At 66.3% G+C, this 884,728-nt stretch carries 932 protein-coding genes, 16 tRNA genes, 1 other RNA gene and 4 pseudogenes (2 of these 953 cut by a window edge); 485 read left to right on the top strand and 468 right to left on the bottom strand.

The window, feature by feature from the left end:
- Together uvrA and C5B90_RS05755 are read left to right on the top strand one after the other, a co-directional pair.
- Positions 1-859 carry the end of an excinuclease ABC subunit UvrA gene (uvrA, locus tag C5B90_RS05760; RefSeq protein ID WP_115879803.1) on the top strand. Its footprint begins 2,090 nt before the window's first position, so 859 of the gene's 2,949 nt are visible here — the last part of the coding sequence; the start codon falls outside the window, past its left edge; its stop codon occupies positions 857-859.
- 126 nt (positions 860-985) lie between these two features.
- Positions 986-1,408 carry a hypothetical protein gene (locus tag C5B90_RS05755; RefSeq protein WP_115879801.1) on the top strand — a complete coding sequence of 141 codons (423 nt, stop codon included), beginning with the start codon at positions 986-988 and terminating at the stop codon, positions 1,406-1,408.
- A 20-nt stretch (positions 1,409-1,428) separates the two neighbouring features.
- Here C5B90_RS05755 and C5B90_RS05750 read toward each other — a convergent pair whose 3' ends face one another.
- Positions 1,429-3,381 (bottom strand): COG1361 S-layer family protein, encoded by a 1,953-nt coding sequence (locus tag C5B90_RS05750; protein ID WP_115879799.1) that lies wholly within the window; start codon positions 3,379-3,381, stop codon positions 1,429-1,431.
- 134 nt (positions 3,382-3,515) lie between these two features.
- Between C5B90_RS05750 and C5B90_RS05745 the strand changes: the two genes are divergently transcribed.
- The 4 genes from C5B90_RS05745 (at position 3,516) to C5B90_RS05730 (ending at position 7,597) form a co-directional block, all read left to right on the top strand.
- Complete coding sequence (locus C5B90_RS05745) at positions 3,516-4,526, top strand: ABC transporter ATP-binding protein (protein WP_115879797.1); 1,011 nt, start codon at positions 3,516-3,518, stop codon at positions 4,524-4,526.
- Positions 4,519-5,322 (top strand): ABC transporter permease subunit, encoded by an 804-nt coding sequence (locus C5B90_RS05740; protein ID WP_115879795.1) that lies wholly within the window; start codon positions 4,519-4,521, stop codon positions 5,320-5,322. Before C5B90_RS05745 ends, C5B90_RS05740 begins: the two co-directional genes overlap by 8 nt.
- A gap of 109 nt (positions 5,323-5,431) precedes the next feature.
- Positions 5,432-6,439: a hypothetical protein gene (locus C5B90_RS05735; RefSeq protein WP_115879793.1), complete on the top strand. Its 1,008-nt coding sequence runs from the start codon at positions 5,432-5,434 to the stop codon at positions 6,437-6,439.
- A 75-nt stretch (positions 6,440-6,514) separates the two neighbouring features.
- Positions 6,515-7,597, top strand: a complete 1,083-nt coding sequence (locus tag C5B90_RS05730; RefSeq protein ID WP_115879791.1) for a geranylgeranyl reductase family protein — start codon at positions 6,515-6,517, stop codon at positions 7,595-7,597.
- 22 nt (positions 7,598-7,619) lie between these two features.
- Here the strand turns inward: C5B90_RS05730 and C5B90_RS05725 are convergent, their stop codons facing one another.
- On the bottom strand, positions 7,620-8,717 hold the full coding sequence (locus tag C5B90_RS05725; RefSeq protein WP_115879789.1) for an aminomethyltransferase family protein: 1,098 nt from the start codon (positions 8,715-8,717) through the stop codon (positions 7,620-7,622).
- Between the two features lie 140 nt (positions 8,718-8,857).
- Positions 8,858-9,157: a DUF6432 family protein gene (locus C5B90_RS05720; protein WP_004044525.1), complete on the bottom strand. Its 300-nt coding sequence runs from the start codon at positions 9,155-9,157 to the stop codon at positions 8,858-8,860.
- Positions 9,158-9,261: 104 nt separating this feature from the next.
- Between C5B90_RS05720 and C5B90_RS05715 the strand changes: the two genes are divergently transcribed.
- The 7 genes from C5B90_RS05715 (at position 9,262) to C5B90_RS05685 (ending at position 15,622) form a co-directional block, all read left to right on the top strand.
- Complete coding sequence (locus C5B90_RS05715) at positions 9,262-10,284, top strand: hypothetical protein (protein ID WP_115879787.1); 1,023 nt, start codon at positions 9,262-9,264, stop codon at positions 10,282-10,284.
- A 70-nt stretch (positions 10,285-10,354) separates the two neighbouring features.
- On the top strand, positions 10,355-10,735 hold the full coding sequence (locus tag C5B90_RS05710) for a DUF5611 family protein (protein WP_004969086.1): 381 nt from the start codon (positions 10,355-10,357) through the stop codon (positions 10,733-10,735).
- A 192-nt stretch (positions 10,736-10,927) separates the two neighbouring features.
- Positions 10,928-11,386, top strand: coding sequence for a universal stress protein (locus C5B90_RS05705; protein ID WP_115879785.1), 459 nt, complete (start codon positions 10,928-10,930; stop codon positions 11,384-11,386).
- Positions 11,387-11,476: 90 nt separating this feature from the next.
- Entirely contained in the window at positions 11,477-12,154 is a 678-nt protein-coding gene (locus tag C5B90_RS05700; RefSeq protein ID WP_115879783.1) for a TIGR00266 family protein, read from the top strand.
- Between the two features lie 85 nt (positions 12,155-12,239).
- Positions 12,240-13,208, top strand: a complete 969-nt coding sequence (locus tag C5B90_RS05695; protein WP_058826702.1) for an ROK family protein — start codon at positions 12,240-12,242, stop codon at positions 13,206-13,208.
- Positions 13,209-13,665: 457 nt separating this feature from the next.
- Entirely contained in the window at positions 13,666-15,141 is a 1,476-nt protein-coding gene (locus C5B90_RS05690; RefSeq protein WP_115879781.1) for an LVIVD repeat-containing protein, read from the top strand.
- 148 nt (positions 15,142-15,289) lie between these two features.
- The gene (locus C5B90_RS05685) at positions 15,290-15,622 is read left to right on the top strand and encodes a NifU family protein (RefSeq protein ID WP_004058105.1); all 333 of its coding nucleotides are present in this window, start codon (positions 15,290-15,292) and stop codon (positions 15,620-15,622) included.
- A gap of 224 nt (positions 15,623-15,846) precedes the next feature.
- Here the strand turns inward: C5B90_RS05685 and C5B90_RS05680 are convergent, their stop codons facing one another.
- Together C5B90_RS05680 and C5B90_RS05675 are read right to left on the bottom strand one after the other, a co-directional pair.
- On the bottom strand, positions 15,847-17,253 hold the full coding sequence (locus tag C5B90_RS05680; RefSeq protein ID WP_115879779.1) for a DUF402 domain-containing protein: 1,407 nt from the start codon (positions 17,251-17,253) through the stop codon (positions 15,847-15,849).
- Positions 17,250-17,624 carry a hypothetical protein gene (locus C5B90_RS05675; RefSeq protein WP_115879777.1) on the bottom strand — a complete coding sequence of 125 codons (375 nt, stop codon included), beginning with the start codon at positions 17,622-17,624 and terminating at the stop codon, positions 17,250-17,252. The genes C5B90_RS05680 and C5B90_RS05675 overlap by 4 nt, the downstream gene beginning before the upstream one ends.
- 162 nt (positions 17,625-17,786) lie before the next feature.
- Between C5B90_RS05675 and C5B90_RS05670 the strand changes: the two genes are divergently transcribed.
- Positions 17,787-18,824, top strand: coding sequence for a PrsW family intramembrane metalloprotease (locus C5B90_RS05670; protein ID WP_115879775.1), 1,038 nt, complete (start codon positions 17,787-17,789; stop codon positions 18,822-18,824).
- 48 nt (positions 18,825-18,872) lie between these two features.
- Here the strand turns inward: C5B90_RS05670 and C5B90_RS05665 are convergent, their stop codons facing one another.
- A complete protein-coding gene (locus tag C5B90_RS05665) occupies positions 18,873-19,484 on the bottom strand; it encodes a riboflavin synthase (protein ID WP_115879773.1) in 612 nt (203 codons plus the stop codon).
- A 108-nt stretch (positions 19,485-19,592) separates the two neighbouring features.
- Between C5B90_RS05665 and C5B90_RS05660 the strand changes: the two genes are divergently transcribed.
- Complete coding sequence (locus C5B90_RS05660) at positions 19,593-20,330, top strand: DUF502 domain-containing protein (RefSeq protein WP_115879771.1); 738 nt, start codon at positions 19,593-19,595, stop codon at positions 20,328-20,330.
- A 15-nt stretch (positions 20,331-20,345) separates the two neighbouring features.
- On the opposite strand, the gene C5B90_RS05655 is transcribed toward C5B90_RS05660, so the two are convergent.
- On the bottom strand, positions 20,346-22,172 hold the full coding sequence (locus C5B90_RS05655) for an SLC13 family permease (RefSeq protein ID WP_115879769.1): 1,827 nt from the start codon (positions 22,170-22,172) through the stop codon (positions 20,346-20,348).
- A gap of 151 nt (positions 22,173-22,323) precedes the next feature.
- On the opposite strand from C5B90_RS05655, the gene C5B90_RS05650 reads away from it, so the two are divergent.
- Positions 22,324-22,566, top strand: a complete 243-nt coding sequence (locus C5B90_RS05650; RefSeq protein ID WP_115879767.1) for a hypothetical protein — start codon at positions 22,324-22,326, stop codon at positions 22,564-22,566.
- Here the strand turns inward: C5B90_RS05650 and C5B90_RS05645 are convergent, their stop codons facing one another.
- From C5B90_RS05645 to C5B90_RS05630, 5 genes are all read right to left on the bottom strand, one after another.
- Entirely contained in the window at positions 22,567-23,745 is a 1,179-nt protein-coding gene (locus C5B90_RS05645; RefSeq protein WP_115879765.1) for a M24 family metallopeptidase, read from the bottom strand.
- Positions 23,746-23,751: 6 nt separating this feature from the next.
- Complete coding sequence (locus tag C5B90_RS05640) at positions 23,752-25,602, bottom strand: UvrD-helicase domain-containing protein (RefSeq protein ID WP_115879763.1); 1,851 nt, start codon at positions 25,600-25,602, stop codon at positions 23,752-23,754.
- Positions 25,603-25,760: 158 nt separating this feature from the next.
- The gene (locus C5B90_RS21255) at positions 25,761-25,937 is read right to left on the bottom strand and encodes an HVO_0416 family zinc finger protein (RefSeq protein WP_004973500.1); all 177 of its coding nucleotides are present in this window, start codon (positions 25,935-25,937) and stop codon (positions 25,761-25,763) included.
- A gap of 91 nt (positions 25,938-26,028) precedes the next feature.
- Positions 26,029-27,543 (bottom strand): carboxypeptidase M32, encoded by a 1,515-nt coding sequence (locus C5B90_RS05635; RefSeq protein WP_115879761.1) that lies wholly within the window; start codon positions 27,541-27,543, stop codon positions 26,029-26,031.
- Positions 27,544-27,849: 306 nt separating this feature from the next.
- A complete protein-coding gene (locus tag C5B90_RS05630) occupies positions 27,850-28,944 on the bottom strand; it encodes a M20 family metallopeptidase (protein WP_115879759.1) in 1,095 nt (364 codons plus the stop codon).
- 32 nt (positions 28,945-28,976) lie between these two features.
- Here C5B90_RS05630 and C5B90_RS21195 point away from each other — a divergent pair, with 32 nt between their 5' ends.
- Positions 28,977-29,105: a hypothetical protein gene (locus C5B90_RS21195; protein WP_255566822.1), complete on the top strand. Its 129-nt coding sequence runs from the start codon at positions 28,977-28,979 to the stop codon at positions 29,103-29,105.
- A gap of 117 nt (positions 29,106-29,222) precedes the next feature.
- Positions 29,223-31,103: a PINc/VapC family ATPase gene (locus C5B90_RS05625; protein WP_115879757.1), complete on the top strand. Its 1,881-nt coding sequence runs from the start codon at positions 29,223-29,225 to the stop codon at positions 31,101-31,103.
- Positions 31,104-31,217: 114 nt separating this feature from the next.
- Here C5B90_RS05625 and C5B90_RS05620 read toward each other — a convergent pair whose 3' ends face one another.
- On the bottom strand, positions 31,218-31,511 hold the full coding sequence (locus C5B90_RS05620) for a helix-turn-helix domain-containing protein (protein WP_004044502.1): 294 nt from the start codon (positions 31,509-31,511) through the stop codon (positions 31,218-31,220).
- 124 nt (positions 31,512-31,635) lie between these two features.
- On the opposite strand from C5B90_RS05620, the gene C5B90_RS05615 reads away from it, so the two are divergent.
- The 4 genes from C5B90_RS05615 to C5B90_RS05600 all read left to right on the top strand — a co-directional run bounded on the left by C5B90_RS05615 (position 31,636) and on the right by C5B90_RS05600 (position 35,372).
- Positions 31,636-31,950 (top strand): hypothetical protein, encoded by a 315-nt coding sequence (locus C5B90_RS05615; protein ID WP_115879755.1) that lies wholly within the window; start codon positions 31,636-31,638, stop codon positions 31,948-31,950.
- 2 nt (positions 31,951-31,952) lie between these two features.
- On the top strand, positions 31,953-33,767 hold the full coding sequence (locus C5B90_RS05610; RefSeq protein ID WP_115879753.1) for a ribosome biogenesis/translation initiation ATPase RLI: 1,815 nt from the start codon (positions 31,953-31,955) through the stop codon (positions 33,765-33,767).
- 132 nt (positions 33,768-33,899) lie between these two features.
- Entirely contained in the window at positions 33,900-34,835 is a 936-nt protein-coding gene (locus C5B90_RS05605) for a VOC family protein (protein WP_115879751.1), read from the top strand.
- Positions 34,836-34,889: 54 nt separating this feature from the next.
- Entirely contained in the window at positions 34,890-35,372 is a 483-nt protein-coding gene (locus C5B90_RS05600) for a YbhB/YbcL family Raf kinase inhibitor-like protein (protein ID WP_115879749.1), read from the top strand.
- Between the two features lie 25 nt (positions 35,373-35,397).
- On the opposite strand, the gene rtcA is transcribed toward C5B90_RS05600, so the two are convergent.
- From rtcA to C5B90_RS05585, 3 genes are all read right to left on the bottom strand, one after another.
- A complete protein-coding gene (rtcA, locus tag C5B90_RS05595; RefSeq protein ID WP_115879747.1) occupies positions 35,398-36,477 on the bottom strand; it encodes an RNA 3'-terminal phosphate cyclase in 1,080 nt (359 codons plus the stop codon).
- Positions 36,478-36,927: a universal stress protein gene (locus tag C5B90_RS05590; protein WP_115879745.1), complete on the bottom strand. Its 450-nt coding sequence runs from the start codon at positions 36,925-36,927 to the stop codon at positions 36,478-36,480. It abuts the gene before it with no gap.
- A gap of 73 nt (positions 36,928-37,000) precedes the next feature.
- Positions 37,001-37,522: an archaemetzincin family Zn-dependent metalloprotease gene (locus C5B90_RS05585; protein ID WP_004969113.1), complete on the bottom strand. Its 522-nt coding sequence runs from the start codon at positions 37,520-37,522 to the stop codon at positions 37,001-37,003.
- A 39-nt stretch (positions 37,523-37,561) separates the two neighbouring features.
- Between C5B90_RS05585 and C5B90_RS05580 the strand changes: the two genes are divergently transcribed.
- The 4 genes from C5B90_RS05580 (at position 37,562) to npdG (ending at position 39,911) form a co-directional block, all read left to right on the top strand.
- A complete protein-coding gene (locus tag C5B90_RS05580; protein ID WP_115879743.1) occupies positions 37,562-37,993 on the top strand; it encodes a UPF0146 family protein in 432 nt (143 codons plus the stop codon).
- Between the two features lie 52 nt (positions 37,994-38,045).
- Entirely contained in the window at positions 38,046-38,900 is an 855-nt protein-coding gene (locus C5B90_RS05575) for a TIGR01548 family HAD-type hydrolase (RefSeq protein WP_115879741.1), read from the top strand.
- Between the two features lie 49 nt (positions 38,901-38,949).
- Positions 38,950-39,165, top strand: coding sequence for a hypothetical protein (locus C5B90_RS05570; RefSeq protein WP_008577104.1), 216 nt, complete (start codon positions 38,950-38,952; stop codon positions 39,163-39,165).
- Between the two features lie 77 nt (positions 39,166-39,242).
- Positions 39,243-39,911 carry an NADPH-dependent F420 reductase gene (gene npdG, locus C5B90_RS05565; RefSeq protein ID WP_115879739.1) on the top strand — a complete coding sequence of 223 codons (669 nt, stop codon included), beginning with the start codon at positions 39,243-39,245 and terminating at the stop codon, positions 39,909-39,911.
- A gap of 30 nt (positions 39,912-39,941) precedes the next feature.
- Here the strand turns inward: npdG and C5B90_RS05560 are convergent, their stop codons facing one another.
- The 4 genes from C5B90_RS05560 to C5B90_RS05545 form a co-directional block, all read right to left on the bottom strand.
- On the bottom strand, positions 39,942-41,195 hold the full coding sequence (locus C5B90_RS05560; RefSeq protein ID WP_115879737.1) for an MFS transporter: 1,254 nt from the start codon (positions 41,193-41,195) through the stop codon (positions 39,942-39,944).
- Positions 41,196-41,427: 232 nt separating this feature from the next.
- Positions 41,428-41,730, bottom strand: a complete 303-nt coding sequence (gene hisE, locus C5B90_RS05555) for a phosphoribosyl-ATP diphosphatase (RefSeq protein WP_115879735.1) — start codon at positions 41,728-41,730, stop codon at positions 41,428-41,430.
- 78 nt (positions 41,731-41,808) lie between these two features.
- A complete protein-coding gene (gene pdxT, locus C5B90_RS05550) occupies positions 41,809-42,417 on the bottom strand; it encodes a pyridoxal 5'-phosphate synthase glutaminase subunit PdxT (protein ID WP_115879733.1) in 609 nt (202 codons plus the stop codon).
- A gap of 55 nt (positions 42,418-42,472) precedes the next feature.
- On the bottom strand, positions 42,473-42,637 hold the full coding sequence (locus tag C5B90_RS05545; RefSeq protein ID WP_115879731.1) for a preprotein translocase subunit Sec61beta: 165 nt from the start codon (positions 42,635-42,637) through the stop codon (positions 42,473-42,475).
- A 205-nt stretch (positions 42,638-42,842) separates the two neighbouring features.
- Between C5B90_RS05545 and trxA (C5B90_RS05540) the strand changes: the two genes are divergently transcribed.
- Both trxA (C5B90_RS05540) and C5B90_RS05535 read left to right on the top strand, forming a co-directional pair.
- Entirely contained in the window at positions 42,843-43,124 is a 282-nt protein-coding gene (trxA, locus tag C5B90_RS05540; protein WP_394295171.1) for a thioredoxin, read from the top strand.
- A gap of 113 nt (positions 43,125-43,237) precedes the next feature.
- The gene (locus C5B90_RS05535) at positions 43,238-43,384 is read left to right on the top strand and encodes a 50S ribosomal protein L40e (RefSeq protein WP_004044485.1); all 147 of its coding nucleotides are present in this window, start codon (positions 43,238-43,240) and stop codon (positions 43,382-43,384) included.
- Positions 43,385-43,401: 17 nt separating this feature from the next.
- On the opposite strand, the gene C5B90_RS05530 is transcribed toward C5B90_RS05535, so the two are convergent.
- Positions 43,402-43,773, bottom strand: a complete 372-nt coding sequence (locus C5B90_RS05530; protein WP_115879729.1) for a hypothetical protein — start codon at positions 43,771-43,773, stop codon at positions 43,402-43,404.
- A gap of 1 nt (position 43,774) precedes the next feature.
- On the bottom strand, positions 43,775-44,401 hold the full coding sequence (locus C5B90_RS05525; RefSeq protein ID WP_115879727.1) for an MBL fold metallo-hydrolase: 627 nt from the start codon (positions 44,399-44,401) through the stop codon (positions 43,775-43,777).
- A gap of 131 nt (positions 44,402-44,532) precedes the next feature.
- Between C5B90_RS05525 and C5B90_RS05520 the strand changes: the two genes are divergently transcribed.
- The 3 genes from C5B90_RS05520 to C5B90_RS05510 are packed head-to-tail and all read left to right on the top strand — an operon-like array spanning position 44,533 to position 45,932.
- Positions 44,533-44,703 (top strand): DUF5786 family protein, encoded by a 171-nt coding sequence (locus C5B90_RS05520; protein WP_004044482.1) that lies wholly within the window; start codon positions 44,533-44,535, stop codon positions 44,701-44,703.
- The gene (locus C5B90_RS05515) at positions 44,700-45,311 is read left to right on the top strand and encodes a DUF99 family protein (protein ID WP_115879726.1); all 612 of its coding nucleotides are present in this window, start codon (positions 44,700-44,702) and stop codon (positions 45,309-45,311) included. The genes C5B90_RS05520 and C5B90_RS05515 overlap by 4 nt, the downstream gene beginning before the upstream one ends.
- A 24-nt stretch (positions 45,312-45,335) precedes the next feature.
- Positions 45,336-45,932 carry a uracil-DNA glycosylase family protein gene (locus tag C5B90_RS05510; RefSeq protein WP_115879724.1) on the top strand — a complete coding sequence of 199 codons (597 nt, stop codon included), beginning with the start codon at positions 45,336-45,338 and terminating at the stop codon, positions 45,930-45,932.
- Positions 45,933-45,962: 30 nt separating this feature from the next.
- Here the strand turns inward: C5B90_RS05510 and C5B90_RS05505 are convergent, their stop codons facing one another.
- From C5B90_RS05505 to phnD, 4 genes are all read right to left on the bottom strand, one after another.
- Positions 45,963-46,754, bottom strand: coding sequence for a DUF6498-containing protein (locus C5B90_RS05505; protein ID WP_115879722.1), 792 nt, complete (start codon positions 46,752-46,754; stop codon positions 45,963-45,965).
- Between the two features lie 66 nt (positions 46,755-46,820).
- Positions 46,821-47,837 (bottom strand): phosphonate ABC transporter, permease protein PhnE, encoded by a 1,017-nt coding sequence (gene phnE, locus C5B90_RS05500; protein ID WP_233511898.1) that lies wholly within the window; start codon positions 47,835-47,837, stop codon positions 46,821-46,823.
- Positions 47,834-48,589 (bottom strand): phosphonate ABC transporter ATP-binding protein, encoded by a 756-nt coding sequence (locus C5B90_RS05495; RefSeq protein WP_115879720.1) that lies wholly within the window; start codon positions 48,587-48,589, stop codon positions 47,834-47,836. The genes phnE and C5B90_RS05495 overlap by 4 nt, the downstream gene beginning before the upstream one ends.
- A gap of 85 nt (positions 48,590-48,674) precedes the next feature.
- Positions 48,675-49,640 carry a phosphate/phosphite/phosphonate ABC transporter substrate-binding protein gene (phnD, locus tag C5B90_RS05490; protein ID WP_115879718.1) on the bottom strand — a complete coding sequence of 322 codons (966 nt, stop codon included), beginning with the start codon at positions 49,638-49,640 and terminating at the stop codon, positions 48,675-48,677.
- A gap of 211 nt (positions 49,641-49,851) precedes the next feature.
- Between phnD and hisH the strand changes: the two genes are divergently transcribed.
- The 6 genes from hisH to C5B90_RS05460 all read left to right on the top strand — a co-directional run bounded on the left by hisH (position 49,852) and on the right by C5B90_RS05460 (position 56,133).
- Positions 49,852-50,511, top strand: coding sequence for an imidazole glycerol phosphate synthase subunit HisH (gene hisH, locus C5B90_RS05485; protein ID WP_115879716.1), 660 nt, complete (start codon positions 49,852-49,854; stop codon positions 50,509-50,511).
- A 54-nt stretch (positions 50,512-50,565) separates the two neighbouring features.
- A complete protein-coding gene (gene pheA / locus C5B90_RS05480; protein WP_115879714.1) occupies positions 50,566-51,417 on the top strand; it encodes a prephenate dehydratase in 852 nt (283 codons plus the stop codon).
- Positions 51,418-51,530: 113 nt separating this feature from the next.
- Complete coding sequence (gene hsp14 / locus C5B90_RS05475; protein ID WP_115879712.1) at positions 51,531-51,941, top strand: archaeal heat shock protein Hsp14; 411 nt, start codon at positions 51,531-51,533, stop codon at positions 51,939-51,941.
- 116 nt (positions 51,942-52,057) lie between these two features.
- Complete coding sequence (gene hsp14, locus C5B90_RS05470; RefSeq protein ID WP_115879710.1) at positions 52,058-52,501, top strand: archaeal heat shock protein Hsp14; 444 nt, start codon at positions 52,058-52,060, stop codon at positions 52,499-52,501.
- Between the two features lie 210 nt (positions 52,502-52,711).
- A complete protein-coding gene (leuS, locus tag C5B90_RS05465) occupies positions 52,712-55,588 on the top strand; it encodes a leucine--tRNA ligase (RefSeq protein WP_115879708.1) in 2,877 nt (958 codons plus the stop codon).
- Positions 55,589-55,914: 326 nt separating this feature from the next.
- Positions 55,915-56,133 (top strand): hypothetical protein, encoded by a 219-nt coding sequence (locus tag C5B90_RS05460; RefSeq protein WP_115879706.1) that lies wholly within the window; start codon positions 55,915-55,917, stop codon positions 56,131-56,133.
- A 60-nt stretch (positions 56,134-56,193) separates the two neighbouring features.
- Here C5B90_RS05460 and C5B90_RS05455 read toward each other — a convergent pair whose 3' ends face one another.
- The 10 genes from C5B90_RS05455 to C5B90_RS05410 all read right to left on the bottom strand — a co-directional run bounded on the left by C5B90_RS05455 (position 56,194) and on the right by C5B90_RS05410 (position 63,882).
- On the bottom strand, positions 56,194-57,189 hold the full coding sequence (locus tag C5B90_RS05455; protein WP_115879704.1) for an ornithine cyclodeaminase family protein: 996 nt from the start codon (positions 57,187-57,189) through the stop codon (positions 56,194-56,196).
- 313 nt (positions 57,190-57,502) lie between these two features.
- The gene (gene thsB, locus C5B90_RS05450) at positions 57,503-59,146 is read right to left on the bottom strand and encodes a thermosome subunit beta (RefSeq protein WP_115880594.1); all 1,644 of its coding nucleotides are present in this window, start codon (positions 59,144-59,146) and stop codon (positions 57,503-57,505) included.
- A 214-nt stretch (positions 59,147-59,360) separates the two neighbouring features.
- Entirely contained in the window at positions 59,361-59,753 is a 393-nt protein-coding gene (locus C5B90_RS05445) for a hypothetical protein (protein WP_115879702.1), read from the bottom strand.
- A gap of 54 nt (positions 59,754-59,807) precedes the next feature.
- Positions 59,808-59,990: a hypothetical protein gene (locus tag C5B90_RS05440; RefSeq protein ID WP_058568683.1), complete on the bottom strand. Its 183-nt coding sequence runs from the start codon at positions 59,988-59,990 to the stop codon at positions 59,808-59,810.
- Between the two features lie 447 nt (positions 59,991-60,437).
- A tRNA-Ser gene (locus C5B90_RS05435) sits at positions 60,438-60,518 on the bottom strand.
- A 29-nt stretch (positions 60,519-60,547) separates the two neighbouring features.
- The gene (locus tag C5B90_RS05430; RefSeq protein ID WP_008577134.1) at positions 60,548-60,754 is read right to left on the bottom strand and encodes a hypothetical protein; all 207 of its coding nucleotides are present in this window, start codon (positions 60,752-60,754) and stop codon (positions 60,548-60,550) included.
- A gap of 1 nt (position 60,755) precedes the next feature.
- Complete coding sequence (locus tag C5B90_RS05425) at positions 60,756-61,142, bottom strand: RidA family protein (protein ID WP_115879700.1); 387 nt, start codon at positions 61,140-61,142, stop codon at positions 60,756-60,758.
- An 84-nt stretch (positions 61,143-61,226) separates the two neighbouring features.
- Positions 61,227-61,433: a hypothetical protein gene (locus C5B90_RS05420; RefSeq protein ID WP_058826656.1), complete on the bottom strand. Its 207-nt coding sequence runs from the start codon at positions 61,431-61,433 to the stop codon at positions 61,227-61,229.
- A gap of 33 nt (positions 61,434-61,466) precedes the next feature.
- Positions 61,467-62,465 carry a cytochrome d ubiquinol oxidase subunit II gene (locus C5B90_RS05415; protein WP_115879698.1) on the bottom strand — a complete coding sequence of 333 codons (999 nt, stop codon included), beginning with the start codon at positions 62,463-62,465 and terminating at the stop codon, positions 61,467-61,469.
- Positions 62,458-63,882 carry a cytochrome ubiquinol oxidase subunit I gene (locus C5B90_RS05410; RefSeq protein WP_115879696.1) on the bottom strand — a complete coding sequence of 475 codons (1,425 nt, stop codon included), beginning with the start codon at positions 63,880-63,882 and terminating at the stop codon, positions 62,458-62,460. The genes C5B90_RS05415 and C5B90_RS05410 overlap by 8 nt, the downstream gene beginning before the upstream one ends.
- A 300-nt stretch (positions 63,883-64,182) precedes the next feature.
- On the opposite strand from C5B90_RS05410, the gene C5B90_RS05405 reads away from it, so the two are divergent.
- Positions 64,183-64,389 (top strand): hypothetical protein, encoded by a 207-nt coding sequence (locus tag C5B90_RS05405; protein ID WP_115879694.1) that lies wholly within the window; start codon positions 64,183-64,185, stop codon positions 64,387-64,389.
- Positions 64,390-64,434: 45 nt separating this feature from the next.
- Here C5B90_RS05405 and ilvA read toward each other — a convergent pair whose 3' ends face one another.
- Positions 64,435-65,646 carry a threonine ammonia-lyase gene (gene ilvA / locus C5B90_RS05400; protein WP_115879692.1) on the bottom strand — a complete coding sequence of 404 codons (1,212 nt, stop codon included), beginning with the start codon at positions 65,644-65,646 and terminating at the stop codon, positions 64,435-64,437.
- Between the two features lie 356 nt (positions 65,647-66,002).
- Here ilvA and C5B90_RS05395 point away from each other — a divergent pair, with 356 nt between their 5' ends.
- Positions 66,003-67,394, top strand: coding sequence for an MATE family efflux transporter (locus tag C5B90_RS05395; RefSeq protein ID WP_115879690.1), 1,392 nt, complete (start codon positions 66,003-66,005; stop codon positions 67,392-67,394).
- An 84-nt stretch (positions 67,395-67,478) separates the two neighbouring features.
- On the opposite strand, the gene citZ is transcribed toward C5B90_RS05395, so the two are convergent.
- The gene (citZ, locus tag C5B90_RS05390; protein ID WP_115879688.1) at positions 67,479-68,618 is read right to left on the bottom strand and encodes a citrate synthase; all 1,140 of its coding nucleotides are present in this window, start codon (positions 68,616-68,618) and stop codon (positions 67,479-67,481) included.
- A 297-nt stretch (positions 68,619-68,915) separates the two neighbouring features.
- Here citZ and C5B90_RS05385 point away from each other — a divergent pair, with 297 nt between their 5' ends.
- The gene (locus C5B90_RS05385; RefSeq protein ID WP_115879686.1) at positions 68,916-70,124 is read left to right on the top strand and encodes a potassium channel family protein; all 1,209 of its coding nucleotides are present in this window, start codon (positions 68,916-68,918) and stop codon (positions 70,122-70,124) included.
- A 32-nt stretch (positions 70,125-70,156) separates the two neighbouring features.
- Here C5B90_RS05385 and C5B90_RS05380 read toward each other — a convergent pair whose 3' ends face one another.
- Entirely contained in the window at positions 70,157-70,474 is a 318-nt protein-coding gene (locus C5B90_RS05380) for a hypothetical protein (protein ID WP_004973404.1), read from the bottom strand.
- A gap of 69 nt (positions 70,475-70,543) precedes the next feature.
- On the opposite strand from C5B90_RS05380, the gene C5B90_RS05375 reads away from it, so the two are divergent.
- Both C5B90_RS05375 and C5B90_RS05370 read left to right on the top strand, forming a co-directional pair.
- The gene (locus C5B90_RS05375; RefSeq protein ID WP_115879684.1) at positions 70,544-71,500 is read left to right on the top strand and encodes a succinylglutamate desuccinylase/aspartoacylase family protein; all 957 of its coding nucleotides are present in this window, start codon (positions 70,544-70,546) and stop codon (positions 71,498-71,500) included.
- A 66-nt stretch (positions 71,501-71,566) separates the two neighbouring features.
- Positions 71,567-72,670 (top strand): pyridoxal-phosphate dependent enzyme, encoded by a 1,104-nt coding sequence (locus tag C5B90_RS05370; RefSeq protein WP_115879682.1) that lies wholly within the window; start codon positions 71,567-71,569, stop codon positions 72,668-72,670.
- Positions 72,671-72,702: 32 nt separating this feature from the next.
- Here C5B90_RS05370 and C5B90_RS05365 read toward each other — a convergent pair whose 3' ends face one another.
- The 6 genes from C5B90_RS05365 to C5B90_RS05340 form a co-directional block, all read right to left on the bottom strand.
- Positions 72,703-73,995 carry a hypothetical protein gene (locus tag C5B90_RS05365; protein WP_115879680.1) on the bottom strand — a complete coding sequence of 431 codons (1,293 nt, stop codon included), beginning with the start codon at positions 73,993-73,995 and terminating at the stop codon, positions 72,703-72,705.
- Positions 73,996-74,137: 142 nt separating this feature from the next.
- The gene (locus C5B90_RS05360; protein ID WP_115879678.1) at positions 74,138-74,413 is read right to left on the bottom strand and encodes a DUF2892 domain-containing protein; all 276 of its coding nucleotides are present in this window, start codon (positions 74,411-74,413) and stop codon (positions 74,138-74,140) included.
- A 119-nt stretch (positions 74,414-74,532) separates the two neighbouring features.
- The gene (locus tag C5B90_RS05355; RefSeq protein ID WP_115879676.1) at positions 74,533-75,267 is read right to left on the bottom strand and encodes a protein-L-isoaspartate O-methyltransferase; all 735 of its coding nucleotides are present in this window, start codon (positions 75,265-75,267) and stop codon (positions 74,533-74,535) included.
- A gap of 21 nt (positions 75,268-75,288) precedes the next feature.
- Positions 75,289-76,227, bottom strand: a complete 939-nt coding sequence (locus C5B90_RS05350; RefSeq protein WP_115879674.1) for a bifunctional 2-polyprenyl-6-hydroxyphenol methylase/3-demethylubiquinol 3-O-methyltransferase UbiG — start codon at positions 76,225-76,227, stop codon at positions 75,289-75,291.
- A gap of 94 nt (positions 76,228-76,321) precedes the next feature.
- Positions 76,322-76,978 carry an HVO_0476 family zinc finger protein gene (locus tag C5B90_RS05345; protein ID WP_089779448.1) on the bottom strand — a complete coding sequence of 219 codons (657 nt, stop codon included), beginning with the start codon at positions 76,976-76,978 and terminating at the stop codon, positions 76,322-76,324.
- A 130-nt stretch (positions 76,979-77,108) separates the two neighbouring features.
- Positions 77,109-78,068, bottom strand: a complete 960-nt coding sequence (locus C5B90_RS05340) for an aminopeptidase (protein ID WP_115879672.1) — start codon at positions 78,066-78,068, stop codon at positions 77,109-77,111.
- 189 nt (positions 78,069-78,257) lie between these two features.
- Here C5B90_RS05340 and C5B90_RS05335 point away from each other — a divergent pair, with 189 nt between their 5' ends.
- Entirely contained in the window at positions 78,258-79,325 is a 1,068-nt protein-coding gene (locus C5B90_RS05335) for a type II glyceraldehyde-3-phosphate dehydrogenase (protein WP_115879670.1), read from the top strand.
- A 75-nt stretch (positions 79,326-79,400) separates the two neighbouring features.
- Here C5B90_RS05335 and C5B90_RS05330 read toward each other — a convergent pair whose 3' ends face one another.
- The gene (locus C5B90_RS05330; RefSeq protein ID WP_115879668.1) at positions 79,401-79,889 is read right to left on the bottom strand and encodes a metallophosphoesterase; all 489 of its coding nucleotides are present in this window, start codon (positions 79,887-79,889) and stop codon (positions 79,401-79,403) included.
- Between the two features lie 106 nt (positions 79,890-79,995).
- Between C5B90_RS05330 and C5B90_RS05325 the strand changes: the two genes are divergently transcribed.
- A complete protein-coding gene (locus C5B90_RS05325) occupies positions 79,996-80,295 on the top strand; it encodes a hypothetical protein (protein ID WP_115879666.1) in 300 nt (99 codons plus the stop codon).
- An 8-nt stretch (positions 80,296-80,303) separates the two neighbouring features.
- Here C5B90_RS05325 and C5B90_RS05320 read toward each other — a convergent pair whose 3' ends face one another.
- Both C5B90_RS05320 and gap read right to left on the bottom strand, forming a co-directional pair.
- On the bottom strand, positions 80,304-81,509 hold the full coding sequence (locus tag C5B90_RS05320; RefSeq protein WP_115879664.1) for a phosphoglycerate kinase: 1,206 nt from the start codon (positions 81,507-81,509) through the stop codon (positions 80,304-80,306).
- A 75-nt stretch (positions 81,510-81,584) separates the two neighbouring features.
- Positions 81,585-82,637 carry a type I glyceraldehyde-3-phosphate dehydrogenase gene (gene gap, locus C5B90_RS05315; protein WP_115879662.1) on the bottom strand — a complete coding sequence of 351 codons (1,053 nt, stop codon included), beginning with the start codon at positions 82,635-82,637 and terminating at the stop codon, positions 81,585-81,587.
- Between the two features lie 267 nt (positions 82,638-82,904).
- On the opposite strand from gap, the gene C5B90_RS05310 reads away from it, so the two are divergent.
- Positions 82,905-83,267 carry an Hsp20/alpha crystallin family protein gene (locus C5B90_RS05310; protein ID WP_004970480.1) on the top strand — a complete coding sequence of 121 codons (363 nt, stop codon included), beginning with the start codon at positions 82,905-82,907 and terminating at the stop codon, positions 83,265-83,267.
- A gap of 24 nt (positions 83,268-83,291) precedes the next feature.
- On the opposite strand, the gene C5B90_RS05305 is transcribed toward C5B90_RS05310, so the two are convergent.
- Together C5B90_RS05305 and C5B90_RS05300 are read right to left on the bottom strand one after the other, a co-directional pair.
- Positions 83,292-84,164 (bottom strand): RimK family alpha-L-glutamate ligase, encoded by an 873-nt coding sequence (locus C5B90_RS05305; protein ID WP_115879660.1) that lies wholly within the window; start codon positions 84,162-84,164, stop codon positions 83,292-83,294.
- Between the two features lie 85 nt (positions 84,165-84,249).
- Positions 84,250-84,780, bottom strand: a complete 531-nt coding sequence (locus C5B90_RS05300; protein WP_008091717.1) for a 50S ribosomal protein L16 — start codon at positions 84,778-84,780, stop codon at positions 84,250-84,252.
- Positions 84,781-84,986: 206 nt separating this feature from the next.
- On the opposite strand from C5B90_RS05300, the gene C5B90_RS05295 reads away from it, so the two are divergent.
- Positions 84,987-85,637 carry a type 1 glutamine amidotransferase gene (locus tag C5B90_RS05295; protein ID WP_115879658.1) on the top strand — a complete coding sequence of 217 codons (651 nt, stop codon included), beginning with the start codon at positions 84,987-84,989 and terminating at the stop codon, positions 85,635-85,637.
- Here the strand turns inward: C5B90_RS05295 and nucS are convergent, their stop codons facing one another.
- Positions 85,638-86,450, bottom strand: a complete 813-nt coding sequence (gene nucS, locus C5B90_RS05290; protein ID WP_115880592.1) for an endonuclease NucS — start codon at positions 86,448-86,450, stop codon at positions 85,638-85,640. It lies immediately after the preceding gene.
- Positions 86,451-86,594: 144 nt separating this feature from the next.
- Here nucS and C5B90_RS05285 point away from each other — a divergent pair, with 144 nt between their 5' ends.
- From C5B90_RS05285 to C5B90_RS05250, 9 genes are all read left to right on the top strand, one after another.
- Positions 86,595-87,050, top strand: a complete 456-nt coding sequence (locus C5B90_RS05285; RefSeq protein WP_115879656.1) for a pyridoxamine 5'-phosphate oxidase family protein — start codon at positions 86,595-86,597, stop codon at positions 87,048-87,050.
- 82 nt (positions 87,051-87,132) lie between these two features.
- Entirely contained in the window at positions 87,133-87,990 is an 858-nt protein-coding gene (locus C5B90_RS05280; RefSeq protein ID WP_115879654.1) for a DUF5995 family protein, read from the top strand.
- Positions 87,991-88,046: 56 nt separating this feature from the next.
- Complete coding sequence (locus tag C5B90_RS05275; RefSeq protein ID WP_115879652.1) at positions 88,047-88,445, top strand: helix-turn-helix domain-containing protein; 399 nt, start codon at positions 88,047-88,049, stop codon at positions 88,443-88,445.
- 70 nt (positions 88,446-88,515) lie between these two features.
- A complete protein-coding gene (locus C5B90_RS05270; protein WP_115879651.1) occupies positions 88,516-88,677 on the top strand; it encodes a zinc ribbon domain-containing protein in 162 nt (53 codons plus the stop codon).
- Between the two features lie 112 nt (positions 88,678-88,789).
- Complete coding sequence (locus C5B90_RS20760; protein ID WP_172795765.1) at positions 88,790-88,936, top strand: hypothetical protein; 147 nt, start codon at positions 88,790-88,792, stop codon at positions 88,934-88,936.
- Positions 88,937-89,056: 120 nt separating this feature from the next.
- Positions 89,057-89,518, top strand: a complete 462-nt coding sequence (locus tag C5B90_RS05265) for a pyridoxamine 5'-phosphate oxidase family protein (RefSeq protein ID WP_115879649.1) — start codon at positions 89,057-89,059, stop codon at positions 89,516-89,518.
- 87 nt (positions 89,519-89,605) lie between these two features.
- Positions 89,606-90,253 (top strand): helix-turn-helix domain-containing protein, encoded by a 648-nt coding sequence (locus tag C5B90_RS05260; protein WP_115879647.1) that lies wholly within the window; start codon positions 89,606-89,608, stop codon positions 90,251-90,253.
- A gap of 93 nt (positions 90,254-90,346) precedes the next feature.
- A complete protein-coding gene (locus C5B90_RS05255; RefSeq protein WP_115879645.1) occupies positions 90,347-90,739 on the top strand; it encodes a helix-turn-helix domain-containing protein in 393 nt (130 codons plus the stop codon).
- 102 nt (positions 90,740-90,841) lie between these two features.
- Complete coding sequence (locus C5B90_RS05250) at positions 90,842-91,651, top strand: hypothetical protein (protein ID WP_115879643.1); 810 nt, start codon at positions 90,842-90,844, stop codon at positions 91,649-91,651.
- A 323-nt stretch (positions 91,652-91,974) separates the two neighbouring features.
- Here the strand turns inward: C5B90_RS05250 and C5B90_RS05245 are convergent.
- The 7 genes from C5B90_RS05245 to C5B90_RS05215 all read right to left on the bottom strand — a co-directional run bounded on the left by C5B90_RS05245 (position 91,975) and on the right by C5B90_RS05215 (position 95,089).
- Positions 91,975-92,048 (bottom strand) — tRNA-Phe (locus C5B90_RS05245).
- A gap of 49 nt (positions 92,049-92,097) precedes the next feature.
- Positions 92,098-92,823 carry a DUF2270 domain-containing protein gene (locus C5B90_RS05240; protein ID WP_115879641.1) on the bottom strand — a complete coding sequence of 242 codons (726 nt, stop codon included), beginning with the start codon at positions 92,821-92,823 and terminating at the stop codon, positions 92,098-92,100.
- A gap of 181 nt (positions 92,824-93,004) precedes the next feature.
- Positions 93,005-93,199 (bottom strand): cold-shock protein, encoded by a 195-nt coding sequence (locus C5B90_RS05235; RefSeq protein WP_004057909.1) that lies wholly within the window; start codon positions 93,197-93,199, stop codon positions 93,005-93,007.
- A gap of 159 nt (positions 93,200-93,358) precedes the next feature.
- Entirely contained in the window at positions 93,359-93,553 is a 195-nt protein-coding gene (locus C5B90_RS05230) for a cold-shock protein (protein WP_004057907.1), read from the bottom strand.
- A 289-nt stretch (positions 93,554-93,842) separates the two neighbouring features.
- Positions 93,843-93,916 (bottom strand) — tRNA-Phe (locus C5B90_RS05225).
- A gap of 61 nt (positions 93,917-93,977) precedes the next feature.
- Entirely contained in the window at positions 93,978-94,646 is a 669-nt protein-coding gene (locus C5B90_RS05220; protein WP_115879639.1) for a hypothetical protein, read from the bottom strand.
- 44 nt (positions 94,647-94,690) lie between these two features.
- A complete protein-coding gene (locus C5B90_RS05215; RefSeq protein WP_115879637.1) occupies positions 94,691-95,089 on the bottom strand; it encodes a VanZ family protein in 399 nt (132 codons plus the stop codon).
- A gap of 103 nt (positions 95,090-95,192) precedes the next feature.
- Between C5B90_RS05215 and C5B90_RS05210 the strand changes: the two genes are divergently transcribed.
- A complete protein-coding gene (locus C5B90_RS05210) occupies positions 95,193-95,396 on the top strand; it encodes a hypothetical protein (RefSeq protein WP_115879635.1) in 204 nt (67 codons plus the stop codon).
- Between the two features lie 217 nt (positions 95,397-95,613).
- On the opposite strand, the gene C5B90_RS05205 is transcribed toward C5B90_RS05210, so the two are convergent.
- The 3 genes from C5B90_RS05205 to C5B90_RS05195 all read right to left on the bottom strand — a co-directional run bounded on the left by C5B90_RS05205 (position 95,614) and on the right by C5B90_RS05195 (position 97,673).
- Positions 95,614-96,348, bottom strand: a complete 735-nt coding sequence (locus C5B90_RS05205) for a hypothetical protein (protein ID WP_115879633.1) — start codon at positions 96,346-96,348, stop codon at positions 95,614-95,616.
- 56 nt (positions 96,349-96,404) lie between these two features.
- Positions 96,405-97,373, bottom strand: coding sequence for a hypothetical protein (locus tag C5B90_RS05200; RefSeq protein WP_148708196.1), 969 nt, complete (start codon positions 97,371-97,373; stop codon positions 96,405-96,407).
- A 226-nt stretch (positions 97,374-97,599) separates the two neighbouring features.
- Positions 97,600-97,673 (bottom strand) — tRNA-Val (locus C5B90_RS05195).
- A 93-nt stretch (positions 97,674-97,766) separates the two neighbouring features.
- On the opposite strand from C5B90_RS05195, the gene C5B90_RS05190 reads away from it, so the two are divergent.
- From C5B90_RS05190 to C5B90_RS05170, 5 genes are all read left to right on the top strand, one after another.
- Positions 97,767-98,264, top strand: a complete 498-nt coding sequence (locus tag C5B90_RS05190) for a DUF192 domain-containing protein (RefSeq protein WP_115879629.1) — start codon at positions 97,767-97,769, stop codon at positions 98,262-98,264.
- A 40-nt stretch (positions 98,265-98,304) separates the two neighbouring features.
- A complete protein-coding gene (locus C5B90_RS05185) occupies positions 98,305-98,574 on the top strand; it encodes a hypothetical protein (RefSeq protein ID WP_115879627.1) in 270 nt (89 codons plus the stop codon).
- 158 nt (positions 98,575-98,732) lie between these two features.
- Complete coding sequence (locus tag C5B90_RS05180) at positions 98,733-99,617, top strand: NosD domain-containing protein (protein WP_115879625.1); 885 nt, start codon at positions 98,733-98,735, stop codon at positions 99,615-99,617.
- A 125-nt stretch (positions 99,618-99,742) separates the two neighbouring features.
- Positions 99,743-101,620 carry an ABC transporter ATP-binding protein gene (locus C5B90_RS05175; RefSeq protein WP_394337535.1) on the top strand — a complete coding sequence of 626 codons (1,878 nt, stop codon included), beginning with the start codon at positions 99,743-99,745 and terminating at the stop codon, positions 101,618-101,620.
- Positions 101,621-101,663: 43 nt separating this feature from the next.
- Entirely contained in the window at positions 101,664-102,386 is a 723-nt protein-coding gene (locus C5B90_RS05170) for a creatininase family protein (RefSeq protein ID WP_115879621.1), read from the top strand.
- A gap of 76 nt (positions 102,387-102,462) precedes the next feature.
- Here the strand turns inward: C5B90_RS05170 and C5B90_RS05165 are convergent, their stop codons facing one another.
- From C5B90_RS05165 to C5B90_RS05155, 3 genes are all read right to left on the bottom strand, one after another.
- Positions 102,463-102,909, bottom strand: a complete 447-nt coding sequence (locus C5B90_RS05165) for a DUF5790 family protein (RefSeq protein WP_115879619.1) — start codon at positions 102,907-102,909, stop codon at positions 102,463-102,465.
- 88 nt (positions 102,910-102,997) lie between these two features.
- Positions 102,998-103,477, bottom strand: a complete 480-nt coding sequence (locus tag C5B90_RS05160) for an NUDIX domain-containing protein (protein ID WP_115879617.1) — start codon at positions 103,475-103,477, stop codon at positions 102,998-103,000.
- On the bottom strand, positions 103,474-103,815 hold the full coding sequence (locus C5B90_RS05155; protein ID WP_115879615.1) for a dihydroneopterin aldolase family protein: 342 nt from the start codon (positions 103,813-103,815) through the stop codon (positions 103,474-103,476). The genes C5B90_RS05160 and C5B90_RS05155 overlap by 4 nt, the downstream gene beginning before the upstream one ends.
- Before the next feature lie 101 nt (positions 103,816-103,916).
- On the opposite strand from C5B90_RS05155, the gene azf reads away from it, so the two are divergent.
- Both azf and C5B90_RS20755 read left to right on the top strand, forming a co-directional pair.
- A complete protein-coding gene (gene azf, locus C5B90_RS05150) occupies positions 103,917-104,705 on the top strand; it encodes an NAD-dependent glucose-6-phosphate dehydrogenase (RefSeq protein ID WP_115879613.1) in 789 nt (262 codons plus the stop codon).
- A gap of 139 nt (positions 104,706-104,844) precedes the next feature.
- Positions 104,845-105,246: a hypothetical protein gene (locus tag C5B90_RS20755; protein WP_199517442.1), complete on the top strand. Its 402-nt coding sequence runs from the start codon at positions 104,845-104,847 to the stop codon at positions 105,244-105,246.
- A gap of 76 nt (positions 105,247-105,322) precedes the next feature.
- Here C5B90_RS20755 and C5B90_RS05140 read toward each other — a convergent pair whose 3' ends face one another.
- Positions 105,323-105,934 carry a DUF309 domain-containing protein gene (locus tag C5B90_RS05140; RefSeq protein ID WP_115879611.1) on the bottom strand — a complete coding sequence of 204 codons (612 nt, stop codon included), beginning with the start codon at positions 105,932-105,934 and terminating at the stop codon, positions 105,323-105,325.
- A gap of 144 nt (positions 105,935-106,078) precedes the next feature.
- On the opposite strand from C5B90_RS05140, the gene C5B90_RS05135 reads away from it, so the two are divergent.
- Both C5B90_RS05135 and C5B90_RS05130 read left to right on the top strand, forming a co-directional pair.
- On the top strand, positions 106,079-106,303 hold the full coding sequence (locus C5B90_RS05135; RefSeq protein WP_084816536.1) for a hypothetical protein: 225 nt from the start codon (positions 106,079-106,081) through the stop codon (positions 106,301-106,303).
- 175 nt (positions 106,304-106,478) lie between these two features.
- Complete coding sequence (locus C5B90_RS05130; RefSeq protein WP_115879609.1) at positions 106,479-107,171, top strand: rhamnogalacturonan acetylesterase; 693 nt, start codon at positions 106,479-106,481, stop codon at positions 107,169-107,171.
- A 167-nt stretch (positions 107,172-107,338) separates the two neighbouring features.
- Here C5B90_RS05130 and C5B90_RS05125 read toward each other — a convergent pair.
- Positions 107,339-107,411, bottom strand: a tRNA-Arg gene (locus tag C5B90_RS05125).
- Positions 107,412-107,641: 230 nt separating this feature from the next.
- On the opposite strand from C5B90_RS05125, the gene C5B90_RS05120 reads away from it, so the two are divergent.
- Together C5B90_RS05120 and C5B90_RS05115 are read left to right on the top strand one after the other, a co-directional pair.
- Entirely contained in the window at positions 107,642-108,136 is a 495-nt protein-coding gene (locus C5B90_RS05120; RefSeq protein ID WP_115879607.1) for a hypothetical protein, read from the top strand.
- Between the two features lie 187 nt (positions 108,137-108,323).
- Positions 108,324-109,805: a single-stranded DNA binding protein gene (locus C5B90_RS05115; RefSeq protein ID WP_115879605.1), complete on the top strand. Its 1,482-nt coding sequence runs from the start codon at positions 108,324-108,326 to the stop codon at positions 109,803-109,805.
- Positions 109,806-109,852: 47 nt separating this feature from the next.
- Here C5B90_RS05115 and C5B90_RS05110 read toward each other — a convergent pair whose 3' ends face one another.
- Positions 109,853-111,127: an RNA-guided endonuclease TnpB family protein gene (locus tag C5B90_RS05110; RefSeq protein ID WP_115879603.1), complete on the bottom strand. Its 1,275-nt coding sequence runs from the start codon at positions 111,125-111,127 to the stop codon at positions 109,853-109,855.
- The gene (gene tnpA / locus C5B90_RS05105) at positions 111,124-111,504 is read right to left on the bottom strand and encodes an IS200/IS605-like element ISHla16 family transposase (protein ID WP_115879602.1); all 381 of its coding nucleotides are present in this window, start codon (positions 111,502-111,504) and stop codon (positions 111,124-111,126) included. The genes C5B90_RS05110 and tnpA overlap by 4 nt, the downstream gene beginning before the upstream one ends.
- A 408-nt stretch (positions 111,505-111,912) precedes the next feature.
- On the opposite strand from tnpA, the gene C5B90_RS05100 reads away from it, so the two are divergent.
- Both C5B90_RS05100 and C5B90_RS05095 read left to right on the top strand, forming a co-directional pair.
- Positions 111,913-112,344 (top strand): histone, encoded by a 432-nt coding sequence (locus C5B90_RS05100; RefSeq protein WP_115879600.1) that lies wholly within the window; start codon positions 111,913-111,915, stop codon positions 112,342-112,344.
- Positions 112,344-113,357 carry a histone deacetylase gene (locus C5B90_RS05095; protein ID WP_115879598.1) on the top strand — a complete coding sequence of 338 codons (1,014 nt, stop codon included), beginning with the start codon at positions 112,344-112,346 and terminating at the stop codon, positions 113,355-113,357. Before C5B90_RS05100 ends, C5B90_RS05095 begins: the two co-directional genes overlap by 1 nt.
- Here C5B90_RS05095 and cca read toward each other — a convergent pair.
- On the bottom strand, positions 113,336-114,721 hold the full coding sequence (gene cca, locus C5B90_RS05090) for a CCA tRNA nucleotidyltransferase (RefSeq protein ID WP_115879596.1): 1,386 nt from the start codon (positions 114,719-114,721) through the stop codon (positions 113,336-113,338). The two genes, C5B90_RS05095 and cca, sit on opposite strands and share 22 nt — an antisense overlap.
- A 136-nt stretch (positions 114,722-114,857) precedes the next feature.
- Between cca and C5B90_RS05085 the strand changes: the two genes are divergently transcribed.
- The 3 genes from C5B90_RS05085 to dpsA all read left to right on the top strand — a co-directional run bounded on the left by C5B90_RS05085 (position 114,858) and on the right by dpsA (position 116,127).
- Positions 114,858-114,930, top strand: a tRNA-Asn gene (locus C5B90_RS05085).
- A gap of 97 nt (positions 114,931-115,027) precedes the next feature.
- Positions 115,028-115,102: transfer RNA gene (locus C5B90_RS05080), tRNA-Ile, on the top strand.
- Between the two features lie 494 nt (positions 115,103-115,596).
- Complete coding sequence (dpsA, locus tag C5B90_RS05075; protein ID WP_004065235.1) at positions 115,597-116,127, top strand: DNA starvation/stationary phase protection protein DpsA; 531 nt, start codon at positions 115,597-115,599, stop codon at positions 116,125-116,127.
- Positions 116,128-116,255: 128 nt separating this feature from the next.
- Here the strand turns inward: dpsA and C5B90_RS20750 are convergent, their stop codons facing one another.
- The 8 genes from C5B90_RS20750 to C5B90_RS05040 all read right to left on the bottom strand — a co-directional run bounded on the left by C5B90_RS20750 (position 116,256) and on the right by C5B90_RS05040 (position 122,461).
- Positions 116,256-116,423 carry a hypothetical protein gene (locus C5B90_RS20750; protein WP_199517441.1) on the bottom strand — a complete coding sequence of 56 codons (168 nt, stop codon included), beginning with the start codon at positions 116,421-116,423 and terminating at the stop codon, positions 116,256-116,258.
- A 108-nt stretch (positions 116,424-116,531) separates the two neighbouring features.
- On the bottom strand, positions 116,532-116,966 hold the full coding sequence (locus tag C5B90_RS05070) for a metal-dependent transcriptional regulator (protein WP_115879594.1): 435 nt from the start codon (positions 116,964-116,966) through the stop codon (positions 116,532-116,534).
- Entirely contained in the window at positions 116,963-117,775 is an 813-nt protein-coding gene (locus tag C5B90_RS05065; protein WP_115879592.1) for a hypothetical protein, read from the bottom strand. The genes C5B90_RS05070 and C5B90_RS05065 overlap by 4 nt, the downstream gene beginning before the upstream one ends.
- A 156-nt stretch (positions 117,776-117,931) precedes the next feature.
- On the bottom strand, positions 117,932-118,381 hold the full coding sequence (locus C5B90_RS05060; protein WP_115879590.1) for a DUF6069 family protein: 450 nt from the start codon (positions 118,379-118,381) through the stop codon (positions 117,932-117,934).
- Positions 118,382-118,526: 145 nt separating this feature from the next.
- Positions 118,527-121,340 carry an aconitate hydratase gene (locus C5B90_RS05055; protein WP_115879588.1) on the bottom strand — a complete coding sequence of 938 codons (2,814 nt, stop codon included), beginning with the start codon at positions 121,338-121,340 and terminating at the stop codon, positions 118,527-118,529.
- Between the two features lie 118 nt (positions 121,341-121,458).
- Positions 121,459-121,641, bottom strand: coding sequence for a hypothetical protein (locus C5B90_RS05050; protein ID WP_058826602.1), 183 nt, complete (start codon positions 121,639-121,641; stop codon positions 121,459-121,461).
- Between the two features lie 10 nt (positions 121,642-121,651).
- Positions 121,652-122,071: a hypothetical protein gene (locus C5B90_RS05045; RefSeq protein WP_115880588.1), complete on the bottom strand. Its 420-nt coding sequence runs from the start codon at positions 122,069-122,071 to the stop codon at positions 121,652-121,654.
- A 129-nt stretch (positions 122,072-122,200) separates the two neighbouring features.
- A complete protein-coding gene (locus C5B90_RS05040) occupies positions 122,201-122,461 on the bottom strand; it encodes a glutaredoxin family protein (protein ID WP_115879586.1) in 261 nt (86 codons plus the stop codon).
- Between the two features lie 339 nt (positions 122,462-122,800).
- Here C5B90_RS05040 and C5B90_RS05035 point away from each other — a divergent pair, with 339 nt between their 5' ends.
- Positions 122,801-123,298: an ArsR family transcriptional regulator gene (locus C5B90_RS05035; protein WP_115879584.1), complete on the top strand. Its 498-nt coding sequence runs from the start codon at positions 122,801-122,803 to the stop codon at positions 123,296-123,298.
- Positions 123,299-123,625: 327 nt separating this feature from the next.
- Here C5B90_RS05035 and C5B90_RS05030 read toward each other — a convergent pair whose 3' ends face one another.
- The 5 genes from C5B90_RS05030 to mutS form a co-directional block, all read right to left on the bottom strand.
- The gene (locus C5B90_RS05030; protein ID WP_115879582.1) at positions 123,626-124,270 is read right to left on the bottom strand and encodes a DUF6663 family protein; all 645 of its coding nucleotides are present in this window, start codon (positions 124,268-124,270) and stop codon (positions 123,626-123,628) included.
- 51 nt (positions 124,271-124,321) lie between these two features.
- Positions 124,322-125,278: a bifunctional 2-dehydro-3-deoxygluconokinase/2-dehydro-3-deoxygalactonokinase gene (gene kdgK1 / locus C5B90_RS05025; RefSeq protein WP_115879580.1), complete on the bottom strand. Its 957-nt coding sequence runs from the start codon at positions 125,276-125,278 to the stop codon at positions 124,322-124,324.
- 86 nt (positions 125,279-125,364) lie between these two features.
- On the bottom strand, positions 125,365-125,667 hold the full coding sequence (locus tag C5B90_RS05020; RefSeq protein ID WP_115879578.1) for a hypothetical protein: 303 nt from the start codon (positions 125,665-125,667) through the stop codon (positions 125,365-125,367).
- A 110-nt stretch (positions 125,668-125,777) separates the two neighbouring features.
- Positions 125,778-127,997: a DNA mismatch repair endonuclease MutL gene (gene mutL / locus C5B90_RS05015; RefSeq protein WP_115879576.1), complete on the bottom strand. Its 2,220-nt coding sequence runs from the start codon at positions 127,995-127,997 to the stop codon at positions 125,778-125,780.
- On the bottom strand, positions 127,994-130,753 hold the full coding sequence (gene mutS, locus C5B90_RS05010; protein WP_115879574.1) for a DNA mismatch repair protein MutS: 2,760 nt from the start codon (positions 130,751-130,753) through the stop codon (positions 127,994-127,996). The genes mutL and mutS overlap by 4 nt, the downstream gene beginning before the upstream one ends.
- A gap of 283 nt (positions 130,754-131,036) precedes the next feature.
- On the opposite strand from mutS, the gene C5B90_RS05005 reads away from it, so the two are divergent.
- The 4 genes from C5B90_RS05005 (at position 131,037) to C5B90_RS04990 (ending at position 137,073) form a co-directional block, all read left to right on the top strand.
- Positions 131,037-132,215, top strand: a complete 1,179-nt coding sequence (locus tag C5B90_RS05005; protein WP_394337534.1) for an ABC transporter substrate-binding protein — start codon at positions 131,037-131,039, stop codon at positions 132,213-132,215.
- Entirely contained in the window at positions 132,212-134,686 is a 2,475-nt protein-coding gene (locus C5B90_RS05000; RefSeq protein ID WP_115879570.1) for a methyl-accepting chemotaxis protein, read from the top strand. The genes C5B90_RS05005 and C5B90_RS05000 overlap by 4 nt, the downstream gene beginning before the upstream one ends.
- 199 nt (positions 134,687-134,885) lie before the next feature.
- The gene (locus tag C5B90_RS04995; protein WP_115879568.1) at positions 134,886-136,544 is read left to right on the top strand and encodes a methyl-accepting chemotaxis protein; all 1,659 of its coding nucleotides are present in this window, start codon (positions 134,886-134,888) and stop codon (positions 136,542-136,544) included.
- 148 nt (positions 136,545-136,692) lie between these two features.
- A complete protein-coding gene (locus tag C5B90_RS04990; RefSeq protein ID WP_115879566.1) occupies positions 136,693-137,073 on the top strand; it encodes a cupin domain-containing protein in 381 nt (126 codons plus the stop codon).
- A gap of 30 nt (positions 137,074-137,103) precedes the next feature.
- On the opposite strand, the gene moeB is transcribed toward C5B90_RS04990, so the two are convergent.
- A complete protein-coding gene (moeB, locus tag C5B90_RS04985; protein ID WP_115879564.1) occupies positions 137,104-137,916 on the bottom strand; it encodes a molybdopterin-synthase adenylyltransferase MoeB in 813 nt (270 codons plus the stop codon).
- Positions 137,917-138,050: 134 nt separating this feature from the next.
- Here moeB and C5B90_RS04980 point away from each other — a divergent pair, with 134 nt between their 5' ends.
- Positions 138,051-138,407, top strand: coding sequence for a rhodanese-like domain-containing protein (locus C5B90_RS04980; protein ID WP_058568597.1), 357 nt, complete (start codon positions 138,051-138,053; stop codon positions 138,405-138,407).
- A gap of 39 nt (positions 138,408-138,446) precedes the next feature.
- Positions 138,447-139,022 (top strand): hypothetical protein, encoded by a 576-nt coding sequence (locus C5B90_RS04975; protein WP_115879562.1) that lies wholly within the window; start codon positions 138,447-138,449, stop codon positions 139,020-139,022.
- 30 nt (positions 139,023-139,052) lie between these two features.
- On the opposite strand, the gene C5B90_RS04970 is transcribed toward C5B90_RS04975, so the two are convergent.
- The 4 genes from C5B90_RS04970 to C5B90_RS04955 all read right to left on the bottom strand — a co-directional run bounded on the left by C5B90_RS04970 (position 139,053) and on the right by C5B90_RS04955 (position 143,178).
- On the bottom strand, positions 139,053-139,643 hold the full coding sequence (locus C5B90_RS04970) for a 50S ribosomal protein L15e (RefSeq protein ID WP_115879561.1): 591 nt from the start codon (positions 139,641-139,643) through the stop codon (positions 139,053-139,055).
- Positions 139,644-139,871: 228 nt separating this feature from the next.
- The gene (locus tag C5B90_RS04965) at positions 139,872-140,948 is read right to left on the bottom strand and encodes a sugar ABC transporter permease (RefSeq protein ID WP_115879559.1); all 1,077 of its coding nucleotides are present in this window, start codon (positions 140,946-140,948) and stop codon (positions 139,872-139,874) included.
- A complete protein-coding gene (locus C5B90_RS04960) occupies positions 140,945-141,880 on the bottom strand; it encodes a carbohydrate ABC transporter permease (protein ID WP_004044370.1) in 936 nt (311 codons plus the stop codon). The genes C5B90_RS04965 and C5B90_RS04960 overlap by 4 nt, the downstream gene beginning before the upstream one ends.
- Before the next feature lie 5 nt (positions 141,881-141,885).
- Positions 141,886-143,178, bottom strand: a complete 1,293-nt coding sequence (locus C5B90_RS04955) for a substrate-binding domain-containing protein (protein ID WP_115879557.1) — start codon at positions 143,176-143,178, stop codon at positions 141,886-141,888.
- 230 nt (positions 143,179-143,408) lie between these two features.
- On the opposite strand from C5B90_RS04955, the gene C5B90_RS04950 reads away from it, so the two are divergent.
- A complete protein-coding gene (locus tag C5B90_RS04950; protein WP_115879555.1) occupies positions 143,409-144,542 on the top strand; it encodes an ABC transporter ATP-binding protein in 1,134 nt (377 codons plus the stop codon).
- Positions 144,543-144,611: 69 nt separating this feature from the next.
- Here C5B90_RS04950 and C5B90_RS04945 read toward each other — a convergent pair whose 3' ends face one another.
- Entirely contained in the window at positions 144,612-146,618 is a 2,007-nt protein-coding gene (locus C5B90_RS04945; protein WP_115879553.1) for a glucan 1,4-alpha-glucosidase, read from the bottom strand.
- Positions 146,619-146,722: 104 nt separating this feature from the next.
- On the opposite strand from C5B90_RS04945, the gene C5B90_RS04940 reads away from it, so the two are divergent.
- From C5B90_RS04940 to C5B90_RS04930, 3 genes are all read left to right on the top strand, one after another.
- Complete coding sequence (locus C5B90_RS04940; RefSeq protein ID WP_115879550.1) at positions 146,723-148,927, top strand: alpha-amylase family glycosyl hydrolase; 2,205 nt, start codon at positions 146,723-146,725, stop codon at positions 148,925-148,927.
- Between the two features lie 5 nt (positions 148,928-148,932).
- Entirely contained in the window at positions 148,933-150,003 is a 1,071-nt protein-coding gene (locus tag C5B90_RS04935; protein WP_199517439.1) for a TrmB family transcriptional regulator sugar-binding domain-containing protein, read from the top strand.
- A 150-nt stretch (positions 150,004-150,153) separates the two neighbouring features.
- Positions 150,154-151,011 carry a cyclopropane-fatty-acyl-phospholipid synthase family protein gene (locus tag C5B90_RS04930; RefSeq protein ID WP_115879548.1) on the top strand — a complete coding sequence of 286 codons (858 nt, stop codon included), beginning with the start codon at positions 150,154-150,156 and terminating at the stop codon, positions 151,009-151,011.
- A gap of 45 nt (positions 151,012-151,056) precedes the next feature.
- On the opposite strand, the gene C5B90_RS04925 is transcribed toward C5B90_RS04930, so the two are convergent.
- Positions 151,057-152,313, bottom strand: coding sequence for an MFS transporter (locus C5B90_RS04925; RefSeq protein ID WP_115879546.1), 1,257 nt, complete (start codon positions 152,311-152,313; stop codon positions 151,057-151,059).
- A gap of 226 nt (positions 152,314-152,539) precedes the next feature.
- Between C5B90_RS04925 and C5B90_RS04920 the strand changes: the two genes are divergently transcribed.
- Positions 152,540-153,373, top strand: a complete 834-nt coding sequence (locus tag C5B90_RS04920; RefSeq protein WP_115879544.1) for a YihY/virulence factor BrkB family protein — start codon at positions 152,540-152,542, stop codon at positions 153,371-153,373.
- A 36-nt stretch (positions 153,374-153,409) separates the two neighbouring features.
- Here C5B90_RS04920 and C5B90_RS04915 read toward each other — a convergent pair whose 3' ends face one another.
- Positions 153,410-153,613, bottom strand: a complete 204-nt coding sequence (locus C5B90_RS04915) for a DUF1328 domain-containing protein (protein WP_042661916.1) — start codon at positions 153,611-153,613, stop codon at positions 153,410-153,412.
- 525 nt (positions 153,614-154,138) lie between these two features.
- On the opposite strand from C5B90_RS04915, the gene C5B90_RS04910 reads away from it, so the two are divergent.
- Entirely contained in the window at positions 154,139-154,807 is a 669-nt protein-coding gene (locus C5B90_RS04910) for a helix-turn-helix domain-containing protein (RefSeq protein WP_115879542.1), read from the top strand.
- A gap of 144 nt (positions 154,808-154,951) precedes the next feature.
- Here C5B90_RS04910 and C5B90_RS04905 read toward each other — a convergent pair whose 3' ends face one another.
- From C5B90_RS04905 to C5B90_RS04895, 3 genes are all read right to left on the bottom strand, one after another.
- Complete coding sequence (locus C5B90_RS04905) at positions 154,952-155,860, bottom strand: serine/threonine-protein kinase RIO2 (protein ID WP_115879540.1); 909 nt, start codon at positions 155,858-155,860, stop codon at positions 154,952-154,954.
- Between the two features lie 536 nt (positions 155,861-156,396).
- Positions 156,397-157,452: a sensor histidine kinase KdpD gene (locus C5B90_RS04900; RefSeq protein ID WP_115879538.1), complete on the bottom strand. Its 1,056-nt coding sequence runs from the start codon at positions 157,450-157,452 to the stop codon at positions 156,397-156,399.
- Positions 157,453-157,500: 48 nt separating this feature from the next.
- A complete protein-coding gene (locus tag C5B90_RS04895; RefSeq protein ID WP_115879536.1) occupies positions 157,501-158,151 on the bottom strand; it encodes a VOC family protein in 651 nt (216 codons plus the stop codon).
- A gap of 182 nt (positions 158,152-158,333) precedes the next feature.
- Between C5B90_RS04895 and C5B90_RS04890 the strand changes: the two genes are divergently transcribed.
- Entirely contained in the window at positions 158,334-159,155 is an 822-nt protein-coding gene (locus tag C5B90_RS04890) for a biotin/lipoate A/B protein ligase family protein (RefSeq protein WP_115879534.1), read from the top strand.
- Positions 159,156-159,240: 85 nt separating this feature from the next.
- Here C5B90_RS04890 and C5B90_RS04885 read toward each other — a convergent pair whose 3' ends face one another.
- Positions 159,241-159,765: a redoxin domain-containing protein gene (locus C5B90_RS04885; RefSeq protein ID WP_058568579.1), complete on the bottom strand. Its 525-nt coding sequence runs from the start codon at positions 159,763-159,765 to the stop codon at positions 159,241-159,243.
- Between the two features lie 95 nt (positions 159,766-159,860).
- On the opposite strand from C5B90_RS04885, the gene C5B90_RS04880 reads away from it, so the two are divergent.
- Positions 159,861-160,742 carry a deoxyribonuclease IV gene (locus C5B90_RS04880; protein WP_115880584.1) on the top strand — a complete coding sequence of 294 codons (882 nt, stop codon included), beginning with the start codon at positions 159,861-159,863 and terminating at the stop codon, positions 160,740-160,742.
- Positions 160,743-160,845: 103 nt separating this feature from the next.
- Positions 160,846-161,643, top strand: coding sequence for a methyltransferase domain-containing protein (locus tag C5B90_RS04875; protein WP_342764718.1), 798 nt, complete (start codon positions 160,846-160,848; stop codon positions 161,641-161,643).
- Between the two features lie 63 nt (positions 161,644-161,706).
- Here C5B90_RS04875 and C5B90_RS04870 read toward each other — a convergent pair whose 3' ends face one another.
- Positions 161,707-162,345: an NAD(P)-dependent oxidoreductase gene (locus tag C5B90_RS04870; protein ID WP_115879530.1), complete on the bottom strand. Its 639-nt coding sequence runs from the start codon at positions 162,343-162,345 to the stop codon at positions 161,707-161,709.
- 145 nt (positions 162,346-162,490) lie between these two features.
- On the opposite strand from C5B90_RS04870, the gene C5B90_RS04865 reads away from it, so the two are divergent.
- The gene (locus C5B90_RS04865; RefSeq protein ID WP_115879528.1) at positions 162,491-162,838 is read left to right on the top strand and encodes a helix-turn-helix domain-containing protein; all 348 of its coding nucleotides are present in this window, start codon (positions 162,491-162,493) and stop codon (positions 162,836-162,838) included.
- An 18-nt stretch (positions 162,839-162,856) separates the two neighbouring features.
- Here C5B90_RS04865 and C5B90_RS04860 read toward each other — a convergent pair whose 3' ends face one another.
- On the bottom strand, positions 162,857-163,072 hold the full coding sequence (locus C5B90_RS04860; RefSeq protein WP_115879526.1) for a zinc ribbon domain-containing protein: 216 nt from the start codon (positions 163,070-163,072) through the stop codon (positions 162,857-162,859).
- A gap of 75 nt (positions 163,073-163,147) precedes the next feature.
- Between C5B90_RS04860 and C5B90_RS04855 the strand changes: the two genes are divergently transcribed.
- Positions 163,148-163,411 carry a hypothetical protein gene (locus tag C5B90_RS04855; protein ID WP_115879524.1) on the top strand — a complete coding sequence of 88 codons (264 nt, stop codon included), beginning with the start codon at positions 163,148-163,150 and terminating at the stop codon, positions 163,409-163,411.
- Positions 163,412-163,436: 25 nt separating this feature from the next.
- On the opposite strand, the gene C5B90_RS04850 is transcribed toward C5B90_RS04855, so the two are convergent.
- Entirely contained in the window at positions 163,437-164,084 is a 648-nt protein-coding gene (locus tag C5B90_RS04850) for a hypothetical protein (protein ID WP_058826392.1), read from the bottom strand.
- 125 nt (positions 164,085-164,209) lie between these two features.
- On the opposite strand from C5B90_RS04850, the gene C5B90_RS04845 reads away from it, so the two are divergent.
- Positions 164,210-165,175 (top strand): TIGR00269 family protein, encoded by a 966-nt coding sequence (locus C5B90_RS04845; protein WP_058568574.1) that lies wholly within the window; start codon positions 164,210-164,212, stop codon positions 165,173-165,175.
- A 169-nt stretch (positions 165,176-165,344) separates the two neighbouring features.
- On the opposite strand, the gene ftsZ (C5B90_RS04840) is transcribed toward C5B90_RS04845, so the two are convergent.
- The 3 genes from ftsZ (C5B90_RS04840) to C5B90_RS04830 all read right to left on the bottom strand — a co-directional run bounded on the left by ftsZ (C5B90_RS04840) (position 165,345) and on the right by C5B90_RS04830 (position 167,553).
- Positions 165,345-166,556, bottom strand: a complete 1,212-nt coding sequence (gene ftsZ, locus C5B90_RS04840; RefSeq protein ID WP_115879522.1) for a cell division protein FtsZ — start codon at positions 166,554-166,556, stop codon at positions 165,345-165,347.
- Between the two features lie 2 nt (positions 166,557-166,558).
- Complete coding sequence (locus C5B90_RS04835; protein WP_004973176.1) at positions 166,559-166,744, bottom strand: ribbon-helix-helix domain-containing protein; 186 nt, start codon at positions 166,742-166,744, stop codon at positions 166,559-166,561.
- 212 nt (positions 166,745-166,956) lie between these two features.
- Positions 166,957-167,553 (bottom strand): zinc ribbon domain-containing protein, encoded by a 597-nt coding sequence (locus C5B90_RS04830; RefSeq protein WP_115879520.1) that lies wholly within the window; start codon positions 167,551-167,553, stop codon positions 166,957-166,959.
- Between the two features lie 112 nt (positions 167,554-167,665).
- Between C5B90_RS04830 and C5B90_RS04825 the strand changes: the two genes are divergently transcribed.
- Positions 167,666-167,739, top strand: a tRNA-Tyr gene (locus C5B90_RS04825).
- Between the two features lie 338 nt (positions 167,740-168,077).
- Entirely contained in the window at positions 168,078-169,061 is a 984-nt protein-coding gene (locus C5B90_RS04820) for an aldo/keto reductase (RefSeq protein ID WP_115879518.1), read from the top strand.
- Positions 169,062-169,097: 36 nt separating this feature from the next.
- Here C5B90_RS04820 and C5B90_RS04815 read toward each other — a convergent pair whose 3' ends face one another.
- Positions 169,098-169,580, bottom strand: coding sequence for a peroxiredoxin (locus C5B90_RS04815; protein WP_058568569.1), 483 nt, complete (start codon positions 169,578-169,580; stop codon positions 169,098-169,100).
- Positions 169,581-169,661: 81 nt separating this feature from the next.
- Positions 169,662-170,942 (bottom strand): RNA-guided endonuclease TnpB family protein, encoded by a 1,281-nt coding sequence (locus C5B90_RS04810; protein WP_115879516.1) that lies wholly within the window; start codon positions 170,940-170,942, stop codon positions 169,662-169,664.
- 263 nt (positions 170,943-171,205) lie between these two features.
- Here C5B90_RS04810 and C5B90_RS04805 point away from each other — a divergent pair, with 263 nt between their 5' ends.
- The 13 genes from C5B90_RS04805 to C5B90_RS04745 all read left to right on the top strand — a co-directional run bounded on the left by C5B90_RS04805 (position 171,206) and on the right by C5B90_RS04745 (position 181,853).
- Positions 171,206-171,919 carry a hypothetical protein gene (locus C5B90_RS04805; RefSeq protein ID WP_233511894.1) on the top strand — a complete coding sequence of 238 codons (714 nt, stop codon included), beginning with the start codon at positions 171,206-171,208 and terminating at the stop codon, positions 171,917-171,919.
- Positions 171,920-172,003: 84 nt separating this feature from the next.
- A complete protein-coding gene (locus C5B90_RS04800; protein WP_115879514.1) occupies positions 172,004-172,639 on the top strand; it encodes an HAD family hydrolase in 636 nt (211 codons plus the stop codon).
- On the top strand, positions 172,630-173,538 hold the full coding sequence (locus C5B90_RS04795) for a CobD/CbiB family cobalamin biosynthesis protein (RefSeq protein ID WP_115879512.1): 909 nt from the start codon (positions 172,630-172,632) through the stop codon (positions 173,536-173,538). The genes C5B90_RS04800 and C5B90_RS04795 overlap by 10 nt, the downstream gene beginning before the upstream one ends.
- Positions 173,529-174,293, top strand: coding sequence for an adenosylcobinamide-GDP ribazoletransferase (gene cobS, locus C5B90_RS04790; RefSeq protein WP_115879510.1), 765 nt, complete (start codon positions 173,529-173,531; stop codon positions 174,291-174,293). Before C5B90_RS04795 ends, cobS begins: the two co-directional genes overlap by 10 nt.
- Positions 174,293-174,892 carry an NTP transferase domain-containing protein gene (locus C5B90_RS04785; protein WP_115879508.1) on the top strand — a complete coding sequence of 200 codons (600 nt, stop codon included), beginning with the start codon at positions 174,293-174,295 and terminating at the stop codon, positions 174,890-174,892. The genes cobS and C5B90_RS04785 overlap by 1 nt, the downstream gene beginning before the upstream one ends.
- Positions 174,883-175,935 (top strand): nicotinate-nucleotide--dimethylbenzimidazole phosphoribosyltransferase, encoded by a 1,053-nt coding sequence (locus C5B90_RS04780; protein WP_115879506.1) that lies wholly within the window; start codon positions 174,883-174,885, stop codon positions 175,933-175,935. Before C5B90_RS04785 ends, C5B90_RS04780 begins: the two co-directional genes overlap by 10 nt.
- Positions 175,925-176,947, top strand: coding sequence for a threonine-phosphate decarboxylase CobD (cobD, locus tag C5B90_RS04775; RefSeq protein WP_115879504.1), 1,023 nt, complete (start codon positions 175,925-175,927; stop codon positions 176,945-176,947). The genes C5B90_RS04780 and cobD overlap by 11 nt, the downstream gene beginning before the upstream one ends.
- Positions 176,940-177,674 (top strand): adenosylcobinamide amidohydrolase, encoded by a 735-nt coding sequence (locus C5B90_RS04770; protein ID WP_115879502.1) that lies wholly within the window; start codon positions 176,940-176,942, stop codon positions 177,672-177,674. The genes cobD and C5B90_RS04770 overlap by 8 nt, the downstream gene beginning before the upstream one ends.
- Before the next feature lie 99 nt (positions 177,675-177,773).
- The gene (locus C5B90_RS04765) at positions 177,774-178,787 is read left to right on the top strand and encodes a histidinol-phosphate transaminase (RefSeq protein ID WP_115879500.1); all 1,014 of its coding nucleotides are present in this window, start codon (positions 177,774-177,776) and stop codon (positions 178,785-178,787) included.
- A gap of 352 nt (positions 178,788-179,139) precedes the next feature.
- Positions 179,140-179,913: a P-loop NTPase gene (locus tag C5B90_RS04760; RefSeq protein WP_058828432.1), complete on the top strand. Its 774-nt coding sequence runs from the start codon at positions 179,140-179,142 to the stop codon at positions 179,911-179,913.
- A complete protein-coding gene (locus C5B90_RS04755; protein ID WP_115879498.1) occupies positions 179,910-180,494 on the top strand; it encodes a hypothetical protein in 585 nt (194 codons plus the stop codon). Before C5B90_RS04760 ends, C5B90_RS04755 begins: the two co-directional genes overlap by 4 nt.
- A 64-nt stretch (positions 180,495-180,558) precedes the next feature.
- The gene (locus tag C5B90_RS04750; RefSeq protein ID WP_058568557.1) at positions 180,559-181,014 is read left to right on the top strand and encodes an OsmC family protein; all 456 of its coding nucleotides are present in this window, start codon (positions 180,559-180,561) and stop codon (positions 181,012-181,014) included.
- A 107-nt stretch (positions 181,015-181,121) separates the two neighbouring features.
- Positions 181,122-181,853 carry a hypothetical protein gene (locus C5B90_RS04745; RefSeq protein ID WP_115879496.1) on the top strand — a complete coding sequence of 244 codons (732 nt, stop codon included), beginning with the start codon at positions 181,122-181,124 and terminating at the stop codon, positions 181,851-181,853.
- Positions 181,854-182,088: 235 nt separating this feature from the next.
- On the opposite strand, the gene C5B90_RS04740 is transcribed toward C5B90_RS04745, so the two are convergent.
- Positions 182,089-182,535: an ester cyclase gene (locus tag C5B90_RS04740; protein WP_115879495.1), complete on the bottom strand. Its 447-nt coding sequence runs from the start codon at positions 182,533-182,535 to the stop codon at positions 182,089-182,091.
- Between the two features lie 572 nt (positions 182,536-183,107).
- Here C5B90_RS04740 and C5B90_RS04735 point away from each other — a divergent pair.
- Both C5B90_RS04735 and C5B90_RS04730 read left to right on the top strand, forming a co-directional pair.
- Positions 183,108-183,641 carry an amino acid-binding protein gene (locus tag C5B90_RS04735; RefSeq protein WP_115879493.1) on the top strand — a complete coding sequence of 178 codons (534 nt, stop codon included), beginning with the start codon at positions 183,108-183,110 and terminating at the stop codon, positions 183,639-183,641.
- The gene (locus C5B90_RS04730; RefSeq protein ID WP_115879492.1) at positions 183,638-184,588 is read left to right on the top strand and encodes a homoserine dehydrogenase; all 951 of its coding nucleotides are present in this window, start codon (positions 183,638-183,640) and stop codon (positions 184,586-184,588) included. Before C5B90_RS04735 ends, C5B90_RS04730 begins: the two co-directional genes overlap by 4 nt.
- 76 nt (positions 184,589-184,664) lie before the next feature.
- Here the strand turns inward: C5B90_RS04730 and C5B90_RS04725 are convergent, their stop codons facing one another.
- Both C5B90_RS04725 and C5B90_RS04720 read right to left on the bottom strand, forming a co-directional pair.
- A complete protein-coding gene (locus C5B90_RS04725; RefSeq protein WP_115880580.1) occupies positions 184,665-185,339 on the bottom strand; it encodes a type I 3-dehydroquinate dehydratase in 675 nt (224 codons plus the stop codon).
- Between the two features lie 586 nt (positions 185,340-185,925).
- A complete protein-coding gene (locus C5B90_RS04720) occupies positions 185,926-186,594 on the bottom strand; it encodes a type I 3-dehydroquinate dehydratase (protein ID WP_199517438.1) in 669 nt (222 codons plus the stop codon).
- A 331-nt stretch (positions 186,595-186,925) separates the two neighbouring features.
- Between C5B90_RS04720 and C5B90_RS04715 the strand changes: the two genes are divergently transcribed.
- Entirely contained in the window at positions 186,926-187,822 is an 897-nt protein-coding gene (locus C5B90_RS04715; protein WP_115879491.1) for an NAD(P)-dependent oxidoreductase, read from the top strand.
- A 60-nt stretch (positions 187,823-187,882) separates the two neighbouring features.
- On the opposite strand, the gene C5B90_RS04710 is transcribed toward C5B90_RS04715, so the two are convergent.
- The 3 genes from C5B90_RS04710 to C5B90_RS04700 all read right to left on the bottom strand — a co-directional run bounded on the left by C5B90_RS04710 (position 187,883) and on the right by C5B90_RS04700 (position 190,757).
- Positions 187,883-188,656, bottom strand: a complete 774-nt coding sequence (locus C5B90_RS04710) for an IclR family transcriptional regulator (protein WP_115879490.1) — start codon at positions 188,654-188,656, stop codon at positions 187,883-187,885.
- Positions 188,657-188,876: 220 nt separating this feature from the next.
- On the bottom strand, positions 188,877-189,566 hold the full coding sequence (locus tag C5B90_RS04705) for a 4-carboxy-4-hydroxy-2-oxoadipate aldolase/oxaloacetate decarboxylase (protein ID WP_115879489.1): 690 nt from the start codon (positions 189,564-189,566) through the stop codon (positions 188,877-188,879).
- Between the two features lie 180 nt (positions 189,567-189,746).
- The gene (locus C5B90_RS04700; protein WP_058568547.1) at positions 189,747-190,757 is read right to left on the bottom strand and encodes a tripartite tricarboxylate transporter substrate binding protein; all 1,011 of its coding nucleotides are present in this window, start codon (positions 190,755-190,757) and stop codon (positions 189,747-189,749) included.
- Positions 190,758-191,004: 247 nt separating this feature from the next.
- Between C5B90_RS04700 and C5B90_RS04695 the strand changes: the two genes are divergently transcribed.
- Complete coding sequence (locus tag C5B90_RS04695) at positions 191,005-192,048, top strand: zinc-binding dehydrogenase (RefSeq protein WP_115879488.1); 1,044 nt, start codon at positions 191,005-191,007, stop codon at positions 192,046-192,048.
- Positions 192,049-192,293: 245 nt separating this feature from the next.
- Here the strand turns inward: C5B90_RS04695 and C5B90_RS04690 are convergent, their stop codons facing one another.
- Positions 192,294-192,941, bottom strand: a complete 648-nt coding sequence (locus C5B90_RS04690; protein ID WP_115879487.1) for an MBL fold metallo-hydrolase — start codon at positions 192,939-192,941, stop codon at positions 192,294-192,296.
- Between the two features lie 292 nt (positions 192,942-193,233).
- On the opposite strand from C5B90_RS04690, the gene C5B90_RS04685 reads away from it, so the two are divergent.
- The 4 genes from C5B90_RS04685 (at position 193,234) to C5B90_RS04670 (ending at position 196,888) form a co-directional block, all read left to right on the top strand.
- Positions 193,234-193,749, top strand: a complete 516-nt coding sequence (locus C5B90_RS04685; RefSeq protein WP_058568544.1) for a tripartite tricarboxylate transporter TctB family protein — start codon at positions 193,234-193,236, stop codon at positions 193,747-193,749.
- On the top strand, positions 193,749-195,230 hold the full coding sequence (locus tag C5B90_RS04680) for a tripartite tricarboxylate transporter permease (protein ID WP_115879486.1): 1,482 nt from the start codon (positions 193,749-193,751) through the stop codon (positions 195,228-195,230). Before C5B90_RS04685 ends, C5B90_RS04680 begins: the two co-directional genes overlap by 1 nt.
- 454 nt (positions 195,231-195,684) lie before the next feature.
- A complete protein-coding gene (locus tag C5B90_RS04675; protein ID WP_115879485.1) occupies positions 195,685-196,116 on the top strand; it encodes a universal stress protein in 432 nt (143 codons plus the stop codon).
- A 124-nt stretch (positions 196,117-196,240) separates the two neighbouring features.
- The gene (locus tag C5B90_RS04670) at positions 196,241-196,888 is read left to right on the top strand and encodes an MBL fold metallo-hydrolase (RefSeq protein ID WP_199517437.1); all 648 of its coding nucleotides are present in this window, start codon (positions 196,241-196,243) and stop codon (positions 196,886-196,888) included.
- Between the two features lie 418 nt (positions 196,889-197,306).
- Here the strand turns inward: C5B90_RS04670 and C5B90_RS04665 are convergent, their stop codons facing one another.
- The 3 genes from C5B90_RS04665 to C5B90_RS04655 are packed head-to-tail and all read right to left on the bottom strand — an operon-like array spanning position 197,307 to position 201,918.
- Complete coding sequence (locus tag C5B90_RS04665; RefSeq protein WP_115879484.1) at positions 197,307-199,958, bottom strand: hypothetical protein; 2,652 nt, start codon at positions 199,956-199,958, stop codon at positions 197,307-197,309.
- A gap of 46 nt (positions 199,959-200,004) precedes the next feature.
- Complete coding sequence (locus C5B90_RS04660; protein ID WP_115879482.1) at positions 200,005-201,156, bottom strand: hypothetical protein; 1,152 nt, start codon at positions 201,154-201,156, stop codon at positions 200,005-200,007.
- An 18-nt stretch (positions 201,157-201,174) separates the two neighbouring features.
- Positions 201,175-201,918, bottom strand: a complete 744-nt coding sequence (locus C5B90_RS04655) for a hypothetical protein (RefSeq protein ID WP_233511890.1) — start codon at positions 201,916-201,918, stop codon at positions 201,175-201,177.
- Between the two features lie 357 nt (positions 201,919-202,275).
- On the opposite strand from C5B90_RS04655, the gene C5B90_RS04650 reads away from it, so the two are divergent.
- Positions 202,276-203,628 (top strand): SIS domain-containing protein, encoded by a 1,353-nt coding sequence (locus C5B90_RS04650; RefSeq protein WP_115879478.1) that lies wholly within the window; start codon positions 202,276-202,278, stop codon positions 203,626-203,628.
- Position 203,629: 1 nt separating this feature from the next.
- Positions 203,630-204,274, top strand: a complete 645-nt coding sequence (locus tag C5B90_RS04645; RefSeq protein ID WP_115879476.1) for a trans-aconitate 2-methyltransferase — start codon at positions 203,630-203,632, stop codon at positions 204,272-204,274.
- Positions 204,275-204,292: 18 nt separating this feature from the next.
- Here the strand turns inward: C5B90_RS04645 and C5B90_RS04640 are convergent, their stop codons facing one another.
- The 9 genes from C5B90_RS04640 to C5B90_RS04600 form a co-directional block, all read right to left on the bottom strand.
- Complete coding sequence (locus C5B90_RS04640) at positions 204,293-204,844, bottom strand: hypothetical protein (RefSeq protein WP_115879474.1); 552 nt, start codon at positions 204,842-204,844, stop codon at positions 204,293-204,295.
- Positions 204,841-205,314 carry a hypothetical protein gene (locus C5B90_RS04635; RefSeq protein ID WP_115879472.1) on the bottom strand — a complete coding sequence of 158 codons (474 nt, stop codon included), beginning with the start codon at positions 205,312-205,314 and terminating at the stop codon, positions 204,841-204,843. The genes C5B90_RS04640 and C5B90_RS04635 overlap by 4 nt, the downstream gene beginning before the upstream one ends.
- Positions 205,307-206,014, bottom strand: coding sequence for a hypothetical protein (locus C5B90_RS04630; protein ID WP_115879470.1), 708 nt, complete (start codon positions 206,012-206,014; stop codon positions 205,307-205,309). The genes C5B90_RS04635 and C5B90_RS04630 overlap by 8 nt, the downstream gene beginning before the upstream one ends.
- Positions 206,007-206,567, bottom strand: coding sequence for a hypothetical protein (locus C5B90_RS04625; protein WP_115879468.1), 561 nt, complete (start codon positions 206,565-206,567; stop codon positions 206,007-206,009). The genes C5B90_RS04630 and C5B90_RS04625 overlap by 8 nt, the downstream gene beginning before the upstream one ends.
- Positions 206,560-207,273, bottom strand: coding sequence for a hypothetical protein (locus tag C5B90_RS04620; protein WP_115879466.1), 714 nt, complete (start codon positions 207,271-207,273; stop codon positions 206,560-206,562). Before C5B90_RS04620 ends, C5B90_RS04625 begins: the two co-directional genes overlap by 8 nt.
- Positions 207,270-209,189, bottom strand: coding sequence for a type II secretion system F family protein (locus C5B90_RS04615; RefSeq protein WP_115879464.1), 1,920 nt, complete (start codon positions 209,187-209,189; stop codon positions 207,270-207,272). Before C5B90_RS04615 ends, C5B90_RS04620 begins: the two co-directional genes overlap by 4 nt.
- Positions 209,186-211,540 (bottom strand): type II/IV secretion system ATPase subunit, encoded by a 2,355-nt coding sequence (locus C5B90_RS04610; protein WP_115879462.1) that lies wholly within the window; start codon positions 211,538-211,540, stop codon positions 209,186-209,188. The genes C5B90_RS04615 and C5B90_RS04610 overlap by 4 nt, the downstream gene beginning before the upstream one ends.
- A 221-nt stretch (positions 211,541-211,761) precedes the next feature.
- Positions 211,762-213,438, bottom strand: coding sequence for a histidine kinase N-terminal 7TM domain-containing protein (locus tag C5B90_RS04605; protein ID WP_394337533.1), 1,677 nt, complete (start codon positions 213,436-213,438; stop codon positions 211,762-211,764).
- 196 nt (positions 213,439-213,634) lie between these two features.
- Positions 213,635-214,528: a UbiA family prenyltransferase gene (locus C5B90_RS04600; protein ID WP_115879458.1), complete on the bottom strand. Its 894-nt coding sequence runs from the start codon at positions 214,526-214,528 to the stop codon at positions 213,635-213,637.
- A 132-nt stretch (positions 214,529-214,660) separates the two neighbouring features.
- On the opposite strand from C5B90_RS04600, the gene C5B90_RS04595 reads away from it, so the two are divergent.
- Together C5B90_RS04595 and C5B90_RS04590 are read left to right on the top strand one after the other, a co-directional pair.
- Complete coding sequence (locus C5B90_RS04595; protein WP_394337527.1) at positions 214,661-215,146, top strand: pterin cluster protein; 486 nt, start codon at positions 214,661-214,663, stop codon at positions 215,144-215,146.
- A 105-nt stretch (positions 215,147-215,251) separates the two neighbouring features.
- Entirely contained in the window at positions 215,252-215,728 is a 477-nt protein-coding gene (locus C5B90_RS04590; RefSeq protein WP_115879456.1) for a zinc ribbon domain-containing protein, read from the top strand.
- A gap of 235 nt (positions 215,729-215,963) precedes the next feature.
- On the opposite strand, the gene C5B90_RS04585 is transcribed toward C5B90_RS04590, so the two are convergent.
- Positions 215,964-216,599, bottom strand: a complete 636-nt coding sequence (locus C5B90_RS04585) for an NAD(P)-dependent oxidoreductase (RefSeq protein ID WP_058568519.1) — start codon at positions 216,597-216,599, stop codon at positions 215,964-215,966.
- A gap of 373 nt (positions 216,600-216,972) precedes the next feature.
- Entirely contained in the window at positions 216,973-217,770 is a 798-nt protein-coding gene (locus tag C5B90_RS04580) for a DUF4386 domain-containing protein (RefSeq protein ID WP_058568518.1), read from the bottom strand.
- A gap of 243 nt (positions 217,771-218,013) precedes the next feature.
- Between C5B90_RS04580 and C5B90_RS04575 the strand changes: the two genes are divergently transcribed.
- The 3 genes from C5B90_RS04575 (at position 218,014) to C5B90_RS04565 (ending at position 220,648) form a co-directional block, all read left to right on the top strand.
- Positions 218,014-218,592: a cupin domain-containing protein gene (locus tag C5B90_RS04575; protein WP_158547211.1), complete on the top strand. Its 579-nt coding sequence runs from the start codon at positions 218,014-218,016 to the stop codon at positions 218,590-218,592.
- A gap of 161 nt (positions 218,593-218,753) precedes the next feature.
- On the top strand, positions 218,754-219,488 hold the full coding sequence (locus C5B90_RS04570) for a DUF4386 family protein (protein ID WP_115879452.1): 735 nt from the start codon (positions 218,754-218,756) through the stop codon (positions 219,486-219,488).
- 143 nt (positions 219,489-219,631) lie between these two features.
- A complete protein-coding gene (locus C5B90_RS04565) occupies positions 219,632-220,648 on the top strand; it encodes an NAD(P)-dependent alcohol dehydrogenase (protein WP_115879450.1) in 1,017 nt (338 codons plus the stop codon).
- 249 nt (positions 220,649-220,897) lie between these two features.
- On the opposite strand, the gene C5B90_RS04560 is transcribed toward C5B90_RS04565, so the two are convergent.
- The gene (locus tag C5B90_RS04560; RefSeq protein ID WP_115879448.1) at positions 220,898-221,416 is read right to left on the bottom strand and encodes a hypothetical protein; all 519 of its coding nucleotides are present in this window, start codon (positions 221,414-221,416) and stop codon (positions 220,898-220,900) included.
- A 586-nt stretch (positions 221,417-222,002) separates the two neighbouring features.
- On the opposite strand from C5B90_RS04560, the gene C5B90_RS04555 reads away from it, so the two are divergent.
- Complete coding sequence (locus tag C5B90_RS04555) at positions 222,003-223,223, top strand: DUF6498-containing protein (protein ID WP_115879446.1); 1,221 nt, start codon at positions 222,003-222,005, stop codon at positions 223,221-223,223.
- Between the two features lie 162 nt (positions 223,224-223,385).
- Here C5B90_RS04555 and C5B90_RS04550 read toward each other — a convergent pair whose 3' ends face one another.
- From C5B90_RS04550 to C5B90_RS04540, 3 genes are all read right to left on the bottom strand, one after another.
- Positions 223,386-223,697, bottom strand: a complete 312-nt coding sequence (locus C5B90_RS04550) for a YdhR family protein (protein WP_058568510.1) — start codon at positions 223,695-223,697, stop codon at positions 223,386-223,388.
- 138 nt (positions 223,698-223,835) lie between these two features.
- Positions 223,836-224,660 (bottom strand): winged helix-turn-helix domain-containing protein, encoded by an 825-nt coding sequence (locus tag C5B90_RS04545; protein ID WP_148708195.1) that lies wholly within the window; start codon positions 224,658-224,660, stop codon positions 223,836-223,838.
- A gap of 234 nt (positions 224,661-224,894) precedes the next feature.
- A complete protein-coding gene (locus tag C5B90_RS04540) occupies positions 224,895-225,200 on the bottom strand; it encodes a hypothetical protein (protein WP_148708194.1) in 306 nt (101 codons plus the stop codon).
- Between the two features lie 340 nt (positions 225,201-225,540).
- Between C5B90_RS04540 and C5B90_RS04535 the strand changes: the two genes are divergently transcribed.
- The 3 genes from C5B90_RS04535 to C5B90_RS04525 all read left to right on the top strand — a co-directional run bounded on the left by C5B90_RS04535 (position 225,541) and on the right by C5B90_RS04525 (position 229,114).
- Positions 225,541-225,762 carry a hypothetical protein gene (locus tag C5B90_RS04535; protein WP_115879440.1) on the top strand — a complete coding sequence of 74 codons (222 nt, stop codon included), beginning with the start codon at positions 225,541-225,543 and terminating at the stop codon, positions 225,760-225,762.
- Positions 225,763-225,821: 59 nt separating this feature from the next.
- Positions 225,822-227,228, top strand: a complete 1,407-nt coding sequence (locus C5B90_RS04530) for an FAD-binding oxidoreductase (RefSeq protein ID WP_115879438.1) — start codon at positions 225,822-225,824, stop codon at positions 227,226-227,228.
- 188 nt (positions 227,229-227,416) lie between these two features.
- The gene (locus C5B90_RS04525) at positions 227,417-229,114 is read left to right on the top strand and encodes a histidine kinase N-terminal 7TM domain-containing protein (protein ID WP_233511888.1); all 1,698 of its coding nucleotides are present in this window, start codon (positions 227,417-227,419) and stop codon (positions 229,112-229,114) included.
- A gap of 90 nt (positions 229,115-229,204) precedes the next feature.
- Here the strand turns inward: C5B90_RS04525 and C5B90_RS04520 are convergent, their stop codons facing one another.
- On the bottom strand, positions 229,205-229,714 hold the full coding sequence (locus tag C5B90_RS04520; protein ID WP_115879436.1) for a hypothetical protein: 510 nt from the start codon (positions 229,712-229,714) through the stop codon (positions 229,205-229,207).
- Between the two features lie 167 nt (positions 229,715-229,881).
- On the opposite strand from C5B90_RS04520, the gene C5B90_RS04515 reads away from it, so the two are divergent.
- From C5B90_RS04515 to C5B90_RS04495, 5 genes are all read left to right on the top strand, one after another.
- Positions 229,882-232,584, top strand: a complete 2,703-nt coding sequence (locus C5B90_RS04515; RefSeq protein WP_115879434.1) for an ABC transporter ATP-binding protein — start codon at positions 229,882-229,884, stop codon at positions 232,582-232,584.
- 148 nt (positions 232,585-232,732) lie between these two features.
- Entirely contained in the window at positions 232,733-234,457 is a 1,725-nt protein-coding gene (locus C5B90_RS04510; protein WP_115879432.1) for an ABC transporter substrate-binding protein, read from the top strand.
- 22 nt (positions 234,458-234,479) lie between these two features.
- Complete coding sequence (locus C5B90_RS04505) at positions 234,480-235,499, top strand: ABC transporter permease (protein WP_115879430.1); 1,020 nt, start codon at positions 234,480-234,482, stop codon at positions 235,497-235,499.
- Positions 235,496-236,431: an ABC transporter permease gene (locus C5B90_RS04500; protein WP_115879428.1), complete on the top strand. Its 936-nt coding sequence runs from the start codon at positions 235,496-235,498 to the stop codon at positions 236,429-236,431. The genes C5B90_RS04505 and C5B90_RS04500 overlap by 4 nt, the downstream gene beginning before the upstream one ends.
- A gap of 6 nt (positions 236,432-236,437) precedes the next feature.
- On the top strand, positions 236,438-236,827 hold the full coding sequence (locus C5B90_RS04495) for a hypothetical protein (RefSeq protein ID WP_115879426.1): 390 nt from the start codon (positions 236,438-236,440) through the stop codon (positions 236,825-236,827).
- 23 nt (positions 236,828-236,850) lie between these two features.
- Here the strand turns inward: C5B90_RS04495 and C5B90_RS04490 are convergent, their stop codons facing one another.
- The 3 genes from C5B90_RS04490 to C5B90_RS04480 all read right to left on the bottom strand — a co-directional run bounded on the left by C5B90_RS04490 (position 236,851) and on the right by C5B90_RS04480 (position 242,340).
- The gene (locus C5B90_RS04490) at positions 236,851-239,460 is read right to left on the bottom strand and encodes a PAS domain S-box protein (protein WP_115879424.1); all 2,610 of its coding nucleotides are present in this window, start codon (positions 239,458-239,460) and stop codon (positions 236,851-236,853) included.
- Positions 239,457-240,911: an ATPase domain-containing protein gene (locus C5B90_RS04485; protein ID WP_199517436.1), complete on the bottom strand. Its 1,455-nt coding sequence runs from the start codon at positions 240,909-240,911 to the stop codon at positions 239,457-239,459. The genes C5B90_RS04490 and C5B90_RS04485 overlap by 4 nt, the downstream gene beginning before the upstream one ends.
- A gap of 202 nt (positions 240,912-241,113) precedes the next feature.
- Entirely contained in the window at positions 241,114-242,340 is a 1,227-nt protein-coding gene (locus C5B90_RS04480) for an orc1/cdc6 family replication initiation protein (RefSeq protein WP_115879422.1), read from the bottom strand.
- 722 nt (positions 242,341-243,062) lie between these two features.
- Between C5B90_RS04480 and C5B90_RS04475 the strand changes: the two genes are divergently transcribed.
- The 5 genes from C5B90_RS04475 to C5B90_RS04455 all read left to right on the top strand — a co-directional run bounded on the left by C5B90_RS04475 (position 243,063) and on the right by C5B90_RS04455 (position 247,761).
- Positions 243,063-244,022: a DUF4129 domain-containing protein gene (locus C5B90_RS04475; protein ID WP_115879420.1), complete on the top strand. Its 960-nt coding sequence runs from the start codon at positions 243,063-243,065 to the stop codon at positions 244,020-244,022.
- Positions 244,019-244,591: a hypothetical protein gene (locus C5B90_RS04470; protein WP_115879418.1), complete on the top strand. Its 573-nt coding sequence runs from the start codon at positions 244,019-244,021 to the stop codon at positions 244,589-244,591. Before C5B90_RS04475 ends, C5B90_RS04470 begins: the two co-directional genes overlap by 4 nt.
- Positions 244,588-245,856, top strand: a complete 1,269-nt coding sequence (locus C5B90_RS04465) for a DUF58 domain-containing protein (RefSeq protein ID WP_115879416.1) — start codon at positions 244,588-244,590, stop codon at positions 245,854-245,856. The genes C5B90_RS04470 and C5B90_RS04465 overlap by 4 nt, the downstream gene beginning before the upstream one ends.
- Positions 245,844-246,350: a hypothetical protein gene (locus C5B90_RS04460; RefSeq protein WP_115879414.1), complete on the top strand. Its 507-nt coding sequence runs from the start codon at positions 245,844-245,846 to the stop codon at positions 246,348-246,350. The genes C5B90_RS04465 and C5B90_RS04460 overlap by 13 nt, the downstream gene beginning before the upstream one ends.
- 172 nt (positions 246,351-246,522) lie before the next feature.
- Positions 246,523-247,761 (top strand): RNA-guided endonuclease TnpB family protein, encoded by a 1,239-nt coding sequence (locus tag C5B90_RS04455; protein WP_115879412.1) that lies wholly within the window; start codon positions 246,523-246,525, stop codon positions 247,759-247,761.
- Between the two features lie 45 nt (positions 247,762-247,806).
- On the opposite strand, the gene C5B90_RS04450 is transcribed toward C5B90_RS04455, so the two are convergent.
- On the bottom strand, positions 247,807-248,757 hold the full coding sequence (locus C5B90_RS04450) for a MoxR family ATPase (protein WP_115879410.1): 951 nt from the start codon (positions 248,755-248,757) through the stop codon (positions 247,807-247,809).
- Between the two features lie 198 nt (positions 248,758-248,955).
- On the opposite strand from C5B90_RS04450, the gene C5B90_RS04445 reads away from it, so the two are divergent.
- Positions 248,956-249,040: transfer RNA gene (locus tag C5B90_RS04445), tRNA-Ser, on the top strand.
- 401 nt (positions 249,041-249,441) lie between these two features.
- On the opposite strand, the gene bluB is transcribed toward C5B90_RS04445, so the two are convergent.
- The gene (bluB, locus tag C5B90_RS04440) at positions 249,442-250,098 is read right to left on the bottom strand and encodes a 5,6-dimethylbenzimidazole synthase (protein ID WP_115879408.1); all 657 of its coding nucleotides are present in this window, start codon (positions 250,096-250,098) and stop codon (positions 249,442-249,444) included.
- Between the two features lie 104 nt (positions 250,099-250,202).
- On the opposite strand from bluB, the gene C5B90_RS20745 reads away from it, so the two are divergent.
- Together C5B90_RS20745 and C5B90_RS04435 are read left to right on the top strand one after the other, a co-directional pair.
- Positions 250,203-250,364, top strand: a complete 162-nt coding sequence (locus C5B90_RS20745; protein ID WP_199180647.1) for a hypothetical protein — start codon at positions 250,203-250,205, stop codon at positions 250,362-250,364.
- Between the two features lie 103 nt (positions 250,365-250,467).
- Complete coding sequence (locus tag C5B90_RS04435) at positions 250,468-250,647, top strand: hypothetical protein (protein ID WP_049968110.1); 180 nt, start codon at positions 250,468-250,470, stop codon at positions 250,645-250,647.
- Positions 250,648-250,740: 93 nt separating this feature from the next.
- On the opposite strand, the gene C5B90_RS04430 is transcribed toward C5B90_RS04435, so the two are convergent.
- Together C5B90_RS04430 and C5B90_RS04425 are read right to left on the bottom strand one after the other, a co-directional pair.
- Positions 250,741-252,279: a (R)-citramalate synthase gene (locus C5B90_RS04430; protein ID WP_115879406.1), complete on the bottom strand. Its 1,539-nt coding sequence runs from the start codon at positions 252,277-252,279 to the stop codon at positions 250,741-250,743.
- 250 nt (positions 252,280-252,529) lie between these two features.
- A complete protein-coding gene (locus C5B90_RS04425) occupies positions 252,530-252,877 on the bottom strand; it encodes a DUF192 domain-containing protein (protein WP_115879404.1) in 348 nt (115 codons plus the stop codon).
- Between the two features lie 101 nt (positions 252,878-252,978).
- Here C5B90_RS04425 and C5B90_RS04420 point away from each other — a divergent pair, with 101 nt between their 5' ends.
- The 3 genes from C5B90_RS04420 (at position 252,979) to C5B90_RS04410 (ending at position 256,338) form a co-directional block, all read left to right on the top strand.
- The gene (locus C5B90_RS04420; RefSeq protein WP_115879402.1) at positions 252,979-253,533 is read left to right on the top strand and encodes a hypothetical protein; all 555 of its coding nucleotides are present in this window, start codon (positions 252,979-252,981) and stop codon (positions 253,531-253,533) included.
- A gap of 159 nt (positions 253,534-253,692) precedes the next feature.
- Positions 253,693-254,244 carry a GMP synthase subunit A gene (locus tag C5B90_RS04415; RefSeq protein ID WP_115879400.1) on the top strand — a complete coding sequence of 184 codons (552 nt, stop codon included), beginning with the start codon at positions 253,693-253,695 and terminating at the stop codon, positions 254,242-254,244.
- 180 nt (positions 254,245-254,424) lie between these two features.
- Positions 254,425-256,338 (top strand): DUF2070 family protein, encoded by a 1,914-nt coding sequence (locus C5B90_RS04410; RefSeq protein ID WP_115879398.1) that lies wholly within the window; start codon positions 254,425-254,427, stop codon positions 256,336-256,338.
- Between the two features lie 115 nt (positions 256,339-256,453).
- Here C5B90_RS04410 and C5B90_RS04405 read toward each other — a convergent pair whose 3' ends face one another.
- The 6 genes from C5B90_RS04405 to C5B90_RS04380 form a co-directional block, all read right to left on the bottom strand.
- Positions 256,454-256,660, bottom strand: coding sequence for an HVO_0649 family zinc finger protein (locus tag C5B90_RS04405; RefSeq protein ID WP_049904953.1), 207 nt, complete (start codon positions 256,658-256,660; stop codon positions 256,454-256,456).
- A gap of 183 nt (positions 256,661-256,843) precedes the next feature.
- Positions 256,844-257,098 carry a DUF3194 domain-containing protein gene (locus C5B90_RS04400; RefSeq protein WP_004972953.1) on the bottom strand — a complete coding sequence of 85 codons (255 nt, stop codon included), beginning with the start codon at positions 257,096-257,098 and terminating at the stop codon, positions 256,844-256,846.
- A complete protein-coding gene (locus C5B90_RS04395; protein ID WP_004972952.1) occupies positions 257,099-257,482 on the bottom strand; it encodes a prefoldin subunit beta in 384 nt (127 codons plus the stop codon). It lies immediately after the preceding gene.
- A 43-nt stretch (positions 257,483-257,525) separates the two neighbouring features.
- Positions 257,526-257,795 (bottom strand): KEOPS complex subunit Pcc1, encoded by a 270-nt coding sequence (locus C5B90_RS04390; protein ID WP_115879396.1) that lies wholly within the window; start codon positions 257,793-257,795, stop codon positions 257,526-257,528.
- 1 nt (position 257,796) lies between these two features.
- Entirely contained in the window at positions 257,797-257,931 is a 135-nt protein-coding gene (locus C5B90_RS04385; protein WP_004044283.1) for a DNA-directed RNA polymerase subunit P, read from the bottom strand.
- A 33-nt stretch (positions 257,932-257,964) separates the two neighbouring features.
- Positions 257,965-258,234 carry a hypothetical protein gene (locus C5B90_RS04380; protein ID WP_004972948.1) on the bottom strand — a complete coding sequence of 90 codons (270 nt, stop codon included), beginning with the start codon at positions 258,232-258,234 and terminating at the stop codon, positions 257,965-257,967.
- A 102-nt stretch (positions 258,235-258,336) separates the two neighbouring features.
- Between C5B90_RS04380 and C5B90_RS04375 the strand changes: the two genes are divergently transcribed.
- Positions 258,337-259,371 (top strand): NAD-dependent epimerase/dehydratase family protein, encoded by a 1,035-nt coding sequence (locus C5B90_RS04375; RefSeq protein ID WP_233511884.1) that lies wholly within the window; start codon positions 258,337-258,339, stop codon positions 259,369-259,371.
- A 78-nt stretch (positions 259,372-259,449) separates the two neighbouring features.
- Positions 259,450-260,748 carry an RNA-guided endonuclease TnpB family protein gene (locus C5B90_RS04370; protein ID WP_115879394.1) on the top strand — a complete coding sequence of 433 codons (1,299 nt, stop codon included), beginning with the start codon at positions 259,450-259,452 and terminating at the stop codon, positions 260,746-260,748.
- A gap of 79 nt (positions 260,749-260,827) precedes the next feature.
- Here C5B90_RS04370 and C5B90_RS04365 read toward each other — a convergent pair whose 3' ends face one another.
- Entirely contained in the window at positions 260,828-261,556 is a 729-nt protein-coding gene (locus tag C5B90_RS04365) for a DUF2103 domain-containing protein (protein WP_115879392.1), read from the bottom strand.
- Positions 261,557-261,682: 126 nt separating this feature from the next.
- On the opposite strand from C5B90_RS04365, the gene C5B90_RS04360 reads away from it, so the two are divergent.
- Positions 261,683-262,495: a hypothetical protein gene (locus C5B90_RS04360; RefSeq protein WP_115879390.1), complete on the top strand. Its 813-nt coding sequence runs from the start codon at positions 261,683-261,685 to the stop codon at positions 262,493-262,495.
- A 21-nt stretch (positions 262,496-262,516) separates the two neighbouring features.
- Here C5B90_RS04360 and truD read toward each other — a convergent pair whose 3' ends face one another.
- Together truD and pth2 are read right to left on the bottom strand one after the other, a co-directional pair.
- On the bottom strand, positions 262,517-263,899 hold the full coding sequence (gene truD, locus C5B90_RS04355) for a tRNA pseudouridine(13) synthase TruD (RefSeq protein ID WP_115879388.1): 1,383 nt from the start codon (positions 263,897-263,899) through the stop codon (positions 262,517-262,519).
- Positions 263,899-264,237: a peptidyl-tRNA hydrolase Pth2 gene (gene pth2, locus C5B90_RS04350; protein ID WP_115879386.1), complete on the bottom strand. Its 339-nt coding sequence runs from the start codon at positions 264,235-264,237 to the stop codon at positions 263,899-263,901. The genes truD and pth2 overlap by 1 nt, the downstream gene beginning before the upstream one ends.
- Positions 264,238-264,332: 95 nt before the next feature.
- Here pth2 and C5B90_RS04345 point away from each other — a divergent pair, with 95 nt between their 5' ends.
- From C5B90_RS04345 to C5B90_RS04325, 5 genes are all read left to right on the top strand, one after another.
- Positions 264,333-265,073, top strand: a complete 741-nt coding sequence (locus C5B90_RS04345) for a Yip1 family protein (RefSeq protein WP_115879384.1) — start codon at positions 264,333-264,335, stop codon at positions 265,071-265,073.
- Between the two features lie 118 nt (positions 265,074-265,191).
- Positions 265,192-265,779 (top strand): dCTP deaminase, encoded by a 588-nt coding sequence (gene dcd / locus C5B90_RS04340; protein WP_115879382.1) that lies wholly within the window; start codon positions 265,192-265,194, stop codon positions 265,777-265,779.
- Positions 265,776-266,675: a thiamine-phosphate synthase family protein gene (locus tag C5B90_RS04335; RefSeq protein WP_115879380.1), complete on the top strand. Its 900-nt coding sequence runs from the start codon at positions 265,776-265,778 to the stop codon at positions 266,673-266,675. Before dcd ends, C5B90_RS04335 begins: the two co-directional genes overlap by 4 nt.
- A gap of 12 nt (positions 266,676-266,687) precedes the next feature.
- Positions 266,688-267,407 (top strand): class I SAM-dependent methyltransferase, encoded by a 720-nt coding sequence (locus C5B90_RS04330; protein ID WP_115879378.1) that lies wholly within the window; start codon positions 266,688-266,690, stop codon positions 267,405-267,407.
- A 66-nt stretch (positions 267,408-267,473) separates the two neighbouring features.
- Positions 267,474-267,938: a hypothetical protein gene (locus tag C5B90_RS04325; protein WP_115879376.1), complete on the top strand. Its 465-nt coding sequence runs from the start codon at positions 267,474-267,476 to the stop codon at positions 267,936-267,938.
- A gap of 78 nt (positions 267,939-268,016) precedes the next feature.
- Here C5B90_RS04325 and C5B90_RS04320 read toward each other — a convergent pair whose 3' ends face one another.
- A complete protein-coding gene (locus tag C5B90_RS04320; RefSeq protein ID WP_004065032.1) occupies positions 268,017-268,940 on the bottom strand; it encodes a sulfide-dependent adenosine diphosphate thiazole synthase in 924 nt (307 codons plus the stop codon).
- Positions 268,941-269,107: 167 nt separating this feature from the next.
- Between C5B90_RS04320 and C5B90_RS04315 the strand changes: the two genes are divergently transcribed.
- Positions 269,108-270,088, top strand: coding sequence for a glutathione S-transferase family protein (locus C5B90_RS04315; protein ID WP_115879374.1), 981 nt, complete (start codon positions 269,108-269,110; stop codon positions 270,086-270,088).
- Between the two features lie 110 nt (positions 270,089-270,198).
- Positions 270,199-271,272 (top strand): molybdopterin-dependent oxidoreductase, encoded by a 1,074-nt coding sequence (locus tag C5B90_RS04310; RefSeq protein ID WP_115879372.1) that lies wholly within the window; start codon positions 270,199-270,201, stop codon positions 271,270-271,272.
- Between the two features lie 6 nt (positions 271,273-271,278).
- Here the strand turns inward: C5B90_RS04310 and C5B90_RS20740 are convergent, their stop codons facing one another.
- The 6 genes from C5B90_RS20740 to aspS all read right to left on the bottom strand — a co-directional run bounded on the left by C5B90_RS20740 (position 271,279) and on the right by aspS (position 275,904).
- Positions 271,279-271,428, bottom strand: a complete 150-nt coding sequence (locus C5B90_RS20740; RefSeq protein ID WP_199517435.1) for a hypothetical protein — start codon at positions 271,426-271,428, stop codon at positions 271,279-271,281.
- A gap of 57 nt (positions 271,429-271,485) precedes the next feature.
- On the bottom strand, positions 271,486-271,986 hold the full coding sequence (locus C5B90_RS04305) for a hypothetical protein (protein ID WP_233511883.1): 501 nt from the start codon (positions 271,984-271,986) through the stop codon (positions 271,486-271,488).
- A 60-nt stretch (positions 271,987-272,046) separates the two neighbouring features.
- Positions 272,047-272,802: a 4-phosphopantoate--beta-alanine ligase gene (locus C5B90_RS04300; RefSeq protein ID WP_115879370.1), complete on the bottom strand. Its 756-nt coding sequence runs from the start codon at positions 272,800-272,802 to the stop codon at positions 272,047-272,049.
- A 102-nt stretch (positions 272,803-272,904) separates the two neighbouring features.
- Positions 272,905-273,738 (bottom strand): pantoate kinase, encoded by an 834-nt coding sequence (locus C5B90_RS04295; protein ID WP_115879368.1) that lies wholly within the window; start codon positions 273,736-273,738, stop codon positions 272,905-272,907.
- Positions 273,739-273,792: 54 nt separating this feature from the next.
- A complete protein-coding gene (locus C5B90_RS04290) occupies positions 273,793-274,245 on the bottom strand; it encodes an SHOCT domain-containing protein (protein ID WP_115879366.1) in 453 nt (150 codons plus the stop codon).
- A gap of 354 nt (positions 274,246-274,599) precedes the next feature.
- Positions 274,600-275,904, bottom strand: coding sequence for an aspartate--tRNA(Asn) ligase (gene aspS, locus C5B90_RS04285; RefSeq protein WP_115879364.1), 1,305 nt, complete (start codon positions 275,902-275,904; stop codon positions 274,600-274,602).
- A gap of 158 nt (positions 275,905-276,062) precedes the next feature.
- Between aspS and C5B90_RS04280 the strand changes: the two genes are divergently transcribed.
- Positions 276,063-276,647, top strand: a complete 585-nt coding sequence (locus tag C5B90_RS04280) for a cupin domain-containing protein (RefSeq protein WP_115879362.1) — start codon at positions 276,063-276,065, stop codon at positions 276,645-276,647.
- Between the two features lie 75 nt (positions 276,648-276,722).
- A complete protein-coding gene (locus tag C5B90_RS04275) occupies positions 276,723-277,481 on the top strand; it encodes a DUF4013 domain-containing protein (protein WP_115879360.1) in 759 nt (252 codons plus the stop codon).
- A 23-nt stretch (positions 277,482-277,504) separates the two neighbouring features.
- On the opposite strand, the gene C5B90_RS04270 is transcribed toward C5B90_RS04275, so the two are convergent.
- Positions 277,505-278,227 (bottom strand): phosphoglycerol geranylgeranyltransferase, encoded by a 723-nt coding sequence (locus tag C5B90_RS04270; RefSeq protein WP_115879358.1) that lies wholly within the window; start codon positions 278,225-278,227, stop codon positions 277,505-277,507.
- A gap of 105 nt (positions 278,228-278,332) precedes the next feature.
- On the opposite strand from C5B90_RS04270, the gene C5B90_RS04265 reads away from it, so the two are divergent.
- The gene (locus tag C5B90_RS04265; protein WP_115879356.1) at positions 278,333-279,337 is read left to right on the top strand and encodes a restriction endonuclease; all 1,005 of its coding nucleotides are present in this window, start codon (positions 278,333-278,335) and stop codon (positions 279,335-279,337) included.
- Here C5B90_RS04265 and C5B90_RS04260 read toward each other — a convergent pair.
- Positions 279,334-281,856, bottom strand: a complete 2,523-nt coding sequence (locus tag C5B90_RS04260) for a DNA topoisomerase I (RefSeq protein ID WP_115879354.1) — start codon at positions 281,854-281,856, stop codon at positions 279,334-279,336. The genes C5B90_RS04265 and C5B90_RS04260 overlap by 4 nt on opposite strands.
- 243 nt (positions 281,857-282,099) lie before the next feature.
- Here C5B90_RS04260 and C5B90_RS04255 point away from each other — a divergent pair, with 243 nt between their 5' ends.
- The 3 genes from C5B90_RS04255 (at position 282,100) to C5B90_RS20255 (ending at position 284,402) form a co-directional block, all read left to right on the top strand.
- Complete coding sequence (locus C5B90_RS04255; protein WP_342764711.1) at positions 282,100-283,527, top strand: MATE family efflux transporter; 1,428 nt, start codon at positions 282,100-282,102, stop codon at positions 283,525-283,527.
- A gap of 83 nt (positions 283,528-283,610) precedes the next feature.
- Entirely contained in the window at positions 283,611-283,790 is a 180-nt protein-coding gene (locus C5B90_RS04250; protein WP_115879352.1) for a hypothetical protein, read from the top strand.
- A gap of 204 nt (positions 283,791-283,994) precedes the next feature.
- Entirely contained in the window at positions 283,995-284,402 is a 408-nt protein-coding gene (locus C5B90_RS20255; protein WP_148708193.1) for a hypothetical protein, read from the top strand.
- Positions 284,403-284,448: 46 nt separating this feature from the next.
- On the opposite strand, the gene gatB is transcribed toward C5B90_RS20255, so the two are convergent.
- Positions 284,449-285,939 (bottom strand): Asp-tRNA(Asn)/Glu-tRNA(Gln) amidotransferase subunit GatB, encoded by a 1,491-nt coding sequence (gene gatB / locus C5B90_RS04245; protein WP_115879350.1) that lies wholly within the window; start codon positions 285,937-285,939, stop codon positions 284,449-284,451.
- Between the two features lie 176 nt (positions 285,940-286,115).
- On the opposite strand from gatB, the gene C5B90_RS04240 reads away from it, so the two are divergent.
- From C5B90_RS04240 to C5B90_RS04210, 7 genes are all read left to right on the top strand, one after another.
- A complete protein-coding gene (locus C5B90_RS04240; protein WP_115879348.1) occupies positions 286,116-287,000 on the top strand; it encodes a DUF3100 domain-containing protein in 885 nt (294 codons plus the stop codon).
- Position 287,001: 1 nt separating this feature from the next.
- Positions 287,002-287,466: a hypothetical protein gene (locus C5B90_RS04235; RefSeq protein ID WP_058827273.1), complete on the top strand. Its 465-nt coding sequence runs from the start codon at positions 287,002-287,004 to the stop codon at positions 287,464-287,466.
- A gap of 46 nt (positions 287,467-287,512) precedes the next feature.
- Entirely contained in the window at positions 287,513-288,850 is a 1,338-nt protein-coding gene (locus tag C5B90_RS04230) for an amidohydrolase (protein ID WP_115879346.1), read from the top strand.
- Positions 288,851-288,955: 105 nt separating this feature from the next.
- Complete coding sequence (locus tag C5B90_RS04225; protein ID WP_115879344.1) at positions 288,956-289,264, top strand: chromosome segregation protein SMC; 309 nt, start codon at positions 288,956-288,958, stop codon at positions 289,262-289,264.
- 84 nt (positions 289,265-289,348) lie between these two features.
- Positions 289,349-293,038, top strand: coding sequence for a chromosome segregation protein SMC (gene smc, locus C5B90_RS04220; protein ID WP_115879342.1), 3,690 nt, complete (start codon positions 289,349-289,351; stop codon positions 293,036-293,038).
- On the top strand, positions 293,031-294,179 hold the full coding sequence (locus C5B90_RS04215) for a segregation/condensation protein A (protein ID WP_115879340.1): 1,149 nt from the start codon (positions 293,031-293,033) through the stop codon (positions 294,177-294,179). Before smc ends, C5B90_RS04215 begins: the two co-directional genes overlap by 8 nt.
- Positions 294,180-294,211: 32 nt before the next feature.
- Complete coding sequence (locus tag C5B90_RS04210) at positions 294,212-294,688, top strand: hypothetical protein (RefSeq protein ID WP_115879338.1); 477 nt, start codon at positions 294,212-294,214, stop codon at positions 294,686-294,688.
- Positions 294,689-294,694: 6 nt separating this feature from the next.
- On the opposite strand, the gene mtnP is transcribed toward C5B90_RS04210, so the two are convergent.
- Both mtnP and C5B90_RS04200 read right to left on the bottom strand, forming a co-directional pair.
- Complete coding sequence (mtnP, locus tag C5B90_RS04205) at positions 294,695-295,555, bottom strand: S-methyl-5'-thioadenosine phosphorylase (RefSeq protein ID WP_115879336.1); 861 nt, start codon at positions 295,553-295,555, stop codon at positions 294,695-294,697.
- Positions 295,556-295,600: 45 nt separating this feature from the next.
- Positions 295,601-296,596, bottom strand: coding sequence for an AEC family transporter (locus C5B90_RS04200; protein WP_115879334.1), 996 nt, complete (start codon positions 296,594-296,596; stop codon positions 295,601-295,603).
- Positions 296,597-296,830: 234 nt separating this feature from the next.
- Here C5B90_RS04200 and C5B90_RS04195 point away from each other — a divergent pair, with 234 nt between their 5' ends.
- Entirely contained in the window at positions 296,831-297,070 is a 240-nt protein-coding gene (locus C5B90_RS04195) for a hypothetical protein (RefSeq protein ID WP_115879332.1), read from the top strand.
- 190 nt (positions 297,071-297,260) lie between these two features.
- Here the strand turns inward: C5B90_RS04195 and C5B90_RS04190 are convergent, their stop codons facing one another.
- A complete protein-coding gene (locus C5B90_RS04190) occupies positions 297,261-297,974 on the bottom strand; it encodes a phosphoribosyltransferase (RefSeq protein WP_004044241.1) in 714 nt (237 codons plus the stop codon).
- A 210-nt stretch (positions 297,975-298,184) separates the two neighbouring features.
- Between C5B90_RS04190 and C5B90_RS20735 the strand changes: the two genes are divergently transcribed.
- Positions 298,185-298,355 carry a hypothetical protein gene (locus tag C5B90_RS20735; protein WP_004044240.1) on the top strand — a complete coding sequence of 57 codons (171 nt, stop codon included), beginning with the start codon at positions 298,185-298,187 and terminating at the stop codon, positions 298,353-298,355.
- Positions 298,356-298,462: 107 nt separating this feature from the next.
- Positions 298,463-299,362: a PhzF family phenazine biosynthesis protein gene (locus tag C5B90_RS04185; protein ID WP_115879330.1), complete on the top strand. Its 900-nt coding sequence runs from the start codon at positions 298,463-298,465 to the stop codon at positions 299,360-299,362.
- Positions 299,363-299,407: 45 nt separating this feature from the next.
- On the opposite strand, the gene C5B90_RS04180 is transcribed toward C5B90_RS04185, so the two are convergent.
- From C5B90_RS04180 to C5B90_RS04160, 5 genes are read right to left on the bottom strand one after another with little or no spacing between them, the layout of a single operon-like run.
- Complete coding sequence (locus C5B90_RS04180; RefSeq protein WP_115879328.1) at positions 299,408-300,175, bottom strand: proteasome assembly chaperone family protein; 768 nt, start codon at positions 300,173-300,175, stop codon at positions 299,408-299,410.
- A gap of 57 nt (positions 300,176-300,232) precedes the next feature.
- Positions 300,233-300,424, bottom strand: coding sequence for an RNA-protein complex protein Nop10 (locus C5B90_RS04175; protein ID WP_058568455.1), 192 nt, complete (start codon positions 300,422-300,424; stop codon positions 300,233-300,235).
- A 4-nt stretch (positions 300,425-300,428) separates the two neighbouring features.
- Positions 300,429-301,229: a translation initiation factor IF-2 subunit alpha gene (locus C5B90_RS04170; protein ID WP_115879326.1), complete on the bottom strand. Its 801-nt coding sequence runs from the start codon at positions 301,227-301,229 to the stop codon at positions 300,429-300,431.
- A gap of 18 nt (positions 301,230-301,247) precedes the next feature.
- On the bottom strand, positions 301,248-301,442 hold the full coding sequence (locus C5B90_RS04165) for a 30S ribosomal protein S27e (protein ID WP_004044235.1): 195 nt from the start codon (positions 301,440-301,442) through the stop codon (positions 301,248-301,250).
- Between the two features lie 3 nt (positions 301,443-301,445).
- Positions 301,446-301,727 carry a 50S ribosomal protein L44e gene (locus C5B90_RS04160; RefSeq protein WP_004972860.1) on the bottom strand — a complete coding sequence of 94 codons (282 nt, stop codon included), beginning with the start codon at positions 301,725-301,727 and terminating at the stop codon, positions 301,446-301,448.
- A gap of 200 nt (positions 301,728-301,927) precedes the next feature.
- Here C5B90_RS04160 and C5B90_RS04155 point away from each other — a divergent pair, with 200 nt between their 5' ends.
- On the top strand, positions 301,928-302,188 hold the full coding sequence (locus C5B90_RS04155) for an HAH_0734 family protein (RefSeq protein WP_058568453.1): 261 nt from the start codon (positions 301,928-301,930) through the stop codon (positions 302,186-302,188).
- On the opposite strand, the gene C5B90_RS04150 is transcribed toward C5B90_RS04155, so the two are convergent.
- Positions 302,185-304,548 (bottom strand): DUF2298 domain-containing protein, encoded by a 2,364-nt coding sequence (locus C5B90_RS04150; protein ID WP_115879324.1) that lies wholly within the window; start codon positions 304,546-304,548, stop codon positions 302,185-302,187. The two genes, C5B90_RS04155 and C5B90_RS04150, sit on opposite strands and share 4 nt — an antisense overlap.
- Positions 304,549-304,644: 96 nt before the next feature.
- Between C5B90_RS04150 and C5B90_RS04145 the strand changes: the two genes are divergently transcribed.
- The 3 genes from C5B90_RS04145 to C5B90_RS04135 all read left to right on the top strand — a co-directional run bounded on the left by C5B90_RS04145 (position 304,645) and on the right by C5B90_RS04135 (position 306,025).
- Positions 304,645-305,430 carry a glycosyltransferase gene (locus C5B90_RS04145; RefSeq protein WP_115879322.1) on the top strand — a complete coding sequence of 262 codons (786 nt, stop codon included), beginning with the start codon at positions 304,645-304,647 and terminating at the stop codon, positions 305,428-305,430.
- Positions 305,423-305,890, top strand: coding sequence for a GtrA family protein (locus C5B90_RS04140; RefSeq protein ID WP_115879320.1), 468 nt, complete (start codon positions 305,423-305,425; stop codon positions 305,888-305,890). The genes C5B90_RS04145 and C5B90_RS04140 overlap by 8 nt, the downstream gene beginning before the upstream one ends.
- Positions 305,891-305,950: 60 nt before the next feature.
- A tRNA-Met gene (locus tag C5B90_RS04135) sits at positions 305,951-306,025 on the top strand.
- A gap of 188 nt (positions 306,026-306,213) precedes the next feature.
- On the opposite strand, the gene C5B90_RS20500 is transcribed toward C5B90_RS04135, so the two are convergent.
- Positions 306,214-306,711, bottom strand: a complete 498-nt coding sequence (locus C5B90_RS20500) for a hypothetical protein (RefSeq protein ID WP_158547210.1) — start codon at positions 306,709-306,711, stop codon at positions 306,214-306,216.
- Positions 306,712-306,818: 107 nt separating this feature from the next.
- Between C5B90_RS20500 and C5B90_RS04125 the strand changes: the two genes are divergently transcribed.
- On the top strand, positions 306,819-307,244 hold the full coding sequence (locus C5B90_RS04125) for a Rieske 2Fe-2S domain-containing protein (protein ID WP_115879316.1): 426 nt from the start codon (positions 306,819-306,821) through the stop codon (positions 307,242-307,244).
- A gap of 21 nt (positions 307,245-307,265) precedes the next feature.
- Here C5B90_RS04125 and C5B90_RS04120 read toward each other — a convergent pair whose 3' ends face one another.
- The 5 genes from C5B90_RS04120 to C5B90_RS04100 all read right to left on the bottom strand — a co-directional run bounded on the left by C5B90_RS04120 (position 307,266) and on the right by C5B90_RS04100 (position 312,157).
- Positions 307,266-308,234, bottom strand: a complete 969-nt coding sequence (locus tag C5B90_RS04120) for an aminotransferase class IV (protein ID WP_115879314.1) — start codon at positions 308,232-308,234, stop codon at positions 307,266-307,268.
- Positions 308,231-308,941: an aminodeoxychorismate/anthranilate synthase component II gene (locus C5B90_RS04115; RefSeq protein WP_115879312.1), complete on the bottom strand. Its 711-nt coding sequence runs from the start codon at positions 308,939-308,941 to the stop codon at positions 308,231-308,233. The genes C5B90_RS04120 and C5B90_RS04115 overlap by 4 nt, the downstream gene beginning before the upstream one ends.
- On the bottom strand, positions 308,938-310,452 hold the full coding sequence (pabB, locus tag C5B90_RS04110; protein WP_115879310.1) for an aminodeoxychorismate synthase, component I: 1,515 nt from the start codon (positions 310,450-310,452) through the stop codon (positions 308,938-308,940). The genes C5B90_RS04115 and pabB overlap by 4 nt, the downstream gene beginning before the upstream one ends.
- A gap of 110 nt (positions 310,453-310,562) precedes the next feature.
- Positions 310,563-311,303, bottom strand: a complete 741-nt coding sequence (locus C5B90_RS04105; RefSeq protein WP_115879308.1) for a helix-hairpin-helix domain-containing protein — start codon at positions 311,301-311,303, stop codon at positions 310,563-310,565.
- Between the two features lie 44 nt (positions 311,304-311,347).
- Positions 311,348-312,157: a shikimate dehydrogenase gene (locus tag C5B90_RS04100; RefSeq protein ID WP_115879306.1), complete on the bottom strand. Its 810-nt coding sequence runs from the start codon at positions 312,155-312,157 to the stop codon at positions 311,348-311,350.
- Between the two features lie 170 nt (positions 312,158-312,327).
- Here C5B90_RS04100 and C5B90_RS04095 point away from each other — a divergent pair, with 170 nt between their 5' ends.
- The 6 genes from C5B90_RS04095 to C5B90_RS04070 all read left to right on the top strand — a co-directional run bounded on the left by C5B90_RS04095 (position 312,328) and on the right by C5B90_RS04070 (position 317,247).
- Complete coding sequence (locus C5B90_RS04095; RefSeq protein ID WP_115879304.1) at positions 312,328-313,299, top strand: calcium/sodium antiporter; 972 nt, start codon at positions 312,328-312,330, stop codon at positions 313,297-313,299.
- A 93-nt stretch (positions 313,300-313,392) separates the two neighbouring features.
- Positions 313,393-313,719 (top strand): hypothetical protein, encoded by a 327-nt coding sequence (locus C5B90_RS21015; RefSeq protein ID WP_233511881.1) that lies wholly within the window; start codon positions 313,393-313,395, stop codon positions 313,717-313,719.
- Positions 313,720-313,776: 57 nt separating this feature from the next.
- A complete protein-coding gene (locus C5B90_RS04085) occupies positions 313,777-315,096 on the top strand; it encodes a D-aminoacyl-tRNA deacylase (protein WP_115879302.1) in 1,320 nt (439 codons plus the stop codon).
- A 158-nt stretch (positions 315,097-315,254) separates the two neighbouring features.
- Positions 315,255-316,394, top strand: a complete 1,140-nt coding sequence (gene ftsZ, locus C5B90_RS04080; RefSeq protein WP_115879300.1) for a cell division protein FtsZ — start codon at positions 315,255-315,257, stop codon at positions 316,392-316,394.
- A 225-nt stretch (positions 316,395-316,619) separates the two neighbouring features.
- Positions 316,620-316,793: a protein translocase SEC61 complex subunit gamma gene (locus tag C5B90_RS04075; RefSeq protein WP_004044219.1), complete on the top strand. Its 174-nt coding sequence runs from the start codon at positions 316,620-316,622 to the stop codon at positions 316,791-316,793.
- A gap of 1 nt (position 316,794) precedes the next feature.
- Entirely contained in the window at positions 316,795-317,247 is a 453-nt protein-coding gene (locus C5B90_RS04070) for a transcription elongation factor Spt5 (protein WP_004044218.1), read from the top strand.
- A gap of 187 nt (positions 317,248-317,434) precedes the next feature.
- Here the strand turns inward: C5B90_RS04070 and C5B90_RS04065 are convergent, their stop codons facing one another.
- Positions 317,435-317,737 carry a hypothetical protein gene (locus C5B90_RS04065; RefSeq protein WP_049905009.1) on the bottom strand — a complete coding sequence of 101 codons (303 nt, stop codon included), beginning with the start codon at positions 317,735-317,737 and terminating at the stop codon, positions 317,435-317,437.
- 98 nt (positions 317,738-317,835) lie between these two features.
- Between C5B90_RS04065 and C5B90_RS04060 the strand changes: the two genes are divergently transcribed.
- On the top strand, positions 317,836-318,600 hold the full coding sequence (locus C5B90_RS04060) for a PHP-associated domain-containing protein (RefSeq protein ID WP_199517434.1): 765 nt from the start codon (positions 317,836-317,838) through the stop codon (positions 318,598-318,600).
- 63 nt (positions 318,601-318,663) lie between these two features.
- On the opposite strand, the gene C5B90_RS04055 is transcribed toward C5B90_RS04060, so the two are convergent.
- Positions 318,664-319,188, bottom strand: coding sequence for a metal-dependent hydrolase (locus C5B90_RS04055; RefSeq protein ID WP_115879298.1), 525 nt, complete (start codon positions 319,186-319,188; stop codon positions 318,664-318,666).
- Positions 319,189-319,258: 70 nt separating this feature from the next.
- A complete protein-coding gene (locus tag C5B90_RS04050) occupies positions 319,259-319,783 on the bottom strand; it encodes a CinA family protein (RefSeq protein WP_115879296.1) in 525 nt (174 codons plus the stop codon).
- Positions 319,784-319,933: 150 nt separating this feature from the next.
- Here C5B90_RS04050 and C5B90_RS04045 point away from each other — a divergent pair, with 150 nt between their 5' ends.
- A complete protein-coding gene (locus C5B90_RS04045; RefSeq protein ID WP_115879294.1) occupies positions 319,934-321,157 on the top strand; it encodes a TRC40/GET3/ArsA family transport-energizing ATPase in 1,224 nt (407 codons plus the stop codon).
- A gap of 67 nt (positions 321,158-321,224) precedes the next feature.
- Here the strand turns inward: C5B90_RS04045 and C5B90_RS04040 are convergent, their stop codons facing one another.
- The 4 genes and pseudogenes from C5B90_RS04040 to C5B90_RS04025 form a co-directional block, all read right to left on the bottom strand.
- Positions 321,225-322,070: an SDR family oxidoreductase gene (locus C5B90_RS04040; RefSeq protein WP_115879292.1), complete on the bottom strand. Its 846-nt coding sequence runs from the start codon at positions 322,068-322,070 to the stop codon at positions 321,225-321,227.
- Positions 322,071-322,078: 8 nt separating this feature from the next.
- Positions 322,079-322,702 (bottom strand): annotated as a pseudogene (locus C5B90_RS04035) (endonuclease V); the annotation flags it as partial.
- 1 nt (position 322,703) lies between these two features.
- Entirely contained in the window at positions 322,704-323,603 is a 900-nt protein-coding gene (locus C5B90_RS04030; protein WP_115879290.1) for a rhomboid family intramembrane serine protease, read from the bottom strand.
- A gap of 524 nt (positions 323,604-324,127) precedes the next feature.
- Entirely contained in the window at positions 324,128-324,661 is a 534-nt protein-coding gene (locus C5B90_RS04025; protein WP_004972805.1) for an inorganic diphosphatase, read from the bottom strand.
- 335 nt (positions 324,662-324,996) lie between these two features.
- Between C5B90_RS04025 and C5B90_RS04020 the strand changes: the two genes are divergently transcribed.
- Positions 324,997-325,356 carry a PadR family transcriptional regulator gene (locus C5B90_RS04020; protein ID WP_004970086.1) on the top strand — a complete coding sequence of 120 codons (360 nt, stop codon included), beginning with the start codon at positions 324,997-324,999 and terminating at the stop codon, positions 325,354-325,356.
- A gap of 35 nt (positions 325,357-325,391) precedes the next feature.
- Here C5B90_RS04020 and C5B90_RS04015 read toward each other — a convergent pair whose 3' ends face one another.
- Positions 325,392-325,952 carry a rnhA operon protein gene (locus tag C5B90_RS04015; protein WP_115879288.1) on the bottom strand — a complete coding sequence of 187 codons (561 nt, stop codon included), beginning with the start codon at positions 325,950-325,952 and terminating at the stop codon, positions 325,392-325,394.
- The gene (gene rnhA, locus C5B90_RS04010) at positions 325,945-326,538 is read right to left on the bottom strand and encodes a ribonuclease HI (RefSeq protein WP_115879286.1); all 594 of its coding nucleotides are present in this window, start codon (positions 326,536-326,538) and stop codon (positions 325,945-325,947) included. Before rnhA ends, C5B90_RS04015 begins: the two co-directional genes overlap by 8 nt.
- A gap of 118 nt (positions 326,539-326,656) precedes the next feature.
- On the opposite strand from rnhA, the gene C5B90_RS04005 reads away from it, so the two are divergent.
- The 3 genes from C5B90_RS04005 to C5B90_RS20730 all read left to right on the top strand — a co-directional run bounded on the left by C5B90_RS04005 (position 326,657) and on the right by C5B90_RS20730 (position 329,193).
- Positions 326,657-327,637, top strand: coding sequence for a transcription initiation factor IIB family protein (locus C5B90_RS04005; protein ID WP_013035638.1), 981 nt, complete (start codon positions 326,657-326,659; stop codon positions 327,635-327,637).
- Between the two features lie 84 nt (positions 327,638-327,721).
- Positions 327,722-328,984: a DNA repair protein NreA gene (gene nreA / locus C5B90_RS04000; RefSeq protein ID WP_115879284.1), complete on the top strand. Its 1,263-nt coding sequence runs from the start codon at positions 327,722-327,724 to the stop codon at positions 328,982-328,984.
- A 35-nt stretch (positions 328,985-329,019) separates the two neighbouring features.
- Positions 329,020-329,193 carry a hypothetical protein gene (locus C5B90_RS20730; protein WP_004972794.1) on the top strand — a complete coding sequence of 58 codons (174 nt, stop codon included), beginning with the start codon at positions 329,020-329,022 and terminating at the stop codon, positions 329,191-329,193.
- A 33-nt stretch (positions 329,194-329,226) separates the two neighbouring features.
- Here C5B90_RS20730 and C5B90_RS03995 read toward each other — a convergent pair whose 3' ends face one another.
- Genes C5B90_RS03995 through C5B90_RS03980 form a run of 4 tightly spaced genes read right to left on the bottom strand, consistent with a single transcriptional unit; the run spans position 329,227 to position 331,338 of the window.
- A complete protein-coding gene (locus tag C5B90_RS03995; protein WP_004972792.1) occupies positions 329,227-329,682 on the bottom strand; it encodes a DUF302 domain-containing protein in 456 nt (151 codons plus the stop codon).
- A gap of 50 nt (positions 329,683-329,732) precedes the next feature.
- Positions 329,733-330,386, bottom strand: a complete 654-nt coding sequence (locus C5B90_RS03990) for a GrpB family protein (RefSeq protein ID WP_115879282.1) — start codon at positions 330,384-330,386, stop codon at positions 329,733-329,735.
- Positions 330,383-331,054, bottom strand: a complete 672-nt coding sequence (locus C5B90_RS03985) for a type II CAAX prenyl endopeptidase Rce1 family protein (protein ID WP_115879280.1) — start codon at positions 331,052-331,054, stop codon at positions 330,383-330,385. Before C5B90_RS03985 ends, C5B90_RS03990 begins: the two co-directional genes overlap by 4 nt.
- A 2-nt stretch (positions 331,055-331,056) precedes the next feature.
- Positions 331,057-331,338: a DUF5789 family protein gene (locus tag C5B90_RS03980; RefSeq protein WP_004972783.1), complete on the bottom strand. Its 282-nt coding sequence runs from the start codon at positions 331,336-331,338 to the stop codon at positions 331,057-331,059.
- A gap of 171 nt (positions 331,339-331,509) precedes the next feature.
- Between C5B90_RS03980 and C5B90_RS03975 the strand changes: the two genes are divergently transcribed.
- Positions 331,510-332,490 carry a ribonuclease BN gene (locus C5B90_RS03975; RefSeq protein ID WP_115879278.1) on the top strand — a complete coding sequence of 327 codons (981 nt, stop codon included), beginning with the start codon at positions 331,510-331,512 and terminating at the stop codon, positions 332,488-332,490.
- Positions 332,491-332,531: 41 nt separating this feature from the next.
- Here C5B90_RS03975 and C5B90_RS03970 read toward each other — a convergent pair whose 3' ends face one another.
- Genes C5B90_RS03970 through C5B90_RS03960 form a run of 3 tightly spaced genes read right to left on the bottom strand, consistent with a single transcriptional unit; the run spans position 332,532 to position 335,276 of the window.
- On the bottom strand, positions 332,532-333,095 hold the full coding sequence (locus tag C5B90_RS03970) for a Mut7-C RNAse domain-containing protein (protein WP_115879276.1): 564 nt from the start codon (positions 333,093-333,095) through the stop codon (positions 332,532-332,534).
- A complete protein-coding gene (gene polX, locus C5B90_RS03965; protein ID WP_115879274.1) occupies positions 333,088-334,839 on the bottom strand; it encodes a DNA polymerase/3'-5' exonuclease PolX in 1,752 nt (583 codons plus the stop codon). The genes C5B90_RS03970 and polX overlap by 8 nt, the downstream gene beginning before the upstream one ends.
- Entirely contained in the window at positions 334,836-335,276 is a 441-nt protein-coding gene (locus tag C5B90_RS03960) for a DUF5788 family protein (RefSeq protein WP_115879272.1), read from the bottom strand. The genes polX and C5B90_RS03960 overlap by 4 nt, the downstream gene beginning before the upstream one ends.
- Positions 335,277-335,420: 144 nt before the next feature.
- Between C5B90_RS03960 and C5B90_RS03955 the strand changes: the two genes are divergently transcribed.
- Positions 335,421-336,275, top strand: coding sequence for a hypothetical protein (locus C5B90_RS03955; RefSeq protein WP_115879270.1), 855 nt, complete (start codon positions 335,421-335,423; stop codon positions 336,273-336,275).
- Between the two features lie 205 nt (positions 336,276-336,480).
- Positions 336,481-337,830, top strand: a complete 1,350-nt coding sequence (locus tag C5B90_RS03950; RefSeq protein ID WP_115879268.1) for an alkaline phosphatase family protein — start codon at positions 336,481-336,483, stop codon at positions 337,828-337,830.
- Positions 337,831-337,944: 114 nt separating this feature from the next.
- Here the strand turns inward: C5B90_RS03950 and C5B90_RS03945 are convergent, their stop codons facing one another.
- Together C5B90_RS03945 and C5B90_RS03940 are read right to left on the bottom strand one after the other, a co-directional pair.
- Positions 337,945-339,048 (bottom strand): glutamate-cysteine ligase family protein, encoded by a 1,104-nt coding sequence (locus C5B90_RS03945; protein WP_115879266.1) that lies wholly within the window; start codon positions 339,046-339,048, stop codon positions 337,945-337,947.
- Positions 339,049-339,250: 202 nt separating this feature from the next.
- The gene (locus tag C5B90_RS03940; RefSeq protein ID WP_115879264.1) at positions 339,251-340,333 is read right to left on the bottom strand and encodes a tubulin/FtsZ family protein; all 1,083 of its coding nucleotides are present in this window, start codon (positions 340,331-340,333) and stop codon (positions 339,251-339,253) included.
- Between the two features lie 123 nt (positions 340,334-340,456).
- Between C5B90_RS03940 and C5B90_RS03935 the strand changes: the two genes are divergently transcribed.
- From C5B90_RS03935 to C5B90_RS03880, 12 genes are all read left to right on the top strand, one after another.
- Positions 340,457-341,089: a hypothetical protein gene (locus C5B90_RS03935; protein WP_115879262.1), complete on the top strand. Its 633-nt coding sequence runs from the start codon at positions 340,457-340,459 to the stop codon at positions 341,087-341,089.
- Positions 341,086-341,547, top strand: a complete 462-nt coding sequence (locus tag C5B90_RS03930) for a hypothetical protein (protein ID WP_115879260.1) — start codon at positions 341,086-341,088, stop codon at positions 341,545-341,547. The genes C5B90_RS03935 and C5B90_RS03930 overlap by 4 nt, the downstream gene beginning before the upstream one ends.
- A gap of 32 nt (positions 341,548-341,579) precedes the next feature.
- Positions 341,580-343,562: a type II/IV secretion system ATPase subunit gene (locus tag C5B90_RS03925; protein ID WP_115879258.1), complete on the top strand. Its 1,983-nt coding sequence runs from the start codon at positions 341,580-341,582 to the stop codon at positions 343,560-343,562.
- Positions 343,556-345,325, top strand: a complete 1,770-nt coding sequence (locus tag C5B90_RS03920; RefSeq protein WP_115879256.1) for a pilus assembly protein — start codon at positions 343,556-343,558, stop codon at positions 345,323-345,325. The genes C5B90_RS03925 and C5B90_RS03920 overlap by 7 nt, the downstream gene beginning before the upstream one ends.
- Before the next feature lie 90 nt (positions 345,326-345,415).
- On the top strand, positions 345,416-345,886 hold the full coding sequence (locus tag C5B90_RS03915; protein WP_115879254.1) for a hypothetical protein: 471 nt from the start codon (positions 345,416-345,418) through the stop codon (positions 345,884-345,886).
- Positions 345,864-346,256 (top strand): hypothetical protein, encoded by a 393-nt coding sequence (locus tag C5B90_RS03910; protein ID WP_115879252.1) that lies wholly within the window; start codon positions 345,864-345,866, stop codon positions 346,254-346,256. The genes C5B90_RS03915 and C5B90_RS03910 overlap by 23 nt, the downstream gene beginning before the upstream one ends.
- On the top strand, positions 346,253-347,134 hold the full coding sequence (locus C5B90_RS03905) for a hypothetical protein (RefSeq protein ID WP_115879250.1): 882 nt from the start codon (positions 346,253-346,255) through the stop codon (positions 347,132-347,134). Before C5B90_RS03910 ends, C5B90_RS03905 begins: the two co-directional genes overlap by 4 nt.
- Positions 347,122-350,187, top strand: coding sequence for a hypothetical protein (locus tag C5B90_RS03900; protein ID WP_115879248.1), 3,066 nt, complete (start codon positions 347,122-347,124; stop codon positions 350,185-350,187). Before C5B90_RS03905 ends, C5B90_RS03900 begins: the two co-directional genes overlap by 13 nt.
- A gap of 58 nt (positions 350,188-350,245) precedes the next feature.
- Positions 350,246-350,665, top strand: a complete 420-nt coding sequence (locus tag C5B90_RS03895) for a DUF5791 family protein (RefSeq protein WP_058827984.1) — start codon at positions 350,246-350,248, stop codon at positions 350,663-350,665.
- Positions 350,662-351,558, top strand: a complete 897-nt coding sequence (locus C5B90_RS03890; protein WP_115879246.1) for an SDR family oxidoreductase — start codon at positions 350,662-350,664, stop codon at positions 351,556-351,558. Before C5B90_RS03895 ends, C5B90_RS03890 begins: the two co-directional genes overlap by 4 nt.
- Before the next feature lie 101 nt (positions 351,559-351,659).
- A complete protein-coding gene (locus C5B90_RS03885; RefSeq protein ID WP_115879244.1) occupies positions 351,660-352,844 on the top strand; it encodes a bifunctional oligoribonuclease/PAP phosphatase NrnA in 1,185 nt (394 codons plus the stop codon).
- A 66-nt stretch (positions 352,845-352,910) separates the two neighbouring features.
- Positions 352,911-353,999 (top strand): aldo/keto reductase, encoded by a 1,089-nt coding sequence (locus tag C5B90_RS03880; RefSeq protein ID WP_115879242.1) that lies wholly within the window; start codon positions 352,911-352,913, stop codon positions 353,997-353,999.
- Positions 354,000-354,044: 45 nt separating this feature from the next.
- Here the strand turns inward: C5B90_RS03880 and C5B90_RS20725 are convergent, their stop codons facing one another.
- Positions 354,045-354,215, bottom strand: coding sequence for an HVO_0758 family zinc finger protein (locus tag C5B90_RS20725; protein ID WP_004972738.1), 171 nt, complete (start codon positions 354,213-354,215; stop codon positions 354,045-354,047).
- A gap of 158 nt (positions 354,216-354,373) precedes the next feature.
- On the opposite strand from C5B90_RS20725, the gene C5B90_RS03875 reads away from it, so the two are divergent.
- The 4 genes from C5B90_RS03875 to C5B90_RS03860 all read left to right on the top strand — a co-directional run bounded on the left by C5B90_RS03875 (position 354,374) and on the right by C5B90_RS03860 (position 357,835).
- Complete coding sequence (locus C5B90_RS03875; RefSeq protein ID WP_115879240.1) at positions 354,374-355,534, top strand: MFS transporter; 1,161 nt, start codon at positions 354,374-354,376, stop codon at positions 355,532-355,534.
- Positions 355,535-355,617: 83 nt separating this feature from the next.
- Complete coding sequence (locus C5B90_RS03870; protein WP_115879238.1) at positions 355,618-356,724, top strand: glycosyl transferase family 2; 1,107 nt, start codon at positions 355,618-355,620, stop codon at positions 356,722-356,724.
- Positions 356,721-357,209, top strand: coding sequence for a hypothetical protein (locus C5B90_RS03865; protein WP_115879236.1), 489 nt, complete (start codon positions 356,721-356,723; stop codon positions 357,207-357,209). Before C5B90_RS03870 ends, C5B90_RS03865 begins: the two co-directional genes overlap by 4 nt.
- Positions 357,210-357,238: 29 nt before the next feature.
- The gene (locus C5B90_RS03860; RefSeq protein WP_115879234.1) at positions 357,239-357,835 is read left to right on the top strand and encodes a CoA pyrophosphatase; all 597 of its coding nucleotides are present in this window, start codon (positions 357,239-357,241) and stop codon (positions 357,833-357,835) included.
- A gap of 100 nt (positions 357,836-357,935) precedes the next feature.
- On the opposite strand, the gene C5B90_RS03855 is transcribed toward C5B90_RS03860, so the two are convergent.
- The gene (locus C5B90_RS03855) at positions 357,936-358,424 is read right to left on the bottom strand and encodes a DoxX family protein (RefSeq protein ID WP_115880562.1); all 489 of its coding nucleotides are present in this window, start codon (positions 358,422-358,424) and stop codon (positions 357,936-357,938) included.
- A 429-nt stretch (positions 358,425-358,853) separates the two neighbouring features.
- On the opposite strand from C5B90_RS03855, the gene C5B90_RS03850 reads away from it, so the two are divergent.
- Positions 358,854-359,636, top strand: a complete 783-nt coding sequence (locus tag C5B90_RS03850; RefSeq protein ID WP_115879232.1) for a luciferase — start codon at positions 358,854-358,856, stop codon at positions 359,634-359,636.
- 253 nt (positions 359,637-359,889) lie between these two features.
- Positions 359,890-361,056, top strand: coding sequence for an FAD-binding oxidoreductase (locus C5B90_RS03845; RefSeq protein WP_115879230.1), 1,167 nt, complete (start codon positions 359,890-359,892; stop codon positions 361,054-361,056).
- Between the two features lie 45 nt (positions 361,057-361,101).
- On the opposite strand, the gene C5B90_RS03840 is transcribed toward C5B90_RS03845, so the two are convergent.
- Positions 361,102-361,599 (bottom strand): Hsp20/alpha crystallin family protein, encoded by a 498-nt coding sequence (locus C5B90_RS03840; protein ID WP_115879228.1) that lies wholly within the window; start codon positions 361,597-361,599, stop codon positions 361,102-361,104.
- Positions 361,596-361,754 carry a hypothetical protein gene (locus tag C5B90_RS20720; protein WP_004044170.1) on the bottom strand — a complete coding sequence of 53 codons (159 nt, stop codon included), beginning with the start codon at positions 361,752-361,754 and terminating at the stop codon, positions 361,596-361,598. The genes C5B90_RS03840 and C5B90_RS20720 overlap by 4 nt, the downstream gene beginning before the upstream one ends.
- A gap of 121 nt (positions 361,755-361,875) precedes the next feature.
- On the opposite strand from C5B90_RS20720, the gene C5B90_RS03835 reads away from it, so the two are divergent.
- On the top strand, positions 361,876-363,573 hold the full coding sequence (locus C5B90_RS03835; protein WP_058565792.1) for a radical SAM protein: 1,698 nt from the start codon (positions 361,876-361,878) through the stop codon (positions 363,571-363,573).
- Between the two features lie 174 nt (positions 363,574-363,747).
- Here C5B90_RS03835 and C5B90_RS03830 read toward each other — a convergent pair whose 3' ends face one another.
- The 4 genes from C5B90_RS03830 to C5B90_RS03815 all read right to left on the bottom strand — a co-directional run bounded on the left by C5B90_RS03830 (position 363,748) and on the right by C5B90_RS03815 (position 366,157).
- Positions 363,748-364,152 carry a TRAM domain-containing protein gene (locus tag C5B90_RS03830; RefSeq protein ID WP_004044168.1) on the bottom strand — a complete coding sequence of 135 codons (405 nt, stop codon included), beginning with the start codon at positions 364,150-364,152 and terminating at the stop codon, positions 363,748-363,750.
- 65 nt (positions 364,153-364,217) lie between these two features.
- A complete protein-coding gene (locus C5B90_RS03825; RefSeq protein WP_115879226.1) occupies positions 364,218-364,913 on the bottom strand; it encodes a YkgJ family cysteine cluster protein in 696 nt (231 codons plus the stop codon).
- Between the two features lie 75 nt (positions 364,914-364,988).
- Positions 364,989-365,771 (bottom strand): MBL fold metallo-hydrolase, encoded by a 783-nt coding sequence (locus tag C5B90_RS03820; RefSeq protein WP_115879224.1) that lies wholly within the window; start codon positions 365,769-365,771, stop codon positions 364,989-364,991.
- 113 nt (positions 365,772-365,884) lie between these two features.
- Positions 365,885-366,157 carry a winged helix-turn-helix domain-containing protein gene (locus tag C5B90_RS03815; protein ID WP_004972706.1) on the bottom strand — a complete coding sequence of 91 codons (273 nt, stop codon included), beginning with the start codon at positions 366,155-366,157 and terminating at the stop codon, positions 365,885-365,887.
- Between the two features lie 397 nt (positions 366,158-366,554).
- On the opposite strand from C5B90_RS03815, the gene C5B90_RS03810 reads away from it, so the two are divergent.
- Both C5B90_RS03810 and C5B90_RS03805 read left to right on the top strand, forming a co-directional pair.
- Positions 366,555-367,310: a class I SAM-dependent methyltransferase gene (locus tag C5B90_RS03810; RefSeq protein WP_199517433.1), complete on the top strand. Its 756-nt coding sequence runs from the start codon at positions 366,555-366,557 to the stop codon at positions 367,308-367,310.
- Between the two features lie 70 nt (positions 367,311-367,380).
- The gene (locus C5B90_RS03805; protein WP_115879220.1) at positions 367,381-368,283 is read left to right on the top strand and encodes a glycosyltransferase family 2 protein; all 903 of its coding nucleotides are present in this window, start codon (positions 367,381-367,383) and stop codon (positions 368,281-368,283) included.
- 6 nt (positions 368,284-368,289) lie between these two features.
- Here the strand turns inward: C5B90_RS03805 and C5B90_RS03800 are convergent, their stop codons facing one another.
- Positions 368,290-369,114 (bottom strand): amidohydrolase family protein, encoded by an 825-nt coding sequence (locus C5B90_RS03800; RefSeq protein ID WP_058565797.1) that lies wholly within the window; start codon positions 369,112-369,114, stop codon positions 368,290-368,292.
- A gap of 174 nt (positions 369,115-369,288) precedes the next feature.
- Between C5B90_RS03800 and C5B90_RS03795 the strand changes: the two genes are divergently transcribed.
- From C5B90_RS03795 to C5B90_RS03780, 4 genes are all read left to right on the top strand, one after another.
- Entirely contained in the window at positions 369,289-369,939 is a 651-nt protein-coding gene (locus C5B90_RS03795) for a helix-turn-helix domain-containing protein (protein ID WP_115879218.1), read from the top strand.
- A 54-nt stretch (positions 369,940-369,993) separates the two neighbouring features.
- Complete coding sequence (locus C5B90_RS03790) at positions 369,994-370,275, top strand: HalOD1 output domain-containing protein (RefSeq protein WP_115879216.1); 282 nt, start codon at positions 369,994-369,996, stop codon at positions 370,273-370,275.
- 285 nt (positions 370,276-370,560) lie between these two features.
- Entirely contained in the window at positions 370,561-372,123 is a 1,563-nt protein-coding gene (gene thsA / locus C5B90_RS03785) for a thermosome subunit alpha (RefSeq protein ID WP_115879214.1), read from the top strand.
- 179 nt (positions 372,124-372,302) lie between these two features.
- Positions 372,303-372,482 carry a hypothetical protein gene (locus tag C5B90_RS03780; RefSeq protein ID WP_115879212.1) on the top strand — a complete coding sequence of 60 codons (180 nt, stop codon included), beginning with the start codon at positions 372,303-372,305 and terminating at the stop codon, positions 372,480-372,482.
- A 29-nt stretch (positions 372,483-372,511) separates the two neighbouring features.
- Here the strand turns inward: C5B90_RS03780 and C5B90_RS03775 are convergent, their stop codons facing one another.
- From C5B90_RS03775 to C5B90_RS03765, 3 genes are all read right to left on the bottom strand, one after another.
- Complete coding sequence (locus tag C5B90_RS03775) at positions 372,512-373,099, bottom strand: trimeric intracellular cation channel family protein (protein WP_115880560.1); 588 nt, start codon at positions 373,097-373,099, stop codon at positions 372,512-372,514.
- 113 nt (positions 373,100-373,212) lie between these two features.
- Positions 373,213-374,001, bottom strand: a complete 789-nt coding sequence (locus tag C5B90_RS03770) for an S-adenosyl-l-methionine hydroxide adenosyltransferase family protein (RefSeq protein WP_115879210.1) — start codon at positions 373,999-374,001, stop codon at positions 373,213-373,215.
- A gap of 1 nt (position 374,002) precedes the next feature.
- Positions 374,003-374,554 (bottom strand): nicotinamide-nucleotide adenylyltransferase, encoded by a 552-nt coding sequence (locus tag C5B90_RS03765; RefSeq protein ID WP_115879208.1) that lies wholly within the window; start codon positions 374,552-374,554, stop codon positions 374,003-374,005.
- Positions 374,555-374,723: 169 nt separating this feature from the next.
- On the opposite strand from C5B90_RS03765, the gene lonB reads away from it, so the two are divergent.
- From lonB to C5B90_RS03750, 3 genes are all read left to right on the top strand, one after another.
- Positions 374,724-376,808 carry an ATP-dependent protease LonB gene (lonB, locus tag C5B90_RS03760; RefSeq protein ID WP_115879206.1) on the top strand — a complete coding sequence of 695 codons (2,085 nt, stop codon included), beginning with the start codon at positions 374,724-374,726 and terminating at the stop codon, positions 376,806-376,808.
- A 6-nt stretch (positions 376,809-376,814) separates the two neighbouring features.
- Positions 376,815-377,855, top strand: a complete 1,041-nt coding sequence (locus C5B90_RS03755; protein ID WP_115879204.1) for a CPBP family intramembrane glutamic endopeptidase — start codon at positions 376,815-376,817, stop codon at positions 377,853-377,855.
- A gap of 96 nt (positions 377,856-377,951) precedes the next feature.
- Positions 377,952-378,290, top strand: a complete 339-nt coding sequence (locus C5B90_RS03750; RefSeq protein WP_115879202.1) for a hypothetical protein — start codon at positions 377,952-377,954, stop codon at positions 378,288-378,290.
- Between the two features lie 50 nt (positions 378,291-378,340).
- Here the strand turns inward: C5B90_RS03750 and C5B90_RS03745 are convergent, their stop codons facing one another.
- Positions 378,341-378,796, bottom strand: a complete 456-nt coding sequence (locus C5B90_RS03745; RefSeq protein WP_058565807.1) for an MGMT family protein — start codon at positions 378,794-378,796, stop codon at positions 378,341-378,343.
- Positions 378,797-378,950: 154 nt separating this feature from the next.
- Between C5B90_RS03745 and trpC the strand changes: the two genes are divergently transcribed.
- From trpC to C5B90_RS03715, 6 genes are all read left to right on the top strand, one after another.
- Complete coding sequence (gene trpC, locus C5B90_RS03740; protein WP_115879200.1) at positions 378,951-379,709, top strand: indole-3-glycerol phosphate synthase; 759 nt, start codon at positions 378,951-378,953, stop codon at positions 379,707-379,709.
- On the top strand, positions 379,706-380,974 hold the full coding sequence (gene trpB / locus C5B90_RS03735; RefSeq protein ID WP_115879198.1) for a tryptophan synthase subunit beta: 1,269 nt from the start codon (positions 379,706-379,708) through the stop codon (positions 380,972-380,974). The genes trpC and trpB overlap by 4 nt, the downstream gene beginning before the upstream one ends.
- The gene (gene trpA / locus C5B90_RS03730; protein ID WP_115880559.1) at positions 380,974-381,852 is read left to right on the top strand and encodes a tryptophan synthase subunit alpha; all 879 of its coding nucleotides are present in this window, start codon (positions 380,974-380,976) and stop codon (positions 381,850-381,852) included. Before trpB ends, trpA begins: the two co-directional genes overlap by 1 nt.
- A gap of 24 nt (positions 381,853-381,876) precedes the next feature.
- Positions 381,877-382,677: a 2-amino-3,7-dideoxy-D-threo-hept-6-ulosonate synthase gene (locus C5B90_RS03725; RefSeq protein ID WP_115879196.1), complete on the top strand. Its 801-nt coding sequence runs from the start codon at positions 381,877-381,879 to the stop codon at positions 382,675-382,677.
- Positions 382,678-382,776: 99 nt separating this feature from the next.
- Complete coding sequence (locus tag C5B90_RS03720; protein ID WP_115879194.1) at positions 382,777-383,187, top strand: methylated-DNA--[protein]-cysteine S-methyltransferase; 411 nt, start codon at positions 382,777-382,779, stop codon at positions 383,185-383,187.
- Positions 383,188-383,998: 811 nt separating this feature from the next.
- On the top strand, positions 383,999-385,177 hold the full coding sequence (locus C5B90_RS03715) for a 3-dehydroquinate synthase II (protein ID WP_115880557.1): 1,179 nt from the start codon (positions 383,999-384,001) through the stop codon (positions 385,175-385,177).
- A 45-nt stretch (positions 385,178-385,222) separates the two neighbouring features.
- Here C5B90_RS03715 and C5B90_RS03710 read toward each other — a convergent pair whose 3' ends face one another.
- The 3 genes from C5B90_RS03710 to C5B90_RS03700 all read right to left on the bottom strand — a co-directional run bounded on the left by C5B90_RS03710 (position 385,223) and on the right by C5B90_RS03700 (position 388,035).
- Positions 385,223-385,618, bottom strand: coding sequence for a zinc ribbon domain-containing protein (locus C5B90_RS03710; RefSeq protein ID WP_115879192.1), 396 nt, complete (start codon positions 385,616-385,618; stop codon positions 385,223-385,225).
- A 115-nt stretch (positions 385,619-385,733) separates the two neighbouring features.
- The gene (locus C5B90_RS03705; protein WP_115879190.1) at positions 385,734-386,828 is read right to left on the bottom strand and encodes a site-specific DNA-methyltransferase; all 1,095 of its coding nucleotides are present in this window, start codon (positions 386,826-386,828) and stop codon (positions 385,734-385,736) included.
- Positions 386,829-387,027: 199 nt separating this feature from the next.
- The gene (locus C5B90_RS03700) at positions 387,028-388,035 is read right to left on the bottom strand and encodes a transcription initiation factor IIB family protein (protein ID WP_004044141.1); all 1,008 of its coding nucleotides are present in this window, start codon (positions 388,033-388,035) and stop codon (positions 387,028-387,030) included.
- Positions 388,036-388,299: 264 nt separating this feature from the next.
- Here C5B90_RS03700 and C5B90_RS03695 point away from each other — a divergent pair, with 264 nt between their 5' ends.
- On the top strand, positions 388,300-389,100 hold the full coding sequence (locus C5B90_RS03695; protein ID WP_115879188.1) for a helical backbone metal receptor: 801 nt from the start codon (positions 388,300-388,302) through the stop codon (positions 389,098-389,100).
- 20 nt (positions 389,101-389,120) lie between these two features.
- Positions 389,121-389,642: an inosine/xanthosine triphosphatase gene (yjjX, locus tag C5B90_RS03690; RefSeq protein ID WP_115879186.1), complete on the top strand. Its 522-nt coding sequence runs from the start codon at positions 389,121-389,123 to the stop codon at positions 389,640-389,642.
- A gap of 33 nt (positions 389,643-389,675) precedes the next feature.
- On the opposite strand, the gene aglD is transcribed toward yjjX, so the two are convergent.
- Positions 389,676-391,550: a flippase domain-containing glycosyltransferase AglD gene (gene aglD, locus C5B90_RS03685; RefSeq protein WP_115879184.1), complete on the bottom strand. Its 1,875-nt coding sequence runs from the start codon at positions 391,548-391,550 to the stop codon at positions 389,676-389,678.
- A 330-nt stretch (positions 391,551-391,880) separates the two neighbouring features.
- Here aglD and C5B90_RS03680 point away from each other — a divergent pair, with 330 nt between their 5' ends.
- Positions 391,881-392,150: a hypothetical protein gene (locus C5B90_RS03680; protein WP_004972643.1), complete on the top strand. Its 270-nt coding sequence runs from the start codon at positions 391,881-391,883 to the stop codon at positions 392,148-392,150.
- 243 nt (positions 392,151-392,393) lie between these two features.
- On the opposite strand, the gene C5B90_RS03675 is transcribed toward C5B90_RS03680, so the two are convergent.
- The 10 genes from C5B90_RS03675 to metG all read right to left on the bottom strand — a co-directional run bounded on the left by C5B90_RS03675 (position 392,394) and on the right by metG (position 403,349).
- Complete coding sequence (locus C5B90_RS03675; protein ID WP_115879182.1) at positions 392,394-393,017, bottom strand: MarR family transcriptional regulator; 624 nt, start codon at positions 393,015-393,017, stop codon at positions 392,394-392,396.
- An 82-nt stretch (positions 393,018-393,099) separates the two neighbouring features.
- Positions 393,100-394,377 (bottom strand): SPFH domain-containing protein, encoded by a 1,278-nt coding sequence (locus C5B90_RS03670; protein ID WP_115879180.1) that lies wholly within the window; start codon positions 394,375-394,377, stop codon positions 393,100-393,102.
- 112 nt (positions 394,378-394,489) lie between these two features.
- Positions 394,490-395,092, bottom strand: a complete 603-nt coding sequence (locus C5B90_RS03665; RefSeq protein WP_115879178.1) for an NfeD family protein — start codon at positions 395,090-395,092, stop codon at positions 394,490-394,492.
- A gap of 102 nt (positions 395,093-395,194) precedes the next feature.
- Complete coding sequence (locus C5B90_RS03660) at positions 395,195-396,340, bottom strand: restriction endonuclease (RefSeq protein ID WP_115879176.1); 1,146 nt, start codon at positions 396,338-396,340, stop codon at positions 395,195-395,197.
- An 84-nt stretch (positions 396,341-396,424) separates the two neighbouring features.
- Positions 396,425-398,179 (bottom strand): hypothetical protein, encoded by a 1,755-nt coding sequence (locus tag C5B90_RS03655; protein WP_115879174.1) that lies wholly within the window; start codon positions 398,177-398,179, stop codon positions 396,425-396,427.
- A gap of 139 nt (positions 398,180-398,318) precedes the next feature.
- Positions 398,319-398,555, bottom strand: coding sequence for a hypothetical protein (locus tag C5B90_RS03650; RefSeq protein WP_058828025.1), 237 nt, complete (start codon positions 398,553-398,555; stop codon positions 398,319-398,321).
- Positions 398,556-398,596: 41 nt separating this feature from the next.
- Positions 398,597-400,357, bottom strand: coding sequence for a pyruvate kinase (gene pyk / locus C5B90_RS03645; protein WP_115879172.1), 1,761 nt, complete (start codon positions 400,355-400,357; stop codon positions 398,597-398,599).
- Between the two features lie 114 nt (positions 400,358-400,471).
- Positions 400,472-400,759: a hypothetical protein gene (locus C5B90_RS03640; RefSeq protein WP_115879170.1), complete on the bottom strand. Its 288-nt coding sequence runs from the start codon at positions 400,757-400,759 to the stop codon at positions 400,472-400,474.
- A 71-nt stretch (positions 400,760-400,830) separates the two neighbouring features.
- Positions 400,831-401,136 carry a hypothetical protein gene (locus C5B90_RS03635; protein WP_115879168.1) on the bottom strand — a complete coding sequence of 102 codons (306 nt, stop codon included), beginning with the start codon at positions 401,134-401,136 and terminating at the stop codon, positions 400,831-400,833.
- A gap of 128 nt (positions 401,137-401,264) precedes the next feature.
- Positions 401,265-403,349, bottom strand: coding sequence for a methionine--tRNA ligase (gene metG / locus C5B90_RS03630; RefSeq protein ID WP_115879166.1), 2,085 nt, complete (start codon positions 403,347-403,349; stop codon positions 401,265-401,267).
- Between the two features lie 337 nt (positions 403,350-403,686).
- Between metG and C5B90_RS03625 the strand changes: the two genes are divergently transcribed.
- Positions 403,687-404,040 (top strand): hypothetical protein, encoded by a 354-nt coding sequence (locus C5B90_RS03625; protein ID WP_115879164.1) that lies wholly within the window; start codon positions 403,687-403,689, stop codon positions 404,038-404,040.
- An 18-nt stretch (positions 404,041-404,058) separates the two neighbouring features.
- Here C5B90_RS03625 and C5B90_RS03620 read toward each other — a convergent pair whose 3' ends face one another.
- From C5B90_RS03620 to C5B90_RS03605, 4 genes are all read right to left on the bottom strand, one after another.
- Complete coding sequence (locus C5B90_RS03620) at positions 404,059-404,625, bottom strand: YqaA family protein (RefSeq protein WP_058565828.1); 567 nt, start codon at positions 404,623-404,625, stop codon at positions 404,059-404,061.
- Between the two features lie 49 nt (positions 404,626-404,674).
- On the bottom strand, positions 404,675-405,748 hold the full coding sequence (gene mfnA, locus C5B90_RS03615) for a tyrosine decarboxylase MfnA (RefSeq protein WP_115879162.1): 1,074 nt from the start codon (positions 405,746-405,748) through the stop codon (positions 404,675-404,677).
- A 126-nt stretch (positions 405,749-405,874) separates the two neighbouring features.
- Entirely contained in the window at positions 405,875-408,151 is a 2,277-nt protein-coding gene (gene ppsA, locus C5B90_RS03610) for a phosphoenolpyruvate synthase (RefSeq protein ID WP_115879160.1), read from the bottom strand.
- 117 nt (positions 408,152-408,268) lie between these two features.
- Positions 408,269-408,517: a hypothetical protein gene (locus tag C5B90_RS03605; RefSeq protein ID WP_115879158.1), complete on the bottom strand. Its 249-nt coding sequence runs from the start codon at positions 408,515-408,517 to the stop codon at positions 408,269-408,271.
- A 77-nt stretch (positions 408,518-408,594) separates the two neighbouring features.
- Here C5B90_RS03605 and C5B90_RS03600 point away from each other — a divergent pair, with 77 nt between their 5' ends.
- On the top strand, positions 408,595-409,194 hold the full coding sequence (locus tag C5B90_RS03600) for a J domain-containing protein (RefSeq protein WP_115879156.1): 600 nt from the start codon (positions 408,595-408,597) through the stop codon (positions 409,192-409,194).
- Between the two features lie 39 nt (positions 409,195-409,233).
- Here the strand turns inward: C5B90_RS03600 and C5B90_RS03595 are convergent, their stop codons facing one another.
- Positions 409,234-410,013, bottom strand: a complete 780-nt coding sequence (locus C5B90_RS03595) for a MarR family transcriptional regulator (protein WP_115879154.1) — start codon at positions 410,011-410,013, stop codon at positions 409,234-409,236.
- Between the two features lie 141 nt (positions 410,014-410,154).
- On the opposite strand from C5B90_RS03595, the gene C5B90_RS03590 reads away from it, so the two are divergent.
- Positions 410,155-410,847: a metallophosphoesterase gene (locus tag C5B90_RS03590; RefSeq protein WP_115879152.1), complete on the top strand. Its 693-nt coding sequence runs from the start codon at positions 410,155-410,157 to the stop codon at positions 410,845-410,847.
- 45 nt (positions 410,848-410,892) lie between these two features.
- On the opposite strand, the gene C5B90_RS03585 is transcribed toward C5B90_RS03590, so the two are convergent.
- On the bottom strand, positions 410,893-412,170 hold the full coding sequence (locus C5B90_RS03585) for an NAD(P)/FAD-dependent oxidoreductase (RefSeq protein ID WP_115879150.1): 1,278 nt from the start codon (positions 412,168-412,170) through the stop codon (positions 410,893-410,895).
- Between the two features lie 94 nt (positions 412,171-412,264).
- Here C5B90_RS03585 and C5B90_RS03580 point away from each other — a divergent pair, with 94 nt between their 5' ends.
- From C5B90_RS03580 to C5B90_RS03565, 4 genes are all read left to right on the top strand, one after another.
- The gene (locus C5B90_RS03580) at positions 412,265-413,434 is read left to right on the top strand and encodes a threonine synthase (protein WP_115879148.1); all 1,170 of its coding nucleotides are present in this window, start codon (positions 412,265-412,267) and stop codon (positions 413,432-413,434) included.
- 85 nt (positions 413,435-413,519) lie between these two features.
- The gene (locus C5B90_RS03575; protein ID WP_049913377.1) at positions 413,520-414,215 is read left to right on the top strand and encodes a metal-dependent transcriptional regulator; all 696 of its coding nucleotides are present in this window, start codon (positions 413,520-413,522) and stop codon (positions 414,213-414,215) included.
- Positions 414,212-414,913 (top strand): TMEM165/GDT1 family protein, encoded by a 702-nt coding sequence (locus tag C5B90_RS03570; RefSeq protein WP_115879146.1) that lies wholly within the window; start codon positions 414,212-414,214, stop codon positions 414,911-414,913. The genes C5B90_RS03575 and C5B90_RS03570 overlap by 4 nt, the downstream gene beginning before the upstream one ends.
- 126 nt (positions 414,914-415,039) lie before the next feature.
- Positions 415,040-415,687 carry a LysE family translocator gene (locus C5B90_RS03565; RefSeq protein ID WP_115880555.1) on the top strand — a complete coding sequence of 216 codons (648 nt, stop codon included), beginning with the start codon at positions 415,040-415,042 and terminating at the stop codon, positions 415,685-415,687.
- 28 nt (positions 415,688-415,715) lie between these two features.
- On the opposite strand, the gene C5B90_RS03560 is transcribed toward C5B90_RS03565, so the two are convergent.
- Positions 415,716-416,588, bottom strand: coding sequence for an alpha/beta hydrolase (locus tag C5B90_RS03560; RefSeq protein WP_115879144.1), 873 nt, complete (start codon positions 416,586-416,588; stop codon positions 415,716-415,718).
- A gap of 201 nt (positions 416,589-416,789) precedes the next feature.
- Between C5B90_RS03560 and C5B90_RS03555 the strand changes: the two genes are divergently transcribed.
- The 3 genes from C5B90_RS03555 to C5B90_RS03545 all read left to right on the top strand — a co-directional run bounded on the left by C5B90_RS03555 (position 416,790) and on the right by C5B90_RS03545 (position 419,912).
- Positions 416,790-417,836 (top strand): NAD(P)-dependent glycerol-1-phosphate dehydrogenase, encoded by a 1,047-nt coding sequence (locus tag C5B90_RS03555; RefSeq protein ID WP_115879142.1) that lies wholly within the window; start codon positions 416,790-416,792, stop codon positions 417,834-417,836.
- Positions 417,837-418,106: 270 nt separating this feature from the next.
- Positions 418,107-418,748 (top strand): DUF420 domain-containing protein, encoded by a 642-nt coding sequence (locus tag C5B90_RS03550; RefSeq protein WP_115879140.1) that lies wholly within the window; start codon positions 418,107-418,109, stop codon positions 418,746-418,748.
- Positions 418,749-418,853: 105 nt separating this feature from the next.
- Positions 418,854-419,912: a glycosyltransferase family 4 protein gene (locus C5B90_RS03545; RefSeq protein WP_115879138.1), complete on the top strand. Its 1,059-nt coding sequence runs from the start codon at positions 418,854-418,856 to the stop codon at positions 419,910-419,912.
- A 91-nt stretch (positions 419,913-420,003) separates the two neighbouring features.
- On the opposite strand, the gene C5B90_RS03540 is transcribed toward C5B90_RS03545, so the two are convergent.
- Together C5B90_RS03540 and C5B90_RS03535 are read right to left on the bottom strand one after the other, a co-directional pair.
- Positions 420,004-420,627: a halocyanin domain-containing protein gene (locus C5B90_RS03540; protein WP_115879136.1), complete on the bottom strand. Its 624-nt coding sequence runs from the start codon at positions 420,625-420,627 to the stop codon at positions 420,004-420,006.
- Positions 420,628-420,771: 144 nt separating this feature from the next.
- Positions 420,772-421,818 carry a M42 family metallopeptidase gene (locus tag C5B90_RS03535; protein ID WP_115879134.1) on the bottom strand — a complete coding sequence of 349 codons (1,047 nt, stop codon included), beginning with the start codon at positions 421,816-421,818 and terminating at the stop codon, positions 420,772-420,774.
- A 152-nt stretch (positions 421,819-421,970) separates the two neighbouring features.
- Here C5B90_RS03535 and C5B90_RS03530 point away from each other — a divergent pair, with 152 nt between their 5' ends.
- The 7 genes from C5B90_RS03530 (at position 421,971) to C5B90_RS20715 (ending at position 427,629) form a co-directional block, all read left to right on the top strand.
- Positions 421,971-422,228, top strand: a complete 258-nt coding sequence (locus C5B90_RS03530) for an MTH865 family protein (RefSeq protein ID WP_058565845.1) — start codon at positions 421,971-421,973, stop codon at positions 422,226-422,228.
- Positions 422,229-422,241: 13 nt separating this feature from the next.
- Positions 422,242-422,964: a hypothetical protein gene (locus tag C5B90_RS03525; RefSeq protein ID WP_115879132.1), complete on the top strand. Its 723-nt coding sequence runs from the start codon at positions 422,242-422,244 to the stop codon at positions 422,962-422,964.
- A gap of 39 nt (positions 422,965-423,003) precedes the next feature.
- Positions 423,004-424,830 (top strand): S9 family peptidase, encoded by a 1,827-nt coding sequence (locus C5B90_RS03520; protein WP_115879130.1) that lies wholly within the window; start codon positions 423,004-423,006, stop codon positions 424,828-424,830.
- A gap of 58 nt (positions 424,831-424,888) precedes the next feature.
- Entirely contained in the window at positions 424,889-425,308 is a 420-nt protein-coding gene (locus C5B90_RS03515) for a cobalamin B12-binding domain-containing protein (RefSeq protein ID WP_115879128.1), read from the top strand.
- Positions 425,309-425,310: 2 nt separating this feature from the next.
- Positions 425,311-426,396, top strand: coding sequence for a methylmalonyl Co-A mutase-associated GTPase MeaB (meaB, locus tag C5B90_RS03510; RefSeq protein ID WP_115879126.1), 1,086 nt, complete (start codon positions 425,311-425,313; stop codon positions 426,394-426,396).
- 121 nt (positions 426,397-426,517) lie between these two features.
- Positions 426,518-427,444, top strand: coding sequence for an alpha/beta fold hydrolase (locus tag C5B90_RS03505; protein ID WP_115879124.1), 927 nt, complete (start codon positions 426,518-426,520; stop codon positions 427,442-427,444).
- Between the two features lie 41 nt (positions 427,445-427,485).
- A complete protein-coding gene (locus tag C5B90_RS20715; protein WP_199517432.1) occupies positions 427,486-427,629 on the top strand; it encodes a hypothetical protein in 144 nt (47 codons plus the stop codon).
- Between the two features lie 18 nt (positions 427,630-427,647).
- On the opposite strand, the gene C5B90_RS03500 is transcribed toward C5B90_RS20715, so the two are convergent.
- Both C5B90_RS03500 and C5B90_RS03495 read right to left on the bottom strand, forming a co-directional pair.
- Positions 427,648-428,028, bottom strand: coding sequence for a Zn-ribbon domain-containing OB-fold protein (locus C5B90_RS03500; RefSeq protein ID WP_115879122.1), 381 nt, complete (start codon positions 428,026-428,028; stop codon positions 427,648-427,650).
- Complete coding sequence (locus C5B90_RS03495) at positions 428,025-429,191, bottom strand: thiolase domain-containing protein (protein WP_115880553.1); 1,167 nt, start codon at positions 429,189-429,191, stop codon at positions 428,025-428,027. The genes C5B90_RS03500 and C5B90_RS03495 overlap by 4 nt, the downstream gene beginning before the upstream one ends.
- A gap of 201 nt (positions 429,192-429,392) precedes the next feature.
- Here C5B90_RS03495 and C5B90_RS03490 point away from each other — a divergent pair, with 201 nt between their 5' ends.
- Positions 429,393-430,700, top strand: coding sequence for a M28 family peptidase (locus C5B90_RS03490; protein ID WP_115879120.1), 1,308 nt, complete (start codon positions 429,393-429,395; stop codon positions 430,698-430,700).
- Between the two features lie 144 nt (positions 430,701-430,844).
- The gene (locus tag C5B90_RS03485) at positions 430,845-431,576 is read left to right on the top strand and encodes an NAD(+)/NADH kinase (RefSeq protein WP_115879118.1); all 732 of its coding nucleotides are present in this window, start codon (positions 430,845-430,847) and stop codon (positions 431,574-431,576) included.
- A 116-nt stretch (positions 431,577-431,692) separates the two neighbouring features.
- On the opposite strand, the gene C5B90_RS03480 is transcribed toward C5B90_RS03485, so the two are convergent.
- From C5B90_RS03480 to C5B90_RS03445, 8 genes are all read right to left on the bottom strand, one after another.
- Complete coding sequence (locus C5B90_RS03480) at positions 431,693-432,136, bottom strand: hypothetical protein (protein ID WP_058828057.1); 444 nt, start codon at positions 432,134-432,136, stop codon at positions 431,693-431,695.
- Positions 432,137-432,273: 137 nt separating this feature from the next.
- Positions 432,274-432,555 carry a hypothetical protein gene (locus tag C5B90_RS03475; RefSeq protein WP_004972591.1) on the bottom strand — a complete coding sequence of 94 codons (282 nt, stop codon included), beginning with the start codon at positions 432,553-432,555 and terminating at the stop codon, positions 432,274-432,276.
- Positions 432,548-432,937: a hypothetical protein gene (locus C5B90_RS03470; RefSeq protein WP_115879116.1), complete on the bottom strand. Its 390-nt coding sequence runs from the start codon at positions 432,935-432,937 to the stop codon at positions 432,548-432,550. The genes C5B90_RS03475 and C5B90_RS03470 overlap by 8 nt, the downstream gene beginning before the upstream one ends.
- Before the next feature lie 39 nt (positions 432,938-432,976).
- Positions 432,977-433,741 carry a cytochrome bc complex cytochrome b subunit gene (locus tag C5B90_RS03465; RefSeq protein WP_058828059.1) on the bottom strand — a complete coding sequence of 255 codons (765 nt, stop codon included), beginning with the start codon at positions 433,739-433,741 and terminating at the stop codon, positions 432,977-432,979.
- 10 nt (positions 433,742-433,751) lie between these two features.
- On the bottom strand, positions 433,752-434,546 hold the full coding sequence (locus C5B90_RS03460; RefSeq protein ID WP_004972586.1) for a cytochrome bc complex cytochrome b subunit: 795 nt from the start codon (positions 434,544-434,546) through the stop codon (positions 433,752-433,754).
- A gap of 3 nt (positions 434,547-434,549) precedes the next feature.
- Positions 434,550-434,939: a hypothetical protein gene (locus C5B90_RS03455; protein ID WP_004971171.1), complete on the bottom strand. Its 390-nt coding sequence runs from the start codon at positions 434,937-434,939 to the stop codon at positions 434,550-434,552.
- Positions 434,939-435,577 carry a halocyanin domain-containing protein gene (locus C5B90_RS03450; protein WP_115879114.1) on the bottom strand — a complete coding sequence of 213 codons (639 nt, stop codon included), beginning with the start codon at positions 435,575-435,577 and terminating at the stop codon, positions 434,939-434,941. Before C5B90_RS03450 ends, C5B90_RS03455 begins: the two co-directional genes overlap by 1 nt.
- An 86-nt stretch (positions 435,578-435,663) precedes the next feature.
- Positions 435,664-436,494 (bottom strand): hypothetical protein, encoded by an 831-nt coding sequence (locus C5B90_RS03445; RefSeq protein ID WP_115879112.1) that lies wholly within the window; start codon positions 436,492-436,494, stop codon positions 435,664-435,666.
- Between the two features lie 240 nt (positions 436,495-436,734).
- Between C5B90_RS03445 and C5B90_RS03440 the strand changes: the two genes are divergently transcribed.
- Entirely contained in the window at positions 436,735-437,217 is a 483-nt protein-coding gene (locus C5B90_RS03440) for a hypothetical protein (RefSeq protein WP_115879110.1), read from the top strand.
- A gap of 4 nt (positions 437,218-437,221) precedes the next feature.
- Here C5B90_RS03440 and nth (C5B90_RS03435) read toward each other — a convergent pair whose 3' ends face one another.
- The gene (nth, locus tag C5B90_RS03435) at positions 437,222-437,905 is read right to left on the bottom strand and encodes an endonuclease III (protein WP_115879108.1); all 684 of its coding nucleotides are present in this window, start codon (positions 437,903-437,905) and stop codon (positions 437,222-437,224) included.
- 144 nt (positions 437,906-438,049) lie between these two features.
- Between nth (C5B90_RS03435) and C5B90_RS03430 the strand changes: the two genes are divergently transcribed.
- Both C5B90_RS03430 and C5B90_RS21190 read left to right on the top strand, forming a co-directional pair.
- Positions 438,050-438,802: a DUF998 domain-containing protein gene (locus tag C5B90_RS03430; protein ID WP_115879106.1), complete on the top strand. Its 753-nt coding sequence runs from the start codon at positions 438,050-438,052 to the stop codon at positions 438,800-438,802.
- Between the two features lie 62 nt (positions 438,803-438,864).
- Entirely contained in the window at positions 438,865-438,999 is a 135-nt protein-coding gene (locus C5B90_RS21190; RefSeq protein ID WP_004972580.1) for a hypothetical protein, read from the top strand.
- A gap of 77 nt (positions 439,000-439,076) precedes the next feature.
- Here C5B90_RS21190 and C5B90_RS03425 read toward each other — a convergent pair whose 3' ends face one another.
- Entirely contained in the window at positions 439,077-440,294 is a 1,218-nt protein-coding gene (locus tag C5B90_RS03425; RefSeq protein WP_004971162.1) for a proteasome-activating nucleotidase, read from the bottom strand.
- Between the two features lie 171 nt (positions 440,295-440,465).
- Between C5B90_RS03425 and C5B90_RS03420 the strand changes: the two genes are divergently transcribed.
- Genes C5B90_RS03420 through rad50 form a run of 4 tightly spaced genes read left to right on the top strand, consistent with a single transcriptional unit; the run spans position 440,466 to position 445,154 of the window.
- Positions 440,466-440,735 carry a helix-turn-helix domain-containing protein gene (locus C5B90_RS03420; RefSeq protein ID WP_004972579.1) on the top strand — a complete coding sequence of 90 codons (270 nt, stop codon included), beginning with the start codon at positions 440,466-440,468 and terminating at the stop codon, positions 440,733-440,735.
- Between the two features lie 26 nt (positions 440,736-440,761).
- Entirely contained in the window at positions 440,762-441,166 is a 405-nt protein-coding gene (locus C5B90_RS03415; RefSeq protein ID WP_115879104.1) for a hypothetical protein, read from the top strand.
- A complete protein-coding gene (gene mre11, locus C5B90_RS03410) occupies positions 441,163-442,476 on the top strand; it encodes a DNA double-strand break repair protein Mre11 (protein WP_115879102.1) in 1,314 nt (437 codons plus the stop codon). The genes C5B90_RS03415 and mre11 overlap by 4 nt, the downstream gene beginning before the upstream one ends.
- Complete coding sequence (rad50, locus tag C5B90_RS03405) at positions 442,473-445,154, top strand: DNA double-strand break repair ATPase Rad50 (protein WP_115879100.1); 2,682 nt, start codon at positions 442,473-442,475, stop codon at positions 445,152-445,154. The genes mre11 and rad50 overlap by 4 nt, the downstream gene beginning before the upstream one ends.
- A gap of 25 nt (positions 445,155-445,179) precedes the next feature.
- On the opposite strand, the gene C5B90_RS03400 is transcribed toward rad50, so the two are convergent.
- From C5B90_RS03400 to C5B90_RS03390, 3 genes are read right to left on the bottom strand one after another with little or no spacing between them, the layout of a single operon-like run.
- Positions 445,180-445,608, bottom strand: a complete 429-nt coding sequence (locus C5B90_RS03400; RefSeq protein WP_115879098.1) for a hypothetical protein — start codon at positions 445,606-445,608, stop codon at positions 445,180-445,182.
- 27 nt (positions 445,609-445,635) lie between these two features.
- Positions 445,636-446,226, bottom strand: coding sequence for a hypothetical protein (locus C5B90_RS03395; RefSeq protein WP_115879096.1), 591 nt, complete (start codon positions 446,224-446,226; stop codon positions 445,636-445,638).
- Positions 446,227-446,274: 48 nt separating this feature from the next.
- Positions 446,275-446,460 (bottom strand): hypothetical protein, encoded by a 186-nt coding sequence (locus C5B90_RS03390; RefSeq protein ID WP_004972572.1) that lies wholly within the window; start codon positions 446,458-446,460, stop codon positions 446,275-446,277.
- 105 nt (positions 446,461-446,565) lie between these two features.
- Here C5B90_RS03390 and C5B90_RS03385 point away from each other — a divergent pair, with 105 nt between their 5' ends.
- The 8 genes from C5B90_RS03385 to C5B90_RS03350 all read left to right on the top strand — a co-directional run bounded on the left by C5B90_RS03385 (position 446,566) and on the right by C5B90_RS03350 (position 456,374).
- Positions 446,566-450,573 (top strand): DNA polymerase domain-containing protein, encoded by a 4,008-nt coding sequence (locus C5B90_RS03385; RefSeq protein ID WP_115879094.1) that lies wholly within the window; start codon positions 446,566-446,568, stop codon positions 450,571-450,573.
- Between the two features lie 218 nt (positions 450,574-450,791).
- On the top strand, positions 450,792-451,697 hold the full coding sequence (locus C5B90_RS03380) for an ABC transporter ATP-binding protein (RefSeq protein WP_008092342.1): 906 nt from the start codon (positions 450,792-450,794) through the stop codon (positions 451,695-451,697).
- Positions 451,698-451,709: 12 nt separating this feature from the next.
- Positions 451,710-453,140 carry a Fe-S cluster assembly protein SufB gene (sufB, locus tag C5B90_RS03375; protein ID WP_004044077.1) on the top strand — a complete coding sequence of 477 codons (1,431 nt, stop codon included), beginning with the start codon at positions 451,710-451,712 and terminating at the stop codon, positions 453,138-453,140.
- 3 nt (positions 453,141-453,143) lie between these two features.
- Positions 453,144-454,352: a Fe-S cluster assembly protein SufD gene (gene sufD, locus C5B90_RS03370; protein WP_115879092.1), complete on the top strand. Its 1,209-nt coding sequence runs from the start codon at positions 453,144-453,146 to the stop codon at positions 454,350-454,352.
- Between the two features lie 148 nt (positions 454,353-454,500).
- A complete protein-coding gene (locus C5B90_RS03365; RefSeq protein WP_115880551.1) occupies positions 454,501-454,992 on the top strand; it encodes a ferritin-like domain-containing protein in 492 nt (163 codons plus the stop codon).
- Between the two features lie 4 nt (positions 454,993-454,996).
- Positions 454,997-455,449 carry a metal-dependent transcriptional regulator gene (locus C5B90_RS03360; RefSeq protein WP_004972567.1) on the top strand — a complete coding sequence of 151 codons (453 nt, stop codon included), beginning with the start codon at positions 454,997-454,999 and terminating at the stop codon, positions 455,447-455,449.
- A gap of 57 nt (positions 455,450-455,506) precedes the next feature.
- A complete protein-coding gene (locus C5B90_RS03355; protein ID WP_115879090.1) occupies positions 455,507-456,235 on the top strand; it encodes an HNH endonuclease in 729 nt (242 codons plus the stop codon).
- Between the two features lie 35 nt (positions 456,236-456,270).
- Positions 456,271-456,374, top strand: a tRNA-Gln gene (locus C5B90_RS03350).
- Positions 456,375-456,551: 177 nt separating this feature from the next.
- On the opposite strand, the gene C5B90_RS03345 is transcribed toward C5B90_RS03350, so the two are convergent.
- On the bottom strand, positions 456,552-457,127 hold the full coding sequence (locus C5B90_RS03345) for a hypothetical protein (protein ID WP_233511879.1): 576 nt from the start codon (positions 457,125-457,127) through the stop codon (positions 456,552-456,554).
- A 479-nt stretch (positions 457,128-457,606) separates the two neighbouring features.
- Here C5B90_RS03345 and C5B90_RS03340 point away from each other — a divergent pair, with 479 nt between their 5' ends.
- The gene (locus C5B90_RS03340) at positions 457,607-458,254 is read left to right on the top strand and encodes a hypothetical protein (protein ID WP_115879088.1); all 648 of its coding nucleotides are present in this window, start codon (positions 457,607-457,609) and stop codon (positions 458,252-458,254) included.
- A 227-nt stretch (positions 458,255-458,481) separates the two neighbouring features.
- On the top strand, positions 458,482-459,258 hold the full coding sequence (locus C5B90_RS03335) for an FkbM family methyltransferase (RefSeq protein WP_115879086.1): 777 nt from the start codon (positions 458,482-458,484) through the stop codon (positions 459,256-459,258).
- Between the two features lie 39 nt (positions 459,259-459,297).
- Here the strand turns inward: C5B90_RS03335 and C5B90_RS03330 are convergent, their stop codons facing one another.
- Positions 459,298-459,984: an alanyl-tRNA editing protein gene (locus tag C5B90_RS03330; RefSeq protein WP_115879084.1), complete on the bottom strand. Its 687-nt coding sequence runs from the start codon at positions 459,982-459,984 to the stop codon at positions 459,298-459,300.
- A gap of 195 nt (positions 459,985-460,179) precedes the next feature.
- On the opposite strand from C5B90_RS03330, the gene C5B90_RS03325 reads away from it, so the two are divergent.
- Entirely contained in the window at positions 460,180-460,869 is a 690-nt protein-coding gene (locus C5B90_RS03325; RefSeq protein WP_058565875.1) for an HD domain-containing protein, read from the top strand.
- Between the two features lie 12 nt (positions 460,870-460,881).
- Here C5B90_RS03325 and C5B90_RS03320 read toward each other — a convergent pair whose 3' ends face one another.
- The 5 genes from C5B90_RS03320 to proS form a co-directional block, all read right to left on the bottom strand.
- On the bottom strand, positions 460,882-461,871 hold the full coding sequence (locus C5B90_RS03320) for an NAD-dependent epimerase/dehydratase family protein (protein ID WP_115879082.1): 990 nt from the start codon (positions 461,869-461,871) through the stop codon (positions 460,882-460,884).
- Positions 461,872-461,952: 81 nt separating this feature from the next.
- Positions 461,953-462,264 carry a nucleoside triphosphate pyrophosphohydrolase gene (locus tag C5B90_RS03315; protein ID WP_115879080.1) on the bottom strand — a complete coding sequence of 104 codons (312 nt, stop codon included), beginning with the start codon at positions 462,262-462,264 and terminating at the stop codon, positions 461,953-461,955.
- Positions 462,265-462,332: 68 nt separating this feature from the next.
- Complete coding sequence (locus C5B90_RS03310) at positions 462,333-464,087, bottom strand: PQQ-binding-like beta-propeller repeat protein (protein ID WP_115880547.1); 1,755 nt, start codon at positions 464,085-464,087, stop codon at positions 462,333-462,335.
- Between the two features lie 139 nt (positions 464,088-464,226).
- Positions 464,227-468,762, bottom strand: a complete 4,536-nt coding sequence (gltB, locus tag C5B90_RS03305) for a glutamate synthase large subunit (RefSeq protein WP_115879078.1) — start codon at positions 468,760-468,762, stop codon at positions 464,227-464,229.
- Between the two features lie 160 nt (positions 468,763-468,922).
- Entirely contained in the window at positions 468,923-470,389 is a 1,467-nt protein-coding gene (proS, locus tag C5B90_RS03300; RefSeq protein ID WP_115879076.1) for a proline--tRNA ligase, read from the bottom strand.
- Positions 470,390-470,552: 163 nt separating this feature from the next.
- Here proS and C5B90_RS03295 point away from each other — a divergent pair, with 163 nt between their 5' ends.
- A complete protein-coding gene (locus tag C5B90_RS03295; protein ID WP_115879074.1) occupies positions 470,553-471,050 on the top strand; it encodes an HTH domain-containing protein in 498 nt (165 codons plus the stop codon).
- Between the two features lie 42 nt (positions 471,051-471,092).
- On the opposite strand, the gene C5B90_RS03290 is transcribed toward C5B90_RS03295, so the two are convergent.
- Positions 471,093-471,572, bottom strand: coding sequence for a hypothetical protein (locus C5B90_RS03290; RefSeq protein WP_115879072.1), 480 nt, complete (start codon positions 471,570-471,572; stop codon positions 471,093-471,095).
- A gap of 248 nt (positions 471,573-471,820) precedes the next feature.
- On the opposite strand from C5B90_RS03290, the gene C5B90_RS03285 reads away from it, so the two are divergent.
- The 3 genes from C5B90_RS03285 (at position 471,821) to C5B90_RS03275 (ending at position 474,791) form a co-directional block, all read left to right on the top strand.
- Positions 471,821-473,743 (top strand): beta-CASP ribonuclease aCPSF1, encoded by a 1,923-nt coding sequence (locus C5B90_RS03285; protein ID WP_115879070.1) that lies wholly within the window; start codon positions 471,821-471,823, stop codon positions 473,741-473,743.
- Positions 473,744-473,855: 112 nt separating this feature from the next.
- Positions 473,856-474,239: a methylglyoxal synthase gene (locus C5B90_RS03280; RefSeq protein ID WP_004972550.1), complete on the top strand. Its 384-nt coding sequence runs from the start codon at positions 473,856-473,858 to the stop codon at positions 474,237-474,239.
- 120 nt (positions 474,240-474,359) lie between these two features.
- Entirely contained in the window at positions 474,360-474,791 is a 432-nt protein-coding gene (locus tag C5B90_RS03275) for a hypothetical protein (RefSeq protein ID WP_115879068.1), read from the top strand.
- Here the strand turns inward: C5B90_RS03275 and nth (C5B90_RS03270) are convergent, their stop codons facing one another.
- Both nth (C5B90_RS03270) and C5B90_RS03265 read right to left on the bottom strand, forming a co-directional pair.
- Complete coding sequence (gene nth / locus C5B90_RS03270; protein ID WP_115879066.1) at positions 474,792-475,598, bottom strand: endonuclease III; 807 nt, start codon at positions 475,596-475,598, stop codon at positions 474,792-474,794.
- A gap of 69 nt (positions 475,599-475,667) precedes the next feature.
- Entirely contained in the window at positions 475,668-476,093 is a 426-nt protein-coding gene (locus C5B90_RS03265; protein WP_115880545.1) for a DUF371 domain-containing protein, read from the bottom strand.
- A 299-nt stretch (positions 476,094-476,392) separates the two neighbouring features.
- Between C5B90_RS03265 and C5B90_RS03260 the strand changes: the two genes are divergently transcribed.
- The 3 genes from C5B90_RS03260 to C5B90_RS03250 all read left to right on the top strand — a co-directional run bounded on the left by C5B90_RS03260 (position 476,393) and on the right by C5B90_RS03250 (position 479,588).
- Complete coding sequence (locus C5B90_RS03260; RefSeq protein WP_004972546.1) at positions 476,393-477,316, top strand: coiled-coil protein; 924 nt, start codon at positions 476,393-476,395, stop codon at positions 477,314-477,316.
- Between the two features lie 90 nt (positions 477,317-477,406).
- Positions 477,407-478,408, top strand: a complete 1,002-nt coding sequence (gene sppA, locus C5B90_RS03255) for a signal peptide peptidase SppA (protein ID WP_115879064.1) — start codon at positions 477,407-477,409, stop codon at positions 478,406-478,408.
- Positions 478,409-478,451: 43 nt separating this feature from the next.
- Entirely contained in the window at positions 478,452-479,588 is a 1,137-nt protein-coding gene (locus tag C5B90_RS03250; protein WP_115879062.1) for a DUF373 family protein, read from the top strand.
- Between the two features lie 35 nt (positions 479,589-479,623).
- Here C5B90_RS03250 and C5B90_RS03245 read toward each other — a convergent pair whose 3' ends face one another.
- Together C5B90_RS03245 and C5B90_RS03240 are read right to left on the bottom strand one after the other, a co-directional pair.
- Positions 479,624-479,815: a hypothetical protein gene (locus C5B90_RS03245; RefSeq protein WP_115879060.1), complete on the bottom strand. Its 192-nt coding sequence runs from the start codon at positions 479,813-479,815 to the stop codon at positions 479,624-479,626.
- Positions 479,816-479,903: 88 nt separating this feature from the next.
- Positions 479,904-480,686: an aldo/keto reductase gene (locus C5B90_RS03240; protein ID WP_115880543.1), complete on the bottom strand. Its 783-nt coding sequence runs from the start codon at positions 480,684-480,686 to the stop codon at positions 479,904-479,906.
- A 236-nt stretch (positions 480,687-480,922) separates the two neighbouring features.
- Here C5B90_RS03240 and C5B90_RS03235 point away from each other — a divergent pair, with 236 nt between their 5' ends.
- On the top strand, positions 480,923-481,120 hold the full coding sequence (locus C5B90_RS03235; protein WP_115879058.1) for a hypothetical protein: 198 nt from the start codon (positions 480,923-480,925) through the stop codon (positions 481,118-481,120).
- 104 nt (positions 481,121-481,224) lie between these two features.
- Positions 481,225-481,935, top strand: coding sequence for a DUF6517 family protein (locus tag C5B90_RS03230; RefSeq protein WP_115879056.1), 711 nt, complete (start codon positions 481,225-481,227; stop codon positions 481,933-481,935).
- 36 nt (positions 481,936-481,971) lie between these two features.
- Here the strand turns inward: C5B90_RS03230 and C5B90_RS03225 are convergent, their stop codons facing one another.
- Positions 481,972-482,835: a 2-oxoacid:ferredoxin oxidoreductase subunit beta gene (locus C5B90_RS03225; protein WP_115879054.1), complete on the bottom strand. Its 864-nt coding sequence runs from the start codon at positions 482,833-482,835 to the stop codon at positions 481,972-481,974.
- Positions 482,832-484,592, bottom strand: coding sequence for a 2-oxoacid:acceptor oxidoreductase subunit alpha (locus tag C5B90_RS03220; RefSeq protein ID WP_004972538.1), 1,761 nt, complete (start codon positions 484,590-484,592; stop codon positions 482,832-482,834). Before C5B90_RS03220 ends, C5B90_RS03225 begins: the two co-directional genes overlap by 4 nt.
- A gap of 306 nt (positions 484,593-484,898) precedes the next feature.
- Between C5B90_RS03220 and C5B90_RS03215 the strand changes: the two genes are divergently transcribed.
- Positions 484,899-485,543: an FAD-dependent oxidoreductase gene (locus C5B90_RS03215; RefSeq protein ID WP_115879052.1), complete on the top strand. Its 645-nt coding sequence runs from the start codon at positions 484,899-484,901 to the stop codon at positions 485,541-485,543.
- A 51-nt stretch (positions 485,544-485,594) separates the two neighbouring features.
- Here the strand turns inward: C5B90_RS03215 and C5B90_RS03210 are convergent, their stop codons facing one another.
- The 3 genes from C5B90_RS03210 to C5B90_RS03200 are packed head-to-tail and all read right to left on the bottom strand — an operon-like array spanning position 485,595 to position 489,137.
- Positions 485,595-486,416, bottom strand: a complete 822-nt coding sequence (locus C5B90_RS03210) for an ABC transporter permease (RefSeq protein ID WP_115879050.1) — start codon at positions 486,414-486,416, stop codon at positions 485,595-485,597.
- Complete coding sequence (locus C5B90_RS03205; RefSeq protein ID WP_115879048.1) at positions 486,413-487,219, bottom strand: ABC transporter ATP-binding protein; 807 nt, start codon at positions 487,217-487,219, stop codon at positions 486,413-486,415. The genes C5B90_RS03210 and C5B90_RS03205 overlap by 4 nt, the downstream gene beginning before the upstream one ends.
- Positions 487,212-489,137 (bottom strand): NosD domain-containing protein, encoded by a 1,926-nt coding sequence (locus C5B90_RS03200; protein WP_115879046.1) that lies wholly within the window; start codon positions 489,135-489,137, stop codon positions 487,212-487,214. Before C5B90_RS03200 ends, C5B90_RS03205 begins: the two co-directional genes overlap by 8 nt.
- Before the next feature lie 223 nt (positions 489,138-489,360).
- On the opposite strand from C5B90_RS03200, the gene C5B90_RS03195 reads away from it, so the two are divergent.
- Positions 489,361-491,061, top strand: coding sequence for a methylmalonyl-CoA mutase (locus tag C5B90_RS03195; protein WP_115879044.1), 1,701 nt, complete (start codon positions 489,361-489,363; stop codon positions 491,059-491,061).
- A 185-nt stretch (positions 491,062-491,246) separates the two neighbouring features.
- The gene (gene acs, locus C5B90_RS03190; RefSeq protein WP_115879042.1) at positions 491,247-493,235 is read left to right on the top strand and encodes an acetate--CoA ligase; all 1,989 of its coding nucleotides are present in this window, start codon (positions 491,247-491,249) and stop codon (positions 493,233-493,235) included.
- 29 nt (positions 493,236-493,264) lie between these two features.
- Here acs and C5B90_RS03185 read toward each other — a convergent pair whose 3' ends face one another.
- Entirely contained in the window at positions 493,265-493,510 is a 246-nt protein-coding gene (locus C5B90_RS03185) for a hypothetical protein (RefSeq protein ID WP_004972531.1), read from the bottom strand.
- 176 nt (positions 493,511-493,686) lie between these two features.
- Here C5B90_RS03185 and C5B90_RS03180 point away from each other — a divergent pair, with 176 nt between their 5' ends.
- On the top strand, positions 493,687-495,309 hold the full coding sequence (locus C5B90_RS03180; protein ID WP_115879040.1) for a long-chain-fatty-acid--CoA ligase: 1,623 nt from the start codon (positions 493,687-493,689) through the stop codon (positions 495,307-495,309).
- Between the two features lie 90 nt (positions 495,310-495,399).
- Here the strand turns inward: C5B90_RS03180 and C5B90_RS03175 are convergent, their stop codons facing one another.
- On the bottom strand, positions 495,400-495,963 hold the full coding sequence (locus C5B90_RS03175; RefSeq protein WP_115879038.1) for a Tat pathway signal protein: 564 nt from the start codon (positions 495,961-495,963) through the stop codon (positions 495,400-495,402).
- Positions 495,964-496,510: 547 nt separating this feature from the next.
- On the opposite strand from C5B90_RS03175, the gene C5B90_RS03170 reads away from it, so the two are divergent.
- The 6 genes from C5B90_RS03170 (at position 496,511) to C5B90_RS03145 (ending at position 502,258) form a co-directional block, all read left to right on the top strand.
- Positions 496,511-497,809, top strand: coding sequence for a substrate-binding protein (locus C5B90_RS03170; protein WP_233511928.1), 1,299 nt, complete (start codon positions 496,511-496,513; stop codon positions 497,807-497,809).
- A 124-nt stretch (positions 497,810-497,933) separates the two neighbouring features.
- Complete coding sequence (locus C5B90_RS03165) at positions 497,934-498,902, top strand: branched-chain amino acid ABC transporter permease (RefSeq protein WP_115879036.1); 969 nt, start codon at positions 497,934-497,936, stop codon at positions 498,900-498,902.
- Complete coding sequence (locus C5B90_RS03160; protein WP_115879034.1) at positions 498,899-500,080, top strand: branched-chain amino acid ABC transporter permease; 1,182 nt, start codon at positions 498,899-498,901, stop codon at positions 500,078-500,080. Before C5B90_RS03165 ends, C5B90_RS03160 begins: the two co-directional genes overlap by 4 nt.
- Positions 500,077-500,835: an ABC transporter ATP-binding protein gene (locus C5B90_RS03155; protein ID WP_008092404.1), complete on the top strand. Its 759-nt coding sequence runs from the start codon at positions 500,077-500,079 to the stop codon at positions 500,833-500,835. Before C5B90_RS03160 ends, C5B90_RS03155 begins: the two co-directional genes overlap by 4 nt.
- Positions 500,832-501,575: an ABC transporter ATP-binding protein gene (locus C5B90_RS03150; RefSeq protein WP_115879032.1), complete on the top strand. Its 744-nt coding sequence runs from the start codon at positions 500,832-500,834 to the stop codon at positions 501,573-501,575. Before C5B90_RS03155 ends, C5B90_RS03150 begins: the two co-directional genes overlap by 4 nt.
- 2 nt (positions 501,576-501,577) lie before the next feature.
- On the top strand, positions 501,578-502,258 hold the full coding sequence (locus C5B90_RS03145) for a co-chaperone YbbN (protein ID WP_115879030.1): 681 nt from the start codon (positions 501,578-501,580) through the stop codon (positions 502,256-502,258).
- Here the strand turns inward: C5B90_RS03145 and C5B90_RS03140 are convergent.
- The 6 genes from C5B90_RS03140 to C5B90_RS03115 all read right to left on the bottom strand — a co-directional run bounded on the left by C5B90_RS03140 (position 502,255) and on the right by C5B90_RS03115 (position 506,334).
- Positions 502,255-502,659 carry a universal stress protein gene (locus tag C5B90_RS03140; protein WP_004972522.1) on the bottom strand — a complete coding sequence of 135 codons (405 nt, stop codon included), beginning with the start codon at positions 502,657-502,659 and terminating at the stop codon, positions 502,255-502,257. The two genes, C5B90_RS03145 and C5B90_RS03140, sit on opposite strands and share 4 nt — an antisense overlap.
- A gap of 53 nt (positions 502,660-502,712) precedes the next feature.
- Positions 502,713-502,967, bottom strand: coding sequence for a cox cluster protein (locus C5B90_RS03135; protein WP_115879028.1), 255 nt, complete (start codon positions 502,965-502,967; stop codon positions 502,713-502,715).
- Between the two features lie 433 nt (positions 502,968-503,400).
- Entirely contained in the window at positions 503,401-505,158 is a 1,758-nt protein-coding gene (locus tag C5B90_RS03130) for a cbb3-type cytochrome c oxidase subunit I (protein ID WP_042666078.1), read from the bottom strand.
- 98 nt (positions 505,159-505,256) lie between these two features.
- Positions 505,257-505,616, bottom strand: a complete 360-nt coding sequence (locus C5B90_RS03125) for a DUF6684 family protein (RefSeq protein WP_115879026.1) — start codon at positions 505,614-505,616, stop codon at positions 505,257-505,259.
- A gap of 103 nt (positions 505,617-505,719) precedes the next feature.
- A complete protein-coding gene (locus C5B90_RS03120) occupies positions 505,720-506,085 on the bottom strand; it encodes a cox cluster protein (protein WP_115879025.1) in 366 nt (121 codons plus the stop codon).
- Positions 506,086-506,130: 45 nt separating this feature from the next.
- Positions 506,131-506,334, bottom strand: a complete 204-nt coding sequence (locus C5B90_RS03115; protein WP_008092415.1) for a hypothetical protein — start codon at positions 506,332-506,334, stop codon at positions 506,131-506,133.
- A 157-nt stretch (positions 506,335-506,491) separates the two neighbouring features.
- On the opposite strand from C5B90_RS03115, the gene C5B90_RS03110 reads away from it, so the two are divergent.
- On the top strand, positions 506,492-507,601 hold the full coding sequence (locus C5B90_RS03110; RefSeq protein WP_042666065.1) for a GTP-binding protein: 1,110 nt from the start codon (positions 506,492-506,494) through the stop codon (positions 507,599-507,601).
- Positions 507,598-508,077: a TIGR04206 family protein gene (locus tag C5B90_RS03105; protein ID WP_115879023.1), complete on the top strand. Its 480-nt coding sequence runs from the start codon at positions 507,598-507,600 to the stop codon at positions 508,075-508,077. Before C5B90_RS03110 ends, C5B90_RS03105 begins: the two co-directional genes overlap by 4 nt.
- A 59-nt stretch (positions 508,078-508,136) precedes the next feature.
- Here C5B90_RS03105 and C5B90_RS03100 read toward each other — a convergent pair whose 3' ends face one another.
- Complete coding sequence (locus C5B90_RS03100) at positions 508,137-509,579, bottom strand: MATE family efflux transporter (protein WP_115879021.1); 1,443 nt, start codon at positions 509,577-509,579, stop codon at positions 508,137-508,139.
- A gap of 135 nt (positions 509,580-509,714) precedes the next feature.
- Between C5B90_RS03100 and C5B90_RS03095 the strand changes: the two genes are divergently transcribed.
- The 3 genes from C5B90_RS03095 to artA all read left to right on the top strand — a co-directional run bounded on the left by C5B90_RS03095 (position 509,715) and on the right by artA (position 514,369).
- Positions 509,715-510,494, top strand: a complete 780-nt coding sequence (locus C5B90_RS03095; protein ID WP_115879019.1) for a VOC family protein — start codon at positions 509,715-509,717, stop codon at positions 510,492-510,494.
- A 225-nt stretch (positions 510,495-510,719) separates the two neighbouring features.
- A complete protein-coding gene (locus C5B90_RS03090) occupies positions 510,720-513,287 on the top strand; it encodes an ArtA-dependent S-layer glycoprotein (protein WP_115879017.1) in 2,568 nt (855 codons plus the stop codon).
- A 161-nt stretch (positions 513,288-513,448) separates the two neighbouring features.
- Positions 513,449-514,369: an archaeosortase A gene (gene artA, locus C5B90_RS03085; protein WP_115879015.1), complete on the top strand. Its 921-nt coding sequence runs from the start codon at positions 513,449-513,451 to the stop codon at positions 514,367-514,369.
- Positions 514,370-514,390: 21 nt separating this feature from the next.
- On the opposite strand, the gene dph5 is transcribed toward artA, so the two are convergent.
- Positions 514,391-515,200 (bottom strand): diphthine synthase, encoded by an 810-nt coding sequence (gene dph5, locus C5B90_RS03080; protein WP_115879013.1) that lies wholly within the window; start codon positions 515,198-515,200, stop codon positions 514,391-514,393.
- A 150-nt stretch (positions 515,201-515,350) separates the two neighbouring features.
- Here dph5 and C5B90_RS03075 point away from each other — a divergent pair, with 150 nt between their 5' ends.
- The 4 genes from C5B90_RS03075 to C5B90_RS03055 all read left to right on the top strand — a co-directional run bounded on the left by C5B90_RS03075 (position 515,351) and on the right by C5B90_RS03055 (position 519,205).
- The gene (locus C5B90_RS03075; protein WP_084816375.1) at positions 515,351-515,893 is read left to right on the top strand and encodes a DoxX family protein; all 543 of its coding nucleotides are present in this window, start codon (positions 515,351-515,353) and stop codon (positions 515,891-515,893) included.
- 83 nt (positions 515,894-515,976) lie between these two features.
- The gene (locus C5B90_RS03070) at positions 515,977-516,186 is read left to right on the top strand and encodes a hypothetical protein (RefSeq protein ID WP_115879011.1); all 210 of its coding nucleotides are present in this window, start codon (positions 515,977-515,979) and stop codon (positions 516,184-516,186) included.
- Between the two features lie 292 nt (positions 516,187-516,478).
- Complete coding sequence (locus C5B90_RS03065) at positions 516,479-516,916, top strand: Rieske 2Fe-2S domain-containing protein (protein WP_115879010.1); 438 nt, start codon at positions 516,479-516,481, stop codon at positions 516,914-516,916.
- Positions 516,917-517,897: 981 nt separating this feature from the next.
- Positions 517,898-519,205, top strand: a complete 1,308-nt coding sequence (locus C5B90_RS03055; protein ID WP_115879009.1) for a tyrosine-type recombinase/integrase — start codon at positions 517,898-517,900, stop codon at positions 519,203-519,205.
- Here the strand turns inward: C5B90_RS03055 and C5B90_RS03050 are convergent.
- Genes C5B90_RS03050 through C5B90_RS03035 form a run of 4 tightly spaced genes read right to left on the bottom strand, consistent with a single transcriptional unit; the run spans position 519,163 to position 520,113 of the window.
- On the bottom strand, positions 519,163-519,324 hold the full coding sequence (locus C5B90_RS03050; RefSeq protein ID WP_042663211.1) for a hypothetical protein: 162 nt from the start codon (positions 519,322-519,324) through the stop codon (positions 519,163-519,165). The two genes, C5B90_RS03055 and C5B90_RS03050, sit on opposite strands and share 43 nt — an antisense overlap.
- A complete protein-coding gene (locus C5B90_RS03045) occupies positions 519,321-519,590 on the bottom strand; it encodes a hypothetical protein (protein WP_115879008.1) in 270 nt (89 codons plus the stop codon). The genes C5B90_RS03050 and C5B90_RS03045 overlap by 4 nt, the downstream gene beginning before the upstream one ends.
- Positions 519,587-519,919, bottom strand: a complete 333-nt coding sequence (locus tag C5B90_RS03040) for a hypothetical protein (protein ID WP_049968214.1) — start codon at positions 519,917-519,919, stop codon at positions 519,587-519,589. The genes C5B90_RS03045 and C5B90_RS03040 overlap by 4 nt, the downstream gene beginning before the upstream one ends.
- On the bottom strand, positions 519,916-520,113 hold the full coding sequence (locus C5B90_RS03035; protein WP_115879007.1) for a hypothetical protein: 198 nt from the start codon (positions 520,111-520,113) through the stop codon (positions 519,916-519,918). Before C5B90_RS03035 ends, C5B90_RS03040 begins: the two co-directional genes overlap by 4 nt.
- 218 nt (positions 520,114-520,331) lie before the next feature.
- Between C5B90_RS03035 and C5B90_RS03030 the strand changes: the two genes are divergently transcribed.
- Positions 520,332-520,595: a MarR family transcriptional regulator gene (locus C5B90_RS03030; protein WP_199517431.1), complete on the top strand. Its 264-nt coding sequence runs from the start codon at positions 520,332-520,334 to the stop codon at positions 520,593-520,595.
- A gap of 187 nt (positions 520,596-520,782) precedes the next feature.
- On the top strand, positions 520,783-523,593 hold the full coding sequence (locus C5B90_RS20250; protein ID WP_148708192.1) for a TrlF family AAA-like ATPase: 2,811 nt from the start codon (positions 520,783-520,785) through the stop codon (positions 523,591-523,593).
- Positions 523,594-523,716: 123 nt separating this feature from the next.
- Here C5B90_RS20250 and C5B90_RS03025 read toward each other — a convergent pair whose 3' ends face one another.
- Together C5B90_RS03025 and C5B90_RS03020 are read right to left on the bottom strand one after the other, a co-directional pair.
- Positions 523,717-524,844, bottom strand: a complete 1,128-nt coding sequence (locus tag C5B90_RS03025) for a hypothetical protein (protein ID WP_115879004.1) — start codon at positions 524,842-524,844, stop codon at positions 523,717-523,719.
- Position 524,845: 1 nt separating this feature from the next.
- Positions 524,846-525,943 carry a hypothetical protein gene (locus C5B90_RS03020; protein ID WP_115879002.1) on the bottom strand — a complete coding sequence of 366 codons (1,098 nt, stop codon included), beginning with the start codon at positions 525,941-525,943 and terminating at the stop codon, positions 524,846-524,848.
- 198 nt (positions 525,944-526,141) lie between these two features.
- Between C5B90_RS03020 and C5B90_RS03015 the strand changes: the two genes are divergently transcribed.
- Together C5B90_RS03015 and C5B90_RS21010 are read left to right on the top strand one after the other, a co-directional pair.
- Entirely contained in the window at positions 526,142-526,492 is a 351-nt protein-coding gene (locus C5B90_RS03015; protein WP_115879000.1) for a hypothetical protein, read from the top strand.
- A 28-nt stretch (positions 526,493-526,520) separates the two neighbouring features.
- Positions 526,521-526,784: a PhiH1 repressor gene (locus C5B90_RS21010; RefSeq protein ID WP_115878999.1), complete on the top strand. Its 264-nt coding sequence runs from the start codon at positions 526,521-526,523 to the stop codon at positions 526,782-526,784.
- A gap of 155 nt (positions 526,785-526,939) precedes the next feature.
- Here C5B90_RS21010 and C5B90_RS03005 read toward each other — a convergent pair whose 3' ends face one another.
- Complete coding sequence (locus C5B90_RS03005) at positions 526,940-528,190, bottom strand: DNA cytosine methyltransferase (RefSeq protein WP_115878997.1); 1,251 nt, start codon at positions 528,188-528,190, stop codon at positions 526,940-526,942.
- A 148-nt stretch (positions 528,191-528,338) separates the two neighbouring features.
- Between C5B90_RS03005 and C5B90_RS20245 the strand changes: the two genes are divergently transcribed.
- The 4 genes from C5B90_RS20245 to C5B90_RS02995 all read left to right on the top strand — a co-directional run bounded on the left by C5B90_RS20245 (position 528,339) and on the right by C5B90_RS02995 (position 533,144).
- Positions 528,339-529,367, top strand: coding sequence for an HD domain-containing protein (locus C5B90_RS20245; RefSeq protein ID WP_148708191.1), 1,029 nt, complete (start codon positions 528,339-528,341; stop codon positions 529,365-529,367).
- Positions 529,367-531,157, top strand: coding sequence for a hypothetical protein (locus C5B90_RS20240; RefSeq protein ID WP_148708190.1), 1,791 nt, complete (start codon positions 529,367-529,369; stop codon positions 531,155-531,157). The genes C5B90_RS20245 and C5B90_RS20240 overlap by 1 nt, the downstream gene beginning before the upstream one ends.
- Positions 531,157-532,131: a hypothetical protein gene (locus C5B90_RS20235; protein ID WP_148708189.1), complete on the top strand. Its 975-nt coding sequence runs from the start codon at positions 531,157-531,159 to the stop codon at positions 532,129-532,131. The genes C5B90_RS20240 and C5B90_RS20235 overlap by 1 nt, the downstream gene beginning before the upstream one ends.
- A 257-nt stretch (positions 532,132-532,388) precedes the next feature.
- Complete coding sequence (locus C5B90_RS02995) at positions 532,389-533,144, top strand: PD-(D/E)XK nuclease family protein (protein ID WP_115878993.1); 756 nt, start codon at positions 532,389-532,391, stop codon at positions 533,142-533,144.
- Positions 533,145-533,189: 45 nt separating this feature from the next.
- Here the strand turns inward: C5B90_RS02995 and C5B90_RS20230 are convergent, their stop codons facing one another.
- Positions 533,190-533,372 carry an AbrB/MazE/SpoVT family DNA-binding domain-containing protein gene (locus C5B90_RS20230; RefSeq protein ID WP_148708188.1) on the bottom strand — a complete coding sequence of 61 codons (183 nt, stop codon included), beginning with the start codon at positions 533,370-533,372 and terminating at the stop codon, positions 533,190-533,192.
- A 174-nt stretch (positions 533,373-533,546) separates the two neighbouring features.
- Between C5B90_RS20230 and dcm the strand changes: the two genes are divergently transcribed.
- The gene (dcm, locus tag C5B90_RS02990) at positions 533,547-534,998 is read left to right on the top strand and encodes a DNA (cytosine-5-)-methyltransferase (protein ID WP_115878991.1); all 1,452 of its coding nucleotides are present in this window, start codon (positions 533,547-533,549) and stop codon (positions 534,996-534,998) included.
- A 7-nt stretch (positions 534,999-535,005) separates the two neighbouring features.
- Here the strand turns inward: dcm and C5B90_RS02985 are convergent, their stop codons facing one another.
- Positions 535,006-536,115: a restriction endonuclease, SacI family gene (locus tag C5B90_RS02985; RefSeq protein ID WP_115878989.1), complete on the bottom strand. Its 1,110-nt coding sequence runs from the start codon at positions 536,113-536,115 to the stop codon at positions 535,006-535,008.
- 165 nt (positions 536,116-536,280) lie between these two features.
- Between C5B90_RS02985 and C5B90_RS02980 the strand changes: the two genes are divergently transcribed.
- The gene (locus tag C5B90_RS02980) at positions 536,281-536,916 is read left to right on the top strand and encodes a hypothetical protein (protein WP_115878987.1); all 636 of its coding nucleotides are present in this window, start codon (positions 536,281-536,283) and stop codon (positions 536,914-536,916) included.
- Positions 536,917-536,971: 55 nt separating this feature from the next.
- Here C5B90_RS02980 and C5B90_RS02975 read toward each other — a convergent pair whose 3' ends face one another.
- From C5B90_RS02975 to C5B90_RS02960, 4 genes are all read right to left on the bottom strand, one after another.
- On the bottom strand, positions 536,972-537,322 hold the full coding sequence (locus C5B90_RS02975; protein ID WP_115878985.1) for a hypothetical protein: 351 nt from the start codon (positions 537,320-537,322) through the stop codon (positions 536,972-536,974).
- Between the two features lie 151 nt (positions 537,323-537,473).
- Complete coding sequence (locus tag C5B90_RS02970; protein ID WP_115878983.1) at positions 537,474-538,463, bottom strand: Cdc6/Cdc18 family protein; 990 nt, start codon at positions 538,461-538,463, stop codon at positions 537,474-537,476.
- Between the two features lie 851 nt (positions 538,464-539,314).
- The gene (locus C5B90_RS02965; RefSeq protein WP_115878981.1) at positions 539,315-539,614 is read right to left on the bottom strand and encodes a type II toxin-antitoxin system RelE/ParE family toxin; all 300 of its coding nucleotides are present in this window, start codon (positions 539,612-539,614) and stop codon (positions 539,315-539,317) included.
- Complete coding sequence (locus tag C5B90_RS02960; RefSeq protein WP_115878979.1) at positions 539,607-539,801, bottom strand: hypothetical protein; 195 nt, start codon at positions 539,799-539,801, stop codon at positions 539,607-539,609. Before C5B90_RS02960 ends, C5B90_RS02965 begins: the two co-directional genes overlap by 8 nt.
- 188 nt (positions 539,802-539,989) lie before the next feature.
- Here C5B90_RS02960 and C5B90_RS02955 point away from each other — a divergent pair, with 188 nt between their 5' ends.
- The 4 genes from C5B90_RS02955 (at position 539,990) to C5B90_RS02935 (ending at position 542,194) form a co-directional block, all read left to right on the top strand.
- The gene (locus C5B90_RS02955; RefSeq protein WP_115878977.1) at positions 539,990-540,328 is read left to right on the top strand and encodes a DUF6516 family protein; all 339 of its coding nucleotides are present in this window, start codon (positions 539,990-539,992) and stop codon (positions 540,326-540,328) included.
- Between the two features lie 21 nt (positions 540,329-540,349).
- Positions 540,350-540,799, top strand: coding sequence for a hypothetical protein (locus C5B90_RS02950; RefSeq protein ID WP_394337526.1), 450 nt, complete (start codon positions 540,350-540,352; stop codon positions 540,797-540,799).
- Between the two features lie 437 nt (positions 540,800-541,236).
- On the top strand, positions 541,237-541,647 hold the full coding sequence (locus C5B90_RS02940) for a hypothetical protein (RefSeq protein ID WP_115878973.1): 411 nt from the start codon (positions 541,237-541,239) through the stop codon (positions 541,645-541,647).
- Positions 541,648-541,747: 100 nt separating this feature from the next.
- Positions 541,748-542,194, top strand: a complete 447-nt coding sequence (locus C5B90_RS02935) for a hypothetical protein (RefSeq protein WP_115878971.1) — start codon at positions 541,748-541,750, stop codon at positions 542,192-542,194.
- A gap of 164 nt (positions 542,195-542,358) precedes the next feature.
- Here the strand turns inward: C5B90_RS02935 and C5B90_RS02930 are convergent, their stop codons facing one another.
- Positions 542,359-542,589: a hypothetical protein gene (locus tag C5B90_RS02930; RefSeq protein ID WP_004972454.1), complete on the bottom strand. Its 231-nt coding sequence runs from the start codon at positions 542,587-542,589 to the stop codon at positions 542,359-542,361.
- Positions 542,590-542,758: 169 nt separating this feature from the next.
- Between C5B90_RS02930 and C5B90_RS20495 the strand changes: the two genes are divergently transcribed.
- The 14 genes from C5B90_RS20495 (at position 542,759) to C5B90_RS02865 (ending at position 556,047) form a co-directional block, all read left to right on the top strand.
- Entirely contained in the window at positions 542,759-542,902 is a 144-nt protein-coding gene (locus C5B90_RS20495) for a hypothetical protein (protein WP_158547209.1), read from the top strand.
- Positions 542,895-543,290, top strand: a complete 396-nt coding sequence (locus C5B90_RS02925; RefSeq protein ID WP_115878969.1) for a hypothetical protein — start codon at positions 542,895-542,897, stop codon at positions 543,288-543,290. Before C5B90_RS20495 ends, C5B90_RS02925 begins: the two co-directional genes overlap by 8 nt.
- Positions 543,277-544,770, top strand: a complete 1,494-nt coding sequence (locus tag C5B90_RS02920) for a hypothetical protein (RefSeq protein WP_115878967.1) — start codon at positions 543,277-543,279, stop codon at positions 544,768-544,770. Before C5B90_RS02925 ends, C5B90_RS02920 begins: the two co-directional genes overlap by 14 nt.
- Positions 544,771-544,773: 3 nt before the next feature.
- On the top strand, positions 544,774-545,271 hold the full coding sequence (locus C5B90_RS02915; protein ID WP_052367908.1) for a hypothetical protein: 498 nt from the start codon (positions 544,774-544,776) through the stop codon (positions 545,269-545,271).
- Between the two features lie 63 nt (positions 545,272-545,334).
- Positions 545,335-545,691, top strand: coding sequence for a hypothetical protein (locus C5B90_RS02910; RefSeq protein WP_115878965.1), 357 nt, complete (start codon positions 545,335-545,337; stop codon positions 545,689-545,691).
- Positions 545,688-546,215: a hypothetical protein gene (locus tag C5B90_RS02905; RefSeq protein WP_199517429.1), complete on the top strand. Its 528-nt coding sequence runs from the start codon at positions 545,688-545,690 to the stop codon at positions 546,213-546,215. The genes C5B90_RS02910 and C5B90_RS02905 overlap by 4 nt, the downstream gene beginning before the upstream one ends.
- Positions 546,212-546,487 (top strand): hypothetical protein, encoded by a 276-nt coding sequence (locus C5B90_RS02900; RefSeq protein ID WP_115828036.1) that lies wholly within the window; start codon positions 546,212-546,214, stop codon positions 546,485-546,487. The genes C5B90_RS02905 and C5B90_RS02900 overlap by 4 nt, the downstream gene beginning before the upstream one ends.
- 54 nt (positions 546,488-546,541) lie before the next feature.
- Entirely contained in the window at positions 546,542-546,964 is a 423-nt protein-coding gene (locus C5B90_RS02895) for a hypothetical protein (RefSeq protein ID WP_115878963.1), read from the top strand.
- A gap of 12 nt (positions 546,965-546,976) precedes the next feature.
- Positions 546,977-548,761: a hypothetical protein gene (locus C5B90_RS02890; protein ID WP_115878961.1), complete on the top strand. Its 1,785-nt coding sequence runs from the start codon at positions 546,977-546,979 to the stop codon at positions 548,759-548,761.
- Positions 548,754-549,533, top strand: a complete 780-nt coding sequence (locus C5B90_RS02885) for a hypothetical protein (protein ID WP_115880538.1) — start codon at positions 548,754-548,756, stop codon at positions 549,531-549,533. Before C5B90_RS02890 ends, C5B90_RS02885 begins: the two co-directional genes overlap by 8 nt.
- A gap of 109 nt (positions 549,534-549,642) precedes the next feature.
- Positions 549,643-551,061 carry a hypothetical protein gene (locus C5B90_RS02880; RefSeq protein ID WP_115880537.1) on the top strand — a complete coding sequence of 473 codons (1,419 nt, stop codon included), beginning with the start codon at positions 549,643-549,645 and terminating at the stop codon, positions 551,059-551,061.
- Positions 551,058-553,823 (top strand): hypothetical protein, encoded by a 2,766-nt coding sequence (locus C5B90_RS02875; protein ID WP_233511877.1) that lies wholly within the window; start codon positions 551,058-551,060, stop codon positions 553,821-553,823. The genes C5B90_RS02880 and C5B90_RS02875 overlap by 4 nt, the downstream gene beginning before the upstream one ends.
- Positions 553,820-554,134, top strand: coding sequence for a hypothetical protein (locus C5B90_RS02870; protein WP_115878959.1), 315 nt, complete (start codon positions 553,820-553,822; stop codon positions 554,132-554,134). Before C5B90_RS02875 ends, C5B90_RS02870 begins: the two co-directional genes overlap by 4 nt.
- A complete protein-coding gene (locus C5B90_RS02865) occupies positions 554,131-556,047 on the top strand; it encodes a minichromosome maintenance protein MCM (RefSeq protein WP_115878957.1) in 1,917 nt (638 codons plus the stop codon). The genes C5B90_RS02870 and C5B90_RS02865 overlap by 4 nt, the downstream gene beginning before the upstream one ends.
- Positions 556,048-556,197: 150 nt before the next feature.
- On the opposite strand, the gene C5B90_RS20225 is transcribed toward C5B90_RS02865, so the two are convergent.
- On the bottom strand, positions 556,198-556,530 hold the full coding sequence (locus C5B90_RS20225; RefSeq protein ID WP_148708187.1) for a hypothetical protein: 333 nt from the start codon (positions 556,528-556,530) through the stop codon (positions 556,198-556,200).
- Positions 556,531-556,730: 200 nt separating this feature from the next.
- Between C5B90_RS20225 and C5B90_RS02860 the strand changes: the two genes are divergently transcribed.
- Positions 556,731-557,036, top strand: a complete 306-nt coding sequence (locus tag C5B90_RS02860) for a DUF6516 family protein (protein ID WP_115878955.1) — start codon at positions 556,731-556,733, stop codon at positions 557,034-557,036.
- A 24-nt stretch (positions 557,037-557,060) separates the two neighbouring features.
- On the top strand, positions 557,061-557,465 hold the full coding sequence (locus C5B90_RS02855; protein ID WP_115878953.1) for a transcriptional regulator: 405 nt from the start codon (positions 557,061-557,063) through the stop codon (positions 557,463-557,465).
- Positions 557,466-557,506: 41 nt separating this feature from the next.
- Here the strand turns inward: C5B90_RS02855 and C5B90_RS02850 are convergent, their stop codons facing one another.
- Positions 557,507-558,025, bottom strand: coding sequence for a hypothetical protein (locus tag C5B90_RS02850; RefSeq protein WP_115878951.1), 519 nt, complete (start codon positions 558,023-558,025; stop codon positions 557,507-557,509).
- 204 nt (positions 558,026-558,229) lie between these two features.
- Here C5B90_RS02850 and C5B90_RS02845 point away from each other — a divergent pair, with 204 nt between their 5' ends.
- Positions 558,230-559,339 carry a hypothetical protein gene (locus tag C5B90_RS02845; RefSeq protein ID WP_115878949.1) on the top strand — a complete coding sequence of 370 codons (1,110 nt, stop codon included), beginning with the start codon at positions 558,230-558,232 and terminating at the stop codon, positions 559,337-559,339.
- A 797-nt stretch (positions 559,340-560,136) separates the two neighbouring features.
- On the opposite strand, the gene C5B90_RS02840 is transcribed toward C5B90_RS02845, so the two are convergent.
- From C5B90_RS02840 to C5B90_RS02825, 4 genes are all read right to left on the bottom strand, one after another.
- On the bottom strand, positions 560,137-562,242 hold the full coding sequence (locus C5B90_RS02840) for an AsnC family protein (protein ID WP_115878947.1): 2,106 nt from the start codon (positions 562,240-562,242) through the stop codon (positions 560,137-560,139).
- A 163-nt stretch (positions 562,243-562,405) separates the two neighbouring features.
- Positions 562,406-562,478 (bottom strand) — tRNA-Thr (locus C5B90_RS02835).
- Between the two features lie 92 nt (positions 562,479-562,570).
- Positions 562,571-563,557 (bottom strand): class I SAM-dependent methyltransferase family protein, encoded by a 987-nt coding sequence (locus tag C5B90_RS02830; RefSeq protein WP_115878945.1) that lies wholly within the window; start codon positions 563,555-563,557, stop codon positions 562,571-562,573.
- Between the two features lie 355 nt (positions 563,558-563,912).
- Positions 563,913-564,383: an HTH domain-containing protein gene (locus tag C5B90_RS02825; protein WP_115878944.1), complete on the bottom strand. Its 471-nt coding sequence runs from the start codon at positions 564,381-564,383 to the stop codon at positions 563,913-563,915.
- Positions 564,384-564,584: 201 nt separating this feature from the next.
- Between C5B90_RS02825 and C5B90_RS02820 the strand changes: the two genes are divergently transcribed.
- Positions 564,585-565,013 (top strand): universal stress protein, encoded by a 429-nt coding sequence (locus C5B90_RS02820; RefSeq protein ID WP_115878942.1) that lies wholly within the window; start codon positions 564,585-564,587, stop codon positions 565,011-565,013.
- A gap of 41 nt (positions 565,014-565,054) precedes the next feature.
- Here the strand turns inward: C5B90_RS02820 and C5B90_RS02815 are convergent, their stop codons facing one another.
- Entirely contained in the window at positions 565,055-565,495 is a 441-nt protein-coding gene (locus C5B90_RS02815; RefSeq protein ID WP_115880535.1) for a universal stress protein, read from the bottom strand.
- A 78-nt stretch (positions 565,496-565,573) separates the two neighbouring features.
- Between C5B90_RS02815 and C5B90_RS02810 the strand changes: the two genes are divergently transcribed.
- A complete protein-coding gene (locus C5B90_RS02810; RefSeq protein ID WP_115878940.1) occupies positions 565,574-566,290 on the top strand; it encodes a TVP38/TMEM64 family protein in 717 nt (238 codons plus the stop codon).
- On the opposite strand, the gene C5B90_RS02805 is transcribed toward C5B90_RS02810, so the two are convergent.
- Positions 566,265-569,120 (bottom strand): cation-transporting P-type ATPase, encoded by a 2,856-nt coding sequence (locus tag C5B90_RS02805; RefSeq protein WP_115878938.1) that lies wholly within the window; start codon positions 569,118-569,120, stop codon positions 566,265-566,267. The two genes, C5B90_RS02810 and C5B90_RS02805, sit on opposite strands and share 26 nt — an antisense overlap.
- A gap of 83 nt (positions 569,121-569,203) precedes the next feature.
- On the opposite strand from C5B90_RS02805, the gene fdhF reads away from it, so the two are divergent.
- Positions 569,204-571,258 carry a formate dehydrogenase subunit alpha gene (gene fdhF, locus C5B90_RS02800; protein WP_115878936.1) on the top strand — a complete coding sequence of 685 codons (2,055 nt, stop codon included), beginning with the start codon at positions 569,204-569,206 and terminating at the stop codon, positions 571,256-571,258.
- Complete coding sequence (yqeC, locus tag C5B90_RS02795; RefSeq protein ID WP_115878934.1) at positions 571,251-571,997, top strand: selenium cofactor biosynthesis protein YqeC; 747 nt, start codon at positions 571,251-571,253, stop codon at positions 571,995-571,997. The genes fdhF and yqeC overlap by 8 nt, the downstream gene beginning before the upstream one ends.
- A 31-nt stretch (positions 571,998-572,028) precedes the next feature.
- Here the strand turns inward: yqeC and C5B90_RS02790 are convergent, their stop codons facing one another.
- The 6 genes from C5B90_RS02790 to C5B90_RS02765 all read right to left on the bottom strand — a co-directional run bounded on the left by C5B90_RS02790 (position 572,029) and on the right by C5B90_RS02765 (position 576,902).
- On the bottom strand, positions 572,029-572,469 hold the full coding sequence (locus C5B90_RS02790; RefSeq protein ID WP_115878932.1) for a pyridoxamine 5'-phosphate oxidase family protein: 441 nt from the start codon (positions 572,467-572,469) through the stop codon (positions 572,029-572,031).
- A 69-nt stretch (positions 572,470-572,538) separates the two neighbouring features.
- Positions 572,539-573,015 carry a universal stress protein gene (locus tag C5B90_RS02785; RefSeq protein WP_115878930.1) on the bottom strand — a complete coding sequence of 159 codons (477 nt, stop codon included), beginning with the start codon at positions 573,013-573,015 and terminating at the stop codon, positions 572,539-572,541.
- A 29-nt stretch (positions 573,016-573,044) separates the two neighbouring features.
- Complete coding sequence (locus C5B90_RS02780) at positions 573,045-573,365, bottom strand: hypothetical protein (RefSeq protein ID WP_115878928.1); 321 nt, start codon at positions 573,363-573,365, stop codon at positions 573,045-573,047.
- Between the two features lie 66 nt (positions 573,366-573,431).
- Positions 573,432-575,885: a heavy metal translocating P-type ATPase gene (locus C5B90_RS02775; protein ID WP_115878926.1), complete on the bottom strand. Its 2,454-nt coding sequence runs from the start codon at positions 575,883-575,885 to the stop codon at positions 573,432-573,434.
- A 2-nt stretch (positions 575,886-575,887) separates the two neighbouring features.
- Positions 575,888-576,682 carry a sulfite exporter TauE/SafE family protein gene (locus C5B90_RS02770; RefSeq protein WP_115878924.1) on the bottom strand — a complete coding sequence of 265 codons (795 nt, stop codon included), beginning with the start codon at positions 576,680-576,682 and terminating at the stop codon, positions 575,888-575,890.
- Position 576,683: 1 nt separating this feature from the next.
- Positions 576,684-576,902 carry a hypothetical protein gene (locus tag C5B90_RS02765; protein ID WP_115878922.1) on the bottom strand — a complete coding sequence of 73 codons (219 nt, stop codon included), beginning with the start codon at positions 576,900-576,902 and terminating at the stop codon, positions 576,684-576,686.
- A gap of 165 nt (positions 576,903-577,067) precedes the next feature.
- Between C5B90_RS02765 and C5B90_RS02760 the strand changes: the two genes are divergently transcribed.
- The 6 genes from C5B90_RS02760 (at position 577,068) to C5B90_RS02735 (ending at position 580,770) form a co-directional block, all read left to right on the top strand.
- Positions 577,068-577,295 carry a hypothetical protein gene (locus tag C5B90_RS02760; protein ID WP_115880534.1) on the top strand — a complete coding sequence of 76 codons (228 nt, stop codon included), beginning with the start codon at positions 577,068-577,070 and terminating at the stop codon, positions 577,293-577,295.
- On the top strand, positions 577,296-577,835 hold the full coding sequence (locus C5B90_RS02755; protein ID WP_115878920.1) for a cytochrome c oxidase subunit II: 540 nt from the start codon (positions 577,296-577,298) through the stop codon (positions 577,833-577,835).
- Positions 577,835-579,604 carry a b(o/a)3-type cytochrome-c oxidase subunit 1 gene (locus C5B90_RS02750; RefSeq protein WP_115878918.1) on the top strand — a complete coding sequence of 590 codons (1,770 nt, stop codon included), beginning with the start codon at positions 577,835-577,837 and terminating at the stop codon, positions 579,602-579,604. The genes C5B90_RS02755 and C5B90_RS02750 overlap by 1 nt, the downstream gene beginning before the upstream one ends.
- Positions 579,601-579,795 carry a hypothetical protein gene (locus C5B90_RS02745; RefSeq protein ID WP_004971074.1) on the top strand — a complete coding sequence of 65 codons (195 nt, stop codon included), beginning with the start codon at positions 579,601-579,603 and terminating at the stop codon, positions 579,793-579,795. The genes C5B90_RS02750 and C5B90_RS02745 overlap by 4 nt, the downstream gene beginning before the upstream one ends.
- A gap of 184 nt (positions 579,796-579,979) precedes the next feature.
- Positions 579,980-580,201: a hypothetical protein gene (locus tag C5B90_RS02740; RefSeq protein WP_115878916.1), complete on the top strand. Its 222-nt coding sequence runs from the start codon at positions 579,980-579,982 to the stop codon at positions 580,199-580,201.
- Positions 580,202-580,338: 137 nt separating this feature from the next.
- Positions 580,339-580,770: a universal stress protein gene (locus tag C5B90_RS02735; RefSeq protein ID WP_115878915.1), complete on the top strand. Its 432-nt coding sequence runs from the start codon at positions 580,339-580,341 to the stop codon at positions 580,768-580,770.
- 34 nt (positions 580,771-580,804) lie between these two features.
- Here C5B90_RS02735 and C5B90_RS02730 read toward each other — a convergent pair whose 3' ends face one another.
- Positions 580,805-581,206: a hypothetical protein gene (locus tag C5B90_RS02730; protein WP_008092446.1), complete on the bottom strand. Its 402-nt coding sequence runs from the start codon at positions 581,204-581,206 to the stop codon at positions 580,805-580,807.
- A gap of 58 nt (positions 581,207-581,264) precedes the next feature.
- Complete coding sequence (locus C5B90_RS02725; RefSeq protein WP_115878913.1) at positions 581,265-582,314, bottom strand: S1C family serine protease; 1,050 nt, start codon at positions 582,312-582,314, stop codon at positions 581,265-581,267.
- A gap of 204 nt (positions 582,315-582,518) precedes the next feature.
- Here C5B90_RS02725 and C5B90_RS02720 point away from each other — a divergent pair, with 204 nt between their 5' ends.
- Positions 582,519-583,178, top strand: coding sequence for a bifunctional 4-hydroxy-2-oxoglutarate aldolase/2-dehydro-3-deoxy-phosphogluconate aldolase (locus C5B90_RS02720; RefSeq protein ID WP_115878911.1), 660 nt, complete (start codon positions 582,519-582,521; stop codon positions 583,176-583,178).
- Positions 583,179-584,177: 999 nt separating this feature from the next.
- On the opposite strand, the gene C5B90_RS02715 is transcribed toward C5B90_RS02720, so the two are convergent.
- From C5B90_RS02715 to C5B90_RS02690, 7 genes are all read right to left on the bottom strand, one after another.
- Positions 584,178-584,873 carry a carbonic anhydrase gene (locus C5B90_RS02715; protein ID WP_115878909.1) on the bottom strand — a complete coding sequence of 232 codons (696 nt, stop codon included), beginning with the start codon at positions 584,871-584,873 and terminating at the stop codon, positions 584,178-584,180.
- Positions 584,874-584,947: 74 nt separating this feature from the next.
- Positions 584,948-586,789: a PH domain-containing protein gene (locus C5B90_RS02710; RefSeq protein WP_115878907.1), complete on the bottom strand. Its 1,842-nt coding sequence runs from the start codon at positions 586,787-586,789 to the stop codon at positions 584,948-584,950.
- Positions 586,786-587,250 carry a PH domain-containing protein gene (locus C5B90_RS02705; RefSeq protein ID WP_115878905.1) on the bottom strand — a complete coding sequence of 155 codons (465 nt, stop codon included), beginning with the start codon at positions 587,248-587,250 and terminating at the stop codon, positions 586,786-586,788. The genes C5B90_RS02710 and C5B90_RS02705 overlap by 4 nt, the downstream gene beginning before the upstream one ends.
- 81 nt (positions 587,251-587,331) lie before the next feature.
- Positions 587,332-588,108, bottom strand: a complete 777-nt coding sequence (locus tag C5B90_RS02700) for a hypothetical protein (RefSeq protein ID WP_115878903.1) — start codon at positions 588,106-588,108, stop codon at positions 587,332-587,334.
- Positions 588,099-589,136, bottom strand: a complete 1,038-nt coding sequence (locus tag C5B90_RS02695; RefSeq protein WP_115878901.1) for a metallophosphoesterase — start codon at positions 589,134-589,136, stop codon at positions 588,099-588,101. The genes C5B90_RS02700 and C5B90_RS02695 overlap by 10 nt, the downstream gene beginning before the upstream one ends.
- On the bottom strand, positions 589,133-589,258 hold the full coding sequence (locus C5B90_RS21185) for a hypothetical protein (protein WP_004043988.1): 126 nt from the start codon (positions 589,256-589,258) through the stop codon (positions 589,133-589,135). The genes C5B90_RS02695 and C5B90_RS21185 overlap by 4 nt, the downstream gene beginning before the upstream one ends.
- A gap of 106 nt (positions 589,259-589,364) precedes the next feature.
- Positions 589,365-589,811: a transporter gene (locus C5B90_RS02690; RefSeq protein ID WP_115878899.1), complete on the bottom strand. Its 447-nt coding sequence runs from the start codon at positions 589,809-589,811 to the stop codon at positions 589,365-589,367.
- Between the two features lie 130 nt (positions 589,812-589,941).
- Between C5B90_RS02690 and C5B90_RS02685 the strand changes: the two genes are divergently transcribed.
- Positions 589,942-592,125 (top strand): S9 family peptidase, encoded by a 2,184-nt coding sequence (locus tag C5B90_RS02685; protein WP_115878898.1) that lies wholly within the window; start codon positions 589,942-589,944, stop codon positions 592,123-592,125.
- Between the two features lie 36 nt (positions 592,126-592,161).
- On the opposite strand, the gene C5B90_RS02680 is transcribed toward C5B90_RS02685, so the two are convergent.
- Positions 592,162-592,848 (bottom strand): YqjF family protein, encoded by a 687-nt coding sequence (locus tag C5B90_RS02680; RefSeq protein WP_115878896.1) that lies wholly within the window; start codon positions 592,846-592,848, stop codon positions 592,162-592,164.
- A 119-nt stretch (positions 592,849-592,967) separates the two neighbouring features.
- Between C5B90_RS02680 and C5B90_RS02675 the strand changes: the two genes are divergently transcribed.
- From C5B90_RS02675 to C5B90_RS02665, 3 genes are read left to right on the top strand one after another with little or no spacing between them, the layout of a single operon-like run.
- Entirely contained in the window at positions 592,968-593,813 is an 846-nt protein-coding gene (locus C5B90_RS02675; protein WP_115878894.1) for an aldo/keto reductase, read from the top strand.
- 1 nt (position 593,814) lies between these two features.
- Positions 593,815-594,333 carry a macro domain-containing protein gene (locus C5B90_RS02670; RefSeq protein WP_115878892.1) on the top strand — a complete coding sequence of 173 codons (519 nt, stop codon included), beginning with the start codon at positions 593,815-593,817 and terminating at the stop codon, positions 594,331-594,333.
- A 2-nt stretch (positions 594,334-594,335) separates the two neighbouring features.
- Positions 594,336-594,539 carry a hypothetical protein gene (locus C5B90_RS02665; protein WP_115878891.1) on the top strand — a complete coding sequence of 68 codons (204 nt, stop codon included), beginning with the start codon at positions 594,336-594,338 and terminating at the stop codon, positions 594,537-594,539.
- Positions 594,540-594,578: 39 nt separating this feature from the next.
- On the opposite strand, the gene C5B90_RS02660 is transcribed toward C5B90_RS02665, so the two are convergent.
- A complete protein-coding gene (locus C5B90_RS02660) occupies positions 594,579-595,607 on the bottom strand; it encodes a succinylglutamate desuccinylase/aspartoacylase family protein (protein ID WP_058565951.1) in 1,029 nt (342 codons plus the stop codon).
- 125 nt (positions 595,608-595,732) lie between these two features.
- Between C5B90_RS02660 and C5B90_RS20490 the strand changes: the two genes are divergently transcribed.
- The 7 genes from C5B90_RS20490 (at position 595,733) to C5B90_RS02630 (ending at position 601,190) form a co-directional block, all read left to right on the top strand.
- Positions 595,733-595,885: a hypothetical protein gene (locus C5B90_RS20490; RefSeq protein ID WP_158547208.1), complete on the top strand. Its 153-nt coding sequence runs from the start codon at positions 595,733-595,735 to the stop codon at positions 595,883-595,885.
- A 64-nt stretch (positions 595,886-595,949) separates the two neighbouring features.
- Positions 595,950-597,296, top strand: coding sequence for an NADH:flavin oxidoreductase (locus C5B90_RS02655; RefSeq protein WP_115878889.1), 1,347 nt, complete (start codon positions 595,950-595,952; stop codon positions 597,294-597,296).
- 27 nt (positions 597,297-597,323) lie between these two features.
- Positions 597,324-597,698 carry a helix-turn-helix domain-containing protein gene (locus C5B90_RS02650; protein ID WP_004971053.1) on the top strand — a complete coding sequence of 125 codons (375 nt, stop codon included), beginning with the start codon at positions 597,324-597,326 and terminating at the stop codon, positions 597,696-597,698.
- Positions 597,698-597,991, top strand: a complete 294-nt coding sequence (locus C5B90_RS02645) for a hypothetical protein (protein WP_115878887.1) — start codon at positions 597,698-597,700, stop codon at positions 597,989-597,991. Before C5B90_RS02650 ends, C5B90_RS02645 begins: the two co-directional genes overlap by 1 nt.
- Positions 597,992-598,222: 231 nt before the next feature.
- On the top strand, positions 598,223-598,648 hold the full coding sequence (gene trxA / locus C5B90_RS02640; RefSeq protein ID WP_115878885.1) for a thioredoxin: 426 nt from the start codon (positions 598,223-598,225) through the stop codon (positions 598,646-598,648).
- Positions 598,649-598,708: 60 nt separating this feature from the next.
- Positions 598,709-600,187 (top strand): AMP phosphorylase, encoded by a 1,479-nt coding sequence (locus C5B90_RS02635; RefSeq protein WP_115878883.1) that lies wholly within the window; start codon positions 598,709-598,711, stop codon positions 600,185-600,187.
- 49 nt (positions 600,188-600,236) lie between these two features.
- Positions 600,237-601,190, top strand: a complete 954-nt coding sequence (locus C5B90_RS02630) for a ribose 1,5-bisphosphate isomerase (protein WP_115878881.1) — start codon at positions 600,237-600,239, stop codon at positions 601,188-601,190.
- Here the strand turns inward: C5B90_RS02630 and C5B90_RS02625 are convergent, their stop codons facing one another.
- The gene (locus C5B90_RS02625; protein WP_115878879.1) at positions 601,191-601,853 is read right to left on the bottom strand and encodes a helix-turn-helix domain-containing protein; all 663 of its coding nucleotides are present in this window, start codon (positions 601,851-601,853) and stop codon (positions 601,191-601,193) included. It lies immediately after the preceding gene.
- A gap of 97 nt (positions 601,854-601,950) precedes the next feature.
- Between C5B90_RS02625 and C5B90_RS02620 the strand changes: the two genes are divergently transcribed.
- Positions 601,951-603,645, top strand: a complete 1,695-nt coding sequence (locus C5B90_RS02620) for an NADH-quinone oxidoreductase subunit D (protein WP_115878877.1) — start codon at positions 601,951-601,953, stop codon at positions 603,643-603,645.
- Between the two features lie 46 nt (positions 603,646-603,691).
- Here C5B90_RS02620 and C5B90_RS21295 read toward each other — a convergent pair whose 3' ends face one another.
- From C5B90_RS21295 to C5B90_RS02605, 4 genes and pseudogenes are all read right to left on the bottom strand, one after another.
- The gene (locus tag C5B90_RS21295; protein ID WP_394337532.1) at positions 603,692-604,789 is read right to left on the bottom strand and encodes a methyl-accepting chemotaxis protein; all 1,098 of its coding nucleotides are present in this window, start codon (positions 604,787-604,789) and stop codon (positions 603,692-603,694) included.
- A gap of 111 nt (positions 604,790-604,900) precedes the next feature.
- Positions 604,901-606,295, bottom strand: a pseudogene (locus tag C5B90_RS21290) (cache domain-containing protein); the annotation flags it as partial.
- Positions 606,296-606,910: 615 nt separating this feature from the next.
- A complete protein-coding gene (gene rbcL, locus C5B90_RS02610) occupies positions 606,911-608,155 on the bottom strand; it encodes a type III ribulose-bisphosphate carboxylase (RefSeq protein ID WP_115878875.1) in 1,245 nt (414 codons plus the stop codon).
- Positions 608,156-608,284: 129 nt separating this feature from the next.
- Positions 608,285-610,204, bottom strand: coding sequence for a DEAD/DEAH box helicase (locus C5B90_RS02605; protein ID WP_115878873.1), 1,920 nt, complete (start codon positions 610,202-610,204; stop codon positions 608,285-608,287).
- Between the two features lie 157 nt (positions 610,205-610,361).
- On the opposite strand from C5B90_RS02605, the gene C5B90_RS02600 reads away from it, so the two are divergent.
- Genes C5B90_RS02600 through C5B90_RS02590 form a run of 3 tightly spaced genes read left to right on the top strand, consistent with a single transcriptional unit; the run spans position 610,362 to position 613,621 of the window.
- Positions 610,362-611,807 (top strand): CARDB domain-containing protein, encoded by a 1,446-nt coding sequence (locus C5B90_RS02600; protein WP_115878871.1) that lies wholly within the window; start codon positions 610,362-610,364, stop codon positions 611,805-611,807.
- Between the two features lie 6 nt (positions 611,808-611,813).
- Positions 611,814-612,479, top strand: coding sequence for an ABC transporter ATP-binding protein (locus tag C5B90_RS02595; protein ID WP_115878869.1), 666 nt, complete (start codon positions 611,814-611,816; stop codon positions 612,477-612,479).
- Positions 612,476-613,621: an ABC transporter permease gene (locus C5B90_RS02590; RefSeq protein WP_115878867.1), complete on the top strand. Its 1,146-nt coding sequence runs from the start codon at positions 612,476-612,478 to the stop codon at positions 613,619-613,621. The genes C5B90_RS02595 and C5B90_RS02590 overlap by 4 nt, the downstream gene beginning before the upstream one ends.
- 89 nt (positions 613,622-613,710) lie before the next feature.
- On the opposite strand, the gene C5B90_RS02585 is transcribed toward C5B90_RS02590, so the two are convergent.
- The 3 genes from C5B90_RS02585 to ribH form a co-directional block, all read right to left on the bottom strand.
- Positions 613,711-614,301 carry a type IV pilin gene (locus tag C5B90_RS02585; protein ID WP_115880530.1) on the bottom strand — a complete coding sequence of 197 codons (591 nt, stop codon included), beginning with the start codon at positions 614,299-614,301 and terminating at the stop codon, positions 613,711-613,713.
- 213 nt (positions 614,302-614,514) lie between these two features.
- Positions 614,515-615,669, bottom strand: a complete 1,155-nt coding sequence (locus tag C5B90_RS02580; RefSeq protein ID WP_115878865.1) for a pyridoxal phosphate-dependent aminotransferase — start codon at positions 615,667-615,669, stop codon at positions 614,515-614,517.
- Positions 615,666-616,070 carry a 6,7-dimethyl-8-ribityllumazine synthase gene (gene ribH, locus C5B90_RS02575; RefSeq protein WP_115878863.1) on the bottom strand — a complete coding sequence of 135 codons (405 nt, stop codon included), beginning with the start codon at positions 616,068-616,070 and terminating at the stop codon, positions 615,666-615,668. Before ribH ends, C5B90_RS02580 begins: the two co-directional genes overlap by 4 nt.
- A gap of 108 nt (positions 616,071-616,178) precedes the next feature.
- Here ribH and C5B90_RS02570 point away from each other — a divergent pair, with 108 nt between their 5' ends.
- The 14 genes from C5B90_RS02570 (at position 616,179) to C5B90_RS02505 (ending at position 630,441) form a co-directional block, all read left to right on the top strand.
- Positions 616,179-617,927 carry a flippase activity-associated protein Agl23 gene (locus tag C5B90_RS02570; protein WP_115878861.1) on the top strand — a complete coding sequence of 583 codons (1,749 nt, stop codon included), beginning with the start codon at positions 616,179-616,181 and terminating at the stop codon, positions 617,925-617,927.
- A gap of 158 nt (positions 617,928-618,085) precedes the next feature.
- Positions 618,086-619,234 carry a 5-(carboxyamino)imidazole ribonucleotide synthase gene (locus C5B90_RS02565; protein WP_115878859.1) on the top strand — a complete coding sequence of 383 codons (1,149 nt, stop codon included), beginning with the start codon at positions 618,086-618,088 and terminating at the stop codon, positions 619,232-619,234.
- A 6-nt stretch (positions 619,235-619,240) separates the two neighbouring features.
- Entirely contained in the window at positions 619,241-619,852 is a 612-nt protein-coding gene (gene purE / locus C5B90_RS02560; protein ID WP_049968279.1) for a 5-(carboxyamino)imidazole ribonucleotide mutase, read from the top strand.
- A 189-nt stretch (positions 619,853-620,041) separates the two neighbouring features.
- On the top strand, positions 620,042-620,458 hold the full coding sequence (locus C5B90_RS02555; protein WP_058566654.1) for an NADH-quinone oxidoreductase subunit A: 417 nt from the start codon (positions 620,042-620,044) through the stop codon (positions 620,456-620,458).
- Positions 620,455-621,156, top strand: a complete 702-nt coding sequence (locus C5B90_RS02550) for an NADH-quinone oxidoreductase subunit B (protein WP_008321368.1) — start codon at positions 620,455-620,457, stop codon at positions 621,154-621,156. Before C5B90_RS02555 ends, C5B90_RS02550 begins: the two co-directional genes overlap by 4 nt.
- Complete coding sequence (locus tag C5B90_RS02545; RefSeq protein ID WP_058828168.1) at positions 621,153-622,826, top strand: NADH-quinone oxidoreductase subunit D; 1,674 nt, start codon at positions 621,153-621,155, stop codon at positions 622,824-622,826. The genes C5B90_RS02550 and C5B90_RS02545 overlap by 4 nt, the downstream gene beginning before the upstream one ends.
- The gene (locus C5B90_RS02540) at positions 622,826-623,875 is read left to right on the top strand and encodes a complex I subunit 1 family protein (protein ID WP_115878857.1); all 1,050 of its coding nucleotides are present in this window, start codon (positions 622,826-622,828) and stop codon (positions 623,873-623,875) included. The genes C5B90_RS02545 and C5B90_RS02540 overlap by 1 nt, the downstream gene beginning before the upstream one ends.
- A complete protein-coding gene (locus C5B90_RS02535; RefSeq protein WP_042666382.1) occupies positions 623,872-624,333 on the top strand; it encodes an NADH-quinone oxidoreductase subunit I in 462 nt (153 codons plus the stop codon). The genes C5B90_RS02540 and C5B90_RS02535 overlap by 4 nt, the downstream gene beginning before the upstream one ends.
- A gap of 105 nt (positions 624,334-624,438) precedes the next feature.
- Positions 624,439-624,699, top strand: a complete 261-nt coding sequence (locus tag C5B90_RS02530) for an NADH-quinone oxidoreductase subunit J (RefSeq protein ID WP_004971032.1) — start codon at positions 624,439-624,441, stop codon at positions 624,697-624,699.
- Positions 624,696-625,067, top strand: a complete 372-nt coding sequence (locus C5B90_RS02525) for an NADH-quinone oxidoreductase subunit J (protein WP_058566657.1) — start codon at positions 624,696-624,698, stop codon at positions 625,065-625,067. The genes C5B90_RS02530 and C5B90_RS02525 overlap by 4 nt, the downstream gene beginning before the upstream one ends.
- Positions 625,067-625,369, top strand: a complete 303-nt coding sequence (nuoK, locus tag C5B90_RS02520) for an NADH-quinone oxidoreductase subunit NuoK (protein WP_058566658.1) — start codon at positions 625,067-625,069, stop codon at positions 625,367-625,369. Before C5B90_RS02525 ends, nuoK begins: the two co-directional genes overlap by 1 nt.
- Before the next feature lie 3 nt (positions 625,370-625,372).
- Positions 625,373-627,394: an NADH-quinone oxidoreductase subunit L gene (gene nuoL / locus C5B90_RS02515; protein WP_115878855.1), complete on the top strand. Its 2,022-nt coding sequence runs from the start codon at positions 625,373-625,375 to the stop codon at positions 627,392-627,394.
- Positions 627,391-628,920 carry a NuoM family protein gene (locus tag C5B90_RS02510; protein WP_058566660.1) on the top strand — a complete coding sequence of 510 codons (1,530 nt, stop codon included), beginning with the start codon at positions 627,391-627,393 and terminating at the stop codon, positions 628,918-628,920. The genes nuoL and C5B90_RS02510 overlap by 4 nt, the downstream gene beginning before the upstream one ends.
- The gene (locus C5B90_RS02505; protein ID WP_115878853.1) at positions 628,921-630,441 is read left to right on the top strand and encodes an NADH-quinone oxidoreductase subunit N; all 1,521 of its coding nucleotides are present in this window, start codon (positions 628,921-628,923) and stop codon (positions 630,439-630,441) included.
- A 33-nt stretch (positions 630,442-630,474) separates the two neighbouring features.
- Here C5B90_RS02505 and C5B90_RS02500 read toward each other — a convergent pair whose 3' ends face one another.
- On the bottom strand, positions 630,475-630,855 hold the full coding sequence (locus tag C5B90_RS02500) for a hypothetical protein (RefSeq protein ID WP_008092512.1): 381 nt from the start codon (positions 630,853-630,855) through the stop codon (positions 630,475-630,477).
- Positions 630,856-630,944: 89 nt separating this feature from the next.
- Between C5B90_RS02500 and C5B90_RS02495 the strand changes: the two genes are divergently transcribed.
- Together C5B90_RS02495 and C5B90_RS02490 are read left to right on the top strand one after the other, a co-directional pair.
- Positions 630,945-632,402: a DHH family phosphoesterase gene (locus C5B90_RS02495; protein ID WP_115878851.1), complete on the top strand. Its 1,458-nt coding sequence runs from the start codon at positions 630,945-630,947 to the stop codon at positions 632,400-632,402.
- A gap of 43 nt (positions 632,403-632,445) precedes the next feature.
- Positions 632,446-633,228, top strand: a complete 783-nt coding sequence (locus C5B90_RS02490) for a CBS domain-containing protein (protein WP_115878849.1) — start codon at positions 632,446-632,448, stop codon at positions 633,226-633,228.
- A gap of 1 nt (position 633,229) precedes the next feature.
- Here the strand turns inward: C5B90_RS02490 and C5B90_RS02485 are convergent, their stop codons facing one another.
- Together C5B90_RS02485 and C5B90_RS20705 are read right to left on the bottom strand one after the other, a co-directional pair.
- On the bottom strand, positions 633,230-633,457 hold the full coding sequence (locus C5B90_RS02485; RefSeq protein WP_115878847.1) for a hypothetical protein: 228 nt from the start codon (positions 633,455-633,457) through the stop codon (positions 633,230-633,232).
- Between the two features lie 30 nt (positions 633,458-633,487).
- Positions 633,488-633,658 (bottom strand): hypothetical protein, encoded by a 171-nt coding sequence (locus tag C5B90_RS20705; protein ID WP_172795814.1) that lies wholly within the window; start codon positions 633,656-633,658, stop codon positions 633,488-633,490.
- Between the two features lie 100 nt (positions 633,659-633,758).
- Between C5B90_RS20705 and C5B90_RS02480 the strand changes: the two genes are divergently transcribed.
- Entirely contained in the window at positions 633,759-635,066 is a 1,308-nt protein-coding gene (locus C5B90_RS02480) for an MFS transporter (RefSeq protein ID WP_115878845.1), read from the top strand.
- Positions 635,067-635,104: 38 nt separating this feature from the next.
- Here C5B90_RS02480 and C5B90_RS02475 read toward each other — a convergent pair whose 3' ends face one another.
- Together C5B90_RS02475 and C5B90_RS02470 are read right to left on the bottom strand one after the other, a co-directional pair.
- Complete coding sequence (locus tag C5B90_RS02475) at positions 635,105-636,142, bottom strand: hypothetical protein (protein WP_115878843.1); 1,038 nt, start codon at positions 636,140-636,142, stop codon at positions 635,105-635,107.
- A gap of 102 nt (positions 636,143-636,244) precedes the next feature.
- Complete coding sequence (locus C5B90_RS02470) at positions 636,245-637,576, bottom strand: S8 family serine peptidase (protein ID WP_115878841.1); 1,332 nt, start codon at positions 637,574-637,576, stop codon at positions 636,245-636,247.
- A gap of 131 nt (positions 637,577-637,707) precedes the next feature.
- Between C5B90_RS02470 and C5B90_RS02465 the strand changes: the two are divergent.
- The 3 genes and pseudogenes from C5B90_RS02465 to C5B90_RS02455 form a co-directional block, all read left to right on the top strand.
- Positions 637,708-638,211 (top strand): annotated as a pseudogene (locus tag C5B90_RS02465) (CNNM domain-containing protein); the annotation flags it as partial.
- A gap of 164 nt (positions 638,212-638,375) precedes the next feature.
- Positions 638,376-639,482: a Xaa-Pro peptidase family protein gene (locus tag C5B90_RS02460; protein ID WP_115878839.1), complete on the top strand. Its 1,107-nt coding sequence runs from the start codon at positions 638,376-638,378 to the stop codon at positions 639,480-639,482.
- A gap of 39 nt (positions 639,483-639,521) precedes the next feature.
- A complete protein-coding gene (locus tag C5B90_RS02455) occupies positions 639,522-639,710 on the top strand; it encodes a hypothetical protein (RefSeq protein ID WP_115878837.1) in 189 nt (62 codons plus the stop codon).
- Positions 639,711-639,761: 51 nt separating this feature from the next.
- Here C5B90_RS02455 and C5B90_RS02450 read toward each other — a convergent pair whose 3' ends face one another.
- Positions 639,762-640,865, bottom strand: coding sequence for a phosphotransacetylase family protein (locus tag C5B90_RS02450; RefSeq protein ID WP_115878835.1), 1,104 nt, complete (start codon positions 640,863-640,865; stop codon positions 639,762-639,764).
- A gap of 26 nt (positions 640,866-640,891) precedes the next feature.
- Entirely contained in the window at positions 640,892-642,985 is a 2,094-nt protein-coding gene (locus tag C5B90_RS02445) for an acetate--CoA ligase family protein (protein WP_115878833.1), read from the bottom strand.
- A gap of 207 nt (positions 642,986-643,192) precedes the next feature.
- Between C5B90_RS02445 and C5B90_RS02440 the strand changes: the two genes are divergently transcribed.
- The 3 genes from C5B90_RS02440 to C5B90_RS02430 all read left to right on the top strand — a co-directional run bounded on the left by C5B90_RS02440 (position 643,193) and on the right by C5B90_RS02430 (position 645,465).
- Positions 643,193-643,459: a hypothetical protein gene (locus C5B90_RS02440; protein WP_115878831.1), complete on the top strand. Its 267-nt coding sequence runs from the start codon at positions 643,193-643,195 to the stop codon at positions 643,457-643,459.
- Between the two features lie 203 nt (positions 643,460-643,662).
- Positions 643,663-644,415, top strand: a complete 753-nt coding sequence (locus C5B90_RS02435) for a hypothetical protein (protein WP_115878829.1) — start codon at positions 643,663-643,665, stop codon at positions 644,413-644,415.
- Positions 644,416-644,667: 252 nt separating this feature from the next.
- The gene (locus C5B90_RS02430) at positions 644,668-645,465 is read left to right on the top strand and encodes a ZIP family metal transporter (RefSeq protein ID WP_115878827.1); all 798 of its coding nucleotides are present in this window, start codon (positions 644,668-644,670) and stop codon (positions 645,463-645,465) included.
- 95 nt (positions 645,466-645,560) lie between these two features.
- Here C5B90_RS02430 and C5B90_RS02425 read toward each other — a convergent pair whose 3' ends face one another.
- From C5B90_RS02425 to C5B90_RS02415, 3 genes are all read right to left on the bottom strand, one after another.
- A complete protein-coding gene (locus C5B90_RS02425) occupies positions 645,561-645,845 on the bottom strand; it encodes a hypothetical protein (protein WP_008092543.1) in 285 nt (94 codons plus the stop codon).
- A 102-nt stretch (positions 645,846-645,947) separates the two neighbouring features.
- Positions 645,948-646,703, bottom strand: a complete 756-nt coding sequence (locus tag C5B90_RS02420; RefSeq protein ID WP_115878825.1) for an ABC transporter permease — start codon at positions 646,701-646,703, stop codon at positions 645,948-645,950.
- The gene (locus tag C5B90_RS02415; protein ID WP_115878823.1) at positions 646,700-647,647 is read right to left on the bottom strand and encodes an ABC transporter ATP-binding protein; all 948 of its coding nucleotides are present in this window, start codon (positions 647,645-647,647) and stop codon (positions 646,700-646,702) included. Before C5B90_RS02415 ends, C5B90_RS02420 begins: the two co-directional genes overlap by 4 nt.
- A gap of 138 nt (positions 647,648-647,785) precedes the next feature.
- On the opposite strand from C5B90_RS02415, the gene C5B90_RS02410 reads away from it, so the two are divergent.
- Positions 647,786-649,186 carry a sorbosone dehydrogenase family protein gene (locus C5B90_RS02410; RefSeq protein ID WP_115878821.1) on the top strand — a complete coding sequence of 467 codons (1,401 nt, stop codon included), beginning with the start codon at positions 647,786-647,788 and terminating at the stop codon, positions 649,184-649,186.
- Between the two features lie 45 nt (positions 649,187-649,231).
- On the opposite strand, the gene C5B90_RS02405 is transcribed toward C5B90_RS02410, so the two are convergent.
- Positions 649,232-650,230, bottom strand: a complete 999-nt coding sequence (locus tag C5B90_RS02405) for a Gfo/Idh/MocA family protein (RefSeq protein ID WP_115878819.1) — start codon at positions 650,228-650,230, stop codon at positions 649,232-649,234.
- A 79-nt stretch (positions 650,231-650,309) separates the two neighbouring features.
- On the opposite strand from C5B90_RS02405, the gene C5B90_RS02400 reads away from it, so the two are divergent.
- Complete coding sequence (locus C5B90_RS02400) at positions 650,310-650,573, top strand: hypothetical protein (RefSeq protein WP_233511866.1); 264 nt, start codon at positions 650,310-650,312, stop codon at positions 650,571-650,573.
- Between the two features lie 52 nt (positions 650,574-650,625).
- A complete protein-coding gene (locus C5B90_RS02395) occupies positions 650,626-651,648 on the top strand; it encodes an aldo/keto reductase (RefSeq protein ID WP_115878815.1) in 1,023 nt (340 codons plus the stop codon).
- Between the two features lie 52 nt (positions 651,649-651,700).
- On the opposite strand, the gene C5B90_RS02390 is transcribed toward C5B90_RS02395, so the two are convergent.
- From C5B90_RS02390 to C5B90_RS02375, 4 genes are all read right to left on the bottom strand, one after another.
- Positions 651,701-652,105 (bottom strand): metal-dependent hydrolase, encoded by a 405-nt coding sequence (locus tag C5B90_RS02390; protein WP_115878813.1) that lies wholly within the window; start codon positions 652,103-652,105, stop codon positions 651,701-651,703.
- 12 nt (positions 652,106-652,117) lie between these two features.
- Positions 652,118-652,351 carry a SelT/SelW/SelH family protein gene (locus tag C5B90_RS02385; RefSeq protein WP_115878811.1) on the bottom strand — a complete coding sequence of 78 codons (234 nt, stop codon included), beginning with the start codon at positions 652,349-652,351 and terminating at the stop codon, positions 652,118-652,120.
- 65 nt (positions 652,352-652,416) lie between these two features.
- Positions 652,417-653,079: a hypothetical protein gene (locus C5B90_RS02380; RefSeq protein WP_115878809.1), complete on the bottom strand. Its 663-nt coding sequence runs from the start codon at positions 653,077-653,079 to the stop codon at positions 652,417-652,419.
- Between the two features lie 22 nt (positions 653,080-653,101).
- Positions 653,102-654,508 carry a heme o synthase gene (locus C5B90_RS02375; protein WP_115880528.1) on the bottom strand — a complete coding sequence of 469 codons (1,407 nt, stop codon included), beginning with the start codon at positions 654,506-654,508 and terminating at the stop codon, positions 653,102-653,104.
- Positions 654,509-654,670: 162 nt separating this feature from the next.
- Here C5B90_RS02375 and coxB point away from each other — a divergent pair, with 162 nt between their 5' ends.
- Entirely contained in the window at positions 654,671-655,429 is a 759-nt protein-coding gene (coxB, locus tag C5B90_RS02370) for a cytochrome c oxidase subunit II (protein ID WP_115878807.1), read from the top strand.
- 120 nt (positions 655,430-655,549) lie between these two features.
- On the opposite strand, the gene C5B90_RS02365 is transcribed toward coxB, so the two are convergent.
- Both C5B90_RS02365 and C5B90_RS02360 read right to left on the bottom strand, forming a co-directional pair.
- A complete protein-coding gene (locus C5B90_RS02365) occupies positions 655,550-655,978 on the bottom strand; it encodes an adenylyltransferase/cytidyltransferase family protein (protein WP_115878805.1) in 429 nt (142 codons plus the stop codon).
- Complete coding sequence (locus tag C5B90_RS02360) at positions 655,975-656,460, bottom strand: Mov34/MPN/PAD-1 family protein (protein ID WP_058566687.1); 486 nt, start codon at positions 656,458-656,460, stop codon at positions 655,975-655,977. Before C5B90_RS02360 ends, C5B90_RS02365 begins: the two co-directional genes overlap by 4 nt.
- 102 nt (positions 656,461-656,562) lie before the next feature.
- On the opposite strand from C5B90_RS02360, the gene C5B90_RS02355 reads away from it, so the two are divergent.
- Positions 656,563-657,417 carry a fructosamine kinase family protein gene (locus tag C5B90_RS02355; protein WP_115878803.1) on the top strand — a complete coding sequence of 285 codons (855 nt, stop codon included), beginning with the start codon at positions 656,563-656,565 and terminating at the stop codon, positions 657,415-657,417.
- A gap of 105 nt (positions 657,418-657,522) precedes the next feature.
- Positions 657,523-659,424 (top strand): DHH family phosphoesterase, encoded by a 1,902-nt coding sequence (locus C5B90_RS02350; RefSeq protein ID WP_115878801.1) that lies wholly within the window; start codon positions 657,523-657,525, stop codon positions 659,422-659,424.
- Positions 659,425-659,451: 27 nt separating this feature from the next.
- Here the strand turns inward: C5B90_RS02350 and C5B90_RS02345 are convergent, their stop codons facing one another.
- Positions 659,452-661,143: a phosphatidylserine/phosphatidylglycerophosphate/cardiolipin synthase family protein gene (locus tag C5B90_RS02345; RefSeq protein WP_115878799.1), complete on the bottom strand. Its 1,692-nt coding sequence runs from the start codon at positions 661,141-661,143 to the stop codon at positions 659,452-659,454.
- A gap of 131 nt (positions 661,144-661,274) precedes the next feature.
- On the bottom strand, positions 661,275-662,534 hold the full coding sequence (locus tag C5B90_RS02340; protein ID WP_115878797.1) for a HEAT repeat domain-containing protein: 1,260 nt from the start codon (positions 662,532-662,534) through the stop codon (positions 661,275-661,277).
- 115 nt (positions 662,535-662,649) lie between these two features.
- On the opposite strand from C5B90_RS02340, the gene C5B90_RS02335 reads away from it, so the two are divergent.
- The 3 genes from C5B90_RS02335 to C5B90_RS02325 all read left to right on the top strand — a co-directional run bounded on the left by C5B90_RS02335 (position 662,650) and on the right by C5B90_RS02325 (position 665,447).
- Complete coding sequence (locus C5B90_RS02335; protein ID WP_115878795.1) at positions 662,650-663,414, top strand: carbon-nitrogen hydrolase family protein; 765 nt, start codon at positions 662,650-662,652, stop codon at positions 663,412-663,414.
- A 63-nt stretch (positions 663,415-663,477) separates the two neighbouring features.
- Positions 663,478-664,566 carry an NADH:flavin oxidoreductase/NADH oxidase gene (locus tag C5B90_RS02330; RefSeq protein WP_058566693.1) on the top strand — a complete coding sequence of 363 codons (1,089 nt, stop codon included), beginning with the start codon at positions 663,478-663,480 and terminating at the stop codon, positions 664,564-664,566.
- A gap of 71 nt (positions 664,567-664,637) precedes the next feature.
- Positions 664,638-665,447, top strand: coding sequence for a hypothetical protein (locus C5B90_RS02325; RefSeq protein WP_115878793.1), 810 nt, complete (start codon positions 664,638-664,640; stop codon positions 665,445-665,447).
- A gap of 30 nt (positions 665,448-665,477) precedes the next feature.
- Here the strand turns inward: C5B90_RS02325 and C5B90_RS02320 are convergent, their stop codons facing one another.
- Genes C5B90_RS02320 through C5B90_RS02310 form a run of 3 tightly spaced genes read right to left on the bottom strand, consistent with a single transcriptional unit; the run spans position 665,478 to position 667,514 of the window.
- A complete protein-coding gene (locus C5B90_RS02320; RefSeq protein WP_115878791.1) occupies positions 665,478-665,945 on the bottom strand; it encodes a hypothetical protein in 468 nt (155 codons plus the stop codon).
- A gap of 40 nt (positions 665,946-665,985) precedes the next feature.
- Positions 665,986-666,363: an OB-fold domain-containing protein gene (locus C5B90_RS02315; RefSeq protein ID WP_115878789.1), complete on the bottom strand. Its 378-nt coding sequence runs from the start codon at positions 666,361-666,363 to the stop codon at positions 665,986-665,988.
- On the bottom strand, positions 666,363-667,514 hold the full coding sequence (locus tag C5B90_RS02310) for a thiolase family protein (protein ID WP_115878787.1): 1,152 nt from the start codon (positions 667,512-667,514) through the stop codon (positions 666,363-666,365). Before C5B90_RS02310 ends, C5B90_RS02315 begins: the two co-directional genes overlap by 1 nt.
- Positions 667,515-667,607: 93 nt before the next feature.
- Between C5B90_RS02310 and C5B90_RS02305 the strand changes: the two genes are divergently transcribed.
- Both C5B90_RS02305 and ffs read left to right on the top strand, forming a co-directional pair.
- A complete protein-coding gene (locus C5B90_RS02305) occupies positions 667,608-668,021 on the top strand; it encodes a hypothetical protein (RefSeq protein WP_058828209.1) in 414 nt (137 codons plus the stop codon).
- Positions 668,022-668,169: 148 nt separating this feature from the next.
- An RNA gene (ffs, locus tag C5B90_RS02300) (signal recognition particle sRNA) lies at positions 668,170-668,481 on the top strand.
- Positions 668,482-668,659: 178 nt separating this feature from the next.
- On the opposite strand, the gene C5B90_RS02295 is transcribed toward ffs, so the two are convergent.
- The 9 genes from C5B90_RS02295 to C5B90_RS02255 form a co-directional block, all read right to left on the bottom strand.
- Positions 668,660-668,929 (bottom strand): twin-arginine translocase TatA/TatE family subunit, encoded by a 270-nt coding sequence (locus C5B90_RS02295; RefSeq protein WP_115878785.1) that lies wholly within the window; start codon positions 668,927-668,929, stop codon positions 668,660-668,662.
- A gap of 158 nt (positions 668,930-669,087) precedes the next feature.
- Positions 669,088-669,158: transfer RNA gene (locus C5B90_RS02290), tRNA-Gly, on the bottom strand.
- Positions 669,159-669,335: 177 nt separating this feature from the next.
- Entirely contained in the window at positions 669,336-670,535 is a 1,200-nt protein-coding gene (locus tag C5B90_RS02285; protein WP_115878783.1) for a DUF4382 domain-containing protein, read from the bottom strand.
- Positions 670,536-670,657: 122 nt separating this feature from the next.
- Positions 670,658-671,686: an NAD(P)/FAD-dependent oxidoreductase gene (locus C5B90_RS02280; RefSeq protein WP_115878781.1), complete on the bottom strand. Its 1,029-nt coding sequence runs from the start codon at positions 671,684-671,686 to the stop codon at positions 670,658-670,660.
- A gap of 118 nt (positions 671,687-671,804) precedes the next feature.
- Positions 671,805-672,473: a class I SAM-dependent methyltransferase gene (locus C5B90_RS02275; RefSeq protein ID WP_115878779.1), complete on the bottom strand. Its 669-nt coding sequence runs from the start codon at positions 672,471-672,473 to the stop codon at positions 671,805-671,807.
- An 87-nt stretch (positions 672,474-672,560) separates the two neighbouring features.
- Positions 672,561-674,687, bottom strand: a complete 2,127-nt coding sequence (locus C5B90_RS02270) for a type II secretion system F family protein (protein ID WP_115878777.1) — start codon at positions 674,685-674,687, stop codon at positions 672,561-672,563.
- A gap of 1 nt (position 674,688) precedes the next feature.
- Positions 674,689-676,383: a type II/IV secretion system ATPase subunit gene (locus tag C5B90_RS02265; RefSeq protein ID WP_115878775.1), complete on the bottom strand. Its 1,695-nt coding sequence runs from the start codon at positions 676,381-676,383 to the stop codon at positions 674,689-674,691.
- A 102-nt stretch (positions 676,384-676,485) separates the two neighbouring features.
- Positions 676,486-676,983: a hypothetical protein gene (locus tag C5B90_RS02260; protein WP_115878773.1), complete on the bottom strand. Its 498-nt coding sequence runs from the start codon at positions 676,981-676,983 to the stop codon at positions 676,486-676,488.
- 111 nt (positions 676,984-677,094) lie between these two features.
- Complete coding sequence (locus C5B90_RS02255; RefSeq protein ID WP_115878771.1) at positions 677,095-677,463, bottom strand: cupin domain-containing protein; 369 nt, start codon at positions 677,461-677,463, stop codon at positions 677,095-677,097.
- A gap of 150 nt (positions 677,464-677,613) precedes the next feature.
- Here C5B90_RS02255 and C5B90_RS02250 point away from each other — a divergent pair, with 150 nt between their 5' ends.
- Both C5B90_RS02250 and C5B90_RS02245 read left to right on the top strand, forming a co-directional pair.
- Positions 677,614-678,087: a DUF5793 family protein gene (locus C5B90_RS02250; RefSeq protein WP_115878769.1), complete on the top strand. Its 474-nt coding sequence runs from the start codon at positions 677,614-677,616 to the stop codon at positions 678,085-678,087.
- A 122-nt stretch (positions 678,088-678,209) separates the two neighbouring features.
- Positions 678,210-678,836, top strand: coding sequence for a uracil-DNA glycosylase family protein (locus tag C5B90_RS02245; RefSeq protein ID WP_115878767.1), 627 nt, complete (start codon positions 678,210-678,212; stop codon positions 678,834-678,836).
- A gap of 409 nt (positions 678,837-679,245) precedes the next feature.
- Here the strand turns inward: C5B90_RS02245 and C5B90_RS02240 are convergent, their stop codons facing one another.
- Positions 679,246-679,920: an MBL fold metallo-hydrolase gene (locus tag C5B90_RS02240; RefSeq protein ID WP_115878765.1), complete on the bottom strand. Its 675-nt coding sequence runs from the start codon at positions 679,918-679,920 to the stop codon at positions 679,246-679,248.
- Positions 679,921-680,024: 104 nt separating this feature from the next.
- Positions 680,025-681,170, bottom strand: coding sequence for a J domain-containing protein (locus C5B90_RS02235; protein ID WP_115878763.1), 1,146 nt, complete (start codon positions 681,168-681,170; stop codon positions 680,025-680,027).
- A 166-nt stretch (positions 681,171-681,336) separates the two neighbouring features.
- Between C5B90_RS02235 and C5B90_RS02230 the strand changes: the two genes are divergently transcribed.
- Together C5B90_RS02230 and C5B90_RS02225 are read left to right on the top strand one after the other, a co-directional pair.
- The gene (locus tag C5B90_RS02230; RefSeq protein ID WP_115878761.1) at positions 681,337-682,329 is read left to right on the top strand and encodes an MBL fold metallo-hydrolase; all 993 of its coding nucleotides are present in this window, start codon (positions 681,337-681,339) and stop codon (positions 682,327-682,329) included.
- Positions 682,330-682,355: 26 nt separating this feature from the next.
- Positions 682,356-682,646 (top strand): DNA-directed RNA polymerase subunit L, encoded by a 291-nt coding sequence (locus C5B90_RS02225; RefSeq protein ID WP_004970976.1) that lies wholly within the window; start codon positions 682,356-682,358, stop codon positions 682,644-682,646.
- Between the two features lie 51 nt (positions 682,647-682,697).
- Here C5B90_RS02225 and C5B90_RS02220 read toward each other — a convergent pair whose 3' ends face one another.
- A complete protein-coding gene (locus C5B90_RS02220; protein ID WP_115878759.1) occupies positions 682,698-683,258 on the bottom strand; it encodes a DUF1684 domain-containing protein in 561 nt (186 codons plus the stop codon).
- Between the two features lie 144 nt (positions 683,259-683,402).
- Positions 683,403-684,215, bottom strand: a complete 813-nt coding sequence (gene hisF / locus C5B90_RS02215; RefSeq protein ID WP_115878757.1) for an imidazole glycerol phosphate synthase subunit HisF — start codon at positions 684,213-684,215, stop codon at positions 683,403-683,405.
- Between the two features lie 105 nt (positions 684,216-684,320).
- On the opposite strand from hisF, the gene C5B90_RS02210 reads away from it, so the two are divergent.
- From C5B90_RS02210 to C5B90_RS02205, 4 genes are all read left to right on the top strand, one after another.
- The gene (locus tag C5B90_RS02210) at positions 684,321-684,944 is read left to right on the top strand and encodes a hypothetical protein (protein ID WP_115878755.1); all 624 of its coding nucleotides are present in this window, start codon (positions 684,321-684,323) and stop codon (positions 684,942-684,944) included.
- A 70-nt stretch (positions 684,945-685,014) separates the two neighbouring features.
- On the top strand, positions 685,015-685,170 hold the full coding sequence (locus C5B90_RS20700) for a hypothetical protein (RefSeq protein ID WP_199517428.1): 156 nt from the start codon (positions 685,015-685,017) through the stop codon (positions 685,168-685,170).
- Between the two features lie 152 nt (positions 685,171-685,322).
- Positions 685,323-685,496: a hypothetical protein gene (locus C5B90_RS20695; protein ID WP_172795723.1), complete on the top strand. Its 174-nt coding sequence runs from the start codon at positions 685,323-685,325 to the stop codon at positions 685,494-685,496.
- An 85-nt stretch (positions 685,497-685,581) separates the two neighbouring features.
- Positions 685,582-686,553, top strand: coding sequence for an NADPH:quinone oxidoreductase family protein (locus C5B90_RS02205; RefSeq protein WP_115878753.1), 972 nt, complete (start codon positions 685,582-685,584; stop codon positions 686,551-686,553).
- A gap of 45 nt (positions 686,554-686,598) precedes the next feature.
- Here the strand turns inward: C5B90_RS02205 and purL are convergent, their stop codons facing one another.
- Entirely contained in the window at positions 686,599-688,707 is a 2,109-nt protein-coding gene (purL, locus tag C5B90_RS02200; RefSeq protein WP_115878751.1) for a phosphoribosylformylglycinamidine synthase subunit PurL, read from the bottom strand.
- 96 nt (positions 688,708-688,803) lie between these two features.
- On the bottom strand, positions 688,804-689,238 hold the full coding sequence (locus C5B90_RS02195; protein WP_115878749.1) for a CBS domain-containing protein: 435 nt from the start codon (positions 689,236-689,238) through the stop codon (positions 688,804-688,806).
- A 266-nt stretch (positions 689,239-689,504) separates the two neighbouring features.
- Between C5B90_RS02195 and C5B90_RS02190 the strand changes: the two genes are divergently transcribed.
- On the top strand, positions 689,505-690,188 hold the full coding sequence (locus C5B90_RS02190; protein ID WP_004977563.1) for a PHP domain-containing protein: 684 nt from the start codon (positions 689,505-689,507) through the stop codon (positions 690,186-690,188).
- Positions 690,188-691,279: an asparagine synthase C-terminal domain-containing protein gene (locus tag C5B90_RS02185; RefSeq protein WP_115878747.1), complete on the top strand. Its 1,092-nt coding sequence runs from the start codon at positions 690,188-690,190 to the stop codon at positions 691,277-691,279. The genes C5B90_RS02190 and C5B90_RS02185 overlap by 1 nt, the downstream gene beginning before the upstream one ends.
- Positions 691,280-691,319: 40 nt before the next feature.
- On the opposite strand, the gene C5B90_RS02180 is transcribed toward C5B90_RS02185, so the two are convergent.
- Positions 691,320-691,799, bottom strand: a complete 480-nt coding sequence (locus C5B90_RS02180) for an NUDIX hydrolase (RefSeq protein ID WP_115878745.1) — start codon at positions 691,797-691,799, stop codon at positions 691,320-691,322.
- A gap of 121 nt (positions 691,800-691,920) precedes the next feature.
- A complete protein-coding gene (locus C5B90_RS02175) occupies positions 691,921-692,877 on the bottom strand; it encodes a transcription initiation factor IIB family protein (RefSeq protein ID WP_199517453.1) in 957 nt (318 codons plus the stop codon).
- Between the two features lie 262 nt (positions 692,878-693,139).
- Between C5B90_RS02175 and gatC the strand changes: the two genes are divergently transcribed.
- The 5 genes from gatC to C5B90_RS02150 all read left to right on the top strand — a co-directional run bounded on the left by gatC (position 693,140) and on the right by C5B90_RS02150 (position 699,578).
- On the top strand, positions 693,140-693,418 hold the full coding sequence (gene gatC, locus C5B90_RS02170; RefSeq protein WP_004977559.1) for an Asp-tRNA(Asn)/Glu-tRNA(Gln) amidotransferase subunit GatC: 279 nt from the start codon (positions 693,140-693,142) through the stop codon (positions 693,416-693,418).
- A complete protein-coding gene (gene gatA, locus C5B90_RS02165; protein ID WP_115878742.1) occupies positions 693,419-694,690 on the top strand; it encodes an Asp-tRNA(Asn)/Glu-tRNA(Gln) amidotransferase subunit GatA in 1,272 nt (423 codons plus the stop codon). It begins immediately after the preceding gene.
- 60 nt (positions 694,691-694,750) lie between these two features.
- Complete coding sequence (locus C5B90_RS02160) at positions 694,751-697,057, top strand: hypothetical protein (RefSeq protein ID WP_115878740.1); 2,307 nt, start codon at positions 694,751-694,753, stop codon at positions 697,055-697,057.
- Positions 697,058-697,236: 179 nt separating this feature from the next.
- A complete protein-coding gene (locus tag C5B90_RS02155) occupies positions 697,237-697,917 on the top strand; it encodes a TrkA family potassium uptake protein (RefSeq protein WP_115878738.1) in 681 nt (226 codons plus the stop codon).
- Positions 697,917-699,578, top strand: a complete 1,662-nt coding sequence (locus C5B90_RS02150) for a TrkH family potassium uptake protein (protein WP_115878736.1) — start codon at positions 697,917-697,919, stop codon at positions 699,576-699,578. The genes C5B90_RS02155 and C5B90_RS02150 overlap by 1 nt, the downstream gene beginning before the upstream one ends.
- 28 nt (positions 699,579-699,606) lie before the next feature.
- Here C5B90_RS02150 and C5B90_RS02145 read toward each other — a convergent pair whose 3' ends face one another.
- From C5B90_RS02145 to C5B90_RS02135, 3 genes are all read right to left on the bottom strand, one after another.
- The gene (locus C5B90_RS02145; protein ID WP_115878734.1) at positions 699,607-701,211 is read right to left on the bottom strand and encodes a TrkH family potassium uptake protein; all 1,605 of its coding nucleotides are present in this window, start codon (positions 701,209-701,211) and stop codon (positions 699,607-699,609) included.
- 120 nt (positions 701,212-701,331) lie between these two features.
- Entirely contained in the window at positions 701,332-702,669 is a 1,338-nt protein-coding gene (gene trkA, locus C5B90_RS02140) for a Trk system potassium transporter TrkA (RefSeq protein ID WP_115878732.1), read from the bottom strand.
- Between the two features lie 85 nt (positions 702,670-702,754).
- Positions 702,755-703,291, bottom strand: a complete 537-nt coding sequence (locus C5B90_RS02135; protein WP_115878730.1) for a type II toxin-antitoxin system RatA family toxin — start codon at positions 703,289-703,291, stop codon at positions 702,755-702,757.
- 118 nt (positions 703,292-703,409) lie between these two features.
- Between C5B90_RS02135 and C5B90_RS02130 the strand changes: the two genes are divergently transcribed.
- From C5B90_RS02130 to coaBC, 3 genes are all read left to right on the top strand, one after another.
- A complete protein-coding gene (locus tag C5B90_RS02130; protein WP_115878728.1) occupies positions 703,410-704,372 on the top strand; it encodes a hypothetical protein in 963 nt (320 codons plus the stop codon).
- Between the two features lie 83 nt (positions 704,373-704,455).
- Complete coding sequence (locus C5B90_RS02125; RefSeq protein WP_115878726.1) at positions 704,456-705,235, top strand: FAD-dependent oxidoreductase; 780 nt, start codon at positions 704,456-704,458, stop codon at positions 705,233-705,235.
- A gap of 87 nt (positions 705,236-705,322) precedes the next feature.
- Positions 705,323-706,480: a bifunctional phosphopantothenoylcysteine decarboxylase/phosphopantothenate--cysteine ligase CoaBC gene (gene coaBC, locus C5B90_RS02120; RefSeq protein ID WP_115878724.1), complete on the top strand. Its 1,158-nt coding sequence runs from the start codon at positions 705,323-705,325 to the stop codon at positions 706,478-706,480.
- 24 nt (positions 706,481-706,504) lie between these two features.
- Here coaBC and C5B90_RS02115 read toward each other — a convergent pair whose 3' ends face one another.
- From C5B90_RS02115 to C5B90_RS02060, 12 genes are all read right to left on the bottom strand, one after another.
- On the bottom strand, positions 706,505-708,247 hold the full coding sequence (locus C5B90_RS02115; protein WP_115878722.1) for a Na(+)/H(+) antiporter subunit D: 1,743 nt from the start codon (positions 708,245-708,247) through the stop codon (positions 706,505-706,507).
- On the bottom strand, positions 708,247-709,968 hold the full coding sequence (locus tag C5B90_RS02110) for a cation:proton antiporter (RefSeq protein ID WP_115878720.1): 1,722 nt from the start codon (positions 709,966-709,968) through the stop codon (positions 708,247-708,249). Before C5B90_RS02110 ends, C5B90_RS02115 begins: the two co-directional genes overlap by 1 nt.
- Positions 709,969-711,453: a monovalent cation/H+ antiporter subunit D family protein gene (locus C5B90_RS02105; RefSeq protein WP_115878718.1), complete on the bottom strand. Its 1,485-nt coding sequence runs from the start codon at positions 711,451-711,453 to the stop codon at positions 709,969-709,971.
- Positions 711,446-711,805 carry a cation:proton antiporter subunit C gene (locus C5B90_RS02100; protein ID WP_042662265.1) on the bottom strand — a complete coding sequence of 120 codons (360 nt, stop codon included), beginning with the start codon at positions 711,803-711,805 and terminating at the stop codon, positions 711,446-711,448. Before C5B90_RS02100 ends, C5B90_RS02105 begins: the two co-directional genes overlap by 8 nt.
- On the bottom strand, positions 711,802-712,266 hold the full coding sequence (locus C5B90_RS02095) for an MnhB domain-containing protein (protein WP_042662264.1): 465 nt from the start codon (positions 712,264-712,266) through the stop codon (positions 711,802-711,804). The genes C5B90_RS02100 and C5B90_RS02095 overlap by 4 nt, the downstream gene beginning before the upstream one ends.
- Positions 712,263-712,799: a DUF4040 domain-containing protein gene (locus C5B90_RS02090; protein ID WP_199517427.1), complete on the bottom strand. Its 537-nt coding sequence runs from the start codon at positions 712,797-712,799 to the stop codon at positions 712,263-712,265. The genes C5B90_RS02095 and C5B90_RS02090 overlap by 4 nt, the downstream gene beginning before the upstream one ends.
- Positions 712,800-712,801: 2 nt before the next feature.
- Positions 712,802-713,119 carry a monovalent cation/H(+) antiporter subunit G gene (gene mnhG, locus C5B90_RS02085; protein ID WP_004977541.1) on the bottom strand — a complete coding sequence of 106 codons (318 nt, stop codon included), beginning with the start codon at positions 713,117-713,119 and terminating at the stop codon, positions 712,802-712,804.
- Between the two features lies 1 nt (position 713,120).
- Entirely contained in the window at positions 713,121-713,411 is a 291-nt protein-coding gene (locus C5B90_RS02080) for a cation:proton antiporter (RefSeq protein ID WP_058567152.1), read from the bottom strand.
- The gene (locus C5B90_RS02075) at positions 713,411-714,505 is read right to left on the bottom strand and encodes a monovalent cation/H+ antiporter subunit E (protein ID WP_115878714.1); all 1,095 of its coding nucleotides are present in this window, start codon (positions 714,503-714,505) and stop codon (positions 713,411-713,413) included. The genes C5B90_RS02080 and C5B90_RS02075 overlap by 1 nt, the downstream gene beginning before the upstream one ends.
- A gap of 168 nt (positions 714,506-714,673) precedes the next feature.
- Positions 714,674-715,153, bottom strand: a complete 480-nt coding sequence (locus C5B90_RS02070) for an Lrp/AsnC family transcriptional regulator (RefSeq protein WP_115878712.1) — start codon at positions 715,151-715,153, stop codon at positions 714,674-714,676.
- Between the two features lie 89 nt (positions 715,154-715,242).
- Positions 715,243-717,444 carry a universal stress protein gene (locus tag C5B90_RS02065; protein ID WP_115878710.1) on the bottom strand — a complete coding sequence of 734 codons (2,202 nt, stop codon included), beginning with the start codon at positions 717,442-717,444 and terminating at the stop codon, positions 715,243-715,245.
- A gap of 3 nt (positions 717,445-717,447) precedes the next feature.
- Positions 717,448-717,876, bottom strand: a complete 429-nt coding sequence (locus tag C5B90_RS02060; RefSeq protein ID WP_058828919.1) for an NAD-binding protein — start codon at positions 717,874-717,876, stop codon at positions 717,448-717,450.
- Between the two features lie 538 nt (positions 717,877-718,414).
- Between C5B90_RS02060 and C5B90_RS02055 the strand changes: the two genes are divergently transcribed.
- The 4 genes from C5B90_RS02055 to C5B90_RS02040 all read left to right on the top strand — a co-directional run bounded on the left by C5B90_RS02055 (position 718,415) and on the right by C5B90_RS02040 (position 721,244).
- The gene (locus C5B90_RS02055) at positions 718,415-718,816 is read left to right on the top strand and encodes a hypothetical protein (RefSeq protein ID WP_115878708.1); all 402 of its coding nucleotides are present in this window, start codon (positions 718,415-718,417) and stop codon (positions 718,814-718,816) included.
- Between the two features lie 160 nt (positions 718,817-718,976).
- Positions 718,977-719,543, top strand: coding sequence for a hypoxanthine/guanine phosphoribosyltransferase (gene hpt, locus C5B90_RS02050; RefSeq protein ID WP_115878706.1), 567 nt, complete (start codon positions 718,977-718,979; stop codon positions 719,541-719,543).
- A gap of 102 nt (positions 719,544-719,645) precedes the next feature.
- A complete protein-coding gene (locus tag C5B90_RS02045) occupies positions 719,646-720,329 on the top strand; it encodes a type 1 glutamine amidotransferase domain-containing protein (RefSeq protein WP_115878704.1) in 684 nt (227 codons plus the stop codon).
- Positions 720,330-720,398: 69 nt separating this feature from the next.
- Complete coding sequence (locus C5B90_RS02040) at positions 720,399-721,244, top strand: HNH endonuclease (protein ID WP_115878702.1); 846 nt, start codon at positions 720,399-720,401, stop codon at positions 721,242-721,244.
- Between the two features lie 5 nt (positions 721,245-721,249).
- Here the strand turns inward: C5B90_RS02040 and C5B90_RS02035 are convergent, their stop codons facing one another.
- A complete protein-coding gene (locus tag C5B90_RS02035; RefSeq protein WP_115878700.1) occupies positions 721,250-721,549 on the bottom strand; it encodes a transcriptional regulator in 300 nt (99 codons plus the stop codon).
- 114 nt (positions 721,550-721,663) lie between these two features.
- Here C5B90_RS02035 and C5B90_RS02030 point away from each other — a divergent pair, with 114 nt between their 5' ends.
- Complete coding sequence (locus tag C5B90_RS02030) at positions 721,664-722,632, top strand: sugar phosphate nucleotidyltransferase (RefSeq protein ID WP_115878698.1); 969 nt, start codon at positions 721,664-721,666, stop codon at positions 722,630-722,632.
- 33 nt (positions 722,633-722,665) lie between these two features.
- On the opposite strand, the gene C5B90_RS02025 is transcribed toward C5B90_RS02030, so the two are convergent.
- The 8 genes from C5B90_RS02025 to purB all read right to left on the bottom strand — a co-directional run bounded on the left by C5B90_RS02025 (position 722,666) and on the right by purB (position 730,226).
- Complete coding sequence (locus tag C5B90_RS02025) at positions 722,666-723,376, bottom strand: diphthine--ammonia ligase (protein WP_115878696.1); 711 nt, start codon at positions 723,374-723,376, stop codon at positions 722,666-722,668.
- Positions 723,377-723,453: 77 nt separating this feature from the next.
- Positions 723,454-724,407 carry a phosphoadenosine phosphosulfate reductase family protein gene (locus C5B90_RS02020; protein ID WP_115878694.1) on the bottom strand — a complete coding sequence of 318 codons (954 nt, stop codon included), beginning with the start codon at positions 724,405-724,407 and terminating at the stop codon, positions 723,454-723,456.
- A 123-nt stretch (positions 724,408-724,530) separates the two neighbouring features.
- Entirely contained in the window at positions 724,531-725,508 is a 978-nt protein-coding gene (locus C5B90_RS02015; RefSeq protein WP_008092707.1) for a phosphoadenosine phosphosulfate reductase family protein, read from the bottom strand.
- A 137-nt stretch (positions 725,509-725,645) separates the two neighbouring features.
- Positions 725,646-726,212, bottom strand: a complete 567-nt coding sequence (locus C5B90_RS02010; RefSeq protein ID WP_004043858.1) for a hypothetical protein — start codon at positions 726,210-726,212, stop codon at positions 725,646-725,648.
- Between the two features lie 166 nt (positions 726,213-726,378).
- Positions 726,379-726,723, bottom strand: a complete 345-nt coding sequence (locus C5B90_RS02005; RefSeq protein ID WP_058567163.1) for a glutaredoxin — start codon at positions 726,721-726,723, stop codon at positions 726,379-726,381.
- An 84-nt stretch (positions 726,724-726,807) separates the two neighbouring features.
- Entirely contained in the window at positions 726,808-727,440 is a 633-nt protein-coding gene (gene gfcR / locus C5B90_RS02000; RefSeq protein WP_115878692.1) for a transcriptional regulator GfcR, read from the bottom strand.
- Positions 727,437-728,510, bottom strand: a complete 1,074-nt coding sequence (locus tag C5B90_RS01995; protein ID WP_115878690.1) for a glucose 1-dehydrogenase — start codon at positions 728,508-728,510, stop codon at positions 727,437-727,439. The genes gfcR and C5B90_RS01995 overlap by 4 nt, the downstream gene beginning before the upstream one ends.
- 324 nt (positions 728,511-728,834) lie before the next feature.
- Entirely contained in the window at positions 728,835-730,226 is a 1,392-nt protein-coding gene (gene purB / locus C5B90_RS01990; RefSeq protein ID WP_115878688.1) for an adenylosuccinate lyase, read from the bottom strand.
- 189 nt (positions 730,227-730,415) lie between these two features.
- Here purB and purH point away from each other — a divergent pair, with 189 nt between their 5' ends.
- The 5 genes from purH to C5B90_RS01965 all read left to right on the top strand — a co-directional run bounded on the left by purH (position 730,416) and on the right by C5B90_RS01965 (position 736,530).
- Entirely contained in the window at positions 730,416-731,993 is a 1,578-nt protein-coding gene (purH, locus tag C5B90_RS01985) for a bifunctional phosphoribosylaminoimidazolecarboxamide formyltransferase/IMP cyclohydrolase (RefSeq protein ID WP_115878686.1), read from the top strand.
- A 258-nt stretch (positions 731,994-732,251) separates the two neighbouring features.
- Positions 732,252-732,677, top strand: a complete 426-nt coding sequence (locus C5B90_RS01980; protein WP_115878684.1) for a universal stress protein — start codon at positions 732,252-732,254, stop codon at positions 732,675-732,677.
- Between the two features lie 126 nt (positions 732,678-732,803).
- The gene (gene folP, locus C5B90_RS01975; RefSeq protein WP_115878682.1) at positions 732,804-735,332 is read left to right on the top strand and encodes a dihydropteroate synthase; all 2,529 of its coding nucleotides are present in this window, start codon (positions 732,804-732,806) and stop codon (positions 735,330-735,332) included.
- Positions 735,333-735,398: 66 nt separating this feature from the next.
- Positions 735,399-736,151 (top strand): NRDE family protein, encoded by a 753-nt coding sequence (locus C5B90_RS01970; protein ID WP_115878681.1) that lies wholly within the window; start codon positions 735,399-735,401, stop codon positions 736,149-736,151.
- Between the two features lie 25 nt (positions 736,152-736,176).
- Entirely contained in the window at positions 736,177-736,530 is a 354-nt protein-coding gene (locus C5B90_RS01965; RefSeq protein WP_058567171.1) for a transcription factor, read from the top strand.
- 199 nt (positions 736,531-736,729) lie between these two features.
- Here C5B90_RS01965 and psmA read toward each other — a convergent pair whose 3' ends face one another.
- The 11 genes from psmA to dapA form a co-directional block, all read right to left on the bottom strand.
- Positions 736,730-737,491: an archaeal proteasome endopeptidase complex subunit alpha gene (gene psmA, locus C5B90_RS01960; RefSeq protein WP_115878679.1), complete on the bottom strand. Its 762-nt coding sequence runs from the start codon at positions 737,489-737,491 to the stop codon at positions 736,730-736,732.
- A 6-nt stretch (positions 737,492-737,497) separates the two neighbouring features.
- On the bottom strand, positions 737,498-737,977 hold the full coding sequence (locus C5B90_RS01955; RefSeq protein ID WP_115878677.1) for an Rpp14/Pop5 family protein: 480 nt from the start codon (positions 737,975-737,977) through the stop codon (positions 737,498-737,500).
- A gap of 9 nt (positions 737,978-737,986) precedes the next feature.
- Positions 737,987-738,613, bottom strand: a complete 627-nt coding sequence (locus tag C5B90_RS01950) for a class I SAM-dependent methyltransferase (protein ID WP_115878675.1) — start codon at positions 738,611-738,613, stop codon at positions 737,987-737,989.
- Positions 738,597-739,292: an RNase P subunit p30 family protein gene (locus C5B90_RS01945; RefSeq protein WP_115878673.1), complete on the bottom strand. Its 696-nt coding sequence runs from the start codon at positions 739,290-739,292 to the stop codon at positions 738,597-738,599. The genes C5B90_RS01950 and C5B90_RS01945 overlap by 17 nt, the downstream gene beginning before the upstream one ends.
- An 84-nt stretch (positions 739,293-739,376) precedes the next feature.
- Positions 739,377-739,940 (bottom strand): BGTF surface domain-containing protein, encoded by a 564-nt coding sequence (locus tag C5B90_RS01940; RefSeq protein ID WP_115878671.1) that lies wholly within the window; start codon positions 739,938-739,940, stop codon positions 739,377-739,379.
- A gap of 50 nt (positions 739,941-739,990) precedes the next feature.
- Positions 739,991-741,088, bottom strand: a complete 1,098-nt coding sequence (locus C5B90_RS01935) for a M20 family metallopeptidase (protein ID WP_115878669.1) — start codon at positions 741,086-741,088, stop codon at positions 739,991-739,993.
- On the bottom strand, positions 741,085-741,951 hold the full coding sequence (gene dapF, locus C5B90_RS01930; protein ID WP_115878667.1) for a diaminopimelate epimerase: 867 nt from the start codon (positions 741,949-741,951) through the stop codon (positions 741,085-741,087). The genes C5B90_RS01935 and dapF overlap by 4 nt, the downstream gene beginning before the upstream one ends.
- 20 nt (positions 741,952-741,971) lie before the next feature.
- A complete protein-coding gene (gene lysA / locus C5B90_RS01925) occupies positions 741,972-743,219 on the bottom strand; it encodes a diaminopimelate decarboxylase (protein WP_115878665.1) in 1,248 nt (415 codons plus the stop codon).
- A complete protein-coding gene (locus tag C5B90_RS01920; protein ID WP_058567180.1) occupies positions 743,216-744,058 on the bottom strand; it encodes a 2,3,4,5-tetrahydropyridine-2,6-dicarboxylate N-succinyltransferase in 843 nt (280 codons plus the stop codon). The genes lysA and C5B90_RS01920 overlap by 4 nt, the downstream gene beginning before the upstream one ends.
- The gene (gene dapB, locus C5B90_RS01915) at positions 744,055-744,816 is read right to left on the bottom strand and encodes a 4-hydroxy-tetrahydrodipicolinate reductase (protein WP_115878663.1); all 762 of its coding nucleotides are present in this window, start codon (positions 744,814-744,816) and stop codon (positions 744,055-744,057) included. The genes C5B90_RS01920 and dapB overlap by 4 nt, the downstream gene beginning before the upstream one ends.
- Complete coding sequence (gene dapA, locus C5B90_RS01910) at positions 744,813-745,730, bottom strand: 4-hydroxy-tetrahydrodipicolinate synthase (protein WP_115878661.1); 918 nt, start codon at positions 745,728-745,730, stop codon at positions 744,813-744,815. Before dapA ends, dapB begins: the two co-directional genes overlap by 4 nt.
- A 391-nt stretch (positions 745,731-746,121) precedes the next feature.
- Here dapA and C5B90_RS01905 point away from each other — a divergent pair, with 391 nt between their 5' ends.
- Positions 746,122-746,619, top strand: a complete 498-nt coding sequence (locus C5B90_RS01905; RefSeq protein ID WP_058828893.1) for an NYN domain-containing protein — start codon at positions 746,122-746,124, stop codon at positions 746,617-746,619.
- 9 nt (positions 746,620-746,628) lie between these two features.
- On the opposite strand, the gene C5B90_RS01900 is transcribed toward C5B90_RS01905, so the two are convergent.
- Both C5B90_RS01900 and C5B90_RS20485 read right to left on the bottom strand, forming a co-directional pair.
- Positions 746,629-747,540, bottom strand: coding sequence for a hypothetical protein (locus C5B90_RS01900; RefSeq protein WP_115878659.1), 912 nt, complete (start codon positions 747,538-747,540; stop codon positions 746,629-746,631).
- Positions 747,541-747,628: 88 nt separating this feature from the next.
- Positions 747,629-747,796, bottom strand: coding sequence for a hypothetical protein (locus C5B90_RS20485; protein WP_008092747.1), 168 nt, complete (start codon positions 747,794-747,796; stop codon positions 747,629-747,631).
- Positions 747,797-747,915: 119 nt separating this feature from the next.
- On the opposite strand from C5B90_RS20485, the gene C5B90_RS01895 reads away from it, so the two are divergent.
- The gene (locus tag C5B90_RS01895) at positions 747,916-748,395 is read left to right on the top strand and encodes a PUA domain-containing protein (RefSeq protein WP_115878657.1); all 480 of its coding nucleotides are present in this window, start codon (positions 747,916-747,918) and stop codon (positions 748,393-748,395) included.
- A 419-nt stretch (positions 748,396-748,814) separates the two neighbouring features.
- Complete coding sequence (locus tag C5B90_RS20220; RefSeq protein ID WP_148708186.1) at positions 748,815-749,120, top strand: hypothetical protein; 306 nt, start codon at positions 748,815-748,817, stop codon at positions 749,118-749,120.
- A gap of 103 nt (positions 749,121-749,223) precedes the next feature.
- Here the strand turns inward: C5B90_RS20220 and C5B90_RS01890 are convergent, their stop codons facing one another.
- From C5B90_RS01890 to C5B90_RS01875, 4 genes are all read right to left on the bottom strand, one after another.
- Positions 749,224-750,243 carry a presenilin family intramembrane aspartyl protease PSH gene (locus C5B90_RS01890; RefSeq protein ID WP_115878655.1) on the bottom strand — a complete coding sequence of 340 codons (1,020 nt, stop codon included), beginning with the start codon at positions 750,241-750,243 and terminating at the stop codon, positions 749,224-749,226.
- 48 nt (positions 750,244-750,291) lie between these two features.
- Positions 750,292-750,516, bottom strand: coding sequence for an H/ACA ribonucleoprotein complex subunit GAR1 (locus tag C5B90_RS01885; RefSeq protein WP_115878653.1), 225 nt, complete (start codon positions 750,514-750,516; stop codon positions 750,292-750,294).
- Positions 750,516-750,794, bottom strand: coding sequence for a signal recognition particle subunit SRP19 (gene srp19 / locus C5B90_RS01880; protein ID WP_115878651.1), 279 nt, complete (start codon positions 750,792-750,794; stop codon positions 750,516-750,518). Before srp19 ends, C5B90_RS01885 begins: the two co-directional genes overlap by 1 nt.
- A 95-nt stretch (positions 750,795-750,889) precedes the next feature.
- Positions 750,890-752,026: a PGF-CTERM-anchored ABC transporter substrate-binding protein gene (locus C5B90_RS01875; protein WP_115878649.1), complete on the bottom strand. Its 1,137-nt coding sequence runs from the start codon at positions 752,024-752,026 to the stop codon at positions 750,890-750,892.
- A gap of 60 nt (positions 752,027-752,086) precedes the next feature.
- On the opposite strand from C5B90_RS01875, the gene btuC reads away from it, so the two are divergent.
- From btuC to C5B90_RS01855, 4 genes are all read left to right on the top strand, one after another.
- A complete protein-coding gene (gene btuC / locus C5B90_RS01870) occupies positions 752,087-753,181 on the top strand; it encodes a vitamin B12 ABC transporter permease BtuC (protein WP_115878647.1) in 1,095 nt (364 codons plus the stop codon).
- Positions 753,178-754,611 carry an ATP-binding cassette domain-containing protein gene (locus C5B90_RS01865; RefSeq protein ID WP_115878645.1) on the top strand — a complete coding sequence of 478 codons (1,434 nt, stop codon included), beginning with the start codon at positions 753,178-753,180 and terminating at the stop codon, positions 754,609-754,611. Before btuC ends, C5B90_RS01865 begins: the two co-directional genes overlap by 4 nt.
- Before the next feature lie 83 nt (positions 754,612-754,694).
- Entirely contained in the window at positions 754,695-755,864 is a 1,170-nt protein-coding gene (cetZ3, locus tag C5B90_RS01860) for a tubulin-like protein CetZ3 (RefSeq protein WP_115878643.1), read from the top strand.
- A gap of 98 nt (positions 755,865-755,962) precedes the next feature.
- A complete protein-coding gene (locus C5B90_RS01855) occupies positions 755,963-756,661 on the top strand; it encodes an RNA ligase partner protein (RefSeq protein ID WP_115878642.1) in 699 nt (232 codons plus the stop codon).
- A gap of 20 nt (positions 756,662-756,681) precedes the next feature.
- Here C5B90_RS01855 and C5B90_RS01850 read toward each other — a convergent pair whose 3' ends face one another.
- Together C5B90_RS01850 and C5B90_RS01845 are read right to left on the bottom strand one after the other, a co-directional pair.
- On the bottom strand, positions 756,682-756,882 hold the full coding sequence (locus tag C5B90_RS01850) for a hypothetical protein (protein ID WP_115878641.1): 201 nt from the start codon (positions 756,880-756,882) through the stop codon (positions 756,682-756,684).
- Entirely contained in the window at positions 756,882-757,229 is a 348-nt protein-coding gene (locus tag C5B90_RS01845; RefSeq protein ID WP_115878640.1) for a helix-turn-helix domain-containing protein, read from the bottom strand. The genes C5B90_RS01850 and C5B90_RS01845 overlap by 1 nt, the downstream gene beginning before the upstream one ends.
- A gap of 183 nt (positions 757,230-757,412) precedes the next feature.
- On the opposite strand from C5B90_RS01845, the gene C5B90_RS01840 reads away from it, so the two are divergent.
- On the top strand, positions 757,413-758,054 hold the full coding sequence (locus tag C5B90_RS01840) for a helix-turn-helix domain-containing protein (RefSeq protein ID WP_115878639.1): 642 nt from the start codon (positions 757,413-757,415) through the stop codon (positions 758,052-758,054).
- Positions 758,055-758,148: 94 nt separating this feature from the next.
- Positions 758,149-758,283: a hypothetical protein gene (locus C5B90_RS21180; protein WP_008092767.1), complete on the top strand. Its 135-nt coding sequence runs from the start codon at positions 758,149-758,151 to the stop codon at positions 758,281-758,283.
- An 83-nt stretch (positions 758,284-758,366) separates the two neighbouring features.
- Here C5B90_RS21180 and C5B90_RS01835 read toward each other — a convergent pair whose 3' ends face one another.
- Positions 758,367-758,888, bottom strand: coding sequence for a halocyanin domain-containing protein (locus C5B90_RS01835; protein WP_115878638.1), 522 nt, complete (start codon positions 758,886-758,888; stop codon positions 758,367-758,369).
- Between the two features lie 73 nt (positions 758,889-758,961).
- Here C5B90_RS01835 and C5B90_RS01830 point away from each other — a divergent pair, with 73 nt between their 5' ends.
- The 3 genes from C5B90_RS01830 to C5B90_RS01820 all read left to right on the top strand — a co-directional run bounded on the left by C5B90_RS01830 (position 758,962) and on the right by C5B90_RS01820 (position 760,777).
- On the top strand, positions 758,962-759,306 hold the full coding sequence (locus C5B90_RS01830) for an Htur_1727 family rSAM-partnered candidate RiPP (RefSeq protein ID WP_394337525.1): 345 nt from the start codon (positions 758,962-758,964) through the stop codon (positions 759,304-759,306).
- A complete protein-coding gene (locus C5B90_RS01825) occupies positions 759,303-760,511 on the top strand; it encodes a TIGR04347 family pseudo-SAM/SPASM protein (RefSeq protein ID WP_115878637.1) in 1,209 nt (402 codons plus the stop codon). Before C5B90_RS01830 ends, C5B90_RS01825 begins: the two co-directional genes overlap by 4 nt.
- An 80-nt stretch (positions 760,512-760,591) precedes the next feature.
- Positions 760,592-760,777 (top strand): hypothetical protein, encoded by a 186-nt coding sequence (locus C5B90_RS01820; RefSeq protein WP_115878636.1) that lies wholly within the window; start codon positions 760,592-760,594, stop codon positions 760,775-760,777.
- 61 nt (positions 760,778-760,838) lie between these two features.
- Here the strand turns inward: C5B90_RS01820 and C5B90_RS01815 are convergent, their stop codons facing one another.
- Positions 760,839-761,888: an NAD(P)/FAD-dependent oxidoreductase gene (locus C5B90_RS01815; RefSeq protein WP_115878635.1), complete on the bottom strand. Its 1,050-nt coding sequence runs from the start codon at positions 761,886-761,888 to the stop codon at positions 760,839-760,841.
- Positions 761,889-762,029: 141 nt separating this feature from the next.
- Here C5B90_RS01815 and C5B90_RS01810 point away from each other — a divergent pair, with 141 nt between their 5' ends.
- Both C5B90_RS01810 and C5B90_RS01805 read left to right on the top strand, forming a co-directional pair.
- Positions 762,030-762,314, top strand: a complete 285-nt coding sequence (locus tag C5B90_RS01810) for a DUF357 domain-containing protein (RefSeq protein ID WP_115878633.1) — start codon at positions 762,030-762,032, stop codon at positions 762,312-762,314.
- Between the two features lie 66 nt (positions 762,315-762,380).
- Positions 762,381-762,866, top strand: a complete 486-nt coding sequence (locus tag C5B90_RS01805) for a hypothetical protein (RefSeq protein WP_115878631.1) — start codon at positions 762,381-762,383, stop codon at positions 762,864-762,866.
- Here the strand turns inward: C5B90_RS01805 and cysS are convergent, their stop codons facing one another.
- The 3 genes from cysS to C5B90_RS01790 all read right to left on the bottom strand — a co-directional run bounded on the left by cysS (position 762,867) and on the right by C5B90_RS01790 (position 766,840).
- Positions 762,867-764,357: a cysteine--tRNA ligase gene (gene cysS / locus C5B90_RS01800; protein ID WP_115878629.1), complete on the bottom strand. Its 1,491-nt coding sequence runs from the start codon at positions 764,355-764,357 to the stop codon at positions 762,867-762,869. It lies immediately after the preceding gene.
- Between the two features lie 128 nt (positions 764,358-764,485).
- Positions 764,486-766,279, bottom strand: coding sequence for a globin-coupled sensor protein (locus C5B90_RS01795; RefSeq protein WP_115878627.1), 1,794 nt, complete (start codon positions 766,277-766,279; stop codon positions 764,486-764,488).
- 66 nt (positions 766,280-766,345) lie between these two features.
- The gene (locus C5B90_RS01790) at positions 766,346-766,840 is read right to left on the bottom strand and encodes a hypothetical protein (protein WP_115878625.1); all 495 of its coding nucleotides are present in this window, start codon (positions 766,838-766,840) and stop codon (positions 766,346-766,348) included.
- 190 nt (positions 766,841-767,030) lie between these two features.
- Between C5B90_RS01790 and C5B90_RS01785 the strand changes: the two genes are divergently transcribed.
- Both C5B90_RS01785 and C5B90_RS01780 read left to right on the top strand, forming a co-directional pair.
- Entirely contained in the window at positions 767,031-767,909 is an 879-nt protein-coding gene (locus C5B90_RS01785) for a CbiX/SirB N-terminal domain-containing protein (RefSeq protein WP_115878623.1), read from the top strand.
- Entirely contained in the window at positions 767,909-769,081 is a 1,173-nt protein-coding gene (locus C5B90_RS01780; RefSeq protein WP_115878621.1) for a DR2241 family protein, read from the top strand. Before C5B90_RS01785 ends, C5B90_RS01780 begins: the two co-directional genes overlap by 1 nt.
- Before the next feature lie 40 nt (positions 769,082-769,121).
- Here C5B90_RS01780 and C5B90_RS01775 read toward each other — a convergent pair whose 3' ends face one another.
- From C5B90_RS01775 to C5B90_RS01765, 3 genes are all read right to left on the bottom strand, one after another.
- Entirely contained in the window at positions 769,122-769,703 is a 582-nt protein-coding gene (locus C5B90_RS01775; protein WP_115878619.1) for a hypothetical protein, read from the bottom strand.
- Positions 769,704-769,765: 62 nt separating this feature from the next.
- Positions 769,766-769,951, bottom strand: a complete 186-nt coding sequence (locus tag C5B90_RS01770; protein ID WP_049905248.1) for a methytransferase partner Trm112 — start codon at positions 769,949-769,951, stop codon at positions 769,766-769,768.
- A gap of 108 nt (positions 769,952-770,059) precedes the next feature.
- Complete coding sequence (locus C5B90_RS01765) at positions 770,060-771,391, bottom strand: adenylosuccinate synthase (protein ID WP_115878617.1); 1,332 nt, start codon at positions 771,389-771,391, stop codon at positions 770,060-770,062.
- A 232-nt stretch (positions 771,392-771,623) separates the two neighbouring features.
- On the opposite strand from C5B90_RS01765, the gene C5B90_RS01760 reads away from it, so the two are divergent.
- On the top strand, positions 771,624-771,929 hold the full coding sequence (locus C5B90_RS01760) for a hypothetical protein (RefSeq protein ID WP_004043804.1): 306 nt from the start codon (positions 771,624-771,626) through the stop codon (positions 771,927-771,929).
- A gap of 281 nt (positions 771,930-772,210) precedes the next feature.
- On the opposite strand, the gene C5B90_RS01755 is transcribed toward C5B90_RS01760, so the two are convergent.
- The gene (locus C5B90_RS01755) at positions 772,211-774,409 is read right to left on the bottom strand and encodes a hypothetical protein (protein ID WP_115878615.1); all 2,199 of its coding nucleotides are present in this window, start codon (positions 774,407-774,409) and stop codon (positions 772,211-772,213) included.
- Positions 774,410-774,612: 203 nt separating this feature from the next.
- Between C5B90_RS01755 and C5B90_RS01750 the strand changes: the two genes are divergently transcribed.
- Positions 774,613-775,518, top strand: a complete 906-nt coding sequence (locus C5B90_RS01750) for an SAM-dependent methyltransferase (RefSeq protein ID WP_115878613.1) — start codon at positions 774,613-774,615, stop codon at positions 775,516-775,518.
- On the opposite strand, the gene C5B90_RS01745 is transcribed toward C5B90_RS01750, so the two are convergent.
- Positions 775,519-776,346 carry a CDP-alcohol phosphatidyltransferase family protein gene (locus C5B90_RS01745; protein ID WP_115878611.1) on the bottom strand — a complete coding sequence of 276 codons (828 nt, stop codon included), beginning with the start codon at positions 776,344-776,346 and terminating at the stop codon, positions 775,519-775,521.
- Between the two features lie 166 nt (positions 776,347-776,512).
- Positions 776,513-776,866, bottom strand: coding sequence for a hypothetical protein (locus C5B90_RS01740; RefSeq protein ID WP_115878609.1), 354 nt, complete (start codon positions 776,864-776,866; stop codon positions 776,513-776,515).
- A gap of 53 nt (positions 776,867-776,919) precedes the next feature.
- Between C5B90_RS01740 and C5B90_RS01735 the strand changes: the two genes are divergently transcribed.
- Positions 776,920-778,578 (top strand): TrkA family potassium uptake protein, encoded by a 1,659-nt coding sequence (locus tag C5B90_RS01735; RefSeq protein ID WP_115878607.1) that lies wholly within the window; start codon positions 776,920-776,922, stop codon positions 778,576-778,578.
- A 246-nt stretch (positions 778,579-778,824) separates the two neighbouring features.
- Here the strand turns inward: C5B90_RS01735 and C5B90_RS01730 are convergent, their stop codons facing one another.
- Positions 778,825-779,673 (bottom strand): heme-copper oxidase subunit III, encoded by an 849-nt coding sequence (locus tag C5B90_RS01730; protein ID WP_058567216.1) that lies wholly within the window; start codon positions 779,671-779,673, stop codon positions 778,825-778,827.
- 220 nt (positions 779,674-779,893) lie between these two features.
- Positions 779,894-780,970: a phytoene/squalene synthase family protein gene (locus C5B90_RS01725; protein WP_115878605.1), complete on the bottom strand. Its 1,077-nt coding sequence runs from the start codon at positions 780,968-780,970 to the stop codon at positions 779,894-779,896.
- A gap of 117 nt (positions 780,971-781,087) precedes the next feature.
- On the opposite strand from C5B90_RS01725, the gene C5B90_RS01720 reads away from it, so the two are divergent.
- Complete coding sequence (locus C5B90_RS01720; RefSeq protein WP_058567218.1) at positions 781,088-782,230, top strand: acyl-CoA dehydrogenase; 1,143 nt, start codon at positions 781,088-781,090, stop codon at positions 782,228-782,230.
- 3 nt (positions 782,231-782,233) lie between these two features.
- Here C5B90_RS01720 and C5B90_RS01715 read toward each other — a convergent pair whose 3' ends face one another.
- On the bottom strand, positions 782,234-782,557 hold the full coding sequence (locus C5B90_RS01715) for a DNA-binding protein (RefSeq protein ID WP_115878603.1): 324 nt from the start codon (positions 782,555-782,557) through the stop codon (positions 782,234-782,236).
- 124 nt (positions 782,558-782,681) lie between these two features.
- Here C5B90_RS01715 and C5B90_RS01710 point away from each other — a divergent pair, with 124 nt between their 5' ends.
- On the top strand, positions 782,682-782,957 hold the full coding sequence (locus tag C5B90_RS01710; protein ID WP_115878601.1) for a hypothetical protein: 276 nt from the start codon (positions 782,682-782,684) through the stop codon (positions 782,955-782,957).
- 40 nt (positions 782,958-782,997) lie between these two features.
- Here the strand turns inward: C5B90_RS01710 and C5B90_RS01705 are convergent, their stop codons facing one another.
- Complete coding sequence (locus tag C5B90_RS01705) at positions 782,998-783,669, bottom strand: protein sorting system archaetidylserine synthase (protein ID WP_115878599.1); 672 nt, start codon at positions 783,667-783,669, stop codon at positions 782,998-783,000.
- A gap of 166 nt (positions 783,670-783,835) precedes the next feature.
- Here C5B90_RS01705 and C5B90_RS01700 point away from each other — a divergent pair, with 166 nt between their 5' ends.
- On the top strand, positions 783,836-784,282 hold the full coding sequence (locus C5B90_RS01700; RefSeq protein WP_115878597.1) for a plastocyanin/azurin family copper-binding protein: 447 nt from the start codon (positions 783,836-783,838) through the stop codon (positions 784,280-784,282).
- 120 nt (positions 784,283-784,402) lie between these two features.
- Here the strand turns inward: C5B90_RS01700 and C5B90_RS01695 are convergent, their stop codons facing one another.
- From C5B90_RS01695 to C5B90_RS01680, 4 genes are read right to left on the bottom strand one after another with little or no spacing between them, the layout of a single operon-like run.
- Entirely contained in the window at positions 784,403-785,065 is a 663-nt protein-coding gene (locus tag C5B90_RS01695; RefSeq protein WP_058567224.1) for a 30S ribosomal protein S3ae, read from the bottom strand.
- Positions 785,058-785,300, bottom strand: coding sequence for a KEOPS complex subunit Pcc1 (locus C5B90_RS01690; RefSeq protein WP_115878595.1), 243 nt, complete (start codon positions 785,298-785,300; stop codon positions 785,058-785,060). The genes C5B90_RS01695 and C5B90_RS01690 overlap by 8 nt, the downstream gene beginning before the upstream one ends.
- A complete protein-coding gene (locus tag C5B90_RS01685) occupies positions 785,297-786,418 on the bottom strand; it encodes an exonuclease (RefSeq protein WP_115878593.1) in 1,122 nt (373 codons plus the stop codon). Before C5B90_RS01685 ends, C5B90_RS01690 begins: the two co-directional genes overlap by 4 nt.
- Before the next feature lie 4 nt (positions 786,419-786,422).
- A complete protein-coding gene (locus C5B90_RS01680) occupies positions 786,423-786,890 on the bottom strand; it encodes a 30S ribosomal protein S15 (protein WP_115878591.1) in 468 nt (155 codons plus the stop codon).
- Positions 786,891-787,123: 233 nt separating this feature from the next.
- Here C5B90_RS01680 and C5B90_RS01675 point away from each other — a divergent pair.
- From C5B90_RS01675 to C5B90_RS01660, 4 genes are all read left to right on the top strand, one after another.
- Positions 787,124-787,195 (top strand) — tRNA-Ala (locus C5B90_RS01675).
- Between the two features lie 437 nt (positions 787,196-787,632).
- Positions 787,633-788,508: an ion transporter gene (locus tag C5B90_RS01670; protein WP_115878589.1), complete on the top strand. Its 876-nt coding sequence runs from the start codon at positions 787,633-787,635 to the stop codon at positions 788,506-788,508.
- A gap of 170 nt (positions 788,509-788,678) precedes the next feature.
- Positions 788,679-789,329, top strand: a complete 651-nt coding sequence (locus C5B90_RS01665) for a hypothetical protein (RefSeq protein WP_115878587.1) — start codon at positions 788,679-788,681, stop codon at positions 789,327-789,329.
- A gap of 115 nt (positions 789,330-789,444) precedes the next feature.
- A tRNA-Ala gene (locus tag C5B90_RS01660) sits at positions 789,445-789,516 on the top strand.
- 332 nt (positions 789,517-789,848) lie between these two features.
- On the opposite strand, the gene C5B90_RS01655 is transcribed toward C5B90_RS01660, so the two are convergent.
- A complete protein-coding gene (locus C5B90_RS01655) occupies positions 789,849-790,061 on the bottom strand; it encodes a hypothetical protein (protein ID WP_115878585.1) in 213 nt (70 codons plus the stop codon).
- A 131-nt stretch (positions 790,062-790,192) separates the two neighbouring features.
- Here C5B90_RS01655 and C5B90_RS01650 point away from each other — a divergent pair, with 131 nt between their 5' ends.
- Positions 790,193-790,828 carry a VRR-NUC domain-containing protein gene (locus C5B90_RS01650; RefSeq protein ID WP_158547207.1) on the top strand — a complete coding sequence of 212 codons (636 nt, stop codon included), beginning with the start codon at positions 790,193-790,195 and terminating at the stop codon, positions 790,826-790,828.
- Positions 790,829-791,300: 472 nt separating this feature from the next.
- Complete coding sequence (locus C5B90_RS01640) at positions 791,301-792,812, top strand: hypothetical protein (protein ID WP_115878581.1); 1,512 nt, start codon at positions 791,301-791,303, stop codon at positions 792,810-792,812.
- A 45-nt stretch (positions 792,813-792,857) separates the two neighbouring features.
- Here C5B90_RS01640 and C5B90_RS01635 read toward each other — a convergent pair whose 3' ends face one another.
- From C5B90_RS01635 to C5B90_RS01595, 9 genes are all read right to left on the bottom strand, one after another.
- Positions 792,858-793,634, bottom strand: coding sequence for a hypothetical protein (locus C5B90_RS01635; protein WP_115878579.1), 777 nt, complete (start codon positions 793,632-793,634; stop codon positions 792,858-792,860).
- On the bottom strand, positions 793,631-794,134 hold the full coding sequence (locus C5B90_RS01630; protein ID WP_115878577.1) for a hypothetical protein: 504 nt from the start codon (positions 794,132-794,134) through the stop codon (positions 793,631-793,633). The genes C5B90_RS01635 and C5B90_RS01630 overlap by 4 nt, the downstream gene beginning before the upstream one ends.
- Positions 794,131-795,123 carry a hypothetical protein gene (locus C5B90_RS01625; RefSeq protein ID WP_115878575.1) on the bottom strand — a complete coding sequence of 331 codons (993 nt, stop codon included), beginning with the start codon at positions 795,121-795,123 and terminating at the stop codon, positions 794,131-794,133. Before C5B90_RS01625 ends, C5B90_RS01630 begins: the two co-directional genes overlap by 4 nt.
- Positions 795,111-795,746, bottom strand: a complete 636-nt coding sequence (locus tag C5B90_RS01620) for a hypothetical protein (RefSeq protein ID WP_115878573.1) — start codon at positions 795,744-795,746, stop codon at positions 795,111-795,113. The genes C5B90_RS01625 and C5B90_RS01620 overlap by 13 nt, the downstream gene beginning before the upstream one ends.
- Positions 795,740-796,249 carry a hypothetical protein gene (locus tag C5B90_RS01615; RefSeq protein WP_115878571.1) on the bottom strand — a complete coding sequence of 170 codons (510 nt, stop codon included), beginning with the start codon at positions 796,247-796,249 and terminating at the stop codon, positions 795,740-795,742. Before C5B90_RS01615 ends, C5B90_RS01620 begins: the two co-directional genes overlap by 7 nt.
- Positions 796,249-798,291, bottom strand: a complete 2,043-nt coding sequence (locus tag C5B90_RS01610) for a type II secretion system F family protein (RefSeq protein WP_115878569.1) — start codon at positions 798,289-798,291, stop codon at positions 796,249-796,251. The genes C5B90_RS01615 and C5B90_RS01610 overlap by 1 nt, the downstream gene beginning before the upstream one ends.
- Positions 798,292-801,621: an ATPase, T2SS/T4P/T4SS family gene (locus C5B90_RS01605; RefSeq protein ID WP_115878567.1), complete on the bottom strand. Its 3,330-nt coding sequence runs from the start codon at positions 801,619-801,621 to the stop codon at positions 798,292-798,294.
- Positions 801,622-802,404: 783 nt separating this feature from the next.
- A tRNA-Arg gene (locus C5B90_RS01600) sits at positions 802,405-802,477 on the bottom strand.
- Between the two features lie 78 nt (positions 802,478-802,555).
- The gene (locus C5B90_RS01595) at positions 802,556-802,834 is read right to left on the bottom strand and encodes a twin-arginine translocase TatA/TatE family subunit (RefSeq protein WP_115878565.1); all 279 of its coding nucleotides are present in this window, start codon (positions 802,832-802,834) and stop codon (positions 802,556-802,558) included.
- Positions 802,835-803,095: 261 nt separating this feature from the next.
- On the opposite strand from C5B90_RS01595, the gene C5B90_RS01590 reads away from it, so the two are divergent.
- Together C5B90_RS01590 and C5B90_RS01585 are read left to right on the top strand one after the other, a co-directional pair.
- Entirely contained in the window at positions 803,096-803,596 is a 501-nt protein-coding gene (locus tag C5B90_RS01590; protein WP_042666666.1) for a redoxin domain-containing protein, read from the top strand.
- A gap of 81 nt (positions 803,597-803,677) precedes the next feature.
- Entirely contained in the window at positions 803,678-804,490 is an 813-nt protein-coding gene (locus C5B90_RS01585) for an HD domain-containing protein (RefSeq protein ID WP_115878563.1), read from the top strand.
- A gap of 84 nt (positions 804,491-804,574) precedes the next feature.
- Here C5B90_RS01585 and C5B90_RS01580 read toward each other — a convergent pair whose 3' ends face one another.
- The 3 genes from C5B90_RS01580 to C5B90_RS01570 all read right to left on the bottom strand — a co-directional run bounded on the left by C5B90_RS01580 (position 804,575) and on the right by C5B90_RS01570 (position 806,115).
- The gene (locus C5B90_RS01580) at positions 804,575-805,483 is read right to left on the bottom strand and encodes a mechanosensitive ion channel family protein (protein WP_115878561.1); all 909 of its coding nucleotides are present in this window, start codon (positions 805,481-805,483) and stop codon (positions 804,575-804,577) included.
- On the bottom strand, positions 805,480-805,728 hold the full coding sequence (locus C5B90_RS01575) for a YhbY family RNA-binding protein (protein WP_004977417.1): 249 nt from the start codon (positions 805,726-805,728) through the stop codon (positions 805,480-805,482). Before C5B90_RS01575 ends, C5B90_RS01580 begins: the two co-directional genes overlap by 4 nt.
- 111 nt (positions 805,729-805,839) lie before the next feature.
- A complete protein-coding gene (locus tag C5B90_RS01570) occupies positions 805,840-806,115 on the bottom strand; it encodes a ribonuclease P protein component 4 (RefSeq protein WP_115878559.1) in 276 nt (91 codons plus the stop codon).
- Between the two features lie 95 nt (positions 806,116-806,210).
- Between C5B90_RS01570 and C5B90_RS01565 the strand changes: the two genes are divergently transcribed.
- On the top strand, positions 806,211-807,272 hold the full coding sequence (locus tag C5B90_RS01565) for a glycosyltransferase family 4 protein (protein ID WP_115878557.1): 1,062 nt from the start codon (positions 806,211-806,213) through the stop codon (positions 807,270-807,272).
- Positions 807,273-807,398: 126 nt separating this feature from the next.
- Positions 807,399-808,505 carry a glycosyltransferase family 4 protein gene (locus tag C5B90_RS01560; RefSeq protein WP_115878555.1) on the top strand — a complete coding sequence of 369 codons (1,107 nt, stop codon included), beginning with the start codon at positions 807,399-807,401 and terminating at the stop codon, positions 808,503-808,505.
- Positions 808,506-808,533: 28 nt separating this feature from the next.
- On the opposite strand, the gene C5B90_RS01555 is transcribed toward C5B90_RS01560, so the two are convergent.
- The 3 genes from C5B90_RS01555 to C5B90_RS01545 all read right to left on the bottom strand — a co-directional run bounded on the left by C5B90_RS01555 (position 808,534) and on the right by C5B90_RS01545 (position 810,879).
- Positions 808,534-808,965 carry a hypothetical protein gene (locus tag C5B90_RS01555; protein ID WP_115878553.1) on the bottom strand — a complete coding sequence of 144 codons (432 nt, stop codon included), beginning with the start codon at positions 808,963-808,965 and terminating at the stop codon, positions 808,534-808,536.
- 57 nt (positions 808,966-809,022) lie between these two features.
- Entirely contained in the window at positions 809,023-809,769 is a 747-nt protein-coding gene (locus C5B90_RS01550) for a DUF2797 domain-containing protein (protein WP_115878551.1), read from the bottom strand.
- A 162-nt stretch (positions 809,770-809,931) separates the two neighbouring features.
- Entirely contained in the window at positions 809,932-810,879 is a 948-nt protein-coding gene (locus tag C5B90_RS01545; protein WP_115878549.1) for an NAD-dependent epimerase/dehydratase family protein, read from the bottom strand.
- A 141-nt stretch (positions 810,880-811,020) separates the two neighbouring features.
- Here C5B90_RS01545 and C5B90_RS01540 point away from each other — a divergent pair, with 141 nt between their 5' ends.
- The 6 genes from C5B90_RS01540 (at position 811,021) to C5B90_RS01515 (ending at position 815,772) form a co-directional block, all read left to right on the top strand.
- Entirely contained in the window at positions 811,021-811,563 is a 543-nt protein-coding gene (locus tag C5B90_RS01540; RefSeq protein ID WP_115878547.1) for a tRNA (cytidine(56)-2'-O)-methyltransferase, read from the top strand.
- An 85-nt stretch (positions 811,564-811,648) separates the two neighbouring features.
- On the top strand, positions 811,649-812,179 hold the full coding sequence (locus C5B90_RS01535) for a transcription factor TFIIE subunit alpha (protein ID WP_004977409.1): 531 nt from the start codon (positions 811,649-811,651) through the stop codon (positions 812,177-812,179).
- Positions 812,180-812,857, top strand: coding sequence for a DUF2110 family protein (locus tag C5B90_RS01530; RefSeq protein ID WP_115878545.1), 678 nt, complete (start codon positions 812,180-812,182; stop codon positions 812,855-812,857).
- Positions 812,858-812,861: 4 nt separating this feature from the next.
- Positions 812,862-813,617, top strand: coding sequence for a DUF5803 family protein (locus C5B90_RS01525; RefSeq protein WP_115878543.1), 756 nt, complete (start codon positions 812,862-812,864; stop codon positions 813,615-813,617).
- A 91-nt stretch (positions 813,618-813,708) separates the two neighbouring features.
- Positions 813,709-814,401 carry a molybdopterin-binding protein gene (locus tag C5B90_RS01520; RefSeq protein ID WP_115878541.1) on the top strand — a complete coding sequence of 231 codons (693 nt, stop codon included), beginning with the start codon at positions 813,709-813,711 and terminating at the stop codon, positions 814,399-814,401.
- A gap of 306 nt (positions 814,402-814,707) precedes the next feature.
- Complete coding sequence (locus C5B90_RS01515) at positions 814,708-815,772, top strand: ATP-NAD kinase family protein (protein WP_115878539.1); 1,065 nt, start codon at positions 814,708-814,710, stop codon at positions 815,770-815,772.
- A 78-nt stretch (positions 815,773-815,850) separates the two neighbouring features.
- Here the strand turns inward: C5B90_RS01515 and C5B90_RS01510 are convergent, their stop codons facing one another.
- The gene (locus tag C5B90_RS01510; RefSeq protein ID WP_115878537.1) at positions 815,851-816,225 is read right to left on the bottom strand and encodes a carboxymuconolactone decarboxylase family protein; all 375 of its coding nucleotides are present in this window, start codon (positions 816,223-816,225) and stop codon (positions 815,851-815,853) included.
- Positions 816,226-816,541: 316 nt separating this feature from the next.
- On the opposite strand from C5B90_RS01510, the gene C5B90_RS01505 reads away from it, so the two are divergent.
- A complete protein-coding gene (locus tag C5B90_RS01505) occupies positions 816,542-817,573 on the top strand; it encodes a phosphate uptake regulator PhoU (protein ID WP_004970831.1) in 1,032 nt (343 codons plus the stop codon).
- A 48-nt stretch (positions 817,574-817,621) separates the two neighbouring features.
- Here the strand turns inward: C5B90_RS01505 and C5B90_RS01500 are convergent, their stop codons facing one another.
- The gene (locus C5B90_RS01500) at positions 817,622-818,065 is read right to left on the bottom strand and encodes a hypothetical protein (RefSeq protein WP_082256464.1); all 444 of its coding nucleotides are present in this window, start codon (positions 818,063-818,065) and stop codon (positions 817,622-817,624) included.
- Positions 818,066-818,249: 184 nt separating this feature from the next.
- Positions 818,250-819,419 (bottom strand): LEA type 2 family protein, encoded by a 1,170-nt coding sequence (locus tag C5B90_RS01495; protein WP_115878535.1) that lies wholly within the window; start codon positions 819,417-819,419, stop codon positions 818,250-818,252.
- Between the two features lie 154 nt (positions 819,420-819,573).
- On the opposite strand from C5B90_RS01495, the gene C5B90_RS01490 reads away from it, so the two are divergent.
- The 4 genes from C5B90_RS01490 (at position 819,574) to C5B90_RS01475 (ending at position 821,264) form a co-directional block, all read left to right on the top strand.
- Positions 819,574-819,756 (top strand): hypothetical protein, encoded by a 183-nt coding sequence (locus tag C5B90_RS01490; protein WP_004043756.1) that lies wholly within the window; start codon positions 819,574-819,576, stop codon positions 819,754-819,756.
- A 61-nt stretch (positions 819,757-819,817) separates the two neighbouring features.
- Positions 819,818-820,042 carry a hypothetical protein gene (locus C5B90_RS01485; protein ID WP_004043755.1) on the top strand — a complete coding sequence of 75 codons (225 nt, stop codon included), beginning with the start codon at positions 819,818-819,820 and terminating at the stop codon, positions 820,040-820,042.
- Between the two features lie 43 nt (positions 820,043-820,085).
- A complete protein-coding gene (locus C5B90_RS01480; RefSeq protein ID WP_115878533.1) occupies positions 820,086-820,517 on the top strand; it encodes an SRPBCC family protein in 432 nt (143 codons plus the stop codon).
- Positions 820,518-820,946: 429 nt separating this feature from the next.
- Positions 820,947-821,264, top strand: a complete 318-nt coding sequence (locus tag C5B90_RS01475; protein ID WP_115878531.1) for a hypothetical protein — start codon at positions 820,947-820,949, stop codon at positions 821,262-821,264.
- A 53-nt stretch (positions 821,265-821,317) separates the two neighbouring features.
- Here the strand turns inward: C5B90_RS01475 and C5B90_RS01470 are convergent, their stop codons facing one another.
- Positions 821,318-822,844 carry an aldehyde dehydrogenase family protein gene (locus tag C5B90_RS01470; RefSeq protein ID WP_115878529.1) on the bottom strand — a complete coding sequence of 509 codons (1,527 nt, stop codon included), beginning with the start codon at positions 822,842-822,844 and terminating at the stop codon, positions 821,318-821,320.
- Positions 822,845-822,976: 132 nt separating this feature from the next.
- On the opposite strand from C5B90_RS01470, the gene C5B90_RS01465 reads away from it, so the two are divergent.
- A complete protein-coding gene (locus C5B90_RS01465; protein ID WP_115878527.1) occupies positions 822,977-823,696 on the top strand; it encodes a helix-turn-helix domain-containing protein in 720 nt (239 codons plus the stop codon).
- 25 nt (positions 823,697-823,721) lie between these two features.
- Here C5B90_RS01465 and C5B90_RS01460 read toward each other — a convergent pair whose 3' ends face one another.
- The gene (locus C5B90_RS01460; RefSeq protein ID WP_115878525.1) at positions 823,722-824,561 is read right to left on the bottom strand and encodes a proline dehydrogenase family protein; all 840 of its coding nucleotides are present in this window, start codon (positions 824,559-824,561) and stop codon (positions 823,722-823,724) included.
- Between the two features lie 180 nt (positions 824,562-824,741).
- Between C5B90_RS01460 and C5B90_RS01455 the strand changes: the two genes are divergently transcribed.
- The 6 genes from C5B90_RS01455 (at position 824,742) to C5B90_RS01430 (ending at position 830,400) form a co-directional block, all read left to right on the top strand.
- Entirely contained in the window at positions 824,742-826,052 is a 1,311-nt protein-coding gene (locus C5B90_RS01455; RefSeq protein WP_199517451.1) for an ABC transporter substrate-binding protein, read from the top strand.
- Positions 826,053-826,104: 52 nt separating this feature from the next.
- Positions 826,105-827,046: a branched-chain amino acid ABC transporter permease gene (locus tag C5B90_RS01450; RefSeq protein WP_115878520.1), complete on the top strand. Its 942-nt coding sequence runs from the start codon at positions 826,105-826,107 to the stop codon at positions 827,044-827,046.
- Positions 827,043-828,167 (top strand): branched-chain amino acid ABC transporter permease, encoded by a 1,125-nt coding sequence (locus C5B90_RS01445; protein WP_115878517.1) that lies wholly within the window; start codon positions 827,043-827,045, stop codon positions 828,165-828,167. The genes C5B90_RS01450 and C5B90_RS01445 overlap by 4 nt, the downstream gene beginning before the upstream one ends.
- The gene (locus C5B90_RS01440; protein WP_115878515.1) at positions 828,164-828,970 is read left to right on the top strand and encodes an ABC transporter ATP-binding protein; all 807 of its coding nucleotides are present in this window, start codon (positions 828,164-828,166) and stop codon (positions 828,968-828,970) included. Before C5B90_RS01445 ends, C5B90_RS01440 begins: the two co-directional genes overlap by 4 nt.
- Positions 828,967-829,704, top strand: coding sequence for an ABC transporter ATP-binding protein (locus C5B90_RS01435; RefSeq protein ID WP_115878513.1), 738 nt, complete (start codon positions 828,967-828,969; stop codon positions 829,702-829,704). The genes C5B90_RS01440 and C5B90_RS01435 overlap by 4 nt, the downstream gene beginning before the upstream one ends.
- 144 nt (positions 829,705-829,848) lie before the next feature.
- Positions 829,849-830,400: a plastocyanin/azurin family copper-binding protein gene (locus C5B90_RS01430; protein WP_115878511.1), complete on the top strand. Its 552-nt coding sequence runs from the start codon at positions 829,849-829,851 to the stop codon at positions 830,398-830,400.
- 33 nt (positions 830,401-830,433) lie between these two features.
- On the opposite strand, the gene C5B90_RS01425 is transcribed toward C5B90_RS01430, so the two are convergent.
- The gene (locus C5B90_RS01425) at positions 830,434-831,231 is read right to left on the bottom strand and encodes an RIO1 family regulatory kinase/ATPase (RefSeq protein WP_115878508.1); all 798 of its coding nucleotides are present in this window, start codon (positions 831,229-831,231) and stop codon (positions 830,434-830,436) included.
- 39 nt (positions 831,232-831,270) lie between these two features.
- Positions 831,271-831,708, bottom strand: a complete 438-nt coding sequence (locus tag C5B90_RS01420; RefSeq protein ID WP_115878505.1) for a universal stress protein — start codon at positions 831,706-831,708, stop codon at positions 831,271-831,273.
- Between the two features lie 179 nt (positions 831,709-831,887).
- Here C5B90_RS01420 and C5B90_RS01415 point away from each other — a divergent pair, with 179 nt between their 5' ends.
- Positions 831,888-833,030: an acyl-CoA dehydrogenase family protein gene (locus C5B90_RS01415; RefSeq protein ID WP_115878502.1), complete on the top strand. Its 1,143-nt coding sequence runs from the start codon at positions 831,888-831,890 to the stop codon at positions 833,028-833,030.
- Between the two features lie 24 nt (positions 833,031-833,054).
- Here the strand turns inward: C5B90_RS01415 and C5B90_RS01410 are convergent, their stop codons facing one another.
- A complete protein-coding gene (locus tag C5B90_RS01410) occupies positions 833,055-833,510 on the bottom strand; it encodes a FlaD/FlaE family flagellar protein (RefSeq protein ID WP_115878499.1) in 456 nt (151 codons plus the stop codon).
- Between the two features lie 326 nt (positions 833,511-833,836).
- On the opposite strand from C5B90_RS01410, the gene C5B90_RS01405 reads away from it, so the two are divergent.
- Positions 833,837-835,963: a histidine kinase N-terminal 7TM domain-containing protein gene (locus tag C5B90_RS01405; RefSeq protein ID WP_115878497.1), complete on the top strand. Its 2,127-nt coding sequence runs from the start codon at positions 833,837-833,839 to the stop codon at positions 835,961-835,963.
- A gap of 66 nt (positions 835,964-836,029) precedes the next feature.
- On the opposite strand, the gene C5B90_RS01400 is transcribed toward C5B90_RS01405, so the two are convergent.
- The 6 genes from C5B90_RS01400 to C5B90_RS01375 form a co-directional block, all read right to left on the bottom strand.
- Complete coding sequence (locus tag C5B90_RS01400; protein ID WP_115878495.1) at positions 836,030-837,121, bottom strand: hypothetical protein; 1,092 nt, start codon at positions 837,119-837,121, stop codon at positions 836,030-836,032.
- 105 nt (positions 837,122-837,226) lie between these two features.
- A complete protein-coding gene (locus tag C5B90_RS01395; protein WP_115878493.1) occupies positions 837,227-837,772 on the bottom strand; it encodes a FlaD/FlaE family flagellar protein in 546 nt (181 codons plus the stop codon).
- A 288-nt stretch (positions 837,773-838,060) separates the two neighbouring features.
- Entirely contained in the window at positions 838,061-838,570 is a 510-nt protein-coding gene (locus tag C5B90_RS01390) for a chemotaxis protein CheD (RefSeq protein WP_115878490.1), read from the bottom strand.
- A 24-nt stretch (positions 838,571-838,594) separates the two neighbouring features.
- On the bottom strand, positions 838,595-839,782 hold the full coding sequence (locus C5B90_RS01385; RefSeq protein ID WP_115878488.1) for a chemotaxis protein CheC: 1,188 nt from the start codon (positions 839,780-839,782) through the stop codon (positions 838,595-838,597).
- Entirely contained in the window at positions 839,779-840,147 is a 369-nt protein-coding gene (gene cheY, locus C5B90_RS01380; RefSeq protein WP_004043735.1) for a chemotaxis protein CheY, read from the bottom strand. Before cheY ends, C5B90_RS01385 begins: the two co-directional genes overlap by 4 nt.
- Before the next feature lie 150 nt (positions 840,148-840,297).
- Positions 840,298-840,963 (bottom strand): hypothetical protein, encoded by a 666-nt coding sequence (locus C5B90_RS01375; RefSeq protein ID WP_115878486.1) that lies wholly within the window; start codon positions 840,961-840,963, stop codon positions 840,298-840,300.
- Positions 840,964-841,095: 132 nt separating this feature from the next.
- On the opposite strand from C5B90_RS01375, the gene C5B90_RS01370 reads away from it, so the two are divergent.
- The 3 genes from C5B90_RS01370 to flgA2 all read left to right on the top strand — a co-directional run bounded on the left by C5B90_RS01370 (position 841,096) and on the right by flgA2 (position 842,945).
- Entirely contained in the window at positions 841,096-841,434 is a 339-nt protein-coding gene (locus C5B90_RS01370; RefSeq protein ID WP_115878484.1) for a helix-turn-helix domain-containing protein, read from the top strand.
- 214 nt (positions 841,435-841,648) lie between these two features.
- Positions 841,649-842,290, top strand: a complete 642-nt coding sequence (gene flgA1 / locus C5B90_RS01365) for a flagellin A1 (protein ID WP_115878482.1) — start codon at positions 841,649-841,651, stop codon at positions 842,288-842,290.
- A 10-nt stretch (positions 842,291-842,300) separates the two neighbouring features.
- Entirely contained in the window at positions 842,301-842,945 is a 645-nt protein-coding gene (flgA2, locus tag C5B90_RS01360) for a flagellin A2 (protein WP_115878480.1), read from the top strand.
- 361 nt (positions 842,946-843,306) lie between these two features.
- Here flgA2 and C5B90_RS01355 read toward each other — a convergent pair whose 3' ends face one another.
- Positions 843,307-844,047: an ATPase domain-containing protein gene (locus C5B90_RS01355; RefSeq protein ID WP_004977361.1), complete on the bottom strand. Its 741-nt coding sequence runs from the start codon at positions 844,045-844,047 to the stop codon at positions 843,307-843,309.
- Positions 844,048-844,356: 309 nt separating this feature from the next.
- Between C5B90_RS01355 and C5B90_RS01350 the strand changes: the two genes are divergently transcribed.
- The 8 genes from C5B90_RS01350 (at position 844,357) to C5B90_RS01315 (ending at position 852,396) form a co-directional block, all read left to right on the top strand.
- Positions 844,357-845,820: a flagella accessory protein C gene (locus tag C5B90_RS01350; RefSeq protein WP_199517426.1), complete on the top strand. Its 1,464-nt coding sequence runs from the start codon at positions 844,357-844,359 to the stop codon at positions 845,818-845,820.
- On the top strand, positions 845,804-846,241 hold the full coding sequence (locus tag C5B90_RS01345) for a fla cluster protein FlaF (RefSeq protein ID WP_115878478.1): 438 nt from the start codon (positions 845,804-845,806) through the stop codon (positions 846,239-846,241). Before C5B90_RS01350 ends, C5B90_RS01345 begins: the two co-directional genes overlap by 17 nt.
- Complete coding sequence (locus C5B90_RS01340) at positions 846,242-846,691, top strand: CARDB domain-containing protein (RefSeq protein ID WP_050458939.1); 450 nt, start codon at positions 846,242-846,244, stop codon at positions 846,689-846,691.
- Positions 846,688-847,437, top strand: coding sequence for an ATPase domain-containing protein (locus C5B90_RS01335; protein WP_004970800.1), 750 nt, complete (start codon positions 846,688-846,690; stop codon positions 847,435-847,437). Before C5B90_RS01340 ends, C5B90_RS01335 begins: the two co-directional genes overlap by 4 nt.
- Complete coding sequence (locus tag C5B90_RS01330) at positions 847,438-849,102, top strand: type II/IV secretion system ATPase subunit (protein ID WP_115878475.1); 1,665 nt, start codon at positions 847,438-847,440, stop codon at positions 849,100-849,102. It begins immediately after the preceding gene.
- 4 nt (positions 849,103-849,106) lie between these two features.
- Positions 849,107-850,849, top strand: a complete 1,743-nt coding sequence (gene flaJ, locus C5B90_RS01325) for an archaellar assembly protein FlaJ (RefSeq protein ID WP_115878473.1) — start codon at positions 849,107-849,109, stop codon at positions 850,847-850,849.
- A gap of 95 nt (positions 850,850-850,944) precedes the next feature.
- Positions 850,945-851,958: a CheF family chemotaxis protein gene (locus tag C5B90_RS01320; RefSeq protein WP_199517450.1), complete on the top strand. Its 1,014-nt coding sequence runs from the start codon at positions 850,945-850,947 to the stop codon at positions 851,956-851,958.
- A gap of 75 nt (positions 851,959-852,033) precedes the next feature.
- On the top strand, positions 852,034-852,396 hold the full coding sequence (locus C5B90_RS01315; RefSeq protein WP_115878468.1) for a hypothetical protein: 363 nt from the start codon (positions 852,034-852,036) through the stop codon (positions 852,394-852,396).
- Positions 852,397-852,453: 57 nt separating this feature from the next.
- Here the strand turns inward: C5B90_RS01315 and C5B90_RS01310 are convergent, their stop codons facing one another.
- From C5B90_RS01310 to C5B90_RS01295, 4 genes are read right to left on the bottom strand one after another with little or no spacing between them, the layout of a single operon-like run.
- Positions 852,454-853,320, bottom strand: a complete 867-nt coding sequence (locus C5B90_RS01310) for a CheF family chemotaxis protein (protein WP_115878465.1) — start codon at positions 853,318-853,320, stop codon at positions 852,454-852,456.
- Positions 853,321-853,323: 3 nt separating this feature from the next.
- Positions 853,324-854,166 carry a protein-glutamate O-methyltransferase CheR gene (locus tag C5B90_RS01305; protein ID WP_115878462.1) on the bottom strand — a complete coding sequence of 281 codons (843 nt, stop codon included), beginning with the start codon at positions 854,164-854,166 and terminating at the stop codon, positions 853,324-853,326.
- On the bottom strand, positions 854,166-856,373 hold the full coding sequence (locus tag C5B90_RS01300) for a chemotaxis protein CheA (protein ID WP_115878460.1): 2,208 nt from the start codon (positions 856,371-856,373) through the stop codon (positions 854,166-854,168). Before C5B90_RS01300 ends, C5B90_RS01305 begins: the two co-directional genes overlap by 1 nt.
- 2 nt (positions 856,374-856,375) lie before the next feature.
- Positions 856,376-857,476, bottom strand: a complete 1,101-nt coding sequence (locus C5B90_RS01295) for a chemotaxis response regulator protein-glutamate methylesterase (RefSeq protein WP_199517425.1) — start codon at positions 857,474-857,476, stop codon at positions 856,376-856,378.
- A gap of 249 nt (positions 857,477-857,725) precedes the next feature.
- On the opposite strand from C5B90_RS01295, the gene C5B90_RS01290 reads away from it, so the two are divergent.
- Positions 857,726-858,199 carry a chemotaxis protein CheW gene (locus tag C5B90_RS01290; protein ID WP_058567302.1) on the top strand — a complete coding sequence of 158 codons (474 nt, stop codon included), beginning with the start codon at positions 857,726-857,728 and terminating at the stop codon, positions 858,197-858,199.
- Positions 858,200-858,238: 39 nt separating this feature from the next.
- Here C5B90_RS01290 and C5B90_RS01285 read toward each other — a convergent pair whose 3' ends face one another.
- Positions 858,239-859,588 (bottom strand): MFS transporter, encoded by a 1,350-nt coding sequence (locus C5B90_RS01285; RefSeq protein WP_115878456.1) that lies wholly within the window; start codon positions 859,586-859,588, stop codon positions 858,239-858,241.
- Between the two features lie 127 nt (positions 859,589-859,715).
- On the opposite strand from C5B90_RS01285, the gene C5B90_RS01280 reads away from it, so the two are divergent.
- Complete coding sequence (locus C5B90_RS01280; protein WP_115878454.1) at positions 859,716-861,308, top strand: uracil-xanthine permease family protein; 1,593 nt, start codon at positions 859,716-859,718, stop codon at positions 861,306-861,308.
- A gap of 62 nt (positions 861,309-861,370) precedes the next feature.
- Positions 861,371-861,484 (top strand): annotated as a pseudogene (locus tag C5B90_RS21285) (plastocyanin/azurin family copper-binding protein); the annotation flags it as partial.
- Between the two features lie 21 nt (positions 861,485-861,505).
- On the opposite strand, the gene C5B90_RS20690 reads toward C5B90_RS21285, so the two are convergent.
- Together C5B90_RS20690 and C5B90_RS01270 are read right to left on the bottom strand one after the other, a co-directional pair.
- On the bottom strand, positions 861,506-861,643 hold the full coding sequence (locus C5B90_RS20690) for a hypothetical protein (protein WP_167344120.1): 138 nt from the start codon (positions 861,641-861,643) through the stop codon (positions 861,506-861,508).
- 80 nt (positions 861,644-861,723) lie between these two features.
- Positions 861,724-862,944 carry a mechanosensitive ion channel family protein gene (locus C5B90_RS01270; RefSeq protein WP_115878451.1) on the bottom strand — a complete coding sequence of 407 codons (1,221 nt, stop codon included), beginning with the start codon at positions 862,942-862,944 and terminating at the stop codon, positions 861,724-861,726.
- Between the two features lie 96 nt (positions 862,945-863,040).
- Here C5B90_RS01270 and C5B90_RS01265 point away from each other — a divergent pair, with 96 nt between their 5' ends.
- The 3 genes from C5B90_RS01265 to C5B90_RS01255 all read left to right on the top strand — a co-directional run bounded on the left by C5B90_RS01265 (position 863,041) and on the right by C5B90_RS01255 (position 864,473).
- Positions 863,041-863,535: a metal-dependent hydrolase gene (locus C5B90_RS01265; protein WP_058567293.1), complete on the top strand. Its 495-nt coding sequence runs from the start codon at positions 863,041-863,043 to the stop codon at positions 863,533-863,535.
- Between the two features lie 77 nt (positions 863,536-863,612).
- On the top strand, positions 863,613-864,194 hold the full coding sequence (locus C5B90_RS01260; protein ID WP_115878448.1) for a peroxidase-related enzyme: 582 nt from the start codon (positions 863,613-863,615) through the stop codon (positions 864,192-864,194).
- An 84-nt stretch (positions 864,195-864,278) separates the two neighbouring features.
- On the top strand, positions 864,279-864,473 hold the full coding sequence (locus C5B90_RS01255) for a cold-shock protein (RefSeq protein ID WP_058567303.1): 195 nt from the start codon (positions 864,279-864,281) through the stop codon (positions 864,471-864,473).
- Positions 864,474-864,601: 128 nt separating this feature from the next.
- Here C5B90_RS01255 and C5B90_RS01250 read toward each other — a convergent pair whose 3' ends face one another.
- The 4 genes from C5B90_RS01250 to C5B90_RS01235 all read right to left on the bottom strand — a co-directional run bounded on the left by C5B90_RS01250 (position 864,602) and on the right by C5B90_RS01235 (position 869,804).
- A complete protein-coding gene (locus C5B90_RS01250; protein WP_115878446.1) occupies positions 864,602-866,098 on the bottom strand; it encodes a cryptochrome/photolyase family protein in 1,497 nt (498 codons plus the stop codon).
- 49 nt (positions 866,099-866,147) lie between these two features.
- Positions 866,148-866,942, bottom strand: a complete 795-nt coding sequence (locus C5B90_RS01245; protein ID WP_115878444.1) for a creatininase family protein — start codon at positions 866,940-866,942, stop codon at positions 866,148-866,150.
- Between the two features lie 69 nt (positions 866,943-867,011).
- Positions 867,012-868,619, bottom strand: a complete 1,608-nt coding sequence (locus C5B90_RS01240) for an acyl-CoA synthetase (protein WP_115878441.1) — start codon at positions 868,617-868,619, stop codon at positions 867,012-867,014.
- Positions 868,620-868,682: 63 nt separating this feature from the next.
- Positions 868,683-869,804 carry a polymer-forming cytoskeletal protein gene (locus C5B90_RS01235; RefSeq protein ID WP_115878439.1) on the bottom strand — a complete coding sequence of 374 codons (1,122 nt, stop codon included), beginning with the start codon at positions 869,802-869,804 and terminating at the stop codon, positions 868,683-868,685.
- Positions 869,805-870,022: 218 nt separating this feature from the next.
- On the opposite strand from C5B90_RS01235, the gene C5B90_RS01230 reads away from it, so the two are divergent.
- Both C5B90_RS01230 and C5B90_RS01225 read left to right on the top strand, forming a co-directional pair.
- The gene (locus tag C5B90_RS01230) at positions 870,023-870,997 is read left to right on the top strand and encodes an aldo/keto reductase (protein WP_115878437.1); all 975 of its coding nucleotides are present in this window, start codon (positions 870,023-870,025) and stop codon (positions 870,995-870,997) included.
- A gap of 43 nt (positions 870,998-871,040) precedes the next feature.
- Positions 871,041-871,535: a hypothetical protein gene (locus C5B90_RS01225; protein WP_115878435.1), complete on the top strand. Its 495-nt coding sequence runs from the start codon at positions 871,041-871,043 to the stop codon at positions 871,533-871,535.
- Here C5B90_RS01225 and C5B90_RS01220 read toward each other — a convergent pair.
- Genes C5B90_RS01220 through C5B90_RS01210 form a run of 3 tightly spaced genes read right to left on the bottom strand, consistent with a single transcriptional unit; the run spans position 871,511 to position 874,523 of the window.
- Positions 871,511-872,728, bottom strand: a complete 1,218-nt coding sequence (locus C5B90_RS01220; protein WP_115878433.1) for an MFS transporter — start codon at positions 872,726-872,728, stop codon at positions 871,511-871,513. The two genes, C5B90_RS01225 and C5B90_RS01220, sit on opposite strands and share 25 nt — an antisense overlap.
- A gap of 56 nt (positions 872,729-872,784) precedes the next feature.
- Positions 872,785-873,855 carry an iron transporter gene (locus C5B90_RS01215; RefSeq protein ID WP_115878431.1) on the bottom strand — a complete coding sequence of 357 codons (1,071 nt, stop codon included), beginning with the start codon at positions 873,853-873,855 and terminating at the stop codon, positions 872,785-872,787.
- Entirely contained in the window at positions 873,852-874,523 is a 672-nt protein-coding gene (locus C5B90_RS01210) for an SCO family protein (protein ID WP_115878429.1), read from the bottom strand. Before C5B90_RS01210 ends, C5B90_RS01215 begins: the two co-directional genes overlap by 4 nt.
- 145 nt (positions 874,524-874,668) lie before the next feature.
- Between C5B90_RS01210 and C5B90_RS01205 the strand changes: the two genes are divergently transcribed.
- The gene (locus C5B90_RS01205; protein ID WP_115878427.1) at positions 874,669-875,967 is read left to right on the top strand and encodes a twin-arginine translocation signal domain-containing protein; all 1,299 of its coding nucleotides are present in this window, start codon (positions 874,669-874,671) and stop codon (positions 875,965-875,967) included.
- Positions 875,968-876,009: 42 nt separating this feature from the next.
- On the opposite strand, the gene C5B90_RS01200 is transcribed toward C5B90_RS01205, so the two are convergent.
- From C5B90_RS01200 to C5B90_RS01190, 3 genes are all read right to left on the bottom strand, one after another.
- Entirely contained in the window at positions 876,010-876,702 is a 693-nt protein-coding gene (locus tag C5B90_RS01200; RefSeq protein WP_115878425.1) for a cytochrome c biogenesis CcdA family protein, read from the bottom strand.
- On the bottom strand, positions 876,702-877,280 hold the full coding sequence (locus tag C5B90_RS01195) for a TlpA disulfide reductase family protein (RefSeq protein WP_115878423.1): 579 nt from the start codon (positions 877,278-877,280) through the stop codon (positions 876,702-876,704). The genes C5B90_RS01200 and C5B90_RS01195 overlap by 1 nt, the downstream gene beginning before the upstream one ends.
- A 133-nt stretch (positions 877,281-877,413) precedes the next feature.
- Positions 877,414-878,097: a DsbA family protein gene (locus C5B90_RS01190; RefSeq protein ID WP_115878421.1), complete on the bottom strand. Its 684-nt coding sequence runs from the start codon at positions 878,095-878,097 to the stop codon at positions 877,414-877,416.
- A gap of 193 nt (positions 878,098-878,290) precedes the next feature.
- On the opposite strand from C5B90_RS01190, the gene C5B90_RS01185 reads away from it, so the two are divergent.
- Positions 878,291-878,686: a 2Fe-2S iron-sulfur cluster-binding protein gene (locus tag C5B90_RS01185; protein ID WP_115878419.1), complete on the top strand. Its 396-nt coding sequence runs from the start codon at positions 878,291-878,293 to the stop codon at positions 878,684-878,686.
- A 12-nt stretch (positions 878,687-878,698) separates the two neighbouring features.
- Here C5B90_RS01185 and C5B90_RS01180 read toward each other — a convergent pair whose 3' ends face one another.
- Positions 878,699-879,277, bottom strand: coding sequence for an NUDIX hydrolase (locus tag C5B90_RS01180; RefSeq protein WP_115880523.1), 579 nt, complete (start codon positions 879,275-879,277; stop codon positions 878,699-878,701).
- A 161-nt stretch (positions 879,278-879,438) separates the two neighbouring features.
- Here C5B90_RS01180 and C5B90_RS01175 point away from each other — a divergent pair, with 161 nt between their 5' ends.
- Both C5B90_RS01175 and C5B90_RS01170 read left to right on the top strand, forming a co-directional pair.
- A complete protein-coding gene (locus tag C5B90_RS01175) occupies positions 879,439-879,648 on the top strand; it encodes a hypothetical protein (protein ID WP_058567317.1) in 210 nt (69 codons plus the stop codon).
- A gap of 36 nt (positions 879,649-879,684) precedes the next feature.
- Positions 879,685-880,113: an RNA-binding protein gene (locus C5B90_RS01170; RefSeq protein ID WP_058567318.1), complete on the top strand. Its 429-nt coding sequence runs from the start codon at positions 879,685-879,687 to the stop codon at positions 880,111-880,113.
- A gap of 42 nt (positions 880,114-880,155) precedes the next feature.
- On the opposite strand, the gene C5B90_RS01165 is transcribed toward C5B90_RS01170, so the two are convergent.
- Both C5B90_RS01165 and C5B90_RS01160 read right to left on the bottom strand, forming a co-directional pair.
- The gene (locus C5B90_RS01165; protein WP_115878417.1) at positions 880,156-880,719 is read right to left on the bottom strand and encodes a thioredoxin family protein; all 564 of its coding nucleotides are present in this window, start codon (positions 880,717-880,719) and stop codon (positions 880,156-880,158) included.
- A gap of 82 nt (positions 880,720-880,801) precedes the next feature.
- Complete coding sequence (locus tag C5B90_RS01160; protein WP_058827118.1) at positions 880,802-881,227, bottom strand: EamA family transporter; 426 nt, start codon at positions 881,225-881,227, stop codon at positions 880,802-880,804.
- A gap of 196 nt (positions 881,228-881,423) precedes the next feature.
- On the opposite strand from C5B90_RS01160, the gene C5B90_RS01155 reads away from it, so the two are divergent.
- Positions 881,424-881,621, top strand: coding sequence for a hypothetical protein (locus tag C5B90_RS01155; protein ID WP_004063678.1), 198 nt, complete (start codon positions 881,424-881,426; stop codon positions 881,619-881,621).
- Between the two features lie 36 nt (positions 881,622-881,657).
- Here the strand turns inward: C5B90_RS01155 and C5B90_RS01150 are convergent, their stop codons facing one another.
- The gene (locus C5B90_RS01150) at positions 881,658-882,104 is read right to left on the bottom strand and encodes an ester cyclase (protein ID WP_115878415.1); all 447 of its coding nucleotides are present in this window, start codon (positions 882,102-882,104) and stop codon (positions 881,658-881,660) included.
- Between the two features lie 148 nt (positions 882,105-882,252).
- On the opposite strand from C5B90_RS01150, the gene C5B90_RS20685 reads away from it, so the two are divergent.
- A complete protein-coding gene (locus C5B90_RS20685) occupies positions 882,253-882,405 on the top strand; it encodes a hypothetical protein (protein ID WP_199517424.1) in 153 nt (50 codons plus the stop codon).
- 42 nt (positions 882,406-882,447) lie between these two features.
- Here the strand turns inward: C5B90_RS20685 and C5B90_RS01145 are convergent, their stop codons facing one another.
- The 3 genes from C5B90_RS01145 to C5B90_RS01135 all read right to left on the bottom strand — a co-directional run.
- A complete protein-coding gene (locus C5B90_RS01145) occupies positions 882,448-883,686 on the bottom strand; it encodes an MFS transporter (RefSeq protein WP_115878413.1) in 1,239 nt (412 codons plus the stop codon).
- Positions 883,687-883,752: 66 nt separating this feature from the next.
- Positions 883,753-884,643 (bottom strand): DUF58 domain-containing protein, encoded by an 891-nt coding sequence (locus tag C5B90_RS01140; protein ID WP_115878411.1) that lies wholly within the window; start codon positions 884,641-884,643, stop codon positions 883,753-883,755.
- A 7-nt stretch (positions 884,644-884,650) separates the two neighbouring features.
- Positions 884,651-884,728, bottom strand: the end of a protein-coding gene (locus C5B90_RS01135) for a MoxR family ATPase (RefSeq protein ID WP_115878409.1). Its footprint extends 945 nt past the window's final position; only the last 78 of its 1,023 coding nucleotides appear in the window; its start codon lies beyond the right edge, outside the window; it ends in the stop codon at positions 884,651-884,653.

Below are 884,728 nucleotides of genomic sequence, written 5' to 3'. Positions count from 1 at the left end.
GGGCTACGACGAAATCGAGACGGTGCGGCTCATCGACCAGTCGCCCATCGGCCGCACCCCGCGGTCGAACCCGGCGACGTACACCGGCGTCTTCGACTACGTCCGCGAGCTGTTCGCCGAGACGAAGCTCTCGAAACAGCGCGGCTACGAGAAGGGCCGATTCTCCTTCAACGTCAAGGGCGGCCGCTGTGAGGCCTGCAAGGGACAGGGCAACGTCAAAATCGAGATGAACTTCCTCTCGGACGTGTACGTGCCCTGCGAGGAGTGTAACGGCGCGCGCTACAACGCCGAGACGCTCGACGTGACGTACAAGGACAAGACCATCGCCGACGTGCTCGACATGGAAGTCGACGAGGCGCTCGACTTTTTCGAGGCGAACTCGCAGATTCGCCGCCGCCTCCAACTGCTCCACGACGTGGGCCTCGGCTACATGCAACTCGGCCAGCCGTCGACCACGCTCTCCGGCGGCGAGGCCCAGCGCGTCAAACTCGCCGAGGAACTCGGCAAGAAGCAGACCGGCGACACGCTCTACCTGCTCGACGAGCCGACGACCGGCCTCCACAAGGAAGACGAGCGAAAGCTCATCGAGGTGCTCCAGCGCCTCGTCGACAACGGCAACACCGTCCTCGTGGTCGAACACGAACTCGACCTCGTGAAGAACGCCGACCACATCGTCGACCTCGGCCCCGAGGGCGGCGCGGGCGGCGGAACTATCGTCGCCAGCGGCACGCCCGAGGAGATCGCCGAGAACCCCGACTCCCACACGGGCCGGTACCTCCGCGACTACCTCCCCGACGTGGACGAGGAGGGCCCGCGCTCGGACCGCCGCAAGCCCGCGAAAGTGGCGAACGACGACTGAGCCGGCCGTCGCCGTGGAGTTCCGTTTTCGACGTCCGTTTCGCGCCGACGGTCGCTCGCAGGCGGCTGTCTTTCGACAATCGAACTACTCTGGGAAAGACATTTCTTATCGTTTCACGTCAGAATCATGTGTATGTCACGCATACTCAAAACGTCGGGATTCCTCGGGCTCGCGACGATGATGGTGGTGGGGCTGTACCAGTACACGCTGCTGGAATCGGGAGGCGTGCCGTCGTGGCTGGTGGGCGGGCACGCGCACTTGGGCGTGCTCTCGATTCTCGCGGTCGTGATGGGGTTCGCGGTTGACGCGTTCGCGCTGACGGGGCGGCTCCGGGCCGCGGTGAGTGGACTGTTCGTCGTCGGCCAGTGGCTGTTGCCGCTCACTATCTGGATCGGCGTCGGGTTCGGACTCATGTTCCTGATTCCGACGACGTTCCTGTGGGGAGTCTGTCTCATCGTCTCCATGCTCATCATGGCGTGGCAGGCGTGGGTGAGCGAGCCGACGACGCCCGGCGAGATGCCCGGTCCCGCGTCGCCGGCTGACGACTGAGCGCGCGCCGACTGTTTTTTTCAGCGCCGACGGTACCACCAGTAGCCGACGCCCGCGAGCGCGAGGACCACGACGAGCGCCGGGAAGAGGGGGAACGTCGTCGCCGGTTCGACCACCTCGACGGCGACCCGCTGGGTGCCCGTCGAGAGCTGTCGGCCGGCGTCGTCCTCGTAGCTCACCTCGACGCCGACGACCTGCGTCTTCGGGACGGCGTCGCCGCTCACTTCGAGGTCGAACACGACGAGGCGCGTCTCGCCGGCGTCGAGTCGCGGGACGAACGCGACGGCGTCCTCGCTCGAAAGCGGCTCCTCGGCGACGAGTCTGACCGTCACGTCGGTCTGCGGCGTCGACTCGGTGTTCGTCACCGCGAGGACGAGTCGGCCGGTCGAGTCCACCTCGAACGTCGCGTTCCGCGGTTCGACCGCGACGGCGGGGTCGCCGGTGCTCACCGCCGCGAGCACGTCGGTCCGGTCGGCCGCGCGCAGTTCGTCGCCCGGCGGCCGGTACTCGACCACGAACGGGAGCCGACGCGTCCCCGGTGTCGTGCCCGCGGCGAGACCGATGGCGTACTCGAACTCAGCGGCCTCGCCGGGCGCGAGCGTGCCGACGGTCACGTCGAGGTCCGTCGGCGTCAGCGCCGGGTCGTCGGTTTCGAGGCGGAGCACCACGTCTCGAGCCTCGGCCCCGCCGACGTTCTCGACGGTGCCGACGACGCGGCCGACGCCGCCGACTCTGAGCGTGCTCTCTTCGACCGTCACGGCGAACGCCGGCCCAGCGCCGGGGTCGAGGCCGGCGACGAGCGACTGGGTCTTCCGGTCGCCGTTGGGGTTGCGGAACGAGACGGCCACGTCGAGCGAGTAGGGTCGATCGAGGGCGTCGTCGGCGACGCGGGCGCGGAAGCTCACGCGCCTCGTCTCGCCGGGTTCCCACGCGCCGACGTAGGCCTCCGCGGCAGGCGCGCCGGCCCCGAAGGTCACCTCGGAGTCGGCCGACGTCACGCCGACGGTCGTCGCCGCGGCGGTCGCGTCGCCGACGTTCACGAGTTCGAGCGTCAGGGTGCCGGTGTCGCCGACGGCGACCGCGGCGTCCACGTCCGCGAGTTCGAAGTCGGCCCCGCGGGTCGGTCGCACCCCGGCGACGACCGTCCGCGAGGTCCGCGCTTGGCCGTCTTCGTCGCGGTAGCTCACGGTCAACTCGACCGAGTAGTTGCGGACGATGGCGTCGTCGGCGACGCGGGCGCGGAAGGTCGCGCGCTCTGTCGCGCCCGCCTCCCACTCGCCGACGAAGGTCTCGGCGGAGGCGACGCCGCTCCCGAACGTTATCTCCGGGTCGGTCGAGGTGACGGTCACGGTCGCGTCCGTAGCCCCGACGGGGCCGACGTTCTCGATGTCGATTGCGAGGGTCCCGCTGTCGCCGACCGCGAGGGCGGCGTCGACCGCCCGGACCGCGAACGCGGGCCGGCGCTCCACGACGACTTCGAGCGTCCGCGTGATGGTCCGGCTCCGGTGGGTCGTCCGGACCGTCTCGCCGTCCACGTACACCGAGGCGGTGTAGTCGTAGGTGAACTCGACGGGGACCTCGTAGGTGTCGGGTCGCGCGCCCTCGGCGACGCGGAGGCGGAGCGACGCCGGCCCGGAGACGCCCTCGGGGACGGTTCCGACGGGGACCTCGCCGCTGACGACGGTGATGGGGCCGTTCGACTCGCCGCGGATGGTCAGCGCGCGCGCCGTCTGGACGAGCGCCTCGTACTCCTCGGGGCCGTCGTCGGTGACCGTCCCGCTGTTGACGACAAACACCTCGACTGCGGTCTCGGTGCCGGCGACGAGTCGGTTCTCTGGCGCGATAATCGAGAGGTCAGGGCTCCCGGTCACCCGACTGGCGGCCGCGGCGCTCCCGGTTGCGCCAGCGAGGGCGGAGAGGACCAGTAGCGTGGCGAGGAGCGCCGCGCTCGCCCGCCGGAAACGACGAGTCATGGTGAGAGAGACCGGCGGGTGGCCCCGCTTCAGTCGCTCTAGATACGTGGCATGTAAGCTTAACAACACGCTCGGCTCTCAGTCGGTGGTAACGTCACGCAAGGGATACGTTCGGCGCGCGCCTAGGTGTGGGTATGTCCGTCCCCGCCATCGACATCGACGGTCTGACCAAGTTCTACGGGGACGTTCGCGGCGTCGAGGAGCTGTCGCTTTCGGTCTCGGAGGGCGAACTGTTCGGCTTCCTGGGCCCCAACGGCGCGGGGAAATCCACGACGATTCGCCTCCTCCTCGGCCTGCTCAAACCGACCGACGGCACGGCGAGCGTCCTCGGCGTGCCGGTGGACGACCGCGCGGCCTTCCTCGACGTACTCGCCCGCGTCGGCCACATCCCCGGCGACCCGCGGTTCTACGACGACGTGACCGGCCGCAAGACCCTCGACTACTTTGCCGGGCTCTCCGGCGACGACCGCCGCGACGAACTCCTCGACCGCTTTCCGGTGCCGCTCGACCGGCCGGTCCGGGCCTACTCGCGGGGTAATCGGCAGAAACTCGCCATCGTACAGGCGTTCATGCACGACCCGCGGGTGGTCGTGATGGACGAACCGACCTCGGGGTTGGACCCCCTCGTCCAACAGGAGTTCTACGAGTTCCTCCGCGAGGAGCGCGACCGCGGGGTGACGGTGTTCTTCTCGACGCACATCCTCGGCGAGGTCCGCGAGGTCTGCGACCGCGTCGCCATCATCCGAGATGGTCGCCTCGTCGTCGTCGAGGACATCGACGACCTGCTCGCCCGAAGCGGCAAGGTCGTCACGGTCCAGTCGCCGGACGCCATCGACCTCGCCGACTTCGACTTCCCGGAGACCATCGACGCCCGCATCGAACCGGACGGCTCGCTCCGACTCGTCACCTCGGGCAACTACGACGCCCTCGTGGACGCGCTCGAAGGCTATCGTATCGACGACCTCGAAGTCCGCGAGACGGCCATCGAGGACGTTTTCATGCACTTCTACGACGAGGACGACGGCGAGGGCGCAGAAGACGGTGTTGCCGCCGGCGACAGCGCCGTCACCGACGACGAGCCGGGCGAGGCCGAGGACACCGCGGAGCCGTCGTCCGCCGATGCCGAGGAGTCCGCGGATGCGTGAAATCGACATCGCGGCCTTCGAGTTCGCCCGGCGTCGGCGCGGTCTCGCCATCGTCAGCGCGCTTCTCGTGGCGACGGCGGGGCTCACCATCGCCGTCTTCCCGTCGTTCGGTGAGTCCGACATCGACTTCGCCGAACTGCTGGAGTCGTACCCCGTGGAGTTTCAGGCGGCCTTCGTCGGGAGTGTCACCGACATCTCCTCGCTCGAGGGCTACCTCGTGGTCGAACTCTACCAACTCGTCTGGCTCCTCATCGTCGGGAGCTACTTCGCCTACGCCGCGGGGTCGCTCGTCGCCGGCGAGGTCGACCGCCAGTCGGTCGAACTCGTCCTCGTCCGGCCCGTCTCACGCACCCGGTTCGTCGTCGGCAAGTTCCTCGCGATGCTCCCTGCGGTCGCCGTCGTGGACCTCGCGCTCCTCGCGGCCGTCGTCGTCGGCGCGGGCCTCATCGACGAGGTGATTCACCTCACTCGTCTCCTCGCGGTCCACGCCGTCGGTGGTCTCTACCTCGTGGCCTGCGTCGCCGTCGGCCTCCTCGCGTCGGCGTTTTTCGGGCGCGTCCGCCGGGCGCAGGGCGCAGCCATCGGCGTCGTCTTCGGGACGTTCCTCCTCGACTCCCTGACAATCGACACCGACTACGAGTTCCTCGGGGCCCTGTCGCTCACGCGCTATCTCGACCCCGGCGAACTCCTCGTCGCCGGCGACATTGACTGGGGCGGCATCGCCGTCCTCGTCGCCGTGACGTGCGTCCTCGTCGTCCTCGCGGCCGAGGTGTTCGAGCGGCGGGACCTGTCGTAGCCGCCGTCTCTCGTCGCCGTCCTCGCCGGTGCGGGCGGGCCGCCCGCCCGCCCATTCGGTCCACCACCCGCGCGAGTCGCTTTTTCACCGCTGAGCGCCTACGTCTCCCATGCATCTCTACGCCGCCGCCAACGGCGCGGTTCTCGCGGTCTCGGGGTCGCCGGACGACTCGACCGCACGACGGCGCCTCGGCGAGCACCGAATCGAATGCGTCGCGGCCGACCCGCGCGCGCCGGACCGGGCGTTCTGCGGAACCTTCGACGCCGGCGTCTTCCGAACGACCGACGGCGGGGCGTCGTGGCACGCGGTTGGCACCGACGTGCTCCCCGAATCGGTGACGAGCCTCGCCGTCTCCCCGGCCGACCCCGAGGTGGTCTACGCCGGCACCGAACCCTCGGCCGTCTTCCGCTCCCGCGACGGCGGCGATACGTGGGCCGAACTCACGCCGCTTTCGGACCTCGATTCGGCGTCGTCGTGGGCGTTCCCGCCCCGCCCGCACACCCACCACGTCCGCTGGATAGAGCCGGACCCGACCGACCCCGACCGGCTGTTCGTCGCGGTCGAAGCCGGGGCGTTCGTCCGCTCGCTCGACGGCGGCGACACGTGGCAAGACCGCGTGCCGTCGAGCAAGCGAGACACGCACTCGATGGCGACGCACCCCGACCGACCGGGCCGCGTCTGGGTCGCCGCGGGCGACGGCTACGCCGAGACCGACGACGCGGGCGAGACGTGGACGACGCCGACCGAGGGGCTCGGCCACGGCTACTGTTGGAGCGTCGTCGTCGACCCCGCGGACCCGGACTCGGTGCTCCTGACGGCCGCCTCCGGGCCGATGCGCGCCCACCGAGTCGAGTCGGCGGCGGCGTACCTCTACCGCCGGCGGGGCTCGCCGGGCGACGGCGACGACTCGTGGGAGCGCCTCGCCGAGACCGGACTGCCGACCGGACCGGGCGCGACGCGCGCGGTTCTGGCCGCCGGACGAACCGGCGGCGAGTGCTACGCCGCGAACGACCGCGGCCTCTACCGAACGGCCGACTTCGGCGACTCGTGGGACCGAATCGAGGTCCCGTGGGATGGGACGCGGCGAACCGCGGCGGGACTGGCGGTCGTCGAGTAGTCGGGCGTTTTTCGGTCGGTTCGCGCCGTCGCCCGAAGCGAGAAGATTCATGGGTCGGCGCGGCAACGCCCAACCATGTACGATTTCGCCGTCGTCGGCGTCGGTCCCGCCGGCGCGCGGTTCGCCCGCCGCGCGGCCGACGCGGGCTACGACGTGCTCGCGCTGGAGAAAGGCGAGGTCGGGACGCCCCTCGCGTGCTCCGGCCACGTCAGCACCGACATCTGGGAGTACGTCCCCGACGAGGCGCGCGACCGCCTGTTTCAGAACCGCATCTACGGGGCGAACTTCCGCGTCGGCGGCCCGAACTCGAAGGCCTACCCGTTCTACAAGCAAAGCGAGGTCTCGAACGTCATCGACCGCGTCGAACTCGACCGCACCCTCGCCGACTGCGCCCGCGACGCCGGTGCCGACGTGCGCGAGAGACACACCGTCACCGCCGTCGAGGAACTCGACGACCGGGTCCGACTGACCGCCAGCGTGGCCGGCGAGGCCGGCACCGTCCAGTTCGAGTCGAAGATGGTCGCCGGATGTGACGGTCCGACTTCGCGGGTCCGCCGAGCGCTCGACCTCCCCGAACCGTCGGAGACGCTCCACGGCGTCCTCGCGTTCGACCCCGACCCGGACGACGGCGACTTCGTGGACGTGCACCTCACGGTCCCGCGCTTTTTCGCGTGGCGCATCCCCCGCGGTGACGCCGGCGTCGAGTACGGCCTCGCGGCCCCACCGGGCGCTGAGGTCAACGAGATGTTCGACGCGCTCACGAACACCTACGACGTCGAGACAGAGCACTTCTGTTCGGGAGCTATCCCCATCGGCCCGCCGGACCGGACGACGACCCGCCGGGCGTTCCTCATCGGCGACGCGGCCGCGCAGACTAAGCCCTTCACCGGCGGCGGTATCCTCTACGGGATGACCGCGGCCGACATCGCCGCGTCGACCATCGACCCCGACGACCCAGAGACGCTGTCGGCCTACGAGGACGCGTGGCGCGACGAACTCTCACGAGAGATTCGGCTGGGCCACCTCGTGCGCCGGTGTTACTCCTTCCCCGAGTGGCTCCAGCGGGTCGGCCTCCGGTCGCTGTCTGGCGAAATCGGCGTCCACATGGACAAGCCGAGTTCGTTCTTCTCGCGCGAACACCTGAAGAAACTGTTCTGAGAACTGACCCCGGACGCCCCGCTCAGTTCTCGCCCGGATACGTCGGAATCCGCGCCGACACCGCGCTCCCCTCGACGAACGGGAGCGACTCGCGGGTCGCACCGACGCGGTCGCCGTCGACGACAACTTCGAGGGCGTCGGCGTCGAGGCCGTAGTCCACGAGCGCGAAGCCGATGGGCGATTCGAGCATTGGGCTCTCGACGGCGCGGGTGACGGTGCCGACCGGCTCGCCGTCCGCCGAGACCTCGGCACCCGAGTCGGGGAGGTCGTCGGCGCGGAAGCCCACGAGTCGGCGCGAGGGCTGCCCGCGATTTTCTATCTTCGAGACGAGTTCCTGACCGACGAAACAGCCCTTGTCGAAGTCGAGCGCGTTGCGGACGCCGACGACGTTCGGGACGTTGCCGCGGAGTTCCGACTCGAAGAGCGGCGTGCCCGCCTCGGCGGTGAGGCTGTCCCACGTCTGGTAGCCGACGGGGACGGAGGGGTTGCCGTAGAACAGGAGCGCGTCGAGCACGTCTTCTGCGTCCTTCGCGCGGCAGATGACGTCGTAGCCCTCCTCGCCGGTCGGGTTGTCGGAGGCGACGACCGTGACGCCGAGTTCGCCGCCGATGGAGCCGCGGACGAAGGAGAGTTCGGGCTCCGGTGCGCCCGCCCCCGAGAGGATGCTCGCCACCTTCTCGGTCGACTGCGGGCCGTGGACGCCGAAGACGCCGAACTCGTCGGAGGCGTCGCGGATTTTCACGCGCTGGAGGAACGTCTTCGAACGCCACTCCTCGACGAGCGGTTCCGCGCGGTCACGCGGAGTGAAAATCAGCAGTCGCTCGCCCGCGTTGTAGACGTACATCTCCGTCTCGATGCGGCCGTCGGGGTCTAACAGCAGGGCGTAGACGCCCTCTCCGTCCTCGTCGGGGACGGTGTTGGTCACCGCGTTATCGACGTAGTCGACCCGGTCTTCGCCCTCGACGACGACCACGCCGTAGCCGTGTTCGATGACGCCGACGCCGTTTCTGACGGCGCGGTGGGTCCGCTCGGGGCGGCCGTAGTGGCTCACGACCTCGATTCCGCCGCGCGTCTCGAACGTCGCACCGTGTGCCTCGTGGATGTCGGCGACGAGTGTCATTACACCCCGTTTCGCCTTCGGCGCGTAAAACCCTCCCACTCCCGGACGACTCGCCCGGCTTTCGGCGCGGGGCCGACCCGGCGTCGGTCACCGACCGATGGACAGGTAGTCAAAACAGCCTGTGCTCCGCGTCGCCGCGTTCAGAGTCCGAACCGCTCGCGGAGTCTCTCGAACAGCGATGCGTCCTCTTCGACGGCTTCGCTCGGGTCCGGAACGACGCGCTCGTCGGCGTGGATGAGTACCCCCGTGTCGGCCTCCTCGACCACGATGAGGCTCTCGTCTTTCAGCGCCGACAGCGCCTCCTCGATGGTGTCGATGTCGGCGTCCACGGCGGCACGGAGTTCGAACACCGTCATTCCCTCGTCGTGGCGGTCGACGAGCGCGTCGAGCACCGCGACCTCGATGTCGCGGCGGTTCCGGAACTCCCGCCTCGCTCTCATAGCGGGTACATCGTTCGCCTCCTGTTTACTTGTACCGCCCGTCTGACGGGCGTCCGACAGGCAGGGGGTACCTTTTTGTTTCCGAACCCCGGAATCCTCGCGTAATGGGACTTACTTGCCGTCTTCTCGGGCACTCCTACGGAGACCCCGAGACGGAACGGGAGCGCGAGGAACGCGGCGACGAGGTGGTCGTCTCGATTCGGGAGATACAGGTCTGTTCGCGGTGCGGACACGAACAGGTAATCAGCGAGAACAAGGAGGTCACGGCCATCCGAACGCCCGAGGAGGTCGGGATGACGGAGGGCGAAGTCGAGACCGCGGCCGCGGGCTTCGAACCGGCGAACCCGAAGCCCGGCGTCTCCGACGCCGAGGACGCCGCCATCGAGACGGCTCCGGACGCGGAGACGCAGGCCGAGGTCGACGCCGCAGCCACCGACGCTGCTGCGGACGTCGACGCGGGCGCGGACCCGGACCCAGACCCGGACCCCGCGGCGCAACAGTCGGCCGAGACCGCGAACGCCGCCGACGCCCAACCCGCAGGCGGGCCGGACACGGCCGACGACGCCGGGAGCGTCGACGCCCCGCCGGTGACCGACGACGGCATCATCCTCGACGACGACGAGGAGCAGTCGGCCACCCGCGACCGGACGCAGTGGCCCGACGAGGTCGACGAGGTCGAGACCGACGACCCGACGCCGCCGGCCGACGGCGACGACGCGGAGTTCATCGACGCGGACGCCGAGGCGGGCGTCGAGGCCGACGCGGCGGAGTCGGAACAGCCCCGAGAGCGAGAACGCGGCGCGTGGCCCGACGCGCCGGGCGACGACGAGGGATGGAACGCCCAGCCCGACGACGGCGAACCCGTCTCCGTCTCGTTCGGCGGCGGCCTAGCCCCGGAGGGCAACAGCTCGCCAAGCCAGCAGTCGAACGGTCAGTACGTCGAGGCGGAGGAAGACGACTTCGTCCGCGCCGACGAGTCGAACGTCGGCAACGAGGCCCCCGACGACGCCGTCGAGTACTACTGTCCGAACTGCGGGCACGCCCGCGGCGCGTCCTCGTCGTCGATGCGGGCCGGCGACATCTGCCCCGAGTGTAAAAAGGGCTACATCGCCGAGCGGGAATCCTGACCGCGGCACGCCCTCGCAGGCGTCGCAGAGTCGCGAAACAGGTAAACCATCCCCTGTCGAAAAGGCGTCCATGAAGGAGTACAAGATGCGTCGTGGGGAGACGCTCGAAGAGCGAATTCCGGACATGAAAGCGACGGTCGAGGACTACTTCGGCCCCATCACCGGCACCGAGGAGTTCAAAGGAAGCGACCTCTACGTCGTCGGCGAACCCAAGAACCCCGTGTTCACCCGCATCGTCGCCGGCGCGGTCAAGTACAGCGGCAAGAAGGACAAGCTCGCGGTCAACTTCGAGGAGGCCGACCCGGCCGACCTCGCTCCCGAGGACCTCGAAGCCGCGGGCGAGGCCGTCAGCGCGAAGAACGACTTCCTCCTCGAGGCGACGGGCCGCGACGCGAAGTCCCGCCGCGACTCGATGAAGCGCGCGGTCGAAGACGACGCGCCCGACGTCTGAGCCGTCCGACGCGGTTCGATTTTCTCGCGCACCCACTCGTCGAGCGGCCGCACCGCCGGCGAAACGTACATAGTGCTAGCACGTGACGCTCCGGCTGACAGCGACTTCGCCAGCCACGAACACGAATTTTTATTTCGAATGTGAGTAAAAACTCCCGGCACGGTTAAGTGATACCGGGACGAACGGGCTGGTATGGCTATCGAAACTATCCTGCTCGCGGTCGGCGCGGGCGACGCCGAGCGCATCGACAGACTCGCCGAGGAGACGATCGACGTGGCCGGACCGACCGGCGCGACGGTCGTCATCGGACACGTCTTCACGAGAGACGAGTACGACGAGGCCCTCGACAACCTCGACTTCGACATCACGGCAGAGGAGGTCTCCGCGGACGACGTGGCCCGACGACACGCCATCGTCCGCGAGCTCACGCGGCGCTTCGACGAGGCGGACATCGACTACGTCGTCCACGGCCGAGTCGGCCACCACGGCGAGAAACTCGTCGAACTCGCGGGCGAGGTCGACGCCGACCGCCTCGTCGTCGGCGGTCGAAAGCGCTCGCCGACCGGCAAGGCCGTCTTCGGGAGCGTCGCACAGGAGGTCATGCTCGAATCGTCGTGTCCCGTGACGTTCGTCCGCGCGGACACCAAGTGACGACCTGCAGGCGGCGCGACTGACGGAGTGGACTGTCGGGGAACCGACTTCGCAGGCAACTACATATCTTAGCGCACCGTCATCTCTCGCATGGACCACTCCATCGATTACCGCCCGTCGTTCGCCCTCCTTACCGTCTCGCTCGACGAGGGCGAGTCGCTCCGGTCGGAGGCCGGCGCGATGGTCAGCTACTCCGACGGCATCGACATCGAGACGAACGCGAAAGGCGGCCTCTTCGGGTCGCTCAAACGGAGCGTCCTCGGCGGCGAGTCGTTCTTCCAGAACACGTTCAGCGCCCGACAGGCGGGCGAGGTCTCTTTCGCGCCCCCGCTCCCGGGCGACATCGTCCACCACGCCCTCGAAGACGAGACCCTGTACGTGCAGTCCGGGTCGTACATCGCCTCGGACCCCGCGCTCGACCTCGACACCTCTTTCGGCGGCGCGAAGACCTTCTTCGGGAGCGAGGGGCTGTTCCTGCTCAAACTGACCGGCACCGGCGACAGTTTCCTGTCGAGCTACGGGGCCATCCACGAGGTCGAACTCGGCGAGGGCGAGCGTTACACGGTCGACACCGGCCACATCGTCGCCTTCGACGAGACGACGAGCTTCTCGGTCGAGCGCGTCGGCGGCCTGAAGTCCACCCTGTTCAGCGGCGAGGGGCTCGTCTGTACGTTCACCGGACCGGGAACCGTCTGGATACAGTCGCGCAGCATGGACTCGTTCCTCTCGTGGCTCATCCCCAAACTCCCGACCAACAACTCCGCGTAGGCCGCGGCCACCGACTTACATCGCGGCGAGTAAATCTACCGAGAATCCCGCTTAGTTAAGTGGAGGGCGCATCGCTATGGGAACGATGGCGTACTACGTGGGCGTCGACCTGGGGGCGACGAACGTCCGTTCCGTGGTGGGCGACGACGATGGAACTATCCTCGGAGAGGCCCGTGATAACACTCCGCGCGGCCCGACCGGAATCGCGATTACCGAGGCGGTCCTCGGCGTCGTCCGCGAGGCGTGTGCCGAGGCGGGTATCGACCCGAGCGACGCGGTCGCGGCCGGCATCGGTGCTATCGGCCCGCTCGACTTGGCCGAGGGCGCGGTCGAGAACCCGGCGAACCTGCCGGACACCATCGACCGAATCCCGCTGACCGGTCCCCTCTCGGTGCTCTTGGAGACGGACGAGGTGTACCTGCACAACGACACGAACGCCGGGGTTATCGGCGAGCGGTTCCACTCCGACCGCAACCCCGACGACATGGTGTACCTCACCATCTCCTCGGGTATCGGTGCGGGCGTCTGTGTCGACGGGCACGTCCTCGCCGGGTGGGACGGTAACGCCGGCGAGGTCGGCCACCTGACGCTCGACCCGAACGGCTTCATGACGTGCGGATGCGGCCACAACGGTCACTGGGAGGGCTACTGCTCGGGCAACAACATCCCGAAGTACGCCCGCGAACTCCACGAGGAAGACCCCGTGGAAACCGCGCTTCCCGTCTCTGACCCCGATTTCTCCGCGGTCGACGTGTTCGAACACGCCGGCGAGGACGAGTTCGCCGACCACATCATCAACCAACTGGGCCACTGGAACGCGATGGGCGTCGCCAACATCGTCCACGCGTACGCGCCGCTTATCATCTACGTCGGCGGCGCGGTCGCGCTCAACAATCCGGACCTCGTGTTAGAGCCCATCCGCGAGCAGATGAGCGAGATGGTCATGTCGAACATCCCCGAGATTCAACTGACGACGCTCGGCGACGAAGTCGTGGTCGAGGGGGCGTTGGCGAGCGCGATGACCGGTGGCACCGGTGACCGCTCGCGGCTGTGAGGCCGCGAGGATTCACGGGTTTCGGCGCAGGTGGCACCGGTGACCGGTCTCGACTGTAACGCGGCGCTTCGTCTCTCCGCCGTCGAGTTATCTCGATTGATACTCGGTGGCGCAGTCTTATAACCCCTGTCCGGGAACACGGTGATGTGCACCCGACGACGCCGAATCATTCGGCGCGCCGGTCGGCGCCTTCCCGTTCTCGTCGAACCGCACGGTGCACGGGCGTTCCACCGGAAGCCTAGAACGGGACTGGTCGACAACCCCCACCACCATCGTCGACCGATCGACGCCGATGGGGTATCCACACCCACCCACCCACCCATCCCCATCGACGTCGCTTCAGTTCTCACGCAACCCAGTGCAGACTGAGCGGTCCCCGCTTTCCTCCGGTCCTCAGGCCTTCCCCTTACCCAAGGACCTCCGTCCGATTTTTCTCCTCGGCGCGCTCAGACTCACCGTGGACCGCCGCCAGTTCCTCCGCACCGTCGGCGCGAGCGCGGTCGCCGCCTCCGTCGCCTCCGTCGCCGGTTCCCGCCCCGTCACCGCCCATCCCGGCCCCTTCGAGCCGCTGGGTCGCATCGATATCGACGGCGCGAAAGAGGCCGTGGTATCCGCCGACGGCGAGACCGTCTTCGTCGCCGCGACCAGCGGCTACGCCGTCGTCGATATCTCCGCACCCGACCGCCCGGAACTCATCGCCGAGCGCCGCGACCCGCTTTCCGACCGCGAAGACGGCCCCCTCCGCGGACTCTACGACGCGAAACTCGACGGCGACACGCTTCTGGTCGTCGGCCCGGCCAACCCGATTCCGGGTGCGCCGGCGGGCGTCCTCGTCGTCGACGTGTCCGAGCCCGCGACCCCCGAGGAAATCGCCTTCCACGAGACGGACTTTCCCATCCACAACTGCTTCGCCGCCGACGGCCGGGCGTACCTCACCGCCAACGACGGCGACCGGAACCCACTCGTCGTTCTCGACACCGACACCGGCGACGAACTCGGCCGCTGGTCGGTCGTCGACGCCGACGACCGCTGGGCCGACGTGCCCGCCTCGGTCCGGTCCGTCCACGATGTGTGGGTCCGCGAGGGCGTCGCGCACGTCGCCCTCTGGGACGCCGGGACGTGGCTCGTCGACCTCTCGGACCCCGAGTCGCCGTCGGTCCTCGGGTCTGTCTCGCCTGGCGACCCCGAAGCGCTGTCGGGGCTGACCGCCCGCGGTCGCCGCCGCGAGGGGCGGACGCCGCCCGGCAACCACCACTACGTCGCCACCGACGACTCCGGTGACCTCCTCGGCGTCGGTATCGAGTCATGGGCTGTCGAGGTCGACCGCGACGACGAGACGACCGAACTCGTCGGCGGGCCGAGCGGCGTCGAACTCTGGGACGTCTCGGACCCGGCGACGCCGACGAGGCTCTCGACCATCGACCCGCCGGCCAGTCCGGACCCGACGGTCGGCGGCGTCTGGACCACGGCGCACAACTTCGACTTCCGCGACGACAGGCTCTACACCTCGTGGTACCGCGGCGGCGTCAAGCGCCACGACGTGTCGGACCCGACCGACCCCGTCGAACTCGCGTGGTGGCGCGACCCCGAGCGCGCGAGTTTCTGGACCGCGCAGTACGCCTACCCATTCGCCGACGAGGGCGTCTTCGTCGCGTCGAGTTGGGGCGTCGGCGACGCGTCGCCCGCGCTCTACACGTTCCCCGACCACGCCGGCGACCAGCGCGACCCGCCGCCCCTCGGCCCGGACACGACCACCGAGTCGCTCGTCAACACGCCGACGCCGACCGGAAACGAGACAGCTGCGCCCACGTCCGACACCGAATCTACGACGTCGACTTCGGCGACCGACGCGCCGGGCTTCGGACTCGGCGTCGGCGCGGCGGCCCTCGGCGTCGCCGGTTGGCTGGCCCGTCGTCGCGGGCGGCGCGACTGAGGGCGAACGACTCCAATGGGCCGGCTCGCCGACTCGCGTCGCTCTCGCGTCGAATCTATCACGAACGACCGAGACAGCCTTTCTCTCGCCGGCCGGCGCGTTGGGAGAACCGTTTCATTCTAATCCGTGGGGTTCGAAGCATCGGGGTATGAGCGACGAGTCGGAGAGCCTCAAAGAGCGCGTCGAGACGTGGATGGTCGGTCAGATGCCGATTATCCAGATGCACGGCGGCAACAGCGTCGTGCGCAAGGCCGATGCGGAATCGGGGGAAGTCGTCGTCGAACTCGGGGGCGCGTGCGCCGGGTGCGGCATCTCGAACATCACCGCCCAGAACATCCAGTCGGACCTCATCATGACGTTCGACGAGATTACCGACGTGCAGGTCAAGGTCCCCAGTTCCGGCGACCACGGCAGCAGCACCGTCGAGGGCGGCCGCGGCGGCGAACTGCAGTACGGCGACGAGGGACCGGGTCACTTCTAACCCACCTTTTTTCACGGGGTCCTCGGCAACTTCGTTGCCTCGAACCCCGCCAAAAAATCTGGACCAAAAAAGGCGGCTACTCCCTCCGGTCGTAGCCGTACGGTTCCCTCCAACACTTGCACCCTTTCCGCGGTTCTCAGTACGTATTTTCGACGACTCCCGCCACCACGACGTCTGAGTCCTCCCCGGCAACGACGACTGACCGTCTTCCGGAGTTGCGACGCCTACCCCGACAGCGCCGACTCCAGACTCGACGCCACCGACCGCGCTTTTTCGGCCAACTCCTCGGAGATGTGGCCGGCCTCGACGGCTTCGTCGAGTTCGTCGTCGTCGACCCGTTCGACCGTCCCGTCGGCGTGTTTCACCACGTCCACGTGGAGGTCGATATATCGAATCTGGTCGGGGAAGCACTCGACGGGCGTGCAGATGTTGACGTAGGTCCCTTTGACCGTGCCTTCGGAGTCGCGGTACACCGTCGGGTACCACCAGCGCCCCTCGCGGAACTTCGTGACCGCCACGTCGCCGGACTCGCGGTCGACGCCGAGGGCGTCGTAGGTGCCGCCGCCGCTCATGCCGCGTCGGAGTTCGACGGTCCCCTCGGAATCGTGCTCTGTCACCTCGCCGGAGCCGAGCGTGATGAGTCGGCCGTCGGGCTTTCCGTGGCCGATTTCCACGTCGTCGCCTTCGAGCGGGCCGAACTGCGCGGTCACCACGCCGAAGGGGAACTCGCCGTCGCCGACCGACTCGCAGAGCGCCTCCGCGAGGTCGACGCCGGCAGAGGCCTTCGGCGAGGCGGCCTTCGTCCGGTGGTGGCCGGGCATCGTCGTCTCGACGGCGCGGCGCTGAGCGTCGAGTTCGAAGCGCGTCTCGCGGCCGAACCAGACCCACGTCGTCGCGGTGGGTACCGCGACCGCTCGCGGGGCGTCGACGGGTTCGGAGAGCGCGTCGTCGAGTTCCGCGGCCACCTCGGCCGCCCGGTCGAGCGCGTCGTTCAGGGCGCTCATGTCGGCATCGACGGCGTCGCGGTGCCAGCGGATGCCCCAGCCCTCGGGCGGGTCGCCGCCGAGGAGGTCGGTCATGCCGGCCAGTTCGCGGGCGGCGGCCTCGTCTCGGGTGTCGACACGGACGCCCTCGGAATCCGGTTCGAGGGTCGCCAGCCCCGCGACGGCGCGGACGTCGCCGGTCAGTTCGGCGCGGCGGGAGGCCCACGGCGGGGCCGACTCGGCGACCTGCACGCGGACTTCGTCGCCGACTTCCACGCGGCCGTCGATATCGCCGTACGAGAGGTAGCCCTCGGTCTCGCCGAGGTCGCAGACCGCGCCGCCGCCGAGGGTGTCGGTCACGCGGACGTCGAACACCGCACCGGTCGGCGCGGGGTCGTCCCACGCGAAGGTGTCGATGCCGAGGTCGGTGAGTCGCTCGGTGGCCGTTGCGACCGCCTCGGGCGTGCCAGTCGCGCCGACGCCCTGTCGGTTCCGGGTCGTCTCGACCGACACGTCGTGGTCTAGGGAGTCGAACTCGGCGTCGAAGCGCTCCCGAATCGGGCCGGACGCCTGCACCACGTCGTGGCCGTCGTCGAGGAAGACGCTCGTGAGCGCGGTGGCGTAGATGCCGCGGACGCGGACCCTCATAGCTCGTCGGCGTCGCGGGCGAAGGTGACACGAGCGTCGACCGTCGGGCCGAGCGTCAGTTCGACTTTCTCCTCCGAGAGCACGCGGCCGCCCTCGATGGGGACGCCCCACGAGTCGAACTTGAGGTAGCCGCGGAGGTCCGCGCCGTGGGTGTAGAGGTCGACGTGGTCCACGACGTGTTCCTGCACGTCGCTCGCGCTGTGGGCCATCTCCATGTCGGAGTAGACGGTGCCGCCGTCGCCGAAGAACGCGGCGATGGCGTCTGCGTCCGATTCGACTGCGTCGCTCACGAGGTCCGACGCGGCCCGGAGGTCGTCGGTGTCGAGGCCGACCTCGCGGAGCGCCGCCTGTTCGCGGGGGTCGAAGTGCATACCCGCCCTTCGGAGCGGAGGCATTAACGTCGTACGGTCGGCCGTCGGTCGCTATCCCGACCAGTCGGTCGTCGGCCGCCCGACTGTCGGCTGTTCAGCCGGCCGGTCGCGGGATGTCGTGGCCGAAGCTATTACCAGATGCGATACCCTTTATGCCACGTGATGGACCAGCAGGACCCAGTCGAGCAGGCGTCCGACGGCTCGGACGACCTCTACGACATCGCCACGTGGGAGGAACGAACCTCGGTTGACGGGCTCGCGGTCGCGCTCTACCGGGTGCTGGTCGCGTCGACCCGCGCGGTGGTCGTCCTCGCCGCGTTGCTCATCCTCGTCGGTATCGGCGGCCTCTCGGCGCTCACCGACCCGCAGGTCGGCGCGCTCACGTTGCTCTCGGCGCTCCCGGCGCTCGCGCTCGCCGGCTACGTCTACTACTCCGACGTGACCCAAAACGAGCCGCTGTCGATGCTCGTGGTGACGTTCCTCCTCGGCGTCCTCACGGCCACCTTCGCCGCGATTCTCAACTCGCTTCTGAGCAACGTCGGCCAGACCATCGCGGCCGAGTTCCAGCTGTCTATCGGCTTCCTCGGCAGTATCGTGTTCTACTTCCTCGTGGTCGGTCCGGTCGAAGAGACCGTCAAGCTCCTCGCAGTCAGGCTGTACGCCTACTCCCACGACAGTTTCAACGCCGTCATCGACGGCGCGGTCTACGGCGCCATGGCCGGTCTCGGCTTCGCCACCATCGAAAACGCTCTGTACATCACCCGCAACCTCACCTCGTCGGGACTCGACGTTGGGGCCGACGGCGTCGGCATCATCGCCGCCGGCGGGACGATTACGGCGGTCCGCGCGCTCGCCGGGCCGGGTCACGTCATCTACTCGGCCATCGCCGGCTACTACCTCGGTCTCGCCAAGTTCAACAAGGAGAACGCCGGGCCCATCGTCATCAAGGGCCTCATCCTCGCGGCGCTCGTCCACGCGACGTACAACTCGACGGTCGGTCTCGGCTCGTCTGTCATCGCGGGAATAACCGGCCTCGGCGGTCTCGTGGCCTTCCTCGTCTACGTCATCATCTACGACGGGGTCTTCGGGCTCTACCTCATTGGGAAGCTCCGCCGCTACAGCCAGGCCTACCACAGCGCCCACGCGCCCGGGCCGAGCGCGGCGTCGTTCAGCTCGGAGCAGACCGAGTTCGAGGACTGAGTCGGCGACGGCAGAAAAGCGAACCGAGACGAACCCCAGCGTCCTCTTTTACTCGGCGACCAACCGCTCGGCGTAACCGTCGAGCATCGATTCGACGTACTTCGCCACCACGTCGACCTCGACGTGAATCGGGTCGCCGACCGCCTTTTCGGAGAGCGTCGTCAGGTCGTAGGTCGTCGGAATGATAGCCACGGCGAAGGTGTCCTCGCGGCGGTCCGCCACAGTGAGGCTGATGCCGTCGAGACAGACCGATCCCTTCTGGACGACGTAGTTCGCCAGCGACTCGGGGAGGTCGAACTCGAAGAACCAGTCGTCGCCGACGCGCTCGACGTTCGTGACAGTCGTCGTGCCGTCGACGTGGCCTTGGACGATGTGGCCGTCGAAGCGGTCGTCGGCCGCGAGGGCGCGTTCGAGGTTGACGCGGTCGCCTTCGACCACGTCGCCGAGGTAGGTCTTCTCGACGGTCTCCGCCGCGAGAAACACCTCGAACCAGTCGTCGCCGAACGCCTCGACGGTCAGGCAGACGCCCGAGACCGCGATTGACTGGCCGTGGTGGAGGTCGTCGAACGCAAGGTCGGTGCGGATGCGGAGGCGGCGACCACCGTCGGTGTCGGTCACGTCGACGATTTCGCCCGGCCCCTCCACGATTCCCGTGAACATACCCGCGCTTCGGACGGGCGAACTTAATGCCTATCGTTTCCGTTTTTCATCACGTTTTCGTGACACTCTCGCCCATACAATTTTACCGTCGTCGTCCGGAGTGTCGGTATGGACGTTCTGGCCCGACTGCGGAGCAGTTTCGTCACCGGTCTCATTCTCGTCACTCCGCTGGCCGTGACCGTGTTCGTCCTCCAGTTCGCGTTCAATCGCATCACCGCCGCGCTTCGCCCGGTCGTCCGCGAGGTGACGCCCTTCCTCGCCGGGGCGCTCAACTACTCCGGCGACATCGTGTTCATCTCGCAGGTGCTGTCGGCGCTCATCATCGCCGTGGCCATCTCGCTTCTCGGCTACCTCGCGTCGATAAGTCTCGGCCAGCGGCTCTTCGGGAGCTTCGAGCGCGGCGTTCGACTTCTGCCGCTCGTCCGCACTATCTACTTCGGCGTCCGGCAAGTCTCCGAATCGCTCACCGAACCCACCGCCGGCTACGACCGCGTGGTGTTGGTCGAGTACCCACGGGAGGGCCTGTTCTCCGTCGGTTTCGTCACCAACGAGGCACCGCCGTCGGTGTCGGCGGTGTCCGACGACGACCTGTTTACCGTGTTCGTCCCGAACAGTCCGAACCCGACCGCCGGGGCGCTCATCATGGTCTCGCCCGAGGAGATTCGCGAACTCGACATGCCGGTCCGCCGCGGCCTCCGTCTGCTCGTCACCACGGGGCTGAGCGTCGACGACCCCGAGACGCTCCCCTCGGGGCCGGCGGCCTACGACCCGTCGAACGGCGACGGCGTCCGGTCGGAGTCGGAGCAGCGACGGAGCGCGGGCGAGACGCAAAAGCGAGCCGAGTGAGTCGCCACGGCGGCCTCACAGCCCCCAGATGAGGGCGATACCCGCGGTCGTGACGACCGTGAGTAACAGTTGGAGCGGCGCGCCGACGCGGAGGTAGTCGGTAAAGCGGTAGCCGCCGGGCCCGTACACCATCAGATTCGTCTGGTAGCCGATGGGCGTCATGAACGCCGTGCTCCCGCCGAAGGTGACCGCGAGAGCGAAGGCGAAGGGGTCGGCACCGAGGCCGAACGCGGTGTCGATGGCGACCGGCAACAGGAGAACGACGCTCGCGACCGGTGTGATGACGTTCGCCAACAGCCCCGTGAGCAGGTAGAACGCGGCGACCACGGCGACGACCGGGAGGTACACCGCCGCGACGCCGACGAGGTCCGAGAGGAGTGCGACGCCGCCGGTCAGTTGGAGCGCCCGCCCCAGTGGGATGACGCCCGCGAGCAGGAAGATGACGTTCCAGCTCACCGCGTCGTAGGCGTCGCTCGCGGACAGACAGCCGAGCGAGACCATCGCGGCGACACCACCGAGCGCGGCGATGGCGATGGGGACGACGCCGAGCGCGGCCAGTCCGATGACCGCCGCGATGACGGCGAACGCGCGGAACGCCGTGGGCGACAGCCCGCCGTTGTCCTCGATGAACTCGTCTGCGACCTCGCTCGTCACGACGAAGTCGCCGCTGTCGCGGAGGTACCGGGCCGTCTCGTTCGTCGTCTGGAGGAGCAGCGAGTCGCCGACGCGGAGGTCGACGTCCCGGAAGTGCTCGCGGATGAGGTCGCCGCCGCGCCGCCGGACCGCGAGCACGGTCGCGTCGTACCGCTCGCGGAGCCGCGCCCCACCGATAGTCTCGCCGACGAGGCCGGACTCGCGGGGGACGACGAGTTCGACGAGCGCCACGCGGTCGGGGCGGTCGAGTTCGGCGTCGGTGACCGACGCGCGCGGGAGGAACCGCAGGTCCGCGAGGTCGCAAAAGCGCCGAATCGTCGCCGGGTCGCCCCGGATGGTCAGGATGTCCCGCGCCTCGACCTCGCGGTCGGAGTCGGCGGCGATGAAGTGTTCGCCGCCGCGGAGCACGTCGAGGATGTCCACGTGGAGGTCGCGGTAGGTGTCGTCGGAAATCTCGCCCGCGGGGATGCCGACGAGCGGCGACCGCGAGGGGACGAGCACGCGGGCGAGAAACGGCTCGACGCCGTAGTTCCCGGTTCGGTTCCCGGGTTCGATTCGCTCGGGCAGGAGTCGCGGCGCGACCGTCAGCAGGTAGCCCGCGCCGACGACGAACACGACCGCCCCGAGCGGCGTGAACGTGAACATCGAAAACGGCGGCAGTCCGGTGGCCTCGGCGTAGGCCTCGCTGGCGACGAGGTTCGTCGCCGTCCCGACGAGCGTGAGCGTGCCGCCGAGCATCGAGGCGTACGAGAGGGGAATGAGGAGCTTCGACGGCGAGACGTTCGCCTGGTCCGCGAGGTCGGAAACCATCGGAATGAACACCGCGACGACCGGCGTGTTGTTGACGACGCCCGCGATGGGGCCGGTGAGTCCGACGACCGCCCCGAGCAGTCGGCTCTCGCTCCCGTTCGTAAACGAGGCGACCGCGTCACCGAGGACGCGAATCGCGCCGGTCTGTCGAACCCCCTCGCTGAGGGCGTACATCGAGAGGATGGTAATCGTCGCGGCGCTCGAAAACCCCGACAGCCCCGTCTGGAGGTCGACCCGCGTCCACGGTTCGAGGACGACGAGCGCGACGATGACGCCGATGGCCGTCACGTCCGGCGGGGCCGCCTCAGTCACGAACAGCGCCATCGTGACGACGACGAGAGCGAAGACGACGAGCATCCCGGACGTGACGGCGACCATGCGGGCAGTCGATTCGGAGGCGGCTTAATGCTACCCCGCGTGACTGTCGGTCGCATCGACGGGTCGGTGGCTTCCGGCGAGCGGACGACCACGAGTCGCACCCGCTTGTCGGTCGCGACGCTTTTACTCGCTCGTGGTGTAGCCACGGGCGATGCGACTCGGAATCCTGGAGATGGTTGGTCTCGGTGCGACCCTCATCTTCGCCATCCCCGTCGGCGTCTTCGGACTCACGCTCCTCGGCGACGGGCGGACCGTCTTCGGCGGCGCGATGCTTCTCCTCGCGGTGCTCATGGTCGCGCTCCCGAAGTTCCTCACCATGCCACAGGACATCCCCTCGCTCGCGGCCGAGAAAGTCATCGGCGGCGTCGCAAAAGAGCCGGACGAAGACGAATAGCTACCAGCGACTCGGGTCGAGACCGGTCGGCGCGTCGCCGAGCAGTCGCGGCCCGTCTTCGCCGACGACCAGCACGTCGGTCAGTTCCACTCGCCCGTGGTCCGCGTGCGTGACCGCGGCGCGGACCCGCAGGACGTTGCCGGCGACGAGTTCTCGGTCGCCGTCGAGCGGCGGGTCCTCGCGGGCCGCGAGGCCGATGCCGCCGCCCACGTCTCTCGTCACCTCGTCGGCCATCGAGAAGCCGAACGCGGCGGTCTCCGCCCGGAGTTCGCTCCCGAGGAAGCCGGCGTCGTCGCCGGGGTCCGCTTCGACCAGACTGACCTTTCTGGCGGCGTCGCAGGCGACGTGCGCCCGGCGCTCCCACCCGCCGTCGGGGTCGACGACGAACGTGCGAGCCAGTGAACCGCGGTAGCCCACCGGCCCGCGCGGGCCGACCGAGACGACGATGGGTTCGCCCGGCCGGAGTTCGACCGGTTCGCCCCCGTCGCCTCGGGTTCCGGCGCGAACCGTCGTCGCGCCCGCAGAGTCGACGCCCTCGGCCGCGAGCGTCGCGTTCACCTGTCGGCGGAGTCGCTCGGTGGACAGCGGCGCACCGTCCCAAGAGAGGACGGGTTCGCCGTCGCTGCCGTCATCGTCGTCGCCCTCGCCGCCGTTCCCCTCACGGCCGCTGTCGGCGTCGCTGGCTTCCTCCACCGTCGCCGCCGACAGTATCGCGGCCGCGCGACCGATACCGCGGCTCGCGGCGCGCTGGGCGGCCTCGATGGCGTCGCGCTCGGCGTCGTCTTTCACCGCGCGGGCGTCTGCGACCGCCGGGGTCGACGCGAGGTCGTAGCCCGCCGCTTCGAGGTGGAGCGCGGCGTCGTGCGGAATCGTCCGCGGCGCGAGGACGGTCCCTTCGGAAGCGCCGAGTTCCGCGAGGACGGCCGCGGCGGCCTTCCCCGGGGGTCTGTCGTCGACGCGGACCGACGCGACCGGGAGCGACGGCGGTTCGACGGTCGAGGGGACTCGGAGATGTGTCTCGCCGGCGACGCGGACGAACACGAGGTCGCAGTCGAAGCCGCGGCCCGTGAGGTAGCGACTCGTCGGGTCGGAGCCGCGGGAGACGGCGACGAAGCCGACGGCGTCTCGCTCGTCGACGGCAGCGTCGATAGCGTCGCCGCCGCGAGGTCTCCCTCGCACGGGACGTTACGCCTCGGGTTCGGGCGCGGGCGGTTCCTGCGCGTCGTCGACGAGTTCCTGCGCAGGCTCCTCGCGAATCTCGTTGTGGAGGAGGACGCTGATGGGGAGCGTCGGTGCGCCGGTGACGAGGTTCTCGAGGACGATGAGGCGCTCGCGGGCGCGGGACATCCCGACGTAGAAGACGCGGCGCTCGTTGTCGGTGATGAGCGGGACGGGACTCGTCGTCGCGGTGAACTCCTCGATGCCGCGGGCTTCGAGCTCCTCGTCGGAGACGGAGGCGGCCATCTGCTCGACGACCTTCTCGGTCAGGTCGGTCGCCATGAACACGTGGTCGGCCTCGCGACCCTTCGCGGAGTGGATGGTGCCGACGCGGACGCGACTGGGGTCCATCCCCTCGTAGTCGCCGCCGAAGTACGCGTTGACGGACTTGCGCTGGAAGCTCGTTACCTTGCGGACCATGTCGCTCGCGGACGCGCTGTCGGGGGCGAACGGCGCGAAGTTCTTGATTTCCTTCGGCGTGAACTCGATGTTCGTGATGTCGTCGACGCCGACTTCCTCCTGTCTGTCGTCGATGGCGTCGAAGAGGTCGTCGCGGTCGTTCGTGCCGAACGCGGAGTCTTGGAGCATGTCCGCGAGGCGGCGCGCCTCCAGCCCGTTGACGGGTTCTTCGGCGTCCAGCGCCTCGACCGCGCGGACGTACTGCGTGAGCCGGTCGGTCCACATGCGCTGGTCGGTCAGCGTCGAGAAGGGGATGCCCGACGGGAGGAACTCGTCGATGAACTGGAACATCTGGTATCGCGCGCGGAACAGCACCATCACGGTGCCCTCGTCTTTCTCGACGGTGTAGCGGACGTTCCGGGCGAGTTCGAGCATCGACGGGCTCTCGACGGCCTCGACCGCGCCGCCTTCCTTGCGCGGCTTGAGGTCCTTCTCCTGTCGCTTGTCGATGTGGCGAATCTCCCGGTTGACGACGTTGAGGACGTTCGACGGGAGCCGGTAGGAGTTCGGCAGAATCTCGTCGTTGTCGCGTTCGGCGTCGAGGAGGAGGTTCGGGTCCGCGCCCTGCCACGCGTAGACGACCTGGTCGTCGTCGCCGGCGATGAGGACGCCCCGCATGTGGGGCTTCCACTCCTCGTACACGTCGTACTGGAGGGTCGTGATGTCCTGGAACTCGTCGATGACGAGGTAGTCGACGTTGGGGACGAGGGCGCGCTGCTTGACGCGTTCGAGCATGTCAGCGAATCCGACGAGCCCGTTTTCGCCCTTGTAGGCGCGCCACGCGCGGATGGCCTCGGGGATGTCGATGCGGTCGTCGTCGGACGGCCACGTCGGCGTGTACTTGTTTCCTTCCTGCGCGTTCGGGTCGACTTCCGGCGGGAGGCGGACCTCCTCGACGTTCCACTGGAACGGCACGTCGTACCAGTCGGACACGTCGCGGCGGGTGCGCTGGAGCCACTGGCTCGTGGCGATGACCTTGTTCCCGATGGTGGTCGAGCGGGCGGTCCGACGGCCCGCGCCGCCGTACTCGTCTTCGAACTCGATGCCGTAGTCCTCGCAGAACTCCTGTTTGTCGTTCTCGCCGACCACGTCGTTCCGCGAGAGGCTCAGCAGTTCGTACGCCTTCGCGTGCATCGTCGAGACGTTCCCCTTCAGCGACCGCGGGTTGATGTCGAGTCGCTCCGCGAGCCGGTCGCGGACCTCGGCCGCCGCGGCTCGGGTGTAAGAGACAACGAGAATGTCGCGGATGGTGACGCCGTCTTGTTCGAGAATCTCCTCGACCTTGTCGAGCAAGGCCGTGGTCTTCCCGCTTCCCGGGCCGCCGAACAGCCGGGTGACGGTCACGTCGGATTCGCTCATTGTGCACGTTCACGGCCTTATCGGTGATAAGCGACGTGCTTCGGACGAGGGCGAACGCGCCCGGAGCAGTCGTACTCGCCGGGCGTTCGCGGACGGCTCACCGAACGGGTGAGAAACCGTCGAGAACAGGTGCTTGTGGCTTGGTCAGTTCGGACGCGTCAGGCCTCCGGCACCCACCCGCAGACGGAGCAGGTTGCCGCGCCCATGTCGTGCAGGGCCCCGCAGTCGGGACACTGCAGCTTGTTATAGGATCGGTCCCAGCGTACCGGTTCTGTCTCGTGACCGCGGTCGGTCAAGAACTGGTCGAACAAGTCGTCACTGGGTGCTGAGGCCATACGTGGTATGATATGACATACCCCTATTTAGTTCCTGCGACGACTCCGAATAGTCGAAAATCGGATGACTGCGGCGGACTGTCAGCCTCGCTTACAGGTCGTACAGCGCCCCGTATTTCGACTCGACGTAGTCGAGGAACGCGTCGGCGGCGAAGTCTTCACCGGTGGCTCGCTTCACGAGGTCGTTGGTCTCGTAGCGCCGGCCGTGTTGGTGGATGTTCTCGCGGAGCCACTCGCGGAGGTCGCCGAACTCGCCGTCGGCCAGTTTCCCGTCGAGGTCGTCGATGTCCGCCTCGGCGGCCGCGAACAGTTGGGCGGCCATGATGGAGCCGAGCGAGTACGTCGGGAAGTAGCCGAAGTTGCCGTACGCCCAGTGGATGTCCTGCAGACAGCCCTCGGAGTCGGTGTCCGGCCGGATGCCGAGGTACTCCTCGTACTTGTCGTTCCACGCCTCGGGCACGTCCTCGACGGCGAGGTCGCCGGCGATGAGTTCGCGTTCGAGTTCGAACCGGATGACGATGTGCAGGTGGTAGGTCAGTTCGTCCGCCTCGACGCGGATGAGGTTGTCGTCGTACACCTGATTGGCCGCCTCGTAGGCCTCCTCGACCGTCGCGTCGACCTCGGGGAACCGGTCTTCGAGCGTCGGCAGGAAGTGCTGCCAGAAGGCGCGCGAGCGCCCGACGTGGTTCTCCCAGAGCCGCGACTGCGACTCGTGGACCGAGAGGTTGCGGTTCTCGCCGAGCGGCGTCGCGTAGTGCTCGTCCGGCAGGCCGAGCGTGTACAGCGCGTGGCCGAACTCGTGGACGGTCGAGAACAGCGACCCGAGCACGTCGGAGTCGTCGTAGCGGGTCGTCACGCGGGCGTCGAACTGCGTCCCTGACGAGAACGGGTGCGGCGCGGTGTCGAGGCGGCCGCGCTCCCACGGGTAGCCGAGCGTCGAAAGCGCGTCGCGGACGAGCGCCTCCTGGTCGTCCTCGGGGAACTCGCCCTCGAAGGCGTCCACCGCGAGGTCCGTGTCGGACTCGCGGATGTCCTCTATCATCGGGACAAGCACCTCGCGCACTTCGGCGAGAATCTCCTCGGCCTGTTCGAGGGGGAGACACGGCTCGTAGTCCTCGAACAGCACCTCGTAGGGGTCGCGGTCGGGGTCGATGTGCTCGGCGTACTGCCGCTTCAGTTCGACGTGCTTCTCCAGATGCGGCGCGAATTTCTCGAAGTCGTCTTCGGCCTTCGCCTGCTTCCACGCCGGGATAGCCTCCGACGACGCCGCGGAAATCTTCTCGACGAGGTCGTTCGGCACGCGGGCCGCCCGCTCGTAGTCGCGGCGGAGTTCGCGCAGCACGTCGGCCTGCTCGTCGGTCGGGTCGTCGGCCTCGGCCGCGTCGAGGAGGTCGCCGAACTCGTCGTCGGTCAGGAGTTCGTGGCTCAACGCGGAGAGCGCGGACATCTGCTGGGAGCGCGCGGGTGTCCCCTCGTCGGGCATCATGACCTGCTGGTCCCACGAGAGGATGCCGCCGGCGTTCTCGACGTTGGCGATTCGCTTGTACTTCTGGAGGAGTCGGTCGTACGCCGACTCCGAGTCGGATTCCGCGGAGGACTGTGCCATGGTACGAACGGTGGTCTCGGAGGCGTATTAAATCGCAGGAGCCGGTTATTCGTGGTGGGCTTTTGATATACGGTTGTACCCAGTCGCTCTGCTGACGCCGATGAGGTCGCGACCGGCACCAGCGATGTCGAAGCCGCGACCGACGACACCGCGAAAGCCCCCGCGAGCGACGGCTCCCGCGGCGACGCGCGCTCCTCGGCCTCCGGCCTGCGGTGCTCACGCCGCCGGGGTTCGCCCTCGCTCGCGGCCCCTTTCAGTCCCGCCCGGTGGGTGTTCGGGCGTCGTCGCAGTCGGGGTTGGCGACTCTCACCAGCCGTCCACGAGCGCGCGGTACGTCTCGTAACACCGCGCCAGCACGTCGAGCGACACGCTCTCGTCTTTCGTGTGCGCCTCGCCGGGTTCCGAGGGGCCGTAGACGACGCAGGTCGTGCCCGCCTGCGCCAACCACCCCGCGTCGGTCGCGTGGGGTTTCGTCGTCTGCTCTGGGTCCGCGTCCCCGCGGGCCTCGTGGACCGACTGGGCGACGTCGAGGACGCGCTCGGCGAAGTCGGCGTCGTCGCACGCCATCGGCGGGAGGTCCTGTTCGACGACCCACTCGACGCCCTCGATGTTCTCCGTCAGCGCGAGGTCGGCGAAGCCGCCGGGGACGGTCCGCTCGTCGACGGTCACCTCGCAGCGGTCGGGGATGACGTTCCACGCGCTCCCGCCGTCGATTTCGGTGACGGCGATGCTCCCCGAGACTGGATGGCCGAGAACCTCGGCGTCCGGAACCGAGAGGCCGCGGACCACGTCCACGGCGTCGGTCGCGCGGTAGACGGCGTTCTCGCCGCGCTCGGGTTCGCTGGCATGGCAGGCGGTCCCCGACGCGACGAGGGTGCTCGCCCGGCGGCCCCGGTGGGCGACGACCACGTCCGTCCGGTCCGGCCCGGTGTAGTTCGTCGAGCCCTCGGCGACGACGGCGTAATCGAGTTCGAATCCGTCGTCGAGGGCCGCGCGGACGCCCTCCCCGCCGATTTCCTCGCCGACGAACGAGGCGAAGACGACCTCGGACTCGGCGTCTGCGGCTGCGTCGCGGAAGGCGAGCATCGACGCGGCGACGGCCCCTTTCATGTCCGCCGCCCCGCGGCCGTAGAGTCGGCCGTCGCGGGTCTCGACCACGTAGTCGCCGCCGTCGGTCGTCTGCCGGTCGGCCGGTGGGACCACGTCGTGGTGGCCGACGAGCGCGAGCGACTCGCCGACGCCGGGGTTGGCACGGGCGACGACGTTCCCCGCGTCGTCCCTAGTCACGTCGGCGTCGGTCTCCTCGCGGAGCCACGATTCGATGCGGTCGCCGACGGCGGTCTCGTCCTCGTGGCTCGGCACCGACACGAGGGCCGCCGTGAGGTCGCGGAGTTCGTCCATGCCGGCCCGTCGGCGGGTCGCCTCAAAAGCGTGTGGCGTCCGGCAGTCCGCGCGCGGACCAGACCGAGGTGCTGTCCTCGCGGGCGGCCGACCTTGACGGACTCGTCGGGTCGTTCGAGGTCGTCGATGGGAAGCGACCCGTCGTGCCGAGCGACGACTGAGTCGAGGTCGCAGGACGCGGGGCGCGGAACGCGGGCCGCGGTACCACCCGACGCCCCGCCGGCGGTGTCACCGCTTTTATCTACAACCTTATCCGTCACCCGCCCAAACTCACGCGCATGAAGATAGTGCCGGACACGAGCGCGGTCATCGACGGTCGCGTGTCCGAGCGAGTCGACGACGGCACCTACGAGGGTGCCGACGTACTCGTCCCCGAGGCGGTCGTCAGCGAACTCGAATCGCAGGCCAACGACGGCCGTGACACGGGCTGGGAGGGCCTCTCCGAACTCCAGCGCCTCGCCGAGTTCGCCGACGACGGCGTCATCGACCTCAAGTACGTCGGCCGTCGCCCGAGTTCGGGCGAGACGAAAGGTGCCGGCGAGGGCGATATCGACGCGCTCATCCGCGACATCGCCACCGAGCGGTCGGCGACGCTCCTGACGAGCGACGTGGTGCAGGCCGAAGTGGCGCGAGCGAAGGGCGTCTCGGTCGAGTACGTCGAGGCCGCGGTCCGCGGCTCCGGCGGGCTCATCATCGAGCGCTTCTTCGACGACCAGACGATGTCGGTCCACCTCAAGACCGACACCCGCCCGAAGGCCAAACGCGGCGCGGTCGGCGAGATGCACTACCAGCCCATCGCCGACGAACCGACCGACGAGGCGACGATGAAAGAGTGGGCCGACGACATCATCAACTCCGCCCGCGCCGCCACCGACGGCTTCGTCGAACTCTCCGAACCGGGCATGGACATCGTCCAGTTCCGCGACTACCGCATCGCGGTCGCCCGCCCGCCGTTCGCCGACGGCATCGAAATCACCGCCGTCCGGCCCATCGTCAAGACCGAACTCGACGACTACGAGTTCGCCGACGAACTCCGCGACCGACTCGCCGAGCGCCAGCGCGGCGTCCTCATCGCCGGGTCGCCCGGCGCGGGGAAGTCCACGTTCGCGCAGGCGGTCGCCGAGTTCCTCAACGACAGCGACTACGCGGTCAAGACGATGGAGAAGCCACGCGACCTGCAGGTTGGCCCCGACATCACCCAGTACACCGCCCTCGGCGGCGACATGGCGAAGACGGCCGACTCCCTGCTGCTCGTGCGCCCGGACTACACCATCTACGACGAAGTCAGAAAGACCGAGGACTTCTCGGTGTTCTCCGACATGCGTCTGGCGGGCGTCGGCATGGTCGGCGTCGTCCACGCCACCCGCGCCATCGACGCGCTCCAGCGCCTCGTCGGTCGGGTCGAACTCGGCATGATTCCGCAGGTCGTCGACACCGTCGTCTACATCGAAGATGGCGAGGTCCACACGGTGTACGACGTGCGGACCGAGGTGAAGGTCCCCGAGGGCCTCTTCGCGGAGGACCTCGCCCGCCCGGTCATCCAGATTCGGGACTTCGAGACCGGCACGCCGAAGTACGAGATTTACACGTTCAACCGGCAGGTCGTCACTGTCCCGCTCGGCGAGGGCGGAGAAGAGAAAGAAAGCGGCGTCTCCCGGCTTGCGAAACAGGAGATCGAACGCGAGATTCGCTCCATCGCCCGCGGCCACGTCGACGTCGACCTGAAGGGCCAGAACCGCGCGGTCGTCTACGTCGAGGAAGACGACATCTCCTACGTCATCGGGAAAGGCGGCGGCCGCATCTCGGACGTCGAAGACCGCCTCGGCATCGACATCGACGTGCGGACCCACGACGAGAAGCCCTCGTCGTCGGGACAGCACGCGGGCGCGAACGCCGGCGGACAGTCCGGCGCGTCCGGTTCCGGCGGCGGGGCCGGTGAGGGCGTCGTCGTGACGCCCGAGGTCACCTCGCGGCACGTCATCGTCCGGATGGACGGCCACGTCGGCGAGACCGTTGAGGTCCGTGCGGACGACGAATACCTGTTCACGGCGACGGTCGGCCGCGGCGGCGACATTCAGGTCTCGCGCGGCAGCGCCATCGCTGAGGAACTGGAGAACGCTATCGATAGAAAACAGCAGATTACGGTCGTTCCGGCCTAGGAGAACGGCCGAATCGTCGTTTTCGTCGGTCGGGTCTCGACCGGGTCGACACGTCGCAACTGGTCTCTTCCGACACCGACTGCGAAGCGTGCGGTGGTTCCGCGGCGGTTCTGATTACTCGGCGCAGCAGGCCTTTTCCTTGCCGCCGTCGGCTTTGGCCTGCGCCTGCTGCGGCGCGAGATCGGTCAACTGATAGAGGTTCTGTCGGGCGTCGGCGAAGTAAACGTCCTCGTCGACGATACCGATTCCCTCCAGTCGTTCGAGCGCGTAGCGAACGGTTCGCGCCGAGAGCATCGACTCTTCGACGATGCCTTTCTGGGTGAGCGGACCGTTGTATTCGAGCACTTTGAAAACAAGCTTCGCACTCGGTGGGAGGTCGTCGAGACTCTCCTCTTCTGTTCCAGCCATCGTTACGAATCGAAACGCGCTACCAGCATAAACCTTGTTGGCCCGCGACCGGCCGACAACGCTTTATCCGCGCGGCGGCGGCAGGAACGAACGCCTTTTGACGCCGGATGTCGCAGGGAAACACATGGCCACGGAAACGCAGACCGGTCTCTCCAGTCATATTCGAGGAGTGACGGTCACGACACTCGCCTGCCTCGCTGGCATCGCCGCCGCGGTGCTCTCCGGGGCTGTGGTGGGGACGAGTCCCGAGGCCGCGACCAATCAGTTGGCCGTGGGTATCCTCGGGGCGTCCGTCCTCGTTCAGTTCCCGGTGCTTCGCGCCGTCGGCGTCGACGTCAACGGGTTCGGCGCGAAGGACTACATCTACGTGGTGTTCATGACCTTCGCGCTCTGGTTCATCACGTTCGCCATCCTCCTGACTTCGGGTGTTCAGATATAACGATGGCCGACGATAGTATCGCCGTCGTCGACTTAGACCGGTGTTCTCCCGACCGCTGTAGCTACGAGTGCTCGAACTTCTGTCCGCCGAACCGGACGGGCAAAGAGTGCATCACGCTCCGCGGCGAGGACGCCGAACAGGGCGGTCCCGACCAGGTGCGTATCTCCGAGGAAATCTGCCTCGGCGAGACCTGCGGCATCTGCGTCGAGAAGTGCCCCTTCGATGCAATCGAAATCATCAACCTCCCCTCGGAACTCAACGAGGACCCGACCCACCGCTACGGCGAGAACGCCTTCTCGCTGTACGGGCTTCCGGTCCCCGAGTCCGGCTCGGTCACGGGTATCCTCGGACCGAACGGTATCGGGAAGACCACGGCCGTCCGCGCCCTCGCGGGCGAGATGGTCCCTAACCTCGGCAACTACGACGAGGAGCCGACGTGGGAGTCCGTCCTCGACCGCTTCCGCGGGACCGAACTCCAGAACTACGTCGAGCGGGTCCGGGACGGCGAGGTTTCCATCGCGCGCAAGCCGCAGTACGTCGACCAGATTCCCAAGCAGTTCGACGGTTCTGCCCGCGACCTCTTGGAGGCGACCGACGAGCGCGGCGCGCTCGACTCCTACATCGACCGCCTCGACATCGGTCCCGTCGTCGACAACGACATCGAGACGCTCTCCGGCGGCGAACTCCAGCGGGTCGCCCTCGCGGCGACGCTCGCCCGCGACCGCGACTTCTACTTCCTCGACGAGATTTCGCCGTACCTCGACATCGGCCAGCGCGTCACCGCCGCGCGGCTCATCCGCGAACTCGCGGAGGAAGAAGACCGCGCGGTGCTCGTGGTCGAACACGACCTCGCAATCCTCGACCTGCTCGCCGACACGCTCCACGTCGCCTACGGTGAGCCCGGGGCGTACGGTGTCATCACCGACCCCAAGTCGGTCCGAAACGGCATCAACGAGTATCTGAAAGGGTACCTCTCGAACGAGAACATGCGCATCCGTCCGGAGGCTATCACCTTCGAGGAACACGCGCCGCGCGAGACGACGAAGGCCGAACCCCTCGTCGAGTACCCCGAACTCGCCAAGTCCTACGGCGACGGCGAGTTCTCGCTCGACGTGGAGTCCGGCACCATCTACAACGGCGAAGTGCTCGGCATCGTCGGCCCCAACGGTATCGGGAAGTCGACGCTCGCACAGCTCTTCACGGGCGACCTGACACCCGACCTGGGCGAGCTCGACTTCGCGCTCGACATCTCGTACAAGCCGCAGTACATCGAAATCGACCAGCCGATGCGGGTCGACGCGTTCCTCTCGTCTATCACCGACCAGTTCGGTTCGTCGTACTGGAACACCGAAATCGCGAACCCGCTCCAGCTCAACCGCATCATGGAGCGCAACCTCACCGACCTCTCCGGTGGCGAGCGCCAGCGCGTCGCCATCGCAGCGTGCCTCTCGCAGGACGCCGACCTCTACCTGCTCGACGAGCCGTCGGCCCACCTCGACGTGGAACAGCGCGTGCAGGCCACCTCGGCCATCCGCCGCTACGCCGAGAACCACGACGCGACGGTCATGGTCATCGACCACGACATCTACATGATGGACCTGCTCGCGGACCGCCTGATGGTGTTCGACGGCGAGCCGTCCATCGAGGGCCACGCCTCGAAACCGCAGGAGATGCGCGACGGCATGAACGACTTCCTGTCGGACCTCGACATCACGTTCCGCCGCGACGAGCGCACCCAGCGCCCGCGCATCAACAAGCCCGACTCGCAACTCGACCGCGAGCAGAAGCGCGCCGGCGAGTACTACTACGCCGAATAGCGACTCGGTCGCCCGCGTTTCCACCCCTCCGTTTCTCCGTTCTTCGCTCCCACACCTCCGGTTACACGCCGCGCCGCGAGTGACTCCGATGTTACTACGTGCGTTTTCACGGTCACGCTCGAAGACGGAGGTATGACGAACGATTCCCCATCCGACGGTTCGCTCACGGACGACACCCACCTCGGTCGGGTCGCGCTCCGCGTCGGCTCGCTCGACCGCGTGGTCCCGTTCTACCGCGACGTGGTCGGTCTCGAAGTCGAGCGCGAACGCGACGGCTCGCGGGCGGTTCTCTCGGCCGGTGAGACTCCCATCGTCGTCCTCGACGAAGCCCCCGACGCCCCGGAGCGCGGCCGCCGCGAAGCCGGGTTGTTCCACCTCGCGGTTCGCGTGCCCGACCGGGGCGCGCTCGGCGACGTGCTCTCCCGCGCCCGAACCCGCGCCAGCGACGCCGGCGCGACCCTCTCCGGCGCGTCCGACCACCTCGTCAGCGAGGCGCTGTACTTCCGCGACCCGGAGGGCAACGGCGTCGAGGTCTACCACGACCGCCCGCGCGAGGAGTGGCCGTGGACCGACGACCGCCGGGTGTCGATGGACACGCTCCCGCTGGACCTCGGGTCGCTCGCCGACGACGCCGACGGCGGGGACCGCGCGCCCGACGGCACCGACCTCGGCCACGTCCACCTCGAAGTCACGAACGTCCCCCGTTCGCGGGACTTCTACGTCGATGCGCTCGGCATGCGCGTCCGCGACGAGGGTTACCCCAACGCGTCGTTCGTCGCCGCCGGCGAGTACCACCACCACGTCGGCCTGAACAGTTGGAACAACCGGAGCGCCCCGGCCGGCGAGAGCCGCGGCATCGAATGGTTCGAAATCGTCGTCCCCGACGCCGAGACGCTCGACGCGGTCCGCGAGTCGCTCGTCGCTGCCGGCCACGAGTTCGACGAGGTCGAATCCGGCGACGGTAACGCGGCCGACGCGACTGACGCGGCCGCCGCGGCCACCACGACCGAGTCGCTCGCCCTCTCCGACCCCGACGGAATCGGCGTTCGCGTCGTTCGCGGACGCTGACGCGTCGGTTTCCCCGAACGAATCGTTTTGTCGCTGGTCGCCTAACGGGACGGTATGATATCGAGCGATTCGAGCGAGCGCCGTCGCGGGCTCACCCTCCAGAGCCCGGCGTTCGACGACGGAAGCCCGATACCCCGCACGCACGGCTACGCGACCGAAAACGAGAGCCCGCCGCTCCGAATCGGCGGCGTTCCCCCGGGAACCGTCTCGCTCGCGCTCGTGATGGACGACCCCGACGCGGTGAAGCCCGCGGGCAGGGTGTGGGACCACTGGCTCGTCTGGAACATCGACCCCGAGACCGACGCCATCGAGGCGGGTGAGACGCCGCCGGGCGCGGTCGAGGGAACTAACAGCTACGGCGAACCGGGCTACGGCGGCCCGAACCCACCGGACGGTGAGCACGCCTACCGCTTCCTGCTGTACGCGCTCGATGCACCGCTGGACCTCGACGCGGGCGCGACGAAGGCCGACCTGAAGCGCGCCATCGCGGGACACGTCATCGCCGAGACGCAGTTAATCGGGACCTACGCGCCCTGAGCCGGTCGTTCCGCGAACTCGGGCGTCACCGACCGCCGTCGGACTCGACGACTGCGCCCGACCCCGCGCCGCTATCACCGTCGCTGTCGTCGCCCGCCCGAAGCGTCACGTCGTAGCCGAAGGCCCGAATCACGTCGAGGTTCGTCCGCACGTGGTCCGTGACGGCGGGAATCCGCACGCGACCCCCGGCGAGGGCGACCCAGACGAGCAGTTGGTCGGCCATATGGCGGTCCACGGGCGCGTCGCCGCGGAGCCAGTCGAGGAACGACGCGGCCGCCCGCGACCCGACTGCTTCGGCCGGCGTGCCGCGCTCGCCGTAGGCGTCGAAGCCGGCGACGAGCGACGCGGAGCCGTCGCCGCCTCTCTCGTCCTCTCCGCCCCGCGCGACGACGACCACGACCGACCCGGGCGAGTCGCTTTCGACCGACGAGACCGAGGCGTGAACGGGGAGTTCGACGCCGGCCTCGGCGAGCGCGTCGCGGACGCCCTCGACCTGTCGCTCGGCCACCGCGGCGTCCGCGAGCGACTCGCTCGCGACCGAGTAGACCCGGAGTTCGTCGGGTTCCGTGCGGCGGGACAGCGCCAGCGGCGTCGGCTCGGCCGGCTTGATGCGGAGCGAAAGCCTGCCGCCCCCGGCCGGGTAGAAGCCGCGGCGAGGCACCGAGACACCGAAGTCGACGCCGAACGCCGAACACAGCGGGCGCTTCGCGTACCGGAGGTAGTCCGCCGGCGGCGACCACCGAACGTCGGTGCCGCCGGTGACGGCGAGCGAAAGCGGGTCGTCGAGAGCGACGGCCGCCGGAAGCACCGTCTCGCAGACGAGCGTCGCGCTCCCGGCGGTGCCGACGGCAACCTCGACCGAGTCGGTTCGGATGTTGCGGGGGGAAAAGCGGAGCCTCGATGACCCGACTTCCCCGCCCTCGACCTCGGCGTTCGAGACGGCGGCGGCGACGGAGACGCAGGCGACGTGCTGGGCCTTCAGCCCGGGCGTCGAGCGATTTCCGCGGACGTTCGTCATCTCGAACGGCTCGCCGGTGACGAGCGAGAGCGCGAGGGCGGTTCGCAGGGGTTGACCGCCGCCGTCGTGGCCGTCGAGTCGGCGCATTCAGCGAACGACGGTGACGGGGCAGGACGCCCGTTCGACCAGTTCCTTGGCGACGCTGCCGACCAGTCCCTCGTAGCGCTTCGAGAGGCCGCGGTGGCCGACGAAGATGCCCTCGGCGTCCGCCTCGTCGGCGTAGGTCGGAATCGCCTCGACGGGGTCGCCGTAGAGGAGTTCCGTGGTCGCTTCGACGCCCGCGTCGGCGGCGCGTTCGGCGGCCGCTTGCAGGACGTGTTCGGCGCGCGATTCCGCGTCTTCGAGGCTCTCGGCGACGATTCGGTCGCCGGTTCTGGCGACGCCCGCGACGGGCTCCTCGCCGCCTTCGACGAGGACCTGCGGTTCGACCGCGTGGACGATGGTGACCGTCGCACCCAGCGGTTCGAGCATCGTGAGCGCGTGGTCGAGCGCTCTGTCGGCGGCCGCAGAGCCGTCTACTGCAACGACGAAGTTCATACCTGAATACAGGTGCCGAGACGAGAAAAAGGGTGAGACGAGACAGACCGAACCGAGACTCGCGCTCGGAGAACTAGTGAACGAGCCGACTGCAGGTGCCGCAGAGGTTCTCTTCTTTCACGTCCACCTCGCGGACCGTCGGCGAGAAGGACATGACGCACTTGTTGTTGTCGCAGTGTTCGAGGCCGAGGGTGTGGCCGATCTCGTGGACGACCTCCTTGCGAACGCGGTCTGACAGCACCTCGTCGGCGGGCTTGTTCGTGATGCCGCCGTCGGTTGAGGTCTGGAGTCGGTAGGTGGAGATGACGGAGCCGTTGCCGTTGAGGTACGCGAGGCCGAAGACGTAGTTTCGGCGGCGGTAGTAGAGGTCCTTCTCCGTGATGCCGATGTTCTTCTCGCCGCGGCCGATGCGACTCGCCAGTTCGATGAACTGCTCGGCCCGGTACTGGTTTCGGCTCCGGTCGAACGCGCCCTCGGGTATCGCCTGATTCGAGTGCACGGTCACGTCGCAGTCGTAGACGGAGCGGAGTCCGGCGGATGCCTCCCGCTTGACGGCCGCAGAAATATCCCCGATAGGCACGATATCGACGAGCATGCGAGGGATTAAGCGGGGACGCTTCATAAATATCCCGACGTGAAAAAATCGCTGCGCGACGCGCTCGTCGCACGGTTGTCGGGGTACGACCGCGCGGTCGAAGTCGGCGTCGGTCGGGAGTCGTCGGTGGCGGCTGCCCTCGCCGACCGCGGGGTCGACGTGGTCGCCGTCGACGTGCACGACTTTCCCGTCCCCGACGGCGTCTCCTTCGTCCGCGACGACGTGTTCGCCCGCGCCGACGCCTCCGACCTCGGCCCCTACGCCGACGCCGGCGTCGTCTACGCCCTGAACGTCCCCGTCGAACTCCACCGGCCCACCGCGGAGGTCGCCCGCCGCGCCGACGCCGACTTCCTGTTCACCACGCTCGGCTACGACGAGCCCTCGATTCCGGTCGCCCGCGAGTCGCTTCCGGGCGATACCCTGTACGTCGCCGAGCGCGGACGGCGGGGCCAGCGCGTCGGGCGGGACTAGCCCGCTCGGGCCCAAGAGTAAGGCACTTGCCCGCTCGCCGCGCGGTTCCGGTATGCACGCGGACGCTGTCGTCCTCGATATCGACGGAGTGCTCGTCGACGTCGCCGACTCCTACCGGCGCGCCATCGTCGAATCCGTGGACCGACACTACGGCACGACCATCTCCCGCGACGAGGTCCAACTGTTCAAGGACGCCGGCGGCTTCAACAACGACTGGGAACTGACGTACGCGGCGGCGCTGTACGTCCTCGCCGCCCGCGAAATCGACCTGTCGGTCGCCGAGTTCACCGACGAAATCGAGTCCCGCGGCGGCGGCCTCGACGCCGCCGAGGCGACCGTCGAAGCCCTGCTCTCCGACCCGAGCGTCGTCTTCGACGAGTGGGACCCCGAGGCGCTCCGCGAGACGTTTCAGGCGCTCTACCTCGGAAGCGACTTTTACGGCGACCTCGAAGGCGGCGAGCCACCGTTCGAGGCCGCCGGCTACATCCACGACGAACCCGTGCTCCTCCGCCCGGAGACGCTCGACGCCCTCGGCGACCGCGAACTCGGCGTCGTCACCGGCCGCCCCAGCGCCGAGGCCGACATCGCGCTCGACCGGGTCGCTCTCGACGTGGCTGACGACCACCGGTTCACGATGGACGACTGGGAGGAGGGCAAGCCCCACCCCGCCGCGCTCGTGACCGTCGCGGAGCGCCTCGGAGCCGACTCGGTCGTCTTCGTCGGCGACACCCTCGACGACGTGAAGACGGCGCTGAACGCCGACGCCGCGGACCCCGACCGCGTCTACTACGGCGTGGGCGTTCTCTCCGGCGGCCTGACCGGCGACGACGGCCGACAGAAGTTCTCCGAAATCGGCGCGGCCGCCGTCGTCGAGGACGTGAACGAAGTTCCGGACCTGCTCGACTGATGGTTCAGACGCAGACTCCGACTCCCGTTTCGCCGCCGGAGGGCCGCTGATGGGACACCTCCGTGCCTTCGTCGTCACGCTGCTCGCGCTCGACGCGCTCGTGGTCGTCGTCGGGACGTACCTCCTCCCGCCGGACCCGTTCACGCAGTTGTTCCTCGTCGGGCCGCTCCTGCTTTTGGCCCCGGTGGTCGCGTGGTGGCTCGTCTACCGCGACGGCTTCGAACGGGTGCAGGCGCTCTTCGAGTCCGACGACGAACGTCCGTAGCTCCTCCCGCTCTCGAACACAGGCAGAACCGACCGGTCGCACAACCCTTTAGGTCGGCTCGGTCCGGAGGTGTGAGTATGCGAATCGCACTCCTCGGTGGGACCGGCGACATCGGCGAGGGCCTCGCCCTCCGCTGGGCCTACCACACCGACCACGAGGTCATCATCGGGTCGCGCGACCCCGACAAGGCCCGCGCGAAGGCCGACGAGTACGAGACCGAACTCTCCAGCCGCGGCCGCGACGTGAAGGTAAACGGCTTCACGAACGAGATGGCAGCCGACCGCGCCTCCGTGGTCGTCCTCGCCGTGCCGCCGTACCACGTCTCCGACACCGTCGAGGCCGTCGCCGACTCCCTGTCCGAGGGCGACGTGCTCGTCACGCCCGCGGCGGGCATCAAGCGCGACGACGACGGCTTCCACTACCACCCGCCGAAGGCGGGGAGCGTGACGGCGCTCGTCGCCGACGCGGCCCCCGACGACGTGCCGGTCGTCGGCGCGTTCCACAACCTCGCGGCCGGCCGACTGGCCGACCTCGACGCCGACCTCGGCATCGACACGCTCCTCGTCGCCGACGACGAGGACGCCAAGGAGACAGTGCGCTTGCTCGCCGAGGGCATCGACGGCCTCCGCGCCCTCGACGGCGGTGGCCTCGCCAACGCCCCCGAAATCGAGGCGGTGACGCCGCTTCTCATCAACGTCGCACAGAACAACGACGGCCTGCACGACCTCGGCATCGAGTTCAAGTAGCGCCGTTCGACCCGCACCCGACGCGATTTCTCACGACAGTTCCGACCGCGGTACCGTCGCAGCCTCCCCGTAGAGCGTCCGCGCCACGAGTAGTCCGACGACGACGACGAGCGCGACGCAGGCGAGGTACTCGACGCGGAAGCCGACCACCTCGGCCAGCGGGACGGCCACGAGCGGGCCGAGCGTCGACCCCGAATCGCCGAAGACGTTGTAGACGCCGCCGAGTTTGCCCACGTCGTCGGCCGGGCTGAGGTCGCCGAGATAGGCCAACAGCGGCGGGTTCGACCCGCCGACGCCGATGCCGATGAGCGCCACGCCCGCGAGCGTCGAGGGGAGCGTCGGTACGAGCGCCAACAGCGCGAACCCGGACGCGAGGACGCCCAGCGCGGGGAGGGTCAGCGCCGCGCGGTTCGACAGACGGTCGGAGTACCGCCCGACGACGAGCGTCGTGACGCTCGACGCGACGACGCCGACGGCCATCACGACGCCGCTGACGCCAGCCCCAGAGAGGCCGCCGAGCGAGATGTCGTTCGCCGTCGCGTACAGCACGGCCGTCGAGAGGAGGACGCCCGCGAACAGGAACCGGACGGCGAAGTTGACGGTACCGACGGTGAAGATGCGGATGTCCGAGCGCACCAGTCGCGGCACGTCGCGGAGCGAACTCGCCGCCGTCACGTCGGTCTGCACGTCCGGGAGGACGGAGACGGCGACGAGGGCGGCGAACAGCCCCGCGCACCCCGCGACGGCGAACGCGGTGGCGTAGCCGAACGCGTCGGTGACGAGGCCGCCGACCACGAGACCCGCGGGGAAGCCGAGGCTCTGCCCGCCGCGCATGTAGCCGACCCACTTCCCGCGGTTTTCGGCCGAGGTGACGTGCGTGATGGTGCTGAACGCGCCGACGAAGACGAACGCCGAGCCGACGCCCCAGCAGGCCCGCGACAGGAGGAAGATAGTCGCGCTGTCGAGCGGAATCGGCCCGGGATTCAGCCCGAGGACGTAGCCGAACGGCGACAGCCCCTGCACGACGAACCCGGCTATCATCGGCCGGCGCGTCCCCATCCGGTCGAGTATCTGTCCGGCGGGCGTGTTCACGACCAGTCGGGTGAACCGGTTCGCCGAGAGGATGAGGCCGACCACGAACGGCGTGATGCCGAGGATTGGGCCGAGCGTCGGGAGCGTCGGGAAGGCGACGCCCGCGCCGACGCCACCGAAGAAGACGCCGGCGATGAGGCTCCCGGCGACGAACTCGACTGACGGCTCGTCGCCGCCGAATAGCCGACTCACGCGGCCGACCCTCGAGAGGTGGACTCGGCGTGGTGGTTCGTGGAGTGCGTGGAGTGCGTGAGGTGCGAGGAAGCGGGCTGGCGAACGCGGGTTCGGAGGGCGTGCATCGAGAGGGTGCGCTATCGTGGGTGCACGCTCTTGGTGCTTTGCAATCGGGCCGTCTCGTCCGGGAACTGCGGGCGGCGAGCGGCGGCGGTCGAACGTCGTGGTCGCGGGAATCGCCGCGACCGTCTCAGAAGCGGGCTTTCAGCTCTTCGCGCAGGTCGTCGAGCGAGGCGTCCTTCATCGACAGCAGGACGAGCAGGTGGTAGACGAGGTCGGCGCTCTCGTAGAGCAGTTCCTCGTCGTCGTCGTCTTTGGCCGCGAGGATGGTCTCTGTCATCTCCTCGCCGAGCTTTTCGAGGACGTAGTTCTCGCCTTTCTCGTGAGTGAAAAGCGTCGTCGTGTAGGAGTCCTCGGGGAGTTCCGCCTTGCGCGACTCGATGGTCGCAAAGAGTTCGTCTAAGACCTCCTCGGTCGGGGTGTCGGCGTCCATGGTCGCACGACGGGCGGGCGCGGAAAAAGACCCTCTGGTTCCGGCGGGCGGCCGCCACTCCGCCAGTTAGCCGACCGCTTAGGCGTCGACTTCGACCGCGAGTTCGTCGAAGAACGCGAGGTCGTGGATGCGGCTATCGGGCGTCAGTTCGGGGTGGAACGAGGTACCGACGACGGGGCCGTCGCGGACGGCGACCGGGTTGCCGTCCCACTCGGCGAGCACCTCCACGCCCTCGCCGACCTCGTCGATGAGGGGCGCGCGGATGAACACCGCGGGGAACGGCGAGTCGAGGCCGGCCACGTCCAGCGGGGCCTCGAAGCTGTCGACCTGTCGGCCGAAGGCGTTGCGGTCGACCGTCACGTCGAGGAGGTCGAGCGTGGTCACGCGGTCGTCCTTGGCGTCGCGGGAGGCGACGATGAGGCCGGCGCAGGTGGCGAGGACGGGTTTGCCGGCGTCGACGTGGGCGCGAATCTCGTCGGCGATGCCCTCGCGTTCGAGAAGCCGGGAGATGGTCGTGGACTCGCCGCCCGGCATGAGTAACACGTCGCAGTCGGGGACGAGGCCGTCGCTTCGAATCTCGACGATTTCGGCGTCGACGCCGTGGGCCGCGGCGGCCCGCTCGACGGCGTCGGCGTGCTCGGACACGTCGCCCTGTACGGCGACGACGCCGGCGCGTAGCGTAGTCATGGAGGGGTCTCGGGAAGCCGCGGACAAAAAGCGTCCGTTCGGCGGTCGGCGCGGTTCAGATCGCGAGCGCGTTCAGCACCAGAATACCGATGCCGAACAGCGCTCCCGTGGCGACGACGGTCTTGGGGTCGACTCGAATCGCGTTGCGGTCCTCCGCGTCGAAGTAGCGGACGAGGCCCGCGCTCGACATCAGACCGCCGCTGTTCTGGCCCTTGCTCATGTTCCACCGTCCGTGCGTCCGCCGCGTAAACGTTTCGGCTCGCGCTCGAAACGTGCCCCGGCGCGGGCCGAAAAACGCGCTCATCGAACGAGCCCGCTCGCGGCCGTCTCGGGGACCGACGGGTCGGAATCCGTTTTGGATGATCGGAAGCACAACCGGAGAGCCGCGGCACCATGAGTAATCCTTATGCGCGGGGGCAGGCAAGTTGCGTCGGGATACGATGACTGTTCGACTCTTGGACTTCTACGCGGACTGGTGCGGCCCTTGTAAGACGCAGGACCCGATTCTCGACGACCTCGAGGGCGACTACGAGAACGTCGAGTTCGTCAAGGTCGACGTCGACGAGGAACAGGACGTTGCCAACCAGTATCAGGTTCGCTCGCTCCCGACGCTCATCGTCGAGAACGACGACGGCATCGTCGACCGTTTCGTTGGCGTCACCCAGCGCGACGACATCGAATCGGCGCTGAGCCAGGCCGGCGCGTAGGCGCGCCGCGGACCGCCGCGTTTTCCGACCCATCCAGATGGCCGCCGAGAGCGCCGCGAGCGCCGGCGGTGTGTCTCGCAAGCGTTATACGACCGGCGGGGGGACTCGTATGCATGGCTAGTGACGCTGCGACGAAGCGGACGCTCGAGAAGCAGATCTGCATGCGGTGCAACGCGCGCAACCCCCAGAAGGCAAAGCAGTGCCGCAAATGCGGCTACAAGCACCTTCGACCCAAGTCGAAGGAACGCCGCGCCGCGTAAGCCCGCACGCTTCTCTCTTAGGCGTCTCGCCGATACAGTTCGACCAGCACCGCGAGCAGCGCGAGCTGGACGAGTTTGTCCACGACGCCGCCGATTCCAAAGATATTCGGCCAGTTCAGCGCGACGTAGAGGACCACCTGTCCGGCGGTGAAGGGGATGCCGAGCAACACCACCCGCGAGCGGAGGCGCTCGTCGCCGCGCAGGATGCCCACGATGCCGGCCGCGAAGCCCGCGGCGGCCCCGATGAACGCGATGCCGAGTGGGTCGGCGAGGTTCGCGGCCAGCGCACCCGCGCCGAGCGCGAGGTGAATCAGCCCCGTCACGGCCGCCAGACCGACGCCGACGTAGTGTAGTCGCGTCAGGCCGCGCTCCGTTCTCTGGGTCGCCATCTCAGGCCTCCGGATACTTCGGCTCGTGGCGCTCCGCGCGCTCGATGGCGCGTTCGAGCGCATCGCGGACGGTGTCACCGCCGGCCTCGTTCTCGAAGGGGTCGCCGTGGCCGGCGTACAGCGCCTCGACCGTCGAGGGCAGGCGGTCGAGGAGCGTGTGCAGGCTGCTGATGAGGCGCTCGCGGGACTGGCCCGGCATGTCGGTGCGGCCGAAACTGCCGTCGTCGAACGCGCCGTCGTTGTAGACGAACACGTCGCCGGAGAACAGCGACCGCCCGCTCACGAGCGAGACGTGGTCGTCGGCGTGACCCGGCGTGTAGACGACCTCGAACGACTCGTCGCCCATCTCCACGTGGTCGCCGTCTTCGAGTTCGTGGGTCCGAAGCGGGTGGTCGGCGTAGGCGTACACGTCCGGGTCGAACCGCTCGACCACCGCGTCGAGTTCGCCCACGTGGTCCGAGTGCTGGTGGGTGACGACCACCGCGTCGAGGTCGTCTGTGTGTTCTGCGACGACCGACTCGACGCCGGGCATCGTCCCGGCGTCGACGAGGACGGTTCGCGCGCCGAGGACGAGGTAGGCGTTGCAGGTGAAGGTCTCGGCGTCGGCGGTGACTGGGATGACTTCCATACCTCCGCGTACGCGCCCGAACGGAAAAAGTCGGACGGGCGAGACGTTCCCCGCGACACCGAAACTCGCCCCCAAACGTCGAACTCGTGCGACAAATCCTTTTTGGGGCTCGGTCCTGTACGTATGAGTGTATGGGATTTGGGAGCTACGACGAGTCCGAACAAGGAGACCAGAACGTCGACTTCGACGAGGAAGACGGCGTCACGACGAGTGAGGAGAAACACGAGGGCGAAGTCGATTTCGAAATCGGCGCGTCCAACGACGAACTCCTCGACCGGCTCCAGGAGATTAAAGACGAGTGAAGCCGGGGTCTCGCGCCCTCGGGGTCGCGGAATCTTCCCCCGGGGCGGCGCGCGCACCCACAGACGACGCTGACGACGCTCATTTTTCGACAGACCCGTCTCCGGAGAGCGTCCTCTGCGGCGCGGTCGTCCGCGCCGACCGGGTCGTCGACGGCCTCGCCTTCGAGACGTGCACCGTCGGCGGCGACGACGCGACCGACGCCATCGCTTCGCTGTACGCCTCGCTCGGCCGCGAGGACGTGCGCTACCTGCTCGTCTCCGGTATCGCCCCGGCGTGGTTCAACCTCGTCGATATCGAACGCCTCGCGGCGGACCTCGACCGCCCGGTGCTCTCGGTCTCCTTCGAGGAGAGCGAGGGGCTCGAACCCGCGCTCGCCGAGCAGTTCTCGGGCGCGGCGCTCGACCGACGACTCGCCACGTACCGCGCGGCCCCGTCCCGCCGACCGCTCGATGTGAACGGCGAGTCGGTGTTCGTCCGGGCCGCGGGCTGTGACGACGACGAGGCCGCGCGGGTCGTCCGCGGCTTTACCCCGACCGGCGGCCGCCCCGAGCCGATTCGCGTGGCCCGGATGGCGGCCCGCGCCGCGCGACGCTTCGCCGGGGATTAAGCCGTCCCCGCCCTCGAACCGAGTATGGAACACATGGAGGGCCTCTGCGTGACGGGCTGTGAGCGATGCCCCGAACTCGTCGATTCGCGGAGTCGCATCGTCAACGGGGTCGGTCCCGACGACGCCGACCTGCTCTTCCTCGGCGAAGCGCCGGGCGCGAAGGAAGACGAGGGGGGCGAGCCGTTCGTGGGTCGCTCCGGCTCCGTGCTGGACGACGCGCTCCGCGAGGCCGGCCTCGCCCGCGCCGACGTTCGAATCACCAACTGCGTGCGGTGCCGACCGCCGGACAACCGCGACCCGACGAGCGACGAACTGTCGAACTGCCGGGGCTACCTCGCCCGCGAACTCGAACTCGTCGACCCCGAGCTAATCGTCACGCTCGGGAAAGTGCCCTCACAGCACCTGCTCGAACGTGGCGTCGCCATCACGAACGAGTCCGGGTCGGTCGTGGACGCCCGCGTCGGCGACGCCTCCTACCGCGTCCTCCTGTCGGTTCACCCCGCGGCGACGCTCTACGACCGGAGCCAGCGCGAGGGCTTCTTCGAGACTATCGCGCGCGCCGCCGACCTCTCGGGACTTGCCGACTCCTCGGACGGACAGGCCAGTCTCGGCGACTTCTGAGGTCGCGAGAGCACCCGTTCACCCCGACGTTCAGGCCGATGCGTCGTTGACCTCGATTCGCTCGCTGACTGGTTCTTCGGGCTGTTTCGCCCGCTTTTTCGCTCGGGCATGCTCCCTGAGGTGCGCGCCCGCATCGAGCGCGGTTTTGACGACAACCATGACGACGAGCGCCGCGGCGGGCGCGCCCGAGGCGGCGACGAGGAACGCGCCGAGGATGATAGTCAGGTGGAGGACGATGACCCGCCGGTACGGTTCGGACATCTGCGCGCCGGGCGAGACGCTCCGGTACTCCTCGCGGCCGACGAAGTTGGCGGCGAACGACCCGCCGTGGCTGAGGACCGTGGCGCCTGCCGCGAGGAGGACCGCGCCGAGCGGGACGCCGCCGACCGCGCCGGCCCCGACTGCGAAGGCGTCGAACGACCAGACGAACACGCCGTGGACGACCCAGAAAATCCCGTAGTGCATGGCGAAAAAGCCCGCGATGGGGACGTTCGAGGGGTAGAGGTGAAAGCCGTCGCGGGGGTCGTCGGGCGGCGAGAGGTCCACCTGCCGACCGTTGATGGTGGCGTTGATGCTCGACCCGCCGTCGCCGCGGCCGCTGGCGGCGAGAATCTTGGGGACGTTCTGGAGGCCGACGACGCCGCTTTCGAGCCAGTAGGCGACGAGGAGCGCCTTCAGGCTCCAGTCGAACCAGACGACGCCGACGAGCGGGACGAGGTTCGCGACCACGAGCGCGGCGAGGGCGACGGGCGAGGCGGCGAGACGCGACCCCGAGGAGGCGGAGTGCGGCGGCGAGGGAACGGAACGCGGCGACGACGGCATGGGCTACCGGTGAGACGTTGCGGACCGATAAAAACCGTACCGCGGGAGCGACCGTCGATTTCGAGCTTACTCCCAGATGGAGCGAGCCATCCGCTGGGGGAACTCGATGATGAGTTTGAGGACGCTCATGCTCTCTTCTTCCTCGCCGCGGATGTACGAGCGCACGCGCTGGCTCACGAACTCGACGGAGACGACGAGCACGAAGATGACGAGGATGGTCGCCATCATGTTCGTGTACTTGAACAGGCTCCGCTGGGTCTGCAGGACGTAGCCGATACCGCCGCCGCCGATGAGCCCCATGGTGACGGCGATGCGCGTGTTGATTTCGAGGATGTACATCGTCCACGCGATGAACGGTGTGAACACCTGCGAGAGCATCCCGAAGACGACCGTCTGTCGGCGGTTCGCGCCGGTCGATTCGATGGCCTCTATTGGGCCGTCTTCGACCTCTTCGAGCGCGTCGGTAAACAGGCGGCCGAGGTTGCCCATCGTGTCGGTCCCGATGGCGAGCGTCGCCGTGAACGGCGAGACGCCGCCGAGCGGGATGTAGATGAGCGCCCAGACGAGCGCCGGGATGGCGCGGATGACGCTCATCGTGCCGCGGAAGATGAAGTTGAACGGGTAGGGCGTCACGCGCTCGGAGCCGAGGACGCCGAGGAGGAGCGCACCGGGGATGCCGAGGACGGTCCCGGCGAAGCCCATCGCCAGCGTGACGATGGCCGCGCCGAACAGGTCGCGCTCCTGGATGAACTGCCAGTAGGAGCCGAAATCGACGAACGGGAGGCCGAACAGCGTCGTCCGCGGGAAGAAGTCCCCGAGGGCGTTCTGGAACTCCGGCCAGTAGTAGAGGATTTCGGCGACGGAGAAGCCGACCTCCGAGAGCGCCTCGAAGAAGAAAAAGCCGAAGACGACCGAGATGGCGAACGCCATCCCCCACTTGATTCGCTTCGTGAGGGTAATGTCCCGGAGCGCGCGGTTGAGCGACCCCGACTGGGCTTCGGCACCGCCGTCGGTTCGGGCGTCGCGGTGTCGGTCCTCGCCGCTTCGCGCGCCGTCGTCCGAGGTCGAGTCGCCGCCGCTCATGCGCTCACCTCGGTCCCCTCGCGGATGTCCGCGGTCTGGACGTCGCCGTAGATGCGGTCGATGACGTCGACCGTCAGGTCCTCGCGGTAGCCGTCGAAGACGAGTTCCCCGTCACGGAGCGCGAGGAACCGCTCCCCGAACTCGCGGGCGAGGTTCACCTGGTGGAGGCTCGCGAGCGTCGAGAGGTCGCGCTCCGCGGCCGCGCTTCGGATGTAGCCCATCACCGTCTCGGCGCTGGCGGGGTCGAGGCTGGCGACGGGTTCGTCGGCCAAAAGCAGACTCGGGCCCTGCACGAGCGCGCGGGCGATACCAACGCGCTGTTGCTGGCCGCCGCTCATGCTTCGAGTCCGCTGGTTCGCCTGGTCGAGTAATCCGACGGTCTCCAGCGCGCGGAGCGCCTCGTACTTGTCTTCCTCCGCGTGCCAGCCGACGAGGCTACGGAAGAACGAGGTCCGGTTGAGCGCGCCGGTCAGCGCGTTGCCGTAGGCGCTGAGCTGACCCAGCACGTAGTGTTGCTGGAAAATCATGGCCACGTCGTCGCGCGGGCCTTTGACCGGTTCGCCGTCGATTCGAATCTCGCCGGACGTTGGTTTCGTCAGGCCGTTCAGACAGCGAAGGAGCGTGGACTTCCCCGCCCCCGACTGCCCGAGGAGCACGGCGAACTCGCCGTCCTCGATGGTGAAAGAGACGTCGTCCAACGCCCGGACGTCGCCGAACGCTTTCGTGAGGTTACGTACTTCGATGGTACTCATGGTGTGTGGGCGGACTTCCCGCGTCTACGGTTCGTGGGCGCGGCACCGCCAAAATGATACTGCAATGGTATTGTTTGTGAGCCGATTACTGTCCGAGGGAGATTCCGAGCGTGTCGATGACGTTCTGAATCGGCTGGTAGTCATCGACGGTGCCCGGTTCGACGCCGGTGAACCAGAGCTGTTGGTCGTCGCCGAGGTCCTCGTTGATGAGGTCGTCCTGCGTGACGCTCGTGAGCGCGTCCGTCATCGACGACTTCAGGCCGGATTCCAGTTCGGAGCGCACGATTATCGGCGCGCGCGGGATGGGGTCGGAGGCCGCGAGCAGTTGGAGTTCGGGCTCCGCGGTCCCGAGGTCGCCGTCGTTCTCGGCGGAGGTGTCGAGGAACCGCTGGGGGAACTGGTCTTTCGGGACGTGCGGCGCGGTCGAGAACGCGCCCGTGCCGGCGGCGACGACCTCGTCGCGGTTGACGAGCGTCTCGCGGGCGGTCGCGTGGTCGGACCACTGGCCGGTGAAGTCGACGGGCTCGCCGTCGGGGGCGTTGCCCGTGTCGAGACCGGCCTGGTTCAGCATGTACAGCGGGAACAGCGACCCGCTCGTCGAGAGGCGGTCGGCGAACGCGATGGTCTCGCCTTCGAGGTCGGTGAGTTCCTCGATACCGCTGTCTGGCGTCGTCGTCATAATCGAGAAGTACTTCGCGGCGCCGTAGGCCACGCGGATGCCCATGACCTCGGTGACGCCCTCGTTGCCGCCCTGGATGGCGATGGTCGGCGACGAGTCGGCGAGGTCGGCCTGCCCGGATTTGAACGCCTGGTACACCGCGGCGTAGTCCGCGGCGACCGACGACTCGACGGTCACGTCCGTCTCGGATTCGAGGTACTCGAACAGCGGCTGATACTGCTGTTGAATGTCGACGTCCGATTCGGACGGCGTAAGGAGGAAGTTGACCGAATCCGACCCACCCGTGACACTACCGATACACCCGCTCAACCCCGAAAGACCGACCGCGCCGAGCGCGCCAGTCTTCTTGAGGAAACTCCGTCGGGAAGACATGTGATTCGTCAGAACACTCAGACACACTAAGGTTAAATCTTCCTATTCTTTCTCCCTATACATACATAGATATAAAGTCATATTGCGTACTCTGTGAGTAAACATAGAACAGTCGGGTGATTTTGTGATATCGCGGAGTCGCTCCCGGGTCGCCGGGGCGACCGTCGCCGCGACGGAAACTCACTTGCCTCCCGGCCTCGCACGTGTACGCATGAGCACGACACAACCGCCCGAGGAGACCCTCGCCGACGTGGTGATGGTGGACTACGGGCTCGGAAACCTCCGGAGCGCCATGCGCGGGCTCGAACGCGCCGGGGCGAACGTCGTCGTCTCCGACGACCCGGCCGACTTCGACGACGCCGACGGCATCGTCCTCCCCGGCGTCGGCGCGTTCTCCGAGGGCATGGAGAACGCCGGCCCGTTCCGCGAACCACTCGCTGAGGCCGCCGCCGACGGGACGCCCATCTTCGGTATCTGTCTCGGGATGCAGATGCTGCTTACCTCCTCCGAGGAGGCCGACCACGCGGGCGAGGGCGAGGTCGAAGGTCTCGACTTCATCCCCGGCCGCAACGTCCGCTTCGACGAGGGACAGAAGGTCCCGCACATGGGCTGGAACGAACTCAACGTCCAACGCGACCACCCGCTCGTCGAGGGCGTCGACGGCGAGTACGCCTACTTCGTCCACTCCTACTACGCCGACCCCGACGACGAGGACGCGGTCGTCGCCTCGACCGACTACGGCGTGGCGTTCCCCGCGGTCGTCGCCAACGAGGAGGGCACCGTCTTCGGCACGCAGTTCCACCCCGAGAAGTCCGGCGAGACCGGGCTGACCATCCTCCGCAACTTCGTCGAGTTCTGCGCGGAGCGATAGGCCGAATCTGCCTGCCCCGACGGTCTTTTGTCGCCGCTTCGTGAAGGGGTGTCCATGCAGGCAGTCACGCTCGGCCCGGCGGGCACGTACTCCCATCGCGCCGCCCGCGCGGTCGCCGACGACGTCGCCTTCCGAGAATCGGTCACCTCTATCGTCCAAGCGGTCGCCGACGGGTCGTTCGAGCGCGGCGTCGTTCCCATCGAAAACAGCATCGAAGGGAGCGTCACCGAGAGCCTCGACGCCGTGGCGAACTCGGACGTGAGCGTCGTCCAAGAAATCGTCACGCCCATCCGCCACGCGCTGTTGGCCCAGAGCGCGAACTTCGACGTCGTCGCTAGCCACTCGCAGGCGCTCGCGCAGTGCCGGTCGTACCTCGACGAGAACTACCCCGACGTGACGCTCGAAGCCGTCGCCAGCACGGCCCGCGGCGTCGAGCGTGCCCGCGCCGACCCGACGGTCGCGGGCATCGGCCACCCGGACAACGCTTCCGCGTCACACGCGGAAGGCAGTCAGACGGAGTCTGACGCGCCTGCCGACGACCTCGAAATCATCGCCGAGGACATCCAAGACCAGTCGTCGAACGCGACGCGGTTCCTCGTCATCGGGCCCGAGTCCGCCCGCTCGGACGCCGGCGGCAAGAGTTCGCTCGTCGTCTACCCGAACGCGAACTACCCCGGTCTCCTCTTGGAACTGCTCGAAGCGTTCGCCGAACGCGACATCAACCTCTCGCGCATCGAGTCGCGCCCGAGCGGGAACCGCCTCGGCGACTACCTGTTCCACATCGACGCCGACGCCGGCCTCTACGAAGAGCGGATGCAGGAGGCGCTCGAAGAGGTCGAGGGCATCGCCCGCAACGGCTGGGTTCGCGTCCTCGGGTCGTACGACACGCGGCACGTGCTGTACTGACGCGATTCCGACGCCGAGACGCCCACCCGCGTCCCGTCACATCCACCCGGACGCTCTCGAAATGTGGGTCTGGGCACATCTTTCTTTGCCGTCGGCGACGTATCTAGGCGCGTATGCAGCGAAATCCATTCGACGAGATAGAAGACCTGTTCGACCGGATGGGCCGGTCGTTCGAGGAGTCCGGTATCGGCCGGTTCCAAGACATCTCCCTCGATGTCGTCGATGCCGACGAGGCAATCGAGGTCGTCGCCGACCTCCCCGGTTTCGAGAAGGACGACCTCGACGTGAGCGTCAGCGGGCGGCGACTCACCATCGCGGCCGACCACGAGGAGTCGAGCGAGGTCGACGACGACCAGTACGTCCGCCGCGAGCAGAGCCAGCGGTCGGTCTCCCGGACGATTACGCTCCCCACCGAGGTCGTGCGCGACGAGGTGGCCGCGTCGTACCGAAACGGCGTCCTGACCGTGACACTCCCGAAGGCCGAACCCGCGGGCGACGACTCGACGCAAATCGACATCGAGTGACGCGGCTCATCTTTTGAATCTCGGTGCGTCGGTCGCTGTGGCGTGAGAATTGCTATCTGCGTTCCAGCAACGATTATCTCCTCAGACGGCGTCCATATGCCTCGGTGAAAACACACATGATGCGACGTACCAACCCCTTCGACGACTTCGAGGAACTGTTCGAGCGAATGTCCCGCCAGTTCGACGAGATGGGACGACAGTTCGACCGCTCGGGCATGATGGCGCAGGTCCGCCACGAGATGGCTATCGACGTCACCGACCACGACGGCGAAATCGTCGTCACGGTCGACCTCCCGGGCTACGAGAAGGAGGACATCTCCCTGTCGGTCGCCAACCGCACGCTGACCGTCGAGGCGACGCGCGAGATGTCCGACGAGCAGGCCGACGGCGAGTATCTCCGCCGCGAGCGCCGCCACGAGTCCGCCCGCCGCACGATTCGTCTCCCCGAGACGGTCGACGAGGACGGCGCGTCCGCCAGCTACCACAACGGCGTGCTGATGGTCACTCTCCCCAAGCGCGACGTCGAACCCGACGACTCCCGCCGCATCGACATCGACTGAGCGGTCGTCGTCGCTCGCACGCGTCTCTGACTCGCCGCCCGGATGGTCCCCTCGTGATGGGTGTTCCCCGTTTTCGTTTCTCCGTCTTCGTTTTGCGTCTCGATTCTCTCGTTTGTCCCGTGCCATCGTGAGGCAATATCTGCCGCAATCAGACAGCCGCGCAAGTCGAGTATAGGAGTTATTTTAGGCCGGGGTGCCACTACCACGGATATGGACTACGACCCGCAGGAACTCGAAGCGCGTTGGCGGGAGCGCTGGTCCGAGACCGGCCGATACGAGGCCGACCCGGACGCAGACGCCGACGACGCGACGTTCGTGACGGTGCCTTATCCGTACCCCAGCGGCGGGATGCACATCGGGCACGCGCGGACGTACACCGTTCCCGACGTGTACGCTCGCTACCGACGACAGCAGGGCGACAACGTCCTGTTTCCCATCGCGTGGCACGTCACCGGCACGCCGATTATCGGCGCGGTCGAGCGCCTGAAAAACCGCGAGGAGAAACAGCTCTCGGTTCTGACCGACACCTACAACGTCCCCGAGGACACGCTCTCGGACCTCGAATCGCCCATGGGCTGGGCGCGGTACTTCATCGAGGAACACTACAAGAAGGGGATGCAGTCGCTCGGCCTGTCGGTGGACTGGCGGCGCGAGTTCACCACGAACAACGAGCGCTACTCGAAGTTCGTCGAGTGGCAGTACCGGACGCTCCGCGAGCGCGGGCGACTGGAGAAGGGCCTCCACCCCGTCAAGTTCTGTACGAACGAGGAACAGCCGGTCACGACCCACGACCTGCTCGAAGGCGAGAACGCCGAGTTCCAAGAGTACACGCTGGTCCGCTTCGGCTGGGAGCGAGACGGCGGCGACGTGGTCGTCCCGATGGCGACCCTGCGCCCCGAGACGGTCCACGGCGTGACCAACGCCTACATCGACCCCGAGGCGACCTACGTGGTCGCCCAAGTCGACGGCGAGACGTGGTTCGTCTCCGAGTACGCGGCCGACAAACTCGAATATCAGGCCCGCGACGTGGAGGTTCTCGAAACCGTCGAGGGTGCCGAACTCGTCGGCCAGACCGTCGAAAACCCCGTCACCGGCGACGACGTGCTCGTCCTGCCGGCCGATTTCGTCGACGCCGACAACGCGACGGGCGTCGTCATGTCCGTCCCGGCCCACAGCCCCGACGACTACGTGGCGCTTCAGGAGGCCAAGGCCGACACCGACTACCTCGAATCGTTCGGCATCGACCCCGCCGACGTGGCCGACATCGAGCCGATTCCGATTCTCGACATCGACTCCGATGACGACACGTACGGCGAGATTCCCGCGAAGTCGGCCGTCGAGAACCGCGGCATCGAGTCCTCGGACGACCCCGCGCTCGAAAAGGCGACGAAGGACCTCTACAACAAGGAGTTCCACGCGGGTCGGCTCAAGGAGTTCTACGGCGACTACGCCGGCGGCCTCGTCGAGGAGGTCCGCGACGACTTCAAGGCCGACGGCATCGAGGCCGGCCAGTTCGACGTGATGCAGGAGTTCTCCGAGGAGGTCGTCTGCCGCTGCGGCGGCGACGTCGTCGTCGCGGAACAGGACACGTGGTTCCTCTCGTACGACGACGAGGACTGGAAACAGCTCGCCCACGACGTGGCCGACGGGCTGGACGCCATCCCCGAGAACACCCGCGACGAGTACCACCACACCATCGACTGGCTCAACGGGTGGCCGTGTATCCGCAACTACGGCCTCGGCACCCGCCTGCCGTGGGACGACCAGTTCGTCATCGAGCCCCTCTCGGACTCGACTATCTACATGGCGTACTACACCATCGCCCACCGCCTGCAGGAGATTCCGACCGAGGAACTCACGCAGGACTTCTTCGACGCGCTGTTCTACGGCCCCGAGACCGTAGAGGACGCGCCGGAGAAGGCGCTCGACCTCCGCGAGGAGTGGGACTACTGGTACCCTGTCGACTACCGGTTCTCCGGCAACGACCTCATCACGAACCACCTGACGTTCTACCAGTTCCACCACGGCGAACTGTTCGACGAGCCGCAGTGGCCGCAAGGCATCGTCATCATGGGCATGGGTCTGCTCGAGGGCCAGAAGATGTCGTCGTCGAAGGGTCACGTCGTCCTCCCCGGCGAGGCCATCGGCGAGTACGGCGCGGACACCGTCCGCTTCTTCCTGCTCAACTCCGCCGAACCGTGGCAGGACTACGACTGGCGCGACGACCTCGTCGGCTCGGTCCACGACCAACTGGAACGCTTCTGGAACCGCGCACAGGAGATTATCGCCGACCCCGGTCCGGACGAGCAGCCCGAACTGGAGACGGTCGACCGCTGGCTCCTGTCGAAACTGCAGGACACCGTCCGCGACGTGACGACCGCGATGGACGAATCCGAGACGCGCTCGGCCAGTCAGGCGGCGTTCTACAACTTCGAGGAGTCGCTTCGGTGGTACCGCCGCCGGACCGACCTCGACCGCCCGGCCGCGAAGTGGACGCTCCGGACGGTCCTCGAGACGCGCCTGCGCCTGCTCGCGCCGTTCATCCCGTTCATGACGAACGAACTGCACGAGCAGTTGACCGGTACGCCCGCCGAGGACGCGCCATGGCCCGAACCGGACGCCGAGTTCGAAGACGAGTCGGTCGAACTCGAAGAGCGACAGGTCGAGCGCCTGACCGAGGACGTGCGCGACATCATCGACGTGACCGACTCCGACCCCGATACCATCCGGGTCTACGTCGCCGCCGACTGGAAGCGCGACGTGTTCGAGACGGTCGTCGAAAACGGTGACAACGTCGGCGCAATCATGGGGCAGGTCATGCAGGACCCCGACCTGCGCGAGAAGGGCAACGACGTGAACGACCTCGTGCAGGACCTCGTCGACCAGACCCGCGGGCGCGACGAATCGACGCTCCGCGCGCAACTCGAACTGGACGAGGCCGGCACCTACGAGCGCGCTGCCGACTTCCTCGCCCGCGAGTTCGACGCCGAGGTCGAGGTGTTCGCCGAGGACGACCCCGACATCGTCGACCCCGCCGACCGCGCCTCGAAGGCGATTCCGTTCCGCCCCGCGGTCCACCTCGAATAGCCGGGCGCGCCGCGACACGACCGGATTCTATTTTCAGCGCTGATACGCAGCCGGATTCACTGCGAAAGAACACCTATTGGACCGGTTATTCGGGCTCTCCCCTAGATTTACGATATCACATGAGATAATTAACACATGCTGTGCAAGGCATGCGAAGTCGAGATGTATCGCGTAGACGACGAAAAGCGGACCGACCTCGAAGACAGGCGGACCTACGAGTGCCCCGACTGCGGCGCGACCGAAGAGCGGGCGAAGTACCGGCATTGGTGAGGTCGGCCCCTCAGTCCGTCGTTCGACTTATCGTCTCGTCGAACTAACACTATCGCATGAGCGAAGACGACTCGCTGAGCCTCGCACAGAAGGCCTACCACACCGTCACGCCGGGGTCCCGAATGCGCCCCGACAGCGAGATGGACTCCATCGGGTGGACGATGCTTCTCATCCTAGTCGTCCTGTTGGTGCCGTTTCTGCCCTTCATCGCCATCGTCTACGTCCTCTCGAAGGTGTTCGGCTACCTCAACGCGCAGCGCGGCCCGAACCCGTAGCTCGGGGCGTCGGACCGCAAAAGAGAACGGTGAATGCCAGTCGCGTCGCGTCTGACGACCTTACTCGGCGAGCCCGAGGAGGTCGAACGCGTAGCCGTTGTCGTTTTCGAACGCGTGTTCGTAGGCGACGTGGGCCGCCGCGACGTCCTGAATCGCCAGTCCCGTGGAGTCGAAGACGCTGATGCCGTCGGCGTCGGTGCGGCCGTCGAGGTTGCCGAGGACGATGTCGCCGATTGCGCCGTGGATGTCGTCGTCGGTGAGGACGCCCTGATTGTACGGGACGTTGATTTCGCCGGAGTGGGTGGTCTGAGCGTGGTCGTCGATGACGAGTTTAGCGTCCAAGAGCACGTCGTCGGCGAGTTCGTGTTTGCCCTCGGCGTCGGCACCCATCGCGTTGATGTGGGTGTGGTCGCCGACCGCGTCGCGCGGGACGATGGGCGACTCGACGGGCGTCACGGTCGACAGCACGTCACAGCTGGCGGCCTCCTCGATGGAGCCGGCGCGGATGTCGAACTCGTCTTCGAAGGCGTCGATGAAGTCGGCGACGCGCTCCTCGTCGAGGTCGGAGATGACGACTTCCTCGATGTCGCGGACCTCGCTGATGGCGCGGAGTTGCGTGTACGACTGGACGCCTGCGCCGACGATACCCATCGAGGAGGCGTCCTCCACGGCGAGGTAGTCGGTGGCGACGGCCGCGGCCGCGCCGGTGCGGAGCATCGTGAGTTCCGTCCCGTCGAGGAGCGCCAGCGGGAAGGCGTTCTCGGGGTCGGAGTAGATCATCGTGCCCATGACGGTGGGCAGGTCGTACTTGTCGCCGTTGTCGGGGTGGACGTTGACCCACTTGATGCCCGCGGCGTCCCAGTCGCCCGCGTCGAGGTAGGCGGGCATCGACCGGAAGTCGCCGTTGTACTGCGGCAGGTCGATGTAGGACTTCGGCGGCATCTGGGCGTCGCCGGACTCGTAGGCGGCGAAGGCGTCCTCGATGGCCGAGATGAGCTCCGGCATCTGGACGTTCTCGTGAACGTCGTCCTTGTTCAACAGCAGCGTCTTGCGCATGGGGACACGTTGCCGTACCTGCTACTTAGTTCGTTCCATTTCTAAACACAACTGCAAGTGTATCTTAGAAAGTGAGAGAATTATCCAACTTCTAAGCAGTCGGTGGCGCAACGTGGTCGGCGCTCGCCCGCCCGTCGGGGAGCGGTGCAATGACGCTCGTCGGATGCTCGTCGGTTGGTCTCCGCCGCGTACCGTCGTTCGGACGGTCCAGCCGCTGCTCATCGGAGGTTGACAGCTGTCTTCGTCAAAAAGTGAGAGATTCGTCGCGCGGTGCAGGCGTCGGGGGATGGGGTGTGAAGTCGTTAGCCGATCTTCACATCGCGCCGCCCATACCGCCCATGCCGCCCATGCCACCCATGCCGCCGGGTGCGCCGCCCTCGTCGTCACCGTCGCCGCCGGTGGAGAGGTCACCGGCCGCGATGATGTCGTCTATCTTGAGGACGAGGTTGGCGGCTTCGGAGGCGGAGGCGACAGCCTGCTCTTTCGCGTGGGCCGTCTCGACGACGCCAGCCTCGAAGGCGTCTTCGACCTCGCCGGTGAAGACGTTCAGACCGGCGCGGACCTGACCTTCTTCGTGGGCCGCGCGGAGGTCGACGAGCGTGTCGATGGAGTCGAGACCGGCGTTCTCGGCGAGGACGCGCGGAACGAGTTCGAGCGCGTCGGCGAACGCCTCGACGGCGAGCTGCTCGCGCCCGGAGACGGAGTCGGCGTAGTTGCGGAGGCGCGAGGCGAGTTCGACCTCGATAGCGCCGCCGCCGGCGAGCACGCGACCGTCGGCGACCGTGGACGCGACGACGTCGAGGGCGTCCTGGACGCCGCGTTCGAGTTCGTCGACGACGTGGTCGGTGGAGCCGCGGAGCAGGAGCGTGACGCCGTGGACGTCGTCGCCGATGCCCTCGACGTAGAACAGCTCGTCGGCCTCGTCGCGGCGGACGGAGGCGCGACCGAGGTCGGCGGCCTCGATGGAGTCGAGGTCGGAGACGACCGCCGCACCGGTGATGTTCTTGAGGAAGCGGATGTCGGACTTCTTCGTCCGGCGGACCGCGAGGATGCCCTGCTTTGCGAGGTAGTGCTGAGCGAGGTCGTCGATGCCCTTCTGGCAGAAGACCACGTCAGCGCCGGAGTCGACGATCTGGTCGACCTTCGCCTTCAGCTGGGCTTCCTCTTGGTCGAGGAACTTCTGGAGCTGGTCGGGGCTCTCGATGGAGACGTTCGTGTCGATGTCGGTCTCCTCGACCTCGACGGGCTCGTTGAGCAGCAGCACGTCGGCCTCGTCGAACTGGACCGGCATGTCGTCGTGGACGGGGTCCTTGTCGATGACGGCACCGGTGAGGAGCTCGGACTCGGACGCGGAGCGGCCGGTCTGCGTCTCGATGGAGATGTTCTCGAGGTCGACGACGTGGGAGCCATCGTTGGCTTCGACGGTGACCTGACGGACGGCGCGGACGATGAGGTCCGCGAGCAGCTCCTTGTTGAGCTCGGAGCTCTTGCCCGTCATGGAGGTCTCGGCGACCTTCTTCAGGAGTTCCTCGTCGTCGGGGTCGACGCGCTCTGCGATGTCGTCGATTTCCTCGCGCGCCTTCTCGGAGGCGAGGTTGAAGCCGCGGATGATGGCCGTCGGGTGGATGTCCTGTTCGAGGAGGTCCTCGGCGTTCTTGAGGAGTTCACCCGCGATGGCGACCGCCGTCGTCGTTCCGTCGCCGGCCTCGTCCTCCTGCGTCTCGGCGACTTCGACGATCATCTCGGCCGTCGGGTTGTCGATGTCCATCTCTTTGAGGATGGTGACGCCGTCGTTCGTGATGGTGACGTCGCCCATCGAGTCGACGAGCATCTTGTCCATCCCTTTCGGGCCGAGTGTGGAACGTACCGCCTCGGCGACTGCTCGTGCGGCGCGGATGTTGTACGCCTGCGCGTCGCGGTCCTTGACGCGCTGTGCATCCTCGCCCATGATGATCATCGGCTGACCCTGCTGCATTCGCTGGCTCATGACAGGCCTTGATTGTTTGTGATTCTATAAAAAAGCTTCGCCGACGAATCGAGCGCTGAACTCCGCTCGTTCGCCGCGTTATGCCGGTAACCGCGCGACAGATGCGTCCTCTCGGGTGTTCGAGGATTTTTTGTGGTACGTCATTTCACACCACAATCTTGTCCCGGCCGAGCCTCTTTATACGCTACTCTTCGACCGGCTCTTTCCAGTGGACCGTCACCGTTCCGACGGCGAACGCGTCGTCGCCCTCGTCGTCGCGGACGACTCGGATGGTGTTCGAGCCCTCGACGAGGCTCGCGCCGGTCACGGTGTCGACCCAGTACTGCCAGCCGTCGCCCGGCGGGATGTCGAACCCCGAAAGCGAGTCGCCGTTGATTCGAATCTCGTGGCCGTACTCGCCCACGTCGAACGCCTGGATACCGAGGTACGGCTCTCGCGGGTCGTCGGTCGGGACGTCGAACTCGAACGTCGCCGTCTCGTCTCCGGCGTCGTCCGCCCAGTCGAGGTCGAGCGCCTCTCCTTCGGGGTGGAGGTGCGACCCGATAAACACGGTCGCGTAGTTCGCGCGGTGTTGCACGCTCACACGTTCTGTTGCGCCCGATAAAAATTCGCGTGGTCGGCGGTCGCGCCGTCAGTCGTCTTCGGGGAGTTCGTCCGCGAGGAACTCGCCGCCGGTGTCGTCGTTCGCGGCGTCGAGCGGGGGCTCGTCGTCGTCTTCATCTAACACCGATAACTCGCGTTCGTACAGCCGCTCGGTGAGTTGGGTCCGCTTGTTGAGGCCCTTCTTCTCGCGGCCGGTCTTGGTGTCAGGCATTGTCAATCGTGGTATCGTATCCCATGGAGATGAATGTTTTGTCCGAACAGTTGATACGGTCGCTTCTGTGGCGATGCCCGTAGGTTGGGTCTGTGGTGGTTCCTCGGGTCGCGTCGAACTGGGGGTGCCCTGTCAGTTTCGACGTAAGTGGTCCTTGGCGAGCGGGGTGATAGACTCCGGCGACGGTTCTCGCCGTCCGGCGATTGAGGGAGAAGCTATCTGCACTGGGCGCGAAGGCAAGGGATTCGAGTCGGTGTGCTCGGTTCGGGTCGGGGTCGCAGATGTTGCTTTTCAGAGAAGCGCCAGGAGAGGGATTTGAACCTCAGTCACTCTGCTCACTCTGTTCGCTTCGCTCTCTGGTTCAAACCCCTCTCAGAAACGCTTCACGAAAACCGCTATCCGCGATGCGCCGAGACGCATCGCTCGGAGTAGTAGTTTCCAGAGGAGCGCCAGGAGAGGGATTTGAACCCCCGATCCCAGAGGGAACACGCTTTCCAGGCGTGCGCCTTACCGCTCGGCCATCCTGGCTTACAACGCAACGTTCCCGCCTGGATAATTTAAGCCCTTCCTTTCCGTTCGAGTCGTGGTTCGATGACGTATGTCACGGACGCGACGGCGACGCCGGACGCGACCGCCACCGCGGCGACCGCCCCGAACGACGCGTCGATACCGAGTCCGAGGAGGACTGCGCCCTGCGCGAGGACGCCCACGAGGAGGAGGCTCGCTGCGCCCCACGCGAGCGCGGACCGGACGCGGCGGGCCACGTTACTCCTCGTCGACGACGGCGACGGCCTCGATTTCGACGCCGACGCCCTTCGGCAGGTTGCCGACCTCGACCGCCGAGCGGGCCGGCGGCTCCTCGTCGAAGTAGGTCGCGTACGTCTCGTTCATCTCGTCGAAGTCGTCGATGTCGGCGAGGAACACGGTCGTCTTCAGCACGTCGGTCGCGTCCGCGCCGGCCTCCTCGAGGATGGCCATCACGTTGTCGAGCGACTGCGTCGTCTGCGTCGCGATGTCCTCGTCGTCGAGGAGTTCGCCGTCCGGCGTCAGCGGAATCTGCCCCGCCGTGTAGAGCAGCGAACCGTTGGTCGTCGCCTGACTGTACGCACCGACCGCGGCCGGCGCTTCGTCGGTTTCGATGACGCGCTTCATACGCGGTGGATTTCGCCACGACGTGATAAAATAGGGTGGAACGACCGGGTCCGAGGTGAGGCTTCCCCGCCGTGGTCCGTCGGGTTACACCGACTTCCCGGAGAGGCTGATGCCGGTCGTGAGGACGCCCGAGGCGAACAACAGCCCCATCCCGAGCGCGGTGACCACGTCGCCGTCTCGGAGCGCGAACCCCGCGACGGCGACGCTGACGACGACCAATCCGAGGCCGAGGAGGGTCAGCGGTTTGGTGAGCGATTCGGCGGTGGGTTTGGTGTTGGGGAGCGTAGCCATGGGTGGATTGGTTGGTAGGGGGATTGCAGTCGGTCAGGAGTACGATTCGCCGGTCTCGATGGGCCCGCTGAACGTCGAGTAGAGGATGCCGAAGTAGGTGAACACGAGCGGCAGGAGGAGCGCCGACGCGACGCTCATGATGTTCAGCGGGAGCACGGAGATGATGGCGTCCGCGACGGTCAGTCCGGTCGCGGGGTCGGCCAACGGGAACATGAGCGTCGCCACGAGCGCGACGAACGCGAACACGAGGACCGGCACGGCCCCGAACGCGAGCGTGTAGCGCCCGTCGCGGAGCGCGAGCAGATAGCCCGCGGCGGCGACGAGACTGACGACGACGAGCGCCAGCGGCACCGGCGCGAAAACGCCGAGGTCGGGGCGGACGGCGACGAGGTAGGCGAGCGTGACGACGACGAGCGCGAGGTAGGTCGCTATCGCCCGCGAGCCGTAGTCGGCCACGTCGCGCTGGAGGCTCCCGCGAGTCTTCATGGCGAGGAAGCCGACGCCGGCGACGACGGTGAGCGCGACGACGGCGAGGCCGACGACGACGCCGGGCAGCGACAGGAGCGACTCGATGCCGAGGAGCCAGTGGGCGGCGAACACGCCGAGCAAAAAGGGCGCGCTCACGCTGCCGACGACGAACGCCCGCCCCCACCACGTCTGCCACGCCTCGTCGTGGCGCTGTTCGTACATCTCGGGAGCGAGTCCGCGGAGGATGAGCGCCCCGAGGATGGCGAACATGAGCAGGTAGTGGCGGCTGAAGAGGTTCGCGTACACGGCCGGGAACGCGGCGAACAGCGCGCCGCCGAAGACGACGAGCCACACCTCGTTGCCGTCCCAGAAAGGCCCGATGGCGGCCAAAAGCGTCTCGCGTTCCTCGTCGTCGTCGCGGGTCGCGAAGATGGCCCCGACGCCGAAGTCGAAGCCGTCGAGGAACAGGAACATCCCGAGGATGAAGAAGACGAGCCCGAACCACAGCTCCTGCAGCGGCAGGCCGAAAAGCGGGTCGGTGGCAAACGCGCCGTAATCAGTCATCGCCGGTCACCCCCGCGGGCGAGGCGGCCTCCGCGCCCGCCTCCGTGTCGTCGATGCTCGGCGGCCCCTCGCGGATGATGCGACGAATCACGTAGGTGTAGAGCGCGAGCAGGCCGGTGTACACGACGGCGAAGCCGACGAGCGTGAGCGTCGCCTCGAAGCCGGTGAGTCCCGGCGAGACGCCCTCACTCGTCCTGAGGACGCCTTGGATGACCCACGGTTGTCGGCCCACTTCGGTGACAATCCAGCCGACCTCGACGGCGAAGATGCCGAGGAGCGACGACCCGACGAACGCCTTGTGCAACAGGTCGTCGTCGTACAGGTCGTCGGTCCACCAGCGATAGGCCGCCCAGAAGGCCAACAGGATGAACCAGAACCCCGCGGCGACCATGAGCCGGAACGACCAGAAGACGATGGCGACCGGCGGGGCCTCCGTGTCGAACTCGTTCAGGCCGGTGATTTCGGCTTGGGGGTCACCCCCGCTCGCCAGCCACGACGCCCCGCCGGGAATCCCGATGCCGAGCAGTTCCTTGGCGCGCGGGTCGGTGATGTGTTCGAGGCTCGTCGGGATGGCGAACATGTACTCGGGGACGTAGCTGTCGGTCTCCCAGACTGCCTCCATGGCGGCGAACTTCTGCGGCTGGGTCTCGTAGACGTGCCGGCCGTAGGCGTCGCCGTGAATCGCCTGAAACGGCGCGGTCACGAGCAGGACGACGAGCGCGATTTTGAGCGTCTTCCGCCAGAAGCGGGCGTCCTCGCGCTCGTCGTCGGCGTCGATGCCGCGCTGCCAGACGTGGTACGCCGCGACGCCGGCCATGAACAGCGCGACTGACAGCACCGCGGCGTTCTGCATGTGGACGAACATCCACGGGAACCGCGGGTTGGCGTACGCCGCGATGGGGTCGACGAGCAGGACGACGAGTTGGCCGCCTTCGCGCGCGAGTTCGTACCCCCGCGGCGTCTGCATCCACGAGTTAGCGACGAGAATCCACACCGCCGAGAGCCACGTGCCGAGGCCGACGGCGACGGCCGAAACCATGTAGAGCGCGTCGGAGACCTTCTCGCGGCCGAAGACGAACACCCCGAGGAACGTCGCTTCGAGCATGAACGCCATCATCCCCTCGGTGGCCAGCGGGCCGCCGAACAGTTCGCCGGCCGCCGTCGAGAACGCCGCGAAGTTCGTCCCGAACTCGAATTCGAGGACGATGCCGGTCACGGTGCCGACGACGAACGAGACGGCGAAAATCTTCGTCCAGAACCGCCTGAGCTGTTCGTACACCGGGTCGTCGGTGCGGATGTCCTTCCACGTGAAGTAGATGAGGAAGGGCGCGAGGCCCATGCTCATCACGGGGAAGATGATGTGGACGATGGTCGTGAGCGCGAACTGCAACCGACTGGCGATGACTGGGTCGAGCATGGTTGGGGTGCGGGGTCGCTGACGACGGGGCGAACCGGGAAGCGGGAGGCGGGGAGTCCCCTCTTAAAGGCCTTCGTATTGGGGGAGAGTCAATCCCTGCATGCTTCCCACGAACTGAAAACCATCGCAGACGGTGTCTTCTGCCCGAATTCGACATAATAGTCCGGGTAAAAAGGCGAGCGTTCGTCGGGGACAGAAACGCGCCCACACTCCCGCAACACGCCCGTCTCGGGTGAACTCCGGCCGCCGACGCGCCGACCCGACCGACGGGCATATGCCGGAACAGTTCGGATTTAGAACATGACCTTCCTGTGGCAGGCTGTCCACGTCGGGATTGTGGGTCTCGGCGTCACGTACCTCGTTTTCCCCGCGCGAGTCCACGCGTTCGGGTTCGAGTTCCTCCGGCGCTCGTCCTCGGAGGAGTCCAACGAGTCCGACGCCCCTGTCTGGGTCTACCGTGGTATCGGGGCGCTCCTCGTGTTTATCGGTGTCTCTGGACTCGCCTGAGCAGTCGGACTCGAACCCAATTCCCGACCGCCTCCGGCGACGCGGTCAGTCGAGGACTTCCACGTCGTAGCCCGCGTCGCGGAGCTCCCCGAGGAGCGAATCGACGTGGTCGGGCCCGCGCATTTCGAGGTCGATTTCGACTTCCGTCGCGTTCAGCGCGATTTTCCGAGAGGTGCGGTCGTGCCTGACGGCGTAGATGTTCGCCTTCTCCACGGCGATGATTTCGATGAGCTGTTCGAGCGAGCCGGGGCGGTCCTTCAGTTCGGTCCGAATCTTGAGATACCGACCCGTTTCGACGAGCCCGCGCATCACCACGGTCGTCAGCGTGTTCATGTCGATGTTGCCGCCGCACAGCGCGGGGACGACGACCTCGCCTTCCTCGTAGTCGAACTTCTGGAAGACCAGCGCCGCGAGCGCGACGGCCCCCGCGCCCTCGACCAGCGTCTTCGAGCGTTCGAGCAGGTAGGTCAGCGCCACGGCGATTTCCTCGTCGGAGACGGTGACGACCTCGTCGACGCGCTCGCGGATGACCTCGAAGGGCTTGTCGCCGATTCTGCGGACGGCGATGCCGTCGGCGATGGTGTCCACCTCGTCGATGGTCTGAATCGACCCTTTGTTCAGCGAGTCCGCGGCGCTGGAGGCCTGTTCCGCCTGCACGCCGATGACGCGGGCGTCGGGGAACTGCTCTTTGATGGCCGTCGAGATGCCGGAGATGAGGCCGCCGCCGCCGATGGGGACGACCACGGTGTCGAGGTCGGGGCAGTCCTCAGCGATTTCGAGACCGATAGTTCCCTGTCCGGCCATGACGTACTCGTCGTCGAAGGCGTGGACGTAGGTCCGGCCCTCGTCCGCCTCGATTTCGTGGGCCTTCGCCTGCGCGTCGTCGTAGTCGTTGCCGTAGAGGACCACGTCGCCCCCGTAGCGCTCGGTGGCTTTTACCTTCGAAATCGGCGCGTACTCCGGCATGACGATTTTCGAATTCACGCCCGCTCGCGACGCCGCGAGCGCGACGCCCTGCGCGTGGTTGCCGGCGCTCGCGGTCACGACGCCGGCGTCTTTCTCCTCGTCGGAGAGCGTGGTGATGCGGTTCGTCGCCCCGCGAATCTTGAACGACCCCGTGCGCTGGGAGTTCTCCAGTTTCAGGTACACCTCTGCACCCGTCATCTCCGAGAAGGTGTGCGAGTACTCCAGCGGTGTCCATCGGGCGACCGCTTCGACGCGCTCGCGGGCGGCGCGTACGTCGTCAAGCGTGAGCATGGTCGGAAATCACCCGTGTCTGTGTTTAATCGTTCGGGAACTCCTCCGTATCAGGGCCGTGATGTCAACCCTCATGGTCGTCGGTTGAGAACTCGGATTCGACTCAGTCAACGCGCGTCGTCGCCGTCGCTCGCCGGTCGGGAAAGGGGAAAGGGGGAATGCACGCGTGTGACGTGCAACTGTCTTTCTCGTCCCCGTGCATATAAACGTCCCCCACCCGGAGTGAAAGTGAAACCGCACGACTGCGGCGACCCATCGATCGCGTATGACACTCGTCATTCGCGCGTCGCATCGAGCGTGCCCGACGGGACCGCCGCTTCCGGTACCGTCAACTGCGCGAGGTCCGTGGCCTCGGCATGAACCTCGGTCGCCTCCGGCGAGTCTGGAAGCGCATCTTCTCGCTCGCGTGGCCGGTGATGGCCGAGCAGACCGCACAGACGGCGATGCGGACCGTGGACGTGGCCGTCACCGCCGCGCTCTCTCCCGCCGCGGTCGTCGCTATCGGCCTCGCCGACCTCTACGCCCGGTTCCCGCTTCGCATCGGCCTCGGCCTCGGCGGCGGCGCAATCGCGCTCTCCAGTCAGGACACGGGAAGCGGCGCGGACGCCAACCGGAGCGAGGCAATCTCGACCGCGCTCCTCCTCGCGTTCCTCGCGGGCATCCCGTTCCTGATTTTCGGGTTCACGCTGGGCGAGGCGGCCATCGGCGCGTTCCCCGCGAGCGACCGGGCCGTGGAACTGGGCACGACGTACCTCGCGGTCATCTTCGCCACCTCGCCCGCGCGACTGGTCTCGCTCGTCGGTTCGCGGTCGCTTCAGGGCGTCGGCGACACCCGGACGCCGATGCTGGTCAACGTCTTCGCCAACGTCGTCAACATCGGGCTGTCGGTCGGTCTCGGCTTCGGCCTCGTCGGTCTGCCGGCGCTCGGCGTGCTGGGCGTGGGCCTCGCCACCTCGACCGCCAACGTCCTCTCGGCGGGGCTGCTTCTGGTCGCGCTCGCCCGCCCCGCGTCGCCGACCTCGCTGGTCCGCCCCCGCGACCGAACGGTCGCCAGCCAACTCGTGCGTATCGCCACCCCGCGGGTCGGCGAGGGCATCGCCGCCGAACTCGCGGAGTTCCCGTTCAACGCGCTGCTCCTCGGCTTCGGCGACGCCGTCAACGCCGGCTTCCAAATCGGCCGTCGGGTCTACCAGCAGGTCGCAAGCCCGCTGGCGCGTGGCTACAACGTCGCCGCCAGCGTCCTCGTCGGGCAGGCGCTCGGAGCGGGCGACAGCGAGACCGCGCGGTATCAGGGCGGCGCGGTGGCGCTCCTGTCGGTCGTTACGGTCGGCGGCATCGGGCTCTTCCTCGCGGCGTTCACCGAACCCATCGTCGCCCTCGTCGGCTCCGGCGGCGGCGCGGACCTCGAATGGGCCGTGAAATTCGCCGTCGCCTACGGCCTCGCCGCGCCGGGACTGGCGCTCTTCGTCGGGCTCTCCGGGTCGCTGCAGGGCGCTGGTGCGACGCGAATCCCCTTCGTCGCCCGGCTGACAGGGGTGTTCGGTTTCTTCGTCGGCGCGTCCTACCTGCTCGTCGAGGTGTTCGGCTACGGCCCGCTCGGCGCGCGAATCGGCATCGTCCTGTCGTTCACCTGGATGGGGCTGTTCGCGCTGGTCGCGTTCTACTACGCCGACTGGGCGGGTCACGCGGACGCGCTCATGGTCGAACGCGGGAGCGTCGGCGTCGACGACGTGGGCGAAGACGACTGAGCGGGGAACGCGGGAGCGGTCGGGAGACGACGCGTCGCTCCGGCGGGTCGTCGGGACGGAAAAAAGTCGCGTACGACTCGTCGCCTATCGCTCGTCGACCGACGGGAAGTCGAGGTCCTTCTCGCCGGTGTAGCGGGCGCGCGGGCGGATGAGGCGGTTGTCCTCGTACTGTTCGAGGACGTGCGCAATCCAGCCGCCGACGCGCGAGACGGCGAAGATGGGGGTGTAGAGGTCGATGGGGATGCCCATCTGGTAGTACGTCGAGGCGGAGTAGAAGTCCACGTTCGGCGCGAGACCCTTCTCCTCGCCGATGTACTCCTCGATGGCGACCGACATCTCGTACCACTTCATGTCGCCGGCAGCCTCGCCGAGCGCCTCGGACTTCGCGCCGAGAATCTTCGCACGGGGGTCCTTCACGTTGTAGACGCGGTGGCCGAACCCGGCGACGCGCTCGCCGCGGTCGAGGGCGTCTTCGACCCACTCGGTCGGGTCCATGTCGCTGTCGTCGACGTCCTTCAGCATCCGCATGACGTTCGCGTTCGCGCCGCCGTGGAGCGACCCCGAGAGCGTGCCGATAGCGGACGTGACCGCGCTGTAGAGGTCAGAGAGCGTCGAGGACGTGACCATCGCGGAGAACGTCGAGGCGTTCACACCGTGGTCAGCGTGCAGCACGAGCGCCATGTCGAACGTCTCGGCGAGCACCTCGTTCGGCTCCTCACCGTTGAGCATGTAGAGGAAGTTTGCCGCGTGATTCAGGCTCTCGTCGGGTTCGACGTAGTCGTCGCCGCGACGGAAGCGAGCGTAGGCCGCGAGCACCGACGGCATCTTCGCCGTGATGCGCTTTGCCTTCTCGAGGTTGACTTCGCGGTCGGTCACGTCCTCGAAGTCAGCGTTTTCGTCGTACGCCGACATCGACGAGACGAGCGTTCGGAGCGCCGCCATCGGCGACTCGTCCTGCTCGGCGAGTTCGCGTGTCACGTCGAGAACGCCGTCGTCGAGGCCTCGGTGGGCCGCGAGTTCGTCGGAGAACGCGTCTAGTTCCTCGCGCGTCGGAAGCTCTCCGTGCCACAGAAGGTAGAGTACCTCCTCGTAGCTTGCGTCCCGTGCGAGGTCTTCGATATCGTACCCGCAGTAAACGAGTTGTCCCGCGTCGCCGTCGATGAAACTGAGCTTCGATTCGGTGACCAGCACACCTTCCAGCCCCCGCTTCAGTTCGCCTGACATACCCAGAACGTTGCCTACCATATCAAAAAAGCGTTATCGTTTTCACTCATATGTTATCGACCGCCATACACATACAACGGCAGCCCTGTCTGTCGATTTCGTGGGTAGTCGGTGTCTAAAATAGTGTTCGACAATCGTCGTTGTTTTCGGTGCCCTTATACGGGGCTCACCGAAGGGGGTCGCGCGCGGTTCGGGCGACCCGCGAAGTCATATGCCCCGGCGACGTAGCTCTCTCGAACCACGGTGGCACCACTACTCCTGGCAAGCCTTTTGCCGTCCCGTCGTGAAGGCGGGCGCATGAATCCGGAGGACATCGAGTACGAGCCTGTCAGCGTCAAGGCCGTCCTCGCCGAGATGAAAGACACAGCGGAGTTACTCATCGACCTCTCGTACTCTGCCGTCCTCCACGCGAACGACGACCTCGCGGCCGAGGTCCTCGACCTCGAAGAGCGGATGGACATCCTCCAACTGCAGGCGCGAATGAGCCTGATGATGGCGGCCCGGAGCCCCGAAGACGCGGAGGAACTCGCGCCCGTCCTCGGCGTCGTCGGCGCGGCCGAGAAGATTTCGGACGCCGCGGGCGACATCGCCAAGGTCGTCATCGAGGACATCGGCCTCCCGGACGCCATCCGCGCGGCGCTCCCCGAGGCGGTCGAGACGACGATTCGGTGCGAACTCACCGACGAGTCGCCGTACGCGGGTCGCACACTCGGCGACATCAACATGGAGACCGAGACGGGCGTCCGCGTCGTCGCCATCCACCGCGCCGGCGAGTGGGTGACGAACCCCGACCACGAGACGACGCTCCGCGCCGGCGACGTGCTCCTCCTCCGCGGCCGCGATGACGGCCTCCAGACCGTCCACGAGGCCGCCACTGGCCTCCGGTACGACCCGCCGGACGTCCCCGAGCCGACCATCGAGGACCTCGAACGCGCCGTCGACTCCATCGTCCTGATGAAGGACATGAGCGAACTCGCCGTCGACCTCGCCTACGGCGCGGTGCTGTTCGACAGCGAGGGCGTCGCCGAGGAGGTCGAGGAACTCGAAGCCGAGGTGGACGCGCTCAAGTCCCGGTTCGAGGCGTGGACGCTCCGCGCGGCGAGCCGGGTCGAAGACCCCGTCTCGCTCCGCGGACTCGTCCAACTCGCGGGCGCGACGGAGATGATTTCCGACGCCGCGCTCGAAATCGCCGAGGGCGTCCTCCGCGGCATCGACGCCCACCCGGTCGTCGCCGCCGCGGTCAAGGAGTCCGACGAGGTCATCATCCGACTGCGGGTCGCCCCCGCAAGCGACCTCGCGGAGGCGACCCTCGGCGACCGGCGCGTCAAGTCCGAGACGGGGATGCGCGTCATTGCGGTCCGCCGGGCGGGCGGCCGCGAGTGGGTCGTCTCGCCGGGGTCGGAAACGCGGCTCCACGGCGGCGACCTCATCATCGCCAAGGGCACCCGCGCCGGGGCGGAGCGACTGGGCGAACTCGTCGGCGACGAGCGCGAGTTCGACGAGTAGGCGAGCCGACCGCCGGAACGGAGCGGAGCGTTTTACAGCGTTTTACTCAGTCGATACGCCGAGACGAGCGTGAGCACTGTCGCGACGAGCAGCGCCGTCGCGGAGGCGAGGACGAACGCGAGGATGAGGAACCAGCCCTCGGGCCCGAGTATCGGATACTCGCGGGTGCCGGCGAACGGGCCGAACAGTTCGAGGACCCGAAAGAGATAGGCGACGACGGCCAACGCGAGGCCGACGGCCGCCCCGATAGCGGCGTTTCGTGGCACGTCCAGCGCCTGTACCAGTCCCCCCGTCGGCGGCCGTTCGGGAACGTCGTCTGTCACGGTCGCCGGTAGCGGCCGCGAGACCATAGCGGCAACGCTTTCCTCGGGGGTCAGCGGACCGAACCCCTAAAGGGAGGCCGGTCCGAGGTTGGCGATATGATTACCTTGGGAACGGCGAGTGCGGCCCCCGGGGAGATGGACGTGGGCCGTCTCGAAGTCGGCGAGTCCCGCGACGGCGGGAGCGTCGGCCTGCCCGTCGCCGTCATCAACGGCGCGTCGTCGGGCAAGACACTCTACATGCAGGCGGCCTCGGACGGAGACGAACTCAACGGCGTCGGCGTCATCCAGCGGGTCGTCCCGCAGCTCGACCCCGCGGAGATTTCCGGCACGATTCTCATCGTCGGCATCGTCAACTACCACGCCTTTCAGGTCGCACAGCACCGCAATCCGATAGACGACACGAAGATGAACCGGGCGTACCCCGGCGACGAGCGGGGCACCTCCTCGGAGCGCATCGCGGCCGCGACGTTTGCCGCCGCCCGCGACGCCGACCTCATCGTCGACCTCCATCAGGGCTCGACGAGCCGGATGATAGACGAGGTCCGCGTCCGCTGCGGTCGCCACCACCGGATGCACGCGAAGTGCCTCCGACTCGCCAAGACGTTCGGCTGCGGCTACGTCCTCGACCAGAAGGGCCCCGACGGCCAACTCGCCCGCGCCGGCCCCGACGCCGGGATTCCGACCATCGACCCCGAACTCGGCGGTTGTGTCGGCTGGGACGAAGAGAGCATCGAGAAGGGCGTCCGCGGCGTCTACAACGTCCTCCGCGGGTACGACTTCCTCGACGGCGACGTGGAGCTCGAAGCCCAGACCCGCGCTCGCGGCTTCGACCAGTACGGCTCGCCGGTCGGTGGCCTCGTCCGGTTCAAGCGCGACCTCGGCGAGCGCGTCTCCGCCGGCGACGTGGTGTTCGAGGTGACGGACGTGTTCGGGAAGCTCAAAGCCCGCGTCACCGCCGACCACGACGGCATCTTCTGGCGGGCGCGCCGCCTCCCGCAGGTCGCCTCCGGTGAGTACGTCTGTTCCGTCGGCATCGACCTCGACACGTACTGACCCTGACTCACTTCACCCGCACCACCTCACCCCACACCCACCCACCACTCACCCACCTCATTTCCCATGACGACATCACACGACCTCCCCGCTCGGCTCCGACTCGCGTGCGACGCCTGCGACGAGACGTACGACGCGTGGCGCTGGCGCTGCACCTGCGGCGAGCCGCTGGACTTCGCGGCCGACCCGACGCCGTCTGCGGCCACCCCCGACGACGCCAACCTCGACTACCGCGACGGCCTCTGGGCGTTCGACGAGTTCCTGCCGACCGAGCCGCACGCGACCCTCGGCGAGGGGATGACGCCCCTCGTCGACGCGGCGGAGTGGGAGGCCTCGTTCAAACTGGAGTACGTCTTCCCCTCCGGTTCGTTCAAGGACCGCGGCGCGACGACGATGCTGTCTCTCGCGTCCGAACTCGGCGTCGAGCGCGTCGTCGAGGACTCCTCGGGCAACGCGGGGGCCGCCGTCGCGACCTACGCCGCCCGCGCCGGCATCGACGCCGAAATCTACGTGCCCGCGTCGGTCAAGCCCTCGAAGGTCCGCGCCATCGAGCGCGCCGGGGCCAAGCCGGTCCGCATCGAGGGCTCCAGACAGGACGTGACCGACGCCTGCGTCGAGGCCGTCGAGGCCGACGACGCGTGGTACGCGAGCCACGCGTGGAACCCCGCGTTCTTCGCGGGCACGGCCACCGTCGCCTACGAAATCGCCGCCCAGCGCGACTGGTCGGTGCCCGACGCGGTCGTCACGCCGCTCGGCCACGGGACGCTCTTCCTCGGCGCGTACCGCGGCTTCCGCGCGCTCTACGAGGCGGGCTGGACCGACCGAATGCCCGAACTGTACGGCGCGCAGGCCGCCGGCTACTCGCCCATCGCCGACGCCCGCCACCACACGCCCGACGAGACCAACGACGTGGCCGACGGCATCCAGATTCTCGACCCCGTCCGCGAGGCCGAGATTCACGAGGCGCTCGACGACACCGGCGGCGACGCCATCGCCTTGTCGGCCGACGCGGTCGAAGACGAACTCGACAGGCTCCACCGCCACGGCTTCTACACGGAGCCGACCTGCGCCGTCGCGCCCGCGGCGCTCCGCGAACTGCGGCTCTCGGGCGTCCTCGACCGCGACGCCGACGTGGTCGTGCCGCTCACCGGAAGCGGACTCAAATCGTGAATCAGCTCAGAACACAGCTAACATAGCGTCGCTCACGACCGAAGCCAGTCGAACAGCGACCATCCGCGACCCGCTTTTTCGTCTCTTTCCCCGGCCTCGCCGTCGCGTCCCCGGGCTTCGAGGTCGCGTCGCCGCTCGCGCTCCGCGTCGAGTTCGTCGCGGAGTTGCTGGTTCTCGTCGACAGCGTCGTCGAGCCGCGCCCGGAGCTCGCTGAAGCGGTCGAACGCTTCGCGCTCGCCAATCGGCGACGCGGCCGTCGGCGGCGGTCCCCGCGGTTCACTCCCCGAGTCATCGGGCTGCCCGTCGAGCGCGCCGTCGGACCGGCTGTCTCCCCGTCGGTTCTCGTCCGTGGGCGTCGTCGCGGGCCGAACCGCGCTCGACCAGCCGGACGGGTCGTAGAACTCGCTCGTCTCTCGAATTGCGCGGTGGACCGTCTTCGCGCCGTAGGTCGACCCGTCCGCGTGCGCCACCTCGTCCCACTTCGGCCGAAAGAGCTCGCAGTCTCGAAACAGGCGGCACATCTGGCGCGCGTCGCCGGCCGTCCAGAATGCGAGAATCGAACACAGCGCCGCGTCCGCGTCGTCGTGGTTGTCGTAGCCGCTCGTGTCTCCCCGCCACAGATGGGTGAACTTCACGCCGTTCACCGCGGTCGAAGCGCGGTCGATAACCTCGCCGTCAGCGAGGGCGTTGCCCGGGCCGCTCACCTCGTCGAGGCGCGCGTCGACGGGCACACCGGACGAATCCGGAGCCACCGAGTCGACCGTCGGGGCCGGCGACGGCTCCGGGCCGGCTTCGAAGTAGGCGCCGTGAATCGCCGCGAGCACGTCGCTCCGCTCGGCAATCGCCGCGGACGTGCCCTCGAGCCGGTCGCCGGTCGCGAGGAAAAAGCCCGCGCCGTCCGAGAGTTCGAGGTTCTCAGTTCGGTCGCTTCCCGACGGAAGCGTCCCGCGGACGAGGATTCGATACCCCGTCCCCGAGGGATTCACCTGCGTGTGAGAGTCGAGGCGGTCGACGAGTTCCCACGCCCAGCGCTCGGTCGCGCCGGTCTCGCTGTCGCGGCACTCGCCGATGTCGACGACGACGAACGGGTCGTCGTCGGTGAAAACGTACCCCACCCCGTCGGCGGGGCCGTCCCGCGCGTACGCGAGCGCTTCGTCGAACGTCGTCCACGTCGAAGCGTCGGTCACCGACGCGAGCCCGCCGGTCGCGTCCTTCAGAACCGTCGTTTCGGAACCATTACGGGTCCGTGTTCGCCACCCGACCCAGTTGGCCCGTTCGAGGAGGTCGTCCGGGAGCTGTTCCCGCGTCGGGAGTGGTGGCGTCATCGCTACTCCTGGTCTCGGGAGGGGCGAGAAAGGTGTTTCCCGCGAGCTATCTATTTTGATAATCAAACGAAATACGAAGCGTCCGCTCGCACGGTTCAGTCCACGGAACGCGGGCTGCCGTCCACAGCTCACTCGAAAATGATTATTGCGCGCGGGGCTTGCCCGCGGATTCGGTCTCGGTCGTCTTCGCGCCCTTGTAGGTGTTGAAGCCCAGCAGGTCGTTCAGCGGGCACTTCTGGGTGATTGCCGTGGTCGCGAGGACCGCTCCGACGAGGAGCGCCGCGACCGCGACGACGAGTCCGAGGGTTCCGGCCGCGATGGTCAGGAAGCCCGCGAGGGTCGCCGCCCCGACGATGATGAGCACCGGTCCGAGGACGGCACGCGCGATACGGTCGTAGCCGCCGACGTTCTTCTCCATGGTTGATTCACCGTTGCTAACTACGCGCTCGGCGGCTAAATCGTGAGCCGGCGGTTCTCGGCCCCGGAGAAACGTGACTGTCACGCCGGCCGCTACGTCGAGGACTCGGCCCTACTCGGCTACCCGCGACCGCCCCAGTCTATCCAGTCTTGTTCCCAGCCGTGGCCGGCGTGCCAGCCCCGGCCCTCGTACTCGGGGTCCTCGCGTCGCGTCCGGTTTCTGACGATGCTCCCCGTCTGCTCGCCGTCCACGAGCAGCGGTTTGAACGACAGCGGGCCGAACGACTCGGCCACCTCGCCGTCCTCGATGGCGACGAGCGTCTGCTCGCCGACCCCTTTCGGCATGACGAGTCGGCCGCCGTCGGCGAGTTGCGCGAGGAGTCGCGCGGGCGGGCGAACCGCCGAGGCCTCGACGAGGATGCGGTCGAACGGCGCGTAGTCGGCCAGCCCCTCCGCGCCGTCGCGGCAGTCCACGAGGACGCCGCCGTAGCCGGCGCGCTGGAGGTTCTCGCGCGCCTCGTAGACGAGCGAGCGCGTGATGTCGACCGCGTGGACGCGGGCGTCACCGACGATTTCGGCGAGGACCGCGGCGGTGTAGCCGACGCCCGCGCCGACGACGAGCACCTCGTCGTCCGGTTGGGGGTCGAGCGCGGAGAGCAGGCGCGCGACTGTCGTCGGCGCGAGGATGGTCGTGTTCGTGTCGCGGTGCTCCGTCGGGCGGTTCTGATACGGCGAGTCGGTGACGAACTCGTGTCGCGGGACGCTGCGCATGGCGATGGAGACGGCCTCCGGGAGCGACTCCAGCGAGTGCTCCAAGCCGTCGACCATGTCGTCGCGCAGCACCGAGTTGTCCATAGCCGAACTCGGAGGTCGGTCCTAATCAACCGCACGCTCGCCGACGACTGCCTGCAGGTCGGTCCCCGGCACGTTTCGGACCGTACAGCCGCCGAATCCGGCCGATTCGACCCACGAGCGAACCGTCGACTCGTCGTAGAGGTCACCGCGACCGGTGGCGAGCGCGTCCACCGCTCGCCCGGCCGTCGCGTCGGTCGAACACCGGCCGTGGAGACTATCGACGAACACCGCCGACCCGCCGGGTTCGAGGGCGTCGTGCGCGCCCGAGACGAGCGCTCGCGCGTCGGCCGGGTCGCGCCCGGTGAAGGCGTCGCCGGCGAAGACGAGGCCGAACCCCGCTACCGGCGGGTCGGTCGGGTCGCCAGCGACGAGGTCCACGCCGGCGCGGGAGAGGAGCGGTCGGACGGCTTCGACGGTCTCGGCGTCGTCGACGAGCGTCACGTCGCAACCGCGGGCGACGAACTCGCGGGCGAAGACGCCCGACGCGCCGCCGAGGTCGAGGACGTGCGTCGCGTCGGGTGCCTCGCGAACCGCGGCGGTCACGCAGGCCCGGACGACCGATTCTTCGGTGGCGTCGTGCGCGCCGAGTCGGTTCCGAAGCCAGTCGTCCGGGAACGCGGGCGACTCCTCGGAAGCCATCGTCTCCGGGAGGTCGGCGTAGAGCGAAAAGCGGTCGAGCGCGTGCGGGAGGCGACCGATGGAGCGCACGTCGCGCTTGGCGAGGAAGCCGAGCGCGCGGTTAGTTATCTCGTACTCGTCGCCGACGCGCTTGATGAACCCCATCGCGGCCAGCGCCTCGACCGTGATGCGGGCGGCTCGGGGCTCGATGTCGGCGGTCTCGGCCACGGCCTCGGCGGTGCCGGCGCTCGTCGTGAGCGCGTCGATGACGCCGCTCTCGCGGGCGGCCCACAGGAGCGCGAGCGATTCGACCGACGACTGCGACCGGTCGCGGGTAGGCATGGTCGCACCGACGAGTCGGGAACAAAAAGGTCGTGCGTTGGGCGGGCGGAACGGCTCGTCGGCGGGGCGGAGTGCTTCGGCGTCGGATTCGCCCTTACCAGGCCGACCACGCGGTCGAGGTCTGGTCGCGGGCGTAGACGCGCTTTGCGTCCTTCGCGTACACCATGTCGCCGGGGTGGTCGAGTTTGCCGTGGCGGTACTCGGGGGCGTCCGAGCGGACGACGAGGCCTTCGATTTCGACCTCCTCGTCGCCGAACGCCTCGGTCTCGCCGACGACGAACTCGTAGTCGCCGGGGACGTTGACGGTGACGCTGCGGGTGTCCTCGCGCTTGCCGTCCTTCGGGTGGATGGTGACGTTGACCGCGACGTTGTCGACGACGCGGGTCCAGACGGTCTTCACGTCCGCGACCTCGGCCTCGTCGGCGCGCTGTTCGGGGCCGACTTCGATGCCCGTGATGCGCACGAGCTGAATCGCCTCGGGCGTGTCGACGATGAACTCGTCGCCGACCTCGATGGTCGTGCCGACCGGCACGGGCACTTCGGTCGAGACGGAGTCGCCGTCCTGCGAGACGACGACGTTCATCTCGGTTTCGTCAGGAATCTCGACTTTCTCTTTGTGGACGTGGCCGCATTCAGTACACCGGACGGTCGAGTGACCGCCGGGCTTCAGCACCTCGTGGACGGTGGGTTCGTCGGGCGAACACGTCGGACAGGAGAGGGGGACGCGCTCGCCGGCGTCGGGTAGGCTCATACGGGTCGCTAGCCCATCAGGCCGTAAAAAGCCGCCTTTCTCCGTTTCGGCGTGGGAGTCGGTGGCAGGACGCTCGTTCGGCGAACCGAGCGACCCGCCGCGGGCGCGGTGTGCGCCCGCTCAGGGGTGCTCAGGGCTGCGGCAGGTCGACTTCCTCGCCGTCGGCGTACACCGTCGGCTCGCGGATGATACCGTCGAGGTGGAGCGGCGCGTCGGTGTCGCCGCCGATGCCGGCGTCGTCGCCGATGGCGATGTGGACCGTGCCCGCGGCCTTCTCGTCGAGCAGGACGGAGCCGACGAGGTCGGTCACGCCGACGTTGGTGCCGATGCCGATTTCGGCGAGGTTGTAGGCGTCTCGCCCGACTTCCTCCGCCGCGGCCTCGACCTGCTCGCGGATGTCGTCGTCGGAAATATCCGTGACGTAGCCGTCTTCGACCTCGAAGCGGAGTTCCTGTCCCTCGTCGAGGAGGCCGTGGGGCATCATCGTCCCGTCGACGACGTAGGTGCCCGTCGCGGACGCGGGGCTGAGGAAAATTTCGCCCGCGGGGAGGTTCGAAAACGAGCCGGCCTCAGCGATTGCGCCGGTGTCGGCGAGCCACTCGCGGTCACCGCGGACGAACGTGATGTCCGTGCCCGTCTCGGTCGTGACGCGGAGTTCGTCGGCGTCGCCGACGGCGTCGAGCATCGCCGCGCTGTGGTCGTAGATGGCGTCGTAGTCGGCATCGAGGCCGGTGACGAACACCTCCTCGGTGATTCCGGGGAGGGTCGCGCCGCGAGCGCCGGCGTCGCAGGCGTCACCGCGGGCGCGGGTGTGGCTCAGGCTCTTCGTCGTCGGCGCGAGGAAGGCGTCGCAGGCCTGCATGGCGGCGGCGACCGGCGCGGGCGGCTCCTCGCCGTGTTGGTTCCCCGGCGGGTAGCGGACGATAGTCGCGTCGTCGGTCACCTCGCTGGCGACCTCGTAGAGCGCCTCGCCGATGCGCTCGCGCTTGTCGTCGGTGACGACGACGAGCGACTCGTCGGGCTGGAGGTCGAGACACTGGCGGACCGCCGTCTCGCTGGCGGCGCGGAGGTCGGCGTCGGATTCGGGCATGGGGGAACCTGCGCCGGCGGCGCTGTTAGGCGTTCCCATCTGCCCCCTCGCGTTCGGTTCCCGCCCCGCCGCCCCGAATCGGCGGTTTCACTCGCCTCGGAGGTAATCGAGGGACTCACTCGCCCGAGAGTTAATTTCTAAGTATTAACCATCGAAATAACTATAGTCGGGCCCGGTCGTTTGTCACCCATGATACGAGTGGGTGTCAACGGCTACGGCACAATCGGAAAGCGCGTCGCCGACGCGGTCAACGCGCAGCCCGACATGGAACTCATCGGCGTGGCCAAGACCCAGCCCAACTTCGAAGCGCACACCGCGGGCGAACGCGGCTACCCGATGTACGCCGCGATTCCCGAACGCTCGCCGCTGTTCTCCGAGGCCGGTGTCGACCTCGCCGGCGAGGTGGACGAACTGGTTGCCAAGGCGGACGTCATCGTCGACTGCACGCCGTCGGGTATCGGCGCGGAGAACCGCGAACTGTACGAGACGCACCACACGCCCGCTATCTTCCAAGGCGGCGAGGACGCCGACGTGGCGGATGTGAGCTTCAACGCGCGGGCCAACTTCGACGCCGCCCGCGACGCCGACTACGTCCGCGTCGTCTCCTGTAACACGACCGGCCTCTCGCGCATCATCGCGCCGCTCGAAGCCGAGTACGGCGTCGAGAAGGTCCGGGCGACGCTCGTCCGCCGCGGCGGCGACCCCGGTCAGAACTCTCGCGGGCCGATAAACGACATCCTGCCGAACCCGATCAAGATTCCTTCTCACCACGGCCCCGACGTGAAGACCATCTTCCCCGACCTCGAAATCGACACGCTCGGGCTGAAGGTCCCGGCGACGCTGATGCACGTCCACGCGCTCAACGTCACGCTCGAAGACGACGTGACCGGCGCGCACGTCCGGCAACTGCTCGAAGGCGAGAACCGCGTCTACGTCATCCCGGAGGGGATGGGCATCGACGGCGCGGGTAAGCTCATGGACTTCGCGCTCGACGCGGGCCGCCCGCGCGGCGACATGTGGGAGAACTGCGTGTGGGGCGAGTCCATCGGCGTCAACGGCCGGGACCTCTACCTGTTCCAGGCCATCCACCAGCAGTCCGACGTGATTCCCGAGAACGTCGACGCCATCCGCGCGATGTTTGACGTCGAAGACCAGCAGACGAGCATGGAACTCACGGACCAGACGCTCGGTATCGGTATCTCCGGTAGCCCGTCCGGATTCGCTGAGCAGGCGCGCGCGGAGTTCGCCGACGACTAGTCGCGAATCGTTTGCTCAGTTCGGTGCAGTTCGGTTCGGTGCGGCCGCGGCTTTTCACCCCACTCGATTCCGCTCTCAGAGCGACCGCGACGCCACGTTCCCCGTGTCGAGGTCGACGGTTGCGACGTGGAACTCGTCGTCAGCGCCGGGAATCGGCAGGCCGCCGGGGTTGATGTGCGTCGTCTTTCCGCGGTGTTCGACCACCCGTTCGTGGGTGTGGCCGCGCAGGACGAAGTCGTACGTCCCCGAGTCGACGAGGGCATCGACCAGTCCGGCCTCAGTGCCGTGGTAGACCGCTATCTCTTGGCCGTCGAGCGTCAGATGTGCGAAGTCGTCGTGATAGGTGCCGAACGAGTCCACCGCCTCGCGGAGCGCCCACTCGCCGTCGTTGTTGCCGCGGACGGCGTGGAAGTCGAAGTCCGCGTCGAACGGCGCGGCCGAGAAGGGCGCGACGATGTCGCCGCAGTGGACGACCGCGTCAACGCCCTCCGATTCGAAGTGCGAGACCGCGGCTTCGACGTAGTCGAGGTTGTCGTGCGTGTCGGAGACGACGCCGAGTTTCATGCGCGTCGGTTCGGCGGCGTCGGCTATCAACGTTGGGTGACACTTTTATTCAAGGGCTCGGTGTCGCCGGTATGTCTCACTTCGCCATCGACTCGGAGGCCGGGGTATGAGCGGCGACCCAAACCGCGACGGTGACGACACCCGCGACGACGAGCCGACAGATGCGGCTGAATCGGCTGTTCTCGTCCTCGAAACTAGTGACCGACAAACTGTCTTCGGCGGCGCGGTGCTCGTCGGGGGTGCGTCGTACAGCGCATCCCACACACTCGCGGTCCGCGCCGCTGGTTCGTTCCCGGCAGGCGGGGCTCTCACCGCGGTCTTGACGCTCGTCGTCTTCGCAGCCGGCGTGGTCTTCCTCGTCGAGGGTGCCGCCGGTATCGTCGCAGAAAAGAACGCGGATTCCTGAGCGCGGCTTCAGTTCTGCTTCAGCGCCTCGACGCCGGCGAGCGGCGCGCCGGTCAGCGCGCGGATGTACGCGCCGCCGGCGATGGAGACGTGGCCGAAGTCGCCTTCGTCCATGCCGTACATCTCGATGGCGCGGGAGGTGTCGCCGCCGCCGACGACGGAGAAGCAGTCGGTCTCGGCGATGGCGCGGAGGATGCCGGTCGTGCCGACCGCGAAGCGCTCGTCTTCGAACAGGCCGAGCGCGCCCTTCACGAAGACGGCCTCGGAGTCGCGGATGATGGGGTCGTACTCGTCGACCGTCATCGAACCCACGTCGAGGTACGCGCGGTCCTTCTCCGTGATGTTGGCGACCGCGATTTCGCCGCGGTCGTCGGTCTGGTTCTCGTAGGCGAGGTCGACGGCGAGCTTAATCTGGTCGCCGCGCTCGTCGAGCAGCGACTCGATGGTCTCGCGGTTTTCCTCCCACTGGTCGTCGAAGAAGTCCATGCCCTCGAGGTCGAAGCCCACGTCGTTGCCGGCGGCGCGGAGGAACAGTTCGCCGGCGATGCCGCCGAGGAGGAACTGGTCGACCTTGTCGCCGAGGTTGTTCATAACGTCGATGACGTCGGTGGCTTTCGTCCCGCCGACGACCATCGTCACCTGCCCGTCGAACTCGCGGGTGGCGATGGAGGAGTTGGCCTCGTACTCGGTCTGCATCACGCGGCCCGCGTAGGCGGGGAGCACGAGCGGGAAGCCGACCAAGGAGGCGTGCGAGCGGTGGGCCGCCGAGTAGGCGTCGTTGACGTAGGCGTCGACGTGCTCGGCGAGCGACTGGACGAACTCGGTGTCGGCTTTGACCTCGGGGTCCTCCTCGGGGAGTTCCTCGTCGCACATCCGCGTGTTTTCGAGGAGGAGCACCTCGCCCGCTTCGAGCGCGTCGATGGCGGCGATGGCCTCGTCGCCGTAGGTGTCAGCGACGAACCCTACGTCGCGGTCGATGTGGCTCGCGAGGATGTCCGCGTGCTGTTCGAGCGAGACGAAGTCGTCGCCGCCGGGACGGCCCTGATGGGCCATGAGGACGACGCGATGGCCGGCCTCGGCGAGTTCGCGGACGGTCTCCGCGTGGCGGTCGAACCGTCGGTTGTCTTGGACGTCGCCGTCTTCGACCGGCGAGTTGAGGTCGAGTCGGACGAGTACGCGTTGCTCCGGGTCGAGGTCGTCGAGGGTCTTGAACATCGGGTGGAAGAACGTGGAGGGATTACTTAGTGGTGGGTAGCTCGCGCTGCAACCGCGGGCGATTCGTGGGGGCGTCTACTGGTGAGTGACGAAGTGGGCGACGTCGAGCATCCGGTTGGAGAAGCCGAACTCGTTGTCGTACCACGTCAGAATCTTGTAGAGGCCGCCGTCGTTGACCTGGTTCGTCGTGTTGAGGTCGACGGTGCTGGAGAACGGCAGGCCGAGGATGTCACGCGAGGTGACCTCGTCGTCGGTGTAGCCGAGGACGCCCGCGAGCGGGCCGGAGTCGGCCGCGGCGCGGAAGGCGTCGTTGATCTCCTCGACGGAGGGCTTGTCCTCGAGGCGGACGACGAGCTCGGTAAGCGAGCCGTTCGGCACGGGGACGCGAATCGCCATGCCGTCGAGCTTGCCGTCGAGCTGGGGCAGAATCTCGGTGGCCGCCTGCGCCGCGCCGGTCGTCGTCGGGACGATGTTCTCGGCGGCGGCGCGCCCGCGGCGCTGCTTCGCGTGGGGGCTGTCGATGAGGTTCTGGCTGCCCGTGTAGGCGTGGACGGTCGTCAGGAGACCGTTCTCGATGCCGAACTCCTCGTCGAGCACCTTCGCGACCGGCGTGACGGAGTTGGTCGTACAGGAGGCGTTCGAGACGATGTCCTCGCCGTCGTACTCGTCGTGGTTGACGCCGTAGACGATCTGCTTGACCGGCTCGTCGCCCTTCGGCGGCGCGGAGATGACGACCTTCTCCGCGCCCGCTTCGAGGTGTGCGGAGGCGTCTTCCTTCGTGCGGAAGATGCCCGTACATTCGAGCGCCACGTCCACGTCGAGTTCGCCCCACGGAAGCTCCGCGGGGGACTGGACGTTGTAGAGGCCCACCGAGGTGCCGCCGATGGACAGCGAGTCGCCGTCGCGCTCGACGCCGTCGAGTCGGCCCATGACGGAGTCGTACTTCGCGAGGTACGCCATGTCGTCGAAGTCCATGACGTCGTTGATGGCGACCAGTTCGACCTTCGGGTTGTCGAGGACGGCACGGAAGATGTTCCGGCCGATGCGGCCGAAGCCGTTGAGTGCCACCCGCACCACGTCCGATTCATCCACGTTCTCGCCCGCGCTGAGGTAGGATTTTTCACTCATGTTCGAGTAGTATCCATATCAATATCCCAGTTGCAGCAGTATATCTGTTTCGGTAAATCCGACTGAATCGAACGTTACCTTTCATTCGCAATCAACATTACTACAGAAACAATCACTATCGGTCACACACGAACGGGAATTGACACGCCCACACGGAGACGCGCCGTCCGTCCGTAGACGGTCGCTCGCGGCCGAATACTGGCGATTCGCTGCCAGGTGACTGTCACAGGCAGAAACGTTTTATCCTCCGATTTCATAGCGGCCCCCATGGTCAGAGACGACCGCGACGACCCGTTCGACAACATCTTCGACGAAATCGAACGGATGATGAACGACATGACCGGAGGCGACGCCGGATTCGCCTCCGAGACCCACATCGACGTGTACGATGAGGGTTCTACACTCCGACTCGTCGCGGACCTCCCGGGCGTCGACAAAGACGCCATCGACCTCAAGTGCGACGGTGAGACGCTGACTATCAGCGCCGCCGGTGACCGCCGCGAGTACGACGAACGCATCCGCCTCCCGGCCCGCGTCGACGAGCACTCCGCATCGGCCACCTTCAACAACGGCGTCCTGCAGGTCACGTTCGACCGCGCTGAGGACTCCGCCGCAATCGACGTTGAGTAACGACTCGACTTCGCCGCGGCCTGCTCAGGACTTCTTTGCGACCCGCTCGACGAGCGCCGCCAGTCGGTCGAAAAAGCCGTCGTCGTACTTCGCGTCGTCGTCGATGGTCGGCCGGGCGTTCGTCTCCGAGACGACGACCCGCCCGTCGGATTCGAGCAGGTCCACCCCGAGATAGCGAATGCCCAACTCGTCGGCGACCGACTCGGCGAGGTCGTGGTGTCGCTTCGGGAGGTCCACACCGACCGCCTCCGCGCCGCGGTGGACGTTGTGCTTCCAGCGCCCGCCGTCGCGCGCGTCGTCCGTCAGTCGGCGCTCCACCGCGCCGACAACCTCGCCGTCGAGCACCATCGCCCGGTAGTCGCGGGCGTCCGGCAGCCACTCCTGAATCAGGAACGACTTGTCGCCGGTCGCCCGGAAGTCGTGGACGAGGCCCAGTACGTCCGCGTGCCCCGAAAGCGAGTCCGGGTCGTGAGCCTTGGCGATGCCGACGCCCCGCGTCGTGGAGTTCGGCTTGACGACGACCGGATAGTCGAGCCCCGCCGATTCGACGGCGTCGAGGAGGTCGGACTCGTCGGCCGGGTTCGAAACGCAGACGGTCCGCGGGACCGGCAGGCCGGCGCGTTCGAGCGCCGCGATGACGCCCGCCTTGTTCCGCGAGGTGAGCACGTCCTCGCGCGTGTTCACCCACGGGAGGTCGTGTCTGGCGGTGACGACGCCGCCCTCCATCGGACGCGAGGGGTAGACGAAGCCGACATCGAACGACTCGGCCGGCGGCGTCGAGAGGTCGAGCGCGAACTCCTTGGCGCGGAGGTGCCCCACGTCGATGCCGCGGTCGCCGAGCGGGCCGCGCATTCGCTCGAACGTCTCGCTGGAGGTGGTGACCGCCAACCGAAGCATACGCTACGAGGCGGGGTCCCGGGGGAAAAATGGTGGGTTCGAGGCGAGGCGCGTTCCGAGCACGCGCCGGCGCGAGGTCGCGAACTTACGCGACGAGCAGCTCTTCGCCGCGCTCGACGACGATGCGGCACGGCGGCGACATCTTGTTGTACGCGCGGCGGAAGGCGTCCTTCGCGGTCGCGGCGTCCTCGACGTCGCAGTAGATGGTGAACACGGTCTCGCCCTTGGGGATGCGAGCGGCGGTCCCGACGACCTTCCCGAACGACTGGCGCATCCCGTCGGAGACACGGTCTGCACCCGCACCGGTCGCCTGCTTGTTCTCGCGGATGACGTGGTGCGGGAACTTGCGCAGAATCATCTTGTACTGCTTTTCGCCCGCGTGCTTGAGCATGAGGCGGTTGGCAGACAGACGCGCGGACTCGAGCGAACCGTGGCGAATCTGCACTTCCTCTTCGACCTTCAGGCTGATCTGGACGGGGTAGTCCTCGGGGTCGGCCTGCAGGTCGCCCATGTTGTGCTGTGCGATCTTCGAACCGGGGATACCCGTGATGTACTCGCGTCGGGTGTACGCCGGGTTCGTAATCTCCCGGTACATAGAGGCGGGTTTGTCTGACATGGTTACTTGTGAAACCGAAGGGTCAGGCGGGCTAAAAACGCTTCGAAGCTTCATTCGCCCGCCGCGGTCGTGTCAGGGGCTCGCACGTCGGTTCGCCACGATGGGCCACCGAACCGTATCCGAGTCGTGCCGGTCCCCGGTGGCGGGCGAGTCGACGCCTCGGCCGGGAGACACGCTTATGCGCCGCCGTCGCCACGATTCGGACCATGTTGCTCGTCTGCGACTGCATGCCTGCGGACGGCCCCGCGTACTTCACCGACGCGCTCGCCGACCTCGCCCTCGACGGCCGCGAGGGGACCGTTCACTCGCTCCCCGACGACGGCCTCCCGACGCTCTCGAACGTCGATGCCGTCGTGCTCACCGGGAGCACCGCGGGCGTCTACGAGGCCGACGAGCGGCCGTGGCTCGACGACGCGCGTCTGCTCGCCCGCGACCTCGTCGCTCGCGAACTACCCACGTTCGGCGTCTGTTTCGGCCACCAACTCGTCAACGACGCCCTCGGCGGTACCGTCGAAGCCGGCGACCAGCGCCGCGGTATCGCCGACGTCGACCTCGGCGACGACTTACTGTTCGATGGCGTTTCCGAGCGCATTCCGATGGTCCACGGCGACTACGTCGTCGCCCCCGGCGACCGCATGGAGACCGTCGCCTCCGCGGACTACTACGACCACCTCGCGACGCGCCACGAGGACGCGCCCGTCTGGACGGTCCAGTACCACCCCGAGTTCACGGCCGCCCTCCTCGACCGCATCGCCGACGACTTCGGCTGGCCCGACGACGACGCCGACCGCGACTTCGACGACGTGACGGCCGCTCAAACCGTCGAGAACTTCGTCGCCGCCGCCGGCCTGGACTGATTAGGCGTCGTCGCCGTCGCCGTCGTTTGCTTCCTCACCCGCTTCGGCTTCTCCGTCCCCGTTCTCACTCTCGTCTTCCTCGACCGGCGGTTCGCCCGTCTCGGGGTCGAGCGCGACGAACTCCAGCCCCTCGCGGTCGAGCATGTCTGCCGCTCGCTCTGTCACCGAGGGGGCGACGAGGACGCCGCGAATCGGCTCGTCGTCGCCGAACTCCCGGTGGAGCGCGTCGACGTACCGTCGGAGTTGACTCGCCGCCGAGGGGCCGACGCGCCGGCGCTTCAACTCCACGACGACCGGGACGCCGTCGGCGTCCTCGCCGAAGATGTCGATAGCGCCCGCGTCGCTCTGTCGCTCGGTTTCCAGCGGCTCAAAGCCCGCTTCGAGGATGTCGGGGTCCGAGAGGATGTGCTGTCGCAGGTCCTCCTCGCTGCCGACGAGTTCGAGGTCGCTCCGGTCGTTGACGGCGTAGGCCGAACACTGCTCGACGCGCTCGAAGTGCACGTCGAGTCGCTCGTCGGGACTCGTGCGCGTGCTTCGGACCCGAAGCCGGCCGTCCCGCACGCTCGCGGAGTGGGTACACCCCGGCGGCTGCCAGTTGACGGGCGTCCGCTTCTCGTCGGTGTGGACCAGAATCGAGCCGTCCGGCTTCAGGACGACGAGCCGGTCGCCGGGGCCGAGTTCGCTCGTCGCGCGGCCGTCGTAATCGACCGTGCACCGTCCGAATATCGTCACCATGTCGCCGCGCTCGAAGGCGGCTTCGAGGTGGACGAGGGCGTCGCGGTGCGTCGGCCGGTGGAGTGTGTTCACCGTCATCCGGGTGTCGTCACGCGGTTCGTCGCCGCCGGGGATAAGCCCCGCGTCGCGCGTCGAAGCCGACGGCCGTGGGTCGAGCGTCGACAGCCGCCGGTCGCTCCGATTCGCTGACAGGCTTATGTCGTCTCCGTGCGTACATTTCCCATGGACCCCGACTTCGCCCAACACAACCGAATCGAGATGCCGTCGGAGGAGATAGACCGCCTGCTCCGCGAGGAGGGCGTCGGCGTCCTCTCGCTCGCCGACGACGGCGTCGCCTACGGGATTCCCCTCTCGTTCGGCTACGACGCCGAGCGGGAGCGGCTCTACTTCGTCTTCCTCCGTCCCGGCGAGTCCTCGAAGAAGACCGAGTTCGCCGAGCGGACCGCTCGCGCGAGCTTCGCCGTCTGGAACGCCCCGTCGCGGGACGAGTGGGAGAGCGTCGTCGTCGACGGCGAACTCCGTCGGGTCGACGACGGCGACTGGGACCGCGTCTGCGACGTACTCGAAGACAACGCGTGGTATCCGACCCTGTTCTCGGAGACGGAACCGATGCAGGACATTCTCGGCTGGGAGCTTCGTATCGACTCCCGGTCCGGTCTCCAGCGCCGGCGCGCGTGAGCGCTCTACGGACGGTTCTCGGTCGTGGGCGCGTGCGCGCCGGTATCGTTATCGAAGCCGAGACCGTCTGAGAATTCAGCTCATGCGACGGACGACGTTCGAGGAGGGGAGAAAGCTCGCGGCCGCGGTGCGGACGCCGAACCCGTCGCTCGCCGGCGTCGTCCGCGACGCGAGCGATGAGATTCTCGACCTCGTCGACGCGCCGTTCCGCGATGTCGCCGACGCCCACGACCGCCTGTCGGCGCTCGAATCGCTCCTGTACGAGCGCGGCGACCGCCGCGCCGCCTTTCTGACCATCTACGTCCGCGTGACCGCCGAGGTCGACCGCGGCCTCGGCGGCGACGAGTTCACCGACCCCGAGTGGGTCGCCGACTACCTCGTCACCTTCGCGGACCACTACCGTCGGGCGTTCCGCGCCTTCGAGCGCGGCGACCACGACGACGTGCCCGACCCGTGGCAGCTCTCGTTCGAGACGGCGCTCGCCGGAGAGTCGCTCGTGGTGCAGGACGTGCTGCTCGGCGTCAACGCCCACGTGAACTACGACCTCGCGCTGGCGCTCCACGAGGTCGGCATCGACCCCGACCGCCCCGCGAAGTACGACGACCACCGCCGCATCAACCGGGTCCTCCGCCGCCTCGTCGACGAGGAACAGGACCTCATCGCCGAGCGGTACGCCGACGGCGTCGCCGACATCGACGAGTCGCTGGGTCGGCTGGACGAGGCGTTGTCGTTTTTCACGCTCCGCGAGGGGCGGCGGAACGCGTGGCGCGGCGCGGTCGCGCTGACCGACGGGCGGTTCCGCCCGGTCGAGCGCGTCGTCTACTGGTACCTGCGGAGCCTCACGATGGGTGCGGGTCACTTCATTCTCGCGCCGAGTTCGAACCCCGCGGTGCGTCGCAGACTGGCGCAACTCGAAGCCGGTGACGGGTCGAGTACTTAAACCACCCCGGATAGCGCGGGCGGAGATACCTCCCGTTGTCTGCTGTCTATAGATGTATGAACACGTCATCTGTCTCCCCCGTCGAACAGTCGTTGACCCGAAACTCGCGCCGCAGCCACGTCCTCTCTGACCCATCGAGCGCCCTCTCGGCGCTCAGCGACGGCGACAGCCGGCGAATCCTCGCCGCCTGCGACGCGACCCCGCGGACCGCACAGGAGTGCGCCGAACTCTGTGACGTGCCGCTGTCGACGGTCTACCGGAAGCTCGACCTGCTCACCGAGGCGTCGCTCCTCGACGAGCGACTCCGCATCCAGACCGCGACGCACCACCCGCGGGAGTTCGCGACCAACTTCGACACGCTCTCGTTTTCGTTCGACGACGCCGGCGTGTCGCTCGCGTTCCGGCAGGTCGCCACCGACGGCGGCGAAGACGGCGAGGAGGGTCGGTCGCGATGACCGCGACTCGCGTCGTCGGGCGGCGGACGGAGCGAACCGAGACGGCGCTCGCCTCGCCGGAGGTGGACTGATGAGCGCGACGCCCACGACGGACGACTACGAGTTCACGTGTCCACACTGCGGCGAGGGCTTCGCCGTCAACGGTGGGATGCGCTCGGCGGTCCTCGAACGCGGCTGTCCCATCTGCGGGAGCCCCGCCTCGGCCGAGGCGTTCGCTCCATGTTCCGCGTGAATCGCACTTTTTGGTCGCGCCTGCGCCCGGTCGAGGCGGTCGTCCAGCCGCGCCCCCGGCGTTCGAAAAACAGTAGGCTACATATACGTGTGCCACGCGTACTACGAACCACATGAGCGACAGCGCGGACTACACATTCGTCTGCCCGGAGTGTGCGGAGTCCATGCTGGTCAACGACTCCATGCGCGACGCCCTCCTCGAAAACGGCTGTGTCATCTGCAGCGCCGCGCTCACGACCGACGACTTCTCGACGACCTGAGCGCGCGCCCCCGCGACCGAGTCGCGACCGAGTCCGCCGATATCACCCGACTCGACTCTCTCGGGCGTCGCCGAGAAGTAACAGTAATTACGTCGGCCGCGAGTCTGGTGGTACGAACCGATGTCTCTGGACCAACAGACCGAACTCTCGCCCGACGAGATACGCGAGGTCCTGTCCCGTCACGAGACGGGCGTCCTCTCGCTCGCGAAGGCGGACGAACCATACGCGATTCCCATCTCCTACGGCTACGACGGCGAGAGCGGTCGGTTCTATCTCCGACTCGTCTCCACGCCCGAAAGCGAAAAACGGCAGTTCCTCACGTCGTCGCCGCGGGCCCGGCTCGTCGTCCACGAGTCCAACGACGGGAGCTATCGGAGCATCATCGCCGAGGGGACGCTCGAACGCGTCGACCCCGACGAGTTGACCGTCGAACGCATCGTCCAGTACGGCAAGGCCAAGCGACCGCTGTTCGAAATCTGGGGCGAGACGAAGCGCGACCTCGACATCCAACTGTTCGAACTCGACCCCGAGACACTGGGCGGTCGGGCGGTCGAACTGGACGCCGCGGAGTCCGACGAGTAATGTCCGCGGTCGTCGCCTCCGGGGCGGCCCCCGTCGCGGCGGTTGCTGCGTCCCCCGGCGAACACCGACGCGCCCACGCGTAACACGATGCCCGCCGGTATCCGAGCCACGGTCGAGTTCGACTCGCCGTCGGTCTGTCCCGTCGCTTCGGTCGCCCACTCGACGGACTCCGTCGTCGACTCCGTCTCGACCAGCGTCGTCTCCACCCCCGGCGACGTCAGCGTCTCTGAGTTCGTCGTCGAGGCCGACGACCCGCCGGAGGCGTCCACGCTCGAACCCATCTTCTCCTACGGCTCGAAGCACCTCTATCGCTACACCCACGACGGGAGCGCCGGCTGCCCGTGCGAGTGCCTCGGCGAGTTCAGCTGTCCGGTCGACCGCTACTTCGCCCAGCGCGGCAGTCTGACGCTCGTCTTCCACGCCGCCGACTACGAGCAGTTACAGACCGTCATCGGCGAACTGCGCGACCGCTTCCCCGGCCTCGACATCAAGCGCCTCGTGCGCTCGCCCACCGGCGACGCCCCCGGCGACAGCGTCTTCGTCGACCGCGGGAAGCTCACCACCCGCCAACTCGAAGTCCTCCAGACCGCCTACGGCATGGGCTACTTCGAGCGCCCGCGCGGGGCCAACGCCACCGAGGTCGCGGCCGAACTCGACATCAACCAATCGACGTTCTCGGAACACCTCGCCGCCGCCCTGACGAAACTGCTCGGTGACGTGCTCGAAGAGGGATAGCGACCCCGTCGCCCTCCGCGTCTTCGGGAGTATATAAACGTCCCACGCTATCGTGGTTGTCCGTTGGTCCCGGTTCGCCGACTCTACAGAAGTATGAGTCAGGCTTCGTTCCCCTTCGCTACCCGCTCTCCGTCCGCCTCGTCCGAACCCCGCGTCGTCGACGACCACGCCGCGGTCGACGCGCTCTTCTCGCTTCTCGAAGACGACGACTGCCGACGCATCCTCGACGCGACCGACGGCGTCGCTCGCTCGGCGAGCGAACTCTCGGAGGCGTGCGACCTCCCGCTTTCGACGACGTACCGAAAGCTCGACCCGCTCGTGGACGCCGGTCTCCTCTCGAAGCGCCTGCGCGTTTCCCGGTCCGGCAGCCACACCGCAGAGTACGAACGCACCGTCGACGACGTGACCGTCTCCGTCACCCCGTCGGGCGTCGAGGTCCGCGTCTCGCACCGCGACGTGGCGGAGTCGGCGTCGGTGACGGCCTGAACGCTCCGCTCTCGGTTTTCATTTGTCAGTTTCGACGCCGTTCGCGCCGATATGACGCGATTTGCTGTGCCTACTTAAGATTCTACTCGTCGTACGGTTGTCGTGTATTCCAACCGCATTCCAGTCCTGATTGTCGCGGTCCTCGTGCTCCTCGCCGGGTGTACTGGCGGCGCTGACGTCGCGCCGGCCGCCCAGACTGACGACACCGACGACCCCACCGACGGCGGTGACAGCACGGCGGCCGACGAGCCGACCGACGGCGACGACTTCGAGTTGAGCGACCCCGAGCGCCTCCTCCGCGACGCCGGGAGCTTCACCGTCAGTTGGTCGTACACCGGCGTCGACGCGAACGGCGTCGAGACCGAAGTCACCCGCGAGTTCTACGCCGACCTCGAAGCCGAGCAGTCGTACAGTCGCACGACATCGATGGCCGACGGCCAGTCCGACGCGGGCGGCGTCGAGCAGTACGTCTCCGACGGCGTGACGTACGTCCGCGTCGGCGGGGACGACGAGGCCACCTACACCTCGTACGAGGGTTCGACGGAGGTTCTCGCCACCGCCATCGCGCTCTCGCAGGCCCGCGCGTACGGTGCTGACGACGACCTGACGTTCGCCGGCACCGAGACGTTCGACGGGGTGTCCGTCGAGCGCTACGAACTGTCGGCCGCGAACGAGGCCCTGATTCTGGCCGGGTCGGCCGCGGCGCAGGGCGAGCCCGGGAACCTGGAGGTCACGAGCTTCGAGTACGCCGTTCTCGTCGATGAAGACGGCCTCTCGCGCCACGAATCGTGGGCGTTCTCGGGGCGGATGGACGACGGGACCGAGGTGACCGGGTCGTGGGAGTACTCGCTCACGGGCGTCGGCTCGACGACCGTCGACGAACCCGCGTGGCTCGACGAGGCGCGGGCGTAGGCGGGGTGACGGTTTCGTTTTTGTCGCGGATTTGAACCCAGCCTGAGAACGGTTGCCTCCCGGATTTGAACCCAGCCTGAGAACGGTTGCCTCCCGGATTTGAACCTCACTCGCAAATCGAAGATTTGCTCGCTGGTTCAGAATCCGGTCGGGTCGCATTTTCACTGCTCACGACTCGGTCGCTACGCTCCCTCGGTAGTTCGCAGGAAAATGCCGCCTCCCGGATTTGAACCGAAAGAAGACTCACCCCGTTCGACTTCTTGGGTTCAAATCAGTCCGGCGTCGTTTCTTCGATTCTTCGCGTCGCTCAGAATCTCAGAATATGCCGCCTCCCGGATTTGAACCGGGGACAGCTCGATCTTCAGTCGAGTGCTCTCCCAGTCTGAGCTAAGGCGGCGCGATTCGACAGACGCGCAGGAGCGAAAAAACCATTTCGAATTGCGACGCTACGAGCCGCCGTAGTCCGACTCCTCCCATCCCGTCACGTCGCTCGGGATGAGTTCGCCGTTGACGTGCCACTCGCGCGGGCGGAACGAGATACCGAGCAGGGTCGCGTAAAACCCGGCGACGACGGCGACGACGATGTTTCCGGGAACGCCGCCGACGCCGGCGCTCCCGACGAGCGTCGTCCCGTCCGTATAGGCCGTGAGCTGGATGACCCACGCGACGAGCATCACGATGAACAGCGGCAGGTACACCCGGCGGAGCCGGTGGGCAAGCGCCTCCTCGAAGGGGATTTTCATGTTCGGCGTGCGGTAGTCCTCGCCGAGTTTCTTCCGCCAGTCCTCGTCGAGGACGCCGCCGTCCGGGTCGAGCGCGTACGCCCAGACGTTCTGTTGAATCATCCGGACCCGAGAGCGCCAGATGTCGTACGCACGGAAGCGCCGGGCCTCGATACAGAGGAAGATGCTCAGCGTCACCACCCCGAGAAGGATGATGTAGTGTGGATGCGTTTGTGCGGAAAACGACCACGTCAGAATCCCGGCCATCAGCGTAATCGCCCAGTTGCTGGTCCGGTCGAGTCGCTCCCGCCACGACTTCATCCGGTGTATTTCCCCACGGTAAAGGTGGGCAAACGACGAACCTGGGCCCATCGTCTCGTCGAAGACTCCCGCGCCGATATGGGTGTCGTCCATTCCTGCGGGAGGTTCAAGCTCCCCGTCGTCGGACATTGTTGTTCGTTTGATGCACTACTACGAGAGGATAAGAGCCTTCTGGGTTCGACAGGTTCGTGACTCCGGTCGGGACTGCGTCTACTCGTGGTGGTGGGTCCTACAGCGCAGCCTCACGGCTCAGGGTGCGTAAAAAAACGCTCAGAAATCGATTCGTCTGTTACTGAATTCGGAAACCGAATTACAGGCGCGTGACGTTCGTCGCGCGCGGGCCCTTGGGGGCCTGTTCGATGTCGAACTCCACTTCCTGACCCTCTTCGAGGTCCGGACCGCCAACATCTTCCATGTGGAAGAACACGTCGTCGTCCGCGTCGTCAGTAGAGATGAAACCGTAGCCGCCAGTGTCGTTGAAGAAGTCGACCTTACCTTTCGCCATTGCGACTGTACAACGACCCTGCGGACGGATAACCTTTCCGCATGCGCAGGTGTCGTTCGGTCTGGTCCATCGTCACCGCCGAGCGCTGCCGCTCGCGGTCGTGAAAAACGGAGGAAAGTTCGTCAGTTTGTGAATGTACTGCGGTGAACGGAAGCCTGCTTAGAGGCGGGTGACGTTCGTCGCGCGCGGGCCCTTGGGGGCCTGCTCGATGTCGAATTCGATTTCCTGACCCTCTTCGAGGTCCGGACCGCCAACATCTTCCATGTGGAAGAACACGTCGTCGTCCGCGTCGTCAGTAGAGATGAAACCGTAACCGCCAGTGTCGTTGAAGAAGTCGACCTTACCTTTCGCCATTGCCTTTGAATCCAGCGACCTCATGCGGATAAGTCTTCTGAAGCACGCCTCGGCTTCCCGTCGTGCGGTATAGACGGCTCTCCGGGTGTGAGACGCCCGGATTCCGCACCGTTCGTCTTGCGTCGTTGAGAATTCGGATGCCGCCGACCGAAGGTGACTCTTGGGTCCTGCCTCCCGGATTTGAACCTCACTCGCAAATCGAAGATTTGCTCGCTGGTTCAGAATCCGGTCGGGTCGCAGTTACAGTACCTGCCACGCTCGCTTCGCTCGGTGGTCAGGTACAGAGAAATGCCGCCTCCCGGATTTGAACCGGGGACAGCTCGATCTTCAGTCGAGTGCTCTCCCAGTCTGAGCTAAGGCGGCTCGCACTCTTCCGAAGCCGGACCGCATCAAAAAGACTTTCGAATCGCCCGTCGGCGCTGGGTCAGCGGTGCCGGCCGCCCGTCGCGCTCGCCCGCGCCCGCTCCGCCCGGGACCGAATCTCCTTGAGCATCTTCCGTTCCATGGCGAACTGGACCGGCTCGACGACCAACCGATTCACCGCGCGCTCGCGGAGCGTCTCCGACCGCCCGCGGAATCTGATGACCAGCCGCGTCGCGCCGGGAGCAACCTCGTGCAGCGCGAAGGTCCACGTCGCCGGACTCTCTCCAGTCTCCCAGCCCGGCGCGCTCAACACGAGGCTTCGCTCGGGTTCGACCAGCGCGACGCGGAACGACGGCGCACCCGAACCCGGCGGGCCGAGTCGTATCTCGTCGCCCACGTCGAGTCGTTGGTGTTGCGGGAGGATTCGGTCTGCGTTGTGAATTTGCAGGCCGAACAGGTTTTCCAGTCGCTCGTAGCTGTAGAAGCCGCCGCGGTCCTGCCCCAACTGGACGAGCCACGGCCAGACCGCCCGCGCGGGGGCCGCAATCGTAATCGCCCGCGTCGAGGTGACGTCCGCGTCGCCGACGAAGTCGTCGCCGGGAAGCCAGCCCGTCGCCTCGTCGTCGGTCGTCCCCCAGCGCCTGTGCCACGGTCGAACCGCGAGGAGGTACGTCCCGACGACGCCGATTCCCGCGAGACCGAGCGCCCGGATGAGTCGTCTCATGCCCATTGCCTTCACCGTTCGTTCGCCCTTCGCGAGGGGGTGAGATAACCCTACCCCCGAGCGTCTGCGACCCGAACGGCCGCGACCCAGACGACCCCACCGAGGACCGCGCCAGCGAGGTTCGCCCCCGCGTCGGCGACGCCGAACGACCGGTACGGCAGCACCGCCTGCACGACTTCGATACCTGCGCCGAACGCGCCGGCGGTGACGACGGCCGCCACGACCTCTCTGCGCCCCTCCGCACGCACCGCGGACGCGAAGGTGAATCCGAGACCGGCGTACCCGACCGCGTGGACCCACTTGTCGAGGCCGACGAGTCCGAGCGGACCCATCGGTGCGAGGCTCCCCGGCGGCGTCGGAACGACCGACGCCGCGAGGACGACGAGTGCGTATCCGAGGGCGACGGCCGCCCGTCGGGGACTTTCGCGGAGTCGCGCGACCGGGTTCACTACTCGGTGATGGGTCCGTCGTCGGCTAAAAGGGTTCGCGTCCTCGTGGCCCCGAACGCGACCACACGGAATAAATAGCAGGTGGAAGACATTTTCCACGACCGTGTCACTACTCCCCCGCTGGTTCACGTCGAAGTCCTTCGCAGCACAGCTCGTCATCCTCGCGTTAGTGTTCGACCCGCTCGGGTTCGTCGGCGGCTACCTCCTCGCCCCGTCGCTGGGTGTCGAACCGTTCGTCGGCGGCGCCTTCGGCCTCGTCGCCGCCAGCGTCCCGATGTCGCTGTTCGTGATGCAACAGAGCATGTGAGTCGGCTCGGGCGGGTTCGAACTACCGACCCTAACCTATTATACCGCCACAAAATGGCGTTCGCGGGTCATAAACAGATCTCTGTTCTTTGTTCAATCAAAAAAAAAAAGGAATAAAAACAATATTAATCAATAACTCTCTTCAGATGTATCTTGAAAGTAGGAAAAGACACATAATAGAAAGTACAATTCTGTCCCCTCCGTATACAGGGTCGATCTTATTGAAGTAGAGACACAAATTCGTCCAGTTCATCTAATACTTTGAGTTCTGTACTACTGCCCAAATCATCGAAGATTGACCCGACCAAATCTACATTCTTCCATTTCGACTCAATTACGAGAATATCACAGTTCGTAATAATGGCGTGTGTGATAATTTCCATATCTGCTATATCGGTATATTTGAGATTCTCATTGGGATCCATTTTCTCAATTCTCTTTGCTTGAACCACCTTAGAAACAACTTCAGCATCACCTCTCTCGTCGTAACTGAATGTTCCTGTACCAGATTCAAGATCAAATAGAAGTGCCTTCACATACTCTTCCCCGTACTCGTCGCTAACTGACTTCAGATACTGCATCGCTTCTTTGTATTCTTCATGACCCTCCCAATCCGAAATCCGAAATAGGTACTTCAGTGTTTTCACATCCCCAAAATCTTGTGTGTCAGAGACCGCACGGCTCTTCTCCTCAGTTTTTGGAATTAGTGATAGAGGACTTGTCGAAGTGCTGTATGAATTTCCTGTGTAGTCCTGTGGAGGGATATAAGCCGATACAACCGAGGGTATCATCTCGGAAAGTTCGTCTTGATCACTATACTTAATTAGGTCAATAAAATTCCCGTAGCTGAACAGAACCTCTATATCGTTCTCGTAGACTGCCTGAGCGAACTCATCAAATAAATCCTGGCGGTGGTCTTTGAAGCTAATCCAATAGTTTGTGTCGAGAATCACTTTGATAGACTTTGTCACCTCGTTAGAAATCAGTTGTTTTTCAATTCACATATTCCCTACTGTTCTTGCTTGTTGAGGAATTCTCCAATCAACTTCTCCGACGCCATCTGGAAACAAAGTAAGGCATAAAGAGCCTCCTCCTCGGCAATTTCGTAGTCATTGGGATGAGAGACCTCGTTTCGCAGCCACCATAGAGGCGAAATGGTCTTGCCAATGAATGACGGAAGCCCCTCTTCGGTTTTGTCAAGCTTATTCAGCCTACCAGTCATGTTACTTGATACAGTTTCTTCGTCGTAAATCTCGAAGGCAAGTATCTCGATTAGTTTCTCCGCTGCCCGACCGAGGTCTCGTATGCTGTCTCCGTATTCTTCGTCCTCAAACTCCCGAACGGCCTTCTGGTAGTCACAGAAGAGGTCTGATTCGGAACTGACAACTTCGCTAAGGAGACTTTCGACTCGATATCGGTTGAACAGCGGTTCGAAACCTGGATTCTCTGAGTCCTCAATGCCCGGTTCAAAGTCTGGATGTAGAGAAATGATCTTGTCGAAGAAATTTAGCAGCTTCTTAGCGTTTTTTTGGTCTTTGCCATCATCGTTACTCTCCTCGTAGGTGAATATGTACGGTAACAAATTACCAGACTGCATGAACTCAATGCGATCCTCGTTGACCTCGATGGTCATTTCCTCTAACCCCCTCTTCTCATTGGCTGGCTTACCCCAAGGCGTGATTGACGAGACCCCATCTTCAACTTCGATAGTCATTGCACGTCTGTCGATAACCTCTTCAGAGAAGCAGTCTGCGAGGAAATCACGTATAGCGACTACTTTTGACCAGTCATCGAAAGTAACCTCAAGATAGGACGTTTCATAGTTTGTTCCGACTGGGTCGCAGTGGAAAGTGACGGTATTTGCATCGAAGATGCTTCCCCCTCGAAAATATGCAGTGATACGGAGAGATACCTCAAATTTGTAATCTCCAGTTCCTTCAGTAGATTTGAGAAGGACTTCTGCTTCGTCTTGATGCATTAGAGCTGTATTGACTTTCTTCTCGGAAATATCCCTCAGTCCTAGCAGGGAAGATTATAGGAAAATGTTCCAACTTCTCGACTCACTTCGTTCGTCGCAGAAACATGGGCTCGGGCGGATTCGAACCACGCCGACTTCGCTCGGCTTCGCCTCGCTCGTCGTCAGGTTAGAATCGCCCTCGCGGAACAGATTTGTGACTCACCGTTCGGTTCGTCACAAAATCTGATGGGCTCGGGCGGATTCGAACCACCGACCTCAGCCTTGTAAAGGCCGCGTCATAACCAACTAGACCACGAGCCCTGCAACTCAATCGAACCGGTTCGCGCTCATAACGGTTTTCGTTTCGACCGGTCCCCGGAACCCTTAGACCCGCGGCGACCGTCACGTCTGGCAATGACCTCTCGCGCGCGAACCGCGCTGCTCGTCGTCGCGGTCGTCGTCGCAGTCGCGAGCGTCGCGTACCTCTCCAACCCCGCGGTCGTCCCCGGTTCGACCGACGACTACGAACGGACCACGCTCACCGTCGTCGACGACGAGACCGGCGAGACGCTGGCGACAGTCAACGCCCGCGTCGCCGACACCCGTGCCAAGCGCTTTACCGGCCTGAGCGACACCGAGTCGCTCGCCGAAAACGAGGGGATGTGGTTCGTCCACGACTCCTCGGGCACCTACGCCTACGTGATGCGCGACATGGACTTCCCGCTGGACATCGTCTTCGTCGCCGAAAACGGCACCATAACGCGCATCCACCACGCCGAACTCGACCCCGAGGGAACGAGCGAGTCCGACCTCACCCGCTACCGTGGAACCGGGAAGTACGTCCTCGAACTCCCCTACGGCTACACGAACGAAACCGGCATCGACGCGGGAGACCGGGTCGAAGTCGAATAGAAGCGAAACGCCCGAGGGGCCGGCGACCGTTGGCCCCAGTATGACAGCACACGTCGCGGCGCTCTCAGAACTCGAAGGCTGGCGCGCCGAGGAGTTCGCCGCGCGGGTCCACTACCGCGGGGCGGACGACGCCTACAGTATCGAGTACTACGAGCCGTCGGACTGCGTCCTCTACTGGAAGGTGAAAGGAGACGGCGAAGTCGCGGTCCCCGTCGGCCGCGACACGGTTCCCGACCCGCTTCGCGAGCGCGTCCGGCAGGACCTCGTCGAGGCCGGCATCGACCCCGACGTCGAAGAGCGAGTCGTCTGAGCGCCCCGGACGCACCCAACCCAGCCCGGCCCGACCCGGCCCGCCCCGGCACGGCCCCGCCAGTCGGAGTTGCTGTACGTCACGAATACTGATACGTAGATGGTATGCATCTCACAATATCTGTATTTGTGCCGACGTGTTGTAGTTGAGGAGGTGTCATGTCGACTCGACTCACGAGGAGAAGGGCGCTTCGCGGACTGTGCCTCGCCGCGCTGCCGGCGCTCGCGCCGGGCGTGTTGCAACTGAGAACCGACGAGGTGGTGCTTTCGGGATGCGCGAGCGTCACCGAACCGGGGAACTACGTCCTCGACGGCAACCTCGACTGTCTGGAGATTCTCGCCGACGACGTTCGCATCGACGGCCGGGGATACGCGGTCGTCGGCGAGACGACGATTTCGGGCAGTCGCGTCTCGATAACCGACATCGTGCTGACGAAGGGCGGCCGAGTCACCGGTTCGAACCGGGTGACGATAGCGGACTCGCAAGTCGTTGGCCATCCGGACGATTGGAGGCCACAGTTCGTTGTCGCGGACTCCTCACGCTGTGCGGTGACGAACACGAGTTTCTTCACGCCGAGCGTCCAGGGTGTGATTCTCGACCGGGTTGAACGAACCCGATTCGAGTCGTGTACGCTCGTTAGTCCGGTCGTGCTCACGCTCACGGATTCGCACCGAAACGAGTTCGTCGACTGCGAGTTCAAAACCGACACCATCCAGGTCTTGCTGTACGGGAGTACCCAAAACAGCTTCCAACGGAACCTAGTCGACGGAGAGGGTCCCGGGTTCAATCTCCGCGACAGCCACCGAAACCGCTTCGTCGAGAACGAGGTCGATATCATCATCGCCGGCTTCGAACTCGTCGGAAGCGACCGTAACGCGATTCACAGGAACGTCGTGACGACCGGCCTCTTGGCCCACGGCGTCACGCTGGAGGACTCTCACCGCAATCGACTCATCCAGAACGACCTCTGTGAGGTCAGCCAACAGCCGGTCGTCGAATCCGGCGGTTCGACCGGGAACACGGTCCGGAACGCCCGGTGTTAATCTACCGGCGGGCCGCTCCCCCACCCGAGTACTTTACTGCGAGCGCCCCCTGAACCGTTGTCGTGCCCCCTGATATCGACGATGACGACCCGTTCGAGGACCAACGAGCGCGGGTCGACAACCCGATGCGGCGGTTGTTCGCAGAGTACGGCCGCGAGAACACCTTCGAGTTCGTCGTGGGTGTCCTCGCGAGCGTCGCCGCCCGCGTGCTCGACCTCATGCCGCCCGTTATCCTCGGCCTCGCCATCGACGCCATCATCCGGCAGGACAAGTCGTTCGCGGCCGGCTTCCCCCTCCTCCCCGAGGCGTGGATAGCCCCGTACGTCCCCGCGGCCAGAGACGGTCAGTTCTTCTTCGCGGTCGGCATCATCGTGTTCAGTTTCACCGCCGGCGCGCTGTTCCACTGGCTCCGCAACTGGGGCTGGAACGCCTACGCCCAGCAGATTCAACACGACGTTCGGACCGACACCTACGACCGGATGCAACTGCTCAACATGGACTTCTTCGCCGACAAGCAGACCGGCGAGATGATGTCCATCCTCTCGAACGACGTGAACCGCCTCGAACGGTTCCTCAACGATGGGATGAACTCGTTTTTCCGCCTCTCCGTGATGGTCGTCGCCATCGCGGTCGTCCTCCTGTCGTACAACTGGCAACTCGCGCTCGTCGCCCTGTTGCCGGTGCCGCTCATCGCGCTGTTCACGTGGAAGTTCGTCGATATCATCCAGCCGAAGTACGCCGACGTGCGCTCGTCGGTCGGCAAACTCAACTCTCGACTCGAGAACAACCTCGGCGGCATCCAAGTCATCAAGACGTTCAACGCCGAGCCTCACGAGTCCGACCGCGTCGACGGCGTCTCGATGGACTACTTCGACGCCAACTGGGACGCCATCAACACCCGTATCAAGTTCTTCCCCGCGCTCCGCATCCTCGCGGGCATCGGCTTCACCCTCACCTTCGTCGTCGGCGGCCTGTGGGTCATCAACGGACAGGGCCCCGGTCCCTTCACCGGCGACCTCGCGGTCGGCGAATTCGTCACGTTCATCCTGCTCACCCAGCAGTTCGTCTGGCCGCTGGCCCAGTTCGGGCAGATTATCAACATGTACCAGCGCGCCCACGCCTCCAGCGCCCGCATCTTCGGCCTGATGGACGAGCCCGCGCGACTGGCTGAACAGCCCGACGCGCCCGACCTCACCGTCTCCGAGGGCCGCGTCGAGTACGACGACGTGACCTTCGGCTACGGCGACGGCGAGACCATCGTCGAGGACATCTCCTTCGAGGTCGACGGCGGCGAGACGCTCGCGCTCGTCGGCCCCACTGGGGCGGGCAAATCGACGATTCTCAAGCTCCTGATGCGCATGTACGACCCCGACGAGGGGAGCGTCGGCATCGACGGCCAAGACGTGCGCGACGTGACCATCTCCAGCCTCCGGGAGTCCATCGCCTACGTCAGCCAAGAGACGTTCCTGTTCTACGGGACCGTCCGCGACAACATCACCTACGGGACGTTCGACGCCGACGACGAGGCGGTCGTCGCGGCCGCGAAAGCTGCCGAGGCCCACGAGTTCATCTCGAACCTCCCCGACGGCTACGACACCAAGGTCGGCGAGCGCGGCGTGAAGCTCTCTGGCGGCCAGCGCCAGCGCGTCTCCATCGCCCGCGCCATCCTGAAAGACCCGGACATCCTCGTCCTCGACGAGGCGACCTCGGACGTGGACACCGAGACCGAGATGCTCATCCAGCGCTCGCTGGACGAACTCACGGCCGACCGGACGACGTTCAGCATCGCCCACCGCCTGTCGACCATCAAGGACGCAGAACAGATTCTCGTCCTCGAAGACGGCCGCATCGTCGAGCGCGGCACTCACGACGACCTCCTGTCGGAAGACGGCCTCTACGCCCACCTCTGGGGGGTTCAGGCCGGCGAAATCGACCAACTCCCCGACGAGTTCGTCGAGCGCGCCGCCCGTCGGCAGGCCGAGGTCGACGCCGGCGACGACTGAGGCTTCGCGTACCACTAAGGAGGGGGACGACACTTCTTTTCGCATGCGACTCTCCGAAGCCACCTGGACCGAGGTCGCTGACCTCGACGGCGACCTCGCGCTCCTCCCGGTCGGAAGCACGGAACAGCACGGCCCGCACGCGCCGCTCGGAACCGACGCGCTCAACGCCGAATCGGTCGCCGAGGCGGGTGCCGAGGCGTTCGACGGCGAGGTCGTCGTCGGCCCGACCATCCCGGTCGGCGTCGCCGAGGAACACCGCGCCTTCGACGGCACGCTCTGGGTCTCGCCGGATACCTTCCGCGCGTACGTCCGCGAGACCATCGAATCGCTCGCTCACCACGGCTTCGACCGGGTCGTCGTCGTCAACGGCCACGGCGGTAACATCGACGCGCTCGCGGAGCTCTGCCGGCGCGTCTCGCGGACGGGCGACGTCTACGCGGTCGCGTTCACGTGGTTCGACGCCGTCGGCGACCACTCCTCGGACATGGGCCACGGCGGCCCGCTAGAAACCGCGCTTCTCCGCCATACCTACCCAGAACTGGTCCGCGAGGACCGAATCGACGAGGCCCGCGCGGGCGGTGCCGACCGCTGGGGCGAGTGGGTCTCGGGCGTCAACCTCGCGCACGACTCCGACGAGTTCACCGGCAACGGCGTCGTCGGCGACCCCGCCGAGGGTGACGCCGAACGCGGCGCGGAACTGGAATCGCTCGCGGCCGACTCGCTCGCGTCGCTCCTCGATGCGGTCGAGCGCCGGCAACTCGACTAAACGGTCTGCGGACGCGGACCGGCGGTCAGTTTGCGGTCTGCGGACGCGGACCGGCGGTCAGTTTGCGGTCTGCGGATTACTCCTCTTCTTCGTCTTCCTCGTCCGCGTCGGCCGCTTCCGCCGCCTCCGCCGCCTCCGCGGCGTCGGTGAGTGCGCCGCGAAGCTGCGGCATCGTGTTGGTGAGTTCCCCGACGAGTTCGTGGGCCTCCTCGACCATCTCGATGAGGTCCTGAAGCTCCTCGATTGCCGCTTCGAGGTCCTCGGGGTCGTCGAACGCCTCGGCGCGCTGGCCGATGACGTACCACTTCTTGGCCTGTCGGACGTGTTCGGCCGCGCCCTCGACGTCGAGCGAGGAGCGGAGCCCATTGAGAACGCCGAGGACGTTGTCGGCCTCCGCGTCCCACACGTCGTCCGGGTCGGGCAGCGCCGACCGGGCCTCGTCGAGGTGCTCCTCGACGTCGGCGCGCATCTCCGCCGCCGCCTCTCCGAACAGGTCGTCGTCGCCGAGCGTGCTTTGACTCATGCTCTCACGTTCGGCGCGTGGGGGTTTAAAAACGACCCCGAAAGTGAAAGTGAAATCGAACGACTCCGCGGTCGTCGCGGGCGGATTCTCAGTCCACGTCGCCGAGGTAGACCGCGTCGTTTCCGTCGCCCATCTCGCCGGAGTCGCCATCGCTGAGTCGGTCGCCGAGCCGGTCGCCGAGCGGGCCGGGGAAGAACCGGACTCCGCCGAGTTCGTCGAGGGAGAGCCACCGTACGCCCGCCTGAACAGAATCCCGAGCTGTCGGTTCGTCCGGCTCGTCGCTCACCCGCTCGCACCAGAAGAAGTGGTCCACTTGATGGTCGTCGCCGCTGCCTTCGTAGTGTGTCGATGGCACGAACTCCCTGACGTACGCGAGCGACCCGACGGTGACCTCGTATCCGGTCTCCTCGTACACTTCCCGGCGGACCGTCTCCGTGAGCAACTCACCGCGCTGCTGGCCGCCGCCGGGCGCGACGTACCAGTCCTCGCCGTCGGTGCGGTACCGAATCGTCAGGAGTTCGCCGTCGCGGACGACGAGTCCGCGGGCGGCGCTTCGCGGCCGAGTCATTCGACCGACACGAGCTTCATCAGCGGGTAGCCGTCTTCCATATCCATGCGCGTCCGGACGCGCACGCCCTCGTAGTCGATTTCCATCTCGACTTCCATGAACCGCCCCGTGAGTTCCGTGTAGTCGGCGGCCGAATCGGCGAGTTCGGCGTCCAGCGCATCGTCGAGGATGTGCACAGAGACCGACTCGCAGTATGGTTGGTTCTCGATGGCCTCGGCCATGGCCCGTTCGAGGCTCCGGGCGCTGTCGGGCGAGACCGGCGTGCCGGCGAACTGGTGGTAGAGCGTCCCGAACTTGATGCCCGCCTCGAAGCAGGCCGTCTGCGGGTCTGTGACCATACCCGGAACTCCGTCGCCCTCGGGTAAAGTTCGGCGGTTTGAGGGGTCTCGTGAGCGCGAACCGGTCCTTACTTAGCCTCTCTTGTTAGAACTTACACCGAATGGACCAGCCGGTTTTGCTGACGGGGGCTGGCGGGCGCGTCGGTCAGGCGATACTAGGGCACATCGGCGACGCCTACGACTGGCGGCTACTGGACCGCGAGCCACTCTCCGACGAGAAGATTCCAGACTCGGTCGACTCCACGGACGTGTACGTCGCCGACGTCACCGACGAGGCCGCCGTGCGAAACGCCATGGACGGCGTCGAGGCCGTCATCCACCTCGCGGGCGACCCGCGTCCCGAAGCGCCGTGGGACAGCGTCCTGCGGAACAACATCGACGGCACCCAACAGATGTTCGACGCCGCCGTCGATACGGGCGTCGAGAAGTTCGCGTTCGCCTCCTCGAACCACGCCGTCGGGGCGTACGAGACGATGGACCGGACGCCCGACATGTACCGCCCGCACCACGAGTTCCGACTCGACGGGACGGAACTGCCGCGCCCGAGTAACCTCTACGGCGTGAGCAAGGCCGCCGGCGAGACGCTCGGTCGGTACTACCACGACCACCACGACATCTCGGTCGTGAACGTCCGAATCGGCAATCTCACTCAGCACCATCCGCCGAAGGAGTACGAGCGCGGACAGGCGATGTGGCTGTCGTACCGCGACTGCGCGCACCTCTTCGAGTGCTGTATCGAGGCCGACTACGACTACGAAATCGTCTACGGCATCTCCGACAACGACCGCAAGTACTACTCTATCGACCGCGCCCGCGCGGTGCTCGGTTACGACCCGCAGGACAACTCCGCCGAGTTCACCTTCGAGGGCGAACCGCTGGACGAGGCCTGATTTCGGCGTCGGCACCTCGATTTTCGGCCCCGTTGAACTCTGGTTCTTCAGATGAATCGCCGTGTGGTACAGACAGTCAGTAGACGTACGAACACCTTCCCACCGAAACTGTAATGAGAAATGTAGCTCAATTAACAGTATGGCTAACCGTTGGCTCCTCTTGGGATACGGCCTGCTCTTTACGGGGGTCGCAATCGGTGCCGTCTCCCAAGGCGAGGTCTTCATAGCCGCCATCGCAGTTAGTCAGACCGTCTTCGGTCTCGGTGGCTTCTGGTGGAGCACGACTCACGACAGGGCCGTGCGTTGGAGCACTCCCAGAGACGGTGCGTTACTACTGGCGAAGATCGCCTTTGCGTTAGTCGGAGCAATTGCTGTGACTGCCCTCGTAACGATACTGCTCCCGTTTGGTGACTACAGTCCACGAACCATAGGGCGAGTCATTCAGGTTGGCGTATTCTATGCTTCGTGGGCGCTTTTGATATTTAAACTCGTATTTGGCGAGTATATCCCTCGGAAGGCATTCGAAAATAGCGGGGCGTAGTTTCGTTACGTGTGGACGTTCGGGAGTACCGAAGACAGCACGTCCGCTGCGGAGTTCGAAACGCCCAGCGCCGCTTTCACTCGAACAGGTCGCTCACGTCGTCTTCGCGCCGTCGCCGTCGGCTGACGTGCTCGCTCAACCGCTGAAACACCAGCCCGCGCTGTGCCTCGTTGCGAACGAAGTCGAACACCATCGCCGTGAACTGCGTCTGCGCCCCGTCGGCGACCTCCTCGCGGGCGTACCCGACCGCGTCGGCGACGACTGACTCGTCGTAGCCGTCCAGTTCTTCCGCGAGCGTCTCGGCCGCGACGACGACCGCATCGAAATCGAGGTCGTCGTACGTGACGACCCGCTCGTCGAGTCGGAGCGCCAGCGGGTCGTTGGCGACGGCGGGGTCGTCTTCGAGGCGCGCGAGAAACGCCCGGACCTCGGCGATGTCGACGCCGCGGTAGTCGTCTGCGAGGCCGTCGAGGTACTCCTGCGCGCTTCGGGCGAGGCCGACCGCGCCCGATTCGTTGCCATCGCGGGCGTGGTGTACTGCCGCGGTGAACTGGATGAGCCCGTGGAGGAACCGCTCGTCGTCGCCCCCGCGTTCGAGCGAGAGCCACTTCGTCTCCCACGCGCCGTGGGCCGCTCGGTACGCGCCCGCGTTGTAGATGGCGACGCCTGCGCGAAGCGAATCGTCCATGCGAACCGTTCGCCGTCCACGAGTAAAGATTCCGCGAAGACCGGGCTCTCCGGCCGTAGGCCTTGCATACTTATGCCTCTCGGGAACATATGTGGTATGATAGCATATGAATGCCCTCGAAACCCTCGTCCGAGGTGTCGAACGATGACCCAGTCCCCGGTTTGTATCCGCTGCGGTGAGCAGTATCTGTTCACACGGGCGTACAAAGGCAACTACTGTCGGGACTGCCACGGGTCGTGGGCCGCGAAGCCCCGGTCCGAGGAGACGCCTCGTCCCCGTCCACAGCGGTCGCGCACGACCTCGTCGGTCCGCCGCCGCGAGGACGACGAGCGGTCGCCAAGCCTCGAACCGCCCTACGACGAGGCGTAAACTCGCTTTTCGCGGTCAGGACTGCCGAGAGCGTTCGGCGTTCCGTGATTTCTCCGACCTCGCGATTCGCATTTTGACGCCGGTAGGCTCCCGTTAGCGACGGTTAGGCGCTGATTTTCCCCGTCAATTGACCCGACCGGTGGCTCTATACGCCGCCCGGACGAGCGCTACCGAAATGTCGTCCGAGTCGATTACCGTCCATCTCGTCGGGGACTCCACCATGGCCGATAAGGAGGCGAACGAGCGCCCCGAAACCGGCTGGGGAATGCCCTTCGCCGACCGCTTCGACGACGCCGTCGCAGTGGCGAATCACGCCCGAAACGGCCGGAGCACTCGCACGTTTCTGGAGGAGGGCCGCTGGCGTCCCGTCGTCCGCCAGTTGACCGAGACCGACTACGTGTTCGTCCAGTTCGGCCACAACGACGAGGTGCCGTCGAAAGAACAGCACACGACCGAGGCGGCGTTCGTCGATAACCTCGGGAAGTTCGTCAGCGAGACGCGCGAGCAAGGGGCGACACCCGTGTTGCTCACGTCTATCGCGCGCCGTCACTTCGACGACGACGGCGTCCCGAAAGACACCCACCGCGAGTACGCCGACCTGACGAGAACCGTCGCGCGCGACCGCGACGTCCCGTTTATCGACATGGACGAGCGAACACGGTCGATCTTGGCGGAACTCGGCCCCGAAGCGTCGACGGCGCTCTACAACCATCTGGAGCCGGGCGAACATCCGAACTATCCGGACGGAATCGTCGACGACACGCACTTCAGCGAGCACGGAGCGCGCCGCATGGCCGACTTAGTGCTCGACGGGGTCGAAGAACTGGACCTCGGACTGGCCGCCCACGTCGAGTCTGACGAGCGCTGAACCCGCTCGTAGCGAAGTCGCTCGCCGTTCAGGCTTCCGTAGAGAATATGAACCGACCCCAGAGAACAGACGGCTCTCGAAGGTCAGTTCCAAAGAGAAACGTCCTGACGGAGTTTCAACGAGGAACGGACTCCTCGCTTCGCTCGTCGTGTAGTTCTAGAGAGAAACGTCCTGACGGAGATTTGAACTCCGGTCCCTGGCTCCGCAAGCCAGGAGGATAGTCCACTACCCTATCAGGACTGTCTTGCTGCATTCTTCGGTACTCGACGGTTACTTAAGACGGTTACGATGTGAACTCCCAGTGAACCGCGGGACCACAGCACGAGGCGGGCGTCGAACGCCGGGCACGCGGCACCGACCCAGCGCTACCGAACTGTCGTCTCTCGCGCTGATTTCCGCCGCCTCTGCCGCCTCGACGACCGCGTGTGCCGCACGCAAGGACTTTTTCGCCGGCGAGCCTATCCCCGTGCGTGAATCGACGCGCGCTCCTCCTCGGAACCGCCGGACTGTGCGCCTCGCTCGCGGGGTGCGCGAGCGGCGACAACGCGGCCAAGCAGTCGACCGCGAGCACCGAGACCGCGTCGCCGACGCCGATGGAGACACCCCGCCGTCCGCGACTCGTCGGGCGGACGCTCACGCCCGTCCGCGCCGACGCCTGTCCGGCCGATGGGGCGCTCGCGACCGAGACCGAGACCGGGTTCTCGGTCGTCGGCTGTGTCTCGGGAGCGACCGAGTGTACTATCGCCCGACTCGCGCGGGCCGACTACGACGCGGAGTCGGATACGGCCACGCTCGTCGTCGAGGCCGTCGAGCGGGCCGACACGAAGAACTGCGCCGAATCGGCGGTCGTTCGCGGCTACGAGGCGACGCTCCGGTTCGAAAGCGGCCTCCCCGGCCAGGCGGTCGTCGTCCACGACGACGCCGACGGTCGTCGTGAGGTCGCCCGCATCGACGCGGACGCCTGACGGTCCGAAGATTCAAATCCGAGGCCGCGGCCACCCTCGCTATGTCGCTCGATTTGCGCGGTCGGTCCGGTGGTCCAATCCGGAGGAAAACAACGCTTAAGCGCCGCCCTTCCCTGTTCGTCCATAGTATGAGTACGACGTTTGGTCTGCCGCGACGCGCGCGCTTCGTTCCGGGAGGTGACGCCTGATGGGCGTCATTCGGGAGGTCTACGACGACCTCGACACCGATGTCGAGTTCGAGAAGTTCGAGGCGGCAGTCAACGACAAGGTCGAACAGATGGGCGGCCTCGCCGACGAGGAGACGGCGGCGATGCTCATCGCCCACGAACTGCGCGACGAGGAGGTCAACGGCATCGCCGACATCGAACCCGGCATGGAGGACGTGAAGTTCCTCGCTAAGGTCGTCAGCATCGGCGAGGTTCGGACGTTCGAACGCGACGGCGAGGACGAAGACGGGCAGGTCGTCAACATCGAGGTGGCCGACGAGACCGGCCGCATCCGCGTCTCGCTGTGGGACGAGATGGCCGCCGGCGCGAAGGAGAACCTCGAAGTCGGCACCGTCCTCCGCATCGGCGGTCGTCCGAAAGACGGCTACAACGGCGTCGAAGTCAGCGCGAGCAAGGTCGAAGAGGACCTCGACGCCGAGGTCGACGTGCAGGTGCTCGACACATACCGCGTCGAGGACCTCGCACTCGGCCTCTCGGACGTGAACCTCGAAGGCAAGATTCTGGACACCGGCACCATCCGGACGTTCGACCGCGACGACGGCACCGAGGGCCGCGTCTCGAACCTCTCGGTCGGTGACCCGACCGGTCGCATCCGCGTCACGCTCTGGGACGAGCGGGCGGACCTCGCCGAGGAACTCGAAACCGGCCAGTCTGTCGAAGTCGTCGACGGCTACGTCCGCGAGCGCGACGGCTCGCTCGAACTCCACGTCGGTTCCCGTGGCGCGGTCGAAGTCATCGACGAGGACATCGAGTACGTCCCCGAGACGACCGATATCGAGTCGCTCGAACTCGGCCAGACGGTGGACATCGCCGGCGGCGTCATCGAGGCCGACGGCAAGCGCACCTTCGACCGCGACGACGGCTCCGAGGGACAGGTCCGCAACATCCGTGTCAAGGACGGCACCGGCGACATCCGGGTCGCCCTCTGGGGCGAGAAGGCCGACGCCGACGTCGACCTCGCGGACTACGTCGTCATCACCGACGTGGAGATAAAAGACGGCTGGCAGGAGGACCTCGAAGCCTCCGCAGGCTGGCGGTCGTCGGTCACCGTGATGGACGAAGCCCCCGAGGGCGCGGCCGGGACCGATGCCGGCGATTCGGCACCCAGTCCGCCGAGCGACCAAGGTCTCGGCGCGTTCTCCGGCGGCGGGTCGTCCGGCGGTTCGTCCGAGTCGTCCGGTTCGTCCGACGACACGTCCGCCGCGAACGGCGGGTCCTCGTCGGACGCGACAGCGACCGAGTCCGCCGGCGAGTCGGTCGAGTTCACCGGGACGGTCGTGCAGGCCGGGACCCCGGTCATCCTCGACGACGGCACGCAGACCAAGACCGTCGACACCGACGCCGACCTCGGCCTCGGCGACGAGGTGACGGTCTCCGGCACGGAGACCGACGGCCGCATCAGCGCCGAGACGGTCGAAGTTCACACCGGCGCACAGCGTTGACATCCTCCCCGCGCTAAAGCGTGAGGATTCCTCCGTTGGGGGTTCGGCTACCGACCCACGGAGGCAACTTGCGGGTTCGTGCGCACTTCTTTGGGACTTTCGTGAGGGTATGGTTCCCCCGACCAGTCGTGGTCGTCCCACTCGAATCGCACGGGCCGTGCCATCGGCCTGAGTTCGCAATTGCTGTTTTCCCGAAGGAACGTCTCTGACGCCGTGAGGTCGGCGTGCCCCTCGAAGCCACATGGACACGTCAGCGTATCCTCGTGGCGAACCGTCTTCTCGTGGTCGCCACACTCGGGACACGTCTGACTCGTCCACGCTTCCGACTCGGCTTCGAGGCTGATGCCGTACTCCTCACAGACGCACGCGAGACGGTGGATGAACTTCTTGAACGCCCAGAAGTTGTGCGTCTTCTCGTTCACCCTGACCGACCAGTGCGTTTTCAGCACGTCTGTCAGGTCGCCCACGTACACCGTCGCCACGCCCTCGTCGTACAGCCGTTCAACGAGGTCGAGCACCAGCGCGTTCTGTGCATGGTCACGACGCTTCGTCCGCTGTCGGTACAGCCGTCGAATCCGCTTCGAGGAGTAGCGACCCTCTCGAAGTTTTGACTGGAGGCGGGCGATTTCGTCTGTCGTCTCGCGGAACCGTCCGAACAACTCACGACCGTCGTAGAGGTACTGGTTCCCAGTAGTCGTGGAACACGCGACGAGATTGTTCGCTCCAACGTCGAGGGCGGCTTCTTCCGAAGCCAGTGGTGAATCCAGTCGAGAATCAGGTACGGTGACTGGTTGAAAAGCCCTGAACGTGTCGCTAACCTCGTCGTACTCAAGTTCCAGACGACCCTGTTTGCCGTCCCACTTCGGGTTGCCTCGGACTTCGAGGCGGAGTCGTTCGTGGTAGCCGAGTCCGTATTCGTCTTTCAGTTCTTGCCCGACAGGGATTTCGAGACGGCTACGTTTCCCCCACTCAATCGTGTACTGGTTGCATCGGATGTAGGTACGGAGTTCGCGTCCGTCCTCCTCGTTGCCCCAGTACGACGGTGGGTTGGCGTACTCGCCTTTCTCCTTGAGGGCGAAGAACGACCGCCACGCTTCGCTGTTCTTGCGCGTGACCTGTTGGACAGTCGCGCTTCCGATGACACCGTTGTAGCGTCCTCGGTACTCGGAAGTGTCCCACACGTCGCCGTCACCGAAGTAGTTCTGACGACGTTCGTAGGTCAGTTCGTTCCACAGAGAAGCGGATGCATCGAGTAGCCGTAGGAGGCACTCTTTGTCGTTCTCGGTCTGTGGCACGACCTTGAAGGTGTTGACGCGCTTCATGCGTCGTCACCCTCCTGTTCAGCGATGTAGCGTTCGACAGCGCCTTTCGATGCGCTCCCCGCCGTACCGACGTAGTACGAACGAGTCCACTTCACGCGGTCGTCGTACCGCTGGTTGTACTTGCGGGCGGAGATGCCCTTCACCCAGTTGACGATGAGCGACGGGGCGTTCTTCGGTGGACTCCCGATGAACAGGTGTACGTGGTCGGGCATGACCTCGGACTCGGCCAGTTCGAGGCCCTTGTCCTCACATATTTCCGCGAAGATGGATTCGAGACGTTCCTTCGTCTTCCCCGTCAGGTGCGAACGCCGATATTTCGGCACGAACACTATGTGGTAGTAGAGTTCGTATTTCGCGTGACGGGTACTCTTCACCATCTATGCATACTATCATGAGCGGGCGGCTTAAAGATTGCGTTGGAACCCCGTCTATGCCATCGTCGGCGGTTGAATACTGTTGGTCGGCTTCATCCCCGTCGCCAGATGTAATCTGGCGGGCAACCAGAACGCACCGCGTTCTGGTGACGCCCTGAAGGGCGAGGCTTTCGCCTCGAATTTTCCGTAACGACGACGAAACGACAGCGCGGCAAAGCACCGAAGCGCCGAAGCGACGGTCGGTCGCCCATCGCCCCGTCGTCGTCGGGCTATCGAACCCGACTCATCGTTCGTCCGGGTTTTCGGGGCTCTCAGAGCGAAATCCAACCGCTCGGGAGCGCTGCGTGCGATAAAATACAGAAGGGGCCGCGACGGAAAGGATTATACGCCGCACGGACCCGATATGTGGGTATGAGTGTCGAGCTACCGTTCGCCCCGGTAGACGCGATTATCCGGCAGAACGCAGGTGAGTTGCGAGTGAGCGCGGGCGCCGCCGAGGCGCTCGCCCGCCGGATTCAGGACCACGGCGCAGAACTCGCGATAGACGCCGCCGACCGGGCGACGGCGGACGGTCGTAAGACGTTGATGGCCGAGGACTTCGGCGTCCAGCAGGTCGTCGGCCGCGACGAACTCCTCCTCCCTATCGCCCCCATCGACCGCATCGCTCGCCTCCGAATCGACGACCGCTACCGCGTCGCGATGGACGCTCGAATCGCCCTGGCCGATATCCTCGAGGACTACGCCGTCAACGTGGCGGGCGCCGCCGTCAAACTCGCCCACCACGCCGACCGGCGGACGGTCCAATCCGAGGACATCGAGACCTACTTCTCCCTCTTCGAATAATGCAATTCGGCTACAGCGAAACGTGTCTCGACCACGACACCGGGCCGCGACACCCCGAGACGGCTGACCGCCTCCGCGCGATACGACGCGGGTTGGCGAAGCGCCACGGCGTCGAGTACATCGATGCGCCCCCCGCCGAGAAATCCACCGTCGCGGCCGTCCACGAAGACGGCTACGTCGACGAGTTCCACGACTTCTGTCGCGACGGCGGCGGTAACTGGGACCCCGACACCGTCGCCGTCGAGGCGTCGTGGGACGCCGCGCTCACCTCCGCCGGCCTCGCGGAGTGGGCCGCCCGCGCCGCGCTCGACGGCGACGACGGCCGCGACACGCCGTTCTCGCTCGGTCGCCCGCCGGGCCACCACGCCGTCGAGGACGACGCCATGGGCTTTTGCTTCTTCAACAACGCCGCCGTCGCCGCGCAGGCGGTCATCGACGACGGCCTCGCCGAGCGCGTCGCCATCTTCGACTGGGACGTCCACCACGGCAACGGCACGCAGGACATCTTCTACGACCGCGGCGACGTGTTCTACACGTCCATCCACGAGGACGGCCTCTACCCCGGCACGGGCGAGGTCGAAGAGGCCGGCGAGGGCGACGGCGAGGGGACCACTCTCAACGTCCCGCTCCACGCCGGCGCGGGCGACGCCGACTACGTCTACTCGTTCGACGAGGCGGTCGCCCCCGCAGTCGAGCGGTTCGACCCCGACCTGTTCATCGTGAGCGCCGGCTTCGACGCCCACCGCCACGACCCCATCTCGCGGATGCGCGTCTCGACCGAGGGCTACGCGATGCTCACCGAGTGCGTCCAGGACCTCTGTGAGGCGACCGACGCCGCCATCGCCTTCGTCCTCGAAGGCGGCTACGGCCTCGACACGCTCTCCGAGGGCGTCGCGACCGTCCACGAGACGTTCGACGGCCGCATCGCGATGGAACCCGACGAAGACCCCGACGAGAAGAACGTCGAACTAGTCGACGAGGTGCGCGCCGCTCACGGTCTCGGCGCGAAGTAGCGACCCAACTCGGCGCCGAACGACTCGGCGAGCGCAGCCACGTCGTCGCCGACGAGCACGTCGTAGCCGTCCGTTTTGAGCGTCGATTCCACGTGTTTTCCGAGCGCCACGTCGAACAGCGCGTCGCTTTCGAGGAAGCCGGTCGCCGAGGTGAACTCCCGTTCGCGCTCGACCACGTAGCGGTCGCCGTCGAGGAACGGTCCGTAGTGGTCGTCGCCGTCCTCGTACGCGCCGTAGAACCCCTCGGCGTGCTGGCGGACGTGGACCGGCGGCCCCTCGTGGCGCTCGACCGCAGGACGCTCGGCCACCGAGAGTTCGGCGAAGAGGACCGCCTCGCCCTGGCCCTCGCCGTCGGTATCGGTGTCGGCGAACGTCGCGCGCCGGAACACGTCGAAGCCGCGTCTATCGAGGCCGTCGGCGACGCCGGTCAGCGACTTTCTCAGTTGCGGGTAGAGCTGGTCGTCCACGAGGTCCGGGCAGTCGAAGACAACGGCGACGGTCGTGGTCCCGCGTCGGTCGAGGTGGCTCCGAACGCCGTCGGCGTCGAGCGCCGGTGGGTCAGGCCGGAAAAAGAGCGATTCGCGCGGGTCAGCGAGCAGGTCGCGAGCGTAGTGCTGGAGGCGGGCGACGTTCTCAGCCGAGCAGACCGCGGCGACGTTCCGCTCGGGGTCGGTCGGGTCGATTACGACGAGCGGGTCCGAAAAGCTCCGTGTCCCGTGGTCCTCCGGGTCGAACTCGACCTGCGGACTCCAGTCGGCGGCCGCCCGGAGCAACGATTCGAAGCCGCCGTGTTCGACGACGAGGAGTTCGGCGAGATAGCCCGAGAAGCCCTCGGTTCGGAGGTCGCTCCCGTACGCACCGATACCCTTCAGAAATCGCTTGAAGACGCGCACGTCGGCCGCGAGGTCGTCGTCGAGGCGCTCGGTCAGGTAGGCGTTGTGAAACGGCGTCCGGTCGACCGCCGAGCGGATGTCCGAGGCGGTGGGCACGTCGTAACAGGGGACGAGGTCCACGTCGAATCCGTCGTAGTCGCCTTTCACGTAGGGGTGTTCGGCGTACTCCTCGTGGCCGTCGGGGAGGACGGCGTGGCCGACTTCGAGGCCGTACGTCTCGAGCTCCTCGCGGTCGAGGTCGGCGGGAAAGCGCACGAACAGGTCGATGTCGCGGTCGCCCGAGAGCCACGTGCCGCGGGCGGTGCTGCCAACTTGGAGCGCGTCGGCCTCCACCGGCAGGTCCGCGAGGGCGTCGTGGACACGGGATTCGAGGGCCGCCGCGGCCGCCGCGAGCGCCCGACGCTCTGCCTCGTCGGGGTCGATACGCTCGCGGACCGCGGCGACGACCGCGTCGAGGTCCGAGTTCGTCATGCCCGCTGATTTCCCGCGGGCGGGCGAAAGCGTGACGGTGCTCCCCCGACCGCGTCAGGCGGTGGCACCCGCCAGCCGTCGGTTAAAAACGAAAGCCCTATCAAGAAACATCGAATACGAGAGAGTGCAGACGAAAGCCGCCGTAGCTCAGTTGGTAGAGCACCTCGCTGTTAACGAGGTTGTCCCAGGTTCGAGTCCTGGCGGTGGCGCTTCTCCGTTTCTCACGCTGACGAGCGTCTCGTCTCCGATTCGTTGGCGACGGCTTCTGATAAGACATAAGAGGGACGACGGGAAAGAATCGACCGAGGGCCCTTAGCTCAGTCTGGTCAGAGCGCTCGGCTCATAACCGGGTGGTCATGGGTTCGAACCCCATAGGGCCCATACGTTCTTCATACGGACCCGAGCCTACAGCGCATCGTCTGATTCTGTACGATATCGCCTCTGTCCCGACCGTTCGCAACACGAGTGTTCTGCTCGGTAGATGTGAGTCGAACAACTCTCTTGACGGAGTCCGCCGCCACCCAGTCTGTAGAGCCGACGGCAGCGGCCGGGCGACTACCTGCGAACCCTGTTCTGACCGCGCTCCAGCGCCGCCCGTCTTTGACCGGAGTAACGACCCGGTAGTGATCCGCGTAAATCGACACTTACGAGACGTCGCACCAATCGCTCAAAAATACATAACGGATATGGTATATAATGGCTATCTCTCGCCGACGAGTAGATTCGTCGCTCCACGACGTGTGTCCTTCTCACACGCATCATTCAGCGTTTTAGAAGCAATCTAGCTAATTTAGCAAACGATGTTTTAGGCCACACGAAAAATTGTTTGTTCTCGGATAAGTATTAAGTGGCCTCAGCCCCAACTACTGATTGTAATGAGCACGCAGAAGTCTGTCCTCAAGGAAGCAGGTAGCGTCGGCGACAACCCGGTCCGTCTCGACACTGAGAAGGCCGAACAGATAATCGAAGCGCTGAACACCGACCTCGCGGACGCCTACGTCCTCTACCACCAGCTCCACAAGCACCACTGGAACGTCGAAGGTGCCGAACACCTCCGCATCCACGAGTTCCTCCAGGAGGCCTACGAGGAAGTCGAGGAGGCCGCGGACGAAATCGCAGAGCGCCTCCAGTCCATCGGCGGCGTCCCCCACGCCAGCATGCCGGCGCTGAGCGAGGCGGCGACCGTCGAGCCCGAGGACGAGGACGTCTACGACATCCGCACGTCGCTCTCGAACGACCTCGAGATGTACGGCGACATCATCGAGAGCTACCGCGAACACATCGAACTCGCCGCGGGTCTCGGCGACCACGCGACGGCGCACATGCTCCGCGAGCAACTCATCGAAATCGAAGAACACGCCCACGTCATCGACCACTACCTCGAAGACGACACGCTCGTCCAGTAAGCACCGCCGCCGACGCGTCGGAGGACGACGCCCCCGTTCCGACGTTCGACGCTTTTTGCCGAGCTGCCAGCGCCGTTCAGCGACGGTGCTCGTCAGGTCCACACTCCGCGCAACCGGTTCGAACGGAGTTACTGCGTCACGTCGACGGTCACGTCGCTCGAAATCCAGCCGTCGCTGTTGCCCGACTCCATGAACACCGATTTCCCCGGACCGCCCTTGCAGACGGATATCTCGGGGGAATTGGGTCGGTCCGGTTCCGACGCGGATTCAGCGTTCGACTGCGTACCAGCGGCCATTACGAGGGTTTAGGGAAACCTAAAACAAAAAGGGTGCGGTTCCGCGGCGGTATTTGCGTGCTATTTGTTGACAATCATCAGTGCCGGGGCGAATTTACTGCGACGCGTTCAACTCGTGGGGCTTTCGGGAGAGAGTTGCGACGCCGATTCGGTCGCCTCGGTCGCTTCGCCGCGGTTGTCGCCCCCGCGGAGCAGCGTCGCCGCGAGCCGTTCGGCAACCGTCGGGCTGACGTTTCCGACCAGTTGCATCGCCTCGTGCTCGTGGTCGTCGACGCCGAGCACGTCCCGACAGAACCGCGAGAGAATGCGGTAGGTGTCGTAGAGTTCTCCGGCCGTGTCGCGCCCTTCGTCAGTGAGCGTCGCGCCCTCGTAGGGCTCGTAGCGAACGAGCCCCTTCGCGTCGAGGTTCTGGAGGCGCTCCGTCGCCGCGGGCGGTGAGCGGTCGAGCGCGTCGGCGACGTAGCCCGGCGAAATCGGCGTCTCCTCGCCGTCCTCCCGCTCGGCGATGTACAGCGTGAGGAGGTACTGCGGCGCGCCGATCATACGCGGCGGACGAGGTGGTCGCGAACAGTCCGCTGACAATCCACGCAGACGCCCACCACGCGGGCCGCGGCCGTCAAGACCGGATAGTCGGTCGCGCGGTCCTCGTAGAGATACTCAGCGAGAAACCGGTGGTCGATTTCGACCGACGCGGTGTGGCGAGTCGCCCCGCCGAGATGCCGCTGTCGCTCGTGGACCACCCGGTCACACGCCTCCCGGTGGTCAGCGAGCGTCTCGTGACGCCGCCGGAGAGCGTCGAACCCCAGTTTCGAAAGCGGCGTCGCGTCCGCCCGCCCCAGCCAGTTCTCGCACTCGTCCAGCACGGCGAGCGTCGCTCGGAGTGACCGTTCCTCGGCGTCGAGCGCCCGGCACATCCCGTCGAGGCCTCGTTGCCGGTCCGTCGCCGCCGACACGACCGCCTCCTTGACCGCCGGTGTGAAGCGGCTCCCGGCGTCCGGGGAGAGCGCCGTCGCGACTTCCGGGCCGAACTCCTCGCGAATCGTCACCGCGAGCGGCTCGGACTCGTTCACGTCGGAGACGCTGTGCGGCCGTATCGTCTCCGCGAACAGCTCGCGCACCTGCCGTCGCCCCGTGCCAGTGCCGGCGTCTCGTCGCGTCGTCGTCGGGACTGGCGCGGTCCCGCACGCGGTCGCTCGGGCCGTCCCTGCCGGCGGGCGGTTCGACTGTGCGGCGAGCTTTCGAACGCGCCGTTCGAACCGCTCGACTGCCCGCCGCTTCGCCAGCACCTGTTCGCGCTCGCGTTCGACGCGGTCCAGCGCGTCCCTGATGCCCGCGGTGCGCTCAGTGTTCATCTCAGTCTCCCTGTGAGGGTGCCGTCGCCGCGGTTGCCTCGGAATCCGCTCTGGTCATACCATTTAGGCCAACCTAAAACAACATAGTGTCTTCGGTTTTTAGGCCATCCTAAATGGAAGTGACACGGGCGTTCCCACGCATCGAACGTTAGTCGGTCACTCGTCGGTCCCGTCCGGGCGTTTCCCCTCCGGAACGCCCCAGCCGAGTTCGGTGAGCGACGCCACACAGACCGCCGCGACCACGACGTGCATCAGCATCAGTACGAGGACGCCCGGTACCGTCGCTCCGGGGTCGACGTACAGGAGTCCGAGGTCGGGTGCGAAGGACGCCACGAGCACCGCGACGGCGACCCTGAAGAACGTCCGGTCCGCGTCCGCGACGCGGCCCGCGAGCAGCCCGTAGACGAACGTCGCCGCGACCGCACCGGCGGCCGAGAGGAACACGACCGGCGGGTACGAAAGCGGTGCGAACGGTTCGACGAGGCCCGTTTCGAGGACGAGCGTCAAGAGGAGCGCGTTCGCGACGGTTGCGACCGCCGCGGTCGCCGCTCCGCGACGCATGAGGTCCGTCCACGTCGGGCGGACTGCGGGTGTCACAGTTGCCATGTCATCACATAGCACTCCGTGGCTGATGAATTTACGCGTCTTCGGTGGTTCGTGATTCTCGGTGAGTCCGACGTGTGGGTCGGCGGCGGCCGGCCGCCGGTCCGACTCAGTTCTCCAACTCAGTTCCCCGACGCAGCGCCCTGACTCAGTTCTCGGTCAGGAGCCGACGGAGCACGTAGTGGAGGATACCGCCGTTTTCGACGTACGTCACCGCGGCGGGCGTGCCGACCTGCGCGGTCACGTCGAACTCGATTTCGGTCCCGTCGTCCTTCGTGGCGACTACGGTCAGTTCGTCGTTGACTTCGAGGCCGTCGTCGAGGCCGCGGATGTCGAACTGCTCGGAGCCGTCGAGGCCGAGCGACTCCCACGAGTCGCCGTCTTCGAACTGGAGCGGGAGGACGCCCATGCCGACGAGGTTGTCGCGGTAGATGCGCTCGTAGCTCTCGGCGATGGTCGCGCGGACGCCGAGGAGGTCCGTGCCCTTGGCCGCCCAGTCGCGGCTCGAACCGGTCCCGAACTCGACGCCCGAGAGGACGACGAGCGGGGTCTCCTCCTCGCGGTAGCGCTGGCTGGCCTCGAAGACGGTCGTCTCCTCGCCCGTCGGGTGGTGAATCGTGTAGCCGCCCTCCACGTCGTCGAGCATCTGGTTTTCGATGCGGACGTTGGCGAACGTCCCGCGCATCATTACCTCGTGGTTGCCGCGGCGGGAGCCGTAGGTGTTGAAGTCCACGGGGTCGACGCCGTGGTCCATGAGCCACTGGCCGGCCGGCAGCTTCGACCCGAACGGCCCGGCGGGGCTGATGTGGTCGGTCGTCACCGTGTCGCCGAGCGTCAGGAGACAGCGGGCGTCCTCGATGTCGGAGACGCCGGGTTTCTCCAGCGGGAAGTCCGTGAAGAACGGCGGCTCGCGGATGTAGGTCGACTCGTCGTCCCAGTCGTACACGTCGCCGGTCGGCGCTTCGAGCGCCTCCCAGCGCTCGTCGCCCTCGAACACCTCGGCGTACTTCTCGCGGAACATCGACGGGTCGACGCTGTCGTGGATGGTCTCCCGAATCTCGTCGGCGTCCGGCCAGATGTCGGCGAGGTAGACGGCGTTGCCGTCGTCGTCGGTGCCGAGCGGGTCGGTTTCGAGGTCGATGTCCATCCGCCCGGCGAGGCCGTAGGCGACGACGAGCGGCGGGCTGGCGAGGTAGTTCGCGCGAATCTTCGGGTGGATGCGCGCCTCGAAGTTGCGGTTGCCGCTGAGGACGCTCGTGGTCCACAGCCCGTGTTCGTCGATGGCGTTCTCGATGGGTTCCGGGAGCGGCCCGGCGTTGCCGATACAGGTGGTACAGCCGTAGCCGACCACGTCGTAGCCGAGCGCTTCGAGGTGCGGGAGCAGGTCGGCCTTCTTCAGGTACTCCGTGACGACGCGGCTCCCCGGCGCGAGGCTCGTCTTGACGTACTCGGGCACGTCGAGGCCCTTCTCCAACGCGTTGCGTGCGAGGAGGCCCGCGGCGACCATGACAGACGGGTTCGAGGTGTTCGTACAGGACGTGATGGCGCTGACGACGACGCTCCCGTGGCCGATTTCGACCGTCTCGCCGCCGAGTTCGACTTCGACGCGCTTCGTCAACTCGCCGAGGTCGGGTTCCTCGGGTGCCGCCTCGGGCGTCTCCGTCAGCGCCCCGCCGTCACCCGCGAGTTCGCCGTCGGGGTCGCCCCCTCCCTCACCGAGCCAACGGACGATGGCCTCCTCGTCCACGTCGTCGACGGCGTCTTCGAACTCGCCGTAGAGGAGTTCGCGGAAGTGCGTCTTCATGTCGCCCATGCCGACGCGGTCCTGCGGGCGCTTCGGCCCGGCGAGGCTCGGCTCGACGGTGGAGAGGTCGACGTCGACCGTCTCCGTGTACTCGGGGTGTTGCTCGCCGAAGAGGCCCTGTGATTCGAGGTACTCGCGGACGAGTTCGATGTGTTCGGGTTCGCGGCCCGTGAGTTCGAGGTAGTCCAGCGTCGCCTCGTCGACCGGGAAGACGCTGATGGTCGACCCCTGTTCGGGGGCCATGTTGGAGATGGTCGCCCGGTCGGGGACCGAGAGGTTCCCCACGCCGGGGCCGAAGAACTCGACGAACCGGTCGACGACGCCGACCTCGCGGAGCTGTTCGGTGACGTGCAACACGAGGTCGGTCGCGGTCGCGCCCTCGGGGAGTTCGCCTTCGAGTTTGACGCCGACGACCTCGGGGAGCTTCATCGTGATGGGCTGGCCGAGCATCGCCGCCTCGGCCTCGATACCGCCGACGCCCCAGCCGACGACGCCGATACCACCTATCATCGGCGTGTGGCTGTCGGTGCCGACGAGCGTGTCGGGGAGGAGCCAGCGGTCGCCGCGCCACTCGCGGTCGTGGACGACGCGCCCGAGGTGTTCGAGGTTCACCTGGTGGACGATGCCCGTGCCCGGCGGGACGACACTGAAGTTGTCGAAGGCGTTCTGCGCCCACTTGAGCGCCTTGTAGCGCTCGGCGTTGCGCTCGTACTCCAACTCGACGTTCTTCTCGTAGGCGTCGGGCGAGCCGAAGAAGTCCACCTGCACGCTGTGGTCGATAACGAGGTCACAGGGGACCTCGGGTTCGACGATTTTCGGGTCCTTGCCGGCGCGGTCGGCGGCCGACCGGAGCGCCGCGAGGTCGACGACCGCGGGCACGCCAGTCAGGTCCTGCAACACGACGCGAGACGGCGTGAACGGGACTTCGACGTTCGGCACGTCCGGCTCCCACGAGGCGGCGTTCCGCACGTCGTCTTCGGTGACGATGTCGCCGTCGACGTTTCGCAGCACCGACTCCAGGAGGATGCGGATGCTCACCGGCAGTCGGTCGAGTTCGCAGAGGCCCTGTTCTTCTAAGACGGTCAGGTCCGCCATCTTGTACGTGGTTCCGTCGTGTTCGAACTCACGGACGGCGTCCAGCGTATCTACATCACTCATAGTCGACCGTTAGGGTCTCCGCGGGCTTGAATACGGGACTCGTTCTCACGCCGTCGGAATCGGGGCGAACGGTACTCCAGAGCGGCGATGGCCGGGTCCTCAAGGTCTGTCACCCGGCTTACGGGGGTCTGGGGCGGGACTTCCCCAGTTCGCCCGCAACGATGACGCCGCCGTGTTCGAGAAGCGAGTACGAACAGTCCCAGCAGCAGTACCGCAGGTCGTGGCCGCGGGCGACGACCACGTCGGCGCGCTCGCCGCAGCGATAACAGGTCCGGTGGTCCGCCGGGTGGATGACGCGCATCGGCCGCTGACTACTCCTCGGGGACGCCCGCGACCCCGACGAACTCGTTGACCTCGTCTTGGACGTACCGGCGGACGCGCTCGCAGTAGTCCCACAGGAGGTCGTTGAACTGCTCGCGCTCCGGTTCGGTCAGGCTCTCACCGCCCCGCGACCACGACGACGGAATCTCCGGGTGACGAGTGCAGACGACCGAAATCGGGTGATTCTTCGGGTGCCCCATGACGACGGCGTACTCGTCCGTCCCCCAGAGCCCGTCGCCGCCGTCGCCCGCGAGTTCCGCGTCCACCTCGTCGAGAAGCTGCCGCTCCTCGGTGGTGACAGCGGCGTCGTCGCCGGCGAACAGCTCGCGGTAGGCTCGGTCGCGGGCCGTGTAGGTCCACCCGTCGAGTCGCTCGCGCGCCTGTCGGAGGAGTCGTCTGTCAGCTTCCATGAGTATCCAAAGGGGCGCCGAGGCCATAGGCGTACGCCCGCCCTCGAAGCGCGCGACACCGGCGTCGTCCGCATCGTCCGTGTCGTCCACATCGTCCGAGCCGAGACCGACGACCCCGAGTGACGGCACTCATTCCCGCGCCGCGGTCAGTTTCTCTCTGAGTCGGTCGGCGTCAACCCGGAACTTGAACGCCGGTCGGTCGTCCACGTAGACGTAGGGGACCCGCTCTCCGTACCGCTCGCGGAGTTCCTCGTCGGTGTCGACGTTCACGAGCTCGATATCGACCGGAACGTCCGTCTCGTCTGCGACCTCGCGGACGGTCGCCTCCGCCTCGTCGCAGAGGTGGCACTCCGTGCGCGTGTAGATGATGACGGGGACGGGGTCGCTCATCGCCCGATGTCGTCGCTGCGACCTGTTGAGTCTTCTCGTCGGGCCCGTTCCGTGTGGCATCTGTTCCGAGCAGTCACCTCTCGACGACTGTGTAATCCACGGAGATGCGTGCTATAAACTCGTGTCTCCACCCCACGACCTTTCGGTTCGCATCGGGGGCAGAACATGTCATTGATGTATCTTTTGGCCGATGAACTGTCGAAACCGATCGGCCATTCGGTCGGTAGAAGGAGATAACGGGCTGGTTTTCGGCCGATACTCGTTATTCCGGATGGCGATACCGGAGGCGAACTGTTGATATAGGAGAAGCGACCAGTCACAAATCGATCGAATCCTCGTATGGCGACAACATCCGAACCCGGACTCTCCGAGACGCGAATCCACGAGGTACTGAGTAACGACCGCCGTCGGATGGCCATCGAGTTCCTCCAAGACGGCGACCTGACCCTCCGCGAGCTCTCGGAGCGCATCGCGGAAGCGGAGACCGGGGAGTCGCCGCCGCCGCGGAACATCCGCCAGAGCGCCTACGTCTCGCTGCAACAGACCCACATCCCCAAACTCGCCGAACTGGACATCGTGAACTACGACGACGAGTCGAAGGTCGTCTCGCTGGCCGAAGCGGGCGACGTGACGGTCTACATGGAGGTCGTCCCGGAGGGCGAACTCTCGTGGAGCGAGTACTACGCCGCGCTCGCCGCGCTCGGTATCGTCCTCATGATAGCCGTCGTCGTCGGCGTCCCCGTCATCTCGGGTGTCGGCGCGCCCGGCCTCGCCACGCTCGTCTTCACCGCTCTCGGCGGCTCCGCGGTCTACCAGCGCTGGACCCAAGAGAACTGACGCGCCCTGTCGCCGCGCTTTTCTGCCGAGTTGCTCGGACTCGACCGGACGCTCTCCCGTCGGCGACGAATGTCGGCGGTGACATTTAGTCCACTCCACCACTACTCGGCGTATGCGCGACCCGTCCGACCCGAACGGACCGCCGGCGGTTTGCGACGAGTGCGGTGCGAGACACTCGTTTCGGCGGCGGTACGTCACCGGCGGTGGCTGGCGGGCCGTCTATCGGTGTTCTGAATGCGGCTCTCGCGCGCCGATCGACGGCGACGCCGACGAGTGAGCTGCGCGGAGCCGCCGTCACCGCCGGCGCGAACGGCCCGCTGAGACGCGTCAGCAGTAGGTGTCGCGCATCGTTCGCGCGAACAGCCCGTCTCGGTCGAGCGCGATGGCGACGAGGACGAACTCCTCGTCGAGGGGGCGCAGAACGAACACCTCGCGGGGCGCGTCGGTGACGTTGGCCTCGTCGTCGAGGCGGTCTAAAAGTGGGTCAACGGGGACGACGCCGTCGCCGAACTCGTCGAACAGGTCGCGCGCGCCGGGCTGTTTCGCGAAAACGTAGAGCACGGCGTTCGGGTCGCCGTCGGTGCCGTAGGTAACGCGCGAGCCGATGGCTTCGCCGTCGCCGGTCGCCTGCCACGTCTCGCGGGCGGCCTCGAACAGTCCCGTGGCGGCACCGACGAACCGGAAGCGGGTCCGGTCGCGGACCGACACGTCCGCAAAGCGCGGGTCGCCGTCGTCCCACGTCAGCGTCGCCTCGATTTCGTTGCCGGGTTCGAGCGCCGAGACGCGCTCTGCGAGGTCGCCGTCGTAGCCGGTCCGTGGCACGTAGGTCGGCGAGTAGGCGTCGTCGGCGTCGGTCTCGACGGCCGGGTCGGTCCAGTCGACGCGCTCCTCGGGGAGTTCGAGCAAGAGGAGTTCGTCTCCGTCGCGCGGACTGCGATAGACCCGAAACCGGCCGGTCGTCGTGACCTCCATATCGGCGGCTACTGGACGGACGGAAATACGCCTGCCGGTCGCCCGGCGGCCCTACCGGGAGATGCCGTCTCCCTCGTCGGCGACGACGCGCTCGACGTCCTCGGGGTTGACGACCGCGATGTCGCCGTCGACGGTCCGCTTGAGCGACGCCGTCGCCGACGCCCACTGCAGCGACTCGGCCACGCTCCCGCCGTCGAGGTGCTTGGCGAGGTAGCCGCCGACGAAAGCGTCGCCGGTCCCGATGGCGTCGCGGGTCTCCGCCTCGTAGACGCCCTGTTCGGACACCGCTCCGCCGGAGACGGCGAGCGACCCCTCCTCGCCGCGGGTGACCACGACGGTCTCGATGTCGTAGTCCTCGGCGAGGCCGCGAGCGACCGACTCGGCGTCGCCGTCGCGCCCGAGAACGGTCGCCGCGTCGCGCTCGGCGGCGAACAGCAGGTCGATGGAACCGAGCAGGTCGCGGTAGACTTCGGCCGCCTCGTCGGGCGACCAGAGCTTCGTCCGGTAGTTCAGGTCGAACGCGGTCGTCGTCCCGGCGTCCTGCGCCGCTTCGAGCACGTCGGCCGTGGTCTCGCGGAGCGTCTCGGAGAGCGCGGGCGTGATGCCGCTCGTGAAACACACCTCGGCGTCGCGGACGGCGTCGAGGTCGGTCTCGCTCGTCTCCAGCGTCGTCACGGCCGCGTCGGCGCGGTCGTAGACGACGTTTGTCGGGCGCGGCGACGCCCCGTGTTCGAGGTAGTAGACGCCCTGTCGGGAGTCGTCGGCCCAGACGACGCCGTCGGTGTCGACGCCGTGGCTCCGGAGTTCGCCGACGATTCGCCGGCCGAGCGGCGAGTCCGGGAGCTTCGAGAACCACGCGGCGTCTCGGCCGAGTCGGGTGGCGGCGACGGCGACGTTCGACTCCGCGCCGCCCGCCTGCAGTTCGAGTTCGCGGGCGGTCTCGAGTCGCTCGCCACGCGGCGGCGACAGCCGAAGCATCGTCTCGCCGAAGGTCACGAGTGCTGTCATGGACGGCCGTTCGCGGGCGCGATATAAACGTCCGGCGTTGCCGTCGAATGACACGCCTGCGGTCGATTCGGTCGCCCTGCGCCTGCTCACGTGGCCGTCAACCGCCGGACGAGGTAGATGAACGCGATTGGGATGCTCAGAAACGGAATCGCCACGAGGTAGTAGACGGGCGAGGGAACCCAGTCGCTCTCGCGGGCGAGATCCAGTCGGTCGGCGTGGAGTGCCAGCGGGCCGACGACCACGGCGGCCGCCGTCCCGTAGAGGCGAATCGCCTGCCCGGCCGCGTCGGCCCACGGCGGCACGCTCGGACCCGTCGCCGCCGTGAAGAGATACGAGACGACGAGCACCAGCGGCCCGAAGCAGATGCCCAGAAAGACCAGCGGGTTCATCGCCTCCACCGTCTCGGTGCCCCGACTTGAATCCTCGCCGATGCTATCGGTTCCGAGAATCGGCGGTCGGGTCGCGGATAGCGGCGGGTAACGCGACTGACTCGCGCCGGCTACTCCTCGCGTCGCCGCCCGCCGTGGCCGGGGTAGTCGCGCTCGAAGCGCGAGGCGATTTCGTCGCGGTCGAACTCGACGATGACCGGGCGACCGTGGGGGCAGGCGTAGGGGTTCTCGCAGTCGTCGAGCGCCGCGAGCAGGTCGAGCACGGAGCCCTCTCGGAGCGACGTGTTGCCCGTAATCGAGGGGTAACACGCGAGGTCAGACAGCAGTTCGTCGGCGACGGCGTCGACGGTCTTCCGGCCGCCGTCGGCCTCCTCGCGGACGAACGCCGTCAGCGCGTCGCGGAGCAGACCGGGGTCGAGCGCGGCGTCGAACACCGCCGGCACGGTCCGCACCGAGACGGTCCGCTCGCCGGTCCGCCCGGCGTGGAAGCCCACCTGTGCCAGCGCCTCGCGGTACTCCTCGAACAGCGCCGCCTCCCGCGCGGTGAGTTCGAGTTCGACCGGTTCGGCCAGCGCCTGCGTCGGCGTGTCGCCTTCGACTTCGCCCTTCAGGCGCTCGTAGTTCACGCGCTCGTCGGCGGCGTGCTGGTCGACGAGGACCAGCCCCTCGCCGGTCTCGGCGACGATGTAGGTGTCCGCGAGTTGTCCGATGATTCGCATCGACGGGAGCGAGTCGAACTCGGGCGAGAGGTCAGCCTCTTCTCCCGAGAGGTCGCGCTGGGTCGTCGGCGCGGCGATGCGCGAGGGCCGACTTCGGGGCCCGTTGTCGTCCGCCTCCGACTCGGCCGACGACGCCTCGGCCCGGGCAGACTCCGATTCGCCCCCGTCGTCGGTCGCCAGCGACGACTGCTCCGTCGTCTCCGGCCCTGGCGCGAGGTCGTACTCGCGAGGCGGCGTCGGCGGTGTCGATGCCGGCGTCTCGGTCAGGCTGGACGAGTCCGCGGTTGTCTCGGCGGTCGAACCGGGCGAGTCGTCGTCGCCAACCGGATTCTCGGCGTCGATGCCCGCCTCGCGTTCAGTTGCAGGCGTGGTGTCCGGGTCGGTGTCGTCGGCGGTGGCGGCGTCCGGGTTCGCCCGAGTTCCCGACTCGCGGGCTTCCCGTGCCGACTGTACGTCCCGTACGGACGGGGAGTTGGTGTCACCAGATTCGCCGTCCGGCTCCGTTTCCCGGATTTCGTGAGGGTCCAGTTGTGCCGCGTCGTCACCGTCTGGTGACTCGGGTTCGATGGCCGCCTCGTCGGCTTTCGACCGGCCTCGCGGGGCCGACGACCGGACGAGGCCGTCGCTCAAGAGGGCGTCTTCGACCGCGTCGGTCACCTCGCGCTTGACGCCGGTTTCGTCGTCCCAGCGGACCTCCATCTTCCGCGGGTGGACGTTCACGTCCACGGCGTCGGGCGCGACTTCGACGAACAGCACTGCGAAGGGGTAGCGGTCGGCGTCGAGTTGGCCGCCGTAGGCGTCGAGGACGGCCTCGCGGAGCACGCGGTCCGTGACGTAGCGGTCGTTGACGAACGTCGAGAGGTAGTCGCGGGTGCTCCGGGTCGTCTCGGGGTGGCTCACGAGACCCGAGACGGAGACGCTGGGGGCGTCGTGGTCTACGGGAACCATCGACTCCGCGACCTCGCGGCCGTACACCGAGAGCACGGTCGATTGCAGGTCGCCGCGGCCCTCGGTGGCGAACACCTCGCGGTCGTCGTGTTCGAGCGAGACGGCCACGTCCGGGTTGGCGAGCGCGTAGTGCGTGACGACCGCGTTGACGTGGTCGAACTCGGTCGCCGTCGTCTTGAGGAACTTCCGGCGGGCGGGCGTGTTGTAGAACAGGTCGTCGACCTCGACGACGGTCCCCTCGGGACAGCCGGCGGGTCGAATCGACTCGACCTCGCCGCCCTCGTATTGCAACTCGGTTCCCACGTCGCCGCCGCGGGGCTTCGACCGGATGGTCAGCCGCGACACCGCGCCGATGGTGTGGAGCGCCTCGCCGCGGAAGCCGAGGGTGCCGACGCCGGCTTCGAGGTCCTCGATGTCGCCGATTTTGCTCGTCGTGTGCTCGCGGACGGCGAGCTCGAGGTCTTCCTCGCTCATGCCGACGCCGTCGTCGCGGATGCGGACGCCTTCCACGCCGCCGGCGTCGACGGCCACGGAGATGCGCGTCGCGTCCGCGTCGAGGCTGTTTTCGAACAGCTCCTTGACGACCGAGGCCGGTCGCTCGACCACCTCGCCGGCGGCGATGCGCTGGATGGTCTTCTCGTCGAGCTGTTTGATGTCGCTCATTCGTCGTCACCGCCGTCCAGTTTCGACTGCCACGCCTGCACCTTCGCCATCAGGTCCAGCGGCGACGTGTCGTTCACGTCGGTCGCCCGGAGTTCGTCGAGGACGGCTTCGGTCTCCGGGTCCAGCGCGGGTTCGGACTCGGCCTCGGTCTCTGTCCCGACATCGCCCGCCTCGGAACTCGATTCCACGGCCGCGGCCGCGTCCACCGACCCGTTGCCAGTCGCGCCGTTCGCGGGCGCACCGGTGCCCGCCGAACCGCCAGCGGAGCCACCGGAACCGCTGCCCTCGGCGACTTTCATCTGTCCGCTTCCCACGTCGAAGACGGCCTGTACGGGCTCCGAGGTTCCGGACCCCTTCGCCTCGATTGCCTTCTCCTCGCGGAGTCGGTCCAGTACGTCGGCGGCGCGGTCGACCACCGGGCGCGGAACCCCCGCCAAATCGGCGACGTGAATCCCGTAGCTCCGGTCGGTCGGACCGTCGACGACGGTTCTGAGGAACGTCACGTCGCCGTCGCGCTCGTCGGCGGCGACGTGGACGTTGGCGACGCGGTCGAGGTGGTCCGCGAGGCTCGTCAGTTCGTGGTAGTGCGTGGCGAACAGCGTCTTCGCGCGCACCTCGTTGTGGAGGTACTCGGTGGCCGCCCACGCGATTGAGATGCCGTCGTAGGTCGCGGTCCCGCGGCCCACCTCGTCGAGGATGACGAGCGAGTCCTCGGTCGCCGAGTGGAGGATGTTCGAGAGTTCCTGCATCTCGACCATGAACGTCGAGCGACCCTGCGCGAGTTCGTCCAGCGCGCCGACGCGGGTGTAGATGCCGTCGACGACGCCGACGGTCGCCGAGCGAGCGGGGACGAAACTCCCCACCTGCGCGAGGAGCGTGATGAGCGCCGCCTGTCGCATGTACGTCGATTTCCCGGACATGTTCGGCCCGGTGACGATGAGAAAGCCGCGCTCGTCGTCCATGCGGAGGTCGTTCGGGACGAAGTCGGTCGTCGTCTCCACGACCGGGTGGCGACCGGCCTCGATGTCGAGCGCTCCGGCCTCGGTGAGTTCGGGGCGCGTCCACCCGTTGCCGGCGGCGTGGGTCGCAAGCGACGCCAGCGCGTCCACCTCGGCGATGGTTCGGCCCACGTCCTGCAGGAGTTCGGCGTGCCGGGCGACCCGCTCGCGGAGGTCCTCGAACAGTTCGTATTCGAGGTCGCCGCGGGCCTCCTCGAGCCGGAGAATCTCGCGTTCTTTCTCCTCTAACTCCTCGGTGACGAAGCGCTTGGAGTTCTTGAGCGTCTTTATCTGCCGGTAGTGGTCGGGCACTTGGTCGGCGACCGACTTGCCGACTTGGATGTAGTAGCCGTCGGTCTTGTTGCGGTCGACGGTGACGTGCGAGAGGCCGTGGTCCCGCTTCTCGCGGTCGGCGAGCGTGTCGAGCCACGACTTCGCCGACTCGTGGCGCTCGATGAGATCGTCGAGTTCGTCGTCGTAGCCCGTCTGGAACAGGCCGCCCTGCGTGACCGTCTTCGGCGGGTCCTCGGCGAGCGCGTCGGCGAGGTCGGCTCGGAGGTCGGCCGCGGCGTCTCGGTCGGGCCGCGAGACGACTTCCGCGAGCGGGGAGTCCGCGAGTTCGGTCCCCTCGATGGCGTCGGCGAGCGCGGGGAGCACCGAGAGCGTGTCCCGGACCGACAGCAGGTCGGACGCGCCGGCGCTCCCGGACGCCGACCGGGAGGCGAGTCGTTCGAGGTCGTACGCCCCGTCGAGCACCTCTCGGACGCGCTCGCGGGCGAGGGCGGCCGACGCGAGCGACTGCACCGCGTCGAGTCGGCGGGCGAGTTCGTCGCGGTCGCGTCGCGGCCGGGTCAGCCACTCGCGGAGGAGTCGGCCACCGGGGGAGGTGACGGTGTGGTCTATCGTGTCGAACAGCGACCCCGAGCGGTCGCCGTGCATCGTCTCGATGAGTTCGAGGTTGCGCTGGGTGGTCGCGTCGAGTTCGAGCAGGTCCGAGGGGTGGTAGACCTGCAGGCGCGTCATCGACCGGAGGACGCCCGCGCCCGTCTCCTCGACGTAGGCGAGGACGCCGCCGGCGGCGCGGGTCGCGAGGTCGGAGTCGAGGCCGACGCTATCGACCGTTGACGCGCCGAACTGCTCGCGGACGGCGTGGCGGGCGCGACCCGGCGCGAACGCCTCGGTGGAGAAAAGCGAGAAGGAGGCGTCGGTGGCCTCGCGCAGCCGTGAGAGCGTCTCGTCGTCGCTCCGCAGGTCCGGGCCGGGGAGGACTTCGACGGGGGCGAAGCGGTAGAGTTCGGCCGCGGCGTCGTCGACGGTTGCGGCCTCGGTGACGAGGAACTGGCCGGTCGTGATGTCGGCGAACGCGAGGCCGACGCCGTCGCCGTCGGTCACGACGGCCGCGAGGAACTGCGCGTCGGCGCGGGACGTTTCGAGGAGCGTCCCCGGGGTGACGACGCGCTTGATTTCGCGGCGGAGGTCGCCGGACTCGGTCTCGTACTGGTCGGCGACGGCGACCCGGTAGCCGCGCTCGACGAGCGCCTTGAGGTACGGCGTCAGGTCGTTCAGCGGCACGCCCGCCATCGGATACGACGACCCGTGCGAGGACTTCTGGGAGACCTTGAGGTCGAGTTCGCGGCCGACCGTCTCGGCGTCGTCGGCGAAGAACTCGTAGAAGTCGCCGCACTGCATGGCGAGCAGGTCGGCGTCGGTCTCCTCTTTCAAGGAGAGGAACTGTCCGACGATTCCCTGAGTAGTCATGTCCGCACGTGGGTGGGCCGGCGGATAAAACGCTACGATGCCCCGGCCGGCGGGCTACGCGTGACCCGAGCCAAACCCGCCCACCGCGACGACCCAGTTGTATGTCGAATGGTAGCACATCCATATTTCGTGTTCGATGTTGGACAATCTTCCCAAAAATACAGCGTATGATAATCGGCGGCCCAAAATTATATGGGGGAGTTGTCTCGGGCAATCTGTGACAGCAAGGTACGACAGACGAACGTTTCTTCGCACCGCCGCCGGCGCGGTGGGGCTCGGCTCGCTGTCCGGGTGCGTGGGGACGTTCGGAACGGAGTCCGGGGAGCCCGTTCGATTCGGGGCGATGTTGCCCGTCAGCGGGTCGCTGGAGCAGGTGGGAACGCACGGCAAGCGCGCCGCCGAGCAGGCGGTCGAGGACATCAACTGGGCGGGCGGCGTGCTCGGGCGACCGGTCGAACTGACCACGGTGGACACGGAGGGGTCCGCGTCGGTCGCGACCGACGGCTACGCCTCGCTGGCCGACGCGGGCGTCGTCGGCTTCGTCGGCGGCCTCGTCAGCGACGTGTCGCTCGCGCTCGCTCCGAAGGCGGCCGACGACGCCGTCATGGAGATGTCTCCGGCGAGCACGAACCCGCGCCTCTCGGACGCCGGGCAGGCCGACGGTCGGAAGTTCTTCGGCCGGACCGTTCCGAGCGACAGCCTACAGGCGACCGCGATGGCGAAGATTCTCGACGCGCCGCAGTACGCCGACGCCGACCGAGTCGCCGTACTCACCGTCGACGGGGCCTTCGGCTCCGACCTCGGCACCGCGCTCGGCGACCAACTCGACGCGGAGGTCGTCACCGAGGTCAGCTACGACCCGGCCGCAGACGACTTCGGCGGCGTCGTCGACGAGGTGTTCGCCGACTCGCCCGACGCGGTCGGCTTCGTCAGCGTCCCCGGACAGGAGGGAGGCGTCCTCGACGCCTACGGCGCGTCCGACTACGAGGCCCCGTGGGTCTTCTCGGCGGGCCTCTTCGACGGCGAGATTCCATCCTATTACGAGGGCTTCTACAGCGCCTCGCTGTCGTCGGTTCGGACTGACGGCTACTTCCACCTCTCCCAGCGACTCTCCGACATCGCGCCGCTGCAACCCTATGCGGCGAACGCCTACGACGCCCTGTTCCTCATGGCGACCGCGGCGGAGTACGCCGGCGAGGCCACCGGGCCGGCCATCGCAGACGCCCTGCAGGCCGTCTCGGGCGGGACCGGCCACACCGTCTCAGTCGGCGAGTTCGACCGGGTACGGACCCTCGTCGACGCCGGCCGCGAACTGAACTATCAGGGCGCGTCGAGCGGGGTCGACCTCACGGAGGCGCTCGAACCGCTGAGTTCGTACCTCGTCGAGCGCGTCCACAACGGCTCGGTCGAGCAGGTCGAACTCCTCCAGCGCCAGTTCTTCGAGTCCGGGGGCGACCAATGAACTCGTTTTCACGGCTGACGAGCCTCCTCGAACGGGCGCTTCCGAACGTGATTCGCCGGCGCTACGCGGCGAAGTTCGGGGTCGTGCTCCTCCTCATCGCGCTCGTCATGGGCGGCGCGGGCGCGTACATCCACTTCGACACCAAATCCGTCGTCGAGTCGCAGACCGAGTCGCAGATTCGCGGCGCGGCGGCGACGGAGGCGAAGTCGGTCTCCGACTGGGTGACCTCGAAGGAATCCACCGTCTCGTTCCTCGCCGAGTCGCTGGCGGACCAACCGGCTGGCACGCCGCCTGCCGACCACCAGCGGTGGCTCGAAGGGAAGCTCATCCAACTCTCCGGCGACGTCCGTTCGCTTCACTACGTGGACGCCGACACCGGCGCGGTCGTCGCGAGCACGACCGACAGCGCGACCGGGCAGTCGCTCGACTCGCTGTCCGCGCCGTGGGCGGACGACGCCGCGGCGCTGGCGTCGGGGCAGTCCGTGACCGTCACCGAGCCGTACGAGTCCGGCGGCGAGCCGGTCGTCGCGTTCGCCGCGCCCGTCTCCGGAGCCAACGGCGCAATCGTCCTGACGGCGTCGCTCGCAGCGGGTTCCCACCAGTTCGAATCGCCCTACGCGACCGGCGACACCAAGGTCGTCACCGAGTCCGGGACCATCCTCTTCGACAACCGGAAGGCGTCCATTCTCGACCAGTACGCGGCCGCCGACGGCTCGTCCATCGAGGCCATCGACGCCGCGCTGTCCGGGCAGACTGGCTACGAGGTCGTCTCCGCCCGCACGGGCATGGAGTCCGGCGAGTACGCGATGGCGTACGCGCCCATCACCGGCACCGACTGGGTGCTCACCTACCACGTCCCGGCCGACCGGGCGTTCGCGCTCCAGTCGCAGGTGACGACGAACGTGATGCTCCTCGTCGCGTTCGGCGTCGGCGCGCTGTTCCTCGTCGGCGCGACCATGGGCCGCGGCACCGCGCGGTCCCTCTCGGTCGTCGCCCGCAACGCCGCCGACATCGCTAACGGCGAGGTCGACGGCGACCTCCCGAACACCGCCCGCATCGACGAGATGGGCCGGCTGTACGACTCCTTCGAGTCGATGCAGTCGTACCTGACGACCGTCGCCGGGCAGGCCGAGGCGCTCGCGGACAAGCGCTTCGACGACCCCGTCCTCGACGAGGACATCCCGGGGTCGTTCGGCGAGTCGATGGGCCAGACGCACACGGAACTCGAAGCCCTCATCACCGAACTCGAAGCGAAGGCGGCCGAGTTCAGCGAGACGATGGCGGACGCCGCCGACGGCGACCTCACGCGCCGGATGTCCGAGGACGCCGACAACGACGCGATGAACGAGATGGCGCGGTCGTTCAACGATATGGCCGACGAACTCGAAGCGACCGTCGCGGAGGTCGTCGAGTTCGCCGAGACCGTCGCCGCGGCCAGTCAGGAGGTCACCGCGAGTTCCCAAGAGATAGAGCGCGCGAGCCGGCAGGTCAGCGAATCCACGCAGGTCATGGCCGAGGGCGCGCACGAACAGCGCGAGAACCTCCAGCAGACGACGAGCGAGACGAGCAACCTCTCTGCGACCATCGAGGAGGTCGCCTCCTCGGCGAGCGAACTCGAACGCACGGCCCAACACACCCTCGAAGCGAGCGAGGACGGCCACGAGGCGGCCGCCAACGCCATCGACACCATCGAGACCGTCGAGACGCAGACCCGCCGGACGGTCGACCGCATCGAGGACCTCGAAGGCGACATGGCCGAAATCGGCGACATCGTCGAACTCATCACCGACATCGCGGAGCAGACGAACATCCTCGCGCTCAACGCGAACATCGAGGCCGCCCGCGCCGGCGAGGCCGGCGAGGGCTTCTCGGTCGTCGCCAACGAGGTCAAGGAACTCGCCGGCGAGACCAAGGCCTCCGCCGAGGAAATCGAGGCGACTATCGAGGAGGTCCAAGCGAAGTCCGCGGCGTCCGTCTCCGAGATGCGCGAGACGCGCGACGCCGTCGACTCCGGCGTCGACGCGGTCCAGACCGCCCGCGACTCGCTGGACACCATCGTCGAGAACGTCCGCGAGACGACCGACGGCGTCGACGAAATCAGCCGGACCACCGACGAACAGGCCGCCTCGACCGAGGAGGTCGCGTCGATGATGGACCGTGTGTCCGATATCAGCGACGAGACCGCCGAGCGCGCCGAGTCGGTCGCCGCCGCGGCCGAAGAACAGACCGCCTCGCTCAGCGAGGTCTCGGACGGCGCGGACCGTCTCGCAACCCAGTCCGAGCGGCTGATGTCGCTCGTCTCCGAGTTCACCGTCGACCACGACGCTGCGGACCGCGACAGCGCGTTCGCCGACTCCGACGCCGCGTCGACCGTCGAACTCGACGCCCCGGCGACCGACGGCGGCCGCGACGGCGACGGACTCGACGTGGACGGCCGTTCCGACCGCACCGACGACGGCCGTTCCGACTGACTCGTCTCCCGATTCGGCCCTTCCATCCCCGGTTTCGGCCCTCACCGGTCCCCCTTCGGCTCTCCCACCCGACGACCGCGTTTCTCGACCGTTCGTGTTCCACATCCGCTCGCCGAAGATACCGATTCAGTACCACCCAATATCAGATATGATAGCTTAGAGCGTAGCGTTATACCGGCAATCCGCGTGGGGTGGACGTATGGACCTGCTTTCGCGACTCGCGGCGCTGGTCCCGGGGGTCGGGGCTCGGACGCGGACCGACGGTGGCGCACAGGCGGACGAACGAGGGACGGTCGCGCTGGCGGCGGAGCGACTGGACACGGGTGCTCTGCTCGACGGCGTGGGGATGCCGGTGTTCGTCCTCGACGCCGACAACCGAATCATCGCGTGGAACGACCCGATTTCGAAGCTCACGGGCGTCCCCGCGTCGGAGGCGCTCGGGTCGGAACACGTGAGTGAACTGTTCTATCCGGACGGTCGGCGGGCGAAGACGCTCGCCGACAAAGTGCTCGACGACCCGCGGAGCGCCGACGTGGTTCACGGACTCGACGTGGTTGACGAGGCCCGCCGACTCTACCGCGACACCAGCACGATGACGGACCGACACGGCGCGGACCGTCACATCGCCTTCACCGCCCAACCGCTGTTCGAGGGCGACGAACTGGTCGGCGTCGTCGAGGCGGTCCACGACCGGACCGATGCCGTGGAGAAACAGCGGGCGTCCGAGGCGCTCGTCGAGGAAGTCTCGACCACTATCGGGAGCCTCACCGCCGGCGACCTCTCGGCTCGCGCGTCCTTCGCGGACGACCGGGACGTCCTCAACGACGAGACGCTGGCGGTCGTCTCGGACCTCAACGAGATGGCGACCCGGTTCGACCGCCTCGCCAGCGAGGTGGACGCCACGACCGCCGACCTCGGCGGCGCGATTCAGCGGGCCGCGACCGCCGCGACCGACATCGAGTCGCAGGTCACGGAGCAGGCGGACCTCCTCTCGACGGGCGCAGAGGAGATGCAAGACCTCTCGGCCAGCATGGAGGAGATAGCGGCCACCTCCGACGAGGTCGCCTCGGCAGCGAATCAGGCCCGCGCGGCCGCCGAAAACGGGCAGGAGGCCGGCCAGAGCATCCGGAGCGCGACCGACCAGGTCATCGACATCTCCGACGAACTGCTCGACAGCGTGACCGAACTCCAACAGCGCATGGTCGTCATCGAGGAGGTCGTCGAGGTCATCGCGGAGGTCGCAGACCGGACGAACCTGCTCGCGCTCAACGCGAACATCGAGGCCGCCCGCGCGGGCGAGGCCGGCGAGGGCTTCTCGGTCGTCGCCGACGAGGTCAAACAGCTCGCGAACCAGACCCACGAGCACACCGAAGAAATCGCGGACAGCATCGACGAGATTCAGGAACAGGCCGACGAGACGGTGCTGGCCTCCGAGCAGTCACACGAGCAAATTCAGGTCGCCTCCGGCGAAATCGAGGACGTGCTCGCCTCGCTCTCCGAAATCGCGGACGCCGCGGACTCCGCGGCCAACGGCGTCACCGAGGTCGCCCGCGCGACCGACTCGCAGGCGACGAACATCGAGGAAGTCACGACGACGATTCAGGTGGCCCAAGAGCACGCGACGGCCGCCGAGGCGTCGACGACCGACATCACCGACGCGACGGCCGACCAGACGGTCGCGCTCGACGCGCTCGCCGACCGGGTGGACGCCCTCGTCGGCGGCGACGCGACGGCGGTCGAAGAACTGGACGCGATGGACTTCGACGACGCGGTTGACGACGCGGACGCCGACTCGATTCGCGCGGCGACCGACGGCGGGTCGGACGACGAGTTCGGCGGGTTCCAGTTCGACCGGTAGCGCGTCTCCCCCCAAGACGACGGCGCTGTTGGAATCCCGACTACTGCTAGTTTGCTGAGACCTGCTGAATACAGCGTTCGAACCCACTGGTGGCGCTCTCGAGAGAGCGATTATCTCGTTGCCAGTCGTAGGTAGACGGGGTACCGGCATGGAAGCAGTTACAGTCGTTACACGAGCCAGTTTGGGAGAACCAGACGACTCCACCGACGTTTCACGACAAGCGATATTCGAAACCGAGGATACCGTCGTGATTCAGTCGCGGGTCGCCGGTGGAATCACAACCGGGTGGCATCACAACGGTGACCGCCACGTCTACGGGTACGTCGTGGCAGGTCACGCCGTTCTGGAGTACGGACCGGTTGGTCAGGAATCGGTCGAACTCGACGCAGGTGACTTCGTCTACGTCCCGCCGCACACGATCAGGCGAGTGGTGAATCCGACTACTGAGGACTGGATTATCGCCATTAGCTTCGTCGGCTCCGGGCCGCCTGCCGTATCCGTTGCTGGCCCCCAGTCAGGCGTCGAATAGCAGCAACGCTCTGCTGACTCCGCTCGCTCCTCAGTCGAGGCTGATTGCACAGCTTTCGACGTAGTCGATGTCCTCGATGGAGTCGACGCCGCCCTCGCCGCAGACGGGGCAGTCCGGGTTCTTCCGGTACGGGACCGTCTCGAACGTCATGTCCATGGCGTCGTAAAACAGGAGCCGCGCGTCGAGCACCTCGCCTTCATCGAGGAGGAGCTTCATCGCTTCCGTCGCCTGAATACAGCCGACCGTGCCGGGGAGGACGCCGAGGACGCCGGTCGTCGCGCAGTCGGGGACCGTCCCCGGTTCGGGCGCTTCGGGGAACAGACATCGGTAACACGGCCCCTCGGGGACGAGCGTCGTCGCCTGCCCCTCGAACTTGTATATCGCGCCGTGGACCAGCGGGATTCCCTCGAAGCGACAGACGTCGTTGAGCAGGTAGCGCGTCGGGAAGTTGTCCGAGGCGTCGACCACCACGTCCGCGCCCGCGACGACCTCGCGGACGTTTGATTTGTCCACGCGGGTCTCGACCGGTTCGACGGATACGTCGGGGTTGAGGCCGCGGACAAACGCGGCGGCGCTCTCGGCTTTCGGCGTCCCCACGTCGTCGTCGCGGTGGACGACCTGCCGCTGGAGGTTACTCCGTTCGACCACGTCGTCGTCGACGACGACGAGTTCGCCGACGCCGACCGCCGCGAGGTACTGGATGGCCGGCGCGCCCAACCCGCCCGCGCCGACGACGACGACCCGCGCCGAGAGCAGTCGCTCTTGGCCCTCCGGGCCGACCTCGTCCATGATGATGTGCCGCGAGTAGCGGTCCAACTGGGTGGCGTCGAGTGAGAGCGTCATATCCCGAGGTTGGCGTCGCCCCCGAATAAAGCCGCGGCACGGGCGGGGCCGTTCCCCGAAGCCCGGACTGCCCGCGCTGCCGACGACATCGCCGGAAGCGACGCGCCTTTGACGCTCCGCCCGTCACGTCGGGTATGGTCGCCGAGACGACGCCCGACGAACTACGCGAGAAACTGGCCGACGACGACGATGACCTCGCCGTCGTCGATATCCGAGACCCCTCGTCGTACACGTCCGGCCACATCCCTGGGTCGGAGAACCTCCCGGCGGCGACGCTCGGCCCCGAGGTGTTCGACCGCGAGTGGCCCGCCGAGGTGGTCGTCTCGTGTTACGTCGGCAAGAGTTCGAAACAGGTCGCCTCGGTGCTGGACAGCAACGTCGACGCCGACGTGTCCAGCCTCCGGGGCGGCTTCGACGCGTGGGACGGCGCGGTCGAAGACGGCACCGAGAGCGAGGGCGAAGCGGACCTCGGTCCCACGTCGCCGTTCTGAGCACCCACGTTTTTCTGACAGCGAAGTGACGTTCCAGGTATGACCCTCCCGACTGGACTGCTCCCGGTCTTCGTCTTCGTCGTAACCGCCGGCATCGCGACACTTGTGACGCTCGGCGCGCACCTCTCGTGGCGTCGTGGGTCGCAGCCGTTCAGCGCAGGTCTTCGACGCTCACTTTTGGGCGTGAGCCTGCTGTACCTCGTCGGAACGGCAATCGTCTGGGCAGTCGCGGGCGGTGGCTCGTTGTGGGGTGTTGCGGCCGCACTCGTCGCCTCAGGTGTCGTTGCGTTCGTCGTGCTGTGGACCGCCCCACTCCTCCTCGGTCAGTATCTCGTTCGTCGCCTGCGAGGTGTCGATTCGGAGACGGCGTTGCGTCAGGTGACGTACGGATGGTTGGTCGCAATGCTGGCCGTGTTCGGGCTCTTCGTCGCACCCGGTGGACCAACGGGCGGCCATCTGCTTCATCTCGACGGCGTAACGACCTGTCTCGCCGGATTCTGTGGGCTCAGCATCTCCCTTCTCGTGGTCGTCGCTCTCGAACTCGTCGTCGCTGTCGTGGGGCCTGGGCTCGTCGGCTTCGTACTCACGAGACAGCAGTCGCTCAGCGGTCGATAAAGAGAGAAGATCGGCGCGGTGCGCGGGGCGTTACTTGCCGCGGCCGTTGCCGGAGCGGATGGAGGGACGGATGTGCTCCGTACCCTTGCCGCGGTTCTGGAGACCGCGGTTCTTCTTGCCCGCGTTGGTGAGACCGCGGAAGGCGCGGCCGTCGTGGGTGTTGTCGCAGATCCAGTTGAGGTCGTCGTCGTTCTGGATGGCCGGGTGCTCGGGGTCGATGAGGATGACTTCCTGCCACTTCTGGGAGCCGTCCTGTCCGACGCCGTAGGAGTTCAGCACGCGCAGGTTGGGGTGCTTGCGCGAGGCGCGTTCCTCCGCGATGCGCGGGATGGACTTCCGGCGACCGATGCGGTTGACGCCCTGGCGCTTCGTGCGGCGGCCGGCCTTGTGGCGCTGTTTGCGCGCGCCGCCCTTGCGGACGGAGACGCGGACCACGACGATGCCCTGCTTGGCCTTGTAGCCGAGCTCACGGGCCTTGTCGAGGCGGGTGGGGCGCTCGATGCGCTCGATAGCGCCCTGGTTGCGCCACTCCTGTTTTCGCTGCCACTGGAGTTCGGCCAGCTTGCCTTCCTTCGGGGTCTTCCACGCTTCCTTGATGTGGGAATAGAAGCTTCGTGCCATTGTATATCACCGCGGGCGCTTGCGATTCAGTCCGTCGGGGAATCCCCCTGAGACCACATTTCGTCCCGTGCGTGACGGGTGCCCTCTGGCGTGCCCGCATTGCCAGCGAGTTGGCGGAACTACCGGCAGGGGAGGGTTAAGGACTTCGGATTCTCACGGCGCGCGTGCTACCGACTCACGTGGTGAGGCGGCCGAAAAAGACGGTATCGAGGGTGCGCCCGACGCGGCTCAGCCTTCCATCCCACCGAACGACAGGCCACCTTCGATGTAGCGCTGTGCGAACAGGTAGATGAGCATGATGGGTGCGGCGAACGTCAGCGCGAACGCCGAGAACCGGGCCCACGGGATGGAGTACCGCCCGACGAGCGAGTACAGCCCGACGGGCAGGGTGTAGTTGTCCGTCGAAAGCAGCGTCTGGGCGACGACGAACTCGGTCCACCCGGTGAGGAAGGTGAAGATGAACACCGTCGCCAGTCCCGCCTTCGACAGCGGCAGGATGATTTCGGTGACGATTTTCCACGACGGCGCGCCGTCCATCATCGCGGCCTCCTCGTAGGAGACGGGAATCCCGTCCATGTACGTCTTCAGGAGCCACGTGTTGAACGGGACCGCGGTGGCGGCGTAGTACGCCGACAGCGCGAGTTTGCTGTCGTTGAAGCCGAACTGGACGAACAGGGCGTACAGCGCGATGAGGAGCGCGACGCCCAGCCCGCCGCCGATTTGGGTGAACAGCACGTAGCCGTACAGCACCTTCGAGCGGCCGATGAACTGCCGGCGCGACAGCGCGTACGCGCTGGGGACGATGAGACACATCGCGAGCAGCACCGTCGGAATCGCCACGGTGAGGCTGTTCGCGAAGAACCGCTTGAACTCGGAGGTCTCCGTGACCCCGTACTGCGACACGTCGAGGAACGCCAGTTCGGGCGTCTGGAGGAACACCTCGTAGCCGCCGAGGCCGAGGCTGATGCGGTAGCTCGGGACGATGAGGTCGCCGATGACCCACAGGAACGGCTCGATGGTCGGGTCGGCCGGCCACAGGCGAATCCCGCTCGACGAGTACAGCGACGCGCCGGTGCCCGAGAAGGCCCCGACGGCGACCCAGTACAGCGGGAACAACAGGAGCGCGACGACGACCGTGGCACCGAGGGTGATGCCGGCGGTCTTCAGCACCGTCGCGGGGCTGACGCGCCCCTCGCGGATGCCTTCGAGGGTGTACTTGGCGTCCTTGACCGACTCGACGGGAGCCATCGCGGCGGCCCGCGCGTCGTCGGCGAGTTCGGACGCGATGTCTGAGATGACGCTCATGCGTCGTCCACCCCGTCGGCGAGCTGTCCTTTCTTGACGTTTAGCATCATGAAGACGCCGATGACGGCCACGGCGACGAGCATGATAGCCGCGCCCTCACCGTACTTCTGGAAGCGGAACGCCTCACGGTAGCCGTAGACGATGAGGAGTTCGTTCGTCCGCGACGGCCCGCCCTGATTGAACACGTACGGGATGAGGAACTGCTGGAACGACGCCGCGGCCGTGAGAATCGAGGCGAACAACACGGGGCGCTTGATAGAGGGAAGCGTCACGTGCAGGAAGCGGGCGAAGAAGCCCGCGCCGTCTATCATCGCCGCCTCGTGGAGTTCCTCGGAGACGTCCTGCAGGGCGCTCACGGTAATGATGACCATGAACGGGTACGCCAGCCACGCCTCGGTGACGTTGTAGGCGAGGAAGGCCATCCACCGCTCGGAGAGCCAGGCGATGGAGTCGAGGCCGGCCATCCGGAGGAACTGGTTGGCGAGGCCGAACTCGGCCGAACTGAAGATACCGCGCCAGATGGTGATGGTGAAGATGCCCGGCAGGCCGAGCGGGATGATGATGAGCGCGCGCATGAACCGCTTGCCGCGGACGCGCTCGCCCGTCACCACGAGCCCGATGCCGAGGCCGACGAGCACCTTGAGCGCGACCGACGTAGCGACGAACAGCCACGTCACGCCCATCGAGTTCCAGAACTGGCCGTCCGAGAGGACCGTCACGTAGTTGGCGAGGCCGACCCACTGCTCTTTGCCCTGGAACAGCGTGGCCGGCTCCGCGTTGGTGAACGAGAGATACACCAGGTACAGGACGGGAAACAGCATGAACGCGAGGAAGACGAACAGCCCCGGCAGTACCAACAGCAAGGGCAAGTCGTCCTTGCTCACCACCGGGCTGTCCGCGACGCGCTCGACGGCGCTGTCGACGACGCTCATCGTCCTTACTCCCAGTTAGACCGGATGCTCTCTTCGGCCTTCGTGAACGCGGGTTCGAGCTCCGCGTCGCCGTTTTTCACGCTGTTGAAGGCGTCTTCGAGCGGCCCCCACACGTCGCCCATGTTCGGGTGGGTCGGGATGGGGGTGCCGAGCGAGACGGACTCCGAGAAGCCCTGGACGGCCTCGGGGAGGTCGCTGCTCGAAGCGAGTTCCTTGTGGACCGGAATGTAGCCGAACTCCTCGGCGTTCGCCGAGAGCACGTCGGTGTTCGTGGTGTACCACTCGGCGAACGCGCGGGACGCCGCCGCCGTCGCCTCGTCGCCCTCCAGCGTCGAGGTGAAGTAGAGCTGCTTGACCGTCGTGTACGGCTTGGGCTCGGCGTCACCCTCGGGCGAGGGGAGCCGGGTGATTCCGGCGTCGATGTCGTTGGAGCGAACGTCGCCGAGGAACCACGGCCCGTTGATGGCGAACGGCGCGTTACCTTCGAGGAAGACCGCCGCCTGCGGGTCGTAGCCCGTGTCCTTCGGCTGGTACGGGACGAAGCTGTCGAGGATGAATTGGAACCCTTCGAGCGTCGCCTCGTTCGACAGGCCGAGTTCGACGTTCGACTCGTCGAAGTAGTAGCCACCGAAGGCGTGAGCCCACGCGCTCATGAAGTAGGCGTTCAGCGGGTAGCTGAGGCCGTACATCCCGTTTTCGGGGTCGTGGTACTCCTCCATGATGGCCGTCATGTCGGCGATGGTCTCGGGCGCTTCGTCCACCATCTCCTTGTTGTAGATGAGGCCGACGGTCTCGGCCGCGTAGGGGAGCGCGACGGTCGCGCCGTCGAACTGGACCGCCTCCTGTGCGGGGCGGGTGTAGACCGAGAGGTCAACGTCCAGCTGGTCGCTCTGGTCCGAGAGGAAGCCGTTCTGGTAGTACTCGCCGGTCCAGTCGTGGGCCCAGTCGAACATGCCCGCGCCCTGTCCGGCCGGGATGGCGGAGGTCGTCTTCTTCCGGAGGTCGGCGATTTCGGCGGGCTTCGCCGTATGTGCCGTCTCCGAGGTGAACGTCTCGGCGTTGGCTTCGAGCGCCTTCTTCTCGGCTTCCGCGCGCTGGTGCCAGAGCGTGAACGTCCCGCTCGGGCCCGCGGACTCGGTCTCCCCTCCCGCGGTGGTCTCCTCGCCACCGTCGTCGCCCTCCGCACCGCTCTGTTCGGGCGTCTGCGTCGAATCGGTCTCCGACACGCCCACGCACCCTGCGAGTGCGCCGACGGCCGTCGTGCCTGCCAGTTGCTTCAGGATTGTGCGGCGGTTCATTGGCATAACGAATCTATGATGAACTATGTGTTCATATATTTAATAGTTCGGAATGACGCCCGCATTCGCGGAGAAAATTGCCAATTTGGTGCCCCGGTACGATTCCCTAGTCTCCCGAAAGATTGGCTGCAGATGCCAAAATCAGGCTTCTAAAATTCAATACGAACTATTGCATCACAAATTCAGAAAATAGGAAAACGATTATGGACGATGGGAACAGACGGTGAGTAATGGCACGTCTCACGCTCGAAGCGCTTCGCAAGGAGTACGACCGGGGTCGCGTCGTCGCCGTCGAGGACCTCGCACTCGACGTCGAGGACGGCGAGTTCATCACCGTCGTCGGCCCGTCTGGCTGCGGGAAGTCGACGACGCTCCGCATGGTCGCGGGGCTCGAATCGCCCTCCGGCGGCACGATTCGAATCGGCGACGAGGACGTCACGGACCAGCACGCCCGCAAGCGCGACGTGGCGATGGTGTTCCAGAACTACGCGCTGTACCCGCACAAGACCGTCATGCAGAACATGGCGTTCGGCCTGCGGATGAGCACCGACCTCTCGAAGGACGAGCGCCGCGAGCGCGTCCGCGAGACGGCGGCGATGATGGGCATCGAGGACCTCCTCGACGACAAGCCCGACGAGCTTTCCGGCGGGCAGAAACAGCGCGTCGCGCTCGGCCGCGCCATCGTCCGCGAACCCGACGTGTTCCTGTTCGACGAGCCGCTTTCGAACCTCGACGCGAAGCTCCGCACCACGATGCGGACCGAGATTCAGCGCCTCCAGAACGAACTCGGTATCACCTCGCTGTACGTCACGCACGACCAGGAGGAGGCGATGACGATGGGTGACAAAATCGTCATCCTCAACGACGGGAAACTCCAGCAGGTCGGCCGCCCGAAAGACGTGTACGAGAACCCCGCCAACGAGTTCGTCGGCGGCTTCGTCGGCTCTCCCTCGATGAACTTCCTCGACGTGTCGGTCGAACGCGAGGGTGACCGCCTCGTCCTCGTCGGCGACGGAGCGTTCTCCTACCGTCTGTCCGAGTCGTTCTCGGCGACGCTCCGCGAGGACACCGACGCGACAGAGCTCCGCATCGGCGTCCGCCCGGAGGACGTGGTGACGGCCTCGTCCGGCGAGAACGTCGTCGATTCGACGGTCGGCGTCGTCGAACCCATCGGCTCGGACAACTACCTCCACCTCGACATCGGCCCCGACTTCATCGCCCGCGTCGACTCGGACATCGAACCCGAGACGGGCGAGACGGTCGGCGTCACCTTCGACGAGTCGGACCTCCACGTCTTCCACCCGCGGACCGGCGAGTCGCTCCTCTACCGCGAGTCCAAGCGACGCGCGGCCCCGACGCAGTAACCGTGAAGAAGTAGTTCGCTGTTTTCTCGCGGCGGCCTCTCGTTGTTCGACAGCCCCGTCGCCGCCGACTTACTCCCCGTCGAAGGCGTCGTCGGCGTCGAGCGTCGCCAGCGTCGCCAGCCGGAGCGCGTGCGGCCAGCCGAGCGGCGTCGCGCTGTCGGGCGTGCCGTCGTCGAAGAACTGCTCCGCGAGGTAACCTTCGTCGGTGCACAGCGGGCCGTCGGGGAGGACGAGGTCGAGGAGTTCTCGACCCTCGTCGGCGAACGTCCCCGCCCGGTCGTCGTCGTGTTCGGCCAGCAGGGCGGCGAGTTCGACGCCGGCGTTCGCGCCCCACGCGGTCGAGACGGTCCAAATCTTCTCCGAGGACTGCTCGCGCATCCGCCAGTCGTCGCCCTCGAAGCGGACGAGTCCCTTCACGTCGCTGTCGTCGGGGTCGTGCCAGAGGCCGTCGAAGACGGACTCGACGTGGCGGACGAGTCGGTCGAGTCGGTCGTCGTCGACGGATTCGAGGCGGTCGTAGGTCCGGTGGGCCGACGCGAGCGCGAGCGCGGCGGAGTCGTAGCGGTCGTCGAGTTCGCCGTCGGCGACGCGGAGCGCGTAACAGCCGCGACCCTCGCTCCAGAGGTGGTCGATACCCTCGTACACCTCGCGGGCACGCTCCGCGGCCCGGTCGGTCAGTGCCGAATCGAGGTCGGACAGCGCGAGCGCGGCGTAGGCTTCGAGGAACGTCGCCGCGGTGTGGCTGAACCGGCCGGTCATGTTCTCCCACGCGTTCTGGCAGTCGATAGGGAGGCCGTCGTCGCCGAGGGTGTCGTCGAGGCTGTCGAGGGCGCGCGCGAGCGTCTCCTCGATGTCGTCGCGGAGGTCGTCGTCGGCACAGCGGTCGTGGTAGGCCGCGAGGAAGGCGATGACACTCCCCGTCTGGTCGGCCTGATAGTCCGCGTCGTCACCCGATTCGAGACGGGCGTTCGCCCAGCCGGGGGCGAGCGAGCCGTCGAAGGGCCAGACGCGGTGTGGCCACGAGCCGTCCTCGCGCTGGGTGCGGCAGTAGGCGCGGGCGCTCCGCTCGTGCCACGCGTCGAGGCCGAGGTCGAGTCGCTCGTCGGACTCGAAGAGGAATTTCGAGATTTCGGCGTCGTCGCGGAACCACGTGTAGCCGTAGCCGCCGGAATAGGCGTAGTAGGGGTCGAAGTCGGGGCCGGCGATTCGGAGGCCGAGCCCCCCCGAAAGCAGCGAGAGCACGCGGATGTCGGCGCGCATCGCGGCCGATTCGCGGTGGTCGGGCACCGCGCCTTCGACCTCCGTCGCGGCGCGCTCGCGGAGGTCGTCGAGGTCGCGGGCGACGAGGTCGCGGACGGTTTCGAGCGCGTCCTCGCGGCCGGTCTCGGTGTCGTCGGTGAGCAGGTGGCCGACCGCGGCCGCGCCCGACTCGAACGGGACCGTCCCGACGACCGCGCCGCTCAGTTGGCCCTCCTCGTAGCAGTCGTCGGTGCGGGGACGCGGCAGTTCGACCTCGCCCTCCGAGAGCAGTTCGTCGAAGCCCTCGGGCACGCGTCCCTCGACGTGCTCGAACGCCGGCGACGACGCGAGGAAGTCGTGTTCCTCGGCGTGGTACGCTTCCACCGCGTCGCCGTGGGTCAGTTGCCCGACGAGCGTGTCGCGGCCGTCCGGCTGGAAGTGGACGAAGGCGACGAGTTCCACGTCGGCGTCGGTCTCGAACCGGCTGACGTGGCCGTCGCCGACCGCGAGGTCGTACTGCGTCACGTCGCCGTGGGGCGTCTCGTGGTCGGTGACGACGAGCGCGCCGTCGCCCGTGTACGACTGGCTCGCGCCCTCGTCGAACCAGTAGACGCCGGCCTCGTCGCCGACGGGGCGGATGCCGAATCGGGAGCGCTCGACCCCCCAGAGCCCGGACAGCGGGTAGCCGAAGTCGCGGAGCGAGCCGTCGGTCTCGACGTGGACTAACCGGCTTCCGAGGCCCGAAAACAGGCCGCTCGTCGTCCGTCGCTCGCCCGGAAACCGAGTCGGGTGGTCTGCGTGCCGCTTGTAGTCGGCCAGCGCGTCGCGTAGTTGCATTGCTGAGTCGTGGGACCCCCGCAGATAATAATCTTGGTGTAATGTTCCTTCAAACTTTCATGCGGTTTCGAAACGGTAAGGGCCCCCCTCCCCGGAGAGGTGGTATGCATCACCCCGGTCCGCCGCGAGTCACGACGGTCGGCCGCCCCGTCGAACTCGCCCCGAGAGCCCCCGAACGGGACGCAACGTACCGCTGGCGCGTTCTCGACGCCCCCGCGGAGAGCGCCGTGACGGTCGGCTCGGGCCCGGTCGTCCACCTCGAACCCGACGCTCCCGGCACGTACCATCTCGAACTCGACGCGCCCGACGGCCGCCACGAACAGACCGTTCGCGCCTTCCCCGACGACCGCCGCCCGGCGACGATGGCGGTCCCCGCGGCCGACCTCGAACCCACGTCGCCGGACGAAGTCGCCGTCATCGGCCCGTTCAACGACCGTCTCGTCGGCCGCGACCGACCGCGCCGCGTCGGCGACGACTACGTCCTCGACGTGGACCTCCCGCCGGGCACGCACCCGTTCGGGTTCGCCCCGCACGACGACCTCGCGGAGCAGGTCCGCGGCGACGTCGAAGTCCCCGGACCGGGCCGCCCGCGGGTTCGACTCGACGGGCGAGTCGAGCAGGAGAACAGCGACGAACTCGTCGTGGTCGCTGACGCGGACACCGCACCCGACGCCGGGGAGGCGACGCTCGCCGTCGAGTTCCTGTTCGACGGCCGCGACGCGCTCGAACCGGGCGACTGCGAGGTCGGCGGCGACAGCCTGCGCGTCCCGGTCGAAACGCTCCGTGGGCTCGACTCGCCGGTTCGGGTCCACGCCGTCGCGGTCCAAACCACGGCCGGGTCGGGTGAGTCGAGTGAGTCGGGCGAGCCGTCCGTCCGGCACTCGATTCTCGACACGCTGGTCGTGGAATCCGAGGACGCGGGCGACGAACCCGGTTCCGGCCTCGCGGGCCTCGCCGTTTCGCGCCCCGGCGACGCGCCCGAGTGGGCGCACCACGCGACCGTCTACGAGGTGTTCGTCCGGTCGTTCGTCGGTGAGACGCCCGACCCGACGTTCGACGAACTCGCCCGGCGGGTTCCCTACCTCGAATCCCTCGGCGTCGACTGCCTGTGGCTCACGCCGATACTGGAGAGCTACACGACCCACGGCTACCACGTCACCGACTACTTCGAGACCGCGTCGGACCTCGGTACGCGCGAGGATTTCGAGGCGCTCGTCGACCGATGCCACGACGCCGGCATCCGCGTCGTCTTCGACCTCGTCATCAACCACACGTCGCGGGACCACCCGGCCTTCCAGTTCCACTCCACCGGCGTCCCCGGCTACGAGGACCACTACGCCCGCGTTCCAGAGCGCGAGGACCCATCCGACGTGGACTGGGGCGGACCCGGCGCGGCGGAACACTACTTCAACTGGACGCGCATCCCGAACCTCAACTACGACTCGCCGGCGGTCCGGTCGTGGATGCTCGACGTGGTCACCGAGTGGGCGACAGTCGTCGATGGCTTCCGGTGCGACGTGGCGTGGGGCGTCCCCCACGGCTTCTGGAAGGAGGTCCGCGAGCGGGTGAAGGCCGACGACCCCGAGTTCCTGCTCCTCGACGAGACCATCCCGCGAGACCCTGCGTACCACGAAAACGAGTTCGACGCCCACTACGACACGACGCTGTACGGGGCGCTCCGCGAGGTCGGCGCTGGCGAGAAGCCGGCGACCGCCGTCCTCGACGCCGTCGCCGACGCCCGCTGGCACGGCTTCCCCGACGACGCCGTGCAACTCCGGTACATCGAGAACCACGACGAGGAGCGCTACCGGAGCGACGTCGGCGACGACGCGCTTCGGGCGGCCGCGGCCGCGACGTTCACGCTCCCCGGCGCGCCGATGATATACTACGGGCAGGAGACCGGCGTCGCGGATCAGCGCGGGACGATGCGCTGGCACGACGCCGACGCCGACCTCGTGGATTTCCACCGGCGGCTCTCCCGCCTCCGCGACGCGCACGAGGTGCTCCGCGTCGGCGACGTCGAACCCGTCTCTGCCAGCGTTGCCCCCGCCGGAGACGGCGGCGTCGAGTCCGACCGCGTAGTCGCGTTCGCCCGCGACGACGGCACCGACCGACTCGTCGTCGTCCTGAACTTCGACGGGAAGCCGACGACCGTCGAACTCGGCGCGGAGACGGCGGAGACCGACCTGCTGACGGGCGAGCGAGTCGGCGCTGGTGACGCGAGCGGCGCGGCCGCGGGCGATGAGGGCGTCCGCGTCACCGTCGCCGACGCGGTCGTACTTCGCGCCGTCGGCGATTCGAGCCATTAAGTATCATGGTCGATGACAGTCCGACCATGGACGACCGGGAACTCGCCGACCTCCTGGAGCAGTTCGGGCTCTCAGAGAAGGTCGTCGACACGTATCTGACGCTTCTCGAACTCGGGGAGGCGAAGGCGAGCCAGATCGCCGACGCGGCGGGCGTCTCTAAGCGCTACGTCTACAGCGTGAGCAAGGAACTGGAATCGCGCGGCTTCGTGGAAGTCAACGACCACGTCGTGCCGACCACGATTCGGCCGCTGCCACCGATGGAGGTCATCGAATCGCTCTCCGAGAGCGTCGAGTCCATGCGCCCCGCGCTGGAGGAGCGCTACACGGCCACCGCCCGCGACCAGGAGCGATTCGAGGTCATCAAGTCCCGCGTGACGGTTCTCAAGCGCATCGCCGAACTCGTCGGCCGCGCCGAGTCCGAAATCACGCTGTCGCTCCCTTACGATGTGCTCGACGAGGTGGAAGACGAACTCCGCGCGGCCCGCGAGCGCGGCGTGCTCGTCTCGCTCGTCGTCAGCGGCGTCGAACCGCACGACGACCTCGAACTCGACGGCGTGGCCTCGCTGGTGCGCGTCTGGCACGAACTCATGCCCACGATGCTCACCGTCGATTCGCGGACGGGCCTCATCTCCCCCGGCGAGATGGTCGCCCGGTCGAACTCCGAGTCGCAGGCCATCGTCTTCGCCCAACCGCACCTCGGCCCGGTCATCGTCGGCTCCTTCTTCGGAAACTACTGGCCGATGGCCGCCGAGGCGTACACGACAGACCCCGACCCGCTCCCGGCGATGTACCACAACTTCCGCCACGCCGTCCTGCAGGCCGCCCTCTGCGAGCGCGCGGGTATCGACCTCGACGTGACCGTCACCGGACGGATGGTCCACACTGACGGCCCGACCGAACTTCACGGCCGCGTGGTGGACATCCGGCAGGGCCTCCTCGAACCCGCGAACAACTCCTTCCCGGTCGAGAACGCCTTCGTCGTCGAGACGGACGAGGGGACTTACAGCATCGGCGGGCAAGGCGCGTTCGTCGAGGACTTCGAGGCCGACGCGGTGGAGTTCACGGCGGCCGAGTAGGCCCGCACGTTCGGCCGGTCTTTCGCGTGCTTCACTGACCGACGTTCCGAACAGAGACATGTCTGAAAACAATTAGTTCAAAATTTCAATACTGTCTATTGAGTTGAACATATCGTAACATTTAGTAAATAGTCATAATATGGCAGATTTATGCCACAATCAGTTGACACGAACAAGGCAGTCAGCCAGTACTACTCGACCGTCCACGAACTGTATCAGGAGTCGATGGACGAGTACGACCACCGGTCTATTCACTACGGATACTTCGACGCCAAGCACACGAGTCGCGATTCGGCGGTCGAGAACATGACGAGAGTGCTCGCCGAAACGGTCGATATCGACGCCGACGACCGGGTTCTCCACTGCGGTTGCGGCATCGGCGGCCCGGCCACGTGGATCGCGAAACATCGCGGTGCGGAGGTGGTCGGGCTCAACATCACCGAAAGCCAACTCGAACACGCCCGGTCGCTCGCGGAGACGCGGGGCGTCTCTGACCACGCTGAGTTTCGGTATGACGACTTCACCGCGATGGAAACGGTCGACGACAATGCGTTCGATGTCGTCTGGGGGCTCGAAGCCATCTGCTACGCCGAGAATAAACGGGACTTCTTGGAAGAGGCGTACCGCGTCCTCGACGACGACGGTCGAATCGTCGTCGCCGACGGGTATCGGAGCGAACGTGACCTTCGCGAACGGGACGAACAGCTCATGCGTAAGTGGCTCGACGGGTGGAAGGTCCCAGATCTCGCTCACGTCGACGACTTCCGGGCGCACATGGAGGATATCGGATTTGAGGAGGTCACTGCAGACAATATCGACGAGCACGTCCTCCCGTTTTCGAGGGGCACGTTCATGTCGAGTTTTCCGCGGTACGTGCTCGTGAAACTCCGCGAACAGTTGGGTCGCGGAACCCCGACGGAGGTAGCTCACGTCATCGCCTGCCACTATCAATACCGGACGCTGCGTCAGGGCCTCTGGTCGTACAACATCGTCCACGGTAACGTCTGAGCGAGCGGCCGTGCGGACTTCGCTGTCTCTCACTTCGATGGTGGATTAGACGGTGTCGGCCGAGTTGGCCGGTTTCTTGACTTGCGTGACGACGAGGCCGAGCGCCACGAGCGCTAACACGCTCCCGACGAAGAAGGGGAGCTGATACGAGATGTCGCCGAGTACTCCCCCAACGAGCGGGCCGCACGCCCGCCCGAGCCCGTACGTCGTGGTGATAATCGCGAGCCAACTGCCCGACTCGCCCGCGTTCGCGAGGTCCCCCGCGAACGCCAGTGACGGTGAGAACGCGATCGCAAGCGCGCCCCCCTGCAGGAACCTCGCGGCGACCATCAGCACCGGTGAGGTGATGTACGCCTGAACGAACACGGCAGGGGTGAGCGCCGCCGCGCCCGCGAGAATAAACACACGCCGTCCGAAGCGGTCACTCGCTTTTCCAGCGGGAATCAAAAGGACGATGACCGCGATCATGAGCGCCGCGTACTCCGCGCTGAACATCGCTTGACTCTGGCCGAGTCGCTGATTGACCAGCCGTTGAATCGGAACGAACAGGTCGACGGTGACAGAGAGTAGGAACGTAGTCGCACCAAGCGCAAAAATCGGGTGGAACAACTGCTGGTTTCCGAACACGCGCAGCGAGAGCGAACTCCGCTCTCTCGACATCTGTTCGTCCGGCTCGGGAACGAAAAGAGCGACGAGCAGGATGCTCACCGCCACTACCGACCCAGCAACGACGAACGCGAGCGCGAATCGAGACACCGAAATCGCTCCATCGGAGAGCGGGACGGCGTACGGCCCACCGGAGAGGATGCCGCCCGCGACGAGCGGGCCGACGACGTACCCGGAGAGCCGAACCGCGTTGAACAGGCCGATGTCGCCGCCGCGGTCGCCCGCCTTGGTGAACTCGTTGACGATAGCCATTGACGCCGGGAGCGAGAGCGCAGCACCGAGTCCCTGGACCGCCCGGAGTAGGACGATACCGGGGAACCCACCGACGAACGGATAGAGGAAGTCGGCACCGCCGATTAGCGCTAATCCGAGTGCGACGAACCCCTTCCGGTAGGCGAACCAGTCGGAGAGCCGACCGGCGTACCGTTGGGTTCCGGCGCTTACGAGTGCGTACGTCGAGACGCTGACGCCGACGAGAGTTGCTTCAGTAAACCCGAATTCGAAGATATTGAACGATAGTGAGACGAATCCACTCGTCAGATATGCCGGTATCAAGACGACGAGGATGCCGTTTCCGATGGTGTCGGCAAACCGCGCGAGTGCGAGGACGAGGATTCGCCTGTCGATGACACCCATAAATGGCAACCAGTTGACTAGTATTTAAATTATTCCTTTCTCTGTCGCGGTCTATGGAAGTTTCAAGGCTAAAACCTCGCCCTTTAGGGCGGGGAGGATGTCAAACAGCGGCCGAGTAGCCGTCTCGAGCCCGTCCCTGTTCCTCCCGGACCGTCGCATCGCCGGCCGCGTGGGACGTTCGCAGGCCCGCCACCGAACTATTACGTGGGCCTCTCGTTGGACGCCCATGGACCGCGACGGAGCCCGTCGTCTCGCCGCGCGGACGCTCGCCGTCATCCGCGAGAAGAACGTCACGGTGACGGCCGCGAGTCTCGCGTACTACGCGTTCAACTCGCTCGTCCCGCTGACGCTCCTGCTTTTCGTCCTCGTCACGATGTCCGGTCGGGTCGAAGCCCTGCTCCCCACGTTCGAACTCCTCGTCGGCGTCGACCTCTCGCAGTTCGAATCGACGCTCAGAGCGGTGAGCGGGCAGTCAGCCGGGCGATTACGCGCCGCGGTGCTCGCCCTCGGCATCTTCCTCTGGAGTTCGTTCCGACTGTTTCGCGGGATGGACAGCGTCTTCAGCGAGGTGTACGGCACGCGGAAAGAGGTCTCCGCACTCAGGCGATTTCTCAACAGCGCCCTCGTCATGGTGACGGTCGCGGTCGGTGTCGGCGTCATCGCCGCCGCCGGTCTCATCGTCTCCTTCCGCGTGACACACCTGCTGTGGTCGGTCGTCGCGCCGGTTCTCCTGTGGGCGTTGCTCACCGTGCTTTTCGTTCCGATGTACGCCCTGTTTCCGGGCGTCGACGTCTCCCCGCTCGAACCGGTTCCGGGGGCCGCGCTCGCGGCGCTCGGGTGGACGGCGTCGCTGCAGGCGCTCCGCCTCTACTTCGGGGTCTCGCAGAGCATCGAACTCTACGGTGCCGCGGGCGGAGTCTTGCTCATCCTGACGTGGCTGTACGTCGGTTCGCTGGCTTTGCTCGTCGGCGTCGTCGTCAACGCAGTGCTGGCAAACCGGGTCGATGCCGACGCCGACTGGTATCCCGGTGACGAGGCGACGGGTGACGAGCGAGGTTGACCGTGGTGCGTCGCCGCGAAAAAGCGTTCAGCGTCCTTACAGGAGGAACGTGACGATGGCCAGCACGAGGAAGATGACGACGAGGATACGTGCGACTTTCATCGAGAGCCCCGCGATTCCGCGGAAGCCGGCGAGCCCGGCGACCAGTGCCAAGACGAGGAACACGACCGCGTAGTAGAGGAACCCGCCGCCACCCTGCAGCGGCGTGAGCGCGGCGACTCCGAGCCCCGAGAGCGTCATCGTCCGGCGGTGGGCCACGTGCCCCCGCGTTTCACCTCCCGGACGTGTGCGACGGGTTTCGGCGGCTTCGGAGCGCAAGCGTCTCCGGTCTCATCGGCGTGAACTGTGTCTCTCATCGCGGTCGTGATTGCCTCTCACACACAATGAGGCCGGTCCCTGCATTGGCAAGGTTCGGTCCATCGTGAGGCGCTCTTCGCCGACCCGCCCCCGACTTAGCGACGGTTCACCGCTTCGGCGGCGAGTTGCGCCACGAATCCGGCGCTGCTCCACCGGAGCGAGAACGCTCCGGCAGCCATCAATAGCACTCCTCGTTTGGTTCGCCCCTTTGCTAGCGCTCTGGTTCCCGCGACGACCGAGGTTACCGCGCTCAGCGTTCTCGTCCACTTCGAGTCCAGCAGTTGGCGTCCAATCACGTTCTGAACGTGTCTCCGAAGCAGTGTAACTGGCGGGCTTGCGTGTGCCCCGGGCCACCCGCCGGGCGATGGCCCCCGCAGACAAATGTACCACGCTCGCCTACCCATCGCCATGGCAACTATCGTACGGGGAGCGATTCCGTCCGACGAATTCGCGTTAGGCCACACGCTCTCCGCGCTTCCGGGCGTCGAAATCGAGTGCGAGCGTATCATCGAGAGCGGCGAACACACCGTGATGCCCCTCGTGTGGATTCGTCACGCCGACCGCTCGGACATCGACGACGCCCTGCGAGAAGACCCGTCAGTCGACGAAGTCACCTGTCTCTCGGAGTTCGACGACGAATTCCTCTACCGGATGGCGTGGGTCGACCACGTTCACCTGCTCTTGCAGATGATAACGAACTCTCACGCGACGGTTCTCGACGCGTACGGCTGGGGCGACGAGTGGCAGTTCCGCATACTCTACCCGGCTCGCGACGACTTCGCGCGGACGCACGACTTCGCGGCGGAACACGGGCTGAGGTTCGAAATCGAGTCGATTCGAGAGATGGACGCCGAACCGGCCGGACGGTACGGTCTCACCGAAAGCCAGTTCGAGGCGCTGGCGACGGCGGCGCGGGAGGGGTACTTCGAAGTGCCCCGGCAAATCTCACTCTCGGAACTGGCCGACAAGATGGGCGTCTCGCATCAGTCGCTCTCCGAGCGAATCAGGCGGGGAACAGATGCGCTCATCGAAGACTCTCTGCTCATCGGGTCGGTCCCGGAGGACTTCCGAGACTGAGACGCCGGATCCGGAATTTCATATCGCAGTATGTGGTTTATTTCTCCCATCGAGCGGTCTCCCAGCGAACGAGACCGGTCGCTGACGCTCGTCACAGGTGAAAAGCGGGGTCGCTAAAAGCCGGCGTCGCCGAGCGAGCGGCCGTCAGGCGTGGGTGGTGACGCTCTCGAACTCGTTTTCGGCGATGGCGGCCGCCAGCGCGTCGATGTCAACCTCGTCGGGCATCTCGGCGGGGTACTTGCGGCGGAAGTAGCCGACGATGTTCTTCGCGTCGCGCGCGAGGAGTTCGCGGGCGTTGTCGTGGTCGGTCGGGACGGCCTGCGGCCAGTCGAACACTGTGATGCCGCGCTCGCCGACCGCGACGTTGTACTCGGACATGTCGGCGTGGACGTAGCCGGCCTCGTAGGCGTCGGCCATCTCGGAGAGAATCAGGTCGAGGACGCCCGTGACCTGTTCGGATTCGAGTTTCGCCTTGGCGAGTTCGACGCCGTCGAGTTTCGCCATGATGATGGCGTGGCGGTTGTGGTCGACCGGGCGCGGCACCGACACCTGCGGAAAGAGGGTTTCGAGCGCCTCGTACTCGCGTTCGGCCGCCTTGCGGGCGGTGTAGAGCCACGAGACGTGGTGGTTCTCGGAGGTGTAGTCGCGCTCGCGGCGCACCTCGCGGAAGTTGGTGTACCCCTCGCGGTGGAACTTGAGCGCGAGTGGCTTGAACGACTGCACCTCGAACACGTCGCTTTCCTTGCCGACGCCGAGGGGTGCGCCGAACCCTTGGATGGTGTCTCGCTGGGCGAACGTCCGGAGGGCGAGCGCGTCGTACCCCTCGACCGTGAGCTTGTACCCCTCGTACTGGATGGTCTTGCGCTCGATGAGCTCGCGGGTCATACAGCGGTCGATGCGGTAGTCGACCTCCTCGGCGGTCAGCCCCGAGTTCTTCGGGAGCTTCTCTCGGTTGACCCACTCGCTGAAGCGCATGCCCTGCTCGACGCCCGAGAGGAGGTAGAAGTCCTCGGGCTCGAGTTCGGCCATGACGCCGGCGACGTTCCGTACCATGCACGTCCGTCCGTCGGCGAGGCGTAAAAGGCCCGCGAGTCGGCGAACGTCGCCGCGATAAATCACATGCGACGATACGAAATCAGGGGTGTGACGACTCATCCACAGTTTCGGCGGGGGAGTCTGGAAGATAGGTGTCTCGTGGCAGGGCTACGGAGAGGTGCGACGCATCGAGGATGTATCTTGCATCTTTTCGAGAGTTAGTCTCCAAACACAACGTTGAGAGTAGCGAATATCATCCCAGCAGTAATACCGTACAAAAGCCCTCTGGAGAGAGGCTGATTCAATACGAATGAGTAGATTAGCCCTCCTACAACGCCGGATGCGACTAAGTATATAAAAATGCAGTCGGGTGTGAATCAACCCGCGAATCAGTACTGTTGCTTGACTCCGGGCCCGCCATATGACAACTATCAGACACGCAATAATAAAAATACATAAAACTCGTTGACTGACTTGCACATCCACTAAGCGGCTGATTCAAACAGTAAAACCGAGCAAATAGCTCTCGTATCAGCCGTCTTCGAGGCGTGGGCTCAGGCCGTCTCGAGGTGGAACTCGACGACCGCGCCCTCGCCGTCGTCGGTCGGGGGAAGGCGGAGTTCGCCGCCATAGGCCTCGACAATCCACTTCGAGAGCCAGAGGCCAAGGCCGTTGCCGTGGGCGAGGTCGCTCTCTTCGACGTTCTGCTCGATGAGTTCGCGCTGGTGGTCGGGGATGCCGGGCCCGTCGTCCGCGATTCGCACGACGACCTCGCCGCCGACGCGCTCGTACCCGAGTTCGATTGTGGGGGCGGGGCCGGCGTATTCGAGGGCGTTGTCGACGATTTCGCGGAACGCGATTTTCAGCTTCGTCCCGCCGACGACCGTCACTGGACCGTCGCCGCTGACGGTGATGGTCGCCTCCGGGTTGTCCGCCGAGTGGTCGTCGACGAGCGGTTCGAGGAGCGCGCGGAGGTCGACCGTCTCGCCTTCGGGTTCGCTGTCGACGAGTTGGGTGACAGTCTTGACCTGGTCGCTCATCGTGCCGAGGTCGTCGCCGGTCGCTTTCAGGCGCTCGCCGATGTGGACGGTCTCGTCGTCGCCGCCGTCGGTGGCGAGTTGGTCGCCCCAGCCGAGGAGCAACTGCGCGGTGTGCCGGAGGTTGTGGCGGACGAGTCGGTTGATGACCGCCGACCGCTTGTACTGCTCCGATAGCTCGCGGGTCCGAATCCGGCGCACGTCGTTGAGGCCGATGAGGACGTGTGCGACGGCGCTCACGCCGACGACCACGGCCGCACTGAAAAGCGGCTCGCTGACCATCCCGCCCGCGGCCTGCTGGTAGCTTCCGATGAGCGCGAGGACGAACACGGTGACGACGACGCCGAGGAGGTTCCAGCCGGCGACGCGGGCGATGTGGGTGGTCTTGAGGTCGCTTCGGTAGACGACGGGGCCGACGGCGACGAAGAGCACCGAGATGAGCAGACCGAACCCCGCGGCGACGAGGCCGGCGAGGTCGGCCGCGACCGAGGGGACGCTGTTTGAGACGATGGCGAACAGGGCCACTCCGGTGAGACTGAGAGACCCCGCACTAACGAGACGAGAGACGTTCACAGTTCGTTGACTCTCGTAGAAGTAATAACGCTTCTTTGAAACGAGTTGTCACTCAACGTTGACGCGGTACGGAAGCCCCTCGGGGTCGAAGACGCCGTCGGCGTCGCACTGCGCCGACACCGGACCGACGGTCGCCTCGCTGTCGGTCGGATACCACGGGCGGCCGACCGGCGAGACGACGAAGCGGGCGTCTCGGTCGCCGACGAACACGAGGTCGCCGCCCTCGAACGACTCCAGCGGCTCGATGCCGAGCGCCTCGGTCAGCGACGCCACGAACGACTCCACGTCGGGGACAGCCATCCCGACCTCGGTCGCGCCGCGGAGGTCCGTCGCCGGGTCGAACTCGCCCGCGGCGTCGCCGTCGTAGCAGACGTACTCGATGACGTTGCCCTCGGGGTCCTCGAAGTAGACTGAGTCGCAGCCGAGGAAGTCGAACCGGACGCTCGGCCCCTCGTCGGTGTCGAGTACGTCAACGCTCGCGTGGTCGTCCAGCCACGCGACCACGGAGTCGACCGCGGCGGAGACGGTAAAGGCGAGGTGGCCGGGGTCGGTGTCGCCGAGTTCGAACCACAGGGTCGTCTCCCCGGCGGTCGCCGAGCGTTGTGACCCGGTAACCGGCGCGAACCCGAGCGTCTCGACGTAGAACTCACACAGCGAGATGGGGTCGGTCGCGGCGAGGGCGACGCGGTTGAACTTCATGGGTTCACGTCACCGCGACGCGGTTTAACGGAATCGCTCGCGTCGGCGTCTCGGTTGGCGTCTCGGCCGCCGGTCGGTCGGCGGTCGGTCGCCGGTCTGGTTCCCGTCGCGACGAGGCCCGACGGCCCGCGGCGGCGGCCGAGCGTCGAAATCACTTTCTCCCGGATGGACGAAGCCGACGTATGGACGATTCGCAGGGATCGATTGCCGACCGCGAGTGGCGGGTGATTCGCGAGGAGGTCCGACCGGGACCGATGCAGATGGCGCTCGACGAGGTCGCGGGCGAGACGGCCGCCGCGGGCGGCCCCCGGACCGTTCGGGTCTACTCGTGGGAGCCGAGTTGCCTCTCGCTGGGCTACGGACAGGACCCCGAGACAGTCGATTGGGACTACTGCGACCGCGAGGGAATCGACGTGACCCGCCGACAGACGGGGGGCGGCGGCATCTACCACGACCGCCACGGCGACGTGGCCTACTCCATCGCCGCGCCGAAATCGGAGCTGCCGGGCGACCTCATGGACTGCTACCACCTGCTGTGCGAGCCGATTCTCGATGCGATTCGCGCGGTTGGTGTGGACGTGGACTTCGTCGACGACGACGTGCCCGTCATCTGGCACCCCGCCTGCTACCTGCGGGCGCTCCACCCCGCTCACGACATGGTCGCCGCGGGCCGGAAAGTCGCGGGCAACGCCCAGTACCGCCGCCGCGACGGCGTCGTCCAGCACGGGTCGCTCACCTACTCGGTGGACGCCGAGACCCACCTCGGCGTCTTCGACGGTCACGACGTGACGCCCGAGGCGTTCCGCGAGCGCGTCGTCGGTATCGACGAACTCGCAGACGCCTCCCGCGAGGAGTTCGTCGCGGCGCTGACCGAGTCGCTCTCGGGATTCGTCGACGCCGACGAGGGGTCGTGGACCGACGACGAACTCGACCGGGCGCGCGCGAAGGTCGACGAGAAGTACCGCGCGGACGACTGGGTGCGCCGCCGTCCGGGGTCGCGGTGAGCGGTCGAGAACTGGGCGACTGAGAACAGAGCGGCCGAACACGGGCGGTCGAGACCGTGCGCCGAGTCGCGCGGCCGTCCCCGACTCAGAAGCCGAACGTCTCCGGTTCGTCGAGGTCGAGGGCTTCTGTGACGCCCTCGTAGACCTCCGTCAGGGGCGGCACGTCGCGGGTGGGGTCGAGCCAGTGGTCGCCCAGCCAGCGGTAGCGGACGGTCAGGTTCTCGTCGATGAGGAAACACGAGCGCCGCGAGCGCTTCGAGACGCCGAAGGTCCGGTAGACGACGTCGAACGCCGCGGCGAGTTCGAGGTCGGTATCGGCGTACAGCGGGAACAGCAGGTCGTACCGGTCGATAAAGCGGCGGTGCATCCCGACGCCCGACTTGCTCGACCCGACGACGCGGACCGCGTTCCCGCTCGTGAACCAGTCGAAGTCGCGGAGCGCGCACCACTCTTCGGTGCAGTCGGGGCTGAAGTCGGCGGTGTAGAAACAGAGGAGGACGGGCTTGTCGGCGACGAGGTCCGAGAGGCTGCGTTCGCTCACGTCCCCGTCGGGCGCGACGAGCGTCTGCGTCACCTCGGGTGCCGTCGTCCCGACGGAAAGTCCGGTCATGTGACGTGATTCGCCGCGTGAACGATAGCCGTTCTGTCTTCGTCCGGCCCGGCGACTCCGAAGTCCCTTTGTTCGGGTACGTCGTCGGACTCTGCATGCAAGTCGGCGCACACGTCTCGATGTCGAGTTCGAAGGTCTCCTCCGACGAGGAGACGCCACCGCACGGTAACGTCGCCAACGCCGTCTTCCGGCAGGTCGCCTTCGGCGGCAACTGCGGGCAGATTTTCACCACCTCGCCGCAGGTGTGGCGCGACCCCGACATCTCCGACGAGGAGGCCGAACTGTTCCGCGAGGAGACCACCGACAAACTGGCGGGCCCGTGGGTCATCCACTCGTCGTACCTCGTCAACCTCTGTACGCCCAAAGACGGCCTCCGGCAGAAGTCGCTGGACTCGATGCAGACGGAGGTCGACATGGCCGACAAACTCGGCATCGAGTACGTGAACGTCCACCTCGGGGCCCACACCGGCGCGGGCGAACAGCAGGGCCTCGACAACGCCGTCTCCGTCCTCGACGACCTCGATATCCCGGACGGCGTCACCGTCCTCATCGAGTCCGACGCGGGGTCGGGCACGAAGATGGGCGACGACTTCGCTCACCTCGGCTACGTTCTCGAAGAGTCCGAACAGGACCTCGACGTCTGTCTCGACACCGCCCACGCGTTCGCCGCGGGCTACGACCTCTCGACGGCCGCGGGCGTCGACGAGACGTTCGAGGAACTCGACGCCGAGGTCGGCCTGGGGCACCTCAAGTGCGTACACCTCAACGACTCGAAACACGAGTGCGGGACGAACAAGGACGAACACGCCCTCATCGGCGAGGGCCTCATCGGCGAGGAGGGCATGCGCGCGTTCATCAACCACGACGCCATCGTCGACAACGACGTGCCACTCGTCTTGGAGACGCCCACCGAGGACGGCAAGGGCTTCGCGTGGAACATCGACCGCGTCCGCGAACTCCGCGCCGACGCGGAGTAAGACGCCGACCGGGAGTCGGGACCCAGCACCCGTCGCTGAGCCCCCGTATCGACTGAATCGACTGTTTCGACTGTTTTTTGGGTCGCCGCACCCGACACCGCGTGTGCGACGTTTCTCGGAATCGTATCTCCGGCGGACGCGAGAAGGCATGTGGGACGACTCTCGCGCGGCCCTCGCCGACCTCGACCTCGACGGTCGGGTCCGCATCCTCGACGTGGGCTGTGGGACCGGCGAGTTCACGCGCGTCCTCGCGGAGGCCTCGGACGCCCGCGTCGTCGGCGTCGACGCCGACACCGACCTACTTTCGGTCGCCGCCGACCGCGCCGGCATCGAGACGGTCGCCGGCGACGCGACTCGGCTTCCCTTCGCCGCCGACAGCTTCGATTTGGTCGTCTGTCAGGCGCTCCTCGTGAACCTCCCCGACCCGACGGCCGCGCTCTCCGAGTTCGCCCGCGTCTCGTCGGACCTCGTGGCGACGGTCGAACCCGACAACGCCGCCGTCGGCGTCGACTCGACTGTCGAGTCCGAGGCCGCGCTCGACCGCCGCGTCAGAGACGCGTTCCGCGACGGCGTGGCGACCGACGTGGCGCTCGGCGACCGCGTCCGCGGGCTGTTCGACGACGCCGGCCTGTCGGTCGTGGGGACCCGCCGGTACCACCATCGAAAACTGACTGAACCGCCGTACGACGAACACGACGTTCGGAGCGCGGCCAAGAAGGCGACCGGCGAGGGGTTGGACCGCCACGAGGCGGACCTCCGCCGGGGACTCGACGACGACTCCTACGAGTCCGTCCGCCGGGAGTGGCGCGAGATGGGCCGCGAGGTCGTCCAGCAGATTCGAAACGAGGAGTACCGCCGGGCCGAGGTCGTCCCGTTCGACGTGACGACGGGTCAGGTGTAGTCGGGGCCGCTCGACGGACCGAACCGATGGCCGACTCAACGGTCGAAAAACGAGGCTGTCTGTTTAGTAGCCGACCGCGAGCTGTTCGTGGACGGCGTCGCCGTGCTCCAGTTCGTCAGCGAACGCGATTGCGAAATCCTCCATGGAGATGCGGCTCTCGCCGTCCTCGTCGGCGACGAGTTCGCCGAGCGCGGTCCGGAACTCGCCGGTCCGCTCGCCGGGTTCGATGAGCGCCGCGGGGGCGACGTAGGTCCACTGCAGGTCGTCGGCGTCTTCGAGCAGGCCGTACGCCTCGATGGCGGCGCTGGCGACCGGCTTCCACTCGTCGGGGAACTCCGGCGAGTCGATGAGTCGCGTGTCGGGGCCGACGTTCAGGATGCCCGCGCCGCCGGTCCAGACGAGGCGGTCGACCGAGGCGCGGCGCATCCCGTCGACCACGGCGTCGAGCATCTCGACGAGGACTTCGGGCGACTCGTCGTCGCTCGGGCCGAGCGCGGAGGCGACCGCGTCGTGGCCCGCGGCGAGTCGCGCGAGTTGGTCGGCGTCGGTCGCGTCGCCGGCGACCGCCGAGAAGTCGGGGTCGTCGATGCTGTCGATTTCGCCGCTTCGGGAGACGCCGGTGACCGCGTGCCCGCGATTCAGGAGTTCGTTGGCGATTCGCGTACCGATTCGGCCGCTCGCACCGAGGAGGAGTACGTTCATGATGAGATGGTGTGGGTGGTGGTGGTGTTCGTGAGTCGTGTTCGCCGTCCGATTCGCCGCGACGATGCGGTCACATCGTCATACTTGGTCAAAGGGGGTGAGTTTAATATACCTAAGCGAACCTCGGTGTGAGTAGGTCACGTCGATGTCACCGCACCAGAATCTCGAAACGAAGTACGAACAGTGTCCGGTCATCAAGACGCTCGAAGAAATCGGCTCGCGGTGGCGGATGACGGTCATCCACGTGCTGCGGGAGGGCGACCTCCGATTCAACGAACTCAAGCGCGCGAGCGGCGCGAACTCCCAGACGCTCTCGCGCGTGCTGGACGACCTCCAAGAGTTGGGATACGTCGAGCGGGAGGTCGAAGACGGCAGTCCAATCGCGGTGTACTACTCGCTCACCCAGAAGGGCGAGGAACTGCTTCCGGCGTTCGACGACATCTCCGAGTGGGGCGAAAAATGGATGTCCGAGGACGGCGGTGTGGAGTCGTAGACGGCGGAACGCGGGCGCTCAGCCGAGGAACAGGTCGACGAAGTTGCCGTTCGACTGGCCGCGGTAGAGTTCCGAGTAGCCGCAGTTCGCACACGAGACGACGGTGAACTGACGGTTCTGGATGTCGAACATCTTCGAGAGGCCGCTTCCCGTGGTTGCGATGGAGTCGATTTCGGTCTCGGAGTGGCCGCACTTCGGACAGCCGTCGCGGTCGGCACTTGGTGGAGGGCTCATGTTGAGTAGTTGAACTACTCCCGTGAAAAAACCACCCCCAAAACGATTTCCTGCCTCCCGCCCGCGAGTACGCACATGTCCGCCGGTGGTCTCGTGTTCTTCCTCTTCGCCCTCCTCAGCATCGGTGCCGCAATCGCCCTCTACGCCGGGATTCAAGCCGAGACGCGCGACCCGCCGACGATGAGTCGCGAGGAGGCGGAGCGTCGCGCCCGCGACGAGGGGATGCGCTACAACGAACAACACGGTCGGGGAACCGACCGCCGCCCGAACGAGAACGACCGGAGTGAGGGCGCTGGCTGGGGCACCGACCGCGACCGCGACGACGCCCGCAACTGGTAGCGTCGCCTTCGACTCGGTTCCGGCCTCAGACCACGTCGCCGCGGACCGACGTACCGGTCTGTTCGGCTCGGTAGGCTCGCATCGCTTCGACGGCCGTCTCGGCCTCGTCGCCCTCCAGTCCGAGCATCTCCAGCGCGCCCGAGAGCGTGGGAAAGGCGAACTCGCTGTTTCGGAGTTTCGACATCGCGTCCGGCGAGCGCTGGCCGTCGGCGTAGAGGCAGACGCCGCGGGGGTCGAGAATCTGCTCGTAGGCCTCGCGGGCGACCGCGCCCTTCAGCCGCTGGGTGACGTTGTCCTCGAAGGAGGCGTTGCACACTTCGAGGTGGACCGGTTCGTCGTCGTCGGGGAGCAGGTGGGCGGCGAGACACTTCTCGGGGGCCGCGTAGCCGTTGGCGTTGGCTCGCAGCAGGTCGGGATGTTCGCGCGCCCACTCGGCGCGGACGCTCTTGCCGACGCCCTTCACGCCGTGGGACTGCTCGAACGTCTCGGCCGCGTCGGGGTCGCCGCGGAGGAGGATGTCTTTCGTCACGTACACGTCGAGTCGGTCGAGGGGGTCGAGGCCGAGCGCCACGTCGCCGTAGACCCACACCTCGCGGACCGGGACGGGGAGCGTCTCGGACTCGACGGCGTCGACGACGGCGTCGACTCGGTCGAGGGCGGCGTCTCTGTCCATCGACTGTCCGTGGGGTTCGGAGGGTCAAACCGGTTGCGACCGCGTCCGACGGAGACGCCGGTCGAGCGAGCGACGCCCGCCCCGAGGCGAAACCCGTATCCCTCCCGCCGGGCAAGCGACCGGCAATGGAGTGCGACAAGTGCGGCCGCGACGCGGTGATGCACGCGGCCTACTCCGGGGCCCACCTCTGCGAAGACCACTTTTGCGCCTCGGTCGAGAAACGCGTGCGCCGCCGCATTCGCGAGGACAACATGCTCCCCCGCGACGCCAGCCCGGAGAACCCTCAGACGTGGGTTATCGGACTCTCCGGCGGCAAGGACAGCGTCGTCCTCACACACATCCTCGACGACACGTTCGGGCGCGACCCGCGCATCGAACTCGTCGCCCTCACTATCCACGAGGGCATCGAGGGCTACCGCGACAAGTCCGTCGACGCCTGCGTCGAACTCGCCGACGACCTCGACATCCACCACGAACTGGTCACCTACGAGGACGAGTTCGGCGTCCAGATGGACGACGTGGTCGAGAAAGACCCCGAGAACATGGCCGCCTGCGCCTACTGCGGCGTGTTCCGCCGCGACCTGCTCGAACGCTTCGCCGACGAGCTCGGGGCGGACAAACTGCTCACGGGCCACAATCTCGACGACGAGGCGCAGACGGCGCTCATGAACTTCTTCGAGGGCGACCTCAAGCAGGTCGCAAAGCACTTCGACGCCAGCATCGGCGACTTCGAGAAGCGCCGCGACGCCGGCGAGTTCATCCCGCGGGCCAAGCCGCTGCGCGACGTGCCGGAAAAGGAAGTCGCGCTCTACGCCCACCTGAAGGACCTCCCGGCGCACATCACCGAGTGCCCCCACTCCTCGGAGGCCTACCGCGGCGAGATTCAGCAGTTGCTGTTGAAACTCGAAGAGAACCACCCCGGCACCCGCCACTCCATCATGGCGGGCTACGAGGAGTTGGCCGAACTGACCGCCCGCGAGTACCGCGGCGAGGGCCGCGTCGACCTCAACGACTGCGAGCGCTGCGGGTCGAAGACCGCCGGCGACGTCTGTCGGAAGTGCCGGCTCATCGAGTCGATTGAAGCCGTCTGAGCGGTACGGAACTCGTTTTTCGTCGTGTCTTACGGGTCAGACAGCGCCGGGTGCGGTCACACCGACCGAGCCGGCGGCGACGCTCACGGTCGGAGAACCACGTCAGCGAAAAAGAACCCACGACTGCGCCCGACGGGCGCGGCGGCGTCCGTGTGGGTCAGACAGGGCGTTACCGGATGACGTCGAGACCGTTGTTCTTCTCGACTTCGTCGCGGCCGCCGTCGGACCACGTGCCACTCTGCGCCGTCTGGGCTCGTTCCGAGCTATCGAACTCCGAGCTTGAACCCGACTGCTGTTGTTGCTGCGTCTCGCGCGACTGGATGCTCTGACGCGACTTGTCGGCCTGCTTCTGCGTCGTCGGGCCGAGGACCTGCGCGGACTGGACGCCCGTCATGATGGCCATGACGCGGACTTTCCCCTTGTACTCGTCCTGAATGCGAGCGCCCCAGATGACGTTCGCGGCGGCTTCCAGTCGTTCGGTGATGTTGCTCGCGATTCCCTCGGCCTCCTTCAGCGTGAGGTCGGGGCCGCCCGTGATGTGGACGAGTCCGCCGGACGCACCGCGGTAGTCCACGTCGAGAAGCGGGTGGTTCATCGCGTCGTTGACCACTTCTTGGGTCTTGTTCTTGTCTTGCGTCTCGCCGACGAGCATCACCGCGACGCCGCCCTGGTTCATGATAGTCGACATGTCGGCGTAGTCGAGGTTGATGAGCGACGGTTGGGTAATCGTCTCCGAGATGCCCTTGACGGTCTCGGCGATGATCTGGTCCATGACCGAGAACGCCTTGCCGATGGGCAGGTTCGGGACGTAATCGAGGAGGCGGTTGTTGTCCAGCACGATGATGGAGTCGGCCTCGTTGCGGAGGTTTTCGAGTCCCTCCTCGGCCTTGACCGTGCGGGCGCGCTCGACGTTGAACGGAGTCGAGACCATACCCACGACGATTGCGCCCTGCTCCTTTGCGATCTTCGCGACGACGGGGGCCGCACCGGTCCCGGTGCCACCGCCCATCCCCGCGGTGACGAACACGAGGTCGGCATCGCCGAGCACGTCTTTGATCGTGCCCTGTGCCATCTCGGTCGCACGTTCACCCATCGACGGGTCACCACCGGCACCGAGACCCTGCGTCAGGGACTTCCCGACGAGGATTTTCGTGTCCGCTTCGATCATCTTCAGGTGCTGCTTGTCGGTGTTGATGGCGACCGTGTCGGCCCCCTCGACACCGATGTTGTACAGGCGGTTGATGGTGTTGTTGCCAGCACCACCGGCGCCGACGATGACGATTCGCGGGTCACCGAACTGGTCGTCGCTGTCTTCGAGCGACGACTGCGTCTTGCGCTCGGCCTCGTCCCGTTCCATCGCCTCGCGAACGATATCCTGCATAGTTACACCTTTGCCCAGCCGCGCTTGCTGGTAGATTCGCGCTGTCGCTTGTCAGTAGTCTGTTCGTTGAGCATATCGCGAACGGCGGAACGGATGGCTTCGGATCGGTTCGGGAACTCTCCCGTCTCGACCATCCGCTCGACCTCCTCGATTTGCTGCTTCGGAATTCGTAGTGTCACACGCTCCATGTTTACATTCCCCCGGTAAGACGGCGCGCCGCACTCGTGTGCGAGTGTCTTACACCCGAAAACCGACGGACGACGCCGGGATACGGGCCGCCGTCGGGTGGCTGTAAGACAACCGTCTTACGCGATAATCACCACAGAGGGATAGAATATAAATGTAACGGCGATTGTAAGACAGGAGCTGAATATCCCGTATAGGGGGCTTTAATCGCCGGTTATGATTGTTCCAAGACGTCAGCCGCAGGCGTCCGACGACCGCAGTCGGGGCAGAACGCCCAATCAGAGCGGAGTTCGTCGCCGCATTCGCAGAACACGCGATGGGAGGTTTTCTCTCCGCAGTTCGGGCAGTACACGTGGTCTGAACCCACGGATTCGCCACATTGGCCACAGTTCATCTCGGGAGTGCCTGCCTCCGGAGCGTCCAGTTCGCCCCGTGTCTTACGAACCGCATTCGAACCCGATTCCTGGTCTACTCCCGCGTTTACGCTGGATTCGTCGCTCGAACCATCGACGTTGATGTTGACGTTCAGCTCGGAGGGCGTCGGACGCCCGGACTCGCGGGCCGCCACCGCTTCCTCGACGAGCGACGGGAGTCGTTCGTCGAGTCGCTCGTCGACGAGTTCCTCGACCCGTGCCGAGAGCGCGCCGTCGAGGCCGTCGGTGTCGGACATGTCGTCGTCCGCGGCGTCGTCACGTTCCAGTTCGTCGAGGTACTGGCGGAGCGCCTCGCGCATCACCTCGCTCTTCGAGGTGTCGAGGCGGTCCAAGCGCTCGACGAGGGCGTCGTCGGCGCGGAACGTGATTTTACTCATTACTCCGGGATTATCTCGGCGGCATATCAATGTTCGCACGTGTCTGACACACAGCACACGCGGCGGCGAGAATGATAATGGTTAAACGCATCGACCGGATAGCAATCGGTGACCGCTCTTAGCTCAGCCTGGCAGAGCAGCCGACTGTAGATCGGCTTGTCCCCCGTTCAAATCGGGGAGAGCGGATTTTGCTTGCAAAATCCGGTCGAGCCGGTTTGAGCAGGTCAGTCGCAGCGCGTGAACGAAGTGAACGCGTCGTCTGACTGGGTTCAAATCGGGGAGAGCGGACTGAACTTCAACACCCGCGAGCGCAGCGAGCGGTGTTGAATGTGAAGGACTCCTCGACCCGATTTGAGCAGCGAGCAACGCGAAGCGTTGCGAGTGAGTTCAAATCGGGGAGGGCGGACCGTCATCGATTCTGACCTGTAGCGTCCCCGTTCCGTCTCTCCGAACCTTCACGAACAACCAGTGTATATCTCGCCGGGACCCCGTCATTTACCCCCGTCTGTTCGAAACCGGACGCTATGGATTCTCGACCGCTCGGTACGACTGGATTCGACGTTTCAGAAGTCGCGCTGGGAACGTGGCAACTCGGCGGTAGCTGGGGCCCGGTGACCGACGAGGAGGCGTACGACGCCATCGAGACGGCGCTCGACGCGGGCATCGACTTCCTCGACACCGCCGACGTGTACGGTGACGGCGACAGCGAACGGCGAATCGGCGATGTGCTCGCCGACCGCGACGACGACGTCACCGTCGCCACCAAGGCGGGGCGACGACTCGACCCGCACGAGGCGGACGGCTACAACCGCGAGAATCTCGAACGGTTCGTGGACCGAAGCCGGGACAACCTCGGCGTGGACTCGCTGGACCTCGTTCAACTTCACTGCCCGCCGCGAGACGTGTACTACCAGCCCGAGGTGTTCGACGCCCTTTCGGACCTCCGCGACACCGGGAAGATAGACCACTACGGCGTGAGCGTCGAGAAGGTCGAAGACGCCCTCAAGGCCATCGAGTACGACGGCGTTGAGACGGTACAGATAATCTTCAATCCGCTCCGACAGCGGCCCGCGGAGCAGTTCTTCCGGGAGGCGAAGCGCCGGAACGTCGGCGTCATCGTCCGCGTCCCGCTCGCGTCGGGCCTACTCACGGGCGCGCTCTCCGAAGATGCCGAGTTCGGCGAGGACGACCACCGGAACTACAACCGAAACGGTGAGGCGTTCGACGTGGGCGAGACGTTCGCCGGAATCCCGTTCGAAGACGGCCTCGCCGCCGCGGACGAAATACAGGAGGTCGTCCCCGAGGAAGTCTCGCTCGCGCAGTTCACGCTCCGCTGGATTCTCTCGTTCGACGCCGTGAGCACCATCATCCCGGGGTCGAAGACGCCGGCGCACATCCGCGACAACGTCGCCGCGGCGTCGCTCCCGCCGCTGTCGGCAGCCCAGTTCAAGCGCGTCGAAGAAGCGTACGACGCGTACGCGCGCGAGCACGTTCACCATCGCTGGTGAGCGGACCCAGTAGCGATACCGGGCTGTGACCCCCGATTAGCTCTCGAAGACGTCCTCGTAGTCGTTGCGGATGAAGTACCGAACCCAATTTCCGTAGGTCCGGTCGGCCGGGTGGTCAGCGACTTGTTCGTACTGGACGATACCGTCTTCGTCGATGACGTAGGTGCCGGCGATACCAGTCACGCCGTGGCTGGTCTTTTCAGTCCCGCTGTACTGTTCAGCGACCTCGCCCTCCGGGTCGGCGGCTAATTGGAAGTCGAAGTCGAACCGGTCGCGCATCTCGACCACGTCGCCGAGGTCGCTTGTGACAATCGGGACCACGTCCACGCCGTCGTTGAACCAGAGGTCGTAGGCGACCTGGTCGAACGTCTGCAGTTGTTCGGCGCAGAACGAACACCACGTCCCGCGGTTGATGAGGACGACGGTCGGCCCGGTCTCCAGCGTCTCGGAGAGAGTGACGTCGTCGCCGGCGGTGCGTTCGAGCGTGAAGTCGGGTGCTTCGGTTCCCTGTAGGCTCATGCCTCGAAGCGAGGGACTGGCCTTGACATCCTCCCCGCGCTGAAGTGCGAGGATTCCCCACCGCAGTTGGGATATTGTGGTTTACGACGTGACCTGTTCTTGAGGTGCGAACGCACCAGTTTCCTTGTCAAACAAGAACGTCGAAGGCTGTGCCAACCAGCCGTTACTCCTATTCACCGAAAGACTCGGTGAACTCGGAGATACTTTCTGTCGAATGTTCTCAGCACCGTTTACATCCGCGTTCGCCACCACACCGCAGTCATCACACACGTACAACCCACGCTCAACACGGTTCGAGTTACGTTTACGACCACAGCATGAACACGACTTCGACGTATCTCGCTCAGACACTCGTTCGACCGTGATGCCCTCCATCTTGGCCTTGTATTCAACGAGGTCGATGAAGCGGTCAAACGCCCACGAGTGCAGGTCAAGGTTGCCGTGCTTACCCCAGTTCTTCGACTCACCGTTCCCCTCATCTTCTCGAATGCCAGAGAGGTCGCCCACCACAATCGTTCCAACTTCTTCGTCCACACATCGCTGGACGATGTGTTTGGAGAGAGTGTGGAAGTAGTGGGTGCGGCGAGCCGACTTCTTCTGATTCAACCGTGTCGCTTGCACAGATTCAGAGTCGTCACAGCGAGCGATCCGTTTACTGAAGTAGTAGTCGTCCTGCTTCAGACAGTTGAGTGGATACAGTTCGCTGTGACTGCCTTCGTAGGCGAGTGTGGCGAAGTTGTTGATGCCGAGGTCAACACCCACCGTTTTCTCACCGTGTGCTTCAGCAACCTCTATTTCGACCTTGCACACGAAGTGTAGCTCCCACTCGTCACCAGTCCAAACCGCTCGAACCTGTTGAACGCTTTCAACGGTAGAGAGGTCAACGTCAGGGCGAGTCTGGTACTCGCAGAGGATGAAGTCCGACCAATACTCTTTGAGATTCGACCCTTTCGAGAGTCGGACTCGTTCGTACTTAGTGTCGAGTTTGAAGCCAGCGGCTTTGAACGTGACCGTGCTTCGCGGGTGTTCGTCGCCGTGTTTGCGGTACTTCGGTGGGTTCGCTTTCGTGTCTCCGTTGCGTCGTTTGCCGTACCAGCCGGTGAACGCTTCAGCGAGTTCTTGCAGGACTCGCTGACTTGACTGAGAATGCAGGTCATCGTAGCGTTCGTGCGACTTCAGGTACGAGGTGAGTTCGTTGTGACCGGGAATGTGACCTATTTCTGTCCACACTCGGTCGCAAACCCACCGTCCGACGTTCCAGAGTTTCGAGGCTGAGAACCCGAGCGAATCGAGGTCGTCAGACACCTGTTGCTGGTTCCTGATGGAAGCAGTATAGGTGCGGGTGACAACCTGTTTCGCCATACGTAACCTATGTCGAGAATATTACTTGAAGGTATGGATTCATCCCCGCCCTAAAGGGCGGGGCTTTCTCCTTGACCCTCCGTAACTATGCGTGGCGTGGTTGGACGACTGGAGTACACCACCACCCGGAACTGAAGTCGGCGGTGCCGTTGAACTCCTCACCCGGCGATATCGTTCGTCTGCACCTGCAGTTCGACAGCGGCGGGCGTCTCTGACGCCCTCCCGCAGAAGATACTTATCCGCCAACACGTTCGGACCCAGTAGTGCCCTCCCGCAAGATGCTCCTCCTCGCAGTCGCTGTTGGAGTCGCGATCATCGGCGGGTCTGCTGCGCTCGATGCGACGACTCCCGACAGGACGTACACCTACGAGGTGAGAGAACTGTCCGCCTCTCCGGAGGGTGCCGCAGCGGTAGTCGTGGACGACACCACGGTCGACCCGGCGGGGCCGTCGGCGGTGTTCATCGCCAGCGACGGACCCGGTGACCGACCGGAACGGACGGCACTCCGTGAGGCGGCAAACGGGTCCCGAACGAAAGCGGCGTTCCCCGGGTCGCTCGTCGACCACCGGTATGCCGTCGTCGGGACTGGCGGTACCATCTCAGACGTGAGTGAGGTCTACCGCCTCCACGAATATGAGGAAGACGGGACAGTACGGGTCACCGCCGAGCGAGTCACACTACACGCGTTCTACGACGAACTCGCGGTTTCCGCCGCCACCCCTCGATTACGCGAACTCGTTCGAACGGGGGAACTCACGACACACGAACGCCTGACCGCCGTTCTCATCGAACACGACGGGCGGTACTACCACGTGACCCAACCCCCGCTGTCAACCCGATACGCGGGCGTGGGCACTAACCTCCACGACGTGGGGTACCTGCTCGGGAGTGGGATTGCGCTCCTCGCGGGGGGATGGTACGTCCTCGAACGCTGGGGGCGGTACGTCTGGGGCGACGGCCCCGAGGTCCGTCGCTGACGGCCAGCGAGAGACTCGATGGGTCACCACAGCCGAATCCCCCGCTTCGCTATATTCAAGTACAGTTTCGCCAATGAAATTCTAGTGGCAGTCACGTTCGACCTCTTCGGCACGCTCGTCGACGCCGAGTACCCGTCAGACCCCGGTGCGGCGGTCGCAGACGCGCTCCGCGAGTACGGCGTCGCCGTCCCCGACGACTGGGATGACGCCTACCGCGAGGTCCACATCGACGCGCCCGAGGGCGCGGAAGTCCCGCTTCCGGCCCACGTCGCCGCGGCGCTTCGCTCTCGGGGCGTCGCCTCCCCGGACAACGCCGCCCGCCGCGCGGTCATCACGGCGTTCGACCCCGAGGTGACCACTCGTCCCGGCGCGGTCGAAGCGGTCGCTGCTGCCCGCGAGGCCGGCCCGGTCGGCCTCCTCTCGAACTGTTCCGTTCCCGAACTCGTCGCGCGGACGCTCATCCGGTCGGACCTCGACCGGCGCGGCTTCGACGACATCACGACGAGCGTCGCCTGCGGGTGGCGGAAACCCCACCAACAGGCCTTCGAGGCGGCGGCCCGCGGCCTCGGCGTCGATGCGGCCGAACTGGTCCACGTCGGCGACGACCCGGACTCCGATGGCGGCATCGAGGCGGTCGGCGGCCGATTCGTGAACCTGCGGGAGACGACGCTCGAATCGGTCGCGGCGAGACTGCGCGCCGGGGAGGACCCGTGTCCGTGACCGCCGCGGCCGCCGTCGTCGCCGCCGCGGCGCTCGACCGGGGCTTCGCCGAACCCCCGGCGCGCATCCACCCGGTCGCGCTGTTCGGACGACTCGTCTCCCCCGTCGACCGCGAGTGGGCCCGTCCGACGCTCGTCGGCGCGCTCGCGGCCGTCGCGCTCCCGGCGTTCGCCGCGGGCGTCGCCGCGGGTGCGACGTGGGCTGCGACGCTCGTTTCGCCGTGGCTCGGCGCGGCCGTCGCCGCGCTCGCGCTGTTTTCGACCACGAGCCTTCGGATGCTCCTCGATGCGGCCGAGACGGTCGTCTCGGCGACCGCGGACGAATCCGACCTCGACGCCGCCCGGTACGAACTCCGGGCGCTGGCCGGGCGCGACCCGTCGTCGCTCTCGGCGGCCGACATCCGGAGCGCCGCCGTCGAGAGCGCCGCGGAGAATCTCGCCGACGGCCTCGTCGCCCCGTTGCTCGCGTTTACGCTCCTCGCGCCCGTCTCGCTCCCGTTCGCGGTCGGCGCGGCCGCATGGGTCAAAGGCGTCAACACGCTCGACTCGATGCTCGGCTACCGACACAAGCCGGTCGGTCGCGTGCCGGCCCGCCTCGACGACGCGGTGATGTGGCTCCCGGCGCGCGTCTCGGCCGTCTTACTGGCCGTCGTCGCCGGCGCGCCGGCCACGGTGACGCGGGCCGGCGAGTTGGCACGGCGGCCGTCGTCGCCCAACTCGGGATGGCCGATGGCGACGCTCGCGGTCCTCCTTGAGACGCGACTGGAAAAGCCCGGTCACTACCTGCTCGACGGCGGTCCCGAGGCTCCCGACGCGGCGACCGCCGCGCGGGGCGTCCGACTCGTCTCGCGGGCGGGCCTCGCCGCGTTCGCCGTCGCGGGGGTGGTCGCGTGGTTCTGACCGCCCTCCGCGGCGCGCTCGGCTTCCTCACCCGCCTCCCCGTCGGCGGCGACGAGTCGAACTGGGACGCTTTCAGGCGCGCGCCCGTGACGTTCCCGCTCGTCGGCTACGTCGTCGGCGCGCTGGCCGCGCTCCCGCTGTTACTCCCCCTGCCGATTCCGACCGCGGCCGCGCTGTACCTCGTGACGCTGTATCTCGTGACGGGCGTCACCCACGCCGACGGCCTCGCGGACCTCGGCGACGCCGCGGTCGTTCACGGCGATGCCGACCGGCGGCTGTCGGTCCTGAAGGACTCACAGACCGGCGTCGGCGGCCTGCTCGCGTTCGGGCTGACGTTCGTCGTCCTCGCGCTCGGCGCGTTCGGCCTCGCGGGCGCGGGTGGTCGCGTCGGCCTCACGGCCGCCGTCGCAATCGCGCTCGCCGCCGAGGTCGGCGCGAAAGCCGGCATGGCGACGTTGGTCTGTCTCGGCGCGCCCGCCCACGAGGGACTCGGCTCGGCGCTCGTCGGCGAGAACAGCCCGTCGGGGCTCCTCGCCGTCGCCGTGGCCTGTCTCCCGGTCGTCGCGCTCGCGCCGGTCACGGGCGGCCCCGCGGTCGTCGCCGCGCTCTGCTGCGGGCCGGTCGTCGCGCTCCTCGTCCGCTCGTGGGGTCGGGCCCGACTCGGCGGCGTCTCGGGCGACCTGCTGGGCGCGACGAACGAACTGGCCCGCGCCGCGGCCGTCCACGTGGGGGTGGTGACGTGGACGCTCTCGTGATGTGCGGCGGCCGCGGCACCCGCCTCGACGCGCCGGTCGAAAAGCCGCTCGTGGACATCTGCGGGCGGCCCATGCTCGACCGAGTCGCCGCGGCGCTCCGCGATTCGAGCGTCGAGCGCGTCCGCGCGGTCACCTCGCCGCACACGCCGAACACCCGCGACCGCGCCGCCGACCTCGGCCTCGACCCCATCGAGGCTCCCGGCGACGGCTACGTCTCCGACCTCGGATTCGCGCTTGACCGCGTCTCCCGGCCGGTCGTCACCGTCGTCGCCGACCTGCCGCTCGTGGCTCCCGAACACGTCGATGCGGTCGTTTCGGCCGCAGACGGCGGGGCCGCCACCGCGTGCGTCCCCGTCGAACTGAAGTGGGACCTCGGAGCCAGCGTCGACGACGCGCTCGTCTTCGACCACGAGGGGACCGCCGTCTGCCCGACCGGACTGGGCGTCGTCGGTCCCGCGGACGCTGAGGCGGGAACCCATACTGACACCGACACCGACACCGACACTCACCCGACTATGTACCTCTCCACCGACTCCAGACTCGCACTCAACGTGAACCGCCCGACAGACATCGCGCTCGCGGAGGACCGATGCGAGTAGTCCTCGTCGCCGGCACGACCGAGACGGCGAAGATTCCCGGCATCAGCGCCGCCGGCGCGGACCCCTCGCTCGTCGGTCACACGCCGAGCGCCGACGCCGAAATCATCGAGTACGGCGAGCCCGTCCGCTCGCCGGTGACGCCGGTCAGTCCGACGGGCTGTCCGACGCCTGCGGCCGTCACCCGCGCCGTCAAGCAACTCACCGGCTTCGACGTGCTCACCGTGGACGCCGGCCTCGCGAAGCCGAGCGCCGCGCCGACCATCGACGTGGGCGCGCGACCCGGCCGCGACATCCGCGAGAGCGAACCGGTCCCGACCGCCCCCGGTGCGTTCGAGGCGGCCCGGCGGATGGGCCTCGCGCTCCCCGAGGACGAACTCGTCATCGGCGAGACCGTCCCCGGCGGGACGACCACGGCGCTCGCGGTGTTCCGCGCGCTCGGCGAGGAGTTCCCCGTCTCGTCGTCGCTGCCGGACAACCCGACGAGCCTGAAAGAGGAGGTCGTCGCCGAGGCGTTCGAAGCCAGCGACGTCGAACCCGGCTTCGCGGCCCACAAGCCCCGGCGCGCCGCCCGTTATCTCGGCGACCCGGTGCTTCCGGTCGTGGCCGGACTCACCGTCGGCGCGCTCGAAAACGGCATCGACGTGACGCTCGGCGGCGGAACCCAACTGCTCGCGGCCGCCGCGCTCGCCCGCCACGCCGGCGCGAACGGCGACCTGACGCTCGCCACCACCTCGTATCTCGCCGACGACGTGCCCGAACTGGCCGACGCCGCAGACGCGCTCGACGTGGACCTGACGGTCACTGACCCCGGCTTCGAGACGCACCCGCTGGACCGCTACGACGCGGGCGAGGCCAAGGAGGGTGCGGGTATGGGCGGCGCGCTCATGCTCGCCGACCGAATGGGTGTCCTCGACGACGTGGAGGCGGCCACGCTCGACGTGCTCTCGACGTTGGACCCCGACGCGGTCGAGACCGGGACCGCGACGGCCGACGCTGCCGGGGCCGACACCGAGGCTGACGCCGACATCGACGATGGACCCTGAATCCGTCCGGACGGGGAGCCGCGTCCCTCACGGCGGGACGACCGACCCGACCGTCCTCGACTTCAGCGCGAACACGAACCCCGAGCGTCCCGACGGCGTCGAGGCGGTGTACCGCGAGGCGTTCGACGCCTCGACCCGCTACCCCGACGACGACTACGCTGACTTCCGGGGAGCCGCCGGCGACTACGTCGGCTGTGTCCCTGCAGCGGTCGTGCCGACCGCGGGCGGTCTCGAAGCCCTGCGACTCGCGTTCGAGGTGACGCTCTCACCCGGCGACACCGCGCTCGTCCCTCAACCAAGTTTTGGAGAGTACGACCGTGAAATTCGCCTGCAGGGCGCGGAGCCGGTTCCCGTCGCCCACGACGCGATACTCGATGCCGACCCCGCGGACCACGCGGTCGCAGTCGTCTGCACGCCGAACAACCCGACGGGCGAACTCGCGCCCGCCGACGACCTCCGGGCGTTCGCGGCGCGCTGCCGCGAGGTCGACACGGTCCTCGTCGTCGACGAGGCGTTCCTCGATTTCACCGACGAACCGAGCCTCGCGGGCGAATCCGGCGTCGTCGTCGCTCGCTCGCTGACGAAGATGTTCGGCCTGCCGGGCATCCGCGCCGGCTTCGCCGTCGCCACCGGCGACCTCGGCGACCGACTCGCCGTGGCCCGGCGGGCGTGGTCGCTCTCCACGCCCGCGGCCGCCGTCGGCACGTACTGCATGGACGACGCCGAGTTCGTCTCGCGCACGCGAGAGCGCGTCGCGGACGAGCGCGAGCGACTCCGCGAGACGCTGTCCGAGGCCTTCGACGTGTACCCGTCGGACGCGCCGTTTTTCCTCCTCGACGTCGGCGACCGCGACGTGGACGCGGTGGTCGAGACCGCCCGCGACCACGGGGTCGCCATCCGGGACGCGACGACGTTTCCGACGCTCGACTCGCACGTCCGCGTCGCGGTGAAACGCCCCGACGAGAACGACGAACTGCTCCGGGCGCTCGCCGCCGTCGCCACCGATGTTTGAGGCGACGCGCCGCGACGGCGTCTGTCGGCTGATTCGTCCGGACACGCGCTGGCTCTCGACGGGCTACGCCGGCGGCGAGTCGCAGGCCGATGCCGCGTTCAACGTCACCGTCCCCGAGGGCTGGCCCGAGACGGACCTCGACGCGTACGTCGAGCGGCGGCTCTCGGCGGCCGAGTTCGATGAGCGCGGGCCGACACTCCTGACGGGCGTGGGGCAGGAACACGCCCGACGCGCCCGGTTCGGCCCGGTCGAGGTGGTCGCCACCGCGGGCGTGTCGAACCCGGCGGAGCTCCCGATAGACGGCGAGTCGATGGGGAAGTGCGACGAGTCAGACACGTCTGACGCGGCAGTCGTCGGCGACGCCGAGCGAGACGGCTCGGTCGGCACGGTCAACGTTTTCGTCGGGACGACCCGGTCGCTGGAGCCGGGTGCGCTTGCGAACCTCGTCGCCGTGGCCGTCGAGGCGAAGGCGGCGACGCTCCTCGCGCGTTGCGGCGCGCCGGGGACGACGACCGACGCGGTCGTCGCCGCGTGCGACCCCACCGGCGACTCGGTGACGTTCTCGGGGAGCGCGACCGAAGTCGGCAACGCGGCGCGGGTCTGCGTCCGCGACGCGGTGCTCGCGAGCATCGATTCGCGGTACGACGCCGACCCGATTCCGCGGGGCGTCGACGAGGCGAGCTACGGCGTCGTCGCCGACGACCGCGCGACCGTCTCTTCGATTTGAGAACCGCCGGCGAAACGCCTTCTTGGCCGAGAAATCAACGGTGGTAGATAAATGGTCCCCGCAGAAGCCTTGATTATGGTTGGTGGCTAGCACGTTGGTATGGACCCCGGTTCCGTTTCCGACGTCGACCACGTGACCCACGGCGGGACCGCCGACCACTCCCTCGTCGATTTCAGCACCGGCTCGAACCCGGAACGCCCGCCCGGAATCGCCGGCGTCTACGAATCGGCGCTTTCCACGTCACAGCGGTACTCGTTGGACGACTACTCGCGGTTCCGCGTCGCCGCCGCGGAGTTCGTGGGTTGTCACCCCGAGGATGTCGTCCCCGCCGCAGGCGTCATCGAGGCGATGCGGCTCGCCGTCGGGGTAACCGTCTCGCCGGGCGACAGCGTGGCGCTCCCGGCCCCCTGCTGTGGCGAGTACGCCCGCGAGATCCGGCTCCAAGGCGGCGAGCCGGTCCACGTTCCCCACGACCGCCTGCTCGAAACCGTCGACCCCGCCGAGCATGCGGCGGTGATTCTCAGCTACCCAGCGAACCCGCTCGGGACGGCCTACCCGCGAGACGAGCTTCGGGCGTTCATCGACGACTGCCGCCGGGCTGACACGCCCGTCATCGTCGACGAGTCGTACCTCGGCTTCACGCGCCTCCCGAGCACGGCCGGCCTCGACGGCGTCATCGCCCTCCACTCGGTGACGAACGTCTTCGGCGTCCCCTCGCTCCGCGCGGGCTTCGCGGCCGCGACGGGCGACCTCGGCGACCGGCTCTCGCGAGCGCGCTGTACGTGGGTGCTGTCGGCCCCCGCGGTAGAAGTCGCGACGTTCTGTCTCAAACAGGACGACTTCCTCGAAGCGACGCGCGACCGGGTCGAACGGGAGCGCCCGCGGATAATCGCGGGGCTGGACCGACTCGGCTACGACCCGCACCCGGCCGATAGTACGCTCGTCTTGTTCCGCGCCGACGACGTCGACCGCGTCCTCCACGAGACCCGACGCCGCGGCTTCGCCGTCCGCGACGCTCGCGACTACCAGCGGCTCGACTCGCACGTCAGAATCAACGTCCGCCGCCCGGACGAGAACGACCGCCTGCTCGACGCGCTCGCCGAAGCGGACTGAGCCGCCACGGTCGCGTCTCGCTTTCGACGCATCGAAGCGGCCGCCAGTGGGTCTCGGGCCCACTTTCTCCCCGCCGGAGCCGCGAAACGCGCTCACCATCGCGTCCCGAACCGCGCCGAGTCACCGATTCAGATAGACGATGAACGCGATGGTGAGGAGGGTCGCGTACACCGCGAACGTCGAGCCATCGACTGCGAAAGCGAACGATTGGATGACAATTCGGAACATCAGTGGTCGTTTCACACCATGATGCCCTCACTATTAATGCTTGTTACTGTTTGACACGACATTCGTCGGCGCGCGTCCACAGCCGTTCCGAACACTTATGCGAAATCACCGGGCACGTGGGGGCATGGTCGAGGCGTTCGCCGTCGCCAGCGGGAAGGGCGGCACGGGGAAGACGACGAGTACGCTCGCGCTGGGGATGGCGCTCGCCGAGGACTACGACGTGACCGTCATCGACGCGGACACGGGCATGGCGAACCTGCTGTTCCACGCCGGGTTGGACGACGCCGACGTGACGCTCCACGACTTACTCGTCGACGAGCGCGACGCTGCCGTGTCCGACGCGGTGTACGAGCGGTTCGGCATGTCGGTCGTCCCCTGCGGGACGAGTCTCGCGGCGTTCGAGGCTGCAGACCCTGGTCGCCTCCGCGACGTGGTTGCCGAACTCGCCGCCGACACGGACGTGCTCCTCCTCGATTCGCCCGCCGCGCTCGGCTCGAAGAGCGCGGTGCTTCCGGTCGTCCTCGCGGACCGCATCGTCGTCGTCCTCCAGCCCACCGTGCCGTCGCTGTCCGACGGGCTGAAAGTCCAGGAGTACGCCCACTCGTACGGCACCGACACGGCGGGCGTGGTGTTCAACCGCGTGCAACCCGACGAGAACGTCGACCGAATCGCCGAGCAGGCCGGCCGCTACTTCGGCGGGCAGACGCTCGCTTCAGTCCCCGAGAGCGACGCGGTCCGGGCGGCCCGCCGCGAGGGCAAACCCCTCCTCGCGCACGCCCCCGACGACCCGGCCGCCGACGCCTTCCGCGAGGCGGCCGCCCGACTCGACGTGCGCGACGGCGACGGCCGCGACGTGGCGGAGCGGTTCAAAAGCGCCGTCGTCCCCGAGCGGATATGAGAATCCCACGGGGCGAACTCCGCCGGTCGCGCGTCGTCGACGACGCCGCGGCGGTCCTTCGGGCGGTACTCGATGAGGAACTGACCGGCTACGTCGTCTTCGAGCCGCAGGACGCGCTCCTCCTCGGCGAGACCACCCGCGGCGTCGTCACGTTCGAAGACGGGATCCCCGTCCTCGCCTACGACACGGAGCGCGAGGTCGGCGGCCGCGACGGGTTGGAGGGATTCGCGGTCACCGGTCCGACCCGCGCCGCGGTCCACGCCGTCGACGCCGCGGCCCTCGCGGACGCCCACGAGGTCGAGGCGTTCCGTATCCCGCCGGGCGAGCCGGCCCGCGTCCTCGCCGGCGACGAGCGGTTGGCCGAACAGACCGTCGACGCCGCCCCCGCCGCCCGTCGCGAAGAGGGCCGCGACCAGAGCGCAGTCGAAGCGTTCCTCGCCGACGCCGACGCAATCGAGGAGATTCGGTCCGAGGCCCGCGAGGAGGCCCGCGCGAGGGCGTCGGAGTGGGGACTCGACGACGTGCTGGCGGACGATGCGGGCGATTCGGCCGCGATAGAACCCGGGACAGACAGCCGCTAACACGCTTCCCGAGGGCTGAGAACCGTCTTCTGTGGCTATCGTCCCGGCGCGTCTCTCTTTAGGCATGTCCGCCGAGAAATCCCAGACCCTGACCTTCGCCGTCGCCGCGGAAGCCGCATCGCCCACCGAGACCCGCGTCTCCACCCGTGGCTTCGAGTTCGTCGTCGACGAGCCCGAATCGCTCGGTGGAGCGAACGCCGGTCCGAACCCCGTCGAGTACCTCCTCGGCGCGCTCGCCGGCTGTCTGAACGTCACGGCCCACGTGGTCGCCCGCGAGATGGACCTCGACGTACGGGACCTCGAGATCTCCATCGAGGGCGATCTGAACCCCGCGAAGTTCATGGGCAAGGGCGACGACGCCCGCGCCGGCTACGAGGAGGTTCGCGTCGCGGTCACCGCCGACGTCGACGCCGACGCCGAGACCATCGGCGCGTGGCTCTCCGCGGTCGAATCGCGCTGTCCGGTCAGCGACAACCTGAGCAACGCGACGCCGCTCGCGCTCTCGTTCGACCGCCGGTAGGTGCCGCCCTCGCGTCGCCGTCGCCGCCGCGGGAATCGCCCGTCGACCGCGCCGTCTTCCGTTCGCAACGGGGATAGAGCCAAACCGCCGTCACCCGTAGTTCTCCTGTGACTGTTCTGCGCCTCCTTCGACTCCGTCGACCGGCCGACTTCGCAGACTGGTACCGAATCGGTGCCGAGTACGTTCACGACGTAGCCGCGGGCATGGGCCTCCGCGTCGGCGACTTCGAGTCGCGGGTGGTCCGCGCGACAGACGCCATGCGCGCGGGACGGACCGACCTGCCCCCGGACCTCGCCCGTTCGGTCGCCGCCGACCTGCTGGCCGACGCGGTGTTCTGCGACCCGTTCTGTCAGTGGATGCCGCTGTGGTACGAACTCGGCCTCGCGGGGCCCTGCGCCTACGTGGACGTCCGACTTCGGCGGGTCGCCGAGCGCTACGCCGACGACCTCCCGCACCTGTCGGTGCCGCGGTTCTCCCGCCCGGAAGACGTGTACGTCGACGGGCGACCGGCGACGGCGTACGTCGACGGCTTCGCCGAGCGGTTCGTCCTCGCCGACGCGATTCTCCATCTGGAGTGGTTCACCTACGTCGCCCGGGAGTCGGGCATCTTCGTCCCCCCGCTGTTGGTCGAGCGGACCCGCGAGCAGACCGTCGCCTACTACACCGGCCGGCGGACCGAACTCGACCCCGACGTCCGGACGTTCCAGCGACTGCTGTTTTCGGACGACGAGTGGGTCCGACGCATCGCCGACGTGTACGACATCGACAGCGTCCTGTTCGACTACTGGGCGCGAATCCTCGCACAGGAGCGCCGCCGACTCTCGAAGTTCGACGGGTGACTCGTCAGCCGCCGCCGGGTGGACTGTGTCCACACGTCGCATATGACACTTGAAAAATGTTTTAACAGATGACGTTGTAGCGTCTACTGCAGGTAGATACCTGCACTTGGGTTGCGTATACAGGGGAGGTTTTTCCCCAGTGTCCGTGGAGTGCGGGCGGGTGCCCGGTCGCCCGTGCTTCCTTCTCAGTTGCCGAGCGGCGCGTCCGTCGCGCAAAAAGTATCGTTCTCGTTAGTTACGCCTCAGGTAGTTCCACCGCACCGAGTTGCGTGAGCATGCCGAGCATGTCCGGTTGGACCCACCGCTCGGCTATCATGTCGTCTTCGATGCGGGTGAACACCATGTTGCCGACCTCGACGGTCTTCCCGGTCGGTTCGATGCCCATGAACGTGCCGTCGTGCGTCCCGCGGAGCGTGACGCGCATCGCGACCGTGTCACCCTCCGTAATCGCGTCTTCGACCGTCGCCGAGAAGTCGCTGAACGAGTCTCGAATGCCCGAAATCTGCGCTTTGAGTTCGTCGCGTCCGCGGACCTCTCCGAGCGGGCTGTGGTCGAGGACGTCCTCGGCACAAATCTCGTCGATGAGGCCGATGTTCCCCTCGCCCGCGACTTCCTCCGGGAAGCGTCGAGCGATTCGCTCGTTCCCCGTCGGCGTCGGTGTCGGTGTGCTTGCTGATGCCATTCTGTGTTCTCTCCTCTCCGCCGCACCCGTCCGCGGACGGCCGCGCGTTCGCTCGCCGACCGCGGCGGATACAGCTATATCTACGCTGTGTGGTCTGTTAACTATTGTTTGTTAGAACCGTGTAGTTCGGGCGATTAGATATGTTCATATAATACACAAGCAATATTGTGTAGATCATGTATGATGATCGGGCAGAATATATGACACAGGTATAGTTTGAAATAATACTATATGTATTGTGATTGGGCTGGTATCCCATGTATATCTGATTTTCATCGAATTCTGGCCTGGGGCTAGTTCGTGACCAGTGGTCCTCTGTCAGAGAGTATTGTGTAATATCTAACTTTCTCTTCGGTCCCAATCGCCGCTTCGGCGCGGTAATCTTTGTAGCGAACCTGAGCACATTTCGGGTCGACGCGCGTACGGCGAACCCTCAGCGATGACTCTCTCACAGCAGGCGGGACGACGGCCGCGTCCGCGGTCAGTGTCCGAGCCGTTCGAACGCAATACGTATATGGGTGTGCTCGCTCGACTCCCGACAATGAACGACACGTTGGTACGGTGTTGTACGGATGAGTGAGGTGCACAACGACGTCCAAGCGTACACGCTCCGTCTCGAACTCGTCGACGAACCCGGCGAACTCCTGCGCTCGCTCCAGCCCATCGCCGAACATGGGGGGAATCTCCTCTCGATTTTCCACGAGCGCGGTAACGTCACCCCGCGCGGTTACATCCCGGTGGAGGTCGATATTGAGGCGACTCCCGACCGCTTCGACAACATCGTCGAGGGGCTGAGCGACGCCGGCATCAACGTCATTCAGGCCGGAACCGAGCGCTACAGCGAGCGCCTCACCATCATCCTCTCGGGACACCTCATCGAGACGGACCTCTCCGACACGCTGACGCAGATCGAGGCGACGCGGAACGCGACCGTCACCGACATCTCGCTGTCCGCGCCCGCCGGCTCCATCAACGTCTCCAGCGCCCGCTTCCAGTTGGCGGCCGCGTCGGGGGCGACTGAAGAAGTCCTCGCCGCGATGCGTGAAATCGCCGACGAGAAAGACCTGCAGTTCGTCGAGCCGCTGACCGTGGGGGGTCGCGCGTGAGACTGTGTGTTCTCGGCGCCGGTGCGGTCGGGAGTGCCGTCGTCGAACTCGCCGCGGAACACGGCCACACCGTGACCGCGTTCGCGGACTCCGAGAGCGCCGCCGTCGACGCCGACGGCCTCGACGCCGACGCGGTGCTCGCGAAGAAGCAGGAAGACGGCGTGGTCGGCGAGGCGGACCCCGGGGCGGTGTTCGACGCCGACTACGACGTGTTGGTGGAGGCGACGCCGACGACGCTTGGCAACGCCGAACCCGGCTTTTCGCACGTCGAGCGCGCGCTGGCCGACGACCGCCACGTCGTGCTCGCGAACAAGGGTCCGGTCGCCGAGCGCTACGCAGACGTGCGGGCGCTCGAAGCCGAGAGCGAGGGGACGGTCCGCTTCGGCGCGACCGTCGGCGGTGCACTTCCTATCCTCTCGACCATCGAGGACGTGGGCCCGTCGCGGGTGTCGGCGGTCTACGGTGTGTTGAACGGGACGGCCAACTTCGTCCTCTCGCGGATGGCCGCCGAGGGCCTCGACTACGAGCATGTCCTCGCGGAGGCACAGGACCTCGGCGTCGCCGAGGCCGACCCTACCTTCGATGTCGACGGCACGGACACGGCACTCAAGGGTGTCATCGTCGCCAACGTCCTCTCCGACGGTGAGACGGAGTTCACGCTCGATGACGCCGACGTCGAGGGGATTCAGGAGCTCTCGGGGAGCATGCTCAACTTGGCACAGGAAGACGGCCAGACGATTCGACTCATCGTCGAAGTCGTGGACGGCGCGGTCCGCGTCGGCCCGCGACTGGTACCTGAAAACGGGGCTGTCGCCCCGTCAGGGACCGAAAACGCCGTTCAGATCGAAGCCGACTACTGCGGTCGACTGGGTATTACCGGCCAAGGGGCCGGCGGTCCCGAGACGGCGAGCGCGGTGCTGACGGATGTCGAACGACTTGCCGACTGACGCCGGGCGACGAGTCCGCGGCGAAAAGAGATGAAACGAGTCTGTTGACGGCGGACAGTCGCCAGTTTTTCCGGCGTCAGTCCGAGAGCGTCAGTTCCTTCGGCACCGACACTTCGTTCCGGAGCGTGTCGATGACCTGCCCGTCGACGCGCTCGTTTTTCGTGAGTTCGATGAGCGAGGCGAGCTTTTCGAGCGGAATCTGCCCCGGCGCGTAGTCGTTGTCGTCCGCGAGCAGGGGCGCGTAGCCGAGCTTCGACCCGTAGAGATGGCCGATGACCCGCGTGTGGCTCCCGATTTCGCCCATGGAGATACCGGCAACGTCGATGCCGCGGTTAGTCGCGTCGTTGACGGCCTCGAGGAGGGTGAGCGTGTCACCTTGGTTCTGGGGGAAGACTGCCACCTTCGCGATGTCGCCGAACTCCGCGCACTGTTCGATGATGGCGTCGAGGACCTCGCGGTCGGGCGTCTCGTCGAAGTCGTGGTGCGAGATGATGAGTTGGACGTCGTTCTCGCGGAACTCGTGAGCCAGCCACTCCTTGGCGCGTACGGTCTCGAGTTCGATGTCCACGAACTCCACAGCGTCGTACCGAGATGCGGAAAACAGGTCGTCCAGTCGTCCGGTGTCGCTTGCCTTTCCCCCGAACCAGCGAGCGCGATTGGTCGCAATTATCGGGAGTTCGCCGTCGTACGCGGCGAGTTGTTCGAGCGGGTCGTCCGCCTTGTCCATTCGGAATTCGATGAGGTCTGCCACCCCTCGTGCGTCTACCTCTCGTGTGAGGTCGTTTGTTGTCGCCGCCAGCGCAGACTCGTCAAGTTTCATGTGAACGCCTATCACTCCGCCGCGTATAAATGTTAGCTGTCGGCGCAAGAGTTCTCACCTCCTCGTAGGCGGTGAGAGACGCCGTTTTCGGCGGATTCTCTGGAATGTTCATCCAGAATAATCGGCGTGAGCCGACGCTCTGTCGGCGCGGTTTTGAATGCCTTCGAGACATCTTCGGTGTTCGTCGCTCATCGTCGGCTATTCGCTGTTGTCCCGAGTCGGGACCGCGGAGACAGTCGTCGGTGCTAGGTACGAGGGCGTGCCTGCGCTCGGGACTGCCCGCTCAGTTGCGCAGCGCCAGTGATAGCTGGACTACGCGCGGTCGAGAGCGCGAGTCATACTGAATACATATAAGAAAATTTTGTATACGTTAATTCTGTCATTATCTGCATATTCTGGTCCGGCACCTTCGAAGCGCTCGCCCTCTGCAGTCCCGGATGTCGCGGACTGTTTTCCGGGCAGGCCGGTAATTTCAGTGCGTGTCCGTGTCCACATGTTCGACACCGAGAGTACGGCCTCAGCGCGCGGAAGCGACCCAATCGAGAAGGTTCGATAGCTTTCTGAGGTCGATGTCGTTCGGGCCGCGCTCGTTACTGACAACGGGCGCGTAGGCGATGGACGCACCGTAAAAGACGCCGATAACGCGAGTGTGTCGGCCGATATCACCCAATGCGTATCCGGTGACTCGCACTCCCCCCTCGGAGGCGGCGTTGAACGACTGCAACAGCGAGAGCGAGTCCGTTTTCTCCTCGGCGAACACGACGACTTTCGCCACATCACCGTATTCATTACATTCTGATATAATTTGGTTCAGTTCTGACTTCTGAGGAGTCTTGTGGCCGTCGTAGTGAGAGACTATCAGTTCGACGTCGTGTCCGTGCAGTTCGTCCCGAAGCCACTCGCACTCGCGAATCGTCCGAAGTTCCACGTCGACCATCTCGACGGCGTCGAACGCGGCGGCGGTCGCGAGCGTCTCCAGTCGCTCGGACTCACCGGCGGTGCCGCCGGCCCACTCCGGCCGGTTCGAGACGATGAGCGGGACCGTCCCGTCGTACTCGTCGAGCGCGTCGAGCGGGCGGTCCGCCCCGTCCATCCGGAACTCAACGAAGTCCGCGATGCCTTCCGCGGCCGTCGCTTCGGTCAGCGTCTCGGTCACTCCGGCCAACGAGTATGCGTCCGCACCCATGTGGCTTGATACCAAATACTCGTATAAAAATAGTTCCCTCGGCGGGCGCGTCGCGACGGCTCCTGTCATCGCCGTGAAACCCCAACCACAGTCGCTGACACCGCCGTTTCTATAATGTTGTAAGGACGTGAGAGCCGCGAAATCTCGGGGGACAACGCTGTTTGTCCGCGATAGATTACAAGCTTAATTCTGTAATTATCATGGTCTTACAGCCCAAATTCGTTTCAACAATGTCGAAATATGTGCGGTCAGCGCGTCGCTCGTTCGGCTGGGCTGAACTTACCGCCGCCACCAAGATTTAAACCGAGGAGTTCCGTATCTCTCAGTAACGATGGTTACGCAGCAAGTCCTAGTCACGGGTCCGTTCGGTGAGGCGGGCGAAGCGATTCTCAACCACCTTGCGGACCGAGACGAGTACGAGTTTACGTATCTCGACCGGACCGAACACCCGGAGTACGAGACGTTCGTCGCAGATATCGCGGATTACGAGGCGATTCGCCCGGCGTTCGACGGGCAGGACGCCGTTATCCACCTCGCCGCGCAGTCCGACGCGGGCGCGGCCTTCGAGGACATCGTCGAGCCGAACATCATGGGCACGTACAACGTCCTCAAGGCGATGGAGGACGCCGGCGTCGAGAAGCTCATCTACGCCTCCTCCCAGCGCGTGGTTGGGCTGTACGAGGAGGACCTCGCGCCCGACCTCTACGAGGAGGACTATCCCAGCAAGTACGACCCGCTTCGGCTCACCCACGAGACGCTCCCGAAGCCCGACGGCTACTACGGTGCCTCGAAGGTGTTCGGCGAGCACATCTGCCGGACGCACGCCCGCCGCGACGGCGCGCCGAACCAGGTCTACTCGATTCGCATCTCCAGCGTGCGGACCGAGCGCTACGACCACCCCTACGGCGACGCGGAGCGCGGCGTCGACCGCGGTGACGAGCACAAAGTCGAGGAGGGCGAGGTGTGGGACCAGTCCCAGACCGGGTCGTGGGAGCGCGGGAGCACCGAGTACGAGGAGATGGTCAAGCGACTCAAGGCGACGTGGACCTCCCAGCGGGACTTCGCGCACCTGCTCGAATGCTGTCTCGAAGACGAGTCGGTCACCTACGACACGTTCTACGCGGTGAGCGGCAACAAGGCCCGCTGGTTCGACATCGACCACGCGAAGGCGGTCCTCGACTACGAACCGGCCGACGACGGCTCCGAGTGGGACAGCCCGCCCGAGTGAGACGACGGCAGACCGTCACCGGGAGCGACGGCCACATCCGGCGGCGGCGAGACCGCCCGCTCAGTACTGCTTGATTTTCAGCTCGATGATGTTCTTCTTGTTCAGGAGCGCTGGGCCGAGTTCCTCCTCGATGCGCCCCGGCTCGATGCGGCTCATCGGGCCGCTGATGCTTATCGCGCCGACGGCGTCGTCCGGCTCCGACGTGATTGCGGTCCCGACGGCGCAGACGCCGGGGTAATGTTCGCCGCGGTTGATGGAGTAGCCACGGTCGCGAACCACTTCGAGGTCCTCGTGGAGCGCCTCGCGGTCGGTGATGGTGTCGTCGGTCAGCGCCGGGAGGCCGCGGCGGTCGATGATTCGGTCGACCTCGTCCCGCGAGTGCTCCGCGAGCATCGCCTTCCCCGTCGCCGTCGAGTGGAGGTAGAGGTGGTCGCCGAGCGGCGCGTCGTCGTCGATGGACTCCGGGCTCTGGGCCTTGTAGAGTTGGACGGCGAACCCGTTTTGCTCGACCGTCACGTTGGTGTGCTCGCCGGTCTGTTCTTTCAGTTCGTCGAGTTCCGGCTTGGCGACCCGGTACAGCGCCATCCCGTCGCGCATCGACCCGCCCATCTCGAGGAACCGGAGGCTACAGCGGTACTCACTTCCGACCTTGACGACGTAGTCGGTGTCCACGAGCGTCGCCAAGTGGATGTGCGCCGTGCTGACCGGCATCTCCATGTCCTCGGCGGTCTCCGACAGCGTCGCGCCGTCGACTTCGCGGAGGTACCGAATGATGTCGAACGCCTGTTCGACGCTCTGTATCCGCCGCGAGCCCGACCCGGTGGAGTTCGTCATGATTCGACAATGGGCCACCGCGTGCCTAATAGCACCGATTCGTTTCAACGATGTTGGATTTCGAGGTGGCAAACGCCTCGGCTACCCGCGTCACGGGTCGAGGCGTCGCTCGCCACGGGTCGGATGCTCGCAAAAAACGCGGGTCGCCGGGTGGCATGCCAGTCGATATGCGGACTTCGCGGGTCAGTCGCGGTCGCTGTCCGCCGCGTCTTCGGTGACGTTACTGAATCGAGTCTTCGGGACCGACGATGGTCAGGTTCTCGAACAGTTCGTCGTAGCCGTTGAGTTCGTAGAGGTACTCGCCGTCCAGTACTTCCTCGCGGACGGAGTCCTCGGCGCTGAGCTTCTCGTGGGCGCGTTCGAGGACCTCCTCGGCTCCCTCGCGGGGGATGACCGCCAGGCCGTCGTCGTCGCCGATGACGATGTCGCCGGGGTCGACGCTGACGCCGCCGACGGAGACGGTGACGTTGATGGAGCCGGGGTCCTGCTTGAGCGGCCCCTGCGGGTTGACGCCGCGGCCGTACACCGGGAACTCCATCTCGGCGATTTCCCGACTGTCGCGGTACGCGCCGTCGATGACCAGTCCGGCGAGGCCGTTCGCCTGACAGGAGGTACACATCAGTTCGCCGACGTGGCCCGTGTCGGTGTAGCCGTCGCAGTCGATGATGAGCACGTCGCCGGGCTCGGTCATCGTGATTGCCTTGTGGATGATGAGGTTGTCGCCGGGCGCGGCCTTCACCGTGACCGCGGTCCCGGCCATCTCGACGCCGTCGTAGGCGGGACGGAGGCCGGCGTCCATGGTCAGTCCGATGTTGCCGGTCACGTCGGAGACGATGGTGCTCGGAATCTCCTCGAACGCCTCGACGAGTTCGTGGTCCGGTCGCTCTACGTCGGGCTCTATCGTGTGCATACCCGACCCGATGCGGACGATTCACGTTAAACTATCGGTCGGTCGAACGCTTGCGGTCCGCGCTCCGAGTCGAAACTACTGGCGCTCGCGGTGGCACGGGAACCAACGAAAGGGAGAAGGGCGCAGGTACGTGTCGAGTAGGGTGCCTCAGTCGCGGGGGAGTCGGGATTCGAGTGCGGCTTACTGCTCTTCGATGCCGAGTTCGTCGACGAGGTTGCCGTAGAACTCGTACTGCTGGTCGAGGAAGTCCTGGAGCTCGTCGGGGCCGCGTTCGACGCGGATGAAGTTGTTGTTCTCCATGAACTCCACGAACGAGTCGTCCTCGTAGACGGCGCTGTACACGTCGGCGAGCTGTTGCTTCAGTTCGTCGTCGATGCCGGCGGGCGCGAAGTGCGCGAGCCACGAGCCGATGGAGATGTCGAGGCCCTGATCTTGGAGCGTCGGCGTGTTCGGGAGCGCCTCGACCTGCTGGTCGAACGCCACGCCGAGGGCGGTCAGGCCGCCGTCTTGGACCTGCGGGGCGACCTCGGCCGCGCCGACCGCGGTACAGTCGACCTCGCCGTTCACGACGGCCGTCATGGCCGGCGCGGCACCCTCGTAGGAGATGTGTTCGACGTTGACGCCGGCCTCGCTGGCGATGCCGGCGGCCGCCATGTGCCACGACGAGCCGAAGCCGGAGTTCGCCATCTGCAGGGTGTTGTCCTGCCCGTAGGTAATCCACTCTTCGAGCGTGGAGAACTCAGCGTCCTCGCTGACGACGAGCGCCGCGGGGAACTCGGTGTACTGCATGATGGGCGTGATGTCGTCGGGGCTGAGGTCGGCGATACCGAGGTGTTCGAACAGCGCGATTTCCGGGGCCGTACAGCCGATGGTGTGGCCGTCGGGTTCGGCGTTGGCCGCCGCGTTCATCCCGACCGAGCCGGAGCCGCCGGTCTGGTTGCTGACGTTCCACGAGACATCGGTGTGGTTCTCGGCCGCGTCGGCGACCGCGCGACTGGTTCGGTCGGCCCCGCCCCCGGCCGACCACGGGGAGATGACTTCGACCGGCCGAGAGGGCCACTCCTGTTCGCCGGAGAGACTGCCGAGACAGCCGGCAGAGAGCGCCACTCCGCCGACGCCGGCGGCCTTGATAAAGTTCCGTCTGTTCAGCGCGCTGCGTCCACTCCGATTGCTAATGGTATCGTCTCCCATTGTACCCGAATGTTTGAACAATCCATACAATAAGCATTGTGGTCCCTCCGAATATGGCGCGAAGGCCGCGGGTTCGGCGTGGTCGCTCGTTCCGCGCGGCCGCGAGGGTCGTTCGCCGTCTCGGTCGAATCAACTGTGGAACGTCGGGTCGGACGAACAGATTCGCGCGCGAGCGCGACTGGTCGCCGCCCGCAAGCTTCTCCCCCAAGAGCGTAGATTTATACCCCGGCGGTATTCAAGGAGATATATGCGCGGGTTAGCCAAAACGAGCCGAGAGCCCGGAGCTATGGAACTCGTCGACGTCGAGACACCCGAGCCGGCGTCGAACGAGGTCCTCATCGAAATCGACTACGCCGGGCTCTGCGGGAGCGACGCGGGAATCTACAAGTTCAAATCCGCCTTCGAGCGGATGAACATGCCGACCATCATCGGCCACGAGTACACCGGCCGCGTGGTCGAACGCGGCGACGACGCCACCCGATTTTCCGTCGGTGAGCGCGTGGTCGAACGACCGATTCGCGGCTGCGGCGAGTGCTTCCAGTGCCAAATCGGCGAGGAGAGCATCTGCCAGGACGCGGAACTGACCGGTATCGACCACGACGGCGCGTACGCCGGCTACATCGCCGTCCCGGAGTCGGCGCTCCAGTCGGTACCGTCGAACGTCGACCCGAAGCACGCGGCGCTCGTCGAACCGACGGCGATTTGCACGCGCGCGGTTCTCCGGAACTCCCGCGTCGAAGCGGGCGACCGCGTGCTCGTCGCCGGCCCCGGGCCCATCGGATTGCTCTGCGCGCAGGTGGCCGCCTCGCAGGGCGCGGAGGTCGTCGTCGCGGGCGTCGGTCGGGACACGAACTACCGACTGCCGCTCGCGGAGAAACTCGGCTACCCCGCACTCAACATCGAGGAAGACGACCTGACCGGCATCCAGCGCGAGCTGACCGGCGGCGTCGGCTTCGACGTGGTCTTCGACACGACCGGCCACCCGTCGGGACTACCGATGGCCGTCGAGCAGGTCCGCAAGGGCGGCCAAATCGTTCTCGTCGGCCAGACCGGCGAGACCACGATGGAGTTCACGCCGCTCGTCCGCGCCGAAATCGACCTCCAGTGTACCTACGGTGCGACCTTCGAGGACTTCGAGCGGGCGTTCCGTCTCATCGGCACGGGCGACGTCGACCACGCCACGTTCCTCGACGACCGCTTCCAGCTCACCGAGTCCGAAGACGCCTTCGAGGCGTTCCTCGCCGGCGAGACCTGCAAGCCGGTGTTCGACGTTTCGGTCCTTCGAGACTGACGCGACCAGTTCCGTCTCGTTCGCAGCCGACTCTCCTCAGCGATTCATCTCTCGACCGCGGTTTTTCTCAGACGCAGGTCGCTCACCGCCTCGCTCGTCTGTCACGTCACTCGTTCGTGTCTCGGTCGGACGCCGTTTACGGCGCGGCCGCTCGGGGTCGACGGTCGGAAAAGCATGCCGCGGAGTGGGCTATCGAGGACTATGACGCCGTCGGCGTCGCTCGGTACGACGGGTCAGCGTCGGGGTCACTCCGGCCGGGGGTCCCACTCGCGCTCGACGAGGAAGTCGTCGAGTTTGCCCTTGGGGTCCTCGAAGACGTGCGAGCCGTGGAAGACGAGCAGCGTCTCGAAGTCGTACTGGAGCAGGTCGTAGAGGTTGATCTCTGCGGCCTTGTGGTCGTCGTTGAACAGCGCCGGCGGTGGGAGGAGGTAGCCGGCCGGGAGGCCCGCGCGGTCGGCCCCGTCGAGGGCGTCCCCGGAGATGAGAATCCCGCGGTCTTCGAGCAGGAGCGCCGAAGTCGCCTTCGTGTGGCCCGGTACCTCGATGACGCGGATGTTCCCGTCGAGCACGTCGCCGTCGGTGAACGCCACGTCCGGTTCGTAGTCGATGGCCTCGTGGAGCTTCGACTCGTTGGCCGACGCGAGGAGTTCGGGGTCGAACGCTTCCATCACCGACGGGAGGCCGCCGTGGTGGCCGTGGTCGCCGTGGGTGATGATGACGCGGTCGACGCCGCCGTACTCCCGCTCCAGAATCTCGACGAGTTCGTCGCCGTCCTCGTCGAAGCCGGTGTCCACGAGCGTCGTCTTGCCCGCCGGCGCGTCCTTCAACACGAGCACCCGGACGTGTTCGAACTGAATCTGGTCGATACCCTCGGTGACGTTGCTAACACTCATTCCGGTGGAACGGTAGTTCGCAACGCTGGTTAATTCTATCGATGGCCGCGAACCCCGGCGTTGTCGTCCGCGGACATGTCGCATCGCCGACCCCATCGACCGGCGACCGAATCGCGGTCCGTTGTGCGGTCGCCCACTCTCGACGGCTCGCTGCGGGCGCCGGTGGACGATAGTCTCGGTCGTATTTCGCTTCGTGTCGAAATCGTGACTTTCAGCCCCGAACGGGCGCGTAAATACCAATATGTTTATTACATACGATTGCTTGGTATCATACCACGAGGCAGAAGAAATAATGGTAATTCAGAAAGTCGGGGCCGTGCTTGATAGAATCGGCTTGGAGAGTGTTCGTTCAAGTCCGCTGTCAGTCTTCTTCATCCTGTTTTCGGCCGTCGTCATCTTCTTCGCGAGCCAGTTCCCCTCGGGTGACGGCGTCGGGCCGTCGTTCTTCCCGATTGCGGTGTCGCTCGGCATCATCTTCTTCGCCGGTATCGACGTGCTGACGGGGTCCGAGACGGAACTCGAAATCTCGGAGTTCGACTTCAGACCCGCGGCCGTCGTCACGGCGTTCCTCGTCGGATACGTCCTGCTGATGCCGCTTTTAGGGTTCCTCGTGTCGACCATGCTGTTCATGCCGGTCGTCCTCTACTACTCGGACATCCGCTCGAAGTTGCTCGTCGCGGCGCTGTCGATTGGGTTCCCCGTCGCGCTGTTCTACATCTTCGGCCGGATTTTCCTCGTGCGCCTGCCTGAGGGCGTCATCCCGGTGTCGCGGCTGCTGCCACAGCTCCCGCTGGTGGTGACCTTCTGATGGTCGTCGAGTACATCTCCCAGGCGCTCGTCAACCTCGCCGACCCGTTCGTCCTCCTGCTGATGGTCGGGGGTATCTTCCTCGGCATCCTCATGGGGTCGATTCCGGGGATGACCGCGACGATGACCATCGCGGTCCTGCTGTCGTTCACCTTCACGATGGAGCCGAGTCAGGGGATGATTCTCCTGTTAGGTATCTACGGTGGCGCGGTCTACGCCGGGTCGATTCCGGCGATTCTCATCCGCACGCCGGGCACCCCGTCGGCGGCGGCGACCATCTTCGACGGCCACCCGCTCTCCCAGAAGGGCGAGGCCGGTCGCGCGATTCGCGTGAGCACCATCGCGTCGTTCGTCGGCGGCATCATCAGCGTCCTCGCGCTGATGTTCTTCTCGCCGGTCATCGCCGACGCCGCCCTCCGGTTCCGGTCGCCGGAGTTCTTCGCACTCGCCTTCTTCGGGTTGACAATCATCGCCAGCGTGAGCGGCGACTCGCTCACGAAGGGGATGGTCTCGGGCCTGCTCGGGATGCTCGTCGCGACGGTCGGTATCGACCCCGTGACCGGCTTCCACCGCTTTACGTTCGACATCCCCGAACTGCTCACGGGCGTCGAGTTCATCGCCGTCATGATCGGCCTCTTCGGCATCGCCGAGGGGCTTCGCAAGTACTCTCAGGGCATCAACAGCGGGAACGACCGCGTCGACCAGGAGATATCCGGCGTGTTCCCCTCGCTTTCTGACCTGCGGTCCATCGCACCGGTCAGCGTCGGTTCGGGCGTTCTCGGGTCGTTCATCGGCGCGATTCCCGGCGCTGGCGGCGACATCGCCGCGTTCATCACGTACAACGAGGCCACCCGCTGGCTCAAAGACAGCGTCCCATCGTTCGGTGAGGGGAACATCCGCGGCGTCGCGGCCGCCGAATCCGGGAACAACGCGAGTACCGGCGGCGCATTGATTCCGACGCTGACGCTCGGTATCCCGGGCGACTCCGTCTCCGCTATCCTCATCGGCGCGCTGTTGGTCCACGACGTGAACCCCGGGCCGGGCCTGTACCAAGAAGAGCCGGTGTTGCTGTACACCATCTTCGTCGGGTTCCTCCTCATCTACGTGTTCATCCTCATCTTCGGCATGCTCGGCGCGAACTACTGGGCGCGCCTCATCAACATCCCGAAGTCCCACATCTGGCCCGTCATCCTCGTGCTGTGTGTCATCGGAGCCATCGCCCTCCGCGGTAACGTCTTCGACGCGTGGATCATGCTCGGCGCGGGCGTGTTGGGCTACGTGATGCGGCTCCGGGGGTACCCGCTGGCACCCATGGTTCTCGGGCTCATCCTCGCCCCCATCGCGGAGGAGAACCTCCGCCGGTCGCTCGTCCTCTCGGGCGGCTCGCCGACTATCTTCCTCACGAGCCCCATCGCCCTCGTCATCATCCTGCTCGGCCTGGGCGCGATTGCGCTGCCCGCCGTCCGCTCGATTCGCGCGTAGCACCGCGTTCAGACCTCGTCCGATTTTCTTTTCTCGCGGCACGCGCGTTCCGTCGAGCGCCGTCTCGCGTCGCCGACTGTCCACGAACCGCGCTGCGCTCCCGTCGCCTCGCTGAGCCCCTGCCGCGGCTGGCAGGGTTTCGGCCCGCTCGCTTCCGCATCTCTCTGTCGTACCTTCGTCGAGAGCGGAGCGTACCGCTCGACTCGCCCTCAGTTTTGAGGATGTTGAAATACAGGGGTATTTTTCTCCCGTCTGGCATCGGAATTACAGCAGTACAACTGTAACGAAACTCGCCGATTCCGACCCGTATTACGACATCGTTGAACTCAGATACTGCTCGCCGGGCGAACCCGTGGGCGGAGGACGACCGTCGGGACCGCGAGCCGCGTCGACGCGGTTGCTCCGAACGAGATTCGGCGAAACGATATTATATCTCTCCGTGGTACACGCTGGTATGGTCGTTGTTGCAGCAGTCGACCGGTCAGGTCGCTCATCACACGTTGTCGCGGAAGCCGCATCGCTGGCGGCGGCGTTCGACGAACCGGTCCACGTCGTCCACGCGTTGACTCGCTCGGAGTTCGTCGACCTCGGGCTGACGAGCGCACAGGCCGAGGAGCCGAAGGACATGGCGGAGATTCGGTCGGCCGCCGCCGAGATGGCCGAAGACGCCGTGCCGGAACTGTCCGTCCCGTACGAGACGGTGGGCCTCGTCGGCAACCCGGCCGAGGAAGTCACCGAGTACGCCGACGAACAGGACGCGAGCTACATCGTGGTGAGTCCGCGACGGCGCTCGCGCACCGGGAAGATGCTGTTCGGGAGCGTCGCCCAGTCCATTCTCCTGAACGCGTCGTGTCCGGTCGTCTCGACGCTCGCCGCCGAGGAATAGCCGTCTACCGGCGACGTCACCCACCGGGCGGCCGTCGCGCAGTACCGTTTCGGGGCACCCGTTATCCGTCCCTGAGAACGCGCGACCCCCTTTTTACCGCGACTCGCCGTAGCCTCGACTGCTCATGACAGTAACAGCAGTCGCAGACGGCGTGTACACGATACAGTTCGACCACGTCCGCGTGTTCGTCCTCGAAGACCGGCCGACTGGCACGACCACGCTGGTCGACGCGGCGTTCCCCGACGACGGCGACGAGCTGGTATCCGTGCTGGACTCGGAGTTCGGCGGCGTCGACCGTCTCATCATCACCCACGGCGACGAGGGTCACTTCGGCGGAACGCCCGCGGTGTTGGACGCGTTCGACCCCGAACTTCTCGTCCCCGGCGGGGCGAAGGGGTTCTACGACGCGCTCGACGTCGAGGCCGACCGGCACTTCCGCCACAACGAGATACTCGACGGCGGGATTCGAATCGTGCAGGTCCCCGGTCACACGGTCGCGAACAGCGGCCTCCTCTTGGAAGACGAGGGCGTCTTCATCGCCGGCGACGTACTGGAGGGCTCGGACCGCCGCGGCCTCCCACCGGGATTCTTCGTCCCGCCCGCGGCGCAGTTCAACGACCTGAGCCACGAGGAGGCCGAGCGGAACCTCATTAAACTGTTCGACTACGACATCGAACGGGTCCTCGTGAGCCACGGCACGCACGTCGACGAGGATCCGCTCGGGAAGTTGGACGACTGGCTCATCGACCGCGAGTGGACGCTGTCGTACTGAGCGAGTTCGGGTTGAACAGGTCAGCGGTGCGTCCGGTCGGCGCACGCTCGGCCACACAGCGCCGACCGTGTTCACAACCCAAAACTCACAGAACTATTTGATGTATTGGTATCCGATACTTTTGGGTATCTACGATGGCGGTCCTGTTTGGTTACGCTGTCAGATACGCACCAATATCTACTCTGTAGTGTCTATCACGCCGATATTCTTGGTACAATCTATTTTCGAATTAGTGTTGCGAGTGCAGAGTGGATATTCGTACAATTTGGCCTATTTCTCCCGATGCAACGGTTACAAAGACGGTTTCTTGTCGTCAGATGGGGGGTTTGCCTGTGCCGGCTAAAAAATCTCCGATATAATATGATTTGATAAAAACATCAAAATTAGTATATTTTTTCTCTTGCCCCTCGGCAAGCGACTACTGACCCATGTTCTGATGGAGTCGAATCCGCTTCGGCTCGTTCCGTCCCGAGAACGCGCGGATTCGCACGAGGTGGTCGTTGGACTGGCGGCGGACCTCGCGCCCGTCGTCCGTGATGGTCCACTCCTCCGGTCCCTCGCCTTCGGTCACGCCGACAATGAACGAGGTGTTGCGGGTGTTCCGCCAGACTTTCCGAACGAACCGCTTGTCCGCGCCGCTCTGGAGCGGTTGCCCGCTCACCGGGTGGGAGTGTGCGCCGCCGGCCAGGCGGTGGTCGATGTCCTTGTGGAGGCTGGCCAGTCGCCGGAGGTGCGAGAAGAACTCCGAGGTAAACGAGATGGAGTCCGTGCGACTCCGGAGGAAGTCCGGATGGTCGATGGCGTGGTGGTGTCTAATCAGCCCCTGCTCGTCCGCGTACACCGTCGAGTAGACCTCTCGGCCCGGCGTCGCCGTGGCCTGAAACGTCAGTTCGTTCAGCACGTGTTCGGTCACGTCGACGACCGAGGGGTCGCTCGACGCGGGCGCGTCACCGAACGGGACGATTCCCGCACCGGCGTCGACATCGTCCGCGGGTGTCTCCGGGGTCGCCGCCGGCGACGCTGACGACCCCTCGGGCCGCGTCGCCGACGGCTCCGACGAGGGCGATTTCGAACCGTCACCGCTCGGCGAACTGTCGGCTTCGTCGCCCGAAGTCGTCCCCGCCGGGACCGGAAACTCCGCCGGGAGCGCCGTCTCGGACTCCGGTGCGGTCCGCGACGCCTCGTCATCGGACGGCACTCGGCCGCTCGGCGCTCCGTCCGACGAGGAGCGATTCGGTCCGCGCTCAGGGGCGGCCGGCCGGCTCTCGGGCGTCGCTTCCGCGGAGTTCGACGCGGGAGGCGATTCGTCCGACTCGGAAGGCGGCTGAGTCGACTTCCCCGAAGGCTCCGGGCGCGTACTCGCCGGCGCATTCGAATCGTCCGACGCCGCGTTTCCGTTCGGCGGCGCGTCGTCTCCCGCGCCGGGAGCGTCGTCAGCACCGCCCGCACCGTCGCCGCCGTCGGCTTCGGCTCCACGAGCGTCGCTCTCACCCTCCGCGTCGGGCTGGTCGTCGGTGGAACCGGCACCCGAACTACCAGCGCCCGGACTCGACTCGTCTTTTTCCGGGGTCGAATCGGCTCCCCGATTCGTCCGGGTCGGTCCGTCTTGGTCGGGCGTCGGGCCGGTCGTCGAGTCATCTGATTCCGCACCAGCCTGCGGTGCCTCCTCGTCGGGCGCATCCCCTCCAGTTGGCGGCGACGACTGCGACGAACGGGGCCGGGTGGACCCGCCCGACGCGCGGCCGCCGTCCGGTGTGGTCTGTGGGGTCGTCTCGTCGTAGGGCGTCGCCCCGTCGTCCGCACCGGGCGACTGCGGAGGGTCCTCACCCGACGACTCGGGCGGGGTGGTGGGCGTCGACTCGTCAGCGGGGGCCGAACTTCTCGTCGGTGTCGAACCGCCTCTCCCGGTCGGTCGTCCGTCGGCGTCGTCAGTCGATGCGTCACCGGACGGAGGGCTCCCCGGAGAGTCGTCGGACGACGCGGTCACGTGGTCGGGGAGGTCGACCGCCGACGCGAACACGAACCCCGCGACGTGAATCGCGGGGCGGTCCCACTCGACGACCTCGATGACCGGCGCGTAGTCGGACAGCACTGACCGGACGGGGCCGGTCCACTCGGAGGGTGCCGACGCGGCGATGAAGTCGGGTTCGGTCCGGGCCATCGGGTGCCGTGGCTCGCCCTTGTGTCCGCGGAGCGCCTTCAGGGTCCCTTGGCTCTCGCGTTCGGTCCCGGGTCGGTCCGACGCCGGGAGCGTCACGGTGCGGACGGAACCGACGCCGGAAATCCCGTCAGTCCGAATCAGCGCCGGGAGGTACCGGAGCACGTCCGAGAGGACGGCCTCGTGGTCCGGGGTGACCACGAGCAGTAGCTCGTACGTCCGGCCGAGTCGCTCGACGGTCGTCTCGTTGTTCGCGGTCCCGACGAGAACGGGACTCACGTCCCGACAATGAACGCCGAGTTCCTGCGGGATGCCTTCGAGCGTCGACGCCAGCGGGCGCTTGATGGGCGAGACGACGCCGAACGCGTCCGGGAGCGGCCGCGAGTCCGACGCACGCATGAGGTGGTCGACGATGACGGACACGTCTCGCTCGTCGGATAGGCGGCTCACTGAAATCGACGGCGGGTCGTTCGTGTCGCTCGCGTCGTCCGCGTCCGAGAGGTCCGAGCCGTCCGGGTTCGTCTCGGCGTTCGCGTCGTCCGCGTCGTCCGCCCCATCGAGCGAAGGCGCGCCCTCGGGCTGGCGGTCCGGTGGTTCGTCTCGGGTCGCCCTAAACGGGACCACCCTCCGAACGGCCCGTCGGAGCGCCCGCAGGCGCGGGCGGAATGCGGGCACCAGCCCGAAGAGACCGAGGTTCGGAGCGATGGCCGCCTCGACCGATTCCGGAGCGACGACCGCGACCACGCCCAGTCCGAGGAGCACGGCGGCCGTCACGCCGAGTGCGACCCAAAGGAGGCAGCGGCGTCGGCTGGTGCTGGAGTCGTTGTCGCTCGATTCGTCGGCTCGCTCGTGGTCGTCGGCGGCGGGTTCGACGACTGCGCTCAGTTCTACGAGTTGAATATCGTCTGTCATGGTCGGTGAAAACGCGCGTTCGTGGGTCGTCTGCGGGCGGTACGGCTTACTGCTCCGGGAGCGCCGGCTCGATGTGGTCGGCAAAGAAGCGCTCCCATCGGTCGACGGGGTCGCTCACGCCGAACTTCGCCGTGTGCGACTCCCACACCTGCCGGAGCGGCGACGATTCGTCGTGGATTTCCGCGTCGACGTACGCCGCGCCGGCCCGGCGGACGTGAGTGTGTATCCACCCCGCGTCGAGCGGCCAGAAGCCGACGACGTGGGCGTTGGACACGTCCGCGTGAATCGTCCGGAGGTTGTGGTGCTGGCCGAGGGTGACGCCGTGGGGCAAAACGACCATCAGGTCCGGTTCGGCCAGCGTCGGCACGGTCGCATCGGGCTCGATGTCCCCGTTTTCAATCGCCCACGGGGCCCACTGCTCGGCCGACAGCCACGGCGTGAGGCTGTTGGCCGCCCGCTGAATCGCGGGGTTGAGGTCCATCTCGGCGCGGCCGCCGATGGGGACCGTCGTCATCGCGGCGCTCCAGTAGCCGAACGACCGGTTCGCCACGTCGGTGTGGGTCGTCGCCGCGAGGAACTTCGCCAGTTCCGGCGGCACGTCGTCCATCCCGACCGCCTGCGACCGGTGGTCGATGAGTATCGCCGGCGCGTCCATGACCGCGACGCCGAGGCCGGCCAACAGCGCGTTCTGCGGGTTCTTGTACAGTCCGTCCGCGGTCTTGTGCGAGGGAACGACCACGTCGACCGTCTCCTCGAAGACGAGGCCGACGTCGACGAACTTGTAGGCCGGAAAGCCGGTCCCGAGCGACGACGGGACCAGCGCGTGGTCCGCGTCGTACGACAGCCTGAGCAGTTCGCGCTCGACTTCCGGGGCGAGCATCGGCGTGACGTCCTCGATGCGAAGCGGATTGCGCCCGAGTCGGACGTCCTGGACGAACCGCGTCGGAATCGACGTTCCGAGCATCTCCTCGGCGCGGGAAATCCACTCGCGCCGCACCACGTCCGCGAGCGTGTTCGGCGGGAAGAACACGCCCACGCTGTTCTCGTCGTGGTCGTCGCTGTCGGCGCTCGGTCGGTCCGCCGCCGCGTTCGCCTCGACCGCGCCGCCGCCCGCACCGTCGGTGATGACCGCGTCGTCGTTCGACTCGTCGGTGCCGCTCCACGGAACCGCGCTGCGTACGTATTTGGATATGTTCATGTGTGGCTCCGTGAGTAGTTATCTGAGGCCGGACCCCTCGACCTCGCGGTCGCCTTTTTTGCGTTTCGTCTCCGGTTCGGACTGTCCGCGACGGCCGAGGGCGAAGCCGATGACGGTCGTCACCGCGCCGAGAGCGACGACAACTCCGCCCGCGAACCACGTCGGCGACAGCAGGTTCGCCAGTCGGACCGCGCCCATCGAGGGAAGCGACGACTCGACGTCGCTGTTCAGCTGTCGCGCCGCCCGGTAGCGCTTCCGGTGGTCCGAGAGCGTCTCCGGGGTCTGGGCGCGCAACTCGGCGGCGCGCTCCGTGAACTCGGCGGTGTCGGCCGTCGCGTAGCCCTTCGCTTCGCGCTTTTCGATGAAGCCGACCGTCGCGTTGAGGTTCCGCGCGGTCCCGTCGGCGTAGGCGCGGGCGAGGGCCGCGGTCGCCTGCTTCTCCGCGACCGACCAGTGGTCGGCCGCGGTGTCGTAGTTCGCTCGCGTGTAGCTCAGGTTCCCCGTCTCGATGCGGTTCTGGACCGTCTGGAGCGTGCTCGCCTCGACCGAGACCATCGGTCGGTCGTCGAGGCGGCGGAGCTCCGCGAGTCTGTCCTTCGCCGCCTCACGGGCGTCGAGCGCCTCGTCCGCGCTCACCGAAGCGGTCGGGGGACCGGACAGTGCCGCCGGGCCGGTGTCGGCCGTGACGACTGGGACGGCGACCGCGAACAGCGAAAGCACGACGAGCGCCGCGAGGGTGGCGCGGACGACCACCGTCGTCACGGATGGCCGCCGCTCCGTCTCTTCGGACGCGGGGGAGGGACACCCGTGCCCGCGCCGTGAACTCATGTCTGATTTCAGAGTGTTCGAATTCGATTCCGTCGATTTGCTGGGATGGGTTGAGTCGTTGGTCATCGTAATATGTTGTGTGTTGGTCTTGTGGGGGCTCTCGTGACAGTCTTGATTTTGTCTTCTCGTCACACAATTTGATTGTATGACTGTAAACAAATATCTTGCGTGTGACATAATTGGCGCTATTTTGTACCCTGCGTATACAGTTTATATGCGTATACAGTAGTGCAAAATCGTATGACATACACGATGACAAGAACTATCTCACCGTTTGACATACCGGCGGTCATGACGAAAGACGAGATACTCCAGGCCCGCGTCTCGAAGCGGGTCAAGCAACAGGTGGACGAGATCGCCCAGCAGAAGAACAAGAAAACGTCCGAATACGTGCGGTCGGTCATCAAGGCGAACCTCACCGACGACAGCGCGTCGGTCAACATCCCGAAGCTGTTCGAAGACGACCTCCGTTCGATTGCGCGCGACACGGGCGAGCGGACGGGCGTGTACGAGGCCATCGAGGCACAGGTCTGGGAGACGATCGCCGACGACGCCTTCCGACAGGAGGTTCGGCGGCCGGTGTTCGACGCCGACGGCGTCGTCACCATCGCCGGGCAGGGGTCCTCGACGTCGGTCGGCTACTGGCTCGCCGACCGTCTCCGCGACCGCGGCATCCGGTCGCAGGTCCGCAGCGGCGTCGAAGCCATCCAGATGCACTCGTCGGCCGACGACACTATCCTCGCCATCTCGCGGAGCGGGAAGACTGATTCTATACTCGACCTCTGTTCGAACCAGCAGGCGACCGTCGTCGCCGTGACCGACCCGGACAGCCCGCTCGCGGAGCGCGCCGACCACGTCGTCCCGCTTCCGAGCGTCGAAGAGCGAATCGACATCTACGCGACCAAAAGTCTCGTTGCCCAGCTCGCCGTCCTGCAGGTCGTCTTCCTCGACGACTACGTCGACATCCAGCGGTTTCAGGCGCGGTTTCGCGCGCTCGACGAGTTCGTCGACGGCCAGTTCAAACAGGGCGACGACGCCGCCGGCCTCTCCGGCCAAAGCGATATTCTCGCGGCCATCGAAGAACTCCAGCGGCACAACGACCTCCAGAGCGACCCGATATTCGGGACGCTCGGATCACAGCGCGGCCTCGGCAACGAGGCGCAACTCAAGCTCACGGAGTTCCTCCACGTCCACGCCGAGTCGACGCACCTCCAGAACATCGTCCACCGACTGGTCAACGTCCTCCACGGCGGTTCGAGCTACCTCGTGACGGCGATTCCGCAACAGGGCTCCGCGACGTACCGCGAGTGGAACGACGTGCTGTTCGGCGACGAAACCTCCGTCTGGAACGTCCTCCAGTCCGCGGACTTCGACCAGAAGGTCCCGCTCATCGCGTTCACGCTGAACGGTGGACCCGCAGAGCAGGCCGTCCGCGAGCGCTCGCTGTACGGTCGGAACGGCCTCGTCCGACTCGACGCCTACGCCGTCGAACCGGAGGCGCGGGACCTCATCCTCTTCGCGGCGATTCAGCTGTTCGCGTACGGGGTGCTGTGTAAACTCTGGCTCCAGGACCCGGCACTCCAGTCCCGGGTCATCCAGAGCATTTACAATCCGGCCGAGAGCACCGATGAGGAGGTGAACTAACGTGCCGAACGACGGCTGGAACGCCGACTACTTCGACGACGAGTTCGACGAGCCGGACCCGTGGGATTTCGGTTCTTCGACGTACGAGCAGCGCAAGTACCGCCGCCAGAACCGCGTCATCGAGAGCCACGTCGGCTCGCCGGAGTCGATTCTGGAGATTGGCTGCGCCGAGGGCGTGCACTCGGAACTCCTCTTAGAACGCTTCCCCGACGCGGAACTCCACGGCATCGACATCTCCGAGGCCGCCGTCGAGCGCGCTCGGGAGCGGACCGATAGCGACCGGGCGACGTTTTCCGCCGGCGAGGCGAGCGCGTATCTCGACTCCCTCGATGAGCAGTTCGACGCCATCGTCTGGAGCGAGACCATCTACTATCTCGGGGACACGATGAGCGTCCCAGAGTTCCACCGTTTTCTCGACGTGGTCGCGGGCCTGCTTTCCCCCGACGGCGTGCTCTGTATGGCGAACATCGTCGGCCAAGACGAGGGGCCGGAAGCGCCGCTCACCGAGGTGCCGATTCTGGACGCCTACAAGACGCTCCTCGCCGCCCGATTGGACCGGGTCCACGAGGCGCGCTACACCGAGCACAAATCGGAAGACGACGCCGAACACACCTACGAAGTCCTCGGCTACGTACCGAGCGCGTAACTGCCTTTTCGACCGCTTTCAGTTTGGGCGCACGGCGACCGTCAGGGCCGTCCGCGAGCGCGGCGTCGCGATTCGAACGTCGACGAGGACGGCGACGACGGCCGTCTCTCCCGCGCGCTCTTGAACGACGACGCCGTCGTCGACGACGCAGGGACCGAACTCCCGGTACGGGCCGTCGGGACAGTTCCTGAGCGCCCACCCGGCGGCCGCGGAGTCGTTCGTCCTCAGCGCGACGCCGCCCCCGCCGGCGTGCGCGCGCTCGACGCTCGCCAGCGCGGGGTCGAGTCGCGAGCGGAAATCCTCGACTGCAGCGTCTCTCGCCGCCCAGTCGTACCGGCCCGCGACGCCGGCGGCCGCCATTTCGACTCCGCTATCGGTCGTCTCAACGACGTCGTCCAGCGGCGGTGGCTCGGTGGTTTCGACCACGCCGGCGAAGCCGAGTTGCGCGTGGACGACGAGGAGCGCGAGCAGGGCTACGGCGACGACCGCACCGGAGACGAGCACCAGTTGCCCTCGGTCGTCGTTCGGTGTGCCGACCCAGCCGTCCGGGTCGGCGGCGGACCGACTCACGGGTACCACACCTCTACCATCGCGGTACAGCGCGGGACCGTGGCGGTCGCACTCCCGACTCGTGCGGTCTCCGGCGGCGGCCGACCGACCGAACCGACGTCGGTTCGGAGCGAGACGAACGCCCCGTTCGGGAGCCCCGCCGAAGCGACCTCGTGAAGCCGCGCCGCTCGGGTGTCGAAGTCGCCCGACGAAGCGCAGGCCGATCCGAGGAGTGTTCCCGTCGCGCCCGCCGGCACGGACGCCACCAGCGACGCGGCGTCCGTCGCCTGTCGCTCCAGCGAGTCCGACTCGGAAGCCGGCGTGGGTGGCACGAGTGCGAACCCCGCTGCGACGGCGAGGACGAGTAGGGTCGCGATGGCCGCCTCGACAACTGTCAGCGAGAGCTGTGCTCGGTCTCCCGTCCGGTCGGAGGCGTCGTCTGTACGGCGACGGCTCAACCGCCGCGAACGCTCGCCGTGAGGCTCACGCATCGACGGTCACCTCGATTCGCACGACCGTCGAATCAAACGCGGTTGCCGACGCGTCGACGCTCCCGGACGAGTCAGACTCGGCGGTTTCGACTCGAATCACTGGGCTCGCGCGAGACGACACCTCGACGACGCGTTCCCCCTCGATTCCGGTTGGTCGGTGGAGGACGACCCTGTCGCCGACCCGAACCGTCTGAACCGTCGTGTTCGACCCGGGATTCACCTCGAGTCGGACGCGGTTCGTCCGCCCGTCGAGCGTCGTGGTGGTCTCCTCCGAGAGATCAATGGTCCCACCGACGGTCCGTCGACTGACGGCGAGCGCACCACGGCTGACCGTGTGGCCGCCCGACAGGTCGCCCCGCTCGGCTATCGTCCGGTCATCGACCCGGACGCGGAACGCGACGCCACGGAGAGACGGAACGGCGGCGGCGAGTTCGGTGGCGTTCGTGTCGTTCGCGAGCGCCATGTCGATTGCCCCGGCCGCGCTCCCATCGTCGGACGAGACCAACGGGGATTCCGTGACCAGCGCGTCGGCGGCGCGCTCGGCGCGGTGCTGTTCGAGCGACTCGCCGGCCGCGTCCGCGAGGGCCCGGTCGGCGGCGACGACGGCCCCGACCGTGACCGCGGTCACGAGTACGAGCGCCACCGCAAGTCCGGCGAGCGTCGTCTGGGCGCGCGCTGTGGGCCGGTTACGGTCACCCATCGGTACCTCCCGACACGGGTTCGTTCGCGAGTTCCAGCGTCGCGCCGTCGTCCTCGACGACGACGCGGACGACGCAGTCGTTTCCGCTGTCCCACGCGCCCGAGACGGTCACCGATTCGGGAAGCGTGACTGGAACCTGCCGGTCGAACGCGTCGTTCGGGTGGTCGAGGACCAGTGCCGGGGCGGTCGCGTTCGAGTCGCCCCCGAACGTAGCGTTCGGGACGTACGCGACCCGATAGGCACTCCCGCGAATCGCGCGGGGGAGGTCCACGTCGGCCCGTCTGGACCCGCGGACCGCCGACTCGGGGACGACGGCGTTCGATTCGACCTGTTCAGTCGCCGTCGCGAGCGTTCGGTCGGTGAGTTCGTGACCGACCGCGGCGCGGTGGTCGGGGACGACGCCGCCGAACAGCACAGTGGTCAAGAGCCCGATGAACAGCACGGCGATGGCGGCTTCGAGCGCTTTCCCGACGACGGGGACCACGGCACGGTCGGCGGTGCGGCGGGCAAGCTCGGTCGGTGACGGGGTCGACCGGCGGGGCGCGTCAGCCACGGTCGACCACCACGGCAAGGTCGTATCGAGCGACGGTGAGCGTCCGGTCGCCGGAGACGACGGCGACGACGCTCTCGGTGCCGTCGCCGTCGAAGTCGGCTCGGCTCGTCTCGAACCCGCGGCCCTCGAACGCGCGTTCCCACGCGTCCGGGGTCGCTGTCTCGACGGCGACGGTGTACTCGTCGCTCGGCAGGTCGGACACGGCTCGCGTCGTTCGCGTTCGGAGCGCCGCACCTCCGCCGAGACCGCCGCCGTCTGTGGCCTCGGCAGTCAGAACGGGCACCGTGAGAAATGCTGCGTCGCCGGCGAACGACAGCGGGACGGGCGTGACCAGCGAGGCCGCGTCGCCGGTTCCGCGGACGACCGCGCCGCCGACGAACGCCACGCGTTGGCCGCCGAGGTCGGCGACGTAGCCGTCGGCGTCGTAGGTTCTGTTGGTCCCCGTCTCGGGGATGACTCGGACTGTCCTGTTCACCCGCGAGAGGTCGCCGTCCGTGACGCGAACCGGGTAGCTGTCGTTTGCGCCGGCGACGACGCCGTCTCGGAGCGACGACAGCCCGTCCGCGGCGGCGTCGGCGTCCGCGGTGGCGATTTGGGCGTCCACGAGCCCGCCGACGCTGGCGGTCAGGAGGCCGATGGCGACCACGCCGATGCCGAGCAGGAGCGCGACGCCGACCACGTTCGCTTGGCCGCGGGTCGCGGTCATATCAGTCCCACCCCGGCGTAGACGAGATAACACGCGATGACGAGCGCGCCGGAGTGGAGCAACGCCTCGTAGCGCCCGCGGCTGGCCGTCCCGGAGAACCACCCTGACGCGAGCATCGTCGCCTGCGTGACGACGTACATCCGGTAGCGGTCGCGTTCGAGGTCCACCGCGCCGGCGTTGATGGCGAACGACCCGCCGGTCGAGAGCGTCGAGAGCTGGGCGAAGCCGTCGAAGACGTGGACGTTGACGGCGACGGTGATGCCGATGACGAGGAGCGCGGTCGTCCAGCCGACCGCGACGTAGACGAGCAGTCCCGACCGGAGCGCGCGCTTTTCGTGGTAGAGGCGGCCGATTTCGGTCTGGAGCGTGTCGAAGACGGTCCCCGTGTCGCTGCCGCCGTCGAGCGCGCCGACGACGAGGCCGATGGTCTGTTCGGCCATCGGCGTCCCGACGCGGTCGACGAACCGCGCCAACGCGGCCGTTCGGAGGTTCACGTCGGTGCCGGAGCTCGGCGCGGTGAACCGGAGGTTGAGCGCCAAGTCGGCCACGTCCGAATCGAGCGGCCCGAGGTCCACGTCGCGGCCGACGCGCTCGACCGCGTCCCCGAAGGGTCGACCGAGGCTGACGTGCCCCGAGACGGCGTGGACGAAGTCCTTCAACTCGCGGTCCTTCGCGTCGTCGAGGCGGGCGCGGCGGACGCCGACGAGTCCGACCGGGGCCGCGTAGGCGACGTAGCCGACGAGCGCGACGCCGACGGCGTCAGCGCCGGCGAGGGCCGCGATGCCGGCCACGACAAGCCCCGGAAAGACGAAGACGACGGCCGCGCTGGCCGGGTTCGACAGCGCCGAGTCGAGGACGCGGAACGCACCGGTCGGCCGGCCGTACTCGACCGATTGGTCCGGCGGCCGGAGTCCGGCGACGAGCACGCTCGCGCCGAGACCGACGCCGAGGATGAACGCGGCGCTCGCGTAGACGACGATACCGCGCGTGGTCGTCTGCCCGAGCGGCGTGACGACCGGCGCGGAGAGGCCGGGCGCGATGACGCTCATCACCGTGAGGACGATGACGAGCAGCGACGGCAGGACGAGGAGGACGATGAACAGTTCGGCGAGCAGTTCGAGGAAGCCCTCGGCGCGCTCGCGGGCGCGGTCCTGCCGGTGGCCGAGCATCCGGCTCTCCATCCGCAGGTAGTTCCGGAGCGCGTCGTCGCCCTGTCCGGCGTGCTCGCGGAACTTCAGGAGGAACGGCGCGAGCATCCCTTCGGAGGGCGTGTCGCGGGCGACGCGACGCAGGCCCTCGTTCACGTTGCCGGTCAGCGAGGCGGTGTTGAGGACGCCACGGAAGGCGACGGCCGTCTCGCCGTAGGCGTCGGTCTCGGCGACGCGCCGGAGCATTTCGCGGGGGCCGTCGCTCCCCGACGAGAGGACGTGCAGGTAGCGGACCGCGCCGGGCAGGGTTCGCTCGATGTTCTCCCGGCGGGCGGTCGCTCGCCAGCCGAGGTACCGCCCGGCGACGGCGAGAACGACGCGTCGCGTCGCTACTGCCGCCCCGAGCGCGAATACCCCGGCTACGGGGAGTCGGGGAACGACGGGTATCGGGACGTGTTCGAAAAACGGGAGCACCGCGCGGAGGACGGAGAGTGCGGCATCTATCGCCGAGTCGGGAACCGCGAGGAAGACGAGCATCGTCGGGAACGCGACGAACAGTCCGACCGCCCACGCGAGGCCGTAGGCGCGAGCGAGGTAGAGGTCGAAGCTCATCCGCATGTCGGTGCCGCGGTAGCGGCGGCGGTCCCGGTCGTGCCGGGCGGCGTCGACGTGCCGGGCGAACAGCGCGTACAGCGCCCTGTCGAGGACCGAAAGCGAGCGGACGCGGCTGACCCGCCGCTCTTCGAGTCCGGCGTCGAAACCGGTCACGGGTCGGCCTCGCCGTCAGCGTCGGAGTCGACGTCCCGCGTGTCGTCGGCGTTGGCTCCGCCGTCGGCGGTCCGCTCGGCCATCCGCCGGCGGACGCGCTCGACCGTCGCGGCTTCGTCGGTTCGGAGGTCCGAGAGGAAGCCGAACAACCGGTCCACGTCAGTCACCTGCTCGCGGACGAGGTACTCGACGTAGCGGTGCTTCCGGTGGAACTCGCGCTCGACGGCCTCCACGTCGCGGTCTGTGGCCTCGGCGATGCGGTGGAACAATCGGATGCCGGCGCGTCGGCGGTCGTCGCCCAACTGCGGGTGCTCGTACGAGAGGTCGAACGAGCCGTCGGGCGTCCGCCGGCCGACCGTGTTCCAGTGGAGCGTCCGCCCGTCTTTCTCGACGACGCCGCGGCGACCCCACGTCTCGTCGTACTCCGACTCGGGGACGAGTTCGACCACCTCGGAGACGTACCGCTCGCCGTCGACCTTGTGCGGGAAGACGACGAGGTCGAGTTCGCGGAGGAGGTACGGCGGGAGACCCTGTTCGATGACACGGTTGACGAGCGTCTCGATGTCGGCGGCGTGAGTCGTGCCGATGACGCCGTGGCCGGTGTTGAGCGTCTCGGCGAACGTGGCGAACGACTCGGGCGTGTTGATTTCGGCGATGACCTCCACGTCGGGGTTGAGGTAGTTCGCCTCGGTCATCAGGTCGGCCATCGAGACGCGCTTGAACTCGGACTCGTGGTCGCGCGTCGTCAGCGAGACGCCCGTCTCGTGGGGGAGGTGGACCTCGCGGGAGCCCTCGTCGATGCTGATTGGTCGGTGGTCATAGGGGACGAACGGCATGCACGCGTTCATCAACGTCGTTTTTCCGACCCCGGTCGACCCGGAAAAGAGCACGACGCGATGGTGCTCGTAACAGAGCCACAGCAGGGTGACGAGTTCGGTCGAGACCGAGCCGCTTTCGACGAGGTCGACCGGCGTGAGCACGTCGCCGGTCTGTTTCCGAATCGAGACGTGCGGGCCACCCTCGGAGATGACGGGGAGGGCGACGGCGCAGCGAATCGTCTCGTCGGTGTCGGCCGACGCGGGGTCGCCACCGACCGCGCCGGGTCGGAGGTTCACCTTCGCGCTCGGGTTCGAGGCGTTCAGTTCCACGCCGTCGGCGGCGGCGAGTTGAGTGACGACGTTCGTGAACTCGGTCTCGTCTTCGAAGACGAGGTTCGTCGGCACCCGCAGGCCGCCGTGGCCGGTCACGTCCGCCCGCGGAATGACTTTGACCCGTTCGCCGACGCGGTTGGCCTCTACGTCTTCGAGGTTCGGGTCGCGGATGGGAACGGTGAGGACGCCCTCGCCGACGTAGTCGCGGAGGACGTAGTAGACGAGGTCGTCGAGGCGGTCCTCGGCGAATCGGCGGTCGACCGGCGGGAGCGCGAGACCGTACTCCGAGAGCGCCGCACGGACGCGGAATCGCGTCGCGTCGACCCATGCGCGGGTGTTGCGGGCGGTGAGCCGCCGCGAGAGGAACTCGCGGGCGCGGTCACGAACGAAGTCGATGCGGTCGGCGACCACGTCGTCGACGTTCGCTTCCCAGATTCGCTCCTTGCACTCCTCGATGAGTTCGGCGTCGCCGGGGACGAGGTCAGGTTCGAGGACGGCGTACTTCGTGGCGAAGTGGTCGTCGCCGAGGAGTCGGTCGCGGTAGACCACCACGTCCACGTCGTAGCCTGCGAAGGGGACAGTGTAGTGGTCGACCCGCTCGGCGGCGATGCGGTCGGCGAACGTCACGTCGGAGTCGAACGTCGTTGTCGCCGGCGCGAAGTCCTCGGTGTGGACGACCAGCCGCTCGGAGCCATCGCCGCGGCCGGCGTCGACGACCTCGATGCGCTCGTCGAGCGCCAGCGGCGTGACTTCGCCGAGGAGCCGCAGCTCGGACAGCGCGTGGTGTTCGACGCGTCTGCGGGCGGTCGGCGTCAGGTCGAGCAGGCGGTCGAAGATGCGGCGGTACTTCGGCGAGAGGCCGGTCTCCGCGCGAGCGGCAGCGCCCTCGCGGGTGAGCGGCCGCCGGCGGACGACGGTCGAGAAGTGGTCGCGGACGGTCGCCAACGCATCGACTTCACGCGCGCCGAGCGTCGGCTCTCGGACCGCGTAGTCGAAGCCGTGGTCGGCGTCGCTGATAGTGACGACGGTGTCGGAGGCGACCTCGTACTGCGACCGGACGGTCGGCGCGTACCACGCCTTCGGGTCGTCAGGGGGAACGGGCGCTGGGACCGCGCCCGCCGCCGCGGGAGCCGAGGCGGCACCGAATTCGAGGGTGGGAGTGGGCTGCTCCGACCCGTTGTTATCGCCTTGGGTAGGCATACACCGTGGTTTGCCGAGTATTCATATTTAAGAATTTACTGCAGCAGGTTGCTGATGAAAAACCGAAACGAAACCGCCAAACACACCGTTAAACGGCTCTATACTCCGGGATGAGCAAGTCACCCATCACGTTACTAGTTACGATATTGAACAATGTTTGGGTACGTGGTTATCAAAAATGGAACCGAAAGGATTCGGTCGCAGTTCTCTGAACCCCCTCCCTACTCCTCCTGCAATGCCGGAATCCGAAGCACCACTTCGGTCCCGCCCTCGTCGTGGGCGTCGAACGTGACCGTCCCGCCGAGTTGGTCGACACCCCACTTGACCAGCCAGAGACCGAGGCCGCTCGCGTGTCGGAGTTGCGTCTCGCCGTGGGCGTTGATAGCGGCGAGTTCGCTCGACCTGATACCGGGGCCGTTGTCCTCGATTCGAATCGCGAGTTCGTCGCCCTCGTGGGTCGTCGTCACCGTGACGACCGGCGTCGCTGCTGGGTCGTGTTGGACGCTGTTTTCGACGAGTTCGCGGACGATGGGTTCGAGCGTGGGGGCACAGACGAAGTCGTGGTCGGGAAGGTCGTGGACTCGGACGTTCGCGTGGGCGAACTCGGTTCGGATGGCGTCCGCGGCGGCCCGTATCTGGACGGCTGCGGGGAGGAGACGGATGTCGCCGTTGCCGTCGCCGTCGCCCCCACGGGTCGCGCCGAGTTTGCGCGCCTTCTGGCTGATGTTGACGAGCGTCGACGCGTGGTCGTGGAGGGTTTGGGCGTGGCCCCGCGCGTCGTCGAGTTCGCCGGCGTCGATGTCGTCCAAGACGAGGTTCGCGTAGCCTTCGAGGAGGTTCGCCTCGGTCCGGAGGTTGTGTCGAAGGACGCGGTTCATCACCTCGAGTTGCTGGAGGTTCAGTCGGCGGTCGGTCACGTCGCGGAAGACGAGCGCGTGGCCGATATCGCGGCCGTGGTGGTCGGTAAAGGCGTTCGTCCGGAGTTCGAAGTACCGGTGTCCCGACCCGAGCCTGACGGTGAGGTGGTCCGTGTCCCGCTCGTCGGGCGAGAACTCCTCGATAACGTCGCTGACGGGGTTGCCTTTGAGTTCCGCGGCAGGGTCGCCGAGGATTCGCTTGGCCGCCTGGTTCGCGTCGGTGATGCGCCACTTCGTGTCGGTGACGATGACCGCGTCGGTCATCGTCTCGACCACGCGTTCGCGGGCAACCCACCGGGGGACCGGCCGGGCTTCGAGGAGTTCGTACCGGCTGACGGCGACGGTACACGCGAGGCCGGCGAACGCGAACGCCGCGGGGGTCATGTCGATTGCCGCGCCGTACAGTTCGAGAAACGTAGTGGCGACGTTTCCGAGTACGGGCATCAGCGTCCCGAGGATGAGTGCGGTGGCTTGGAGTCGGTAGATGTTCGGCATGTCGAGTGCCGTCCTGAAGATGACGACCGCGCCGGCGAGCCACAGCAGGTAGCTGTACCCCAACACGACCCAATACAGCGGCCCCCACTCGGTCTGGAGGACGGTGATCGTCCGACCGATGGCGGGGACGACGCTGACCGAACTCCACATCAAGTGGTGTGCGGGGTTGGTCCAGACGGCGACGAGGCCGGCTAGCGGGAGCACAGAGAGCGCGAGGAGCGACGCCGGTGCGGTGTAGCGGTCTCGACCGGCGTAGGAAAACGAAAAGAGAAACCACGCGAGCGGGGCCGCGAGGACGCCGACCCACTGGAGGTTCGCGAGCGTGAGTTTGAGCGTCACGTCTTCGACGAGGAGTTCGAAGAGGTAGCCCACCGACCACCAGCCGCTGGCAAGTGCGAGCACAGCGAGTCCGGTTGCCCCGGGCATCGCCCGCCGCCGCCACGCGAATAGGGCGACGTAGCCACTTACCGCCCCTGTAATCACCATCAATCCGATGATAATAAACACGAGGGGGGTCGGCTGTGTGAGGAGTTGGATGCCAAGCGTTCTCCCGAACACCTGCTGTGCAACAACCCCTCCCTCGGTGCTCAGAAACACTACCGTCACAATTCCACAGCGAGTGACAAAAACATAGTTGTAGTTATAGTGACACACCGGTGCGGGGAGCCACGACTCCGTTATGTCACGCGAGCGCCCCGCCGGTTCCGACAACCGAAGCGACGACCGCGACGCCGACGGCCATCAGCACGCCCTCGCCGTCGCGGAGCGTACAGAGTCGCTCGACCGACCGGGAGGACCCGGTGAGCGCGTAGGTAATCCACGTCGAATAGGCGACCGAAGGAAGGAGCGCGACCGGAGCCCACGCAGGGATGACGCCGACCCACGCCGCACCCGAGACGAGGCCGAGCGAGACGAGTTCTAGCCCGTAGAGGCTCAGTTGCGTGCGGCGGACGCCGACGACCGTCGGCAGGGTCTCGACGCCGTTTCGCGCGTCGCCGGTGACGTCGCGGACGTTGTGGACTTCGACCGAGATGGCCGACCGGAGGAAGAACCAGCCCGCCGCGACGGCCGCGCCGGCGGCGTACTCGGGCACCGTCGCGGCGACCGCGAGCGGGACGAAGCCGACGAGGACCGCCCACGCGAGCGAGACCGACGCCGTGTTGACGAGGAAGATGTCTTTGAGCCGGTCGACGGAGGGGAGCGGGACGAGCGGGGCGCTGTAGAACACCGCGATGACGCCCGGAAACAGCGTCAGTCCGAGGCCGTAGACGCCGCCGTGGCGGACGGCGAGCCAGAGCGCGCCGACGACCGCGAGCGCTGAGAAGGCGGTGTACAGCCGCTGGTGGGACGCCACGAAGGCGGTCCGCTCCGCGTAGTTTTCCGCGTCGGCGTCGAGGTCCGCGAGCTTATCGAAGTTGTAGATGCCGACGGTGATGAGGAAGCCGACGACGAGAGCGGCGTTCGGCGTGATTCCGGCGAGCACGGACGCGACGAACACCTCGGCGATGGTCGATGCGCCGAGGAAGACTGAACTGTGGACAACCGCACCGTACAGGCGAGGTGTAATGATTCGCATTGCACCTTCGTGTCGTGGCGCAAGTGGATTAGTTGTGCGCCAGACAACATTTTGTTCCGGTTATCCGGTTTCCGGCTGCGGTCGAACGTGTTCGGGGCCTCGCTCATTCGGCGTCGGCGCCTAGCGGGACGTATGGAGACACGGACAGCCGAGCGGACGGAGCGGAGAGAGACGGACGCGGCGGGAACGACAGAGGACGCGACAGAAGGGGCCTCGGAGACGGCGGAGACGGCAGACCCGACAGCGACCCCGGAGACGACAGCGACGACGGTCGAGGTCAACCTGACCGGACACGTCAGGTCGGCCGTGGGCACTCATCGAATGGAGTTCACCTTCGCGGGCGAGACGCTCCGAGCGTTCCTTGAGGCGTTCTTCGAGGCGTACGACGTGCGCGACCTTGTCATCGCGGAGCGCGAGGCGGACGCGACGACGCGGGGGTGGGCGCGAGTGGAACAACCCCCGGGCACGTGGCGGAAGAACCCGGAAGGGGAGCAGACGCGCCCCTACGCTCGCGTCCTCGTCAACGGCGTGTTCAACGAGAACCTCGACGGCTTCGACACGCGACTCGAAGACGGCGACCGCGTCGCGCTCATGAAGCCGTTTCTGTACTGTGTGTGAGTGGGGCGTCTGCGTGGGGTGTCTCATCGTGCGTGGTCACGGTCACGAATTCTTCCGCTGTCCGACCGCCGCAGGACTAACGTCCCCCGCCGACAGATAGCCGCTATGTCATCGCCCTCCACGGACGACTCGATTCGCGAACGCGGCCCGGACGAGGCGTTCTGCCGCGATTGCGGCGCGGTCATCGACGCGCGCGCCGAAATCTGCCCCGAATGCGGGGTCCGCCAGCGCGACCCGCCGAAGTCGTCGGTCGATTCGGCGCTCGACGACCTGTTCGAAGGCGGCAATCCCTTCGTCGCGGCGGTGCTGTCGGCGATTTTTCCCGGCCTCGGACAACTGTACAACCGCGAGCTCGAACGCGGCCTCGTCTTCGCGGTCGGCTTCATCGTCGCCTCCGTCTCGGTGATGGTCATCATCGGCTTCCTCCTCGCGCCCGCCGTGTGGCTCTACGCGGTGTACGACGCCTACACGCGGGCCGAACTCCGGGCCGAGGAGCTACGGCGGGAGGCCGACCGGGAACGCGAGACGGAGATTTCGGTCAGCGAGGAGCAGGACGACGAGCACGAGGAACGCGAGGAATAGACGCGAAGGTTCTGGAAAACCGAGTTCGATGGGTTTTGTCGTTTCACGGGTGGCCGCTCTGGAGTCCTCGGTAACCGAGACTAACCAGACAACGTGGCTCTGTTGAATTCATCTGGTGCTGATAGTTTTCTGAAGGTGTGCTGAATACAGGGCGCAAGTCGGTCACACGGCGTGCTCGTTTTCGATGGAACGCACGGAGTGGCCAGTTTCGGGACAGGAGATACTTCCCCCTCGATTACACGGTCACGACTGCCACTCCTTGCTGGAGGAACTGTCCGGAGTCGAGTTCCTCGACGATGAATTCGGCCAAGTCGTCCCTCGTCGTCGTACTACTCTCCGGGTCACTGTACCCGACCGTCGCCCGATAGTTTCCGGAGCCCGTGTCGTCGCTCAACCCGGACGGTCGAACAATCGTCCAGTCGAGGTCGGTCTCCACGACGATGTCCTCCATACGCTTCATATCCGCGTACACCCGTCGCAACAGGACGCGTTTGATGAGTAACTCGTAGAAGACGGCGTTGTTCGAATCCCAGCCCGGATACGTGCCCCCAGACGAGATGGCGATGAGCCGTGAAACGTCGTGTTCGGTCATCGCCTGAATGATGTTCGTGATGCCATCAGAGTACAACGAGACACGGCCGAGAACAGACTCCTTGCCGATCGTGGAGACGACCGCGTCCGAACCCTGTAGTGTGTCGGCGAAGGAATCGTAGTTCGTGACGTCGCCCTGCTCCACGGTGAGTCGGTCGTGGTTCACGTCGAGTTTCGAAGGCGTCCGCACGACCGCCGTCACGTGGTGGCCATCGTCGAGTGATCGGCGGACGACTCGCCGTCCGGTTCGGCCCGTTGCTCCGAAGACTGCAATGTTCATACGCCGTGGTCGGGCTCATCGTAGAAAGCGAGACGGGGTTCGGTTGACCCCGCTAGTGAGGACGCCGACCTATTGCACTCGTGGTTTGCCACCCAATTACCAGAATCCAATCGAGAGGGTTGCTGCATACACCCTCTGTATCGGTCACGCCGGTACTGACAGTTGATTAGTAACTCATAACGATGGTGCTGAACAGAGGGCGCGAGTCAGTCAGTCGAGGTGACAGAATCAGTAGCGTATAGTGATGGATGCATTCATCGGTCGATTGTGACGAATGACCTCTCTCGTACTGTACGCCTCAACGGATCGAACCCGGTGAACGAGACTCCTGCGTTACGGCCTGGTATCTCTCTTTCTGCGGTCAGCTCCGGTCTCAGCTCATCACGGACGCCGACTCCTCGTCCACGCCGTCTTCGGCCGAACTGATTCGACGGCCGTAGACGAGCAGCCAGAGGATCAGTAACACCTCGCCCACGAACGTGAACACAGCGAGTTCGAAGGTGTAGCCAGCAAACAGCACCCGTCCGAAACTATCCACCACGTAGCCGATGCCAGCGAGAGCGAGGAGCATCCCTAACACCTTCGGCACGTAGCCCGAGGGGTACGACTGGACAGCCGCAGACTTGTACAGCAGATACCCGACCAACACCAGATGGAGACCGACCAGAATCAGTGCGCCGTCCCAGATGTTGTAGAACGCCTCGATGCTCAGTAGTGCTTGCGTGGACTGTTGCTCCGTGGTGAACCCAGTCCCGGTCGCACCCAGAATCTGCGGGACACTCATGAGCTGACTGATCGCGACGACGAAGATGCCAGCGAAGACGGCTCTGAGCCACCCAGAGAGGAGTGCGATGCCAGCGTGTACCGGCTTGAATACTGTGTACAACGCCCATGCGACGGTCAAATCGAGTATGGCGACTGCGAAGAGGCTCGCGATGCCGAGTCGGAACGTGCCCTCGGCACCCAAGATAGCGGTCGCCGTTCGAGTCGCGTCCCCCGGCGTGACGAGCCCGTCCAACACCACGAAATTAGCGAACACAGCGAGGGGAGTCATCAGCAAGAGAGCGAGTCCAGCGATCACGCTCGCTCGCCCGACGGACGTCTCGGTTGTGGACGGTCGATGATACTCGACGCTCCGCTCCTGATCTGGGGTAACAGCTGCTCCAGCCATTCGTCTCTGGAGGTCTCGCACCAGCATAACGGTGCCCTAGCGCGTCCGAAGACGTCCGCTACCCGAAACGAACCCACGTCACGAGCGGTGTGAACGGCTCCCCTCGGACCGAAGACGGTGGTGCGATACAGCCCGGCCGGCCGTTGCCGTACCGAACAGATGAGAGCGGGGGACAGCCCCCGGGTTCCGGTGTCGGCCGGAGCCGGCGGAACGCTTAGCATCATCTACGTCGTACCGAACGGAATGGACTCACGGTCGGACGAGCACCTGCTGACGGGATCGGGGCGCTCCACGAGAACCGGCCCGGCTGGCTACCCGAATACGATCGAAGACCCGTCGACAGGGGCGTCCATCACGTTCCTCGAACACGGTGCCGACGAACAGGGCGCGTATTTGCTGATGGACGGCGTTCTTCCGCCGGGAACCGACAGCGGGCCCGCACGGCTCCACCCACGGGCGGAGGCACACTCGGAGGTGCTGTCGGGTCGAGCCGAGGTGATCGTTCGCGGTGAACCACACACCCTGCTCGCCGGTGAAGCGCTGACCATCGCCCCCGGAGCGCCCCACAGCATCCGAAACGACGGTGCTGATAACCTTGTCGTCCGGACGACGCTCCGTCCGCCCGGGGAGTTCGAAGCCGCCATTCGGGCACTCTACGAGGCCGGCGCAGGGAGGCAACCGGATCTGTTCGCGGTGGCGGCAGTTCTCTCTCACTACCGAGCGGACGTGCGTCTCGCAGGACTCCCGTGGGTGATTCAGCGACCGCTCCTGCGTGTGTTCGCTGGCCTCGCGACGATGCTCGGTCGGAGTCCACTCTCGTAGCCCCCGCCCGATCACGGGCCACCGACGGTGGCGCGTGCGCTCACCCACGGTCGATTACGACGGGTGGCTCCGCACTACCTCGAGGGCGTCTGGCTGGTGGGGAGGGTCGTACTCGACACGGCTATCTCCGCTGGCGGTAATATCACTACGGCAGATAACGTATGGCAGCAACGACCGGTCAAGCAGTAGAGGAAATCGAGCAGTCGCCCACGGCGGGCCGCTGGAACTATCTGACAGTCGGCGGCCTCGCCGCGCTGATTGAGGCGGCCATCTACGTGGCCGGAATCGCGTACTTCCTCGTCATCCTTGACTTCGCGAGCGTTAGCGGGGCGCTCCAGCAGGTCGAGTTGTTCGCCGCGAACGAGACGAGTCTGTCCGCGATGTACCTGCTCATCTACGTGGTCTTCGGCATCGTGCTGGTGGCACTCGTTCTGGCGCTCCACGAGCGACTCGCGGCCGATGCACCGATGCTGATGCGAGCGACGACGGCCTTTGGGCTCATCTGGGCGGGTCTCGTCATCGCCAGCGGGATGGTCGCCACCCTCGCGACGGGCGTCGTCGTCGACCTCTACAGTGCCGACCCGACGCAGGCGACGACGGTCTGGCTGGCACTCAGCCCGGTTATCGATGGGCTGGGCGGCGGCAACGAGATCGTCGGCGGCCTCTGGACACTTCTCGTGAGCGTAGTCGCGCTTCGAACGCGAGCACTCCACAGGCTGGTGAATTACTTCGGGCTCGTGGTTGGGAGTGCAGGCATCCTCTCGGCGATTCCAGCATTCGGCGAGATCGGCGGGGGCATCTTTGGGCTCACCCAGATTGTCTGGTTCCTCGCGCTCGGAATCCTCCTGTTACGCGCAGGTCGCCGCGAGGCGTCCGCGTATCTTCGTGAGGAGTAACTCGACCGACGGCGTGTGCGAGACGGCCACGGACGGATGGCTGAATACCCCCTCCGTGTCCAGCAGGCACCTCCCGAACGAATCCGACTGTTCGGCAAGCGTACTCTCACTTTACGCTCTCTGACGTCGTATGCTCCCTCGCGATGACACCGAGTGTCGAGGAACAGTCAGTCAAGAGTCGCACGCAGATGCGGGCCGTCGCGGCCAAGACGTACGGGTCGGCGGATATCCTCCGCGTCGAGGAGGTTCCAACGCCGATACCCGAGGACGACGAGGTGCTCGTTCGGATTCATGCCACAGTCGTCGGCCCGCCGGACTCGGCCGCTCGGGAAGGGCGTCCGTTCCTCATTCGGTTCTTCAATGGTCTCAGACGGCCCACAGCGGTACCGGGTGACGTGTTCGCTGGCCAGATCGTGGCGGTTGGTCGGGACGTCATGCAGTTCGCTCCCGGCGACGACGTGTTCGGAACCGCCGCTCCTGGGAGCGGCGCACACGCCGAGTATCTGTGTCTCCCTGCAGACGGGGCCGTAGCCGTCATGCCGTCGGAACTCACCTACAGCGAGGCCGCGGCCGTCTGTGACGGTGGGCTGACGGCGATGGCGTTCCTCGAAGACCACGCGCACCTGCAGGCGGGCGAGTCCATCCTGGTCAACGGGGCGTCCGGCTCCGTCGGGACGGCTGCCGTGCAGATCGCGAGCGCGCTCGGCGCGACGGTCACCGGCGTCTGCAGTACCGCGAACGTCGAGCTGGTGCGATCACTCGGCGCCGAGACGGTGGTCGACTACAAAACCACCGACTTCGCGGCGACCGACACGACGTACGACGTCATCTTCGACGCCGTCGGCAAGCGACCGTACTCGACGTGCAAGGAGTCGCTCGCCCCCGGTGGGCGCTACCTCACGACCGTCCTCTCGACGCGAATCCTGCTGCAGATGCTGTCGACTCGGCTGATCGGTGACAAGCGAGCGAGCTTCGCAGCCACCGGGCTGGGGGCTGCGGAGACGAAGCGCGAACACCTCCATACACTCCGTGAACTCGTCGAATCAGGAGCGTTCCGCCCGGTGATCGACCGAGCGTACGCACTGGACGACATCGCCGACGCGCACCGCTACGTCGATACCGGGCACAAGGTGGGGAGCGTACTCGTCACGGTGGAGTAAACCCCCCCGCTGTAGGCACTCGTGGCGGACTAAACGACGGTGGGGGCCCGAGAACGGTGTTCCATGCCTCTGGATAGGAAGGAGTATCGATTGGTGCCAGTTGCTATTCGTGCCGATCACAGCGCGCAAGTCGGTCACCCGTCAGTCGTCGTCTGTCGGTGGAACGCGGTGATTGACACGTCTACCTACCAACCTGCCATTTCAACTGCGTCGGGCGTGAAGACAAGCCGAGACGATGAGTGTGGAAAGCTACGAGTTGGACCTCTCGACGTCGATGTCGGCGACTGCGAGTGCGGGGACCGTTCGCTGGCTTCCCTGTACGGGTTGATAGGTCTCTGTACCGAGGACGCGTCCCCAGAGGGTTATCTCGTCCCCTCGATGAACGGTGTCGCCGACCCAAGATGCGTAGAGAAGGTTGTGCCACGAGTCGCCGGTAGCGACCAAGAAGTAGTAGTTATCTTCTCGGTCCAACTTCGTCACCTGTCCGACTGTCCCCATGTAGTGGACTGCTTCTCTAGTGTATGAATCGATGTTCTCGAGGAGGTGATTGTAGGCGGGCGATGAAGCGTTGTTCCGGACGTCAGCGATTCCGTCGTCGGTGAAATCTCGGAGGCGGAGGTCAACGTTCGTCGAGTTCTCCGACGTCGGGCCGTAGTACTCGCCTGCGGTCGTCGTCGTCGTGGGAGAGTTCTCTTGGCTACCTATGCAACCGGCGAAAAGGCCTGCCACACCAAGGCCGATGGTCGCAAGGTAGTCACGTCGCTTCATACTGTGTTTACGTTAGAGCGCAAAAATAAACCCACACCCGAAGTTCGACCTCGTGAGTTACCATGCGTTGTCGGTCAGTTTAACTCTCATTCAGTGCGAAAAAGAGCGACGGCTTGCCCAATCCATCCTCTCTATTCAGCACACCGGTTCTGACAGCCTCTGGGTAATTCGTTGAGACCGTGCTGAATAGAGCGCGCGTATCTATCGCACCTTCTGTATCAGTATCCTCGCTACGAGAACTATCGCTAATCCGATTAACAGCCAGAATACGACCGATGCAGCGATTCCAAGTCCACCGGGTGATGTGGGAAATGGGGAGGGCATACCAAGTAATAGGGCACTCAATTGATAAATTCACACTCTGTATATGTCACGCGCCTTCTGTCAATTTACATATATACATTTCAACTGAGTCGACAACGTGTATTTCGCTGCGGTTGCAGTTGTCCAGAACACCGTTCAACTGCACTCACTTCGGTGCGTTGCGAACAGCTTGAATAACCCATCTCGGAACGGGTGGCCCGTTCGACGACCCGAGACATATCCCATAATGAATTAATCAACCGCTGACAATTTTTCGGGAACGATGGAGCATAGACGCCGGACGGGGCGACGCACGGTGGTCGGACTGGTGGTGGCCAACGCGCTTCCGCTCGTCGGAATGCTCCTGTTCGACTGGCGTCTCGTCACCCTCCTCGTCGTCTACTGGGTGGAGATGACCGGTGGAGCGCTCCGGCAACTGCTGGAGGCAACCTTCGCGGGCCAGCGCGGTGCCGCAGCGGACTGGGCAGCAGTCGATTCGCGGTGGGGGTGGCGGTCGCCGTTCCGCTCGCTCCGAGAAAAGCGTGGAAGTGTCCAACTCCACGCGTCACTCCCACCGCTCTATCCGCGGTCGTTTCCGCGTGTGTTCGGACTCGGGCGGGTGGTCGTCGGCCTCTCGCTCGTCAGCGGTGGTGGACTCTGGTTCGCGACCCTCGGGAGTGGCATATTCGTCGAGAGCCTCCTCGTGGCGGGCGCGACGACGCTTGTCCGTGAGGGAACGACACTCGCGGACCATCTCCGCTCGCGCGACTACCGCGAACTCGTCCCCCAGTCGCTCCTCACCCCGCGAACCACTCTCGGTGTCGTCGTCCTCGCGGGACTCGTCGTCTGGGGTGTCGCACTCGTCCCGTCAGCGACCGAGCACACGGGGGTGCTCTTCGTGTTCGTCTACCTCGCTCGCGTCGGGTTCGACGTGTACAGCGTGGTCGGGCCCCGCGACCGATTCGACCCGCGTGATCCGAGTGAGGCTGCGTTCGAGACCGCGGACGACGATGTTCAGGACCCACTCACCATCCCAGCGAGCGACCCGAGCGATGTGTTCCACACGAACCGCGGTGCGGTGTGGGCTAGCGCGGTTCTCGATGGGGTCCTTGGAATGCTGAACCCTCGACGCTTCGCTGCGGCAGCCATCGCGGCCTTCCTCGGGTACGTCGTCGCCGGGGCGACGTGGGCAGTCGTCGGTGCGAGCGCGGTCGTGATGGGCATCGTCGCACACACACTCGTGGAGCGGGACCTTCGCTGGGGGCACCTGGAGTATCGGGTGTCCGAGAATCACGTCGTCTGTTACGACTGCCTCTTAGACAGGCCGCAGTGGTGTGTCGAACGCAGACTGATCACGGATGTGACGGAACGGTCCCGACTGGTCGAACGCTTGTTGGGCGTCTCCTCGGTTTCACTAACACAGCGCGGCGACGGTCAGGCTCGGACACTCCGCTGTCTTGACACCGCTGACGCGCCGGGTTCACGAGCGACGTGGAAGCCGTAGGCCGATTCGGACGGCTTCGACGCGACAACGCGCACCGAGAACTCCGATTCGCGAGTACACGAGAGCCCTTGGAACCGACGGCGGCCACGGTGGATTCGAGTTCGGCGGGCGGGGTGGACTCGCAACGCCACGTTCTGTGTTGAGTCGCCTCTCGTAGTCGAGTCACGCGGGGTCTGGCAGTCCGTCGGCCTCGCGGAGTGGGAACAGGAGGTGGGCTTTCGTGACCGCTGGCTCGCCCGTCACCGCGTAGGCCGCTCCGACGCCGGCGCTGAGGTCCGATTCGAAATACGCGTCGCGGGACTGCGCCGAATCGAAGATGAAACACGCGCCGTACCGGTCGTTCTCTCGGTCGTGCACGAAGTACTTCTGTACGAGTCCGGGCACCTCCCGGAACTTTTGTGCCCGCTGGCGCATGGTCTCCTCGATTGCGTCGTGGTCGAGTTCGGATTCGAACGTGGCGAAGACGATTTCCATGGTGCTTCGACCGGTCTATTCGGTGCGAACAGTTGTCATGATTCCTGCTGAGCGGTACTCACTAGGTGAAATCCTCGACTGCGACTCGCGTTTCGCTGCGGGACAATCGAGACCGCTGGTCGCGAGCGGTCGGTGCGCTCAGCCGCAGACCTGGGCGAGCACGTCTTCTAGCGGTGCCGTGAGGTATTCAGCGGTCAACAGGGTCGCGTCGGCCCGATAGCTCTCGAACACGTCGGTCACCCACTCGAGGAACACGTCGTCGTCCGATTCGATCATGCCAATCGAGACATCGACGTCGTTCCGCACGACGAGACACCCGACCCCGTCGTGGACCATCACGGGATGTGAAATCGCTCCCTCGTACACGTAGATGTCTGTGCGGTCCGAGGCGACGATTGCCTCGAACTCGTCCGCGAAGTCCGAGGCCAGCGCGGACTCGAAGACGACCGGGGCGAACACCGCTTCGAACGTCTGCGTGCCGTGGACGATGGATTTGTGTCTGCCCTCGATACACGGGTCGGGAAAGAAGTCGGTGAGACTGCGCGCGTCCTCGGAAACTCGTTCGAGTTCGCGGACGCGAGAGACCACGGCGAACGGATTGTACTGTGTTGCGCGGGTGACGGTCGCGTCGGCCAGTTGCTCGACGCCGATACCGATCTCGTCGAGCGGCACGTACGGGAGGAGTTCGTTCAGTTCGTGTGCGACCGCCATGTCGCCATAGAATCGCGAGAACGACGATGCGACGAACCTGCCGAGCGCTGTCAGCGAGTAGTGGGTGCCGTCCCGTACGAGCCAGCCGCGAACCTCGAACGCCTGTACGATTCGCCCGATGGTGGCCGACGAAGCGCCGGTCGCCTCCCGCAACTCCGCTCTGGAGCACCGGCTATCGTCAAGCATCCGAATCACTACCGGGCGGTGCTGCGAGTCAGCGAGATACCTGATGTCGTCGAGTGCTCCACCCATGGTACATAGTGGCACGCTTCGGCCATAGCTGTTCTCTTTGGTCGAGCGTACAGTCGTGAACTCCTTCGAATGTTGGTGTTCGTGGTTCTGGTGAAAATCTCAGTCGATACTAGGACTCGGTGTGCGTGCTGAATACAGGCGCGAATCTTCCATCGAGAAACACGCAGTGATGAGCGTGGTGTTCACCGCCACGAGAACCGAGCACACTGTGACCGCGTCATCCTCGAATTTAGATCATCTCTTCGTTTTAACGACTGAGATCTCTCCTTTGGGCGTGTTGATGTCGATGGAGCTGCGTGCGCTATCCGAGACGGTCCCTGGAAGTTGCGTGGTGATCGTGATCGTCACGCTGACTTCCGGCATGACCATGTCACGATCTTCTCCGAGGATAATTTCTCCAGTCACGTCCGTCGAGCGTTCACTACCCCGGTCGCCTGATTGACCGGGCGTTGCGATGACCGTCTTGGTCTCACCGTCCGCTTCGGTGGTGCCGGGTGGCGTTGCGCTTACCGGGGCAGCGGTACTGGCGAGGAGTACCACACAAACTACGATAATCGTTAAGACGAACCGACTGTATCTCTTCATCTCTCCACTACAACCACTGTGTGAGATTATTAACTAGTATGTATCCGGCACGGACCGAGGCCCCGTTAACTGTGTACCGTGGAATTCCCTCGGCTTCGGACATCATGCTGCATGCACCCTCTGAGTGTTGCACGCAGTTTCTGTCAGGTTTAGAGCGTTTCAACAGAGCCGAGTTCGTGGTTCTCATCGTCGTCGAACTGTCGGTGGTTCGTCCTCACTAGGTGAACACTACACACTAGCTGTCGTTTCCGCAGGAAGCATCATCACGTGGGTTGCGCGCGTCTGTAGACCTGTTATGGGTGACAAAAACTACCTGCACGTGTGCCAGCACTGTGGTGTCGTCCACGCGACCGCGTCGCCGACGGCCCCCAAGGCGTGTATCGTCTGCGAGGCGCTCACGTTCAGCCCGTCCGAACTGAACGCGCTCCTCCGAGAGAGACGCGCCATCGAATCAGAACTGACCGAGGCTGACGGCGAGCAGGCGACGCGGACCTCGCCACTCGTCAGCACGTCTTGAACCAACTCCTGTTTTGCTGAGGAACGCATATTCGGACTGACAACGTCTGAACACACGGTATGGACCGACCTCACCCAGCGGTGGACGCCGCCGCCATCCGCGACCTCGACGCTCGTCTCCACGGCGATGCACTCGGTCCAGCAGACGGCGGCTACCGAGAGTCGCGCACGGTCTGGAACGCGATGGTCAACCGGCACCCCGCGGTCGTCGTCCGGCCGGTGAACACGAACGACGTCGTCGTTGCCGTCGAGTTCGCTCGCCGGCGCGACCTAGCAATTGCGGTCCAGAGCGGCGGCCACAATGTCGCCGGGAACGGCGTCTGTGACGGCGGACTGCTGCTCGACTGCTCGTTGCTGACGGCGGTCGAGGTGGATGTGGAGACCAAGACTGCCCGAGTCGAACCCGGCGTCACCGTCGGGGAGTTCGACCGCGCGGCTCAGGCCCACGGCCTCGCCACGCCGAGTGGCATCGTCTCGACCACGGGGGTCGCCGGGCTGACCCTCGGTGGCGGGTGGGGATGGCTCAGCCGTTCGTACGGACTCGCCATCGATAACCTCCGGGCGGTCGAAGTCGTCACGGCCGACGGCGAGGTCCGTCACGCGAGCGACGACGAACACGCGGACCTCTTCTGGGGACTCCGTGGTGGCGGCGGCAACTTCGGGGTCGTGACCGCCTTCGAGTTCGCCCTTCACGAGGTCGGGCCGATGGTCCTCGCGGGGGTGCTGGTCTATCCGTTCGAAGCCGCCGGCGACCTCTTGCGATTCCATCGGGAGTTCACGGCCTCGGCCCCCGAGGAACTCTGCTGTTACGCCTCGGTCAGGACCGCGCCGTCCGCGTCGTTCGTCCCGGCGGACATCCGTGGCGAGCGAATCGTCACCGCCTACCTGTGCTATGCGGGCCCCATCGAGGACGGCGAACGGGCGATTCGGCCGCTCCGGGAGTTTCGAGAGCCGCTTGTCGACCTCGTCGAGCCGCGCCGATACACGGCGTTTCAGGGACTCTTCGACGACGTGTACCCGCCGGGCTACCGGAACTACTGGAAGTCTCAGTTCGTCGGCGAAGCCGGACTCTCCGACGAGGCCATCGAGACGCTCATCGAGTACGCGAACGCGGTGACATCGCCGTACACGTCCATCGTCATCGAACACTTGGGGGGCGCGATTTCACGCCTCGACGCGGACGCGTCCGCGTACCCCCACCGTGACGCGGGCTACTCGTTCAACATCTTCACGCGGTGGGCGGACGCTGCCGAGGACGACGAACACATCGCGTGGACGCGGGCGTTCTTCGCGGCGATGGCCCCCCATCTCTCCGATGGCGTCTACGTGAACTTCCTCAGTCGCGAGGAGAACGAGCGCGTTCGCGCCGCCTTCGGAGACAACTACGACCGGTTGGTCGAACTGAAACGCCGGTACGACCCGGAGAACCTGTTCCGGGTGAATCAGAATATCGCGCCACAGGCCTGACGGCGACCGATTCCAACGGCGCGAGAGACAGGTATCACGCAACGGATAATTCAAGACGATTGGGAACGTACGCTTTCCTGACGATACGACGGAGACGCTCCCTGTGGGAGCGTCGCACGGAAGCCGCCGATAATCGAATCGAATCGAATCGAAGCTGCAGATACGTTCGCCGCAATGGGTCTCTCACGATGATTTCGCCGAGTACCGCCTCTCTGCTAGAGGCATGTATCGGCTGTCTGTGTCTCGTCGTCGCGGGACTTTCGTGGCAGTACCGGGACCGACCCGCCGGAACGCCGCTTTTCATGATGGGCGTGACTGCGGCTATCTGGGCGTTCGCAACCGCGACGGCGTCGTTTGTCGCGGCCCCGAACATCACGTGGGCCGCGCAGTTCGTCGTCTACGGCGTCGCCGCGCTCGCAACGGTCGCGTGGTTCTACGCCGTCGTCGAGTACACGGGCCACACGTGGTGGAAGACGACTCGCGTCCGAGCGGTCGTCTTCGGACTGGTGTTGTTCGAGTGGGTAAGTATCGTGACGAACCCGCTCCACCAGTGGTACATCAGCGCCGAGTCGAGCGTCTCTGCGCTCGGCTTACTCGAGCCGACACCGGGGCTGCTGCTGTACGTTCATGCGGCCTGGAAGCTCGGCCTGGTCGTCGTCGGCCTGCACTTCGCGTACCGGCAGGCTGCGACTCGACGGCGGGTCGTCAAAACCCAGTCGCGCGTCCTCTTTCTTGCCGGGGTCCTGCCGGTCGGAACGGCGCTGCTAGAGTTATTCGACGTCGTCACGATTCCCGGATTCGATTTCGGCGTCACCGGTATCGCCGTCGGCGCGGGACTCAGCCTCTGGGCACTCTTCGAGGCCGACTTTCTCGACTTCGTTCCGATCGCCCGCGAGACGCTGCTCGAGAACATGAACGACGCGGTCCTCGCAATCGATATGGACGCTCGGGTCGTCGATTTCAATCGGCAAGCAAAGCTCCTCTTCGACATCCCCTGCGATGCCATCGGGTCGACCGTCGAGACGGTCTTTTCGTCGTATCCCGCCCTGTCGCTGCCAGATCTCTACGAGACGAGGGCTCCGGTCGAGATTGCCGCGGACATCGACGGTCAACTGCGCTACTACGAACTCGACGTGTCTCAAATCCTCCCGCGTGGGGCGCCGCCGACCAGTATTGAAAACGCCGCCGAACAGCAGATTGGGCACCTCTTCGTCTTCCGTGACGTCACCGACCGGAAACGACGGGAACACGACATCGAGGCACAGAATCAGCGGTTAAAGCAGTTTGCGTCGGTCGTCAGCCACGACCTCCGAAACCCACTCAACGTCGCACAGGGGTGGCTCGCCGTCGAGCGAGACGCCCGCGATACTGACTCGCTCGCGACTGTGGCTCGCGCCCACGACCGGATGGAGGCGCTTATCGAGGAACTGTTGTTGCTCGCTCGGGCCGGCAGAGAGATTGACGAGACCGAGTCGTTCGAGTTAGCGACGCTCGCGTTCGACGCGTGGAGCAGTATCGATGCGGCACACTCGACGCTCGTCGTGAACACCGACCAACGACTCGACGTCGACCGAAGCCGATTCCTGGAACTCCTCGAGAACGTGTTTCGCAATGCTGTCGAACACGGGGGAACGGGCGTCCAGATTACCGTCGGCGACCTCCCGGACCACCGTGGTTTTTACGTCGCCGATACTGGCCGCGGGATACCCGTCGAACAGCGAGAACAGGTCTTCGAGAACGGGTACTCGACAAACCGAGAGGGAACTGGGTTAGGACTGGCAATCGTCGCTGAGGTTGCGAGTGCACACGGATGGGAGACGCTCGTCACCGAGAGCGACGCGGGTGGCGCGCGGTTCGAGTTCGTCATCGCATCGGGACACGACTGACGGTGGGGGCGGCGTCGGGTCCTGTTCGAGACTCGGTACAGTTCAGTTCAGTCTGCATCCAGCGGTGTTCGGTAGTCGGCGACGCGACGATTACGCGAACTCGTCAGAGAGGTCGACGTCCCAGTCCGGCGGGAGCAGCGGGTCGGGGTCCTCGTGGACGAACTCGACGCCCTTGTCGGGGTTCAGCGGGTGGACCTTCGTCCGCATCGTCTCGCCGGCGTCGAGGAGCGAGAACATGCGTTCGGACTCCGCGAGGCGGTAGTACAGCGGGAGGCAGACGGCGACTTCGTCGTCGGTGGCGCGGACGACGAGCGCGAGGTAGACGAGGCCGCCGGTGACCGCGCGGAACGCCTCGTACTCGTCGAACGTCGCGCCCTCGACGGCGGCTTCGAGGTCGGGATAGACGTCGTCGCCGACGACCACGTCGAGGCCCACGTGTTCGACCACTTCGTCGCCCGTCCCGGGGACGGGAACCACGTCACCCGGCAGGGCGACGACGACCGTCCAGTCTCGCTCCCGATAGTCGTCAGCGAGCGCCTCGCACTCTTCGACCACGGTCTCCCACGTGCCCGACTCGTCCGAGAGCGGATGTTCTTCCATGCGGCATGGTGTCGGAGTCCGCTACCTAAACTTTGGCTTCTCCCGCCGCCGTCGCCCGCTTTCGCGCGTCACGCGGGCGACCGCAGGCGAGTCAGCATTATGACCGCCATCTATCAATTGGCAAAAATTGAAAAGGTATTTCACGCCATGCAGGTCATTCCCATTCAATGAGGAATCTACTCTCTCTTTCGGACCTCCGCACCCAGTTCTCGACCGGCCGGGGTCAAGTCAAGGCCGTCGACGGCCTCGACCTCACGGTCGGCGAGGGCGAGACGGTCGGGCTGGTCGGTGAGTCCGGGTCCGGAAAGAGTGTGACGGCGTTGTCGGCGATGGGACTCGTCGACGACCCCGGCGAAATCGTCTCCGGGTCGGTCGAACTCGAAAGCGCCCGGCTCGCAGACGAGTTCCGCGAGGAGTACAACAACCCCGCCTTCGTCGACGGCGACGTGGTCAATCTCGTCGACGCCCCCGAGGAGGCGCTGCGGGCCGTCCGCGGGCGCGAACTCGGGATGATTTTCCAGGACCCGATGACCTCGCTGAACCCCTCGCTGACGGTCGGCGAGCAGGTCGCAGAGAGCCTTCGGCTCCACCAGTACGGCGGCCGCCGCAAGGACTCGTGGTTCAACGCGGTCCGCGAACTGCTCCCCCGCATCAGCCGCGACATCGACGACGAAATCGTCGAGCGGACCATCGAGGTGCTCGAATCGGTCGGCATCCCCGAACCCGGCGCGCGGGTCGACGAGTACCCCCACGAGTTCTCCGGCGGGATGCGCCAGCGCGTCCTTATCGCCATCGCGCTCGCCTGCCAGCCGCGCGTGCTCGTCGCCGACGAGCCGACCACCGCGCTCGACGTGACCATTCAGGCGCAGATTCTCGACCTCATCGACGACCTCCAAGAGGACCTCGGCATGTCGGTGCTCATGATTACCCACGACCTCGGCGTCGTCGCGGAGACGTGCGACCGGGTCGCGGTCATGTACGCCGGCGAAATCGTCGAGGAGGGGCCGGTCGAGGAAATCTTCCACAACCCCTCGCACCCCTACACGTACACGCTCCTCGAATCGCTCCCGAGCGAGGAAAAAGAGCGCCTGACGCCCATCGAGGGCAACGTGCCGGACCTCATCGACATGCCCGCAGGGTGCCATTTCGCGCCCCGGTGTCCGTGGGCCCAGCCGGAGTGTTCCTCGGGCGAGATACCGTACAAGCAACACGGCGGCGACGAGGTGGACCACCGCTCGAAGTGCGTCCTCGACGACTTCGACACCGACGAGTACGGCGGGGACGCCATCGAGGCCTCGACGGGCACCGAGCCCTCCGACACGCCGCTGCTCGAAGTCGACGGCATGCAGAAATACTACGAACAGGCCGACGGCATCCTCGACCGCTTCCTCGGGGCGGACGACCGGAGCGTGAAGGCGGTCGACGGCATCGACTTCACCGTCTACGAGGGCGAGACGCTCGGCTTGGTCGGCGAGTCGGGCTGTGGGAAGTCCACGGCCGGGCGGAGCCTCCTGCATCTGACGCCGCCGACCGGCGGGCGCGTCGTCTTCTCGGGGACGGACCTCTCGGGGCTCGACAGCGACGAACTCCGCGCGATGCGCCGCGACATGCAGATGATTTTCCAGGACCCGCTGTCGTCGCTCGACCCGCGGATGACCGTCGGCCAGACCATCCGCGAGCCGCTCGACGTCCACGACCTCCCCGAATCCGACCCAGACGTGCGCGGCGAGGCCGACGTCACCGTGACCGGCATCGACGCCGAGCGCGTCTCGGTCACCGCGAGCGACGAAATCGACGCCATCGTCGGCTCCTCGAACGGCGTCGCCACCGCCACCGTGACCGTCACGGTCGCCGACGGCGAGGTCGACGTGGCCGTCGAAGAGCGGCTCCGCGCCGAGGTCGAAGTCGAGCGCGAGGGCGATGTCGTCTCGGGCGTCACCGTCCGCGTCACGCCGGGCGACTCCACCAGCGAGCGCCGGCGTCGCCGGGTCCACCAACTGCTCGACGCGGTCGGCCTCGAAGTCGGCCAGTACGACCGCTACCCGCACGAACTCTCGGGCGGCCAGCGCCAGCGCGTCGGCATCGCCCGGGCGCTCGCGGTCGACCCGGACTTCATCGTCGCCGACGAACCCGTCTCGGCGCTCGACGTGTCCGTGCAGGCGCAGATTCTCAACCTGCTCGAAGACCTCCAGGAGCGCTTCGGGCTGACGTACCTGTTTATCGCCCACGACCTCTCCGTGGTTCGCCACATTTCGGACCGCGTGGCCGTGATGTATCTCGGCGAAATCGTCGAGGTCGCCGAAACGGACGAACTGTTCGACGACCCGCGACACCCCTACACGCAGGCGTTGCTGTCGGCGATTCCGGAGCCCGACCCGGCCGCCGAGACCGACGACCGCATCATCCTCGAAGGCGACGTGCCGAGCCCCATCAACCCGCCGTCGGGCTGTCACTTCCGGACGCGGTGTCCGCAGGTCATCCCCCCGGACGACCTCGACATCGAGCAGGCGGCCTACCGCGAGGTGATGGACCTCCGCCAGCGCGTCGAGCGCGAGTCGCTGGACGTCGAGACCGCCCGCGACGCGGCGCTGGACGCGGGCGACCCGAGCGCCGAAGCCACGGTGAGCGCCGATGGCGGCACCGCCGACGCGAACGCCGTCGTGGACGAGCTCCGCGAGTCGCACCTGTCGCACACGCTGTCGCCCGAACTCCGGGGCGTCGTCGACCGCGCGCTCGAACGCGTCGTCGCCGACGACTGGGACGAAGCGAGCGAGATACTCCGCGAGCGATTCGAGAGCGTCTGCGAGCGCGACGCCCCCAAACTGGGCGAGCAGACGCACCCCGCGGCGTGTCACCTCGTAGACGAATAGACGGCGTGTCGGGGGCTATACGGCCTCTCGTCACCGGTCCGACGTTTTTTGATTGTCCCGTATTTTTACCGGAACAGGTCGGCGGTGTCTCTCGTTCCTGTTCTCATCGCTTCGTTATTTTTATAGGGGGCCATTGATAGGTACACGTATGTCACAAGATGGCAATGGACTTTCGCGTCGTCGGTTCCTGACGGCTGCAGGGACCGCTGCGGCGACGGCCGGACTCGCAGGTTGTTCCGGCGGCGGTGGCGAGGAAACCACGACCGACTCCGGCGAGACGACCGGCGACGGCGAGACGGACCAGACCCAGACGGAGACCGAAGACGACGGGTCGACGTCGACCCTCCGCTACGGTCGCGGCAGTCACTCGCCGACGCTCGACTTCCAGAACAGCACGAGCGGCGAGGTCGCGAAGGTGACCGAACAGCTCTACGACACGCTCATCAACTTCGAGCCGGGCCAGTCGACGCTGACGCAGGGACTCGCCACCGAGTACTCCCTGGAGGGCCAGTCGGCCTCCATCACGCTCCGCGAGGGCGTGATGTTCCACAACGGCGAGGAGTTCACGGCGGAGGACTTCGTGGCGACGTATCGCCGCTTCGTCGACAGCGACTACGAGTACTACGCCGGCGACGACTACGTCTCGGCGTACGGGCCGTTCACCCTCGGCTCGTGGATCGACGAGATTCAGGTCGACGGCGACTACTCGATGACGATTCAGCTGACCCAGTCGTACGCGCCGTTCCTGCGTAACCTGGCGATGTTCGCGGCGTCGGTGCACTCGCTCGCCGCCATCGAGGAATACGGCACGGAACTCAGTTCGAACCCCGTCGGCACGGGTCCGTTCCAGCTGAGCAACCTCGACGACGCGAACGAGCTCATCCGCCTCGAAGCCAACTCCGAGTACTGGGGCGAGGGGCCGAACGTGGACGAGGTCGTCTTCGTCACTATCGGACAGAACTCGACGCGCGCCCAGTCGCTCGCATCGGGCGAACTCGACATCATCGACGGACTCGGCGCGCAGTCGTCCGTCCAGATCGAAAACGCTAGCAACGCGAACCTCGTCCGAACCGAGGGTATCAACATCGGCTACATGGCGTTCAACATGGCGAGCCGCGAGGAGTTCCGCGACCGCCGCGTCCGGCAGGCCGTCAGCCACGCTATCAACACCGAAGCCATCGTCAACGAGATTTACTCGGGCTTCGCGACGCAGGCGAGCCAGCCGCTCCCGCCGAACGTCCTCGGTCACAACGACGACATCGACCCGTACCCGTACGACCCCGAGGAGGCCCAGCGCCTCCTCGAAGAGGCCGGCTACGGTGACGGCTTCTCGTTCGAACTGGCGACGTTCCAGAACCCCCGCGGCTACAACCCGTCGCCGATTCAGACCGCCGAGACCGTCGCGTCCAACCTCGGCGACGTCGGCATCGAAGTCGACATCAACCAGCAGTCGTTCGGGCCGTTCCTCGAATACACTGCCCAGGGCCGCCACGACGCGTGTTTCCTCGGCTGGTACACCGACAACGCCGACCCGGACAACTTCATGTACGTCCTCCTGCACCCGCAGGTAGAGGAAGGCGAACTCACGGAGGGACAGGACTGGGTCAGCTTCGACGCCGAAGGCTACAACACCAGTAACCGCTCGGCGTGGGCGAACCGCGAGTACATGGACCTCGTCGAGCAGGGCCAGAGCACCTACGACGAGGCCGAGCGCGAGTCGCTGTACAACGAGGCGAACCAGATTGCACACGACGAAGCCCCGTGGGTCTACCTCGACTACGCGGACGAGCTTCGCGGCGTCTCCAACCGCGTCAGCGGGTTCCAGATCGCTGCCATCAGCGGTCCGTACCTCAACCTGGTCAGCCTGAACTGAGGCACTGACCGCTCCGACTTTCATGATTTCCACACGATTCGTACTCAAGCGGCTGCTGTTGCTCGTCCCCGTGTTGGTGGGAGTGGCGTCGCTCGTCTTTTCCATCCTGCACCTCTCGCCGGGCGACCCGGCGCTCACCATCGCGGGCGAGCGCGCCAGCGAGGAGTTCGTCCGACAGGTCGAAGAGAGTCTCGGCCTGAACGACCCCATCTGGGTGCAGTACGGGCGGTTCCTCGCCGACGCTGCGCAGTTCCAGTTCGGCGAGTCCTTTATCATCCAGCGGAACACCGCGGTCCGCGAGGTGCTCGCCAACAAGCTGCCGGTCACGCTCGAACTCGCCATCTACGGCCAGCTCATCGGCATCTCGCTGGGCATTCCGCTCGGCATTCTGAGCGCCGTCAAGCAGGACAGCATCACGGACCACCTGACCCGCATCGGCGCGCTCGCCGGCATCAGCGTGCCCATCTTCTGGAGCGGCCCGCTTCTCATCCTGCTGTTCGCGCAGGTGCTCGGGTGGCTCCCGACGAGCGGTCGTATCTCGGTCCTCTACAACGTCGAGGCCATCCGGGTGACGGGGCTCGTCACGGTCGACACCCTCATCGCGGGCAACTGGGAGATGTTCGTCTCCGCAGTCCGCCACATGATTCTCCCGGCGTCGGTCATCGGCGTCTACTCGATGGCGCTCATCTCTCGGATGATGCGCTCGTCGATGCTGGAGGTCATCCGGCAGGACTACATGCGAACCGCCCGCGCGAAGGGCCAAGGCTCGAAGATTACGGTCCTGAAACACGGCTTCCGCAACGCGATGATTCCCGTCATCACGGTCATCGGCATCCAGTTCGGTGGCCTGCTCGGCGGCGCAGTACTCACGGAGACGGTGTTCGCTATCGGCGGCATCGGGACGCTCTTGGTCGAGGCCATCAAGGTCGGCGACTACCCCATCGTCCAGGGGACGGTCCTGACCTTCGCGTTCCTGTTCACGCTGGTCAACCTCGGCGTCGACATCACCTACTCCATCCTTGACCCGCGGATCGAACAATGAGCACGGAAACCACGACCACGAACGAGACGGCGACCGACGTCGACCAGCGCGGGCTCATCGACCGCCTGACTGCGTCGCCGTTCGTCTCCCGACTGCTGTCGAACCGCCTCGCGCTCGCCGGTATCGCCATCATCGTCGCGATGGTGGTCATCGCGCTGTACGCGCGGCTGTTCTTGGACCTCGAGGTCATCACGCAGTCGCAACTCGGGACGAACCCGAACCGCGCCGCGCCGAGTCTCGACTTCCCGTTCGGCACCGACGGACAGGCCCGGAGTCTCCTGCCGCGGGTGGCCTACGGCGCGTGGTACGCGATGCTGTTCGGCACCGTCACGGTCGCCGCCTCGACCGTCCTCGGCGTCGGCCTCGGCATCGTCGCGGCCTACTACGGCGACGTGACCGACAACGTCATCATGCGGACGATGGACGTGCTGCTCGCGTTCCCGTCGCTCCTCTTGGCGCTGGCGCTCGTCGCCATCTTCCCCGACGACCTCGGGCTGTGGCGGGCGGTCGCCGCGCTGACGCTCGTCTACACGCCGCGGTTCGCCCGCGTCGTCCGCGGGGCCGCGCTGACCGTGCTCGAAAACGAGTACATCGACGCGACGGTCGCACTCGGCGCGGCCGACCCGCGCGTGCTGATTCGGCACGTCCTGCCGAACTGCCTCGCGCCCATCACGGTCCAGAGCACGCTCAACTTCGGGCTGGCCATCATCGACCTCGCGGCGCTGTCGTTCCTCGGCTTCGGTGCCGCGGCCGGGACGCCCTCGTGGGGCCTCATGCTCTCGAACGGCGTGAGTCAGGGCCTGCTCACGGGCGTCTGGTGGTGGTCGTTCTTCCCCGGGTTCTTCCTCGCGCTCACCGTGCTGGGGTTCAACCTCCTCGGCGACGGCATGCGCGACGCGCTCGACCCGCGGATGCGCGAAGCGGTCGACTGAGAGACCGTGTCAGCGCCACCGGAGCCGGGGGACACGGACGCGCCCCCCGCGCTTGAACGGGCGGCCGTTCGCCTTCGCCTCGTCGGCGCCGCGGCCCTCGCGGGCGCGCTCATCGCCGCCGTCTGGCTGGCCGCCACGCTGGTCGTCGGTGACTTCGCGGGGAGCGTCGAGACGACGTTCGCGCTCGGCTCGCTCGCGTTCGGGTTCGGCCTCCTCGGCTGGTCCGGGGCGGTCGCGCTCGGCCGTGGTATCGAGTCGATGCAGACGCACCTCGACACCGGAACGGGGTGGACAGAAAGAGACGCTCGCCGGGCGATGGCCCGGATTCTCGGGTTCGGCCTCGGCGTGATGCTCGGGGCGACAACGGTCGGTTTGGCCGTCTCGGTCGTCATCTGAGTCGGCCGCGCGAAGCCCCGGACTCACGCTTTCGGCAGTCGAAGCTCGATGACCGTCCCGTTGGGTTCGTTGTCCACGATATCCATCGAGCCGTTGCTGTTCGTCACCGTCCAGCGGACGAACCAGAGTCCGAGCCCGTTCGTGTGCTGGAGCGGTGACTCCCGCCCGCTCATGAGCGATTCGCGTTCGAGCGGCGGGATTCCCGGCCCGTTGTCGGCGACGCGGATAACCACCTGTTCCGGGCTGGCGTCGGCGGCGACGGAGAGTTCGATTTCGACCTCGTCCCCGCCGTAGACGACGGCGTTGTCGACGAGTTCGTTCACCGCGAGTTCGAACGTCGAGTGCGCCCACGCGTACGCGCTCTCCGGCGCGCCGACGGAGATGGTTGCCGCGGGGTAGCTGAGCCGCGCCCCCTCGACCACGTTGCGAACGCAGTCGGCGATGTTCTGGGGTTGCACCCGCTCTGTCACGTCGGGGTCGAGCGCAGCGCTGAACTTCCGGGCCGTCTCGGCGAGCGAGAGCAGTTCGCTCGTCGCCCGTTCGATGGCCGCCGCCGACTCGCGCACGCCGTCGTCGTCGGTCCCCTCGAGAACCATTTCCGCGTGCGCCTGCGCGATGTTCATCTTGTTCCGGAGGTTGTGTCGGATGACGCGGTCGAGGACGGACAGCCGACGCTCGTGTTCGTGGAGGTCGGTCACGTCGCGGCTGACACAGACGATACCGTCGAACTCGTCTTCGGAGGACTTCGCCGCGATAGTCGTCTGAAACTGCCGCTCGGTACCGTTTCGGTCGGCGACGACTGTCTCGATGGTCTCTTCGGCGCTGTCGCCCGCGAGAAGCGACGCGATGGACTCTAACAGCGCTTGCGAGTGGCGCTCACCGAACACCGTCGAGACGTGTTCGCCGACGAGGTCGTCGGAGTCGCGGCCCAGCAGGTCGGCGGTCGCGCTGTTCGCGAGGACGAACCGGAGGTTGTCGTCCAGCGTGTAAATCGGGTCCCCGGTCGTCTCGACGATTCGCTCGTATCGTTCTAGCTCTCTCGACCGGGCCTTTCGATCGGTGATGTCTTGGACGGTTCCGCGGAAGACGGGGGCGTCGGTCTCCTGCGTCGCGACGCCGCGAACGTTCACCCAGCGCATCTCGCCGCCAGCCATCTCGAGTCGACATTCGACTGACTGTTCTTCGCCGGTCTCGACGAGTCGCTCGAACGCCGCGCGGACCAGGGGCTCGTCTTCGGGGTGGTAGAACGAAAACGCCTCCGAGAGGTCGAAAACCGTTCCTGAGTCGACGCCGAGAAGCTCCGCGAGCCCGCTCGTAAACAGTACCGCATCGTTCTGGGTGTCGACCTCCCACGCGCCGACTGAGGCGATTTTCTGGCTTTGGTCGAACAGGTCGAGCAATCGCTCGCGCTCACGTTCCTGTTGCTTCTGTGCTGTCACGTCCTCGATGGCGGTAATCACGCCGACGTGCTCCCCGTCGCTTCCAGTCAGCGGGGCGGCATTGACGACGACCCACCGCCGTTCCTCGGGAACACCGATACCGTGTTCGAAGTTCGTGACAGTCTCGCCGGTCTCTCTCACCCGGTCGAAGGGGAGGTCGTCGCGGTCGAGCGGCTCCCCGCGCGCGTCGACGAGGTCCCACTCGGGTGCGTCGTACGGCTGGCCGAGCACGACCGACCGCCGCAGGCCGAGCACTTCTTGGGCCACCTCGTTGGCGCGCACGATAACCCCGTCGTCGTTGAGGACCGCGATGCCGACCGGGCTCGTCTCGAAGAGCTGTTTGAGCGTCTGTGTCTCGTGGACGAGTTGGTTCTTGAGCGCGTGGCGGACGGTCGCGTCGGTCTGGAACCCGACGAAGTGGGTGAGGTCGCCGTCTTCGTACACCGGCGATATCTTCAGTTCGTTCCAGAAGGGCGTCCCGTCTTTCCGGTAGTTCGTGAGGCTGACGGCGGCGTTCTCGCCGGCCTCGATGGCCCCGTGGAGCGTCTCGACAGGTTTGGATTCGGTTTCGTCTCCCTGCAGGAACCGACAGTTCCGCCCGATGACCTCCGAGCGGTCGTAGCCAGTCATCTCCTCGAAGGCGTCGTTGACGTAGGTGAGCGGTTGGTCGTCGTCGGCCTCGGTGATGGTGATGCCGACGGTCGCGCTGTCCATCGCACTACGGTACAGCGCGAGTTGGAGCGACTGCCGTCGGGTCTGGAGGAGCGAGTCGACCCGCGACCGGATGACCGCACTCGGCGCGGGTACTGAGAGCACGTCGTCCGGAACGTCGTCGAGTCGTCGCGCGGCGACGGCCTGTTCGTCCTGTGCGACCGTCAACAACACCGGGACGAAGCGGTCGCCGGCGTCGGCTTTGCGCTCTGCGAGCGCGTCGGCGACCGTCGAATAGGTCGCCATATCGACGATACAGAGGTCGAACTCCGGGAGCGAGATGTCGTTTCCATCTCCGCCGTCTCCGTCTTCACGTTCGCCCTCGCGGCCGCGTTCCCAGACGATGATCTCGTACGCATCGAGGAGCTCAGCCAGTAGCTCGCGGTCGCGAGTACTGCGGACCGCGAGGAGTATCCGTTCATCCCCGGACGCGTCTCCCGCGGAACGTGTGTCGTTCCGCGACGCGTCTTCGCTCACGGTCACTCATCCTCGTTCCACGTCGGCGTCCCCGTGAGAATGCCTCGGAGTTCGTCGAGTGGTTCGCCGACGACGATGCCGTCGCTCCCGATTTCGAACGACCGAAGCGTCGGCTCGAAGGAACCAGACCGCTTTTTCAGGACGCCGACGGCCTTGCGAATCTCGCCGCGCACCTCGATGTACCGGATAAACAGGATGTTGTCCGCGAGGTAGCTCACGTGGGTATCGGAGGCGTTGAACGCGCCGGTGACCTGCTGTACCTCCTCGGTCAGCACGACGGTGACGCCCATATTCTTGAGATACCGCGCCAGCGCGTGGAGTTCGCGGCGGATGTCGCTTCGCTCGTCGGTGAGGCTGAGTTGGTAGCCCGCCGTCCCGTCTATCATCACGAACTCCGTGTCGTTCGCCTCGACCTCGGCGCGGACTCGGTGGGCGAACTCGTCGGTCGAAATCGAGAGCGGTTCGACGGCGTCGATTCGGAGGTACCCCGACTCGACGAGGTCGTCTATCGGAATACCGATGGACTCGGAGCGGTGCCGGAAGCTCGCTTTGCTCTCTTCGAAGAGGTAGACCGCGGCGCGCTCGCCGCGTTCGGCGGTCGCCCGCGCGAACGCGGACCCGGTGGTCGATTTCCCGACGCCGCTCGGGCCGCTGATGAGCGTGATGCTCCCCCGTTCGATGCCGCCGCCGAGCAGGGTGTCGAGGTCGTCGATGCCGGACGAGAGCGGTTCGATGGGGAACTCGCGGTGGTGCGACCCGGGGACGAGCCGCGGGAAGACGCGGATGCCGCGGCCGCCGCCGATTCGCATCGCGTGCGGTCCCGTCTGGGAGTCCGACCCGCGGAACTTCTCGACGCGAACTGACCGCCCCTCTTCAGACCGCAGGAGCGACAGCGACCCGTCACAGAGGTAGGCGAGCGTCTCTTCGGTGTCGTCGCTCGACGGCTGGCTCGTGAACATCGTCGTCGCCCCGGACTGCTTGAGGTAGCTCAGGAGCGACGAGACGAGCCGACGAAACTGGTATTTGTCCGACGAGAGCCGGCCGAGTTGGCTCAGCGGGTCGATGACCACCCTGTCGGGGTCGCGTTCCTCGATTGCCTCTTTCAGTTCGGTCGTCGTCGGTTTCCCTTCGACCTCGCTCGGCGGCAGTATCGTGTACGCCTCGTCGTCGAGGAACGCCTCGGGCGACGGGCTCAGGTCGAGAATCGGCACCGCGTCCAGGTCGAATCCGAGCGTCTCGGCGTTCGCTCTGAGGTCGGCCGCCGACTCCTCGAAGGAGACGAAAAGCACGTCTTCGCCGCGCTCGACTCCAGCCGACAGGAAGTGGTAGCCGACGATGGTCTTTCCCACTCCCGACGCTCCACGGACCATGTACGTCCGGTTCGGAACCAGCCCGCCGTCCAGCACCGTGTCGAGCCCGGAGATTCCCGTAGAGAGCCGTCGCGAGAAATCCGTCATGATACCCACATCTCTCTGCCACACTAAGAAACCACCTCAGGTTTTGCGTGCCACGCCGCAGAACAGCACGCCCCAGCGAACCGTCTCGGGGCGAGTGTCGGGGCGGTCGCTCGACGTGTCTGCGTTCGGTCTGTGAGACGATAATCGCGACTCTCGGTGGAAAACTGCCGGCCGGTGGGTGAGTCGCGTCTGTCGGGTGGATTCAGGCCGCCTCGGCCTGCGTTGCAGTCTTCCGAATCTCGTCGAGGACGGAGTCGAGCGAGAGCACGTCCGAGAGCGCTTCCATCGCGCTGGCGAAGGGGACGTCGAGGGCGTAGCTGTAGTAGTTCCCGCGCGAGCCGGTGCGGTTCTCCTCGGCAGAGAGGATGCCGAGCATCCGGAGGTCAGAGAGGTGGTTGTGGACCGACCGTTGGGCGAGCGGGTCGATGCCGGCGGAGTTGCACAGCCGGAGATACTCCTGGTACAGGTCGCGCATCCGACACGGTGTCTCGTCGTGGGCGGCCTTCGAGACGACCGCGAGGAGCGCGAAGTGGCCGTTCTCGGTGAGTTCGCGCATCCCCTCGACGACGCGCTCCTGTTCGAGTTTCTGCCGGGCGATGTCGACGTGGTCGAGCGTGATTCGCTCGTCGTCTTTGTTCTCGGCGTGTTCGCCCGCCAACCGGAGGAGGTCGAGCGCCTGTCTCGCGCTCCCGCTGTCGCGGGCGGCGAGTGCCGCACAGAGATTGAGCACGCCCTCCTCGCAGGCGTCCTCTGCGATGGCGACCTCAGCGCGCGATTCGAGGATGTTCTGGAGTTCGGGCGCTTGGTACGGCGGAAAGTGGAGTTCGCGCTCGCAGAGGGTGTCCTGTACGCGCGGGTCGAGTTGGTCGTGGAACTTGAAGTCGTTCGAGATGCCGATGAGGCCGACCTTGGCGTCTTCGAGTTTGCCGTTCGAGCGCGCCCGCGGGAGTTCGTAGAGGAGTTCGTCGCGGTCGCCGATGGAGTCCACCTCGTCGAGGACGATAAGGACCGTCCCACCTACGTCGTCCAACTCCTGAAACAGTTTCTTGAAGACGGTCTGTTGGGGGTAGCCGGTCGAGCTAATCTCCGCACCCGGCGGTCGAAGCTCGTTGACGAGTTCGACCGCAACCTGGTACGAGGAGTTGAGCGTCTTGCAGTTGATGGAGATGACGCTGAGGTTCACGTCGTCGTACTGCGAGACGTCTTCGAGGAGCATCTCGAGGAGGAACTCGGTGACCGCGGTCTTTCCCACGCCGGTGTTTCCGTACAGGAAGACGTTGTTCGGCTCCCAGCCGTCGACGACCGGTTGGAGCGCGTCCATGTACTCCGAAATCTCGTCGTCGCGCTCCTCGATGCGCTCGGGCTTGTAGGACTCCCCGAGGGCGTCCTTGTTGGTGAAGACGTTTTGTTTTCGCTCGAACCGGCGCATTAGCGTCGGTCCGTTGTAGCGTCCCCTTATTTAAAACCCCGATTTCATCTGATTCATGTGAATTGTGGCGGCGGTGTCGTTGGGGTCGGACCGCGTGTTCGGGTCAGAATCGTCGCCTTCTATGCGGTCCATGGTACCATATGTCGTGGTTCGTGTGAACTCGTTTGAACAGACACACACCACTTTTGCAAGTGAATGAGAGTACACGAGAGTGACTAGTAGAACAACAGAGCACGGTTTCAACTAAAGCGATGACATGTTCTGGTGCTCACGATGCGAGTCTCGGTGGAGCGTGTCTGCTGTGAACGACGCGTAACCGGACTGAAACGCCCCAAATCACCTGCAACGGTGGTGGGTGGTGAGGGGTGAGTCCCGTTCGCGGTTCACTTGCATCGGTGCTCTCCCCACGCGGCCGTCGGTGCCACCCCCTTCGCAGCGTCGCCGCGCTTCACGTGCAATGGTGGTGTCTGTGTGTCTTCGCGCCCCCTCATTCTCGCCACCGATTCACTTGCAAACATGGTGTGTGAGTGTCGTGCCTCGGCTTTCGTCTACCGTACCCGCGGGTGGTTCACTTGCACGGGTGGTCTGTCCGGACGGACATCCGGCACGGGAGGCGCGGCCACCGTTCGGTCCGAACGGATGCCGAGACGGCGTCGTTCACGCGCCCGACGACCGCTTCGTCCCTCGAAATGTCTTTACCCCGGATACTGTTACCTACCATCGTGGACCGTTCCGCCCTCCGCGCACTCGCGCTCGCCCTCCTCGCGGTCGTCGCCCTCTCGGTCGTCGCCGCCACAATCGACTCGACCGTCGTCAGTAGCGGCGGCCCGGTCGGGTTCGGTGGCGGTGAGACCGGCGGCGCAGTCGCTGGTGACACAGACGAGACCGGCGTCCGACCGACCGGTGATTCGTCCGGCAGTCTCAGTATTCCGACGCCGTGTCTCCCGTGGTTGCTCTCGCCCGAAATCCTCGCCGGGGTCGCTCTCGTCTTCGTCCTCCTCGGCGCGTACGCCTACCGTGAGACCGGTTCCCTGCTGCCGCCCCTCGCCATCTACGTGGCGGTCGGGCCGCCGGTCGTCCTGCTTTTCGCCCTCCTCACGGCGTGTCGCCGCGAGTTCTCGTTTTCGTCTCGCGCCGCGGCCGCCGCGCGCAACGTGTCGTTTCTCCCCGCCGGCGGCGGCGGTAGCCTCGGCGACGGGGGCGCAGCACAGGCCGTCTCGCCGCCGACGCTCGTGTTCGGCCTCCTGCTCGCGGCCGCGCTCGTCGTCGCGGTCTTCCTGCTCGTCACCGGGACCGGCGACCCCCCCGAGCCCGACGACGAAATCGACCCGGCTGACGAGGATGAAGGACCGAACGTCGCCGCCGTGGGTCGCGCCGCCGGGGCCGCGGCTCAGCGCATCGAAGACGGCGACGCCGACGTGGAAAACGAAGTGTTCCGCGCGTGGGGTGAGATGACCGCCCTCCTCGACGTGCCGAACCGCCGCTCCGCGACGCCCGCCGAGTTCGCCGACTCGGCCGTCGACGCCGGTATGGACCGCGACGACGTGGGCGACCTGACGACGCTGTTCGAGGAAGTCCGCTACGGCGGCTTCGAGGCGACGCCGGAGCGCGAGCGGCGCGCGGTCGACGCGCTCAGAAACATCGAAGCCACCTACGCCGACGCGAGGGGGGACGACCGATGACGCTCGCGCGTCGGCTGTTCTTGCTCGTCGGCGTCGTCGCCACGGCCGCGGGCTTCGCGGTCGTTGCCGGCGTCTCGCTCGGCCTCGAACTGACGGACATCTTCCTCGGTCTCGTCGCGGCGCTCGCGGCGCTCCAGGGACTTCGGTACGTCCAGCGTCGCCGCGACACCTCGATGAGCACCACGGTCACCGGCGACCCAGAAGCGCGAGTCGCGGTCCCGATACCCGGCTCGGACTTCGACGACGACCTCGTGTCGGCGGCGGGTCGAAGCACCCGCTGGGCCGCCCGCAAGCGAGTCGTCGACCGACTCGAAGCGCGGGCGAAACAGGCACTCGTCGCCCGCGGCGGCCGCGCCCCCGAGGAAGCGGCCGCGCTCCTCGACACCGGCGGCTGGACCGACGACCCGGTCGCCGCGCGCTTTCTCGGCGCGTCCGTCTCGCTTCCGCTCCGACAGCGCGTCCGGCTCTTCCTGTCGGGACAGTCGTCGCTCACCGACCGCGCCGAGCGGACCATCGCCGCGATAGAGCGAATCGGCACCGGCGACGGCTCCACGGGTGAGCGCCGATGAGCCGCGGGTTCGACACCGAACGCTGGACCGGTCTCGACGGCCTCGTCCTCGTCGCGGCCGCGGTCGGCGTGTTCACTCGCGAACCGTCGCTCCTCCTCGCGGCCGGCCTCGGCGTCGTCGTGCTCGGCTACGTCCGGGTCGCGGCGATTCCCGAGGTGTCGCTTCGCGTCGAGCGCGACCTCTCGGACGCGACGCCCGACCCCGACGACGAGGTCGAAGTCACGCTCCGCGTCACTAACGAGGGGTCGCGGACGTTGTTCGACCTCCGGGTCGTCGACGGCGTGCCGCCGGCACTTGGTGTCGCCGACGGCCCCGCCCGACTGGGGACAGCGCTCCGACCGGGGGCGACCGCGACGGCGACGTACACGGTCACGGCCGTCCGCGGCGAGCACGCGTGGGACGAGACAGTCGTCGTCGTCCGCGACCCGAGCGGGGCCGTCGAGTCCCGAGAGACGGTCGACGCCGAGACGACGCTCCGGTGTGAGCCGGAACTCGCCGCGACTGCGGACCTGCCGCTTCGTGGCCTCACCTCGAAGTACGCCGGGCGCGTCGAGACCGACGTGCCGGGGTCGGGTCTGGAGTTCGCCTCCATCCGCGAGTACCGCCACGGTGACCCGATTCGGCGCATCGACTGGAACCGCCGCGCCCGCACGGGCGAACTCGCCACGGTAGAGTTCAGAGAAGAGCGCGCGGCGTCCGTCGTCCTCGTCGTCGACACCCGCCCGGAGGCGCACGTCGCCCCCGACGACGAGGCGGAGACCGCGGTCGAGCGCTCCGTGGACGCCGCGAGCGTCGCCTTCTCGGCGCTCCTCGACAGCGGTGACAGCGTCGGCGTCGCGGCGTTCGGGCCCGATGAGTGCTGGCTCGCCCCCTCGTCGGGCGCCGACCACCGCGCCCGCGCTCGGCGACTGTTCGCGACCCACCCGGCGTTCGCGCCGACGCCGCCGGACGGGGCCTTCTTCCCCTCTGTGGCCGTCCGGCGACTCCGGCGTCGCCTCGCCAGCGACGCGCAGGTCATCTTCTGTTCGCCGCTCGTGGACGACTACGGCGTCTCGGTCGCCCGTCGGTTGGAGGCCTACGGCCACGCCGTGACGGTCGTCTCGCCGGACCCGACGACGACGTCGACCGTCGGCGCGCGACTCGCGCGCATCGAGCGCGACCTGCGACTCCGCGAACTTCGGCGGAGCGGCGTCCGCGTCCTCGACTGGGGTGACGAACCCCTCGGCGTCGCGCTCGCGCGGGCCGAAGCGGGGTGGTCGCGGTGAGCGAAATCACCCACAAGCCGACCCGGACGGGGACCGCGATGGCGCTGTCGGTCGCCGGGCTCACGACGTTCACACTCGGCTTCACCACGTCGACCGCGGCGGTCGGCGGTCTCGTCGCGACGGTCGCGCTCGCCGCCGGGCTGTTCCGGGGCTCGCGGCGCATCGTCGACGCCGCGGGCGGGCTGTTTTTCCTCTCGCTCCTCTTCGCGGGCGCGAGCGGGGCCGGGACGGAGGCGCTTCTCCTCGCCACGCTCGGGTCGATACTCGCGTGGGACCTCGCGGAGAACGCACGCTCCGTCGGCGAACACCTCGGCCGCGAGACCGACACGCTCCGGCTCGAACTCGTCCACGCGGCGGCGACGCTCGTCGTGCTCGCGGTCGGCGCAGCGGTCGTCTACGGCGCGGACCGGGCGGCCGCCGGCGGCCAGCCCATCACGGCCGTCGTCTTACTGTTGGTCGGCGTCGTCGCGCTCGTGACGGTCGTCACGCGCTGAGCGGCGTGTCCGCCTCACAAACACCTACTCATAATGAACGCAAGGCGGAAACCCGCGCCTTTAGGCGCGGGAGGAAGCCGACAACTCGGACACAAACCACGTTCGATAGCAGTCCGACTCCCCCACGCCAACTGAAATATTATAAATACAGATCTCTACATATGAAGTACAGATGGTGGACGACTCAAGCACTCGAACTGTACCCATCAAACTCGATGTGGATGAGAGTGCCGCTGAACTTCTCCACCAGACAACCGACCACTTCCTCGACGCCGCCAACTACGTCGTAGACGTAGCGTGGGAACCAGACTGGAAAATCACCAGCAAGCAGAAACTCCACGACCTCACGTACTACGAAGTTCGAGACGACTCACCGCTCCCGGCCAACCTCGTGCAATCCGCACGAAACCGCGCCGCAGAAGCCGTCAAAGGCTGTGTCGAACGCTGGAAGGGTGGAAAGAAAGCCTCGAAACCACACTTCGCGTCGCGGTTCGCCAGCTACGACGCCCGAACCGTCACGGTCAACGACGACCACGCCACACTCGCCACCATCGACGGACGAGTCACCGCAGAGTTCGTCCTACCAGACGAACAGCGTGACACGCCTCACTCAGCGTACCTGTTCAACGGCGACTACGACGTGAAGGGGGCCACACTCCACTACGACACGGTTGAGGACTGTTTCTACCTCCACATGCGGACAAAGCCCGCCGTGGAGAACGATGATACCGAACAAGGCGATACCAAGCACGTCTCCGTCCTTGGTGTTGACCTCGGCATCACAAACATCGCAACCACCTCAACCGGCAAGTTCTGGAGCGGCGGCGAACTCAATCACTGGCACCGAGAGTACGAGAAGCGACGGGGCGACCTGCAACAGACCGGGACTCGGTGGGCACACGAGAACGTTCAGCGAGTCGGTCGAAAGCAGACTGGGAGGTTCGAACAGATGTTTCACACCATCTCGAACGAACTCGTGGAAGAAGCGTTGGAGAACGGTTGTACGCATATCGTGTTCGAGCAACTCAAAGGAATCCGCGAACGCCTGCCTTACGCGAAGGCGGTTCACAAATGGGCGTTCCACCGCTTGTTCGAGTACGTCACGTACAAAGCCGAGTCAGAAGGACTAGTGGTGAAGCAGATTAATCCGGCGTACACGAGTCAACGTTGCTCGAAGTGCGGGTTCACCCACGAGGATAATCGTCCACACAACAACGGGCAGGATGAGTTCGGTTGCCTGAAGTGCGGGTACGATGTTCACGCAGATTACAACGCGGCGAAGAATATCGGCCTGAAGTATCTCCGCGACCAGCAAAAGTCTGGTCGTGGAGGCGCACCCGTAGGCGTGCGCTTGAACAGTGGGATGTTGAACGTGAATGGCGAGTATTCGCCTACTGCTCTCAGCGGTTAGAACGGGAGTCCACGCTGAATGCCACGCCCTTCAGGGCGTGGTAGCTTACTCTAGCGTCGGCACGGTCACCCGGCCGAGCACGTCATCGACGACATCCGATTTCTGCACGTCTTCGACCCGCGCGTCCGGCGTCAAAACGAGGCGGTGTGCGAGCACCGACTGCGCGACGCGTTTCACGTCGTCGGGCGTGACGAACTCGCGGCCCTCGATGACGGCGCGGGCGCGGGTCGCCTCGAACAGCCGTTGGGTTCCGCGGGGGGAGACGCCGATGCGGACCCGGCGGTCGGTTCGGGTCTCTCGCGCGAGCTTCGCCATGTATTCGAGCAGGTCGTCCTCAACGCGGACCGACTCGGGCGCGCGGCGGATGGCGGCGACCGTGTCGCGGTCGAGGACGCGCTCGACGCTCGGGCTCTGTTCGCTCCGGCCGGCGCGCCGGTGGAGGAGTTCGACCTCACCGTCGAGGTCGGGGTAGCCGATGGCCGATTTCACGACGAATCGGTCGACCTGCGCCTCGGGGAGGGTGAACGTCCCCTCTTGCTCGACGGGGTTCTGCGTGGCGATGACGAAGAACGGTTTCGGAAGCTGGTGGGTCTCGCCGTCGACGGTCACCTGCCCCTCTTCCATTGCTTCGAGGAGGGCGGCCTGCGTCTTCGGCGGCGCGCGGTTGATTTCGTCGGCGAGGACGACGTTCGCGAAGATGGGCCCCGGAGAGAACTCGAAGGTCCGCTCGCGTTCGTCGTAGATGTTCGTCCCGGTCACGTCGGCGGGAAGCAGGTCCGGGGTGAACTGTACGCGGGAAAACGACAGTCCGAGCGCGGTGGCGACGCTCCGCGCGGTGAGTGTCTTTCCGGTTCCCGGGACGTCTTCGAGGAGGACGTGGCCGCGGGCGAGGACGCCCGTCAGGACGGTTTCGAGGAAGGCTCGGTCGGCGATGACGGCCTCCGAGATGGCGTCGAGAACCTCGGTGCACGTCTCGCTGGCCGTGTCGATGTCCATACACCACCCGGGTCTGCGTGCGACTTATTCCCATTGGTCGGTGGCGCTCTGGTCGGTCGCTCGTCGGTCGTCGACTCCGCCCGTCCCGCCCGGACGCAGTTGGGCCACAGACTCGCCGACTGCGTCCGTGTGACTCCTCGCCGCGGCCCTCGGAAATCGAAACGGATTAAACTATCCGCGAGAGAGACAACGATGGAAGCCGAGGTAGCCTAGCCCGGCCAAGGCGGTAGATTCGAAATCTACTGTCCATTCGGACACGTGAGTTCAAATCTCACCCTCGGCGCTTCTCGCGGCCACAACATTCTGAGCGGCGCGTCTCGTCGCGCCGCGACTGCGTGGTGTGCCTGCGACGGCCTAGGGTTACATTTCGTCACCCAACCCCACTCTGACAGATTTCTGACCGATAGAATTGTTATATTTCCACCACGAACCCGGGCATGGAACACTCACTCGAACAGCGGCTCAACGCACTCGGCGTGGTACTATTCGGTGTCATCGCCGTCCAAGGCTTTTCGCTCGGAGGGCCCGCTGGTGCAGTCGCGGCGCTGCTCGTCGGAGGAGTCGTCGGCTATACCGTGCTATTGTTCTCTGCACCGTCTCGGAGTGATTTTCGTCGATAGCTGACGATGCCCGTGGGGTTCGGAGGCGCGGGACGAACGCCTTCCCGAGTTCAAACGTTGTTCTTCAAACCGACCCTGACTCCCACCGTCCCCAGTGAACGAGTTCGCTCGTCTCGATGCGCTCGCGCCAGCCCTCCCGCTGAAGCACCGGCTCCTCGGGAAAGCCATCTTCGGGATAGCCGACGCAGAGATACGCAATCGGCTCGACGTGGTGCGGGATCTCGAGTACTTCGCGGACCTCGTGCGGGTAGAGAAACGACACCCAGCCGACGCCGACGCCCTCGGCCCGTGCGGCCAGCCAGAGGTTCTGCACGGCGAGACACGTCGAGTAGGCGTCCATCGCCTGCATCGTGTTGCGTCCGAGGACGTGCGGCGCGCCGCGTGTCGGGTCGCACGTGACGCAGATGTTCACCGGGGCGTCGGTGATACCTTCCAACTTCAGCCGACCGAACTCCGATTTTCGGGGCTCTCGATAGCCCTCGCGGGCCGCCGCAATCGCCCGCTCCGCGATGGACGCGACGGCCGTCTTCGTCTCGTCGTCCTCGACGACCACGAAGTCCCACGGTTGCGAGAAGCCGACGCTCGGGGCGTGGTGCGCGGCGTCGAGCAGCCGCGCCAGCGTCTCCTCGGACACCGGGTCGTCGCCGAACCGCCTGATGTCCCGCCGCGCGTATATCGACTTGTACACGCCCGCCCGCTCGCGCTCGGTGAATGCAACCATCGATTCGATAGTCCAGACTGGCTTGCAAATCGGTTCTGATTCGCCCGACGGCTCACACTTTGCCAACCAAAATAGTTACTAATCAGACACGAATGATGGGCCGTATGGACGCCACACTCGAACACAGACTCGAAGTCATCATCGCCCTCCTGTTCCTGTTGCTCACCATCGAGGTCTACCGACTTGCCGGCTACTTCGGCGTCGTGTTCGTCATCGTGGCCACACTCATCACCTTCGGACTGGGCTCGAAGCCGAGTTCGACCTGAGTCACGCTCTCCCCCGCGTGAGCGCCTCCCCCGCGCAGTCCCTCGATTTCACTTTCACTCTACTAGGATGCGATACATATCCCCTGCCCGCGTCAGCGCAAGTATGAGTGCGAACGTAGCAAGCGCGGACACGGGCGAACGGGACGGGACGCGACGCATCGACGTGACGACGGTCCGGACCGGCCGCGTCGCCGACTTCGCGGAGACGGAACTCGGCGACGCCGCTATCGGGTTCGAGCGCCGGGGCGGCTGGACCTACCTCGTCGCCAAAGACACGCAGTAGGTCGGAGTCGACTGCGGTCTCGGAGCGAAATCGGTCGTCCGCGAGAAGGGAAGCGGGAGCGGGAGCGAACGCGGACGCGACAGGGTCGTTTTCTCAGTCGTCAGCCGACGCGGGCGTCGGCGACGTGTGATTCGGCGCGAGCAGTCGGTCCAGCGCGTTCACCATCGCCTGGACGCTCGCCCGCGTGATGTCGGCGTGCGACGCCGCGACGGTGACGCTTCGGTCGCCGAGCGACATCGTCACCTCGACGGTCACGACGGCGTCGGTGCCGCCGGTGATGGCGTCGACGTGGTACTCGTCGAGTTGGGCGTCGGCGTCGGGGCCGAGCGCCTCGCGGACGGCTTTCACCGCGGCGTCGACCGGACCGGACCCGGTGCCGGAGGCGACGCGTTCTTCGCCCTCGACGCGGAGGCGGACGCTCGCGGTCGGGGTGCCGCCCCCGGAGGCGGCCGTGAGGTCGAGCAGTTCGACCTGTCGGGCGCGCTCGCGGCCCTGGACGTCTTCTGCGAACGCGAGGAGGTCGGCGTCGGTGACGCGCTTGCCGCGGTCGCCGAGTTCCTTCACGCGCTCGACGACGGCCGCGACTTCCTCGTCGGTGGCGTCGACGCCGTGTTCGTCGAGTGCGGCCTTGACACCGGCGCGGCCGGCGTGCTTTCCGAGGACGAGGCGGCGCTCGCGGCCGACCGTCTCCGGCGGGTACGGCTCGTACATCGCGTCGTCCTTGAGCGTCCCGTCGGTGTGGATGCCGCTCTCGTGAGTGAAGGCGTTCTGGCCGACGACCGCCTTGTTCGGCGGGAGCGAGACGCCCGTGGCCTGTGCGACCTTCTGGGCGAGCGCGTACAGTTCGTCGAGCTTCACCGACTCCACGTCGTAGCAGTGGTCGAGCGCGATGGCGACCTCTTCGAGCGCGACGTTGCCGGCGCGCTCGCCGATGCCGTTGACCGTGGTGTGGACGAGGTCCGCGCCCGCGGCGAGGCTGGCGTGAACGTTCGCCATCGCGAGGCCGAGGTCGTCGTGGGTGTGCGTCGAGGTCGGCCCGAGTTCGGCGAGTCGGGAGACGACTTCGTAGGTGTGTTCGGGGCTCGTGTGGCCGACCGTGTCGGCGAAACAGAAGCGGTCGGCACCGGCGTCGTGGCTGGCGCGGGCGAGCGATTCGAGGAACTCCGGGGCGGCCCGCGAGCCGTCCTCGCCGATGACCTCGACCCAGAGGCCGTGGTCCTTTGCGTAGGCGACGAGTTCGTCGGTGGTCTCGACGACGCCCTCGCGGGTCGTCCCGACTTTCGACTCGACGTGTCGGTCGCTTGCCGGGACGACGAGCGTGATGCCGTCCACGTCGCAGTCGAGCGCGAGGTCGACGTCGTTCTTGACGCCGCGGGCGAAACTCGTCACCGTCGCGTCGAGGCCGAGCGACGTGACGCGCTTTATGGTCTCGCGCTCGCCGGGGCCGGTGCAGGCACTCCCGGCTTCGATGTAATCGACCTCCGCGCGGTCGAGCGCCTGGGCGATGTCGGCTTTCTGGGCCGGCGTCAGCGAGACGCCGGGGGCCTGCTCGCCGTCGCGGAGCGTGGTGTCTAAGAGCTGTACTGAATCAGAAGTGCGTAGCTCGGGGGTCTTCCCGAATCGTTCGTTCACGGTAGAATCGTGTCCTTGTAGGTTAGAACCGTCGAATTTCACAGCCAGCCGTCTCGCGACGACTTACTCTATCCTCCGTCGGTGTGGTAGGTCCCGACATAGTAGTTGAACACATATGTCGTCGAGTGTATAAAAGAGATGGTTCCGACAGAAATTGGCGTCTCGGCGGGGGTGTCGTTGGAAGCGCGTTCACTTGGCGGTGGGGGTCGTCAGCGGTGTCGGCGTCGCAGTCGGTCGGTTGCGCCGGCGTCTACTCCGAGAGTTCGACCAAGTCGCCGGGGTCCACGTCGTCGGCCGCGCCCGCGGGGAGTTCGATGATGGTGTCGGCCATGCCGAAGCCGATGCCCGTCCACGCCGACAGCCGCTTTTTCTTCGTCACCTCGTCGCCGACGAGCCAGAGCGCGTCGATATCGAACGGGACGAACACCATGTGGAGGCTGTGGCGGTCGGCGTCGTCGAACTGGAACACGAGGGCGTAGTCGTCCGGGACGGAGCCGCGGAACATCAGCCCGCGCGCCTGCGAGAGAAACGAGTCGGCCGTCTCGACGTTCGACGCGAGCGTCGATTGGGAACCGTTCTGTCGGTGAACGAGTCTCACGACCCGGCTTCGGCGGCGGGCGTGATGAATCCACCGCCGAGACGGCGGGCCGTCCGCCGTCGAGAGCAACGTTTAGGCCCGCCCCGCCCTGAACGCGCTCCATGGAGCGGACGCCGACAGGCACGCCCGTGGGTGTCGACGACCCCTACGACCACGCCGGCCGCTGCGACCACCTCACGAGCGACGGCGCGTGCCGCCTCGCCCGCGAGTACGCCGACCGCGACCCGGCGTTCGCCCGCGAGCGCGCCCGAGCGGACTACGAGTGCGTCGCGGCCGCGGAGGGCTGTGACTTCCGCGACTGCCCGCACTACGCCTCGACGACGAACGGCCGCGAGTGCGTCCGCTGCGGCCTCGAAGAGGTCCGGATGGCCCACGATTCGGCCGCCCGCCCACTGCTCGAAGAACACCACCTCTCGTACGGGGGCCGCGGCGGTGATGGTGACGGTGACGGTGATGGCGACGGCGACAAACCCTCACACGAAATCACGGTCGCGCTGTGTCGGTGGTGTCACACGAAGGTCCACAAGTCGTTCGCCCGCATCGACGACGACGCCTCGCCCGCCGTCGAGGCACTCGCCGAACGGGAGGGCCGCCGGACGAAGGAACTCGACGAACTCGGGTTTCAGACGGCGCGGGACCGCGCCGGCGACGAGTGAATCGCGGAAGCCGACGAGTGACAAGCGGCGACGAACCCATCCACACACCGAAGCGACCGCCCCCGGCCAAACCGCCCCGATGTGCCAGTTCGATGCACGGATACGCGTATCTCGACCATTCTTCGATTGACTTTTAGGCACGGTGGTCCAATCCGGGACATGACCCGCATCGTCGTCATCGACAACCACGGGCAGTTCACCCACCTCGAACGGCGCGCGCTCCGCGACCTCGGCGTCGACACCGAACTCGTCGACAACGACACCGACCCCGCGGACATCGACGCGGACGGCATCGTCCTCTCCGGCGGCCCCGACATGGACCGCATCGGCCGCAGTCCCGACTACCTCGACCTCGACGTGCCCGTCTTGGGCATCTGTCTCGGCATGCAGATTCTCGCCGAAGAGCTCGACGGCCGCGTCGGCTCCGGCGACTACGGCGGCTACGCCGACGTGGACGTGGAAATCCTCGACGAGGACGACCCGCTCATCGGCTCGCTCGCCCCCGAGACCCGCGTCTGGGCCAGCCACGCCGACGAGGTCAAGGAAGTCCCCGAGGGCTTCACCCACACCGCCACGAGCGACGTGTGTACCATCGAGGCCATGAGCGACGCCGACCGCGACCTCTACGGCGTCCAGTGGCACCCCGAGGTCGCCCACACCGCCGAGGGGGAGGAAGTCTTCGAGAACTTCATCGACATCTGCGAGCAGTAATCGACGACTACGAGCGGTCGGTCGCCTCCGACCGCGACCGCGTTCTCCGCGGCGACGCGTCTCTTTCTCTCCGTCGCCGCGGGGAAAAACCGCAATCCGGCGACACGACGCGGTCTCTCACGGTCGTTTCTCGGAAGCAAGCCGAGACATTTACCGGCCTCCGTTCTGTCTGTTCGGAAAATGACCTCCACCCAGAGCGACCTCGCTGGGCTCTCGCGGTTCATCTTCCGCGCGCCCAGTTGGTACACGAGTCTCGGGTTCGCCCTGCTCGTCGCCGCGATGGCGGGTATCGGTGCGTTCGACTCCGGGGACATCGCCGGCTCGTGGCGGGGCATCTTCTTCCTCGGGAGAGACGCTTGGGAAGGCATCTTCTTCATCGGGATTCCGACCGTCGTCGCGGCGTTCGGAACCACCGGCGTCGACCGGTTCGTCGGCGGGAAGCTGACGCACAACCGCTCGTCGCTCCTCGCGCTCGCCGGCGAGGTGATTATCGTGACGTTCCTCACCGGGGCCGCCATCGTCTCCGTCTTCACGGGCCTCGGCCAGACGTTCATCTTCGACGCGCTCGTGGTCGCCCTCGCGTCGGTGTTCGCCTTCCGCCTGCTCATCGTGATGGCCGTCTCACGGTCGTCGCTGCTCATCGCGGCGGTCCCGGCGAGCATCCAGACGCTCACGTCCGCCGCGCTCCTGTTCGTCTACAGCGGGACGCTCCGCTTCTTCGAGGTCGGCGGCCCCATCCTCGACGCCTATCTGATGCCCTATCTCGCCCGCCCCGACCGGGCCCCGCCGGAGCTGTCGGCCATCGCGCTGAGTCACTTCCAACTCCTCGCTATCACCTGCGTGATGTACGCGCTCGGCGTCTACGTCTTCCTCCGCATCGTCGACCGCCCGTGGCGGCGGAGCCTCGGCGTGTCCGTCCTCGACTTCATCCGCGGCTTCATCGGCCACATCGCCGAGGGGACCCGCGAGCTGGAGGACTTCTTCGAACAGCTTGGCCAGGAGGCCATCGTCCCCGTCACCGTGCTCTCGTTCGAGCGCGAGGACGGCACCGAGAAGGCCCGGTTCGTCCTGCCGATGATTCACCCCGGGCCGATGGGCGAAATCGGTGGCGGCAACTTCCCCGAACGCGTCGCCCGCCGGGCCGAGGGTCTCGCGTTCCCCCCGCACGCCACCGCCGGCCACGACTTCAACCTCGTCACCGAACGCGAGGTCGACGTGGTCCTCGACGCGGCCGACGACGCCTACGAGCGCATCGAGTACAGCCCGGACGTGACAGAAAGCGTCCGCGTGCAGTCCGGCGACGCGAAGATGCTCGGCCAGCGCTTCGGCGACGACGCGCTCCTCGTGTCGACGTACGCCCCGCAGTTCGCCGACGACGTCGAGTACGCGGTCGGCCTCTCGGCGTCCGCCGAGGCCCGAACCACGGGTCTGCGGGACGTACTCCTCGTCGACGCCCACAACTGCAACAACGGGCTCCAGGGTGCCGACCTCGGCCACGTCACACCGGGGAGCAAGCGCTCGTTCGACATGATTACCGCCGCCGGCCTCGCGGGCGAGGAACTCTCCGCGTCGTCGCACGCCTCGCTCACCTTGGGGACGGCGTTCGACCCGACCGACTGGACGCCGCGGGAGGGAATCGGCCCGCTGGGCATCCGCGTGGCCACGACGAACGTCGGCGACCAGACGACCGCGTACGTCCTCATCGACGGGAACAACATGGAACCCGGCCTGCGCGACCGCATCGTCGAGGGGCTCACGACCGGGCCGAACGCGAAAGCCGACGTGGCCGAGGTGATGACGACCGACACGCACATCGTCAACACCGTCGAGGCGGAAAATCAGGTCGGCGCGGCCATCGACCCCGACGAACTCCGCGAGACCATCGACCGCCTCGTCGACGAGGCGCTCGCGGACGCCGAACCCGTCGTCGCCGGCATGGCGACCGAGCGCGCCGAGGTGACGATTTTCGGCAACGACCGCACCGAGACGCTCGCCAGCCACGCTAACGTCGTCGTCTCGATGGGCGGGGCGCTCGCGCTCGCGCTCATCCTCGCGGCGATGGCTGTCAGTCTGCTCGTGTTCTTCCTCGCGTGAACCGCCTCGGGGTCAAGCCCCGAGGCACTCGGCCTCCTCCGCCTGTAGACGAGACGGCCTGCCGGCCGCGTCGCCACTCACGATTCTTTTCGAGCGACGAGCAACCTCCGTCGCACTACTTCAGCGAGAGCGTCCGCGTCTCGATAGCGCCGCAACTCGGGCAGACCCGTCGGTAGAACACGCTCGACCCGGTCGTCTTGGCGGACCATTCACCGTCGCTGTCGGTGAAGCCGCATTTCGAACAGGTGAGGTCGGCCTCGCTGTATCGCTCTCGCAACCGGTCCAGTGCGGTCGTCCCTCTCGGCGTCCTTCTGATTGACATAAGATAACATACACCACTATCCTGTTTAATTGTGTCGTATGGCACAATACCTAAGCGAAGTGATACTTGCGGAATCCAAAAATCACCGCCCGAATCCCGCACGTTCGGCCCGCGCCTCGACCGGCACAGCGCCGCCGCTCACCGGGAGAAACCGAGTGCGGGGGGTGCCCGCGAGAACGTCCCTTACTCTTCGTCGGCGGCCGCGAACAGTTCGTCCACGGCCTCCTGCGCCGTCAGCGCCGCCTCCTCGGCGACGGCTTCCGCGTCGTCGGCGTCGTCGGGCGCGTTGACGTACACGTCCACGTCGAGGACGCCGTCTTCGAACGTCACGGTGACGTCGAAGTCCTTGACGCGAGACTGCTTGAAGCGGGCGAAGATGAGGCCCTCAGCCGCCTCCGCGGCGGTCTGGACCACTTCTTCGTCCGTCGGCTGTGGCATTTACGCGCCGCCGGGGCCCATCGGACCCGCGCCGCCCGCGCCGCCCTGGAGCATCTGCTGGAGCTCTTCCTGCAGGCTCTCGAACTTCTCCTGCACGCGCGTCTCCTGCTTCGTGAGCTGTTCGACGCGCACTTCGAGGCTCTCGACCTTCTCTTCGAGGTCGTCCTTGGCCGCTTCGTAGTCGGTCTCGATGAGGAGTTCGCCGACTTCGCGGTACATCTTGGAGTCAGCGTCGATTTCCTCGAGCGTGGTGAGCGCCGTCTGTGCTTCGTTGAGCGCGGTCTCGGAGGACTGCTTCTGCTCGGAGACGTTCTGGGCGGTCTCCTGAAGGTTCTGCAGTTCTTCGAGCTTCTCTTGGGCTTCCGGCGGCAGACTTCCCTGCATACCCGAACCGACGGGACGCCGGCCCTAAAACACCCGCGGTCTCCTACGCGGACCCGGACAGTGGCTCGCCGGCGTCCGCGACGCGCTCTGTGGTCTCGACGAGGCGTATCCACGAGTTCACGCCCGCGCGGAGCGCGACGAGGTCGTCGGCCTCGACGGTGACCACGACGGTCCGCCCCTCGCGGCCGACGCGGGCACCGGACCGGGCGTCGTCTATCTCGCCTTCCTCGACGGCGACGCTCCGCTCGACGACGCGTGCGCGCCGCTCGTCAGAATAGTCGAATTCGAGCGAAGCGCTGTGCGCTGGACGCACGCTACTCGACGGCGACTTCTTTGACGTTGGGGGACCGCTCCTTCAGCAGGACGCGGTGCCCGCAGTACGGACAGCGGACGCCACCGAACTCGTCCAGTTCGACATCGCGCTTGCACCGGGAACACTTGTAGCTCATTGTGAGATGTGAAGAGTCGAGGCTACTTGGGCGTTATTCGTCCTCGCCGGTGAGCGCGGCGCGGATGGAGCGGCGGACCTGCTTGCCTGCGGGGGTCTGCGGGCGGTAGGTACCGCCGGTGAAGACCTCACCGGTCTCTTCGTTCTTCCAGATGCCGGTTCCGACGCGGGTGACGTCGTCGCCGTCGACTTTGGAGTTGCGCATCTCTGCTTCGATTTCCTTGACACGGCGTCGAGCGACGCGGCCGTACCGCGCGCCGAAGCGCCCGGAACTACCGACGGATCGAGCCTTCTTGTCGGCCATAGTACCGCGAACTACCTCGCCGGTATGGATAAACCCTACGAGTCGTCTCGGCATGTGACGGGCCTAGACACCGCTTTGTCGCCGGCGTGCGTACGGGAGACCATGACACAACACGTGGTGGTCGGTGCCGGCCCGGTCGGACTCGCGGTGATGGAACAGCTCAGGGAGCGCGGGGCGGACGTGGTCGCGGTGACGCGCCACGAACCAGAGTTCCTCCCCGAGGGCGTCGAGAGCCGCCTCGCCGACGTGCTCTACCCTGACCGCGCCGTCGCCGCCTTCGCGGACGCCGATGTCATCTATCACTGTGCCAAACCGCCGTACGACGACTGGCCCGAACTGTTTCCCGACCTCACCCGCGGCATCGTCGCGGGAGCCGAAGCCGCCGGCGCGCGCCTCGTCGTCGCCGAGGACCTCTACATGTACGGCCCGGTGCAGGTCCGCCTCACCGAGGACCTCCCCTATGCCGCCACCGGCCCGAAGGGCCAGACCAGAGCCGAGTGCGCCGACATCGTCCTCGACGCCCACGAGGCGGGCCGCATCGAGGCCACCATCGGCCGCGCCAGCGACTTCTTCGGCCCGCGCGTCCGCGAGTCGGCCGTCGGCGAGCAGGTGTTCGGCGCCGCCGTCGCCGGCAAGCGCGCGAAGGTGTTCGGCGACCCGCGACTCGCCCACACCTACACCTACGTCCCCGACTTCGCGCGGGCGCTCGTCCTCCTCGGCGAACGCGACGAGGCCCTCGGCGAGGTCTGGCACGTCCCGAACCCCGAGACGGTCTCGACGCGCCGCTTTGTCGACCTCGTCTACGAGGCCGCCGACGTCGACCCGGGCTTTCCGCACATCATCGCTGCGCCGGGGCTCGCGCTGACCCTCGGCGGCTACCTGAGCGCGCCGCTGAAGGGACTCTCGGAGATGCGCTACGCCTTCGAGGAACCGTACGTCGTCCGCGACACGAAGTTCCGCGAGACGTTCGGCGACGCCGTCGAACCGACCCCCCTTCGAGACGCCATCGCCGAGACGGTCGCGTGGTACGAAACGCAACGGGAAGAAGCCGAGGCCGAAGCCGAGCCGATTCACAGAGATGCAAGGAGGAAGCCCACGGCTTCAGCCGTGGGAGGAATCCGACAAGGCTCGAAATAAACCACGAGCGATAGCAATCCGACTCCCCCATGCCAATCATATGATTTATAAAGAACTCACCTAATATGTGAATTCACGATGGAGGTGATTCGCACCGTCAAAGTCAAACTCGACGTACCCAACGAGCGATGCGACGACCTCCATCAGACCAAAACTCAGTTCCTTCACTGTGCGAACACCACCGCAGAGTGGGCGTGGAGATACCCGAACGACTACTGTGTGACCTCGAAACAGAACGCCGAGAACGCCCTCTACGAACGACTTCGCAACGAGACGGAGTTGACTGCAAATCTCGTACAGAAAGGGATTCGACGCGCTATCGAGGCCACAAAAAGCGGTGTCGCCCGACTCAAGAAAGGTGACAACACCAGTCAACCGCACTTTGATGCGTGGAGCGTCGTCTACGACAAACGCTCTGCGACATTCCACCGCGACCACGTTTCGCTCTCGACAGTAAACGGCCGCGTTGAGTGCGACTACGTGATTCCCAGCGAAATTGAGGGAACGCCGATTGGCGAGTATCTGCTGAACGAGGACTACGAGTTCCGGATGTCAACGTTGCAGTACGACCGCTCTACGTCGGAGTTCTATCTCCACGCACGGATGCGCCGAACCACAGACGAGCAAGAGCAGTCCACGACTTCTTCTGAAGACGCCAAGCACAGAACAGTCCTTGGCGTTGACCTGAACGTGGACGGTTCGCTCGCCGTGACTTCCACAGGCGCATTCATCGGGAATGCAGACGAGATGAATCATCGACGCCGAGAGTTCGAGAAGACTCGCGGCTCGATGCAACAGACGGGAACGCGGTCGGCACACTTGTCGATTCAGTCGATGAACGACCGCGAACACCGCTGGATGCAGGACGAACTACATCGAGCGTCGAACCAGATTTTCGAAGAAGCTCACGACCACGGCTGTACGCACATCGCGTTCGAGAATCTGACCGATATTCGCAAACGGATGGCTGGTGCGAAGCGATTCCACGCATGGGCGTTCCGACGCCTCTCCCAGTACGTTGAGTACAAGGCGGAGATGTTCGGGATCAAGGTTGAGCAGGTGAGCCCTGCGTACACGAGTCAACGGTGTTCGTCGTGCGGGTTTACGCACGAATCGAATCGGCGGACGAAGCATCAGTTCGTGTGTCAGAAGTGCGAGTACGAACTGAACGCGGACTACAACGCGAGTAAGAACATCGCTCGGAAACTACTCAAGAGACTCCACTCGGGGCAGACGTCTTCGAGTGGAGGCGCACCCTGTCAGTGTGCGCTTGCGTCAGGGACGCTGAACCTGAATGGCGATTTCCACGCCTCCGTCGACTCGACGGCAGAAGGGGAGTCCACTGACAAGCCCACGACTTCAGTCGTGGGTTACTGACATCGAGACGGTCCCGGAGGGCGCGACCGAGTCGGCCTGAGCCGTCCCGTCCCCGGTTCCGTGCTGCGTGTTCTCCGTCTTACTTCGTCTCTTGTAACTCGTCTTCTCGCAGCGCCTCGTTCAGGTCGTCGCGGACGCGCTCGCCCGTCTCGCGGTTCATCGCCGTCGTGACGATGCGGTTTTCTTGGACGCTCGACCCGTCTCGCAGGAGGAGTCTGACGTTGCCGTTGTCGTCGGCGCGGGTGACCTTCGCTCGGAGGCCCGTCCGCGACCCGGTGCCGCCGGCGTCGATGGGTCCGGGAATGACCTTCTTGACGTGCGGGTGGCCGGCGACGACGCCGATTGCCCGGCGACCCCGTCGCCCCCCGATGAGCGTGCTGTGGCTCCCGCCCAACTTCTCCGCAGGCGGAATATCGACGACCTCCAGCGTCCGCTCGCCGCGGGTGTCGAGGACGCGCTGGACGGGGTCGTCGTCGGAGACGCGATAGAACTCGTGGTGGAGTTGGGCGCGCGTCTCGCGGAGCGGGGCGCGCTCGCCCGCGGCGTACACGGTCTCGGGTCGCTTGCGCCGAATCTCGTCGGCGACGAGGCCGGCGAAGTTGCGGAGTTGGACGACCTTCGTCTCGTCGTCCGACTCGGGAATCGTCGTGACCGTCGTCTCGCCGAGCACGTCCTCCTCGTCGAGGAACGTCAGCGTCGCGCGGTCGGCCTCGAAGACGGCCACGACGGCGTCGCAGTTGGCGGTGTTGCAGGTGAGACAGTAGTCTCCCGGCTTCTCTAACGGATTTCCACACCGCCGACAGTGCATATCGACGTGTCGGTCGTGCGCGTACAAAAGGCCGTTTATGCGGCTCGGAGCGGACGCGCCGCGACTCCCGGCGCACGACTCGCTTGGCGAAACATATTCGTCCCCGTGTCCGAGAGTCCACTTCGTATGCGCCGCCGCGCCCTTCTCGCGTCGCTGTCGCCGCTCGCGCTCGCCGGCCTCGTCGGACTGGTCGCGCTCGCGCTCGACCCCGAGACGACCGTCCGCCTCGCCACGCAACTGGGCCAGTCGGCGCTCGATACGGGTCGCGCCGTCGCCTCGTACCTCCGCCGGGCCGCGCCCCTCTCGACGGCGCTGTTCGCCGCCCTCGCGTGGGTCGCCGCCGGGAGCTTCCGCGCCTTCGTCGCCCACCGCAACCCCTCGGACACGCGGACGACCGCCGAACTCGCGTTCGCGCTCGTCACCTCCGCGACCGTCCCGCTCGTCGTCGTCTTCGCCCGCGACAGACCCCTCGTCGTCGCCGGCGTGGGCGTCGCGCTCCTCGCCGCCGCCGGAGCCGTCTTCGCCGGCCGTTCGAACGCCGAGGGCGTCGTCACCGGGTCGCTGTCCGCGATGGCACCGGTCGCCCTCGGCGGCGTCGTCGCGTGGCTCGTCGCCGGTCCCTCGGTCGCCCGGACCGCGACGCTGGCGCTCCCGCTGGCCGTCGGCTACGCGCTCGGCGTCGCCAGCGCCCGCGGTCGGTTCCGCCTCGGCGCGGTGGTCTCGGCGCTCGCGTTCGCCGTCCCCGCGTGGGCGTACTTCCCACCGGCCGCTGAGGCCGCCGGCTTCCAGTTGGGAACCGTCGGCCTCGCGCTCGGGTTCGCAGTCGCCGCGACGCTCTTTTCGCTTCCCTTCGCGGCTATCGGCTACGCGACCACGCGCACCGTGGACGCGAAGCGCCGAGTGGATACGACATCCGCCGCGAGCGCCGCAAAACAGTGAGTTTGCGTCTCGGTTCGGTTTTCAGAGGTCGAGCGGACCGGCCTTCAGGTACTCGCGCATCACGGCCGTCGCGTACGAGCCGTGGGGGAGCGCGAAGTCGAAGACGAGGTCGTCGCCAGCCCCGTCAGCGCCGTCGGCGTCGCCGCTCTCGCGGTCCACGTCGAGGTCGGTGCGGACGAGAATCGCCCGGCGCGTTCCGGTCGACTGGAAGTTGCCGGGGAGGTCGAAGTCGCCCGGTTCGAGGTCGAGGTCGTCGAGGACGGCGCGCTCGATGTCGCCCTGTTCGCCCTCGGCGAGTTCGGTGTCGGTGCCGACGAGCGGGGCCGTGACGAACGCGCGACCGCGTTCGATGTGTCGGCCCATGACCTCCACTCTGCGGCCCGTGGCGGTCTGGAGCCGGCTCACGTCGGGGAGTTCCAACCCCTCGGGCGCGTCGCGGTCGGCGAAGCAGACCACGTCGCCCTCGACGGGTTCGTCGAACGGGAGGCCGCGGTCGAGGCGCTCCGAGAGCATCCGGTTGAACGCGTAGGATTGGGCGGCGTTGACGAACAGGCGCTGGATGTTCGACGGGACCGATTCGAGCGCGTTGCGCCAGTCCTCGTCGGTCTCAGCGCCGTCTTCGGCGAGGCGGTGGAGCATGCCGCGCTCGTAGCCGAGGTAGCCCGGAATCCGGTCGAGCGCGCGGTGCCAGTCGGGGTCGGCCGACGCGGCTTCCTCGTCGACGACGGCGCGGCCCTCCTGTGTCTCCTCGGGTTCGTCCTCGGTCGGCCCGCCGCAGTACGCCAACACGGCCTCGCGCCACTCGCCGCGGACGACGTGCAGGCCGACTTTGTGGGTGATGGGGCGGATGCTGCCGAACCGCTGGTGGCCAAAGAAGTTCGGGACGCCCACGCGGCCCTCGCGGCCGCCGAACTCGGCGAGTGCGTCGGTGACGGCCGCGGCGTTGTCGGGGTTCTCGGGGTCGCGGACGCGGATGCGGAAGCCGTTGCCCGCGAGGTCGCCGAAGTTCAGCGTGCGGCCGAGGCGGCCGACGACCTCGATGTCGGCGTTCGGAATCTCGGGCACGTCGTCGGCGTCGCCGCCGTTGACGGTGAACAGTTGGGTGGTTACGGCGTGTTTGTCCTTCGTGCCGGCCCACGAGACGCGCTCTCTGCTCGCGTCGAGTTCGTCCGAGAGCCGGCCCGCGAAGTCGTTGGTGTCCCAGCTGCGGAGGGTGACGCGGAGGACGAGGTTCGGGAAGTCGCCGGTCGGGGCGTCCGGCGGGCGGACGTTCAGCGAGTCGAGTTCGAGTTCGCGCACGCGGAAGTCCTCGGGGGCGACGCGAAGGCGGCCGCCGACGCCGTCGGCGTCGCTCACGTAGCTGTCGATGCCGACCGCGCGCTCCAGCGGGTGTGCCTCGCGCATCAGTACAGCGAGAGGTCGCCGGTCACGCGGTCGATTTCGTCGTCCTCGGCGGGGCCGACGGCGAGCGCCGTCACCGTGCCGGGGTCGAGTTGCGTGTGTCCCGCGTCGCGGATGATGGCGTGGGGGATGCCCGCCCGCTCGGCCTTGTCGGCGAGTTTGAACAGTTCCGACTCGCCGTTGGCCTTGAGGACGACCTTCTTCTGTCCGCCGCCCTTCCAGCGCTTCCGGGTCTGCGAGTCGGTGTCCTCGTAGGCGGACAGCGAGGCGTGGGCGACCTGCGCGGCGAGCTTTCCCCGGCCCATGCCGAGGTCGGCGCGTGCGACGATGGCCTGTTTCATGCCCGCTACTCCCCGCCGACGCGGTAAATGTCCTCCCATCGCGGGCGTCGCGTGCGGGCAGAAGACATTTCACCGACATCTCCGTGGTTCGACCGATGGCAGGTCCCCGAACGCCCCTCCTCAAGCCGCGCGAGTACTTCGCGTCGCGGCCGCGACCGCTCGACACCGGGCGGGCGCTCGCCGTCGTCGCGCTCGTGACGCTCGTCGTCGCGGCCGCCACCGGCGGCATCCTCGTCACGTTCACCCAACAGCTCGACCAGCAGGTCAGTGTCGATAACCCCGAACACGCCCCCGACTGGATGTGCGAAAACTACGAAGAGGGCGGCCCGTTCGCCGACATGGACGCGCCGGCGGGCTGTGATCCCTCGGTCCCTGAACAGATCGACAAACGCCTCGGCGACCTCGTCTGGCAGGAAATCTCGTGGGTTCCGTGGGCGATGCTCGTCGGCGTGCCGCTGTTCTGGCTCTTCGAGGGAGCGATGCTCCATCTCGGCACGTCGCTCGTCGGCGGCGAGGGCGGCTTCGCGGAGTCCCTGACGGTCGCCGCGTGGGGGATGGTCCCGAGCGCGGCCCGCGCCGTCGCGCTCGCCGGCTACCTCGCCTACGTCCTCCCGCGAATCGACCTCCCGTCGACGCCCGAGGCCGCGGTCACCGCGATGCAGTCCGCGCTGTCCGGCTTCGGCCTCATCACCGGGGTCGTCGTGGTTATCACGGTCGCGTGGGCGACGTACGTCCGGACCTACGGGATGGCCCGCGCCCGCGACCTTGACGTCGAATCGGCCGCGGTCGTCACCGTCGGCCTGAGCCTCGTCGGTCTCCTGTTCGAACTCCTCTGAGCCGCGACGTGTGGGTGCGTCGCTCCGTTGAGTCGGGGGCGCTGTCGCCCCGCCTCGGTGGGGTGGTGTCTCCCGTCGAAAGGTGGATTTACTTGTCCGCGACGCGCTCCCTTCGAGTATGATACTTTCCGACTCGGACATCCTCGCTCGCCTCGCCGAGGGTGACCTCGTGGTCGACCCGATAGACGACGTGGACATGCAGGTCCAGCCCGCGAGCGTCGACCTCCGTCTCGGCACCGAATTCTTAGAGTTCCAGCGCACGAACATCTCCTGTATCCACCCGAACCGAGAGCACGAAGTCTCCGAGTACGTCCGCGAGACGCACGTCCCGGAGGGCGACGACTTCATCCTCCACCCCGGCGACTTCGTCCTCGGCACGACCAAAGAGCGCGTGGAGATTCCGGACGACCTGCTGGCGACCGTCGAGGGCCGGTCCTCGCTCGGCCGCCTCGCGGTCGTCATCCACGCCACCGCGGGCATCGTCGACCCCGGCTACGAGGGGCAAATCACGCTTGAACTGTCGAATCTCGGTACTGCGCCGGTCGCGCTCACTCCCGGCATGCGCATCTCACAGCTCGTGTTCACGGAGATGAAATCGCCCGCTGACCGCCCCTACGGGGTCGAACGCGGCTCGAAGTATCAGGGCCAGCGCGGGCCGCAGGCGTCGCGGCTCAGCTCCGACCCCGAGTTCGGTGGTGACGAATGAAATTCATCGAAGAAATCGTCGTGGACGCGTTCCTCCCGACGTTCCGCGCGCTCCTCGCGGAGGACCTCCGCGACCGTGGGTTCACCCAGTCGGAGGTCGCCGAGGCGCTCGGCATCAGCCAGAGTGCCGTCTCGAAGTACGCCCACGGCGAGGTCACCACGAACGAGCGGGTCGCCACCGACCCTCGCGTCGTCGACCTCGTCTCCCGCGTCGGCGACGGCCTCGCAACCGGCGATATGACGCCCGTGCAGGCGCTCGTCGAGACCGAAGTCCTCATCCGCCAACTCGAAGAGGGCGACCTGCTGTCCGACCTCCACGAAGAGGAGATGCCCGCACTCGCCTCCCACGACGGCTTCCGGAGCATCCACGACCCCGAGGGTCGCCTCCGAACCGTCGAGCAGGTCCGCTCGTCGGTCCGCCGCGGCCTCCGCATGCTCACGAACACCTCCGGCTTCGCGGGGCTCATCCCGAACGTCGGCTCCAACCTCGTTGAGTCGCTGCCGGACGCCGACAGCGTGGACGACATCGCCGCAATCCCCGGCCGTATCTTCGACGTGAAGGGGCAGGCGACCGTCCCCGGCGAACCCGAGTTCGGCGTCAGCGGCCACGTCGCGGGCGTCCTGCTTTCGGCCCGCGCCGCCGGTGCCGACGTGAACGCCGCGCTCAACATCGTCTACGACGCGGGCGTCATCGAGGACCTCGAAGCCGCGGGCTACGAGTGCATCGAGTTCGACCCGGACGCGCCGACCGACCCGGTCCGCGAACTCCTCACCGCCCGCGACCTGCCGGAGACGTTCGTCGTCTACCAGAGCGGCGGTTACGGCATCGAGCCAATCACGTACATCCTCGGTCCCGACGCGCCCGCCGTCGCCGACGTGGTCCGCGTCCTGCTCTGAGGTTCTCCACCCATGACAGCCGAACAGTCCAACTCTCGCTCTCGTTCTCGTTCTCACTCGCCGTCGTCGGTCGCCCAGTCGTTCTACACCCGCTGGGCGACGCTGTACGACGCGCTCGCCCGCCGCGCGCCCGGCGTCGGGAGCGTCAGAACCGAAGCCGCCGACGCGCTCGCGCTCGCCCCGGGCGAGACGGTCGTCGAGATGGGGTGCGGAACGGGCGCGAACCTCCCGTACCTCGCGGAGCGCGTCGGTCCCGAGGGAACCGTCGTCGGCGTCGATTTCTCACCCGGCGTCCTCGACGTGGCTCGCGAGCGGACCCGTGAGTACCCGAACGTCCACCTCGTCCGCGCCGACGCGACCCGGCCGCCGGTCGCGCCCGAACTCGAAGAATCGCCGGACGCCGTCCTCGCCACCTTCGTCTCGGGGATGTTCGACGACCCCGCGGCCGTGGTCTCGTCGTGGGCCGACCTCGTCGGCCCCGGCGGGCGACTCTGTCTCGTGGACCTCGCGGAGACGACCGACCGGCGCTGGCGACCGCTCAACCCGGTGTTTCGGGCGCTCGTCCGTGTCACCGCGCCGCCGGGGTCGCGCACGATGCGCGCGTCACCGACCCGGATGCTGAACCGGCGACTCGTCGCGGCCCACCGGGCGCTCGAATCGCGGTGTCGAGTGACCCACGAGACGACCCACGCCCTCGGCTTCGCGCGGGTTCGTGCGGGCGTCGTGGAGTAACGGCCGTCGCCGCGTGACTCGATTAGCCGACAGAAACGATATGTCGAACCCGTGTCAACCGACGGTATGGCCTCGTTCCTCGCGGCGCTTCTCGGCGCGCCCTTCAACGCGTTTCACCTCTTGTTCTTGGGGCTCGTCGGCTACTGGGTGTCTCTCGACGCCGCAGAGCGGGGGAGTAACGCGAGTCCCCTGTGGGCGCTCGGCTGTGTCGTCTTCCAGCCGCTCGTCGCCGGGTATCTGCTCTACCGGAGCCGAATCGGCGGGCGGCCCGAACCGGCGGGCCTTCAGGAGCGACTGGTCGGAACCTTCGTCATCAGTCACTTCGTCGCGGCACAGCTCTGGTTCGCGCTGCGACTCCTCGACGTACTCGCGTCAGTGACGTACCCGCCGGTCGTCGAGTTGCAGTACTATCTCACGTTGCTCGCCGTCGGTGTCCTCCCCGGTTCCCTGCTCGTGTGGAACCGCGGATGGGCGCGAATCCGGCGAGCGCTCGGCTGGGTTCACGAGCAGGAACGTGGGGGAGTCCAGTAACGGAAAACGGGTCGGGAGCGACCCAGAACAAGTGTCAGAGGCGTCGGGGGAACCGACAATCGGACCGCCGGGAAGCGGTCAGTCGTCGGCCGGAGCGGGCCCGGAGATGCTCACTTCGGGCGCGTCGCGGCCGAGTTCGTCGAGACAGGACTGCGCCGCCTGCCGACCGGACAGCAGCATGGCACCGAACGTCGGCCCCATGCGCGGCAGGTGGTGGGCGGTGGCGACAGCCATGCCGGAGGCGACGACGCCGGGGTGGACGACGCCCGTCGCGTCGACGATGCTGTCTTCGCTCTCGGAGACCCACATGGAGTCGTGGCCGGGCGAGTCGTGGCCGGGCGCGCCGTACTCGCCGTCGGCGGTTTTGTCCATGCCCGTGTTGTGTTCCTTGGCGTGTTCGATGCCGTTCACGTCGAGGACGCCGCGCTCGGAGAGCTTCGAGAGGACGACCGCGTCGTGGCCCGTCGCGTCGAGGACGAGGTCAGACTCGACCGCGATGGGGTCGACGCAGGTGAGTTCGCGCGGGAGCGCGTGGACCGGCGTCCAGTTCATGACGATGCCGCCGACGCGGTCGTCCTCGCGGAGGACGACGTCGGTGAACTCCGTCATGTTCTGGATTTTCGCGCCGGCGTCGCAGGCGGCCTTGATGAGCGCGGAACAGGCGTGCGGGCCGTCGGCGACGTACAGCCCCTCGGCCTCGTCGCTTTCCTCGTAGGGGACGCCGAGTTCGTCGAGGACGCGCTGGGCCGGGTCACGGACGGTTACCTTGTTCATGAGGAAGCCGCCGAGCCAGAAGCCTCCGCCGAGGTAGTTGTTCTTCTCCACGATGGTCACGTCGACGCCGCGCTCGGCGAGTTCCTTGGCCGCGACGAGACCGGAGGGTCCGCCGCCGACGACGATGACCTCTGTATCGGTGCGCTCGCGGAACTCTTCCATCCACGAGTCGGAAATCGCGCGTGTGACCTGTGCTTCCGTCGCGTCGGTGAATCCGTCAAACGACATATCACCTAGTGATACCACCTAGTAGTAAAACCTGTTGGTCGGCGGACTTTCCCGTCTGTCAGCCACCACCGGCCCGGCTCGCGGGCCGGTTACACCGATGTCGCCTCCCTACTTTTGGTGTTCACGTCCTAACGGACGGACATGCGAGCACTCCAGGTCGTGGTAGCATGAACATGCTCTACGAAGGCGAGTGGCGAACCGACAAGTTCGTCGCCAACAACGAGGACGGCGAGTTCGAACGCCAGACGACCAACTTCCGCAACTGGGTCGGCGAGGACGAGCGGTTCCCGGTCGAGGCCGGGCGGTACCACCTCTACATCTGCCGGGCGTGTCCGTGGGCACACCGCACCGCGATGACGCGCGCGCTGAAGGGCCTCGAAGACGCGATTTCGCTGTCGCTCGTCGAACCAGTCCGAATCGACGACGGTTGGGAGTTCTCCGAGGACCTCCCGGACCCGCTGTACGGCGAGGAGTTCCTCCGCGACGTCTACCTCCGCGCCGACGACGAGTTCACCGGGCGCGTCACCGTCCCCGTGCTGTGGGACAAAGAGCGCGAGACCATCGTCAACAACGAGTCCCGCGAGATAATGCGGATGCTCGACGAGGCGTTCGACCCCATCGCCGACAACGACGTGGACCTCAACCCCGACGGCTACGAGGAGGAGGTCGACCGCCTCATCGACGAGATTTACGAGCCGGTCAACAACGGTGTCTACCGCGCCGGATTCGCGACGACCCAAGAAGCCTACGAGGAGGCCGTCGAGGAACTGTTCGACGCGCTGGACCACTGGGACGAGGTCCTCGACGACCAGCGGTTCCTCGCCGGCGACGTGCTCACCGAGGCGGATATCGCGATGTTCGCGACGCTGATTCGCTTCGACCACGTCTACCACACGCACTTCAAGTGCAACAAGAAGGCTATCCACGAGTACGACAACCTCTGGAACTACACGAAGGAGTTCTACCAACTCCCCGGCATCGAGAAGACGGTCAACATGGACCACATCGTCCGGCACTACTTCGTCAGTCACGGCGACATCAATCCCAAGCGCATCTACGGCGTCGGCCCCGACCTCGACTTCGAGGCGGAACACGACCGCGACCGCCTCCCGGCGGACCTCCCCGCGGCACTGACGGCCGACGACTGAGCCGACTCCGCTCTCCTCGCGTTTCCGTCCCCGTTCCCCTCTCCGTTCCCGTCTCCGTTCTCGCCGCCTCCCTCGACACCCTATTCCCGCTCGAAACGCTATCATTTCTCATGGCAAGCCGCGCGACTCGCGCGCTCCGGCGGTTCGAACCGCCGCCGCGGGCGGTCGACTGGTCCATCTTCGCGCTCGTCGTCTTCGAGACGCTCTCGGGCGTGCTGAGCCTCGGAGCCGGCCATCCGGCCAACGGCCTCCTGTTCGTCGCCCACGGCGTCGCCGGCCTCTCGCTCGTCGTTCTCGTCGGCTTCAAACTCTATCGGGTCCGCCGCCGCGTCCTCGACTCGCGGCTCCGCGACCGCCACACCGCGCTCTCGGTCCTCCTCGCGGTCGTCGCGCTCGCGGCTCTCGGCACCGGCGTCGCGTGGGTGCTCGGCGTCGAGGTCCGAATCGCCTTCTGGACGCTTCTCAACGTCCACATCGGCTTCGGCCTGCTCGTGCTGCCGATTCTTCTCGTCCACCTCCGGGCGCGCTTTCGCCCGCCCCGCACGGTCGACTTCGCGGAGCGACGCCGGGCGCTCCAGTACGGCGCGATACTCGTCTTCGGCGCGGCGACCTACCGGGCGACCGAGACGGTCGGGGCGCTCCGCGGCGTCAGCCGACGATTCACTGGGTCGCGGCCGCTCCCACCCGGCGAGGGCAACGACGCCTTTCCGGTGACGAGTTGGGTCGCCGACGACCCCGACCCCGTCGACCCCGACTCGTGGTCGCTTTCGGTCACGGGTCTGGTAGACCGTCCGCTCGAGCTCGACCGGGCCGACCTCGCGCCCGACGAGACGCGGTCGGTCCTCTTGGACTGCACGAGCGGGTGGTACATCGAGCAGAACTGGACCGGCGTCAGACTCGGCGACGCGCTCGATACCGCCGGTGTTCACTCGTCGGCACGGTGGGTGACGGTCCGGTCGGTGACGGGGTTTCGGTGGTCGTTTCCTATCGCGGAGGCCCGCGAGATGCTCCTTGCGACCCACGTCGGCGGCGAACCGCTTTCCCACGGCCACGGCGCGCCGCTCCGACTGGTCGCGCCGAACCGCCGCGGCTTCCAGTGGGTCAAATGGGTTGATTCGGTCGAGGTTCGCCGGCGACGCGACCCGGCGCAGTGGCTCGCGGTGCTGGTGAGCGGGTTCGGATAGCTGCGCTCACCAGGGGAGAATCCACAGCACGTCGACGAGGCGGTCCAGAATCGTCTTTTCTCTCTCGTGGTTATCGTCCGCCGTGTCGTCGGTCGACGCGTCCTGTACGTCCGGTGTCCGGACTTCGTCGGGCGCGCTCGAATCGGAAGAGGGCATACTGGTCGCCATGCCTGTCAACGTGGAAATACTTTCTGTGGGCAGGGTCGCTGGTCATCACTCATCGCGGAATCCCGCGAGATGCTGTTCGCGTCCCGCGTCGGTGAACGCTCGCACAGTCGCGGCGCGTTCGCCGTGAGTTCCCCACGCGACGACGCCGGCACCGAGGAACAGGAGGCCGCCGGCGACGAGTAAGAACGGCTCCGCCCCGAGGACAAGTCGCGTCGTCCCGTCGAACGTCTGGACCGTGGTGTAGAGTCCCGGCTCCCGGACGTAGTGGGACACGGCGACGAGCGAATAGCCGATTTCGACCCCACCGACTGCTACGGGGAGGGCCGCGGCGTACTTCCACCGGAGTGCGGCCAGCGTCCCGACGACGCCGACGCCCCCAAGCCGTGCCAGCAGGTACTCCTCGTGGTTGAGTCGGCCGCCCCATCCCGTCGTTATCGACCCGTCGTATCCGGGTGCGACGTGGAGCAGCTCCTGATAGATTCCGGCGACGACGGCTCCGAAACCGACGACCGCCATCACGACTGCGAGCGTTCGTTGACGGTTCATATCGACACGTCTCGTGTCGCTCAGAAATAACTTTGCGACCGGTCGGGTCTCGCCGACCCCTCAGTCGTCGCTTCCGCTTCGAATCGCCCGCTCGGCGGCGTCGAGGGCGGCGTCGGCGTCGAAGTCGACGACGATGGCTTCCAGTTCCTCGCGCGTCGCGCCGGCGTCCCGCAGGTCGCGGGCGTGAGCCGTGATGTTCGGCACGGCGCGCACGATGTTGTCCACGATGGGGACCGTGGCGACCTGCGCCGACCGCGACATCGGGTTGAGGTCGACGACGATTTCGACTTTGTCCATCGCGCCGAGCGCCTCGGCCCGGTCGCCGTCCTCCAGCGGGACGACGACCACGTCGGCGCTCCCGATGCCGTCGGCGTCGACTTTCGCGCGCTCGTGGTCGATGCCCGGAATCCGCCCGTCGGCGGTGAGTCCCTTCACCTCGTCCGCGCCGTGTTCCCGAAGGTGGTCCACGATGGCCCGCATGCGCTCGTCGGTGCGGTTGAACAGGTTCACCTCGATGTCGGCGTCGACGGCCGCGGCGAGTTCGACGATTTCGCCGGGGCAGAGCGCCGCGACGTTCCCGTTGACAGAGATGACCGGCTGGTCCGCCAGCAGGAGGTGCGCCGCGGCCGCCCGCGCCGCCTCGTCCGCGCTCGGAATCGTCCGCTCGCCGAGGAGGTAGTCGAACGCCTCGCCGCGCCCCTGCGCGATGAGTCCCTGCCGGCTCGTGATACCCTTCTCGACGCCCTCCTCGATGCGGTGGCGGGTGAGAAGCGACTGGTATCTCGGGTGGCTCTCGGGAATCTCGATGTCGCTCATTGGTGGTGGGTCGTCGCCGCGGCAGTAACACGTTTTCTCATCGCGACGGCCGGGAGCCTGTGCCTGAAGCGCACCGCCCGGCCTACGAGGGTCTCGCGGCCGTCACTCGCTCCGAAGCGTCGCGCCGGCGGGGTGGACGCGACAGCGCTCTGGGTCGTAACCGGCGTCAGACAGCCCCGACCCGACCGCGAACACCGTCTCGCCGAGCATCGCCATCGAGCTGTCGCCGCCGGCCGCGCGCACGTCGTCGATGGCGGCCTCGACCCGGTCGGTCAGGAGGCCGGCGTCGCGGGCGAACCGACGCGACTCGGCGACGAATCGGTCGAGCGTCGGCTCTGCGCGGAGCGCTTCGAGGGCCGTCTCTCCGGCGGCCGTGAGTGCGGTCGTATCCCCCGACAGCACGTCGGCCGTCGAGAGGCCGCCGAACGCGACGTACTCGATTGTCGGGCGCGCTGGGATGCCGTCCATCCGGCCGTGAGCCGGCGCGCCGGGTTCGACCCGGACGGGCATCCCGCCGCGGGCCTGCGCGACCACGTCGCCGAGGCCGGTCCCCGCGCGGACCTCGGCCACGTGAGCGAGGGTGACGAGTTCGTTCTCCGACCGGCCGCAGGAAAAGACCGCGTTCGCCGCGAGCGCCGTCCCGAGCGCCATCGCGCCCGAGACGCCGAACCCTGCCCCGAGCGGGAGGTCACTTTCCGCGTCGACGGCGGCCGTCACGTCCAGCGACCGAAGCACGTCCGCGACGGGCGGCATCTCGACCGCCTCGCCGTCGAGACTGACGGTGGTCTCCGGTGCCGGTTCGACCGTCACGGTGACGCCGTGCGAGAGCGTCAGTCCCGCGCCGCGAGAGCCGGCGACTGCCGGGTCGTCGGCGGGGTGGGCGCTGAAAAACCCAGTCACGTGACCGGGCACGAACGCCGTCGCGTCGTCGCTCATCGGTCTTTCTACGACGGGGGTCGGTTAACGGTGTTGCGTTTCGTCGCGTCCGCGTCAGTCGCGGTCGAACGCCGCCTCTCGCTCCGCCTCGCCTGCGTTGCTCTCGCGTCGCCGCGCAGCGGTCGACTTCCGGGCGTCCGTAACCGTCTCCGTCTCTAACAGCCGCTCGACTTTCGCCTCGAACTCCTCCTCGGAGAGTTCGCCGGTCGCGTAGCGCCGCCGGAGCGTTTCGAGCGCGTCTTCGGTCTCGGTCGTCATCGACTCGTTCGCGTCGTCGCCGCGGCGGGACTCGTAGATGCGGACGAGGGCGAGCGCGGCGGGGAGCACGCCCGCGAAGCCGACCGGGAAGACGATCCAGAACCACGACACCCCGAGCGCGAGCAGGCCGAAGCCGACCAGAAAGATGAGCGCCATGACGACACCGGCGACCAACTCTTCGAGTGCCGAGTCCTCGTCGTCGGCCGCGTCTTCGACGGCGTCGTCGACGATTCGGTCCGCGTTGGTCATCGGTCTCCCCCGCGACGACGGCGTTCGTGCATGGTGCTCTAACGTGTCCGGGAGATAACGACTGTTTCGCAAAAATGAGGCGCGTCGGTGGTGCGCCGTCGCCTCTGGCGACAGGCGCTGGCGGGCTGACGAGACTCGCGTGCGCTCGTCTCGTTGGCTCGCCAGGTCTTCGCCCTTACGGGCTCAGACGCTGGCGATCACGCGGGAACTCGGTCGCAACGCTTCGCGTTGCTCCCTGCTCCCGCGCTCGTGTTGCGCCGTCGCCTAAGGCGACAGGCGCTGCCGGTCGCGCGGGAACACCGTCGGACTCACGTCGTTCGTCCGACGAGCACCCACTCGCAGAAACGCCTTCGTCTACGGACTCAGGCGTTGTCTGTCTCGTGGGAACAGAACAGCTTCTCGGATGTTCTCCAGTCCGAGCATCGTCATGATGAGCCGCTCGCCGCCGAGTCCGAAGCCGGCGTGCGGGGGCATGCCGTACTTGAACATCTTCGTGTAGTACTCGAACGCGTCGGGGTCGAGACCCTGCTGTTCGAAGCCGGCGACGAGGTGGTCGAAGCGGTGTTCACGCTGACCGCCCGAGACGAGTTCCATGTTCGGGTGCATCATGTCGAAGCCCGTCGAGAGCGTCTCGTCGTCGTCGTGGTCCTTGATGTAGAACGGCTTGATTTCGCTGGGCCAGTCGGTGATGAAGTAGTGCTCGCCGACGTCCTCGCCGAGCGCCTTCTCGCCCTCGGTGGGGAGGTCGTCGCCCCAGACGAGCTGCTCGTCGAGCTTGCCCGTCGCGTTGATGCGCTGGATGGCCTCCTCGTAGGTGAGTCGCGGGAACTCGCCGGACGGCGCTTCGAACTCGTCTTCGAGACCGAGCGCTTCGAGCTCGTCCTGACAGTTCTCCTCGACGGCCTCGTAGGCGGCCGTGACGACGGCCTCGCACACGTCCATCGCTTCCGTGTGGTCGATGAACGCCGACTCGAAGTCGATGGAGGTCGCCTCGTTGAGGTGGCGGGGCGTGTTGTGCTCTTCGGCGCGGAAGATGGGGCCGACCTCGAAGACGCGCTCCAGACCGGAGCCGACCATCAGCTGCTTGAACAGCTGGGGCGACTGGTTCATGAACGCTTCCTTGCCGAAGTAGGTGATGGGGAAGAGCTCGGTGCCGCCTTCGGTACCCGTGGCGACGATTTTCGGCGTGTTGATCTCGGTGGCGCGGAGGTCGCGGAACTGCTCGCGGACGGCGCGCTGGACCTCGGCGCGAATCTCGAAGATGGCCTTCACTTCGTCCTTGCGGAGGTCGAGCGTGCGGTTGTCGAGACGCGTCGAAAGCTCGGCGTCGACCTTGCCGGAGGGGTCGAGCGGGAGCTGCGCCTCGGCCTCGGCGATGACGTCGAGGCTCTCGGGCGTGACTTCGACGCCCGTCGGCGCTCGGGGCTCTTCCGCGACCTCGCCGGTCACGGAGATGACGCTCTCGCGGTGGACGCCGAGACCCGTCTCGACGAGGTCGTCGTCCATCTCGTCCTTCTCGAACTTGACCTGAATCTTGCCGGAGGTGTCCCGGAGAATCAGAAACGCGATGCCGCCGAGGTCACGGACTTCGTGGACCCAGCCGGCGACGGTGACCGTGTCACCGGGTTCGGCGTCGGCCGTGTACGTTCGGTTTCGCATACGACGTGGTTCCCGACCGTTCGTCTTAAACATCGTGTCTTCGCCTCGCTCGGACGCGTTCGAGTGTCGAATCCACCGAGATACGGGACGATACGGGCCACTCGTTGACAGGGTCTGTGGTACCGTGGTACTTAGTTCGCGGCACGTGTCCCCTCGGTATGGCTCCCGACTCACCGGACGGGCCGGCGGACGAACCGAGAACCGATGCCGACGCCGCCTCGGCGTCCGGTCCGGCACCGGAGGCCACCCGGACCGCCGACCTTGACTGGTCCGAAAGCGCGCGCGGCGACCGCTTCGCGTTCCGCCGGAAGCGGCTCGCGGACCGCGGCGGCGGCCGCGACCTCGGCTGTTCGCTCTACGAAGTCCCACCCGGGAAGCGGCCGTGGCCGACGCACTACCACGAAGGCAACGAGGAGGCGCTGTACGTGCTCTCCGGAACGGGTGCGCTCCGGACGCGCGAGGGCGCGGCCGACCTCGACCTCGAACCGGACACCTACGTCGCGCTCCCCGCCGGGGCCGACTACGTCAGGCAAATCGAGAACGACGGGGACGAACCGCTCCGGTACCTCGCGCTCTCGACGATGAACCACCCCGACGTGACGGTCTACCCTGACTCGGACAAAATCGGCGTGTTCTGCGGCGCGCCACCGGGCGGCGACAAGCACGCCCGGACGCTCCACGGCTACTATCCGCGAGACGCCGAAGTCGGCTACTGGGACGGTGAGCCCACCGACGAGGCGTGACGTACCTCTCGCTTCGACTGCGACGCACCCGTCGCTGAGATTTATATACGAACCCGCGGCCACCTCGCCTCGGACATGGACGTTTCAGACCTCGAAGCCGCCTTCGCTCTCCCGTTCGCTGAAGACTCACCGCTCGACACCGCCGTCACCGGCGTCCTCGCGACGCTCGCGTCGCTCGCCACGCCGCTCGCGGGTATTCTGCTTTCGGGCTACGTCGTCCGCCTCGTTCGCGCCGGCGACCACGAGGCGACCGCGCTCCCGTCGTTCGACGACCTCACCGGCATGGCCGCCGACGGTGCCCGCCTCTCGGCTGCGCTCGTCGCGCTCCAACTCCCCGCGGTCGGCCTCGTGACCGTCGCCTTCCCGGGATCTGGGCCCTCGCTTGCGATGTTTACGTATGCGACCAATCCAGCGATGCTCGGGCTTCTCGGTCTCTCCCCGATCGACACCGCCACGCTCGCCGCGGCCGGGCTCGCCGCGCTGGCGGGCTCGTATCTCTCGGTGGCCGTGACGGCCGCCCTCGCCCGCGAGCGGTCGCTCGTGGCGGCAGTTCCAGTCACACGCGACCTCGCGCTCGACCGCTCGTTCGTCAGCGTCGCTTCGGCCGTCGCGCTCGTCGGCTTCGTCGCGCGCCTGCTCGTCGCCCTCTGCGCCGCGGTGCCGGTCGCCGGGACCGCGCTCGCCGCGACCGCGTCGTTCTGCTTTCTCGTCGTGGCCGCGACGCTCCTCGGGCGCGGCGCGCCGGACGCCACGGCGCTCGGCGCGGGCGTGACTCGGGAGTCGCGCGCTGGCGACGCAAACTCGGGGTCGGCCGAGTCGATGGAGTCGGCGTAGAAGCGAAACCGCGCCCGTGGGGATTACTCGGCGACGAGTTCGGCCGTCGCGTCCTTCGCGCCCTCGACCGTCTCGCGCACCGCGTCGACGCCCTTGTCGTGCAGGAGGTTGCCGACGACGACCGCGTCCGCGTGCTGGCCCATCTCGTAAGCCGATTCGTAGTCGTGGATGCCGCCGCCGTAGAACAGCGTCGCATCGTCGAGCGCGTCGTGCGCCGCGCCGACCTTCTCGGGGTCGCCGTAGGTGCCCGAGTACTCGACGTAGATGATTTTCTGGCCGAACATCTTCTCGGCGACGCGGGCGAACGAGGCCACGTCCTCGGCGGACTGGTCGGTGTCGGCGTCGGTGTACTCGGCGACTGACGACTCGGGGTTCAACACGATGTACGCCTCGGTGTGGGTGCGGTCCCAGTCGAGGCCGTCTTCGATTCGGACCCACTCCTTGTGCGCGCCGGTGATCCAAAACGAGTCGCTCGCGTTGAACACCGTCGGGATGAGGTAACCGTCCAGCGCGTCGTCGTCGATGACGACGCCGGGGTTCGACGGCTCCTGATAGATTGGCACGTCGTACTTCGAGGTGGCCTCGATGACGCGTTCCATCTTCTCTTCTGTGATGTCGAGCGTGCCGCCGATTTCGAGGGCGTCGGTGCCCGTCTCACACACGTCTTCGAACGTCTCGCCGTCGACGAGGTCCTTGTCTGGGTCGATTTTGGTGATGTGATCCCAGTCTTCCCACGGATAGCTCATTGGTCGCTCTTTGCTTGAGGGGGCGTAAAAAGCGTGCGGATGGAATGGGTCACACGCATAGTCGGGAGTGAATTTTAACCCACCTGTCACCAAATCCGGTGTACGATGGACGCAACCGCCGCGACCGAATACGTCGAACACAGAGCGATGTCCCTGTCCGCGGCGGAGTTCGAACTACTCTGCGAGTCGGTGCTCACGGAGTCGCTTCCCCCGGCGCGGTTCTCGGTAACCGCTTTTCGACAGGACGGCGGCATCGACATCGACGGTCGCGTCAGTAATCCGCTTCTGGACGTTTCGCTCGGCGTTCAGGCGAAGCAGTACGACCCGAGCAACACAGTCGGTTCGCCCGCAATACAGCGATTTCAGGGCGCGCTAGCCGATACGGGATGCGACACCGGGACGGTCATCACGACGAGTTCGTTCACCGACCCGGCCGTCGAAAGCGCCGAACGGGCAGGTATCCACTTGGTGAACGGTTCCGCGCTGTTCGAGTCGATGGTCGACCTCCGCGTCGGCGTTCGGCGAGGCGGCGGACAGCTCGAACCCGACGAGGGTTTCTGGAACCTGTTCGGAGAGACCGACGAGACGGGCACGGTTCCGTCGAAACGAATTCCGCTCGCCAACTCGTTCGAAACCCTCGACGCTGTTCTCTCGGCTATCGGCGACACCCGCGGAACCAAAGACGACATTGTCTCGTCTGCGGACGTATCGCCCCGCCACGCGGACCTGTACGCGATTGCGGGCTGGATTCTCGGGTTCGTTCATCAAGAGTGGCCCGACGAGGAGACCCACAGACAGCGCCGCTGGTCACTCACCCGAAGCGGCGCTCGGTACATCGCCTATCGAACAGCGGGCCTCGACGACGAGGCCGAACCCCTCCTTCTCGACGGGATTCGAAATGCACAGATAATCGAACGACTCGCACACCCGCTCTCGGAGTCGGGGTCGTTCGGGCACAGCGATCTCGTTGACTTCGTCGCATCTGAGTCGGAGCTATCGCGGAGTAGCGCGAAACGTCGGGCGAGTTCAGTCGGCGTTTGGCTCGCCCGGCTCCCCGAAGTCTCGGTCGAAAACGGCCGGGGAAAACGATACGTTTGGAACGGGGACTAATCCGCCGCAGTCTGCCACTTCCGAACCGTATCCGCACCCACACCTTCGACTTTCGCCGCGATGTCGTCGGGTTCGGACGCCTTCAGCGTCTTCACGTCCTCGATACCGGCGTCTTTCAGCTTCTCGGCGGTCTTCGCGCCGATGCCGCTGATGCTCTCTAAGTCGGAACCGCCCTCGCCGTTCTGCTGGGCTTGGTACTCGCGGTAGTTGCAGATGGGACAGCCGAGTTCCCACGGCTCGCGGTCGCCCTCGTAGGTAATCCGGAGTTCGGGGAGGTCGTGTTCATCGCAGGACTCGTCTGTCACCTCGATGTCGCCGCGACGGGGCAGCGGCAGCGAGTAGTCGCAGTCGGGGTAGCGGGTACAGCCGACGAGTCGGGAGCCGGAGCGGAGGCGCTTGATGGCGAGTTCGCCGTCGTGTTCCTCACCGCACTCGGGACACGTCCCGATGACGAGGTCGTCTTCCTCGTCGGCCTCCTCGGCCTTACAGAGCGGACAGCCGTGGACGAACGTCTTGCGCCCGGCGAGCATCTTGATGTGGTGGAGGTCGTGGTCCTCGCAGGACTCTTCCATGATGAGCGGCTTGCCCGTCGAGGGAAGCGGGAGCGTGTGGGTGCAGTCGGGGTAGGAGTCACAGCCGATGAAGTACGAGCCGCGGCGGCTCTTTCTGACGACGAGGTCGCCGCCGCAGTCGGGGCAGGTGCCGACCGTCTTGTCGGCCTTCAGCGAGTCCTGGAGCTGCTTGCCGAGTTCCTCGCGGGACTCCATCAGTCCCTCGAACACGTCTTGGAGCATCTCCTTGGACTCCTCGGTCACGTCTTCGAGGGTGGCCTCGCCGCGGGCGATAGCCAGCATGTCGGATTCGAGTTGCGAGGTCATCTCCTCGCTGACGATGAGCTTCGCGAAGTCCTCGGAGGCCTCCACGACCGCCCGTGCGAGGCGGGTCGGCCGCGGCGGGTCGCTCTCGATGTAGCCGCGGTCGTAGAGCTTCTGAATCACGTCGTGGCGGGTCGCCTTCGTCCCGATACCCATCTGTTCCATCGTCTCGATGAGTCGCGACTGGCCGTAGCGCCGCGGGGGCTGGGTCTGCTTGGCGTCGAGGTGCGTGTCGGACAGCACGAGCGACTCGCCTTCCTCGACGTCCGGCACGAACGACTCGCTGGAGTTGAAGTACGGGTAGACGTCGTGGTAGCCGGCTTCGAGCAGGCGCTTGCCGTTGGCTTTCAGCGAGAGCCCCTCGACCTCGGCGACGACGCGGAGGTGCTCCCAGACGGCGTCCTCGGCGACGGTGGCGAAGAAGCGCCGGACGACGAGTTCGTACACGTCCCACTCGTCTTCGGTGAGGTCGGACGCCGAGGGGAGTTCGCCGGTCGGGTGAATCGGCGGGTGGTCGGTCGTCTCGTTGTCGCCCTCGGTTGGCTCGATTTCCTCCTGTTCGAGGAGGGATTCGGCGTCCTCCTTGAACCGGCGGTCGCCCTCGAACGCGCCGAGCAGTTCGCGCGGGTCGAGGTCGTCGGGGTACACCGTGTTGTCGGTCCGCGGGTAGGTGATGTAGCCGGCGGTGTAGAGGTCCTCGGCGATGCTCATCGCCCGCTGGGCGGAGTAGCCGATAGAGCCGGCGGCGCGGATGAACTGCGTGGTGTTGAACGGCGCGGGCGGCGTGTCGGTCCGCGTGCGGCGGTTGACCGACGCGACTTCCGCGGCCTCGACGCCGAGGAGCGTCTGATAGGCTTCCTCCGCGTCCTCCTCGTTCCAGACGCGTTCGGCTTCGGTGCCGTCGTCGTCGAGGTAGAAGTACTGCGCCTCGAAGGACTCAGCGTCACCGTCGGCGTCTTTCGTCAGCTTGGAGAACAGCTCCCAGTAGTCCTCGGGGTCGAACGCCTCGATTTCGCGCTCGCGGTCGACGATGAGCTTCAGCGTCGGCCCCTGCACGCGGCCGACCGAGATGAAGTCGTTGCCGAGTTGGCGGGCCGAAAGCGAGAGGAACCGCGTGAGTGCGGCCCCCCAGACGAGGTCGATAATCTGTCTGGCCTCGCCCGCGGCGGCGAGGTCGAAGTCGAGGTCGTCGGGGTTCTCGAACGCCTCCGTCACCTCGCGCTTCGTGATAGAGGAAAACCGCACGCGGTCGACGGGCACGTCCTCGTTCACGTCGCGGACGAGTTCGTACGCCTCCTTCCCGATGAGTTCGCCCTCGCGGTCGTAGTCGGTCGCGATGGTGACGTTCCCCGCGCGGCGGGCGAGTCGGCGAAGCGCGGCGACGATGTTCTCCTGCGTGGGGTGTTTCTCGACGGGCGCGCCGATGAGTTCGACCGGCTCCACGTCGCGCCAGTCGTTGTACTCCGGCGGGAAGTCCACGCCGACGACGTGGCCCGACAGGCCGATACAGCGCTTGCCGCCCCACTTGTAGACGTTCACGCCGTTCATTCGCTCCGCGGAGGCGGTCTCGCCGCTCAGGATGTCGGCGATGCGCCTCGCGGCGTTGTCCTTCTCCGTGATGATGAGTTCCGGACCCCTGCTCATTGAGCGGCGATATGATGGGGGTTGTCCTAAACCTTTCGTGCCGAATTCGGAGCGTAGCGGCCTCAACGCGCGCGGATACGAGCGTGCGGGTGAGCGCGCCCCGCGCGCGAAGGTGTGTATCTGCCGACGCGTCCGCCACACGCCGCGTCTCCCGCCAGATTTCACCGACTCGCCTTGTCGACTCGACGCGACGAGCGACCGCGACACCAGAAGCGATAACCTCCACGCGCCGAAGCTGAGACCGTGTCGGGTGATTCGCGAATCGACATGACCGAGGGGAGAATCGCCCCCAAACTGCTCTCCCTCTCGTGGCCGCTCGTCGCCGGAAACCTCCTCCAGACGCTGTACAACCTCGCGGACGTGTTCTGGGTCGGCCGCGTCGGCGCGGACGCCGTCGCCGCCGTCTCGCTCATGTTCCCGACGAGTTGGATGTTCGTCTCGACCGCGATGGGCATCACCGCCGCGACCATCGCCCTCGTCTCGCAGCACGTCGGCGCGGGCGACGACCGCGAGGCCGACCGCGTCGTCGGCCAGACGGTGCTTCTCACCCTCGCCGTCTCGGTCGTCCTCGCCGTCGCCGGCTTCACGTTCAGATATCCGCTTTTGGAACTCATCGGCGCGGAGGGTGCCGTCTTCACCGAGGCGCTCGCCTACATCGAGGTCATCTTCCTCTCGCTGCCGCTCACGTTCCTGTTTTTCGCGTTTCGGGCGGCGCTCCAGGGCGCGGGCGACACGAAGACCGCGATGTGGCTCATGGTCGCCTCCGCCGGCCTCAACGTCGTTCTCGACCCGATTCTCATCATCGGTTGGGGGCCAATCGCGGGGATGGGAACCCGCGGCGCGGCGATTGCGACGCTCATCGCCCGCCTGTTCGCGACGGCCGCGGGCGTCTACATCCTCCTGCGCGGCGACTGGGGCGTCAAGCTCCGACTCGCCGACCTCCGGCCCGACCCGGAACGCCTCAGAAAGCTGGTCGATATCGGCTACCCGGCCACCCTCGACGGCTGGGCGCGGAGCTTTTCGGCGGTCGTGATGGCCGCGTTCGTCGCTCGGTTCGGCCCGACGCCGACCGCGGCCTACGGCATCGGCGTCCGCCTCATGTCCGTCTCGTGGACCGTCTCCGGCGCGGTCGGGCAGGCGACGGCGACCGGCGTCGGCCAGAACCTCGGCGCGCGGACGCCCGACCGGGCCGCCTCGGTCGCGTGGACCGCGATGGCGGGGACGATGGGGCTACTCTTCGCCGCCGCGGGTCTCGTCATAGCCTTCCCGGCCGAGGCGATGCGTCTCTTTATCGACGAACAGCCGGTCATCGACGCGGGTGTGACGTTCCTCCGCATCGTCGCCCCGTCGTGGGCGTTCTTCGGCGGCGTGATGGTGATTCAGGGGGCGTTCCGCGGCGCGGGCGTCACGAAGGCCGCGATGGCGCTGTCGTTCCTCTCGCGGTGGATTTTCCGCGTGCCGGTCGCCCTCGCGGTCGCGTTCGCGTGGACCGTCTCCCTCCCGGTCGTCGGCCCCGTCTCGGGACTCGCGTGGGGCGTCGAAGGCCTCTGGTGGGCCTACGTCGCTGGCGCGGTCGCCTCGTTCGCGGTCGCAGTCGTCTGGTTCCGACTCGGCACGTGGCGCGAGGGCGTCATCGACCGCGGGGCGACGCCGGCGGCGGGTGACGACTGATTCTCCCGTGGCGGGAGGTGCGGCACTCTCGCCACGATAGCTGTGTCGAAGGTATCATTTCTGTCCGCGTTGAATATGCTATCATGTCTCATACTCCTGAGTTGCCGGATCGATTCGTCTGCGATGGCTGTCACGCGGTCTACGCTGGCACAGTGACGAGAGAAAGCGGGTCGTACCACTACAGCGCCCCCGACGAGTGCGCTGCCTGCGGAACGACCGAGTTCATCCAGTTCGAGCAGTACGTCCGGCGCAGGACGCAGTAATTCGTCTGTAGTAGGGGGGGCTCCAGATGCGGCCGTGAGTCGCTGGCTGGTCTACTCGTCGCACTCGACATCAGCGGGCTATCCCACCTGCGGTACGGGAAGCCCCGTCGTTTACGACGGGGAGGATGTCACTAGTCTTGGTCCGGTTAGAGCGTCCAATCACTGAAGATTTATAATCAAATAAAATTGTCACTAGAGCATTCGATGTCCCCGAAAACTAATCGAAGAACGTTCATCGGTACTAGCGCTGCCATCAGTTCTATTCTGCTGGCCGGATGTAATGCCAGAGTACCGCATATTGGATTTAGCAATGATGTTAGAAGTAACATCGACTTGATTGGCCGCAAAGTTCCAGAAGCCCCTGATGGCGCGAAAGTCACCCCACTGTCCGATTCTAGGATTCCAGAAGAGTCGTTGATTCGAGAGGCAGTCAAATCAGCGATAGAGGAGTCACCAGCCTATATCCGGGTGAATAAAAAAGAAAAGAAAGCACTTCAATCGACACTCGACTCGCTACCAAAGCATACTAACAGCAACAACCTAGCACAAAACGGGTGGTATATGGAGCATCAAAGCTCGGTCGTCCATGTTTCTATTCAAGTGTTAGACTAATCTGGAGCACGCGACACGAGAGCACGAAAAGGATTCGTGCGTTTTCTTACTCGTCTAACTTCTCGCGGAGCAACTGGTTCACGGTGCCGGGGTCGGCGCTCCCCTTGGACTTCTGCATGACCTGCCCGACGAGGAAGTTCAGCGCGCCGCCCTCGCCGTTGTGGTAGTCCTCGACGGCGTCGGGGTTCTCGTCGATGGCTTCCTGCACGAAGCCGCCGATTTCGTCGTCGTCGGCCTTGCCGAGGCCTTCTTCGTCGACGATGGTGTCGGGGTCCTTGCCCTCGTCGAGCATCTCGCGGAGGACGATTTCCTCGGCGTTCTTCGTCGTCACCTCGTCGGCGTCGACGAGTTCGACGAGCCGCGTGAACTCGTCGAGGCGGTCCGACACGTCCGTGATGTGCATGTCGCGGTAGTTGAGTTCGCCGAGTAGGTTGTCGGCGACCCACGTCGCGGCGAGGTCGGCGTCGAACTCGGCGGCGACGTCCTCGAAGAAGTCCGCGACCTCCTTGGTCGAGGTAAGCTTCGAGGCGGACTCCTCGTCGATGCCGTACTCGGTGTGGAAGCGCTCGCGGCGGGCGTCGGGGAGTTCCGGAATCGGAATCTCTTCTTTCCAGTGGGCGACTTGGAGCGGCGGGAGGTCGGCCTCGCGGAAGTAGCGGTAGTCCTTTTCTTCTTCCTTCGAGCGCATCGAGACGGTGATGCCGCGGGACTCGTCCCAGTGGCGCGTCTCCTGTTCGACGGCGCGGCCGCGCTTGATGGCGTTCTTCTGGCGGGTGACCTCGTAGGCCAGCGCCTTCTCTGCGCCCTTGTGGCTGGAGATGTTCTTGACCTCGGTGCGGTTGGCCGCTTCGAGCGCCTCGTCGGAAATCGCGCCGTCGTCGTCGACCTCGTCGGCGGGGACGAGCGAGATGTTGGCGTCGATGCGGAGCGAGCCGTCGCGGGTGGCGTCGAACACGCCGAGGTATTCGAGCACCTCTTCGAGCTTCGCGAGGAACGCGCGGGTCTCCTGCGGGCTCCGGAAGTCGGGCTCGGTGACGATTTCGACCAGCGGCGTGCCGGCGCGGTTGTAGTTGACGAGCGTGTAGTCCGCCGTGTCGATGCTGCCGCCTTTGTGCTGGAGGCTGCCGGGGTCCTCTTCGAGGTGGGCGCGCGTGATGCCGATGTCGCGGCGGGTGCCCTCGACGGACACTTCCAGCGTCCCGTCGGCGCAGATGGGCGCGTCGTACTGGGTGATCTGGAAGTTCTTGGGCAGGTCGGGGTAGTAGTAGTTCTTCCGGTGGAAGCGGGTGTCCTCGGCGATATCGGCGTTCAGCGCCTTGCCGATTTTGACCGCCGACTCCACCGCCGCCTCGTTGAGCACCGGGAGCGCGCCCGGCAGCCCGAGACAGACGGGGCACACGCGGGTGTTCGGCTCCTCGTCCTCGGCAGGCTCGGTCGAACAGCTACAGAAAATCTTCGTGGCCGTCTCGAGTTGAACGTGGACCTCCAACCCGATGACGACCGCGAGTTCGCGCTGTTCGAGCGCTTGCGCAGTCATTGGGCGCGCTTCGACGGCGGTGGGCTAAAGACTAACGGGACCGCTCGCAGCGAACCCCGTCTGTGGGTCGCCGACGCCGACGCCGACACCGACCCCTGCCGCAACCGACAGACAATCACTAACGAGGTTTTATATGCTGGCGTTTCATCTCCACGATTCGCAGAATCTGTTCACATATGACAAACGATACTACCTCGGATAGATGGGCACCGATTCGCACCGGCGGCCGACTCTCGGCACACCTCCGGACGCACCTGACGGTTCTTCTCATCGTCGTCGTCGCGGAACTTATCGGCACGATAACGTTCCCGCTCGGGCCGGGACAGGTCGTGCTCCTGCCGCTCCTGTACGCCGTCGTCCTCGGCCTCGTCCTCAGTTACAGCGTCCTCGGGTCGCTCCTCGAACCGCTCCGGCGGGTCGTCGACGAGGACGTGAGCCGCATCGCTTCGCCGCTTCTCGTCATCGCGCTGATGCCGCTCGGCGTCAAGTACGGAACGCTCGTCGCGCCGTCGTTCTACGACCTCGTGGCGGCCGGGCCGGCGTTCGTCCTGCAGGAGTTCGGTAACCTCGGCACGATTCTCGTCGCGCTCCCGCTCGCCCTGCTTTTGGGCCTCAAGCGTGAGTCCATCGGGGCCGCTGTCAGCATCGCCCGCGAACCGACTCTCGGTGTCATCACCGACAAGTACGGCATCGAGTCACCTGAGGGCCGCGGTGTCCTCGGAACCTACATGACGGGGACGGTCCTCGGAACCGTCTTCTTCGGTCTGCTCGGCGGTTTCGCCCCCGCGACGGGACTCCACCCGCTGGCGCTCTCGATGGCCTGCGGCATGGGCTCTGCGAGTATGATGACTGCCTGTTCCACGTCGCTGGCGGCGGCCGTCGGCGGCGCGGGCGTCGCCGAGGACCAGATTCTGAGCTTCGCCGCGACGAGCAATCTCTTGACCGGCATCACGGGGCTCTACATGGTCATCCTCGTCGGCCTCCCGGTCATCACGCGCCTCTACGCGGTCCTCGCACCCGTACTCGGCCGCGGTACCGCCGCGGCCGATGGAGGTGAGTGAGATGTCGATGTCGACCCCGGAGTTCTCCGTCGAGTCGCTGAAGATGCTACTCGTGGTGGCGTTCCTGACGCTGACGGCGAACCTCCTCGCCACCGGCACCGGCTTCCTCGCCGCGCTCCCCGGCATGGCGCTCATCGTCCTCATCGGCCTCGTCGCTCTGCTTATGGGCCGACTGATTCCGCTCGACCTACCGGCGTTCGCCTACGCGATGATTCTCGCGTTCGCCCTGGCGCTCCCGTTTTCGCCGGTCCAAGCGCCGTTTCTGGCTGCTGTCGGGAAGGTCGACTTCCTCGCGACGACGACGCCGATTCTCGCCTACGCGGGACTCTCTATCGGCCTCCAGACCGGGAAGATGAAGGAAGTCAGCTGGAAGCTCGTCCTCGTGGCGGTGTTCGTCTTCTTCGGGACGTTCTTCGGCTCCGCGCTCATCTCGCAGGCCGTGCTCTCCGCACAGGGGATTATCTGATGACGACCGCCACCGACGACCGCTCCGCCCGCAGGAGTGAGACGCGATGACCGACGACGACCGCGTCGCGGCTCTCAAAGCCCGCGTCTGCGACGCTATCGACGACCGCGCCGACGAGATTATCGCCTTCGCGAAGGACGTGCAGGCCGAACCGGAACTCGGCTACAAGGAGGTCAAGACGACCGAGAAGGTCGTCTCGCTCTTCGAGGACCTCGACCTCGACGTGGAGACGGGACTGGCGATTACCGGCGCACGCGCTCGCGCTGGCTCCGGCGACTTCGTCGCGGCCGTCCTCGGCGAACTCGACGCGCTCGTCAACCCGGACCACCCGCTTGCGGACCCCGAGACAGGCGCGGTCCACGCCTGCGGTCACAACGCCCAACTCGCACACCTCGTCGGGACCGCCTTCGGCCTCGTCGGCAGCGGCGTCGTCGACGACCTCGACGGCGCGGTCGAGTTCGTCGCCGTCCCGGCCGAGGAGTATCTCGACCTCGACTACCGCCGCGAACTGCTCGAAGCGGGTGATATCGAGTTCTTCGGCGGCAAACAGGAGCTCATCCGCCGTGGCTACGTCGACGACTGGGACGCCGCCGCGATGATGCACGCCGGCAGCGACACGCCCGAACGGACGATTACGAGCGACTTCTCGACCAACGGCTTCGTCGGCAAGTTCGTCACCTATCGCGGGACCGAAGCACACGCCGGCGCGGCCCCCGAAGAGGGCGTCAACGCGCTCAACGCCGCGATGCTCGGGATGAACGCGGTCCACGCCCAGCGCGAGCGCTTCCGCGACGAGGACCACGTCCGCGTCCATCCCATCATCACCCGCGGCGGCGACGGCGTCAACGTCGTTCCCGCCGAGGTGACGATGGAGTCGTACGTCCGCGCGGCGTCCATCGAAGCTGTCTCAGAAGCAAACGAGTCGGTTAACCGGGCGCTCGCGTCCGGCGCGATGGGCGTCGGCGGCGACGTGGAAATCGAGGACTATCCCGGGTACATGCCGCTTCGGACCGACGAGACGATGGTCGCGTTCTACGACGAGAACGCCCGCGACATCGTCGGTCCCGACGCGGTCACGGCGGGGACGCCGCACCTCTCGGGGTCGACGGACATGGGCGACATCACACAACTCGTCCCCGGCATCCACCCGTGGACCGGCGGCTTCGAGGGCGCGGTCCACGCCCGGGACTTCCGGGTCGTCGACGAGGAGATGGCCTACGTCATCCCAGCGAAACTCACCGCCTGCACGCTAGTCGACCTGCTCACCGACTCCGAGGCGATGGCCGAGGTCCGCGCGGCGAAAGCCGAAAAGCGCAGTCGCGAGGAGTACCTCGACGCGGTCCGGTCGCTCCGGACCACGACGACCGAGTCGTACCGGGACTGAGCGGGCGACGGCGAGCGTGCGAGGGCGGGGTCGCCCGCACACGTATCACATTTTCGGTGATTGTCTGACGCACATTTATGTCTCACGCGCGGGGCTATGTTACCCATGAGTAACCGGGTGGAGGAACTCGAATCCAAAGTCGCAGAACTGCAGGCCGCCGTGAACGGGCTCACCGAGGAACTCGTCGAGACCAAAGAACGGCTTCGCCAGCTCGAAGACGCCAACGACGTGGACGTTCCCTCGCGGGCCGCGACCCGTCGCGGCGACTGGGAGACCGAAGACGAGTCCGCCGCGGAGGCCGCCGAAGCCGACGAGGCGTCGTCGGCCGACGGCGATGAGACTAAACCGGACGAGGCCGACGAGACTGACGAAGGCGACGGCGAGACCCCCGACGACGACATCATCGTCGCGTAATCGGGCGCGCCGTCCGACGCGAGCGCGCCCCGTGTTCATGCGGCGCGCTCCACCTGCGGGCGTCGCCCGCGTGAACACCAACCCATGCACATCAAAGAGCTCGTCCTTGACGGTTTCAAGAGCTTCGGGCGGCCGACTCGCATCCCGTTCTACGAGGATTTCACGGTCGTTACGGGCCCGAACGGTTCCGGCAAATCGAACATCATCGACGGCGTCCTCTTCGCGCTCGGCCTCGCCCGCACCCGCGGGATTCGCGCCGAGAAGCTGACGGACCTCATCTACAACCCCGGTCACGCCGACGGGAGTGACGAGGCCGCGAAACAGCCGAAAGAGGCGAGCGTCACGGTCGTCCTCGACAACTCCGAGGGGACGCTCGACCGCTCGCAGGTCGTCAACGCCGCCGGCACCGACAAGGTCGGCGACGTCGAGGAGATAACCATCAAGCGCCGCGTCAAGGAGACGCCGGACAACTACTACTCGTACTACTACCTCAACGAGCGCTCGGTCAACCTCTCGGACATCAAGGACCTGCTCGCGCAGGCGGGCATCACCCCCGAGGGCTACAACGTCGTCATGCAGGGCGACGTGACCGAGATTATCAACATGACGCCCTACCAGCGGCGGGGCATCATCGACGAAATCGCGGGCGTCGCCGAGTTCGACGAGAAGAAAGACGCCGCCTTCGAGGAGTTAGAGGCGGTCGAAGAGCGCGTCGACGAGGCGGACCTCCGCATCGAGGAAAAAGAGACGCGCCTCGACCAACTCGCCGACGAGCGCGAGACCGCGCTCACCTACAAGGGACTCCGCGAGGAGAAAGAGGAGTACGAGGGCTACCTGAAGGCCGCGGAACTCGAAGACAAGCGCGACGACCTCTCGCGGACCGAATCGCGCATCGAGTCCACCGAGGCCGACCTCGAAGACCTACAGGCCGAACTCGACGAGCGACAGGGGAAAGTCACCCGGCTCGAAGAAGACCTCGAAGACCTCACCCACGAGATAGAGCGCAAGGGCGAGGACGAACAGCTCCGCATCAAGTCGGAGATGGAGGAGATAAAGGGCGACATCTCCCGGCTCGAAAACGCCATCGAGGCGGCCGAGGAAAAGCGCGACGACGCCGAGGCCGAGCGCCGGAAGGCGTTCATCGACATCGACCGCAAGCAAGAGCAGATCGACGACCTCGAAGACGACATCCGCGAGGTCAAAGTCGAGAAGGCGTCGGTCAAAAGCGACATCCAGTCCAAGCGGGTCGAACTCTCCGAGGTACAGTCCGAAATCGACTCGGTCGACACCGAGTTCGACGAACTGAAATCGGAACTCGCGGAGCGAAAGGAGACGCTCGACGACCTCAAAGACGAGAAGAACGACCGCCAGCGCGCCAAGGACCGCCTGCTGGACGACGCGCGCCGCCGCTCGAACCAGATTTCGGAGACCCGAGACGAACTCGAACGCGCCCGCGAGCGCATCCCCGAACTGAAGGCGACCGTCTCCGACCTGCACAGCGAACTCGACACCGCCGAGAAGAACAAGGCGAAGATAGACGGCGTCATCGAGGACCTGCAGGCCGAGAAGGCCGACCTGAACGACGAACTCTCGGAGGTCACGGACGAACTCCAGACCAAGCAGTCGGAGTACGCCCGCCTCGAAGCCCGCGCCGGCAAAGACGGCGACAACTCGTGGCCACGGGCCGTCACGACCATTCTCAACGCTGGTATCTCCGGCGTCCACGGCGCGGTCGGCCAACTCGGCTCCGTCGACGGCGAGTACGCGAAAGCCTGTGAGACAGCCGCCGGCGGCCGCCTCGCCAACGTCGTCGTCGACGACGACGGCGTGGGGTCGTCCTGTATCGACCACCTGAAGTCCCGCAACGCGGGCCGCGCGACGTTCCTGCCCATCACGAAGATGGACAATCGGAGCCTGCCGCGCAAGCCCAACGCCCCTGGCGTCGTGGACTTCGCGCGCAACCTCGTCGACTACGATTCGCAGTACGAGTCGATTTTCTCGTACGTCCTCGGGTCGACGCTCGTCGTCGAGGACATGGAGACCGCCCGGGACCTGATGGGCGACTACCGTATGGTCACCCTCGACGGCGACCTCGTGGAGCGCTCCGGCGCGATGACCGGCGGCTCCGGCGGCGGCTCTCGCTACTCCTTTTCGAAGTCCGGCGAGGGCAAACTCGACCGCCTCGCGAAGGAGATTACGAAGCTCGAAGACCGCCGTCGCTCGCTCAACGAGGAGATTCGGGACATCGACGACGACCTCGACGACGCCCGCGGGCGGGCTTCCGACGCCGCCGACCGCGTCCGGACCATCGAGCGCGAAATCGAGGACGCAGAGGAGGACATCGAGGACGCCGAAGCCGAAATCGACCGCCTCGACGACCGCCTCGACGAACTCCAGTCCGAACGCGAGTCGGTGGACGAACAGATGTCCGACCTCGACGACGAAATCGCCGACCTCGACGACGAAATCGAGACGGTCGAGGCCGCCATCGAGGACATCGAGGCCGAACTCGCGGACTCCGAGATTCCAGAGCTCACCGCCCGCGCCGACGATATTCGCGCGGACATCGACGACCTCGAAGACCGGATGTCGACGCTCGACGGCCGGCTCAACGAGATTCAACTCGAAAAGCAGTACGCGGAAGACGCGGTCGACGACCTCCACGACACGGTCGAGGCCGCCCAGAACCGCAAAGCCGAGGCTCGGAAGTCCATCTCCGAGGCGGAGTCGAAAATCGAGGAGCGCGAGGACGACCTCGAGGCCAAGCGCGAGGCGGTCGCCGAACTCGAAGAGGAACTGGTCGACCTCAAGGAGGACCGCACGGAGCTACAGGGCGACCTCCGCGAGGCCCGGAGCGCCCGCGACGAGAAGAAAGACCGCGTGAGCGCGGTCGAATCGAAGCTCGAAAGCATGCGGTCGGCCGCCGAGCGCCTCGAGTGGGAGATAGACGAGCTCGAATCGCAGGTCGGCGACTACGACCCCGACGAGATTCCCGACCACGATACGGTCGAGTCCGAAATCGAGCGGCTCACCGAGGAGATGGAGGAACTCGAACCGGTCAACATGCTCGCTATCGACGAGTACGACGACGTGAAAGCCGACCTCGAAGCCCTCCAGGAGCGCCGCGACGTGCTGGTCGAAGAGCGCGACGCCATCGCCGACCGCATCGACCAGTACGAGTCCCAGAAGAAGGCGACGTTCATGGAGTCGTTCGACGCCATCGCCGAGAACTTCACCGACATCTTCGAGCGCCTGTCGAACGGCACGGGCCACCTCCAGTTGGAGAACCCCGAAGACCCCTTCGAGGAGGGCCTGACGATGAAGGCCCAACCGGGCGACAAGCCCATCCAGCGCCTCGACGCCATGTCCGGCGGCGAGAAGTCGCTGACGGCGCTCGCGTTTATCTTCGCCATCCAGCGCCACAATCCCGCGCCGTTCTACGCGCTCGACGAGGTCGACGCCTTCCTCGACGCCGCGAACGCCGAGCGCGTCGGCCAGATGGTCGACGACCTCGCGGGCGACGCCCAGTTCGTCGTCGTCTCGCACCGCTCCGCGCTCCTCGAACGCGCCGAGCGCGCCATCGGCGTGACGATGCAGGGCGACAACGTCAGCGCCGTCACGGGTATCCAGTTCGGCGGCGACGGCGAGGCTGGAAGCGACGCGGACGGACCGGACGGAGACGACGGCGGAAGCGGCGACGGCGACGACGCAGACGGTGGTGACGGCGGCGGAGCCGACGCGGACGTGGAAGCGGAGGTTCCGGCGGATGACTGACGACATCCCCGAACTGAACCTCTCTCGCGGGCGCGGCGAGCGCGACGCGAGCGAGGACGATGACGACGCGGTCTTCTCGTTCGCCACCGACACCGCCGCGTCCGACTCCGACGACTCTCCCGCCCCCGCCGAACCCGACGCGATGGACGAGGTCCTCCCGGAAGACGTCTCGGAGACCGACGACGACGAGGTCGAACCGGTCGAACTCCTCGTCCAACTCGCCAAGGAGGGGACTATCGACCCGTGGGACATCGACATCGTGGAGGTCACCGACGCCTTCCTGAACCGCCTCGACGCGATGGACCTCCGGACGACCGGGCGGGCGCTGTTCTACGCGAGCGTCCTCCTGCGCATGAAGTCCGACGAACTCCTCGCGCCGGACGAACCCGACGAGGAGGAACTCGAACCGTGGGAACTCGCCTTACAGGGCGGTGGCGATGAGGGCCATCCGGGCGACGACGGCGACGGCCCGCCCGGCTTCGACCCCATCGACGCGCTGGAAGACGAGATGGACCGGCGGCTCGAACGCAAGCACGCCCGCGGGTCGCCGGAGACGCTGGACGAACTCGTCCGCGAACTCCGTGAGGTCGAACGCGGGTCGTGGTGGAAGCGCCGGCGCGAGTACGACACCTCCGAGTCGCCGCGCGGCTTCTCCCGCGGGACGCAGACGCTCGACTACCACACGCCCGGCGAGATGCGCGGCGCGGGCGAGCCCACGGAGGACGACGTGACGGGAACCGCCCACAACGAGGACATCGAGGCGGTCGTCGAGGCCGTCGGCGACGTGCTCGCCACCCACTACGAGAAGGGCCGCGACGAGGTGCTGTTCGCCGAGATACGCGACGTGGCCGACACCGTGATGACGACCTACCTCGCGCTCCTGTTTCTGTCCCACCGGAGCACGGTCTACCTCAAGCAGGACGACCTGTTCGGCGACCTCTGGATTCGGAACCCCGAGGTGTTCGACGCCGACCCCGGCGCGGGGTCAGAAGTGGACGCGGACGCCGAGGATGCCGACGGCGCGGCCGCCGAGACGGAGACGGGCGACCGCGGTTCCGCCGCCGCCGCCGACGACGCCGACGACGCTGACGCCGACAGCGACGACCCCGAACTCGAAGCCGAGGCCATCGCGGACGACTAGCTATTTTATCGGTCCCGTCGTCAGTCTCGGACGTGCCCCACCCGACCCTGCTCTCCAGCACGCTCCGACGACTGACGGTCGCGGTCTCGCTCGTCACGTCGACGCTGTTCGCGGCGCTCACGGCGGCGATTCTGTTTCCCCAGTCGGCAATCTGGACGTGGGCGCTGCTGTTTTTCGTCCCCATCTTCTGGCTGCATTGCTACTTCCCCGGCTACGTCTCGTACAGTCCGACCTCGTTCGGCCGCGTCCGCGAGGTGGTCACGTCGGCGCGGGCGGTCCGCGAGTGCGTCGTCTGCGGCGAGGCGGACGACAGCGGCGTCGCCCGGGAGTTCAGCACGCAACTCGTCGTCGCGGGCATCCCGATTTCGACGACCGACAGCGGGGAAAACGAGTACTGTGCGCGCTGTCACGCGGTCGAGTTCTCGCCGGACGACGAAGCGGTGCGTGGCGAACGCGAGGTGGCGGAGCCGGAACGCGACTCGCCAGAATCCACAGAACTGAACGGTTGAGCCGGCTTAGTCGACGTACTGGTCGATGAGCGGCGCGAGCTTTGCTTTCGTCTCGGCGGGGATGGCCTCGTCGGGCGTGTTGATGGTCCCTTCGAGCGCAGTGTGGCTGTCGGTCTCGTGGCCGTCGGGAATCTTGCGGATGGCGGCCTCGACGGTCTCCTTGATTGCCTCCTCGTTGGCGGCGGCGTTCTTCAGCACTTCGTCGAGCGTGACTTCGCTGTCTTCCTTCCAGACGTCGTAGTCGGTGACGCCGGTGATGGTCGCGTAGGCCATCTCGGCCTCCCGGGCGAGTTTGGCCTCGGGGATGGTCGTCATGCCGATGACGTCCCAGCCCTGCGCGCGGTAGTGTTCGCTTTCGGCCTTCGTGGAGTACGAGGGGCCCTCGATGCAGACGTAGGTGCCGCCCTCCTGGACCTGCGCGTCGGTCGCCTCTTCGGCGGCCTCGGCGAGGATGGAGACGAGTTCCTCGTCGTACGGCATCGCGAAGGGCTGGTGGACGACGATGCCCTCGTCGAAGAACGTCAGGGGACGGTGTTTCGTGCGGTCGTAAATCTGGTCGGGGACGACGAGCGTCTGCGGCGGCAGGTCCTCTTTGAGGCTGCCGACGGCGTTGCTGGCGAGGACGTGGGTGACGCCGAGTTGCTTCAGCGCGAAGATGTTCGCGCGGTAGGGGAGCGTCGTCGGCGAGTGCTGGTGGTCCGGGCCGTGTCGCGGGAGGAAGACGACCTCGCGGCCGGTGTCGCCGAACTCGCCGACGATGGGCGTCGTTGAGGGTTCGCCGAACGGCGTCTCGACGGGTTCCTCGCGGGTGTTCTCCAGCGGGAGCGCCTCGTAGATACCGCTGCCACCGATGAATCCGATTTTCATACTCGGAGGTGGAGGAGGGCGCACAAAATCGTGGCGAAACGGGGGCTACACCACGAAGCCGTGGTCCAAGAGGTAGATGAGCACCGAGAGCGCGGGCACGCTGAGGAGCGTCGTCGCGAAGACGGCCGCGGAGACGAACTCGGCGAGCGAGGTGGCAGAGCCGGTTCCGGTGGCGTCGCCGAACTCCGCGACGAGGATGAGCGGCGTGACGGCCGCGGGCATCGCGGATTCGAGGACGAACGTCCGCGCGACCGTCGGGTCGCCGAAGCCGGCGACGAGCGCGACGCCGACCGCGACCGCGGGCGCGACGACTATCTTGAGCGCGGCGACGACGCCGACTTCCGAGAGCGTGGAGCCGAGGTCGGCCCCCGCGAGTTGGATGCCGAGGATGAGAAGCATCATCGGAATCGACGAGTCGCCGACGAGCCGCAACGTCTCCATCGCGGGGACGCCCGTCGGCGGGACGACACCAAGCCACCGAGCGGCGAGCGCGGCGACGACGGCGTACACGAGCGGGATGCGGACGATACGTTCGAGGCCGACGCGCCACCCCGGCGCGCCGTCGTCGCGGTCGCCCCCGCGACCGGCGATGTACACGCCTAACGTGTAGATGAGGACGCTCTGGACGGCGAGGTAGACGACGGCCGTCGAGCGGCCGGTGTCGCCGAAGGCGAACGAACTGACGGGGATGCCGTAGTTCCCGGAGTTCGGAAAGGCGGCGACGAGGACGAGCGCCCCGAGGAGGGGTTCGGAGACGCCGGCGAGTCGGGCGACGCCGCCCGCGACGAGGAGCATGGCGACGTGGTAGACGACGACGCCGGCGGTGATGGTCGCCAGCGTCTCGCCGGCGAGTTCGGTCGTCGCGAGGCTGTAGAACACGAGCACCGGCGCGAGGACGTACACCGTGACCGTGTTGAGTGGCTCGGGGTCAACGTCGCGGACGCGGCCGAGGGCGAAGCCGACCGCGCCGATAGCGAGAATCGGCAGAAGCGCGGTGACGAAGATAGAAAACAGCGACATGCGCGTGCCGAAGCGCGTCACGCAAACGAACGTTTCGCTTCGGGCGAGTCCGGAAGGAGGTCGAGTATGAGCAGAGAGAATGACTCTGTTGAAATTCTCAAAACCTGATAGATGTCGTGTGCTGAATAGAGAGGGCGTATGCAGCAGAGTGATGACCCAATACAGGGCAGATATCAACGGAACCGACAGCTATCACAGACCCCGCCACGTTTCTCTAGGAACAATCGTTATCTTTCGACCGGAACTAAGTGCACCATGGGCAAGTACGAGGCCGTGTTCGAGATCGATTCGAAGACAGACGCGCACGCCGTTGAACTACTGATGGAGCGTCTGTACAACTCACTCCGGGAGGAGTCACGGACACTTCGCAAGGGGTCGAGTGACTCGACAGAGATGTTAGAACAGTTCGAGACGATTCGGAACGCCACGCGAAGGCCAACGCCCGGTAGATTGATTCTGCGGTACGAATCTCGGGACGAAGAATTCGAAGGGTGAGCGGGCGGAGCAGTTCTGGCTATCTGCAGCACACGCGCGTTGTATTCAGCACGCCCTCAGCAATCTATCAGCGGCTGCGGATCCCAACAGAGCCAGAGAGATGCAACCGACTGTCGAAGCAGTCAAACGGGACCGAAGGTTCGAACAAGTCGAAGCAGTCAACGAATCGGGCGAACCGAGTGCGCCGCGTTCAGGCCCCGACGCCGTCGTTTTCGAGGAGTCGCCACGCGCCGTCGCCGGTGGACTCGACGTAGCCGCGGCGCTCCATCTCGGACATGACTTCCGGCATCCGGTCGGGTTGGGCGATTTCCATCTCGATGCGGTCCACGTCGTGGAACTCCGCGAGGTAGTGGCGGATGTCTTCGAGTTCGAAGGTGTCGTCGTCGGCTTTCGCCATGACGCCCGAGGTGAGGTCGATCATGTCCTCGATGAAGTTCCACGGGTAGACGACCCACGCCCACTCTTCGAGGCGCTCGCCGACGTAGTCGGGTTCGAACTCGCTGGTCTGGAGGAGTTGGAGCGTCGCGGTCCGGACCTCGCCCGCGTTGCGCTCGTTGACGTACTCGTGTGCGCGCTTGATGGAGCCGCCGGTGTCGGCGATGTCGTCGATGATGAGCACGTCCTTGCCCTCGACGCTGCCTTCCGGCATCGGGTAGCGGACCTCCGGCTCGTTCGATTTCTGGGCCGTCCCGACGTAGTGTTCCATCTTCAGGCTCGTCAGGTCGTCCAGCCCGAGGAAGTCACAGATGCACCGGCCGGCGAACCAGCCGCCGCGGGCCAACGCGACGATGACGTCGGGTTCGAACTCGGATGTTTTGACCTCGTCCGAAACGTCGCGGCAGAGGCCGTAGATGTACTCCCAGTTCGTGATAGTACAGTTAAACTCGTCGGGGAGGTCGCCCATATATTCCGTTCACCGTGCGTACTGCCGCGCCTGACGCCCTTTAATTTGTACGACTCGCCCCGCCCGTGTGTCGGCGTGTCAAAACCGCTCGAACCGACGTTATGGGACGACTAACCGGGAAACCCGTCGTTCAGGCGGACACTAACGCATGTTAACAAGGGGCATAGTTATGTCGAGTGCCGGAGTATGCGGATTTGTAGGTGAAACAGAATGCACACGTGTGGTAACTGTGGTGAGTTCGTCTCCCGAGACTTCGTCCGCGTCTTCGGCAACGACATGGACGAGGTCGTCGGGTGTCCAGCCTGTATGAACATGCGCGAAGTGATGCAGGGCGACGGCGCAGCTCAAACGAGCGGCCGCGTCCGGTGGACCCGCGCGTGAATCGGCCGCTATCGACCGACCCGCGCTCGTCTCCTTCTCTCCAACTTCTCGGGTAATCCGGCCGCCGACCCGCTGGTTTGATACATCGCCGTGTAGTGCGCCTTTCCATGGATAGCCGACGCGCCCTCCTCGTCGACGCTTTCACGACCGAACCGCTGTCCGGCAACGCGGCCGGGGTCGTCCCCGACGCCGACGGCCTCGACGCGGCGCAGATGCGCGCCGTCGCCGCCGAACTCGGTGCGAGCGAGACGGCGTTCGTCTGCTCGTCGGCCGCCGCGGACCGCCGCATCCGCTATTTCACGCCGCAACAGGAAGTCAACCTTTGCGGCCACGCGACTATCGCGGCTCACGCCCATCTCGCGGCCGAACGCGAACTCGAACCGGGCACGCACACGCTGGAGACGAACGTCGGCACCCTCGACATCGAAATCAGCGACCTCGGCGAGGTGTGGATGACGCAGGACGCGCCGACGGTGCGCCCGCTCGAAGTCGACTACGACCGCCTCGCGGCGGCACTCGGCGTCGATGACGCCGCGCTCCGCGACGTGGGCGCGGACCTCCCCGTCGCGGTCGCCTCCACGGGGCTTCCCTTCCTCGTCGTCCCGGTCAACTTCCTCGAACACCTCTCGGGTGCGGACCCTGACGACGCCGCCATCGCCGACCTCGCCGCCGAACACGACGCCGCGGGCGTCTACGCCTTCACCTTCGACGCCATCGACGGCGATTCCACGCTCCATGCGCGGTGTTTCGCGCCCGGTATCGGCATCTCCGAGGACCCCGCGACCGGCACCGCCGCCGGTGCCTGCGGCGCGTACCTCCGGCAGGTCGGCGCGTTCGACTCCATGCCGGACGAACTCCGCTTCGAACAGGGTCACTTCGTGGACCGGCCGGGAACCGTCCGCGTGCGAGTCGGCGCGGAGATACGCGTCGGCGGCCGCGCGGTGCAGTCGCTCGACGGCGAAATCGTCGTCCCGGAGTTCGCAGACGACGACATCATCGAAGCCTGAACGCCCGGTCTGAAAACGAGTCGGTCCGCGACGGCCGGGGCGGCCTCAGCCGATGTACCGGAGGTCGTCGTCGCTGGCGATGGTTCCCTGCTGTTGCTGTTGCATCTCCTGAATCTTCGCGGCGACTTCCTTCATCTCCTCGGCGCGCTCTTCGAGCGACTCGAAGTCGACGCTGAACTCGAGGAGGTCCTGCAGAACCTCGATGACGACCTGCGCGCTCTGCGGGTCGACGAGGTAGCCGCTCGTCTCGCCCATCAGGCACGTCGCGTCGAGCCCGCGGCGACTGCCGAGGCCGAGGAGGAGTCCCGAGACGCCGACGACGCCGCCGGCGGGTTCGTCTTCGCGGAACTCGACGCCCGCTTCTTCGAGTTCGTCGAGGCGCGATTCGTCGGCGACGGCCCCGAGGACCGACGGCTCGTCGACGAGCTCGCCGGTCGGGACGCCGCCCAGCGCGAACAGTCGCTCGACGCCGAACTCCTCGGCCACGTCGAGGAAGGCGTCGGTGAGGTGGTAGTGGCCCTCGTTGGACTGTGCCTGATGGTCGCCCGTCAGCAAGAGCAGGTCCGGCCCCTCTCCGGGCGTCTCGACGGCGTGAATCGCGGCGTGGGTCAACTCGGCGACGCCCTCGTCGATGCTCACCTGCGGCGGGAACACGTCGGCGTAGACGCGGCGGACCAGCGTGGCCTCCTCGAACTCCTCCAGCAGGTGCTCGACGGCGAGTTTGCCGACGTTCCCGACGCCCGGCAGCCCCTCGATGAGGACTGGGTCGGTGAGGTCGACCTCCTCGACAGCCTCGATTTCGATGTCGTCCATGCACGTAGTGGTGGCCGCGCCGGTTAAGAGAGCGTCGGTAGCCGAAGACGCAGACAGCTACTCCGACTCCTCGGCGAGACGGCGCTTCCGCGCGCGGCGGTACTCGCCGTAGGGGTCTTCGGGATTGTACGGGGCGGGCGCGCTGTTCTCGGTGGGTGCGCCGCACTCCGGACAGGTCTCAGAAAGTGAGTACACCGGGCGGTCGTGGCGGTCGCGCCACGCGCTGCACACCCGGATGTCAGATTTCATGCGATTACTCTTCGTCGCCGCTGCGTTCGCGGTGGTACTCCGCGGTTCCGCCCGCGGCCTCGATGACCTCGCGGGCCCGAGCGACGCTCGATTCGAGCTCCGTCTCGGCGGTCTTGTAGTCGGGCGCTTTGACCTTGACGCGGTACTCGGGCGCGCCGACGTACGTGACCGACAGTTCGATTTCGTCGCCGATTTCGCCGTCGCCTTCGGCGGCCTTCAGGGCCTCCTTTACGTCGTCGACGCCGTCGCCCGCGGGCGAGCGCAGGTCGACGTAGCCGGTGACGTTGACGTAGGGCACCGACACGTTCTGACGCGCGGTGTCGACGATGGCTTCGAGTTCGTCGTCGTCGAGTTCGACGTCTTCGAGCGCTTCGAGACCGTGAATCGCGGCTTGCTCGAAGCCGTCGTAGAGCGATTCGAACTCGGCGAGCAGGGCGTTAGCGATGGACTGGTAACGGTCGTCGGCGATGTCCTCGCCGAACGCCAGCGCCATCCACTTGTCGGCCTTCTGCTCGTTTTTCCACTCCTGAATCTTCTCTTTGCGCTGGTGCTCGTTGACGTCCTTGATCGAGAGGTCGATCTGCTGGGAACTCTCGTTGACTTCGAGCACTTTAGCGACGACTGTCTGTCCCTCGCGGACGTGGTCGCGAACGTTCTTGATCCATCCGCTGGCGACCTCGCTGATGTGGCAGAGGCCGCGCTTGTCTTCGTACTCTTCGAGGTCGACGAAGACGCCGAAGTCCGCGATGTCGTCTACCTTTCCGACGACGAGTTCGCCGGGGTCAGGCCATCCGCTGTACTTCATACGAGGTCCTCCAGGGAGTTACGCCTCAAGTTCGTCGCTGTCGCGACGCTCGACCGTCTCGACGACCTCGCCGTGGAACTCGGCGTTGCCGCCGGTCGGCGTGGCGAGGGTCGTCCCGCAGACGGCGCAGTTGACGACCGAGGAGGCCTTTCCGAAGACGACCTGTTCGTTCTCGCAGTCGCTGCACGCGACCTTGTAGAAGTTTCCTGCCATGATTTACTCCTGGAACTCCAGGCGACCGGCGCGCCAGCCCTCGCGCATGTGGGCCTTGCCACAGTCGGAGCAGATGTACTTCAGGTGGGTCTTCTTCGTCGGCTTGTCGCCACCGGGCACCTTGGAGAACTTACCGGCGTTACCGATGGTGGCCTTGCCGCGTCGCGTCTGACGGGCGTTCCACTTCATGCCGGTCGGGCGTCCCTTCCGGACCTTCTCCACTTCGTGCTCGTGGTGACCCTTGCAGTTCGGGCAGTACGTGTTGAAACGGCGTGGCATCTGCATAGATATCGACCTTGTGCTGGGTTTTGGTGTGGCCCGTTAAAACCCGTTTGGTTCGACGCGGCCCCTGAACTCGCCGCAACCGGGCGTTCGCCGTGTCACATGTGGGCAGCCCACGGTGACTGCAGCGTCCGCGGTTCCCCCGCCGCAGCCGCACGCCCGAAGCCGAAGCGATTAAGCGGTGACTGTGCCAATCCCGGCACATGAAGAAGCTCATCATCCACGGCGACCCCGGCGTCCGCCGCGACGGCGTCATCGAGTACGACGGCGAGGAGTACGTCCTGTTCTCCGTCGACCGACAGGGCGACTGGCACGGCCCCGACCGCGTCCAGCTGTGGTGCACCGTCGGCACCGAAGACGAGCGCGAGGCGTTCGAAAAGCGCGAGTTCGTCCCGCACTGGCTCGACACCGAGGGTGTCGACGCCGAGGCCGTCGAGGTCGTTCGCGAGCGCGGCGCGGCCTAAGGTAGTCTCGCTTCTTCTACCTCGTAGACCACGACCGACCCCGACCGGTGGACCGGCGTCAGCCACGCCACGTCCGTCTCTATCTCCTCGTAGCGAGCGCGCTCGCCCGGGCCGACCCACACGTACTGCACGTCGTACTGCTCGATGAGCCGCGCTCGCGTCGACTCGTTGCCGACGTACATCGCGTCCACGTCGCGCACGCGGTCGTAGTACGCGTCGGGGCCGCGGTAGCCGACCTCGTGCGCCCAGCCGGCGACCGTCGGCACGCCCGTCAGGCTCGACTCCGGATTCCCGCGCCAGCCGTACATGACGGTCTCGCGCTCGTCGCTCACGGTCGCGGACCACGTCGTCCCCGGCGCGGTGAGCATCGTCGGGTTGCCCTCGACGGTCTCGTCGAGCCACGTGATTGCGGCCGACTCGTTTTCGTGCCACCACTCCGCGAAGGCCGTCGCGTCCAGCGTCTCCTCCTGGCGGGGCGTGTTCGCGTGGTCGGCGACGGCCAGTCCGCCGTACACCGAGGTGGAGGCGACGAGGAGGACGACGAAGGCGACGCCGACGGCGCTGACCGCGCCCCCGCGGACGCTGAGGTCGACCCTCGGAAGCGACACGTCGCTCGCGGCGACCGCGTTGCCGACGAAGCCGGCTAACACGGCCCCCATCGCGCTCCCCCAGAGCACCCAGACCTGCATGTACGTCTTGAACACCGTGTTCATCCGACCGGGGCCGGCCTGCTCGTTCACGTAGATGAGTTCGACGAGCGTCACGAGACCCGCGCCGGCGACGACGAGCACCGTCTCGAATCGCGGGTCGTCGGCGAACCGGAGGAGCACCCAGCCGACGGCGACGAGGGGGGCGACGAGCGCGAGCGCGGCGAACGAGTGGACGGCCGCGACGACGGTCAGCGCTGCGAAGCTCCCGAGAAGCACGACCCACTCGCGCCCGCCGAGGCCGTCCTGCGCCCCGAGGCGGCGGACGTAGTAGCCCGCGAACGCCGCGAGGAACGCCCCGTGGACGAGCGCCAGCGCGCCGAACCCGCTTCGCTGGTCGGGCGCGAGAATCTCGACCGTCCGGGAACTTCCCCCGCCCGCGACCGCGCCGAGGAGGAACGGGCTGGCGAGGACGGCGGCGACGACGCCGGCGAGTCCGACGGCCGCAACCGTGCCACCGAGGCGAGCTAACTCGCCGGCGACTGGGTTGTCGCCGACGACCGAGCGAACGCGCGCTCGGCCCGGGAACAGCGTCCACGGGCGCGCGGGTGCGAAGACCATCCCGAGGAACAGCACGCCGAACACCGACGGGAAACTCCACGTGTCGATGACGACTTGGAGCGCGCCGACGAGCGTCGTCGCGGCGACGAGGAGTCTGCGCTCCCCGACCGCGTCTTCGGGCGTCCGGAAGTACGCGAAGGCGAGGCCGGCCGCGAGAAGCAGAAACGGCGTGCCCATCATGTGGGCGTGGAGGTCGCCGTTGAGCCACGCGAAAAGTGGGAACTCGTTGATGGTGCCCGGAATCACGCGGCTCGCGCTCCAGTACGAGAAGTTCGAGGTCCCGGCGAGCACCTGCTCGACGGTGTACTGCGACCGCTCGGCGACGGCCTGCGCGACGGGTCGGCGCACCCCCTCGGGGAGCGCGGCGAGGGCGAACCGCCCCGCGGTGACGAGGTTGCTGGCGAAGCCGACGAAGAACGCCGAGAGCAGGCCGCCGATTCGACCGTTCGCGCCCGAGGCGGCCGCGACACCGCGTCCGAGTTCGAACGCCGCGGTGACGAGGACCCCGAAGAAGCCGGCGAGCGCGAGGTTGTAGGCGAACGACGGGTCGGTGGCGCTGAGCCGCGCGAGGAGAATCGACACGAGGTGGCCGCCGTAGTAGTAGCGGACCGGTTCGCCGGCGAACCACATGTCCTCCGGCGGGAGGACCGACGCGCGAGCGAGCGACTGGAGGAGGCCGAAGTCGAGGAACTTCTCGCCGCCGCCGGCGTGGACCGAGGGGTCCAACGCCCGGAGCGAGACCGCGAACAGGAAGGCGACGAGGAACACCGCGGCCGCGTCGGCGACGGCGCGCCGGTCGATGTCGAGGCCGGGCGCGAGTCGGAGGTCGCCGCCGCGGAGTGCATCGAGGTCGAGCCCCGCGACCGCTGATGCGACGAGGAGCGTCCCGACGCCGGCGACGAGGGCGACGGGGCCGAACGAGAGGTGGCCGACGTAGTAGGCGGGGAGGGTCAAGACGACGAGCGAGACGGGGAGGGCGAGTCCGGCACCGCGACCGGGAAGGCGTCGGAACAGGCGGGTCGCGAGGGGAAGGCCGACCGCCCAGAGGGTCGCGAACAGCAGCAACCACCGGACAACGAGGGCGTACTCCATCTGTCCGATGACTGCGCCGCGGGTGCAATACGTTTTGTGATGGCCGGTGCGCACCAGAGCGGTTCGCTTTTTACCCCATTGAGTGAATGGTCGTGCATGTCGCAGTCTGTCGGGATGGTGGTCCCCGCCTATCGGCCCGACCCCGAGCGTCTGGTCCCCTACGTCCACGCTCTCGTCGAGGAACTGGACCCCGAGGTGGTCCGGGTCGAACTCGACGCACCGCGGCCCGAGACGCTCGACGCCCTCGCTGCCCTCCCCGATGTCGCTCACGTGAACCCGGTCGACGCCCGCCGCGGCAAGGGCGCGGCCATCACCGCCGGGTTCGAGTCGCTCCGCACGGACATCCTCGCGTTCGCCGACGCCGACGGGAGCACCCCGGCCGCGTCGATGGCCGACGTCGTCGCCGCCGTCCACGACGGCTCCGACCTCGCCGTGGGGTCGCGCCGCCACCCGAACGCGACCGTCGCCTCCCACCAGACGGTCGCCCGGCGCTACCTCGGCGACGGCTTCGCGTGGCTGGCTCGCCACCTGACCGAAGTCCCGCTGTACGACTACCAGTGCGGCGCGAAGGCCATCACCGCCGCGGCGTGGAACGACGTTCGGACCCACCTGTACGAGCCGGGGTTCGCGTGGGACATCGAACTCATCGCCGTCTCGGGCGCGTTCGGCCACCGTGTGGCCGAGGTGCCGGTCGTCTGGGAAGACCAGCCCAACTCGACTGTTTCGCCGGTCGATACGACGCTCAAGATGGCCCGCGGGCTGCTCCGGTCGCGCCACCGCGCCCGGACGATTCGCGAGGACCGCCTCCACGAACTCATCGACGCTCGGAACGACGAGCGGACCCTCGTCGAGCAGTTCTCGGCGGAGGTCACGGATGACTGACCGGGTCTCGGCGCTCGTCTCCGGCACCCGCTTCGGCAAGTTCGCCTCCGTGGGTGCGGTCGGCGCGGTGTTCGACCTCTCCCTGAGCAGTCTCCTCATCGTCTTTTTCGGCGTCGCCAACGAACTCGCGAAGCTCGCCGGCGCGGAGCTCGCAATCATCATCATGTTCGTCATCAACGACCGCTGGACGTTCGCGGGCGCGGGCTCGGACCTCCTCACCGCGAAGGTCCGGCGCTTCGTGAAGTCGAACCTCGTGCGGAGCGGCGGCCTGCTCGTGCAGGTGCTCGTCGTCCGGGCGCTCGGCGAGGTGCCGCTGTCGATTCCGGTCGCCGGTATCGACCTCTGGGAACTCATCCCCCTCCCCCTCGCTATCGGCGCGTCGATGCTCCTGAACTACGTCGCCGAGAGCCTGTTCACGTGGCGCATCGCGGCCCGTTCGAGTCAGCGCGACTCACGGTGAAAATTGACACACAGCGGCCGAAACAGAAGTCTTAACAATAGCAGACTCGTTTGTTGATTCAGCGGGATGGGATAGCCAGGAGATTCCGCCGGGCTCATAACCCGGAGATCGGTAGTTCAAATCTACCTCCCGCTATGGTTTTGCTGACCTCAACTCCTGAGCGCCGAGGCTCGGCTCGGCGCGACCCACGAGGTCGGCCACATAGCACAGTAGAGTTGAACCGGGGAGCGTCAGCGACCGGGGTTCAACTCTACCTCCCGCTATTCTCCTGAAAACGACACCCCAAGCGGCGCGTCTCGAACGTTATACTTCGCCGACAAAATTTATTCAGTTGTCTCCAGTACCACCTGTATCGACCCTGCCGCTTTGCACCACCCATGCCCTCTCTGACACGTCTCACCCCATTCCCTCGGATTTTCGCCGTCGAGGTCGTCCTCGCCGTCGTGTTTCTCGCCATAGGGGTGGTTCCGTTTGCCCTGTTCTCGGAGACGGGGCTCTCCGCACCTCCCGGAGTCGGGTGGCTGTGGGGGCCTGCCCTGTTCTCGCTCATTGCGCTCTGGGTTCTTCTCGTCGCGCACGCTCTCGGCGACGGATGGCATCTGCTTCGGCGTCGAAAAATCGACGCGCTGGACGACCGAGAGAGTCTCGTCAACGGCGTCTTTCGGACGGTCGAAACGCTCTCCGCACTCGCGGCACCAGTCGTTCCGTTCGTCCTCGTAGACCGCTCGTCGGATGCCCCGCTGCCACCGGGGGCAGCCGTGGCAATCGTCCTGTTCATTGCTGCGCCGCTGTGTGTGGCCGCCGTGACTGTTCTCCTGCATGCTGGGTGGTTGCTGTGGGTCGGTGGTGACTCGTCGCGCGGTTTAGACACGGGACCGTACTGACCGCTTTCGAAGGAGATTTTCGACCCCGACCCAACGAGAGCACAATGAGCGACCTCGAACGAATCTGCGCGGTGGGCGACGTGCCCGACGACACGACCTTTCTCTTTCGGGTCCGCGCGGCCGACGACGCCGACGCCGAGGAACGCGAGGCCATCCTCGTCCGCACCGACGACGGCATCCAAGGCTGGCTGAACTACTGTATGCACCTGACGCACATCAAACTCGACAAGGGCTCCGGCGCGCCGATGCGCAACGGCGAGGTCATCTGCCAGAACCACGGCGCGTATTTCGAGGCCGACACGGGCTACTGCAACTACGGCCCCTGCGAGGGCGCGGTGCTCGACGACCTCGAACTCACGGTCGACGGCGACCACGTCTTCCTCTCAGACGACGAGTTCGACTACGTCGGACAGGGCGCAATCGAGACCGACCCTGTCGACCGGAGTTCAAGTTCGAACGTCGAGTTCTGACGGCGGGCGCGGCGGAGCGACTCAGTTCTCGTCGCTGTCGTCGTTGTGACCGTTGTCGCCGTCGTCGTCGCCGTAGTGGCGTCGCTCCACGTAGTCGTCGTAGAGCCGCGAGAGCAGTTTCGTCACCGGTCCATCGCCAACTTGGATGCCGTCGACCGTCTCGACCGGCCGGAGTTCCCACGTCGAGTTCGTGAGGAACGCCTCGTTCGCGCCGCGCACGTCGTCCGGCGTGAAGCGCCGTTCCCGAATCGGGATGCCCTCCTGCCGGGCGAGGTCGAGGACGACGCGGCGGGTGATGCCCGGGAGGACCGGGCCGTCGAGACCCGGCGTGCAGAGCGCGTCGTCCTCGACGAAAAAGAGGTTGCTCGTCGCGCCCTCGGTGACGTAGCCGTCGGCGTCGAGCATGAGCGCCTCGTCCGCGCCGGTGACGCGGAGTTCGACGCGGGCGAGGATGCCGTTGAGGTAGTTGTGCGTCTTCGCCCGCGCGGGAAGCGACCGGTCGGGGATGCGCCGGGTCTTGACCGTCTGGACCGACGCGGGGCCGTCCCACACGGGGTCGGAGCCGCGGCCGCCGCGGGCGAGCGGTTCCACGATGACGACGACGCGGGGGTCGACCTCCTCGGCCGGCGTGAGGCGGCCGCCCTGACTGCCGCGGGTGACCGAGAGCCTGACGTACGCCTCGTCGAGGTCGTTCGCCGCCAGCGTCTCGTCGATTCGCGCGCGGAGGTCGTCGTCTGACAGCCCGTGGCCCATCCCGAGCGCGTCGCACGTCTCGGCGAGCCGGTCGGCGTGGGCGTCCCAGTGGAACACCTCGCCGCCGTAGGCGCGGAGGGTTTCGAAGGCCGCGTCGCCGTAGAGAAAGCCGCGGTCCGTGATCGGAATCGACGCCGACTCGGCGGGGGCGAGTTCGCCGTCGACGTGGTAGCGAAGCGACCGACTGTCGTCGCCGCCGCCGCCGTCACCGCCGCCGTTGTCGCTGTCGTCGCTCATCGCTCGCCCTCCCAGGCGTCGGCCACCGGACCGTCGCCCGCGGCGAGCGCGACGAAGTTGCGGACGATGTCTTTCCCCGAGTCGGTGAGGATGCTCTCGGGGTGGAACTGCACGCCGACGTGGGGCTTCTCACGGTGGCGAACGCCCATCACGACCGATGGTTCGTCTCCCTCGTCAGTATCGGAACCGCCGGTTTCGGACCCCGCTGCGACCGTGTGGGCGGTCACCACCAACTCGGATGGCACGTCGTCGTGCTCGACCGCGAGTGAGTGGTAGCGCCCGACTTCGATTCGCTCGGGCAGCCCCGAGAAGACACCCGCGCCGTCGTGTTCGACGAGTGACGGCTTTCCGTGGACGACGTGGGGCGCGTGGCCGACGCGACTCCCGAGGGCGGCACAGAGCGACTGGTGGCCGAGACAGACGCCGAGCGTCGGGTAGTCGAGGTCGCGGAAGACCGAGACTGAGACGCCAGCCTGCGCGGGGGTTCCGGGGCCGGGCGAGACGACGATGCCGTCCGGGTCGATGTCGCGCACGTCGTCGGCCGAGAGCGCGTCGTTGCGGTAGACGAGCACGTCGTCTGAGGCGTCTGAATCGCTTCCGTCCGCGCTCTCGTCTCCACCCCGCGCCTCGGCGACCGCCTCGCCGACGTACTGCACGAGGTTGTAGGCGAACGAGTCGTAGTTGTCGATGACGAGGATGCGCGTCATCGCTCCGCCCCCACGGTCATGTCCGCGCGCTCGCCGAGTGCCTCGTCGATGGCGGTGATGAGCGCCCGCGCCTTCGCCAGCGTCTCGTCGTACTCGCTGTCGGGGTCGGAGTCGTGGACGATGCCCGCTCCCACGCGGAGATGGTACTCGTCTTCGAAGCGGACGAGCGTCCGGATGATGATGTTCAGCACCGCGCGGTCGTCGAAGCCGACGGCGAACATGCTCCCGGTGTAGGGGCCGCGCCGGGTGGCTTCGAGTTCGTCGATTATCTCCATCGTCCGGGGCTTCGGCGCGCCTGTGATGGTCCCGCCGGGGAACACCGCGGCGATGGCGTCGGCGAGGCTGGTCCCCTCGCGCCGGGTTCCCTCGACCAGCGAGACGAGATGCATCACCTCCGAGTAGCGGTCTACCCGACGGTACTCCGTCACCTCGACCGACCCGTACTCGGAGACCTTTCCGAGGTCGTTGCGTTCGAGGTCGACGAGCATCGCGTGTTCGGCGCGCTCCTTCTCGTCGGTCGTCAGGTCGGCCTCCAGCGCGTCGTCCTCCTCGGGCGTCGCCCCTCGCGGGCGGGTGCCGGCGATGGGTTCGGTGACGAGGCGGTCGCCCTCGACGCGCAAGAGGAGTTCGGGACTGGCGCTCACGAGGTCGACGCCGGGGAGTTCGAGCAGGCCCGAGTACGGCGCGGGGTTGACCTGTCGGAGCGCGGCGTAGGCGTCCACCGGGTGGACCGCGGCGGGCGCGACGAGTCGCTGCGAGAGGTTCGCCTGAAACGTGTCGCCGTCGCGGACGTACCCCTTCGCGGCGCGGACGCGGTCGGCGAACGCCTCACGGCCGCAGGCGCTCTCGAACGTCGCCTCATCGGCTTCGACGGGCGCGGGGACCGGCACGGGGTCGCCTTCGACCGCTTCGGTGGCGAGGTCGGTCGCCCGCGTTCGCGCCTCGTCGTAGACGGCGTCGAGGTCGGCGTCGTCGTCGACGACGGGACAGCAGGTGACGCGGAGCGTCGTCTCGCAGTCGTCGGGTCGGGGCTCCTCCCACGACGCCACGAGGTCGTACAGGCCGAGTTGCAGGTGCGGGAGCCCCCGGTCGTCGGTCGTGTGCTCGGGGAGCGATTCGAGTTCGCGGGCCGCGTCGTACGAGAGCCACCCGAACAGGCCGCAGGGGTACGGCACGTCGCAGTCGCCGCGGACGAGCGTCTCCGAGTCGACGAGCGACTCGAGCGCGGCGAGGCTCGGCGCGGTGTCGACGCCGGGGTCGCCCCAGTCGTCGTCGGTCGGGTCGTCGACGGTCAGGCGCTCGGCGGGGGAGACGCCGAAGGCACCCCAACCGGGTTGCCCGCCGGTCGTCTCGTAGAAGAAGCCGCCGGTGTTCCGGCGGGCGCGTCGATAGGCGTCGAAGGGGTCCGAGACGGCGACGCGGGCCTCGACGGGGACGCGCGCGCCGGCGGGTTCGACCGCGGCGGTCGCGCGAAAGTCGTCGCGGTCGGTGACGACGGTCGGTGCGGTCATTACCCACACCAGTCCGCCCGTCGGGTAAACGGTTTCGCGACGTGTCTGCGAGGTAGCGTGAGCGACCGTCGGGTAAAAAAATCGTCTCGGTCGCCCGGAACGCGAGTCGGTTACGCGTCGCCGGCGCGGTCGATCCAGCGCTGGACGCGCTTCGGCGACACGTCGATTTTGTCGCCGACCTCGTCGGCGTCGGCCGCTGCGAGGTCCGCGATGCTCTCGATGCCGATCTCCGAGAGGCGCTCGGCGTACGCCGGGCCGATGCCACGAATCGTGTCCACGGTCGGCGCGTCGGGGTCGGCGGCCGACTCGTCGGCCGGTTCGTCGTCTGCAGCTTCCTCGTCGTCCGCTTCGTCTTCGGCCTCGGCTTCCTCGTCTCCTTCGTCGACCGCTTCTTCGTCCGATTCCTCGGTGCCGGCTTCGTCGGAGCCGGCGGATTCAGACTCGTCTTGGTCTTCGAGTTCGCCGTCGGCTTCGACCTCGGACTCGGACTCAGGCTCCGCTTCGGCGTCTTCGTCCTCCGGTTCGGCTTCCTCGATGGCGTCGGCCGCCACCTCGGCGTCGTCGCGGGCGTCCTCGTCGTCTACTTGGGGCTCCGCGTCGGCTTCGTCTTCGACCGCTGATTCGACCGCGTCGTCGGTCTCTTCGTCCGCCGTCTCGTCCGCCGATTCCGTCTCTTCGACCGGTTCCTTCACCGCGGCCTCGGTCTCGATGTCCGGTTCCTCGCGCTCGGTTCTGGTGTCGCGTTCGACTGTAACGGTCGCCGTGTCGTCACGTCCCTCCTTCGAGGAAGACGACGAGTCGCCACCAACGAGGGATTTCCAGAGCGACGAAATAGTGTCAAGCAAGCCCATGTTACCTTCTCCTATGCAATCCCGTTATTTAAAAACCAGCGGCCTCAGTCGCTCTCGAGGTGGCTCCGGAGCGCGGCGTTCATCGCCTCGACCGGTGCGTCGCGGCCGGTCCACCGTTCGAACGCCTCGACGCCCTGCAGGAGGAGCATCCACGCGCCGTCGATGGTGACCGCGCCTGCCGCGGCCGCCTCGCGAAGGAGTCGCGTTTCCAGCGGCGTGTACACCGCGTCGAGCACCGCGAGGTCGCCGTGGAGGTACTCCGCGGGGACGGGCGTCTCGTCGGGCGACTCCATCCCGACGCTCGTCGCGTTGACGAGGGCGTCCGCCTCCCGAATCCGGTCGAGCGTGTCCAGTCCGCCGCCGGTCGCGCCGGGGACGGCCTCGGCGAGTTCGACTGCCGTCTCGGCGGTCCGGTTGGCGACGTGGACCGACGCGCCGGCGTCGGCGAGGGCGAACGCGGCGGCCCGCCCCGCCCCGCCGGCACCGACGACCACGGCTGCGTTTCCGTCGAGGCCGACGCCGTGGCGCTCGAATGACCGGGTGACGCCCGCCGCGTCGGTGTTGTACCCTTTCGGCGTCTTCCCGCCGAAATCGACCGTGTTGACCGCGCCGATGCGCTCTGCGAGCGGGTCGGGGTCGACCAGTTCGAGCACGTCCTGTTTGAACGGGATGGTGACGTTCAGCCCCGAGACGCCGAGGGCATCCGCGCCCTTGACGGCCGCCGCGATGTCTTCGCGGGCGGGTTCGAACGTGACGTACCGGGCGTCGAGACCGGTTTCCTCGTAGGCCGCCTCGTGCATCGGCGGCGACAGCGAGTGGCCGACCGGGTTGCCGACGAGACCGTAGACTTGCATGGGCGGGAGGTGACCTGCCGACGATATAACTCGCCCGCCCGCGTCGGATTCCGCCGGGACTCGATGACCTGCGAGGCGCGGATTTCCCCCGTTCACTCTCCCGTGATAGATTGTCGCGGACCCACGGTGTACCGGCGCGCTTTTAGTCCCCCGTTGGTCTACTCCCGCGTATGTCGGCACTCGCAACCCTGCTTTCCTTCGATACCGCGCTCCTCGTGGCGGGTATCGTCGCGCTCTACCTCGGGGCCGAGGCGCTCGTCGAGGGCGCGTCTCGACTCGCCATCGGCCTCGGTCTCCGGGCGGCCATCGTCGGTGTGACCATCGTCGCGTTCGCGACGACCACCCCCGAACTCTTCGTCGCGGTCCTGAGTGGACTTGGCTACAGCGCCGACCTCGGCCTCGGCGCTATCGTCGGCTCCAACATCGCCAACATCGGCCTCGTCCTCGGTATCTCGGCGCTCATCCAGCCGATGGGCGTCTCGACCACGACGCTCCGGCGACACGTCCCGTTCATGATCGCCGCGGCGGTCGCGCTCGTCGCCCTCGGGATGGATGGGAACCTCAGCGCCGTCGACGGTGGCATCCTCCTGCTCATCCTCGTCGCGTTCACGGGCTATCTGCTCTACCGCGCACGGTCGGCGACGGCCGACGCCATCGGCACGGACGAACTCGACATCGAGGACGAAGACGAGGTGTCGGCGCAGTTCAAGGACGTGCTCTACCTCGGTCTCGGCCTGCTCCTCCTGTTCATCGGCTCGAACTGGCTCATTCAGGGCGGAAAGGGCCTGCTGGAGGCGTACGGCTTCAGCACTCGATTCATCGGGTTGACCGTCCTCGCGTTCGGTACTTCCCTGCCGGAACTCGCGGCGTCCGTCATCAGCGCGGTCCGCGGCGAGTCGGAGTTCAGCATCGGCAACGTCGTCGGCTCCAACATCTACAACGTCGTCGCCGTCCTCGGCATCCTCGCCATCATGGTCCCCGTGAACGTCCCCGCGAGCACCATCTCCTTGGACTTCCCGGCGCTCCTCGTGTTCACATTCGGTGTCATCGCGCTGATGCTCCGCAACCGCAACGTGTCCCGTCTCGACGGCGGCATCCTCGTCGTCGGCTATCTCGTGTTCTTCTGGCTCATCCTTCCCTAACGCCCCGCCGGGCGACTCGTCCGCACCTCGCTCCCGTTTCGGGAGATTGTGAAACACAAGAGCAACCGCTTCGGCTCCGCTCTTGTAGCCACGATGGTCGGACAACGACTCAGTCATCCGCTGACCGCGGTGTTCGGGGCCGCGCTCCTGACGGTCCCGTGGCTGGGCCTCCACACGGTGTTCGGCGTTGACCTCACGACCGGCGTCACCGTCGCCCTCTGCGGTATCGCCGTTATCGGGGCCTCGTTCCTCCTCGCGTGGGGCGCGGAGACCGCCGAGGCCGACGTGCCGCGGGTGTTCGCGCTCGGCATCCTCATCACGTTCTCCATCAGCCTCCGCGAGGCGGTCGCCAAGCTCTCCGTCCGGCGCGTCCGCGGCGACTACGGTGCGAACGAGGTCCCGGCCGCGGTCGAAGACTGACCGGCTCCCCTCGCCGCTTCCGACGCCCTTTTCGTCGACCTCGGCGACCCTCGTATCGTGATTGGAATCGTCGTCAGCCGCGCCGACAGCGCATCGGTTCACATCGGCGAGCATCTGCTCGAACTCGCCGATTGGGACGAACGAACCGACGGGGACCGACCCGACGCCGACGGCGGCGGCACCGTCTTCTCCCGCGACGGCTTCGAACTCCGCGAGTTCGACGACCTGCACATCGACCTCGACGACCCCGCCGAGGCGTTCGACGCCGACCTCGACCTCCTCGTCGTCGTCTCCCGACACGCCGGCGAGACCGGCGCGCTCCTGACCGCGCACTTCACCGGGAACTTCGGACCCGCCGACTACGGCGGCGAGCCGGGGCGGTTCGCCCGCGCGTGCCCCAACGCCCAGCGCGCCGTCGTCGAGGCGCTCCGCGAGCGCGCGCCGGACGACTACGAAGTCGGCATCGAGGCGACCCATCACGGCCCGACCGAGCCGACGGTCCCCTCGATGTTCGTCGAACTCGGGAGCGACGAGGAACAGTGGGGAGACCCCGATGGGGCCCGCGCCGTCGCGGCGGCCGTCCTCGACATCGAGGGCGTCGCGCCCGACGCGGACCGCCAGCTCGTCGGCTTCGGCGGCGGCCACTACGCCCCGCGGTTCGAGCGCGTCCTCCGCGAGACCGACTGGCGCGTCGGCCACATCGCCGCCGACTGGCAGCTCAAGGCGATGGGCGCGCCCGAGAACAACCGCGACGTGCTCCGCCGGGCGTTCGAGGCCTCGGCGGCCGACCTCGCGCTCGTCGACGGCGACCGCGACGACCTCGCGGCCGCCCTCGAAGCCGAGGGGTTCCGGGTCGTCTCCGAGACGTGGGTCCGCGAGACCACCGGCGTCCCCCTCGACCGCGTCACCGCCCTCGAAGCCGACATCACCGCGGTCGACGAGGGTCTCCGCTTCGGCGCTCGAATCGACGCCGACGACTACGCGGTCGTCTCGCTCCCCGACGGCCTGCTCGGCGAGGCGCAGGGCATCGACCTCGACGCCGCGCTCGACGCGGTCCGCGAGACGACCGTCGCCTTCCACACGACTGAGGGCGGGGCGCGCGCGGTGGGTCGCGCCGCCGTCGCGGGCGACGGCTACGACGAACTCGTGTCGCGGCTCTGTGACGTACTCCGCGAGAAATACGACAGCGTCGTCCGCGACGACGGGGCGGTCACGGCGACGACGCGCGCCTTCGACCCCGCCGCGGCACGCGAGTTCGGCGTCCCAGAAGGACCGGCGTTCGGCAAGCTCTCGGCCGGGCAGTCGGTCGAGATTGACGGCGAAACCGTCGCGCCCGAAGACGTCTCGAAAGAGCGACTGGTCGAGTTCGTCGTGTGACCGCCGGCGAACCGTAGTTGACTGATTTCGGCCCGTGAGCCGTCCTGTGCCGCGGGCTCACATGTCACGTTTCGGCACGAATCGGCGGCTCGTCGGACAGATGTCTGACGGAAGGGGGAAAGATAATTAGTCGTCCTCCGTAAACCGTCTCCATAAATATGGACTCTATCGTCGGCGACGCAATTGACGAGGCCGAGGCCGAGGACATGGGGGATGAGTCGGTTCAGGTCGACGACTCGACCAACATCAACCGGTCCGGGACGATGACTGACGACGAACTGAAAGCGGTTCTCAAAGACCTCCAGACCAACATCACGGTGGTCGGGTGCGGCGGTGCCGGCGGGAACACCGTCAACCGGATGCACGAGGAGGGAATCAAGGGGGCGAAGCTCGTCGCCGCCAACACCGACGTGCAACACCTCGTGGAAATCGGGGCCGACACGAAGATTCTCATGGGCGAGCAGAAGACCCAGGGCCGCGGCGCGGGGTCGCTCCCGCAGGTCGGCGAGGAGGCTGCCCTCGAATCCCAAGAGGAGATTTACGACGCCATCGAGGGCTCCGACATGGTGTTCGTCACCGCCGGTCTCGGCGGCGGCACCGGCACCGGCTCGGCTCCCGTCGTCGCCAAGGCGGCCCGCGAGTCGGGCGCGCTCACCATCGCTATCGTCACGACGCCCTTTACGGCCGAAGGCGAGGTGCGACGGACGAACGCCGAAGCCGGTCTCGAACGCCTCCGCGACGTTTCTGACACGGTTATCGTCGTTCCGAACGACCGCCTGCTCGACGCCGTGGGGAAGCTCCCGGTCCGCCAGGCGTTCAAGGTCTCCGACGAGGTGCTGATGCGCTCGGTCAAGGGCATCACCGAACTCATCACCAAGCCCGGTCTCGTCAACCTCGACTTCGCCGACGTGAAGACGGTCATGGAGCGCGGCGGCGTCGCCATGATCGGTCTCGGCGAGTCCGACTCCGAGTCCAAGGCCCAAGAGTCCGTCAAGTCCGCCCTCCGCTCGCCGCTCCTCGACGTGGACATCTCCGGCGCGAACTCCGCGCTGGTCAACGTCACCGGTGGCTCCGACATGAGCATCGAGGAGGCCGAGGGCGTCGTCGAGGAGATTTACGACCGCATCGACCCCGACGCGCGCATCATCTGGGGGACCTCCGTCGACGACGAACTCGAAGGCATGATGCGGACGATGATCGTCGTCACCGGTGTCGAGTCGCCCCAAATCTACGGCCGCAACGGCGAGGTACAGGCGGAGGCCGAAGGCCGCCTCGAAGACATCGACTACGTCGAGTAGTCGTCGCCACCACCGTCGTCGGCCACGCGGACTCGTTTACTTTCCGCGGTTCCGACGCCCGCCGGCATCGTGTGTCCGTGTCCGCGACCCCGACTGCTGGACCCGCAGAGCGGCCGAACCGTCCGAATCAGCCGTTCTTACCGGCTCGCGGGCACGTTCTCGGCGCGCTCGGCTCGTCGGTGCATCAATAGATAGAAAAAGCCCGACGACTTAGGCCCCAGCAACATGGACGTTAAGTACGACCTGAACAGCTACGTTCGCGTGTTGAAACTCGCGAGCACCCCGTCCTGGCAGGAGTTCTCCCAAATCTCCAAAATCGCCGGTGCGGGTATCTTCCTCGTCGGACTGCTCGGCTTCATCATCTTCGCGGTCATGAGCTTCCTCCCCGGAGGGGTCTGAGATGCCCATCTTCGCCGTAAAGACCACCGCTCGTCAGGAGCAAACGGTCGCGGACATGATTGCGACGAAGGAGTTCGAACAGATTCACGCCGTCCTCGCGCCCGACTCGCTCACGAGTTACGTGATGGTCGAGGCCGACGACGACGGTATCGTCACGCGCGTCCTCGAGGAGATTCCGCACGCCCGCGGCCTCGTCGAGAGCGGCGGCGCGGTCGGTACCTCCAGCATGGCCGAAGTCGAACACTTCCTCTCGCCGACGCCGGACGTGGAGGGTATCGCGGAGGGCGACATCGTCGAACTCATCGCCGGCCCGTTCAAAGGCGAGAAGGCGCGCGTCCAGCGCATCGACGAGACGAAAGACCAGGTCACCGTCGAACTGTACGAGGCGACGGTCCCGATTCCGGTCACCGTCCGCGGGGACCAGATTCGCGTCCTCGACTCCGAAGAGCGGTAAGCGTCCGCCCCGACGAGGGCTCTCTTCTCTCTCAGTTTTGGCTCGACTCACCGCACACGACGAGCGCCGCGTCCCCTAGCGACATCCACCCACCCGGTGACTCCCATGTCCCCCGACAGTCACCGACGAGGCCGTCTCGCGCGACCGTGTCGCGTCCCACCGCGACCAGCCTGACTCTCCGACTCGTCTACAGTGCGCCCTGCTCGCGGAGCGTCTCGACGACGCTGTTGAGGTCGGCGTCCGCCTCGACGGCGTCCTTTACGTCCTCGCGGATGCGGACCGCGGAGGAGTCGGCGTCGTACGCGCGGACGAACTCGGCGCGGGTGTGCTCGTCGAAGGCGTGTCGAATCGCGAAGTAGCCCTCGGGAACGATAGTCCCGCACACCTTGCACTCGTGGCGCTCGTGTTCCACCGTCTGGTGGATGACCGCGCTTTCCGCGTCTTCGAACCGACCGTCACACCCTTCGATTCCGCACTTCCACCGGGACATGTTCCCACCGACGGACGTGAGCGACAAAACCGTTTCTTCGACCGCCCGCCGTTCGACAAATAGCAACCACTAACTGATGGCTGACCCGACCGTACCGTGTGAGCGCGACCACGACGACGCGGGTCGATATGCACGTGAAGATTCTCGACGAGCGGGTCGTCTCGCGCGCGAAAGCCCGCGGTGTCGACGTGCTCGTCTACGCGCCGCATTTCGTCCGCCTGCCCGACATCCGCGCCCGCGCGGAGCGATTCTCCGACGACGACCTGCTCGTCGTCCCCGCCCGCGAGGTGTTCACGGGGTCGTGGCGCGACCGGAAACACGTCCTTGTGGTCGGTCTCTCCGACCCCGTTCCCGACTTCATCACCCTCGATGGGGCCTTCGCGGAGTTCGACCGACAGGACGCGGCGACGCTCGTCCCGCACCCCGAGTTCCTGACGGTGAGTCTCACCGCCGAGGACGTGGCCGCCCACCGCGACGACATCGACGCCGTCGAGACGTACAACACGAAGACCCTGCCGCGGGACAACCGCCGCGGGCGTGATATCGCCCGCGAGACGGGACTGCCGGGGTTCGCGTCGTCCTACGCGCACCTCCACGGCACCGTCGGCGAGGCGTGGACCGAGTTCGACCGCGACATCGACTCCGAGGCCGACCTCGTCGCCGCGCTCCGCGAGGGGGCGGAGCGCCGGGTCGTCCGCCGGACTGGTGTCTCCCACGCGCTTCGCGGCGCGGCCGAGTTCGCCCACCTCGGCTACGAGAACTCGTGGGGGAAAGTCGACCGACTCCTGCTTTCGGGGATGGAGCCGACGCACCCGAGTCACATCGCCTACGACGGCCAGTTCGACGACGTGAGCGTCTACTGAGTTTCGCGGAGCGGAGTTCTGTTGAGCGCGCCAGAACCCGCCAGCGTCGCGGCCGCCCCGCCCTCAGACCACCGCGGTGAACGACGCCGCGGCGTCCGCGAGAGACACGTCGAGCGAAAAGAGGTAGTAGTGGACGCCCGCGAGGACGCCGAGTTCGGCGACCGTGACGACGACGGTCACCGCGTCGGCGTGTTTCGAACTCGTCGCCACGCCGGTCGGCAGGTCGTACTCCTGCGGCGACAGCGGGTAGAACAGCGCGATGCCGCGCTTCGAGCCGACCATGTCGAGGACGTAGTGGGTGGCGACGCCGATCCAGACGAAGTGGAGGTTGCCGAAGACGAGCGGGAACGCGAGGAATATCCCCAACACCGGGAGGTTGTGGAGCGTCTTGCGGTGCTTGCCGAAAGCGGTGTCAACGTCGGGGAACAGCGCCCCGAGGACGACGGGCAGCGACAACTGGCCGATTTTCTGGGCGAGGAGGAGCGCCGAATCCATCGTCGGTTCGAACGACCGCGGGTCCACGGTGAGGATGACGCCGAGCCCAAGCGCCAACAGGATGGCGTTGAGCACGTGTCCCTTCTTGTTCATGGATGCAGACTGGTCTGGCGGGATACAAAGCTTTCCCACGGAACCGACCGACGGCGGCCGTGCGGCCGGCTCAGTCGGTCGTGACGGTCTCGATTTCCTCGCGGAGGAGCGCCAGCGCCCCGCGCGCAATCTGTTCTTTGACCTGCGTCCGCGACCCGTCGTACTCGAAGCGCTCGACGCGGGCGTAGGAGTCACCGGACCCCCACGGCGCGGCGAAGGCGACGCCGACGAAGACGGTACCAACCGGCTTACCGGGCAGGCCGCCATCCGGCCCGGCGATGCCCGTCGTCGCCAGTCCCCACGTCGCGTCGGCCACGTCGCGGACGCCGGCGGCCATCTCGTGGGCAACTGGTTCGGAGACGGCTCCGTGTTCGTCGAGCGACTCCCGTGAGACCGCCAGTTCGTGGCGCTTGGCGTCGTAGGAGTAGGTGACGAGCGAGCGGTCGAAGTAGTCGCTGGAGCCGGGCACGTCGGTCAGGAGCGACCCGATGAGGCCGCCGGTGCAGGACTCCGCGACGGCGACGGTGTGGCCCGCCTCGCGGAGGGTGTCGCCGACGCGGACTTCCTCGGGCGGGTCGGATGCGAACTCGCGCATACGACCGACGACGGACGGTTGGGACAAAAGCGGACGGGGAGGCCACCTGCGGAGTTGGTGCCGCGGGCGGGACCCGACGTGACCGGGCAAAAGTCCTCCGGCGGTTCCGAGACCGAGAAGTACACAAAGCCCCGCGGTGTCGGGTCCGACATGGACATCGACGTTGAGCCGACGGAGCGACCCGACGCCGACGAAGACGACGACGCTGGCGACGACGGGCCGGCCGAAATCGAGGTGGAAGTCACCGACCCGGACGAGGTCACGTCGACCGACACCGAGGACCTCCCCGAGGGAATCGACGCGCCCGATTACGTCCTCTACGGCGGCAAGGGCGGCGTCGGAAAGACCACGATGGCCGCGGCGACGGCGCTCGCCAGCGCGGCCGACGGCACCGCGACGCTCGTCGTCTCCACGGACCCAGCGCACTCTCTTTCCGACACGCTCGGCGTGCCGGTCCCCGACAAGCCGACTCGGATTCGGGAGGAGATTCCCCTCTACGCGGCCGAAATCGACCCCGACGCGGTCATGGAAGGGCCGTTCGCCGGCGGCGACGGCTCGGGCGAGGAGTACGACGACGAGACCGACTTCGAGACCGGCGAGTACGACGACGACAACCCCTTCGCCGGCGACGACTCGGACTCCCCGTTCGGCGGCGGAATGGGCGGCGGAATGGGCGGCTTCGAGGACCTCCTCGGCGGCGACGGGCCGATGGGGATGGGCGGGCCGATGCCCGGCGCGGACGAGGCCGCGGCGATGCAGCAGCTCCTCGAATACATGGACGACCCGCGGTTCGACCGCGTCGTCATCGACACCGCCCCCACGGGCCACACGCTCCGCCTGCTCGAACTCCCCGAACTGATGGACTCCATGCTCGGCCGCATCGCCCGCATGCGCCAGCGCTTTTCCGGCATGATGGACAACCTCAAGGGGATGTTCGGCGGCGGCCCCGACGACCCGCAGGCCGGGATGGCGGACCTCGACGACCTCCGCGAGCGCATCGAGCGCCTGCGCGCGGTCCTCCGGGACCCGACGCGGACCGACTTCCGCGTCGTCATGATTCCCGAGGAGATGAGCGTCGTGGAGTCCAAGCGACTCGTCTCGCGGCTCGACGAGTTCGGCATCCCCGTCCAGACGCTCGTCGTCAACCGCGTGATGGAGTCCGTCGAGGACGTGGCGAACGTGGACCCCAAGTGGATAGAGTCGCCGGACCTGGAGAACTGCGGCTTCTGTCAGCGCCGCTGGCAGGTCCAGCAGGACGCGCTCCGGTCGGCGACGAACCTCTTCCGCGGCCGCGACGTGAAGCGGGTGCCGCTGCTCGCAGAACAGGTACAGGGCGAAGACGCCCTTCGAGTCGTCGCGACCTGTCTCGACTGACGCCGAGCGGCGTCGAGCAGGTCGTCAGCGCGGGCCGTCGGCGCAGGCCGACCGCGACGGGTCGGCTTCAGGGAAGTTTGCGGGCGAAGCCGTAGAGCGCGTCGCGCCACGCGTCGGGCAGGAAGCGCGCGAGGACGCCGACGCGGGCGACGGTTCCGGGTTGGTAGCGCGCCCGCGGCTTGGTCGAACTCGCGGCGTTGACGATGTCTTCTGCGACCCGCTCGGGCGGAATCGCGCCGGGACCGCTGCTGCCGAGCGCCTGCGAGTCGTCGAACAGTTTGTAGAGTTTCTCGTACGCGCCGGAGCGGTCGAGGCCGTCGGCGTCCTCGCCGTTGCCGTTGACCTCGTCGTCGACGCGGTTCGAAAACTGCGTCTCGACCGGACCGGGTTCGACGAGGACGGCGTCGATGCCGTACTCCTCGACCTCGGTGCGGAGCGCGTCGGTCATCGCTTCGAGTGCGAACTTCGAGCCGGCGTAGATTCCCGTACCGGGGAAGGCGACGCGGCCGACGACGCTGGAGACGTTGACGATGGTGCCGTCGCCCTGCGAGCGCATGTGGGGCAACACGGCTCGGATGAGTCGGTGCGGGCCGTAGACGTTCACGTCGAACTGGGCGTGGACCTGCTCGGTCGGCACGTCCTCGACGGGGCCCATCTGGCCGTAGCCGGCGTTGTTGACGAGGCAGTCGATGCGGCCCTGCTCGTCGGCGATGCGGTCGACCACGCGGTCGACGTCCCCCTGGTCGGTCACGTCGAGCGTCGCGATGTTCGCGCCGCGTTCCCCCAGCGTCTCGATATCGGCCGGGTTCCGGGCGGTGGCGTAGACCTCCCACTCCTCGTCGAGGAAGTCGAGCGCCGTCGCGCGCCCGATTCCCGAGGAGCAACCGGTGATGAGGACCGTCTTTTGATGCACGTCGGTATCGTCTCCGGGCCGGCGGGGTGGCCGCCGACGGGGTCGACCGAGTCGTCGGCGCGAATCGGCGTTCGCCAGCCCTCCGGTCGGCCGTCCACGTCTTCGTCCGGCGTCCCGCAGAGGAGAGATTTGGCGACGCCGATGCTCGGCGTGTCGCAGACGACGCCGAGGTGAGTGGCAAGACCGGCCTGCCGGAAGTGGATGCGGCCGGAGCCGTCGAAGACGAGCAGGTCGGGGTCGCAGTCGAGTTCGGCGAGCGCGTCGAGGATGGGGCCGCCCTCGCGGAACGAGAGCAGGCCGGGGATGTACGGCAGGTCGAGGTCCGAGACGGCGTGGACGCGCTCGACCACCTCGCCGCCGTGGAGGACGACGACGGCGCTCAGCGCGCGGTCGTCCAGAAACGACTGGTCGATACCGGCGACGAGCGGCGGCGAGTCGGTGTCACCGCCGGTTGCTGTCGCGTTCGTGAGCGTCTCGTTTTCTCGTTCCGGCGAGTCGAGCGAGACGCGCGCCGGGTCGAACGGGAGGTCGTCCTCGAAGACGGCGGCCTCGGCGACGCGGCGCTGGAGCGACTCCATCTCGTCGCGGGAGAGCCCGGGGCGCGGCGCGAGGTCGGGGCGGGCCGGTCGCATCTCAGAACCGACCGCGACCGGGGCCGCCGGGACCGCCGGGACCGCGCCCGCCGAGTGAGAGCTGCGAGGGGACCTTCCGCTGGCCCTTCACCCGCTGGCCGTAGGCGAGGCCGATGACGAGGCCGATGAGGTGCGCGAAGTGGGCGATGCCGTCGGCGCTCTGACTGACGAAGAAGAACACCGAGATGCCGGCGAACCCGAGGGTGAACAGCCACAGGGGCACGGGGATGATGAAGTACAGGTAGATTTTGAGCCCCGGATTGAGGACGGTTAGGACGCCGAGGACAGCCATGATGGCCCCGCTCGCGCCGACGACGGCGCTCACGCTTCCCGGCGACAGGAGCATCGACGAGCCGACCTGCGCCAGTCCGGCGAGCATCCCGCTGACGAGGAACAGCGCCGCGAACTTCCGCGACCCGACGTAGCGCTCCACCAGCGGGCCGAAGAAGAACAACACGATGGAGTTGCCGACGATGTGGTAGAAGCCGCCGTGGGCGAATACCGAGGTGACCCACGTCCAGACGTACTCGGGGTGAATGCTCGTGAGGTAAAAGGCGCTGATCGAGAGGTTGGGCAGTCCGAGGAACTGCTCCAAGACGAGTTGGGCGAAGAACGTGAGCCACATCAGCGCGAGGAACAGGTAGGTGACGTTCCCGCGGAAGTAGCCGAGCACGCCGCCAGCGCCCGTGAGTGAACTCAGCAGCCCGCCGCCGCGGCCGCCCTTGTTGTTCACCGAGTCGTCGAAAGAGCTGTCGAAGACGCCAGCGGGGTCGTCCCAGTCGGAGAGCCCCGCGCAGTCGTGGTTCTCGGGGAGGCGGTGTTCGGAACAGAACGTCCCGCCACACCGTGAACAGCGGTACGGCAGACTCTCGTCTTTGCCGCACACGTCGCAGATAGGCATTACCAACGCCTTACAGCGGCGAGATAAAAAGGGGTTCCCTCATGGATGCGGCATGTGAACACAGGGCGCAAACGCGAAGACGACGGCGTGGTATCTCGCGCTTCATTCGGCCGGTTCTTGTCCGTCCAGAAGTCGGTGCGGGGCTGTCGTCGGTTCGACGGCGCTGTCGCTCTCGGCGGTCGTCGCGCGAGAAATCCGGAATTACGCGTCTTCCGAGGACGCTTCCTCGGCGTCTTCGTCCGCCTCGTCGGCGGGCGTGAAGTTCGTGGGGACGACGGTCGGGTGCTGGAGCCCGAGACGGGGTTGCTTGGCTGCCATACTCGTCTCGACGTACCCGACACAGGGACTAAAGATTACCCATGCGCATAATTCATCGGTCGATGCGCCGGCGATAACTGTCGGGTATCCGAGTCGCCGAAGCCGGTCGGTTTCCGGTTCGGATAGTTCCCGGAAGTCGTCGCTGACCGCGGCGGCGGCGCTCTCGATCGACGGGTGGCGTCGAAAAAAACGCGCGGTGGAGTCGCTTACGCGAAGTTCTCTTCGTAGAGGTCCATCGCGTGCTCGATGGCGTCCTTGGCGGCCTGCTTGTCCTCCCAGCCCAGCGTCTCGACTTCCTTGCCGGCCTCGAGGTTCTTGTAGGTCGCGAAGAACTCGTCAATCTCGTCGAGCGTCTGCTGCGGGATGTCTTCGAGGTCCTCGATGTGGTCGTAGCGGGGGTCCTCGATGGGGACGGCGATGACCTTGTCGTCCTGCTCGCCGTCGTCGTCCATCTTCATGAGCGCGACCGGGCGTGCCTCGATGACACAGCCGGGGAACGTCTGGTCCTCGACGAGGACGAGCACGTCGAAGGGGTCCTCGTCGTCGTAGTACGTCTGCGGAATGAAGCCGTAGTCCGACGGGTAGTGGACGTTGGAGTGGAGCACGCGGTCGAGGACGACGCCGGGGATGTCCTTGTCGTACTCGTACTTGTTGCGCTCGCCTTTGAGACACTCGACAACTGCGTAGATTTCGTCCGGCGCGTCGGGGCCGGTCTCCATGTCTTCCCAGAGGTTCACCATACCGAACCCATCCTCGATGCGGGCAAAAGTCCTTTCGGGATTGGTCTCGTCTGGCTGTCATCCGGGTTCCGTCGGCCGCTTCGAACCCCTCCACATGTAGAGGTATTCCCCACAGAATCCCACGACGCTACTCCTATGCGTTTGAGATATTCCCCGGGTATGCCCGCTCGGCAACTCTGTGTCGTCTCCCGTTTGTCGCCGTGGCCCGACTCTGTGCAATACCCGGCACTCGTGTGCGCTCCGCCCCAATTTCTTTGAATAATGGGTCTCCATACGACGGCGAAACAGACTGCTCGTTGACAAAGTTTAAATAGGAAGGTGACATTTCCATATGCATGTCAGAGGCACAAACAATTGGCAACAAATCCGGTGCGGCTCGGGACCTCACCGCGTTCCAACAGAACATCCTCGTCATTCTCGCCGAGGAGCCGATGTACGGCCTGGCTATCAAGCGTCACCTCGAATCGTACTACGACACCGAGGTCAACCACGGGCGTCTGTACCCCAACCTCGACGACCTCGTCGAGATGGGTCTGGTGGAAAAGAGCGAACTCGACAAGCGGACGAACCAGTACGAACTGACCGACGACGGCCTCCAGGCGGTCCTCGACCGCTTCGACTGGATGCTCTCGAAGTTCGTCACCGACGACGAGCGCGCCGAGATGGTCTCGGAGCTCGTCGAAGGCAAGCTGTAATCGGCTGAACACACCGCACGAACCGCGGGGTTCGCTCAGTTGTATTCGGGCACTTCGGCGTCTGCGGCGTCGAAGAGCAACTCGAGCGACTCCGGCAACAACGACTGCTGTTCAGCGGTCGGCCACGCGTTGCGTGGATAATATTCTTCGACGAACTCGCGCACTTCGGGAGCACCGGCTGTCTCGATTCGCCGAACGTAGTGATTTCCGAGGAAGTCCGCGAACGCCCGCGCATTCGCCGCGTGGTCCGCGCCGTGTTCCTCGGCGACGGTCGCGACGCACGCCGCGTTGTGCTCTTCGACCGCGCTCCACTCGTGGTCCTCGCCGGTCCCCGACAGCGGCCGCTCGATTCCGCGGTCCACGTCCTCTATCTCCGTCGGGTCGACGATTCCGTCGTCGTCGACCCACTCGTCGGGGTGGAGCGCTAACACGTCGTCTTCCTCGCGGTGTCGCGCGCGGAACTCGTACTCGCCGACGAGGTCGTCGCGGACGGACCGGTACGTCGCGGCCTCGTCGGGGTCCACGGCGTCGCGGGCCAGTCGCGTCAGCCGTTCGGCCTCGGCGAGCACGTCTTCGGGGAGTTCTGACTCAGGCATGGTCGAGGGCCTCGTTGGCTAGGGAGTCGGCGCGGTCGTTTATCTCTCGCGGTACGTGCTCCAGCGACCAGCGGTCGAACGCCGACAGCAGCTCTCGAGCCTTCACGCGGCGCTCTTTGAGACCGGGGTCGTTCGTGTTCCACTCGCCGCGGACCTGCTTGACGACCAGTTGGGAGTCGCCGCGCACGTCGACCTCGTCGTAACCGTACTCCTCGGCGACCGACAGCGCCTCCACGAGCGCCTCGTACTCCGCGCGGTTGTTGGTCGTCTCGCCGATTCGCTTCGAGCCCTCGGCGACGATACCGTTGCTGGTCACGATAGCCCACCCGATGGCCGCGGGGCCGGGGTTCCCGCGGCTCGCGCCGTCGAAGTAGACGTGCGCGCGGCCGCCTTTCGGCTGGATGAGCGCGAGCAGGTCCGTCGGCCGCGACCCCTGTACGACGACTTTCCCGTCGTAGGCGACGGCGCTGGCGTCGCCGCGTTCGGCGCGCCACCGCTCGTGGTCGGTGTTTCCGGGCGAGACGGACACGCCCGCGGCTTCGAGTCGTCCTCGGGCTTCATCGGGGTCGCACTCGACGGTCGGCATACCGTCATCTCACCGGTGATTCGGTAAAGGCGCTCCGTTCGTCGCTGAGAGCGCAGCGACACTCCGACGAACCCCGGCAAAGGTTGAAGTGCAAGGAAATAGACAATATATAAATGCGATGAAACGGCCTACCCGCCAGCGGGAGCGTGAGCACGACCGGACTCGATGGGGAGACGAGTCACAGGACGACGAGACATCTGAAGAGGAGTTGGACCTCGACAACCTCGACCCCGAGGAAGTCGTTCGGACCGGCGACGGCGAGTTGATTCACGAAGAGACCGGCATCATCATCGAAGAAGAGCGCATCGACCCCGGCCCGGAGTGGCGGGCGTTCAACCACTCCGAGCGGCAGTCGAAGTCTCGCGTGGGCGCGCCGACCACGCAGACGATGCACGACAAGGGGCTGACGACGACCATCGACTGGAAGGACAAAGACGCCTACGGCCGCTCTATCTCCTCCAAGAAGCGGTCGCAGATGCACCGCCTGCGCAAGTGGCAAGAGCGCATTCGGACGAAGGACGCCGGCGAGCGCAACCTGCAGTTCGCGCTCAGCGAAATCGACCGCATGGCGTCGGCGCTCGGCGTCCCGCGGTCGGTCCGCGAAGTCGCCTCGGTCATCTACCGCCGGGCGCTCAGCGAGGACCTGATTCGCGGGCGCTCCATCGAGGGCGTCGCCACCTCGGCGCTCTACGCCGCCTGTCGGAAGGAGGGAATTCCGCGCTCGCTCGAAGAGATCTCCGAGGTGTCGCGCGTCGAGCGAAAGGAGATCGGGCGCACGTACCGCTACATCTCGCAGGAACTCGGCCTGGAGATGCGGCCGGTAGACCCCAAGAAGTACGTCCCGCGCTTTTCGTCCGAACTCGACCTCTCGAAGGAGGTCCAGTCGAAGGCGAACGAGATTATCGAGACGACCGCGGAACAGGGGCTTCTCTCCGGGAAGTCGCCGACCGGCTTCGCGGCCGCCGCAATCTACGCCGCGTCGCTTCTCTGCAACGAGAAGAAGACCCAACGCGAGGTCGCCGAGGTCGCGCAGGTGACGGAAGTCACCATCCGGAACCGCTACCAAGAGCAGATCGAAGCGATGGGCATCCACACCTGAGCCCCGCCCGCGCGATTCGCATCTCTTTCTGACCCCGGTCGCGTCGCCGAAGGTTCATACCCGCGGGCGACCCACATCCGGTGAATGCGGCTCGACGAGTACATGGACATCGAGCGGGACGAGCGCGCCGAGCGGCGGCGACTCGCCGAGGAGAAGTCCTACGGCATCCTCGACCACCTCGAGACGTTCCAAGACCGGTTCGAGGAGACAGTGCAGGGAGACTCGCTGTACGGCGGCGTCTCCCCGTCTATCTTCGTCGGCCGGTCGAACTACCCGAACGTCTCGACGGGCATTCTCTCGCCGGTCGGCCACGACGAGGACGCCGCCTCGTTCGAGACGAGCGCCGCGTGGTACGACGAGGGCGTGAGCATCGACGACGTGTTCCAGCGGCGCACTTCGCTTCTGAACTCAAATCGCGGGACGAAGGTGACGAACGTCGCCGACTCGTGGGACGGCTTCCTCGGGACGCAACGCGAGGTCGCCATCGCCGACCGCCCCGTGACGGTCGAAATCGGCCTCGACGGGAAGCCGTCGCTCGACCTCGACGCCAGCGCCGACGACGTGGCGACCCCCGTCGGCCCGCGGGCCCGCGCCCGGTCGGCCGACCTCGCGGAGAACCCGCACGTCCCCAAACTGGTCAAAAAGACGCTCGAAGACGACGACTGGAACGCCGAGGGCGCGATGACGTATCTCTACCGCCGCGGCTTCGACGTGTACGACATCAACACCATCCTCTCTGCGGGCGCGCTCGGCCAGACCGAACAGCGCCGACTCGTCCCGACGCGGTGGTCCATCACCGCCGTCGACGACACGCTCGGCCAGTATCTCCGCGGACAGGTCAAGCACGCCGACAGCATCGACGGCGTCGAAATCTACCGCAACGAGTTCATCGGCAACGCCTTCTGGGTCATCCTCGCGCCGGGGCGGTGGGAGTTCGAACTGATAGAGCTGAAAGCGCCGGGGAGCGTCTGGAACCCCGACCCCGAGGCGGGGATGTACCTCGCGGCCGACCGCGAGGGCTACGAGGGCCGGTCCGGCTACGTGAACGAGACGGCCGGCGCGTACCACGCCTCCCGACTCGGCGTCCTCGAACACCTCCAAGAGCGCGGCCGACAGGCGAAGGCGCTCGTCATCAGACACGTCTCCGACGACTACTGGGGACCCGTCGGTGTCTGGCAGATTCGCGAGTCCATCCGCCACGCCTTTGAGGGCGAGATGGCCGACGCTGAGACGTTCGGCGACGCCGTCCGCGACGTGACGGAGTACCTCCCCGTCTCGCTCGCGGACCTCCGGCGGAAGTCCACGATGGCCGCGGGCCTCCAGACCGACATCTTCGACTTCGCCTGAGCAACTATTTTGACAGTCGGATAATACGTTCCCGCATGGTCCCGTTACAGGTCCCCGGCGGTCCCGAACTGCTCATCATCATCCTCATCTACGGCATCTTCGCGCTCCTCCCCGTGGTCGCGGCGCTCGTCGCGCTCTACCTGCTGTACAAGATTCGCGGCGACGTCAAGCGCATCGCGGACGCGGTGGACGCGCGAGACGGGTTGTAAGTCGAGACGGCTGCGTCCGCTCGGTGGCCTCGATTATGCCTCGGCCGCGTCGAGGTTGGCGAGCGCCTGTTCGACGAGTTCGCCCGTGTCGGCGATGATGTCGGCCATCTCGTCGTTGTCGGGCGCGATGCCGATGAGTCGGGCGACGCGCATGATGCTCAGGTGGTAGACGACCTGCTTGCCCGGTTCTTCCTCCCAGATGACCACGTTGCACGGGAAGAGCCCGCCCATCTTCTTGTCGGTGGCGTCGAGCGCGCGGTCCGCCATGTTCGGGTTACACGCGCCGAGGACGTAGTAGGGGTCGCGGCCGGCGTCGACCTTCTCGTTGAGCATCTCGGAGGGCGAAAATTCGGTGGCAACACCGAACCCGGCGTCGGTGAACGCCTCGCGGACGCGCTCGATTGCCGCCTCGTGTTCCATCTCGAGGACGACGCGTTCCTCGCCGATGTCTTCCGGTTTGATGGCGCTGGGGTCGATTGGGAGTGCCATGACCCACCCTTGACTCCCCGGCGGGGAAAAGCTATGGTAGTGTGCTCGACCTACACGAGCGAGTCGCCGACTTCCCACGACGCGGCGTCGTCGAGCACGGATTCGACGAACGACGCCTTCGCGTTCGTGTACTGACTCCGCTCGTCCGAATGCGCCGCGGCGAGTCTGCGCTTGCGTCGCTCGTACTCGGCCGCGAGGTCGTCGTCCGCGCGGAGGGCGTCGCGGAAGGCGACCTGCTCGCGGTGGCAGTCGCTCCCGACCTCGGTCAGAGAGAGGTAGTGGGTTCGGCGTTCGGGCGGGCCGCGGACGAAAAACCGGCGGTCTGGAACGTCGTCGTCGGGTCGTTCCTCGTAGCCCGCGGCTTCGAGCGCCCGCGCGACGCCGCCGGCGTCATTGAGGTCGGAGACGAGGACGAGCAGGTCGACGATAGGTTTCGCGGCCAGTCCCGGAACCGCGGTGCTCCCGACGTGTTCGAACCGGACGCCGTCGGCGTTACCACCACTACTGCCGGCGTCGCCACCACTACTGCCGGCGTCGTCGCTGTCGAGTCGCGGTCGTAGGCGCTCGACCTCGCGCTCGTATGCCTCGCGCCAGCGCGGGTCGTGCGCGTCGAGTTCGACGGTGCCGCGGGCGAGGCCGAGCGACGGATACGGCTCGTCGTCCTCGGCCGCGGACCCGTCCTTGCGGTCGTCGCCGTCGCTCATAGCGGAATCGGGAGCCACTGGAGCGCCGAAGCGACCTGCTCGGGCGGGAACAGCGGCGGATGGAGCACGAGCCAGTCCAAGAGGATGAGCCCGCCGCCGTGGGCGACGATGGAGGGGAGAATCGAGTCGCTCTCGTAGTCGACGAGGCCGAACAGCACGTCCGTCGGGGCCGACAGGAGAATCTCTATCGGGGGTTTGCCGACGTGGTGAAACGCGTAGAGCACCGGGCTGATGAGGGCGCTCTTCCGACCGATTTCGCGGACGCCGACGCAGAGCAGGCCGCGGTAGTACGTCTCGGCCGCGACGACGACGAGCAACTGCTGAGCGGCGTGCGGGAGGAAGTCCGCGAGGGCGGTCGAGGTGTGCCACATCGGGTAGTACGTCCGAATCGACGGCAGGCTCGACCCGACGAGGTAGAAGGGGAGGACGAACAGCGCGAGGAGAACCGTGTTGCGGAGCGCCGCCCGGTCGACGTTCCAGCCGAGGTTGCGACCGTGGGCGAGCGCGAGCGCTCCGGGTACGAGGATGAACAGGAGGGCGTCGTGGACCACGCGGTAGGTGAGGTCGCCGGCGGGAAGCGGCCAGAGACTCCACGCGGCCCCGACGACGCCCCCGACGATGAGGGCGCGGTAGAGCCACGGGAGGCGGGCGAGCCGGCGGCGCAACACCGTTATTCCGTCTGGACCGGGTCGCGGCCGACGATGTCGAGCACGTCGTCGACGAAGGTCTGTCGCGTCTCGAAGTAGGTTTCGTCGGCCTCGGCGAGCACGTCTTCGAGGCTCTGGGGACCGTCGGGCGTGCGGATGACCGCGTCGCCTTCTTTGTTCAGGATGCTGCTCTTTTCTTGCGGCCACGTCAGTCGGGAGGCGACGCGCGCGAGCGGCGCACCTTCGACGGACGCGCCCGTACCGAGTTCGACGGCGGGTGCCTCGTCTGCTTCCTCGTCAGCCATGCGCGAGGGTTAACCACCGCGCATGATAATCCCTTCGAGATTCGCATGCGACGATGACGGGCCGGCGACGCGTCCGGCGGGTGATATGGGGATATCGATAGCCCGCGACGTGTCGAGAAACAGATAATCGTCTGACGCATCGTTTTAGGGGCTGCTTTCGTAGTCGGGGCCATGACCAGTCTTTCGGAGGCGTACCACGGCGGCCGGGGCGGGCCGAGTCTCCGACGGCTGTCCCTGGGCTTCGGGGGGTTCCTCCTCGGCGTGTTGCTCGTCGTCGCGGGCATCGTCGTCGCGACGACCGACGTGTACACGTCCGGCGGGGCGACCCTCGGCGAAGCGCGCGAACTCGGGGGCATCCTCGGAGGCATCGGCGTCCCCGCCGTCTTCCTCGGCGTCCTCGCGGTCCTCCCCGCGAGCCGTCGAACCCGCGCCGCGTCGCTCATCGGAGCGAGCATCGCCGTTCTCGGCGTTGCGCTCTTCTCGCACGCCTACCCGTGTCAGTGGACCGGCGCGACCTGCGGGGCCGGCCTTCCCGACCTCACCCTCGAAACCGTCGGCGTCTACTTCTTCGGCACGGTCACGACGTTTTGGTGTCTGTTCGTCGGCGTCGCCAACTTCAAGACGCGGAACGACCCCGGCGGCACGGCCACGGTTCAGGTGACGAAGAAGGGCGAAACCCGCGTCGTCGAAGTCGAGAAATCCGGCGGCGGCCTCGGCGGAATCGGTTTCCTCGGCGGTACGCCCGACGGCGACGTGCAGACGCAGACGAACCAGTCGCCCGCCGGACCCGACCCGAACGCCGGCGCGACCGACGGCGGCGCGTCGACGCAGGACATCACCCCGCTCGACGTCGAACCCTCGGCCTCGGCGTCGTCGGACGGGTCGAACACTGCCGACACCGCGGCGACGGGTCGCTCCGGCGTCGACACCGTTCAGTCGAGCGATTCCGCGCGCTCACCGGCGGGCGCGGCCGACCACCCCGCCGCCGACCGCCCGGCGAACGCCATGGTCGGCGACCGCTACTGCGGCAACTGCACGTACTTCGAGTACGTCCGCACCTCGGATGGACTCAAGCCCTACTGCGCGGCCCACGACGAGATGATGCAGGACATGGAAGCCTGCGACGAGTGGTTCCCGCGCCGCCGCGAGTAGTCCCGCCAGCGAACCGGCAACCGCCGGCGCACCGCCGACCGTTACTGTTCTCCGCCGTTCAATCTCGCTTCCACGTCGCGCCAGTGGCTCCCGCGCCAGAACACCTGTCCGCAGTCGCGGCACCGCCACAGCACCGTCGCCGTCGGGTTGGGCGCGTAGTCGGGAACTGGCTCGTCGCGGCCGACCGCCTCGACGGGGCCGTTACAGACGCCACAGCGCGACGGCTCCTCGTCCAGCGAGACCGCGAAGCCGACCGATTCGAGTTCGCGGAGTTGCTCGATTGGCTCCCGCTCGGCGAGGAGGACGCTCCGCGAGGCTCGCTCGGCCAGTCGCACGTCGCGGGTGAGAAGAACGCGCCTCTCGGCGTCCGCTCGTGCGAGTAGGCTGTCGTCGCCGGGGTCGGTTCGGGGGTCGCGGTTACCTTCAGAATCACCCGCCTCGTCCTCGCTGTCGAGCGCATACTCGGCGTCGTAGCCGCACATCCGCAGGTAGGTGGCGAGTTTGCCGAGCATCACGTCCAAGAGGAGTGCCGTGTCGCCGGGAGCAGCGCGGTCGACGCCCGAGGCGACCGTGCCGGGGTGGTCGGCTCCGACGTCGTCAGCCACGGAGGAAATCGGACAGTTCCTCGACCGACCGCGCGTTCAGCACGTCCGCGGTTTCGACCCAGCCGCGGCGGGCCGTGTGGACCCCGTAGCGGGCGTGGTCGAGTTCGGCTGGTCGGTGGGCGTCGGTGTCGATGGCGACCGTCGCGCCCGCCTCGACGGCGATTTTGAGCGCCTCGCCGTTCAGGTCGAGACGGTACGGGCTGGCGTTGAGTTCGAGCGCGACGCCGTTTTCGACGGCGGCCTCTGCGAGTCGCTCGTAGTCGAGGGGGAGGCCGGGCCGTTGGTTGATGAGCCGACCGGTCGGGTGGCCGAGGATGTTCACTGCGGGGTGTTCCATCGCGGTGACGAGTCGCTCGGTGGCCGTCTCGCGGTCCTGGTCGAGCGCGCTGTGGGGCGAGGCGACCACCACGTCGAGTTGGTCGAGCACGTCGTCGGCGACGGAGATGCCGCCTTCGGCGTCGATGTTGGCCTCGACGCCGGTGAACACCGCGATGTCCGCGTCTTCGGCGACGTCGCGGACCTCGTCTAACTGGTCGAGCAGGTCGTCGTCCTCGACGCCGACGCCGCCGACCATGCCGGGGCCGGTGGCGTGGTCGGTGACGGCGTGGTAGTCGTAGCCGCGCTCCGCGGCGGCCGCGACCATCTCGGCGATAGTGTTGTCGCCGTCGGACCAGTCGGTGTGGGTGTGGAGGTCGCCGCGGAGGTCGCCCTCCGCGAGGAGGTCCGGCAGGTCGCCCTCGGCGGCACGCTCGATTTCGCCGGTGTCCTCACGCATCTCCGGTGGGACGAGTGGGAGGTCGAGCGCGGCGTACATCGACTCCTCGGTGTCGCCGGCGACGCGCGTGCCGGCCCGCGGGCCGTCGTCGGGGTCGTCCACGTCCGAGACGTCGAACATCCCGTACTCGTTCATCTTGAGGCCGCGGTCGATGGCGATGTTGCGGAGGTGGACGTTGTGGTCCTTGCTCCCGGTGAAGTACTGGAGCGCCGCGCCGTACTCCGCGGGGGCGACGACGCGGAGGTCGACCCGCATCCCGTTCACCCGGACGCTCGCCTTCTGCTCGCCCGCCTCGATGGTGTCGCCGACGAGGTCCCACGCGAGGAAGCGGTCGATGACGGCTTCGGCGTCGGCGCTCTCGGCGAGCACGTCGATGTCGCCGACCGTCTCGCGCCACCGCCGCATCGACCCCGCGGGTTCGACCCGGCCGACGGCGTCGTGGTCGCCGAGGTACGCGAGCAGGTCGTCGGCGACGGGGCGCGCCTTTCCGAGCAGTTCGCGGCCGGTCGCCTCGCGGGCGAACTCGATGCCGTCGAGGATGTTCGCCTCCGTCTTCGCGCCGAACCCCTTGACCTCCTGAATCTTCCCCTCGCGGGCGGCCGCTTCGAGGTCGTCGAGGTCGGCGACGCCGAGCGCCTCGTACAGTTTGCCGACCGTCTTCGGGCCGACGCCCTCCACGCTCGTCAGGCCGGCCATATCCACCGGCAACTCCTCGCGGAGTTCCTCTAACTCCTCGATGCGGCCGGTCTCGAAGTACTCGACGATTTTCGAGGCGATGGCGTCGCCGACGCGGTCGATTTCCTGGACCGCGTCCTCGCCCGCCTCGGCGAGTTCCTCGACGGGCTTCGGGTGCTCGCGGACGTTCTCGGCGGCGCGGCGGTAGCTCGATGGCTTGTAGGCCACGTCTTTCGCCGCCAGCAAGTCGGCGAACTCCTCCAGCAGGCTCGCTATCTCGTCGTTTCGGCTCATCGGCCCCCTCGCTTGCCCTTGCCGCCGTCGCGGCCCAGTGCCTTCTTCAGGAAGTTCATCCAGCGCTTCTGGTCCGCGGCGTTCTGGAGATTTTCTTCCTGTTCGAGGTCGACCGGCCGAAGCTGTTCGAGGGCGTTCAGCGCCCGGTCGATGCCGACGATGTCCTCGGCCAATCGCCGCCCCTCGTCGTAGCTCACCTCGTTGTCCTCGATTCGCTGGAGCCGTTCGAGGCGCTCGCGGCGGAGGTTCCGCTTCGCTTGGTCGACGCGCTCGCGCTCTCCCGACGGGATGGTGTCGCGGCGCTTTATCTCGAAGACGAACTCCCTGAGGTCTATCTCCTCGCCTTGGACCTCGATGCGGTCGGGAATCTGCGTGCCGACGGTCGCACCCTCCCGATTGACGCGCTCCAAGAGCTGTTTACGCTCGAACTCCTTCACGTCCGTTCGTTGTCCCGCGCGGCACTTCGCTCCTTCGCCCGATGCGGCTCGACTCTCTCGACCCGCTGAGCGTCCTGCCGAGAAACAGGTCCGAAACCCTCGAATAACGGTTATTCTCTCAGCCGTCGTACTCTCTTCCGAACCATGTCAATTGACACCAAGACACATAGTAGTACCGACGCTCCGGACGCCACCGGCGACTCGCCGGCCGCGTTCGGTCAGGCCCGGCTGTACGCGTTCTACTTGCTCGCGGTCGTGACGCTAGGGATGGCGGCCGTCTTCGTCAGCGAACTCCTCTCGTTCGCCATCGTCGGGTGGGGCGCGGGCGGCGACGTGCTCGCCGAGCACCGCCTGCACCTGATGGTCATCGCGGCGAACGTCTGGATAATCATCCTCGGCGTCGCGAGCCAACTGTACCGCCCGCTGAAGCGCGTCGCGCTCATGCAGGTCGCCTTCGTGGTGACGACGCTCGTGCTCGTCGGCACTATCGTCGGCGGCGGGCCGGTCGAGGAGGTCGTCCCCTTCTTCGTGCTCACCGGGCTCATGGTGCTGTTCCACCCCTCGGGCCGCGATATCGTCTCGGTCGGCGACGACTACAGTCCGGCACTCCTCGGCCTCGTCGCGGTCGCGGCGCTCCCGGTGCTCGCGTTCGCGGTCAACCAGTTCGGCCTGCAGGCGACCGGTGACATTCACGCTGTCGCCGGTCACTACATGGAGATGGCGGTGATGGCAATCGGGCTGTTACTGCTCGGCCTCGTCGCGGCCGCAGGTTCACCCGGTCACCGCTTCGTCGCGTGGCTGACTGGCGGCCTCGCCATCTACTTCGGCGCGGTCTCGCTCGCCTTCCCGACGCAGGTGTCCAGCGTGGGGATGCTGTGGGCAATCGCGCTCGTCGCGTGGGGGCTGGCGTTCGTCGTCGCGAGCGAGCTTCGGGTCAGCGGTCGGACCGCTGTCGCTCAGGAGCGCCCGTTCTCGATGCCCGGGCAACCGCGGGCCTAGGGCGCGTGGACGGTCCCGCACGTTCGCCGCCGGCCGGGGAGATAGCCTGATTCGCGCCTGACACGTCGTTGGCGGTGTCAGCGTCCCGCTCTCGCCCGGAGAGATTCGCCGCTTTCTCCGACAACGGCCCCGTATTCGTCGTCTCTCGTCGCAAACTCCGGCGGAGAGACGAACCTTCTTATGGTTCTCTTGGATACCGTGAGGTATGGGTTTGTTCGACCGACTCCGCGGCAAAGACCACCCCCGCGTCGCCTTCATCGGCATCGACGGGGTTCCGTTCACTCTCCTCTCTGAGCATCCCGACGAGTTCCCCAACTTCGCGGCGCTGGCCGACGCGGGCTCGGCGGGCGACATCGACAGCATCGTCCCGCCCGAGTCCTCGGCGTGTTGGCCGGCGCTCACGACCGGCGTCAACCCCGGCGAGACCGGCGTCTACGGCTTCCAGGACCGTGAGGTCGGCTCCTACGACACGTACGTCCCGATGGGGCGCGACGTGCAGGCCACCCGCGTCTGGGACCGCGTCACCGACGCCGGCCGCAAGGCCACCGTCATGAACGTCCCCGTGACGTTCCCGCCCCAGCGCAACGTCCAGCGCATGGTCTCGGGCTTCCTCTCGCCCGGCGTCGACAAGGCCGCCTACCCCGACGACTTCCGCGACGCGCTCTCCGAGATGAACTACAAAATCGACGTGAACGCGAAACTCGGCCACGACGACGACAAGACCGCGTTCATGGAGGACGCTCGCAAGACGCTCGACCGGCGCTACGAGGCGTTCGAGCGCTACATCGACCAGGACGACTGGGACCTCTTTTTCGGCGTCTTCATGACGACCGACCGCGTCAACCACTTCCTGTTCAAGGACTACGAGCGCGACGGGAAGAACAAGGACGCCTTCATGGAGTTCTACCGCACCGTCGACGACTATCTCGGTCGCATCCGCGACGCCCTCCCCGAGGACGTGACGCTCATCGTCGCGTCCGACCACGGCTTCACCTCGCTCGACTACGAGGTCCACTGCAACACGTGGCTCGAGGAGAACGGCTGGCTCTCCTACGAGGACGACGACCACGACTCGCTTTCGGACATAGACAAGGACTCGAAGGCGTACTCGCTCATTCCCGGTCGGTTCTTCATCAACCTCGAAGGGCGCGAGCCTCGCGGGTCGGTCCCGCAGTCGGAGTACGAGGCCGTCCGCGACGAACTCAAGGCCGAACTCGAAGCGCTCGAAGGCCCCGACGGCAACAAGGTCGCAGACCGCGTCGTCGTCAAGGAAGACGCCTTCCGCGGCGACCACGACGACATCGCCCCCGACCTCGTCGTCATCCCGAACCACGGCTTCGACCTGAAGTCCGGCTTCAAGGGTCACGACGACGTGTTCGGCGTCGGCCCCCGCAACGGGATGCACTCGTTCGACAACGCGACGCTCTACGTCGACGACCCCGGTGCGGTCATCGAGGACGCCGACCTCTACGACATCGCGCCGACCATCCTCGACCTCATGGACGTCGAGTACAGTCGCACCGAACTCGACGGCGCGAGCCTCATCCAGCAGTAAGCGACCGCTTCGGCGTCTGATTCCCTTTTTTACGGGGCACGTCTGACCGACCTCTCTTGTCTCGAGCGCTCGCTCTCGCGGTCCCCCTAAGAGCCGCTCGTGGCGGCTCGCGACTTACTGCCGGACTGCGCTCCGCACGTCTCGTTCCAGTCGGTCGGCGTGGGTCAGCCGCATCTCTCGCGCCTCGGCGGGCGTGACCGTCTCGCGGCCGTCTATCTCGTGTGACACCGGGCTGTACGCGTCCACGTCGAAGCCCATCCGGTCGAGGTACGACCGCACTGCCTCGGAGTCGAGTCCGTCTTCGATGGCGGCGTTGACGTACCGGAGCACCGCGTCGAACTCGGGGAGGACGACCTGGTCGTCCGTCACGCGTCCCCTGTCACCCTCGATTCTGAGTTCCGCGTCGTCGAGGCGGTTCACCACGTCTGCGATGTTGTTCGCCAGCCTGAGAACGTCGCTCGGGAGCGCGCAGTCGGGCGAGCGCCACTCGACCGTGCCGAACTCGGCTCTGAGCTGTACCGGCGTCCAGATTGCGCTCTCGGGGTCGAAGTTCGCCTCGATGGTCGCCCGGTCGACGCCCTCCTCCTCGGCACGCACGAGGAACTCCTCGAACCGGCGTTCGAGGCGGCGCGACCACTCCCGCGTGTCGTCGGCGTAGCGCCACAGCCGACCCTGGTGCGGCACGTCGTCGTAGGTCATCCGGCGGTACAGCTTCGACCGCGCGCCCGCCGCCAACCGCTTCCCGTCGTAGTACGGCGAGGAGTTCACCAACGCCAGCGCGGGGTCCAGCGCCACGAGCGCGTTGTACTGGTCGATTTCGCGGCCGGGGCGCTGTTCGACGTGGACGTGCGTCCCCACGCAGTGTCGCGCGTACTGGAAGTCAGACCCGATGACGCGGTTCTGGATGCGGGTCCGGTCGCTCTGGCGCTCCGTCACCTCCTCCGCACTCACCGGCGTGGCGAGCGGGACGAGTCGCTTCCCGACTTCTTCGGCCCGCGAGAGAACGTCGCCGAGTCGTTCGTACAGTTCCGCGCGCAACTCGGCCGCCGAGTCGCACGGCGACGTCTTCACCTCCAACACGGGCTCGACGAACTCCCGTTCGGCCCCCGGCGAGGCGTCGAGCAGGTCGCCCGGGTCGCTGAACGACCCGTCGTCCTCGACGACCCAGTACTCGACTTCGATACTTCGCCGGAGCGGGCCGACCGTCGACTCAGACATAGTGTCCTCGGCGTCGCGCCGAGTCGGCCATCGCACTCATCGTTTCGTTCCACCCACAAACCATTGTTAACACATAGCACGGGTTGGCGGCATGACGGAAAAATCATTCGCAGAACGAACTCCATTTCCACATCTGGTGGACGAACGTCTCGAAAATCTGGATTTGGTGGCCGGTAGCCGCGTCAGTGGCGGCCGGTCGCTATCACAGCAGGTCGTCGAGGTCGTCGTTGTGCCACATCTCTTTGGGGTCCTCTCGTTTCTCGGTCTTGGCCTGGTCGATGGCCTCGCGGGCGCGTTCCATGAACGACTCGACCCGCTCGGAGCGCTCGACGCCGCCGAGGAGGACGAGCGACGCGAGGCGGCCGCTCTCCAGCGGGAAGTCGCCGCCGCGGACCTGCAGACTGCCGGTCTCCTCTTCGACCCAGCGACGCGCTCGCTCGACGCCCTTCCGTGGGATGGTGTCCGGTTCCCCGGCGATGATGACGAGCGCGGAGTCCGCGTCGCTCGCATCGGGCAGGCTCGTCCCCGTCAGGACGGCGCGGCGGGTCGTGCTCATGACGGTGTTGATGTTGTCTTCGGCGTCGGGAGATGCCTCGGCGCTCGCGTAGCCGAGCGCGGCGATACCGCCGGAGCGGAGGGTGTTGATGACCTCGGAGGTGTCGACGACGCTCTCGCCGACGCCCTCGGTCGCCTCACCGGCCGCCAACAGCAGACCGACGCGTCGAGCGATTGCCTCGTTGATGGCGTCGTAGCCCTCGCTCATCGACTCGCCGGAGGAGCGAAACGCGTCGTTGTCGACGAGGAGGACGGCGTCGGACTCGCGGGCGAGGGTCTTGAGCGAGCGGCCGGCGTTCACCTGATACATCGCTCCCTCGTCTTTTCCGGGCAGGATTCCGAGGACGTACACCGGCACGTCGTAGACGCGGCGAAGCGCCTTCGCGAGGACGGGCGCGCCGCCGGAACCCGAGCCGCCGCCGAGCCCAGCGACGACGAAAATCGATTCCGCTTCGGCCGTGACGCGGCCGTCGAGCGCGGACATGACCTCGGTCTGGTCCGCCTCCATGACCTCGGCACCGAGCTCGTTGTCGCCGCCGACGCCGTGACCGTTGACGCGGTCTTGGCCGATGAGCACGGTCTCGACCGGAAGCGGCTGGAGGTCCGCTTTCGCGGTGTTCACCGCGACGGCGTCGAGTACCGCGCCGAACCCCATCTGTCGGTCGAACGACTGGAGAGCGGTGGTGAGCTTCCCACCCGCTTGCCCCACACCAATCAGGACGGTTTTCATACCACAATCCACTCCGTCGCCCATCTTGAACGTTCCCCACGGACGAACTGTTCGACCGCTCGGGTCGTGGTCGGCTCCGACCGCGCCGGAGCTTTATATCAGATGACGGGACCAGACCGCCCCATGACGACCGACCCAGTCCACTTCGACGCTGACGGTGACACAGACACCGGAACGCCCGCTGCCCGCGGACCGGTCGCGGCGGACCACACCGCCGACCGCACTGCCGACCTCGCCGCGCGGCTCGACGCGGTCGAGCGAACCATCACCGACGGCGACGCCGACTTCTCGTCGCTGGAGGACCTCGCGTCCGTCGAGCGTCGGGTCTCCGAACTCGAATCAGCGGTCGAGTCGCTCACCGAGCGCCTCGACGAGGTGGATGCCGCGACGCAGGCGATGCGCGGCTACCTCGGCGGCGTCCGCGCGGTCAACGAGGACGTCGAGCGCCGGGCGAACGCCGCGCTCGCCAAGGCCGAGTCGCTCGAAGCGGAACTTGTCGACGAGACGGCGTCTCCCGCGCCGCCGCAGTCGGCCGACGCGCTTGCCTCGGAGGCGGCGTCACTCCCCCAACAAACCACGGGCGCGTACGACGATTCTCCCCGACGTGACGAGACGACCGAGACCGCCGTCCACGCCGGTCGCGATTCTCACGTCGCTCGCGACTCCCGCGCCGGCGACTCCCGGAACGACGCCACCGGTTCCCGCGCCGACTCCGCCGACCGCGGACTGGCCGCCCGCCTCCGCGACGCGCTGTGATTCGCGTCGTTCTGACGTGTCTCCTCGCGGTCGCCATCGCCGGCGTCGTCTTCCCGGCGGCCGACGCGGCGCGAGCGGACGCGACGACCGTGACAATCGGTTCGATGGCCGACGACATCGCACACGCCGCGACGGCGCTCGCGACCGCGGAAGACCCGCCACCGGCGGGTGTCGCGGGCGCTCGGCGGCACGTCGTCCTCGACGTTCCGACCGGGTCGTGGCGCGCGGCCGGCGTCTCCGAACTCGCGGTTCGCGGCGGCGACGGCGTCGAGCTATCGGCGGACATCGCCGCCGGGCCGACCGTCGTCCGTCGCGTCGGCGGGCCGCGGATTCGCGTCGTCGGCGACCGACTCGTGCTCGGGCCGGGCGAACACCGCCTCAGACTGACGCTCGAAGCCGACGCGGGCGGTTCTGTCGTCGTCCTCGCCCCCGCGACGGCCGACCCGCCGGCGGCGTAGGTTCAAATACCCGGACGGGGCCACGCCCTCGTATGCCCCTCGACTCCTCTTCCATCGGCTCCCTCTCCGAAACCGTCGCTGCGGCGCTCCCGGACGCGCTCGGTGACCGACTCGCCGACGCGACCGGCGTTCGGGTCGCGCCCCGCGATTCGACCGACGAGTGCAGCTGTGTGACCGCGTTCTCGACGCCAACCGACCGCCCCGACGACGAGACCGTGACGCTCGCGGTCGACGCCGGGAACTGCCCGCACCGCGGGTCGCTCTCTACCGCGCCCGCCTGTCGCGCGACGGTTGTCGAGGCGCTCGAAACCCGCGACGCCGACCGTCTCGTCGTCCGCGCCGACGGGCTGGAACGCCGGTACGACGACGCCGCGACCGGTCTGCTCGTCGCTGCCGGCCGGTTCGCAGAGCGCGTCCGCTTCCGCGACGAACGCCTCGCCGACCGCGCCCGCGAGGACCCGCTCGGGGCCGCCCACGAGGCGACGGGTCGCGCGGGACCGGTTCGCCGCGCGGCCGTCGAAACCGGTCTCGCGGAGGGCGCGTCTCGAAGCGCCGACTACGGCGACGCGCTCCGGGCGGTCGTCGGCCCGACGCTCGCGCGCTCCCGCGTTGACCCCCGCCCGCCGGCCGACGGGCGACTCCTCGGAACGACCGACCTCGACACCGGCGCGGTCGCCCGCCGGTACGAGTGCCCGCGCGGCCCCGTCTACCACCTCACGCCGCCCGAATCGACACTCGACCAGCGCGCCGCGCGCACGCTCGAAGCCGCCCACGACCAACTCGCCCGCGGCGCTGTCGATGCCGGCCCGCGCGCGCCGGGCCGCGCCGTCCGACTCGCCGCCGACCCGGACGATCCGGTCGAGACGCTCGCGGCGATTCTGGCGAAGCACACCGCGGGTCACGGCGTTCTCGACGACCTGTTTTCGGACCCCGCGGTCTCGGACGTGTACGTCTCGACGCCCGCCGACGAGAACCCGATTCGCGTCGTCGCCGACGGCGTCTCGATGCCGACAAACGTCCGCCTCGCGCCCGGCGGCGCGGAGTCGCTCGCCTCCCGCCTGCGTCGCGTGAGCGGCGCGTCGTTCTCCCGCGCCGACCCGACACTCGACACCGTGGTTGAGGCCGGCGGCGCGAGCGTCCGGGTCGCGGGCGTGACCGCGCCCGCCAGCGACGGTCTCGGGTTCGCGTTCCGCCGCCACGACGAGACGCCGCTGACGCTCCCCGCGCTCGTCGCCAACGGGACGCTGTCGTCCGACGCCGCGGCGCTCTGCTCGCTCGCGGTCGAGCGCGGTGCGTCGGTCCTCGTCGCCGGCTCCCGCGGGGCCGGCAAGACGACGTTCCTCGGGTCGCTCCTGTGGGAACTCCCGCGCGACGTTCGCACGGTACTCATCGAGGACACGCCGGAGCTTCCGGCGTCGAGCCTGCTGGACGCCGACCGCGACGTGCAGACGCTCCGAACCGACACGACCGGCGGCCCCGAACCGACGCCGCAGGCGGCGCTCCACGCGGCGCTCCGGCTTGGCGACGGCGCGCTCGCGCTCGGTGAAGTCCGGGGCGAGGAGGCCGCTGTCCTCTACGAGGCGATGCGCGTCGGCGCGAACGCCAACGCGGTCCTCGGAACGATTCACGGCGACGGGGCCGCCGACGTGCGCGAGCGCGTCGTCTCCGACCTCGGCGTCCCGGCGTCGTCGTTCGCCGCCACCGACCTCGTCGTCACCTGCGAACACGCGGACGCACACCGCGTCGCCCGCGTCGAGGAGGTCCGCCCCGTCGGCGACGACGCGGCGTTCGAGACGCTGTTCGAACACGACGGTCGCGCCCTCGAACCCACGGGGTCGGTCGCCCGCGGCGACAGTCTCGCGGTCGAATCCGTGGCCCGCCCCGGCGAGTCGTACGCGGACGTGCTCGACGCGCTCGACGCCCGCGCCACCCATCTCGATTCGCTCGCCGCGACGGAACGAACCACGCCAGATGACCTCGCCGCAGCCCGCGCGGAGCGTGGTTCGGGATGCTGAACCCGGACACCGCCACGAGCGCGAGCGCGGACTCCGGTGCGAATCACTTGCTTCACTCGACCGCGACGACGCTCGCGCGGCTTTCGCCCGACTCCATCGACGCCGACCCAAGCGACGAGCTCTGCCGGTCGCTCGCGTTTCTCGACGCGGACCTCGCCCCCGAGACGGTCGTCGCCGCGGGCTACGGCTCGTCGCTTCCCGCCGGCCTGCTCGGTGGACTCGTCGCCCTCCTCGCTCGGCTTCCGACCGTGACGGTCGTCTTCGTCGCGCTCGCGGCCGCGCTCGGTGCGGCCCACGCGGTTCACACACTTCCGGTCTGGCTGGCGACGCTCCGCCGGACGCGGGCGCTCGGAAACGCGCCGGAACTCGTCGGTCGCATCGCGCTCCGGATGCGCGTCGAACCCTCGGTCGAGCGGGCCAGCGCGTTCGCCGCACACGGCGACGACGACCCGCTTTCGGCCTCGCTCGCCGCACACGTCGACCGCGCCCGCGGGACGCCGACCGCGGGGCTCTCCGAGTTCGCCGACGCGTGGCGCGCGTGGTTCCCGGCGCTCGACCGCTCGACTGCGCTCCTACAGACTGCCGCGGACGTTCCCGCCGGCGAGCGCGACCGGGCGCTCGACCGGGCCCACGAGGTCGTCCGCGAGGGGACCCGTGACCGCCTCGCCGACTTCGTCGGCTCTGTCCGCGGGCCGGTGACGGCGGTCTACGCCTTTGGCGTCCTGCTCCCGCTCGCGCTGGTCGGCGCGCTCCCGGCCGCCCGCGTCGCCGGCGTCGGCGTCACCGCCGCAGACGTCGCCTTCGTCTACGACGTGGCGCTTCCCGCCTGTCTCCTCGCCGCGGTCGGGTGGGTGCTCGTCCGCCGGCCGGTCGCGTTCGCGCCGCTCTCGGTCGACGCGTCTCACCCCGCGGTCGACGACCACCGCCACGTCGGCATCGTCGGTGGCGCAGTCGCTGGAATCGCCGGCTTCGTCGCCGCCGACGCGCTCGTCGCGCCGTGGCTCGCGCCGCTCGCCGCCGTCGGCCTCGGAACCGGGACCGCGCTGTTCGTCGCAGCCCGCCCGGTCGTGGCGCTCAGAGCCCGCGTCCGCGCGGTCGAAGACGGCCTCTCAGACGCGCTCTATCTCGTCGGCCGCGCCGTCGGCGAGGGCGAGGCCGTCGAATCTGCGCTCGCCCGCGCGGCGACCTCGGTCCCGGGCGAAACCGGCGACCTGCTCGAAGAGGCCGTCGGCGTCCAGCGTCGCCTCCGCGTGGGTGTCGTCGAGTCGTTCCGCGGTGAGTACGGCGTCCTCGAATCGACGCCGAGCCCCCGTGTCGCGGGCGTGGCGACGCTTCTCGGACTCGCCGCCAGCGAGGGTCGACCCGCCGGCCGCGCAATCGTCTCGATGGCCGACCAGCTCTCGGCGCTCTCCCGACTCGACGCCGAGGCCCGCCGCGAACTCGCGTCCGTCACGGAGACGCTGTCGAACACGGCCGCCGTCTTCGGGCCGCTCGTCGCCGGCGCAACCGTCGCGCTCGCCGACGGGATGGCCCCCGCGAAGACGCTCGACCAGACGGCTGTCGCCGCGCCGCTTTCGACCGCCGACCTCGGGCTGGCCGTCGGCGCGTACGTCCTCCTCTCGGCGGTCATCCTGACGACGCTCTCGGTCGGCGTCGAACACGGCCTCGACCGCCATCTCGTGGCCTCTCGCGTCGGCCGGGCGCTCGTGTCGGCGACGACGACGTTCGCGCTCGCGTTCGCCGCCGCGGGAACGCTCGTCTAAGTCGCGGCGCTCGCGACGTTCGCCACCGGCTCCGCTCCCGTCGCCGTTCCGTGCTGAGGTTTATATACTCGAACGGGACCACCCCGGTCTATGCTCGACGCACCGCTCGATACGCTCTACACGTGGGCCGCGCTCTCGCTGGCCGCGACCGTCCTCGTCGGGACGGTCGCCGGCCTCCCGACGACGCCCGCGCCCGACGCCTCGGGAGTCACCGACGCCGTCGATACCGTGGCCGTCGCCGAGTACGACGCGACCGCCGAACACGACCTCGATGCCGACGCCATCCGCCTCGGCCCGCACCGACTCGGCCTCCGAAACGACGGCGGCGCGGCACACGCCACGTTCGCCTTCGGCCCGGTGACGCCGGCGACGCCCGACTCCCGACTCGGGTCGGTCGCCGCCGGCGCGTCCCCGAGCGCCGTCTTCGACTCGCCCGCCGCGTTCGCCGCCGCGGCTGAGACCGCACGCGACCGGAACGCCTCGTGGCGGCCCGCCAGCGAACCGCTCGTCGTCCGCCACATCAGTTGGGAGGGAACGGATGTCACCATCGTCTCGGCGTAGGGCACAGACCTCGCCCGTCGCCGCACTCACCGCGTTATTCGTCGTCTGCGCGGCGATTTCGGGCTACGCGACAGTCCTCGACGACTCGCTGCCGACCACCGACCGAGACCTCGCACCGGCGACGCTGTCGAACGTCGAATCCACCCTCACCGACGACTCGGGCGTCGTCGCCGTCTCGCGGCTCTCGGACGCGCTCGACGCCTGTCCCGACGGGTTCTCGTGTCGCGTTGTCGTCGCGGTCGACGGCGACCGCCGAGCCGTCGGCCCTGACGCGCCAACCGAGGCAGACGCCGATTCGACCCGCGTCAGCGTCCGCGTCGAACCCGGTCGCGTCGGATTCGGAACGCTCCGGGTCGAGGTGTGGCGATGACCGACCTCGTCTTCGACGTGACGGTGTGCCTGCTGCTCGTGAGTGCGAGCATCGGCCTCGTCGTCACCGCGGACGCCGGCGCGAGTACAAGCGCCGACCACGCCGCTATCGACGCCGACGGGGTCGCCTCGTCGCTGGCGACGAGCACCGCCACGGTCAACTACTCGCTCGCCCCCGGTGTCGAGGCCGCGGACCCGTCGCTCCTCGATGCCGACGGCGTCGACCCTCGCGAACTCGACCGGACCGCTCACGGTAGTCTCGCGGGTCTCCTCGCCCGCGCGACGCTCGGTGCGACCACCATCGACGGCGTTCGCCTGACCCGCGCCCGCGACGATTTCCGGACGCGGACCGCCGCTCGCGTCGCCTCCGAACTCCCGACTCGCGGCATCTCCGTCGCCGCCGTGTGGACGCCGTTCCTCGGTGCGCCGGTCCGCGCGACTGATGACCTCGGGCCCGAGTCGCCGTCGTCGGCGACGGTCCACTCCGCGACGCTTGACGTGCCCAGCGGGTTCCCCGCGGCGCGAAACGACGCTGTCGCCGCCAGCGACGACGGCTTCGACGCCGTCGCTCGTGTCGTCGCAAATCGAACCGTCTCGGGGCTGTTCCCGCCCGCGCTCGCTCGCCTCGCGCTCCGCGGCGACGAACCGGTTTCGACGCTGATGACCCACCGGTACGAGCGGGCTGGGGTGCTGGTGAACGCCTCCGTCGCGCCCGAAGTCGCCCGCGAGGAGACCCGCGCCGCCAACGCCGACCTCGCGGCGGCGCTGGCCCCGCGCTTCGCCGACGCGATGCGCGCCCGGTACGACACCCCGCGAGCCGCCGCCGAGGCCGTCTCGGTCGGACGCGTCACTATCGTCGTCAGGACGTGGTCGGCGTGAGGCTCGCAGACGACAACCGCGGTCGGGTTCCATTCGCCCTGCTCGGTGTGTTGCTCCTCGTCGGGAGCGCGACGTTCTCCGGCGCGCTCGCGGGTCACGACCCCGTGGCCGACCGCCGGGTCGACGACGCGATGGACCGCGCGACCGCACAGGCCGACGCCGCCGTTCGCGCGGCCGTCGGCGACGCGGCGCGCGAGGCCGCGGCGAACCCCGTCACCTCGCCCGCGAACACGACCGTCGGACGACTGCTCTCCGAGGAGCGCCCCTTCCGCGACTATCTCAGGCTCCGCATCGCTCTCGCCGCGACGGAGCGGCTTCGGGCCGTCTCCGTCGCCCGCGGCGATGTGAACGCGACCGCGACTCTGCCGCGGCCGACCAACGAGTCGACCCTCCGCGACGCGATGGACCGCGTCTCTATCTCGGGCCGCGAGAACGGAACTGTCCTCGTCGCGACCGTCGAGAACGTCTCGGTCGAAGTCGTTCGCGGCGGTCGCACCGTCGCCACCGAGTCCGTCACCGCGACGGTCGGCGTCCGAACGCCCGTCCTCGCGCTCCACGACCGAACCGAGGCCTTCGAGCACCGTCTCGACGCGAACGCGCTGGACGGCGGGACGCTCGACGCGACGGTGACGACCGCGCTGTGGGCGTCGGCGTGGACTCGCGGCTGGAGCCAGTACGCCGGCGCGCCCGTGGACAACGTCGTCTCGAACGACCACGCCGCGCTGGCGACGAACGCCGGCGTCCTGCTCGCCGAACAGCAGGCGTTCGGGGCGACTGACGCCGACGCCCGCGGGGCGACCGGTCGCGCCGCCGTCCACGCCGGTGCCCAGAGCCTGCTCTCGCAGACCGGCGTCCCCGCCGCGCCCGAACTGGCGAGCGCGCTCCCCGCACCCAATCCGTCTGCCGAGTCAGCCGCGAGCGAGGTTCCGACGAACCGGACCATCAACGCCTCCGTCGGCTCCGCGGCCGACCACGCGCTGGTCGGCCTTCTCGACGGCCACGGCGACGCGCCCGCTTACGACGACGTGGTCGCGGACGCGCACCGGGCCGCAGTCGCAGTCGAAGCCGACGCGACCGTCGTCGATCACACGGACGACCCGCCGGTCGACCTCGGCCGTGAGTGGGAACTCGTCGGTACGACGACCGAGGCGTCGTCGTCGGTCGAGACGGTGGCGACGCGAACGCCGGCGCTCGAAGCCGACACAATCGTCGTCGCCGCCGGCTCCCGCGTCGTGACGACGAGCGAGACGACCACCCGAACGTGGCGGCGGGGCAACGAGACGTTCCGCACCGACGAGACAACGGAGACGAAGACGCGCGTCGACCTCGTGGCCGTCGTCGACCCGGCCGACCTGTCCACTCCTGCGCAACCCATCGACCCGGCGGTCGAACCCGGCGGCGCGCTCGACGGCGAGAACTTCGCCGCGGCCGCCGAGCGTGCCGAGGACGCGGTTGCGACCCACGGCGGGTTCGACGGCCTCGCCCGCGACGTCGCCGACGGCGATGCGCCCGACCCACGACTGACGACCGCACCATCGGCTCCCGGCCTCGACAACTGGATTCGTGCTGACCTCGTCGCGCTCGCCGACCGCGTGAAAAACCGGAGCGTGACGCTGTCTGCCCGGCGGGTTGCCGCGGGCGAGGCGAACCTCGCCGCGGAACTCGCGTCCGACCTGCGCGCCGACCGCCGAGAGCTCGTCGGCGCACCGGCCGCCTACGACGGCGTCTCCGACCGAGCACGCGTCGCGGTCCGCGCCGCGTATCTCGACCGCGTGCTGGCGGCGCTCGACCGCCGGGCGAACCGGAGCGCGGCGGCGACCGGCGCGGCCGACGACGCGAGCACGGACGCAGCTATCGGGTCGCTCTCGAAGGCGGTCCGTGCCGAGGCGGTCGCCCGCGCGGCGCTCGGTGAGACCCGAGCGAACGGCGAGAACGGAACTGGCAACGAGACCGGTGTCCGATTCGTCCCCGACGCTGACCCCATGTACCTCTCGCTCGGCGGTCTCTCGGGGTCCGCGATGCCGACCGTCTCGCGCGGCGGCACCTACCACCCGCTCGTCGCCCGCAACACCAACCTGTTCACGCTCCCCTACGGCGACGCCGCAGACACTGTCCTCGAACCGGTGTTCGGCGCGAACCGCCGCGTCCCGCTCCGCGTCGCGGCCCGCGCGCTCCTCGCCGCCGATTCGACGCTCGCGGCGACGAACGGGACGAACGAGACGCTCGCCGACCGGCGCGACAGGCTCGAAACCGCGGTCGACCGGTCGACCGTACCCGCCGAAGAGGCCGCTGAGGACGAGCTGCGCGCGCACACCGACCACTCGATGACGGAGCGCCAGCGGATTCTGGAGCGCGCGCTCGGCGAGTGGGACGACCCAGCCCACCGGGCGCTGGCGGTCACGAACGGCTCTGCGGCCCGCGCAATCGCCGTTGAGGCCGCCGGAACGGGAACCGTCGAGGCCGACCTCCTCGAACGCCGCCTCGACGAGGCGTTCCGAACCGTCCGCCAGGACCGCTCGACGACGGTCTCACAACGACTCACGAACCGGACCGTCGAGACGACGCGGACCGCCCGTCAGCAGGCCGTCACCGACATGGCGACCGACGCGGCGATGAGCGCCACCGAGAAGGCGGTCACCGACCGCGTGAACGACACGCTCGACTCCCGCTTCGATACGTCGTTCAAGCGTGTCCCCGCCGGGATGCCGGTCGCGCCCGTCCCGGGGTACTGGTACGCGACGGTCAACGTCTGGGACGTGTCGGTCGCCGGCGAGTTCGCGCAGTTCCGGGTCCACGCCCGCGGCGACACGGAGTCACTGACGTACGCCCGCGACGGGTCGCCCGTCGCCCTCGACTGGGACGACGACGGCGTCGCGGAGACGGTCGGCCGCGGCGACCGCGTCGCGTTCGACGTGGAGACGGCAATCGTCGTCGCGGTACCCCCGTCGGGCGTCGGCGTCGGCGACATCGACGGCGACGCAGACGAGCGTTCCGAGGGCTGGGCGGGCGGTCCGGGTTGCACCGTTGCGGCGAACTGCCATGCGGACGGGTAGCCGCCAATACGACCCGAGTGGCAACCGTTTTGCCGCCGGAACGCCCAATCCGCGGTATATGTTGTACGACGCCGCCGCGAAGCCCGGAACCCTCTCGGCCGACGAGTTGCGCACCGCCTACGAGGACGAGATTCGCCGCGCAGTCGACGCCGCCGGGTCGGAGACGGCCGCCGAGGCCGCCGGCGTCTCGGAAGCCGCGCTCTCGAACGGCGTGTTGGACCTCACGCTCGAACAGGCCGCCGCGGTTCTCGAACTTGCCGACGGCAACCCCGACGCCGACGCCATCGTCTGGGAGTTCCGCGACCACCTCCTCATGGGCATGACGAGCGGCATCCTCGACGTGGATACGCTCGCGTCCGAGGTCGACCTCGACCTCTCCGGACAGGAGATTCAGCAGGCCATCGAGGGTCGCACCGCCGCCACGCTGAACGAACTGGCGGCCATCCACCACGTCATCGCCGTCCGAAACGAGCGATGAGAGTCGCCATCCTCGGCTGTGGCTACGTCGGCCTCGAACTCGCTCGCACGCTCGTTGCCGACGACCACGACGTGTGGGGTGTCCGCCGCTCCGACGACGGCCTCGCCGCCATCGAAGCGACCGGTGCGGAGGCGGTCCGCGCCGACGTGACGGACGCCGACTCGCTGGCGTCGGTCCCCGACGTGGACCACATCGTCTTCGCCGCGAGTTCCGGCGGCCGCGGGGCCGACGCCGCCCGGACCGTCTTCGTCGAGGGCCTCCGAACGGCAATCGACCACTTCGCCGCCCGCGACTCGCCGCCCGAGCGCCTCGTCTACACGTCGAGCACGGGCGTCTACGGCGATCACGGCGGCGACTTCGTCGACGAGTCGACGCCGCTCGACCCGACGACCGACAAGACGCGTGTCCTCGCAGAGGCCGAGCGCGTCGCCCGCGAGCACGCCGCCGAGCGGGGAATCGAGGGGACCGTCACCCGGTTCGCCGGGCTCTACGGTCCCGACCGCTACCGACTCGACCGCTACCTGACCGGCCCGGTCACGGCGGGCTACCTCAACATGGTCCACCGAGACGACGCCGCGGGCGTCGTCGCGTACCTCCTCGAAACCGACCGCGCCCGCGACGACACCGTCCTCGTCGTCGACGACGAACCAGTCTCGAAACACGAGTTCGCGGATTGGCTGGCTGACGAGTGCGGCGTCCCGCGCCCCAAAAAGCGGACGAAGGAAGAACGCCTCGACGCGGGCGACCTCTCGGAGGCTGCCCGCCGTCGCATCCTGACGAGCAAGCGCTGTTCGAACGACTCCCTCCGCGAACTCGGCTATTCGTTCGCGTATCCGACGTATCGCGAGGGCTACCGGGCGGCAATCGACGCCTACCGGGCCGGCGACGACTGAGCGTATTCGGTGGACGACAGGTTCGAACCTCCGAAATTCTGTCAATCTGGACAACTCGATTAGGGGGAATATTCATACGGTAGGCCCCGGTCGTGTTGTGTATGTTCGGTCCGGTGGGGCAGTTCGACACGGGTGCTATCTTCGAGTCTATCGACTCGTTCGTGCGCGCGCACCCCGAAATCGCGGCGGCGCTCGTCGTCGCGCTCGGCGCCCTCTCGCTCGTCGTCTACGCCGCGATTCGCTTCAAGCGGCCGATGGGCACGCGCTTCGCCGAGGCGCTGGAGGACGTCGACGAGGTTGCCGTCCTCATGCACCCGAACCCGGACCCCGACGCCATGGCCGCGGCGATCGGCGTGGCCTGTCTCGCAGAACAGGTCGGGACCACACCGACAATCCAGTTCGCCGGCCAGATTCGACACCAGGAAAACCGCGCGTTTCGTACCGTTCTCGACCTCGACTTAGACCCCATCGACCACGTGAGCGACCTCGCCGCCGAGGCGGTCGTCCTCGTGGACCACAACGCGCCCCGTGGCTTTGCGGGGGCAGAGGGCGTCCTTCCCTACGCCGTCGTCGACCACCACCCCGGCGACGGGACCGGTGAGATGTTCACGGACGTGCGCACCGACTACGGCGCGTGTTCGAGCATCATCGCCGAGTACTTCCGCGACGTGGGCGCGAAACCCGTCCCGCCGGACATGCACGCCAGCGAGGTGAACGCCTCGTACACCGTCCCGTCACAGGTCGCGACGGGCCTCGTCTACGGGATTCTCACGGACACCAAACACCTCACTGCGGGCTGTTCGGCCGCCGACTTCGACGCCGCCGGCTTCCTCTTCCCCGGCGTCAACGAGGACCACCTCGACCGCATCGCCAACCCCGAGGTCTCCCGCGAGGTACTGGAGGCGAAGGCGCGGGCTATCGCCGGCCGCGACGTGCGCGGTCCCTTCGCTGTCGCCGACATCGGCACCATCTCGAACGTCGACGCCATCCCGCAGGCGGCCGACGAACTCATTCAACTCGAGGGCGTCACCGCGGCGGTCGTCTGCGGCGAGCGCGAGAGCAACGTCTACCTCTCTGGTCGCTCCCGCGACGACCGAGTCCACATGGGGCGGACGCTGGAGGCCGCACTCGACCACTACCGCGGGGCGAGCGCCGGCGGCCACGCCCGGATGGGCGGCGGCCAGATAATCCGCCCCGACGCGGTCACCGACGGCGGCAACGGCGAGTCCATCGCCCGCGACGAACTCCTCGAACACGTTTTCGAGGCGCTGTCGGGCGATATCTGACTCGCCGGCGGCCGTCTCCGAACCCGGACCGGTGGCCCTTAACCGTCGGCCGCCGTAGCGCCGACCATGGCTACAGGACGGGCGACGTGGGCCTACCGCGACCGGTTCGGTGACAGTTTCGGCCGCACCTTCTACCGCCGGTTCGGCCCCGGCGTCGTCTCCAGTATCGGCATCGGGACCTACCTCGGCGAGCCGACCGATGCGGTCGACGACCGCTACCGCGAGTCGCTCGTCTCTGCGCTCGAACACGGCGTCAACCTCGTCGACACGGCGTCGAACTACCGTCACGGCCGCGCCGAGCGGGTCGTCGGCGACGCGGTCCGCGGGGCCGACGTCGACCGCGACGCCGTCGTCGTCGCCTCGAAGGCCGGGTTCGTCCCCTTCGACCGCGAGCGCCCCGACGACCCCGGCGCGTACGTCCGCGAGACGGTCCTCGACGCCGGCCTCGCCGACGCCGACGAACTCGCCCACGGCAGTCACACCATCGCGCCCGCCTTCGTCGACGAGATGGTCGACCGCTCGCTCGACCTGACGGGACTGGACCACATCGACTGCTACTACCTCCACAACCCCGGGACGCAACTGGCAATCGCCGACCGCGAGACGGTGTACGACCGAATCGAGGCGGCCTTCGAGGTGCTCGAACGGCGGGTCGCCGCCGACGACATCGGTCGCTACGGCGTCGCAACGTGGGAAGCATTCCGGGTCGCGCCCGACCACGACGCGTACCTGTCGCTCCCCGAACTCGTCCATCGGGCCGAGCGCGCGGCAGAAACCGTCGGCAACGACGAACACTCGCTCGAAGCGATTCAGCTCCCGTTCAACGTCGTGATGGCCGACGCGTTCACCGTCGAGGCCCACGACACCGAGGGCGAGGCGATGAGCGCGCTCTGGTACGCCCACGAACACGGCCTGCACGCCTTCACGAGCGCCAGCCTCGCGCAGGGCGACCTCGCGGCGGAGATTCCGGCGTCGGTGAACTCGGTGCTCGCCGGCGACACGGCGGCCCAGCGGGCGCTCAACTTCTCGCGGAGCGCGCCCGGCGTGACCGCGGCGCTCGTCGGCGCGTCGTCGGTAGCACACGTCGCGGAGAACATCGCGGCCGGCACGTTCGACCCCCTCGGGGCGCGGACGTTCGATTCGGTGTTCGAGTGAGCGGACGCCGGTTCCACCCGAGCGCCCGCAGTCGGTCGCTTTGTCTTATCTGAGCTCTTTCCACTCGCGCCCGCAGTCGGCGCAGATGCGGAGGGAAAACACCTCGTCCGGGTCGTTTTTCTTCTTCAGCGACTCGCCGCACTCGGAACAGGTCAGTCGTCCGTAGGTATCCTTCTCCAACTCCCCGTCTCGAAGCCCCTTCCGCGTTGTCTTCATAAGCGTTCGTTTGTGCAACGAACATAAAAACCCGACGACGAACCCCGTTTTCGCCCCGCACGACGCGCCGCCACCCCCGCTCAGTCGAAAGTGTTGTCACCTCGCGGCGCGCGCTTTCGTCCGTGTCACGTGGCCGCCTCTTCGGAACCCTCTGCGGGATGGTGCTGCTCGTCAACCTCGCGCGAGTCGTCTTCGCACCGCTTCTCGGGGAGTTCATCACGTTCTTCGAGGTCGACCGCGCCACCGTCGGCATCGTCGCCACCCTCGTCTGGCTCGGGAGCGCCGCTCTCCGCGTCCCGACCGGCTGGCTGCTCACCCGCGTTCCGAGACACCGGGTGGTGCTCGGGACCGGCGTCATCCTCGTCATCGCCTCGGGCGTGACCGCCAGCGCGACCACCGTCGAGACGCTGATGATTGGCGCGGTCTCGATGGGCCTCGCCTCGGGCGCGTACTTCGTCGCCGCCAACCCGCTCGTGAGCGAGCTGTTCCCCGACCGCGTCGGCCGCGCGATGGGAATCCACGGCACCGCCAGCCAACTCGCGGCCGTCGGCGTCGCCCCCTTCGTCACGCTCGTCCTCGCAGTCGGGGCCGACCTCGTCCCCCGGCTCCCGTTCGTTTCCGCGGCGTGGCAACTCGTCTTCGTCTGCGTCGGCCTCGCGGCCGCCGCCGTGACGCTCGCGCTGTTCTTCACGGCCCGCTCGACGGACCTTCCCGACGCGGGCGCGGCCGACCGCGACCTCCTCGGCGCAGCCCGGTCCGAGTGGCGCGTCATCCTCACCGGCATCGTCATCCTCGGCTTCACCGGCTTCGTCTGGCAGGGCCTGTTCAACTTCTACGAACTGTACATGGTGTCGAAGGGGCTGCCAGCGACGACGGCGCGAAACATGCTGACGGTCATCTTCGGCGCGGGCGTGCCGGCGTTCTTCCTCTCGGGGCGGCTCGCCGACAAACTGCCGCGCATCCCGTACATCCTCGGCGTGCTCGTCTCCTTCGTCGTCTCGGTGTTCGTCTTGACCGTGACGACGAGCCTCGTCGGCCTCCTCGTCGTCACCGCGGTCGTCGGCTACGTCATCCACAGCCTCTTTCCGGCGCTCGACGCCTACCTGCTCGACACGCTCCCCGACGAGAGCCGCGGGAGCGCCTACTCGGTGTACTCGTTCGGCATGATGATATTCCAGGCCAGCGGGTCGGGCGTGGTCGGCACCCTGACCGACTTCGGCTACGCGTTCGACGAGGTGTTCTTCTGGTTCTCCATCGGGCTGGCGGTCGTCGTCACGGGCCTCATCGCCTTCCAGCGCGCCGGGCGCATCCCGAACTGAGCGGACTGGCGGCGGTCGAACGAACCCGGCAGACAACTCGGCTCTCGCCGCACTTTTGCTCGCCCGGTTCTACGACCGACACGATGGAGTACGTACAAGAGCGGGTCACGACGCTCCACGACCTCTCCGGGCCGGTCCCCGACGCCCCGACCGACCGCGCCGCCGTGGTCGTGCCGATGACGGAGCGGGAGTACGCCGGCCTCGCCGCCGAGCGGGTGCTCTCGACGCTGGAGTCGCTCTCGCCCGCGCGGGTCGTCGTCCCCCTCCGCGCGCCCGCCGACCGGGTCGCCCCGTTCGCCGACTGGCTCGACGAGTACGACCTGCCGCTCGACGTGCTGTGGTGCGACGGTCCCCGCGTCGCCGACCTGCTGGACTCCCACGACCTTGACGGCGAGCGCGGCAAGGGCCGCGACGTGTGGCTCGCGCTCGGCTGCGCCGCCCGCGAGGAGTACGTCGTCGTCCACGACGCGGACACGAAGACCTACGACGAGCGCTACGTCCCGCGGCTCCTGTTCCCGCTCGCGCACGGCCACGACTTCTCGAAGGGCTACTACGCCCGCGTCGAGGAGGGGCGGCTCTACGGCCGGCTGTTCAGGCTGTTTTACGCCCCGCTCGTCCGCGCGCTCGAAGCCGAGACGGACGCCCCCATCGTTCGATACCTCGACTCGTTCCGGTACGCCCTCGCCGGGGAGTTCGCGGCCACGTCCGACCTCGCGTTGCAGATGCGGTCGCCGCGGAAGTGGGGCCTCGAAGTCGGCACCCTCGGCGACGCCTTCGCCCACGCCGGCTTCGACCGGAGCGCGCAGGTCGACCTCGGCGAGTACGAACACGACCACCGCTCCGTGAGCGGGCCGACCGGCCTCTCGGACATGAGCGAGTCCGTCGGGCGGACGCTCCTCAGAGCGGTCGTGGAACACGGCGGAAGCGTCGAGTTCGACACGCTCGCCGACCGCTACCGCGAGGCCGGGAACAGACTGGTCGAGCAGTACGCGGCCGACGCGGCGTTCAACGGCTTCGACTACGACCGGGGAGACGAGCGCGAGCAGGTCGCCACCTACGCCGAGGCCATCTCGAAGCCCGGCGAGGACACGCGGCTCCCGGCGTGGCGGGACACCTCGCTGTCGCCCGACGCGGTGCTTTCCGCCGCGAGCGACGACCTCGACGACGTGCGGGAGTCTGCGGGCCGATGAGCGAGGCGACCTACGACGACCTCGCGGGCGTCGTCGACCTCTTCGGCGCGCTCACCCGCGAGGAACTGGAGACCGCGCTGGACGAACTCGCGTTCAAGCAGGGCCGCGAGACAGACGGTGACGCCCTCTCGGGCGCGATTTCCGACGCGGTCGACGCCTACTACCTCGTCCCCTACGAGGACGACGAGACGGACGCGGAACTCCTGACGGTCGGGCCGATGGCGTTTCCGACGCTCCCCGACCGGGCGGAGGACCTCCCGCACATCCTCGACTACCCGACCCGCGAGGTGCCGCGGGGCGAGTTGGCGACGCAGGTCGAGTCGCGTCTCCGGGCGGCGGCCGCGAGTGCAGTGCAGACGGGCGACGACGACGAAATCGAGCGTCTGCTGGACGTGACGTACGACCTCGAAGCGTGGGCCGACACCGACGTGGGGTCGATTCGCGAGCGCCTCGACGCCGCGCTGGACGCGGAGGGGCAGGCCTAAGTCTCGGCATCTCTTTACGAATCGTGACGATGGACCTCGCGGGCGTCACCCGACACGAACCGGTGACCGTCGACGCGGGCCGGCGGGCGGCCGTCATCGCCCCCGTCGTGTTCCGCGACGAGCGGCCGCACATCCTGTTTACCAAGCGCGCCGACCATCTCGGCGAGCATCCCGGCCAGATGAGTTTCCCCGGCGGCGGGCGCGAACCCAGCGACGCCGACCTGCGGGCGACCGCGCTCCGCGAGGCCAACGAGGAAATCGGCCTTCGAGCCGATGAGACCACGTTTCACGGCCGACTCGACGATATTCTCACCGTGACCGACTACGCCGTCTCGCCGTTCGTCGCCACGGTGCCCGACCGCGAGTACGAACCCGACCAGCGCGAGGTGGCCGAAATCGCGGTGCTCGCGGTCGACGACCTGACCGACCGCGCGAACTACGAGTCGGAGCGCCGCGACCACCCGCAGTACGGCGAGATTCGGCTCCACTTCTTCCACGTCGACGGCTACACCGTCTGGGGCGCGACCGGGCGGATGCTCGTGCAACTGCTCGAACTCACGACCGACTGGCGCGTCCCCGAGGAGGTCGACCGCGTGGTCGACCCCGACGCCGACTACCCGGTGTAGCGCGCCCACTCGCGGTGTCTGAGTCAGTTCCGAAAAACAAGACCGCGTCAGCGTGTCGTCGTCCCCACGGCAACTCCCTTTCTGCCCCCCGAGTACCCCCTCAGCCGAGGAGGTACTTGAGCGCGGGGCGCTGGCGGACGAACTCCATCTTCTCGATGATGGCGTCGAGGCCGAGGATGCGGCCCGCGGCGAGGGTGCCGACGATGACGAACATCATCAGCCCGAACAGGTCGCCGTTGACGAGACCGTGGCCCCAGTCGGCGTTCCCCAGGTAGAAGAACACCATCAGGACGCCGCCGAAGAAGGCGGCGAGCCGGACGAGTGCACCCACGATGAGTCCGAGGCCGATGAGGAACTCGCCCCACGGAACCATGATGTTCGTGAGGTCGAGGAGCCACGGGGTCGCAGCGGCCCACGCGAAGAAGCCCTGCAGCGGCGAGGTAGCGGGGGCGTTCGCGAGGTAGCCGCCGGCGTTGAACGCCTCACCGGTTATCTTCCCCCAGCCCGCGTGGAGGAACCAGTAACCGGTGATGAGGCGGGTCAACACGAGCACGTAGCCCGTGACGCCCTGCGAGTAGTCGAAGTCCATTCTGTTCCCCAGCATCTCGATTTGTGCGTTAGCGGGCATCTCGGTTCACCTTACATCTGAATCGTCGGCCGCGAACCCCATATAACGGCGACGCGATTTCCGAATCTATAGAACTGGGAATCACCGAAAACGGGCGTCTGAGACTGTCACGATTCATTTTCGACTACTAATCGGAGTCTAGAATTGCCTCCTGAATACAATCGTGTTGGTACGGCGGTGAACACGGCGGGATTTCACGGCGAGGCACGTCGTCGCACGGTTCGATACGGCTCGCCGCCGCTTCGAAACGAGGTATATAAACGTCGCCGGGAGAGCCAGCATCGCCGTCACCGACAGGGTTTTGCCCTCCTCCGCGCTATCCGTTCTCACATGGTCGCACAGACGATGGATCGCGTTCCGCGACGGTACTGAAATTTCTGTGGTGATAGTATGTTGACCGCCGAGCGTGCGGTCTCGAAAGCCGGTCTGGACGCAGTCGCACTCAAACCCGCCGAGTGCGACGTGCGCGAGGCGCTGTCGGTCCCGCTCGACATCGTGGCTATCGACTACGAGGGCCGCGAGCGACTCCCCGACGAGGACGTGCTGCACGAACTCGCGGCCGAGAAAGAGGTTCGACTGACCACGCCGGTCCGAGCCGACGGCTTCGACCCCCTCGGCGACGACTCGCTGTACGAGTGGCTCCCCGACGGGATTCGGCAGGTGCTCGTGGCCGGTCACGGCGCGTATCTGACTGACGACGAGGCGGGCCGCGCGGTCGCCCCCCGGCTCCGCGCCGCCCGAGAGCGCGCGCCCGACGCGTGGGTCGGCACCGAGGGCATCGAGCGAATCGCTCTCGCCGCCGGCGGCACGCAGTACGAACTCCTCTCGCGGTCGACCCGCAGGGACGTTCGGGCGCTCCGGGCGGCCGGCTTCGACGGCGAGGTCGCGCTCTACGCCCCGACCGCCCTCACCGACGACGACGATGAGATTCTCGACGCCGTCGGCGCGTACGTCTCCCGCCGCCGCCCCGTCGCTCGCGCGCTCCCCGACGACGCCGCGACCGACGCCTCGGCCGAGGGTCGCGCCCGCGAGGTGCTCCTGAAGGCCGCGCGTGACTACGCCCTCATCGGCTCCGTGACCGACGTGCGTCGTCGAATCGACGACCTCCGCGACGCCGGCATCGACCTCGTGGTCGGGTACCCCGCCCGCGGCGTCGACGAGTTCGCCGAGTAGTCTGGCGCGCCGCCCGCGCTCGTCCCGTCTCCGAACCGAGCACCGGAGGCCTTTTACGCGGTCGCCGGAGAGGACAGGTGACGGCACGGTCGGGTGGCTCCTTTCGGACCCACGTGGTTTCCACGTGGGCCACGGCCGGCTGACCTACCCCGTCTCTCTACAATCCTGAGCGACCGCGTTGCGCAGTTATCGGCCACTTACTCACGACCGGTGAGCAACCGCCATTCAAGTCGCTCGCCGACCCAGACGGGGTATGAACGAATCAGCGCGCGTCGCCGTCGTCGGCGCGGGCGCGGTCGGCCTGACGACCGCCTTCGACCTCGCCGAGCGCGGGGCGCGAGTCACGCTGTTCGAACGCGGCGCGCCCGGTAGCGGGTCGACGGGCCGCGCCGCAGGCATCTGCTACGACGCCTACGCGGAGGACATCGACGTAGCCATCGCCGAGAGCGCGATGGCTCGGTTCCGGTGTCTCTCGGGCGAGGGCGAGTTCGTCTTCCACGAGACGCCGTACGTCTTTCTCGCGCGCGAGGGTGACGACGCGGCCGCCGCGGCGCTCGAAGAATCGGTCGAGCGAATGCGCGTCCACGACCGCGCGGTGTCGCTCGTCGGAGCCGACGAACTGGCCGACCGGTTCTCGATTCGGACCGACGACGTGCTCCTCGCGGGCGTCGCCGAGAACGCCGGCTGGGCCGACCCGGCGGCCTACGCGGACCTGTTCGTCGAGAAGTGCGAGTCCGCGGGCGTCGAGTTCCGCGTCGGCGACGCGGTGACACTCAGAACCGACCCGCCGGGCGTCGCCGTCGACGACGTGGTGACCGCTCGCTTCGACGCCGTCGTCGTCGCGGCCGGCGTCCACTCGCGCCGCCTGCTCGCCGACGCGGGCCACCCAATCGCGCTCAAACCCTACCGGGCGCAGGCGCTCGTCGCCGACTGCGACTACCGTGGGCCGACCGTCTACGACGCGACCGACGAGTCGTACCTGCGGCCGCATCCCGCGGGCGTCCTCGCGGGCGACGGCGTCGAGCCGGTCGAACCCGACCCCGACGACTGGGACCCGACCGCGGACGACTGGTTCGTCGCCGACGCCCTCGACGCGGTTCGACACCGGACGACGGTCGGCGACGCGGGCGAGTCGGAGTTCCCGGATGCAACTGACCCGGAACTCGACCGCGCGTGGGCCGGTCTCTGCGGGGCGACCCCGGACCGAAACCCGCTCGTCGGCGCAGTCGCCGAGGGCGTCTACGTCGCCGCCGGCTGGCACGGTCACGGCTTCATGTGGTCGCCGGCAATCGGTGAGCGACTCGCAGAGGCCGTGCTCGGTGACGGTCAGGCGTTGATTCCGGACGCGTTCGACCCCCAGCGCTTCGACGGCGACGAGGAGTTCGCGGTGGTCGAAGGGATGACGCTCGACGGCGACTAGCGCGAAAAGAAGGTTCAAAGAGGGCGTCGCGCCCGAAACCGCGCGTCAGGCGTCTTGGTCGTCCACATCGCCGAAGTCGTCGGCTTCGTCGGCGGCCTCGGATTCGGACTCAGTGTCGGCCTCGCCCTCGTCTTCTTCTTCGGTCACGGCGATGTCGCTCGCGCGCTCGTCCTTGGGAATCCGAATCTGGAGCGTGCCGTTCTTGCCGACCGTGGCGGTTCCCTCGGCGGCTTCGACCGAGGCGTCGGAGGGGATGGTCGCCTTCCCCGAGAGCGTGAGACCGCGGCCGGGGAAGCGCATCTCGTAGCCCTCGTGGAAGTCTCGGAAGCGGTCGATGCGAATCTCGACTTCGCCGTCGAGGAAGCGGACCTGCACGTCCTCGGCGCGAGCGCCGGGCGCGTCGAAGACGACGAGGTAGGCGTCCTCGGATTCGAGCAGGTCGTGGGCGAGGGGCTTGCGCTCCTGCATCTGGCTGACGCCGCGACCGACTCGTTCGAGGACGGCGTTTGCCGCCGACTCGCCGTACTTCCGCAGGTCGCTCATAGCTGTATCTCCTCCAGGGCGCGGGACTCGCCGCAGTACGGACAGGAGAAGTCCGCCACCGTCACGTCGTCGGGCATGTCGTAGGTGTAGTGCAGCTCGAACATGTCGAGTTCGCAGTCCTCGTTGGCGCACTTGACTTCGAGGGTCGCGGGCATGGCCGTCAGTTACGCTCCCACGCTCATAAACGCGCGGGAGGCGGAAGCGCCCCCACGACGCGGCGCGGGGCCACGACCGCCGACCGGTTGCGTTTTCCGCGTCGAACCCGAACCGCGACCGATGACTGACCCCGCCGACCTCACCGTGACTATCGTCGACGGATACGTCGACGAGCCGGCGCACTTCGGCGTGCCGCCGTACATCTCGACGTATCCGAGGTTCACCGCGGGTGCGGTGGTCGACGCGGGCGTCCCCGAGTCCAACGTCGTCTACCACACCATCGACGAACTCCGCGAGGACAGACAGAAGTGGCGCGACGTGGCCGACGCCGACCTCATGATTTACATCGGCGGCATGACCGTCCCCGGCAAGTACGTCGGCGGGACGCCCGCCGAACCCGACGAGGTGCGCGAACTCGCGTGGGTCGCCGAGGGAACCGCCCTGATGGGCGGGCCGATTCGCTTCGGCGTCGGCGACGAGAACGCCGGCGGCCAGGACATGGAGCGCAAGAACCTCGACTACGACTTCGTCGCCAAGGGCGACATCGAGGCGGCCGCCTACGACCTCGTCGACTCCGGGCTCGAAGGCTTCGGCAACCGCATGCGCGACAACGAGGAACTCGACCGCTGGGCCGCCATGGGCGCGTTCGTGGTCGAACAGCACCCGAACCACCCCGACCACCTCATCTGCGAGATGGAGACCTCTCGGGGCTGTGCCTACCGCTGTTCGTTCTGTACCGAACCGCTGTACGGCAACCCCGCGTTCCGCACCGCCGACTCCGTCGTCAAGGAGGTCGAGAACCTCTACAACCGCGGCGCGCGACACTTCCGGCTCGGCCGGCAGGCCGACATCCTCGCGTTCGGCGGCGACGGCGAGGCTCCGAACCCCGACGCGCTCCGCCGGCTCTACGGCGGCATCCGAGAGGTCGCGCCGGACCTCGGCACGCTCCACCTCGACAACGTCAACCCCATCACCATCGTCGGCTGGCCCGAGAAATCCCGCGAGGCGCTCCGCATCATCGCCGAGCACAACACGGCCGGCGACACCGCGGCGTTCGGCCTCGAATCCGCCGACCCGCTGGTCCAAGAGGAGAACAACCTCAACGTCTCCGCAGACGAGTGTTTCGAGGCGGTCAAAATCGTCAACGAGGTCGCCGGCTGGCGGCCCGGTGACGACCCCGCGGACGCGCCGACCCACGGTTCGGACGCCGCGAACCGACTGCCGAAGCTCCTCCCCGGCATCAACCTCCTCCACGGGCTGAAAGGCGAGCGCGAGGAGACGTTCGAGCACAACAAGCAGTTCCTCCAGCGCGTCTACGACGAGGGCCTCATGGTCCGCCGCATCAACATCCGGCAGGTGATGGCGTTCGACGGCACCGACATGTCCGACACGGGTGCCGACATCGCCCGCGACCACAAACAGCTGTTCAAGACGTACAAAAAGGAGGTCCGCGAGGAAATCGACCGGCCGATGCTCCGCCGGGTCGCGCCCGCGGGGACGGTCCTCCCGAACGTCCATCTCGAATACCACCAGGACGGCCGGACGTTCGGTCGCCAACTCGGCACCTACCCGCTTTTGGTCGGGATTCCGGGCGAGCGCGAACTCGGGAAGACAATCGACGTGGCAGTCGTCGACCACGGCTACCGCTCCGTCACCGGGGTTCCCTACCCGCTTGACTTCAACGAGGCGTCGATGGACGAACTCACCGCCATCCCCGGCATCGGTCGCTCGACCGCTGGCGACATCGTGGTGAACCGTCCCTACGCCGACGCGGCCGACGTGGGCGTCGACGCCGACGTGACGAAGTACGTTCAGTAGTCGTCTCAGAGCTCAGAAACTCATTCTTCACGTGCAACCGCGCACTCCCTAGGCGTCCGGAATACCTCTCTGTTCACTCGCAAGCGTGGTGCGTGATTCACTTGCAGTCGTGGTCTGTCGGCGGCGGGAGACACGTCCCGGCGAGGCGAACCGCGTCGAACGAAAAGAGCGCCGTCAGAAGTCGTCTTCGACGACTTCGCCGACGGCGAAGTTAGACTTGACTTCGGTGATTTCGACCTTCACGCGCTCGCCGACTTCGGTGCCGGGGACGATGATGACGTAGCCGCGTTCGACGCGGGCGATACCGTCGCCCTGCTTGCCGATGTCCTCGATTTCGACGTAGCGGAGTTCACCGGCTTCGACGGGCGGTTGCGGCTCGTTCGTGGGCGTCGGTCCGGCGTTCGGTTCGGACTCGGCGGGTTCGTTCGACTCGCGGGAGATGAGCGCGACGCGGTACGTCTCGCCGGGTTCGACGGTCCCGGTCTCGACTTCGCGGCGCGGAATTTCGACGACGTAGCGGTCGTCCTCGGTGCGAACGTCAGCATTGAACAGACACAGGAGTTTATCTGAGATTTCCACCGTAAGACCTCCAATATGTGGTCAGGCCGGAGTGTTAAAGATGTACCGCAGTCACCGGGATTCGACTACTGAACCCGCGTCCCGTCGGGCCGTTTCGCGCCCTCCGAGTCGTGGACGACAACCTCGCCCGGACCGGTCTCGACCGGTTCGTAGGCCTCGGTGACGCCCCGCGCCTCGCGTAGCTCTCGAATCGCCCGCTCTTTCAGCGCCCGCGCCAGTTCCTCCGCGTCCTCCCGGGAGATGTCCCGGCCGAGGCCCTCGCACTCGTGCGCGCGGACGACGCCCTCCTCGTCGACGGCCTCGCCCATCGGCTGGCTCGTGCCGCCGAGGGCGACGCTGAACGGGTAGGTCTCGCAGATGAGCGGGCGGTCCTCGTGAACCTGACAAGCGCCCTGTCCCGACTCGTCTTCTTCGTAGAACCGACAGTCCCCGCAGGCGCTCGTCTGGAGCGCCCACTCGAATGTCTCGCCCTCGGGGCCGTCGTCGCCCTCGGCGAGGCCGTAGGGCATCGGACGGGCCACGTCCCGCCACTCCATCGGGGTTCCCGACTCGCCTTCTGAATCGTCCCCGCTGGCGTCCTGCAAGGCGCGCACCTCGTCTGGGAAGACAGTCGCGGTGTGCGGCTCGGGGCCGTCGTCGCCCTCGTAGCCCTTACAGCAGGCCCCACAGCGTGTGCACTCGAAGCCGATGGACTCGATGGCGTCGGCGAGTTCCGACACGTCGAGGTCGCGGGCGCGGTCCAGCTCGGCGTCGAGGTCCATACCCGCGATGCGGGCGCGAGCCCAAAGAGGGGCGCGGTTTTTCGCGGGGGAGCGGACTCCGAATCGACGCGCACCCTATCGCGGTTCGACTCGCTCAGCCTCGGAGTCCCAGCGGACCCGACGCTCCGCGGCGAGCTTCTCGATGTGCGCGACGACTGTCGCGCGGGCGAGGTCGCGCACGGCGGAGACGTCCTTGTCGTAGGCGGCGTCGGTCACATCGTCCGGCGTCGTGTTCCCGGCGCGCACCGCGTCGAGGACGCCCCGCTCGCGGTCGCTTCGGTGCGCGACGAGTCGCGCGAGCGTCGCCCGCGGGTCCGTGATTTCGGGGCCGTGACCCGGAAGTAGTCGCTCGGGACCGCGCGCGTGGAGTCGTCTGAGCGCGACGAGGTAGGCGCGAACGTCGCCCTCGGGCGCGCCCACGACGACGCTCCCCTCGGCGACCGCGAGGTCGCCGCAGAGCACGTCCTCGCCGGCGACGAAGCTCACGTGGTCGCGGGCGTGCCCCGGCGTGTCCAGCACCTCGACGCCCGCGCCGACGGGGACGGTCGTCCCCTCCGCGAACGTCTGGTCCGGTTCGATTCCGGTCGCGGCCGAGAAGGCGCGCTCGCGGCCGCGACGACACCAGACCGTTGCGCCGGTCTCGCGGGCGTAGGCGGCCACCGCGCCGACGTGGTCCGCATGGGTGTGGGTAACCGCGATGTGGTCGACGCCCTCGCGCGCGACGAGTACGTCGAGGTCGTCGGTGCGGGCCGCGGGGTCCACGAGCAACGTGTCGCCGCCGTCGGCGACGAGATAGGCGTTCGTCGCGCCGGTCGGCGCGCGGGTGGCGACGGGGACGGAGACGCGCGTGACGTGCATGGCGGCGGCTACGCTCGCCGGCGGGTTAGGTGGTTCGAGAGAAGTGGTGGCTTGGTCTGCGGGAGTGCGCCCCCGCGGGCGGTGGTCTGTCGCGCTATCGGTGGACCGCGCGCTTACGTGTTGAGGAAGTAGACCTGCTTTCGCGCGTCCTTGAAGGAGTAACGCGAGCCGACGAGGTCAGACTCTTCGAGACGGTTGAGCGCGTAGCGGACGGTGCGGTCCGGCAGCAGCGACTCCTCCGCGAGCTGGCCCTGCGAGAGGGGCGCGTCGCTTTCGAGGACTTTTGCGACGAGCTTCGCGCTCGGGGGAAGCTCGCGGAGGCGCTCTCGGAACTCGGATTCCGAGAGCAGGTCTTCAGTATCTGGCTCTGCAGTGGTGGTGCTCATACCCGTCACAGTCGGTTGCTCCGTGTTAAGGGTTAGCTACAAGTGTGTGAAAAGAATCCAGACACATAATACACATATTAATATCGTGCGTTTGTTGGAAAATCGCCCGCGAGTAGGCGTCTCACTCCACGTTTCGCATCGTATCGACCGATGGAGTGCCGAGTCGATAGCTCCCGAGCGGCGCGTGGCACTCCGGACAGTGGACGACGAGCCACCCTTCGCTGACGTGCCGTGTTAACTCATCTGCCTCGCAGGTCACGCCACAGTTTCTGCATGTTGGCATATACCATGCTACGTGCTCAGTCAAGGAAAGTCTCTCTCTCGCCGCCCGCCGAACCCCGCTTCCGCACCGCGTATCCAGTACCGTTTTAGGCTCCCCCCCGCGAGTATGCGTAGCGTGAAAGGAAAGGAGTGGTACCAGGCCGACGAGGTCGCCCAGGAGTACGACTCAAAGCGGTTCTCCAAGGGCGGTCGCCTCATCGACCGGCGAGAGAAGGAGGCGGTCCTCGCGGCGCTCGGCCCCGTCGAGGATAAGAACGTCCTCGAAATCGCCTGCGGGACCGGCCGGTTCACCGTGATGCTCGCCCAGGAGGGGGCGAACGTCGTCGGACTGGACATCTCGCGGGCGATGATGGTACAGGGGCGGGAGAAGGCCCGTAGAGCGGGCGTCGCCGACCGCATCGAGTTCCTCCGCGGCGACGCCGCGCGGCTGCCCTTCCCGGACGACCACTTCGACGCGGTGTTCGCGATGCGGTTTTTCCACCTCGCGGACACCCCGGCGAAGTTCTTAGCCGAGATGGCCCGCGTCTCGAAAGAGCAGGTGTTCTTCGACACCTTCAACGACGGGAGCCTCCGGGTGGCCTACAACTGGCTGCTCCCGATGGGGTCGCGGCTCTACTCGGAAGGCGACGTGCGGCGGCTGCTCGGCGACGCCGGGCTCGACCTCGCCGGCGCGAAACACGACTTCGTCATCCCGTTCGGCTTCTACCGGAAGGTCCCCAACGGCATCGCACAGCCGTTCCGTTCGCTGGACCTCGCCGTCGGCGACTCGCCGGTCGGCGACGACCTCGCGTCCGTGTCGTACTGGAGTGCGCGGGTCGAGTCCGCCGACGAGCAGTCCCGCGCGGCGACTCGGGCGAGCGACGCCGAGTGAGCCGTTCTCACGGCAGATTTTAACACGATTCTCGATTCACATTTAAGTACGTCCACCGCAACTGTCGGGTATGGATCTCTCGGTTGTGCTCCCGACGCTCAACGGTCGGGACCGGCTCGCCACCAGCCTCGATGCGCTGGCCGAGCACGCCCCCGACGCGGAAGTCGTCGTCGTCAACGGCCCCTCCGCCGACGGCACGACCGGGATGGTGAGAGAGCGCGACGACGTGGACGTGCTGGTCGAAATCTCCGACCGCAACCTCAACGTCGCTCGCAACGCCGGCCTCGAAGTCGCCAGCGGCGACGTGGTGGCGCTCCTCCGATACGACCTCTCCGTCGAATCGTCGTGGCTGTCGGCGCTCGAAGACGGCATCGCCGACGCCGACGTGGTCACCGGACCGATGCACCAGACGCTCCGCAACGGCATGACGACCGAGTCCCTCGAACGGAACGCCATCGGCGGCCGCACGGTGACGTACTTCAACGGCGGCAACGTCGCGTTCCGCCGCGAGGCAATCGACGCCCTCGACGGCTTCGACGAGTACCTCCAGACGGGCGGCGCGCGCGACGCGGCCCATCGCCTCGCCGGCTTCGACCGCTCCGTCGCGTGGGCACCCGAGATGTGCGTCCGCCGCGAGTTCGAGGCCGACGGCGGCATCTCCGAGCGCGACTGGGGCTGGAAGTACCGTTCGCTCACCTATCGACTCGTGAAGAACTACGGGGTCAGACCGGGGACAGTCAAGCGGACAGCGAAACACGCGATTTCGGACGGCGTCGACGCCGCTCTCGGCGTCGTGAAAGGCGACGTGACGCCCTCGGGGTGGGCGGGAACCGGCCGCGACGTGGTCGGCGGCATCGCCACGGGCGTCTCCGACGGGTTGGTCGCCCGCGCCCGCGACCGAACCAGAGCGCGCAATCCCCACGGCCAGTCGAAGCGCGCCGACCGCGCCGTCGCCCGATACGACTGGCGCTGACTCGTTTTACCGCTCTCCGGGAGCGAGCGCCTCGATGACCCGCGCCGCGTTCTTCGAAAACGCCTTCGCCAGCGCGTCCTCCGACACGTCGAGCGTCAGAATCTCCATGACGCCCACGTTCGGGTGGGTCTCCGGTGCGCCGCTACCGAACAGCACGCGGTCCGGGTGTTCGAGGAGCGCGCGTTCGAGCACGCTCCGATAGCGGACGAAACTCGTGTCGAGGTAGAGGTCGTCGTGGTCGTCGAGGAGGTCGATGGCCTCGTCCATCAGCCCGCGGTCGAGCGGAAAGCCGCCGAAGCTCGACAGGATGACCGGGAACCGGCCGAGGAGCGACTCGGCGACCGCGCTCGGCTCGAACACCTGTCCGCCTTCGACGAAGACGGGAAGCCCGACGTCCTCCAGCATGGCGAGCGTCTCGTCGTCCGGGAGCCCGTCGACCGCCGGCGCGAGCGAGAACCCGTGGAAGCGGTCGTCGTAGGCGTACTGCTCGATGTCGTCGGGGTCGGCGTGGTGGTCCGCCCGCGACGACGTGAGGTTCCGGAGCCGCGCGGAGGCCCGACCGCTCGGGTCGCGCGGGCCGTTGATGCGGGCGAACGCCAGGAACGGCCGGTCGACGCTCATCCGCGCGACCGCGTTGTTCGGGCGGAGGTAGCTCCCCTCGACCCGCTGTGCGCCCGGCGAGACGACGGCGCGGACGACGCCCGCCTGATGCAGTTCGCGCTCCAGCCGCTCGGGGCTTATCTCCCGCCCGCGCGCCGCGACCGACTGTTCGTCGGGGTCGAGGCGGGCGTTCACGTCCACGACCCTGAACCCGTGTTCCAACTCCAGCATTGTCGAGTCACTCACCGGTGTCCGCCAAATAGGTTGCAGAATCCGCCGTAGTCGTTTCATCGAGGGCACAGTACTGACCCGTTCGTTCAGCGACGCGTGACGGTCATTCCTTCACGACGGTAGGGAGAGACGCTGAAACGCAGCTTTTTGGCCTATTCCACCTATCGTCCACGCGTGTGCCTCATCGTCGAGGTCGTCGCCCCGCTGTCCGCGCTCCCGTTCGGTCCCGCGGCCGAGGAACACGACATCGAACTGGAGCTGGAACGGTCCGTCCCGACCGCCTTGCAGGCGGCGTCGTTCGTCTGGGTCCGCGGTCCCGACGCGGGGGCGTTCGGAGAGGTGGCGCGGTCGCTTCCGAGCATCGACGACCTCACGCTCGTCGAATCTGTCTCGGACCGGGCGCTCTACGGCGTCTCGTGGGACGCCTCTGAGGCTCCGATTTTCGACGCGTTAGTGTCCAGAGACGCGGTTCTCTTAGAGTGTCTCTCGACCGGTAACTCGTGGTGGCTCAAGCTCCGCGTCTCCTCGCACCGCGTGCTGACCGACCTCAGACGCGAGTGGGCGGCCCACGGCATCGACACCGAGTTCGACCGCATCACGTCGGTCGCGGCCGAGGAAGCGCCAGCGAGCGAGGGGCTGACCGACACGCAACTCGAAGCCCTGCTTCTCGCGCTCGAACGCGGCTACTTCGACGAACGCCGGGACACGTCTCTGGACGAACTCGGCACGGAACTCGGCATCTCGCGGCAGGCGGTCGCCGCCCGCCTCAAACGCGCATACCGGACGCTCGCAGAGCGGATTCGGGACGAGCGACCCCCACAATAACGGGTTACATAGTCAACCCACACCAATAGGTACTCCACTACCCATTCGGTCTGTATGGACGACCCGCTCGAAGATGGAGCCGGGTCCGTGGTAACCACCTCCGTCGAACGGTACGACGAGGTTGCGGTCGCCATCGCTTCGGCGGTCGCGACGGCCACGGAACTCAGCCCACTCGAACTCCCGCCGCTCTCGGAAATCGGCGTTGACCCCGAAGCTCTCGACGTTCTCTTTCACCCTTCTCACGACCCGTCTCGACGGTTCTCGTTCCGGTACGCGGGCCACCTCGTCTCGCTGTTCGGAGACGGAACGCTCACCGTCGACTCGCTCGACGACTAGCGACGCGTCCGAATCGAGCGCCGTCCGAGCGCGTCGTCGCCCGAGTCCGGTCGTCCAACGGTCTCGTCGTCCAGCCGCCGCCATCGTCCGCACACCGCCCACTCCAGCGTGACCTCGTGCTCCCGAACGCGCCCTCGTTCAGCCGGCGATTCGAACTACGGTCGCCTCGCTCTCGAATCCGAAAACCGTCGCCCTGTCGTGCGATTTCGTAGCTCACTCTCGCCGAAACGTATTTATAGAACTGCAATCGTTGATAGCGGTTGAGGTTTCAACATGGCTTCACGAATGCAGCAACCGTTATACATTCTCGCAGAGGGGACGAACCGAACGCACGGCCGCTCCGCGCAGGACTCCAACATCCGCGCCGGAAAGGCGGTCGCCGAAGCCGTACGGACCACACTCGGGCCGCGCGGCATGGACAAGATGCTCGTCGACTCCTCGGGCGAGGTCGTCATCACGAACGACGGTGCGACCATCCTCGAGAAGATGGACATCGAGCACCCCGCCGCGCAGATGATCGTCGAAGTCTCCCAGACCCAAGAGGAGGAAGTCGGCGACGGCACGACCACCGCGGCCGTCCTCACCGGCGAACTCCTCGCGCACGCCGAGGACCTCCTCGACGACGACCTCCACCCGACGGTTATCGTCGAGGGCTACACCGAGGCCGCCCGCATCGCCCAAGAAGCCATCGACGACATGGTCCTCGACGTGACGCTCGACGACGACCTGCTCCGCAAGGTCGCCGAATCCTCCATGACCGGCAAGGGCACCGGCGACGTGACCGCCGACGTGCTCGCCAAACACGTCGTCAAGGCGGTCCAGATGGTCCACGGTGACGGCGACGGGGCCTTCCACCGCGACGACGTTCGTGTGCTCACCCGCACGGGCGCGTCCTCCTCGGCGACCGAACTCGTCGAGGGCGTCGTCCTCGACAAGGAACCCGTCAACGAGAACATGCCTCGGGCCGTCTCCGACGCGACCGTCGCGGTCCTCGACATGAAACTCGACGTTCGCAAGGGCGAGGTCGACACCGAGTACAACATCACCTCCGTCGACCAGCTCACCGCGGCCATCGACGCCGAGGACAAGGAACTCCGCGGCTACGCGGCGGCCCTCAAGGACGCCGGCGTCGACGTGGTGTTCTGCACCAAGTCCATCGACGACCGCGTCGCGGGCTACCTCGCCGACGCGGGCATCCTCGCGTTCAAGAGCGTGAAGAAGTCCGACGCCCGTGCTCTCGCCCGCGCGACCGGCGCGAAGCGCCTCGGCTCGCTGTCCGACCTCGACGAGTCCGACCTCGGTCACGTCGACTCCGTGAGCATCCGCACCTTCGGCGACGACGACCTCGCGTTCGTCGAGGGCGGCTCGGCGGCGAAGGCCGTCACGCTGTTCCTCCGCGGCGGCACCGAACACGTCGTCGACGAACTCGAACGCGCCATCCAAGACGCGGTCGACGTGGTCGTCGCCGCCATCGACAAGGGCGGTGTCGTCCCCGGCGCGGGCGCGACCGAAATCGCCATCGCCGACCGCATCCGCTCCGAGGCCGCCGGCATCGAGGGCCGCAAGCAACTGGCCGTCGAGGCCTACGCCGACGCCGTCGAGGCGCTCCCGCGCACCCTCGCCGAGAACACCGGGATGGACCCCATCGACGCGCTCGTCGACCTCCGCGCCCGCTACGAAAACGAGGGCATCGCCGGCATCATCTCCTCGGGCCGCAGCGGCGAAATCGGCGACCCCGTCGAACTCGGCGTCATCGACCCCGTCGCGGTCAAGCGCGAAGCCATCGAGTCCGCGACCGAGGCCGCGACGATGATCGTCCGCATCGACGACGTCATCGCCGCCAAGTAACCGAACCGCCCGCAGAACACTCTCCCCCACCCACCGGCGGTGCGTTCCGCCGCCGGGCCACTTCGTGTCGCTTTTTCCGTCTTTCCGCTCTCGTATGGTTGCTCCCAAGCCGCGCCGCTGAGCGAGAATCTATCAACTGGTCGCTATGTTCTCCCGTCGCGAGCGTCGAGCTGCACTCCATGTCCGACGAAGTCGGGCTTCCGGAAGCCGTGTCGATGGCGATTGGTGGAATGGTCGGCGGGGGTATCTTCGCCGTGCTCGCCGTGGTCGTCGTCGGCGTCGAGGTGCTCTACTTCGAGCGCGACACCATCGCGGACGAGGTCCAGTCCGCGGAGCGGCGCGTGGAAAACGAACTGTAACTCCGGCGCGCGGCCTCGGGAGTCTCCACTTAGACCCGCGGGAGTCGCCAGTCGTAGCGGAGCGCGAGCAACCGCACCGAGAAGACGAGCGCGGCGCACAGTCCCGAAGGGACGCCGGTCGGCGCGCCGGCCGCGCGGGCGGCGAGGAAGCCGAGACCCCCGACGACGGCGGGCGTCGCGTAGAAGTCGTCGCGGAGGACGACCGGCACGCGCCCGATGAGGATGTCGGCGATGGAGCCGCCACCGACGGCCGTGATGGTCGCGAGGACGACGATGCCGAACGACGTGACGCCGGCGTCGACGCCGACGAGCGCGCCGGTCGCCGCGAACGCCGACAGCCCGACCGCGTCGGAGGTCAGGAACGCCGGATGGTCGCGCACGCGCCCCTCTATCGAGTGGATGAGGACGATTGCGAGGCCGACGCCGACGAGCGCGACGCTCATGTCCCACGTCCCCGCGAGCGAGGCCGGTAGCCGGTCGACGAGCACGTCGCGGGTCGTCCCGCCGCCGAGGGCGGTCACGACGCCGAGGACGGAGACGCCGAACACGTCGAGACCGGCTTCGGCGGCCTTGAGCGCCCCGGCGACCGCGAACGCGAGGAGACCGACGACGTTCATCACCGCGAAGGGGTCGATTTCGGGGACGACGACGGAGGCGGGGGCGACGGCGGCGGAACTGGGAACAGGGATGGCGGCGGAACTGAGAGCGAGGGCGGAGACGAGAACGCTCATCAGTCGACCCGGAGTTCCACGCGGTCGCCGGGCGCGAGACCGAACGCCTCGTCGCCGCGGCCGTGGTTCACGTCACACTCGACGTTGCCGTGACTGCCGACAGTGACCAGTTTCTCGCCGCGCGGGACGGCCTCGAAGGTGCGACCGACCGGGACTGACTCACCGTTGACCGAGATGGCCTCGCCCGCCGCGTCGCGGACGAACTCGCCCGGGACGTTGGTGATGCAGTTGCCGAAGTCGTCGACGACGAGTACCTCGCCGGTCGCCTCGCGGCCGTCGGCCGAGACGGTCGCCTCGGGGAGACGACACTCGGCGAGCGAGTCGAGCGCAATCGGTTCGAAGCGGTCGACCGACCCGAGCGCCGACGCGCCTGCGACGTGAGCGTCGGCGGCCGCGGGCGCGAACACGTCCCGTCCGTGGAAGGTCGTGGACTCGGGGTTCGGAACGTCGATTTCGTAGGCCTCGACGGGCGCGTCGTCGGCGAGTTCGGCGGCGACGCGTCGCGCCGGCGGGCGGAGAACGCCGTTGTCGGGTCCGACGAAGACGTGGTCGCCGACGCGGAGGACGACCGCGCGCCGGTCGGTGCCGACGCCGGGGTCGACCACGACGAGGTGGACCGCCGGCGGGAAGTACGGAAGCGTCTCGCGGAGCCAGAATGCGGCCGCGCGAACGTCCTGTCGCGGGAGGTCGTGGGCCACGTCCACGAGTCGCGCGTCGGTCCGCGAGAGGACGACGCCTTTCATCGCGGCGGGGTACGCCAGTCCGAAGTCGGACGCGAGGGTAATCATCTCAACAGGGGTTCGGGTCGCGGTCCTCGTCGTCACCGAAGCGCTCCGAGCCGTCGGTGGCCGTGACGCGCTGGAGGCGCTCGATGCCGTCGATTTCGCGGACCACGTCGGCCACCTCGTCGGGGACGAGCGACTCCCAGTCGCGGTCTTCTATCATGCGCTGGCGGACCTCCGTGCCCTCCAGCACCTCGCGGTTGAACATGGGCGACTGGTGGACCTCGACGCCCGCCTCTTTGAACAGTTGGATGACGAGCGGGTTGTTGGAGTACGCCACCTCGAACGCGGGGGACATCGACTGGACGTGGCTGACCCACACTGAGTTGCGGTCGAGGTCCTCGATGGGGACCGCGTAGGTCGTGATGTCGAAGTCGGAGACGGCCTTGTTGACCATCATGATTCGCTCGCCCGCGGTGAACGGGTTCCGCGGCGAGTGCGAGTCGCCCGCGGACCCGATACCGAGGACGAGTTCGTCGACTTCGGTGGCAATCTCTTCGACCATTCGGTGGTGGCCGTTGTGGTACGGCTGGAATCGGCCGATGTAGAACCCCCGCATGCGTCGGGCGTTAGTCCGGATTACTTATAAATACGCCGAGTTACGAGAATTCCGGTATTCCGGTGGTAGGGCCGTCGAAACGCGAGGTTACGGCAAGGTACGCCGGATGCACCCGGGGAGAAAGTATATCAGTCGCAGGGCCTACGTTAGAAGTAGCGACGACAGTTCTATGAGTAACGATACGAACACCGACGACAGCCTCCACGAGCGGGAGGATTCACCCGACGACGCGCCCTCGGAAGAGGGTATCGACGACGGGGGGACGCTCCAGCACGACGAGGCCGAAGAGGTCGATAAGAAGACGATCGACGACCTCGGGAGCGATGTCGAAATCGACGCCGACGTGGCCGAGAACGTGGACGAGGACGACCTCCTCGGTGGTCTCCAGATAGAGACGACCGACGAGATTCCCGTTCCGGACCGTCTCGTCGACCAAGTTATCGGGCAGGAGCACGCCCGCGACGTCATCATGAAGGCGGCAAAGCAGCGCCGCCACGTCATGATGATCGGCTCCCCGGGGACGGGGAAGTCGATGCTCGCCAAGGCGATGTCCGAGCTTCTCCCCCGCGAGGAGCTTCAGGACGTGCTCGTCTACCACAACCCCGACGACGGCAATCGCCCCAAGGTCCGCACGGTCCCCGCGGGCAAGGGTGACCAGATCGTCGAGGCGCACAAAGAGGAGGCACGCAAGCGCAACCAGATGCGCTCGTTCCTCATGTGGATCATTATCGCGGTCGTGCTGGGCTACTCGCTCATCATCGCCCAGCAGGTCCTGCTCGGCATCCTCGCCGCGGGTATCATCTACCTCGCGTTCCGCTACGGCTCGCGCGGCAGCGACGCGATGATTCCGAACCTCATCGTGAACAACGCCGACCAGAAGTCCGCGCCGTTCCAGGACGCGACGGGCGCCCACGCGGGCGCGCTCCTCGGCGACGTCCGCCACGACCCGTTCCAGTCTGGCGGCATGGAGACGCCTAGCCACGACCGCGTCGAACCCGGCGCGATTCACAAGTCGAACAAGGGCGTCCTGTTCGTCGACGAGATCAACACGCTCGACGTGCGCAGCCAGCAGCACCTGATGACGGCCATCCAGGAGGGCGAGTTCTCCATCACGGGCCAGTCCGAGCGCTCCTCGGGCGCGATGGTCCAGACTGAACCCGTCCCGACGGACTTCATCATGATTGCCGCGGGTAACCTCGACGCGATGGAGAACATGCACCCCGCGCTCCGCTCCCGTATCAAGGGCTACGGGTACGAGGTGTACATGGACGACACCATCGAGGACACCCCGGAGATGCGCCGCAAGTACGCGCGCTTCGTGGCCCAGGAGGTCACCAACGACGGCCGGCTCCCGCACTTCACCGAGGAGGCGGTCGAGGAGCTCATCCTCGAAGCCCGCCGCCGCGCCGGTCGCAAGGGTCACCTCACCCTCGAATTCCGTAACCTCGGCGGCCTCGTCCGCGTCGCGGGCGACATCGCTCGCGGCGAGAACGCCGAACTGACCACCCGCGACCACGTGCTGCAGGCCAAGCGCCGCGCGCGCTCCATCGAGCAGCAGATCGCGGACCAGTACATCGAGCGCCGCAAGGACTACGAGCTGTCGGTCAACGACGGCTTCGTCACCGGCCGCGTCAACGGCCTCGCCGTCATGGGCGAAGACTCCGGTATCATGCTCCCCGTGATGGCCGAAGTCACGCCCTCGCAGGGCCCCGGCCAGGTCATCGCGACCGGCCAGCTCAAGGAGATGGCCGAAGAGTCCGTCCAGAACGTCTCGGCCATCATCAAGAAGTTCTCCAACCAGGACCTCTCGGAGATGGACGTGCACGTGCAGTTCGTCCAGACCGGCCAGCAGGGCGTCGACGGCGACTCCGCGTCCATCACGGTCGCGACCGCCGTCATCTCCGCGCTGGAGGATATCCCCATCGACCAGTCGGTCGCTATGACCGGCTCGCTGTCGGTGCGCGGCGACGTGCTCCCGGTCGGTGGCGTCACCCACAAGATCGAAGCCGCCGCGAAGGCCGGCTGTTCGACGGTCATCATCCCTGCCGCCAACGAGCAGGACGTGATGATCGAAGACGAGTACAAGGAGATGGTCGACATCATCCCCGTCTCGCACATCAGCGAAGTCCTCGACGTCGCCCTCGAAGGCGAACCCGAGAAGGACTCGCTCGTGGACCGCCTCAAGAGCATCACCGGCTCCGCCCTCAACAAGGGCCAGGGCGTCAAGGGGCCCTCCAGCCCCAGCCCGCAGTAACGCCGGATGACCGATTGGGCGGCGTTCGCAGGCTTCACCGGCCTCGTCCTCGCCGTCTTACTCTCTCTCGCGCACTTTTCTCGTGGCGTCCCGCACGCTGAGGGGACCGACTCCGACGCGCCCGTCGCTCCCGACGACGACGATGCCGACTCCAACCACAATGCCGACTCCGACCCCTCCCAAAACACCCGAGTCGATACGCCGGACGACTCTGTTTCGCCCCCCACCGAACCAACCGATTCCGACGAATCGGCTGCCCCCGACACCATCTCGCTGGCCTCCGTTTCGGTCGATTCGACCGGCGCGTCGTCGCGACCCGAGTCGCCGACGCTCGCCGAGGGCGACGTTGTGGACGACACCGACCCCGACGCGATGGCCGGTTCCGAACCCGAGTCCGACCGAGCGACACCGCCCGGCGTCACCGCGGCCCCCGTCTCGGCCGTCTCGGAGCGCTCGGCGTCCGCCGAGGACCTCCCGCCGCATCTCCTCCTCGCCAACGTCGCGCTCTCACAGGCGTTCCTCGGTGGCTTTCTCGGCCTCGGCGCGTGGTACGCGGGCGTGCCGGCCGCGGCGCTCGGCCTCTCCGTCGCCAACGTCCCGACGCAACTCGCCGTCGGCGTCGGACTCGGCATCGCGCTCTACGGGGCCAACCGGGTCGGTTCGACGGTCAGCGAGCGATTCGGCATCGCCCCCGACGAGGCGGTCCGCGAGTCGCTGACGCCGCGGACGACCGCGGGCTGGGTGTTCCTGTTCGCGGTCGCACTTCCACTCATCGCCGGCTTCGAGGAACTGCTGTTTCGGGGGGCGCTCGTGGGGGCGGTCGCCGCCGGCTTCGACGTGTCGCCGTGGTTCTTGGCGGCCGTGTCCTCGGCCGCCTTCGGCGCGGGTCACGGCGCACAGGGCCGACTCGGTATCATCGTCACGGGCCTCCTCGGGTTCGTCCTCGCGGCGGCGTTCGTCCTCACCGAGAGCCTGCTGGTCGTGGTCGTCGCCCACTACCTCGTGAACGCGCTGGAGTTCGCGGGCCACGAACTGTTCGGCTGGTAGCGGGCCCTCGCCGCGTCGGCGACGACCGCCGAACCGCTCGCCGTCGCGGCCGCGGCGCGGGGATGCGTTCAAGTGTCCGCATCACGCGTAGCCAGTATGGATATCGACACGCGGCAGTTGACGCAGGCGGGGCTCATCGGCTATCTGGCGCTCGTCGTCGCGGCGTTCGCCACGGGGAACCCGACGCTCCGACTCGCGGCCGACGCCGCCTTCGGACTGACGGCAGTTCTCCTCGGCGTCGTCACGCTTCGAATTCCGGTGGACAGCCGACTCAAGTACGTCGCCGGCGGCGGATTCGTCCTCGCCGGCCTCTCGCAGTTCGCCGAACTCGCGACCGGCGTCGGGTCCGTCGGCCTCGCGAGCACGCTGTTCCTCGTCGGCGGCCTGCTCGGCTACCTCGCGCTCCGCCGCGAGACCGACGCGATGCCCTTCTGAACGCCGACGACTGCGACTGCGACTGCGACGGTGACGGCGGCGACCGAAAACTAGATTCCTTCCGACTTCCGGAGCGCCTCGACCACGTCGTCTGGCGCGGCGCTCGGACCGTCTGTCACGCGGTGGTCGGGGACGACGACCGGAACGGGATTGGCCGCGAGCGCCTTCCGGACGACGCGCTCGGAGTCGTCGTCTTCGGGGTCGAGCCCGGACATGCGGACGAGCAGAGCCACGTCGACGGTGTCGCCCTGTGGGACGTTTCGAAGCGACTCCAGCACGCTTCGCTGGTCGGTCGGGACGGTCAGACCGATTGGGACCGACGAGAGGTCCGTCTCGCCCCGGTCGATGGCGGCCAACACGGCGTCGAGGTGGTCGTGCTCTGACTCGGCGTCCGCCGGCAGCGAGTCCGGGAACGAGACGTTGATGACCTTTCCGCTGACCACGCCGACCTGAACCGGACGGCCGAGCGTGGACGATTCGCGCGCGTAGATTCCCGAGACGGGCATACGTTCGGCTCCCGTCGCCGGACGCTTGACCCTTCCGGCGACGGCGTGGGGTTCGACCCCTTCGACGGCGCGCTCTCGCCCGCGCGTACGCGAGTGACGGTGAGTGTCCGCCGGCGCAAGTCTTATGTACAGATACGTGCGTTAGTGTACATCAATGAACGCTAGTGGAGACGAATTAGCTCCCGACGTGCGCGCCATCTTGGAGGCCGCGCGGGAGCGACCCGGCGGGGAGACGCGCGTGTCGGTTGACGCGCGGTCGTTCCCCGAGGCCGTGGCCGAGACGGAGGCCGCGGGCCGGGTCCCGGTCATCGCCGAGGTGAAGCCCACGAGTCCGACGACCGAGGGCGTCCACGAGGACGACCCGGTCGAACTGGCTCGCGAGATGGTCGCCGGCGGCGCGACGGCGCTGTCGGTCCTCACAGAGCCCGAACACTTCGGCGGCTCAGCCGAGTCGCTGCGGCGTATTCGGGCGGCCGTCGACGTGCCCGTCCTCCGCAAGGACTTCATCATGAACGAGGCTCAACTGGATGTCGTGGAATCCGACCTCGTGCTCCTCATCGCGCGGTTCGTCGGCGAGGACCTCCCCGACCTCGTCGAGGCGGCCCGCGACCGCGGCTTCCAGCCGCTCGTAGAGGTCCACACGCGCGAGGAACTCACGGCGGCGCTCGCGGCCGGAGCCGACATCGTCGGCATCAACAACCGCGACCTCGGACGGCTCGAAGTCGACCTCGGCACGTTCGAGGAACTCGCGCCCGAAGCGCCCGAGGACGTGCTCCTCGTGGCCGAAAGCGGCGTGAAGTCGGTCGAAGACGCGCGGCGGATGCGCGAGGCCGGTGCCGACGCCCTCCTCGTCGGGACCGCCATCATGGACGGCGACGTACGACAGAACACGGAGACACTCACCACACAATGAGCGCAGACGGCAAATTCGGCGACTACGGCGGACAGTACGTTCCCGAGGCCCTCATGCCGGCCATCGAGGAACTGACCGACGCGTACGAGCGGTACGTCCTCGACAACGAGGACGGCTTCATGGACGACTTCCGCGCGCGACTGCGGGACTTCGGCGGGCGGCCGACGCCCCTCCAGCGCGCGGACCGGCTCTCCGAGCGCTACGACCGCGAGGTCTACCTCAAGCGCGAGGACCTCCTGCACGGCGGCGCGCACAAGCTCAACAACGCCCTCGGACAGGTCTTGCTGGCGAAGTACATGGGCAAAGAGCGCATCATCGCCGAGACCGGCGCGGGCCAGCACGGCACCGCCACGGCGATGGCCTGCGCCCACCTCGATATGCCCTGCGAGATTTACATGGGCGAGCGCGACATCAACCGCCAGCGCCCCAACGTCTTCCGGATGAAGCTCAACGGCTCCGAGGTCAACCCCGTCACCGTCGGCCGCGGCACGCTCAAGGAGGCCATCTCCGAGACGATGCGCGACTGGGCGACGAACGTCGAAGACACCCACTACGTCATCGGCTCCGTCGTCGGCCCGCACCCGTTCCCGAGCATGGTCCGCGACTTCCAGTCGGTCATCTCCGAGGAGGCCCGCACGCAGGCCAGAGAGAAGCTTGGACGGCTCCCGGACGCCGTCGTCGCCTGCGCGGGCGGCGGTTCGAACACGATGGGCGCGTTCGCCGAGTTCGTCGACGACGAGGAGACCGCGCTCTACGCCGTCGAGGCCGGCGGATCGACGCTCGAAGTGGACGAGGAAGCCGGCGTCGCACCCAACTCGGCGTCGCTCACGACCGGCACGGAGGGAATTCTCCACGGCGCGCGCACCCGGCTCTTGCAGGACCGCGACGGCCAGATTATGGAGTCGCACTCGGTGTCGTCGGGCCTCGACTACGCCGGCGTCGGTCCCGAACTCGCGTACCTCGTTGATACCGGTCGCGTCACCGCCGTCAACGTCGACGACGACGAGGCGCTGACCGCGTTCCACCGGCTCTCGCAGATGGAGGGCATCATCCCCGCGCTGGAGTCGGCCCACGCATTCGGCTACCTCGAATCGGTCGTCGGACCCGACGCGCCCGACTCCGAGGAAGCGGACGACCTCGGCGAGTACGTCGTGGTCAACGTCTCCGGTCGCGGCGACAAAGACCTCGAATCGGCCATCGAGGAGACCTACGAGCGCGACATCGATATCGCGCCGAACATGGACGAGTTCACGGGGGGCCTGTGATGTCGCTCGAAGACGCCTTCGCCGACGGGCCGGCGTTCATCCCGTACCTCGCCGCCGGCGACCCCGACTACGAGTCCTCGCTCGAATACGTCGAGGCGCTCGAACGCGGCGGCGCGGATATCATCGAACTCGGGCTTCCGTTCTCGGAGCCCATCGCCGAGGGGCCGACCATCCAGAACGCGGTGGTTCGGTCGCTCGAAGGCGGCATGACGCCGACGCGCTTTTTCGAGTTCGTCGAGGACCTCGACGTGTCGGTGCCGCTGGTCTGTATGACCTACTACAATCTCATCTACCGCTACGGCGACGAGAGCGAGGCGCAACGCGCCTCGAACACGAGCGGTGAAACCGTGAGTAACGGTCCGCGGCCGTTCGTCGAGAAGGCGGCCGAGGTTGGAATCGAGGGCTTCGTCGTCCCCGACCTTCCGGCCGAAGAGGCCGGCCCGCTCCGCGAGGCCTGCGACGAGTTCGGCCTCGACCTCGTCTTCATCGTCGCGCCGACGACCCGCGGCGAGCGCCTCGACCGCATGATGGAACAGGTCTCGGGCTACGTCTACGTGCAGGCGCGCCTCGGCACGACGGGCGCGCAGTCGAGCGTCTCCGACCAGACCGGCTCGTCGCTCGAACGACTCGCCGACTACGACGTACCCAAGGCGGTCGGCTTCGGTATCAGCAGCGGCGACCACGCGGAGCGCATCGTCGCGAGCGGTGCTGACGGCATCATCGTCGGCAGCGCGCTCGTGGACATCGTTGCCGAAGGTCACGAAAACGGCGACGACGCCGAGACGGTCGCCGACCGCCTCGAAACGCTCGCCCGCGAGCTGAAAGACGGCGCAGTGGCTGGCGCGTCGCAACGCCCACCGCATCCGGAACGCACATAACTACTCTGCCACCCTTTCTCATACATGAACACAGACATCGGACTCTCCGCACGACTCGAACGCATCTCCACAGACGGGCGATACCTCATCGTCCCGATGGACCACGGCATCACCCTCGGCCCGGTCACGGGCCTCGTCGACATCGAATCCACTATCGACAGCATCACCCGCGGCGGCGCGGACGCCGTTCTCACGCACAAAGGCACCGCCCCGCGCGTCCATCCGAACAAAAACGGCAAAGGCTACATCGTCCACGTAAACGGCTCGACCGTCATCGGCCCGGACGAAAACGACAAGCGACTCACCGGTACCGTCGAAGACGCCCTCCGCGTCGGTGCCGACGCCGTCTCCTTCCACATCAACGTCGGCTCGGACTACGAGCCCGACCAGATGACCCAACTCGCCGACCTCTGTTCCCGCGCCGCCGACTTCGGCGTGCCCGTTCTCGCGATGTCCTACGCCCGCGGACCCGGCATCGACGAACAGGACGCAGAGAGCCTCGCCCACGCCGTCCGCCTCGCCGAGGAAGTCGGTGCCGACGTGGTGAAGACGGCCTACAGCGGCGACGCTGACTCCTTCAGTCGCGTCGTCGAGGCCACACGACTGCCAGTCGTCATTGCCGGCGGCAGTCGCGGCACCGACCGCGAGACGGTCGAGATGGTCCGCGGCACGATGGACGCCGGCGCGGCCGGCGTCTCGATGGGCCGTTCCATCTTCCAACACGAGAACCCCGAGGCCATCACCCGCGCCGTGAGCGCCGTCATCCACGACGACGCCGACGCCGATACGGCCCTCGAACGCGCCGGACTCGGTATCGAGGCGTAACGCGACACGCGACACGCGGCTCCGTTTTTCCGACGACGGTTCTGTTTTCTCGACATCCCCAGCCTACAGATAGATACCCGCCGAGCGCGAACTCCGAGCATGCGCGTCACGATGTGGGAGTTCGCAGTCGACGTGGACGAACGACTCCTCGGGTGTTCTCCCGAGTCGCTTCGCGAGCAACTCGCCGAGTACGAACGCGGAGAGCGCCGCGAGTTCGACGTGGACGTGCGGTTTCCCGACTCCTTTACCGGCGACGTGATGCGCGTCATGGCGTCGATTCCGCACGGCGAGACGCGGACCTACGGCGAGGTCGCAGCCGAACTCGACAGCCACGCGGTCGCCGTCGGACAGGCCTGCGGGCGGAATCCGGTCCCGCTCGTCGTCCCGTGCCACCGCGTCGTTGGCGCGGACTCCCTCGGTGGCTTCTCCGCGGCCGGCGGCGTCGACCTGAAGCGCGCACTCCTCGACCACGAGCGCGGCGCGGTCCAGACGGGGCTGGACGCGTTCTGACTGATTTCATATCGCCGTAATTGGTTTATCGACACCGATTCAGCCGGGAGGCGGCCTGCCGGAGACCGGTCGTTTTTCGACGACTCGGCTGGACCACACACACTCGGTTCTCCGCCTGACTCTCCGCTCGCCGAATGGTCCGTGGGATTCGAACTTCGCGTTCGATTGACGCCCGCTGGCCTGCGTCGGCGACAGCGTGCCACTCTCGGAAAGCGAACTAGACCACCGACCCACCGCGTCGATGGCGGCTGACGGAGTCGGTCTTCCCGGCCGTTACCCCCGGGTTTCGTACGAGAATCGGGTCGCACGTGTGCCGACCGGTTCCGAATCTGCGAGTCAGTTATCCTCGATAGCCCGGGCGAACTCGCCAGAGGGCCGGACTCACAATCAGTTCCACGGTGTGCAGTTGACTCGTCTCTCGACCAAGTGCCACGGCTGACCAGTCTCGGCCGGGAATTTCCTCCGAACTGTGACCTAATCACCGTCGTATCAGAGCGCTGTTTTTCGGACCCAACAGCCCGGTCGAAGCCTTCGACTCGACCGCGGGCGCCTGTCTTCCGAACTCCGTCGCAATCACCGCGCCCTCCCAAGCCGTGTCTCAGACCCAACAGCCCCAATCGAAGTCTTCGACTCGCGCTAGCGCGTTCGAATCAGTCATTTAATCGCCGCATTTCGGGCCGCATTCCAGAAATAAACTTCATAGCGCGATATAGAATTGGTGAGGTTCCGGCCTCGTCGTCCCGGCGCGACCCGTTCGCCGTCCGTTGATTCATTCGCCACGTTCAAGCCCACCCACCGAGTGGAATCGATAATGACACGAAGCGTCTGGCTCAAAGCCGACGACGCGGTCGGCGACTGGGAGACGCGGAAGCGACGCATCACGGCCGGACTGGAAGCCGGCGTCGACTGGGTTCTCGTCGACGAGGCCGACGTCGAGAAGGTGCGCGAACTCGGCGACGTCAACATCGCCGCGTTCCGGACCGACGCCGACGTCCACGTGATGGAAGCAGAGGAAGGCGACGAAGAGCCCGAGGCGCTCGCAGACGCCTACATCGTCGGCAAGGACGGCGAGGGCGACGCGACCGTCGAACTCCCCTCCGACTTCTCCGGTTCTGCCGACCTGACGACGCTCCGCCGCGGCGACGACCTCGCAAACGGGTCGTACGTCCGCATCCTAAGCAAGGACTACGAGGCGTTCGCCGAGGAGGCCGCCCGCGACGGCGACTACACCATCGTCATCGGCGAGGACTGGACCATCATCCCGCTGGAGAACCTCATCGCCCGTATCGGCGACGAGACCGACCTCATCGCGGGCGTCACGACTGCCGAAGAGGCCAAGACCGCCTTCGAAACGCTCGAACTCGGCTCCGACGGCGTCCTCCTCGACAGCGACGACCCCGACGAAATTCGAAAGACCGTCGAGGTCCGCGACGAGGCCGAACGCGAGTCGCTCGACCTCGTCTGGGCCGAGGTCACGGAGGTCGAACGCACGGGTATGGCCGACCGCGTCTGCGTCGACACGGGCACCATCATGGACCACGACGAGGGGATGCTCGTCGGCTCGATGGCTCGCGGCCTTTTCTTTGTCCACGCCGAGACGGCGAAGTCCCCGTACGTCGCGTCTCGGCCGTTCAGAGTCAACGCCGGCGCGGTCCACGCCTACGCGCGGACCCCCGACGGCGGCACCGTCTATCTCTCCGAACTCGAAAGCGGCGACGAGGTGCAGCTCATCGACACGAACGGGAACACCCGCGAGGCCATCGTCGGGCGCGTGAAGATAGAAAAGCGGCCGATGTTCCGCATCTCCGCCGACTACGAGGGCGACCGCGTCACCACGCTCCTGCAGAACGCCGAGACGATCAAGGTCCACACCCGCGAGGGTCGCACGGCGGTCACGGACCTCGAACCCGGCGACGAGATGCTCATCTACTACGAGGACACGGCTCGTCACTTCGGCGAGGCTGTCGAAGAGAGCATCATCGAGAAGTAATCCGGGAGATCCGTTTTTTCGAGGCGGACCGCCGACGGGAGCGCGTCATTCTTCGACCGTGTACCATTCGAGTTCCGTCGCACACCACGGACAGAAGTCGAGGTTCCGGTCGAGTTCGCCGCCGCAGATCGGGCAGGTCGGCTCGCCGTTCGCGTTGCGGCCGTGGGGGCGAATCCCGACGCGGTAGGCGTCGAGCGCGCTCAGGAACAGCAGTCCGAGGACGGGAATCAGCACCTCTCTCGGAACCGAGTCCACGGTCACGGTCGCCGGGTCGGCGAACGTCGAGAGCAACACCAGCCCCGCGCCGACGACGAAGGTGAACCACGCAATCGCGCGTCGCCACTCGCGGAGGTAGACGTGGCCCGCCCCGGCGATTCCGAGCGAGGCACCAACCACGCCGACGAGGGCTGCGACGAACGCGCGACGACGAGCATCGGGCATTGTTCGTTGGCGTCGTCGTCCGCGCTCTTAAACGTCTGGATTGTCGGATAGTCAGTCAAGCGGTACCGAAGCCTGACAGTACGGGTTCGAACGCACGGATTCGAGCGTTTCGAGGTTAGTCAGTCGTCTGCGCGTCTTCCGAAGTCGGCGGCGTCCCCGCGGCGCTGGCGGCCCCGCCCTCATCGTGCGGTTCGTGCTCGACGACGAACTCGCGGTCCGACCCGTCGGCCGACGCCTCGACCGACGACACGCGGTACAGGCGGATGCGTCGCTCCTGTTTGGTCACGACCGGGAAGTCGTAGTGTTCGGCGTCGTGGCCGGGTCGCTCGTCGCGGTCGGCGACGAACTCCCGGTGGTCGTCGAGTCGGCGTTCGACCTCCGCGCGCGAGCGTTCCGGGAGGTCGTCGAGCCGTGTTTCGAACCCGGCGACGAGGTCGGCGTCGAGGTCGTAGCCGACCGAGTTTCGGCCCGCGAGCATGGCCGCGAGCGTCGTCGTCCCGGTCCCGGCGAAGGGGTCGAAGACGGTATCGCCGTAGACGGAGTACATCCGAATCAGCCGCAGCGGAAGTTCGACGGGGAACGCCGCCGAGCGCTCTCTGGTCCCCGAATCGAGGCGCTGGTCGGTCCCGCCGAACTCCCAGAGGTCGGAAAACCAGCGGTTTCGTTCCTCCCAGAAGAAGGCGCTCTCGTAACGCCGGTCGTCGCCCGGCGGGAACGACCGCGCTTCACCCTTGCGGACCACCAGTACGTACTCGTGTTCGAGCGTGACGTAGGCGTTCGTCGGGAGCGTTCCCGACCCCATGAACTTCGTCAGACTGTTGGTCGGCTTGCGCCAGACGGCGTCCGGAAGCGGCGTCAACCCGCGCTCACCGAGCGCGGTGAGTACGCGGGCGTGGTTGGGGTACTGGCGGAACGACCCGCCGAGGCTCCGGGTCGCGTCGCCGACGTTCACGCAAGCCAGCCCGCCGGGGGCGAGCACGCGGGCCACCTCGTCCCAGACGGCGTCGAGTTGCTCGTGCATCGCCTCGAACGCGGCGTCGCCGTCGCCCTCGTCGAGCGCCGCCGCGACGGTATCGTCGCGCGCCGAAAAGAGGTCGTCCCACATCTCTATCATGGGGTACGGCGGCGACGTGACGACGAGGTTCACGCTCTCGTCGGCGAGTCCGGTGTCGGCGGCGTCGCCCACCGTGAGGGCGTGAGTCGTGCGCATCGTACGGACGTGTTTCCCCCGAAACAAAACCCTTCGCCTCGGTGCGGAGTCGGTCGGCCCCGCGTCGTCGGTCGCGCGGTTCGAAGCTCCGGACAGCCGCTCGACACGGCGAGCGCCGCCGCTGGCGGGCGAATAACCGAAAACTGAGTCGCTTCGTCCGGCTCGAACCGTCGTCCGGCGCGGGCGTCCGAATCGGCCCTCAGACGAGGCCGAGGTTCTCCTCGGCTTCGAGGAGCTCGTGGTAGCGGTTGCGGATGGTGACCTCGGAGATGTCGGCCACGTCGCTGACGGCGGCCTGCGTCGTCTTCTCGTTGGTGAGGAGGGCGGCGGCGTAGACGGCGGCGGCGGCGAGGCCGACCGGCGACTTGCCGGAGTGAACGCCCTTCTCCTTGGCGTTCTTCAGGAGTTGGCGCGCGCGCATCTTCGACTCGTCGGAGAGGCCGAGTTCGCTGGCGAATCGCGGGACGTACTGCTCGGGGTCGGCGGGCTTGACCTCGAGCGAGAGTTCGCGGGCGATGTAGCGGTAGGTGCGGGCGACCTCGCTCTTCTCGACACGCGAGACCTCCGCGATTTCGTCGAGCGAGCGCGGGACGCCGGCCATGCGCGCGGCGGCGTAGGTACACGACGTGGCGACACCCTCGATGGAGCGGCCGGGGAGGAGGTCGTCGTCGAGCGCGCGGCGGTAGATGACCGAGGCGGTCTCGCGGACGTTCTCGGGCAGGCCGAGCGCGGACGCCATGCGGTCGATTTCGCCGAGCGCCTGCTTGAGGTTGCGCTCCTTGGAGTCGCGGGTGCGGAACCGCTCGTTCCACTTGCGGAGGCGCTGCATCTTCTGGCGCTGGCGCGCGCCGAGGGAGTTCCCGTACGCGTCGCGGTCGCGCCAGTCGATGTTCGTCGACAGGCCCTTGTCGTGCATCGTGTTGGTCGTCGGCGCGCCGACGCGGGACTTCTCGTCTTTCTCGCGGGCGTCGAACGCGCGCCACTCGGGGCCGCGGTCGACGGAGTCCGCGGTCACGACGAGGCCGCAGTCGTTACAGACTGTCTCGCCGTGTTCGTCGTCGGTGACGACGTGACCGCCGCACTCGGGACACTGCAGCGTGTCGCCTTTCGTCTCTTCCTGCTCGGTCTCGGCCTCCTGTCGGCCGTTCTGCGTGTTTCGTTCCTGCTCCTGTGCGCCGGGGTTTCGGGTCCAGATTCGTTCACTCATGGATACGACGGCGGGTGCTCCGGGAATGGGTGGTTAGAGGCGGCTAGAACCCGGATGCTGTCCGTAACACCAGCAACCGCAGACGACCGCATAAATGGTTTGGTATCGCTTTCGGCGAGCGCCCTCGTTTGGCTGTGTGAGGCCGTCGCACGGGTGATTGAGGTTCATGAGGGATTCGGCGATTCACCGGTCATTCAGCGGCGGCTTCCCGCCGACCGTAACGCGATACATACTTTTCCCGAAGGGGCGTTGCCACGACTACGCATGGCCGCCCACCCTCGCGTCGTCTCGCTCGCGCCGAGCGCGACGGCTATCCTCGATGCCGCCGGTCTCGACGCTCACGTCGTCGGGGCGACCGTTCACTCGCCGGCCGACAAGCCGGTCGTCGGCGGCTGGCTGACCCCCGACTTCGACCGGGTCGACGAACTCGACGCCGACGCCGTCTGCACCTGCGACGACCTCCAGTCGGACGTCGCGGCGGCGGCCCGCGACCGCGGCTACGACGTGTTCCACGTCGCGCCCGCGACGCTCGCCGAGGTGTTCGACTCGTTTCCCGTCGTCTGCGACGCCGCGGGCGACGCCAGCGCCGGCGCGACGCTCGCCGAGGACTGCCGCGACCACCTCGCCCGCGTCGCCGACGCGGTCGCCGGCCGCGACCGCCCGACGGTCTACTGCGAGGAGTGGGCCGACCCGCCGATGGCCGCCGGCAACTGGGTTCCCGACCTCGTCCGCGCCGCAGGAGGCTCAGCCCCGTTCGTCGCGCCCGGCGAACGGTCCGCCGAAGTCGACCCCGAGACCGTCGCGGCCGCCGACCCCGACCACGTGATTCTCCACCCCTGCGGGAAGGGCGAACGCGGCGACCCCGAGGCGTTCGAGGCCCGCGGGTGGAACCTCGACGCCGCGGTCCACGCCGTCGACGACTCGCTTCTCAACCAGCCGAGCCCCGCCGTCGTCTCGGGCGTCGACCGCCTCGCGCGACTGTTACACCCCGACGCCGACCTCCCCGACCCGTGGGAGCCAGCGGCCGCGACCACGACCGCGACCGAATCCGACGAAGGGAAATAACCGGGCGACGCGCTTCCGACATGGACATCGCGGTCGGAAGCGGCAACCCGGTGAAGCGGCGCGCGGTCGAACGAACCTGCCCCGACGCCTCCGTCACGGCGGTCGCCGTCGACTCCGGCGTCTCCGAACAGCCGACGGGCCACGACGAGACCATCGCGGGCGCGGTCACCCGCGCGGAGCGGGCACTCGACGCGGGCGACTACGACTTCGGCGTCGGCATCGAGGGCGGCGTCGCGTCGTTCCCCGCCGGCGACGGCACCGACGAACGCGACACGTATCTGGTGATGTGGGCGGCCGTGACCGACGGCGAGCGCGTCGGTCGCGCGGCGGGGCCGAGCCTCGTGCTCCCCGCCCGCATCGCGGACCGCATCGACGCGGGCGAGGAGCTCGGCCCGGTGATGGACGACGTGCTCGGCACCGACGATATCGCGAAAAACGAGGGCGCGGCGGGCGTGTTCACCGGCGGCCGTCTCACTCGTACCGACGCGCTCGAATCAGCCGTCACGGGCGCGTTCGCGCCCTTCCGGTGTGAGTTGTACTGAGTCGCGGGTTCTGAAGGGTACTGAACCGCCCGTTCACTCAGACTCGGCGAGTTCGTGTTCGCGGTCGCGCACGTCGGCGCTCTCTTCGACCGCGGTCGTCAGCGAGACGTTGAGCGACAGCATCGAGCCGACGCCGCCGACGATGGTGACGGCATTTTTGACGGCGTGGTCGAGGACCGCGGCGGCGAGCGCGGCGGCGGGCGTAATCGGTGCGAGCGCGGCCATGAACACCGTGAAGGCGATTTCGTAGAGGCCGACGCCACCGGGGGAGAGCGGAAGCACCTTCGCGAGGTTCCCGACGCTCACGGCGAAAAACGAGACGCCGACGAGGACGACGGGGTCGATGTCGACGCCGAGCGCGAGCAGGACGACGACGGCCGTCACCACGTCGATGGTCCAGATGGCGAGGCTCGTCAGGCCGACGCGGCCGAAGGCGGCGCGGTTGCCGGCGACCGCCTGCAGGTCGGAGACGAACTGCTCGATGACGCCCGCGACGAGTTCGACGTAGGAGTCCGACGAGAACCGGCCGACGAACGCCCGGACGACGTTCCGGTCCGCGCGGGCCGACAGCGCGATGCCGAGGACGCCGAGGATGGCGACGACGCCGACGCCGGTGGCGACGTAGGCGACGGTGCGCACGTCGTCGGCGGACACGTCGACCGAGCCGCCGCTCACGCCGGTCGCCAGCACCGTGGCGATGTCATCGAGGCCGCCGGTGGCCGCGAGGCCGACGAGGACGAGGCCCGCGAGCCCCGCGATGGTGAGCAGGTCGAAGACGCGCTCGACCGCGAGCGACGCGAAGCCCGAGGGGTACGGGATGTTCCGGCGCGCCTTCACGACGTAGGCGCGCACGGCATCGCCCGCGCGGGCGGGGAACACGAGATTCCCGGTCTGACTGATGAATATCGCCCCCGTGAGGAAGCCCGCCTTCTCGCGGTAGCCGAGTTCGGAGAGGATGTCGCGGTAGCGAATCCCCCGGAGCGGCCACGAGACGACGTAGATGAGCGCCGCGGCCGCGACGAGCGCGGGGTCGGCGTCGCCGAGGACCTCGATGACCTCCGAGGGGTCGATGTAGAGCGTCATCAGCGCGAGCGCGAAGACGGTCAGAAGTAGGCCGGCGACGATGGTCACCCGGCGGGTGATGCGCGGCCGGACCGTGAGTTGCCACCACGTCCGGAGAATCTGGCTTCCCATCCCGAGGATGTCGCGGACGAGGTCGACTTTCGTGTCGCCTTTCGGCTCCCAGTCGACAGGGAACTCTGCGACGCGGAAGCCGGCGCGCTGGGCGCGGACGAGCATCTCCGTGTCCCAAAACCAATGGTTGTCTTCTACGTCGTCGCGGAGCGCCTCGAACGCCTCGCGGCTAAAGGCCTTGAAGCCGCACTGGTGGTCGCGGAGGTCAGAGCGGAGGAACAGGCGGACGAGGCCGTTGTAGGCCCGACTCGGCACGCCGCGTTTCCGCGGACGGTCGGCGACGCGGTCGGGCATCCAGCGCGACCCGGTCGCGGCGTCGTACTCGCCGGAGCGGACGTGCTCGACTAGCTCTTCGAGGTGGCGCATGTCCGTGGCGAGGTCCGTGTCGAAGTAGACGAGCGTGTCGCCGCGGGCGGCCTCGAAGGCGCGTTCGAGCGCGCCGCCGCGGCCGAGGCGGTCGTCGCTGTGATAGTGGCGAATCCGGTCGTCCTCGGCGGCCAACCGGTCGGCTATCTCCGGCGTCTCGTCGTCGCAGCCGTCTTCGGCCACGATGACTTCGAAGGCGTCGGCGGGGAGGAACGATTCGAGCGTCTCGACGGTGACGCGGACCGTGTTCTCGATGGTCAGCGCCTCGTTGTAGGCGGGGAGGACGACGCTCACTTCGACGCCGGCCGCGGTCGCGGCGGCCGGGCGTCGTTCTGTCGGGCGACCCATTGTCGTCGTATGGCCGCTATCCGCGTATGAATTTTCTGTCTTGGAACAGGTACGGTCCGTGAGACGGACAGTTCGGAACATTCGGGTGTTCCGTGGTCGCCCCGTTGCGCTCCGGCGTGTCCGACGCGCCCCGACGCGTCCCGACGTGCCTCGCCGCTCCGACTGTCTCCCCGGTTGGTGTGTCCGCGTCGCGTGGGTGTTAGGCGACTGTACCTGCGACGGCTCGGTGGGGCCGCCCCGACGCCCCGATTTCGGTAAAAACCGCAAGACAGCGACGTGTTAAGCTCCCGTACCAAACCCCTGATAGGCGTCTCGTCTCTCTGTGTAGGTATGAGCACGACCGCCTCCGCGACCGCAGTCGAGGGCGAGGTCCTCGACGCCAACCGCAGTCTCTCGGAGAAACAGCGCCGCATCCTCGACTACCTCCGCTCCAACGCCGGGGCGAAGACGTACTTCAAATCCCGACTCATCGCCGACGACCTCGACCTCTCCGCGAAGGAGGTCGGCGCGAACATGCGCCCCATCCTCGACGGCGATTTCGACGTGAGCGTCGAGAAGTGGGGCTACTCCTCGGGTACCACGTGGAAGGTGACCGTCTGAACCCCCGCTGACGCTTCACTCCGGCCCCGCCGCACGCCGTTTCCGGCGTGCACCCCGGCGCGTCCTCCCTCGCGCCACCTCACCCGGAACGCCGTCGTCTCCCACCCTACGTCGTTCCACCCGTTTTTTCCGGTTTTCTCGCGTCCCAGCGCCGCCGCTACGAGTCGGAACGGACACGGAACCGTCACACGGTACAGCGTCAATCGCCCGTCTCGACTGCCGGCCTCGACTCGTCCGACCTCGTCAGGGGTCGAACCGGATGAGTTCGGCCGCGTCGTCGGCGAACGCCGCGGCGTCGGAGCCGAAGGAGTCGGCGTAACGTATCAGGAGCGTGATGACGGTCTCGGGGTTGCGGACCGCGTAGCCGTCCTCGCGCGAGAGGAGGCCCACGGCGTCGAGTTTCTTCGCGTACGTGCTCACCGTCGCCCGCGAGACGCCGAGACGGTCGGCGAGTTCGCTCCCCGTCGCGTCGGGGTCGCGAAGCAGGTGGACGAGCATCCCGCGCGGTGTGTCGCGACGGAGGTAGCCGAGCGCGACCTGCTCGAATTCGGAGAACCGACCGGCGGGGAAAAACCGCTTGTAGTCGCCGTCGCGGCGTACTTCGAGAGTGTCGTCGTCGACGAGGTTCCGGAGGTGGTACTGCGTCTCGCCGGTTCCCAACTGGAGGTCGTCGCGGACCTTCGAGAAATGCGCGCCGGGCGTGGACGCGACGTAGCCGACGATGGCGTCCCGCGCGTCGCTCGACCCGGAGGAGTCGTCCTCGCCGTCGTCGCCGCCCCCGAGGCCCACGAGCGGCGTGGCGGCCCCGAGCGCGGCGAACCGACGGAGGGTCGCGCGCTTGTCTTCGTCTACCCGGCGGTTCGACATCTACTCCCACATACGAGACGGCGCGAAGAAAAGGGCTTCGGCATTTACACCCGTCCGAATCCGGGACGGTCCGCCGACGCGACTATTCGAGGTCCTTCTCGAAGGACATCTCGTTTTCGTCGTCGTTGTCGCCGTCGTCGGCGTCAGTGGCCGGTTGGCCGTTACCCGCGGTGTTCGTGTTCGCCGACTCGTCGGTCGCGGCCGCGTCGCCCTCGCTTTCGGCGACGACCTCGTCGGACGACTTGATGGGTTCTTCTTCCTCGTCGGCCTCGGCGATGACCTCGTCGGGCGACTTGATATCGTTGACCTCCGCGCCAGCCTTGATGGCTTCGGCCTCCTGTTCGAGTTGTTCGACGTCCATCTCGGCGGCCTGGTCTATCTGGCCGAGAATCTCCTCGATGTCGTCGAGCCCGATGAGTTCGCGGGTCTCCTCGTCGAACTGCTTGCTGGAGAGGCCTTCCATGTCCTGTACGTCGGAGCCGGTGAGCTGTTTGCCGTAGCGGCCGACGAGCGACGTGAGCTCCTGCGGGAGGACGAACGTCGTGGACTCGCCCTGACCGATGCGTTCGAGCGTCTCCATCCCTTTGTCGATGATGGCGCGCTCGCCCATCGACTCGGCGGACTTCGCGCGGAGGACGGTCGAGATGGCGTCACCCTGCGCTTCGAGAATCTGCGACTGCTTTTCACCCTGCGCGCGGATGATGTTCGACTGCTTTTCACCCTCCGCGGTCTCGACGGCGGAGCGACGCTCACCCTGCGCTTCGAGAATCATGGCGCGACGACGGCGCTCGGCGGAGGTCTGTTGCTCCATCGCCTGCTGCACGTCGGCGCTGGGGTTGACCTCGCGGACCTCGACGGACTCGACGCGAACGCCCCACTCGTCGGTCGGCTCGTCGAGTTCCTTGCGGATGCGCGCGTTGATTTCCTGCCGTTTGTTGAGCGTGTCGTCGAGTTCCATGTCGCCGAGGACGGCCCGGAGGGTCGTCTGGGCGAGGTTGGAGACGGCGCGCTTGTAGTTGTCGACCTCGAGGAACGCCTTCTTGGCGTCCATCACCTTGATGTAGACGACGGCGTCGGCGGTCACCGGCGAGTTGTCGCGGGTGATGGCTTCCTGCCGAGGCACGTCGAGCGTCTGCGTCCGCATGTCGAACGCGTAGGTCCGAGAGACGAACGGCGGGATGAAGTTGATACCCGGTTCGAGGAGGCGTCGGTACTCCCCGAACACCGTGAGCGCCTTCTTCTCGTAGGCGTCCACGATTTCGACCATCTGGTACACCGTCACGATGGCGAGGACGAGCACGAGGAGGCCGGCGACGACGCCTCCGATGCCCAGCCCCGCCTGGAGGGCAAGTAGGTCCATAAGCCCGCCTTGGGTTGGCAGAATGATAAGTATTCGTGTGGTCCGGCCGTCACGTCGGACGATTTCGGGGGGAATGACGCTCAGTTACTCCGAATTGGGCCGTCGCCGACGGTCAGACACCTTCCGTGCCCTCTCGTTCGAGTTCTTCTTCCCGCTCCGCGGACTCCTCACGTCGCTGCCGCGCCCGCTCGCGGGCGAGTTCGCGGTCGATTTCGTCCTCGCCGGGGCCGACGCCCTCGACAGTCACGACGTTGCCGCCGCCGGGGTCGACGACGATGACCTCGGTTCCCTCTTCCAGTTCGCCGTGGACCGACCGGGCGGCGTAGTAGGGGTTGAAGCCGCCCTCGTCGAGTTTGACCTCGCCGCTGGTCGGCGTGACGCGCTCCGTGACGCGCCCCATCTTGCCCGTCAGGGCGTCCGAGTCACTCGTCTGTCCTTTCCCCTTGCCGCCGTAGATGTCGAGTTCTCGGTAGCCGTAGAGCGCGAGCGCGCCGAAGACGAAGACGAGCAGGCCGAGCACTATCGGGCCTGCGAGCGCCGGGATAAAGAGGCCAACCAGTCCCGCCGCGAGGAGGGCGACGCCGAGGACGACGAAGTGCGCGCCGGGTGCGATAGCCTCCGCGAGCGACAGGCCGAGCCCCGCGAGCACGAGCAACAGCGGGAGCGTCTCGGGACTGACGAGACCGGTCTGTAACGGGAACGGCAGGTATGCCATATCGGCTCTAGGGCCGTCGCCCGATTAAGGATTGAGGGTCAAATTCGTCGCGGGGGTGGCGGTCGGTACGTGATTTCCGTGCCGGGTCGGATTCGCCCGCACTCAGTCGTCGTCGTTGGGGTCGGTCGAGACGGTGTCGTCGTGGACGAACGCCACGGTGTCCTCGTTCGTCGGCTGGACGAGGACGGTCCCGGTGGTCGCGTTCGTCGGCACGGCGAAGACGGTCCAGACGTGCGTGCTCTCGCCGGGCGCGAACAGCGCGCCGCTGTCGAAGCCGGTCGCGTTCGACAGCGGCTGGTGACCGTAGCTGACGCCGTCAGACTCGAACACGAGCGCCGACTGCGGTAGACTCCCCGGCGAGCCGCTCGCGGCCGTCGCATTGAGTCCGACGACGACGAACTGCTCTCCATCCGGCGCGGCGTACGTTTGGTTACCCACCTGAAGCGAGTCGGCCGTCCGCGCGTTCCACCGGGCGACCACGTCGGCCGAGTCGGCGCTCGCGCCCGAGAGCGCGGAGACGGCGACCCCGCTTCCGCCGCCGCTCGACCCGCCGAGCCCGTCTACCATCGGCCCGAGCACTGCGACGGAGCCGAGCGCGAGGACGAGCAACAGGACGGCGACGACGACCACGCGGACGCTCGGCGGCGACCCCGATTTCAGGTCGTCCACCGACGACGGCAGTCTATCCCGGAGCGAGCCGCCCGAGGAGTCGCCGCCACCGTCACCGTCGCCATCGCCGCCGGTGAGTCCGGCGAGGCGTTCGCGCACGGCGTCTATCGGGAGCGACGAAAGCGCTTCTTCGACCGGCTCTGGAAGGTCGAACGGCAGGCCGAACTCGACCTCTGCCGTCTCGAACACGTCGCCGTCGGTGTACTGTTTGACCGTCTGTTCGAGGCCCTCGTCGGCGACGGTCTCGCCGAGTTCGTCGCGGTCGAGCAGCGTCACGTCGTGGTTCGTGGCGAACCCGCGGACCGCGTCGTCGAACTCGCCCTGCGTGGCGACGACGACGGTGTCGATGCCGCGCTTTTTCGCGTGCGCGACGAACCCCTTGACGTGTCCTTTCCCCACCGTCGTCTCGACGGCCGGGAGCACGAGCATGAGCCCCTTCGTCCCGTCGCCGCGCTGCCCCTGTACGAGGTATCGACCTTCGCCTCGGGGCTGGGCGTTCGTTTGCCAGTTCCGTTGCGTCCAGAGGTCCGAGAGGAAGTGGACGAACTTCGTCGGTTCGAGTTCGACGAGTCTCGTCACTGTTCGCGTCCCTCCGGGCCGTCGGGGGCGGGTCGTCGGTCGTGTCCGCGTCGGTCGTGTGTCATCTTATCGCCTCGATGTTCGTCAGCGTCGCAGTCGCCGCGCGGCTAGTCCGGTGAGAACGAGCGCGACGACCGTCAGCCCCGGCGAGAACGGAATTCCAGTGTTCGTTCCGGCGGCGGCCGGTTCCAGCGGCGTCCGCTCGACGACCGGGAACGGCGTCTCAGTTGTCGTTTCCGCAGTCGATTCTGTTGGCGTCGCGGTCGGCGTTGCCGTCGGTGTCGGCGTCTTTGCGCCGGGTTCGAGCCGGACCATCGCGTCGTCGGCAACGATGATGCCGGCCGTCTCGTTGTCGTCCGCAGTCGCGTTGCCGTCGGTGTCGGTACTGCCGTCTCCGGTCCGGTACGGTGCATCGACCGCAACCGAGAAGTTCCCGTCGCGGTCGCGGTCCGCGTAGGCGATGGCGAGCAACTCTGCGTCGACCAACTGCCGGCGGTCGAACTCCACGACGACGTTTCGGTGCGTCCCCGGCGGGAGGTACGCGCTCGTTCCCAGCGGCTCCTCGTCCGCGGTCTCGACGGCGACGAAGCCGCCGACCGAGAGGTTCACCCGGCTGATGGTGACGAACGTCCCGTCGGTCTCCTGGTCGACGAACCGGAGGTTCGCCTCGGAGTCGAGGATGCGCATCGTGTGTTCGGTCTCGTCGCGGTAGTCGCGCACCCAAAGCGGGAACGTGAGCCCGCGGTCCTCGGGCGCGAACGTGAGGTTCTGCGAGACGGTCCGGTTCGCCGTGACCGTCATCGGCACGAGTTTCAAGAACGGCTGGCCGGGGGCGCGCGCCCGGAGTTCGACGACGCTGTTCGGCGCGAGGGTCGTCTCGCCGGTGACGTTCACCCGCAGGGACTCCCACGGGTACACCGTCTCGTTGCGCACCTCGATGGAGACGGTCGGTTCGACGAGTCGCACCCGCGAGCGCGCCGTGATGGTGTCCTCGTCGACGAAGTCGCTGTGGTCGCCGCGGAGCGTCACCTGCAGTTCGTACTCTTCGGTGTCGCCTTCCAGCGGGAGGTCCGCGGTGTCCCAGACGACGAACACCTCGTCGTTCTCGAGGTCGGTGACGACGGTCGTCCCGTTTTCGGGCGTCGCGAGGAACGTCTGCTGTTCTCGGTTCGGCCGGACTTCGAGCTGGTTCAGCGTGATTTCGATGCCGCGTGCGTTCGCGCCGCCGGTCACGTCGTCCGGGTTCAGCGCCGATTCGAGTCCGCTCTCGTTGAGGCGGACGACCGCGAGGTCGCCCTTGGCGACGGTCGTCCGCTCGGTCATCACGCCCCGAATGTCCCCGGGCGACAGCGACGAGTCGGAGTCGTTCAGGCTCGCGGGCGCGACGTTGGTCGTCGCCGACGTGTTCCCGCGCTCCGCGACGTCGAGTTGGCCGATGGCGCGTTCGACGCCGTCGATGGTGACGTTCATCATGTACGTCGCCGGCTCGATCGGCTCCCTGAGTTGGCCGGTGTGGAGCGTCTTGTTGCCGCCACCGGAGACGTACGTCTCGGGCGCGCCGGTCGAGTTGTAGGTGTCGATGGTCAGGGTGGTCGTCCCCGACCCGACGAGAGCGACGGTCAGGTGGTAGCCGTAGCCGTCGCCGCCGATGTGGAGCGTGCCCGGCTGGGAGTGCTGGACACGTATCTCGACGACGTCACCGCGGGTGACGGTGGTAACGTCCTCGCCGAACGACGCGGTCGGCTCGTCGGCGGCGACTGCGGGCGTCGGAACCCAGAGCGCCGCGAGGAGAATCAACGCGGCGACCAACACGGAGGGTGCGCGGACTGCGTAACTCATTTGGTGTGTCCCGGTCGGGGGGTTGACGGTGGTTCCCCTCGGGGTCACATAAATCAACAGTCCCGATTATCAAAACGGAAAGTTGGATGGGTCGGAGTCAGCCCTCATGACGGGTCGCGGTCGGCGCGCCGCGGGGCGGTCAGACCGCGCCCGGGAACACGGTGATGACGATAAGCCCGACCGCGAGGAGGACGCCGAGGAAAACGAACGCGACGTTTTCGGCCCGCGGTGACCCGGGCTCGATGGGGAGTTGTTCGATCTCGGGTTCGTCGTCGATGATGCCGTCGGGACCGACGTCGTCGACGCCGAAGCGCCACTCGCCGTCGCCGTCACCATCGCGGTCGTCTTCGGCCTCGGGAGAGGGTGCGCGGGACATCGAATCGTGGGTAGGTGACGCGGCGGGAAAGGGCTACCGCACTACTGCCGGTTGCCGCGGTCGTGGCTGATGACGTCGCCCTCGTAGACGATGCCGCGCTCGGCGTGGAGCGTGACGGTCGCGCCCTCAGCGATGGTCTTCGGGAGCGGCGCGCCCGACACCATCGGGATGTCGAGTTCGCGCGCGACGAGCGCCGGGTAGCCGGTCATGCCCGCGCGGGCGTCGACGATGCCGGCGAGCTTGTCGGCGTCGCCGTTGAACTCGCCGTCGAACTCGGCCGACAGCGCGAGAATCGCGCCCTCGGGGACGTCCGTGAGGTCGCCGTCCTCGGTGCGGTAGAGGGGGCCGGCGACGCGGCCGCTGACGATTTTCCGGCCCGTTGCGACGGGCTCGGCGGCGACGTGGACCTTGAGCATGTTCGTCGTGTTCGTCCCTTCGAGCTCCGTCATCATGCCGGAGAGGACGACGATGGTGTCGCCGGACTCCGCGACGCCGGCGTCGAGCGCGGCGGTGACGGCGTCGTCCATGACGCCCTCGACGCTCGGGCTGTAGTCGGCGTACTGCGCCGAAACGCCCCACGAGACGGCGAGCTGGCGGCGCGTTCGGTCGTTCGGCGTGACGGCGACGACGGGGACGCCGGGGCGGAACTTCGCGGTCTTCCGGGCGGTGTAACCGGACTCGGAGACGGCGACGACGGCCGCGGCGTTCACGTCGCGGGCGAGGTAGCGCGCCGAGCGAGCCAGCGCCTCGGTGCGGGAGCCCTCGTCGGCGGTCGGGACGCGCTGTTCTTGGCTCTCGTCGTACTCGGGGCTCTCTTCGACTTCCTCGACGATGCGGGACATCGTCTCGACGACGCGGACGGGGTGGTCGCCGACGGCGGTCTCGCCGGAGAGCATCACGGCGTCGGTGCCGTCGAGGACGGCGTTGGCCACGTCGGACGCCTCCGCGCGGGTCGGGCGGCGCGAGCGGACCATCGAGTCGAGCATCTCGGTCGCGGTGATGACCGGCACGCCCGCGGCCTGCGCTTTGCGGATGGTGCGCTTCTGGATGATGGGCACCTCTTCGAGGGGGCACTCGACGCCGAGGTCGCCGCGGGCGACCATCACGCCGTGGGCCGCCTGGATGATTTCGTCGAGGTTGTCGACCGCGCCGGCGCGCTCGATTTTGGCGATGATGGGAATCTCCGCGCCGAGGTTCTCGAGGGTGTCGCTGATGGTGTAGACGTCCTCCGCGTCGCGGATGAACGAGGCGGCGACGTAGTCGACTTCCTTCTCCGCGGCGAGCTTCAGGTTCTCGTAGTCGGAGTCGGTGATGAGGTCGATGTCGAGGTCGACGCCGGGGACGTTCACGCCCTTGCGCGAACTGAGCTTCCCGCCGGAGACGATGGTCGCGTGGACTGAGTCGTCCTCGACACGCTCGACGGTGGCCTCGATGCGGCCGTCGTCGAGGAGGATGGTGTCGCCGGACTCCGCGGCGGTAATGGAGTACGACAGCCCGACTGCCTCGGGCGTGGCGTCGTCGCCCTCGTAGAAGCGGACCTCGCTGCCGGTTTCGAGGTAGATGTCCTCGTCGATGTCGGCGGTTCGTACCTCGGGGCCCTGCAGGTCGAGCATTGCCGCGAGCGGTTCGTCAGTCGCGTCGTCGACGGCGCGGATGCTGTCGATGACGTCGGACCGGTGTTCGACGTTGCCGTGGCTCGCGTTCATCCGGGCGACGCTCATGCCGGCGTCGGCGAGCCCGCGAATCGTCTCTCGGTCGAAGGACGCGGGACCGAGGGTGCAGACGATTTTTGCGTTTCTCATGGCGTCGCCTACGAGTGACTGATAAAAAAGCCCGATGATGAACTCGGTGCCGAGTAACGGGTTCGCATACGTACTCTCTATAGTTCGCCTATCGAACTGACCGCTCGGTCGGCCTCACAGAACTATAATTGTCGTTCGGTAAATTCCGCCGTCGTACCGGACGTAACCGGGATCGCGGAACTCGTTTCTGTCCGTTCCCTCCCGGAGCGTCACGGGTTCGCCCCCGTGCGCTTCCCGAAACGCCGACTGCTGGGCCGGCGCGAGGTTCTGGTACGAGACGGCCCCCTCGCCCTGCGGGAGGTCGTCAACTCGGGTGACGCTCAGTTTCGCCGTCCCGCCTCCACCGCCGAGACAGCCCGTCGAGACGACGAGCGCCACGGCGAGTAGCACGCTGACTCGCATGGGCGGCGCTCCAGCGTCGTCGCTCAAATCGGCTCCGATTGCGACGTGGGATTCGAGCGTCGAACGTCGGGTCAGTTGGAGACGGTCGTCCGGTAGATGCCGCCGTCGTACCGGACGTAGCCGGGGTCGACGAACTCGTTTCTCGCGGCCTCGTTCGGTATCGCTGTCGGTTCGCCGGTTGACACTGCCTCCTCGAACGTCTCGCGCTGGTCGGGGTCGAGGTTGCCGAAGGCGACCGCGCCCTGTCCCTGCGGGAGTTCGTCCACGCGTTCGACGGTCAGGGTACCCGCGCCACCGCCCGTGACCGCGGCGACGACGCCCGCGAACACCGCGAGCGCGACGACGATGCCGACCGCTTCCCGTCTTCCGATTCGCATGGGCGGCGCTCGGGGGTCGGCGCAGTTAGGCGCTGTGGTCCGCGTCTGACACGGGGCTGCGTGGGACGAAAACAGCGCGTCGAAAAATCGGGTCGCGGGCGGTCTCGTATCGGGTCGAAGGCAGTCGCTTACTGAACTTTCGTGCCGGGGACGGCGTCGCCGTGGGTCGTCAGGATGTCGGCCTCGTCGCCCGCGGCCAGCAGCATCCCGTTGGACTCGACGCCGAACAGTTCGGCCTTCTCGAGGTTGGCGACGATGATCACCTTCGACCCGGCGAGCGAGTCGAGGTCGTGAAGCTGTTTGATGCCGGCGACGATTTGGCGCTCTTCGACGCCGATGTCGACGGTGAGCTTGGCGAGTTTGTCCGCGCCGTCGATGCCCTCGGCGGCGACGATTTCGCCCACGCGGATGTCGAGTTCCTGGAAGTCCTCGAAGCTGATGCGGTCGTCGGCGATGGGTTCGAAGTCGATGTCGGCGTCGGTGTCAGCGTCCATATCCTCCTCCGCGTCCTCGTCGGACTCGTCGCTTTCGGATTCCGTCTCGGCCACGCGCGCTTCGAGCTTCTCGTTGAGTTCCTCGACGCGCTCGTCTTCGATTTTCTCGAACAGCGCCTCGGGCTCGCCGAAGGACGCCGGCGGGGCCTCGAAGGCGTCGTCGACGCCGGTGTCGGCCACCGAGCCGTCCTCGCCGAGTTGCTCCCAGAGCGCCTGCATCTTGCCCGGCGCGACGGGGAAGAACAGCACGGCGATGGCCTTCGCAATCTGGACGCAGTCGCGGATGACCTGCGCCGCGGCCTCGGGGTCCTCGTCGGTGAGCTTCCACGGCTCGTTGCGCTGGATGTACTCGTTGCCGAACTGCGCGAGGCGGACGGCGGCGTTGCCGGACTTCCGGACCGAGTAGTCGTTGATGCCAGCTTCGAACTCGTCGATAGCCTCCTGAATGCGGGCTTCGACTTCCTCGGACACGTCGGCGTCGGGCGTCCCCTCGAAGTTGCGGTACGCGAAGAGCATCGACCGGTAGAGGAAGTTGCCGACTGTGCCGACGAGTTCGCTGTTCACGCGGTCTTTGAACTTCGACCACGAGAAGTCCACGTCCTGCTGGAACCCGCCGTTGGTGGCGAGGTAGTACCGAAGCAGGTCGGGGTGGAAGCCCTCGTCGAGGTACTCGTCGGCCCAGACGGCGCGGTTGCGCGAGGTGGAAAAGCCCTTGCCGTTGAGCGTGATGAAGCCGGAGGCCATGACCGCGCGCGGTTCGACGTAGCCCGCGCCGCGGAGCATCGCCGGCCAGAACACGGTGTGGTGCTGGATGATGTCGCGGCCGATGATGTGGACGATGTCTCCGGACTCCTTCCACGCGGCCTCCCAGTCGAACGTGTCGGCGCCGACGCGCTCCGTGTACTGCTTGGTGGAAGAGACGTACTCGATGGGCGCGTCGACCCAGACGTACAGCACGAGGTCGTCACCCTCCTCTCCGGGGTAGTCGATGCCCCAGTCCATGTCGCGGGTGATACACCAGTCCTGCAGTTCGCCCTCGATCCACTCGCGGGGCTGGTTCTGGGCGTTCGAGGTGCCTTCGAGGCGGTCGATGAACTCCTGGAGGTAGTCCTGGAGGTCGGAGACCGCGAAGAACTTGTGCTCGCGCTCGCGGTACTCCGCGGCGTTGCCGGTGAGCGTCGAGGTCGGGGCTTCGATTTCGCCGGGTTCGAGGTGGCGGCCGCACCCCTCGTCGCACTCGTCACCGCGGGCGTGCGCGCCGCAGTACGGACACGCGCCCTCGACGAAGCGGTCGGGGAGCCACTGGTCCGCGTCGGGGTCGTAGGCGACCGGAATCTCCTTCTCGTAGACGTAGCCCTCGGCTTCGAGCGTGCGGACGATTTCCTGTGTCAGTTCGGTGTTCGTCTCGTCGTGAGTGTGGCCGTAGTTGTCGAACTCGATGTTGAAGCGGGGGAACGTCGCCTCGTACTTCTCGTGGTGGCGGAGCGCGAACTCCTCGGGCGTGACGCCCTCCTTCTCGGCGTTGACGGCGACGGGCGTGCCGTGCATGTCCGACCCGCTGACGAAGGCCGTCTGCTGGCCGAGTGCTCGCAGCGAGCGACTGTAGATGTCGCCGCCGACGTACGTTCTGAGGTGGCCGATGTGGAGGTCGCCGTTGGCGTACGGCAGTCCACACGTCACCACCGCTGGGTTCTCCGTGGGGAAGTCCTCGTGACTCATATGTGTCGTGTATCTCGGAAGCGGGCCTAAAGCCCGCCGCTTCGGATGCGTCTGTCTGGCGGTGCGATTCTGCCCCGAGGTTCGCCGGACCCGACCGTCGTCTCACGTTACCGAGGCGACGGCCGAAGGCGGGTCCACCCGCGGCTAAAAGGGAGCGCGCATACGCATGTTGTCGGGGAGACCCGTCGCGGTCACACCGGTACTGAAGCCGAGCGGGCGTATAAATCATCGGGGCCGCTCGGGACCGCCGCACTCGACCGACCGCGGGAGCCCGTGTCGGCGACGCGCCAACACGAGTCACGGAATCGCTATCTCGTCGGCCGACGCCCTGTTCTGCGTGACTACGACCACCGCCTCCTCGCCAGCCCGGAGCGTCGGCTTCGCCGCCGTGTTCGCCGTCCTCCTCGGACTGTTCGTCTCCGGATACGGTCTCCTCCTCGTCCCGCAGTCGCCGCTCGGCGGCGGCTGGATTCTCGCTATCGGCGTCTCGCTCGCGCTCGCCGGGCTCTTCGCAATCGAGTCGGTCGGCCGACGCCTCGGCCTGTCCGCGGCCACGTGCCGGACGTTGTCGCTGTCGTTCGCGGCGCTCGCGGTCGTTCTGTTCGCCGCGTTCGTCGTCGTCAACTACGCGTCCGTCGAGTCGTTCGAAGCGACTTCGGAGACAGCGACGGGCTCAGAAGCGAGCGGCTGACCCGCGCGTGCGCCCCGCTCAGAGGAACGCCAGCGCGGCCTCGATGCCGATGACCGTCACGACGAGTCGGCCGCAGGAGCCGACGAACGTCGCGGCGGCGAACTTGAGGTAGTCGTCTTCGAGGACCGAAAACGCGTAAATCGAGAGCGTGTCGGGGAACCCCGGCACGCAGAGCGCGGCCGCGAGCCCGGCGAAGCCCCAGTTCTGTGCGATTTGGACGGCCTTGCGCTCGGTCCAGCCCATCACGTCGACCGGGAGCCGTTCGAGCGCTCGCTCGACGTAGCCCGACTCCTTCGTCTGTCGGCCGATGTGGAATGCGAAGACGCTCCCGGCGGCTTTGCCCGCGCCGCTGACGAGGATGATGACCGCCAGCTTCGCGCTGTAGGGGAGCCCGAGGTCGAGCGGGGCGGCGAGGACGATTTCGCTCACGCCCGGGAGGGCGAAGGCGATGAGAAACGAGTACGCGAAGATGATGACTAGCCCGACCCAGCCGGTGGCCGTCTCGACCAGCGACGAGAGCCACGAGAAGTCGGGGTACAGACTGAGCGTCAGGTCTGCGAGCGATGCGAACGCGGTGAGAGACACACGAGAGGGTCGAAGCCAGTCGGTTGTAAGTTTTCAGGTTCGGACCGGCTCAGTTGCGCGTCGGGGTCGACCGGAGGTCGTCGAGGTCCGAGAGGAACGCCCGGAGCGACTCGCGGGAGACGTGCGGCATGCAGACGATGCGGAGTTCGCCGCTCGCGGTCCGCGAGATGCGCCAGCCGAGGTCCCGGAGCGACTCGAACTGCCCGTCGGGGACGCTCGCGGCGACCAGCGGGAGGTCCGGTTCGACCGCGTCGTAGCCCCGAGAGCGGAGTTCGTCGTAGAACCACTCGGCGTTCGCCTGCTGGCGCTCGTAGGCGTCGCGGTAGCCGTCGGGCCAGAGTTCGCGCATCGCGGCGGCCGCGGAGGCGACGCCCGCGCCGCTTCGGGTCCCGGTGAGACTCGCCTGCGACGCGGATTCGAGGTACGGCGTATCGACCGCCAGCGAGTCCACGACCGACTTCTCGCGGAACAACAGACCGCCGGCGGGGACGACCGCCTGCCCGTACTTGTGGGGGTCGATGGTCATCGAGTCGATTGGCGCGTGGGCGAACGACCACTCGTGGTCGGTGAAGGGGAGGATGAAGCCGCCCCACGCGGCGTCGACGTGCATCAGCGCGCCGGCGTCGTGGGCGACCGCCGTCAACTCGGAAATCGGGTCGACGCGGCCGAACTCGGTCGTGCCGGCGACGCCGGCCACGAGGACGGTGTGGTCGTCGACGGCCTCGCGGACGGCCGCGACGTTCGCGCGGTAGTCGTCGTCCACGGGCACGATTCGGAGTTCCACGTCGAGCACGTCGGCGGCCTTCTGGAAGCTGAAGTGGATGCTCTCGGGGGCGACGACGTTCGGGTCGTCGTCGCGGGCGTGGTTTCGCGCGGCCCGGATGGCCTGGATGTTGGCCTCGGTCCCGCCGCTTGTCACGTAGCCGTGGGGGGCCGAGAGGCCGGTAATCTCGCCGAGGTACGAGAGTGCGTCTTCTTCGAGGGCGGCGACGGCCTGATAGGTCGCCGGGTCGCCGGGATTGGTGGCAAAGAACCGCTCTGCGGCCTTCCGGGCGGCCGGGTGCGGTCGGGTGCACATCGAAGAGAGGACGCGGTCGAACTCCTGCGGTGCCGCGCGCTGCATGCATCCCACTATAACCACACCCAGTATATCGGTTCCGCTCCGGTGCGCCGCCTCGCCCAGTCGCGGCCGCCGCTACGGAGTCAAGAAAAGACGAAAACGGAGCGGTTCGAGGGCTCTTGTCGGACCTCAGCGGACCGAGTCGAGGAGGAGCCGCTGTTCGACGCGCTTGACCTCGTGTTGCACGTCGCGGACGGCGTCGATGTTGGCCGAGATGGAGCTGACGCCCTTGTCGACGAGGAACTGAACCATCTTGGGCTTCGACCCGGCCTGCCCGCAGATGCTCGTCTTCACGCCGACCTCGCGGCACGTCTCGATGGTGTCGCCGATGAGTTTGAGCACCGCCGGGTGCAGTTCGTCGTAGATGTCGGCGACGTGCTCGTTGTTGCGGTCCACCGCGAGGGTGTACTGCGTCAGGTCGTTCGTACCGAACGAGGCGAAGTCGATGCCGGCGTCGGCGAGCTCTTCGATGCAGAGCGCCGCGGCCGGCGTCTCTATCATGACGCCCCACTCGCGCTTTTCGGGGTCGATGCCGGCCTCGCGCATGTGCTCTTTCGCTCGCAGCACGTCCTCCGCGTCGTTGACGAGCGGGAACATGACTTCGAGGTTGTCGTAGCCCATGTCGAACAGGCGGCGGAACGCCTGCAGTTCGAGGCGGAAGACGCTCGGGTTGTCGAGGCCGCGGCGGATGCCGCGGTAGCCGAGCATCGGGTTGTGTTCGCGCGGCTCGTTCTCGCCGCCTTCGAGCTGTCGGAACTCGTCTGTCGGCGCGTCGAGAGTGCGGACGCGGACCGGCCGCGGGTAGAACTCCTCTGCGGCCTCGCGGACGCCCGAGACGATTTCGTCCACGTAGGCGCGCTCGCCGTTCTGCTCGATGAACCGCTCGGGGGTCTTGCCGAGCGTCAGAACCATGTGCTCGATGCGGAGCAGGCCGACGCCGTCAGCGCCCGTTGCGGCCGCGCGCTCGGCCGCCTCGGGGATGGAGACGTTGACCTTGACCTCGGTCGCGGTCATCGGCTTGACGGGCGTCTTGGGGCGGGCCTCCTCGACGGGCTGGCGCTGTTTCTCCTCGGGCTCTTCGCCCTCGCGGACAGTTCCCTTGTCGCCGTCGATGGTGACGACCTCGCCGTCTTCGAGGGTCTTCGTCCCGTCGCCGGTGCCGACGACCGCGGGCACGCCGAGTTCGCGGGAGACGATGGCCGCGTGGGAGGTCATGCCCCCCTCGTCGGTGACGATGCCGGCGGCGCGCTTCATCGCGGGCACCATGTCCGGCATGGTCATCTCGGTGACGATGATGTCGCCCTCGGCCACCTGGTCGAGGTGGTCGAGCTTGGTGACGATGCGGGCGCGGCCGGAGGCGATGCCGGGACTCGCACCGAGGCCGCGGATGAGCACGTCGTCGCCCGTTGCGGCCGCCCGCGAACGTCCGCTGTCGCTCTCGTCTTCCTCGCCGTCGTCGCCCTCCGCGATGGTCGTAATCGGGCGCGACTGGAGCATGTAGACCTCGCCGTCGTAGACGGCCCACTCGACGTCCTGCGGCGTCTCGTAGTGGTCTTCGACCAGTTCGCCGAGTTCGAGCAGGCGGGACACCTCGTCGTCGGTGAGGACGCGCTCGTGGCGGTGGTCGTTCGGCACGTCGCGCATGACGGTCTCGCCGGTTTCCTCGTCGCGGACGCACATCGTCTTCTTGTCCGCGATGGTCGCCGTCTCGACCTCGCCGGTCTCGCGGCTGATGACGTAGTTGTCGGGCGAGACGGTGCCGGAGACGACGGCTTCGCCCAGACCCCACGCCGCCTCGATGATAATCTCCTTTTTCCCGGTCGAGGGGTGGCGGGTGAACATCACGCCGGACTTCTCGGCGTCGACCATCTGCTGGACGACCACCGCGATGTCGACCTTGTCGTGGGGGAAGCCCTTCCGGTTGCGGTAGTAGATGGCGCGCTCGGAGAACAGCGAGGCCCAGCACTCCTTGACGCGGTCGAGGAGGTCCTCCTCGGTGATGTTGAGGAAGGTCTCCTGTTGGCCCGCGAAGGAGGCGTCAGGCAGGTCCTCGGCTGTCGCGGACGACCGGACGGCGACGAAGGCGTCGCCCTCGCCGACGCTCCGGTAGGCGTCGAGGATTTCTTCCCGCACGTCGTCCGGCATCGGCGTCTCCATGATGAGGTCGTGAGCCGCCTCGTGGGCCGCCTGCAGCGCCGCGGAGTCCTCGTGGTCGACCTCGACCGCGGCGAACAGCTCGTCGTCGATGCCCGCGTCCTCGATGAACGCGCGGTACGTGCTCGCCGTCACGACGAATCCCGGCGGGACGGGAAGCCCCGCACCGGTTAGTTCGCCCAGCGACGCGCCTTTCCCACCGACCAGGTCGAGGTCGTCAGCCCGTACGTCGTCCAGCCAGACTACAGCCATGTGATGTTCGTATGGTCCCGTACCCCGATAAAGAAGTTTGCGAACGAAACAAGTATGAATGAAAACTCACTCGAAGGCGAGTATGAAATTGCGGCGTCGACCCGGAAACAGCCGTTCTCAGGACTCTCGCCGCGCCCGTCCGTGTTCCTCGCAGAGGATTTCGCCGGTGTCGGGGTCGAGGTAGAACGGCGACCCTGCTTCGACCGGCTTTCCGCAGACCGCACAGCCGTCGTCGTGCCGGAGGAAGTACTTCCCGTCCGCGCGGCCCGTCTCCAGTCGCCCGGCGGCGACGGCCGGTCGCGTCAGTCCCTCGCCGATTTGCGTGCGCTCCGCGCTGTCGGCCTCCTCGAAGCGAATCGGTCGCATACCGACGCTTGGGCCGCCGGCGGCAAATCGGTACGGGCAGCGAGGGGTTCATAATCGCTCGTCCCGTGATTTCTAGCGTGCTTCCGGAGTGGGTCTTTCTGCTCCCGCCGTGGCTCATCGTCGGCCTCGCCGCGGGCGCGGTCGCCTCCGTCGTCGTCGCCGGCGTCTTCGTCGTCGGCGGTCGTGTCTTCCCGGAGCGGCGGGTCTCCCGCGGCCCCCGCGTCGACGGGACGGGCCGCCGCCGCCACGAAATCCGCGACTACCTCACCTCCATCGACGAGCGGTTCGTCGAGGACCGCCCGGTCCGCGGCGAGACGGTTGCGTTCTTCCTCCCCGACCGCGGCGTCGCCATCACCTTCGACGCGCAGGCGTTTTTCCGCCTCGAACGCGCCGGCGTCTACGCCGTCCTCTGCGAACACGAGATGCCCGGCGGCCAACTCGGGCGACGGCTCCCCTTCGACGTGCCGGACATCGAGCCCGAACTGGCCGACCTCGACGACCCCGTTTCGGCCGCGTTCGACCGACTCGACCTCCCCGCGAACGCCTCCTCGGACGCCGTCAGAGACGCCTATCGAGCGCGGGTGAAAGACGTGCATCCCGACCACGGCGGCGACAGAGAGCGGTTCCGCGAGCTACGGGAGGCGTACACGATGGCGCGAGAACACGCCGAGAGCTAAGCGGCGACCTCGAATTGAAAAACCGAAACCGGCGCGGAGCTACGGCTCCGTCACTTCGAACAGCACGCCCGCGTCGCGGAGCGCGTCGGTCACGCGCCCGGCGGTGTCGGTGCTGGCGACGACCGCGGCGTCGAGTCCGCGGGCCGCGGCGTCGGCGGCGACCTCGCCCGGCGCGAACCACGTCTTCACGTCGACCTCCGCGTGGCGGCAGGCGACGACGGCCTCGACGCCCGCGGCGACGACGATGTCGGCCTCGTCGCACGCCGCCGCGAGCGCGTCCGAGTCGACCGCGTCGGACTCGGCGAGTCGCGCGGGCGGCACCTGCAGCACGCGGACCGAGCCGGGCTCCATCTCGATGACGCCCTCGAAGCCGGTGACGCTGGCCGCGTCGCCCGCTTCGGCGTCGGTGGTGGCGACGCCGATGGCCGGGCCGTCGTCGCCGGGCGTGGCGTGGAGCAGGCCGTCGCGGAGCGACAGGGTCACCGTGTCGCCGGCCGCCACGTCGTCGGTGACGATTGCGGCGTCCTCGTTGACGCTCTCCAGCACGTCGTCGGTGACGTGTTCGGCGAACCGCTGGAGGGCGCGTGCCTCCTGAAACAGCCAGTCGACGCCCTCTTTCGTCACGCGGTAGCGCGACCGGCCCTGCTTTTCGACGAGCCCGTCTTCGACGAGGTCGCGGATGTACTCGGAGACCGCCTGACTCGTCACCCCGACCGCCTCGGCGATTTCGCCCTGACTCACCGCCGGCTGTCGGTCGGCTATCTCGGCGAGGATGCGAAAGCGGGTCGCGGTGCGCTTGTCCTCCAGTGCGCCGCTCATGTGCCGAACGTGGGACGCACCGACTAAAAAGGCCCCTGCTCCGGCGGCGGCACCGGCCCCGCCTTTGCTGGCCTCTCGCCGCCCCTTGGTGCGGCGCTCGCCTCCGGTGGAGATTTGTCTTCGAGGGCCGTCCACTCGGTCGTGACACGCGTCTCCGTCCGCGAGCGCGCTCTCTTTCTCCCCGACGCCGACGCGCTCGTCCTCGCGGACCTGCACGTCGGCCGAGCGGACGCCTCGGCGGTCGATTTTCCGCTCGGCGAGGGACCCGACCTCGCGGAGCGCCTGCACACCTACTGCGTCGAGTTCGCCCCCCGCGAAGTCGTCTTCGCCGGCGACGTGCTCCACCGGTTCGACCGCGTCTCGGACCGCCACGTTGCGGCCCTCGAAACCCTCGCGGAGACGTGCGACGACGCCGGTGCCGACCCGGTGTTCGTCGCCGGCAACCACGACACGATGCTCGCGGAGGGCTGGTCGGGCGACGTGCACGACGAGTACCGCCTCGCCGACGGGACGCTCGTCTGTCACGGCCACCGCGAACCCGACGGCGACGCCGACCGCTACGTCGTCGGCCACGACCATCCGACGCTCTCCATCGAGGGTCGGCGGCGGCCCTGCGTCCTCTACGGCCCCGACGCCTACCGCGGCGGCGACGTGCTGATGCTCCCGGCGTTCACCCGCTTCGCGGCCGGGGTCGAAGTCAACCGGATGCGCGCGTCCGACTTCCAGTCGCCGCTCGTCACCGACGCCGACGACTTCAGGCCGCTCGTCCGCGACGTGGAGGCGGCCGAGACGCTCACGTTCCCGCCGCTGGGGAAGCTACGACGCTTGCTCTGACTGTCGAAGTAGGCGGTGAATGGAAAACGACGGCGAAGCGCGCGATTACGAGAGGTCGTCGCGGACGGCGTCGGCGGCATCCTTCCCGCTCCGCATCGCGCCCTGAATCGACGACCACGTGGTGTAGTCGCCGGCGAGGTACGCGCGACCGGGAGCGTCGCGGGCGTCCGGGAGCGACTCGTGGACCCCCGGTGGCTGGGCGAACTGCGCGAAGGAGATGTAGTCGGTGTGGAGCAGTTCGAGGTCGTCGAAGTAGCGCTCGGGGTACCACGCTTCGAGCGTCCGGCGGGTCTTCTCGAACAGTTCCTCCTCGGACTCGTCCTGCGCGGTCGCGCCGAGGAACGTCGCGTTCAGGAGTTCCGTTCCCTGCGGGGCGTACTCCGGCGCGACGGTCGAAAGCGGGACGACTGTGTTGGGGTCGGGGCTCGGCGCGTTGAGCATGATGCGCTTGCCCGCGTCGAGGCCGCTCCCGCTCGGAAGCGTGTAGTACTGGGTGACACAGCCGTGTGCCTCGGTCGGAATCGACCCGACGCCGGTCAGGCGGCGCGCCTCCTTGGGGTCTGTGGCGACAACGACCGCGTCGGCTTCGATTGACTCGCGGCCCGTGGTGACGACCGCCCCGTCGCCGTCGGACTGGACCGACTCGACGCGCTCGCCGAGGCGGACGGTCGCACCCTCGTCGCGGGCGGCGTCGGCGAGTTGCTCGGGAACCGCTTGCATCCCCGCCGCGGGGACTGCGGTGCTCCCCGTCGAGAGCATCTTGAACGTGTACTCGAACACCCGCTTCGACGAGGAGAGCGAGCGGTCGAGCGTGATGCCGCCGTAGAAGGGCGCGACGAAGTGCTCGATGTAGTCCTCGGAGAAGCCCCAGTCGCGGAGGTACGACCGGATGCTTCGGTCCGCCGAGGCGAAGATTCCCTCCTCGTCGCGGCTGCTCACGTCCTGTCTGAGCGCCAGCGTCCGAAGCTTGTCGCTCGTCGTCACCTCGGGGTTGCGGACGGACTCGAACAGACTCCCGATGTCGCGGAGGGGGTCAGAGAGCACCGCGCGTCTGCTTGGCCGGCAGATGGTCGCGCCGGGCGTGAACCGCCGGAGGTCGAGGGCGTCGAGGTCGAGTTCCCGCCGGACCGCGGGGTAGTCGGTGAAGAGGACCTGAAACCCGCGGTCGAGCGTGAAGCCGTCTTTCGTTCGGGTCCGGACCCGCCCGCCGACGTCGTCGCGCCGCTCCACGACGGTCACGTCGGCCCCGTCGGCGGCGAGGTGTCGCGCGGCGACGAGGCCCGCGAGGCCCGCGCCGACGACCGCGATGTGGCTATCGTCCATATCTCGTCTCTCGGACGGGCGACACAAAGCCGCTACGGGTGGCGGCCATCGACCGACGAGAAGGGCTTAGTCCCTCCCCCCGTAAGCCCCGGCTATGCAGATGTCCGACACCTTCTCCGGGCTGGTGTGCACGGAGACCGGCGACGAGTACGACGCGGACGCAACCGGCGTGAGCGACGCCGACGCGCCGCTTGACCCCACCTACGACCTCGACGCGGTCGAGTGGGACGCCGAGACGCTCGCCGAGCGCCCCTTCGACACGATGTGGCGCTACCGCGAACTGCTCCCATTCGCGGAGCCGGTGACGGCCAACGAGGGCGCGACGCCCCTCGTCGCGGCCGACGCGCTCGGCGAGGAGGCCGGCGTCGGGTCGCTCCTCATCAAGGACGAGGGCCGCAACCCGACCGGGACGTTCCTCGACCGCGGCTTCTCGCTCGCCGTCACCGCCGCGCGCGAGGCCGACGCCGAGGTCGTCGCGCACGCCTCGCCCGGCAACGGCGCGCAGTCCGCGGCCTCCTACGCGGGCCTCGTGGACGCACGGTCCTACGGCTTCGTCCCCTCGCGGACGCCGTTCCCGAACAAGGCCATGGTGAACGTCCACGGCGGCCAGATGAAGGTCGTCGGCGGGCGCTACCCTGACGCCCTCTCCGCGCTCCACGAACAGCTCAAGAGCGACTGGTACTCCCTGCAGGAGTTCGACAACCCCTACCGCCACGACGGCGCGAAGACCATCGCCTACGAGGTCGCAGAGCGCCTCGACTGGTCGGTCCCCGACTGGGTCGTCGTCCCCGTCTCGACCGGCGAACTCGCCTACGGCGTCTACAAGGGCTTTTCCGACCTCGTCGAACTCGGACTGGTCGAGTCGGTGCCCAAACTCGTTGCCGCGCAGCCGGTCGGCTGTTCGCCGGTCACCACCGCATGGGAGGCCGACAGCGACGCCCACGAGGCGTGGAACCAGCCGGACACCATCGTCGGCGAACTGGAGATTCCGGACCCCGCGGGCGGGTCGCTCGCGCTCCGCGCCGTCCGCGAGTCCGGCGGCGCGGCTGTCGCCGTCAGCGACGACGACGCGCTCGAATCCGCCGTCACCGCCGCCCAGACCGCGGGCGTCGAAGTCGGCCCCGCGGGCGGCGTCGCGCTCGCCGGCGCGTGGGAACTCGCAGACGAGTTCGACGAGGGCGACACGGTCGTCGTCGTCAACACCGAGTCCGGGACGAAGAACGCCGACATCCTCCGCAGTCATCTGATGGGACAGGGCGTCTAAGCGGTCGATTCGGCCGGCTGGGCCCCGTTCGAACTCGCTCGTTATCTCCATCAGACTTTTACTTTAGACGCATCTAATCCGTGGTATGTTGAGCGACGTGATGGAGGACTATCTGAAGGCTATCTACACGCTCCAGATGGAGCAGGGACCGCCGGTTTCGACCTCCGACATCGCGGAGTACCTCGGGAAGACGCCGCCGACCGTGACGAGCATGGTCGGCAAGCTCGAAGACCGCGGGCTGGTCGACCGCGAGAAGTACAAAGGCGTCGAACTGACCACGGAAGGCGAGACCGTCGCGCTCGAAGTCCTCCGACATCACCGCCTCTTGGAGGCGTATCTCACGGAGCACCTCGACTACTCGTGGAGCGAGGTCCACGACGAGGCCGACGCGCTCGAGCACCACATCAGCGAGGAGTTCGAAAAGCGGGTCGCGGCCGCCCTCGGCGAACCCGAGGTCGACCCCCACGGCGACCCCATCCCGAGCGCCGACCTCACGCCGCCGGACTCCTCGGGCCTGTCGGCGCTTTCCGAGTGCGAGGTCGGCGACCGCCTCGTGGTCGCCCGCGTCAGCGACCGCGACCCCGCGGAGTTAGAGTACCTCTCTGAGGCCGGCGTCACGCCCGGGACGACCATCGAAGTGACCGACATCGCCCCCTTCGGGATGGTAACCGTGCGCGTCGGCGACGACGGTCGCGAGCAGAGCCTCCCGGAGTCCGTGGCCCGAACGATTCGCGTCCGCCCGCCCGACGAGCCGAGTAGCGAGGAGGTGTCGCCGGCGTGACCGGCTGGTGGGAGATTCTCGTCATCGCCCTCGTCTCCCAACTTGCGGTCCTGCCGGGCGAGAAGGTCCAGTTCATCATCGCCGGCCTCTCGACTCGCTTCGACCCGAAGGTCGTCGTCGCGGCCGCGGGGTCGGCGTTCGCACTCTGGACGGCCCTCGAAATCATGCTCGGGCAGGCGCTCAAGAGCGCGCTCCCGCCGGCCGCGCTCGACGCCATCACCGCCGTCCTGTTCGCCACGTTCGCGGTGTTGCTCTATCGCTCCGCGCCCGACGCGTCCGCGGAGAGCGGGGCCGCGACCACCGACGGCGGCGTCTCCGCGTTCGACGACACGCTGACGGTGTTCGGCCGCGAGCTATCGACGCAGGGCTTCGGCGGTTTCCTGCCCATATTCGCCATGATGGCCGTGGGCGAGTTCGGCGACAAGACCCAGTTCGTCACCATCGGGCTGGCCGTGCAGTACGGCGCGACCTCGGCCATCTGGGTGGGCGAGATGCTCGCCATCATCCCCGTGAGCATCGCCAACGCGTACTTCTTCCACCGCTTCTCGGGCCGGGTCGACACGCGCAAGGCGTACCTCGGCGCGGCCGCCCTGTTCGGCTTCTTCGCCTTCGACACCCTGCTCGCCATCGGGACCGGCTTCTCCATCTGGGAGACGCTCGTCGGCACCGTCAGCGACGCGGTCCTCGCGCTGGTCTGAGGTCTCCCCCGGTCGCGCCGTGACCGGTTCGAACCCCCAACGCCGTCGCTTCCGCGCCATTTTTCACGGCATCGCGCCCAAGAGAGAGCCATGTCTACCCTCCTTCCGTCCCTGGGTGCCGGGTTGGTGTTCGGGCTGGCGCTCGCCGCACCGCCCGGTCCGATGAACGCCGTCATCGCCGAGGAGAGCGTCGTCCGCGGGTGGACCGCGGGCGCTCGCGCCGGCCTCGGCGCGATGAGCGCCGACGCGCTGTTTTTCGTCCTCGCGGCGCTCGGTCTCGTCGCGTTCGTCGAGCAGTTCCCGACGGCGCAGGCCGTCATGGTCGGTGCCGGGGGCGTCCTCATGCTCTATTTCGCCTACGGCGCGGCACAGGAGATGGACACCACGTTCCGCGAGGCCGCCGCCCCCGACGAGGACAGCGCCGGCTTCACGAAGGCGTTCGTGCTCGCGCTGACGAACCCCTATCAGATTCTGTTCTGGCTCACTATCGGCGTCGGCCTGCTCGAAACCGGGACCGTCGACGTGCTCGCCCACACGCCCTATCTCGGCGCGTCGCTGTCGAACCTGCTCATCGTCGAGACGGGCAGTCCGGCGCTCATCCTCGGCTTCTTCGGCGGCATCGCGGTCTGGGTAACCGGCTTCCCCGCGGCGCTCGTCGCGGCCGAACAACGCGTCGACTCCTTCGCGCCCGTCGTCGCCGCCGTCAGCGCCGTCGTTCTCGGCGGGTTCGGTGTCGTCTTCATCTGGGACGCGGTGCAGTCGCTCGTGCTCTGACGCGCGGAAAAAATGAGTTTCTGAGCCGCTACATGTCGCCGACGATGTCGTCGGCAATCGTGTTCAGGTAGTTGCTGTGGTCGTCGCCGACCTGTCCCTCAACGTCGTGGTCGGTGTAGTTCCCGGGCGGCGTGTCGCCGTCTTCGAGGCCCGTCTCGCCGAGTGCCTGGTCGAACTCGATGGTGTTGTACACCCACTGCAGCACGTCGTCGGCCTCGTTGTAGTAGTTGTGAACGTGGCCGGTTCGGTCGCGGATGGCCTCGTAGGTGGCCCGCCCTTCTTCCTCCCCGGGAACTTCGTTGTCGGTCGCGGCCCCGAACGGGTGGACGGTCGCCACCTCGTGGCCCGGGTCGGTCCAGTCGCTTCGGCCGTCGAGGGTTCGGAGCGCGCTGAAGACGACCTGCGCGCCGAGCGAGTGGCTGGCGAATCGGAGGGTCGCACCCGGGCAGGCCGCCTTGAGGTCGACGGCGAACTGCGCGAGTTTGCGGCCGTTCGCCTGGGCGATGTCCTGCGACTCGCCCCAGCCGTAGTCCCAGCCGCCGCCCTTGTCGTTGTCCCACGTGTAGCCGACGACCGTCCCGCCGTAGCCGGCGGCGGAGAGTTCGGCGTCGGCCGTCGCTATCTTGTCGAGGGCGGCCGCCTCGGGGTCGTCGCCGTCCTTGTCCCAGCCGTGGACGAACACGGTCAGGTCGGAGGCGCATCCGGCGTCGACGCCGGGCACGTCGCCGGAGGTGTCGTAGCCGCGGGCGGTGTGACCGGACGCGAGCGACCCGTCGTCGTCGAAGTGGTCGCGCGTCGAGACGTGGGGGACCGACGCGGCGGCCGCGGGACCGCTTCCGAGGGCCGCGAGTCCGGAGAGCGCTGCTGCTGTCGTCGCGAGAAACTGCCGTCTGTGTGCCATGGGTTGTCTACCCGCGCGTCTGCGGGTGTCTTTCGTGCGAAGCGGAACGTGATAAATCAAACTACGGTTCGGTACGTTGAGGTATTGTCCCACGAGGCGACCGAAACCGGGCGACAGTCTCGCGGTCGGGGTGGCCGAGCCGGCGGGGTTCGGGCCACCGAGACGAGAAACACTATGAACCGCCGTGGCCGATTTCCGCGTATGTTCGACAAATCGACGTGGATAAAGCTGCCCCGGAGCGTGCTTCAGGGCCACGGCGTGCTCGACGACCTCTCGGCCGCGGTCGACGAGTTGTACCTCTCTGGCAACCCGTTTCTCGTCACGAGCCCGTCGCCGAACCGCATCGCCGGCGACCGGGTTCGCGAGCAGTTCGACGACATCGATTCGGTCTCCTTGGACCGCGCGAGCTTCGAGTCGGTCGAGCGCGTCGTCGACGCGGCCCGCGAGGCCGACGCGGGCTACCTCATCGCCCTCGGCGGCGGCAAGCCCATCGACGTGGCGAAGATGGCCTCCGACCGCCTCGACTGCGGCTTCATCTCGGTCCCGACGGCGGCGAGCCACGACGGCATCGTCTCGGGCCGGTCGTCGATTCCCGAGGGCGACACCCGCCACTCGGTCGCCGCCGACCCGCCGCTCGCGGTCGTCGCAGACACGGAACTGCTCGCGGAGGCCCCGTGGGAACTCACGACCGCCGGCTGCGCCGACATCATCTCGAACTACACCGCGGTCAAAGACTGGGAGCTGGCCCACCGCCTGAAGAACGTCGAGTACTCCGAGTACGCGGGCGCGCTCTCGCAGATGACCGCCGAGATGCTCGTCGGGAGCGCCGACTCCATCAAACCGGGGCTCGAAGAGTCCGCGTGGATCGTGACGAAGGCGCTCGTCTCCTCGGGCGTCGCCATGTCCATCGCCGGCTCCTCGCGGCCCGCGTCGGGCGCGGAACACCTCTTTTCGCACCAGCTCGACCGCATCGCCCCCGGGAGCGCCCTCCACGGCCACCAAGTCGGCGTCGGCTCCATCATGACCGAGTACTTCCACAGCGGCGCGCGCGGCGAGTGGACCGACATCCGCGACGCTCTCTCGACGATGGGCGCGCCGACGACGGCGGACGAACTCGGCATCGACGACGAGACGATTATCGAGGCGCTCACGACCGCCCACGAGATTCGCGACCGCTACACGATTCTCGGCAACGGCGTCAGCGAGGAGGCGGCCATCGAGGCCGCGACCATCACCGGCGTCATCTAAGCCCTCCTTTTTACGCCTCGGGTCGCGGAGCGACCACTCGGCACAAAAACCTGGAGGGAAAAAGCCACGAGACTCGGCCTCCGGCCTCGCTCGTGGTACCGCGCTTTCGTGTCACACGACGTGGTGCTCTCCGAACTCCGTGACACGAGGTTTCGACCGAAGCAAGTCGACTTCGCACAGTCGCTGGGTTGAGTCGAGTCTCGGTAGTACCATTCTCAAACGCCGTCCGGAACCCGAAGACGGAATACGCCGTCTTCCCAACCCCCGCCCATGGCAACTGCGAGCGCAGACAACCCCCTGAAGGAACACCCCGCGGCCGCGACCGCCGTCCTCTCGGTCGTCGGGTACGCCCTCGTCATCGGGACCTTCCTCGGCGTCGTCCCCGGCAGGGTCTTTCCCGACCTGTCGCTCCCACAGGTGAACCTCCTCTCGGACGCCATCGCCGTCGTGAACACGGTGAACGTCCTCGTCATCGCGGCGGGGTGGCGCTGGATTCGCCGCAACGAGGTCCGGAAGCACGCGGCCGCGATGGTCACGTCGTTCGGCCTCATCCTCGTCTTCCTCGTGATGTACCTCACGAAAATCGGCGGCGGCGGCACCAAGGAGTTCGTCGGCCCCGCGTTCGCGTACTACCCGTATCTGGCGATGCTGGCGATTCACATCATCCTCTCTATCGTCTCGGTGCCGGTCGTCCTCTACGCGCTCATCCTCGGGATAACCCACTCCGAGCGCGAACTCCGGACCGAGACGCCCCACCGGAAGGTCGGCCGTATCGCGGCGGGCGCGTGGCTCGTCTCGCTCGCCCTCGGGGTCGTGACGTACCTGCTTCTCAACCACATCTACAGTTGGGAGTACACGGTCACCGCCGTCGAGTCCGCGGGCGCGCTCGTCGCCCCCGCCGTCGGGTTCTGAATCGCGTCGCCGGACCGCGCCCCGTTCCCTCGACGCTCCGGCGGCCGCCCGCGTCGCGTCCTCGAAAACTGTGGATTTTTATTGCGCGGCGTAGTGGCGGCGAATATGCGAGTCGCGCTCGTCTCGATGTACACGACGCACCACGAGGAGACGGGAGCGACCAGACGGCTCCGACGGACGGCCGAACTCCTCGCCGAGCGCGACCACGAGGTCACGGTGCTCTGTGCGAAGTGGTGGGACGGCGACGTTGTCGAGTTCAAACAGGACGAGGTGACCTATCACCGCGTGACCGACGCGCCCTCCGTCGGCGGCTTCGCCTCCCGCGTTCCCTTCGCCCTCCGCGAGGTTTCTCCCGACGTGATTCAGGTCGCGAGCTACCCGCCGTCGCACGTCGCGGCGGTCAGGACCGCGGCGCGGTTCCTCCGGACGCCGGTCGTCGCCGACTGGTGGTCCCGCGACGACCGCGGCGGCTCGCGGGCCTACCGGCGGGCGGCGAAGGCCCCGAACGCCGTCTTGGTCCCCTCCGAGATGGTCCGCACGCAGGTCCGCGAACTCGGCGCGTCGGTCGACGCGACCCACCTCGTCCCCGAACCGATTAGCATGGACCTCGTCCGGAGCGCCGACGCCGAGGAGCGCGCGGACGTGGTGTACGCCCGCGACCTCGACGAGCACGCGAACGTCGAGAGCTTCCTCCTCGCGCTCGCGGAACTCCGAGACAAGGACTGGTCCGCCGCCGTCATCGGCGACGGCCCGGAGCGCTCGACGGCCGAACAGACCGCCCGCGACCTCCGCATCGACGACCGCGTGGAGTTCCTCGGCGAACTCCCCGCGGACGAGGCGGTACCCATCATGAAGGGCGCGCACGTCTTCGCGCAGACGGCGACGGTCGAACCTTTCGCGACGAATCTGCTGTGGGCGCTCGCCTGCGGTTGTGTCTCCATCGTCGAGTATCAGGCCCGCTCGTCGGCCCACGAACTCGTCGAGGGCCGTGAGCGCGGGTCGCTCGTCACGAGTCCGCAGGAACTCGCGGACGAAATCGTCGCCGCCCGCAGGTACGACCACGAGACGGTCGACGACGACTTCGCGAGCTACGACTACCGGCGTGTCATCGAACAGTACGAGTCGGTGTACGAGACCGAGCGCGACGACTACGGCTTCTTCTGACTCGGCCACCGTGCCGGCGGCTGTCGCGGCGGCCGAGGCGGCGAGTGCGGCCGCTCGCGACTGGTAAAAATCGAGAGGAGTGACGACCGCGTCAGTCCTGAACGTCGTAGTCGCCGCCGTACTTCATGAAAAAGTACGCGAGGCCGAGCGTCGCGACCATCGCGAACGTCGTCGCCACGCCGAGGGACTTCGCGCTGTCCGGAACCTGCGGGAGGTTCGAACCGCCGCCACCGCCGGTGGTGACGGTCGGCACGTCGCCGCCGACGGCGACCGCGCCGAGCATGCCGAGCGCCTCGTGGGGCGCGCAGTGGTACTTCGTGATGCCCGCGTCGCCCTCTTCGAAGGTGTACTCGTAGGTGCTGCCGGCCTCGGAGACGGCCGCGCCGGAGTCGAGCGACGCGCCCTCGCTCGCGACGACGTTGTGTCCGCCGCCTTCGCCGGTCCACTCCCACGTCACGGTCGTTCCAGTGTCTATCCAGACGCCAGCCGGGGCGAACGCGAGTGCGCCGCCGTTACCTTCTGCGCCCACTTCGATGGTGACCTCGCTCTGGCCACGGAGGTCTTCGATGCCTCCGTCGATGCCGTCGAGGTAGCCGCCGAAGTCTGGTTCTTCCGTCTGCGCCGCGGCCGTGCCGGAAGTGGCGGCGACCGCCGCGCCGCCAGCGGCCGCCCCGAGGAACGCCCGCCGAGACATATCCGCGTTGCCGTCGGTCATGTCCGCCGCTTGGTGTGGGCCTGTAGTGAATACTTTGGTTCTCGTCCGCCGGTCGGGGGTGCCGCGCCTCGATATAGGGGGGTGTCCACCCGATGTCGGGCGCGCCGCTGGGGGTCGCCTCCCGTGGTCGTCTTCGGGGGTCGCTTACAGCGTGTAGTCGAACTCGCCCGTCTCGCTCTCCAAGAACGCCGTCAGGAGGTCGATGTAGGCGACCACGTCGTCCTCGTGGACGCTCTCGGTGACGGTGTGGAGGTAGCGCGTCGGCATCGAAATCGCGCCGACGGGCTTCGCGCCGTAACTGTTCTGGAAGCCGCCAGTGTCGGTGCCGCCCGCGGGGAGCAGTTCCATCTGGTAGGCGATGTCGTTGTCCTCGGCCACGGCGCGGAGGCGGCGGTGGACCTTCGGGTTGGCGATGGCGCTTGAGTCCTTGAGCTTGATGCCCGCGCCCTCGCCGAGTTTCGTGACGTGGTCCGCGGGGTCGAAGCCGGGCACGTCGTTGGCGACGGTGGTGTCGAGACCGAGTGCGAGGTCTGGGTCGAGGTCGACGCCGAGCGCCTGCGCGCCGCGGAGGCCGACTTCCTCTTGGACCGTCGCGGCGAAGTGGACGGTCACCTCGGGGTTCTCGATGCGCCGGGCGGCCTCCAGCATGGCGAACAGGCAGACGCGGTCGTCGATGGCCTTGCCCGTCACGTGGTTCCCCATGCGGACGGTCGTCTGTTCCATCGTCACGAGGTCGCCGACGGAGACGGTCTCCTCGACGGTCTCGGCGGGCAGGCCGAGGTCGACGTACACGTCCTCGACCTTCGGCTCCTTCTTTTTCTGCTCTTCAGTCAGCGTGTGCGGGGGAACAGAGCCGATGACGCCGGTGAGGTCCTCGTCTTCGGCGTGGACGGTCACGCGCTGGGCCTTCAGGACGCGGGGGTCCCAGCCGCCGAGGGCGTCGAGTTGCAGGAAGCCCTCGTCGTTGACGTGGCGGACCATGAAGCCGATTTCGTCCATGTGGGCGGCGACGGCGACCTCGTAGTCGCCCTCGCCCTCGATGGTGCCGACGACGTTGCCCATCGCGTCGACCCGGACGGTGTCTGTCGTCTCTTCGAGGTCCTCGCGGACGAGCGCGCGGATTCGGTCCTCGTAGCCGGGGACGCCGCTGGTCTCCGTGAGCTGCTTCAGGCGGTCGAAGTCGAAGTCCATGCGAGTGCATGAATTGCCGTTGTAGATAAGTCCATCAGTCCCGGGCGACCGTGCCGACACTCGACCGCCCGCCGCGCCGTCTCGCAAAGAACTCTAAATATATTCATTATTGTTCCGGAACCCTTTTCCACCTCTCTACGTAGGTACACGGTATGTCCGACACCGAATCTCAGCTCCGCGAGCAGTTCATGGACGCCTTCGCGAACGCCGACTTCCCCGTGAAGAACCAGATGTCTCTCGTCCCCGCGCTCCCGAACGGTCCGGGCACGAAGTTCAAGGCCGACGACGTGACCATCACGGCGATGGAGCTGGCCGCCAAGCTCGGCAAGCACCAGGACTTCCCGTACGAGGACCCCGAGAGCCTCGTCGACGACATCATCGCCGGCCTCAAGGCCGAAGACATGATCTGAGTTCGGTCGTCGCGTGACCGAGACGAAACGCGCGCTCTGGGACCGCTTCGTCGACCGGTTCGTCGGCGCCGCGGACCCGATTTCACTTTTCGAGACCGACGCCGACGGGACCGTCGAGACCATCGCGTACGGCCGTTCCGGCCGGCGGACACTCTGCCGCGGCGAGCGCATGGAGCGGCGACTCCGCGAGGCCGGCGGCCGCGTCGTCGCCGACTACGACCGACGCGAGGGCCGCTACGAGGGCCTCGTCTACATGATGTACACCCTCGACGGCGACGAGGTCGTCCCCCGATACCTCGGCAAATGCGGGAAGTTCGGCGCGTCCGGCACCGACCTCAACAGTAACCTGAAGAACGTCGATACCAACGACGGCAAACTCGCGCGCTGGGGCTACGGGAACTACTACCACTTCGGCGACCTCTCGTCGGCCGCCTTCCGCGACGACGGGCCGGGGAAGTACGACCGCTGGCTGGACGCGCTGTTCGCTTCAACCGACCCGCCGCGGCTCCGCGAACCGGTGTACTTCTGGGTCGAACCGTGGGCGGTCGGCACCGAGGGGCCGTACCCCGACACGCGGCCGTACCTCGAAGAACTGGAGTACCAACTCATCGGCATCGCCTTCGAACTGTACCCCGAGCGCCTGCTCAACACCGAGGGCGTGCCGACGAATCCCGAGGCCTACGCGAAGATGCGCGGCTGGACCGACCGCGAGGACACCCGACTTTCGGACTTCTGACACCCAAACCGATTTCTCGTCGCCGGGGCAATTCGAGGTATGCGAACGTACGACATCGAGCGCTACCTGAACATCAGGAGCGCCTACGGCGCGTCCTTCTCGGCCGACGGCGAGCGCCTGTCGTTCCTCATGGACACGACGGGCGTCCCGCAGGTCTGGACGGTCGATTCGCCCGGCGCGTGGCCCGAACAGCGGACGTTCTACGAGGAGCGCGTCACCTTCGCCTCGTGGTCGCCCGAGCGCCCCGAACTCGCCTTCGGCATGGACAAAGGCGGCAACGAGCGCGCGCAGTTGTTCCGACTCGAACCCGACACCGGCGTCATCGAGAACCTGACCGAACACCCGGACGCCAAGCACCGCTGGGGCGGCTGGAGCCACGACGGCGAGCGGTTCGCGTTCACCTCGAACCGCCGCGACAACGCCGTCTTCGACGTGTACGTGCAGGCCCGAGACGGGAGCGGCACCGACGCCGAACTCGTCCACGAGGGCGACGGCTGGCTCACCGTCGGCGGCTTCTCGCCCGACGACTCGAAGCTCATCGTCCAGGAGGCGTACTCGAACTTCGACCAGGACGTGTCGGTCCTCGACCTCGCCACGGGCGAGTTGACCCACCTCACGCCGCATCAGGGGACAGTCCGCTTCCAGAGTCCCGAGTGGGGTCCCGACGGCGAGAACGTCTACATGGTGACCGACCGCGGGAGCGACACGCTCGAACTCGTCCGATACGAACTCGCCTCCGGGGAGTTCACGACCGTCGAGACCGGCGGCGACCACGAACTGGAGGGCATCAGCATCGACCACGACTCGCGGCGACTCGTCTACTCGCGGAACGTCGAGGGGTACACCGAACTCACCTTCGGCGAACTCACCGCGCCCGACCGCATCGACGCGCTCCCCCAGCCTGACCTGCCGAACGGCGTCGCCGGCGGCGTCTCGTTCTCCCCGGACGGCGAGCGCGCCGCGGTCACCGTCACGGCTAGCGCCGACACCGCCAACGTCTACGTGGTCGAGTTGGCCACGGGCGACGCCGAAAGGTGGACGCTCGCGGCGACGGCGGGCATCCCCCGCGATACGTTCGTCCCGCCCGAACTCGTCCGGTACCCGACGTTCGACGGCCGCGACATCCCGGCGTTCTTCACGCTCCCCGAGGAGTCGCCCGAGGGCGAGACCCCCGTCATCGTGGACATCCACGGCGGACCCGAGTCCCAGCGCCGGCCGTCGTTCTCGTCGGTCAAGCAGTACTTCCTCTCGCGGGGCTACGCCTACTTCGAGCCGAACGTCCGCGGCTCCGCGGGCTACGGGAAGGCCTACGGCCACCTCGACGACGTGGAAAACCGGATGGACTCCGTCGCCGACATCGAGGCGGCCGTCGAGTGGCTCCACGACCACCCGGCTGTCGACCCGGACGAAATCGTCGCCATGGGCGGCTCGTACGGCGGATTCATGGTGCTCGCGGCGATGACCGAGTACCCAGACCTCTGGGCCGCCGGCGTCGATATCGTCGGCATCGCCAACTTCGTGACGTTCCTCGAAAACACGGGCGATTGGCGGCGCGAACTCCGCGAGGCGGAGTACGGGTCGCTCGAAGACGACCGCGAGTTCCTCGAATCCATCTCGCCCATCAACAACGTCGAGAAGATTCGCGCGCCGCTTTTCGTCCTCCACGGCGAGAACGACCCGCGGGTGCCGGTCAGCGAGGCCCACCAGCTCGTCGAGGAGGCGAGGGAACACGCCCACGTCCGGGAACTCATCTTCGACGACGAGGGCCACGGCTTCTCCAAACTGGAGAACCGCATCGAGGCATACTCCCAGATAGCCGACTTCCTCGACGAGTACGTCCGGAGCGCGCCCGCCGCGGACGACTGAACTCGGACCTGCCTTATTTTCCGTTAGAGTCAAAGCGCGGGACATCGAATCCCCGTCTATGAGCGCGGACTCCGAACAGCGAACGATCCGGTGTCTCATCGCCAAGGTGGGACTGGACGGCCACGACCGCGGTGCACACGTCATCTCTCGCGCCTTCCGCGACGCGGGATTCGAAGTCATCTACTCGGGGCTACACCGGGCCCCGGACGAGATTATCCAGGCAACGGTCCAAGAGGACGTGGACGTGCTGGGCATCTCTATCCTCTCCGGCGCGCACAACACGCTCGTTCCGAAGGTGATGGCCGGCCTCGAAGAGTACGGCGCGCTCGACGACACGCTCGTCATCGTCGGCGGCATCATCCCCGAAGAAGACCGGCCGGGGCTCCTCGAACAGGGCGTCGACGCCATCTTCGGTCCCGGGACGCCGATGCAGGAGACCATCGACTTCGTGAAGGAAAACGCGCCCGAGCGACCGTGACGATGAGTCGGGCGGTCGAATCCGACCTCGTCAAGCGACTCCTCGACGGCGAGCACCGGGCGCTCGCGCGGGCCATCACGAAAATCGAGTCGCAGTCGCCGGGCTACCGAGACATCGTCTCGGAACTCCACGCGCACACGGGCGACGCGTCCGTCGTCGGCATCACGGGCAGTCCGGGTGCCGGCAAATCGACGCTCGTGGACAAACTGGCGAAGCACTACCGCGACCAGGGCGAGACGGTCGGCGTCATCGCCGTGGATCCCTCCTCGCCGTACACCGGCGGGGCCGTCCTCGGCGACCGCATCCGAATGGCCTCGAACGTCGGCGACATGGACGTGTTCTTCCGGTCGATGAGCGCTCGCGGCCAGCTCGGCGGCCTCTCGACCGCCACCGCGGACGCCGTGAAGGCGCTCGACGCCTTCGGGAAAGACCGCATCATCATCGAGACGGTCGGCGCGGGGCAAAACGAGGTTGACGTGGTGAAGACCGCGGACACGGTCGTCGTCCTCGTCCAGCCCGGCAGCGGCGACGACGTGCAGATGCTCAAGGCGGGCATCCTCGAAATCGGCGACCTGTTCGTCGTCAACAAGGCCGACATGGAGGGCGCGTCGCGTACCGTCGCCGAACTGCAGGAGATGATTCACCTCCGCGACGACCCGCGGGCGAACCTCGATACGGGCCACCACGGGGCCGACGCGTTCGACGACGGGCCGGACGCGGCAGACGGCCACGGTCCCGACGACGCCGACGCCGACGCCGACGAACCGCCAGTCTGGACGCCGCAGGTCCTCGAAACCGTCGCCACGACCGGCGAGGGAATCGACGAGTTGGTCGAGATGTTGGACGAGCACCGCGACTACCTCGACGCCTCCGGCGAGTTGGCGGAGAAGGCTCGCAAGCGCGCGGGAGAGGAGATTCGACAGCTCCTCCGAAGCGACGTGAACCGACTCCTCGAAGCCGAACTCGACCGACGCGGCGGGGTCGAGGAGTTCGCCGAGGCCGTCGTCGAAAAGGAGACCGACCCCTACGCAGTCGCAGAAGACGTGCTCGAACCGTTCCGGGAGTGTCTGGACGGTCGAGACGACTAACGCTGAGACGACCGCGACTCGGGCGGGTCGCTCGCCGCGTGCTGCGTTCCGCCCGTTGCCCGTCGCCCGTCACCCCGCCACGGGCGGGCGAATTAAGGCCACCGCGCACCATCTACGTGACATGAAACTCCGACGAGCCATCGGACTGGCCGCAGCGGGCGTCGGTCTCGCCGCCGCGACCAACGCCGCCCTCTCGAAACGCGTAGGGCCTCTCGAACCGCCGCTCTCCGGAAACCACGGGACGTATCGCTGGCGCGGCATGGACGTGTCGTACGTCGAAGCCGGCGACGAGGACGACCCGACGCTCGTCCTCCTCCACGGCATCAACGCCGCGGGGTCGTCCGGCGAGTTCCGCGAGGTGTTCTCGGCCCTCGCCGAGGACTACCACGTCGTCGCGCCCGACCTCCCCGGGTTCGGGCTTTCGGACCGGCCGGCGCTGTACTACTCGCCCGCGCTCTACGAGGACTTCGTCGGCGACTTCCTCGCCGAGTACGACGACCCCGCGGTCGTCGCCTCGTCGCTCACCGCAGCCTACGCCGTCGCCGCCGCGGAGCGAGACGACGTGTCGGTCTCGCGGTTCGTCCTCGTCTGTCCCACGTCGCGCGGCGGGCCCGACCCGAAGGAGTGGCTCCGCGAACTCGTCCGCGCGCCGGTCGTCGGCGAGGCGCTGTTCAACGTCATCGCCTCCCGGCCGTCGATTCGCTACTTCAACGCCGACCACGGCTACTACGACCCCGAGAAGGCGGGCGAGGAGTGGCAGGAGTACGAGTGGCGCACCGCCCATCAGGAGGGCGCGCGCTTCGCGCCGGCGTCGTTCATCTCCGGCTACCTCAACACCGACATTGACCTCGGCGAGGCGCTGTCGGCGCTCGACGTGCCGACGACGCTCGTCTGGGGCCGCGAGAGCGACATCACGCCGCTGAAGCGGGGGCGCGACCTCGCGGACGCGGCCGACTGCACGCTCGTCGTCTTCGACGACGCGATGTTGCTCCCGCACGTCGAGTTCCCGAACGCCTTCGTCGATACCGTCCGCGACGCCCTCGACTGAGCGACGCGTCCCGGCCGCAACACAATCCGTGATTTGAAGCGATGTTCGACTCCCTCTCTCTGTTCTCGCTGTTCCTGTACGGAGCTATCGGGCTCCTCGCGGCCGGCTTCTGGGCGTGGCTCCTCGGTTCGTACGTCTTCGGCTGGCGCTCACCGCTGGAGGCCGTCGAGGCGCGCGAGAAATAACGTGCGGCGAGCGCGGCGCTACTCGCTCGCGGGCCGGAACACGAGCAACCGCTCGTCGGTCGTCGCGTTCTCGCCCACGTCTATCGAGACGGTCGTGCCGAGGTCGACCTCGTCGGCGGGGAGGTCGCGGACGACGCCCGTGAGTTTGACGGGACCGAACGACGCGATTGCCGTCACGTAGGGCGCTTCGTCGGCGAAGTTCGGCGCGGGGACGTGTACCTCGGTGAAGGTGCGTATCTCGCCCGTCTCCGGGAGCGGTTCCGCCGTCAACTCGGCCGCGCCGCAATGCGGACAGGAGCGCCGCGGCGGGAGCGAGCCGTGGCCGTCCGGACACGCGAGATAGCAGCCCTCCCCGTCCGCGATTGCGGCCAGCCACTCGTCGTAGCCGGTGTCGGTCATCGGTCCACCTCCAGGACGTGGACGACCGCGCTGGCGACGGTGCCACCCGCGTTGTGGGTGACGCCGACCCGAGCGTCGGGGACGGCGTCGCTGTTGCCGTGGTCGCCGCGGAGGAGCTTCGTCATCTCGACGATTTGGGCGGTCCCCGTCGCGCCGACGGGGTGGCCCTTCGCCTTGAGACCGCCCGAGAGGTTCACCGGAAGGTCGCCGTCGCGGGTCGTCTCGCCGCGGGCGGCCGCGCCGACTCCCTCGCCGTGGTCGTAGAGGCCGAGCGACTCGAGCGCGAGCACCTCGGCGATGGTGAAGCAGTCGTGGACCTCGGCCACGTCCACGTCGTCGGGACCGATGCCGGCGTCCGCGTAGGCGGCGTCGGCGGCCTTCGTCGCGGCGGGCGTCCGCGCGAGGTGGGGCCTGTCTTGGAGCGCCGCCTTGTCGCCGCCCTGTCCCGACCCGGTGACGGAGACGGGCGCGTCGAGGTCGTGTCGCTCGGCGTAGTCGTCGCTGACGAGGACGACCGCGCTCGCGCCGTCGGTGATGGGACAGGCGTCGTAGAGTGTGAGCGGGTCGGCGACGACGGGGCTCTCGAGCGCGTCCTCGACGGTAATTTCGCGGTGGAACTGCGCGTAGTCGTTCTGCATCGCGTTGGCGTGGTTCTTCACCGCGATGTGCGCGAGGTCCTCGTTGTCGCCGCCGAAGGCGTCGAAGTACGCGCGGGCCATGAGCGCGTACGCGCCGGGGAACGTGACGCCCGCACGGACCTCGAACAGTTCGTCCGCGGCGATGGCGAGCGACTGGGTCACCTCGGCGGTCCCGAGGTTGTTCATGCGTTCCATGCCGCCGGCGAGGACCACGTCGGCCGCGCCACTCCGAATCGTCGCGACGGCCTGCCGGAAGGCGACGCCCGCGGAGGCACAGGCCTGCTCGTAGCGGGTCGCGGGGCAGTCGAGGCCGGCGGCCTCGGCCATGACCGGCCCCTGATGGCCCTGCTTCTCGGCGAGTTCGCCCATGAAGTTGCCGTAGAAGATTTCCTCGTAGTCGTCGCGGGAGACGCCGGCGTCCTCACGGGCGGCGAGGGCGGCCTCCGCGAACAGGTCGCGGCCGGTTCGCTCGGGGTGGCTGCCGAACTTCGTCAGTCCGACCCCGGCGATTCGCACGTCAGTCATGAATGAACGTACGTGATAGATGGTCCTTGAACCTGCCGTTCGCCCGTGGGTCGCGTCGCGGTTCGGCCCCGCTTGTTCGCCGTCGCGGCCGCGACGCCCTGAGGTGAGTGCCTCGCCGATGTCGGCCGATTTTTCCGCCTCGCCACCGCCGCGTTTTCGCCCCATCGCAACGGTTACCACGGCCCCGCGAGACGGTCCACTATGAGTGACTGGATAGGCGACACGTTCACCAGCGAGGTCGGCTGGAACCACCTGGAGACGCTCGTCGACATCGGCAACCGAATGGCCGGTTCACCCGGCGAGCGCGAGGCGATGGAGGCGACCCGCGACGCACTCGAACGCGTCGGCGCGCGCAACGCCCGCATCGACCCCTTCGAGATTCAGGGCTGGGAACGCGGCGACAGCGCCCTCTACGCCGCCGACACCACGCAGGACTGCATCGCACTCCCGCGCAGTCCCGCCGGCACCGCGAGCGGCGAACTGGTCGACCTCGGTTACGGCCTGCCCGAGGACTTCGACCGCGACCTCTCGGGGAAGGTCGTCGTCGTCTCCACGACGGTGCCCGACCACTACGACCGCTTCATCCACCGCCGCGAGAAGTACTACTACGCCGTCGAGGCCGGCGCGGCCGCGTTCGTCTTCGCCAACCACGTCCCCGGCCAACTCCCGCCCACGGGGAGCGTCGGTACCGCAGAGGCCCCCATCGGCGACATCCCCGCGGTCGGCGTGAGCAAAGAGGTCGGCGCGCGCCTCCGCCGCCGGTTCGACGGTGACGAGGTGACCGTCGACGTGACCTGCGAAGTGCCCGCGGCCGAAAGCGGGAACGTCCACGCCGAACTCGGTCCCGACACTGACGAGGAGGTACTCGTCACGAGCCACCTCGACGCCCACGACATCGCCGAGGGCGCGATGGACAACGGCGCGGGCACCGCGATGGTGGTCGAGGTCGCCCGCGCGCTCGCCGCCCGCGAGGACGAACTCGACACGCGCGTCCGCTTCGTCTGCTTCGGCGCGGAGGAAGTCGGCCTCGTCGGCTCCGAGTACGAGGCCGACCGCCTCGGCGACGACCGGGCAAACGTGAAGGCCATCGTCAACAACGACGGCGTCGTCGCCGGGCGGACGCTCAAGCTCACGACTCACGGCTTCGACGAACTCGGAACCGCCGCCGAGACGGTTGCCGAGCGGTTCGACCACGACGTTTCGTCGCTCCCCGAACAGCTCCCACACAGCGACCACTGGCCGTTCGTCGCCCACGGCGTCCCGGCGTACATGGTCGGGAGCGAGAAGGAAGGCCGCGGCCGCGGCTGGGGCCACACCCACGCCGACACCATCGAGAAACTGGAGTCGCGGACGCTCCGAGAGCAGGCGATTCTCCTGACGGAACTGACCGTCGAACTCGCCGACGCAGACCGCGAGATACCCCACGCCGACCCCGCGGACATCGCGGCGGCGCTCGAAGCCGAAGACCAAGCGGAAGGCATGAAAGTCACCGGCGACTGGCCGTTCTGAGGCGTCGGCGACTCACAGTACTCGTCCGGCCCGTCCGGCCCGTCCGGCCTGCGTCGCCCATCGCCGGACCGAACCACGAGGGCTTTTATTCGCCGCGGCGTAGCACGGGACGATGCTACGGGGGCTCGCCGCAGGTGGACGACGATGAGATTCGGTATCGTCGGTGACGACTCGGTCGCCACCGCCGTCAGAGCGGCCGGTGCGTCGGTCGAACCGGAGCCGGCCGACGCGGACGCCGTCGTCGCCGTCGGCGAGGCGGCGCTCTCGGCGGTCGCCCTCGGCTCCGAGTGGTCGTGCCCGGTCGTCCCCGTCGACTGCGGCGCGCCGTGGTCGACCCCGCGCCGCGACCTCGAATCGCGACTGTCCACGGTCGCCGCGGGTGACGGTCGGGTCGTCGACCACCCGACGCTCTCGCTCCGCGTCGGCGGCGACGCGGCGGGTCGCGCGCTCCTCGACGCGATGCTCGTCACGAGCGAACCGGCGCATATCTCCGAGTACGGCGTCGCCCACGCGGAGGCCGCGGTCCCCTTCTCGTCCGAACCGACCGACGAGTCGCGCGCGGCGGCGCGCTGGACGCCGGTCGACGAGTTCCGCGCCGACGGCGTCGTCGTCGCCACGCCGCTCGGGAGTTCCGGCTACGCGCGCGCCGCTGGCGGCGCGGTCGTCGGTCCCGCCGCTGGACTCGCCGTCGTGCCCGTCTCACCGTACGCGACCCAGACGAACTCGTGGGTCCTCCAGCCGCCCGTCCGACTATCGGTCGAACGCGACGACGCGCCCGTCTCGCTCGTCGCCGACGACGAGGTCGTCCGGGAAGTCCACCCGTCGGAGTCGGTTGTCATCGACCGCGACGGGAGCGTTCCGCTTCTCGTCGAGTGAGCGCCTCGCTCGGCCGTGATTCCGGACCCCGAGCAGCGGCGCTCGGCGTCGTCGAAAATACGTGTTCCTCGTGAGCGGTGCGAACGCGGCGACGCGGAGAAGAAAGCGCCGCGAGCTTAGACGATGAGGTTCCAGTAGTCCGCGACGAGGAAGAAGAGGCTCTGGAACGCCGCGTACAGGAGCACGAGCGTTGCAGCGACGAGCGAGCCGTTCGGGCGTTCGAGCGGCTTGTCGGTGCGGGCTTCGACCTTGCGCGCTTCGAACTCGAAGAAGTCGGTGACGAACATCCCGACGACCAGCACGGTCAGCACCATGCCGCCGTGCGGCTCGACGAGCAGGTAGAGGAACGAGGTCAGGACGAGCGCGCCCGAACTAATCGAGTGCGGGAGGTATCGGGAGATGGCCTCCTCACCGCCTTCCTCGGCCTGTTTGACGTGCGACCGGTGACCGAGGAAGCGCGTCGCGAAGTTCGCAAGCACGAGCACGAGCGCCACGTGCGGGACGACCGGTTCGACCGCCGCCAACTGGTCGAGCGGAACGAGGAACTGTAGTGGGTGCATACAGGACCGTCGGAGCGAGACTCATTAGAGTTTTTCCAATCCGACGCGGGGCGCGGCGGGGAGTGCACCCGCTATCGTGAGGGACGTTTCGGCGATTCGAATCGAGATGAGAGGAGAACGGCCCGCGCCGCGTCGGCTTACTGCGCGTTGCGGCGCTCTTCGAGCGCGGACATAATCTGGTGGCCCGCAGGGATGAGCACCCAGAAGGTGAGCGCGCCGAGGAGCGCGAACCAGAGGAACACGTCCATCAGCGTGACGGCGATGATGTTGAACAGTCCCTCGGTCGCGCCGGACGACAGCGGCTCGATGAGCTGTTGTGTGCTCTCGAAACTGCTCGTCCGGTACCACGACGCGAGCACCAGCCACGCGAGTCCGGACCCGGTCAGGATACCCAGACCCTTGATGAATTCGTCAGCCATTGTTCGAGTCTTCGCCGGAGTCCTCTTGAGACTTTCCCATTCCTTGGGCGCGAAACCGGGTGCCGAGCGTGTAGACGACCGCGCCGAACGCGATGATGCCGAGTCCGAAGACCGCGAGGGCCGTGCTCAGCAAACCGTCGGCGACGCCGATTCCGAGCGCGCCCAGCACGCCGGCGATGACCGCCCGGAGGGCACTCACTTGGAGCGTCGCGGCGTCGAGGAAGACGAAGCCGAGGACCACGCTGACGACGGCGATGAGCGTCGAGAAGACGGTAATCGTCTTGTAGAGCCGCATGGGGACGACGATGTCGCGCCGGCCGCGGCGTCCGCGCCGCGCTCCGTCGGCGTCGCCGGTTCGACCGGTTGCGTCGCTATCTGTCATTAGTGACGCTAAGAAGGGACGGTTGGTAGTGGTTCCGCTCTATTTCGGCGGGCGAAGCCGGTAGTAGCGGCGGTTGAGGTTGTACATGTACCCCTCGCGCATCGTCTTCAGTATCGCGTAGGTGATGGTCCCGAAGACGAACGGGAGCAGGAACGTCAGGTCGAACAGCAGGTCGACGTTCATCGGCATGAGGTTCTTGATGGCCAGAAGCGAGATGGTCATCGCGAACACCACGCCGAAGACGCCGACTGCGGACCAGAACGGCTGCTCGACGGGTCGCCGGGCCGAGCCCTTGTTGAGGAAGGGCACGATGGCGATGAAGCCGACGACGACGCCGTTCGCCAGCACGCCGTAGGTACGGTCGGCCATCAGCTTCTGTCCGCCGAGGATGGCCAGTTCGGGGTTCAGCGGGTTGAGCTTGAGCAGGCCGAACGACCAGTAGAGATACCAGTCGGGCAGGATAATCGCCGGGGTACTCGACGGATTCGCGGGGTTGCCGATGTGCGGCGGCATGGTCGCCGAGAGGAACAGAATCATCCCGACGAAGAACGACGCAATCGAGAGGTTACGAACGGTCTCGTGGGGCCACGTGGGGAACGCCAGCACGTCGCGTTCGACGTAGTCGGACTCCGTGCGGAGGTCCTGGTCTTCACGACGTGCGCGCTCGAAGTACTCGTAGGTGAGCCGGGAGAGCCCCGTCTTGCGAGCCTTGCGCTCGCTCCACGTGGGCGTCTCGTCGTCCGGGGCCACGATGCCCGCGCCGTCGGATCGAATCTCCTCGTTTTCGGGTTCGTTGTCGCTCATGATTGTCACCTCAGTGCGGCTCCGCGATGCCCTGCACCCACACGATGCCGATGTGGATCGCGATGAGCGTCGTCACGACGAACGGGAGCAGGAACACGTGGATGATGTACATGCGCTGTAGCGTCGACTGGCTCAGCGAGAAGCCGCCGAACAGGAGCTGTGCGACCCACTCACCGGCGAGCGGGACCGACAGCGACATCTCGACGCCGATCTGCCCCGCCCAGTAGGCTAGCTGGTCCCACGGGAGAAGGTATCCGGTGTACCCGAACACCATCGTCAGGCTGATCAGGACGATGCCGAGAAGCCAGTTCAGCTCGCGGGGTTCCTTGTACGACCCCGTGAAGTAGACACGGAGCATGTGCAAGAACACGGCCGCGACCATGACCTGCGCCGCCCAACGGTGGACGGAGCGGAGCATGAAGCCGAACTGCAGGTCGCGCATGATGAATTCGATACTGCTGTAGGCCGTCGTGGGGTCACCGGTCGTCGCCGGGGAGTAGTAGAACCCGAGAAGGGCACCACTGATCGCCGCGACGACGTACGCGAGCGTCGAGAACAAGCCGAGCGTGTACAGGGGGTACCAGTACCAGAACTTGTTGTCGAGGTTGTACTGCTCGGTGTGGCTCTTCGGCATCTGGAGATTAACTCGGTAGTAGAGTGTCTCCAGAAGTTCCAGATAATCGACGATGCGGAGTCGCTTATCCAGCCAGATGAGCGTGGTGAGGAAGGTGGCCTCGACCGGGGTGAGGTCCTTCTTTTTCATCCAGGCCTTGTGGTCGTAGTCGTCTTTGCGTTCGAGACTCATGGTTTATCGCTTGTAGTAGGGGTACACCGCGCGTTTGACCTGTTCCCACGCGTCATCGCTGCTGAAGGTGACACCGTCGACGTCCTCCTCGCGGACGTAGAGGTCTTCCCACTTGCGACGCCGCTTTTTGACGATCATCACGTCGGGGAGGAACTCCTTGCGGTACAGCGCGAGGATGAACGCGAGGTCCACGAAGATGACGGCGAGGACGCCGCCGAGGAACATGTTCCCCGTGTCCGTCAGACCCCAGCCCGAGACGAAGCCGTAGGTGAAGAGGAACACGAACACGACCTCGATAATCGTCAGGAGGACGATTGCGATGGCCGCTGCGGTGCTCTCTCGCGCCGGTTCGTATCGGTGAATATCGCCGTATGTGCTGCCGGTCGAAGACATTATTCGCCACCTCCGGTGTTACCCGTATTTGGGGACTCGCCGTACTTCAAGATGAAGAACGTGTAGATGATGGTGACGAGGATACCCAGAATCGTCGCCGAGCCGACCCAGTGGGCCTGAATCGGGACGCCGAGTTCGTGCAGTTCCTTCTCGCCGCCACCGCCGGTGCTGATAGTCGCCACGTCGTCGCCGACGGCGACCGCGCCGAGCATGCCGAGCGCCTCGTGCGGCACACAGTGGTACTTCGTGATGCCACCGTTCTCGAACGTGAACTCGTAGGTGGTTCCGGCCTCGGAGACGGCCGCGCCGGAGTCGAGCGACGCACCCTCGCTCGCGACGACGTTGTGCCCGCCGCCTTCGCCGGTCCACTCCCACGTCACGGTCGTGCCGGGGTCGATCCAGATGCCAGCCGGTGCGAACGCAAGGTTACCTCCGTTGCCGGACGCACCAACTTCGATGGTGACCTCACTCTGACCGCGGAGGTCTTCGTAGCCTCCGTCGATGCCGTCGAGGTAGCCACCGAAGTCGGGTTGAACCTGCGCTCCACCGCCGCTTTCCGCCGCAGCAGCGGTCCCGGCGGCAGCGGTCGCGGCGGCTGTCGCACCGCCAGCCGTTCGGAGAAACTCCCGCCTTTTCATACGGTCGTTCGTCAGGATGGGATGCGCTTAAACCCACCGACTATGCCGTCACGGAGGGTGTTTCGCGAGGTGGTCGACCGCCGCTTTCAACCCTCAGAACTGTGGTCGTCTCCCTCGGGAGGTTCGACCAGGGACGCGACGTTCTCGTCCCCGTCGAACGTCGGGACGAACTCGGGGCGCGACCCGCCTTCGAGACCCATGACGCGGAGCCTGTCTCGGTACTCCTCGGCGCGGAAGCGGTCCGAGAGCCGGGCGTTGGCCACGACGACGAAGAGGAAAAAGCCGATGACGAGAAAGCCCAGGCCGGCCAGCGGCGCGATAATCGATTCGAGGTCGGGGAGGACGAGCCACGCGCCGATGAGCGCGAACCCGCCAAGCAACTGGCCGAACGCGACGATTTGGAGCATCCGATTCCCGAAGTCGCCGGTCCCCTGTGCGACCTCTTCGGGTTCGGGGAGCCTGACGGTCTCGGGCGCGTCGTTCACCTCGAAGTCCTCCATCGAACAGAGCGCGACGGTCGGTTTCACGTCGCGGAGGACAGTCCCCTCGCCCTCGACGCTCCCGTCCGGGTAGACGACGGCGTAGCCCTCGTCTGAGTACGCGAGAATCCGGGGCTCGCCGTCTTCGGTCACGCGTTCGAGGACGGCAAACACCTCGCGAATCGCGACCCGGTAGCGGAGCTCCTGTTCGACGCGGTTGAGCAACTCCTCGCCGACGACCCACGAATCGGGGTCGAACGCGGCGTCCCACTCTTCGGGGGTCATCTTCGCCATGTCGGCCGGGCCGAAGTTCTCGAAGTCGTACTTGGCTTCGACCTCCTCGCGGAGGGCCGCGAGTTCCGCGTCGGACATCGCGGCGTCGGCGTCCGCATCCGGTGACGAGCCGTCGTCGGCCGGGGCGGAAGACGAGTCTGACATCGCCCCGGAGTAGGGTCCACGCCGGTAAACGTGTTCCGACCCCGAACCGCACCCGCCACGGGCGACTCGCCGCGTGACGCTCCGAAACGCGAGTCCGGTTGGTCCGGCGCTCGAAAGTGTAGTTCGAAACTCGAATTCGAGGCGTCGTGACCGACGTTCGGGGGCCGCCGCGTGGTCTAGCGCTCGAACGGGACGCCGCGCATCGGTCCCTTTAGGCCAACCGGGTCCTAACGCCGTGCGATGGCAGACGAGACCACGCTCGCCACGCTCGCCGCGATTACCGTCACGGCCAGCTTCCCGTTTTACATCTACGGCGCGTGGATAATGATCGACGCCGAAACGGTGTCGTGGGATGTGCTCGTCTACCACCTCAAAATCATCTTCCCCGGGCTCGTGTTGAACACGGTCCCGGTCGTCACGTGGATGATCCCCCGGCTTTTTCAGCAGCTCAACGGCCTCAGCGCCCTCCATGCGATTCTCGGCCTGCAGGCGTACGCGATGCTCGTCTTCGCGCTCACAGGAATCGTCCGCATCTTCCAGGCCAAGTGGGAGGCCGACCTCTACCGCGACCCGGACCAGGACCTGTCACTCGACGACCTCCACGAGAACATGGGCGCGTGGCGCGGTCGCCTCCGCGTCGGCGTCTTCGGCTACGTCATCTTCTGGGTGTTCGCGTGGCTACTCGGTATCTACCGCTACCTGAGCGGCTACGTGTTCGTCTGAGCGCTCACCACGCCTCGCCGCTGGCGAGGTCGATGTCGTGGTCGAGTTTCGACGAGGGACAGACGTCTTCGAGCACGCACGCGTCGCAGTCGGGGTTTCGAGCGTCGCAGACGGCCCGGCCGTGGCTGATGAACAGATGCGTAAACTGCTGCCAGTCTCGCTCGGGAACGACTGGCATCAGGTCCTCTTCGATTCGCTCGGGGTACTCCTCCTCTGTCAGACCGAGTCGACGCGAGAGCCGCTGGACGTGGGTGTCGACGACGATGCCCTCCACGATGTCGTGACCGTGCTGGAGGACGACGTTCGCGGTCTTCCGGCCGACGCCGGCGAGGTCGGTCAGCGCCGACATGGTGTCCGGAACCTCGCCGTCGTGCTTCTCGATGATGTCCGCGCACGCGGAGCGGATGTACTTCGCCTTGTTGTTGTAGTAGGTGATGGAGCTGATGTCGTCGGCCAACTCCTCCTGGTCGGCGGCGGCGTAGTCCGCGGCGTCGTCGTACTTCTCGAACAGCTCCGCGGTGACTTTGTTGACGCGCTCGTCGGTACACTGCGCCGAAAGCATGACGGCGATGAGCAGTTCGAGGCGGTTCGAGTAGGAAAGCGAGATGGTGGTGTCGGGGTACTCCTCGTACAGTCGGTCGAGGACCTCCTCGGCTTGCGCCTCGCGGCTTTCGAGTGGCGTGCCCATATCTGTGGGTGCGACCCGGTCGGTTTCAGTCGTTCGGGTTGGGGCGAGGGGTTCGGATTCCTGACTATCCGGATTCTCGCGGTCTAAGAGCCAGCGGTCGGTGTTATCGACGCGTCAAGCGTCTCAAAGAACGGAGTGAGTACGATGACACCGACCACCGACTCCCGACGGGATGGCAGTCCGCCGACCGAGACGCGAACCGAACGAACTACTGAGACGCCGGGCGCACACGGCTCCCAGCGCGAGCGGTACGTCGCCGGCGCGATGCTGTTCGCGTTCGGCCTGCTCGCGCTCATGGGAATCATCACCGCCGAGGCGTTCTACCCCGGCTACAACGCGGGCGTACAGGAGATAAGCGACCTCGGCGCGACGAGGCCGCCCAACAGCGTCATCCTCCAGCCGTCGGCGACGATTTTCAACGCGACGATGATACTTTCGGGGCTGTTGGTCCTCGGCGCGAGCTATTTCGCACACCGGGCGTTCCGCGACCGCGTCGTCACCGCCGCCGTCGCCGCCCTCGGCCTCGGCGTCCTCGGCGTGGGCATCTTCGACGGGAGCGAAGCCCCGATGCACGGGCTGTTCGCGCTCCTGACGTTCTTCGCCGGCGGCGTCTCTGCGGTCGTCGCCGCGCGGGTCATCGAGACGCCGTTCCGGTATCTCTCGGTCGCGGTGGGCGGGTTCGTCCTCGCCCTCTTGGTGAGTATCTTCGCGTTCGGCCTCCTCGGCGTCTCGCATCCGCTTTCGTTCCTCGGCGCGGGTGGTATCGAGCGCTACGTCGCCTACCCGGTGCTCCTGTGGTTCATCGGGTTCGGCGGCTACCTAATGGGGGCCGCGCCGGAGACCGGTTCCGTTGACCCGACCGACTCCGCGCCCGCAAACACGCCCGGCTCCCGCTGACACTCCCGATTCGGTTACTCGAATACCGACGATTTATCATTCACGACCGCGACCGACCGAGTATGTCCGCGCTCGAACTCCCCGGCCGGCGCGAATCGTGGTTGACCGCGGCCGCGACGCTCGGCGGGTACGGTCTCATCCTCGCCGCGATGTTCCTCGCGCTGTTCGTCCTGCCGTACTTCGCGTTCGCCGCGTAGTCACTCGGCGGCCGGCGTCGCGCGAAAAGTGAAGACGGAATCGAACGCTGAAACGGAGCGAACCGCGACTCGCGTCGTTACGCGAACGCGCGGGAGACTTCCGTCTCGTCCGAAGCTTCCTGCTGAATCTTCTCCCAGGCGTCGAGGAAGTCCTGCATGTATATCTCCGTGCGGTCGTCGCGGATGGCGAACATCCCCGCCTCCGTACAGACGGCCTTGATGTCGGCACCGGAGGCGTTGTCGGCCATCTCGGCGAGTTCGACGAAGTCCACGTCGTCGGAGACGTTCATCTTCCGGGTGTGAATCTGGAAGATTATCTCGCGGCCGTCCTCGTTCGGCTTGGGCACCTCGATGAGGCGGTCGAACCGGCCGGGGCGGAGAATCGCGGGGTCGAGCATGTCGAAGCGGTTGGTCGCCGCGATGATGCGGATGTTGCCGCGCTCGTCGAAGCCGTCCATCTCGGCGAGCAGCTGCATCATCGTGCGCTGGACCTCGGCGTCGCCGGAGGTCTTCGAGTCCGTGCGCTTCGAGGCGATAGCGTCAATCTCGTCGATGAAGATGACGGCGGGCTCGTTCTCACGGGCGACCTCGAACAGGTCGCGGACGAGCTTCGCGCCCTCGCCGATGAACTTGTGCACCAGCTCGGAGCCGGCCATCTTGATGAACGAGGCGTTCGTCTGGTTGGCGACAGCCTTTGCGAGCATCGTCTTGCCCGTGCCCGGCGGGCCGTAGAGGAGCACGCCGGACGGCGGGTCGATGCCCACCTTCTCGAACATCTCGGGGCGGTCGAGCGGCATCTCGACCGTCTCGCGGACCTCCTGCATCTGCTCTTCGAGTCCACCGATGTCCTCGTAGGTCACGTCGGGGCTGTGTTCGACCTGCATCACGCGAGCCCGGACGTCCGTCTCCTTGTCGAGTCGCTTGACGATAGAGAGGGAGTTGTTCACGGCGACGCGCGCGTCGGGTTCGAGCTCCTCGCGCATCTCGTCTGTCACTTCGGTGAGGGCCTCTTGGTTGTTACCGTGCTGCTTGATGATGACCCCCTCGTCGGTGATTTCCTGAACCGTCGCAACGAAGAGCGGCGACTGCTTGAGCTTCTTGTTCTCGTGGGTAAGCCGCTCGAGCTTCTGTTGATACTTGTTGTTCTCGGCGTTCGTGTCGAGGAGCTTGTCGCGCATCTCCTCGTTCTGCGTTTCGAGAACTTCGAGCCGCTCTTGAAGGGCGGTGATCTTCTCCTGCTGCGACGCCGAGTCCTTATCGTAGGGGAGATCGACGTCGTCCACAGTATCGGTCATCATCCGGCATAGGGTGCAGGTTCATAAGAGGCTTCGGGTGTGTGAGGGATTCGCCGCCTAGGGGGCGTCTCCCGCCCGGATGACGAGTCTGACACACGTCACATAAATTTCTACCAGTAATAAATCTGGATAGAAAATATTATCTAATAGCATTGCATGGTGTCTCGTACGATGAGCACCACGGAAGCAGTCGAACGCGAGTCCGAGCCCCAGTCAGACGACCGGTGGGAATCGGTTCGAGACATGCCCCCGAGCGCGAAGTTGGTCGCGAAGATTCTCGACTACGAGGACACGCTCACCCAGAGTCAAATCGCCGAAGAATCGCTTCTGCCCCCGCGTACCGTCCGCTACGCGCTCTCCCGACTGGAAGACGAGGGCGCGGTCGACTCCCGATTTTCGTTCTCCGACGCGCGCAAGCGCCTCTACACGCTCAACATTTAAATCCGAACGCGCGGCCACGTCGTCGCATGTCTTCGCCCGCTCCCGATGCCGTCGGCCGCGCGCTCTCCGCGCTCGCCGACACCGATGCCGGTTCCTGTGACTACGAGTCGCGCCCGTCCGCCGAAGTCGTCGCCGAGGCGCGAACCGCCTTCGAGTCGCTCCACTCTGCCGCCCGGTTTCTCTCCGACGGAGGCGAACTAACGCTCCGCCGAGCGGTCGGTGAGGCCGCCCGCCGCGGACATCACGACTGCGCGCGCACCGGGCGGACGCTCCTCGCGGACCTCGACCGTCTACGCGGCGCGCTCGGCGACCCGGCCGACGAGTCGGACCGGGGCTCCTGCGTCGCTCGGGGACGACCGCGGGACGCAGACCACTTTCGCTCCGGTCGCACAACCGTTTTCAGCGGCGGTGGCGAACCGGTTGATAGATGACACGGGTGATACACACCGGCGACACCCACATCGGGTATCAGCAGTACCACTCGCCGGAGCGCCGACAGGACTTCCTCGACGCCTTCGAGCGGGTCGTCGCGGACGCGCTCGACGGAGACGTGGACGCCGTCGTCCACGCCGGCGACCTCTACCACGACCGCCGTCCCGAACTCCCCGACCTCCTTGGGACGCTCGCCGCGCTCCGCCGCCTCGACGACGCCGGGATTCCCTTCCTCGCCATCGTCGGCAACCACGAGTCGACCCGCGGGGGCCAGTGGCTCGACCTCTTCGAGCGCCTCGGACTGGCGACGAGACTCGGGCGCGACCCGCACGTCGTCGGCGACGTGGCCTTCTACGGGCTCGACCACGTCCCGCGCTCCCGACGCGACGAACTTGACTACCAGTTCGAACCGCACGACGCCGAGCGCGCGGTGCTCGTCGCCCACGGTCTGTTCACGCCCTTCGCGCACGCCGACTGGGAGACCGAAACCGTCCTCGCCGAATCGAACGTCGACTTCGACGCGGTCCTCCTCGGCGACAACCACGTCCCCGACACCGCCGAACTCGACGGGACGTGGGTGACCTACTGCGGGTCGACCGAGCGCGCGAGCGCGAGCGAGCGCGACCCGCGCGGATACAACCTCGTTCAGTTCGCGCCCGACGAGGTCGACATCCGCCGTCGCACCCTCGAAACGCGCCCGTTCGCCTTCGTCGAGGTCGACCTCGCCGGCGACGAGGGCATCGAGCGCGTCCGCCAGCGCGTCCGCGAGTTCGACCTCGAAGACGCGGTCGTCATCGTCGAACTGCGAGGCGAGGGCGAGAGCGTCACGCCCGCGGCGGTCGAGTCGTTCGCCGTCGAGGAGGGCGCGCTCGTCGCCCGCGTCAACGACAAGCGCGACATCGACGACGACGGCGAACTGGCGACCGACGTGACCTTCGCCGACCCCGACGACGCGGTGCGCGAGCGGGTCCGCGAGATGGGCCTGTCGAGCGCCGCGCTCGACGTGGACGAGACGGTCCGCGCGAGCAAGGTCGCCGACTCGAACGTCCGCGACGAGGTCCGCGAGCGCGTCGAATCGCTGCTTTCGGACGACCCCGGAGCCTTCGTCGCCGCCGAGCGCGAGAGCGACGCCGAGGACGAGAACAAGGACAGAAATTCGGAGGCCGCCGAGAACGCGGCGGACGCTGCGGACGTGGAAGCCGCCGAAGACGCGGCCGAGACCACCGCTGAAACGACGACCGAATCCGACTCGGAGGCCGCCGCGGACCCGGCGGCGAACCGCGACAGCTCGCTGGGTGATTTCGCGTGAGGTTCACCCGCATCGCCATCCGGAACTTCAAACCCTACGAGGACGCCGAACTCGACCTCCGAGACGGCGTTACGGTCATCCACGGCGTCAACGGCAGCGGCAAGTCGTCGCTCCTCGAAGCATGTTTCTTCGCGCTCTACGGCTCGAAGGCGCTCGCGGGGACGCTCGAAGACGTGGTGACCACGGGCGCGGACGACGCTGAAATCGCGCTCGAATTCGTTCACGACGGTGGCGAGTACCGCATCGACCGCCGGATTCGCGTCTCCGGCGACCGCGCGACCACCGCCAAATGCGTCCTCGAAGGCCCCGAGGGAACCGTCGAGGGCGCGCGAGACGTTCGCCGGCACGTCGCGTCGCTCCTGCGGATGGACGCCGAGGCGTTCGTGAACTGCGCGTACGTCCAGCAGGGCGAGGTCAACAAGCTCATCAACGCGACGCCGAGCCAGCGCCAGGACATGATAGACGACCTCCTCCAACTCGGAAAGCTCGAGACGTACCGCGAACGGGCCGGCAACGCCCGCCTCGGGGTCGAAGACGTGCTGACGAAAAAGCGGAGCGTCCTCGAAGACGTCGAGTCGCAAATCGAGGCCAAAGAGGAGGCGGACCTCCACGCGACGCTCAACGCGCTCGAATCCGAACTCGACTCCCTCGACGAGGAGATTTCGAACTACGAGGGCCAACGCGACAAGGCGAAGGCGGCGCTCGACGCCGCGGAGGCGACGCTCGACGAGCACGCCGAAAAGCGGGAACGACTCGATGAGGTCGAGTCGGCAATCGAGGACCTGACCGCGAAAATCTCCGCAGACGAGACGAAGCGCGACGACCTCTCGGAGCGCGTCCGCGAACTCGACGCCGCCATCGACGACCTCGAATCCGACATCGACGACGCCCTCGACCGGGCCGACCTCGACGACGCGAGCGACGAGGCGATAGCCGACGCGCGGGAGGCGCTTTCGGAGCGCGAATCAGAACTGCGTGACGACCTCTCCGAGGCGCGGACGCGGGCGCAGGCGTTCGAGACGCAAGCCGAGCGGCTCGCCGAACGCGCCGACGACCTCGAATCGCGCGCCGAGGAGAAACGCGAGGCCGCCGACGCCGACGCGGAGACCGCCGCCGACGCCGAGCAGGAGCTCGAATCGTTCCGCGAGACGCGCGCGGAGCTTCGGTCGTCGCTCGACGACGCCGAAGCACGGTTCGAAGACGCCCCCGTCGAACTCGGCGAGGCAGCCGAACTCCTCGAACAACGACGGGAGGCGCGGTCCGACGCCCGCGAGTCGCTCGCGGAGACGGAGACCGAACTGAAGAACGCGCGCGAGCGCCTCGCCGAGGCCGAGCGCCTCCGCGACGCGGGCAAGTGCCCCGAGTGCGGGCAGCCGGTGGAGGGCTCGCCCCACGTCGACGCCATCAGCGAGCGCGAGGCTGCGGTCGAGTCGCTGGAGGCCGACCGCGCATCGCTCGAATCGGCCGTCGAGTCGCACTCGGCGGCCGTCGAGGCGGCCGAGACACTGGTCCAAGTCGAGAACCACGCGAGCTCTCAGCGCGACAAACTCGACCTCGTGGAAGAACGCATCGCCGACCGCGAGGAGACCGTCGAGAGCCGCCGCGAGGCAGCCGAAGAAAAGCGCGAGGCCGCCGCGGAACTCGAAGCCGAAGCCGAGGAGAAACGCGAGGCCGCGACGACGCAGGCCGAGCGGGCCGAGGAAGTCGCTGAGACGGTCGAATCGCTCGAAGCAGACCTCAAATCCCTCGACGAGCGGCGCGACCGGCTCGACCGCGTCGAATCGCTGGTCGATACGCGGGCCGAGAAAATCGACGCCCGGGACCGGCTCCGCGAGAAGCGCGAGACGCTCGCCGAGGTGAACCGCGAGCGCCGCGAACACCTCCGAGAGCGTCGCGAGCGCCGCGACGAACTCCGCGAGACGGTCGACGAGGAGGTGGTCGAGGGGGCGAGACAGCGCAAGGAGAACGCCGCGGAGTACCTCGAGCGGGTCGAAGACGAGGTGTTGCCCGAACTACGAGACAAGCGCGACGAACTCCAGAGCCGCGTCGGCGGTATCGAGGCCGAACTCGAACAGTTGGACGGCCTCCGGGAGCGCCGTGAACACCTCTCCGAGCGCGTCGACGCCCTCGAATCGGTCCACGAGGAGGTGTCGACGCTCGAATCGACCTACGGCGACCTCCGGGCGGAGCTTCGCCAGCGCAACGTCGAGGTGCTCGAACGGATGCTCAACGAGACGTTCGACCTCGTCTACGCCAACGACGCCTACTCGCGCATCCGACTCGACGGCGAGTACGGCTTGACGGTGTTCCAGAAGGACGGCACCGCGCTCGAACCCGAACAGCTCTCGGGCGGCGAGCGCGCCCTGTTCAACCTCAGCCTCCGGTGTGCCATCTACCGGCTCCTCGCCGAGGGTATCGACGGCGCGGCCCCGCTCCCCCCGCTCATCCTCGACGAGCCGACGGTCTTCCTCGACGACGGCCACGTCTCGCGGCTGGTCGATCTCGTCGAGGACATGCAGAACCGCGGCGTCAAGCAGATTCTCATCGTCAGCCACGACGACGAACTGGTCGGCGCGGCCGACGACCTCGTCCGCGTGGAGAAGAACCCGACGACGAACCGCTCGACGGTTGAGCGGACTGACGCGCCGACCGTCGAGAGCGTGCTCGCGGACGACTGAGGTCGCTCGCGTCCGCCGCGATACTCTATTCGCTCGCCCGCAGTAATTCGACCCCTTCTTTCGCGGCGTCGGTTGCCTCGTAGCCGCGTTCCCCGTAGACCGTGGTCTCGTCGACGAGACCGGCGACCCGGAACTCGGTCAGGAGGCCGTGGAGGTCGCTCTCGCAGAGGTCGTAGGCCCCGAGGAGGTCGACCACGGGAAGCGGACCGCGGTCGACGAGGTCAACCAGAAGGCCCAGTCCGCGCTCGGTCGGGACCGCGACGAGGATTTTCCGGACCGGTTCGGGGACGGCGCGCGCGGCGGTTTCGAGCGGGGACTCGCCGCTCACGGCTTCGAGGTCGTCGTTCGGCAGGTACCGCTCCTCGCCGGTCTTGGGGTCGCGGACGCGGCTGGCGTCGCTCGACTGCTTGACGAGGAGGTACGTCCGGCCGTCTGGCCCGCGGACGGTTCGCATATGTCTCGGCGAAGGGCGCGGCGACTGTTAGCGGTTGCGCTCGGGAGCGTCTTCGTCGGTGTCGCTTACGTCATCGGCGTCCACACCATCTGCATCGTCCTTGTCGTCTGCGTCGTCCGACCCGTCTACGTCGTCCTCGTCGTCCTGCCACTCCCCTCGCTTGAACTCCCGGTAGATGGAGTAGACGCGGACGAGCACGACCGCGCCGAACAGAAACAGACCGCCGCCGAGGAGCGTGTCGCCGCGGAAGTAGACGAGCATCGGGCCAACCGTGACTCCCGCGAGGCCGACGTTCGCCAGTACGACGCTCGCCCAGAATAACCGGGCGACCTCGGGGTTCACGTCGGGGGAGAACTCTGGTGCGTTGTCGCCGTCATCCTCCGGGTCGTCGCCGCCGTCGTCGGCGTCTTCACCGGGGATGCGAACGCGGGGAATCGTCGGGAGCTCCTTCTCGGGATTGCCCCAGCGGGCTTCCGGGTCGCCCCAGCGGGCCTCGGGGTCGCCCCACCGTTTTTCGGGGTCGATCTTCGAGGCCATGTCCGACGAGGGACGCTCCGCGTCGTCGTCCCCGTCGGTCGCGTCGGCGGGCGTCCCCTCGCGTCGCTCGTCGTCCGTCACGCTCGCGTCGAGACGCCGTGCCGAGAAAAAGTGTCCGTTTCGGCCGAGTCAGGCGCAGTCGTCGAGGCGCATCGAGCGCGAGGCCTCGACCCACGCGAGTGGGTTCTCCGCGTCGTAGAACACCACGCCACCGTCGATATCGTAGGATTCGACCGTTTCGGCTCCCGTCGGACCAGCCGGTCCGTCGCCGTCGATCGTGCCATCCCACCGCTCCGGAGTTGCGTGGTCGGTCATATCGTGTGACAAGGAATGTCACACACGGATATATGTCTTTCCGTGGTTCGGGTTGCGGTTCGTGGAAACGCCGGGGTTTTTAGCCGCGCCATCGAAGCGACTGGCATGACGCAGACGGGTCTGACCGACTTCGGGGAGAACGACGCCGACGGCGCGGGCGACGCGCGGCCTGACGAGGAGGCCGCCATCGTCGCCGGCGACGCCGGCCAGCACGTCTCCGACGTCATCGACACGGACGAGGTGCGGTTTCCCGACCCGGACGGGACGGTCGAACTGGCCGTCACGCAGGTCGACTACACCATCGAGGGCGCGGGCCGAGACGAGTACCCGGTGATTCACATCTTCGGTCGGACGGCGAACGACGAGACCGAACACGTCCGCGTGCTCGGCTTCCGGCCGTACTTCTACGCGCCCACAGACGGCCTCGACGACGACGCGCTCGACAAGGACGTTATCACCGGCACCGAGGATGGCTACGAGAGCATCCGCGGCGAGGAGCTAACGAAGATTTTCGGTCGCACCCCCCGCGACGTCGGCCAGATTCGCGACGAGTTCGACCACTACGAGGCGGACATCCTCTTTCCGAACCGCCTGCTCATCGACAAGGACATCAAGAGCGGCGTCCGCGTCCCCGAGCGCCGCCTCGACGACGGGACGATTCAGATTCCCCACCAGGAGGTTGCCCCCGCGGACGTCGACGCGAGCCTTCGGGTGAACACCTTCGACATCGAGGTCAACGACCGGAACGGCTTCCCCGAGGATGGCGAAGAGCCGATTATCTGTCTCACCAGCCACGACTCCTACCGCGACGAGTACGTCGTCTGGCACGCCGTCGCCGAAGAGGGCCTCGGCAAGCGCCCCGACTCGCTGCCGAACTACGAGTTCCTCGGTGAGGACGGAGACGTGGAGGTCAGGACGTTCGACGAGGAGGCAGAGATGCTCGACGCCTTCCTCACGTACATCGAGGAGACCGACCCCGACATCCTCACCGGGTGGAACTTCGAGGACTTCGACGCGCCGTACTTCCTCGACCGGTTGGAGGAAGTCGACAGGACGACCGACCTGAACCTCGACTACAACCGCATGTCGCGGCTCGGCGAGGTCTGGCGCGGCGGCTGGGGCGGCCCGGACATCAAAGGGCGCGTCGTCTTCGACCTGCTGTACGCCTACAAGCGCACCCAGTTCACCGAACTCGAATCCTACCGTCTCGACGCGGTGGGCGAACTCGAACTCGACGCGGGCAAAGAGCGCTACTCGGGCGACATCGGCGACCTCTGGGAGGAAGACCCCGAGCGCCTGCTCGAATACAACCTCCGCGACGTGGAACTGTGCGTCGAAATCGACCGGAAACAGGACATCATCGCCTTCTGGGACGAGGTGCGGACGTTCGTCGGCTGTAAGCTCGAAGACGCGCCGACGCCCGGCGACACCGTCGACATCTACGTGCTCCACAAGGTCCACGGCGAGTTCGCGCTCCCCTCGAAGGGGAAACAGGAGTCGGAGGACTACGAGGGCGGAGCCGTCTTCGACCCCATCACCGGCGTCAAGGAGAACGTCACGGTGCTCGACCTGAAGTCGCTGTACCCGATGTGTATGGTGACTATCAACGCGTCGCCGGAGACGAAGGTCGACCCCGAAAGCTACGACGGCGAGATGTTCCGCGCGCCCAACGGGACGCACTTCCAGCAGGAACCGGACGGCATGATTCGAGAGATGGTCGACGAACTCCTCACCGAGCGTGAGGAAAAGAAGTCGCTGCGGAACTCCCACGACCCCGGCTCGTCGGAGTACGAGCAGTTCGACCGCCAGCAGGCCGCGGTGAAGGTCATCATGAACTCGCTGTACGGCGTGCTGGGCTGGGACCGCTTCCGCCTCTACGACAAGGAGATGGGCGCGGCGGTGACGGCGACCGGCCGGAAAGTCATCGAGTTCACGGAGCAGGCCGCGAACCAAATCGGCTACGACGTGGCCTACGGCGACAGCGTGACGGGAGATCGCCCGGTCGTCGTCAGAGACCCCGGTGGGACTGTTCGAATCCTTCCTATCGAGGACTTGTTTGCCCGCGGAACGACTGAATCTGAGGTACTCATCGCTGCCGACGGGGACGTCGTCGCAAGTGCCACTCCCGGGAAGACTCGCCGAGCGCTCGACGGGTGGGACGCCCTCTCTGTGAACGAAGCTGGAGAGGCGGAGTGGCAACCGATTGCGCAGGCGATTCGCCATAAAACGGACAAACCGGTGGTGAACCTCCAACACAAGTTCGGTGAGTCGACGACGACGAGAGACCACTCGTACGTCGTCCCCGGTGAAGACGGCCTCACAACTGTCTCTCCGGACGACGTGGCGGAGCCGTATCGCGTCTCCGGGGTACCCGATGTCGAGCCTGTCGAGCAGGTCGACGTCTACGAGGTCCTTCGTGGGTACGAACGCGAGTACGAGGACGGACGGAGCGTCGGGAGCGATAATTCGATAACGAAGCGGAAACAAATCCACGCGGACGACGAGTATGTCTGGTTCGGCCACGAGCACCACCGAGACGTCGACTCGACCGTCAAAGTCAAACGGTTCGTCGATATCGACAGCGAAGATGGTGCAGCACTCATTCGGCTCCTCGGTGCGTACGTCCCTGAAGGAAGCGCATCCACTGGCGAGACGGCGACGTCGAAATTCGGGGCAAGTATCGCTGAATCCGACCGTGAGTGGCTAGCCCAACTCCAGCGAGATTACTCTCGACTGTTCGAGAACACGTCCGCCGGTATCATTACGAGCGACCGACGAGCGGAGCGAACCGTCGAGTATCAAACGGACACAGGCGGTGCGTCGGTCACGTACAATGACGAGACGCTGAAACTGCAGATGATGAACGAACTCGCTGCTGTGTTCTTCCGCGAGTTCGCAGGGCAGACGTCGCGTGGTAAACGGATCCCCTCATTCGTCTTCCACCTTCCTGAGGAGAAGCAAGACTTGTTCCTGACGTTGCTCGTCGAAGGCGATGGGTCTCGCGAATTCCCACGATACACCGAAGCGTACGCACAGCGAAACTTCGACTTCGAGACGACGAGCCGAGAACTTGCTGCCGGTCTCTCGATGTTGCTCACGCAACGGGGGCAAAAACACTCGCTCAAGTATCGGGACAGCAAAGACTCGTACACTATTCGGACGTGTAGCTCCTTCCGGGAAGGCCGAGACCCCGTGCTGACCGAAGTCGACCACGACGGCTACGTGTACGACCTGAGCGTCGAAGAAAACGAAAACTTCGTCGACGGTGTTGGAGGTATTGTCCTTCACAACACCGACAGCGTCATGCTCGAACTCGGCCCCGACGTGTCGAAAGAAGAAGCCATCGAGCAGTCGTTCGACATCGAGGAGCACATCAACGCCGCCTACGACGACTTCGCGCGCGACGAGTTGGGCGCGGACGAACACCGCTTCCAAATCGAGTTCGAGAAGCTCTACCGGCGGTTCTTCCAGGCGGGGAAAAAGAAGCGCTACGCGGGCCACATCGTCTGGAAGGAGGGCAAAGACGTCGACGACATCGACATCACGGGCTTCGAGTACAAACGGTCGGACATCGCACAGATAACCAAAGAAGTCCAGAAGAACGTCATCGACATGATCGTCCACGGCGAGGAGACGGAAGTCATCAAAGACTACCTCCACGACATCATCACCGACTTCGAGTCGGGGAACCTGCCGCTCGAACAGGCCGGCATCCCCGGCGGCATCGGTAAACGCCTCTCGGCGTACGAGACGCCGACCGCGCACGTCCGCGGCGCGCAGTACGCCAACGCCTTCCTCGGGACGAACTTCGGCCGCGGGTCGAAGCCGAAGCGGGTCTACCTCAAGAAAGTCCACCCGTCGTGGTTCCGCGAGATGGAGACCGGCGAGTTCGACCCGCAGGTCGACGACCTCTACCGCGAGTTCAAGCGCGACCCCGACGTCATCTGCTTCGAGTACGCAGACCAGATTCCCGAGGCGTTCGAAGTCGACTGGGACACGATGCTCACCAAGACGCTCGAAGGGCCCATCTCCCGCGTCATCGAGGCGCTCGGGATGTCGTGGGACGAGGTGAAAAGCGGACAGGAACAGACCGGCCTCGGGAGCTTCATGTAACCGGCCGTATCACCGAGTAATGAAACTATATTCGGTTACATAGGCGATGGGACCGTAACGTTGTTCGGCTGTCCAAAACCCGGACGAGCGTTCCGAACTGCCGAGATTCTTTGCGGTTTTGAAAACAAATTTTCTTTCTACAAAAGGTGGCGGGGGTGAATGCGCAAGCATTATGGGCGATACTCCCCACCCTTCGAGTACGAGGCAACGAACCAACGATGGCAACTCTCGAGATCAAGAACCTCCACGCACGAGTCGCGGAGGAAGACGGTGAGCAGATTCTGCGAGGTGTCGACCTGGAAGTCAAATCCGGCGAGATCCACGCACTGATGGGTCCCAACGGGTCCGGCAAGTCTACGACTTCTAAAATCATCGCCGGCCACCCCGCCTACGAGGTAACCGACGGCGAAATCCTCCTCCACCTGGAGGACGACGACTTCGGCGACCTCGAAATTCCGGACGACGCCCGCACGTGGAACCTTCTGGAACTGGAACCGAACGAGCGCGCCGCGCTCGGTATCTTCCTCGGCTTCCAGTACCCCGCGGAAATCGAGGGCGTCACCATGACGAACTTCCTCCGCACCGCGCTCAACGCAAAGATCGACGAGCGCGAGGAGCTCCTCTTCGGCGAGGACGACGAGGAAGAAGAAGAGGAAGCCGGCTACGATACCTCCCCGATGGAGGGTAACGTCGACGACGGCGAAGTCGGTGTCGCCGAGTTCCAGAAGCTCCTCAAAGAGAAGATGGACCTCCTCGACATGGACGAGAAGTTCATGCAACGCTACCTCAACGCCGGCTTCTCCGGCGGCGAGAAGAAACAAAACGAGGTCCTTCAGGCCGCGATTCTCGAGCCCTCGATTGCGGTGCTCGACGAGATCGACTCCGGTCTCGACATCGACCGCCTGCAGGACGTCTCGAAGGGTATCAACGCGCTGCGCGACGAGCAGGGCACGGGTATCCTCCAGATCACTCACTACCAGCGTATCCTCGAATACGTCGAGCCGGACCACGTCCACATCATGCTGGACGGTAAGGTCGTCAAGAGCGGCGACGCGTCGCTCGCGTCCGAACTCGAAGACAAGGGCTACGACTGGGTCCGTGAGGAAGTGTACGAAGCCGCGTAATCCCCCAACATCATGAGTTCCGACCAAGACCACCTCAAAGAGACAGACACGGAAGCTCGCTTCGAGTTCAAGAAGGAGCAGAAGGCCGCGTTCGTGGCCGAGAAGGGTCTCACCGAAGAGACCATCCGCGTCATCTCGGAGGACAAAGACGAGCCCGAATGGATGCTCGAGCGCCGCCTTCGCGCGCTCAAGCAGTACCAGAAGATGCCGATGCCGACCGACTGGCCCGGCCAGCCTGACCTCTCCGAGGTCAACGTGGACGAAATCGTCCCGTACATCCGACCCGACGTGGAAGTCCGCGGCGGCGTCGACGACTGGCGCGACCTGCCGGACGACATCAAGGACACCTTCGACAAGCTGGGAATCCCGGAAGCCGAGAAGAACGCCCTCTCGGGCGTCGGCGCCCAGTACGAGTCCGAAGTCGTCTACCAGAACATGCAGGAGCGCTGGGAGGAGAAAGGCGTCGTCTTCATGAACATGGACCAGGCGGTCCAGGAGCACGAAGACATCGTCAAGGAGTACTTCATGACGAAGTGCGTCCCCCCGAGCGACAACAAGTTCGCCGCGCTCCACGGCGCGATCTGGTCCGGCGGCTCGTTCGTCTACGTCCCCGAGGACGTGACGGTCGAGATGCCGGTGCAGGCGTACTTCCGCATGAACTCCGAGGGCATGGGCCAGTTCGAGCATACGCTCATCGTCGCGGAGAAGGGCTCCGAAGTCCACTACATCGAGGGCTGTTCGGCCCCCAAGTACTCCGCGTTCAACCTCCACTCCGGCGGCGTCGAAGTGTTCGTCGGAGAGGACGCCCACGTCCAGTACTCAACCGTCCAGAACTGGTCGAAGAACACCTACAACCTCAACACCAAGCGCGCCATCGTCGAGAAGGGCGGCCGCATGGAGTGGATTTCGGGCTCGATGGGCTCGAAGGCCACCATGCTGTACCCGGCCTCGATTCTGAAGGGCCGCGGCGCCTCCGACAACCACATCACCATCGCCTTTGCGGGCGAGGGCCAGAACATCGACACCGGCGCGAAGGTGTACCACAACGCCCCCGAGACGAAGTCGACCATCGAGTCGAAGTCCATCTCGAAGGACGGCGGCCGCACGAACTACCGCGGTCTCGTCCACATCGCCAACGGCGCGAAGAACTCCTCGACTGCGGTCGAGTGTGACGCGCTCATGTTCGACAACGAGTCCACCTCGGACACGATGCCGTACATGGAGATCAACGAGTCCACGGTGGACGTCGCCCACGAGGCGACCGTCGGCAAGATCGGCGACGAGGACATCTTCTACCTCCAGTCGCGCGGTCTCGACGACGACGACGCGAAGCAGATGATCGTCTCCGGGTTTATCGAACCCATCACGGAGGAACTGCCCATCGAGTACGCAGTCGAACTCAACCGACTCGTCGAACTCGAGATGGAGGGTAGCCTCGGATAACCAATGAGTGCGCAACTTCCCGCAAACCTGTCCGCAGAGACGGTACGAGAGATTTCGGACGCACGGGACGAGCCGGAGTGGCTCCTCGAGGCCCGCCTCGAATCCCTCGAAGCACTCGACGAGCTCGAACTGCCGGACGTCATCCAGACGCCCGGTCGCCGCTGGACGAACCTCGAAGCGCTCGACTTCGAGTCGCTCGTCGACCCGCTGAACCAGGCCGACGAGACGACCCGCGAGTCGCCCGAGGGTGTCGTCGTCCTCCCCTTCACGGAGGCACTCTCCGAGTACGGCGACCTCATCGAGGAGCGCTTCGGCTCCGTCGTCGCCCCCGAGTCGAACTACCTCACCGCCCTCTCGGCGGCGCTGTTCACGACGGGCACGTTCATCTACGTCCCCGAGGGCGTCGACGCCGAGGACGTGAAGATTCGCGCCGAGATGAACTCTCGGTCGCTGTTCAGCCACACGCTCGTCGTCACCGAGAAGTCGTCGTCGGTCACCATCCTCGAAGCCGTCGAGTCTGGTGACAGCGTCGACGACGCGCGGTACTTCTCGAACCTCGTCGAAATCGACGCGGGCGAGAACTCGTACGTCCAGTACGGCTCCCTGCAGAACCTCGACGAGGAGACGTACACGTACTCGCTCAAGCGCGCCGACGCCGACACCTACTCGACCGTCAACTGGATCGAGGGGAACCTCGGCTCGCGGCTCACCCGCAGCGACGTCGAGACCGAACTCAACGGCGAGGCGTCGGAGACGAAAATCGTCGGCGCGTTCTTCGGTCACGACGACCAGCACCTCGACGTGAACGCCCGCGTCTGGCACAAAGCCGAGAACACGACGGCCGACCTCGTGACCCGCGGCGTCCTCGACGACGAGGCACGCTCGGTGTACGAGGGTGTCCAGGACGTCGGCCGCGACGCGTGGAGTACGAACTCCTACCAGCGCGAGAACACGCTGATGCTCTCGGACCAGTCCGAGGCCGACGCGTCGCCGAAGCTCATCATCAACAACCACGACACTGAGGCGTCCCACGCCGCCTCCGTCGGGCAGGTGGACGCCGAGGACCTCTTCTACATGGTCTCTCGGTCCATCCCGGAAGAACAGGCCCGTAACATGCTCGTGGAGGGCTTCTTCGTCCCCGTCCTCGAAGAGATTGCAGTCGACGAGTTCCGCGACGACCTCGAGGAACTCATCGCGGCCCGCCTGCGGTAGGCAGACCGCTCCGCGGCGCGGCACCGACGACGGTTTTTATCTCTCTTTCTCGCCGACCCGCGAGGGAACCGCTTAAGTCGGTTACTCCCGGAGAGGTGTGTATGTACGTCGCGGGACCGTGTCTTCGAACGTCGAGGGGGACGAGTCCATGAGCGTCGGGTATCAGGTCACCTCGGACCACCAACTCGCCCGACTCCTCCAGATCGGTATCGTCCTCGAAGAGGTCGTGGAGGCGCGCGCCTACCACCACCACGAGGAACTCGGCGAAGACACGCTCGACGAGGAGATTCGAGCCCTGCTTTCGCACGCCGCCGAGGAGTCCGCGGACCACCGCGAACGCCTCGAAGCCGTCATCGACCGGCTGGAGGTCGACAGCGTCCCCTTCGAGGAGATAGAGGCGCTGGTCGAAGCCCAGTACGGCCAGACGAAACCCGAGGACTTCGACGGCGTTCTCTACGACCAACTCTGTAACGAGGAGACCGCCTACAAGTTCTACGACGACGTTATCGAGGCTATCGAGGCGAGCGACGCACAGTTCTCTATCGACCGCGAGGAACTCGTCGCGACGCTGTCGGAGATTCGCGAGGAGGAAGCCGAGGGCGTAGAAGAAGTGACGCGAATCATGGAAGACCGCGAGTGAAACGATGAACACGGCAGACCAATACGTCAAGGCGATTTACCTGCTGCAGGAGATGGAGAACGGCCCGGCGGCCACCGGCGCGCTCGCGGACATGATGGAGGTGAGCCCGGCGAGCGCGAACGAGATGATTGGCAAACTCGAATCCCGCGGCCTCGCCGAACACGAGAAGTACAAGGGCGTCACCCTCACCGACGAGGGAATCGTCCGCGCTCGCGACGCGCTCCAGACCTACTGCATCATCGAGCGCTTCCTCTCGAACGTCCTCGACGTCGAGGAGTTCCGCGCGGAGGCCCGCGAACTCGAACCCGTCATCGACGGGATGATCGCGGAGCGCCTCGACACCATCATCGACCGTAACTCCGAGTGTCCCGACTGTTTCGACCCCGAGACGGACGCCTGCGAGTATCTCGAGGTGTGCGGCGCGGAACCCGAGACGGAGACGGAAGTCGCGGACTGAGTTTCACTTACACTCTACTTGCCGAATCACTATCTAGCACGGTAGTGATGTTATTTTATGGAGTGCCCGTCCTGTGGCAAACAGCTAGCAACAGAACAGGGAATGCGGCAGCACCACACAAAGGTCCACAACACACCGCTGCCTAACCGAGTCTGTAAACGCTGCCATCAGGAGTTTTACGACCCAAAGTCTCAGCGTGTTTACTGCGAAGAGTGTTATTCAGAGCAAGGAAATCAGAACGGTAACTGGCGAGGGGGTAAAGAAACAGAGACGTGCAGCGTTTGCGATGCTACGTTTTCCTACTACCCATCAAATAAGCAGGGTGTTTACTGTTCGGAGTGTGTCAAGGAGGCAGAAGGGCTACTCCCTGAAAACCCCGCAGAGCGAATTGAGTTAATAAGAACCGCGTGTAGCTTTTGTGAGGCTCAACTCGAACGACTCCCTTCGTCGATTAACGGGAACGAATACGGATCATTCTGCGACTTAGACTGCTATGGGAAGTGGCTCTCTAACAACATTGTTGGCTCGAACCACCATCAATGGGAAGGCGGAACCCTCTTTTATGGAGAGTCTTGGTGGCCAGTTCGTCGAAAGGCACTAGAACGAGACAATTACACTTGCCAGCGATGCGGAGCGGATAGCGAAGAACTGGGACAGAACCCAGACGTGCATCATCTAAATCGGGTTCGCGACTTCGATGACCCGAGTAACGCCCACACGCTGTCCAACGTTGTTTCTCTGTGTCGCTCTTGTCACCGACTCGTAGAAAGTGGAGACAAAAAGTAAGGTTATTGTGCCGGCATCACCCAATTTCAGATGTCAGTCCCGTGGTGTAGTGGCCAATCATAGCGGCCTTTGGATTGGTACGGTTCATTGCGTGCCGAGAAGACAGCCGCTGACGGCGGTTCGAATCCGCCCGGGACTACTACTTCAAGCGTTCTAATCCTGACTGGTGCCGGTGTGGTCCAGTCACCGGTCCGTTCTACACCCTACGAGTTCAGGTCTGTAGTGGGTTGCCCACACAGGCATAGACACACCGATTTGATGTGGTAAGTGCCAACTGACAATCTAGAAAAAGGTAAACCGAGGCTAGAACTGCAGCCTACTGCTCTTCTTTCTCCGCCTGAACCTTCTCACTGACGAGTGAGTAGGTCTCTTTGGTGAAGCGATATTCACTTGGGTCGGCGTACGGGAGCAGCACGGTCCGGCCTACAGCTTCGTTCACCTTCTGCCTGACTTGGTTGACATCGTACGGATTCTCTACCTCGCTGAGTAGGTCTCGTGTGATACCCTCGCGGTCACACACCTGACTAACTAGCGTGTGAAGAGCACTTGCGTCGCCCCAAGGTGCTGAGTTTCGGGTGTCTCGGGTCGAGTCGTACTCGACATCCAAGATGATGGGGTTTGTCCCCCCTTGAAATTCCAGGGTGAGATAGCCGTCGTCGACGAGGTCGTTCAGCAACCGAGTGTACTTCAGCGAGGTGAGTACACGGTCTTTGTCGTCGATGACATCCTCGACGGCTGTCGATTCCTTCACGTCGTCGCGAAGGTTTGGACGTTCGAACGTTTGAGGTCCGTTGACGTAGGCAACGGTCTTTGCTACTCGCTGTCGTGCCGGGGTGAGTTCGTCCCACGGCGTATGGTCGGTGGTTGTGTTTGAGTCTGTAGTCGAGCTCATTGTGCCGCATCCGACCGATAGCGACATGGGTAAACTATTTGCTTAGGCTAATCTAGATATAGATAAGCCCTGATAGCCTACCGTGTCGCAGGGACCCCAAGTCCCTTCGGCCAGATAGGGGTGTTGAAGGGGCTGCACAATCGGTCCGCGCGGTTCCCTGGCAGGTTCCGCGGACCGAACTTACTGTGTTTCTCACATTGATTAGGTCGTGAACTACGACGTTTGATGTAACATGCGTGTGGGGACACATAAGCGTTACTCCGAGAATAAAGAGTTCAAACCTATATCTCAATCCCTGGGAGTTCTGACCGAATCAAACCCGGTACCAATATTGGACGATTTTGCGCCACTAGGCACCCAAATCATGGTACACAAGAGAATAGTTCATGGTTGGGAAATCCCTGAATCCAAAACTGCGGAGATATTATTCATCCCTGGGAAAGAATTATGCCTGAAGAATCCGACTGTCTCAAGTAGAAATGGAAACTACTGTGACATTCGAGTATGGGCCGATGACTGTAGAGATACACGCTCTAAACGACGAGAATTACCAAGAAGAGGTCCTTGATCTCATGAGATTTATCGAGAATAATCAAGACCAGTTTAATGAATTCGATGGGGGTCAAGTGACTCCAGAAATTGAATCAGATAAAACTGAAAGCACTTCTTTGGAATCTTTTGCTCAAAATAGAGCTGAAGAAGAGAATACAGAACCGGGTCCATTACACTCAATTGCATCACAACTTCATGTGCCTGAGAGTCAACTTGAGAGATTTCTCCATGTAAACCCTGATGACGACGAGATGCCAGTATTGTATTCTGAAGAGTTAGGGAAGATTGGAAAAAGACAAACAGACCGACAACGGGTCGCTTCACTAATACTGCTGTATGTGTGGCATGAGTGCTACGAGGTAAACCGTGTAAAGTCATCAAAGCTCAAGGATGCGCTTGAATTATCTAGCATCCCCTCTTCGGGGATGGCAAATATGTACCAGGGTGAAGGAGATCGATACTTCAATAGAGCAGGGAGAGGACCTTCTGCAACAGTCAAATTGACTCCACCTGGTAAGAGACAAGCCAGAAAAATCCTACGTAAGTTCACCCAGAAAGAAGACGGAGAAAATTAGACCGAGGTGAAGTGTGAGCGTTTAGTTTCTGTGCTTCTTCTTTGATGTAGCGTTTTCGTCTACTGCTCTGAAAAGACAGATTCGCCAGCAAAAATGCAGTGAAGAAAATATATGACGAAGTTCGAAGATGGGTGGTTACCCGGTATAGTTCCAACTCAAAAACACGACACGCCGAGTCACTTCGCCGCCGAGTGATTTTTATCGACACACAATGACAGTATACTAACGTGTCTCTGCTGCATCCGGTATCGGCCGCTCGCCACCTCGCGTACTCCCTCCACTACGCGCTCGTTCGGGCGAACTACGAGCGACAGCTCGTCGCCACGAAAAAACACGTCGGGCGGACGAGTTTCAGGAGCTACGAACTGTACAACCGCCACGGCAACGACGTGCTCCTACAGGCGCTGTTGCTCGGTCTCGACGACGGCGACGTGGTGGTCGACGTGGGCGCGAACACGGGGACGTACACGCTCGCGGTCGCGGCCAGTGAGTCCTCCGCGCGGGTGGTCGCCGTCGAACCGCATCCCGAGGTCGTCGACCAGTTGCGGGCGAACGTCGAGGTGAACGACTTCGACGACCAGGTGGACCTGCTCGACTGCGGCCTCGGTGACGCCGACGAATCTCGGGAGTTCCACCTGTCGAGCTACGACGAACTGGGCTCGTTCTCGCGGGACCACGCGAGCGCGTGGGAGGCGCGGGTCGTCGACACGGCGTCGGTGTCGATGCGGCGGCTGGACTCGCTCGTCGATTCCGAGAGAATCCCGCCGCCGGACCACCTGAAGGTAGACGTCGAGGGGTTCGGTCTGAACGTGCTCCGGGGGGCGGAAACGGTCCTCCGCGAGCACCGGCCGACGGTGTATTTCGAACTGCACGACGCCCGCGGGAGCCACGACGAGGCGGCGGCGAAGGCCCTGCTCCGGGAGGCGGGCTACGAACTGGTCCCGGTCAAGGAAGGGTGGGTGTGCGAGCCGCGAGCACGGACAGAAGCGCCCCAGTCGGCGTAGTCGCGGGGGGTCAGTCGGGTTCAGCCGGGGCCGAATCGGCTATTCGAGGACGAAGTTCACGCGCTCGTGAGCCGAGCCTTGGGTCGTCCGGCCGGTGACGGAGACCGTGCCGATGTCGCCCGTCGTCGAGACGTGCGTCCCCGCGCAGGCGGTCCGGTCGAAGGGGTCGTCAGCGTCGCCGATTTCGACGATTCGGACCTCCCGAATCGAGTCCGGAAGCAGGTGCAGTCGGGTTCGCTCGGGGTCGAGCGTCGCCTCGGCCTCCTCGCGGTCGAGGCTGTACCACCGGACGGGGAGGTCGGACGCGACGAGGTCGTTCAGGCGCGTCTCGATGGTCCGGAGGTCGTCGCCGTCGAAGCGGCCGTAGGCGCAGTCGAGGTGCGCGTGGTCGGCGTACAGTTGGTTGCCGGTCGTCTCGGCGTCGAACTCGTCGAGGAGGACCGCAGAGAGGAGGTGCTGAGCCGTGTGGTAGCGGCTGTGGGCGCGCCGCCGCGCCGCGACGACGTGTTCGATTCGGTCGCGTTTCCGTACGTCCGTCACGTCCCACGTCTCGACGTCGCCGTCCTCGCCGTCTTCCGATAGGGTGCCCGTGTCGTTCGGCTGGCCGCCGCCGGTCGGGTAGAAGTAGGTCCGGTCGAGAACGACGCGGTCGCTGCCGCGGACTGTCTCGACGGTCGCCTCGAACTCGTGTGTCGTCGCGTCGTCGAGGTATCGTGCTTCGGTCACGGCGGGGACGACGCGGTCGGTCGAGTTAACTCCCGTCGATGTGGCACCGAGTCACACTGCCGCCCACGAGACCCGGTCTGTTCGCCCGAGAGCACGGTTCCCGCGACTCAGGGTGGTCGTAACGCCTAAGAGTGGAACGACCCTCATTCCGTGTAATGAGAATACGCACGTGCCAACACCTACGGAGGTTCTGCCGTGGGCGTTGAAATCAAAGAGTCGGCCGTCTCCGACGCGGAGTTCGAGGATATGAAGCGCTTCGTCTCGGACTATCTCTCTGCGAGCGTCGAAAACGAAGACGACGGCGGGCGGATGCGCTGGTACCCGTGGCACTCCGCGGAGTACCGATTCAACCACATCCTCAACGTCGTCGACCTCGCGACGCGCATCGCCGACCGCGAGGGCGCGGACGTGGACGTCGTCCGCGTCGCCGCCCTCTTTCACGACATCTCGAAGCTCGAAGCGGACCAGGAGGTCCACGCCGAGGAGGGCGCTCGCGTCGCCCGCGAGTTCCTCAGCACCCACGGCGACTACCCCGAGTCCTTCCTCGAACAGGTGTGTCAGGTCGTCTCCGACCACTCGTATCAGGGGCCGCTGACGGACGTGTCGCTGGAGACGCGCTGTCTCATCGAGGCCGACATCCTCGACAAAATCGGCGCGAACGGCACCGCGCTGATGCTCCTGCGGATGGGCTACGAGGCGCGGACGCACATGGACGCCGCCGAGATGGTCGAGCGCGTCTTCGAGCGCGGCCGCGACGCCTCAGAGCGTCTCGAAACCGACACGGCCCAGAGCTTCGCTCACCAGCGGCTCAAGCGCGTCAAGTGGTTCCGCGAGTGGCTCGAAGACGAGGTCCCCGAGATGGACCACGACGGCCAGTTCAACTGAGCGACGGCGCTCTCAGAGCGTGTCGAGAATCGAAAGCACGCGTTCTTCGGCCTCGCGGCCGGGGTCGTGTTCGGAGCCGTCGCGGTCGCTGTCGCGGTGGTCGGCGACCGACCGGCGCATCGCCTCCTCGACGGGGGTCGATTCCCAGCCGAGTCGGGCGAGTTTGTCCGTCGCGAGGACGTGCGGGTAGCCGCGGTAGAGGATGAAACCGTCCATCGAGAGGCCCGCCGCGGCGAGTTCGCGCTCGCCCGCGTGGACGACTTCGACGTCGGTGCTCGCGGCGTCGGCGATGACCTGAACCATCTCTTCGAGCGTCACGAGCCGTCGGTCGCCGACGTTGTAGGCCTCGCCAGCCTCGCCCTCCTCGGCGACGACACGCATCGCGCTCGCCACGTCCTCGACGTAGGCGCGGTGCCAGACGTTCGTCCCGTCGCCGGGAACGACGACGCGGTCGTAGTTTAGCACGCGGTCGATCCAGTAGTCGAGGCGCTCGGTGTAGTCCTCCGGGCCGTAGACGATACAGGGGCGGATGGACATCGCGTTGATACCTCGCGAGGCCGCCTCGAAGACGACCCGGTCGCCCTCGGCCTTCCGCGGGCCGTAGCTCGCGCCCGAGTCGTCCGCCGCCTGCTCGTCGGTGCAGTCGCAAAGCGGCGTCTCGTTTTCGCGCTTCGGGATGACCTCGCTTCCGTAGGCCGCGCCGCTGGAGATGTAGACGTAGGCGTCCACGTCGGCGAAGATGTCGACCGCCGAAGCGACCTCGGCGGGCTTGTACGCCACGCAGTCGAACACGGCGTCGGGGTCGACGGTCAGTTTCGCGGTCCGGAGCGCCTCGTCGTCCGTTCGGTCGCCCTGGACGTGCTGGACGCGCGGGTCGTCCTCGAAGGGGTTGTCGTGGTTGCCGCGGTTGAAGATGGTCACGGCGTAGCCGCTGTCGAGGAGTTCCGAGACGAGGTGGCGGCCAATGAATCGCGTGCCGCCGATGACGAGTGCGTTGTCCATGTCTCGGCCGAGGGCGCGCGCGGTGAAAAACGTGGGAGAATCGGTGGCGGGTGCCGGGAACCCGCTTCGACCGCGCAGCCCTCACTCCACCCGTTCGAGCACGATGCCGTCTTCGAATCCACCGCGCTCGGCCGCTTTCTCTCGTGCTGTCGTCTGGACCGTCTCCCAATCCTCGTCGCGTCGGTCGAGGACCGCGTCGACGATGGCGTACACGTCTGCGAGTTCTTCGACGCGTCCGGATTCGGCGAACTCTTCGGCCTCTTCGACCAGTTTCTCGCGCAGTCGGCGGTCGAACTCCTCGTCGTCGGCGGCGTGGACGACCGGCGTCTCGCCCGACTCGCGGACGATTCGGGGAATGTCGTCGCGGACGAGTTTGTCGTACTCGCGGGGCATACCATCGAGTTCGGACGACCGGTGGAAAAATGGGGCGACGGGGGTAAGCCGCGGTCCCGCTTGTGCGACTATCTGTCGGTGGAGAGACGAACCCTGTCGGTGCTCTGGTTGCCGTCGGGACCCGTCACGCGGAGCGTCACGTCGAGCGTCCCACAGAAGTCGAGCGTAATCTCCGTCGTCGAACCGCGCGCCTCGAACGACGCGCCCTCGCCGAACTGCCACTCGTAGGTCGCTACCTCGCCCGTCGAGGCGGTCCCGTCGAGACCGACGGTGGTCCCGGAATCGAGGTCCGTCGAGTCGGCGTCTTCGGGGTCGGTGACGATTCGGGCGACCGGGGCGTCCGAGGAGCGCGGGAGATTCCTCGAATCGGGGGCCTCTGGACTCCCTTCGAGGGCGAACACCCCGGCTTGCTCGGTGGACTCTTCTTCCAGATAGCCCGTGAGGATTCGTCCGCCCGCGAGCGCCGGCGTCGATGCTTTTCGGGACGGTGCGTCCTGCTCGTGTCGAACCAGATAGGACCACTGCTGGGACCCGTCTTCGGTCGAGAGCGCGTGTATCGTGGGGTGTCGGCGTTCGCGTTCGAGGTCTCCGATAGCCTTGGGGATGGCGCTCCCCCCGAGGTAGACGGTGTCGCCGGCGACGCTCGGGTCGCCGTGGAATTCCGTCGACGTGTCGTGTGTCCACAGCGTGTCCCCGGTGTCGGCGTCGAGCGCGTAGACCGTCGAGAGGATACCCTCCTCGGCCACCGAGTCCACGTCGAGCGCGGTGGTGACGTAGACGGTTCCGTCGGCGACGGCCGGTGCGCTGATGAACCGCGCCGACTCCTCGCCGTCGGGTGTGAGTCTCGTCTCCCACTCGATGCTCCCGTCCTCGTCGCTGTGTGCGACGACTCGGTTTATCTCGTCCGTTCGGAACCGATTCCCGGAGGAACGGTAGATACGACCGTTTTTGTGGGCCGAGTCGGCGAAGTTCACACCGTCTTCCAGCACCGCTGTCCACCGCCTGCTCCCGTCGTTCGCGTTCCACGCGACGAGTTCGTTCTTCGCGTCGGTGTACGTCGCCATCCCGTAGAGCGTCTCGTCGTCGCCAATGTAGGGATAGGACCGGTACGACGCGTCGGAGCGCCACACGACTTCGCCGCTCTCGGGGTCGAGTTCCACGACGACCGATTCCTGTTGGTCCGGGTCTGCGCTGGCGTTTGTCAGGTGTTGGACGTAGAGGGAGCCGTCGGCGATGAGCGGCGTCCCGAGCCACTTGGCGTCCGGGCTCGCGTAGTCCGCTGGTGTCTTCTGCCAATTAATTTCGCCGGTATCCAGGTCGAGCGCGTGGAGACCACCGTATTTGACATCAGAATCGGTGTAGCCTGCCTCGCTCGTCACGAAGAGCGTCCCTTCTGCCACTGCTGGTGTGTCGGTCACTCGGCCGATTCCGGGTTCTGACGCTCCGTACTCCGGCGCGATGTATTTCCAGCGTTCCTCACCGGTGTCGGCCTCGTAGGCGACGACGCCCCCGCGGAACGTGCTGTCGTTGGTGTAGAACGTCTGGAAGACGGCCCCGTCGTCGACGAGTACCTCGTTCGCGCTGGTCCTATGCCACGTTCCGTCGAGCCACGACAGGGCGGCGTACTCGTCGTCGGGCGCCGATTCGGGAGCGACTGCGCCGGTGCGTCCCGGTTCGGCACGAGACTGCGACCAATCCTCGGTCGTGACCGTGTCCGAGTCTGCCGTCGAGTGACTGTCCGCGAGCGAGGTGCCGGCCACGCCGGATGCCGTGAGGGCACCGAGCGTGGCGAGGACTGTCCGCCGCGAGTAATCTCGGGTCATGTCCACGCCGACATGGCCCCGGACGGCACATCATTATCTGTTCAGTAAGTGATACGAAACAGTCCGAAAAAACACACCGAACAGCAAGAAAACGCGGGACTGCGACCGGACCGTCAGTCGCTGACGGTTGAGTCGGCCCTTAGTCGTCGCTCGTCGTCGCTGCGCCGACTCTGTCGGTACCGGCGTCGACGATTGCGCCCGCCTTCGCCGGGAGTTCGTTGCGGACGTCCTCGCGGCCGTCCTCGGCGATGACCTCGGCGTACGCGTCGGGCATCACCTTCACGAAGTCGCCGAGTACCGACTGCCAGTCGTCGAGCAGTTCGGCCGCGCGGTCGGACTCGGTGTACGCGAGGTGGTTCTCGACGAGGCGGGTGAGCATCGCCTCGTCCTTGTCGTCGAGGTGGTCTTCGAGCGTCACCATCTCGGTGTTCGCCTTCGCGGCGAACTCGTCGTCGGGGTCGTAGACGTACGCCACGCCGCCGGACATCCCCGCGGCGAAGTTGCGGCCCGTCTCGCCGAGGACGGCGACGACGCCGCCGGTCATGTACTCGCAGCCGTGGTCGCCGACGCCCTCGACGACCGCCTTCACGCCGGAGTTGCGGACGCCGAAGCGCTCGCCGGCGAGGCCGTTGACGTAACATTCGCCCTGCGTCGCGCCGTAGAGGGCGACGTTGCCGATGAGGATGTTCTCTGCGGCCTCGTAGTTGGCCTCGGCGGGCGTGTTGACGATGACGCGGCCGCCGGAGAGGCCCTTACCGACGTAGTCGTTCGCGGCCCCGGTGAGCCGCATCGTGACGCCGCGGGCGAGGAAGCCGCCGAACGTCTGGCCGGCGATGCCGTCGAACTCGCAGCGGATGGTGTCGTCCGGCAGGCCCTCGCCGCCGTGGGCGTTGGAGATCCGGTTCGAGAGCATCGCGCCGACCGCGCGGTCGACGTTCGAGAGGTCGCGGCGGATGACGACCGGCTCGCGGTCCTCGATTGCCTCCGCGGCCTCGTCGATGAGCTTGTGGTCGACGTGCGTCCCGATGTCCGCGTGGACTTGGTCTTCGGTCTTGCGGCGCGCACCCGTCTTGGGCTCGGCCAGCACTGACGAGAGGTCGAGATGCTTGGCCTTCTCGTGGTCCGTCTCGACCTGCCGGAGCAGGGAGGGACGACCGATCATCTCGTCGAGCGAGGTGAAGCCGAGGTCGGCCATAATCTCGCGGAGTTCCTGCGCGATGAACGTCATGTAGTTGATGACGTGGTCGGGCTCGCCGGGGAAGCGGCGGCGCAGGTTCTCGTCCTGCGTGGCGACGCCGACCGGGCAGGTGTTCTCGTGGCACTGGCGGGCCATGACACAGCCCGAGGTGACGAGCGACGCGGTCCCGAAGATGTACTCCTCGCCGCCGAGGAGGGCGGCGATGGCGACGTCACGGCCGGTCTTCATGCCGCCGTCGACGGAGACGCGGATGCGGGAGCGAAGCCCGGTCGCGCGGAGCATCTGGTTGGCCTCGGCGAGGCCGAGTTCCCACGGGAGGCCCGCGTTCTTGATGGAGGTCTTCGGCGACGCGCCGGTGCCGCCGTCGTGGCCGGAGATGTGGACCACGTCGGCTTTCGCCTTCGAGACGCCGGCGGCGATGGTGCCGATGCCGGCCTCGGAGACGAGCTTGACGTTGATGTCGGCGTCGGGGTTGGCCGACTTCAGGTCGAAGATGAGCTGTTTGAGGTCCTCGATGGAGTAGATGTCGTGCAGCGGCGGCGGCGAGATGAGGCCGACGCCCGGCGTCGCGTAGCGGACGTGGGCAATCATCTCGTTTACCTTCTTACCGGGGAGGTGGCCGCCCTCGCCGGGCTTCGAGCCCTGCGCCATCTTGATCTGAATCTCGTCGGCCGACGAGAGGTAGTGAGAGGTGACGCCGAAGCGGCCGGAGGCGACCTGCTTGACGTTACACTCCTTTTCGGTGCCGAAGCGCTCCGGCGGTTCGCCGCCTTCGCCGGAGTTGGACTTGCCACCGATGCGGTTCATCGCGATGGAGTTGTTCTCGTGGGCTTCCGGCGAGAGGCTACCGAGCGACATCGCGGCCGTCGAGAAGCGCTTGACGATGTCCTCGACGGGTTCGACCTCGTCGATGTCCACGGGCTCGCGGTCGGAGTCGAACTCGAGGAGACCGCGGAGCGCCTTCAGCTGTTCCGACTGGTCGTTGACCAGTTCGGCGAACTCCTGGTACTTCTCGTAGTCGCCGGCGCGGACGGACTGCTGGAGCGTGCCGACGGTCTGGGGGTTCCAGCCGTGGTGGATGCCGGCCGAGCGGTTCTCGTACTCGCCCTGCCGTTCGAGCTTCGGGTCCGCGCCGAAGGCGGCGGCGTGGCGGGTCAGCAGGTCCTCTTCGATGACGTCGAGGCCGATACCCTCGGTGCGGATTTCGGTGCCCTCGAAGTACTCGGCGACGAAGTCGGAGTCGAGACCGACGGCTTCGAAAATCTGCGCGCCGCGGTAGCTCTCGACCGTCGAGATGCCCATCTTCGCCATCGTCTTGAGCAGGCCGTCTTCGAGCGCGTGAACGTACGCGTCGATGGCCTCGCCCTCGTCGGCCCCGTCGGGGCCGGCGACGACGTCCTCGATGGTCTGGTAGGCGAGATAGGGGTTCACCGCGCCCGCGCCGTAGCCGACGAGCGTGGCGAGGTGGTGGACCTCACGGGGGTCGCCGGACTCGACGACGAGGCCGGCGTGGTTCCGGAGGCCGTTGCGGACGAGGCTGTGGTGAACCGCGCCCGTCGCGAGCAGGCTCGGGATGGCGACCCGGTCGGAGCCGATGTCGCGGTCGGAGAGGACGACGATGTCCGCGCCGTCTTCGATGACCGCCTTGGCCTCGTCGCGGACGGCCTCGATGGCCTCGCGGAGGTCGCCGCCCTGCTCGTAGGTGATGTCGACGACGGCGCTGCGCATGTCGTCGTCGAGGTCCTTGATGGCCGCCGTCTCGGCGTCCGTGAGGACCGGCGAGTCGAGGACGAGTTGGCGCGCGTGGTCGGACGACTCGTCGAGCAGGTTACGCTGGAAGCCGAGCCGCGACTCCAGGCTCGTCACGAGCTTCTCGCGGATGTAGTCGATAGGTGGGTTCGACACCTGCGCGAACAGCTGCTTGAAGTAGGTGAAAAGCGGGCGGTTGAGGTCCGACAGCACCGAAAGCGGCGTGTCGTCGCCCATCGAGCCGACGGGGTCCTTGCCGTCGCGGGCCATCGGCTCTATCATGTGGTTGAGCTGGTCGTGCGTGTAGCCGAACGCCGCCTGTGTCGCCCGAAGCGACTCGACCTGTCCGCGCGAGGTGGAGTCCGCGTCGCCGGCGAGCTCGTCGAGGTGGCGCTGCTGTTCGTCGAGCCACTCGCCGTACTTCTCGTCCGTGAGGGAGTCGAACACCTCGGCGTCGGGGATGACGCGACCCTCGTCGGGGTCGGCCATGAAAATCTCGCCGGGTTGGAGGCGGCCACGGGACTCGATTTCCGCGGGGTCGGTGTCGAGCGCGCCGACCTCGCTAGCGACGATGAGGCGGCCGTCGGTCGTCACCTCGTAGCGGCACGGTCGGAGGCCGTTGCGGTCGAGGACGGCGGCGATTCGGTCGCCGTCAGTCGCCGCGACGAGCGCGGGGCCGTCCCACGGCTCGACCAGCGAGGCGTGGAAGTCGTACCAGTCGCGGCGCGACTGGTCCATCGCGTCGTCGTTGCGGTACGCCTCGGGGATGAGCATCCGCAGGACGTGCGGGAGTTCGCGGCCGCCCTTGAGGAGCAGTTCGACCGCGTTGTCGACGCTCGCGGTGTCGGACTGGTCGGCCTTCGTGATGGGCCTGAGCGTCTCGATGTCGTCGCCGAACGCCTCGTGCTGGAGGTCCGTCTCGCGGGCGCGCATCCAGTTGACGTTACCGCGGATGGTGTTTATCTCGCCGTTGTGGATGACCTGGCGGTACGGGTGGGCGAGGTGCCACGCGCCCAGCGTGTTGGTAGAGAAGCGCGCGTGAACGAGCGCGAGCTCGGTCACCATCCGCTCGTCGCCGAGGTCGGGGAAGTAGTTCGGGAGCTGTTCGGCCGTGAGCAGCCCCTTGTAGACGATGGTCTTGCGGTCGAGCGAGCAGACGTAGAACCGGCCTGCGCCCTCGATGGCGAGGGTATCGACCGCCTTCTCGGCGGCTCGACGGGCGAGGTAGAGCGCCCGGTCGAACTCGTCTGCGGTCATCTCGTCGGCCGGCTCGACGAACAGTTGCCAGACGTCGGGTTCCGATTCGAGCGCGGTCGCGCCGAGTTCGGAGTTGTCGGTCGGCACGTCGCGCCAGTCGAACACGGACAGCCCGTGGTCGGCCAGCGAATCCTCGACAACCGCCGAAACGCGCTCGCGGACCTCGTCGTCGGTCGGCATGAACACCGAACCGGCCGCGTAGAGGTCCGGAAGTTCGGTTTCGAGGACTGCTTCGAAGAATTCGTCCGGTCGCTGGAACAGGATACCCGCCCCGTCTCCGGTGTTCTCCTCGGCGCCCGTGGTGCCGCGGTGCTCGAGGTTTTCAAGGAGTTCGAGGCTGTCTGCGACGACGCGGTGCGAGGCGCCGTTTTCAAGGTCTACGACGGCCCCAACGCCGCAGTTCGACCGCTCGTCGGTCGGGTCGGCTAACCCGCCCTGAGCGAAGGGTGCGTCTATGTGTGGCTTGGTCATACGCCAATGGTACAGCTACCCCCATAAGCAACTTTTCCTGAAACCATAAGGGTGTTACAATGTCATATAAGGATGTATCCATACATAGTATGTCGACTAATGATGATTCGACGCACGACGAAAAATATGAATAATCGTGTGGAACCGCGCGGCGGTCGGCTCAGTAGGACTTCGCGAAGTACGCGGTCTCCTCGGCATCGTCGCCGCAGACCGCACAGTCCTCGCCGTCGTGAATCTCCGCGTCCTCGTCGTTCAGGGGAACCATGACGATTTCGGCGGCGATTTGGTCTTTAATCTCCTCCTCGCAGGCCTCGTCACCGCACCACGGCGCTTTCACGTAGCCGCCGTGCTGGCCGATAGTGCCGAGAATCTCGTTTCGGGCGGACGCCTCGCGGACGTTCTCTTCGAGGTTCTCCTCGGCGGCGGCGTAGAGCTTCGCGTACACCTCGTCGAACTGCTCTTGGACGGCCTCGGCGATGTTCTCGCGGTCGAGTTCGACTGACTCGCCGTCGGGGCGGTGGACGACCGTGACGACCTCGTCGTCGACCTCGTTCGGACCGATTTCGAAGCGGACAGGGACGCCCTTGAGCTCCCACTCGTTGAACTTGAACCCGGGGTTGCGCTCGTCGCGGGCGTCGAGTTCGACGCGGACGCCGGCGTCTTCGAGGTCTTCGGCGATGTCCTCGGCGTACTCGAGGACCTTCTCCTGCGTGTCGGCCTGCCAGATGGGGACGATGACGACCTGCTCGGGCGCGATGGTCGGCGGCAGGACGAGCCCCTGGTCGTCGGAGTGCGTCATGATGAGCGCGCCGAGCGAGCGCCACGACAGCCCCCACGAGGTCGTGTGGGCGGGCTCTTCGTCCTCGTCTTCGGTCGTGTAGGTGAGGTCGAACGCCTCGGCGAAGGAGGTGCCAAGGTAGTGGGAAGTGCCGGCCTGCACGGACTTGCCGTCGGGCATGAGCGCCTCGACGGTCGTCGTCGTGTCCGCGCCGGGGAACTTGTCGTGTTCCGGCTTCGCGCCGCGGAGCACGGGGATGGCGAGCACGTCCTCGTAGAGCGACTGGTACTGCGAGAGGCGGGTCATCGTCTCGTCCCACGCGCCGTCGCGGGTCTCGTGGGCCGTGTGGCCCTCCTGCCAGAGGAACTCCTTGGTTCGGAAGAACGGCTTCGTCTCAGTCGCCTCCCAGCGCACGACGGAGGCCCACTGGTTCACGCGGAGCGGGAGGTCGCGGTGGCTACGGACCCACTGGGCCATGTAGGGCGCGATGATGGACTCGGAGGTCGGACGGACGGCGAGGCGCTCTTCGAGTTCCTCGTGGCCGCCGTGGGTGACCCACGCGACCTCGGGGTCGAAGCCCTCGACGATGTCCTTCTCGCGTTCGAGATAGCTCTCGGGGATAAACAGCGGGAAGTACGCGTTCTGGACGCCCGTCTTCTTGAACTCGCCGTCGAGGTAGTTCTGGATGGACTCCCACAGCGCGTAGCCGCGCGGGCGAGTCACGATGAAGCCGCTCATCCCCTCCGGACCGTAGTTCGCGAGGCCCGCCTTCTGGACGACCTCGGCGTACCACTCGCCGGTGTTGTACTGCTTCGACTCGGTGATACCGAGTTCCTGCTCGTCGCTCATTGCCCATCGGTAGCCGTAGCGAACCCTTAAACGCCCCGAAGGTGCCGGCGTCCCGGCACGCCGTGCGGACCGTCTCCGGCCGACGACGTTCGGCGGTTCCGGCGGACACATAGATACATATCGTCGGCTGCCCTACCTGTGCGTGGTGGTTGGCGTGTTAGCAATGGACACAATTGTGAGCGGCGAGCGACCGACTTCTCAGGAGGAGGCGGTCCGAATCGAACTGTGGGTTCCGAGCGGGCGGCGCGCGGAGTTCACACCGGTTATCGAGCGACTGGACGATATCGTCGAACGCGGTCTCGTCTCGGAGTACACGGTCGAGACGTGGGGCCGGTTCGTGGACCTGTCGGGGAAGTTGAGCCCGCGCGAGCGTCGCGCCCGCGACCGACTCGCGTCGTACGCGCGGTGGGCGGCGACGCGCGGCGAGCGCTTGGCGGGGTTAGGCGACCCCGAGGTGCGCGGCATCGGCCGGATGGGGCCGGAGCGACCGACGCGGCGGACACCGCGGGCGGTCATGGCGGAGTACGAAAATGGCGTTCTCGCGCATGTGACCGCGTGCGAGGAGTGCATCGGCGCGTTCCGCGGACGTCTCAGCGACCTCGATTCGCAGGCCGAACGCGAGTCCGAGCAGTCGTCGGAGCGCGTCCGAATCGAGTGGTAAGCGGTCCGAACACGGTTTTTTTCCGGCGACGCCGTCCCGTCGTCAGCGCCGGCTGTCGAACGGTGAGTCGCCGTCGCGCCACGACCACCCCGGCAGGCGGGTCTGAAACCCCGCGGCGAGCGCGGCATCGAGGTCGTCGCGTCCGGCGGGGCCGTCGGTGTGGACGGCCACGTCCGCGAAGTGGAACGTCGCCTGCGCGAGGAGTCGGAGCGGCTCGCCGCCGGCGATGGTCGCCGCGAGTTCGCGGCCGAGCACCTCGTCCACGACGAACCCCGGATAGTCGTCCTGCACGTCTAACTGCTTGAGGATGCGCACGTACGCCGCGACGTTGACGCCGACCTCCCCGTCGGCGAACACCGCGTCGACCGCGTCGAGGTAGGTCGCCTCGTCGACCTCGCCGACGCGGGTGTCGAACTGCTCGCCGAGTCGCCGTCGCGTCTCGTTGATGAGCGGGACGACCACGTCCGCGCGGTCTCGGACCCAGTCGTGCTCCGCCGAGACGGCCGCCGGTGTGAGTTCCATGGTCGTCGGTCGACCCCGAGACGCTTCGACTTTGCGAAGGGTTTTATACTGGCGACATGGTACTGTCGGGTAAGCGGGTTTTCCCTGCCTCTTCCCGCAGTCGAGATACCACCGTATTCAGTTCACTATGCTCTCTCCGCAGTTGGCCGAGACTGGCACTCGTACACGTGGACCGTCTCGTGTCGACGCTCCTGAGGTAGGGGTTCCCGAGACCTGCCGGCGCAGGACCGGACGGGTCGCTCGTAACTATGAGCTCCGTAGATAAACAACTCGAGAATTTGAAGGCAGAGATTACGAACGAACTCCCCCGCGACATCTCGGTTTCCGACGTCAAGTACGAGGGTCCCGAACTCGTCGTCTACACGCGCGACCCGAAGAAGTTCGCTCAGAACGGCGACCTTATCCGGAAACTCGCGAGTAAGCTCCGAAAGCGAATCACGGTTCGCCCGGACCCGGACGTGCTGTCCGACCCCCGAGAGGCCGAACCCAAGATTCTGAGCGTCATCCCCGAAGAGGCCGGCGTCACCGACCTCGACTTCCATATCGACACCGGGGAAGTCGTCATCGAGGCCGAGAAACCGGGCATGGTCATCGGCCGCCACGGCTCGACGCTCCGCGAAATCACGCAGAAAGTCGGCTGGACGCCCGAAGTCGTCCGCACCCCGCCCATCGAGTCCTCGACGGTCTCGAACGTCCGCAACTTCCTGAAGCAGGAACGGGAGGACCGCCGCCGCATCCTCGAACGGACCGGTCGGCAGATTCACCGCGAACAGCTCTCGGACGACGAGTGGGTCCGCATCACGACCCTCGGCTGCTGCCGCGAGGTCGGCCGCGCGTCCTTCATCGTTTCGACGCCGGAGACCCGCATCCTCGTCGACTGCGGCGACAAGCCCGGCTCCGACGACGTGCCGTATCTGCAGGTCCCCGAGGCGCTCGGGTCGGGCGCGAACTCGCTCGACGCGGTCGTCCTCACCCACGCTCACCTCGACCACTCGGCGCTCATCCCGCTTCTGTTCAAGTACGGCTACGACGGCCCCATCTACACGACCGAGCCGACCCGCGACCTCATGGGTCTGCTCACGCTCGACTACCTCGACGTCGCCTCGAAGGAAGGCCGCACCCCGCCGTACGAGTCCGAGATGGTCCGCGAGGCCATCAAGCACACCATCCCGCTGGAGTACGGCGACGTGACCGACATCGCGCCCGACGTGAAGCTCACGTTCCACAACGCGGGTCACATCCTCGGCTCCGCCGTCTCGCACTTCCACATCGGCGACGGCCTCTACAACGTCGCGTTCTCCGGCGACATCCACTACGAGGACACCCGCCTGTTCAACGGCGCGGTCAACGACTTCCCGCGCGTCGAGACGCTCGTCCTCGAATCGACCTACGGCGGTCGCAACGACTACCAGACCGACCAGCAGGACTCCGAAAAGCGCCTCATCGAGGTCATCAACGAGACGCACGACCGCGGCGGCAAGGTCGTCATCCCGGCGTTCGCCGTCGGTCGCTCGCAGGAGATTATGCTCGTCCTCGAAGAGGCGATGCGCTCGGGCAAGATTCCGAAGATGCCCGTCCACCTCGACGGGATGATCTGGGAGGCGACGGCCATCCACACGACCTACCCCGAGTATCTCCGCGACGACCTCCGCGACCGCATCTTCCACGAGGACGAAAACCCGTTCCTCGCCGAGGAGTTCAACCACATCGACGGCGGCGAAGAGGAGCGACAGGACGTCGCCGACGGCGACCAGGCCATCATCCTCTCGACCTCCGGGATGGTCACCGGCGGCCCCATCATGTCGTGGCTCCGCCACGTCGGCCCCGACCCGAAGTCCCGACTGGTCTTCGTCGGCTACCAGGCGCAGGGGACGCTCGGTCGCCGCATCCAGAACGGCTGGGACGAGATTCCGGTCAACGGCCGCGACGGCATGGGGCGGTCGGACACGCTGAAGCTCGAGATGGACGTCGAGACGGTCGACGGCTTCTCCGGTCACGCCGACCGGCAGGGCCTCGAGAACTTCGTCAAGACGATGAATCCGCGCCCGGAGAAGGTGCTGTGCGTCCACGGCGACGAGCGCTCCGTGCAGGACCTCTCGTCGGCGCTCTACCACGACTACAACATGCGGACGTTCGCGCCGAAGAACCTCGAGACGTTCCGCTTCAAGTAACGACTCGCAGTCACGGCGACCCTCACCGGCACGTCAATCGCCGCCGCGAAACGATTTCTCACGGACGGCGTCCGGGCGAAGATTAATCACGACGCTCGAACGAGTGTTTGCTATGCGTCTCGCACTTATTGCGCACGACGAGAAGAAGCCGGACCTCATCTCGTTCGCCGAGGAGCGGCAGGCCGACCTCGAACGCTTCGAACTCATGGCGACGGGGACGACCGGTCAGCGACTCATCGACGCCACGGGCCTCGACATCGAGCGCAAGCAGTCCGGGCCGCTCGGCGGCGACATGCAGATCGGCGCGGAGATCGCCAGCGAGACCTGCGACGGCGTCATCTTCCTCCGCGACCCGCTGACCGCCCAGCCCCACGAACCGGACATCACCGCCCTGCTCCGTATCTGCGACGTTCACCAGACGCCGCTGGCGACAAACCTCGCCAGCGCGGACGCCGTCCTCGACGAACTCATCCGACAACTCGACGGCGAGGAGTAACCGCCGGGTCAGCGCCCCGCTGGGGCCCCTGCGTCTCTCGTCTCGTTTTCCGCCGACCCGTGGTATCACCCCTGAGAATCGCGGCGTATCCTTAATTAGCAGCGCGCCGGAGGCGACGGTATGCACGCCGCGACCCACGCGTCCCTGACGCTCGCCGTGATTCTCACCGTCGCGACCGCCCCGGTCGCCGCCGCGACCGGCCCGACCTCGCCGTGTTTCCCCGGCGAGGGCCACCAGTTCGACATCGGCGGCGAGGGCGCGGGCATCGACCTCGTCGTCTTCCTCTCGATGTTCGAGAACCTCGGGGGCGAGGGCGGCTTCGGGATGGAAGCCGGCGGCTCCGTCGGCAACGACTCCATCGTCCAACTCCGGGCGGGCGTCGCGTTCGACGGCGTCGGCCCCATCTCGGCGTTCCTCTCGAACCCCTTCTCGCGGTTCAGCGTCGTCTACGACTACTCGATGAACCTCCCGATGTTCGCCGACTCGGGCATCGAATCGAACTACGAGGACGACGGGTCGCCGGTGAGCGGGCTCGAAACAAAGTCCTGTTAGTCAGTCGTCCGCGGCCGCGGGGTCGGTGACCGACTGTGCCGCCGCGTCGACGCCGACCATGTCGCACACGTCGGCCATCGGGCACGCTTCGGGGCCGTCGAGACATGCGGGCTTTCGCGCCTTGCAGAACTCGCGGCCGAACTGAATCATCGCGGTGTGGCCGAAGCCGCACTTCTCGTCGGGGATGTCGCGTTCGAGCGCCGCCCGAACGCCTTCGTGGTCGGCGTCGGCCGGTGCGAGGCCGATTCGCCGAGCGATGCGGTGGACGTGCGTATCGACGGGGAAAACGCCGCCGCGCCCGCCCGCAAAGAGGAGGACGCAGTCGGCAGTCTTCGGGCCGACGCCCTTCATCTCCAAGAGGCGGTCGCGGACCGTCGCGGGGGCTTCCTCGCGGACGTAGCGGTCGAAGTCGGCCTCGCTCCCGAAGTCGGCCAGCACCTCCTCCGCGACGCCTTGGATGAGCTTCGACTTCTGGTTGTAGAGCCCGCCGGAGCGGATGGCCTCGACGATACCCTCGCGGTCGGCCGCCGCCAGCGACTCGGCGAGGTCGCCGCCGCCGTACTGCGCCATGAGTTCGTCGTGGGCTGGCTGACTCGCCTTGTCGCTCGTGTTCTGGCTCAGGATGGTTCGGACGAGACACTCGAAGCCGCCCTGCCCGCCGTAGGCCTTCCGCCAGTAGCGCTCGCCGAGTCGGTCGACGACGACCTCGGCGCGCGTCGCGGTCTCGGGGTCTGCGGGGTCGAACGCCGACTCTCGGCCGCCGCCGCTCGCGCCGCCGCTGATGTTCTCGGAGGGTTCTTCGGGCATGTCCGAGGGTTACGACCGCGCGGTGAAAAACGCATCTCGTCGGCCGACCGGCTCGCCGCCCGCGCGGGACTATTCGACTTCGATGGTGACCGTCAGTTCCGCGCCGTCGACGAGCGCCGAGACGAGGTCGCGGTCGAAGCCCGCAGCGGCGTGGGCCGCGCCGACCGCACCCGTCCGGTCGTCCACGTAGTCGCTCGTGCGGAAGACGACGCTGCGGTCGCCCTCGAAAGTGAGGTCGGGGTGTCCGCGAGCGCGGACGGTCTGCTCGTGAGCGTCGTCGCCCGCGTCCACGCGGACGTGCACGTCGATAGTCGCGTCGTGGGACTGGCAGGCCTCGACGAACGCCGGGTCGAAGTCGGCGGGCGTGCGGTCGGCATCGACGCCGATGATGCAGTCGCCCGCGGGGGTGAGCCAGTCGTCTGTCGTCACCTCGAACGTGCTCGCGTGCTCGGCGCGCACGTGTTCGTGACCGCGTGCGCGGATGACCTCTCTCATGGCGTGGCATCCGACCCGACTCGGTTTAGCCCCCTCGATTCGCATCCCATTTATATGCTCCCATGGCAAAAACTAACATAGTGAATACGGTCGATACGAGCGGTGTGGTAACTGTTTTCACCCGAATTCCCACCGAAGTATTTATTAACTGGTCGCCTGTATGTGTATGTACCTGAGCGCCTCCGGCGTTCCGGCGGCATAGCACGCAGAATGATCGGGAATTCTTATCCACGGTCGGTCGCACTCCCACGAGCAGCCGCCACGCACGGAGTGGTGATGGTATCGAGGATTGATTACGCATGGTAACGAAGCAGGAAGTACTTAGCGAGTTCGACGTGCAGGAACTCGACGAGGCACGAAACATCGATCTCCCAGACGAAAAGCTCGAGAGCGGCTCGAAAGGCGAACTCATCAAACTCGCCGGTCAACTCCGTGACCGCCGCAATGAACTAAACCAGATGGCTTCTGAGCGCGCATCCAAGCGCGACGACCTCAACGCGATGACTCGCGAGAAGGTCGACGAAGCCCAGAAGCACCGCGAGAAGCGCGACGAAATGAACTCGCAGGTGCAGGAACACAAGCAGAGCCGCAACGAGCTCAACGCGAAGGCCAACGAGCTCTTCGACGAGGTCGACGAGATGAAAAGCGACCTCGAGCTCGACGACGGCAAGGACATCGACGAGCTCAAAGAGGAGATCGAGCAACTCGAGTTCCGCCAGCAGACCGAAGTCCTCTCGACAGAAGACGAGCGCGAGCTCATCGAGAAGATCGAGAACAAGCGCGAAGAACTTCGCCAAAAAAAGGACAAGGTCGAAGAGAGCGGTGACCTCGAAGAACTCATCGAAGAGGCAGAAGAGGTCCGCTCCGAGGCGTCCCAGCACCACCAGAAGGTGACCGAGCTGGCCGACGACGCCCAGGAACACCACAACCAGATGATCGAGGCCTACCGCGAGGCCGACGACATCCGCGACAAGGCCGACGAGATGCACGAGCTCTTCGTCGAAGCCCAGGAAGCGGCCGACCGTCACCACGAGGACTTTGTCCGCGTCCAGAAGCGCCTCCGCGAGCTGGACAAGAAGGAAGAGCGCCAGCGCAAGGATTCCCGCGCCGAGGAGCGCGAAGCCGCCAAGGCCGAGGCCGAGGAAATCTACCAGAAGTTCAAGGAAGGCGAGACCCTCGAGACCGAGGACCTGATGAAGCTCCAGAAGTCCGGTCTGCTCTAAACTTCGGTCACTTTCTCTCTCTTCGTCGCAGTTGCGACGTATCATTTTTATCCCGTTCGAAGCCCCAGCGACAGCCATGAGTGATTCACCGTGACCGACAGCTTCACGCGCATCTATCGGCTGGCTATCGTGGTCGTCTTCGCCGTCGTCGCGGCGGCGGTCGGCTGGGTCCTGTTCTACTCCGTTCCCGACACGCTCGCGGACCTCGCGGGGCTCCTCTTGGTCATTGGAACCGTCGTCGCCGCGCTCCGCGTCGGCGGCAGGCTCGCCGCCTCGGCCTTCCCCGACTACGACGTGGCCGAAGTCGCCGTCGAGGGGCCGATTTCTCGCGACGGCGGCGGTGGCCCGGTTCCGGGTCGCGGTAGCGGGACGCCCGCCGACGACATCGTCGAACAGATCGACGCCGCGGCCGACGACGAGAACGTCGACGCGCTCCTCGTCAAACTGAACACGCCCGGCGGCGAGGTCCTGCCGAGCGACGACATTCGCCGGGCCGCCGCCGACTTCGACGGCCCGACGGTCGCCTACGCCACGGACACCTGCGCCTCGGGCGGCTACTGGATCGCCAGTGGCTGCGACGAACTGTGGTCTCACGACGTGAGCGTCGTCGGCTCCATCGGCGTCATCGGCTCGTCGGTCAACGCCTCGGAACTGGCCGACAAAGTCGGCCTCTCCTACGAGCGGTTCGCCGCGGGGAAGTACAAGGACGCGGGGATGGCCCTCAAGGAGCCGACCGAGGACGAACGCGAGTACCTCCAAGGCCTCATCGACGACTACTACGACGACTTCGTCGAGCGCGTCGCCGAGGGTCGGGACATGGACCCGCAGGTCGTCCGCGACACGGAGGCCCGCGTCTATCTCGGCGAGGAGGCCCACGAACTCGGGCTGGTCGATTCGCTGGGCACCCGCGACGACGTGGAAGACCGACTCGCCGAACTCCTCGGCCGCGACGAGGTTTCGGTCCGGGAGTTCACCCCCGAGGTCGGCCTCACCGACCGGCTCCGCGGCGGCGTCGAGGGCGCGGCGTACGCCTTCGGCGCGGGACTCGCCTCGTCGGTCGACCCCGACGACGGCTTCTCGTTTCGGTTCTGACGACTGGGAGGCTTTTTAGCCCGCGCCCGCGTTCGTCTTCCACGTGACAACGCTCGTCCTCTGTGTCGACCGGGCGAACGACATCGGCCGCAAGACCGGGCTCTCGACGCCCGTCGTCGGCTGGGAAGCGGTCCGGTCGCTCGTCACCGACGTGGGTCTCGCGGACCCCGAGGATTCGAGCGTCAACTGCCTTCTCGCGGCGTTGCGGACGACGCGCGAACTCAGAGACGAGCGCGAGGACGCCGAAATCGCGGTCATCTCGGGAACGAGCGATAGCCCCGTCGGGGCCGACCGCGCCGTCGCGCGACAGCTCGACGACCTCGCCGAGCGCTACGACGTCGAGTCCGCGGTCGTCGTCATCGACAGCGCGGAAGACGAGCGGCTCGTCCCCGTCGTCGAGAGCCGGTTCCGGGTCGACGCGGTCGACCGCGTGGTGGTCCGACAGGCCCACGACATCGAGTCGACGTACTACCTGCTCAAGCAGTTCCTCGGCGACGAGGAGCTTCGCTCGACGATACTCGTCCCGCTCGGCGTCGGCCTGCTTCTCGTCCCGCTGCTTCTCGTCCAGTTCACCCCAGCCGTCGCGATGGCGGGTCTCGCCGCCCTCATGGGCGCGGTGCTCCTCTACAAGGGGCTCGCTATCGACGAGTTCCTCTCGGACGCGCCCGACCAGGTTCGCGACGCTCTCTACTCTGGACAGGTGTCGGTCGTCACCTACGCGGTCGCTGCGGGGCTGGCCATCGTTGGGCTGTTCCTCGGCGCGCTTGCTGTCCGGTCGCCCGGCGTCGGCGGAGGTGAGGAGGTACTCGTCCCGTCGCTCCTGTTCGTCTACCACAGCGTCCCGTGGCTGGCGCTCGCCGCGCTGACCGCGAGCGCGGGCCGTCTCTTGGACGAACTCATCGGGAGCGAACGCGTCTCCACGTCGTACATGAACCTCCCGTTCGGCGTCGTCGCCATCGGGCTCGTCGTCCGTGGGTTCGCCGGGTTCCTCCTCGAACGACAGGGAGAGTTGGCGAACCTCGAACTGCTCGGGCGACTCGTGCTCACGCCGGTCCAGCGGCTGGCGATGTTCATCGTCGCCGGCATCGTCGTCAGCGCCGTGGGCGTCCGCATCTCGGCGAGCGTCTCGGACGACGCGCTCGAAGACGTGGTCGACACCCCACGAGAAAACGAGAGTTGAGGTCTTCCGTGCCGCTTTTTGCTTCGTTCCGCCCGTTAGTTCGCCGCTCGGTACTCGCCGTGTTTGACGCCGATGGCGAGACAGACGGCCCCGAAGACGAGCATCGCGGGCGTCACCATCATCAGGACCGTACTCGTGGCCATCACGCCCATCCCGACGAGGGCTGCGGTTCCGCCGACGACGAGCGCGACGAGCAGCGCGACTGTCTTGGGGAGGTCGAACTCCATGCGATTCTGTCGGGACTCGTTCGACAAATCCGTTGCGGCTTCGGACGGCGAATCGAGAGGCGAACCGGAAAAACGCGGGTTCAGTCGCTTACCAGGGCGCGAAGTCGGGGTCGATGCAGCGCTCTTCGGTTTCGATGGCGTCGATAGCGGCCACGTCTTCGTCGTCGAGTTCGAGCGCGAGCGACTCCCAGTTGTCGCGGATGTGGCCCTCGCTCGTCGCCTTCGGAATCGCGGTGACGCCCTTCTCGCGGAGCCACGCCAAGGACACCTGCGCCTCGCTCGCGTCGTGTTTCTCGGCGATGTCGGACAGCACGTCGACATCGAAGACCTTCCCGCGGGCCAGCGGCGAGTACGCGACGATTTCGATGTCCTCCTCGGCGCAGACCTCGCGGAGTTCCTCCTGTTGGAGGAGCGGGTGCATCTCGATTTGGTTGGCGAAGGCACCTGACTCGGACAGTTCGACGGCCTCGCGAACCTGCTCGGGCTCGAAGTTGGAGATGCCGACGCGCTTTGTCAGCCCGCGTTCGACGAGTTCGTCGAACGCCGCGAGGGTCTCTTCGGCGTCGTACGTGCGGGACGGCCAGTGGACGTACAGGAGGTCGACGTAGTCCACCCCGAGCTTTTCGAGGCTCTCTTCGGTGCTCTCGATGACGTCGTCGTGGGACAGCTTGCCGGCCCACACCTTCGTCGCGAGGAACACCTCGTCGCGGTCGACGTCGGCGGCGGCGATGCCCTCGCCGACCTCCGTTTCGTTCTCGTACGCCTGGGCGGTGTCGATGTGCCGGTAGCCCATCTCCAGCGCCGTCTGCACCGCGTTGCGACACTCGTCGGCGTTCGTGTTCTGCCACGTTCCGAGCCCGAGCATCGGCATCCCGTTCGCCCGCGGTGCGTCGTCTGCTGAAGCGGCGTTCTCCGTCATGGACGAATCGTGGGCCGCGAGTTGAAAAGACGTTCCGAAAGGGCGGGCGAATTTCCGGCTTTCGAGGCCTGAGGGTGAGTCACACGGCGTCTCGGGGGCTTGATTCCCGATGCTATCTGACGCCGCTCGACGTTCGGCGGCGGATGGTTTATGTGGCATGTGGTAGCATATCTGACTGGTGGTCAGGAATGTCGTCCGCATCAGAGCCGTTGACAGAAGAGAACACGAACGCGTTCGCACACCGCATCGCGGGTGACTCGCTCGTCTACGAGTGTCCGAACTGCGAGTTCGGCGAGGTGCTGGTGACGGAACTCATCGAGTCCGACAACGCGCGGTGTCTCGATTGCGGGACGCGCTACCAGCTCAACATCGAGACGGTGGCGTAGCGAGCGCGTCGGCGAGACTCCCGGCGACGGTCCGACTCGGTCGGTCGCTCGGCGCTTTTTCGCGGCGGCGAGACTGTCATGCTCTCTGCGCGCCTCTAGAGTGCATGCCTCAACTACGCACAGCCCTCGCGCTCGCGCTCATCGTCGCCCTCGCCGGTTGCCTCGGCGGGCTCGGCGGTTCGACCACGTTCGCGGCCCAGCCCGCGACGATTCCCCCGTCGGCCTACGAGGCACACGGCTACGTCCACGGCAACAGCACCGTCGTCCCGCTTTCGTACGACGTGGGCGTCGGGCCCGCCTCTCGCTCCGTCGGCGCGGAGGTCTGGGTGTCCGGATACTCGAAGACGACCGACGACGACGATATCACCGCCCTCGTGGTCGTCTCGTCGCCGAACGCCGAGGTCGCCGGGCAGTCGGTCAACCCGCTTTCGAACCTCGGGAACCGCGAGCTCGTCGCGACCGGCCTCGACTTGCTGGCCGACGCGCAGGCACTCGGAAACGTCCCCGAGGTCAACGGCGTCCGCGAGGTCGGCGCGCGGAACGTCACGATGCTCGGTTCGAAGACGGAGCTCGTCACCTACGCGGGCACGGTCGAGGTCGAAGCCGGCGAGACCGCCGTCGACGGTGAGACGGTCGCCTACGAGGGCGGGACGGCCGAAGTAAGACTCCACCTCGCGACCGTCGAACACGACGGTGACGTGGTGGTTCTCCTCGCGGTCCACGGGGCCGACGTGGACGAGAGCGAGGCGGTCGCGGCGCTCGCGGGCGCTGTCGAGCATCCGGGGACGGTCGAAAGAACGGTCGAAGTTCGGTGAGCGGTCGGTGCGGCGTCGAACGCGAGTTCGGCGGTGTTAGTAGAACTCGCGGACGAGGTCCATCGCGTCGTCGGGTGCGCCCGACGGGATGTCCGACATGTCCTGGTCGACGCCGAACTTCTGCTCGTAGGAGACGGAGCTTTCGTCTTTGTAGATGACGCCCTCGTACTCCTTCGACGAGTCGAGAATCTTCTCTTTGGCCGCGTCGTAGTCGGTCGGGTCGTGGTCGGTGTCCGCGAGGTCCACGAGGTTGTCGCGGAAGTAGTCGTAGGTGTCCACGTCGTTGAACGTGACACACGGACTGAACACGTTCACGAAGCCGAAGCCGTCGTGTTCGATGGCCTCTTGGACGATTTCCGCGTGGCGCTTGTGGTCCGTCGCGAACGACTGTGCGATGAACGTGCCACCGGCCGCGAGCGACAGTGCGAGCGGGTTGACCGGGGGCTGCTGGGGCCCTTCGGGGGTCGTCGAGGTCTCGAAGTCCTCTCGCGAGGTCGGCGAGGCCTGCCCCTTCGTGAGACCATAGATGCGGTTGTCCATGACGGTGTAGGCCATGTCCACGTTGCGGCGGACGGCGTGGATGAAGTGGCCCGCACCGATGGAGTAGCCGTCACCATCGCCGCCGGCGGCGACGACGGTCAGGTCGGGGTTCGCCAGCTTGACGCCGGCGGCGACCGGGAGCGAGCGCCCGTGGACGCCGTGGATGGCGTACGAGTGCATGTACGTCCCGATTTTCCCGGAACAGCCGATACCGGCGACCATGAACGTGTTGTCGGGGTCGGTGCCGGAGTTGGCGAGGGCTTTCATGATGCCGTTCATCGTCCCGAAGTCCCCACAGCCGGGACACCAGGTCGGTTGTTTGTCTGACTTGAAGTCGGTGAAGCGGACGTTTGAGCTCATGCTGAGACCTCCTCTGCGTCGAGGGTGGCTTTGATTTCGTCTGCGAGTTCGTCCGCCTTGAAGCGGACGCCGTCGTATTTGTTAATGCGCTTGACACGGGTCAATGTGTCGTGCTCGACGACGTTGGCGAACTGCCCCGTCGCGTTACACTCGACGACGATGACCTCGTCAGCCGCCTCGATTTCCTCGGTGAGGTCCGGCCGCGGGAACATGTACGGGACCGACAGGAAGCGCACGTCGATGCCGTCCTCTTCGAGGAAGTCGAGCGCCTCGACGAGCGCGCCCTCGTTGGAGCCCCACGAGAGGATGAGCGTGTCCGAATCGGCGTCACCGAACTCGCGCGGCGAGAAGTCCTCGGTCTCCTTTGCGGTCTCGACCTTCCGGTCGCGCTTGTCGACCTGCTCGACGCGCATCGACCGGTCTTCGGTCCGCCGACCGAGTTCGTCGTGTTCGAGACCCGTCGACATGTGCGCACCCTGTTCCGTACCGGGGAACGCACGCGGGCTGACGCCGTCGTCGGTGAGCGCGTGCGGCTGGAAGCGACCTTCCTCGTCGAGCCACTCGTCGATGGAGTCGTCGTCGACGACCTTGCCGCGGTCGATTTCGACTTCGTCCATGTCGAACGCCTCGGGGGAGAACGTCTGTTCCGTGACCGCCATCGCGAGGTCGGCCGCGACGTAGACCGGAACTTGGTACTTCTCGGCGAAGTTGAACGCTTCGACGGTCTTCCAGAAGCACTCGTCGATGCTCGTCGGCGCGACGACGAACCGCGGAATCTCGCCGTGGCCGCCGTAGAGCATCATGTTGAGGTCGCCCTGTTCCTGCTTGGTCGGCATCCCCGTCGAGGGGCCCGAGCGCATCACGTCGACGATGACGAGCGGCGTCTCGGAGGTCGCGACGAGCCCGAACGTCTCGGTCATCAGGTCGATACCCGGACCCGACGTTGCGGTCATCGACCGCGCGCCGGCGCGTGCCGCACCGAGCGCGAGGTTGATGGCCGCGAGTTCGTCTTCCGCCTGCACGACGTGCCCGCCGTAGCGTTCGATGCGGCCGGTGAGGTACTCCATCACGTCAGTCGCGGGCGTGATGGGGTAGCCGGCGTAGAAGCGACAGCCGGCGGCGATGGCGCCCATGCCGATGGCCTGGTCGCCGTTGATGAGCACGTAGTCCTCGTCGGTCGTCTCGAGGTCGTAGTCGAACTCGTGGTCGTACTCGTCGTGGACGTATTCGAGGCCCGCGCGAGCCGCCTTCTTGTTGTTCTCGACGATGGCCTCCCCCTTCCCGCCGAAGCGCTTCTGCAGCGCGCTGTCGAGGTTCTCGATGGGGAAGTCGGCGACGGCACACGCCGCGCCGAGCGCGACGACGTTGCGCATGATAGCGCCACCCGCCTCCTCGGCGAGTGCCTTGAGGGGGATGTCCAGCCCGACCATTCCCTCGGGGATTTCGACGTCCGCCATCGTCGAGCGGTCGCCGTCGTAGATGATGACGGAACCTTCGTGCAGTTCGTCGAGGTTCTCGTCTATTGTTCGTTGTGTGAGTGCGATGAGCACGTCGAGTCGGTCGACGACGCTCTGTACGGGGTCGATGGCAGTCCGAACCTTGTACGCGGTGTATCCGCCCCGGATTCGCGAAGCGAAGTCCTTAGAGGTGAACACGTGGCGTCCAGCCCGGGATAGCGCCTGAGCGAAAATCTTCCCCGTGGAGTCGATGCCATCGCCAGCCTCGCCGCCGATGGCCCAGTTGAAGTCCGCAGGCATGCTGACTGAAATCTACCCATAGCCGGGTCAAAAGCCTTCTGAAAATTGGTGTTAAACGACGGTACTGATAATAAATGAAAATTTGATACATAAGTTCTGAGAAGCGTCGGAATGAATGAGACAACCAACTTTTCTGCGAATTGGGGTGCCGGAATTGTCTAAACGTACAGTTGTGGTGTGTTTCACCCCCTCGTGGCAATTATCTCCGGTTTACACTATGTGCACAGTGGGCACGGTTCGCCCCGTTCTCCGGTGCGCGCGGCCGGGAAGGCAAGGCCCTTGTGAGCCTGCGACCAACCCGGTCGCATGGACGCAATCGTCACCGTCTCCGCGGCCCGCGACGTCGGCCCCGGAACGGTCGCCATCGAGTTCGAGACGCCCGACGGCTTCGAAGCGGAACCGGGCCAGTTCGTCAAACTCTCCGCCGAGGTCGACGGCGAGTCGTACGCGCGGTTCTACACGCTCTCGTCGGCCGGCGTCGGCGACACGTTCGAGGTGACCGTCGGCATCGACCCCGAGGAGGCCGGGCCGTTCAGCCAGCACCTCGACTCGCTCGCGGCCGGCGACGACATCGAGATTTCCGGGCCGTTCGGGCAGAGCTACTACGACGGCGAGTCGCGCGTGGTCGTCCTCGCTGGCGGTCCCGGCGTCGGCCCCGCGGTCGGCATCGCCGAGGCCGCGGTCGCCGACGGCAACGAGGCCGCCGTGGTCTATCTCGACGACGCGCCTGCGCACGAAGACCGACTCTCCGCGCTCCGCGACGACGGCGCGAGCGTCGTCGTCACCGGCGACGAATCCGACCTCGCAGACGCCGTCTCCGACGCGCTCACCGGCGACGAGGGCGAACAGGTCTTCGTCTACGGCTTCGCCGACTTCGTCGCCAGCGCGACCGACGCCGTCGAGGCCGCCGGCGGCGACGCCGACGCCGCGAAAGTCGAGAACTTCGGGTAGGCGCTTCGAGCGCCCCGTTCGCCCCGCTCGCCCGCCCAACACCGGCCACCACTATTCTACCGGTCGCCACGCCGTGAGCACCGCGACCGCAAGCGCGACGACGACCCAGCCGACGAGTCCCGCGAGCGCTGCGGTCGGCGACCCTCCCCCGCCGGTCTCGACGGCGACGCCGAGGACGAGCGACCGAAACGCACCGTTCGGGCTCGCCGCGAGGACGAGCGGGACCGCGTCGATGCCGAGGGTTCCCGAGGCCAGTCCGGCAACGGCGGCGGCGTCGACGCCGACGACGAAGGCGACGAGCAGGCTGACGGCGAGCGCGATTGCCTGCCGGGCGGTCCGCGCAGCGGCCGAGACGGCGAGCGCGACGGCCGCGACCGCGAGGGCGAACAGGACCGTGAGGACGGAAAAGCGGAGGAACGCGACCGGCGAGTCGGCGGCCTCGTTCAGCGCGAGAAACGTCGGGTCCGGCGGCGAGAGCACCGGGACGGTCGCTCCCGCTGCGAGCAGCGACCCGAAGACGACGAACACGAGCGCGAGCCCCCGGCCGAGGTAGACGCCGCCGACGTAGGCCGGCCGGGACACGTCGAAGGTGCGGAGCACGTCGAGTTCGCCCGATTCGCGGTCCGAAAGCACCGCCCGATAGCAGAGCGCGACGGCGAGAAGCGGAACGAGGGCCTCCACGAACGGGACCAAATCCAGCACCAGCGGGACGTAGCCGCCGCGCGCGCCGGAGCCCGCGGCCGCGACCGCGACGACGGTCAGCCCGAAGACGACCGAGAGCGCGACGACCGTGGGGGCCCTGACGACCGTCCGAAGTTCGCGCGCCGCGATGGCGAACACGTCGCCGAGGCCGTCGAGGTCGCCGTCGCTCATCTGCCCGTCACCTCCTCGGTCGCCACGAGGTCGCCGAAGGCGGTCTGGAGGTCGGTCGCGCCGACCGACTCGACCACCGCCCGCGGGTCGCCGTCGGCGACGAACCGCCCGCCGTCGAGGACGACCACGCGGTCGGCGGTCCGCTCGATGGGGCCGAGGTTGTGCGACGAGAGGACGACCGCGACGCCCGCGTCAGCGAGGTCGGAGACGATGCCGAACAGCCGTTCGACCATGCCGGGGTCGAGGCCGCTGGCCGGCTCGTCGAGGACGACCACGGCCGGGTCGCCGACGAGCGCCCGGCCGAGACCGAGCAGGCGCGTCATCCCGCCGGAGAGCGCGTCGACCCGGCGGTCGGCGGCGTCGGCGAGGCCGACGCGCTCCAGCACGCCGGCCACGTCCACGTCCTCGTCCACGAACTGCGCGTAGAAGTCGAGCGTGTCGGCCGCGGTGAACCTGGCGCGGAAGCCGGGTTGCTGGGGGAGGTAGCCCACGCGGGCGCGCCCGTTACTGGCTCCGATGGTGACCGTTCCCTCGTCTGGCGCGCGGACCCGCGCGAGAAACCGTAAGAGCGTGGACTTCCCCGAGCCGTTGGGGCCGACGAGCGCGACGATTTCGCCGGGCGCGACCGACAGCGAGACGCCGTCGAGGACGCGCACGTCGCCGAAGGCGTGGCTGAGGTCGGTCGCGGCGATAGCTGGTCCGTTCGAGGTGGAATCGGCGGGTTCGCCCGTCGATTCGTCGGAATCCGTCTCGGCGGTCGTCGCGGGTTCGGGGTTCGGCATCGTGGTGGATTCGTCAGTCATCAGTCTCCTCCGTCGCGTTCAGGGCGGCGAGCGTCTCCGGTCGAACTGGCTCGGTCCGGGGCGCGGCGTCGACGACGCCGGACCCACGGAGACCGGACACCGCGTCGCGGGCGCGACGGAGCGCGCGCACCGCGGGCGACTCGGAGAGCGCGAGCGCGCCGGGTTCGCGGCCGAGTTCGGCGTCGACCACCCCGGAGGGCTGGTACGCCCGGTCGTAGACGCCATCGCCGTTCGCGTCTTCGAGCGGCAGGTCGCCCCAGTAGTTGCCCTCGCCGACGACGGTCCACGTCCGCATCGGGCCGAGCGACGACTCGACGCGCACGTCGTTGCCGACGATGTCGTTTCGGACGACGACGTTCGTCGGGAACGTCGAACTTCCGCGGATACCGACCCCGTTTCCGGCGACGACGTTTCCGACGTACACCTGCCGGTCGCCGCTCACGTCCATCCCGTAGTCGTTGCCGGCGAAGACGTTGTCAGCGACGTAGGTGTCGCTCCCGGCGGGCATGAACCCGAAGTCGGACTCGCGCACGTCGTTTCCGACCACGAGGTTGCCGACGGGCCGCGTCATGAGGACGACGCCGATGCGGTCCCCGCGGACGACGTTGTCGGCGACGAGCGCGTCCGAGGTGTACATCTGGTGGACGCCGTAGCGGCCGTCTTCCATGCGGTTGTCGCGGATGACGCTCCCGTCGGCGCGATGGGTGTAGACGCCGTCGCGGCCGCCGAGGAACGTCGAGTCCTGTACGACCGACCGCTCGCCGATGAGGACGACGCCCATGAAGCCGTCGGAGGGGTCGTCGGCCCCGCGGACCGTCACGCCGTCGACGACGCTGTCGGCGCTCTCGCGGGCGATGATACCGCTCGCGGGCGTGTCGATTTCGACGCCGCGGATCGCCGACTCGTTCGCGCCGTCGAGGACGACGCCGGCGTCGCCGCGGCCGTAGGCGAGTTCGACGCGGGTGTCCCAGTCGACGGACTCGTTGGTAGCGCGGACCCGGCGAGTCCCCACCTCGCCGACGCCGGAGACGGAGAGGTTCCCGACCGCGCTCCGGTCGGCGCGGAGGTGGACGACGCTGTCGTTTCCGTCGCCGACGAGTCGCGTGTCGCTTCCGGCTCCGAGGAGCGTCACCGAGCGGTTCAGTTCGACCGCGTCGACCGAGTAGGTTCCCGCGGGGACGTAGACGGTCGTGTTCGCGGGGGCCGACGCGACCGCGGCTTCGACGGTCGGCGCGTCCTCGCCGACGACGGTCGAGACCGGCCTGTCGAACAGCGCATCACTCGCAGCGGTGGTCTGGTTCGCCCACTCGTGGTGGGCGGCGACCGACGACTCGAAGGCGGCGAGGCGGGACGAAAGCGGGTCGCCGGCGCGCTCGCGGAGCGTCGCCCAATCGACGACTTCGCCGCCGTGGGCGTCCGCGAACGAGCGCGCCGCGTCGGCGTCGGAAAACGGGACGGCAATCGGGCCGGAGGGGACTCGCGCGCCGGAGTCCACGACGAACGACGCCTCGGACGCTTTCGTCCAGCCGGTGTTGCGGTTGTGTTCGGTTCGGAGGTAGCCGTCGTCGTCGAGGTCGGGCGAGACCGTCGCGTAGTCAGTGACGAACACCCCGAGCGGGTCGCCGAACTGGCGGGCGCTCTCGGCGGTGGACACGTCCGCAGCGGCCGTGGTCACGCCGTAGTAGCCGATGATGTAGCGGTACCGAGAGAAGTGGACCTGCGCGAGCGGGACCTCGAACCCCTCGACTTCGGCCGTTCGCACGTCGACCGACGTGCCGCCGGTCTTGACCGTGTCGTCGAAGGGAACCGGCGACACGGACCCGGAGGCGGGGACGACGAAGGAGACGCTGGCGAGGACGAAGACGAGCGCCGTCGCGGCGGCGACCCAGCGGGTCGTCTCGGGTGTGACGAGCGCCATCGGTTAGCGCTCGACCCCGTCGGATTCGGGGGCTGCGGCGGGGTGAGCCGCTGCGTCGAGGTGTCCCCTCCCTGTCGCGCGGTCGTACATGCCGGTGGCTAGGTCTTCGGGGGGTGATATGCGCGATGGTCTGTCCGTCGAAGCCTCGCGGCCGGGGTGCGAACCGACCGAGGGGTCGACTTCGACCCGAATCCTTAATCATCGTCCATACTGATTCACGTGCATGTACGACGAGGAGGATTTGGCGTCCATCCGCGAGGCGCGCGACGAGTGGGAATCGGAGACCCGCGACCCCTTCTTGGAGAAGGGCGGCGAGCGCAAAGACCGGTTCGCCACCGTCTCTAACCACGAGGTAGACGACCTCTACACGCCCGACGACGTGGCCGACCTCGACTACGAGTCGGACCTCGGCTTCCCCGGCGAGTCCCCGTACACGCGCGGGGTGTACCCCACGATGTACCGCGGGCGGACGTGGACCATGCGGCAGTTCGCCGGCTTCGGCACGGCGAAAGAGACCAACGAGCGCTTCCACTATCTCATCGAGAACGGCCAGACCGGCCTCTCGACGGCGTTCGACATGCCCTCGCTCATGGGCAAGGACTCCGACGACCCGCTTTCGGACGGCGAGGTCGGAAAGGAGGGCGTCGCGGTCGACACCCTCCGCGACATGGAGGTGCTGTTCGACGGCATCGACATCGGCGAGGTGACGACCTCCTTCACCATCAACCCCTCCGCGCCGGTCGTCTTCGCGATGTACGTCGCGCTCGCGGACAACCGCGGCGTCTCCCGCGACCGAATCGGCGGCACCTTCCAGAACGACATGCTCAAGGAGTTCATCGCGCAGAAGGAGTGGGTCATCCCGCCGGAACCGTCGCTCAAACTCGTCACCGACACGGTCGAGTTCGCCGCCGAGGAGACCCCGCGCATCCGGCCTATCTCGGTGTCGGGCTACCACATCCGCGAGGCCGGGTCGACGGCGGTACAGGAACTCGCCTTTACCCTTGCCGACGGTTTCGCCTACGTCGAAGACGCGGTGGACCGCGGTCTCGACGTGGACGAGTTCGCCCCCCAGCTGTCGTTTTTCTTCAACTCCCACAACTCCATCTTCGAGGAGGTTGCGAAGTTCCGCGCCGCCCGCCGCATCTACCACGACGTGATGTCGGAGTGGTACGACGCCGAAGACGAGCGCTCGAAGCAGTTGAAGTTCCACACCCAGACGGCGGGACAGTCGCTGACGGCCCAACAGCCGCTCAACAACATCGTCCGCGTGACGATTCAGGCGCTCGCGGGCGTCCTCGGCGGCACGCAGTCGCTCCACACGAACAGCTTCGACGAGGCGCTGGCGCTCCCCTCAGAGGAGGCCGTCACCGTCGCGCTCCGCACTCAGCAGATAATCGCCGAGGAGTCGGGCGCGGCCGACGTCATCGACCCCCTCGGTGGGAGCTTCTTCGTTGAGACGCTGACCGACGAAATCGAGGCCGAGGCGATGGCCTACATCGAGGAGATTCGGGAGATGGGCGACGGCTCCGTCCGTGACGGTGTCCTCGCCGGCATCGACGAGGGCTACTACCACCGCGAGATTAGCGAGGCGTCCTACGAGTATCAGTCGCGAGTCGAAGACGGCGAGGAAATCGTCGTCGGCGTCAACAAGTACGACACCGACGACGACAGTCGCCCCGACCTGCTGCACGTCGAAGACGAGGTGCAGGACCGACAGCTCTCGCGCCTCGAATCCGTCAAGGAAGACCGCGACGACGAGGCGGTCGAAGCCGCCCTCGACGAACTCCGCGAGACGGTCCGAAACGGGGGGAACGTCATGCCGGTGCTTGTCGACGCCGCCAAGGAGTACGTCACGATGGGTGAGATCATGGGCGTGTTCGCCGAAGAGTACGGCACCTACCGCGAGACCATCGGCGTGATGTGAGCGTCGCCGACGCGGTGAGCCCGCCCGAAACGGTGGGGATGACATGAACGTTCGCTGACTGGAACGCGCGCCGCCGGCGCGCGTAACCGACCGACAGCCCGGTGGCCACCCGCGGCGAGACCACCCGCTCGGACAGCTGGACTACATAGATTTATCATGGAGGATTGGTGTAGTTAGCACGTACTATGGCAGACGGTGACACCGAACTGGAGGCACGGCTGGTCGAGCAAGAGGAGTTCGAACCCTCCGAGGAGTTCGTCGCGCAAGCGAACGTCTCCGACCCGGCCGTCTACGACGAGTTCGAGGAGAACTGGCCGGAGTGTTGGGAGGGGGCCGCCGAGATGCTCGACTGGGACGAAGAGTACGACGAGGTGCTGGACGACTCGAATCCACCGTTCTACAAGTGGTTCACGGGTGGCAAACTCAACGTCTCGTACAACTGCGTCGACCGCCACGTCGAAAACGGGGACAAGAACCGCGTCGCCATCAAGTGGGAGGGTGAACACGGCGAGACGCGAACCTACACCTATCAGGACCTGTATCGCGAGGTGAACGAGTTCGCGGCGGCGCTACGCGACCTCGGCGTCGAGGAAGACGACGTGGTCACGCTCTACATGCCGATGATTCCCGAGCTGCCAATCGCCATGCTGGCCTGCGCCCGCATCGGCGCGCCACACTCGGTCGTCTTCGGTGGCTTCTCCGCCGACGCGCTGGCGACGCGGATGAACTCCGCGGACTCCCGGTTCCTCGTCACCTGCGACGGCTACTACCGCCGCGGCGACCCCCTCGACCACCTCGACAAGGCCAACGAGGGCCTCGACGGTGTCGACCACGGCGTCGATGCCACGGTCGTCGTCGACCGCCTCGGCGACGACGGCTTCGGCCACGACCTGAAGGGCAACCAGCACGACTGGGACGACCTCCTCGACGAGCACGCGGGCGAGCGCATCGACCCCGTCGAGCGCGACGCCGAGGACATGTTGTTCCTGATGTACACCTCGGGCACGACGGGCCAGCCGAAGGGCGTCAAGCACACCACCGGTGGCTACCTCGCGTACGCCGCGTGGACCTCTCACGCCGTGCTCGACATCGAGAAAGAAGACACCTACTGGTGTTCGGCCGACATCGGCTGGATTACGGGTCACTCCTACATCGTCTATGGCCCGCTGGCGCTCGGAACGACGACGGTGATGTACGAGGGGACGCCCGACTTCCCGAACCGCGACCGCCTGTGGGACATCATCGAGAAGTACGCGGTCGACATCTTCTACACTGCACCGACGGCGATTCGCGCGTTCATGAAGTGGGGCAGCAGGTTCCCCGAACAGCACGACCTGTCGAGCCTCCGCCTGCTCGGCACCGTGGGTGAGCCAATCAACCCGCGCGCGTGGAAGTGGTACTACAAGCACATCGGCAACGAGGAGTGTCCGGTCGTGGACACGTGGTGGCAGACCGAGACCGGCGGCATGATGATAACGACCTTACCGGGAATCAAGAAGATGAAACCCGGGTCCGCCGGGCCGCCGCTGCCGGGTATCGACGCCCAAATCGTCGACACGAGCGGGAAACAGGTCGACGCCGGACGGGCGGGCTACCTCACGGTGAACAGGCCGTGGCCGGGGATGCTCCGGACGCTCTACAAAAACGACGAGCGCTTCATCCAGGAGTACTGGCAAGAGTACTCCGACGTGGACAGTGACGACCCCGACGACTGGGTCTACTTCCCCGAGGACGGCGCGAAAATCGACGGCGACGACTACATCACCATCCTCGGACGGGTGGACGACGTTATCAACGTCTCGGGCCACCGCCTCGGGACGATGGAAATCGAGTCTGCCATCGTCGGCGTCAAGGGCGTCGCCGAGGCTGCCGTCGTCGGCGGGAACCACGAAGTGAAAGGCGAGGCCGTCTACGCCTACGTAATCACCGAGGAGGGACAGGACGAGGACGACCAGATGCGACAGCGCATCATCGAGGGCGTCGAGGACGCCATCGGTCCCATCGCCCGTCCCGAGATGGTCGTGTTCACGCCGGAACTGCCGAAGACGCGATCCGGGAAGATTATGCGCCGCCTCCTCGAGGAAATCGCGAACGGCGAGGACCTCGGCGACACGACGACGCTTCGGAACCCCGAAATCGTCGAGTCGATTCAGCGGCAGGTCGAAAGCGAGTAACCACCGGCTCCACCACCGTCGGCTCCGTCCTATCGCGGCTTTTCTTCGACCCACGCCGACAGCGACGGCTCGTCGCGGAAGTACAGCCGTTCCCGGACGCCGTCTCGTTCGACCACGGCGAGGAGATGCTTCTCGGAGAGTCGAATCTCCTCGCCGCTGTAGGTACAGGGTTCGATTCGTTCGTCGCCCGGCCGCCACAGTCGGTGGGGGACGACGCGGACGATGGTCTCGTCCCGCCCCGTCGGTGAGCGTCCGGTGTAGTCTGAAAGCGCCATACGCGCGCTACGAACTCCTCGAATAAGGTATTTTCCTGCATAGTTTGTGTAGTAATATAGTCTCTCGCGGCGCGAGTCGTGGGATATTGTCTCTCTGTGCGTGAATTGTTCTCAAGGGTTCGGGCCGCGGTACCAGCCCGCACATTTATTTTGAACGTTAGTGAAGGATACCGCGTATGAAGAAACCACTCCTGGTGACGGAGTTCCTCGACCGCGCGCGGCGGTACTACGGGGACGAGGAGGCGGTCGTGGCGACGACGGGCGAGCGCTTTACCTACGACGAACTCGGCGAGCGCGCCGACGGTTTCTCGGCGGCGCTCCAGTCCCGTGGCGTCGAGAAGGGCGACCGGGTCGCGGTGCTCGACCCCAACACGCACTACCACCTCGAAGCCGCCTACGGGTCGATGCAGTTGGGGGCCGTCCACATGCCGTTGAACTACCGGCTCGTCCCGGCCGACTTCGAGTACATGCTGAACGACGCGGACGTGACGGCCGTCTACGCCGACTACGCCTTCGCCGAGAAGATAGACGAGGTCCGCGACGAGATTCCCGCCGAGATTTTCGTCACGAACGACCCCGAGAAGGCCGCCGAATCGACCGACGGGGAGTGGCTCGACTTCGACGAACTGGTCGCGGAGTCGACCGACTACGAGCGGCCCGAGATGGACGAAGACGACATCATCACTATCAACTACACGTCGGGGACGACCGGCGACCCGAAGGGCGTCTGCCGCACCCACCGCGCGGAGACGATTCACGCCTATCTCATCTCGATGCACCAGGACATCGCGGATGACGACGTGTATCTCTGGACGCTTCCGATGTTCCACGTCAACGGCTGGGGTCACATCTACGCGATTACCGGCCACGGCGCGAAGCACGTCTGTACCCGCGGGGTGGAGGCGGAGACCGTGTTAGACGCCATCCGCGACGAGGACGTGTCGTATCTCTGCGCCGCGCCGACGGTGCTGAACATCCTGATGAAACACTACCGCGAGGAGGGTGGCGTCGAGACGACAGGTGCGAGCCCCGTCCGGGCGGCGACCGCCGGTGCGGCCCCGCCGGAGGCGACGATTCGGACTGTCGAAGATAAGTTCGGCTGGCGGCTCATGCACGTCTACGGGGCCACCGAGACTGGCCCGCTCATCACGACCTCGGAGGCCGGACGCTACCTGACGGACGGCGACGACCGCTTCGGCGTCAAGAAGAAACAGGGCATCGGCTACCTCGGCACCGACGTTCGCGTCGTCGACGAGGACGGCACCGACGTGCCGAGAGACGACCAAACCATCGGTGAAATCGTCGTCGCGGGCAACCAGGTGATGGAGAAGTACTGGAACAAACCCGAGGAGACGGAAGAGGCCTTCTCGGCGCGGCTGGAGGGCTACTACCACATGGGCGACCTCGCGGTCGTCGACGAGAACGGCTTCATCAGCATTCAGGACCGCAAGAAGGACATCATCATCTCCGGCGGCGAGAACATTTCCAGCATCGAACTGGAGGACACGCTGTTCGACCACGACGAGGTCGCCGACGTGGCGGTCATCCCCGTCCCGTCCGACGAGTGGGGCGAGTCGCCAAAGGCGTTCGTCGTGCCGACGAGCGGCGACCCCGACGCGCCGGGCGTCACCGCCGAGGCGCTCGTCGAGTTCTGTCGGGAGCGCATCGCGACGTACAAAGTGCCGAAGGAAATCGAGTTCGTCGCCGAACTCCCCAAGACCGCGACCGGGAAGATTCAGAAGTACGAACTGCGCGAGCGGGAGTGGGAAGACGAAGGGCGGATGGTCGGGGAAGGATAGGAACGACCGCGTTAAGCCCACATTTCTGCGGGTAGCGGGGTCTTAACCGCGGTCGAGGGGTCTGGTTTTCGTTCGAGGGCCGAGCGCGGTTCAGCGGTCGTCGCAGCCGCAGTCGAGGCCGAGTGAGGCAGGGTTGTTGTTGAACGCGTCGAGGGTGTCTTTGAGCTTCTCGCCGTCGACCATCTCGCGGTCGACTTTGACGTACCATCTCGTCTGCTTTCTACCGTTCTGCCATGACGAGGTGTGTCTGAGCCACGTACCGGCCATATTCTTGACTTGCTCGATGGTGTAGCCCTCGTAGTAGCCATACTTGATTTCCGCGCTGGTGCACCCCGATTGGAGCGTCCGAAGGTTGAGGACGGTGGCAATGTAGTGCTTCAGCATTATCTTCGCCTTGTCTCCCTTCGGCGGGTCGAGTAGAATCCCCCGCCAGTATTCGTTCGACCCCTCTTTCCCCGCGATTGTCAGGTCTTCGTCGGGCCACGTTTCTGGGTGGTTCGCCCAGTAGCCGGGCGTCTTGGGACAATCGATAGTCGCGGCCACGGAGCCGGAAACTGCGGGGATGCCGATACCGATGCCGAGCGCCGACATCGCGCCGAGTCGGAGCACGGAGCGTCTTGTCGGTTTGAATCCGCCGTTCGTGTCGTCTGTCATGATGGCTGCCACGTATGTGGCTGATGCGTTATTTGCGATTCACCGGGTTAGTTATAAATCGAACATTCACGAAGGACGGGAGCTTAACGGTCGCTGTCGACCCGGGAGAATCGCGTTGAAACGGTGGAATCCGTGCATATATATCTAGTATTCTGATAGTTGTGAATCGATAGTTGACCTGTCCACGCGGTCGGCGACGCTGCGGACTCGCGGGCACCGTGCCCTCTCTGAAGCGAGTTCGTCACTGCCTTCGACGACCGGCCGAGGCGGACGAACGTGGCGAGCAAGTCCACCTCCGGCGCGTATTTTACGTCTGCAACGCGTGAGGTACAACAGACCGCTCAGTCGTAGGCGTCTCTATCCGGCAAACTCCTTATATTGTGTTGCAGACTGACCACATTTATCATCATTGTTAATACAAGTAATAGGGAATCCATACATAACTATTATTAACGATGTATCCGCCGATGTGTCTATGGCACGGGATAACAAGTCTCTAAATCGACGAGACGTGCTGAAGGCGACTGGTGCTGTTGGGACCGCTGGCTTGGCAGGGCTGGCGGGGTGCACCGGCGGCGGTGACGACAGCGGCGGCGGAGGTGGTGGCGGCGGAGACGACGAGTATCCGGCGCTGGGCAACTTCCCCATCGAGGGCGACACGGCCACGTTCGGGTTCAACGTCCCGCAGTCGGGACCGTACGCCTCGGAGGGTGAAGACGAACTTCGGGCGTACGAACTCGCGGTGAAGCACCTCAACGAGGGCGGTGGCTGGGTCGACTCGCAGTTCGACGACCTCTCCGGCGACGGCGTCCTCGACTACACCATCGACCACGTGGACGGGGACACGGCCACGGACGCCGACCAGGCGCGGCAGTCCGCCTCGGGGATGATTCAGCGCGACGACGCCATCATGATTTCCGGCGGGTCGTCCTCGGCGGTCGCCATCGCGGTGCAGGGGCTGTGTCAAAACGAGAAAGTCATGTTCATGTGCTGTCTGACGCACTCGAACGACACCACCGGAAAGGACTGCGTCCGCTACTCCTTCCGCGAGATGTTCAACGCCTACATGACGGGGCAGGCGCTCGCACCGGTCGTCCGCGACGCCTACGGCGAAGACCTGCAGTTCTACCAGCTCTACGCCGACTACAGTTGGGGGCAGACCCAGCAGGCGTCGATGGAGCAGTTCATGACGGACGTCGCCGGGTGGGAGCAGATCGAGTCGGTCGCAACACCGCTCGGGACGTCCGACTACTCGACGTACCTCTCGGAGGCACAGAGCTCCGGTGCGGACGTGCTCATCTTGAACCACTACGGCCTCGACGGCGCGAACTCCATGCAGCAGGCCATCGACGCCGGCATCGACGAGGACATGGAAATCATCGTTCCGCTGTACAACCGCCCGATGGCAGAGGCTGCCGGCGGCGCGATAGAGGGTATCTACGGCACCGTCGCGTGGGACTCGCAGATAGACAACACGCCGTCGCAGGAGTTCACGCAGGCGTTCCGAGACGAGTACGACCGGACGCCATCGGGGCCCGCTCAACTGGCGTACGCACAGACGCTCCAGTACGCGGCCGCCGTCGAGCGCGCGGGCACGTTCTACCCGCCGGAGGTCATCAGACAGCTCGAAGACTACGAGTACGACAACATCGGCATGGGTGCGGAGACGATGCGCGGCTGTGACCACCAAGCGCAGCGAGACGTGCCGGTCGTCCAGGGCCTTCCCGCCTCCGAGCAGAGCGAGGGGACGTACTTCAACATCGTCAACATCACCAGCCGCGACGACCTCGGCTACGCGTGCGACGCCGGGCCGGCGGCCGAGTGTGAACTCGGGTCCTACGAGTAGACACTCACCTCCACCGTTATCTTAATGAAAGTTAATCGCAGACAACCACGCACACGTAAATGAGTAAGTTTAGCATACCCATGGTAGTTCGCGCTTCGAACATCCGAGGCGGAGGTGGGAGGCGATGAGCCTTCTGTCGGACGTGCTCGTCATCCTGCTCAACGGGCTGCAGCAGGGGGCTATCTACGTCCTCTTGGCGGTCGGTCTCTCCATCATCCTCGGCACGCTCAAGTTCGTCAACTTCGCGCACGGCGCGCTGTATCTCATCGGCACGTACGCGGGGCTGTTCGTCGCGCTGAACGTCCCGCTTTCGAACGGGAAACTCGCCGAGTGGGGCTTTTCGAGTTTCGGGCTCGACATCGGCTTCTTCGCCGCCCTGATTTTCGTCCCGATTTTCGTCTTCGGGGTCGGCCTGTTGATGGAGCGGTATCTCGCGCGGGCGTTCTACGACCGCCCCGACACCGACCAGATTCTCGTCACGTTCGGCCTCGCAATCGTCGTTCAGGAGCTGTTCCGCGTCCTGTTCGGCAGCAACAGTCTGCCGTTCGAACAGCCCGAGCGAATCCTCTCGTTCGGCTCGTTCGCCGGCTTGCCCGTCTCCGGCCCCATTGCCCTGCCCATCGTCGGCAACTTCCCGCAGTGGCGGCTCTGGGTCATCGGCATCACGGCCGTCCTCGTGGCGCTCGTGTACCTGCTCGTCGAGTACACCGACTTCGGTCTCGTCGTCCGCGCCGGGACCCGCGACGCCGAGATGGTCCGGCTCCTCGGCATCAAAATCACCCGTCCGTACATCGTGGTCTTCGGCATCGGCGCGGCGCTCGCCGGGGTGGCGGGCGTCGTCGGCGGCCCGCTGAACGTCGTTAATCCGACCATCGGGACGAACATCCTCGTCCCGGCGTTCCTGACGGTCGTCATCGGCGGGGTCGGAAGCATCGCCGGCGCGGTCCTCGGTGGTATCGTCTTCGGCCTCACGACGGCGGCGCTCGTCTCCTTCGCACCCGCGTGGTCGCAGGTCGGCCTGTACGCCATCGCGGCTATCGTCCTCCTGACGCGGCCGCAGGGCCTCCTCGGTGACGAAGAGGTGTCGCCATGAGCGAGAAGGACGCCAACCCGAGCGCGAAGGACGCGCTCGTCGGCGGCACCCTCTTCGGTCGCTGGGAGAAACTCCGCGGCCGCGAGGGGACGGTCGTCGGTATTACGGCCATTCTCGTCGCGGTGTTCCCGTACCTCTTCGCCCGCGCACCCGTCGTCTCGGGGTTCCTGCAGGGCTACCAGAGCCTCGCGACGCTCATCCTCATCTGGGGCATCTTCGCCATCGGCTTCGACCTGCTGCTCGGCTACACCGGACTGCTCTCGTTCGGCCACGCGGCCTTCTGGGGCGGTGCGGCGTACGCCGCGGGTATCGTCGCCAAGAACGTCAGCGGCGACCCCATCGTGATGGTCGTCTCGGGGACGCTGTTCGCCGTGCTCCTCGCATGGGTGCTCGGCTTCCTGTCGCTCCGTCGCGGCGGCATCTACTTCTCCATCCTCACGCTGGCGTTCGCACAGATGTTCTACTACATGGCCGCGTCGCCGCTGGCGTTCCTGACCAACGGCGAAAACGGGCTGACCGGCGTCGAGGTCGGCAGTTTCCTCGGCGTCATCCACCTCGAAGCCGACATCCCGTCCGTCGGTGGGATGCTCCTCGGAACGTGGCTCTACGCCTTCGTCGGCGTCTTCTTCGTCGGCGCGGTCGCGGTCGCCTACCGCATCCTCAACTCCCCGTACGGGATGGTGTTTCGCGCCATCCGCGAGAACGAACAGCGCGCTGAGTTCGTCGGACTCAACGTCTGGCGGTACAAGCTCATGGCGTTCATCATCTCGGGCGGGTTCGCGGGCGTCGCCGGGAGCCTCTTTACCATCCACGGGGCGTACGTCCCGCTCCAGTCGCTGTTCTGGACGGAGTCGGGCGACATCGTCGTCATGACCGTCCTCGGCGGCGCGGGCTCGATGTTCGGGCCGGTCCTCGGCGTGGGGCTCTACCTCTACATCGAGAACATCGTCAGCACCATCCAGGCGCTGACGATTCCCTTCACGGACATCGTGCTCGTCCGGGACTTCGGGTTCTACTGGCACCTGCTCTTGGGCGTCGTCTTCGTCGTGGTCGTCTGGGTCGTCCCGGACGGCCTGTGGGGCATCCTGAACCGGCTCCGCGAACTCGCGGTCGACCTCGGTTCGAAGGCGGCGAAGCGACTTCGTGCACGCTCCGAGAACGGAGGTGGCGGCCAATGACGCTCCTCGAAACGGAGAACCTCGTCAAGGAGTTCGGCGGCCTCGTCGCGACCGACGACGTGAACCTCACCGTCGAGGAGGACGAACGCGTCTCCATCATCGGCCCGAACGGCGCGGGGAAATCGACGCTCATCAACCTCATCACGCGGCGACTCGACCCGACCAGCGGCGACATCCGGTTCAAAGGCGAGTCCATCGTCGGCCTCGAACCGCATCAGGTGGTCCAACGCGGCGTCTCGAAGTCGTTCCAGACCGCCTCCATCTTCCCCGACCTCACCGTCAGGGAAAACGCCGAAATCGCGGCGCTGGCAGCCGAGCGCGGCGCGTTCGGATTCGAGTTCCTGAAACACCGCGACAGCCTCACGGACGTACACGGCGTCGCCCGCGACACGCTCGACTCGGTCGGGCTGTTGGACCGCGCAGACACTATCGCGACCGACCTTCCCTACGGCGACAAGCGTCGCCTCGAAATCGGTATCGCACTCGCGAGCGAGCCCGACTTGCTCCTCATGGACGAACCGACCGCCGGCATGTCTCCCGAGGAGACGAAGTCGACGGTCGACCTCATCGAGCGGGTCAAACGCGACCACGGGCTCACGTTCGTCCTCGTCGAACACGACATGGAAATCGTCTTCAGCATCTCAGACCGCATCGTCGTCCTCAGCCGCGGCGGCATCATCGCCGAGGGAACCCCCGACGAGATTCGGGGCAACGAAGCCGTCCAAGAGGCCTACCTCGGAGGTGTCGAGCTATGAGCCTCCTCGAAATCGACGGTATCGACGCCTACTACGGCGAGAGCCACATCATTCGTAACCTCTCGATGAGCGTCGAGGAGGGCGAGATATGCGCACTCCTCGGCCGCAACGGCGCGGGCAAGACCACCACGCTTCGCTGTATCGCCGGCGCGACGCCGCCGGACGTGCGGGAGGGCAACATCCGGTTCAAGGACGACGATATCACCGGCATCCCCGCCGAAGACGTCTCGGTCCGGGGCATCTCGCTGGTGCCCGAGGAGCGACGCATCTTCCCGAACCTCTCTGTCGCCGAGAACCTCCACCTCGCGGAGGTCGTCAACAACAAGTCGAACACGTGGGGCCGGTCGCTGTCGTTCGGCCACAAGGGGATGTCGACCGAGGAGGTCTACGACCAGTTCCCCCGACTGGACGAGCGGCGAGACCAGCGCGCGGGGACGCTTTCCGGCGGCGAACAGCAGATGCTCGCCATCGCGCGCGCCCTGAAGCAGAACACGGACCTGTTGCTCCTCGACGAGCCCTACGAGGGGCTCGCGCCGAAGATTATCGAGGACGTGGAGGACGCGGTCGAACGAATCAGCGAGGCGGGCACGACCATCCTCCTCGTCGAGCAGAACGCCGCGGCGGCCATCAAACTCGCCGACCGCGCGTACGTCATCGACCAAGGGGGCATCGTCTTCGACGGGACCGCGGAGGAACTCCGCGATGACGCCGAGACCCGCGAGCGGTATCTGGGGGTCTGACGATGGCCGCGACCGATATCGACGCCGACCCCGAGACGGCGCTCGAAACGCTCATCGAAGCCGGCGCGGTCGACGAAGCGCCGGACGGGACGCTTTCGACCACGGAGGAGTTCGAGAAGACGCTCGCCGTCTACCACGACATCTACGGCGCGGTCTCGACCGAGGAGTTCCACCAGACCGTCTCGGACCTCTTCGGCGTCGCACCCGAGAACGTCGAGGCGCGACTCGACGAGTTCGGCGTCACCAGAGCCGACGTGGTCGCGTATCTCGCGGCCAAGTCGTTCCTCGACGTGCCGGTCGAACAGGACTCGCTTTTGGTCATGGCGGGCCTGCTCGTCGAGATGACCTCGTCGTCGCCGGTGCCGAGCGCGCTCGACGAACTCGACGACGGCACCTTCGAATCGTACCTCGCAGACCACCCGGACGCCGTCGTTCTCGTGTGGCGTCGCTTCTGCGAGCCCTGTGACGCGATGAAGGAGGACCTCGACGCCATCCTCGACCGGGTCCCGGACGGCGTCGCGGCCGCGGGGGTCGACGGCGAGGCGGCAGACGAGTTCTGTCGGCGATTCGACGTCGAGTCTGCGCCGACGGTCCTGTGCGTCCGGGACGGCGAACTGCGAGAACGAGCGTCCGGTCGTCAGACCCCAGACGAAGTTTCGGGGCTCTTCGACCGGGTTTACTAGTCTTTTCGCTTCGTCGTGCCCGTCACCATGACGGGCCGCTCGGAGTTCAGAATCACCGTCTGTGTGACGCTCCCGAACAGCGCCTTCCCCGCCGGCGAGCGCTTCCGCCCGGCGGTGACGATGAGGTCTGCGTCCTCCTCGTCGGCGAACTCGATGATGACCTCCGCGGGGTCGCCGGACGACTCGTTGACGTCGTACTCGATACCGCGGTCTTCGAGGAACTCGCCGGCCTCTCGGACCGAGTGAATCTGCGTCGCCGACGCCCCGCTCGGGTTGTCGGTGAAACTGTGGACGAGCGTGACTTCCTTCTCGTCGGGTTCGCCGGGGAGATTCGCGACCTCTTCGACGCACGCGAGCGCATGTTCCGCATCGTCATCGACACCGATTACCACGTGATACATACTACCACGTCCCGGTCGCCGGTCTTAGTATTTGTGCTGAACGTTCGTGCGGGTTACGCCGCGTCGTCAAGTCCGGCCGAGACGTAGACCACGAGCACGAGCGGGACGCCGAGGACGAGCGCGATAGTTAGCGCACCGTAGGCCGCAAAGCCGAGAGGCGTCGGCGGGAACGGCACCAAAAAGAGGAACCGAGGCGCGCTGAGGCCCGAGACGAACGTGCCCGTGAGGTAGCCCGCGACCCCGGCGACGGCGACGAGGGCGGCGTACAATCCGAGGACGAAGCGGTGACCGCCGACGTTCGAACTCACGGTCCACGCTCGGTGTCGGACGCTGTTAGGGGTTTCCGTTCGCCTCGATGGGGGTTGGTTCCCGCCTCGTACCGATGCACCTTTTGCCGCACGCGCCAAGAGTGAGCTATGTCGGATACCGATATCCTCGGACTCGTGCTCGGGGCCATCGCGATACTGATGTTCGCGACGGGCGTCCTCCTCGTCGTCTGAGGTCCCGCCGCTTTTCCGCGTCGCCGTATCGAGAGCAGTCGCGTTTCTCCACCGTGACCGCCGTCGCTCAGAGAGGTGGCGCTGGCGATACCGTGCTATTTCAGCGCACGCGAGCGAGCGACCGCTCCGATAACGCACGTGCGGGCTCGCGGGCACACGGACAGTCAGCGTCGCCGGGCGCGTTCGCTCTCGAAAAACAGCGTCCGAAAAATGAAACCGAAACGCCGGCGAGCGGCGTCGACTACGCGTCGTCCGCGGATTCCGCGTCCGCGTCGTCGACCGTCTGCCCGCCGTCGGTGGCGAGTTCGGTCTCGTCTTCGCCGCCGTCGGTGACGGCCGTCTCCAGTTTGCGCTCGAACCAGGTCCACTCGGCCGTGACGAGGTCGTCGTCGGCGAGGTCCCACGGGTCGCCGTCCTGGACTTCGCGGCCTTCGAGCCACGACTGGACGAAGTTCCAGACGAAGATGATCTGGCCGACGAGCAGGATGAGGGCGCCGACCGTGGCGACCTGGTGGAGCGTTGCGAACTGCGGCAGGTAGGTCGCGTAGCGACGCGGCATACCGCCGTAGCCGAGCAGAATCATCGCGAAGAACGTCAGGTTCGTCCCGACCATCGAGAGCCAGAAGTGCCACTTACCGAGCGTGACTTGGTACATCCGGCCGGTGTAGATGGGGAACCAGTAGTAGAGTCCGGCGAAGCCGGCGAAGGCGATGGCTCCCATGACGATGTAGTGGAAGTGTCCGACGACGTAGTAGGTGTCGTGGAGCACGAGGTCCACCGGAATCGACGCGAGGAAGACGCCCGTCACGCCGCCGATGATGAAGTTCGAGACGAAGCCGATGCAGAACAGCATCGGCGTCGTGAGGCGAATCTTCCCGTTCCACATCGTCGTAATCCAGTTGAACGTCTTGACCGCGCTCGGTATCGCGATGGCCAGCGAGACGGCCATGAACGAGGCGCGAAGCCGGGGGTCGATCCCCGTCGCGAACATGTGGTGCGCCCAGACGCCGAACGAGAGGACGCCGATGGCGAGCGTGGAGTAGACGACGAACTTGAACCCGAAGAGCCGACGGCCCGCGAAGCGCGGGAGCACGAGGCTCACGATGCCCATCGGGGGCAACACGAGGATGTACACTTCGGGGTGGCCGAAGAACCAAAACAGGTGCTGCCAGAGAATCGCACCGCCGTCGACCGAGAAGAACATCGTGCCGAAGTTCCGGTCGAGAAGCAGCATCACGATGGCGCTGCCGAGAAGCGGGAACGCGAAGAGGATGAGACCCGACTGGGTCAGAATCGTCCACGAGAAGATGTCGAGGTTCGCCCACGAGACCTTCTCGTTACGCTCCGTGAAGATGGTCGCGATGAAGTTGATCGCACCCATCGTGGCCGAGACACCGGAGAGGTGCAGGCCGAGAAGCATCAGGTCGACGCCGGCGTTCATCTGGTTGCCGGAGCCGACACCGGCTGAAAGCGGCGTGTACATCGTCCAGGCCGTCTGCGCCGGGATGACATCCGGGATGGGGAAGAACCCGGCCCAGATGAGCAGCGCCGCCGGCGGCAGGAGCCAGAACGCGATGGCGTTGATACGCGGGAACGCCATGTCGTCCGCGCCGATGAGAAGCGGGATAAAGTAGTTCGAGAACGCGGCGATGATGGGCGTCCCGAACAGGAACAGCATCGTAATCCCGTGGCTTGTGAGCAACGAGTTGTAGAACGTGTTCGAGATAAGCGTCATCGACGGGTCCGCCAGTTCAATCCGCATCAGGACGACCATGAGTCCGCCCACGGCGAACGCGACGAGCGCGTACGCGCCGTAGAGCATCCCGATGTCCTTGTGGTCGACCGTCGTCAACCAACGGATGACCCCGGATGGTTTCTCCTCCGAGACGTACTGCTCTGCGGTACCACCGACCGTGCCTCCGCCCGCGAGCGGAGTGTACGACCGCCAGTCTTCGACCCGCGCGAGCCACGCGGCGACGGCGATGAGGAAGACCCCCATAAGCACCGTCAGTGCTAACTGTCCGTTAACCTCCATGGAAGTGCCTGAGTAGTGCAGGGTAATGAAAGATTCGGGACTGCCCTGCGATTCGAGGTGCTTTAAGCCGTCTCGTCCGCGGCTTCGACGGCGTCGTCATCCGGCGATTCTTCGAGTTCGGCCGCCTCCTCGCTCTCTTCTTCGTGAAGCGGCTTCGCGCCGGGGACGGTCGCCTGTCCGGGCGCGTAGACGGTGCCTTCCTTCTCGGAGCCCGCGATGGCCTTCCCAGAGAGGTAGGTGAGCGCGGCGAGGAGCACGAACGGCGCGATAAGGAGCGCGTACTGGAGCCCCGACGTGAGCGATTCGAACCCAAACGGATTGACGAAGGTGAAAGCCACCACGAAAAACAGGATGATGGCCAGCGGAACCATGTTGACCGTGAGGTCGAGGATGGTCTCCTTGTCGAACGTCTTGGTTGCCATATCGAGACACTCGGGGACGCCGTTCAAATAGATTGTTGGTTTCTCGTTCGGTCGGGGTGGGTGGCGGCGGCCGCGGGGTCTCCCGTGGGATCGCTCGCGGCAGTCAGAAGGTCTGTCGCTGCTCGCGGACGAACAGTTCGAAGACGACGCCGCCGACCACCAGCAGAATCGCGGCCGCGATGACCGCGTAGCCGCGGGTGACGAGGGCGATGTTGGTGAACGCGAGTCCCCCGCCGAACGCGAGTAAGATGACCGCAAGCGCGGTGACTGCGCGAATCGTCGAGGTGACGTAGCCGGACTCCTTGAGGATGCCGACGACGCTCCCACCGAACAGGAGCAGTCCGCCGACGGCGAGTGGAAACAGGCCAAACAACAGACCCAACTCGGAGATCGGTATCCCGAGCGCGATGAACACGGGCCACGGACTGGCCGTGCGGTACTGGTCGGAGAGTCCCGGCGCTTCGTCCATACCCGCCCGTTGGACTGTGTGGTAACAAGCCCTTCGGAACCGAGACTAGCGGAGGGAGATACCCTGCCGAGCGAGGAAGTCGCTGACCGCACGAATCTCGACCGGACTCCCGATGATTCGGCACGTGCCGCCGTCCTTTCGGTGGACGGAGACGATGAACTCCGCTTCGAGGTCGTCGCGCACGCTCTCCAAGAGGTCGCAGGGGAGCACGATTTGCGTGCTGTCGCGGAGCGTTCGGGGGTCGGGCATCGGTGTTCATCGGGCGGTCGAAGGGGTCGTGTATAACCGTGCCGAAACTCGTCTCCCCGCGCACGCGAGACTGCCGCGATATCCGACGCGTCGGCGAGGCGGAATCTGCCGCGCGGAAGGAAAGGGTTTTTCGACGGACGCGGCGGAACTGTTGACGATGGGACTGGAGGAGGAGATCGAAGATATCCGCGAGGAGATATCTAACACGCCGTACAACAAGTCGACCGAGGCGCATATCGGTCGGCTGAAGGCGAAACTCGCGGAACTGAAAGAGAAACTCGAAAACCAGAGTTCGGCCGGTGGCGGCCAAGGGTACGCCGTCGAGAAGACCGGCGACGCGACGGTCGCGCTCGTCGGCTTCCCCAGCGTCGGCAAATCGACGCTCATCAACGCCCTCACCAACGCCGACAGCGAGACGGGCGAGTACGAGTTCACGACGCTCAACGTGAACCCGGGGATGCTGAAATACAGGGGTGCGAACATCCAGATACTCGACGTGCCGGGGCTCATCGAAGGAGCCGCGGGCGGTCGCGGCGGCGGTAAGGAGGTCCTTTCGGTCGTCCGCACCGCCGACCTCGTCGTGTTCATGCTCTCGGTGTTCGAGATAGAGCGCTACGAGCGGCTGCAACACGAACTCTACAACAACAAGATTCGGCTCGACACGTCGCCGCCGAACCTCTCTATCAACAAGAAGGGCAAAGGCGGCATCAACGTGACCAAAAGCGACAGCGTCGACCTCGAAGAGGAGACTATCAAGGGCATCCTCCGCGAGCACGGCTTCGTCAACGCCGAGGTGACGCTCCGCGGCGAGACGACCATCGACGAACTCGTCGACGGCATCATGAAAAACCGCGTCTACCTGCCGTCCATCGTCGCCGTCAACAAGGCCGACCTCATCGACAAGGACTACCTTCCGACCGTCGAGGAGAACCTCCGCGAGGTCGGTCTCGACCCCGACGAGGTCACGTTCATCAGCGCCGAGGCCGAGAAGGGCCTCGACGCGCTCAAAGAGGAAATCTGGGACGCTCTCGGGCTCATCCGCATCTACATGGACAAACCCGGCCGCGGCGTCGACTACGACGAACCGCTCGTCCTCCGCGAGGGCGACACCATCGACGACGCCATCCACGAACTCGGTGCCAAACTCGACGAGCGGTTCCGGTTCGCCCGCGTCTCCGGCCCGAGCGCGAAACACGACGACCAGCAGGTCGGCCGCGACCACGTCCTCGCCGACGAGGACGTGCTCCGCATCATCGCCCAGCGGTGACGACCGACCCGGCGGCCCGGTCGGATTCACAGTCGTCCGCGCGCCGCCGCCTCCAGCTATTCTTCGTCTTCGTCCTCGGTCTCGTTCCGTGGTCCGTCCAGACGTTCACGACCGGGAGCACCACGCTCCTGTTCCCGTGGGGGCTCGTCGGCCCCTCGACCGGGAGCGTGACGACCATTACCGACTTCTTCCTGCGCTTTACGATGGGGCTTCCGGACTACATCCTCGTGTGGCCAGTCGGCGTCGCCTGTTACCTCGTCGCGCTCTCGGGCGCGCTGTTCGGCCGCGAGGACGTTCGACTCACCGCGGCCGGGCTCGTGCTCGCCGGCGTGACTCAGTTAGAGGTCGCCCGCGGGTTTTCGGTCCAACCGGGTCGAACCGCGTGGCCGGTCGGGACCGTTCTCCTGTGGGCCGTGGCTGGGTTCGTGTATTGGTCACGCGCGGGCGGGCGCGAAGCCGACGGCTCCTCGCGCTGAGAGTAATCAGGATTCCCGCTGCCGGCGACGAGCCAGCCCGAACCGATGCGTTCCTCTTCTCAGTCGTCCGCGGCCGTCTTGGGGCGGTAGTTTCGGCTGACGGCCTTCCACGTCCCGGTCTTGAAGCGGTAGTAGTTCAGCGCCGCCGGAATCGTCGTCTCGGCGAGGAACGCCAGATAGAGTCCGGTGAGGCCGAGCGAGGTGACAGAGCCGATGTAGGTGAGCGGAATCGACCCGAGGAACATCCCGACGAACTGGCTGCCGAACGTCCAGCGGGTGTCGCCGCTGGCGTCGAGGGGGCCCGCGGAGCCGCCGGAGACGCCCTGTAAGATGACGGCGAGACAGGCGACGTAGACGAGGTCGACGGCGATGGGGACCGCCGGGTCCGCCGGGTTATCCACGAACCCGAGGACGATCGGCCGGGCGAATATCGCCACGAGCGCCGCCGACACGAGATACGTGGCGACGGCGAACCGAATGACTTCGTTGCCGTAGGCCTCTGCGGTCTGTTCGTCGTCCTTGCCGAGCGCCTGCCCGACGAGGCTCGACGACGCCAGCCCGAAGCCCCAGCCGGGGGTGTTCATCAGGCCCCAGATGCGGCGGGCGATGACGAACGCCGCGACCACGTCGGGCCCGAAGCTGTCGAGGATGGCGAGCATCGGGAACTCGGCGACGGTCCAGACGAGTCCGCGACCCATCACGGGCAGGCCGATTTTCACGAGGTCGACGAGCGTCCTGGGGTCGACGAACGACCCGAACGGGTCGATGGTGACGGGGAACGCGCCGACACCGGGGAGCGACCCTCGCGACAGACCGACCGCGAATGCGCTGGCGACGACGACGTTCGAGAGGACGGTCCCGAGCGCCGCGCCCTCGACGCCGAGGTCGAGGCCGAAGATGAGCACCGCGTTGAGGACGATGTTGATGACCGCACCGCTCGCACGGAGTGTCATCGCGGTGTAGGCGTCGTCGCTGCCGACGAGGACGCGGCTCCCGATGAGGTTCAGGCCGGCGAAGGGGACGCCGAGCCCGACGATTCGGAGGTACGCCGCTCCGAGTTCGATGGCACCTTGGTTGCTGCTCAGCACGGAGATGAGTTCGGTGGGGAACAGCCAGAAGACGGCCGTGACCGGGAGCGTGGCGATGACGGTCAAGAGCGCGCTCGACCGCACCGCGAGTCCTAACTCGTCTATCGCGTCCGCGCCGAAGCGCTGAGAGACGAGCGCGATGGTCCCCCCAGCGATACCGCCGCCGAGTGCGAAGGCGAGTCCCCAGTACGGCCCGGCGAACCCGACGCCGGTGATGGCGACAGTCCCGGAGGCGATTCCCACCATCGCCACGTCGACGGCGTTCTTCGACATCCGGGCGATGCCGGTGACGACGCGGGGCCACGAGAGGTCGGCGATGCGGACGGCACGCTCGCGGTCGAGGAGACCGATTCGAGCGAGCGCCAGCCCGATGCCGAGGATGAGGAGGCGAACGGGGTTGGGGACCGGGGACACTGCTGAATCGTAACTTCGGGGGGTACTTATGTACCACGTAACGGGCGGAAAACTCCCGTAGACGGCGTGTGACAACCATCCACGGTGGGTTCCGCGTTCGGTACGTTTTTCGCCAGCGCGACACATCAATCGGGTATGTCCGGAACCCTCGACCACGTGATGATTCGCGTCGAAGACCTCGAGGAGTCGCTCGACTGGTACACGACCCATCTCGGCTACGAAGAGAAGGGTCGCTGGGAGGCCGATACGTTCACCAACGTCTACCTCGGCCCCGAGGACCTCCACGAGGAGGGCGCGGTCCTCGAACTCACCTACAACCACGGCGACAACACCTACGAGATGGGCGACGCGTGGGGCCACATCGCGGTCCGCGTCCCCGAGGACGAACTCGAATCCTCCTATCAGCAGCTCATGGACGAGGGCGTCGAAGACTACCGCGACCCCGAGTCCTGCGGCGGCCGCTACGCGTTCGTCAAGGACCCCGACGGCCACGAGGTCGAAATCGTCAAGCGCGACCACGGCGCGAAGTGGAGCCTCGACCACACGATGATTCGCGTCGAGGACGCCGACGAGGCGCTCGGCTTCTGGACCCGAAAGTTCGGCTACGAGCACACCGGCCGCTGGGAGTCCGACACCTTCGCGAACTACTTCATGAAGCCCGAGGACGCGGCCGAAGAGGCGATGGCCGTCGAACTCACCTACAACTACGACGGTCGGAGCTACGAGATGGGCGACGCGTGGGGCCACCTCGCGGTCAGCGCCGACGACCTCCACGAGTACTGGGAGACGCTCATGGAGCGCGAGGCCGAAGACTACCGCGACCCCGAGTCCTGTGACGACATGTTCGCGTTCACGAAGGACCCCGACGGACACGAAATCGAGGTCATCCCGGCCGATTTCGAGTCACCGGAATAACAAGTAGGCGTTCTAACACGTCGTCTTTCCTGTTTCTTTACTGAACAATACGCCCGTTACGACGCTCTCCTCGGAGAGATATTCCACAAAGTATTTACCCAATCTCCGGAGAGTCGCTTTCGTACCCCTACCCAAGGTGAAAATCAGCGAGTAATCCCTCGCCCGACTACCCACGGGCGTTCGGGGCAGAAAGCTGCTTCGCCGCTTATAGACACATCTACAACAATGACAGCAAACAAACAAGTTCGTGCGGTTCTGCTCGCTGCGCTGATGGTTTTCTCGGTCTTTGCCGGGTCCATCGCGTTCACGGGCACTGCCGCCGCAGCGGCTACGTCGGCAACGGTGTCTTCTGATACCGTCGACAAAGGCCCGTCTGCGACCGTCGATGTTACGGTTAATTCCGGCGGAACGAACGATGTTCACGTATGGCTCGACCTGAACGACGACGGCTATTACAACGCCTCAGAACCATCCAGCACGGATAACCCGTCCTCTACGGCAACACTCTCGCTTTCGGTCCCGGAGAACGTCTCCACCGGCGAGTACAACGTCTCTGCCGCAGAGAGCGCTAGCCTGACCGCAGGTACCACCCAGCAGGAGGCTTACGACACACTCGATGTCGTTGCCGCCAACCCTGCTGACTTCAGCTCCGCCATCCACTACGATGACGGCACGCCGAAGGTCGAAGTCGCCTTCGACGAGGACGTCACCGTCAACGAGATGAACGTCACCGACGGCGAGACGAACCTCTCGCAGTCCGCGTCCGTCTCCGGCGGGCAGGTCAACGTCACCCTCAGCCAGGTCTACACCGAGGACCTCGAAGTCACGTACAACGTGACCGACTCCTCCGGTAACACGGCCTCCGCGACTGAAGACGTCACCTTCGCACCCATCTACGTTGCGAACGAGTCCAACAACACGGCCTACCAGGGCTCGAACGTTGCGGTCGTCGCTAGCGCGACGGACACCGACGTCGAAGTCGAGGGTGTTGACGACGACAACAACTACCAGTTCTCCGGTTCTACTGGCCCCAACAGTCAGGTCTTCGTCTTCGACACGGACGGCAAGACCCTCGACACGTACAAGTTCACGGTCGGTGGCGTCCAGAAGGCCCAGGTCGACGTTCGTGACCTCGGCTTCGAGCTCACCGTTGACGACCTGAACATCACGACCAAGGACGGTCTCGAAGGCTCTGTCTCGGCCAACGCGGGCGACCGCACCATCGACGTCGTCGCACTTGACGACGACGGCGACGAGGTCGACGGCACCGAGACCACCGTCACGCTCGACGGCCAGGGTGAAGCCGACTTCAACCTGAGCTCGGTCGACGCTGGCGAGTACACGATTGAGGCGACCGACGCGTTCTCGGGCGTCACGCTCGAGTCCGACACGGTCACGGTCTCGAAGGCCAAGGACTCCACGGGTGACTTCACGTCGTCCGTCATCAACGAACAGGTCGGCGACGTTGCCGAAATCACCGTCACGCTCGACGGCACGGACACCGGAACGGTCACCATCGGTGACTACAGTCTCGGTTACAGCGCGAACGTCACCGTCGAAGACGGTAACGACGACGGTGAAGTGACGCTCCTGTTCAACAGCTACGCACCGAAGAAGACCTCCTCGTTCGACGTTGACGACAGCGACGACGAGTACACGGTTGACGACATCACCACGGAAATCCCGAGCGGTGAGACCCTCGACGCCGGCGACTACGACCTCGAAGTCGCGACCGGTGGCGAGGCCGACAACGTCGCGACGCTCGTCCTCGAAGACCGCAGCACCGAGAGTGTCACCACCTGGACGGCACCCACGGGCGCTGACATCACCGAGACCGAGGACGTCTACGACGCAATCGAGAACGAAAACCTGACGCAGACGGACTCGCTGGCTAACGGCGACGTCGTCGTCACGCAGGTCTCCGCGACGGGTCTCGAAGGCGCGTTCGACGCGTCGAACTTCGACGCCCTCTCGGGCACGCAGTTCAACCTCACGGTCGAGCAGACGAACCCCGGACCGAACCGCGACGCGAAGGTCCTGGGCATCAACAGCTCGAGCGCCACGATCATCGCGGACGGTGACAACGACACGTACTTCATCGTCTACGACCTCGACGACGTCTCTGCCTCGCGCACGGACTACTACGACAACACCTCGACGCTCTACGAAGTCGAGGACGACGACGCGTTCAACGCGACGTTCACCGTCCTCGAAGACGGTGAGCTCGCCGAAGACGACGAGTCGGCCTCCGACGAGTTCGAAGTTGTCACCCCCGAACTCAGCCTCGACGAGGACGAGTTCGCGGTCTCCAACGCTGCCGAGCAGTCCATCTCGGGCACGGCCACCGTCGCCCCCGGTACGGAGCTCACCATCCGCGTGACCTCCGACGGCGACACCCAGCCGCGCTTCCTGAAGACGGCCTCGGTGTACGTGCAGGCTGACGGCACGTTCTCCTCCGCGTTCGACTTCTCGGAGCAGAACCTCAACGACACGTTCGAAGTGACGGCCTCCGTCGACTCCGGCACGGCTGACGATGCGACCGCTGACGGTACCGTCGGCGAAGCCATGGAGACGACCACGGCCGCGGAAACGACCACGACCGAGGAATCCACGGAAACGACCACCACGGAAGCGTCGACCGAGGAGACCACGGAAACGGCAACCGCGACCGAAGAGCCGACTGAGGAGCCGACCGAGGAGACCACCGAGTCCAGCACGCCTGGCTTCGGTGTCGTTGTCGCCCTCGTCGCGCTCGTCGCCGCTGCGCTCCTCGCAGTCCGCCGCGACAACTAACGACCGCTAATCCACTACCGGGGTTCCCCCGGTCCCCTCAACACTTCTTTATCGACTGCCCGCACAGCGGCAGCGCTGTACGGTCGGCTTACCCGGATGGTCGGACGAGTTCGATACCCGGAACGACAAGGGATTTATTCGCTCCACTGCATCGAACACGTATGCCCGGTCTCCTCTCCGACATCCTCGCGTGGGTGGTCATCGGAACCTTCGTCGCCGGCGCGGTCGTCAACGGGCGGAACCGCGACCTCGGGCGGCGGGTGATGTCCGCAGCGTGGGTGTTGTTTGCGGTCTTTTGGCTCCAACTCATCCCGCATTTCACGCTCGTTCACAAGAGCTACATCGAGGGTCTGTTGACCATCGCCGCTGTCCCGGCATCGCTCTACGCCGGGTGGCTCCTCTACAACGGCCGCGACACGCTGTTCGTCCTCTCACGGGCCGTCGCCGCCATGGGTGTGGTCTACCTCCCCTTCGAGACGATTCCCGCGCTGACGCTGTTCGGGACGACTATCCCTGCTCCCCGCGGCATTCTCATGGAGTCCGTCGCAGCGCAGACGCGTTTCCTCATCGAATCGCTCGGCTACACGCCGCAGATGATCCGCGGCGACGAGGGCTACCTGAACACGTTCCTGTGGATGCAGGGCTCTCACCGAATCGAGATCTCGGTCGTCCTCGCCTGCACCGGTCTTGGCAGCATCGCCATCTTCGCCGGCCTCATCGCCGCCGTTGACGCCCCGATGCGCCGGAAGCTCCGCGGACTCGCCATCGCCGTCCCCATCATCTACGCGCTGAACCTGCTTCGGACGACGTTCATCACCATCTCGGTCGGCAAGCAGTACTTCCAACTGTTCGTTGACGAAGTGCTGTTCCTCTTCGGCTCGTCCGACCCCTACATGGTGTCGTTCTTCATTTCCGACCGCATCATCAGCCAGGCGCTCGCGGTCGTCGCACTCGTCGGCATCACGTATCTCGTCGTGCAAGAGGTGCCGGAACTCCTCACCGTCATCGAAGACGTGCTCTACATGGTGACCGGCGAGGAGTACGACCTCAGAAGCGAGTTAGGGCTCGACGGGCGAGCGTAGTCGGTCCGCCCCGTTTTCTCTTCAGTTTTCGTCGTCGAACAGTTCCTCGGGCGCGCCGCCGAGCGCCGAGAGCGCGTCGGCTTCGACGTGATGGACCTCACCGGGGATAATGAGCATGTGCAGCGGTTCGCCGAAGTCGCGCTCGGCGAGCGCCGACAACCGGTCCGAGGCGACGACCGGGACCGGACTCCCGGCCCGGCAGACGGCCACGCCGAGGGCGTCGCCGTCCCAGTGTTCGGCGAAGAGTTCGGCGGCGTAGTCGGCGGTCATGTACTGGTCGCCATCGACCTCGACACCGCGACGACCCTCCCAGTCGACCTTGATGTCGAGGTAGACCAGCGTGTGCAAGCCGAGTTCGCGGTTCGCTTCGAGCGAGTCGACGACGCTCTTCGGAACCGGGTCGCCGCCGTGAACGTACGGGAACGGGAGCGTCACGGCCTTCCCGAAGCGGTAGTTCTGGAGTCCAGTCAGGCCGCTGGCGGCGGACTGGGCGGTCACGCCGTGGACGAGTCGCGTCTCGATACCGCGTTCTTCGGCTCGGAGGCGCAAGTCGACATGCGTGGTCGAAATCATCGTGTCGCCGGCGGTGAGGAACGCGACGTGTTCGTCCTCCGCGGCGTCGAGTATCGGCTCGGGGTCCTGTTCGACGCCGGCGCGGTCGCGGACCTCAATGTCGATGTCGTGGTAGGCTTCGAGTTCCTCGACGGTCGCGCCGACGAGGTGACTCGTGTAGAACTCCGCGAAGGCGCGGTCGGCGTCCGCGAGCGCCTCTCGCCCTTCGACGGTGATGGAGCGCTCGTCGTACAGACCGAGACCGATGAAGGTGAGCATGTCCGTGTTCTGTCGCGGGCGATGATAAGCGGCGTGACCTCCGGTGAGATGGCCGATACCCATTGCGTGAGATTACCCAGCACACTTTATTGTAGTTGAGGAAAATATTACCTCCGTATGTCAACCGATAGTCGTACACTAGAGACGGAGATGTTCGGACGCGCGGTACGATTCGACTACTCGGAGCGGTGGGTGGGCTACTCGCTTTTCCTCCTCAGAGTGGTGATGGGGTGGACGCTGTTCCAAGGTGGTATCACGAAGCTCGTAACCTACCTCGATTCGGACCCCTCGAACAACTGGACTGCGGCGGGCTACCTCGCCAACGCGATTCCCGAGGGGAACCCCCTGATGGGGCTGTGGAGTTCGATGGCGGGGAGCCCGCTCATCGACATGCTGAATATGTGGGGCTTGACACTCGCGGGATTAGCCCTCATCCTCGGCGCGTTCGTCCGATTCAGCGCCTTCTGGGGCGCGGTCATGATGCTGTTCTACTGGGCGGCGGCACTCGAAGGCGGCATCCTCGCCGGGCTCCCGCTGGCTCACGGCTGGGTCGTCGATGACCACATCGTCTACGCGGTGTTGCTGTTCGGCCTCGGCGCGTTCGGCGCGGGACGCATCCTCGGCGTCGATGCCTACCTCGAAAACATGGAGTTCGTGCGGCGTAACCGGTGGATGAGTCTCGTCATGGGCTAACGACTGCGCGCCAGCGACCATTTTTTGGGGTCCCGTCGTCGGACCCGACGGAACTTTCTCGACTGCCGCGTTTCGTTCGACTGATGTCGACTCCTCGTGCGACGGTTTCCTGTCCGACGTGCGGCCTCGAAGAGCGCTTCTCGAAGCTCGCGGACGCGCGTCTCCGAATCGAAGAACACCGCGTGGAGACCGGGCACGACCCGGTTTGGAAGTTAGGTCGGTTCGCACCCGGCGTGGAGAAGATGGGCGACGACGCGGGCGTGTGCGGTGTGAACCCCGACGCGGACCGCTGAGTCGGTGGACCGCCGACCCGTGTTCCGTTCCGACTCCGCCGAGCGTCAAGTCAGCAGATATGAGATTCATAACAATACGACGTTCCCTCGAACGAGTGGGTATGTGGTGCGAACGCTGCGGACGAGATACGACGGTCCGGAGACACGCGGTAGACGAGTTCACGGGATTCCTCTGTAGCGACTGTCGCGTGGTGTGGGACCGATTCACGTCGGCGTAATCGGTGGGCCGTGCCCGATGTCCCCGGCGTCGTCGCCGATAGCTACTTTTCGACACGGTCGATAGCTGTGTCCGATGGTCGATGGAACACGAGTCGCGGCCGTGGACGACGTCCCCGAAAACGGGTCGTACCTGTTCACCGCGGAGGACGCGTATTCGCGGACGAAAGAGCTCATCCTCGTCCGGTGCGACGACGGGCCGGGCATCGAAGCGTGGCCGAACACGTGCACCCACGAGAACCAGCGGTTTGACCGGGGGTCCGGCGCGGCGATACGTGACGGCGAGATCATCTGTCCGAAACACGGGTCGATGTTCGACGCCTGTTCCGGCGCGTGCGAAAACGGCGAAGCGGTAGGTACCGCTCTCCCGGACGTGGATATCGCGGTCGCCGACGGCGACGTTTTCCTGACCGACGACGAGTACACCTATCTCTACGAGGGCGCGGCGCGCGACGACGAGGACAACGCCGAAGACGACGATATTCCGAGTTCGACGTCGCACATCGGGTTTTGAGCCGCTCCCGAGACGGTCCGGTCGCCGCCGAACCATCACGAACGGCGGTATACTGGTCGCCTACTGGTCAGCGCCGTCCTCGTCGAGAACCCCGTGATACGGGCAAACGAACTCGTCACGGATGAGCTGTGCGTCGACGCGTGGTGAGACACGAGAGTGGTTGGTGAGGATGAAGAGCGGGGTTTCGGCGGAAGCGTGGTACTCCAGACGTCAATGAGCATCCCGTCGAACACGCTGCAAAAGGGGTGACAAAGGGAACCTCTGCGACGGTGGCTCATCCATGGGAACCCCACCACCACCACTCTGAGTTGTCGGGACACCCTCCACGTCGCGAGTCATGTCCATCTATGATCATATCCGCCATGAATATTTGTTCAATTGTCATGTTCGATGACGATTTGAGAAAACGATTAATCGCCGTCAAGCCACAGCGATGGGAGCTCGCGACAGCAGCCATTGTCAGAGGCGCCCACCACTAGTGTATGTCTGGCTACTGTGGACGTCGCGAGCTACCTAGGGAAACGCGCGATTCTAACATAATTGTTTATGCTTAATCCGTGCCCTGAGATCGTTAGAAGCAGTAATTAGTTGTCAGTATTGTCGCTCGATCTTGCGAGGATGTGTGAATTTAGCGGAATTTCGTGAGTACGGTGAGTTCACATCGTGGTGTCGAGGAATTCGGTTGGTCGATTAATGGGGCCACGCGCAAGACCGTCATTCCGCTGCTGACTGAGTACGGACTGGTCACGCGCGACTATCCCTGAACCGAAGACCTTCGTCTCCGGGATTGAGTTGTGGGATGATGAAGGAATCAGTAGAAGCCGGTGGAGGGGATTGTGAACCTCACTCGCAACGCTCCGCGTTGCTCGCTGGCTTAAATCCTTCCACGCGAGGCTCTTCAATCGTACTGTGTTCGGTAGAAAGAGCCGGTGGAGGGCTCTCAACTGAACCTTTACCAGCCCATCGACTGTCGATTCTCACATGCCTTCCGACCCGAAGCAGTCGGTCGCCACCCTCCGGAAGAAACTCCGGAACGGAACCCGCGGCGGCTGCGACCGCGACCGTGAACTCCTGCTCGATTTCTCGGACGAACTTCGCCTGCTGCGCGAAGACTACGGCCACTACCGACACGAGAAACTCCTCAGGCACAACGTCCGAATCAGCGAGAACGCAGACACGTGTCTCCATGAGACGCTCGTGCGGGAACGCGACGGCGACGCAGACGACGAGGAGACGTTCTACGACGCCAAGGACGCCGCGAAGGTCGTCGTCCGCTGGATACACAGCACCTACGACATCGAAGACGGCTCCCAAGAGACGAACCGCGACTACCGCGTCGCCTTCCGGCTCTTCGCGAAGCACGTCACCCGCGGGGACGACATCCCGGACACGCACTCGTGGATTTCGACGAAGACCAGCCGGGACTACCAGCCTGAACCCGACGAGGCCGACATGCTCGACCTCGAACGCGACGTCGAGCCGATGATCGAGGCGGCACGGAACCCCCGTGACAAGGCGCTCATCGCGCTGCAGTTCGAGGGCGGCTTCCGCGGCGGCGAACTGTACGACATGCGCGTCGAGGACATCACGGACGGCAAGCACTCGCTGAAGGTCCGCGTCGACGGGAAGCGCGGCGAACACGACGTCCACCTCATCGTGGCCGTCCCGTACGTCAAGCGCTGGCTGGCCGAACACCCCGGCGACCACGAGGACTACCTCTGGACGAAGCTCACCGAACCCGAGCGGTTCAGCTACACGCGCTTCCTCCAATGCTTCAAGGCCGCGGGCAAGCGCGCCGAGATTCGAAAGCCCGTCACGCCGACGAACTTCCGGAAGTCGAACGCCTACTGGCTCTCGACGCGCGAGAAGTCCCAAGCGTTCATCGAGGACCGACAGGGTCGCGCCCGCGGGTCGCCCGTCATCTCCCGGTACGTCGCGAAGTTCTCCGGCGAGACCCAAGAGATTCAGTACGCGGCGATGCACGGCCTCGAAGCCGTCGAGACGGAGACGAAGGAACTCGCGCCCGTCACCTGCCCGCGCTGTGAGAAGGAGACGCCGCGGGAGCGCGGCTTCTGTATCCATTGCAACCAGTCGCTCGACATCGAGTCGAAGGAACTCCTCGACCGCATCGGCACCGCCATCGACGACAAGGTGGTCGAGGCGGACGACGCCGACACGCGTCGGGACCTGCTGCGCGCTCGGCGGACGCTCGACGAGCGCCCGGCGATGATGGACACCGAGGAGCTTCACGAGTTGGCCTCGCGATTCTCTCTTTCCGACGAGGCCTGAAGCGCGATTTCGAACACGCGCCCGATGTCGTCGTCTTTGAACTGCTCGTAGAGTCGTTCGAATAGCTCGCGTTCCTCTTCGGTCAGGGTGTCGCGCGGCGGCGACTCGGCGCGGCTCATGGGTCGACCCTCCGGTTGGGGCGGTGGGGACAGTCGCGGCGTTCACCGTCCTCGTCGGGACCGCGGTTGGCCGCCCGGCCGTGGCCGTACTCCGTGCGGTCCGGGCCGACGGTGATCCAGAAGCCGCAGACCGTGCAGTAGGCGGTGTGGTTCGGGTTCGTGACCGGGACGAGGTGATCCGGGAGGTCGGTATCGGCGTCCTCGTCGATTTCGGCCTCGAAGCGTCCGCAGTTCCCCCGCGGCGGGACGGCCTCGGTGGGAATCATTCGTCGCCTCCGGCGAGGTTGTACTTGCGGACGATGAGTCCGTCGCGGAACTCGCTGGCGCGTTCGGCGGCGGCTTCCAGCGCGGTCGCGAGCGCCCGGGCCTGTTCGGGCGTGAACGTCGTCGCCGTACTGAGGCTTCGGAACTCCTCGCCGACCTCGAAGATGACCGAGCCGTGAGCGACCTCGACGTAGAGGTGGTTGACGCGGTCTTCGACCTCCGCGGAGATGCTTCCCCTGACAGTCGTCGATTCGATGTCGAGCGTGACGGCGAGTTCGTTCGCGCCGGCGTTCGCTTGCGCGTCGGGGACCGGGGACTCCCAGTCGCTCATCGGTTGCCTCCGGTGAGGTCGCTCGCGCGAACGAATCCGAGTTCGCACCCGCACGGGACGACGGTGTGGCTGCCGGGAGCCGAGGTGGTGAAGCCCTCGATGGGCGTGGTGCAGACGGGGCAGTTGGACGGTGATTCCTCTTTCGGGTCGCGGGGTTTATCTCGCCCCCGCGAGTGGGTTAGTTCGGTCGTCATTGGCTGTCGCGACGACCCTTACCGGGCTCCTGTCTCAGCAGGGGTCCGGAGTTTCTACCAGACCTGTAAGCACCGACGAGGGTCGTCTGTATCCACCTTGAGACGCATTGGATATAAATCCTATTGACGATAGTACAAAATTAGACAAACCTATCGTCAATACACTTGTTACCGATAGGTGTGATTTTTGGCTCATGTCCGTCGACAATACAAGAGAAATGGTTGAGCGAATTTCGTGGTTCTCTCCCGTTGACTACGAGATACTGATGTTCTACGACGAGCACGACGTCGGAGTGACGGCGAAATCGCTTGCCTACAACATCGACTACAACCGAAAGTACGTCAACCAGCGCGTTCGCGTACTCGAGGACGCCGGCTTCTTCACCAACACGAACGGAATCTACGAACTCACAGACTTCGGTCGCGACTTCCTCGCTGGAAGGGTTGACGCCGACGAGGTTGAGGCGCTCGGCGACGACTGATTCTGTTGGTGTAGCTGTGAGCACGGCATGCTAACTGAGGCCGGTTGGTTAGAAAGGGATGATTGGGTGGTGTCCGGATTGGCCGGATCTGCTGCGGTCTCTTCTTAACCTTGTGTTCAGGACATAGCTTAATCCTGACTAAAGATAGTAATAGGACTTATATATCATTTTGACATGTAATTTTGATATGAATTCCCGTCGTGGATCTGAATGGAGAAAGTGGGACCTTCATGTTCATACTCCTGCTTCATTTGAACACCAGTATCAGTTCAATGGCGATGAGGAGGTTCAAAAGTATGATTCTGATCAGTGGAACAAATACTTATCTGAACTTGAGAATGTTTCTGACATTTCAGTTCTAGGTATCACCGATTATTTCAGCATTGATGGGTACAAACGAATCTTAAAGGAGCGAGAACAAGGCAGGGTCAAAAACTTCGACACGGTTCTTCCAAATATCGAATTTCGACTATCAGATATCGTTACGAGTCGAAAAGATAGTGGAGACACAAAGCGGGTCAATCTGCATGTTATCTTTAGTCAAGATATTCATCCAGACGAGATTGAACGGAAGTTCTTGAATGGGATAAAGTTCGATGCGAGAGGGACTCAATACTCTCTATCTAGAGAAAACCTCCAGTATGCAGGAAAGGATTACATAGATTCAAATCAAGAAGAGAACCACCTTTCTAATTATGAAGCTGGTTGCAAAATTGCAACAGTCAATTTTAATGAAATAACTGATGCATTAGATAAACCGGAGTTCAAAGGGGAGTTCATGCTCATACTGGCAACAGGTGTTTGGGGAGACATCGAGTGGACATCTCAGGGACATGGTGCCAAGGAACGTCTCTTTAGAAAGACCGATGCCCTCTTTTCTGCTAACAGCAATCAAATTGACTGGGCTTTAGGAAAGGCTGATGAAAGTAAAGAAGCATTCAACAGAGCATTTGGTGATGTTAAACCCTGTCTTCATGGCTCAGATGCTCACCGGTATGAACGACTTTGTAGACCGGATGATGATAAGTACTGTTGGATAAAAGCAGACCCAACCTTCGAAGGCTTAAAACAGACTATGTACGAGCCTGAAAGGCGCGTCAAGATTCAATCTGACAAACCTGATGGCTTTACACCTATCCATTCGCTGAGCGGTGTTAGTATCTCCAACGGGAATATTTCTGACAATCTCGAAATTGCAGATAATGATATTCCTCTAAATAATAACCTAGTGACTGTCATCGGCGGCAAGGGTGCCGGCAAAACTGCCCTACTGGACCTGATCTCGAATTGTTTTGAAGATCGTTGTGCCCGGCCGATTGAGGATTACGATGAACCAGATGATCAGAACTCTTTTGTTCAGAGAATACAGTCAAAAAGACCGAGTATCCAAACAAAAATAGAATTTAATGGGAATGATGTAGAGGACTTTTCAAAAGAGCTTACTGAAGAGAGATTCTTTGAATCTGCAGAATTTGTGTATCTACCACAGGGGCAAATTGAAGAATATTGTCGGAATGAGGAACGATTGCATAAGCATATTCTACAAGTGATCAAGCGGAATGTCAACCAAAGTAATCCTGAGATGATAAACCGGTTTGATCAGTTACATAAAGAGGCCGAAGAACATGCGGACGAATTTAGATCAAAAACTTCTAAGATATATGAACTAGACCCAGACAAGATAACTGGGAATAAAGAAGAGTTACAGAAAGAGATATCTAGGGCGGAGGGTCGGCTGAAGTCTAAAAAAGCGGAGATTAATTCATTCGAACAACGCCACTCGGATGAACTTAAAAATAACTCCGCAACGAGGCTAAAGGAGCAAAAAAAGGAACTAGAGAGCGGGATTGAACAAATAACAAACACAATCTCAGACGTTCAGGGTTCTGCTGAGGAGTTGTCTCGGGTTCAAAAACTAAATTCGAGACTTGAAGACATCGAGTCACAGTTATCTGATTTCGGCATTGGACGATCTATTGAAAGAATACCAATCGGAAATATTCCCCAAACACTTGATACCATATCTGAAGAGTTAGATGAGAATTTATCGAGTAAAAAAGATGAAAAGGCCAAAGTAGAGAAGAGAATCACTGAACTAACTGACCTTGAACAAGACTACTCCAAATTGTTGGATGAATTAGAAAATATTAATAACGAAATTTCAGAATTAGAGTCAGAACTCTCTGCGGTAAACGATAGACTCGACAGGTTGGAGGAATTTCGAAAGTACCGCCGTACCTCATTCATAGAATACCTACAGAAATATATTGAGATTAGGAATCAGTATCAAACGGTAATTGATCAATTTTCCTCGACGCAAACGAGTATTCTTGAAGAGATATCATTCGAACCCTCGGTCAACATTAGTGACGACCTCAAACAACAATTGAGCCGACTTCTTGATGGCCGTAGCATAAATGATTCAGATATTGATGCCGCCATTGAACACCTCCAGAATGCTCTAGAGAGAGAAGTACCACAACAACAGGCAGAAGATGTTGAAAAGTTTTTAAATTCAGTTGAAGAGTTGCAGAAAGATAAATTGAGTAGAGTACAGGACATTGATTTTGAAAGTGCAGTCTATGACACACACCTGGACTTAGTTGAAGAGATATATTTCAGAAGTTCTCCGATGCAGAGTCTATCCCTAGGACAAAAAGGAACTGTTCTTCTAAAGATACTACTTGCAGAAGAAGAAACACCACTAATAATCGACCAACCAGAAGAAAATCTCGACAATCAGTTTATTTATGAAACATTAGTTGGTGCTTTTAGAGACGCAAAGCTAAAGAGACAAGTAATAATTGCGACCCACAATGCAAATCTAGTTGTTAATACGGATGCTGAGCAGGTTGTTGTCGCAGACTATGATGATAATACAATTAATTTTGAATCTGGAGGCCTTGAAAATTCAGAAATCAGAGAAAAAGTCACAACAATTCTCGAAGGCGGTACGGAGGCATTCCAACGGCGTGAACAGAGATATGGTTTAGAATAGCTACTGATTGATGTATACCTGGTCTGGTTTTTACTTGATGCCTGAAGTGTATCGGTGTATCAATCGATATTGTCTGCCTGCACAACGAATATCTGATGAATATACAAACAAACGAACACTAGCCTAGCGTTCTTGTGTCTCCGTAAACTTACTGGAAATACCTGTCCCATACTCGTCAAGCCGACTCTGCTTGCCGATCTCGCTAGCAACCAGCTGCTCACATTCCTTACGCAGTTCGTCTTTCATGCCCTCTATTCGCCAGTTTACCCATTTATCTTCGAGGACCTGCTCGAGGTCATCTTTAGCCGTGTAGTTCGAGACGATTTTGAGGTCGGCGCGTTCGTCTTCCCACTCAGATAAGAAATTGATGTGTATACCAGACTCGATGAGGTCATCAACAATCTCATCGATACGACCTTCGCTGAAGTTCAATGAGCTATTTGCGACGTATTTTCTGATATCTGCGCGGTCAACACATGGGTGTCGCCCCTCAACACGGCGAGCTTGCACCACGACACGCAGTTGGTCGACAATAATCGATGTCGGGAGAACGTCTGCTTGACCAAACGCTGTGGTTACTCGGTCTAGTTCACCGTTCAACGACGACACGTCGTGTGTGTGACGTCGCTCAAGTTCTTGGAGCATCGCATTTGGCTCATCCGCCTCTAAATTATCCGGGAATACGGTTGGCCTTGCATGCCGAATCCACAACGTATCGTGGTGGGCGTCTACCACCCATGTGATAAACTCTGCTCCTTGTTCGATGATCTCTTTTGCAATCTTATCGCCGTGGTTGACGTACGTTGCAACCACGAACTCCATGTGGTTGATTTCGCTTCCCAGAATCTCTTCTTCGATGTGCTCTTTGTACTCTTTAGCTACTTCTTTCCGCGTCTGAAGTTGTTCAACGATTTTACTGGCGCTTGAGGGGATAGATGACTTCGCCTCTCCGAAAATCACACTTCCATCGAGGTTCCACAACAGGAAATCGAAGTTGGGAACTCCCAAATCCTCGAGCGGTTCGGCGGTAATGAACTTATATCCCGCTGGTGCACTCTGTACGAACGGAAAAATTGAGTAACTGATCAGCTTGCGGTGTTGACGTTGAATGTCGATTTCTTCGCGGAAGCTCTCGCGCTTGGACTGTTCTTGAAACCGGCGGAGCTTCTGATGGATACACTTCCCGTAGCGTCCACGATATTCTGTTTTTTGACCCTCGGGCACCGAGTCTGGAGGGTCAACGTTCGTCATGTTATGCAGCAGTCTGAGATTCGTAGAGCTTCATTCTCGCCCCACCATCTAACATCTGAATCACGGCGAGGTAGAACTCAATCAGCGATGGGAACGAACAGTTGTGCTTCGGGATGATCCGCATTGAGTTCTCAGTGGCACTCACGTTGAACAGGGAACCTCTATTCTCGTCCGTTACTTGCGCAGAGAAGTCGAGAGAGCCCGCTTGCTTCGTAACGTCTGTAAAGCTGAAATTCAGGTCTTGGCTGTTCTTCGTGCCTCTGATAAAACTCTCGGCTTGCATCAACGTAACTGGCTGATCAAAATCTATCTCACCAGAACTCACCTCCGCGACTTGGAGTTTCAAGTTTCCCGGCTCCACCTCCCGCTTCTCAAACTTGATCTGGTTTGCTACGTCAAGTAACTCAAGAACATTGACCACGACTTCATTCAGGAGTTCGAACAAGATATTGAAGCTCTCCTGATTGACCGTCTCTAGAGTGAACTTGCCGGACGTGTCGATTCTGATGGAGACGTTTTCGTGTTCATACTGGATTCGAGTAGGGACGACGCCGTACTCGTTGCGAAACTCATCGAGTCGGTCACGACCATCGATTCCCTTGTACTCGATTTCACGGTCGACATCTGGGCGGGTGCGAGCATCTGCAAGACTAGGGACACGCTTTGATTTAAACTCAGAAATGCGCATGTCCTCGTAACTACTGAGGACGATCTCGTTCATTGTCTGGAAGTCCTCAGTCATAATCGGCATCGGTGAGAGGCAATCGCTATGTTCTGAAACGGGGCGCAGCGCTTGTCGAATTGCCTCCTCTGTCTCAGCCGTAACTACCATCTGGAGATCGTCTTTGTACTCTCCGACGTAGAACTTCGCTGGCTGTTCAGCGCCCTTTCGATTCCGGTACTCTCCGACAAATTTCGTTATCTCACCGAGATCTTCGGTTTCGTAATGTTCGTCGAGATACTCCCTCCAGCCGTCATCTGAGAGGTAGAGGAAAGACTTCACTCGCTGTCCGTGGTACCCCGATAGAACAGACTCAGGCGAGTCTATAATGACTCGGCAGAAATCCTTGAGATTGTATTCACCTTCGGGAATATGCATTGGAGTACCTCTGACTATCGTCTACTTCTTGGATATGTGACTCCCGTCCGTATATTAGTTCCCCATCTTGGGTGAAAGTGAAAAAGACATGTAGCCTGACTAATCCCTCCTCAAAACACCTTCTGCCTGAGCGAAACACAGGTGCCACTATTCATGAGATCTCATAGTACCGCTTCGTTCTCTCCCACGTATCCGACGATGGACCGCGACGACATCCGCGAAGCGCTCAATTGGTTCCGTGCCATTGATCCCGAGGTCGTCTTCCACGAACCCATCAATCCCCGAGGGATGAACTTCGAGCTGTGCGTCGACGCATTGCGTGGCGCCGGCTTCGAAGCAGCAGCGTCAGCGTTTGAGGAACTACTCGACCGAGAGACCTGGGTTGAGTACGCGCTTGAACAGATTCAGATGGTTCGCGATGTAGCTGCGGAACTCGGTGGGCCGACTATTCACACGTGGCCCGATCGGGAACTAATCGGGTCGACAAGTGGTGAGACACGAGAGCAGTTGGTGAGGATGAAGAACGAGGTTTCGGCAGAAGCGTGGTGATTTGAACTCAGACGGATGGTGAAACGATATGCGACAGAGCGCGGAGTGGATGACGCCCTCTGATGACCGGATTCTTGAGTTGCTTCGAGAGTACGGTAATCTCACTCCTCGTGCTGTCGAAGACTTTGGCGGCCCCTCGATGGGTCATGCGCAAGACCGTCTTCCGCTGCTGACTAAGTATGGACTGGCCACGCGGCTTTCGCGCGGCCTCTACGCGATCTCGGACGACGGACTCGCGTACTTGGACGAAGAACTGGACGCATCGACGTTGAAGTCCGTCGACGACGAGTAACTGTTTTTGTGGTGTCTCGCTGTTCGTGGCCACGGCAAGTTAGCCGAGGGTGGTTAGTTAGAAAGGGATGATTGGGTGGTGTCCGGATTGGCCGGACTCTATTATTTGAGTCTTATTCCGTCGATTCCCACCGGGTCTATTCGGTTTCTGAAGAACTAGTCGTCTTGGGCCTCGCCCGACATTGCACCTGAAGAGATGGGTGAAGAGCTAGAGCTGTCATTTAAAACATCAACCATAGCTCCACCAACAGCTTTTGCTAACCTGACTGGAACCGCGTTGCCAACCATTTGTTGACGGGCATTGAACGATTCACCGACGAATCGGTAATGGTCTGGGAAAGACTGAAGCCGTGCAGCCTCACGGACAGACAGTAGCCGGTCTTGGTCACCAGTATTTTCTTCACCGGGGGATTCCTTTAGTGGATGAACCATCATCTGCTTTCGAAAGTTTGCAACGGTATATGCCGGCATGTCTGGCTTCAATCTGCGATATATGTGGTCATGCGTTTGACTTCTATTCTTATAATTTGACATCAACTCTGCGGGGATATCCTCCCAATTCCCACCTTGACTAATATACTTGAATCGGCGATATGTTGACTCTCTATTTACTGTTGTTCGGTGATTGTAGACCACGGAGTCTTCTATCTGGGACCGCATGCTTCTAACATACTCTGTGAGATACTCAACAGGTGGGTCATATTCCATTACTTCGCTACCGCCTCCACCTTTAGGGAGTCGTGGAAGATCGTATATAGCATCCCGAACCGTGACTGGATCATCTAAGTGTGGATCATGTTCGAACTCTTCATACTCTCTAGCCCCGGGGTTGTGTGTAGTCTGAGGAAAATTAGGGCGTCCTTCTGAAGAGGCTATGAAGAAAACTCGACGTCGTAATTGTGGTACACCATATTCATCAGCATGGAGAACCCCAAAGCGGTGATGGAATCCCCAGTCTTGGAGAGTGTCCAGGATACTATCCTTATATTGTCCCTCTTCCATAGTCAGAAGTGGAGGGACGTTTTCTAATATGATTCCGCGAGGACTGAACTCTTCAGCAATCTCAAGAAACAGTTCTGGGAGAACATTCAAAGGATTATCCCGGTTTTGTGTGATCGAATTCGCTTTCGAGAAGCCCTTACAGGGAGGCCCACCAGCCACTATATCAATATCTTCTGGGTCAAATCCGTTTCCTCGAATTTCTTCTGATATTTTTTCATGTATGTTGGAGCTGGTGAGGTCAAGACAGACGCCTCTGCCATCATGATTGTAAGAGTAGGTTGAGATGGAGTGGTGGTCAGCATCAACACCAGCAACAACCTCGATACCTGCTTGCTCCAGACCAAAGCTGAGTCCCCCTGCACCGCAAAATAGATCTAAAGCAGTCAGTTTGCAACCCGAATTCATCTGGTCAAAAGAACTGCATCGCTGTACTTTAGTTTGATGACTCTTTATCGTGATCCAACTGTACTACTTTCTATTCAATCGAAGGGTATAGTAATATCCATCACCTTGTCCGGACAACGAATGGATTTGACGCCCATTAAGTATAAATATGCCAACACTTGAGGAAGCATTGGAATCAATTGCTGATGACGGCAGCGAGTCTGCTGACACACTACTGCACAATTACAGAAATGTGAAGAAATATCTAGAGCGACAGTACTACCCGTGGGTGCTCAATAATTGTCAGTGGTTTACAGACCATGGGGAGAAGCATGTTAAATCCGTAATCAACCAATTGAATTGCCTCCTAAGTGAGGAAATGGAATCAGATGAGTACGGATCTCTTAGCTATATGGATATGTATCTTCTACTTACTGCCACCATTTGGCATGACGTGGGAATGGTAAGCCAACGGGCAGGGCATGAAGATGAAACCGCGAGAATCGCCAAGGAGATCCAAGATCTCGCCTTCCCAAATACAGGTATACAAAGTGTCGTCAGCCGAATCGTCAAAGCACATACCGGGGACGGAAAGAATGGGCTAGAGATACCACGAACGAAGACCGAAGTCACGATCGGACATGAGTCGTTTACTGTAAAATCCAGATCATTGTCTGCATTGTTGAGATTTGCTGACGAAATCTCTGAGAACCAAGAGAGGGTAAGTGCGGGTAGGGCTATTTGGGAGAACGTACCCGAAGAAAGTGAAATATATTGGCGATTTGCAGACTCGATCACGGGTATTGTCCCCAAGCCGAGACGGAACACAGTTAGTGTCAATATTGAATTGACAGAGGAAAGTGCAATGAAACGGTTCCCTGTTCCGGACGAGTACCAATCTCGAGCCACAGATGGGGAGATCACCCTCATAGAATACATAATATGTCGGCTTGAGAAAATGAACAACGAGAAAGTGTACTGCGCTTCCGAGTTCAGGGAGTTCGTTGATATAAGAGATATGCACGTGAGGCTGAGTTTAATGGGTGAAGTGGGTGAAATTGAAGAAGAAATAAATGAAACACTCGGTGTGTCAGGTCTCGCGGGGGCAGATGGATATCCTAACGTAGAGATCTATGACAAGTTCTTTGAAAAGAATCAAAATCTTAACCCGGAAAAACTTGAGGCGGTCGAGAAATAATGATTAACATCTCAGAAAACCCGTTTACTGTCCACAGTCCTGATGCCTTAGATCAAGTCTCACCAGAAACAATTGTCGATCTATTTGTTAAGAAACACACACGCTTCTCAGCAATTAACCAGCAGAAGCACTCCTTCTTATGGGGCTCAAGAGGATCAGGGAAGAGTTTCATTCTTCGGTATATGGAACCACAATGTCAGTTTATCGAAGCTGGAGGAGTTGAAGAATTCTTCTCCAAGAACGACCCATATGTCGGTGTTTATACACCTTGTAGTAAAGGTGAAATTGATAAAGAAGAGTTGAACCTACTGAGCAACGCGGAAGCACGTGTAATTACTGAGCACCTCCTAAACTTATCAATAGCAGAAGAGGTTACATCTGTACTTTCATCACAGTTTCCTGAGGATTATTTCAATATAGATGACAAGGTAGAATTTGCAGAACGTGCTGCAAACTTGTTTGATACCGCCTCAATTGCAGCGTCAAAAAACCAAGCAGATAATTACCACAACAAGTCCGATTCTCCACTTAAATGGCTAAACAAGTTGTTTGAAGAAGAAAAGCGGAGAGTCACTCATTACCTGAACAAAGTCCCATTCTCAGAAGACGCTCGCTATCAAGGAGCAACAAGCGGTTACCACGATTTCCTCTTGCCACTAATTTCAAATGTCCAAAATCTGCTACAGCAGCCAAATGTGCCGATATATATCCTGCTTGATGATGCATTCCATTTGACGAAGCGCCAACAACAAGTTGTTAACACGTGGATTGCGAACCGGGATCAGGGAACAGTTTGCGTCAAGGTTTCATCTAGTAAGGAAAGATATGAAACATTCAGCACGGTAGGTCGCGGAAGAATTGAGATACCGCACGACTACACAGAGGTTTCGATTGATGAGATTTATACTAGGAATGATAGCAACTACGCTCAAAAAGTCCGCGAAATTGCGAACAAAAGACTAGAGTTATCAGAAATTCCAGCAAACAACATCGAGGAATTTCTCCCTAAAAACGAGTTTGAGCAAGAATTACTTGAAGAAATTAAAGAACAAGTAGCAGAAGAATGGGTTGAAGAAGATGAACCGGGAGAACGCTCCGACTTTATTAACAGATATGCAAATGCAAGACTGTTCCAGGAATTAGCAGATAGAAAAAATAGAAAAAGTTACGCAGGCTTCGAAAATTTAGTCCATATCTCTTCTGGGAGAATACGGTATTTCCTCGATCCATGCTTCCTAATGGTTGAAGAACTGAAAAGCGATGGAGTGGATGTAGATGAGATGGAAGAGATACCTCCCAGAATTCAAGATAAAATATTGCGAGAGTATTCCCGAGACTTGTTGATTGGTGAGCCTGAGAAGATGAAGAAAGACCTGAAACCAGAGCGACGGAGTCACCTTGACAAATTAATTACGTTAGTTAAATCTCTCGGTCAACTATTCTATAACCGCCTCCATGACAAAGATTCACGCGAGCCACGGATATTTTCGTTTACTATCCGAGAAGAGATTGATGAGGACTCCGAAGTGAAATCAGTACTTGAGCTTGGTCGGGCTATGCAATATTTCCAAAAGGATACATACAGTAGTAAAGATGGAGGGGGAAGAGAAGACTGGTATATCTTGAATCGGAGGCTTGCCCCACAATTTAAAATTGACCCAACAGGGTTCCAAGGGAGGATCAGACTCACACAACGCCAACTAGAAGAGGGTTGCAATGACCCACAGGAATTTGTTCGCAGGGTCCTAGGTGATGATGAAAGACAAAGTGGGCTGGAGGATTTCAACTAATGACCAAGAAATTCAGCTATAGAGAGTTCAGGTCCAAAGGAGGGTTACTTCAAGATACTGAAAAGGACGACCTCTTCATTGTGAGCGCTGGTTTCGAACCGCGTGCAACAGCAGTAGTGGATGCTCTTTCAACCGGGTACCGCGCTAAAGTCGGTATTGTGTATGTGAATGAGGAGTTGCTATCTGATTACGGTGTAGAGTCGACAAAAGACAACCTAAAGTCATTAAAAAATGAGCTTGAAGACTACTGTGATGAGGTTCGAGTAGCTAAAGGAAGTTGGTTGAATTCTGGCAAACAGCTTCAGGCATTTGAGAATGAAATGGCAGATCTCGGTTTTGAGTCAGACAACTCTCTCCGAGTTAGTATTGACTCAACGTGTTTCAGTAAAGAGACTCTTCTAATTCTCCTAAATCTGCTCTATTATCGATTTGAGCCCCAAGATCCAAATGTATTTTATGTGTCACCAAAGAGCCATGGTGAATGGCTGAGTAGGGGGCATAGAAATATTAGGAATATCCTTGGCCAGGCAGGAATACATCAATCAACACGTCCCACGACGTTAGTTCTTTTATCTGGGTTTGAGAGTAATCGGGCTGAAAAGATAATTGAAGAGTTTGAGGCATCCGAGGTGATGCTTGGAATAGGCGACCCACCAACCAATCCAGATTTCCTAGATAGAAATGAAAATGAACAGGACATGATTTTAGCACAGCCAGAGGTAGATACGTTTCAATTCCCAGCAGCATCAATTGATGGCACTAGAGAGATTGTAAGTGACATCATCCAAGACCGAATATCTAAACGAAATGTCGTCGTCGCTCCTCAAAGTACTAAACTGTCCACAATTGGTGCATGGGAGGCGTCAAGGAGTCTTTTTGAGGTGCAGATGAGTTATTCAGTTCCTGGAGAGTACAATTACGACTCATACTCTGAAGGCATTGATAGTTTGTATATTGATACAATATCAATGTAATAATGGTACTCCGAAGGTTTTGGGAGTATATCTAGAATTTTGTAAAATCATGCGTAAATATACAACTATCGTAGGATCTGGAAGTCTTTGCAGGGGGGACTCCATCCAAGACGGCGTATTTCGTTGCTCTCGGGCGTCTAATAAGTACTGTAATTAGACATTTCTGGTGAGTACTATCGTCTTGCATTTGCTCAAAGCAGTTAGCAATCTTATAAGAGGGAAGGTGATGGTCGTACAGAGAAAGTACTAACTGAGCAATGACACTCAACGAGATCCGGGCTCGACGCGACCAACTTGCCACAGAGTACGTCGAACACAAAAACAAGCAACTCTATCCGAGTCAAATCGGCCAACAGTTCTACTGCGAGCAGACCCTCGACCTTCGTGAGAAGCATGGCGACGTTGAGACGGAAGAAAAGACGAAAGGAACAGAAGTCCACAAGAAAGCTGCCGAGGATGCTGTGGAAGTGTCTGACGATGAACTCTGGGAGGGGATTGAGAGTGGTGACCTCCAAATAATCGTCGAGTCTGGTTTCGTTGGCGACGCCGCTGAGTTCTATCTAGGCGGGAAACCAGACGCCATCGTCTTCGAGAATCAAAAACCACAGGTTGTTTTCGACCGAAAAACTTCCTCTCGACCCAGCCAAGTGTACGATAACCAGCGGATTCAGGTCTGGTTGTACGGGTTCATACTTGATCGACTTGGGTTCGACACCGAAGACCTCCGAATCGGGATTCTAAGCCACTCTCGCGACCTTGGTCTCGAACGTGCTAAAGTCCTCCAACAGGAACTTCTTAGCGACTATCCTTCGTTTGGCGTCGGCGACCACAAACTCGATGATAACGTGTTCTACCACGTCTTCGATTATTCCCGAATCGAGTACCTAAACGAACTCAACTGGGCACTCGGGTACTGGCGAGATGAGCGCCCTACGGAACCGACGACAAACCCTGCCAAGTGCCATCGTTGCGAGTACCTTGATGTCTGTTCAGCGACCCCGCTACACGAGTGACTATGACGTCTCATTTTGATGTTGACTGACCGATGAATATTCGACTCACTCCACCTCGTGTATTCGTTCGTACTCGAGGGTCAGGCGATCACCGTCTTCGTCGACGCCGACAAGAAAGACATCTCCCGCAGAAATCCCGTGTTCACGCTTCATTTCAGCAGGAATAGTCAAATCGAGAGATTCGGATCCGTGGTGGACACGGGCCTTCACAGTATGCGGCTCTGGCATTGACAGACGTGTCTGCTTGAGCTGTACATAAGAGCGCTACTGCACATAATGTACATAGAACTCGAAGAATCAGATCCAGCCACCAATCAAGCAGCTCAAACACGATGCCATGGAACCCAGATATCTCCAGTAAGAACACTCTTGTAGCCGTTCGCCAAAATACAGATAACAACGATGAGCGGCCCTACTGCGATTAGCCTCTTCTCTGGGCTGGGCGGGATTGATATCGGCCTCCACCGCGCTGGGGTAGAGACATTAGTAACGCTCGATGCGGATGAACACGCTGCGGCGTCGCTCCGAGCGAACAGTTCGGAGTACGAAGCCGGACTTGCTGGAACGGATGCGAAGTACGACTGGTCGGTCGTTGAGGGTGATATCCACGATATCTCCGCTGAGGAATTGCTCGAAGCCGCTGGGACCGACGAGATCGATTTCATCGTCGGTGGACCACCATGCCAGACGTTTTCTCGATCGAACGAGGGGATGCGACAGGGGACTGACGCTGAACGTGGGTTGCTGTTCGAGGAGTACGTTCGACTGCTCGAGGAGATACAGCCGAAGGCGTTCGTCTTCGAGAACGTCCGTGGACTGGCGTCCGCAAACGACGGCGATGACTTCGAGATTATCACGCGGGCGTTTGCCGACGCGGGGTACACGCTCAACCACTCTGTACTGAACGCCGCTGACTACGGGGTGCCACAAACGCGCGAGCGACTCTTCATCGTCGGCTTTCGCGACGACGAGAAGCCATACTTCCCCGATCCGACGCACGTCGAAGCGAAGAACCCGATTACTGGAAAGCCCTCGTGGGTGACTGCTGAGGAAGCACTGACTGACTTCGATGTCGATGCCGAGTTGACGGCTGATAGTGGGTACGTGAACGCTGTCGGCGGCAAGTACGGCTACCTTCTCAAGGATGTTCCGCCAGGTGGCAACTACCAGCATTTCTCTGAGCGGAAGTACGTCCCCGAGAAGGGCGAGTACGTGGAGCGAGACGATGACGAACTCGATGAGAAGGTGTTTGACTGGCGTTCGCGACACTACAACTACCTCCTCAAACAAGACCCAGACCGCCCGACATGGACGCTCCAAGCCTCGCCGGGAACGTACGTCGGACCTTTCCACTGGCGGTCTCGTCGCTACTCCTTCTTGGAGGAGATGCGCTTGATGGACATTCCGGTCGACTACGAAATCTGTGGCCCATGCCGTGAGGTTCAACGACAGATCGGAAACTCGGTCCCTCCTGGACTTGCAGAGTCGATTGTTCGAGCGATGCTGGAACAGTTGGGCATCGAAACACCAGCTGTCAGCGATACGGAGAGATCGGCCTCCGTCCGTGCAGACGGTGGGAACGCCTCGGTCGACATCGATGCGACCGTGACTGTTTCACCTGAATACTCCCCGTGGCACTACGTCGAATCTATTCTCCCGAAGCTCGAACGAGGAGAATCTGTGTCAATCGTCGGCCGTGGAAAGCGCATCGCACAGGCTGTCGACGTACTCGAGTTACTTCGGCGACGGCTCGATAGCGATCCCGAAATCAGGCTGACTGAAGACGTGCAAGAAGATCCAAGCGGCAGCAAGAGTGATCGTCTCTCCGTTCTGAACGCGGAAGTGTCACTGTAGACTGCGTTTATTGGGCTAACGATTCGATTCCTGCTTTCCAGTTGGCTTTGCTATCCTCCTGTGCTCGCATATCGTTGAGGAACTCTCCGACGGACTCTCGGAAGCGACGTCGGCCTGCTCTCCGCTGGAATTTCAGACTACTGAGGAGATCGTCGTGTGTGAGGAGAATGAGTTCGATTTCCGCATCTTCGATTGCGGCCATGGCCCGCTTACGTTCGGCTTCCGATCTGAACCCCTGACCGAGCACGAAGAGATACTCACCCAACTCGTGTTCACGGCCGGTAGTGATCGAGTGTTGAATGTCAGCTTTCGTCGCTGGTTTGTCTTTCACCTCAACTGCTTGTAGCAGCTCAGCTTCGTCATCCGATGCGAACACTTCGATGTCGCCAGCGGCGTTCGAGTTCTCGTCGGCAACGTTCACGTGGTCAACTTTGATATACGCATCATCTTTATCGGCGACGAAGTACTGGGCATCGAGTACGCCAGCGGTGACGGCCGCGAGTCGTTCACCAGTACTTGATTCAGTCAAGTACTCGCGAACGACCGCTTCGAGGTCGAGATACGGAACATCAGGTGGGTTCGTGTAACTGACTGTCGTCGGATCGAGTCTCGATACCTCGTAGAGTGTCTGACGGAGCATGTCGATTGGTGCTATCGACCCGTTCTCGACGCCCTCTTGGAGCTCCAGCAGTACATCGATCAGCGTCTGATATAGCTCGTTATTCCGAACCTCGTAGTCTCGGTTGAGTTCTGCCTGACGATAGTAGACGCTATTTGTCCGTGGTTCGTTCGATCCTCCTAATCGCTCACCATTGTCCTTCTCCCAATCGGTGACGACGTCTGTCGCTAACCCTCCAGAGTTAAACGAGCCATCGAGTGTACTACTGTCTTTCAGCGCTAACGTGTGTACCTCAGGATTGACCGCCTTCGAGAGTACGTTCGTCACGAAGATATACTTGAACGTTCTCGTTCCATACTTGTCTGCGGAGACAATTTGGCGTATCTCATCTCTGAGTTCGTCTTTATCCACGTACTCTGACTGACTACTCTCAGTCACCTCGCGCCACGTCTCCCGGAGTAGTTCCTCCGCCGTCTCGTAATCGATCTCCTTCGACATCAGTACTTGTCTGTATCATGACAGTCGAAGGTGGATCCTGAACGTTCGTGCACCTAATACACATTATGCACATAGACTAGTCGTTCTCGTACCGAGTCTACTCACAGTACGTTCTCGACTTGAAAGAGGAATTACAAACATGGGTTCTATCCTATGGATTGTTGTATGAGCAGTACGCGAAGTCTCGTTGGCCAACTCGCTGATTCGTTTGTAGACGTGATTCAGAAGGTAGACGCCGAGATTGGAGAAAACCGGACGTATGGTCCGGGAATTGGCCCTCACGATGAGGACGACCAAATCGATTCACTCGTGCAGGCCGTCACCCAGCGGGACCTGTTTGACGGACTGATTTCAACGGCAAAAAGCGACGTATCCACGGTTCGTTATCCAGGCGGGCAAGCAGCTGATCTCTATCTCGAAGCGGACGAGAAATCAGAGTATTGTGAGGCGAAGTTGTTCCGCTTCCAGAAGGCCAATGGAAATCCGTACGCCCGGGAGTTTAGTAAGGTTTTCAACCCGTTTCAGGATCGGAATCCGCGTTCGTTCATTCACGATGTGAATAAGCTGGCCGCGGCTGAAATTCAATCTACGAAATCATTCTTGGGGATGTATTATCGGCCAGTCGAGGGTGCTGGAACAGAGATCACAGGGGAAGAGATAGCTGACAAGTTCGCGGCTGATGTCACCCATTGGACAGACCATTCAATTGAGGTCGACAATGTTGTTCCGTTCTCTGGGCTTCAACACGAGGTTCATCACCGAGGGGCGGTGCTCACGTGGACACTCGAAAGCGGAAAGTAACTATTGGTCCTCACGGTGTATCACTAATATTCCCTGACGGCCGCTGTAATTAGACCTAAGAGAGCTGTTCAACAAATTCTCTGACAATCTTGACTGCCTCTTCTAGGCTGTCCGCGGAAGTGACGTATTCAGATGAAATTGTTTCGATGAACCCGGGACGGTGATTATCGGGTCCTGCAGTTTCCAACCCATGTATAGACCATTGCTCATGGTATTCGAGACTAACAATACGGACAGGAACATCAGTACCAACGAGGTCAACATTCGAAATATCCCAGTCTATCTCATCTCTGTCTAATGGACGAGACCACTGGTGGGTCCGTGAGTCGACTTTTTCATATGACCACTCACGAGTCATTGACTCAAGAGTATCTGATGGAATCAATCCCTCGTTATACTCAGTCATTCACTAATAGAAGTGACACAGTAAGGGAAGTAAGTACTGTCTGTGCTAAGCTGAAGACAACCTGTCAAATTTCGGTGGGTCTGCCACTATTTCAGTTCATCCGTTAGTGTGAATCATCTCAAAAGCTATCTTTGTCATCTCATAGGTCAGCTCACAACCCCACATACCGCCGCCCATTCGTCTCCCCTCGCGCTTCTACCAAGTTGTAGTCGGCCAACTTCTGCAGGTCACGCCGAAGCGACCGTGCCGCCCGTTCCTCTCCGGATTCCTCGATATACAGCGGCCGCAACTCACCCATCTTCAGCGGGCCGTGCTCGCGAACGAGTTCCAGCAGCGTCGCTTCGTGGACCTTCAATTGACTCGTCGTCTTCTGGCGTAACTCCCCACGCGCCAACGGAACTGCCTCGTCGACGACGGCCGACGTTATCACATCATCGCCGGCCAACTTCGCGGCTCGATAGAGCGACCGAATCGACACGCGAGCATCGCCGGCGGCGTGGTCGGCGATTCGTTCGAGAATCTCCGTCGGCACGTCGTACTGCAGTCCCTCCCGAACTCGCGCATCGAGAATCTCGACCAGCTCCGAGACGCGGTAGGGTTCGCAGTAAATCCGTACGCCCGACCGGAACCGCGAGTGAACCCGCTCGTCCATCGAGGCGAACAGTTCTTCTTCGCGGTTCGTGATCAACACGAGCGTCAGTTCTGGAATCGCATCCAGACTATACAGTAGGTCTGTTTCGTCCAAGCGGTCGACTTCGTCGAGGATGACGACGTACGGTTTGTCGATGGACTCCCGAAGCCGGGTCAGGAGCATGTCGTGGGCCGTCGACCGTCGGTGGAGGTCCCACACTTTCCCGACCTCCGAGAGAATGTCGTAGAGGACGACCCACGGCCGGTGGTCGTCCCAGCAGTTGACGTACTTCGTGACGACGTCCGCCTCGGTTTGGAGCTGCGCGAGTCCGAACCGCGCGGTTGTCGTCTTCCCCACTCCCGAGGGACCGGTGACGATGGTGTTCGATCCCGACTTACCGTTGAGAATGGGTGAGAGAGCCGTCGAGAGGAGGTTCAACTCGTGGTTCCGGTGGACGAGATCGGCGGGTACGAAGGCGTCAACGTCGAATACTTCCTCTCGGGCGATCATTTTGCTGGAGATATCGATGTGGGGGGTACTTAATCGGTAATGAGGGCTGTCCGAATTGGCCGAATCAAGTGTTTGTACACCCACAATTTCTCCCGGAACAACACGCTCGAATCGCAATCGAATCGCGGATGCATGGGGTCGAACCGAAGCACAGTCGTTTCACGACGCAATCGAACGAACCCACAGTTCGAGTCGAGAGGCTCCACAACTGGCAGTAGCGACGGAAGCGAGGGTGTTCAGAACGCGTCGAACCAGCGCACACAGATGCTTCGTCACACCCGAAATTGGGACGCAATCGCGTTCCGAAATCTCCCGGTACACCCCACTTTTGTTGGGGTGTACCGGCGATTCGGGTGTTTGAGGGGGTCGATTCGACCTGCTCAGGTGCCCGTGTGAGCGGCGTCAAGACACGTGTTGGTGAAGCTACAAAGCCGAGAGAGGGCGCACTAACCCACAAATCGAGGGATTGGGATTCGTTTCGAATGTGGGGACCTCGTTTTTGCCGGCGAATTTCTACACCCTTGGTCGGGAATTATCGGGTACACCCTTGCGGGAACTTGGCGTCCATGTACACCCGTGAATTCCGGGGGTGTAGCATCCCTCAACCCGAAATCAGTGTTTGAAAAGGGTGTAGAAAATCCGACTCCAAGATCATGAGCACCGATGATAGATACTGTGTCTAACGAGAGCTATGAATCAGTTCCACTGGTGGCCAGCGTAGGGAGACGATCGACCTTCCATTCAACAACTCGAACAACAACATCGGTGCTGCTGCACCGTAGCCTCTGAGATTGATCTCCTCCCGCGTTGAGTCGCGAGGATACCGCTGGATTGAGATACTTAATAGATTGTCAGAAACCGTATCGCTTGTGGGCATCGTCGATTGGTAGTATTTCGACGACGCGAACCTCTTTTTCGTCTTCCAAGACGGTGTAAATCGCTGTGTAGGTCCGTGAGACGTGCATACGGAACCGATCACGTCGCCCGTCGATGGGCAACTTCTCTTTATCCCCGCGTCCTCGCCCTGGATATGGGTTCTCGCTCAGGTATCCCAGCTTCTCCTTGCAAATTCGTGTCGTCTTCTCATCGGCGACACTCAAGAACTCGCGTGGTTGATCAGCAAGAAGAACAGCGTAGTCGTCCTCAGACATCCTCGAGGGAGGTTAGATCAGCACTGTCTGCGTCCTCCAGCTCTTGGAAGCGCTTTTCGAGGTCTTCACGACGACGACTTTGGGCAAGCTCCTTGAGGAGATCGTCGTATGTCTGCCCCGGCTTTTTTAGTTCGTGAAGTTCTTCCCGAGTCTCTTCGGTCACCGGGATTCGTTTGTCAGCGGACATGCGTTGTAAGGACGTATCGCCTTGACAGTATTAACCGTTTTGTCACTCACGACTCGACGAGTCGATACCGTTCGAGCGCACCGAGATACCGACGGCGGGTCGCCTTCGATCTCGGCACGGAGATGTGCCCTTGGCACCCAGACCAATGGCTAGAGTTATGCCATTGGTCCACGTACCAATAGCTGAGGATGGCCTCGCTGGCCGACGACGACCTTGATGGTGTGAGCAGAGGGGAGAAATACCCCGACGGAACTGTGGTTCGAGTGTTCTGCATGCGAACCTCAGATGATGCGTACCCATCTGGGTGGGCCTACAAGCTCCACTACGGTGCGATACAACCAGACTCTGAACGCACTCTCAAGGATGGAACGATCCGTCGGTACGATAACTCACACGAAGACACAAAAGGCCACGAACTCCACGTCGCGCCGAACCCTGACCCAGAGATCATTGAGTTCCCCGGAATCGTCGAACTCTGGGAGCGGTTCTGGAGCGAGATACCGAAATCGGAGTTCGAACTTAAGTGAGGCCATCTGAGGGATGTCCCAATGTCAGATACTGTGCCACCGCTGCACCCGATGGAACGCGAACTACTCGAAGCCGAATCGACACTCGTCGTTACGGTAAAATCGGAGCGAGAGTTCGAAGAGGACGTTACCGAGAGTCTCACCGCTCTCACAGATGGCGACTCTGTAGACTCCACACCGACGATTACATTCACAAGCTATGATGACCTGATGGCTACGCTAACCCCGCGAACGCTTGACCTCATCAAAGCTATCCGTCGGGAAGAACCATCCAGCATCAACGAGACGGCCCGCGTAGTCAACCGTGACGTGAAGAACGTCCACGAAGAACTCAACCGTCTCGCTCGATTGGGTGTCATCTTCTTCGAGCAAGAGGGCCAGAGTAAGCGACCAGTCGTCTGGTTTGATGAGTTAGTCATTAACCTTCCATTCGACATGGAGAACAACGACACAGCCGCAGCAGCGTCGTAAGACTACGGCTCAACGAGTCGATACCGAGTCCCCCGCGTCGCCCTCTCTTGTTTGATGAGTCGGTCCCGTTCGAGCGCACCGAGATACCGACGGCGGGTCGCCTTCGATTTTGGTACGGAGATATGTGCCTCGTACGCTGCGTGATGAGGTAGACGAGACCTCACCGTAGCGCTTGACGATGTCGTAGCGGAGTCGCTTGTGCGTCGATAATCGACTGCGATGGACACCGAAAGCCCTCAGGAAAACTATCACGAGGCAGTCAGTATTGCTGAAGAACAGTATCTGGTGTTTTTGCAGTAGCGAAGTGGGTTATCCACGGGCATGTCCCGAGGGAAGTACTACCTGCCGAAATAGCCAACTACGAGCCGCGAGTGGACTCGGTCACGATGTCGGTCGAATCGTACGGTCCCACTCGTCCCGACCCGCTGACTCGATTTATGGCCGCCTGCCAGGGCGCTGGTATCGCCGCCATCGCGTCTCCAACGGTCGGGAGCGCGTCGATCCTCGCCGTGAGTGCCGTCACCCACTGGACGCCGAGTGAGCTACTGGGTGGGAATGCGCAAGCCCTGTTGTTGCTGTTCGTGTGTGCAATTGCGGTCGGCTTCATCGCAGGCTCGTACTGGCCGGTGGTTGATGGTCTCCCACAGAAACGCGAACACGAGCTGTACTGGGTTCGAAAGCGATTCACGATGTGTCTCTTTGCAGGCCTAGGGTGTTACGGCGTGTTTTCGCTCATGTTCGTCGTGACGGTCACGGATCTCCTACAGAATATGGTTGGCCTTGGCGCGGCGATTCTCGTGTGTACCTATCTGTATGCGTACTCCGCGGACCGACGCGAGGCGAGGTGAGCTGTCGCATCGATACTGAATAGAGCGTTCATTCCGGTGGATTTCACCTCGGGGCCCGAATCCACATTACCGAGTAGCGACTATTCTGTACGACCTACTCATGGACGATGACCCGGTATTTCGTGAAGTGCAACGGTTTCGCCAGCTATGGCTCTGGGCACTTCTTGGAGGGATTGCACTTCTCATGGTCGTTTCTGGACCCATCTCCTGGGCCGGACTAATTGTCATCGTACCGGTTGCTGGACTCGTCTATAGTCTTCGCCTCCAGACAGAGGTGAGAGTTGACGGTGTCTATTTCAAAATGTGGCCTCTTCACCGGTCATTCCGTCGAATCACGTGGATGGAGATTGAGCACTACGAGTCCAAGGAGTACAAACCACTACGTGAGTTTGGGGGCTGGGGGATCCGGTGGGCACCTGGGAAGATGGCATACAACGTGAGTGGCAGTCAGGGTATCTGGATCGAACGAAAGGATGGGCGTTCAGTCCTCCTCGGGTCGCAACACGCTGAAGAGTTCGTCAAGGCCATCGATGAGGCAACACGGTAGTTTCGTTTGAGCCTATATCCGGACTACAACCGACGAGATGGCGAAAATTCGCTCAGATAGCGTGTGCTGATTCGGCCCCTGTTGCACGAATGTTCTGTCAACTCCGGATGTTAACAGAGTCCGCTGAATGAATGTCGACTCCGTGCTGAACTCACAGTATACAGCTACCGCGATGAACCCGCACCGTCCACTCGATAGATTTTCGCGACACACTGCTCCTCCAACACATCAGGAACGTCCACGTCGCCACCAAACACAGCGTACTCGACGCCGGCTTCGATCTGCGGCGGCGAAATCACAATACCGTTCCCTGACCGATACGCCGACCGTTTGTCGGCGTTCAACAGCGCTTGCAGGACTTCGATTCGCTCGGCGTCTGTTTCGGTGACTGCCATGGACGAACCTGCTGTACCAATCTAGATAACAATCTTGGTGAGATGACCCGTCTTGACGACGCAAGACGGGCCCCAACGATTCCCGACAAGTCCGGATTTTCAGCGTCTTATCGTGTCTTCTAGCGTTTCTTGAATCGTCGGCGACGCCGAACGAGGTCGCCGGCGAACCATGACTGAGGGAGCTGACCGAACTCCAACTGGAGTTCACGGAGAAATCGTCGAGTACCGACGCTCGGAGGTCGAAGAGTGGGAGTCGCTTTTCGCGTCCGACGAAGCAACTATCGAGTCGACGGAGGACCCGCTCGATGGGTGACGTGGCAGTCACCGCGAACGGGCACACCCACGCAATGGCCGTCTCCGACCTCGAGGGAGACATCGAAGTCGACGTGGACGCGGCCACCGACCCCCGTGTCCGACTCCCGACCGACGTGTGCGTGTCCTACGTCGAAGACGACCTCGAAGCCGACGGCGGGGTGCGCGCACACACCCGGAGTCGCGTCGACGGCTACGGACTCGCCGGCAAGACCCGAGACTACGCGATGGCGGGAGCGATGCTGCTCGCGTCGGTTGCGGGGTGGCTCTGGGCATCGGCGGGCGGCGGCATGCAGTTCGCCGCGCTCGTCACCGCGAGTGCCGCCGCCGGACTCGGCGTCATCGCCTACCGGTCCGCCGCAGCGGGGGTGAACCATGTCGGGGAGTAGTCGCCTGTTCTCGCTCCTGTCGGTCGCGATGGCCGTCCTCCTGTTGACCACGCCGGCCGCGGCCACCGACGCATCCTCTGAGATCGACTTCTCGGCGGACGCGACGCCGAACCCGCAGTACGGCGTCCAACTCACGAAGGCGACGCACAACGCCTCGTGGGACTCACCGCTCCGCTACGAGAACAACGACGGTGAGCTCGTCCTCGCGGACGCCGAGGTGAACGACTCGATCGACAACCCGTACTCGTTCTACCCGACGCACGTCGACGCCGCGGACTTCGGTGCGTTCCCGGTCGACAAGGAGAACGTCTCCGCACTCGACGCGAACGAGTGGACCGTCAACGAGTCCGACACGGTGGGCACGACGACGCTCATGTCCGACTCGCCGGCGTCCGGCGTCGACGGCGTGCGGTTCTCGACGACCTCGCAGACGAGCGGCGATGTGGCAGTCTTCGAGTTCTCGAACTTCTCTATCGACAGCGACATCCAGAAGAAGCATCTCGCGACCGCCGTCGACGTCGCCGAACTCGACGCCGGCGCGGTCGTCGAACTTCGCGCGGTCGACGACGACGGTGACTACTACGCGGCCGAAATCAACACGTCTCGCACGTCCGGCTCGAACCTCATCGCGAACGCGACCGGCTCGGGCTACGTCTTCCAAGAGCAGATGGGCCAGATGGACCTCATTACTGCGGGAGACGGCTCCGTCGGGACGCTCGAATCGGTGCAGGTCGTCGTCCGCGACGGCGACGCGGACGTGACGATGTCGATGCTGAACCTCGAGAAGCTCTCGAAGTACAAGCTCGGCACGCGCCTTGAGAATACGGACAACGACGACGAACTCGAGACAGTCGACGTGTACGAGAAGAACGCCTCGGGAACGCTCGCGGTGAACGAACTCTCTTCGCTCGGGTCGTGGGCGAGTTCGGCGGCCATCAAGGGGCTGACCTTCGACGCGAACTTCACGGCCGAGCGACTCGACGCCGAGGACGTCGACGTCAAGTTCAAAGAAACCGGCAACAAGTACCCCGGCTACTTCGGGACCGTCACGGTCCAGTACCGGATGGCGCTGCCGGACGTGTACGACCTCGACTACCAGTTCCCGGCGCTCACCGACGAGCAGTCGGTGACGCGTGACCGCGTCCTCTCGGTCGAACTTGCCGAGGGCGTCTCGGAGTCGACCGCGTTCGAGGATATCGAGTCGTGGACGGACAAGACGGCGCTGTACACGTCGCTGAATGCGTCGGTCACGCTCGACGACACCGTCCAGCCCGGACAGGACACGGTCATCAAGTACGAGTACAAGGTGACCGAGGACCAGTACGACGCGATGCAGCCGTCGGCGCTCGGCGGCGCGGGCTTCTCGTCGGGCGACGGCGGCTGGTTCTCGTTCCTCTCCGGCTTTACGAACTGGATCGCCGCCGGCCTCGCGACTATCGCTGCGACCGTCGGCATCGCATCGAAGCGCTCGGGGGCCTGAACGGTGGTGAACGCGCCTGACGCCTCTGGGGGCAGTTCGTCGTCGAGCGGGTCGAGCGGGCCGCGTCTGGACGGCGCGCGGAGTTACATCGACTTCGCCGACCGATTCGACAACTTCGGTCAGGCGTTCATCGCGACCGTGAGCGGCATCGCCGTCTTCGCCGGGTCGGCGGTCATCGCACTCGGAGAGTCGGTCGTCAACCTCCCCGTCACGCTGTTGGACGCCTTCGGCATCGGTGGCGAGGCGTGGGTGTTCGCGCTGACTCGTGACCCGGCGGAGTTCGTCTCGGCGTCGTTCCAATCGGCGGCGGATTCGCTCCTGACCGGGCCGTTCGCCGAACTCGGGCCGTTCCTCCCGTGGATTGCGGCCGTCGTCGCCATCGGTGTGGTCATGATCCTGACGTGGTATCTCGACCGCCGCGACTCGGACGTGCCGGGCCTGGGCATCGACCTGCCGGTCATCGGAAACGACGAAGACGGCGACTTCACCGACGAGGAGTGATGACGGTGGGTCAGCAACGCGACCGCGGCGCGGTCGGCTCCCGGCGACACCTGGGGGTGACTCATGTCGGGAACTGATGCCGAGCAGTACGTCGCGGACGACGGCTCTATCCGAGTCAAGCAACTCGTCGGAACGCTTCTCGCGGCGGCTGTGACGCTCTTCGGTTCGGTCCAAATCGAACTGCTGTCGGTACTGGTGAGCGCGCAGGTCGCGCTCATCAACTTCGTCGGGCGGTTTCTGACGGCGTTCGTCTCGAACGCGCTCGGCGAGAGTGCGGGAGTGGTGGCCGATAGTTGGCGAGCAGCGGCAATCGCGGCGGTCGAGTTCGGCCCGTTTGCGCCGGTGCTGTTGGCCCTTGAAGCGGTCGCCGTGCTCGTCATCGTCGCGACCATCTGGGACCTTCGGAGGGTCGTCTCGTGAACGCGCCGGACACCGGCGGCGAGACCTACAACAACTCCGGTGCGCCTTCCGGTCCCGACCAGAGGACCGGTACTGACAGCGAGAGCGACGACGGCGGCCTCAGCGTCTTGGGCACGCTCACGTCGTTCTCCGACAACCCGGACCAACTCGAGTCGTTCCTGAAAGCCCCGGCGACGTTCATCGTGACGACCATCGGGACGTGGGTCGTGACGAACGTCTTTTTCCGGCCCGCGGAGTTCGCGTTCGAGACCGTCGACTGGGCGGTCGCGACGACGACCACCGTGATGGAGTCAGCTTTCGGAACGGCCGGTGAGAGTGCGTGGGAGGGGCTCACGCCGGTTCTGGAGCTGCCGACGATGTTCCGCGACCTCCTCGCAGGTCCGTTGATGGACGCCGGCCTCGCCGCCCCGATTGCCGGTGGGTTCGCGTCGGCGCTGTTGGCGGCGGTCGCGACGCTCGTCGTCTATCTGGTCGTCCGGATCATCGTCGATGCGGTCCCCGGTCTCGGAGGGTTGCTCCCGTGAGCGACGACCAACAGAACCCGCTCGAACGAGGCGCGGCGGTTCTCGGGAGCGTCCTCGCCGGTGCGGTGCTCTACCTCAAGTCGTTCGTGACGCTCGACCCGGCGTTCCTGCTCTCGGGCGACTGGTACGGCATCGCGTCGCTGTTCACGCGATTCATCGGTCCCCAACTGCTCCCGGCGCTGCCGTGGAACGCGCTGTTCTTCGCGGCGGCGCTCGGGATGCTCGCGGTTTCGCTGTTCAAACTTAGGAGTTCACGAAATGCAACGAAGTAACACGCAGACGACGAATCGAACGGAAACAGAACCGACGTCGACGGAGGCGGGTCGATGAACGTCCTCGAACTGCTGACATCGAACTGGCTGGCCGTGCTCGGCGGCTTCGCGGCGCTGGTGCTCATCGGCTTCGCGTGGGCGGAGTACGAAGACGAGAAGACCGCCTCAGAAGTCGGTGCTGGCGTCGGAGCGCGTTCCAAGCGTGCCATCGGCGGCGGGGTCGGATTCCTCTCGGCGCTCACCGTGGGCGTCCTTGGCGGTCTCTACGAGGCCGGGATGTCGCTGGGAGACCTCGGTGCCGCGCTGGGCGATCTCTTCGTCAACGCGCCGGAACTCATCTCGGGCATCATCGTCGGCGTGGTCGGGACAGCCGGCCTCTCCGGCGTCGTCCCGCTGTCGACGATTCAGTTCGTCGGCATCGCCATCGTCGCGCTCGGCATCGGCGGCATCGTGGGCCTCCGGCGGGGGACGTTCTGAGGTGCGTCTCGAATGAGACAACCCGTGAGGCTCGCGCTGCTGGCGCTGGTGCTGGTCACACTGTTGGTTCCGGTCGGTGCGGTCGCACAGTCCAACGAAACGGCGACTGAGACGGACTCGGGGCTCACCCTCGAACAGTTGAACGAGCGCGGGCAGAAGCCGGCGAACGCGCCCGACTCGGTCCGAGCGAGCGGAAGCTTCGGGCAGTACGGCGTGAAGTCGCTCCCGACGGGACTGCTGGTCATCGAGGGTGAGGACTCGCCGATGTGGTCGTTCATGAGTCCCGGCGAGACGGTCCGCCGCAACTACGTCCGACTCGAGTCCCGCCGCGCCTTCGGCGTCGAACCCCAGAACGTGACCGTTCGCATCGCCTACTGGAAGGCGGGCACCGTCTCGAAGGAGTTGTCGGACGGGACCGTCGTCGAGGAGGAAGTCGCGAAGAACGTCACCACACACTCCCAGAAGGTCACCGTCTCGGCGGGCTACTCGAAGCCGATTCGCATCGACCTGCTGCCGCACTACGACGACCGGGTTCGGACGACGATGTGTGTCGAAGAGCCCGGTGAACCGAACTGTCTCGCCAACCCCGGCGCAAAGCGCTGGATGTTCTACCACGCCTCGTCGAAGGCGGCGAAGCCCATCGAGACGAACTCGGAAGGATCGCGGCTGGCGTGGTCGATCGGCCTCATCGCGTTCCCCTTTGCCGGCTTCACGTCGGTGACGCTGTTCGTTGGTCGCCGCGCGGTCGAGAAGGCCCGCGGGAATCCCGGCATCTCGCTTCTAGCGTGGATACTGGCGCTCATCGGCATCGGCACCGCGATGGTCGTGTTCTGGCGGCAGGTCTCGTCGTCGCTCATCCGTGCGCCGTGGATGCTCGGCGTCATCGGGGGCATCTTCCTCGGCATCCTCGCGACCGAGTGGTTCGGTGACGACAGCTATCTCGCGCTCTTCGTCCGTCTCCGGGCGAAAGACGGGATGGACTCGATGGTCCGTCAGGCCGCGCCGCAGGACGGAAACAACCGTCCCGACCCACTCGCGGACGACATCGCGACGGACGGCGGGTCGCAGGGCCGACAGACGGTCGACATGGACGCTGTTCCCGGCCGACTCATCGCCGACGTCTACCCACAGCGGATGGTCCGCGGCCCGGACGGCATCCGGTCGGCGGTGAAACGCGGACTGGCGCGGTTCTACGCCCGCGCTCGTGGCGCTCGAGCGGACATGGCAACGAACGGCCGGCCGCAAACGTCTATCGAGGTGAACGGCGGCCCCTACGAGGAACTGTTCTTCCTCGACCCCGAGTCCCAGAGTCCGGTCGAGTACGAACCCGAACGCCACGAGATTCGCTTCCCGGAACTCATCTCCCGCGACGAGGAGGGTCGCCTCGACGTAAACGCGACGGCGATTCTCGGCGGTGTGGCCGCGCTCGGTGCGTCGTGGCTCCTCGGAAGCGTTCTCCTCGATTCGCCGTCGCTCGGACTCCTCATCGGCGGGGGCGTCCTCTTCGCGACGAAGGTGATGCGCCCGGTCTCCGGTCGTTTCGGCGTCGACCTCGCGCCAGTCCACTACGGCAACGCGCTTGCGGCGATGCTGCAGCACGCCGACCAGATTGGGAACGTGAAGTCGTGGGAGACGCTGTTCGACCGCTACCACTCCGAGCGCGCCGAGAACAAGGCGGAAAACAAAGCCCTCTCTGACCGCGCAGAGGCGTCGCAGATGGACACCGTTGCTCGTCGCTACCTCGGCGACGACCATGGCGCGCAGGCGAGCACGGACGGAGGACGGCCCGATGAGTAGCACCTACCGCCGGGCCGACTCGGCCGACACCGAAGACGTGCCACGTCGCGCGCTGGCGAAGCTCTCGGCGGACCAGCGCGACGCCTTCCAGCGACTGCTCGACGGGTTCGAGTCGCGGTCGGGTGTACTCCGATGGATGTCCGAAGTCACCGTCCACACGCTCGGTGCGCTCGAGGACGACTGGTTCGCGGCCGTCATTTCCTCGCCGGGGTCGATGTCGGCGCTCCTCGATGAGCCGTGGGGGCCGCTTCGAGACGCGGACGAGCCCTTCTCATCCGCGACCGCCGACGAGATACGGCGGTCGATGGCCGTGATGGACCTCTTGCCGGCCATTCGCCGCGCTCACCGCGAGTTCCGGTGGTCGGCGAAGGACTACCTCGGAACCGACGAGGTCGGCGATATCCCGGACGCACAGGCACAGCTCCACCCGGCGATGCGGCCCGAACTCGGCACGCTCCAGTCGCGGATGTCGGGGCTCCTCGACGAACTGCTCCGGGGCTTCCGCGACGAGGACGCGTTCGTCGAGTGGGGACAGGAAGTCGTCCAGGCGAGTTACGCCGAAGTCGACGCCGGGGTCATCGAGGCCGCGTACTTCGAACTCCCGGTGCGTCGGCTCCTGCTCTCGGACGACCCTCGCGGCCTGTTCTTCCGCGAGTCGTGGGCAGCGGAGTTCTTCCTCGCCGGGTTCAACGCGAGCGTCCGACAGGTGTCGGGCCGCGCCGCAGAGGTCCCGAGTCAGCCGAATACGGAGCGATTCGTTCCGAATGGATAACATGGTCACGAACAACGCCACCCCGCCTGCGGGGCACGATTGGGGTGAGCGAACCCGACAAGCGGTCGCTCACTCCGCACCGAAGCATTGGAAGACGGACGCCTACGAGATGCGGCAGAAGTTCGGCATCCCGCCGTTCAAGCCGGACGACTACGTCCCTGAGCCGGGACAGGTGAAGTCGGGCGTGTATCCCGACCTCGTCGTCCACGAGCGGGACCCGACCGTCACGACGACGCCGCGCGGAACTGACGCCTTCATCAAGGGCGACCGCGGGTCGGGGAAGTCGACGAAGGCCGCGTCGCTCGCGATTCGGCTGTTGGAGGACTTCCCGTTCGTCGACGAGATGAACGCGAACAAAGTCATCTGGCGCGGGTCGCCCGCGCGCTCCGAGTGGCTTCGGCTCAAGGACTGGGCGACGGTTTGGCTCCCCGAGCACGCGACGGTTGAGGCGACGTGGGAAGACGAGGATGCGGGTCGCTACGATGCCGACATCGACGCCGTCGCTCGCGACGTTCGATACTACGAGGACGTACTCGATCTCGTTGACCAACTCGCTGAGCAGCAGCCGGGGACGTTCAACGTCGTCTACCCGGACCCGAGTTTCAGCGGCTGCCGCGAACTCACAGAGGAGACCCAACGCGTCGGTGAGCCGCTTCCGTTCGTCCCGACGTGGGAGGCCGACCCGTCCGAAGGCCGCCACGCGACGCCGCTGACCGACTGGTGGTTCGCGTTCATCCTCGCCCGCACGGAACACGGCACGCACATCGGCTGGACCGCGCTCATCTTCGACGAGGTCGGCGACTTCGTCCCGCAGTCGGCGCGGAACTCGCCGGGGAGACGCCTCTGGGACAAGATCGAACTCCTGCGGTCGCTGTGGGCCGAGTCGCGGCGGGCACGCTTCTCGCAGTTCTACTTCGGCCACTACGAGGAGAACGTCCACGAGAAGATTCGCCGCGAGTTCAAGTGGCGGATTCAGATGCCTGACGGTTCGCCGAACCCTGTCAAGAACGTCCGCGGAACGTGGCCGCTCGGCTTCGACAACATCCCCATGACGAGCGACCTCACGTCGGGGCTTCCCATCGGAACCGGCCTGTGCTACAACACGGCGAAGTTCAGCTACTTCGGCTGGAAAGACGTCGCCGAAGCGCCGGAAGACGAGACTCGGTGGCTTCGCGTCCGACTCGGCGCACCCACACAGCTCCCGTCGACGGCGATGGCGGCCGAGGCCGACGCGCCAGCTGAACCGGAGTTCGACGACTCGGTGTTCGCGTCGTGGCAGAACCAGGTTGACCACCGTCTCTACGTCCGCGATCCGGGTTCGGGATGGATTTCGGTCGCGACCGGCGCGGTCGGCGACGAGCTCGTCTCCCCGGTCGAGGGCATGACCTTCGACGAACCGGTCGTCGAAGACGGGGAAGTCGTGGTCAGGATGCGCCGAAACGACGACGAATCAGTCGTCGTCGCTCGGCTGCCGTCGACGTCGCGGTCATTTAAGTCGGCTTCCGGTTCCGGGGGTGAGACCGCGTGAGGTGGATTCGCCGGAAACTGTCGGGTTTTCTGACACGCCTCCCGCGCGCGTATTATGATCATGATTGGGATAAACCCCCCCGGGGGCCGGTTTTCGGGGGCCCCCACCGGGTGGTCTCGGCCCTGCTGGTCGCGATGATTGTGGCATCGATACTGGTTCCGTTTGTCGGCGTCTCGGCGGCCGTGCCGAGTGGTCTCGTCGGTGTTCCTGACGCGAACGTTTCAGAGGACTTCCCAGTCGGTACGAATCCACCACTCCGAGCTGCAGACTTGGAAGGGTCGGTGATGGCATCGGACCACGCCGAGTCGCTCGAAGTCATCGCGACGACGCCCGGTCGCGCGTCGGGGTACGTGAACGGTACAACTGTCGGTGGTGGCGAGGTCGTACTGGTGCTGCGCGACGACGTGCACTCGACTGGACGGACGGTCGCGATAGACGCCGGTGCGGTTCGTGACGCACTCGGATACACTCCCGAGCGAATCTATGGGACGCACGACGACGGTTCTGAGTGGTCGTCGCCAGTTCGGTACGACGCCGGCCTGTTGTTGTTCGACGTTGCGCACTTCTCGTCGAACGTGGTGACGTTCTCGGGAGATACCAGAGTCAACGCGTTTGGCGCAACGAACGGGACCACAATTTCCTACTCCGTTAACTCAGTCGATGCGGTCAGCAATTTCACCGCAATGGTCGAGGGAAGTCGGTCGACTGAGACAGAGTCGGAAACATTCTCGGTCGAAGGTGGTTCGTCAGCGGCAATCTCCTTCGCGTCTGATCTCGCTGATTCGGCATCGATAACCGCGACTCCTGTTGCAAGAGTGTTCAACAAAGGCGGTTACCACCTCTCGGGAGGCGAGACGACCACTAAAACGCTTGACGTGTCTGAGGTGTCGTACCTGGACAAAGTGAGGGTTGACGTTCAGGACACGGGTTCAGATATCGGTTCCGGTGTTGAGGTTCGCTTAGAGGAAGCTGACGGAACGGTGATCACAACAACTGGAACGTCACTTAGCGCAGGATATTCTGGCTCTACACAGACCCGATATTTCGACACGGATGTGTCGGCGTATGACTCTGTGAACATCGTTTTCGACTTCAACGACTACCAAAGCGGTGAAACCGCAGACGGCGACAATATTAGAGTCTATACTGGAACGTCTACTGACTCCATGACTATCACCGCTGACGGTGATGGTGGTTCGTTCTCGGTCGGATCAACGACAATTCAACAGAGTGGTTCGATAGAGCTCTCTCCGTCGACTTCGACGATTTCGGCGTCAGGATCCGGGAAGCTCGACGTGACAATCAACTATACGGAGGTGTCCTTGACGAGGAACCCGACGGTTATCATCAACAACCATTCGACTGGATTCACCGGGACGCTGTCTGAAGGTCAGACTGCGAACCTGTCGGTAAACGAATCGTGGGTCCAGTCGGGGGAGAACAATATTGGCTTCAGAGTTGGTGCCGGTTCCGTATCAGATGACGCTCCGACTCCGAGCGTAAATCTCTCACTCTCTCATACAGCACACGACCAGCAATCGGTTAGTTACGAGTCCTCGAAGTGGCGAGAGTCGTACAACGTCACCAAGACGTTCACCGGTGACCAAACCGGTGTGACCCTCTCGATTCCGTTTGCCGGAAACGTCGCGCAAATCAGGTCCATCGAGAAGCGGTACAACGGCGGAAGTTGGTCCACCGTGGCACCGAAGGATTACGACTTCGACGGAACAGCACTGGTCGTTGATATGGGCTCGGTTTCTGGTGGTGATTCAGTCTCGCTCCGTGCCAGGGGACAGAGGTTAGTGGTCTCGAACGGCTCTCTCACGGTGACAGACCCGACACCGCTCGGTGAGCGACTCGACTCCGAGATTCAACTCGACTCGTGGTCGAACGACTCGTATATCTCGCTCGGCGGGTCGCCGGACGAACACCGACTCCACTACACCTACAACGAGTCGTTCGACGACACCGAGTACGACGAGGTGACCGCGACGGGTTACCACCGTCTCTACCTCCCGGAGGCGTCGGATGCGTCGACGTTCCGCGTCTCGACGATTCCCGTTCGAGTAGACGTGGCGACCGGTGAAGCTCGCTTCCGAATCACGAATCCGTCGACGACGGAACCCAAGCTCTCAGTCCGACCGGGAGCGCACACCGGCGACGGCGTGACATACGAGTTCCTGTCGCCGTCGGCCGGTGACACGTATCTCCTCTACTCGACGACCGCCGGGACGCAACGTGATTCCGCAGTTGCGGGTGAGACAGTCGTCTTGGCCGACGACGACTCGGGTGAGATTCTCCACATCCGGAAGTCGTCGGAGTCGTCCAATGCGTCGGGGGGAAGTGGGTTCTTCGCCGGTGGTGGCGGAGCCGTCACGAGTACTGCCGAGGACTACATCCCCGCGATGCCGGTACTGAACCCCGGACTGGTGGCCGCACTCGTGTTGGTCATCATCGCCGGAGCCATCGCGTACACGGAGCGACGGATGTCCTCGACGCGGTCGACGCCGGTGTACGAACGGCCGCTCGTCCGCTTGGCGCTCGTCGTCGCCGGCTTCGTCGGTGTGTTGCTCATCTCGCCGGAGTCCATCACGGCTCCGGTTCAATCGGCGCTCGACACCGCGCTTCCGCTCGCGTCGGTCCTCGGCGTACTACTCGTCGTCGGTGGCCTCGGCTACTGGTGGTACACGCGGCGGCAAGCGCGGATTGTCGAGGCGAAGACCCCGGAGAACGTCTTCCGAATCGGTGGTGACGACAAGTGACCGACCCCATCCGAGCGACGCTGGAAACGGCGTTCACGGCCTTCGGTATCGAGGGCGTCTCGGTGATGGGACTGCTCGCCCTGCTGGTTACTGTGAGCTACGTCCACAAGGCCTCGAAAGCGGGGTCGCTCGTCGCCGGCGTCGCGTCGACGGCCGCTCACGACGCGAAAGTGGTCGCTCTCACGCTCGCCGGCCTGCTGGTCGTCGGGGTCGTCTCGCTCAACGTCGGCCGCGGCCGTGAGCTCGTCTCGATGGCGATCGAGCGGGCGCTGTCGTTCGACTGGACATCGCTACTCGGGGTGGTCGGATGAACTACGAAGCGCGACTCGAGGAGGTCCTCAACGCGGTCGCGATCGACGACATCTACGAGTTGGCCAATGACTATCCGGAGGAAACGCGCCTCGAACTCGATTGGCAAGCTATCGCGCGGTACGAGGCCGAACACGACGATTCGGAGCTTTCGCTGGCGGCCGTGTCGGGCGTCGCGAGCGATATCGTCGCCCGTCCGGAGACGACGCTAGAACGACTCGAAGACGTCGTCAGAGAGTTCGATATTCCCGGACGTGAGAAACCGATGGCGCGAGCCTCGGTCTCGGTCGTGAACCTCCCGGACGACGCGACGTTCGACGTCGGAGGGTTCTCCCCCGAAGACTGGATTGGGCGACTGCTGGCACTCGAAGGCCAGATTACGAAGCGGACCGCGGTCAATCCGATGGTCGAGGAGGCGGCGTTCGAGTGCTTCCGGTGCGGGACGATGACCTATATTCCGCAACACAGCTTCGGGTCGCTCCAAGAACCGCACCGCTGTCAGGGGTGTGAAATGCAGGGCCCATTCCGACTGAACGAGACGCAGTCCGAATGGACAAACTACCAGAAGATTCGCCTGCAGGAGCCGCCCGAGAACGCCCGTGGTGAGACCGAGCACATCGATATCCATCTCACCGGTACCTTGGCGGGAGACCCGCGAGTCGAAGGTGGGACGCGGACGACGTTCTTCGGCCGCTTGAACCCGGTGTACACCGGTGACGTGGTGTTCGAGAAGGACCTCGTCGGGACGGGCTACACGGTCGAACAGGGTGGCTTCGAGGACGCCGACCTCTCCGAGTACGAAGCGATAATCGACGAGGTTGCAGCAGCGCCGAACACGTTCGAACTCCTCGTCGATTCGTTCGCGCCGTCACATCAAGGCCACCGGCACGTCAAGGAGGCGCTGGTGCTCCAGCAGTTCGGTGGTTGGGCACGAACGGGACGGGACGGCACCCACCACCGCGGCGACTCGCACATGTTTCTCCTCGGTGACCCGGGGACCGGGAAGACGTTGCTCCTCGAGGCGGCCTACGAGGTCGCACCGCGCGGCGCGCTCACCGACGGGACCGGTTCGTCGAGCGCTGGCCTCACGGCCTCGATCGTGAAAGACTCGTTCTCGTCCGAGCAGTTCAGCATCGAGGCGGGAACGCTGGTTCGAGCGAACAAGGGAATCGCCGTCGTCGACGAACTCGACAAGGGCGAGACGAGCGACCTCGATGCGCTTCATACTGCCCTCGAATCCCAGCAGGTGCACGTCTCGAAGGCGGGGAAGAACGCGATGCTCCCTGCCGAAACGTCGCTCCTCGCGGCGGGGAACCCGATGGGTGGACATTTCGACCCGTCGAAGGATATCGCCGACCAGGTCGAACTGAAGTCGCCGCTCCTCTCTCGGTTCGACCTCATCTTCACGATTCGCTCGGAGGAAGACGAAGCGAAGATTCGGGACATTTCCGAAAAGATGGTCCGCTCTCGGAATCGTGCTGGTCGGCGTGCGCTCGGAGAAGACGTCGACGAAGACGACTCGGGTCAATCGGTCCGACTCGACCGCGACGAGTTCACCGCCTACGTCACGGCCGCGAAGCAGGTCCAGCCAGTCGTTCGTGACCCGGTAGTCGCCCGGGAGATGCGCGAGTGGTTCGTCGAGACGAAGACATCGCTGCCGGAACGCTACGCGACCGCGATGGGCGAAAAGGAATACGACGGGCCACCGTTGCCAATTACGGCGCGGAAGCTCGACGCGCTGCAGCGGCTTTCGGAGGCGTCGGCGCGGATGCGACTGTCCGAGACGGTCGAGATGGTCGACGTTGAGCGCGCGAAACCGCTCATCGAACGGTCGTTAGCTGATATCGGGATTGCACCGGGGGATAATTCTTCGTTCGAGACGGCGACGACTGACGCTGCAGAAGTTGGGATTTGAGAGTCTCTTTGGGGTGGTGAGACTCTGTTGAAATCAGCAGCGACTGCTTGTTTGTCGAAGCCGTCCTGAATAGAGGACTGCATTCAGTACGACATCACTCTTTGTTTCACACTAGGGGGGTTGAACAGACCGATAGGAAGAGTATGTTGTTTACTCAACTTCACCTACAATCGCTACTTGATGAATTGTCTCGAGTTCGTCACCTCGCAATTCGCCCCAGTAAATCTCTCCATCTCCGTTTTCGAACAACTCTGATCTCCCATCCCCTAGACCAGTCGTGAACTCAACAACTGCGAAGTATTCCCAACCTTCGTTCTGTAGTCCGCGAACATCTTGGTAGTCAGCCGATCGAATGGGTGCAACTTCCAAGACCTTCGCCTCCCAGAACGAGTTTTCTTCATCTTCGACATTCCGGCGAATCTGGAATTCGATTTCAGATTTGTCTCCGCTAGCGTACGGCTCTAAATCGATTAGAGAGTCCACTCTTGATTCTACTCACCAGCTATGATTAGTGCTTGCATTCTATGGAGTGATCGCCCTTGTTGGAGTTATAACAAAAACCCGTATTCAACACGGTCTCAACAACCTATCAGTAACTGAGAATTCTGACAGAGCTGTCTGCGCAGGGTATGTATTTCGGTCCATAGGCTTATTCCTATGGAGGTAATAACATAGGGTGACGGATGGCGTCCTACATCACGATTGCAGATTGGAAGGCTGTCAAAGACGAGTACGTCGTCAATGTAACCATCCGCCAGACGGAGGATGATAAGTATCCTAGTGGGTGGGACTACAGCCTCCATTTCGGCAGCCTCGGTGGGGACACCATCCTCCGGTACGACAACGCCCACGAACGGACGAAGGGTCACGAGCGACACACCGGGTCTGAAGTCGAGATCATCGACTTCCCTGGGATGCTGACGCTCTATGACCGATTCAAAGAAGAGGCCGAGGAGATGTCATCCGTCTCCTGGGACTGGGAAACGTGAGAAATCGCGACAGGTGACCACGACATGACGAAGCTCAAAGTGACGGTTGGTGAGGGGAACGACCTCGACGAACGCACGAGACAGCGGCTCAAGGCGGCACAGGCAGGCGAGGAACTCGATGACGCTCAGCCGGTGCTGAACTTCGACTCGTTCGCCGAACTCAGTCGGCTGCTCAGTCCGAAGAACCTCGAACTGTTAGAGGCAATCTCTGAGGCTGAACCGGACAGCATCCGCGAAGCCGCAGAGTTGGTTGACCGTGATTACAAGCAGGTTCACCGGAACCTGACTGAACTGGCTGATATCGGCGTCATCGACTTCGAAGGCGGTGGCCCCGGACTCCCGAAGAAACCCGTGCTAGTCTACGACGGTCTCGAAATCGACCTTCCGTTCAACAACTCGAACAACAACGTCGGGACCGCCGCGCCGTAGTCTGTGAGAATCACGGCTCGACGAGCCGATACCGGACCCTCTCATGCCGAGGCGGAACGTCCCTGTCCCGGGAATCGATCATAGAGACGGAGCGCGTCCTCGACGAGTCGAGACCGCGTCTCGAGGTGCTCCCAGTCGCGAGCGGCCTGGCGGCGTTCGCGCTGGTCTTCTTCGTCTGTTGCCTGGCGTAGGCTCGCTCGCAATTCGTTGGGTGTCTCGACGTCGTACTCTGTCTTCCACGAACGAATTTGGTCGTTCATCTCTTCGAGGCTCGCGGCGAGCTGGTCGGGCGAGTGCGCCTCGTAGAGCTCGCGCATTTCGCTGAGGTACTGGCTGATCGGGTCGGGCTCGTAGGTGGTCTGTTGGCCGCGCGTATCAGCGATTAGTTTGCCATCGTCTGCGAGCCGAGAGAGATACTTACTCGCCGTTTCGTGAGCAACCTCGGCCTCAGACGCGATCCAGTTCGCCGTCTGCGGCTCACTCACAGTAAGTGCAACCGCTTCAACACGCTCGGCCGCCGACAACCCGTCTGTCCATCGTCGGTTCGGCTCGTCGCTCATAGCCGAAACTACAGCCCGAGTGTAGAAATATATTGGGACAGTTCAGATTATTCTAATGGGTGTGCGTTAGTCGCTATACGTATTCCAACCGGGTCAGGAGGTCAGTCGTTTAGATTAGTGCCTAAAGAACTCGTTTAGTTCATCCTGTCACGTCCGGCGATTGTGTGCAACACTTATAGTTGCCTGACAGCTATTCTCGATTCCATGGAGGAGGACTTTTTCACAGATGGCTTTCGGAAACTCACGGGCCCGATCGAACACTGGTTGACGACATATCATACTGGTTACTGGGGTTTCAGGCCGGACAAGGAAGGTGCATGGGAAGCAATCGAAGAGGGAGAGATATTCCTGTTCCATGCGTCAGCATCCAAGTTTCTCGATGTCCCCAGAAGAGAGGTGAAGGATGCTGGAAAAGCCGTAATTGGGCTCGGTCGGGTCGGCGCGAAAAGTACGAAAAGTGAGCCAGCATGGTGGGAGGAAGTCCATCAAGATGGGAACTACCCGTTCCTCATTCACTTCTCCGAGATTCACTGGTTCGGTGACACCGACTCGATCCGAGATGTCCCTGTCGCAGACAAATCGACTGACGAGATGGTGGCCGATGTACACCGTCTCGACCAGAACAAGATTACGTTCGCAGAGATGGACGAACGAGCGGGCTATCGAATCCCCGCTCAGGGGTCGCCCGGGAACGTCAAGTACCCAGAAAAGCTGTTCCCACTACTCGTTGAGCGACTCCGGGGTGACAGTCAAAAAGATCTAGTGAGCCCTCAGTCTCAAGACGCAACTGGTGATACATCGGCGCGAGACTCGTCGTCGATTCGAGAACGCTCCCGTGACAGAAATCTCGACCCAGAGCAGTCGGCATCAGAGACGGTGAGCTATTCCTCGTCGGTCGACCAAACGATGAGTGGCTGGGTAGAACACGAGCACGCACTCGACGTCTTCGAGGACCACCTGCTAAATGCCGGGTTTGACTCGGGAGAGACGAAACACAGCGACATCCTCGCGAGTCGAGATGGGTACCTCGTACTCGCCGAGGCGAAGTTCATCCACGACGGAAACGAGCGAAGTCAGATTCGGACGGCTATCGGACAGCTCCACGAGTACGGGTACTTCGATGTCCAAAACGACCCAGAGCGGCGTGGAATGGAGCTGGTCAAGTGTCTGGTATTCACCAAACGGCCCTCTGAATCCTATCTTCCCTTCCTCAAATCGCTCTCAGAGGACGGGATTCACACGTTCTGGATCGACGAGTACGAGGTGCTTGGTCTACAGAACTCGTTGGAAAAGCTCTCACAGATCACGAGTTAGCGTAACTGCGATTTTCGAGTTTGCTCCTAAGTATTAGGGTCGAGACCAACAACCTAAACAGCAGGGTGGCACTGGCGAAGCTAGACAGAAAGACGACAATACCACAAACGGAACACCGACTGACTAAGTCGTAGCGTGAGTCTGCTCGTCAGAATCGGTTTCAGGGTCAATTGCAGCGATTCGCCAGTTTGGGCTTTTGGTATCATCGCTTTCAAGCACAAACTCATGTACTTCGTCAACCTGCAACTTGAGGACTTGCTCCTGTATGCCCTTCTTCTCATATCTCCGACTTCGGCGTGGAACGGAGACCCGAATCCCGGCATCTTTGCCCACCAATACCTCTAACCAGAGGTGATTGTTTTGTTGCCCAACGACTTCGTAGAGGGCTGGCCGAGTCTTCAACATGGTGTGAGATAGTTCAACTGGTACGAAGAATAAATTTTGCCTGTCAAGATTTCTACCTCGATCTCAACATAAAGATAGCGCCCAGTCACTCCACAGATTTCTTGAGATTGCTTGGGAACAACAAGCCGCGCCGAGTAGGCGCGGCGACCTCCGTTGCAAGTGTTTCATCTGAAGCCACCGAAGGTGGCTGAAGTAATCTTGGTGTGTGGCTCTTTAGCCACACAGCTAACGCAGAATCAGGGGGGACCCCCCTGATTCGAAGTGACTGCGGTCGCGGTCGCTGCGGGCTCGAGACAGCGCCAGAATTTTTCGAACAATAATCTCCTGAAAATACTGCAAAATGCTCCGCATGCTCACCGAAAAAACAGCGTCGCCACTCGGAAGACAGCGCGTCAGCCGACGAGCTGACGCAGTTTACCCAGACTGTAGGTGACTCTTCCGGTGGAATCGTACGCGTCGGCGACGACCGCGAAGCGACCAGAGAACTGCTTCATCTCGTTGCCGGTCACCTCTGCCCACTTCGCAGCGCCGGTTCGGAGGATCCGCTTGACCTCCTTACGCGTCGCCTGCGGTGCAAGCTCGAGTAGTTCACGATCGTCGTCACGGCCGTCCTGCCGGCCACGGACGTAGTTACGAAGCCAGCGCTCCCATGGACCGTTCCCATCTCCGTACGTATCGGCGCGGATGATGTCGTCCGTCGCTTCCTCGAGCGTCGCTGAGACCGAGCGTCGAGCGGACTCGATGTGTTCGACGATCCCCTCAGCGATGTGCTTCGAAGCGAGTTCGACGTGACCGTACTCGTGGATGACCAGATCACCGAGGCGCTTCAGCGCTCGATAGACGGTGTCGATGTGGACGCCAATTCGCTCGGCGAGGTCGGCCGGCGAGATGTGACCGCCGTCGGTCACCAACTCGTCGGCGATCGAGACGTCAGTCTCGTAGAGGTTGTTCGCGGCGGCGAACAGTCGGACTTCGTCGTCTTGCTGCTGCGCAATACGCGGCAGCGGGTTGTCGATGACTTTGACCATCCGCGCCTCGCCGTCGACGCTGAAGTAGTCGTCCGCGACGTACATCTGGTGGTCCGGCGTCACCGGCAAGTCCGACCAGTTCAGGACGTTCAGCAGTCCCTCTTCGAGTTCGTTGTGGAGTCGGTCGACATCGTCGAACCGGAGGGTGTCGTCGTACAGCGAGTTCTGGTAGGAGACACCAATCTTCGGGTTTTCGAGTTCGGTCCCAGCGACTGCCTCGGGGTTCCGCATGTGGTAGTGCTTGAACTCCTTCGGAAGTCGGTGACCACCGACGACTTCGGACGCACGCATCGCGCAGATCGTCGCCGTGTGGTAGTAGCCGGCGCATTCGCGGTCGTCGCGAACGCTCTTCGAGTAGCCGCTTCGCTCGCGACCCAGAATCATCGAAATCCGGTGAAGCGTCCCGTCCAGCGCGAACACCTTGCCGGTCTCACCCTTCTTGCCGCGCACGTACAGCTCGGCGTCGGTGATGTTCGACGATTCGTGTACTTCGTCGGGATCGAGCGCCCGGTAGTCGATCCCCGTGAACGAGTTCCAGCCGAACTCGTCTTGGCGCTCGCGAAGCTTGCGGAGCGCCTCGAACAGTACGCTCGGGTACTGGTCGAAATCGAAGTAGCTCCCGCGCGTCTCGACGTCGACGCCGAGGATGTTGTGCGGGTTCGGGATGTTCGTCCCGCTCTTCGAGGTAATTCCGGGCCAGCGCGGTCGGACGCGGAAGTACGCGCGCTTTCGGTTCTCGTCCTTCGCGTCGTTGAATGACTGGTAGGCCGCTGGATAGACGCGGATGAGGAACTCAGGAACATCCTCCAGTCGCCAGTCCCATCGACCGAGGTCGGTTCCCTCGTCGGGCGTCGCGAGGCCGGGGTTGTCGGCGTAGCCGAACTCGACGTTCCACTCCTCATCGTCGAACTCGAAGCCGGCGCGGAGATTACCGTACTCCTCGAAGTCGTGCATCTTGTACAGCGAGACTAGCCCAAAGTAAGTCGACAGCGCGTCGTCCCACTTCAGGTACGCCGAGAACTCGTGCGGCTGCGGGAGGAGGAACTTTCGTAGGCCCGAGACCGCAGTCTTCGAGTCCTGACCGCGCATCGTCCGCGCGCGGACACCGCGCTTCTGTCGGCGCTCGTGTGCTTCCGCTTCCGAACAGGCGTAGAAGTGGTCCTCACGAACGTCCTTCCGGATGTGGGTGCCGCCACAGAAGCGACATTCGCCGGTCGGCTCCAGGTCGCAGTTCCACTCGTGTTCGAGCGCGGCTTCCTCGGTCCCGAAACTCGTCTGGCAGTAGCGACAGGCAGCGACAAACTCCGGCATCTCGAACTCGACATCGGTCGACTCGTCGTCGACTGTCGAGCCGGGCTCGTATCCGTTGTCAACTGCGGACTCGACTGTGTCCTCCTCGTTCGAAGTGACGAGGTCCGCGTCGTCGAGGGCAGAGAATTCCGCGATGACCTTGCCGCCGTCCTCGGTCATCAGGGGTCCTCCTCGACGAGATCGTATCCACAGCGCTCACAGCGAAATCGGACCTCGCTCTCGTGACCGCACGCGGGACAGTCGACGGTCACGCGAGACCACCCCCGAACCGGAGACCTTCGTCTCCGGGGTTGAGTTGTGGGATGGTGAAGGAATCAGTAGAAGCCGGTGGAGGGATTTGAACCCTCGGCCTATTCCTTACGAAGGAATCGCTCTGCCAGCTGAGCTACACCGGCGCGGTGGGCTTTCGAACGCATTCTTCCGTACCCCGGTTACGTAATTAAGACTTGCGAATCAACCCGGTGTCTGCCGTTCGGCACCAGCCCTATCACGCCCGCTTCGTCAGGCGAACGTCGAGACAGACGTTGTACTCGTGGGGGGCGTACGACCGGACGACGTGCTCGTTCACGACTTCGACCTCGTAGGTCGGTTCGGCGGCGGCGCGGACGGCGGCGAGTCCCGGTCCGAACGGGTCGTCCTCGTGTTGGATATCGTAGAGGTGAATCACGCACTCGTCGCTCGCGAGGCGGACCGCCGTATCGAGGAAGTCGCTGGCGCTGTGCGGGAGATTCATGATGAGCCGGTCGGCCCAGCCTTCGTAGTCGGCGGCGACCTCGCGCACGTCGCCGTGAATCGCGGTGATTCGGTCGGTCACGTCGTTCCGCTCGGCGTTCTCGCGGAGGTACTCGACGGCCGCCTCGTTGAGGTCGCAGGCGACGACCTCCGCGCCCGCGGCGGCGGCCGGGACGGCGAAGGGGCCCACGCCGGCGAACATGTCGAACACGTGCTCGCCCTCGCGAACCGCCTCGACGACGCGGTGGCGCTCGGTCGCGAGGCGTGGGGAGAAGTAGACCGCGCCGATGTCGAGGCGGAACTCGTGGCCGTACTCGCGGTGGACCGTCTCGGTCGAGTCGCCGACGAGCACGTCCCAGTCGCGGATGCGGAGTTCGCCTTTGACCTTCGAGGCGCGGTTGACGACCGTCTCGGCCTTGAGGTCCGAGGCGACGATGGCGTCGGCGATGTCGCGGGCGCGGTCGGGGTCGTCCTCGTCGAGGATGACGATGTCGCCGAGGCGCTCGTAGGAGGGTTCGAAGCCGAGTAGGTCGGCGGGCGTGGTCTGCGTCTCGCGGGTAGGGGGTTCGAAGTCGACGACAGCCAAGTCGTCGGGGACGGCGTCGGCATCGATGACGGGGATGTAGAGGGTCCCCTCGGCGACGGTAATCTCGTGGTCGTGGTCGAGCAGGCCGGCGTCGGCGAGGCGCCGGCGCGCCGCCTCGCCGGACTCGCGGGGCACGCGGACGCAGGGGACGTTCATATCTCCACCACTACACGGCTCCGAGTAAGGGTGACGCTTCGCCGCGAACGTATATACGACCCTGATACATCAGGGACCACGTATAGATGTCTGGCGAGGAAACGATAATTCGCCCACACTCTCGACGATAGCCGTCGTTCGAGTGGGGTGCCTCTGACACAGTTGGGCCTTGCCCGGGGCCCACTTTCTGACCCCAGTCTCGGGACGAGTAACTCGCGCCTATGCCGCCGAAACCGCGTCTGTCGGTGGCGACGTTTCTCGCGGAACTCATCGTTCGAAAATTGACCGTTTCGACCGGGTGGTTTCGACCGGGTGGCGTTCTTTTCGCAGCCACGAGTCGGCGACTCGTCTCCGCTTACACCTCGACGTGGTCGCGGTCGATACCGAGGAACGACTCGGCGGTCTCGACCCAGTCGGCGAGCGTTCGAGTCCCATCGTCTCGCTCGTGCGGATAGACGTCCTCGATTTCGTCGTCGCGGAAGACGATGCCCAGCGTCGGCGGAAGGACGACCGCGTCGTGTTCGGGACCCATCCGTCCCGACCCGACCGTCGCGTGCTCGTCGAGCGTCGGGAGCGCGACCCCTTCCGTTCGCGCCCACAGTCGACACTCGGCGAGTCGCTCGCGGACGATTGCGTCTCGTTTCGTCGGTGCGGTGTCGGACTCCACGTCAACCTCGCGACCCCACGTCCGGACGCACACGTCGTCGACGAGCCCCTCGTCAGCGAGTCGTTCGAGTCGAACGACTAGCGTCTGGTGTTCTTCCCCGAGGCCGTCCCGAATCGGGCGAATCCACAGTTCTACCCGCCGTTCACCGTCGGTCTGCATACTCCTCACCACCGGTAACAGATACGCTCGGGGGGAGAATAAGCCGAACTCATCCTTCCCGCCGACCGGGAATCGGAAACGCGCGGGCGACGCGTGGGGCGGTCGACTCCGAGGGCGTGGGAGTCTGGACGGCGCGGTCGGGGGCGTCCGGACGACGCGGCCGGGTTCGGTTTTATTCGCTCGGCGCGCGTCTGTGAGGGCATGTTCGACCACATCCTCGTCCCCACCGACGGCAGTGACCACGCGGTCCGCGCCGCCGACTACGCGGTCGACCTCGCGGCGACCTACGGGGCCTCGCTCCACGTCCTCTACGTCGTCGACGTTCGAACCGGCCACGCTGACGCACCCGTCGATGACGGCGATTCCCAGACGCGCGGGGAGGCAGCGGTCGGTGTCGTCGCTGACCGCGCGGCCGACCGCGACGTCCCCGTCGAGACGGAGATTCGGGTCGGCCTACCGCACGAGACTATCATCGACTACGGCGAGGAACGCGACATCGACCTCGTGGTGATGGGCACCCACGGGACGAGCGGACTGGAGCGATACCTGCTCGGAAGCGTCGCTGAGCGAGTCGTCAGACTCTCGGATGTGCCGGTGCTGTGCGTGCCGCCGGCTGACGACGACGAGTGACCGACGCGGGGACGACCGACTAGCGAGCCGCCATCACGCTCTCAGCGGACGACCATCACGCTCATCGGCGCGCGTCCGGCGACCAACTCGGCGACGCTCCCGAACAGCAGGTCCGTCTCGCCGGTGCGGCCGTGACCGCCGAGGTAGACGGCGTCGACGCCCTCCCGGCGCGCGAATTCGACGATGGTCCGCGCGGGGTCTCCACGGTGGGTCTCGGTTCGGAGTTCCACGCCGCTCCCGTCGGCCAGCGCCGCGAGTTCGTCGAAGATATCCTCTGCGAGTTCGTCGGCGCGTTCGTACCACTCCTCGGAGCCGTGGAGTGGTTCCGTGCTGATGTCCACGTCGAGCGGTGCGCTGTAGCCGGGGTCCGTCGGGTCGATGACGTGTAGGGCTACGACCGTCGAGTCGGCGTGCGCGAGGGCCTGTTCGAACGCTCGCTTCGACAGCGGCGAGCCGTCGACGGCGACGAGAATCGCATCCATCATGATTATTAGTACGTCGTCTCGGCACAAAAACGCTCCCGCGCCGGGCTTTTCCCCGCGGCGTGTGAGTTGTCACCCGTGTTATCCGTCCCCGAACTCTTCGAATCGCCGCGCGACCGGTGGCGGACGCTCGCACTCGCCGTCGTCGTCGTCGCCGTCGTCGCGCTCGCCGGCACGACGCTCGTCGACCACTTCCCGTTTCTCGCCAATCCGACGGCGCTGCGGACGTGGCTCCTCGGGTTCGGCGCGCTCGCACCCCTCGCGTTCGTCGGCGTGCAAATCGCGCAGGTCCTCGTCGCACCCATCCCCGGACAGGCGCTCGGGTTCGCGAGCGGCTACCTGTTCGGCGCGCTCTGGGGAACGGTCTACAGCATGGTCGGCATCGTCCTCGGCACGGCGCTCGCGGTGGGTCTCGCGCGGGCGCTCGGCCGTCCGTACGTCGAGCGCGTCGTCACCGCCGACGCACTCTCGGTGTTCGACGACGCGATGGAGACCCACGGTTTGGCCGTCCTCTTTCTCGTGTTTCTGGTTCCGGGCCTCCCGGACGACGCCATCTGCTTCGCCGCCGGCCTCACCGATATCCCGGTTCGCAGGGTCGTTCTCGTCGCGGCGGTGGGTCGGCTCCCCGGCTTCCTGCTCGTGAACCTCGCGGGCGCGGCCGCCGCCGACGGAAACGCCGAACTCACCGCGGTCTTCGTCGGCGCGTTGCTCGCGGCGTCGGTCCTCGGCTACCTCTACCGCGACCGACTCATGGGCGCGCTCGGGTCGCTCACGAGTCGAACAGCCGGTCGTTGAGCCACACCAGACACAGGTTCGCGGCGAGGAACGGGACGAACGCGCCCGCGACCCAGCCCCACTCCGTGAGGCCCAGCGGGACGACGCCGAAGAGGTCCGCGACCGGCGTGTAGAGCAACACGAGGTGGAGCGCGAGCGACAGGCCGACCGCGCCGAGGAGCCACGGGTTCGAAAGCGGCGACAGCCGGTAGCGGAGCCGAACCGACTGCGTGCGGACCAACTCGGCGGTGACGAGGAAGGTAAACAGCACCGTCTGGGCGACGACGAGGTCGCCGGAGCGAGACAGCGCGTAGAAGAACACGCCGAGTCCGGCCCCCGTGAGCGCGACGCCGATACCGAGAATCGAAGCGACGGTCCGGCGGTCGAGGACACCCTCGTCGCGGGGTCGCGGCGGCCTGCGCATCACGTCGTTCGACTTGGGGTCCGCGCCGAGCGCGAGCGCGGGGAAGCCGTCGGTGACGAGGTTGAGCCACAGGAGCGCGACGGGCGTGATGACGAGCGCCGACTCGGACGCGAACACCGCGGGGAACAGCGCCGCGCCGAGGAGCGTCCCGAGGAAGACGACGAACACCTCGCCGGCGTTCGCCGACAGCAGGTAGTTGACGAACTTGCGGATGTTGTCGAAGATGCCGCGGCCCTCCGCGATGGCGTCGCGGATGGTGACGAAGTTGTCGTCGCGGAGCACCACGTCCGACGCGCCCTGTGCGACCTGCGTCCCGCGGTCGCCCATGGCGATGCCCACGTCGGCATTACCGAGCGCCGGCGCGTCGTTGACGCCGTCGCCGGTCATCGCCACCGTGTAGCCCGCGTCCTGGAGCGCCCGGAGGATGCGGACCTTGTGCTCGGGCGCGACACGGGCGAAGACGTTGGTCTCCTTGACGACCTGGCCGAGTTCCTCGTCGTCCATGGCGGCCACCTCGGTGCCCGTAACGACCGAGTCGGCGTCGATGCCGACCTCACGGGCGATGGCGCGGGCCGTCCGCGGGGTGTCTCCGGTCGCCATCGTCACCTGTACGCCGGCGTCGCGGCAGTCGGCGACCGCCTCGGCGACGCCCTCGCGCGCCGGGTCGGTCATGCCCTGTAATCCAAGGAAGACCAGTCCCGATTCGAGCGTCTCGTCGTCGGCGTCGGGGTCCGCCTCGGAGGCGTACGCGAATCCGAGCACGCGGAGCGCGTCGTCGGCGAAGGCGGTCACGGTCGCTTCGACGCGCTCGCGGCGCTCGTCGGTGAGGGACTCGATTTCCCCGTCGACGAGGACGCGGTCGCACCGCGCGACGATTTCCTCGGGCGCGCCCTTCACGAGCGCGACGGGGCCGTCGCCGGGCGCGTCGAACGCGTCCACGACGACCGACATGCGCTTTCGCTCGGAGGTGAAGGGGACTTCGCGGAGCCTGTCGTCGGGGTCGCGCGAGCCGTCGAGGCCCGCGCCGGCGGCGGCGTTCACGAGCGCGACTTCGGTGGGGTCGCCGCGGTGGGCCCCGTCGTCGAGTTCCTTGGTGTCGTTACAGCGAGCCCCGCAGGACAGGAGCGCCGCGAGCGATGGGTCCAACTCGGGGTTCGGACCCGGGACGGCCGCGGATGCCGAGTCGGCCGCAGCCGCTGCGTCGGTCGCGGCCGACGCGCCGCCGTCTTCGGCGGCCGTCCCAGACGACGCCGAACCACCGTCCAGTTCGACCGTCCGGTCGTCGGGGAGCCACGCGTGGGTGACGGTCATACGGTTTTCGGTCAGCGTCCCCGTCTTGTCGGTGACGATGTAGTCGACCGCGCCGAGGCTCTCGACGACCGCGAGGTTGCGGACGAGCGCGTTGCGCTCCATGAGCGTCCGCGACCCGAGCGCGAGGGTGAGCGTGACGACCGCCGGGAGTCCCTCGGGGACGGCCGCGACGGCGAGCGTGACGGCGACGAGGAGGACGACGACCGGGTCGGTCGCGGTGAGGAACAACTGAACCGCCGCGATGAGCAGGATGAGCGCGACGATGCCGACGCCGATTCGGCGGCCGAGGCGGTCCACCTCGATTTCGAACGGCGTCTCACGCTGGCGGGCCTGCCCGAGTTGGTCGGCGATGGCTCCGAGTTCGGTGTCCATCGCGGTGGCGACGACGACGGCCTCCGCGCGACCTCTGACGACCGTGGTCCCGGCGTGGAGGACGCTCTCCCGGTCGGCCAGCGCCGCGTCGGCCTCGACGGGGTCGGCCGCCTTGTCCACCGGGGCGCTCTCGCCGGTCAGCGTCGACTCGTCGGCGCGGCAGTCGGCCGCCGTGAGAATACGGGCGTCGGCGGGGACGGCGTCGCCCGCTTCGAGGACGACCACGTCGCCCGGGACGACCTCGGTCGCGGGGACGGCCCGAATCGAGCCGCCGCGGCGAACCGTCGCGTCCGGCGTCGCCATCTCCCGGAGCGCCGCGAGCGCCTGCTCGGCCCGGTAGTCCTGCACGAAGCCGAACAGGCCGTTTCCGAGTAGGATGAGCAGGATGAGCGCGGCGTCGGTGTAGCCCGGGTCGCGGCCGGGCAGGAGGCCGACGGCGAGCGAGAGGCCGGCGGCGAAGAAAAGCAGCAGGATGAGCGGCCCGGTGAACTGCGAGACGAGGAGCGAAAGCGGCGAGACGCCGTCTTCGTCGGCGAGTTCGTTCGGCCCCACCTCGGCGAGCCGGCGGGCCGCATCGTCGCCGTCGAGGCCGTCGCGGCTCGACCCGAGTCGCTCCAGCGCCGCGTCGGAGTCGAGCGCGTGCCACGGGACGTCCTCGCGTCCGCTCGCGTCCTCGACCTCTCGATGGGCGGTTACCTGCTCGTGCACAGTTCGACTGAACGACACGAGCGGACGTATGTCCACCGGCGATTTTCACGCCGCCGCAGCCGGCGGTACGATGAATATCGTTCGGGTCACACGTTCGACTATGTGTGTGGTGTGTCAGCGTGCCTGAGCGGGTAGCGGCATCGAGCGAGAGCGTCTGTCCGTACTGCGGCGTCGGCTGTGGCATCCGCTACGACGCCGACCGCGGGAGCGCAGTCGGGTGGAACGGCCCGGTCAACACGCGGGGCGAACTCTGTCCCAAGGGGGCCGCGGCGTGGGACGTGGTCGAACACGACGAGCGACTGACCACCCCGCTGGTGCGAGTGAACGGTCGGCTCGTCGAGGCGACGTGGGACGAGGCGTTCGACCGCATCGAACGCGAGTTCTCCCGAATCGTCGCCGACCACGGGCCGGACGCCGCGTTCTTCTTCTCGTCGTCGAACTGCACGAACGAGGAGAACTACCTGCTCCAGAAGACGGCGCGGGCGCTCGGGACGAACAACGTCGACAACTGCGCGCGGCTCTGTCACGCCTCGACGGTGGCGGCGATGGGCGACCGCTTCGGCGCGGGGGCGATGACGAACTCGCTTTCGGACCTCGGGGAGGCCGACGTGTTCCTCGTGACCGGCGCGAACCCCGCCGAACAGCATCCGGTCATCTTCCGGTCGTATCTGCTCCCGGCGCTCAAGTCGGGGACGACGATGATTCACGTCGACCCCCGCGAGAACCAGACGACGAAGGCGGCGGACATCCACCTCCCGGTCGAACCGGGCTTCGACATCCCGCTTCTCAACGCGATGGCCGCCGTCGTCGTCGAGGAGGGACTGGTCGACGAGGTGTTCGTCGCCGAGCGGACCACGGGGTTCGAGGCGCTCCGCGAGCACCTCTCGGGGCTCGACATCGACGCGGAAGCCGAGCGCGCCGGCGTCGACCCCGCTGACCTCCGCGCCGCCGCGAGAGCCTACGGCGAGGCCGGCCGCGCGGCCATCTTCACCGGGATGGGGATGAGCCAACACCACTACGGCACCGACAACGTGCAGGCGCTCATCAACCTCCCGCTCCTGACCGGCAACGTCGGGAAGGCGGGGACCGGCGTCAACCCGCTCCGCGGGCAGAACAACGTGCAGGGCGCGGGCGACGTGGGCGCGCTCCCGAACGTCTTACCGGGGTATCGACCCGTCACCGACGACGAGGCCCGCGCCGCCGTTTCCGACGTGTGGGGGTTCGAACCGCCCGCTCTCCCGGGGCTCACGGAGGTCGAAGCGACCCACCGCTTCGGCGACGAGGTGCGGGCGGCCTACGTCTTCGGCGAGAACCCCGCCGTGACGGAGCCGAACGCGAACCGCGTCCGCGAGGCGTTCGAGGCGCTCGACTTCTGTGTCGTCCACGACGTGTTCCCGACCGAGACGGTCGAATTCGCGGACGTGGTGCTTCCCGGGAGCGTCTGGGCCGAGAAGTCGGGGACGGTGACGAACACCGACCGACAGGTCATCCGCATGAACCGGAACGTCGCGCCGCCGGGCGACGCCCGCGCCGACCTCGACATCCTCCGGGAGTTCGCCGCCCGCGTGGCCGGCCTCGACGCGCCCGCGACACCCGAGGGCGTCTTCGACGAACTCCGGCGGGTGACGCCTATCTACGCCGGCATGTCGTACGACGGCATCGGCACGGAGAGCCAGCGCTGGCCCTTCCCGGAGGGCGCGACCGAGGAGACGGCAATTCTTCACGCCGACACGTTCGCATCGGGGTCGAAGACCGCTCCGTTCCGGGTTGTCGAACACGTCGACCCGGCTGACCACGTCGCCGACGGCGAACTCGTCCTCGTGACGGGGCGGGTCCTCCAGCACTTCAACAGCGGCGCGCTCACCCGTCGGTCGGGCGTGCTGATGCGGATGCGCGGCGAGGACAGCCTGCAAATTCACCCGGACGACGCCGCTGCCCGCGGCATCGAAGACGGTGCGACCGTCCGCGTGGAAAACGACCGCGGCGAAATCGCGGTCGCGGCCGAGGTGACGCCCGCCGTCCGCCGCGGGACCGTCTTCGCCACGTTCCACTACGCGGAGCCGCTCGTGAACCGATTGACCGGCGACGCGCTGGACCCGACCGCGAAGATACCGGAGTACAAACACAGCGCCGTCCGCGTGACGGTCGAGTCGGGGGTGGCGGCCGATGACTGAGCAACCGGCGTCGCTGCCGACGCTCGCCGACGCCCTCGGCATCGGCCCCGACGACCTCGTCTGTGCCGTCGGCGCGGGGGGCAAGAAGTCGCTTCTCTACCGACTCGCCCGCGACCTCGACGGCGTGGTTACGAGCACCGTCCGTATCCCCATCTTCGACGACGAGGTGGCCGAAGTCGTCGTCACCGACGACCCCGAGACCGCCGTCGTGGAGACGCCGACCCGCCCGCTCGGCGTCGTCGCCGAGCGCGAGCGCCCCGACCGCTACCGCGGCTACGGCCCGACGACGGTCGACCGAGTCGCGCGCGCCACCGACGACGTGGTGCTCGTCAAGGCCGACGGGGCGCGGTCGCGCTGGCTGAAAGCCCCCGGCGAGGACGAACCGCAACTCCCCGACACGGCCGACCTCGTCTGCCCGGTCGCCAGTGTCCGGGTCGTCGGCGAACCGCTCACCGACGAGCGCGTCCACCGGCCGGAACTCGTCTCCGACGTGTCGGGGACGGCCGTCGGCGACCCGATATCCGAGTGGGACGTGGCCGCCGTGCTGTCGAACGATTGCGGCGGGATGAAAGACGTGCCCGAGACGGCGCGGGTCGTCCCGGTGCTCAACATGGTCGACGACGAGCGACTGGCCGAGACGGCCGAGGAAATCGCCAGATGGCTCTGTGAACATCCGCGCGTCGACCGGGTCGTGGCGACCTCCCTCGCCGCCGACGAGCCGGTCGTCGGGTTTTACTGATTCCCTGCGAGGACGACGCCCGCGAGGCGGCTCATCTGGCGGTTTCGCGGCCCGTCAGCTCGTCGAGTTCGAGTTCGACGAGGTGGAACTCGAGGTCGTCGACCTCCTCGTCGAACACGCGGACGCCGCCGAACAGTTCGTTGATGGTCGTCGCGTCGGGGCGCTCGTCGTCCGGGAGGACGCGAATCGGCCCGCGGGCCATGATACTCCACGAGTCTTTGCCCGCGTCCTCGTAGCAGACGAACGTCGCCTCCTCGGTCTCCTCGATGAACGCGAACTTCTCGCTTCGCCCGTCGTCGGTGAGGCGGAACAAGAGCCGACCGCCGTCGGCGTCGTAGCTGACGTGGGCGGGAATCGCGTAGGAGCGTCCGCAGTCGGCCAACGACAGCACGCCCGACGAGGCGTTCGACAGCCGTTCGGAGACGGTCTCCGGGTCGGTTCCGACGGTGTAGACGTACCTGATATCTCGCATACCTGACGTTCGCGGCCGCGACACATGAAACGGTGGCTCGACGACGGCGTCCGCCGACCCCGAGCGGCGTCAGGGAAGGTAGAAGTGCGACTTCGGGAATCGCCTGTGAATCTCCGGGGGTGCGTGGCGGACGATGTGTACGTCGTGGGCGTCGTCGCTCGCGACGTTCCCGCCGACGCTAACCAGTGGGACGACGACGCGACCCGCGTTCTCGCTCCCGACGAAGATGACGCTCGCGTCCATCTCAGACGCGACCGTCCTGAGCTTCGAAACGATGTTTCCCGGCGCAGGGTTCTTGCCGACTGAGACCGCCTGAAACGACGCCGACGGCGCGATGTCGACCGCGGTCTCGTGGAGTTCTCCGACGACCGTCTGCCGGTCGAAAACCTCTCGTGAGGGGACCCACCCCGCCTCGACGGCGTATTTCGAATCGTCGGGGACGACGGCGACCGCGAGCACGTCGTGGCCGGTGGCCGACGCGAACTTCGCGGCTCTGTCGAGCGCCGCGTTCGCCAGTCGAGAGCCGTCGTAGGCGACGAGGTACATGTATACAGTCGTGTAGTGGCCGTGATAAATCAGTCGTCAGCTACCGACTCGATTCGCTCGCTGGACGACGCGAGTCGGTCGAGCGCGTCCTGTGCGGCGTCGCCCACGGCGTCCGCGTCTCGGTAGGAGTCGCCGAGGCCCACCTCGCGGCGGTGCCACTCCCCGTCGGCGAACGCGAAGATGTCGACCCACCAGTAGAGCGTCAGTCCCCGCGCGAACTCGGTGATGGTGACGCGTCGGTCCGAGTCGGGCGACTCGTAGACGGTCTTAGCGCTCGCCTCGTCGGTGTCCACGTCGGTCTCGACGGTCCACCCCTCCGGAACGGCGAGCGAGAAGGGGTCGTCTGTCATTATCGTTCCCGACGGGGCGGAGCGACTTGATTGGTCCGCTTTCGGCGACTGTCTCGGGAAGGCAACTCAGTCGAGCGACCGCGCCGAGTTGGCGACGACGAGCAGGCTCGACGTACCCATGGCGACGGCGGCGAAAAGCGGGTTGAGCACGCCGAGGGCGGCCAGCGGGATGGCGACCGCGTTGTAGCCGAACGCCCACGTGAGGTTGCCGCGGATGCGACGGTTCACGCCGGTCGAAAGCGAGAACACCTCGGGAATCGCGTCGATGTCGCGGCCGACCAGCACCGCGTCGGCGGCGTCGCCCGCGATGTCCGTCCCCGTGCCGAGCGCGATGCCGATGTCGGCGGCGGCGAGCGCGGGCGCGTCGTTGCTCCCGTCGCCGACCATCGCCACGGTGCCCCGGGCGCGGAGGCGTTCGACCGTCTCGGCTTTCGCCCCCGGCGGGACGCCCGCGAACACGTCTGTCACGTCCGGGTGGTCGCGGAAACGCCGCGCGGCGCGCTCGGAGTCGCCCGTGAGAACCACGACCTCGCGCCGGCCGTCGTCGGCGACGGCGGCGACCACGTCGTCCCACGCGGCCCGCGGTTCGTCGCCGACGACGAGCACCGCCCGAGAGCGCCCGGCCCACCCGACGACGACCGGCACCGCGCCCTCGTCGCGGGCGGCCTCGACGGCGTCCTCGTGGGCCGGCGCGAGCGTCACGCCCTCGTCGCGGAGGAGCGAGGGATGGCCGACGACGACATGGTCGCCGTCGACTCGGCCGGAGACGCCGCGGTCGTGGACGGTCACGTCGTCGGCCGAAACGTCGGGAATCGACGCGTTCGCGTCCGCCGCCTCGGTTCGGTCTTCGGCCGCCTCCACGACGGCGGTCGCGAGCGGGTGCGCGGAGAAGCGTTCCAGCGCGGCGGCCGCGGCGAGGGCGGCGGACCCGCTGTCGCCGACGATCCGGAGGACCGCCATGTCGCCGTCGGTGAGCGTCCCGGTCTTGTCGAAGACGACCACGTCCACGTCAGGGACGGCCTCGAAGACGGCCTCGGAGGCGACGACGATGCCCCGATTCGCGGCCTCCTTGATGCCCGAGGCGACCGCCAGCGGCGTGGCGAGGCCGAGCGCACAGGGACACGAGACGATGAGGACGGTGAGGCCGATGAGGAGCGCGTCGGTCGGCGTGCCGCCGCGGACGAGCGTCCAGCCGAAGGCGACGGCGGCGAGGACGAGCACCGTCGGGACGAAGATGGTCGCCAGTTTGTCGGCGAGGCGCTGGACGCCCGAGCGGGCGCTCTGGATGTCCCAGAGGAGTTCGACCAGTCGGTCGAGCGTGCTCGTCGCGTCCTCGCCGACCGCGACGACGAGCGGGCGGTCGGTGACGACAGTCCCGCCGAGCACGTCGTCGCCGGGACGCTTCGTCCGCGGCATCGACTCGCCGGTCACGAGCGCCTCGTCGACCGCGGCGGTCCCCTCGCGGACGGTGCCGTCGACCGGGACGCGTTCGCCCGGCCGAACCTCGACGAGGTCGCCCGGTTCGAGCGCGTCGAGCGCGACCATCTCGACTGCGGTGTCGCCGGAGCCGTCAGCGTCGTCGGCGACCCTCCGGCGCGCTTCCGAGACGCGGGAGGCCGCGAGGTCCGAGAGCATCCCGGCGGCCTTCCGCTTGATGCGGTCCTCGTAGTAGTTGCCGAGCGTGACGACGAGGATGATGGCGACGGTCACGTCGAAGTAGACGTGGGTCTCGCCGACGAGGACGGCCGCCGTCGAGTAGACGTAGGCGCTGGTCGCCGCCAGCGAGACGAGCAGGTCCATGTTCGGCTGGCCGGCCCGGAGGCTGACGAGCGCCCCGCGGAGGATGGGAAAGCCGGTGTAAAACAGGACGATGGAGGTCATCACCCAGATGTTGCCGAGGATGTAGATGCCGTCGAACACGCCGAGTTCGACGACCGACTGGAAGCCGACGTAGGTCGGGTACAGAAACAGGACGTACCACAGCATCACCATCATGCCGAAGACGCCGCCGCCGATGACGAACCGGACGACCTGATTGTCGGACCGCTCGGCCGCCTCGCGTTCCTCGGGGTCGCGCGTGCCGTAGCCGTAGCGGGCCAGCGTCCCCGACAGTCCGTCTAAGTCGGCGGTCTCCGGGTCGTAAGTGACGCGGACCATGTCGTTGGCGTAGCTGGCTTCCGCGGCGTAGATGCCCTCGCAGGTCCGCGCGGTCCCCGAGACGAACGCCTCGCAGGTGGCGCAGTGCATCCCCTCGACGGCCATGTAGGTCCGTTCGGCGTCCTCGGGCACCTCGTCGGCCTCGCCGGCGAGTTCGCGCTCGACCGTCTCGGGGTCGGCGCTCGCGGCGTCGCCGAGCGCGCGGGTGATTTCGAGACAGCCGCGACAGCAGAACTCGCCGTCGACCTCGTCACCGGTGACGGGTGGGGTCGGCGTCGGCAGGCCACAGAGGTCACAGCCCTCGGCGTCACCGCCGTCGCTTCCGCCGCCGGCCGACCCGCGGGACCGCGTCGAAGTCGACATCGTCACAACGGTTGGTAGAAGGGCACGTGAAGGTGCGGGACCGACACGCCCAGAAGCATCAGCCCGTGGGACAGCGGGATGTAGCCGAGGACGAGAAACGCCGCCCCGAGCGCCCGGTGAAGCATCGCCCGCCGGCGCGCCGAGACGCGGCCCAGCAGCGTCCCGTAGAGGAACAGCGTCGGTATCGTCCCGAGGCCGAGCAGGCCGAGCAGGGCGGCGGCCCGGAGCGGTTCGCCCGTCGAGAAGGCGTAGAGGTACGCCGGGTAGATGATGGGACACGGGAGCAGGCCGTGAATCGCTCCGAGGCCGAGGATTCGCGGCCCGCCGACGAGCCTATCGACGCGGGCGGTCGCCCACCCGCTGACGCGGCCGAACAGGCGCGTGACCGCGGTCGGGGTGAACCGGTCGATGGCGGCCGACTGGCCGACGAGGTAGCCGACGCCGGTGAGAATAATGGCGGTCCCGACAAGCAGGCCGGTCGTCGCGCGGATGCCGCTCCCGACGGCGGCCACCGAGTCGAAGGCGTCGAAAAACAAGCCGCCGACGAGGGCGAAGGCCGCGCCGATGGCCGCGTAACTCAGCGCCCGCCCGACGTTGAACAGGGCGTGTTGGCGGACCTGTCGGAGCGTGAGCGACCGGCTATCGACGCCCTCGCGGTCGGCGAGGCGGTCGGCGTAGACGCTGACGAGCGGGCCGCACATCCCGAGGCAGTGTGCCCCGCCGAAGAGGCCGACGAGGAGGAACGCGACCGCTTCGGGCGTCGCGGCCGGCAGTCCGAGCGAGATGCCGCCGTCCATCTCACGCGGCGTGTTCGCCGTCGGTCTCGGAGTCGGCGTCGCCGTCGTGGTCGTGGCCGCCCTCGGTCGGGCTCATGAGGAAGTAGATGACTGCGGAGATGAGAAGCACGTTGACGGCCGTGACGACGCCCGCGAGGGGGTTTTTCGTCACGCCGAAGATGACCGCTGGCAGGAGCGCGAGCAGTGCGACGGTTCCGGCGCGTCGTGGCGTGAGTTCCATATCGGTCCATTCGCGACCACGGTGTTTCTGATTTCGCCTATTCCCACCGCGTTGGAATGGGGTGTTGCGTTAAAGTCCCGTTATTCCTCATGACCGGGTATGGCCGTTGATTCGACAGCAGAGGGAGCCGCGTCCTCTGCGGCGCGCACGTCCACCGACGGCGGCGTGCCAGCAAACGCGGATTCCCAAGGTGATTCCGGGCAGGCAGACTCCCCGGTCGACTCCATCGTCGGGACGGCCGACGACGGTATCGTTCGCGAACTCGGACACGACGACTTCGACCCGGTCGGGACGCTCGTGCTCGTTCTCATCTACATGGCGATTCTCATCGGCATGTGGGTGTTCATGTACTTCGTCGAGTTCCTCGGACGGGGTCTCACGGTGGTGGGATAGATGGAGATTCACGCCTACGAGAAACTCTGGTTGGCGCTGGCGCTCGTCCTCATCGTCGGGTTCATCGGGACGATTACCTACGGGGCCGCCGGCGCGGGTATCGACATGATAGACGACAAGGGCGGCACGGTCGACCCGGCGACGCTCGACCAGCACCCGAAGTTCGGCGACCCCGGAATCGAACGGAACGGTGAGAACAGCTACGACGTGTACGTCGTCGCTCGCCAGTTCGTCTTCGAACCCGGCACGACCGAACCGCTCCGCGTTCCCGCCGGTAGCACGGTCACGTTCCACGTGACTGCCGCCGACGTCATCCACGGCTTCGAGGTCGTCGGCACGAACGCGAACACGATGGCTATCCCCGGGCAGGTCGCGGAGTTCACCGTCGAGTTCGGCGAACCGGGCGAGTACGGGATGCTCTGCAACGAGTACTGTGGCTCCGGCCACCACGTGATGGAAGGCAAGATTGTGGTTATGGAACAAGACGAATTCGACAGTTGGTACGAACAACAGCAGGCGCAAGGGGAGGCTGAGAACTGATGGCGACCGCATCCGGCGGCAGCGAGTTCGTCGATAAGTTCCCCGACGAGGCGGCAATCATCAAGGCGAGTTTCCTCATCGCGTTCGTCTCGCTCGGCATCGGCGCCTTCTTCGGCCTCATTCAGGCGCTCCACCGGACGAACGTCCTCCGCGTCATCGACTCCGCGGACTACTACACGTTGCTGACGGGCCACGGCGTGCTGCTCGCCATCGTCTTCACCATCTTCTTCCTCTGCGGGGTGTTCCACTGGGCGGTCGCCAGAAGCCTCGACCGGCCCGCCGAGAGCGCGCTGTTCTCGTGGGCATGGGTCGGCCTGATGACGACGGGAACGGTTCTGGCCACCGTCGCCATCCTCGGCGGCCTCGTCCCGAACCTCGGCATGAGCGCGGACGTGCTGTTCACCTTCTACGCGCCCCTGCAGGCTCACCCGATATTCTACATCGGGCTCGCGATGTTCATCGTCGGGACGTGGCTCTCCGGCGCGGACTGGTTCCTCTCCTACCGCGCGTGGCGGCAGGACCACCCGGACGAGCGCATCCCGCTGCAGACGTTCATGGTCCTCACGACCATGATTATGTGGTACATCTCCACCCTCGGCGTCGCCGTCTCGGTGGTGTTCTTCCTCATCCCGTGGTCGCTCGGCCTCATCGAGAGCGTCAACCCGCTTCTGACGCGGACGCTCTTTTGGTACTTCGGCCACCCCATCGTCTACTTCTGGCTGATGCCGGCGTACCTGCTTTGGTACACCGTGCTCCCCAAGCTCGCGGGCGGGCGACTGTTCAGCGACCCGCTCGCTCGCGTGGTGTTCCTCCTGTTCCTTCTGCTTTCGACCCCGGTCGGGATTCACCACCAGTACCTCGACCCGGGCATCGCAGAGGGCTTCAAGTTCATCGCCATGACGAACACGATGTTCCTGCTCCTCCCGTCGCTGCTCACGGCGTTCACCGTCGTCGCCAGCGTCGAACACGGCGCGCGCCAGCGCGGCGGTGAGGGCTACCTCCGCTGGCTCGGAGCGCTCCCGTGGCGTGACCCCGCCTTCACCGGCATGGCGCTCGCGGGTGCGATGTTCGCCGCCGGCGGCTTCTCCGGCATGATCAACGCCGGGATGAACATCAACTACCTCATCCACAACACACTGTGGGTGCCGGGCCACTTCCACCTCACCGTCGGCACGGCCGTCGCGCTGACGATGATGGCCGGGTCGTACTGGCTCGTCCCGCAGGTCACGGGCACGAAGCTCTACAGCCGCCCAATCGGCCTCCTGCAGGTCATCATGTGGTTCGTCGGCATGGTGTTCATGTCGAACGCGATGCACCGCGCCGGCCTCGCCGGCATCCCGCGGCGCACCGCCGAACCGCAGTACCAGAACTTCGAGTTCCTGACGCCCATCGGGAGCATCTTCGAGCTTCGGGTGCAGATTGCCCTCGGCGGGACGCTCCTGTTCCTGTCGGTGGTGCTGTTCCTGTTCAACATCCTCCTGACCTCACTCGGCGAGGAGTCCGACCGGCCGGTCGACTCCTACCTCCCCGAGCCGCTTTCGGGGCCTGAGGGAAGTCCGCGCATCCTCGACAACCTCGCGATGTGGACCGGTATCGCGGCGGTCCTCGTCGTGCTCGCGTACACGCTCCCGCTGGCCGGCATCATCCAGAACGGCGGCGGGCTGTTCGGCGGTGGCCTCCCCGTCCCGGCGACCGTCTCCGCCGGCTTCGACCTCGTGATGACGACGGTCACGAGCGCGTTCAACACCCTCTGGGGGGTCGTCGCGTGAAGCTCACGAAGGCGCGGGCGCTCATCCTCATCGCGTTCAGCGTCCCCGTCGCCATCGAACTGCGCACGGTGGCGGGCTTCTTCAACGTGGAGCTCCCGCTCATCGCCGTGGCGGTCATCGAGTTCCTCTTTCTCGCCCTGCTGTTCGTGCTGTACGGGCTCTACGGCGAGGGGTCGGAGTCGGCCGCATAGCCGACGACCCGGACGCCGTTTCGACGCCTGATTTTCCGCATCGTCGCCGCGACTCTCGCCATTCGACGGCCGCCGAACCGATATAAAACCCCCACGATAGCGTGGGAGACACTCGGTCAGTTTCCCGGTCGCTGGGAAGCAGTCTCCGTTTATATTCGGTCGTCTCGCGTAGGCTCAAGCGACCATGAGCAACCTCGACTTGATGAAGGCCGGCATCGGCCTCGCGGTCGTCATCGGCATCGCCCTCACGGCGGTCGCCGGCTACGCGCTGTTCGCAACGTTCGGCGGCATCGAAGGCCTGACCGTCGCGCCGGAACTCCTCGTCTCCGTCCTCTTCGGCGGCCTGCTCGTCGCGGCCGCCGCGGGCGTCCGGCGGGTCGTCCCCAAGCCGCGCACCCGCGTCTGAGGGGTTCGTCACCGACGGCTCCGACCGGCTCCGCTGACCTCCATTCTCCGTTTCCCAACACGCTGAGCGACGGCGTTGGCCCGCCGGCCGCGCCACCGGGGCGAAAGGCGATACGTCTGGAACACCAATAGAATGACATGTACGGCACCGTTCTCGTCCCCACCGACGGCAGCGCCCGCTCCCGTGCGGCGGCCCGTCGTGCTATCGACCTCGCGAGCGCCTACGACGCGTCGATTCGCGCCCTCTCGGTCATCGACGTCGGCGACCTCGGACTGTGGACGGCCGCCGACGTACCAGTCGAGCGAGTGCGCGCGAGCCTCCGCGACGCCGCCGAGATGGCGGTCGAAGAGGTCGCGTCGCTCGCCACGGACGCGGGCGTCCCCTGCGAGACAACGGTCCGAATCGGCGTGCCGTACCGGGAGATTCTCGACGCGGTCGGCGAGAGCGACGCCGACCTCGTGGTGATGGCGACGCACGGCCGGACCGGGCTCGAACACGCGGTTCTCGGGAGCACGACGGAACGGGTCGTCAGGCTCGCCGACGTGCCGGTATTGACGGTCAGGGAGTGAGGCGCGGACTCGGCCCGACCCGACCCGACCCAATTCAGACCAGCGCCCTGAGTCCGTCGCGGAGCGCCCGCCGGCCGTAGACCGCGAGGCCAACGGCCCCGGCCGCGCCCAAGAGGAGCGGAATCACGTCGAAGCCGTCGACCGCCAATCGGAGTGCGCCCCAGACGAGGAACGCGGCGGCCTGCGCGACGTAGAACGCGAGCGTCTCGTTGAACGGGACGAACCCCCCGGCGAGGAAGACGACACAGAGGAGCGCGATGCCGACCACGTCGGCACTCATCGGCGGGAGCCAGCCGAGCGCGACCGCGCCGACGGCGAAGGCGCAGAAGACGACGCCGACGGCGAGCCGTAGCGGCGCGATTTCGGCGAACAGCGATTTGTCCGGCGGGACGACGTTCGAACCGCCGTCCGCCGGCGTCGTAGATGTCGGAGGCACAGTCGTACGTTCGTCCGGAACTGTCAAAATTCTATTCTCTGGTCCGGCCGCGGTCCGCTTACTCCACGGGGATGCGACTGCCGCCGTCCCCGCCAGTCCGGTCGTCGCGGTCGACGGCGGGGCGCTCGTCGAGTTCGACGACGAGCGTCAGCGGGTCGCCCTCGCGGACGATGCCGACGGCGACCGGTTCGCCGGGACGCGTTTCGGTGATGAGATAGCGCATCAGTTCCTCGTGAGTCCGGACCGGGTTGCCCTCGATAGCGACGAGCACGTCGCCGCCGACGGGAATCGCAGTGCCGCGGTAGTCGGCAGATTCGTGACAGCCGTGGAGGAATCCCTCGTCACCGTCGGCACCGGCGGCGTCGACGACGAGGACGCCGTGGGGCGCGTCGAGGCCGTTCACCTCGGCGACGGTCGGCGTCACGTCGAGGGTGCGCGCCCGGAGGTACGAGTGGCGATAGCGGCCGTCGGCGACGAGCGCCGGAAGGATGCGGTTGGCGATGACGGGCGAGACGGCGAAGCCGATGTTGTCGCCCTGTTTGGCGCGGTTGACGCCGACGACCTCGTAGGCGAACTCGGCGTCGTCGCTGTCGGGTTCTTCGGCGGCGAATCCGACGAGTGGCCCGCCCGAGTTGCCGGGGTTGATGGGTGCGTCCGTCTGGACCACGTCCGGGATGGCAAAGCCGTTCGAGGTGGGAAGCGACCGATTCGACCCGGAGACGATACCCGCCGAGATAGAGCCGTCGAGTCCCAACGGGTTGCCGAGCGCGGCGACCGACCGCCCCGGCGCGGGGTTCTCGGCCGCCAATGGGAGCGCCACGGCGTCGTCGGGCAGGTCGTCGACGGCGACGACGGCGAGGTCGGTGTAGGCGTCGGAACCGACGACCTCGCCGACGCGCCACGACCCGTCTGCGAACCGGAGTTCGACCCGGCCGGCGTCGCTGGCGTCGGCGAGCCGCGAGACGTGCTCGTTGGTGACGAGATGCCGGTCGTCGTAGACGAAGGCGCTCCCCGCCCCGCCGGGTCGACGGCGGCCGCCGACGTAGACGGAGACGACCGAGGGGATGACGTCGCGGTACAGCGCTTCGAAATCGGGATACGTTGGCATGGTGGTGCGACGAGGCGGCACATACCGCCGGGGCGTCGCTTACCTCGGGTTAGCGCCCAGCGGATTTGAGCGTGTCGCGTGGTGACAGCCAACACGACTGTCCCGTGTGGCGACCCGGTCGGTGGCGGCGGTCGCGGGTCGCGAGCGAAACGATGCCGCGAGGCCCCCAATTTAATACTATCTGTAGTAAACGTCGAGACAGCAATGGTCGCACTCGACGTACACGAGGACATGCAACGACTCGCCGACAGCGGCGTCGTCGCGGTGATGCGCGGCGCGGATGCGGACACCATCATCGACGTGGCCGACGCGCTCCACGAGGGCGGCGTCACCGCCTACGAGATCACGGCCGACAACCCCGACGCGATGGACCTCATCCGCGAGGTATCGGCGTCCTTCTCGGACCGTGAGGCCATCGTCGGCGCCGGGACCGTCCTCGACGCGCCGACCGCCAACGCGGCCATCCAGGCCGGCGCGGAGTTCGTCGTCGGGCCGAACTTCGACGAGGGCGTCGTCGAGACCTGCAACCGCTACGGGACGCTCGTCGCACCGGGCATCATGACCCCGACCGAGGCGACCGACGCGTACTCCGCGGGCGCGGACCTCGTGAAGGTCTTCCCTGCCTCCTCGCTCGGCCCCGGCCACCTCAAGAGCATGAAGGGGCCGCTCCCGCAGATTCCGATGATGCCGACCGGCGGCGTCGGCCTCGACAACGCCGCGGACTACATCGACGCCGGGGCGGTCGTCGTCGGCGCGGGCGGCGCGCTCATGGATGGCGAAGCCATCGAAAACGGTGATTTCGAGGCCATCACCGAGACGGCCCGCGAGTTCTCGACCGTCATCGACGACGCTCGGGATAACTGAGGGAGAGCGGCGGGTCGCCCGGAATCGAAGCGGGTCAAATCAGTCGGTTCTTTTTGTTGTTCGGCTCAGTTGAAATTCCCCGGTCCTGAAAGCGGCGGTGTGCTGAATATCGAGGGCGTATTCAGCACGGTATTTCTGTTTGATTGAGGAACTCACTTCTGAACCAGCCGTTCGGTAAGTATGTGATCTGAAACCCGGCTTTCCGGCGGTTCATTCTTTTGGGAAAGAATAATATGAGGAGAAAATGTCAAACTAATCACTAGTATGCGCTTCCATGGCCCTCGAATCCGTCGTGCCCTTCTCGCCGTTATCGGAATCATCCTACTTATCTCAGCAGTCTTCTTTCCCTTCGGCTCTATACCGGGTGTTTGGACCTACCAGTATACTGTTGAAGAAGTCAGCCCAAACGAACCAGAACTCGATGGGAGGCTCTCATGGGTGGCTTCAACCGAAACGTGCTACAGTTCTAGTGAGGAGTGTGCGCTTACATACCGTGTTAGAGACGAAGGTCCACAGGTCGTTTCTGACACCACGTACCGTGCTACTCGTGGATTTAGCCCAAAAACAAAGCTTGTAATCTTTCCGGATGCCTCACACGAGTTCTATGAGCTAAACGTCACGCGCTACGAGAATGATAGTACCAAAGTCGAACTGACCCCTGTTTCAAATGAAACGGCACTTGAGCTTACGTCCACCCCTGCGTATCAGTACCCATCTGACGTTCGACACCTTATCTCGGAAAGAAGAGTTCGCACTACCGACCAACTAGCAGGGTTTGCCCTCTGGGACAAAACTCACGCTGTTATCTCGTATAATGGCAATTACTATGACCGAAGCCTCTACTCGTATCGAGGAACGAATGAAGGGGCAGAAGAGTTCATTCGTCTTCTTGCCTTGATATTCGGTGCTACTTGCTGTTTCCGTGCTGGGTGGCGCATCTGACTGGACATAGCTTAACAAACAGCCACCTCGCTTCGAACGATTCGTAGCACCCTACTCTTACCGAATCGACCGCACGCGTTCCTCAAACTCTTCTGGAACCACGTCGGCGAGCGCCTCGGGGTCTGACTCCCCGTTGGCCGCGACGAGGTAGGCCGCGCCGTCGTCGTCGCCGTAGACGCGCTGGAAGTCGTAGACGAAGCCCCAGCAGTCGGTCGATTCGGGTACCTCGTCGCTCTCGGTGAGGTACTCGACCTGCCGGACGACCGCGTACTCGACGAGTCGGTTGACCGCCTCGCCGCCCGGCGTGTCCGCGTCGAACACGCCGAGTTCGCGGGCCTCCTCGGCGAGCGGGACGAGCCGCGAGACGGCGGCTTCGACCCCCGGAGGTAGGTCCCCGACGCTCCCGCCTGTGACGGTCTCGTAGGCGGCCGTCACTGCGCCACAGCCCGTGTGACCGAGGACGACCACGTCGGTCGTCCTGAGCGCCGAGACGGCGTAGCCGACGGCGTCGTTGACGACGAGTCTTCCATCGACTTCGGTCCACACTTGGTTGCCGACGTTGACCGACGTGAACAGCTCGCCGGCTTTGTCGGCGCTCCAGACCGCGTCGGCGGGGACGCGGGAGTCCGAACAGCTGACCGAGACGACCGCCGGCGACTGCGCCTCGCGGACGCCCTCGAAGTGGTCGACACCGAGGCTCTCGACGTGTCGCGCGTTTCCGGCCAAGAGCGATTCCAGCACTGTTCGCGTCATTGGATTACGTTGCACCCGCGCGTCAATATAGCTCCCCGCTCGTCGCGATTTTCACCGCCGCCGGTCGACGCCGGCTAGCGGCTGTCATCACTCGACTCGTCGTCAGACGCCGAATCGGCCGACGTGGTGGCGTCTCCGTCGCTCTCCGACTCGGTATCGGCCGACGCGGCGTCCGACTCGGCTTCGTCGTCTCCGGACTCAGCCGACGCGCCCCAGATGAAGGGGTCGTCCGGCTCTTGTTCGTCCTCACCCTCGTCCTCACTCTCGCCTTCATCTTCGTTTTCCGTGGCCGTCGGCTCGGCCTCCTCGACGAACTCGGGCGTCTCGCTCACGTCGTCCCTGGTGTCGGGGTCCGAGCCCGAATCCGATTCGTCGGGGTCGCGGTCCGGTTCCGCGGCGCGGATGTCGAGCGCGGCCTGTCGGGACTGTTGTCTGGCCTCGCGGCGCGCCGAAAGCGCCTCGCGGAGGCGGTCGTTCAGCGTCTCCCGAAGCTCCGCCGCGTCGGCGACTTCGATGTCCACGGCGGTCGCGTCGCCGCCGACGAGGGAGATGCTCCCGGCCGTGTCCGCCGTGACCGTCGAGACGCGCCAGCGGCGCTGGAAAATCGTCCGGCGCTCGATGACCGTCTGCACCCGGTAGTAGGGGACAAAGCGCATCTCGCGCTTCCAGAAGCCGTTTCGAGTGACGAAGTGGTTCTCATCGAGCGCGTAGCCGCGGTGCCGCCACTGGAGCGCGCCGGCGACGACGGCCACCGGGACGAGCGCCAGCGGCACGAACCACGGGATCTCCTGCGGGAGGAACCGGTTCGCCCCGTAGAGCGCGAGGGTCGCCACGCCGAGGACGAGTGAGTACCGGACGGCGTAGCGCCGGCGGATGCGCGTCGGCGGTCTCTCGAACGTCGGCTCCTCGATGCCTTCGAGGTCGGCGACGAGGCCGAGCACGCGGTCGCGGGTCGCAAGCGGGATGGCCGCCTCGGAGCCGCGACCGCCGCCGCCCGACCCGTTCGACCCGTCGGAACTCGGGGCGTAGCCCGCCGTCTCCACGAGGAGCGTCGCGTAGCCGAACCGGCGCTTCAGCGGGTTGTCCTCGACGGTGAGCGTCTGGAGCTTGTCGAGCGGAATCGACCCGTTGTAGCGCTGGAGGAGGCCGCGCTCGTACTGGAGTTCGTCGCCGACGCGGGTCAGCCGGAAGCCGTAGTAGTTCACCACCGCGGAGGCGAAGCCGGCGGCCCACGAGACGAGCGCGACGAGGAGTCCCAGCGCGACGACGCCGACACCCGCGGCCGCGACGCTCCCCGCGGGGACCGGCACGTCCACGTACGAGGCGACGATGGGGAAGGCGGTCGACCCGAACACGAAGACGAGTCCGGGCAGCCGCAGGTCGAACGACAGCGCGCCGACGATGGCCAACTCTCGGGGCGTCAGTTCGAACAGTAGTTCCTGTTCCGGTTCGGGCGCGTCGCCGTCGGTGCCGCCGCGTTTCAGGCGGGCGACCTCCGACTGGATGCGGCGGGCTTCCTCGTAGCTGACGAAGCGGAGACTGCCCTCGGTCTCGCCGCCGCCGGCGGTTTCGAGGTTCACGGCGGCGATGCCGACCAGCCGCTGGGCGACGTTGCGAGAGATGTCGACGTTCTGGATGCGACGGTAGGGAATCTCGCGGTTACGCCGGGAGAACACGCCCGAGCGGATGTCCAGCGTGTCCGGCGTCAGTTCGTACTCGAACCGACGGAAGTATGCGAGTTCGTAGCCGGCGATTGCGACCACAGCGACGCCGACGAGCGCGACGGAGCCGAGGCCGCCGAGGAAGCCGCCGAAGGCGGTCCCGCCGGTGAACGCGAAGAAGGCGAGCGCGAAGACGATGCTGGCGCTGCGCTGGACCGCCCGGTAGGGCACCGAGAGCGGCGACAGCCGGGTCATACCGCGTCGTCGCCCTCGGACGCGATTGCGAGGCGCTTCAGTCGGTCTTGGAGGTCTTCTGCGCCCTCCGGCGTCAGCCCGGGAACCGACACGTCAGCGCCGCGGGAGCCGGCGGTGTAGACGACGGTCGACGCGAGGCCGACGAGCCGTTCGAGCGGGCCGCGGGTCGAATCGACGTGCTGGACCCGGACGAACGGGACGACGGTGTTGACCTTGGTGAGAACGCCGCGCTGGAGATACAGCGAGTCGTCGCGGACCTCGTAACCCCACGCCCGGTACCGGAGCAGGGCCAAGGCGACGCCGACGACGAGGAAGACGCCGCCGACCGCGACGGGGACGTACGTGGGTATCGAGACGGGCGCGAACAGCGTCGCCGCGGTCGCTACGCCGCCGACGACGAGTGCGAACACGACCGCTCGGGCGACCCAGAGAAGACGGATACGGGGGTGGAGGCGATTCACGGGAATCCCTCCGAGCGCGTGAACATCGTATACTCCGGCGTCTCTTCGAACGGGTAAATAACTGTGGCCGCGGGAATCGGCCTACGGTGTGGCGGCGAGTCGGCGTTCGACCCGACGGGTCGCGGTGTCGAGTGTCGCGCCGACCTCCGCGAGCGTCGCGAGCACCGGGTACCGGACCGACAGGTCGGCGTAGAGGAACTCCGTCACGTCCGGCACCAGCCCGGAGAGCGCCCGCCGGTGGTGGGAAATCGTCTTCTGTCGCGCCGCGACGAGCTCCGAGAGCCGCTCGCGGAGCGACGAGAGGTCCTCGTAGAGCGCCAACAGCGCGTCGAAACCGCGTTCGGAAAGCGGCGTCCGGTCGAGGTCGTCGAGTCGCCCGAGGAGGTCTTCCACCTCGCCGCGCATCGACGCCACCGACTCGGCCTCCTCGTCGACGACCTCGATGAACTTTTCGCGCTCGTCTCGCGACGACGCGGCCGCCGCGGCGACGGTCCGCCGGAGCGGCGGCGAGAGGACGCTCGCCGACCGGAACGCGGTCGCCACGTCCGGGCCGAACTCGGCGGCGAGGCTCGCTTCGAAGGAGTCGCCGTACTCCTCGTCGTAGTGCGGGACGGACATCACGGTCCGCTCGTAGCTCCGGCGCAGGCCGGAGAGCGCGGCGTCGGTTCCGCCCCGCCCGCTCCGCTGGCCGACGAGCGTCGCGGCCGCTGGGGCTTGGTTCGGAGTCGATGCCGTCGCCTGCGACGCGGCGACCTCGCGGCGGAACGCCCGGAACGCCTCGCGTTCGTCCACGCAGCGGCGGCGTTCGGCACGGAGGGCGCTGTGGGCGTCGGCGAGGCGGTCGAGACTCACCGCCATCGAACCGCCCCCGGAACGTCCGAGCCGACGACCCGGCGCGGCGGCGTCCGCTCGTCGACGAGCGGGAGCGCCGACAGCTGTCCTCGGTCGGCGTGTGCGGCGATACCCTGTCCGTGGGCGGCCCCGCTGGCGGCGAGAGTGTAGGACTCGGCCATGCCTTTCGGTCCCGCGAGCGGGACGAGTCGGATGGTCGTCCCGCGGCGGTCGATATCGACCACGACGAACGACTGCGGGAACGAGCAGGTCGCCGGGGCGATGAGTTCGCGGACGCCGGCTCTCACGGCCGTCGCGGGCCAGTGGATGTGCCCGGAGAGCACGAGCGGCACGTCGTTGCGCGCGAGGACTGCGGCGAGTTCGTCGGCGTTGCGGAGTTGGTAGAAGTCGGCGTCGGGGAACTGGCCGGTGTGGCGGCGGGGGTGGAAGACGTTGTGGTGGAGGACGACGACCGGGGTCGTCGCGTCAGCGAGGACGGTGTCGAGCCAGCGGAGTTGGGAGTCGGGAACGGCCCCCTCGTGGGTGTCGGTGAGGGCGAGGTCTGCGCCGCCGCTGGCGGAGTCGAGACCGATGATATCGACGCCGCTGACCCGGCGGACGAACGGGAGGGCGTCGTCGGCGTAGCGCGCCGCGAACTCGGCCGGCGTCGGAGCGTCGTAGTCGTCCCAGCGCTTCGGCACGTCGTGGTTGCCGGGTACCGCGACCCGCGGCCCCGGCAGGTCGCGGAGGATTTCGTCCACTACGTCGTACTCCTCGGGCCGGCCGTCGCGGGTCAGGTCGCCGAGGAGGACCGTCGCGTCGACGTCGAGGTCGGCGATGGTCGAGACGGCGGTCCGAAGCCGCGTCTCGCTCCGGTGGTAGACTTTCCACGTGCCGGACCCTGTCGGGGTGACGTGCGGATCGGCGACGACCGCGAGCCGGGTCGGCGTCTCCGAGACCGGCCGTGCGAGGCGCGCGAGCATCGGGCCGGGACCTCGCTCGACCGACTTTCCGACCGGCGTCTCCCCGATGGTCGGCGGGGCGTCCGGGCTCATCGGTCGATGGTCCGCGTGAACGTCCCCAGCGCGGTCTCCCGGTGGACGCGTATCCGCCCGGTGTCGGGACACAACTCGATTCGAAGCGGCGACTCGGTGGCGCGCGTCTCGTCCCCGTGCATACACGTGGACTCACCCAGACCGAGATGATAAACATGTCGTACAGAATATATATTTTAGAATGTAGATATAGATACTCTACGGAGTCCTCGGGAGTCGGGGGCGGCGTCAGTTGAGGAGCAGGCTGGCGTCGACGAGGAGGAGAACGGCGACGAGCGCGGCACCGAGGTAGAACGGTGCGGCCTTCTCGGCGGGCGTTCGAACCTTCTTCTCCGCGAGGCCGTCTTTCGCGCGGGACCGGCCGACTTCGACGAGGCCGGTCAGGACGAACCAGAGCGCGAGCATCCCGAGGACGAGGTGGCCGCGGCCGGTGCCGAGCAGGCTCTCGGCGGTGTAGCGCGTGCCGGCGAGATGGCCGCCGGTCGCGAACATCACGAGCGAGGCCCCGCGGGACCACATCGTCAGGCGCGAGACGACCGATTCGAACGCGGCGGCGCGGATGTTCCCGGCGCGGGCGGTCGGCAGCACGGCAAGCGCGAAAAAGAGGACGCTCCCCGTCCAGAGACCGCCGACGACGAGGTGGAGCGTTGCCATCACGGTGTCGATGAGTGCCATGTCCGTCGGGTTAGTTCAGCGATGCTTGAAGGTTTCACCTTCGCTCGGTCGGGACCGGGAGACCGGACGCACGCGGCCACCCGGTTCGCCGACACAAATCTATTTGTCACTCGGTCGAACGTTTCGAGCCATGTCAGGAGAACTCCCTCCCGAAGCGTTCAGCGACCTCTCGGTCACCGGCGAGGTCGCCGTCTCGCCGGAGGGGTCGACGGTCGCCTTTACCGCGACCGAGTGCGACCCCGACGAGGACGAACGCGTCGCCTCCCTGTTCGTGGTCCCCGCGGACGGCTCCCGCAAGCCGCACCGACTCACCCGTCACCCCGGCGCGTCGTCCCCGTCGTGGTCGCCCGACGGAAGTCGACTCGCGTTCGTCGCCGCCCGCGACGAGGACCTCTCTCGGCGGGTCGGTCGCGCGGACGACGAGAGAGAAAGTGAAGGTGACGCTGATGACGCTGGCGACGCCGACGTTGACGACGCTGGCGACGCCGACGACGCCGATGGCGACGATTCGGATGACTCCGACGACGAACCACCAGCCGGTGGGGAGGACGGCCCGAAGCCGCAGGTCTGGTGTTTCGACCTCGAACTCGGCGGTGATGCGACCCAACTCACCGACCTCGACGAGGGCGTCTCGGAGTTCGACTGGTCGCCGGACGGCGGCCGCCTCGTCGTCTCCGCGCGCGACCCGACCGACGAAGAGCGCGAGTACCTCGACGAGCGAAAGGACGGCGGCCCGGTCGTGACCGAGCGGCTCCAACACAAAATCAACGGCGTCGGCTGGACCGACACGGTGACAGCCTACCTGTTCGTCGTGGACCTCGACACGGGCGAGACGGAGCGCCTCGACGACGCGACCGCCGCGGGCGCGTTCGCCGACGCCAGTGGCCTCCAGCCCGCGTGGGGTCCCGACGACCGAATCGCCTACGTCTCCTGCGACGCCGCCCGTCCGGACGACACGCTCGAACAGGACCTGTTCGTCATCGACGCCGACGGCTCGAACGACCGGAAGCTGACGAGCGGCGGCCACACGACCGGGACGCCGCGGTGGAGCCCCGACGGCTCCCGAATCGCGTTTCAGGCGGGCGACTACGAGAACTGGTACATCCCGCGCGAAATCCGCGTCGCCGACCTCGATTCCGGTGAGGTCCGGTCCGTCTCCGCGTCGCTCGACCGGACGCTCGCGTTGGGGACCTCACCGTCGTGGGCGGGCGACGACGAACTCTACGCGCTCGTCGCCGACGAGGGGAAGTCTCGAATCGCGCGACTCGACCCCGACAGCGACGCCCCCAAGCGCGTGTTCGACGCGCAGGGAGAGCACAGGGCGATACAGGGACTGCACGTCGCCGGCGACACGGCCGGCCTGCTCGTCTCCGACCCGGCCGACGGGTGGGACGCCTACGCCGTCTCGCTGGCCGACATCGACGCGGTCGACGCGGCCCACGCCGAGTCGTTCACCCGGCTGTCGGCGCTCAACGAGACCGTCACCGACGAGTACGAGATGCCGCAGGTTCGACGGGTCAGCTTCGAGAGCGACGGCTGGGAGGTCGAGGGCGTCGTCTACGCGCCCGCCGACTTCGACTTCGACGACCCCGACCCGCACCCGACGGTCGTCGCCATCCACGGCGGCCCCATCGCCTACGACGAACCGGCGTTCCGGTTCGACCACCCGGTGTTCACCTCCCGCGGCTATCTCGTCGTTCGGGTGAACTACCGCGGGAGCACCTCCTACGGCCGCGACTTCGCGGAACAGCTCCGAGGACAGTGGGGGTCGGTCGAGGTGGACGACATCGTCGCTGGCGTCGAGGACCTCGTCGACCGCGGCTGGACCGACCCGGAGCGCGTCTTCGGCTACGGCATCTCCTACGGCGGCATCGCGCAGGGCTACCTCGTGACCCAGACCGACCTCCTGACGGCGGCCGCCCCCGAACACGGCATCTACGACCTCCGGTCGTCGTACGGCACCGACGACAACCACCTGTGGACGAGATACGAGTTCGGCCTCCCGTGGGAGAACTCGGAGGCGCTCGACGCCTCGTCGGCCATCACCGACGCCGGGAACATCGACACGCCGCTTCTGGTGATGGCGGGCGGCCAAGACTGGCGGTGTCCGCCGAGCCAGTCCGAACAGCTCTACGTCTCCGCGAAGGCGCAGGGAGTCGACGCCAAGCTCGTCGTCTACCCGGAGGAACAGCACTCGATTTCGACGCCCGAGCGGGCGACCCACCGACTGGAACAGATTCTCGACTGGTACGAGCGTCACGACCCGGCGGTCGAGACAGACGACACGGCAGAGGATACGGACGGCGGCGAATAAGACGACGGCCAATAAGCGGCGCGAGCGTTCGCGGCGTCAGCGAAGCACGGCGGGCGGCTTCGCCGTCACGTCGAGGTCGGCCGCGTAGTGGAGTATCGGGTTGCCACCGGGGTGGTCGAAGCCGCAGGCCTCGAACATCGTGTTCGCGCGAATCTCCGCTTCCACGTCCTGTATCGGCCACGGGTCGTGGTCGATATCGCCGATGACGACGGGCCAGTCGTCCGTGTAAAAGCGGTAGTTCTCGACGAGGAACGCGTCGAGCGACCCGGGGTCGAGGGTTCGGACCTCGCCGGTCGGCCGGTAGGTCGCCTCGAACCGCGCTTCCGGCGTCTCGGCCGTCGCGGGCCGGTAGCTCTCGTAGTCGACCGCGCCGTCTCGCTCCTCGACCGAGATGTTCGCGTAGTGGTACGGGAGCCGGTAGCCCAGTCGGGCCATCGCCACGCCGAGGCGGTCCGCGGCGTCGAGGGTGAAGAAGTAGACGCCGCGGGGGCCGCCGTCGGCGGGTTCGACGTACGTCCGGAGGTTCACCTCGGGGAACCCCAGTCCGATGGGCGACCCGCGCGGGCGGATGTCCGTCATGTCGAACGAGACGACGCCGAGCCACGCCCGCCCGTCGTAGGTGGCCACCGAGAGTCGGTCGGGGAGTCGGGGCTCCACGAGTTCGGGGTCGACCGGCCAGTGGGCGAACAGCGTGTGCCGCCAGCGCATCGACAGGAGGTCCATGGCGGCCGTTAGGACCGACGACGGGTGTGGGTTTCGGCGATTGCAGGGGCCATGCGCTCGCCGCCGTCTCCCGTTCGCCCCGCCGAAACGAACACCTGTCTGGCGACCAATCTCCGCCCATGGGACTCGAAAACGCCAGCGGCACGTTCGACATCGGCGGCGACCTTACGGTTCACCGACTCGGCTTCGGCGCGATGCGTATCACCGGCGACGACATCATCGGCGAGCCGGACGACGTGGAGAACGCGCGGAAGGTCCTTCACGAGTCGCTCGTCCACGGCATCGACCTCATCGACACGGCGGACTCCTACGGCCCCGCCGTCTCCGAGCGCCTCATCGGTGAGGCGCTCGCGCCCTATCCGGACGACCTCGTGGTCGCCACCAAGGGCGGACTACTCCGCAACACCGACGGCGACTGGATGCCAAACGGCGACCCCGACTACCTCCGGAACGCCGTCCTCGGGAGCCTCGACCGCCTTCGGGTGGACACCATCGATCTCTATCAGCTCCACCGCCCCGACCCGCACGTCGCCTTCGAGGACTCGGTCCACGCGCTCGCCGAGATGAAAGACGAGGGGCTGATTCGACACGTCGGCCTCTCGAACGTCTCGGTCGAACAGCTCGACGAGGCGCGCGACATCGTCGATATCGCCACGGTCCAGAACCGCTTCAACGTCGGCGACCGCGAGTTCGAGGCCAGCCTCGACGCCTGCGAGAAGTACGGCGTCGGCTTCATCCCGTGGTACCCGCTCGGCGCGGGTGACCTCGGCGACCGGGCCGACGCCGTCTCCGCGGTCGCGGCGAAACACGATGCAACGACACAGCAAATCGCCCTCGCGTGGCTTCTGCACCGCGCCGACGTGATGCTCCCCATCCCCGGCACGTCCAGCGTTTCGCACCTCCGCGACAACGTGGCGGCCTCGCACATCGACCTCGACGACGAGGACATGGACCGACTCGCCTGACATGGACTTCACCGTCGTACAGGGCGACATCGCCGCCCAGTCGGCCGACGCGCTGGTGAACGCTGCCGGGACGAGCCTTCGGATGGGCTCGGGCGTTGCGGGCGCGCTCCGTCGCGGCGGCGGTCCCGAACTCAACGACGCCGCGATGGCGAAGGGGCCGATAGACCTCGGCGCGGTCGCCGTCACCGACGCCTTCGACCTCGATGCCGAGGTCGTGATTCACGCCGCGGCGATGCCCCACTACGGGGACGGGCAGGCGACCGCCGAGAGCATCCGCGACGCCACGCGAAACGCCCTGCGAGCCGCGGACGACCACGGCTGCGAGTCGCTCGTGATTCCGGCGCTCGGCTGTGGCGTCGCCGGGTTCGACCTCGCCGACGGCGCGCGACTCATCTGCGAGGAACTCCGGTCGTTCGAGCCGACCGCGCTCCGCGACGTTCGGTTCATCGCCTACGCTGACGACGAGTTCGAGACGATTTTGCGGGTCGCCGATGCGGTCGGGACGGAGACGGAGGAATAGTAGTGGGCGACGCGGCCGACCCGGAACTGTGTCCGGTCTGTTCGACCCCTTACGACTCCGTCTCGCTCCACGACCGCGGCCTGTTGGTCAACCTCCTCGACAACGAGCGGTACCGGCGCGTCTGCTTCGAACCGGTCGAACGCGACGGGCGGCCGCACGTCCGGTTTTTCCACCACACTCACGAGCAGGTCGGCGCGGACGCCTGACCGAGCGGCGTCGTCGGCGACGCGTTCACCACGTTCGCCCTAACTCCACGGGCGTTCCGTGAACTCGCCCGCCTCGATTTCGCGCTCTATCTCGCGGAGCGTCGCGTCGTCGACGCTGACGAGGTGACACAGCGGGTGGCCGGGCGCGGCGACCGGGTTCTGGAGGACGCCGGCGACGAGGCCGGTGAAGGGGGCCGAGACGCGCTTTTCTCTCGTCTTGAAGTGGTCCGAGATGGTGCAGATGGTGTCGCCCTCGTGGACGAGGGGCACGTCGCCGTACTGCATCTCGACGAGGCCGCCCACGTCGGCGCGGAGCCACGTCTTGTCCGTCGCGGAGTCGATGACGCGCGTCCAGCCCGGCCAGCTGACCGCCTCGTCCGGGAGGACGCCGTACTCGGCGAGGACGCTCTCGACGCCTTCGAGCGCGCGGTCGACCATCGCCGGCTGGAAGCGGTGGGCGCGGCCCATCTCGACGGTGATGGTCGGAATCCCGTCGTTGGTGGCGACGGTGCGGAGCGAGCTCGCCTCGGCCTCGCCCGAGAGGATGAGGTTCGCGCCGAACGACCGCGCGAGGCGGGCGACCTCGGGGCGGCTCATGTCGGCGCGGACGTGGTACATCGTCGTCCGGTTGCGCGTCGAGGTGTGGAAGTCGATGCCGAGGTCACAGGGCTCGACGAACCGGCGGTAAATCTGGTTCGCCATGCGCTCGGCCGTGTTCGCGCCGTCGCGACCGGGGAACGACCGGTTCAGATCGAGGTCGTAGATGGGGATGTAGCGCTGTTGGGCGAGGTAGCCCGGGACGTTCGCCACGTGGATGCAGACGATGGTGCCGTGGATATCGGCTGGGTTGTACCGGCTTGCGACCTCCTGCATCACCTTCACGCCGTTGAGTTCGTCGCCGTGGAGCGCCGCGGTCATGAAGACCGACGGCCCGCCCTGCTCGCCGTTGATGACGGTGACGGGAATCTCGACGGGGTCGCCGAGGTACGTCTCGCTGATTTCGTACCTGAGGTGTCGCACCTCGCCCGGCGGCACCTCCGAGTCGTACCTGAACGGTTCGGGGTCCATGGAACGGTCATCGGAGCCGACGGGTAAGAAGGTTGACCGGCTTCGGGGCCCGTCCGGACAGAATCGGGACAATACGGCTATCTCCGCCGCAGTCGTCTGTCTCTCCGAGAGATGTGTATCCACAGATGACGGCGAAACGCCCGGTCTGCAAGCGGTGCGGCTCCCCCGCGGGTCTTGGCGACGTGGTCGTCAGACACGCCAGTTCGGACCCCCTGCAGGTCTCGGAGTGCGGGCGCTGCGGCGCGATTATCGATATCGGCGGCGGGACCAGTTGGTGAACTGACCCGGCGACCGAGCGTCGCGTCGATTCGATTTACGTCGCTCGCGCGCCATGTCGTCCTCATGGCGACTCCTCGGCTCGACGACCCGCTCGACATCGGCGGGCTCACGCTCCGAAACCGGCTCTACCGCGCGCCGGTGCTCGAATGCGCGGGCACCGGGGCCGACGCGCCCGAGCGCCTCACGGCCGAACTCGAACCCGCGGCGCGGGCCGGTGCGGGGCTCATCTGTCAGGGCGCGACCATCGTCCGCGAGACGGGCGGCTGTGCCGCGCCGGGGATGACCCGAATCGCGGACCCCGAGTTCGCGGCGTCGCTGTCGACGGTGACGGAGCGAATCCACGACCACGGCTCGGCCGTCGCGGTCCAGTTGGAGTACGGCGGTCTGCGGAGCATGGAGACGTGGCACGCCGCGTACCGGCGCGACCACCCCGACCTGCGCCAACTCGCCGTCTCCCGGCCGCCGCGACTCCTCAGGCTCCTCGACGGCCTCGGCTTTCTCGACTACGATGCGCACGTCATGACGACCGACGAGGTGTACGACCTCGCGGCCGACTTCGGCCGGTCCGCGGCGATGGCCGTCGACGCCGGCTACGACGTGGTCCACGTCGCCGGCGCGAACATGGGCATCGTCCACCAGTTCCTCTCGCCGTTCTACAACCGCCGGGACGACGAGTTCGGCGACGGCGTCCGGTTTCTGGAAGTCGTCGCCGACGAGGTCCGCGCACGGGCCGGTGACGTGCCGCTCATGACCAAAGTGCCGGCCGAGACGGCCGCGCCGCCCGGCATCCGCAAACGTCTGACCGAGGACGATGCGGTCGACATCTGCCGCCGCCTCGACGACGCCGGCTACGACGCGCTCGTCCCCGTTTCGGGGTCGGTGTTCTGGGACGCGAGCATCGTCCGGGGGTCGTTCCCGGCCCGCGCGTGGCGCGACGACCGCTACCGCGACGGCTACGCCGCGGCCTTCGGCGGCCCGCTCCGGGCGCGACTCGTCGAACTCGGCAACCGAATCGAGGCGGCGTGGTACGACTTCGACCCGGCGTGGAACGCGGACCTGTGCCGCCGCGTCCGCGACGCCGTCTCGGTGCCCGTGCTCTGCGAGGGCGGCATCCGCGAGCGCGGCGAAATCGACCGACTGCTCGGCGACGCCTGCGACGCCGTCGGGATGGCCCGGCCGTTCTACGCCGAACCGGGACTCCCAGCGCGACTGCTCGGTCGCGAGGTCTCGGTCGACACGCGGGTCGTCTGCGAGAACTGCAACAACTGCGCGGTGCCGCAGGCGACGGGCGCGCCGGGCGTCTGTCGAACGCCCGAGGTGTTAGCCCGGGCTGGAACCCTCAGAATGGAGGGCGCGTACGATACAGCCTCCGAGACGGCGGACGACGATGAGCCCGACCCGGTGGGTTAATAAGGCTCTCGTCGGTCAATCTGAGTAATGGCGCGCGACCGGTCCGCGATGGAGTCGGCCGAACTGACGGCGGTGCTCGACGCGCTCGACGACGCGGACGCACGAGCCATCATCAGAGGACTCGAAGAACCCATGACGGCAAGTGAAATTTCAGACACGTGTGACATCCCGCTTTCGACGACGTACAGGAAGTTGGACCTGCTCACTGACGCGGCGCTCCTCGCCGAGGGGACTCAGATTCGCGCGGACGGTCACCACGCGACGACCTACGAGGTCGCCTTCGACGAGGTTCGAATCGCCCTCAACGAGGACCGCGACTTCGACGTCGCGGTCGGCCGCCCGGAGCAGACGCCCGACGAACGCCTCGCGGACATCTGGTCGCGGGTCCGGAGGGAGACCTGATGGGGCACCTCAGCGCCTCGCCGACGATTACGACGATGATTATCGTCATCAAGACGGGCATCCTCGTCCTCGGCGGGCTCATCACCTACTTCAGCTACAAGGCGTACCGGAACACCGGGGCGGCGTCGCTCCGGGCGCTCGCGCTCGGCTTCGGTATCGTCACGCTCGGCGCGATGCTCGGCGGCGCGCTCGACGTGATTCTCAACGTCGACCTCGCCACCGGACTGCTCTTCGACTCGGTGCTGACGCTCGTCGGTTTCGCGGTCATCACCTACTCGCTGTACGTCGACTGACCGCGCGCTCCGACCCGCCTCGACGCTCGGAGTCGCTTTCGAATCATCCCGACCGCGGTCGTGCCCGCCACGTTTCTCCACCGCCGTTTTCCGTCGTTCCCCGCCAGACACTCACCGTGAGTCACAGCGTCGCGCCGCTCGATGTGCACTGTTATTACGACTCATAGATTGCAGATATTATTGCTCGAATCGTGCAAAACCGTTATTAGGTCGCGGCCGGTATCGGTAGGTATGTCCGACGAAGAACTGAACGACATCCGGACGCAGAAACGCGAACAACTCGAATCAAAGCTCCGCAGTGACGGCGGAAGTTCGGCGAAAGAGGCCGCCTCATCCCCGGCAGAGCCGATTCACGTCGGCGGCGTTGGGGAACTGGAAGACGCCGTCTCCTCCAACGACGTGGTGCTCGTGGACTTCTACGCGGACTGGTGTGGGCCGTGCAAGATGCTCGAACCCACGGTGAAGAAGCTCGCGGAGAACACCGACGCCGCGGTCGCCAAGGTCGACGTGGACGCGAACCAGGAACTCGCCGCCCAGTACCAGGTTCGGGGCGTCCCGACCATGGTGCTGTTCGCCGACGGCGAGGCGGTCGAACAGCTCGTCGGCGTCCGCGGCTACGACGACCTGAAGAACCTCGTCGAAGCCCACCTCGCGTAAGCGTTCTCCCTCCCCGAGATTCGGGGCCGGTTTATTGGCGTTCTCGTCCGACCTTCGGGTATGCAACTCGTCGCCGAACCCATCGACATCGGCACCCGGTCGCCGACGGTCCTCCTGAACGAGAGCGACGCGGCCGAACTCGGGGTCCACGCGCTCGAACGCGTCCAACTGCGCCGAGACGGGCGGACGACCATCGGCATCGTGGAGCTGACGGACGAACTCGTCTCTGAGGGGACGCTCGGCGTGACGCGCCGGCTCGGCCACATCGAGGGCGACGTGGAGGTCTCGGTCGCGCCGCAACCCGACTCGGTGTACTACATCCGCAAGAAGCTCGACGACATCGAACTCGAAGCCGACGAACTGTCCCAAATCGTCCGCGACATCTACGAGGAGCGCCTCGCCGACGTGGAACTCGGGGCGTACGTCTCCGCGACCTACACGAACGGGCTGTCGATGGAGGAGACGATGCACCTCACGGAGTCGATGGCGGACGTGGGTGAGACCATCGCGTGGGAGGAGCCGGTCATCGCCGACAAGCACTCCATCGGGGGCGTCGCGGGCAACCGCGTCACGCCGATTCTCGTCCCCATCGTCGCCGCGGCGGGGCTGAAGATTCCGAAGACCTCCTCGCGGGCCGTCACCTCGGCCGCGGGCACCGCCGACACGATGGAGGTTCTCTGCGACGTGGAGTTCTCTGTCGCGGAGATACGCGATATCGTCGGGAAGACCGGCGGCTGTCTCGTCTGGGGCGGCGCGGTGAACCTCTCGCCGGTCGACGACCAAATCATCCGCGCCGAGACGCCGCTTTCTATCGACCCGAAGGGCCAACTCATCGCCTCCGTCCTCTCGAAGAAACAGAGCGCCGGCTCGACCAACGTCGTCGTCGACATCCCCTACGGCGAGGGCGCGAAAGTCGAGAGCCTCGCCGAGGCGCGCGAACTCGCGGAGGACTTCAACCGCGTCGGCGACCATCTCGGGATGGCCATCGAGTGCGCCATCACGACCGGGGCAGCGCCGGTCGGCCGCGGCGTCGGTCCCGTGCTCGAAGCCCGCGAGGTCCTCGCCACGCTCTCCGGCGGCGGCCCGAACGACCTGCGGGTGAAGGCGATTCGACTCGCCGACCTGCTGTTCGAGTCCACCGGCGTCGACGCCGACGCCGCCGAGATTCTCGACTCCGGGCGGGCCGAAGAGACCTTCCGCGAGATACTCGCCGCGCAGAACGGCGACCCCGACGTTGAGGCCGCGGACCTCTCGCCGGGGCGGCACACCGTCGCAGTCAGAGCCGACCGCGACGGCGTGGTCACGCACGTCAACAACCGTCTCGTCAACGAGGTCGCTCGCCGGGCCGGCGCGCCGAGAGACCCCGGCGCGGGCCTCGAACTCCACCGCCGCGTCGGCGAGATGGCCGCCAGCGGCGAGACGCTGTTCACGGTCCACGCCGAATCCGAAGACAAACTCGCCGACGCGAAGGCGCTCACCGACCGGGTCGAGACCGTTCGAGTGCGACACCCCGACGAGGCGCTCGTCGACCGGGTCTGAACGCCGTCTCCGCGGCGACCTTTTTGCGTCCGACGCCCGTAGTTCTCGCATGGACGACCGCGTACATCCCGAGGTCCGGCGCACCGCGACGGAAATCGACACGATGGAGATTCGCGGCGCGGCGACCATCGCCGACGCGGCCGCTCGGGCGCTCCGGACGCAGGCGACGGAGAGCGACGCCGCCGACGCCGAGGCGTTCCGGGCCGAACTCCGCGCGGCCGCACGGGCGCTCTACGAGACGCGGCCGACCGCCGTGAGCCTCCCCAACGCCCTCCGGTACGTCCTCCGCGGCATGTCGAGTACGACCGTCGAGGGGCTCCGACAGAACGTCGTCGACTCTGCCGACGAGTTCTGCGCCCGCCTCGAACGGGCCCAAGCCGACCTCGGCGAGGTCGGCGCGAACCGCCTCCGCGACGGCGACACCATCATGACCCACTGCCACTCGACGGACGCGCTGGCGTGCGTCGAGGCGGCGGTCGAACAGGGAAAGCACATCGAGGCCGTCGTCAAGGAGACGCGACCCAGAAATCAGGGACACATCACCGCGAAGCGGCTCGACGAACTGGGCGTGCCCGTCACGCTCATCGTCGACTCGGCGGCCCGCCGCTACCTCAACGACGTGGACCACGTGCTCGTCGGCGCGGACGCCGTCGCGGCCGACGGGAGCGTCATCAACAAAATCGGGACGAGCGGCCTCGCGGTCAACGCCCGCGACCGGGGGACGCCAATCATGGTCGCCGCCCAGACGCTCAAGCTCCACCCGGGGACGATGACCGGCCACACCGTCGATATCGAGATGCGCGACACCGCGGAGGTCATCGACGACGAGACGCTCGCGGAGCTCGGCAATCCGGTCGTGAAGAACCCCGCGTTCGACGTGACGCCGCCGCGTTACGTGGACGCCATCGTCACCGAGCGCGGGCAGTTCCCACCGGAGAGCATCGTCATCCTGATGCGGGAGCTGTTCGGCGAGGGCACCAGCGAACCGTGGGCCGAACCCTAGTCACGACCTGCCGACGAGGTCGGCCATGACTTTCATCTCCGCTTTTCGCAGGTGCTCCGCCGCGGTGCTCGTCGAACAGTCGAGCCGAGCGGCCACGTCGGCGACCGACCCGGTCCGCGGCTCGCGGTAGTAGCCGCAGTCGACGGCGATCTCGACGGCCTCGCGCTGGCGGGGCGACAGCGACCCGGCCGAGACGCTTCCCGGACCCGTGTACTCCCGCACCCGAACGACTTCGAGGCCGCGGCCCTCGGGGAGCTGTTCGACCGCCGACTGGAGCGCGTCGTCGGTGCCGACGAGCGTCATCGAGACCGTCCCGTCGCCGTCGAAGACGACCGGCGGGACGACGATGAGCCCGCCCCGCGTGACGGCGGCCGTCTGCTTCGTCCCCGCCGCGTCGAGCCGCTCGTCGACCACGATGAAAAAGGAGTCGCCGGGGAGCTGGGAGAGTTCGTACGACAGGATGCGCTCCGTCTCCGCGAGCGCCGCCTCGTAGGCCTCGACGTCGGTCCCGAAGACCTCGAAGACGATGGTGTTCCTGTCGGTCACCGTCGGGTTCCAGTGGTGGAGTTCGGTCCGCTCGAACGCCTCGTGTTCGACGACGAACTCGTGCATCGGATGCAGCTGTTCGTCGTCGGGCGTGAAGCGAAGCCTGACCGATTTCATGCCGGCGAATTGATTCGACTGCGGCATAAAAACCAGCCGCACTCGTGAGGCAGAACGACGAACCGGCGACCGGACGAACGAACGGGTATCAGTCGCCATGTCACTCGAACGCCCGCGACAGACCCCCGAGTCCCACGACGACCCTGCCGCGCTCTCCGACGACGCCTCCGGTTCCCTCGACGCCGACGCGCTCCGGCGGGCGCTGGGCGACGCCGTCCTCGCCACCGAGGAACACGTCCACGCGCCCGCGGTGCAGATTCGCCCCGACGCGGTGCAGTCGTCGCTCTCGACGCTCCGCGACGACCTCGGCCTCGACCACCTCTCGTGTGTGACCGCCCAGGAGTACGAGGACCGCTACGAGTCCATCTATCACCTGAAGTCGTACGACGACCCGACCCGAGAGGCGAGCGTCGTCGTCCCGACGCCCCGCTCCGACCCCGTCAGCGAGTCCGCCGCGCCGGTGTTCCGGACGGCCGACTGGCACGAGCGAGAGGCGTACGACCTCGTCGGCATCGAATACGAGGGACACCCGGACTTACGTCGCATCCTCTTGCCGGAGACGTGGCAGGGTCACCCGCTCGGGCTGGACTACGACCAGACGCGCCCGCAGGTCGTCCGGTACGACGAGAACGCGAACCCGCTTGCCGAGGACGGCCGCGCTGACTCGAACACGATGCTTCTCAACATCGGGCCGCACCACCCGGCGACCCACGGCGTGATGCACCTGCAGGTCACGCTGGACGGCGAGCAGGTCGCGGACGTGGAACCCGACATCGGCTACATCCACCGCTGCGAGGAGCAGATGTGCCAGCGGGGAACCTACCGACACCAGATTATGCCGTACCCCGACCGCTGGGACTGGGGCGGTGGCGGCCTCCTGAACGAGTGGGCCTACGCCCGCACCGCCGAGGCGCTGGCGGACATCGACGTGCCCGAGTACGCGCAGGTGCTCCGGACGCTGGCGGCCGAACTGAGCCGCATCCTCTCGCACATGCTCGCGGTCGGCGCGTACGCCCTCGACGTCATCGGCGACTTCACCGCGACGTTTCAGTACGCGCTCCGGGACCGCGAACTCGTCCAGAACATCCTCGAAGACCTCACGGGCCAGCGGCTGATGTTCAACTACTTCCGGCTCGGCGGGGTCGTCTGGGACCTCCCCGAACCCCGCGAGGAGTTCTTCGAGAAGATTCGGACGTTCGTCGACGGCCTCCCCGGGAAACTGCGGGAGTACCACGACCTCCTGACGGCGAACGAGATTCTGCAGGCTCGCACGCTCGAGACCGGTATTCTCCCGCCCGAGGTGGCGAAGGACTACGGCGTGACGGGGCCGGTCGCCCGCGGATCCGGCATCGACTACGACCTCCGCCGCGACGACCCCTACGGCTACTACGACGAACTCGACTGGGCGGTCGCCGTCGAGGACGACTGCGACAACTTCGCGCGCCTGCTCGTTCGCCTCCGCGAGGTCGAGGAGTCGGCCAAAATCGTCGCGCAGTGCGTCGACCTGCTCGAAGACTGGCCCGACGACGAGCGGACCATCCAGTCGAACGTCCCGCGCACCATCAAACCGGACGACGACACCGAGGTCTACCGCGCGGTCGAAGCCGCGAAGGGGGAACTCGGTATCTACATCCGCGCCGACGGCACCGACACCCCGGCCCGCTTCAAGATTCGCGGCGGGTCGTTTTCGAACCTCCAGGCGCTCCCCGAGATGGCCGAAGGCGAGTACATCCCGGACCTCATCGCGGCGCTCGGGAGCCTCGATACGATAATGGGAGAAGTAGACCGGTAGTCGGCGGCGAGACGGCCGGCGTCGCGCGGCGTCGCGTGTCGCCGGTTCAGTCGTCCGACGGCGAGGGACCGCTCCCCTCACCCGACCCGTCGGCGACGGCCTGCGGTCCCGACTGCGGCGGCGTGGCGGAAGTCGCCTCGGCTGATGCCGCGTCGCGTCCGCCGCCGCGTCCGCCCTGACCGACGTCGAACCGTCCGACGAGGTCGTTGAGCGACTGGGCGGACTCCGACACCTGCTGGATGTTCCGCGTCACCTCGTTTATCGCGGCGGTCTGTTCTTCGGTCGCCGCGGAGACAGTCGCCGTCTCCGAGGTCGTCTCCTCGCTCACGCTCGACACGTCGTCGACCATCGAGACGACCTCCTCGGTCGAAACGGCCTGGTTCTCGGTCGCCTGCGAAATCTCCTCGACGCCGTGTTCGGCCTCGCGAATCGCCCCGGAGATGTGGTCGAACATCTCGATGGCGTCGCCGATGGTCTCGGAGCCGCTCTCGACGCTTTCCTGCATGGACTGCATGTCGTCGACCGTGTCGTCGGCGCGGTCGCGCACCTCGTCGATTTGGGCTTCCACCTCGTCGGTGGCCTGACTGGCCTCCTTGGCGAGCGCCTTGATTTCGTTGGCGACGACCGCGAAGCCCTCTCCGGCCTCGCCCGCGCGGGCGGCCTCGATGGAGGCGTTGAGCGCGAGCAGGTCCGTCTGCTCCGCGATGTCGTTGATGAGTTGGACGATTTCGTTGATCTCGCCCACCTGCTCGCCGAGGGCTTCGACCCGCTCGACGGCCTCGTCGGCCTCGCTCTCGATGGTGGATATCTCGTCGGTCGCCTCCGCGGCGTGCTCGCGCCCTTCGTCGGCGAGCGACACGGCCTGATTCGCCGACTGGACGACGCCGTCGGCGGAGGCGGCGACCTCCTCGATGGTCGCCGAGAGGTCGTTCATCTCGTTTGCGACCGTCTGGAGGCGTTCGGTCTGCTGTTCCGCGCCGTGGGCGATTTCCTCGACCGACCGCGCGGTCTCCTGGCTCGCGGACTCGATTTCCTTCGCGCTCGACACCGTCTCGTTGCTCACCGCCGCGAACTCGTCGGCGACGGACTGCACCTCGACGAAGCCGTCTTGGAGCTTCTGAATCCCCGCGTCGAGGTCGGTCATGATAGCGCCGAACTCGCCGGGGAGGTCGGTCCGGAGGTTCTGGTCGAGGTTGCCGTCTCCGAGTTCTGTCCCGGCGGCCCGAAGCGCCGAGACCTGCCGTTGGAGGTTCGCCTGCATGTCGTCGAACGCCTCGACGAGTTCGCCGAGTTCGTCGTCGTTGGCGTCGATGTCCTCGTCGTCGTCGAACCGGCCGCGGGCGAGCGACTGGGCGCGGTCCCGGAGCGCCTCTATCGGCTCCGAGAAGTACCGCGCGGCGACGTAGCCGACGCCGACGACGACCACGATGATACCGACGATTAACAGGAGCATGATGTTCCGGGCGATGTCCGCTCGGTCGTTCATCGCCTGACCGAGCTGTTCGACCGGTGCCGTCACGTCGGACTCGGGGACGGTGGCGACGAGTTCGTACTGACTGTTTCCGAAGTGGAGCGGCGCGTAGCCGACAAAGTAGCGGGCCGACTCCCCGTCGTCGCCGACCGACTCGTAGGTAGTCAGTCCGCTCTGGCCGACAATTGCGGTCACGTTATCCGCGATTTCGGCCTCGGCGGAGCCGAGCGACTCCGCCGAGTCGGTCAGGAGGTTCCCGTCCTCGCTCACGATGGTCAGGTGACCGGTCTCACCGACCTGGATGTCGTCGATGAGCGTGTTGAGGAGTTCGAAGTTGAACTGGAGCGTGATGGTCCCCGCGAGTTCTCCCCCGCGGTACACCGGCGCGGTGACGTAGACGGCGGACTCGCCGTCGACGGTCATCACCTCACTCACCTGGATTTCGCCCTCCTGAAGTTCGGTCGCGGTCTGGAACCAATCCTCGTCCGCGAACGAGGTTCCGGCCACCGACTCGGTGGTGATGCCGTCGTCCGTGCGCGTCGCTTGGACGATGCCCTGTCCGTTCTCGTCGGTGAACAGAATCTCGTCGTAGGCGGGGTGTTCCTCGCCGTCGATGGTCACGGCGCGGGTGTCGAGGTAGCTCCGGAACGAGTCGTTAATCTGGTCGCGGGCGTCGGTGACCGCGGCCGTCTGCAGCTCGTAGTAGTAGACGCTCGGTGCGAGCACCCAGTCGAAATCCTCGTGGTAGGCGTACGCGACGAACTTCTCTTCGACGGGATTGCCCTCCTGAGTGGTGTCTTCCCATTCGTACTCGACGATGCCCCAGTCCTCGCCGTTGCGGACGGCGGCGTTCGACTCGATTTCGGCGGGCACCTGATTGAACGCCGGTATCCCGGCGTCGTCGACGGCATTGACCCCGTCTTCGAGGCTGTGGTGGACGACGAAGTCGACGTCGCTGTCGAGGATAAACGCGTAGCCGGTCGAGCCGACGTAGCCGGGGTAGAACGCGTCGGAAAGCGTCCCACTCTGTTGGACGCCGTCACCGGCGGTTCCGGCGATTCGCGCTTCGACCCGGTCTTTCACCTGCTGTTGCTCCGTCGGTGTGAGTTCGTCCCAGTCCTGTCCGCCGTACTGGTTCGCAAGAACGGTCTCTTTCGTGGTCTCGACGGTGGCGCGCATCTGCAGCGCCATGTAGCCCAACTGCGCTTGGCTCTGCTCTTGGACGAGTTCCATCTCCCCGGCCCGGGCGGCCTCGTAGTTCTGCACCGGAGCCGAGTCCGCCAGCGCGAGGGCGTCGATTCGGCGGGCGTCGAGGAGGTTCTGTATCTCCTCTTGCCGGGCGGCGACGGTGCCGTTCAGGTCGCCCGTAATCTGCCCTTCCAGCGTCGCCTCGCTTTGTCCTTGTGCGTAATCTCCAATACTATTCATTCCTTGGACGCCCGCAACGCCGACGACTGACACGGGTATCAGCGAGATGGCGAGACAGAGCGCGATGAGTTTCGTTCGTATTTTCATGGTGTGGTTGATATCGGCGAATTCCGGCGTCCCCCAATACGCGCCGAACAGCCGGTTCGTGGCCGAATTGCTCTGACTGTAGCTCTGCGAAAACAACCGTATAAAACTCACTCGCCAATTATCATCGCCGGTATTCGAACGCCGAACTACTTCGAATCCCCGTCAAATAGCGGGTCGATTCCTCATTCGATATTGCAGTAATCACTCAACACGTTTCGAACCATTGTCACGAAACAGCAACAATTGCGACGGTGGGAGAGCCACACCGCCCGTCGGACCCTACCGCGGCGTCTCCGTCCCCCACTTGTCGAGGGCGACGGCGAGTTCCGGCGTCTCCTCGGCGGCCTCGGTGATTGACCGCCCCTCGGCGTAGGCGTCGATGGCCGACCGAAGCGCGACCGCACCCGCGCGAGTACCGTCGGGGTGACCGTGGATGCCGCCGCCGAGTTGGACGCAGACGTTCGTCCCCGTGGCGTCGAGCAGGTCGGGGAGCAGACCGGGGTGGAGGCCGCCCGAGGCGACCGGCAGCACGTCGGTCGTCCCGTAGAGGTCGCCCGTGAGCCAGTCGTTGATGCCGACGGTGTCCTCGTTGGCGAGTTTGCCGAGGCCGGCGGTGCCGGTGTGGAGTTGGTCGACGCCGCAGAGGCGACTTATCTGCGCGAGCACCCGCATCGAGACGCCGTGGGCCGGGAGCCGGTCGAAGGCGGCGTGCATGGCGCGGTGGGCGTGAATCGCCAGCCCGTGTTTCTCGGTGCGCTCGCGGACGGTCTGGAGGCCCGCCCAGCCAGCGGTGATGATGTCCACCATGACGTACTCGCCGCCCTGCGCGGCCACCTCGTCGACGCGGTCGAGCATCGTCTGGGTGTCGGCGGTGACGTTGATGAGGTACGATTTCTTCTCGCCCGTCTCGTCCTCGGCGTCGTCGCGGAGCGACAGCGACTCAGTCAGGCGGTCTGAGAAGGGGTTGAACGCTTGGTCGGTCAGGTTCTCGTCGTCTTTCAGGAGGTCGACGCCGCCGACCCACGCGTCGTAGCCGACCTGCGCGTGCGCCGCCGTCGAGAGGCCGACCTTCGGCTTGGGGACCGTCGCCGTGATGGGGCGGTCGGTGACGCCGAATATCTCCTCGCGGACCGACGACCCGTACAGCGGGCCGGGGTACGACGAGACGATTTCCTCGGGCCATTCGCAGTCGAGGAGGCGAATCGTGTCGACCGCCTTCATGCCCATGATGTTGCCGGCGATGCACGACAGCACCTGCGGCATGTTGCCGGGTTCGAACAGCCCGGCGGGGTAGGCGACCTTGATGAGGTCGCCGTCGATGTCGAACGTCGTCGCGCCCATGTCGGTGAAGTCCGCACCGGTCTGGAGGGCCGCCCACGTGCCGTTGGAGGACTCCGAAGCCACGCGACTCGCTGCCGCCTCCGTCGACATCCCCGTCGCGGGGTCGATGCGGAAGGTGCAGACGAGGTCCTCGTCGGTCGGTTCGTACTCGAGGTCGAGGAAGTCTTCGTACGTGATACCCATAGCTTCGCCTACGCCCCCGCGAAGCTTAAAACGGCATCCCGAAGCGCCTTTGCCCCCTCGACGCGAAGGAACACGGTTCGGCGCGCAGCGGCGTCATGAGGGGTTCGTCACGTGGTCGGCCCTCCCGCGTCAGGGCGACAGGAGCGCCCGGACCTCGCGGAACTCGGGCACGTCGGTGTCGAGGGCGGCACAGAGCGCGTCGGCCGCGCCCAGCAACCACTCGGCGCGCTCCACGCGGGACTCAACGTCGCCCGGCCCGATTCGGTAGCGCTCGACGAGTTCCTCGATGTCCGAGCCCTCGGTCCACTCGTGGAGGATGCGGGCGGTCTTGACCGCCGTCAGCCACTCCTCGAAGGGGTCGGCGTCGTGCATCGCGGTGGTGAACTCCGCGGCGTGGCTCCGGGCGTACTGGTACATGAGCGCCCGTTCTCGGTTGCCGAGGTAGGTGTCGTGCATGTCCGGCGTGTCGCAGACGACTTCGAGGGCGGTCCGGGCGGTGACGTGTTCGTCTGCCATCCCCCCGATGGTCCGGATGCCCGAGACGATGCGCGCCCCCGTCGTCGGCGAGACGTACTGTCTGGAGGTCTGTGCGCCCAGCGTCGTCGCCGACAGCGTCCCGTCCGTCGCGTCGAGGAGCTCCATCGCTTCGAGCTCCGAGACCACGTCGGCGACGAGTTCCGCGAGGTCCACGCTCGGGTTCTGGTGGGCGTAGTAGGTCGCCGAGAACACGTCGGCGACGCCGTCGAGGCTGTCGGCGAACCCGGAGGCGACGACCGAGAGGACGTGCGTCCGGAGCGCCTCGGGGTCGTCGAACTGCGAGTCCACGGCCTCCGCGTCGGCGGTGACGTAGCGGTCGAACAGTTCGGCTTTCGTGTCCGCGTCGCCGACGAGGACCGCCTCGCCGAACGGGTCGAGGTGCGGGCGGCCGGCGCGGCCGCACATCTGGTGCACGTCGAGGACGGGAATCCATTCCATCGCGTCGCCGGTGTAGCGCTTCTGGTCGCGGATGACGACCCGCCGAGCGGGGACGTTCACCCCGGCGGCGAGCGTCGGCGTCGCGCAAATGACCGCGAGCCGGCGGTCCCGAAACGCGTTCTCGACGGCGACCCGGTGGGCGCTCCGCAGGCCGGCGTGGTGGAAGCCGACGCCGGTCCGGGCGCACTCCGAGAGCTGGCGGCCGGTCGCGGTGCCGCCGAGTTCGTCGAGTTCGTCGCCGAGGGTGGGCGCGGGCGAGAGGTCTTCGTCGGCGAGGCGGTCGGCGAGCGCCTCGGCCTCGCGGCGCGACCGGACGAACGCTAGGCACTGCCCGCCCGTCTCGACCGCGTCTTCGACGAGCGCGACGGTGGCTTCGGTGGCCTCGTCGTCGTTCGGGCCGGTCGGGGGGACGACCACGTCGAGGTCCGTGCCGTCGTCGAACGCGACGCTCTCGTCGGCGTAGACGCCGGTACGGAGCGAGACGGGTCGCCACGTGCTCTCGACCAACGCCGCGTCGAGCCAGTCGGCGATGACCTCGGGGTTGTCGACGGTCGCCGAGAGGGCGACGAGCTGGAGGTCCGGGACGCGGCGCTGGAGCGTGGCCAGCGTGACTTCGAGCGTCGGTCCGCGCCCCGGCGCGCCGAGGAGGTGGACCTCGTCGACGACGACGCAGGCGAGGCGTTCGACCCACGGCGCGCCGTTTCGAATCGCCGAGTCGACCTTCTCGCTCGTGGCGACGACGATGTCGTGGTCGCCGAGTTCCGCCTCGTCCGCGTCGAAGTCGCCGGTGGAGATGCCGACGCTCACGCCGGGGAGTTGGTCGAACGTCTCGTACTTCTCGCGGGCGAGCGCGCGAAGCGGGACGATGTAGAGCGCCGGCCCGTCGGCGGTGAGCATGGCGAGTTCCGCGATGAACGTCTTGCCGCTGGCGGTCGGAATAGCGGCGACGACGCGGCCGCCCTCCGCGACGCCCGCCTCGACCGCGGCGGCCTGCGGCGGGTAGAGTTCCTCGATACCGTCCGACTCGTAGTGGGAGACGAGGGCCGCCGACAGCGGGAGGTCACGCACACGCATCTGTCACCGTTCTGGTGGCGGACTCACATAAGTACCTTCGCCGAGTGGGGGGTCGCCGACCGACGGTCACCCGAACGGGGTCGAGACGTTCGGCCCCGTGCGACCGTCAGCCACGGCAGGTATTTCCGTCGGCTTCTCGATATATGTCTTGATAAACATGAGCAGGCGTGCCCTCTCGGTCGCCCTTCTCGTCGTCGTCGTGCTCGCCGGGCTCCCGGCACCGACGCTCGGCGCGGAGGCGACCGCCTACATCGACGACGTCTCCGTCTCGCCCGCACAGCCGACGCCGGGCGAGCGGTTCATCCTCTCGACTATCGTACAGAACGCACAGAACAGCCCGTCGAACCTCCAAGTGACTGACGTGTACGTCCGCACCGCTGGCGGGTCGAGCGACCTCGCGCGGGCCGAAGACCTCGGGACGATTCCGCCCGGGAGCGACCTCGACATCCCGCTTTCGGTCAGACTCGCCGATGCGGGAACCTACGACCTCCGCGTGACCGTCGTCGGCCGGAGCGACGGCAGCATCCAGCGACTCCAGTACCCCGTCGTCGTCCGCGTCCGCGAGGGCGGCCCGCAGGTGACCGTCGAGGTCGGCGACGCGGTCATCGGCACGGAGACGCCCGTTCAGGTCACCGTCTCGAACGGCGAGGAGGAGGTGGCGCGCAACCTTCGGCTATCGGTGGCCGCCGAGGACGCGACCGTGCGGAACGACACCCGCGTCGTTCCGCGCCTCGACTCCGGACAGGCCCAGACGTTCCGGTTCGACGTGACGCCCGGCGCGACCGAGTCCGAGGTGACGGCGACGCTTCGCTACACCACCGCCGACGGTAACGCCCGAACGACGACGACGACCGCACCGCTCGCCGCCGACGAACTCCGAGAGAACGTCCGCCTCGACGCGACCCTCGGCGAGGGGGCTCGTCCCGCGGTCGTCGTCGACGTGACGAACCTCGGCAACGCGCCTCTCGAAGACCTCGTCCTCTCGCTGCGGGACGGCGGTTCGACCGTCGTCGGAACACCGGTCGGCACCGTCGCGGCCGAGTCCACCCGGACCGTCCGGCTGAACGTCTCGTCGGTCGACCGCGCGACGCTCGACGTGGTCGCCGACTACGAGACCGGCGGGCGCGACGGCTCCGCGGCGACGACCATCGACTACGTCGCCGCTCCCGGCCAGATTTCGCTCACCGGCGTCGACGTGGAGCACGAAGACGGGAAGATACACATCTCGGGCAGCGCGAGCAACGTCGGTCTCAGCGACGCCCAGAGCGTCGTCGTCCGGGTCGTCCCGACCGATGGCGTCACCCCCGAGCGCCCCTACAAGGAGTACTTCGTCGGCTCGGTGCCCGCGAGCGACTTCGCCTCGTTCGACCTCTACGCCACCGTCGACGACGGCGTGGCCGCCGTCCCGGTCGAGGTGAGCTACCTCGCCGACGGCCGCGAGCGGACCGTCGAAACGACGGTGGACGTGAGCGACCTCTCGCAACCCGTCGACTCGAACGACGGCGGCGGCGGGGACCTCGGCACCACGCTCCTCCTCGTCGGCGGCCTCGTCGCCCTCCTCGTCGTGGTGGGCGTTGGAATCTACGCCTACAGACGACGCTGATTCGAGATGAACCACATCATCGAACTCCAACGCGTCTGGAAGCGCTACGACACCGGCGGCGAGGTCGTCGAGGCGCTCAAGGACGTGGACTTCCACGCCGACCCCGGCGAGTTCGTCGCCGTCATGGGGCCCTCCGGGAGCGGGAAGTCCACGATGCTGAACGTCCTCGGCCTCCTCGACACGCCGACAGAGGGGACCGTTTTCCTCGACGGACAGGACGTGACCGACCTCTCCGACCGGGAGATGACGATCCACAGAAAGCGCTTCATCGGCTTCATCTTCCAGAGCTTCCACCTGATTCCGACGCTGTCGGCGCTGGAAAACGTGGAGATGCCGACGCTGTTCGGCGACGACCCGACCGCCCGCGACCGAGCGACGAATCTGCTCGAACGCGTCGGCCTCGGGGAGCGACTCGACCACCGACCCGACCAGCTTTCGGGCGGGCAGAAACAGCGCGTCGCCATCGCGCGGGCGCTCATCAACGAGCCGCGCATCCTCCTCGCCGACGAGCCGACGGGGAACCTCGACCGGAAGACCGGCCGGAGCGTCCTCGACCTGTTCGACGAGATTCGCCGCGAGGACGACGTGGCGGTCATCGCCGTCACCCACGACCCGCAACTCGGCGACTACGCGGACCGAACGGTCGAACTCATCGACGGGAGGATACAGTGAGCGTCCTCGACGACCTCTTCCGGCGCGTTCCCGCGCTGTTGATGGCGCGTCGGAACCTCTCGCGCAACCGCATCCGCTCGGGGCTCGCCGTCCTCGGCATCATCATCGGCGTCCTCGCCATCGCGTCGCTCGGCATGTTCGGCACGACGCTCCGCACCGGCGCGACCCAGCAACTCGGCGACATCGGCAACGAGATCAGCGTCTCGCCCAACTTCCAAGAGGGAATCGAAGAACTGACCGAGCGCGACGTCGACGAGATTCGGCGCGCCGTCACCGACGGCGCGGTCGTCCCCGTTCGCTCGGAATCGAAACTCGTCTCGCGGGGTGATCGACAGACTGTCTCCACGGTCTACGGGATGGAGAACCCCGGCGCGCTCTACGAGGCCGAAGAGGGCCGCATCCCCGACCGGCTCAGACAGGGCGCACTCGTCGGCTCCGGCACCGCCGGCCTGCTCGACGTCGAGCCCGGAAACACCATCTCCGTGGACGGCCGGACTTACCGCGTCGCGGCCGTGCTCGCCGAACAGGGCGGTATCTCGCTCGTCAGCCCGAACAACGCCGTCATCGTCCCCGTCGAGGACGTAAATGGTACGGGCTACTCGCAGGTCGTCGTCAGCGCCGACTCCGGGCAGGCCGCGAACGAGTCAGCGGTCGCCATCCGCGAGGCCCTCAACGAGCGCGAAGAGCGCGTCTCGGTGTTCGAACTCCAGTCCATCACGGCGGGCATCAACGAGTTCTTCGGCATCCTCAACGCCTTCCTCATCGGCATCGGCTCCATCTCGCTGGTCGTCGCCGGCGTGAGCATCCTGAACGTCATGCTCATGAGCACCATCGAGCGCCGCCAAGAAATCGGCGTCCTCCGCGCCGTCGGCGTCCAGCGCGGCGACGTGATTCGCATGATTCTCGCCGAGGCCGGCCTGCTCGGCGTCGCCGGGGGCGTCATCGGCGCGATACTCGCGGTCGGCGCGGGCGTCGCGCTCAACGCGTTCGTCCTGAACGACCCGCTTGCGACCTTCCAAGCGGCGAACCTCCTCTACATCGTCCTCGCGGTCGGGTTCGGCGTCGGAACCAGCGTCCTCTCGGGGCTGTACCCGGCGTGGAAGGCGGCCAACGAGCGGCCGGTGGAGGCGCTCAGGAAGTAGTTGGGACTGTTCGAGAACAGCTTTGATAAAAAGTCGGTATTGTCGTCGGCCGCGTCGGGGCCGATTACGACGAAATCGTTACGGAGGTGTTAGGCCTCGGGGCCGGTCCACGTCTGAATCGTCGCAGAGTTCTCACCGGACTCCGAGGTCCAGACGATACGGACCGTTGCACCGCTCAGGTCGAGTGCTTCCTCGTCGCCGTCCCCACCGGAAGTATCGTCGTTAGCACCATCCGCCACTACTTCGCCCCCTCCGTTGAGATCGTACAGGAAGTCACCGCCATCTAACGTGACTGTGTTACCTGCACTCACAGTACCCGGCGACAGGTCATCCCAAGACGTGTCTCCCGAAGTTCCCGCGATTGCGAACGTTGCTGACGTGGACTCGTCAGCGTCGACAGCAGTCGCACCAGATACTGCAAAGGTCAATCGTTCCGAACTGATTGCAGTCCCAGATTCGTGTGTAATCGAGAGGACGTCTGCGTCATCGGTTGACGTCTGGTCGTTATCCGTGAAGTCGAAACTGAAACTCGCCTGCGGAGCAGTCGCGGTCTGCTCACCCAGTCCGAGGACGAACGTCCCGATAACGGCCGCGAGAATCACCGTGATCGCGACCATCAGAATCACGCCGATGACCGGCGAGACTGCACCATCGTCTGCTAGTAGTTGTCTTATTTTCATGAGTTGTATGCTCCATACATACGCGGCCCGTCCGCGGAGAACCCACCCAAAGAGCGGTATGTACGAGTAGTACATTGATGGTAGTAGAGATAAATCTAACCGGAGATACGACAACAAAAATCACGTTCAGCCCTAGCACACTGTCAGATTAGTTGCCAGTACGCGGTCTCGTGGCTCGATACGACGGTGGAAAAGTCGGGTCGCAGCGGGGGGTTAGATGTAGTCGTGCTCGGCGAGGCGCTCGACGGCCTCGCGGAGGCGCTCTTCGCTCGCGGCGTAGGAGATGCGAGCGTAGCCCGGCGCGTTGAAGGCGCTGCCGGGGACGGTCGCGACCTTCGCGTCCTGAATCGCACCTTCACACCACGCTTGGTCGTCGTCGTCCACGGGGAGCATCATGTAGAACGCGCCCTTCGGGACGGCGACATCAACGTCGTGTTCGGCGAGGAGGTCCACGAGCATGTCGCGGCGGGCCTCGAACGCCTGGCGCATCTCCTCGACGTCGTCGTCGGTGCGCTCCGAGAGCGCCTCGACGCCGGCGTGCTGGACGAAGTTCACGGCGCAGGAGACCGAATGCGAGTGGAGCTTACCGGCCTGCGAGATGAGGTCCGACGGGGCGTGGAGGTAGCCGAGCCGCCAGCCGGTCATCGAGAACGCCTTCGAGAAGCCGTTGATGGTGATGGTGCGGTCTTCCATCCCGTCGAGGGAGCCCAGCGAGGTGTGCTCGAAGCCGTCGTAGACGATGCGCTCGTAAATCTCGTCGGAGATGACGGCGAAGTCGTGTTCGACCGCGAGGTCGCGGACGCCTTCGAGCGCCGCGTCGGAGAAGACGCCGCCCGTCGGGTTCGACGGGGAGTTGACGACGAGGAGCTTCGTCTCGTCGGAGACCGTCTCGGCGAGTTCGTCGAGCGCGGGTTCGAGCCTGAAGTCGTGCTGCGCGAGGTCGATGCGGCTGAGGGTGCCGCCGGCGAGTTTGACCATCGCCTCGTAGGAGACCCACGCGGGGTCGAGGAGAACGACCTCGTCGCCGTCGTCGACGAGCGTCTGGAACGTCTCGAACAGCGCCTGCTTGCCGCCGGGCGTGACGATGACCTCGTCGGCCTCGGCGTCGACGCCGTTCCCGCGGAGCTTCGCCGCGATTGCGTCCTTGAGTTCCGGGATTCCGTTCGACGAGGTGTAGCTCGTGTGTCCCGCGTCAAGGGCGTCCTTCGCCGCCTGCGTGATGTTGTCCGGGGTCGGGAAGTCCGGTGCGCCGACCGAGAGGTCGACCACGTCTTCGCCCTGCGCTTCCAGTTCGCTCGCGAGGTTCGAGATGGCGAGCGTCGCGCTCGGTTCGACGCGGCCGACTCGGTCGCTGAAATCGAAGTTCATGCCAACGCCTCCACCATATCAGTCGCAGCGTAAACCGCTTCCGCACCTTTGCTGATGCGTTCGCGTGCCTCAGCGCCGCTCATGCCGGGGCCGGAGACACCGAACGAGACGGGTTTGTCGCGGTCCAGCGAGACCTCCGTCAGCGACTTCGCGGTCGCGTCGGCGATGACGCGGTCGTGGTCGGTGTCGCCGGTGACGATTGCGCCGATGACGACGACGGCGTCGATGTCGTCGCGGCGGGCGAGGCGGTCGGCCGCGAGGGGCGAGTCGTACGCGCCGGGGACCTGAATCGTTTCGGCCACCTCTGCGTCGCGCTCGGCGGCCGCGTCGCGGGCCGCATCCTCCATCTGCTCCGTGACCGACGAGTTGAATCGGGCCACGACGAGTCCGAGTGAGACCATGGCCGACCCTTCCCGTCTCGGATAAAAGAACTACCGACACCGACCGAATTTGGCCTCCGGCGACGGGCAAGCACAAAAGTTGTATTGTCGGCGTCGCGATGGGTGGGCATGAGTACTGACAGTGGGACCGAGACGGTCACTCGGTCCCGTGCCCTCCTGGCGCTTTCGGGCGCGGTGGTCGTCGCCCTCCTCGTCCGCCTCGTCGACCTCGGCGGCCGCATCTTCCACTGGGACGAAGGCCGCGTCGGCTACTGGATTCTGCGCTATCACGAGACCGGCGAGTTCTCCTACCGGCCCATCATCCACGGCCCGTTTCTCCCCGTCGTCAACGACTATCTCTTCGCCGTCCTTCCGGCGACCGACTTCACGGCTCGACTCCCCGTGGCGCTCGTCGGCGGCCTGCTCCCGCTTTCGGTCTGGCTGTTCCGAGAGCATCTCCGCCGCGACGAGATGGTCGCGCTCGCGCTCTTCTTCGCGGCGAACCCGCTTTTGGTCTACTACTCGCGGTTCATGCGCAACGACGTGCTGGTGGCCGCCTTCTCGTTCGTCGCGCTCGGCTTCGTCGTCCGCGCGTACGACACCGGCCGCCTCGCCTACCTCATCCCCGCGGGCGTCTCCTTCGCGACCGGTTCGGCGGCCAAGGAGAACTACGTCGTCTACCTCGCGTGTTTCCTCGGCGCGGTGTTCCTCGTCTTCGACCACCGACTGCTCGCCCGCACCTCGGCCGGCGAGTCCGCCCGCGACATCCTCTTTTCGGAACTGCCCGCAAGTATCCGCGAACGACTTCGCGCACGCGGGGCGGGGAGTCTCGGTTACGGCGCGATTCGGTACGCCGCAGGTGTCCTCGGGGGGCTGTCCGCCTTCCTCGCCGTCTTCGTCTTCTTCTACGCGCCGCGGCCCGACCTCTGGAACGCCCTCGGCGGCTCAACTGCGGTTCTGCCCGTCCTCGAAGCCGGGACCGTCGGCGCGGTCTCCGAGATGTTCGGCAGTTGGCTCGGCGGCGGCCACCAGTCCCACGAGTACCTCCCGTACCTGAAGGACTTCCTCGAAACGTTCGTCTACGGTGCGCCGGTGCTCATCGTCTTCGCGCTCGTCGGCATCGTCGTGGACCGGTACGGCGTCGTCGCCGGACGGGTCCGCTGGCTCGTCGCCTTCGCGACCTACTGGGGCGTCGTGAGCATCTTCGGCTACCCGCTGGCGACCGACATCCAAGCGCCGTGGGTCGTCGTCCACGCGGTCGTCCCGCTGGCGATTCCAGCCGCCGTCGGCGCGGCGTTCGTCTTCCGCTCCGGCGTGCAGGCGCTCGACGCCAAGGACACGGTCGGCGTCGGCCTCGCGGCGCTCGTGCTCGTCGCTTCGGTCGGCGGCGTCGCGGCCGCCAACGTCGACTACTGGAACGCCTCGACCGACGAGGACAAGGAGGTGCTCCAGTGGGCCCAACCCGAAAACGACCTCAAGGCCACGCTCGACGACGTGGAGCGCGTGTCGGCCGCCAACCCCGGAACCGACGTGCTCCTGTACGGGACCCACCCGCCGGACAGCGACGAGACGCACTTCTACGTCTCCAACGAGTCGAATCCGCTCGGCGGGCCCTCGTGGCACAGTCGACTCCCGTTCCCGTGGTACTTCGAGGGCTCGGGCGTCGAGCGCACCAGTAGCGCACCGGACGCGAACGTCTCCGAGGTGACCGCCGACGCGCCGCCGGTCGTCATCGCCTACGAGTGGGATCGAACCGAACTCGAACCCGAACTCGACGGCTACGTCGTGCGCCAGCACGCCTTCAAACTCTGGAGCGAGGACGTGGTCGTCTTCATCGACGAGGACGCGCTCGAAGCCGCGAACGAGACGCAGGACTGACGCCGGCCAGCGGCGTTCGACGACCCGATTTTCTCGCGTTCGACGCGTTTGAGCGCCCGGCTCGTTCTGCGTCTTCTCTCCCGATTATATCCACGTACGTGCCTATTTGAACACATAATGTGGCAACGTTTATGCACCGACGTACTGAACCCGCGACTGTGACCGTCACCGTACCCGGACCCACGCTCGGCGTCGTCGGTGGGGGCCAGCTCGGGCGTATGCTCGGCGAGGCCGCCGCACCGCTCGGCGTCGACATCGTCGTGCTCGACCCGACACCCGACTGCCCGGCATCGGCCGTCGCCGACCAAATCGTCGGCGACTTCGACGACCCCGAGGCGATGGCGGAACTCGCCGCGCGGGCCGACGCGCTGACGTTCGAAATCGAACTCGCCGACCCGGACCTGCTCGACGAGCTGGCCGCCGAGGAAGGAATCGATGTCCACCCCTCGCCCGACGCGCTCCGGACCATCGAGGACAAACTGGTCCAGAAGGACACCTTCGGCGAGGCGGGCATTCCGATTCCGCCGTTCCACCGCGTCGACGACGCGGCCGACCTCCGCGACGCGCTCGACGAGTTCGGCTCGGTCATGCTGAAAGCCCGAACCGGCGGCTACGACGGCCGCGGGAACGTCCCCGTCTCCGACCCCGACGAGGCCGAGGCCGCCATCGAGGCGGTCGGCGGCCCGGCGATGGCCGAGGCGTTCGTCGACTTCGAGCGCGAACTGTCTGTCATCGGTATCCGCGGCGAAGACGAGATTCGCACCTTCCCCGTGGGCGAGAACGTCCACGAGGAGGAGATTCTCCGCGAGACCGTCGTCCCGGCACGGACGACAGACGAAGTTCGCGAGGAGGCCGCCCGCGTCGCCCGCGAGGTGCTGTCGCACCTGCCCGGTCGCGGCGTCTTCGGCATCGAACTGTTCGAGACCCCGGCGGGCGACGTGCTCGTCAACGAGGTCGCACCACGGCCGCACAACTCCGGCCACTGGACCATCGAAGGCGCGCTCTCCTCGCAGTTCGAACAGCACGTTCGCGCCGTCCTCGGCTGGCCGCTCGGTTCGACGACTCGACGGTCGCCCACCGTGATGGCGAACGTCCTCGGCACGGTCGACGAGAGCCGACCCGCGCGCCTCGGCGGCCTCGACGACGCGCTTGCGGAATCTGGCGTCTCGCTGCACTGGTACGGCAAAGACGAGGTTCGCCCGCTCCGCAAGATGGGCCACCTCACCGCCGTCGGCGACGACGACGCCGACCTCGAAACGCTTCTCGAACGCGCACGCGACCTTCGCGACGGACTGTACTTCGACTGATACACAATGACGACAGAACGGGACCTCATCGACGAACTGCACGCACAGGCCGACGCCGACCGCGACCCCGAGACGACGCCCGACGTGGGTATCATCATGGGGTCGGACTCCGACCTCGACGTGATGTCCGGCGCGCACGAGGCGCTGGACACGCTCGGGTTCGGCGAACAGACGGACTTCGACGCGCCGCCCGAGGAGCGATTCACCTACGAGACGTACGTCGTCTCCGCGCACCGGACGCCGGACCTGATGTACGCCTACGGCGACACCGCGCGCGACCGCGGGGTCGAGGTCATCATCGCCGGCGCGGGCGGCAAGTCCGCGGACCTGCCGAACATGACCGCCTCCATCGCGTACCCGATTCCGGTCGTCGGCGTCCCCGTTCAGGAGAAGTCGGTCGACTCGGTCATCGGGATGCCGACGGGCGCACCCATCGTCGCCGTCGACGCCGGCAAGTCGTTCAACGCCGCACTTTCGGCCGTACAGGCGCTTTCTCGGGGGTACCCCGAACTCGAAGACCGGCTCGTCGAGTACCACGAGGACCTCGTTTCCGACGTGGCCGAGACCTCGGCCGCGCTCCACGACCTCGGGGTCGCGGGCTTCCGCGAGTCGCGGTAGTCCGTCGGCCGTCATCGCCGGGTCATTTTTGCGCCAGTGAGGGCTGCTCCCGACGTCGAAACCCTGCCCGCACGGGGTTCCGGGCGTCTCTCGCGTATTTTCCAAATAGAAGCTCTCTCGCGCCCGAAACACACAAATCAATGTTTATAGGGGAGCGCTTCTAACCGCCGCACGTCAGGGAGACACGGCATGAGTGATTGGATTGCAATCGGTGCGATGGGTTTGGTCGGTGTCGGCTTACCGCTCGCGATGATGGCGGTGTCGGCGCTGCTTCGCCCAAGCGTACCGGAACAAGGAAAGAGTGCCACGTACGAGAGTGGTGAGGTGCCGACAGGCACGGCGCGCGTCCAGTTTAACATTCAGTACTACATGGTCGCGCTGCTGTTCCTCGTGTTCGACATCGAGACCGTCCTGATTTTCCCGTGGACGGTCATTTACCGCTCGGCCCTCGAACAGGGCGCGTCGCTGGCGACGGTTCTGACGCCGATGCTCGTTTTCATCGGTGTCCTCGTCGTCGGCCTCGTCTGGGCGTGGCGCAACGGCGCAGTCAAGTGGGTCAAAAGCCCGCAGGCCAGTCGTCGTAAGACAGAGAGGAAAGATGCATGAGTAGCGAACAGAAACCATTCGTCACGGACGATACACAGGTACAGACCGAGACTCGCGACGCCCGGATGGCGGGGGCGGACGACCGGTTCAACTCGAAGCTTCGGGAGGCGTTCGGCTCGTCACCGTTCATCCTCACGAAGTTCGACAAGTTCATGAACTGGGTCCGCGGGTCCTCGATGTTCATGCTGCAGTTCGGTATCGCGTGCTGCAGCATCGAGATGATGCACACCTACGCGATCAAGCACGACCTGGACCGATTCGCGGCGGGTGTGCCGCGCGCGTCGCCGCGACAGGCCGACGTGATTATCGTGCCGGGGACGATCGTTTCGAAGTTCGCCCCGCGCATGAAGCGCGTCTACGACCAGATGCCCGAGCCGAAGTTCGTCGTCGGCATGGGGTCGTGTACGATTTCCGGCGGCCCGTTCCAGGAGGGCTACAACGTTATCAAGGGCGCAGAAGAGGTCATCCCGGTGGACATCCACATCCCCGGCTGCCCGCCGCGCCCGGAGGCGCTCATCTACGGTATCGCGAAGCTCCAAGAGCGCATCGCGAACGGCGAGTCGAGTCCGGTGACGGTCAAGCCGTACGAACTGGAGCAGTTCGGCGACCTCGAGCGCGACGAAATCGTCGACAAACTCGCCGCGCAGATCGACGAAGACGACCTCGTTATGCGGTACAACTGGGCTGATTCGCCATGAGTCTCGAAGAGCAACAGTCCGACGAGCCCGCGGAACTCGAATCGGGCGTCAGCCGCGGTGACGAACTCGCCGACCTGCTCGGCGACCTCGTCGTCGGCCGCGAAGAGCACATGAACGCGCCCGGCCTCGTCATCCGTCCCGACGAGGTCCAAGACGCCCTGTTCAAGCTCCGCGACGAGGCCGGCTTCGACCACCTCTCGTGTGTGACCGCACAGGAGTACGAGGACCGCTACGAGTCCATCTACCACCTGACGAAGTTCGACGACCGGACCGACGAGGTCTCGGTCGTCGTGCCTACGTCGAAGGACAACCCGGTCAGTCAGTCCGCCGAACCGGTGTTCCGGACGGCCGACTGGCACGAGCGAGAGGCGTACGACCTCGTCGGCATCCAGTACGAGGACCACCCGGACCTGCGTCGTATCCTCCTGCCGGAAACGTGGCAGGGTCACCCGCTCGGACTGGACTACGACCAGGACCGTCCGCAGATTGCGACGCTCCGCGAGCACGCGAACCCGCTCGAAGAGGACCACCGCGCCGGGGACAGCAACACGATGTACATCAACATCGGTCCCCACCACCCGGCGACCCACGGCGTGCTGCACGTCGAGACGGTCGTCGACGGCGAACAGGTCGTCGACCTCGAATCCGACATCGGCTACCTCCACCGCTGCGAGGAGCAGATGTGTCAGCAGGGGACCTACCGGCATCAGATTATGCCGTACCCCGACCGCTGGGACTACATCTCGGCCGGACTGCTGAACGAGTGGGCCTACGCCCGCACCGCGGAGGACCTCGCGGATATCGAGGTTCCCGAATACGCTCAGATCATCCGGACGATGAGCGCGGAACTGTGCCGCATCGCGTCGCACATGATCGCGCTCGGCACGTTCGCGCTGGACGTGTACGGCGACTTCACGGCCATCTTCATGTACGCCATGCGGGACCGTGAAATCGTCCAGAACATCCTCGAAGACCTCACCGGTCAGCGCATGATGTTCAACTACTTCCGGCTCGGCGGGGTCGTCTGGGACCTCCCCGAACCCCGCGAGGAGTTCTTCGAGAAGATTCGTGACTTCCTCGACGGGCTTCCGCAGGCCCTCGAGGAGTACCACGACATGATCACCTCGAACGAGATTCTGCAGGCCCGTACGGTTGGTACGGGCGTCCTGCCGCCGGAAGTCGCAAAGAGCTACGGCGCGACCGGACCGGTCGCCCGCGGCTCCGGCATCGACTACGACCTCCGCCGCGACGACTCCTACGGCTACTACGACGAACTCGACTGGGACGTCGTCGTCGAGGACGGGTGCGACAACTTCTCGCGCCTGCTCGTGCGTATGCGCGAAGTCGAGGAGTCGGCCAAGATCATCCAGCAGTGTGTCGACCTGCTCGAAGACTGGCCCGAAGACGAGCGGAACATCCAGGCCAACGTTCCGCGCACCCTGAAGCCCGAAGAGGACACGGAAATCTACCGCGCCGTCGAAGGCGCGAAGGGCGAACTCGGCATCTACATCCGCGCCGACGGCACCGACAAGCCGGCCCGCTTCAAGATTCGCAGTCCGTGTTTCTCGAACCTGCAGACGCTCCCCGAGATGTCCGAGGGTGAGTACATCCCCGACATGATTGCCTCGCTCGGCAGTCTCGACATCGTTCTCGGAGAGGTGGACCGGTAATGAGTCTGCAAGCGGTCCTTCCGGACACGATCAGCGGGCTTCTCGGCCTCGAAGGCGTCCTCGGGGACGTTGTCGGCGGACTCGTCGGCGCGTTCCTCGTCGCCAACATCATGCTCATCATGACGGCGTTCGCCGGGCCGTGGGCCAAACGGAAGATTACGGCGGCCTTCGGTGACCGCATCGCGGTCAACCGAATCGGTCCGTTCGGTCTCCTGACCATCGTCACGGACGCAGTCCGTCTGCTGTCGAAGGAACTCATCGTTCCCGAGGGCGTCGACCGTCCCGCGTGGGACCTCGCGCCGATGGTCATCCCCTTCTCCGCGCTGCTCGGATTCGCCGTCATCCCGATGGGCAACGGCATCCAGCTTGCAGACCCCGAGACCGGTCTCGCGTTCGCCTTCGCTGCGGCGTCTATCGCCTCGCTGGGCATCGTCATGACCGGCTACGCATCGAACAACAAGTTCTCGCTCATCGGCGCGCTCCGCGCCGTCGCGGCGAACATCGCCTACGAGATTCCGCTCGTCGTCACGGCGGCCTCGGTCGTCATCTTCACCGGGTCGCTCCGCATGAGCGAAATCGTCGCCGTGCAGGCCGAGCCGCTGCTTTCGGTCGCGGGCGTGACGATTCCGACGTGGTTCGCGTTCGTGAACCCCTTCGCGTTCGCGCTGTTCATGATCGCGAACCTCGCGGAGGTCGGCCGCAACCCGTTCGACATCCCCGAAGCGCCGACCGAGATTGTCGCCGGGTATCAGACCGAGTACTCCTCGGTCTACTTCGTACTCATCTACCTCGGTGAGTTCATCCACATCTTCCTCGGCGGCGCTATCGCGGCGACCCTGTTCCTCGGCGGTCCGGCGGGCCCGGTCCTGCCCGGATTCGTCTGGTTCACCATCAAAATCTGGGCGTTCTTCCTGTTCACCCAGTGGGCGCGCTCCGCGGTTCCGCGCCTTCGCGTCGATCAGTTCCTCGAAATCGGTTGGAAGGGGATGCTCGTGCTCTCCTTCGCCAACCTGGTTCTCACGGCCATCATCGTGGGGGTGATTGCATGATCGGAATCCTCAAAGGCATGGCAGTGACGCTGAAGCACGCGCTCGACGGGCAGACGTTCACGGTCGAGTACCCCGAGACCGCGCCCGAAGTGAGCCCGCGTTTCCGCGGCGTCCACAAGTTCAGCCAAGAACGGTGTATCTGGTGCCGTCAGTGTGAGAACGTTTGTCCGAACGACACGATTCAGATCGTTCAGGACGACCAGCGCAACGGCGAGCAGTACAACCTCCACATCGGCCAGTGTATCTACTGCCGACTGTGCGAGGAGGTCTGTCCCGTCGACGCCATCCTACTCACGCAGAACTTCGAGTTCACGGCGGACACGAAGAACGACTTCGTCTACAACAAAGAACAGCTCAAGAACGTCCCGTGGTACAAGGACATCGACCCACTCAACTCCCGCAACCCCGACCGCAACGCGTGGATCGGCGAGGGTGAAGGAGAGGTCGACTACCAGTAACATGACCGCGAGTGAATCGTTCGAGTCCCGTCAGCCCGCGTCCGCTACCGGACGCTGAGGACGTTCTCGAAATGTTCAAAGGGATATCTCAAGGAGACATACACAATGGTTTATGAAACCATCGCGTTCGCGCTGTTCGCCCTCATCACCGTGGGCTGCAGCCTGGGCGTCGTCCTCGTGCGGGACATCTGGCATTCCGCACTCCTGCTCGGGGGCGCGCTCTTGAGCGTCGCGGTGCATTACGTGATGTTGCAGGCGGAGTTCCTCGCCGCCATGCAAGTCCTCGTCTACGTCGGCGGGGTACTGATTCTCATCACGTTCGCCGTGATGCTGACGCGTATCAATCCGGAGGTGAGTAGTACATGACAACCAAACCGCAGCTGAAACTCGGTTCGCACCTCGTGCCCGGACTCGCTGCCGTCGCGCTGTTCGTCGTGATGGCGGTCGTGTTCGTCGGTGCGTCGTTCCCGAACCCACAGGGGTTCGCAGAGGGAGCAAACATCACCGCGAGCATCGGCTATTCGATGTTCAACCTCGACTTCGGGGACGTCACCGGGGAGAGCTTCCTCGTCGCGTTCATCGTCATCGCGGTAACGCTCGACGTCGCTCTTGACGGTGCCATCCACCTCGCGAGGCGCGAAGAGAGCGGTCAGATGCGGACCATCCTGACCGACGGCGGCCGCGAGCTCAAGCGAACGTTGCTCGACAGCGACGATGAGGAGGGAGACCACTGATGGTTCCCCCGCAATACTATCTGCTGCTGTCGGCAGCCGTGTTCTGTATCGGCATCTTCGGCCTCTTGACTCGACGGAACGCGCTGTTGTTCCTGATGTCGGTCGAACTGATGCTGAACGCCGCGAACATCAACCTCGTCGCGTTCTCCTACTACTGGGGCAACGTGACGGGCCAGACGTTCACCCTGTTCACGCTGGCGCTCGCGGCCGCGGAGGTCGCAGTGGGTCTCGGTATCATCCTCGTACTGTACCGTAACTTCGACGGCGTGGACGTGACCAACGCGACCACGATGAGGTGGTAATATATGGCAGGTATCTTAGATTTCGCTCCGGCCATCGTCCTCCTCCCGTTCCTCTCGTTCCTGATCGCGCTCGGGGCGGGACGGTACATGCCGAAGGGAGGCGCGCTGGCGGGTATCGGCGCGACGGCAGGCTCGTTCGTCCTGTCCATCGCGACGTTCTTCGCCGTCAGCGGCGGACAGACCTACAACCAAACGATTTACACGTGGGCGGAGGGCCTCGACGCCATCAACCTGACGTTCGGTCTACTCATCGACCCGCTTTCGTCGATGATGCTCGTCATCGTGACGCTCGTCGCGCTCCTCGTCCACGTCTTCAGCCTCGGATACATGAACGACGAGGGCGAGACGGGTCTCCCGCGCTACTACGCCGGGCTCGGCCTGTTCACCGCCTCCATGCTCGGGTTCGTCGTCGCCGACAACCTGCTCATGGCGTTCATGTTCTTCGAGCTGGTGGGCCTGTGTTCCTACCTGCTCATCGGCTTCCACTTCCGGCAGGACGGCCCGCCGAGTGCCGCGAAGAAGGCGTTCCTCGTCACCCGCTTCGGTGACTACTTCTTCCTCATCGGCGTCGTCGCGGTGTTCGCGACGTTCGGCTCCGCCGCCTTCGCCGGCCCGGACGCCTTCCCGGTCCTCGCCGAGGAGGCGCTCAACGGCGAACACTCGGTCAACACGTTCCTCGGTATGGGCGAACAGGCGTGGTTCACCGTCGTCGGCCTCCTCGTTCTCGGGGGCGTCGTCGGGAAGTCCGCGCAGTTCCCCCTGCACACGTGGCTCCCGGACGCGATGGAAGGTCCGACGCCCGTCTCCGCGCTCATCCACGCAGCGACGATGGTCGCGGCCGGCGTCTACCTCGTCGCTCGGATGTACGGGTTCTACGTGCTGACGCCGACGACGCTCGCCATCATCGCCCTCATCGGCGGCTTCACCGCCCTCTTTGCGGCGACGATGGGCGTCGTCAAGAAAGAGATCAAGCAGGTGCTCGCGTACTCGACCATCAGCCAGTACGGCTACATGATGCTCGGCCTCGGTGCCGGTGGCTACGTCGCGGCGACGTTCCACCTCATGACGCACGCCTTCTTCAAGGCGCTGCTCTTCCTCGGTGCCGGTTCGGTCATCATCGCGATGCACCACAACGAGAACATGTGGGACATGGGCGGTCTGAAAGACAAGATGCCCGTGACCTACTACGCGTTCCTCTCCGGGTCGCTCGCCCTCGCGGGCATCGTCCCGTTCGCAGGCTTCTGGTCGAAAGACGAGGTCCTCTACGAGACGCTCATTCACGGCCTCGGTGGCAGCCCGATTCTGCTCGCCGCGTACGCGATGGGCCTGCTCGCCGTGTTCTTCACGGGATTCTACACCTTCCGGATGGTGTTCCTCACCTTCCACGGCGAGCCACGGTCCGGAACGGCGCGTGACCCCCACGGCGTTCGCTGGAACGTCAAGGGTCCGCTCGCCGTCCTCGGCGTGCTCGCCGCGACGACTGGACTCGTCAACATGGTCCCGGTCGAGAAGCTCTTCGGTATCAAGGGAATCGACTTCCTGCACCAGTTCCTCGACGGGAGCTTCAGTTCGCTGAACGCGCACCACTACGCCGAACTCATCCCGTACAGTTCGGGCTACATCGGCGGCGAGGCCGGAACGGTTGCTATCGGTGCGGCCGTCTCGCTCGGCTTCGCGCTCGGCGGTGCCGCGCTCGCGCACGTGCTGTACAACGTCCCCGAGCCCGTCGAACACACGGACAAGCTCGGGAGCATCAAGACCGTACTGTACAACAACTACTACCAGGACGAGTACCAGGTCTGGATCGCGACCGGCGTCGTCCAGCCCATCTCGCGCGTCCTCGATAAGTTCGACCAGGGTATCGTCGACGGCGTCGTCAACGGTATCTCCAGCGTGAGCCTGTTCGCTGGCGGTCGCGTCAAGCGCATTCAGACCGGTGTGGTGAGCAACTACGCGGCGCTCCTCACGCTCGGTCTGACCGCGCTGCTTCTCGGTCTCGGCCTGCTCGGAGGTTGGTTCGCATGATAATCGAAGCGCTCATCGCAGTCACGTTCCTCGCCGCGCTGGTCACCTTCGTCCTGCCGGACCGGTACGCCGGCAAGGCGGCCTTCGCGCTGAGTCTGGCTCCCGTCATCGGGAGCCTCTACATGTGGCAACAGTACGACGCGAGCGGGAACGCCTTACTCGGCGGGAACATCGCGTTCGAGACAGACGTCGTCTGGCTGCAACTCGGCCAGTACGACCTCCACTGGATGGTCGGCGTCGACGGCATCAGCATGCCGCTCGTCGTCCTCACGACCATCCTCACCACGCTCGCTATCGTCAGCGCGTGGACGCCAATCGCGGAGCGTCAGTCCCAGTTCTTCGGCCTGATGCTCCTGATGGAGGCGAACCTGCTCGGCGTCTTCACGGCGCTCGACTTCTTCGTCTGGTTCGTCTTCTGGGAGGCCGTCCTCGTCCCGATGTACTTCCTCATCGGCGTCTGGGGCGGTCCCCGACGCAAGTACGCGGCGATTAAGTTCTTCGTCTACACGAACATCGCGTCGCTCGTGATGTTCATCGGGTTCATCTCGCTGGTGTTCGGCCTCGGCGACTCGATTACGTCGCTGCGGTTACCCGAGATTGCCCAAGCGTTGCAGGCCGGGCAGCTCGGAAGCTTCGCGGGACTGTCGGCCGGCGCGCTCGCGTCGGTCGCGTTCATCGCGATGTTCTTCGGGTTCGCGGTCAAGGTCCCGGTCGCCCCGCTTCACACGTGGCTGCCGGACGCACACGTTGAGGCTCCCACGCCGGTGTCGGTCATGCTGGCGGGGGTCCTCCTGAAGATGGGTACGTACGCCCTGCTCCGGTTCAACTTCACGATGCTGCCGGAGACGGCGCGCGCCTTCGCGCTGCCCATCGCCCTGCTCGCCGTCGCGAGCGTCATCTACGGCGCGCTCCTCGCGCTGGCACAGCAGGACCTCAAGCGCATCGTCGCGTACTCCTCCGTCTCGTCGATGGGGTACGTCATCCTCGGTCTCATCGCCTACACCACCTACGGCGTCGGCGGTGCGACCTTCCAGATGGTCGCCCACGGCCTCATCTCCGGTCTGATGTTCATGGCCGTCGGCGTCATCTACAACACGACCCACACGCGCATGGTGTCGGACATGTCCGGCATCGCCGACCGGATGCCCGTCACGGCGGGCATCTTCGTCGCCGGCGCGTTCGGCTACATGGGCCTGCCGCTCATGGCCGGCTTCGCCGCGGAGTTCTTCATCTTCAAGGGCGCGTTCGAGTCCACAGTGATGGAGGCCATGCCGCTGTTCACCGGTGCCGCGATGTTCGGTATCGTTATCGTCGCCGGCTACCTGCTGTTCGCGATGCAGCGGACGCTGTTCGGACCCTTCCGGTTCGACGGCGACTACGATGTCACGGAAGCGCCGTTCCACGACGTCGCACCCCTCGCGGTGCTGCTGCTTCTCACCATCGTGCTCGGTGTCTCTCCGGACATCTTCTTCACGATGATTCAGGACGCGGTTAATCCGATTCTCGAACTGGGAGGTGCGTTCTAGATGACGCCCCTCCAGACGCTCCCCGAGTGGGCGGCGACGGCTCCCGCCATCGTGCTCGCGCTGACGGGACTCGCGCTGCTGCTCATCGACACCATCGACCCGGACTCCACGAACAACGGCCTGCTGGCCGGCACGGCGACGCTCGGCGCGCTCGCCGCCGGCGGCATCGCCGCTTGGTTCCTCATCGGTGGAACCGGCATGGAGTCCACCGGCGGCGCGATTTCGCTGTACGGCGACGCGCTCGTCGTCGACGGGATGAGCCTGTTCTTCACGCTCATCTTCACCAGCGTCACCGCGATGGTGACCGTCGCCTCCTACGACTACCTCGCGGACGAGGAGTACCAGGGTGAGTTCTACTCGCTCGTCATATTCGCCGCGACTGGTATGACGCTCATGGGGATGTCGAACTCGCTGGCGACCGTCTTCGTCAGCCTCGAACTGGCGTCCCTCCCCTCGTACGCGCTCGTCGCGTTCCTCAAGAAGGACCGCGGCAGCATCGAGGCGGGCCTGAAGTACTTCCTCATCGGCGCGCTGTCGTCGGCGGTGTTCGCGTTCGGTATCAGCCTCGTGTTCGCCGTCACCGGCTCGCTGGTGCTCCCGGAAGTCGCCGCGACGCTCGCCGAGGGCACCGAACTCGTCGGCGTCCTTGGCCTCGGCGTGCTGATGATCGCCGGCGGTTTCGCGTTCAAGACCGCCTCCGTCCCGTTCCACTTCTGGGCGCCGGAGGCTTACGAGGGCGCGCCCGCCCCCGTGAGCGCGTTCCTCTCGTCGGCGTCGAAGGCGGCCGGCTTCGCCGTCGCCTTCCGCGTCTTCACCGTCGCGTTCCCCCTCGAGACCGTCACCGCGGTCGGCGGCGGGAGCGTCGACTGGTCGCTGCTGTTCGCGCTGCTCGCCGTCGTCACGATGACGCTCGGTAACTTCGCGGCGGCGACCCAAGAGAACGTCAAGCGCATGCTGGCGTACTCCTCTATCGGGCACGCCGGCTACGCGCTCATCGGACTCGCGGCCATCACCGTCGACGGTGGTGCCGCGAACGGCGACGTGCTCGGCGCGAGCATGGCCCACCTGCTCGTCTACGGCTTCATGAACACGGGCGCGTTCCTGTTCATCGCCATGGTCGAAAAGTGGGGCCTCGGCCGCACGTTCGAGGACTACAACGGCATCGCGTCGAAGGCGCCCATCGCCGCGACGGCGATGACCGTCTTCATGTTCTCGCTCGCCGGCCTGCCGCCGTTCGGCGGCTTCGTCTCGAAGTACGCGCTGTTCTACTCGGCCATCGAGTCCGGCTTCTGGTGGCTCGCCGCCTTCGGTGCGGTCAACAGCGCGCTGTCGCTGTTCTACTACAGCCGCGTCGTGAAGGCGATGTGGATCGAGGAGCCGTCGAAGCCCCTCGAAATCGGCAGCCAGCCGGTCGGTCTCTACGTGGCGATCATCTTCGCCGCGGTCGGGACGGTCCTGCTCCTGCCCGGCTTCCAGCCCGTCATCGAGACGGCCCAGACCGTCGCTGCGGCGCTCTTCTAAGCGTCCCGGCGGTTCGGTTCGATTCGGTTTCTTTTATTCTCGCAGTAACTCACCGAGCGCCGACGCCAACTCCTCGGAGCGCCTGAGCGTCAGGCCGTCGGTGGTGACGAACACGCCCTTGTCGTCGGCCGTCACCCGCGTCAGGTAGCCGTGGTCGAACGCGCGGACAGTGTACCGGTAGTTCCCGAGTTCGGAGCCGCGGTAGGCGGTCCGCGCCTGAAACCCGTCGGTCTCGTGTTCGACGAACCCGGTGAGGTCGGCGTCGGCTTCGAGGTCGCTTCGGAGGTATATCTGGTCGCACCGGTCGTGCGTGAAGTACGTCACGCTCCTGAGGTCGTCGCCGACGACGGTTCGACAGGTTCGGACGAACGACTCGGCTCGCGACTCGGGGAGCAGTTGCGTCTCGAGTTCCATCGTATATGTGTCATGCGTTGGCATGACATAATATCATCGCCGGGTGGGAGGACGGTAGGGTTTTGCGGCCGGAGTCCGACCCTCCGTGTATGGTACGTCGCCTGGTTCTCGGCTGCGGGTCGCTCGGCGGGAACCTCGTCGAGCAACTCGCCGACCGCGGGGGGACGGTAACGGTCGTCACGGACCGGAAGGGCCGCGCCGATGACCTCCGTTCGGACGGCATCGCCGCGAGAGAGGGCGACCCCGCCGACCCGTCGAACTACCCCGACGCGGCCGACCTCGTCGTCATCGGCGGGCAGTCTTCGGCTTCGAACCTCGACGCGGCGCGGGCGGCCCACGACCGGTTTCCGGACGCGCCGCTCGTCGTCTACCTCGGCGGCGACGCCGACCCGTCGGTCCGCGCCGACATCGACGCGTTGGCCGACGAGGTCATCGACCCGCGTCGAATCGTCTCCGGGCGAATCCTCGACGCCGTCGGTACGTCGCACACGGAGCGGTTGAACCGCCTGATGCGAGTCCTCCGAAACCTCGACGGCAGGCTCGCGGTCGTGATGCACGACAACCCGGACCCCGACGCCATCGCCGCGGCGCTGGCGCTGCAGGCCATCGCCCAGCGGGCGAGCGTCGACGCAGACGTGTGTTACTTCGGCGACATTTCTCATCAGGAGAACCGCGCGCTCGTGAACCTCCTCGATTTGGACCTTCGGGTTCTCGACGAGGTTCCGGCGGACGACGAGTACGCCGGCTTCGCGCTCGTCGACCACTCTCGACCGGGCGTCAACGACCGCCTGCCGCCGGAGACGACCATCGACATCGTCATCGACCACCACCCGCCGCGTGCGCCGGTCGAAGCGGCGTACGTGGACCTCAGACGCGGCGTCGGCGCGACGAGCACGCTGCTCGCGGAGTACCTCGAACGGCTCGGTATCGTCCCCGACACGACGGTGGCGACGGCCCTCCTGTTCGGGATTCAGGTCGACACGAACGACTTCACGCGGGAGGTCTCGACCGCCGACTTCGAGGCCGCCGCCTTTCTCATCCCCCACGTCGACGTGGACCTGCTCGAACGGGTCGAGACGCCGAGTCTGACCTCCGAGACGATGGAGACGCTCGCCCGCGCCATCTCGAACCGCGACGTGCGGGGGAACGTCCTCACGACGAACGTCGGCGATATCCGCGAGCGGGACGCCCTCGCGCAGGCCGCCGACCACCTCCTCGGGATGGAGGGCGTCGAGGTGACGGTCGTCTACGGGCTAATGGACGGCACCGTCTACGTCTCCGGTCGCGCTCGCGGGGCGAAAGTCGACCTCGGAGAGACGTTCCGCGACGCTCTCGGCTCTATCGGGAGCGCCGGCGGCCACGCGGACATGGCGGGCGCACAGATTCCACTGGGCATCCTCGACGACGTGGGCGACGACTCCCGAGAGTCGCTCGCGACCATCGTCACGGACATCGTCGCCGGGCGGATGTTCGAGACGCTGGAGCACGCGACGCCGACGCCGAGTCTGGATACCGACGTGGCCTTCGAGTACCCGCTCGATGAGTGAACGCCCACACGTTTTTGCCGACGGTGGCCCTATGGGGTGGGAGATGACTACCAAAGCGACCGTCAAGGAGTACATGACGCGCGAGGTCCAGACCGTCTCTCCGACCAACACGGTCGCGGACGTCGCCCAACGCATCGCAGAGAGCGACGGACACAACGGATTTCCCGTCTGTGACGGACGCAAGGCCGAGGGCTTCGTCACGGCGCGCGATATCCTCCTCGCCGACGACGACGCCCTCATCGAGACGGTGATGGCGACGGACCTCGTCGTCGCCCACCCCGAGATGGACGTGAACGACGCCGCCCGCGTCATCCTCCGGTCGGGCATCCAGAAGCTCCCGGTCGTCGACGACGCGGGCAACCTCGTCGGCATCATCTCGAACACCGACGTCATCCGGAGCCAAATCGAGCGCGCGACGCCGGAGAAAGTGGGCAAACTCATGCGGACGCTCGAGCAGATTCACGGTATCACGGTCCACCAAGAGCGCCGCACGGTCTCGCTTTCGAACCTCATTCCCACGCAGGCCCGCGTCTACGCCGACGAACTCGACGGTCGACGGTACGAACTCGAACGCGGTCTCGCGGAGCCGCTCGTCGTCATCGACAACAACGGGACGCTGCTCCTCGCCGACGGTCACCACCGCGTCCTCGCGGCCGACCGAATCGGCATCGAGGAGATGGACGCCTACGTCATCGTCATCGACGACCCCGTCGAACTCGGCATGCAGCGGACCGCCGAAAAAGAGGGTCTGAAATCTATCTCGGACATCGATATCGTCGACTACGCGCGACACCCGCTGGTCGAGACGACGCGCCGACTCCAGTAGCTCAGTTCTCCACGTCGTACTCGGCTTTCCACGCGTCGACGGCCTCTCGGGCCGCCGTCTCCGACTCGAACCGCTCGCCCTCGTAGCCGCGTCCCTCGGCAGACTGATAGAGTCGGTCCACCCTGACGTGCCACGCGTTCGGCCCGTGACGGAGCCGAATGGTCGCGTGGCCGTCGCTTCGCTCCCACTCTACGATGCGGTCGTCTCGGCGGACCTCCGTCCAGCTCATACCCGGAGGTGACCGTCGAGCCCGAAGTGTCTACCCATCCGCCAGCGTCGAGGCGTCTGCCGTCGCTGAGACGGCCGGGCGCGTCTCAGCGCCGCAACTCGGGCAGACGGCGTACCCGAGGCGGTCGTAGGGCACCTCCGGAGACGGGCGTTCCAACCCACACTCCTCGCACGTGAAGTACGAGACCCATTCGAAGGACATACTGACACTCAGGATTGTCAACGTATTAATTAATCACCGCTTACCCCCCGAGACGGGGGGTATCGGTGCGGTTATTCGACTCCCCGCCAACGGGGAGACGATGACAGTCGAGAACCCGCGTCGGGCGCTCGGGGTGGTCTTTTTCATCGTCTTCGTCGACCTCCTCGGCTTCGGTATCCTCATCCCGGTAATCCCCCTGTACGCGCTCTCGTTCGGTGCGACGGAGTTCGTCGGGAGCCTCCTCATCGCCTCCTACTCTGCGATGCAGTTCCTCGCCGCACCGTTTTTAGGCCGCCTGTCGGACTCCCGCGGTCGGCGACCCGTGCTTCTCCTGTCGCTCACGGGGAGCGTTCTGGCGTGGCTCCTGTTCGGCGTCGCGGGGTCGCTCGCGGTGTTGTTCGCCGCGCGGATGCTCGCGGGCGCGATGGGCGGCAACATCGCCACCGCACAGGCGTACATCGCCGACATCACCGCGGCGGACGACCGGGCGAAGGGGCTCGGCCTCCTCGGGGCCGCGTTCGGCCTCGGCTTCGTGTTCGGCCCCGCGCTCGGCGGGTTCTTCGCCAGCGAACCGGTCGTCGCGGCCGCCCGGGACATCCTTCCTGCGTTCGTCCCCGTCTCCGAGTTCTCGCTTCCGAGCTTCGCCGCCGCGCTCATCACCGGGACGAACCTCGTCGTCGCGTTCTTCGTCCTGCCCGAGTCGCGGCCGCCGGACGCGCGTGGGACGCCATCCGAGGACCGCGAGTCCCGCGTCCAACAGCTCCTTTCGGCGCTCCGGTCGCCCGGGCTGGGCACGCTCGTCGCCTCCTTTTTCCTCGTCTCCTTTGCCTTCTCGGCGCTCGAAAGCCAGTTCATCTTCCTCACCAACGACCAGTACGGCTACGGCGCGACCGAGAACGCCATCATCCTCACCTACGTCGGCGTCGTCCTCGCGGTCGTGCAGGGCGGCCTCGTCGGCCCGCTCACTGACCGCTTCGGCGAGTACCGACTCGCAGTCGGCGGCGCGGCGATTCAGGTGCTCACGCTCGCGGCCGTCCCCTTTTCTCCCCAACTGGGCGCGTTCGTCCCCGACCTCGGAGCGCTCTTGCCGGTCGGTCCCGTCCTCCCGGCGGGCGTGCTCGCGCTCCTCGTCGTGATGACGCCGCTGTCGTTCGGCAACGCCCTCACGAACGTCTCTTTGAACACGCTCGTCTCCCGCTCGGCGACGGGCGACGAGCAGGGCGGCGCGTTCGGCCTCACCCAGAGCGCGGGGAGTCTCGCCCGAACGTTCGGCCCGGCGCTGGCCGGCGGGCTCTACACCGGCATCGCGTTCTGGGCACCCTTCGTCGTCGGGGGCATACTGATGATTCCGATTCTCGTCCTCCTCGTGCGGCTGGACCGCGAGGCGGTCACGTCGGCGACGGCGTGAAAAAAGGACGCAGGGCGGCGAAAGCGAGTCGTCGGCCCTTACGCGGGGGTCGGGCCTTCCGGGGCCGACGAGTCGTCGTCGGACCGGAACTGCGAGACGAGGTCGAGCGAGTCGTCGGCGCTTCCGAGTAAGAACAGCGAGTAGTACCGGAAGTACGTCACGACGGGCATCTGGACGAGCGCGCCGACCGCGACGGCCGCGAGGACGAACAGAACCCCGAGCGCGCCGAAGACGACCAACCCGACCGCGGAGGTCAAGGCGACGTTCGCGGCGTTGAGCGCGAGGAACGCCGCGCCGCCGACGATTGCGAAGGGGATGGCGACGACGAGCAGGGCGAGGAGGGCCGCGATGCCGATACCGATGCTCGCGAGGATGCCGAGGATGAACCGGACGATGACGTACAGCCCGAACTCGGAGAACTCGGCGCGGAACACCGGGACGACCCGCCCCCACGACGAGAGGAGGGTGCGGTCTTCGGCCATCATCGTCGGGACGACGAAGTCGGTCGTCAACTGCATGACGATGGCGACCACGAACACCAACAGGAGCCCGAGCAGTACGAGCGGGATGGCGAAGAGGGCCACCGCGGGCGTGAACGCGACGGAACCGAGGAACACCGCCGCGACCGGGACCACGATGACCGCGAGGACGGCGACGAGCAGGCCGATTTGGAACGCGAACAGCCTGACGCCGAGCCAGAAGCGTTCGCGGAACGGCTTGCGGATACGCACGTCTTTCGTGACGACGGCGTCTACGAGGACGAACTGCATCACTGAGCCGATGAACGACCAGACGATGCTGAGGACGATGGCGACCGCCGCAATCGCGATGACGGCGGCGAAGACGTTTTCGGGCGTCACGAACCCGGGTAGCGAATCGACCGGGATGTCGGTCGACCCGCCTCCGGTGGGGGTGGTCGTCCCGGTGTTGCTTCCGGCACCGCCGCTCCCGCCGAGGCCGCCGACGAAGAGGGCGATGAGTGCGAGGCGCGCCCATCGACCCGCATCGAAGGGAAGGAGGAGCGACGCCGTGGCGTCACGGGCGTCGTCGAGGGCGTCGATTGCTTTCCAACTCATGAATGACAATGCGACGCCGCGCGAGATAAATGTGTTCGAGAGCTAAGGTATCACATCGCTTGGAGACTCTCTCGGGGTCTGAGAGGTGTCTCGCCGGGGTCGTTACTCGGTGACAGCGGCCAGCGGGTCGAGGTAGCCGGCTCCGTAGTATTCCTTGTCGGACCCTTCGGGGACGGTCGCGGTGCGCCCGAGTTTCGACGCGACCTGATTCGCGTTCAGGCCCGGGTCGACCGAGCGGACGAGCGCGACGGCGGCGGCCACCTGCGGCGCGGCCATCGAGGTGCCGGCCTTCCAGCCGTAGCCGTTCGTCGAACCGACGTAGTTCCCGTCGTCGTCGTAGGCGGGCGTCGAGACGGTGTTGTAGACGAGGTCGTAGAACCACGTGTCGGGGTGGCTCTCCTGCGCGGAGCGGAGGGCGTCACCGCCGGGCGCGGCCACGCTGACAGCGTTGGTCCCGTAGTTCGTGTAGAACGCCGGGGTCTTCGGTCCCTCTTCTTCGTCGCCGGCGTCGAAGGCGATTCCCTTCGGGCCGGTCGCGCTGACGCTGAGCGCCTGTGCCCCCTCGTTGGGGAGGCTGATGATGCCGCCGTCGTGCTGGAGGTCGGCGCTGTCGTTGCCGGCGGCGGCGACGACGACGGTCCCCGAGCGGTTGGCGTGGGTCAGCGTCTTGTTCAGCACTTTGCCGTAGAACTTCCCTTCGCCCTGTCGTGGGACCGGGTAGGCACCGAGGCTGAGGTTCGCGGCGTCGCAGCCGATTTCGGCGCTGTAGACGACGGCCGCGAGGATGTCGGCGAACGAAGCGAGTGAGTTCGGTGAGAACACGCGGCAGTCCACGAGTTCGGCACCCGGCGCGGAGCCGACGACGCCCGTCTCGTTTCCGTCGTTCGCGGCGACGATGCCCGCGACGTGGGTGCCGTGGTCGCCGCCGGCGGGGACGCCCGCGCCGAAGCCGTCGCCGGTGAAGTTCCGCGAGAGCGACGCGTTGACCGCGTGTTCGAGGTCCGGGTGGTCGGCAGCGACGCCGGTGTCGATGACGGCGACGCGCGCGCCCTCCCCGCGGGTCACGTCGTGGACCGCGGGAATCCGCTGGCTCTGTTTGTCCCACTGCGCGTCGTAGCCGGGTTCGTCGACCGCACCGGCCGGCGCCGCGTCCTCGACCGCCGGCGCGTCGAGTTCTATCTCCACGTCGGGCGCGTAGGCCGCGTTCAGCGCGGAGACGGCCGGTTCGCTTCCCTCGACGACAACCACACCGGCCGGCGAGAGGTCGTAGACGACCTCAAGGTCGGCGCTCGTCGCCGCCGACGCGTCGTTGCCACCGAGGTCGACGATGAATCGGTCGGTCCGCTCGGCCGCGACGACGGTCGACCCGGCGGCGACGCCGCCGAGGAGGGAACCACTCAGCTTCAGGAACGTCCGCCTGTGTTGCTGACGCATACCAAACACCGCGGCCGTCAAAAACATAGTTGTTACGGCACATTTTTGAGTTTAAAATAATTCCTCGAAAAACCACAACGTCGTACCGGAGCCGACATGCTCAGGGGGTCGGGTTCGAGCGCTCGGCTCACATGGTCGGTGTCGAAACCGCGCTTCGGCTCGGCGGCGGCCTCGTGTTGTTGCTTGCGAACGCCTTCTTCGTCGTCTCGGAGTTCGCGATGACGCGCGTCCCGCAGTTCGACGAGTCCGCCTTCGAGGGCTCCCGCGGTCTCGAACTGGCGTGGGAGATGACCGAACGGCTGGAGGTGTACCTCTCGGGCTGTCAGGTCGGGATTACCATCGCCAGCGTCGGCCTCGGCGTCGTCGCCGAACCGGCCGTCGCGGCCACCTTCAACGCGGTTCTCGGCGGCGGAGCGGCGGGTTCCCACACGTCGCTGTCGGTCGGCTTGGCGCTCGTCGTCATCAACCTCTCGCACGTCGTCCTCGGCGAACAGGTGCCGACGTACCTCGGTGTCGAGCGCTCCCGCACGGTGGCGAAGTACACCGCACCCGTCCTGTACGGCTGGACGAAGCTGATGTACCCGGTCATCGTCGTCGCCGACTGGCTGGCAAAGCGCCTGCTGTCGCTCGTCGGCGACTCGCTGGACGACGTTCGGGGCGTCGTCTACGCGCCGACAGTCCTCTCGAACATCGACTGCCTCCGACGCCTTCGAATCTATCACCGGCCAGCTCTACGACCCGCTCGACCTCGGAGCGTAGAACCGCCCACGCTTTTCTCCCGCCGCCCGTATCGACTCGCATGACGCCCTTCGAACGACGGACCCGCGCCTGTCAGGAGCGACTGGCCGACGCGGACGCCGACGCGACCGTGTTGTTCCCCAGCCGAAACCTGCTGTACCTCTCCGGCTTCGACGAGGAACCCGCAGAGCGCCACCTACTTCTTTTCGTCCCCCGCGAGGGTGCGCCGGCGTTCCTCGTCCCCGACCTCTACGAGACGCAGGTTCGCGCCGAGTCGTGGGTCGCCGACGTGCGCACGTGGAGCGACGAAGACGACCCGCGGGACGCCCTCGCGGACATCGTCTCGGACCTCGACCTCGCCGGCGGTCGCGTCCTCGTCGACGACACGATGTGGGCGCGCTTCTCGCAGGACCTCCGGGCGGCGCTCCCCGACGCGGACTTCGGCCTCGCGAGCGAGGTCGTCGCCCCGCTCCGCGCGCGGAAGGACGACGCCGAACTCGACGCGCTCCGCCGCGCCGGGGCGGCCGTCGACCGCGCGGTCGAGCGCGTCCGCGACATGGGCGCGGACGCCGTCGGCATGACCGAAAACGAACTCGCCGCGGAAATCGAGCGCCTCCTCGCCGACGAGGGCGGCGAAGGGATTCCCTTCGGCCCGCTCGTCGGCTCCGGCCCGAACGGCGCGATGCCCCACCACAGCCACGGCGACCGCGTCATCGAGTCGGGCGACCCGGTCGTCCTCGACTTCGGCACGGTTGTCGACCACTACCCGAGCGACCAGACGCGGACGGTCGTCTTCGCCGGCGAACCGCCCGCGGAGTTCGCCGAGGTCCACGGCGTCGTGCAGGCCGCCCGGACCGCCGCCGTCGAGACTGTCGAACCGGGCGTCGCCGCCGGCGACGTCGACCGTGCGGCCCGCGAGGTCATCGAGGAAGCGGGCTACGGCGACCACTTCATCCACCGGACCGGCCACGGCGTCGGTCTCGACGTGCACGAGGAACCCTACATCGTCGCCGGGAGCGACCGCGAACTCGAAGTCGGGAACGTCTTCAGCGTCGAACCGGGCGTCTACCTCCCCGACGAGTTCGGCGTCCGAATCGAAGACCTCGTCGTCGTCACCGACGACGGCGCGGAACTCCTGAACGACACCGACCGCGGCTGGCGCTGTTAGGCACAAAGCTGTTAACTCGCTGACTACCGTGGCGGGCGTATGGTCTCCCGACAGACGCTCGTCGTCACCGGGTTCGTTCTCGCCGCCCTCCCGGCCGCGTACCTCGTCGAAGCGGCCACCGGACAGTTCGTCCTCTCGTTTTTCGCGCTCCTCGCGGTCGGCGTGGGCGCGCCGTCGCTCGTTAACGAGTACCTCGACGGGCGCGAACGCGACGAAAACGGGGTCTGAGTCAGAAGTCTGAAAAAAGCAACGCAGTCGGTGGTGTCGACGCGTCGGTCGTTACTCGTCGTCGCCGTCGGTCGCGCCGTCACCGGACGGTTCGATGTTTCCGATGATGGCGTCGATGTCGGCGTGTTCGTACAGCAGGTCGCGCATCCGGTTGACTGTGCGCTCGTCGCGGGTGCGCCCCGTGCTGACGATGTCTTCGGCGCGGTCGGTCACGGAGAGGGTGTCGCCGTTGACGAGGAGCACCGGAACGCCCTTCTCTTCGGCCTTGCCGATGACGGCCCCGACGGGTCGGTGGCCGCCGGTGAGGATGATACATTTGACGCCGGGGGCTTCGAGCGCGGCGCGCTGGATGTTCGCGCGGTCGCCGCCGGTGATGACCGCGGCGTTCTTCGTGCGGCGGAAGTAGCGGAGCGCCGCGTCGCCTCCCATCGCGCCGACGAGGAAGCGCTCGACGAAGGCGTCGGTCGGCGCGTCGGTCGCGAAGTCTGCGCCGAGTTCGTTCGCGAGTTCCTCGACGGTGACGCCCGCGAGGTCCTTTTCGGTCGGGACGACGCCGAGGACGGGGACGCCGCGGGCTTCGAGGAACGGCGCGACCTCGGTTTCGAGTTCGTCGTAGGAGGCGTCGCTCACGCGGTTGAAGACGACGCCGGCGAGGCGGTCGGGGCCGATGTCATCGACCGCCGCGACCACGTCGTCGAGGTCGCTCGGGTGCTGGTAGTCGGCGACGAGGACGACCTCGGCGTCGAGGAGGTTCGCCACGTCGCCGTCGGTGAGGTCCACGATGCCGCCGGTGCGGTAGGAGCCACCGCCCTCGATGAGCATCAGGTCCTTGCCGGCCGAGATGTCCTCGAAGTGGTGGGAGATGACCTCGGAAAGCTCCTCGGCGTTCTCCTTGCCGCGGACCGCGCCCTGGATGAACGTCGGGGAGTAGACGACGGGTTCGAGCTGGTGCATCTCGGCGTCGATGTCGAGCAGTTCGCGGGCGAGCATCGGGTCCTCGTCGAGGGTCTTGCCGGTGCTGGACTGCAGGCGGGTCCCTTTGGGCTTCATGTAGCCCACTTCCAGTCCACGCTCCTTGGCGAGGACGCCGAGTGCGAGCGTGATTGCGGTCTTCCCGGTGCTTTCTCCGGTCGAGGTGACGAGTACCGTGTTCATTGTTGAATGGTAGGGTGGTGAAGTGTTTAAAGTTCGTCCGGGTCGACGGTGAGTCGAACGTCGACGGCCTTCACGCCGTCCGGCAGCGCGACGAGCGGGTTGATGTCGAGTTCGAGGATGGCCGGGAAGTCGGTGACGAGTTGGGAGAGCCGCTGGATGGTCTCCGTGATGCCGCCGATGTCCACCGGGTCGTTCCCGCGGGCGCCGCGGAGCATCGGTGCGGCGTCGATTTCCTTCGTCATGTCCTCGGCTTCCACCTCGGAGACGGGCGCGACGCGGAACGTCGTGTCCTCGAGGATTTCCACGAAGATGCCGCCGAGACCGAACATCATGAGCGGGCCGAACTGCGGGTCGCGGTTCATGCCGACGATGGTCTCGACGCCGTCGTCGAGGTTCACCATCTCTTGGACCTGCACGCCGAGGATGTTGGCGTCGGGCTGGTAGTTCTTCGCGCGGGTGATGAGGTCCTCGTAGGCGTCGTAGACGTCCTCGTTTTCGACGCCGACCTTGACGCCGCCGATGTCGGACTTGTGGAGGATGTCCGGGCTGACGATTTTCATCACGACGTTGCCGTCGATGTTTTCGGCGACTTCGAGCGCGTCCGCGGGGTCGTCGACGATGTCACCCGTCGGCGTCTCGATGCCGTAGGCGTCGAGCAGTTCCATCGCCTCGACGCCGAGGCGGGTCTCGTCGCGGTCCTTGACCGTTTCGAGGATTTCGCGGGCACGCTCGCGGTCCACGTCGAACTCGGTGGGCGCGTCGTACTCGCGCTGGCGGATGTCGGCGTACTTCGAGAGCGCCTCGAGGCCGTCGACGGCGCGGGAGGGGTCGAAGTAGTTCGGGATGCCGGCGTCCTTCATCACGTCGGAGGCGGCGTCGACGCGCTCGCCGCCCATGAAGCAGGCGGCGATGGGCTTGTCGTACTTCTGTTGGAGTTTGACGGTGTCGGCGGCGAGCTGATTGTAGTCGAGGACGGCCGTCGGACAGGTCAGGACGAGCGCCATGCCGACGTTGTCGTCGGCGAGCGCCACGTCGAGGGCCTCCTTGAACCGGTCGTTGTCGGCGTCGCCGACGATGTCGACCGGGTTGTAGATGTTCCCCTCGGCGGGGAGCGACTCGGAGAAGGCTTCGAGCGTCTCGTCGGTGAAGTCGGCCATCTTCAGCTCCGACTCGCCGATGGCGTCGGTCGTCATGACGCCGGGGCCGCCGGCGTTCGTGATGACGGCCACGTCCTTGTTCTCGGGGAGCGGCTGGTCGCCCAGCACGCGGGCGGTGTCGAACAGGTGCTGGACGGAGTCCGCGCGGATGACGCCCGCCTGTTCGAGGCCGGCCTCGTAGGCGGCGTCGGAGCCGGCGATGGTGCCGGTGTGCGAGGAGGCGGCCTGCGCGCCGGCGTCGGTCTTGCCCGACTTGACGAGGACGATGGGCGTGTCCTTCGTCACGTCGCGGGCGGAGTCGATGAACTCGCGGCCCGCCGAGATGCCTTCGAGATAGCCGATGATGACCTCGGTGTCGGGGTCGTCGTTCCACGCCTCGATGAAGTCGGCCTCGTCGAGGACGGCCTTGTTACCCAGCGAGACGATGTCCTTGAAGCCGATGTCCTCGTCGTTGGCCCAGTCGATGACGGCCGTGATGAACGCGCCCGACTGGCTCATAAAGGACATGTTGCCGTCGAGGGCCATGTCGGGGCCGAACGTCGCGTTCATGCCCACGTCCGTGTTCATGATGCCCAGACTGTTCGGGCCGACGACGTTGAGGTCGTACTCCTCGGCGATGTCGCGGAGTTCCTGCTCGCGGGCGGCACCTTCGCTGCCTGTCTCGCCGAAGCCGGCGGTGATGACGACCACGTTCTGGATACCCGCTTCCCCGGCGGACTTCATCGCCGGCAGGACGACCTTCGGAGGAACGACGATGACCGCGAGATCGGCGTCCGTCTCGCCGACGTCGCCGTAGCACTGCAGGCCGAACAGTTCGTCGTACTTGGGGTTGACCGGAACGACCTCACCGTCGAACTCGTCGATGAGGTTGTCCATGATTGCCCGCCCGATTGCTCCTTCGCGCTCGGTCGCACCGACCACCGCGATTCGGTTCGGCGCGAACAATTCGGATAGCTCTCCCATTGGTTGTTGATTCCGGTCATTGACTGATAAACTCGGTGGTGTGGGCGGTCTCACGGCCTTTGGTGGCACGCTACAGTAGCGCAATTAATCGGTATGGTTCGTGATTTATACCACAGAATTGGGCGGGTTACGCTCGTCAGGTGGAGCATGTCGCCGCCAACCCATAGCGGCCAAACACATAATGTCATCCCCCGAAAACGACGGGTTATGTCGCCATCATCAGACGACACTCCCCTCCACCGGACCCCGGGCGCGAAAGTCGCCGTCGCGGCCTTCCTCGCGCTGACGCTCGCCTACGCACTTCTCATCGCCCAGCAGATTCTCGCGTGGGTGTTCCTCCTCGTCATCGTCGTCGTCCTCTGGTACGCCGCCAGACTCGTCGTCGCCATGGAGGAAATCGCGACACAGCTCGGCCGTCTCGCCGACGAGCGAGCCGGTTCCACCGACCGCGGTGACGAATCAAGCTGGGATTAAACCGCGGCGGACGCGACTGAACCGAAGACAGTCCGGGCGACGAGCGAGTCGAACGGGAACCGGACGTCTCACTCCGCAAGCCGTCGGTTCGTCCGTTTTCACCGAGTATCGGAGAAATCGGAGGGTTCCGATTACGAGATTATTTTATTCACGGTTCTACTATTCTTAACTAACTATCAAGCGCGCGATATTCCACCCGGAACATGTACCCGTTACAAGTCACGTTGACCGAGTCCATCGCAGAGTTAACTAACGCCGTGCTCGCGTTCGTCCCGCGACTCGTGGGCGCGCTCTTAATCCTCATCGTCGGCTGGTTCATCGGCAGTATCGCCGCCCGACTCATCACGCGAGTCGCCGACCGCGTCGAGGTCGACAAGGCGGTGTTGGCGACGCCGGTCGGGAAGATTCTCGGTGGGACCGAAAAGGCGGTCTCGAGCGCGTTCGGAACGCTCGGCAAGTGGTTCGTCTACGCCATCGCCGTCCTCGCGGCCGCCGACGTCCTCGCGGTCGACCTGTTCTCCGAATGGGTCTCGACCGCGGCGTCGTACGCGCCGTCGTTCGTGGCCGGGCTGCTCGTCATCGTCCTCGGGTTCGTCGTCGCCGACTTCATCGGTGACGCCATCACGCGGACCCGCGCGGCGACCGAGACGCCGTACACGAGCATCTTCGCGGTCGGCACCCGGATGTTCCTCTACTTCACCGCCGTCGTCATCGGTCTGAGCACGATGGGCATCGACGTGGCCATCCTGTTCACCATCGCACAGGCGTTCGCGTGGGGTATCGCTGCGGCCCTCGCCATCGGCGTCGGCGGCGCGGTCGCCTTCGGTGCGCGCGACTACGTCTCGGCCAACGTCGAGCGCTGGATGGGTTCGGCCCGCTCCGTCGCGGCAACCCCCGTCTCGCCCATGGGCGGCGACAGCGACTCGCCCGAGGGCGCGTCGCCCGCAGACGACTGAACACGCTCCGCCCGGTGCGTCCAGTACGCCCGGTACGAGCGCACCGCGGAACCGACACCTTTCTTCGCTGATTACCGCCACTGAGCCGCCACCTGTGCCGACATATATCAGAATATCTATTCTAACTCTAAATCGGACTTTTTGACCCGTCTAAACTATCTGAGGCCTTCTACTGGATACTCAATTGTTTAGGCCCGCCAAAAATATCTGGAATATGATAATACTTATCGGCTCCGGCCGACTAGGTTCGGTATGGACCAGTTTTCTGCGCTCGCGTTCGTCTTTCTCGCCGGGCTCGTCACGGCTATTGCGACCGGTCTCGGCGCGATTCCGTTCTTCTTCGTCTCGGACGTGAGCGACCGCTGGAACGTGGCGCTGTGGGGCATCGCCTCGGGCATCATGGTGTCGGCTTCGCTGTTCGGGCTCGTCTTCGAGGGGCTCGCAAACGGGACCCCGCTCCAACTCGGCATCGGGATGCTCGCGGGCGTCGCGCTCGTCCTCGTCGCCCACCACGTCATCGAGGGCGCGGAGGTCAACCCAAAGCAGTACGAGGAGGCCGACTTCCGCAAACTGCTGTTGATTCTCGGTATCCTCACCGTCCACAGCTTCCCCGAGGGCGTCGCCGTCGGCGTCTCCTTCGCCGACCTCGGCCTCGACGGCGGCTTCCAGCTGTTCGGCTTCGTCGTCCCGCTGCTCGCGGTGTTCATGACTATCGCCATCTCGATTCACAACGTCCCCGAGGGGCTCGCCATCTCCATCCCGCTCCGGTCGATGAACGTCTCGAACTGGAAGCTCGTCTGGTGGGCTATCTTCTCCAGCCTGCCCCAGCCCATCGGCGCGGTCATCGCCTTCTACTTCGTCCGCATCGCCCGGGAGTTCCTCCCGTTCGGCTTCGGCTTCGCGGCGGGCGCGATGGTGTTTCTCGTGCTCACGGAGTTCATCCCCGAAGCGCTCGAACTCGGCGAGCGCCTCCCGCGCGGCGGCCGGGTCGAACTGTTCGCGGGGCTCGTCGCCGGCTTCGCTATCATGGTCCCGCTGGCGTTCATCTGAGCGCGGCGGACCCGCCACGACGGCTCAGACGCGCGGCTCTCGCCTTCGTCTCGGAACGGCAGAGAAAACAGCGAACTGCGAGCCGCGAACGCGGCTTAGTGCGAGTGGCCGAGCGCGTCCGAGAGCGGGACGCCGAAGCGGTCCTCGAACAGCTCTTCCATCTTCTCGTTGATTTCGGCGATGTCGGCCGGCGCGCCGCCCTCGCTGTGGTGAGCGACGACGTGCGCCTGCTGTGCGAACGCCTGCACGACGACGTCGGCGACGACGTCGGTCGGGTCTTCGCCCTGCTCCGAGAAGATGTCGACGAGGCCCGCGGGAAGTTCGAGCGCTTCGGTGTCTCCGTCCGGTCCCTCGATGGTGTACGTCTCAGTTTCGACCATGCCCCCACGTGGGGTCGGCCGCGGGTTAAGGCTTGAGTTTGCGGGCGCGTCGAGGGGCGACAACTCACTCGAACACCGCAGGCGAGCGGCGTCCGCGCCTCCTCAGTCGGTCCGCGGAATCGCCATCGTTCCCGCCGCGAAGAAGGCGACCGCGAGGGCCGCGAGCACCGCGAGGTTGGTGACCCAGTCACCGCCGCCGTAGGTGAGCGCCCGGACGCCGCGGGCGAAGTACGTGAGCGGCGAGAGGTTCAGCGCCGGGACGAACCACGCCGGGAGCAGGTCGGGCGTCACGAACGTCTCGGAGAGGAACAACAGGGGAAGCGCGATGGCGTTGCTCGCGGCGATGACGCCGTCCTGCGAGTCCGCGACGCTCCCGATGACGGCCCCGAGGCCGCAGAAGAGCGTCACGCCGAGCGCGACGAAGGGGACGATGGCGAGCGTCGCGGGCCGCAGCGGAATCGACGCCCCAGTCACGAGCGCCGACAGCGCGAGGAGCAACAGCGCCGCGAGGCCGATGACGACCACGTTGACGAGCGAGTGCGCGAGGAGCCACTCGGCGCGGGACAGCGGCGTCGTCGCCAACTTCTCGAAGCGGCTTCCCTCGCGGTGGCGAGCGATGGTGCTCCCGACGCGCGACAGCGGGGTGAACAGCACGACGACCGCGAGGTAGCCGGCGATGTAGTACTCCTTCGGCTCGGCGAACAGGCCGCCGCCGGTCGGTTGGGTCTGCACGAGTGCCCCGAAGATGACGACGATGATGGCGGGGAAGAAGAACGTGAAGAAGACCGCCGTCCGCCGCCGGAGGAACGAGTGCCACGAGGCGACGAACTCCGAGCGGACGCGGGCGGCGAGGCTCATCTGTCACCCCCGACCGCGGCGGCCGCGGCGGGCCGGGCCGCCTCGAACTGCTCGCCGGTCAAAGAGAGGTAGACCTCTTCGAGACCGGGCTGTTTCCAGACGAGCGACTCGTAGACGACGCCCGCGTCGTCGAAGGCGGCGACCACGTCGCCGATGTCGCGCGGGCCGACGCCGTGGACGGTGATGCCGTCTCCCGACACCGTCGCGTCGAGCGCGGCCGGGAGCGACACCGACCCGAGGGCCGCGTCGCCGTCGCCGTCGGTCCGGACGACGAGACGGCTCTCGCCGCCGTACTCGGCGACGAGGTCGTCCGGCTGGCCGACCGTGACGAGTTCGCCCGCGTTGAGCAGGCCCACGCGGTCGGCGAGGCGCTCTACCTCCTCCATGGAGTGGCTGGTGAGAAACACCGTCGTCCCCCCGGCGGCGAGATCCTCGACGAGCCCCCACAGCGACCGGCGGCCCGCCGGGTCGATACCGGTGGTCGGCTCGTCCAAGAACAGCACGTCGGGGTCGTTGACGAGCGTCAGCGCGATACAGGCGCGGCGCTGCTGGCCGCCCGAGAGGTTCTCGTACCACGTGTCGGCGGCGTCGGCGAGACCGACCTCGTCGAGCACCGCGTCGGGGTCGCGGGCGTCGTCGTAGAGCCCCGCGTAGTAGGCCACGAGTTCGCGGGCGGAGAGCCGGCCCGCGGGCCGGAACTCCTGCGGGAGGACGCCGAGGCGCTGGCGGTCCACCTCGGTCGGGTCGTGCCCGAGGATGGTCGCCGACCCCGAGTCCACCGCGGTCGTGCCCGTGAGGGCGCGAACTAACGTCGTCTTCCCCGCGCCGTTCGGACCGATGAGGCCGAAGACCTCCCCCTCGGCGACCGACAGGGAGACGCCCGAGAGCGCCTCCACGTCGCCGTAGGACTTCCTGAGGCCGTCGGCGGCGAGTACCTCGTCCATGTCATACCCGTCGTCACCATCGGGTGGTAAGAGATTCGGAATCGCCGCTCGATTCGAGTCGCGGGGCGGGGCGAACGAGGAGGCCTCGCCGGCCCGACCGTAGCAAGCCTTACTCCGGTCGCGCCGTTCTACGTCGACATGAACGGTTCCCGACGCCACTTCCTCGCCGCGACCGGCGCGACCCTCCTCGGCGGCCTCGCGGGCTGTGCGAGCGCCCCGACCGACGACGACGACGCTGGCGGAACGACTGACAGCGACGCGACATCCGACGACACCGACGGCTCGACCGCGACCACGGACACCGGGGGCGACGGCTCCCTCTCGGGCCTCGAAGTCGCCTACGAGACACTGGCGACCGGGTTCGCCTCGCCGGTCGACGTGGCCATTCCCGAGGCGTTCGGTGGGAGCCGACGGTTCGTCGTGGACCAGCCCGGCCGAATCTGGTTGCACGACGACTCGGGACTACAGAGCGAGCCCTATCTCGACATCACCGACCGCGTCGTCGACCTCAACGGCTACGACGAGCGCGGCTTCCTCGGCGTCGCCTTCCACCCCGAGTTCGCCGACAACGGGCGGCTCTACCTCCGGTACAGCGCCCCGCGGCGGTCGGGGACGCCCTCCAACTACAGCCACACGTTCGTCCTGAGCGAACTGACGGTCGACCCCGAGGCGACGACCGTCTCGGCCGACTCCGAGCGGACGTTGCTCGAACTGCCCCAACCGCAGTCGAACCACAACGCCGGGGCCGTCGCGTTCGGCCCGGACGGCTATCTCTACGTCGCCACGGGCGACGGCGGCGGCGCGAACGACGAGGGGCGCGGTCACGCCGACGACTGGTACGACGCCGTTCCGGGCGGCAACGGGCAGGACGTGACCGAGAACCTCCTCGGGAGCGTCCTCCGAATCGACGTGGACTCGACCGGCGGCGTCTCCGGCGACGACGACGACCGGCCCTACGGGATTCCCGAAGACAACCCGCTTGTCGGCACCGACGGCCTCAACGAGCAGTACGCGTGGGGGCTCAGAAACCCGTGGCGGCTCTCGTTCGACGGCGAGGACTGCTACGTCGCCGACGTGGGACAGGGCGCGTGGGAGGAGGTGAACCTCTTGGAGCGCGGCGGCAACTACGGCTGGAACGTCCGCGAGGGCGCACACTGCTTCCGCGCCGACGACTGCCCGGCCGAGACGCCCGACGGCGCGCCGCTCATCGACCCGGTGCTGGAGTACCCCCACAGCGGTGACGGACCGTCTGGCGTGGCCGTCATCGGCGGCCACGTCTACCGCGGCGAGTCGATTCCGGACCTCTCGGGCGCGTACGTCTTCGCCGACTGGCAGTCAGAGGGGAGACTGTTCGCCGCCCGCCCGAGCGAGTCGCGTCCGTGGAACATCGCGGAGATTCCCGTGGCGGACCGCGACGACGGCGGAGCGAACGTCCTCGCGTTCGGCCGCGCCCCCGACGGCGAACTGTACGTCTGCACCAGCGACCGACCGATTGTCACCGGGTCGTCGGGTGCGCTGAACCGGCTGACCGGCGTCTGAGGGTCGCACCGTAACTCGCCCGGACTCGGGGCCTGGGCAAGGGCGTCAGGCGTCGCCGTCGACGTTGACCCGTCTGCCCGTCGTCGACGACTCGTAGGCCGCCTCGGTCAGCGCGGTCACGTGGAGGGCGTCCTCGGCCGGGATGGCGAGGTCGGCCTCGTCGCGCGCGGCGTCCACGAAGTTCCGGAGCTTCTTCCGGGTCAACTCCTCGAAGTCGGGCGTCGGCGGCGTCGCGGTGTAGGTGGTTCCGCCCTCCGTCACCTCGATGGTCTCGCCGTCGAAGGCGACCATGCCCTCGGTGCCGATGACGCGGAGCGACTCGCCGGGTTCCGGCACGCTCTGTCCGTCGCCGGAGACGCCGACGCTCGCGGTGAGGCGGTCGCCGTCGCGGTCGAGGACGACCGCGAGCGCCGAGTTCACGTCCACGTCGTGGCCGCGGTGGTCGACCGCCGCGGCGACTGTCACCGGCGTCGAGCGCGTCACCCAGAGCATCGCGTCGAGGAGGTGCGACCCCGAGTCGTACAGTTGGCCGCCGCCCGACAGCGACGGGTCGCCGCGCCACTCGTCTTTCGTCCAGCGAATCCACTCCTGTTCGAGGTGGCAGACCACCATGTGCGGGTCGCCGATGCGGCCGCTGTCGATAACACGCCGCAGTTCGTGGAACCGCGGGTCGAAGTGGCGCTGGTAGCCGACCGCGAGCGTGAGGCCGCGCTCCTCGGCGCGGTCGATGAGCGCCCGCGCGCCGCCGAGGTCGGTCACCATCGGCTTTTCGAGGTGGACGTGGAGGTCGGCGTCGAGCGCCGCGAGCGCTTGGTCGAAGTGCTTCGTGTGCGGCGAGGCGATGGTCACCGCGTCGAGGAACTCGGCGTCCAGCAGTTCCTCGGTCGTCTCGTAGGTCGGCACGTCGAACTCGTCGCCGAATTTCTCACGCACCTCGTCTGCGGGGTCGACGCCGGCGACGACGCGCACGCCCTCCAGCTCGTCGAGCAAGCGGCACTCCAGCACGCCGAGGCTTCCGAGCCCGATACCTGCGACTCTGAACATGCCGTACCAGTCGCGCGGAAGCCGCAAAAGCGTGCGGGCGAGTCGCAAGGGATTCCTGGGTGGCTCGTGTGGTCCGGCCATGGACGACGCAGTCCTCCAGCGGTTCGCCGTCGTGCTCGCGTTGGTCGGTATGGCCCTCCACCTTGCGGCCCTCGCCGAGAACCCGTCGCAGGGATTCCTCACCATCGGGTTCGGAGTTCTCCTCCTCGCGCTCGCGCTCGGTGGTGCGCCGGTCACACGCGAGTTGTTCGAGGCAGACGCGAACCGTACCGAAACCGAGCGGGAGACGACCCGCGCCGAACCGCCCGGCGCCGAATCGCCCGACGCCGACGGACAAACCTGAACCTCTCGCCGCTACTCGCACCCTTTAGTCGCCGGCCGTCGTGACATCGACCATGAGCCTCGACTATCGACGACTCGGGTCGACCGGCACCCGCGTCTCGGAACTGTGCTTCGGCACGTGGCGATTCGGTCGAAAGAGCAGCGGCGTTCTGGAGACCGACGAGGAGGAAGCGCACGAACTCCTCGACGCGTTCGAGGAGCGCGGCGGGAACTTCATCGACACCGCTAACGTCTACGGGAATCCGAACGGCACCTCCGAGGAGTACATCGGTAACTGGCTGGCCGAGCGCGACCGCGAGGACTACGTGCTCGCCTCGAAGGTGTACTTCCCGTTCGACGAGGACAACCCCAACGGTCGCGGCCTCTCGCGGACCCACATCCGCAACCAAATCGAGGGGACGCTCGACCGCCTCGACACCGACTACCTCGACCTCTACTACATCCACCGCTGGGACGAGGAGACGCCCATCGAGGAGACGCTCCGGGCGCTCAACGGTCTCGTCGAGGAGGGGAAAGTCAACTACCTCGGCGCGTCCACGATGGCCTCCTGGCAGCTCACGAAGTCGCTGTGGAAGTCCGACGTCAACGACTACGCCCGCTTCGACGTGACCCAGCCGCTGTTCCACGCTGGCTACTACGAGGACGTGAAAGACTACCTCGACGTGTGCGGCGACCAAGACATCGCGGTTTGTCCGTACTCGCCGCTCGCGGGCGGCTTCCTCACGGGGAAGTACGAGCGCGCCGACTCCGACGACCCGACCGAGTACGTCGCGCCCGACGGCGCGCGCGGGTCGTTCGACGAGCGGTTCGACCGGTTCTACGTCTCCGAGCGCGGCTGGAAGGTGCTCGACGAGATTCGCGCCGTCGCCGACGAAGTCGACGCCAGCCCCGCGCAGGTCGCGCTCCGCTGGTTGATGGACTACCCCGAGGCGACCGTCGTTCCCATCGTCGGCGCGCGGACGACCGACCAACTCGACGAGAACGTCGGTGCGGCCGACGTGGACATCTCGACCGACCAGTGGGAGCGCATCATGAACGCCCGCTACGACGAAGACGGTCGGCGCTGGGGCCACTAAGCGACCGCGGGCGACCGGCAGCTGGACTGACTTCCGCGGCTTTCTACTCTTTTCACGCGATGCCGAGGTCCCGCAAGAAGTCGCAGACGACGTGCACGTAGAGTACGACCGCGAGGAACGCCGCGAGCGACCCGAGCCCCGAGAACGCGAGCGCGCCGACCGCGACGCCGCCGACGAGGTGGTGGCTCAGGAGGCGCTTCCGGTCGAACTCGGTGTCGAACTCCTCGAACACCCGCTCTTGGTCGAGCAGACCGACCCGCGGGTTCGTCACCGCGAGTCGCAGGTTCGCCCAGTCGCCGCGCTGGACGCGGGCGATGACGAAGTGGTCGAGGTCGACGAAGACGCTCACGAGGACCGCGCCGCCGACGAGAAGCGGCAGGCTCCCCGGCGGGTCCACCGCGACCGCGGCGACCGTCCCAGCAACTGCGCCGACGACGGCGTGTTCGAGTGACTTCACGTCCCGCCCCGCTCAGCCGACGTGCGGGCGGACCCGCCGGAGCACGAGGTCCGGATCGAACTCGTCTTCCGACTTGTCCCAGACGCGCTCGCCGTCGACGGTGACGGTGAGGACGCCGTGGTCGCCCGTGACGAGCGCCACGCGGTCGAGTCGGTCGCCGAACTGTTCGAGCAGCGCGTGCTGCAGTTGCTCCGCTCGGTCGAGGAACCCGCAGGGGACGCAGTATTCGATTTCGACCTCGGTCATGTCCGGACGTTCACGCCGAGCGCGTAAAAGCGAGGGGGCGAGTGACCGAGACCGGTACCGGGACGCTACTTCGACTTCCCGAAGCCGGGTCGCCACCGGAGCAGGACGACGGTGACGAGGAAGACCAGCGTCGAGAGGTCGTACGACAGCGTCGTCACGGTCGCCGCGATGGCCGTCCCGCCGCCGAAGACGCTCGTAGTGACCGACGCGAGGATGGGCCACGAACACGAGACGCAGGAGAACAGGCCGACGACGCCGGAGACGGCCGCGCCCGCCGCCTCGACGACCGTGTCGTAGACGAGGAACGCGAGCGCCGCGTAGCCGACCACGCGCGCCGGCATGAGGACGAGGTTGAACAGGTCGCCGCCGTAGACGAACGCCGGCCCCCATCCGGGCGGGAGGAAGGCGACGCGAACGCCGTTCGTGCCGCCGGGCACAGGCGAGGTGACGAGGCCGCCGGCGACTGCGAGGAGCGCGAAGTAGCCGACTGCGACGGCGGCCGCCTTGCGCTTCGTCGCGGCGGAGGCGGGCGCGACGTCGGTGTCGAACATGACCCAGAGGCCGACGATGACCCACGCGACGCCGTAGACGGCGTAGCGCGGCGCGCCGACGCTCGCCTCGGTGAAAAGCAGGTAGACGAACGCCAGAATCAGCGTCGTGTTCACGGCGAAGGCGGCGCGGAGCAGACTGGCACGCGAGGGGCGAGGAAGTGCGGATGCGGTTGCCATGTGTGGGTGGATAGGTCGGGTCTCAGAGCGCGAGGGTGTCGACGACGATGGCGAGGAGCAGCATGCCGAGGTAGGCGTTCGACGCGTGGAACGCCCGGAACGCGGCGGTGTCGTCGCGCTCGTAGTGCAGGCGCACGACGAAGTAGAGGAACGCGCCGCCGAAGAGGATACTCGTCACGAGGTAGACTGCCCCGAGGGCGTCCATGACCGCGAGGCCGGCCGCCGAGACGAGCGTCGCGCCGAGCCACCAGAGGATGTGCTTTCGCGTCTCGGTCTCGCCGCGGACGACGGGCATCATCGGGAAGCCGCCGCGGGCGTAGTCGTCCTTGTAGGCCAACGCAAGGTTGTAGAAGTGCGCGGGCGTCCACATGAAGATGACCACGGCGAGGACGATACCGCCGAGGCCGACGTCGCCGGTGACGGCGACCCAGCCAATGAGCGCCGGGAGCGCGCCGGCCGCGCCGCCGATGACGGTGTTCTGGACCGTGTTGGGCTTCAGGATGAGCGTGTAGACCACGCTGTAGAAGGCGATGGCGACGAGGCCGAGAACGGCGGCGAGCCAGTTGACGGACGCGAACAGCGCCACCGACGCGACCGTCAGGAGCAGGCCGAACGCGACGGCGTTGCGGACGGGGACGAGGTCGACCGCGAGCGGCCGGTCGCTGGTCCGCTGCATCCGGCGGTCCACGTCGCGTTCGAGGACGTGGTTGAACGTTCCGGACGCGCCGATAGAGAGGACGCCGCCGCCGAGAGTCGCCGCGATGACCTCGGGCGTGAGGCCGGGCGAGACGGTGCCGGCGAGCGCCATCGCCGCCGACGCGACGAGACAGAGGAGCCACATCAGCCGCGGCTTCATCAGCCGGAAGTACGCGTTGACCGTCGCCTTCGCGCGGGCGACAGGCTCGGTCGGGACGGGCGGTCGCTCGCCGTCGTCGGTCGGGGGGCTCATCGACGGAGTCCCGACCGGCGCGTCGTCGGGGTCGCCGGTGTCCGCTTCGAGCGTCCACGCGAGCGCGGCGACGAGGCCGCCGAAGATAGCCATCCCGAGAACCAAGTGGAGCGTCGAGAGTGCGGGGCCGACGCCGACGGTGGCGACGACTGCGCCGAGTCCGGCCTGTGCGGGGTAAAGCACCGCCGACGCGGTGACGGTGGCTCTCACCCGGCGAGACGTGTCGGTCCGCCACGCCGAGACGAGCGTGGCGACCGTGAGGAGGCCGACGAGAACGGCCGCGACGCGGTGGCCGAGGGCGACCCAGCCGTCGAGCGTCGCGGGGAGCGAAAAGCCGTCTCCGCACGCGGGCCACGCGCTACACGCGGCGGTCGCGTCCGTGAGCGCGGTCGTCGCCCCGACGATGAGCAGGAGATAGACGCCCATCGCGGTCGCGGCGAGCAGGCCGTGGAACGTGTTCGAATCGCGATTCGTGGCCACGAAATTCACCTACGGACGTGTTGGGCCGTCCCGTATTTAGGACCCGCGCTTTTCCGCCTCGCGTTCGGGTGCCGCTCCCCGCGATATGGCGGGGGCGGGTTGATAAACAGCGGGCCGAGAGTCGGTACGCATTTATGCGGTTGTTCCTAAGTCTCGCTCAGCATGAGAAAGACGCGTTTCGCGCTCGCGTCCCTGCTCGCGACGGTCGTGATGGCGCTCGTTGCCACCCCCGCCGCCGCGCAGGCGTCCGCCACGTCGGAACTTATCAATCAGCTCAACGGGAAGCTGCTGTACGTCGCTATCCCGATTACCGTGCTGGTGGAGGTCATCCTCCTCTATACGGTCATCAAGTTCCGCAACAGCGAGCGCGCACTGCCGACCAAGGAGAACCGCCGGCTCGAAATCACGTGGACCATCGCGACAGCGATTATCCTGCTTTTCGTCGGCGTCGCCTCCTACGGCGTGCTGGCCAACGAGAACGTCACGCACCAGGGCAACGACATCGCTATGGACGACGACCCGGTCGTCGTCACGGCCGAGGCCTACCAGTGGGGTTGGAACATGTACTACCCCGAAGAGGGTAACTTCTCGTCGGGCAACGAGATTGTCATCCCCAAGGACCGCCCCGTCTACTTCCAGGTGACTGCAACGGACGTGATACATGGATTCCACGTCCCCAAACTCGGCCTCAAGCAGGACGCGATGCCGGGTTCGACGAACACCATCAAGACGGTCGCCTACGAGGAAGGCACCTACCAGGGCTACTGTACTGAGTACTGCGGCGTCGCCCACTCCCAGATGTACTTCACCGTCGAAGTCGTCTCGCAGGAAGAGTACCAGAACTGGCTCGACGAGCAGCAGTCGGCCAACAGCGAGTCGTCATCGTCCTCGAACTCCACCGCGACGAACTCCACGCAGTAACGCATCCTCCCTTCTCTTTCGACGCACCCCGCCGAGTGACGACGCTCGCGCTCGTTCGGTCGATTGTCGGAGAACTCGTCGCGGGCCGCAGTCGGTGACGTTCCGGACGCAGACAGAAACTCAGCAGCGTCGCTCGACGATGCGGTCGATGATGCGACCCGTCGAGAGCAGTTCGTCGTCGTGGCGTTGCTCGCGCGGTGTCGCGCGCGTGACCTCGCAGTCGATGCCGCGGGCGTCGAGGGCGGCTTTGATTCCGTCCTCGTCGTGGTGCTGGTCGTAGCCGAGGACGATGACGTCGGGGTCGATTTGCTCGATGGGGACGAAGATGTCCTCGGCGTGTCCGAGGTGCGCCTCGTCGACCACGTCGAGCGCGGCGACCATGTCGCGGCGCTGGCGGTCGTCGAGTATCGGCTTCGGCTTGTGGGTCACGTTCTCGCCGCGGGCGATGATGACGTGGAGTTCGTCGCCGAGCGACGCGGCGTCCGAGAGGTAGTGGACGTGGCCGGGGTGGAGGATGTCGAAGGTGCCCTGTGCGATGACCCGTCTCATCGGTCCAACTCCGCGTCGATGTCGTCCTGCGTGAAGTCGAAGAACGATTCGGGGTCGGGGAGGTCGACGTCGAGCACGTCGAGGTCGCGGACCTCGCCGGACTGGTCGAACGCCTCCCAGTCGTCTGGGCCGTAGGGCGAGCCGATGATGATGTGGACCCGGCCGCTCCCGAAGGTGTCGAGGTCGGCGTCGCTCGGGCGGAGGACGCCGTTCGGGTGCGAGTGAATCGACCCGACGGCGCGGAAGTCGTTCGGCACGAGGTCGTTTCTGACGGTCGCGCTGTAGGGGTCCGAGACGGTCCCCGGGATGATGAGCACGTCCGTCACGACGTAGCCGTCGCGGTCGACGCCGACTCGGCGGGCCTCCTCGCCGCGGAGGAGTCCCATGTACTCGTTCGGATGCGTCTCCGCAGAGGCTTCGAGCGCGAAGTCGAGGGCGTCGGCGGCGATGCCGACGACCTCCCGCGACCGGAAGAGTCGCATACCGAACCGTCCGCGGGCGCTCCATCTAAGGGTTCCGGAACGCCGAGTCGGTCGCCGGAACGGAACCGCCATACTGAGGTCGGCGGTCGCCCGAACTCGGGTGTGACGCTCGATTCCGATCTCGTCGCTCGCGTGACGAGCGCGCTCGCCGCCGACGCGCCGCCGACCGCGACGACCGAACTCGACGGTGGACACGTCGGGCGCGTCTATCGCCTCGACTTCGACGGGCGCAACCCCGTCGTCGCGAAGGTGGGCGACACGCCACTCGACGTGGAGGCCGCGATGCTCGACTCGCTCGGCGCGGCCGGGCTTCCGGTTCCCGCGGTCCACCACGCCGACGCCGACCTACTCGTCCTCGACTACGTCGCGGGCACGTCCGAGTTGACCCCCGCCGCCGAGCGCGACCTCGCCGCCCACCTCGCCGCGCTCCACGAGACGACCGCGCCGGCGTTCGGCTTCCCCTACGACACGCTCTCGGGGCCGTACCGCCAGCCGAACCCGTGGACCGACTCGTGGGTCGAGTTCTTCCGCGACCAGCGCCTCCTGCCGTGGGCCGAGGCGGCGCTCGATTCGGGGCTCCCGGACGCGACAGCCGAGCGAATCGAGTCGGTCGCGGCCGACCTCGACGCCCTCCTCGTCGAACCGGCCGCCCCGCGACTCGTCCATGGCGACGTGTGGGGCGCGAACCTCCGCATCCGCGACGACCGCATCGTCGCCTTCCTCGACCCGGCGTGTTACTACGGCAACCCGGAGGTCGAACTCGCCTACATCGACTGGTTCGACGCCGCCGGCGACGATTTCTTCGACGCCTACGACGAGTCTCGACCCATCGCCGACGGCTTCTTCGAGGTGCGGTCACCCGTCTACGCGCTGTTTCCGCTCCTCGAACACGTCCGCGTCTTTGGGGCAGACCACGTCCCGTCCGTCGAAGACGCGCTGGACGAACTGGGCTACTGACTCCCCGACTCCCGCAGTTTTCGGGCCGAATCGAGTCGTGAGAACCGGCCGCGCACGCGAGATGCTTTTGTAAAGCTTAACACTACCCCCTAACCTAGCGGGACCATGAGCGACGAGCACGCCGGGGATTCCGGCGACGACTCGGGTCCGAATTCGGACGCACGACCTATCGTCTACGATCTCGCACCGAACTGTACCGCTGACGACGTCGAAACCGACGCGTACTACCACGCCGTCGTCAACGGCGTCGTGGAGTACGGCATCTTCGTCGACGTCTCCGACTCCGTCTCCGGTCTCATCCACGAGTCCAACCTCTCGACCGACTACGAGGTCGGCGACCGACTGGTCGTCCGCCTCGACTCCGTCCGAGAGAACGGCGACATCGCGTTCGCCGAGGAAACGCCCGACGACTACCGCACGCTGACCGTCGACCACGAACCGACCATCACGCCTATCTCCAACCTCACAGTCGGCGACTCGGTCACGGTCGAGGGCGTCGTCACGCAGATCAAGCAGACCGGCGGCCCGACCGTCTTCCGCATCGCCGACGACTCCGGCATCGTCGCCGCCGCCGCCTTCGAAGAGGCCGGCGTCCGCGCGTTCCCCGAAGTCGACCTCGACGACGTGGTCCGCATGGCCGGCACCGTCGAAGACCACGAGGGCACCCGTCAGCTCGAAGTCGACGGCCTCACCGTCCTCGACGACGAGACCGCGGCCGACGCCCGCCAGCGTATCGACGCCGCGCTTGACGAGCGCGCCGAGCCCGAGCCGGTCGAACCGCTCGTGGAGTGGCCGGCGTTCGAGAAGCTCCGCGGCGACCTCGAAGACGTGGCGCGCCTGCTCCGCCGGACGGTCCTCGAAGGCCGCCCGATTCGCGTCCGCCACCACGCCGACGGCGACGGCATGTGTGCGTCCGTCCCGGTCCAGTTGGCCCTCGAACGGCTCATCACCGAGGTCCACGACGACCCCGACGCGCCGCGACACCTGTTCAAGCGCCTACCGAGCAAGGCCCCGTTCTACGAGATGGAGGACGTGACCCGCGACCTGAACTTCGCGCTCGAAGGTCGCGCCCGCCACGGCCAACGGCTCCCCTTCCTGCTCATGCTCGACAACGGGTCGACCGAGGAGGACGTACCCGCCTACGAGAACCTCGCGCACTACGACGTGCCCATCGCGGTCGTCGACCACCACCACCCCGACCCCGAGGCGGTCGACCACCTCCTCGACGCGCACGTCAACCCGTACCTCCACGACGAGGACTACCGCATCACGACCGGCATGATGTGCGTCGAACTCGCGCGGATGATTCACCCCGACGTGACCGACGAACTGCGTCACGTCCCCGCCGTCGCCGGGCTGTCGGACCGCTCGAAGGCGGAGGTCATGGACAACTACATCGCGCTCGCCGAGGACGAGGGCTACGACCGCGAACAGCTCCTCGACGTTGGCGAGGCGCTCGACTACGCCGCCCACTGGCTTCGCTACAACGACGGCGCGTCTATCGTCAACGACGTGCTCAACGTCGGCTGTGACGACGAGGAGCGCCACCGCGAACTCGTCGAGTTCCTCTCGACGCGCGCCGAGCGCGACGTGGACCGCCAGCTCGAGGCGGCCGAGCCGCACCTCGAACACGAGCGCCTCGACAGCGGGGCCAACCTCTACCGCATCGACCTCGACAAGTGGGCTCACCGCTTTACCTACCCCGCGCCGGGCAAGACCACGGGCAAGCTCCACGACCGCAAGGTCCAAGAGACGGGCGAGCCGGTCATCACCATCGGCTACGGTCCCGACTTCGCCGTCCTCCGCTCCGACGGCGTCCGCCTTGACATCCCGCGGATGGTCGCCGAACTGAACGAGGAAGTCGTCGGCGGCGGCGTCTCCGGTGGCGGCCACCTCGTCGTCGGCTCCATCAAGTTCGTCAGCGGCATGCGCGAGGAGGTCATCGACAGCCTCGTCGAGAAGATGGCCGAAGCCGACATCGACGAAGAGCTGTCGACGACGGCGTAAGGTCGTAGTCGCGGCTCACACCGAACCTCATTCTTCGAACTCCAGTCGCCTGAGCGCCGCGAGTCCGACGACCACCGCGAGGGCGGCCGCAGCGACGAGTCCCGGCTTCGACTCCGCCCCGCGCCCGCTGGCCCGCCAGTCCGCCGCGAACGCCTCGCGGAAGTACGCCGCCGCGGCCGGGTCCGACAGCGCGAGGACGACTTCGCGGTTCTCGCGGGCCGAGTGCTGATTCCAGTTGAGACTGCCGACGAGGGCGGTGTCGTCGGCGACGACGCCCTTCGCGTGAACCGCGCCGAACCGCCTGCCGGGGCGCGCGAGGCGGGCCGACAGCGGGTTCCCGGTCCTGTCGGCCCACTCGTTCAACCGCTCGGCGAGCGCGCGGTTCTCCTCCTTGACGTACCACGCGCTCCCGAGGAGGAGTCGGACTCGGACGCCGCGGTCGGCGGCGCGCTTGAGCGCGCGGACGAACGGGCCGTCGGCCTCGACGGTCGGCTGTAACACGTCGATTCGGCTGTCGGCGGCATCGAGTCGGGAGACGACCGCCGATTCGGCGTTGTCGGGCGCGCGGATGACGGCGACGCGGTCGACCCGAACCGACTCGGGGGCGATGCGCGAGGGGTACGAACCGTTCGCCGACTCGGTGCGGACGAACGACCGGCCGACTCGGTACGTCTCCCACGGGGCGGTCTCCGGGAGCGTCGCGTCGGTTCCGAACGTGGCCGCGAGGTCGGCCGCGACGCTCGGGGAGCGCGCGACGACGCCCCATCCGCGGCTCTTTCGCCCGCCGGTCCCGGCCGGCTTCCAGTTTTCCGTCATCACGAGTGCCGCGTCGTCGACGACGGCGTACTTCGGGTGGTGAAACGAGTGCGGGTCCCCGACGACCCGGACCGACACGCCGGCGGCGACGAGGCGGTCGAGGACGCGCGCCGACCGCTGCGGGAAGCCGCCGACCGGGCTGTCTTCGACCAGCACCGACACGGTGACGCCGCGCTCGTGAGCGGCGACGAGTTCGTCGGCGACGCGTGCGGAGGAGACGACGTAGCCGGCGAGTAGAATTCGCTCGTCAGCCGACCGGAGCGCCGAAATCGGACGGTCGGGCGAGTCGGGGAGGACGAACAGCGTCGCGTTCGCGGGGCCGTGGGTCGTGACGTTCCGGCGGGGGAGCGCCCGCGACCACCACGACCACGCGCCGTCTCGCCGTTCGAGGAGCGCGCCCTCGCGGCTGCGGTCGTAGCTGAGCCGGTCCGCGACGACGTCGTTTCCGGCCGCGTGGTCGTCATCACCGACGACGCGGAGCGTGACCGTCTCGCCGCCGTTCGCGAGGTCGAGGCCGGACGCGACGACTGGGTGGTCGGTCAGGTTCGCCGCCGCGTCCGGGTCGGCGGCGACGGCGACCGTGCCGCCGGGTGCAGCGAACGAGATGGTGTCTTCGCCGTCGGACAGCGAGAGCTCGGTTCCCGCGGGCGCGGAGACGGCGACGAACTCGCCGCGGTCGTCGGGCGTCGTCGGGTCGGGGAGCGCGGAGACGATGCGCGCTTCGCCCGATGCCGGCTGGCCGGCCGTGGTGGCAGTGGTGGTGGCTGACTCGGTTTCGTTCGTCGCGTTCGTCGCGTGCGCCGACCCCGGCGCGGCCGCTATCGGCGCGGGAACGACGGCCGCGACCGCGATGAGGACCACGAGCGAGACGGCGAACGCGGCGGCGAGAGCGCGACGGGACACACCCCGCGGTGGTCGTGTTTCCCTACAAAAACGTTCGCGGCCGGTGGCTCAACGCGAGCGATTGCGAGAGAAAGAAAACGAGGGGAGAACTGCGGAACTGAACTACGAGCGTGTCGCGTCGTCGTGCGGCCTCAGACGGTCGCTTCGGCTTCAACGTCGTCGCCGAGGAACTCGGCGGCGAGTTCGGCCTCGCGCTGGACGAGGAACGAGCGGTCGTCGACGTAGCCGGCGGCCGCTTCGAGCGCGTCTTCCGTGCCGATCTGTCGGAGCGCCCACGCGGCGCTGGCGCGGACGGAGTCCACGTCGTCGTCGGCGACGACGTCCGAGAGCGGTTCGACGGCGCGGGTGTCGCCGATGAGGCCGAGCGCGCGTGCGGCGGCCGAGCGGACGTTGTCGTTCTCGGTGACGAGCTTGTTCGCGATGGGCTGGGTCGCCTCCTCGGAGCCGATTTCGCCGAGCGCCTTGAACACGACCTTCTGGAGCGCGGGGTCGCTGTCGGTGTCGACGTAGTCGACGAGCATCTCGACGCCCTCCTCGGCGGCCATCTTCCCGATAGCCTTGATGACGCCCTTGTCGCGGCGCTTGGCCTGCCCCTCGATGGTCTCGTAGGCGCTGTCGTCGTTCATCCGCGTGAACGCCTCGATGCAGTACTCCTGCATGAAGTCGGACTGGAAGCTCTCGAACGCGAGGGCAATCATCTCGACGTTGCCGCGCTTCTCGTGTTCCTTCAGCGCCGACAGCTCCGGCGGGTAGTCCTTGTAGTGGCCGAGTACGTCGTAGAAGCCCTGCACTTGGAGCTTTTCGCGGGTTTCGAGGTCGTCCCACTCCTGAGCGTCGTCGAGGCCGTCCGCGAGGCCGTCGGCGACTTCGATGAGGTCCGCGATGGTCTCTGCGTCCTCGTCGGCGTCGAGGTCGGCCGCTTCGACGGCCGCGATGGCGTCGTCGACGGCGGCGGTGAGCGCGTCTTCGTCGTCGCCGTCGACCGAGACGCTCGCGTCGAGCACGCCGTTGAACTCGTCGGCAAACGTCTCGACCGCGGCGACGATTTCGCCTTCACCCTGCTCGGTCCACCGGGTGTCCGTAATCGTGGACTTGGCTTCTTCGAGCGTCTCGACGGCGTCTTCGGCGTAGGGACCGCGCTGGGATTCGAGGTCGTCGCGCAGGTCGGACAGGCGCGATTCGAGCTCCTCGGCGGGGTCCTCTTCGTCTTCGTCGTCCGGTTCGGGCAGGTCCGCGGCCTCCACGTCGGCCTCGATGTCGTCGAGCGTGGCCTCGACCTCGTCGAGGTCGGCTTCGGTCTCGGCCGCATCGAGAGCCTCCTCGGCCTCGGTCAGGCGCTCGTCGAAGCTCTCGGGCGAGAGTTCTGTCGTGTCGTCGTCCCCGTCACTCATATGCCGGAACTCCGTTCGACTGTAAAAAGAGCGTTTCCCTTCGCTTCGCGTCTCCGGGGACCGACCACCGATTCCATCCGGGCCACTTTTTCGCGACCCGTCCGTTCCTCCGAGCGTGACCGGTCCAACCATCGCCGTGCCGCAGCGCGCGGCGTTCGACCTCGACCCGGCGCGAAACGAGGCAGACGTGCGCGCCCGCGCCGCCGACCTCTCCGAGTCGGTCGATATCGCGCTGTTCTCCGAGTACGCGCTCACGGGCTTCGTCGCCGACAACCGCGCCTTCAGCGGCGCAATCTCTCGGGCGCGCGCGACTGACTTCCTCGCCTCCGTCGCCGCGGAAAACGAGTTCGACGTGCTCGCGGGCTACCTCGAACGCGACGGCGAGGCGCTCTACAACGCGGCCGCCTACGTCCGCCCCGACGGCTCGGCGACCGTCTACCGCAAGCGACACCTCTGGGGCGGCGAGTCCGAGGTCGTCACGCCGGGCGACGAACTCGTCGTCGCGGACACGCCCGCGGGACGGACGGGTATTCTCACCTGCTACGACCTGAACTTCGTCGGCGACAGCGCCGCGTTGACCGACGAGCGAATCGATGCCCTGTTCATCGTCGGCGCGTGGCCCGCCGCCCACTCGACGAACTGGCGACTGCTCTGTCGCGCCCGCGCCCTCGACGGGGTGCGGTGGCTCGTCGGCGCGAACCGGACGGGAAGCGGGTCGGTTTCTGGGACGGCGGGCACGGAGTACGCGGGTCGCTCGCTCGTCGTTCGTCCCGACGGCGTCGTCGCGGCGGCGCTGAACCGCGGCGAGCGCGACCTCGTCTGGACGCTCGACCGCGACCTGCTCGCCGAACAGCGCGCGTTCGTCGGGTCGGTCGAGTAGCCGAAACCGGACTGCATCACCGGAACCGAGGGGGGTTTTTCCGACCCCGCCCAATCGGGGTCGATGACGGACTCGCTCTTTACGCCGCTTTCGCTCCGCGACACCGAGGTTCGGAACCGAATCATGGTCTCGCCGATGTGCCAGTACTCCTCGACCGACGGGTTCGCCGAGGACTGGCATCTCGTCCACCTCGGGAGCCGCGCCGTCGGCGGTGCGGGCATCGTGATGTCCGAGGCGACGGCCGTCTCCCCCGAGGGACGCATCTCGCCGAACGACCTCGGCATCTGGTCGGACGACCACGTCGAGAAGCTCCGACAGATCACCTCGTTCGTCTCCTCGATGGGGAGCACGCCCGCCATCCAACTCGCCCACGCAGGCCGGAAGGCGAGCAAGTCCCGGCCGTGGGAGGGAAGCGAACCGGTCGCGCCCGAAGACGGCGGGTGGACGACGGTCGCCCCCAGCGACGTGCCGTGGCCCTACGAGGGCGAGGCCCCGCCGCTCCGAAAGCTCTCGGCCGACGGAATCGAAGGCGTCGTCGATGACTTCCGTGCGGCGGCCGAGCGCGCCCTCGACGCCGGCTTCGAAATCGCCGAGGTCCACGCGGCCCACGGTTACCTCCTCCACGAGTTCCTCTCGCCGGTCACGAACCACCGCGACGACGAGTACGGCGGCTCGTTCGAGAACCGCACGCGACTCCTCCGCGAGGTCACGGAAGCGGTCCGCGAGGTCTGGCCCGACGACAAGCCCGTCTTCGTCCGCATCTCCGCGACCGACTGGCTGGACGACCGCGAGTCGTGGGACATCGAGCAGTCGGTCCGCCTCGCGGCCGACCTCGACGACCTCGGCGTCGACCTCATCGACGTGAGCGCCGGCGGCATCCACCCCGACCAGCGGATTCCGAACACCGGCCCCGGCTATCAGGTCCCCTTCGCGGAAGTCATCCGCGAGGAGACCGACGCGATGGTCGGCGCAGTCGGCGGTATCCGAACCGCGCGCCACGCCGACGAGGTCGTCAGCAACGGCCGGGCCGACCTCGCCATCGTCGGGCGCGAGCACCTCCGCGACCCGTACTTCGCGCTCCACGCCGCCGAGGACCTCGACGCCGACGCGTCGTGGCCGCCGCAGTACCAGCGCGCCGTCCCCCGTCGGTAGGGACCGACCTCGACCCGCGCGGGTTCGCCACCCCTCGAACGCTTATCCCCGCGGCGACCCAACCGTGGGCCATGAGCGACCGACGACGCGACGACGACATCCTCGACCTACTCGACGAACTCGGGGACACGCTCGACGAACTCGGCGCGGAACTCCGCGAGGAGCGCGACCGCGGTCGCGGCCGCGACAGACGCGTCTCCGGCGACGACCGCTTTCGCCCCCCGCGTCCGCCGACGTTCGGCGAGGTCCTGCGGTTCACCGAGTCGTACACCATCCCGACGGTCATCGCCGTCCTCGACGCGACCATCGCCTCCCTCGAACTCCTCCGCCGCCTCATGCGGCTTTCCGACCCCGGTCGCGCGATGGAAGACGCCAGAAGCGAGACGGAGTCACGGATGCCGAACGTCCCGAAGAGCGCCGTCTCCGGCGTCGACCGCGCCCTCGACGAACTCAGAAACGCGCTGTCGGAGGCCGACCTGCCCTCGAACCCCGAGGCACGCGACGTGATGGACCGCGCCCGCTCGCTCGCCGACGAACTCGACGAGCGAATCACCGAGGCCGAGCGCGAGCGAACCACCCGCGAGCGCCGCTGGCGCGAGGACGAGCGCACGTTCGAATCCGAATGGCAACGGCGCGACGAGAGCCGGCGCTCCCGCGGCGAGAACCGGGCCGCCAGCGACGCCGAACCGGTCGGCACGGGGCCGGTCCGAATCGACGTGACAGAAGAGGCCGACCCGGACGGCGGCGACGACGGGAGCGACGAACCGAAGGTCGACGTCGACGCCGAACTGGAGTCGATTAAGCGCGAAGTGAAAGGCGACGGCGAAGACGACGGAAGCGACGCGGACGCTGACGCGGGCGACGAACCGAGCGACTACTGAGCGGCGGTACACGCGGAGTTTTGTTTCGACTCACCGCGCCGGTCGAACGTCCACGCGAACCACGTCGCCGACCCACGCCGCAAGCGCGAGGAGCGCGATGCCCGCGACGCCGGTCACGAGGACGGGCGTGAACTGTACGCCGGCCACGAGGACCGAAAGCGCGAACAGCAGCGAGATGACGCCGAGGAGCGCCAGCGCCGCCGCCGCACCGAGTCGCCACCACGCGAGGCCGGCCGTCTTCGACTTCCCGCGGACGACACGGGCCACGCCCGCGCCGACGACGCCGAGGCCGACGAGATAGGCGGTGAAAAGCAGGTCGTACCACGCGCCCGCGGACCCGAACGCGACTTCGAGAGCGTCGAAGCCGACGATGAGCAGGTACGTCGGCAGTTGGAACGGTTGGAACTGGATGCCGTAGCCGAGGCCGTACAGCCCGGCCAACACCGCCGTGGCGACCGCCGCGTCGCGCGCGAAGGAGACGCCGCTGGTGCGGTTCATACGCGAGATAGAAGGTGTAGTTATATCAACACTCGCCCGCTCAGAGCGGTTCGAAGCGGTAGCCGTCCCACTCCTGACTCGCGGGCTCGCGGATGCCTGCGCCGGGTTCGCGGAGTTCCTCGCAGTAGACCGGGCGGACCTCGTCGCCGATGTCGACATCGTCCTCGCCGGTGACCTGCCCGATGGCGCGGACGGGCTCGCCGTCCACGTCGAACTCGACGATAGCGAGCGTGTTGGGCTGGCGAACACCCGGTGGCGTCGCCGTGGAGGTGGTCCACGTCAGCACCGCCGCCGTGTAGTCGCTGAGGTCGACCGTGCCGACCGGCTCTTCGCCGCCGGGGCCGACCGGGTGGCCGGGGTAGGTGATGCTCCCGTCGGGGTAGCGGTACGCCTCCATCGCGGGTTGTTCGTCGGACATTATCGGGACTCCATGATGGTCGTGGTCACGCAGTTGCCGAAGCCGCCGACGTTGCACGCGAGGCCCACGTCGGCGTCGACCTGCCGCTTGCCTGCGTCACCGATGAGCTGTTTGTAAATCTCGTACACCTGTGCGACGCCCGAGGCCCCGAGGGGGTGGCCCTTCGACTTCAGGCCGCCGGACGTGTTGATGGGGAGGTCGCCGTCGCGGTCGGTGACGCCCTCTTCGACCGCCTTCCAGCCCTCGCCCTTCTCGAAGAAGCCGAGGTCCTCCGACTGGAGGAACTCGAGGATGGTGAACATGTCGTGGAGCTCGGCCACCTCGATGTCGTCGGGTTCGAGGTCGGCCATCTCGTAGGCGATTTCGGAAGAGTTGACGACGCCGCCCATCGTGGTCGGGTCGGCGCGCTCGTGGACGACGTGGGTGTCGGTCGCGCCGCCGATACCGGAGACGACGGCGTAGTCGTCGGTGTACTCGCGGGCGACCGACTCGGGGCAGAAGACGAGCGCCGCCGAGCCGTCGGTGATGGGACAGAAGTCGTAGAGGCGAAGCGGGTCGGCGACGACCGGCGAATCGAGGACGGTGTCGAGGTCGACCTCCTTGCGGAACTGGGCGTGGGGGTTGTCCACGCCGTTTTTGTGGTTCTTGACGGCGACCTTCCCGAGGGACTCCCGCGGGGCGTCGTAGGTGTCGAGGTAGAGCCGAGCGGTCAGCCCCGCGAAGGAGGGGAGCGTCACGCCGTGTTTGTACTCCACCGGGTGCGTCAGCGAGGCGATGACGTCCGTCGACTCGGCGGTCGAGCGGTGGGTCATCTTCTCGCCGCCGACGAGCATCGTCATGTCGGACGCGCCGGAGGCGACCGACTGCCACGCGGCGTAGACGCCCGCGCCGCCGGACGAGGAGGTCTGGTCGATTCGGGCGGTGTAGGCGGGCATCGCCGCGAGGTCGTGGGCGAGGGCGTTCGGGACGCCCGTCTGGCCCTCGAACTCGCCGCTCGCCATGTTCGAGACGTAGAGGTGCTCGATTTCGTCGGGCGAGACGTCGGCGTCCGCGAGCGCGGCCTGCCCCGCCTCCGCGAGCAGTTCGCGAATCCACGCGTCTCGCTGCCCGAACTGGGTCATCGATGCACCGATAATCGCTACGCGGTCCATACGCGCACGTCGTCGCAGCGCGATTTAAAACCGGGTAATCCCTCGCCGGCACGTCTCAAACCGTTTATCAGTCGGTCGCCCGAACGACCGGCCATGGACGCCGAACGCCTCGCGCCAACGGTCGGAATCGTCGGCGCGCTGCTCCTCGCAATCGCCGTCGCGATTCCCGCCGTCGCCATCGAGGGTGGGGACGGACAGGTGGCCGCCTACTACGCCGCGGGTCCGGTCGGTATCTCCTTTGTCGGGATGCTCGCCCTCCTCGAAACGGTTGTCTTCCTCTCGGGCAGACAGGAGCGGACCGACCCGGCGACGGCCGCCGGACTCGCCTTTGTCCTCTCGCTTTCGATGCTCGGAATCGCCGCGCTGTGGTCGTTCTCTATCGACCCGACGCTCCTGTTTAGCTTCGACCAGCAGTACTCGTGGCTCACGTACCACCGCTGGTCGGTCGTGGCCGCCGCGTTCGTCACGTTCGTCGGCGGCGCGTGGTACGCCCGCGGCGTCTTGTAAGCCGGCGTCGGCGGTGCCGGTATCGATGCCCGTGCTGACTCGTTTTCTCGCGCCGCGCTCCCGACCCCGCGTCGAATCACCCCGACGGTGTCCCCCGATTTTCCCGCATCCGAGTCGAAAGGCCCTTAACAGTCGGTGGACAATGAGGGAGTGGACTAGGTCGGGCAGTTAGGCCCTGCTCTCTACCCGCGAAATAGGTCTTTAGCGGGGACCGAACACGGGCGCGTCCGGTCAGACCGGCGCGGGCCCCGGAAGCCAACGTAGAAACCTCGTCCTTCGGGGACAGCGGCTCCGCGTACCCCTTCCGCAGGGAAGGGTTCGCGCGGTTCATCGGTGGTACCCCGCCAGGCGCGGAAGCGAGCAGCGGACCATCGGACGTGCGTCGCTCGAGGGATCGCGGGGTGGAGGAGGCAACCGGGATTCCCCACGTCGGAACGCCGGGCAACCTCGCTGTCCACCCATTCATACCTCATCGAAATCACTCGCAGACCGGCCGGTCTCTCGGCCGTTAATTCGACGCTCCGACGCGTCTACTCCGTATTTTGACTGTCGTCACTTACTGCGCGAGCGACCGGTGACTGTCAGCACTCGGCGAACTGAAATACCGCACAAGGGGTCTGTTTCCCCGGGGGAGACGCTTACTGTTTGTTCTCGGCTTCCGTCTCGGTCGCTTCGGCCTCAGCCTCGGTCTCGTCTTCTTCGTCGTCGTCCTCGCCTTCCTCTGCGCCCTTCTTCAGTTCGTCTTCGATCTCCTCGCGGCCGCGGCGGAACTCGCCCATGGCCTGTCCCGACGACCGGGCCAGTTGGGGGAGTTTGTTCGCGCCGAACAGGAGGACGATGATGAGCAGGACGATGAGCAGTTCTGGGCCGCCCGGGAGTCCGGGGAACAGCGGAATGGAATCCAGCATTACGTTCGGTTACGTTCGGGGGGAAGATAAGAGAGACGGTCCGGGATTTCGACCTGAAGTCGCCGTAGTCCGCGTGTTTCGAGACTCGTGGGCGTTCGCCCGGGACAACGCGGGCGAGCGTCGGAGCCGTGGCTCGACGGGAAGTGGTTCGGAGAAGATGCACCGGCTGGGAATCGAACCCAGATAATTGGCTTGGAAGGCCAATGTCTTACCATTAGACCACCGGTGCTCATTTCATTCGCACCGTGTATCGACGGACTCCGTCCGTCTCAACACCAGTGCTCGCTCGCTTCACTCGCACGCACCGAGCCTCGGCCTCGCTTCGCTCGGCCGAGACACCGATGCGCGCGAACGTCGCGTCTATCCCTTCATTCTCGACGCCCCAATAAGGATGTTACCTTTTCGGTCAGGCGACGAGGGAGGTCGATTCGCCGCCCTCGGCGGGGTTGTCGGGGGCGCTCCCGAGGAACTCGAACTCGAACTCCGTCTCGGCCTCGGTCTCCCCGTCGACGACGACCACCGTCACGTCTCGCTCGTCGGGGATGGTGACGCCTAACTCACCGTCGGCGTCAGTCGTGCCGGCGACTTCCTCGTTTATCATCACCGTCGCGTTCTCCACCGGCGTCCCGTTCCGCGTGACGACGACCGTCACGTTCTCGCCGGCGGAGACGTTCCCGTCGAAGCTCACGGTGAGGTCGCTCTCGGCGTCGGTTTCGGCGCGTTCGCCGTCGTCGGTCTCGCTCTCGCCCGCTTCGACTTCGGCGTTCGCGTCAGCCTCAGCTTCGGCTTCCGCCTCTGCTTTCTTCTCCGCGCCGACCTTCGTAATCGGCACGTCCGTTCCCGACTCGCTCACGACGGGCTTGAGGATGTACTTCCCGCTGTTGCCCGCTTTGAACGCCGTGATGTCGAAGACGAAGTCCACGGACTCGCCATTGCCGACTTCGAAGTCCGTGTTGAGCTGGAGCTTGTTACTGGGGAGCTTCACGTTGACCTGTTCGCCGGTCTTCAGCGTCCCGTTCACGTCGCTCACGTGCACGAAGACCTTCGTGTAGTTCCCTTCGGGCACGCCGTACTCGCCGACGAGGCTCGCGTTGTCGCCCTGCAGTTCGGTCAGGTCGACGGTCACGTTGTCGACCTCGTAGGCGACTCTCGACTCGCCTTCGGCCACGTCGGTGTCGTTCACGTCGACCGATTCTTCGACTTCGGCGTCGGCATCGGCGTCAGCATCAGCGTCGACCGACCCGTTGGTCGAGACGGACGTGCTCGTCGCGTTGGCTTCGAGTTCGACCTCGACGCTCGCGTTCGCCTCCGCGTCGGCGTCCGTGTCGTTTTCCGACTCGGATTCCGCGTCGTCGGCTTCAGCTTCCGCTTCGGCCTCGGACTCGGCGTCGCCGCTCGCGCGGATGAGCGTCACGCGTTCGATAGTGACGTTGAGGTGTTCGAAGTCGGCGATGGCGTTCTGCTCGTCGCTCACGTAGAAGTTCACGGTCCCCGTCCGGGCAGTGTCGCCGTCGGACGACGCGGTCGTCGTCGCGTCGGCGGTCCCGTCGGTCTGCGCCTCGGTCATCGTGCCGGTCCCGCCCGCACATCCGGCCAGTACGACCATTAGTGCGAGCAAGACAGTCGCAAGTCCAGTACGTTTCATCGTGAGAGACCGTACTGGCCGAGAGAACTTTAGAAGGGTGTTCGTACGCCTCGGTTTTCACCGAATTTCGCCGAATTACGGCCTCAGTCGTCCGCGTGGGACTCGTTGAACCGCTTCGCCTTGTCGAGCAGTCCGGGGGAGATGCCGGGCACGTCGTCGACGCTCACTGCGCCCTCGGCGCGAATCTCGTCGAGGCTCTTGGGGAACTCGCGGAGTTCCATGTGGATGGCGATGCCGGCCTTCGCGCCCTTGCCCATCGCCACCGGAATCTGGTTGTGACCGGGGGTGATGTCGCCGACCGCGAACACGCCGTCGACGCTGGTTCGGCCGTGGTCGTCCACCGGGACCGTCCCATCGTCGTTGAGCTCCACGTCGAGCGCCTCGAACAGCGTCGTGGTGTAGTTCGAGCCGTACATCGCGAAGCCGCCTTTGTACTCGCGGACGGTGCCGTCTTCGAACTCGAAGCTCTCCAGCCAGCCGTCGTCGCGCTTCGTCATGCCCGAAATCTCCGCTTCGACGATGTCGACGGGGTGCGCGCGGACGAGTTCGTCCGTCTCGTCGGACCACGTCGGCTCGTCGCCGCGGAGCAGCAGGTCCACCTCGTCGGTGAAGTTGAGCATTATCATGGCGACGTAGGCCGCGGAGTCCGAGTGGCCCATCACGTACACCGACTCGTCGACGAACATGTAGGCGTCGCAGTGGAGGCAGTAGTGCAGGCCCTTTCCGGTGCGGGGAAGCGGCGGGTCGGGTCGCTCGTCGTTGAAGCCGACGCCGAGGACGACGCGGTCGGCGACGAACTCGCCCTCGTTGCCGACGAGGCGGAACCGGCCGTCGTCCAACTGCTCCGCGTCGGTGACGAAGTCGCGGTGGATGTCGGTCCCGTAGTCTTCGAGTTGCCCGCGCGCGGTTTCGAGGAACTCGTTGCCGGAGACGTCCTCGGTGACGCCGATGACGTTGTGCGTGTCGAGCATCATGGCCGCACGGCCGCCGCCGCGGTCCACGAGCGCGGTGTCGTGGCCCAGTCGCGTCGTGTAGAGCGCGGTCTGGAGGCCCGCGGGGCCGCCGCCCACGACGACAACCTCGTACTCCAGTGGTTCGTCGGTCTCAGTCATACACGGAGATTCGTCGCGGCGCTCTTAAGCCCACATCACCTGTGCGCGGCCAGTATCCACCCGGAACGTGTTAGCAACTAACACGCTTCTGCCCGACGCCCGAAACCGTCCGCGACGCTCAGCGCCCGTGAGGCTCAGCGCCCGCGACGACAGCGTAGCAGTTCCCGCTGGACACCGTCGATTCGACGACTTCGAGGTCGCTCGCGTCGAGGTCGGCGTCGAACTCGTCGGGCGCGTAAATGTGGTAAAAGCGGGGGACCGTCTCGCCGCCGGGGAGCGTCCAATCGACCGTCGTGTCGAACCCGTCCTCGCGGTCGAACGTGTCGTGGGCGGTGCTCCACGCGCTGACGACCGCGCGACCGTCGGCGTCGAGCACGCGCGCGAGTTCGTTCAGGCTCGCCACGCGCGCCGCCCGCGGCGCGAGGTGGTGAATCGTCGCCACGTACACCGCGAGGTCGAAGGCGTCGTCGGCGAAGGGGAGCCGTGAGGCGTCGCCCTGCACGAGTCCGGCGTCGAAGCCGCGTTCCGCCGCCCGCGCGACCGCCTCGTCGAGCAGGCCGCGACTCACGTCGAGGCCGACGACCCCGTCGGCGTGCGCGGAGAGGAGTTCCACGTGCCGGCCGTTGCCGCAACCGAGGTCGAGCGCGCGGGTCGCCGGTCCCGACTCGGTCGCGTCGGCGACGAACGACTCGACTTCGGGCCACGGGTACTCGCGGGTCGACGCGAAGTGCGACGCGATGCGGTCGTACGTCTCGCGGACCCCGTCTCGGGGTTCGTCTCCGTCCATGCCGGTCGGTCGAGGCGGTGAGACAAAGACCGCACGGGTCGCGGGTGCGCCGGGGGCTCCGGTCGCGGGCGGCGGGCGGCGCGGAGCTTAGATGAACATGAACGTTACGTAGGTGATGACGAGCAGGACGGCGGCGTGTTTGACGCCGTCGGCGACCTGACCTTCCCCGAGCTGTCCGGCGATGAGCCCCGAGCAGAGCCCCTGAATCGCCGTGACGTGGAAGAACAACAGCGTGTAGGAGGCCGTGTTCACGTCGCGCAGGCCGGAGAACGCGCCGGAGGTGACGCCCGCGACCTCGCCGGAGCCGATGGCACCGGTGCTGGCCTGCTCGACCGCCGGGATGAACGACACCGTCAGCGCGGCGACGATGCCGAGGAAGACGAGAAACGAGATGTAGATGACGAGGAGGTAGGTGACCATCTCCTGATTCCGTTCGCGGGCGAGGCGGCGGCTGTCTTGGGCCTCGTTGGCCGCGATGCGGAGGACGGGCGCGAGGTCGCCGCTCGCGCTCATCGCGTTGGTGATGAGCGTCACCGACCGCGACACCATCGGACTCGTCGTCCGGCGGTCCATCCGCCGGAGCGCGGTCTGGGCGTCGGCCCCCCAGTCGATGTCGCGGACGGCGCGTTCGACCTCGTCGCCGAGCGGGCCGAGGTCGGACGCCGACACCCGGCGAAGGCTCTGGACGACTGTCAGCCCGGCCTCGTTGACGCTGGCGAGACGGTCGAGGAAGTCGGGCATGCTCCGCTCGATGGCCCGAATCCGGCGCTTCCGAAGCTCGTGGAACGCCGAGACGACGACGAGCGAGCCGATTGCGGCCTCCACGACGTGTTGGTCCACCGCGTCGGCGACGCCGAGAAGCGTCGGGTCGGCGGGGAACGTGGTCCGCAGAGCGACCCAGACGAGCCCCAGCGGGACGGTGAGCGCGAGCGTGGCGAGCGGGTGGCGGCCGAGTGTTTCGAGCGGGCGGTCGAACCAGCCGCGAATCGCGCGGAGCCGGTCGTAGACGGCGAGCCGCTCGCGGTTCGCGCGCCACGGGTCGCCTCGGGCGTCGGTCTCGCCGCCGTCGGTCGCCGGAGCCGAACCGATGCCGCCGGTCGCGTCGATGCGCCGAGCCGACTCGGCCGTGGTCTCCGCGTCATCGTCGGCGACCGCCGCGCCCCGGAGCGACTCGGTGATGCTGTCGATGTAGACGACGAAGCCGAAACTCGCCAGCGGGATGCCGACGTAGCCGACGATTCGGATGAGCGTCAGCGTGTCCGCGAGGACGAGACCGATGACGACGAGGACGGTGATGAAAAACAGCGGCCCGGCGACGAGGACGGTGACGTACACCTCGGCGAACGTCGAAAGCAGGTCGAGGTACTGCTGTTGTTGGGCCTCCGCCTCCGCCTGAAACCGCTCGTACTGCTCTTGGAGGAACGACGAGAGGTTGCGGCCGCTTCCGAGGACGCTGGCGAGGTTCTCGGCGAACTCTTCGAGGCTCGGGCTCGGGGTCCGCGTGGCCATCGTCTGGAGGGCGGTGAGCACGTCGGTGCCGAAGGCGTCCATGTCGCGGACGACGATACTGACCTCGCGCGCCGCCTCGCCGTAGATGGCCTCGTTTCGGGCCAGCGTCTCCAACACCTGCGGGAACGGCATCCCCGACCGCGACAGCGCGAAGACGAACGCGACCGTCCGCGGGAGCGTCGCCTCGATTTCCGACGAGCGGGTTCGGGCGCGCTCGGTGAGGACGTACCACCGACCCCAGTAGACGCCGAGCGCAAGAAGCGCCCCGAGCGTCGCGCTCGAAAGCAAAAGCGCGAGGAACAGGTCGCGGAGCGGGAGCGCCTGAATGCTCGTGAGGCCGCCGAGGAAGCCGAGGGCGGACGGAAGAACTTCGCGAATCGTCTCGGACTGAACGGCGAGCGTTTCGAGCGTCACGGCGGCGAGGTAGACGCCGAAGACGCTCCCGGCGACGCCGAAGACCGCCGCCATGAGGAGCGTCCGCGAGGCGTACACCCGGTGGGTGACGCTCACGTGCGCCGCCCGCAATCGGTTGCGCTGTTCCCTTCGACGGGGGTTCTCGTTGGCGACGTAGAAGCCGAAGACGGAGAGCGAGACCCGCGAGACGAGGAGGTCGGCCGCGCGGCTCACCGGCGACAGGACGACGGGGAGGACGAGGAGGACAGCGAGGGCGAGGGGAAGCAGATACAGGTACTGCGCGGCGGCCATCTCAGGCCTCCGTGCCGGCGTCGACGATGTCCTCGTCGGCCTCGACGCGCCGCATCACGTCTTCCGAGTCCGCGTAGTACTCGTTGATGAGCGCGGTAAAGCGCCGGTAGTCGGAGACGTCCTTGTCGAGGAGGTACCGGAGGAACGTCTCGCGGCGCCGGAGTTCGCGTCGGAGTTCGGTCCGCGACCAGCCGTTCTCGCGCTGGATTTCGGTGAGCAGCGAGCTGTCGTTCCGGCTGAACGTGTCGGTTTCGGGCTCCCACGCGAACGCCGACGAGTAGTCGAGTTCGCCGGTCCGCTGGTCGATGTCGCCGATTTCGCCGATGGTCTGCGAGCGGCGGACGCGCTCGCCGTCGTGGCGGGTGAGCGTCTGGACGCACAGCAGGTCGAGCGACTGCACCATCGCGCGCGGGACGTTGATGGGCTCGTTTTCGAGGCGGTTGATGACCGTCTCGATGCTGTCTGCGTGCATCGTCGAGAACGTCGTGTGGCCCGTGTTCATCGCCTGAAACAGCGTCACGGCCTCGTCGCCGCGGACCTCGCCGACGATGATGTACTCGGGGCGATGCCGGAGCGCCGAGCGAAGCAGGTCGTACATCGAGATGTCGGTCCCCTCGTGGAGTCGCTCGCGGGTGACAGACGACAGCCAGTTGTCGTGGTAGAGCGCGAGTTCGCGGGTGTCCTCGATGGACAGCACCTTCGACCGCGGCGGGACGAACATCGACACCGCGTTCATCGAGGTGGTCTTCCCCGAGGCGGTGCCGCCCGCGAAGATGAGGCTCTTGTTGTGTTCGATGCAGAGCCACAAATAGGCCATCTGCTCGATGGAGAACGTGCCGTAGCGCACGAGGTCGATGGGCGTGAACGGTTCTTCGGCGTAGAGGCGGATGGTGAACGCGGACCCGCGCGGCGTGACCTCCTCGCCGAGAGCCAACTCGGCGCGCGCGCCGTTCGGGAGCGTCGTCCCGAGGACGGGGTCGCCGACGCTGATGTGCTGGCCGGAGCGCTGAGCGAGGCGGATGACGAAGTTATCGAGTTCCTCGGCCTCGAACGAGACGTTCGTGGCGATGTCGGTGTACTCGTCGTGGTAGACGAAAAGCGGCAGGTCGTAGCCGTCACACGAGATGTCCTCGATGTGCGGGTCCTTCATCAGCGGGTCCAGGCGACCGTAGCCGTGGAAGTCGCGCCGGAGGTAGTACAACAGCGTGTAGAAGGTGTTCATGTCGAGTTCCAGCCCGTACTGTTCGAGAAGCGACTGGAGCTCTTCGACGAGCGCCGACTCGGTTCGTGGGTCCGTCTCGCGGCGGTACAAAAGCGGGTCGCGCACGTCGGTACGGACGCGTTCGAGCAGGGCCGCCTCGAACCCGTCGAGGTCGGGTTCGACGGTGTGGTACTGGTGGGCGGTCGCGTCCGTGTCGTAGGTGACGACGACGTAGGCGAAGGGGGCGTTCACCCAGTAACGCTCGACTTCCTCGTGGCCCTCGGGAATCTCGTAGGTCCCGAGCGGCGTGTCGTCGGGCGAAAGCGGGAGCACGTCGAGGTTCGACCCCCGCAGCATCTCCGCGGTCCGGCGCAGGAGCCGTCGGGTCTCGGCGGTCGCGGCGTCGAACTCCCCGTCGGCGAGGAGTCTCAACACCCCCCGGTCCACCGGCGGGTCGTGCGTCGCCTTCGTCTCGTTCGTCGTATCTCGTGCCATCGTCACCCGGTTGGTTGGTCGGGAGGTATGGTGGGTTGGAACTTAAAAGGTCCGCGCGGGAGACTGTCACTCAGCGAGAACGACCCGGTCCACGGCTCGCGTTCAGGTCCGGTCGACCGTCAGGAGCACGCCGGCGAGAACGAGCGAGATGACGACGCCGAGCGGGAGCGGAATGCCCGGGAGGCCGCGCGTCACGAGCAGGTACGTCGCCGCGGCGAGGACGACGCCGACGACGCCGAGGAGGCCGCCGAGGACCCGAACGGGGTCGACCGGGCCGGCTTCGACCCGCTCGTCGCGCAGGTAGTAGACGATGGAGAACAGGACCGCGAGCGCGAGGACGGCCGCGCCGACGACCCACGCCTGATAGGCGACGGCGACGGTCTGTCCCGACTGGAGCGAGAGCGCGGACAGCGGGCTTCTGACCGCGACGCGACTGGAGAGTCCCCACGCGAACTGAATCTCGGCGAAGGGAAACCGAACGAAGAGCAGGCTCACGCCCGAGAGATTCGGCGTGTACGTGACGTTCCACGGGAGGAGCGCGCAGAGCCACGTCGAGACGACGGCCAGCGCACCCGCGTGTTCGGAGCGGACCCAGACCATAGGACAATCGCACGGGCTGACAGGTAAAAACTACCGACAGTCCGGGGCGCGTCGGCCGACGGCGGAGTCGCGGGCGACACCCGCGAGGGGAGCACTCAGGAGAGTCATTCCTCAGGAGAGTCGTTCGGGGTCGCCGTGAGTCAGGTCGCTCTCCTCGGCGTCGCCGGTGTTGAGCGTCTCGGTCGGTTCGACGAGAAGCACTTCGGTCGGTTCGAGCGCCACGGGTCGGTGTTCGACGCCGCGGGGGACCACGAGGAGGTCGCCCGGCCCGAGTTCCGCGTCGTCGCGGTCGCGGAACTCGATTCGGAGCCGTCCGTCGCGGACGAGAAACAGCTCGTCGGTCTCGTCGTGGGCGTGCCAGACGAACTCGCCGTCGAGCTTCGCGACCTTCACCGCGTAGTCGTTCAGCTCTGCGGCGATTCGCGGGGCCCACGTCTCGTCGAACGACGCGAAGTTCTCGTCGAGGTTGACGGGTTCCATGCGGTTCGCTCGCGGCGGCGGCCGATAACGGTTGTGACGAGCGGGCGTCGAGCGGGCGCCGAACCGGCGTAATCAGCCGGTTTCGACGCCGGAAGCGTGGTTCCGGCGGCGTCACGTTAATAGGCAGCGCAGTACAACCAACGGTACGGAATGCGGCGTGACTACTTCGAACTCGATGTCCGCGATGTCGATTGGTACGAGGACGACGGCGACCCCCGCCAACCGACGGTATCTATCGACTTCTACGGCCCGGCCGAGGAGCTTCGGTCGCGGTTCCTCTCGACCAGCGGCGACGTGCTCGCCGCGGAGGAACTGGACGTCTCCTTTCGGCTGCAAGACTCCGTCGACGACTCTGACGCCCGCGGCGTCGTGAGCGTGACGGACCGACTCACCGGGGACTACGTCCTCGAACTCAACGCTCGCGCCGACGACGTGCTGGACTTCATCCGCGCGGCCCGCGAGTACGGACGCGTCGCGGGCGACGACGAGGGCCGCTACCGCGTCGACGTGGCCATCGAGGGCGACCACTTCGAGACCTTCGAGAAATCGACGTTCCTCGTCTACGACGGCGACGGAACGCTCCTGCGGAGCCAGAGCCTCATCCCCTCGGGCGTCGAACTCTGAGCGGGGGCTCGCCGGCCGACGGCGCGGACGACGTTCTCTCTCGATGCGTTCCTCACGCTCGTTCGTGTACGATATCGGGGCGAACCACGTATTCTTTACCGACCGCACCCACAGAGAGTAGCGTGAGAAACGTAACCGACCGCACGAGAAATCCGTTCGACATGCGACCGTCGTGTGACCGGTTCGTCCCCGGCTACGGCGACGCCAACGCCGACTTCCACGTCATCGGCGACCATCCCGGCGTCCACGGGGGCATCGAGACTGGCATCCCCTTTTCGGGGGAGGCGGGCGACAAACTGTTCGCGGCGCTCGAAGACGGCGAACTGCTGGCCGAGGCCGGCGACGAACCGACCGTCAACAGCACGTTCTTGTCGTACCTGCACATGTGCGTGCCGGACGGGACGCCGTCGGCGGCCGACTACACCGACATGGAGCGCTTTTTCGACGCGGAACTCCGTGCCATCGCCGCGCACGTCCTCCTGCCGGTCGGCGCGGTGGCGACCAAGCACGTGCTGAACAACTACACGTCCGTCGGCTGGAAGACCGACGTGGACATGGAGGAACTCCACGGCGAGGAACTCCGCGGGAGCGGCTTTCTCGTGTTGCCCATCAAGGACCCCGCCGAGTGGGACGACGGCGACCACGACGAACTCGTCGCCGGCCTGCTGGAGCTACAGTCGACCGACTTCCGCCGCGAGTCAGACCTCGGCCGCTTCATGCCCGGAGCGGACCCGTATCTGGTCAGATAGCCTATTTTCGGCCGTATTCGACCGTCGTCCACGTATTCGATAGATTCTTCACGATTCTGGCGTCCGTTCGTCCAGTAACAACCATGAAGGTTATCATATGTTCAGTTGATACGGCTATATGGCTCACATAAGAGCATATTTATCCAGTCGTTCTGGAGGCCGTGGTTCTAATTGGCGATAACAAAGGACTTTTTACAACTAGTGTCTAACGTGGTGTTGACGCGCGTGGTTCGATTCACTTCCGCCGGGCGCGTCAGGCAGCTGTGAGACTGGTGCTCCTCACAGTGGCTTGGTCAGTCCGGGGACCTGCGCTCGGCCGCGGTCCCCGCTCTTAACTCAGACACGAGCGATAGCTCGGCGTCTCGCCGTCACGTAACCGCGTACACCTCCGAGAGCGACTGCTGTCTGGTCAGAGCTTGTCCGCGAGTCGCTTGAGCGCGCCGTACCCGTACTCCGTGATCGGTTCTCCGTGTCCCATGGCGACCACGTCGACCGGCGGGCAGCGCGCCGCGAACTCGCGGACGCTCCGCCTGTTTTCCGCGGCGTCGGTCGCGAGGATGCCCGGCAACAGCCCGAGGCTCCCGTTCGACTCGCGGACCATGTCGCCGACGAACGCGACGCCGTGGTTCTCGTGGACGAACGCGGTGTGGCCGGGGGTGTGCCCGGGCGTCCGGTACGCGACGAAGCCGCCGAGTTCGTCGCCGTCGCGGACGACCTCCACGGTGTTCGTCGGTCGGTCGAGAAACGACGTGAGTACGCGCTGCGCCGCGCCCTTCGCCGACCGGAGCGACGGCTTCGACGCGCCTGTCAGGTGTGAGGCGTCCGGCTCGGCGAGGTGAATCGGCACGTCGTCGCGGAGGCTGAGCGAGGCGAGCGTCCCGACGTGGTCGAGGTCGAAGTGGGTCACGAGCACCCGGTCGATAGCGCCGGGGTCGAGGTCCACGCGGGCGAGGCCGCGGAGGAGTCGGTCGCGGTCCCGCGGCGTCCCGGCGTCGACGAGCACCGTCTCCGAGCCGTCGGAGACGAGGTACGCGTTCGCGGCACGGAGTCGGAACCGCCGGACCGAGTCGGTCGGGATGGCCATACCGAACCGTCGGACGCGAACGACAAAAATCGTGGGCGACGGCGACCCGCGGGCCGCGGCTCCCGAGCGCGGACCGCGCCACCGGGAGGCCCTCACCGCGCCGGTCAGCGCGAGGCGAAGAGATACCGACCGGCGTCGACGACGAAGCCGCCGGCCCCGAGAAGCGGGCAGACGGCGAAGCCGAGGAGGTCGACCGCGACGGGTCTTCCGATACCGACCGCGCCGGCCGCCACGAGCGCCAGCGGGACGGCCGCCGCGAGCGCGTAGAACCACGTGGTCCACGCGTGGCCGAACCGGGCGATAACCGCGACGAGCGAGACGGCGAGGAGCGCCGCCGCGACCGGGAAGACGAGCACCGTTGGTGTCGGCGTCGCCGCCGCGGTCTGCAGGGTGGCGAGGCTCGGCACCGACAGAGGCGACAACGCGAGGAGCCCCGCGGCGGGCGCGGCAGTATCGAGCGACGTGAGCGCGGTCACGAACTCCGCCCCGTCGCCCGCGAGATGCCACGCGAAGCCGCCGAGATACGCGAGGAGTGCGGCGAGCGAGACGCCCCATCCGTACCAAAGCGGGTTCGTCGCCCCGGACGCCGACGCTGACGCGGCCGCCGACTCGGAATCGTCGCGCTCGCGTTCGAACCGGCCGGTCGTCCCCGTCCGACTGGATTGCGATTTTCCGGTGCGGGTTCGTGACGACGAGGACGAGGACGACCGCGAGGAACCCGTAGACCGCGACGACGAGGACGAAGAAGACGACTGCGAGGTGCGCGAGCGACTCGACCGGCCCGACCGCGACGAACTCGCGGTCGAGGACGAAGACGACGCGCGTCCGGACGCCGACCGTCGGGAGGTCGAGGACGACCGAGAAGACGAAGAAGACGACCGAGCGGAAGAAGACGAGGAGGACGACGTTGTGGTGGAGGACGACGACCGCCCCGAATCCGACCGGTCGCCGGCGTTCGACCCGCCGGAACCGCCGTTCTCACCGGCCTTCCCGGGGAACTTGAACTTCGTCAGGCCGTCGAGGCGTTTCTCGACGTACGTCCCGTGACCCATCCGGTCGTAGTCGGCGCGCTCGGCGTCGTCGGTGAGGACTTCGTAGGCCTTCCGGACGACGGTGAACTGCGCGGTCGCTCGCTCGTCGTCGTTGACGTCGGGGTGATACTCCCGAGCGCGCTGACGAAAGGCCTGCTTTATTTCCGCCGTCTCGGCGTCGCGTTCGACCCCGAGGAGTTCGTAGAAGTCCACCGGCATTCGACGTGCGATTCGATGCGACGCCGGCTTTTGAATGTACCGGGCGTTCGCCCGACGAGCCGGGCCGTCAACGGACCAGCCGCCGGCGAGTGTACGACAAACCGCGGGACGCCGCGCCCTCGTGACCATTCGGAATAATCATGAACCTCGGCGGTCAGGTGGCCGCATGGAACGGATACGGCTCGGCAACACCGTCTTCGAGGGCCTGAACAACGCCTACCTCCTCCCCGGTGACCGGCCGACGCTGGTCGACGCCGGCGTCGCGACCGACTCGGTCCGCCGAGACCTCCGCGAGGGACTCGACGCGGCCGGCTACGAGGTCGCCGACCTCGAAGCAATCGTCCTCACCCATTGGCACGCCGACCACGCCGGTCTCGCGGGCGAACTCCAGGCCGAAAGCGGCGCACCCGTGTACGTCCACGCCGACGACGCGGGCATCGTCGCGGGTGACCCGGACGCCATCGCGGCCGAGCGCGAGATTCGCGAGCGCCGATTCGAGGAGTGGCGTATTCCCGACGAACCACTCGCCGAAGTGACCGCGTTCCTCGACGGCCACGACGACCTCCGGGGCGACCGGGTCGACGTGACGCCAGTCGAGGACGGCGACCGCATCGCCGCCGGCGACGGCGACCTCGAAGTCGTCCACCTCCCCGGCCACGCCGCGGGGCTGAGCGCCTTCGCCTTCGACGGCGAGCGCGGCCGCGAGGCGTTCGTCGGCGACGCCATCCTCCCGAAGTACACGCCGAACGTCGGCGGCGCGGACCTCCGGGTCGACCGCCCGCTCGAAACCTACCTCGACAGCCTCGCGCGCCTCGCCGACCGCGACTTCGCGCGGGCGTGGCCCGGCCACCGCGACCCCATCGACGACCCCGCCGGCCGGGCGCGCGTCATCGCCCAACACCACCGCGAGCGCACCGAGCGCGTCGTCTCGGTCCTCGACGACCACGGGCCGGCCGACGCGTGGACCGTGAGCGCCCGCCTGTTCGGCGACCTCTCGGCCATCCACATCCTCCACGGCCCCGGCGAGGCGTTCGCCCATCTGGACCACCTCGTCGCCGAGGGCGTCGTCGCGCCGCCGGACGACGGCGGGCGGTACGAACTCCTCGACGCGGACCCGGAATTCGACGAACTGGTCGCGGTCCCCGAGACGAAACGTTAAAACGCCGCTGGAGGGAACGGAGAGCCATGGAACTGCGGGTCATCGACAAGACCGACGAGGAACTCCGCATCGAAATCGGCGGCGAGGACCACACCTTCATGAACGTCCTGAAGGGCGAACTCCTCCAGACCGACACCGTCACGGCCGCGACCTACGACGTGAACCCCGAGCAGTCCGGCGGACAGACGGACCCCGTCCTCTCTATCAAGACGGAACCCGGCGTCGACCCCCTCGACGCGCTCGCGGAGGCCGCCCGGGGCGTCCAGCGCACCGCCGACGACTTCACCGACGCCTACCGCGCCGGTATCGACGCGTAATCTGCGGGTTCTCTCTCGTTTCCGCTCGGCCGCGAGCGGCGCGTTTCTCGGTTACGCTCCCCCGCCGCCCGGTCCCTCGTAGTCCTTCTCGCCGGCCTCGATACGGACGTCGAGCCAGTTCTCCATCGGAACCAGCGGGCACTCGTAGCGCGGCGAATAGGCGCAAAACGGGTTGTACGCGTAGTTGAAATCGACCACCCACCGTTCGTCGTCCGTCCGGTCCGCGGCTTCGAGGTCGAGGTAGCGGCCGGCTCCGTACGTCTCCTCGGTGTTCGTCTCGTCGCGGAACGGCACCCACAGGCGGTCCTCGTCGGCGTCGGCCCGGTAGGCGTCGAGCGCGTAGGATTCGCCGTCGACCTCGAACTCGAAGCGTCCCCACGCGAGATACTCGCGCTCGCCGTCGGTCGAGGTACCGATGGTGATGCGCTCGGGGTCGTCGTACTCCCGGAGTTCGAGTTCGAACCGGAGGTCGGGGTCGGGGTCGAAGTAGTCGAGGCCGTCGAAAAACTCCCGCTGGTCCGGCGGAATCGGGGAGTTGCGGTCCGCGGCGAGATAGCGGTCCTTCTCTTCGCGGTGCGTACGGAGGGCGTCGAGCCACGCGTCGTCGGTCATCTCGGGTCGAGATACGGCGCGCCGGCGGGTTAAGATTGGTTCCGACTGCGCGGGGGTCGCACGACCGGCGGGTCGGGGCGGGGACGAGAATACTGCGAGAAGAGGACGAAGAGAGACGGGAACCGGTCGCGGAGTCGCGGACGCTTACAGCCGTACCGGCACGTCGCGCTCGTCGAGGTACTCCTTGACGTCCTGAATCGTGTACTCGTCGAAGTGGAAGATAGAGGCGGCGAGACCCGCGTCCGCGCCGGCCTCGGTGAACACTTCGTGCATGTCCTCGGGGCCGCCACAGCCGGAGGAGGCGATGACGGGCGTCGAGACGTTGTCGCAGACGGCCTTCGTCAGCGGGATGTCGTAGCCGTCTTTCGTGCCGTCGGCGTCGATGGAGTTGATGAATAGTTCGCCCGCGCCGCGGGACTCGGCCTCGCGGGCCCACTCGATAACGTCGACGCCGGTGCCCTCGCGGCCGCCCTTGACGGTGCACTCGAACCAGCAGGACTCGCCGTCCACCTCGGCGTAGTGCTCGCCCGCCTCGTCGTAGCGTCGGCGGGCGTCCACCGAGATGACGATGCACTGACTGCCGAAGGAGCGCGCGCCCTCCTCGATGAGGTCGGGGTTCTGGAGCGCCGCGGTGTTGATAGAGACCTTGTCCGCGCCGGCGCGGAGCGTCTCTTTGATGTCGTCGCGGGTGCGGATACCGCCGCCGACGGTCAGCGGGATGAACACCTCGTCCGCGACCTTCGAGACGGTGTCGAGCATCGTTTCGCGCCCCTCGGCGGAGGCGGTGATGTCGAGGAAGACGAACTCGTCCGCGCCCGCCTCGTTGTACAGTTTAGCCATCTCGACCGGGTCGCCCGTGTACTTCAGGTCCTCGAAGTTGACACCGGTGTAGACGGCCGGGTTCCCGTCCTCGTCGAGGTCAACGTCGATACAGGGGATGATGCGCTTCGTGAGCATTCGCTACCGAATCGTTGGCGAAAGAGCCGTTTCACCGTTTCGACTACGGCAGGGGGGTTCGGGAGAACCGGGACGTACATCTCCGGACGGAACGACTCGTCTCTCGTGAACTCCCCAACTGTGTTCCACCTCCACTACCACGTCCCCGATATCGACCACGCCACGTCGGTTCTCTCGTCGCACGGAATCGCCCCCGTCGCGCGTTTCGGAACCGCCGCCGGCGAGTCGGTCGCGCTGGCGGCCGACGACGACGCCCCGGACGACTTCCGCCTGCGGTTGCAGACGAATCGCAGCGGGATGGCCGACGTGACGCTCACGCCCGGCCCGAGGCTTTCGTTCGACCACCTCGGGGTGGTCGTCGCCGACGTGTCGGCGGTCGTCGAGCGGGCGACAGCGCGAGATTGGCCGGTGACCGAGAACGAGCGGCGGACGTTCCTCGTCACCCCGTGGGGATTCCGAATCGAACTCCAATCGCCGGACAGCGACCTCCTCTCGGAACTTGGGTCGGCCGATGACTGCCGCTTCGAGTCGGTGTCGCTCGTCGTCGCCGACGAGATTCGCGAGGCGGTCGATACCGGAATCCGGTCGGTCGTCGGCGAGGTGGCTACCCTCCGAGTCCGGGGCGGCCCGCACGATGACCCGGCGGTGCGTGAGGCGACGCTGGCCGGCCGAGTGTGTGACAACGCGCACTTCGAGATGGCGTCGCTCGCACCGACGGAACGCGCGTGAAGACGCGCTCCGCCAAAGAATCACTTTGATACCGGTTCCGCGAGGAGGAGACCCAGAGACAGGTTCCACGATGGCCGACCCCACCGAAGTCATCAGCCTGTTGGTCGTCACCGAGTACGTGGTGCTGTCCGCAGTCGTGTTGCTTTTGGTCCCGCTGGAAGCGGCCGCGCCGATTCTCCCGCTCTGCCTCGTATTTCTGGTTACGCTTCACTTGTATCGGTCGTGAGTCGGTCGGCGCGCAGTCGGTGTGGGTCGTCGGCGCGGGAGTCGTCTCCGCGGACACGTTGTAGCGACGCCGGTGAGTCGATGGTGGCGACGCGGAGCGCCCGCGGACGACGGTTAGGTGCGTTTTTGTACCGCGAACCCGTCGCCCCGCGTATGAGCGACGACCACGACCACGGCGGCCACGGACACGACGACCACCACGCGGACGAGGACGCCCGCGTCACCTCCCCGATGCAGGAGTTCTCGATGAGTCAGGTCACGACCGGCATCCTCGTTCTCGTCGTCGGCCTCGTCGTCGTGTTCGGCCTCCCGCTGGCGCTGGCGTAAGCGCGCCCGGGACCCCCAGAACCGGCAATTTGTACGAACTTCCGCGTTCTCTCCCCTTTTCAGACCGACGCTGCTACGGGCCAGTGTGAAATCTATCGTCGTCACCGAGTTCGGAAGTTCCGACAGCCTCGAACTGCGGGAGACCGAGACGCCCGAACCGGGCCCGGGCGAGGTCCGCATCGCCGTCGAGGCCGCCGGCATCAACTTCGCCGACATCATGCAGCGGCGCGGGACCTACCGAGACGGTCCGGAGCCGCCGTACACGCCGGGGATGGAGGCCGCGGGCACCATCGACGCGGTCGGCGAGGGCGTCGACCGCGAAGTCGGCGAGCGCGTCGTCGCCATGACCGGCGGCGGGGCGTACGCCGAGTACGTCACCACGCCGGCCCCGACGCTGTTCGACGTGCCCGAGTCGATGTCGTTCGCCGAGGCCGCCGGCTTCCCCGTCCAGTTCCTCACCGCCTACAACTGCCTCCACGAGTGGGGCGACCTCGCGGACGACGAGCGCGTGCTGATTCAGGCGGCCGCCGGCGGCGTCGGCACCGCGGCGGTCCAACTCGCCTCCCACGCCGGCGTCGAGACGTTCGGCACGGCCAGCACCGAGGAGAAACTCGACCTCGCGGCCGACCTCGGCCTCGACCACGGCATCCAGTACACCGAGGAGGACTTCCGCGAGGTCGTCGCCGACGAGACCGACGGCGCGGGTGTCGACCTCGTCCTCGACGGCGTCGGCGGCGAGACGTTCGAGCGCAGTCTCGACGCCCTCGCCGACTTCGGCCGACTCGTCACCTACGGCGCGGCCTCCGGCGACGCGGCCGAAGCGGACCCGACGCGCCTGCTGTTCGAGAACAAGTCCGTCATCGGCTTCCACCTCGGAAGCGCGATGCAACAGCGCCCCGAGTCGGTCCTCGGCGCGGTGCCGAAACTGTCCGAACTGCTCGCCGCGGGCGAACTCGACGTGGTCGTCGGCGAGGCGTTCGACCTCGAAGACGCCGCGGCGGCCCACGAGTACATCGAAGCCAGAAAGAGCAGCGGAAAAGTCGTCCTCGAACCGTAGCGAGGCGGTGCGACGCGGACGCGTTTTTGCAGTTTAGGTTTCGGTTCAGTCGAGTTCACGCGCGAGCACGTCGCGCAGGTCGGCGATGTCGGCCGCGCCGTAAGCGACCTCGTCGCCGTCGACCGCGAGCGAGAGCGTCGCGTCGTCGGTCGTCGCCCCGAGTTCGACCACGGGAACGTCGCCCGCGAGGTCGCGGAGCGCGGCCTCGTCGGTCGTCTCGACGACGACGCGACCGGGCGTCTCCTCGAACAGCGAGACGTAGTCGGCGACGGACACGTCCGCGCCGACCTCGTCGGTGACCATCTCGGCCAGCGCGACCGCGAGGCCGCCGTGGCTCACGTCGTGGACCGCGACCGTGGACTCGTCGGCCGCGACCGTCCGAATCGTCTCGACCGCCGTCGCGGCGTCGGCGTCCTCGGGGAGTGCCGGGAAGGCGTCGGAGCCGCCGACGTGTTCGAGGACCGCCGAACCGCCGAGCGCGCCGCCGTCGAAGCCGACGAGGAACAGGTCGCCCTCGCCCGAAAGCGAGAGGCCGGGCGAGGAGCCGTCCGCCTTACCCACCATCGCCAGCGTCGGCGTCGGCGGAATCGGACCGGAGACGGAGTCGTTGTACAGCGAGACGTTGCCGCCGACGACCGGGACCGAAAGCGCCCGGCACATGTCGGCGAGGCCGTCGACGATGCCCTTGAAGCCGCCGTACACGTCGGGTTTCTCGGGGTTGCCGCCGTTGAGACAGTCGACGGTCGCGAGGGGCGACGCGCCCTTCGCGGCGAGGTTGGTCGCGTTCTCGAAGGCGACGGCGCGCGCGCCGTCGTAAGGCGCGGCGGTCGTCCAGTTGGGGTCCGCGCCGCCGGTGAACGCGAGTTTCGTGTCAGCTTCGGGCACGTCGAGGAGCGCCGCGTCGTCGCCGGGCCGGCGGGCGGTCCGCAGGCCGACCTCGTGGTCGTACTGGCGGTAGACCCAGCGCTTCGACGCCGTGTTGGGGTCGGAGACGACCGCCTCGAACGCGTCTTCGAGGTCGAACGCGGGCAGGTCGCGCTCCGCCGACACGGGTTCGACGGAGTCGAGGTCGTTCATCGGCGCGCCCTCGGCGAGGAACTCCGGGGGCACGTCGACGACGGGTTCGCCGTCGAAGGTGCAGACGTAGTTGCCCTCGACGACCTCGCCGATGACGGCGCTGCCGAGGTCGAAGCGCGCGGCGAGTTCCTGCACGCGCTCGACGTTCTCGGGGGTCACCTCGTAGCACATGCGCTCTTGGGACTCCGAGAGGAGAATCTCGAAGGCGTTCATGTTCGGCTCGCGCTGGTGGACCTTTTCGAGGTCGATTTCCGCGCCGAAGCCGCCCTTGGCGACGAGTTCCGAGGACGCGCCGCCGAGGCCGGCGGCCCCGAGGTCGCGGGCGGACTCGACGAGTTCCTCGTCGATGAGCGCCTCGTTGCACTCGATGAGCAGTTTCTCCGTGTAGGGGTCGCCGACCTGCACCGCGGGGCGGTCTTCGGTTTCGGCGTCCTCCGCGAGGTCTTCGCTGGCGAAGGACGCGCCGCCGAGGCCGTCGCGGCCGGTCGAACTACCGACGAGGACGAGCTTGTTACCCGCCTTCTGGGCTTCGGCCGTGACGAGGCGGTCGGCCGACAGGAGGCCGACGCAGGCGACGTTGACGAGGGGGTTGCCCTCGTAGTTCTCGTGGAACGAGGTCGAACCGGTCACGGTGGGGACGCCGATGGCGTTGCCGTAGTCGGCGATGCCCTCGACGACGCCGTCGAGGAGGTACCGCGAGTGCTCGCGGTCGAAGTCGCCGAAGTAGAGGCAGTCGGCGAGCGCGATGGGGTACGCGCCCATCGAGAGGGTGTCGCGGACGATGCCGCCGACGCCCGTGGCCGCGCCGTCGTAGGGGTCGACGTAGGAGGGGTGGTTGTGGCTCTCGATACCGAGCGTGATGTAGGTGTCGTCGTCCAGAGCGACGACCGCCGCGTCGTCACCGGGGCCGATGACGACCTGGTCGCCCTCCGAGTCGAACGCCGACAGAAGCGGGCGAGACGACCGGTAGGCGCAGTGTTCGCTCCAGAGGTTTTCGAAGAGTATCTCCTCGGCCGGCGTCGGGTCTCGACCGAGCTCGGCGACGACGAGGTCGCGGTCCGCGTCGGAAAGCGTCATTCACTGGTATGGTCAGAACGCACATTGTAAACCCTTTCTATGTGCACGAACGTGCGTAAAATGTGGTCGGGGTCGCCGTCGCGGCCGTCATCCGACTCACGCGGGCGTGTACGGCGGCGACTCGGCGCGGATTATCTCCGTCAGCTCGTGCATCTCGTCTTGGAGCAACACGAGCAGGTCGTCCATCGTGACGATGCCCGTCAGCCTGCCGCCGTCGGTTATCGGGGCGCGCCGGACGCCGTGTTCCCGCATCTGCCGGAACAGGTCGAAGACGCCCACGTCGGCGTCGACGGTGAACGGTCGCTCGGTCATCGCGTCTTTCGCCGTCATCCCGCTCGTGTCGCCGCCGGCGGCGACGCACTTGAGCGCGATGTCTCGGTCGGTCACGATGCCCCGGATGTCGTCGCCGTCCGCGACGACGACCGAACCGACCTTTCGGTCCTCCATCAGCTTCGCCAACTCTCGAATCGGCGTGTCTTCCCTCGCTGTCACCAGTTCGTCTTTCGGTCGTGCAATGTCTCGTACGGTCATCTCTCTCACTCCGGTGGAACCACGCGGTGTGGGTACGCCACCAATCGATGTTCGTCGCCCGCGATATTATTTCTGTATTCTTACATTTCGACCAGTTTCGGCGGTATGTCGGCGCGTGCGGAGTGTCTGCGGATAGTGACGGTCTCTCGCCTCGGCGTCATCAACGGGTGGAGTGCTCCGATACACCCCAGCGCTGTGCGTGAGGGACACACGCCAATCACACCGGGACCGGGGCGCTTTTTTAGCCTCCATCGTTAGGAGACGGTGTGTTATCGGTCGAGTTGCACTCGCATTCGTCTCTGTCCTACGACGGGAGAGACCCAATCGAGTACCTCCTCGAACAGGCGGTCGCGGTCGGCTTGGACGCCCTCGCCGTGACCGACCACGACGAGATAGACGCCAGCCTCGAAGCCGCGGAACTCGCCGCCGACTACGGACTGGTCGGCATCCCCGGGATGGAAGTCACCTGCGCCGCGGGCCACGTACTCGCCTTGGGCGTCGAGGAACTGATTCCCGCGGGGCTGTCGTACGACGAGACGCTCGACCGCATCCACGACGCCGGGGGTATCGCCGTCGTCCCGCACCCGTTCCAGAAATCGCGCCACGGCGTCGCCCCGCATATCTCCAGCGCGCAACTCGCCAGCGCCGACGCCATCGAAATCTACAACTCGCGGCTCCTCACCGGCATCGCCAACCAGCGCGCCGAGCGGTTCGCCAAGCGGCGGAACCTCCCGATGACCGCCGGAAGCGACGCCCACATCGCGGAGATGGTCGGACAGGCAGTTACCGAGGTCGGCACCGACACCCGAAGCGCCGACGCCATCCTCTCGGCCGTCGCCGAGGGGCGAACCAGCGTCGTCGGCAACAAGACCCCGTGGCGCATCTCGTTCCGGCAGGCCGCGGGCGGCGCGACCCGACGCCTGAAACACGCCCTGACGGACCTGTTCTGATGCGCGGCGCATCCCCCGTCCTCGTCCGGCGCGCCCTCGCCGACCGCGACCCGCTCCCCGGAACCGCGGGCTTCGCGGGCGAACTCGACGGCCGACTCGTCCGCGACGTACTCGGTCGCCAACCGCTCTTCTCCGAGCGCGCCGACCCCGCGACGTGGTCGTTCGACCACCGCGACTTCGACGACCCGGTCGCCGTCCCCGCCGGTCACGCCCGCGAGACGACCGGAGCGGCCGCCGGTGACGACGAGCACGTCTGGTCGCTCCCCGCCCCGCCGGCCGCGACCGACCGCGACGCCGCGCTCGAACGCGTCCGCGAGGCCGTCTTCGACTCGGTTCAGTCGGTCGATGACGACGGCCTCGCCGTGGCCTTCTCCGGCGGCGTCGATTCGGCGGTCGTCGCGACCGGCGTCCCCGACGCACCCTGTTACGTCGCTGGCTTCGAGGGCTCCCACGACGTCGCTGCCGCCCGTGAGGCCGCCGCCGCGATGGGCCGCGACCTCACCGTGGTCGAACTCACCCACGAGGCGCTCGAACGCGCCGTCCCGGAAATCGTCGCCGCGCTCGGGCGGACGAACCCGATGGACGTGCAAATCGTCCTCCCGCTGTATCTGCTCGCCGAGCGGGTCGCCGGAGATGGCTACGACCGCCTCGCGGTCGGGCAGGGCGCGGACGAACTGTTCGGCGGCTATGCGAAGGTCCAGAAGGCCCCCGACGACCCGCGAGTCGAGGCCGAAACCGTTCGTGGGGCCGCCCGCGAGATGGTTCTCACGCTCCCCGACCAGCTCGAACGCGACCTGCTTGTCCTCCGCGCCGCGGGGGTCGAACCCGTCGCGCCGCTCCTCCACGACCGGGTTGTCTCAGCGGCGCTCCCGCTTCCGGGGGAATTACTCGTGGACGGCGACCGCCGGAAGGTCGCGCTCAGGGAGGCCGCGAGCGACGTGCTCCCCGAGTCGGTCGCCGAGGCGGACAAGAAGGCGGTCCAGTACGGGACCTACGCCTCGCGCGAACTCGACCGGCTCGCGCGACAGGCGGGATTCAAGCGGCGGATGGAGAACCACGTCGAGCAGTACGTCGAATCGCTCGTGGAGTAGGTCGGGTCCGTTCGGTCTCGTCGGTCCCGCCCAGTCCGGCTCAGTTTTCGGTCTCGTCGCCGACGGCCTCGATGGCCTCCAGCGCGAACTGAACCGTGTCGGGGTCGAGGTCGCTCTCGCGGAGGTCGGACTCGTCGTACCACGCCCAGACCTCGGGGTCGGCCTCGCCCGGCGCGGGGTCGATGTCGCGGGAGTCCACGCGGGCGTAGAAGATGTGGTCGATGTGCTGGTGGCCGACCGAGCCGTCGTCGTGGACGTTGATGTCGTAGAGCATTTGCTGGCGGGGCTGTGGGAGCGCTTGGCCGTCAGGCGCGGGGACCGACGCCGTGTCATCGACGAGTTCCGGGTCGAGGCCCGTCTCCTCGCGGACCTCGCGCAGGCCGGCCTCGTGGGGGAGTTCGTCGCGGTCGACGTGGCCGCCCGGCGGGATACGGATGCCGAGGCGCTCGTGTCGGTGGAGGGCCACCGCGCCGTCGTTGACGATGTACACGGTCGAGGTGAAATGTCGCGTCGTCTCCATGGCTGTGGCTCCGGAGCGAGCGGCATGGCTGTTGCGGAACGAGGTGAGGCCGGGCGAGACGGAGCGGAACGAAACGAGGCGAGCCGAGACGCGACGGCGCGAAACGAACAGACCGGCCGGGTTAGGGCAGTTGGACCTGTTCTTCGGCTTCGAGCAGTTCGTGGTAGCGGTTGCGGATGGTGACCTCCGAGATGTTGGCGACCTCGGAGACCTCGTTCTGCGTCACCTTCTCGTTGGTGAGAAGCGAGGCCGCGTAGACGGCGGCGGCGGCGAGGCCGACCGGCGACTTGCCGGAGTGGACACCCTGTTCTTTGGCGTTCTTCAAGAGCTGTCGGGCGCGCCGCTCGGACTCGTCGGAGAGGCCGAGGTCGCTGGCGAACCGCGGGACGTACTGCTCGGGGTCGGCGGGCTTGATTTCGAGCTTCAGCTCGCGGACGACGTAGCGGTAGGTCCGGGCGATTTCGTCCTTCTCGACGCGCGAGACGCTCGTAATCTCGTCGAGCGAGCGAGGGGTGTCGGCCATGCGGGCGGCGGCGTACAGCGCCGAGGTGGCGACGCCCTCGATGGAGCGGCCGGGGAGCAGGTCGTCGTCGAGCGCGCGGCGATAGATGACCGAGGCGGTCTCGCGGACGTTGTCCGGGAGGCCGAGCGCGGAGGCCATGCGGTCGATTTCGCCGAGCGCCTGCTTGAGGTTGCGCTCCTTGGAGTCTCGGGTGCGGAACCGCTCGTTCCACGTGCGAAGTCGCTGCATCTTCTCGCGCTGGCGGGACGACAGCGAGCGCCCGTAGGCGTCTTTGTTCTGCCAACCGATGTTGGTCGACAGCCCCTTGTCGTGCATCATGTTCGTCGTGGGCGCGCCGACGCGGGACTTCTGGTCTTTTTCAGAGGAGTTGAACGCGCGCCACTCGGGGCCGTGGTCTATCTCGTCTTCCTCGACGACGAGGCCGCAGTCGTCGCAGACCGTCTCGCCGTGTTCGGAGTCGGCGACGAGACTCTCCGAGCCACACTCGGGACACGAGGGCGTCTGCTCCCGCTCGGTGTCTGTCTGCTCGGTATCTTCCGTATTCTCATTGCGCACGCGCGCGTTGCCGGTCGTGAAACGTCGGACACTTTCTGTCATTTGTGTGCGAGAGAAGCAACTGGGAACGGTCGTTCTCCGTCTATTCGTATTGACTCTAGTTACTTATATCTGACGGCGCGGGGAGGACGGAATAGCCCGGGCCCGCACGGTCGGTCTCACCCACCTCGTCGGAGGTACCACCCGGGCGGTCTCACGCCGAGGTCCGGACGAAACGACCCACACCGAAACTCTTACTCCCGGTCTCCGTCACCTCCGATACATGAGCGATACGCCCGTCGACGCCGACGAGGTTCGACACGTCGCCGAGTTGGCGCGGGTCGACCTCGACGAGGACGAGGTCGAGGAGTTCGCGGCGCAGTTCGCGGACATCCTCGGCTACTTCGACGCCCTCGACGAGGTCCCCGAAGTCGACCGCGAGGACGAACTGGTGAACGTGATGCGCCCCGACGAGGTCCGCGAGGGCCTCACCCAAGAGGAGGCGCTCTCGAACGCCGCAGAGACCGAAGACGGCTTCTTCAAGGGCCCGCGGGTGTCGTAGATGTCGCTGAACGCCTTCATCACGAAAGAGACGCTCGACGGCTCCGACGACGGCCCGCTTTCGGGCAAGACGGTCGCCGTCAAGGACAACATCTCCACGGAGGGACTGCGGACGACCTGCGGCTCCGCGATGCTCGAAGACTACGTCCCGCCGTACGACGCGACCGTCGTCGAACTCCTGAAGGACGCCGGCGCGACCATCGTCGGCAAGGCCAACATGGACGAGTTCGGCATGGGTACGACGACCGAGACCTCGGCGTTCGGTCCGACCAAGAACCCCGTCGACGAGTCCCGCGTCCCCGGCGGCTCCTCCGGTGGCTCCGCGGCCGCCGTCGCCGCCGGCGAGGCCGACCTCGCGCTCGGCACCGACACCGGCGGCTCCATCCGCTGTCCCGCCGCGTTCTGCGGCGTCGTCGGCATCAAGCCGACCTACGGCCTCGTCTCGCGCTACGGCCTCGTCGCCTACGCGAACTCCCTCGAACAGATTGGCCCAATCGCACCGACCGTCGAGGACGCCGCCGCGCTCCTCGACGTCATCGCCGGCCCCGACGACCGCGACGGCACGACCCGCGACGCCGGCGCAGACTCGAACTACGCCGCGGCCGCCGACGGCGACGTGGAGGGCCTCACCATCGGCGTCCCGACCGAGTTCGTCGAGGGCGCGGACGAGGGCGTCGAAGAGGCGTTCTGGGCCGCGCTCGACGAACTCGAAGCGCAGGGCGCGGAGTACCGCGAGGTCAGCATGCCCTCCGTCGAGAAGGCCGTCGCCGCCTACTACGTCATCGCCATGTCCGAGGCGTCGTCGAACCTCGCTCGCTTCGACGGTGTCCGCTACGGCAAATCCGGCGGCTACGACGGCAACTGGAACGAGGCGTTCGCCCGCGCTCGCGAGGAGGGCTTCGGCTCCGAGGTCAAACGCCGCATCCTCCTCGGCACGTACGCCCTCTCCGCGGGCTACCACGACAAGTACTACGCGAAGGCGCAGGACGCCCGCGCGTGGGTCAAACAGGACTTCGACGAGACGTTCGAGGACGTGGATGTCGTCGCGTCGCCGACGATGCCCGTCCCGCCGTTCGAACTCGGCGAGAGCCTCGACGACCCGCTCCAGATGTACCTCGCCGACGCGAACACCGTGCCGGTGAACCTCGCGAACCTCCCGGCCATCTCGGTTCCGGCGGGCGAGACCGACGGCCTCCCGGTCGGCCTCCAACTCATCGGACCGAAGTTCGGCGAGGAGACCATCGTCCGCGCCGCGTCCGCGGTCGAGAACTGACTCAGTCTGGCGGTTTTTGTCGGGTGGTTTCAAACCCCTTGCAGCCGTAGCCACGCTATCATGCCCGCATATCGGCGCTGGAGTGACTACGGGGCCCGTGGGGTTCCTCCGGAAGCCCTCGAACTGGCGTTCGACGGCGAGTCGGCGTACGACCTCTCGCCCGCCGTCGAGCGCGCCGTTGAGCGTGCTTGGGAGTCCGTCGCCGAGGGGAGCGACCGCCTCTTCGACGGTGACCTCCTGAACCTCGTCAAGGTGTCTGACGACGGTCGTCGGCTGACGCTTGGTCCGGCGCGCTTCCGAGACTACTTCGTCAACCGACTCACCCGCACCGGCCACGACGCGGTTGCTGACGCCGGCCTCACGCCGGCCGGTCGGGCAGAACTCGGCGAGCGAGTCCACGTTCTCTCGTCGTTCGTTGCGGTCGTCTGCGACGACGGCGTCCTCCTCGGTGTTCGCGCGCCCGAAGACGACCACGGCGCGCTGGTCTCGTTTCCGGGGAGCGGCTACCTCGACGGTGAAGAGGACGTGACCGACGACGGTTCGATTCGTCCCGTCCGCGAGGTCGTCGCCCGTGAGGTCGAAGAAGAACTGGGCCTCGTCGAGCACGTCGAGTGCGTCCGCTGTCTCGGTGTCTTCGAGGACGTGGGTGACGCGACTCACTACAACCCCGCGCTCTTTTCGGTCGTCGAAGTCGACGCCGCGGCGGACAGAGTCGCCAGTTCGATTCGGAAGGCCGACGACACGTGGGAGTTCTCCTCGTTCGCCACGGTTCCGATGGAACCGGACGCGCTCAACGCGCTCGTCGAACTCAGCATGTCGGGCGCGCCAGTTCCCGCCCCACTAGACGGCGACCTCCCGGAATCGGTGACGGGAGCGACGAGCAAGACGCTGCTTATGGCGCTCCTACTCGGCCGCTATCGGTTTGGTTCTGACTGGTTCGAGTCGGCCCGCAACCGGCATCCCGGGGTGGAGATTTGCGGGTCGGAGGGTGGTTCCAAACTCACCGGTCGAGTCGGCGGCCACGAGGGCGATAGCCGTGGTGGTGACGATCCCAGATCCGACGGCGGATACACCCAGACAGATTTCGCCGACTGGTACGCCGAAGCCGACGAGGGCGACGAGACGCCGGCGTGGGTCTTCGCCGAAGACGAAGACGGGGACGGGAAGGGACGCGCGCGGTTGATGTTCGACCTCGTCCAAAAGAAGGTCGAAAACCATACCCAGAGCCGTCGCGGCTTCCTGAAGACCATCGGTAAGTCTATCGCGGTCACCGGTGGTGTCGCGCTCGGCTCGGCAGGCACCGCGGAGTCCCTCGACCACTTTTGGCCGAACGCGCTGTCCGGCGAGGAGTCGGAAAACGCGCTCGACATCGACGCTGTCGAGACGCTGCTTTTCGACTCTCGGCTTGACTGGGAGTCGTTCAAGACCGAGAGCCTCGATATGGTCCGCGACCCAGAAATCGTCACCGCCTACGACGACGTGCACTTGCTTTCCGTGTTCTTCCGCTCAGTCGACGACAAGTTCGTTCGCGCGGTCCGCGACGCCGCGTCGCAAGCGGACACTGTCTACCTCTATTTCGCCGACCCGGTCGGCCACCAGTTCGCCGACTCCTCGGCGCTCGAACTCCACGAAGACATCGAACTCGTGAGTTTCCGGCATCTCTTTTCGGACTCTCGATGGGGTCAGTTCTACACGACAGTCGCTGGCCATCCCGAGAATAACCGGGTTCCACATCCCGACAGTATCGCGCTCAACCGGGTCCGCGCACTCGCCAACGCCCTCCGAGCGATTCGGACTGGCGTATTCTTCGTATCGACCATGGAGAACGTCCGTGTTCGGCTCATCGACCACCACGAGATGTCGCTCCGGGGGCGGTTGATCGGCGATCATCACGGAGCGTTCGTCCTCAACCCCAAAGCGACCATTGGGACGACCCCACCGAGAGCAGGTTTTGTCACCCAGAAGGACGTGATTCTCGGTGAACTCCACGAAGAACGAAAGCGCATCACGACGAAGGAGACCTACGACCGCGACGCCCTCACGACCATGAGCGAGACGGTCCGAGAGCGAATCGACGATCTCCTCGGTGAAGCCGTTGCAGACGGCGAACTCGGCGCGAGCGCGGCCGACGAGATTCGCGGACACGTCGATGCCCTGACGCTCGACGATCCAACCGCCTGCGATGTGTCGCTGGAGGCGTGGCAGTCGCGCGACGAGGGCCATCGCAGTCGTGTCCGCGAAATCAGGCGACTCGTGAACCTCGCCCAACCATTCGAACTCCAGTCTACCCGGGGACGGTCGACCCTCGCGCCGGGTGCGCTGTTCTCAAAGATTGAGGCAAGTCTCCTCAACCGGAACCAACCGTAATCGGCGCGACTGTCGACACCGAGCGTCGAGTTGGACGCATACTCAATCTCGTTACTCAATGTATAATGGATGCGGCGTTTATTCCGAAACCGGTAGCGTACCGGGTTCAAAATCCGTTTTGAGAGATAGAACGACATGCCGATAGTTTTTCCACCGCCCCACGCCCACGCCGGAACGTCATGTACATCATCGTCGTCGGTGCGGGCAACATCGGCACGCCGCTCATCGAAATCGCCACCGAGGGCGGCAACGAGGTCGTCGTCGTCGAGCGCGACGAGGCGAAAGCCGAGGCGGCCGCCGCGACGTTCGACTGTCTCGTCCTCAACGACGACGCCACGGTCAAACAGACGCTCGATGAGGCCGGCGCGGACCGGGCCGACGCCATCATCACGACGACCGACAAGGACGCGACAAACATCATGGTCTGTCTCTTGGCGAAGGAACTCGCCATCCCGGACATCGTCTCCGTCGTCCACAACCCCGAACACATGAGCCTCTATCGGCAAATCGGCGTCAACACGATGGAGAACCCCCAGCGGCTCATCGCGGAGTACCTCTACCGGGCGGTCAAGCGCCCCTCCATCGTCGATTACATGCGCATCGGCGAGCAGGCCGAGGTGTTCGAAATTCGCGTCGACGAGGACGCGCCGATAACCGGGATGACGATTCAGGAGGCGGCCCAAGAGAACCTCCTCGACGGCGACACCCTCATCGTCGCCATCGAGCGCGGCGGCGACGACGACCCCGTGACGCCCCGCGGGAACACCACCATCGGTTCGGGCGACCTTTTGACCGTCTACTCCGCGAAGGGCGCGACGCCCGAGGTGACCGACGTGTTTGGCCACTACGAGGACCACTGATGCCCCGCCGCGGACGAACCGTCTCCGGGTGGCCCGCCGACCTCGCGGTCATCGGCCGCGACGTGGGCTCGCTCCTCGCCATGGAGTCGGCCCTGATGACCGCCTCGGTCCTCGTCGCGGCCGGCTTCGGCGAGTGGTACGCCGCGCTCGCGTTCCTCGCCGCAGGGGGTGCAACCGCGTTCGTTGGCCTTGGCGCGCGGAAGGCGTTCAAGGACGCTCCCGCACCCCGGATGAAACACGGGATGATAATCGCCGCCGCGGGCTGGTTCGCCACGGCCGCCTTCGGGTCGCTTCCCTTCTTCCTCACGGCACAGTTCGCCCCGGAGAGCGTCTTCACGGCGCTCGTGCCCGCCGGAGCCGACTACGCCCAGTCGAGTCTCGTCTACTTCCGCGACCCCTTACACGCCCTGTTCGAGAGCATGAGCGGGTGGACCGGAAGCGGCCTCACCATGGGCATCCACGAACCGTCGCTCCCGCGGACGATTCAGTGGTGGCGCTCGCTCATCCAGTGGGTCGGCGGCGTGGGCGTTATCGTCCTCACCGTCTCCATCCTCTCGCGGCCCGGAAGCGGGAGCTACGCGCTCTACCGCGGCGAGGCCAGAGAGGAGAAGATACATCCGAGCGTCGTCTCGACGGTCCGGACCGTCTGGAAGATTTTCGTCGGCTACACGCTCCTTTCGGTGGTCGTCCTCTTTTTCGCCATCCGCGCCAGCGACTACGGGGCGACGCTCTCGCTGTGGGAGGTCGCGTGGCAGGCGCTCAACCACGCGATGACCGGCCTCTCGACCGGCGGGTTCGCCGTCACCGACGGCTCTATCGGCACGTACGACTCGCCGCTCATCGAGACGGTGCTGCTCCCCATCATGGCGCTGGGGGCAATCGCCTTCCCCGTCCACTACGCCGTCCTGAAGAACCGCGACATCGACCGGCTCTGGGGGGACCTCCAGACGCGCTGGCTCCTCGTCCTCTTCGCCGTTGGCTCGGTCGCGCTCGCCGTCCAGAACCTCGTCAGCCTCCCAGCGACCGCGGGGTCGGCGTTCGTCGAGACCGTGGACTACTTCGGGCTCTCGGGCGTCGTCGGCGGGGCGGAGTCGGACGCCGTCCGCGACGCCGCGTTCCACTGGGTGAGCGCGCTCACCTGCACCGGCTTTCAGGCCGCGCCGCTCGGCGAGTGGTCCGACGGCGGGAAGATTCTCCTGTCGGGGGCGATGACCCTCGGCGGGGCCGCCGGGTCGACCGTCGGCGGCATCAAAATCATCCGCGGCTACACCATCGCCCGCGGCATCCGCTGGCAGTTCTCCCGCGTGTTCCTCCCCGAGAGCGCAATCGTCAACATCGAGATGAACGGTCGTCGCCTCTCGCGGACCGAGATGGACCGCGAGTTCTCCGAGGCGGCCATCGTCTCGATGCTCTGGCTGCTGTTGCTCGTCGGGTCGAGCGTCCTGCTCGTGAACCTCGCCGGGCCGGAGTTCACCTACGCCGACGCGCTGTTCGAAGTCGCGTCCGCGCAGGGGAACGTCGGCATCTCGACGGGCATCACCGGCCCGTGGATGAACCCGTGGGCCGAGACGATGTTCCTCTTCAACATGTGGGTCGGCCGCCTCGAAATCATCCCGGTGTTGGTGTTCGCCCGGTCGGTCATCTACGGGCTGAACCCCTGAGCAAAAACGGACACGGGTTTTTTCGGCGCTATCGCCGCCAGTACTCCGGCGTAAAGATGACCAGCACGGGCAGAATCTCCAGTCGGCCCACCCACATGAGAAGCACCATGTACAGTTTCGAACCGTTGGAGAAGTCGAGATAGCTCCCCATCGGGCCGACGACGCCGAAGCCCGGCCCGACGTTCCCGAGGGTCGCGGCGACGGCGCTCATGGTTTCGAGGATGCTCACGTCGAAGCCGATTCGCGCGGCATCGAGGTGGAGCAGGCCGGTCGAGATGAAAAACAGCACGAGATACAGGAGCGTGAAGGCGTAGATGCCGCGGATGGCCCGCTCGTCGACCGCGCGGCCGGCGAGCCTGACCGGGCGGACCGCCTCGGGGTGGGCCGTCGTGAACAGCTCTCGGCGGAGCGATTTCACGATGACGTACCAGCGGACGATTTTGACCGCGCCGCCGGTCGACCCGCCGGAGCCGCCGATGAACATCGCGAACAGGAGGCCGTACTGCGTCGGCGCGCTCCACGCGTTGAAGTCGATGCTGGCGTAGCCGGTCGTCGTGACGATGGAGACGACCTGAAACACCGACTGGCGGACCGCGGGTTCGACGTTGCCGATGATGGCCGTGCGGATGCCTTCGAGGTAGAGTTGGTCGTAGGTCTCGCCCGCCGGTGCGACGGACATGAGGCCGTCGCCGAGGAAGAGAATCCCGGCGAGAATGGCTGAGATGACGCCGATGACGCCGAGGTAGGACTTGAACTCGGTGTCCCGGAACAGCCGCTTCGGGTCGCCCGTGAGGACGTGCCAGAAGAGCGCGAAGTTGGTCCCGGCGGCGAGCATGAAGGGGATGATGACCCACTGCGCGGCCGCGGAGAACGCCTCGATGCTGCGGGCCTCCGGCGAGAACCCGCCAGTCGGCATCGTCGTCAGCCCGTGGGCGATGGCGTTGTACACGTCCATGTTCGGGGCGTTGCCGGTGACGTGGAGGCCGTAGAGGAGGACGATTTCGAGGACCGTGAGGCCGAGGTACGCGCCCCAGAGCGCGCGGGCCGTCTCGGCGATGCGTGGAGTGAGTTTCTCGATGCCGGGGCCGGGCGCTTCCGCGTCCATCAGTTGTGCGCCACCCACGGAGAGTTCGGGAAGGATGGCGACCGCGAGGACGACGATACCCATCCCGCCGAGCCACTGGGTGAGCTGTCGCCACATCATGATGCCGCGGGTGTGGGAGTTAAACGAGATGTCGCCGAGCACCGTCGCCCCGGTCGTGGTGAATCCGCTCATCGTCTCGAACAGCGCGTTCACCGGGTTGCCGAGGGTCGATTCGGGGTGGATGGGCGACGCGACGAAGGGGATGCCGTGGGCCTCGATGAGAAACGGTATCGCGCCGACTATCGTGACCGCTAACCACGTCAGCGCGACCATCAGGAACCCTTCTCGGGACCCGATGTCGGGGTCGTCGGTAAGCCGTTCGAGCCCCGTCCCGACGAGGACCGTGACGCCCATCGTGACGACGAACGGGAGCACCGACTCGCCGTAGTACAGCGCGACCACGAGCGGGAAGCAAAGAGGGACCGCGAGATACTTCAGGACGGTCCCCACGAGACGCAGGCTGGCTCTGTAATCGACCCGCAATTTCATCCGTGGACTAACGTACCGAGCGCCGGGTTCTTCCCTGTTCGGGTTCGCGGTCGGGCGCGCGACATCGTGACGTGGTGGGGTTTTCGGCGCAGAATGGTGGCTGTGCGGCGACGGGCCGACTTACAGATTGGGAGTCACGTCGTCGATGACGCAGCTATCGACGAAGACGACGACGTGGTCACCGGGTTCGATAACGGTGTCACCGCGGGGGGTGATGAACTCGCGGCGACGGGTTATCGCGCCGATGACGACGCCCTCGGGGAGCGTCGCGACCGACTCTCGAATCGGCTTGCCCGCGAGTACGCTCTCGGCGTCCACCTCGATTTCGAGCACTTCGGCCTTGTCAGACTCGATGAGCGCGACGTTCTCCGCGCCGCCCTCGCGTGTGAACCGGGTGATCTCCTCGGCGACGACCTCGCGGGGGCTGACGCCCACGTCGACGCCGACGGCCTCGAACAGGTCCACGTACGGCGTCGTGTCGATGACGGCGACGGTGCGTTCGACGCCGAGTCGGGCGGCGAGCAGCGACACGAGCAGGTTCTTCTCGTCGGAGTCGAGCGCCGAGACGAGCAGGTCGGCGTCGCCGATGTACTCGCGTTCGAGGAAGTCCACGTCGGTCGCGTCGCTCTCCATGACGATGGTTCCCGGGAGCATCTCCGCGAGTTCGCGGGCGCGGTCGGGGTCGTGCTCGATGAGTCTGGGCTTGAAGCCGCGCTCTTCGAGCAGGCGGGCGACGTGGTAGCCGATTTCGCTCCCGCCGACGATGACGACCTCCTCCGCGGTGCCCGGCGATTCGCCCGGCGAGACGGAGCTTGCGAACCCCTGAACGCTCTGGGGACTGCCGATGACGACGACGCGGTCGCCGGGGCCGATGACGGAGTCGCCGCGGGGGATGGTGACCTCGCCGTCGCGGAGGATGGCCGCGAAGGTCAACGAGTCGAAGCGGTCGGCCTCGCTCACGGTCTGGTTGGCGACGGGGCTCTCATCGTCGACTTCGAACTCGGCCATCTGGACCTGCCCGCCCGCGAAAGGGTCCACGTCGCGCGCGGCGGGGAGGCCGACGACGCGGACGATGGACTCCGCGGCGAGCAGGTTCGTACAGACCATGAAGTCGATGCCGAACGCCTTCTCGGAGCGCTGCCACGTCCGGAGGTACTCCGTGTTCTTGACGCGGGCGATGGTGAAGGCGTCCGAGATGGCCTTGGCGGTCGCGCAGGCGACGATGTTCGTCTCGTCGTCGTCGGTCGAGGCGATGACCATGTCGGCGCGCTCCACGTCGGCCTCTTCGAGCGTGTCCACGGAGGTTCCGTCGCCGTGGAGCGCCAGCACGTCGAGCGAGTAGTTCAGTTCGTCGACGCGCTCCGGGTCGCAGTCGATGACGACGACCTCGTGGGTCTCGTCGAGGTCGGCCGCGATGGACGACCCGACCTGTCCGGCACCGATAATTATCACGCGCACCAGAGACCAGCCCCTGTCATACGTCTGGTTTGGACTGCGGGCGCGTATGTGCATTTCCCTTCACGGATACCCCGTCCATCGGCGGTCACGACCCCGGTTTCGAGTGTATCGTCAGTTCCACGCGCCGCGGCTGTCCCTCGATATCGGCGACGATTCGCTCGACGATTCGCTCCGCCTCCTTCTGGAGTACCGGCCGGAGCTTGTCGATGACCCAGCCGAGCGAGACGAACCGCGGGAGGTCGATGTCGCCCGCGGAGACGCTGTCGGGGTCGTACTCGACCTCGAAGAAGACGCGACAGGCGGTGTCGGCGTCCGATGGGGCCTCTTCCGGCAGCTCGTCGAGTTCTTCCACTCGCCAGCGGCCGACGGCGTGTACGTCCTTGGTGATGGTCCAGTCGATTCGCGTTGGCGGGGTGACGTCCGTCACCTTCGACTCGGCGGTGTAGGTGAGCTTCCACCACGAAAAGTACAGGGCGTACCGCGTCCCCGGCGACCCGTCGCCGGACTGTCGCACGTCTCGCAGGTGCTTCGAGTAGTCGGCGTACCGCGGGAAGTCCACGAGGAATTCGTATATCTCCTCGGGCGGCAGGTAGACGACGGTGCTGACGGCTATCTCGTCCACGAGCGTCGAATGGGGTCGGCGGGACCAAAGCCTTGTGGGCCGGGGCGCGTCGTTTCGGCTGTCAGCCACCGATACAATCGCAACCTATAATCGGCCGGTCTCACCACCTAGAACCGAGATGGTGGGGGGGACGCTTCGGGACATCAGAGCCGAGATTCGGTCTCTGGCGCGTTCCGACGGCGACTACGCAGTCGTGTGCGGCCGCACGGGTTCGCCGCCCGGCGCCGCGACGGGCCAGCGGTTTCCGGACCGGCGGGTGGCCGGGGAGGCCGCGGAACTGACGAGAGACTACCGGGCCGCGCTTCGGCGATACGACCCGAACATCCCGTACGACGACCCGCAGGTGTACAAGGTATCGAAGGGGCCGCCTCGGTCGGCCGCAGAGGCAGCGGAGTCTGACGACGACTACACCCGCTACAGCGCGTTCTGCCACGACACCGCGGGTGCGCTGTTCGAGGCGCTGTCGGAACTCGGCCACCGGGAGGCCGAGACCGCCGCGATGGAGACGTACCTCACGCTGGCCGAGGTCGTCGACGACCGCGACGACTTCTGTCTCACCTTGGTGTGGAGCCTGATGAGCGAACTGGACGTCCGCCTCTCGACCGCCGAACAGCGGGCGGTCGTCGAGGCGGCCGCCGGACTGTTCTGTCCGACCCCGACCCCAAATCCCGTGGAGGCGACACTCGGACACCTCGAAACGGTCGGCTTCGTCGAGGGGTACTCGGTGCGGCCGATTCCCGACACCGAGGCCGACATCACGGCCGACAAGGCGTCCGAAACCGACGCCCGAACCGACGCGCGAACCGATGGCGACGACAGCTCTCGGACGTGGGAACTCACGTTCGGCGACTACGCGCTCGCGGAGCGGACCGGCCGGATTCCGACGCTCCCCATCGCCGTGTCGCTCCTCCGCCGGACGCCCGGGCGGGCGGTGCGCTTCATCGACGGTGAGGCGCTCTCCGACGGTCGCTGGCGGCTTCGCGTTCGGATGACGCCCGAGGGTGACTCTGCGGGCCTCATCAGCGTCGAGGCCGTCGAGAACCGCTGGCTCAACGACCCGAGCGCATCGCTGGGTCAATAACCCGCTAGCGACGCGAGACGCGGGATTCGGCAGACTTCGGCGACATCCGCACGGTTTTACTCGCCGCTGAGCTATCGCACGGTATGAGCGAAACGAATCCACGAGACGCGCTCGTCATCGGCGGCGGCGTCGCCGGTCTCACCGCCGCGACGTTCCTCGCGCGCGCTGGCCTCGACACCCTCGTCGTCAACGAGGGTGAGCCAATCGTTCGCCGAAACGCCCACCTCGAAAACGTCCCCGGCTTCCCGGCGGGCGTCAACAGCCGGCTTTTTACTGACCTCCTCTCCGAACAGGCCGACCGAAACGGCACGGACCGACTGACCGGTCGCGTGACCGACCTCGTCGTGCTCGGCGACGACGACGACCCGCTGTTCCGCGCGACCGTCGAGACCGACGACGGCGAGGAACGCGTCGAGGCGTCGCGCGTCGTCGCGGCCTCGTGGTCCGACGCGTCCTATCTCGAAGACACGGGCGTCGACCTCCGGGCCGCCGGGTCGAAGACCTACGTCGACGTGGACGACCTCGGCCGGACCGCAGTCCCCGGAATCTACGCCGCGGGCCGACTGACCGAGATTTACCACCAGGCGGTCGTCGCCGCCGGCGACGCCGCGGAGACGGCTATCACGCTGGTCCACGACTCGGGGACGGCGTTCTACAACGACTGGGTCGCGCCGACCGGCTACTTCACCGACCGCGGCCGCGAGGTGCCGCCGGCCTGCGAGGAGATAGACGCCGACGAGCGCGCCCGCCGCGAGCGCGAATCCCGCGAGGTCATGCGCGAGTTCTTCGCCGAACCCCACGACGAGCCCCAGCGTACCCACCCGAGCCTCGTCGACGACGAACTCGGGCGACTGGACGAGTAGCCGACGCCGAGTCCCGCGGGTGCGGTCCGAGACCACCCCGCGCGGACGCGAATCCTTTTAACCGATAGCGGGCGCAGAGACGAGTGAATGCTCGAAGGTGTGAACGTCGCGCTCGGGGTGACGGGGAGTATCGCGGCCGTGAAAGTCGTCGAGTTGGCGCACGAACTCCGCCGCCGGGGCGCGTCGGTCCGCGCGGTGATGACCGACGCCGCGACGGGAATTATCCACCCGTGGGCGGTCGAGTTCGCCACCGACAACGACGTGGTGACCGAGATCACCGGCCGCGTCGAACACGTCGAACTCTGCGGCCGCGACGGCTGGGCCGACGTGTTCCTCGTCGCGCCCGCGACAGCCAACACGGTCGGCAAGATAGCCGCCGCCGTCGACGACTCCCCCGTGACGACCACCGCGACCACCGCCCTCGGCGCGGGCGTCCCGGTCGTCGTCGCGCCCGCGATGCACGAACCCATGTACGACCACCCCGGCGTCCTCGACGCCATCGAGCGGGTGCAGTTGTGGGGCGTCGAGTTCGTCGACCCGCGCATCGAGGAGGGGAAGGCAAAAATCGCCACCGAGGAGGCTATCGTCACCGGCGTGGCGAAAGCGACGACCGAACAGACGCTCGCCGGGAAGTCCGTCGTCGTCACCGCCGGCGCGACGACCGAATCTATCGACCCAATCCGCACTCTCTCGAATCGCGCCTCCGGCCGCACGGGCCGCGCCGTCGCCCGCGCGCTCGCGATTCGTGGCGCGGACGTGACGCTCGTCCACGACGGCGACGACGCGCACTACGCCGACGTGCTCGCCGTCGAGTCGGCCGCCGAGATGCTGGAGGCCGTCGAGGCCGCCGTCGAGGCCGACGCCGACGCGCTCGTCTCCGCGGCCGCAATCTCCGATTTCACCGTCGAGGCGGCCGACGAGAAGATTCGCTCCGGCGAGGCGCGTACGCTCGACCTCGAACCCGCGCCGAAGCTCATCGACACCGTCCGCGAGTCACATCCGGACCTCACCATCGTCGGGTTCAAGGCCGAGACGACCGGCGACGACGAGGCGATGGTCGGCGAGGCCCGCCGCATCATGGACCGCGTCGGCCTCGCGTTCGTCGTCGCCAACGACGCCTCCGTCATGGGCGCGGACGAGACCCGCGCGCTCGTCGTCCGCGCCGACGAGACGAGCGAGTACGTCGGGTCGAAAGACGGACTCGGCGCGCGCATCGCTGTCGAACTGAAAACGGAACTCTCGTGAAAAACGACCCGGGCCGGCTCGGGACTACGCGAGTAGTCCGACGAGCACGCCGCCGAGTATCAACACGACGAGTGCGATACTCGTCGCAATCGTCGCGCGAAGGCTCCCGACGGTAATCGAGTCCGCCTCGGATCGACCGAGACCGCCGGCGACCCGACGCAACGCGGGGTACGGGTTCGCAATCGCGCCCGCGACGTCGTAGGACGCGGTCGAGACGGCGCGGTCGACGGCGGCGAAGAGACCGGTCGAGCCGCGAACCAGCGCGCGGGTGCCGTAGAAGACAGCGGGATTCAACAGGGTGTCGACGTCCGGCACGTCTCCGACCTTCGAGAGCGGCTTCTTCACGACGACGAAGCCGACGACCCCGAGCACGGCGAGCGCGAACCCTTCGCCGAGGTGGCTGAGCGTGAAGGGGTGCGCGTCGGCGGTGCTTCCGGGCAGTATCGCGAACAGCGCGTCTGGGTACAGCCCGAAGGCGACACAGAGCCCCGCGACGCCGAGCATCGCGACCGACTGGCCCGTCCCGGCGCGGTCGAGCGACCAGTCGCGGTCCGCATCGCGGAAGAACGCGTAGTAGCCGAACTTGATGAACGACATGAACGTTCCGACGCCTCCGGCGAGGAGGAGATAGAAGATGCCGTCCAGATGCTCCTTGTGGGCGGCGGCGGTTATCATACCCTTGCTGACGAACCCGTTGAATCCGGGGAAGCCGCTAATCGAGAGGGCGGCGACGGTGAACGCGAGCGCGGTCGCCGGCAACGCCCCGCGGAGGTTCCCCAGGTACTTGAGGTTCTCTTCGCCGGTTCGCGAGAGGACGACGCCGGCGGTCATGAACAACAGCGCCTTGTAGAGGATGTGGTTGTAGACGTGTGCGAACGCGCCGGCGGTCGCGAGCGCCGTGCCGATACCGACGCCGGCGACCATGTACCCGACCTGCGACTGGATGTGGTACGCCAAGAGCCGTCGCATGTCGTTTTGCATGAGCGCGTAGCCGACGCCGACGACGGCCATCGCGGTCCCCATGTACGCGATTAGGAGGTTCCCGTCGGGGAACGCGCGAGCGAGGCCGTACACCCCGGTCTTCGTCGTGTAGACCGACAGGAAGACGCTCGCAGCGAAGTGGGGACGCGGATACGTGTCGGGGAGCCACGTGTGCAGTCCGACGAATCCGACGTTGACGCCGATACCGAGCGCCGCGAGCGCGGCCGGAACGCCGGCCGCGATACCGTCGGTCGCCGAGAAGAGGAACGTCCCCACCTCGACGTAGTGCCAGACGATAGCGCCCATGAGCAGGCTACCGCCGAGTCCGTGGGCAATCGCGTAGCGGTAGCCCGCACGCACCGCTTTCCCGCCATAGTCCCAGACGAGAAGCGTACTGGTGACCGCCATGAGTTCCCAGAAGAACACCATGGTGAGCCAGTCGCCGGCGAAGACCGCGCCGAGGCTCGTTCCCACGTAGCCGAGGGCGTAGGCCGTCTGGACGTTCCGCGCGCCCGACGAGTACGAGTAGAGGACGGCCGCCGCGCCGATGAGGCCGAAGATAATCCCCATCAACCGGGAGAACTCGTCGACGTTGAACAACACGGCGTCGAAGCCGAGGAACGTCACCGGCAGGTGCGCGCCGGCCGGGGCGAGAAGTGACCAGACGGCCACTCCCCCGGTCGAGAGCACGCCCAGCGCATGTCCGACCCGACGCGAGACGAACGGCATGACGAGCGCGACCGCGAGCACGACGAACGCCGGCGGCAGGAGTGTCGCTATCGACATCAGAACACCACCCCCGTCACGTCGGCGACGACGCGCTGGACGAGCGCGAGGAACACCGCCGTCTGGGGAACGACCCCGAGGACGATTGCACCGGCCGCGGCAATCGTAATCGGGGCCATCATGAACCACGTGCTCTCGGTGCCGAGGCGGCGGCGTTCCCACCCGCCGGCCGGCGGGCCGCCGTGGTGGTCGTGGCCGTGGTCGTGATCAGATTCGCCGTCGGCCGCGGCGACGTGGTCGGATTCGCCGTCGGTCACGGCGACGTGGTCGCTCGGATTTCGGTCGACGGCGTACTGTTCACCCTCGGCGACCGAGTCTCTCGACCCGCCGTCGGTGACTGCCCGCACGCCGCCGATAGGGAACTCGATGAGCGGTTTCGCGTCCGAGTCCTCCGGCGTCTGGAAGAACGCCTGGTAGATGACCGGCCAGAAGTAGCCGATGTTCAACAGCCCGGACGCCAAGAGCACGAACACGAAGACCGTCTGTTCCGCCTGGATGCTCCCGATGAGGAGGTACCACTTGCTGACGAACCCGGCGACAAGCGGCAGGCCGGCCATCCCGAGGCTCGCGACGGTGAACGCAATCATCGTCAGCGGCATCCGTCGGCCGATTCCCGCCATGTCGCTGATATCGTCGGTGTGCGTCTCGACGTGAATCGCGCCCGCACAGAAGAACAGTGTGAGCTTCATGAACGCGTGGGCGGGGATGTGGAGCAACCCGCCGACGAGCGCCGCGGGGGAGAGCAAGGCCAACCCGAGGACGATGTACGAGAGCTGGCTGACCGTCGAGTACGCCAGCCGCCGTTTGAGGTTGTCCTGTCGGAGTGCGATGATACTCGCGACGACGATGGTGAACGCGGCGACCGCGGCCAGCGGAAGGCCGACTCCGAGCGAGCCGACGGTGTCGGGACCGTACACGTCGAGGATGACGCGTGCGATACCGAACACACCGCTTTTGACGACCGCGACGGCGTGGAGCAACCCGGAGACCGGCGTCGGGGCGACCATCGCGTCGGGGAGCCACGAGTGGACCGGCATGAGCGCCGCCTTTACGCCGAACCCAGCGACGAGCAGCGCGAACGCGGCCCGCGCGACGACAGGGTCGGCGTTCGCGAGCGCGGCGATGCCGCCAGCGGAGAACTCGACGGTCCCGGTCGCCCAGAACACGAGCGCCGTCCCGGCGAGGGCGGCGACCCCGCCACCGAAGGTGTACGCGAGGTACTTCCGACCGGCCTTTCGGGCCTCCTCTGTCTCGTCGTGCGTGACGAGCGGGTACGTCGCCACCGTCAACAGCTCGTAGAACACGTACAGGACGATGAGGTTCGAGGCGAACGCGACGCCGAGGGCGGCGCTGACGCTCCCCGCGAACGCCGCGAAGTACCGCGTCTGGGCGTGTTCGTCCAGCCCGCGCATGTAGCCGATGCTGTAGAAGCTCGTGACGAGCCACAGGAGGCTCGCGAGCAGGGCGAATATCATCCCGAGCGGGTCGGCCCGGAGGACGAACCGAACTCCGGGGACGAACGTCCCGAGGTCGGTGACGTACGCCGTCCCGTTGAGAACCCCCGGAACCATGCTCGCGACGATACCCAGCGCGGAGACCGCAGAGAGGACGGTAAAGCCCTCTCTGACGTTGGGGCTGCGTCTCGATGCAACGATAGTGACGACACCGACCGCCGCGGCTAGCACCGCCGCGAGCGGCATCAGTGATGGGACGTTTGTCATTTAGAAGTACACCTCCAGTGCCGGTTGGATGACGGTGATGAGGTCGGAGCCGAGAACGCCGAGCACCACCGCGGTGACCGCCGAGACGACGACGACCGCGCGCATGCCGAACGACACTTCCACGGCGTCGTTTCCGCCGTCGGTCGAGACGGCGTCCGCCTCGGGTTCGGGCGCGGTGAAGTACATTCGCTCGATAACCCGGCCGAAGTACGCGAGGGTGAGAAGCGTGCTCACCACGACGACGGCCGCGACGGGCCACGCGCCGGCTTCGACCGCACCGACGACGATGTTCCACTTCCCGACGAACCCGACGGCCGGCGGGATGCCGACCATCGAGAAGGCGAGCACGGCGAACGCCGCGCTCGATACCGGTGCCTTCGCGGCGAGTCCCGCGAAGTCCTCGACCGTCCGCACGCCGAGACCGGTGGCGAAGACGCCGACGGTGAGGAACAGTCCGCCTTTCATCACCGCGTGGCCGACGAGGTGGACGACCGCTCCGACGAGCGCCGTCTCGTTCGCGAGGCCGATTGCGGCGACGACCAGACCGAACTGCGAGACCGAGGAGTACGCGAGCATGCGTTTGAGGTCGGACTGCATGACCGCGAGGACCGCCCCGACGACGACACTCACCGACGCGAGCGCCACGAGGGCGTCGCCGGCGAGCGGGACCTCGTCGAGGAACCCGGTCGTGTACACCGCGTAGATAATGCGGACGAGTGCGTACGCGGCCGCCGTCGAGACGAGCGCGGAGATGTACGCGCTGACGGTGTCGGGCGACTCGGCGTAGGCACCGGGCTGCCACGTGTGCAGCGGGAAGACGGCGACCTTGACCAGGAGGCCCGTCACGATGAGCCCGAAGCTAGCCAGTATCGCCGGCGAGGTGTAGCCGACCGACGCGGACGCGACCGCTCCGGTAAGGTCCGCCATGTTGAGCGTCCCCGTCATGATGTAGAGGTACCCGACGCCGAGGAGGTAGAGGGACGCGCCGATGGTCCCGACGAACAGGTACTTGAGGCTCGCCAGCGCCGCCCTCGGCGACCGGCCGCTGGCGACGAGGGCGTAGGTCGCGAGCCCCGTAATCTCCAGGAAGACGTACAGGTTGAACACGTCAGCAGTCGCGAAGACGCCGGAGATGCCGGCCGTGAGCAGTGCGAGTTCGCTGTAGAACGCGTTCGAGTGCGGCCCCGCGCGGCGGGCGTAGACGAGCACGCCGAGCGTCGAAAGCGACACGAGCACGAGCAGCGGCGCGGAGACGCCATCGGCGACGAGTTCGATACCGAACGGCGGTTCGAACCCACCGACGGCGTACGAGATGGAGCCGCCCTCGAGAACGCGAGCCGCGACGGTCGCGGAGAGTCCGAGGTGGACGAGCCCCATCGCGGCCGCGACGAACCACCCGATTCGCTCGAACCGCCCCCCGAGAGCGACGGGGAACAGCGACGCGGCGATGGGGACGACCACGAGGAGGACGAGCGCGTCAGTCATCGACCTGCACCTCCTTGATGACGTCTTCGTCCAGCGAACCGTAGCCGTCGTAGATGCGGATGACGAGCGCGAGCGCGACCGCCGTCAGGCTCACCCCGACGACAATAGCCGTCAGGATAAGCACGTGTGGAAGCGGGCTCACGAACGTCTCCTCGCCGTGACCGACCACGGGCGGAGCCCCGCCGTCGACGTATCCGGTGGTCACGAAAAACAGGAATATTCCGACCTGGAAGATGTTCATACCGATTATCTTCTTGACGAGGTTCGGACTGCCCATGACGACGTAGAGTCCGATGCCGAACAGCAGGATGCTCGCGACGTAGTTGTAGTGTGTCGTGAGGAGGTCCATCATGCGTCGTCACCTCCGGAGTCGTGGTTGAATCCACCCGCGAGGTTCATGAACAGCGAGACGATAACACCCGCGACGATTGCACCGATACCGAGTTCGACGAGTTCGATACCGTACTTCACGCCGTGGCTGATTCCGTAGGCGGCGTACTCCAGGAACGCCCCGTCGAACGCGAGCGCGCCGATGCCGATACCGACGAACGTCGTCGCGCCGACGCCGACGAGGAGCCGGATGACGCTGTCGTCGAGCCACTCGCGCGTCGGCTCGATACCGAACGCGAACGCGAGCATGATGATGCTCGACGCGACGATTGCGCCGCCCTGGAACCCGCCACCGGCGGACTCCGCGCCGTGGAACATGACGAACAGCCCGAAGGTGAACACGAACGGGCTGACGACGCGAACCGTCGTCATGATAATCGTACTCTCGACGTACGCGCTGAGAGAGCCGTCGGCGGCGCTCATACGTACACCTCCTTGCGGAGGACGACGAGAACTGCGAGTCCCGCCGCGAGAACGACCGCGGCCTCACCGAGCGTGTCGAACCCACGGTAGGCGGCGAGGATCGCCGTCACGACGTTTTCGACCTCGGTCTGCGGATAGGCGTTTTCGAGGTAGTACCGGGTGATCTCCGAGGTCGCGACCGGCGAGTTCGGATCGCCGATAGTGGGGAGCGACCGAACCGTCGTGAGCAACACGCCCACGAGACCGGTCGCGATTATCGCGGGGCCCCACGCGACGCGCTCGAAGAGACGGTCTCCTCCCGGCCGGACCGTCCGAACGATTGCCAAGAGGAACAACACCGTCGTGACACCCGCCCCGACGGCCGCTTCCGTGAGCGCGACGTCGGGCGCTCTGAGGAGGATGTAGACGATTGCGACGCCGAAGCTGAACCCGGCGAACGCGATGATCGCGCTGAGGATGTCTCGGAGGAAGGCCACGGCGAGCGCGGCGAAGACGACGAACGTCAGCAACACCCCGTAGAGGAGTAGCTGCACGTTCAGTCGCCCTCCTCATCGCTCGCGGTCCACGGTTCGATACCTTGGTCGTGGGCCGCCCGTGCGATGGCGTGAGCGGCCGTCGGGTTGGTGATGAGCATGAACAACAGAAGCAAGACCGTCTTGACGGCGGAGACCTCCGCGCCGAACAGGAGCGCGATACCGCCGAGAGAGAGCACCGTTCCGAGCGTATCGCTCTTCGAAGTTGCGTGGGCGCGGGTGTAGAGGTCGGGCAGTCGGATGATTCCGACGACCGCGACGAAACTGAAGAAGACGCCCGCGAGGACGAGCCCCACGACGAGATATTCGAGCGGCGTCATCTCAGAGGACACCCCCGCGCTCGACGATAAACTTGGAGATGGCGATGCTGGCGAGGAAGTTCAAGAGCGCGTACACGAGCGCGACGTCCAGGAACCCGGAGAGACCGAACGCCGCGGCGACGAGCGCCAACACGACGACCGTGTTCGTCCCGATGGCGTTGATCGCGATGACGCGGTCTTCCATCGTCGGTCCGCGGACGACGCGGTACAGGAGGACGACCGCGAACGTGATGAACGCGCCCGCGGCACCGAGTAACACCGTCTCGAACGTCGAGAGCTGTCCGAGCACCATCACTCATCACCGTCCGTTTGGTCGTCGTCGGTCCACGAGGCTATCGTTCCGCGCTCGGCGGGCGTCGGGATGCGCGCCGCCGAGCGTCCGTAGAAGACGAACCGAACGGCGCGTTCGAGTGCGCCGCCCGCGAGCCCGTCTCGGGCGGAGCCGGTGAGCGAGTGGATAATAAGGCTGTCCCGGTCCATATCGACGGTCAGCGTCCCCGGCGTGAGCGTGATGCTGTTCGCGAGGGTCGTCACCGAGAGGTCGCCCCAAATCGCCGCGCGGTACCGCTGCATCTCCGGGTCGATGGGGAGGTCCGGGTGGAGGATGATGTAGGCCACAGAGAAGTTGGCCTTCACGATTTCCCACAACAGGTAGGGAACGTAGAGGAGAAAGCGGGCGATTCGGGCGACGGTTCCGGTCACGGATGGCGTGTTCACGAACGAGATACGTGCGAAAACCGCCGTCACGACGCCGGCGGAGATCGCGCCGGTAGCGAGGTTGAACGTGTCGAAGACGCCCGCGAGGAGGAGGTAGAATCCGAACGAGACGCCGAACATGGCGAGCGCCTTCGAGACGTTCGCTCGGCTTGGAAGCCGGCCGCGCTCGACGACGCGGTCGACCGGCGCTTCCTCGACCACTAACCCGGACCGCGCGAGTTCGAACTCGAGGGGCTGGAGCATCGGAGCGCTCCCGCCGGGTTGGTACTCCGGGTCGAGAACGATGCGGTCGAGACCGCGGTCGCGAGCGTACTCGAGGAGCACTTCGGCGAAGTCGTTCGGCGAAAAGAGGTATCGGTCCTCGCCGACGACGGCGGTCTCGATGGAGACCGAGACGTCCTCGGCGTCGAGGTCGCCGTCGTCGTCGTAGTCGAGGTCGTCGGCCGCCCAGACGCGTGCCCGTTCGAGGGTTTCGGCGACGGCGTCGGCCGCTGAACGCTCGCTCTCGTCGACCAGTTGCCATCGGACGGGATACACGAAGTGAACGGTCGATTCTTCGCCGGTCTCCGCGGCGATGCGCCGCGCCTCGCGGACCGCGTATGCGACGGTGTTCCGGAACGTGGACGACTCTCCGACCGGAACGAGAATGCGGGAACTCGTATCGGGCATCAGCCACCTCCGAAGTCGGACCGGACGATTCGTCGGGACGTTCGATACTGGCTCATTGGTACTACGTGTCTGTAGCGAAAGCCAAGCAAAACCCTTTCCGCTATCCGACGGTCAGACGCGGGTCGCGGTGTCCAATCGAGACCGTCGAAACGGCGTCGACATCAGGGGTTACGCCTCGTTCGTCGAGTCTCCCGAGAACGGGCTGTAGGGGCAGGTGTACTCGTTGCGGATTATCTCTTCTTCCGCAATCTCGAACCCCATATCGCTGAGTTCGCGCCCGATTCGACTCAGGTCGTCGCTGTTCCGACCGAGCGCGACGATGTGGACGTTCTTCTCGCCGGACATAATCTCGCGAACCGAGATGACTCCCTCGACCGAGAGGGCGTTTCTCGCGAGTTCTTCTCGCTTCGAAATCGGCGCCGTACAGAAGATAATCGTGTGGAGCTGGTAGCCGAGCGCCTCGTAGTCGATGTCGAGGTGGCTTCCCCGGATAATCCCGCTCGATTCGAGCTTCGAAATCCGGTTTCGAACCGTACTCGAAGAGACGTTACGTGCGGAGGCGATATCGTTTCCCGACGTGTGTCGCGCGTCTTTCTGCAGCGCATAAAGGATGTATCTATCGAGCTCGTCGATGGATGTCGACGCCATGAGCCGACCAATGGGGCTCCCGAAAATATGTGTTTTGGTCGCGTGAACCGCCGATAAATGCACGGAGAGCGGTGGGTCGCTCGCCGAGGTCAGAACAACTGACGGTCGAGCGCGCGCATGAGCGGCCCGCGTCGAGTCGCGTCCTGACCGTGAACCGCGAGCACCGAACCGTCCCACTCGTCGATGACCGCCTTCGCGTCCGACCGCCCGTTCCACTCGTCGGCGGCCACGACGAGGAGGTCGCTCTCGCTCGGCGGGGTGTGGGGGCCACCGTCCGTAGAGAGCGTCCCCATCTCGACGGGAGCGCTACACAACTCGGCGATGTCCGCTTTGTACTGTTCGAGGGACCGTCGCCGGGCCGCCGAGTCGGTGGTGTCCCCGCAGTGACTCAGGTGGATTCGGCCTTCGGACTCGCTCGCCAGCGCGTCCGCGACGGCGACTTTCGTCGGGTCGTACGGCCCCTGGCTCGCGAGCAGTTCGACGGTTCGAATCCCGTCGAGGTCGGAGCCTCTGAGTAGACCGGCTTCGCAGGGTGCGTGACGGAGAATCCACGACGTATCGGTCCCGAAGAGGCGCTCACTCACGCGCTTTGTCCCCGTCGGGTGCTCGACGAGAAGGAAGTCGACGTCCTGGTTGGCGGCGTAGTTGACGACCGCGTGTCGCGTGTCGTGGGTGACGATGGTGCCACACCGTATCGGCACGCCGAACTCGTCGTCGAGCTCGTCGGTCTGTCGTTCGAACTCGACGTCGGCTGGCGATTCGACCGCTGACGCGTAGGCCAAGGACGTCTGGTCCGGCACCGTCTCGAACCGTGCGACCGTGACTCGTCCGTCGTTGGCGCGAGCGAGTCTCGAAGCCACCTGAATCAGCGCCCGCTCTCTGGCTTTCGAGATGTCGTGCGAAATCGCCACGAGGGCGTGGTACTCGTCGCGGTGCGCTTGGATGGCCGCTTCGGCTCGTTCGACCGCGTTGCGGCTGACCTCTTGGCGAACAGCGTCGGCGGCCGCGCCCTCGCGGTCGACGCGAGACCGGGCGTAGACGAAGAACCAGAGGGCGCCCGCGATGGTGAGAACGACCGCACCGACGAGCGGGAGCGTACCCATCTGCGTGAGGAGCACGAGGCCACTGAGCGCGCCGAACACCTGCATCCACGGGTACAGCGGCGAGGTGAACGACGGTTCGTACTCGACGTGTCCCTCTCGGAACGCGACGACGGCGAGGTTGATGAGGACGAACACCAGAAGTTGGAACGCGCTCGCGAGCTTCGCGATGTCGAGCAGCGGAACGAACGCGATGAGAAGCAACAGCACGACACCCGTGAGGGTAATCGACGTGCTCGGGGTTCCGAACCGGTCGCTGATCGTCGACAGCGACGGCGGGGCGAGTTTGTCTCGGCTCATCGCGAACGGGTACCGCGACGAGGAGAGAACCCCGGCGTTCGCGGTACTGACCAGCGCGAGGACCGCAGCCACGACGACGGCGACGACGCCGGCGGTTCCGAGCGACGCCTCCGCGGCGAGTGCCATCGGCGTCGCGCTCTCGGCGAGGACGCCGCGGTCGGTGACTCCGACCATCACGGCGACGATGAGGACGTAGAGGACCGTCGTGAAGCCGAGCGACCCGAGAATGCCCAGTGGGATGTTTCGGTCGGGGTCTTCGACCTCCTCGGCGACGCTCGCTACTTTCGTCACGCCCGCATAGGAGACGAACACGAGACCGGTCGCGGTGAGCAGGCCGCCGACTCCGCCGTTGAAGAACGGACGGAAGTTCGTCGACTCGACGGTCGGCGTCCCGCCGAGGACGAACCAGACGAGCGCGACGAGCATGATGGCGACGATTCCGACCTGTAGCCTCCCGGTCTGTTTCGCCCCGACGAGGTTGACAACGACGAGGAGCGCCGCGAGCGCGAGCGCGACCGGCGTGACGACTGTGGAGGGGACGTCAAACAGCAACAGCAGGTACGGTACGCCGCCGACGAGTGCGAGCGCACCTTTGAACGAGAGCGAGAACCACGTGCCGATACCGGCGATGGTGCCCAACAGTGGACCCATCCCCCGTTCGATGAACAAGTAGGTGCCGCCGGCTTCGGGCATCGCCGTCGCCATCTCGGATTTCGACAGCGCCGCGGGCAGCACGAGAACGCCGGCGAGCAAGTACGCCAGGATAACCGCTGGACCCGCGATATCGACCGCGAGTGCCGGTAAAATGAAGATTCCGCTGCCGACCATCGCCCCGATACTGATCGCGAGCACCGAGAAGAGACCGAGGTCTCGTTCGAGTGTTTTTTCCACGGTTTATCCACCCGCTCGCGCGTCCTCTGCCGGTTCAGCGCGCGACCCGACGACCATGTCGGTGACGAGCGACGTGACGCAGATCACTTCGACACCGAGGTCCTCGAACACGTCCGTGTTCTGCGGGTCGTTAACGAGTACGGTGACCCGGTCGACGTCGAACGTCGTCCGCGAGGCCTGCGTGAGAAGCAGGTTCGTCGGATCGATTCGTCCCACGACGATGACCGCGTCCGCGTTTTCGTTCCACGCGGCTCGGAGAGACTGTGGCTCGTCGAACGCCGCGACTCGCGCGTCGATGCCGCGTTCGATCGCGTGGGCGACCACTGCCTCGTTCTCGTCGATGAACGTGACGGATTCGTACTCCTCCAGTAGTCGCTCGGCGAGCGCGCGACCCGCGTGTTCTCCACCGAGTACGAGTGGTTGGTGTATCATGGGTATGGTCGTGACTCAAGCTGGGCGCAGCGTTCGGTCACTTACGCTACCTATGGGACGGAAGCATATATTTCAATCGGGTTTTGTAGCCAATCGACAAAATAGAAGTGTACTATTTATCGAATCGTCCTAGGATTCTGGGTGAGGGGGAACCGCACACGCACCACTACGCGGTCTGTTGGTTTTGGGATGAAATAACTGAAAATACGGGCAACGTAGTTCACTAAAAATCAATGTAGTTGTGCGGTTCCGCGCTCACGGGCCCATTTCTTAACGATTCCTACCAGCCACGTGAGTGTCGAACCACTGCCCTCGAGGCCGGATCAAATCAGAGAGTCAGGTCTCGTAGTAAACGGCGGCTTCAGGCGTTTTCCGTCCGGATTTGGCGGGGGCGAATTATTACCTACAGTGTGACCCTCAAATTTATAATACTGACTCACAATCGGACATTTATGATCCGTCCAGGCGCGCGCTCCGGGCAGGGAGACGCGCAGCGTCAGGGCAAGGGGGGAAACGAATGATAATCGACCCGTCACGGATGGCATCCGTCAACGGACCGGGACCCGACAGCGAGGTCGCGATGGACGCGCTTCGGGGGACTGCGAAGGGGGCAGTCTCTCTGGTCGCCGTCTACGGTGCGACGGCCTTCGACCTGTTTCACGTCGGGGAGTCGGTCCGCGAAGACTTCGGGAGTCGCGACGAACTCGTGACGCACCTGAGTTCGCTCGCCGAGGAGACTCGGCGCGAGTTCATGGAGCGCGGGCTGTTTTCCGGGCTTAGTCCGGTACAGAACAGCGTCGAGTATCGGTTCGAGGAACGCGACGGCTACGGCGTGTTGCAGGTCTACTGCGGCGGTCGCGGCATGTTGCTTTTCGTCGAACCGGACGAGGAGGTCGAGCCGCTGGTGAAGACCGCGTCACAACTTCTCGGCGGGATGTAGCCGCCCTCGGAGCGTCGCGCTCCGTGCGGAGACCGTTGTCGGAGAGCGGTCGCGCTCGGCGTCGGTCGGTCCACGGTAGTCGATACCGCGAGACGTGGGTCGGCGTGTCCGAGAGCCATCGAACCGCCACATTTTATGCCTAACCGGGGGAACGAGCGCCATGGACCAGTTGCGGCAGTCTCTCCTCGACGCGCCGATCATCGAAAAAGGAGATTACGAGTACTTCGTCCACCCCATCAGCGACGGGGTTCCGATGCTAAAGCCGGGGCTCCTGCGCGAGATTGTCATCAAGATCATCCGCAAGGCGAACCTCGAAGACGTCGACAAAATCGTCACGCCCGCGGCGATGGGCATCCACATCTCGACGGCCGTCTCGCTGATGACGGACATCCCGCTCGTCGTCATCCGCAAGCGCGAGTACGGCCTCGACGGGGAGGTCTCGCTCCACCAGCAGACGGGCTACTCCGAGGGTGACATGTTCATCAACGACGTGAATGAGGGCGACCGCGTGCTCGTCCTCGACGACGTGCTCTCGACCGGCGGCACGATGAAGGCCGTCCTCGACGCGCTCGACCACATCGGCGCGGACGTCGTCGACACCGTCGCCATCATCAAGAAGGCCGGGCCGAACGAACTCGACGACTCGGACCACCACGTCAAGACGCTCATCAACGTCACCGTCGAAGACGGCGAAGTCGTCATCGTCGACGAGAACGGCGACGACTGAGTCGACGTCCACGCGGCCGCGACGCCTCACCGTCGCGTCGCTCATTCCCGCGGATTTCCGCCTCCGCGGGGCCTTTTTGTGGCCGGACCGTACCCGGGAGCGATGACATCGGCGCTTTTCATCGTCAGCGAAGACGGCTACTGGGGAGAGGAATGTATCGAGCCGCTCACAACCCTGACCGACGCCGGGGTGGACGTGACGGTCGCGACGCCGACGGGCGCGCCGCCGGTCGTCGACGAGCGCTCTATCGACCCCGAGGAGGTCGGTGAGGAACTCGCCGAACGCGTCGTCGAAGTCCACGAGAACGACGAACGCCTGCAGAATCCGGAGCCGATTGCGCAGGTCGACGCCCGCGAGTACGACGCCGTGGTGTTCCCCGGCGGCCACGGCACCGCGTGGGACATCAATCAGGACCGACACGCCCGACAGGCGCTCTTGCAGGCGGTCGCCGGCGACGACTCGAAGGCGCTCGTCGTCTGCCACGCCGTCGGCATCCTCGGGTTCACCCGCGAGGCCGACGGCTCGTTCCTCGTCGAGGGGCGCGAGGTCACCGGCTTCCCCAACGAGTGGGAGGAAGGCATCGTCGACGACGACGACCTGATGCCCGACGGCCGAAAGCTTCCCTACTGGGTCGAAGACGAGGTGAAAGCCGCGGGCGGCGTCTGGGACGCCGAACTCGACAGCGACACCAGCGTCACGGTCGACGGAGATCTCATCACCGCGCGCGGTCCCGGCTCCTCGGCCGCGGCGGCGCGGACGCTCTTGGACGAGTTAGACGCGGCATAAGCGGCACTGGTCGGAGGGAACGAACCATCGTGGGGAACCCTTTTTCGTGACACGTCCGTCGGTTTCGTCGTGAAACTCGCAGGGCTCTCGCTCGAACCCGGAGAGCGGTTGAGCGGGTCGGAACTCCGGTCCCGATTCGACCGCGGGATGACGGGCCGCGGCATCGAAATCTGCTACGACGACGACGACCAGCGGTATCTCCGCCTCTTTTCGAGCGACAGCGGACCGTACGGCGACGACGTGACCGGCGGCCAGTTCACGTACATCGGAGAGGGGCGGACCGGCGACCAGACGCTCACCGGCGGCAACAAGTTCCTCGCGTGGGCCAAACACCATCCGTTACCGATATTTTTCTTCCATCGAGAGTCGGATGGGGGTGACTGGGAGTACCAAGGCCAGGTCGAAGTCGTCGACTACGCGCACGGCCCGTTCGAGGGTGACGACAGGGACGTCTTTCGATTCGTGCTCCGCCGCCGTCACGAGAGGCGAGAACGGGTCGACGACGAAGAAGCCGCGGCGGACCTCGCGTCCGCGGAACGCACCGAGACGACGCGAACCCGAATCATCCGAAACACGGCGCTTGCGACCGAGTTGAAAGAGCGGTACTCTCACACGTGCCAGGTCTGTGGAGAGCGTCGCCGTCGAGGAGTCCACGACGGCTACGCCGAGGCGCACCATCTCAAACCGCTCGGGCGGCCCCACGGCGGCCCGGACGTCGAGGCGAACCTCCTCGTCCTCTGTCCGGACCACCACGCGGACTTCGACTACGGAATGATAGCCGTCGACCCCAAGACGCACACCATCGCCCACGCCTACGAACGCGAGTTAGACGGTACCCCGCTTTCGGTCCGCGAGGACCACGACCTCGACGTCGACTTTCTCGACTACCACAATCGGACCGTGGCGTCGTTTTAGACCGACTACTCGATTTTGAACACGGCCTCTTCGATGCCCTCGCTTCGACACTCCGGACACCGCGAGGGGTAGTTCACGGGGTCGTCGAAGGCGCTGAAGCCGCAGTGTTTGCACTCCGGCGGCGCGACGAGGAACTGCTCGCCGTCCTCCCCGCGGACTGTTTGGGCGACGTGTTGGAGATGGCCGTACACCGACGACACCGAGACGCCGACGCTCGCCGAAAGCTCGGAGGCCGTCGCGGGGTCGTCGCGGAGGGCGTCGGCGATGCGCTGGCGGGCCGTCGTGTCGGACTCCCGGGCTGTCATATCGCTCGGTTGGGAGTCGAAGGGAAAATCCCTTGCGCCGCCTCGGTCGAAAAAGTGTCAGCAAGATAGAGAGGATGCAAAAAGGCCTTGTCTACGTGGCGGGATTTGGGGGATATGAAGGCAGTCGTCCTTGCCGGTGGGTACGCGACGCGTCTGTGGCCGATTACCAAACACCGACCCAAAATGTTCTTGCCAGTCGGTGACCAGACGGTCATCGACACCATCTTCGAAGACCTGGAAGCCGACGACCGGGTCTCGGAGGTGTTCGTGAGCACGAACGAGCGCTTCGCCGGCGCATTCGAGGAGTATATCGACGAATCGCCGTTCGAAAAGCCGACGCTGTCGGTCGAAGACACCAGCGAAGAAGACGAGAAGTTCGGCGTCGTGGGCGCGCTCGCCCAACTCATCGACCGCGAGGAGGTCGACGAGGACCTCGTCGTCATCGCGGGTGACAACCTCATCAGCTTCGACGTGGGCGACTTCGTGGACTTCTTCTACGAGAAAAACGAGCCGTGTCTCGCCGCCTACGACGTGGGCGACAAAGAGCGCGCGAAGTCCTACGGTCTCGTCGAACTCGACGGCGACCGCGTCATCAACTTCCAGGAGAAGCCCGAAGACCCCAAGAGCACGCTCGTCTCCATCGCCTGCTACGCCTTCCCGGCGGACGACCTGCCCAAGTTCGACGAGTATCTCTCCGGTGACAACAACCCCGACGAGCCCGGCTGGTTCATGCAGTGGCTCCAGCAGAACGGCGACGTGTTCGCCTACACGTTCGACGGCGCGTGGTTCGACATCGGCACGCCCCAGAGCTACCTCGACGCAGTGGCGTGGTACCTCGACGGCGAGAACTTCGTCCACGAGTCGGCGACGCTCACGAACACCGAGGTCGGCACTAACGTCCACGTGATGGCCAACGCGGTGGTCGAAGACTCCGTGCTCGAAGAGTCCGTGGTCTTCCCTGGCGCGGTCATTCGAAACGCTGAGCTGAAGAACTCTATCGTCGACGAGGAGACCCACATCGAGAGCCTCGACCTCTCGAACGCCCTCATCGGGGCGCACTCGCGGCTGACGAACGGCCAGTAACGCGGTCCGAACCGCAACCGCGGGCGCTTTTTCTTAGCCGAGGTACGCGTCGGTGATGTGGAGCCTGCCGTGGGTTCCCTCCCACTCCATCTCGTACTCCAGTTCGATGGGGCGGTCCATGTGCGGGCCGTCGGTGACGAGCGTCTCGAACTCGCCGCCTTCACCGAGAATGTGGACGCCGTACTGCTCGTTGAGCGCTTCGAGTTCGTCGAGCGCGTCGGCATCGAGCGTCCGGCCGAGCCACGACTCGTCGAGGCCGTGGGCCGCGACCTGAATGATGGTGATTTCGAAGCCCGCCTCGAGCATGGCGTCGCCGAGTTCGCGGGGGTTTTCCTGCCACAGCGGGGCGAACAGGTCGATGTCGAGACGGTCGCACATCGCCTGAATCCGGTTCGTCTGGAACTCGCTTTCGATGGCACCGGCGGTGACGCCCGCGAGGTCAATCTCCGACTGGAGGTCCGACAGCGCCGCTTCGAGGGGTTCGAGTTCGGCGTCGCCCTGCGCGCCCGAGTCGTCGGCGTCGGTCGCTTCGAGGTCGCCGGGGTGGACCTCGACGAGTTCGATGCCGGTGCTTTCGGCGGCGAGCGCGGCGAGGTCGGTCGCCGGCACGTGGTACATGTACGAGTCGTCGCTCGGGTGGACGGTCAGGAGGCGGGTGACGTTCAGACCCGCTTCGAGCGCGCGGTAGAGCGCCCACGAGGAGTCCTTTCCGCCGGAGAAGAGGCTGACCCACTCGGATGTCATGGAGGCGATAGCGTGTTGGAGGAGTTAGGCGCTACGGTGTGCGCGCCGCGGACTCGTTTCGAGCGACTCCCGTTGCCTTACATGTAGCCCAAATCGCGGAGCCGACCCATCAGGTCCTCTTTGTCCTGCGCGCGCCCCTCGCGTTCCGCGCTCGCGCCGAGGTCCTGCACCCACGCGGGGCGGTCGTCGGACTTTGCGGACCCGGATTCGGTACCGAGCGAGCGGTAGCCCTCGAAGTACTTCGGCGAGACGGGCAGGTCGGCGGGTTCGACGCCTTCGGGGAGGTCATCGAGAGCGGCGGGGACGTGGCCTGCGGGGTAGCCCTCGACCGAGTCGGGGACGATGTAGTTCCAGAACGCCGCCCACACGTCGGCCTCCTCGAACTGGAGGATGGAGTGGACGCGGTCGTGCGGCGGGTACTTCTCGGAGTCGTGGCGGGGGCTGAAGAACGTCTCGTCGGCGCGGGACTCCTGTTCGTCCCAGCGGACGCCCGAGAAGACGCCGTCGAAACCGCGCGCTTCGAGGGTGTCGTTGAGCGCGACGGTCTTCAAGAGGTGGTTACCCTCGAAGCTGTCGGCGTCGAGGACGACGGTCTCGCCCTCGTAGCCGAGGCGGGCGAGTTCGCGGCGGGTGTCGTCGCCGAGGTTCGAGAGGGGAATCTCGTCGCCGGGCGACGCGCCGAGGCGCGCGAAGTCCTCGTTGCGGGCGACGACGAGGTCGAGGTCCCAGCGGTCGGCCCACTCGCGGACGAACGCCTCGGTCTCGTCGAAATGCTCGAAGTGGTCGATGAAGACGACGGGCGGCACGTCGACGCCCATGTCGGCGGCGACCTCACGGACGACGTAGAGGACGAGCGTGGAGTCCTTGCCGCCGGTCCACATGACGGCCGGGCGCTCGTACTGTTCGAGCGCGGTCGTGGTGACTGCGACCGCTTTTTCGAGTTTGTCTTCGAGCGTCGGGTAGTCGGCGGCGGTCTGGTCTCGACCGTCGTCGTAGTCGAGGTCGAGGTCGTCGGGGAACGCGGGGCTCATAGGGAGGGTGTCGCTCGCGGAGAATATCGCTGTTTCCGCTGTGAGACAGTCGCTGTCGCTGTCGGGAGCGAGTCCGGGAAAAAGTGGTCGCGGCGCGATGTTCGCGTCAGATTTCGGCCGACTTCACATGTAGCCGAGGTCGCGCAGGCGCTCCATCAGGTCCTCTTTGTCCTGGGCGCGGCCCGCGCGCTCGGTCGTGTTCTCCATGTCCTGCAGCCACGCCGGTTCCTCGGCGGACTTGTCGGTCGAGACCTCACTGCCGAGACTCCGGAAGCCGGCGAAGTACTTCGGCGAGACGGGCACGTCTTCCTGCGTGACACCCTCGGGGAGGTCGGTGTCGCTGGTGGGGACGTAACCGTCCTCGGGGTAGTTCTCGACGGTGTCCGGGACCGCGAAGTACCAGAAGGCGTCCCAGACGGCGCTCTCTTCGAACTGGAGGATGGGTTGAATGCGGTCGTGCGGGGGGTAGATGTCGGGGTTGTGACGGGGGCTGAAGAACGTCTCGTCGGCGCGGGCTTCCTGTTCGTCCCAGCGGACGCCGGAGATGACGCCGTCGATGTCGTACTCTTCGAGGGTGTCGTTGAGCGCGACGGTCTTCAGCAGGTGGTTGCCGACGTAGGTGTCGAGCAGGAACGGGAACGTGTCCTCCTCGTACTCGAGGATGTTACGGATGTGGTGCTGGTTGTGCTCCGAGAGTTCGGAAACCGGGATGTCGTCGCCGGGTTCGAGGCCGTTTTCGTCGACGTACGCGCCGACGTCCTCGTTACGCGCCCAGATGACGTCGAGGTCCCACTCGTCGGCCCAGTGCTTGACGAAATCCATGATTTCGTCGAAGTGCTGGTAGTGGTCGATGAAGACTGCCGGCGGGACTTCGAGGTCGTAGCGCTCTGCGACCTCCTTGATGAAGTAGAGCGTGAGCGTCGAGTCCTTACCACCGGTCCACATCACGGCGGGGTTCTCGTACTGCTCGAGTCCCTGCTTCGTGACCTCGATGGCCTTCTCGATCTTGTCCTCGATACTCGGGTAGTCCTCCGGCGTCTCACCTTCGCCGTCGGTGTAGTCGACGTCGAGGTAGTCCGGGAAGGATTCGGCTTCCGACATGATGTGTAATTACATCTAATTAGGCGGTGTAAATGCTTTTTGCCCGAGGACTAGTGTGACGCGTGATACCGCCGAACACGATTTGGGCCGCTGACTCACGTGGTTCGGCGGTGACGGGATGAGGAGATACGACGCGTTTAGGAGATGAACTTGTTGTCGCGCCAGTTGATTCCGCTGTCCGAGGAACCGTTCTGCTGGGGGTTCTCGACGACTTCGACGGAGGCGGCGCGGACTTCGCCCTCGACGATGCGCGTCGCCTGCAGTTCGTCGCTTTCCTCGGTGATGGCGGTCAGCGTCCCCTTCTCCGAGAGCATCGCAATCTCGCGGAGGACGAGGAACATCGGGTACTGGAGCGCCGTGTTCTGGAGCACGGTTTCGAGGTCGCCCTTGAAGCAGGCGAACTCGACGAGTTCGGAGGGAATCTCCTCTTCTTCTTCATCTCCCCAGTTGGGCGCACCCGCTCGGGGCGGCTCTTCTTCGTAGACGCGGTTTTCCGTTACGCTCGCTTTCAACTGGGCCGTCGGCGTGTACTTGCTGAGGTTGTCGTCGGCGGAGACGGCTTTGATGATGAGGGTGTTGTTTCGGCGGGTGATGTCTACGTTCTCGACCTCAGGCGGTAGTTCTGGGTCGTTTTCGAAGTAGTCCATCACGTCTTCGAGTGGCAGTTCCAACGTCGAATGGAGTCGATATACGCGGCCTGACATTGTTGGCTTCGGTATCGACGAGAGCCACGGTGCGGGCGCACCCGGATGGCGATACCTGTGTGGATGTACGAGTTCGAGGCTTATATGGCCTCCCCTTCTCGTTAGGCGAGAGATACAAAGTCGGCGTCGGGCCGCAGTCCGGCGGTCTGTCGGGACGCTTCGGGGGTCAGTTCGCGCCGGTCAGCGTCGCTTCGAGGTCGCCGCGCTCGTCGAGTTCTTCGAGGATGTCGCTGCCGCCGACGAACTCGCCGTCGACGAACGTCTGGGGGATGGTCTCCCAGTCACTTTTCTCCTTGAGCGCCTCGCGGTAGTGCGGGAGCGCGGGCAGCACGTCGACCGTCTCGAACTCGTCGACGTACTGGGAGATGAGGTCGACCGCCTTCGCGGAGTAGCCGCACTGCGGCATCAGACGGTTGCCCTTCATGAACAGGACGACGTGGTTGTTCCCGACCGCCTCGTCGACGCGGGACTGTACTTCCTCGGGGTCGAGGCTCTCCGGTTGGAAAGTCATGCTCCCAAGTAACGGCCGGGCGGACAAAGGAGTTGCGTCGCGGTCGGGTCGGTGCCGCCGCGCTGTGCCGGCGGTGACGACGGCTTACTGCTCGCCGACGCGGACGACGTTGATGAGGGAGTGGACGGGGACGCCGTCAATCTCTTCGACGCCCTGCTTGTCGACGATGACCACGCACGCGAGGGGTTCGCCGCCCTCGGAGCGGATGGCGTCGATAGTCTCGCGGAGAGTCGTGCCGCTCGTCACCGTGTCGTCGACGATGAAGCAGTTCCGTCCCTCGACAGGCGCGAAGTTCCGGGAGAAGCCGCCGCCGAGGTCCTCGATGTCGCCTTCGTCCCACTGGTGTTTCGCGGGCGAGTAGGCGGCGAGGGTCGTTTCGAGTTCGCGCGAGACGGAGGTCGCGAGGGGGACGCCCGCCTTCTCGATACCGACGGTCACGTCGGCTTCGCCGTTCGTCTCCATGAGCAGGTCGGCGAGCGCGCGCCCGACGTACGTGAGGCGCTTGCCGCCGCTCCCGATGGCGTTCCAATCGACGTGGATGTCGTCGGGGCCTTCAGGCTCCGCCTGTGGTTCGGGTTCGGTCGCCGCACCGCTTCGTTCGACCAGCCAGCTGGCGGTCTCGCGGGAGACGTTCAACTCGTCGGCAATCTCGCCTTTCGAGAGGCCACGGTCCGCGAGCTCAGCCGCGCTGGCGATGAGGTCGTCGACGTTCTTCATACAGTACCGAATTCGATGGCGGTTTTTATAGTGGTGTCGTCGTCTTCGAATGCTGCTTCGAACTCGGACAGCGGGTGGACGCCGGTGACTAAGTCGCGGAGGAACCAGCGGGGAAGCTTGGTGAACGTCACGGTCGCGGCCTCGAAGTGCTTGACGTGGGAGTTGACGCTGCCGACGAGCGCCTTGTTGTGGAGCACCATCTCGCGGTGGAACGCGCCGGCGTCGACCTCGAACTCCCAGTCGCTCGGAACGCCGAGGAGCGCGGCGACGCCGTTCGGCGCGAGCGCCTGCACCGACTGGATGGCGTGTTTGGGGAACCCGGTCGCCTCGTAAATGAAGTCCATATCCTCGTGCGCACCCGGAATCTCCTCGACCGAGGTCTCGCGGGAGTCGACGTAGGTCGCGCCGAGTTTCTCCATGATGTCGATAGTCGGGTCGGGGCGGTCGCGCCGACCGAGGCAGTAGAGGTTCTCGTAGCCCTTATCGTCGGCTTTCAGCATGGCGAGCGTCAGGAGCCCGAGGCTCCCATTGCCGAGGACGAGCGCCGACGAGGGGTTCCAGTCGAACGCGGAACGGCTCGCGTAGGCGTGCTCTCGGGCCTTCTCGGTGATGGAGATGGGCTCGATGAGGAAGCCGAGTTCGGCCTGCGAGCGCGGGATGCGGACGAGGTAGTCCGACGGGCTGGTGAAGTACTCGGACATGAAGCCGTGCGCGCCGACGATGCCGCGCTCAGCGTACATCCCGTCGGGGGCCATGTCGGGTTGGTCCTTCTCGAAGTACTCATTCGTCCCCGACGCCGGCGGGCGGCGGACCGTCGGCACGACGATGTCGCCTTCCTCCAGTTCGGTGTCGTTCGGGTCGACGACGACGCCGACCGCCTCGTGGCCGAGCACGAGGTGGTCTTCCCCCTCGGGGAACCCGCCGTGGCCGCCGGCGATGACCTCGTGGTCCGTCCCGTCCACGCCGACCCGAAGCGTTCGGACGAGCGCCTCCCCGGCGTCGGGTTCCGGTCGCGGCTTCTCGATGACGACCGGCTTGTCTTCCCCGCGCTTGACGGCGATTGCTTTCATACCCCCACCAATGCACCACCCCACCAAAAGACTTATTCTATGATGAGTAAATAATTCAGCTACGGTGAGTGCCTTGCGTCGTCGCACCAGCCCATGACGAACCATTTCGCACGGACCAGCCTGTCCAGCCCAACCGTGCCGGCGCTCGCCGAACCCGTGCCCGAACCGCGCCGAAGCCGATATTCCGTGCCCGTCGGCTTCTGAGGCGGTTTCGGTTTTCTCCTGACGCTCGCTCGGCTCAGCGGCGCGTTCGACCGACCGCAGAAAAAGGACGCGTCGCTTCGTCGGGCCGCTTCCTGTCGACCCGACGACCCGACAGGCGGTTCAGTTGTCGATGTCGTCGACGAGTTCGTCCGCGAGACCGACGTACGTCGCGGGCGTGAGCGCGAGCAGTTCCTCGCGGGTCTCCTCGTCCACGTCGAGGTCCGCAAACAGGTCGTGGAAGTCGTCGAGGGTCACCTCGCGGCCGCGGGTGAGTTCCTTCACCCGCTCGTAGGCCTGCGTGTCGCCCTCGCGGCGGAGAATCGTCTGGACGGCCTCGCCGATGATGGCCGGCGTGTCGTCGAGTTCGTCCCGCATGACCTGCTCGTTCGGGACGACTTTCCCGAGGCCGGTCTGGGTCTTCTTGTAGCCGATGAGGCAGTGGGCGAACGCCGCGCCGACGTTGCGCTTGACCGTGGAGTCCGAGAGGTCGCGCTGGAGGCGCGAGGTCGTCACGTAGTCGGCGAGGAACGTCAGGTCCGCGTTGGCCTTCGAGAGGTTACCCTCGGAGTTCTCGAAGTCGATGGGGTTGACCTTGTGCGGCATCGTCGAGGAGCCGGTTTCGCCCTCGACGGCCTCCTGTCCGAGGTAGCGGTCGGAGACGTACAGCCACGCGTCGCGGTCGAGGTCGACGAGGACGTTGTTGACGCCGCGGACGGCGTCGAACAGCGCCGCGAGGTCGTCGCAGGGGTTGACCTGCGTGGCGAGCGCGGTGTGGTCGAGGCCGAGCGACCCGACGAACTCGCGGGAGAACGCCCGCCAGTCGACGTCGGGGTAGGCGGCGACGTGGGCCGCGTAGACGCCCGACGCGCCCGCGAGTTTGCCGGCGAGGTCGTCGGTCGCGGCCTCGACGCGGGCGAGCGTCCGACCGAGGCGGGCGGCGTAGACGGCCATCTCCTTGCCGAACGTCGTCGGCGTCGCGGGCTGGCCGTGGGTCCGCGCGAGCATGGGCACGTCGCGGAACTCCTGCGCGAGCGAGACGAGTTCGTCGCGAGTGTCGCGGAGTTCGGGGACGATGACTTCCTCGACCGCGCCCTTCACCATGAGGCGCTGGGCGAGGTTGTTCACGTCCTCGGAGGTGAGGCCGAAGTGAATCCACGGGTGGACCGACTCGTCGGTCTCGGTACGGATGAAGTACTCGACGGCCTTCACGTCGTGATTCGTCGCCGAGAAGCCTTCCGCGCCCTCGACTTCGAGCCGCTTCACGAGGTCGGCGTCGTCGGCGTCGAACTCCTCGTAGAGCGCTCGGAGGTCGGCGCGCTCGGCCTCGGTGAACGAAAGCGGCGTCACGTCGAGGTCGGCGAGCGCGAGGAGGTACTCCACTTCGACTTCTACGCGGGCGCGCATGAGCGCGGCCTCGCTCACGTGCGGCGCGAGGGGTGCGGTTCGGGAGGCGTATCGCCCGTCGAGCGGGGACACCGCGTACAGCGGGTCGTGCCGGTCGGCGTCGGTCATGTCTGAGTCGTCACGATGGGGGAGGTTAAACGCCGCGGATTCGTCGCCGCCGCGAGGCCGACAGTTAGGCACGACTGTGCGCACTCAGCGGCGTTCTCCGGTCGAGTCTGGGAGTACATATACACAATTGAGTATATGTCGGCGACGAGGACCGCAACCACTTTGAGGGCCGCGGGACGCTCTCACCACATGGTCACCATCGCCGGTCTCGCGAGCAACCGCGGACGAAACCTGCGCAACATCGCCGACCGCGCCCCCGGCGGGGCGGAACTCGGCGTCGTCGTCTCGAACAGCGCCGACGCGCCCGTCCTCGACTGGGCGGACGAACATGGCATCCCCAGCGAAGTCGTCGAACGCGGCGACGACGAGTCCCGCGAGTCCCACGAGGAGCGCATCCTCGACGCCCTCGCGGACTACGACTTCGATATCGTCTGTCTCGACGGCTACATGCGCGTGCTCACTTCGACGTTCCTCGACGCCGCGCCCACGACGCTCAACGTCCACCCGTCGCTGCTCCCCGCGTTCCCCGGCATGGACGCCCACGAGCAGGTGCTCGACGCCGGCGTCAAGACGACCGGCTGTACGGTCCACGTCGTCAACGAGGAGGTCGACGCCGGCCCCATCGTCACGCAGGAGGCCGTTCCGGTCTACACCGACGACGACGCCGACGACCTCAAATCGCGCGTCCTCTACGACGCCGAGTTCAAGGCCTACCCGCGCGCAGTCCGCTGGTTCGCCGAGGGTCGCGTGACGGTCGAAGACGACTCCGTCACCGTCGAGGGCGACGTTGACGCCGGCCTCCCCGAGCGCCGCGTCACCTCCGAGGACCGCTACGACGAACTTCGGTACGGCGAGAACCCGCATCAGGACGCCGCCGTCTACGTGGACGAGACGTGCGACGAGGCGTCGGTCGTCGGCGCGCCCCAGCTCAACGAGGGCGCGAAGGGGCTGTCGTACAACAACTACAACGACGCCGACGGCGCGCTGAACATCATCAAGGAGTTCGATGAGCCTGCCGCGGCGGTCATCAAGCACACGAACCCCGCCGGCTGTGCCACCGCCGACACGCTCGCGGAGGCCTACGCCGACGCCCTCGCCACGGATCCGATGAGCGCCTTCGGCGGCATCGTCGCGCTCAACCGCGAGTGCGACGCCGAGACGGCCGAACTCATTATCGACTCGTTCAAGGAAGTCGTCGTCGCGCCCGGCTACACCGACGACGCGCTCGACGTGCTGACCGAGAAGAAGAACCTCCGCGTCCTTGATGTGGGCGAACTCGGCGAGCGCACCGAGACGTACACCGAGAAAGCGCTCGTCGGCGGGCGACTCGTCCAGGAGCGCGACCTCTGGACGCCGACGCTCGACGACCTTGAAGTCGTCACCGAGACCGAACCCACGGACGAGCAGTTGGAGACGATGCTGTTCGCGTGGAAGGTCCTGAAGCACGTGAAGTCCAACGGGATTCTCTTCGTCAAGGGCACCGAGACGGTCGGCGTCGGCATGGGGCAGGTCTCCCGCGTCGACGCGGTCGAACTCGCCGCGATGAAGGCCGAGGAACACGCTGAGGGCAAGGACGCGCAGGGAGCAATCATGGCCTCCGACGCGTTCTTCCCGTTCCCGGACGGCGTGGAGAAGGCGGCCGACGTGGGCATCGAGGCGGTCATCCAGCCCGGTGGCTCGGTGAACGACGAGGACGTCATCGAGGCCTGCGACGAGCGCGGGATTGCGATGGTGTTCACTGGGCAGCGGTGCTTTAGACACGACTGAGCGAAGCAAAGGAGAGTCTAAAGCTCGAAGCACGACCGGAGGGAGTGCTTCGGTGTTTCCGCCACGACTGAGCGAAGCGAAGGAGTTGCGGAAGTCAGTGAGACGAACGAAGTGAGTCTCACGCGATTTCCGTCACGATTAGTGACGGAAACTCGTGGCCGCGCGTAGCGCGGACACGGTTTGAGACGCCCCGAGACCGTTCCCACGTCCTAACACCGACGGTGTCCCTTCAAGTGTCGGCGAGACGAACACAGAGATATGTACGAAGATATCCTGGTGCCGACTGACGGGAGCGAGGGAACGATGCAAGCAATCGAGCACGCGCTCGAACTCGCCGGGGCGGAGTCGACAGTCCACGTGCTGTCGGTCGTCGACCAGCGGGTCTACCTCGCCGCCGGCGGCGACCAACAGGATGCTGTCATCCAGTCGCTCCGCGACGACGCGGTACAGGCGGTCGAGCGGTGCGCCGAGAAGTGCGAGGGGAAGGCCTCGTCGACGACGGCGGTTCGAGACGGCGTGCCCCACCGGGTCATCCTCGACTACGCCGACGAACACGACGTCGACGTGGTCGTGATGGGGACCCACGGCCGGACCGGCCGCGACAAACTCACGTCGCTCGGGAGCGTCACGGAGCGCGTCATCGAGAACGCGAAGCGACCGGTGCTCGTCGTTCATATCGACTGAGCGCGGCGCTATCGAGCGGGTATCGGAGCGTCGGCGGCGGCCACCGGGGGTGACCCCGGCCGGCGTCGTGTCGCAGGAGTGACGTGGAGCGTTAGGCCTAAGCCCACCGTCCGGTTTCTCACGCGTATGGAGTACCACGAGGCGGTGAACTTCCTTTTCGACCTCCGGCGGTTTCAGGTCAAGCCGGGGACCGAGTCGATTCAGCGGTTGCTCTCTCACCTCGGCGACCCCCACGAAGACGTGTCGTTCGTGCAAGTCGCGGGGTCGAACGGCAAAGGAAGCACCGCCCGGATGGTCGACGCGATGCTGCGCGAGTCGGGCGCGCACGTCGGCCTCTACACCTCGCCGCACTTCGACGACGTGCGGGAGCGAATCCGCGTCGACGGCCGGAAGATTCCGAAGTCCGCGCTGTCGGCGTTCGTGGCCGAAGCCAAGCCGTACCTCGTCGAGCGGGCCGCCGACGGCGAGCCGCTGACCTTCTTCGAGACTGTGACCGCGCTCTCGCTGTGGTATTTCGACCGCGCGGACGTGGACGTGGCGGTCCTCGAAGTCGGGATGGGCGGCAAACTCGACGCGACGAGCGCCGTCGACCCGGTCGCCAGCGCCGTCACCAACGTCTCGCTCGAACACACCGCCGTCCTCGGCGACACCGTCGCGGAAATCGCGAAGACGAAAGCCGCCGTCGCGCCCGCCGACGCGCCGCTCGTGACCGGGACGACCGGCGAGGCGCTGTCGGTCATCCGCGAGGAGGTCGGCGACGTGTTGACCGTCGGCGACGCCGACTCCGACGCCGACGTTCGCGCCTCCTACGGCGGCCGCGTCAACCACCAGGAGGCCGCCGTCACCGTCGAGACTGACGACGAGACGCTGGACGTTCGAATCCCGCTTTTGGGCGCGTATCAGGCACGAAACGCCGGTATCGCCGTCTCGCTCGCTCGGCAGGTCCGCCCCGACATCGGCGAGGAGGCGATTCACCGCGGCCTCCGAAACGCCCACTGGCCGGGTCGGTTCGAGGTCATGGGCACGGAGCCGACGGTCGTCCTCGACGGCGCGCACAACCCCGACGCCTGCGCGCAGGTCGCCACCGTCCTCGACGAGTTCGACTACGACGACCTCCACCTCGTCTACGGCGCGATGCACGACAAGGACCACGGCGAGATGGTCGGGGCACTCCCGGAGGTCGCGTCCGTCGTCACCTGCAAGGCAGACATCTCGCGCGGCGAAGACCCCGAGATTCTGTCGTCCGTTTTCGAGCGACTCGACGGCCCCGCAGTCGAGACTGGCGGCGCGGTCGCCTCGGCACTCGACCGGGCGCGTGCCCGCGCCGACCCCGACGACTGCGTGCTCGTCGTCGGTTCGCTGTACGTCGTCGCCGAGGCGCGAACCACGTGGACGCGGGCGGTCGTCCCGAAGGCCCACCGTACTCTCGACGACGCCCGTCGGACCCTCGACCGCGCCAACGTGTCGGACGCCGCCGACCGGCGAGCGCGCGCGAAGCGGGCGGTCAACCGAACGGTCCACACCCGCGTCCAGCGCCGGCAGGCCCGGGTGCTCCGCGAGGAACTGCTGTCCGTCGGCGGCGACTGCGCCGTCTCGGGCCACGAGTTCGGCGGCGAACTCGTCGACGTGGTCCTGACCGGGACGCTCGGCCAGTTCGAACGGCTGACGGCGAGCCTCGAAGATCGGCCGTACGCGCTCGCAGGGGTCGCCGAGGAGATTCGCGAGACGCTCGGCTCAGACGCGGCCACCACCGCTGAAGCCGACGCCGACGATGACGGCACGAGCGACATCGGCACCGCCCGCGACGACCCCGACGCCGGTGAGTACCCGTGGGACGACGGTACGGCGGTCATGGGCATCCTGAACGTGACGCCGAACAGCTTCCACGACGGCGGGGAGTTCTACGACATCGACGACGCCGTCGAACAGGCGCAGACGATGGTCGACGCCGGCGTGGACATCATCGACGTGGGCGGCGAGAGCACCCGCCCCGGCGCGGACGAGGTCCCCGTCGACGAGGAGATTCGCCGCGTCGCGCCCGTCATCGAGGCCATCGCCGACCTCGACGTGCTCGTCTCCGTTGACACACGCAAGGCGGCCGTCGGCGAGGCCGCCCTCGACGCCGGTGCGGACATCCTCAACGACGTGACCGGTCTCGAAGACCCCGAGATGCGCTTCCTCGCGGCCGAGCGCGACGCGCCGGTCATCGTGATGCACAGCATCGACGCCCCGGTCGACCCGTCTCGCGAGGTCGACTACGACGACGTGGTCGAGGACGTCATCGCCGAACTGACGGAACTGGTGTTACTCGCCGAGAAGGCGGGCATCCCGCGGCGGAACATCATCGTCGACCCCGGTCTCGGCTTCGGGAAGTCGAAGGCCGAGAACTTCGAACTCCTCGGTCGAACCGACGAGTTCGCCGCGCTCGGCTGTCCGATTCTCGTCGGCCACTCCCACAAGTCGATGTTCTCGCTCGTCGGCGAGGAGCCCGGCGACAGCCTCGCGGCGACCGTCGCGGGCACGGCCATCGCCGCCGACCGCGGGGCCGACATCGTCCGCGTCCACGACGTGCCGGAGAACGTCGCGGCCGTGAACGTCGCGCTTGCCTCGCGCGACCCGAGCCGGTTCGAAGACGGCTCCGAGAGCGAGGACTGAGACCCGACGTCCGGCGCGTCGGGGTGAAACCGGTGTTTTTCTGCGCCGAGTGCCTACTTTCACCTCGTGTGCACACTCATCCTCGCGTGGCAGGTGTTCGAAGACGCGCCGGTCGTCGTCGCCGCCAACCGCGACGAGCAACTCGGCAGGCCCGCCGAACCGCCCCGGCGGTGGGAAAACGGCGACGGCCCGGGAGTCGTCGCTCCGCGGGACACCGAGGCCGGCGGAACGTGGGTCGGCTACAACGACGCCGGTGTCTTCGTCGGCATCACCAATCGGTGGGTCGAGGTCGCGGGCGGCGGCGAGCGCTCCCGGGGCCATCTCGTCCGCGACGCGCTCCGTCACGAGGCCGCCGAGAATGCGGCCCGGTTCGTCGAACGCGCGGTCGAGGACCACACCTACGATGGCTTCAACCTCGTCGTCGCCGACGAGAACGCCGCGCTGTTCTTCGAGTGGGACGGGAGCCTGTCGGTGCGGAACTTCGACCCCGGCGTCCGCGTCGTCGTCAACGTCGGCACGCCCGATTCGTGGTTCGTCCCCGAGCGACGCCCCGAGGTGGGGGAGCGGCAGGCCGACAACGCCCGGCGGCTAGAGGAGGCCCTTCAGCCCGACCCGAGCGAGTCGGTGATGGCGTGGCGCGAGCGGGCGAAGGCGGCGCTGGGCGACCACGACTTCGGCGTCTGCGTCCACGACCCGGAGGGTCGGTTCGGCACGCGCTCGTCGTCGGTCATCACGCTCGGCGAGGCGGAATTCGCGTACGAATTCGCCGACGGCCCGCCGTGTCAGACCGCCTTCGAACCGGTCGAACGTCAGGATTAAACCGCTCGCACGACGTGTACGTGGTATGAGCGCGAGCGAAGCCGAGCAAGACCTTTCTTCCGACGAGCACGCGGGACTGGAACTCATCCGCGAGTCGGGCGGCATCCACCAGAGCGACTTCTGGAAAGAACTCGATATCTCCTCCCGGAAGGGGAGCCGCATCGCCGAGGTGCTGGAGTCGCTCGGTCTCATCAAGCGGACCGAGACCGTCTACAACGGCCACACCACCTACTACCTCGAACCCGCCGCGCGCGACCTCGACTTCTCGATGCTGATGGCGGGCGACATGCTCTCGCCGCTCATCGGTGAAGAGGAGATTAACGCCAACAGCAACGCCTTCTCGCAGTGGCTCATGAACCTCGCCTACGAGGAGTACTGAGCCGCCCGCAGTCTCTCTCCGTGCCCCGATAGGCGACTACTTTCCCGATTCTGTTTCGGTTTTTGGTTTCCCGTTCCCGCCTCGGTTTCCTGCCGCGAGCGACGCGACCGCTCCCCGTCGCGTCCGAGACGACGGCGCAGTCGCTCGCCGGGCGGGGGTCGGAGAAGAACGCACGAGAAGGGAAACCGCGGGACGCGGCTTACTCTTCGGACTGTTCGTCGTCGTCCTCGGTCGCCAACAGGTCGTTGGCTTCGAGGTAGCTCTCGATTTCGTCGTTAGACAGTTCGACGAAGCGCTCGGTCTCCGCGGAGACGGTCGCCACGTCGACGCCGTCGGGCGAGGTACCCTCCTCGCTGGTCGAACCGATGGCTTCGAGCGCGAGTTCGATACCCTCGTCGAGGGTCAGGTCCTCGCGGAAGTTCTCTTCGAGGTGCTCCTGGTGGTCGCCGCGGTCGGCCCCGATGGAGACGGCCTTCCACTCGTAGGGGGTCCCCGAGGGGTCGGTCTCGTAGAGGCGGGGCGTGCCGTTTTCGACGCCGCCGATGAGGAGCGCGACGCCGAACGGGCGCGCGCCGCCGACCTGCGTGTACTGCTGGATGTGGTCGGTGACTTCCTTGGTCAGCGTCTCGATGCCGATGGGTTCGCCGTAGCGGAGGCGGTTGACCTGCGACTGGCGGCGGGCGAAGTCGATGAGCTGGCGGGCGTCGGCGACGTGGCCGGCGCTCGCGATGCCGATGTGGTCGTCCGCCTTGTGAATCTTCTCGACGCTCGTCGGTTCCATCAGCGGCGAGCGAGAGCGCTTGTCCGCCGCGAGGACGACGCCCTCGGGCGTTCGCACGCCGATGCTCGCGGTGCCGCGCTTGACGGCCTCACGAGCGTATTCGACCTGATAGAGTCGACCATCCGGCGAGAAGATCGTAATCCCGCGGTCGTACGCCTGTTGTTGCGCTTGTCCCTGCATGGAATATCACTCGAAATCGAGTTGCGTCGCGCCCGTGAACCCGTCCGAGCCGCCGACGTCCAAGAGTGAGTCGCGGACGACAGCGGTTCGGGATTCGTTCTCGAACACGACGGTTCTCTCCTCAGAAATTCCGGCCCGGCCGTGTAAATACCTTTCCGAACAGGCACGCACTGTCCCCGAGACGCCTCGCACTCTCACCCCGACTGGGTCGCCGCCGACGGCGTCGATGCAGGCGAGTGCGGCCCGGGCGTCTTCGACGTGACCGCGCCGGGCGCGGACGACGGTCTCGGCGATGCCGTCGGCGTAGTCGAACCCGAGGACGGTCAGGTCGGCGTCGGCGCTCCCGGCGTCGCCGTAGAGGTTCTGGGCGGCGTACCAGAGTTCGCGCTGGAACGGCCCGCGGGCGAGGTCGGCATCGGGCCACGTCTCGATTTCGACGGCGAGGTAGCGCCGTCGCGGCCGGAGGTGTTTGGGCAGGTGTTTCATCGGCTCAGCTCACTCGTCGGCGTTCGGCGCTCGCTCGGCGACGAGGACGCCCACCTGCTCGTGGACGGACTCGACGGCGGTGAGGACGAACCCGGCGTCAGTGAGCGCGTCGGCGAGGAATCCGACGGTCGCGGGGTCGTCAACCTCGGGCGAGTAGAACGGCTCGTCGGGGTCGGGCGTCCCGAAGAACATCACGTCGCCGAGGACGAACCGGCGCGGTTCGAGGTCGGCGATGACGCCGATAGCCTCGCGTTTTTCCTCGTCGGAGAGGTGGTGCATGGCGAAGTTCGTGACCACGATATCCACCTGCTCGTCGTCGTCCACGTTCGGTTCTCGGAACCGGCCTTCGCCGAACTCGACGTTCTCGATACCGACTTCGGCGGCCTTGGTTCGGGCCTGTTCGAGCATCCCCTCGCTGATGTCGCGGCCGATGACGCGCTTCGCGTCGGGGGCGAGCGCGAGAGCGATAGCGCCCGTGCCGGTACCGAGGTCGAGGACCACGTCCTCGGGGGAGGGGTCGGCGTAGTGGACGACGAGCGAGACGCACGCGCGGTACTCATCGCTGTCTTGCGAATCGTCGTACTCCGCGGCGATGTGGGAAAAGCGGGCGGCGTGTTCCTCAATCGTCTTCTTCATACCGTCCCCGTTTGACGCCGGGGGCTATGAACGACTCGGACATGCGCTCGCGGTTGCGCGCCGCGAGGCGGCCCCACTCGCGGAGACCGTCGAGCACCTGCTCGCGGTCGAAGCCGATGACCTCGCCGAGTCCCGCCAGCTCGCGGGGGCTCCGCAGTTGGAGGTGCGACGACGGGGTCGCGGAGACGACGTAGGGGGCGTCGTAGTACTCGACGAGTTCGCGGAGCTTCCGAAGGGCCGAAATCGCCTGCACGCGAGTCCCACCGTCGCTTCGGAGCACCGGCCCGAAGTCGAACTCCACGCGGACGCCGTTGTCGCGGGCGGCCTTGGCGAGGACGTGGTTGAAGTTGCCGTTGCCCTCCATGGGGCGCGAGAGCACGTCCACTCGCGGCTGTTCGACGGCGAAGCGGTTGAGCGCGTTCGTGCCGCCGCGGAGGATGAGTAGTTCGCGCTGCGGGCGGTAGTTCCCGACCGCGCCGCTGGCGCGTTCCGGGTTCGACGCGTCGATTTCGACGGCGTCGACGAGGTCAACGTCGAGCGTCTCGCGGAGGCGGTCGTAGTCGGGGCTGGCGTCGAGCGCGCGGACGACGACGCCGTCGTAGTCGTACCGACCGGCGGCGACGGCGGCGCGACTGGCCGTGCTCTCGCCGTCGGGGTGTGCGTAGACCGCCTCGTACATACGCCGACACAGGAACGGGTGGGAAAAGGGCGTTGCGTTCCGGAACTCCGGCGCGAGGCCGGGGCGAGGCCGGGCGACGGGCTGTTAGAACCGGGCGTACGCGGCGAGCGACGCGAGACAGAGCGCGACGACGCCCGCACCGGCGCCGAAGCCGGGCACCTCGAACCCGGACAGCGAGTCGGTCGGCGTCGCCGTCGTCGTCGTCGACGGCTGGGCCGTTTCGGTCGTCGTCTCCGTGGTCTCGACGTCGGGCGTGAGCGTCGAGTCACCGGGCATGTCGTACGTCACGAGCGTGGCGTTTTCTTGGTAGATGGCCTGCTGGTTGTGGCGAATCGAGACTTGAACCGGACCGCCGCGGAGCTGGGACAGCCCCGAGAGGTCGAACGTCACGTCGAACGTCCCGTTTTCGCCGACGCGGACGATCCTCGAAACGAGGAACGAGTGGGTGTCACCGACGGACTGCACGCGGACGCCGATGAGCGTCCCGGACTCGAACGGAGTCGAACCGTGGATGTGCTCGCCATCGGCTGCGTCGAGAGTGAGTCCCTCGCCGGAGTGGTCGATAACGGTGCCGTCGGCGGCGACGGCCCCCGGAAGCGAGAGCGCGACCACGACGAGGAGGACGACGACGAGGTGGGGAGGGCGCATCGTCCGAAACGTATCGTTCGGGCAACAAGTACGTTTTGATTAATTAACAGTTAGGCGGTGAGCGCGGCGACGGCGGCGCGGAGCGCGGCGGCCGCGGTTCGCACGTCGTCGGTACGCACGTACTCTCTGTCGGCGTGCGCGACTGCGCCCTCGTCGTCGGCGAGGTCGCCGGGACCGAAGACGACGACGGGCGCGGGCGAGAAGTAGGAGGCCTCGGTCGCGGCCGTAAAGGGCCGAACCTCCGCCCGGCCGCCGGCGTCTCGGGAGGCGTCGGCGAGCGTCGTCACGAGTTCGTGGTCGGGGTCGGTCGCGAACGCTTCGAGGAACGGCGTCGGGCGCTCCGTGAGCGCGAAGTCGACGCCAACGTCGTCGGGCACCGCTGCACGGAGCGTCGATTGGAGTTCCTCGCGGAAGCCGTCGGCCGTCTCCGGCGGGACGCTCCGGCGGTCGACCACGAGTCGGCAGTCGGCGGGCACCTGATTCGAGTTCGCCCCGCCGTCGACCATCGTCGGCGTCAGCGTCGCCGGACCGAGTTCGGGGTGTGCCTCGCGGTCGTCGTCGAACGACCGGAGGGCGTCGAGGACCGGCGCGAGCGCGTCCACGGCGTTGCTCCCCGACTGCGGTTCGGCCGCGTGCGCGGCGACGCCCGACAGCGACACCGTTCCCTCGAACCGACCCTTCGCGGCCGTACAGACGTCGAGGCCGGTCGGCTCGCCGACGATGTACATGTCGCCGTCTACGTCGAGGGCGGCCGCGCCCGTCGAGAGGAGTTCCTCGTCGGGCGTGATAGCCAGCGTCACTCGCGCGTCGGGGCTGGGGTCGGCGGCGAAGAACGCCGACAACAGCGCCGCGAGCGGCCCTTTCGCGTCGCAGGAGCCGCGGCCGCGGATGACGCCCTCGTCGCGTTCGTACGGGACGTGCGGCGAGACGGTGTCGATGTGCGTGTTGAGGACGAGGTGCGTCGTCGGCTCCGCCGCTCCCTTCGAGGCGACGGTGTTGCCGGCGTCGTCTACTGTCGGGGTGACGCCCTCGGATTCGAGCGTCTCGACCAGCAGGTCGCGCATTTCGCTCACGTCGTCGTTCGACGCGACGGGGACGGCCCGTTCGAGGAACGCCACGGGGTCGAACCCGTCGGCGTCGCCGCTCATCGCTCGCGGAAGACGATGTCGGCTTCGCCGTCGCCCTCGTAGACGGCCGGGCCGCCGAGGAGCGCCGCTCCTCCGTCGGGGACGGTCACGGAGAGTGCACCGCCCGGTGGGGTGACGGTTACGGGGTCGTCACCGGAGACGCGTCCGAGTCGCTTCGCGGCCGCGACGACGGCGACCGCGCCGGTGCCGCAGGACTGCGTCTCGCCTTCGACGCCGCGCTCGAAGGTGCGCTGGCGGAAGCCGCCCTCACCGTCTGGGGAGGCGAGCGTGACGTTCGCGCCCTCCGGGAAGACCGGCGCGTGGCGGACTGCCGGCGCGACGGATTCGAGGTCCACGTCGTCCACGTCGTCGACGAAGGCGACGGCGTGGGGGACGCCCGTGTTGACGGCCGTGACGGTCAGTCCCTCGACGTCGGTCTCGACGAGTTCGTCGTCGGACGCGAGCGGTACGTCGCGGGGCGCAAACGAGGGCGCGCCCATCTCGACGGTCACGTCGGTACCGTCGAGGCTCGCGCGGCGGGTGCCGGCGGGCGTGTCTATCATGACTTCGTTCGTGCCGGTTCGCTCGGCGGCCCACGCGGCCGCGACGCGAGCGCCGTTGCCGCACATGGCGGCGACGGAGCCGTCGGGTTGGACGAGGGTCATGACGACCCGCGGCGGGTCGTAGCGCGATTCGAGCGCGAGGAACAGGACGCCGTCTGCGCCGCGTCGCTCGCTCTCGCTCATGGTAATTCCGGCCTCGCGGTCGCAGTGGGTGCGGGCGAAGGCGGGGCGGTCCGGGACCGGGTCGTCGGCGTCGACGACGAAGAAGTCGTTTCCAGTGCCGTGGAACTTTTCGAAGGGAACGGTGTTGAGTACGCTCATGGTTCTGTGTGGGTGCTTGGTCAGTTGGGGATGTGCTCGGATACGGTTCGTTCGAGTGCGGTGACGTCGTCGAGGGTCTCGCGCCGGCGGGCCAGTCGGTGGCCGTCGGCGTCGAGGACGACTTCCGGGGGGCGTGGTCGAGAGTTGTAGGTGCTCGCCATCTCGTAGCCGTACGCCCCCGCGTTGCCGAGCGCGAGACAGTCGCCGCGCTCGGGGGCGGGGAGTTCGCGACCGTCTGCGAACACGTCGCTCGTCTCGCAGACGGGGCCCGCGACGATGGTCGAAACCGGGTCGGCGTCGGGCCGAGAGAGGTTCGAAATCGCGTGGTACGCGTCGTACATCGCCGGTCGGAGCAGAGTCGTCATACCAGCGTCGATGCCGACGACGGTCGTCTCGGGGGCGTTCTTCACGGTGTTGACCCGCGAGAGGAGCACGCCGGCGTCGGCGACGACGTAGCGGCCGGGTTCGATTGCGAGTTGTGCGTCCACCTCGCCGAGCGCCTCGCGGGTCGCGTCGGCGACGGCGTCGAGGTCGAGCGGCGGTTCGTCCTCGCGGTAGGGGACGCCGAAGCCGCCGCCCACGTCCACGAATTCGAGGTCGCCGACCTCGCGGGCGAGGTCGCCCATCCGGCGGACCAACTCGCGGTGCGCCGAGAGGTCGTCGCCGGAGATACCGCTTCCCGCGTGGGCGTGGACGCCGACGAGGTCGAACTCGTCGCGCACGTCGTCGGCGAGGTTGGGGACGCGGTCGATGGGGATGCCGAACTTCGCGTGCCCGCCGGTCGTGACCTTCTCGTGGTGGCCCGCGCCGACGCCGGGGTTCGCCCGGAGGCAGAGCCGACCGTCGAAGCCGCGCTCGCGCAGGCGGTCGATAGTGTCCGCCGCGCCGACGGTGACGGTCATCTCGGGATTCGACTCCCAGCGCGAGACGACGTGGTCGAGGTCGGCGTCCGGCGGGTTGACCGCCGTGTAGCGGACGCGCTCGCCGGGGAAGCCGGCGTCGAGGGCGCGCTCGACTTCGCCCGCGGAGGCGCACTCGGCGTCGACGCCGGCCTCGCGGACGGTTTCGAGCACCGCCCGACCGGCGTGGGCCTTGACGGCGTAGCTGACGTGCGCTTCGGGGAACGCCTCGCGGAGGCGGACGCAGTTCTCGCGGACGCGACGGAGGTCGGTCACGTACAGCGGCGACCCGAACTCGTCGGCGAGCGACAGCAGGTGCTCGCGGTCCCAGTCCGAGAGCCGCCGGACGGCCGGCCCGCCGCCGCTCATTCGCGCAGCGCCTCCTCCCGACGGGTCGCGTCGAGGGTGTCGTCCTCGATGTCGAGGGCGACGACCGCGGGCTTGTACGCGCCGCCGGCGAACAGGTCGTGGTCGCCGAGCGACGACTCCACGAAGCGCGTGAAGGCGCGACGGTTCGCGGGTAGGTGGCCGTAGTAAATCTCCTCGTCCACGAGGTCGTAGACGGGGATGCGGGGCGTGAGAAGGGTGTTTTCGCCGACGATGGAGTTCTCGCCGACGACGAAGCCGGAGGTGACCCGACAGCCCGCGCCGAGCGCCGCGCCGTCTTCGACGACGACTGGCGCATCTTCGACGGGTTCGAGCACGCCGCCGATGAGCGTGTTCGCGCCGAGCTTGACGTTCGCGCCGATTTGCGCGCAGGAGCCGACGGTGTCACAGGAGTCCACGAGCGTGCCGTCGCCGACGTACGCGCCGACGTTCACGAACGAGGGGCTCATCATGATGCAGTCGGAGCCGAGATACGCGCCGCGGCGGATGGCGGTGCCGTCCGGGGTGTTTCGCGTGCCGCGCTCCCCGAGGTCCTCGGTGTCGCGCAGGGGGAGCACGTCGTGATAGCGGACGTCGCCGTACTCGCGGGCGAGCGTCTCGCGCAGGCCGAAGTTGAGCAGGATGCCCCGCTTGACCCACTCGTTGGCCTCCCACGAGGTCACGTCGGAGCCGGTCTTCTCGGCGGCGCGCACCTCGCCCGCCTCGAGGGCGTCGAGGAACGCGTCGAGCGTGTCGAGTTCGTCGACGGTCGCCGACGCGGCGTCTACGTCGCCGTCGTCGTATCGCTGCCACAGGTCTCGTACGTCGGATTCCAGATTCATTCGAGTACCTCGGTGAAGTCGTACCACCCGGCGTCGCGGTCGGCGAGCCACGCCGCGGCGTCGAGTGCGCCAGCGGCGAAGACCCCCCGCGACCCCGCGCGGTGTGTGAGTGATAGTGACTCGTGATTTCCAGCCAGTAATACCTCGTGCTCACCGGCAATATCCCCCGCCCGGCGAGCGTGGACGCCGACTTCGCCCTCAGACCGGGGCGCTTCGCCCTCACGGCCGTGAACGCGCTCGGAGTCGCCACGCACGTCGTCGATATCGTCGAGGATGGTCAGCGCCGTCCCGCTCGGGGCGTCACGCTTGGCGTTGTGGTGCGTCTCGGTGAGTTCGATGTCGTAGCCGTCGAGGGCCGGGACCGCCTCGCGGACGGCCCGGCGGAGCGCCGCGATGCCGCGCGAGAAGTTCGAGGCGTACAGCACCGGAACCCCCGATGCGGCCTCGCGGAGCGCGTCGAAGCCGCCCTCGCTCAGGCCGGTCGTGCCGGTGACGAAGGCGACACCCGCCTCCGCGCAGGCCGACGCGTACTCGATGCAGGACGCCGGGCCGGTGAAGTCGACCACGGCGTCGGGGGCGTGCGAGGCGAGCAGGTCGGCGAAGTCGGCCGCATCTTCGACGGCGACGCCTTCGACCTCGTCGCCGGGCGAGCGGCTGACCGCGAAGGTGACGGACAGGTCGTCGCGTTCGGCGGCCGCGGCGAGGACTTCCCCGCCCATGCGGCCGGTCGCGCCGGTGACACCGATGGAGACCGTCACTCGGCAGCACCCCCGTCCGGAATCGCCTGTTCGGCTTCGAGGTCGGACAGCAGGCGGCGCAGTTCCTCGGTGTTCTCCTCCGTGAGTCGGGTGAGCGGCGGACGCAGGCGCGCCGGGCCGTAGCCCCGAATCTCCATGGCCTCCTTGACCGGGATGGGGTTCGTCTCGGAGAACAGGTGGCGGTTCAGCGGGGCGAGGTCGTGGTGGATGTCGCGGGCGCGCTCGTAGTCGCCCTGCAGGGCGGAGTGCACCATCGCGCCGACGCGCGCGGGTTCGACGTTCGCCGTGACCGAGATGGCCCCGACGCCGCCGACCGAGAGAACCGGGAGCGTGAGCGCGTCGTCGCCCGACAGCACCGCGAACTGCTCGTCTCGGGTTCGCTCGACGACCTCCGAAATCTGGCCGAGGTCGCCGCTGGCGGCCTTGTACGCGGTGATGTTCGGGTGCTCGGCGAGCGTCGCGGCCGTCTCGGGCAGGATGTTGCTCCCGGTGCGGCCGGGGACGTTGTAGACGATTTGCGGCAGGTCGATTTCGTCGGCGATGGTCCGGTAGTGCTCGACGAGACCGCTCTGCTCGGGCTTGTTGTAGTACGGCGAGATGAGAAGCAGCGCGTCGGCCCCGGCGTCGGCGGAGCGTCGGGAGAGTTCGAGCGCCTCGCGGGTCGAGTTCGAACCGGAGCCGGCGATGACGGGCACGTCCTCGACGGCCTCGACGGCCGCCTCGACGACCTCGACGTGTTCGTCGTGGGTGAGCGTCGCGGACTCGCCGGTCGAACCGACGGGGACGATGCCGTCGACGCCGGCTTCTTCGAGGCGTCGCACGTCGGCTTGGAACTGTTCGAAGTCGATACTGCCGTCCTCGTGGAACGGCGTGGTCATCGCGGGATAGACGCCGCGGAAGTCGAGTGATGTCATGTGTCGTTGGTGGGTGTGGTAACGGTCGTGGGAAGGTTGATATCGGTCGTGTGACCGGAACGTGCGTCAGCCGAAGGCCGCCCGAGACGGGGTCGCTACTCCCGCAACGAGCGATTCAGTACGCACGTTTTTTCGAAAAGAAAGCGGCACGCGACGCTGTCGAGGGTGTGGTGACCTGCGAGAGCCGCGTCGCGTCGTTCACACCGGATGCAGGTGCTGGAAGCGTAATATAACTTGCGTCGTCTGCAGGACCTGCCGGACCCGACGGGCGGGCTGAGGCGCGATTCGCGGTGGTCTCCGTCCGGTTTCCGGTCTCCGAGGTGGACACTCGTCCGACGCGTCCCCGACTCCCCGGACGGTTATTAGCCCGCGCCGCCCAAGCGTCGTACGAATGACCGAGATTCACCCCAACCAGCGCGTCGCCATCCTCGCCGACGCGCAGAACCTCTACCATACGGCACAGAGTCTGTACTCGCGGAACATCGACTACTCGTCGCTCCTCAAGAAGGGGACGGCGGGCCGCGCGCTCACCCGCGCCATCGCCTACGTCATCCGGGCGGACTCGCCCGACGAGGGGAGTTTTTTCGATGCACTCGTCGACATCGGTTTCGAGACGAAAATAAAGGACATCAAGACGTTCGGTGACGGCTCGAAGAAGGCCGACTGGGACCTCGGCATCGCGCTCGACGCGGTCAGCCTCGCCGACCACGTCGACACGGTCGTCCTCTGTTCGGGGGACGGCGACTTCGAGCGGCTCTGTACCCACCTCCGCCACGAGGGCGTCCGCGTCGAGGTGATGGCGTTCAAGGAGTCCACCGCGGACGAACTCGTCGAGGCGGCGGACACGTTCATCGACCTCTCCGAACGAAAAGAGACGTTCCTGCTGTAATCCCGGCAATTATTCGAACTGCGGAATCACCGAGTCGCCGTCGATGTCCGGGCCCGCCGTCTCGGCCGGCCCGTCTGTCCCCGAGTCGTGGGCCTCGAAGAAGGCGACCGCGTAGACGTACTGGAACGTCGCCAGAATCATCTGCGTCGCCATCGAGATGGCGGCGATAGCGGCGATTTCAGTCGGTGAGAAGCCGAGACCCGCCTGCGCCGCCGCGGGGGTCGCCGCGTCCTGTACCTGCTGGACGTTCTGGAACGTCCGAAAGACGATGAACCCCGTGACGGGGATGCTGATGACGAGGCCGACCACGAACCGGATGACGGAGTAGCCGAGCGAGGGGACGACGTTGTTCCGGACGAGTCGGTAGCTCTCGCCGAACGACTCGATTGCGCCCTTGTCGCCGACGACGACCGCGACGGGATAGAACTGAACGAGGAAGATGACGACGAGGTACGCCAGCCCGATGAGGCCGAGCACGGCGACGCCGACGAGGAAGCCGCCGCCGAGCGCGAGGTCGCTCCCGCCCGTCGCGAGGCCGCCGAGACCGAGCGAGATGGCCATGACGACCGCGACGATGAGGAACACGATACCGAAGGCGATGACGATGCCGAGTTGGACGATGTTCGCGAGGAGCATCGGGACGTACTTCTCGCGGCCGACGGCCGTGAGCGTCGACAGCGAGGTCGAGCCTCCGCCATCGCGGTCGACCGCCTCGTCGGCCATCCCGTAGAGGCCGGCGGCGACGAACGGCGTGACGAAGAACGTCACCGCCATCAGGGCGGTCGGGACGATGGGTATCTGCGCCAACTGCGTGGCGAGCTGCGGGAGCGTGACGAGACCTAAGGCGAGTCCGCCGAGGAACAACACGGGGTTCGACCGGATGCCTCGGAGGGCTGTCTGGAGGGAGTTGATCGCGGCCATACCTCGACGTGTCGATGTGACAATACGTAAAACGGGTGGGTCGAGACGCCGGCGTGGTCGGGTCCGTATTCGGGCCCGCGAGCGTGAGTCAGGCCGTCGGCGTCGCCAGTCGGGCGACGGTGGCGACCGCGCCGAGCGCCGCGATGGCGGCAAGCACCGTCGGGAGCCGCCAGTCGAGCGCCGTCTGCGTGAGAAGCATACTGCTCGCGAGCAGCAGCACGGTCCCCACGGCGGCGAGTCGAACGTCCACAGACATACTCCGAGGGGGGTCTGTCCCGTACTTAGGACTTTCCGTCTCGAACGTGCATGCTAACCCGGTGCACGCGGTCGGACGGGACCGCGACCCACTTTAGCCGGCGGGGCAAAGGGCGGAGTATGACCGAAGGCCACGCGACCGATTTGGACGACCTCCGGGTCGTCGCCGACTACCAGTTCGGGGCCGGCGCGGGCGACGCGCTGTTCCCGGCCGACGCGGACATCGAACTCTCGCGCTCGCGGAGCGGCCGCCCGCGACAGGTGTACGTCGAGGGCGACCGCGTCACCTCCTACGGCACCGACGGCCGGTTCACCCTCGGCTTCGCCGGCGGCCGCCGCCTCTACGACAGTCTCGACGGCGATGCCTACGTCGTCCGCGTCGGCGACGAGTCGGTTCCGTTCGTCCGCGACGGCAAGAACGCGTTCGCGAAGTTCGTCACCGACGCCGACCCGGCGGTTCGCTCGGGCGACGAGGTGTGCGTCGTCGGCCCCGACGGCGACCTGCTGGGCGTCGGTCGCGCGGAACTCTCCGCAAACGCGATGCTCGATTTCGACGCGGGGATGGCGGTTCGCGTCCGCGAAGGCGCAGACGAAGTGTGAGGTGAAGTCGGGGAACTCGGGCGGTACGTCGCTGTTGAACTTCTAGATAAGTGATAGAACCGGCGTGCAAGACGTAGAGGGTGTATTCAGCAAATCGCCATTCTATGTTTCACAGTTAATGGGGTGAACAGAACGATAGGATGGGCGTGCGAGTCTAACAGTCGATTCATTATGCACCTGTTTTGCAGAAAGCACTTACTACGAATTGTTATATTTTCACCATGGTCCACCTCAATAGAAGATTACTCTGTTGCCTCCTTCTCGTTTGTCTCATGGTGCCGCTCGCAGGTTGTGGGTCAATCGGCACATCATCAACTGGAGCGCCGACTACTGAGACCACCTCGACTGCATCGCCGTCAACGACAACAGAAGGAGTCCACGGTAGCACGTACCCAGTCCGCATCGACGTGTCAGTCAGTGTGGTCAGCAACGCGTCAGCGCTCGACGTTGAGGTCCCAACGCTTACAGAATCAAACCTCACAGAGGAGGAGCGAACAGCGGTAGTCACCGCTATCGAAGCAAACGAATCCGTTTCATGGAGTGGTCAAAGTAACGAGACCGCGCCGGCTCAACTTCGGGCACTAGTCGCAGCCTCCGACCGCCTCCCACCATCACCGTTCGAGCGTGACCCAGCAGGGGCGTGGCGAGTCGCCCGCGAGACGACGGGCTACGTCACCTACCAGAACATGACGTACAAACTCCAAATGGTGAAAATAGCACCGTGAAAGAAACCGCCAGATGACGACTCGCCAGTGACCGACTTGCGCCCTGTATTCAGCACAGCCGCAACAAACTGTCACTGACAGAGATTTTCGACGGACCCGCGTTTCAGAGGTACGGCGCGAGGCCGAGCGCGGAGACGAGCGGGACGCCCGCGACGACCGAGCCGACGAGGTAGCCGCCGATTGCGCCGCCGTTGAGAAGCGGCAGGCCGGCGTGCGCCCGGCCCTTCATCACGGCCCACATCAGCCCGCTGAACCCGGCGAACGTCCCAACCATGGCGAGGAGTGCCGGGAGGTTGAGCGCCGGAAGCGCGCCGAAGCCGAGCGACGGCGCTTCGGAGAAGAACGCACCCGAGGCGACCATCACGGTCGGCATGACCGCGTCGCCGAGACCGATGAAGAAGGCGTCGCGGTCGGCGGGGTCGGACTCGTCGGCATCGGCGGCGGCCGTCTCGGTTTCAGTCTCCGCGTCAGTCACGTCCGCCGGTTCGCCGCCGTCGGTCGCGTTCTCGCCGTCGCCGACCTCGTTGGCGTCGCGGGCGAAGTCGTCGTCGAGAAGCGAGTACGACAGCGTCGTCGGGATGACGAGCACGACCGGGATGCGGAGGTCCATCACGCCCTCCGCGAGGTCGAGCATGTGTTTCGTCTTGTAGACGCTGATGGCGTCGTAGATGGCGAGGACGGAAAGGAGCACGATGGCCGGCAGCAGGCCGAAGCTAATGCCGAACAGGGCGGCCGCGCCCGCGCCCATGAGCGCCCCGGCGGCGTCGATGACGTACCACTCGGGGTAGACGAGCAAGGCGAGCGAGACGCCCGCCGAGAGGGCGATGGCGACGAGGCCGTTGGGGACGAGGACGGCGAAGACGTACCACGCGAGCAGGCCGCTCGTGAAGACGATGACGAGGCGGATGACCTGGTCGAGGTCGTACTTGAACGCCGCGAGCATGAACGCGGTCATGGCGAGAATCGCGCCGATGTAGAGGAGGCTGTTCGTCGGGTCGGTGGGGTCTTCGACCGTCTGGTACCCCTGTTCGAAGAACGTCGGCACGAGGGCGAGCGCACCCACCTGCACGACGAGGAAGATGAGGGCGGCGAGGGCGACCCCCCGATAGGCACGGCGTGACATGCAGGGGCGTTCCCACCCGAGGGGTATGGGGGTTGCGCTCTGGAGTCGTCAGCGAGCGTAGAGCTTGCTGCCGACGAGCCGGGCGGGCGAGCCGTCGTCCGCCGTGACGGCGACGTAGGGGCGGTCGACCGGGCCGAACACGTCCACGATGCGACCCACGGTCGACAGCGACTCGTCGAGGACCATCGTGCCGATGTCCGGGCGGTCGTCGTCGTCGAGGCGGACGATAGCGAGGCCCTGCGCCGTTCGGGAGACCGTGCCGATTCGCCGCATTAGTCGCGGAGGATTCCGACGTAGGCGGCGACCGCCTGCACGATGTCGTTTTTCGTGGCGTCGTCGGCGTTGTTCACGAGGACGCGCCCGCGGGTTTCGAACTCGCGGGAGTACCGCTTGTCCCGTTCGATGACGGCGTCGTAGCCGACCTGCTGGACGGCCTTCGCAATCTCGTCGACGGTCGGCGCTTCGACCGCCGCGGACTCGGCGACCCGTCGGCCCTCGCTGCGCGAGAGCGCGGCGTCGAGGTAGGCGGGGTAGATGACGTTCTCGACCATACCCGTGTGTCCGCCATCCGCCGGTAATACGGTTGTGGTCTCACGGAGCCGAGAGCGTGCGGTAGAAAAACGGAAACGGCGTGGTCGCTGCGCGGTTACCGGCGACGCGCGAGCAGGACGACCGCGCCGATGGCGGCGAGGCCGGCGACGACGCCGAACCCGGGCGCGTCGCTTTCTGTCGTGGACTCCGACGATTCGGTCGTCGCGGTCGATTCGGCCGCGTCGGTTTCGGTCGCGTCCGCGGCCGTGGTTGTCTCAGTTGCGTTCTCGGTCGACTCTGTCGCCGACTCGTTTTCGAGTTGCTGGTAGCGCTCGTAGGCGTCGGGGTGGACCGCTTCGAGAATCGCCTCGCTCGCCTCGATGGCCCGCGGGGCGGGTTGTTGGAGCTTGTTCGCCTCGATGACGATGACGTTGCCCTTCTGTATCGCCGTCGTGCTGTTGTACGCCGGGCTGCTCGGCACGGGGGCGTGGTCGGGGACGACGATGTACTCGGGGTTCATGTCGACGACGAGTTCCTCGTTAATCTGGGCGAAACCGGTGAGGTTCGCCTCCGCCGCGCCGTTACGCAGGCCGGCCGTCGTCATGATGTCGGAGATGAACGTCTCGGAGCCGGAGGTGTAGCCGAAAAAGGAGTTAAGGCCGACCGGGCGCTCAACGCCGTCAAGCGCCTGCTCCATGTTAGCCATCGAGTCGCGCATCTCCTCGGCGCGTTCGACGCCAGCCTCGCAGTTGCCGGTCATGCGGCCGACGCGCTCGGTCTTGTTGGCGACGGCGTCGAGCGACTTCCCGGACTCGAAGACGACGACCGAGATGTCCGCCGAGCGAAGCTGACCGACGCGGTCTGGCTCGGCGTTGTACGAGGAGTTCGGGACGAGCACGAGGTCGGGTTCGAGGCCGATGACGGCCTCGACGTTGAGGCCGCCGGAGCCGGAGACGTTCCCCTTCTCCGACGCGCCGTCGAGGTACATGGCGTACTGCGAGACGCCGACGACCTCGTCGCTCGCGCCGAGTTCCCACATGGTCTGGGCGGCGCTCGGGTTGGTCGTGACGACCCGCTCGGGGTCGTCGGTGATGGTGACTTCGGTCCCGGTGGCGTCGGTGACGGTCATCGGGAACGTACACTGCGCGGTCTGCTGCTGTGCGGTCTGGTCTACCGCGGCCGCGGCCGGTGCCGGAACCCCGGCGAGCACGGTCGCAAGCGCCAGTAGGGCGACGACGAGTTGTCGGTTCACGGTAGTGGCCTCAGCGGCTGTTCAATAAATATTTACCTACTGAAAGCGCGGTTGTGCTCAATGAGCGTTCGAACGCGGGCGACCACGTGGTCGCTCGGCCTCTCCGGGCTCTTGCTTCTCGTCGTCGTCGTGAGCGCCGGAATCGGGGCCGTGACCATCCCGCCCCGGACCGTCGCCGCTATCCTCGCGGACGCTGTTCCCGTCCCGGTCGGCGTCTCCTTCGGCGGTGCGACGGTCCTCCCCGTCCTCGGATCGGTCCCGACGCCGACGCTGGAGTTCGTCTCGCCGTTTGCGTTCTCCGTGCCGAGACCCGCCCGCATCATCGTCCTCTCGGTCCGCCTGCCGCGCATCCTCCTCGCGGCGCTCGTCGGCTTCGCGCTCGCCACCGCGGGAACCGTGATGCAGGGCTTCTTCCGCAACCCGATGGCCGACCCCTCCATCGTCGGCGTCTCCTCGGGGGCCGCTGTCGGCGCGGTCGCGACCATCGTCCTGTCGCTTTCGATTCCGTTCGGTCTCGAGGGCGCGGCTTTCGTCAGCGCCGTCGTCACCGCCTTCGTCGTCTACCTGCTCGCCAGCGAGAACGGTCGGACGCCCGTGGCGACCCTGCTTCTCGCGGGCGTCGCCATCCAGACGTTCCTCGGCGCGGTCATCTCGTTTCTCCTCCTCCAGAGCGGCGAGAGCCTCCGACAGGTCGTCTTCTGGCTCATGGGCCATCTCGCGGGCGCGACGTGGAGCGAGGTCGGCATGCTCACGCTCGTCCTGCCGCTTCCGTTCGTCGTCTTGTTGGTCCACGCCCGCGACCTGAACGTCCTGCTGCTCGGTGAGGAGGACGCCCACGCCCTCGGCATCGAGGTCGAGCGGACGAAACAACTGCTCCTCGCCACCGCGAGCGTCGTCACCGCCGCGGCCGTCTCGGTCTCTGGCGTCATCGGCTTCGTCGGCCTCGTCGTCCCGCACATGCTCCGACTGCTCGTTGGCCCCGACCACCGGGTGTTGCTCCCGGCGTCGGCGCTGGCGGGCGCGTCGTTCCTCGTCGCCACCGACACCGTCGCCCGCTCCGGCGGCGCGGAGATTCCGGTCGGCGTCGTCACCGCCGCCGTGGGCGCGCCCTTCTTCCTCTACCTGCTCCGCACGCGGGAGGTGCGTTCGCCGTGAGCGATTCCGACTCCGGCCCCGGCCCCTTCAGCGACGCCGACCCGGCGATTCGGCTCGACGACGTGTCGCTCTCGCTCGGCGGGCACTCGATTCTCGACTCCGTCTCCATCGACGTGGGTGAGGGTACCTTCGTGGGCCTCATCGGCCCCAACGGCGCGGGGAAGACGACCCTGCTCCGGACGCTCAACGGCGCGCTCGCGCCCGACGAGGGGTCGGTCCGCGTCGTCGGCGAAGACGTGCATGCCCTGTCGTCGAAGGCGGCGAGCAGGCTCGTGGCGACGGTTCCCCAGACGACGAGCGTCACCTTCGATTTCCCCGTCCGCGACGTCGTCGAGATGGGGCGGACCCCGCACCGCGGGCGGTTCGAGGGCTGGCGCGAGCGCGACGGCGCGGCCGTCGAGTCCGCCATGCGACGCACCTCGGTCGAGTCGCTTTCCGACCGCCCGGTGACGGAGGTCAGCGGCGGCGAGCGCCAGCGCGTCCTCATCGCCCGCGCGCTGGCACAGGAGACGCCCGTTCTGCTCCTCGACGAACCGACCGCCAGCCTCGACATCAACCACCAGGTCCGAACGCTCGAACTCGTCTCCGACCTCGTCGCGGACGGGACGACCGCGGTCGCGGCCATCCACGACCTCAACCTCGCGGCCCACTACTGCGACGCGCTCGTCCTCCTGTCGGGCGGGCGCATCCTCTCGGCGGGCGACCCCGCGACGGTGCTCACCGAGGGGAACCTGCGGGAGGCGTTCGACGCCGAGGCGGTCGTCTCGCGGCACTCAGTCACCGGTTCGGTGTACGTGACCGCCCTCCCGCCGTCGTCCGACGACGCCAACGGCCGGGTCCACGTCGTCGGCGGGGGCGGCACCGGCGCGCGGGCGATTCACCTGCTCTCGGCGGCGGGCTACGCCCTCTCCGCCGGCGCGCTCAACGAGGGCGACACAGACGCCGAGGCGGCCCGCCGGGTCGGCGCGGACCTCGTGACCGTGCCGCCGTACTCGCCGGTCGACGACGCTGCACGGGCCGCGGTCGAATCGCGGGTCGAAGCCGCCGACGTGACCGTCGTCGCCGACGTGGAAGTCGGAGACGGTAACCTCGCCAACCTCGAAGCCGCGGCCGAGGCCGACCGTCTCGTCCTCGTCGAGGAGCGCCCGTTCACTGAGCGGAACTACGCCGGCGACGACGGCTTCGCCGTCTACGAGCGTCTCCGGGAGCGCGGCACCATCGTCGAACCCGGTGACTTGCTCTCGGTCGTCGGCGAACTCGCCTGCGACTCGTTCCGCGAGCGCGACGCCGACGTGGACGGCACCGGCGACGGCGAAACCGGTTCGGACGACGCCGACGCCGGTACGAACGACGCCGAATCGACCGACGACGACGACCTCGACGACGACGACCTCGACGACAACCGAGCGGCCGACCTGTTCTCCGGTTAAGCTGTCGTTGTACAGCGCTACGCACAGCATATTCAAGCCCTGAGCGCGCGTCTAGTGGTTCGATTTCTGAGAGGAACACGGACATGAAACTCGCACTCATCGGTATCGGACAGGCTGGCGGCAAGGTCGTCGACGCCCTCGTCGACTACGAGCGGCGAACGAAGACGGGGTTCGTCGTCGACGCCATCGCCGTCAACACGGCCCGCGCGGACCTCCGAGGGCTCCGAAACGTCCCCGAATCGCGACAGGTGCTCGTCGGACTGACGCGCGTCAAGGGCCACGGCGTCGGCGCGGACAACGAACTCGGCGCGGAGGTGACCGCGGAGGACGTAGGCGACGTGCTCTCGATGGTCGACGACCTCCCGGTCCACGAGATAGACGCGTTTCTCGTCGTCGCCGGCCTCGGCGGCGGGACTGGCTCGGGCGGCGCGCCCGTCATCGCGCGCGAACTGAAGCACATCTACACCGAGCCCGTCTACGGCCTCGGCATCCTCCCCGCGCGGGACGAAGGCGGCATCTACACGCTCAACGCCGCGCGGTCGCTCCAGACGTTCGTCCGCGAGGTGGACAACCTCATCGTCTTCGACAACGACGCCTGGCGAAAGACCGGCGAATCGCTCGAATCCGGCTACGGCAGCCTCAACGCGGAACTCGCCCGCCGCCTCGGCGTGCTGTTCAGCGCCGGCGAGGGCGACGGCTCCGGCGCGGTGGCGGAATCCGTCGTGGACGCCTCCGAGATAATCAACACGCTCGGGAGCGGCGGCGTCTCGACTATCGGCTACGCCGCCGTCGAACTCGACCGCCCCAAGCGCGGCCTGCTTTCCCGGCTCTCCGGCGGGAAGGCCGACGCCGAGGACGGCGGCGACTCGACGAACCGAATCACCAGCCTCGTGCGCCGCGCCGCGCTCGGCCGACTCACGATGCCCTGCGAGATTGCCGGCGCTGAGCGCGGCCTCGTCGTCGTCGCCGGCCCGTCGGACGTGCTCTCGCGCCGCGGCATCGAGCGCGCGCGGACGTGGCTCGAAGACGAGACCGGGACGATGGAGATTCGCGGCGGCGACTTCCCCGTCGACTCGGACTTCGTCGCGGCGGTCGTGCTCCTGTCGGGCGTCTACGACGTGCCGCGGGTGAAGGAACTGCAGGCGGTCGCCATCGAGACCCAACGCGACATGCTCGCCAAGCGCGAGTCCAGCGCGGCGTCGCTCGACGACCTCGTCTCGACCGGCGACGACCGCATCGAACCGCTGTTCTGACCGCCTCTCCGGCGGTTCCTCTCTCCTTTATCACGGGACCGTTCTTTCGCCTTCACCACGGGGAAGGGTCATAGTGCCACGGTACCAACTGACGAACGATGGCCGAGTACCCGCTGAAACAACGGTTCGTGCTCGACACCTCGCTGTTTCTCTCCGAGGAGATTCGAGACGACGACGAGACGTTCGAGGAGGGAATCGAACGGCTCCTCGACACCATCGCCGCCGCGCGGCTGGACCTGAACATCTCGTGTTACATGCCGCCTTCCATCGCCGCGGAGCTGGAACACATCCTGCGCGAGCGTGGCGTCTCGGAGGACGTACTCGGCAAGCTCGACACGTGGGTCATCAAGAAACACCCCGACCGCTACGAGGTGTACATCCCCGCAGAGGTCGTCTACCGCTTCATCGACGAGATGTCCGACCGGGTCAACCGCGGCCTCCGCGTCTCCGAGAAGGCCGTCCGCAAGGCCGAGGAGTCGAAACAGCGGTCCAACGGCGGGTCGAAGCTCTCCGACGTGGACAAGGTCATCTCCGACCTCCGCGAGGACTACCGCGGCGCGCTCAGACAGGGCGTCCTCGACTCCCGCGAGGACTTCGACCTCCTCATCCTCGCCCGCGAACTCAACGCCGGCGTCGTCACCGAAGACACCGGCATCATCAGTTGGGCCGCCGACTTCGGCCTTCGAAACCTCCGCGGACGGGCGTTTCCGACCCTCCTAGAAGAGTACCTCATGGCGCTCGACAGCCCGCGCCCGTGGAGCAAGAGCGACGACGGCGTCGACGCCGACCGACTGTAACCCTCTGGTCACGCCGACGCCTACTCCATCGATTCGAGGTCGACGAAGCTCCCCTCGAACGCCGAGATCCACCGAGTCAGCTGTTCTTCAGGCGTCGCGTCGACCGGGTGAATCGTGCACTCCTCGCGCCCGTCGGGATGGGTAGTCAGCCGAGACGCGAGCCGCGGGCGCACGGGATGTTCGCTCTCCGAGTCCGGCGGGTGCGCCGGTTCCGACCCCATCAGCGGTCCCCTCCGAGAGCGACTTCCAGCCCCCGGTCGTCGCTCAGCGAGACGGTGACCGACTCGACGCTCGACCGGTACTGGTGTGTGTGCGTCCCGTTCGCCCGCAGTTGGAGCGTCTCGTCGAGCAGCGCCGCCTCCGAGAGCTGTTCGACCTTCCGGTAGGTCGTCGACAGCGGCACGTCGCACGCCTCGGAGAGGTCTTGTGCGGTCATCGGCTCGCTCGCGCTCTGCAGCGTCGTGAGAATCTGCCGGCACGCGCGGTCCGAGAGCGCTTCCAGCACCTGTTCCGCCTCCAGTTCGGCGGGATTCGGTCCGGTCGGCTTGCGTCTGAGGCCGGTCTGCATGCTCACCCGTAGATTCGCCCGCGGCGCCCGTCGAAGGGCACCCAGAATATACAGGGCGCTTTATAGCCTCGGCGACCGGCCGCGGGCCGCGTGGCGACGACGAGCGGAGGAAACGAACCACGATATAAAGGCCCGGTGTATCGGGGGTGTTTATATCAGGGGCTGGAGCGACTGCATACTCTTATGACGAGCGTAGCGGGCATCAGAGCGGAGTTGAAGGTGACGGGGCCGGACGGCTGTCCCGTCGCGACCGTCTCCGAGGGTGACACCTCGGGCTACGCGCTCTCGCGGAGCATGGCTCCCAACGAGCGCGGGTCGGTCGTCGAGGAGTTCGTCTTCGACGACGACACCGAGGTCCCCGAGGAGATGGAACAGCTGTTCGAGTACGGCGACGGGAGCGTCTACCGGTTCGACCGCGAGGGGGGCATCGGCTGTCCCTGCGAGCGCGTCGAGGCGTTCGACTGCCCGGTCGTGGACGTGCAGACGCGCGACGGCGCGCTGTTTCTGACGTTCCACGCGCCCGACGTGGAGACGCTCCGCGACGTGGTCGCCTCCCTCCGGGAGTCGTCGGGCTCCGTGGACGTGCGCCGACTGCTCCAGTCGTCGTCCGACGAGTCGCGGGACCTCGTGTTGGTCGAGCGCGGCCAACTCACCGACCGCCAGCGCGAGGTGCTGGAGACGGCCCACGAGATGGGCTACTTCGACCACCCGCGGCGCGCCAACAAGGGCGAGGTCGCCACCGAACTCGGTATCACGACCTCGACGTTCTCCGAACACCTCGCTATGGCGCAAAAGAAGCTCATGGGGGCCATCCTCCAGGAGTGACGAGATGAGACGTGTCGATGGGATATCAGTCCCCCCCGAATGCAGGGTGCGCCCCCTCGGAACTCCGCGGCGTACCACTAACCGGTGAGCAACGATGCGCGAGTTCGACGTGACCTGTCCCGAGTGCGGCGAGCGCTACCGGGTCAACGAACCAATGATGCGGACACTCCGGGAGACCGGCTGTGTCCTCTGTACCGCGCCGCTGAACGACGTCCTCCGGTCCGCGTGACGCCGACGCCGGCCGGTCTGTCCGCGGACTGAGCGGTCGAGGTGTTCACTCGCCCGCGACGACGCGAGGACGACGACGGACGCTTACTCGACGACGACGACGCCGACCATGCCGAGCGTCTCGTGCGGCACGCAGACGTATTTGTACTCGCCGGACTCCTCGAACGTGTACTCGAACGTGTGGCCCTCCGAGACGGTGAGTTCCGACTCGAACAGGCCGTCTTCGCGGTTGACGACGTTGTGGGTTCCGCCGTTGCCGGTCCACTCCCAGAGGACCGTCGTCCCCGACGAGACCTGCACCGCGGCGGGAGCGAACGCGTAGCCGCCGCCGTTGCCGGCCGCGCCGACCGCGACCGTGACCTGGTCCTGTCCGGTCAGGTCGTGGACGCCGTCGTAGTTCCCCGTCCGGTCGAACCAGCCGCCGAAGTCCCGCATCTCGTGTTCGGAGGTGCCTTCCCCGTCGGAGGAGCCGTCGCCATCCCCGCCCTCGTCGCCTGCGCCGCCGGAGCCGTCGCCGGACGAACTCGAACAGCCCGCCAGCAGCGCGATACCTGTCGAAGCCGCCGTTGCGCGGAGAACCGACCGCCGGGTGAACCGTTGCGTCATTAGCTGGCCGTAGTGAGTGGCCGAACAAGTCTAAAGCTTCGATTCCCACGCGCTGAAAACGGGCGAAACGAGCGTGGCCGTCCCGCCCGAAGCCGACGGCATGGACGACGACGACCCGAGGCGACGACCGCGAATCGACGGCAGCCGCCAGTGGGAAGTGTTCTACCGCGACGCGTCGGCCGAGCCGATGCGCCACGTCGGGAGCGTGAGCGCACCCTCCGAGGACGTCGCAACCGAGCAGGCGCGAACGCTGTTCGGCGACGGAGACGCGGACCTCTGGCTCGCGCCGGCCGACGAGTTCCTCCGACTCGGCGGGAACGACCTCGCGGCGAAGGGTGAGGGGTTGAACGCCGGGACTGAGAACGGTGACGCCGCGGGAGACGCCTGCGGTGCCGAAAACGTGGTGTCCGCGGAATGATTTCCATCAGCAAACTCCTCTGTGGACAGGGCGCAGAGGGCGACGGCCTCCGCTACGACGACCCCGACGCCGACATCGACCAGATACGCGAGGAGAAACAGCGGCGCCCGGTCGTGGTCTGGAACACGACGCGGCGCTGTAACCTCTACTGCGAACACTGCTACGCCGGAGCCGACCTCGACCCCGCGCAGGGCGAACTCTCGACCACCGAGGCGAAGGGGCTCATCGACGACCTCGCGGCCTACGACGTGCCGGTGCTCCTGTTTTCGGGGGGCGAACCGCTCGTCCGCGAGGACCTCGTCGAACTCGTCGATTACGCGACCGACGCCGGCATCCGGGCGGTGCTTTCGACCAACGGGACGCTCATCACCGAGGAGAAGGCGCGCGCGCTCCGCGACGCGGGGCTCTCCTACGCCGGCGTCTCCGTCGACGGGTTGGAAGAGCGCAACGACCGCTTCCGCGGGAAAGAGGGCGCGTTCGACGCCGCGGTCCGCGGCATCGAAAACTGCCTCTCGGTGGGCCTCAAGACCGGCCTCCGGTACACCATCACCGAGCACAACGCCGCCGACATGGAGGACGTGGTGGACCTGCTGTACGACGTGGGTGTCGACCGCTTCTGTTTCTACCACCTCGACTACGGCGGCCGCGGCGGCGACATCGCCGACGCCGACCTCGACGACGAGGCCCAGCGCCGCGCCGTCCGCCGGCTGTTCGACATGACCCGCGAGTACCACGCCGAGGGCGAGGAGATAGAGACGCTCCTGGTCGGCAACTACGCCGACTCCGCCTACGTGGTCGAGTACGCCGAAGCGGAACTCGGACGCGACCACGCCGAGCGGATTCGCCGGTACCTCCGCGTCAATGGCGGCGACCCGACCGGCGAGCGCGTCGCCGACGTGGACTACCGCGGCGATGTGCACCTCACGCAGTTCTGGCAGGGCTACAGCCTCGGCAACGTCCGGGACCGGTCGTTCAGCGACATCTGGGACGACGAGTCGAACCCGCTTCTCGCCAAACTCCGCGAGCGGGAAGCACACCTAACCGGCAAGTGCGCAACCTGCCAGTATCAGGACGTCTGCCGCGGTTCCTCGCGGCTTCGGTCGCTCGCGGCGACGGGCGAACTGTTCGGGCCCGACCCGCAGTGTTACCTGACGCCCGACGAGCGCGGCGCGGGTGCCGACGCGAGTCCGGGCGCGGCCGACTGAGGCGAAGCACCGACCACGCACCCTTTCACCCGCTGGGAACGTTCCGTACGCTTATTTTTCGCCGAGTTCAACCGCGGGGTATGGAAACCAAACGAGGGGTCCCGAACATCCTCGGAAACGGGCTCGTCGTCGTCGGTCTCGTCCTCTTCGCGGTGGCGGTCGTGGACGCGGCCGGCGTCGTGGACGTGCGGTTCTCGCCGGGCGTCTACCTCGTCTTCGTGGCGATTAGCTTCATCCTCGCGTGGCTGTTGCGGTCGCTGACGTAGGGGGCACCGAACGGAAGGCAGGTCAGAAAACAGAACGCCGAGCGCGAGCGCTCGATGCCGCCTATTCGGCCGCGCCCGCGGCCGCCTGCTTTTCCTCGCGTTCGAGCTCTTCGAGGTAGTCGTCGGCGTCGAGAGCGGCCTTCACGCCCATACCGCCGGCCGTCGCGGCCTGCTGGTAGTGGTAGTCGACCACGTCGCCCGCGGCGAAGATGCCGGGCACGTCGGTCGCGGTCTGGCCGCCGCCGGAGCCGCCCTTGGCGACGATGTAGCCGTCGTCGTCGCGCTGGACGCCCGTCCCCTCGAGGTAGTCGGCGTTCGGCGTGTGGCCGATGGCGTAGAACACCGCGCCCACGTCGAAGTCGAACTCCTCGGTCTCGGGGTCGTCGAGCTTGTCGCTTGGGTGGCCCTCGGGGTTGCGGACGAGCGTCACGTGGTCGACGCCCTCCTCGGGCGAGCCGTGAAGCTCCGTCGCCTCGGTGTTGAGCATGAGCTCGATTTCGCCCTCGTCGACCTTCTCCATCAGGCGGTCGACCCAGTAGTCCTCGGCGCGGAACTCCTCGCGGCGGTGGACGAGGTAGACCGTCGAGGCGAACTTGGTGAGGAAGTTGGCCTCCTCGACGGCGGCGTCGCCCCCGCCGATGACCATGATTTTCTCGCCGCGGAAGAACGCGCCGTCACAGGTCGCACACGTCGAAAGCCCGTAGCCCATCAGGTTCTCCTCGCCGGGGATGCCGAGGGTGCGGGCCGACGCGCCCGACGCCGCGATGATGGCGTCCGCGGTGTACACGTCGCCGTTCTTGAGCGTGACCGTGAACGGGCGTTCCGAGGCGTCCACGTCCTCGATGATGCCGTGGCGAATCTCGGTGCCGAAGCGCTCGGCCTGCTCTTTCATGTTGTTGATGAGCTCCGGCCCGGAGATGCCCTCGGGGAAGCCGGGGTAGTTGTCGACCTCGGTCGTGAGCGTGAGCTGTCCGCCCGGCTCGTCGCCCTCGAGCACCAGCGGCTCGTTGTTGGAGCGGGCCGCGTAGATGGCAGACGAGAGCCCGGAGATGCCCGAGCCGGCGATGATGAGTTTCCTGTGTTCCACGAACGAATCGGCGTCCTCTGTCATGTCCGATAGTTCGCTACACCGGTGTCTTAAGGTTTCGCTGTATTGCGAGGAGTGCTACAACACCGGCACGATATCGCATGCCACGACCTCGACGGCGCGCGGAGCGAAAGACCGGTATCCGTCGCCGACGCATCGCTCCATATGGCCGCCGACCTACAGGAGAAGACGAACCGCTACGAGGGGATGCTCGCCGACGCGCTCGACGAGGCGGTGCAGGCCGTCCCCGACGAGACGCACCTCGGCGAGGCCGCCGCCGACTGTTTGGAGATGGCCGAGTCCTACCTCGACGACGGCCGGCACTTCAAGGAGGCAGACGACTGGGTGAACGCGCTGGCGTCGTTCTCGTACGGCTACGGCTGGCTCGACGCGGGCGTCAGAATGGGGTTGTTCGACATCCCCGACGACTCGCACCTGTTCACGATGTGACCTGCCTCATTCCTGTTCGCCGTGTGACTGACTTTTCTCCGACGGGCGCGTACGACACGCGAACAGATGTCCCCGACCGCCGCCCCTCACCGCGTTTCGGACGCACAGCGAACGCTCGAACAGCGGTTCGCCAACCCGTTTCTGCGTCGCGTGCTCCGCTCGCCGCTCCATCGACTCGCCAGTCGCTGGTTCGTGCTCGTCTCCTACGTCGGCCCCAAGAGCGGCCGACGGTACTGGTTCCCCGTCGCCTACGCCGTCGCGGGCGGCGGCATCGTCGCCGTCACGCCGAAGGCGGAGAGCAACTGGTGGAAGAACTTCCGCCGGCCGATGGCGTGCCGCCTGTGGTACCGCGGCCAGCGGCGCGAGGCGACCGGCGAGGTCGTCACGGGTGAGTTCGCCGTGGACCTGCTTGACCGCTACGCCGCGGCGCACGGGCTGTTGGCTCGCGAACTCGGAATATCCGAGACCGTCGGCGGTCGCACCGCGGCCGACGAGGGGGTGCGAGCGGCGGCGCGAGACGACGTCGCAGTCGTGCTGTTTCGGTTCGACTGACTACTCGAACCGGAACGTCGCGCCGTCGGGGCCGTCTTCGACATCGACGCCGAGCGCCGTCAGGTCGTCGCGAAGGTCGTCGGCGCGCTCGTAGTTACCCGCCTCGCGCTCGGCCTCGCGCACGTCCAAGACGAGTTGGACGAGGTCTTCCGCGACCGACACGTCGCCGCCCTCGCCCGCGTCGCCGAAGGAGAGGCCGAACACCTCGCCGCCGAGGTCCTCGAACGCCTCGATTGCCCGGCGGAGCGCGCGGTAGTCGTAGTGGTCGGCCTCGGCGTCGGCGACGTGGCGGTTGACCGCGCCGGCGAGGCCGAGCAGTTCGGCCATCGCCTCGCGGACGTTGAAGTCGTCGTTCATCGCCTCGCGGAAGTTCTCGCGAGTCTCGGTCACCGTCTCGCGGAGGTCCGTCGCCTCGACTTTCGTTCTGGCGTCGGGGCTGTCGGCGGCATCGACGGCCGCCTCGTAGGCGCGTTCGAGGCGCTCCCAGCGCTCTTCGGCCTCGGCGATGGTCTCCTCGGAGTACGTCTGTTCGGAGCCGTAGGCCGTCGAGAGGTAGAACGTCCGAATCACGTCCGCGCCGAACTCGTCGAGGGCGTCGCCGACGGTGAAGAAGTTGCCGAGGCTCGAACTCATCTTGTCGCCCTCCGTCTGGAGCAGGCCGACGTGGAGCCAGTAGCGGGCGAACTGCTGGCCGGTCGCCGCCTCCGACTGGGCGATTTCGTTCTCGTGGTGCGGGAACACGAGGTCGCGGCCGCCGACGTGGATGTCGAGGGTGTCGCCGAGGTGCGTCATCGACATCGCCGAACACTCGATGTGCCAACCGGGTCGGCCCTCGCCCCACGGCGACTCCCACGTCTCGCCGCAGGGTTCGTGGAGCGGTTCGAGGTCGGGGTTCCGGTGTTCGGCGGCCGTCTTGGGGTCGACCGCGCCGGCCTTCCAGAGCGCGAAGTCGGTCGGGTTGCGCTTCTCGGAGCGCTCGTCTTTCGTCGCCCGCGACTCCAGTTCCTCGAGTTTCTGGTTCGAGAGCTTCCCGTAGTCGTCGAACGTGGACACGTCGAAGTAGACGGAGCCGTTGGACTCGTAGGCGTGGCCGCGGTCGACGAGCGTCTGAATGAGGTCGATAATCTCGGGGATGTGCTCGGAGACGCGCGGGTAGACCTCGGCGCGCTTCAGGTTGAGTCCGCGCATGTCGCGAATCACGTCGCCGACGAAGTGCTCGGCGACGCTCGCCTCGTCGTTGCCGAGGTCGTCCTCGCCGATGCGGGCGGCTATCTTCTCGTTCACGTCGGTGAAGTTCTCGACGTGGCGCACGTCGTAGCCCTCGTAGTCCAGCCAGCGGTGCATCAGGTCGGCGTGCATCCACAGGCGGGCGTGGCCGAGGTGCGCGTGGTCCGAGACCGTCAGTCCGCAGACGTAGAGCAACACTTCGTCGCCGTGCGACTCGAACTCCTCGCGCTCTCCCGTCAGGGTGTTGGTCACGGACAGGGTCATCACACTCGGCTACTTCCGGGACCACTTTCAACCCGTCGGAAGCGCGGTCGGTGCACGGTCGGTGCGCGGTCGGTGTGTCGCCGTCCTCACGGGGCGACCGCCGCGCCGTCATCACCTCCTCGCGGCGACTACTTCGTCCACTCCGGGCGGTCGGCCTCGCCGCGGCGAATCTTCGCCAGCGTCTCCTCCGAGAGCAGTCGCTTGACGAACGCCGGAATCCGGTCGGTCGGGTCGTCGTCAGTCGGGTTGTCGGTCGAGTCGACGTCGGTCGCGGTGGACTCCGCTTTGCCGACTCGGTCACCGGTCGTGGTCGCCGATTCCGTCTCTCTCCGAACCGCGCGGTCGGCGTTCGCCGCCGACGCGAGCGCGTAGTGCCCGCCTCTGGTGGCGACGCCGCCATCGGTCGTCGTCTTCGCGCGCCGGCGGAACGATTCGAGGTCGGCCTCGCGGTCCAAGTCCTCGACGGCCGTGTCGAGGTCGGCGGCCTGTTCGGCCTGCTCGGAGACGCTCTCGGAGATGCGGTCTATCTCGGCGGTCACCTCGTCGACCTGCGTCGCCGCGTCGTCGACGAAGGTGGCGATGTCGGAGGTGAGCGTCGCCTGCTCGTCGGTCGCCCGCGCGACCTCGTCGATGCCGTCGGTCACGTCGGCGACCGAGTCGGTTATTTCGTCGAGGCTCTCGACGGTCGATTCGACCCGCTCGATGCCGTGGTCGATGTTCTCGTCGGCCGACGACAGCGCCTCGGCGGTGTCCTCGATGTGGTCGGTCACGTCCTCTATCATCTGACCGATGCGCTCGGCCTGCGACTTCGACTCGTTGGCGAGCGACTTCACCTCGTCCGCGACGACGGCGAAGCCCGAACCGGCCTCTCCCGCGCGGGCGGCCTCGATGGAGGCGTTGAGCGCGAGCAGGTTCGTCCGGTCGGCCACCTCGTCGATGACCTCGACGATGTTCTGAATCTCGTCGATGGCGGCCACGAGCGCCTCGACGTTCACGGTTATCTCGTCGCGGTCGTCGCCGACCTGCCGCATCGCGTCGATTGCCTCGCCGGCCTCGGCGCGGCCCTCCTCGGCCCGCGTGGTGGCCTCGTCGCTCCGCGAGGACACGTCGTCGGCGGTGGCCGCGACCTCCTCGACGGTCGCGCTGAGGTTCGATAGTTCGGCGGCGATTTCCTCGGTCATGTCGGCCTGCCGGGCCGCCAGCCCCTCGATTTCCGCGATGCTCTCGCTCGTGCCGGCGGTCTCTTCGTGCAGTTGAGACGCGACCGACTCCAGGTCTCCGCGGCTCTCCCTGGCCCGGCGGACCTCCTCGCGAACGTCCAGCGAGTACGAGTAGAGGTAGGTTGCGTTGACGACCTGTCGGTCGAGGTTGAGCCCGCGGACGACGGCCATCATGTCAGCGAACGCCTCGTCGACGACGCGTTCGACGCGGTCGGCGTCCTCGCCAGACAGCGACTCGGTGGCGTCGTCGATGGCGCGTCCGCGGAGTTCGTCCGCGAAGATGCCGGTGACGTTGGCGAACATCCCGCCGAAGTAGTGCAGCGGCATGTCGAGTTTGTCGTGGAGCAGGCCGATTCGCGTGCGCGCCGCGTAGTGGTTCTGATCGTAATTCCCGTCGGCGAACGAGCGGTAGTAGCCGGAAACGACCGCGCGGAGGCCGTCGAGGTCGGTCTTCGAGCGGTCGATGACGTCCGTCGTTCGCTCGTTGGCGAGAATCGGCTCGACGAAGCCGTCGACGAGCGCCTCGTCGCGGGCCTCGACGACGCCCCGGAGGTCGGCGAGACGCGCGGCGTCCTCGTCGTCGAAGCCGACGAACGACTGCCGCCAGCCCAACTCGTCGGCGTCGAGGTCGAGTTCGGCGAGGAGTTCCGTGGATGAAAGCGAGATGTTGCCGTCGTCGTCGCGGGGGCTGGGCGAAACCATTGACGTACTCACCGGTTCCGAGGTAATAAGCGCCGGCCGCCGGCTATCACGGCTGATAGCCGAAAATCAGACGTATAAATCGCTGACGGCCGCTTCGACGACGCGGAGAGTGGCGGCCCCCTGTCGGCGCGGAACGACCACGGCGAGCGTGTCGCCCGCGACGCCCGCGGCGTCGACGACGACTGACTCGGCGTCCAGTCGGGAGAGGACGACAGCGAGGACGGTCGGGTCGACCTCGCCCTCAGCGATGATAGCCGTGAGCGGGCCGCCGCCGGCGAGTTCGACGCCAGCGACCGAGAGCACGGGGTCGTCGTCGGTCTCCTCGACGTCCTCGCCCACGAGGCCGACGCCGCTCCGCATCGTCACGGCGGCGTCTCGGGGGTCGGCTTCGAGCGGCGGGAGGTCGTCGGCGAACCGGCGGAGCGCGGTCGCGACCGCCTCGTCGTCGCCGAGGTCGAGTTCGGCCGCGGCGGCGGCGTAGTTGACGACGCCCGCGCGGAGCGCGGCGAGGAGGTACGGTCGTTCGCGGACTGCGTCGCGCGCGTCGGCGGCGAGGGACATGTCTGCCGGGTCGTCGGGCGCGCGCAAAAAAGCGCCGCTCGCCGGGCGCTGTCGCGGTCGTCCCCGGGCCGTGACTCCCCGCGTGCCGGGCCGTATTCCCTGAACGAGTGGTGAACGCGAGTTGGCCGAACCCGAAGATTCCTTTCTTCGATGCGAAGTTCATAAGACAGTCGCCTCGTAACCCCCGGACATGCAAGCCCTGGTCATCGTGGCGCACGGGTCGCACCTGAACCCGGATTCGAGCGCCCCCACCTACGACCACGCGGACACGGTCCGCGAGGTGGGTGCGTTCGACGAGGTGCGAACCGGCTTCTGGAAGGAAGAGCCGTCGATTCGCGAGGTGCTCCGGACCGTCGAGGCCGACGAGGTGTACGTCGTCCCGCTTTTCATCAGCGAGGGTTACTTCACGGAGCAGGTCATCCCGCGAGAACTCCGCCTCGAAGGGTGGGACGTGGCCGACTGGGACTCCGACGGCCTGTCGGCGTCGCACGTCACGCTCACCGCGACGGACGTGCCCGAGAAGACGATTCACTACTGCGGGCCGGTCGGAACCCACGCGGCGATGACCGACGTGTTGGTCCGCCGCGCCGAGACGGTCACCGGCGACCCGAACGTCGGCGAGGGCTTCGGCCTCGCCGTCGTCGGCCACGGGACCGAGCGAAACGAGAACTCCGCGAAGGCCATCGAGTACCACGCCGACCGAATCAGGGAGATGGACCGCTTCGACGAGGTGCAGGCGCTCTACATGGACGAGGAACCCGAGGTCGACGACGTGACCGACTACTTCGAGTCCGAGGACGTGGTCGTCGTCCCGCTGTTTATCGCCGACGGCTTCCACACCCAAGAGGACATCCCGGAGGACATGGGCCTGACCGACGACTACCGCACGGGCTACGACGTGCCCGCCGAGGTCGACGGCCACCGCCTCTGGTACGCCGGCGCGGTCGGGACCGAGGGGCTCATGGCCGACGTGGTGCTCGAACGCGCCGCCGACGCGGGGGCCGACATCGGTAACACCCTCGAAGTCGTGCGCGAACGCACTCGGAAGACGCCGCAGGAGGCGAACTGATGGGGCACCACCTCGACGCCCTCGTCGACGCCGCGACGACCGGCGACGGCGTCTCGCTCGACGGACTCTCCGTCGTCCACGGCGACGACGGCTTCCGCCTCGAAACGCCCGACTCGACGCTTTCGGGCCTCACAGAAGGCGGTCTCCGCGAGGCTCTCGCCGACTGCGACGACTACGCGACGAACTGGTACTTCTGGTCCGAGGTCGTCGGTGAGTCCAGTCCCCAGCGACGGGCGTTCCTCCGCTGGGTCGAGGGCGCGCCCGTCGATGCGGGAGACGACGACGATGAAGTCGGAGACGGCGGCGACAACGACAGCGACGACGGCGACGGCGACGTCGCCTCGGTCTCCGAGCGCTACGACGACCTCCGAGACGGGGTCAGCCGCGAGTGGGGCCAACTGCACGTCACAGCCACAATCGACGACTACGGCGAGCGGTCCTACGAACTCCGCCACACCGACGAGGCCGACGCCGACCGCGACGACCTCGACCCCTACCACGAACCACTCGCGGCCCGCCAGTTGGCGACCTACGACGAGAAAGGGCGGTACCGACCGCTGAAGACCGGCAACAACCTCGCCGGCGGCTGGGTGTTCCCCGACCTCGACGGCCGCGACCTCGTTGAGACCGTCGAGACGTTCTACCCCGCGTCGGTGCCGAACTGGTACCGCGAGCGCCGGGGCGAACTCGACGTGGCCCACTGGGAAGACGCCATCGGCCGCCAGACCGGGATGTACAGCGTCGTGAAGACGTGGAACCGCGGCGACGGCCACGAGCACGTCAACTGGGTCGCGGAGGCCTGTTGTGACGACAGTCAGTGCGTCAAGCGCCGCGAGTGGCAGTACGACGACGAGACCGACCTCGACGTGGACGGCGGCGACGGCGCGTTCCCGTGCCGCGAGCCGTGTTCCGTCGTCATCGCGGCGTCCCGCAAGTGGACGCGGCTGGAGGGCGAAGAGACCCAGACCTACGAGTTCGAACTCACGCCCTCCGAGAAGGAACAGGTCGAAGACATCATCGAGGCCGTCGCGGACGACCGCACCGACGACATCCGCGAGGCCGACGTGTACGAGGGTGCGAACCGCTACCGGGCGCGGTTCCTGCGCGCGAAACTGTTCGACGACGAGGGCAACCTCGGCGGCGTCCCGACCGACGCGTCCGACGACGAGTAGGTCGCGCCGCGCGCGCTCCGCGTTTCGTTTTCGGACGCCGTCACCGCATCGTCAGCACCAGCGCCGCGAGGACGCCGCCGACGACGACGCCGGCGCCGAGGGTGATGGCAAAGCTCTCGAACACCGAGGCGACCGCCACCGCGAGGACGAGCGCGACGAGCGCGAGGCCGAAAAGCGGGGCGGCCCGCGGGTCGACGCTCGGGAACACGTCGGCGATGCTTTCGGTTACGCTCGGCTCGGGTTCGGGTTGTTTGGGCTTCGACAGCGTCTCGTCCACGTCGACCGGCGGTTTGCCGCCCTCGCCGGGTTCGACGGTCACGTCGACGTACCTCGTCTCGGTGCCGTGGCCGGAGACGATTTTGAGCTTCCCCGAGACGGGTTCGGGCGGCGGGGTGACGAACACCTCGACGGTCTTGGTCTGGCCGCCGTCGACGAAGTGGTTTCCTTCGGACAGGCTCGCCGCGCGCGAGAGTTCGTCGTCGATGTGGAGGTGGACGTGCACCGCCTGTCCGTTGTTCACGAGTTCGACCGAGAACGGGCCGTTCGTTGAGAACGACGGCGCTACCGAGAGGTCGTGGGGGCGCTCGTCGTTCAGCGTGACGGTGAGCGGCGCGTTCGACACGGCTTCACCGTCGATACGAGAATAGAAAAACGTTCAGGTCCGATGAGGTGTGGTTCCGCGCCTCAGTCGTCGCGCATGTCCGGCGGCAGGAGGTTCGGGATGCCGTCCTCGATGGGGTACACCTCGCCGGTGACCGTACCGATGAGCCGCCCCTCGAGGATTTCGTCGCCGTCACGCTCGTCGACTTCCAGCTCGAGTTCGCTCTTGTCGAGGGGGTCACAGAGGATGTCCATCAGGGATTCTTTCATTGTCGTGACGGTGGATTGCGCGAAGTAAAAGCGTACGGGTTCGCCGCCGTCGCGGCGGTGGTCGGCGGACGGCGGCGGGCCGTCATCGGTCGGCCGACCGCTCGGCGCTCAGTTGTCGAACGGGTTTTCGATGTGGACCGTCTGCTCGCGGCCCGGGCCGACGCCGACGGCGTAAATCGGCACGTCGAGTTCGTCCGAGAGGTATTCGAGGTAGTCCTGCGCGGCGTCCGGGATGGCGTCGTAGCCCTCCTCGGCGACGGCCGCCCAGTCCACTTCCGGCCACGTGTCGAACTCCTTGAGGACGGGTTCGCACTCGCCCCAGCGCTCGGTCGTCGCGGGCATCGTCAGGCGTTCCTCGCCCTCCAGTTCGTAGGCGTGGCCGACTTTGACCTCGTCGAGGCCGGCGAGCACGTCCAGGTGGTTGACGGCGATGCCGGTGAAGCCGCTGACGCGGGCGGCGTGGCGGAGCATCGGCATGTCGAGCCAGCCGATGCGACGCGGGCGACCGGTGACGGTGCCGAACTCGCCGCCCTTCTCGCGGATGAAGTCCGCGAGTTCCTCCTCGCGCTCGTCGTCTTTCAGTTCGGTCGGCATCGGGCCCTCGCCGACGCGGGAGAGATACGACTTGACGATGCCGACGACCTCGCCCTGTCCGACGACGGTCGGGCCGACGCCGGTGCCGGTGGCCGCGCCGCCCGCGGTCGGGTTCGAGGAGGTCACGTACGGGTAGCTCCCGTGGTCGATGTCGATAAGGGTGCCCTGCGCGCCCTCGAACATCACGTTGTCGCCGGCCTCGCGGCGCTCGGCGAGGAAGTCGCCACAGTTGACGGCCATGTCGTCCTCGCGGAGGCGGCGGCCGATTTCGGTGTACTCCTCGACGAGCGCTTCGACGTCGCACTCCTCACCGGCTTCGAGGCCGTACACGTCCTCGATGAGCGCCTTCTTCTGGGGAACCACGTACTCCAGTCGCTGGCGGAGCACGTCGGGGTCGAGCAGGTCGCCGACGCGGATGCCGCGGCGGCCCGCCTTGTCCTCGTAGGTGGGGCCGATGCCGCGACCGGTCGTGCCGACGGTGAGGTCCGAGTCGGCCTTCGCCTCCTCTTCGATGTTGTCGAGGCGGCGGTGGTACGGCATGATGACGTGCGCGCGCTTGGCGAGGCGCACGTCGGGTTCGAGGCCGCGCTCGCGGAGGTCGTCAATCTCGGAGAACAGCGTCCGTGGGTTGATGACACAGCCGTTTCCGAGGACGCCGACCTTGTCGCGGACGGCCCCGCTCGGGACGAGCGAAAGCTTGTACTCTTCGCCGTCTTCGACGACGGTGTGGCCGGCGTTGTCGCCGCCCTGATAGCGGACGACGATGTCAGCGTCGCCGCCCCACAGGTCGACGAGCGCGCCTTTGCCCTCGTCGCCGAGTTGCGAACCGACGATGGTAACAGTCATACGTCGGCCGTTCCCCGCGCCGCACTAAACAGATTACGGTCGCGGCCGACGAGCAATGCACATCCGTGCCTAATTACCGAACCGTTGCCGAAGAATACGCCATGAACACGCATTAGCGTGACGACGGATAACACAACGGTTAATTAGTGTCCTCGTTAAGGTCGCGTTATCTCATTATTCGCCGACCGGGAGGGCAAGGCTTAAAGCCTCCCAAGAAGAGTTAACAAATGGCATGATAGACCGACTTGAGAAGGAAGTCGATATGTTGGAGCGCCATCTCCAGGTCCTGAAGATGGTCATCGAAAGTGAGCCAATCGGCATCGTAAAGATGTCCAACGAGACTGGCTACCCGCACCACAAGGTCCGCTACTCCCTCCGCGTTCTCGAAGAAGAGAACCTCATCGAACCCTCCAGCCAGGGCGCAATCACCACCGAGCGCACCCAGGAGTTCGTCGACGAACTCGACGACAAGCTCGACGAAATCGTCGGCAAGCTCGAATCGATGAAGATCGAGGAAGCGGCCGAAATCGAGAACTAACCACACTTCAGGCGCACGCGGTCGTTCTATCCTGTTTCGTCCGACGAGTCTTTCCGGGCACGACATCGGACCGACCGCGTTAGCTGTGCTTCGATGCGGTCGGTACCAGACGGTGCCGACGCGACACCACGGACACTCGCCGCGGACGCGCTCCGAGCGCCGCGGTCGTTTCACTATCGTTCAGTAACGCCGACAGCCGCGGCGCTCCGCGCGCGACCGGCAGACAAAGACAGCAAAACAGCGACAGCGCCGCTCAACCCGAACGGTCGCCGGTCGCCGACTCAGAGGTCGGGGACGTTCAGGTGGAACTCGCCGCCGCGAGCCTCCACCAGACAGAGGTGGTAGCCCTGCTTGCGCGAGAGCTTCACGAAGCTCTTGCGCTTCGACCGGCTCAGGAGACCGCCGCCGGTCTCGGCCGTGGCGGCTTCGAGCGCCTCCGGCTCGAAGAAGCTCCTCGTGACGACGAACGCCGAGCCGAGGGTCTCTTTCGCGTCGGCGACGGCCTTCGAGTCCTTGATGAGTTGGGTGACCATCGGCTGAGTCGCCGGATCCCGCGAGTCGTTCAGGTTCGCCACGAACAGCGGCTCGCCCATCTGGTCGCGGACGATGACGTCGAACTGTCGCGACTCGCTTTCACCGTCGCCGATGGGCACCGAGACGCTCCCGTACAGTTCGATGCGGTCGGCCTTCGGAATCGAGTCGAAGACGCCGGCGAGGCTCGACCGGTTGCCCGTCTCGCCGATTTCGTAGAGCAGGTCGGTGACGACCCACTTGGCGAAGCCGTACTCGGGCGTCTCGTGGAGGAACTCCTCGTATGGCTGGCCGTCGATGCCCAGCCCCTCCGTGTCGAACGTGGTGTGGTGTTCCAGCCGGAGGTTCTCGATGACCTCCTCACGGGAGGCTTGCCCGTCGTGGGCCTTCTCCAGCGTCGCCTGCCCTTTCTGGGCGTAGCGGACGAAGAGGTTCGTCCCGCGGAGCGCCTCGTCGGCCGACATGGACCGGTCGGTCGACCGGACACCTGCCTCGTCGAGCCGGTCGCGGAGCCGGTCGACCTCGGATTCGAGTTCGGCGACGCGGTCTTCGAGCTCCTCGGCGCGCGAGCGGTGTTCGTCCCGCTCCTCGCGGAGGGCGTCGCGCTCGGATTCGAGCCGGTCGCACTCGGACGCCAGCGACTCGACTCGTTCTTTCAGCGACTCGGCTTCCGCCGGGTCGGGCTCGTCCGGCGTCTGCTCGGTCGGCTGGGACTGCTGCCGATTCGACTGGTCTCTCGGCGACGGCCGCGACTCGCCGCCCGCCCCGCCCCGCGACGGACGGTGATGCGTCGCCTGCGTCGTGTTGCCCTGGTGGCTTCGAGGCGTCCCGGGGCGGTCGTCCACCGACTCGCCCGCTGCGTCGCGGGGGTCCAAGGAGGGAATCGACCGGGCGTTTCGCCACTGTGCCTCGGCGGAGAACACGTCGTCGCCGGTCGCGCCGCCCTCCGCGAGCGGGTCCGGAGACGGCGCTTCTCCGTTCTTCTGCGGGGCGTCGGCGACGACGGGCCCCTCGGACATCGGTGAGGCCGGCTCGTCGGACGCGGACCGGTCTGTCGCTGCCGCCGGCTCTGTCTCGGCTGGCTCCGGGGACTGCGACTCGGAGGGGCCCGCGGACGGCTCGTCGGTCGTCTCGGTGCCGTCGTCGTCGGACGTCGGCGGCTCCGGGTCGGCCGCAGCTTCGGCCGGCGGTTCCGCGCTCGCCGGGGCGTCGGCCGTCGCCGGCTCTCCGTCGGTGGGGTCGTCGTCGCCGTCAGCGGCGCGCTCAGACTCGTTGTCGGCTGCCCCGGTCGTGCTCGTCTCGTCTGTGGTCGTCGGCGTCTCCGGCTCTCCGGACGCGCCCGTCGTGTCGGCCTCGCCACCCACCGCGGCGACTCCCGCCGCGTCCTCGTCCTCCTCCTCGTCGGGCTCGGGTTCCGGGATGTCGACGAGGTCGAGGTCCACGTCGTAGACTTTGTAGATGCCGACCTCGTCGCTCGCGCGCTCGAACGCGTCGTCTCCGGTGACGAGTCGCTTGCTGTTGCCGACGAAGGCCGCGCTCATCGACTTCCCCCCGTGGTAGACGACGTAGTAGTCGCCCGAGAGCACGTTCTCGGACAGTTCGACGTAGCCGGTGAAGCCGCCCGCCGAGAGCGTTCCGTCGGCGTCCCCCAGCGGCGTCTCCTCGGTGTAGTACTGCGCGCGGATGTCGCCGCCGGTCTCCCGCATCGCGTACAGAAGCGGCAGCGCCGGGTCCGGTGCGCGGTGCGCCTCGAACGATTCACCCTCGAAATCGGCGACCGTCCCGTCGAAAACCCCGAGGAGACGGCCGTTGAGCATGAATCCCCACGTCATGCCTGCGACGACGGCACCTGTGAAGCCGTCGTCCGCGAGCGACCGGAGACCACCGTAGCCTCGCTTGGCGGGCGCGGAATCCCACCCGGTCACCGCGTCGATAATCTCGCTATCCATTTGGGGTTACATCACCGGAACCGAATCAAATACTTTCCGGGCGAATCGAGCGAACGTTTCGCCCAGTTCACACTTCTGCGTGCCCGCTGTGACCGATTCGCTCACGCTCATCGAGTCGGTCGGGTCGGATTCGGGTTGGGGTCGGGGCGGTCCGGTTCGGACTCGGGAGAACGGTTATACGAGTCCGCCGAGACGGGGCGGTCGTGACCAGTCACGACGACCGGTTCGTCCACTACCTCCGCGCGAAGGAGTCCGTGGACGACCGCGCGCTCCACCGACCGACCCTCGCGAGCCTCATCGACCGGCTGGAGGCGCGCGCCTCGTCGCGGTCGGGAGAGCCGCTCCGCGTCGTCTCGGTCGGCGCGGGGACGGGCGCGATGTGTCGGCGGCTCCTCTCGTGGGGCGTCTTCGACGCGCACGACGAGATAAAGTACGTCATGGTCGACAGGACGCGCGGGATGGCCGACCACGCGGCCGCGGCGTTCGCCAAGTGGGCGCGCGCCGCCGGCTGGACCGCCGAGCCGACGCCCGACGGCTTCCGCATCGAGCGCCACGGCCGAAGCGTCTCACTCACCTACGTGACGAGCGATATCTTCGAGGCCATGACGGTCCTCCCGAAGGCCATCGACCTCGTGGTCGCGCACGCGGTCCTCGACGTGCTCCCGCTCCGCCGCGCGGTGGACGCGCTCCTCTCGCGGCTGACCGACGAGGGCCTCTTTTACGCGCCCATCACGTTCGACGGGAGAACCGCGTTCCGCCCGAGTCACCCCACTGACGACGCGGTGCTCGGTGCGTACCACGAGACGATGCGTGGCGACGACCGCGCGGGACCGGACACCGGCTCTGACCTCCTTTCTGTCCTTCCCGACCTCGGCGCACCGGTCGTCGCGGCCGGCGGCTCCGACTGGGTCGTCCACCCGCCGCACGACGACGGGGCGCGAATCTTCCTCGACCGCATCCTCGGCTTCGTCGAGGAGTCCGTCGGCGAGTCGGGCGCGGTCGACCGCGCGACGCTCGACGGGTGGCTCGAGGCCCGGCACGACGCGCTCGCGGGCGACGAGCTCGCGTACGTCGCTCACAACCTCGACGTGCTGGCCAAACTCGAGTGATTACGCCGTGCGGGACGCGTCCCCGTCCCCGTCGCCTTCTCTCCTGAACCGGCCCGAGACGTAACCCCAGTCCCGAGCGAAGCCGAGCAGGAGCGCCGCGGCCGCGACGCCAGTCACGAGGGGCATCCACGGGTCGAAGACGCCCGGAGCGAGCGCCAGCGGGACGACAGCCATCTGGATGCCGGCGAGGACGCGCCGCGAGGCGCGGGGCGGAAGGTCGAACGTCGGCCGGTCCGCCCGCTCGCGGAGCCTGAGCCCGGCGAGAAAGACGTACCGCGCCGCCCCGACCGAGAGGTACCACCACGCGAGTTCTCCGAGGAGGACGCCCGCGAGGGGGGCGACGACGAGACCAAAAGCGTCGACCGCGGTGTCGAGTCGCGCGCCGAGGCGACTGACGCGGTCAAGTCGGCGGGCGAGCGCCCCGTCGAGCGCGTCGAGCGCGGCGGCGACCCCGTAGCCGACGGCGGCGGCCCACGCCCACGACGGACTCAGCGCGCCGAGAACCGCAACGCCGGCGATGCCCGCGACACCCGCGACGAGGAAGCCTCGGGTGAGCGTGACGGCGGTCGGCACGCCGAGGCCGTCGTAAGGGCGGCCCGGTTCCGCCGGCCCGGACGTGCGTCCATCCTCGGGTGCGACGTTCTCGTCCGCGTTCGCGTAGGCGTACGCGCAGAGTCCGACGACGACGAGCAGGGTTCCGGCGGCCCACGTCGCCGCGGCGGTCTCGGGTGAAGGGTCGGCGCGCGAGACGAGCCACACCCACTCGGTCGCGAGGAGCACGCCAAACCCCAGCGTGGCCGCTGCCGCCGCGCCGCCGGTTTCGAGCACGCGGCGTCTCGTCCGGCGGGCCGTCCGAGCAGTCGCCCCGCTACTCCCAGAGGGCGTCACGGTCGCGGACTGTCGGCTCGGCGGTCAGACAGTGTGCTACACATACACGTACTGGGGGACGGACGTCGGTTAAGTATTCCTCGCGTAACAGGTCCGTGGAGCTGAATCACGGACGGCGCGTGTGGTCGTGGTTGCGACTCCGGAGTTCGACCGCGGCGAGGAGGAACAGATAGGTCGAAAGTCCGGCCGCGACGGCGAGTAGCGTCGAGCGTCCGAAGAGGACGACGCCGAGGACGATTCCGGCGAGAGCGACCGCGACTGACGCGGTTCGGACGACCCGTCGCTCCCAGAGCGCGCGGACGCTCGACGCCCGAAGCGACAGCGCCGCTTCCAGGGCGAGCGCTCCGGCGACGCCGACGAGGACCGGTTCGAGCGTGACCGGCGTTCGCAGGAGCGCCGCCGCGGCCGCGGTGGGGACGAGCACCGACCCCGCGAGCGCGGCGTCCCGTCGGCGGGTCATGAGGACACTACCGGGTCAGGACGCTTTTAGCCACCGACGCACATAGCCTGACTATGTCTATTTCGGGCGACGGCCCCGGGTTGTCGAAGGCGAAGCGACGACTCGGCCGTTATCTCACTGGGGCCGGGCTGTTGATGCTCGCGTTCTCCATCGCCTACCAGTGGGCGGCGGGCTTTTTCGCCGGGGAGGACGTCACATTCCTGCAGGCGATCCACGTCGTCGTCGAGACGTTCACGACGACGGGCTACGGCGAACAGACTCGTTTTTGGGTCGACCATCCGCCGCTCCTCGTGCTGTCGATTCTGATGCAACTCACGGGCGTCACGACCGTCTTCCTCACACTCCCGCTGTTTCTCGTCCCGCTCGTCGAAGACGCCCTGCGGACCGCGCCGCCGACGGCGTCGACGCGCACGGACCACGTCGTCATCTGCACGTTCACCCCTCGCGGCGACGCCCTCGTGGACGAACTCGACGCGATGGACGTACCCTACGTGATTCTCGAAGCCGACCGCGACCGCGCCGAAGAGCTGTACGGCGAGGGCTACGAGGTCGTCCACGGCGACCCCGAGGCCATCGAGTCGCTTGAGGCCGCGAACGCGTCCGAGGCGCTCGCCATCGTCGCCGACGACGACGACGAGACGAACGCGAGCATCATCCTCGCCGCGAAGCAGGCCGCCCCGGACGCCCGCGTGGTCAGTCTCATCGAGGGCCCCGAAGTCGCGGACTACCACCGCTACGCCGGGGCCGACCGGGTCGTCTCGCCGCGCCGACTCCTCGGCGAGAGCCTCGCCGGCAAGGCGACCACGTCCATCTCCTCAGAACTCGGCGATGCCATCGAAATCGGCGAGGACTTCGAGGTGGCGGAACTGCTCGTCCAGCGTGGAAGTCCCGTCGAGGGCCGGACTATCGCCGAGAGCGGCATCGGTGGCGTCACCGGCGTCAACGTCATCGGCGCGTGGTTCACCGGGGAGTTCGTCTCCCCGCCCGCCCCGGACGCCGTCATCGACGAGCACACCATCTTGCTCGTCGTCGGCCGCGAGAAGCAACTCGAAGAACTCCGCGCGCTGACGCTGTCGTCGGCGCGGCGGTTCCGCCGCGGGACCATCATCGTCGCCGGCTACGGGGAGGTCGGGTCGACCGCGGCCGAGACGCTGGCGAGCGCCGGCGTCCCGCACCTCGTCGTGGACAAACAGGACAAGCCCGGCGTCGACCTCGTCGGCGACATCACCGACCCGCAGACGCTCTCGGAGGCGAACGTCACCGAGGCTCGGGGCGTCCTCCTCGCGCTCGACAACGACACGACGGCGGTCTTCGCCACGCTCGTCTCCGAGCGCGTCTCCGAGGAGACGGAGGTCATCGCTCGCGCCAACGAGACCGAGAGCATCGCCAAACTCTACCGCGCCGGCGCGGACTACGTCCTCGCGCTGTCGACGGTCGCCGGCCGGATGCTCGCCTCAACGGTGCTCGACGAGGAGGTCATCGCGCCGCAGTCCCAGATAGAAATCGTCCGGACCCACGCGCCCGGCCTCGTGGGGCGGACGCTCGCCGGGGCCGACGTTCGCGCCCGAACGAACTGCACCGTCATCGCCGTCGAGCGAAACGGGACACTCGTCACAGAAATCGGCCCGGAGTTCCGCGTCAAAGCCGACGACGACCTCGTCGTCGCCGGCGTGGACGAAGACATCTACCGGTTCAACGAACAGTTCGGGTGAGCGGCCGCTGGCGGGGTTCGGATGCGGGGAGGATTCGGAGGCGGTCGCCTCTCTCGACCGGTGTGGCGATCCCGCCGCTCGGCGGTCGAGAAGTCCGACACGTCCACGTCGCGTCCGGGACGTAGACCGAACAACCCATGGCAGTGGACGCCCGTTACCGTCCCTCGACAGGACGTGCCGGCGTCCGTGGCTCTCGGAGGAGTCGGCTAAAAAGAATCGGTTGCGTCGCGTTGCGGCGACGGGCGGTTACGCGCCGACTTCCGCGCCGACGTAGAGGACGACGACGAGGAAGATCCAGACGACGTCCACGAAGTGCCAGTACATCGAGGCCGTGCTGACGGAAACGTGGCGTTCGGCGGAGTACTGCCCGCGGAGCGCGCGGACGAAGACGATACCGAGAAGCACCGCGCCGAGGCTGACGTGGAGGCCGTGCAGGCCGGTGAGGCCGTAGAACGCCGAGCCGAAGATGCCGTCGGTGATGGAGAAGTTCGAGTGGACGATGAACTCGTAGTACTCGTACACCTGCCCGCCGATGAACACCGCGCCGAGCAGGAGCGTGACGGCGAGGCCGAGGATGAAGTTACGGTGGTTCTCCTCGCGGATGGCGACGTGTGCCCAGTGGAGCGTGAAACTGGACACGATGAGGATGGCGGTGTTGGCTAACACCAACGAGCCTGTGAGATGCGGTAGTTCCTGCGGCGGCCACGTCCCCGCGCGGATGAAGAAGTAGTACGCGAACAGCGCGCCGAACGTCCCGAGTTCGGAGCCGAGGAAGGCAATCATGCCCCAGCGGAGCTTCGATGCGCTCTTCTGGCTCGCGTCGCGCGACCAGAAGTGGCTCACGAACGCGTGGTACAACCAGCCGTAGAGCCCGGCCAGGAAGAGGAAGATACTGCCGATGAACACGGCGGGACCCGCCGTCTGGCCGACGATTCCGTCCTGTCCCATGACGTACAGCCCGGCACCGGCGTAGATGCCCGCGCCCCCGACGGCGGTGACGAACGGCCACCAGCTCGCCTCGCCGAAGCCGCGCGGCCAGTCCTGAACCGCCGGCAGGTGATGGCCGTGGTCGTCGTGTGCTTCTTCGGTACTCATAGACGCCCGTTATGCTTGGGTTACTAAAAATCCTCCCAAACTGCGTTCGTCACGGGACCGCATGGCCCTCGAACTCGGTTCCGACGGCGACCGCGGTGGGTGCGAAACACGTCGCTCGCGAGACCGAAGCTACCGCGCAGTCGGCGGCGCTCGGCACGAAGCGATGCGAGAAGAGAACAGAAAGCGGAACCGAGGCCCGGCCGACGGCGCGGCGGCGTCTTCAGTCGACGTTCGTGGTCGCCCGGTGGAACGGCTGGCGCGAGATAATTTCGCGCATCTCGGCGAGCGATTCGGCGCTAGCGCCGTTCATTTCTGAGACGACGGCGAACACCTCTTGGCGGGAGATTTTGACGCCCTCGCCGGTCACCGCGTGTTCGGGGTTGGCGACGAGTTCGCGGAGCGTGCCGACCGCGAGCAGGAACGGAATCGCCCACGCGGCGAGCGTGTTGCCCTCGCGGAGCGGCACCGTCTCCAAGTAGGTCTGGGCGTCGTCGACGAACGACTTGGCGTGGTCGGCGGTCCGCTTGACCACCGAGGCCGCCCGGTCGTTGTGCTCGGGGTCGACGACTTCCTCTTGGGGGACGCCGGCGTCGTCGAGCCAGTCGGCGGGGAGGTAGACGTTGTTCTCCGCCGTGTAGTCGTCGTGAACGTCCTTGGCGATGTTCACGAGTTGGAGGAGCAGGCCGAACTCCTCGGCGGTGTCGTAGAGCCGCGAGCGGCGCTCGCTGTCGATGTTGCCGCGGGTCACGAGGTTCGTGATGAGGTTGCCGACGGTGCCGGCAGCGTAGTAGCAGTACTCCTCTAGCTCCTCGCGGGACTGGATGCGGAGCCCGCCGGTCTGGGAGTAGCGTTCGACGAACATCGCCATGCCCGAGACGAGTTCGCGGACCGGCGGCGTGACCGCCTCTCGCACGTCCTCCGGAAGCGCCTCGAACGTCCGGAAGACCCGAGCGGTGTTGGCGACGACCATCCAGTCGTCGGACTGTTCGCCCTCCGGGGGGAGGTGCGGCTGTACTGCGGTCACGAACTCGTCGACGGTGGTGTCGTCGTCGGGGTCGAGCGCGCGGTCGTAGAGTCGAAGGAGGTGTGCCTGCTCGTCGGGCGCGATTGAAGACGAATCCTCCACGGTGTCGGCGATTCGACAGAGGAGATATCCGATACAGATGTGCGACGCCATCGGTTCTTCGAGGACGTCGACCGTGAGGGCGAAGGTTCGAGAGACCCCCTGAACTGCATCGTGACACCAATCGAGGTCGTCATCAGTTGCCGGTGGCCGGGCATCGGCGTGTCGAGACATTCGAAGCGTACCGGTATTACGGAAGGGGGGATAAAAAGTCTCGTGGGGGCGACGACTCCCAGACGGCCGAGACGGCGCAGGAGAAAATCATAAGCATAGTCGATGACAGACTCACGTATGGACTTCGCGCTCACTGCGGAGCAGAAGCAAATCAAGGACATGGTCTCGGAGTTCGTCGACGAGGAGGTCAAACCTCGCGCGGCGGAGATAGACGAGACCGACGAGTTCCCCGCCGACCTCGTGCGCGAGATGGGCCAACTCGGCTTGATGGGCATGCCCTTCCCCGAGGAGTACGGCGGTGCCGGCCTCGACTATCACTCCTACGCCATCGGTCTCGAAGAGATTTCCCGCGGCTCCGGCGGCCTCGGCACCATCGTCGCCGCCCACACGAGCCTCGCCGGCAACATGCTCTACGAGTTCGGGAACGAGGACCAGAAGCAGACCTACCTGACGCCGCTCAACGAGGGCACCGACATCGGCGCGTTCGCGCTCTCCGAACCCGGTGCGGGAAGCGACGTGCCGGCCATGGAGACCACGGCGGTCAAGGACGGCGACGAGTACGTCGTCGACGGCGGGAAGCTCTGGATTTCGAATGGCTCGGTCGCCGACACGGTCGTCGTCTTCGCCAAGACTGACCCCGACGCGGGCAACAAGGGCATCTCGTCGTTCGTCGTCCGTCCCGAGGAGGACGACGGCTTCGTCGTCGAGGGCACGGAGCACAAACTCGGCGACAAGGGCTGTCCGACCGCCGAACTCCGCTTCGACGACATGCGCATCCCCGAAGACCGGCTTCTCGGCGACGAGGGCGACGGCTTCGTGCAGGCGCTGAAGACGCTCAACGGCGGCCGCATCACCATCGCGGCGCGCTCTATCGGCATCGCCCGCGCCGCCCTCGACGACGCCGTGAAGTACGCCGGCGAGCGCGAGCAGTTCGACCAGCCCATCGGCGACTTCCAGGCCATCAAGCACAAACTCGCCGACATGGACACGAAGATACAGGCCGCGACGCTCCTCATGCACAAGGCCGCGGACCTGAAGATGCGCGACGAGACGTTCATCAAGGAGGCCGCACAGGCGAAGCTCTACGCCAGCGAAATCAGCCGCGAGGTCGCGAACGAGGGTATCCAGATTCACGGCGGCTACGGCTACACCAAGGACTTCGCCGCGGAGCGCTACTACCGCGACGCGAAGCTCAACGAGATTTACGAGGGGACGAGCGAGATTCTCCGCAACACCATCGGCGACTGGCTCCAGAAGTAACCGTCAGTCGACGACCGATTCGTCCGTGTCGGCTGTGTCGCCCGCCCGGCGCGCCCCGTTTTCGACCCGCTCCGCGAGCCACGCGTGGTACGATTCGACCCGGTCTGCGCCCGCGTCGGAGAGGCCGTACACGTCGTAGATGCCCTCGGTGCGCCGTTGGAGGTGGCCCGCTTCCACGAGCGCGTCGAGCGTGCCGTAGAACGCTTGGGGGTCGATTCTGAGGTCGTAGTAGCGTTCCAGTCGGGTCTTCAGCTTCTGTCCGCGGAGTTCGCCCGCGTCGTAGAGGATGGCACAAAGGTCGCGCCGGCGGCCGCTCTGAAACCACATAGCTCACCCCTCGGCTGAGAGACACACGTCACTTTCGTTCCGGTGGCCCTCCACGCCGGTCCGCCGTGCCGGCCCGCCCGCCGGAACCGGTAGTTTAGACAAGCCCTACTCCTTAGCGCCTCGCATGACCGACGCAACCGCAGAAGCGAACGGCGTCACCGCGCGGTACTACATCACCGACTCCGAGCGCGTCCTCGAATTCGACCGTGACGGCCGAACCGCCGCCGTGGCTCAGAACATCGACGGCTACGCGATGTTGAAGGTCCGCCCGACCGTCGACGGCGACGAACTCGAACGCTACTATGGCTTCGACATGGCGCTGGACCACGCCGCGGAACTCCTCGGCGTCTCGCCGCACGACCTGCCGGTCCCGGAGGACGCAGCCGACATGGGGATGTAATGGGGATGTGGCCCGGTCCCGTGTCCCCCCGACGCGCCGATTAGCCCCAGTAGAAGCGCGGGCCCAAAAACAGGTAGCCGAGCGCCAAGAACAGCAGCCCGAACGAAAACCCCTCGCCGAGCGTCCCGGAACAGAGGATTGCGAGCCCCTGCACCACGCCCATGACGAGCGCGTCCTGCGCGTGGAGGTCGGGGTAGGTCACGTCCGAGAGCATCAGCGCGGCCATAATCGCCGAGAGGGCGACGAGCAACATCGGGTCGACGAAGCCGACGAGGACGCCGGCCGACAGAATCGTCGCGGCGAGCGTCGTCGGCACGCCGACCGTCTCGTCGGACCCGCTGTCGTAAGCGGTGTAGAGCGCCAGTCTGACGACCGCGGCCGCGACGAACAGCGCGGCGACGGCGACGCCGGCGACGACCCGAAGCCGGTCGAAGCCCCACATCTCGCGGACGACGGTGACGACGAGCAGGGCGGGAGCGACGCCGAAGGAGGCCACGTCCGCGAGAGAGTCGAGGTACGGCCCCGCGTCGGTTCCCCCGTAGCGCCGGGCGACCACGCCGTCGAGGCCGTCGGCCATCGCGGCCAGCAGGATGACCTTGGCCGCGAGGCGCACGTCGACCGCGGTCAGCACCGCCGCGACGAAGCCGAGCGCCGCGTTCCCGGCGGTGACCACGTCGGCGGGGCCCAACCGACCGACGAATCGGGGTCTCATACCGATGCGATTGCGTACCGTCCCTTTCCCTCTTACGTTCCGTCCGTCGGTGGGCGGCTCCGCATCGCCGCCGACCGAACCGACTGTCTGCGGCGCGCTTCGGCCCACTCGGCGGTTCGCCGAGCGAACCATGCGACATTTATCGGTCGCGTCCCGAGAGGCGACCATGCGAAACCACGGGTCCTCGGACGGCGGTCGGACGCGGCGTCAGTTCCTCGCGGCGACCGGAGCAGCCGCGACGGCCGGCCTCGCGGGCTGTGCGACCTTGATGGCTTCGGGTGACGAGTTCGACATCGGCATGACCGCGGTCGCGTTCGACCCGCCGACGCTGACCGTCGGGGTCGGTGACGAGGTCGTCTGGCGCAACACGAGTTCGCGCGGCCACACCGTCACCGCCTACGAGGGGACCCTTCCCGAAGACGCCGCCTTCTTCGCCAGTGGAGACTACGAGACCGAGCAGGCCGCCCGCGACGCCTACTCCAACTCGCTCGGTGGACTCATCGGAAGCGGTGAAAACTACACGTACACCTTCGACGTGCCCGGCGAGTACGAGTATCTCTGTATCCCCCACGAGCAGGCTGGCATGGTCGGCACCATCGTCGTCGAGGAGTAGGCTCGGCGCGCAGCGTCGGCTTCGGGAGTTAGCACCTGACCGGAGAGCGACGTGGCTCCCGCTCGGAGCGCAGTCGGCGAAAAAGTCGAAATTCGAAGTCTGGCCGTCGGTGAGACGGGCTTACGCTTCGGTCTCTTCGTCGTCGACGTCGACTGCGACGTCGTCTTCGTCGACGCTGACGGCGGCTTCCTCTTCGGCCTCGACCTCTTCGGGGCGGGCTTCGAGGGAGAACTTCTTGACCTCGACGCGGCGCAGGGGGTAGATGACCTTCGCGTCGCCGTAGATGGCCGACGAGAGGCGACCCTCGACGACGCTCTCGGTGAGCGCGTCGTAGGTGTGGCCCGTGATGGCCTCGCGGGTGAGCTCCGTCATGATGCGACGGATCTCGTGTTCCTGGCTGCGGTCGGCCTTCTTCGTCGTGAAGGCGACGGGCTGGAGCTGGACGCGGTAGTCGTCCTTGGTGATAGCCGTGACGTTGGCTTCGATTTTGGACGCGCCGCGGCGAACGAGGCTACGGAGGTAGTCTCGGGTGAGCTCCTGCTGGATGAACTCGGTGTAGGCGGCGTCGCTGCCCACGTCGGTAATCTTGAACGTGAGCTTGACGTTGTTCGCGCCCTGGTCGTCGTTGAGTTCGCCGAGGGTGGACTCGACGGTGCGACCGTTGATCTTCTCGGGTTCGTCCGCGAAGGTCGAACCGAGTTCCTTACGGTCGAAATTCTCGGGAGCGATGACGGTGTACCATCGCTTTCCGCGCTTCTGCTTGGAGACGGATCGTTCACTCATGGTTAGTGTCTGTGTGCGTTCGTGTGGCTTCGATGACGGTCTCGGCGACCGTCACGTTGACGACGTAGTCATCGACCGTGGCGTGCAGGCCGCCGGTCGAATCGCGTTCGATTGTGGTGACGAGTTCGTCCCCCTCGACTCGGGTGCGCATCGACTCCGTGTTGTCCGGTTCGAGCGCGCCGGCGACGATACCGGGGTCGTCGTGGGTCGTCCGCAGGGTCGCACGCCGGGTCATCGGCGCACCTCCCTGACGGCCGCGACGATGTCGCTCGGCTCCGCCGCGGAGTCGAACGTCATCGTCGCCTCCGACGGCGACCCGGTCGCGGACGCGTCCGGCAGTTCGTTCGCGGCCGCGGCGAGGTTCTCGTCGAGTCCGGCGGGGCCGGTCGAGACGAGGGCCGCGGCACCGACGCCGACCGCGAGAACGGTCGGCTCGGGCGAGCGGAAGTCGCGGGCGAGCCTCGCCACCGTAGCGAGTCGCCCCGGCGACGACAGGTCACAGGAGAGCGCGTAGAGGCTCTCGTAGCGGCCCGTCGTCGCCTCGCGGAGCGCGGCATGGGTCGCCTGTGCGTGGTCGCGCCACGCGTCGAGCGCGGCATCACGAACATCGTGTCCGAGCGCCAGCGCGACGGCGGTCCCGGGCGACTCCCGGACGGTCGAATCGAGCACGTCGGCGAAACCGCCGACGGTTTCGAACGGCCCGTTCGGGGTCGCCTCCGAGCGCAAGACGCGCTCGACGGCGGTCGCCGCTCGGGCAGTCGCCTCGCCGGTCGTCGCGTCGATGGCGACGAGGGAGGCGACGCGTCTGCGAGCGTCCGCGTCGAGTTCGGCCGGGAGCGACAGTTCGGCGAGCGTCGCCTGCGCGCGCTCCGTGTCGGCCGAAAACGACGCGTGGACGAGCGTCGAGTGCGCCAGCCCGTCTGCGAGGTCGCCCGTCGGGACGGCCACGCCGGGTCCGACTTCGACGCCCGCGTCGGCTGCGGCGTTCGCGAGTTCGGTGTCGTCGTCCGGCGTCACGCCGGCGGCGTGGAAGCCGGCCAGCGCGACCGCCGGGTCGGGGTCGACTCCGAGTTCGCGGACGACCGAGACGGCGTCGGTCGGGTCGAGTTCGAGGTCCGCATCGGCGTTCGACAGGCCCACGACTGCCACAACGTCGTCGTTTGCGACAGTGTCAGGGGCGTCGGTCGCGCGGATGCGGAAGGGGACGTCGAGTGTCCTGAGCGCCCGCCCGATGACACCGGCGGCCGCGACGGCGGCACCGCTCCTGTGGACGCGGAGACGAACGAACGTCGCCTCGCGTAGGGTCGCGGCGGCGTCGGCGGCGGGTGTCTGTTCGGCGGGGCTCACGGACATTCAGTTATTCTTCGAGGAGTTCGACAGCGACGTCGTAGCTGTAGGTGAAGTCGTCGTCGAGCTTGTCGCCGCGGTAGTACGAGACGAGGCGGCGAATCTTCGATTCCGTGTTCTGCAGGGCGCGACGGTTGGACTTGTCCTGCTGGTTCTCCTCCATGTGCTCGCGGAGGCGGACGGCGCGCTCCATGAGGTTACGGAGGTCCTCGGGGAGGTCGCCTTCGGCGTCGTTCTCCTCGAGGATGGTGGTGACCTTCTTGCCCGTGGCGAGCTTGACGTCGGGGACGGGAACGCCCTTGACGCCTTCGTCGCGCAGGGACAGGCCGATCTGGCTCGGGTCCTTGCCCTGTTCTGCAAGTTCGACGACGCGGGCTTCGATGTCAGCCGCGTCGACGTCGCTCCACTCCGGTGCTTCGTCTGCCACCGGCTTGTCCGAGCTGGACGAGCCACGGCGGCGGGTGTGCATTCGTGCCATTGTTGCGGGTTGGAACCGCACTGACCGCAGAAACGAGTACCCCGCAGTCGTATCACCGACTGCCGGGGCACTACCGCAATCCCAAGCCCAAACTGGGCGAGTCAGATTTGCGGCCGTGCTGGATTCCCATCGGGTTGTCCACGCGCGCCGGGTTAAACCGTTTCGACTCGGCTCCGACTCGACCCGGTCGGAATCGAAGGGCTTCTAAACGGGCGACGGCTATCGGAAGGTGCGGGCTCGTAGATCAGGGGTAGATCACTCCCTTGGCATGGGAGAGGCCCCGGGTTCAAATCCCGGCGAGTCCATTTCTGAACGAAGTGAAGAAATGACGAGACGAGCGCTCGCCGTAGCGAGCGCGTGGATTTGAAGCCCTGGCAGTCGCGCGGAGCGAACATTGTGAGCGAGCACGTCTTCCTCCGGGTTCAAATCCCGGCGAGTCCACTCACTTCCTTTCGGTCACTTCGTTCCCTTCAGTCGTTCGTGGACTCGCCGACGTCCCACTCGCTGCGTCTGCGGGCGACCCACGAGTCGCCCGCATGGCATGCGAGACGGCAGTGCCGTCTCGCTCTGCTCGCGGGACTCCCGACGAGTCCATTTCTGAACGAAGTGAAAAATAGCGAGCCGAGCGCTCACCACCGCGACTCCATCTCTATCGGTCGTTGGGTGAATCTAGTCGCTTACTCGTGTGACTCCGAATCGTGTCGCCAGCGACGCTATACGTTTCTCTGTTGTTACGTTCCGTATGAGCAGTTCGACGAAGCGGCGCGTGTGGCAGTTGGTGAATCCCGAGGAGACCGGGCGCTCGGGACAGCGCCTCGAATCCGCGGCGCTCCTCCTCGCTTCGCTGAACGTCGTCGCCGTCGTGTTTCAGAGTAGCGATGCGCTCTACAGCAGGTACGCGCTGTTGTTCGACGGGTTCGCCGTCCTCTCTGTGTCGCTCTTCACGCTCCTTTTCGTCCTCCGGCTGTGGGCCTCGGCGATTAGAACCGAGTACCGCGGGTCGTCGGGCCGACTCCGGTTCGTGGCCCGCCCGTTCGTCCTCCTCGATTTCGTCGTCATCGCCGTCTTTTGGATTAGTTTCGTCTCCGCTCCGCAGAGTCTCGGTGGCGTCCGCGTGCTCTGGTTCGCCCGCATATTCGACTTTCCCCGGTTTCGGCGCTCGCGCACACGGTTCAAACGGGTTATCGCCAGCCAGCGCGAGGACCTCGCCATCGCCTTCAGCGGGGCCGCGATGCTCGTTCTCGTCTCGTCGACGCTGATGTACTTCGCCGAGCGAAGTGCCCAACCCGAGGCGTTCGGGTCGATTCTGGACGCGCTCTGGTGGGGCATCGTCACGCTCACGACGGTGGGATACGGCGACGTGGTTCCGGTGACCCCGCTCGGGCGGATACTCGGCGCGATTACGACGTTCGGCGGAATCGCTTTCTTCGCGCTCCCGTCGAGCATCCTGGCGGCGGGGTTCTTCGCCGAACGCGAACGCGAAAACCAGACCGAGACGGAATCAACGGATGAGGCGGCGGAGTCGGCGGAGCCGACGCAAACGATGGCTGGCCCGGTGCAGTATCGATGCCCTCACTGCGGGGGGACGCTCGACTCTCCGGGGAGCGAATATCGTTGACGCGGACGTATCGGCCTGCTCAGCTCGTGCATCGCATCTGTTTGGGTTCGCCGGGGCTTTGGCGAACTTCGGTGCAATCACGCATTATTTCACTTGTTGCGTGAAATTCTCCCATAAAGTCCTATATTCAGACAAATGGTTATCTCGTTTGTTGGCGTATTTTCACTTCTATGCCGATTCGAACTGACGGCCACCGAACGAGTCGCGCGGTCCTCGTCGCGGTCGTTCTCGCACTCGTCGTGGTGACTGCCGGATGCGTCGGAAACGGAGAGGGCCCTGGCGGGGAGTCGAACACGACGACACAGGAGCAGGTGACCGAACCACCAACTGACGACCCGACGGCGACTGAAGAACCGACAGACGCCCCGACGGACGAACCGACTGCGACCGAAGCGCCGACTGAAGCGCCGTCCGAGACGGAAACGCCCGGCGGCGGTGAGGGTAATGATTCCGGCGGAGACGAGTCGAACGGCCAGACGTTGCTCCTCTTGGGCGCCCTCGCTGTCTTCGCGGTCGGTTTCGTCGCGGCAGGTATCCTCAGAGGGCGCAACAAGTCCTCGTCATCGGAAGCCTCGTCCACCGCCCCGACTGCGGCCACGGCGGACTCCCGTTCCGACGCCGAGCGCGTCGTCTCGCTTCTCCACAAGAACAACGGGCGGATGTTCGAAGACGTGCTGGAAGAGGAACTCGACTGGTCACCGGCACACGCCCGTCGCGTCGTCGATGGCTTGGTCGCCACGGGCGATGTCGAGCGCAGGGTGACCGATGGCGGGACGTTGGTCGTCTTTGCCGACCCGGACCGACCGGCTGACGTGGAGTGAGTTCGCCGCCGAATCGAGACGGTGGTGCCGACCGCCTCCCACGCGACACCCCCACAGCCGTCGAACGATTCGAAGCCCTTATTTATTCGACCGGGGAATGAACGATTGCGTTTGAGGGCTCGTAGATCAGGGGTAGATCACTCCCTTGGCATGGGAGAGGCCCCGGGTTCAAATCCCGGCGAGTCCATCAACTTCTGTCGATACCACCGGCGAGCGAAGCGAGCCGCGTGTATCGACTGTATCGATGTCTGTTCGAGACGGGATTTGAGCAGCGAGCAAATCTCTGATTTGCGAGTGAGTTCAAATCCCGTGAACTCCGTTCACGACCTTCGCACACCTCCGGTTTGCTCAGTCCCGGCGAGTCCACTCGCTTCGTCTGCGGGCGACCCGCGAGTCGCCCGCATGGCATGCGAGACGGCAATGCCGTCTCGCTCTGCTCGCGGGACTCCCGGCGAGTCCGGCAATCGTACTTGAGCTACTGGTGGATGCCGACGCGACACACCAGCGTCTCTCAGCGACTCACGCCTCGTCCTCGAACACGCTCATGTCCTTCGCCGCGAGGTCGGTCACGTGCTTGACGATTTCCGGGTCGACCTGCGCGATGTCGTCGCCGTCGTGGACCTGGTTGTTGTGTCGCTCGATGGCATCTGCAACCTCGGAAAGTGAAACGCGCGTGGTCGTGTCGCAGGCCTCGCACACGACCGGGACTTCGGGAGCGTCGTCATCAGTCATACCCTGTCGTTCCGTCAGCGACGGAAAAAACGGGTCGGTTCGTCGTTCGAAGCGCAGGAGCGTACGACGAGTCCCGACCGGGGCGCCTGTTCCGATAAACCGATATGGGGCTACGGCGACAGCGATACACGATGCGATACGGCTCTGGCGAGTACGAATTGGTTTTCAGACGGCTACCCGAAACCAACACAATAGCGGGTCGAACCTACTTAGAGCTGGATTGGGCGAAAGACACGGCGTCGTATCCGGGGTCGTTCGAATCGCCGGAGCCCTACGAGTATTGTTACGAGGGCGACGCAGTCAACGCCGAGGACTTGGTTTCGACTTACCTCACCGAGTGTCTCGGCGGCCTCGTCATCAATATCGACAGCACGCGGAGTTATCCCGTCCTCGACGGCGAACAGTTTGTAGAATCGGCGTGGGAGACCGATAACTTGGACGAACACGCTCGGTTCTCGCAGGTCAGATTCGCGGACGCGATTGAACGCGGCCTCCGCGAGATCGCCGGACCGATGCGGACCGATGTGTCTGAAACGGTTCTCACTGAAATATTCGACCGAACCGAACCCATCGAGCGCTTGCGTGAGGCGCTCGGGTTCTCCGGCGCGCCGGACCTCGTTGGTATCGACCAACAGCTGTTCGGCGGCCCGGTTCTCGTGGAAGTCAAGGCACACACCGACCAGTTTCAGGACACCCAAGAGCATTGGATGGGGACGTTCCGAAACCTGTTCACGGATGTTTACGTCTGTGAAGTTCGGCCCGCGTAGGCAAGGTACACCACGACGGACTGCGATCTGCGTCCGCACCCCACAGCCGTCGAGCGACTCAAAGCCCTTATTTATTCGACCGAGGTGCGACTGATTTCGTTTGAGGGCTCGAAGGTCAGGGGGAGATCACTCTTGGCATGAGAGCGGAATTCACCTTCGCCCGCTCGTGGACGACCTCCAAGATGTTCGACCCCTCGTCGTACTCGCGGCCGCAGTTCTGACACGTGTAGTCGTCGCGGCGAAATATCCGCTCGCGGTCGATACTCCGCCGCGTCCGTCTCGTTCACCCGGTCGTCGTCTCGGCGTCCTCCGACATCGGTCACTCGTCTGTCTGTCTCGCAACCGGTGAAGTTCGTTTTCCTTGACACGGGGGCGGTCGATGCGACCCCGGCCGGCTCCGACCGACAATTCTGCTTACCAGACTGTCAGGTACCCCGCGACGTTTTGACCCCGCATCTCCTTCAGTCAGGTAATGAGCGGTCGCCCCCGAGTCCCACTACTCTACCGCGTCGTCAGAGACCGGACGGCGCAGACCTCGCCGATTGCGGTGGTCCTCCTGTTGGCGATTACGGTCGCGGGAACGACCGCCGTGGTCGCCCTCGGCGGCGTCGCCCTCGACGAGACGAAACAGGAGTCCCAACTGACGCGCGCCGAGCACTCGATGACGCTGTTCGACTCGCGGGTCGCCATCTCCGCGCTCGGCGCGGGCGAGACGCAGTTCGTCGACCTCGGCGGGACCGGCGGCGGCACCTACGTCGTCGACGACGACACCGGGTGGCTACGCGTCACGCACAAGAACTACACCGACGCCGGCGACGACCAAGAACTCTACAACGAGTCGCTCGGGAGCGTCGAGTACCGCGACGGCGACGCTCGAATCGCCTACGAGGGCGGCGGCGTCTGGCGCACGCAGGACGGCGGCACGACCATGGTCTCACCGCCGGAGTTCCATTACCGCGGCGCGACGCTGACGCTCCCGGTCGTCCGAGTCGCCGGTGACGGGTCGGCCTCGGGTGACGTGTCCGCGCGGGTCTCGGCGACCGAGCAAGCCCGGCGCGTCTACCCCAACGAGACCGCGAGCTACGACACGATACCGGCCAGCTTCGACAACCCGGTCAGCAACGGGACGGTCGTCGTGACGGTCCACAGCGACCACTACCGGGGCTGGGCGGCGTTCTTCGAGTCGCGGAGCGAAGGCACAGTAGCCGTCGACGACGCCAACCGGACCGCGAGCGTGGAACTGGAGACGGTCGGCCTCGTCGGCGAGTTCCAGATGCCGAACGAGGGCACGTCGGTCGACGTGCGCGGGATGGCCGCGAACCACAACGTCTCGACGTTCACGCTCACGCTCTCGAACGACCAGCACCTCCAGAACATGGAGTGGGGGATGTACTACGACGGCGACCAGAAGGACCTCGAACTCCACGTACAGGCGGACGGCAAGTGCAAGAGCGGCAGTTACGACGGCACGTTCGACCTGACGCTGTACTACGCCACCGAGGACGGCAAGTACCACGGCTGGCAGGCGACCGACCTCGACCCGGACACGAGCGACGCGGTGAGCATCGACTGCACGGTCAGCACCCCCGAACTCACCGTCGACTTCACCAGTTCGGAGATGATGACCTACGGCGACATCCAGTCTGACAAGGGCTTCGGCAACCAGAACAAGTGGCACTTCGCCCCCGAAATCAAAGACGGCGAGGCCTACGACAGCGTCACCTTCGACGAACACGACGCGGACAGCGGCCAGACGTTCTCGAAGGCCGACGGCGACACCGCCCAGATGGACTTCGTCATCAACCACTACTTCTCGCTGGCCGCGCCGCAGTTCGAACTGACCGTCACGGACGGGCCGGGTAACAGCCAGAGCGTCGACGAGTCCGGGTCGCGCGGGGAACTCGACTACGACCAGGCCGAGGGTGGCCAGTTCATCACCTTCCTGCACGTCACGGAAAACGAGGTCGAAGTCGAAGTCAGATAAGCGGTACGTCCCTCGTCCCCTCCCGACACATCCCGACCGACACTCTCAGTCCGCGAACGTCATATCGACCGACGTCGAGACGACGTAGACGCGCTCGGCCCCGTTCACGTAACACGAGACGCTCGGGTAGCTGTCCGGCGTCGCGGCCGGTTCGACCGGGTCGCAGGTCACGTCGGGGCGGCTCGATAGCTCCTCGCGCCAGAGCGCCGCCCGCGGGGAGCGCACGGTCAGGTTCACGTCGTACTGCCCGTCGGTCCGCGCGGCCAGCACGTCGCTTGCAGCCTTGTCGGCGCGAATGAGGAACGTCCCCGACCCGCCGACCGAGGTCGTCGCCTCCTCGTCGGGTCGCGTCACGAACGCCGGGATCAACACCCGCTCTTGGGAGAGGACGAACGACGGTCGCCGGACGAACGTCCCGCTGTCTCCGCGGGTCCTGAGAAGCGCGTCGAACACGTAGACGACTCGCTCGTCGCTGGAATCGGCCGCGTAGACGACCGGCGAGACCTCGTAGGTGTTGGTGAAGTTGACCGACGGGTCCGACGTCAACTCCCCGGAGACGACGAACTCGACGGGCCGGTCGAGCGTCAGGCTGGCGTCCTGCAGTTTCACCTCTGTGGCCCGACTCGGCGCGCCGCGGTCGGCGATGTCCTCCATGTTGTCGCCGAGGATGTCCAGCGCGCGCTCGGCGTTGTTGACGCGCTCCACGTCGCGGGCGTCTTGGAGGCCAGTCATCCCGACTGCGGAGACGAGACCGACCATCGAGAGCACGATGGCGAAGACGAACACGAACCCGAGCGTGTCGCTCACCGCGCGGTCGCTCACGACGCCACCTCCAGCGTCTCCGAAGCCGGGTCGTACGTGATGGTCACGTCGCCGCCGCCGACCCGACTCGCGGCCAGCGAGGTCTCGGTCGAAACGGGGACGCGGACCGTCACCTCGGGGTCGGTCGAGGTCAAGACGAGTTCGTTCGGCGACCCCGACACCACCTTGATGGAGTAGGTCGTGCCGGCGACTCTGGGCGGCAGTCGAATCGTCGCCTCGACGCGCGACTCGCCGGGCGCGGCTCCGACCCTGTCGGCCGATTCGAGGCTCGACGCGAGCCGGTTTCCGATCACGTCGAGTTCCGTCTCCGTGACCCGTTCGCGCTCGTCGGAGACGAAGCCGCCGGCGGCGACCAACAGCCCCGAGATGAGGACGACCGTGATGGAGAGCGTGAGGACGTAACCGAGCGCCGTCGAGACGCCGCGGTCAGTCGAGCCGAACCGGCGACTCCCGCGTCGAGTGCGGTCTCCGGGAGCGCCTGGCCTTCTCGGTGGCGTCACGCAATCTCACCCGGTGCGACCCGAAGCTCTCGGTAGACGTACGTCTCGCCCGACTCATAGACGTACGAGACGGTAACGGCGTAGAGCGCCTCTTGTGCGACCGGCGACGACCCGCTTCCGGCGGGCGCGTACCTCGCCGCGTCGAACACCGTCGCGTTCGTCTCGTTCACGTACAGTTCGTAGGTCCCCTCAGCCTGCACGGCGTTCCGGTACGACACCGCGACCGTGCCGTCGAGGTCGGTGTGGACCGCGTCGAGCGGGTCGCAGGTGGTCCCGTTGAGTCGGCCTTCGGCGATGTCGACGGTGACGGAGTGACCTGCGTCGGCCGCCACGCTACAGGTCGTCCGGGTCCCGCCGGCGTCCTCGACGGTCACGAAGACCTGCGTCGCATCCCGGTAGATTTCGGTCTCGACGGTGCCGGCCCCGTCGTCGACGACGAGTTCGAACGCCGACCCGCTGCTCGTCGCGAGCGAGTCGCGCGAGACGTTGAACCGGACGCCGCGGACGCCAACGCCGCTGGCGAGCGTCCAGTCTGACGACTCGCTGCGGTCCGAGAAGTTCCGCGCCGCGTCAGTTTGGGAGATTCGGGTACCCTCGACGTGGTCGACGCGCGAGGCGTTCGTCACGGCTCCCCTGACCGCCGCGAGCGTCGCGGCCGCGTCGCTCCAGTTGCCGAACGTCTCGTCGAACGAGCCGGTGAGTTCGCCGTACGTTCCGCCCCCGCGGTTGGTCTCGTCGAGGAGGACTCCCGCACCGGCTTCGACCGTTCGGCCGTGGCTCACGGCCCCGTCAAGGCTCGTATCGGTCGTCCGCGTGGCGAGGTTCTCCGTGTAAATCGCGGTGTTGAGCGTCAGCGCGAGCCCGACGAGGAGGACTGCGATTGCGAGCGCGGCGACGAGCATCAGTTGGCCGCGGTCGTCGCCGGTGAAGCGCGCGGCTCCCGTGGCCTCGTCGCTCGGGCCGTCAAACGCGTCGGTTACATCCGCCATACGACCACCTCCACGTCGACGACGCCGTAGAGCGGCCCCGCGCTCCCGTCTTGGATGAAATACGTCTCGTCGCTCGCGGCGGCGACCGATTCGAGCGTCTTGGTCGTCTCGACTGCCCGAGGCTCGCCGCCCGGCGACGTTCCCGGCTCGGTCAGCGTATCGTCGTCCGCGAGCGTCACGAGTCGCGTCCGCGAGACGGCGTGGTCGCTCGGCTCGCCCATGAACACGAGGCGGGTCGTCCGGCGGACCTCCCGGTCGCGCAGGTAGTGCAGGTAGACGTTGAACGCGATGCCGCGGTCCAAGAAGGACTCGTCGAGCATCGCCCCGAAGGCGGTCGGCGGGCCGCCGTCGACGTAGTAGCCGCGCGCGTCGATGTCGTAGAAGCTCCCGTTTTCGGGGTGCGTGAACAGGAGCGTCCGCTTCAGCGCGCCGGTCTCGGCGGCCGCCGTCAGGACGCCGTCGGCGACAGCGGCCTGCTGGTTCTCGATGTGTTGGCTCGATGTGCTCGCGGTCAGGGGCGTCACCGCGGTCACCTGCAGCGCGAACGTGACGCTGGCGAGGAGCACCATCGCGGCGACGATGGCTTCGAGCGCGTGGGCCTGTGCGCGAGACACGGTCACCACACCCTCACAGATAGCTCGTGGAGGTCGCCGTCGAGGAGGATGGCCCGCCGAGCGGCGACGACGCTCCGGGTTGTCGGAACCGGCTCGCCGGTCGTCTCGACGACGGTCCCACCCCGCGAGAGCGTGACGTTGAGGCCGTAGGACGCGTCGATGCCGGTCGCGGCGTTAGGGTCGGCGCTCCCGTAGTCGCAGTCGCCGGGCGGTGGGTCCCCGTCGAAGAACGCCTGGGTGCAGGCCGCATCGAGCACGTCCGGATTCTCGTCGTCGACGAGCAGGCGCTGGGTGAGCGAGTCGGCGGCGCGGTTGGCGACGAGTGGGCGGTCCTGTTCGGCCTCGAAGGGGTCGAGAATCTGCGGGATAGTGCCGACGACCCACGCGACCGCAAGGAGGAAGATGCCGACGCCGACGGCGAAGTCGATGGTCGTCTGGGCGCGGGCGCTCCGGCCGCTCGTCTCGCGTCGGTCGTCACTGCGTCGGTCGTCCGGCGGGCCGCGTCGCCGCATCAGCCGACCACCATCCACACCGCGAGCGAGAGTGTCTGGAGGATGACGACGAACTTGACCCCCGAAAGGAGGTCTGCGTTGCGGATGTAGCCGCTGATGAACCCCGAGAGCATCGCCTGGATGGTGACGCCGTGGAAGAACAGAAGCGACAGCAGGTCGGGGTCGATGCCGCCGCCGAAACTCGGGCCGCCGGTCGTCGCGCCGCCGGACCCCGACGCCTGCGAGGAGAGGCCGGCCATCACGTCGAGGAACTGCGTCTTCAGGATGGCCATCACCGCCAGCAGCGTCACGTAGGTCATGAGGATGATGGCGACCTGCATCCGGGTCCGCGAGATGCGCTCGCGCTCGATGTCGTCTTGGTTCTCGGAGGCCTGCGCGGCCGTCGTCAGCACCTCGGTTATCTGGCTCGACGCCTCCTGGGCCTTCGTGATGAGCTTGACCGTCCGAGCGAGCCGCGGGATGTGGTACTTGTTGTTGAACTCGACGAGCGCCTCTCTGAGGCTCATGCCGTAGTGGACCTTCGCGTACATCACCTCGAACTCGTCGGCGAGTTTCCCCGAGGAGGTGTCGGAGACGGTCTTGATGGATTCGAGGAGCGTCTGACCGGTGTCGTTCGCGCTCGACAGCTTCCGGAGGTTGTCGGAGAGCTTCCCCGTGATGGCCGACCGCGAGTGGACGTTCCACTCGTGAAAGACGGTCAGCGGCACCGCGATGAGGTAGACCGGCACGTAGAACCAGATGAACGTCCCCCAGACGGGGTTAGCCACCATCCCGTCCCACGTCGTCGGGGCGGCCCCACCGACGACGGAGACGGCGAGGAGTGAGAGCGCCGCGGGCACCGTCAGCGCGAGGGTGAAAAGCGGATGCCGCTTGAAGAACAGATGCGGGCGGCGCAGGAGTTCTTTCGTCTTGAACGTCCCCTCGCGGGATTTGATGCGCGAAAAGAGGCTGAATTCGCCGACGTAGCTCTCGACGAGCCCCATGTGGATGAGCCCCTCGCGCTGTTGGCCCTGCAGGCGGTCGCTTTCGTCTTCGGGGCTGAGGAAGCCGTCGCCGATTTCGTCCTGCTTGACCGTCGAGACGAGGACGAGGAAGCCGACGCCGGTCAGCGGGATGAGCCCGTAGACAGTCGCGTACAACAGCCTCGACTGGGCCTCACCGAGCATGCTCATGATGACGAGGATGATGATGAGAAGCAGCGGAAACAGCGACAGCGTCATGTACATCTCGCCGAACAGCTCCATCGTCTCCAGCGTCTGTTCCTGCTGTTGTTTCGCGGTCCGGAGGTGTTTGTCCTTCTTGTCGTCGAGGAAGCCCTGCATGTCACCGCCGGAGTTGACGATAGAGAGCATGTCCGTCAGGAACTGTGAGAGGTCGTCCGAGGGGGTCAAAATCGCCTGCTGACGGATGGCGTTGCGGTAGTCGGTGCCGAAGTACTCCGTCTCTTGGACGATGCTCTGGAACTCCCGAGAGACCTCGCCGTAGGTGTCTTCGGCGCGCGCCATCGCCTCCAGAATCTCCAGTTGGTTCAGCCCGCCCACAGACAGGGCGTACATGAACGAGATGGAGTCCGACAGGAGCATGTTTATCTCGCGCTTGCGGGCGGACGCCGTCGAGTACGGAATCGCGACGAGCGTCCCGAACCCGCCAGCGAAGCCGAGCGACCCGAAGACGAGCCCCGAGAGAACGACGGCCGCGGGCATCGCGAGCGACCGGAGCGTGGCCGCCGTGGCCTCGCTCCCGACCGGAATCCCGAGGCTCACCGAGTCAGCCGAGACGAGGCCGAGCGCGAAGACGCCGTAGCCGACGACCATCCCGACGAGCCACAGCGCGAGGCCGACGAGCACGCCGACGGCGAGCGCCCGCGAGAGATAGAGTTCGACGGTGTCGGGCATCCGCGCCTGCTGCAGCTTTTCTTCGATGTCGGCGACGAACTCGCCGTCCTCGTCGAAGATGAGCTGAAACAGCGGGTAGAAGGCGTCGCCGAGGGTGTCGGTGCTGCGGTCGAGACCGCCAGAGGTCTTCGAATCGAGGTTGCTCATCTACTCGCCCTCTCCGGAGTCGGCCCCGCGAGCGCCCGCATCGTCGTCCTCGTCGTCCTCGTGCGGGTCGTCGGCCTCGGCAGCCTCGAACCCGCCCCACGTCTCGTCGGTTGTGCCGTCGGAGTCGGCGTCGTTGGCTTCACCGTCGTCGGTTCCGGCCGCGTCAGTTTCGCCACCGTAGATTCCGGTCTCGTCGCGTCCGTCTCGGCCCGCCCTGCCGTCCGACTTTGTCTCCGTCTCGTCGTCGATACCGAACGCGCCGAAGAAGTCGTCGAGGTCCGGGTCGTCGCCGTTGGGGTCGGGGAAGGTGGGCGCGTCGTCGAAGCCGAACGGTCCGTCGGGGTCACCGAAGCCGGTCGGCTCGTCGCCCTCGCGGTCCACGTCCGCCTCGTCGCGCCCGGCCTCCAGCGCCGGCGTCTCGCCCTCGCCGCCGAGCGACGACGGGCCATCGTCGCCCGCGATTTCGGGGGTCTCGTCGCCCGCGTCCAGTTCGTCGCGGTCCGTTCCCTCGTCGAGTTCGGGGTCTTGGGTCGACGCGTCGAGCGAGTCGAGTTCGCCCCGCTCGCCGGGCGTCGCCTCCACGTCGGGTTCGTCGCGCATGTGGTTGAGCGCCTCCGCGACCTCGCCCGCGTCGCGGTCGCGGTAGTCGGGGAACAGTTCGTCTTCGGCCCGGCGGAGGATTTCCTTCGCCAGCTTTCGGACGTGTTCCGGCGGGTCGGGCCGTGGGACCATCGCCTCGCTCTCGGGGTCGATGTTGATGTGGACCGACTCCATCTCCCGGAGGTCTTCGAGGCTCCGTTCGAGGTCGTCGGTCGCCATCAGCCCGAGGATGGTGTCCTGGTCGTTGATGAACGCCTGGAACGTCGCGGCGACCTGCGTGTAGGTGTTGAGCCCGCGGTCGATGAGGTACGCGAGGATGACCTGTCGCTTGAAAATCTCCAGTTCGAGCGTCTCCTGATTCCAGCCGCGGTCGAACTTGATCTCTTCGAGCGTGTTCGACGAGCCCATCTGGAGGAACTCGTCGGTCTCGGCCTGCCACTGGTAGACGTCTTGAACGTTTATCTCGTCGTTCTCGGGGTCGTAGTGGTTGATTTCGGTGAGCGACTTGTTCCGGCGCACCTTATTGCCGCCGACCCGCGTCGAGGTCTGGATGGACACGAGGTCGAGGGCGGTGAACATCGTCTTCGAGACGTTGATGGGCGCGGTCGTAAACCGCTTGAGCACCTCGCCGACCGAGTCCGCGTGGAACGTCGTGTAGGTGGTGTGACCCGTGGACATGACCTGAAACAGCGTCCGGCCCTCCTCGCCGCGAATCTCGCCCATGACGATGTAGTCGGGGCGCTGGCGGAGCGCGGCTTCGAGCAGGTCGAACTCGTCCACGTCGCCCTTGTCGTCGTCCGCGAACGACGGCCGGGTGACGGAGGCAATCCAGTTTCGCTGGGGCAGTTCGACCTCGCGGGTGTCCTCGATGGAGACGATTTTCGTGTTCGACGGGATGAAAAGCGAGACGGCGTTGAGCGAGGTGGTCTTCCCCGAAGCGGTGCCGCCCGCGAAGATGAGGCTCTTGTCGTTCTCGATGCAGAGCCAGAGGAACGCCATCTCCTCGAGCGAGAACGTCGACCAGTTGATGAGGTCGATGGGTGTGAAGGGGACGTCCTTGAACTGGCGAATGGTGTAGTTCGTCCCGTGGTCCGACACCTCGCGGCCGAGCGTGAGTTGCGCGCGCGAGCCGTCGGGGAGCGTCGCGTCCACCTGCGGGCGTCGCTTCGAGATGCCCTTCCCGGAGCGCTGGGCGAGTTTCACGACGAAGTCGTCGAGTTCGCCCTCGCCGTGGTAGACGTTCGAGATGATCTGCTCGTAGTCGGAGTGGTAGACGAACACCGGCGAGTTGTAGCCGTCGCAGGAGATGTCCTCCACGTTGATGTCGTGTTTGATGCCGTCGATGCGCTCGTAGCCGATGAAGTCGCGGCGGAGGTAGTACTGGAGCTTCCGCACCTGGTAATCGTTCAGGTCGTCGGCATCGTCGGCGAGGACCGCGGGTTCGGGTCGGGCGGCGATGCCGTCGATACCGCCGAGTGGTTCGTCATCGTCGGCGTCGCGTGAGCGACCGCCGAAGACCGAACCGAGCCCGAGCCGGGACCCGACGCCGCCGAGTCCGCCGAAGCGACTGGCGGTCGAAGTGGCCGTCGAAGCGTCGGCCGACGAGCCGTTTCCGCCGCCGAAAAGGCCGCCCAGTCCGAGTCGAGACGCGAGGCCCGAAGACTCCGTCGCCGCCGCGTCGGCGGTCGTGTCGTCGTCGCTTCCGTCCGCCGCGGACGCCGATTTCGGGGGGTCGTAGAGGTCGTACCGCGAGAGCAGTTCGTACGTCTCGGCCTCGATGACCCGTCCGCGGTTGTCGCGGCCGCCCTCGACGACGCTGTCGTCGCCGTACTTGATGGCGGTCCGAAGCTTGTTCGTGAGGAACTCCGTCAGGGCGTCTTCGATGCGGTTCAGGTGCGGTTCGACCACGTAGTACTTCTTCTCGTTTTCCTTGACGGAGTGGAAGATGATGACGAACGCGTAGGGCTTGTTCACCCAGTACCGTTCGACCTCGCGGAAGTGCGTCTTCTTCTCCATCGGGACGGCCTTTTCGAGGTCGTAGCGGTTCGCCAGCGTGGTCGTGCCGTCGACGCTGGAGAAGAACGCGTCCTCGTCGAACTCGGGGTCCACGTCGACCGTGCGCTCTTCGACCACCGCGTCGAGTTCCTCGGCGCGCTGGCCGGCCCGCGCGAGCGCGTTCTCGATGTAGTCGGGGTCGAACCCGAGCGCCTCCTCACCGTCGAAGCGGACGATTTCGCCCTCGGAATCCCGCGGGCGGGAACCGTCGTCCTCGTAGTAGTACTCGCGCTTGTAGTGTTCCCACAGCCAGACGTCTTTGACGACGGGCGTCGTCTTGGGGTCGCAGAAGGCTTCGAACTGCTCGTTGATGTCCGTCGCGTGCGCGCCGCGCTTACCGATGAACTCCGTCACGTCGACCGGGTGACAGTCGAGGTACTCCTCGGGGTCGAGGTCGACGCGGTCCCAGTCGGTCCGGGTCGGCGTCGAGGCCGCCCGCTCGTCGTCTTCCTCCCACCGGGACGTGCCGGGCGCGTCGCGTCGCGTCCGCGGGTCGGTCCCGTAGAGCGCTTCGACGTCGCCGTCGCTTCCGTACTCGTCGAGAAAGTCTGCCCACGTGTACGACCCGACGCGCGCGTTCGACGCCTGCTCCGGAGCGGTGTCGCTCTCCTCGGGTGGCGTTACATCACCCGTTAACGCCTTTCGCTCCCCTCCGTCGGCGTCGTCGGTTGCCATTGTCACCGGGTATCCGGGCCGATGGAAAAGTCTTTTTCTCAGCTAATTCACAGTTTAAGTCCTCTTTAAGTTCTATTTTTATACCATTTTATCAGGGAACGTCGTGGCGGCGCATCCAGACCGCCGGCTTAATTGGGGCTTTATCGCGGCGTGAACCGGGGCGAATCGAGGGACGCCCGTAGGGTAGTGGTTTTCTGATATGTCTCGCAGCACGGGAGATGGGCCATCGCCGTTGGGCCGGGATTTCACCGTCGTGGAGACGTAAAAGCGGTGAGACAGAGGCGTTTGCGAGGAGGTTGGAATCCGAGGATTCGAACCAGAGCAAGACGGTCGTCTCGCTCCGCTCGTCACGATAACGGGCGTGGCGGGAGTCCCGCGAGCGGAGCGAGTGGGACTCAGGAACGGTCGCTGAGCGAACGAAGTGAGCGAAGCGGGCGTGACGGGATTCGAACCGTGCCGAGACTCGCTTCGCTCGTCTCGTCGGGTTGCGAATCCCGCACGGTGCGTTATCGGACTCACTCCGCTCATCACGATAGGGCGTGGCGGGAGTCCCGCGAGCGGAGCGAGTGGGACTCAGGAACGGCCGCTGAGCGAACGAAGTGAGCGAAGCGGGCGTGATGGGATTCGAACCTCGGTCGCAACTCTGCGAGTTGCTCCCTGATTCGAATCCCTGTGCCGTTTTCACGGCTCACTTCGTTCGCCGGAAAACGGGCGTGGCGGGAGTCCCGCGAGCGGAGCGAGTGGGACTCAGGAACGGCCGCTGAGCGAACGAAGTGAGCGAAGCGGGCGTGACGGGATTCGAACCCGCGATCGAGAGGTTAGGAACCTCTCGCCCTGTCCACTAGGCCACACGCCCTACGGCGCAGTCTCTCAGGACTGGTCAAAAATCGCGTGGTTCGCCCTGCGCGGGCAGAAGAGAGAGAGTGAGCTGCGGTTAGTTCGACGACTTGGTCGAAGTGGATTCGGTTTCGACCGACTCGGCCGAACTCTCCGTAGTGGCGTCGTCTTCGTCTTCGTCGTCGCCCTTCATATCCTGCAGTTCGTCCTCGATTTCCTCGCGGCCGCGCTGGAATTCGCCGATGGCCTGCCCGGAGGACCGAGCGAGCTTCGGAATCTTGTTCGCGCCGAACAGCAGGACGACGATGAGCAGAACGACGAGCAGCTCGGGCCCGCCCGGGAGTCCCGGGAACAGTGGGGTGATGGTCTCGAACATCGCTATTTCTGCGTTACCTAGTGGCAATTATAGGCTTTTTGCCTTCTGCGGGTTCTGGAAAGACGGAATATCGGCGTGCCGGAACGCCCGCATCGGCCGAATCGACGCGTTTGGGCGCGTAACTCCTACGAAAAGCTTGTGGCCGGGTTGCCGGACGCGCTCGGTTGCCCGAGGCGTCGGGGACGCCCCCGGTCCACCGTCAACGACCCCTGAATTTCCGAGGACGGTGAAATAATGTGTGCGGAGTCAAATGCCACCCGTATGGTATCAGTCGGCGACGCAGCCCCGGATTTCACCGCACCGCTTACCGACATCGACGGCGACATCGAGTCGTTCACGCTCTCCGAGAACCTCGATGACGCGCCTATCGTCCTCGCGTTCTTCCCCGCGGCCTTCACCGGCACGTGCACCACCGAGATGTGCACCTTCCGCGACCAGATGGCCAACTTCGAGGACGTCGGCGCGACGGTGTACGGTATCAGCATCGACACGCCGTTCACGCTGACGGAGTTCGCCGAGCAGAACGGCCTCAACTTCGGGCTCATCAGCGACACGAACCGCGAGCTCATCGACGCCTACGACGTGGCGATGGACTTCGCGGACCTCGGCGTCAACCGCGTGGCGAAGCGCGCTGTGTTCGTCGTGGACCGAGACGGCGAGGTCACCTACGCGTGGGTCAGCGACGACCCCGGCGTCGAACCCGACTACGAGGCCGTCGAGGCCGCCGCTTCGAAGCTCGAAGAACCGACCGAGGCCGCGTAGGCTCGCCCCGTCACGCGACGCGTTAGCGCACCTTATTCGGAGCCCAAGTTCTTTTCTCTCCGTGCGACCACCTTGCGGGTCATGAGCGATACCGAAGACACCCTGAACGGCGGCCGCGTCTACGACCCCGAGGCGGACCACGCCTTCCCCGACGAGAAGCTCAACGAGGTGCTCCCCGCGCTCCTCGAAGACGAGGAGGTGACGACGCTCCTCGAAGCGCAGAACGTGAACGCGGTGACGCGCAAGGGCTACAACGACCACGGCCCGAAGCACATCGAAATCGTTCTGAACCGCGCGCTCCGGCTGTACGACCTGCTCAAGGCCGGCGGCTGCGAGTTCAACGGCGCGGCCGAACAGGGGCTCGACGAGGCCGACGAGGCGGTCATCATCGCCCTCGCGGCGCAACTGCACGACATCGGCCACATCGTCCACCGCGACAACCACGCCTACTACTCGATTCCGCTCGCGTCGGACGTGCTCGACCGCTTCCTCCCCGAGTTCTACGACCTCGCCGACACGGTCCGCATCAAGGCGGAGGTGCTCCACGCCATCCTCTGTCACCACCGCGAGGAGGACCCGCTCACGCTCGAAGCCGGCGTCATCCGCGTCGCCGACGCGCTCGACATGGAGCGCGGCCGGTCGCGCATCCCCTACGAGAAGGGCGGCCGCGGCATCAACACGCTCTCCAGCCGCGCTATCAACAACGTCGTCCTGAAGCCCGGCGACGAGTCGGCGGTCCTCGTCGAAATCGAGATGGTGAACGCCGCGGGCGTCTACCAGGTCGACAACCTCCTGAAGGCGAAGCTGGATGGCTCCGGCCTCGAAGACCACGTCCGCATCGTCGCGGTCAACACGAAGTCCGACGACAGGCTCGTCGAGCGCATCGAACTCTAAGCGGCGCGTCGGGAGTCGAAAAAGTTCGGGTTGTCCGCACGGGCGACCGCCGCGGGTGGGTCCCGCGGTCGGCGCTGTTCTTTCTCAGTCGTTGGACTGCGCGAGGCGCTCCGCGCCGCCGACCGAGAGTTCGCCGCTGAGGGTGCGGTTCGGGTAGGGGATGTCGATGCCCTCCTCGTCGAACCGCTCTTTGACGGCGGTGACGTACTCCCCGCGGGTCTTCACGAAGTCGGCGCGGCTGGGCTGGGAGATCCAGATGCGCGACTTGAGCGTGACCGACGAGTCGCCGAGTTCGGTCAGTCTGACCGACGGCTCGGGCGTCGTCATGATACCCTCGTGGTTCTCCGCCTCGTCGAGGATGATGTCGGTCGCCTGCTGGATGTCGTCGTCGTAGCCGATGCCGAACGGCACCTGCAGGCGGAGTTTGTCCTTCGCGACGGGGTTCTTGATGACGCCGTCTGTGAGCTGCGAGTTCGGCACGGTGAGCAGTTCGTTGTCGAAGGTGCGAACCCGCGTCACGCGGAAGGAGATGTCCTCGACGACGCCGGAGTTGCCGTCCCATTCAATCCAGTCGTTGATGCGGAACGGCTTGTCGGTGAAGATGAAGATGCCGGCGACGAAGTTGGCGATAACGTCCTGCATCGCGAAGCCGATGGCGAGCGTCGCGGCCGCGCCGATGGTGGCGAGCGACTGCAGGATGTTGCCGAGGCCGGCGAACGCGAACCCAGCGCCGAGGGCGACGAACGCCACGACGAGGGTCGCGATTTTCATCAGGGGCTTTTTCGCGTGTTCGTCCGCGCCGCGTCGGTCGAGGACGCGGTTGAGCGCGGACGACACGACCGCCTTGCCGACGATGTAGACGACGGCGAAGCCGAGAACGAGGCCCAGAAGTGTCCCGAGCGTCTCGGCGTACGGGACGTTCTGCTGGGTGAGAATCCGGCCGACAGCACCGCCATCACCCTGCAGTTGGAGCGGGAGTGCGAGCGCGTTCATCGGTGGTAGACCGCTGTCTTCCCCCGTGTCTCTATCAGCTCGGCGTTCACCCGGTCTGCGAGGTCGGCGGCCGCCTCGTCAACCGTCGTGCCGCCGAGCGCCGCCCGGAGGAACTTCGCTTTCACGAGGTTCCGGTCGGCCAGCTGGTCGTTGAGTTCGCCGACCACCGCTTCGATTCCGCTCTTGCCCACCCAGACGGTCACGTCGACGTCGTGGGCCTCCTTTCGCAGCTCCTGCGTGTTCATGTGTAGCCTCCACTATGTGCCGGAGGGCTTCAATAGTAAGGCTTTGGCGGCCGTTTGGTTGTCGTACACACGCGAGAAGGGGCCGATTCTGCCGAAATCGCCGTCGGGCGGTCAGTAGGGATAGCGCTTCGTCGCCCCGCAGTCGCATCTGACCACGACGTGGCCGCCGGCGCGGGTCCGGACGCGGGCGTTGACGCCGGGGAGGAGGTAGGCGTCGCAGTCGTCGCAGGTAAACCGGCGAAACGCCTTCGGGAGGCCGCAGCGGTTCCGCTCTGCGACCCGTCGGGCGAGGCGGACGTACTCTCGGGCGCGCTCGTGGTCGCGGTCGCTCGCCGCCTCGCGGGCGAGGTCGTGGAGTCGGTCGATGCGCTCCTCCGCGATGTTCATACACGTTCGGGCGAGCGGCCCGGACAAAGACGTTCCGAACCGCGACGCGGAGCCGAAGCCGGTACTGTGATACTCCACCCGGAAAAACGGCGACTGTGCGCGTCCTGAACTATCTCGAGTTCGCCTCGCAACTCGACCGTAGCGGTATCGGCACCGCCACCGACCAGCAGCGGGCGGCCCTCGCCACGACCGACGTGGAGGTCGTCACCTCCCCGTGGCCCGAGTCGGTCGCCGCGGGTGCCGCGAGCCTCCTGCGGGGCGACGGGGTCGTCCGCGACTACGACGTGGCCCACTGCAACCTCATCGGCCCCGGCTCGCTCGCCGTGGCTAAACACGCCAAACGGAACGACATCCCGCTCGTGCTCCACTCGCACGTCACCCGCGAGGACTTCGCCGAGAGCTTCCGCGGGTCGACCGCGGTCGCCCCCGTCCTCGGGAAGTACCTCAAGTGGTTCTACTCGCAGGCCGACGTGGTGCTCTGTCCCTCCGAGTACACGAAGCGAACCCTCGAATCCTACCCGGTCGACGCGCCGATTCGCCCCGTCTCGAACGGCGTCGACACCGCCGCACTCGACGGGTTCGAGGACCTCCGCGACGAGTACCGAGCCGAGTACAACCTCGACGGCATGACCGTCTTCACCGTCGGCAACGTCTTCGAGCGCAAGGGGCTCACGACGTTCTGCACGCTCGCACAGGAGACCGACTACGACTTCGCGTGGTTCGGCCCCTACGACACCGGTCCGCACGCCTCGAAGAAGGTGCGGTACTGGGTCGAAAACGCCCCGGAGAACGTCACGTTCACCGGCTGGATAGACGACATCCGCGGCGCGTTCGGCGCGGGCGACGTCTACCTCTTCGCGACGAAAAACGAGAATCAGGGCATCGCCGTCCTCGAAGCGATGGCCTGCGGGAAGGCGGTCGTCCTCCGCGACATCCCGGTGTTCGAGGAGTTCTACACCCACGGCCACGACTGCCTGAAGTGTTCGACCGACGCGGAGTTCCGCCGGGCGCTCGACCTCCTCGCCCGCGACCCCGACCTCCGGCGGCGACTCGGCGAGAACGCCCGCGAGACGGCCGCCGAACACAGCCTCGACCGCGTCGGCGACAGGCTCGTCGAGACGTACGAAGACGCGCTGTCCGGTCAACTCGAAGGCTGAGTGACCGACACCCGGCTGATGACTCTCGACGGCCGACCTCTAGGAGACGGCCGATTGGTTCGGTAACACACGACAGTCCAGCGGGAAGTCACAACGGTTTATCCCGTCGGGGTCGCACGAACGGCCATGCAGTCGGTCGCCGCGTTCACCGACACGTACCTACCGACCGTCAACGGCGTCACCTACACGATTCAGACGTGGCGCGAGCGGTGGCACCGCCGCGGCGGCCGCATGGACGTGGTGTTCCCGGCGGACGACGACTACGACCCCGAACCGGGCGAGTACGGCGTTCGAAGCCTCCCCTTCCCGTTCTACGAGGGGATTCGAATCGGCGCGCCGCGGATTCCGGGGGCCGTCGGCGATGTCGACGTCGTCCACGCTCACACCCCGTTCGGTCTCGGGCTGGCCGGCCTCCGACTCGCCCGCCGGCGCGACCTCCCGCTCGTGGCGACCTACCACACCCCAACCGGCGAGTACGCCGAGTACCTCAGCTCCGTCGGCGCTATCGAGCGCGGCGTCGAGCGCACCGCCGAGCGGTACGAGCGGTGGTTCTTCGACCGCGCCGACGCGGTCATCGTCCCGAGCGAGGACGCCGAGCGCCGCCTCGTCGACGAGGTCGGCGTCGAGGCCGAAATCGTCGTCCTCTCGAACGGCATCGACGTAGAGCGGTTCGAGCCGGTCGCGGGCGACGACTTCCGCCGCCGCTACGACCTCGGCGACGGGGACCTCATCGGCTACACGGGCCGGCACGGCTACGAGAAACGCCTCGACGAACTCGTCCGGGCCGCGGCCGACCTCGACGCGACGCTCGTCTTCGGCGGCGACGGTCCCGCCCGCGACGAGCTGTCAGCCCTCGCCGACGACCTCGGCGTGGACGCTCGCTTCCTCGGCTTCCTCGACCGCGAGGAACTGCCGGCGTTCTACTCCGCGCTCGACGTGTTCTGTTTCCCGAGCCCCGTCGAGACGCAGGGGCTCGTCGCGCTGGAGGCCAACGCCTGCGGGACGCCCGTCGTCGGCGTCAACGAGGGCGCGCTTGAGAACACCGTCCTCGACGGCGTGACCGGCTACCACTACGAATCCGGCGACTTAGACGGGTTCCGCCGCGGGATTCGGCGCGCGCTGGCGGAACGCGAGGAACTCAGCGCGCGCTGTCTCGACCGCCGCGACGAGGTGAGCGTCGACCGCTCCGTCGACCGGCTCGCGGCGCTCTACGACCGGTTGGCGTCGGAATAAAAACAGCGAGACCGACTGCGAAACCGCGTTAGTCGCGACCTTCGAGCGCGTCGGCGATGCGGCGCAGTTCGCGGTTGACGTCGCGGACCTCGTCGCGGAGCTGTCGGACCTCGCGGACGAGCTGTTCGTCGCTGCCGCTTCCCTGCTCGGGGTCGCGCGGGCCGCCGCCCATACCGCCGGGACCGCCACCCATGCCGCCGCCGCCACCCATACCGCCGGGGCCGCCGCCGCCCATCATGCCGCTCATCATCTGCGCGAAGGGGTTGCCGCCGCCGCCACCCATGCCGCCGGGGCCGCCGCCGCCCATCATCTCTTCGGGGTCGGGGCGTTCGCCTTCCTCGCGCTCTTTCTCGCGGCGCTGTCGAATCTCTTCGACCCGCTCGCGGAACGACTTCTCTTCTTCGCCGTCGTCGCCCTCGTCGGGCGTCTGCGTCTCGTCTGCGGGTTCGTCGTCAGCCATGGGAGCGAATTGGCCGTCCTCCCGGAAAGTGCTGACGGTCTCTGAGAATAGTGACCTTCAGCCGAACGCGCCGAGGCTCGACTGGAGGTCGCGGTCCGTCCCGCCGTCTTCGAGTTCGTGGCCGACGAGGTCGCGCATGTCGACCGCGTAGGTCGTCCCGCGGTGGTCGAGGACGAGCACGCGCCCCTTCACGCCGCGGACGGTCCCCGTGGCGACGGTCTCGGCGACCGGCGAGCCGTCGAGGTCGAGGCCGTAGTCGAACGCGAACGTCTCGATGGAGTCGAACTCGGAGACGAGGGCGTCCCACGCCGCGGCGTCGACCGACCGGCCGAACCCCTCGATTTTGGTCGGGACGCGGATGCGGTCGGGAATTTCGGTCGCCAGTTCGGCCTCGTACTCGCGGGCGACGCGGCCGTCGGAGAACGTCCGAACGTGGGCCGCGCGGTCCGCGCCCTGCTCGCGCAGACGGGTGTCGAGCCGCCACTCGCGAGTGACGCCGACTTTGAACGTGTCGGGGGCGAACGCGGCGAGGTAGACCGCGTGGTCCTCGTAGCAGTCCATCTCGTCTTTCAGGCACGTCCCGGTACACTTCGCGCAGACCCACGTGTGGCGGTGGTCAGCGCAGTACGGCGCGCGGTCGTTGTCGCAGGCGACGTGGCGGTCGTCGTGGATGGTGCCCGCGCAGTGGCGCTCGCCGAGGCGGTAGTCCAGTTCGGTGCCGGGGTCGAGCGCGACCGAGTCGATGCCGCCGCTCGCGCTCACGAACAGCGCGGGGGTTCCGGTATCGTAGCCGACGACCTGCACGCTTCAGGGTAGGGAGTCGCGGTAGAAAGGTGGCTCGCTCCGGGGTCGGACTGCGGGGTCTGTCGGGCGTCGCCCCGGGTGTCGGTGTTGGTCTGGGCTGTTGGTCGCGGTTGTCGGCCGCGGTTGTTAGTCGCGGTTGCCGGCCGCAGTTATCGGCAGCCGTTATTCGTACTCGGCGCGAAGCTCTTCGGCGAGTTCCTCGGCGGCGCGGCGGACGGCCTCGTCGCTCGACCCATCGGGCTCCCAGCCGAGCGCGGAGAGCTTCTCGATGGAGAGGCGCATCTTCGGCACGTCGCCGGTCCAGCCGCGGTCGCCGCCGGTGTACTCGAACTCGGGGTCGAGGTCCAGCACGTCGGCGACGATGTTGGCGATGGTCGTCACGGAGGTCGTCGTCCGCGTACCGAGGTTGTAGACGTTGTAGTCGCGCTCGGCGTTCTCGACGATGTGGCACATCGCGTCGATGCAGTCCTCGACGTGGAGGTAGGACTTCTCCTGTCGGCCGTCGCCGAGGATTTCGAGCGTCTCGGGGTCTTCGAGGAGCTTCTCGATGAAATCCGGGATGACGTTGCCGCGCTGGTTCGGGCCGACGATGTTGGCGAAGCGGTACATGTAGACCGTAACGTCGTACGAGTGGGCGAACGTCGACAGGAGACCCTCGTCGGCGAGTTTGGAGGAGCCGTAGATGCTGATGGGTTCGAGCGGCGCGTAGTCCTCGGGCGTCGGCCGCGGGGCCTCGCCGTAAATCGTCGACGAGGAGGTAAAGGAGATGTTCGACACGCCGACCTCCTGCATCCGTTCGAGGATGTTGTAGGTCATCTCGGTGTTCTCCTCGAACAGCTGACGGGGGTTGCCGTAGTTCGTGTCCGTGTAGGCCGCGAAGTGGAAGACGATGTCGAGGTCCTCGGTGACGGCCTCGGCGACGTCGTCCGGGTCGGTCATGTCGGCCTGTACGAACTCGACGCCGTCGGGGACCTGCTCACGGTCTCCCTTCGAAAGGTCGTCCGCGACGACGACGTGGTTGTCCTCGGAGAGGCGCGCGGCGAGGTGAGAGCCGACGAGTCCCGCGCCCCCGGTCACGAGGACGCGCTTGTCGGAGAGTTCCAGCGACATGGGTCAGATGATTCGACCGAGTGATAAGTCCGTTTCCCCTCCGGGCCGCGGTCAGGCGTCGGTGACGTCCGCCACCCCATCCCCGGCGACCGCCGCCGGCGTTCCGAAAGCACCACTTTCCCCCGCCGTCTTCGGAGAGACATGCACAACGAACCCGAGGTCGCCGTCCTCCGGTACGGACACCGGCCGGGGCGCGACGACCGGATGACGACGCACGTCGGCCTGACGGCCCGCGCGCTCGGCGCTGACCGGGTCATTCTCCCGGACAACGCCGGCCACTCGATGGAGACCGTCGAGGACATCACGGGCCGGTTCGGCGGCCCCTTCGAGGTCGAACTCACCGAGGCGCTCAACGGCGTCATCCGCAACTGGGAGGGCAAGGTCGTCCACCTCACGATGTACGGCGAGCGCGTTCAGGACGTGGAGGACGACATCCGCGAGGCGCACGCCGAGGAACCGCTTCTCGTCGTCGTCGGCGGGGAGAAGGTCCCCTTCGAGGTGTACGAGGGGGCGGACTGGAACGTCGGCGTCACGAACCAGCCGCACTCGGAGGTCGCCGGCCTCGCGGTGTTCCTCGACCGCCTGTTCGACGGGCGCGAACTCGACCGCGAGTGGGAGGACGCCGAAAACCGGGTCGTCCCGATGGCGACGGGCAAGAAAGTCGTGCCGGCCGACGAGGAGTAATCGGACGCGTCGGCGCGCCCGCCAGCGGTTCTCCGCTGCCCGGGAGTAATAAGACTTAATGGCGTTCCTGACGCCATTTCGCACAATGGCTTTTGAGGAGTTACTGAACGACCCTGTTATCCAGAAGTACCTCCACGAGTTGGTTGGGCCCACTGGGATGCCGGTCGCGGCGGCACCCCCGGACGGCGAGGTCACCGACGAGGAACTCGCCGAGGAACTGCGGCTCGAGCTCAACGACGTGCGCCGTGCGCTCTTTATCCTCTACGAGAACGACCTCGCGTCGTATCGTCGCGTCCGCGACGAGGATTCCGGCTGGCTCACCTACCTCTGGACGTTCCACTACGAAAACATCCCCGAGAACCTCGAAGAGGAGATGTACCGCCTCCTCGAGGCGCTCGAGGAACGACTCGACTACGAGCGCGACCACGAGTTCTACCTCTCGGAACCCGCCGGCATTCGCTTCGAGTTCTCCGAGGCGATGGAGCTGGGCTTCCAGTGTCCCGAGACCGGCGCGCCCCTCGAACCGATGGACAACGACGACCTCGTTGACGCGATGGAACGACGCATCGAAGAGCTTCGAGACGAGCTCAACGTCGAAGTGACGGGGACGAACTGAATGGTCGTTCTCGCAACGAAGTGCTACATCGACGGCGACGCCCGCGAGCGAGCGCTCGACAGTCTCACCTCGCTCGTCGCCAACGACATCGGCGACCTCGACGTGGAGTACGACATCGGCGTCCGCGACGACGACTTCATCTCCGTGACGGTCTCCGGCGCCGACGAGACGGTCGCGCGCAACGTCCTCCGCGAGGAGTGGGGCGAGGTCACGCCGCACCTCTCGGCCGGTGAGACCTACGTCGGTACGCTCGAACACTGGGACGACGACGGCTTCGTCCTCGACGCCGGCATCGAGGTCCGCGTTCCGACCGAGGAACTCGGCCTCGGCCGCGGCTCCGCGACCCAGATTCGCGACCGCTTCGGCCTCGTCCAGCACATGCCGCTGACGTTCGTCTACGGCGGCGACGACGAGCCCTCGCGGCTGGCCGACGAGCAGATAGACCGCCTCTACGACTGGACCCGCGGCAGCGGTCGCGTCAACGTCAACAGCGCGACCCGCGGCGAGGTTCGCGCGACGGTCAACCGCGCCGGCCACGCGAAGGACATCGTGACGGTCGAGCGCCTCGGCCTCCTCGAACAGAGCATCGTCTGCCGGGACGAGACCGACCCGCCGGGCCTCCTCGCCAGCATCGGCTCGTACCTGCCGGCCGAACTGAAGTGCGTCATCGGCCAGTAAAACGATGAACAGGCGACTCCTCGTCGGTATCGCCGCGCTCGCCCTCCTCCTCGTGACCGCCGGCTGTCTCGGCGGCACCTCCAGCGTGTCGAACGACCGCCTCGACGCCGAGCCCGACGGCGAGTACGCGTGGTCCGCGGAGACCGACGCGCACATCACCGTTCAGGACAACGGCCGGTTCCGCGCGGTCTACGAGATGAACGACACCTCGGTCGATCTCTACCGCTTCGACGGCTTCGGCAGTCGGACGCCGCTTCCGGTCGAGGCGGTCCGCTACCGCTACGAGAACGGGACCGTCATCAACGGGACCGAACTGAAGGCCCGCGGCGGCGACGTGACCCAGAACGACCGCATCACGAACGTCACGCTTCCCGCGGACGCCGGGAGCGCCGGCAAAATCGCGTTCAGTTCGTCCTCGTCGCCGAAGCGGTTCTCGCTTCCCGTCTTCGTCGAGGGGAGCTACGAGGTCGTCCTGCCCGCCGACCGCCGCGTCGACTTCCCGATATTCGGGGCGGTTCGACCGTCCGGCTACGAGACCGAGGTCGTCGATGACCGGGTCCACATCCGGTGGCCCGAGGTGACCGACGGGAACGTCGTCGTGCAGTTCTACCTCCAGCGCGACCTCGGCATCTTCGCGGCCGTCGCGGCCGTCTCGGTGCTGGTCGGGGGCGCGGGGATACTCTACTACCGCCGGCAGATTCAGGCGCTCCGCGACCGCCGACAAGAACTCGGCTTGGACGTGGAAGACGACGACCGCTGACGGACGACCGACAGACGCGGGGTCGGTCGGTCGGCCGACTCGGCTCGCCGGTGTGAACGCTTTTTTGCCTCGCAGCCCGCTACCTCGGGGTATGCAAGTCGCCGTGGTCACCGTCGGGGACGAACTCCTCGCCGGCGACACCGTCAACACGAACGCCGCGTGGTTGTGCACGGAACTGACAGAGCGGGGCGTCTCCGTCGAGCGCGTGACGACGGTCCCCGACCGCATCGCCGACATCGCCCGCGTGGTAAACGAGTACCACGCCGAGTACGACGCCGTCGTCGTCACCGGCGGGCTGGGGCCGACCCACGACGACGTGACGATGGAGGCCGTTGCGGCCGCGTTCGGGCGCTCTTTGGAGCGGAACCCCGACGCCGAGGAGTGGCTGGAGGCCAACGGCGGCTACTCCGCGGCGGACCTCGTGGAGGGGACGACCGACCTCCCCGCCGGGTCGCGGATGCTTCCGAACGACGAGGGCGTCGCGCCCGGCGCGGTCATCGGTTCGGTGTACGTGCTCCCCGGCGTCCCCGGCGAGATGAAAACCATGTTCGCCCGCGTCGCCGACGAGTTCGCCGGCGAGCGGACCCACGTCCGGTTCGTCCACACGTCGGAGCCCGAAAGTTCGCTCATCGAGCGGTTCGAGGCCGTCCAGTCGACGTTCGACGTGACCGTTGGGAGCTATCCCGGCGACCACGTCAGAATCAAACTCGCCGGAGCCGACGAGGAGACCGTCGAATCGGCGGCCGCGTGGCTCGAAGCGCGAGTCGAGTTGTACGAAGAATAGGGTCGGTCGGCCGACGGGTCAGCGCTGGAGGTACCAGAGCCACCCGGCGGTCATGAGGATACCCACGAGAAGCACGGTCGCGGCCGTCTCCGAGGTCGGCAGCACCTGTCCGGCGGATTCTAACGGAATCATAGGTGACAATTGCTCGGTCCCCTTGTTAAACGGTGAGGTTCCGGCGACGGTCGGCGCGGGCTGAACGTCGCCGCCGTGGCCGACACGCGTTGCTCGCGGCACCGTCGCTCGCGGCGGGCGGTTCGACCGGTGGCTACCGCGTCGTTTTTCCCCCGGGCGCGGGTTCGTTCAGTCATGCGAATCGGTGTCGTCGTCAACCCCGTCGCGGGGATGGGCGGCCGGGTCGGCCTGAAGGGAACCGACGGGAAAGTCGAGGAGGCCAGAGCGCGCGGCGCGGAGCCGCGGTCGCCGGAGCGGGCGCGACGGGCGCTCTCCCGGCTCTTCGAGGCCGCCCCCGAGACGGAACTGCTCGCGTGGGGCGGCGAGATGGGCGCGTCGACCGCCCGAGACGCCGGCTTCGACCCCGACGTGCTCGGCGAACCGTCCGACGACGAAACGAGCGCGGCCGACACCATCGCCGCCGTCGAGGCGTTCGTCGACGCCGACGCGGACCTCGTGTTGTTCGTCGGCGGCGACGGCACCGCGGCGGACGTGGCCGAGGCGCTCGGCGGAACCGATGTGCCGATGCTCGGCGTCCCCGCGGGCGTGAAGGTTTACTCCTCCGTCTTCGCCGTCTCGCCCGAGGACGCCGCCCACGTCGTCACCTCGTTCGAGCGGACCGAGGCCCGCGAGGTCATGGACATCGACGAGGACGACTACCGCGAGGGCGAGGTCAGGCCGGAACTTCGGGCGGTCGCACACGTCCCCGTCGCGGAGGACCTCCAGTCGTCGAAACAGACCGGCGGCGGCACCGTCGAGGCGCTCGCCGCGGGCGTCGCCGACGACATCCGCGGGACCGAGGGCGTCACCTACGTTCTCGGCCCCGGGAGCACCGTCGGCGCGGTGAAAGCCGAGTTGGGTATCGACGGGTCGCCGCTCGGCGTCGACGTCTACCGCGACGGCGAGGTGCTCGCCCGCGACGCGACCGAGGCCGAGATTCTCGACCACCTCGGCGAGGAGAACGTCATCGTCGTCACCCCAATCGGCGGACAGGGGTTCGTCTTCGGCCGCGGCAACCCCCAACTCTCGCCGGACGTGATTCGCCGCTGTGACGTGTCGGTCGTCGCCTCCCGGTCGAAACTCGACGCGATTCCGGTCCTCCGGGTCGATACCGACGACCCCGAACTCGACGCCGACCTTCGCGGGTGGACGAAAGTCCGCGTGGGCCGCGTTGAGCGCCGGATGATGAAAATCGAGTGAGCGGGGCACGTCGGTCGCGACCGACTCGGCGCGCCAACAGAAAAATCGAGTGAGAGGTCGCCCCCATCGGCCGTCTCGTCAGTCGTCCGCCGGTGCCTGTTGTCTCGTGATGTACTCGACGATTTCGTCCGTTTCGGCCTTGAACTCGTCGAGGTCGGTCTCGTTCCCGTGGAGAACCGTCGAGAAGTATTTCGTGTCGGCGGCGAGGTTGACTGCCTCTCTGAGTTCCTCGTCCGTGACGCCGCCCAACCGCGCTTCCTCGGTGTGGAAGTAGATACAGTAGGGACAGCTAGTCGCGGCCGCGACGCCGACGCCGATGAGCGCTTTCTCTCGCCCGGACAGTTCGGTGTCTTCCCCTAGATTGAGGTCGCGGAAGAGCCCCCAACTGTGTTCGCTCGCCGGTTCTGCCAAGTCCTCCATCCAACTCGGGACTTGACCGAGCATTCCCTCCATCTCCTGCCGTGTGTCTTTCGATAGCATTTCTTTCCCCGTTACCTCCGCAGTCCCGTCGCTATGGAGGCACTTATTACGAGGTTCTAGAGCAGTAAAGTTATGAACTGTCTGGACAATCATAATGTGTCTGTATAGACGACGTTCCGGGGAAATTCGGGGTTAATACGCCGGTCTACGAGATAGTTCTCTCCCCGTCCCGACCGCTCAACGTGGATGATTTAATATTTGGAATCATGTGCAATGAGACCCACTACCCATTATTCATGGAGGGTGTAATATAGTGAGATTTAAGGTCATTGGATGGGTTCTGACTGGCATGGAAACCCGGAAAGTCCAGCGTCTCGGTCCCTCCACGCTGGCGATGACGCTTCCAGCGGAGTGGGCCAAGGAACACAACGTCGAGAAGGGCGACGAAGTGACCATTCGGACGAGCGGGAAGGGAACGCTGACCGTTCTCCCCGAATCGGTCAACACCGAAGATTCGAAGGCGACGATTCGCGCTGACAGTCTAAACGCGGAGGCGCTCGAACGCGCTATCGTGGCGCAGTACGTCCTCGGGCGGCGCGTCATCCACATCGAAAAAAGCGAGGGCGCGCTCGATTCGGACCACATCAACGCCGTCTACAAGGCCGAGACCCAGCTCATGGGCCTCGGCGTCATCGAGGAGACGCCCGAGCGAATCGCGATTCGCTGTTCGGTCGACGCGGAGGACTTCACCCTCGACAACCTGCTCGAACGCCTCGAAAACACGGGGAGCACGATGCGCGGCGAGGCCGTCAAGGCGCTCGCCCACGGCAACCCCGACCTCGCCCAGCGGGCGCTCAACCGCGAGCGGCAGGCGAACAAGATTTTCGTCCTCCTGCTCCGGCTCATCTTCACGTCCTACCAGAATCCCAACCTCGCGCGGGCCGTCGGCCTCGACTCCGGCTTCCCGCTCATCGGCTACCGTTCGGTGGCGAAGAACCTCGAACTGACCGCAGATAACGCCGAGGACATCGCCAACATCGTCATGGACGCCGAGGGACACACCATCGACGTCGACCAGTCGACGATGCGGCGCATCCGCGAGTTCACGGACCACGTCGACGAGATTACGACGACCGCGGTGCGGGCCGTCGTCGAGCGCGACTACGACCTCACAATCGAGTGCCGAGAGTTGTTCCGCGAGATAAGCGACCGCGAGCGCGACATCCTCAACGACCTCCCGGAGATGGAAAACCAGAAGCTCCTCCAGATTCGCGAGGTGCTCGTGAGCCTCCAGCAGACCGCGCAGTACGCGATGCGGAACGCCGAAATCGCGTCGAACCTCGCGCTCAACGAGGAGTCGGACCACGTCACGATAGACTGAGCAGTCGAAGGAAATTGCGGGCGACGGGGCGGCGGCGCGCCGTCGCGCTCAGTCGGCGATGACTTCCATCGCCTCGCTGTTCTCGGTCTCGGACGACTCTTTTTCGCCCGTCAGCGGGTTGCGACTGGCGATGCGGCAGTCGAACGCCGGATGCTCGCCGAAGTGCCGGAGTATCATGTGACGCCGCGACCCCGTGATGCCGGTTCGGCCGATGTCCTCGGCGGTAAAGCGCTCGGGCAGGCGGTCGTACAGTCGACGCAGTTCGTCGAAACTGGTGAACACCTTCGCGTTGCCAGTGGAGTCCGCGCCGCGGCGGGAGACGACGTAGCTCCCGTCCCGCCGGTACTCGCCGGCCGTGCGGAAGAACTCTCGTTTCTCGGTCAGCGCCGAGCCGATGGCCTCCTGCAGGTCGGCGGCGGCGTCTCGGGACAGTTCACAGGACTGGTCGCCAAAGGAGACGACGATGGTTTCGTCGTCGCTCTCGACGGACACAGGGTTCTCATTACGGGAGAAGAACTCGATCAGGAGCGTGGGTACTCCGTGTCATATCATCGAATATCTCGTCCGACGGTAAAGGGTTGTCGGCTGAGTCAGGAATCACCGAGGATTTCTCGGCGAATTGGGGCGGTCGCACGAGGGTTCGACTCCCCGTCCGCCGCGGGGTGGGACACGGCCGCTACAGGAGGCCGTCGTCGGTCGTGGTGGTTCCGCCGTCCGACGTGGTTGTCGTAGTCGTCGTCGTTGTAGCAGTCGTTGTCGTCTCGGTTGTCGTCGTTGTCGCCGTCGCGGTGTCTGTCGAAGTCTCAGTTGCAGTCGCGGTCGAGGTGGTCGTCGCGGTTTCCGTGGCCGTCTGGGTCGCCGTCGTCTCGGTCGCCGTCTCGTTCCCCTCCGACGCCGCCTTGTTCCCGAAGATGTCCGTCTCGAACGTCTTCTCGTAGGTCAGCGGGTCGAGCGGGACGCGGAGGGTCGTGCCGCCGGCGTCGAGGTTCGCGTAGAAGTCGATGCGCAGGTCGGTCGTCTGGTCGCGTTCGAGGTGCGAGACCCACCACTCGTCGAGTTTGTCGTTTTGGATGTAGGTCGTCGCCTCGATGGTCTCCGTCGACTTCGGGGAGATGACGTACTCGGAGTTCGTCGTCCCCTCGCCCACGTCCACGTCGTTCATGGAGATGTCGTAGCCGAGTTCGGAGACTGCGACCGGGTACGGCTTGGGGTTGTGGACGACGAACGTGAGTTCGAGTGCCGTGCGCTCGCCCGTGGACTCGCCCCACTCGGCGCTCGTCTCGTTGACGTACAACACGGGGTCCGAGACGACCGGCGAGTCCGCGTCTATCTCGCGGGTCTCCGTCGAGTTGAACGCCGACAGCAGGTCGGTGTCGATGCTCCGAGTTATCTCGGGCGCTTCGAAGGTCCGGCCGAGCGTCTCCGAGGAGACGTTGGCGTCCACGACGAGGTCGGTGTGTTCGCCGTTCTGGATGTGCGAGACCCACCACTCGGGGATGCGCTCGTTTTCGAGCGTCGTCCGGAGCGGAACCGCCGAGGTCCCCTGCCCGATAGCGACGCCTTCCTTCTCGCCCGTCGCCATCAGATGTCCGTTCATCTCGACGCCGTAATCGACTTCGAGGCCCGAGAGGTTCGCGGACAGCGGGTTGGGGTTCGAGACGTACAGGTCGGTCTCGATGACCGTCTCCGTCTCGTTGACCCCGGCGAACCGGTTGTCGACCCGGTCGACGCTCGGCGCGCCGATGACGCCGGTCGCGTACGCCCCGCCGACGCCGGCCGCGACGAGCACCAGCGCGGCGAGTGCGATACGGAGTTTTCCGCCGAACAGCACGGATGTCAGTCCCATCGTTGTGGACACACGAGACTAGTGGTACATATGTCGAACGGCCGAGCGCGGGGTCGGTCCGTGGGACCACACCACACATCTCGCGCCCACGTTACGACCCCCCACGACAGGCGGTGTCGAATGAACTAAGTGCGCACCCGCGAAGGTCGGAAACATGGAAACCAAGACGGTGCAATCCGACAAGTCCATCGGCTTTGCGGCGTTGTTCGGCGTGCTCACGCTCGTCGGCGCAGGGCTGATGGTCGCCGGACCGGACCAGTTGACGAAGGCGCTCGGATTTATGGTAGCGATTATCGCGGCCTCGCTGGCTGTCTGCGGTGCGCATCTGTTCCAGTAGCTATCAACGTTGAGGAACACGGGTAACCGTTAATAACGCCCATTCCCTAGACGGCCCGAGGATGACTGAGTACACCGACGAGGAACAACGCATTCTCGCCTATCTCCGCGACAGCGTCAGCCGCGGCGAGGGCTACTTCCGGGCGAAGAACATCGCCGAAGCCATCGGTCTCACCGCGAAGCAGGTCGGGTCCCGCCTGCCGCGGCTGGCCGAGAAGTCCGAGGACGTCGAAATCGAGAAGTGGGGACGCGCCCGCTCGACGACGTGGCGCGTCACCCGAAGCTGAGGCGATTCCACGGCTTTTTACTGTGGAGGCGTGATGGTATCCCATGACCGTCCGCGTGAAACGAACCTTCGAGTTCGACGCTCCCGGCGAGCGCGTCTGGGAGTTTATCGCCGACCCGGCCAAGCGAGCGGGGGCTATCAGCGTCGTCGACCGCTTCGACGTGGCCGACGACGGCCGCCACGCGACGTGGTACCTCGAACTGCCGATTCCGCTCGTCCGCTCGACGGTGACCGTCGAGACCGAAGACATCGAAGTCGACGAGCCGACGCACGTCAAGTTCGTCGGCAAGTCGCGGGTGATGCGGGTGACGGGCGAACACACCATCGAAGAGCGTGACGGCGGGAGCCGCCTCGTCAACGAGTTCATCGTCGACGGCCGGCTACCGGGTGTAGAGGCGTTCTTCGAGCGCAATCTCGACCGCGAACTCGACAACCTCGAAGCGGCGCTCCGGCGCGAGTTCGAAGCGACCGCCTGAGGCCGAAGACGACCGTTCGGTCCCGTCGAGATCGGAGAGACGAACCCCCAGAACCGTGCGCTCACGAGGCGTGGGAACCCGTGTTGCGGTGGGTTTATACATCGCGGCTCCTTAGCGAAAGTCGCCGACGCAATAGGCGCTTTTCTCGCCAGTCGTCGGCGACTCCACATCCGCCGCACCCGCCGCAACGTTTCGGGGTCCGTTGCGGCATCCGAAACGACGTGGCCACGTCGTTTCCCGCCCCCAAGCCCGGTGGGGGCACACTCCCCTCGTCTCACTTCGCCAACTGGTGACACGAGATTCGGCGGGAGGCGAATTCGCCTCCGCCTTTTGACGACCACTTCTCTCCGAGCCGCGGCGCCGTCGGTCGCCGATACCGGTCGCGTCTCGGAGCGCACGCTTCTTTCCTCCGGGGGCCGTGGAGACACCATGACCGAGACGATTCGAGGCGACGTGCTGCACGCCATCCCGCCGGACGAACTCGACGAAGAGGACCTGTCGCCCGAACTCCGGGCGCTGGCCGACTCGCGCCACGTGCTCGTCGTCCGGAAGGGCGGTCACCCCTCGATACTCGACCTCATCTGGGCGTTCGTCCGCCGCGACCCCATCGAGGCGGTGACCGTCGTCACCGACCGTCCGGCCGAGGAGGACGAGGAAGTGACGCTGACCGTCGAGGAGACGGACATGCCCGGCGTCTACGTTACGGCGGCCGCTCACGGTGAGGGAGTGTCTGCGAACAGCAGGTGAAACGACGGAACGAAAAGGTGGGAGAGATGCGGGGCCGCGGCGGGTGACCGACCTTACTCGTCTTCTTTGGTCTTGATGTCCGCGGAGAGGCCCTGTGCCATGCGGATCTCCTTGGAGTTGTTGAGCGTCCACGCGGTGCGCTCGGTGACGGCCTCGATGATTTCGCGGGCCGAGGGGTAGCCGTTGCCGGACTTCTTCACGCCGCCGAACGGGAGGTGGACCTCCGCGCCGATACACGGGAGGTTCCCGTAGGCGAGGCCGACCTCGGCGTGGTCGCGGAAGTAGTTGATCTGGCGGTAGTCCTCGGAGATGACGGCACCGGCCAGTCCGTAGTCGGTGTCGTTCTGAATCTCGACGGCGTCCTCGATGTCGCCGGAGTACTTGAGCAGGGCAACGTGGGGACCGAAGACCTCCTCGTGGGTACAGCGGAGGTCGTCGTGGGGGTCAGCCTCGTAGACGAACGGCCCGACCCAGTGGCCCTCTTCGTGGCCCTCGGGAATCTCGTCGGCGTCGAGTTCGGTGCGGTCGACGAGGACGTTCACGCCCTCCTTCTCCGCGAGTTCGTTGTACTTCGTGACCTTCTCCTTGTGGCCCTCCTCGATGAGGGGGCCCATGAAGGTGTCCTCGCGGAGCGGGTCGCCCACGGAGACGTTCTTCGCGTTCTCGACGAAGCGTTCCTTGAACTCGTCGTACACGTCCTCGTGGACGACGATGCGCTCGGAGGAGACACAGCGCTGGCCGGTGGTCTTGAACGACGACATCGTCGCGGAGTGGACCGCGATGTCGAGGTCCGCCTTCTCGGTGATGACGATGTTGTTCTTGCCGCCCATCTCACACGCGGCGAGTTTGCCGGGCTGTTGGGCCACCTTGCTCGCGACCTCGTGGCCGACCTCGGCGGACCCCGTGAACAATACGGAGTCGACGCGGTCGTCGTCGACGATGCTCGCGCCGGCGTCGCCGAAGCCCTGTACCATGTTGAACACGCCGTCGGGGATGCCGGCGTCCTCGAACATCTCGGCGATAATCTGGCCGCACCACGGCGTCTGCTCGGCGGGCTTCCAAACGACGGTGTTGCCCTCGACGAGCGCGACGGCCATGTGCCAGAAGGGGATGGCCACGGGGAAGTTCCACGGGGTGATACAGCCGACGACGCCACGGGGCTTGCGGCGCATGTAGGCGTCCTTCGCGGGAATCTCGGAGGGAATCACGTCGCCCTTGGGGTGGCGGGCGTCGCCCGCGGCCCACTCGACCATGTGGTACGCCTCGATGACGTCGGCGCGGCCCTCGGAAATCTCCTTGCCGCACTCTTTGGTGACGACCTCTGCGAGTTCCTCGGTGCGGTCGCGCAGTTCGTGGTAAATGTCCCAGAGGTACTCCGCGCGGTCGATGTGCGAGAGTTCCCGCCACTCCTCGTACGCCTCATCGGCCGCGGCGGCCGCGGCGTCGATGTCCTCGGGCGTGCCGCGTCGGAACGTTCCCAGCGACTCGCCCGTCGCGGGATTCGTGCTCTCGAACGTCTCGTCGCCGGTTCCGTCCGTCCACTCGCCGTCGATGTAGTGTCGATATTCGTCCTGCGCCATATGACTCTAGAGTCACAACTAGGATTAATAACCCCGGACCCTCCCATGGAAGGGCCGCGTCCGAACCGACGCATCACCGCGACGCCACGTGACCACAGACAACATCTTACGTAACGACGTGTTACCCGGTGTATGAGCGAGCGCACGTCAGGTGAAGGTACGCGCCTCACGCTCGACCTATGGCATCCGAACTGCTGGGCGATAGAATCAACGAGCGAGTACGACGGCGGCATCCTCGCACACGCCATCTACGACGCCCCCACCGCGGGCGTCGAGCGGTCGAACGGGCTGTTCACCGCCTACGGCGAGTCGCTCGACGAGGTCGAAACGCTCCTCGACGTTATCGCCGACTCGAACCTCACGGGCGAGGTGTTGGAACTGCAAGAGCGGTTCGACTCCCGCGGGAAGCACGTCGCGCCCGGCCCAGTCGCCCGCGAGTTCTTCTTGGAGTACGACCCGAGCGACATGATGTGTCCGGAGCTACTCAAGCAGGGCTTCGTCCACAGCGCCCCCACGCAGATAGAAAACGGCCGAGAGCGGTGGGAAGTCTGGTTCGCGGGCGCGAGAGAAGAGATACAGCCCCGCATCGAGACCGTCATGGACGAGACCGGTGCGGAGATTCGCGTCGCCTCCATCTCCACGTCCGAGGGGGCGGAACCGGAGCGCAGTCGGCGACTCGACACGCTCACCCGGAGCCAGCGGCAGGCGTTCGAACTCGCGCGCGAAGAAGGATACTACCGCTGGCCCCGCGAGGTGTCCACCCGCGAACTCGCCGCCGAGATGGACATCTCGAAGACGACGCTGCTCGAACACCTCCGAAAGGCGGAATCGAAACTGCTCGACCCGCAGTAGCGCGGGACGAGTAGGTATCCCCGGCTCAGATGCCGGCGACGGCGCGGAGCGCGAACAGCGCGTTCGATTTCCGCTCGCGGACGCGCCGGTAGAAGTAGGAGAACCACTTGTCCCCGTAGGGGACGTACTGCCACATCTCGATGTCGGCGTCGGCGAGGTCGCGTTGGCCGTCCTCGCGAACGCCCATGAGCATCTGTACCTCGTAGGGGGTCCCGTACTGTTCGTGGAGGTGGCGGGCGTGCGCGATCATGTGCGGGTCGTGACTGCCGACCGCGACGCCGTCGTCGAACTCAGTGAACATGTATTCGAGGAGTTCTTCGTACACCTCGTCAACCTTCGCCTTCTCCTTGTACGCGATGGACGCGGGCTCGTTGTACGCGCCTTTGACGAGGCGGACCTTCCCGGGGACCTCGGCGAGGCGTTCGAGGTCCTCGCGCGTGCGTTTCAGGTTCGCCTGCACGCAGACGCCGACGTTCCCGCCCGTCCGGTGACCCAGGTCATCGACGGCGTCGAGGGTCACGTCGGTCGTCTCGTGGTCTTCCATGTCGACCCAGACGAACACGTCCTCGGCGTCCGCGGCGTCGACGATGCGGTCGAGGTTCTCCCGGAACGCGTGGTCGCCGATGTCGAGGCCGATCTGCGAAGGCTTCACCGAGACGCACCCATCGAGGTTCGTCGCGCCCAGTTGGCGGACGAGGTCGACGTACGCGTCGGCGTCGGCGTCGGCGTCCGCCCGGTCGGTGTAGTGCTCGCCGAGCAGGTTCAGTATCCCCGCGATGCCGTCGCGGTTCAGCGACTCGACGTGCGAGACTGCCCCGTCGGCCGTCTCACCCGCCACGAAGTTGTTCGCGATGGGGGGTATCATGTCCCGCTATTGTGAGACACATACCCTAAAGAGAGACCCTACCAAATAATTCTGAAAAATATTACTGAAATAATCTCCGGACGCTCGTTTCGTCCGTCGGATTTCGGGCTCCCGACCATGGACGGTTACAGGTATATTTACGATAATTGGAGAGCATATCTTGTTATGTCACCACACGACATGGACCGCAGAACGCTGCTGAAGCTGTCGGGGCTCTCACTTGTCGGGGCGACCGCCGGTTGTCTCGAAGGCGAAGACGAGGGCACGACCACGGCCACGACGACTGAGGAGAGTGGCGGTGGCGGCGGTGAGGAGACCACTACGACCACCGAGGAAAGCGGTGGCAGCGGCGAGTCGTACACCATCGGCATGGTCGACTCGCTCACCGGGTCGCTCGCGCCCTACGGCGAGCGCAACACCCGCGGTCGCGAACTCGCCCTCGCCGCCATCAACGAGGCAGGCATCGGCTCCGAGGGGGCGTCGCTAAGAATCTCCGTCGAGGACGACGAGAGTACGAACCAGGGCGGGGTCAACGGCGCGCAGAAACTCGTCAACCAGGACGGCGTGCCGCTTCTCATCGGCTCTGTCGGCTCGGGCGTCTCCATCGCCATCCACGACAGCGTCACCAACGACGCCGGCGTCGTCCAAATCAGCCAGAACAGCACGAGCCCCGAACTCACGTCGCGGCCGGACCTGCTCCGCATGAGTCCCTCCGGGGCCGCAAAGGGGCAAGCGCTCGCCAATCTCGTCAGCGACGACGGCCACGACACCGTCGCCGTCACGTGGATCAACAACGACTACGGGACGGGCCTCTCCGACGTGTTCGCCGAGACGTTCGAGTCAGAACTCGGGGGCACCGTCGCCTACAACGAGCCCCACGACCAGGGACAGTCGTCGTACAGCGGCATCCTCACCGAGATGGCCTCGACGGACGCCTCCGCGTGGGTGTTCATCACGTACGCCAACGAGTACACCGTCATGGTCAACGAGGGGTTCGACCAGGGCTACAACACCGCTGTGGACTACTACGGCGCGGAGTCCACCGTCGCCGACTCAATCATCGAAAACACCCCCGCGGGCAGCATGGACGGCATGAAAGGCATCACCGAGAGCGCCCCGCAGGACCAGGAGAACTACCAGAACTTCGTCTCCGCGTTCGAGGAGAACTACGACGCGACGCCGACGGTCTGGTCGGCGTACGCCTACGACGCCGTCACGGTGGCGGCGCTCGCCATCGAGGCAGCCGACGAGTTCTCCGGCGAGGCGCTCGCGTCCGTCGTCCGCGACGTGACCCGTCCCGAGGGCGAGGAGGTCTTCAACTTCGAGGAGGCCGCGGCCGTCCTCCGCGACGGCGGCTCGCCGAGCGACATCAACTATCAGGGCGTCAGCGGTCCGGTCGACCTCGACGAGAACGGCGACCCGCCGGGCTACTACCAGATTTACAGCGTCCAGGACCACGAGTACGTCTTCGGCGACTACATCACGAGCTAACCATGCACGCACGGAACGGACGCCGACCGACCGTTGGGAGGGTTCCGGAGCCGTGATACCGCTCCAAATCAGCCCCTTCCAGTACGTCGCCAACGGCGTGGTGTTTTCGAGCATCATCGTCCTCGCGGCCATCGGGCTGTCACTCGTCTACAGCATCGCGGACTTCGCGAACTTCGCCCACGGCGACCTCATGACCGTGGGGGCGTTCTCCGCGCTGTTCTCGGTCGGGTTCCTCCGACCGATGCTGGGCGACGCGGGCGTGTTTGGCCTGCCGCTTTGGTTCTTCCTCGCGCTCGCGTTCGGCATGGGGGCGGCGGCGGTCATCTCAGTCATCACCGACCGCGTCGTCTACCAACCGGTGAAGGGGGCAGACTCCATCGGCCTGCTCATCTCCAGTATCGGGGTCGCGCTCGTCTATCGGGCGCTCGTCTTCCTGTCGTTCGGGACCGAAGCCGAGCGCTACGGCGTCCCCCGACAGGGGCCGATTCCGTGGGTCCGCGAGACGCTCGGTATCGCGGTCACGCCGCGCAACCTCGTCGTCGTAACGCTCACCATCGTGCTCGTGACCGCGCTGCACCTGACGCTGACGCGGACGACGCTCGGTCGGAAGATGCGCGCGACCGCCGACAACGCGGACCTCGCGCGGGTCAGCGGGATTCGGACCAGCGAGGTCATCCTCGCCATGTGGCTCATCGGCGGCGCGCTCGCCGCGGCCGGCGGCGTCTTCCTCGGGCTGGAGGAACTCGTCCGCCCGCGGATGGGCTTCGACATCCTGCTCATTGTCTTCGCCGCGGTCATCCTCGGCGGCATCGGCTCCGTCTACGGCGCGATGCTCGGCGGCCTCGTCATCGGGATGGTCCACGAGCTGGTTCCGCTTTTCAACCAGTGGGGCATCATTCCAGTCGGCTCGCGGTACGCCGCGGCCGTCGCGTTCGTCATCATGGTCGCCATCCTGCTCGTTCGCCCGAGCGGAATCGCGGGTGATAGCGGATGAGCGCCGTGTCCTCGTGGGTGAGCGAGACGCTCGTCCGCGACGCGACCGAGCGGCGCATCTTCGCCACGCTCGGACTCATCACGCTGCTGCTCGTCGTCGGCGTCCTCACCGGCGTCATCGGACCGCGGTTCCTCCTGTTCCAAATCGCGCTCGTCGGGATGTACGCCCTGCTCTCGCTCGGACTCAACGTCCAGTGGGGCTACGCCGGACTCATCAACTTCTCCGTCGCCGCGTTCTGGGGCATCGGCGCCTACTGCGCCGCGCTGTTGACCGCACCGAACTCCCCGCTCGGACTCGGACTCCACCCGGTGTTCGGGTTCCTCGCGGCAATCGTCGTGAGCGCGTTCATCGCGGTGCTTATCGGCATCCCGACGCTCCGCCTGCGCGAGGACTACCTCGCCATCGCCAGCCTCGGACTGGCCGAGGTCATTCGCGCCATCATCCTCAACGAGCGCCGGTGGACCGCCGGTTCGAGCGGTATCAGCGGCATCCCGAACCTCATGTCGTGGCTCCCGCTGACAGACGCCGCGACGACGGCCGCAATCGTGGTCGTCCTCCTCGCGGTCGTCTACCTGTTCCTCCGGCGCGTCCACCGGTCGCCGTGGGGGCGCGTCCTCCGGACCATCCGGTCCGACGAGGACCTCGCGAAGGCGCTCGGTAAAAACACCTACCAGTTCAAGATGCAGGCGTTCGTCATCGGCTCGGTCATCATGGCCGTCGCCGGGGCGTTCTACGCGCACTTGAACCTCTACATCGACCCCTCGGACCTCGTCCCCCTGACGACGTTCTACATCTGGATCGCCGTCATCCTCGGCGGGACCGGGTCGAACCGCGGAGCGGTCGTCGGCGCGGCCGTCGTCATCGCCATCCGCGAGGGGACGCGCTTCCTCAACGACATCGGGTTCATCCAGACGCTCGGCATCGACTTGGCCCCGCTCCGACTGCTGTTCGTCGGCGGGCTCATCATCCTCATCATGCGCTTCCGGCAGGACGGGCTCCTCCCTCCGAAGGACGAACTCATCTGGCCGGCGGCGCGCGACGAGAGCAGTACCGGTGGCGCGTCACCGTCGGGTGCTGTCCCGGACGGCGGCACCGCCTCGAACGGGGGTGACGACAGATGAACGACGGCGCGTACGAGGGTGCCCACCTCGGCAAGGACGACGTCGTCCTGAAGACGACCGACTTGGAGAAGGCGTTCGGCGGCCTCGTCGCCACCGACGGCGTCTCCATCGAGGTCGACCGCGGGACCATCACCGGAATGATCGGGCCGAACGGCGCGGGGAAGTCCACGCTGTTCAACCTCATCTCCGGCTTCTACGAGAACGACGCCGGCCACGTCACCGTCAACGGGGAGGAAGTGACCGACCTCGAACCGCACGAGCGCGCCCGAAAGGGACTCGTTCGGACCTTCCAGACGCCCCGTCGGCTGGAGGGGATGTCCGTCCGCGAGGCGATGCTCGTCGGCCCCGGCCCGCAGAAAGGCGAGTCCATCTTCTCGCTTTTCTTCTCCGGCTCCGACGTGACCGAAGAGGAGCGGGCGAACATCGAACAGACGCGCGAGTTGCTCGAACGGTTCGAAATCGGGCATCTCATCGACCAGCCGTCGACCGACCTCTCCGGCGGGCAGATGAAGCTCGTCGAGCTTGCGCGGGCGTTCACGACGAACCCCGACATCTTGCTCTTGGACGAGCCGGTCGCCGGCGTCAACCCGACGCTCGCAAACGACATCAAGCGGTTCATCCGCGAACTCAACGAGGAGGGCCAGACCTTCCTCATCATCGAACACGACATGCCGTTTATCATGGACCTCGCAGACCCCATCATCGTTCTCGACCAAGGGAAGGTGCTCATGGAGGGCTCGCCGGACGAAGTCCGCTCTGACGACCGCGTCATCGAGGCGTACCTTGGGGGGGCCGGCCCATGAGCAACCGCGCACTCGACGTCTCGGGCGTCGACAGCGGCTACGGCGAGGTGCAGGTCCTCCGCGACCTGACGCTCCACCTCAAATCGGACGAAATCGTCTGCATCATCGGCCCGAACGGCGCGGGGAAGTCGACCGTCCTCAAGACGGTGTTCGGCCTCCTCAAGCCGTGGACCGGCTCGGTCGAACTGGGCGGGCGAGACATCACCGGCGAGGAGCCGGAGGACCTCGTCCGCGTCGGGATGGGCTACGTCCCGCAGGTGGACAACGTCTTTTCGTCTCTCACCATCGACGAGAACCTCAAGATGGGCGGCGTCGCTCGCTCCGGGGGCCTGCAGGCCCGAATCGACGAGCTGTACGACCAGTTCTCGATTCTCGACGAGAAGCGCTCGGCGAAGGCGCGGACGCTCTCGGGCGGCCAGCGGCAGGTGCTCGCGTTCGCCCGCGCGCTCGTGATGGAGCCCGAAGTGCTCCTCATCGACGAGCCCTCGGCGGGCCTCGCGCCCAACATCGTCAAGTCGGTGTTCGAGGACGTGAAGAAGGTGAACGAACTCGGAACGGCGGTCCTGATGGTCGAGCAGAACGCCCGAGAGGGGCTCGGCATCTCCGACCGCGGTTACGTCCTCGACCAGGGGACCGTCGCCTACGAGGGCGACGCCGACGGCCTCCTCGACGACCCCGAAGTCTCGCGGCTCTACATGGGCGGCGCGGACTACGAGGGCGTCGAGGGCGAGTAACTCACGAGCCGCGGGCGCGACCCGCGGCCGAACGCTCCCAGAACCGCGTTCCGCCCGCGACCCCTCGCCGTTGTCGGCGAGATGGGGTTCCAATCGGGCGGGATTTGGGACATCGCTTATTCTTCGGGTGGTCCGACCACCGGTATGCGACTCACGAGACGACGAGCCCTTGCCGCTGTGACCGCCGGAATCGGACTGCTCGCCGGCTGTACGGGTGGCGACCAGACGGAGCTACCGAGCGAGGAGACGGAATCGCCCCCGACCGAGACGACGGCGTCGTCTCCGAGTCAAACGGCGACGGCGACATCAACACCGACACCGACAGCGTCGCCGACGCCGACGAGCGAATCACCGGGTTCGACGACCGAACCGGCGTCAGGCGATGCGTCCGGCTCGCTCGTCGTCATGGAAGGTGTCGCCTTCTCACCGATGCGGCTCTCGGTCGAGCCGGGGACGACGGTCACGTGGGAAAACGGGGAGGCGCTTCAACACAACGTCCGCGCGGCGAGTTTCGACGACGCGGCAGCCGATTGGTCGTTTCAGTCCGAGACGGTCGGCCGTGACGGGCGGGTCACCTACCGGTTCGACGACCCCGGCGTCTACCAGTACGACTGCGGTATCCACGGCTCGACGGCGATGTGCGGCGTCGTCGTGGTCGGCGACGCGAGCTACGACGGGACGCTCCCCTGCGAGTGAGTCGGTCGTAGAGACGCAGAGAACCGGAGACAGCTACGCCGCGTGCTTTTCAATCTCGCCTTTGAGCGACGCGGCGTCGAAGTCGTGGTCGGGCCGGATGTTGACGAAGTCGAGGAAGTCGACGGCGTCCAAGAGCGCCTCGACCTCGTAGGAGTCGAGCGCCGCGGCGACGGCCTGCTTGGGGCCGACGAGGGGTTCGAGCGCGGCCAGTCCGCAGGCGAGGTCGTACGCGCGGGCGTCGCGCATCCCCTCGTCGTTGACGTTCGTCGCGTCGATGAAGTAGATGCCGTCCTCGCGAACGAGGACGTTCTCGGCCCTGAGGTCGCCGTGGGCGAGGTGGTTGTCGTGCATCTCCGCGAGCGCCGCGAACAACTCGGGCGCGAGCCGTTCGACTTCCGCTCGCGGGGCGGTGTCGAGCGTGTGGAAGTTCGGCAGATATTCGAGGACGAGGACGCCGAGGCCGTCCACCTCGAACGCCTCGACCGGTGCGGGGGCTTGCAGTCCGATGTCGCGGAGTCGCTTCGTCGCTTCGAGTTCGTGTTCGGCCATCTCTAACGGCGTCCCGAAGTGGCCGAAAAAGCCCTCCGTCCCGCTGGAGAACGCGCCGAGGTTCCGCCCGGTCGTGAACACGGCGTGGACGAGCGAGTTCTGTTTGGAGATGACCTTCACGAACCACTCGTCGTCGACGACCATCGGGGTCGAAAGCCAGTTGTCCGCCTCGAGAAATCGGATGTGGAGGGTGTCGCGGTCGTATCGCCGGGCGAGTTCGCGGGCGACCGTCTCCAGACGCGGCCACCCGAGGCGGCCGCGGACGAGCCGACGGAGGTCCATGCACCCCCGTAAGACGAGGGGCGGCTTAACCTCGTGGGCCTACGACGATTCCTGTCGGACGGTCAACACGGGCGCGTCGGAGCCGCGGACGACCCGCTCGGCGACGCTGCCGATGAGATAGCGGTCGATGCCACTTCGACCGTGAGTTCCCATCACGACGAGGTCGATGTCCCGCTCGTCGGCGTGGCGGATAATCTCGCTCGCGGGGGTGCCCTCGGTGACGACGGTCTCGACCTCGACACCGGCCTCACGGGCTCTCTCGGCGACGCGACCTAACACCTGATCGCCACTTTCGAGGAGCGCCTCGCGGACCCGTTCGAGCGAGAGCGCGGGCGCGGCGTAGCCGACCTCGCGCACGTCCGCGACGTAGAGCGCCACGAGCGTCGCGTCGTAGGTGCGGGCGTGTTCGATTGCGTGGTCCAAGGCGGCGTCCGCACAGTCGCTGCCGTCGGTCGGAAAGAGGATGTGGGAGTACATACGAGAACGTCGGACCGCGGCGCAAAAAGACCCGGACGCCTATTCCCACGCGGTGGGAGCGGACGAGTCGGGGATGGTCGGCCCGAAAGCGGTCGGCCGCCTCCACTTCGCCGCCCGCGAGGCTCAATCCTTCATGGTCGTTCGATTAGTTTATGTCCGCCACGAGGATAGTTGGTCGCATGGACTTCGACATCCCGGCCGAACACCGGATGATTCGTGACACCGTCCGCGAGTTCTGCGAGGAAGAAATCGCGCCCATCGCGCAGGACATCGAGGACGAACACCGGTTCCCCGCGGAGATATTCGACCAGTTGGCCGAGTTGGACGTGATGGGCGTCCCCATCGACGAGGCGTACGGCGGTCTCGGCGGCGACCAACTGATGTACGCTCTCGTCGTGGAAGAACTCGGTCGCGTCTCGGGCGGTATCGGCCTGTCGTACGCCGCCCACGTCAGCCTCGCGTCGAAGCCCATCGAGCTGTTCGGCACCGACGAGCAGAAGGAACGCTGGCTCACGCCGCTGGCGACCGGCGAGTACCTCGGCGGCTGGGCGCTGACCGAACCCGGTTCCGGAAGCGACGCCAGCGACATGGACACCGTCGCAGAGCGGGACGGCGACGGCTACGTCATCAACGGAACGAAGCAGTTCATCACGAACGCGAGCGTCGCCGGCTCCATCCTCGTGAAGGCAGTCACGGACCCCGGCGCGGGCTACGACGGCATCTCGACGTTCATCGTCGACCCGGAGAACGACGACGGCTTCGAGGTGACGACCGAGTGGGACAAGATGGGCCTCAACTGCTCGCCGACCTGCGAGCTCTCCTTCGACGACTGCTGGGTCCCGGAGGACCGACTCCTCGGCGAGGAAGGCGAGGGCTGGAAGCAGACCATGAAGACGCTCGACGGCGGCCGCATCTCCATCGCGGCGCTCTCGGTTGGACTCGCCGAGGGCGCGTACGGTCACGCGAAATCGTACGCCCAAGAGCGCGAGCAGTTCGACCGGCCGATTTCGAAGTTCGACGCCATCCGCGACAAACTCGTTTCGATGCATCGCAAGACCGAGCGCGCGCGACTCCTCACCCACAAGGCGGCGACGCGATACGACGCCGGCGAGCGGGTCAGCCGGGAGTCCGCGCTGGCGAAACTCGACGCCTCGGAGGCCGCCCGCGAGGTCGCCGAGGACGCGGTGCAGGTGCTCGGCGGGTACGGCTACACGACCGATTTCGCCCCCCAGCGGTTCTACCGCGACGCGAAGCTCATGGAAATCGGCGAGGGGACGAGCGAGATTCAACACCTTATCATCGGCCGCGAACTCGGCCTCTGAGCGGCCGCCGAGTTCGACGATGACTCACTCCGACTCGGCCATCGCCGACAGTCGGGCGACGTAGGAGAAACTTCGGACGTGGTCCTCTTCTGTCGGCGCGTCCTCGAAATCCGAGGGGACCGTAAAGGAGACGACCCGCTCGCGAATCGTGTCGTGCGGCTCGTCGCCTATCCAGCCGATATCGCGGTAGTACGACGCCATCTCCAGCGCGCCGCGGCCGCCCAATCGCTCGACGAGGTGGACACACCATTCGAGAAGCACCCGCTCGGCCCGCGGCGTCCGCGGAATCTCGTCGAGAAACGGCTCGCCGTCCGACGTGACCGCCGCGGTCGTCGCGAGGAGACGCTCGTGGGCAACGTCGCTCCACGTCCGATTCGTCGGTGCGTCGACCCAGTCGAACGACCGGTCGCTGGTGTCCCGACGGGGTCCGGGTCCGCTCGGGTCTTCGGCGACGTTGGAACGACGTGACTCGCGCGGCATCTATCCCTGCGTGTGCGTCCATCCGAATTAAGCGTTCGGGCGAACGTCCGAATATCGACAGTTCTACACCGCGCGCGAACCGTCAGCAGTCACCGTGATGTTATCTCTGATAATGTAACCGACTATCCGGTAAATGAGGGCCTTATTGAGGCGTGAGAGGCGCTCGAACCGGCCGCTTGCCTCTCGAACGGAACTGAGTATCATCGTTGATAGAGGGGGCGAACTGCTTAAGTTCAGAAACGGATACACGTTTGATATCGCTCCGATTTGACACTCATCGGAAATAACAGTTCCAGAGGCTCACAGATGCTCACCACGACCAACCCATGACCAGCGTTGGGCAGTTCCCGTACGCGTACGCGCTGTTCGCCGCGGGCATCCTCGCGGGGGTCGTGACGCTCGTCGTCCTCGGTCGGTTCCGACTCTACTCTCGGCGGGTCCGCCTCCCGTTCGCGCTCCTGACGCTCTCCGGGAGTATCTGGGCCACCGCGTACGGCTTCGCCTTTCTCGCGACGACGCCGGGTGCCGAGTTGTTCTACGCCTATCTAGCCTGGGCCGGCGCGGCCGTGGTCCCCACGATATGGCTCATCTTCGCCCTCGTCTACGCCGGCGAGGACCAGCTGCTCACCACCCAGGTGGTCGGCTTCCTCGCCATCGAGCCCGCCGTCGCAATCGCCCTCGCGCTGACGAACAACTCTCACGGACTCCTCGGGTCCTCGCTCGACCTCTGGGCGGCCACCGCACCGGACAACTCCGGCGGAGCCGGTCTGCACCATCTCGTCCCGCTCGGTCCGGAACTCCCCTTTGTCGTACACGTGATTTACGGGTCCGGCGTCGCCCTCACCGGGCTGACCGTCATCGGAAAGACGTACCTCCGGAGTTCGAGCATCCATCGACGACAGGCCGGGTTTCTCGTCGTCGCCGGTCTCATCCCCCTCGCCGCACTCGCTGGTGAGTTCTTTTTCCCGATTCGAATCAACCCGGTCCCCCTCTCTATCGGCGTCAGTTCGGTCGTCGTGCTCTGGGCACTGTTCAGACACCAGCTGTTCGACATCACACCTATCGCCCGCGACGCAATTCTCTCGGAGATGCGGGACGCAGTCGTCGTCCTCGACGAACAGGACCGAATCGTCGAATCGAACGGTGCCGCCTCGGAGCTATTAGAGCGACCGGTGGACGAGTGTATCGGTGAGCCGGTCCTCGAAAGCGTTCGCGTTCCGGCCGAGGTCCGGACGGTTCTGGAGGGTCGAGACAGGGCTGAGGCGGTCGTCGAAGAGGGAGGCACCTGCCGTTACTTCGAGATCCGTTCCGAAGTGGTCGGCGACCAGACGCACGACCGCGCGCTCTTGCTCGTCTTCTACGACGTGACGGAGCGCCGGCACACCGAAGAGGAGTTCCGCGCGCTCATCGAGAACTCCCGGGACGTCATCACCGTCCTCGACGAGGACGGCGAACGGACCTACACGAGCCCCTCGATGACCGAGGTCCTCGGCTATCAGACCGACGCGCTCGTCGGCGAGTCGGTGCTCGACCTCGTCCACCCCGAAGACAGAGACCGGGTCGCAGGCTGCCTCGACGAGGTGATATCCGGCGACTCTCCCGTGCGCTCGGAGTTCAGAATCCGCCACAAAAACGGCATGTGGCGGCGGTTCGAGACGGTCGGCGTGAATCTCCTCGACGACCCCGCCGTCGACGGCGTCGTGTTGAACTCGCGGGACGTGACCAGTCGCCATCGCTACGAACAGCGCCTCCGGGTGCTGAACCGCGTCCTCCGACACGACCTCAGAAACGACATGAACGTCATCCTCGGCCACGCTGACCTCCTCCTCGACGAGCGCATCCCCGCCGAGTCGAAAGACCACGCCCGAACCATAAAGCGGAAGGCGTCGTCGCTGGTCGAACTCGGCGAGCAGACTCGCCACATCGACACGACGTTGACCCGCGGGTCGTCCGGAATCGAACCCGTCGAGGTCGTCGAGCGCATCGAGGCGCAGTTGGACGACATCGAGTCCGATTACCCCGAGGCCATCGTCCACCGGAGCCTCCCCGACGAGGCGTGGGTCTCCGCGGACGACCTCGTCGAATCGGCCATCAAACACCTCATCGACAACGCGCTCGAACACAACGACCGCGTCATTCCGGAAGTCGGCGTCACGGTCGAGCGCAGCGCGACCTCGACCGACTTCGTGGAGATTCGAATCGCCGACAACGGGCCGGGCGTCCCCGACGCCGAGCTCTCCGTCCTCGAATCGGGGACCGAGACGCCGCTCCAACACATCAGCGGACTCGGGCTCTGGTTGGTCCAGTGGATAATCGACCGCTCGAACGGTCAGCTTCGGTTCGCGGAGAACGACCCCAGGGGGACCATCGCAATCGTCGGCCTCCGGAGCGCCGACCGAGCGGTCTCCGTCAGCGACGGCGGAACAGTGGCGACCGAGTCGGAGACGGACTGAGCTACGCAGCGACTGGCCAACTGGACGAGTCACAGAGGAAAACGAGACGACCCGAGAGCCGAGCGTTTAGGCCGCGTCGCGGAGCCGCACCGCGAGCCTGTATGCGCCCTCGGCCGCGGCGGCCACCGGGTCGTCGGGGACGACCACGTTCACCGGGCGGTCGAGTTCCGCGGCGAGACGCGCTTCGAACTCCTCGACTAAGCCGGGGATGCACGCCATCCCTCCGGTGACGACCAGCGGGCGGGCGCGAGCGAGCTGATAGGTCTTCATGTGCGAGTTCGCCAGCCGCGAGAAGAAGTCGCCGAGTTCGGCGACCGCGCTGTCGAGGTAGTCGTCCAGCGGTTCCATCACGCCCCGCTCGACGGTGAACTCGTGTGCGCCCTCGGCCTCGCGTTCGACCGCGTCGGTAAATGGCTCGAAGCCGTCGAAGTCGGCGCGGGTCTCCTTGTACTCGCGGGCGGTGGCGGGGTCGATAGTCACTCGCTCGTCGGTCTCGGCTTCGACCGCCTCGGCGATGCGCTGGTCGACGCGGTCGCCGGACGCCTCCGCAGAGACGAACGGGAGCAACCGCTCTCCGTGTCGGTACGCGCACGCCTCGAGGTTCGTCGCGCCGAGGTTGAGGGCGACGAAGACCTCGTCGACCGCCTCGATTCCGTCGCCGAGCGCCGGAATCGACGCGCACAGCGATTCGGGGACGCCCCGTGCGAGCGCCTCACCGATGCCGCACTCGCCGACCGCGGTGCCGAAGTTGGCGAGGCCGACCTCGTCGTCGACTGTCGGCATCGCGTAGACGACGGCGCTCTCCGCTGGGAGGTCGTGTCGCTCGCAGAGTTCGCGGACGAACCGCTCGAAGCGCTCGGCGTCGCGGGCGGTCGCGGGGACGCCCGAGCGGAGCATGAACTCCCCTCGTTCGGAGGGCTGTCGGAGCGCCTCCCCGCCGTGGCGGCCGCTCCCGTCGCCGGCGAGCGCGCCCTCGTCTTCGTCGTCATCGCCGACGAGGCACGAAGGGAGCCGAACCGTCGTCGCGGCGTCGCCGTCGTCGAAGACGAGCGCGGTCCGGGCGCTCCCGAACTTGACGCCGACGGCCGTCGGCACGCCGCTTTCGTCGGCTTCGTTCGTCGCGTCAGCGCCGTTAGCGGCGGCTCTGTCGTTCGTCATGCGGTATCAACTCGATTCGGACTCGGCGGACGGGTGATGCGCGCAGTCATGGTATACACTCGGTTGTCGGAAGGAGAGACCGTGTTCGAGACCCGGCGGTCGGCGTCACACCATCGAGGAGAGACGGGCGACGTAGACCAGGCTCAGCAGGTGGTCGTCGACGTCGAAGTCGGTCGGTTCGTCGACATCAGCGGAGAAGCCGAGGAGGTAATCCCGGAGCGTCTCCTCGACGTCGGGCGTGACCCAGTCGACCGTCTGATAGTACCGGAGGGCGTCCATCGCCCGCTTGAACCCGCCTTTGAGGACGAGGAACTCGAGCCAGTCGAAGACGACGCGCTCAGCGCCGTACTTGTCCGGAAGCGAGCGGAGGTACGGCTTTTCGACGCCGTCTTCCTCGCCGCGAGACTGGTGGACGAGCAGGTGTTCGAGCTGGCTCGACCGGAGCGCCTCGGACGCCTCCTGTCGGCTCCGGTCGAAAAGCGGGTTGTCGAACCGGAAGGGGCTCCGCTCGTCGAACCGGCCGTCGTCGAAGCGGCTGTCATCGAATCTACCGTCGTCGAAGCGGCCGTCGCCGTTCCGTCTGGGTCGTGGAGCGTCACGAGCGATACGTCGAAGTTCGTCTGGGTCGTATTCGTCCGGGTCCAAGTACATGGGTCACCTCGTTCAGGACGGCACGATTCCCCCCAAGTCCCCCGACTCAGGGCGGCGGAGAGCGCAGAGCGCTGTCCGTGGTGTCACACGCGATATCGCACCGTGTCGGTGAAAGCATTCGAAGGGGGCGACATAAATCTATTCGAGACGCTATCAGAACTGATATCCCCGGTCGAAAACCGAGCCGTCGAGGGCAGTATCGTTGGCGACCCGGCTCGGCGGTCGCGGTCGGGGTTCGACGTGTTCACTCCGGTCGAGAGCCTCGTCGAAATTCGGCAAAAACAGCGCTCAGAGGACGTGGTTGCCGCTTTTTGCGCTCCGAACGCGGAGGTCACCGGTCTCGCTGTCGAGTTCCAACGACCGACCGTGGGAGCCGCCGACGTCCTCGGCGACGACGTCTATACCGAACCCGTCGAGCGTCGCTCGCGTCGCGGCGACGTTTCTATCGCCGATACTGCCGTCACCGTCGGCCGAGGTGAAGTCGAACATGGTGCTCCCCCCAGCGATTTTCGCGACGACGCGGTCGATGTCCGCGCCGGCGGCTCGCATCTCCGAGAGCAGGAGTTCGATGCCGGTGTCGACGAACTTCGCCGGCTCGCTGTCGTCGTCCGCCTCCGGGAGCATCGCGTGTGCGAGACCGGAGACGCGGGTCTCGGAGTCGTACAACGCGACGCCGATACAGGAGCCGAGACCGCTCGTGGTCAGCGTGCTCTCGTCGCCGGAGACGGCGTAGTCGGCGATTCCGACCTTGATTCGACCGGAGCGGGCCGCGGGCGTGTCCGTGGTGTATACTTGCATTGCTGAGGTGCCTCTACGGAGGGTTCACGCGGCGGGCGAGAGTTGCTTGAGCGCCTTGCGCAGTTCCGTCTCGTCGGGGAGCGCGTAGATGTCGCAGGTGAACTCGTCATCGTCCGTCCGGATGGTCGAATCGATGAGGAACGCGTACTCCTGAGACTGCGCGAGGTCGGTCGCGAGGGGGTCGATGATGGCCGACCCGATGTCGTGGACGTGCTTCGGCGGCGAGATGTCGATAGTCGTCTCGAGCGCGTTGGCCCAGCCGTCGAGGAAGCCGGAGGTCGTGATGTTTCCGATCTCTTGAATCGCGCTCTGGCGCATCGCCTCGTCGCCTTCCATGCCCGGCAGAAGGCTGCTCGCAATGTTCTCGGCCGACGGCTCGTCGAAGAGGATAGCGATGTAGCCACTCGGCGTCCCGCTGAACTCCAAGACGACGCCGCGGCGAACCGCGTCGGTCAGAGACATCGGTACCCCTTCGATGGGGACGAAGCTCAGCCGGCTCACCTCGACGGTCGTGTCGATGCCCGTCATCGCCGTGATGTCCTCCGAGGCCTGATTCGCGCCGTCGTTTATCATCTCGGAGAAGGCGGCGAACGACTCGACCGGGAGCGCGCCGTCCTCGCCGCTCGCCTCAACGATGGTCTCGATGGACGAAGCGGTCGGCACCATGTACAGGTCGAACTCGATGGCGTTGTCCGCGGCCTCCAACTGGTTACGGAAGACGAGGACGTGCTCGTCGTCGCCGCCGTTGTCGAAGCCCTCGGCGTCGACGTGGTCGAGCGGGCCGTCGTTTTCGTCGTCGACGTAGGTCGGCGTCGTGATATCGACGGTGGTGTCGAGGTAGTCGGCCCAGCCGTCGATGAAGCCGCCAAGCATGATGTTCGCGACCTCCTTCAGGCTACTCTCGGCGAGTTCGCCCTCGGCGTCGGTGGCGTCGATACCCGGCATCAGCGCGTCGACCAAGCGCTCTGCGGACTCCGGCGAGAACGCCAACACGGTGTGGCCGTCTAAGCCGCCCGAAAAGCCGATATGGACGCTCACGAGGTCGCGTTCGGCGAACTCGTTTTCGACGTCCGCCTTCGTCCCGAGTTCGACCTTGGTGACGTTGACATACGTGTCGATGCCGGCGAGCGTGGTCAGCGAACCCGCGGCTTTCTCCGCGCCCGAGTGGGCGAGCCGACTGAACGTGCGAAGCGACCGGACGTCGAGATTCATGCCTCTGCCTGAATCACGTCGGCGATAGCCTGGAGCACGTTCGGCTTCTGGAACGGTTTCGTGATGTAGCCGTCTGCCCCCGCTTCGACCGCTTCGCGCATCTTCTCTTCCTGTCCGACCGACGTGCACATGATGACCGATGCGCCGGCGTCGAGCGACTTGATTTCGGACGTCGCTTCGATGCCGTTTCGAATCGGCATCACGACGTCCATCGTGACGACATCGGGTTCGAGTTCGCGGTAGAGTTCCACCGCTTCGACCCCGTTTTCGGCCTCGCCGACGACTTCGTGTTCACCCTCGAGGAGCTGTTTGAGGAGGTTCCGCATGAACGCAGAATCGTCCACGACCAGTACCTTGCTTGCCATACCTCCAGATTTCCGAAAATCACACCATAAACCCTTCCTCCCCATTATCAAGGATGATACGGCATCAAACGGGCGATTCACCCGCGTCACATCGTGTCGACCGAAGATTCGGGAGCTCCGGTGTCCGAACCGGGACCTGTCACCGGCGCATCATCGTCGACGCGGCGGGAACGAAGCGCCGGTCTCTTCGACGGCGTCGAGGAGGTCGCCGATGCTGTCGTCGCGTCCGAGTCCGTGTGCAGTTGCGAGCGCTTCGACGGCTCGGCCGGGATAGGTGACCTGCACCTCCGAAGCTAAAAGCAGGATACCGAGCACTTCGTCGCGCGGCGTGTCGGCGCTACCAACGGCGTCGGCGTACCACGAGAGAAACGAGTTGACGACCTCAGTCACGTCGTCGGAGACGGTTTCGTGGCGGGTTACCTCGCCATCGACGAGAGCAGTGGTGACGAGCGCGTGGTCCGCGCTGACCGCCCCGACGCGCTCTGCGAGTAGTCGGCGGGCGAGCACGGCCCGTTTTTTCGGGTCTTTCGGGAGGACGAGTTCGGGAGTCGACGCGTCTTTGTCGCGCTCGCCGTCCTCGTTTTTGTCCTCGGAACCGGGCGGTGTGGCGGCCGCCGCGTCGGACGCTTGACGACCGTCGTCGTCGTCGTCGGCGTCGTCGACCGGCGCGGGCGGCCTGTTTTCTCCCGTCGAGATGACGTACCGGCCCGTGTCGAGCGCCGCGACGTGCTCGTCGCGGCTGATATCCAGGTCCTCCGCCCCGACGACACCCTGTTCCCGTGGGTGATTGGGAGGACGTTCGTCCTCGTCGTCCATCGGCGGATGCTCGGTGCCGTGGCATATAATCCCATCGTCACCGTGCGTGGGGGACTCACTACTATGACTGAGAACGTGGCAGATGGACAACCAACACATTGACAAGCCGCGCGTCCTGATAAATCTCCATCTATGGAGTCTGACAGGACCCTCTCGGCACTGGGGAACGAATACAACCCAGACATCCTCCGTGCCGCGGACGAACCCCACTCGGCACAGGAGTTCAGCGAGATGTTGGATATTCCCATCGCGACCTGTTATCGCCGAATCGAGGAACTGACGGCCGCGGGCCTCCTCGAACTGCACGACCGGGTTCTCTCCGACGAGCATCGACGAACGAACGTCTACCGCCGCGAAGTCGACGAAATCGTCGTCCGGTTCGAAGGCGACGACTACACGGTCAGCGTGACCGAGCGCCCGGAGGTGAAGAACAAACTCGACGACGTGTGGCAGAAGATTACGCAGGACTGAACGGCTCCGGCTCCGGACTCTTTTCTTACGTTTTCTGAGGTGAGTACCTACTAGCGTCTCGCGTGGGCGTGCGAAGAATTTTACTTATCGACGCACCGGTCGTTCGATATCAATCTTGATAGTGAGGGCCGTAGCGTTATGTAGCACCTCTCCAAGTTGACGAGTGACGGTTCCCCGCTCCCCGCTGAGTGTGGGACCAAACCCACGACAACCCATGTTCGAAAACATCAAAGAAGACCGGGGTCAGGTCGGTATCGGGACCCTCATCGTCTTCATTGCGATGGTTCTGGTCGCCGCAATCGCGGCGGGCGTCCTCGTGAATACGGCTGGCTTCCTGCAAGCTACCGCCGAGGACGCTGGACAGCAATCTGTGAACAAGGTCACCAACCGCGTCGACGTCGTCAACGCACACGGGCTGGTCAACCAGTCCGGTGAGGAACGCACGGTCGACCAAGTCTTCCTGACCGTCCGCCTCGCGGCCGGTTCCGGAAGTGTCTCTCTTGAAGACACGACGGTCAAGTACCTGAGTGAGACGACCGCGCGGACGCTCACCTACAACGACACCGTCAACAACGCTGACACCGCAGACCCCGCTAACCTGACGACTGGCAACAACTTCACCGCGGGCGTCCTCGAGGACAGCGACGGTTCGTTCGAGGTCCTCAACGAGCAGTCCGACCGCGCTGAGATCGTCATCAACACCTCGACGGTCGAAGGCTCCTCCGCCAACGGTACGGCGACGGGCCAGACGGTCAAGCTCGACATCACCAGCCGCAACGGTGGTACGACGCAGGTCATCCTGACGATGCCCCAGCAGCTCGCGGGCAAAGACAACAACGACCCCATCGCGCTCTAAGGAGATTCATATGTTCAACAACATTACTGACGACGACCGCGGTCAGGTCGGTATCGGCACGCTCATCGTCTTCATCGCGATGGTTCTGGTCGCCGCAATCGCGGCGGGTGTCCTCGTGAACACGGCTGGCTTCCTGCAGGCGACTGCCGAAGACGCCGGTGAGCAGTCCGTGAACAAGGTCACCAACCGCGTCGAAGTCCTCAACACGCACGGGACGGTCGGCGGCGAGGCGGACATCGACAACATCACGCTCACCGTTCGTCTGGCGGCCGGCTCGGACGCGGTGGACATGAACGAAACCTCGATTAAGTACCTCAGCGGTGACAGCGTCGAGACTCTGACTAACCAGACGCAGTACGACGGCGACGGGACGGAACCGAACCCCGACGCCGATGAGTTCGGTCTCACCGAGGTCACCGACGACGACAGCTCGTTCGGTGTTCTCAACAGCATGAACGACCGCTACGAGGTCAAGATCGACACCGCCGCCATCGAGGACAGCAACGGTGACGAGACCGACCTCGTCGGCGGCCTCTCGACGGGCGAGCAGGTCACCCTCGAAATCACTTCCCGCACGGGTGGCACGACGCAGGTCATCCTGACGATGCCCCAGCAGCTCGCGGGCAAGACGCAGGGCGAACCGGTCGAACTGTAACCCGACTTCACGCTTTCCGTTCATTTTATCGACCTCGACCGCCGAGCGGCTGCGCTGTCGTGTATCAGTAGTACACCGCGCACACAGACGCAATTGGACTGAAACGGCCGCCCTCGGACGCCGGCATCGCGGTACGCCGGCATCGACGATGCTCGCTCGAGAGACGACTATCACGGCCGACACGGCCGAGTCGAGAGGCCCAGGGAGGCGAGGCGAAGCGAGCCGTCAGTAGCGACATGACCCCGGACAAAGTTGACGAGCGCGGCTCGCAGTCCGCGTTGGGTCGATGTCAGAACGGTTGATTCGGCGAAGATAGAAAGAGAACGTCGGGACCGAGGTCGCTCGCCGCCGAGTCCGCGCGTTATTCGGTCTCTTCGCCGAACCACGGCGGGGATTCGCCGACCATGGAGAACCCGGCCGCCTGCTCGTATATCTTGATGCCGCCCTGTGCGATTTCCAGCGGGAACATCGAGTTCTTGATGCTCTGCTTGCGCATCTTCGCCACCCAGACGTAGCGGTTGCTCGTCGCGCCCGCGGGGCTCTGGATGAGATAGATGTTCCCGTCGGTCAGGAAGTTCTCGAGGCCGATGTCGGTCTCGGGGAAGATGGCCGACTGCTCGGTGGTCAGAAGCGAGGTGAGGCCGCTGTCCTTCAGGATGTCGATGAACTTCAGCAGGTACTGGCGCTGTTCTTTCTCGTCGTCGAAAAACAGCTGGAACATCGTCAGCGAGTCGAGGACGAGTCGGTCGTAGTTGGTGTCCTGGAGGTCGCCGAGGATGCGGTCGAGCGTCGTCGAGAAGTCACCGTCGCGGAGGAGCGTCCGCTTGTCGTAAACCTTGATATCTCCGGACTCGACGTACTCGTGCCAGCGGTCGAAGCCGATGGACTCGGCCGCCTCGCGGATGTCGTCTTCGGTCTCCTCGAAGGTGAGATACAGGCCGCCTTCGTCGAACTGGTCGACGCCGTTGTAGAGGTACTGGAGGCCGAGGATACTCTTTCCCGTCCCCGGGTTTCCGCTGATGAGCACCGCGGCGTTCTTGACGATACCGCCGTTCAGGATGGAATCGAGTCCTTCGACACCGGTCTTGACTAGTTCTGTCATGATTGTGTTGAAACGTGTGTTGGCTGTCGGAAGAACGTCCGTGCCGACGCCGGATAATTCTTCTTACCGCCGCTACGGCGCCGTCTGACTTTTATTACATACTTGGTGGGCGAAAATTCCGAACGTCTAAAATATCGCTACTGATAACGGGACGGGAACTTTCTTGTACCGACTTACGTACCTTGCACCAATGTTACCTGCTCCCCCGAGTCCGTCGGACCTCCCCGGCCGGTCCGCCGCTCGGCCGGGTGACAGGCCGTCGCTCGAACGAATCGCCTCGCAGACGGTGCGGAGGTGCTCGCCGCGAGCATGATGGAGTGGCAGAACGACGAAGACACGGCCGACGCCGGGGACGAAACGGAGACGGAAGGACAACACATGTCATCAGACGATGGACTTGGATTCGAGGAGGGGATAGACGACCTCTCCGACGAGTTTGGTGACTTCGGCGACGACCTCGACGACGGATTCGACGACGACGACGAATTCGGCGGATTCGGCGACGACAACAGCGAGGAACTCGCAGAGCTCGAAGATCGCATCGGCGAACTCGAGAACGAAGTAAGCGCCATCTCGTCGGGGATGAACACCGTCCGCGAAGAGAACAAACAGATCGGTGAGACCGTCGAAGAGCTCGACGACACGATTCGCAAACTACTCGACATCTACGAGATGGTCACCCGCGGCATCAACCCGTTCGTCGACGACGCCCGCGAGATGGGTGGCCTCGACGGCGGTGGCGGGTCGTTCGGTCTCTTCGAGGCGGAAGCCGAGGACGAAGAGCACCTCGACCCAGAGGTGGCGAACGCCGACGCGGAGTCGTTCTTCGACGACGACTTCGGCGAACTTGACGCCGAGGAGGGTGCGAAAGAAGCGGAACTCGCCGCGGAGGACGAACTCGTTGAAGCGGAACGCGAGAGCCCCGCGGACGTGCTCGATGACGACGACGAGACCGACGAGACCGACGACTCGGGCGGCGCGGGCGGCGCGAGCTTCGACGACCTCAAAGAACAGTACGAGGAGGGCGGCGGCTGGGACGAAGAAGCGGAAGAGGAGGCCGACGAGGCCGACGACCTCGCCGACGCCACCGACGACCTCGCCGACGCCACCGACGACCTCGAAGACGCGGAAGAAGAAGCGGCGTTCGACGACACCGAGTCGGTCGAACCCGAGGTCGAGGCCGACGAGGACGAAGACGACTTCTCGGTCGAGGAGGCGCTTGACGCCGACCCGGCCGACGAAGCGTCCGAGCCCGAAGCTGAACCGGAGCCAGCGGTCGAAGACGCCGACGGCGACGTTCGCAAGACGCTCGACGAACTGGAGGCCGAGTACGCCACCGCGGCGATGGCCAAAGACGAGTTGTCTGACGACGAAGCCGACGAGGACGACTCGGCCGCCGAACCCGAGCTGTCTCCGACGGTCGAAGAGTCAGACGCCTATCTGACGAGCCTCCCGTCGAACTACGTCTCCGAGGTGCTCGTCCTCGAATGGGCTGAACACCTCGTCGCTGTCGGTGGCGCGCTTGGCGCGTCGCGCGCGCTTCGCCAGTATCGGGAGCAGGACTGGATATCGCGCGCCGTCGAGAGCGAACTGAACGCCCACGTCGGGCAGATAGCGCCGTCGGTCGAAGATGCCGACGACCACGAACTCCGCATCGACGACCACCAGACGAGTCTCGCGTACGTCTGTCGCCTCGCGGAGGACGTTCCGCGGGGACAACTGTACGACGAGTTAGTCGCCTACGGGAGGAGATTCGATGGGATTCGGTGTTAGCGGCTCGACCGCCGTTATCTTCCTCGGCGTCCTCGTCGCCACGGGGACGCTGTACACAGCGACGTCCAACGCGTCGGAGAACGTGCTCGAAGCGCAGGACGCCGACGCGGAGCGGGCGCTCGAACGGACGAACACGGACATCGCCGTCACGAACGCGACCTACGACGCGGGCAACGAGAGCCTCACCGTGAACCTGACGAACGTCGGCTCGGAGACGCTCTCGGTGAGCGAGACGACCTTGCTCGTCGACAACACGTACGTCGACGTGCCGGCGGCCAACGCGACTGTCGACGGCGACACCGGGACGGACCTCTGGTACGCCGGCGAGAACCTCTCGCTCGTCGTCGATGCCGACCCCACGCCCGAGCGCGTGAAGGTCGTCACCGGGAGCGGCGTCGCCGCCACGGAGGCGGTGAGCTAGATGGCCGACATCTCCGTTCCGAGCCTCATCCTATTCATCGCCAGCATCGTCGTCGCCGCCGGCGTCTCGGGCGTCCTCATCGACACCGTGACCGGCATCAGCAGTTCGCTCGACGAGCGCGGCGGAGACGTGAGTACAGAAATCAGAACCGACATCGAAGTCATAAGCGACCCGCAGGCGGGCGTCTACGACGGCGCGAACGACAACCTCTCCGTGTACGTCAAGAACACCGGCCTCAGGACGCTCCCGGCGACCAGCGGCGGCTTCGACATCATCGTCGGCGGACAGTATCAGACCAACGTCACGGTGAACGTCGTCGACGGCACCGAGTGGCGGCCGAGCAACGTCATCGAACTCACGGTGACGGACATCGCGTTGAGCTCGGGCGACTACCGGATGACCGTCGTCGTCGACGGTGACGAAGAGGTGTTCGAATTCCGCGTATCATGAGCAGTCAATTCTCTCTCGGGCTATCCGGGCACGACCGTCTCGAAAAGGAACTCGGCGGCGGCATCCCCAAGGGTGCAATCGTCCTCATCGAAGGGGATTACGGCGCCGGAAAAAGCGTGCTGTCGCAGCGATTCAGCTACGGCTTCTGCGACGAGGAAACGGTGGTGACGCTCGTCTCGACCGAGTTGGGCGTCCGCGGCTTCCTCGACCAGATGCACTCGCTTTCGTACGACATCGTCAAGCATCTGCTCGACGAGCGAATCCTGTTCCTCCAGGCAGAAATCGACAGCAGCGGCGCGCTCTCCGGCGGTAGCAGCCAGAAGGAGCGCAAGCAGCTCCTCCGCCGGCTGATGGACGCCGAGACGCTCTGGGACGCCGATGTCATCATCATCGACACGTTCGACGCCATCCTGCGCAACGACCCGCAGTTCGAGGCGCTGGTCCGGCAGAACGACGAGCGGCAGGCCGCCCTCGAAATCATCTCGTTTTTCCGCGAGCTGACGACGAAGGGCAAGACCATCATCATCACCGTCGACCCGTCGTCGGTCGACGAGGGCTCCATCGGCCCGTTCCGCTCTATCGCCGACGTCTACTTCGAACTGGAGATGGTGGAGGTCGGAAACGACGTTCGCCGGAACATCTTCGTGAAGCGTTTCGCGGGGATGGGCCAGCAGGTTGGCGACCGCGTCGGCTTCTCCGTCCGGTCGGGTATCGGACTCGTCATCGAGTCGAGGAGCGTGGCGTAGATGGCGACCGAACACGGCTCCGCCAGGCTGTCGGACGACCTCAAGCGCCTCGCGATGCAGTGGCCGCACCTGCGGGACCACCTCAAGCGGTTCCGTCAGATCACCGGCGAGTTCCCGATGCTCGTCGACGAGCCGGGCGACTACGAGTCCCGGCGTCCGAACATCATCTACCCGCTGGGCGGCCCCGTGTTCTGCCAGATATACGGCAACTTCGGCGAGACGACGAAGTACTACACCATCGAACCCGAGATGGACGACGACGAACTCGAGGTGTTCGGCCGGGTCAAGGACAAACTGCTCGAACGCAGCGTCTCGAAGCCGGCCCCCGAAGAAAGCGCCGACTACGAAGAGCGCATCGAGGAGTTGCTCGCCGAAATCGTCCACATCGAGGGCGACGACCGCGGGCCGCTCGGCTCGGTTGCCAAGCGACTCGACGTGGCCGGCATCGAGGTCTCACAGACGACCTACGACAAGATACAGTACCGGCTCGTCCGCGACATCGTCGGCCTCGGGCCGCTCGAACCCATCATGCGCGACCCGGAGAACGAGGACATTCACGTTATCGGCCCCAGCCAGGTCGACGTCGACCACGGGACGTTCGGCCTGCTGGAGACGAGCGTCGAGTTCGACAGCACGGAGCAGTTCGATAACTGGCTCCGCAACATGGGTGAGCGTATCGGCGACCCCGTCTCCGACGCCCACCCCATCGTGGACTCCACGCTCCCCGACGGCTCGCGTATCAACATCATCTACTCCGACGACGTGTCGCTGAAGGGGTCGTCGCTCACCATCCGTCAGGGCGACGACGTGCCGCTTTCGGTGTTCCAAATCGCAAAGTGGGGGACGCTCTCGCCCGAACTGGCCGCGTACCTCTGGATCGCGCTGGAGAACGAGCGAACCATCTTCGTGGTCGGCGAGACGGCGTCGGGGAAGACGACGACGCTCAACGCCATCCTCTCGTTCATCCCGCAGGACTCGAAGATTTACACCGCGGAGGACACCGCCGAGGTGCTCCCGCCGCACGACACGTGGCAGCAGCTCCTCACCCGTGAGGGCCGCGGCTCCGACTCCGAAGTCGACATGTTCGACCTCGTCGCGGCCGCGCTCCGTTCCCGCCCCGACTACATCATCGTCGGGGAGGTCCGTGGCGAGGAGGGACGCATGGCGTTCCAGGCGGCCCAGACCGGCCACCCGGTGATGCTCACGTTCCACGCATCCGACATCGTCTCGATGATTCAGCGTTTCACCGGCGACCCCATCAACGTCCCCGAGACGTTCATGGACAACTGCGACATCGCGCTGTTCCAGAACCGCGTCCGCCGGGGCAACGACATCCTTCGTCGGGTGACGAGCGTCCAGGAAATCGAGGGCTACTCGAAGGAGATGGGCGGCGTCGTCACCCGCGAGGCGTTCTACTGGGACCCCGTCCAAGACGAGATCATCTTCCAGGGGATGAACAACTCCTTCATCATGGAACAGAAGGTCGCGACGCTCCTCGGCTACGACGACACGCGGAAGATATACGACGACATCCAGTTCCGCGCCGAGCTCGTCCGCCGGGCGATTCAGGAGAACGTCCTCGGCTACCACGAAGTGAACGAACTCATCGAGGACTACCAGCGCGACGGCGTCGAGGGACTGCCGTTCGACATGGCGAGGGTGTAGCGAGATGTCAGGGGAACAGAGCGCGTCGATGCAGGCGGTGCAGGTTCGGGACTTCGTCAGCGACATCATCGAGTCCTACGAGAAGATGCCGATGGCGCTTCCGCGGTACCTGCTCGCGGTGCTCGGCCCCGCCATCGTGTTCTTCATCCTCTCTGTGGCCGGCGCCATCGCGCTCCCGCTTCCCCTCCTCGTCCGCATTCCCGTGTTCCTCCTCGGCGTGTTGCTGTTGGGTGGGGCCGTCCTCTACCCGCGGCTCCTCGTCGAGCAGACGCGCCGCAGTCTGGAGAACCAACTCCACCTCCTCATCACGCACATGACCGTGCTTTCGACGACGAACATCGACCGCGTCGCCGTGTTTCGAACGCTCGCGCGCGAGGAGGAGTACGGCGAGCTAGCGACCGAGATGAACCGCATCGTCCAACTGGTCGACGCGTGGAACCAGTCGCTCGACGACGCCTGTCAGCGCCGGGCACGAGAGGTTCCGTCGAAGCCCCTCGCGGACTTCCTCGACAGGCTCGCGTACTCCATCAACGCCGGCCAGAGCATCGACGACTTCCTCCTGGGCGAGCAGAACGCGATGATTCAGAAGTACATCACCGTCTACGAGAGCGCGCTGGGGAACCTGGAGGTCATGAAGGACCTCTATCTCTCGATGATTCTGTCGATGACCTTCGCCATCATCAACGCCATCGTTCTCCCCATCCTGACGGGGACCGACGCGACGATGACCATCGGCGCGGTCATCGTGCTCTTCGTCTTCGTGCAGTTGGGGTTCTACTTCGTCATCCGGACCATGTCGCCGTACGACCCGCTGTGGTTCCACCAGCGCGAGTACCGGACGAAGGCGGACCGGCAGATAGACATCACGCTGTACGGCGCGGTCGGCCTCTCTATCACGATGGTGCTCGTGCTCGCGTTGGGCACGTTCAACCTGACCATCGTCGGCGAGACGGTCCGGCCCATCATGATGGAACTCCCGATTCCGCTCCTCATCTCGACGCCGCTGACCCCGCTGGCGGTCCCCGGCATCGTCGCGCGCCGCCACGAGAAACGCATCGGCGAGCGCGACGAGGAGTACCCCGGCTTCATCCGCGCGCTCGGGGCGTCCGAGACGGCGAAACAGAGCACGACCACGGCCGTCTTGGAGACGCTAAAGACGAAGGACTTCGGCGTCCTCTCGCGGGAGATATCGCGGCTGTACACGCGGCTTCGGATGCGGCTCGACCCCGACCGGTCGTGGTTCTTCTTCACCGCGGAGACGAACTCCTATCTCGTCCAGAAGTTCTCCGAGATGTACAACGTCGGCCGGTCGATGGGTGGCAAACCGAAGCTCCTCGGCGAGCTCATCAGCCGCAACATGAACGAGATAATCAAGCTCCGCCGCCAGCGGAAGCAGTCGACCGTCACGCTCATCGGCGTCCTCTACGGCATCACGGCCTCCGCGTCGTTCGCGTTCTTCATCGGGCTGGAAGTCGTCGAGATTCTCGCGTCGTTCTCGACGCAGATGAACCTCGACAGCCTCCAGTTCGGGACGCTCATCTACGCCGGCGTCTACGACGTGCCCTTCATCGAGTACATGCTGACGCTCATCATCCTGTTCAACGCCCTCCTGTCGTCGCTCATGATTCGGATGGTCGACGGCGGGCACAAGGCGAACGCGTACCTCCATTTCGTGATGCTCGTCTGGGTGGGCTCCCTGATGGCGGTCGCCACCTCGTCGCTCGCAGGAGCGCTGATTAGTATATGACTGAAGACGGACAACAGACCCGAGATTCGATGCCAGACGCGGCAGGTGAACAGACCGCACAAGAGGCCCGTTCCCGCGCGCCTGAAGGGGGTGACGTGGCGAAAAGCGACCTTCTGCAGGCGTACCGCCGGAAGAAGTCCGAGCCGTCCGACGAACGCGAGGAACAAGAGCGGGAGCGCTCGAAGAGACAGACGGAAAAGCGGACCAGCGACGGCGAGTCAATCGTCGTCGACTTCGTCGCCAACTTCGTCGCCGGCGGCAACGCCTCGTTCGAACCCGTCAAGGGCCGCGTCCTGATGAGCCAGCGGCGACTCATCCTCGCCACTTCGAAGGCCAAGACCGTCATCCCCATCACCTCCATCTTCGATATCGCCGTCGGGCAGGTCCCACCGGAGGTCGAGGAGTTCTTCGACTACACGGTGATGGTTGGCTACATCATCGGCCGCCAGCGCCGGACGACCGTCATCGGCGGCGACCGCGAGACCATCGAGAAGTTCTCGCTGTTGCTGTTCCGTGCGGCGCTCAACGGCTCGCGAGCGCAGGTCACCCACCCGGCCCGCATCGGCGGGCGCGTCCTCGACACGGAGCGACAACCCTCCGGGCTCCACCTCGACTACGAGGCCGTCACGTTCCCCGACGACGACGGCCCACTCACGGAGAACGGCGACCCGTTCCACATCGACCTCGCGAGCGTCATCTTCTTCGAGGTGCTCGAACGGACCGTCGACGGCGAAAAGCGGCTGGTGCTTTCGGTCCAGCACGTCAAGCAGGGCCAGACGGTCACCTCCGAGATAACGCTCGACTCGCGGCGGAAGATGAACATCCTCGGGCGCTACCTCCGACTCGTCTACCACTGGATAAAGTCCGGCGTCCGCAACGTCGAGGTCACGGAACAGGGCCTCGAAGTCCTCGTCGGACTGTACTCCGCCGGCGAGATGGCCGCGGAGGTCGACTTCAGCGAACTCCTCGGCGTCGAAGAGGAAGTCCTCGACGCGGAACTGGAGAAACTCCACGAGGAGGAACTCATCGGCGACGACGAGCTTCCGACCTCGCTGACGCCGCAAGGGCGGTTCGTCGTCAACGAGGAAATCGAAGACGTGAACGTCTGAATCTGTTTTTTCTGGCGGAACCGGGGCCGTCCGGTGGTTACGAAGAACTATCATCTGGGCAACTAATTTGCACCCATGCGGACGCGGACCTCGGCGCTCGTCGGACTGGGAATCGGAAGCGCAGTCAGCTACTCCTTCGGCTTCCGACACGGCGACGCGTTGGTCGGCGTCACCCTGCTTCTCACGTACACAATTGCGGGCTTCGGATTCGTTGCCTTTCCCGCGTACCGCTGGCGGGGGTCCGGGCCGAACGACCACTTCTGGTACAGCATAGTCGGCGTCCTGAGCGCTCTTTTACCAATCCTCGCGATTCATGGCCTAGACCTCGAACCCGGAGAGCGCGTGCGGGGAATCGTTCTCTTGGCCGGGGTCTGGTTGGGAGGCGTCTACGGCGGAATCGCGCTCGAACGGGCCTCTCAGCGCGCGAGCGACGACTGACAAGCGCGACGCGTCGCTCTCCGTCCGGTGACTGCGCCGCGAAAAACCGAGTGCTGACTACTGTTCGTTGATTGCGTCGGAGGCGATGCTGCGGCCGCGAGCGTTGAGTTGCACCTCGTGGCGCACGCGAATCTCCTCGACGACGTTGTGGTCGATGAGTCGCTGAAAGAGTTCCTCGACCTCGTCCACGTCGAGGCCGAGGAAGTTCGGGATGTCGAACGGCGAGACGCCGGAGTACAGCGCCGTGAGGACCTGTTTGTCCGTTTCGCTCAGTTCGATAGAGGTCTCCGAAAGCTCCTCGCCCTCGCGGAGGAGCGTGTAGAGGAAACTGACGGCGCGGTCGGAGCCGGAGATGTACGTCTGGAGGCTCGTCCCTTCGTCGTCGGAGTGTTCGACCTCGATGACGCTCCGGTGTTCGTCGACGATGGTCCGCTCGCCGGTCTTCACGTCGCCGATGTCGTCGAGCCGTATCTCGACGAACTTGCCGCCGACGGTCGCCATGCTCACGGCCTCGTCTTCGACTTTGAGCCGGGACTTCTCCCACTCGGTGTTCTGGACGACGCCGCCGGCGACCGCGGGATGTCGTGCGAGGAACTGCTCGGTGTTGAGGAGCGCCCCGAAGAAGTCCGTCTCGAACTCGTCGTAGTCGACGGGTGCGAGCAGGACAACGCCCGACGGGATGTGGACGCTGAAGTAGTCGGAGACAGTCGCGATGCGCTGGTTCACGTCGTACCGGCCGCCGAACTCCTCTATCTTCGAGAGCTGAATCGTTCGCTTGCCGCCCGTGCCCGCGAGGATGAGTCGTCTGTTCGAAAGCAGGATTCGGCCGCTCGTCCAGTCGACGTCGTGAATCTCCCGGCCGTTCTTGATGACTTGGAGGAACCGCCCGCGGGTGTCTCCGAGTTTTTGCTCACCGGGCTTCATGGCTCACCTCCCGACCGCGGCGTCGCTCGCGCGGTAGATGCGGAGTCGTTTCTCGACGGGGTCGAACTGCTGTCTACACGTCGGCGGGATGGTCTCTGTCATGCCGATGGTGAGGTAGCCGTCCGGCTTCAGCGCGGAGCCGAGCGTCTCGAAGACGGCGCGCTTCGACTCGGCGTTGATGTAGATGAACAGGTTCCGGCAGACGACGAGGTCGAACGTCCCCGGCGGCTCCTCGCGGATGAGGTCGCGCCGCTCGAATCGGACCATGTCGGTGACGGCGTCTTTCACCTGGAAGGTGTCGTCGTCGCGGTCGACGAAGCGCTCCCAGCGGCCGATGGGGTCGAGCTGCTCGGCCACGTCGTTCGTCTCGGAGGCGCGGTACTCGCCCGCTCTGGCGGCGCGGAGAATCTCGCGTTTGATGTCCGTGCCGACGATTTCGATGCGTCGCTCGTCGACGCGGTCGTCGTCGTGGGCGAGCATCGCCAGCGAGTAGGCCTCGCGGCCGTCCGAGCAGGCCGCGCTCCATATCTTGATGGGGTCGTGACGGCTCCCCCGCGAACTCAGGTCGCGGAGCACCTCGCGGAGCGCCTCCCACACCTCGGGGTTCCGGAAGAAGCTCGTCACGTTAACCGACAGCGCGTCGAGGAGCGCCTGCTGTTCTTCCTCGTCGTCGGTGAGGAGGTCGTGGTACGACTCGTAGTCGTCGACGCGTCGTCGCCGCATCCGCGCGGAGACTCGGCGGTCGAGATAGGCGTCGTTGTACGAACTCGTCTGGAACTGCAGGGAGTCTTCGATGTAGTCCAAGAGCCGGCCGAACGCCGGGTCGTCGGTCGCTGACGAGGGCATCAGTCGGCCGCCTCCTCGGCGGTGTCTGGGAGCTGGCTCGGGTCGAACTCGCGCATCGCTTGCTCGCCGTCAGCCGGGAGTTCGAGCGTCGAGACGTCCAGAATCGGAATGACGTTCCCGTCGCCGATGACGGCCGTTCCCGACAGCCCGCCGACGCCCGACAGCGGTCCTTGCAGTGGCGTCACGACGACTTCCTCCTGTTTCGTCACGCCGTCACAGTGGAGCGCGACCTGCCTGTCGTCGGGACGGATGCGGACCACCATGCCGTCGTCGGGCTCGGGCGAGTCGATTTCGAGCGCCTCGCGGAGCCGAATCAGCGGGAAGATGGTCTCCTCGTGGACGATGACCTCCGCGCCGCTGACCGTCTGGACGCGGTCGCGGCGGCTTATCTCGTCGATGTACTTGATGGGGACGCCGAACTCGCGGTCTTCGACCTGCACGAACAGCACCTTGATGATGGCGACCGACACCGGCAGCCGGATGTTGAACGTGCTTCCCTCGCCGGGTTCGCTCTCGACCGATACCGAGCCGTCGAGCGATTCGACGGTCGTCTTCACCACGTCCATGCCGACGCCGCGGCCGGACACGTCCGTGATTTCGTCGTTGGTCGAAAAGCCGGGGTGGAAGATGTAGTCGTACACCTCGCTGTCGGGCATCTGGTTCACCTCCTCGCGGGTCGCCACGCCCTTGTCGACCGCCTTCTCGCGGACGGCGTCGGCGTTGATACCGCCGCCGTCGTCCTCGACGGTCACGATGACGGTGTCGTGTTGGCGGCGCGCGGAGAGTCTGATGGTCCCCGTGCGGGACTTGCCGTTTGCCTCGCGCACGTCGGGGTCTTCGATGCCGTGGTCGACGGCGTTCCGGAGGACGTGCATCAGCGGGTCGGAAATCTCGTCGAGGATGGTGCGGTCGAGTTCGATGTCCGCGCCCTCGACCTTGAACGAGACGCGTTTGTCCTGTTCGCGAGCGAGGTCGCGCACCAGTCGGGGGAACTTGTCGAACACCTTCTTCAGCGGGATGAGCCGCATGTCCATCACGGTGTTCTGGAGGTTCGACGAGATTTTGTCCAGTTCGTCGAGCGTGTCGAGCGCGGTCGTCTGGCCTACGTCGATGGCGTTTCTGAGCTTGATGCGGCTCGTGACCAACTGCTCGACGAGTTCGTGGAGTTCGTCGAGTTGGTCGACGTCCACGCGGACGGACTTGACCGCCGAGATGGAGCGGGCCTCCTTTTTCTTCTCGTTGCCTGACTCCGGTTCTTCGTCGCTCTCGGTCGACTCGGCCTCGTCGGCGTCTCCTTCGCTCCCGTCGTCAACGCTGGGAGCGTCGGCAGATACCGCGTCGCTGTCACCGTCGACAGCGCCGTCAGCGTCAACGGACTGTTCGGAGTCGTCCGATGCCGGGGCGTCAACCTCCGACTCGGCCGCCGGTGTGTCGCCGGCGTCCGCGGCCTCGTCGCCGCCGGCGAGCGCGTCGGACACGTCGGTGGTCTCGACCGTCGAGACCTTCCAGAGGCCGCCGAGTTCGCTCTCGACGACGGTGGCGTCGAGCTCGGCGACGAACAGGTCGAAACCGTCGCCGTACTCGCCGTCTTCGATGGCGTCGCGGTTCGGGTTCGCCCCGACCACGTCGAGGTCCTCGGGGATGCTACTGAGGAAGATGCCGGCGTCGACGCCCTTCATCTGTCCCGCGTCGAGTTCGACGTGGGCGTGAGTGAGCGTGGTCGCGTCGAGGGCGTCCGTATCGACGCAGTCGGCGGCGAGAGAGTCGAGGTCGACCGACTCGCGGTCGGCCTCGTCAGGCGCCGCCGGGTTCGAGTTTCCCGCGTCACCTCCGTCTTCGACTGCGGCGCGAATCTCCTCGACCGTGTCGGTCGGGTCGATAGTGGACTCGCCGTTTTCCTCGATGTCGTGGAGGATTTCCACGATGAGGTCCATCCCGTCGAAGACGAGGTCCATCCGTTCCGCCGTCACGTCGAGTCGCTCGTGGCGAATCTCGTCGAGGAGGTCCTCGACGGCGTGGGCGACGGTCGCGGCGTTGTCGAAGCCCATCGCGCCGAAGTTCCCCTTCAGCGTGTGGGCCTGCCGGAAGATGTCGTCGATGGCCTCGGTGTCGTCCGGGTTCGACTCCAGCGACAACAGCGAGTTGTTCAACTGCGTGATGCTCTCTTCGCTCTCGGTGATGAATGCTTGGTAGAGTTCTTCGTCCATGGTCAGGTAGTGAGCCCGCTGAGTGCTTCGTCTGCGATTCGCCCGTCGGCCGAGACGGTGTCGACACAGCCGGCCTCGATGGCCCGCTTCGGCATTCCGAAGATCGCGGAGGTCGCTTCGTCTTGTGCGACCGTGTGGCCGCCCGCCCGCTTGATTCGGGTCATCCCCTCGACGCCGTCGCGGCCCATGCCGGTGAGGAGCACGCCGGCCAGCGGCGCGTCGACCGTCTCCGCGGCCGACGCCATCGTGAGGTCGATAGCCGGTTTGACGCCGTGAAGCGGCTCGTCGTCGGAGAGTTCGAGCCGGAGGCGTCCGGCGCGGTCGCCGGTCACGAGGAGGTGCGAGCCGCCCGGCGCGATGCGAATCTGTCCGGGGCCGATTCGCTCGCCGTCGCTCGCCTCGCGGACCTCGTAGTCACACCGACCGTCGAGCCGCGCCGCGAAGCGCTTCGTGAAGCCGGCCGGCATGTGCTGGACGACCAGCACGCGGAGACCGGCCTCCTCGGGGAGCGCCGCGAGCAACCGCTCGACGACGTTCGGCCCGCCCGTGGACGCGCCGATAATCAGCGTCGAGCCCTCGGTCGGCAGCGACTCGGTCGACCTCGACCGCGACGGTGCCGACCCCGCGGTCGCCGCCGACTTCGGCTCCGCCTTCGGCGGACGAGAGCCCCTGCGCGTCGCCGAGAGGTCGACCGCCGCGGCGGACTGAATCTTCTCGACCAGTTCCCGCTTGACGCGGGGCATCTCGGAGGTGACTTCGCCGCCCGGTTTCGTCACGAAGTCGACCGCCCCCCGGTCGAGTGCCTCGAACGTCACGTCGGCGTCCTCCTCGGCGTGCGCCGAGAGCATGAGGACGGGCGTCGGACACTCCTCCATGATGGCCTCGACCGCGTCGAGCCCGTTCATCTCGGGCATCTCGATGTCCATCGTCACCACGTCGGGTCGGTTCGCCTCGACCACCGAAATCGCCTCGCGGCCGTCGGCTGCCTCGGCGACGACCTCGACGTCCGCGTCCTCGAGGAGCGTGCGAATCAGCGTCCGCATGAACCGCGAGTCGTCGACGACGACCGCGCGAGTCGGGTCCGCGCCGGCGGACGCGCTCATCGTCCCCACCCGGCGGTTCCGGGTCGGCGGGAACTCGACGACGCCGAGTGGCCCCCCCGCCGAGGGCTTGGTGGCTTCGTTAGTGTGCCGTTTCGTTGACCGCTCATCTACCTCCGTGGTTCGGAAATCGGGTATATAAACACTCGGCGAGGATAATCACGGCTGATAATCGGGTACGTATCTTTATACGCTGAATCTCACCACTCTGAAGCAGACAGGTGGCGGCGGATGTCGCCGCCGGGGATGACCATGCGACAAGATGCAATCACGACCGAGATGAGCGCGGACGAGACCGACGCGGAGGACTCCGCCGAAGAAGTACAGGTGCTGGAATTCCAACTCGGCCCGGAGACGTACTGCGTCGATATCGAGTACGTGAGCGAAATCGTCGACAAGGGCCAGCTCACGGCGGTGCCGAACGCGCCGGACTACGTCGAGGGCGTGATGGACCTCCGCGGGCGGACCACGTCCATCATCAACCCGAAGTCGCTTCTCAGCATCGACGAGGAGGGCGAGTCGAAGCGCATCGTCATCTTCGACCCCAACAAGTTCGAAGACGAGGCGGCGACCGGCTGGCTCGTCGACGAGGTGTACCAGGTCGTGCGCGTCTCGATGGACGACGTGGAGGACCCGCCGCTCGAAAAAGACGACTCCATCGAGGGCGTCATCAAACGCGACGGCGACCTCGTCGTCTGGATTTCGCCGGTGCACGCCATCGAGTAGGGACGTTCTGCGACCGGCCCCGCTTTCGTTTTCGAGACCCTAATCGGCGAGCGACTGCTCTCCCGCCGCGACGCCCCGCCCGTCGGTGAGTAACACCACGACGAGCGAACAGCCCACGACGACGCCCGCGAGGCCGAACGCGGCGACGTAGCCGGCGGCGTCGGCGACGAACCCGCCGAGCGCCGAGCCGACCCCGCCGCCGAGGCTCGAAAGCGCCGTGTACGCGCCGAGGGCCTCCCCGCGAATCCGGTCGGGCGCGAGTCGCGTCACCATCCCGGTCGCCGTCACCGCGATGACCGCCCACGTGACGCCGATGACGAGGAACGTCGCGCCGAGCGTGACGAGCGCGGCGAGCGCCGCGAACTGCGTGCCGACGACCGCCACCGCCGGGAAGGCGAGTCCGCGGGTCGCCAGCGCCCCGGCCTGCAGGCGGCGGGGGTCGTGCCGCGCCGCGAACGCGCCGACCTTCGCGTAGCTCACCGCCGACCCGAGACTCGACAGGACGAACAGGACGAACACCTCGTCGGCGGTCCGGCCGGAGCCGACGAGGTACGCGGGCAGCGGTCCGAAGAAGACCGAGAAGCCGACGAAAAACAGCGTCGCGGCCGCGAGGTACCGGAGGAGCTCGGGACTCATCCGCGTCCGGAGGTCGTCGAGGTCGAGGCTCTGGAGCGCCCAGTAGAGCCGCGAAGGGCCGTACGGGACCGCGCGGACCGAACGCCCGACGAGGCCGCTTTGCCGGCGGATACTGGCCGAGATGTGGGCGAACCGTCGCGCCGATAGCGTCGAGCGCTCAGGGTACCAGACGCGGACGAGGACGGCACCGAGCGCGGCGGCGACCGCGGCCGCGACGAGGAACCGTCGCTGGACCGCGAGCGCGTCGAGGCCGAACAGCCGCGGGGCCAGCGCCGACCAGACCGCACCGACGACGAGGCCGCCGAGCCAGCCGTACCCCTGGTAGTGGTTGAGGACGCCGAAGCGACGGTCCCACTCCTTCGACGGGACGCCCTCGACGACGATGAGGTTCAACACCGGCGCGGCCGCGGCGACGACGAACCACAACAGGGCGTTGGCGACGAGGACCGCGGCCGGCGACGACACGGTGGCCGTGAGGAAGAGCGCGCCCGCGGTCGCCACGAGCGCGACGAGGATGAAGGGTCGCCTGCGCTTCGCGCGGGCGGCCAGTCGGCCCCAGAGCACCGCGCCCGGCGCGCCGGCGAAGGCGGCGGTCGCGGCGATGAGGCCGACGAACAGCGCGCTCGCTCCCAGTTCGATGGCGTACAGCGGGACGACGAGCGACGACGCGCCCACCGCGGCGTAGCCCAGCGCCCAGCCGAACAGCCATCGGTCGCGGTTCCCCGTCTTCGAACGCCCGTGTCGGTCGGTCACACGTCACGAGTCAAACCGGTGAAACAAAGTCGTTACTCCGCGAAGGCGCGCGAAAAGCAGGACATATATAGTCTGAACAAAATCCTCGGACAACCATGCTCGGGAGCGAACCACCACATACGGGGGGATGGTCGTGACGGACGACTCCTCTTCCTCCTCGTTCGTGCAGTACGGTATCGACGACAAACCACCCCTTCCAACCGCTCTCCTTCTCGGCGCCCAACACTACCTCACCATGGTGGGCGCGAACATCGCCGTCCCCCTCATCCTCGCCGGAGCCCTCGGCATGCCCGCCGACGTGATTCCGCGGTTCGTCGGGACGTTCTTCGTCGTCTCCGGCATCGCGACGCTGATGCAGACGACGTTCGGGAACCGCTACCCCATCGTGCAGGGCGCGCCCTTCTCGATGCTCGCGCCGGCGCTCGCCGTCATCGGCGTGGCGACGGCGACTGACCAGTCGGGCGTCGCGTGGCAGAGCGCGCTCCTGCAACTGCAGGGTGCGATTATCGTCGCGGCCGTCGTCGAGGTGTTCGTCGGCTACTTCGGCCTGCTCGGACGCCTTCGGAAGTTCATCTCGCCGGTCGTCATCGCGCCGACCATCGCGCTCATCGGGCTGTCGCTTTTCAATGCCCCGCAGGTCGCGTCGGCGACCAACAACTGGTGGCTCCTCGGCCTGACGCTCGCGCTCATCGTCCTGTTCTCGCAGTACCTCGACACCGCGCACCCGGCGTTCAAGCTGTTCCCGGTGCTGCTCGGCGTCATCGTCTCGTACGTCGTCGCCGCCGGCCTCTCGGTCGCGGGCGTCATCGCCCCCGGCGCGGCGGGCTACGTGAACCTCCAGACGGTCATCGAGGCCCCGGCGCTCATGCCCATCTACCCCCTGCAGTGGGGCTTCGCGGGCGGCGCGGGGACGACGACCGTCGCGCTCCCCGTCGTGGGCTCGGTCGCCTTCGGCATCCCGCAGTTCACCACCTCGTTCATCATCGGGATGCTCGCGGGCGTCGCGGCCTCGATGGTCGAGTCCTTCGGCGACTACCACGCCGTCGCCCGGCTCTCGGGCGTCGGCGCGCCCTCCGAGCGCCGCATCAACCACGGCATCGGCATGGAGGGCGTGATGAACGTCTTCTCGGCCGTCATGGGCGGTAGCGGCTCGACCTCCTACTCCGAGAACATCGGCGCAATCGGTCTCACGGGCGTGGCCTCCCGCTACGTCGTGCAGGTCGGTGCCGTCGTGATGCTCATCATGGGCTTCGTCGGCTACTTCGGCCAACTCATCGCGACGATACCCGACCCCATCGTCGGTGGCCTCTACGTCGCCATGTTCGGCCAAATCGTCGCCGTTGGCCTCTCGAACCTGAAGTACGTCGACCTCGATTCATCCCGTAACGTGTTCATCGTCGGCGTCGCCATGTTCGCCGGCCTCGCCGTCCCCGCCTACATGGGCAACGTCGGGAGCGCGGCGGCGTTCCGCGAGGGGATGCGGCAGGTCGCGCTCGTCGGCCCCGTCCTCGGAACCCAACTCGTCGCCGACACCGTCTTCGTCATCGGTTCGACCGGTATGGCGGTTGGCGGCCTCATCGCCTTCTTCTTCGACAACACCATCGCGGGGACCCGCGCCGAGCGCGGCCTCGAAGAGTGGGAAGACACCGTCGAAGACGACGGCGACTTCGAGTCGGCGCTGGACCGCTTCCGCGGCGACGAGTCGGCGACGGCCGACTGAAGCGGGCGCCGCGAGTCCTTTTTGTCCCGCGTGAAATCGGGTTCTCTGCGATAACCAGGCAGGTCTACTCTGGCCAGTCCTACAGCCACACCTTCGAGACGGCCGGCGAACACGCGTACTACTGCGTGCCCCACGAGGCCGACGGCATGACGGGCACTATCGTCGTCGAAGAGTAAAATCGTCGTCGAGGAGCACGCTCAGCTCTCGTCGCGGCCGGTCCGCCCGAGCGCGACGAGCACGAGGTAGCCGACGAACCCGGCGGCGAACAGCAAGACCGGAATCGCGAAGGGACCGAACGTCTCGATGAGTCCGTCCACGGGACCGAGTTGGAGCATATCCGAGCCACGGCCGCGCCGCGGTTAACGTTCCCGGCGAGGGTCGCCCCGGAGCGTCCACGGCGGGCCGCTCCGGGCGCTCACTCGTCGTCGGCGCTGTCGTCTTCGTCCGCTTCCGCTTCCACGTCCGCGTCCGCGTCCGCGACTTCGTCGGCCATCCCCTCGCCGGTCGCCTCTCGGGCGCGAGCGGGGTGCCGGACACCGCCGTTCGAGAGTCCGGCCGCGGGCGACTGCCGGGTCGCCTCGGTGTCGGCCGAGTGGACGTGCACGTCCCGCTGGGGGAACGGTATCCCGATGCCCGCGTCGTTGAGGCGCTTGTATATCTCGCGGTTGAGGTTGTGCGTCGCCTTCCCGCGCTTGAGCGGGCTGTTGACCCAACAGACGAGTTCGTACTCCAGCGCGTCGGGGCCGAACCGGCGGAACCGCGGCCGCGGGCGGGGGCTGTCGAGGACCAACGGCTCGTCGAGGGCGATATCGGTCAGGAGCTCTTCGAGTTCGTCCACGTCGGTGCCGTAGGCGACGCCGACCGGGACTTTCAGCCGACGCCGCCGGTTCGGCGCGGACTCGTTGATGATTTTCGCGGCGTTGAGCACCGAGTTCGGAACCGTCACGAGCAGTTCGTCGCGGGTGAGAAGCGTGGTCGAGCGGATGCCGACCTTGACGACGGTGCCCGCCTCGCCGGAGTCGAGGACGACGTAGTCGCCGATTTTGTAGGTGTCGTCGAAGTACAGCGCGATGCCGCCGAAGAAGTTGGCGACGGTGTCTTTGGCGGCGAAGCCGACGGCGATGCCGGCGATGCCCGCGCCGGCGAAAAGCGGCGTGATTTCGATGCCCCAGATGTACAAGAGCGCGCCGATAGTGCCGACGGAGACGACGATGGTCCAGACGTTCGAGAAGACGGGCGCGAAGTCGTAGCGACTGCCCTTGTCTTTGACCGCGTCGACGAGGCGGTTGACGAGGCGGTTGAGCGCCCACGCCCAGACGACGATGCCGACGGACAGCGACGGCAGGCCGAAGAAGTCGTTGAGCGTCGCCGCGTCGACGACGAGCGCCTCGGCGACCGCCGGGGCTCTCGAAAACAGGAAGATGCCGGTCAACGAGACGGTGACGACGATGGGCCACCGAAGCTCTTGGACGACGATGTTGTCGAGCGAGGTCTCGGTTCGGCTGGTGTACTGAAACAGGAGGCGGATGACCACCATCTCCATGACGAACGCGCCGCCGACCGAGATGAGAAGCACGAGGGCCGTCACCTCAAGCGCCGACAGGCCCGAGAGAAACGACGAGAGGTGTTGGCTCATGCGACAAAAATCGCGGCCACCGGGGATAACGATTGCTCCCCTGACGGTCGCGGAGGCCGAAAGGTTTTGTTCGCCGCGGGCGCGAGGGCACACCAGATGTACCGATTCGGTCACTGGGGCGTCTCGCTCCTCGTGTTCGCCCCGCTCGGCTTCGCACTCGTGCAGGCCGGCCGTCCCGAACTCGCCTTCGTCGCCGGCGCGGCGATGTGTTGGCTGGCGATGCTCCCCGACTACGACATGCGCGTCCCCGGTATCTCCCACCGCGGGCCGACCCACACCGTCCTCTTTGCCGCCCTCGTCGGCGGCGTCGGCGGCGGTGGCGCGTACCTCCTCGCCAGCAACGCGGGCCAACCCGAGGCCGCGGCGACGGCGCTCGGCGCGTTCGGCTTCGCCGTGGGCGCGCTCACCATCCTCGCACACCTCTTGGCCGACGTGCTCACGCCGGCCGGCATCCGCCCCCTGTGGCCGCTTTCGTCCCGGAAGTTCACGCTCTCGCTGTGGACCGCGGACAACACCGTCGCCAACTACGGCCTGTTCGCCGTCGGCGTGTTCGCGGTGGCCGCGGCGGCGTACCTCTCGGTCGCGCTCTGAGCGCCCCCGAAGTCGGGACGGCGAGCACCCCTCGAACCTGAGGAATCGTTAAGGTCTATCCGAGAGACCGGAGACGCATGGACGACGACGCTATGCGCCGGTTCCCGGTGCCCGACCGCGACGACCTCCCGGACGACCTGCGCGAGCGCATCGACGACGAGACCGAGCGCGCCGGCTTCACGCCGAACGTCTTCGCCGCCTTCGCGTACAAGCCCTCGCACTTCCGCCCCTTTTTCGAGTACCACGACGCCCTCGTCGAGGACACCGACCTCGAACGCCACGAGGTGGAGATGATAATCGTGGCCGTCTCCGGCGTCAACCACTGTCACTACTGCAACGTCGCCCACGGGGCGCTGGTCCGCATCTACGCGAAAGACCCGCTGCTCGCGGACCAACTGGTCGCCAACTACCGCACCGCCGATATCCCCGAGAAACACAAGACGATGCTGGACGTGGCGGTCAAACTCACCGAGTCGCCCGTCGAGGTCGGCGAGGACGACCTGCAGCGACTCCGCGACGCCGGCTTCTCCGAGGAGGCGATATGGGACATCGGCGCGGTCACGGCCTTCTTCAACCTCAGCAACCGCATGGCGATGTTCGCGGATATGCGACCGAACGAGGAGTTCCACACGCTCGGCCGAGAGCCGCGCGACGACTGACTCGTGAGAGAGTAAACAGTACCACGGTCAGTGGTAGCAATCGGCGGAATCCTTATGCCGCCGACCGATGAGTTTCGACACGCAATGGCGAAAGGTAAGGTTGCATTCTTCAAGTCCTCCGGCGGATACGGCTTCATCGAGACCGAAGACCACGACGACGACGTGTTCTTCCACATGGAGGACATCGAGGGCCCCGACCTCGAAGAGGGTCAGGAAGTGGAGTTCGACATCGAGGAGGCCGACAAAGGCCCGCGGGCGACGAACGTCACGCGACTCTGAGTCCGACGCGTTCCGACCGGCGATGACTCGATAGCAAACAGCGTTCTGCATTATCACCCGCCGAGCCGCGGCGCTCGCGCCCCGCGGTCGCCGGTTTCAGGTGGGTCGTGGCCGCTCCTCGCACTCTCTCAGAGCGTCCCCGCCCGGCCCATCCGCCGAATCTCGTCGGCCCGCGCCCGGATGGCGTCCCACTCCTCGTCGTCCTTCCGGTCGACGTGAGAGTACATGAGCCCCATCCGGCCCGTCCCCCGGAGACGTTCTTCGTTTTCCTTCAGGAAGTCCCAGTAGAGCGCGTTGAACGGGCAGGCGTTCTCGCCGGTCGTCTTCGACACCGCGTAGGGACACGACGAGCAGTAGTCGGACATCTTGTTCACGTAGTTCCCCGACGAGGCGTAGGGCTTCGACGAGAGCACGTCGGTGGCGAACGACCCCATGGCGACCACGTTCGGCGTCGTCACCCAGTGGTACGCGTCGACGAAACCGAGATGGAACCAGCGGTCGAGTTCCGCCGGGTCGACGCCGTAGACGAGCGCGAAGTTCGAAAGCACCATCAGGCGCTCGATGTGGTGGGCGTAGCCGCGGTCGCGGACGTGGCCCACGGCCTCTGAGAGACAGCGCATGTCCGTCTCGCCGGTCCAGTAGGCCTCCGGGAGCGGTTCGGTCTGGTCGAGTTGGTTCGCTTCGGCCAACTCGGGCATCGACCGCCGGTAGACGTGCCGCACGAACTCCCGCCAGCCGAGGACCTGCCGGACGAACCCCTCGGCGCTGTTGAGCGGGGCGTCGCCCGCCTCGTAGGCCTCCTCGACCGCCTCGACCGCCTCGCGCGGGTGGAGCAGGCCGAGGTTGATGGCCGCCGACAGCAGGGAGTGACAGAGCGCCCACTCGCCGTCGACCATCGCGTCTTGATACGGGCCGAACTCGGGGAGGCGGACCTCGACGAAGTGCGACAGCGCCTGTCTCGCCTCCTCGCGGGTCACCGGCCAGACGAACGGCTCGGGCGACCCCCACGCGTCGGGGTAGCGCTCGCGGACGAACTCGATGACCTCGCGCGTCGTCTCGTCCGGGTCGAACCGCGGCGTCTCGGGCGGTGTCCACCCCTCCGGCGGCGTCTCGCGGTTCTGGTCGTCGTAGTTCCACTCGCCGCCGACGGGGTCGTCGCCGTCCATCAGGACGCCCGTCTTCCGGCGGACGTGCCGGTACCAGTGTTCCTGTCGGTAGGTGTCGGCGTCGCCGGCCCAGTCGTCGAAGTCGGCGGGCGTCGTGAGAAACAGGTCGTTCTCGACGAGCGTGAGCGACCCGCCGCGGGCGGCGACGAGTTCCCGAAGCCGCTCGCCCGCCCTGTGGGTCGGCGGGTCCATCACGACGAGGTCGTCGCCGGGCGCGGCGTCGAAGTAGCGGTCGAGTCCCTCGCCGAACGTCTCGGCTTCGACGTACGTCACCTCGTAGCCGCGCTCGCGGAGGTCGTCGCGGAAGTGCCGCATCGCCGAGAAGACGAGCGCGAGCTTCTGGGGGTGGTACGGCAGTCGGTCGCCGAAGGCGTGCGCCTCTATCATCAGCACGCGGTCGTCGGACTGGAGCGGCGCGGCCGACGGGTCGAGTTGGTCGCCGAGGACCCAGACGGTCATAGGCGTCCCTTCGGCGGCGGAGAAAAGAGCGTGTCGGCCAGTCGATGGGTCAGCGACGCGAGCCCGGTTGCGGGTCGACGTGCGCGGGCGCGAGCAAGTCCTCGATCGGCTGGTCGTCGAGCCACGACAGCAGGTGGACGAGCTGGTCGGTCGCGGCCTCGAACAGTTCCTCGCCGGCCTCGGGCGACGCGTCGGTCTGGTCGCCGAAGACGCCGTTTTCGGAGTTCTCGATGGCGTCGTAGAACGTCCGAGCGCCGTGTTCGCGGAGGTGGTCGTCGCTCAGATCCACGACGCCGCCGTCGCGGGCCGAGTCGAGTTCGCCCTCGCGGACGAGGTCGCGGGCGATGTGCAGTATCATCGAGGTCTCCTTCGGCCCGCCGTGGGGGCCGGGGTGGTCGAACAGGTCGGTCACGAGGTCCGGAATCGACTCGTCCCACATCCACTCGATAGCGTACATGGTGCCGTCGTCGCGGAGGCGGCGGCCGACCTCCCGGAGGTGCTGGACGTTGCCGCCGTGGGCGTTGACGAACACGACCCGGTCGATGCCGTGGTACGCGAGGTTGCGCGTCATCGACTCCACGTAGTCGCGGAACTGCGGCGCGTCCACCCACATCGTCCCGTGGAACTGGCGGTGATGGGGGCTGACGCCCACGTTGACGGTCGGCGTACAGAGGTAGCCGGTCCGGTCGGCCGCCTCGCGGGCCAACGCCTCCGCGATGAGGTGGTCGGTGGCGAGCGGGAGGTGCGGGCCGTGCTGTTCCGTCGAGCCGAGGGGGACGACCGCGAGCGACGATTCGGCCACGTAGTCGCCGAGTTCGGGCCACGTCTGGTCCGCGATGTACATGGGCGTCACCAAGCGACGACGCCTAAAGAAAGGTGACAAAGGGGAAATGGGTTCCCCGGGAGACGCGGCTCAGTCCCGCTCTTGTGACCGCAGTTCGATGCGGCGAATCTTCCCCGAGGAGGTTTTCGGCAGTTCCGCGACGAACTCGATTTCGCGCGGATACTTGTACGGGGCCGTCTGCGCTTTCATGAACGACTGGAGTTCGTCGACGAGGTCGTCAGAGCCCTCGTAGCCGTCGGTGAGGACGACGAACGCCTTGACGATGCTGCCGCGTTCCTCGTGGGGGCTGGCGACCGCGGCGGCCTCGGCGACCGCCTCGTGGGAGACGAGCGCGTCTTCGACCTCGAAGGGGCCGATGCGGTAGCCCGCCGAGATGATGATGTCGTCGGCGCGGCCCTCGAAGAAGAAGTAGCCGTCCTCGTCGCGGGAGGCGAGGTCGCCGGTGCGGTAGTAGTCGCCCGAGAACGTCTTCTCGTCGAGGTTCGGCTTCTCGTAGTAGCCGTCGAAGATACCGGGACAGCCGACCGGGACGGCGATTTCGCCGATTTCGTCGACGCCGACCTCCTCCTCGTTCTCGTCGATGATGGTCGTGCCGAGGCCGGGCGTCGGCTTGCCCATGCTGCCGGGTTTCACGTCGATGCCGGGGTAGTTCGTGAGGAGCGCGACCGTCTCGGTCTGGCCGTAGCCGTCTCGCGGGATGACGTCGAACGCCTCGCGGAACGCCTCGATGGGTTCGCGGTTGAGCGGTTCGCCCGCCGACAGCGCCTCTTTCAGTCGGAGGTCGTACGAGCCGAGGTCGCGCTGGGCGAACATCCGGTACTGGGTCGGGACGGCACAGAGGCGGGTGACGCCCTCCTCTTCCATGATGTCGAGAAACGTGTCCGGTTCGAAGTCGCCGCGGTAGACGAACTGGGTCGCGCCGGTCGTCAGGCCGACGCCGACGGGGCTCCAGAACCACTTGGCCCAGCCGGTGCCGGTCGTCGCCCAGAGCAGTTCGTCCGAGAGGTCGTCGTCGGCCGTGACGCCCCACCAGTAGGGGGCGTTGACGAGTTCGAAACAGCGCATCCAGCGGTGGCGGTGGCGGACCGGCTTGGGCTGGCCGGTCGTCCCCGACGTGTAGTTGATGGACATCGGGTCTTCGGCCCGGAGGTCGGGGCCGTCGTGCGCGGTGGACTCGTCGGCGACGAGGTTCGAAAACGAGGTCCAGCCGTCGGCGTCGCCGCCGAGGACGACGAAGTTCGAAAGCGGCGTCTCGTCGCGCACCTCGTCGACCATGCCGACGAGGGACTCGTGGACGACGGCCGTCGTCGCCTCGCAGTCGTTCGCGCGGAACGCGATGTCCTTGGGTTTGAGCATCGAGGAACTGGGGACGAGCAGCGCGCCGCGCTTGAGCGCGCCGAGTTGGACGGCGAACACGTCGGGGTCGCGGGGGAGGAGATGGATGAGTCGGTCGCCCTTCCCGACGCCCATAGATTCGAGCGCGTTGGCGAAGCGGTTCATGTCGTCGCGGAGGTCGCCGTAGGTCCGCTCCGCGCGGCCGCCGTCGGCGTCGCGGAACTTCAGGGCGACGCGGTCGCCGAAGGCGTCGGCGTGCGATTCGATGACCGCGGGGATGTTGTACTCCTCGGGGATGTCCCACTCGAACGATTCCGACTCGGCCTCGTACTCGACTGCCATGGCTCGACAGACAGAACAGACCATAATAATTGTTCGTCTGGATTGTGCGAGAGCGCCGCGCCGTCAGGCCATCGGCGAGCCTTCCTGCGGGCCCTCGTCGGGCGCGCTCACGCTCTCGTCGCCGTCGTTGGCGGACTCCCCGCGGAGCGCCAGCGCGAACGCGCCGAGACCGACGAGGAGGACGACGAACTCGAGGACGCCCCCGAGGGGGACGAAGTCGAGCACGGCGAGGACGAACAGGCCGGCGAACAGCGCGACCCAGCGGTTGTCGTAGTCCGCGAGCGACAGGAGCCACGTCCCGAGGACGAGCGCGCCGTAGATGCCCGCGACCCAGAGGGCGAGCAGGAAGCCGACCCCACCGGCCAGCGAGAGCGGGATGCCCACGATGGTCAACAGCAGGAGCAGCAGGACGATGGGCACCGCGACGATGGCGAGGAGACCGACACCGCCGCTGCGAACGGCTTTCTTCGTCCCGAGGCCCGTCACGCGGCGGGCGAAGTCGGGAGCGACGAGGACGATAATCGCGCCGACGACGAAGTTGGCGAGCAGCCAGTAGCCCGAGACCACCCAGTCGGGGATGACCGGGCCTTCGAACTGGCCGAACTGGAACGGCGTCCCGGCGACGACGGGGGTGGCGACCACGAGGCCGTCCACCTGCCGCACGCCGCTGTCGACGGCGGCCGCGGAGTCGACGGTCGCGGTCGCCGCGTCGTATTCGAGCGAGCCGCCGACCCGAGCGGTCGGGCCGACCGCAAGTTCGTTGGCACCGACGCGGACGGTTCCGGCAACCGCGCCATCGAGTTGGACGGTGTCGCCCGCGGCGTCTAACGACCCGCCGACGTCGGCGGTGTCGCGGACGAACACCGCGCCGCCAGCGAGACTCACGTCGCCGCCGACGGTCCCTTCGAGGGTCACGGAGCCCGCGACCGCATCGAGATTACCGTTGATGACGCCCGTCTCCGCCACGAGGACGGTCCCGGCCGTCGCCGACACGTCGCCGGTTACCGTCCCGGCGATGACGACCGTGCCGCCGACCGCGTCGAGGTCGCCGTCGAAGGTCTCGCCCTCGTCGACGACGACGGCACCGCCAGCCGCTGGCCCTTGTTGTGCGACCGCAACGCCCGCGAGCGACCCCACTACGAGGAGGCTCAGGAGGACTGCGGCCAGTTGGTTGGTTGTGAACATCGGAATCACCGAGGCTACGCCTCGGGTCACTGATACGACTCCGGGAAGCATAAACCGAGAGAGACGGTTTCAAACGCCGAGAAACGGCCGTTTGGGCCGACTGTCTCGGCTCGCTGACCGGCCGGGCGATTCCGCGGACCTCCCCAGACAGTCGGCGGATTTCCCGCCGCGGCTACCGCTTGGTCCATCTTTTTGCCGACTCGCGGGGATGTTCGCACATGGAGTACACGACGCTCGGAGACACCGGCATGGAGGTCTCCCGCATCTGTCTCGGCTGTATGAGCTTCGGCACGCCGGAGTGGCGCGAGTGGGTCTTAGAGGAGGAGGCGGGCCTCGAACTGGTCGACCGCGCCATCGAACTCGGTATCAACTTCTTCGACACCGCGAACATGTACTCGAACGGCGAGTCCGAGCGCGTCCTCGGGAAGGCGCTGGAGGGCCGCCGCGACGAGGCCGTCGTCGCCTCGAAGGTGTACTTCCAGATGGACGAAAACGACCCGAACTCCGGCGGTCTCTCGCGGAAGGCCATCGAGCAGGAACTCGACAACTCGCTTTCCCGCCTCGGGATGGACAGCCTCGACCTGCTGCAGATTCACCGCTACGATTACGACACGCCCATCGAGACGACGATGCGGGCGCTCGACGACGCGGTCCGCCGCGGCAAGACCCGCTACGTCGGCGCGTCGTCGATGTGGGCCCATCAGTTCGCCGAGGCGCAGTACACCGCCGACTCGCTCGGGCTGGACCGCTTCGCTACGATGCAGAACCACTACAACCTGCTCTACCGCGAGGAGGAACGCGAGATGCTCCCCCTCTGCGAGAAGCAGGGCGTCGGCGTCATGCCGTGGTCGCCGCTCGCCCGCGGCTACCTCACCCGCCCCCACGAGGAGTTCGAGGCGACGACCCGCGGCCAGACCGACGAACACGCCAAGGGCCACCCGTACTTCGAGGGCGGCGGCCGCGAGGTGAACGAGCGCGTCGAGGAACTCGCCGACGAGAAAGGCGTCAAGATGGCGCAGCTCGCGCTCTCGTGGGTGCTCCACAAGGACTGGGTGGACGCGCCCATCGTCGGCACGAGCAGTATCGAACACCTCGAAGACGCGGTCGAGGCCCTCGACATCAAGCTCTCGGCCTCCGACATCGACTACCTCGAAGAACCCTACCAGCCGGTCCGCGTCTCCGGACACGACTAAGGCTAAGGGAAACAGCCTTGAGCGCCCGCCGAGAGAGTCGGCCGTGCACGGGACACTCGCTCGAATCGCCCGCGACGAGCCGGAGACGGCGATTCTCGGTGTCGAGTCGCTCCTCGCGGCCGCCGTCCTCCTCGGCGTCGCGCTGACGCTCGTCTCGCCGCTCGCGTCGTCGCTCCCGCTCGCCGATGTCGGCTTCGGGCTCGCGGCCGCCGCGACGCTTTTGCTCACGGCCGTCTCGCTTCTGGCCGCGTCGCGGCGAATCGCTCTCCTCCTCACCGGCCGCGGCGGCCTGCGAATCGAGACGTTCTGGCGGCTCCTCGAACTGCTGCTCGCGTTCCTCGTCGCCGGTATCGTCGCGTTCGCGGTCCAACTCGGCGAGTTTGCGGCGACTGTCCCCGACCCGCGGGGCGGTGGCGTCTTCGTCGGCCTGTTCTTGGCGTTCGTCCTCGCGGGCGTCGGCCTCGCCGTCGTCGTCTGCCTCCGCGGGATGTGGCTCGTCGTGAACGCCGAACTTCAGTCGGCGCTCGACGGCGTCTGAGTCGCGTCGATGCCGTCGAGTCGCTTCACCGCCCGGAGCGCGACGATGGCGATAGCGACCTCGGCGAAGCCGACGACGAGGAACGACGGGAGGTAGCCGACCGCGTCGGCGACGACGCCCCCGATGAGGAAGCCGGCGAGGAAGCCGAGACTCCCGAAGACGTTGAAGCCGCCGAGGGCCGCCCCGCGCTCGCCCGACTCGGCGAGGTCGGTCACGAGCGCCATCGTCGCGGGCGCGACGAGCGCGCCGAAGACGCCGACGACGACCATCAGGGCGGCCGCGAGTTCGAAGGCCGGAGCGACGCCGACGGCGACGATTGCGACGCCGTAGAGCATCGACCCCGCGACGACGGGGACGAACCGGCCGATGCGGTCGGACAGCGAGCCGAGGGGGTACTGCAGGAGCGCGAAGGGGACGAAAAAGAGCGCGAGCACCCCGCCGGCGACGGCGGCGTTCACGCCGAACGCCTCGCGGAAGTAGTACACTCCGACGAGGGCGAAGAAGCCGGCGGTCATGCGGTCGATGAATCCGAAGGCGTACGGGACCGCGAACGCCGGTCGCGAGGCGAGTTTTCGGAGGACGACACCGACGCCGACGCGGGTCGAGTCGGGCGTCCGGTCGGTGACGGTCGTGACGAGAAGGGCGACGGCGGTGAGCGACGCGGCGGACGCGTACAGTGGCGCGAGCGGGTCGATGGTGGTGAGTTGGCCGCCGACGACCGAGCCGAGCGCCGCGCCGAGGCCGATGGCGATGCCCGCCGCGCCCATGTTTCGGCCGTTGCCTCCCGAGAGGTCCGCGAGCATCGTAATCGACAGCGAGAACGCGCCGATAGTCATCGCGCCGCCGACGAAGCGGACGGCGAGGACCGCGCCGAAGGTCGCGTCGAGCCACGGGACCGTGGCGAGCGCGATGAGCGCGACGTAGCTGGCCGCGCCCCCGAGCGCGCCCGCGACGATGAGCCACGTCCGTCGGCCGAGCGTGTCCGAGAGCGCGCCCCAGACGCTGGAGAAGGCGACGAACGAGGCGAACTCGGCGACGAGAAACAGCATCCCCGCCGAGAGGTCGTACTCCCCCTGCCCGCCGCCGAGGGCGGTCACGAGGTCGGAGACGCCGGGGTAGAGGAGGACCTGCGAGACGAGGACGCCCCAGACGGCGAGGGCGAGTGTCGCGCGTTCGCGGCGCGTCGAGTCCATACGGGGTCGGTCGGCCCGGACGAAAATAGCCCTGTCCTTGTTCGATTCGGTTGCCGTTACCCGAGACGAACGGGGTCGAATTCGAGGAAGGCCGTCTCGTAGCCCTCGTGACGGGCGACCTGTGGCGGCACGTCAACCGTGAGGTCCGCGGTCGCATCGTCGGCGGCGAGCCCCGGAACCGACGCGCCATAGTGGAAGCCGAGGTCGGCGTCGAGGCCGGGTTCGAGTCGGCCGTCGAAGCGGGTCGCCCCGCCAGACCCACCGGACGCGACGGTCGCGGTGAGTCCCAGTCGCGGGACGAGCAGGCGGTTGTAGGGTGTCTGCGGCGAGACGGCGAGGTACGGGTCGTCGCCGAAGCGGTCGGCGTCGAGGACGGTGCCGACGAGTCGGAGGCTTCCCGTCGTCGCCTCCCCGAGCGCCGTCCCCGGAAGCGTCTCGGGAGCGCAACCGAGCGGAAGCCCGTCCATCTCCATCGGCTTGACCGCGCCGGGGTCGCCCTGCTGGTCGTCGAGCATCGTGTACGGGATGTCGTCGCGGTCGCGGCTACTGTACTCGAAGTCGAGCGTCGCGGTCGCGGGCGACTCGAACCGGCCGGCGAGGTCGCCGAACAGGCGCAGAGAGGGCGCGCCCACGTCCACCGTCACCTCGTAGCTCCCGTCGCCGTCGAGGCCGAAGTTCGAGCCGTAGTGAAAGCCCATCCGCTGGGAGAGCATCGCGTAGACGACCTCCTCGCTCACGAGGTCGCCGTCGCGGGCGATTTCGAGCGAGAGGCCGGTGTCGGGGACGACGACGCCAGTCTCGGCGTCCCAGACGGCGGCCATGAGATGCACGTCGTCGCCGGCCCCGACCGACAGTTTCGACGTGTCGAAGCCGTCGCTCTCGTCGGACATGACCCAGAACCGGTGGGGATAGCTGTAGAAGACGCCCACGCGGAGGTCGCCGGCGTCCGCGCTCCCGACCATGCGCATCCCCTCGGTGTGGGTCGGGACGTACACCTCGTCGGGGCGGTTCGAGACGACCGGCGGTTCGTTCGAGGTGTAGAGCCGACCGAGTTCGGCGAGACAGCCGGAGAGGCCCGCGGCCGCGACGGTCCCGCTCGCCGCGAGGAAGCGACGCCGACTCGTCATGCCTCCCGGAGCGCGGTGAGGTCGTCGATGAGCGTCTGTTCGTCCGGTTGGTTGCCGCGGTAGGTCCGCTCGACGTAGCCGTCGCCGTTGACGAGCGAGACGAGGCCGAGGTGAGTGAACATGTAGTTGCCCTCGTCGTTCGGCTCGTTCTTCTGGAAGAAGACGCCGAACTGGTCTTCGACGACGGATTTCGCCTCGGCCTCGTCGGCGGGCCGGAGGAAGTGCCAGTTGCCCGCGTCCATGTCCACGTTCATCTGGTCGGCCTCCGCGCGGAAGGCGTCGGCGTCGTCGCGGGCGGGGTCGAACGTGATGGGGTAGAACGACACCTCGTCGGCGTAGCCCTCGCTGACCGAGTGAATCTGGACCTCGCGGAGCGCGCTGATGAGGACCGGACAGACGGTCATGCAGTTGGTGAAAAAGTACGTGTGGAAGTGCGGCACGTCGATGTCGCGGACCGACACCTCGCTTCCCGCGATGGGGTCCGAAAGCGTCACGTCGGGAACCTGCTGGCCCCACGCCGGGTAGGGGAGGTCCTCACTGGACACGTCGTTCTCGCGGTCGGGCTTCGACAGCGAGACGTTCGGATTGGCGTCGCCGCCGCCGAGACAGCCAGCGAGACCGAGCGCCGCGCCCGCCCCGGCGGCGCGGAGATACGTGCGTCGTTTCATTACCCTCGCTAGCGGCCCGATACTCAAATGCCGTTTGGTGTGCGTTTCGAACGCCAGCGCGCGTGTTCTCGTCCCGCACGACCGACGCGAAATCTTCGACGCACACACCAGAACGGACTTCCCCGCGAGGTCCCTAGCCGGGCGTATGTTCGACGGGTCTCCGTCCCGCCGGGAGTTCCTGAAGGCCGCGGTCGCCGTCGGCGGCGCGGCGGCGCTCTCCGCCTGCCTCGACAGGGCACCGGACGACCCTGTCCCGGCGGGAACCGACGCGTTCGAGACGCTCCCGAGTCGGCAGCACGCGTGGAACGAGTTCTGCCGGGAAGACGACCACGGCAACGTCGAGATTCCCCGCCATCAAGTGCTTCTCTATCTCGACCTCGACGGTGAGGGGCCGCCCGACGAGGCCGACCGCGAGACCGTCGAGAGCGCCTTCCGGGTCCTCGACCGCGCCTACGAGCGGAGCCACGAGGGCGTCATCTGGTCGGCCGCCTACTCGCCGCGGTACTTCGACCGCTTCGACGACCCGCTTCCCGACAGTGTGGACCTGCCCGAACCGCGGGCGCTGTCGCCCTTCGAAACGCCCGAGTTCGACCGGCAGGACGCGCTCGTCCACCTCGCGTCCGACCGCGCCGACGCAGTTCTCGAAGCCGAACAAGCGCTTCTCGGCGAGACCGACGAGGCCAACGGCGTCGCCGTCGATGCCGACCTCTCGGGCGTCTTCTCGGTCGCCTCCCGGCGGACGGGGTTCGTCGGGGCCGGACTCCCGGCGGAACACCAGTCCGACCTGAACGGTATCCCCGACGGGAACCCCGTCCCCGAGGCGTCGCCGCTGTTCATGGGGTTCAAAGCGGGGTTCGCCAAGAATCAGGCCACGGAGGAGTACGTCACCATCGACGAGGGGCCGTTCGCGGGTGCGACCACGAAGCACGTGGCGAACGTCCGCCAGCGCCTCTCGGACTGGTACGACGAGGAAGACCGCTACCATCGGGTCATGAAACTGTTTTCGCCCGCCCACGCCGAGCAGAACCTCGTCGAAGGCGTCGGCGACAACCTCGGCGACGACAGCGGTATCGACGCGATGCTGGACCGCCTCCGCGACGACGCCTTCGAGTTCGGGCACGTCGGCCACGCCCAGAAGGCCGCCCGCGCCAACCGCGACGAGGAAGGGAACGTCAGACTCCTCCGCAGGCACTTCGAGTCGGCCGACGACGGCGTGGCGAGCCTGCACTTCCCGTCGCTCCAGCGCGGCATCTCGGCGTTCGAGGAGGTCCGCGAGGCGATGAACGGAACCGACCTGACCGACGTGCCGACCGTCCGCCAGCGCGTCAACAACGGCATTTTAGAGTACATCTTCGTCAAGCGCCGCGGCAACTTCCTCGTGCCGCCGCGGGAGATTCGGTCGTTACCGACGCCGACCGGCGAGGTGCCGGGATTGGACGGCTGAGTCGGCCGCCGCGAGCTATCGGGCAGCCGACCGCCCGCGCCCTCAGACGTGTCCCAAGAACGACAGCGCCAGCCAAATCTGCCAGAGGCCGGCCAGTATCATCACGACCGCGGCGGCTTTCTGGACCGAGCCGACGTAGCCCGATAGCGACCGGATTCGGTCGCCGCCGAGCGCGGCCGCGACGGTCACGAGAGCGAGCGGGAGCGCCGCGGCCGCGGCGTAGGCCCCGAGCGAGACGACCGCCTGCGCGGTCGGGAGCGCGAGCGACTGGGTGACCACGCCGAGGAAAATCGGGACGACACAGCCGGCGGCAGCGAGGCCGTACACCCCGCCGAAGACGGCGAAGCCGGTCACGGACGACCGGTACTCCGGGAGGACGACGTGGAGGCTCGGCGCGCGCCCGGTGAACATGAGGACGCCGAAGCCGACGAGCGCCGCGCCGACGAGCGGTTCGAGGAGCGCGAGGTGCGAGGCGATTCGGCCGCCGACGACCGCGAGCGCGCTCCCGATAGCCCCGAGGACGACCAGCGCGGCGAGCGACGCGACCGACCCACGGACGACCGCGCCGCCGAGGTCGGCCTCCTCGCGGGAGAGGTAGTAACCGACGTAGCCCGGGAGAAGCGGGTAGGCGCAAGGCGCGAAGAAGGTGGCGACGCCCGCGCTGACGGCGAACGCGAGCGTGCCGGCGAACGCGGGGTCGAGTCCCAGCACGGGACCGAGACCGAACCCGGGCATCAGGCGACGTCCTCGACGGCGGCGCGGAGGTTCTCCTCGCTGGCGAGGCCGCGGTGGGTCCACGTTATCGACCCGTCGGCGTCGAAGACGACGAGGTACGGGAGACCGTTCGCGCGGACCGCGCGCATCAGGTTACTGTCGGGGTCGTGGCCGACCGTCCAGTTCCCGTCGTGTTCGGCCCACCAATCGCGGATGTCGTCCATCGTGAGGCCGCCGCCGAGGCGCTCGTTCGTCACCGAGACGAACGCCACGTCGTCGCCGAACTCATCGTGGAGCGTCCGAAGCGACTCCATCTGGGCGACGCAGGGCGCACACCACGTCGCGAAGAGGTCGAGGACGGTCGGCGTCCCCGCCACGGGGATTTGCGCCTCGCCGGCCGACGACCCCTGTGCCTCCACGGTGTCGACGACGAGCGGGAGGTCGCCGGAGTCGGGCGACGCGGTTGCCGAGGCAGTTCCGGCGCTGTCGTCCGCGGTCGTCTCGGCTGACCCCTCGGAGGCCGCACCGTCGCCGAGACAGCCAGCGAGGCCGGCGACGCCCGCGCCCGCGAGAAGAGAGAGGAGGGCGCGTCGTCTCACCGGGCGTCACCTCGTCGGAGTCGACGGAGCGGTCGCGTCGCGTGCATACTCGTGGCTAGTGAATCTCTCCGTAAAGAGTCGCTGGTGTCGTGCGCGAATCCCGCGCGAGAGGTAGTGTGCGAGTCGAATCCGATTACCGGGCGTTCTCGACGGCGCTCTGGAGGTCGGACCACCGCGGGGCGACCTGTTCGCCGTCGACGAGGACGGTCGGCGTTCCCTGGAACCCGCGTTCGTCGACGGCCTCGGTTCGCTCGGCCTCGACGAGGGGACGGTAGCGCTCGCGGGAGGCGGCCGCGGCGACCGAACAGCCGTCGAGGTCGGCGTCGTTCGCGAGCGACTGGAGCGTCGACAGCGAGCCCTCGGCGTCGCCGCCGGTGAACTCCGATTGGTTCTCGTAGAGCGTGTGGGCGAAGTCGAAGAAGGTCTCGTCGTCGGCCTCGTCCTGGACGGCGCGGGCCGCCGAAGCGCCCTTCCACGACCACCAGTCGTCGACCGGAATCGGGAAATCGTGGTGGCGGTAGCGGACGATGCCCTCCGAGACGTACTCGGACCGGAGTTGCGGTGCGACCTCGACCGCGAAGGTCGCGCAGTGGGGACAGGCGAAGTCCTCCCAGACGTCGACGACGACGCTCGCGTCCTCGGACCCGATGACGGGCGTGGGGAGGGAGCTGACCGTGTCGCGCTCGGGAACCTCGCAACCGATGGCGGCGACGGCGTCGTCGCCGGAACCGCCGCTTCCGCCGCCGAGACAGCCGGCGGTGCCCAGCGTCAGCGCACCCGCCGTGGCGGCGAGGTACGCGCGTCGTGTGTTGCGCATGGTCGGGGTCGGGGACGGACGAACTTAGATTCTCCGAGGCGAATCGCGGGGTTTCGGACGCCCTTGCCGCTTTTCGTGGTTCGATTCGGGAACTGTGGCGACGCGGCGGTCGATGGTTACCGACCCCTTGCCGGCCCTTTCCTGTCGCCGCTCGAACGACACCGCTTAACCCTCGCGTGGCGTCACCCGACACGTGCCAACCGTCCACTTTCGCGGCCGGGAAATCGAGTGCGACCGCGGGGACGTGCTCCGCGACGTGCTTCGAGCGGCCGGCGAACCGCCGCACAACGGTCACTCATCGTGGTTCAACTGCCACGGGGGCGGCTCGTGCGGTACCTGCGCCGTCCGGATTCGCGGCCCCGTGACCTACCGGACCAAAAAGGAGCGCCGCCGACTCCGGTTCCCGCCGCACGACCCCGACTCGGGGCTCCGACTGGCGTGCCAAACGGTCGTCCTCGGCGACCTCTGGGTGGAGAAGTACCCCGGATTCTGGGGCCAACACGTCGAGGGCGACGGTGACGAAGCGAAGGACGCGAAGGACGCGAAGGACGCGGAAGACGTGCAAGACACGCAAGAACCGACCGGCTGAACCGGGACCCGGTCAGTCGCCGGCGACGTGGTCGTACCACGACAGCAGGTCGTCGCGGTCGCGGGTGTCCGCCGGGAGTTCCGAGACGCGGAACCACCGCGCGGCCGAGATTTCTTCGTCGGGGTCGTTCACGCTGAGTTCCGCGGTCCCGTCGGCGCGGGCGCGGTAGACGGGCATCACGCCCCACGTCTGGTGGCCGTCGCAGCGGATGTCGATTCGGGTGGCCATCGCGAGGCCGCCGTAGTCGGCGGTGATACCGGCCTCCTCGGCGAGTTCGCGCCGGGCGGCCTCGGTGAACCCCTCATCTCCGTCGTCGACGCCGCCGCCGGGGAGGACCCAGAGGTCGACGCCCTCGTGGCGGACGAGCAGTATCTCGTCGTCGCGGCGGCGGACGACGGTGTGGACGCCGTAGGGCGTCCCCGTGGACTTCACTCGGGAGGCGAGCGTCCGAAACCGCGGGCGGGAGACGCGGCGGGTGTGGACCGGTTCGAGGTAGTCGGCGTCGGCGTGGCTCCGGCGCAGGCGATGGTAGGCCTGCTCGGCGCGCTGTCGCGCCTCGTCGGCGAGGAACCACAGGTCGTCGACCGTCATCGGCGCGCGTCCGGCGGTCGATGTGCGAGCGGGCGACTCGGCATAGCTCACGGTTCGGCGCGACTCCACAAATCGGCTTCGACACGCGTCGTCGCGAGGCGGAGCCGGCGACTTCGCGGCCAATCATCGCTCTTTTATCCGGTGACGCGGAACCTGTGCGTATGAGCTTCGAGAAAGACGACAAGGTCGTTCTGCACGACAAGCACAGCGAGTACGACGGCGAGACCGGCACGGTCACGCAGGTCATCGAGAGCATGTTCGGCGAGCCGACCTACACCATCAGTTTCGACGAGGGCCAGGAAGTCGGCATCGCGCAGGACCAGCTCGAAGCCGCCGACGGCGACGACGAAGACGAAGCCGACGAAGAGTAATCGACTGACGACCGACCGACGCCTCCCTGACCCACTATGCCACGCGTTCCCTTCCACTACATCGACCTCCGGACGTTCTGCTACGAGACGGAAGACGAAAAACGGGTCGAGGAGGCGCTTCGGACGTTCCTCCCCGACGAGTTCGACGTCGATCGCGTCGAGAGCACCGGCCACCACGGCGACCGCATCATCGTCTTCTCCGCGCGCGTCGAGCGCGCCAACGACGTGCGGCACGTCCTCGCCAAGATTCGCGACCTCCCCGACTTCGAGACGCTCCTCGACGAACTCGACCAGCGCGTCACGGACAACACGGAGTTCTTCCTGCGACTGGACAAACAGGCCGCGTTCAAGGGCGAGGCCCGTCGCGGCGGGGGGCTCACGCTCCGCGCGAAAGTCGAGGCCTACCCGGCGAAGAAAGAAGCCGCGGTGGAGAACGCCCGCGACGCCCTCCTGGGCGACGAGTAGAGCCGCCCGCGAGCCGGTCGAATCGCTTCCGATTGCGCTATTTTACTGGTCTTTCCACTTGATGGAACAGCCCTGCGAGGGGTACTCCTCGACGGGGATGTCGTCGCCGGCGAGGAGCGCCTCGACGGCCGTCCGCATCTCGTAGTCGGACACCTCGTCGTCGGGGCTCATCGCGTCGTCGATGCGGGAGTGGAACGCGAGTTCGAAGCCATCGCCGGTGTTCTCGAAGAGGAACGGGTCGGGCGTACAGACCGCGCCGTACTCGGCGGCGACCGCCTGCGACTCGTCGCGGAGGTAGGCAGTGTACCCAATCGTGCCGTCCTCGACGAGTTCCTGCATCTTCTCGAAGGAGTCTTCGGGGCGGTCCTCGGCGTCGTTGGGGTTGATGCCGACGACCGCGAGGTCGTCGTAGGCGCTCGCGAGGTGGTTCAGTTCCTCGAACTTCGCCTTCGCGTACGGACAGTGGTTGCAGGTGAAGACGAGGAGGAGCGCGTCGGAGTCGTCGAACGACGAGAGGGAGTACGTCTCGCCGTCGGTGCCGGGGAGTTCGAAGTCGGGGGCGGCGTCGCCGCGTTCGAGTTCGGAGTCGGATTCCAGGAGTACCATGTCGCCACGTTGGCCCGCGAGCGTCAAAAGCGGTTGGCCCGCGGCAGTTCCGCGTCGCCTTCGGCGGCTCCGAGATGACTGCTCAGTCGATGGAGACGAGGGCGATTGCGAGGACGGCGAAGGCGATACCGGCCACCTTGCGCACCGTCAGCGGCTCGCCGAGCGCGACGATGCCGACGACCGACGAAATCGCGAGGAACATCCCGAAGATGGGGGCGACGATGGAGACGGGGCCGAGCGCGAGCGCCCGGTAGTACGAGAGGATGCCGACCGCGAGACAGGCACCGGCGGCGAGGACGTAGGGGAGTTTCGAACTCACGACCGAGTCCGTGACGCTCTGCCCGGAGACGACGATGACCCCGACGGTTCCCACGACGAGCACGGTGTTGGCGACCAGCGCGGCCACGTCGCTCGGAATCTTCCCCTGTCCCGTCGTCGCCACTTTCATCAGCGGCGCGACGAGCGAGTAGGCCCCGAGCGCGACGACCGCCCACGAGATGTAGTTCACGGATAGAACGCGGCCCCGAGTCGTGTATAGGGTTACGATTCGGCGGCACGCCGACGCGAGCGAGCCACGATAACACGGTGACAGCGGGATGTGACTCAGTTTAGAATCGAGTACAATGACTCGGTGTGGATAGACAAGTGGTGCAAGATGTCGCCAACGACCAAATTTTATCAAGTATTATCGCGTATTGGTGGGTATGTCCCAGGAAGTACAACCCTCGGTCATCGCACACACGTGGGACGACCCGACTCGGTGCCCGTTCTGCCTCGACGAACTGGAGAGCGAAGGAGAGGGGTTCATGGACCACCTCGAAGAGAGCCCCATCTGTCAACAGGGGTTCGGCATGTGGCGCGATGCGGTCGCCGACGACGTTCGCGGCGAGTGGTCCGGATAGCGACCAAAAACGGTTGTTTTTCGCGACTCGGTCGGTTCACTCGGGAGCGACGCCGAGTTGCGACAGCATGGTCATGATGTCGGTGCTGTTCCACTCTTCGACGCACAAGCCGCCCTCGTAGCGCGCCTGCACGATACCCCACGTGTCCATCTTGCGGTGGGTCGCCGGGATGTCGCCGCGAGCGCTTCGGAGCGTCCCGTCGTGGGTGCCGGTCAGGTGATACCGGGCGTACACGCTGTCGTCTCGCGCCGCCACGTCGAACAGTTCCACGTGGAAGTCGGAGAAGGCGTCGTGGTACCGCCGCGCCCACTCCTCGACCGCGTCGGTCCCGATGATGCCGTCGGGGTCAGAGAAGGCGTGGACCTCGACCAGCGGGTCGTACTCCTCTCTGATGACCTCGTACTCGCGTTTGTTCCACAGTTCGTCCGCCACGCGCATGAACGAGTCTCGGTGCTGTTGTTCTTTCTCGGATGTTGCTGCCATGTCCACCACCGTTCGGAGAGACGCGCGACGGCCGCTTAGTTATGAATTGTTGTCATCATGAACGTGCCCGGAGAAGGGAATCAAGATTCGGGCACCCGTGACTAATAAGTGTCAATAGATTCAACTTTGTGGGGCGGAATCGTGGGGCATGTCCGCTGCTGTCTCGCCGATTTCGGTGTTCATTCCGGCGCTCGTCTTCGGCGGCGCGGGGTTCGCGTTTCTGGGGCCGTTCGGTGCCGGGTTCGGCGCGGTCGTCGGCATCGCACTCGGGGTACTCGTGGGTCGAGGAGACGAGTTCTGAGCGCGAAGCACCGGGGCGACCGGGAGCGTGAACGCGCCGCCGTCAGTCGCTCGGGGCCGCCTGCGGTTGACGCGCCGACCCGTCCACCCGGCGGAGGAGCCACCGGGTCAGCCCGAACGAGAGTAGGCCGAGGACGGCGACGACGCCGAAGGTGACGCGCACGCCGGCGAGGTCGATGAGCGCCCCGAACGCCGGGGGCGCGACGGCCCCGCCGAGGGAGATGCCGATGGTGACGACGGCGAAGTTCTTCCCGAGGTCGGCGCGCTCGGAGAGGCGGTCCGCAAGCGTCGAGCGCGCGGGCCGGGAGACGCTGATGGTCCCGCTGAAGGGGAGAATCAACACGACGAGCGCGAGCGGGAGCGACCCGCTCGCCAGGAGCGCCGCCAGTCCAGCGAGCGCGGCGTAGCCGACGAGGGCGACGGTTCCGGGGCCGACGCGGTCGGTGAGCGCGCCGCCGACGAGAATCGTCCCCGCGCCGACGACGAGCATCCCCGAGACGAGGAGGTTCGCCGTGCCCGACGCGAGGCCGTAGCCGGCGGTGAGCAGTTGCGGCGAGTACGTCCGGATGCACCACGCGGCCGCCGAGGTGAGAAACGAGAGGAGCGCGAGCCCCATCAGCCCCGACGACGAGAGGAGTGCCGACGCGCCCCGCCGAATCCCCGCGAGCGTGGGGCGAGCAGTCGGGCGGTCCTCCGCGGCCGGCTTCCGGATTCGCTCGGGGAACCCGCGGGCGACCGGGAGCGCGACGAGCGTGAACGCCGCGCCGAAGACGGCGATGGCCGCGATGGTCCAGCGCCAGCCGAAGCCGAGCGCGCCGACGCCGGCGGCGATGGCGTACGAGACGGCGAAGCCGAGCGAGCCACCGAGGGCGTGCAGCGAGTACGCCCGCCCGCGGTTCGTCTCCGAGGAGGCGGTCGCCAACAGCGGGTAGTGCGCGGGGTGGTGGCCCGCGATGCCGACGCCGAGGAGCGTCTGTGAGGCGAGAAGCCACAGGTACGAGGGCGCGAGCGCGGTGGCGACGATACCCGCCGCGCCGGCGACGAGCGAGATAGCGAGGACGAGCGTCCGACTCCGCGCGTCCGAGAGGTAGCCGAAGGGGAGTTGCAGGAGCGTCACGACCCCGCCTTGGACGCCGATGGCGAGGCCGACGGCGGCGATACTCACGCCGAAGTCGTCGGCGACGAGGCCGATGACGGGCGCGAGCGCGACGAGGTAGGCGTGGTTGACGACGTGTGAGCCCGCGACGAGGCCGACTACGCGGCGCTCCTGTGTCTCCGTCACACCGGCCAATGGGGGGTGATTCGTGAAAAGCTCGCGGTCCGCGGCGATGTTGGGTCGGGAGTCGGGTTAGCCGCGGCCGCGACGTTCCCCGCCGAGCCGCGCGCCGAGCCAGAGGTCGGCGAACGTGTCGAAGAAGTCCTCACCGGTGTCGACGAGTTCGCGCTCGATGCCGAGCGCCTGACACCGCTCGTCGACCGCCGCGAGGTGGCTCTGGAGCCGGTCGGTGTACTGTCGCGCCGCCGACCCCCCGAAGTAGGTCCGGCGCGTCGCCTCGGACTCGGGGTCCTCGAAGATGGCGTCGCCCGTCGCCTCCGGACCGAGTTCCTCGGGAGTGAGCACCTGCGCGACGAGCACGTCGTTTCGCGCGAGTGCGGCGAGGCCGGAAGCGACGTCGTCGGGGTCGAAAAGCAGGTCGCTCACGACCACCACGAGCGACCGCGAGCGGATGGTCTCGGCGTAGGTCGAGAGCGCGGCCGTGATATCGCCGTCGCCGCCGGGCGTCGTCTCGTTGAGTCGCTCGACGAGCCGGAGCACTTCGCCGCGGCTCGACGCGTCGGTGTCGATGCGGTCGGGCAGGTCACCGAGGAGCGAAAAGCGGAAGTCGTTGTTCTCCTCGGCGGTGAGGTGGCAGAAACCGAGGCCGAGCTTCGCGCCGTACTCGAACTTGTTCGTGTCGCCCTCGCCGAAGTCCATCGAGGCCGAGGTGTCGAGGAGGACGTGGACCGTCAGGTTCCGCTCGGCCTCGAACCGCTTGATGAACAGCTCTTCGGTCCGGGCGTACACCTTCCAGTCGATGAGCCGCGGGTCGTCGCCGGCGGCGTACCGCCGGTGGTCGCTGAAGGTGAGTCCCTCGCCCACGTCCGGCGACTCTTGGTCGCCCTGCAGTCGGGCGTTCGAGACACGCTTCAGCGAGGTGTCGAAGCGGTCGAGTTCGTCGAGGAAGCCGGGGTCTATCATCGGTCCGTCACTCGTTCAACAGCCGCGCAATCACGTCGTCGGGGTCGAGCCCCTCGCGCTCCGCCCGGAAGTCGAGGATGATGCG

Source organism: Haloferax sp. Atlit-12N, assembly GCF_003383095.1.
Lineage (GTDB): Archaea > Halobacteriota > Halobacteria > Halobacteriales > Haloferacaceae > Haloferax.
This window is presented reverse-complemented; position numbering and strand designations above follow the sequence as displayed.

Coding starts and splice junctions, on each gene's coding strand:
- C5B90_RS21190 (WP_004972580.1), top strand. CDS start 438,865: ATGTCCGCGCTCGAACTCCCCGGCCGGCGCGAATCGTGGTTGACCGCG.
- C5B90_RS05695 (WP_058826702.1), top strand. CDS start 12,240: ATGGCGTACTACGTGGGCGTCGACCTGGGGGCGACGAACGTCCGTTCC.
- C5B90_RS03090 (WP_115879017.1), top strand. CDS start 510,720: ATGACAGCAAACAAACAAGTTCGTGCGGTTCTGCTCGCTGCGCTGATG.
- C5B90_RS02110 (WP_115878720.1), bottom strand. CDS start 709,968: ATGACAAACGTCCCATCACTGATGCCGCTCGCGGCGGTGCTAGCCGCG.
- C5B90_RS01345 (WP_115878478.1), top strand. CDS start 845,804: ATGGGATTCGGTGTTAGCGGCTCGACCGCCGTTATCTTCCTCGGCGTC.
- C5B90_RS01710 (WP_115878601.1), top strand. CDS start 782,682: ATGACCGACGCAACCGCAGAAGCGAACGGCGTCACCGCGCGGTACTAC.
- C5B90_RS04190 (WP_004044241.1), bottom strand. CDS start 297,974: ATGGGCGACCTCCCCGACGAGTTTAACTGTACTATCACGAACTGGGAG.
- C5B90_RS01575 (WP_004977417.1), bottom strand. CDS start 805,728: ATGAACACGCAGGAGCTGCGAAAGGAGGCCCACGACGTCGACGTGACC.
- C5B90_RS04995 (WP_115879568.1), top strand. CDS start 134,886: ATGGACCTGCTTTCGCGACTCGCGGCGCTGGTCCCGGGGGTCGGGGCT.
- C5B90_RS03520 (WP_115879130.1), top strand. CDS start 423,004: ATGCGAACGTACGACATCGAGCGCTACCTGAACATCAGGAGCGCCTAC.
- C5B90_RS04925 (WP_115879546.1), bottom strand. CDS start 152,313: ATGGGTGTCATCGACAGGCGAATCCTCGTCCTCGCACTCGCGCGGTTT.
- C5B90_RS04145 (WP_115879322.1), top strand. CDS start 304,645: ATGTCGCAGTCTGTCGGGATGGTGGTCCCCGCCTATCGGCCCGACCCC.
- C5B90_RS02360 (WP_058566687.1), bottom strand. CDS start 656,460: ATGCGACTCTTCCGGTCGCGGGAGGTCGTCGGCATCGCCGCCGACGCC.
- C5B90_RS05355 (WP_115879676.1), bottom strand. CDS start 75,267: ATGGACAACTCGGTGCTGCGCGACGACATGGTCGACGGCTTGGAGCAC.
- C5B90_RS02265 (WP_115878775.1), bottom strand. CDS start 676,383: ATGGCACGAGATACGACGAACGAGACGAAGGCGACGCACGACCCGCCG.
- C5B90_RS05625 (WP_115879757.1), top strand. CDS start 29,223: ATGAAGATAGTGCCGGACACGAGCGCGGTCATCGACGGTCGCGTGTCC.
- C5B90_RS02715 (WP_115878909.1), bottom strand. CDS start 584,873: ATGACGCGAACAGTGCTGGAATCGCTCTTGGCCGGAAACGCGCGACAC.
- pabB (WP_115879310.1), bottom strand. CDS start 310,452: ATGACCGCACCGACCGTCGTCACCGACCGCGACGACTTTCGCGCGACC.
- C5B90_RS04975 (WP_115879562.1), top strand. CDS start 138,447: ATGACCCTCCCGACTGGACTGCTCCCGGTCTTCGTCTTCGTCGTAACC.
- C5B90_RS05040 (WP_115879586.1), bottom strand. CDS start 122,461: ATGAGCGACCCCGTCCCCGTCATCATCTACACGCGCACGGAGTGCCAC.
- C5B90_RS04700 (WP_058568547.1), bottom strand. CDS start 190,757: ATGGGAGACGATACCATTAGCAATCGGAGTGGACGCAGCGCGCTGAAC.
- C5B90_RS04525 (WP_233511888.1), top strand. CDS start 227,417: ATGATTTCGCCGAGTACCGCCTCTCTGCTAGAGGCATGTATCGGCTGT.
- C5B90_RS04480 (WP_115879422.1), bottom strand. CDS start 242,340: ATGCGCCGGTTCGAGCGAAAACAAAACGTCTTCACCAACAAGGACGCC.
- C5B90_RS04690 (WP_115879487.1), bottom strand. CDS start 192,941: ATGAGTGTTAGCAACGTCACCGAGGGTATCGACCAGATTCAGTTCGAA.
- C5B90_RS04915 (WP_042661916.1), bottom strand. CDS start 153,613: ATGACGCTCTCGGGGCTCGGAGTCGCCGCGCTCACGCCGCTGCAGGGT.
- C5B90_RS02270 (WP_115878777.1), bottom strand. CDS start 674,687: ATGGCCGCCGCGCAGTACCTGTATCTGCTTCCCCTCGCCCTCGCTGTC.
- C5B90_RS03365 (WP_115880551.1), top strand. CDS start 454,501: ATGAGCGTCGGGTATCAGGTCACCTCGGACCACCAACTCGCCCGACTC.
- C5B90_RS02445 (WP_115878833.1), bottom strand. CDS start 642,985: ATGGGAGAGCTATCCGAATTGTTCGCGCCGAACCGAATCGCGGTGGTC.
- C5B90_RS01785 (WP_115878623.1), top strand. CDS start 767,031: ATGCAAGCCCTGGTCATCGTGGCGCACGGGTCGCACCTGAACCCGGAT.
- C5B90_RS05635 (WP_115879761.1), bottom strand. CDS start 27,543: ATGGCACAGTCCTCCGCGGAATCCGACTCGGAGTCGGCGTACGACCGA.
- C5B90_RS03005 (WP_115878997.1), bottom strand. CDS start 528,190: ATGAATTCGGGTTGCAAACTGACTGCTTTAGATCTATTTTGCGGTGCA.
- C5B90_RS04420 (WP_115879402.1), top strand. CDS start 252,979: ATGGAGCGGACGCCGACAGGCACGCCCGTGGGTGTCGACGACCCCTAC.
- C5B90_RS02920 (WP_115878967.1), top strand. CDS start 543,277: ATGTCGGGGAGTAGTCGCCTGTTCTCGCTCCTGTCGGTCGCGATGGCC.
- C5B90_RS03855 (WP_115880562.1), bottom strand. CDS start 358,424: ATGGACTTCGACTACTCGCAGGGCGTCACGGGCTACGTGCTCGTGTTG.
- C5B90_RS02115 (WP_115878722.1), bottom strand. CDS start 708,247: ATGTCGATAGCGACACTCCTGCCGCCGGCGTTCGTCGTGCTCGCGGTC.
- C5B90_RS04565 (WP_115879450.1), top strand. CDS start 219,632: ATGACACCGAGTGTCGAGGAACAGTCAGTCAAGAGTCGCACGCAGATG.
- C5B90_RS04270 (WP_115879358.1), bottom strand. CDS start 278,227: ATGAGCTATCCGTGGGAAGACTGGGATCACATCACCAAAATCGACCCA.
- C5B90_RS01610 (WP_115878569.1), bottom strand. CDS start 798,291: ATGAGCAACCTCGATTCGAAGACCTCTGGCGGTCTCGACCGCAGCACC.
- C5B90_RS01455 (WP_199517451.1), top strand. CDS start 824,742: ATGGACCGCAGAACGCTGCTGAAGCTGTCGGGGCTCTCACTTGTCGGG.
- C5B90_RS02005 (WP_058567163.1), bottom strand. CDS start 726,723: ATGACTTTCCAACCGGAGAGCCTCGACCCCGAGGAAGTACAGTCCCGC.
- C5B90_RS01400 (WP_115878495.1), bottom strand. CDS start 837,121: ATGACGAACGACAGAGCCGCCGCTAACGGCGCTGACGCGACGAACGAA.
- C5B90_RS04590 (WP_115879456.1), top strand. CDS start 215,252: ATGTCATCGCCCTCCACGGACGACTCGATTCGCGAACGCGGCCCGGAC.
- C5B90_RS04815 (WP_058568569.1), bottom strand. CDS start 169,580: ATGAGCCTACAGGGAACCGAAGCACCCGACTTCACGCTCGAACGCACC.
- C5B90_RS02975 (WP_115878985.1), bottom strand. CDS start 537,322: ATGACTGAGTATAACGAGGGATTGATTCCATCAGATACTCTTGAGTCA.
- C5B90_RS01895 (WP_115878657.1), top strand. CDS start 747,916: ATGACCGAAGGCCACGCGACCGATTTGGACGACCTCCGGGTCGTCGCC.
- C5B90_RS04550 (WP_058568510.1), bottom strand. CDS start 223,697: ATGGAAATCGTCTTCGCCACGTTCGAATCCGAACTCGACCACGACGCA.
- C5B90_RS03490 (WP_115879120.1), top strand. CDS start 429,393: ATGAGTGACTGGATAGGCGACACGTTCACCAGCGAGGTCGGCTGGAAC.
- C5B90_RS04715 (WP_115879491.1), top strand. CDS start 186,926: ATGGTTACGCAGCAAGTCCTAGTCACGGGTCCGTTCGGTGAGGCGGGC.
- C5B90_RS04860 (WP_115879526.1), bottom strand. CDS start 163,072: ATGAGCCCTCCACCAAGTGCCGACCGCGACGGCTGTCCGAAGTGCGGC.
- C5B90_RS02530 (WP_004971032.1), top strand. CDS start 624,439: ATGGTTTATGAAACCATCGCGTTCGCGCTGTTCGCCCTCATCACCGTG.
- C5B90_RS05335 (WP_115879670.1), top strand. CDS start 78,258: ATGATACGAGTGGGTGTCAACGGCTACGGCACAATCGGAAAGCGCGTC.
- C5B90_RS21180 (WP_008092767.1), top strand. CDS start 758,149: ATGCGCGAGTTCGACGTGACCTGTCCCGAGTGCGGCGAGCGCTACCGG.
- C5B90_RS01350 (WP_199517426.1), top strand. CDS start 844,357: ATGATGGAGTGGCAGAACGACGAAGACACGGCCGACGCCGGGGACGAA.
- C5B90_RS04560 (WP_115879448.1), bottom strand. CDS start 221,416: ATGAAGCGACGTGACTACCTTGCGACCATCGGCCTTGGTGTGGCAGGC.
- C5B90_RS05160 (WP_115879617.1), bottom strand. CDS start 103,477: ATGACTCGGCCGCGAAGCGCCGCCCGCGGACTCGTCGTCCGCGACGGC.
- C5B90_RS01310 (WP_115878465.1), bottom strand. CDS start 853,320: ATGAAGCCCGGTGAGCAAAAACTCGGAGACACCCGCGGGCGGTTCCTC.
- C5B90_RS04855 (WP_115879524.1), top strand. CDS start 163,148: ATGTCCGCCGGTGGTCTCGTGTTCTTCCTCTTCGCCCTCCTCAGCATC.
- C5B90_RS03800 (WP_058565797.1), bottom strand. CDS start 369,114: ATGCTGGAGTTGGAACACGGGTTCAGGGTCGTGGACGTGAACGCCCGC.
- C5B90_RS03880 (WP_115879242.1), top strand. CDS start 352,911: ATGGCTACAGGACGGGCGACGTGGGCCTACCGCGACCGGTTCGGTGAC.
- pheA (WP_115879714.1), top strand. CDS start 50,566: ATGCAGGCAGTCACGCTCGGCCCGGCGGGCACGTACTCCCATCGCGCC.
- C5B90_RS03500 (WP_115879122.1), bottom strand. CDS start 428,028: ATGACCGACACCGGCTACGACGAGTGGCTGGCCGCAATCGCGGACGGG.
- mre11 (WP_115879102.1), top strand. CDS start 441,163: ATGACACGGGTGATACACACCGGCGACACCCACATCGGGTATCAGCAG.
- C5B90_RS04955 (WP_115879557.1), bottom strand. CDS start 143,178: ATGAACCGCCGCACAATCCTGAAGCAACTGGCAGGCACGACGGCCGTC.
- C5B90_RS05525 (WP_115879727.1), bottom strand. CDS start 44,401: ATGGAAGTCATCCCAGTCACCGCCGACGCCGAGACCTTCACCTGCAAC.
- C5B90_RS04045 (WP_115879294.1), top strand. CDS start 319,934: ATGGACATCGACGTTGAGCCGACGGAGCGACCCGACGCCGACGAAGAC.
- C5B90_RS05570 (WP_008577104.1), top strand. CDS start 38,950: ATGGGACACCTCCGTGCCTTCGTCGTCACGCTGCTCGCGCTCGACGCG.
- C5B90_RS05730 (WP_115879791.1), top strand. CDS start 6,515: ATGTACGATTTCGCCGTCGTCGGCGTCGGTCCCGCCGGCGCGCGGTTC.
- C5B90_RS04705 (WP_115879489.1), bottom strand. CDS start 189,566: ATGCACACGATAGAGCCCGACGTAGAGCGACCGGACCACGAACTCGTC.
- C5B90_RS05370 (WP_115879682.1), top strand. CDS start 71,567: ATGACGACATCACACGACCTCCCCGCTCGGCTCCGACTCGCGTGCGAC.
- gfcR (WP_115878692.1), bottom strand. CDS start 727,440: ATGAAGAACGTCGACGACCTCATCGCCAGCGCGGCTGAGCTCGCGGAC.
- ftsZ (WP_115879300.1), top strand. CDS start 315,255: ATGGACTCTATCGTCGGCGACGCAATTGACGAGGCCGAGGCCGAGGAC.
- mtnP (WP_115879336.1), bottom strand. CDS start 295,555: ATGAAAATCGGATTCATCGGTGGCAGCGGTATCTACGAGGCGCTCCCG.
- C5B90_RS21015 (WP_233511881.1), top strand. CDS start 313,393: ATGGTCGGACAACGACTCAGTCATCCGCTGACCGCGGTGTTCGGGGCC.
- C5B90_RS05240 (WP_115879641.1), bottom strand. CDS start 92,823: ATGTCCGACGACGGGGAGCTTGAACCTCCCGCAGGAATGGACGACACC.
- C5B90_RS01200 (WP_115878425.1), bottom strand. CDS start 876,702: ATGCCCGGGTTCGGTCTCGGTCCCGTGCTGGGACTCGACCCCGCGTTC.
- C5B90_RS01780 (WP_115878621.1), top strand. CDS start 767,909: ATGGGGCACCACCTCGACGCCCTCGTCGACGCCGCGACGACCGGCGAC.
- C5B90_RS04235 (WP_058827273.1), top strand. CDS start 287,002: ATGTCGATGTCGACCCCGGAGTTCTCCGTCGAGTCGCTGAAGATGCTA.
- C5B90_RS20740 (WP_199517435.1), bottom strand. CDS start 271,428: ATGCCCTCTTCCGATTCGAGCGCGCCCGACGAAGTCCGGACACCGGAC.
- C5B90_RS02850 (WP_115878951.1), bottom strand. CDS start 558,025: ATGAGCGACGAGCCGAACCGACGATGGACAGACGGGTTGTCGGCGGCC.
- C5B90_RS03050 (WP_042663211.1), bottom strand. CDS start 519,324: ATGAGCCGCGCCGAGTCGCCGCCGCGCGACACCCTGACCGAAGAGGAA.
- C5B90_RS04960 (WP_004044370.1), bottom strand. CDS start 141,880: ATGAGCGTCGTCGACAGCGCCGTCGAGCGCGTCGCGGACAGCCCGGTG.
- C5B90_RS04630 (WP_115879470.1), bottom strand. CDS start 206,014: ATGGGTGACCGTAACCGGCCCACAGCGCGCGCCCAGACGACGCTCGCC.
- C5B90_RS03035 (WP_115879007.1), bottom strand. CDS start 520,113: ATGACGACCGAACTAACCCACTCGCGGGGGCGAGATAAACCCCGCGAC.
- C5B90_RS02035 (WP_115878700.1), bottom strand. CDS start 721,549: ATGACAGCCCGGGAGTCCGACACGACGGCCCGCCAGCGCATCGCCGAC.
- C5B90_RS04250 (WP_115879352.1), top strand. CDS start 283,611: ATGTCTCATACTCCTGAGTTGCCGGATCGATTCGTCTGCGATGGCTGT.
- C5B90_RS02145 (WP_115878734.1), bottom strand. CDS start 701,211: ATGAAATTGCGGGTCGATTACAGAGCCAGCCTGCGTCTCGTGGGGACC.
- C5B90_RS20250 (WP_148708192.1), top strand. CDS start 520,783: ATGAATTCCCGTCGTGGATCTGAATGGAGAAAGTGGGACCTTCATGTT.
- C5B90_RS02070 (WP_115878712.1), bottom strand. CDS start 715,153: ATGGCGTCGACATCCATCGACGAGCTCGATAGATACATCCTTTATGCG.
- purL (WP_115878751.1), bottom strand. CDS start 688,707: ATGACGCTTTCCGACGCGGACCGCGACCTCGTCGTCGCCGAGCTCGGT.
- C5B90_RS03495 (WP_115880553.1), bottom strand. CDS start 429,191: ATGACTGACGTGCGAATCGCCGGGGTCGGACTGACGAAGTTCGGCAGC.
- C5B90_RS03550 (WP_115879140.1), top strand. CDS start 418,107: ATGGCAACTGCGAGCGCAGACAACCCCCTGAAGGAACACCCCGCGGCC.
- nucS (WP_115880592.1), bottom strand. CDS start 86,450: ATGACGGTGAACACACTCCACCGGCCGACGCACCGCGACGCCCTCGTC.
- C5B90_RS03605 (WP_115879158.1), bottom strand. CDS start 408,517: ATGCGACCGATTCGCTTCGAGGAGGCCGACAGCGCGGAGCGCACGCAA.
- trpC (WP_115879200.1), top strand. CDS start 378,951: ATGAACGCTAGTGGAGACGAATTAGCTCCCGACGTGCGCGCCATCTTG.
- coaBC (WP_115878724.1), top strand. CDS start 705,323: ATGCTCGAAGGTGTGAACGTCGCGCTCGGGGTGACGGGGAGTATCGCG.
- C5B90_RS02600 (WP_115878871.1), top strand. CDS start 610,362: ATGAGCAGGCGTGCCCTCTCGGTCGCCCTTCTCGTCGTCGTCGTGCTC.
- C5B90_RS03840 (WP_115879228.1), bottom strand. CDS start 361,599: ATGAGCGACCTGCGGAAGTACGGCGAGTCGGCGGCAAACGCCGTCCTC.
- C5B90_RS03110 (WP_042666065.1), top strand. CDS start 506,492: ATGGGACTGGAGGAGGAGATCGAAGATATCCGCGAGGAGATATCTAAC.
- C5B90_RS20690 (WP_167344120.1), bottom strand. CDS start 861,643: ATGCTCCAACTCGGTCCCGTGGACGGACTCATCGAGACGTTCGGTCCC.
- C5B90_RS04160 (WP_004972860.1), bottom strand. CDS start 301,727: ATGCAGATGCCACGCCGTTTCAACACGTACTGCCCGAACTGCAAGGGT.
- C5B90_RS02965 (WP_115878981.1), bottom strand. CDS start 539,614: ATGTCTGAGGACGACTACGCTGTTCTTCTTGCTGATCAACCACGCGAG.
- C5B90_RS01295 (WP_199517425.1), bottom strand. CDS start 857,476: ATGAGCGCGTCCGCCGGCGCGGACCCGACTCGCGCGGTCGTCGTCGAC.
- C5B90_RS20730 (WP_004972794.1), top strand. CDS start 329,020: ATGGTCCCGTTACAGGTCCCCGGCGGTCCCGAACTGCTCATCATCATC.
- C5B90_RS01995 (WP_115878690.1), bottom strand. CDS start 728,510: ATGAAAGCAATCGCCGTCAAGCGCGGGGAAGACAAGCCGGTCGTCATC.
- C5B90_RS20720 (WP_004044170.1), bottom strand. CDS start 361,754: ATGCCCGCGACCCTCGAAGTCAAGTGCGCCAACGAGGACTGCGAACTC.
- C5B90_RS02150 (WP_115878736.1), top strand. CDS start 697,917: ATGCCCCGCCGCGGACGAACCGTCTCCGGGTGGCCCGCCGACCTCGCG.
- C5B90_RS01825 (WP_115878637.1), top strand. CDS start 759,303: ATGATTTCCATCAGCAAACTCCTCTGTGGACAGGGCGCAGAGGGCGAC.
- C5B90_RS04335 (WP_115879380.1), top strand. CDS start 265,776: ATGAAATTCATCGAAGAAATCGTCGTGGACGCGTTCCTCCCGACGTTC.
- C5B90_RS01240 (WP_115878441.1), bottom strand. CDS start 868,619: ATGGCAGTCGAGTACGAGGCCGAGTCGGAATCGTTCGAGTGGGACATC.
- C5B90_RS02410 (WP_115878821.1), top strand. CDS start 647,786: ATGAACGGTTCCCGACGCCACTTCCTCGCCGCGACCGGCGCGACCCTC.
- C5B90_RS03140 (WP_004972522.1), bottom strand. CDS start 502,659: ATGTATCACGTGGTAATCGGTGTCGATGACGATGCGGAACATGCGCTC.
- C5B90_RS04500 (WP_115879428.1), top strand. CDS start 235,496: ATGAGCACGGAAACCACGACCACGAACGAGACGGCGACCGACGTCGAC.
- C5B90_RS05605 (WP_115879751.1), top strand. CDS start 33,900: ATGACGAACGATTCCCCATCCGACGGTTCGCTCACGGACGACACCCAC.
- C5B90_RS02550 (WP_008321368.1), top strand. CDS start 620,455: ATGAGTAGCGAACAGAAACCATTCGTCACGGACGATACACAGGTACAG.
- C5B90_RS01515 (WP_115878539.1), top strand. CDS start 814,708: ATGCGAATCGGTGTCGTCGTCAACCCCGTCGCGGGGATGGGCGGCCGG.
- C5B90_RS02700 (WP_115878903.1), bottom strand. CDS start 588,108: ATGGCGGTGAGTCTCGACCGCCTCGCCGACGCCCACAGCGCCCTCCGT.
- cetZ3 (WP_115878643.1), top strand. CDS start 754,695: ATGAAACTCGCACTCATCGGTATCGGACAGGCTGGCGGCAAGGTCGTC.
- C5B90_RS05615 (WP_115879755.1), top strand. CDS start 31,636: ATGGCCACGGAAACGCAGACCGGTCTCTCCAGTCATATTCGAGGAGTG.
- C5B90_RS05520 (WP_004044482.1), top strand. CDS start 44,533: ATGGGATTTGGGAGCTACGACGAGTCCGAACAAGGAGACCAGAACGTC.
- C5B90_RS01770 (WP_049905248.1), bottom strand. CDS start 769,951: ATGAAAGAATCCCTGATGGACATCCTCTGTGACCCCCTCGACAAGAGC.
- C5B90_RS01430 (WP_115878511.1), top strand. CDS start 829,849: ATGCGACTCACGAGACGACGAGCCCTTGCCGCTGTGACCGCCGGAATC.
- C5B90_RS02235 (WP_115878763.1), bottom strand. CDS start 681,170: ATGCCGGTGGACTTCTACGAACTCCTCGGGGTCGAACGCGACGCCGAG.
- C5B90_RS05360 (WP_115879678.1), bottom strand. CDS start 74,413: ATGGAGAAGAACGTCGGCGGCTACGACCGTATCGCGCGTGCCGTCCTC.
- gltB (WP_115879078.1), bottom strand. CDS start 468,762: ATGACCAAGCCACACATAGACGCACCCTTCGCTCAGGGCGGGTTAGCC.
- C5B90_RS02635 (WP_115878883.1), top strand. CDS start 598,709: ATGCAACTCGTCGCCGAACCCATCGACATCGGCACCCGGTCGCCGACG.
- rnhA (WP_115879286.1), bottom strand. CDS start 326,538: ATGCCGACCGTCGAGTGCGACCCCGATGAAGCCCGAGGACGACTCGAA.
- C5B90_RS04125 (WP_115879316.1), top strand. CDS start 306,819: ATGAGCGACCTCGAACGAATCTGCGCGGTGGGCGACGTGCCCGACGAC.
- C5B90_RS04950 (WP_115879555.1), top strand. CDS start 143,409: ATGGCACGTCTCACGCTCGAAGCGCTTCGCAAGGAGTACGACCGGGGT.
- C5B90_RS02080 (WP_058567152.1), bottom strand. CDS start 713,411: ATGGTGCTCGGACAGCTCTCGACGTTCGAGACGGTGTTACTCGGTGCC.
- trpB (WP_115879198.1), top strand. CDS start 379,706: ATGAGCGCAGACGGCAAATTCGGCGACTACGGCGGACAGTACGTTCCC.
- C5B90_RS05345 (WP_089779448.1), bottom strand. CDS start 76,978: ATGAGCCTACCCGACGCCGGCGAGCGCGTCCCCCTCTCCTGTCCGACG.
- C5B90_RS05185 (WP_115879627.1), top strand. CDS start 98,305: ATGACAGCACACGTCGCGGCGCTCTCAGAACTCGAAGGCTGGCGCGCC.
- C5B90_RS05130 (WP_115879609.1), top strand. CDS start 106,479: ATGTCGTCCGAGTCGATTACCGTCCATCTCGTCGGGGACTCCACCATG.
- C5B90_RS03725 (WP_115879196.1), top strand. CDS start 381,877: ATGAACACAGACATCGGACTCTCCGCACGACTCGAACGCATCTCCACA.
- C5B90_RS02480 (WP_115878845.1), top strand. CDS start 633,759: ATGACAGTCGAGAACCCGCGTCGGGCGCTCGGGGTGGTCTTTTTCATC.
- C5B90_RS02785 (WP_115878930.1), bottom strand. CDS start 573,015: ATGTACCTCGTCGCCTACGACGGCTCTCGACTGGCGAACGCGGCGCTC.
- C5B90_RS01850 (WP_115878641.1), bottom strand. CDS start 756,882: ATGGGGTCGGAACCGGCGCACCCGCCGGACTCGGAGAGCGAACATCCC.
- C5B90_RS03120 (WP_115879025.1), bottom strand. CDS start 506,085: ATGGACGAAGCGCCGGGACTCTCCGACCAGTACCGCACGGCCAGTCCG.
- C5B90_RS04555 (WP_115879446.1), top strand. CDS start 222,003: ATGGAGCATAGACGCCGGACGGGGCGACGCACGGTGGTCGGACTGGTG.
- C5B90_RS21010 (WP_115878999.1), top strand. CDS start 526,521: ATGCGACAGAGCGCGGAGTGGATGACGCCCTCTGATGACCGGATTCTT.
- C5B90_RS01590 (WP_042666666.1), top strand. CDS start 803,096: ATGGTATCAGTCGGCGACGCAGCCCCGGATTTCACCGCACCGCTTACC.
- nuoK (WP_058566658.1), top strand. CDS start 625,067: ATGGTTCCCCCGCAATACTATCTGCTGCTGTCGGCAGCCGTGTTCTGT.
- C5B90_RS02220 (WP_115878759.1), bottom strand. CDS start 683,258: ATGACCGACGACGCGTGGCTCGACGCCCTCCGTACGCACCGCGAAGAG.
- C5B90_RS03680 (WP_004972643.1), top strand. CDS start 391,881: ATGAGCACGACCGCCTCCGCGACCGCAGTCGAGGGCGAGGTCCTCGAC.
- C5B90_RS05190 (WP_115879629.1), top strand. CDS start 97,767: ATGACCTCTCGCGCGCGAACCGCGCTGCTCGTCGTCGCGGTCGTCGTC.
- C5B90_RS20760 (WP_172795765.1), top strand. CDS start 88,790: ATGAGCGACAGCGCGGACTACACATTCGTCTGCCCGGAGTGTGCGGAG.
- C5B90_RS02280 (WP_115878781.1), bottom strand. CDS start 671,686: ATGACTGAGACCGACGAACCACTGGAGTACGAGGTTGTCGTCGTGGGC.
- C5B90_RS05720 (WP_004044525.1), bottom strand. CDS start 9,157: ATGAGAGCGAGGCGGGAGTTCCGGAACCGCCGCGACATCGAGGTCGCG.
- C5B90_RS03095 (WP_115879019.1), top strand. CDS start 509,715: ATGTCCGGAACCCTCGACCACGTGATGATTCGCGTCGAAGACCTCGAG.
- C5B90_RS20735 (WP_004044240.1), top strand. CDS start 298,185: ATGCACACGTGTGGTAACTGTGGTGAGTTCGTCTCCCGAGACTTCGTC.
- C5B90_RS01670 (WP_115878589.1), top strand. CDS start 787,633: ATGAGCAGTTCGACGAAGCGGCGCGTGTGGCAGTTGGTGAATCCCGAG.
- C5B90_RS03295 (WP_115879074.1), top strand. CDS start 470,553: ATGGACACAATTGTGAGCGGCGAGCGACCGACTTCTCAGGAGGAGGCG.
- C5B90_RS05745 (WP_115879797.1), top strand. CDS start 3,516: ATGTCCGTCCCCGCCATCGACATCGACGGTCTGACCAAGTTCTACGGG.
- C5B90_RS01440 (WP_115878515.1), top strand. CDS start 828,164: ATGAACGACGGCGCGTACGAGGGTGCCCACCTCGGCAAGGACGACGTC.
- C5B90_RS02790 (WP_115878932.1), bottom strand. CDS start 572,469: ATGCGAGATATCAGGTACGTCTACACCGTCGGAACCGACCCGGAGACC.
- C5B90_RS02555 (WP_058566654.1), top strand. CDS start 620,042: ATGAGTGATTGGATTGCAATCGGTGCGATGGGTTTGGTCGGTGTCGGC.
- C5B90_RS02780 (WP_115878928.1), bottom strand. CDS start 573,365: ATGACAGACGACCCCTTCTCGCTCGCCGTTCCGGAGGGGTGGACCGTC.
- C5B90_RS03895 (WP_058827984.1), top strand. CDS start 350,246: ATGTTGTACGACGCCGCCGCGAAGCCCGGAACCCTCTCGGCCGACGAG.
- C5B90_RS01570 (WP_115878559.1), bottom strand. CDS start 806,115: ATGAACATCGCGGAGGAGCGCATCGACCGACTCCACGACCTCGCCCGC.
- C5B90_RS03595 (WP_115879154.1), bottom strand. CDS start 410,013: ATGAGCGGCGCACTGGAGGACAAGCGCACCGCGACCCGCTTTCGCATC.
- C5B90_RS01230 (WP_115878437.1), top strand. CDS start 870,023: ATGGAGTACACGACGCTCGGAGACACCGGCATGGAGGTCTCCCGCATC.
- C5B90_RS03285 (WP_115879070.1), top strand. CDS start 471,821: ATGAGCTCCGTAGATAAACAACTCGAGAATTTGAAGGCAGAGATTACG.
- C5B90_RS02015 (WP_008092707.1), bottom strand. CDS start 725,508: ATGTCGGAAGCCGAATCCTTCCCGGACTACCTCGACGTCGACTACACC.
- C5B90_RS01535 (WP_004977409.1), top strand. CDS start 811,649: ATGGCTTTTGAGGAGTTACTGAACGACCCTGTTATCCAGAAGTACCTC.
- C5B90_RS01835 (WP_115878638.1), bottom strand. CDS start 758,888: ATGACGCAACGGTTCACCCGGCGGTCGGTTCTCCGCGCAACGGCGGCT.
- C5B90_RS03535 (WP_115879134.1), bottom strand. CDS start 421,818: ATGGACTTCGACTTCGACCGCCTGAAGCAGCTCACGGAGACCAGCGGC.
- C5B90_RS04605 (WP_394337533.1), bottom strand. CDS start 213,438: ATGGTGATTACAGGGGCGGTAAGTGGCTACGTCGCCCTATTCGCGTGG.
- C5B90_RS03390 (WP_004972572.1), bottom strand. CDS start 446,460: ATGACCGACCACGCAACTCCGGAGCGGTGGGATGGCACGATCGACGGC.
- C5B90_RS05180 (WP_115879625.1), top strand. CDS start 98,733: ATGTCGACTCGACTCACGAGGAGAAGGGCGCTTCGCGGACTGTGCCTC.
- C5B90_RS04180 (WP_115879328.1), bottom strand. CDS start 300,175: ATGGACGACATCGAAATCGAGGCTGTCGAGGAGGTCGACCTCACCGAC.
- C5B90_RS03470 (WP_115879116.1), bottom strand. CDS start 432,937: ATGACAGATAGCGACGCAACCGGTCGAACCGGCGACGCCGACGGAGCG.
- mfnA (WP_115879162.1), bottom strand. CDS start 405,748: ATGCAGCGCGCGGCACCGCAGGAGTTCGACCGCGTCCTCTCTTCGATG.
- C5B90_RS03820 (WP_115879224.1), bottom strand. CDS start 365,771: ATGCACGTCACGCGCGTCTCCGTCCCCGTCGCCACCCGCGCGCCGACC.
- hisH (WP_115879716.1), top strand. CDS start 49,852: ATGAGCACGACACAACCGCCCGAGGAGACCCTCGCCGACGTGGTGATG.
- C5B90_RS01255 (WP_058567303.1), top strand. CDS start 864,279: ATGGCGAAAGGTAAGGTTGCATTCTTCAAGTCCTCCGGCGGATACGGC.
- C5B90_RS01965 (WP_058567171.1), top strand. CDS start 736,177: ATGAGCGCGAGCGAAGCCGAGCAAGACCTTTCTTCCGACGAGCACGCG.
- metG (WP_115879166.1), bottom strand. CDS start 403,349: ATGAGTCACGAGGACTTCCCCACGGAGAACCCAGCGGTGGTGACGTGT.
- C5B90_RS03775 (WP_115880560.1), bottom strand. CDS start 373,099: ATGAACGTCGTCGGTCTCCTCGCGTTCGCGGTCGCCGGGGCGCTCAAG.
- C5B90_RS04410 (WP_115879398.1), top strand. CDS start 254,425: ATGACCTCCACCCAGAGCGACCTCGCTGGGCTCTCGCGGTTCATCTTC.
- artA (WP_115879015.1), top strand. CDS start 513,449: ATGCCCGGTCTCCTCTCCGACATCCTCGCGTGGGTGGTCATCGGAACC.
- C5B90_RS01690 (WP_115878595.1), bottom strand. CDS start 785,300: ATGACCCGGCGTGCGACCCTGCGGACGACCCACGACGACCCCGGTATC.
- C5B90_RS05725 (WP_115879789.1), bottom strand. CDS start 8,717: ATGACACTCGTCGCCGACATCCACGAGGCACACGGTGCGACGTTCGAG.
- C5B90_RS04275 (WP_115879360.1), top strand. CDS start 276,723: ATGGACGTTTCAGACCTCGAAGCCGCCTTCGCTCTCCCGTTCGCTGAA.
- C5B90_RS20755 (WP_199517442.1), top strand. CDS start 104,845: ATGGCTAACCGTTGGCTCCTCTTGGGATACGGCCTGCTCTTTACGGGG.
- C5B90_RS01735 (WP_115878607.1), top strand. CDS start 776,920: ATGTCTATTTCGGGCGACGGCCCCGGGTTGTCGAAGGCGAAGCGACGA.
- smc (WP_115879342.1), top strand. CDS start 289,349: ATGCACATCAAAGAGCTCGTCCTTGACGGTTTCAAGAGCTTCGGGCGG.
- C5B90_RS02890 (WP_115878961.1), top strand. CDS start 546,977: ATGAGACAACCCGTGAGGCTCGCGCTGCTGGCGCTGGTGCTGGTCACA.
- C5B90_RS03145 (WP_115879030.1), top strand. CDS start 501,578: ATGGCCGCGACCGATATCGACGCCGACCCCGAGACGGCGCTCGAAACG.
- C5B90_RS01840 (WP_115878639.1), top strand. CDS start 757,413: ATGACGAGCGTAGCGGGCATCAGAGCGGAGTTGAAGGTGACGGGGCCG.
- C5B90_RS04835 (WP_004973176.1), bottom strand. CDS start 166,744: ATGGAGCGTGTGACACTACGAATTCCGAAGCAGCAAATCGAGGAGGTC.
- C5B90_RS05675 (WP_115879777.1), bottom strand. CDS start 17,624: ATGCACTTCGACCCCCGCGAACAGGCGGCGCTCCGCGAGGTCGGCCTC.
- C5B90_RS02500 (WP_008092512.1), bottom strand. CDS start 630,855: ATGGAACTCGAGACGCAACTGCTCCCCGAGTCGCGAGCCGAGTCGTTC.
- C5B90_RS04535 (WP_115879440.1), top strand. CDS start 225,541: ATGGGTGACAAAAACTACCTGCACGTGTGCCAGCACTGTGGTGTCGTC.
- srp19 (WP_115878651.1), bottom strand. CDS start 750,794: ATGGTCGAGAACGTCATCTACCCCGCCTACCTCGACGCCGCGCTCTCG.
- C5B90_RS04315 (WP_115879374.1), top strand. CDS start 269,108: ATGAACATGCTCTACGAAGGCGAGTGGCGAACCGACAAGTTCGTCGCC.
- C5B90_RS05155 (WP_115879615.1), bottom strand. CDS start 103,815: ATGGTCACAGACCCGCAGACGGCCTGCTTCGAGGCGGGCATCAAGTTC.
- C5B90_RS02095 (WP_042662264.1), bottom strand. CDS start 712,266: ATGAGCGCCGCCGACGGCTCTCTCAGCGCGTACGTCGAGAGTACGATT.
- C5B90_RS02075 (WP_115878714.1), bottom strand. CDS start 714,505: ATGCCCGATACGAGTTCCCGCATTCTCGTTCCGGTCGGAGAGTCGTCC.
- C5B90_RS04980 (WP_058568597.1), top strand. CDS start 138,051: ATGGTCGCCGAGACGACGCCCGACGAACTACGCGAGAAACTGGCCGAC.
- C5B90_RS02010 (WP_004043858.1), bottom strand. CDS start 726,212: ATGTCAGGCCGCGTATATCGACTCCATTCGACGTTGGAACTGCCACTC.
- C5B90_RS01950 (WP_115878675.1), bottom strand. CDS start 738,613: ATGAAGAAGACGATTGAGGAACACGCCGCCCGCTTTTCCCACATCGCC.
- C5B90_RS02725 (WP_115878913.1), bottom strand. CDS start 582,314: ATGCCAACGTATCCCGATTTCGAAGCGCTGTACCGCGACGTCATCCCC.
- C5B90_RS03905 (WP_115879250.1), top strand. CDS start 346,253: ATGACCGACCTCGTCTTCGACGTGACGGTGTGCCTGCTGCTCGTGAGT.
- C5B90_RS01190 (WP_115878421.1), bottom strand. CDS start 878,097: ATGCGCAACACACGACGCGCGTACCTCGCCGCCACGGCGGGTGCGCTG.
- C5B90_RS04600 (WP_115879458.1), bottom strand. CDS start 214,528: ATGCGAATCATTACACCTCGCCTGTACGGTGCGGTTGTCCACAGTTCA.
- C5B90_RS03275 (WP_115879068.1), top strand. CDS start 474,360: ATGCACGCCGCGACCCACGCGTCCCTGACGCTCGCCGTGATTCTCACC.
- cobD (WP_115879504.1), top strand. CDS start 175,925: ATGGACCCTGAATCCGTCCGGACGGGGAGCCGCGTCCCTCACGGCGGG.
- C5B90_RS03710 (WP_115879192.1), bottom strand. CDS start 385,618: ATGCCCGATGCTCGTCGTCGCGCGTTCGTCGCAGCCCTCGTCGGCGTG.
- C5B90_RS02885 (WP_115880538.1), top strand. CDS start 548,754: ATGAGTAGCACCTACCGCCGGGCCGACTCGGCCGACACCGAAGACGTG.
- C5B90_RS05755 (WP_115879801.1), top strand. CDS start 986: ATGTGTATGTCACGCATACTCAAAACGTCGGGATTCCTCGGGCTCGCG.
- C5B90_RS03655 (WP_115879174.1), bottom strand. CDS start 398,179: ATGAGTTACGCAGTCCGCGCACCCTCCGTGTTGGTCGCCGCGTTGATT.
- C5B90_RS02350 (WP_115878801.1), top strand. CDS start 657,523: ATGAGCGACGAGCACGCCGGGGATTCCGGCGACGACTCGGGTCCGAAT.
- C5B90_RS05220 (WP_115879639.1), bottom strand. CDS start 94,646: ATGGGCATGAGACGACTCATCCGGGCGCTCGGTCTCGCGGGAATCGGC.
- C5B90_RS04405 (WP_049904953.1), bottom strand. CDS start 256,660: ATGTCAATCAGAAGGACGCCGAGAGGGACGACCGCACTGGACCGGTTG.
- C5B90_RS01955 (WP_115878677.1), bottom strand. CDS start 737,977: ATGAAACACCTGCCCAAACACCTCCGGCCGCGACGGCGCTACCTCGCC.
- C5B90_RS02955 (WP_115878977.1), top strand. CDS start 539,990: ATGGCCTCGCTGGCCGACGACGACCTTGATGGTGTGAGCAGAGGGGAG.
- C5B90_RS03175 (WP_115879038.1), bottom strand. CDS start 495,963: ATGACAGACGACACGAACGGCGGATTCAAACCGACAAGACGCTCCGTG.
- C5B90_RS02440 (WP_115878831.1), top strand. CDS start 643,193: ATGTCGCCATCATCAGACGACACTCCCCTCCACCGGACCCCGGGCGCG.
- C5B90_RS02160 (WP_115878740.1), top strand. CDS start 694,751: ATGCCCGCATATCGGCGCTGGAGTGACTACGGGGCCCGTGGGGTTCCT.
- C5B90_RS20695 (WP_172795723.1), top strand. CDS start 685,323: ATGAGCGACGACCACGACCACGGCGGCCACGGACACGACGACCACCAC.
- aglD (WP_115879184.1), bottom strand. CDS start 391,550: ATGGGTCGCCCGACAGAACGACGCCCGGCCGCCGCGACCGCGGCCGGC.
- C5B90_RS01180 (WP_115880523.1), bottom strand. CDS start 879,277: ATGACGGTCGACGACCTGTGGTTCCTCGCCGACGAGGCGCGACAGCGC.
- tnpA (WP_115879602.1), bottom strand. CDS start 111,504: ATGGTGAAGAGTACCCGTCACGCGAAATACGAACTCTACTACCACATA.
- purB (WP_115878688.1), bottom strand. CDS start 730,226: ATGACCGACGCCGACCGGCACGACCCGCTGTACGCGGTGTCCCCGCTC.
- C5B90_RS02185 (WP_115878747.1), top strand. CDS start 690,188: ATGCGCGGCGCATCCCCCGTCCTCGTCCGGCGCGCCCTCGCCGACCGC.
- C5B90_RS04375 (WP_233511884.1), top strand. CDS start 258,337: ATGACACAACACGTGGTGGTCGGTGCCGGCCCGGTCGGACTCGCGGTG.
- C5B90_RS02855 (WP_115878953.1), top strand. CDS start 557,061: ATGACGAAGCTCAAAGTGACGGTTGGTGAGGGGAACGACCTCGACGAA.
- C5B90_RS02845 (WP_115878949.1), top strand. CDS start 558,230: ATGGAGGAGGACTTTTTCACAGATGGCTTTCGGAAACTCACGGGCCCG.
- C5B90_RS05065 (WP_115879592.1), bottom strand. CDS start 117,775: ATGAACACTGAGCGCACCGCGGGCATCAGGGACGCGCTGGACCGCGTC.
- C5B90_RS04585 (WP_058568519.1), bottom strand. CDS start 216,599: ATGAACATTGCAGTCTTCGGAGCAACGGGCCGAACCGGACGGCGAGTC.
- C5B90_RS01640 (WP_115878581.1), top strand. CDS start 791,301: ATGAGCGGTCGCCCCCGAGTCCCACTACTCTACCGCGTCGTCAGAGAC.
- C5B90_RS05380 (WP_004973404.1), bottom strand. CDS start 70,474: ATGGTCTCGCGGCCGCTACCGGCGACCGTGACAGACGACGTTCCCGAA.
- C5B90_RS02925 (WP_115878969.1), top strand. CDS start 542,895: ATGGGTGACGTGGCAGTCACCGCGAACGGGCACACCCACGCAATGGCC.
- C5B90_RS03475 (WP_004972591.1), bottom strand. CDS start 432,555: ATGGCTGACGAATTCATCAAGGGTCTGGGTATCCTGACCGGGTCCGGA.
- C5B90_RS02510 (WP_058566660.1), top strand. CDS start 627,391: ATGATAATCGAAGCGCTCATCGCAGTCACGTTCCTCGCCGCGCTGGTC.
- C5B90_RS03545 (WP_115879138.1), top strand. CDS start 418,854: ATGCGAGTCGCGCTCGTCTCGATGTACACGACGCACCACGAGGAGACG.
- C5B90_RS03205 (WP_115879048.1), bottom strand. CDS start 487,219: ATGACTGACGAATCCACCACGATGCCGAACCCCGAACCCGCGACGACC.
- C5B90_RS03805 (WP_115879220.1), top strand. CDS start 367,381: ATGGATCTCTCGGTTGTGCTCCCGACGCTCAACGGTCGGGACCGGCTC.
- C5B90_RS20700 (WP_199517428.1), top strand. CDS start 685,015: ATGGCCGACCCCACCGAAGTCATCAGCCTGTTGGTCGTCACCGAGTAC.
- C5B90_RS03875 (WP_115879240.1), top strand. CDS start 354,374: ATGGTGCTGCTCGTCAACCTCGCGCGAGTCGTCTTCGCACCGCTTCTC.
- C5B90_RS03160 (WP_115879034.1), top strand. CDS start 498,899: ATGAGCGAGAAGGACGCCAACCCGAGCGCGAAGGACGCGCTCGTCGGC.
- C5B90_RS01765 (WP_115878617.1), bottom strand. CDS start 771,391: ATGACTGTTACCATCGTCGGTTCGCAACTCGGCGACGAGGGCAAAGGC.
- C5B90_RS05705 (WP_115879785.1), top strand. CDS start 10,928: ATGGCTATCGAAACTATCCTGCTCGCGGTCGGCGCGGGCGACGCCGAG.
- C5B90_RS01795 (WP_115878627.1), bottom strand. CDS start 766,279: ATGGTTTCGCCCAGCCCCCGCGACGACGACGGCAACATCTCGCTTTCA.
- C5B90_RS04450 (WP_115879410.1), bottom strand. CDS start 248,757: ATGGACATCGACACGGCCAGCGAGACGTGCACCGAGGTTCTCGACGCC.
- meaB (WP_115879126.1), top strand. CDS start 425,311: ATGAGTCGGGCGGTCGAATCCGACCTCGTCAAGCGACTCCTCGACGGC.
- C5B90_RS03995 (WP_004972792.1), bottom strand. CDS start 329,682: ATGGCACTCCCAATCGACCCCAGCGCCATCAAACCGGAAGACATCGGC.
- C5B90_RS04100 (WP_115879306.1), bottom strand. CDS start 312,157: ATGCAAGTCTACGGTCTCGTCGGCAACCCGGTCGGCCACTCGCTGTCG.
- ilvA (WP_115879692.1), bottom strand. CDS start 65,646: ATGCTCACGCTTGACGACGTACGCGCCGCCCGCGAGCGCGTCGAAGCG.
- C5B90_RS20240 (WP_148708190.1), top strand. CDS start 529,367: ATGATTAACATCTCAGAAAACCCGTTTACTGTCCACAGTCCTGATGCC.
- C5B90_RS05045 (WP_115880588.1), bottom strand. CDS start 122,071: ATGGAAGCTGACAGACGACTCCTCCGACAGGCGCGCGAGCGACTCGAC.
- C5B90_RS20235 (WP_148708189.1), top strand. CDS start 531,157: ATGACCAAGAAATTCAGCTATAGAGAGTTCAGGTCCAAAGGAGGGTTA.
- C5B90_RS04280 (WP_115879362.1), top strand. CDS start 276,063: ATGGCTCCCGACTCACCGGACGGGCCGGCGGACGAACCGAGAACCGAT.
- C5B90_RS05320 (WP_115879664.1), bottom strand. CDS start 81,509: ATGTTCAAGACCCTCGACGACCTCGACCCGGAGCAACGCGTACTCGTC.
- npdG (WP_115879739.1), top strand. CDS start 39,243: ATGCGAATCGCACTCCTCGGTGGGACCGGCGACATCGGCGAGGGCCTC.
- C5B90_RS04905 (WP_115879540.1), bottom strand. CDS start 155,860: ATGGTACGGAACGTCGCCGGCGTCATGGCCGAACTCGAGCCCGAGGAC.
- C5B90_RS05275 (WP_115879652.1), top strand. CDS start 88,047: ATGAACACGTCATCTGTCTCCCCCGTCGAACAGTCGTTGACCCGAAAC.
- C5B90_RS03430 (WP_115879106.1), top strand. CDS start 438,050: ATGACACCGACCACCGACTCCCGACGGGATGGCAGTCCGCCGACCGAG.
- C5B90_RS01475 (WP_115878531.1), top strand. CDS start 820,947: ATGACCGAGACGATTCGAGGCGACGTGCTGCACGCCATCCCGCCGGAC.
- C5B90_RS03975 (WP_115879278.1), top strand. CDS start 331,510: ATGACCAGTCTTTCGGAGGCGTACCACGGCGGCCGGGGCGGGCCGAGT.
- C5B90_RS03815 (WP_004972706.1), bottom strand. CDS start 366,157: ATGAGCACCACCACTGCAGAGCCAGATACTGAAGACCTGCTCTCGGAA.
- C5B90_RS04945 (WP_115879553.1), bottom strand. CDS start 146,618: ATGCAACTACGCGACGCGCTGGCCGACTACAAGCGGCACGCAGACCAC.
- C5B90_RS02950 (WP_394337526.1), top strand. CDS start 540,350: ATGTCAGATACTGTGCCACCGCTGCACCCGATGGAACGCGAACTACTC.
- C5B90_RS02620 (WP_115878877.1), top strand. CDS start 601,951: ATGTCACTCGAACGCCCGCGACAGACCCCCGAGTCCCACGACGACCCT.
- gatC (WP_004977559.1), top strand. CDS start 693,140: ATGAGCGATACGCCCGTCGACGCCGACGAGGTTCGACACGTCGCCGAG.
- C5B90_RS03310 (WP_115880547.1), bottom strand. CDS start 464,087: ATGACCCGAGATTACTCGCGGCGGACAGTCCTCGCCACGCTCGGTGCC.
- C5B90_RS03455 (WP_004971171.1), bottom strand. CDS start 434,939: ATGTCTTCGACCGGCAGCACATACGGCGATATTCACCGATACGAACCG.
- C5B90_RS02485 (WP_115878847.1), bottom strand. CDS start 633,457: ATGAGCTGGACGGAGGTCCGCCGAGACGACCGCATCGTAGAGTGGGAG.
- C5B90_RS03030 (WP_199517431.1), top strand. CDS start 520,332: ATGGTTGAGCGAATTTCGTGGTTCTCTCCCGTTGACTACGAGATACTG.
- C5B90_RS02285 (WP_115878783.1), bottom strand. CDS start 670,535: ATGGTCGTACTGGCCGGATGTGCGGGCGGGACCGGCACGATGACCGAG.
- C5B90_RS04295 (WP_115879368.1), bottom strand. CDS start 273,738: ATGAGCGACGACGCGACGGCGTTCGTGCCCGGTCACGTGACTGGGTTT.
- C5B90_RS03825 (WP_115879226.1), bottom strand. CDS start 364,913: ATGGACCTCGACGCCGAGCTGGACCGCGCCCGCGACCTCGACGTGTCG.
- C5B90_RS04165 (WP_004044235.1), bottom strand. CDS start 301,442: ATGGCAGGAAACTTCTACAAGGTCGCGTGCAGCGACTGCGAGAACGAA.
- C5B90_RS04660 (WP_115879482.1), bottom strand. CDS start 201,156: ATGAACATATCCAAATACGTACGCAGCGCGGTTCCGTGGAGCGGCACC.
- C5B90_RS04575 (WP_158547211.1), top strand. CDS start 218,014: ATGGACTCACGGTCGGACGAGCACCTGCTGACGGGATCGGGGCGCTCC.
- C5B90_RS04755 (WP_115879498.1), top strand. CDS start 179,910: ATGAGAATCCCACGGGGCGAACTCCGCCGGTCGCGCGTCGTCGACGAC.
- C5B90_RS02710 (WP_115878907.1), bottom strand. CDS start 586,789: ATGACCCGGCTGTCGCCGCTCTCGGTGCCCTACCGGGCGGTCCAGCGC.
- C5B90_RS02535 (WP_042666382.1), top strand. CDS start 623,872: ATGATCGGAATCCTCAAAGGCATGGCAGTGACGCTGAAGCACGCGCTC.
- C5B90_RS20495 (WP_158547209.1), top strand. CDS start 542,759: ATGACTGAGGGAGCTGACCGAACTCCAACTGGAGTTCACGGAGAAATC.
- C5B90_RS05405 (WP_115879694.1), top strand. CDS start 64,183: ATGACCTTCCTGTGGCAGGCTGTCCACGTCGGGATTGTGGGTCTCGGC.
- C5B90_RS01330 (WP_115878475.1), top strand. CDS start 847,438: ATGGCGACCGAACACGGCTCCGCCAGGCTGTCGGACGACCTCAAGCGC.
- C5B90_RS05665 (WP_115879773.1), bottom strand. CDS start 19,484: ATGTTCACGGGAATCGTGGAGGGGCCGGGCGAAATCGTCGACGTGACC.
- C5B90_RS01580 (WP_115878561.1), bottom strand. CDS start 805,483: ATGAACGCGCTCGCACTCCCGCTCCAACTGCAGGGTGATGGCGGTGCT.
- proS (WP_115879076.1), bottom strand. CDS start 470,389: ATGAGCGACGAGCAGGAACTCGGTATCACCGAGTCGAAGCAGTACAAC.
- C5B90_RS01615 (WP_115878571.1), bottom strand. CDS start 796,249: ATGCGGCGACGCGGCCCGCCGGACGACCGACGCAGTGACGACCGACGC.
- C5B90_RS03850 (WP_115879232.1), top strand. CDS start 358,854: ATGTTGACCGCCGAGCGTGCGGTCTCGAAAGCCGGTCTGGACGCAGTC.
- C5B90_RS02580 (WP_115878865.1), bottom strand. CDS start 615,669: ATGAACTTCGATTTCAGCGACCGAGTCGGCCGCGTCGAACCGAGCGCG.
- psmA (WP_115878679.1), bottom strand. CDS start 737,491: ATGCAGGGACAAGCGCAACAACAGGCGTACGACCGCGGGATTACGATC.
- C5B90_RS02405 (WP_115878819.1), bottom strand. CDS start 650,230: ATGTTCAGAGTCGCAGGTATCGGGCTCGGAAGCCTCGGCGTGCTGGAG.
- C5B90_RS02755 (WP_115878920.1), top strand. CDS start 577,296: ATGGAGATTCACGCCTACGAGAAACTCTGGTTGGCGCTGGCGCTCGTC.
- rbcL (WP_115878875.1), bottom strand. CDS start 608,155: ATGGGTATCACGTACGAAGACTTCCTCGACCTCGAGTACGAACCGACC.
- C5B90_RS04055 (WP_115879298.1), bottom strand. CDS start 319,188: ATGAACAAGAAGGGACACGTGCTCAACGCCATCCTGTTGGCGCTTGGG.
- C5B90_RS01790 (WP_115878625.1), bottom strand. CDS start 766,840: ATGTCCCTCGCCGCCGACGCGCGCGACGCAGTCCGCGAACGACCGTAC.
- C5B90_RS04930 (WP_115879548.1), top strand. CDS start 150,154: ATGCCACAATCAGTTGACACGAACAAGGCAGTCAGCCAGTACTACTCG.
- C5B90_RS01355 (WP_004977361.1), bottom strand. CDS start 844,047: ATGACAGAACTAGTCAAGACCGGTGTCGAAGGACTCGATTCCATCCTG.
- azf (WP_115879613.1), top strand. CDS start 103,917: ATGGACCAGCCGGTTTTGCTGACGGGGGCTGGCGGGCGCGTCGGTCAG.
- hisE (WP_115879735.1), bottom strand. CDS start 41,730: ATGGACGCCGACACCCCGACCGAGGAGGTCTTAGACGAACTCTTTGCG.
- C5B90_RS03845 (WP_115879230.1), top strand. CDS start 359,890: ATGAACGAATCAGCGCGCGTCGCCGTCGTCGGCGCGGGCGCGGTCGGC.
- C5B90_RS05455 (WP_115879704.1), bottom strand. CDS start 57,189: ATGCGCAAGACGCTGCTGTTGAACAAGGACGACGTTCACGAGAACGTC.
- C5B90_RS02860 (WP_115878955.1), top strand. CDS start 556,731: ATGGCGTCCTACATCACGATTGCAGATTGGAAGGCTGTCAAAGACGAG.
- C5B90_RS05395 (WP_115879690.1), top strand. CDS start 66,003: ATGAACCTCGGTCGCCTCCGGCGAGTCTGGAAGCGCATCTTCTCGCTC.
- C5B90_RS04065 (WP_049905009.1), bottom strand. CDS start 317,737: ATGTCCCGGTGGAAGTGCGGAATCGAAGGGTGTGACGGTCGGTTCGAA.
- C5B90_RS03695 (WP_115879188.1), top strand. CDS start 388,300: ATGGCCGCCCACCCTCGCGTCGTCTCGCTCGCGCCGAGCGCGACGGCT.
- C5B90_RS04140 (WP_115879320.1), top strand. CDS start 305,423: ATGACTGACCGGGTCTCGGCGCTCGTCTCCGGCACCCGCTTCGGCAAG.
- C5B90_RS03860 (WP_115879234.1), top strand. CDS start 357,239: ATGGACCTCGCGGGCGTCACCCGACACGAACCGGTGACCGTCGACGCG.
- kdgK1 (WP_115879580.1), bottom strand. CDS start 125,278: ATGACAGCACTCGTGACCTTCGGCGAGACGATGCTTCGGCTGTCGCCG.
- C5B90_RS20490 (WP_158547208.1), top strand. CDS start 595,733: ATGACGGCGAAACGCCCGGTCTGCAAGCGGTGCGGCTCCCCCGCGGGT.
- C5B90_RS02385 (WP_115878811.1), bottom strand. CDS start 652,351: ATGACCGAGGTCGAAATCGAATACTGCGTCCCCTGCGGGTTCCTCGAC.
- lonB (WP_115879206.1), top strand. CDS start 374,724: ATGAGTAACGATACGAACACCGACGACAGCCTCCACGAGCGGGAGGAT.
- C5B90_RS04400 (WP_004972953.1), bottom strand. CDS start 257,098: ATGCCACAGCCGACGGACGAAGAAGTGGTCCAGACCGCCGCGGAGGCG.
- C5B90_RS05585 (WP_004969113.1), bottom strand. CDS start 37,522: ATGCTCGTCGATATCGTGCCTATCGGGGATATTTCTGCGGCCGTCAAG.
- C5B90_RS02340 (WP_115878797.1), bottom strand. CDS start 662,534: ATGAGTGACGGGGACGACGACACGACAGAACTCTCGCCCGAGAGCTTC.
- C5B90_RS04845 (WP_058568574.1), top strand. CDS start 164,210: ATGGAGTGCGACAAGTGCGGCCGCGACGCGGTGATGCACGCGGCCTAC.
- C5B90_RS01175 (WP_058567317.1), top strand. CDS start 879,439: ATGAGCTTCGAGAAAGACGACAAGGTCGTTCTGCACGACAAGCACAGC.
- C5B90_RS05620 (WP_004044502.1), bottom strand. CDS start 31,511: ATGGCTGGAACAGAAGAGGAGAGTCTCGACGACCTCCCACCGAGTGCG.
- C5B90_RS03245 (WP_115879060.1), bottom strand. CDS start 479,815: ATGGAGTTCGACCTCCCCAAGACAGTCGCGCTGCTCGTCGCGCTCGTC.
- C5B90_RS20245 (WP_148708191.1), top strand. CDS start 528,339: ATGCCAACACTTGAGGAAGCATTGGAATCAATTGCTGATGACGGCAGC.
- C5B90_RS03220 (WP_004972538.1), bottom strand. CDS start 484,592: ATGCCTGCGGACTTCAACTGGGCCATCGGCGGCGAGGCTGGCGATGGC.
- C5B90_RS01900 (WP_115878659.1), bottom strand. CDS start 747,540: ATGGCCGCGATCAACTCCCTCCAGACAGCCCTCCGAGGCATCCGGTCG.
- C5B90_RS03585 (WP_115879150.1), bottom strand. CDS start 412,170: ATGGACGATAGCCACATCGCGGTCGTCGGCGCGGGCCTCGCGGGCCTC.
- C5B90_RS03075 (WP_084816375.1), top strand. CDS start 515,351: ATGTTCGGACGCGCGGTACGATTCGACTACTCGGAGCGGTGGGTGGGC.
- gatA (WP_115878742.1), top strand. CDS start 693,419: ATGTCGCTGAACGCCTTCATCACGAAAGAGACGCTCGACGGCTCCGAC.
- C5B90_RS05295 (WP_115879658.1), top strand. CDS start 84,987: ATGTTGCTCGTCTGCGACTGCATGCCTGCGGACGGCCCCGCGTACTTC.
- C5B90_RS03195 (WP_115879044.1), top strand. CDS start 489,361: ATGTACGACGAGGAGGATTTGGCGTCCATCCGCGAGGCGCGCGACGAG.
- C5B90_RS01805 (WP_115878631.1), top strand. CDS start 762,381: ATGTCCCCGACCGCCGCCCCTCACCGCGTTTCGGACGCACAGCGAACG.
- C5B90_RS05385 (WP_115879686.1), top strand. CDS start 68,916: ATGAATCCGGAGGACATCGAGTACGAGCCTGTCAGCGTCAAGGCCGTC.
- C5B90_RS01920 (WP_058567180.1), bottom strand. CDS start 744,058: ATGAATCTGGAATCCGACGTACGAGACCTGTGGCAGCGATACGACGAC.
- C5B90_RS05735 (WP_115879793.1), top strand. CDS start 5,432: ATGCATCTCTACGCCGCCGCCAACGGCGCGGTTCTCGCGGTCTCGGGG.
- C5B90_RS04300 (WP_115879370.1), bottom strand. CDS start 272,802: ATGAGCGACATCGAGATTCCCGAGAGCCACCCGAGATACCAGTCGCTT.
- truD (WP_115879388.1), bottom strand. CDS start 263,899: ATGCGCGAGGCACACCCGCTGGAGCGCGCGGTCGGCATCGACAGCTAC.
- C5B90_RS01545 (WP_115878549.1), bottom strand. CDS start 810,879: ATGTCGCTGGAACTCTCCGACAAGCGCGTCCTCGTGACCGGGGGCGCG.
- C5B90_RS04050 (WP_115879296.1), bottom strand. CDS start 319,783: ATGCGCGAGTTCGCATCCGACCCGCCCGAGGAAGTCCGCGTCGGCGAC.
- C5B90_RS04260 (WP_115879354.1), bottom strand. CDS start 281,856: ATGAGCAGGGGTCCGGAACTCATCATCACGGAGAAGGACAACGCCGCG.
- C5B90_RS01585 (WP_115878563.1), top strand. CDS start 803,678: ATGAGCGATACCGAAGACACCCTGAACGGCGGCCGCGTCTACGACCCC.
- C5B90_RS05440 (WP_058568683.1), bottom strand. CDS start 59,990: ATGCCTGACACCAAGACCGGCCGCGAGAAGAAGGGCCTCAACAAGCGG.
- trxA (WP_115878885.1), top strand. CDS start 598,223: ATGTCCGACGAAGAACTGAACGACATCCGGACGCAGAAACGCGAACAA.
- C5B90_RS02255 (WP_115878771.1), bottom strand. CDS start 677,463: ATGGAACCCGTCAACCTCGACGAGAACTTCGCGTCGTTCGACGAGACG.
- C5B90_RS04320 (WP_004065032.1), bottom strand. CDS start 268,940: ATGTCGTTTGACGGATTCACCGACGCGACGGAAGCACAGGTCACACGC.
- C5B90_RS04435 (WP_049968110.1), top strand. CDS start 250,468: ATGAGTGCGAACGTAGCAAGCGCGGACACGGGCGAACGGGACGGGACG.
- C5B90_RS02435 (WP_115878829.1), top strand. CDS start 643,663: ATGTACCCGTTACAAGTCACGTTGACCGAGTCCATCGCAGAGTTAACT.
- C5B90_RS04330 (WP_115879378.1), top strand. CDS start 266,688: ATGACAGCCGAACAGTCCAACTCTCGCTCTCGTTCTCGTTCTCACTCG.
- C5B90_RS01595 (WP_115878565.1), bottom strand. CDS start 802,834: ATGTTCGAGACCATCACCCCACTGTTCCCGGGACTCCCGGGCGGGCCC.
- C5B90_RS04785 (WP_115879508.1), top strand. CDS start 174,293: ATGTGCGGCGGCCGCGGCACCCGCCTCGACGCGCCGGTCGAAAAGCCG.
- ftsZ (WP_115879522.1), bottom strand. CDS start 166,556: ATGCAGGATATCGTTCGCGAGGCGATGGAACGGGACGAGGCCGAGCGC.
- C5B90_RS03440 (WP_115879110.1), top strand. CDS start 436,735: ATGGCAGACGAGACCACGCTCGCCACGCTCGCCGCGATTACCGTCACG.
- C5B90_RS04455 (WP_115879412.1), top strand. CDS start 246,523: ATGGTGGACGACTCAAGCACTCGAACTGTACCCATCAAACTCGATGTG.
- cheY (WP_004043735.1), bottom strand. CDS start 840,147: ATGGCAAGCAAGGTACTGGTCGTGGACGATTCTGCGTTCATGCGGAAC.
- C5B90_RS04675 (WP_115879485.1), top strand. CDS start 195,685: ATGGTCGTTGTTGCAGCAGTCGACCGGTCAGGTCGCTCATCACACGTT.
- C5B90_RS03420 (WP_004972579.1), top strand. CDS start 440,466: ATGAGCACCACGGAAGCAGTCGAACGCGAGTCCGAGCCCCAGTCAGAC.
- C5B90_RS04265 (WP_115879356.1), top strand. CDS start 278,333: ATGGACGCAACCGCCGCGACCGAATACGTCGAACACAGAGCGATGTCC.
- C5B90_RS04760 (WP_058828432.1), top strand. CDS start 179,140: ATGGTCGAGGCGTTCGCCGTCGCCAGCGGGAAGGGCGGCACGGGGAAG.
- C5B90_RS04005 (WP_013035638.1), top strand. CDS start 326,657: ATGAAACGGCCTACCCGCCAGCGGGAGCGTGAGCACGACCGGACTCGA.
- C5B90_RS02735 (WP_115878915.1), top strand. CDS start 580,339: ATGTACGGCACCGTTCTCGTCCCCACCGACGGCAGCGCCCGCTCCCGT.
- C5B90_RS01715 (WP_115878603.1), bottom strand. CDS start 782,557: ATGTGGTTTCAGAGCGGCCGCCGGCGCGACCTTTGTGCCATCCTCTAC.
- C5B90_RS03460 (WP_004972586.1), bottom strand. CDS start 434,546: ATGAGTCTCGAACGCAAAGACGACTACGACCACAAGGCCTGGATGAAA.
- C5B90_RS02055 (WP_115878708.1), top strand. CDS start 718,415: ATGGCATCCGTCAACGGACCGGGACCCGACAGCGAGGTCGCGATGGAC.
- C5B90_RS03540 (WP_115879136.1), bottom strand. CDS start 420,627: ATGACCGACGGCAACGCGGATATGTCTCGGCGGGCGTTCCTCGGGGCG.
- C5B90_RS04150 (WP_115879324.1), bottom strand. CDS start 304,548: ATGGAGTACGCCCTCGTTGTCCGGTGGTTGCTGCTGTTCGCGACCCTC.
- C5B90_RS01495 (WP_115878535.1), bottom strand. CDS start 819,419: ATGGGACTGACATCCGTGCTGTTCGGCGGAAAACTCCGTATCGCACTC.
- C5B90_RS20485 (WP_008092747.1), bottom strand. CDS start 747,796: ATGTCTGTGGACGTTCGACTCGCCGCCGTGGGGACCGTGCTGCTGCTC.
- C5B90_RS03780 (WP_115879212.1), top strand. CDS start 372,303: ATGTCCGACGAAGTCGGGCTTCCGGAAGCCGTGTCGATGGCGATTGGT.
- C5B90_RS05700 (WP_115879783.1), top strand. CDS start 11,477: ATGGACCACTCCATCGATTACCGCCCGTCGTTCGCCCTCCTTACCGTC.
- C5B90_RS01505 (WP_004970831.1), top strand. CDS start 816,542: ATGGAAACCCGGAAAGTCCAGCGTCTCGGTCCCTCCACGCTGGCGATG.
- C5B90_RS03315 (WP_115879080.1), bottom strand. CDS start 462,264: ATGCCCCGCGAGTACGACAAACTCGTCCGCGACGACATTCCCCGAATC.
- C5B90_RS03835 (WP_058565792.1), top strand. CDS start 361,876: ATGACTGACCCCGCCGACCTCACCGTGACTATCGTCGACGGATACGTC.
- C5B90_RS02680 (WP_115878896.1), bottom strand. CDS start 592,848: ATGGACCTCCTGTCGATGCGCTGGCGGCACACGCTGTTCGCCCACTGG.
- C5B90_RS04870 (WP_115879530.1), bottom strand. CDS start 162,345: ATGAACGTACTCCTCCTCGGTGCGAGCGGCCGAATCGGTACGCGAATC.
- C5B90_RS02490 (WP_115878849.1), top strand. CDS start 632,446: ATGACTACCAAAGCGACCGTCAAGGAGTACATGACGCGCGAGGTCCAG.
- C5B90_RS05000 (WP_115879570.1), top strand. CDS start 132,212: ATGAACTCGTTTTCACGGCTGACGAGCCTCCTCGAACGGGCGCTTCCG.
- C5B90_RS05350 (WP_115879674.1), bottom strand. CDS start 76,227: ATGCCTACCCGCGACCGGTCGCAGTCGTCGGTCGAATCGCTCGCGCTC.
- C5B90_RS01270 (WP_115878451.1), bottom strand. CDS start 862,944: ATGAGCCAACACCTCTCGTCGTTTCTCTCGGGCCTGTCGGCGCTTGAG.
- C5B90_RS02250 (WP_115878769.1), top strand. CDS start 677,614: ATGCGGCGTGACTACTTCGAACTCGATGTCCGCGATGTCGATTGGTAC.
- C5B90_RS01470 (WP_115878529.1), bottom strand. CDS start 822,844: ATGGCGCAGGACGAATATCGACACTACATCGACGGCGAGTGGACGGAC.
- C5B90_RS04665 (WP_115879484.1), bottom strand. CDS start 199,958: ATGACAGACGATATTCAACTCGTAGAACTGAGCGCAGTCGTCGAACCC.
- C5B90_RS05415 (WP_115879698.1), bottom strand. CDS start 62,465: ATGACTGATTACGGCGCGTTTGCCACCGACCCGCTTTTCGGCCTGCCG.
- C5B90_RS03750 (WP_115879202.1), top strand. CDS start 377,952: ATGGATATCGACACGCGGCAGTTGACGCAGGCGGGGCTCATCGGCTAT.
- flaJ (WP_115878473.1), top strand. CDS start 849,107: ATGTCAGGGGAACAGAGCGCGTCGATGCAGGCGGTGCAGGTTCGGGAC.
- C5B90_RS02395 (WP_115878815.1), top strand. CDS start 650,626: ATGAGCCTCGACTATCGACGACTCGGGTCGACCGGCACCCGCGTCTCG.
- trpA (WP_115880559.1), top strand. CDS start 380,974: ATGTCGCTCGAAGACGCCTTCGCCGACGGGCCGGCGTTCATCCCGTAC.
- C5B90_RS01415 (WP_115878502.1), top strand. CDS start 831,888: ATGGACTTCGACATCCCGGCCGAACACCGGATGATTCGTGACACCGTC.
- C5B90_RS04920 (WP_115879544.1), top strand. CDS start 152,540: ATGGACCGCGACGGAGCCCGTCGTCTCGCCGCGCGGACGCTCGCCGTC.
- C5B90_RS21255 (WP_004973500.1), bottom strand. CDS start 25,937: ATGGCCTCAGCACCCAGTGACGACTTGTTCGACCAGTTCTTGACCGAC.
- C5B90_RS02720 (WP_115878911.1), top strand. CDS start 582,519: ATGGTCGCACTCGACGTACACGAGGACATGCAACGACTCGCCGACAGC.
- yjjX (WP_115879186.1), top strand. CDS start 389,121: ATGGACATCGCGGTCGGAAGCGGCAACCCGGTGAAGCGGCGCGCGGTC.
- C5B90_RS04465 (WP_115879416.1), top strand. CDS start 244,588: ATGAGCCGCGGGTTCGACACCGAACGCTGGACCGGTCTCGACGGCCTC.
- yqeC (WP_115878934.1), top strand. CDS start 571,251: ATGACTGAGCAACCGGCGTCGCTGCCGACGCTCGCCGACGCCCTCGGC.
- C5B90_RS01280 (WP_115878454.1), top strand. CDS start 859,716: ATGGTCGTGACGGACGACTCCTCTTCCTCCTCGTTCGTGCAGTACGGT.
- C5B90_RS04015 (WP_115879288.1), bottom strand. CDS start 325,952: ATGCCTGAGTCAGAACTCCCCGAAGACGTGCTCGCCGAGGCCGAACGG.
- C5B90_RS04635 (WP_115879472.1), bottom strand. CDS start 205,314: ATGCGTGAGCCTCACGGCGAGCGTTCGCGGCGGTTGAGCCGTCGCCGT.
- C5B90_RS03765 (WP_115879208.1), bottom strand. CDS start 374,554: ATGCGGGGGTTCTACATCGGCCGATTCCAGCCGTACCACAACGGCCAC.
- C5B90_RS01315 (WP_115878468.1), top strand. CDS start 852,034: ATGCGGACGCGGACCTCGGCGCTCGTCGGACTGGGAATCGGAAGCGCA.
- C5B90_RS01760 (WP_004043804.1), top strand. CDS start 771,624: ATGATAGACCGACTTGAGAAGGAAGTCGATATGTTGGAGCGCCATCTC.
- C5B90_RS05600 (WP_115879749.1), top strand. CDS start 34,890: ATGATATCGAGCGATTCGAGCGAGCGCCGTCGCGGGCTCACCCTCCAG.
- C5B90_RS01855 (WP_115878642.1), top strand. CDS start 755,963: ATGGCCGAGTACCCGCTGAAACAACGGTTCGTGCTCGACACCTCGCTG.
- C5B90_RS01420 (WP_115878505.1), bottom strand. CDS start 831,708: ATGTACTCCCACATCCTCTTTCCGACCGACGGCAGCGACTGTGCGGAC.
- C5B90_RS05095 (WP_115879598.1), top strand. CDS start 112,344: ATGCAATTCGGCTACAGCGAAACGTGTCTCGACCACGACACCGGGCCG.
- C5B90_RS04965 (WP_115879559.1), bottom strand. CDS start 140,948: ATGAGCGTCATCTCAGACATCGCGTCCGAACTCGCCGACGACGCGCGG.
- C5B90_RS05750 (WP_115879799.1), bottom strand. CDS start 3,381: ATGACTCGTCGTTTCCGGCGGGCGAGCGCGGCGCTCCTCGCCACGCTA.
- C5B90_RS05610 (WP_115879753.1), top strand. CDS start 31,953: ATGGCCGACGATAGTATCGCCGTCGTCGACTTAGACCGGTGTTCTCCC.
- C5B90_RS05330 (WP_115879668.1), bottom strand. CDS start 79,889: ATGAAACTCGGCGTCGTCTCCGACACGCACGACAACCTCGACTACGTC.
- C5B90_RS05710 (WP_004969086.1), top strand. CDS start 10,355: ATGAAGGAGTACAAGATGCGTCGTGGGGAGACGCTCGAAGAGCGAATT.
- C5B90_RS05255 (WP_115879645.1), top strand. CDS start 90,347: ATGAGTCAGGCTTCGTTCCCCTTCGCTACCCGCTCTCCGTCCGCCTCG.
- moeB (WP_115879564.1), bottom strand. CDS start 137,916: ATGACGCTCTCACTCGACGCCACCCAGTTGGACCGCTACTCGCGGCAC.
- C5B90_RS04765 (WP_115879500.1), top strand. CDS start 177,774: ATGGACCCCGGTTCCGTTTCCGACGTCGACCACGTGACCCACGGCGGG.
- C5B90_RS04910 (WP_115879542.1), top strand. CDS start 154,139: ATGGCAACTATCGTACGGGGAGCGATTCCGTCCGACGAATTCGCGTTA.
- C5B90_RS01845 (WP_115878640.1), bottom strand. CDS start 757,229: ATGCAGACCGGCCTCAGACGCAAGCCGACCGGACCGAATCCCGCCGAA.
- C5B90_RS02305 (WP_058828209.1), top strand. CDS start 667,608: ATGGACGCCGAACGCCTCGCGCCAACGGTCGGAATCGTCGGCGCGCTG.
- C5B90_RS03770 (WP_115879210.1), bottom strand. CDS start 374,001: ATGATTACCCTCGCGTCCGACTTCGGACTGGCGTACCCCGCCGCGATG.
- C5B90_RS01215 (WP_115878431.1), bottom strand. CDS start 873,855: ATGACGAGTCGGCGTCGCTTCCTCGCGGCGAGCGGGACCGTCGCGGCC.
- C5B90_RS02815 (WP_115880535.1), bottom strand. CDS start 565,495: ATGGATGCGATTCTCGTCGCCGTCGACGGCTCGCCGCTGTCGAAGCGA.
- C5B90_RS03515 (WP_115879128.1), top strand. CDS start 424,889: ATGAGCGCGGACTCCGAACAGCGAACGATCCGGTGTCTCATCGCCAAG.
- C5B90_RS02505 (WP_115878853.1), top strand. CDS start 628,921: ATGACGCCCCTCCAGACGCTCCCCGAGTGGGCGGCGACGGCTCCCGCC.
- C5B90_RS04680 (WP_115879486.1), top strand. CDS start 193,749: ATGGTCGTCGAGTACATCTCCCAGGCGCTCGTCAACCTCGCCGACCCG.
- C5B90_RS01725 (WP_115878605.1), bottom strand. CDS start 780,970: ATGTCTCGACACGCCGATGCCCGGCCACCGGCAACTGATGACGACCTC.
- C5B90_RS01665 (WP_115878587.1), top strand. CDS start 788,679: ATGCCGATTCGAACTGACGGCCACCGAACGAGTCGCGCGGTCCTCGTC.
- C5B90_RS20255 (WP_148708193.1), top strand. CDS start 283,995: ATGTCCCCGAAAACTAATCGAAGAACGTTCATCGGTACTAGCGCTGCC.
- C5B90_RS03225 (WP_115879054.1), bottom strand. CDS start 482,835: ATGAGCTCAAACGTCCGCTTCACCGACTTCAAGTCAGACAAACAACCG.
- C5B90_RS02455 (WP_115878837.1), top strand. CDS start 639,522: ATGGTCTCCCGACAGACGCTCGTCGTCACCGGGTTCGTTCTCGCCGCC.
- C5B90_RS03020 (WP_115879002.1), bottom strand. CDS start 525,943: ATGCATATTCCCGAAGGTGAATACAATCTCAAGGATTTCTGCCGAGTC.
- C5B90_RS03505 (WP_115879124.1), top strand. CDS start 426,518: ATGAAACTCCGACGAGCCATCGGACTGGCCGCAGCGGGCGTCGGTCTC.
- C5B90_RS04310 (WP_115879372.1), top strand. CDS start 270,199: ATGGCAAGCCGCGCGACTCGCGCGCTCCGGCGGTTCGAACCGCCGCCG.
- C5B90_RS02625 (WP_115878879.1), bottom strand. CDS start 601,853: ATGAAATCGGTCAGGCTTCGCTTCACGCCCGACGACGAACAGCTGCAT.
- C5B90_RS03935 (WP_115879262.1), top strand. CDS start 340,457: ATGACGACCGACCCAGTCCACTTCGACGCTGACGGTGACACAGACACC.
- C5B90_RS05660 (WP_115879771.1), top strand. CDS start 19,593: ATGGACGTTCTGGCCCGACTGCGGAGCAGTTTCGTCACCGGTCTCATT.
- folP (WP_115878682.1), top strand. CDS start 732,804: ATGGAGTACCACGAGGCGGTGAACTTCCTTTTCGACCTCCGGCGGTTT.
- C5B90_RS03215 (WP_115879052.1), top strand. CDS start 484,899: ATGGACGCAATCGTCACCGTCTCCGCGGCCCGCGACGTCGGCCCCGGA.
- C5B90_RS02100 (WP_042662265.1), bottom strand. CDS start 711,805: ATGATGGACCTCCTCACGACACACTACAACTACGTCGCGAGCATCCTG.
- C5B90_RS01165 (WP_115878417.1), bottom strand. CDS start 880,719: ATGGTACTCCTGGAATCCGACTCCGAACTCGAACGCGGCGACGCCGCC.
- coxB (WP_115878807.1), top strand. CDS start 654,671: ATGAGAAAGACGCGTTTCGCGCTCGCGTCCCTGCTCGCGACGGTCGTG.
- mnhG (WP_004977541.1), bottom strand. CDS start 713,119: ATGACGCCGCTCGAATATCTCGTCGTGGGGCTCGTCCTCGCGGGCGTC.
- C5B90_RS03165 (WP_115879036.1), top strand. CDS start 497,934: ATGAGCCTTCTGTCGGACGTGCTCGTCATCCTGCTCAACGGGCTGCAG.
- C5B90_RS05270 (WP_115879651.1), top strand. CDS start 88,516: ATGAGCGCGACGCCCACGACGGACGACTACGAGTTCACGTGTCCACAC.
- C5B90_RS03745 (WP_058565807.1), bottom strand. CDS start 378,796: ATGCCCGTCTCGGGAATCTACGCGCGCGAATCGTCCACGCTCGGCCGT.
- C5B90_RS03990 (WP_115879282.1), bottom strand. CDS start 330,386: ATGAGCGACGGCGACGACCGCAAGGACGGGTCCGCGGCCGAGGACGAC.
- C5B90_RS04850 (WP_058826392.1), bottom strand. CDS start 164,084: ATGGACAGAGACGCCGCCCTCGACCGAGTCGACGCCGTCGTCGACGCC.
- C5B90_RS03340 (WP_115879088.1), top strand. CDS start 457,607: ATGGAAACTACTGTGACATTCGAGTATGGGCCGATGACTGTAGAGATA.
- C5B90_RS20725 (WP_004972738.1), bottom strand. CDS start 354,215: ATGAAGACAACGCGGAAGGGGCTTCGAGACGGGGAGTTGGAGAAGGAT.
- bluB (WP_115879408.1), bottom strand. CDS start 250,098: ATGGTTGCATTCACCGAGCGCGAGCGGGCGGGCGTGTACAAGTCGATA.
- C5B90_RS02540 (WP_115878857.1), top strand. CDS start 622,826: ATGAGTCTGCAAGCGGTCCTTCCGGACACGATCAGCGGGCTTCTCGGC.
- C5B90_RS02985 (WP_115878989.1), bottom strand. CDS start 536,115: ATGTCGAAGGAGATCGATTACGAGACGGCGGAGGAACTACTCCGGGAG.
- C5B90_RS04865 (WP_115879528.1), top strand. CDS start 162,491: ATGTCACCGCACCAGAATCTCGAAACGAAGTACGAACAGTGTCCGGTC.
- C5B90_RS04105 (WP_115879308.1), bottom strand. CDS start 311,303: ATGGGCTTGCTTGACACTATTTCGTCGCTCTGGAAATCCCTCGTTGGT.
- C5B90_RS03125 (WP_115879026.1), bottom strand. CDS start 505,616: ATGGCAACCAAGACGTTCGACAAGGAGACCATCCTCGACCTCACGGTC.
- C5B90_RS02830 (WP_115878945.1), bottom strand. CDS start 563,557: ATGAACGTCCCCTGCGTCCGCGTGCCCCGCGAGTCCGGCGAGGCGGCG.
- C5B90_RS20750 (WP_199517441.1), bottom strand. CDS start 116,423: ATGGCCGCTGGTACGCAGTCGAACGCTGAATCCGCGTCGGAACCGGAC.
- C5B90_RS04770 (WP_115879502.1), top strand. CDS start 176,940: ATGTTTGAGGCGACGCGCCGCGACGGCGTCTGTCGGCTGATTCGTCCG.
- C5B90_RS04370 (WP_115879394.1), top strand. CDS start 259,450: ATGGAGGTGATTCGCACCGTCAAAGTCAAACTCGACGTACCCAACGAG.
- C5B90_RS03465 (WP_058828059.1), bottom strand. CDS start 433,741: ATGAGCGACAACGAACCCGAAAACGAGGAGATTCGATCCGACGGCGCG.
- C5B90_RS02670 (WP_115878892.1), top strand. CDS start 593,815: ATGGACTTCACCGTCGTACAGGGCGACATCGCCGCCCAGTCGGCCGAC.
- C5B90_RS04290 (WP_115879366.1), bottom strand. CDS start 274,245: ATGACCAACGCGGACCGAATCGTCGACGACGCCGTCGAAGACGCGGCC.
- C5B90_RS03025 (WP_115879004.1), bottom strand. CDS start 524,844: ATGACGAACGTTGACCCTCCAGACTCGGTGCCCGAGGGTCAAAAAACA.
- C5B90_RS01755 (WP_115878615.1), bottom strand. CDS start 774,409: ATGGATAGCGAGATTATCGACGCGGTGACCGGGTGGGATTCCGCGCCC.
- pdxT (WP_115879733.1), bottom strand. CDS start 42,417: ATGACTACGCTACGCGCCGGCGTCGTCGCCGTACAGGGCGACGTGTCC.
- C5B90_RS04735 (WP_115879493.1), top strand. CDS start 183,108: ATGAGTGAGGTGCACAACGACGTCCAAGCGTACACGCTCCGTCTCGAA.
- C5B90_RS03675 (WP_115879182.1), bottom strand. CDS start 393,017: ATGTCGAACCGCCGGGTAGACGAAGACAAGCGCGCGACCCTCCGTCGG.
- C5B90_RS01410 (WP_115878499.1), bottom strand. CDS start 833,510: ATGCCGCGCGAGTCACGTCGTTCCAACGTCGCCGAAGACCCGAGCGGA.
- C5B90_RS02425 (WP_008092543.1), bottom strand. CDS start 645,845: ATGGTCGAAACTGAGACGTACACCATCGAGGGACCGGACGGAGACACC.
- C5B90_RS03360 (WP_004972567.1), top strand. CDS start 454,997: ATGAACACGGCAGACCAATACGTCAAGGCGATTTACCTGCTGCAGGAG.
- C5B90_RS05170 (WP_115879621.1), top strand. CDS start 101,664: ATGCGACTCTCCGAAGCCACCTGGACCGAGGTCGCTGACCTCGACGGC.
- dcd (WP_115879382.1), top strand. CDS start 265,192: ATGATACTTTCCGACTCGGACATCCTCGCTCGCCTCGCCGAGGGTGAC.
- C5B90_RS03485 (WP_115879118.1), top strand. CDS start 430,845: ATGAGATTCGGTATCGTCGGTGACGACTCGGTCGCCACCGCCGTCAGA.
- C5B90_RS05685 (WP_004058105.1), top strand. CDS start 15,290: ATGAGCGACGAGTCGGAGAGCCTCAAAGAGCGCGTCGAGACGTGGATG.
- C5B90_RS02125 (WP_115878726.1), top strand. CDS start 704,456: ATGAGCGAAACGAATCCACGAGACGCGCTCGTCATCGGCGGCGGCGTC.
- C5B90_RS04225 (WP_115879344.1), top strand. CDS start 288,956: ATGAGTAACCGGGTGGAGGAACTCGAATCCAAAGTCGCAGAACTGCAG.
- C5B90_RS05495 (WP_115879720.1), bottom strand. CDS start 48,589: ATGAGTACCATCGAAGTACGTAACCTCACGAAAGCGTTCGGCGACGTC.
- C5B90_RS01395 (WP_115878493.1), bottom strand. CDS start 837,772: ATGTACTTGGACCCGGACGAATACGACCCAGACGAACTTCGACGTATC.
- thsA (WP_115879214.1), top strand. CDS start 370,561: ATGCAGCAACCGTTATACATTCTCGCAGAGGGGACGAACCGAACGCAC.
- flgA1 (WP_115878482.1), top strand. CDS start 841,649: ATGTTCGAAAACATCAAAGAAGACCGGGGTCAGGTCGGTATCGGGACC.
- C5B90_RS01530 (WP_115878545.1), top strand. CDS start 812,180: ATGGTCGTTCTCGCAACGAAGTGCTACATCGACGGCGACGCCCGCGAG.
- C5B90_RS04195 (WP_115879332.1), top strand. CDS start 296,831: ATGGGCAAGTACGAGGCCGTGTTCGAGATCGATTCGAAGACAGACGCG.
- C5B90_RS01460 (WP_115878525.1), bottom strand. CDS start 824,561: ATGATACCCCCCATCGCGAACAACTTCGTGGCGGGTGAGACGGCCGAC.
- C5B90_RS05260 (WP_115879647.1), top strand. CDS start 89,606: ATGCCCGCCGGTATCCGAGCCACGGTCGAGTTCGACTCGCCGTCGGTC.
- C5B90_RS03665 (WP_115879178.1), bottom strand. CDS start 395,092: ATGGCATACCTGCCGTTCCCGTTACAGACCGGTCTCGTCAGTCCCGAG.
- C5B90_RS02325 (WP_115878793.1), top strand. CDS start 664,638: ATGAGCGACCGACGACGCGACGACGACATCCTCGACCTACTCGACGAA.
- C5B90_RS04185 (WP_115879330.1), top strand. CDS start 298,463: ATGGATAGCCGACGCGCCCTCCTCGTCGACGCTTTCACGACCGAACCG.
- C5B90_RS02630 (WP_115878881.1), top strand. CDS start 600,237: ATGGACGACCGCGTACATCCCGAGGTCCGGCGCACCGCGACGGAAATC.
- C5B90_RS01935 (WP_115878669.1), bottom strand. CDS start 741,088: ATGAGCGGCGACGCCGACGGGTTCGACCCCGTGGCGTTCCTCGAACGG.
- C5B90_RS04580 (WP_058568518.1), bottom strand. CDS start 217,770: ATGGCTGGAGCAGCTGTTACCCCAGATCAGGAGCGGAGCGTCGAGTAT.
- gatB (WP_115879350.1), bottom strand. CDS start 285,939: ATGACTGCGCAAGCGCTCGAACAGCGCGAACTCGCGGTCGTCATCGGG.
- C5B90_RS04395 (WP_004972952.1), bottom strand. CDS start 257,482: ATGCAGGGAAGTCTGCCGCCGGAAGCCCAAGAGAAGCTCGAAGAACTG.
- C5B90_RS21185 (WP_004043988.1), bottom strand. CDS start 589,258: ATGCACGGGGACGAGACGCGCGCCACCGAGTCGCCGCTTCGAATCGAG.
- C5B90_RS01425 (WP_115878508.1), bottom strand. CDS start 831,231: ATGGACCTCCGTCGGCTCGTCCGCGGCCGCCTCGGGTGGCCGCGTCTG.
- nreA (WP_115879284.1), top strand. CDS start 327,722: ATGCGGCTCGACGAGTACATGGACATCGAGCGGGACGAGCGCGCCGAG.
- C5B90_RS05670 (WP_115879775.1), top strand. CDS start 17,787: ATGGACCAGCAGGACCCAGTCGAGCAGGCGTCCGACGGCTCGGACGAC.
- nuoL (WP_115878855.1), top strand. CDS start 625,373: ATGGCAGGTATCTTAGATTTCGCTCCGGCCATCGTCCTCCTCCCGTTC.
- C5B90_RS05630 (WP_115879759.1), bottom strand. CDS start 28,944: ATGGACGAACTCCGCGACCTCACGGCGGCCCTCGTGTCGGTGCCGAGC.
- C5B90_RS03790 (WP_115879216.1), top strand. CDS start 369,994: ATGGACGACCCGCTCGAAGATGGAGCCGGGTCCGTGGTAACCACCTCC.
- C5B90_RS01655 (WP_115878585.1), bottom strand. CDS start 790,061: ATGACTGATGACGACGCTCCCGAAGTCCCGGTCGTGTGCGAGGCCTGC.
- phnD (WP_115879718.1), bottom strand. CDS start 49,640: ATGTCTTCCCGACGGAGTTTCCTCAAGAAGACTGGCGCGCTCGGCGCG.
- C5B90_RS01820 (WP_115878636.1), top strand. CDS start 760,592: ATGGAAACCAAACGAGGGGTCCCGAACATCCTCGGAAACGGGCTCGTC.
- C5B90_RS03530 (WP_058565845.1), top strand. CDS start 421,971: ATGTCCGACACCGAATCTCAGCTCCGCGAGCAGTTCATGGACGCCTTC.
- C5B90_RS05425 (WP_115879700.1), bottom strand. CDS start 61,142: ATGAAGCGCGTCATCGAAACCGACGAAGCGCCGGCCGCGGTCGGTGCG.
- mutL (WP_115879576.1), bottom strand. CDS start 127,997: ATGAGCGACATCAAACAGCTCGACGAGAAGACCATCCAGCGCATCGCC.
- C5B90_RS05285 (WP_115879656.1), top strand. CDS start 86,595: ATGGACCCCGACTTCGCCCAACACAACCGAATCGAGATGCCGTCGGAG.
- C5B90_RS05030 (WP_115879582.1), bottom strand. CDS start 124,270: ATGGAGGTCACGACGACCGGCCGGTTTCGGGTCTATCGCAGTCCGCGC.
- C5B90_RS01210 (WP_115878429.1), bottom strand. CDS start 874,523: ATGAAACGACGCACGTATCTCCGCGCCGCCGGGGCGGGCGCGGCGCTC.
- C5B90_RS04990 (WP_115879566.1), top strand. CDS start 136,693: ATGGAAGCAGTTACAGTCGTTACACGAGCCAGTTTGGGAGAACCAGAC.
- hsp14 (WP_115879710.1), top strand. CDS start 52,058: ATGATGCGACGTACCAACCCCTTCGACGACTTCGAGGAACTGTTCGAG.
- C5B90_RS03240 (WP_115880543.1), bottom strand. CDS start 480,686: ATGCCGATGCTCGGGCTCGGAACGTGGCAGAACACGAACGCCGACGAG.
- C5B90_RS05175 (WP_394337535.1), top strand. CDS start 99,743: ATGCGGCGGTTGTTCGCAGAGTACGGCCGCGAGAACACCTTCGAGTTC.
- C5B90_RS03870 (WP_115879238.1), top strand. CDS start 355,618: ATGGAGTACGTACAAGAGCGGGTCACGACGCTCCACGACCTCTCCGGG.
- C5B90_RS02460 (WP_115878839.1), top strand. CDS start 638,376: ATGACGCCCTTCGAACGACGGACCCGCGCCTGTCAGGAGCGACTGGCC.
- C5B90_RS02930 (WP_004972454.1), bottom strand. CDS start 542,589: ATGGCAGTCACCGAAACAGACGCCGAGCGAATCGAAGTCCTGCAAGCG.
- C5B90_RS02260 (WP_115878773.1), bottom strand. CDS start 676,983: ATGGTCTGGGTCCGCTCCGAACACGCGGGTGCGCTGGCCGTCGTCTCG.
- C5B90_RS05680 (WP_115879779.1), bottom strand. CDS start 17,253: ATGAGGGTCCGCGTCCGCGGCATCTACGCCACCGCGCTCACGAGCGTC.
- C5B90_RS05530 (WP_115879729.1), bottom strand. CDS start 43,773: ATGGCGACCCAGAGAACGGAGCGCGGCCTGACGCGACTACACTACGTC.
- C5B90_RS02195 (WP_115878749.1), bottom strand. CDS start 689,238: ATGACCGTACGAGACATTGCACGACCGAAAGACGAACTGGTGACAGCG.
- C5B90_RS03955 (WP_115879270.1), top strand. CDS start 335,421: ATGTCAATTGACACCAAGACACATAGTAGTACCGACGCTCCGGACGCC.
- C5B90_RS05165 (WP_115879619.1), bottom strand. CDS start 102,909: ATGAGTCAAAGCACGCTCGGCGACGACGACCTGTTCGGAGAGGCGGCG.
- C5B90_RS01605 (WP_115878567.1), bottom strand. CDS start 801,621: ATGGCAACCGACGACGCCGACGGAGGGGAGCGAAAGGCGTTAACGGGT.
- C5B90_RS05310 (WP_004970480.1), top strand. CDS start 82,905: ATGGTCAGAGACGACCGCGACGACCCGTTCGACAACATCTTCGACGAA.
- C5B90_RS01680 (WP_115878591.1), bottom strand. CDS start 786,890: ATGGCACGAATGCACACCCGCCGCCGTGGCTCGTCCAGCTCGGACAAG.
- C5B90_RS04940 (WP_115879550.1), top strand. CDS start 146,723: ATGCATCACCCCGGTCCGCCGCGAGTCACGACGGTCGGCCGCCCCGTC.
- C5B90_RS01885 (WP_115878653.1), bottom strand. CDS start 750,516: ATGCGGCGAATCGGCACGGTCTCCCGAACGGCGCAGGGCCTCGCTATC.
- C5B90_RS02595 (WP_115878869.1), top strand. CDS start 611,814: ATGAACCACATCATCGAACTCCAACGCGTCTGGAAGCGCTACGACACC.
- C5B90_RS05070 (WP_115879594.1), bottom strand. CDS start 116,966: ATGATCGGCGCGCCGCAGTACCTCCTCACGCTGTACATCGCCGAGCGG.
- C5B90_RS03155 (WP_008092404.1), top strand. CDS start 500,077: ATGACGCTCCTCGAAACGGAGAACCTCGTCAAGGAGTTCGGCGGCCTC.
- C5B90_RS02935 (WP_115878971.1), top strand. CDS start 541,748: ATGGACGATGACCCGGTATTTCGTGAAGTGCAACGGTTTCGCCAGCTA.
- C5B90_RS05200 (WP_148708196.1), bottom strand. CDS start 97,373: ATGCATCAAGACGAAGCAGAAGTCCTTCTCAAATCTACTGAAGGAACT.
- C5B90_RS03890 (WP_115879246.1), top strand. CDS start 350,662: ATGAGAGTCGCCATCCTCGGCTGTGGCTACGTCGGCCTCGAACTCGCT.
- C5B90_RS03555 (WP_115879142.1), top strand. CDS start 416,790: ATGTTCGACAAATCGACGTGGATAAAGCTGCCCCGGAGCGTGCTTCAG.
- C5B90_RS04740 (WP_115879495.1), bottom strand. CDS start 182,535: ATGGCATCAGCAAGCACACCGACACCGACGCCGACGGGGAACGAGCGA.
- C5B90_RS04115 (WP_115879312.1), bottom strand. CDS start 308,941: ATGACGCGCATCCTCGTCATCGACAACTACGACTCGTTCGCCTACAAC.
- C5B90_RS04810 (WP_115879516.1), bottom strand. CDS start 170,942: ATGGCGAAACAGGTTGTCACCCGCACCTATACTGCTTCCATCAGGAAC.
- dcm (WP_115878991.1), top strand. CDS start 533,547: ATGAGCGGCCCTACTGCGATTAGCCTCTTCTCTGGGCTGGGCGGGATT.
- C5B90_RS02675 (WP_115878894.1), top strand. CDS start 592,968: ATGGGACTCGAAAACGCCAGCGGCACGTTCGACATCGGCGGCGACCTT.
- C5B90_RS03210 (WP_115879050.1), bottom strand. CDS start 486,416: ATGAGCGACGGCGACCTCGACGGCCTCGGCGACGTGTTCGCCATCGCG.
- C5B90_RS01940 (WP_115878671.1), bottom strand. CDS start 739,940: ATGCGCCCTCCCCACCTCGTCGTCGTCCTCCTCGTCGTGGTCGCGCTC.
- C5B90_RS05140 (WP_115879611.1), bottom strand. CDS start 105,934: ATGGACGATTCGCTTCGCGCAGGCGTCGCCATCTACAACGCGGGCGCG.
- C5B90_RS01465 (WP_115878527.1), top strand. CDS start 822,977: ATGAGCGAGCGCACGTCAGGTGAAGGTACGCGCCTCACGCTCGACCTA.
- C5B90_RS03380 (WP_008092342.1), top strand. CDS start 450,792: ATGGCAACTCTCGAGATCAAGAACCTCCACGCACGAGTCGCGGAGGAA.
- C5B90_RS03885 (WP_115879244.1), top strand. CDS start 351,660: ATGTTCGGTCCGGTGGGGCAGTTCGACACGGGTGCTATCTTCGAGTCT.
- C5B90_RS05715 (WP_115879787.1), top strand. CDS start 9,262: ATGGGACTTACTTGCCGTCTTCTCGGGCACTCCTACGGAGACCCCGAG.
- C5B90_RS03720 (WP_115879194.1), top strand. CDS start 382,777: ATGCGCGTCACGATGTGGGAGTTCGCAGTCGACGTGGACGAACGACTC.
- C5B90_RS02910 (WP_115878965.1), top strand. CDS start 545,335: ATGTCGGGAACTGATGCCGAGCAGTACGTCGCGGACGACGGCTCTATC.
- acs (WP_115879042.1), top strand. CDS start 491,247: ATGGCAGACGGTGACACCGAACTGGAGGCACGGCTGGTCGAGCAAGAG.
- rtcA (WP_115879747.1), bottom strand. CDS start 36,477: ATGCGCCGACTCGACGGCCACGACGGCGGCGGTCAACCCCTGCGAACC.
- C5B90_RS04025 (WP_004972805.1), bottom strand. CDS start 324,661: ATGGTGAACCTCTGGGAAGACATGGAGACCGGCCCCGACGCGCCGGAC.
- C5B90_RS04970 (WP_115879561.1), bottom strand. CDS start 139,643: ATGGCACGAAGCTTCTATTCCCACATCAAGGAAGCGTGGAAGACCCCG.
- C5B90_RS05650 (WP_115879767.1), top strand. CDS start 22,324: ATGCGACTCGGAATCCTGGAGATGGTTGGTCTCGGTGCGACCCTCATC.
- C5B90_RS05460 (WP_115879706.1), top strand. CDS start 55,915: ATGAGCGAAGACGACTCGCTGAGCCTCGCACAGAAGGCCTACCACACC.
- C5B90_RS03865 (WP_115879236.1), top strand. CDS start 356,721: ATGAGCGAGGCGACCTACGACGACCTCGCGGGCGTCGTCGACCTCTTC.
- C5B90_RS01265 (WP_058567293.1), top strand. CDS start 863,041: ATGTACCGATTCGGTCACTGGGGCGTCTCGCTCCTCGTGTTCGCCCCG.
- pyk (WP_115879172.1), bottom strand. CDS start 400,357: ATGAGAAACGCAAAAATCGTCTGCACCCTCGGTCCCGCGTCCTTCGAC.
- hisF (WP_115878757.1), bottom strand. CDS start 684,215: ATGCTCACGAAGCGCATCATCCCCTGTATCGACGTTGACCTCGACGAG.
- C5B90_RS02430 (WP_115878827.1), top strand. CDS start 644,668: ATGGACCAGTTTTCTGCGCTCGCGTTCGTCTTTCTCGCCGGGCTCGTC.
- C5B90_RS04175 (WP_058568455.1), bottom strand. CDS start 300,424: ATGAAATCTGACATCCGGGTGTGCAGCGCGTGGCGCGACCGCCACGAC.
- C5B90_RS05740 (WP_115879795.1), top strand. CDS start 4,519: ATGCGTGAAATCGACATCGCGGCCTTCGAGTTCGCCCGGCGTCGGCGC.
- C5B90_RS04670 (WP_199517437.1), top strand. CDS start 196,241: ATGACAGTAACAGCAGTCGCAGACGGCGTGTACACGATACAGTTCGAC.
- C5B90_RS02180 (WP_115878745.1), bottom strand. CDS start 691,799: ATGGAGACGACGCGACATTTCACCTCGACCGTGTACATCGTCAACGAC.
- C5B90_RS01720 (WP_058567218.1), top strand. CDS start 781,088: ATGGACTTCGCGCTCACTGCGGAGCAGAAGCAAATCAAGGACATGGTC.
- C5B90_RS01890 (WP_115878655.1), bottom strand. CDS start 750,243: ATGTCACGCCGTGCCTATCGGGGGGTCGCCCTCGCCGCCCTCATCTTC.
- C5B90_RS01300 (WP_115878460.1), bottom strand. CDS start 856,373: ATGGACGAAGAACTCTACCAAGCATTCATCACCGAGAGCGAAGAGAGC.
- C5B90_RS02545 (WP_058828168.1), top strand. CDS start 621,153: ATGAGTCTCGAAGAGCAACAGTCCGACGAGCCCGCGGAACTCGAATCG.
- C5B90_RS02060 (WP_058828919.1), bottom strand. CDS start 717,876: ATGATACACCAACCACTCGTACTCGGTGGAGAACACGCGGGTCGCGCG.
- C5B90_RS04020 (WP_004970086.1), top strand. CDS start 324,997: ATGTCAGAGGCACAAACAATTGGCAACAAATCCGGTGCGGCTCGGGAC.
- C5B90_RS03635 (WP_115879168.1), bottom strand. CDS start 401,136: ATGCGAATCGGAAGACGGGAAGCGGTCGGCATCGTCGTCGCGCTCGCG.
- C5B90_RS03920 (WP_115879256.1), top strand. CDS start 343,556: ATGCTGAACCCGGACACCGCCACGAGCGCGAGCGCGGACTCCGGTGCG.
- C5B90_RS01625 (WP_115878575.1), bottom strand. CDS start 795,123: ATGGCGGATGTAACCGACGCGTTTGACGGCCCGAGCGACGAGGCCACG.
- dapF (WP_115878667.1), bottom strand. CDS start 741,951: ATGAGCGTACTCAACACCGTTCCCTTCGAAAAGTTCCACGGCACTGGA.
- C5B90_RS02980 (WP_115878987.1), top strand. CDS start 536,281: ATGAGCAGTACGCGAAGTCTCGTTGGCCAACTCGCTGATTCGTTTGTA.
- C5B90_RS01155 (WP_004063678.1), top strand. CDS start 881,424: ATGTCCCAGGAAGTACAACCCTCGGTCATCGCACACACGTGGGACGAC.
- hpt (WP_115878706.1), top strand. CDS start 718,977: ATGGACCAGTTGCGGCAGTCTCTCCTCGACGCGCCGATCATCGAAAAA.
- C5B90_RS04515 (WP_115879434.1), top strand. CDS start 229,882: ATGAGGAATCTACTCTCTCTTTCGGACCTCCGCACCCAGTTCTCGACC.
- phnE (WP_233511898.1), bottom strand. CDS start 47,837: ATGAGCGGCGGCGACTCGACCTCGGACGACGGCGCGCGAAGCGGCGAG.
- C5B90_RS03015 (WP_115879000.1), top strand. CDS start 526,142: ATGGACCGCGACGACATCCGCGAAGCGCTCAATTGGTTCCGTGCCATT.
- C5B90_RS01685 (WP_115878593.1), bottom strand. CDS start 786,418: ATGTCCGTGAGCCCCGCCGAACAGACACCCGCCGCCGACGCCGCCGCG.
- C5B90_RS03235 (WP_115879058.1), top strand. CDS start 480,923: ATGTCGTCCGCATCAGAGCCGTTGACAGAAGAGAACACGAACGCGTTC.
- C5B90_RS01340 (WP_050458939.1), top strand. CDS start 846,242: ATGGCCGACATCTCCGTTCCGAGCCTCATCCTATTCATCGCCAGCATC.
- C5B90_RS02330 (WP_058566693.1), top strand. CDS start 663,478: ATGACGGACTCGCTCTTTACGCCGCTTTCGCTCCGCGACACCGAGGTT.
- C5B90_RS05230 (WP_004057907.1), bottom strand. CDS start 93,553: ATGGCGAAAGGTAAGGTCGACTTCTTCAACGACACTGGCGGTTACGGT.
- C5B90_RS05115 (WP_115879605.1), top strand. CDS start 108,324: ATGGGCGTCATTCGGGAGGTCTACGACGACCTCGACACCGATGTCGAG.
- nth (WP_115879108.1), bottom strand. CDS start 437,905: ATGGGCACGCCACTCGAAAGCCGCGAGGCGCAAGCCGAGGAGGTCCTC.
- C5B90_RS03280 (WP_004972550.1), top strand. CDS start 473,856: ATGCGTCTCGCACTTATTGCGCACGACGAGAAGAAGCCGGACCTCATC.
- C5B90_RS03045 (WP_115879008.1), bottom strand. CDS start 519,590: ATGATTCCCACCGAGGCCGTCCCGCCGCGGGGGAACTGCGGACGCTTC.
- C5B90_RS05505 (WP_115879722.1), bottom strand. CDS start 46,754: ATGCCGTCGTCGCCGCGTTCCGTTCCCTCGCCGCCGCACTCCGCCTCC.
- C5B90_RS05420 (WP_058826656.1), bottom strand. CDS start 61,433: ATGGCTACGCTCCCCAACACCAAACCCACCGCCGAATCGCTCACCAAA.
- C5B90_RS04170 (WP_115879326.1), bottom strand. CDS start 301,229: ATGAAGTACAGCGGATGGCCTGACCCCGGCGAACTCGTCGTCGGAAAG.
- C5B90_RS04520 (WP_115879436.1), bottom strand. CDS start 229,714: ATGGAAGAACATCCGCTCTCGGACGAGTCGGGCACGTGGGAGACCGTG.
- C5B90_RS04415 (WP_115879400.1), top strand. CDS start 253,693: ATGACCCGCATCGTCGTCATCGACAACCACGGGCAGTTCACCCACCTC.
- C5B90_RS03480 (WP_058828057.1), bottom strand. CDS start 432,136: ATGCACCCACTACAGTTCCTCGTTCCGCTCGACCAGTTGGCGGCGGTC.
- C5B90_RS04325 (WP_115879376.1), top strand. CDS start 267,474: ATGGCCTCGTTCCTCGCGGCGCTTCTCGGCGCGCCCTTCAACGCGTTT.
- C5B90_RS01290 (WP_058567302.1), top strand. CDS start 857,726: ATGCGACAAGATGCAATCACGACCGAGATGAGCGCGGACGAGACCGAC.
- C5B90_RS03445 (WP_115879112.1), bottom strand. CDS start 436,494: ATGTCAGACTCGTCTTCCGCCCCGGCCGACGACGGCTCGTCACCGGAT.
- C5B90_RS20230 (WP_148708188.1), bottom strand. CDS start 533,372: ATGCCAGAGCCGCATACTGTGAAGGCCCGTGTCCACCACGGATCCGAA.
- C5B90_RS03260 (WP_004972546.1), top strand. CDS start 476,393: ATGGTAACGAAGCAGGAAGTACTTAGCGAGTTCGACGTGCAGGAACTC.
- C5B90_RS01945 (WP_115878673.1), bottom strand. CDS start 739,292: ATGTACGAGGCGGTCTACGCACACCCCGACGGCGAGAGCACGGCCAGT.
- C5B90_RS01700 (WP_115878597.1), top strand. CDS start 783,836: ATGCGAAACCACGGGTCCTCGGACGGCGGTCGGACGCGGCGTCAGTTC.
- C5B90_RS04650 (WP_115879478.1), top strand. CDS start 202,276: ATGACGAAAGACGAGATACTCCAGGCCCGCGTCTCGAAGCGGGTCAAG.
- C5B90_RS03320 (WP_115879082.1), bottom strand. CDS start 461,871: ATGGACAACGCACTCGTCATCGGCGGCACGCGATTCATTGGCCGCCAC.
- C5B90_RS01370 (WP_115878484.1), top strand. CDS start 841,096: ATGGAGTCTGACAGGACCCTCTCGGCACTGGGGAACGAATACAACCCA.
- C5B90_RS02475 (WP_115878843.1), bottom strand. CDS start 636,142: ATGAGTTGGAAAGCAATCGACGCCCTCGACGACGCCCGTGACGCCACG.
- C5B90_RS03915 (WP_115879254.1), top strand. CDS start 345,416: ATGCTCGACGCACCGCTCGATACGCTCTACACGTGGGCCGCGCTCTCG.
- C5B90_RS05300 (WP_008091717.1), bottom strand. CDS start 84,780: ATGTCAGACAAACCCGCCTCTATGTACCGGGAGATTACGAACCCGGCG.
- C5B90_RS01525 (WP_115878543.1), top strand. CDS start 812,862: ATGAACAGGCGACTCCTCGTCGGTATCGCCGCGCTCGCCCTCCTCCTC.
- C5B90_RS03345 (WP_233511879.1), bottom strand. CDS start 457,127: ATGAGCTCGACTACAGACTCAAACACAACCACCGACCATACGCCGTGG.
- citZ (WP_115879688.1), bottom strand. CDS start 68,618: ATGTCAGGCGAACTGAAGCGGGGGCTGGAAGGTGTGCTGGTCACCGAA.
- C5B90_RS03640 (WP_115879170.1), bottom strand. CDS start 400,759: ATGCGAGTCAGCGTGCTACTCGCCGTGGCGCTCGTCGTCTCGACGGGC.
- C5B90_RS02365 (WP_115878805.1), bottom strand. CDS start 655,978: ATGAGACGGGTCATCGCACAGGGCACCTTCGACATCCTCCACCCCGGC.
- C5B90_RS05110 (WP_115879603.1), bottom strand. CDS start 111,127: ATGAAGCGCGTCAACACCTTCAAGGTCGTGCCACAGACCGAGAACGAC.
- C5B90_RS04365 (WP_115879392.1), bottom strand. CDS start 261,556: ATGCACTGTCGGCGGTGTGGAAATCCGTTAGAGAAGCCGGGAGACTAC.
- nth (WP_115879066.1), bottom strand. CDS start 475,598: ATGCCCGAAGAACCCTCCGAGAACATCAGCGGCGGCGCGAGCGGCGGC.
- C5B90_RS04935 (WP_199517439.1), top strand. CDS start 148,933: ATGGTCGATGACAGTCCGACCATGGACGACCGGGAACTCGCCGACCTC.
- C5B90_RS04030 (WP_115879290.1), bottom strand. CDS start 323,603: ATGCCTATCTGCGACGTGTGCGGCAAAGACGAGAGTCTGCCGTACCGC.
- C5B90_RS05020 (WP_115879578.1), bottom strand. CDS start 125,667: ATGAACCCGCTGGTCTTTCTGGGCATCTGCTTCGGGCCGCTGGTGCTC.
- C5B90_RS01335 (WP_004970800.1), top strand. CDS start 846,688: ATGAGCAGTCAATTCTCTCTCGGGCTATCCGGGCACGACCGTCTCGAA.
- C5B90_RS02995 (WP_115878993.1), top strand. CDS start 532,389: ATGACACTCAACGAGATCCGGGCTCGACGCGACCAACTTGCCACAGAG.
- C5B90_RS01695 (WP_058567224.1), bottom strand. CDS start 785,065: ATGAGTGAACGATCCGTCTCCAAGCAGAAGCGCGGAAAGCGATGGTAC.
- C5B90_RS02685 (WP_115878898.1), top strand. CDS start 589,942: ATGTCAGGAGAACTCCCTCCCGAAGCGTTCAGCGACCTCTCGGTCACC.
- C5B90_RS03650 (WP_058828025.1), bottom strand. CDS start 398,555: ATGTCCCGCGCACCCTCTCCCGAGGCCGAAGACGACCGCGATGGTGAC.
- C5B90_RS01560 (WP_115878555.1), top strand. CDS start 807,399: ATGCAGTCGGTCGCCGCGTTCACCGACACGTACCTACCGACCGTCAAC.
- C5B90_RS02450 (WP_115878835.1), bottom strand. CDS start 640,865: ATGAACACGGTACTCGTCACCTCGACCGGAGAAAGCACCGGGAAGACC.
- C5B90_RS02895 (WP_115878963.1), top strand. CDS start 546,542: ATGAACGTCCTCGAACTGCTGACATCGAACTGGCTGGCCGTGCTCGGC.
- C5B90_RS04695 (WP_115879488.1), top strand. CDS start 191,005: ATGCGCGGGTTAGCCAAAACGAGCCGAGAGCCCGGAGCTATGGAACTC.
- C5B90_RS03230 (WP_115879056.1), top strand. CDS start 481,225: ATGCCTCAACTACGCACAGCCCTCGCGCTCGCGCTCATCGTCGCCCTC.
- C5B90_RS05305 (WP_115879660.1), bottom strand. CDS start 84,164: ATGCTTCGGTTGGCGGTCACCACCTCCAGCGAGACGTTCGAGCGAATG.
- C5B90_RS02880 (WP_115880537.1), top strand. CDS start 549,643: ATGCGGCAGAAGTTCGGCATCCCGCCGTTCAAGCCGGACGACTACGTC.
- C5B90_RS02420 (WP_115878825.1), bottom strand. CDS start 646,703: ATGAGCCTCGCCGCCCGCGTCCGCTCGGAGTTCGTCGCCTCGTGGCAC.
- C5B90_RS04570 (WP_115879452.1), top strand. CDS start 218,754: ATGGCAGCAACGACCGGTCAAGCAGTAGAGGAAATCGAGCAGTCGCCC.
- C5B90_RS02240 (WP_115878765.1), bottom strand. CDS start 679,920: ATGGCCATCCCGACCGACTCGGTCCGGCGGTTCCGACTCCGTGCCGCG.
- C5B90_RS02650 (WP_004971053.1), top strand. CDS start 597,324: ATGGCGCGCGACCGGTCCGCGATGGAGTCGGCCGAACTGACGGCGGTG.
- C5B90_RS05280 (WP_115879654.1), top strand. CDS start 87,133: ATGCGACGGACGACGTTCGAGGAGGGGAGAAAGCTCGCGGCCGCGGTG.
- C5B90_RS03755 (WP_115879204.1), top strand. CDS start 376,815: ATGACCGATTGGGCGGCGTTCGCAGGCTTCACCGGCCTCGTCCTCGCC.
- C5B90_RS02310 (WP_115878787.1), bottom strand. CDS start 667,514: ATGGACCGCGTAGCGATTATCGGTGCATCGATGACCCAGTTCGGGCAG.
- C5B90_RS02105 (WP_115878718.1), bottom strand. CDS start 711,453: ATGACTGACGCGCTCGTCCTCCTCGTGGTCGTCCCCATCGCCGCGTCG.
- C5B90_RS04595 (WP_394337527.1), top strand. CDS start 214,661: ATGGAGACACGGACAGCCGAGCGGACGGAGCGGAGAGAGACGGACGCG.
- sufD (WP_115879092.1), top strand. CDS start 453,144: ATGAGTGCGCAACTTCCCGCAAACCTGTCCGCAGAGACGGTACGAGAG.
- C5B90_RS05590 (WP_115879745.1), bottom strand. CDS start 36,927: ATGAACTTCGTCGTTGCAGTAGACGGCTCTGCGGCCGCCGACAGAGCG.
- C5B90_RS01140 (WP_115878411.1), bottom strand. CDS start 884,643: ATGATAGACCCCGGCTTCCTCGACGAACTCGACCGCTTCGACACCTCG.
- C5B90_RS03185 (WP_004972531.1), bottom strand. CDS start 493,510: ATGGCGCTTTCAGACTACACCGGACGCTCACCGACGGGGCGGGACGAG.
- C5B90_RS01815 (WP_115878635.1), bottom strand. CDS start 761,888: ATGACAGAGGACGCCGATTCGTTCGTGGAACACAGGAAACTCATCATC.
- C5B90_RS01730 (WP_058567216.1), bottom strand. CDS start 779,673: ATGAGTACCGAAGAAGCACACGACGACCACGGCCATCACCTGCCGGCG.
- C5B90_RS04885 (WP_058568579.1), bottom strand. CDS start 159,765: ATGACCGGACTTTCCGTCGGGACGACGGCACCCGAGGTGACGCAGACG.
- C5B90_RS03575 (WP_049913377.1), top strand. CDS start 413,520: ATGTTGAGCGACGTGATGGAGGACTATCTGAAGGCTATCTACACGCTC.
- C5B90_RS03355 (WP_115879090.1), top strand. CDS start 455,507: ATGGAGTGCCCGTCCTGTGGCAAACAGCTAGCAACAGAACAGGGAATG.
- C5B90_RS03910 (WP_115879252.1), top strand. CDS start 345,864: ATGTCACCATCGTCTCGGCGTAGGGCACAGACCTCGCCCGTCGCCGCA.
- C5B90_RS02770 (WP_115878924.1), bottom strand. CDS start 576,682: ATGGACGGCGGCATCTCGCTCGGACTGCCGGCCGCGACGCCCGAAGCG.
- C5B90_RS03130 (WP_042666078.1), bottom strand. CDS start 505,158: ATGGGGGTCTTCCTCATCGCCGTCGCCGCGTGGCTCGCGCGGGTCGAA.
- leuS (WP_115879708.1), top strand. CDS start 52,712: ATGGACTACGACCCGCAGGAACTCGAAGCGCGTTGGCGGGAGCGCTGG.
- C5B90_RS03055 (WP_115879009.1), top strand. CDS start 517,898: ATGCCTTCCGACCCGAAGCAGTCGGTCGCCACCCTCCGGAAGAAACTC.
- C5B90_RS05135 (WP_084816536.1), top strand. CDS start 106,079: ATGACCCAGTCCCCGGTTTGTATCCGCTGCGGTGAGCAGTATCTGTTC.
- C5B90_RS02775 (WP_115878926.1), bottom strand. CDS start 575,885: ATGTCGACTTCGACGCGGTCCCGCGGGTCGGCCGGCGGCGGAAGCGAC.
- C5B90_RS04685 (WP_058568544.1), top strand. CDS start 193,234: ATGGTAATTCAGAAAGTCGGGGCCGTGCTTGATAGAATCGGCTTGGAG.
- C5B90_RS04530 (WP_115879438.1), top strand. CDS start 225,822: ATGGACCGACCTCACCCAGCGGTGGACGCCGCCGCCATCCGCGACCTC.
- C5B90_RS02865 (WP_115878957.1), top strand. CDS start 554,131: ATGAACTACGAAGCGCGACTCGAGGAGGTCCTCAACGCGGTCGCGATC.
- C5B90_RS02940 (WP_115878973.1), top strand. CDS start 541,237: ATGGCCGCCTGCCAGGGCGCTGGTATCGCCGCCATCGCGTCTCCAACG.
- C5B90_RS04120 (WP_115879314.1), bottom strand. CDS start 308,234: ATGAGCGACGACAGCGACAACGGCGGCGGTGACGGCGGCGGCGGCGAC.
- C5B90_RS01390 (WP_115878490.1), bottom strand. CDS start 838,570: ATGCAAGTATACACCACGGACACGCCCGCGGCCCGCTCCGGTCGAATC.
- C5B90_RS03385 (WP_115879094.1), top strand. CDS start 446,566: ATGACGCAGACGGGTCTGACCGACTTCGGGGAGAACGACGCCGACGGC.
- C5B90_RS02155 (WP_115878738.1), top strand. CDS start 697,237: ATGTACATCATCGTCGTCGGTGCGGGCAACATCGGCACGCCGCTCATC.
- C5B90_RS20705 (WP_172795814.1), bottom strand. CDS start 633,658: ATGTCCTTCGAATGGGTCTCGTACTTCACGTGCGAGGAGTGTGGGTTG.
- C5B90_RS02030 (WP_115878698.1), top strand. CDS start 721,664: ATGAAGGCAGTCGTCCTTGCCGGTGGGTACGCGACGCGTCTGTGGCCG.
- C5B90_RS03290 (WP_115879072.1), bottom strand. CDS start 471,572: ATGGAACTCACACCGGCGGCCGTCTCGGCGGAGCACGACTGGGTCCGA.
- C5B90_RS03670 (WP_115879180.1), bottom strand. CDS start 394,377: ATGGACCTACTTGCCCTCCAGGCGGGGCTGGGCATCGGAGGCGTCGTC.
- C5B90_RS03180 (WP_115879040.1), top strand. CDS start 493,687: ATGAAGAAACCACTCCTGGTGACGGAGTTCCTCGACCGCGCGCGGCGG.
- C5B90_RS02585 (WP_115880530.1), bottom strand. CDS start 614,301: ATGAAAATAAGACAACTACTAGCAGACGATGGTGCAGTCTCGCCGGTC.
- ppsA (WP_115879160.1), bottom strand. CDS start 408,151: ATGGCTGTAGTCTGGCTGGACGACGTACGGGCTGACGACCTCGACCTG.
- C5B90_RS04820 (WP_115879518.1), top strand. CDS start 168,078: ATGGATTCTCGACCGCTCGGTACGACTGGATTCGACGTTTCAGAAGTC.
- flgA2 (WP_115878480.1), top strand. CDS start 842,301: ATGTTCAACAACATTACTGACGACGACCGCGGTCAGGTCGGTATCGGC.
- C5B90_RS02605 (WP_115878873.1), bottom strand. CDS start 610,204: ATGCGTGTGCGTGACCTCCCGCTGTCGGCGGCCCTCGTCTCCCACTAC.
- C5B90_RS01540 (WP_115878547.1), top strand. CDS start 811,021: ATGCACAACGAACCCGAGGTCGCCGTCCTCCGGTACGGACACCGGCCG.
- C5B90_RS04505 (WP_115879430.1), top strand. CDS start 234,480: ATGATTTCCACACGATTCGTACTCAAGCGGCTGCTGTTGCTCGTCCCC.
- C5B90_RS03980 (WP_004972783.1), bottom strand. CDS start 331,338: ATGGCTGACGAGGAAGCAGACGAGGCACCCGCCGTCGAACTCGGTACG.
- hsp14 (WP_115879712.1), top strand. CDS start 51,531: ATGCAGCGAAATCCATTCGACGAGATAGAAGACCTGTTCGACCGGATG.
- C5B90_RS02400 (WP_233511866.1), top strand. CDS start 650,310: ATGGACGACGCAGTCCTCCAGCGGTTCGCCGTCGTGCTCGCGTTGGTC.
- C5B90_RS03200 (WP_115879046.1), bottom strand. CDS start 489,137: ATGGCGCTCGTCACACCCGAGACGACCCGCTGGGTCGCCGCCGCGACG.
- C5B90_RS04510 (WP_115879432.1), top strand. CDS start 232,733: ATGTCACAAGATGGCAATGGACTTTCGCGTCGTCGGTTCCTGACGGCT.
- C5B90_RS05060 (WP_115879590.1), bottom strand. CDS start 118,381: ATGGCAACTGTGACACCCGCAGTCCGCCCGACGTGGACGGACCTCATG.
- C5B90_RS03415 (WP_115879104.1), top strand. CDS start 440,762: ATGTCTTCGCCCGCTCCCGATGCCGTCGGCCGCGCGCTCTCCGCGCTC.
- C5B90_RS05035 (WP_115879584.1), top strand. CDS start 122,801: ATGGCGACAACATCCGAACCCGGACTCTCCGAGACGCGAATCCACGAG.
- C5B90_RS05055 (WP_115879588.1), bottom strand. CDS start 121,340: ATGAGTGATGTAGATACGCTGGACGCCGTCCGTGAGTTCGAACACGAC.
- C5B90_RS01520 (WP_115878541.1), top strand. CDS start 813,709: ATGCAAGTCGCCGTGGTCACCGTCGGGGACGAACTCCTCGCCGGCGAC.
- C5B90_RS03705 (WP_115879190.1), bottom strand. CDS start 386,828: ATGCGCACGACTCACGCCCTCACGGTGGGCGACGCCGCCGACACCGGA.
- C5B90_RS04485 (WP_199517436.1), bottom strand. CDS start 240,911: ATGACGGATTTCTCGCGACGGCTCTCTACGGGAATCTCCGGGCTCGAC.
- C5B90_RS01980 (WP_115878684.1), top strand. CDS start 732,252: ATGTACGAAGATATCCTGGTGCCGACTGACGGGAGCGAGGGAACGATG.
- C5B90_RS02960 (WP_115878979.1), bottom strand. CDS start 539,801: ATGTCCGCTGACAAACGAATCCCGGTGACCGAAGAGACTCGGGAAGAA.
- C5B90_RS04240 (WP_115879348.1), top strand. CDS start 286,116: ATGACAAACGATACTACCTCGGATAGATGGGCACCGATTCGCACCGGC.
- C5B90_RS02020 (WP_115878694.1), bottom strand. CDS start 724,407: ATGAGCCCCGCGTTCCCCGACGACCTCGACCTCGACTACGACGACGGT.
- lysA (WP_115878665.1), bottom strand. CDS start 743,219: ATGAGCGGCGGCGGGCCGGCCGTCCGGCGGCTCTCGGACTGGGACCGC.
- C5B90_RS05410 (WP_115879696.1), bottom strand. CDS start 63,882: ATGCTCGACCCAGTCATCGCCAGTCGGTTGCAGTTCGCGCTCACGACC.
- C5B90_RS02275 (WP_115878779.1), bottom strand. CDS start 672,473: ATGGACGGAGACGAACCCCGAGACGGGGTCCGCGAGACGTACGACCGC.
- C5B90_RS02645 (WP_115878887.1), top strand. CDS start 597,698: ATGGGGCACCTCAGCGCCTCGCCGACGATTACGACGATGATTATCGTC.
- dpsA (WP_004065235.1), top strand. CDS start 115,597: ATGAGCACGCAGAAGTCTGTCCTCAAGGAAGCAGGTAGCGTCGGCGAC.
- C5B90_RS01405 (WP_115878497.1), top strand. CDS start 833,837: ATGACCAGCGTTGGGCAGTTCCCGTACGCGTACGCGCTGTTCGCCGCG.
- C5B90_RS01235 (WP_115878439.1), bottom strand. CDS start 869,804: ATGTTCACAACCAACCAACTGGCCGCAGTCCTCCTGAGCCTCCTCGTA.
- C5B90_RS03115 (WP_008092415.1), bottom strand. CDS start 506,334: ATGCCCGACCCCCGAACGCTCCGCGACAGCACGCAAATCGTGCTCCCC.
- C5B90_RS03450 (WP_115879114.1), bottom strand. CDS start 435,577: ATGAAAAGGCGGGAGTTTCTCCGAACGGCTGGCGGTGCGACAGCCGCC.
- C5B90_RS04620 (WP_115879466.1), bottom strand. CDS start 207,273: ATGACCGCGACCCGCGGCCAAGCGAACGTGGTCGGCGTCGCGCTCCTG.
- C5B90_RS04345 (WP_115879384.1), top strand. CDS start 264,333: ATGGCAGGTCCCCGAACGCCCCTCCTCAAGCCGCGCGAGTACTTCGCG.
- sufB (WP_004044077.1), top strand. CDS start 451,710: ATGAGTTCCGACCAAGACCACCTCAAAGAGACAGACACGGAAGCTCGC.
- polX (WP_115879274.1), bottom strand. CDS start 334,839: ATGAGCCGAAACGACGAGATAGCGAGCCTGCTGGAGGAGTTCGCCGAC.
- C5B90_RS02970 (WP_115878983.1), bottom strand. CDS start 538,463: ATGATCGCCCGAGAGGAAGTATTCGACGTTGACGCCTTCGTACCCGCC.
- C5B90_RS02495 (WP_115878851.1), top strand. CDS start 630,945: ATGGTACGTCGCCTGGTTCTCGGCTGCGGGTCGCTCGGCGGGAACCTC.
- C5B90_RS01510 (WP_115878537.1), bottom strand. CDS start 816,225: ATGGAGGGAATGCTCGGTCAAGTCCCGAGTTGGATGGAGGACTTGGCA.
- C5B90_RS04880 (WP_115880584.1), top strand. CDS start 159,861: ATGCAAGTCGGCGCACACGTCTCGATGTCGAGTTCGAAGGTCTCCTCC.
- mutS (WP_115879574.1), bottom strand. CDS start 130,753: ATGACTACTCAGGGAATCGTCGGACAGTTCCTCTCCTTGAAAGAGGAG.
- C5B90_RS04750 (WP_058568557.1), top strand. CDS start 180,559: ATGTCCGCCGAGAAATCCCAGACCCTGACCTTCGCCGTCGCCGCGGAA.
- C5B90_RS02690 (WP_115878899.1), bottom strand. CDS start 589,811: ATGGCACTCATCGACACCGTGATGGCAACGCTCCACCTCGTCGTCGGC.
- C5B90_RS05340 (WP_115879672.1), bottom strand. CDS start 78,068: ATGCCCGAATCCGACGCCGACCTCCGCGCCGCCAGCGAGACGGCGGTC.
- C5B90_RS20715 (WP_199517432.1), top strand. CDS start 427,486: ATGTTCGACTCCCTCTCTCTGTTCTCGCTGTTCCTGTACGGAGCTATC.
- C5B90_RS05640 (WP_115879763.1), bottom strand. CDS start 25,602: ATGAGCGAATCCGACGTGACCGTCACCCGGCTGTTCGGCGGCCCGGGA.
- C5B90_RS03925 (WP_115879258.1), top strand. CDS start 341,580: ATGCCCCTCGACTCCTCTTCCATCGGCTCCCTCTCCGAAACCGTCGCT.
- C5B90_RS04545 (WP_148708195.1), bottom strand. CDS start 224,660: ATGGGTGGAGCACTCGACGACATCAGGTATCTCGCTGACTCGCAGCAC.
- C5B90_RS04720 (WP_199517438.1), bottom strand. CDS start 186,594: ATGGGTGCGGACGCATACTCGTTGGCCGGAGTGACCGAGACGCTGACC.
- purH (WP_115878686.1), top strand. CDS start 730,416: ATGGTCACCATCGCCGGTCTCGCGAGCAACCGCGGACGAAACCTGCGC.
- C5B90_RS01170 (WP_058567318.1), top strand. CDS start 879,685: ATGCCACGCGTTCCCTTCCACTACATCGACCTCCGGACGTTCTGCTAC.
- C5B90_RS04230 (WP_115879346.1), top strand. CDS start 287,513: ATGACCGACGACGACCGCGTCGCGGCTCTCAAAGCCCGCGTCTGCGAC.
- C5B90_RS02740 (WP_115878916.1), top strand. CDS start 579,980: ATGAGCAACCTCGACTTGATGAAGGCCGGCATCGGCCTCGCGGTCGTC.
- C5B90_RS02025 (WP_115878696.1), bottom strand. CDS start 723,376: ATGACATCCGAGTGGGTCAGCCTCTTCTCCGGCGGAAAGGACTCCTCG.
- C5B90_RS02525 (WP_058566657.1), top strand. CDS start 624,696: ATGACAACCAAACCGCAGCTGAAACTCGGTTCGCACCTCGTGCCCGGA.
- C5B90_RS04890 (WP_115879534.1), top strand. CDS start 158,334: ATGGACGATTCGCAGGGATCGATTGCCGACCGCGAGTGGCGGGTGATT.
- C5B90_RS01485 (WP_004043755.1), top strand. CDS start 819,818: ATGACTGAGTACACCGACGAGGAACAACGCATTCTCGCCTATCTCCGC.
- C5B90_RS05375 (WP_115879684.1), top strand. CDS start 70,544: ATGATTACCTTGGGAACGGCGAGTGCGGCCCCCGGGGAGATGGACGTG.
- C5B90_RS02230 (WP_115878761.1), top strand. CDS start 681,337: ATGGAACGGATACGGCTCGGCAACACCGTCTTCGAGGGCCTGAACAAC.
- C5B90_RS05050 (WP_058826602.1), bottom strand. CDS start 121,641: ATGCGCGTCATCCACCCGGCGGACCACCGGACCTGTTATCGCTGCGGC.
- C5B90_RS02045 (WP_115878704.1), top strand. CDS start 719,646: ATGACATCGGCGCTTTTCATCGTCAGCGAAGACGGCTACTGGGGAGAG.
- cca (WP_115879596.1), bottom strand. CDS start 114,721: ATGACGAACTCGGACCTCGACGCGGTCGTCGCCGCGGTCCGCGAGCGT.
- C5B90_RS05510 (WP_115879724.1), top strand. CDS start 45,336: ATGGAACACATGGAGGGCCTCTGCGTGACGGGCTGTGAGCGATGCCCC.
- C5B90_RS05365 (WP_115879680.1), bottom strand. CDS start 73,995: ATGACGCCACCACTCCCGACGCGGGAACAGCTCCCGGACGACCTCCTC.
- C5B90_RS03265 (WP_115880545.1), bottom strand. CDS start 476,093: ATGAGAGAGGTCATCCGCGCACGCGGTCACGAACACGTGCGCGCCGAG.
- C5B90_RS04895 (WP_115879536.1), bottom strand. CDS start 158,151: ATGAAGTTCAACCGCGTCGCCCTCGCCGCGACCGACCCCATCTCGCTG.
- C5B90_RS04075 (WP_004044219.1), top strand. CDS start 316,620: ATGGACGTTAAGTACGACCTGAACAGCTACGTTCGCGTGTTGAAACTC.
- C5B90_RS02820 (WP_115878942.1), top strand. CDS start 564,585: ATGTTCGACCACATCCTCGTCCCCACCGACGGCAGTGACCACGCGGTC.
- C5B90_RS01490 (WP_004043756.1), top strand. CDS start 819,574: ATGGAAACCAAGACGGTGCAATCCGACAAGTCCATCGGCTTTGCGGCG.
- C5B90_RS01445 (WP_115878517.1), top strand. CDS start 827,043: ATGAGCGCCGTGTCCTCGTGGGTGAGCGAGACGCTCGTCCGCGACGCG.
- C5B90_RS05235 (WP_004057909.1), bottom strand. CDS start 93,199: ATGGCGAAAGGTAAGGTCGACTTCTTCAACGACACTGGCGGCTACGGT.
- C5B90_RS01905 (WP_058828893.1), top strand. CDS start 746,122: ATGACCGAGATTCACCCCAACCAGCGCGTCGCCATCCTCGCCGACGCG.
- C5B90_RS03400 (WP_115879098.1), bottom strand. CDS start 445,608: ATGCGAACCGTCCGCGGGCCAGACGGCCGGACGTACCTCCTCGTCAAG.
- thsB (WP_115880594.1), bottom strand. CDS start 59,146: ATGATCATCATGGGCGAGGATGCACAGCGCGTCAAGGACCGCGACGCG.
- dapA (WP_115878661.1), bottom strand. CDS start 745,730: ATGACATCACTCGACTTCCGCGGCGTCTATCCCGCGATGACCACGCCG.
- C5B90_RS21295 (WP_394337532.1), bottom strand. CDS start 604,789: ATGACCGACCTCGACGCGGGGATTCAGAAGCTCCAAGACGGCTTCGTC.
- C5B90_RS04470 (WP_115879418.1), top strand. CDS start 244,019: ATGACGCTCGCGCGTCGGCTGTTCTTGCTCGTCGGCGTCGTCGCCACG.
- C5B90_RS03715 (WP_115880557.1), top strand. CDS start 383,999: ATGACACGAAGCGTCTGGCTCAAAGCCGACGACGCGGTCGGCGACTGG.
- C5B90_RS04780 (WP_115879506.1), top strand. CDS start 174,883: ATGCGAGTAGTCCTCGTCGCCGGCACGACCGAGACGGCGAAGATTCCC.
- C5B90_RS04155 (WP_058568453.1), top strand. CDS start 301,928: ATGAAGAAGCTCATCATCCACGGCGACCCCGGCGTCCGCCGCGACGGC.
- aspS (WP_115879364.1), bottom strand. CDS start 275,904: ATGCGAAACCGAACGTACACGGCCGACGCCGAACCCGGTGACACGGTC.
- purE (WP_049968279.1), top strand. CDS start 619,241: ATGACGACAGAACGGGACCTCATCGACGAACTGCACGCACAGGCCGAC.
- dph5 (WP_115879013.1), bottom strand. CDS start 515,200: ATGCTCACCTTCATCGGTCTCGGTCTGTACGACGAGCGCTCCATCACC.
- C5B90_RS01250 (WP_115878446.1), bottom strand. CDS start 866,098: ATGACCGTCTGGGTCCTCGGCGACCAACTCGACCCGTCGGCCGCGCCG.
- btuC (WP_115878647.1), top strand. CDS start 752,087: ATGAGCGTTCGAACGCGGGCGACCACGTGGTCGCTCGGCCTCTCCGGG.
- C5B90_RS03940 (WP_115879264.1), bottom strand. CDS start 340,333: ATGAAAACCGTCCTGATTGGTGTGGGGCAAGCGGGTGGGAAGCTCACC.
- C5B90_RS01220 (WP_115878433.1), bottom strand. CDS start 872,728: ATGGACTCGACGCGCCGCGAACGCGCGACACTCGCCCTCGCCGTCTGG.
- C5B90_RS05575 (WP_115879741.1), top strand. CDS start 38,046: ATGCACGCGGACGCTGTCGTCCTCGATATCGACGGAGTGCTCGTCGAC.
- C5B90_RS01245 (WP_115878444.1), bottom strand. CDS start 866,942: ATGTACATCGCGGACCAGACGTGGCCCGAACTCGGCGACTACGTGGCC.
- C5B90_RS04610 (WP_115879462.1), bottom strand. CDS start 211,540: ATGCCTACCCAAGGCGATAACAACGGGTCGGAGCAGCCCACTCCCACC.
- C5B90_RS01205 (WP_115878427.1), top strand. CDS start 874,669: ATGTTCGACGGGTCTCCGTCCCGCCGGGAGTTCCTGAAGGCCGCGGTC.
- C5B90_RS05265 (WP_115879649.1), top strand. CDS start 89,057: ATGTCTCTGGACCAACAGACCGAACTCTCGCCCGACGAGATACGCGAG.
- C5B90_RS05655 (WP_115879769.1), bottom strand. CDS start 22,172: ATGGTCGCCGTCACGTCCGGGATGCTCGTCGTCTTCGCTCTCGTCGTC.
- C5B90_RS02695 (WP_115878901.1), bottom strand. CDS start 589,136: ATGAGCCCGGACGCCCCGCCGACCATCGGGGAGACGCCGGTCGGAAAG.
- C5B90_RS04070 (WP_004044218.1), top strand. CDS start 316,795: ATGCCCATCTTCGCCGTAAAGACCACCGCTCGTCAGGAGCAAACGGTC.
- C5B90_RS02660 (WP_058565951.1), bottom strand. CDS start 595,607: ATGGACCCCGAACCGTTCAGGTACGACTCGGAGGTGCCGCCGGGCGAG.
- C5B90_RS02840 (WP_115878947.1), bottom strand. CDS start 562,242: ATGACCGAGGACGGCGGCAAGGTCATCGCGGAATTCTCTGCCCTCGAC.
- C5B90_RS04385 (WP_004044283.1), bottom strand. CDS start 257,931: ATGAGCTACAAGTGTTCCCGGTGCAAGCGCGATGTCGAACTGGACGAG.
- C5B90_RS20745 (WP_199180647.1), top strand. CDS start 250,203: ATGGACGCCACACTCGAACACAGACTCGAAGTCATCATCGCCCTCCTG.
- cysS (WP_115878629.1), bottom strand. CDS start 764,357: ATGACCCTGTCCGTGACCAACACCCTGACGGGAGAGCGCGAGGAGTTC.
- C5B90_RS02380 (WP_115878809.1), bottom strand. CDS start 653,079: ATGGCAACCGCATCCGCACTTCCTCGCCCCTCGCGTGCCAGTCTGCTC.
- pth2 (WP_115879386.1), bottom strand. CDS start 264,237: ATGAAACAGGCCATCGTCGCACGCGCCGACCTCGGCATGGGCCGGGGA.
- C5B90_RS04360 (WP_115879390.1), top strand. CDS start 261,683: ATGCGCCGCCGCGCCCTTCTCGCGTCGCTGTCGCCGCTCGCGCTCGCC.
- C5B90_RS03065 (WP_115879010.1), top strand. CDS start 516,479: ATGGTCGATGGAACACGAGTCGCGGCCGTGGACGACGTCCCCGAAAAC.
- C5B90_RS05545 (WP_115879731.1), bottom strand. CDS start 42,637: ATGAGCAAGGGCCAGAACAGCGGCGGTCTGATGTCGAGCGCGGGCCTC.
- C5B90_RS02315 (WP_115878789.1), bottom strand. CDS start 666,363: ATGTCCGACGAACAACCCGCGATGGAGGCGTACCGCTACCCCGACGGG.
- C5B90_RS02295 (WP_115878785.1), bottom strand. CDS start 668,929: ATGCTGGATTCCATTCCGCTGTTCCCCGGACTCCCGGGCGGCCCAGAA.
- C5B90_RS04380 (WP_004972948.1), bottom strand. CDS start 258,234: ATGGCCGACAAGAAGGCTCGATCCGTCGGTAGTTCCGGGCGCTTCGGC.
- C5B90_RS04305 (WP_233511883.1), bottom strand. CDS start 271,986: ATGAACCGTCAACGAACGCTCGCAGTCGTGATGGCGGTCGTCGGTTTC.
- C5B90_RS05100 (WP_115879600.1), top strand. CDS start 111,913: ATGAGTGTCGAGCTACCGTTCGCCCCGGTAGACGCGATTATCCGGCAG.
- C5B90_RS01480 (WP_115878533.1), top strand. CDS start 820,086: ATGACCGTCCGCGTGAAACGAACCTTCGAGTTCGACGCTCCCGGCGAG.
- C5B90_RS01650 (WP_158547207.1), top strand. CDS start 790,193: ATGCGATACGGCTCTGGCGAGTACGAATTGGTTTTCAGACGGCTACCC.
- C5B90_RS03580 (WP_115879148.1), top strand. CDS start 412,265: ATGCAGATGTCCGACACCTTCTCCGGGCTGGTGTGCACGGAGACCGGC.
- C5B90_RS01385 (WP_115878488.1), bottom strand. CDS start 839,782: ATGAATCTCGACGTCCGGTCGCTTCGCACGTTCAGTCGGCTCGCCCAC.
- C5B90_RS02225 (WP_004970976.1), top strand. CDS start 682,356: ATGGAACTGCGGGTCATCGACAAGACCGACGAGGAACTCCGCATCGAA.
- C5B90_RS05535 (WP_004044485.1), top strand. CDS start 43,238: ATGGCTAGTGACGCTGCGACGAAGCGGACGCTCGAGAAGCAGATCTGC.
- C5B90_RS03950 (WP_115879268.1), top strand. CDS start 336,481: ATGGGTTTGTTCGACCGACTCCGCGGCAAAGACCACCCCCGCGTCGCC.
- C5B90_RS01150 (WP_115878415.1), bottom strand. CDS start 882,104: ATGGCAGCAACATCCGAGAAAGAACAACAGCACCGAGACTCGTTCATG.
- C5B90_RS01260 (WP_115878448.1), top strand. CDS start 863,613: ATGGACGACGACGCTATGCGCCGGTTCCCGGTGCCCGACCGCGACGAC.
- C5B90_RS01435 (WP_115878513.1), top strand. CDS start 828,967: ATGAGCAACCGCGCACTCGACGTCTCGGGCGTCGACAGCGGCTACGGC.
- C5B90_RS02750 (WP_115878918.1), top strand. CDS start 577,835: ATGGCGACCGCATCCGGCGGCAGCGAGTTCGTCGATAAGTTCCCCGAC.
- C5B90_RS02570 (WP_115878861.1), top strand. CDS start 616,179: ATGAGTACTGACAGTGGGACCGAGACGGTCACTCGGTCCCGTGCCCTC.
- C5B90_RS01305 (WP_115878462.1), bottom strand. CDS start 854,166: ATGCCCTCGTCAGCGACCGACGACCCGGCGTTCGGCCGGCTCTTGGAC.
- C5B90_RS01375 (WP_115878486.1), bottom strand. CDS start 840,963: ATGGACGACGAGGACGAACGTCCTCCCAATCACCCACGGGAACAGGGT.
- C5B90_RS01740 (WP_115878609.1), bottom strand. CDS start 776,866: ATGACCCGCCGACGGGACGCCGCGCTCGCGGGGTCGGTGCTCGTCCCC.
- ribH (WP_115878863.1), bottom strand. CDS start 616,070: ATGGTCTCACTCGGACTCGTCGTGGCCCGATTCAACTCGTCGGTCACG.
- C5B90_RS03040 (WP_049968214.1), bottom strand. CDS start 519,919: ATGAGCGACTGGGAGTCCCCGGTCCCCGACGCGCAAGCGAACGCCGGC.
- C5B90_RS02470 (WP_115878841.1), bottom strand. CDS start 637,576: ATGCGTCAGCAACACAGGCGGACGTTCCTGAAGCTGAGTGGTTCCCTC.
- C5B90_RS02320 (WP_115878791.1), bottom strand. CDS start 665,945: ATGAACCGCACCAGCGGCGTCTCCTTCGCGCGCGACGCGGCGGTCGCC.
- gap (WP_115879662.1), bottom strand. CDS start 82,637: ATGAGTGAAAAATCCTACCTCAGCGCGGGCGAGAACGTGGATGAATCG.
- C5B90_RS03070 (WP_115879011.1), top strand. CDS start 515,977: ATGTCGACTCCTCGTGCGACGGTTTCCTGTCCGACGTGCGGCCTCGAA.
- C5B90_RS05325 (WP_115879666.1), top strand. CDS start 79,996: ATGAGCGGCGACCCAAACCGCGACGGTGACGACACCCGCGACGACGAG.
- C5B90_RS03150 (WP_115879032.1), top strand. CDS start 500,832: ATGAGCCTCCTCGAAATCGACGGTATCGACGCCTACTACGGCGAGAGC.
- C5B90_RS20500 (WP_158547210.1), bottom strand. CDS start 306,711: ATGCAGGAGAACAGTCACGGCGGCCACACACAGCGGCGCAGCAATGAA.
- C5B90_RS04830 (WP_115879520.1), bottom strand. CDS start 167,553: ATGAGTAAAATCACGTTCCGCGCCGACGACGCCCTCGTCGAGCGCTTG.
- C5B90_RS02415 (WP_115878823.1), bottom strand. CDS start 647,647: ATGGACGAGGTACTCGCCGCCGACGGCCTCAGGAAGTCCTACGGCGAC.
- C5B90_RS03700 (WP_004044141.1), bottom strand. CDS start 388,035: ATGAGTGAACGAATCTGGACCCGAAACCCCGGCGCACAGGAGCAGGAA.
- C5B90_RS04215 (WP_115879340.1), top strand. CDS start 293,031: ATGACTGACGACATCCCCGAACTGAACCTCTCTCGCGGGCGCGGCGAG.
- C5B90_RS04095 (WP_115879304.1), top strand. CDS start 312,328: ATGTCGGCACTCGCAACCCTGCTTTCCTTCGATACCGCGCTCCTCGTG.
- C5B90_RS03945 (WP_115879266.1), bottom strand. CDS start 339,048: ATGTCTGAGTCGACGGTCGGCCCGCTCCGGCGAAGTATCGAAGTCGAG.
- C5B90_RS01705 (WP_115878599.1), bottom strand. CDS start 783,669: ATGAGACCCCGATTCGTCGGTCGGTTGGGCCCCGCCGACGTGGTCACC.
- C5B90_RS02765 (WP_115878922.1), bottom strand. CDS start 576,902: ATGGAACTCACGCCACGACGCGCCGGAACCGTCGCACTGCTCGCGCTC.
- C5B90_RS02655 (WP_115878889.1), top strand. CDS start 595,950: ATGGCGACTCCTCGGCTCGACGACCCGCTCGACATCGGCGGGCTCACG.
- C5B90_RS04710 (WP_115879490.1), bottom strand. CDS start 188,656: ATGACGAACTCCACCGGGTCGGGCTCGCGGCGGATACAGAGCGTCGAA.
- C5B90_RS02130 (WP_115878728.1), top strand. CDS start 703,410: ATGGTGGGGGGGACGCTTCGGGACATCAGAGCCGAGATTCGGTCTCTG.
- C5B90_RS03425 (WP_004971162.1), bottom strand. CDS start 440,294: ATGACCGATACTGTGGACGACGTCGATCTCCCCTACGATAAGGACTCG.
- C5B90_RS03560 (WP_115879144.1), bottom strand. CDS start 416,588: ATGGCACACAGACGGCAGTTTCTCGCGACGACAGCAGCAGCGCTCTCC.
- C5B90_RS02825 (WP_115878944.1), bottom strand. CDS start 564,383: ATGCAGACCGACGGTGAACGGCGGGTAGAACTGTGGATTCGCCCGATT.
- C5B90_RS20685 (WP_199517424.1), top strand. CDS start 882,253: ATGTCCGCTGCTGTCTCGCCGATTTCGGTGTTCATTCCGGCGCTCGTC.
- C5B90_RS01555 (WP_115878553.1), bottom strand. CDS start 808,965: ATGGCTGACGACGAACCCGCAGACGAGACGCAGACGCCCGACGAGGGC.
- C5B90_RS01810 (WP_115878633.1), top strand. CDS start 762,030: ATGGCCGCCGACCTACAGGAGAAGACGAACCGCTACGAGGGGATGCTC.